At 35.2% G+C, this 922,746-nt stretch carries 882 protein-coding genes, 18 tRNA genes, 3 rRNA genes, 2 other RNA genes, 62 pseudogenes and 1 riboswitch (1 of these 968 cut by a window edge); of the genes and pseudogenes, 447 read left to right on the top strand and 520 right to left on the bottom strand.

The annotated features are described in order from the left end of the window. From ACICQD_RS05520 to ACICQD_RS05480, 9 genes are all read left to right on the top strand, one after another. On the top strand, positions 1 to 351 hold the 3' portion of the coding sequence (locus ACICQD_RS05520) for a hypothetical protein (protein WP_395461723.1). 132 nt of this gene lie to the left of the window's left edge; the window shows 351 of its 483 coding nt (coding positions 133-483); its start codon lies beyond the left edge, outside the window; it ends in the stop codon at positions 349 to 351. Continuing rightward, a complete protein-coding gene (locus ACICQD_RS05515) occupies positions 338 to 802 on the top strand; it encodes a phage baseplate assembly protein V (protein ID WP_264377327.1) in 465 nt (154 codons plus the stop codon). Before ACICQD_RS05520 ends, ACICQD_RS05515 begins: the two co-directional genes overlap by 14 nt. A gap of 62 nt (positions 803 to 864) precedes the next feature. Further along, positions 865 to 1,059: a PAAR domain-containing protein gene (locus ACICQD_RS05510; RefSeq protein WP_395461722.1), complete on the top strand. Its 195-nt coding sequence runs from the start codon at positions 865 to 867 to the stop codon at positions 1,057 to 1,059. Further along, positions 1,056 to 1,391: a GPW/gp25 family protein gene (locus ACICQD_RS05505; protein WP_395461721.1), complete on the top strand. Its 336-nt coding sequence runs from the start codon at positions 1,056 to 1,058 to the stop codon at positions 1,389 to 1,391. The genes ACICQD_RS05510 and ACICQD_RS05505 overlap by 4 nt, the downstream gene beginning before the upstream one ends. Before the next feature lie 2 nt (positions 1,392 to 1,393). Continuing rightward, entirely contained in the window at positions 1,394 to 2,170 is a 777-nt protein-coding gene (locus ACICQD_RS05500; protein ID WP_264686963.1) for a baseplate J/gp47 family protein, read from the top strand. Continuing rightward, entirely contained in the window at positions 2,170 to 3,330 is a 1,161-nt protein-coding gene (locus ACICQD_RS05495) for a phage tail protein (RefSeq protein WP_264686962.1), read from the top strand. Before ACICQD_RS05500 ends, ACICQD_RS05495 begins: the two co-directional genes overlap by 1 nt. A gap of 184 nt (positions 3,331 to 3,514) precedes the next feature. Continuing rightward, positions 3,515 to 4,243: an ankyrin repeat domain-containing protein gene (locus ACICQD_RS05490; protein ID WP_151807972.1), complete on the top strand. Its 729-nt coding sequence runs from the start codon at positions 3,515 to 3,517 to the stop codon at positions 4,241 to 4,243. Between the two features lie 33 nt (positions 4,244 to 4,276). Continuing rightward, a complete protein-coding gene (locus tag ACICQD_RS05485) occupies positions 4,277 to 4,738 on the top strand; it encodes an ankyrin repeat domain-containing protein (RefSeq protein WP_151807973.1) in 462 nt (153 codons plus the stop codon). A gap of 4 nt (positions 4,739 to 4,742) precedes the next feature. Further along, positions 4,743 to 5,132: a DUF2924 domain-containing protein gene (locus ACICQD_RS05480; RefSeq protein ID WP_395461720.1), complete on the top strand. Its 390-nt coding sequence runs from the start codon at positions 4,743 to 4,745 to the stop codon at positions 5,130 to 5,132. Here the strand turns inward: ACICQD_RS05480 and ACICQD_RS05475 are convergent. After that, a protein-coding gene (locus ACICQD_RS05475) for an IS5 family transposase (RefSeq protein WP_395461441.1) occupies positions 5,116 to 5,882 on the bottom strand; the annotation gives its coding sequence in 2 pieces (ribosomal slippage) (positions 5,116 to 5,555 and positions 5,555 to 5,882; 768 coding nt in all). The two genes, ACICQD_RS05480 and ACICQD_RS05475, sit on opposite strands and share 17 nt — an antisense overlap. Positions 5,883 to 5,944: 62 nt before the next feature. Beyond that, positions 5,945 to 6,460: pseudogene (locus tag ACICQD_RS05470) on the bottom strand (hypothetical protein); the annotation flags it as partial. A 49-nt stretch (positions 6,461 to 6,509) separates the two neighbouring features. Here ACICQD_RS05470 and ACICQD_RS05465 point away from each other — a divergent pair. Beyond that, positions 6,510 to 7,336 (top strand): IS5 family transposase gene (locus tag ACICQD_RS05465; RefSeq protein WP_395461446.1). Its coding sequence is split into 2 segments (ribosomal slippage): positions 6,510 to 6,897 and positions 6,897 to 7,336, totalling 828 coding nucleotides; the frame shifts between segments, so codons are not numbered across the junction. A 50-nt stretch (positions 7,337 to 7,386) separates the two neighbouring features. Here ACICQD_RS05465 and ACICQD_RS05460 read toward each other — a convergent pair. The 10 genes and pseudogenes from ACICQD_RS05460 to ACICQD_RS05415 all read right to left on the bottom strand — a co-directional run. Continuing rightward, the gene (locus tag ACICQD_RS05460) at positions 7,387 to 7,734 is read right to left on the bottom strand and encodes a TrbC/VirB2 family protein (RefSeq protein WP_209473274.1); all 348 of its coding nucleotides are present in this window, start codon (positions 7,732 to 7,734) and stop codon (positions 7,387 to 7,389) included. Between the two features lie 114 nt (positions 7,735 to 7,848). Beyond that, on the bottom strand, positions 7,849 to 8,178 hold the full coding sequence (locus ACICQD_RS05455) for a TrbC/VirB2 family protein (protein WP_395461476.1): 330 nt from the start codon (positions 8,176 to 8,178) through the stop codon (positions 7,849 to 7,851). 102 nt (positions 8,179 to 8,280) lie between these two features. After that, the gene (locus tag ACICQD_RS05450) at positions 8,281 to 8,436 is read right to left on the bottom strand and encodes a hypothetical protein (RefSeq protein WP_395461592.1); all 156 of its coding nucleotides are present in this window, start codon (positions 8,434 to 8,436) and stop codon (positions 8,281 to 8,283) included. Further along, positions 8,420 to 9,246 (bottom strand): IS5 family transposase gene (locus ACICQD_RS05445; protein ID WP_395461446.1). Its coding sequence is split into 2 segments (ribosomal slippage): positions 8,420 to 8,859 and positions 8,859 to 9,246, totalling 828 coding nucleotides; the frame shifts between segments, so codons are not numbered across the junction. Before ACICQD_RS05445 ends, ACICQD_RS05450 begins: the two co-directional genes overlap by 17 nt. A gap of 52 nt (positions 9,247 to 9,298) precedes the next feature. After that, positions 9,299 to 9,640 (bottom strand): annotated as a pseudogene (locus ACICQD_RS05440) (hypothetical protein); the annotation flags it as partial. A gap of 102 nt (positions 9,641 to 9,742) precedes the next feature. Continuing rightward, positions 9,743 to 10,399, bottom strand: coding sequence for a RadC family protein (locus tag ACICQD_RS05435; RefSeq protein WP_395461570.1), 657 nt, complete (start codon positions 10,397 to 10,399; stop codon positions 9,743 to 9,745). A 171-nt stretch (positions 10,400 to 10,570) separates the two neighbouring features. Beyond that, the gene (locus ACICQD_RS05430) at positions 10,571 to 11,500 is read right to left on the bottom strand and encodes a helix-turn-helix domain-containing protein (protein WP_395461569.1); all 930 of its coding nucleotides are present in this window, start codon (positions 11,498 to 11,500) and stop codon (positions 10,571 to 10,573) included. A gap of 68 nt (positions 11,501 to 11,568) precedes the next feature. Further along, positions 11,569 to 13,245, bottom strand: a pseudogene (mutL, locus tag ACICQD_RS05425) (DNA mismatch repair endonuclease MutL); the annotation flags it as partial. A gap of 16 nt (positions 13,246 to 13,261) precedes the next feature. Next, a protein-coding gene (locus ACICQD_RS05420) for an IS5 family transposase (RefSeq protein WP_395461446.1) occupies positions 13,262 to 14,088 on the bottom strand; the annotation gives its coding sequence in 2 pieces (ribosomal slippage) (positions 13,262 to 13,701 and positions 13,701 to 14,088; 828 coding nt in all). A 58-nt stretch (positions 14,089 to 14,146) separates the two neighbouring features. Beyond that, positions 14,147 to 14,323: pseudogene (locus ACICQD_RS05415) on the bottom strand (DNA mismatch repair protein); the annotation flags it as partial. A 239-nt stretch (positions 14,324 to 14,562) separates the two neighbouring features. Between ACICQD_RS05415 and ACICQD_RS05410 the strand changes: the two are divergent. Beyond that, positions 14,563 to 15,438: an Rpn family recombination-promoting nuclease/putative transposase gene (locus ACICQD_RS05410; RefSeq protein ID WP_395461719.1), complete on the top strand. Its 876-nt coding sequence runs from the start codon at positions 14,563 to 14,565 to the stop codon at positions 15,436 to 15,438. A gap of 566 nt (positions 15,439 to 16,004) precedes the next feature. Beyond that, positions 16,005 to 17,009, top strand: a complete 1,005-nt coding sequence (locus tag ACICQD_RS05405; RefSeq protein WP_395461718.1) for a hypothetical protein — start codon at positions 16,005 to 16,007, stop codon at positions 17,007 to 17,009. Here ACICQD_RS05405 and ACICQD_RS05400 read toward each other — a convergent pair. Beyond that, the gene (locus ACICQD_RS05400; RefSeq protein WP_395461717.1) at positions 16,975 to 17,727 is read right to left on the bottom strand and encodes an IS5 family transposase; all 753 of its coding nucleotides are present in this window, start codon (positions 17,725 to 17,727) and stop codon (positions 16,975 to 16,977) included. The two genes, ACICQD_RS05405 and ACICQD_RS05400, sit on opposite strands and share 35 nt — an antisense overlap. Before the next feature lie 20 nt (positions 17,728 to 17,747). On the opposite strand from ACICQD_RS05400, the gene ACICQD_RS05395 reads away from it, so the two are divergent. From ACICQD_RS05395 to ACICQD_RS05370, 6 genes are all read left to right on the top strand, one after another. Further along, positions 17,748 to 18,932, top strand: coding sequence for an ABC transporter ATP-binding protein (locus ACICQD_RS05395; protein ID WP_395461716.1), 1,185 nt, complete (start codon positions 17,748 to 17,750; stop codon positions 18,930 to 18,932). Continuing rightward, positions 18,920 to 19,336: a GNAT family N-acetyltransferase gene (locus ACICQD_RS05390; protein ID WP_395461715.1), complete on the top strand. Its 417-nt coding sequence runs from the start codon at positions 18,920 to 18,922 to the stop codon at positions 19,334 to 19,336. Before ACICQD_RS05395 ends, ACICQD_RS05390 begins: the two co-directional genes overlap by 13 nt. Then, entirely contained in the window at positions 19,333 to 19,887 is a 555-nt protein-coding gene (locus ACICQD_RS05385; RefSeq protein WP_395461714.1) for a hypothetical protein, read from the top strand. The genes ACICQD_RS05390 and ACICQD_RS05385 overlap by 4 nt, the downstream gene beginning before the upstream one ends. Before the next feature lie 82 nt (positions 19,888 to 19,969). Further along, complete coding sequence (locus ACICQD_RS05380) at positions 19,970 to 20,689, top strand: SDR family NAD(P)-dependent oxidoreductase (protein WP_395461713.1); 720 nt, start codon at positions 19,970 to 19,972, stop codon at positions 20,687 to 20,689. A gap of 21 nt (positions 20,690 to 20,710) precedes the next feature. Next, the gene (locus ACICQD_RS05375; protein ID WP_395461829.1) at positions 20,711 to 21,034 is read left to right on the top strand and encodes a GNAT family N-acetyltransferase; all 324 of its coding nucleotides are present in this window, start codon (positions 20,711 to 20,713) and stop codon (positions 21,032 to 21,034) included. A 253-nt stretch (positions 21,035 to 21,287) separates the two neighbouring features. Next, positions 21,288 to 21,830: a GNAT family N-acetyltransferase gene (locus ACICQD_RS05370; RefSeq protein WP_395461712.1), complete on the top strand. Its 543-nt coding sequence runs from the start codon at positions 21,288 to 21,290 to the stop codon at positions 21,828 to 21,830. 195 nt (positions 21,831 to 22,025) lie between these two features. Here the strand turns inward: ACICQD_RS05370 and ACICQD_RS05365 are convergent. Next, a protein-coding gene (locus ACICQD_RS05365; RefSeq protein ID WP_395461441.1) for an IS5 family transposase occupies positions 22,026 to 22,792 on the bottom strand; the annotation gives its coding sequence in 2 pieces (ribosomal slippage) (positions 22,026 to 22,465 and positions 22,465 to 22,792; 768 coding nt in all). 661 nt (positions 22,793 to 23,453) lie between these two features. Continuing rightward, positions 23,454 to 24,110 carry an exopolysaccharide biosynthesis protein gene (locus ACICQD_RS05360; RefSeq protein WP_395461711.1) on the bottom strand — a complete coding sequence of 219 codons (657 nt, stop codon included), beginning with the start codon at positions 24,108 to 24,110 and terminating at the stop codon, positions 23,454 to 23,456. Positions 24,111 to 24,489: 379 nt separating this feature from the next. On the opposite strand from ACICQD_RS05360, the gene ACICQD_RS05355 reads away from it, so the two are divergent. From ACICQD_RS05355 to ACICQD_RS05340, 4 genes are all read left to right on the top strand, one after another. Then, positions 24,490 to 26,748: a hypothetical protein gene (locus ACICQD_RS05355; protein WP_395461710.1), complete on the top strand. Its 2,259-nt coding sequence runs from the start codon at positions 24,490 to 24,492 to the stop codon at positions 26,746 to 26,748. 232 nt (positions 26,749 to 26,980) lie between these two features. Continuing rightward, the gene (locus ACICQD_RS05350; protein ID WP_395461709.1) at positions 26,981 to 27,436 is read left to right on the top strand and encodes an Hsp20/alpha crystallin family protein; all 456 of its coding nucleotides are present in this window, start codon (positions 26,981 to 26,983) and stop codon (positions 27,434 to 27,436) included. Positions 27,437 to 28,085: 649 nt separating this feature from the next. Beyond that, entirely contained in the window at positions 28,086 to 28,991 is a 906-nt protein-coding gene (locus ACICQD_RS05345) for a hypothetical protein (protein ID WP_395461708.1), read from the top strand. Positions 28,992 to 29,097: 106 nt separating this feature from the next. After that, positions 29,098 to 30,798 carry a hypothetical protein gene (locus ACICQD_RS05340; protein WP_395461707.1) on the top strand — a complete coding sequence of 567 codons (1,701 nt, stop codon included), beginning with the start codon at positions 29,098 to 29,100 and terminating at the stop codon, positions 30,796 to 30,798. 362 nt (positions 30,799 to 31,160) lie between these two features. On the opposite strand, the gene ACICQD_RS05335 is transcribed toward ACICQD_RS05340, so the two are convergent. Both ACICQD_RS05335 and ACICQD_RS05330 read right to left on the bottom strand, forming a co-directional pair. Next, complete coding sequence (locus ACICQD_RS05335) at positions 31,161 to 32,645, bottom strand: recombinase family protein (RefSeq protein WP_264686960.1); 1,485 nt, start codon at positions 32,643 to 32,645, stop codon at positions 31,161 to 31,163. Further along, positions 32,639 to 32,731, bottom strand: a pseudogene (locus ACICQD_RS05330) (DUF2924 domain-containing protein); the annotation flags it as partial. The gene ACICQD_RS05335 and the pseudogene ACICQD_RS05330, both read right to left, overlap by 7 nt. A gap of 56 nt (positions 32,732 to 32,787) precedes the next feature. Here ACICQD_RS05330 and ACICQD_RS05325 point away from each other — a divergent pair. From ACICQD_RS05325 to ACICQD_RS05295, 7 genes are all read left to right on the top strand, one after another. Further along, positions 32,788 to 33,554, top strand: a protein-coding gene (locus tag ACICQD_RS05325; RefSeq protein ID WP_395461441.1) for an IS5 family transposase whose coding sequence is annotated in 2 segments (ribosomal slippage) — positions 32,788 to 33,115 and positions 33,115 to 33,554 — 768 coding nt in all. Because the reading frame shifts where the segments join, the coding sequence is not laid out codon by codon here. Between the two features lie 58 nt (positions 33,555 to 33,612). Further along, on the top strand, positions 33,613 to 35,982 hold the full coding sequence (locus ACICQD_RS05320; RefSeq protein WP_395461706.1) for a hypothetical protein: 2,370 nt from the start codon (positions 33,613 to 33,615) through the stop codon (positions 35,980 to 35,982). Continuing rightward, on the top strand, positions 35,979 to 38,615 hold the full coding sequence (locus tag ACICQD_RS05315) for a hypothetical protein (RefSeq protein WP_395461705.1): 2,637 nt from the start codon (positions 35,979 to 35,981) through the stop codon (positions 38,613 to 38,615). The genes ACICQD_RS05320 and ACICQD_RS05315 overlap by 4 nt, the downstream gene beginning before the upstream one ends. 492 nt (positions 38,616 to 39,107) lie before the next feature. Continuing rightward, complete coding sequence (locus ACICQD_RS05310) at positions 39,108 to 41,204, top strand: hypothetical protein (protein WP_341822097.1); 2,097 nt, start codon at positions 39,108 to 39,110, stop codon at positions 41,202 to 41,204. Between the two features lie 19 nt (positions 41,205 to 41,223). After that, a complete protein-coding gene (locus ACICQD_RS05305) occupies positions 41,224 to 42,477 on the top strand; it encodes a cytosine permease (protein WP_209473061.1) in 1,254 nt (417 codons plus the stop codon). Next, complete coding sequence (locus tag ACICQD_RS05300; protein WP_209473059.1) at positions 42,446 to 43,495, top strand: DUF917 domain-containing protein; 1,050 nt, start codon at positions 42,446 to 42,448, stop codon at positions 43,493 to 43,495. Before ACICQD_RS05305 ends, ACICQD_RS05300 begins: the two co-directional genes overlap by 32 nt. 1 nt (position 43,496) lies before the next feature. Next, positions 43,497 to 45,041: a hydantoinase/oxoprolinase N-terminal domain-containing protein gene (locus ACICQD_RS05295; protein WP_395461704.1), complete on the top strand. Its 1,545-nt coding sequence runs from the start codon at positions 43,497 to 43,499 to the stop codon at positions 45,039 to 45,041. A 14-nt stretch (positions 45,042 to 45,055) separates the two neighbouring features. Here ACICQD_RS05295 and ACICQD_RS05290 read toward each other — a convergent pair whose 3' ends face one another. Further along, positions 45,056 to 45,601: a pyrimidine dimer DNA glycosylase/endonuclease V gene (locus ACICQD_RS05290; RefSeq protein ID WP_007549769.1), complete on the bottom strand. Its 546-nt coding sequence runs from the start codon at positions 45,599 to 45,601 to the stop codon at positions 45,056 to 45,058. 20 nt (positions 45,602 to 45,621) lie between these two features. Further along, positions 45,622 to 46,509, bottom strand: coding sequence for an Rpn family recombination-promoting nuclease/putative transposase (locus ACICQD_RS05285; protein WP_209473055.1), 888 nt, complete (start codon positions 46,507 to 46,509; stop codon positions 45,622 to 45,624). A gap of 411 nt (positions 46,510 to 46,920) precedes the next feature. Here ACICQD_RS05285 and ACICQD_RS05280 point away from each other — a divergent pair. The 4 genes and pseudogenes from ACICQD_RS05280 to ACICQD_RS05265 form a co-directional block, all read left to right on the top strand. After that, a pseudogene (locus ACICQD_RS05280) lies at positions 46,921 to 47,120 on the top strand (DNA mismatch repair protein MutL); the annotation flags it as partial. 86 nt (positions 47,121 to 47,206) lie between these two features. Further along, entirely contained in the window at positions 47,207 to 47,644 is a 438-nt protein-coding gene (locus ACICQD_RS05275) for a helix-turn-helix domain-containing protein (RefSeq protein ID WP_208571803.1), read from the top strand. A 143-nt stretch (positions 47,645 to 47,787) separates the two neighbouring features. After that, a complete protein-coding gene (locus ACICQD_RS05270) occupies positions 47,788 to 47,931 on the top strand; it encodes a hypothetical protein (RefSeq protein WP_182282559.1) in 144 nt (47 codons plus the stop codon). Positions 47,932 to 48,113: 182 nt separating this feature from the next. After that, a pseudogene (locus ACICQD_RS05265) lies at positions 48,114 to 49,415 on the top strand (IS4 family transposase). 216 nt (positions 49,416 to 49,631) lie between these two features. Here ACICQD_RS05265 and ACICQD_RS05260 read toward each other — a convergent pair. The 4 genes from ACICQD_RS05260 to ACICQD_RS05245 all read right to left on the bottom strand — a co-directional run bounded on the left by ACICQD_RS05260 (position 49,632) and on the right by ACICQD_RS05245 (position 57,732). Then, complete coding sequence (locus ACICQD_RS05260; RefSeq protein WP_182282558.1) at positions 49,632 to 51,425, bottom strand: reverse transcriptase/maturase family protein; 1,794 nt, start codon at positions 51,423 to 51,425, stop codon at positions 49,632 to 49,634. A gap of 615 nt (positions 51,426 to 52,040) precedes the next feature. Next, on the bottom strand, positions 52,041 to 53,369 hold the full coding sequence (locus ACICQD_RS05255; protein WP_341820546.1) for an IS4-like element ISWosp9 family transposase: 1,329 nt from the start codon (positions 53,367 to 53,369) through the stop codon (positions 52,041 to 52,043). A gap of 125 nt (positions 53,370 to 53,494) precedes the next feature. Further along, on the bottom strand, positions 53,495 to 55,936 hold the full coding sequence (locus tag ACICQD_RS05250; RefSeq protein WP_395461703.1) for an ankyrin repeat domain-containing protein: 2,442 nt from the start codon (positions 55,934 to 55,936) through the stop codon (positions 53,495 to 53,497). 62 nt (positions 55,937 to 55,998) lie between these two features. Beyond that, positions 55,999 to 57,732, bottom strand: coding sequence for an ankyrin repeat domain-containing protein (locus ACICQD_RS05245; RefSeq protein WP_395461702.1), 1,734 nt, complete (start codon positions 57,730 to 57,732; stop codon positions 55,999 to 56,001). A 614-nt stretch (positions 57,733 to 58,346) separates the two neighbouring features. Here ACICQD_RS05245 and ACICQD_RS05240 point away from each other — a divergent pair. The 6 genes and pseudogenes from ACICQD_RS05240 (at position 58,347) to ACICQD_RS05215 (ending at position 66,405) form a co-directional block, all read left to right on the top strand. Then, positions 58,347 to 60,260 (top strand): hypothetical protein, encoded by a 1,914-nt coding sequence (locus ACICQD_RS05240; RefSeq protein WP_264706137.1) that lies wholly within the window; start codon positions 58,347 to 58,349, stop codon positions 60,258 to 60,260. Between the two features lie 349 nt (positions 60,261 to 60,609). Further along, positions 60,610 to 61,436, top strand: a protein-coding gene (locus tag ACICQD_RS05235) for an IS5 family transposase (protein WP_395461446.1) whose coding sequence is annotated in 2 segments (ribosomal slippage) — positions 60,610 to 60,997 and positions 60,997 to 61,436 — 828 coding nt in all. Because the reading frame shifts where the segments join, the coding sequence is not laid out codon by codon here. Beyond that, positions 61,420 to 64,008 carry an ankyrin repeat domain-containing protein gene (locus ACICQD_RS05230; protein ID WP_395461701.1) on the top strand — a complete coding sequence of 863 codons (2,589 nt, stop codon included), beginning with the start codon at positions 61,420 to 61,422 and terminating at the stop codon, positions 64,006 to 64,008. The genes ACICQD_RS05235 and ACICQD_RS05230 overlap by 17 nt, the downstream gene beginning before the upstream one ends. Before the next feature lie 183 nt (positions 64,009 to 64,191). Continuing rightward, a pseudogene (locus ACICQD_RS05225) lies at positions 64,192 to 64,411 on the top strand (transposase); the annotation flags it as partial. Between the two features lie 405 nt (positions 64,412 to 64,816). Then, entirely contained in the window at positions 64,817 to 65,902 is a 1,086-nt protein-coding gene (locus tag ACICQD_RS05220; protein WP_264329545.1) for an ankyrin repeat domain-containing protein, read from the top strand. Between the two features lie 104 nt (positions 65,903 to 66,006). Further along, positions 66,007 to 66,405, top strand: coding sequence for a hypothetical protein (locus ACICQD_RS05215; RefSeq protein ID WP_395461700.1), 399 nt, complete (start codon positions 66,007 to 66,009; stop codon positions 66,403 to 66,405). Here the strand turns inward: ACICQD_RS05215 and ACICQD_RS05210 are convergent. Then, positions 66,398 to 67,224, bottom strand: a protein-coding gene (locus tag ACICQD_RS05210) for an IS5 family transposase (RefSeq protein WP_395461446.1) whose coding sequence is annotated in 2 segments (ribosomal slippage) — positions 66,398 to 66,837 and positions 66,837 to 67,224 — 828 coding nt in all. Because the reading frame shifts where the segments join, the coding sequence is not laid out codon by codon here. The genes ACICQD_RS05215 and ACICQD_RS05210 overlap by 8 nt on opposite strands. 100 nt (positions 67,225 to 67,324) lie before the next feature. Here ACICQD_RS05210 and ACICQD_RS05205 point away from each other — a divergent pair. After that, complete coding sequence (locus ACICQD_RS05205) at positions 67,325 to 67,573, top strand: hypothetical protein (protein WP_251371787.1); 249 nt, start codon at positions 67,325 to 67,327, stop codon at positions 67,571 to 67,573. Here the strand turns inward: ACICQD_RS05205 and ACICQD_RS05200 are convergent. Further along, positions 67,562 to 68,473, bottom strand: a complete 912-nt coding sequence (locus tag ACICQD_RS05200) for an Rpn family recombination-promoting nuclease/putative transposase (protein ID WP_015589128.1) — start codon at positions 68,471 to 68,473, stop codon at positions 67,562 to 67,564. The genes ACICQD_RS05205 and ACICQD_RS05200 overlap by 12 nt on opposite strands. A gap of 580 nt (positions 68,474 to 69,053) precedes the next feature. Between ACICQD_RS05200 and ACICQD_RS05195 the strand changes: the two genes are divergently transcribed. From ACICQD_RS05195 to ACICQD_RS05150, 10 genes are all read left to right on the top strand, one after another. Beyond that, positions 69,054 to 69,338, top strand: coding sequence for a transposase (locus ACICQD_RS05195; protein WP_038198869.1), 285 nt, complete (start codon positions 69,054 to 69,056; stop codon positions 69,336 to 69,338). A gap of 21 nt (positions 69,339 to 69,359) precedes the next feature. Beyond that, positions 69,360 to 69,794, top strand: a complete 435-nt coding sequence (locus tag ACICQD_RS05190; protein ID WP_395461828.1) for an IS3 family transposase — start codon at positions 69,360 to 69,362, stop codon at positions 69,792 to 69,794. Next, the gene (locus tag ACICQD_RS05185; protein WP_156768652.1) at positions 69,794 to 69,958 is read left to right on the top strand and encodes a hypothetical protein; all 165 of its coding nucleotides are present in this window, start codon (positions 69,794 to 69,796) and stop codon (positions 69,956 to 69,958) included. Before ACICQD_RS05190 ends, ACICQD_RS05185 begins: the two co-directional genes overlap by 1 nt. Further along, positions 69,948 to 70,112: an IS3 family transposase gene (locus ACICQD_RS05180; RefSeq protein ID WP_080717614.1), complete on the top strand. Its 165-nt coding sequence runs from the start codon at positions 69,948 to 69,950 to the stop codon at positions 70,110 to 70,112. The genes ACICQD_RS05185 and ACICQD_RS05180 overlap by 11 nt, the downstream gene beginning before the upstream one ends. 852 nt (positions 70,113 to 70,964) lie before the next feature. After that, positions 70,965 to 71,729, top strand: coding sequence for a cytochrome c oxidase subunit II (coxB, locus tag ACICQD_RS05175; protein ID WP_010962498.1), 765 nt, complete (start codon positions 70,965 to 70,967; stop codon positions 71,727 to 71,729). A gap of 15 nt (positions 71,730 to 71,744) precedes the next feature. Next, entirely contained in the window at positions 71,745 to 73,295 is a 1,551-nt protein-coding gene (gene ctaD, locus ACICQD_RS05170) for a cytochrome c oxidase subunit I (RefSeq protein WP_395461699.1), read from the top strand. 1 nt (position 73,296) lies between these two features. After that, the gene (locus ACICQD_RS05165; RefSeq protein WP_264373930.1) at positions 73,297 to 74,184 is read left to right on the top strand and encodes a heme o synthase; all 888 of its coding nucleotides are present in this window, start codon (positions 73,297 to 73,299) and stop codon (positions 74,182 to 74,184) included. Positions 74,185 to 74,359: 175 nt separating this feature from the next. Further along, positions 74,360 to 74,797 carry a ribonuclease HI gene (rnhA, locus tag ACICQD_RS05160; protein WP_010082655.1) on the top strand — a complete coding sequence of 146 codons (438 nt, stop codon included), beginning with the start codon at positions 74,360 to 74,362 and terminating at the stop codon, positions 74,795 to 74,797. Beyond that, the gene (locus ACICQD_RS05155; protein ID WP_395461698.1) at positions 74,790 to 77,912 is read left to right on the top strand and encodes an AsmA-like C-terminal domain-containing protein; all 3,123 of its coding nucleotides are present in this window, start codon (positions 74,790 to 74,792) and stop codon (positions 77,910 to 77,912) included. The genes rnhA (ACICQD_RS05160) and ACICQD_RS05155 overlap by 8 nt, the downstream gene beginning before the upstream one ends. 216 nt (positions 77,913 to 78,128) lie before the next feature. Next, complete coding sequence (locus ACICQD_RS05150; RefSeq protein WP_255703183.1) at positions 78,129 to 78,251, top strand: hypothetical protein; 123 nt, start codon at positions 78,129 to 78,131, stop codon at positions 78,249 to 78,251. 223 nt (positions 78,252 to 78,474) lie between these two features. Here the strand turns inward: ACICQD_RS05150 and groL are convergent, their stop codons facing one another. Together groL and ACICQD_RS05140 are read right to left on the bottom strand one after the other, a co-directional pair. Then, positions 78,475 to 80,124 (bottom strand): chaperonin GroEL, encoded by a 1,650-nt coding sequence (groL, locus tag ACICQD_RS05145; RefSeq protein ID WP_395461697.1) that lies wholly within the window; start codon positions 80,122 to 80,124, stop codon positions 78,475 to 78,477. 100 nt (positions 80,125 to 80,224) lie between these two features. Then, on the bottom strand, positions 80,225 to 80,506 hold the full coding sequence (locus ACICQD_RS05140) for a co-chaperone GroES (RefSeq protein WP_173862895.1): 282 nt from the start codon (positions 80,504 to 80,506) through the stop codon (positions 80,225 to 80,227). Positions 80,507 to 80,692: 186 nt separating this feature from the next. On the opposite strand from ACICQD_RS05140, the gene ACICQD_RS05135 reads away from it, so the two are divergent. Beyond that, positions 80,693 to 81,499: a YgfZ/GcvT domain-containing protein gene (locus tag ACICQD_RS05135; RefSeq protein ID WP_395461696.1), complete on the top strand. Its 807-nt coding sequence runs from the start codon at positions 80,693 to 80,695 to the stop codon at positions 81,497 to 81,499. Positions 81,500 to 82,481: 982 nt separating this feature from the next. Here ACICQD_RS05135 and recJ read toward each other — a convergent pair. Continuing rightward, positions 82,482 to 84,221 (bottom strand): single-stranded-DNA-specific exonuclease RecJ, encoded by a 1,740-nt coding sequence (gene recJ / locus ACICQD_RS05130; RefSeq protein ID WP_395461695.1) that lies wholly within the window; start codon positions 84,219 to 84,221, stop codon positions 82,482 to 82,484. Positions 84,222 to 84,394: 173 nt separating this feature from the next. Here recJ and ACICQD_RS05125 point away from each other — a divergent pair. Further along, a protein-coding gene (locus ACICQD_RS05125; protein ID WP_395461441.1) for an IS5 family transposase occupies positions 84,395 to 85,161 on the top strand; the annotation gives its coding sequence in 2 pieces (ribosomal slippage) (positions 84,395 to 84,722 and positions 84,722 to 85,161; 768 coding nt in all). On the opposite strand, the gene ACICQD_RS05120 is transcribed toward ACICQD_RS05125, so the two are convergent. From ACICQD_RS05120 to ACICQD_RS05105, 4 genes are all read right to left on the bottom strand, one after another. Further along, positions 85,145 to 85,369, bottom strand: a complete 225-nt coding sequence (locus ACICQD_RS05120; protein ID WP_395461694.1) for a hypothetical protein — start codon at positions 85,367 to 85,369, stop codon at positions 85,145 to 85,147. The genes ACICQD_RS05125 and ACICQD_RS05120 overlap by 17 nt on opposite strands. Continuing rightward, entirely contained in the window at positions 85,366 to 85,569 is a 204-nt protein-coding gene (locus ACICQD_RS05115) for a hypothetical protein (protein WP_010962508.1), read from the bottom strand. The genes ACICQD_RS05120 and ACICQD_RS05115 overlap by 4 nt, the downstream gene beginning before the upstream one ends. A 571-nt stretch (positions 85,570 to 86,140) precedes the next feature. Then, entirely contained in the window at positions 86,141 to 87,442 is a 1,302-nt protein-coding gene (locus tag ACICQD_RS05110) for a cbb3-type cytochrome c oxidase subunit I (protein WP_395461693.1), read from the bottom strand. Further along, positions 87,435 to 88,550, bottom strand: a complete 1,116-nt coding sequence (locus ACICQD_RS05105; RefSeq protein WP_395461692.1) for a Na+/H+ antiporter NhaC family protein — start codon at positions 88,548 to 88,550, stop codon at positions 87,435 to 87,437. Before ACICQD_RS05105 ends, ACICQD_RS05110 begins: the two co-directional genes overlap by 8 nt. 445 nt (positions 88,551 to 88,995) lie before the next feature. Between ACICQD_RS05105 and ACICQD_RS05100 the strand changes: the two genes are divergently transcribed. After that, positions 88,996 to 90,798, top strand: coding sequence for an ABC transporter ATP-binding protein (locus tag ACICQD_RS05100; RefSeq protein WP_341816857.1), 1,803 nt, complete (start codon positions 88,996 to 88,998; stop codon positions 90,796 to 90,798). A gap of 12 nt (positions 90,799 to 90,810) precedes the next feature. Here ACICQD_RS05100 and lon read toward each other — a convergent pair whose 3' ends face one another. The 5 genes from lon to ACICQD_RS05075 form a co-directional block, all read right to left on the bottom strand. Further along, positions 90,811 to 93,264 carry an endopeptidase La gene (lon, locus tag ACICQD_RS05095; protein WP_395461691.1) on the bottom strand — a complete coding sequence of 818 codons (2,454 nt, stop codon included), beginning with the start codon at positions 93,262 to 93,264 and terminating at the stop codon, positions 90,811 to 90,813. A 15-nt stretch (positions 93,265 to 93,279) separates the two neighbouring features. Further along, positions 93,280 to 94,557, bottom strand: a complete 1,278-nt coding sequence (gene clpX, locus ACICQD_RS05090; RefSeq protein WP_006279985.1) for an ATP-dependent Clp protease ATP-binding subunit ClpX — start codon at positions 94,555 to 94,557, stop codon at positions 93,280 to 93,282. Continuing rightward, a complete protein-coding gene (gene clpP / locus ACICQD_RS05085) occupies positions 94,557 to 95,183 on the bottom strand; it encodes an ATP-dependent Clp endopeptidase proteolytic subunit ClpP (RefSeq protein ID WP_006280254.1) in 627 nt (208 codons plus the stop codon). Before clpP ends, clpX begins: the two co-directional genes overlap by 1 nt. Before the next feature lie 11 nt (positions 95,184 to 95,194). After that, a complete protein-coding gene (tig, locus tag ACICQD_RS05080; RefSeq protein WP_155968869.1) occupies positions 95,195 to 96,529 on the bottom strand; it encodes a trigger factor in 1,335 nt (444 codons plus the stop codon). A 158-nt stretch (positions 96,530 to 96,687) separates the two neighbouring features. After that, positions 96,688 to 96,769 (bottom strand) — tRNA-Leu (locus ACICQD_RS05075). 140 nt (positions 96,770 to 96,909) lie between these two features. Here ACICQD_RS05075 and ACICQD_RS05070 point away from each other — a divergent pair. Then, positions 96,910 to 97,500 carry a BON domain-containing protein gene (locus ACICQD_RS05070; protein ID WP_236514819.1) on the top strand — a complete coding sequence of 197 codons (591 nt, stop codon included), beginning with the start codon at positions 96,910 to 96,912 and terminating at the stop codon, positions 97,498 to 97,500. 60 nt (positions 97,501 to 97,560) lie between these two features. Next, complete coding sequence (gene gshB / locus ACICQD_RS05065) at positions 97,561 to 98,490, top strand: glutathione synthase (RefSeq protein WP_395461690.1); 930 nt, start codon at positions 97,561 to 97,563, stop codon at positions 98,488 to 98,490. Here the strand turns inward: gshB and murG are convergent. Beyond that, a complete protein-coding gene (gene murG, locus ACICQD_RS05060) occupies positions 98,475 to 99,506 on the bottom strand; it encodes an undecaprenyldiphospho-muramoylpentapeptide beta-N-acetylglucosaminyltransferase (RefSeq protein ID WP_007549072.1) in 1,032 nt (343 codons plus the stop codon). The genes gshB and murG overlap by 16 nt on opposite strands. A gap of 69 nt (positions 99,507 to 99,575) precedes the next feature. Here murG and ACICQD_RS05055 point away from each other — a divergent pair, with 69 nt between their 5' ends. Beyond that, on the top strand, positions 99,576 to 99,968 hold the full coding sequence (locus ACICQD_RS05055) for a hypothetical protein (RefSeq protein WP_006279962.1): 393 nt from the start codon (positions 99,576 to 99,578) through the stop codon (positions 99,966 to 99,968). 5 nt (positions 99,969 to 99,973) lie between these two features. Here ACICQD_RS05055 and lpdA (ACICQD_RS05050) read toward each other — a convergent pair whose 3' ends face one another. The 4 genes from lpdA (ACICQD_RS05050) to ACICQD_RS05035 all read right to left on the bottom strand — a co-directional run bounded on the left by lpdA (ACICQD_RS05050) (position 99,974) and on the right by ACICQD_RS05035 (position 103,653). Further along, positions 99,974 to 101,347: a dihydrolipoyl dehydrogenase gene (gene lpdA, locus ACICQD_RS05050; protein WP_151807945.1), complete on the bottom strand. Its 1,374-nt coding sequence runs from the start codon at positions 101,345 to 101,347 to the stop codon at positions 99,974 to 99,976. 75 nt (positions 101,348 to 101,422) lie between these two features. Further along, complete coding sequence (locus tag ACICQD_RS05045) at positions 101,423 to 101,845, bottom strand: IS110 family transposase (protein ID WP_049973639.1); 423 nt, start codon at positions 101,843 to 101,845, stop codon at positions 101,423 to 101,425. A gap of 323 nt (positions 101,846 to 102,168) precedes the next feature. Then, on the bottom strand, positions 102,169 to 102,336 hold the full coding sequence (locus ACICQD_RS05040; RefSeq protein ID WP_155968863.1) for a hypothetical protein: 168 nt from the start codon (positions 102,334 to 102,336) through the stop codon (positions 102,169 to 102,171). 484 nt (positions 102,337 to 102,820) lie between these two features. Next, a protein-coding gene (locus ACICQD_RS05035; protein ID WP_395461689.1) for an IS5-like element ISWpi1 family transposase occupies positions 102,821 to 103,653 on the bottom strand; the annotation gives its coding sequence in 2 pieces (ribosomal slippage) (positions 102,821 to 103,284 and positions 103,284 to 103,653; 834 coding nt in all). A gap of 302 nt (positions 103,654 to 103,955) precedes the next feature. Here ACICQD_RS05035 and ACICQD_RS05030 point away from each other — a divergent pair. From ACICQD_RS05030 to ACICQD_RS05010, 4 genes are all read left to right on the top strand, one after another. Beyond that, positions 103,956 to 105,554: a hypothetical protein gene (locus tag ACICQD_RS05030; RefSeq protein WP_264374374.1), complete on the top strand. Its 1,599-nt coding sequence runs from the start codon at positions 103,956 to 103,958 to the stop codon at positions 105,552 to 105,554. 249 nt (positions 105,555 to 105,803) lie between these two features. After that, positions 105,804 to 106,325 (top strand): transposase, encoded by a 522-nt coding sequence (locus ACICQD_RS05020; RefSeq protein WP_265023248.1) that lies wholly within the window; start codon positions 105,804 to 105,806, stop codon positions 106,323 to 106,325. Positions 106,326 to 106,344: 19 nt separating this feature from the next. Continuing rightward, entirely contained in the window at positions 106,345 to 106,737 is a 393-nt protein-coding gene (locus tag ACICQD_RS05015; protein WP_223823060.1) for a transposase, read from the top strand. Positions 106,738 to 107,049: 312 nt separating this feature from the next. Further along, complete coding sequence (locus tag ACICQD_RS05010) at positions 107,050 to 107,553, top strand: protein-disulfide reductase DsbD domain-containing protein (RefSeq protein ID WP_015589109.1); 504 nt, start codon at positions 107,050 to 107,052, stop codon at positions 107,551 to 107,553. A gap of 156 nt (positions 107,554 to 107,709) precedes the next feature. On the opposite strand, the gene ACICQD_RS05005 is transcribed toward ACICQD_RS05010, so the two are convergent. From ACICQD_RS05005 to ACICQD_RS04995, 3 genes and pseudogenes are all read right to left on the bottom strand, one after another. Then, positions 107,710 to 108,099 carry a transposase gene (locus ACICQD_RS05005; protein ID WP_305037058.1) on the bottom strand — a complete coding sequence of 130 codons (390 nt, stop codon included), beginning with the start codon at positions 108,097 to 108,099 and terminating at the stop codon, positions 107,710 to 107,712. A gap of 186 nt (positions 108,100 to 108,285) precedes the next feature. Continuing rightward, positions 108,286 to 108,670: pseudogene (locus ACICQD_RS05000) on the bottom strand (IS110 family transposase); the annotation flags it as partial. Positions 108,671 to 109,002: 332 nt separating this feature from the next. Then, the gene (locus ACICQD_RS04995) at positions 109,003 to 109,959 is read right to left on the bottom strand and encodes an IS5 family transposase (protein WP_395461688.1); all 957 of its coding nucleotides are present in this window, start codon (positions 109,957 to 109,959) and stop codon (positions 109,003 to 109,005) included. Positions 109,960 to 110,334: 375 nt separating this feature from the next. On the opposite strand from ACICQD_RS04995, the gene ACICQD_RS04990 reads away from it, so the two are divergent. The 3 genes from ACICQD_RS04990 to ACICQD_RS04980 all read left to right on the top strand — a co-directional run bounded on the left by ACICQD_RS04990 (position 110,335) and on the right by ACICQD_RS04980 (position 114,703). Beyond that, positions 110,335 to 111,678 (top strand): alanine:cation symporter family protein, encoded by a 1,344-nt coding sequence (locus ACICQD_RS04990; protein WP_038198671.1) that lies wholly within the window; start codon positions 110,335 to 110,337, stop codon positions 111,676 to 111,678. Positions 111,679 to 111,713: 35 nt separating this feature from the next. Then, entirely contained in the window at positions 111,714 to 111,872 is a 159-nt protein-coding gene (locus ACICQD_RS04985; protein WP_153296804.1) for a hypothetical protein, read from the top strand. A gap of 152 nt (positions 111,873 to 112,024) precedes the next feature. Beyond that, on the top strand, positions 112,025 to 114,703 hold the full coding sequence (locus tag ACICQD_RS04980; RefSeq protein WP_209472823.1) for a hypothetical protein: 2,679 nt from the start codon (positions 112,025 to 112,027) through the stop codon (positions 114,701 to 114,703). On the opposite strand, the gene ACICQD_RS04975 is transcribed toward ACICQD_RS04980, so the two are convergent. The 5 genes and pseudogenes from ACICQD_RS04975 to ACICQD_RS04955 all read right to left on the bottom strand — a co-directional run bounded on the left by ACICQD_RS04975 (position 114,695) and on the right by ACICQD_RS04955 (position 120,445). After that, a complete protein-coding gene (locus ACICQD_RS04975) occupies positions 114,695 to 115,291 on the bottom strand; it encodes a Maf family nucleotide pyrophosphatase (protein ID WP_010082554.1) in 597 nt (198 codons plus the stop codon). The genes ACICQD_RS04980 and ACICQD_RS04975 overlap by 9 nt on opposite strands. Beyond that, the gene (gene infA / locus ACICQD_RS04970; RefSeq protein WP_007550159.1) at positions 115,269 to 115,532 is read right to left on the bottom strand and encodes a translation initiation factor IF-1; all 264 of its coding nucleotides are present in this window, start codon (positions 115,530 to 115,532) and stop codon (positions 115,269 to 115,271) included. Before infA ends, ACICQD_RS04975 begins: the two co-directional genes overlap by 23 nt. Positions 115,533 to 115,644: 112 nt before the next feature. Continuing rightward, positions 115,645 to 118,083 (bottom strand): hypothetical protein, encoded by a 2,439-nt coding sequence (locus tag ACICQD_RS04965; protein ID WP_395461687.1) that lies wholly within the window; start codon positions 118,081 to 118,083, stop codon positions 115,645 to 115,647. Between the two features lie 251 nt (positions 118,084 to 118,334). After that, positions 118,335 to 119,064 (bottom strand): annotated as a pseudogene (locus ACICQD_RS04960) (IS5 family transposase). Positions 119,065 to 119,167: 103 nt separating this feature from the next. Then, the gene (locus ACICQD_RS04955) at positions 119,168 to 120,445 is read right to left on the bottom strand and encodes an adenylosuccinate synthase (RefSeq protein WP_070357042.1); all 1,278 of its coding nucleotides are present in this window, start codon (positions 120,443 to 120,445) and stop codon (positions 119,168 to 119,170) included. 180 nt (positions 120,446 to 120,625) lie between these two features. On the opposite strand from ACICQD_RS04955, the gene ACICQD_RS04950 reads away from it, so the two are divergent. Further along, positions 120,626 to 122,230 carry a hypothetical protein gene (locus ACICQD_RS04950; protein WP_174515883.1) on the top strand — a complete coding sequence of 535 codons (1,605 nt, stop codon included), beginning with the start codon at positions 120,626 to 120,628 and terminating at the stop codon, positions 122,228 to 122,230. A gap of 51 nt (positions 122,231 to 122,281) precedes the next feature. On the opposite strand, the gene ACICQD_RS04945 is transcribed toward ACICQD_RS04950, so the two are convergent. Beyond that, positions 122,282 to 122,698: a GNAT family N-acetyltransferase gene (locus tag ACICQD_RS04945; RefSeq protein ID WP_083250453.1), complete on the bottom strand. Its 417-nt coding sequence runs from the start codon at positions 122,696 to 122,698 to the stop codon at positions 122,282 to 122,284. 8 nt (positions 122,699 to 122,706) lie between these two features. Continuing rightward, positions 122,707 to 123,417 (bottom strand): heme ABC transporter permease CcmC, encoded by a 711-nt coding sequence (gene ccmC, locus ACICQD_RS04940; RefSeq protein ID WP_010962525.1) that lies wholly within the window; start codon positions 123,415 to 123,417, stop codon positions 122,707 to 122,709. Between the two features lie 135 nt (positions 123,418 to 123,552). Between ccmC and ACICQD_RS04935 the strand changes: the two genes are divergently transcribed. The 7 genes from ACICQD_RS04935 to ACICQD_RS04905 all read left to right on the top strand — a co-directional run bounded on the left by ACICQD_RS04935 (position 123,553) and on the right by ACICQD_RS04905 (position 126,047). Further along, complete coding sequence (locus tag ACICQD_RS04935; protein WP_395461686.1) at positions 123,553 to 124,383, top strand: pyruvate, water dikinase regulatory protein; 831 nt, start codon at positions 123,553 to 123,555, stop codon at positions 124,381 to 124,383. A 49-nt stretch (positions 124,384 to 124,432) separates the two neighbouring features. Next, entirely contained in the window at positions 124,433 to 124,561 is a 129-nt protein-coding gene (gene ykgO / locus ACICQD_RS04930) for a type B 50S ribosomal protein L36 (RefSeq protein WP_006279631.1), read from the top strand. Positions 124,562 to 124,610: 49 nt separating this feature from the next. Then, positions 124,611 to 124,925 carry an FtsB family cell division protein gene (locus ACICQD_RS04925; protein WP_010962526.1) on the top strand — a complete coding sequence of 105 codons (315 nt, stop codon included), beginning with the start codon at positions 124,611 to 124,613 and terminating at the stop codon, positions 124,923 to 124,925. Between the two features lie 79 nt (positions 124,926 to 125,004). Beyond that, entirely contained in the window at positions 125,005 to 125,349 is a 345-nt protein-coding gene (locus ACICQD_RS04920; RefSeq protein WP_264373730.1) for a transposase, read from the top strand. Continuing rightward, entirely contained in the window at positions 125,303 to 125,725 is a 423-nt protein-coding gene (locus tag ACICQD_RS04915; RefSeq protein WP_395461827.1) for an IS3 family transposase, read from the top strand. The genes ACICQD_RS04920 and ACICQD_RS04915 overlap by 47 nt, the downstream gene beginning before the upstream one ends. A gap of 3 nt (positions 125,726 to 125,728) precedes the next feature. Then, positions 125,729 to 125,890, top strand: coding sequence for a DDE-type integrase/transposase/recombinase (locus ACICQD_RS04910; RefSeq protein WP_265021408.1), 162 nt, complete (start codon positions 125,729 to 125,731; stop codon positions 125,888 to 125,890). Further along, the gene (locus tag ACICQD_RS04905; protein ID WP_010082072.1) at positions 125,883 to 126,047 is read left to right on the top strand and encodes an IS3 family transposase; all 165 of its coding nucleotides are present in this window, start codon (positions 125,883 to 125,885) and stop codon (positions 126,045 to 126,047) included. Before ACICQD_RS04910 ends, ACICQD_RS04905 begins: the two co-directional genes overlap by 8 nt. A gap of 100 nt (positions 126,048 to 126,147) precedes the next feature. Here the strand turns inward: ACICQD_RS04905 and ACICQD_RS04900 are convergent, their stop codons facing one another. From ACICQD_RS04900 to ACICQD_RS07465, 4 genes and pseudogenes are all read right to left on the bottom strand, one after another. Then, on the bottom strand, positions 126,148 to 127,230 hold the full coding sequence (locus ACICQD_RS04900) for an efflux RND transporter periplasmic adaptor subunit (protein ID WP_174515936.1): 1,083 nt from the start codon (positions 127,228 to 127,230) through the stop codon (positions 126,148 to 126,150). A gap of 201 nt (positions 127,231 to 127,431) precedes the next feature. After that, positions 127,432 to 128,514, bottom strand: coding sequence for a Fic family protein (locus ACICQD_RS04895; protein WP_174515935.1), 1,083 nt, complete (start codon positions 128,512 to 128,514; stop codon positions 127,432 to 127,434). A 237-nt stretch (positions 128,515 to 128,751) separates the two neighbouring features. After that, a complete protein-coding gene (gene dnaG, locus ACICQD_RS04890; protein ID WP_395461685.1) occupies positions 128,752 to 130,500 on the bottom strand; it encodes a DNA primase in 1,749 nt (582 codons plus the stop codon). 618 nt (positions 130,501 to 131,118) lie between these two features. Continuing rightward, positions 131,119 to 131,205 (bottom strand): annotated as a pseudogene (locus ACICQD_RS07465) (WPE palindromic element domain-containing protein); the annotation flags it as partial. 195 nt (positions 131,206 to 131,400) lie between these two features. Here ACICQD_RS07465 and ubiG point away from each other — a divergent pair. Then, positions 131,401 to 132,576, top strand: coding sequence for a bifunctional 2-polyprenyl-6-hydroxyphenol methylase/3-demethylubiquinol 3-O-methyltransferase UbiG (ubiG, locus tag ACICQD_RS04885; protein ID WP_395461684.1), 1,176 nt, complete (start codon positions 131,401 to 131,403; stop codon positions 132,574 to 132,576). Between the two features lie 152 nt (positions 132,577 to 132,728). Here the strand turns inward: ubiG and ACICQD_RS04880 are convergent. Continuing rightward, positions 132,729 to 133,555, bottom strand: a protein-coding gene (locus ACICQD_RS04880; RefSeq protein ID WP_395461446.1) for an IS5 family transposase whose coding sequence is annotated in 2 segments (ribosomal slippage) — positions 132,729 to 133,168 and positions 133,168 to 133,555 — 828 coding nt in all. Because the reading frame shifts where the segments join, the coding sequence is not laid out codon by codon here. A gap of 56 nt (positions 133,556 to 133,611) precedes the next feature. After that, entirely contained in the window at positions 133,612 to 133,914 is a 303-nt protein-coding gene (locus tag ACICQD_RS04875; RefSeq protein WP_395461826.1) for a TrbC/VirB2 family protein, read from the bottom strand. 157 nt (positions 133,915 to 134,071) lie between these two features. On the opposite strand from ACICQD_RS04875, the gene metG reads away from it, so the two are divergent. Continuing rightward, positions 134,072 to 135,709, top strand: a complete 1,638-nt coding sequence (metG, locus tag ACICQD_RS04870; protein WP_395461683.1) for a methionine--tRNA ligase — start codon at positions 134,072 to 134,074, stop codon at positions 135,707 to 135,709. Between the two features lie 73 nt (positions 135,710 to 135,782). On the opposite strand, the gene ACICQD_RS04865 is transcribed toward metG, so the two are convergent. Together ACICQD_RS04865 and ACICQD_RS04860 are read right to left on the bottom strand one after the other, a co-directional pair. Further along, a complete protein-coding gene (locus ACICQD_RS04865) occupies positions 135,783 to 137,009 on the bottom strand; it encodes a hypothetical protein (RefSeq protein ID WP_395461682.1) in 1,227 nt (408 codons plus the stop codon). An 88-nt stretch (positions 137,010 to 137,097) separates the two neighbouring features. Next, positions 137,098 to 138,549, bottom strand: coding sequence for a replicative DNA helicase (locus ACICQD_RS04860; RefSeq protein ID WP_015589094.1), 1,452 nt, complete (start codon positions 138,547 to 138,549; stop codon positions 137,098 to 137,100). A gap of 114 nt (positions 138,550 to 138,663) precedes the next feature. Here ACICQD_RS04860 and ACICQD_RS04855 point away from each other — a divergent pair. Continuing rightward, positions 138,664 to 138,746 (top strand) — tRNA-Leu (locus ACICQD_RS04855). 24 nt (positions 138,747 to 138,770) lie between these two features. Beyond that, positions 138,771 to 139,367: an RDD family protein gene (locus ACICQD_RS04850; protein WP_190321214.1), complete on the top strand. Its 597-nt coding sequence runs from the start codon at positions 138,771 to 138,773 to the stop codon at positions 139,365 to 139,367. A gap of 840 nt (positions 139,368 to 140,207) precedes the next feature. Here ACICQD_RS04850 and ACICQD_RS04845 read toward each other — a convergent pair. Continuing rightward, positions 140,208 to 141,034, bottom strand: a protein-coding gene (locus tag ACICQD_RS04845; RefSeq protein ID WP_395461446.1) for an IS5 family transposase whose coding sequence is annotated in 2 segments (ribosomal slippage) — positions 140,208 to 140,647 and positions 140,647 to 141,034 — 828 coding nt in all. Because the reading frame shifts where the segments join, the coding sequence is not laid out codon by codon here. A 121-nt stretch (positions 141,035 to 141,155) separates the two neighbouring features. After that, a protein-coding gene (locus ACICQD_RS04840; protein WP_395461441.1) for an IS5 family transposase occupies positions 141,156 to 141,922 on the bottom strand; the annotation gives its coding sequence in 2 pieces (ribosomal slippage) (positions 141,156 to 141,595 and positions 141,595 to 141,922; 768 coding nt in all). A gap of 22 nt (positions 141,923 to 141,944) precedes the next feature. Between ACICQD_RS04840 and radC the strand changes: the two genes are divergently transcribed. Together radC and ACICQD_RS04830 are read left to right on the top strand one after the other, a co-directional pair. After that, positions 141,945 to 142,628 (top strand): RadC family protein, encoded by a 684-nt coding sequence (radC, locus tag ACICQD_RS04835; protein ID WP_395461825.1) that lies wholly within the window; start codon positions 141,945 to 141,947, stop codon positions 142,626 to 142,628. Positions 142,629 to 142,905: 277 nt separating this feature from the next. Next, positions 142,906 to 143,196 carry a GIY-YIG nuclease family protein gene (locus tag ACICQD_RS04830; protein WP_264329566.1) on the top strand — a complete coding sequence of 97 codons (291 nt, stop codon included), beginning with the start codon at positions 142,906 to 142,908 and terminating at the stop codon, positions 143,194 to 143,196. Between the two features lie 324 nt (positions 143,197 to 143,520). On the opposite strand, the gene ACICQD_RS04825 is transcribed toward ACICQD_RS04830, so the two are convergent. Beyond that, on the bottom strand, positions 143,521 to 146,796 hold the full coding sequence (locus ACICQD_RS04825; protein WP_395461681.1) for a UvrD-helicase domain-containing protein: 3,276 nt from the start codon (positions 146,794 to 146,796) through the stop codon (positions 143,521 to 143,523). A gap of 81 nt (positions 146,797 to 146,877) precedes the next feature. Between ACICQD_RS04825 and ACICQD_RS04820 the strand changes: the two genes are divergently transcribed. From ACICQD_RS04820 to ACICQD_RS04765, 12 genes are all read left to right on the top strand, one after another. Then, positions 146,878 to 147,744: a 4-(cytidine 5'-diphospho)-2-C-methyl-D-erythritol kinase gene (locus ACICQD_RS04820; RefSeq protein WP_395461680.1), complete on the top strand. Its 867-nt coding sequence runs from the start codon at positions 146,878 to 146,880 to the stop codon at positions 147,742 to 147,744. 3 nt (positions 147,745 to 147,747) lie between these two features. After that, positions 147,748 to 148,104 carry an Mth938-like domain-containing protein gene (locus tag ACICQD_RS04815; RefSeq protein WP_395461679.1) on the top strand — a complete coding sequence of 119 codons (357 nt, stop codon included), beginning with the start codon at positions 147,748 to 147,750 and terminating at the stop codon, positions 148,102 to 148,104. A gap of 1 nt (position 148,105) precedes the next feature. After that, positions 148,106 to 148,906: a metal ABC transporter permease gene (locus ACICQD_RS04810; protein WP_010962536.1), complete on the top strand. Its 801-nt coding sequence runs from the start codon at positions 148,106 to 148,108 to the stop codon at positions 148,904 to 148,906. A 131-nt stretch (positions 148,907 to 149,037) separates the two neighbouring features. After that, a complete protein-coding gene (locus ACICQD_RS04805) occupies positions 149,038 to 149,217 on the top strand; it encodes a hypothetical protein (protein ID WP_010082539.1) in 180 nt (59 codons plus the stop codon). Positions 149,218 to 149,222: 5 nt separating this feature from the next. Continuing rightward, positions 149,223 to 150,215: a DNA polymerase III subunit delta gene (gene holA / locus ACICQD_RS04800; RefSeq protein WP_395461678.1), complete on the top strand. Its 993-nt coding sequence runs from the start codon at positions 149,223 to 149,225 to the stop codon at positions 150,213 to 150,215. A 205-nt stretch (positions 150,216 to 150,420) separates the two neighbouring features. Beyond that, positions 150,421 to 151,419 (top strand): Fic family protein, encoded by a 999-nt coding sequence (locus ACICQD_RS04795; RefSeq protein WP_395461677.1) that lies wholly within the window; start codon positions 150,421 to 150,423, stop codon positions 151,417 to 151,419. 645 nt (positions 151,420 to 152,064) lie between these two features. Beyond that, complete coding sequence (dapB, locus tag ACICQD_RS04790) at positions 152,065 to 152,850, top strand: 4-hydroxy-tetrahydrodipicolinate reductase (protein WP_010962542.1); 786 nt, start codon at positions 152,065 to 152,067, stop codon at positions 152,848 to 152,850. After that, positions 152,847 to 153,605, top strand: coding sequence for a phosphate ABC transporter ATP-binding protein PstB (gene pstB / locus ACICQD_RS04785; protein ID WP_006280935.1), 759 nt, complete (start codon positions 152,847 to 152,849; stop codon positions 153,603 to 153,605). Before dapB ends, pstB begins: the two co-directional genes overlap by 4 nt. Before the next feature lie 78 nt (positions 153,606 to 153,683). Continuing rightward, complete coding sequence (locus ACICQD_RS04780) at positions 153,684 to 154,028, top strand: transposase (protein WP_264373730.1); 345 nt, start codon at positions 153,684 to 153,686, stop codon at positions 154,026 to 154,028. After that, positions 153,982 to 154,404: an IS3 family transposase gene (locus ACICQD_RS04775; RefSeq protein ID WP_395461824.1), complete on the top strand. Its 423-nt coding sequence runs from the start codon at positions 153,982 to 153,984 to the stop codon at positions 154,402 to 154,404. The genes ACICQD_RS04780 and ACICQD_RS04775 overlap by 47 nt, the downstream gene beginning before the upstream one ends. 3 nt (positions 154,405 to 154,407) lie before the next feature. After that, positions 154,408 to 154,569, top strand: coding sequence for a DDE-type integrase/transposase/recombinase (locus tag ACICQD_RS04770; protein WP_010082071.1), 162 nt, complete (start codon positions 154,408 to 154,410; stop codon positions 154,567 to 154,569). After that, a complete protein-coding gene (locus ACICQD_RS04765; protein WP_141456809.1) occupies positions 154,562 to 154,726 on the top strand; it encodes an IS3 family transposase in 165 nt (54 codons plus the stop codon). The genes ACICQD_RS04770 and ACICQD_RS04765 overlap by 8 nt, the downstream gene beginning before the upstream one ends. A gap of 179 nt (positions 154,727 to 154,905) precedes the next feature. Here ACICQD_RS04765 and prfB read toward each other — a convergent pair. Beyond that, positions 154,906 to 156,010, bottom strand: a protein-coding gene (prfB, locus tag ACICQD_RS04760; protein WP_395461676.1) for a peptide chain release factor 2 whose coding sequence is annotated in 2 segments (ribosomal slippage) — positions 154,906 to 155,934 and positions 155,936 to 156,010 — 1,104 coding nt in all. Because the reading frame shifts where the segments join, the coding sequence is not laid out codon by codon here. A gap of 153 nt (positions 156,011 to 156,163) precedes the next feature. Between prfB and mgtE the strand changes: the two genes are divergently transcribed. After that, positions 156,164 to 157,534: a magnesium transporter gene (gene mgtE / locus ACICQD_RS04755; RefSeq protein WP_395461675.1), complete on the top strand. Its 1,371-nt coding sequence runs from the start codon at positions 156,164 to 156,166 to the stop codon at positions 157,532 to 157,534. Between the two features lie 255 nt (positions 157,535 to 157,789). Here the strand turns inward: mgtE and ACICQD_RS04750 are convergent, their stop codons facing one another. After that, positions 157,790 to 159,250 carry a TrkH family potassium uptake protein gene (locus ACICQD_RS04750; RefSeq protein ID WP_395461674.1) on the bottom strand — a complete coding sequence of 487 codons (1,461 nt, stop codon included), beginning with the start codon at positions 159,248 to 159,250 and terminating at the stop codon, positions 157,790 to 157,792. 141 nt (positions 159,251 to 159,391) lie between these two features. On the opposite strand from ACICQD_RS04750, the gene ACICQD_RS04745 reads away from it, so the two are divergent. Beyond that, on the top strand, positions 159,392 to 160,153 hold the full coding sequence (locus ACICQD_RS04745; protein ID WP_395461673.1) for a hypothetical protein: 762 nt from the start codon (positions 159,392 to 159,394) through the stop codon (positions 160,151 to 160,153). Between the two features lie 79 nt (positions 160,154 to 160,232). Here the strand turns inward: ACICQD_RS04745 and ACICQD_RS04740 are convergent, their stop codons facing one another. Next, a complete protein-coding gene (locus tag ACICQD_RS04740; RefSeq protein WP_395461672.1) occupies positions 160,233 to 161,249 on the bottom strand; it encodes a substrate-binding domain-containing protein in 1,017 nt (338 codons plus the stop codon). A gap of 141 nt (positions 161,250 to 161,390) precedes the next feature. On the opposite strand from ACICQD_RS04740, the gene dcd reads away from it, so the two are divergent. Beyond that, positions 161,391 to 161,948 (top strand): dCTP deaminase, encoded by a 558-nt coding sequence (gene dcd, locus ACICQD_RS04735; protein ID WP_006280485.1) that lies wholly within the window; start codon positions 161,391 to 161,393, stop codon positions 161,946 to 161,948. A 3-nt stretch (positions 161,949 to 161,951) separates the two neighbouring features. On the opposite strand, the gene ACICQD_RS04730 is transcribed toward dcd, so the two are convergent. After that, on the bottom strand, positions 161,952 to 162,959 hold the full coding sequence (locus tag ACICQD_RS04730; protein ID WP_395461671.1) for a hypothetical protein: 1,008 nt from the start codon (positions 162,957 to 162,959) through the stop codon (positions 161,952 to 161,954). 281 nt (positions 162,960 to 163,240) lie between these two features. Between ACICQD_RS04730 and ACICQD_RS04725 the strand changes: the two genes are divergently transcribed. The 4 genes from ACICQD_RS04725 to ACICQD_RS04710 all read left to right on the top strand — a co-directional run bounded on the left by ACICQD_RS04725 (position 163,241) and on the right by ACICQD_RS04710 (position 171,501). Continuing rightward, on the top strand, positions 163,241 to 166,585 hold the full coding sequence (locus ACICQD_RS04725) for a glycoside hydrolase TIM-barrel-like domain-containing protein (protein ID WP_395461670.1): 3,345 nt from the start codon (positions 163,241 to 163,243) through the stop codon (positions 166,583 to 166,585). A 57-nt stretch (positions 166,586 to 166,642) separates the two neighbouring features. Beyond that, positions 166,643 to 167,458, top strand: coding sequence for a hypothetical protein (locus ACICQD_RS04720; protein WP_022626257.1), 816 nt, complete (start codon positions 166,643 to 166,645; stop codon positions 167,456 to 167,458). Between the two features lie 394 nt (positions 167,459 to 167,852). After that, positions 167,853 to 169,016, top strand: a complete 1,164-nt coding sequence (locus ACICQD_RS04715) for a multidrug effflux MFS transporter (protein WP_395461823.1) — start codon at positions 167,853 to 167,855, stop codon at positions 169,014 to 169,016. Between the two features lie 133 nt (positions 169,017 to 169,149). Continuing rightward, the gene (locus ACICQD_RS04710; protein ID WP_395461669.1) at positions 169,150 to 171,501 is read left to right on the top strand and encodes an ankyrin repeat domain-containing protein; all 2,352 of its coding nucleotides are present in this window, start codon (positions 169,150 to 169,152) and stop codon (positions 171,499 to 171,501) included. A 25-nt stretch (positions 171,502 to 171,526) separates the two neighbouring features. Here the strand turns inward: ACICQD_RS04710 and ACICQD_RS04705 are convergent, their stop codons facing one another. Both ACICQD_RS04705 and tkt read right to left on the bottom strand, forming a co-directional pair. Next, positions 171,527 to 171,733 carry a hypothetical protein gene (locus ACICQD_RS04705; RefSeq protein WP_138264940.1) on the bottom strand — a complete coding sequence of 69 codons (207 nt, stop codon included), beginning with the start codon at positions 171,731 to 171,733 and terminating at the stop codon, positions 171,527 to 171,529. A 17-nt stretch (positions 171,734 to 171,750) separates the two neighbouring features. Then, positions 171,751 to 173,793, bottom strand: a complete 2,043-nt coding sequence (gene tkt, locus ACICQD_RS04700) for a transketolase (RefSeq protein WP_395461668.1) — start codon at positions 173,791 to 173,793, stop codon at positions 171,751 to 171,753. Between the two features lie 113 nt (positions 173,794 to 173,906). On the opposite strand from tkt, the gene rpsD reads away from it, so the two are divergent. The 8 genes from rpsD (at position 173,907) to ACICQD_RS04660 (ending at position 178,733) form a co-directional block, all read left to right on the top strand. Next, positions 173,907 to 174,521, top strand: a complete 615-nt coding sequence (gene rpsD, locus ACICQD_RS04695; RefSeq protein ID WP_010962555.1) for a 30S ribosomal protein S4 — start codon at positions 173,907 to 173,909, stop codon at positions 174,519 to 174,521. A 9-nt stretch (positions 174,522 to 174,530) separates the two neighbouring features. After that, positions 174,531 to 174,617, top strand: a tRNA-Leu gene (locus ACICQD_RS04690). A gap of 30 nt (positions 174,618 to 174,647) precedes the next feature. Further along, the gene (gene iscX / locus ACICQD_RS04685) at positions 174,648 to 174,848 is read left to right on the top strand and encodes a Fe-S cluster assembly protein IscX (RefSeq protein ID WP_395461667.1); all 201 of its coding nucleotides are present in this window, start codon (positions 174,648 to 174,650) and stop codon (positions 174,846 to 174,848) included. Positions 174,849 to 175,294: 446 nt separating this feature from the next. Beyond that, the gene (locus ACICQD_RS04680; RefSeq protein ID WP_010082513.1) at positions 175,295 to 175,636 is read left to right on the top strand and encodes a DUF721 domain-containing protein; all 342 of its coding nucleotides are present in this window, start codon (positions 175,295 to 175,297) and stop codon (positions 175,634 to 175,636) included. A 37-nt stretch (positions 175,637 to 175,673) separates the two neighbouring features. Further along, positions 175,674 to 175,988 (top strand): 50S ribosomal protein L28, encoded by a 315-nt coding sequence (gene rpmB / locus ACICQD_RS04675; protein ID WP_006279619.1) that lies wholly within the window; start codon positions 175,674 to 175,676, stop codon positions 175,986 to 175,988. Then, positions 175,981 to 176,844, top strand: coding sequence for a lipoyl synthase (gene lipA / locus ACICQD_RS04670; protein ID WP_010082514.1), 864 nt, complete (start codon positions 175,981 to 175,983; stop codon positions 176,842 to 176,844). The genes rpmB and lipA overlap by 8 nt, the downstream gene beginning before the upstream one ends. A gap of 60 nt (positions 176,845 to 176,904) precedes the next feature. Then, positions 176,905 to 177,621 carry a bifunctional demethylmenaquinone methyltransferase/2-methoxy-6-polyprenyl-1,4-benzoquinol methylase UbiE gene (gene ubiE, locus ACICQD_RS04665; protein WP_395461666.1) on the top strand — a complete coding sequence of 239 codons (717 nt, stop codon included), beginning with the start codon at positions 176,905 to 176,907 and terminating at the stop codon, positions 177,619 to 177,621. Next, entirely contained in the window at positions 177,618 to 178,733 is a 1,116-nt protein-coding gene (locus ACICQD_RS04660; protein WP_395461665.1) for an FtsW/RodA/SpoVE family cell cycle protein, read from the top strand. The genes ubiE and ACICQD_RS04660 overlap by 4 nt, the downstream gene beginning before the upstream one ends. 370 nt (positions 178,734 to 179,103) lie before the next feature. Here the strand turns inward: ACICQD_RS04660 and ACICQD_RS04650 are convergent, their stop codons facing one another. Then, entirely contained in the window at positions 179,104 to 179,967 is an 864-nt protein-coding gene (locus tag ACICQD_RS04650) for an Rpn family recombination-promoting nuclease/putative transposase (RefSeq protein ID WP_395461664.1), read from the bottom strand. A gap of 843 nt (positions 179,968 to 180,810) precedes the next feature. Here ACICQD_RS04650 and ACICQD_RS04645 point away from each other — a divergent pair. From ACICQD_RS04645 to ACICQD_RS04630, 4 genes are all read left to right on the top strand, one after another. Next, positions 180,811 to 182,526, top strand: a complete 1,716-nt coding sequence (locus tag ACICQD_RS04645) for an ABC transporter ATP-binding protein (protein ID WP_341820307.1) — start codon at positions 180,811 to 180,813, stop codon at positions 182,524 to 182,526. 195 nt (positions 182,527 to 182,721) lie between these two features. Next, positions 182,722 to 182,940, top strand: coding sequence for a hypothetical protein (locus tag ACICQD_RS04640; protein WP_010962563.1), 219 nt, complete (start codon positions 182,722 to 182,724; stop codon positions 182,938 to 182,940). A gap of 93 nt (positions 182,941 to 183,033) precedes the next feature. Next, positions 183,034 to 184,740, top strand: a complete 1,707-nt coding sequence (gene argS / locus ACICQD_RS04635; protein ID WP_395461663.1) for an arginine--tRNA ligase — start codon at positions 183,034 to 183,036, stop codon at positions 184,738 to 184,740. A gap of 220 nt (positions 184,741 to 184,960) precedes the next feature. Beyond that, the gene (locus ACICQD_RS04630; protein WP_167513690.1) at positions 184,961 to 185,116 is read left to right on the top strand and encodes a hypothetical protein; all 156 of its coding nucleotides are present in this window, start codon (positions 184,961 to 184,963) and stop codon (positions 185,114 to 185,116) included. A 519-nt stretch (positions 185,117 to 185,635) separates the two neighbouring features. Here ACICQD_RS04630 and ACICQD_RS04625 read toward each other — a convergent pair. Then, complete coding sequence (locus ACICQD_RS04625; protein WP_006280467.1) at positions 185,636 to 186,931, bottom strand: Na+/H+ antiporter NhaC family protein; 1,296 nt, start codon at positions 186,929 to 186,931, stop codon at positions 185,636 to 185,638. A gap of 203 nt (positions 186,932 to 187,134) precedes the next feature. On the opposite strand from ACICQD_RS04625, the gene ACICQD_RS04620 reads away from it, so the two are divergent. Continuing rightward, entirely contained in the window at positions 187,135 to 187,302 is a 168-nt protein-coding gene (locus tag ACICQD_RS04620; protein ID WP_155975180.1) for a hypothetical protein, read from the top strand. 348 nt (positions 187,303 to 187,650) lie between these two features. Here ACICQD_RS04620 and ACICQD_RS04615 read toward each other — a convergent pair whose 3' ends face one another. The 4 genes from ACICQD_RS04615 to ACICQD_RS04600 all read right to left on the bottom strand — a co-directional run bounded on the left by ACICQD_RS04615 (position 187,651) and on the right by ACICQD_RS04600 (position 190,024). Then, complete coding sequence (locus ACICQD_RS04615; protein ID WP_231115908.1) at positions 187,651 to 188,133, bottom strand: IS630 family transposase; 483 nt, start codon at positions 188,131 to 188,133, stop codon at positions 187,651 to 187,653. Between the two features lie 28 nt (positions 188,134 to 188,161). Further along, positions 188,162 to 188,509, bottom strand: a complete 348-nt coding sequence (locus ACICQD_RS04610) for an IS630 transposase-related protein (protein WP_155968342.1) — start codon at positions 188,507 to 188,509, stop codon at positions 188,162 to 188,164. Positions 188,510 to 188,965: 456 nt separating this feature from the next. Continuing rightward, positions 188,966 to 189,589, bottom strand: a complete 624-nt coding sequence (gene ccmA, locus ACICQD_RS04605) for a heme ABC exporter ATP-binding protein CcmA (protein ID WP_007548816.1) — start codon at positions 189,587 to 189,589, stop codon at positions 188,966 to 188,968. A gap of 3 nt (positions 189,590 to 189,592) precedes the next feature. Further along, a complete protein-coding gene (locus ACICQD_RS04600; protein WP_174515653.1) occupies positions 189,593 to 190,024 on the bottom strand; it encodes a hypothetical protein in 432 nt (143 codons plus the stop codon). Positions 190,025 to 190,220: 196 nt separating this feature from the next. Here ACICQD_RS04600 and aspS point away from each other — a divergent pair, with 196 nt between their 5' ends. Continuing rightward, on the top strand, positions 190,221 to 192,023 hold the full coding sequence (aspS, locus tag ACICQD_RS04595) for an aspartate--tRNA ligase (RefSeq protein WP_395461662.1): 1,803 nt from the start codon (positions 190,221 to 190,223) through the stop codon (positions 192,021 to 192,023). Positions 192,024 to 192,084: 61 nt separating this feature from the next. After that, entirely contained in the window at positions 192,085 to 193,347 is a 1,263-nt protein-coding gene (locus ACICQD_RS04590; RefSeq protein ID WP_006280528.1) for an MFS transporter, read from the top strand. A 7-nt stretch (positions 193,348 to 193,354) separates the two neighbouring features. Here ACICQD_RS04590 and ACICQD_RS04585 read toward each other — a convergent pair whose 3' ends face one another. Together ACICQD_RS04585 and pdhA are read right to left on the bottom strand one after the other, a co-directional pair. Next, a complete protein-coding gene (locus tag ACICQD_RS04585) occupies positions 193,355 to 194,278 on the bottom strand; it encodes an RluA family pseudouridine synthase (RefSeq protein WP_006279888.1) in 924 nt (307 codons plus the stop codon). A gap of 408 nt (positions 194,279 to 194,686) precedes the next feature. Further along, entirely contained in the window at positions 194,687 to 195,667 is a 981-nt protein-coding gene (gene pdhA, locus ACICQD_RS04580) for a pyruvate dehydrogenase (acetyl-transferring) E1 component subunit alpha (RefSeq protein ID WP_006279887.1), read from the bottom strand. Positions 195,668 to 195,722: 55 nt separating this feature from the next. Here pdhA and hemJ point away from each other — a divergent pair, with 55 nt between their 5' ends. The 3 genes from hemJ to miaB all read left to right on the top strand — a co-directional run bounded on the left by hemJ (position 195,723) and on the right by miaB (position 198,409). Next, on the top strand, positions 195,723 to 196,151 hold the full coding sequence (gene hemJ / locus ACICQD_RS04575) for a protoporphyrinogen oxidase HemJ (RefSeq protein ID WP_010082641.1): 429 nt from the start codon (positions 195,723 to 195,725) through the stop codon (positions 196,149 to 196,151). 46 nt (positions 196,152 to 196,197) lie between these two features. Next, complete coding sequence (locus ACICQD_RS04570; protein ID WP_395461661.1) at positions 196,198 to 196,476, top strand: hypothetical protein; 279 nt, start codon at positions 196,198 to 196,200, stop codon at positions 196,474 to 196,476. Positions 196,477 to 197,089: 613 nt separating this feature from the next. Then, positions 197,090 to 198,409: a tRNA (N6-isopentenyl adenosine(37)-C2)-methylthiotransferase MiaB gene (gene miaB, locus ACICQD_RS04560; RefSeq protein ID WP_010962578.1), complete on the top strand. Its 1,320-nt coding sequence runs from the start codon at positions 197,090 to 197,092 to the stop codon at positions 198,407 to 198,409. Positions 198,410 to 198,548: 139 nt separating this feature from the next. On the opposite strand, the gene ACICQD_RS04555 is transcribed toward miaB, so the two are convergent. After that, complete coding sequence (locus ACICQD_RS04555) at positions 198,549 to 200,015, bottom strand: peptide MFS transporter (protein WP_007548626.1); 1,467 nt, start codon at positions 200,013 to 200,015, stop codon at positions 198,549 to 198,551. A gap of 176 nt (positions 200,016 to 200,191) precedes the next feature. Between ACICQD_RS04555 and ACICQD_RS04550 the strand changes: the two genes are divergently transcribed. Together ACICQD_RS04550 and ACICQD_RS04545 are read left to right on the top strand one after the other, a co-directional pair. Next, positions 200,192 to 203,533 carry a class I tRNA ligase family protein gene (locus ACICQD_RS04550; protein ID WP_395461660.1) on the top strand — a complete coding sequence of 1,114 codons (3,342 nt, stop codon included), beginning with the start codon at positions 200,192 to 200,194 and terminating at the stop codon, positions 203,531 to 203,533. 58 nt (positions 203,534 to 203,591) lie between these two features. Beyond that, positions 203,592 to 206,339, top strand: a complete 2,748-nt coding sequence (locus tag ACICQD_RS04545) for a hypothetical protein (protein ID WP_395461659.1) — start codon at positions 203,592 to 203,594, stop codon at positions 206,337 to 206,339. Here ACICQD_RS04545 and pheT read toward each other — a convergent pair. The 3 genes from pheT to ACICQD_RS04530 form a co-directional block, all read right to left on the bottom strand. Next, the gene (gene pheT / locus ACICQD_RS04540) at positions 206,330 to 208,669 is read right to left on the bottom strand and encodes a phenylalanine--tRNA ligase subunit beta (RefSeq protein WP_209472911.1); all 2,340 of its coding nucleotides are present in this window, start codon (positions 208,667 to 208,669) and stop codon (positions 206,330 to 206,332) included. The genes ACICQD_RS04545 and pheT overlap by 10 nt on opposite strands. 112 nt (positions 208,670 to 208,781) lie before the next feature. Beyond that, positions 208,782 to 209,045, bottom strand: a complete 264-nt coding sequence (locus tag ACICQD_RS04535; protein ID WP_010962582.1) for a hypothetical protein — start codon at positions 209,043 to 209,045, stop codon at positions 208,782 to 208,784. Between the two features lie 46 nt (positions 209,046 to 209,091). Continuing rightward, positions 209,092 to 209,918, bottom strand: a protein-coding gene (locus tag ACICQD_RS04530; RefSeq protein WP_395461446.1) for an IS5 family transposase whose coding sequence is annotated in 2 segments (ribosomal slippage) — positions 209,092 to 209,531 and positions 209,531 to 209,918 — 828 coding nt in all. Because the reading frame shifts where the segments join, the coding sequence is not laid out codon by codon here. 260 nt (positions 209,919 to 210,178) lie between these two features. On the opposite strand from ACICQD_RS04530, the gene ACICQD_RS04525 reads away from it, so the two are divergent. From ACICQD_RS04525 to ACICQD_RS04500, 6 genes are read left to right on the top strand one after another with little or no spacing between them, the layout of a single operon-like run. After that, the gene (locus ACICQD_RS04525; RefSeq protein ID WP_155968396.1) at positions 210,179 to 210,904 is read left to right on the top strand and encodes a F0F1 ATP synthase subunit A; all 726 of its coding nucleotides are present in this window, start codon (positions 210,179 to 210,181) and stop codon (positions 210,902 to 210,904) included. A gap of 59 nt (positions 210,905 to 210,963) precedes the next feature. Continuing rightward, entirely contained in the window at positions 210,964 to 211,191 is a 228-nt protein-coding gene (locus tag ACICQD_RS04520) for a F0F1 ATP synthase subunit C (RefSeq protein WP_006014985.1), read from the top strand. Between the two features lie 3 nt (positions 211,192 to 211,194). Next, positions 211,195 to 211,674 (top strand): hypothetical protein, encoded by a 480-nt coding sequence (locus ACICQD_RS04515; protein ID WP_065094794.1) that lies wholly within the window; start codon positions 211,195 to 211,197, stop codon positions 211,672 to 211,674. An 8-nt stretch (positions 211,675 to 211,682) separates the two neighbouring features. Beyond that, positions 211,683 to 212,159, top strand: coding sequence for a hypothetical protein (locus ACICQD_RS04510; protein WP_065094793.1), 477 nt, complete (start codon positions 211,683 to 211,685; stop codon positions 212,157 to 212,159). A 14-nt stretch (positions 212,160 to 212,173) separates the two neighbouring features. Continuing rightward, the gene (locus tag ACICQD_RS04505; protein ID WP_319606398.1) at positions 212,174 to 213,772 is read left to right on the top strand and encodes a glycosyltransferase family 2 protein; all 1,599 of its coding nucleotides are present in this window, start codon (positions 212,174 to 212,176) and stop codon (positions 213,770 to 213,772) included. After that, the gene (locus ACICQD_RS04500; RefSeq protein ID WP_395461658.1) at positions 213,730 to 215,004 is read left to right on the top strand and encodes a COX15/CtaA family protein; all 1,275 of its coding nucleotides are present in this window, start codon (positions 213,730 to 213,732) and stop codon (positions 215,002 to 215,004) included. The genes ACICQD_RS04505 and ACICQD_RS04500 overlap by 43 nt, the downstream gene beginning before the upstream one ends. On the opposite strand, the gene ACICQD_RS04495 is transcribed toward ACICQD_RS04500, so the two are convergent. From ACICQD_RS04495 to ACICQD_RS04485, 3 genes are all read right to left on the bottom strand, one after another. After that, positions 214,953 to 217,028, bottom strand: a complete 2,076-nt coding sequence (locus tag ACICQD_RS04495) for an acetyl-CoA carboxylase biotin carboxylase subunit (protein WP_395461657.1) — start codon at positions 217,026 to 217,028, stop codon at positions 214,953 to 214,955. The genes ACICQD_RS04500 and ACICQD_RS04495 overlap by 52 nt on opposite strands. Positions 217,029 to 217,100: 72 nt before the next feature. Beyond that, the gene (locus ACICQD_RS04490) at positions 217,101 to 217,856 is read right to left on the bottom strand and encodes an ankyrin repeat domain-containing protein (RefSeq protein WP_010962589.1); all 756 of its coding nucleotides are present in this window, start codon (positions 217,854 to 217,856) and stop codon (positions 217,101 to 217,103) included. Positions 217,857 to 217,951: 95 nt separating this feature from the next. Next, positions 217,952 to 218,718, bottom strand: a protein-coding gene (locus ACICQD_RS04485; RefSeq protein ID WP_395461441.1) for an IS5 family transposase whose coding sequence is annotated in 2 segments (ribosomal slippage) — positions 217,952 to 218,391 and positions 218,391 to 218,718 — 768 coding nt in all. Because the reading frame shifts where the segments join, the coding sequence is not laid out codon by codon here. Between the two features lie 141 nt (positions 218,719 to 218,859). On the opposite strand from ACICQD_RS04485, the gene gltX (ACICQD_RS04480) reads away from it, so the two are divergent. Together gltX (ACICQD_RS04480) and sdhA are read left to right on the top strand one after the other, a co-directional pair. Continuing rightward, positions 218,860 to 220,290: a glutamate--tRNA ligase gene (gltX, locus tag ACICQD_RS04480; RefSeq protein WP_341820298.1), complete on the top strand. Its 1,431-nt coding sequence runs from the start codon at positions 218,860 to 218,862 to the stop codon at positions 220,288 to 220,290. A gap of 763 nt (positions 220,291 to 221,053) precedes the next feature. Then, positions 221,054 to 222,853 carry a succinate dehydrogenase flavoprotein subunit gene (gene sdhA / locus ACICQD_RS04475; RefSeq protein ID WP_395461656.1) on the top strand — a complete coding sequence of 600 codons (1,800 nt, stop codon included), beginning with the start codon at positions 221,054 to 221,056 and terminating at the stop codon, positions 222,851 to 222,853. Here the strand turns inward: sdhA and ACICQD_RS04470 are convergent. The 5 genes from ACICQD_RS04470 to ychF form a co-directional block, all read right to left on the bottom strand. Then, positions 222,850 to 225,492: an ankyrin repeat domain-containing protein gene (locus tag ACICQD_RS04470; RefSeq protein ID WP_410542149.1), complete on the bottom strand. Its 2,643-nt coding sequence runs from the start codon at positions 225,490 to 225,492 to the stop codon at positions 222,850 to 222,852. The genes sdhA and ACICQD_RS04470 overlap by 4 nt on opposite strands. 285 nt (positions 225,493 to 225,777) lie before the next feature. After that, entirely contained in the window at positions 225,778 to 226,383 is a 606-nt protein-coding gene (gmk, locus tag ACICQD_RS04465; protein ID WP_395461822.1) for a guanylate kinase, read from the bottom strand. Next, a complete protein-coding gene (locus tag ACICQD_RS04460) occupies positions 226,367 to 228,172 on the bottom strand; it encodes a pentapeptide repeat-containing protein (protein WP_070356815.1) in 1,806 nt (601 codons plus the stop codon). Before ACICQD_RS04460 ends, gmk begins: the two co-directional genes overlap by 17 nt. After that, on the bottom strand, positions 228,165 to 229,358 hold the full coding sequence (locus tag ACICQD_RS04455; protein WP_264329703.1) for an ankyrin repeat domain-containing protein: 1,194 nt from the start codon (positions 229,356 to 229,358) through the stop codon (positions 228,165 to 228,167). The genes ACICQD_RS04460 and ACICQD_RS04455 overlap by 8 nt, the downstream gene beginning before the upstream one ends. Before the next feature lie 267 nt (positions 229,359 to 229,625). Continuing rightward, positions 229,626 to 230,720, bottom strand: coding sequence for a redox-regulated ATPase YchF (ychF, locus tag ACICQD_RS04445; RefSeq protein ID WP_395461655.1), 1,095 nt, complete (start codon positions 230,718 to 230,720; stop codon positions 229,626 to 229,628). A gap of 118 nt (positions 230,721 to 230,838) precedes the next feature. On the opposite strand from ychF, the gene ACICQD_RS04440 reads away from it, so the two are divergent. Then, complete coding sequence (locus ACICQD_RS04440; RefSeq protein ID WP_395461654.1) at positions 230,839 to 232,101, top strand: hypothetical protein; 1,263 nt, start codon at positions 230,839 to 230,841, stop codon at positions 232,099 to 232,101. An 87-nt stretch (positions 232,102 to 232,188) separates the two neighbouring features. Next, positions 232,189 to 233,364, top strand: coding sequence for a CCA tRNA nucleotidyltransferase (locus ACICQD_RS04435; RefSeq protein ID WP_395461653.1), 1,176 nt, complete (start codon positions 232,189 to 232,191; stop codon positions 233,362 to 233,364). On the opposite strand, the gene ACICQD_RS04430 is transcribed toward ACICQD_RS04435, so the two are convergent. Next, positions 233,348 to 235,123, bottom strand: a complete 1,776-nt coding sequence (locus tag ACICQD_RS04430; protein WP_395461652.1) for a hypothetical protein — start codon at positions 235,121 to 235,123, stop codon at positions 233,348 to 233,350. The genes ACICQD_RS04435 and ACICQD_RS04430 overlap by 17 nt on opposite strands. A gap of 135 nt (positions 235,124 to 235,258) precedes the next feature. Further along, positions 235,259 to 235,792 (bottom strand): HK97 family phage prohead protease, encoded by a 534-nt coding sequence (locus ACICQD_RS04425; RefSeq protein WP_174515881.1) that lies wholly within the window; start codon positions 235,790 to 235,792, stop codon positions 235,259 to 235,261. A gap of 1,255 nt (positions 235,793 to 237,047) precedes the next feature. Between ACICQD_RS04425 and ACICQD_RS04415 the strand changes: the two genes are divergently transcribed. Both ACICQD_RS04415 and tatC read left to right on the top strand, forming a co-directional pair. After that, entirely contained in the window at positions 237,048 to 238,145 is a 1,098-nt protein-coding gene (locus tag ACICQD_RS04415) for a type I glyceraldehyde-3-phosphate dehydrogenase (protein WP_264329858.1), read from the top strand. After that, positions 238,142 to 238,903, top strand: a complete 762-nt coding sequence (tatC, locus tag ACICQD_RS04410) for a twin-arginine translocase subunit TatC (protein ID WP_341820291.1) — start codon at positions 238,142 to 238,144, stop codon at positions 238,901 to 238,903. Before ACICQD_RS04415 ends, tatC begins: the two co-directional genes overlap by 4 nt. A gap of 53 nt (positions 238,904 to 238,956) precedes the next feature. Here the strand turns inward: tatC and ACICQD_RS04405 are convergent, their stop codons facing one another. After that, positions 238,957 to 239,412 carry an arginine repressor gene (locus ACICQD_RS04405; RefSeq protein WP_064125001.1) on the bottom strand — a complete coding sequence of 152 codons (456 nt, stop codon included), beginning with the start codon at positions 239,410 to 239,412 and terminating at the stop codon, positions 238,957 to 238,959. 125 nt (positions 239,413 to 239,537) lie between these two features. Here ACICQD_RS04405 and ACICQD_RS04400 point away from each other — a divergent pair, with 125 nt between their 5' ends. Genes ACICQD_RS04400 through ACICQD_RS04390 form a run of 3 tightly spaced genes read left to right on the top strand, consistent with a single transcriptional unit; the run spans position 239,538 to position 241,544 of the window. Beyond that, complete coding sequence (locus ACICQD_RS04400) at positions 239,538 to 240,272, top strand: ABC transporter substrate-binding protein (protein ID WP_395461651.1); 735 nt, start codon at positions 239,538 to 239,540, stop codon at positions 240,270 to 240,272. Beyond that, positions 240,272 to 240,919, top strand: a complete 648-nt coding sequence (locus ACICQD_RS04395) for an amino acid ABC transporter permease (RefSeq protein ID WP_007548901.1) — start codon at positions 240,272 to 240,274, stop codon at positions 240,917 to 240,919. Before ACICQD_RS04400 ends, ACICQD_RS04395 begins: the two co-directional genes overlap by 1 nt. Next, on the top strand, positions 240,903 to 241,544 hold the full coding sequence (locus tag ACICQD_RS04390) for an amino acid ABC transporter ATP-binding protein (RefSeq protein ID WP_395461650.1): 642 nt from the start codon (positions 240,903 to 240,905) through the stop codon (positions 241,542 to 241,544). The genes ACICQD_RS04395 and ACICQD_RS04390 overlap by 17 nt, the downstream gene beginning before the upstream one ends. A gap of 390 nt (positions 241,545 to 241,934) precedes the next feature. Here ACICQD_RS04390 and ACICQD_RS04385 read toward each other — a convergent pair. Then, positions 241,935 to 243,104 (bottom strand): annotated as a pseudogene (locus ACICQD_RS04385) (phage major capsid protein); the annotation flags it as partial. Positions 243,105 to 243,162: 58 nt separating this feature from the next. On the opposite strand from ACICQD_RS04385, the gene ACICQD_RS04380 reads away from it, so the two are divergent. Continuing rightward, positions 243,163 to 243,989 (top strand): IS5 family transposase gene (locus ACICQD_RS04380; protein WP_395461446.1). Its coding sequence is split into 2 segments (ribosomal slippage): positions 243,163 to 243,550 and positions 243,550 to 243,989, totalling 828 coding nucleotides; the frame shifts between segments, so codons are not numbered across the junction. A 141-nt stretch (positions 243,990 to 244,130) separates the two neighbouring features. After that, positions 244,131 to 244,403, top strand: coding sequence for a hypothetical protein (locus tag ACICQD_RS04375; RefSeq protein WP_156518015.1), 273 nt, complete (start codon positions 244,131 to 244,133; stop codon positions 244,401 to 244,403). Between the two features lie 192 nt (positions 244,404 to 244,595). Here the strand turns inward: ACICQD_RS04375 and ACICQD_RS04370 are convergent, their stop codons facing one another. The 5 genes from ACICQD_RS04370 to ACICQD_RS04350 form a co-directional block, all read right to left on the bottom strand. Then, positions 244,596 to 245,393, bottom strand: a complete 798-nt coding sequence (locus tag ACICQD_RS04370) for a hypothetical protein (RefSeq protein ID WP_007548904.1) — start codon at positions 245,391 to 245,393, stop codon at positions 244,596 to 244,598. Positions 245,394 to 245,442: 49 nt separating this feature from the next. Then, positions 245,443 to 246,117, bottom strand: coding sequence for an orotidine-5'-phosphate decarboxylase (pyrF, locus tag ACICQD_RS04365; protein WP_395461649.1), 675 nt, complete (start codon positions 246,115 to 246,117; stop codon positions 245,443 to 245,445). Positions 246,118 to 246,147: 30 nt separating this feature from the next. Continuing rightward, positions 246,148 to 247,470 (bottom strand): hypothetical protein, encoded by a 1,323-nt coding sequence (locus tag ACICQD_RS04360; RefSeq protein WP_395461648.1) that lies wholly within the window; start codon positions 247,468 to 247,470, stop codon positions 246,148 to 246,150. A gap of 170 nt (positions 247,471 to 247,640) precedes the next feature. Continuing rightward, positions 247,641 to 248,921 (bottom strand): hypothetical protein, encoded by a 1,281-nt coding sequence (locus ACICQD_RS04355; protein ID WP_395461647.1) that lies wholly within the window; start codon positions 248,919 to 248,921, stop codon positions 247,641 to 247,643. Positions 248,922 to 248,984: 63 nt separating this feature from the next. Then, entirely contained in the window at positions 248,985 to 251,555 is a 2,571-nt protein-coding gene (locus tag ACICQD_RS04350; protein ID WP_395461646.1) for a valine--tRNA ligase, read from the bottom strand. Positions 251,556 to 251,814: 259 nt separating this feature from the next. Here ACICQD_RS04350 and ACICQD_RS04345 point away from each other — a divergent pair, with 259 nt between their 5' ends. After that, the gene (locus ACICQD_RS04345; RefSeq protein ID WP_395461645.1) at positions 251,815 to 252,903 is read left to right on the top strand and encodes a hypothetical protein; all 1,089 of its coding nucleotides are present in this window, start codon (positions 251,815 to 251,817) and stop codon (positions 252,901 to 252,903) included. Between the two features lie 50 nt (positions 252,904 to 252,953). Here ACICQD_RS04345 and ACICQD_RS04340 read toward each other — a convergent pair whose 3' ends face one another. Next, the gene (locus ACICQD_RS04340) at positions 252,954 to 253,469 is read right to left on the bottom strand and encodes a gamma carbonic anhydrase family protein (RefSeq protein ID WP_264373819.1); all 516 of its coding nucleotides are present in this window, start codon (positions 253,467 to 253,469) and stop codon (positions 252,954 to 252,956) included. Between the two features lie 144 nt (positions 253,470 to 253,613). On the opposite strand from ACICQD_RS04340, the gene secG reads away from it, so the two are divergent. The 3 genes from secG to ACICQD_RS04325 are packed head-to-tail and all read left to right on the top strand — an operon-like array spanning position 253,614 to position 255,974. Beyond that, positions 253,614 to 253,934 carry a preprotein translocase subunit SecG gene (secG, locus tag ACICQD_RS04335; RefSeq protein WP_264373820.1) on the top strand — a complete coding sequence of 107 codons (321 nt, stop codon included), beginning with the start codon at positions 253,614 to 253,616 and terminating at the stop codon, positions 253,932 to 253,934. Then, entirely contained in the window at positions 253,934 to 255,538 is a 1,605-nt protein-coding gene (locus tag ACICQD_RS04330) for a CTP synthase (RefSeq protein WP_395461644.1), read from the top strand. Before secG ends, ACICQD_RS04330 begins: the two co-directional genes overlap by 1 nt. 25 nt (positions 255,539 to 255,563) lie before the next feature. Continuing rightward, positions 255,564 to 255,974: a nucleoside deaminase gene (locus ACICQD_RS04325; RefSeq protein ID WP_182319297.1), complete on the top strand. Its 411-nt coding sequence runs from the start codon at positions 255,564 to 255,566 to the stop codon at positions 255,972 to 255,974. A 106-nt stretch (positions 255,975 to 256,080) separates the two neighbouring features. Here ACICQD_RS04325 and ACICQD_RS07460 read toward each other — a convergent pair whose 3' ends face one another. The 3 genes from ACICQD_RS07460 to ACICQD_RS04310 all read right to left on the bottom strand — a co-directional run bounded on the left by ACICQD_RS07460 (position 256,081) and on the right by ACICQD_RS04310 (position 258,095). Then, positions 256,081 to 256,284, bottom strand: coding sequence for a hypothetical protein (locus ACICQD_RS07460; RefSeq protein WP_410542148.1), 204 nt, complete (start codon positions 256,282 to 256,284; stop codon positions 256,081 to 256,083). A 160-nt stretch (positions 256,285 to 256,444) separates the two neighbouring features. Continuing rightward, a complete protein-coding gene (locus ACICQD_RS04315) occupies positions 256,445 to 257,710 on the bottom strand; it encodes an MFS transporter (RefSeq protein WP_264373821.1) in 1,266 nt (421 codons plus the stop codon). Positions 257,711 to 257,828: 118 nt separating this feature from the next. Then, on the bottom strand, positions 257,829 to 258,095 hold the full coding sequence (locus ACICQD_RS04310) for a hypothetical protein (RefSeq protein WP_395461643.1): 267 nt from the start codon (positions 258,093 to 258,095) through the stop codon (positions 257,829 to 257,831). A 146-nt stretch (positions 258,096 to 258,241) separates the two neighbouring features. Here ACICQD_RS04310 and ACICQD_RS04305 point away from each other — a divergent pair. The 3 genes from ACICQD_RS04305 to ACICQD_RS04295 all read left to right on the top strand — a co-directional run bounded on the left by ACICQD_RS04305 (position 258,242) and on the right by ACICQD_RS04295 (position 260,802). After that, positions 258,242 to 259,068 (top strand): IS5 family transposase gene (locus ACICQD_RS04305; protein WP_395461446.1). Its coding sequence is split into 2 segments (ribosomal slippage): positions 258,242 to 258,629 and positions 258,629 to 259,068, totalling 828 coding nucleotides; the frame shifts between segments, so codons are not numbered across the junction. Further along, complete coding sequence (locus tag ACICQD_RS04300; RefSeq protein ID WP_395461642.1) at positions 259,052 to 259,564, top strand: hypothetical protein; 513 nt, start codon at positions 259,052 to 259,054, stop codon at positions 259,562 to 259,564. The genes ACICQD_RS04305 and ACICQD_RS04300 overlap by 17 nt, the downstream gene beginning before the upstream one ends. Further along, positions 259,561 to 260,802: an AAA family ATPase gene (locus ACICQD_RS04295; RefSeq protein WP_395461641.1), complete on the top strand. Its 1,242-nt coding sequence runs from the start codon at positions 259,561 to 259,563 to the stop codon at positions 260,800 to 260,802. Before ACICQD_RS04300 ends, ACICQD_RS04295 begins: the two co-directional genes overlap by 4 nt. Here ACICQD_RS04295 and ACICQD_RS04290 read toward each other — a convergent pair. Both ACICQD_RS04290 and ACICQD_RS04285 read right to left on the bottom strand, forming a co-directional pair. Continuing rightward, on the bottom strand, positions 260,797 to 261,882 hold the full coding sequence (locus tag ACICQD_RS04290; protein ID WP_395461640.1) for a hypothetical protein: 1,086 nt from the start codon (positions 261,880 to 261,882) through the stop codon (positions 260,797 to 260,799). The two genes, ACICQD_RS04295 and ACICQD_RS04290, sit on opposite strands and share 6 nt — an antisense overlap. Before the next feature lie 7 nt (positions 261,883 to 261,889). Then, on the bottom strand, positions 261,890 to 263,098 hold the full coding sequence (locus ACICQD_RS04285; RefSeq protein ID WP_395461639.1) for a hypothetical protein: 1,209 nt from the start codon (positions 263,096 to 263,098) through the stop codon (positions 261,890 to 261,892). A gap of 293 nt (positions 263,099 to 263,391) precedes the next feature. Here ACICQD_RS04285 and ACICQD_RS04280 point away from each other — a divergent pair, with 293 nt between their 5' ends. The 18 genes and pseudogenes from ACICQD_RS04280 (at position 263,392) to ACICQD_RS04195 (ending at position 276,839) form a co-directional block, all read left to right on the top strand. Continuing rightward, complete coding sequence (locus ACICQD_RS04280) at positions 263,392 to 264,069, top strand: hypothetical protein (protein WP_395461638.1); 678 nt, start codon at positions 263,392 to 263,394, stop codon at positions 264,067 to 264,069. Positions 264,070 to 264,084: 15 nt separating this feature from the next. Continuing rightward, positions 264,085 to 265,509 (top strand): annotated as a pseudogene (locus ACICQD_RS04275) (DUF4815 domain-containing protein); the annotation flags it as partial. 87 nt (positions 265,510 to 265,596) lie between these two features. Continuing rightward, positions 265,597 to 266,163 carry a hypothetical protein gene (locus ACICQD_RS04270; protein WP_395461637.1) on the top strand — a complete coding sequence of 189 codons (567 nt, stop codon included), beginning with the start codon at positions 265,597 to 265,599 and terminating at the stop codon, positions 266,161 to 266,163. 234 nt (positions 266,164 to 266,397) lie between these two features. Continuing rightward, positions 266,398 to 267,420 carry an IS110-like element ISWen2 family transposase gene (locus ACICQD_RS04265; RefSeq protein WP_395461636.1) on the top strand — a complete coding sequence of 341 codons (1,023 nt, stop codon included), beginning with the start codon at positions 266,398 to 266,400 and terminating at the stop codon, positions 267,418 to 267,420. Positions 267,421 to 267,705: 285 nt separating this feature from the next. Further along, a complete protein-coding gene (locus ACICQD_RS04260; RefSeq protein ID WP_395461635.1) occupies positions 267,706 to 268,887 on the top strand; it encodes a phage tail sheath subtilisin-like domain-containing protein in 1,182 nt (393 codons plus the stop codon). A gap of 26 nt (positions 268,888 to 268,913) precedes the next feature. Beyond that, positions 268,914 to 269,420, top strand: a complete 507-nt coding sequence (locus tag ACICQD_RS04255) for a phage major tail tube protein (RefSeq protein ID WP_395461634.1) — start codon at positions 268,914 to 268,916, stop codon at positions 269,418 to 269,420. A 21-nt stretch (positions 269,421 to 269,441) separates the two neighbouring features. Beyond that, positions 269,442 to 269,696 (top strand): phage tail assembly protein, encoded by a 255-nt coding sequence (locus ACICQD_RS04250; RefSeq protein WP_395461633.1) that lies wholly within the window; start codon positions 269,442 to 269,444, stop codon positions 269,694 to 269,696. 115 nt (positions 269,697 to 269,811) lie between these two features. Beyond that, a complete protein-coding gene (locus tag ACICQD_RS04245) occupies positions 269,812 to 272,121 on the top strand; it encodes a phage tail tape measure protein (protein ID WP_395461632.1) in 2,310 nt (769 codons plus the stop codon). Beyond that, positions 272,121 to 272,465 (top strand): phage tail protein, encoded by a 345-nt coding sequence (locus ACICQD_RS04240; protein ID WP_395461631.1) that lies wholly within the window; start codon positions 272,121 to 272,123, stop codon positions 272,463 to 272,465. Before ACICQD_RS04245 ends, ACICQD_RS04240 begins: the two co-directional genes overlap by 1 nt. Then, a complete protein-coding gene (locus ACICQD_RS04235; RefSeq protein WP_236514450.1) occupies positions 272,462 to 272,671 on the top strand; it encodes a tail protein X in 210 nt (69 codons plus the stop codon). Before ACICQD_RS04240 ends, ACICQD_RS04235 begins: the two co-directional genes overlap by 4 nt. A 1-nt stretch (position 272,672) precedes the next feature. Continuing rightward, on the top strand, positions 272,673 to 273,374 hold the full coding sequence (locus ACICQD_RS04230; protein WP_395461630.1) for a phage tail protein: 702 nt from the start codon (positions 272,673 to 272,675) through the stop codon (positions 273,372 to 273,374). An 84-nt stretch (positions 273,375 to 273,458) separates the two neighbouring features. Continuing rightward, on the top strand, positions 273,459 to 273,617 hold the full coding sequence (locus ACICQD_RS04225; protein ID WP_395461629.1) for a hypothetical protein: 159 nt from the start codon (positions 273,459 to 273,461) through the stop codon (positions 273,615 to 273,617). Positions 273,618 to 273,673: 56 nt separating this feature from the next. Beyond that, entirely contained in the window at positions 273,674 to 274,195 is a 522-nt protein-coding gene (locus ACICQD_RS04220) for an ankyrin repeat domain-containing protein (RefSeq protein ID WP_395461821.1), read from the top strand. Positions 274,196 to 274,241: 46 nt separating this feature from the next. Then, positions 274,242 to 274,475 carry a hypothetical protein gene (locus tag ACICQD_RS04215; protein WP_395461628.1) on the top strand — a complete coding sequence of 78 codons (234 nt, stop codon included), beginning with the start codon at positions 274,242 to 274,244 and terminating at the stop codon, positions 274,473 to 274,475. Between the two features lie 27 nt (positions 274,476 to 274,502). Next, positions 274,503 to 275,426 (top strand): patatin-like phospholipase family protein, encoded by a 924-nt coding sequence (locus ACICQD_RS04210; protein ID WP_395461627.1) that lies wholly within the window; start codon positions 274,503 to 274,505, stop codon positions 275,424 to 275,426. A 3-nt stretch (positions 275,427 to 275,429) separates the two neighbouring features. Further along, positions 275,430 to 276,053: a hypothetical protein gene (locus ACICQD_RS04205; RefSeq protein ID WP_395461626.1), complete on the top strand. Its 624-nt coding sequence runs from the start codon at positions 275,430 to 275,432 to the stop codon at positions 276,051 to 276,053. A 133-nt stretch (positions 276,054 to 276,186) separates the two neighbouring features. Further along, positions 276,187 to 276,486, top strand: a complete 300-nt coding sequence (locus ACICQD_RS04200; RefSeq protein ID WP_395461625.1) for a hypothetical protein — start codon at positions 276,187 to 276,189, stop codon at positions 276,484 to 276,486. Between the two features lie 53 nt (positions 276,487 to 276,539). Next, a complete protein-coding gene (locus ACICQD_RS04195; protein ID WP_395461624.1) occupies positions 276,540 to 276,839 on the top strand; it encodes a hypothetical protein in 300 nt (99 codons plus the stop codon). 30 nt (positions 276,840 to 276,869) lie between these two features. Here ACICQD_RS04195 and ACICQD_RS04190 read toward each other — a convergent pair whose 3' ends face one another. Continuing rightward, entirely contained in the window at positions 276,870 to 277,496 is a 627-nt protein-coding gene (locus tag ACICQD_RS04190) for an ankyrin repeat domain-containing protein (RefSeq protein WP_395461623.1), read from the bottom strand. Between the two features lie 174 nt (positions 277,497 to 277,670). On the opposite strand from ACICQD_RS04190, the gene ACICQD_RS04185 reads away from it, so the two are divergent. Continuing rightward, positions 277,671 to 278,432 (top strand): DNA adenine methylase, encoded by a 762-nt coding sequence (locus ACICQD_RS04185; RefSeq protein WP_395461622.1) that lies wholly within the window; start codon positions 277,671 to 277,673, stop codon positions 278,430 to 278,432. On the opposite strand, the pseudogene ACICQD_RS04180 reads toward ACICQD_RS04185, so the two are convergent. The 4 genes and pseudogenes from ACICQD_RS04180 to ACICQD_RS04165 form a co-directional block, all read right to left on the bottom strand. Then, positions 278,425 to 278,541, bottom strand: a pseudogene (locus ACICQD_RS04180) (IS5/IS1182 family transposase); the annotation flags it as partial. The gene ACICQD_RS04185 and the pseudogene ACICQD_RS04180 overlap by 8 nt on opposite strands. A gap of 22 nt (positions 278,542 to 278,563) precedes the next feature. Then, positions 278,564 to 279,390 (bottom strand): IS5 family transposase gene (locus ACICQD_RS04175; protein WP_395461446.1). Its coding sequence is split into 2 segments (ribosomal slippage): positions 278,564 to 279,003 and positions 279,003 to 279,390, totalling 828 coding nucleotides; the frame shifts between segments, so codons are not numbered across the junction. A 34-nt stretch (positions 279,391 to 279,424) separates the two neighbouring features. Then, the gene (locus ACICQD_RS04170; protein ID WP_395461621.1) at positions 279,425 to 279,709 is read right to left on the bottom strand and encodes a transposase; all 285 of its coding nucleotides are present in this window, start codon (positions 279,707 to 279,709) and stop codon (positions 279,425 to 279,427) included. Positions 279,710 to 279,851: 142 nt separating this feature from the next. Continuing rightward, on the bottom strand, positions 279,852 to 281,372 hold the full coding sequence (locus ACICQD_RS04165) for an HlyD family type I secretion periplasmic adaptor subunit (protein ID WP_174516815.1): 1,521 nt from the start codon (positions 281,370 to 281,372) through the stop codon (positions 279,852 to 279,854). Positions 281,373 to 281,638: 266 nt separating this feature from the next. Here ACICQD_RS04165 and fabG point away from each other — a divergent pair, with 266 nt between their 5' ends. Both fabG and ACICQD_RS04155 read left to right on the top strand, forming a co-directional pair. Continuing rightward, the gene (fabG, locus tag ACICQD_RS04160) at positions 281,639 to 282,373 is read left to right on the top strand and encodes a 3-oxoacyl-[acyl-carrier-protein] reductase (protein ID WP_015589136.1); all 735 of its coding nucleotides are present in this window, start codon (positions 281,639 to 281,641) and stop codon (positions 282,371 to 282,373) included. Between the two features lie 88 nt (positions 282,374 to 282,461). Continuing rightward, positions 282,462 to 282,791: a TrbC/VirB2 family protein gene (locus ACICQD_RS04155; RefSeq protein ID WP_395461620.1), complete on the top strand. Its 330-nt coding sequence runs from the start codon at positions 282,462 to 282,464 to the stop codon at positions 282,789 to 282,791. A gap of 27 nt (positions 282,792 to 282,818) precedes the next feature. On the opposite strand, the gene ACICQD_RS04150 is transcribed toward ACICQD_RS04155, so the two are convergent. The 36 genes from ACICQD_RS04150 to carA all read right to left on the bottom strand — a co-directional run bounded on the left by ACICQD_RS04150 (position 282,819) and on the right by carA (position 303,767). Further along, positions 282,819 to 284,099, bottom strand: a complete 1,281-nt coding sequence (locus tag ACICQD_RS04150; RefSeq protein ID WP_174515763.1) for a M48 family metalloprotease — start codon at positions 284,097 to 284,099, stop codon at positions 282,819 to 282,821. A 71-nt stretch (positions 284,100 to 284,170) separates the two neighbouring features. Further along, on the bottom strand, positions 284,171 to 284,815 hold the full coding sequence (gene ribB / locus ACICQD_RS04145; RefSeq protein ID WP_007549343.1) for a 3,4-dihydroxy-2-butanone-4-phosphate synthase: 645 nt from the start codon (positions 284,813 to 284,815) through the stop codon (positions 284,171 to 284,173). A gap of 6 nt (positions 284,816 to 284,821) precedes the next feature. Continuing rightward, positions 284,822 to 285,316, bottom strand: a complete 495-nt coding sequence (gene greA, locus ACICQD_RS04140; protein ID WP_077190318.1) for a transcription elongation factor GreA — start codon at positions 285,314 to 285,316, stop codon at positions 284,822 to 284,824. Between the two features lie 9 nt (positions 285,317 to 285,325). Continuing rightward, positions 285,326 to 286,867 (bottom strand): F0F1 ATP synthase subunit alpha, encoded by a 1,542-nt coding sequence (atpA, locus tag ACICQD_RS04135; protein ID WP_182320407.1) that lies wholly within the window; start codon positions 286,865 to 286,867, stop codon positions 285,326 to 285,328. Next, positions 286,864 to 287,424 carry an ATP synthase F1 subunit delta gene (gene atpH / locus ACICQD_RS04130; protein WP_010962742.1) on the bottom strand — a complete coding sequence of 187 codons (561 nt, stop codon included), beginning with the start codon at positions 287,422 to 287,424 and terminating at the stop codon, positions 286,864 to 286,866. The genes atpA and atpH overlap by 4 nt, the downstream gene beginning before the upstream one ends. 41 nt (positions 287,425 to 287,465) lie before the next feature. Beyond that, the gene (locus ACICQD_RS04125) at positions 287,466 to 287,816 is read right to left on the bottom strand and encodes a YraN family protein (protein ID WP_012673177.1); all 351 of its coding nucleotides are present in this window, start codon (positions 287,814 to 287,816) and stop codon (positions 287,466 to 287,468) included. Between the two features lie 23 nt (positions 287,817 to 287,839). After that, positions 287,840 to 288,268, bottom strand: coding sequence for a 50S ribosomal protein L17 (rplQ, locus tag ACICQD_RS04120; protein WP_007550873.1), 429 nt, complete (start codon positions 288,266 to 288,268; stop codon positions 287,840 to 287,842). Positions 288,269 to 288,275: 7 nt separating this feature from the next. Further along, a complete protein-coding gene (locus ACICQD_RS04115; protein ID WP_012673178.1) occupies positions 288,276 to 289,343 on the bottom strand; it encodes a DNA-directed RNA polymerase subunit alpha in 1,068 nt (355 codons plus the stop codon). 21 nt (positions 289,344 to 289,364) lie between these two features. Beyond that, a complete protein-coding gene (gene rpsK, locus ACICQD_RS04110; RefSeq protein WP_015589137.1) occupies positions 289,365 to 289,751 on the bottom strand; it encodes a 30S ribosomal protein S11 in 387 nt (128 codons plus the stop codon). Positions 289,752 to 289,775: 24 nt separating this feature from the next. Then, positions 289,776 to 290,144: a 30S ribosomal protein S13 gene (gene rpsM, locus ACICQD_RS04105; RefSeq protein WP_010962745.1), complete on the bottom strand. Its 369-nt coding sequence runs from the start codon at positions 290,142 to 290,144 to the stop codon at positions 289,776 to 289,778. 59 nt (positions 290,145 to 290,203) lie between these two features. Then, positions 290,204 to 290,845, bottom strand: coding sequence for an adenylate kinase family protein (locus ACICQD_RS04100; protein WP_007550178.1), 642 nt, complete (start codon positions 290,843 to 290,845; stop codon positions 290,204 to 290,206). Continuing rightward, the gene (gene secY, locus ACICQD_RS04095) at positions 290,842 to 292,170 is read right to left on the bottom strand and encodes a preprotein translocase subunit SecY (protein WP_010962747.1); all 1,329 of its coding nucleotides are present in this window, start codon (positions 292,168 to 292,170) and stop codon (positions 290,842 to 290,844) included. The genes ACICQD_RS04100 and secY overlap by 4 nt, the downstream gene beginning before the upstream one ends. Positions 292,171 to 292,173: 3 nt before the next feature. Next, positions 292,174 to 292,644, bottom strand: coding sequence for a 50S ribosomal protein L15 (gene rplO, locus ACICQD_RS04090; RefSeq protein WP_006279863.1), 471 nt, complete (start codon positions 292,642 to 292,644; stop codon positions 292,174 to 292,176). Positions 292,645 to 292,647: 3 nt separating this feature from the next. Beyond that, on the bottom strand, positions 292,648 to 293,160 hold the full coding sequence (gene rpsE / locus ACICQD_RS04085; protein WP_010962748.1) for a 30S ribosomal protein S5: 513 nt from the start codon (positions 293,158 to 293,160) through the stop codon (positions 292,648 to 292,650). Positions 293,161 to 293,172: 12 nt separating this feature from the next. After that, on the bottom strand, positions 293,173 to 293,544 hold the full coding sequence (gene rplR, locus ACICQD_RS04080; RefSeq protein WP_006279867.1) for a 50S ribosomal protein L18: 372 nt from the start codon (positions 293,542 to 293,544) through the stop codon (positions 293,173 to 293,175). Between the two features lie 5 nt (positions 293,545 to 293,549). After that, positions 293,550 to 294,095 (bottom strand): 50S ribosomal protein L6, encoded by a 546-nt coding sequence (gene rplF / locus ACICQD_RS04075; RefSeq protein WP_007551152.1) that lies wholly within the window; start codon positions 294,093 to 294,095, stop codon positions 293,550 to 293,552. 16 nt (positions 294,096 to 294,111) lie between these two features. Further along, positions 294,112 to 294,507, bottom strand: a complete 396-nt coding sequence (rpsH, locus tag ACICQD_RS04070; protein WP_007551150.1) for a 30S ribosomal protein S8 — start codon at positions 294,505 to 294,507, stop codon at positions 294,112 to 294,114. Positions 294,508 to 294,528: 21 nt separating this feature from the next. Then, on the bottom strand, positions 294,529 to 294,837 hold the full coding sequence (gene rpsN, locus ACICQD_RS04065) for a 30S ribosomal protein S14 (RefSeq protein WP_006279345.1): 309 nt from the start codon (positions 294,835 to 294,837) through the stop codon (positions 294,529 to 294,531). A gap of 16 nt (positions 294,838 to 294,853) precedes the next feature. Then, positions 294,854 to 295,387, bottom strand: a complete 534-nt coding sequence (gene rplE / locus ACICQD_RS04060) for a 50S ribosomal protein L5 (protein WP_010962750.1) — start codon at positions 295,385 to 295,387, stop codon at positions 294,854 to 294,856. Positions 295,388 to 295,393: 6 nt separating this feature from the next. Then, positions 295,394 to 295,711: a 50S ribosomal protein L24 gene (gene rplX, locus ACICQD_RS04055; protein WP_006279347.1), complete on the bottom strand. Its 318-nt coding sequence runs from the start codon at positions 295,709 to 295,711 to the stop codon at positions 295,394 to 295,396. Then, on the bottom strand, positions 295,711 to 296,070 hold the full coding sequence (gene rplN, locus ACICQD_RS04050) for a 50S ribosomal protein L14 (RefSeq protein WP_006279348.1): 360 nt from the start codon (positions 296,068 to 296,070) through the stop codon (positions 295,711 to 295,713). The genes rplX and rplN overlap by 1 nt, the downstream gene beginning before the upstream one ends. Before the next feature lie 13 nt (positions 296,071 to 296,083). Next, positions 296,084 to 296,320 carry a 30S ribosomal protein S17 gene (gene rpsQ, locus ACICQD_RS04045; RefSeq protein ID WP_007549925.1) on the bottom strand — a complete coding sequence of 79 codons (237 nt, stop codon included), beginning with the start codon at positions 296,318 to 296,320 and terminating at the stop codon, positions 296,084 to 296,086. Further along, a complete protein-coding gene (rpmC, locus tag ACICQD_RS04040) occupies positions 296,313 to 296,516 on the bottom strand; it encodes a 50S ribosomal protein L29 (RefSeq protein ID WP_006279350.1) in 204 nt (67 codons plus the stop codon). Before rpmC ends, rpsQ begins: the two co-directional genes overlap by 8 nt. 11 nt (positions 296,517 to 296,527) lie before the next feature. Next, on the bottom strand, positions 296,528 to 296,941 hold the full coding sequence (gene rplP, locus ACICQD_RS04035) for a 50S ribosomal protein L16 (RefSeq protein ID WP_010962752.1): 414 nt from the start codon (positions 296,939 to 296,941) through the stop codon (positions 296,528 to 296,530). 14 nt (positions 296,942 to 296,955) lie between these two features. Next, positions 296,956 to 297,570, bottom strand: coding sequence for a 30S ribosomal protein S3 (gene rpsC / locus ACICQD_RS04030; protein ID WP_010962753.1), 615 nt, complete (start codon positions 297,568 to 297,570; stop codon positions 296,956 to 296,958). Positions 297,571 to 297,609: 39 nt separating this feature from the next. Beyond that, positions 297,610 to 297,957 (bottom strand): 50S ribosomal protein L22, encoded by a 348-nt coding sequence (rplV, locus tag ACICQD_RS04025; RefSeq protein ID WP_007549821.1) that lies wholly within the window; start codon positions 297,955 to 297,957, stop codon positions 297,610 to 297,612. 5 nt (positions 297,958 to 297,962) lie between these two features. Further along, positions 297,963 to 298,247, bottom strand: a complete 285-nt coding sequence (rpsS, locus tag ACICQD_RS04020; RefSeq protein WP_006279181.1) for a 30S ribosomal protein S19 — start codon at positions 298,245 to 298,247, stop codon at positions 297,963 to 297,965. Between the two features lie 3 nt (positions 298,248 to 298,250). Beyond that, a complete protein-coding gene (rplB, locus tag ACICQD_RS04015) occupies positions 298,251 to 299,075 on the bottom strand; it encodes a 50S ribosomal protein L2 (RefSeq protein ID WP_015589143.1) in 825 nt (274 codons plus the stop codon). Position 299,076: 1 nt separating this feature from the next. Continuing rightward, positions 299,077 to 299,364, bottom strand: a complete 288-nt coding sequence (locus ACICQD_RS04010; RefSeq protein ID WP_395461619.1) for a 50S ribosomal protein L23 — start codon at positions 299,362 to 299,364, stop codon at positions 299,077 to 299,079. Beyond that, entirely contained in the window at positions 299,361 to 299,975 is a 615-nt protein-coding gene (rplD, locus tag ACICQD_RS04005; protein WP_012673183.1) for a 50S ribosomal protein L4, read from the bottom strand. Before rplD ends, ACICQD_RS04010 begins: the two co-directional genes overlap by 4 nt. Before the next feature lie 2 nt (positions 299,976 to 299,977). Beyond that, entirely contained in the window at positions 299,978 to 300,700 is a 723-nt protein-coding gene (rplC, locus tag ACICQD_RS04000; RefSeq protein ID WP_010962757.1) for a 50S ribosomal protein L3, read from the bottom strand. A 9-nt stretch (positions 300,701 to 300,709) separates the two neighbouring features. Continuing rightward, complete coding sequence (gene rpsJ / locus ACICQD_RS03995; protein ID WP_012673184.1) at positions 300,710 to 301,030, bottom strand: 30S ribosomal protein S10; 321 nt, start codon at positions 301,028 to 301,030, stop codon at positions 300,710 to 300,712. A gap of 14 nt (positions 301,031 to 301,044) precedes the next feature. Continuing rightward, a complete protein-coding gene (gene tuf / locus ACICQD_RS03990) occupies positions 301,045 to 302,217 on the bottom strand; it encodes an elongation factor Tu (protein ID WP_010962759.1) in 1,173 nt (390 codons plus the stop codon). A gap of 78 nt (positions 302,218 to 302,295) precedes the next feature. Continuing rightward, positions 302,296 to 302,366, bottom strand: a tRNA-Gly gene (locus tag ACICQD_RS03985). A gap of 4 nt (positions 302,367 to 302,370) precedes the next feature. Next, a tRNA-Tyr gene (locus ACICQD_RS03980) sits at positions 302,371 to 302,453 on the bottom strand. A gap of 114 nt (positions 302,454 to 302,567) precedes the next feature. After that, positions 302,568 to 303,767, bottom strand: a complete 1,200-nt coding sequence (gene carA / locus ACICQD_RS03975) for a glutamine-hydrolyzing carbamoyl-phosphate synthase small subunit (protein WP_010962760.1) — start codon at positions 303,765 to 303,767, stop codon at positions 302,568 to 302,570. A gap of 205 nt (positions 303,768 to 303,972) precedes the next feature. Between carA and ACICQD_RS03970 the strand changes: the two genes are divergently transcribed. After that, positions 303,973 to 304,467 carry a hypothetical protein gene (locus tag ACICQD_RS03970; protein ID WP_010962761.1) on the top strand — a complete coding sequence of 165 codons (495 nt, stop codon included), beginning with the start codon at positions 303,973 to 303,975 and terminating at the stop codon, positions 304,465 to 304,467. Between the two features lie 420 nt (positions 304,468 to 304,887). Here ACICQD_RS03970 and ACICQD_RS03965 read toward each other — a convergent pair whose 3' ends face one another. Continuing rightward, a complete protein-coding gene (locus ACICQD_RS03965) occupies positions 304,888 to 306,255 on the bottom strand; it encodes a hypothetical protein (protein ID WP_395461618.1) in 1,368 nt (455 codons plus the stop codon). Positions 306,256 to 306,336: 81 nt separating this feature from the next. Beyond that, the gene (gene glpX / locus ACICQD_RS03960) at positions 306,337 to 307,263 is read right to left on the bottom strand and encodes a class II fructose-bisphosphatase (protein ID WP_264374058.1); all 927 of its coding nucleotides are present in this window, start codon (positions 307,261 to 307,263) and stop codon (positions 306,337 to 306,339) included. 126 nt (positions 307,264 to 307,389) lie between these two features. Here glpX and ACICQD_RS03955 point away from each other — a divergent pair, with 126 nt between their 5' ends. Beyond that, positions 307,390 to 308,751 carry an ankyrin repeat domain-containing protein gene (locus tag ACICQD_RS03955; protein WP_264373991.1) on the top strand — a complete coding sequence of 454 codons (1,362 nt, stop codon included), beginning with the start codon at positions 307,390 to 307,392 and terminating at the stop codon, positions 308,749 to 308,751. 85 nt (positions 308,752 to 308,836) lie between these two features. Here the strand turns inward: ACICQD_RS03955 and ppdK are convergent, their stop codons facing one another. Next, positions 308,837 to 311,572: a pyruvate, phosphate dikinase gene (ppdK, locus tag ACICQD_RS03950; RefSeq protein WP_341820557.1), complete on the bottom strand. Its 2,736-nt coding sequence runs from the start codon at positions 311,570 to 311,572 to the stop codon at positions 308,837 to 308,839. Between the two features lie 210 nt (positions 311,573 to 311,782). Between ppdK and ACICQD_RS03945 the strand changes: the two genes are divergently transcribed. Further along, the gene (locus tag ACICQD_RS03945) at positions 311,783 to 312,634 is read left to right on the top strand and encodes an Rpn family recombination-promoting nuclease/putative transposase (RefSeq protein ID WP_015589151.1); all 852 of its coding nucleotides are present in this window, start codon (positions 311,783 to 311,785) and stop codon (positions 312,632 to 312,634) included. 106 nt (positions 312,635 to 312,740) lie between these two features. On the opposite strand, the gene ACICQD_RS03940 is transcribed toward ACICQD_RS03945, so the two are convergent. Next, positions 312,741 to 314,129: a phosphomannomutase/phosphoglucomutase gene (locus tag ACICQD_RS03940; RefSeq protein WP_015589152.1), complete on the bottom strand. Its 1,389-nt coding sequence runs from the start codon at positions 314,127 to 314,129 to the stop codon at positions 312,741 to 312,743. A 94-nt stretch (positions 314,130 to 314,223) separates the two neighbouring features. On the opposite strand from ACICQD_RS03940, the gene ACICQD_RS03935 reads away from it, so the two are divergent. Next, complete coding sequence (locus ACICQD_RS03935; protein WP_395461617.1) at positions 314,224 to 315,294, top strand: hypothetical protein; 1,071 nt, start codon at positions 314,224 to 314,226, stop codon at positions 315,292 to 315,294. Here ACICQD_RS03935 and ACICQD_RS03930 read toward each other — a convergent pair. Then, a protein-coding gene (locus ACICQD_RS03930) for an IS5 family transposase (RefSeq protein WP_395461446.1) occupies positions 315,287 to 316,113 on the bottom strand; the annotation gives its coding sequence in 2 pieces (ribosomal slippage) (positions 315,287 to 315,726 and positions 315,726 to 316,113; 828 coding nt in all). The genes ACICQD_RS03935 and ACICQD_RS03930 overlap by 8 nt on opposite strands. A 160-nt stretch (positions 316,114 to 316,273) precedes the next feature. Between ACICQD_RS03930 and ACICQD_RS03925 the strand changes: the two genes are divergently transcribed. The 5 genes from ACICQD_RS03925 (at position 316,274) to ACICQD_RS03905 (ending at position 319,356) form a co-directional block, all read left to right on the top strand. Next, entirely contained in the window at positions 316,274 to 316,588 is a 315-nt protein-coding gene (locus tag ACICQD_RS03925; RefSeq protein WP_395461616.1) for a hypothetical protein, read from the top strand. 20 nt (positions 316,589 to 316,608) lie between these two features. Next, a protein-coding gene (locus tag ACICQD_RS03920; RefSeq protein WP_395461441.1) for an IS5 family transposase occupies positions 316,609 to 317,375 on the top strand; the annotation gives its coding sequence in 2 pieces (ribosomal slippage) (positions 316,609 to 316,936 and positions 316,936 to 317,375; 768 coding nt in all). A gap of 136 nt (positions 317,376 to 317,511) precedes the next feature. Next, complete coding sequence (locus ACICQD_RS03915; protein WP_395461615.1) at positions 317,512 to 318,078, top strand: hypothetical protein; 567 nt, start codon at positions 317,512 to 317,514, stop codon at positions 318,076 to 318,078. Between the two features lie 509 nt (positions 318,079 to 318,587). Next, positions 318,588 to 318,851: a hypothetical protein gene (locus ACICQD_RS03910; RefSeq protein ID WP_007552904.1), complete on the top strand. Its 264-nt coding sequence runs from the start codon at positions 318,588 to 318,590 to the stop codon at positions 318,849 to 318,851. Beyond that, complete coding sequence (locus ACICQD_RS03905; RefSeq protein WP_353286540.1) at positions 318,841 to 319,356, top strand: transposase; 516 nt, start codon at positions 318,841 to 318,843, stop codon at positions 319,354 to 319,356. The genes ACICQD_RS03910 and ACICQD_RS03905 overlap by 11 nt, the downstream gene beginning before the upstream one ends. Before the next feature lie 352 nt (positions 319,357 to 319,708). Here the strand turns inward: ACICQD_RS03905 and tsaD are convergent, their stop codons facing one another. From tsaD to ACICQD_RS03880, 5 genes are all read right to left on the bottom strand, one after another. Further along, positions 319,709 to 320,716 carry a tRNA (adenosine(37)-N6)-threonylcarbamoyltransferase complex transferase subunit TsaD gene (tsaD, locus tag ACICQD_RS03900; protein WP_395461614.1) on the bottom strand — a complete coding sequence of 336 codons (1,008 nt, stop codon included), beginning with the start codon at positions 320,714 to 320,716 and terminating at the stop codon, positions 319,709 to 319,711. A gap of 156 nt (positions 320,717 to 320,872) precedes the next feature. Continuing rightward, a complete protein-coding gene (locus tag ACICQD_RS03895) occupies positions 320,873 to 321,037 on the bottom strand; it encodes a hypothetical protein (protein WP_022626335.1) in 165 nt (54 codons plus the stop codon). A gap of 118 nt (positions 321,038 to 321,155) precedes the next feature. Further along, positions 321,156 to 321,893, bottom strand: a complete 738-nt coding sequence (locus tag ACICQD_RS03890) for a hypothetical protein (protein ID WP_209473121.1) — start codon at positions 321,891 to 321,893, stop codon at positions 321,156 to 321,158. A gap of 196 nt (positions 321,894 to 322,089) precedes the next feature. Then, a protein-coding gene (locus ACICQD_RS03885) for an IS5 family transposase (protein ID WP_395461446.1) occupies positions 322,090 to 322,916 on the bottom strand; the annotation gives its coding sequence in 2 pieces (ribosomal slippage) (positions 322,090 to 322,529 and positions 322,529 to 322,916; 828 coding nt in all). Between the two features lie 408 nt (positions 322,917 to 323,324). Next, on the bottom strand, positions 323,325 to 324,461 hold the full coding sequence (locus tag ACICQD_RS03880) for a cysteine desulfurase family protein (RefSeq protein WP_209473123.1): 1,137 nt from the start codon (positions 324,459 to 324,461) through the stop codon (positions 323,325 to 323,327). Between the two features lie 155 nt (positions 324,462 to 324,616). Here ACICQD_RS03880 and ACICQD_RS03875 point away from each other — a divergent pair, with 155 nt between their 5' ends. Continuing rightward, positions 324,617 to 325,315, top strand: coding sequence for an alpha/beta hydrolase (locus ACICQD_RS03875; RefSeq protein ID WP_209473125.1), 699 nt, complete (start codon positions 324,617 to 324,619; stop codon positions 325,313 to 325,315). Positions 325,316 to 325,553: 238 nt separating this feature from the next. Here ACICQD_RS03875 and ACICQD_RS03870 read toward each other — a convergent pair whose 3' ends face one another. Further along, on the bottom strand, positions 325,554 to 326,228 hold the full coding sequence (locus ACICQD_RS03870; RefSeq protein ID WP_395461613.1) for an ABC transporter ATP-binding protein: 675 nt from the start codon (positions 326,226 to 326,228) through the stop codon (positions 325,554 to 325,556). A gap of 39 nt (positions 326,229 to 326,267) precedes the next feature. Next, positions 326,268 to 326,729, bottom strand: a complete 462-nt coding sequence (locus ACICQD_RS03865) for a HesB/IscA family protein (protein ID WP_010081891.1) — start codon at positions 326,727 to 326,729, stop codon at positions 326,268 to 326,270. A gap of 47 nt (positions 326,730 to 326,776) precedes the next feature. Here ACICQD_RS03865 and ACICQD_RS03860 point away from each other — a divergent pair, with 47 nt between their 5' ends. The 3 genes and pseudogenes from ACICQD_RS03860 (at position 326,777) to tnpC (ending at position 330,500) form a co-directional block, all read left to right on the top strand. Then, the gene (locus ACICQD_RS03860; protein WP_395461612.1) at positions 326,777 to 327,976 is read left to right on the top strand and encodes a deoxyguanosinetriphosphate triphosphohydrolase; all 1,200 of its coding nucleotides are present in this window, start codon (positions 326,777 to 326,779) and stop codon (positions 327,974 to 327,976) included. Next, entirely contained in the window at positions 327,976 to 329,058 is a 1,083-nt protein-coding gene (gene ribD, locus ACICQD_RS03855) for a bifunctional diaminohydroxyphosphoribosylaminopyrimidine deaminase/5-amino-6-(5-phosphoribosylamino)uracil reductase RibD (RefSeq protein WP_395461611.1), read from the top strand. The genes ACICQD_RS03860 and ribD overlap by 1 nt, the downstream gene beginning before the upstream one ends. A 112-nt stretch (positions 329,059 to 329,170) precedes the next feature. Next, positions 329,171 to 330,500: pseudogene (tnpC, locus tag ACICQD_RS03850) on the top strand (IS66 family transposase). Between the two features lie 152 nt (positions 330,501 to 330,652). On the opposite strand, the gene rpe reads toward tnpC, so the two are convergent. Then, entirely contained in the window at positions 330,653 to 331,333 is a 681-nt protein-coding gene (gene rpe, locus ACICQD_RS03845) for a ribulose-phosphate 3-epimerase (protein WP_395461610.1), read from the bottom strand. Between the two features lie 94 nt (positions 331,334 to 331,427). Continuing rightward, a complete protein-coding gene (locus ACICQD_RS03840; protein ID WP_182366253.1) occupies positions 331,428 to 331,856 on the bottom strand; it encodes a zinc-ribbon domain-containing protein in 429 nt (142 codons plus the stop codon). Between the two features lie 75 nt (positions 331,857 to 331,931). Between ACICQD_RS03840 and dapD the strand changes: the two genes are divergently transcribed. After that, positions 331,932 to 332,762: a 2,3,4,5-tetrahydropyridine-2,6-dicarboxylate N-succinyltransferase gene (gene dapD, locus ACICQD_RS03835; protein WP_395461609.1), complete on the top strand. Its 831-nt coding sequence runs from the start codon at positions 331,932 to 331,934 to the stop codon at positions 332,760 to 332,762. Positions 332,763 to 332,768: 6 nt separating this feature from the next. Here dapD and ACICQD_RS03830 read toward each other — a convergent pair whose 3' ends face one another. Together ACICQD_RS03830 and ACICQD_RS03825 are read right to left on the bottom strand one after the other, a co-directional pair. Further along, positions 332,769 to 333,053, bottom strand: a complete 285-nt coding sequence (locus ACICQD_RS03830) for a DUF2610 domain-containing protein (RefSeq protein ID WP_395461608.1) — start codon at positions 333,051 to 333,053, stop codon at positions 332,769 to 332,771. Continuing rightward, the gene (locus tag ACICQD_RS03825; RefSeq protein WP_022626336.1) at positions 333,054 to 333,425 is read right to left on the bottom strand and encodes a hypothetical protein; all 372 of its coding nucleotides are present in this window, start codon (positions 333,423 to 333,425) and stop codon (positions 333,054 to 333,056) included. Between the two features lie 101 nt (positions 333,426 to 333,526). Between ACICQD_RS03825 and ACICQD_RS03820 the strand changes: the two genes are divergently transcribed. Beyond that, a complete protein-coding gene (locus ACICQD_RS03820; RefSeq protein WP_395461607.1) occupies positions 333,527 to 334,579 on the top strand; it encodes a class I SAM-dependent methyltransferase in 1,053 nt (350 codons plus the stop codon). A 453-nt stretch (positions 334,580 to 335,032) separates the two neighbouring features. On the opposite strand, the pseudogene terL reads toward ACICQD_RS03820, so the two are convergent. From terL to ACICQD_RS03805, 3 pseudogenes are all read right to left on the bottom strand, one after another. Then, a pseudogene (terL, locus tag ACICQD_RS03815) lies at positions 335,033 to 335,557 on the bottom strand (phage terminase large subunit); the annotation flags it as partial. Positions 335,558 to 335,577: 20 nt separating this feature from the next. Further along, a pseudogene (locus ACICQD_RS03810) lies at positions 335,578 to 336,410 on the bottom strand (IS5 family transposase). Between the two features lie 57 nt (positions 336,411 to 336,467). Then, positions 336,468 to 337,361 (bottom strand): annotated as a pseudogene (locus ACICQD_RS03805) (terminase); the annotation flags it as partial. 78 nt (positions 337,362 to 337,439) lie between these two features. Between ACICQD_RS03805 and ACICQD_RS03800 the strand changes: the two are divergent. Both ACICQD_RS03800 and ACICQD_RS03795 read left to right on the top strand, forming a co-directional pair. Continuing rightward, positions 337,440 to 338,266 (top strand): IS5 family transposase gene (locus ACICQD_RS03800; protein ID WP_395461446.1). Its coding sequence is split into 2 segments (ribosomal slippage): positions 337,440 to 337,827 and positions 337,827 to 338,266, totalling 828 coding nucleotides; the frame shifts between segments, so codons are not numbered across the junction. Between the two features lie 649 nt (positions 338,267 to 338,915). Further along, positions 338,916 to 339,742, top strand: a protein-coding gene (locus ACICQD_RS03795; protein ID WP_395461446.1) for an IS5 family transposase whose coding sequence is annotated in 2 segments (ribosomal slippage) — positions 338,916 to 339,303 and positions 339,303 to 339,742 — 828 coding nt in all. Because the reading frame shifts where the segments join, the coding sequence is not laid out codon by codon here. A gap of 716 nt (positions 339,743 to 340,458) precedes the next feature. On the opposite strand, the gene ACICQD_RS03790 is transcribed toward ACICQD_RS03795, so the two are convergent. Further along, positions 340,459 to 342,033, bottom strand: a complete 1,575-nt coding sequence (locus ACICQD_RS03790) for a penicillin-binding transpeptidase domain-containing protein (RefSeq protein WP_209472678.1) — start codon at positions 342,031 to 342,033, stop codon at positions 340,459 to 340,461. Beyond that, a complete protein-coding gene (locus ACICQD_RS03785) occupies positions 341,988 to 342,827 on the bottom strand; it encodes a polysaccharide deacetylase family protein (protein ID WP_264706004.1) in 840 nt (279 codons plus the stop codon). Before ACICQD_RS03785 ends, ACICQD_RS03790 begins: the two co-directional genes overlap by 46 nt. A 122-nt stretch (positions 342,828 to 342,949) precedes the next feature. Between ACICQD_RS03785 and ACICQD_RS03780 the strand changes: the two genes are divergently transcribed. From ACICQD_RS03780 to ACICQD_RS03765, 4 genes are all read left to right on the top strand, one after another. Next, a complete protein-coding gene (locus tag ACICQD_RS03780) occupies positions 342,950 to 344,458 on the top strand; it encodes a YifB family Mg chelatase-like AAA ATPase (protein WP_395461606.1) in 1,509 nt (502 codons plus the stop codon). Between the two features lie 85 nt (positions 344,459 to 344,543). Next, positions 344,544 to 345,062 (top strand): hypothetical protein, encoded by a 519-nt coding sequence (locus tag ACICQD_RS03775; RefSeq protein WP_246165607.1) that lies wholly within the window; start codon positions 344,544 to 344,546, stop codon positions 345,060 to 345,062. 245 nt (positions 345,063 to 345,307) lie between these two features. Beyond that, positions 345,308 to 346,504 (top strand): cell division protein FtsZ, encoded by a 1,197-nt coding sequence (gene ftsZ, locus ACICQD_RS03770; RefSeq protein ID WP_010962790.1) that lies wholly within the window; start codon positions 345,308 to 345,310, stop codon positions 346,502 to 346,504. Next, on the top strand, positions 346,504 to 346,902 hold the full coding sequence (locus tag ACICQD_RS03765) for an EVE domain-containing protein (RefSeq protein ID WP_007549395.1): 399 nt from the start codon (positions 346,504 to 346,506) through the stop codon (positions 346,900 to 346,902). The genes ftsZ and ACICQD_RS03765 overlap by 1 nt, the downstream gene beginning before the upstream one ends. A gap of 33 nt (positions 346,903 to 346,935) precedes the next feature. Here ACICQD_RS03765 and ACICQD_RS03760 read toward each other — a convergent pair whose 3' ends face one another. Continuing rightward, on the bottom strand, positions 346,936 to 347,115 hold the full coding sequence (locus ACICQD_RS03760) for a hypothetical protein (protein WP_022626337.1): 180 nt from the start codon (positions 347,113 to 347,115) through the stop codon (positions 346,936 to 346,938). 15 nt (positions 347,116 to 347,130) lie between these two features. Beyond that, positions 347,131 to 347,262: a hypothetical protein gene (locus tag ACICQD_RS07455; protein WP_255322244.1), complete on the bottom strand. Its 132-nt coding sequence runs from the start codon at positions 347,260 to 347,262 to the stop codon at positions 347,131 to 347,133. A 24-nt stretch (positions 347,263 to 347,286) separates the two neighbouring features. Here ACICQD_RS07455 and ybeY point away from each other — a divergent pair, with 24 nt between their 5' ends. Continuing rightward, on the top strand, positions 347,287 to 347,739 hold the full coding sequence (gene ybeY, locus ACICQD_RS03750; RefSeq protein ID WP_010082473.1) for an rRNA maturation RNase YbeY: 453 nt from the start codon (positions 347,287 to 347,289) through the stop codon (positions 347,737 to 347,739). A gap of 86 nt (positions 347,740 to 347,825) precedes the next feature. Continuing rightward, positions 347,826 to 348,614: a succinate dehydrogenase iron-sulfur subunit gene (locus ACICQD_RS03745; protein WP_010082472.1), complete on the top strand. Its 789-nt coding sequence runs from the start codon at positions 347,826 to 347,828 to the stop codon at positions 348,612 to 348,614. 3 nt (positions 348,615 to 348,617) lie between these two features. Here the strand turns inward: ACICQD_RS03745 and ACICQD_RS03740 are convergent, their stop codons facing one another. From ACICQD_RS03740 to ACICQD_RS03725, 4 genes are read right to left on the bottom strand one after another with little or no spacing between them, the layout of a single operon-like run. Then, a complete protein-coding gene (locus ACICQD_RS03740; protein ID WP_010962793.1) occupies positions 348,618 to 349,754 on the bottom strand; it encodes a hypothetical protein in 1,137 nt (378 codons plus the stop codon). 42 nt (positions 349,755 to 349,796) lie between these two features. Continuing rightward, complete coding sequence (locus ACICQD_RS03735) at positions 349,797 to 350,576, bottom strand: GNAT family N-acetyltransferase (protein ID WP_006280097.1); 780 nt, start codon at positions 350,574 to 350,576, stop codon at positions 349,797 to 349,799. Continuing rightward, the gene (locus ACICQD_RS03730) at positions 350,566 to 351,048 is read right to left on the bottom strand and encodes a phosphatidylglycerophosphatase A (protein ID WP_006279290.1); all 483 of its coding nucleotides are present in this window, start codon (positions 351,046 to 351,048) and stop codon (positions 350,566 to 350,568) included. Before ACICQD_RS03730 ends, ACICQD_RS03735 begins: the two co-directional genes overlap by 11 nt. A gap of 19 nt (positions 351,049 to 351,067) precedes the next feature. Next, entirely contained in the window at positions 351,068 to 352,051 is a 984-nt protein-coding gene (locus tag ACICQD_RS03725) for an NAD(P)H-dependent glycerol-3-phosphate dehydrogenase (protein WP_010962796.1), read from the bottom strand. A gap of 325 nt (positions 352,052 to 352,376) precedes the next feature. Here ACICQD_RS03725 and ACICQD_RS03720 point away from each other — a divergent pair, with 325 nt between their 5' ends. Then, entirely contained in the window at positions 352,377 to 353,147 is a 771-nt protein-coding gene (locus tag ACICQD_RS03720; protein ID WP_010962797.1) for a response regulator transcription factor, read from the top strand. A gap of 51 nt (positions 353,148 to 353,198) precedes the next feature. Here the strand turns inward: ACICQD_RS03720 and rnpB are convergent. The 3 genes from rnpB to ACICQD_RS03705 form a co-directional block, all read right to left on the bottom strand. Beyond that, positions 353,199 to 353,548: RNase P RNA component class A (gene rnpB, locus ACICQD_RS03715), an RNA gene on the bottom strand. Between the two features lie 68 nt (positions 353,549 to 353,616). After that, positions 353,617 to 354,383, bottom strand: a protein-coding gene (locus tag ACICQD_RS03710) for an IS5 family transposase (RefSeq protein ID WP_395461506.1) whose coding sequence is annotated in 2 segments (ribosomal slippage) — positions 353,617 to 354,056 and positions 354,056 to 354,383 — 768 coding nt in all. Because the reading frame shifts where the segments join, the coding sequence is not laid out codon by codon here. A 176-nt stretch (positions 354,384 to 354,559) separates the two neighbouring features. Beyond that, the gene (locus ACICQD_RS03705) at positions 354,560 to 355,801 is read right to left on the bottom strand and encodes a hypothetical protein (protein WP_395461605.1); all 1,242 of its coding nucleotides are present in this window, start codon (positions 355,799 to 355,801) and stop codon (positions 354,560 to 354,562) included. A gap of 143 nt (positions 355,802 to 355,944) precedes the next feature. Between ACICQD_RS03705 and ACICQD_RS03700 the strand changes: the two genes are divergently transcribed. Next, positions 355,945 to 356,771, top strand: a protein-coding gene (locus ACICQD_RS03700; RefSeq protein WP_395461446.1) for an IS5 family transposase whose coding sequence is annotated in 2 segments (ribosomal slippage) — positions 355,945 to 356,332 and positions 356,332 to 356,771 — 828 coding nt in all. Because the reading frame shifts where the segments join, the coding sequence is not laid out codon by codon here. Here the strand turns inward: ACICQD_RS03700 and ACICQD_RS03695 are convergent. After that, complete coding sequence (locus ACICQD_RS03695) at positions 356,733 to 357,566, bottom strand: hypothetical protein (RefSeq protein WP_395461604.1); 834 nt, start codon at positions 357,564 to 357,566, stop codon at positions 356,733 to 356,735. The two genes, ACICQD_RS03700 and ACICQD_RS03695, sit on opposite strands and share 39 nt — an antisense overlap. A 224-nt stretch (positions 357,567 to 357,790) precedes the next feature. On the opposite strand from ACICQD_RS03695, the gene nuoE reads away from it, so the two are divergent. Continuing rightward, complete coding sequence (gene nuoE, locus ACICQD_RS03690) at positions 357,791 to 358,291, top strand: NADH-quinone oxidoreductase subunit NuoE (RefSeq protein WP_010962799.1); 501 nt, start codon at positions 357,791 to 357,793, stop codon at positions 358,289 to 358,291. Next, positions 358,292 to 358,876 (top strand): annotated as a pseudogene (locus ACICQD_RS03685) (tRNA-guanine transglycosylase); the annotation flags it as partial. 9 nt (positions 358,877 to 358,885) lie between these two features. Here ACICQD_RS03685 and ACICQD_RS03680 read toward each other — a convergent pair. Then, positions 358,886 to 359,718, bottom strand: a pseudogene (locus ACICQD_RS03680) (IS5 family transposase). Positions 359,719 to 359,774: 56 nt separating this feature from the next. Between ACICQD_RS03680 and ACICQD_RS03675 the strand changes: the two are divergent. Beyond that, positions 359,775 to 360,425 (top strand): annotated as a pseudogene (locus ACICQD_RS03675) (tRNA-guanine transglycosylase); the annotation flags it as partial. A 191-nt stretch (positions 360,426 to 360,616) separates the two neighbouring features. Continuing rightward, positions 360,617 to 360,934, top strand: a complete 318-nt coding sequence (locus ACICQD_RS03670; protein WP_010082444.1) for a hypothetical protein — start codon at positions 360,617 to 360,619, stop codon at positions 360,932 to 360,934. A gap of 6 nt (positions 360,935 to 360,940) precedes the next feature. Here the strand turns inward: ACICQD_RS03670 and ACICQD_RS03665 are convergent, their stop codons facing one another. Further along, entirely contained in the window at positions 360,941 to 362,212 is a 1,272-nt protein-coding gene (locus tag ACICQD_RS03665; RefSeq protein ID WP_010962800.1) for a M16 family metallopeptidase, read from the bottom strand. After that, a complete protein-coding gene (locus ACICQD_RS03660; protein ID WP_010082437.1) occupies positions 362,209 to 362,829 on the bottom strand; it encodes a superoxide dismutase in 621 nt (206 codons plus the stop codon). Before ACICQD_RS03660 ends, ACICQD_RS03665 begins: the two co-directional genes overlap by 4 nt. 1,011 nt (positions 362,830 to 363,840) lie before the next feature. Here ACICQD_RS03660 and ACICQD_RS03655 point away from each other — a divergent pair. The 7 genes from ACICQD_RS03655 (at position 363,841) to ACICQD_RS03625 (ending at position 372,010) form a co-directional block, all read left to right on the top strand. Then, entirely contained in the window at positions 363,841 to 365,247 is a 1,407-nt protein-coding gene (locus ACICQD_RS03655) for a cytochrome ubiquinol oxidase subunit I (protein ID WP_395461603.1), read from the top strand. Next, the gene (gene cydB, locus ACICQD_RS03650; RefSeq protein ID WP_010962802.1) at positions 365,240 to 366,262 is read left to right on the top strand and encodes a cytochrome d ubiquinol oxidase subunit II; all 1,023 of its coding nucleotides are present in this window, start codon (positions 365,240 to 365,242) and stop codon (positions 366,260 to 366,262) included. The genes ACICQD_RS03655 and cydB overlap by 8 nt, the downstream gene beginning before the upstream one ends. A gap of 166 nt (positions 366,263 to 366,428) precedes the next feature. Beyond that, on the top strand, positions 366,429 to 367,313 hold the full coding sequence (gene era / locus ACICQD_RS03645) for a GTPase Era (protein WP_010082484.1): 885 nt from the start codon (positions 366,429 to 366,431) through the stop codon (positions 367,311 to 367,313). Further along, positions 367,306 to 368,127 carry a 3'-5' exonuclease gene (locus tag ACICQD_RS03640; RefSeq protein WP_006279435.1) on the top strand — a complete coding sequence of 274 codons (822 nt, stop codon included), beginning with the start codon at positions 367,306 to 367,308 and terminating at the stop codon, positions 368,125 to 368,127. Before era ends, ACICQD_RS03640 begins: the two co-directional genes overlap by 8 nt. Positions 368,128 to 368,334: 207 nt before the next feature. Further along, positions 368,335 to 370,314, top strand: coding sequence for a porin (locus ACICQD_RS03635; RefSeq protein ID WP_010962806.1), 1,980 nt, complete (start codon positions 368,335 to 368,337; stop codon positions 370,312 to 370,314). A gap of 771 nt (positions 370,315 to 371,085) precedes the next feature. Next, positions 371,086 to 371,892, top strand: coding sequence for a DUF2163 domain-containing protein (locus ACICQD_RS03630; RefSeq protein WP_010962809.1), 807 nt, complete (start codon positions 371,086 to 371,088; stop codon positions 371,890 to 371,892). Positions 371,893 to 371,923: 31 nt separating this feature from the next. Next, positions 371,924 to 372,010 (top strand) — tRNA-Ser (locus ACICQD_RS03625). A 106-nt stretch (positions 372,011 to 372,116) separates the two neighbouring features. Here the strand turns inward: ACICQD_RS03625 and ACICQD_RS03620 are convergent. From ACICQD_RS03620 to ACICQD_RS03610, 3 genes are all read right to left on the bottom strand, one after another. Beyond that, positions 372,117 to 372,389: a hypothetical protein gene (locus ACICQD_RS03620; RefSeq protein WP_227738602.1), complete on the bottom strand. Its 273-nt coding sequence runs from the start codon at positions 372,387 to 372,389 to the stop codon at positions 372,117 to 372,119. Continuing rightward, positions 372,338 to 372,487 (bottom strand): hypothetical protein, encoded by a 150-nt coding sequence (locus ACICQD_RS03615; protein WP_285520262.1) that lies wholly within the window; start codon positions 372,485 to 372,487, stop codon positions 372,338 to 372,340. The genes ACICQD_RS03620 and ACICQD_RS03615 overlap by 52 nt, the downstream gene beginning before the upstream one ends. Positions 372,488 to 372,749: 262 nt before the next feature. After that, positions 372,750 to 373,043, bottom strand: a complete 294-nt coding sequence (locus ACICQD_RS03610; protein WP_080717625.1) for a transposase — start codon at positions 373,041 to 373,043, stop codon at positions 372,750 to 372,752. Positions 373,044 to 373,402: 359 nt separating this feature from the next. On the opposite strand from ACICQD_RS03610, the gene ACICQD_RS03605 reads away from it, so the two are divergent. From ACICQD_RS03605 to ACICQD_RS03595, 3 genes are read left to right on the top strand one after another with little or no spacing between them, the layout of a single operon-like run. Continuing rightward, positions 373,403 to 374,512: a PQQ-binding-like beta-propeller repeat protein gene (locus tag ACICQD_RS03605; RefSeq protein WP_264705999.1), complete on the top strand. Its 1,110-nt coding sequence runs from the start codon at positions 373,403 to 373,405 to the stop codon at positions 374,510 to 374,512. Beyond that, complete coding sequence (gene lpdA, locus ACICQD_RS03600) at positions 374,505 to 375,893, top strand: dihydrolipoyl dehydrogenase (RefSeq protein ID WP_395461602.1); 1,389 nt, start codon at positions 374,505 to 374,507, stop codon at positions 375,891 to 375,893. The genes ACICQD_RS03605 and lpdA (ACICQD_RS03600) overlap by 8 nt, the downstream gene beginning before the upstream one ends. A gap of 2 nt (positions 375,894 to 375,895) precedes the next feature. Beyond that, positions 375,896 to 376,816 carry a tyrosine recombinase XerC gene (locus tag ACICQD_RS03595; RefSeq protein ID WP_341820363.1) on the top strand — a complete coding sequence of 307 codons (921 nt, stop codon included), beginning with the start codon at positions 375,896 to 375,898 and terminating at the stop codon, positions 376,814 to 376,816. Here the strand turns inward: ACICQD_RS03595 and ACICQD_RS03590 are convergent. The 5 genes from ACICQD_RS03590 to grxC form a co-directional block, all read right to left on the bottom strand. Next, positions 376,813 to 378,309, bottom strand: a complete 1,497-nt coding sequence (locus ACICQD_RS03590; RefSeq protein WP_395461601.1) for an ankyrin repeat domain-containing protein — start codon at positions 378,307 to 378,309, stop codon at positions 376,813 to 376,815. The two genes, ACICQD_RS03595 and ACICQD_RS03590, sit on opposite strands and share 4 nt — an antisense overlap. Before the next feature lie 89 nt (positions 378,310 to 378,398). Continuing rightward, positions 378,399 to 379,346, bottom strand: a complete 948-nt coding sequence (gene trxB, locus ACICQD_RS03585) for a thioredoxin-disulfide reductase (protein ID WP_395461600.1) — start codon at positions 379,344 to 379,346, stop codon at positions 378,399 to 378,401. Beyond that, positions 379,333 to 379,932 (bottom strand): peroxiredoxin, encoded by a 600-nt coding sequence (locus tag ACICQD_RS03580; protein ID WP_012673206.1) that lies wholly within the window; start codon positions 379,930 to 379,932, stop codon positions 379,333 to 379,335. Before ACICQD_RS03580 ends, trxB begins: the two co-directional genes overlap by 14 nt. 874 nt (positions 379,933 to 380,806) lie before the next feature. After that, positions 380,807 to 381,679 carry a hypothetical protein gene (locus ACICQD_RS03575; protein ID WP_395461599.1) on the bottom strand — a complete coding sequence of 291 codons (873 nt, stop codon included), beginning with the start codon at positions 381,677 to 381,679 and terminating at the stop codon, positions 380,807 to 380,809. 115 nt (positions 381,680 to 381,794) lie between these two features. Continuing rightward, complete coding sequence (grxC, locus tag ACICQD_RS03570; protein WP_007550037.1) at positions 381,795 to 382,133, bottom strand: glutaredoxin 3; 339 nt, start codon at positions 382,131 to 382,133, stop codon at positions 381,795 to 381,797. A gap of 68 nt (positions 382,134 to 382,201) precedes the next feature. Here grxC and ribF point away from each other — a divergent pair, with 68 nt between their 5' ends. From ribF to ACICQD_RS03550, 4 genes are read left to right on the top strand one after another with little or no spacing between them, the layout of a single operon-like run. Further along, complete coding sequence (gene ribF / locus ACICQD_RS03565) at positions 382,202 to 383,134, top strand: riboflavin biosynthesis protein RibF (RefSeq protein ID WP_010082493.1); 933 nt, start codon at positions 382,202 to 382,204, stop codon at positions 383,132 to 383,134. Next, positions 383,131 to 383,607, top strand: a complete 477-nt coding sequence (lspA, locus tag ACICQD_RS03560; protein WP_006279329.1) for a signal peptidase II — start codon at positions 383,131 to 383,133, stop codon at positions 383,605 to 383,607. The genes ribF and lspA overlap by 4 nt, the downstream gene beginning before the upstream one ends. 29 nt (positions 383,608 to 383,636) lie before the next feature. Beyond that, positions 383,637 to 384,977: a M16 family metallopeptidase gene (locus ACICQD_RS03555; RefSeq protein WP_395461598.1), complete on the top strand. Its 1,341-nt coding sequence runs from the start codon at positions 383,637 to 383,639 to the stop codon at positions 384,975 to 384,977. After that, positions 384,964 to 386,274: a M16 family metallopeptidase gene (locus ACICQD_RS03550; RefSeq protein ID WP_264374012.1), complete on the top strand. Its 1,311-nt coding sequence runs from the start codon at positions 384,964 to 384,966 to the stop codon at positions 386,272 to 386,274. Before ACICQD_RS03555 ends, ACICQD_RS03550 begins: the two co-directional genes overlap by 14 nt. 2 nt (positions 386,275 to 386,276) lie before the next feature. Here ACICQD_RS03550 and purN read toward each other — a convergent pair whose 3' ends face one another. After that, the gene (purN, locus tag ACICQD_RS03545; RefSeq protein WP_264329499.1) at positions 386,277 to 386,843 is read right to left on the bottom strand and encodes a phosphoribosylglycinamide formyltransferase; all 567 of its coding nucleotides are present in this window, start codon (positions 386,841 to 386,843) and stop codon (positions 386,277 to 386,279) included. Positions 386,844 to 387,147: 304 nt separating this feature from the next. Here purN and ACICQD_RS03540 point away from each other — a divergent pair, with 304 nt between their 5' ends. Beyond that, positions 387,148 to 387,564, top strand: a complete 417-nt coding sequence (locus ACICQD_RS03540; protein WP_010082489.1) for a hypothetical protein — start codon at positions 387,148 to 387,150, stop codon at positions 387,562 to 387,564. On the opposite strand, the gene ACICQD_RS03535 is transcribed toward ACICQD_RS03540, so the two are convergent. Further along, a complete protein-coding gene (locus ACICQD_RS03535; RefSeq protein WP_010962821.1) occupies positions 387,557 to 388,087 on the bottom strand; it encodes a Na+/H+ antiporter subunit E in 531 nt (176 codons plus the stop codon). The genes ACICQD_RS03540 and ACICQD_RS03535 overlap by 8 nt on opposite strands. Before the next feature lie 116 nt (positions 388,088 to 388,203). Here ACICQD_RS03535 and ACICQD_RS03530 point away from each other — a divergent pair, with 116 nt between their 5' ends. The 10 genes from ACICQD_RS03530 to dapA all read left to right on the top strand — a co-directional run bounded on the left by ACICQD_RS03530 (position 388,204) and on the right by dapA (position 398,560). Next, the gene (locus ACICQD_RS03530; RefSeq protein ID WP_395461597.1) at positions 388,204 to 390,003 is read left to right on the top strand and encodes an ankyrin repeat domain-containing protein; all 1,800 of its coding nucleotides are present in this window, start codon (positions 388,204 to 388,206) and stop codon (positions 390,001 to 390,003) included. A 120-nt stretch (positions 390,004 to 390,123) separates the two neighbouring features. Continuing rightward, entirely contained in the window at positions 390,124 to 390,573 is a 450-nt protein-coding gene (smpB, locus tag ACICQD_RS03525) for an SsrA-binding protein SmpB (protein ID WP_007548863.1), read from the top strand. 6 nt (positions 390,574 to 390,579) lie between these two features. Further along, complete coding sequence (gene lgt / locus ACICQD_RS03520) at positions 390,580 to 391,371, top strand: prolipoprotein diacylglyceryl transferase (protein ID WP_010962823.1); 792 nt, start codon at positions 390,580 to 390,582, stop codon at positions 391,369 to 391,371. 690 nt (positions 391,372 to 392,061) lie between these two features. Further along, on the top strand, positions 392,062 to 393,807 hold the full coding sequence (locus ACICQD_RS03515) for a type I secretion system permease/ATPase (protein ID WP_015589192.1): 1,746 nt from the start codon (positions 392,062 to 392,064) through the stop codon (positions 393,805 to 393,807). A 361-nt stretch (positions 393,808 to 394,168) separates the two neighbouring features. After that, positions 394,169 to 395,608, top strand: coding sequence for a hypothetical protein (locus ACICQD_RS03510; protein ID WP_395461596.1), 1,440 nt, complete (start codon positions 394,169 to 394,171; stop codon positions 395,606 to 395,608). Positions 395,609 to 395,612: 4 nt separating this feature from the next. Continuing rightward, positions 395,613 to 396,221, top strand: a complete 609-nt coding sequence (locus tag ACICQD_RS03505) for a hypothetical protein (RefSeq protein WP_065094800.1) — start codon at positions 395,613 to 395,615, stop codon at positions 396,219 to 396,221. Positions 396,222 to 396,225: 4 nt separating this feature from the next. Beyond that, positions 396,226 to 397,032, top strand: a complete 807-nt coding sequence (locus ACICQD_RS03500) for a hypothetical protein (protein ID WP_264329850.1) — start codon at positions 396,226 to 396,228, stop codon at positions 397,030 to 397,032. Between the two features lie 13 nt (positions 397,033 to 397,045). Beyond that, a tRNA-Arg gene (locus ACICQD_RS03495) sits at positions 397,046 to 397,119 on the top strand. A gap of 67 nt (positions 397,120 to 397,186) precedes the next feature. Next, positions 397,187 to 397,669: a single-stranded DNA-binding protein gene (ssb, locus tag ACICQD_RS03490; RefSeq protein ID WP_010082448.1), complete on the top strand. Its 483-nt coding sequence runs from the start codon at positions 397,187 to 397,189 to the stop codon at positions 397,667 to 397,669. 9 nt (positions 397,670 to 397,678) lie between these two features. Next, the gene (dapA, locus tag ACICQD_RS03485) at positions 397,679 to 398,560 is read left to right on the top strand and encodes a 4-hydroxy-tetrahydrodipicolinate synthase (protein WP_395461595.1); all 882 of its coding nucleotides are present in this window, start codon (positions 397,679 to 397,681) and stop codon (positions 398,558 to 398,560) included. A gap of 38 nt (positions 398,561 to 398,598) precedes the next feature. Here dapA and ligA read toward each other — a convergent pair whose 3' ends face one another. Together ligA and ACICQD_RS03475 are read right to left on the bottom strand one after the other, a co-directional pair. Further along, complete coding sequence (gene ligA, locus ACICQD_RS03480; protein WP_010962827.1) at positions 398,599 to 400,587, bottom strand: NAD-dependent DNA ligase LigA; 1,989 nt, start codon at positions 400,585 to 400,587, stop codon at positions 398,599 to 398,601. Further along, positions 400,580 to 400,738: a hypothetical protein gene (locus ACICQD_RS03475; protein WP_187470058.1), complete on the bottom strand. Its 159-nt coding sequence runs from the start codon at positions 400,736 to 400,738 to the stop codon at positions 400,580 to 400,582. The genes ligA and ACICQD_RS03475 overlap by 8 nt, the downstream gene beginning before the upstream one ends. A gap of 63 nt (positions 400,739 to 400,801) precedes the next feature. Here ACICQD_RS03475 and gltX (ACICQD_RS03470) point away from each other — a divergent pair, with 63 nt between their 5' ends. After that, on the top strand, positions 400,802 to 402,124 hold the full coding sequence (gene gltX / locus ACICQD_RS03470; RefSeq protein WP_395461594.1) for a glutamate--tRNA ligase: 1,323 nt from the start codon (positions 400,802 to 400,804) through the stop codon (positions 402,122 to 402,124). 493 nt (positions 402,125 to 402,617) lie between these two features. Here gltX (ACICQD_RS03470) and ACICQD_RS03465 read toward each other — a convergent pair whose 3' ends face one another. From ACICQD_RS03465 to ACICQD_RS03320, 30 genes and pseudogenes are all read right to left on the bottom strand, one after another. Beyond that, a complete protein-coding gene (locus ACICQD_RS03465) occupies positions 402,618 to 404,270 on the bottom strand; it encodes a recombinase family protein (protein ID WP_395461593.1) in 1,653 nt (550 codons plus the stop codon). After that, the gene (locus tag ACICQD_RS03460) at positions 404,179 to 404,454 is read right to left on the bottom strand and encodes a hypothetical protein (protein WP_017532679.1); all 276 of its coding nucleotides are present in this window, start codon (positions 404,452 to 404,454) and stop codon (positions 404,179 to 404,181) included. The genes ACICQD_RS03465 and ACICQD_RS03460 overlap by 92 nt, the downstream gene beginning before the upstream one ends. A gap of 106 nt (positions 404,455 to 404,560) precedes the next feature. Further along, positions 404,561 to 405,022 (bottom strand): ankyrin repeat domain-containing protein, encoded by a 462-nt coding sequence (locus ACICQD_RS03455; RefSeq protein ID WP_236514967.1) that lies wholly within the window; start codon positions 405,020 to 405,022, stop codon positions 404,561 to 404,563. A 25-nt stretch (positions 405,023 to 405,047) separates the two neighbouring features. Further along, a pseudogene (locus ACICQD_RS03450) lies at positions 405,048 to 405,284 on the bottom strand (ankyrin repeat domain-containing protein); the annotation flags it as partial. Positions 405,285 to 405,289: 5 nt separating this feature from the next. Beyond that, on the bottom strand, positions 405,290 to 405,445 hold the full coding sequence (locus tag ACICQD_RS03445) for a hypothetical protein (RefSeq protein WP_395461592.1): 156 nt from the start codon (positions 405,443 to 405,445) through the stop codon (positions 405,290 to 405,292). Beyond that, positions 405,429 to 406,255 (bottom strand): IS5 family transposase gene (locus ACICQD_RS03440; protein ID WP_395461446.1). Its coding sequence is split into 2 segments (ribosomal slippage): positions 405,429 to 405,868 and positions 405,868 to 406,255, totalling 828 coding nucleotides; the frame shifts between segments, so codons are not numbered across the junction. Before ACICQD_RS03440 ends, ACICQD_RS03445 begins: the two co-directional genes overlap by 17 nt. Before the next feature lie 57 nt (positions 406,256 to 406,312). Next, positions 406,313 to 406,801: pseudogene (locus tag ACICQD_RS03435) on the bottom strand (ankyrin repeat domain-containing protein); the annotation flags it as partial. A 168-nt stretch (positions 406,802 to 406,969) separates the two neighbouring features. Next, the gene (locus ACICQD_RS03430) at positions 406,970 to 408,139 is read right to left on the bottom strand and encodes a phage tail protein (RefSeq protein ID WP_395461591.1); all 1,170 of its coding nucleotides are present in this window, start codon (positions 408,137 to 408,139) and stop codon (positions 406,970 to 406,972) included. A 263-nt stretch (positions 408,140 to 408,402) separates the two neighbouring features. Then, complete coding sequence (locus tag ACICQD_RS03425; protein WP_236514963.1) at positions 408,403 to 409,194, bottom strand: baseplate J/gp47 family protein; 792 nt, start codon at positions 409,192 to 409,194, stop codon at positions 408,403 to 408,405. Between the two features lie 2 nt (positions 409,195 to 409,196). After that, on the bottom strand, positions 409,197 to 409,532 hold the full coding sequence (locus ACICQD_RS03420) for a GPW/gp25 family protein (protein WP_264377831.1): 336 nt from the start codon (positions 409,530 to 409,532) through the stop codon (positions 409,197 to 409,199). A gap of 2 nt (positions 409,533 to 409,534) precedes the next feature. After that, positions 409,535 to 409,789: a PAAR domain-containing protein gene (locus ACICQD_RS03415; protein ID WP_236514961.1), complete on the bottom strand. Its 255-nt coding sequence runs from the start codon at positions 409,787 to 409,789 to the stop codon at positions 409,535 to 409,537. Next, positions 409,786 to 410,250, bottom strand: a complete 465-nt coding sequence (locus tag ACICQD_RS03410; RefSeq protein WP_012481798.1) for a phage baseplate assembly protein V — start codon at positions 410,248 to 410,250, stop codon at positions 409,786 to 409,788. The genes ACICQD_RS03415 and ACICQD_RS03410 overlap by 4 nt, the downstream gene beginning before the upstream one ends. Then, positions 410,237 to 410,710: a hypothetical protein gene (locus ACICQD_RS03405; protein WP_236514960.1), complete on the bottom strand. Its 474-nt coding sequence runs from the start codon at positions 410,708 to 410,710 to the stop codon at positions 410,237 to 410,239. Before ACICQD_RS03405 ends, ACICQD_RS03410 begins: the two co-directional genes overlap by 14 nt. Next, positions 410,707 to 411,207: a phage tail protein gene (locus tag ACICQD_RS03400; RefSeq protein WP_236514959.1), complete on the bottom strand. Its 501-nt coding sequence runs from the start codon at positions 411,205 to 411,207 to the stop codon at positions 410,707 to 410,709. Before ACICQD_RS03400 ends, ACICQD_RS03405 begins: the two co-directional genes overlap by 4 nt. A 1-nt stretch (position 411,208) precedes the next feature. Then, positions 411,209 to 411,511, bottom strand: a complete 303-nt coding sequence (locus ACICQD_RS03395) for a hypothetical protein (protein ID WP_012481824.1) — start codon at positions 411,509 to 411,511, stop codon at positions 411,209 to 411,211. 6 nt (positions 411,512 to 411,517) lie between these two features. Next, positions 411,518 to 411,667: pseudogene (locus ACICQD_RS03390) on the bottom strand (VOC family protein); the annotation flags it as partial. 24 nt (positions 411,668 to 411,691) lie between these two features. After that, positions 411,692 to 411,913 carry a VOC family protein gene (locus ACICQD_RS03385; protein WP_395461590.1) on the bottom strand — a complete coding sequence of 74 codons (222 nt, stop codon included), beginning with the start codon at positions 411,911 to 411,913 and terminating at the stop codon, positions 411,692 to 411,694. 52 nt (positions 411,914 to 411,965) lie between these two features. Continuing rightward, positions 411,966 to 412,967, bottom strand: coding sequence for a major capsid protein (locus ACICQD_RS03380; protein WP_236514954.1), 1,002 nt, complete (start codon positions 412,965 to 412,967; stop codon positions 411,966 to 411,968). Positions 412,968 to 413,010: 43 nt separating this feature from the next. Beyond that, entirely contained in the window at positions 413,011 to 413,382 is a 372-nt protein-coding gene (locus ACICQD_RS03375; RefSeq protein ID WP_038536951.1) for a head decoration protein, read from the bottom strand. Positions 413,383 to 413,456: 74 nt separating this feature from the next. Continuing rightward, entirely contained in the window at positions 413,457 to 414,473 is a 1,017-nt protein-coding gene (locus tag ACICQD_RS03370; protein ID WP_395461589.1) for a S49 family peptidase, read from the bottom strand. A 34-nt stretch (positions 414,474 to 414,507) separates the two neighbouring features. After that, positions 414,508 to 415,274, bottom strand: a protein-coding gene (locus tag ACICQD_RS03365; protein ID WP_395461441.1) for an IS5 family transposase whose coding sequence is annotated in 2 segments (ribosomal slippage) — positions 414,508 to 414,947 and positions 414,947 to 415,274 — 768 coding nt in all. Because the reading frame shifts where the segments join, the coding sequence is not laid out codon by codon here. Positions 415,275 to 415,347: 73 nt separating this feature from the next. Next, positions 415,348 to 416,751, bottom strand: coding sequence for a phage portal protein (locus ACICQD_RS03360; protein ID WP_395461588.1), 1,404 nt, complete (start codon positions 416,749 to 416,751; stop codon positions 415,348 to 415,350). Then, positions 416,745 to 417,359: pseudogene (locus ACICQD_RS03355) on the bottom strand (glycoside hydrolase family 25 protein). The gene ACICQD_RS03360 and the pseudogene ACICQD_RS03355 overlap by 7 nt, the downstream one beginning before the upstream one ends. Positions 417,360 to 417,403: 44 nt before the next feature. Further along, a complete protein-coding gene (locus ACICQD_RS03350; RefSeq protein ID WP_395461587.1) occupies positions 417,404 to 417,628 on the bottom strand; it encodes a hypothetical protein in 225 nt (74 codons plus the stop codon). After that, on the bottom strand, positions 417,621 to 419,453 hold the full coding sequence (locus ACICQD_RS03345; RefSeq protein ID WP_395461820.1) for a phage terminase large subunit family protein: 1,833 nt from the start codon (positions 419,451 to 419,453) through the stop codon (positions 417,621 to 417,623). The genes ACICQD_RS03350 and ACICQD_RS03345 overlap by 8 nt, the downstream gene beginning before the upstream one ends. After that, positions 419,450 to 420,934 carry an ankyrin repeat domain-containing protein gene (locus ACICQD_RS03340; RefSeq protein ID WP_395461586.1) on the bottom strand — a complete coding sequence of 495 codons (1,485 nt, stop codon included), beginning with the start codon at positions 420,932 to 420,934 and terminating at the stop codon, positions 419,450 to 419,452. The genes ACICQD_RS03345 and ACICQD_RS03340 overlap by 4 nt, the downstream gene beginning before the upstream one ends. 18 nt (positions 420,935 to 420,952) lie before the next feature. Continuing rightward, the gene (locus ACICQD_RS03335) at positions 420,953 to 421,435 is read right to left on the bottom strand and encodes a hypothetical protein (RefSeq protein WP_015589000.1); all 483 of its coding nucleotides are present in this window, start codon (positions 421,433 to 421,435) and stop codon (positions 420,953 to 420,955) included. 183 nt (positions 421,436 to 421,618) lie between these two features. After that, positions 421,619 to 423,511 (bottom strand): hypothetical protein, encoded by a 1,893-nt coding sequence (locus tag ACICQD_RS03330; protein ID WP_395461585.1) that lies wholly within the window; start codon positions 423,509 to 423,511, stop codon positions 421,619 to 421,621. A gap of 133 nt (positions 423,512 to 423,644) precedes the next feature. After that, a complete protein-coding gene (locus ACICQD_RS03325; RefSeq protein WP_395461584.1) occupies positions 423,645 to 424,868 on the bottom strand; it encodes a DNA modification methylase in 1,224 nt (407 codons plus the stop codon). A gap of 103 nt (positions 424,869 to 424,971) precedes the next feature. Next, a complete protein-coding gene (locus ACICQD_RS03320) occupies positions 424,972 to 425,424 on the bottom strand; it encodes a crossover junction endodeoxyribonuclease RuvC (protein WP_226079873.1) in 453 nt (150 codons plus the stop codon). Positions 425,425 to 426,015: 591 nt separating this feature from the next. On the opposite strand from ACICQD_RS03320, the gene ACICQD_RS03315 reads away from it, so the two are divergent. The 9 genes and pseudogenes from ACICQD_RS03315 to ACICQD_RS03275 all read left to right on the top strand — a co-directional run. Next, the gene (locus ACICQD_RS03315) at positions 426,016 to 426,510 is read left to right on the top strand and encodes a sigma-70 family RNA polymerase sigma factor (protein WP_010962699.1); all 495 of its coding nucleotides are present in this window, start codon (positions 426,016 to 426,018) and stop codon (positions 426,508 to 426,510) included. A 93-nt stretch (positions 426,511 to 426,603) separates the two neighbouring features. Continuing rightward, complete coding sequence (locus ACICQD_RS03310) at positions 426,604 to 427,425, top strand: ATP-binding protein (protein WP_395461583.1); 822 nt, start codon at positions 426,604 to 426,606, stop codon at positions 427,423 to 427,425. Between the two features lie 11 nt (positions 427,426 to 427,436). Continuing rightward, positions 427,437 to 428,225: an AAA family ATPase gene (locus ACICQD_RS03305; RefSeq protein WP_395461582.1), complete on the top strand. Its 789-nt coding sequence runs from the start codon at positions 427,437 to 427,439 to the stop codon at positions 428,223 to 428,225. 31 nt (positions 428,226 to 428,256) lie between these two features. Beyond that, positions 428,257 to 428,613: pseudogene (locus ACICQD_RS03300) on the top strand (hypothetical protein); the annotation flags it as partial. Between the two features lie 14 nt (positions 428,614 to 428,627). After that, positions 428,628 to 429,791, top strand: a complete 1,164-nt coding sequence (locus ACICQD_RS03295; RefSeq protein ID WP_395461581.1) for a phage tail sheath subtilisin-like domain-containing protein — start codon at positions 428,628 to 428,630, stop codon at positions 429,789 to 429,791. Between the two features lie 14 nt (positions 429,792 to 429,805). After that, positions 429,806 to 430,312: a phage major tail tube protein gene (locus ACICQD_RS03290; RefSeq protein ID WP_395461580.1), complete on the top strand. Its 507-nt coding sequence runs from the start codon at positions 429,806 to 429,808 to the stop codon at positions 430,310 to 430,312. A 37-nt stretch (positions 430,313 to 430,349) separates the two neighbouring features. Continuing rightward, positions 430,350 to 430,604: a phage tail assembly protein gene (locus ACICQD_RS03285; protein WP_395461579.1), complete on the top strand. Its 255-nt coding sequence runs from the start codon at positions 430,350 to 430,352 to the stop codon at positions 430,602 to 430,604. Positions 430,605 to 430,719: 115 nt separating this feature from the next. Beyond that, a pseudogene (locus ACICQD_RS03280) lies at positions 430,720 to 431,880 on the top strand (phage tail tape measure protein); the annotation flags it as partial. A gap of 53 nt (positions 431,881 to 431,933) precedes the next feature. Further along, positions 431,934 to 432,501 (top strand): annotated as a pseudogene (locus ACICQD_RS03275) (IS5 family transposase); the annotation flags it as partial. A 19-nt stretch (positions 432,502 to 432,520) separates the two neighbouring features. On the opposite strand, the gene ACICQD_RS03270 reads toward ACICQD_RS03275, so the two are convergent. Beyond that, positions 432,521 to 433,347 (bottom strand): IS5 family transposase gene (locus tag ACICQD_RS03270; protein ID WP_395461446.1). Its coding sequence is split into 2 segments (ribosomal slippage): positions 432,521 to 432,960 and positions 432,960 to 433,347, totalling 828 coding nucleotides; the frame shifts between segments, so codons are not numbered across the junction. A 94-nt stretch (positions 433,348 to 433,441) separates the two neighbouring features. Here ACICQD_RS03270 and ACICQD_RS03265 point away from each other — a divergent pair. The 7 genes and pseudogenes from ACICQD_RS03265 to ACICQD_RS03235 all read left to right on the top strand — a co-directional run. Continuing rightward, positions 433,442 to 433,630, top strand: a pseudogene (locus tag ACICQD_RS03265) (transposase); the annotation flags it as partial. Continuing rightward, positions 433,627 to 434,754 (top strand): phage tail tape measure protein, encoded by a 1,128-nt coding sequence (locus tag ACICQD_RS03260; RefSeq protein ID WP_395461578.1) that lies wholly within the window; start codon positions 433,627 to 433,629, stop codon positions 434,752 to 434,754. The pseudogene ACICQD_RS03265 and the gene ACICQD_RS03260, both read left to right, overlap by 4 nt. Next, the gene (locus ACICQD_RS03255) at positions 434,754 to 435,110 is read left to right on the top strand and encodes a phage tail protein (RefSeq protein ID WP_395461577.1); all 357 of its coding nucleotides are present in this window, start codon (positions 434,754 to 434,756) and stop codon (positions 435,108 to 435,110) included. The genes ACICQD_RS03260 and ACICQD_RS03255 overlap by 1 nt, the downstream gene beginning before the upstream one ends. Beyond that, positions 435,107 to 435,316 carry a tail protein X gene (locus tag ACICQD_RS03250; protein ID WP_395461576.1) on the top strand — a complete coding sequence of 70 codons (210 nt, stop codon included), beginning with the start codon at positions 435,107 to 435,109 and terminating at the stop codon, positions 435,314 to 435,316. Before ACICQD_RS03255 ends, ACICQD_RS03250 begins: the two co-directional genes overlap by 4 nt. After that, positions 435,317 to 436,252 (top strand): phage late control D family protein, encoded by a 936-nt coding sequence (locus tag ACICQD_RS03245; protein WP_395461575.1) that lies wholly within the window; start codon positions 435,317 to 435,319, stop codon positions 436,250 to 436,252. A 52-nt stretch (positions 436,253 to 436,304) separates the two neighbouring features. Continuing rightward, the gene (locus tag ACICQD_RS03240) at positions 436,305 to 436,835 is read left to right on the top strand and encodes an ankyrin repeat domain-containing protein (RefSeq protein ID WP_052264890.1); all 531 of its coding nucleotides are present in this window, start codon (positions 436,305 to 436,307) and stop codon (positions 436,833 to 436,835) included. 65 nt (positions 436,836 to 436,900) lie between these two features. Then, positions 436,901 to 437,119 (top strand): hypothetical protein, encoded by a 219-nt coding sequence (locus ACICQD_RS03235; RefSeq protein ID WP_264687462.1) that lies wholly within the window; start codon positions 436,901 to 436,903, stop codon positions 437,117 to 437,119. Here the strand turns inward: ACICQD_RS03235 and ACICQD_RS03230 are convergent. Then, positions 437,110 to 437,616: pseudogene (locus ACICQD_RS03230) on the bottom strand (phospholipase D family protein); the annotation flags it as partial. The gene ACICQD_RS03235 and the pseudogene ACICQD_RS03230 overlap by 10 nt on opposite strands. Between ACICQD_RS03230 and ACICQD_RS03225 the strand changes: the two are divergent. Next, on the top strand, positions 437,615 to 438,544 hold the full coding sequence (locus tag ACICQD_RS03225; RefSeq protein WP_395461574.1) for a patatin-like phospholipase family protein: 930 nt from the start codon (positions 437,615 to 437,617) through the stop codon (positions 438,542 to 438,544). The pseudogene ACICQD_RS03230 and the gene ACICQD_RS03225 overlap by 2 nt on opposite strands. A gap of 92 nt (positions 438,545 to 438,636) precedes the next feature. Here ACICQD_RS03225 and ACICQD_RS03220 read toward each other — a convergent pair whose 3' ends face one another. From ACICQD_RS03220 to rnhA (ACICQD_RS03190), 7 genes and pseudogenes are all read right to left on the bottom strand, one after another. Next, positions 438,637 to 439,560, bottom strand: coding sequence for a helix-turn-helix domain-containing protein (locus ACICQD_RS03220; RefSeq protein WP_395461573.1), 924 nt, complete (start codon positions 439,558 to 439,560; stop codon positions 438,637 to 438,639). A gap of 38 nt (positions 439,561 to 439,598) precedes the next feature. Beyond that, complete coding sequence (locus ACICQD_RS03215) at positions 439,599 to 440,519, bottom strand: helix-turn-helix domain-containing protein (protein ID WP_395461572.1); 921 nt, start codon at positions 440,517 to 440,519, stop codon at positions 439,599 to 439,601. Between the two features lie 75 nt (positions 440,520 to 440,594). Further along, positions 440,595 to 441,743: a hypothetical protein gene (locus ACICQD_RS03210; RefSeq protein ID WP_395461571.1), complete on the bottom strand. Its 1,149-nt coding sequence runs from the start codon at positions 441,741 to 441,743 to the stop codon at positions 440,595 to 440,597. 102 nt (positions 441,744 to 441,845) lie between these two features. Further along, positions 441,846 to 442,502, bottom strand: a complete 657-nt coding sequence (locus ACICQD_RS03205) for a RadC family protein (protein WP_395461570.1) — start codon at positions 442,500 to 442,502, stop codon at positions 441,846 to 441,848. Positions 442,503 to 442,673: 171 nt separating this feature from the next. Beyond that, on the bottom strand, positions 442,674 to 443,603 hold the full coding sequence (locus ACICQD_RS03200) for a helix-turn-helix domain-containing protein (protein WP_395461569.1): 930 nt from the start codon (positions 443,601 to 443,603) through the stop codon (positions 442,674 to 442,676). Positions 443,604 to 443,671: 68 nt separating this feature from the next. Continuing rightward, positions 443,672 to 445,543: a DNA mismatch repair endonuclease MutL gene (mutL, locus tag ACICQD_RS03195; RefSeq protein ID WP_395461568.1), complete on the bottom strand. Its 1,872-nt coding sequence runs from the start codon at positions 445,541 to 445,543 to the stop codon at positions 443,672 to 443,674. A 92-nt stretch (positions 445,544 to 445,635) separates the two neighbouring features. Beyond that, a pseudogene (gene rnhA, locus ACICQD_RS03190) lies at positions 445,636 to 446,043 on the bottom strand (ribonuclease HI); the annotation flags it as partial. A gap of 416 nt (positions 446,044 to 446,459) precedes the next feature. On the opposite strand from rnhA (ACICQD_RS03190), the pseudogene ACICQD_RS03185 reads away from it, so the two are divergent. The 7 genes and pseudogenes from ACICQD_RS03185 to ACICQD_RS03155 all read left to right on the top strand — a co-directional run. Next, a pseudogene (locus ACICQD_RS03185) lies at positions 446,460 to 446,705 on the top strand (PD-(D/E)XK nuclease family transposase); the annotation flags it as partial. Positions 446,706 to 446,992: 287 nt separating this feature from the next. Next, positions 446,993 to 447,343: a hypothetical protein gene (locus ACICQD_RS03180; RefSeq protein ID WP_395461567.1), complete on the top strand. Its 351-nt coding sequence runs from the start codon at positions 446,993 to 446,995 to the stop codon at positions 447,341 to 447,343. Further along, positions 447,340 to 447,486, top strand: coding sequence for a reverse transcriptase N-terminal domain-containing protein (locus ACICQD_RS03175; RefSeq protein WP_395461566.1), 147 nt, complete (start codon positions 447,340 to 447,342; stop codon positions 447,484 to 447,486). The genes ACICQD_RS03180 and ACICQD_RS03175 overlap by 4 nt, the downstream gene beginning before the upstream one ends. Positions 447,487 to 447,530: 44 nt before the next feature. After that, positions 447,531 to 448,889 carry a group II intron reverse transcriptase/maturase gene (ltrA, locus tag ACICQD_RS03170; RefSeq protein ID WP_395461565.1) on the top strand — a complete coding sequence of 453 codons (1,359 nt, stop codon included), beginning with the start codon at positions 447,531 to 447,533 and terminating at the stop codon, positions 448,887 to 448,889. Beyond that, a complete protein-coding gene (locus ACICQD_RS03165; protein WP_395461564.1) occupies positions 448,886 to 449,671 on the top strand; it encodes an Rpn family recombination-promoting nuclease/putative transposase in 786 nt (261 codons plus the stop codon). Before ltrA ends, ACICQD_RS03165 begins: the two co-directional genes overlap by 4 nt. A gap of 100 nt (positions 449,672 to 449,771) precedes the next feature. Continuing rightward, positions 449,772 to 451,238, top strand: a complete 1,467-nt coding sequence (locus tag ACICQD_RS03160; RefSeq protein WP_395461563.1) for a cytoplasmic incompatibility factor CifA — start codon at positions 449,772 to 449,774, stop codon at positions 451,236 to 451,238. A gap of 66 nt (positions 451,239 to 451,304) precedes the next feature. Next, the gene (locus ACICQD_RS03155) at positions 451,305 to 451,844 is read left to right on the top strand and encodes a hypothetical protein (RefSeq protein ID WP_395461562.1); all 540 of its coding nucleotides are present in this window, start codon (positions 451,305 to 451,307) and stop codon (positions 451,842 to 451,844) included. Here ACICQD_RS03155 and ACICQD_RS03150 read toward each other — a convergent pair. Beyond that, a protein-coding gene (locus ACICQD_RS03150; protein WP_395461506.1) for an IS5 family transposase occupies positions 451,841 to 452,607 on the bottom strand; the annotation gives its coding sequence in 2 pieces (ribosomal slippage) (positions 451,841 to 452,280 and positions 452,280 to 452,607; 768 coding nt in all). The genes ACICQD_RS03155 and ACICQD_RS03150 overlap by 4 nt on opposite strands. Between ACICQD_RS03150 and ACICQD_RS03145 the strand changes: the two genes are divergently transcribed. The 4 genes from ACICQD_RS03145 to ACICQD_RS03130 all read left to right on the top strand — a co-directional run bounded on the left by ACICQD_RS03145 (position 452,582) and on the right by ACICQD_RS03130 (position 461,126). Continuing rightward, complete coding sequence (locus ACICQD_RS03145; protein WP_395461561.1) at positions 452,582 to 456,748, top strand: hypothetical protein; 4,167 nt, start codon at positions 452,582 to 452,584, stop codon at positions 456,746 to 456,748. The genes ACICQD_RS03150 and ACICQD_RS03145 overlap by 26 nt on opposite strands. A 364-nt stretch (positions 456,749 to 457,112) precedes the next feature. Next, complete coding sequence (locus ACICQD_RS03140; RefSeq protein ID WP_395461560.1) at positions 457,113 to 457,304, top strand: hypothetical protein; 192 nt, start codon at positions 457,113 to 457,115, stop codon at positions 457,302 to 457,304. 689 nt (positions 457,305 to 457,993) lie between these two features. Next, complete coding sequence (locus ACICQD_RS03135; RefSeq protein WP_395461559.1) at positions 457,994 to 459,973, top strand: ankyrin repeat domain-containing protein; 1,980 nt, start codon at positions 457,994 to 457,996, stop codon at positions 459,971 to 459,973. Positions 459,974 to 460,223: 250 nt separating this feature from the next. Continuing rightward, entirely contained in the window at positions 460,224 to 461,126 is a 903-nt protein-coding gene (locus ACICQD_RS03130) for an Rpn family recombination-promoting nuclease/putative transposase (RefSeq protein ID WP_395461558.1), read from the top strand. A gap of 303 nt (positions 461,127 to 461,429) precedes the next feature. On the opposite strand, the gene ACICQD_RS03125 is transcribed toward ACICQD_RS03130, so the two are convergent. The 29 genes and pseudogenes from ACICQD_RS03125 to ACICQD_RS02985 form a co-directional block, all read right to left on the bottom strand. Next, positions 461,430 to 461,681, bottom strand: coding sequence for a hypothetical protein (locus ACICQD_RS03125; RefSeq protein ID WP_341821671.1), 252 nt, complete (start codon positions 461,679 to 461,681; stop codon positions 461,430 to 461,432). Next, positions 461,629 to 461,814, bottom strand: coding sequence for a hypothetical protein (locus tag ACICQD_RS03120; RefSeq protein WP_341821672.1), 186 nt, complete (start codon positions 461,812 to 461,814; stop codon positions 461,629 to 461,631). Before ACICQD_RS03120 ends, ACICQD_RS03125 begins: the two co-directional genes overlap by 53 nt. Next, positions 461,811 to 463,328, bottom strand: a complete 1,518-nt coding sequence (locus ACICQD_RS03115; protein WP_395461557.1) for a recombinase family protein — start codon at positions 463,326 to 463,328, stop codon at positions 461,811 to 461,813. Before ACICQD_RS03115 ends, ACICQD_RS03120 begins: the two co-directional genes overlap by 4 nt. Then, positions 463,322 to 463,756, bottom strand: coding sequence for a DUF2924 domain-containing protein (locus tag ACICQD_RS03110; RefSeq protein ID WP_341821673.1), 435 nt, complete (start codon positions 463,754 to 463,756; stop codon positions 463,322 to 463,324). Before ACICQD_RS03110 ends, ACICQD_RS03115 begins: the two co-directional genes overlap by 7 nt. Before the next feature lie 4 nt (positions 463,757 to 463,760). Further along, positions 463,761 to 464,234 (bottom strand): ankyrin repeat domain-containing protein, encoded by a 474-nt coding sequence (locus tag ACICQD_RS03105; RefSeq protein ID WP_395461556.1) that lies wholly within the window; start codon positions 464,232 to 464,234, stop codon positions 463,761 to 463,763. Positions 464,235 to 464,272: 38 nt separating this feature from the next. Continuing rightward, a complete protein-coding gene (locus tag ACICQD_RS03100) occupies positions 464,273 to 464,998 on the bottom strand; it encodes an ankyrin repeat domain-containing protein (protein WP_395461555.1) in 726 nt (241 codons plus the stop codon). A 268-nt stretch (positions 464,999 to 465,266) separates the two neighbouring features. Continuing rightward, on the bottom strand, positions 465,267 to 465,749 hold the full coding sequence (locus ACICQD_RS03095) for an IS630 family transposase (RefSeq protein WP_231115908.1): 483 nt from the start codon (positions 465,747 to 465,749) through the stop codon (positions 465,267 to 465,269). Between the two features lie 28 nt (positions 465,750 to 465,777). Then, on the bottom strand, positions 465,778 to 466,125 hold the full coding sequence (locus tag ACICQD_RS03090; protein WP_155968342.1) for an IS630 transposase-related protein: 348 nt from the start codon (positions 466,123 to 466,125) through the stop codon (positions 465,778 to 465,780). A 78-nt stretch (positions 466,126 to 466,203) separates the two neighbouring features. Beyond that, a pseudogene (locus ACICQD_RS03085) lies at positions 466,204 to 467,036 on the bottom strand (IS5 family transposase). 20 nt (positions 467,037 to 467,056) lie between these two features. Then, positions 467,057 to 468,166, bottom strand: a complete 1,110-nt coding sequence (locus ACICQD_RS03080; protein ID WP_395461554.1) for a phage tail protein — start codon at positions 468,164 to 468,166, stop codon at positions 467,057 to 467,059. Continuing rightward, complete coding sequence (locus tag ACICQD_RS03075) at positions 468,166 to 468,951, bottom strand: baseplate J/gp47 family protein (RefSeq protein WP_395461553.1); 786 nt, start codon at positions 468,949 to 468,951, stop codon at positions 468,166 to 468,168. Before ACICQD_RS03075 ends, ACICQD_RS03080 begins: the two co-directional genes overlap by 1 nt. A gap of 2 nt (positions 468,952 to 468,953) precedes the next feature. Beyond that, positions 468,954 to 469,292 carry a GPW/gp25 family protein gene (locus ACICQD_RS03070; protein ID WP_395461552.1) on the bottom strand — a complete coding sequence of 113 codons (339 nt, stop codon included), beginning with the start codon at positions 469,290 to 469,292 and terminating at the stop codon, positions 468,954 to 468,956. 2 nt (positions 469,293 to 469,294) lie between these two features. Then, the gene (locus ACICQD_RS03065) at positions 469,295 to 469,549 is read right to left on the bottom strand and encodes a PAAR domain-containing protein (RefSeq protein ID WP_236514486.1); all 255 of its coding nucleotides are present in this window, start codon (positions 469,547 to 469,549) and stop codon (positions 469,295 to 469,297) included. Between the two features lie 2 nt (positions 469,550 to 469,551). Then, positions 469,552 to 470,016 (bottom strand): phage baseplate assembly protein V, encoded by a 465-nt coding sequence (locus ACICQD_RS03060; RefSeq protein ID WP_395461551.1) that lies wholly within the window; start codon positions 470,014 to 470,016, stop codon positions 469,552 to 469,554. After that, the gene (locus ACICQD_RS03055) at positions 470,003 to 470,485 is read right to left on the bottom strand and encodes a hypothetical protein (protein WP_395461550.1); all 483 of its coding nucleotides are present in this window, start codon (positions 470,483 to 470,485) and stop codon (positions 470,003 to 470,005) included. Before ACICQD_RS03055 ends, ACICQD_RS03060 begins: the two co-directional genes overlap by 14 nt. Further along, entirely contained in the window at positions 470,482 to 470,973 is a 492-nt protein-coding gene (locus ACICQD_RS03050) for a phage tail protein (RefSeq protein WP_395461819.1), read from the bottom strand. Before ACICQD_RS03050 ends, ACICQD_RS03055 begins: the two co-directional genes overlap by 4 nt. 19 nt (positions 470,974 to 470,992) lie before the next feature. Further along, complete coding sequence (locus ACICQD_RS03045) at positions 470,993 to 471,304, bottom strand: hypothetical protein (protein WP_395461818.1); 312 nt, start codon at positions 471,302 to 471,304, stop codon at positions 470,993 to 470,995. Next, positions 471,304 to 472,308: a major capsid protein gene (locus ACICQD_RS03040; protein WP_395461549.1), complete on the bottom strand. Its 1,005-nt coding sequence runs from the start codon at positions 472,306 to 472,308 to the stop codon at positions 471,304 to 471,306. Before ACICQD_RS03040 ends, ACICQD_RS03045 begins: the two co-directional genes overlap by 1 nt. Positions 472,309 to 472,337: 29 nt before the next feature. Beyond that, entirely contained in the window at positions 472,338 to 472,709 is a 372-nt protein-coding gene (locus ACICQD_RS03035) for a head decoration protein (protein ID WP_395461548.1), read from the bottom strand. Positions 472,710 to 472,853: 144 nt separating this feature from the next. Further along, positions 472,854 to 473,972: a S49 family peptidase gene (locus ACICQD_RS03030; protein WP_395461547.1), complete on the bottom strand. Its 1,119-nt coding sequence runs from the start codon at positions 473,970 to 473,972 to the stop codon at positions 472,854 to 472,856. Next, complete coding sequence (locus ACICQD_RS03025) at positions 473,969 to 475,387, bottom strand: phage portal protein (protein WP_395461546.1); 1,419 nt, start codon at positions 475,385 to 475,387, stop codon at positions 473,969 to 473,971. Before ACICQD_RS03025 ends, ACICQD_RS03030 begins: the two co-directional genes overlap by 4 nt. Beyond that, a complete protein-coding gene (locus ACICQD_RS03020; protein ID WP_395461545.1) occupies positions 475,378 to 475,995 on the bottom strand; it encodes a glycoside hydrolase family 25 protein in 618 nt (205 codons plus the stop codon). The genes ACICQD_RS03025 and ACICQD_RS03020 overlap by 10 nt, the downstream gene beginning before the upstream one ends. Positions 475,996 to 476,033: 38 nt before the next feature. Beyond that, positions 476,034 to 476,432, bottom strand: a complete 399-nt coding sequence (locus ACICQD_RS03015) for a type II toxin-antitoxin system RelE/ParE family toxin (protein ID WP_395461544.1) — start codon at positions 476,430 to 476,432, stop codon at positions 476,034 to 476,036. A gap of 1 nt (position 476,433) precedes the next feature. Then, complete coding sequence (locus ACICQD_RS03010) at positions 476,434 to 476,655, bottom strand: hypothetical protein (protein ID WP_395461543.1); 222 nt, start codon at positions 476,653 to 476,655, stop codon at positions 476,434 to 476,436. Continuing rightward, entirely contained in the window at positions 476,645 to 478,474 is a 1,830-nt protein-coding gene (locus ACICQD_RS03005) for a phage terminase large subunit family protein (protein ID WP_395461817.1), read from the bottom strand. Before ACICQD_RS03005 ends, ACICQD_RS03010 begins: the two co-directional genes overlap by 11 nt. Continuing rightward, positions 478,471 to 478,716 (bottom strand): hypothetical protein, encoded by a 246-nt coding sequence (locus tag ACICQD_RS03000; protein ID WP_395461542.1) that lies wholly within the window; start codon positions 478,714 to 478,716, stop codon positions 478,471 to 478,473. Before ACICQD_RS03000 ends, ACICQD_RS03005 begins: the two co-directional genes overlap by 4 nt. After that, entirely contained in the window at positions 478,716 to 479,213 is a 498-nt protein-coding gene (locus ACICQD_RS02995; protein WP_395461541.1) for a hypothetical protein, read from the bottom strand. Before ACICQD_RS02995 ends, ACICQD_RS03000 begins: the two co-directional genes overlap by 1 nt. Positions 479,214 to 479,229: 16 nt before the next feature. Beyond that, a complete protein-coding gene (locus ACICQD_RS02990) occupies positions 479,230 to 480,456 on the bottom strand; it encodes a DNA modification methylase (RefSeq protein ID WP_395461540.1) in 1,227 nt (408 codons plus the stop codon). Positions 480,457 to 480,565: 109 nt separating this feature from the next. Further along, positions 480,566 to 481,035, bottom strand: a pseudogene (locus ACICQD_RS02985) (crossover junction endodeoxyribonuclease RuvC). 302 nt (positions 481,036 to 481,337) lie between these two features. On the opposite strand from ACICQD_RS02985, the gene ACICQD_RS02980 reads away from it, so the two are divergent. The 12 genes and pseudogenes from ACICQD_RS02980 to ACICQD_RS02925 all read left to right on the top strand — a co-directional run bounded on the left by ACICQD_RS02980 (position 481,338) and on the right by ACICQD_RS02925 (position 492,632). Next, positions 481,338 to 481,685, top strand: coding sequence for an IS630 transposase-related protein (locus ACICQD_RS02980; protein ID WP_155968342.1), 348 nt, complete (start codon positions 481,338 to 481,340; stop codon positions 481,683 to 481,685). Between the two features lie 19 nt (positions 481,686 to 481,704). Further along, a complete protein-coding gene (locus ACICQD_RS02975; RefSeq protein WP_155968340.1) occupies positions 481,705 to 482,196 on the top strand; it encodes an IS630 family transposase in 492 nt (163 codons plus the stop codon). 83 nt (positions 482,197 to 482,279) lie between these two features. Next, complete coding sequence (locus tag ACICQD_RS02970) at positions 482,280 to 484,349, top strand: AAA family ATPase (protein WP_395461539.1); 2,070 nt, start codon at positions 482,280 to 482,282, stop codon at positions 484,347 to 484,349. Between the two features lie 839 nt (positions 484,350 to 485,188). After that, entirely contained in the window at positions 485,189 to 485,710 is a 522-nt protein-coding gene (locus ACICQD_RS02965; protein WP_395461538.1) for an RNA polymerase sigma factor, read from the top strand. Positions 485,711 to 485,768: 58 nt separating this feature from the next. Beyond that, complete coding sequence (locus ACICQD_RS02960; protein WP_395461537.1) at positions 485,769 to 486,578, top strand: ATP-binding protein; 810 nt, start codon at positions 485,769 to 485,771, stop codon at positions 486,576 to 486,578. Positions 486,579 to 486,604: 26 nt separating this feature from the next. Continuing rightward, positions 486,605 to 487,417, top strand: a complete 813-nt coding sequence (locus ACICQD_RS02955) for an AAA family ATPase (RefSeq protein ID WP_395461536.1) — start codon at positions 486,605 to 486,607, stop codon at positions 487,415 to 487,417. Positions 487,418 to 487,522: 105 nt separating this feature from the next. Then, positions 487,523 to 488,349, top strand: a protein-coding gene (locus ACICQD_RS02950; RefSeq protein ID WP_395461446.1) for an IS5 family transposase whose coding sequence is annotated in 2 segments (ribosomal slippage) — positions 487,523 to 487,910 and positions 487,910 to 488,349 — 828 coding nt in all. Because the reading frame shifts where the segments join, the coding sequence is not laid out codon by codon here. Between the two features lie 16 nt (positions 488,350 to 488,365). Next, positions 488,366 to 488,488: pseudogene (locus ACICQD_RS02945) on the top strand (IS5/IS1182 family transposase); the annotation flags it as partial. A 650-nt stretch (positions 488,489 to 489,138) separates the two neighbouring features. Beyond that, positions 489,139 to 489,681 (top strand): AAA family ATPase, encoded by a 543-nt coding sequence (locus ACICQD_RS02940; protein WP_395461535.1) that lies wholly within the window; start codon positions 489,139 to 489,141, stop codon positions 489,679 to 489,681. 20 nt (positions 489,682 to 489,701) lie between these two features. Beyond that, positions 489,702 to 490,468, top strand: a protein-coding gene (locus tag ACICQD_RS02935) for an IS5 family transposase (protein ID WP_395461506.1) whose coding sequence is annotated in 2 segments (ribosomal slippage) — positions 489,702 to 490,029 and positions 490,029 to 490,468 — 768 coding nt in all. Because the reading frame shifts where the segments join, the coding sequence is not laid out codon by codon here. Continuing rightward, positions 490,461 to 491,087: an AAA family ATPase gene (locus ACICQD_RS02930; RefSeq protein WP_395461816.1), complete on the top strand. Its 627-nt coding sequence runs from the start codon at positions 490,461 to 490,463 to the stop codon at positions 491,085 to 491,087. The genes ACICQD_RS02935 and ACICQD_RS02930 overlap by 8 nt, the downstream gene beginning before the upstream one ends. Positions 491,088 to 491,633: 546 nt before the next feature. Further along, positions 491,634 to 492,632 carry a pyruvate dehydrogenase complex E1 component subunit beta gene (locus ACICQD_RS02925; RefSeq protein ID WP_010082654.1) on the top strand — a complete coding sequence of 333 codons (999 nt, stop codon included), beginning with the start codon at positions 491,634 to 491,636 and terminating at the stop codon, positions 492,630 to 492,632. Here the strand turns inward: ACICQD_RS02925 and ACICQD_RS02920 are convergent. The 10 genes from ACICQD_RS02920 to ACICQD_RS02875 form a co-directional block, all read right to left on the bottom strand. Beyond that, a complete protein-coding gene (locus tag ACICQD_RS02920) occupies positions 492,608 to 492,982 on the bottom strand; it encodes a TrbC/VirB2 family protein (protein WP_006279664.1) in 375 nt (124 codons plus the stop codon). The genes ACICQD_RS02925 and ACICQD_RS02920 overlap by 25 nt on opposite strands. A gap of 854 nt (positions 492,983 to 493,836) precedes the next feature. Further along, positions 493,837 to 495,633, bottom strand: a complete 1,797-nt coding sequence (gene lepA, locus ACICQD_RS02915) for a translation elongation factor 4 (RefSeq protein WP_395461534.1) — start codon at positions 495,631 to 495,633, stop codon at positions 493,837 to 493,839. A 75-nt stretch (positions 495,634 to 495,708) separates the two neighbouring features. Further along, positions 495,709 to 497,103 carry a malonyl-CoA decarboxylase gene (locus ACICQD_RS02910; protein ID WP_395461533.1) on the bottom strand — a complete coding sequence of 465 codons (1,395 nt, stop codon included), beginning with the start codon at positions 497,101 to 497,103 and terminating at the stop codon, positions 495,709 to 495,711. 1,290 nt (positions 497,104 to 498,393) lie between these two features. Beyond that, positions 498,394 to 499,086 carry a thiamine diphosphokinase gene (locus ACICQD_RS02905; RefSeq protein ID WP_010962623.1) on the bottom strand — a complete coding sequence of 231 codons (693 nt, stop codon included), beginning with the start codon at positions 499,084 to 499,086 and terminating at the stop codon, positions 498,394 to 498,396. Beyond that, positions 499,067 to 499,342 carry a SemiSWEET family sugar transporter gene (locus ACICQD_RS02900; RefSeq protein WP_006280002.1) on the bottom strand — a complete coding sequence of 92 codons (276 nt, stop codon included), beginning with the start codon at positions 499,340 to 499,342 and terminating at the stop codon, positions 499,067 to 499,069. The genes ACICQD_RS02905 and ACICQD_RS02900 overlap by 20 nt, the downstream gene beginning before the upstream one ends. Continuing rightward, positions 499,331 to 499,433, bottom strand: a riboswitch (TPP riboswitch). Its footprint overlaps the gene before it by 12 nt. A gap of 76 nt (positions 499,434 to 499,509) precedes the next feature. After that, entirely contained in the window at positions 499,510 to 500,355 is an 846-nt protein-coding gene (locus tag ACICQD_RS02895) for an SPFH domain-containing protein (protein WP_010962624.1), read from the bottom strand. A gap of 7 nt (positions 500,356 to 500,362) precedes the next feature. Beyond that, positions 500,363 to 501,301 (bottom strand): M23 family metallopeptidase, encoded by a 939-nt coding sequence (locus ACICQD_RS02890; protein WP_395461532.1) that lies wholly within the window; start codon positions 501,299 to 501,301, stop codon positions 500,363 to 500,365. Between the two features lie 3 nt (positions 501,302 to 501,304). Then, on the bottom strand, positions 501,305 to 502,039 hold the full coding sequence (locus tag ACICQD_RS02885; RefSeq protein ID WP_264373829.1) for a YebC/PmpR family DNA-binding transcriptional regulator: 735 nt from the start codon (positions 502,037 to 502,039) through the stop codon (positions 501,305 to 501,307). Between the two features lie 59 nt (positions 502,040 to 502,098). After that, the gene (locus tag ACICQD_RS02880) at positions 502,099 to 502,806 is read right to left on the bottom strand and encodes an outer membrane protein assembly factor BamD (RefSeq protein WP_213862790.1); all 708 of its coding nucleotides are present in this window, start codon (positions 502,804 to 502,806) and stop codon (positions 502,099 to 502,101) included. Positions 502,807 to 502,866: 60 nt separating this feature from the next. Continuing rightward, positions 502,867 to 503,610 (bottom strand): hypothetical protein, encoded by a 744-nt coding sequence (locus ACICQD_RS02875; protein ID WP_395461531.1) that lies wholly within the window; start codon positions 503,608 to 503,610, stop codon positions 502,867 to 502,869. On the opposite strand from ACICQD_RS02875, the gene ACICQD_RS02870 reads away from it, so the two are divergent. Further along, positions 503,585 to 504,351 (top strand): IS5 family transposase gene (locus ACICQD_RS02870; protein ID WP_395461441.1). Its coding sequence is split into 2 segments (ribosomal slippage): positions 503,585 to 503,912 and positions 503,912 to 504,351, totalling 768 coding nucleotides; the frame shifts between segments, so codons are not numbered across the junction. The genes ACICQD_RS02875 and ACICQD_RS02870 overlap by 26 nt on opposite strands. Positions 504,352 to 504,371: 20 nt before the next feature. On the opposite strand, the pseudogene ACICQD_RS02865 reads toward ACICQD_RS02870, so the two are convergent. Both ACICQD_RS02865 and pgsA read right to left on the bottom strand, forming a co-directional pair. After that, positions 504,372 to 504,662: pseudogene (locus ACICQD_RS02865) on the bottom strand (hypothetical protein); the annotation flags it as partial. Positions 504,663 to 504,782: 120 nt separating this feature from the next. Then, a complete protein-coding gene (pgsA, locus tag ACICQD_RS02860; RefSeq protein WP_010962629.1) occupies positions 504,783 to 505,316 on the bottom strand; it encodes a CDP-diacylglycerol--glycerol-3-phosphate 3-phosphatidyltransferase in 534 nt (177 codons plus the stop codon). A gap of 134 nt (positions 505,317 to 505,450) precedes the next feature. Here pgsA and ACICQD_RS02855 point away from each other — a divergent pair, with 134 nt between their 5' ends. Beyond that, positions 505,451 to 506,773: a malic enzyme-like NAD(P)-binding protein gene (locus ACICQD_RS02855; protein ID WP_077188090.1), complete on the top strand. Its 1,323-nt coding sequence runs from the start codon at positions 505,451 to 505,453 to the stop codon at positions 506,771 to 506,773. A gap of 14 nt (positions 506,774 to 506,787) precedes the next feature. Here the strand turns inward: ACICQD_RS02855 and ACICQD_RS02850 are convergent, their stop codons facing one another. Next, the gene (locus tag ACICQD_RS02850; protein ID WP_233417545.1) at positions 506,788 to 507,696 is read right to left on the bottom strand and encodes a P44/Msp2 family outer membrane protein; all 909 of its coding nucleotides are present in this window, start codon (positions 507,694 to 507,696) and stop codon (positions 506,788 to 506,790) included. 129 nt (positions 507,697 to 507,825) lie between these two features. On the opposite strand from ACICQD_RS02850, the gene ACICQD_RS02845 reads away from it, so the two are divergent. Both ACICQD_RS02845 and grxD read left to right on the top strand, forming a co-directional pair. Then, positions 507,826 to 508,044: a BolA/IbaG family iron-sulfur metabolism protein gene (locus ACICQD_RS02845; protein ID WP_006280012.1), complete on the top strand. Its 219-nt coding sequence runs from the start codon at positions 507,826 to 507,828 to the stop codon at positions 508,042 to 508,044. Between the two features lie 15 nt (positions 508,045 to 508,059). Then, on the top strand, positions 508,060 to 508,383 hold the full coding sequence (grxD, locus tag ACICQD_RS02840) for a Grx4 family monothiol glutaredoxin (RefSeq protein WP_006280013.1): 324 nt from the start codon (positions 508,060 to 508,062) through the stop codon (positions 508,381 to 508,383). A 194-nt stretch (positions 508,384 to 508,577) separates the two neighbouring features. Here the strand turns inward: grxD and fumC are convergent, their stop codons facing one another. The 4 genes from fumC to murC all read right to left on the bottom strand — a co-directional run bounded on the left by fumC (position 508,578) and on the right by murC (position 514,150). Next, positions 508,578 to 509,972 (bottom strand): class II fumarate hydratase, encoded by a 1,395-nt coding sequence (gene fumC, locus ACICQD_RS02835; protein WP_264706075.1) that lies wholly within the window; start codon positions 509,970 to 509,972, stop codon positions 508,578 to 508,580. 392 nt (positions 509,973 to 510,364) lie between these two features. Next, positions 510,365 to 511,387: an Obg family GTPase CgtA gene (gene cgtA, locus ACICQD_RS02830; RefSeq protein ID WP_006280016.1), complete on the bottom strand. Its 1,023-nt coding sequence runs from the start codon at positions 511,385 to 511,387 to the stop codon at positions 510,365 to 510,367. Continuing rightward, positions 511,375 to 512,649, bottom strand: coding sequence for a phosphopyruvate hydratase (gene eno, locus ACICQD_RS02825; protein WP_264373837.1), 1,275 nt, complete (start codon positions 512,647 to 512,649; stop codon positions 511,375 to 511,377). The genes cgtA and eno overlap by 13 nt, the downstream gene beginning before the upstream one ends. 4 nt (positions 512,650 to 512,653) lie before the next feature. Beyond that, positions 512,654 to 514,150: a UDP-N-acetylmuramate--L-alanine ligase gene (gene murC, locus ACICQD_RS02820; RefSeq protein WP_038250394.1), complete on the bottom strand. Its 1,497-nt coding sequence runs from the start codon at positions 514,148 to 514,150 to the stop codon at positions 512,654 to 512,656. Between the two features lie 26 nt (positions 514,151 to 514,176). Between murC and ACICQD_RS02815 the strand changes: the two genes are divergently transcribed. The 3 genes from ACICQD_RS02815 to ACICQD_RS02805 all read left to right on the top strand — a co-directional run bounded on the left by ACICQD_RS02815 (position 514,177) and on the right by ACICQD_RS02805 (position 518,687). After that, positions 514,177 to 514,851 (top strand): septal ring lytic transglycosylase RlpA family protein, encoded by a 675-nt coding sequence (locus ACICQD_RS02815; RefSeq protein WP_010082236.1) that lies wholly within the window; start codon positions 514,177 to 514,179, stop codon positions 514,849 to 514,851. An 849-nt stretch (positions 514,852 to 515,700) separates the two neighbouring features. Beyond that, a complete protein-coding gene (locus ACICQD_RS02810) occupies positions 515,701 to 517,065 on the top strand; it encodes an ankyrin repeat domain-containing protein (protein WP_065095203.1) in 1,365 nt (454 codons plus the stop codon). A 134-nt stretch (positions 517,066 to 517,199) separates the two neighbouring features. Continuing rightward, positions 517,200 to 518,687, top strand: a complete 1,488-nt coding sequence (locus tag ACICQD_RS02805) for a type II secretion system protein GspD (protein ID WP_015588942.1) — start codon at positions 517,200 to 517,202, stop codon at positions 518,685 to 518,687. A gap of 7 nt (positions 518,688 to 518,694) precedes the next feature. Here the strand turns inward: ACICQD_RS02805 and ACICQD_RS02800 are convergent, their stop codons facing one another. Together ACICQD_RS02800 and mtaB are read right to left on the bottom strand one after the other, a co-directional pair. Beyond that, complete coding sequence (locus ACICQD_RS02800) at positions 518,695 to 519,633, bottom strand: P44/Msp2 family outer membrane protein (RefSeq protein WP_395461530.1); 939 nt, start codon at positions 519,631 to 519,633, stop codon at positions 518,695 to 518,697. 66 nt (positions 519,634 to 519,699) lie between these two features. Then, the gene (mtaB, locus tag ACICQD_RS02795) at positions 519,700 to 520,926 is read right to left on the bottom strand and encodes a tRNA (N(6)-L-threonylcarbamoyladenosine(37)-C(2))-methylthiotransferase MtaB (RefSeq protein ID WP_353282201.1); all 1,227 of its coding nucleotides are present in this window, start codon (positions 520,924 to 520,926) and stop codon (positions 519,700 to 519,702) included. Between the two features lie 389 nt (positions 520,927 to 521,315). On the opposite strand from mtaB, the gene gatA reads away from it, so the two are divergent. Continuing rightward, positions 521,316 to 522,785, top strand: a complete 1,470-nt coding sequence (gene gatA, locus ACICQD_RS02790) for an Asp-tRNA(Asn)/Glu-tRNA(Gln) amidotransferase subunit GatA (protein ID WP_010962643.1) — start codon at positions 521,316 to 521,318, stop codon at positions 522,783 to 522,785. 180 nt (positions 522,786 to 522,965) lie between these two features. Here the strand turns inward: gatA and ACICQD_RS02785 are convergent, their stop codons facing one another. Further along, positions 522,966 to 523,559, bottom strand: coding sequence for a hypothetical protein (locus ACICQD_RS02785; protein ID WP_244226866.1), 594 nt, complete (start codon positions 523,557 to 523,559; stop codon positions 522,966 to 522,968). Positions 523,560 to 523,644: 85 nt separating this feature from the next. On the opposite strand from ACICQD_RS02785, the gene ACICQD_RS02780 reads away from it, so the two are divergent. From ACICQD_RS02780 to ACICQD_RS02765, 4 genes and pseudogenes are all read left to right on the top strand, one after another. Beyond that, the gene (locus ACICQD_RS02780) at positions 523,645 to 523,908 is read left to right on the top strand and encodes a transposase (protein ID WP_251371797.1); all 264 of its coding nucleotides are present in this window, start codon (positions 523,645 to 523,647) and stop codon (positions 523,906 to 523,908) included. 51 nt (positions 523,909 to 523,959) lie between these two features. Further along, positions 523,960 to 524,214 (top strand): annotated as a pseudogene (locus ACICQD_RS02775) (IS3 family transposase); the annotation flags it as partial. 76 nt (positions 524,215 to 524,290) lie between these two features. After that, the gene (locus ACICQD_RS02770; protein WP_213862870.1) at positions 524,291 to 524,566 is read left to right on the top strand and encodes a DDE-type integrase/transposase/recombinase; all 276 of its coding nucleotides are present in this window, start codon (positions 524,291 to 524,293) and stop codon (positions 524,564 to 524,566) included. After that, positions 524,556 to 524,720 carry an IS3 family transposase gene (locus tag ACICQD_RS02765; protein ID WP_264329637.1) on the top strand — a complete coding sequence of 55 codons (165 nt, stop codon included), beginning with the start codon at positions 524,556 to 524,558 and terminating at the stop codon, positions 524,718 to 524,720. The genes ACICQD_RS02770 and ACICQD_RS02765 overlap by 11 nt, the downstream gene beginning before the upstream one ends. A gap of 89 nt (positions 524,721 to 524,809) precedes the next feature. On the opposite strand, the pseudogene ACICQD_RS02760 reads toward ACICQD_RS02765, so the two are convergent. The 3 genes and pseudogenes from ACICQD_RS02760 to ACICQD_RS02750 form a co-directional block, all read right to left on the bottom strand. Then, positions 524,810 to 525,188, bottom strand: a pseudogene (locus ACICQD_RS02760) (IS4 family transposase); the annotation flags it as partial. A 221-nt stretch (positions 525,189 to 525,409) separates the two neighbouring features. Next, positions 525,410 to 526,273 (bottom strand): gamma-glutamyl-gamma-aminobutyrate hydrolase family protein, encoded by an 864-nt coding sequence (locus tag ACICQD_RS02755; protein ID WP_341820272.1) that lies wholly within the window; start codon positions 526,271 to 526,273, stop codon positions 525,410 to 525,412. Positions 526,274 to 526,491: 218 nt separating this feature from the next. Next, positions 526,492 to 526,564, bottom strand: a tRNA-Phe gene (locus tag ACICQD_RS02750). A 79-nt stretch (positions 526,565 to 526,643) separates the two neighbouring features. Here ACICQD_RS02750 and coaD point away from each other — a divergent pair. Together coaD and ACICQD_RS02740 are read left to right on the top strand one after the other, a co-directional pair. Next, on the top strand, positions 526,644 to 527,150 hold the full coding sequence (gene coaD / locus ACICQD_RS02745) for a pantetheine-phosphate adenylyltransferase (RefSeq protein ID WP_006279325.1): 507 nt from the start codon (positions 526,644 to 526,646) through the stop codon (positions 527,148 to 527,150). A gap of 68 nt (positions 527,151 to 527,218) precedes the next feature. Further along, positions 527,219 to 527,410 carry a zinc-finger domain-containing protein gene (locus ACICQD_RS02740; RefSeq protein WP_006279326.1) on the top strand — a complete coding sequence of 64 codons (192 nt, stop codon included), beginning with the start codon at positions 527,219 to 527,221 and terminating at the stop codon, positions 527,408 to 527,410. 16 nt (positions 527,411 to 527,426) lie between these two features. Here the strand turns inward: ACICQD_RS02740 and ACICQD_RS02735 are convergent, their stop codons facing one another. Genes ACICQD_RS02735 through rpsB form a run of 7 tightly spaced genes read right to left on the bottom strand, consistent with a single transcriptional unit; the run spans position 527,427 to position 532,022 of the window. After that, the gene (locus tag ACICQD_RS02735) at positions 527,427 to 528,053 is read right to left on the bottom strand and encodes a phosphatidate cytidylyltransferase (protein WP_395461529.1); all 627 of its coding nucleotides are present in this window, start codon (positions 528,051 to 528,053) and stop codon (positions 527,427 to 527,429) included. Then, positions 528,043 to 528,738, bottom strand: a complete 696-nt coding sequence (gene uppS / locus ACICQD_RS02730) for a polyprenyl diphosphate synthase (protein ID WP_006279327.1) — start codon at positions 528,736 to 528,738, stop codon at positions 528,043 to 528,045. Before uppS ends, ACICQD_RS02735 begins: the two co-directional genes overlap by 11 nt. 6 nt (positions 528,739 to 528,744) lie before the next feature. Continuing rightward, positions 528,745 to 529,008 (bottom strand): hypothetical protein, encoded by a 264-nt coding sequence (locus ACICQD_RS07450; RefSeq protein WP_010962657.1) that lies wholly within the window; start codon positions 529,006 to 529,008, stop codon positions 528,745 to 528,747. Positions 529,009 to 529,013: 5 nt separating this feature from the next. Then, complete coding sequence (gene frr, locus ACICQD_RS02720; protein ID WP_010962658.1) at positions 529,014 to 529,571, bottom strand: ribosome recycling factor; 558 nt, start codon at positions 529,569 to 529,571, stop codon at positions 529,014 to 529,016. 7 nt (positions 529,572 to 529,578) lie between these two features. Further along, entirely contained in the window at positions 529,579 to 530,316 is a 738-nt protein-coding gene (gene pyrH / locus ACICQD_RS02715; protein WP_369800793.1) for a UMP kinase, read from the bottom strand. 16 nt (positions 530,317 to 530,332) lie between these two features. Continuing rightward, entirely contained in the window at positions 530,333 to 531,193 is an 861-nt protein-coding gene (gene tsf / locus ACICQD_RS02710) for a translation elongation factor Ts (RefSeq protein ID WP_070356839.1), read from the bottom strand. Then, the gene (gene rpsB, locus ACICQD_RS02705) at positions 531,174 to 532,022 is read right to left on the bottom strand and encodes a 30S ribosomal protein S2 (RefSeq protein ID WP_010962661.1); all 849 of its coding nucleotides are present in this window, start codon (positions 532,020 to 532,022) and stop codon (positions 531,174 to 531,176) included. Before rpsB ends, tsf begins: the two co-directional genes overlap by 20 nt. A 192-nt stretch (positions 532,023 to 532,214) precedes the next feature. Between rpsB and ACICQD_RS02700 the strand changes: the two genes are divergently transcribed. From ACICQD_RS02700 to ACICQD_RS02685, 4 genes are all read left to right on the top strand, one after another. After that, positions 532,215 to 532,291, top strand: a tRNA-Asp gene (locus tag ACICQD_RS02700). Between the two features lie 137 nt (positions 532,292 to 532,428). Then, complete coding sequence (gene yajC, locus ACICQD_RS02695; protein ID WP_010081840.1) at positions 532,429 to 532,800, top strand: preprotein translocase subunit YajC; 372 nt, start codon at positions 532,429 to 532,431, stop codon at positions 532,798 to 532,800. Positions 532,801 to 532,880: 80 nt separating this feature from the next. Continuing rightward, on the top strand, positions 532,881 to 534,701 hold the full coding sequence (gene glmS / locus ACICQD_RS02690; RefSeq protein ID WP_264374049.1) for a glutamine--fructose-6-phosphate transaminase (isomerizing): 1,821 nt from the start codon (positions 532,881 to 532,883) through the stop codon (positions 534,699 to 534,701). Between the two features lie 315 nt (positions 534,702 to 535,016). Beyond that, the gene (locus ACICQD_RS02685; protein ID WP_213862864.1) at positions 535,017 to 535,937 is read left to right on the top strand and encodes an Rpn family recombination-promoting nuclease/putative transposase; all 921 of its coding nucleotides are present in this window, start codon (positions 535,017 to 535,019) and stop codon (positions 535,935 to 535,937) included. 114 nt (positions 535,938 to 536,051) lie between these two features. Here the strand turns inward: ACICQD_RS02685 and ACICQD_RS02680 are convergent, their stop codons facing one another. The 3 genes from ACICQD_RS02680 to hemC form a co-directional block, all read right to left on the bottom strand. After that, on the bottom strand, positions 536,052 to 536,243 hold the full coding sequence (locus ACICQD_RS02680; protein ID WP_070356842.1) for a hypothetical protein: 192 nt from the start codon (positions 536,241 to 536,243) through the stop codon (positions 536,052 to 536,054). A 96-nt stretch (positions 536,244 to 536,339) separates the two neighbouring features. Further along, positions 536,340 to 537,227 carry a UDP-N-acetylmuramate dehydrogenase gene (murB, locus tag ACICQD_RS02675; RefSeq protein ID WP_209472776.1) on the bottom strand — a complete coding sequence of 296 codons (888 nt, stop codon included), beginning with the start codon at positions 537,225 to 537,227 and terminating at the stop codon, positions 536,340 to 536,342. Next, entirely contained in the window at positions 537,218 to 538,096 is an 879-nt protein-coding gene (hemC, locus tag ACICQD_RS02670; protein WP_395461528.1) for a hydroxymethylbilane synthase, read from the bottom strand. Before hemC ends, murB begins: the two co-directional genes overlap by 10 nt. Before the next feature lie 955 nt (positions 538,097 to 539,051). Between hemC and odhB the strand changes: the two genes are divergently transcribed. Further along, a complete protein-coding gene (gene odhB / locus ACICQD_RS02665) occupies positions 539,052 to 540,224 on the top strand; it encodes a 2-oxoglutarate dehydrogenase complex dihydrolipoyllysine-residue succinyltransferase (protein WP_010962667.1) in 1,173 nt (390 codons plus the stop codon). Positions 540,225 to 540,262: 38 nt separating this feature from the next. On the opposite strand, the gene ACICQD_RS02660 is transcribed toward odhB, so the two are convergent. After that, on the bottom strand, positions 540,263 to 544,123 hold the full coding sequence (locus tag ACICQD_RS02660) for a tetratricopeptide repeat protein (protein WP_395461527.1): 3,861 nt from the start codon (positions 544,121 to 544,123) through the stop codon (positions 540,263 to 540,265). Positions 544,124 to 544,372: 249 nt separating this feature from the next. On the opposite strand from ACICQD_RS02660, the gene secA reads away from it, so the two are divergent. Continuing rightward, positions 544,373 to 547,033 (top strand): preprotein translocase subunit SecA, encoded by a 2,661-nt coding sequence (gene secA, locus ACICQD_RS02655; protein WP_395461526.1) that lies wholly within the window; start codon positions 544,373 to 544,375, stop codon positions 547,031 to 547,033. Positions 547,034 to 547,042: 9 nt separating this feature from the next. On the opposite strand, the gene ACICQD_RS02650 is transcribed toward secA, so the two are convergent. The 3 genes from ACICQD_RS02650 to ACICQD_RS02640 form a co-directional block, all read right to left on the bottom strand. Beyond that, positions 547,043 to 548,152 carry an ankyrin repeat domain-containing protein gene (locus tag ACICQD_RS02650; protein WP_264373843.1) on the bottom strand — a complete coding sequence of 370 codons (1,110 nt, stop codon included), beginning with the start codon at positions 548,150 to 548,152 and terminating at the stop codon, positions 547,043 to 547,045. 336 nt (positions 548,153 to 548,488) lie between these two features. Next, complete coding sequence (gene fsa, locus ACICQD_RS02645; RefSeq protein ID WP_007552982.1) at positions 548,489 to 549,130, bottom strand: fructose-6-phosphate aldolase; 642 nt, start codon at positions 549,128 to 549,130, stop codon at positions 548,489 to 548,491. 39 nt (positions 549,131 to 549,169) lie between these two features. Next, positions 549,170 to 549,511 (bottom strand): hypothetical protein, encoded by a 342-nt coding sequence (locus ACICQD_RS02640; RefSeq protein ID WP_213862869.1) that lies wholly within the window; start codon positions 549,509 to 549,511, stop codon positions 549,170 to 549,172. 270 nt (positions 549,512 to 549,781) lie between these two features. On the opposite strand from ACICQD_RS02640, the gene ACICQD_RS02635 reads away from it, so the two are divergent. The 4 genes and pseudogenes from ACICQD_RS02635 (at position 549,782) to ACICQD_RS02620 (ending at position 550,857) form a co-directional block, all read left to right on the top strand. Further along, positions 549,782 to 550,045 carry a transposase gene (locus tag ACICQD_RS02635; protein ID WP_251371797.1) on the top strand — a complete coding sequence of 88 codons (264 nt, stop codon included), beginning with the start codon at positions 549,782 to 549,784 and terminating at the stop codon, positions 550,043 to 550,045. Between the two features lie 51 nt (positions 550,046 to 550,096). Continuing rightward, positions 550,097 to 550,351 (top strand): annotated as a pseudogene (locus tag ACICQD_RS02630) (IS3 family transposase); the annotation flags it as partial. Positions 550,352 to 550,427: 76 nt separating this feature from the next. Continuing rightward, positions 550,428 to 550,703, top strand: coding sequence for a DDE-type integrase/transposase/recombinase (locus tag ACICQD_RS02625; protein WP_213862870.1), 276 nt, complete (start codon positions 550,428 to 550,430; stop codon positions 550,701 to 550,703). Next, positions 550,693 to 550,857, top strand: coding sequence for an IS3 family transposase (locus ACICQD_RS02620; protein ID WP_080717620.1), 165 nt, complete (start codon positions 550,693 to 550,695; stop codon positions 550,855 to 550,857). The genes ACICQD_RS02625 and ACICQD_RS02620 overlap by 11 nt, the downstream gene beginning before the upstream one ends. Positions 550,858 to 551,380: 523 nt before the next feature. Here ACICQD_RS02620 and folD read toward each other — a convergent pair. The 5 genes from folD to ACICQD_RS02595 form a co-directional block, all read right to left on the bottom strand. Next, positions 551,381 to 552,259 carry a bifunctional methylenetetrahydrofolate dehydrogenase/methenyltetrahydrofolate cyclohydrolase FolD gene (folD, locus tag ACICQD_RS02615; protein ID WP_209472766.1) on the bottom strand — a complete coding sequence of 293 codons (879 nt, stop codon included), beginning with the start codon at positions 552,257 to 552,259 and terminating at the stop codon, positions 551,381 to 551,383. Then, positions 552,243 to 552,818: a UbiX family flavin prenyltransferase gene (locus ACICQD_RS02610; RefSeq protein ID WP_010082294.1), complete on the bottom strand. Its 576-nt coding sequence runs from the start codon at positions 552,816 to 552,818 to the stop codon at positions 552,243 to 552,245. Before ACICQD_RS02610 ends, folD begins: the two co-directional genes overlap by 17 nt. Then, the gene (locus ACICQD_RS02605; protein WP_010082293.1) at positions 552,811 to 553,077 is read right to left on the bottom strand and encodes a DUF2312 domain-containing protein; all 267 of its coding nucleotides are present in this window, start codon (positions 553,075 to 553,077) and stop codon (positions 552,811 to 552,813) included. Before ACICQD_RS02605 ends, ACICQD_RS02610 begins: the two co-directional genes overlap by 8 nt. A 13-nt stretch (positions 553,078 to 553,090) precedes the next feature. Continuing rightward, positions 553,091 to 554,374: an HlyC/CorC family transporter gene (locus ACICQD_RS02600; protein ID WP_395461525.1), complete on the bottom strand. Its 1,284-nt coding sequence runs from the start codon at positions 554,372 to 554,374 to the stop codon at positions 553,091 to 553,093. 88 nt (positions 554,375 to 554,462) lie between these two features. Further along, a complete protein-coding gene (locus ACICQD_RS02595) occupies positions 554,463 to 555,641 on the bottom strand; it encodes an aspartate aminotransferase family protein (RefSeq protein WP_395461524.1) in 1,179 nt (392 codons plus the stop codon). 275 nt (positions 555,642 to 555,916) lie between these two features. Here ACICQD_RS02595 and ACICQD_RS02590 point away from each other — a divergent pair, with 275 nt between their 5' ends. After that, on the top strand, positions 555,917 to 557,089 hold the full coding sequence (locus ACICQD_RS02590; protein WP_010962676.1) for an NADH-quinone oxidoreductase subunit D: 1,173 nt from the start codon (positions 555,917 to 555,919) through the stop codon (positions 557,087 to 557,089). Positions 557,090 to 557,116: 27 nt separating this feature from the next. Here ACICQD_RS02590 and ACICQD_RS02585 read toward each other — a convergent pair whose 3' ends face one another. From ACICQD_RS02585 to ACICQD_RS02550, 8 genes and pseudogenes are all read right to left on the bottom strand, one after another. Continuing rightward, entirely contained in the window at positions 557,117 to 557,260 is a 144-nt protein-coding gene (locus ACICQD_RS02585) for a hypothetical protein (RefSeq protein WP_153296793.1), read from the bottom strand. A 589-nt stretch (positions 557,261 to 557,849) separates the two neighbouring features. After that, positions 557,850 to 558,044, bottom strand: a pseudogene (locus tag ACICQD_RS02580) (IS256 family transposase); the annotation flags it as partial. 84 nt (positions 558,045 to 558,128) lie between these two features. Continuing rightward, positions 558,129 to 559,460, bottom strand: coding sequence for a DNA recombination protein RmuC (rmuC, locus tag ACICQD_RS02575; RefSeq protein WP_151807714.1), 1,332 nt, complete (start codon positions 559,458 to 559,460; stop codon positions 558,129 to 558,131). Positions 559,461 to 559,716: 256 nt separating this feature from the next. Further along, a complete protein-coding gene (locus tag ACICQD_RS02570; RefSeq protein WP_338062968.1) occupies positions 559,717 to 559,902 on the bottom strand; it encodes a DDE-type integrase/transposase/recombinase in 186 nt (61 codons plus the stop codon). 71 nt (positions 559,903 to 559,973) lie between these two features. Beyond that, positions 559,974 to 560,126, bottom strand: coding sequence for a transposase (locus ACICQD_RS02565; RefSeq protein ID WP_022626429.1), 153 nt, complete (start codon positions 560,124 to 560,126; stop codon positions 559,974 to 559,976). A gap of 221 nt (positions 560,127 to 560,347) precedes the next feature. Beyond that, positions 560,348 to 560,482 (bottom strand): hypothetical protein, encoded by a 135-nt coding sequence (locus ACICQD_RS02560; protein WP_007548353.1) that lies wholly within the window; start codon positions 560,480 to 560,482, stop codon positions 560,348 to 560,350. Continuing rightward, a complete protein-coding gene (locus tag ACICQD_RS02555) occupies positions 560,479 to 560,613 on the bottom strand; it encodes an IS3 family transposase (protein ID WP_007548354.1) in 135 nt (44 codons plus the stop codon). The genes ACICQD_RS02560 and ACICQD_RS02555 overlap by 4 nt, the downstream gene beginning before the upstream one ends. A gap of 105 nt (positions 560,614 to 560,718) precedes the next feature. Further along, a complete protein-coding gene (locus ACICQD_RS02550) occupies positions 560,719 to 561,429 on the bottom strand; it encodes a class II aldolase/adducin family protein (RefSeq protein WP_010082280.1) in 711 nt (236 codons plus the stop codon). 280 nt (positions 561,430 to 561,709) lie between these two features. On the opposite strand from ACICQD_RS02550, the gene ACICQD_RS02545 reads away from it, so the two are divergent. Then, positions 561,710 to 562,333: a hypothetical protein gene (locus ACICQD_RS02545; protein ID WP_395461523.1), complete on the top strand. Its 624-nt coding sequence runs from the start codon at positions 561,710 to 561,712 to the stop codon at positions 562,331 to 562,333. On the opposite strand, the gene tsaB is transcribed toward ACICQD_RS02545, so the two are convergent. From tsaB to ACICQD_RS02530, 3 genes are all read right to left on the bottom strand, one after another. Then, positions 562,328 to 562,903, bottom strand: coding sequence for a tRNA (adenosine(37)-N6)-threonylcarbamoyltransferase complex dimerization subunit type 1 TsaB (gene tsaB / locus ACICQD_RS02540; RefSeq protein WP_010962437.1), 576 nt, complete (start codon positions 562,901 to 562,903; stop codon positions 562,328 to 562,330). The two genes, ACICQD_RS02545 and tsaB, sit on opposite strands and share 6 nt — an antisense overlap. Beyond that, positions 562,903 to 564,033, bottom strand: a complete 1,131-nt coding sequence (locus tag ACICQD_RS02535; protein ID WP_006280118.1) for a cation:dicarboxylate symporter family transporter — start codon at positions 564,031 to 564,033, stop codon at positions 562,903 to 562,905. Before ACICQD_RS02535 ends, tsaB begins: the two co-directional genes overlap by 1 nt. Positions 564,034 to 564,161: 128 nt before the next feature. After that, positions 564,162 to 565,151 (bottom strand): ribonucleotide-diphosphate reductase subunit beta, encoded by a 990-nt coding sequence (locus ACICQD_RS02530; protein ID WP_006280119.1) that lies wholly within the window; start codon positions 565,149 to 565,151, stop codon positions 564,162 to 564,164. Positions 565,152 to 565,282: 131 nt separating this feature from the next. On the opposite strand from ACICQD_RS02530, the gene ACICQD_RS02525 reads away from it, so the two are divergent. Next, positions 565,283 to 565,621, top strand: coding sequence for an outer membrane protein assembly factor BamE (locus tag ACICQD_RS02525; RefSeq protein WP_006279908.1), 339 nt, complete (start codon positions 565,283 to 565,285; stop codon positions 565,619 to 565,621). Between the two features lie 472 nt (positions 565,622 to 566,093). On the opposite strand, the gene ACICQD_RS02520 is transcribed toward ACICQD_RS02525, so the two are convergent. Both ACICQD_RS02520 and ACICQD_RS02515 read right to left on the bottom strand, forming a co-directional pair. Then, complete coding sequence (locus tag ACICQD_RS02520; protein WP_395461522.1) at positions 566,094 to 566,240, bottom strand: hypothetical protein; 147 nt, start codon at positions 566,238 to 566,240, stop codon at positions 566,094 to 566,096. Positions 566,241 to 566,318: 78 nt separating this feature from the next. Further along, the gene (locus tag ACICQD_RS02515) at positions 566,319 to 566,939 is read right to left on the bottom strand and encodes a hypothetical protein (protein ID WP_022626225.1); all 621 of its coding nucleotides are present in this window, start codon (positions 566,937 to 566,939) and stop codon (positions 566,319 to 566,321) included. Between the two features lie 172 nt (positions 566,940 to 567,111). Here ACICQD_RS02515 and ACICQD_RS02510 point away from each other — a divergent pair. The 6 genes and pseudogenes from ACICQD_RS02510 to ACICQD_RS02485 all read left to right on the top strand — a co-directional run. After that, a pseudogene (locus ACICQD_RS02510) lies at positions 567,112 to 567,786 on the top strand (PDDEXK nuclease domain-containing protein); the annotation flags it as partial. Positions 567,787 to 567,852: 66 nt separating this feature from the next. Beyond that, positions 567,853 to 568,619 (top strand): IS5 family transposase gene (locus tag ACICQD_RS02505; protein ID WP_395461506.1). Its coding sequence is split into 2 segments (ribosomal slippage): positions 567,853 to 568,180 and positions 568,180 to 568,619, totalling 768 coding nucleotides; the frame shifts between segments, so codons are not numbered across the junction. 27 nt (positions 568,620 to 568,646) lie between these two features. Then, positions 568,647 to 568,997 (top strand): annotated as a pseudogene (locus ACICQD_RS02500) (PDDEXK nuclease domain-containing protein); the annotation flags it as partial. After that, entirely contained in the window at positions 568,997 to 569,200 is a 204-nt protein-coding gene (locus ACICQD_RS02495) for a hypothetical protein (RefSeq protein ID WP_264373857.1), read from the top strand. The pseudogene ACICQD_RS02500 and the gene ACICQD_RS02495, both read left to right, overlap by 1 nt. Continuing rightward, positions 569,197 to 569,919 carry a DNA repair protein RecO gene (recO, locus tag ACICQD_RS02490; RefSeq protein WP_264374151.1) on the top strand — a complete coding sequence of 241 codons (723 nt, stop codon included), beginning with the start codon at positions 569,197 to 569,199 and terminating at the stop codon, positions 569,917 to 569,919. The genes ACICQD_RS02495 and recO overlap by 4 nt, the downstream gene beginning before the upstream one ends. A 172-nt stretch (positions 569,920 to 570,091) precedes the next feature. Beyond that, complete coding sequence (locus ACICQD_RS02485) at positions 570,092 to 570,256, top strand: hypothetical protein (protein WP_010962440.1); 165 nt, start codon at positions 570,092 to 570,094, stop codon at positions 570,254 to 570,256. A gap of 114 nt (positions 570,257 to 570,370) precedes the next feature. Here ACICQD_RS02485 and ACICQD_RS02480 read toward each other — a convergent pair whose 3' ends face one another. From ACICQD_RS02480 to ACICQD_RS02435, 10 genes and pseudogenes are all read right to left on the bottom strand, one after another. Further along, complete coding sequence (locus ACICQD_RS02480) at positions 570,371 to 571,753, bottom strand: PleD family two-component system response regulator (protein ID WP_264373855.1); 1,383 nt, start codon at positions 571,751 to 571,753, stop codon at positions 570,371 to 570,373. Further along, positions 571,725 to 572,021 (bottom strand): hypothetical protein, encoded by a 297-nt coding sequence (locus ACICQD_RS02475; RefSeq protein WP_038250226.1) that lies wholly within the window; start codon positions 572,019 to 572,021, stop codon positions 571,725 to 571,727. The genes ACICQD_RS02480 and ACICQD_RS02475 overlap by 29 nt, the downstream gene beginning before the upstream one ends. Positions 572,022 to 572,025: 4 nt before the next feature. Beyond that, a complete protein-coding gene (locus ACICQD_RS02470) occupies positions 572,026 to 576,750 on the bottom strand; it encodes an NAD-glutamate dehydrogenase (protein ID WP_395461815.1) in 4,725 nt (1,574 codons plus the stop codon). A gap of 27 nt (positions 576,751 to 576,777) precedes the next feature. After that, the gene (locus ACICQD_RS02465; protein ID WP_395461521.1) at positions 576,778 to 579,453 is read right to left on the bottom strand and encodes an ATP-dependent Clp protease ATP-binding subunit; all 2,676 of its coding nucleotides are present in this window, start codon (positions 579,451 to 579,453) and stop codon (positions 576,778 to 576,780) included. A 969-nt stretch (positions 579,454 to 580,422) separates the two neighbouring features. Continuing rightward, positions 580,423 to 580,668: pseudogene (locus ACICQD_RS02460) on the bottom strand (PD-(D/E)XK nuclease family transposase); the annotation flags it as partial. Between the two features lie 62 nt (positions 580,669 to 580,730). After that, entirely contained in the window at positions 580,731 to 582,560 is a 1,830-nt protein-coding gene (gene typA / locus ACICQD_RS02455; RefSeq protein WP_010962447.1) for a translational GTPase TypA, read from the bottom strand. A 105-nt stretch (positions 582,561 to 582,665) separates the two neighbouring features. Next, the gene (pyrE, locus tag ACICQD_RS02450; RefSeq protein WP_006279657.1) at positions 582,666 to 583,262 is read right to left on the bottom strand and encodes an orotate phosphoribosyltransferase; all 597 of its coding nucleotides are present in this window, start codon (positions 583,260 to 583,262) and stop codon (positions 582,666 to 582,668) included. 3 nt (positions 583,263 to 583,265) lie between these two features. Beyond that, positions 583,266 to 584,450: a dicarboxylate/amino acid:cation symporter gene (locus tag ACICQD_RS02445; RefSeq protein WP_010082165.1), complete on the bottom strand. Its 1,185-nt coding sequence runs from the start codon at positions 584,448 to 584,450 to the stop codon at positions 583,266 to 583,268. Between the two features lie 198 nt (positions 584,451 to 584,648). Continuing rightward, positions 584,649 to 585,974, bottom strand: coding sequence for a dihydroorotase (locus ACICQD_RS02440; protein ID WP_022626228.1), 1,326 nt, complete (start codon positions 585,972 to 585,974; stop codon positions 584,649 to 584,651). A 122-nt stretch (positions 585,975 to 586,096) separates the two neighbouring features. Beyond that, a complete protein-coding gene (locus ACICQD_RS02435) occupies positions 586,097 to 587,338 on the bottom strand; it encodes a hypothetical protein (protein ID WP_006279654.1) in 1,242 nt (413 codons plus the stop codon). Positions 587,339 to 587,506: 168 nt separating this feature from the next. On the opposite strand from ACICQD_RS02435, the gene ACICQD_RS02430 reads away from it, so the two are divergent. The 3 genes from ACICQD_RS02430 (at position 587,507) to secF (ending at position 593,121) form a co-directional block, all read left to right on the top strand. Continuing rightward, positions 587,507 to 589,633: a heme lyase CcmF/NrfE family subunit gene (locus ACICQD_RS02430; protein ID WP_010962452.1), complete on the top strand. Its 2,127-nt coding sequence runs from the start codon at positions 587,507 to 587,509 to the stop codon at positions 589,631 to 589,633. Positions 589,634 to 589,807: 174 nt separating this feature from the next. Further along, a complete protein-coding gene (locus tag ACICQD_RS02425) occupies positions 589,808 to 592,045 on the top strand; it encodes a hypothetical protein (protein ID WP_395461520.1) in 2,238 nt (745 codons plus the stop codon). Positions 592,046 to 592,245: 200 nt separating this feature from the next. After that, a complete protein-coding gene (secF, locus tag ACICQD_RS02420) occupies positions 592,246 to 593,121 on the top strand; it encodes a protein translocase subunit SecF (protein ID WP_010082185.1) in 876 nt (291 codons plus the stop codon). Positions 593,122 to 593,127: 6 nt separating this feature from the next. Here the strand turns inward: secF and ACICQD_RS02415 are convergent, their stop codons facing one another. Continuing rightward, entirely contained in the window at positions 593,128 to 593,643 is a 516-nt protein-coding gene (locus ACICQD_RS02415; protein ID WP_006279648.1) for a TIGR02281 family clan AA aspartic protease, read from the bottom strand. A 134-nt stretch (positions 593,644 to 593,777) separates the two neighbouring features. On the opposite strand from ACICQD_RS02415, the gene yidC reads away from it, so the two are divergent. The 5 genes from yidC to ACICQD_RS02390 all read left to right on the top strand — a co-directional run bounded on the left by yidC (position 593,778) and on the right by ACICQD_RS02390 (position 597,481). Further along, complete coding sequence (gene yidC / locus ACICQD_RS02410; RefSeq protein ID WP_395461519.1) at positions 593,778 to 595,487, top strand: membrane protein insertase YidC; 1,710 nt, start codon at positions 593,778 to 593,780, stop codon at positions 595,485 to 595,487. Further along, positions 595,465 to 595,893: a 6,7-dimethyl-8-ribityllumazine synthase gene (locus ACICQD_RS02405; protein ID WP_006279647.1), complete on the top strand. Its 429-nt coding sequence runs from the start codon at positions 595,465 to 595,467 to the stop codon at positions 595,891 to 595,893. The genes yidC and ACICQD_RS02405 overlap by 23 nt, the downstream gene beginning before the upstream one ends. Continuing rightward, positions 595,893 to 596,375, top strand: a complete 483-nt coding sequence (gene nusB, locus ACICQD_RS02400; protein WP_007549265.1) for a transcription antitermination factor NusB — start codon at positions 595,893 to 595,895, stop codon at positions 596,373 to 596,375. Before ACICQD_RS02405 ends, nusB begins: the two co-directional genes overlap by 1 nt. A gap of 172 nt (positions 596,376 to 596,547) precedes the next feature. After that, positions 596,548 to 597,069, top strand: coding sequence for a transposase (locus ACICQD_RS02395; protein WP_264722959.1), 522 nt, complete (start codon positions 596,548 to 596,550; stop codon positions 597,067 to 597,069). A 19-nt stretch (positions 597,070 to 597,088) separates the two neighbouring features. Beyond that, positions 597,089 to 597,481 carry a transposase gene (locus ACICQD_RS02390; RefSeq protein ID WP_227738618.1) on the top strand — a complete coding sequence of 131 codons (393 nt, stop codon included), beginning with the start codon at positions 597,089 to 597,091 and terminating at the stop codon, positions 597,479 to 597,481. Between the two features lie 53 nt (positions 597,482 to 597,534). Here ACICQD_RS02390 and ACICQD_RS02385 read toward each other — a convergent pair. Continuing rightward, positions 597,535 to 598,361, bottom strand: a protein-coding gene (locus ACICQD_RS02385; protein WP_395461446.1) for an IS5 family transposase whose coding sequence is annotated in 2 segments (ribosomal slippage) — positions 597,535 to 597,974 and positions 597,974 to 598,361 — 828 coding nt in all. Because the reading frame shifts where the segments join, the coding sequence is not laid out codon by codon here. Between the two features lie 61 nt (positions 598,362 to 598,422). On the opposite strand from ACICQD_RS02385, the gene ACICQD_RS02380 reads away from it, so the two are divergent. Then, the gene (locus ACICQD_RS02380; protein WP_010962456.1) at positions 598,423 to 598,593 is read left to right on the top strand and encodes a hypothetical protein; all 171 of its coding nucleotides are present in this window, start codon (positions 598,423 to 598,425) and stop codon (positions 598,591 to 598,593) included. A 121-nt stretch (positions 598,594 to 598,714) separates the two neighbouring features. Here ACICQD_RS02380 and ACICQD_RS02375 read toward each other — a convergent pair whose 3' ends face one another. The 5 genes from ACICQD_RS02375 to yihA form a co-directional block, all read right to left on the bottom strand. Continuing rightward, positions 598,715 to 599,332, bottom strand: coding sequence for a hypothetical protein (locus ACICQD_RS02375; protein ID WP_246165642.1), 618 nt, complete (start codon positions 599,330 to 599,332; stop codon positions 598,715 to 598,717). Positions 599,333 to 599,410: 78 nt separating this feature from the next. Further along, positions 599,411 to 599,872 carry a dUTP diphosphatase gene (dut, locus tag ACICQD_RS02370; protein ID WP_006279458.1) on the bottom strand — a complete coding sequence of 154 codons (462 nt, stop codon included), beginning with the start codon at positions 599,870 to 599,872 and terminating at the stop codon, positions 599,411 to 599,413. Positions 599,873 to 600,055: 183 nt separating this feature from the next. Next, complete coding sequence (locus tag ACICQD_RS02365; protein ID WP_341821742.1) at positions 600,056 to 600,151, bottom strand: WPE palindromic element domain-containing protein; 96 nt, start codon at positions 600,149 to 600,151, stop codon at positions 600,056 to 600,058. A gap of 143 nt (positions 600,152 to 600,294) precedes the next feature. Beyond that, a complete protein-coding gene (gene argB, locus ACICQD_RS02360) occupies positions 600,295 to 601,206 on the bottom strand; it encodes an acetylglutamate kinase (RefSeq protein WP_209473400.1) in 912 nt (303 codons plus the stop codon). Between the two features lie 4 nt (positions 601,207 to 601,210). After that, positions 601,211 to 601,804 carry a ribosome biogenesis GTP-binding protein YihA/YsxC gene (yihA, locus tag ACICQD_RS02355; protein WP_010962460.1) on the bottom strand — a complete coding sequence of 198 codons (594 nt, stop codon included), beginning with the start codon at positions 601,802 to 601,804 and terminating at the stop codon, positions 601,211 to 601,213. A 98-nt stretch (positions 601,805 to 601,902) separates the two neighbouring features. Here yihA and prfA point away from each other — a divergent pair, with 98 nt between their 5' ends. After that, positions 601,903 to 602,982 carry a peptide chain release factor 1 gene (gene prfA, locus ACICQD_RS02350; RefSeq protein WP_007548640.1) on the top strand — a complete coding sequence of 360 codons (1,080 nt, stop codon included), beginning with the start codon at positions 601,903 to 601,905 and terminating at the stop codon, positions 602,980 to 602,982. 27 nt (positions 602,983 to 603,009) lie between these two features. Here prfA and ACICQD_RS02345 read toward each other — a convergent pair whose 3' ends face one another. Next, positions 603,010 to 604,173 (bottom strand): multidrug effflux MFS transporter, encoded by a 1,164-nt coding sequence (locus ACICQD_RS02345; protein ID WP_264373848.1) that lies wholly within the window; start codon positions 604,171 to 604,173, stop codon positions 603,010 to 603,012. A gap of 463 nt (positions 604,174 to 604,636) precedes the next feature. Here ACICQD_RS02345 and ACICQD_RS02340 point away from each other — a divergent pair, with 463 nt between their 5' ends. From ACICQD_RS02340 to ACICQD_RS02320, 5 genes are all read left to right on the top strand, one after another. Continuing rightward, positions 604,637 to 605,566, top strand: a complete 930-nt coding sequence (locus tag ACICQD_RS02340) for an AEC family transporter (protein ID WP_006279391.1) — start codon at positions 604,637 to 604,639, stop codon at positions 605,564 to 605,566. Between the two features lie 209 nt (positions 605,567 to 605,775). Further along, a complete protein-coding gene (locus tag ACICQD_RS02335) occupies positions 605,776 to 605,910 on the top strand; it encodes an IS3 family transposase (protein WP_007548354.1) in 135 nt (44 codons plus the stop codon). After that, on the top strand, positions 605,907 to 606,041 hold the full coding sequence (locus ACICQD_RS02330) for a hypothetical protein (RefSeq protein ID WP_007548353.1): 135 nt from the start codon (positions 605,907 to 605,909) through the stop codon (positions 606,039 to 606,041). The genes ACICQD_RS02335 and ACICQD_RS02330 overlap by 4 nt, the downstream gene beginning before the upstream one ends. Positions 606,042 to 606,262: 221 nt before the next feature. Continuing rightward, positions 606,263 to 606,415 (top strand): transposase, encoded by a 153-nt coding sequence (locus ACICQD_RS02325; RefSeq protein ID WP_022626429.1) that lies wholly within the window; start codon positions 606,263 to 606,265, stop codon positions 606,413 to 606,415. Positions 606,416 to 606,486: 71 nt separating this feature from the next. After that, entirely contained in the window at positions 606,487 to 606,672 is a 186-nt protein-coding gene (locus tag ACICQD_RS02320; protein ID WP_338062968.1) for a DDE-type integrase/transposase/recombinase, read from the top strand. A gap of 176 nt (positions 606,673 to 606,848) precedes the next feature. Here the strand turns inward: ACICQD_RS02320 and ACICQD_RS02315 are convergent, their stop codons facing one another. The 4 genes from ACICQD_RS02315 to pstC all read right to left on the bottom strand — a co-directional run bounded on the left by ACICQD_RS02315 (position 606,849) and on the right by pstC (position 610,429). Next, on the bottom strand, positions 606,849 to 607,028 hold the full coding sequence (locus tag ACICQD_RS02315; RefSeq protein ID WP_223823054.1) for an ankyrin repeat domain-containing protein: 180 nt from the start codon (positions 607,026 to 607,028) through the stop codon (positions 606,849 to 606,851). A gap of 426 nt (positions 607,029 to 607,454) precedes the next feature. Continuing rightward, complete coding sequence (locus tag ACICQD_RS02310; protein ID WP_006279902.1) at positions 607,455 to 607,799, bottom strand: F0F1 ATP synthase subunit epsilon; 345 nt, start codon at positions 607,797 to 607,799, stop codon at positions 607,455 to 607,457. Positions 607,800 to 607,811: 12 nt separating this feature from the next. Further along, the gene (gene atpD / locus ACICQD_RS02305) at positions 607,812 to 609,239 is read right to left on the bottom strand and encodes a F0F1 ATP synthase subunit beta (RefSeq protein WP_395461814.1); all 1,428 of its coding nucleotides are present in this window, start codon (positions 609,237 to 609,239) and stop codon (positions 607,812 to 607,814) included. A 101-nt stretch (positions 609,240 to 609,340) separates the two neighbouring features. Then, positions 609,341 to 610,429: a phosphate ABC transporter permease subunit PstC gene (gene pstC, locus ACICQD_RS02300; protein ID WP_038199744.1), complete on the bottom strand. Its 1,089-nt coding sequence runs from the start codon at positions 610,427 to 610,429 to the stop codon at positions 609,341 to 609,343. Positions 610,430 to 610,536: 107 nt separating this feature from the next. Between pstC and rpmH the strand changes: the two genes are divergently transcribed. The 3 genes and pseudogenes from rpmH (at position 610,537) to ACICQD_RS02285 (ending at position 611,364) form a co-directional block, all read left to right on the top strand. Further along, on the top strand, positions 610,537 to 610,671 hold the full coding sequence (gene rpmH / locus ACICQD_RS02295; RefSeq protein ID WP_006279898.1) for a 50S ribosomal protein L34: 135 nt from the start codon (positions 610,537 to 610,539) through the stop codon (positions 610,669 to 610,671). A 67-nt stretch (positions 610,672 to 610,738) separates the two neighbouring features. Then, positions 610,739 to 611,014, top strand: a pseudogene (rnpA, locus tag ACICQD_RS02290) (ribonuclease P protein component); the annotation flags it as partial. 86 nt (positions 611,015 to 611,100) lie between these two features. After that, positions 611,101 to 611,364 carry a hypothetical protein gene (locus ACICQD_RS02285; RefSeq protein WP_077188558.1) on the top strand — a complete coding sequence of 88 codons (264 nt, stop codon included), beginning with the start codon at positions 611,101 to 611,103 and terminating at the stop codon, positions 611,362 to 611,364. 85 nt (positions 611,365 to 611,449) lie between these two features. Here the strand turns inward: ACICQD_RS02285 and rrf are convergent. Next, positions 611,450 to 611,556, bottom strand: a 5S ribosomal RNA gene (rrf, locus tag ACICQD_RS02280). Positions 611,557 to 611,622: 66 nt separating this feature from the next. After that, positions 611,623 to 614,388 (bottom strand): 23S ribosomal RNA (locus tag ACICQD_RS02275). Positions 614,389 to 614,723: 335 nt separating this feature from the next. Between ACICQD_RS02275 and ACICQD_RS02270 the strand changes: the two genes are divergently transcribed. The 3 genes from ACICQD_RS02270 (at position 614,724) to guaA (ending at position 620,108) form a co-directional block, all read left to right on the top strand. Then, complete coding sequence (locus ACICQD_RS02270) at positions 614,724 to 615,800, top strand: methyltransferase domain-containing protein (RefSeq protein ID WP_264705580.1); 1,077 nt, start codon at positions 614,724 to 614,726, stop codon at positions 615,798 to 615,800. A 58-nt stretch (positions 615,801 to 615,858) separates the two neighbouring features. Then, positions 615,859 to 617,643: a ribonucleoside-diphosphate reductase subunit alpha gene (locus tag ACICQD_RS02265; protein WP_077188557.1), complete on the top strand. Its 1,785-nt coding sequence runs from the start codon at positions 615,859 to 615,861 to the stop codon at positions 617,641 to 617,643. 902 nt (positions 617,644 to 618,545) lie between these two features. Further along, positions 618,546 to 620,108 carry a glutamine-hydrolyzing GMP synthase gene (guaA, locus tag ACICQD_RS02260; RefSeq protein WP_264373861.1) on the top strand — a complete coding sequence of 521 codons (1,563 nt, stop codon included), beginning with the start codon at positions 618,546 to 618,548 and terminating at the stop codon, positions 620,106 to 620,108. A 32-nt stretch (positions 620,109 to 620,140) separates the two neighbouring features. Here the strand turns inward: guaA and ACICQD_RS02255 are convergent, their stop codons facing one another. Further along, positions 620,141 to 620,848: a TerC family protein gene (locus tag ACICQD_RS02255; protein ID WP_010082284.1), complete on the bottom strand. Its 708-nt coding sequence runs from the start codon at positions 620,846 to 620,848 to the stop codon at positions 620,141 to 620,143. A gap of 765 nt (positions 620,849 to 621,613) precedes the next feature. On the opposite strand from ACICQD_RS02255, the gene ACICQD_RS02250 reads away from it, so the two are divergent. Together ACICQD_RS02250 and mutS are read left to right on the top strand one after the other, a co-directional pair. Continuing rightward, positions 621,614 to 622,420 carry an ankyrin repeat domain-containing protein gene (locus tag ACICQD_RS02250; protein WP_264329793.1) on the top strand — a complete coding sequence of 269 codons (807 nt, stop codon included), beginning with the start codon at positions 621,614 to 621,616 and terminating at the stop codon, positions 622,418 to 622,420. Positions 622,421 to 622,694: 274 nt separating this feature from the next. After that, the gene (gene mutS / locus ACICQD_RS02245) at positions 622,695 to 625,214 is read left to right on the top strand and encodes a DNA mismatch repair protein MutS (protein ID WP_395461518.1); all 2,520 of its coding nucleotides are present in this window, start codon (positions 622,695 to 622,697) and stop codon (positions 625,212 to 625,214) included. A gap of 989 nt (positions 625,215 to 626,203) precedes the next feature. On the opposite strand, the gene ACICQD_RS02240 is transcribed toward mutS, so the two are convergent. Beyond that, positions 626,204 to 626,602 carry a hypothetical protein gene (locus ACICQD_RS02240; protein WP_007548550.1) on the bottom strand — a complete coding sequence of 133 codons (399 nt, stop codon included), beginning with the start codon at positions 626,600 to 626,602 and terminating at the stop codon, positions 626,204 to 626,206. 133 nt (positions 626,603 to 626,735) lie between these two features. On the opposite strand from ACICQD_RS02240, the gene ACICQD_RS02235 reads away from it, so the two are divergent. The 3 genes from ACICQD_RS02235 (at position 626,736) to ACICQD_RS02225 (ending at position 630,569) form a co-directional block, all read left to right on the top strand. Beyond that, positions 626,736 to 627,914, top strand: a complete 1,179-nt coding sequence (locus ACICQD_RS02235; RefSeq protein ID WP_006279667.1) for a ribonuclease D — start codon at positions 626,736 to 626,738, stop codon at positions 627,912 to 627,914. 312 nt (positions 627,915 to 628,226) lie between these two features. After that, positions 628,227 to 628,814 (top strand): dephospho-CoA kinase, encoded by a 588-nt coding sequence (gene coaE, locus ACICQD_RS02230; protein ID WP_006280338.1) that lies wholly within the window; start codon positions 628,227 to 628,229, stop codon positions 628,812 to 628,814. Between the two features lie 351 nt (positions 628,815 to 629,165). Beyond that, positions 629,166 to 630,569, top strand: a complete 1,404-nt coding sequence (locus tag ACICQD_RS02225; RefSeq protein ID WP_395461517.1) for an NAD(P)H-dependent flavin oxidoreductase — start codon at positions 629,166 to 629,168, stop codon at positions 630,567 to 630,569. Positions 630,570 to 630,660: 91 nt separating this feature from the next. On the opposite strand, the gene ACICQD_RS02220 is transcribed toward ACICQD_RS02225, so the two are convergent. From ACICQD_RS02220 to ACICQD_RS02180, 9 genes are all read right to left on the bottom strand, one after another. Continuing rightward, a complete protein-coding gene (locus tag ACICQD_RS02220) occupies positions 630,661 to 630,825 on the bottom strand; it encodes an IS3 family transposase (protein WP_010082072.1) in 165 nt (54 codons plus the stop codon). Next, positions 630,818 to 630,979 carry a DDE-type integrase/transposase/recombinase gene (locus tag ACICQD_RS02215; RefSeq protein ID WP_010082071.1) on the bottom strand — a complete coding sequence of 54 codons (162 nt, stop codon included), beginning with the start codon at positions 630,977 to 630,979 and terminating at the stop codon, positions 630,818 to 630,820. Before ACICQD_RS02215 ends, ACICQD_RS02220 begins: the two co-directional genes overlap by 8 nt. A 3-nt stretch (positions 630,980 to 630,982) precedes the next feature. After that, on the bottom strand, positions 630,983 to 631,180 hold the full coding sequence (locus ACICQD_RS02210; RefSeq protein WP_051062196.1) for a hypothetical protein: 198 nt from the start codon (positions 631,178 to 631,180) through the stop codon (positions 630,983 to 630,985). Positions 631,181 to 631,193: 13 nt separating this feature from the next. Beyond that, on the bottom strand, positions 631,194 to 631,676 hold the full coding sequence (locus tag ACICQD_RS02205; RefSeq protein ID WP_231115908.1) for an IS630 family transposase: 483 nt from the start codon (positions 631,674 to 631,676) through the stop codon (positions 631,194 to 631,196). Between the two features lie 28 nt (positions 631,677 to 631,704). Beyond that, complete coding sequence (locus tag ACICQD_RS02200; RefSeq protein ID WP_155968342.1) at positions 631,705 to 632,052, bottom strand: IS630 transposase-related protein; 348 nt, start codon at positions 632,050 to 632,052, stop codon at positions 631,705 to 631,707. Next, positions 632,042 to 632,251: a transposase gene (locus ACICQD_RS02195; RefSeq protein ID WP_395461813.1), complete on the bottom strand. Its 210-nt coding sequence runs from the start codon at positions 632,249 to 632,251 to the stop codon at positions 632,042 to 632,044. The genes ACICQD_RS02200 and ACICQD_RS02195 overlap by 11 nt, the downstream gene beginning before the upstream one ends. Before the next feature lie 28 nt (positions 632,252 to 632,279). Next, complete coding sequence (locus tag ACICQD_RS02190; RefSeq protein WP_264373730.1) at positions 632,280 to 632,624, bottom strand: transposase; 345 nt, start codon at positions 632,622 to 632,624, stop codon at positions 632,280 to 632,282. 170 nt (positions 632,625 to 632,794) lie between these two features. Then, the gene (locus tag ACICQD_RS02185) at positions 632,795 to 633,967 is read right to left on the bottom strand and encodes a porin (RefSeq protein ID WP_395461516.1); all 1,173 of its coding nucleotides are present in this window, start codon (positions 633,965 to 633,967) and stop codon (positions 632,795 to 632,797) included. Between the two features lie 62 nt (positions 633,968 to 634,029). Further along, positions 634,030 to 634,845 (bottom strand): hypothetical protein, encoded by an 816-nt coding sequence (locus ACICQD_RS02180; protein ID WP_264374144.1) that lies wholly within the window; start codon positions 634,843 to 634,845, stop codon positions 634,030 to 634,032. Between the two features lie 233 nt (positions 634,846 to 635,078). Here ACICQD_RS02180 and ACICQD_RS02175 point away from each other — a divergent pair, with 233 nt between their 5' ends. Further along, the gene (locus ACICQD_RS02175; protein WP_006280349.1) at positions 635,079 to 635,864 is read left to right on the top strand and encodes an enoyl-ACP reductase; all 786 of its coding nucleotides are present in this window, start codon (positions 635,079 to 635,081) and stop codon (positions 635,862 to 635,864) included. A gap of 16 nt (positions 635,865 to 635,880) precedes the next feature. Here ACICQD_RS02175 and secD read toward each other — a convergent pair whose 3' ends face one another. After that, positions 635,881 to 637,236 carry a protein translocase subunit SecD gene (gene secD / locus ACICQD_RS02170; RefSeq protein ID WP_264329758.1) on the bottom strand — a complete coding sequence of 452 codons (1,356 nt, stop codon included), beginning with the start codon at positions 637,234 to 637,236 and terminating at the stop codon, positions 635,881 to 635,883. Between secD and ACICQD_RS02165 the strand changes: the two genes are divergently transcribed. Then, entirely contained in the window at positions 637,223 to 637,504 is a 282-nt protein-coding gene (locus ACICQD_RS02165) for a hypothetical protein (protein ID WP_039964338.1), read from the top strand. The two genes, secD and ACICQD_RS02165, sit on opposite strands and share 14 nt — an antisense overlap. A 129-nt stretch (positions 637,505 to 637,633) precedes the next feature. On the opposite strand, the gene ACICQD_RS02160 is transcribed toward ACICQD_RS02165, so the two are convergent. Then, positions 637,634 to 637,819, bottom strand: coding sequence for a DDE-type integrase/transposase/recombinase (locus ACICQD_RS02160; protein ID WP_338062968.1), 186 nt, complete (start codon positions 637,817 to 637,819; stop codon positions 637,634 to 637,636). A 193-nt stretch (positions 637,820 to 638,012) separates the two neighbouring features. Here ACICQD_RS02160 and ACICQD_RS02155 point away from each other — a divergent pair. Next, positions 638,013 to 638,839 (top strand): IS5 family transposase gene (locus ACICQD_RS02155; RefSeq protein WP_395461446.1). Its coding sequence is split into 2 segments (ribosomal slippage): positions 638,013 to 638,400 and positions 638,400 to 638,839, totalling 828 coding nucleotides; the frame shifts between segments, so codons are not numbered across the junction. 124 nt (positions 638,840 to 638,963) lie between these two features. On the opposite strand, the gene ACICQD_RS02150 is transcribed toward ACICQD_RS02155, so the two are convergent. From ACICQD_RS02150 to rsmA, 5 genes are all read right to left on the bottom strand, one after another. Continuing rightward, positions 638,964 to 639,110 (bottom strand): IS3 family transposase, encoded by a 147-nt coding sequence (locus ACICQD_RS02150; RefSeq protein WP_080717648.1) that lies wholly within the window; start codon positions 639,108 to 639,110, stop codon positions 638,964 to 638,966. A gap of 59 nt (positions 639,111 to 639,169) precedes the next feature. Then, positions 639,170 to 639,304, bottom strand: a complete 135-nt coding sequence (locus ACICQD_RS02145; protein ID WP_007548509.1) for a hypothetical protein — start codon at positions 639,302 to 639,304, stop codon at positions 639,170 to 639,172. Next, positions 639,301 to 639,435: an IS3 family transposase gene (locus tag ACICQD_RS02140; RefSeq protein ID WP_007548354.1), complete on the bottom strand. Its 135-nt coding sequence runs from the start codon at positions 639,433 to 639,435 to the stop codon at positions 639,301 to 639,303. The genes ACICQD_RS02145 and ACICQD_RS02140 overlap by 4 nt, the downstream gene beginning before the upstream one ends. A gap of 63 nt (positions 639,436 to 639,498) precedes the next feature. Then, positions 639,499 to 640,992, bottom strand: a complete 1,494-nt coding sequence (gene guaB, locus ACICQD_RS02135; protein ID WP_065095043.1) for an IMP dehydrogenase — start codon at positions 640,990 to 640,992, stop codon at positions 639,499 to 639,501. Positions 640,993 to 641,108: 116 nt separating this feature from the next. After that, positions 641,109 to 641,921 (bottom strand): 16S rRNA (adenine(1518)-N(6)/adenine(1519)-N(6))-dimethyltransferase RsmA, encoded by an 813-nt coding sequence (gene rsmA / locus ACICQD_RS02130; RefSeq protein ID WP_209472716.1) that lies wholly within the window; start codon positions 641,919 to 641,921, stop codon positions 641,109 to 641,111. A gap of 78 nt (positions 641,922 to 641,999) precedes the next feature. On the opposite strand from rsmA, the gene ACICQD_RS02125 reads away from it, so the two are divergent. Continuing rightward, positions 642,000 to 642,072, top strand: a tRNA-Thr gene (locus ACICQD_RS02125). 24 nt (positions 642,073 to 642,096) lie between these two features. After that, positions 642,097 to 642,825, top strand: a complete 729-nt coding sequence (locus tag ACICQD_RS02120; protein WP_341811154.1) for a triosephosphate isomerase — start codon at positions 642,097 to 642,099, stop codon at positions 642,823 to 642,825. 74 nt (positions 642,826 to 642,899) lie between these two features. Here the strand turns inward: ACICQD_RS02120 and dprA are convergent, their stop codons facing one another. Next, complete coding sequence (gene dprA / locus ACICQD_RS02115) at positions 642,900 to 643,988, bottom strand: DNA-processing protein DprA (protein ID WP_395461515.1); 1,089 nt, start codon at positions 643,986 to 643,988, stop codon at positions 642,900 to 642,902. Between the two features lie 61 nt (positions 643,989 to 644,049). On the opposite strand from dprA, the gene ACICQD_RS02110 reads away from it, so the two are divergent. From ACICQD_RS02110 to ACICQD_RS02100, 3 genes and pseudogenes are all read left to right on the top strand, one after another. Beyond that, on the top strand, positions 644,050 to 644,424 hold the full coding sequence (locus tag ACICQD_RS02110) for a ferredoxin family protein (protein WP_010082601.1): 375 nt from the start codon (positions 644,050 to 644,052) through the stop codon (positions 644,422 to 644,424). Positions 644,425 to 644,917: 493 nt separating this feature from the next. After that, positions 644,918 to 645,863 (top strand): annotated as a pseudogene (locus ACICQD_RS02105) (D-alanine--D-alanine ligase). Further along, a complete protein-coding gene (locus tag ACICQD_RS02100; protein ID WP_264339297.1) occupies positions 645,844 to 646,602 on the top strand; it encodes a cell division protein FtsQ/DivIB in 759 nt (252 codons plus the stop codon). The pseudogene ACICQD_RS02105 and the gene ACICQD_RS02100 overlap by 20 nt, the downstream one beginning before the upstream one ends. Before the next feature lie 245 nt (positions 646,603 to 646,847). On the opposite strand, the gene ACICQD_RS02095 is transcribed toward ACICQD_RS02100, so the two are convergent. Continuing rightward, a protein-coding gene (locus ACICQD_RS02095) for an IS5 family transposase (RefSeq protein WP_395461446.1) occupies positions 646,848 to 647,674 on the bottom strand; the annotation gives its coding sequence in 2 pieces (ribosomal slippage) (positions 646,848 to 647,287 and positions 647,287 to 647,674; 828 coding nt in all). 1,070 nt (positions 647,675 to 648,744) lie between these two features. On the opposite strand from ACICQD_RS02095, the gene ACICQD_RS02090 reads away from it, so the two are divergent. From ACICQD_RS02090 to ACICQD_RS02075, 4 genes and pseudogenes are all read left to right on the top strand, one after another. Beyond that, positions 648,745 to 649,851 carry a D-alanyl-D-alanine carboxypeptidase family protein gene (locus ACICQD_RS02090; RefSeq protein WP_010082605.1) on the top strand — a complete coding sequence of 369 codons (1,107 nt, stop codon included), beginning with the start codon at positions 648,745 to 648,747 and terminating at the stop codon, positions 649,849 to 649,851. A gap of 99 nt (positions 649,852 to 649,950) precedes the next feature. Continuing rightward, positions 649,951 to 650,265, top strand: a complete 315-nt coding sequence (locus tag ACICQD_RS02085) for a DMT family transporter (RefSeq protein WP_010082606.1) — start codon at positions 649,951 to 649,953, stop codon at positions 650,263 to 650,265. Between the two features lie 16 nt (positions 650,266 to 650,281). Beyond that, positions 650,282 to 650,626 (top strand): DMT family transporter, encoded by a 345-nt coding sequence (locus ACICQD_RS02080; RefSeq protein ID WP_006279756.1) that lies wholly within the window; start codon positions 650,282 to 650,284, stop codon positions 650,624 to 650,626. 266 nt (positions 650,627 to 650,892) lie between these two features. Continuing rightward, positions 650,893 to 652,036 (top strand): annotated as a pseudogene (locus tag ACICQD_RS02075) (transposase). 141 nt (positions 652,037 to 652,177) lie between these two features. Here ACICQD_RS02075 and putA read toward each other — a convergent pair. From putA to secB, 3 genes are all read right to left on the bottom strand, one after another. After that, positions 652,178 to 655,318, bottom strand: coding sequence for a bifunctional proline dehydrogenase/L-glutamate gamma-semialdehyde dehydrogenase PutA (gene putA, locus ACICQD_RS02070; RefSeq protein WP_395461514.1), 3,141 nt, complete (start codon positions 655,316 to 655,318; stop codon positions 652,178 to 652,180). A gap of 134 nt (positions 655,319 to 655,452) precedes the next feature. Beyond that, positions 655,453 to 658,038 carry an aconitate hydratase AcnA gene (gene acnA / locus ACICQD_RS02065; RefSeq protein ID WP_209472702.1) on the bottom strand — a complete coding sequence of 862 codons (2,586 nt, stop codon included), beginning with the start codon at positions 658,036 to 658,038 and terminating at the stop codon, positions 655,453 to 655,455. 14 nt (positions 658,039 to 658,052) lie between these two features. Beyond that, entirely contained in the window at positions 658,053 to 658,556 is a 504-nt protein-coding gene (gene secB, locus ACICQD_RS02060; RefSeq protein ID WP_264373879.1) for a protein-export chaperone SecB, read from the bottom strand. Between the two features lie 164 nt (positions 658,557 to 658,720). Between secB and ACICQD_RS02055 the strand changes: the two genes are divergently transcribed. The 4 genes from ACICQD_RS02055 to ACICQD_RS02040 are packed head-to-tail and all read left to right on the top strand — an operon-like array spanning position 658,721 to position 661,028. Then, positions 658,721 to 659,371 carry a Tim44/TimA family putative adaptor protein gene (locus tag ACICQD_RS02055; RefSeq protein WP_010962367.1) on the top strand — a complete coding sequence of 217 codons (651 nt, stop codon included), beginning with the start codon at positions 658,721 to 658,723 and terminating at the stop codon, positions 659,369 to 659,371. 17 nt (positions 659,372 to 659,388) lie between these two features. Continuing rightward, positions 659,389 to 660,084, top strand: a complete 696-nt coding sequence (gene dnaQ, locus ACICQD_RS02050) for a DNA polymerase III subunit epsilon (protein WP_010082574.1) — start codon at positions 659,389 to 659,391, stop codon at positions 660,082 to 660,084. A 44-nt stretch (positions 660,085 to 660,128) separates the two neighbouring features. Then, positions 660,129 to 660,737: an SCO family protein gene (locus ACICQD_RS02045; protein ID WP_010962368.1), complete on the top strand. Its 609-nt coding sequence runs from the start codon at positions 660,129 to 660,131 to the stop codon at positions 660,735 to 660,737. A 30-nt stretch (positions 660,738 to 660,767) separates the two neighbouring features. Further along, complete coding sequence (locus tag ACICQD_RS02040) at positions 660,768 to 661,028, top strand: hypothetical protein (RefSeq protein ID WP_010962369.1); 261 nt, start codon at positions 660,768 to 660,770, stop codon at positions 661,026 to 661,028. A gap of 366 nt (positions 661,029 to 661,394) precedes the next feature. Here the strand turns inward: ACICQD_RS02040 and ACICQD_RS02035 are convergent. Continuing rightward, positions 661,395 to 662,221 (bottom strand): IS5 family transposase gene (locus ACICQD_RS02035; protein WP_395461446.1). Its coding sequence is split into 2 segments (ribosomal slippage): positions 661,395 to 661,834 and positions 661,834 to 662,221, totalling 828 coding nucleotides; the frame shifts between segments, so codons are not numbered across the junction. Positions 662,222 to 662,449: 228 nt separating this feature from the next. Between ACICQD_RS02035 and gyrB the strand changes: the two genes are divergently transcribed. From gyrB to ACICQD_RS02005, 6 genes and pseudogenes are all read left to right on the top strand, one after another. Continuing rightward, positions 662,450 to 664,837: a DNA topoisomerase (ATP-hydrolyzing) subunit B gene (gyrB, locus tag ACICQD_RS02030; protein ID WP_010962371.1), complete on the top strand. Its 2,388-nt coding sequence runs from the start codon at positions 662,450 to 662,452 to the stop codon at positions 664,835 to 664,837. Between the two features lie 93 nt (positions 664,838 to 664,930). Beyond that, a complete protein-coding gene (locus ACICQD_RS02025) occupies positions 664,931 to 665,188 on the top strand; it encodes a hypothetical protein (RefSeq protein ID WP_010962372.1) in 258 nt (85 codons plus the stop codon). Between the two features lie 337 nt (positions 665,189 to 665,525). Next, positions 665,526 to 665,789, top strand: coding sequence for a transposase (locus tag ACICQD_RS02020; protein ID WP_010082386.1), 264 nt, complete (start codon positions 665,526 to 665,528; stop codon positions 665,787 to 665,789). Positions 665,790 to 665,840: 51 nt separating this feature from the next. Further along, positions 665,841 to 666,095, top strand: a pseudogene (locus ACICQD_RS02015) (IS3 family transposase); the annotation flags it as partial. Positions 666,096 to 666,171: 76 nt separating this feature from the next. Continuing rightward, complete coding sequence (locus ACICQD_RS02010; protein WP_213862870.1) at positions 666,172 to 666,447, top strand: DDE-type integrase/transposase/recombinase; 276 nt, start codon at positions 666,172 to 666,174, stop codon at positions 666,445 to 666,447. Further along, positions 666,437 to 666,601: an IS3 family transposase gene (locus ACICQD_RS02005; RefSeq protein ID WP_080717620.1), complete on the top strand. Its 165-nt coding sequence runs from the start codon at positions 666,437 to 666,439 to the stop codon at positions 666,599 to 666,601. The genes ACICQD_RS02010 and ACICQD_RS02005 overlap by 11 nt, the downstream gene beginning before the upstream one ends. A 229-nt stretch (positions 666,602 to 666,830) precedes the next feature. Here ACICQD_RS02005 and ispG read toward each other — a convergent pair whose 3' ends face one another. The 12 genes from ispG to ACICQD_RS01945 all read right to left on the bottom strand — a co-directional run bounded on the left by ispG (position 666,831) and on the right by ACICQD_RS01945 (position 676,957). Beyond that, positions 666,831 to 668,111 carry a flavodoxin-dependent (E)-4-hydroxy-3-methylbut-2-enyl-diphosphate synthase gene (gene ispG / locus ACICQD_RS02000; protein ID WP_070356735.1) on the bottom strand — a complete coding sequence of 427 codons (1,281 nt, stop codon included), beginning with the start codon at positions 668,109 to 668,111 and terminating at the stop codon, positions 666,831 to 666,833. A 25-nt stretch (positions 668,112 to 668,136) separates the two neighbouring features. Further along, positions 668,137 to 668,757, bottom strand: coding sequence for a TRP75-related protein (locus ACICQD_RS01995; protein WP_070356736.1), 621 nt, complete (start codon positions 668,755 to 668,757; stop codon positions 668,137 to 668,139). 197 nt (positions 668,758 to 668,954) lie between these two features. Next, positions 668,955 to 669,464, bottom strand: a complete 510-nt coding sequence (locus ACICQD_RS01990) for a hypothetical protein (RefSeq protein WP_209472690.1) — start codon at positions 669,462 to 669,464, stop codon at positions 668,955 to 668,957. 155 nt (positions 669,465 to 669,619) lie between these two features. Beyond that, positions 669,620 to 671,734, bottom strand: a complete 2,115-nt coding sequence (locus ACICQD_RS01985; protein ID WP_395461513.1) for a DNA translocase FtsK 4TM domain-containing protein — start codon at positions 671,732 to 671,734, stop codon at positions 669,620 to 669,622. Next, the gene (locus ACICQD_RS01980; protein ID WP_006279515.1) at positions 671,735 to 672,013 is read right to left on the bottom strand and encodes a YggT family protein; all 279 of its coding nucleotides are present in this window, start codon (positions 672,011 to 672,013) and stop codon (positions 671,735 to 671,737) included. It abuts the gene before it with no gap. A 171-nt stretch (positions 672,014 to 672,184) separates the two neighbouring features. Continuing rightward, complete coding sequence (locus tag ACICQD_RS01975) at positions 672,185 to 672,460, bottom strand: type II toxin-antitoxin system RelE family toxin (RefSeq protein WP_007550684.1); 276 nt, start codon at positions 672,458 to 672,460, stop codon at positions 672,185 to 672,187. Beyond that, positions 672,451 to 672,672, bottom strand: coding sequence for a hypothetical protein (locus ACICQD_RS01970; RefSeq protein WP_006279415.1), 222 nt, complete (start codon positions 672,670 to 672,672; stop codon positions 672,451 to 672,453). The genes ACICQD_RS01975 and ACICQD_RS01970 overlap by 10 nt, the downstream gene beginning before the upstream one ends. Before the next feature lie 205 nt (positions 672,673 to 672,877). After that, positions 672,878 to 673,315, bottom strand: coding sequence for a ClpXP protease specificity-enhancing factor SspB (locus ACICQD_RS01965; protein WP_006279412.1), 438 nt, complete (start codon positions 673,313 to 673,315; stop codon positions 672,878 to 672,880). Positions 673,316 to 673,336: 21 nt separating this feature from the next. Continuing rightward, positions 673,337 to 673,676: a transfer-messenger RNA gene (gene ssrA / locus ACICQD_RS01960) on the bottom strand. Between the two features lie 124 nt (positions 673,677 to 673,800). Next, positions 673,801 to 674,391, bottom strand: coding sequence for a CvpA family protein (locus tag ACICQD_RS01955; protein ID WP_010962383.1), 591 nt, complete (start codon positions 674,389 to 674,391; stop codon positions 673,801 to 673,803). 57 nt (positions 674,392 to 674,448) lie between these two features. Then, complete coding sequence (locus tag ACICQD_RS01950) at positions 674,449 to 675,045, bottom strand: riboflavin synthase (RefSeq protein ID WP_010082169.1); 597 nt, start codon at positions 675,043 to 675,045, stop codon at positions 674,449 to 674,451. A gap of 181 nt (positions 675,046 to 675,226) precedes the next feature. Beyond that, positions 675,227 to 676,957 (bottom strand): hypothetical protein, encoded by a 1,731-nt coding sequence (locus ACICQD_RS01945; protein WP_138264796.1) that lies wholly within the window; start codon positions 676,955 to 676,957, stop codon positions 675,227 to 675,229. Between the two features lie 146 nt (positions 676,958 to 677,103). Between ACICQD_RS01945 and pheS the strand changes: the two genes are divergently transcribed. From pheS to metK, 6 genes are all read left to right on the top strand, one after another. Continuing rightward, on the top strand, positions 677,104 to 678,147 hold the full coding sequence (gene pheS, locus ACICQD_RS01940) for a phenylalanine--tRNA ligase subunit alpha (RefSeq protein ID WP_209472684.1): 1,044 nt from the start codon (positions 677,104 to 677,106) through the stop codon (positions 678,145 to 678,147). Then, entirely contained in the window at positions 678,148 to 679,440 is a 1,293-nt protein-coding gene (gene glmU, locus ACICQD_RS01935) for a bifunctional UDP-N-acetylglucosamine diphosphorylase/glucosamine-1-phosphate N-acetyltransferase GlmU (protein ID WP_395461512.1), read from the top strand. It begins immediately after the preceding gene. A 1,031-nt stretch (positions 679,441 to 680,471) separates the two neighbouring features. Then, positions 680,472 to 680,774 (top strand): 50S ribosomal protein L21, encoded by a 303-nt coding sequence (gene rplU, locus ACICQD_RS01930; protein WP_006279565.1) that lies wholly within the window; start codon positions 680,472 to 680,474, stop codon positions 680,772 to 680,774. 10 nt (positions 680,775 to 680,784) lie between these two features. After that, the gene (rpmA, locus tag ACICQD_RS01925) at positions 680,785 to 681,054 is read left to right on the top strand and encodes a 50S ribosomal protein L27 (protein WP_006279564.1); all 270 of its coding nucleotides are present in this window, start codon (positions 680,785 to 680,787) and stop codon (positions 681,052 to 681,054) included. A gap of 9 nt (positions 681,055 to 681,063) precedes the next feature. Beyond that, positions 681,064 to 681,140 (top strand) — tRNA-Ile (locus ACICQD_RS01920). Between the two features lie 57 nt (positions 681,141 to 681,197). Then, entirely contained in the window at positions 681,198 to 682,370 is a 1,173-nt protein-coding gene (gene metK / locus ACICQD_RS01915) for a methionine adenosyltransferase (RefSeq protein ID WP_265038243.1), read from the top strand. Positions 682,371 to 682,563: 193 nt separating this feature from the next. On the opposite strand, the pseudogene ACICQD_RS01910 reads toward metK, so the two are convergent. Beyond that, positions 682,564 to 683,075 (bottom strand): annotated as a pseudogene (locus ACICQD_RS01910) (IS5-like element ISWpi1 family transposase); the annotation flags it as partial. A gap of 12 nt (positions 683,076 to 683,087) precedes the next feature. Beyond that, positions 683,088 to 683,854, bottom strand: a protein-coding gene (locus ACICQD_RS01905) for an IS5 family transposase (protein WP_395461441.1) whose coding sequence is annotated in 2 segments (ribosomal slippage) — positions 683,088 to 683,527 and positions 683,527 to 683,854 — 768 coding nt in all. Because the reading frame shifts where the segments join, the coding sequence is not laid out codon by codon here. Between ACICQD_RS01905 and ACICQD_RS01900 the strand changes: the two genes are divergently transcribed. From ACICQD_RS01900 to ruvC, 3 genes are read left to right on the top strand one after another with little or no spacing between them, the layout of a single operon-like run. Beyond that, positions 683,797 to 684,438, top strand: coding sequence for a TenA family protein (locus tag ACICQD_RS01900; RefSeq protein ID WP_395461511.1), 642 nt, complete (start codon positions 683,797 to 683,799; stop codon positions 684,436 to 684,438). The two genes, ACICQD_RS01905 and ACICQD_RS01900, sit on opposite strands and share 58 nt — an antisense overlap. A gap of 47 nt (positions 684,439 to 684,485) precedes the next feature. Beyond that, positions 684,486 to 685,313 carry a cytochrome c oxidase subunit 3 gene (locus tag ACICQD_RS01895; RefSeq protein WP_006279354.1) on the top strand — a complete coding sequence of 276 codons (828 nt, stop codon included), beginning with the start codon at positions 684,486 to 684,488 and terminating at the stop codon, positions 685,311 to 685,313. Continuing rightward, complete coding sequence (gene ruvC / locus ACICQD_RS01890) at positions 685,314 to 685,802, top strand: crossover junction endodeoxyribonuclease RuvC (protein ID WP_209473140.1); 489 nt, start codon at positions 685,314 to 685,316, stop codon at positions 685,800 to 685,802. It begins immediately after the preceding gene. Between the two features lie 44 nt (positions 685,803 to 685,846). Here ruvC and ruvX read toward each other — a convergent pair whose 3' ends face one another. Then, a complete protein-coding gene (gene ruvX, locus ACICQD_RS01885) occupies positions 685,847 to 686,314 on the bottom strand; it encodes a Holliday junction resolvase RuvX (protein WP_209473142.1) in 468 nt (155 codons plus the stop codon). A 1,183-nt stretch (positions 686,315 to 687,497) separates the two neighbouring features. Here ruvX and gatB point away from each other — a divergent pair. After that, positions 687,498 to 688,922 (top strand): Asp-tRNA(Asn)/Glu-tRNA(Gln) amidotransferase subunit GatB, encoded by a 1,425-nt coding sequence (gatB, locus tag ACICQD_RS01880; protein WP_395461510.1) that lies wholly within the window; start codon positions 687,498 to 687,500, stop codon positions 688,920 to 688,922. A gap of 132 nt (positions 688,923 to 689,054) precedes the next feature. Further along, positions 689,055 to 691,862, top strand: coding sequence for an ankyrin repeat domain-containing protein (locus tag ACICQD_RS01875; RefSeq protein WP_395461509.1), 2,808 nt, complete (start codon positions 689,055 to 689,057; stop codon positions 691,860 to 691,862). Between the two features lie 6 nt (positions 691,863 to 691,868). Here the strand turns inward: ACICQD_RS01875 and ACICQD_RS01870 are convergent, their stop codons facing one another. The 3 genes and pseudogenes from ACICQD_RS01870 to ACICQD_RS01860 form a co-directional block, all read right to left on the bottom strand. After that, on the bottom strand, positions 691,869 to 692,351 hold the full coding sequence (locus tag ACICQD_RS01870) for an IS630 family transposase (RefSeq protein ID WP_231115908.1): 483 nt from the start codon (positions 692,349 to 692,351) through the stop codon (positions 691,869 to 691,871). A 28-nt stretch (positions 692,352 to 692,379) separates the two neighbouring features. Next, positions 692,380 to 692,727, bottom strand: coding sequence for an IS630 transposase-related protein (locus ACICQD_RS01865; protein WP_155968342.1), 348 nt, complete (start codon positions 692,725 to 692,727; stop codon positions 692,380 to 692,382). Positions 692,728 to 692,805: 78 nt separating this feature from the next. Then, positions 692,806 to 693,638, bottom strand: a pseudogene (locus ACICQD_RS01860) (IS5 family transposase). 73 nt (positions 693,639 to 693,711) lie between these two features. On the opposite strand from ACICQD_RS01860, the pseudogene ACICQD_RS01855 reads away from it, so the two are divergent. Beyond that, positions 693,712 to 693,822, top strand: a pseudogene (locus tag ACICQD_RS01855) (ankyrin repeat domain-containing protein); the annotation flags it as partial. A 91-nt stretch (positions 693,823 to 693,913) separates the two neighbouring features. Here the strand turns inward: ACICQD_RS01855 and ACICQD_RS01850 are convergent. The 6 genes from ACICQD_RS01850 to ACICQD_RS01825 all read right to left on the bottom strand — a co-directional run bounded on the left by ACICQD_RS01850 (position 693,914) and on the right by ACICQD_RS01825 (position 698,345). Continuing rightward, positions 693,914 to 694,333, bottom strand: a complete 420-nt coding sequence (locus ACICQD_RS01850) for a YqaA family protein (protein ID WP_077188498.1) — start codon at positions 694,331 to 694,333, stop codon at positions 693,914 to 693,916. Positions 694,334 to 694,339: 6 nt separating this feature from the next. Beyond that, on the bottom strand, positions 694,340 to 695,713 hold the full coding sequence (gene cysS, locus ACICQD_RS01845) for a cysteine--tRNA ligase (RefSeq protein ID WP_264373889.1): 1,374 nt from the start codon (positions 695,711 to 695,713) through the stop codon (positions 694,340 to 694,342). Next, positions 695,706 to 696,362 carry an exopolysaccharide biosynthesis protein gene (locus tag ACICQD_RS01840; RefSeq protein WP_010962396.1) on the bottom strand — a complete coding sequence of 219 codons (657 nt, stop codon included), beginning with the start codon at positions 696,360 to 696,362 and terminating at the stop codon, positions 695,706 to 695,708. Before ACICQD_RS01840 ends, cysS begins: the two co-directional genes overlap by 8 nt. A gap of 90 nt (positions 696,363 to 696,452) precedes the next feature. Beyond that, on the bottom strand, positions 696,453 to 697,109 hold the full coding sequence (locus tag ACICQD_RS01835) for an exopolysaccharide biosynthesis protein (protein WP_010962397.1): 657 nt from the start codon (positions 697,107 to 697,109) through the stop codon (positions 696,453 to 696,455). Positions 697,110 to 697,275: 166 nt separating this feature from the next. After that, on the bottom strand, positions 697,276 to 697,443 hold the full coding sequence (locus ACICQD_RS01830) for a twin-arginine translocase TatA/TatE family subunit (protein WP_006013840.1): 168 nt from the start codon (positions 697,441 to 697,443) through the stop codon (positions 697,276 to 697,278). Positions 697,444 to 697,571: 128 nt separating this feature from the next. Then, positions 697,572 to 698,345, bottom strand: coding sequence for an ABC transporter ATP-binding protein (locus tag ACICQD_RS01825; RefSeq protein WP_006280146.1), 774 nt, complete (start codon positions 698,343 to 698,345; stop codon positions 697,572 to 697,574). 147 nt (positions 698,346 to 698,492) lie between these two features. On the opposite strand from ACICQD_RS01825, the gene ACICQD_RS01820 reads away from it, so the two are divergent. After that, positions 698,493 to 698,569, top strand: a tRNA-Arg gene (locus tag ACICQD_RS01820). Positions 698,570 to 698,670: 101 nt separating this feature from the next. Here the strand turns inward: ACICQD_RS01820 and ACICQD_RS01815 are convergent. Together ACICQD_RS01815 and ACICQD_RS01810 are read right to left on the bottom strand one after the other, a co-directional pair. Further along, a pseudogene (locus ACICQD_RS01815) lies at positions 698,671 to 698,859 on the bottom strand (helix-hairpin-helix domain-containing protein); the annotation flags it as partial. An 11-nt stretch (positions 698,860 to 698,870) separates the two neighbouring features. Further along, positions 698,871 to 699,032, bottom strand: a pseudogene (locus tag ACICQD_RS01810) (transposase); the annotation flags it as partial. 64 nt (positions 699,033 to 699,096) lie between these two features. Here ACICQD_RS01810 and ACICQD_RS01805 point away from each other — a divergent pair. Continuing rightward, positions 699,097 to 699,923 (top strand): IS5 family transposase gene (locus ACICQD_RS01805; RefSeq protein WP_395461446.1). Its coding sequence is split into 2 segments (ribosomal slippage): positions 699,097 to 699,484 and positions 699,484 to 699,923, totalling 828 coding nucleotides; the frame shifts between segments, so codons are not numbered across the junction. On the opposite strand, the gene ACICQD_RS01800 is transcribed toward ACICQD_RS01805, so the two are convergent. Both ACICQD_RS01800 and ACICQD_RS01795 read right to left on the bottom strand, forming a co-directional pair. Further along, positions 699,916 to 700,233 carry a transposase gene (locus ACICQD_RS01800; protein ID WP_395461812.1) on the bottom strand — a complete coding sequence of 106 codons (318 nt, stop codon included), beginning with the start codon at positions 700,231 to 700,233 and terminating at the stop codon, positions 699,916 to 699,918. The two genes, ACICQD_RS01805 and ACICQD_RS01800, sit on opposite strands and share 8 nt — an antisense overlap. 52 nt (positions 700,234 to 700,285) lie before the next feature. Beyond that, positions 700,286 to 700,582, bottom strand: a complete 297-nt coding sequence (locus ACICQD_RS01795; protein WP_395461508.1) for an IS630 transposase-related protein — start codon at positions 700,580 to 700,582, stop codon at positions 700,286 to 700,288. Here ACICQD_RS01795 and ACICQD_RS01790 point away from each other — a divergent pair. Beyond that, positions 700,557 to 701,323 (top strand): IS5 family transposase gene (locus ACICQD_RS01790; protein ID WP_395461506.1). Its coding sequence is split into 2 segments (ribosomal slippage): positions 700,557 to 700,884 and positions 700,884 to 701,323, totalling 768 coding nucleotides; the frame shifts between segments, so codons are not numbered across the junction. The two genes, ACICQD_RS01795 and ACICQD_RS01790, sit on opposite strands and share 26 nt — an antisense overlap. On the opposite strand, the gene ACICQD_RS01785 is transcribed toward ACICQD_RS01790, so the two are convergent. Together ACICQD_RS01785 and uvrC are read right to left on the bottom strand one after the other, a co-directional pair. Further along, a complete protein-coding gene (locus ACICQD_RS01785; protein ID WP_395461507.1) occupies positions 701,320 to 701,487 on the bottom strand; it encodes an IS630 transposase-related protein in 168 nt (55 codons plus the stop codon). The genes ACICQD_RS01790 and ACICQD_RS01785 overlap by 4 nt on opposite strands. Positions 701,488 to 701,535: 48 nt before the next feature. After that, positions 701,536 to 702,720: pseudogene (uvrC, locus tag ACICQD_RS01780) on the bottom strand (excinuclease ABC subunit UvrC); the annotation flags it as partial. A 64-nt stretch (positions 702,721 to 702,784) separates the two neighbouring features. On the opposite strand from uvrC, the gene ACICQD_RS01775 reads away from it, so the two are divergent. Then, a protein-coding gene (locus ACICQD_RS01775) for an IS5 family transposase (protein WP_395461506.1) occupies positions 702,785 to 703,551 on the top strand; the annotation gives its coding sequence in 2 pieces (ribosomal slippage) (positions 702,785 to 703,112 and positions 703,112 to 703,551; 768 coding nt in all). A 2-nt stretch (positions 703,552 to 703,553) separates the two neighbouring features. Here the strand turns inward: ACICQD_RS01775 and ACICQD_RS01770 are convergent. The 11 genes and pseudogenes from ACICQD_RS01770 to def all read right to left on the bottom strand — a co-directional run. Then, positions 703,554 to 704,021 (bottom strand): annotated as a pseudogene (locus ACICQD_RS01770) (GIY-YIG nuclease family protein); the annotation flags it as partial. Continuing rightward, positions 704,005 to 706,122, bottom strand: a complete 2,118-nt coding sequence (gene glyS / locus ACICQD_RS01765; RefSeq protein WP_264374139.1) for a glycine--tRNA ligase subunit beta — start codon at positions 706,120 to 706,122, stop codon at positions 704,005 to 704,007. The pseudogene ACICQD_RS01770 and the gene glyS, both read right to left, overlap by 17 nt. Positions 706,123 to 706,125: 3 nt before the next feature. After that, positions 706,126 to 706,965 (bottom strand): glycine--tRNA ligase subunit alpha, encoded by an 840-nt coding sequence (locus tag ACICQD_RS01760; RefSeq protein WP_395461505.1) that lies wholly within the window; start codon positions 706,963 to 706,965, stop codon positions 706,126 to 706,128. A gap of 44 nt (positions 706,966 to 707,009) precedes the next feature. Further along, positions 707,010 to 707,768 carry a phosphatidylglycerophosphatase gene (locus ACICQD_RS01755; protein ID WP_395461504.1) on the bottom strand — a complete coding sequence of 253 codons (759 nt, stop codon included), beginning with the start codon at positions 707,766 to 707,768 and terminating at the stop codon, positions 707,010 to 707,012. Between the two features lie 146 nt (positions 707,769 to 707,914). Beyond that, entirely contained in the window at positions 707,915 to 708,910 is a 996-nt protein-coding gene (gene hemB / locus ACICQD_RS01750; protein ID WP_395461503.1) for a porphobilinogen synthase, read from the bottom strand. Beyond that, positions 708,903 to 709,928, bottom strand: coding sequence for an NADH-quinone oxidoreductase subunit NuoH (nuoH, locus tag ACICQD_RS01745; protein WP_395461502.1), 1,026 nt, complete (start codon positions 709,926 to 709,928; stop codon positions 708,903 to 708,905). The genes hemB and nuoH overlap by 8 nt, the downstream gene beginning before the upstream one ends. Further along, positions 709,912 to 710,532 carry a hypothetical protein gene (locus ACICQD_RS01740; RefSeq protein WP_264373895.1) on the bottom strand — a complete coding sequence of 207 codons (621 nt, stop codon included), beginning with the start codon at positions 710,530 to 710,532 and terminating at the stop codon, positions 709,912 to 709,914. Before ACICQD_RS01740 ends, nuoH begins: the two co-directional genes overlap by 17 nt. Continuing rightward, positions 710,516 to 712,585 carry an NADH-quinone oxidoreductase subunit NuoG gene (gene nuoG, locus ACICQD_RS01735; RefSeq protein ID WP_395461501.1) on the bottom strand — a complete coding sequence of 690 codons (2,070 nt, stop codon included), beginning with the start codon at positions 712,583 to 712,585 and terminating at the stop codon, positions 710,516 to 710,518. The genes ACICQD_RS01740 and nuoG overlap by 17 nt, the downstream gene beginning before the upstream one ends. After that, positions 712,570 to 712,782 (bottom strand): hypothetical protein, encoded by a 213-nt coding sequence (locus ACICQD_RS01730; protein WP_006279675.1) that lies wholly within the window; start codon positions 712,780 to 712,782, stop codon positions 712,570 to 712,572. Before ACICQD_RS01730 ends, nuoG begins: the two co-directional genes overlap by 16 nt. A gap of 918 nt (positions 712,783 to 713,700) precedes the next feature. Then, positions 713,701 to 714,522, bottom strand: coding sequence for a uracil-DNA glycosylase family protein (locus tag ACICQD_RS01725; protein ID WP_395461500.1), 822 nt, complete (start codon positions 714,520 to 714,522; stop codon positions 713,701 to 713,703). Beyond that, positions 714,512 to 715,051: a peptide deformylase gene (def, locus tag ACICQD_RS01720; RefSeq protein ID WP_006279678.1), complete on the bottom strand. Its 540-nt coding sequence runs from the start codon at positions 715,049 to 715,051 to the stop codon at positions 714,512 to 714,514. Before def ends, ACICQD_RS01725 begins: the two co-directional genes overlap by 11 nt. A 138-nt stretch (positions 715,052 to 715,189) precedes the next feature. Here def and ftsA point away from each other — a divergent pair, with 138 nt between their 5' ends. Next, a complete protein-coding gene (gene ftsA, locus ACICQD_RS01715) occupies positions 715,190 to 716,428 on the top strand; it encodes a cell division protein FtsA (RefSeq protein ID WP_264373898.1) in 1,239 nt (412 codons plus the stop codon). Between the two features lie 132 nt (positions 716,429 to 716,560). Next, the gene (gene map / locus ACICQD_RS01710) at positions 716,561 to 717,343 is read left to right on the top strand and encodes a type I methionyl aminopeptidase (RefSeq protein ID WP_095742848.1); all 783 of its coding nucleotides are present in this window, start codon (positions 716,561 to 716,563) and stop codon (positions 717,341 to 717,343) included. A 27-nt stretch (positions 717,344 to 717,370) separates the two neighbouring features. Here the strand turns inward: map and ACICQD_RS01705 are convergent, their stop codons facing one another. After that, positions 717,371 to 718,618 carry an MFS transporter gene (locus ACICQD_RS01705; protein WP_341811511.1) on the bottom strand — a complete coding sequence of 416 codons (1,248 nt, stop codon included), beginning with the start codon at positions 718,616 to 718,618 and terminating at the stop codon, positions 717,371 to 717,373. 218 nt (positions 718,619 to 718,836) lie between these two features. On the opposite strand from ACICQD_RS01705, the gene rsmH reads away from it, so the two are divergent. Next, positions 718,837 to 719,781, top strand: a complete 945-nt coding sequence (gene rsmH, locus ACICQD_RS01700) for a 16S rRNA (cytosine(1402)-N(4))-methyltransferase RsmH (RefSeq protein WP_006279684.1) — start codon at positions 718,837 to 718,839, stop codon at positions 719,779 to 719,781. After that, positions 719,778 to 720,089: a hypothetical protein gene (locus ACICQD_RS01695; RefSeq protein ID WP_007548286.1), complete on the top strand. Its 312-nt coding sequence runs from the start codon at positions 719,778 to 719,780 to the stop codon at positions 720,087 to 720,089. Before rsmH ends, ACICQD_RS01695 begins: the two co-directional genes overlap by 4 nt. Before the next feature lie 301 nt (positions 720,090 to 720,390). Here ACICQD_RS01695 and ACICQD_RS01690 read toward each other — a convergent pair whose 3' ends face one another. After that, positions 720,391 to 720,690 (bottom strand): NADH dehydrogenase ubiquinone Fe-S protein 4, encoded by a 300-nt coding sequence (locus tag ACICQD_RS01690; protein ID WP_010962411.1) that lies wholly within the window; start codon positions 720,688 to 720,690, stop codon positions 720,391 to 720,393. Positions 720,691 to 720,835: 145 nt separating this feature from the next. Between ACICQD_RS01690 and ACICQD_RS01685 the strand changes: the two genes are divergently transcribed. Both ACICQD_RS01685 and pth read left to right on the top strand, forming a co-directional pair. Beyond that, positions 720,836 to 721,447, top strand: a complete 612-nt coding sequence (locus ACICQD_RS01685; protein WP_010962412.1) for a 50S ribosomal protein L25/general stress protein Ctc — start codon at positions 720,836 to 720,838, stop codon at positions 721,445 to 721,447. Beyond that, positions 721,447 to 721,995, top strand: coding sequence for an aminoacyl-tRNA hydrolase (gene pth, locus ACICQD_RS01680; RefSeq protein WP_065094970.1), 549 nt, complete (start codon positions 721,447 to 721,449; stop codon positions 721,993 to 721,995). The genes ACICQD_RS01685 and pth overlap by 1 nt, the downstream gene beginning before the upstream one ends. Positions 721,996 to 721,997: 2 nt before the next feature. On the opposite strand, the gene ACICQD_RS01675 is transcribed toward pth, so the two are convergent. Both ACICQD_RS01675 and ubiH read right to left on the bottom strand, forming a co-directional pair. Continuing rightward, entirely contained in the window at positions 721,998 to 722,960 is a 963-nt protein-coding gene (locus tag ACICQD_RS01675) for an IS481-like element ISWpi4 family transposase (RefSeq protein ID WP_006279689.1), read from the bottom strand. Between the two features lie 445 nt (positions 722,961 to 723,405). Next, positions 723,406 to 724,554, bottom strand: a complete 1,149-nt coding sequence (ubiH, locus tag ACICQD_RS01670; protein ID WP_209473195.1) for a 2-octaprenyl-6-methoxyphenyl hydroxylase — start codon at positions 724,552 to 724,554, stop codon at positions 723,406 to 723,408. A gap of 180 nt (positions 724,555 to 724,734) precedes the next feature. On the opposite strand from ubiH, the gene ACICQD_RS01665 reads away from it, so the two are divergent. From ACICQD_RS01665 to ACICQD_RS01650, 4 genes are read left to right on the top strand one after another with little or no spacing between them, the layout of a single operon-like run. Next, the gene (locus ACICQD_RS01665) at positions 724,735 to 724,863 is read left to right on the top strand and encodes a hypothetical protein (protein ID WP_256437790.1); all 129 of its coding nucleotides are present in this window, start codon (positions 724,735 to 724,737) and stop codon (positions 724,861 to 724,863) included. Positions 724,864 to 724,887: 24 nt separating this feature from the next. After that, positions 724,888 to 725,217 carry a transposase gene (locus ACICQD_RS01660; protein ID WP_264329437.1) on the top strand — a complete coding sequence of 110 codons (330 nt, stop codon included), beginning with the start codon at positions 724,888 to 724,890 and terminating at the stop codon, positions 725,215 to 725,217. Between the two features lies 1 nt (position 725,218). Beyond that, a complete protein-coding gene (locus ACICQD_RS01655) occupies positions 725,219 to 725,401 on the top strand; it encodes a transposase (RefSeq protein ID WP_167347183.1) in 183 nt (60 codons plus the stop codon). A gap of 19 nt (positions 725,402 to 725,420) precedes the next feature. Continuing rightward, positions 725,421 to 725,816, top strand: a complete 396-nt coding sequence (locus ACICQD_RS01650) for a transposase (RefSeq protein ID WP_395461499.1) — start codon at positions 725,421 to 725,423, stop codon at positions 725,814 to 725,816. On the opposite strand, the gene ACICQD_RS01645 is transcribed toward ACICQD_RS01650, so the two are convergent. The 4 genes from ACICQD_RS01645 to ACICQD_RS01630 form a co-directional block, all read right to left on the bottom strand. After that, positions 725,809 to 726,635 (bottom strand): IS5 family transposase gene (locus tag ACICQD_RS01645; RefSeq protein WP_395461446.1). Its coding sequence is split into 2 segments (ribosomal slippage): positions 725,809 to 726,248 and positions 726,248 to 726,635, totalling 828 coding nucleotides; the frame shifts between segments, so codons are not numbered across the junction. The genes ACICQD_RS01650 and ACICQD_RS01645 overlap by 8 nt on opposite strands. Before the next feature lie 296 nt (positions 726,636 to 726,931). Then, positions 726,932 to 727,936: an Mrp/NBP35 family ATP-binding protein gene (locus tag ACICQD_RS01640; protein ID WP_007548295.1), complete on the bottom strand. Its 1,005-nt coding sequence runs from the start codon at positions 727,934 to 727,936 to the stop codon at positions 726,932 to 726,934. 7 nt (positions 727,937 to 727,943) lie between these two features. Further along, positions 727,944 to 728,354 (bottom strand): hypothetical protein, encoded by a 411-nt coding sequence (locus tag ACICQD_RS01635; protein ID WP_010082232.1) that lies wholly within the window; start codon positions 728,352 to 728,354, stop codon positions 727,944 to 727,946. After that, a complete protein-coding gene (locus tag ACICQD_RS01630) occupies positions 728,351 to 728,674 on the bottom strand; it encodes an HNH endonuclease (RefSeq protein ID WP_022626216.1) in 324 nt (107 codons plus the stop codon). The genes ACICQD_RS01635 and ACICQD_RS01630 overlap by 4 nt, the downstream gene beginning before the upstream one ends. A 154-nt stretch (positions 728,675 to 728,828) precedes the next feature. Here ACICQD_RS01630 and ACICQD_RS01625 point away from each other — a divergent pair, with 154 nt between their 5' ends. The 5 genes from ACICQD_RS01625 (at position 728,829) to ACICQD_RS01605 (ending at position 731,437) form a co-directional block, all read left to right on the top strand. Next, a complete protein-coding gene (locus ACICQD_RS01625; RefSeq protein ID WP_209472831.1) occupies positions 728,829 to 729,131 on the top strand; it encodes a transposase in 303 nt (100 codons plus the stop codon). Continuing rightward, entirely contained in the window at positions 729,116 to 729,550 is a 435-nt protein-coding gene (locus ACICQD_RS01620; RefSeq protein ID WP_144078574.1) for an IS3 family transposase, read from the top strand. Before ACICQD_RS01625 ends, ACICQD_RS01620 begins: the two co-directional genes overlap by 16 nt. Positions 729,551 to 729,667: 117 nt before the next feature. Next, positions 729,668 to 730,500, top strand: a protein-coding gene (locus tag ACICQD_RS01615) for an IS5-like element ISWpi1 family transposase (RefSeq protein WP_209472412.1) whose coding sequence is annotated in 2 segments (ribosomal slippage) — positions 729,668 to 730,037 and positions 730,037 to 730,500 — 834 coding nt in all. Because the reading frame shifts where the segments join, the coding sequence is not laid out codon by codon here. A gap of 78 nt (positions 730,501 to 730,578) precedes the next feature. Continuing rightward, positions 730,579 to 730,926, top strand: a complete 348-nt coding sequence (locus tag ACICQD_RS01610) for an IS630 transposase-related protein (RefSeq protein ID WP_155968342.1) — start codon at positions 730,579 to 730,581, stop codon at positions 730,924 to 730,926. Between the two features lie 19 nt (positions 730,927 to 730,945). Next, positions 730,946 to 731,437 (top strand): IS630 family transposase, encoded by a 492-nt coding sequence (locus ACICQD_RS01605; RefSeq protein WP_155968340.1) that lies wholly within the window; start codon positions 730,946 to 730,948, stop codon positions 731,435 to 731,437. 35 nt (positions 731,438 to 731,472) lie between these two features. On the opposite strand, the pseudogene ACICQD_RS01600 reads toward ACICQD_RS01605, so the two are convergent. Then, a pseudogene (locus tag ACICQD_RS01600) lies at positions 731,473 to 732,305 on the bottom strand (IS5 family transposase). A 160-nt stretch (positions 732,306 to 732,465) separates the two neighbouring features. On the opposite strand from ACICQD_RS01600, the gene ACICQD_RS01595 reads away from it, so the two are divergent. Further along, entirely contained in the window at positions 732,466 to 732,630 is a 165-nt protein-coding gene (locus ACICQD_RS01595) for an IS3 family transposase (RefSeq protein WP_010082072.1), read from the top strand. A gap of 506 nt (positions 732,631 to 733,136) precedes the next feature. Here the strand turns inward: ACICQD_RS01595 and ACICQD_RS01590 are convergent. The 3 genes from ACICQD_RS01590 to ACICQD_RS01580 all read right to left on the bottom strand — a co-directional run bounded on the left by ACICQD_RS01590 (position 733,137) and on the right by ACICQD_RS01580 (position 734,762). Then, a complete protein-coding gene (locus ACICQD_RS01590) occupies positions 733,137 to 733,922 on the bottom strand; it encodes a hypothetical protein (protein ID WP_182364772.1) in 786 nt (261 codons plus the stop codon). Positions 733,923 to 733,987: 65 nt separating this feature from the next. Then, positions 733,988 to 734,377, bottom strand: coding sequence for a phage tail tube protein (locus ACICQD_RS01585; RefSeq protein ID WP_209473189.1), 390 nt, complete (start codon positions 734,375 to 734,377; stop codon positions 733,988 to 733,990). Then, positions 734,352 to 734,762 carry a DUF3168 domain-containing protein gene (locus tag ACICQD_RS01580; RefSeq protein ID WP_155968841.1) on the bottom strand — a complete coding sequence of 137 codons (411 nt, stop codon included), beginning with the start codon at positions 734,760 to 734,762 and terminating at the stop codon, positions 734,352 to 734,354. The genes ACICQD_RS01585 and ACICQD_RS01580 overlap by 26 nt, the downstream gene beginning before the upstream one ends. A 137-nt stretch (positions 734,763 to 734,899) precedes the next feature. Between ACICQD_RS01580 and ACICQD_RS01575 the strand changes: the two genes are divergently transcribed. Continuing rightward, positions 734,900 to 735,726 (top strand): IS5 family transposase gene (locus tag ACICQD_RS01575; protein WP_395461446.1). Its coding sequence is split into 2 segments (ribosomal slippage): positions 734,900 to 735,287 and positions 735,287 to 735,726, totalling 828 coding nucleotides; the frame shifts between segments, so codons are not numbered across the junction. Between the two features lie 127 nt (positions 735,727 to 735,853). On the opposite strand, the gene ACICQD_RS01570 is transcribed toward ACICQD_RS01575, so the two are convergent. The 6 genes from ACICQD_RS01570 to ACICQD_RS01545 form a co-directional block, all read right to left on the bottom strand. After that, a complete protein-coding gene (locus tag ACICQD_RS01570) occupies positions 735,854 to 736,402 on the bottom strand; it encodes a head-tail connector protein (RefSeq protein ID WP_095742630.1) in 549 nt (182 codons plus the stop codon). Between the two features lie 136 nt (positions 736,403 to 736,538). After that, positions 736,539 to 736,850 carry a hypothetical protein gene (locus ACICQD_RS01565; RefSeq protein ID WP_015588824.1) on the bottom strand — a complete coding sequence of 104 codons (312 nt, stop codon included), beginning with the start codon at positions 736,848 to 736,850 and terminating at the stop codon, positions 736,539 to 736,541. A gap of 148 nt (positions 736,851 to 736,998) precedes the next feature. After that, positions 736,999 to 739,392, bottom strand: coding sequence for an ankyrin repeat domain-containing protein (locus tag ACICQD_RS01560; protein ID WP_395461498.1), 2,394 nt, complete (start codon positions 739,390 to 739,392; stop codon positions 736,999 to 737,001). Between the two features lie 1,471 nt (positions 739,393 to 740,863). After that, a complete protein-coding gene (locus ACICQD_RS01555; protein ID WP_341820521.1) occupies positions 740,864 to 741,442 on the bottom strand; it encodes an RlmE family RNA methyltransferase in 579 nt (192 codons plus the stop codon). A gap of 76 nt (positions 741,443 to 741,518) precedes the next feature. Further along, the gene (locus ACICQD_RS01550; protein WP_395461497.1) at positions 741,519 to 742,094 is read right to left on the bottom strand and encodes a PopZ family protein; all 576 of its coding nucleotides are present in this window, start codon (positions 742,092 to 742,094) and stop codon (positions 741,519 to 741,521) included. Positions 742,095 to 742,113: 19 nt separating this feature from the next. Next, positions 742,114 to 743,337, bottom strand: a complete 1,224-nt coding sequence (locus tag ACICQD_RS01545; RefSeq protein WP_010082597.1) for a TolC family protein — start codon at positions 743,335 to 743,337, stop codon at positions 742,114 to 742,116. A gap of 129 nt (positions 743,338 to 743,466) precedes the next feature. Between ACICQD_RS01545 and rplM the strand changes: the two genes are divergently transcribed. From rplM to ACICQD_RS01530, 3 genes are all read left to right on the top strand, one after another. Continuing rightward, positions 743,467 to 743,925 (top strand): 50S ribosomal protein L13, encoded by a 459-nt coding sequence (rplM, locus tag ACICQD_RS01540; protein ID WP_010082596.1) that lies wholly within the window; start codon positions 743,467 to 743,469, stop codon positions 743,923 to 743,925. A 10-nt stretch (positions 743,926 to 743,935) separates the two neighbouring features. Next, the gene (rpsI, locus tag ACICQD_RS01535) at positions 743,936 to 744,391 is read left to right on the top strand and encodes a 30S ribosomal protein S9 (RefSeq protein WP_006279875.1); all 456 of its coding nucleotides are present in this window, start codon (positions 743,936 to 743,938) and stop codon (positions 744,389 to 744,391) included. A 146-nt stretch (positions 744,392 to 744,537) separates the two neighbouring features. Then, a complete protein-coding gene (locus ACICQD_RS01530) occupies positions 744,538 to 744,849 on the top strand; it encodes an HU family DNA-binding protein (protein WP_010082594.1) in 312 nt (103 codons plus the stop codon). On the opposite strand, the gene ACICQD_RS01525 is transcribed toward ACICQD_RS01530, so the two are convergent. Continuing rightward, a complete protein-coding gene (locus ACICQD_RS01525; protein ID WP_006279877.1) occupies positions 744,842 to 745,549 on the bottom strand; it encodes a pyridoxine 5'-phosphate synthase in 708 nt (235 codons plus the stop codon). The two genes, ACICQD_RS01530 and ACICQD_RS01525, sit on opposite strands and share 8 nt — an antisense overlap. A gap of 136 nt (positions 745,550 to 745,685) precedes the next feature. Here ACICQD_RS01525 and ACICQD_RS01520 point away from each other — a divergent pair, with 136 nt between their 5' ends. From ACICQD_RS01520 to ACICQD_RS01500, 5 genes are all read left to right on the top strand, one after another. Further along, a complete protein-coding gene (locus ACICQD_RS01520) occupies positions 745,686 to 745,988 on the top strand; it encodes a transposase (protein ID WP_209472831.1) in 303 nt (100 codons plus the stop codon). Beyond that, positions 745,973 to 746,407, top strand: a complete 435-nt coding sequence (locus tag ACICQD_RS01515) for an IS3 family transposase (RefSeq protein ID WP_319606382.1) — start codon at positions 745,973 to 745,975, stop codon at positions 746,405 to 746,407. The genes ACICQD_RS01520 and ACICQD_RS01515 overlap by 16 nt, the downstream gene beginning before the upstream one ends. Before the next feature lie 3 nt (positions 746,408 to 746,410). After that, entirely contained in the window at positions 746,411 to 746,572 is a 162-nt protein-coding gene (locus ACICQD_RS01510) for a DDE-type integrase/transposase/recombinase (protein WP_010082071.1), read from the top strand. Further along, positions 746,565 to 746,729 (top strand): IS3 family transposase, encoded by a 165-nt coding sequence (locus ACICQD_RS01505; protein WP_010082072.1) that lies wholly within the window; start codon positions 746,565 to 746,567, stop codon positions 746,727 to 746,729. Before ACICQD_RS01510 ends, ACICQD_RS01505 begins: the two co-directional genes overlap by 8 nt. Positions 746,730 to 747,118: 389 nt before the next feature. Beyond that, a protein-coding gene (locus ACICQD_RS01500) for an IS5 family transposase (protein WP_395461446.1) occupies positions 747,119 to 747,945 on the top strand; the annotation gives its coding sequence in 2 pieces (ribosomal slippage) (positions 747,119 to 747,506 and positions 747,506 to 747,945; 828 coding nt in all). Positions 747,946 to 748,105: 160 nt separating this feature from the next. On the opposite strand, the gene ACICQD_RS01495 is transcribed toward ACICQD_RS01500, so the two are convergent. The 8 genes from ACICQD_RS01495 to ACICQD_RS01460 form a co-directional block, all read right to left on the bottom strand. Beyond that, the gene (locus tag ACICQD_RS01495) at positions 748,106 to 748,741 is read right to left on the bottom strand and encodes a membrane protein (protein ID WP_010962341.1); all 636 of its coding nucleotides are present in this window, start codon (positions 748,739 to 748,741) and stop codon (positions 748,106 to 748,108) included. A gap of 128 nt (positions 748,742 to 748,869) precedes the next feature. Continuing rightward, the gene (leuS, locus tag ACICQD_RS01490) at positions 748,870 to 751,386 is read right to left on the bottom strand and encodes a leucine--tRNA ligase (protein ID WP_010962340.1); all 2,517 of its coding nucleotides are present in this window, start codon (positions 751,384 to 751,386) and stop codon (positions 748,870 to 748,872) included. Positions 751,387 to 751,398: 12 nt separating this feature from the next. Beyond that, complete coding sequence (locus ACICQD_RS01485; protein WP_006279879.1) at positions 751,399 to 751,995, bottom strand: murein hydrolase activator EnvC family protein; 597 nt, start codon at positions 751,993 to 751,995, stop codon at positions 751,399 to 751,401. Positions 751,996 to 752,040: 45 nt separating this feature from the next. Next, positions 752,041 to 752,367 (bottom strand): MerR family transcriptional regulator, encoded by a 327-nt coding sequence (locus ACICQD_RS01480; RefSeq protein WP_006279880.1) that lies wholly within the window; start codon positions 752,365 to 752,367, stop codon positions 752,041 to 752,043. Then, positions 752,367 to 752,672: an integration host factor subunit alpha gene (locus ACICQD_RS01475; protein ID WP_006279881.1), complete on the bottom strand. Its 306-nt coding sequence runs from the start codon at positions 752,670 to 752,672 to the stop codon at positions 752,367 to 752,369. Before ACICQD_RS01475 ends, ACICQD_RS01480 begins: the two co-directional genes overlap by 1 nt. A 60-nt stretch (positions 752,673 to 752,732) precedes the next feature. After that, positions 752,733 to 753,920 (bottom strand): MFS transporter, encoded by a 1,188-nt coding sequence (locus ACICQD_RS01470; protein WP_141456806.1) that lies wholly within the window; start codon positions 753,918 to 753,920, stop codon positions 752,733 to 752,735. A gap of 694 nt (positions 753,921 to 754,614) precedes the next feature. Continuing rightward, the gene (locus ACICQD_RS01465; RefSeq protein ID WP_010962337.1) at positions 754,615 to 756,117 is read right to left on the bottom strand and encodes a leucyl aminopeptidase; all 1,503 of its coding nucleotides are present in this window, start codon (positions 756,115 to 756,117) and stop codon (positions 754,615 to 754,617) included. Between the two features lie 96 nt (positions 756,118 to 756,213). After that, positions 756,214 to 756,855: a protocatechuate 3,4-dioxygenase gene (locus tag ACICQD_RS01460; protein WP_395461496.1), complete on the bottom strand. Its 642-nt coding sequence runs from the start codon at positions 756,853 to 756,855 to the stop codon at positions 756,214 to 756,216. A 424-nt stretch (positions 756,856 to 757,279) separates the two neighbouring features. Between ACICQD_RS01460 and ACICQD_RS01455 the strand changes: the two are divergent. From ACICQD_RS01455 to ACICQD_RS01365, 19 genes and pseudogenes are all read left to right on the top strand, one after another. Next, a pseudogene (locus tag ACICQD_RS01455) lies at positions 757,280 to 757,892 on the top strand (DUF6444 domain-containing protein); the annotation flags it as partial. Positions 757,893 to 757,946: 54 nt separating this feature from the next. After that, positions 757,947 to 759,326: pseudogene (locus ACICQD_RS01450) on the top strand (IS4 family transposase). A 7-nt stretch (positions 759,327 to 759,333) separates the two neighbouring features. After that, a pseudogene (locus ACICQD_RS01445) lies at positions 759,334 to 759,711 on the top strand (PD-(D/E)XK nuclease family transposase); the annotation flags it as partial. Between the two features lie 420 nt (positions 759,712 to 760,131). Continuing rightward, positions 760,132 to 760,527, top strand: a complete 396-nt coding sequence (locus ACICQD_RS01440; protein ID WP_264329422.1) for a reverse transcriptase N-terminal domain-containing protein — start codon at positions 760,132 to 760,134, stop codon at positions 760,525 to 760,527. Next, positions 760,528 to 760,896, top strand: a complete 369-nt coding sequence (locus tag ACICQD_RS01435) for a reverse transcriptase/maturase family protein (RefSeq protein WP_395461811.1) — start codon at positions 760,528 to 760,530, stop codon at positions 760,894 to 760,896. Next, entirely contained in the window at positions 760,890 to 761,867 is a 978-nt protein-coding gene (locus ACICQD_RS01430; RefSeq protein ID WP_264711499.1) for a group II intron maturase-specific domain-containing protein, read from the top strand. Before ACICQD_RS01435 ends, ACICQD_RS01430 begins: the two co-directional genes overlap by 7 nt. Then, a complete protein-coding gene (locus ACICQD_RS01425) occupies positions 761,864 to 762,007 on the top strand; it encodes a hypothetical protein (RefSeq protein WP_395461495.1) in 144 nt (47 codons plus the stop codon). The genes ACICQD_RS01430 and ACICQD_RS01425 overlap by 4 nt, the downstream gene beginning before the upstream one ends. A 209-nt stretch (positions 762,008 to 762,216) precedes the next feature. Continuing rightward, positions 762,217 to 762,565: pseudogene (locus tag ACICQD_RS01420) on the top strand (IS110 family transposase); the annotation flags it as partial. A 43-nt stretch (positions 762,566 to 762,608) separates the two neighbouring features. Then, positions 762,609 to 762,956, top strand: a complete 348-nt coding sequence (locus tag ACICQD_RS01415) for an IS630 transposase-related protein (protein WP_155968342.1) — start codon at positions 762,609 to 762,611, stop codon at positions 762,954 to 762,956. Between the two features lie 19 nt (positions 762,957 to 762,975). Further along, positions 762,976 to 763,467 (top strand): IS630 family transposase, encoded by a 492-nt coding sequence (locus tag ACICQD_RS01410; RefSeq protein WP_155968340.1) that lies wholly within the window; start codon positions 762,976 to 762,978, stop codon positions 763,465 to 763,467. Between the two features lie 10 nt (positions 763,468 to 763,477). Next, positions 763,478 to 764,077 (top strand): annotated as a pseudogene (locus ACICQD_RS01405) (transposase); the annotation flags it as partial. A gap of 199 nt (positions 764,078 to 764,276) precedes the next feature. Then, positions 764,277 to 764,549, top strand: a pseudogene (locus ACICQD_RS01400) (hypothetical protein); the annotation flags it as partial. Positions 764,550 to 764,763: 214 nt separating this feature from the next. Beyond that, entirely contained in the window at positions 764,764 to 765,195 is a 432-nt protein-coding gene (locus ACICQD_RS01395) for a hypothetical protein (protein WP_395461494.1), read from the top strand. A gap of 34 nt (positions 765,196 to 765,229) precedes the next feature. Then, a protein-coding gene (locus ACICQD_RS01390) for an IS5 family transposase (protein WP_395461446.1) occupies positions 765,230 to 766,056 on the top strand; the annotation gives its coding sequence in 2 pieces (ribosomal slippage) (positions 765,230 to 765,617 and positions 765,617 to 766,056; 828 coding nt in all). Next, entirely contained in the window at positions 766,040 to 766,615 is a 576-nt protein-coding gene (locus ACICQD_RS01385; RefSeq protein ID WP_395461493.1) for a hypothetical protein, read from the top strand. Before ACICQD_RS01390 ends, ACICQD_RS01385 begins: the two co-directional genes overlap by 17 nt. Before the next feature lie 63 nt (positions 766,616 to 766,678). Then, a tRNA-Arg gene (locus tag ACICQD_RS01380) sits at positions 766,679 to 766,756 on the top strand. An 82-nt stretch (positions 766,757 to 766,838) separates the two neighbouring features. After that, positions 766,839 to 767,957, top strand: coding sequence for a molecular chaperone DnaJ (gene dnaJ / locus ACICQD_RS01375; RefSeq protein WP_174515787.1), 1,119 nt, complete (start codon positions 766,839 to 766,841; stop codon positions 767,955 to 767,957). Positions 767,958 to 768,165: 208 nt separating this feature from the next. Further along, positions 768,166 to 769,800, top strand: a complete 1,635-nt coding sequence (locus ACICQD_RS01370) for a ribonuclease J (protein WP_395461810.1) — start codon at positions 768,166 to 768,168, stop codon at positions 769,798 to 769,800. Positions 769,801 to 769,805: 5 nt separating this feature from the next. Then, complete coding sequence (locus tag ACICQD_RS01365) at positions 769,806 to 771,068, top strand: Tol-Pal system protein TolB (RefSeq protein ID WP_006279726.1); 1,263 nt, start codon at positions 769,806 to 769,808, stop codon at positions 771,066 to 771,068. 41 nt (positions 771,069 to 771,109) lie between these two features. On the opposite strand, the gene gatC is transcribed toward ACICQD_RS01365, so the two are convergent. The 3 genes from gatC to ACICQD_RS01350 all read right to left on the bottom strand — a co-directional run bounded on the left by gatC (position 771,110) and on the right by ACICQD_RS01350 (position 773,549). Then, a complete protein-coding gene (gene gatC, locus ACICQD_RS01360) occupies positions 771,110 to 771,463 on the bottom strand; it encodes an Asp-tRNA(Asn)/Glu-tRNA(Gln) amidotransferase subunit GatC (protein ID WP_010962323.1) in 354 nt (117 codons plus the stop codon). Continuing rightward, entirely contained in the window at positions 771,453 to 772,379 is a 927-nt protein-coding gene (locus ACICQD_RS01355; protein ID WP_209473167.1) for a ribose-phosphate diphosphokinase, read from the bottom strand. Before ACICQD_RS01355 ends, gatC begins: the two co-directional genes overlap by 11 nt. Before the next feature lie 303 nt (positions 772,380 to 772,682). Continuing rightward, positions 772,683 to 773,549 (bottom strand): ankyrin repeat domain-containing protein, encoded by an 867-nt coding sequence (locus ACICQD_RS01350; protein WP_395461492.1) that lies wholly within the window; start codon positions 773,547 to 773,549, stop codon positions 772,683 to 772,685. A gap of 413 nt (positions 773,550 to 773,962) precedes the next feature. Here ACICQD_RS01350 and ACICQD_RS01345 point away from each other — a divergent pair, with 413 nt between their 5' ends. Continuing rightward, entirely contained in the window at positions 773,963 to 775,381 is a 1,419-nt protein-coding gene (locus tag ACICQD_RS01345; RefSeq protein ID WP_395461491.1) for a hypothetical protein, read from the top strand. Positions 775,382 to 776,009: 628 nt separating this feature from the next. Here the strand turns inward: ACICQD_RS01345 and purD are convergent. Both purD and serS read right to left on the bottom strand, forming a co-directional pair. Further along, positions 776,010 to 777,281 (bottom strand): phosphoribosylamine--glycine ligase, encoded by a 1,272-nt coding sequence (gene purD / locus ACICQD_RS01340; RefSeq protein WP_395461490.1) that lies wholly within the window; start codon positions 777,279 to 777,281, stop codon positions 776,010 to 776,012. Between the two features lie 34 nt (positions 777,282 to 777,315). After that, positions 777,316 to 778,593 (bottom strand): serine--tRNA ligase, encoded by a 1,278-nt coding sequence (serS, locus tag ACICQD_RS01335; protein WP_038198549.1) that lies wholly within the window; start codon positions 778,591 to 778,593, stop codon positions 777,316 to 777,318. Positions 778,594 to 778,736: 143 nt separating this feature from the next. On the opposite strand from serS, the gene ACICQD_RS01330 reads away from it, so the two are divergent. Further along, positions 778,737 to 779,837: a Ulp1 family isopeptidase gene (locus ACICQD_RS01330; RefSeq protein ID WP_395461489.1), complete on the top strand. Its 1,101-nt coding sequence runs from the start codon at positions 778,737 to 778,739 to the stop codon at positions 779,835 to 779,837. Between the two features lie 25 nt (positions 779,838 to 779,862). Beyond that, positions 779,863 to 780,825 (top strand): tRNA dihydrouridine synthase DusB, encoded by a 963-nt coding sequence (gene dusB / locus ACICQD_RS01325; RefSeq protein WP_213862743.1) that lies wholly within the window; start codon positions 779,863 to 779,865, stop codon positions 780,823 to 780,825. 6 nt (positions 780,826 to 780,831) lie between these two features. Here the strand turns inward: dusB and ACICQD_RS01320 are convergent, their stop codons facing one another. The 12 genes from ACICQD_RS01320 to rpsL all read right to left on the bottom strand — a co-directional run bounded on the left by ACICQD_RS01320 (position 780,832) and on the right by rpsL (position 796,736). Next, entirely contained in the window at positions 780,832 to 789,345 is an 8,514-nt protein-coding gene (locus tag ACICQD_RS01320) for a DNA-directed RNA polymerase subunit beta/beta' (protein ID WP_264329621.1), read from the bottom strand. Positions 789,346 to 789,403: 58 nt separating this feature from the next. Further along, complete coding sequence (gene rplL / locus ACICQD_RS01315) at positions 789,404 to 789,805, bottom strand: 50S ribosomal protein L7/L12 (protein ID WP_007551887.1); 402 nt, start codon at positions 789,803 to 789,805, stop codon at positions 789,404 to 789,406. A 26-nt stretch (positions 789,806 to 789,831) separates the two neighbouring features. Beyond that, positions 789,832 to 790,350 (bottom strand): 50S ribosomal protein L10, encoded by a 519-nt coding sequence (rplJ, locus tag ACICQD_RS01310; protein ID WP_006279539.1) that lies wholly within the window; start codon positions 790,348 to 790,350, stop codon positions 789,832 to 789,834. Positions 790,351 to 790,362: 12 nt separating this feature from the next. Then, positions 790,363 to 791,016: a 50S ribosomal protein L1 gene (rplA, locus tag ACICQD_RS01305; protein WP_065094732.1), complete on the bottom strand. Its 654-nt coding sequence runs from the start codon at positions 791,014 to 791,016 to the stop codon at positions 790,363 to 790,365. A gap of 4 nt (positions 791,017 to 791,020) precedes the next feature. Next, complete coding sequence (locus ACICQD_RS01300; RefSeq protein ID WP_006279541.1) at positions 791,021 to 791,461, bottom strand: 50S ribosomal protein L11; 441 nt, start codon at positions 791,459 to 791,461, stop codon at positions 791,021 to 791,023. Positions 791,462 to 791,463: 2 nt separating this feature from the next. Further along, the gene (gene nusG / locus ACICQD_RS01295) at positions 791,464 to 792,300 is read right to left on the bottom strand and encodes a transcription termination/antitermination protein NusG (RefSeq protein WP_070356705.1); all 837 of its coding nucleotides are present in this window, start codon (positions 792,298 to 792,300) and stop codon (positions 791,464 to 791,466) included. Then, on the bottom strand, positions 792,290 to 792,490 hold the full coding sequence (secE, locus tag ACICQD_RS01290) for a preprotein translocase subunit SecE (protein WP_022626186.1): 201 nt from the start codon (positions 792,488 to 792,490) through the stop codon (positions 792,290 to 792,292). Before secE ends, nusG begins: the two co-directional genes overlap by 11 nt. Positions 792,491 to 792,509: 19 nt before the next feature. Beyond that, positions 792,510 to 792,582 (bottom strand) — tRNA-Trp (locus ACICQD_RS01285). A gap of 13 nt (positions 792,583 to 792,595) precedes the next feature. Continuing rightward, positions 792,596 to 793,768, bottom strand: coding sequence for an elongation factor Tu (gene tuf / locus ACICQD_RS01280; protein ID WP_010962309.1), 1,173 nt, complete (start codon positions 793,766 to 793,768; stop codon positions 792,596 to 792,598). An 11-nt stretch (positions 793,769 to 793,779) separates the two neighbouring features. Beyond that, positions 793,780 to 795,855 (bottom strand): elongation factor G, encoded by a 2,076-nt coding sequence (fusA, locus tag ACICQD_RS01275; RefSeq protein WP_010962308.1) that lies wholly within the window; start codon positions 795,853 to 795,855, stop codon positions 793,780 to 793,782. 21 nt (positions 795,856 to 795,876) lie between these two features. Next, on the bottom strand, positions 795,877 to 796,356 hold the full coding sequence (gene rpsG, locus ACICQD_RS01270) for a 30S ribosomal protein S7 (protein ID WP_395461488.1): 480 nt from the start codon (positions 796,354 to 796,356) through the stop codon (positions 795,877 to 795,879). A gap of 5 nt (positions 796,357 to 796,361) precedes the next feature. After that, positions 796,362 to 796,736 (bottom strand): 30S ribosomal protein S12, encoded by a 375-nt coding sequence (gene rpsL / locus ACICQD_RS01265; RefSeq protein WP_006279787.1) that lies wholly within the window; start codon positions 796,734 to 796,736, stop codon positions 796,362 to 796,364. A gap of 1,113 nt (positions 796,737 to 797,849) precedes the next feature. On the opposite strand from rpsL, the gene prmC reads away from it, so the two are divergent. Beyond that, positions 797,850 to 798,689 carry a peptide chain release factor N(5)-glutamine methyltransferase gene (gene prmC, locus ACICQD_RS01260; protein WP_010962305.1) on the top strand — a complete coding sequence of 280 codons (840 nt, stop codon included), beginning with the start codon at positions 797,850 to 797,852 and terminating at the stop codon, positions 798,687 to 798,689. Between the two features lie 164 nt (positions 798,690 to 798,853). Here the strand turns inward: prmC and ACICQD_RS01255 are convergent, their stop codons facing one another. The 8 genes from ACICQD_RS01255 to ACICQD_RS01220 form a co-directional block, all read right to left on the bottom strand. Continuing rightward, positions 798,854 to 799,702: a P44/Msp2 family outer membrane protein gene (locus ACICQD_RS01255; protein WP_253303626.1), complete on the bottom strand. Its 849-nt coding sequence runs from the start codon at positions 799,700 to 799,702 to the stop codon at positions 798,854 to 798,856. A 121-nt stretch (positions 799,703 to 799,823) separates the two neighbouring features. After that, positions 799,824 to 801,827 (bottom strand): type IV secretory system conjugative DNA transfer family protein, encoded by a 2,004-nt coding sequence (locus ACICQD_RS01250; RefSeq protein ID WP_077188467.1) that lies wholly within the window; start codon positions 801,825 to 801,827, stop codon positions 799,824 to 799,826. Between the two features lie 30 nt (positions 801,828 to 801,857). Beyond that, entirely contained in the window at positions 801,858 to 802,850 is a 993-nt protein-coding gene (virB11, locus tag ACICQD_RS01245) for a P-type DNA transfer ATPase VirB11 (RefSeq protein ID WP_065094644.1), read from the bottom strand. A 1-nt stretch (position 802,851) separates the two neighbouring features. Continuing rightward, the gene (locus ACICQD_RS01240; RefSeq protein WP_174515709.1) at positions 802,852 to 804,312 is read right to left on the bottom strand and encodes a TrbI/VirB10 family protein; all 1,461 of its coding nucleotides are present in this window, start codon (positions 804,310 to 804,312) and stop codon (positions 802,852 to 802,854) included. Positions 804,313 to 804,328: 16 nt separating this feature from the next. Beyond that, complete coding sequence (gene virB9 / locus ACICQD_RS01235; protein WP_174515708.1) at positions 804,329 to 805,129, bottom strand: P-type conjugative transfer protein VirB9; 801 nt, start codon at positions 805,127 to 805,129, stop codon at positions 804,329 to 804,331. Next, a complete protein-coding gene (locus tag ACICQD_RS01230) occupies positions 805,116 to 805,796 on the bottom strand; it encodes a virB8 family protein (RefSeq protein ID WP_151807683.1) in 681 nt (226 codons plus the stop codon). Before ACICQD_RS01230 ends, virB9 begins: the two co-directional genes overlap by 14 nt. 72 nt (positions 805,797 to 805,868) lie before the next feature. Beyond that, positions 805,869 to 806,951 (bottom strand): GTP cyclohydrolase II, encoded by a 1,083-nt coding sequence (locus ACICQD_RS01225; protein WP_010082649.1) that lies wholly within the window; start codon positions 806,949 to 806,951, stop codon positions 805,869 to 805,871. 29 nt (positions 806,952 to 806,980) lie between these two features. Further along, a tRNA-Leu gene (locus tag ACICQD_RS01220) sits at positions 806,981 to 807,068 on the bottom strand. 190 nt (positions 807,069 to 807,258) lie between these two features. Between ACICQD_RS01220 and ACICQD_RS01215 the strand changes: the two genes are divergently transcribed. Further along, positions 807,259 to 808,533 (top strand): metallophosphoesterase, encoded by a 1,275-nt coding sequence (locus tag ACICQD_RS01215; protein ID WP_395461487.1) that lies wholly within the window; start codon positions 807,259 to 807,261, stop codon positions 808,531 to 808,533. 27 nt (positions 808,534 to 808,560) lie between these two features. On the opposite strand, the gene dnaA is transcribed toward ACICQD_RS01215, so the two are convergent. Continuing rightward, entirely contained in the window at positions 808,561 to 809,943 is a 1,383-nt protein-coding gene (gene dnaA / locus ACICQD_RS01210; protein ID WP_010962298.1) for a chromosomal replication initiator protein DnaA, read from the bottom strand. A gap of 326 nt (positions 809,944 to 810,269) precedes the next feature. On the opposite strand from dnaA, the gene ACICQD_RS01205 reads away from it, so the two are divergent. Beyond that, positions 810,270 to 811,007, top strand: coding sequence for a glutamine synthetase (locus ACICQD_RS01205; RefSeq protein ID WP_264329618.1), 738 nt, complete (start codon positions 810,270 to 810,272; stop codon positions 811,005 to 811,007). Positions 811,008 to 811,010: 3 nt separating this feature from the next. On the opposite strand, the gene ACICQD_RS01200 is transcribed toward ACICQD_RS01205, so the two are convergent. Continuing rightward, entirely contained in the window at positions 811,011 to 811,736 is a 726-nt protein-coding gene (locus tag ACICQD_RS01200; RefSeq protein ID WP_395461486.1) for a hypothetical protein, read from the bottom strand. Between the two features lie 175 nt (positions 811,737 to 811,911). Here ACICQD_RS01200 and ACICQD_RS01195 point away from each other — a divergent pair, with 175 nt between their 5' ends. The 5 genes from ACICQD_RS01195 (at position 811,912) to ubiA (ending at position 820,240) form a co-directional block, all read left to right on the top strand. Next, positions 811,912 to 814,986, top strand: coding sequence for an efflux RND transporter permease subunit (locus tag ACICQD_RS01195; RefSeq protein WP_208571588.1), 3,075 nt, complete (start codon positions 811,912 to 811,914; stop codon positions 814,984 to 814,986). An 88-nt stretch (positions 814,987 to 815,074) separates the two neighbouring features. Next, positions 815,075 to 816,637, top strand: a complete 1,563-nt coding sequence (nusA, locus tag ACICQD_RS01190; protein WP_070357032.1) for a transcription termination factor NusA — start codon at positions 815,075 to 815,077, stop codon at positions 816,635 to 816,637. A gap of 9 nt (positions 816,638 to 816,646) precedes the next feature. Next, on the top strand, positions 816,647 to 818,971 hold the full coding sequence (infB, locus tag ACICQD_RS01185) for a translation initiation factor IF-2 (protein WP_264329615.1): 2,325 nt from the start codon (positions 816,647 to 816,649) through the stop codon (positions 818,969 to 818,971). Between the two features lie 9 nt (positions 818,972 to 818,980). Then, complete coding sequence (locus ACICQD_RS01180; RefSeq protein WP_038249615.1) at positions 818,981 to 819,379, top strand: ribosome-binding factor A; 399 nt, start codon at positions 818,981 to 818,983, stop codon at positions 819,377 to 819,379. A gap of 3 nt (positions 819,380 to 819,382) precedes the next feature. Beyond that, positions 819,383 to 820,240 (top strand): 4-hydroxybenzoate octaprenyltransferase, encoded by an 858-nt coding sequence (ubiA, locus tag ACICQD_RS01175; RefSeq protein ID WP_182319897.1) that lies wholly within the window; start codon positions 819,383 to 819,385, stop codon positions 820,238 to 820,240. Between the two features lie 375 nt (positions 820,241 to 820,615). On the opposite strand, the gene ACICQD_RS01170 is transcribed toward ubiA, so the two are convergent. From ACICQD_RS01170 to ACICQD_RS01155, 4 genes are all read right to left on the bottom strand, one after another. Continuing rightward, positions 820,616 to 821,442 (bottom strand): IS5 family transposase gene (locus tag ACICQD_RS01170; RefSeq protein WP_395461446.1). Its coding sequence is split into 2 segments (ribosomal slippage): positions 820,616 to 821,055 and positions 821,055 to 821,442, totalling 828 coding nucleotides; the frame shifts between segments, so codons are not numbered across the junction. A 478-nt stretch (positions 821,443 to 821,920) separates the two neighbouring features. Next, positions 821,921 to 823,399 carry a UbiD family decarboxylase gene (locus tag ACICQD_RS01165; RefSeq protein WP_395461485.1) on the bottom strand — a complete coding sequence of 493 codons (1,479 nt, stop codon included), beginning with the start codon at positions 823,397 to 823,399 and terminating at the stop codon, positions 821,921 to 821,923. An 87-nt stretch (positions 823,400 to 823,486) separates the two neighbouring features. Next, the gene (locus tag ACICQD_RS01160) at positions 823,487 to 824,509 is read right to left on the bottom strand and encodes a Fic family protein (protein ID WP_395461484.1); all 1,023 of its coding nucleotides are present in this window, start codon (positions 824,507 to 824,509) and stop codon (positions 823,487 to 823,489) included. Between the two features lie 58 nt (positions 824,510 to 824,567). After that, positions 824,568 to 824,720, bottom strand: coding sequence for a hypothetical protein (locus tag ACICQD_RS01155; protein ID WP_007548541.1), 153 nt, complete (start codon positions 824,718 to 824,720; stop codon positions 824,568 to 824,570). A 255-nt stretch (positions 824,721 to 824,975) separates the two neighbouring features. Here ACICQD_RS01155 and ACICQD_RS01150 point away from each other — a divergent pair, with 255 nt between their 5' ends. After that, positions 824,976 to 825,734 (top strand): DsbA family protein, encoded by a 759-nt coding sequence (locus tag ACICQD_RS01150; RefSeq protein ID WP_395461483.1) that lies wholly within the window; start codon positions 824,976 to 824,978, stop codon positions 825,732 to 825,734. Positions 825,735 to 825,925: 191 nt separating this feature from the next. Then, positions 825,926 to 826,522, top strand: coding sequence for a TIGR02217 family protein (locus ACICQD_RS01145; RefSeq protein WP_138265061.1), 597 nt, complete (start codon positions 825,926 to 825,928; stop codon positions 826,520 to 826,522). Positions 826,523 to 826,652: 130 nt separating this feature from the next. On the opposite strand, the gene ACICQD_RS01140 is transcribed toward ACICQD_RS01145, so the two are convergent. From ACICQD_RS01140 to purE, 4 genes are all read right to left on the bottom strand, one after another. After that, positions 826,653 to 827,441: a hypothetical protein gene (locus tag ACICQD_RS01140; RefSeq protein WP_395461482.1), complete on the bottom strand. Its 789-nt coding sequence runs from the start codon at positions 827,439 to 827,441 to the stop codon at positions 826,653 to 826,655. 244 nt (positions 827,442 to 827,685) lie between these two features. Continuing rightward, positions 827,686 to 830,340 (bottom strand): 2-oxoglutarate dehydrogenase E1 component, encoded by a 2,655-nt coding sequence (locus ACICQD_RS01135; protein ID WP_395461481.1) that lies wholly within the window; start codon positions 830,338 to 830,340, stop codon positions 827,686 to 827,688. A gap of 1,002 nt (positions 830,341 to 831,342) precedes the next feature. Continuing rightward, entirely contained in the window at positions 831,343 to 833,169 is a 1,827-nt protein-coding gene (mutL, locus tag ACICQD_RS01130) for a DNA mismatch repair endonuclease MutL (RefSeq protein ID WP_395461480.1), read from the bottom strand. 7 nt (positions 833,170 to 833,176) lie between these two features. Next, positions 833,177 to 833,668, bottom strand: coding sequence for a 5-(carboxyamino)imidazole ribonucleotide mutase (gene purE, locus ACICQD_RS01125; protein WP_006280351.1), 492 nt, complete (start codon positions 833,666 to 833,668; stop codon positions 833,177 to 833,179). A 436-nt stretch (positions 833,669 to 834,104) separates the two neighbouring features. On the opposite strand from purE, the gene ACICQD_RS01120 reads away from it, so the two are divergent. The 9 genes from ACICQD_RS01120 to ACICQD_RS01080 all read left to right on the top strand — a co-directional run bounded on the left by ACICQD_RS01120 (position 834,105) and on the right by ACICQD_RS01080 (position 839,715). After that, positions 834,105 to 834,401 (top strand): helix-turn-helix domain-containing protein, encoded by a 297-nt coding sequence (locus ACICQD_RS01120; RefSeq protein WP_010081926.1) that lies wholly within the window; start codon positions 834,105 to 834,107, stop codon positions 834,399 to 834,401. Positions 834,402 to 834,461: 60 nt separating this feature from the next. Next, positions 834,462 to 834,869: a DNA-directed RNA polymerase subunit omega gene (gene rpoZ, locus ACICQD_RS01115; RefSeq protein ID WP_264705819.1), complete on the top strand. Its 408-nt coding sequence runs from the start codon at positions 834,462 to 834,464 to the stop codon at positions 834,867 to 834,869. A gap of 28 nt (positions 834,870 to 834,897) precedes the next feature. After that, positions 834,898 to 835,143 carry a monovalent cation/H+ antiporter complex subunit F gene (locus ACICQD_RS01110; RefSeq protein ID WP_007548527.1) on the top strand — a complete coding sequence of 82 codons (246 nt, stop codon included), beginning with the start codon at positions 834,898 to 834,900 and terminating at the stop codon, positions 835,141 to 835,143. Between the two features lie 6 nt (positions 835,144 to 835,149). Further along, positions 835,150 to 835,437, top strand: a complete 288-nt coding sequence (gene mnhG / locus ACICQD_RS01105; protein ID WP_006279703.1) for a monovalent cation/H(+) antiporter subunit G — start codon at positions 835,150 to 835,152, stop codon at positions 835,435 to 835,437. Between the two features lies 1 nt (position 835,438). Beyond that, complete coding sequence (locus tag ACICQD_RS01100; protein ID WP_015589497.1) at positions 835,439 to 835,966, top strand: DUF4040 domain-containing protein; 528 nt, start codon at positions 835,439 to 835,441, stop codon at positions 835,964 to 835,966. Further along, on the top strand, positions 835,959 to 836,378 hold the full coding sequence (locus ACICQD_RS01095; RefSeq protein WP_006279705.1) for a Na(+)/H(+) antiporter subunit B: 420 nt from the start codon (positions 835,959 to 835,961) through the stop codon (positions 836,376 to 836,378). Before ACICQD_RS01100 ends, ACICQD_RS01095 begins: the two co-directional genes overlap by 8 nt. Continuing rightward, positions 836,375 to 836,686: a cation:proton antiporter subunit C gene (locus ACICQD_RS01090; protein WP_006279706.1), complete on the top strand. Its 312-nt coding sequence runs from the start codon at positions 836,375 to 836,377 to the stop codon at positions 836,684 to 836,686. Before ACICQD_RS01095 ends, ACICQD_RS01090 begins: the two co-directional genes overlap by 4 nt. Positions 836,687 to 836,824: 138 nt before the next feature. Then, positions 836,825 to 838,777: an RNA polymerase sigma factor RpoD gene (rpoD, locus tag ACICQD_RS01085; protein ID WP_395461479.1), complete on the top strand. Its 1,953-nt coding sequence runs from the start codon at positions 836,825 to 836,827 to the stop codon at positions 838,775 to 838,777. 140 nt (positions 838,778 to 838,917) lie between these two features. Beyond that, a complete protein-coding gene (locus ACICQD_RS01080; protein WP_395461478.1) occupies positions 838,918 to 839,715 on the top strand; it encodes an SGNH/GDSL hydrolase family protein in 798 nt (265 codons plus the stop codon). 358 nt (positions 839,716 to 840,073) lie between these two features. On the opposite strand, the gene ACICQD_RS01075 is transcribed toward ACICQD_RS01080, so the two are convergent. From ACICQD_RS01075 to carB, 3 genes are all read right to left on the bottom strand, one after another. Beyond that, the gene (locus ACICQD_RS01075; protein ID WP_227738615.1) at positions 840,074 to 840,457 is read right to left on the bottom strand and encodes a hypothetical protein; all 384 of its coding nucleotides are present in this window, start codon (positions 840,455 to 840,457) and stop codon (positions 840,074 to 840,076) included. After that, on the bottom strand, positions 840,408 to 840,668 hold the full coding sequence (locus tag ACICQD_RS01070; RefSeq protein ID WP_010082049.1) for an IS110 family transposase: 261 nt from the start codon (positions 840,666 to 840,668) through the stop codon (positions 840,408 to 840,410). Before ACICQD_RS01070 ends, ACICQD_RS01075 begins: the two co-directional genes overlap by 50 nt. Before the next feature lie 376 nt (positions 840,669 to 841,044). Beyond that, positions 841,045 to 844,500 carry a carbamoyl-phosphate synthase large subunit gene (carB, locus tag ACICQD_RS01065; protein ID WP_395461477.1) on the bottom strand — a complete coding sequence of 1,152 codons (3,456 nt, stop codon included), beginning with the start codon at positions 844,498 to 844,500 and terminating at the stop codon, positions 841,045 to 841,047. A 138-nt stretch (positions 844,501 to 844,638) separates the two neighbouring features. Here carB and ACICQD_RS01060 point away from each other — a divergent pair, with 138 nt between their 5' ends. Beyond that, complete coding sequence (locus tag ACICQD_RS01060) at positions 844,639 to 844,812, top strand: hypothetical protein (protein WP_167471214.1); 174 nt, start codon at positions 844,639 to 844,641, stop codon at positions 844,810 to 844,812. Positions 844,813 to 844,936: 124 nt separating this feature from the next. Here ACICQD_RS01060 and ACICQD_RS01055 read toward each other — a convergent pair whose 3' ends face one another. Then, positions 844,937 to 845,692 carry an SDR family oxidoreductase gene (locus ACICQD_RS01055; protein ID WP_022626173.1) on the bottom strand — a complete coding sequence of 252 codons (756 nt, stop codon included), beginning with the start codon at positions 845,690 to 845,692 and terminating at the stop codon, positions 844,937 to 844,939. After that, positions 845,679 to 846,494, bottom strand: a complete 816-nt coding sequence (locus ACICQD_RS01050) for a YihY/virulence factor BrkB family protein (protein ID WP_264373644.1) — start codon at positions 846,492 to 846,494, stop codon at positions 845,679 to 845,681. Before ACICQD_RS01050 ends, ACICQD_RS01055 begins: the two co-directional genes overlap by 14 nt. A gap of 134 nt (positions 846,495 to 846,628) precedes the next feature. Between ACICQD_RS01050 and ACICQD_RS01045 the strand changes: the two genes are divergently transcribed. Together ACICQD_RS01045 and ACICQD_RS01040 are read left to right on the top strand one after the other, a co-directional pair. Beyond that, positions 846,629 to 846,958 carry a TrbC/VirB2 family protein gene (locus ACICQD_RS01045; protein ID WP_395461476.1) on the top strand — a complete coding sequence of 110 codons (330 nt, stop codon included), beginning with the start codon at positions 846,629 to 846,631 and terminating at the stop codon, positions 846,956 to 846,958. Between the two features lie 114 nt (positions 846,959 to 847,072). After that, entirely contained in the window at positions 847,073 to 847,420 is a 348-nt protein-coding gene (locus tag ACICQD_RS01040; RefSeq protein ID WP_209473274.1) for a TrbC/VirB2 family protein, read from the top strand. A 50-nt stretch (positions 847,421 to 847,470) separates the two neighbouring features. Here ACICQD_RS01040 and ACICQD_RS01035 read toward each other — a convergent pair. Continuing rightward, a protein-coding gene (locus ACICQD_RS01035) for an IS5 family transposase (RefSeq protein WP_395461446.1) occupies positions 847,471 to 848,297 on the bottom strand; the annotation gives its coding sequence in 2 pieces (ribosomal slippage) (positions 847,471 to 847,910 and positions 847,910 to 848,297; 828 coding nt in all). A gap of 115 nt (positions 848,298 to 848,412) precedes the next feature. Between ACICQD_RS01035 and ACICQD_RS01030 the strand changes: the two genes are divergently transcribed. Beyond that, positions 848,413 to 848,757: a TrbC/VirB2 family protein gene (locus ACICQD_RS01030; RefSeq protein WP_264329606.1), complete on the top strand. Its 345-nt coding sequence runs from the start codon at positions 848,413 to 848,415 to the stop codon at positions 848,755 to 848,757. Between the two features lie 680 nt (positions 848,758 to 849,437). Here the strand turns inward: ACICQD_RS01030 and recF are convergent. The 3 genes from recF to ACICQD_RS01015 all read right to left on the bottom strand — a co-directional run bounded on the left by recF (position 849,438) and on the right by ACICQD_RS01015 (position 852,636). Continuing rightward, positions 849,438 to 850,535 (bottom strand): DNA replication/repair protein RecF, encoded by a 1,098-nt coding sequence (gene recF / locus ACICQD_RS01025; RefSeq protein ID WP_138264925.1) that lies wholly within the window; start codon positions 850,533 to 850,535, stop codon positions 849,438 to 849,440. Between the two features lie 16 nt (positions 850,536 to 850,551). Next, positions 850,552 to 851,019, bottom strand: a complete 468-nt coding sequence (gene bcp, locus ACICQD_RS01020; protein ID WP_395461475.1) for a thioredoxin-dependent thiol peroxidase — start codon at positions 851,017 to 851,019, stop codon at positions 850,552 to 850,554. 189 nt (positions 851,020 to 851,208) lie between these two features. Beyond that, a complete protein-coding gene (locus ACICQD_RS01015; protein ID WP_209473279.1) occupies positions 851,209 to 852,636 on the bottom strand; it encodes a sensor histidine kinase in 1,428 nt (475 codons plus the stop codon). A gap of 65 nt (positions 852,637 to 852,701) precedes the next feature. On the opposite strand from ACICQD_RS01015, the gene ACICQD_RS01010 reads away from it, so the two are divergent. The 4 genes from ACICQD_RS01010 (at position 852,702) to ACICQD_RS00995 (ending at position 855,731) form a co-directional block, all read left to right on the top strand. Then, the gene (locus tag ACICQD_RS01010; protein ID WP_155969393.1) at positions 852,702 to 853,877 is read left to right on the top strand and encodes an aspartate aminotransferase family protein; all 1,176 of its coding nucleotides are present in this window, start codon (positions 852,702 to 852,704) and stop codon (positions 853,875 to 853,877) included. Positions 853,878 to 853,891: 14 nt separating this feature from the next. Further along, complete coding sequence (rimM, locus tag ACICQD_RS01005; protein WP_006279718.1) at positions 853,892 to 854,398, top strand: ribosome maturation factor RimM; 507 nt, start codon at positions 853,892 to 853,894, stop codon at positions 854,396 to 854,398. Between the two features lie 62 nt (positions 854,399 to 854,460). Next, entirely contained in the window at positions 854,461 to 855,027 is a 567-nt protein-coding gene (gene efp, locus ACICQD_RS01000) for an elongation factor P (protein ID WP_006279719.1), read from the top strand. Positions 855,028 to 855,035: 8 nt separating this feature from the next. Then, positions 855,036 to 855,731, top strand: coding sequence for an inositol monophosphatase family protein (locus ACICQD_RS00995; RefSeq protein WP_395461474.1), 696 nt, complete (start codon positions 855,036 to 855,038; stop codon positions 855,729 to 855,731). Between the two features lie 118 nt (positions 855,732 to 855,849). Here ACICQD_RS00995 and hemA read toward each other — a convergent pair whose 3' ends face one another. From hemA to ispH, 5 genes are all read right to left on the bottom strand, one after another. After that, positions 855,850 to 857,058, bottom strand: a complete 1,209-nt coding sequence (gene hemA / locus ACICQD_RS00990; RefSeq protein WP_341820378.1) for a 5-aminolevulinate synthase — start codon at positions 857,056 to 857,058, stop codon at positions 855,850 to 855,852. 64 nt (positions 857,059 to 857,122) lie between these two features. Next, positions 857,123 to 859,888: a hypothetical protein gene (locus ACICQD_RS00985; protein WP_395461473.1), complete on the bottom strand. Its 2,766-nt coding sequence runs from the start codon at positions 859,886 to 859,888 to the stop codon at positions 857,123 to 857,125. 38 nt (positions 859,889 to 859,926) lie between these two features. After that, positions 859,927 to 861,822 carry a molecular chaperone HtpG gene (gene htpG / locus ACICQD_RS00980; protein ID WP_182309722.1) on the bottom strand — a complete coding sequence of 632 codons (1,896 nt, stop codon included), beginning with the start codon at positions 861,820 to 861,822 and terminating at the stop codon, positions 859,927 to 859,929. Positions 861,823 to 862,430: 608 nt separating this feature from the next. Beyond that, positions 862,431 to 862,685 (bottom strand): hypothetical protein, encoded by a 255-nt coding sequence (locus ACICQD_RS07445; protein WP_218914978.1) that lies wholly within the window; start codon positions 862,683 to 862,685, stop codon positions 862,431 to 862,433. 639 nt (positions 862,686 to 863,324) lie between these two features. After that, positions 863,325 to 864,254 carry a 4-hydroxy-3-methylbut-2-enyl diphosphate reductase gene (ispH, locus tag ACICQD_RS00965; RefSeq protein ID WP_395461809.1) on the bottom strand — a complete coding sequence of 310 codons (930 nt, stop codon included), beginning with the start codon at positions 864,252 to 864,254 and terminating at the stop codon, positions 863,325 to 863,327. Positions 864,255 to 864,274: 20 nt separating this feature from the next. On the opposite strand from ispH, the gene ACICQD_RS00960 reads away from it, so the two are divergent. Continuing rightward, positions 864,275 to 865,822, top strand: a complete 1,548-nt coding sequence (locus ACICQD_RS00960) for a peptidoglycan D,D-transpeptidase FtsI family protein (RefSeq protein WP_155969114.1) — start codon at positions 864,275 to 864,277, stop codon at positions 865,820 to 865,822. Positions 865,823 to 865,824: 2 nt separating this feature from the next. On the opposite strand, the gene ACICQD_RS00955 is transcribed toward ACICQD_RS00960, so the two are convergent. Next, complete coding sequence (locus ACICQD_RS00955; RefSeq protein ID WP_265038612.1) at positions 865,825 to 866,133, bottom strand: hypothetical protein; 309 nt, start codon at positions 866,131 to 866,133, stop codon at positions 865,825 to 865,827. Between the two features lie 175 nt (positions 866,134 to 866,308). Next, complete coding sequence (gene elbB, locus ACICQD_RS00950) at positions 866,309 to 867,016, bottom strand: isoprenoid biosynthesis glyoxalase ElbB (protein WP_209473289.1); 708 nt, start codon at positions 867,014 to 867,016, stop codon at positions 866,309 to 866,311. 90 nt (positions 867,017 to 867,106) lie between these two features. Between elbB and ACICQD_RS00945 the strand changes: the two genes are divergently transcribed. From ACICQD_RS00945 to ACICQD_RS00930, 4 genes are all read left to right on the top strand, one after another. Continuing rightward, positions 867,107 to 867,933, top strand: a protein-coding gene (locus tag ACICQD_RS00945) for an IS5 family transposase (protein WP_395461446.1) whose coding sequence is annotated in 2 segments (ribosomal slippage) — positions 867,107 to 867,494 and positions 867,494 to 867,933 — 828 coding nt in all. Because the reading frame shifts where the segments join, the coding sequence is not laid out codon by codon here. A gap of 123 nt (positions 867,934 to 868,056) precedes the next feature. Then, positions 868,057 to 868,668 carry a hypothetical protein gene (locus tag ACICQD_RS00940; protein WP_395461472.1) on the top strand — a complete coding sequence of 204 codons (612 nt, stop codon included), beginning with the start codon at positions 868,057 to 868,059 and terminating at the stop codon, positions 868,666 to 868,668. A gap of 52 nt (positions 868,669 to 868,720) precedes the next feature. Next, a protein-coding gene (locus ACICQD_RS00935) for an IS5 family transposase (RefSeq protein ID WP_395461441.1) occupies positions 868,721 to 869,487 on the top strand; the annotation gives its coding sequence in 2 pieces (ribosomal slippage) (positions 868,721 to 869,048 and positions 869,048 to 869,487; 768 coding nt in all). Positions 869,488 to 869,579: 92 nt separating this feature from the next. Continuing rightward, positions 869,580 to 869,945, top strand: coding sequence for a hypothetical protein (locus ACICQD_RS00930; protein ID WP_259349223.1), 366 nt, complete (start codon positions 869,580 to 869,582; stop codon positions 869,943 to 869,945). Positions 869,946 to 869,981: 36 nt separating this feature from the next. Here ACICQD_RS00930 and ACICQD_RS00925 read toward each other — a convergent pair whose 3' ends face one another. The 6 genes from ACICQD_RS00925 to ACICQD_RS00900 form a co-directional block, all read right to left on the bottom strand. Then, entirely contained in the window at positions 869,982 to 870,533 is a 552-nt protein-coding gene (locus tag ACICQD_RS00925; protein WP_155968432.1) for a 5-formyltetrahydrofolate cyclo-ligase, read from the bottom strand. Continuing rightward, a complete protein-coding gene (locus ACICQD_RS00920; protein ID WP_182321079.1) occupies positions 870,517 to 871,137 on the bottom strand; it encodes an oxidoreductase in 621 nt (206 codons plus the stop codon). Before ACICQD_RS00920 ends, ACICQD_RS00925 begins: the two co-directional genes overlap by 17 nt. 97 nt (positions 871,138 to 871,234) lie before the next feature. Then, positions 871,235 to 872,380, bottom strand: coding sequence for a SurA N-terminal domain-containing protein (locus ACICQD_RS00915; protein WP_395461471.1), 1,146 nt, complete (start codon positions 872,378 to 872,380; stop codon positions 871,235 to 871,237). A 175-nt stretch (positions 872,381 to 872,555) separates the two neighbouring features. After that, positions 872,556 to 872,646: transfer RNA gene (locus ACICQD_RS00910), tRNA-Ser, on the bottom strand. Between the two features lie 133 nt (positions 872,647 to 872,779). Next, complete coding sequence (gene ppa / locus ACICQD_RS00905; protein WP_395461470.1) at positions 872,780 to 873,286, bottom strand: inorganic diphosphatase; 507 nt, start codon at positions 873,284 to 873,286, stop codon at positions 872,780 to 872,782. A gap of 75 nt (positions 873,287 to 873,361) precedes the next feature. Next, a complete protein-coding gene (locus ACICQD_RS00900; protein ID WP_395461469.1) occupies positions 873,362 to 874,603 on the bottom strand; it encodes a hypothetical protein in 1,242 nt (413 codons plus the stop codon). Between the two features lie 221 nt (positions 874,604 to 874,824). On the opposite strand from ACICQD_RS00900, the gene ACICQD_RS00895 reads away from it, so the two are divergent. Continuing rightward, positions 874,825 to 875,657 (top strand): IS5-like element ISWpi1 family transposase gene (locus tag ACICQD_RS00895; RefSeq protein ID WP_209472412.1). Its coding sequence is split into 2 segments (ribosomal slippage): positions 874,825 to 875,194 and positions 875,194 to 875,657, totalling 834 coding nucleotides; the frame shifts between segments, so codons are not numbered across the junction. A gap of 35 nt (positions 875,658 to 875,692) precedes the next feature. Here the strand turns inward: ACICQD_RS00895 and ACICQD_RS00890 are convergent. The 5 genes from ACICQD_RS00890 to ACICQD_RS00870 all read right to left on the bottom strand — a co-directional run bounded on the left by ACICQD_RS00890 (position 875,693) and on the right by ACICQD_RS00870 (position 881,210). Continuing rightward, a complete protein-coding gene (locus tag ACICQD_RS00890; RefSeq protein WP_231115908.1) occupies positions 875,693 to 876,175 on the bottom strand; it encodes an IS630 family transposase in 483 nt (160 codons plus the stop codon). A 28-nt stretch (positions 876,176 to 876,203) separates the two neighbouring features. Next, the gene (locus ACICQD_RS00885) at positions 876,204 to 876,551 is read right to left on the bottom strand and encodes an IS630 transposase-related protein (RefSeq protein WP_155968342.1); all 348 of its coding nucleotides are present in this window, start codon (positions 876,549 to 876,551) and stop codon (positions 876,204 to 876,206) included. Positions 876,552 to 877,367: 816 nt separating this feature from the next. Further along, positions 877,368 to 878,480 carry a tRNA 2-thiouridine(34) synthase MnmA gene (gene mnmA, locus ACICQD_RS00880; protein WP_395461468.1) on the bottom strand — a complete coding sequence of 371 codons (1,113 nt, stop codon included), beginning with the start codon at positions 878,478 to 878,480 and terminating at the stop codon, positions 877,368 to 877,370. A gap of 202 nt (positions 878,481 to 878,682) precedes the next feature. Beyond that, positions 878,683 to 879,759 (bottom strand): rod shape-determining protein, encoded by a 1,077-nt coding sequence (locus ACICQD_RS00875; RefSeq protein WP_209473299.1) that lies wholly within the window; start codon positions 879,757 to 879,759, stop codon positions 878,683 to 878,685. Between the two features lie 23 nt (positions 879,760 to 879,782). After that, entirely contained in the window at positions 879,783 to 881,210 is a 1,428-nt protein-coding gene (locus tag ACICQD_RS00870) for a carboxypeptidase (protein ID WP_264339690.1), read from the bottom strand. 275 nt (positions 881,211 to 881,485) lie between these two features. Between ACICQD_RS00870 and ACICQD_RS00865 the strand changes: the two genes are divergently transcribed. The 4 genes from ACICQD_RS00865 to ACICQD_RS00850 all read left to right on the top strand — a co-directional run bounded on the left by ACICQD_RS00865 (position 881,486) and on the right by ACICQD_RS00850 (position 886,122). After that, entirely contained in the window at positions 881,486 to 881,965 is a 480-nt protein-coding gene (locus tag ACICQD_RS00865) for an OmpA family protein (protein WP_010081889.1), read from the top strand. Between the two features lie 184 nt (positions 881,966 to 882,149). After that, positions 882,150 to 883,445 (top strand): tRNA lysidine(34) synthetase TilS, encoded by a 1,296-nt coding sequence (gene tilS, locus ACICQD_RS00860; RefSeq protein ID WP_208571594.1) that lies wholly within the window; start codon positions 882,150 to 882,152, stop codon positions 883,443 to 883,445. Between the two features lie 12 nt (positions 883,446 to 883,457). Further along, positions 883,458 to 885,299, top strand: a complete 1,842-nt coding sequence (gene ftsH, locus ACICQD_RS00855) for an ATP-dependent zinc metalloprotease FtsH (RefSeq protein ID WP_209473305.1) — start codon at positions 883,458 to 883,460, stop codon at positions 885,297 to 885,299. 154 nt (positions 885,300 to 885,453) lie between these two features. Then, complete coding sequence (locus ACICQD_RS00850; RefSeq protein WP_010081999.1) at positions 885,454 to 886,122, top strand: hypothetical protein; 669 nt, start codon at positions 885,454 to 885,456, stop codon at positions 886,120 to 886,122. On the opposite strand, the gene tmk is transcribed toward ACICQD_RS00850, so the two are convergent. Continuing rightward, positions 886,115 to 886,705, bottom strand: coding sequence for a dTMP kinase (gene tmk / locus ACICQD_RS00845; RefSeq protein ID WP_010081998.1), 591 nt, complete (start codon positions 886,703 to 886,705; stop codon positions 886,115 to 886,117). The two genes, ACICQD_RS00850 and tmk, sit on opposite strands and share 8 nt — an antisense overlap. Positions 886,706 to 886,813: 108 nt before the next feature. Between tmk and ACICQD_RS00840 the strand changes: the two genes are divergently transcribed. Next, positions 886,814 to 887,386, top strand: coding sequence for a thioredoxin family protein (locus tag ACICQD_RS00840; RefSeq protein ID WP_010081997.1), 573 nt, complete (start codon positions 886,814 to 886,816; stop codon positions 887,384 to 887,386). A 5-nt stretch (positions 887,387 to 887,391) separates the two neighbouring features. Beyond that, a complete protein-coding gene (locus tag ACICQD_RS00835; protein ID WP_010963130.1) occupies positions 887,392 to 889,110 on the top strand; it encodes a monovalent cation:proton antiporter-2 (CPA2) family protein in 1,719 nt (572 codons plus the stop codon). Positions 889,111 to 889,140: 30 nt separating this feature from the next. Here ACICQD_RS00835 and ACICQD_RS00830 read toward each other — a convergent pair whose 3' ends face one another. The 4 genes from ACICQD_RS00830 to ACICQD_RS00815 are packed head-to-tail and all read right to left on the bottom strand — an operon-like array spanning position 889,141 to position 891,431. Next, positions 889,141 to 889,758 carry an SURF1 family protein gene (locus ACICQD_RS00830; RefSeq protein WP_070357010.1) on the bottom strand — a complete coding sequence of 206 codons (618 nt, stop codon included), beginning with the start codon at positions 889,756 to 889,758 and terminating at the stop codon, positions 889,141 to 889,143. Position 889,759: 1 nt separating this feature from the next. After that, positions 889,760 to 890,236, bottom strand: coding sequence for a bacterioferritin (gene bfr, locus ACICQD_RS00825; protein WP_010081932.1), 477 nt, complete (start codon positions 890,234 to 890,236; stop codon positions 889,760 to 889,762). 59 nt (positions 890,237 to 890,295) lie between these two features. Next, entirely contained in the window at positions 890,296 to 890,793 is a 498-nt protein-coding gene (locus ACICQD_RS00820) for an RDD family protein (protein ID WP_010081931.1), read from the bottom strand. Continuing rightward, positions 890,793 to 891,431 carry an HAD family hydrolase gene (locus tag ACICQD_RS00815; protein ID WP_010081930.1) on the bottom strand — a complete coding sequence of 213 codons (639 nt, stop codon included), beginning with the start codon at positions 891,429 to 891,431 and terminating at the stop codon, positions 890,793 to 890,795. Before ACICQD_RS00815 ends, ACICQD_RS00820 begins: the two co-directional genes overlap by 1 nt. Before the next feature lie 167 nt (positions 891,432 to 891,598). Between ACICQD_RS00815 and ACICQD_RS00810 the strand changes: the two genes are divergently transcribed. From ACICQD_RS00810 to ACICQD_RS00800, 3 genes are all read left to right on the top strand, one after another. Next, on the top strand, positions 891,599 to 892,423 hold the full coding sequence (locus tag ACICQD_RS00810; protein ID WP_022626161.1) for a hypothetical protein: 825 nt from the start codon (positions 891,599 to 891,601) through the stop codon (positions 892,421 to 892,423). 886 nt (positions 892,424 to 893,309) lie between these two features. Continuing rightward, positions 893,310 to 893,810 carry a phospholipase D family protein gene (locus ACICQD_RS00805; RefSeq protein ID WP_010082055.1) on the top strand — a complete coding sequence of 167 codons (501 nt, stop codon included), beginning with the start codon at positions 893,310 to 893,312 and terminating at the stop codon, positions 893,808 to 893,810. A 109-nt stretch (positions 893,811 to 893,919) separates the two neighbouring features. Continuing rightward, the gene (locus ACICQD_RS00800; protein WP_006279913.1) at positions 893,920 to 894,462 is read left to right on the top strand and encodes a hypothetical protein; all 543 of its coding nucleotides are present in this window, start codon (positions 893,920 to 893,922) and stop codon (positions 894,460 to 894,462) included. A gap of 122 nt (positions 894,463 to 894,584) precedes the next feature. Here the strand turns inward: ACICQD_RS00800 and ACICQD_RS00795 are convergent. The 19 genes and pseudogenes from ACICQD_RS00795 to ACICQD_RS00705 form a co-directional block, all read right to left on the bottom strand. Continuing rightward, positions 894,585 to 894,731 (bottom strand): annotated as a pseudogene (locus ACICQD_RS00795) (IS66 family transposase); the annotation flags it as partial. Positions 894,732 to 894,738: 7 nt separating this feature from the next. Beyond that, positions 894,739 to 895,565, bottom strand: a protein-coding gene (locus ACICQD_RS00790) for an IS5 family transposase (RefSeq protein WP_395461446.1) whose coding sequence is annotated in 2 segments (ribosomal slippage) — positions 894,739 to 895,178 and positions 895,178 to 895,565 — 828 coding nt in all. Because the reading frame shifts where the segments join, the coding sequence is not laid out codon by codon here. Between the two features lie 139 nt (positions 895,566 to 895,704). Beyond that, positions 895,705 to 896,403 carry a ribonuclease III gene (gene rnc / locus ACICQD_RS00785; protein WP_006279914.1) on the bottom strand — a complete coding sequence of 233 codons (699 nt, stop codon included), beginning with the start codon at positions 896,401 to 896,403 and terminating at the stop codon, positions 895,705 to 895,707. Positions 896,404 to 896,493: 90 nt separating this feature from the next. Continuing rightward, positions 896,494 to 897,561 carry a quinone-dependent dihydroorotate dehydrogenase gene (locus tag ACICQD_RS00780; RefSeq protein ID WP_007548704.1) on the bottom strand — a complete coding sequence of 356 codons (1,068 nt, stop codon included), beginning with the start codon at positions 897,559 to 897,561 and terminating at the stop codon, positions 896,494 to 896,496. Between the two features lie 121 nt (positions 897,562 to 897,682). After that, positions 897,683 to 897,754: transfer RNA gene (locus ACICQD_RS00775), tRNA-Cys, on the bottom strand. Between the two features lie 5 nt (positions 897,755 to 897,759). Then, on the bottom strand, positions 897,760 to 898,656 hold the full coding sequence (locus ACICQD_RS00770) for a class I fructose-bisphosphate aldolase (protein ID WP_209473361.1): 897 nt from the start codon (positions 898,654 to 898,656) through the stop codon (positions 897,760 to 897,762). A 64-nt stretch (positions 898,657 to 898,720) separates the two neighbouring features. Beyond that, complete coding sequence (locus ACICQD_RS00765) at positions 898,721 to 901,027, bottom strand: AAA family ATPase (RefSeq protein ID WP_070357007.1); 2,307 nt, start codon at positions 901,025 to 901,027, stop codon at positions 898,721 to 898,723. 203 nt (positions 901,028 to 901,230) lie between these two features. Continuing rightward, the gene (locus ACICQD_RS00760; RefSeq protein WP_395461467.1) at positions 901,231 to 902,457 is read right to left on the bottom strand and encodes a DEAD/DEAH box helicase; all 1,227 of its coding nucleotides are present in this window, start codon (positions 902,455 to 902,457) and stop codon (positions 901,231 to 901,233) included. A 35-nt stretch (positions 902,458 to 902,492) separates the two neighbouring features. Further along, positions 902,493 to 902,744 (bottom strand): cold-shock protein, encoded by a 252-nt coding sequence (locus ACICQD_RS00755; RefSeq protein ID WP_006279919.1) that lies wholly within the window; start codon positions 902,742 to 902,744, stop codon positions 902,493 to 902,495. 174 nt (positions 902,745 to 902,918) lie between these two features. Then, on the bottom strand, positions 902,919 to 904,253 hold the full coding sequence (locus tag ACICQD_RS00750) for a TldD/PmbA family protein (RefSeq protein WP_010081974.1): 1,335 nt from the start codon (positions 904,251 to 904,253) through the stop codon (positions 902,919 to 902,921). 18 nt (positions 904,254 to 904,271) lie between these two features. After that, positions 904,272 to 905,144 (bottom strand): ATP synthase F1 subunit gamma, encoded by an 873-nt coding sequence (atpG, locus tag ACICQD_RS00745; RefSeq protein ID WP_010081973.1) that lies wholly within the window; start codon positions 905,142 to 905,144, stop codon positions 904,272 to 904,274. A gap of 198 nt (positions 905,145 to 905,342) precedes the next feature. Beyond that, positions 905,343 to 906,563 carry a hypothetical protein gene (locus ACICQD_RS00740; protein ID WP_007548692.1) on the bottom strand — a complete coding sequence of 407 codons (1,221 nt, stop codon included), beginning with the start codon at positions 906,561 to 906,563 and terminating at the stop codon, positions 905,343 to 905,345. Continuing rightward, positions 906,560 to 907,291, bottom strand: coding sequence for a hypothetical protein (locus tag ACICQD_RS00735; protein WP_038250643.1), 732 nt, complete (start codon positions 907,289 to 907,291; stop codon positions 906,560 to 906,562). The genes ACICQD_RS00740 and ACICQD_RS00735 overlap by 4 nt, the downstream gene beginning before the upstream one ends. Beyond that, positions 907,284 to 908,513 carry a lipoprotein-releasing ABC transporter permease subunit gene (locus tag ACICQD_RS00730; RefSeq protein ID WP_395461466.1) on the bottom strand — a complete coding sequence of 410 codons (1,230 nt, stop codon included), beginning with the start codon at positions 908,511 to 908,513 and terminating at the stop codon, positions 907,284 to 907,286. Before ACICQD_RS00730 ends, ACICQD_RS00735 begins: the two co-directional genes overlap by 8 nt. 133 nt (positions 908,514 to 908,646) lie before the next feature. Beyond that, complete coding sequence (locus ACICQD_RS00725; protein ID WP_395461465.1) at positions 908,647 to 909,936, bottom strand: sugar phosphate nucleotidyltransferase; 1,290 nt, start codon at positions 909,934 to 909,936, stop codon at positions 908,647 to 908,649. A 112-nt stretch (positions 909,937 to 910,048) separates the two neighbouring features. Further along, positions 910,049 to 911,287 (bottom strand): hypothetical protein, encoded by a 1,239-nt coding sequence (locus tag ACICQD_RS00720; RefSeq protein WP_010082038.1) that lies wholly within the window; start codon positions 911,285 to 911,287, stop codon positions 910,049 to 910,051. Positions 911,288 to 911,371: 84 nt separating this feature from the next. Continuing rightward, positions 911,372 to 911,728, bottom strand: a complete 357-nt coding sequence (gene sdhD, locus ACICQD_RS00715) for a succinate dehydrogenase, hydrophobic membrane anchor protein (protein WP_010963113.1) — start codon at positions 911,726 to 911,728, stop codon at positions 911,372 to 911,374. Then, positions 911,725 to 912,102 (bottom strand): succinate dehydrogenase, cytochrome b556 subunit, encoded by a 378-nt coding sequence (sdhC, locus tag ACICQD_RS00710; protein ID WP_007548462.1) that lies wholly within the window; start codon positions 912,100 to 912,102, stop codon positions 911,725 to 911,727. The genes sdhD and sdhC overlap by 4 nt, the downstream gene beginning before the upstream one ends. A 100-nt stretch (positions 912,103 to 912,202) precedes the next feature. After that, a 16S ribosomal RNA gene (locus ACICQD_RS00705) occupies positions 912,203 to 913,707 on the bottom strand. A 153-nt stretch (positions 913,708 to 913,860) separates the two neighbouring features. Here ACICQD_RS00705 and ACICQD_RS00700 point away from each other — a divergent pair. After that, entirely contained in the window at positions 913,861 to 914,475 is a 615-nt protein-coding gene (locus ACICQD_RS00700) for a hypothetical protein (protein WP_264705839.1), read from the top strand. An 809-nt stretch (positions 914,476 to 915,284) separates the two neighbouring features. Here ACICQD_RS00700 and ACICQD_RS00695 read toward each other — a convergent pair. From ACICQD_RS00695 to ACICQD_RS00685, 3 genes are all read right to left on the bottom strand, one after another. After that, on the bottom strand, positions 915,285 to 916,136 hold the full coding sequence (locus ACICQD_RS00695; protein ID WP_264329416.1) for a ParB/RepB/Spo0J family partition protein: 852 nt from the start codon (positions 916,134 to 916,136) through the stop codon (positions 915,285 to 915,287). Continuing rightward, positions 916,133 to 916,975, bottom strand: coding sequence for a ParA family protein (locus ACICQD_RS00690; protein ID WP_006280226.1), 843 nt, complete (start codon positions 916,973 to 916,975; stop codon positions 916,133 to 916,135). The genes ACICQD_RS00695 and ACICQD_RS00690 overlap by 4 nt, the downstream gene beginning before the upstream one ends. A gap of 90 nt (positions 916,976 to 917,065) precedes the next feature. Beyond that, positions 917,066 to 919,546 carry a response regulator gene (locus tag ACICQD_RS00685; protein WP_395461464.1) on the bottom strand — a complete coding sequence of 827 codons (2,481 nt, stop codon included), beginning with the start codon at positions 919,544 to 919,546 and terminating at the stop codon, positions 917,066 to 917,068. A gap of 160 nt (positions 919,547 to 919,706) precedes the next feature. On the opposite strand from ACICQD_RS00685, the gene hemF reads away from it, so the two are divergent. The 4 genes from hemF (at position 919,707) to ACICQD_RS00665 (ending at position 922,679) form a co-directional block, all read left to right on the top strand. Next, positions 919,707 to 920,531 (top strand): oxygen-dependent coproporphyrinogen oxidase, encoded by an 825-nt coding sequence (hemF, locus tag ACICQD_RS00680; RefSeq protein WP_341822006.1) that lies wholly within the window; start codon positions 919,707 to 919,709, stop codon positions 920,529 to 920,531. Between the two features lie 81 nt (positions 920,532 to 920,612). Beyond that, on the top strand, positions 920,613 to 921,824 hold the full coding sequence (locus tag ACICQD_RS00675; protein WP_395461463.1) for a hypothetical protein: 1,212 nt from the start codon (positions 920,613 to 920,615) through the stop codon (positions 921,822 to 921,824). Positions 921,825 to 921,892: 68 nt separating this feature from the next. Beyond that, positions 921,893 to 921,964 (top strand) — tRNA-Glu (locus tag ACICQD_RS00670). Positions 921,965 to 921,992: 28 nt separating this feature from the next. After that, positions 921,993 to 922,679 (top strand): 16S rRNA (uracil(1498)-N(3))-methyltransferase, encoded by a 687-nt coding sequence (locus tag ACICQD_RS00665; RefSeq protein WP_006279818.1) that lies wholly within the window; start codon positions 921,993 to 921,995, stop codon positions 922,677 to 922,679. Positions 922,680 to 922,746: the final 67 nt, after the last annotated feature.

Genomic DNA, 922,746 nt, shown 5'->3' with positions numbered 1-922,746 from the left:
CTTAGCAGCTTTGAAAAAGGACATGATCCTGGAACAGAAGAATTAGCCTTGAAAGCCAGGTTTGAAGCAAGGATTGTAGTTGATGGAACAGTCGAGGATTCCTCGTTAGTTGTCAGGTCATTAGCAACAGAAGTAGCAAGAGTAGTAAATAAAAATACTTGGAATGTGAAAAATGTTTCACCAGGAGAATTTATCTCTGCAGAAGTTGACGGATTTAGGCCAGAGTTAGATGCGTATTTAGTGTGGTTGATTGAGTGGGTGCATACAATACACGTAGGTCGATCTATTTGGGAAGAAGGAAAATTTAAGCCACATACAATAAACGTAGGAAATATAAATGTTGGATCATAGTTTTGCGATTTCAGAGCTAAATAGGAAGCTAGCAAACGTTGTTCGTATAGGAATTGTAAAAGAAATAGATTATGAAAAAGCAAAAGTAAGAGTGAAAATAGGCGAATTTTTAACAGATTATTTACCGTGGATAACAAATAAAGCAGGAAAAGATAGAGATTGGTCTCCACCAGATATCGGTGAACAGGTTATGATATTTTCTCCTCTTGGCGAATTATCGTTAGGAGTGGTGTTAGGAGGGATATACCAGGAAAAATACCCTGCATCAGAGAATAAAAAAGAGGTGAGTAGCTTAACATTTCAAGATGGAACAAAGTTGTCATACGATAAAGATAAACATCATTTAGAGATTGAAGTAGTAGATAAAATAACACTGAAAGCTGGAGAATCGAGTATAGAAATGACAAAAGAAAGAATAAAACTTAAGGGAAGGAGAATAGATCTAAACTAGCATATGGTAAAGCAATCGTTTGTGTAGGGGATAATTGTACAGGAATACCGGTTCATGTTTGTATGAGTGGAAGTGAAGACGTATTTGTAAATAGTAGATCTGTGTGTCGTAGGGGTGATATCTTGACTATAGGGGAGACACTAACGCAAGGGTCAAACAGCGTATTTGTGAACGGTATGGAAGTAACAAGAACAGGAGACTTGGTATCGTGTAGTTTTAAAGTGATAGGTGTTAGCAAAAATGTATTTGCAGAATGAGAGGCATGAATGCTAGCACGGGAAAGGAATTGGAAGGAATAGAACATTTAAAACAATCAATTACTGATATTTTAACCACTCCTATTGGATCACGTATTATGAGAAGAGAGTATGGTTCTCGATTATTTGAATTAGTAGATAAGCCAATAAATAGAGATTTAACTTTGGAAATCTATGCAGCAACAGCAGAAGCTCTACAAAAGTGGGAGGAAAGATTTAAGCTAGAAAAAGTAAAAATGACAGAGGTGAAAGAAGGAAAAGTAACGCTTGACCTAGAAGGATTATACTTACCAAGCGGGAAAAACATTCATTTTGAAGGAATTGTAGTGTAAAGATGCAGCAGCCAAATATTATCGAACCACTGAACTTTGAGGAGATATTTTCCAGAATGAAGGAAGAGTTAGTAAAGCGAGATGAAAGTTTTACAGCATTAGTTGAAAGTGATCCAGCGATAAAGATTTTAGAAGTAGTAGCATGGCGAGAACTTTTACTCAGACAAAGGATAAACGAAGCTGTAAAGGGTAATTTACTTAAATTTGCAGTAGGAGAAGATCTTGATAACTTAGCTGAATTTTATGGAGTAGAGAGGCAAAAAGAAGAAGAGGATGAAAGATTTAGAAAGAGGATAAAAGCAAAAATAGCAGGTTGGTCAACAGGAGGAAATTATAGGTATCACGCACTGTCAGCAGATAGTAGAGTAAAAGACGCATTAGTAGAATCACCTATACCAGGAAAAGTACAAATTTCAATCTTATTAACAGAATTATCCACACTGCCAGAAGAGCTACTTGAAATTATAAGAAAGCAGGTTACTAGAGATGATATAAGAGTTTTAACAGATACAGTAACAGTAATTGGTTGCAATATTACGGAAATAGATATTCACAGCAGAATGAGCATAAGTCCTGTAATATCAGAGGAAGAAATCAAGAAGCAGTTTATTAAGAAGTTTGAATTAGCAAAAAGATTAGGGTGGAGTGTAACAAGATCTTGGATAATAGCGAATCTATTTGTAGATGGTGTAGAAAATGTGGAATTAATAGAGCCAAAAGAGGATGTTGTGGTGCTAGGTAACGAGTGTGCAAATTTGCGAAATTTAAAGATTGAGTAATGCTATTACCCCCAAACGCAACAAAGCAAGAGCAAGCACTGGTTGATGCAACAGATTATAAGGTTGATCCGAGCTGTATCAGAGGATTTAAGTTTAGTCTTAAAGAAGAAACATTGCCTTGGATAATAGAAGAATATGGTTTAGAAGAAATACTGCGCTGGGTAAAAGATAGAAGAAAAGCCATAGTAGAAGGAGTAAAATTTCAAAGACTGAGAGGAACTCCAGCATCACTCAAAATAGCGCTCAAATGGGCAAATATAGAAGATATTACAATTATTGAGGAGCCACCTGGTAAACATTTTTTCGAGTTGCAAATAGGAATAAGAGATGTTCCAAATGACTTTTTTGTAGATGCAGTAGTAGAGCTGACAAAACTATCATTACCTGCAAGATCCAGATTGATGAGAATTTTTAACGATTATTATAATGCGCAGAGATTTATATTGGATGAGAGTTTATTTGGAGATCTTCTTTCTGACTATTCAGGTAGAAAGGTTGAAAAAGATGGGCCAGTGTTATCGTTTGGAAGAGTAAATTTCTTCAGGTTTAGTGTTACGTCAATTAAGGTTATAGAGAGTTATCTACGCAACCATTATGAACAAACATTTAGTAATGACATATATCGATTAGATGTAGCAGTACTTGGAGAGACAGAAACTCATACAAAGGATTACAAAGGCATCTATGAAAGGAGTCATCAGTGGTACAATTTAAAAGCACTATATCCATTACCACAAAGTTTATTACCAGAAATAAAGTTTGCTAAGGCACAAATAGTATTATCGGACAGTTGGAACTTAGGAGAAATAAATGCGTGTTTTCCGGTTGGTAGCATAGAAGAAGAAGGAAATAAATTTGTATTGGGAAACGATAAACTTTCAGGGCAACGTTGGAATTTAAAACACAAACCAATTTTAGAAAGGTTTAGCGTTACCCATAATTATAAAGTAGAAAATTATACTGATCAAAAGATCACAAAATATGTTTTAGCAGAACACAATGTTTACTATAAAAACGATTTAGATACAGAGCAAAAAGACTCAATACACGAATTAGAAAAGCACATTTTAGTGTTTTATTCAGGAGTACTGAAGTGGCACGAACATCGACATTTGCACAGAAGTTGGGAAAATAGTCAAGCAATATGTATAATAAATTAAATACTTATATTTAGATCCTCATATATTATATTAATAATAGGTTAAAGTATATGAAATAAAAAGAAAAGGACTTGCTTTCTCATGCTAAAAAGGACATGACTTGAATAGTAGCAAGTAAACAAAAGAAATTTACTTTGCACTAGAGAGAGCCGAATTAGGCTGATGTTTTTATAGTGGGGTAAGTATGAAGTTTAGCAAAGAAAAGAGAGAATCTTTTAGTAAGTTCTTGAAGGAAGTATCAAGCAACGGATTTAAGAATATTAATAAAAGAAATAAAGAAGGAGAGACGATATTACACCAAGCAGTAGAAATCTCGAATTACAAAACAGTAAGGTTATTAATAAAAAAAGGGGCAGAGGTAAATGCAAGAGATAAAAATGGTTATACACCACTGCACTGTGCAGTATTCGCAAAAAGTTTAGAAAATGTAAAAGTGCTGCTAAGGGAAGGAGCGGAAGTAAATGCTACTCAATATGTTAGTGGATGTACGCCATTGCACTCTGCATGCAAAATAGGAGGAGCAGGAGTTGAAATAATAAAAGAGCTAGTAAAAGCAGGGGCTGAAGTTAATCAACTGAATAAATATGGTGCAACACCAATGTACTATATCTGGGAAAGTGAAAAGTATCGTCTATGTGATAGCACAGAGAGTGAAAAGGCGAGTAAATTTCTGAGAGAAAAAGGAGGAATAACAAAAAGTAGAAAACTGACGTGCTATGGAATAGAGGGGCTAGTGGGAGAAATAGCAGATATGTTGGATAGGAGCTATTTACCTGAGTTCAAAATAATAGAGATAGAAGAAATAAGGAAGAAAGATAAGTCACTAATAAAGGAAGAGTGTAAAAATTTAGCGAGCAAGATAATGAGCCAAGTGAACGAAATGATAGATGAGGTGGTGAGAAAGAAGGCTTAGGGGTTTAAATTTAAAGAAAAGGTGAGGTAAATTATGAGTAAAAAAGAAAAAGAGAAGTCACTATTAGAGAACTCATGTAAAAATATTTATGAAAGAGACGAAAAGGGAAGAACGGCTCTACATTATGCGATAGACGCAAAAACAGTGAGGTTATTAGTTGAAAAAGGAGCGAATGTGAATGCAGCAGATGTAAGAGGACATACAGCACTGCATCTAGCGGTAACGGAGAAACGCCTAGAAACCGTGAGAGAATTAGTAAAATCAGGAGCAAATGTAAATGCGGAAGAATATGGAAGTAAATGCACTCCATTGCACCTTGCATGTATGGTGGGGAAAGTGGAAATAGTAGAAGAGTTAGTGGAAGCAGGAGCTGAAATAGAGCAAGCAGATAAATTTGGAATGACAGCGATGGATTATGCAAAAAATAGTGAAGAAATAGCCAAGGTATTAAAGAAAGAAACAGACAGAATTGAAAAGCTATTTATGAAGGGCTAAAAATATGGAGAAAGAAATAGAAAAGAAAGTAATGAATTTAGATAGAAAACCTTTGGATGAGCTGAGAGAAATATGGAAGAAGGTATATGGAGAAGAAGCGCCTAGATACTCAAAGAAATATCTGATACCAAGATTGGCTTATAGAATGCAGGAAAAAGCGTATGGAGAAATGTCAAGAAAAGGGTCAAAAAGACTAGAGTATCTGGCAGATCGACTAGAGAAGGGAAAAAGAATAAGTAGCGATAAATTACCAGTAGAAGGGACAGAATTAATACTAGAGAGAGGTGAAGAGACGCATGCGGTAATGGTAACAGATAAGGGTTTAATCTACAGAGAAGAGTTTTACACGTCATTGTCAGAACCTGTCTTGAAAGGAACTAAGCAGCTAATTTAGCAAGCATAATAGTAATCATATTAAAGGAGATATTAGTTTTTGAAGTAAGAGGAGAATGCTCATAATCCTTGCTCATACGTCTAAAATTGGAAAGCCAAGCAAAAGTTCTTTCAACAATCCACCGTTTAGGAATAACTTGAAATCCTACAGCATCAGCTGCTTTTTTAGTAATCGTCAATAAACATCCTGTTTTCAATAAACAGTAATTTTGCAATTTACCAATATATCCCTGATCAGCGAGAAACCTTTGTAGCGTTGGAGCTTTTCGTTTAGCTTGAGTAAAAAGATTTAGAGCACCATCACGATCTTGAATGCCTGCACTATGAACATCAGCTGTAATAATTAGGCCTATTGTATCCACAATGATGTGACGTTTTCTACCCTTTATTTTCTTGCCAGCATCATATCCTCTGGATCCCCTTTTTGAGTGGTTTTCACTGATTGACTATCAATTATTCCTACCGAAGGTATTTCATTTTTGCCAACCATTTTTCTTACCTTTTTTACTAACATATCGTGTATTTCTTCCAATTTGCCACTATTACGCCACCTGAGAAAATAATCATACACCGTTTTCCATGGCGGAAAATCTTTTGGCAGCATTCTCCACTGGCAACCACCTTTCATTATATATCTTATTGCATTAATAATTGTTCTAATATTGTGCTTTCTTGGCCGTCCTACTGCACCTTGTGCAACACTTGGCTCCAAAATTTCCCATTCTTTGTCACTTATATCACTTGGATACATTTTTACCTACTATTTTTTACTTATCTCATCATATTCTCTTTCTCATTTCTTTTCAAGACAGGCTCTAACACAACAGAGCTACCATCTGATACATCAACGTAATTTCTTACACCTCCTTCCTCCCTTCTGATCTCAACTGCATTATTACCCATTTTTAAAATATTACTCCCTAACTCTCTCAGTATTTTTGCGACCTCTACCTTGCTATCTTCAGAGAATTCCATAAAAAGCATTTTATTATCTATCTCGATATCTATTAATTCTCCTTCCTGAACAGCACTTTCGCCAGCTTTCTCTAGTTCGTCTAGTTGCTTATCTATCTGTGGCTGAACTTCTGGCTGTAGCTCATTATAGATTTCACCTATTAGTTTATTCTGCAATAAAGTATCATGAAACTCTGCGCCGCTTAGCATTAATTTACGTATTAGCTTTTTACGATCAGCCTTATCAAATTTATGAAAATGTGTACCCAATACTACATACTCTGCAATGCTCCATTCCCCATCGTTATATGCATTTATCCTTGCTCCAAAGGCTAGTACTTGGTCTATAGTTTTGTGCAATTCATTAGACTTCTTTCGAAACTAGGATAAAGCAGTAAAAATAGTAATTTTGAGGTAAGGAGAAATGAAGTATGAAATAGTGAAAGAGCTCGATAAAGGGGAGTTTCGTCGACTAACAGGAGTAAAGAGATCAACATTTAACAAAATGGTAGGGATTTTATGTGAAGAAAATAAAAAAAAGAAAGCCAAAGGAGGAAGGAAAAATAAGCTAAACGAGGAGAATATGCTGCTCATGGTATTAGAATACTTACGAGAATACCGTACATATTTTCACATAAGTCAAAGTTATGGAGTAAGTGAAAGTACGGCATATAAAACTGTAAAATGGGTAGAGGATACTCTAATACAACACCAAGATTTCGCATTGCCAGGACGAAAAGAACTCCTAAAAAGCGACGTGAAATATGAGATTTTGGTGATTGATGCAACGGAAACACCTGTAGAGAGACCAAAAAAAAGCAGAAAAGATTTTATTCAGGAAAGAAGAAAAAACATACGCTAAAAACACAAATAATTGCAGAAAAGAAGAGCAAGAAAATTATTTGTACGTCATTTTCAAACGGGAGAAAGCATGACTTTCGGCTTTTCAAGGAGTCAAAAGTGCATGTATCAGAAGGTATAAAAGTTTTAGCCGATGCTGGCTATAGAGGTTTTCAGAAAATTCACAAAAATGTCGAGTTGCCACACAGAAGGATGAAAAAGAGTCCCTTAATTAAGGAAAAAAAGGTAGAAAATCGGGAGCTAGCAAGCAAAAGAGTAGTAGTTGAGAATGTAATTGGTCTGTTAAAAAGATTCAAAATTATTGCAGACAGATACCGCAATCGGAGAAAACGTTTTGGCTTGAGATTCAATTTAATAGCAGGAATTCACAATTTTGAGCTGTCTATATGAGTTTCGAAAGAGGTCTAATGATACAAGAAGCATCATTTACCTAATACTTTTTAACCACACTTATAAATTCCTGATCCCGCAGGATCCTCTTTTAATGTTTGATTACCAGTACATGTCTCGCACCTACTTGCTGTGCCTGGTGCTATTTTTGAAACGACGGCAGGAGCACCAAAAAACACAGCAGTAAATGCACCGAGTGCAAAAAGTGCTGGCCACGGCATTCTGCCAAATATTGCAAGTAAAGCTGCACCTATTATCACTATTGTGATCATCGGCCCACCTATACCGTGAGTATAACCCATTATTTTGCATATCACTGCTGATGTTGCATCTAGATCAGCACGCGCATCAAACGCAAAGGAGAGAATTAAAGCTACAAGTAGAAGAAAATTTTTCATTACGCCTCCGATAATTTCTATTTAACGCTGTATTGTCTATCGCATTGATTAAATTTAAGTAAATGATACAAGAAGTATCATTTACTTAAAATTTCTTTGAGGCTGTGATACCTATTATTTACATTTACCATTAGTCAACGTTTTACCAGTAGGGCAAGCAATCGCACCATTCTGACAAAACGTACCATCTGGTGTTATTTTTGAAACAACTGCAGGAGCACCAAAGAACACGGCAGTAAATGCACCGAGTGCAAAAAGCGCTGGCCACGGCATTCTCCCAAATATCGCAAGCAATGCTGCACCTATTATCACTATCGTGATCATCGGCCCGCCTATACCTTGGGTATATTGTACTATTTTGCATATCACTGTTGACGTTTCATCAGCACGCGCATCAAATGCGAAGGAGAGAATTATAGCCACAAGTAGAAGAAATTTTTTCATTATGCCTCCGATAATTTCTATTTAACGCTGGATTATCTATCATTTTGATTAAATTTGAGTAAATGATGCAGTAAGTACCATTTACTAGACCTCTTTCGAAACTCATATAGACAGCTCAAAATTGTGAATTCCTGCTATTAAATTGAATCTCAAGCCAAAACGTTTTCTCCGATTGCGGTATCTGTCTGCAATAATTTTGAATCTTTTTAACAGACCAATTACATTAGACCTCTTTCGAAACTCATATAGACAGCTCAAAATTGTGAATTCCTGCTATTAAATTGAATCTCAAGCCAAAACGTTTTCTCCGATTGCGGTATCTGTCTGCAATAATTTTGAATCTTTTTAACAGACCAATTACATTCTCAACTACTACTCTTTTGCTTGCTAGCTCCCGATTTTCTACCTTTTTTTCCTTAATTAAGGGACTCTTTTTCATCCTTCTGTGTGGCAACTCGACATTTTTGTGAATTTTCTGAAAACCTCTATAGCCAGCATCGGCTAAAACTTTTATACCTTCTGATACATGCACTTTTGACTCCTTGAAAAGCCGAAAGTCATGCTTTCTCCCGTTTGAAAATGACGTACAAATAATTTTCTTGCTCTTCTTTTCTGCAATTATTTGTGTTTTTAGCGTATGTTTTTTCTTCTTTCCTGAATAAAATCTTTTCTGCTTTTTTTTGGTCTCTCTACAGGTGTTTCCGTTGCATCAATCACCAAAATCTCATATTTCACGTCGCTTTTTAGGAGTTCTTTTCGTCCTGGCAATGCGAAATCTTGGTGTTGTATTAGAGTATCCTCTACCCATTTTACAGTTTTATATGCCGTACTTTCACTTACTCCATAACTTTGACTTATGTGAAAATATGTACGGTATTCTCGTAAGTATTCTAATACCATGAGCAGCATATTCTCCTCGTTTAGCTTATTTTTCCTTCCTCCTTTGGCTTTCTTTTTTTTATTTTCTTCACATAAAATCCCTACCATTTTGTTAAATGTTGATCTCTTTACTCCTGTTAGTCGACGAAACTCCCCTTTATCGAGCTCTTTCACTATTTCATACTTCATTTCTCCTTACCTCAAAATTACTATTTTTACTGCTTTATCCTAGTTTCGAAAGAAGTCTATTTACGTTTTTTGCCTCTACCACAGCACTCTTAAACCAGCTCAACTTTTCGCTTTCGCTTATACTTGGCTTTATTTTTTGCAAAGCTGAAGCAAATGGATTTAACCCTTCTGGATAATCTGCTTGATTACTCAAAGGTTTTGTGCCATAAATATAGTCAAATCCTTTCCCATAGTTGATTTGGTTTTCGCGAACTTCTCTACCAGGGAAAGGCATTGCATCTTCCGGTTTTATCTCCTTCTGATTATTAATTTTGCTCACAAACTTAGACTGCTTTATATCAACGCCTTCAAGAGCACCAAATATTTTCTTCAATAACTTGTCTTTACTAGTCATATAACCCCCATATTAAAAATACTTTTTAAGTATATAAATCTTAGTTTATACATTCTATTACTCAGTATAAATTATAATGAGTAGATTTGCAAATACTTTCTGCTATAACAATCCGTTTTCTCGAAAGCTGAAATAGCCTCCACTTGTGATAATAATATGATCAAATAATCTAACGCTTACAGTACTACATGCTGCTGCTAAGCTCTTCGTTACTTCTTGATCTTCTTCTGATGGTTCTAAGCGTCCCCCAGGATGGTTATGTGACATTATTACTAATGTTGCATTTTTTATTAATGCTTTTCTTGTAATTTCCTTTATGTATACTGGTGCTTTTTCCATTTCACCAATATACGATTCTTCTCCGATTAATTGGCGCCTTTTATTCAAATACAATATTTTTACACATTCCCTCTCTGCATGACCTATACTTACGTTCAAATATTCTACTAGCCCTTGTAAGTCCATGATTGGCTCACTCTTGAGCTTTTCTCTCAGCACCCTTTCTAGTGTTTCCTTAACACACATAATCATTGCTACTGCAGAATCAGTCACTCCTTCTATAACTTTCAGGTCATCCATTTCTCGACCTAAAATCCTTCCTACTCCTGCATAAGTATTCACCAGATTTTTAGCAATTTCTTGAGCTTGTGGTCTTTCATGTACTGCACTTAGAAACGTTTCCATTATTTCACGATCAAGTAGTGCTTTGCCTTTGCTTTCTAATATTCTGAACTCTATTTCCTCTTTACTTTTATTCATATAATTTACCTTTCACTAACAACAAACTTTTTTTAAATATTTACTGCTGTTTTTTTATCAGCATTGGCATAGAGCCATAGCTTTCGAGTGAAGTCAAATCAATTTTTCAATCTTTTTTACTTATTTTTTCATTAATAGATAAAGATATTAATATATGGTGATTTTTTTATTTTAAACTTGTTGAATTTCGCCTAAAGAGAGGCCTGTTATTTGCAAAATAATATCGGTAGAAATTCCTTTTTTAACTAAGTTCCTTGCAATTTTGATTCTTTCTTCTTCTCTAATTTTCTCCTCACAAATCCGTATGCCTTCAAACAATGATTTTATTAGTGCATTACGTAGTTCTTGGCTTTCAATTTTTTTGTACTCTTTCATTAAATTCGGTAATTCATTTTCTACTATCTCATCTTCTTCTATTAGCAGATCTGTAATATTAATCGATAATGTTTCTGCTATTGCATATAATTTTTCCAGTGGAATAGCTACACGCCCTTGCTCATAGTTGCTTATTTCATCACGTGTTGTATTCATTTTCTCTCCTAAATCTTTTTGAGTATACTCTCTCACTAGCCTCCATTCTTTTATCTTCTTTCCTATTTGGTAGTATATAGAACCCGTTTTTTCTTCAACACATTCATCAGCAGACAGACCAATTGTTTTTGAAACAGTATCAACAGAAACTCCTGCTTTAACCAGACCTTTTGCAATTTTTATTCTCTCCGTTTTTTTACTATTTTTCTCACTAACTTGAACAAATTTGGTTAGTAAACAAAACATTCTACGTAATTCCTGATCATTAATCGTTTTATATTTTTTTACTAGATTTAATATTTCCTCTCCCTCATCTTCAAAACAGATTTTCTCATTTGATACAGGAATAAGATCCGTAATATTAATTGATAACACCTTTGCTATAGCGCACAACTTTTCAATCGAAATTTTACGTGTTCCTTTTTCATATTGTAGTACTATTTGATATGTTACACCGATTTTCTCTGCTAAATCTTTTTGAGTATATCCCTTTGCTAACCTACGATTTCTTACTTCCTGTCCTATTACTTTGTAATCTAAAAAATTAGAGCATTTATTCTCTTTTTTCACATTTTATACTCCATAACCAGAAGAGCTGTTACGTATACTTAATTGGGAACCTTTTTGACAAACTGAACTCATCTCCTTTCAAACAATTTTTCTATATCACTTAGTTTCATTTCTATATAAGTTGGTCTTTCATGACCAGAATATGGAGTTTTCTCAATTTGTCTTAGTATCTCATTCATCTCTTCCAATTTCATTTTTCTTCCTGCTCCATGGCAAGCGATTGTGGCTGATATTTTATTCACCTTATCCTCTATTGGCAACGTATCTTCCATTTCCATTAACTTATCTACTATATCAACTAGCATCTCTTTTATATCTATTGTTCCCAAGATTGCAGGTATTTCTTTTATCGTTACTTTATCTTCTGATTGTATTTCAATATCAAAACCCATTCCAAAAAGCTCATCTTTATAAGTTTTAACCATCCCCACTCCAGCTTGGTTTTTAATTTCAACTGTTTCAGGAAGAAGTTTTTGTCTTTTTATGCTTGATTTTTGCTTTAAGCACTCGTATATCAACCTCTCATAGGCTGCATGTTGATCTACTATAATCAGCCTATCTCCAGCCTCAGCAATAATGTAAGTATTGTAGACCTGACAGCGTGCATATCCTAGAGGGTGATCCTCTATCAAATTAATTTGCTTCTTTTCTAGAACCATCGTTCCCTTTTGGGGTGGAGATTCTCCATATTTAAACGTTTCTGGTAAGCTTTGCCTTCTTTCATCTGGTGCATTGAATTCTTTCATTAGCTGATTATCAAAAGGACTTGGCCTTCTTTCGTAAAATTCTTTTCGCCCCTTTACTTCTCTGCTTTTTCCATTATTAACACGCTCATTATTCCTTTGACTTTCACTAACATCAAAAGACGAACCACCCAGTTCTTCTCCAATACCCTGACACCTAGATCCATCAATATCACTTACTGAAGAGATACCTATTCTCATTGACAACGCTTTTATTAGCCCTCTTCTCACTATTTCATATATTAACCTCTTATTTTGAAATCTTACTTCCGATTTATTTGGATGCACATTTACATCTACTTGGTCATATGGTACTTCTAAATGCAACACTGCAAAAGGATACCTATTGTTTGGAATAAAATCGTGATACGCATATCTAATTGCACCAACAAGTAGATTGTCTTTTATTGGCCTTCCATTAACAAACGTATAAATCTGAGTTGAGTTGCCACGATTGACATTAGGTTTACAGATGTGTCCCTTAAGTTTGATGCCTTCTTCTTCCTCTTTAACTTCCAACGAATTGCTCTGAAATTCTTCTTCTGTTTCACATAATCTGTTAAATAATGAAGTTTGCTTAACATATTTTAAGAACTTTTTATTGCCGGAAGTGAGAGTAAACCCAATACTATAGTTAATCATTGCTAAGTTATTTACAATATCAACTATAGCTTGTGTTTCTGCTCTTTCGGTTTTTAGAAATTTTAGTCTATTTGGTGTCGCAAAAAATAAGTCACGAATTTCAATATATGTACCCTGTAGCAAAGAACAAGGTGTAATTTCCCCTATTTTTTCTCCTCCTTCATAACTTATAGACCATGCTTCATCTGCTCCACTTGCCTTAGACGATAATTTCATTCTGCTTACTGCTGCAATTGAAGGTAAAGCTTCTCCCCTAAACCCAAGGTGCTTGATTTCTATTAACTCACTATCGCTTAATTTTGAAGTGGCATGCCTCATAAATGCTAGTTCTAAGTCGTCCTTTTCTATTCCATTTCCATTAGACCTCTTTCGAAACTCATATAGACAGCTCAAAATTGTGAATTCCTGCTATTAAATTGAATCTCAAGCCAAAACGTTTTCTCCGATTGCGGTATCTGTCTGCAATAATTTTGAATCTTTTTAACAGACCAATTACATTCTCAACTACTACTCTTTTGCTTGCTAGCTCCCGATTTTCTACCTTTTTTTCCTTAATTAAGGGACTCTTTTTCATCCTTCTGTGTGGCAACTCGACATTTTTGTGAATTTTCTGAAAACCTCTATAGCCAGCATCGGCTAAAACTTTTATACCTTCTGATACATGCACTTTTGACTCCTTGAAAAGCCGAAAGTCATGCTTTCTCCCGTTTGAAAATGACGTACAAATAATTTTCTTGCTCTTCTTTTCTGCAATTATTTGTGTTTTTAGCGTATGTTTTTTCTTCTTTCCTGAATAAAATCTTTTCTGCTTTTTTTTGGTCTCTCTACAGGTGTTTCCGTTGCATCAATCACCAAAATCTCATATTTCACGTCGCTTTTTAGGAGTTCTTTTCGTCCTGGCAATGCGAAATCTTGGTGTTGTATTAGAGTATCCTCTACCCATTTTACAGTTTTATATGCCGTACTTTCACTTACTCCATAACTTTGACTTATGTGAAAATATGTACGGTATTCTCGTAAGTATTCTAATACCATGAGCAGCATATTCTCCTCGTTTAGCTTATTTTTCCTTCCTCCTTTGGCTTTCTTTTTTTTATTTTCTTCACATAAAATCCCTACCATTTTGTTAAATGTTGATCTCTTTACTCCTGTTAGTCGACGAAACTCCCCTTTATCGAGCTCTTTCACTATTTCATACTTCATTTCTCCTTACCTCAAAATTACTATTTTTACTGCTTTATCCTAGTTTCGAAAGAAGTCTATTATCTGTCACAGTTATAAGGTTACGCCCACCACTTTCTATTTTGATCTCTATTTCTGTACTTCCAGCATCTATTGCATTTTCTACTAATTCCTTTACTACACTTGCTGGCCTCTCTATTACTTCTCCCGCTGCTATACGGTTTATAGTTTTTGTATCTAAAAGAATTATTGCCATATTTCCAACTCTCAGTCTGATGAAGATATAGCTTTAATGTTAATAAAAATCAATCTCTATTAGGCATCTTCACTAATTTCAAAACAGAAATAATTGTAATAAAGATGTATAGAAACCCTATAAAGCCTAAAATGCTAGTCCTTCTGAGTAAATCATTTTCTGACTAACATGTTTGAATTTTAGTTGAATATTTCTTCATAATTGTGTATAATTATTAATGCTTTTTAGTTTTTTTTCTCATGGCTCTTTCGAAATTTCTTGATGCACGCAATGATTATGCTTTTAAAAGAATATTTGGCACTGAAAAGAATAAAGATATCCTCATTCATTTCTTGAACGATATTTTAGGCTTTACTGGCTTAGCGGCTATTCACGATGTTGAATTCTTAGCTACCATTTTAGACCCTGAAGTTGCCGCTAAAAAGCAAAGTATTGTCGATGTTCTTTGTAAAGACTCTCAAGGTTCCAGATATATTATAGAAATGCAGTTCACTAAGACCAAAGGCTTCGAAAAACGTGCTCAATATTATGCTGCTAAAGCCTACTCAAGTCAAGCTGATCAAGGTGATAATTATCATAATCTCAAGGAAATTATCTTCATAGCTGTTGCTGATTGTATTATTTTTCCAGATAAGACTGAGTACAAATCTAATCATGTCATTTTAGATCAAAATAGCTTTGAACATGACTTAAAGGATTTTTACTTCGTATTCATAGAACTACCTAAATTTATAAAGACAAAAGAAGACCAACTAGAAAATATAGTAGAAAAATGGTGTTATTTTTTCCGATATGCAGCAGAAACAAGGGAAGAGGATCTAGATAAGATAGTTGGTAGTGACGTAATAATAAAACGAGCTTATGAAGAAATGAATAAGTTTAATTGGTCAGAAGAAGAGTTACTAGCATATGAACAAATGAAAAAACGTATAATGGATGAGGTAGCTGCTTTAGCTCAAAAATTTGATGAGGGTCTTAGGTTAGGTCAAGAAAAAGGTAGACAAGAAGAAAAAATCGAAGTTGCAAAAAACTCACTCAAGGCCGGTGTCTCTATTGATGTTATCGCTGAAATCACTGGCCTCTCTTTAGATGAGATCCGAAAATTAAAGGATTAATACGAAAATGTTCAAAAAAGCATATACATCAAGTTAAGGGAAAGTGGCATAAAGAAAAAAAGGGGATGGAAAAAACCACTTTAGATAGTAATTAATAAGGTTAGTGGTTTATACGATTACTCTAGATAAAAATGCTCTAAAAAATAAATGTAACAAATAAAACACCTACTTTAAATTTTGCTATACTAGACAATCTTTCCTTAACTTAACGCCATTGCTTGAACGGATACCTTTTGATTGAATAAGATAATACGATAGTAAATAAAAGGTTGTATTAGAGCTGAATTTTACATCAAAAAATATTTTTCATGATATAAAAAATTATTATTGACTTTTATGCAATTAGAGAACTTATATACAATTACACTTTCATAGAAGATATAAACCTAAATAAAATTTTTATCCTTATTTTAGTCAAATAATTTTTGACAATAAAAGCATAGTTGATAAGTAAGTGGCTTACAGTATTAGAAGCAATTAATTAATCGTGGTGTTGACTGTATGATAGTAGTTTCGCTGTTGTATTGGTTGAAGTAAGTTTTGTATGTTTATTTGTGAGGGTGTTTATGCAAGGAAATGAGTCAAGTTTGCCTTCAGGCTTTCGTGCAGGAAAAGCAGCTGCTGGAGGGGATTGTTTCTTTGATTCATTCAGGCAAGGACTAGAAGAAACAAAGAGTATAGATGTAACTGTCAAAGCATTGCGTGGAGTGTGTAAAGATTTTGCATCAAAAGCATTAGGTAATCCATCAGATGAAAGTTACAATTGGTTTTGCAATGCTATTAAAGGAAAACTTGTAGAGCATAATGATCCTGATAGAGGAAATTTTGAAGATATAGATCAATATGTAAGAGAGATTTGTGAGAGTAAAGTATGGGGTGATTCTGACATTGAAGGTAGGATACTTTGTGGACATTATAGTGTAAAATTGTATGTTGCAGAAATGCAGAAAGGTGCAGACAAATATAATTATGTTTTAGTAGATAGTGAAGGAGTTCATGATCGTGGTTTGGATCCTTATTGTTACGATGCTAGTGATAATATACGTTTAGTCAATCAAGGCACTGGTCACTTTGAGCCAGTATTGAGAAAACAAAATTACAGAGGAAGTGATGAGCCTCTTAATGATCTTAAAAAAGATATTGAAGGTTACCTTGGCGAATCTTCGCATTTTGTTGATATATTTGGGAACGTTGAAGTAATTTATTTAGGTCGTTACAATAATCAAGACTGCGTTGAAGAAAGAAATTTGAAGTTTGCTGTTTTAACTAATAAAAGAGACTCAGAAGGTCAACAAATTGTAAGGTGCTATACTATTTCTTATAGAATAAACAGTCCTGACTCAAGATTCAGTGAAGAAGAGATGGAATTGGTAAGAAACAAACTACCTGATAGCGATACTGAAGGGAAAAAACGAGCATTTGTGTTTCAAGAGTATAAAATGTTCACAGGAAAAGAAAGGAAGGGGAATGATAGAGAATTAGTCTGTAAATCATTTTCTGAAAAGCAAGAATTTACTAGGCTCTGTGGACAAAATTTTAGAGAAGCCATACAAGAGCTCCAACAAAATTGAGAAAACCCATAAAAACCTCAGCAGTCTTGTCAAATCGAGAAAAAATGCGCCTAAAGTTCTTGATTTTTCCAAAGAAGCATTCAATCAAATGACGTTCTTTGTAGATATGCTCATCGTAATACCTTTGTACTTTTCGATTCCGTCTTGGTGGAATAACTACTATACATCCCTTGCTTTCAAGACTTGTAACAAAAGCATTACTATCGTAGCCTTTATCAGCCACTAAAGTAGAGTTATAGATATTTTCGGTTAACACTGGTGCCTGAGTAATTTCATTTCTTTGACCAGGAGTCAGAGTAAATTTAAGTGGATTTCCCAGTGCATCAACAAGCGCGTGTATTTTAGTTGTGAAACCACCTTTACTGCGTCCTAAAGCCTCTTGATCCTTGGAGTCTTTTGTATATCCAGCTGAGCATGGATGGGCTCTAACGATCGTACCGTCAATTATTACAGCTTCTAAATCTGGTTCTTGTTTTCTATATTCAAGCAATTTTTCCCAAATACCTTTTTCACACCATCTTTTAAACCGCTTATGTATACTCCTGTAATTACCGTAAATTTTTGGTAAAAGTCTCCACTGACAGCCACTTCTTCCCATATACCACACTGCTTCTATGAATATTCTTAGACGTTCTTCGTCTTTACTATGCATTCCTTTTTCGCTTCCTATAAACTTTAAAATTTGTTTCCAATTTCCTTCTTTTATATAATATTCCATTCGGTAGTTTCTCCACTTTTATGTTCATTTGGTTAAACTACCACTTTTTTTTCTTCCCTCCATTATTTTTTTCCACAGAGCCTAGAAAGGCTTACGAAAATTTAAGAATGGTACCATTCTTTGGTAAACAGCAAAAAGCCTACACGGCAACCTATCTTTATTCCCTTATTATGTATTCGATTCAAGGATTGCTTATCGCCATCATGATGGCTTTTTCTGCTTATTTTCTAGTTTATCTCTACGGCAAAAATTTAGTAACCATAGGTGATTTTGCTTTAATCTTAGGTTTATCCATGGAAACAGGCCATATGATGTGGTTTACCATGTCAGAAGTTGATGAATTCAATAAAGCAGCTGGTCGGTGTAAGCAAAGCTTGAGTTCGTTGATGATACCGCTAGAAATTCTAGATAAGTCCAACGCCTCTGTCCTCAAATGTGATCGTGGCCAAATTACCTTCAATAACGTCAAATTCCATTACAATGGTACAGAACCTCTTTTCCAGAATAAATCTATCAAAATTAAAGCCGGGCAAAAAGTAGGGTTAGTTGGCTATTCAGGTGGAGGAAAATCTACTTTCGTGAACCTGATTCTTAGGATTTATGATGTAACCGATGGTACCATTTCAATTGACGGGCAAGATATTCGTAATGTAACCCAGGATTCTCTACACAAAAATATTGGCATGATTCCACAAGATCCATCGCTTTTTCATAGGACTCTGATGGAGAATATTCGCTATGGAAAAACAGATGCTAGCGATGATGAAGTAATTGAAGCAGCAAAAAAAGCACATGCTCATGAATTTATTTCAAAATTGCCTCAAGGTTATGATTCACTCGTTGGAGAAAGAGGTATAAAGCTTTCAGGAGGGCAGAGGCAACGCATTGCAATTGCAAGGGCTATTTTAAAAAATGCTCCCATATTAATTCTCGATGAAGCAACATCACAACTTGATTCTGTAACTGAAAGTAATATTCAAGAATCTTTATGGGAGTTGATGCAAGATAAAACTACAATAGTAATAGCCCACCGCCTATCTACACTTCTGCATATGGATCGCATTTTAGTGTTTGACCAAGGTAAGATTGTAGAAGATGGCACTCATCAAGAGCTTCTTGATAAAAATGGAATGTATAAAACTCTATGGGATGCACAAGTTGGTGGGTTTTTGCCTGATCAAAAAAATAATAGATGGGAAGTATGAAAATAGAACACACTACATCACCAAGTAGTAAAGACATTGAATTTTTGTCTCAAAAGATTAACAAAGAAACCATCGATAAAGGTATATCTTCCCAATTTGCTTTCTTCATTCGTGATGATATTAAACAAATTGTTGCAGGTTGTAGTGGTTCTGTTATTTACGGATCAATTTACAATGATTTACTTTGGGTGCATCCTGATTGTAGAAGAAAAGGTTTAGCACGTCAGCTACTGGAAAAAGTTCATGATTATGGTCGTGAGATGCACTGTAAAATAGCAACTGTTGCAACCATGAATTTTCAGATGGCAAGAGGATTATATAAAAAACTTGGATATGAGTGTGATCTTATACGTCCAGGGTATGTTGATGGATCAACGTGTGTTTTTTTGAGGAAGATGTTGTGAAGCAAATATACTTAGATAAGAAAAAACCAATATCAAGTCATTTTTTAGCTCTTAATATTATCACATTTCATCAAGCATTGAATTATGTCCATAGGCTTCCTTATAGACGCAATAGAGATCGTGTAGATTATTTATCAATATTTAATGAAAAGCGCGGAACATGCAGTACAAAACATGCACTTATATATAAGTTAAGCAGTGAGTATGGAATTGGTATGACATTACAAATGGCTGTTTTTATGATGAATAAGGTAAATACTCCTAAAATTTCTGCAATTCTGAACGAATATAACTTATCACAGATTCCTGAAATGCATTGCTACCTTCGCTATAAAAATAAAGTTATTGATATAACTTTTCCAGATTATAGTCCGCCATTAGAGTTAATAGACGAAGAGAGAATTGGACCTGAACATCTTGGAGATTACAAAGTAATAAAGCATAAACAGTTTATTGACAATTGGCTTATTAAGAATCCATATATATCATATGATTCTGAGCAAATTTTCAAAATTAGAGAGTTGTGTATAAAACAATTAGGAAAATTATAAAATTAAGTTATATGATCACAAAAAACGTTATTATGAATATGCAGTATCTGTTATAGTTAACGCATTGTATAAGATTTAAGGTATGGATCAAAAAATCTGTCTCATTACAGGTGCGTCATCTGGAATTGGAGAAAATTTAGCACGCTTACTCATTAAAGATGGGTGGCTTGTAGTTGGTGTTGCCAGACGCACTGAAAAGTTGAAGAAATTAAAAGAGAACCTTGGCATCAACTTTCTACCTGTAACGTGTGATGTAAGCAAGAGCAAAGATATTAGTGATTCGTCTAACTTTTTAAGAAAAAAGAATATTATACCAAATCTTTTCTTCCTCAATGCTGGATGTGGTAAAATAGAGGATAGTTTTCATACTGATGTGCATAGGGAAACGTTTGAAGTTAACTATTTTGGTGCTGTTAATTGGATTGAAGAGTGGCTTAATAGCAATTCCTCAGCAACTTTTGTAGCTATATCCTCTCTTCTTGCTGTACAAGCAACGCCACAAGCTTCTGCATATTGTGCGAGTAAAGCAGCATTAAGAAGTTGCTTTGAGTCACTAAGTCTTCAACATGCCAACAGTGCTACAAAGTTTATTACCGTGTTGCCAGGGCCAGTAAAAACAAATATGTTCAAATCTAGCAGACTCGTTCCATTTGTATGGGAGCCACAAAAAGCTGCAGAATATATTTTAAAAAAGGTATTTAAGGGGGAAGAAACTATAAGTTTTCCTGTTTTTTGGCGGTTGTTTTTTTATATCTTGCGAATTTTTCCAACTAAAATAGTTGCAAGAATCCTTAGTAGTTGATTTTCACAAAATGAATCTACGATTAAAATAAGGTTACTTGCAGCATCAGATATCCAGGAAGTAGTTGCTAATTTTAAAAAGAATAAGATTGCTTTTTATAAAAATGAATTTGCTGGATACATAACATTAAAATGGTGTTCTCAATACAGACCTTTTCAGGATAAAAACATTCCAGAAATTATAGATTTTAACGTATTGCCAAACATGAGATGCAGAGGAATTGGATCAGAATTGCTTAAAATTGCAGAAAAAGCAGCAGCTAAAAAAAGTAATATTGTTGGATTAAGAGTTGGTCTTTATGCTGATTATGGAGCTGCTCAAAAGCTATACGTAAAAAAAGGATAATTCCAGATGGGTTGGGCATTGCATACAAAGGTCAGCATATTAAGCCTGGTCTTGAAGTTTGTCTTGATGATGATTTGGTGCTATGGTTTATGAAGAAGTTAAATGGAAGCAATTATGAAGTCTCGAACCGGTAATGCCAACTTTCGTTATTGGAAAGGCAAATGGAACACATCATAAGTTCCCTTAACCTTCATTTATAGGTAAAAAACGCTCTTTTTAATTTATCATATTGTCATTGAGATTTGGTATAATTATGAATAAAGTTATCGCATTTTCACCACTACAAAAAAAACATTTTTCCTTGCTACTAAAATGGCTAGAAACGCCTCATATAAAAAAATGGTGGGATCCAAATATCAATTGGACATTAAAGTTAATCCAAAAGAAATATAGCACCTACGTCAAAAGATTCAAGCGTTTGGAACTCAAATCACAAATTATTGAAAAACCAATGTATGCATTTATTATTAACTACGATGGAATTGACATTGGTTACATTCAGTGCTATAATAAAAGTGATTTTCCACCAGAGCGAGGCTATAGTACTTTATTACTTCCAGAAAGTTGCGCTGCCATAGATTTGTATATCGGGGAGCTAGATTATGTAGGTAAGCAAATTGGCCCACAAGTTTTGGATGTATTTTTAAATGAATTTGTCTTTAAAATTTTTGAGAACGCATTTGTTGATCCTGATGCAGCAAATATTCATGCAATTCGTACATACGAAAAAGCTGGATTTAAAAAGATAAAGGAAGAGAATAATACAGTTTTTATGGTTAAGACTAGCCCAATGTAAAATCAAACAACTATTATCGCAGATGTATGGTTCCAGAGTGTGGTGATGTTAGTTGGGGTAAAGTTATTTCTGTAATACATAAAAAGCTACTAAAAGTTTTCATAAGTTGATATTATTTATTCGCAATGCATCTTATGGCAATGTTGTGACTTGGATAATGCATTTAATAAATCTAAGAACCTGTCTTGAAAGGAACTAAGCAGCTAATTTAGCAAGCATAATAGTAATCATATTAAAGGAGATATTAGTTTTTGAAGTAAGAGGAGAATGCTCATAATCCTTGCTCATACGTCTAAAATTGGAAAGCCAAGCAAAAGTTCTTTCAACAATCCACCGTTTAGGAATAACTTGAAATCCTACAGCATCAGCTGCTTTTTTAGTAATCGTCAATAAACATCCTGTTTTCAATAAACAGTAATTTTGCAATTTACCAATATATCCCTGATCAGCGAGAAACCTTTGTAGCGTTGGAGCTTTTCGTTTAGCTTGAGTAAAAAGATTTAGAGCACCATCACGATCTTGAATGCCTGCACTATGAACATCAGCTGTAATAATTAGGCCTATTGTATCCACAATGATGTGACGTTTTCTACCCTTTATTTTCTTGCCAGCATCATATCCTCTGGATCCCCTTTTTGAGTGGTTTTCACTGATTGACTATCAATTATTCCTACCGAAGGTATTTCATTTTTGCCAACCATTTTTCTTACCTTTTTTACTAACATATCGTGTATTTCTTCCAATTTGCCACTATTACGCCACCTGAGAAAATAATCATACACCGTTTTCCATGGCGGAAAATCTTTTGGCAGCATTCTCCACTGGCAACCACCTTTCATTATATATCTTATTGCATTAATAATTGTTCTAATATTGTGCTTTCTTGGCCGTCCTACTGCACCTTGTGCAACACTTGGCTCCAAAATTTCCCATTCTTTGTCACTTATATCACTTGGATACATTTTTACCTACTATTTTTTACTTATCTCATCATATTCTCTTTCTCATTTCTTTTCAAGACAGGCTCTTACAACAGGAGATTTAGAAGCTCTAAAAAAAAATTTATGAAGAAGAAAAATTAGACTAAAATTTAGCATCCGTTTAGCGGGATGGTAAAATATGAACTTATCCATAAAAAGCAGTGGAAAAGTTAGGAATGTTTTTTGCAAAAAGGATTGTACTCTGTTTAGGGCATAAAACTATCATAAATTTCCTATTGCTTTCGAGTGAATTGGTATTAACTTTTTTATATATATTAATAAAAACTTAAATAACATACCCATTTCTAATGCTTAAAACCAAGGACGGTGAGAGCTTTTTGTTTTGGGATGCGTTGGTCTACCATGTGATACGTTCTAACTTTTTAATATGGTAACTTTACTATGCGCTAAAACCACCTATATTGGCTAACTTTCGCTAAATCTACATATGAACTAATCTGCCTAACTTTGTTGTAAAAATTCCAAGCTTTTACTTTTACAACGCCGCTTTTGTTTAAATTGTTCTCACAACCGTACGTACTTTTTTATGCTTTTGAGACACAAACAGTAAACAAAAGAACTTACTCCCGCACTGGTTGCCATGGCATTTCTATAGAATATCTAATTTGCTCATAGCTCAAGATTAACTGTATGCAAAACTCTTGAGAAAAGAAAACGCACTAATTATAAGCTGTGGACCTTTTACTATTACAATAAGAGCAAATAATATTCCACACAAGGATACCAACACTCCAAGTATCGAAACAAGCCCGTCCTTATTCATAATACCAAGTGAAATAAGAGTTGTACCGATTGCTGGAATGAAGTGAGTCAATGGAAACGGATTGGCTATCACCAATGCGCAAACCAGCATTATAAATGCCAAAATCTTTTCACCTGGCCCGCAGAAGATAAAAGACATTCTTGGTTTCATGAACTTTTCTATTTTTTTTAATGCAGGTAAAGTTTTTTTAACCACAAGGGCTAATGTTGAACGTTTAAAGGATTTCCTTTCCAACCAACGTGGCATCCAGGGAGAATGAAACCCAAGCAGAAGTTGTAATGAAAACAAGATTAAAGGTATAGAAAGAATAGTTGTATAACCAGGTGGAACCGGTATAGGCACCGATAGCGGCAAGGAGAAGATGATTATTAAAATACCAAAACCACGTTCTTGTAAAGCTGTTTTAATGTCAAACAATGTCACTTTATCACTATCAGCAGTACCAGTACCTGCAACCTCTTTTAGAATATCAGATGCTAATTTTTTATCTTCAGTCAAATTCTTACCCCTTTTCACAATTACCTTTTAACCAAACGACCCAATAATTAGCATAATCACTACTATAACACAACATCTATTCTTGATTTAACTGATTCATTCCTCTTTGAATTTCATACTTATGGTCTTATCTGTTTCGATACAAATTTTCGTTATTAGAAGATAAATGAGGTATATTATGAATTTGCTTAAACTCTTCAATTATAGGCAAAAAGGCCCTTTATACTGTACTAATAATGGTATTAGCTACGTGCTTTAATGTTATTATAATATTTTGCATATAAACCTATTTTATAAAAATTCACAATATGAATTAGTAAATAAATTATGTTTAAATCAGTTGCGTATATAGTAAATATAATGCATTGTGTGCCTTTGTTAATAGAAAGGTATAAGTATGCCTAGTTCAAGGCAGGTAGTACAATATAACTCATTTGATAGTAATAATCTTGAAGACACTACTTTGCCTTGCGTATTTAAAGATTTTACGATTACTTCTGAAGAGATATTTGAGATTGGTAGTGAGGGTAACCAAGTAATAGATAATTCAGATGGTGAAATAGAAAGGCTGCAACAAGAAAACTTTGATCTCAAGAAAAATGAAAAGCTCTTGGAATGCTATAAAGGTATAGCGGAAGAGTATGATCAAGAAGTGAGTGAGCTCAGCAAGAAAAATCAGATCCTAGAAAAGAAAATTAAAGAGCTTGAAGCTCAATTACAAAGAAAAACAAGAGAATTAACTAAAAATGGCCAAGAAATTGAACAGCTAAAACAAGAAATAGAAAGAGTATTATTGGACGTGAAGAATAAAAATGATATAATAAGGAACTTGGACAGCAAATTAGAAGATGTGAAGAATGAAATACAGATGATAGACAAAAAAAATGAAGAGTTACAGCAAAGGTTAAATTTGGTTGAATCTAACTCAAGTAGACTAAGAAAAGAAAGTGTAGCGCTGGTAGACAGTATAGAGGATTTGAAGAGTAATTATGAAAACCAGATATTAGAAAAAGATAAGGAACTTAATGATGTAATAGGCCAGCTCTATGTTTATTTATCAGAGCGTGAAGAACTGTTTGCAGAATTTAGTTCATTGCAGAATGAAAATGAGAGTTTAAAACAGAAAAACTTCTATATTAGTAATGAAGTGTCTCTTGAAGATGAATTAAACAAAGAAAACGTAAGAAAAGAAATAGTAAGACCTCAGTCTACAACAAAAGTGGAAATGAGGCGTATCAATGATAATGATGACCAGGAATCAATATGGCTATATAGAGAAGCAGAAGATTATCAAACAGGTGAAGATAAAAAACCTAAAAATACTAACTACGACATTGGAGTATGGAATGAAGATGACGATGAAAGTAGCGATGATCAAAAATCAACCTGGCTGTACGAAAAAGTAGAAAACAATCAAGATTATCGAACAAGTGAAGACAAAAACCTTGAAAACACTGATTACGATATTGGAGTATGGAATGAAGATGACGATGAAAGTAGCAATGATCAGGAATCAACTAGTGAAAGTGACTATAATGTTAGCTATTGCTTTGATTATGATGAAATTGTTAGTAGTACTTACGGTCAACTAGTCTACAATGCAAACATAATACGTAAAAAAGATTCTTTTTCCTTAGCAAAAGTAAAATTAAGAGAAAGAGAAAGAGAAAAATATGAAAGTATTTGGCAAAAAATAGATAATATTCATGATGAATTGGATGCTTTGGGTAACTATGGTAATGAAGAGGATTATGAAGAGTGCAATAAAAGACTTGATAAAATTGTAAGCGAGGCGCTGAAACAAAGAGTAATGTTCACTCTTCCGTATAAAGCTAATATATCTTTAGTGGATCGCATAATTGATACATTGCAAAAGCTATATTTTTCTTACGATACTACCCGAATTTATGGATTTTTAGATGAGAAAAAGATATTGCAAATAGTATCAAGAGGTGCGTCTTTAAATAGATTTAGCGATGAAGAACATGGCGATTTCGTGAACATAATTTGCTCAGATAGATACACTCTAGATCAACGAGAAAAAATACTTTTAGAACTTAAGGACTTGGTGTACAAAAGTATCGTAGACGTAAGAGTAAAAACTGATGATCATGATTTTGAGTTAGAGATGGACAATGGACACTTTTGTATAAAATATCCAAAAGATAGTGTTGTCGAAGTTGCAAGAATATTCAACAATAAAAAAGCTAAAAATTTAGGTCTGGAAATTGGTATGCTTCAAGTTGGAGAAAGTATAGTTAGAGTTGAAAATAAAGAAGGAGTTAGGAATTACACCGACATTTCGGAGGGTAGAATTGAAATGTCTTTTACTACTTACTTTGGGAAGGTCAGTGTTTATTTATCTCCTAGTGATAGAGATAATAATAAAATAGAAGTAAAGCTCGCCAACGAAGAAAGCATAGCACGTTTTAGTAAGTTGGAGGATAAATCAAGTTTAGGGGGGAGCTGTCTTTTAGGAGGAAAAAATGTTTCTATAGGCATAGAAGATGGTTATTTTGAAATAAACAGTGACGTTTCTGAAGAGTTAGCTAAAACTATGAAACAGTCAGATTGTACAATAGAAAAATCATATGTTCCATCTAGCTTTATGAAAGAAGCTTATTGCAACCAGTTAGTAAATGAAAGGGGAATTTAAAAATCAGGCTCAAATATTTCAAAAATAACCATTCAAAGCAGCATTTTTTATACAACTTCGTTTTCAATCTATCTGGAAAGAAGATGTCAAGTATTCAAAGTCCAATTAGACAAAGCCATAGTCCATTCTTCCTCTAGCTTTTTTATCACTAATCCAAAATTCAGGTATAGGGTATTGAAACTAACAAGTAGAATGATTACGTAATGCATGTGTTAGTAAAATGAGGTACAACATGAGTAATATAGTTCATTCAAATAAAAACAATAACCGTGATAACTTTAGTGTAAGAGGGTTACAAAGAGCCGTTGATGACATATTTGATAGCTTCTTTACAGGATGGAATCCAGAGCTTTCCAGAAGAAGCAACAGTCTATTACCAGCTTGTGACTTTTATGAAACAAAAGAAAGCTATTGTCTCTCGCTAGAGCTACCAGGTATTTCCAAAGAAAACATAGATATCAGCATGTCTGGCGATAACTTAATAGTGAAGGGTGAAAAGACGTGTGATAACGAGTCAAAAGATAAGCAGTTTTATCATCGAGAAAGATACTATGGCTCTTTCTATAGGTCTATTCAGCTTCCAGTAAATATAGAGCAAGATAAAGTATCTGCTAATTTTTCAGATGGAGTATTGCACGTAATCATAACTAAATCGGAGAAACACATCAAAAAAATTGATGTAAAATAACTAGTAAGTAATAGCAGGCCTCTAGCTTGGGGGCTTGCTACTATATATCAGTATTAAGTTAACAACTTATTTGAGGGAGATGTTCAAAAAACCATTCGATCCAAGCTAAGAAAAAGTATAGTATAAGGGGAAGGGGAAATGATAGGAAGCTGTTTTAGATATTAAGCAATAAAACTAATAGTTTATAGACCTTTCTAAAAAAATCATTCTATTTTAAATCAAAGCTTCTTTGAAAAGTAAACGTGATAAGCAAGATGTCCCTTTAAATGTTCCTTGTATTAGGCAATATTTCCTTGATTTGACTCGTATGGTTCTTTGAACACTCCTGTTTTCGTGTATGAATTGTTGATATATTAGAATTACTGTTATCATCTCAGAATATGTGATTTAATGCACTCTTGTAGGTTTCTTATTGTTAGGTAGTGGCTTGTTTGCAAAATTTTCACCTATTTTCTACAACAATCATCTATAAAACAAAGTAATTCTTTTTATGCATTGGGTAACCTTCTATTATCACTAAAATACTGGTGTTTACCCTTTTTCTCTCCATCTCTCTATTCTCTTTCTAATCCATGGTTAGCGTTACAAAAGTAGTTGTACTATGAATTCATTATGATATATTAGCTCAATATTATTTAGGGAGGTTATCATGTTATTACCAATAGCAGCTGGAGGTGCACTAGTTGGTGGGGTTTATACTATATATAGACAGAGTACAATCATATCAAAACTAGAAGCTCAAAGTAGGCAAATATCAGAGAATCATGAAAAGCAGTTAAAAGCAATTGAAGAAAAGTATTCTTCTTTACTCAAAGTAGCAGCACAAGAGAAAGAGGAGTTAATCAAAAGATCCGAAGAAGATAAAGAAGGGTTAGCGGTATTAGTAGAAAAGATGGATCAAGAAGGAAAAGAAACAGAGGAAAGATATCAGGAGTTATTGCACAAAATGGAGGAAGAAAAAGAAGATTTAATCAACAAAACAAACAAAGAAAAAGCCGAGCTTAAAGAATTAATTGAAGCAGTCGTTCAAGACAGAAAAGAATTAATAGAAAAGTCTTGGGAAGAAAAAGAAGGTTTAAAAGAATTAATAAAAAGGATGGACGAGAGTAATAAAAAAACAGAAGAGAAATATCAAGAATTAATTAATAAAATGGAAAAAGAAAGGGAGGAATTAGTTAGGCAAATGCATAAAGAGAAGCAAGGCCTAAAGGAGTTAATTGAGATAATAGTTAAAGAAAAAAATGAGTTAATTGAAAGAGTTGATAAGGAAAGAAATGAAGATAAGCTAGTGAATCAAGAATTACTTACGAAGATGAATACAATTCTTTGTCTTCCTGGTGTGAATGCTGTAATACAAAAATGGGAAGAAGCAGGAAATATGTATATATCGAACTATATTCAATCCAGTAATGAAGGTGAATCAGGCAAAACTGTTTCAGAATTACAAGATGATAATAGTTCAGAATGTGAATCTGAAATAGAGATAATTCAAGGTCCAAGTACTTATATAGATGAAGTAAAGCTAAGCAGCAGCTGCCAAGGAATGAGTAAATAGCTTAACTGAGAAAGTAATGCTGCCTTTTTTAATTGTAAGCATATTGCTTTCTCTCTTCATCCTACTACTGATCTATTGCTATTTAAAATGGAAAAGAGGAAAAGTTATGTCTGAAAATTTTGAGATTGATATTGAAATTGATCAACAGGAGCAAGTTTCAATAGCAGTAGACCATACTACGCTCGAGGATACACTAAAGCTATTGAAGTCTGGTGGGTTATTATCTGATCTTGATAATGATCTACACAAAGTTCGTACGGGGGAGAGAGCTATAATAGATCATAGGGGATATTTTAAAACACAAGTTGATAGTAAGCTTAAAAAGCTCTGTATGATATATCATCCTGACTCAGTGCGAAGGCGAGATGGATCTGAAGAAGAAGTGTTAAAAGCAACAGCAGTGCAGGCAAAAATAAATGCCGTGCGAGATATACTATGGAACTTTAGTGAAAACTTTTCTCAACATGATGACTTTAAATATAGCTATTTTAGTAAAGTAGAGATCAATTTGTTAAGTAATGAGAAAAAATTAAGACAAGTAAGCTATACTTTACTAAACAAACTAGGCGAGTTGTCTTATACAAAACATGGAAAGTTAATACCTAATCTGAATCAATTTTTAAAATCAAGTCAAAATAGCATGAGAGAATTTATTGCAGGTAACTTCAACAAATTCTTGAAGAAAAAAAGTAATGCTGAATTTTATTTTAGAGAATATTTATATGCCTACAAAGAATTATTCACTGATCTAAAGCTATTTTATGAGCTGTGTAAAGAAGATAATTATATGAAGCCCATTGCAACTCAAATGTTAAATGAGTGTAGTACTCAGGGTAAAATATTGACTAAAATTGATGACTTTTTAGGTCAAAGTGAATTTCAACATGAGATGTTAATCAAAGAAAGCAACTTAATGAAGTGTGAGTATCCTTATTGCATTAATAATCAAGAAGATTATCAAAAAGCAGATAAGTATTTTACTCTGCCATTTATAGAATATATAAATATTTTAGCTATATGCCATAAAGTTTATTCAACTCAAGAGCCTAGACATATGAATTCACTAGTATCATGGGTGCTATCGCTTAAGACAGTTTGCAGTACCTTAAAAAATAGTCAAGTGATATGCAAAGCTAATAATGAAGTTATTGAAAATTTAAACGATCTTTTATCATTACATAGACTTTCTCACCACCTTTTGGCTTACTATTGTTATAGCAATGAAGCAAATGGGGAATCAGCAGCTAAGTCTTTACATATTAATTCATTGAATAAAGAGTATGCACTGCAGTTACTCGTTCAAGTAATCAATGTGTACTCAGCTTATCTGACAAGAGAATTTCTGCCTGAAAAGGATTTTTATGAAAGGATTTTAGAAGTGCAGATGAATTTTTTAGAGAAGATGGACAGTCTATACAACGAATTTTATAAAAAAATGGATAAACATGGTGAGCAATTCCTGAAAGAGGATCTAGAATTTCATAGACAAATCAATGTACAAGGTTCAGATCGTCGTCAGTTAATTTCAGGACTTTTAGTAAGACGTATGGAACGTAGAAAAGCAACTTTTGCAAAAATAGAAAAAATGAAAAATGAAAAAATATCTGAAAGTACTAAAGAAGAACAACAAAGCAAAACCAGTTGCATTTCACCTAGCCAACAATTTCTTGAAAACCAAACGAATAATCAGCCAGCTCCAAGCTGTAAGTTAGATGAGGTGCATCCAATATCGCGCAGTCAGTCACTAAACTCTCTACATTCTGATAATAGTGATATAAAGATAGACAGCAGTTCACGATTTCGTTAATCCAGCATACTTTGTTGAATAGCTACTTGTGAAGGTGTAGATAGGAGGCTCAAAAGTATGTACTACGCTCAAGGCAAGGAGAAATGGTAGATGTCTACAGAATTTCCTTCATCAGACCAACTACATGATTCAGCGGGGAAAGGTCTGTCAGGAATATTCGGCTCTTACGCAATAATTTTGGAACTCCGGGATCGTTATATATATATAAGATTATCACTATTTTCGTTATATAATTAAGCTTTTAACACTAGTTTACCTAAATTCGTTTCATCAACATCTTCTTGCATGTTATAGGTTCTTTGTTTTGAAGTATTGGTTTTCTAGCTTTTCGATCTCTTGTTACTTTTATAAACGTTACAATGCTAAGCCAAAAACTTTTCCAATTGCTTACTCCATAACATCGGTATTTCCCTCAAGTCAGCTAACTTCAAACCCCTTGGCTGTCTCCCATGTACTATGTCTTCTTTAATTTTTGGTGCTAAATAATTCAACCTTAAAATTTGCTGTATACGTCTTGTACCTATATTAATTTTGGTACTCAGCTCTTTCACACTTCTATATTTTCCCTCTTCTAGCTGACGCTTCCACAGATGTGCTCTCACCACTGCTTTCAGTAGCGCATTGTTTGTTTTGCCTTCTGGTTCTATTACTGTGCATTTCTTTCCTTTCTTTTTTAACCACATTGGTATAAATTCCACCTTATCCTCTGAACTCACCTCTATTCCATCCTCTCTCACCAATACTGTTCTTGTTAACTTTTTCACTACTTCTTTCTGCTTTCCAAAATTTAAATTTTTCCATTTTTCTTCGGTCTTTTCTTTCCCATTTTCATATGGCTGCTCCGCTTTCTTTATTACTTCTTTTTCTACTTCTCCGGCTACTACTGTTCGATTTATTGATTCACAATTCTTTCCCCTTAAATGATTGTTGCATACATAATATCGATACCTTTTATTTTCCTTTTTTGCATAGGTCAACGTCATATTTACATCGCAGCTCTTGCACTTAATTATTCCTCTAAGCAGCGCTTCCTCATATTTTGCTTTTCTATATGGTTGATTCTTTATCAATTCTTGTGCTTTTTTCCACTTTTCTTCTTCTATTATTGCTTCATGCTTTCCTTTATACTGTTTCTCATAATGCCTGATTTTTCCCATATATATTGAGTTTGTTATTATTCTCCTTACCGTGGCCTTTTTAAAGATATCTGATTTTGTTCTGTAACCTTGATTATTCAATTCCCTTGCTAGTTCTGCCATTGACTTCAGCTCCACATATCTTTCAAATATGTGCTTCACTGTCTTTGCTTCTTTTTCATTTATTATTAATTCTTTATCTTTTACATCGTATCCCAGCGGTAAAGTTCCTCCCATCCATAATCCTTGCTCTTTTGACGTTGCTATTTTATTTTTTACCCTTTCTACGATCATTTCTCTTTCTAGCTGTGCTGCTCCTGATAATACCGTTTGTACAAACTTCCCCATTGGCGTATTATTGTCAAATATCTGCGTTACTGCTATAAAATTTACTCTATGCCTTCTAAAAAATGACGTTACTTCGATGCTGTCTTTTGTTTCTCTCGAGAGCCTATCTAGCGTATATACTACTACACAATCTACTTCTCCTGCCTTTACATCTTCAAATAATTCCCTTATTGCTGGTCTTTCTAAATTCTTTCCTGAATATCCTCCATCATCGTACCTTTTTGCCAATGCTACCCAACCTTCTCTGCTCTTTATATACTTTTCACATGCTACTCGTTGCGCATCCAAGCTGTTAAACTTCTGCTCTAGACCATCTTCATTTGATTTTCTTGTATATATTGCGCATCTCACCTCTTTTAGCATCCTTTCTCCTTTTCTCTCATCCCAAATAGGAGAGGGCCGTTGTAACTCATTCCCATTATTTTTCCGGCTACTGCTGAGAGCCTGTCTTGAAAAGAAATGAGAAAGAGAATATGATGAGATAAGTAAAAAATAGTAGGTAAAAATGTATCCAAGTGATATAAGTGACAAAGAATGGGAAATTTTGGAGCCAAGTGTTGCACAAGGTGCAGTAGGACGGCCAAGAAAGCACAATATTAGAACAATTATTAATGCAATAAGATATATAATGAAAGGTGGTTGCCAGTGGAGAATGCTGCCAAAAGATTTTCCGCCATGGAAAACGGTGTATGATTATTTTCTCAGGTGGCGTAATAGTGGCAAATTGGAAGAAATACACGATATGTTAGTAAAAAAGGTAAGAAAAATGGTTGGCAAAAATGAAATACCTTCGGTAGGAATAATTGATAGTCAATCAGTGAAAACCACTCAAAAAGGGGATCCAGAGGATATGATGCTGGCAAGAAAATAAAGGGTAGAAAACGTCACATCATTGTGGATACAATAGGCCTAATTATTACAGCTGATGTTCATAGTGCAGGCATTCAAGATCGTGATGGTGCTCTAAATCTTTTTACTCAAGCTAAACGAAAAGCTCCAACGCTACAAAGGTTTCTCGCTGATCAGGGATATATTGGTAAATTGCAAAATTACTGTTTATTGAAAACAGGATGTTTATTGACGATTACTAAAAAAGCAGCTGATGCTGTAGGATTTCAAGTTATTCCTAAACGGTGGATTGTTGAAAGAACTTTTGCTTGGCTTTCCAATTTTAGACGTATGAGCAAGGATTATGAGCATTCTCCTCTTACTTCAAAAACTAATATCTCCTTTAATATGATTACTATTATGCTTGCTAAATTAGCTGCTTAGTTCCTTTCAAGACAGGTTCTTAGATAATAAACTGAAAGAATTAAAAGAGAAATACCAGATGGAGGAAGTAAGTATTGAATATGATGTAGGTAAGAATTATTTAAAGAGGAAAGTACTAGAAAAATCTAGTGTCAATGTGCTTAATCCCAAGAAACTTATTGATGCAATGCAAAGTGTTCCAGGTTATAAGGTTAAAAGTGAAAAGGAGAAACTAAGTGAGGTTACGGTTTGGTCTATAGAAGGACTTACCAATGAAGAGAATAGAGCTTTAAAAGATGTATTGCCAAGAGCAACCAAGGCCTGGAAAGAAAGCGAAAGTAGTGAGTTAAAGATTAAGGATTTTCTAATAATGCTATTAAAAATATTGGGTCAAGAGATTGCAGAATTAGAACTTAGTAAAAGAAATAGCTTAAGTTTACAGCAACCGCAACGCGACCACAAGGTTCTACTGAAGGGCTTGCACGATAGAGTATCTGATATGTTAGGTAAGAATAAAAATAATGTTTATGATGATAGTTTCACAGAGAAAATTCTTGTTAATATATTGACGAGAAAAGAATATCATAGTCTAGCATTGATTTTGATTACCCAATTAACAAAGCCTCATGATATAGTGAAAGCAGAACAGGGTATTTTAAATACTATGTTGCTTAAAGCTATAGAAAAAGATAGAAGAGATATGGCATTACTTTTGATATGTAATGGAGCTAGCATTATTGAGGTGCCTACTGTTATTGCAAAATTGGGTGATGAGTTATTAGGAACAAAAGGAGTGGAACAAGTTGCGCGTTTATACAATAAAATGCCGACAATTGGGGTAAAGTGCAAAAAAATAAAAGAAGGAGAATCAAGAATAAATAGGGAGTTAGAAATAATAGATTTTACTGTAAAAAGCCCTCTTGATAGGAATCAGGAAAATGATGACGAAGAAGTACTAGAAATTCGTGAGATTTTCAACTTAAAAGAACTAAGTGAGTTATTCCCTGAAGGATCTCTATTAAAAGTGGGAAGTGATATCACAATGAGTTACAATGAAAAAATATCAAGCGGAAAATTAAAAAGAACTAAAGGTAAAAAAGATTCAGGGCAAGAAGATAAAGCAGAGAATTTAGAATCTATAACGCAGTACCTAGAAAAAAAAGAACGTAATAAATTATTACGTAATTGGTCTCTAGGTGGGGCAGGTCTTGGAGGAGCTGGGGGAGCTTGTGCTTTCTTCTTTCTTGCTCCTCCAATTGCTGCTTTTGTTTTTGCCGGTGTTGCTGTTGGCTCTATAGCGGTTAGTTTGCTTGCTTCTGGTGGACATATACTTATAAACAAACAAGGTGATCTTGAAATAAGTCGTGACAATCTTCAAGACTTAAATAAAGCAATTGATCTTTTTATAGACTTATTAAAACAAAATGTTCCTTCAGGAATAAGTAATACTTTCTTAGAAGAATTAAGACAAGAGAAAGAAGAAATAAGTAAAGAGAAGTTTATAAATCTCTCACGTATTTCAGATGTTATGAAAAGGGTGTGCAAGAAAATACCAGGAGTTGATAAGCTTATTTCAGAGATAAAAGAAAAAAAGTGGAAAGATATAGAACTAATTATGTTACTGCTTGAAGATTTTGAGCGTGAGTTTAATAAAGCTGTTGCTGAATCAAGTAAAGTAAAGGAAGTAACATTTGGAGATCTTGCAATGAATATAACCAGAAGTAGAGAAAATTATATCATGGACCTAAAAAGACAGAGTGTGACAGATGAGCAAAATGACACAACGAATAAGCTAGGTATAGTAGCACGTGAAATTTCGGATATGTTGATAGATTTATCAAATGCAGAAGTAAAAAGAATAGCACAGGATAAGGAGGAGGAAAGACAAGGAAGAGAGGAGGCAGAGGCAAGGGAAAAAGCTCGTGACTTAGTATATATTAAGGCATATGAGTTCAAAATACCTATGGAAACAATAATACAAAATCAAGATATACGAGAGTTATTAACGCAACAATATGCTTTATTAGTTTTAAACACAGACTATGTAGGAAAGTTCAAGGATATCTGTAACAAATATAAGGACTTCAGAAAAGAACTAAAGAGTAAACAATCTATTGGTAAGGAAGAATTTGATAAGTTGTCGAAATTAAATGATGAATTTAATAGAGCAGACAAAAACTTTGTTCAACGTGAGCATAAGGAAAATGAATCTGCTAGAAAATTTGATGACGAGGCTATTAGTGAGTTAAGATCTCATGTAATTGCAGAAATAAAACGTGCAAGAGCAGATGCAGAGCAAGAAAAAAAAGCATTGATAGAGGAAAAGAATGCAGTTGAAGAAGTAGTGATGCAATTACAAATGTCAGATTCAGTGCAAATGCAACTACCAAGCTCTGCATTCAGTAGTGTAAGTCATGAATCAGTTGCAGGACCTTCTTGGCAAATATGAGAACAAAGGAGTTTATAAAGTTCTTGGAGCGCGAAGGGTTAAAAAGCGTTCTGTATGAAAGATTAAAATGGCAAGAGCCAAAAAGCCATGGGGGAATAAATCGATTATTTGGTGAGTTTGGCAAGCTAAAGATAGTGTGGTGGATGCCATCGGTGGCTGAAAGTGCAAGAGGCAAAAAGTTCTCTCAGGGGCAAGTGATTGTAGCGCTGCTCTTAACAGGAACAGTTACTTGTTCTTTGTATGAGAGATATAGAATATTAGGATTGCTTAGCCTATCCTTTCTTTCAGGGTATGTTTTGCATTCATTTTTGCACTTTGCAAAACGTATTAATCATTATACTGAAATTTATCATGAGGTTAAAGTTATGCTTTCACAAACATCAGCAAGTAATTATCAAAATGGATACATGCAATCAATTGCAGGGATGGTAAATTGTGCTGAATTTGAGTATCACATTGAGCACTTGGTAAGTATGAATAAACGTGAATTTGAAGATTATAAAAAAGATGTGGAAAAAGAGTATAAGGACACCTTTTTCGAGAAGAAAGTAGCTGAAGAGTTTTTAAGTTATGTAGAATCTATAAGAAATGGAAGTAATAAGAACTTCAAAGATGATATTGCAGAATTGCGTTACTCCCATGAGCTAAAGGAAGATCTAAGGGAATGGGAAGCGTATAACAATTTCTTTACTTTTACAAAAAGCCTATTGTGGAAAGTTGTGCCTCAAGAAGGAAATAAAGAGAAGATGATAGATATTGTTTACAGTAGACTAAAAGCCTTAAAAGGCAGTGATACTTTGGAAGAATGTTTAAGAAAGACGTGCCTTTTGCACTACACAGGTGACATAGAGAATTTGTCTAAGGTAGTAAAAAAGTTTTTTTTAAAGAGTCACACAGACAAGAGTAGTCATAAAAAAAGTAGGGAGATTTTTGAAAAAGAAAACAGTATATATAAAGCACTGAGTACAATAATAGAAATATATGAAAAGTACTACTTCGGAGCAGTATTTTGTGATTTGAAGGAGTTTTTAGGTTGGAAGTTAGAAGATATAACAGAAAAGAGTGTTGCTGAGCATGTGTTATCAATGGAACAACCGTTAACATCTGGTTGTGAATTAACACTTATAGCATATAATGAACATAAAAAATCAACTAGAGGTATTAAAGATAAAATATTAGAAAATTTTAGAAGATTAATAGAAGTACAAAATGAATTATTAAATGATGATAAAAATGAGGAACTAAAGAAAGAAAAGAAGGATATAGAAGATAAACAAAAAGATTTATCGGAGAAATTAAAATCACAACTTAAAGAATTAAGAGTGTCTTATAAATACCTTAAAAAACACTTTAGTGAAGAGATAGAAAGATGTGAGAAAACAATAAATTCATCAGAGGATAAGTTTATAAAATATAAGAATACAAAACGTATAAAAAACCTGAAAATAAAGTTGGAAATGTATGAAAGGGAAGAAGAGAATATGGAAAACTTCCTTTTTAAGGTTGAGGAAACAGAGGGCAAAATATTGCTCAAAGAAGTAAGAAACCATAAACTGGAAATAGGAGGTTGTGCTTTAGCTGCAATAGTTACTGGTAGTGTAGGGATAGCGGCTAAGTTACCAGTTATAGCATTGCCATTGGTTTTTGTGTTACCATTTATAAAAGGTTTTTATGATGATTACAAAAAATCCAATGAAGAACGTAAAGAGAGAAAGTCGAAGGAGACGGAACATGACTATATGATAGCATACCAGGATCTATGTAATGGATATGATAAATTGATGGAAAAAGGGACAACATTTGGTAATTTTCTGGTTAGTGTAGGCATAAGACATAAAGAAAATGAAAAAGAATTAAAAGAAAAAGCAGAAAGCTTAAAAGGGAAATTTAAAACACAAAATGAGACGAAAGTTAATATTGAAGAGTATCTGAAGGACGAAAAAGAAAAGGCTAAGTTTCTTAAAAAGGAAGCAAAAGAAGTTGCAATACGTTTGGAAAAAGCAATAGAGAGTCTGAATAAAGAAAAAGTAAGAAATGAAATGGCACAGGCAAGGGAAAAAGCTTGTGATTTAGTGTATATTAAGGCATATGAGTTCAAAATACCTATGGAAACAATAATACAAAATCAAGATATACGAGAGTTATTAACGCAGCAATATGCTTTCCTAGTATTAAATACAGACTATAAAGAAAAATTTAAGGGTCTTTGCAATGAATACAGAAGCTTCAAAGAAGAGTTAAAGAGTAAACAGCTTAGACTTAATGATGAACAAGAAAAATATGTATTTGATAAGGAAGAAAAAAAGCATGTTATGGGTAAGTTGGCAGAATTAAATGATGAAGTTGATAGATTAAGCAAAAATTTTGTTCAGCGTGAGCATAAGGAGAATGAACCTGCAAGAAAATTCGATGATGAGGCTATTAATGAATTAAGATTTCATGTAATTGCAGAAACAAAGCAAGCAAGGAAAGCTACAGAGCAAGAAAGAAAAGCATTGATAGAGGAAAAAAATGCAGTTGAAGAAATAGTGATACAATTACAAATGTCAGATTCGGTGCAAATGCAACTACCAAGCTCTGCATTTAGTAGTGTAGCTCATGAACCGGTTGCAGGACCTTCTTGGAGAAGATAAAAGATTTAAAATTTTTGAAAAGCTTGAACTAATATAGAAAAGATTTTATAAAAATATCAGTCTATTAGCGCCACAGCAAATTGAATTATTTACTTTTCCCAAAACGCAAAAAAGTACGTATATTTGTGAGAACAAGACGCATAAAAATAAGGTTATAAAAATAGAAGATTTAAATTATTTCAATAAGCTTAGGCAAAATAGTTCGTATGTAGATGTGGGTGAAATGAGCTAATATGGCTAGTTTTAGCGTATAATGAAATCACCATATAAAAAAGTTCGCACAGGTTGCTTGGTAGACCAACGGATTCCAAGAAAAACTCTTCTCACGCTTGTTTGTTAATTAGGCAAAAAGTAGAACCATATTATTAATTTAATAATAAAAAATATGGAAATATATATCTATTGAAAAATATTGTTATTTATCATAAAAAAATAATTTACTTTGCTTATTTTTTCTGCTATCAAGCAGGTAGCTTGGTTTAGTGAGTTAATATGTTAGCAGTGGGTAAAGGGTCAGGTGTTAGTAGAGAGCCTATTTCCGTTTTTTGTCAGATAAAAAAGGCAAAAGGTGAGAAGCGAAAAGAACTCGAGGAACTTTTAAGTAAGCTAAAAAAGGAGTTTCCTGGGAACTATAAAATAGGGGCTGCTGTAGGTGCAGGAGATTGCTTTTTTGATTCTGTTGCTCAAGGATTGAATGAACTAAAAAGTAATGGTCTGATTACAAGTAGTGAAGAGTTTAACGTAAAGTCTTTACGGAAAAGTTGTAAACAATATGCAAAACAATCAAAGAGCAGTTCATGGTTGAATAAAGCTTTAAAAAAAGAAGATGATAACATTATAAGAGATGTTTCACGTATTGAATTTACTGTAAAAGATGTTAAAGATTTAAGCCTTAATTCATTAATGAGAAAACTAGAGTTAGAAGATGCTGTATGTGGAAGAAACGAAATTGAAGGAAAAATAATATGTGAGAAATATAATGTGAAAATTAAAGTTATAGAATTGCATGAGAAATCGGTAGATGGATTACATATTACTACAGATGAAGTAGGCACAGGTGATAATGTTGTTTATATAGTGAATTACAGCAACCATTTTGTACCACTTCTTAGTAACATCGAAAAGGACATAGAGGATGATATGCCAGTTTCTAGAGAAAAAATTTACGGCGTTTCATCCAATACATCAGAGAAACCCAAAGCAGAAAAAAAAGATCTTAATGAAATCTTGGCTCGTTGCGAAGAACTCATATGTGACAAATGTGACAAAGGTGAAGATATCTTTGAGTTACTAGATCCTCTTGTATCAGATAGCCTATGTCAAATTCGTCCCTTATTTATTCTTTCTATGTTGCCTAAGTTCTGCAAAGAAGGTAAGCTTTCTCGTGATGAAGTCAAAAACTTAACAAAGAAAGAAAAAGATCTATTTTTACCTGTAATTCTGCTCAGTTTGTTAAAATATAGAAAAAAAGATAAACTTGGTATTGCAGTTTTGGAAGAATCGATAGATAATTTTGGTGGTGTTTCTCTTGGTAAAGATAAGGAGGAAGAACTCATTGCCAAAATGAAAAGCGAAATTAACTTACATTCTATAGAATATATAAAAAATATTGCAAATGAAAGAGTTCAGAAAATATTGGGCACATGTAAAGGTGTTCTACTGTATTCAAAACATAATATTACCCTCAAGGTATTACCTTGTTACATTAGTGTCTATGCAGTAATCAGCTGTATGGAACAAAAAGGGCTGCCAATCATTATTTCGTTAGTGAGAATTAATAGAGTAAATGATCAGCTTAGTATAGATAGTAAAGATGTGCTTTTTTACAAGTTCCAAGCAGAAAATAAAAAAACGTTTTATTATAAAAAGGAGGAAGATGTTGATGAAAATGAAAAAGTACAACCAACTCTTGCTTTTTTTTGTTTTAGCTTGATTAATGGAGAATGTTCTAAAGAATATAAGGAGTATGCCGATGGTACACAAGTACCGTCAAAGAAATTTCTAACAGAAGATTGTGATATCAGAAATATTCTTATGCTCCATCCTGCAGGTCATATTCAATTACCACTATGCACTAAACTTCCTGAAGAAGATAAACCATCTAAAGATGAGGAAAAACTTAGAAAGTACGTAGAAAGCTTATATGAGAAGTGCCCAGATGGCTCAGTAGAATTACAAGATCCATTAGTAGATGACTTTCATTCAATAGATAAAGATTTCCTTGGTTATAATAATATGCATGTTAATTTTGCGAGGAGATTTGGTATAAAAGATACACGCTATTCACATCATGTTAAGGTTGGAAATTTAGCCAAAGTAACGCGGAGAAGTGAAAATGCTCTTTTTGCTATACATCATATATGTTTATCAAACTATTCAAGGGAACGTGAGTATCAAAAGAGCTTAGCTCCTGATGCCAAAGTTAACATGGAGGAGGATATAAAGGTTGATAAGGCCACTGAAAAAGCCAAGGAAGTCCTTCGCCAGTTGCATGCTGATACTGGAGCAGGTCCTAGTACTAAAGTTGACGAAACTGAGACTTCAAAAGCTCAAAGAGGACTAACTAACTTAAGAATGAATCTCCTTTGATTGTTTTGTAGGTGATAAGTTGAAGTATACTAGTCAAACATACATAGATCTTACCGCGATTCAAGCAGGTGCAGTCTTTTGTGTACCTGCTTTCATGTTGGGGTATATGCTTACTACCAAATATGGTGTTACTTCTAGCTTAATTTCTATAATTATAGCAAATCTTATACTGACAATGTTGGGGTTGTGTTTTGCTGTATTGTCAGTAAGAAGACCATGCAATACCATAGAACAAGTATTACACTATTTTGGTGTTCACGGTACATGGCTATATGGATTAGGTATTATAATGTGTTTAGTGTTCTGGTTTTCTATTCAACAAAACATTATGGTGAACACTATTATAGAATTTCCTCTATTAAAAATGAAAGACTTACCATATGTATTCGTTGCTACTAATTGTATCATTGGTTTCGCTATTACACTTCTTGTAAGCAGAGGTATCACTGCATTAAAGAGCTTTGCAAATATTGCAACGCCTTTTCTTATCATAGTTACGATAATCGCAATATTGCAACTTTTTTACAAGCACACCTTACCTGATATTATACTTACATCTAATATGACATTAAAAGGCGTACCGCTTATAATTGCAGCATCTTTAGGTGCTATTTTCGATATCCCAACATACTATCGTTTTGCACGAACAAATCTCGATGCATATGTAAGCGTTATACTTACCTTTTTCATATGTTATTTTTTCGTTATAGGCACAGGAGTCTATTTTGCTCTTTGTGTGCCAGATTCAAGTTTTATAGAGGTATTATTGAGCAGCGGAAATGATTTGTGGAAGTTATTGTGTATTCCGTCTATAATTCTTTTATGCTGGACTACTAATAACTTAAACTTGTATTCTGCTGGTGTAAACGTTAATTTTTTGTTACCCAAAGTTTCATTACCGTTCTGCATAACAATTATAGGGATTGTTGGTACAGTACTTTCATGTACTAATATAATACTAAAATTTGAGGAGTTACTTAATGTAATTACCATTGTCATAGGAAGCCAAGGATCTGTTATTGTAACCTGTTTTGTGCTGGATAAATTACAACCTATACAATATACGTCTTCAGCACAAAAAACCAATCTCATTTGTGCAATATTTGGTATTATATATGGTTTGCTTTCGTTACTTAAGGTGCATGATATAACAACTGGTTTTATTTACACCGATGCAGCAATTGTATCATCTTTTGCTGTTCTATGCACACGCACTTTTCTGTTTATTTATAAGAACTATTGTGAAAAAAATAAACCAACTAACTCTCAATAATATAGAAGCTCTTTCTTTAGGGGCTGGATTATTAGGCTCAGGAGGTGGAGGTAATACCTATTATAATAAGCTTAGTACACAATATAAAATCGAACTCCATGGCGAGGTAGCTATTACAGATATAGATGAGTTGGAAGATGATGCTCTAATTATGCCCATTGGTTTTATGGGTGCACCTCTTGTAGCTGCAGAAAAATTACCCAGTAAAGAGTGTCACTCATTAATCGATGTATTTACGTTATATTATAAGAAAGAACCTACGGCACTTATACCAGCGGAAATAGGAGGAAGTAACGCTTTTACACCATTCCTTGCAGCAGGTAAAGTCGGGATTCCTGTTATAGACGGAGACTTAATGGGCAGAGCATTTCCATCATTGAATATGGTATCACCTAATTTATATGGCATTTCTTGTTGTCCTGCATTTTTTGCAGATAGCTTAGGTAACACTATAATTATGCATATTGAAAGCAGTGACCACCTCGAAAGGGTTGCGCGCGCGGTGACAGTGGCATGTGGTTCAAGCATAGGTGTTAGCTGTTACCCTATAACAGGTCAACAAGCAAAGCAAGTTATTTGTAGAAACAGTATCTCCTATGCATGTTTTCTAGGTAATATTATACTGGAAGCACGAGAACGAAAAATATGTCCTATAAAAGCGTTATGCGATAAGCATGCATTGCTGTTGGGAGAGGGAATTATAAGAGATATAGATCAGTCAATTAAGGGAGGGTTTCTTTCAGGAAATGTATCTATAGAAGGTTGTAATAATATGTTGACCATCATTTATCAAAATGAATATCTTGCAGTGTATGATGGTTCCGATTGTGTTGCTGCAACACCAGATATCATTGCTGTTCTTGATAAAGATACTGGATATCCAATAGCTTCTGAAGCTTTAACATATGGAATACGTGTATCAGTGCTAAAATTTCCTTCTCCCACGTTATGGACAACACCAGAAGGACTGGCAATAGTAGGTCCTGAAGTGTTTGGTCTTTCTGAAAAAAGGAGGTGATATGGATTATAGAATAGGAATCGACGTTGGTGGCACAAATATTGACGCTGTACTTGTAAAGGATAATGGTACAATAGTTACTTCTTGTAAAGTGATTGCTACGAAAAATATTTCTGAAGGGGTTTTACGTGTATTATCCACATTGTATGAGCTTCATCCTTTTGATAAACAGAGAATTTTAGCTGTATCTATAGGAACCACGCACGCAACTAATGCGGTTTTGCAAGGATCTGAACTATACAAGGTAGGTGTGATTCGCATTGCAGGTCATAAACCTTCACTTCCACCTGCATACTCGTGGAACGCACAGACACGTAGTACATTGTATATTGGAGAAAAAGTTATTAATGGAGGGTATGATTGTGATGGTAGTTGTATAACTAAGCTTTCTATTTCTGAAGTACGCTCTGCCATATACGAGTTGCACAATAAAGGAGCAGAAGGATTTGCAGTAGTGGGAGTGTTTTCTCCTCTATATTGTGAACAAGAGAACATAGTAGGAAATGAGATCAAAGAAATTTTAGGGAAAGCTTTTCCATTTACGTTATCACATAAGATTGGTGGAGTTGGTTATATCGAAAGAGAGAATTCAGCTATACTTAATACTGCTCTTATAAAAGCGATGAATGCAGGGTTTAAAGATTTGCAAAATATATTAAGCATTTTCGGGTTAACATGTCCTTTGTTTATTACTCAGAATAACGGTACTATTATTACTTTAGAAGAAGCACTGCAGTACCCTATATTGACTATTTCATCAGGCCCTACTAATTCTTTTGTGGGGGCAGCACGTCTTGCTTGTAAAAATGAATGTGTAGTTGCAGATATTGGAGGAACATCAACAGACGTAGGTATAGTGCTAAACAATTTTCCGCGGCGTTCGCTTTATAATTCTTCTATTGGTGGTATTACACTCAATTGTGCTATGCCTGATATTTTGTCTATTGCATTAGGAGGTGGCAGTTATATAGAAGCAAAAGATGATAAAGTTAATATAGGACCTGAAAGTGCAGGATATCTAATAAAGCAACATGCAAAACTATGGGGAGGCAGCAAGATAACTCTCACTGATATGGCACAAGCTTTAGGGCATGTTAATTTTTCTTCTGTTAAGTTTACTAAACAGGAAGCTATGTGTGCAAAGCGTATTATGAGCGAAATAGTATTGAAGCTTGAAAAACTTTATCAGAAAATTTCTGGACCGCATGCTGACCTTCCTTTTATCATTGTAGGTGGTGGCGCTATGTTGCTTGCATCACCGTTTTTACCAAAATATGCGTTCATTCCTGAATATGCTGAAGTTGCAAATGCTTATGGAGCTGCTTTTGCAGAGGTTTCGGTAACAAAGGATACTGTAGTTTCTTTAACTGATAGAGAAAATGTGTTGAAAAATATAAGAAACAAAGCTAAGGGTGAAATATCACTGCTATATAAAGTGAATCCTAGTTCAATTCGCATTGTATATGAAGAAATTATTCCCTATCATTATATACCCAATAATCTTGCACGTGTGCGTATTACTGCTGCTAGCCCTTGGATATCGTAAACCTTGTGTCCTTATCAAGAAAAGATGTGGAAAAAATGTGTAGCAGGATTTCCTACTATCCAACCTGGTGCTTCTCTTCCATTTTCCCACTTAGCGAATCTCATCTTTTCCTGTAGGTAATACTCCCTATAAGCTTTTACAGGATTAGTACATTTATACCGATCGGGCAGTGCTTGTATAAAAGCTTGCATATCAGTTGATCGAAAAATGAGTAAATCCTTATTACTATCACACCAATCTATTACTTCTTCTGATTTATGCTTTCTTTTGTATCGCCAAGTGTACTCTTTACATAATTCTTTTCCGTACTCTATCAACCAACAAAAGTTCCCTTTCGATTGCCTAGCCCACAAAGAACAAGGATGATTGCTGTGAGTGAGTTTATATGGAACTGCTATATTCTGATCTGTGGTACTGACAAAAGGATTTGGCGCTTTTAATGCTATTGAAAAAACATTACTTAATAACTGAGCAGTTTCTAATGGCATTTTTACTATATGCTTATCACACAACATTTGTGCTGCAATTACTGGGTTTTCATCTAGTACAAAGATGTTCATCTAGGTGTCAAAAGATAGAATCAGCTTAAGTCTTTAACTTCATCAACTGTAAGACCAGTAGTTTGAGCTATAATATCAATAGAAACACCTGCTTTAAGTAGATTCTTTGCAACTGCTATTTTAGCTTCCTTCTCACCCTCTTCTCTGCCTTTTTCATGACCGATTTGGATGCCTTCGTCTTTAGCAAGATCAAGCCTATATTCAAGGATGGCTTCTTCTTTCTGTAGATTCATTATTCTTTCCTCGTACGCCATTAGATCTTTTTCATTCCAATGAAATTTGTCTAACTCATCATATGCTAGCTTTATTATTGGTGATTTTTCTGCTATTTTTCTTAAATCTTCATCTGTAGTATCTTCTGCATACCGGAAAAAAAAACACCACCTTTCTACTGTGTTCTCTAGTTGTTCTACTCTGTTTTTTGTAAATTTAGGCAACTCAATGAAAACGAATTGAAAATCTTTTAGATAATGTCCGTTGGTTTTTATCTCTCGTATATTATGAGTAGAAATATACTCAACCTCTGTAGGAAATAGCGTACTATTAGAAATAGCAATAAAGAATACTTTCTTAAAATCAATGTAATTGCCAGATTGTCTTGAGTAAGCTTTAGCAGCATAGAGTTGGGCGCGTTTTTCAAAGCCTTTATCACGAGCGAGTTGCATTTCCGCAATATACCTATTTCCGTATGAATCCTTACAAAGAACATCAACGATGCTTTGTTTATCAGAAGCAATCTCAGGATTCATGATAGTGCTAAGGAACTCAACATCTTGTATAGTGTTAACACCAGTAAAGCCTAAGATGTCATTTAAAAAGTGAATAAGGATATTCTTATTTTTCTCAGTACCGAAGATCTTCTTAAATGTTAAATCTAATTTTGGATCAAGAAACTTCGAAAGAGCCATAAAATTAACCTAAAAAGCATTAACAATTATACACAATTCTAAAGAAATGTTCAACTCTTTTATTTTTAGCTTATTTTTCAAAGTTTTAAATGTATTGATGAAAAAAACGGCTTTCAGAGATCATCTTAGAATAGCACCCTCTACTTTAGACGTCCTTTTGTACATCTTTTTATAACTCCCTCATAAAGCGCCTAAAAACGCCAGCAAATGAATTCATAGATTTAGTAGCTATAAAGAGCTTTAAAAACGCTTATTTCTGGTGTGAGAGCCTAATAAAAACACGAGCCCACAAGCTCAATTACCTAACATCGTGAGCCCACACCTTTACATGATAAAGATCTTGAAACTTAATGTCAACATTTCAGTAGCAAATTTTATGTTAAATCTATATCCTATTAGCATGGACAAAAAGAAGATACATTGCCAGTAGAAGATAAAGTGTTGGCAACTATCGCTTGTCATGGATCAATTAGAGCGGGTAGAAAATGAGGTTAGAAGAAGTGAATGAGTTGCTAAGGCAAATGGAGGAAACGCCATATTCTGATCACGGAAGACCAACTTATATAGAAATGAAACTGAGTGATATAGAGAAATTGCTTGAAAGAAGATAGATTAAGCTTGTTGAAATGATCTTTATTGAGATAGTTCTTCTGGTTATTAAGGAGTCAGTATAGAATGTAAGTATTTGTTTTTATAGATAAAGAGTGACTGCTCTAATTTTTTAGACTACAAAGTAGGACAGAAAGTAAGAAGTTGTAGGCTAGCGAAGAGATATACTCAAAAGGATTTAGCAAGTAAAATCGGTACAAAATATCAGGTCATACTACAGTATGAAAAAGGAAAGCGTAAAATTTCAATCAGAAGGTTATATAGCATCGCAGAAGCACTATCAGTTAGCATTATAGATCTTATTCCTGTATCAAATGAAAACAGTTATCTCGAGAGTGAGGGATTAGATCTAATAGAAAAGTATGAGAAAATTGAGAATCAAGAATTACGTAATGTAGTTTATTCATTAATTACATCTGCACAAGTTAGCAAGGAAAATAGTAGAAAAGTGGCAAGAATAGAGGTGGCAAAGAATCTAGTTAAAGTAGGAGTTTCTGTTGAAATAATTTTCCAAGCAACGAACTGAAGAATATAGTAATGCAGAAGAAAAAACTACTTCTGTAGACTACAGGATGGGACAAAGGATAAAAAAGCTAAGGATAATGCGAAAATGCACTTAGGAAGACTTGGCAAAAAAAATTAGTACAACGCGTCAAAAAATAAGCGACTATGAACATTGCTGTTCCACTTGAAAAGTTATATGAAATAGCAAAGGCGTTATCAGTCAGCATTAAAGATCTGCTTACAAGGCAACATAGTGAAGCAAGTAGTGGTTTAATGGAGAAATACAGGGATACGCAACGAACTTTATGAGTTCTTATCTGAAGGTATGGAGATTATCGAAGGAAAGGTCAAGAAGGCGGAAAAAGCCAAAATTGCAAAGAATCTGGGAGTGTTAAATAAACCATACGCGTCAAGTTAAGGAAATAAAGGTATGAAAGAGATAGAATAATAAGGTATAAGTTCTCCCAGATGTACTTTTAGTGAGAGAACCAATGAATAAAATAACTTGCTTATCAAAAAAGCTCAAAGAATTTTTTAATGAAAAAGCAGACAAAATCTCAATTACAACAAGGTTTATAAAAAGAAAGAGAAAGCTAAAAGGTTCATCATTCGTAAAAGCCATGGTCTTGGGTAATATAGGAGTTGATAATTGTAGCGTAGAAACAATGTGTCAATTACTAAACGAGAGATATAACAAAACAAGGTTTGGATTTTAGATTTACTGAAGAAGCAGTGGAATTTATGAAAAGGATGTATAATGAATCTGTGATTCTCTTTAAAAATATCTTGCAAGTTGATTGCAAAATCTTACAGCAATTTAATAGTGTTAAATTATTGGACAGTAGCTATATTACTCTACCTAACAGTATGGAAGAGATGTATAAAGGTTATGGTACTAGCTACAGTGGCTATGAAAGCAATACTAAGTCTGGAATAAAGTTACAATTAGTTTTCGACTACATGAATCAGATAATAGACCAACTTAATTTAACGGAGGGGGTAAGATCAGACCAGGGATATAGGAAACATTTAAGTAATATATTAAGCAATGATTTGCTAATATCTGATCTCGGTTATTTTGTGCCAAGTTCTTTTAAACAAATCAATAAAATAGGAGCTTATTTCATAAGTCGTCGATACCAACATATATGATGTAGAAACAAATCAAAAAATGGAGTTATTAGAATGTTTAGAGGATAAGTTATTTTTAGAAAACGAGGTATTGTTAGGAAAAGAAGCAAAAATTAGAGTAAGAATTATATGTCAGAAACTAACTGAAGAACAGTCTATGGCCAGAAGAAGGAAAGCTAATAGATTAGCAAGATCGCAGATCCTCTAAAAGAAATCAAAAATTGTTGAACTGGTCAATATTTATAACTAATGTTCCAGAAAATAAAATTAGTGCTGAGCAAGTATTAACGATTTACAGAGTAAGGTGGCAAATTGAGTTATTATTTAAATTGTATAAAAGCCATATCAGACTTGATAAGCTAAAAGGAAAGCCATGCAGAGTATTATGTGAACTATATGCTAAATTGTGCGCAATTCTTATATTTCACGGCATAGTTGGTTGCACAGAAGTGAAAAAGAATACAGAACTTAGCTTAACAAAGGCATTTATTGAGCTAAAAAGACGGGTTAGAGAGTTATTTTTAGTATTAACCAAGATTAATAGTTTAAAAGTATTTCTTAAAAAACTCACTATAACTTGGTCGCGATTTTCATTAAAAGACAAACGCAGAAGGGCTAGAGTATCCACTTTAACCTCTCTAAATTTGCTCACAATCTCTTAACTTGACGCGTATGGGTTTTTCGCCGACAACCAAGAAGTCCGTTTTATTTGACACACTTGAGTTATCTAAGTGAGGAAAGTCACCTCTCCCCACTCGACTTCGAAACCGGACTTGTGGTAGAGTGGGCAGCCAGCGAGTTACTTGTTAAGTACTTTTCCAACAACCCCTCTCCGAACCACGCATGATCGTTTCCGTATCACGTGGCTCTCCAATAATCTAACGTTTTAAGGAGTCACCATCATATTTTCCATATTGGATTTTCTTATGGCATTCATGACAAACAACAAGAGTTTTCCTCTGTCGTTCAATCATTCTCTTTTTCCATTCCGGTAGTTCAGTATTACGTTTACCTAGCAAATCAGCAAGTTTACGTACGTGATGTACTTCAATCTGCTCTTGTGATTTACATAATTCACAAGTTTGTGCCAATAGTCTTTGCTCTATTTCACTACGCTTATTCCATATTGGTATAAGGTTATCACTTATGCTTACCCATTTATTCCATTTTAGCAACACAGCACCAAAGTGTGTAATTAATGGTATCTTTGATGGTAAACGATCTACTCTGATTTGGATGACTTTTCGTTTTTCACCTTCATCATTTTCGATCGTCGCACCAAATTTTCTATAAATTTTCCTGCAAGTTGTTTTGTATTTAGATGCTAAAGTCTTTACTAATGATACTTCCATCACATATTTCAGATAACTTAGTGTGTGAAGGTTGTAGGCCATTTTGTAGTATTGTACAATTCCTCGATATTCAGTTTGATACTGAGCAACAATACTGTAAGCTGTATCAATTGTACGTTGAGGTAAATGTATCGGTTTACCACAACGCATATATTCAGAACACTTTTTCTGCTTTATATGATGTGGTACACGTAACCCAATACTACCGTTAATACATCGTTGTGTCCGATGATCATGTTTATCATCTGCATGCAAAACATGTATTTCATAACCCAAAAAATTGGCTTTGCTATCACACGCATGTGTAATAAACGTTTTATCTTCATTAAGCATAAGTTTGAGCTCCTCATTGAGAAACCCAGCAATCTCATTCTTAATTTGTTCAGCTTCATTCTTTGGTCCTGCAAACCCTACCAGAAAATCATCAGCATACCTAACATACCAAAGACGTCGATAATTTAGATCGCAAGAATCCTTAGATGGCATACCCTGCACTAATTGACGCAGTTGTTTTGCTTGATCCCAGTTCCCTTGTTTTCTCATCATCGATACTTGCATGGTTAACCTTAAATATTTTGGATTTGTCCTTCTTCGCTTACCTCGGTTATTTGCTGGTATTAGTATATGCTCCACATGTTTATCTAACCGATCGAGTAATATGTTACTCAGAATTGGACCAATAATAGAACCTTGTGGTACCCCACTATGACTCTTATTGTACTTCCAATTTTCCATATATCCTGCTTTTAGCAGTCGATTGATTAGCTGAATAAAACGGTTATCTTGGAAGCTTTCACTCAGTATTTTCAACAACATAGTATGATCAATTGAGTCATAACATGCACTGAGATCTCCCTCTATAAACCATTTTGTACCTCTGCCTTTTTGCATTACTGCTCTTAATGCAGTGTGGCATCCACGCTTTGGTCGAAATCCATGTGAACATTCACTAAATTTAGGCTCATAGTAGGCTTCCAATATTAATCGAATTACTTCTTGAAGTAACTTATTTGACCATGTTGGCAACCCTAACGGCCTGCGTTTACCACTCTTCTTTAAAACATAGATACGTTTTACTGGTGTCCACCGATATCGCTCATAGCGTAAACCCTCTATGATTTTATCGATCTTTTCCAAAGACATACCATCAACTGTTTCAACTGTCACACCTTCTGTCATAGCACCTTTATTACGACAAAGTTTGCCATACGCCCGAAGGTAAAGATCACGCTGATAGAGTAGGCGATATACGTTTTTAACCGGCAAATTTCTTTGTCCACGTTCACGTATAATGTTAAGTATTGTTTCAGCTTTCCGCATCTTGCGTACCTCCCAATTTCAACATTCAATTATCTGTCACCCTTTGCCCTGTATGTGGCTTTCCCACACTCCCCGGTGATTCGTTACTTTCACGACTACTACGATGACTCCGTAACCATAGAACTCGCGTTCCTTAGGTCATCCCATGTTCCGTCACTAAGAACTGTTCTAGATCAACTTAGGTTTTCTATTCATCCTCTTAAATAAGTTCACTACTTATCGTTCTACAGCCAGAATGTCACACAAACGAAAGTTTAATTTGTGCTTACTGTAGACATGGGGTTTTAAATGTGATACCCATGGATGTGAAATCCCACCCCTGAAGATTAGAATTCAAGCAGTTTAGCTTTAACCATATTGATCAGGTGTTGCAAGCCGTTACCTTACACATCTTCAGATAACTCTCGCTTTACATACATGCTCTTGTCCTCCTTCCCTTTCGGGTTAAAGTTAGTTGTTCACCTCGAGGCCATTTATTCTGAACCCCGCTTAGCTCCGCTAAGTATTTCTTAATGCGTACCACGGCGCACCCTCTCGACTCACACAGCTCCCATTATTCAGCCTTTTGTCCCAAACCTAATGTCCAGTGGGGGAGTGTTAAATAAACCATACGCGTCAAGTTAAGGAATGTAGAGAGCTTAAAGTAGATACCCTGGTCTTCCTATATCTGTCTTTCAAAGAAAACTTTGACCAGATTATAGTAAGCTTTTTTAGAAAAATTTTTAAATTATTGACAATATTGTTTAATATCAAAAAGAGCTCTCTAACCCGCCTTTTCAATTCAATAAATGCCTTTGTTAAACTGAGCTCCGTGTTCTTTTTTAGTTTTACACAGCCAATCATTTCGTGAAATACGAGAATAGCACATAATTTTGCGTATAGCTCGCACAATACTCTAAATGGATTTGTCTTTCCTTTTAGTTTATCAAGATTGATATGACTTTTATATAGTTTAAATAGTAATTCGATTTGCCATCTTACTCTATAAACCGTCAATATTTGTTCAGCATTAATTTTACTCTCTGGAACATTAGTTATAAATATTGACCAATCTAATAACTTTTGATTCTTTTGAGAAGATGTATATCCATGTGACTTTGCTAATTTATTAGCCTTTCTTCTTCTAGCCATAGACTGTTCTTCAGTTAGCTTTTGACATATAATTCTTACCTTAATTTTTACTTCCTTTCCTAATAATACTTCTTTTTCTGAAGATAATTGACCTTCTAAATACTCCAATAGCTCTATTTTTTGATTTGTTTCTATATCATATATATTGGTATCAGACTTATAACGACTAACAAAATATGCACCTGCTTCATCAATCTGTTTAAAAGAACTAGGCACAAAGTAGCCCAAGTCAAATATTAGCAAATCATTGGCTGATAAACCGTTCAGATAATCCCTATAACCTTGATCCGACCTTATTCCTTCCATAAAATTTAACTTATCTAGCGCTTGATTCAGGTAATCAAAGACTAACTGTAGCTTTATTCCTGATTTGGTATTATTCTCACAATCTCTATAGCTACTGCCATATCCTTTGTACATATCTTCCATGCTACTGGGCAGGCTAATGTAGCTGCTATCCAATAATTTAACGCTTCCAAATTGCTGTAAAATTTTGCAATCAATCTGTAGACTTTTTTTAAATAAACACAAAGCTTCGTTATACATTTTTTTCATGAACTCAACTGCTTCTTCACTAAACCTAAAATCTAAACCCTGTTTTGTAATTTCTATCGAGTCTTCATTTAGCAATTGGCACATTGTTTCTATGCTGCAATCATCAACTCCTATGTTACCAAAAACTATAGCTTTTATGAATGATGAGCCATTAAGTTTTCTCTTTCTTTTTATAAAACCTACTGCAATTGATATTTCGTCTGCTTTTTCATTAAAGAATTCATTGAGGTCTTTTGATAAGCAAGCTATTCTGTCCATTGTAAGTTCTCTCATTCATATATCCAAGAGAATTTATACCTTATTATTTTCCTTCACTCTATCAACTTTACTTACACTTTTCCTTAACTTGACGCGTATGGTTTATTTAACACTCCCTCACTTCATTATAGAGAACGGCCTACTGTTTCTTCAAGACTTGAAGCTTTTCTCATTTTTTCGCGCTTTGCCCAAGGGCCCACTTTTGTTGCATCAGATTGACTAATTGTTTCAGAACGAATCAACTCTCCAGATCTAGTAAAAAAACCTCGTTCAATAGCATCACGTACTGAACACCCACCAAGCAAACATTTTTCCCCTATTCGTTCCTCACAATTCTGTAATTTTTTCCACTTTTCTTGATCTTCTACTTCTACCTTTATTAGATTTTGCTTATCAGGGTATAATCTCACTTCCAACTCTCCCAAGCCAGTATCGAAAGTCAATACTATATTACTACCATCTGCTAGGCCTACATAATTCCTTATAGCGTTTTCCGTTATAATTTCTACCTCACTCTTACCTATCTTTATTATATTTCTTCCGTATTGTACACCTTCCTGAGTGATACCTAAACCCCTTGCTCCATTTGTAATCTTTGCAACATCTACTTTACTATCCTGTGAATATTCAAGACAGAGAGTAGAGTTGTCGATTTTTACGTCTCTTACCTTACCACTTGTTGCGCTTTGAACGATTGTTATGAAATCTAAAGCACGATTCTCATAATCTGCATAAGCGTTTTTCATATTAGCTTTGTGGCTTTCAAACTCTTCCAGTTCGTCAATTACATATATACTGCTTATGTTGTACAAAATTGCCCCTTTTGATATCAATTGACATACTATACCACTAGCAACCTCTATATTCCTTGAACCTTCGGAACTCTTTCTTAATTCACTAATCTTTCTTATCACAAAATCTGTAAAACTATATTCCTTTTCATATACCTTTCCGTATATACTACCCTGGTTAGGAAAGTTCAGCCTTACCCCAAGTTCTATAGCTTCGTTTACAACGCGTTTTAACTCATCTATATCTTTGGATTTATTTACCCTACCCAAAAATATTTTCAACTTTTCCGACTGATCTAATATTAAATCATCCCATAGAGTTCTAAGCTTAGGCAAACGTTTTTTGTCCTTCCACTCTTCGTAATCAATCGCTCCTGCTTCTAGCAGCAACTTTTTTGCTTCTTTGAAATGAGTTTCATTACCATAACAAGCCTCCCTAATCTTTTGAAAAACTCGAGACTTTCCTTCGCAATCACGAAGATTGAGAACCTCTTTAAGACCTTCATTTCCTTTGTGCTGATTGAAAAACTTTCTTAGTCGATTAGTGTTAAAGCTATGACCGCAAATACCTTCTAAATCATTTTTTGCTTCCAATTGCTCCTGAGTTAAAAAGATCTGTTCTAAAAGATTCACTTCAAAAGGTTTTTTGTTAATAATTACAATGTCTAGAGGAGTTTTTCCTTGTCTGTCAGTTTGACCACGTGCTCCTTTTTTCAGAAGCAAAGGTATATTTAAAGTATTATAATAAGCAGCATAGTGCAAAGGTGTTTGCCCTTCACTGTTAACTATGTTAGGATCAGCACCAGATTTTAAAAGTAAAGTCATAAATGCACTAACTGCACAACCTATGTCTTTTTCCACTGCTAAATACTCCATACCTTGTATTACATGTAGTATTGTCAATTTGGATTCTCCCCTTTGAAGATTGAGAACAGCTTTTAGATCATCACCTTTGTTATCGTGTAAAAAGTCCTCAAACCTTGTAATGTCACAAAATGGAAAGTCTGTAAGAAGATTTAACAGTGCCTTATTCAAATTTTTTTGGTTATCTTTTAAATCAGGTACGTTGAAAGACCAATCAGATATTAAATTTTTGAATTTTTCCCTTTTAATAATAGAGGTCAAAGAGCTGTTATCACTAAGCAGCAACGAGTATTTAATTGACTCATACTTATCATCTACCCGCCCCTCCTTCTGTTCTACCTTTACCTCCTTTAAATACTCTGTATCATCATCTTTAATGCGTTTAGCTAGATCCTTTAAAAATTCAATATCTCTGTTTTCCAGTAAAGGTAATGCCCCCTTCTTCATGAGAATCGAGACCATTTTTGTACTTCGTCCAGCTAAGTATAATGGAGTGCGCCGTTTTTCATCTAACGCATTAACATCAGCTCCATTGTTTATAAGATACTCTACTATTTTTATTTTTTGGCTCAAGACAGCATGATGTAGAGGAGTGCTTCCGTCATTATACTTCTTATTAACACTTGCTCCATTTTTTATTAGGATCTCTACCATTCTTGTGTTCCCTTGTGAGATAGCATAATATAATGGATCACGATTGTACGCATCAATTGTGTTAACATCAGCTCCTCCTTTTATAAGGGTTTCTACCATTTGTTTGTTGTTTTTTAAAACAGCAAAACTTAATTGGCACAATGTACCTGGATCTACTTGCTTTAATCTCTCTTCTATTTTACTAACTACATTACTCTTACTGAAACCAACATCAGCGTTAGCAGAATTTAATACTTCCTGCAATTTATTCAATTCCATAACTCCACCTCGGTTAAAAATACTACACACCATTTTCACACGCATGACATAAAATGCAAGAACTAATATGACATGCAACATTCGTCCTTAGGCATTTGAGGTAAGCTTTGCCTATTCACTTCACATTCATTTAGCCTACTATTAGGCTTTAATACTGCATATGTAATGCCACCAGCAATGGCCCCAACAATCAATGCAGCAGTAGCTGATATTGATAAACTAAGATGAATAGCAGTACATCCAATAGCCACACTTGTCAACATGGTCATTATCCCTACACAGAAACTGGTCTTTATTGCTCTATTAGTTATAGTTAGGTGTTTATTTTCTGTCACTTTTTGATACTGTATCACATTTTTATCATCAGCCAGACTTCCCGAGGTTTTGGGACACTCCCTTACTCGAAGACTAAGATACTTAACTATATCTTTGTAACCATTAGAATCTGCCAAATCGGAAGGAGTCTCACCTCTCAAGTTTTTTACATCAATAGTAGCCTTTTCTTCCTCTACAAGATATTCAACTATATCGTAGCGATTCATTCTAGCAGATTCATGTAATGGAGTATCGCCATTTTTTTCGCTTACTACATTAACATCAGATCCCTTTTCTAACAGAGCTTTAACTATGCCTAAACAGCCCATCTCACAAGCAATATGCAAAGCAGTGCATCCTTCTTCGTTTCGTGCTTCAAAACTAGCTCCTTTGTCTAACAAAAATTGAACTACTTCCAAACGACCACATCCAGCAGCTTCATTTAAAGCAGTATCGCCGTCATAGTTTGTTGCATTAATATCAGTACCTTTGTCTAATAGAGCTTTAACGATTTCTAAGTAACCCTTTCGAGCAGCAATATGCAAGACACATTTGAAACTATTCTTTCGTATGTCAGCATTATTCATTTGGCCCAATAGAGCTTTAACTATTTCTAAGTGGTCCTCGCTAGCAGCAATATGCAAAGCAGTACAGTCTTCGTTGTTTCGTGCCTCAACACTGGCTCCTTTTTCTAACAGAAATTGAACTACATCTAAGTGACACATTTCAGCGGCAATATGCAAAGGAGTGTCATTATCATCGGTTGCTTGGTTAATATTGATTTTTTCTTCACTTATAAAGTACTCAACCACTTTTAATTTACCCATTTCAGTAGCAGAATGAAGAGCAGTGCATCCTTCTTCGTTTCGTGCCTTAACATTAGCCCCTTTTCCTAATAGAACTTGAACTACTTCTAAGTGGCCTGCTTTAGCAGCAATATGTAAGGCAGTGTCACCATTATCTTTATCTTTTTGCGCATCAACATCAGCACCATTATCTAGTAGAACTTGAATTACGTTTAAGTGACCCATCTGAACAGCGATATGCAGCGGAGTAGCTTCTTCATTGTTTATTACCTCAACAGTAGCTCCTTTTTTTAACAGGGTTCCAACGATTACGAAGTGGCCCCTGCCAGCAGCAAGATGCAAAGGCGTGTTACCATTGTTGTCTTTTATCTCAACACTAGCTCCTTTGTTTAATAGATCTTGAACTTTCTCTAAGGAACCATGAAAAGCAAAATTAAGTAAGTCAGTATGTATATTACTTTCGTGTACACAATGCTCATCTGTTTTTAAGTGACTATCGAGCGTAGCTAAATATGAATACGTAATATTTTGATTAACTTGATAAATTGGTATGGTCTGTGTTGCATAAAAACCTTGTTCTTTTGACCGCTTTTCTATTCCATCAACCATACTGTTCTCTTCTAAATCTGCTTGAATATTTATTGGACTAGATACTTCTTCCAATTGATTACCCATGACACTACCTTAACTTAAAAACTTATGTTTTAATTATTACACAATTATTATAATTAGCAATAGTTTTATATTTTTTTCAGAATTACAAATTTATTGTATTCAGATATAGGAAAATACCTTTTGTCTCTAAAAAACATTGCAACCAAGTATTACAAAGATTTCAATTATTTACTTCTTCAAAGATCCCAAAAAGATCGTATCTTTGTGAGAACAAGCTACGTAAAAGTAGGGTTATGAAAATAGGAACTTGCAATCTTTGCAACAAAGTTAGGTAAGTTAGTTCGTATGTAAATGTAGTAAAAGTAGGCTAATATAGCTGCTTTTATGGTATAGTAGAATTATTATATAGAAAAGTTCGCACGTATTGAGTGATAGTCCAATCCATCCCAAAACAAACTCTTCTCACGACCCTTGGTTTTGAATGCTGGAAATGGTTGTGTTATTTGAGTTAGTGGTAATTAATGTTAAAGAGTGAAAATTAGTTTATTTGGAAATAAAAGGAAAATTCATTGCAATTCTATATTTAAAATAGAATAAAGCTCTTTTTGCATCATGTATTAATAAAAAAATATATTTTTTTGCGTATCCTTTCGTTTTAATTAATATGAAGTGATATGACACCTAATGTAGAGTTTAAAGATAATCACGGCACATCAATATCAAATTTGGAAAATGTTAAAATTATAACCTTGAGCGATGAGAAAGGTAATAAGTATACTTTAGATGCAAGCAATGGTAGTCTGGAATTAAAATATAAACAAGATGGTCAAGGTGAAATAAGCTATAAAGTAGGAGGTTTAGCGGCAGCTTTTAAAAGTCTACTTGATATGAAAAGTACTAACAATGATGAACATACAGTACTTGAAGAGAAGTTAGCAGAAAAGTCCATAGTGGAGGCGATATTTTATGCAAAAGATTTTGATAAGGGTGATAGAATCTCTAACTTGATACTAGATAGTACATTTTCTAGGCGAGATGTTCTGCCTGCTTACCTAAATAAAAAGGCTGATGTTGAAAATGTATATACTAAGGAAGAAGTAGATGAAGGATTAAATAAAAAGGTTGATGTTGAAAATGTATATACTAAGGAAGAAGTAGATGAAGGATTAAATAAAAAGGTTGATGTTGAAAATGTATATACTAAGGAAGATACAGATAGAGGATTTATTTCTCGTGACAGTGACGGAATCAATAGATTAGCAAGGGAATTATTTTATAAACATGATCCCAATGCAACTTCAATTTTAGTTAATACATTAGGGAAGCTTCTTGATGAAAAATATGAAATATATGGTGATAATAAAACAGCAAAAGATTTTTTGGCAGAAAAGGGTAATTTTGCTAAAGCTGATGGCTCTAATATAAAAATTTTAGAATTCACGAAAAAAATACTTGATGCAACAGAGGATATAGGAGATGGGAAAAAGAAATCAATTTTAGTGGAGAAATTAGGCAGATTTCTTGATCAAACTGCTGATAACGAAAATGCTTATGATGGTAAGATAGCAAAAGCTTTTTTAGGAGACAAGGGGGTGCAGGGATCAAAAGGTGCAGATGGTCCTCAAGGTCCGGCAGGTAGAGATGGAAAAAGCCCATCAATTGAGGAAGTCGCTGTACAGCTACTTACTGATGAAAATAAAGATATATTGGGAAAAACAGTACTTGATATAACTGATAGCACTGGTCAAAATCTTGCTACTCATGTTGCTAATAAAATAAATCTTAATTCGCAGGATTTTATAAATAAAGCTGATCCAATAAAACTCGCTGAGTTGCTTTTTAATAAAAGTAACTTAGATCAACTTGCAGCCAAAAAGATTGCCGAAGATAAAGTTAGCTCGTATAAGATTTCTGAACTAGTATTTAACGATGCTAAGAATGCACTAGCAGAGAATTATCAGTGGGATCAAAAGAGCTTTATTGAAGATATAATAAAAAATGTCGGCACTTCTAGGTTAGCTGAGTTGTTATTTAATGCTGGCAGTATAGAGAAAGGTGAAGCAAAAAGAATTACTGAAGGGAAGGTTAGCCCTGAAAAATTAGCTGAATATTTGTTTAATGCAAGTGGCTTAGGCGATAATATAGATGAGTCGAAGACGTTAGTCAATAACGTAACTCAGCACCTTTTGAATACCAAGGTAGATGAAATAGGGAAAGCGGTTGTGAAGGATAATGAAAATAGAGAGATCTTAGCAGGTAGTCGTATTTTGCAGGAAGGAGTGGCAGAAAAATTAATTAGTAGCAACACAAATAAATTGGGACAAGCTATTCTGAATGTGAAAAACAAATTTGGTAATGACGCAAAACCTGTGCTGGAAACTCATCTTGCCAATAACAGCAGCTTTCAGGAAGCTGTGGCAGGAAATCAAGATTTAAGGACTGCAGTAACAGCTAATTTTGGGAGCAATAGAGATTTTTGCAATATTGTAACAAGAGATCTTAGTAGAGATGAAGAAAGTCTGTTAATTGATAGGCTGCCTTTTTATGAAATTCCAGATGATCCAAATGCTCCGCTTTCTTGGAATTAGTAATGTAATTTTTGCTAGACCAACCGATTCCAAGAAAAATTGTTCTCACGCTTGCTGGTTTTGGGTGCTGGAAATGGTTATATTGTTTAGGTTTTTAACAGTATATATTGCTAAATTAGTAGCAATATATTAAAGACTTTCATCAAAAATTATTCCATAAAAAATTTCTAAATAGGGGTTGATAAGTTTTAAAAATGGAGTATTGTACTGAGTAGGAAAATAGTTTTTTTTATATAGTTTATGAAAGATCAAACGAGCCTTACAACGGATTTTACGCATGCTATAGAAAATAGACTTCTTTCGAAACTAGGATAAAGCAGTAAAAATAGTAATTTTGAGGTAAGGAGAAATGAAGTATGAAATAGTGAAAGAGCTCGATAAAGGGGAGTTTCGTCGACTAACAGGAGTAAAGAGATCAACATTTAACAAAATGGTAGGGATTTTATGTGAAGAAAATAAAAAAAAGAAAGCCAAAGGAGGAAGGAAAAATAAGCTAAACGAGGAGAATATGCTGCTCATGGTATTAGAATACTTACGAGAATACCGTACATATTTTCACATAAGTCAAAGTTATGGAGTAAGTGAAAGTACGGCATATAAAACTGTAAAATGGGTAGAGGATACTCTAATACAACACCAAGATTTCGCATTGCCAGGACGAAAAGAACTCCTAAAAAGCGACGTGAAATATGAGATTTTGGTGATTGATGCAACGGAAACACCTGTAGAGAGACCAAAAAAAAGCAGAAAAGATTTTATTCAGGAAAGAAGAAAAAACATACGCTAAAAACACAAATAATTGCAGAAAAGAAGAGCAAGAAAATTATTTGTACGTCATTTTCAAACGGGAGAAAGCATGACTTTCGGCTTTTCAAGGAGTCAAAAGTGCATGTATCAGAAGGTATAAAAGTTTTAGCCGATGCTGGCTATAGAGGTTTTCAGAAAATTCACAAAAATGTCGAGTTGCCACACAGAAGGATGAAAAAGAGTCCCTTAATTAAGGAAAAAAAGGTAGAAAATCGGGAGCTAGCAAGCAAAAGAGTAGTAGTTGAGAATGTAATTGGTCTGTTAAAAAGATTCAAAATTATTGCAGACAGATACCGCAATCGGAGAAAACGTTTTGGCTTGAGATTCAATTTAATAGCAGGAATTCACAATTTTGAGCTGTCTATATGAGTTTCGAAAGAGGTCTAATGACGACTTTAAACGGTTGGAGGAATATATTGATCAACATATTGATAAATATAATGTTAATCGTGAACTTTTAGATAAGTTGCCTTTGCTGTCCTGGGCTGCCTGTAAAAATAGTGTAAATGTAGCTCAACTTCTTCTTAGTATTGGTGCTGATATTGACATTAGATGTGACCAAAATTGGACACCTCTACACTATGCTGTTAGTGCAGGTCAATACGATATGGTTAGATTTCTTGTTGATCAAGGTGCCAGCATTTTAGCTAAGGATAATAATGTTAAGACACCTTTACGCATAGTAAATGAGCTTGGTAACACAGAAGTAGCAAACTTTTTGAGAGCAAAGCTAGATAAATATTTATTTTCTGCTATAGAAAGAAAAGATATTAGAAAGGTTAGTGATTTTCTTGATGGAGGTGCTAATATTGAGGCTAAAGGTATAAACAATCAAACGCCTTTGTGTGTAGCTTCTTGTAAGGGTAATTTGTATGTCCTTAAACTTCTTCTCAGTAGAAATGCTAAGGTTAACGTTCAAGATGATAGTAGAAAAACACCTTTACATTATGCTGCTAGGGAAGGTCATTCAGATGTAGCTGAACTTCTTCTTGGCCGTGGTACTATGATTGATGCTGAAGACTGTTTTGGTATGGCTCCTCTACACTATGCTGCTTACCACAATAGAAAAAATATGGTTAGCTTTCTTATAAAACAAGATGCCAAAATTGAGGCCGTGGATAAAGAAGCTAAAACACCTTTACATTATGCTGCTGGGAAAGGTCATTTAGATGTAGCTGAACTTCTTCTTGACCGTGGTGCTATAATTGATGCTGAAGACCGTTTTGGTATGACTCCTCTACACTATGCTGCTTGCTACAATAGAGAGGATGTGGTTAGCTTTCTTATAAGCCGAGATGCTAAAGTTGAGGCCATGGATGAAGAAGATAAAACACCTTTACATTATGCTGCTGGGGAAGGTCATTTAGATGCAGCTAAACTTCTTCTTGACCATGATTCTATAATTAATGCTAAAGACCGTTTGGGTATAGCTCCTCTACACTATGCTGCTTACTACAATAGAGAGGGTATGGTTAGCTTTCTTATAAGCCAAGGTGCTAAAGTTGAGGCCATGGATGAAAAAGCTAGAACACCTTTACATTATGCTGCTAGGGAAGGTCATTTAGATGTAGCTAAACTTCTTCTTGAATGTGATGCTATAATTGATGCTAAGGACTGTTATGATCGGGATCCTTTATATTATGCTGATTCGTATAATAAATTAGATGTAGTTAGACTGCTTGAAGGTAGGAATGGTGTGAACACTTGTAACCCTCTTACTAATTTTTTAAGTGCATGTATCCATTCCCCTATTGCTCGTTACTTCGGAAGTGTTTGCGTAGAAGGAGCGCCAATTTTATACAGAAGGCAACGTGCCTCTGCAATTGATCACAATGCTTTGGAAGGTAGTTTACGACTCTTCAGTATCTGTAAAGGAGGAAGAGAAGGTATAGATAAAACACGTTTCAATAAAGAGATTAGTTATCTACATGAAAATGCTTATTTGTATGATGTTTTACTGTTACAAGATGAGGAAAATCAAAACACACTTTTGCATGTGGTTATTAAAGAAAATCAGGTTGATCTTGTAAAAGAACTTTTGTGTATTCTTAAGGAGCCATATCGTTCGAATAAGGTGTATAAGTGCAAGTATTTTGAAGATAAGCAAGAAAATGAAAAGCCGCTTTCTAAAGTTATTAATTCTAAGGATAAAGACGGAAAAGATGCAATTACTCTGGCTATTGAAGGTAATGACCCAGAATGTATTTCGGCTCTTTTCAAGTATTTAACTTATGAAAATATTAACAGAAGGAAAGATGTTAAAAGCGATTACACACCTCTACATGAAGCTGTGCGTTCTAGAAGTAGTAACGCAATTAGTGCGCTTCTAAAATCAGAGCATGTAAACGTTGAGCTCATAGATGGAAGATCTTACAGAGCATGGAAATATGTTAATAATGAAGAAACAAAACAATTGTTTATTAGGTATTATAGTGATAAAATTAATGATTTGCGTAAAGAATTAGCACATTGCAATGAAAAATTAGCGCAAGTCGAGTATTTCCTGTGCAGAACAAAACTTGCTTTTGTATGCTCTGCAGCTTTTGGCTCTTGTCTTAATATGTATAAAAATTTTCATGATGCAAGAAGTGGAGATATGCCAGGTGTTACCATTCATCCTCTCTTGTTGTTATTTTCTAGTGCTACAGGTCTAATAGTGTTGTGTAATCATTTTATCGATTTAACACTTTCAAAGTATAAAGAAGAAAGTGTTAGCTTGCAAAAAAAATTGGACAGTTTTAGAGAAGCAAGAGATAAGTTGGAAAATAAATTACTTCATTTTCAAGAAGGTACATCTCAGGGTATTAGGACGAATTCAATTTCTACGCAACTATCTGATTATGATGACGTACCTGGAACATTAGAATCACCTACCTCTATAAAGAGCTTTGAAAGCTCAGCAAAGGTATCCGTTTATAACCTGCCTAAGGAATTTAAGTAGCCTAATTTAGTAAGTACATAGAAGTAATCATATTAAAGAAGATATTGGTTTTTGAAGTAAGAGGAGAAAGCTCACAATCTTTGCTCATGTGTCTAAATTGGAGAACCAAGAGAAAGTTTGTTCCACAATAGAGATGTTCAAAAAAGTGTGTCAAATCAAAAAGAAAGTAATAAATTGATATAAAAAGGTGAAATAGAAAACCACTTATTGGCTGAAAGTGAAGAAAATAATAGAAAAAATGGGAGAAATGCAAAGGCTTTACGTACAAGTGCAGATTCATTTGAACTTTTAACACCAAGAGATAGAGAAGGAACCCCAAATAGTCAAAAAAAGGCAAATAAATTTACATCCAGGGCTTGAAACGAAGATTTTAAGCACATTTGCAAGACCAATCGATTTCCAAAAAAATCTTCTCATGCTAGCTGGTTTTTATTGCTGAAAGTGGTTGTATTATTTAGGTTCTTAGTAATATTTAATATTAAATTAATAGTAATTCATTAAAAATTTTCATCAAAAATTATTTCAAAAAAATTTTAAATTAGGGGTTGACAAGTTTTAAAAGTGGAGTACTATTCCTGAAATACATTAGATTACTAATTTTTTATGGTATGTAAGTGTGTGATGGCTAAGGTAATTTTACTTTTGTGAGCGGGCTATGTTATGTGAGGGCATTCCAGAATTCTTGTTTGAGGGAAGATGGTCCTTTCTGTGTTGCTTGAGGAAAGAAAAAAGCTCAGGGTAAGAGTGGCTTGTTATAGTGTGATTGCTTAGTTAAGTTAGGTAAGTTTTTATAAATGTGGAGGGACAAATGACTTTAAACAATGATGATTTATTAGTTAGTGCTGCAGGAGCAGGACGCCTTAGTGACGTTAGAGAACTTCTTGAGAAAGGGGCTAATATTGAAGCTAGAGATAGTGATGGTTACACATCTTTGCATAGGGCTGCTGAAGGAGGTCATTTAGAGATAATTAGATTTCTTATAGATAAGGGGGCTAACATTGGAGCTAAAAATAAGGATGGTGGAAAACCTTTAGATGTAGCAAATACCTCTCGTCAGTCAGAAGTAGTAAACTTTTTAGGACCAAAGCAAAGTGAGTATGATAGACTTTTATTTGCTGCTGTAGAAAGTGGGAATGTTAGTGAAGTTACAAATCTTCTCAATATTGGAGCTAGTATTGAAGTTAAAGGTGTAGAAAATGCGGAGTTTAGGTTAGCCCGTTATGTAAAAAGAATTATGGAGATGAGTAATTACCATAATGTTCATTCGGAAAAAAAATCTGAGCTTGAAAGGATAAAAGGAGAATTACCAGAGTCAGTAAAGAATGCAGTATTTTCATCGGAGGTATGTATTAAAAGTGTTTACTATAGTAATGAGTATTTATATCCTGCTAGTGATTATCTTAGCCATGATAGGGATAGAAGGAGAGTATTTACTTGGAGGCCAGGGGGCAAAGATAGTTCATGTCAATGGAAATTTGAACCTGAAGGTAACAACATATATATAAAAAGCACTTATTTTAATGAGTATTTATATCCTGCTGGTAATGGTCTTAGCCATGATAGGGATAGAAGGAGAGTATTTACTTGGAGGCCAGGGGGCAAAGATAGTTCATGTCAATGGAAATTTGAACCTGAAGGTAACAACATATATATAAAAAGCACTTATTTTAATGAGTATTTATATCCTGCTAGTGATTATCTTAGCCATGATAGGGATAGAAGGAGAGTATTTACTTGGAGGCCAGGGGCAAAGATAGTCCATGTCAATGGAAAATTGAGGATTGTGGATCTACTCGCAAGAAGCGTGATGTACAATATAGTATTACAAAAGAAGCTAAGTGTGATCTATCTTATGATAATGCATCAGACAATTCATCGCAAAGTGACGAAATAGGCTATAACAAAATAGGAGCTACAAGCGGAGCAAGTAAGCCGTCTTCATGGATAGATGCTGTTAAAGGTGTTTTTCAGTTTATCTCTTCCCCTTTAAGGGCTGCGTTGCCTTCATTTTCAGAAAATAGCTCTAGCCGTTCTGGTACAGCAGGAAGTAGCTCCAATCATTCTGATACAGTAAGAAACCCAAATATCCAATATACTAGCCAATTTAGTCGTGAAGTTTGTGCGAGTAATAATGCTAGCTTGATGTTTTTCTTGTTACAAGCTTTTCTAGATAAAAAGTGTCCTCTTCCTAAGTTTTCTGATGTTAATCCTGTAAAGGCTCTTTTTTACACATCGGATATTATAAAGTCGTTCAAGGAAGTATTAGAGAAGCAAGCTGAATCGAAAGGTGGTATAAAAATGCACCGCTTAGATATTAATTTTGAGAAATTATTTGAGAAGATTAATGAAAAAATTAGGAGTGGTGAATTTAATAGACCTCTTTCGAAACTCATATAGACAGCTCAAAATTGTGAATTCCTGCTATTAAATTGAATCTCAAGCCAAAACGTTTTCTCCGATTGCGGTATCTGTCTGCAATAATTTTGAATCTTTTTAACAGACCAATTACATTCTCAACTACTACTCTTTTGCTTGCTAGCTCCCGATTTTCTACCTTTTTTTCCTTAATTAAGGGACTCTTTTTCATCCTTCTGTGTGGCAACTCGACATTTTTGTGAATTTTCTGAAAACCTCTATAGCCAGCATCGGCTAAAACTTTTATACCTTCTGATACATGCACTTTTGACTCCTTGAAAAGCCGAAAGTCATGCTTTCTCCCGTTTGAAAATGACGTACAAATAATTTTCTTGCTCTTCTTTTCTGCAATTATTTGTGTTTTTAGCGTATGTTTTTTCTTCTTTCCTGAATAAAATCTTTTCTGCTTTTTTTTGGTCTCTCTACAGGTGTTTCCGTTGCATCAATCACCAAAATCTCATATTTCACGTCGCTTTTTAGGAGTTCTTTTCGTCCTGGCAATGCGAAATCTTGGTGTTGTATTAGAGTATCCTCTACCCATTTTACAGTTTTATATGCCGTACTTTCACTTACTCCATAACTTTGACTTATGTGAAAATATGTACGGTATTCTCGTAAGTATTCTAATACCATGAGCAGCATATTCTCCTCGTTTAGCTTATTTTTCCTTCCTCCTTTGGCTTTCTTTTTTTTATTTTCTTCACATAAAATCCCTACCATTTTGTTAAATGTTGATCTCTTTACTCCTGTTAGTCGACGAAACTCCCCTTTATCGAGCTCTTTCACTATTTCATACTTCATTTCTCCTTACCTCAAAATTACTATTTTTACTGCTTTATCCTAGTTTCGAAAGAAGTCTAATGAAATTTCAGGGATTTTAAAATCATACGCAGAGGAAGCATTGCCTGGTAGAGAACCCGGAGATCCCGGTAGATTAAGTCCGAAAAAGTTTGATAAGTTTATGGCTGAATTTAATAGAAGAATAGACCCAGTAATAAATCAATTAATGCAACAAATGTTAAGCAGATTAGAAGTGAGTGACGTAAAAGAACAACAAATAAGCTTGGAGCCTAAAAGTTATCTAAATAATACTTCTGTTCAATGTCATTTAACTCAAGCTAGAGGTCAAGGTAAAGTATTAATTCCTTAATTTTTGAATTTCATCTATCGAAAGGCCGGTAATTTGAGCGATAACATCAATAGAGACACCGGCCTTAAGTGAGTTCTTTGCCACTTCGATTTTCTCTGCTTTTCTGCCTTTTTCATGTCCGATTTGGATGCCTTCTTCTTTACCTTCTTCTCTACCTTTTTCAGTAGCATCATCAAGTTTTTGAGCGAGGACAGCCTGTTCATCAAGAATACGTTTTATTTCCTGTTCATAGGCAATAAATTCTTTTTCTGACCAGTTGAATCTATTTAGCTCTTCATAGGCCTTTTTAATTATTACATCACTACCTATTATTTTTTCCAGCTCTTCTTCACTAGTCTCATCTGCATATCGAAAAAAATAAACCCATTTTTCAACTATATTTTCCAACTGATCTTCCTTATTCTTTGGAAATTTTGGCAACTCAATAAATATAAAATAGAAATCTTTTAGATCATGCTCATTAGTGTCTTCATCTCGAATAGTATGCTTTGATTTGTACTCAGATTTATTAGGAAACAGTACACAATCTGCTATAGCAATGAAGATAATTTCCTTAAGGTTATGATACTGGTCACCTTTATCAGCTTGCCTTGAGTAAGCTTTAGCAGCATAGTATTGGGCACGTTTTTCAAAGCCTTTAGTTTTAGCGACCTGCATTTCGCAAATGTATTGAGCACCTGTAGAATCTCTACAGAGAACATCAACAATACTTTGCTTTTTAGCGGCGATATCGGGGTCTTGAATAGTACTTAAAAACTCTATATCCTTTATTTCATTTTTACCAGTAAAGCCAAGAATATCATTGAGGAAGTGAATAAGGATATCTCTATTTTTTTCAGTACCGAAGATACGCTTAAACGATACATCATTTTTGGGATCAAGAAACTTAGAAAAAGTCATAAGAAAGAACCTTAAAAAGCATTAATAATTATACATAATTCTGAAGAAATGTTCAAGTTTTTTATTTTTTTAAGTTTTGAATGCGTTGATGAAAAAAATGTCTCCCATAGATGGCTTTAGAATGCTACTACGCACCTTAGACGTCCTTTGTACATCTTTTATTAACCCTTCTATAAAGCGCCTTAAAAGGCCGGCAAATGGATGCTATGAGTTTGGAGCTGTAGGAGACATCAAAGATACCCTTTTTGGTGTATAAAAATACGAATCTACGACAACATCGTTTAAAGAAATTAGCAGCTATTAATATCTTCTACCTTTTCATAAAAAAATAAACAAAAAAAAATTGAAAATTTGATTTGACTTCACCCAAAAGCTATGGCTTTATGCCAATACTGCTAAGAAAATAACAGTAAACATTTAAAAATAATTTATTATTAGTGAAGGGTATATTATATGAACAATAAGAATAAAAGTAAAGATCGTAAAAAAGAAATAGAGTTCCGAAATTGACCTTACCCAGAAAAAGTGGAGAGAAAGAAAGGAGTTTTTTCGGGTAAAATAAAATTTTGGAGGATTAGAAATGGCAAGAGAATATACAGCAGAATTCAAATTGGAAGCTGTTAAGCTGGCAAATGAACAAAGAAAGGTAGGTCAACCAGTTGCAAAAGTAGCAAGAGATCTAGGAATAAGGGATAGTGTATTAGGAAAATGGATGAAGAAATATAACGAAAAAAAGTCAGCGGCAAATGCATTTCCAGATGTAGCACCTTATGACAAAGAGAGATTTGATTTACAGAAAGAGTTAGCAAAAGTAACAAGAGAAAGAGACATTTTAAAAAAAGCCCTGGCCAGTCAAAAAGAGTAAAATATTTTTTCATAAAAGAGCATAGTAAACACTATAAAGTGCAGGAATTATGTAGGGTTTTCTGCTAGTGGCTACTATAAGTGGACTACAAGGAAAATAAGCAGTAGAGAATCAGCAAATAAAGAGTTATTAGCAGATATTCAAAAAATATATCAAGCTTCTAAATGTAGATATGGAGCTCCTAAAATTCATGCTGAATTAAAGGCTTTGGGTAAAAGTTGCAACTTAAAAACAGTGCAAAGTATTATGCAGAAAAATGACATCAGGGCTATACTGAAAAGAAAGTTTAAAATTAAAAAACAACAAACAGATAATAGAGCTGTAGCTCCCAATATACTAGATCAAAACTTTATTGTTGATCAACCAAATAAAGTATGGGATTACTTATATAAAAACCAAAGAAGGATGGCTATATTTGGCAACAATAATCGATCTATATTCACGCATGGTAGTTAATGAGCAGTTCAATAAATAAACAATTGGTTATGGACTCTTTATTAATGGCCGTTAACAAGCGTAAACCTGCCAAAAATCTACTATTACATAGTGATCAAGGTTCACAATATACTTTGCAAGGTTATCAATATCTCTTATCCATAAAAAACATAGATGAGTCATAAAGGTTGTTGTTACGACAATTCTGTTGTGGAAAGCTTCTTTAGCTCATTGAAAAGAGAAATACTTATTGATACTTCACAACACTCTGCTCAACAAACTAGAACTGCAATATTTGAATACATAGAAATTTTTTATAACAAACAACGTCACTATTAACTATTGCATTCCTGAGCATTTTGATTCATCATTCTCTTTGTGAAAAACATTCCAAACTTTCTCTCCACTTTTTCTGGGTAAGGTCAAAAAAAACGCCGATATTTTAGTACATAGTAAATAGCCAACCACCACGGGGCTTCTTTTGCCTTTTTTTTATTTGGTAAATTTCTTAATGTTTATGGCTAAACGACAATCGTCATCCCGCTACGTGTTAGCGGGATCTATGCTTTGAGATACTGCGAATGAATCGCGGTATGATGGTTAAGTAAGGGATCTATGCTAAGAGATGCCAAAGACCTTCATGAAACTTTGCCCATTTGGCTTCTCTAAAGATTTCGTTTACAGAATCTAGTAACTCAGCTATGCAGAATAAAAAAAGTTTGTATGGTATACAAATAGTGTGTTTTTTTTATAATTATTTTCTATAATACATAAACCTTTGGTCCAAGCTGTAAATGCCACCATAGGCATTAAAAGTTAATTAACAAACTGCAATGTATAATGAAATAAAGAAACTTGTAAGACTTTGATCTTACAGATTATAAACTTGTCATAAAGTTTAATAGTGTCTGTTACTGCTTTTAGGTGTGAGGCTAGAGGGTTATTAGCAGTAACAGACACTATTAAACTTATTATAGAATTTACTTAAAGTAAATACTTAATTTAAAATATTATAATATTTTTACTTACAATAGATTTATGTAAATGCTTTTTTCCTCAATTAGTATTGTACTATTATACTTGTTGAATGCTAAAAAATTATTAACCATCACTAATCTCTATTTGCATAGTAAGTTTATATATACTATTATACAGTATATCACTTAGTTTTATAGCAAACAAACAAAAGATATGGTGAAGTTATTTGCACTATTGATAATATTTTACTCAAATATATCTGTTGCCTCTGCTCCTACTTCCTGGCAATTTGGATTTCCTGCTCCTGCAACTGAAGTAATGGAGGCTGTAGTTAGGTCACATTCGTTTGTGATGCTTGTGATGGTTACAATAATGCTTTTTGTGTGGGCGCTGCTTGCTTATATAGCGTTTCGCTTTCGTAAAAGCAAAGTAACAAACATAAGTAAAACTACCCATAGTGTTCCTTTAGAAATTATTTGGTTTGTTATACCAACTATCATTGTTGGAATATTAGCCTTTGAAAACGCTAAATTACTGAAGCTACAGGAAGAAATACCGAAAGCTGACATAACACTAAAAGTTATTGGCCATCAATGGTATTGGAGCTACCAATATCCAGAATATCAAGGTGTGTCATTTGATAGTTATATTAAGGGAAAAGAAGACTTTATCGAAGGAGATTTAAAGCTATTCTCTGTTGATAACAACATCATTTTACCCGTTAATACTAACGTTCGTTTACAAGTTACAGCAGGAGATGTGATACACAGTTGGGGAGTACCGGCTTTTGGTGTAAAAATTGATGCGATACCAGGTAGGCTGAATGAGGCGTGGTTTAATATCAAAAAGCCTGGTGTTTATTATGGGCAGTGCTACGAATTGTGTGGTCAAGGCCATGGATTTATGCCAATTGTTGTTGAAGCAGTAAGCAAAGAAGATTTTAATAAGTGGATTGAAAATAGAAAATTAGTGAGTTAAATTTGGAGTATAGATATGAGTGACGTACCAAAGGGCATAAAGCGTTGGTTGTTTTCCACCAATCATAAAGATATAGGGACACTGTACATTATTTTTTCCATATTAGCTGGAATTATTGGTGGATTATTATCGGTGATTATTCGCACTCAGCTAATGCACATTAATATACTTAACAATAACTATCAATTATATAACGTAATGGTTACAGGGCATGCGTTGATAATGGTGTTTTTTATGATAATGCCAGCCCTCATGGGAGGATTTGGTAACTGGTTTGTACCTCTCATGATTGGCGCACCAGATATGGCATTTCCTCGTATGAATAATTTAAGTTTTTGGTTATTAGTGTCATCTTTTATTTTGCTCATTCTCTCAGTGTTTATTGGTGAAGGTCCAGGTACAGGTTGGACTTTATATCCACCTCTATCACAGGTAATGTCCCATCCAAGTGCAGGAGTTGACATTGCTATACTTGCACTTCATGTTGCTGGTATGTCGTCAATTGTTGGGGCGATCAACTTTATAGTTACTATATTTAACATGCGCACAAAAGGAATGTCATTAACTAAGATGCCACTGTTTGTTTGGTCTGTCTTGCTAACATCATTTATGTTGATTGTTGCCTTACCAGTGCTTGCCGGTGCTATAACTATGCTTCTTACTGATCGCAATGTTGGTACTTCCTTTTTTGATCCTGCCGGTGGTGGCGATCCTGTGTTATTTCAACATTTATTTTGGTTTTTTGGTCATCCAGAAGTTTACGTAATTATTTTTCCTGCATTTGGCATCATAAGTCAGGTTGTATCAACTTTTTCTCACAGACCTGTATTTGGTTACATAGGGATGGTTTATGCAATGATAGGTATAGCAGTATTTGGCTTTATGGTTTGGGCTCACCATATGTTCACTGTTGGGCTTAGTGCTGACGCTGCTGCATTTTTTAGCACCACCACAATTTTTATCGGTGTTATAACTGGTGTAAAAGTCTTTAGTTGGATTGCAACTATGTGGGGCGGAGCAATTGAGTTTAAGACCCCTATGCTATTTGCACTAGGTTTTATTTTCATGTTTGTTGGCGGTGGCATAACGGGAATAATTCTTTCTCATGGTGGAATAGATAAGCTCCTGCACGACACCTATTATGTTGTTGCTCACTTCCATTATGTCATGTCACTTGCTGCATTATTTGGAGCTTTTGCTGGCTTTTATTATTGGATTGGTAAAATGTCGGGTAAACAATATAATGAGCGCTTAGGTCAAATCCACTTTTGGCTTACTTTTATTAGCACCAATATCACTTTTTTACCTCAACATTTCTTAGGATTAGCTGGTATGCCAAGGCGTATACCTGATTATCCTGATGCGTTTATCCCTTGGAATTATATATCCTCAATTGGTTCGTATATGTCCTTTGTTTCAGTTATGTTTTTTGTGTTTATAGTTATACATCTTTTTAAATGGGGCAAGAAAGCTGGAGATAATCCTTGGGAAGGTGACACCTTGGAATGGACGGTATCTTCACCACCGCCTTTTCATACTTTCGAAAAGCCACCAGTGGTAAAATAGAATGTACACAAGTGTTTTGCTAAATGTTGAATCAACAATACTGGATTTTTGGCGTTTGCTGAAGCCAAGGATAATGTATCTTGTGGTATTTACTGCAGTTGCTGGTATGGTTACTGCACCAGGTAGTATGCACCCTTTTCTAGCACTAATATCTCTTATATGTGTTGCTCTTGGCTCAGGATCTGCAGGTGCTATAAATATGTGGTATGACAAAGACATAGATCTGCTCATGGAAAGGACAAAAAACCGCCCTATACCTTCAGGTAGAGTTTCTGCAGAAAGCGCGCTTGAATTTGGTATAACTCTTGGAATATTGTCAGTATTTATCATGGCAATAGCAGTAAACTATATTTCTGCTGCTTTACTTGCAATCAGCATATTGTTTTACGTTTTTGTATATACGATCTGGCTCAAAAGACGCACTCCGCAGAATATCGTTATCGGTGGTGCAGCAGGTGCTTTCCCTCCAATGATTGGCTGGGCAGCTGTGACTAATTCTGTCAGTTGGGAAAGTTTCATTTTATTTTTAGTAATTTTTATGTGGACTCCACCACACTTTTGGGCCCTATCTTTAAATAAGTCTGAAGACTATGCAAAGGCATCGATTCCAATGTTCAATATTGTTTATGGTCCGGAAAAAACAAGAAAATATATATTAATTTATAGTGTTTTGCTGGTGCTAACTAGCTTGCTTCCGGCTCTATTTTTGAAAAAGGCTTTACTTTATCTAAGCATGGCAACCTTTGAAGGTTGCGTTTTTATTTGGTACGCTGTATCTGTTATGAAGTTCAAGAATCACAGCTCACAGAAAAAAATGTTTTCTTATTCAATTTCTTATCTATTTTCCCTATTCGCCAGTATTATTTTTTGTTCTATTGATTTATTTTAGTTATGAAAGAACGGCAGAAGCATAAAAACTATTTTTTACTTTTCCTTTTGGTAATGCTCGTTGTCACACTTTTTTTTGTTTCTATAATAAAATTTAAAGGTGCAGCTTAAACTACCTTTAGAAATTGTGCTTTCATAAAAGCAACTATATACTTTGTTAACCGATATAAACAAAGATGAGTAAAAAAGAAGTGATAATATATACGGATGGGGCGTGTTCTGGTAATCCTGGAGCGGGAGGATGGGCAGCTATCATATTATTTCAAGATTACAGAAAAGACATTTATGGTAGAGAAGAAAATACCACAAACAATAAAATGGAGTTAACAGCGGTGATCAATGGGCTGAAAGTATTGAAATTTTCTTGTAATATTAATTTATATACGGATAGTCTTTATGTTAAGCATGGCATAACAGAATGGATAAATAAGTGGAAAATGAATGGCTGGAAAACAAGTAATAAAAAATCAGTAAAAAATATGGAATTGTGGAAAGAGCTAGACAACGTTGCTTCACAACACGAAATTGATTGGAAGTGGGTTAAAGCACACAGTGGCGATAAGTATAATGAGGAGGCTGATAGTTTAGCAAGAAAAGCAATAATCGATGCTTAAAAAAATTACTATATTATTTTCCGTAGCTTTATTATTCATATTGTGCTTCTTTATTTTTTTTAAGCCTTTAGAAATCAATATTAATTATATTGATTTTTATGTTAAACATAAAATATCAAAAATATTTGTTGGCTCAAGCGTTAATATGGAGAATACCTCAGTTGTTTGGCAGAAAGATGGCAAAGATCCGTATTTAGTCATTACGGATTTGGCAATAGCAAACCCTAATTTTACTATAAAAGTTCCTGAGCTTTTTGTACATTTTAAGTTAAGTTCCTTATTTAAAGCTAGTACAAATCTCTCTCAGGTTTCAGCTGATAATGTGCATGTATGTATCAAGAGAGAAGAAACTAATGTTAATCCGCAAAACTCATTAGACCTTTTGGATAATCATTATTTAAGTAGTAACCGCCTTCCTTCGGTGTCATTCCAGCGCGTGACGCTGGAATCTAGAAAAAAAGAAACAAGTAGTCAAGCTACTTGGATGACAAGGACGAGTGCTGGGATGACAGGAAAAAAAGATACTGGGATGACAGGGAAGAATTTCAAGATGACAGAAAGTAGTGCAAAAAATCTATTAAAAACAATAAGGGAATTTTTTTTTGACTTAAATGCGGATTCAAAAATTGAATTTACTAACATCGCTATTGATAAAAGCACAGAAGATGAATTTTTTATTGATAAATTATATATAGGGAAGGGGGAAGATTTTAATGTTTTAGATATTCATGTGAATACAAAAGATGGAAAGGGATTTTTGGATGATTTATCAATTACGATAAAAAATCGCAACAATTTGCTAAATGTGTACGGGACATTTTATGATCTAAAATTGGGACTATTGAGCAAGTTTTCTACATTAGTTAAAAGCTACAATTTGGACAAAAATATAGGATTCAAAGGAAGCTTCTCAGTGAAAATTAATAAAAAGGATGAAATTGTAGATGGAAATATATACGTATTAAATACAGAAAATTATTTGAACAAAAATTTGGCCTTAACTAATGTAAATATAAATTTAACATATAGTAATGGAATTATTAGTGTAAAAAACTTCCATTTTAAGTTAAATGACACGTATCTCTCTTTAATAGGCAAAATGAACTTTGGTACAAGTCATGCTTTGCTTAGAATTAATATTAGTAAGTTTGCTGCAAAGGATTTATGTACTTATATACCAGATAGTGTAGTAAATAGTAAATTTAAAAGCTGGTATTGTGATAATATTGATGGGGATGTTTTAAATACCATTGTAAGTTTCAATGGCAAAATTAACAATTTGGTTGATGACGATCTGTCAGACATTGTAATTGTTGCTGATATAGAAAACGGTAGCGTAAAATTTGATGAAGATTTTGAGCAAGTAAAGGAATTAAAGGGTGATTTGATCATCAAGAATAACGATCTTGAAATTACTGTAAATAGCGCTAAGTTTCAGAATTTCACTGTTAATGGTGGTGATATTGAAATGAAATCTCTAAATAAGGAAGATTCAGTTCTAACCATTAATGGCAAAGCTGTAAGTGATGCGTATGGTTTATATGAGCCTATAAGATTTAAGCTGGATGATGTGGTGAAGGTTGAAAGGGATAAAGTAAGTGGAATGGCAAAATCCGTATTTAATTTTCGCATTTTTAATCTAAATGCTGATGACAAAAAAGTAGACTTCTCAGCAAATTTTCATTCTGAAATTGACAATTTGGCCGTCTATAATGCAAGTCTTGGTAAATATGATATTAAGCTTAGTTTTGGCAGTGACTTTATAGATTTAAATGGTAGTGGTATGGTGAATAACACACAGCTATTATTTGACCTGAAAAGTAGCAATAGGAATGAAAGTTTCGCCTGGAATTTGACCGGAGATTTACCCGCTCAAATATTTAATTTTGATAGTGGCTATGTCAGTGCAAATTTAGAGTCAGTGATAAATCAAGATAAGACGGGGTATGTTAATGGTGATATAGATTTATCAGAATTTGAATCACATTCAAGCTACTTAGGGTGGAAAAATCGCTTTGAAGATCACAATAAAATTTTGTTTTCTACAAGGTTAAAAGGAGCAGGTGAATTGTTAGTAGATAAATTAGACATTGTAGGAAATGACCTAGATATAAAATTCAGCGGAAGAGTAGAAAATGGAAATTTATATTTAAATTCTAGTAGCTTTAAATTGCCTGATAATGATTTTAGTATAGAAATTGAATCAGGTAAGGAGAAAAATGCCATAACTATTTATGGTGAGGAAATTAACTTAAGTGATATTTTAGGCTTGCTTGGCAAAAACAGTAATGGATTAAATAAAGATATAGAGATTAGTATGAATGTTGACAATGTAATTATGAAAGAAGGCATCGTTATCAAAAATGCTAAGCTGAATGTAACCTGTACTAAAGGTAATTGCAATGGAAGTCAATTTACAGGGCAGTTTCTGGAAAATAGCAGCAACATACTAGCAGAATACAGTGGAATAGGGCTCGAAATATATGCGGATAATTCAGGTATGCTTTTGCGTTCCTTAGGCATTAGTAAATCAATTAAAAACGGCAAATTGTCTTTTTATCTCTCTCCTCAGAGAGAAAGTGGAGAACATTATGGTACGTTATCCATTAGCAATTTCTACATCAAAGATGCTCCACTACTTACTACTTTATTGTCGATGTCTTCATTGCCTGGCATTGTAAATGCTATAAAAAATGAAGGTGTATACTTTTATAAATGCAATGCACCTTTCTCATACAAAGACGGCTCTGTTGAAATTGAAGAATCTTGGCTTGAAGGAGCGGAATTAGGCATTAGCACTAGCGGTAAGCTCGACATTAGAAATTATAAATTCCAAGTTGAAGGACAAGTAATACCAGCATATTCAATTAATAAATCTTTGTTAAAAATTCCTATAATTGGGAAACTTCTTACTGGTGGGAAAAGTAGGGGAATCGTTTCAATAGACTATAAAGCAAGTGGTGATGACAAAAACAATAACGTATCTGTTGATCTTATCTCTTCGCTAACTCCAAACCTATTAAAGAGGTTATTGGGAGTGTTTGATCGCATTATGACAAAAACTAACGAAAGTGGCTTAAAAGGTGGTGTGAAAAAGAAATTTGGTTCGATATGACCAAAAGGGAAGTTATTTAACAAAATTATGGACAAAAATGCAAGAATTTCAGAATGATCTACCTGGTTTTTTATTTAGTTGTTTAAGTAATACCACTCCCTTTAACCTCTCTATATTTGCTGAACAACTAAAAAGGGTAGGGGGGTGGTTGTAAATTGTATCTGTTCAGCAGAGTGGCAAAATAAGGTAGACGAGAAAAGACAACTATAGGAACAAATGGGTGTCATGCCGGTGCGTGACACTGGTTTCCATCCAAAAGGGTGTCATTCCAGTGTCAGCTACTTTCATGACATCGTTTACTATGTGCCATATTGTAATGTTCGTACAGTTGTGGAATGAATCGCGGTATGACGTGTTGCTTGGGTCAGCTATAGTATAAATATACTAGGGGTTATAGTTTTCTTATGCTGCCTTTTTGTTATTAGACAACCACAATATAAAGGAGTGAAACGGATGCAAACAGTAGTGCATTTCTGCACCAAACGTATTACCTTTAACGAATAGTAAAATGTGAGATTTTTTGGAACTACCGTGGAGCAATTGCTCCACGGTTTCATTCTACTTAGAATCCACCCATGCCACTCATTTCTCCTGCACCCATAGGAGATGAAGCATTTTCTTTGCTTGGTACATCAACTATCATAGATTCAGTAGTTATCAGCACACTCGCAACAGATACCGCTGTTTCAAAAGCAATACGCACCACTTTTGCTGGATCAATCACACCAGCTGTAAACGCATTAGCATAATTCATAGCCTCAACGTTGTATATAAGCTCTTTATCATTCTGCTTAATCAAATAGTCAATTATAACAGCAGATTCAAGACCAGCATTTTTGACTAACCTTCTAATTGGAGCACTGAGAACTTTCTTGATAATGTTTATGCCTATTTGTTCCTCGTCACTTGCACCTTTTAATTTGTCGAGAACAGATGAAGCATAAAGAAGCGCAACCCCACCACCTGGAACTATACCTTCTTCAATTGCAGCTCTTGTTGCATGCAGCGCATCTTCGACTCTATCTCTACGTTCTTTAACTTCCACTTCAGTTGCTCCACCAACTTTGAGCACAGCAACGCCACCTGATAATTTCGCTAAACGTTCTCTTAGCTTTTCTTTATCATAATCAGAAGTTGAAGTTTCAATTTGAGATTTAATCTGCTCGATTCTAGCTTTCACACTGTCAGAATCGCTATTTTCGCTGACAACTGTGGTATTATCTTTAGTAATTTTAACATTTTTAGCCGTACCAAGATCATCAAGCGTGAGATCTTCCATCTTGATTCCAAGTTCATCTTTTATGACGTACTTAGCACCAGTTAAAGTTGCTATGTCTTCGAGCATCTCCTTTCTTCTGTCACCAAAACCTGGAGCTTTTACTGCAGCAACTTTTAAACCACCACGCAATTTATTGATAACTAAAGTGCTTAATGCTTCACCTTCGATATCCTCTGCAATAATAACCAAAGGTTTACCAGATTTAACAATAGCTTCAAGAATAGGAAGTAAAGGTTGAATAATATTTAATTTTTTCTCTGTAATTAATAGATAAGGATTATCAAGCTCCACGATCATTTTTTCATTATTTGTAATAAAATACGGAGAGAGATAACCGCGATCAAATTGCATGCCAGTAGTCAGCTCAACTTCTAACTCTTTTGAACCTTTACTCTCTTCAACAGTTATTACACCCTCTTTTCCAACTTTTTTCACGGAATCAGCGATACTGTTACCTATATCCTTATCACCATTTGCAGAGATTATTGCAACTTGTGCCACTTCGTCTATTTTCTCTAGAGAAATTGTACGAGACATTGACGCAATTTCCTTTAATATTACATCTTTTGCCTTCTGTATTCCGTTTTTAATACCAACACGATCGTTTCCAGCAGCAATTGATTTTGAAGCTTCCATTATCATGTTGCTAGTTAGTATTGAGCACGTTGTTGTACCATCACCAACTTTATCGTTACATTGAGAACAACTCTGTGCAAAGATGCTTGCTACCGCAGCGTTTAATGGTTTTTCAGGCTTGATACCCTTCATCACCTTATAACCATCTTTTGTAATTTCTGGTGCTCCATAGGGCTTATTAATCCCTACTGTTTTTCCTCTAGGTCCTGCAGTTATTGCTACCGTTGAATCCACTATTGCTGCAACTTCACGAAAGGCTTCTTGCAACTGCTCACCTGATACTACTACATTAGTCATTTTTATCACCTCTTGTTAATAAAAAATTTAGAAAACTATAATAAAATCATTTACAATGCGCTATGTTGCGCTTTGTTTCAGTTTAGTAAAATAAAGACTGCTACTTAATGACAGCAAGTATATCGGACTCTTTCATCACGATAAGCTTCTCATTATTATGTTCTATTTCTGTACCAGCCCATTGGCGATAGAACACTTTATCACCAGCTTTCACAGTTAAAGTTACGCGTTCGCCACTTGAATTGCGTGAACCTTCACCAATTGCTATAACTTCACCTTTAGTAGGTTTCTTTTCAGCACTTGATGGAAGCACAATTCCACCTTGCTTTTCTTCGCTAATAGGCTTGATCAGCACGCTATCATCTAATACATTTAAACTTATACTTGACATTTGTTTTTCCTCATCAACAAATTAACTTATAAGTTTATATATATATACTCGTAAGTTAGATTTCAAGGGCTGGAGCTTGTAAAATATGCACGCCATTATAAAATATGCACGCCAAAAGCAGTTTCTAAAAGAGCCTAATGTTATATAATAAAATTTAGATTTATTTATAGAGATTTCATGAGTTATATACCATTTTTAAGTCGTGGTGTGATAGTGCTATATGGGCCTGACACTAGAGATTTTCTGCAGGGTATTATAACCAATGATATTAATAAGTTGGATAGCCAAAAAGCCATTTACTCTTTATTGCTTAGCCCTCAGGGAAAATATCTATATGATTTTTTTCTTATTGAATATGGTAAATACACCCTCTTGGAGTGCGAAAACATGCACTTGCAGCAAATAATCGAGAAACTAGGTTTACTTAAAACTTATTTGAGGGTAAAGATTAAAGACGTTAGCGCACTATATAAGGTTGGAGTTTTGTTTAATACTAAGTTGGCGGAGTGTAGTAGTGAATCACAAGTTATTTTTCAAGATCCAAGGCACAAGCTGCTAGGAATGAGGATCATACATAAAGATGAAATAAAAGAGCCGGTTGGGGATTTTACTCAGTATGAAAAAGTCAGAATTCAAAATCTCGTTCCAGATGGAGCGAAAGATATGGTGCAGAATTCATCGTTTCCGCTGCAATTTTTAATCGATAAAGTAAACGGTATAAGCTTTAATAAGGGGTGTTATATAGGTCAGGAAGTTGTAAATCGAATGAGCAGACAAGAAATATTCAGAAGAAAACTTTACCTTGTTGAGGGGGATAACGCACTTCCAGATATTGGCACTAAAGTGACAAATGAAAACAATGAGGAAATAGGGGAACTGCGCTCTAGTGTAGACAACATTGGATTTGCATTGCTTAATACTGGAAAGAGCCATGCAAATTTATATGCAGATGGAGTTAGGTGCGTTAAGACGTTGAAGTCTTAAGGTAGCGCATATAGAAACGAAAAACTTGCTTGACACCCTTCGCCAGCGCCCTTATCATGGTATTGAAGGTATTCAGTTATCTTCATCTGTGCAGATTAAACAGCAAGAAAACAACGTAGTTGGCGTCTTATTTTTAATTTTTTGCACTATGTGCACCTTATGTCTTCACAACATTTCTGGGTTTTTACCTATATAAGCTGAAACGCGCTTATAAGTCGTTTAAGACAGTATAGTACGCCAATTTGCAGGATTAGAGAGTGACAACTAGCTAACACGGGGTTTCTTTTGCCTTTTTTTCTGCTTAGTAAATTTCTTAAACATTTGCAGCGTAGGTTAGTTGCATTCAAAAGCAGCTAAATTGCAGTGTTTAAGACTTAAAAACGCCAATACTGAAAATAGACAATGACTAGGGTTTCTTTTGCCTTTTTTTTCATTTGGTAAATTTTTTAATGTTTATGGCTAAACGACAACCGTCATCCCGCTGCTTGTTAGCGGGATCTCTTGTTAGCGCCGCGGCGGTATGACGGTTCGTGGCGGCGTGACGATAAGCTCGTCATACCGCTGCTTGTTAGCGGGATCTAGAGATACCGCGAATGAATCGCGGTATGACGGTTCGTGGCGGCGTGACGATAAGCTCGTCATCCCACTGCTTGTTAGCGGGATCTAGAGATACCGCGAATGAATCGCGGTATGACGGTTCGCGGCGGTATGACGGTTCGCAGTGGCATGACGATAAGCTCGTCATCCCGCTACTTGTTAGCGGCTAAGAGATACCGCGAATGAATCGCGGTATGACGGTTAAGTAGGGTGTCATCCCAGTGTCACGCACTGGGATGACATTATAGGAGCACTGGGATGACACCCTCTTGGATGGAAATCAGTGTCAGATAATTTCATGACACCAGTTGTTGTAAACTCACTTTTTCTCGATTTTTTGGTTTATCTTGTCTACCTATTTTGCCACTCTGCTGAACAGATACACTCAACTTATGGTCAATACATCTTCTATTAAAAATTGTACAAATTCATTGCCATTCCAGTAATTCATAGAGATTTTACCCAAAATAGCTTTAACATTACCCTGCATGATAGCAGAGCCAAGATGAGTATTTGCAGAACGAAATGCAATAGCTCTTACCATAACATTATCATCAGCAATAAAACATTTTATATGGTCAACTCCTATAACTTCAGGCTTTCTTATCTTTGCTCCTTGGATAATAAACCTTGGTTCAGGATTTCCAACTCCAAATGGTCCCAAGCGTTGCAATTGATTCCATAAAGACAAATTTATTGCTTTAGCAGTTACTATACTATCAGCTTTTAAAGTTTTCTCATTTATAGAGTTTGAAAATCTTTCAGTAAAAAAATCATGCAAATCATTTATTTTGTCTTCTTTAATTGAAAATCCTGCCGCCATACTATGGCCACCACCTTCAATAATCAAATTTATAAACTTTGCGGAAAGGACTGCAGCACCGATATCAACTCCCAAAATTGATCTACAGCTTGCTTTTCCTATTCCATTATTTGAAGATATCACTACTGTTGGCAAGTGAAACTGCTCCTTTAGCCTTGATGCAATTATACCAATTATTCCCTGGTGCCAATTGCCACTTATCATTATAAAATTCGCACCTGATTGGGCAGACTTTTCCGCTTGTGCTGTAGCTTCCAAGAGAGCCTCATTTTCTAACACTTTTCTTGCATTATTCAAATCTATTAATTTTAGCGCGATTGAATGTGCCTCTTCATCATCATCGGTGGAAAGCAACCTTGCACCAAGCGATGCTTCTCCAATTCTTCCTCCAGCATTTATGCATGGCCCAATACTAAACCCTAATCGAGAAACACTTGGTTTTTCAAGGATTCCCAAAGCATCAAATAAAACACGCAAGCCAACGTTTTTTCTTGTTGACATAACTTTTAATCCTTGTGAGACAAGTGCTCTATTGAGGCCTGTGATCTGCATAACATCACAGACAGTTCCCAGGGCAACCAAATCCAACAGATCAAATAAATCTGGTTCTTTTTTGTTGGTAAAAAATCCTTGCTCACGTAGGCTTTTATTAAGAGCAACAATTAGCAGAAATGACACTCCAACTGCTGCTAGGTTATTATAAGGAGAGCTCTCATCAAGGCGGTTTGGATTCACAACTGCTACGGCGCTTGGTAATTTTTCCGTACCAAGGTGATGGTCAACAACTATAATATCAAGACCAAAAGCCTTTGCATCTTCTATTGGTTGATATGCAAGCGTACCACAATCAACGGAAATACATAAATCAATTCCATTCTTTTTAAGTTGTAATAAAGCATCTGTGTTTAATCCATAACCCTCATCAACACGATCTGGAATGTAGATTATAGAGTGTATATCGATTGCTCTCAGGTACCTGTTAATCAATGCTGACGACGTTGCACCATCAACATCATAGTCACCAAATATTGCAAGGTTTTCATCATTTTTTATTGCCCGTATTATACGAGAAACAGCTTTATCCATATCAAGAAGGTGAAAGGGATCTGGTAATAGCGATCTGATTAGTGGATATAAGAAGTCGCTTGCATTTTCTATGTTAACACCACGAGTAACCAATATTCTTGCTAATATTTCTGGTAACTCAAATCTCTGTGTAAGAGTTAAGATTTGCCTTTGATCTGCTTCTTGCAACTTCCACAATGCATTTGTTATGCTGCGCTTTTCAATTTCAAGTAGCATATTCTTTCTTTGTAAATAAAACTACTTTACCAGAATTTTTAAGCTTGTTCTATAATTGTATTAGACTTCTGCATAACCTAAACTAAGTAGAAAAAAGGTATCATCTAAGAGCCTGTCTTGAAAAGAAATGAGAAAGAGAATATGATGAGATAAGTAAAAAATAGTAGGTAAAAATGTATCCAAGTGATATAAGTGACAAAGAATGGGAAATTTTGGAGCCAAGTGTTGCACAAGGTGCAGTAGGACGGCCAAGAAAGCACAATATTAGAACAATTATTAATGCAATAAGATATATAATGAAAGGTGGTTGCCAGTGGAGAATGCTGCCAAAAGATTTTCCGCCATGGAAAACGGTGTATGATTATTTTCTCAGGTGGCGTAATAGTGGCAAATTGGAAGAAATACACGATATGTTAGTAAAAAAGGTAAGAAAAATGGTTGGCAAAAATGAAATACCTTCGGTAGGAATAATTGATAGTCAATCAGTGAAAACCACTCAAAAAGGGGATCCAGAGGATATGATGCTGGCAAGAAAATAAAGGGTAGAAAACGTCACATCATTGTGGATACAATAGGCCTAATTATTACAGCTGATGTTCATAGTGCAGGCATTCAAGATCGTGATGGTGCTCTAAATCTTTTTACTCAAGCTAAACGAAAAGCTCCAACGCTACAAAGGTTTCTCGCTGATCAGGGATATATTGGTAAATTGCAAAATTACTGTTTATTGAAAACAGGATGTTTATTGACGATTACTAAAAAAGCAGCTGATGCTGTAGGATTTCAAGTTATTCCTAAACGGTGGATTGTTGAAAGAACTTTTGCTTGGCTTTCCAATTTTAGACGTATGAGCAAGGATTATGAGCATTCTCCTCTTACTTCAAAAACTAATATCTCCTTTAATATGATTACTATTATGCTTGCTAAATTAGCTGCTTAGTTCCTTTCAAGACAGGTTCTAAGTAGCTGACACTGGTCTCCATCCAAGAGGGCAGTAGCCCCTTCGGTGTCATTCCAGCGCGTGACCAGGTCTTTTTAGCTATCATAGGATGACAGAAGCAGACACTCCACTTTGTCGTTCCAGTGCCTCCTTTTTTTGTCATTCCAGTGCCTTGACTATTTGGATCCAGGAAAAAGAATGGTGTCATCCCAGTGCCCCTATGATATCATCCAAGTAGCCTCCCTCTCCTGTCATCCCAGTGCTCCTTTTTTTGTCATCCGAGTAGCTGACACTGGGATCCAGGAATTTTATTAAGTTGGTAAGCATAAAAGTGTTATGTAAAATACAACGTTCTTGATGGGATTGCGTGAAATGCTGGATCCCAGTGTCTGGGCACTGGGATGACAAAGGAGGACAGTGTCAGCTACTCGGATGACAAAAAAAGGAGCACTGGGATGACATCATCCTTTTTTTGGGGTTCCAGCGTCACGCGCTACCTTCCGTATAAATATTAAAAAATTTACCAAATGAAAAAAAAGGCAAAAGAAGCCCCGTGGTTGGCTAATTACTTACATTATACTTTCAAGTATGGCGTTTTTTTATTCTAAACGCTTAATAACCGCGATTTAGTTGCTTTTAAGCCGCAACTAATCTAAATTATAAACATTAAGAAATTTACTAAACAGAAAAAAAGGCAAAAGAAACCCTAGGGTAGCTAGTTATTCACTATCCATTTTTTAAATCGGCGTTTTTTGATGTTTTAAATGCTTTATAAGCGCATTTCAGCTTATATTAGGTAAAAACCTAGAAATTTTATAAAGACATAAGGTGCACATAGTGCAAAAAATTAAACATGGGACGCCAGATACGTGAGTTTTTTTGTCATTTAATCTGTACAGAGAAGATAAATAAATAGCTTCAGTTTCATGATAAGGGCGCTGGGGGAATTTGTCAAGGAAGTTTTTTTTGTTTCTATGGGTCAGTTGGTACGCGCTTTGCCTTTTAACAGATGTAAAAGCACAATTATTACGAACAACATTCCACCAACAACTGATATAGCGCCACCTATAATGAAGCACGTGCGTGCTAACATTGACGAAATACTTGGCAGATCTGCAACCTTCCTTAAAGCACCATATCCACCAAGCCACACAAGGCCAGTGATATGGAGAAAATGCCCTATACTGTAGGCATAAATCTGTAATCTTACCATGGAACTTTTTATCTCTTTAAAGTTTAATTTAGGTAACATCCAGTAGACAAAATTCATAAAAGCTATAGTGATCCCAACTACAGAACCGTGATAATGAGCGGGAATGGTGACATTTCCTTCAATAGTCAACACTCCGAGCACATCTCCATAAGTGAACAACAAAAATGAATGTAATAAATAGTTGCTTTTATTATTAATAAAAGTTCTGATGTTGCAGCACACTAATATTATCAAAAAGCACGGCAAAACTGCTCCAGCAATCCTCATATGCCAAGTAAAAAACTGTATTAACTTGGCACTATCAACTGGATAAACAAAATATACAAACGGTGCGCCTACAGCTAAAATCGTGTTTATAAATAGTGGTAAAATAGTAATTTTACTGTTTGAAGCTAAACTAACATCACCAGAACTCAGCATTATTAAATAGACTAAAAACATTCCTTGAGTAAAAGCAAACTGCAATAAATGTCCGCCTCCCCAAAAGAGATATTCGTAAAATAAATTATTATCTGAGTGATATAGACCTGGAGGCATATTATTATATGCTAAAACAAAGCAAAGAAATGACGATACAAGTATAATAACTAGCCCAATTTGCCCAACAGAGAGAAATGAAACCTCTTTTTTTGATGTGTATGCTAGCATTGTATTTACTAATATACTGGCAATAAATAAACTGAGTCCAAGTAAAAATAATTTGTTTTGTAATACGGGAATATAGTTACTTTTGATAACTTCAGTGTTTGGAACGAATGCGGATATAAACATGAGCAGCATCGAAAGGGTTGATAGAACCCATGAAAAGTTAAACCAACTATTGGTATTTTGTAGGTTTATGATAAAGAGCAGAGATATTATAGAGCACATCCACACTAAAATTGACAAGTTCACGTGTATTACCAGCGCATTATCAAAAATATATTGTGCAGAAGGAACAAGAGAGGAGATAAAAGGCAATCGTAGAAAAATAACAATTATTGACAGTAACCCAGAGCAAGCAAGGGCACATACTGCTAGGAATATCCATCTTTTACAAAGTGAAGCATTGTCTTGTATGTTAAGCACAATCTTTTTTCTCAATTTTGTTCAATACAATATATAACACTGCAATAATACCTAAAACATAGCAATAGTATACGTGTGGCATGACTGCCAAAGGTGAAACTCCAGCAATAGTGCTAGCCAAAAGCAATTGAGCGCCATACGGTATTAATCCTTGAAATACACAAGAAAATATGCCTAGCCATGCTGCACTATAGTGAGGCGGTATTTCATATTTCTTAGCAATATCTCTAGCAATTTCACCGCTAAAAATTATAGCGATGGTATTATTTGCAAGTAAAATATCAAATATACTGACTATTTTTGCAATAAATAATTGCGCAGTTTTTTGTCCACCACGTTGTATCATAACCCAAGATGAAAGTTTATCTGCAAGCTCCTTAGAATTTTTACCTACTAGTCCTGAAAGTCCGCCAACCATCAATGACAGTAGCATAATTTCATGCATACTCATAAACCCTTTGGTGATGTTTTGGCTTAAAAACAATAAACCATGATTGTTGTTATTTATAAATCCAATAATTCCAGCAAAAGTTATGCTTAAAACCAATGCCGTAAATACATTGATTCCAAAGTTTGCAAGCAATATAAGTATTATGTAAGGAGTCACAAGCAATAAAGAATACTCCTTAACTGAAATAGCAGCACTATTGCTTGAGCTATAAAATAATATAATTATTGTGAATATAGAAGCAATTAGTGCCACTTTTGCATTCAGTTTTAATTTTTTCTTTATATCAGCCTTTTGAGACATCACAGATGCAATTGTAGTATCAGAGATAATAGATAAATTGTCGCCAAACATTGCTCCTCCTACAACGGTTGCAACTCCTAAGGAAGGAGAAATCCCAGCTTGTGTCAGTTCAACTGCAATAGGAGCAATTGTTGCAATGGTGCCCATTGATGTACCAATAGCAGTGGAGATGAAAGCTGCTACAAAAAATAATCCTATGAGTAAAAATTGTGTTGGTATAAATGAAAGAGCCAAATTAACTGTGGCATCAGCACTACCGATTGCTTTAGTTACTTCACTGAATGCACCTGCAAGTAAGAAAATGATACACATAGTGATAATATTACGATCTCTTACCCCATCTAGAAAGGCATACATTTTTTCTTCAGTATTGCCCTTGTATAAAACCCAACCCAGAGCTATGGCAGGAACAATGGCTACCAGTGGAGATAACTGATAAAAAGCATTTGACACGCCAAGAATAGTAAAATATATACCACTTCCTACAAAAAGAAATAGGAACAGTAAAATAGGCAAAAAATTTGTAAGATAAAACATACCTCAGCTCTGATAAACGCAAATCAACTATGATATAATTTATATTATTATAAACCACAGTTAGCACCTTGACCAATGTTTTTCTAGAAAGCAATCTACCAGAAAAGGTTTCCATGAAAAGGACTATTATAATATGATTGTTATCATCTACTTGAATTAAACTGGGAGATAGAATAAGTAAAAAATATGAATGACATAACAACAAAGCAAGTCATATCCTTATGGGATGCGCAAGTTGGTGGGTTTTTGCCAGATAGAAAGGAAGGTGAAGAAATTGAGTGTTCAAATGAATCATCAGCTACCTAAAACTTTATATTCTTTCATCTGGCATTTTTTGAAACCATACAAATTATCGGTCTCGATTTTTGTTTCCCTTGCAATCTTTGCGGGATTTTGGGGACCGTTGAACAGCATACTGATTAAGAACATCATCAACCTTCTACCACATGTGCAGAATGGAGATATTTCAATTTTAATATTACCATCAAGCCTGATTGTCGTGAATTTTATCGTATTTGATAATTTCACTTGGAGAGGAATTGGTTATATACGCTGTAGATTTATTCCTGTTGTTATTAATAGTGTCATTGGAAAAGTGATGGATCATGTACTCGGAAAATCTAATAAATTTTATCAGGATAATTTATCAGGAAAAATTTCAAGACAAATTACTAATCTAGCAGATGGAATTGAAATTCTGATAAGCAGAGTTGCACCGAATTTCTTAAGAGGAGCTTCATTGTTGTTGGCTGCTTTTATAGCTGCTTACTCTGTAAATTCTATATTTTATTTCATATTGGTTGTCTGGTTCATATTCTTTGCAAGTGCAAGCATTATGATGTCACGAAAGCTTATTTCGCTGTCTGATGTTCAAGCTAAAGAAGAATCGATAGTGATAGGTGAGCTGGTTGATTCTCTATCTAATCAAAGTAATGTCAGAAATTTTTCTAGAAAGTCTTATGAAAATTCAAGAATGATTCCATTTTTGTGTAATCAGCAAAAAGCGTATACAGCAACCCATTTTTACTCATTTATCATGCACTCCATACAAGGAGGATTAATAGCCATTATGATGGCTTCTTCTGCTTGTTTTCTAATTTATCTTTACAGCAAAAACTTAGTGGCTATAGGTGATTTTGCTTTAATATTAGGTTTATCGATGGAAACAGGACATATGATGTGGTTCACCATGTCAGAGGTCGATGAATTCAATAAAGCAGTCGGTAGATGTAAGCAAAGTTTAATTTCATTAATGATACATTGCGAAATTCAGGATAAACTTGATGCAGTTTCTCTCAAATGTAATAGTGGGCAAATCACTTTTAATAATGTCAAATTCCATTACGATGGTACCGAACCTCTTTTCCAGAATAAATCAATCGCTATCAAAGCTGGACAGAAGGTAGGACTTGTTGGCTATTCAGGTGGTGGTAAATCTACTTTTGTGAACCTGATATTAAGGCTTTACGATGTAACTGATGGTGCAATTCTCATAGATGATCAAGATATTTGTAATGTTACGCAGGATTCTTTGCGTGCAAAAATCGCAATGATCCCACAAGATCCATCGCTTTTTCATAGGACTTTGATGGAGAATATTCGCTATGGAAAAACAAATGCTAGCGATGATGAAGTAATTGAAGCGGCAAAAAAAGCACATGCTCATGAGTTTATTTCAAAATTACCCCAAGGTTATGATTCACTCGTTGGTGAAAGAGGTGTGAAACTTTCTGGTGGACAAAGGCAACGTATCGCAATTGCCAGAGCTATCTTAAAAAATGCTCCTATATTAATTCTGGATGAAGCAACTTCACAGCTTGATTCTGTGACTGAAAGTAATATTCAAGAATCTCTATGGGAGTTGATGCAAGATAAAACTACAATAGTAATAGCCCACCGCCTATCTACGCTTTTGCATATGGATCGCATTTTAGTGTTTGATCAAGGTAAGATTTTAGAAGATGGCACGCATCAGGAACTTCTTGATAAAAACGGAATGTATAAGACCCTATGGAATGCGCAAGTTGGTGGGTTTTTGCCGGATAAAAAAGAAGTGGAGATTGTATAATATTTTCTTAATCTAATGCTTCAATGTTTCCGACATAGGAAAAGTATCATCTTTATTTTCTATAGAGGAAGGCACACTATTTTGATTATCATCACCATTAATTGGAGTAGTAGGATGCATTAAAGCAACTTTCATAACTTCATCAATATTCTTAGCGAAAACTACGTTGATCCCCTCTTTGATGCTTGCCGGAATTTCTTGCATATCTTTCTCATTTTCACTTGGTATAATCACAGTTTTGATTGATCCTCTGAGCGCTGCAAGCAATTTTTCTCTCAAGCCCCCGATAGCTAAAACTCTACCACGCAATGTCACTTCGCCTGTCATAGCAACATTTTTGTTAACTGGTATATTTGTCATAAGAGAAACAATAGACGTACATACCGCGCCGCCAGCAGAAGGGCCATCTTTTGGTACAGCACCCTCAGGTACATGCAAATGTATATCATTATTTTGGAATTTTTCGGGCTTTATACCAAAAAATAAACAATTTGATCGAATATAACTATACGCAGCTTTTATAGATTCTTGCATAACCTCTCCAAGCTTTCCTGTGTATTTTATTTCTCCCTTGCCCGGAATTAGGACTGATTCTATCATCAAAATATCACCACCTGTTTCAGTATAGGCAAGCCCAGTTACTATTCCTACTAAACTCTCATTTTCCGCAATGCCAAAGGTATATTTACGTACCCCTAAATAATCTTGTAAATTGTCAACCCCTACGGATATTTTCTTATTTTTATCAGTCAATATTTCTTTAACTGCCTTTCTCATGAGCTTTGCAAGCTCCCTTTCCATACTCCGCACACCACTTTCACGTGTATATAAACGTATCAACTCGTATAATGCCTCATTAGTTATGTCCCATTCCTTCTGATACAAACCATGCTCCTTCTTTAATTTCGGAATAAGGTGGTGTGTAGCAATACTGATCTTTTCATCTTCAGTATACCCGGACAATTGTATAATTTCCATCCTATCACGCAAAGGATGTGGTAAATTTAAGCTGTTTGCCGTAGCTACAAACATTACACTTGAAAGATCAAACTCAACTTCCAAGTAATGATCCGTAAAGTGTTTATTGTGCTCAGTATCTAAAACCTCAAGTAATGCAGATGCAGGATCGCCACGCGAATCAGAACCCATCTTATCTATTTCATCAAGCAGAAAAAGCGGGTTGCATGAATTAGCTTTTTTCATGTGTTGAATGATTTTACCAGGCATTGAGCCAATATAAGTTTTCCTATGCCCTCGTATCTCGGACTCATCACGCACACCACCAAGAGCTATACGAACAAAATCTCTTCCTACTGCTCTTGCCATAGACTTAGCTAAAGAAGTTTTACCAACACCTGGTGGTCCAACTAAGCAAAGTATAGGACCTTTTATCTCTTTTACTCTTTTTAATACTGCTAAAAATTCTATTATCCTATCTTTTACTTTCTCTATGCCATAATGATTTTCATCTAAGATTTTCTTAGCTGCATTTAAGTTAATTTTTGCATCTTTGTACTTTCCCCATGGCAACTCAAGCAACCAATGCAAGTAACTAGATATAACTGTAGCTTCAGGAGAAATGGGATTCATTTTCTTGTATCTCTTCAAATCAGTTATAGCTTTCTCTCTTGCTTCCTGAGAAAGCTTTGTTTCATTTATCTTTTTTTCAAATTCATTGAGTATATTCCCTTCATCACCATTCTCAAATTCGCCTAATTCTTTCTGTATAGCTTTCAATTGCTCGTTAAGGTAGTAAACTTTCTGAGTGCTTTCAACTTGCGATTTAATTGTCTTATATAAACGGTTTTGTGCGTTCAAAATACTCATTTCTCTCTCAATAAAAGCAAAAGCTTTTTTTAAACGCTCTTCTGGGTCATAAGCCTCAAGTATACTTTGTTTATCTGATACTTTTATATTTAAATGTGAAGCTACCGTGTCTACAAGTTGATCAACTTCTTTGATTTGATCAATGGAGTTAATGGCAATCTCGGGTTGATTTTTCTTGTTTAGCTTACACCAGCTATCGAACGCGTCTACAACAGACCGCCTTAAAGCTTCTAAATCAATATTGTCTTCATCTTCTTTATAATGATTGTCTAACTCTACCCTGGCTTGTAATAAAGTATGAGAGCTAATATATTCTACAACTCTTCCCCTTCTTATCCCCCGGATTATAACTTTTACTGCATTGTCAGGTAATTTTATTAACGGTTGTACAATGCTTGCTAACACACCTACTCCATAAAGATCTTCAGGCTCTGGATTATCAACAGAGCCATCTTTCTGTGCTACAAGAAAAATCTCATTTTGGTGATTACTACTACTTATTGCATACTCTAGTGCATTAACAGATTTTTCTCTGCCTATGAATAAAGGCACCATTATATTTGGAAAAATTACTACATCTCTTAAAGGTAATACTGGCAATGCAGTAAAACTAGAGCTTACAGCACGTTCAATGTTCATAATATATGCCTCAAATTAATCATTAACCGTTATAACATTGCCATTGTTATTATGATTAACCGTTGCTTTTCCTAATTCTACCATTTTCTTAGTGATTACTATAGTGCTACCTTCAAAGCCTCCGTTTCCAGATGTATACATAATGTCAAGCAAAAGTGACTCCAAGATAGCACGTAACATTCTTGCACCTGTTTTGTAGCTTATAGCCTTTTTAGCAATAGCTGATATTGCTTCATCTGAAAACTCAAGGTTTACTTTGCTAAACGCAAGCAATGCTTTGTACTGTTTTATTAGTGCATTCCTTGGCTCTGTCAACACATGTATTAAATCTTCATGATCCAGCTCATCTAAAACAGCAGTTATTGGAACCCGCCCTACAAATTCGGGTATTAAACCGAATTTGATTAAATCTTCAGGTTGAACATCATGTAAAGCATTCTTTTTCTTTTGCTCTTTAGACTGACTTATATCTGCTCCAAAGCCAACTGACGTTCCCTTTTTTCTCGCTTCAATAATTTTATCGAGGCCTTCAAAAGCTCCTCCACAAATAAACAGTATGTTACTAGTATCCACTTGTATAAACTCTTGTTGTGGGTGTTTTCGCCCTCCTTGTGGCGGAACATAAGCAACTGTACCCTCCATAATCTTAAGCAGAGCTTGCTGGACCCCTTCACCTGAAACGTCACGGGTTATTGAAGTGCTTTCAGATTTTCTTGTAATCTTGTCTATTTCATCTATAAACACTATACCACGCTGTGCTTTTACAACGTCATAATTTGCAGCTTGTAATAAACGCGACAACACGCTTTCTACATCATCACCCACATAACCTGCCTCAGTTAAAGTTGTCGCATCAGCCATAGCAAATGGCACATCTGAAACTTTAGCAAGTGTTTTGGCTAGCAAAGTCTTACCAGAACCAGTGGGACCAATAAGCATTATATTTGACTTCTCGATTTCAATATCACTTATAGCATGAAATTGTACCATGGATTGACAATGGTTATACATAGCTACAGATAAAACGTGTTGCGCGTGTTCTTGACCTACAACATGCTTGCTGAGAAAGTTTTTTATATCCTCAGGTTTCTTTAGTAATAGCTTCATATCAGATATACGATCTGAATTAAAAGATCTATCTTTCTTTTGACTTATTGCTTTATGGGATAATTCTATGCACTCATTACAAATAAACACCTTTAAACCATCCGAAGAGTTAGTAATCAATTTATCTACTTCATCTTGCGCCTTGTTGCAAAAAGAACAGTAGTGTAAATCATTATTGTTATCCATTAACCCACCTTTTGTTTAACTTTAATATTTTCAATTTCAATATCTGTACGCTCAGCTATCACCCTGTCAATTAAGCCAATTTTCCTTGCTTCTTCAGGATCCATGAATTTATCTCTTTCCATCATTCCTTCAATTTTCTTCAGTGAATTTCCAGTATGTTTTTCATAAATTTGATTTAGTTTTTTCTTAACCCGCAAAATTTCATTAGCATGTATTTCTATATCAGTTGCTTGACCATGATAACCACCAGATGGCTGATGTATCATAATTCTTGAATGAGGTAGAGAGTAGCGCTTACCTTTTGTACCAGCTGCAAGCAATAAAGAACCCATAGACGCAGCTTGACCTATACATAAAGTTGAAACGTCTGGGTTTATATACTGCATTGTATCGTAGATCGACAAACCAGCAGTTACAACACCACCTGGTGAGTTGATGTACATACAAATGTCTTTATCGGGATTTTCCGATTCTAAAAATAAAAGCTGTGCTACTATTACACTGGCCATATTGTCTTCAATAGGACCTGTTACAAAAATTATTCTTTCTTTCACTAGTCTTGAATATATGTCATAAGCGCGCTCACCGCGACTAGTTTGTTCAACTACAATTGGTATAAGAGTCATACCTTTTCCTATTAAATATTATCAAATAATTCCTTTAATTCTTTCACAGAAACAATCTGCTCTTCTTTACTAACTTTTTCTATTATATAATCTGTCACTTTATACTCAAGCGCTTGCCCTCTAACTAATTCTTGAAATTGTTTATTTGATTCAAAATGCTTAAGTACTCTGTCAAATTGCACATCTTTACTGACATATTGATTTACAATAACACTCAAAACATCATTTTGAGTTAATGATATTTTATGTTCTGCACTAAATTTCATAAATAACATAGCAAGCTTTACACGTTTTTCAGCTTCTTTACGAGAATCATTTTGAGCACCCAATTCTCCTTCCATTCTTTGTTGCTCCTGTTTTACTATGTCTGTGGGTAAATCAAAACTATAATTAGCATCCAAATAATCAAACAGCTCCTTTTTAATTAAGAGATTTCTCATTTCGGTGCACTGATCACCAATCATTTTTTTTGCATGATTTATTAGCAAAGAATAATCTTTAAACCCAATACTCTTAGCTATTTCATCATCATTTTCAAAATCTTTGGCAATTTGAATCTCATTAACTCGCACAGAAAAATCAGCTTCCTGTCCTGCAAGGGAAATGGCTTGGTAATTTTCAGGAAATTTCAACTTAAAGTTCTTTGTTTCTCCCTTTTTCATACCAGTTAATTGATCTTCAAAACCATTAATAAATGTGCCAGACCCTAAATTAACGGCAAAATCTTTGCTACTTCCACCTTGAAAGAGCTTATTCCTAATCCGCCCTTCAAAATCAATTATCAATTTATCCCCATCTTTCGCTTGATAAGAAGCATCATCAACAGAGGCAAAATTGGGGAACTTTGTTTTGATAGAATCAATAAATTCTTTTATATCTTCCTCTTCAATCTTTGCTTCAATTTTCTTTAAGTTTATTTTGTCAAGATCTATCATCGGTACTTCAGGCATCGACTCAAAAGATAGCTTGTATACAAAATTGCCCTCCTCATTTTCTTTGCCCAGATCTGGTAATGATATAACATCAACCTTAGGATAAATGTGAGACTTGACTTCAATTTTTTTCATCAAATCACTTGAGCAATAATCAATTGTATTATTTATCACATATTCCAAAGCCTCGTTTTTATAATTTGCAACAACAAGGTCATAGGGCATCTTTCCAGCCCTAAATCCAGGTGATTTTGCATTTTCTGCTATCTCTTGCAACCTGGAATTTACCTTTTGTTTTATATAATCACTACCAACTGTGATTTCATACTCATACTTTAGTTTATCTATACTAAGCTCTTTGTAGGTATATACGCTACTTACTTCGACTGTATTTTGAGGTATATTATTAGACATCATAATTCATTTATTAACATTTTAATTCATATCTTAATAGAGTCATTTTACCAGAATTTAAGTTAAACACAATCCTTAAGAACAGGTTTTTACACAAACAAAAGTGTATTTAGTGATTATAAATTTTCCCTTAAAACCTAAGTTACATGACTTTAAAGTGCGGATAGAGGGACTTGAACCCCCACGAGCAAGCTCACCAGGACCTAAACCTGGCACGTCTACCAATTCCGCCATATCCGCAAGAAATTTTTAGTACCCTATTATAGGTATTCCATTAAAAATATTCAAGGTTTAAAGTCTTACTTAATTTATGGTATTTACACAATCAAAAAAGCTTATTAACATTTCTTAATGAAAGCTCTAAACCCTGAAAATCAATAATGAGATTAATAACAAGCTTCTTGCTCGCAATTTTTTTGATTACACAAAGTGGTTGCACAACCCTTATAATAGGTGGTGTGGTGGCGACAGCAACAGCAATAACAATGCAGGACAAATCCTTGGGAAATATCATTGATGATACGACTATGGTCATCAGAATTAATAAGGGGCTCTTAAAACATGGGCTATTTTCATCCATAAAGGTTAAAGTAAGTGAAGGAAGAGTATTGCTCATTGGAAGTGTTGACACTCCTGAAAAACAACTTACAGCAGAAAAAATAGCTTGGCAGCAAAAAGAAATTAAAGAAGTGATAAATGAAATAAGAGTAATACCAATTCAAATGGCTTCCATGCTAGACACTACTGTAGATGGCATGATAACAGCGGAAATAAGAACAAGACTCCTGGGAAAAAGAAATATTAAGTCAATTAATTATAGCGTTAATACGGTTGATAGAGTTGTTTATTTGATGGGTATAGCCCAAAATAAAGCGGAATTAAAAGCTGTAATAGCAATTGCAAGAAAAGTAAAGGGAGTAAAACAAGTTGTAAGTTATGTACGATACAGGTACAGTAAGTTACGCCATTAGGCAAAAATCGCTTTCAAATTATAACATTTGTACAGTTGTGACAATAGGTAGAGAACATAAATGAAAATTGCCTTTCAGATGGATGAAAATATAAATTTTGAAACTGACACTACATTCGTGCTAATAAAGGAAGCACAAAGGAGGAAGCACGAAGTTTTTGTCTATGCTCCTAACAATTTAGCACTAAAGCTAAACCATCCAATTGCTCTGGCTCAGAAAGTCAGCGTTGATGATTTTAGTTTTATCTCCAAAAAAGATGTAGCTATCAACTTGAATGAAATGAACATCATATTTATCAGACAGGATCCACCTTTTGATATGCGTTACATTACAACAACATATATCTTAGAAAAAACTAGCGCATTGGTAATTAACAATCCAACAGAAATAAGAAATTGTCCTGAAAAATTGATAACTTCATTATTTCCAGAACTAATTCCGCCAACTTTGATTACTGAAAATATATCAATGATTAGAGATTTCTACTACAACTATCAAGATATTATTCTGAAGCCATTGTATAGTTATGGAGGAAACGATGTGATAAGAATACAAGATGAGAATAGTATTCAAGTAGTAGTGGATCTCATGATAGCAAAATACGAATGCCCTGTGATTGCACAATCATTTTGTAAAAACATAGATAAAGATAAAAGAATATTGCTACTTTATGGCCAACCAATTGGTGTAATGAAACGAATTCCAAAAATCAGTGGAGAGATCAGAACAAACATGCGACTTGGAGCAAGTTTTGAGCCCGCTCAAATGAACGATAGAAACAATGAAATATGTAACAAAATTGGTCCTGAATTAAAGAAAAGAGGGCTAATATTTGTTGGTATTGATATTATAGATGACTTCCTGCTCGAAATTAACACAACTTCACCCACGGGAGTAGTTTATATCAATAAATTGTATAATATATCGCTAGAAAAGGATCTTTGGGACGTGTTTGAAGAAAAAGCAAGCAGCCATCAACTAAACCTGTGAACAATCACCTTAACAAACTCAGTAGTCCCATTCTTTATCCCTGTTTTTTCTGTACTATTGGTCATATCACGCAATTTTTGAGAATTATTTAATAGATCAAATAGTACCTCTGTTAGATTTTTTTTTGCTTCACTATTCTGCTTAACTATTATAGCTGCTCTCGAGTCTTCAATATATTTTGCGTTATAAAATTGGTGATTATCTTTTGAGTAAGGGTAAGGAATATATATAGCAGAACGCCTAGCAAGAGTGATCTCTGCTATTGAAGTTGCTCCTGCTCTGCTAATTACCAAGTGAGCATTGGCCAGTCTATTCTCCATATCATCAAAAAATTCACTCAATTCACAATCGATCTTTTCACTTTTGTATAGACTTTTGACCTTGTTTACATTTTTCTTCGTACATTGCTGCGTCACTCTAATTTTCTTTTTCATTTTAATAGGTAAATCACAAATTACGCTGCTTACTACATCATCAAAAAAATTTGCACCTTGGCTGCCTGCTATGACCAATATATTTAGGATTTTCTCAGTGCTAGAATGGCTCTGTGCTTTTATATCAACAAAATTTCCTGTAAAAATACATTTATTGCCCTCTGCATATTTAGTCTCCGGAAAGCTGGTTGCAATTAATTTTGCACTCTTGAAAAAGAATCTATTTACTCTCCCTAAAACTGTGTTTTGTTCATGTAAAATTATAGGTATAGAAAGAACTCTTGCTGCAAGAAGAGTTGGAAAAGAAGCATAGCTACCAAAACCAATGACCGATTTTGGTTTTAATTTTCTTACTTGATACAGTGCTAACATAGAGCTGTATATCAAGAAAAGGAAAAACTTAAATTTGTTGCTGCTTGGTCTACGTAATGGTAAGGTGTAGCTTTCTATGTCGGTATTTTTATTTGTTTTTTTATCAGTGAATAATATGCAATTGTATCCTTGTGTCTTTAGTGCTTTTGCTAAAGCTATGGCCGGAAAGATATGCCCACCTGTGCCACCTGTTGCTAAAATAATATCCATCTGTAAATAATAAATCCTAGATTGTTAACTGTTATTTAACAATTTGCACGTAGAATTTTATTAAGCGTTATGATAGTTGAGTTAAAAATGCCTAAAAGTAATAGTAAAAAAGAACCTAATGAGAAAAATAAACCTCAAGAACAAAGAGAAGGCAGAAGCGGAGGTTTTTTAGAACTGCTAAAAAATATAATAAAAATTCTTTTCAATTCGGTCGTTGACCTACCTGAGCACGAGCAGCATAATAAAATGAAAAGCACTAATCTACAACAAGGTTTGGATACTAAAGGAAAAGGCCCAGAAGATCTTCATCCAAAGGCAAAGCTTGAAGTTAAAGAAGCAGCTAAGGGATTGAAAGAAGAGTTACAGAATTCTGATGCTGGTGGTAATCAATCTATTGAAACTAAAGTGCCTAATCAAACTACTACTCAAGACATTGACAACTCTAAAACGATGGAACGTTAGTTCAACTATTTAACATCTGCAGCAAGCACTGATTCATGTATCATCTCTGAAATGGTTGGATGAGGAAAAATCGTAGATTTTATGTCGAAGTCTGTTCCTTCTAGTTGCTTTGCAAGAGCAAAATTGCTAATTAACTCCGTTACTTCTGCACCTATCATGTGGCTACCCAGAATTTCTCCGGTTTTTTTATCTATAATCGTTTTCACTAACCCTTCAGTTTCACTGAGTGCAACAGATTTACCATTAAAGTTAGAGTGAAATTTTCCTATTTTTATATCATACCCACCTTTTATTGCCTGTTCCTCAGTAAGGCCGATGCTCGCTATTTGTGGATGAGAATAAGTGCAATTTGGTATGCATTCTTTTTTTAACGCATGAGCATTTTTACCAGCAATCTTTTCAATGCAGATCACGGCTTCATGGCTCGCTTTATGTGCTAAACATGGTGGGCCAGCTACATCACCTATTGCATACACATTTGATTCACTAGTTTCATACCATTCATTCGTTTCAATAAAGCCAGAAGGGCTTAATTTAATTTTTGTATTTTCTAAACCTATATTTTCAATATTTGCTTGAATTCCAACCGCAACAATCACCCTCTCAAATTCTTTGCTCTCACCACTACTTAGTAGCACTTGAGCAGAGTCTTTACTTTTAGTAAGAGCTTTTACGCTACTGCTTGTATATATTTCTATCCCCTGTTTTGTGAATATTTCTTGTGCTAAATCTGAAATGTCCTTATCCTCCAGCGGCAAAATAGTGCTCTTTATCTCTATGATTGTTACATCAACACCCAAAGTACTATAAAAACTTGCAAATTCTATTCCAATTGCACCAGACCCTATAATTAGTAGCGATTTTGGTAATCTCTCTGGAGTCATAGCGTGCTGCGCATTCCATATTAAATCTCCATCTGCCTCTATTCCAGGCAGATTCCGTGCCCTCACGCCTGTTGCTAAAATGATATGCTTGGAAACAATTTCTTGTTCTTCCTTATCGCTAACGACTTTTATAGTACCATTGCCTGCAAGTTTACCAAAACCTTGATGAACTTTGATATTATTTTTTTTCATCAAATATGCAACACCGCTTGACAATTTATCAACAACGTTTCTTGAGTATTTCACTATTGATTGTATATCAAAATTCGCTCCCTTTACTTCTATACCAAACTCTTTTGATCTTTTTATTAGCCTATAAACCTCAGATGCTCTAAGCAGTGATTTTGTTGGTATACATCCCCAATTTAAGCATATACCGCCTAAATTTTTTTCTTTTTCCACAATTGCAGTTTTAAACCCAAGCTGTGCCGCCCTAATTGCCGCTATATAACCACCAGGACCGCTACCTATAACCGTAATATCATACTCATTCATCAGTTTTCTTCGTATTCAAAAAGATTATATATAACAGATGGAACCCATACAATCAATGGTCTGTCATCTACCGTCTTAAGAGTCAAGATAAAAGTTGTTATTTTTTATCATGGCATTTAAACAAACGATAATTTTTCTCATGACAGCAACTAATGCAACCTTAGCAGCTTTGCCAGAATCAACCAAACGCTGATAAAACGCTTTCATTTTTCTGTTGTGGCGCATAGCAACAAGAGCTGACATGTATAGTGCTTTCCTTGCATAAAACCTGCCTCCTTTGATTTGAGCTTTGCCAACTTTTCTTCCACTTTCACTAGTTTTAGGTGCAACTCCAACTAAGCATGCAATTTCTCTATTCTCTAATCTACCAAGCTCAGGCACCTCTGTCAGTAGAACGCTCGCCGTCTTTGATCCAATACCTTTATAGCTGATTAAAAGCTCATTTTTTCCTTTCAATTCAGCTATTGCGTCTTCTATGTCTTGCCTAATTTCTTTCAATTGTTTTTCAGCAAACCCTATCTGTCTTTCTATGTATTCTCTAGCTTTTCCCGTCGCACTTTGCAGGCGACACTTGTTTGCATGAATTGCATCATTTAAATTACGCTCAACTGCCCCCAGCTCCTTTAATTCCTCTTGCTTTTGTGAAATTATACATCCTTTTACTTCACCGTCTTTACTGACAAATTCAGCGTATTTTTCCAGTAATTTAGCATCTAACTTGTCAGTTTTTGCAAAATGATTGCAAGCTTTGGCAAATGCATATACCCGATTCGGGTGAGCTTTATGGACAGTTATCTTGCAACAATTTTATAATGAGCTTTTCATAGCCACCAGCTTACACATAACTTGATGGGTAAATCGACTATATTTGTTTCTATAAACTTAGATATAGCATCACTCACGTTTGCTATGCGCTTATGCTTGCCATTAATTGAGATGTCCAATGCTTCCTTGGAAACATCTACTCCCATGAAAATTATTCTAGCCATTTTTGTACCTATAAATATAATCAAACAATAATGCAAAATGCTGTATACAGGATTGTAATTCGATCTTTTAGATCCACCTACCGTTCGTACTACATTTTGCTTTAAGCCTTACTATTACCCACAAATAAAAACATAGTATTGTATTTACTCAAATAATTTAATTTTATTAACCTGAAAGCTTATTAGATTAAAATTATTAAACTAAGAGTTATAATTTTAGCAACTAAAAGCTGTAAATTGCACCATATAAACAGTTATTTCAAGCAAAAGTTATGCCATTAAGAGCTATGCAACAAACATTTATATTTGTGGGTAATAGTAAGATCTAAATCCGATAGAGCATTGTTGGCACACCATCAAAAGTCGCCTCAGACCTCTAATGCATCAATGTACAAACTTACACCTTTTAGTTGGTAATACCATTTTAGACGTTTATCATTCGTTTTAGAAAATACTATAGGAGGTTGTCCGGAAACTAGTAAATTCAAGCATATTCCCTCTTTAACATAACCCTACTCATAGCTAGGTATATGAAATTCTCAGTGGATGTTGTGAGTAAATCATACTCCTTCGATAGCCTTCTATTCCTATTAACCAAAGCAAAAGTCCTTTCTACAACCCATCTTCTTGGCTGTACTTTAAACCCTTGTTCTCTTGTTGGTAGTAGCTCAGGTGGCGTATCTTTGTGCACCCAAAATCTACATGGAGGCCTTTTAACAATTTCAATATCTATGTCATATTCTTCCTTTATGTGATTCTTTAAATTTCTTCCTTGGTATCCCATGTCAGCCCACATTTTTTTAACTTTAGTATATTTTGTTCTCATATTGTTTAATGCTATTTTAATACCATCTCTATCATTTTCGTTAGCAGCGCCTACGTAACAACCTAGTATAAAACCCTGAGTGTCTGTAATTATATGCCTTTTTCTACCCTTTACTTTTTTACTTCCATCATAGCCTTTGATCCCCCCTTTTCTGTAGTCTTTACAGATTGACTATCTACTATACAGGCACTCGGCTGCTCATTCCTTCCTATTTTTCTTCTACTATATTTTGTAATTTCATAATTCATTTTCTCAAAAATTCCCTGCTTCTTCCATTGCCTGAACTGCTCATACACAGTCTTCCATAGCGGAAAATCATTTGGTAAATACCGCCATTGACACCCTGTACGCAATACATAGAAAATTGCTTCTAATATTTCTTTTTTGCTATACTTTGGCGGCCTTCCTCCTTTCTTGTATGATACTCTGAAGTGTTTTTCTATTCTTGCCCATTCCCTTTCGCTTAGATCTGTTGGATACTTTTTTCTCATCTTTACCCCGTACTAAAATTTCAGATATTATAGCCTTTTACTTGTTTCCGGACAACCTCTAGTAGCGGAATGACGAATTTTTGTTTTTCAAATTGTCAGTAAATCTAAGTCAGTTTAGCTATATAAAACATAGTATAAAAAGAGCTATTTTAGCAAAATTTTAAACAAATAAAGTTAATTACTTCACAATTGATACCTTACGAGAAAAGCACATTTGATACAGATTTAAAATACAAGTTAACGAATTATTATGATTTTTACCAAGATAATAATATAGTAAGGTTTGGTAGTGAGGTATCAAAATGGAAAAATACACCAACGCATGGTTTAATAAGAAAGATAATCATGATTGTGCAAATGATGGCACTTGCGGGCAATCTATAAAGGATTTTAGGATTGGTAATTCTGATATTTCTTTTTTTGATAGTAACAAAAACTTAATTGCCAAAGTACCTAAACTACCAAAGTATTCTAGGGATAAATATGGGCATCAATTGTATAAGGAAGCTGAGTCAAAGCAGTTCAATTATTTTTCCACAAATATACATGATGTTTTGTCTAACAGCTTTACCGTTAAATACGGGTATATAAATTGTACTATAAAATACGACAACTTATCTGAGCAGGAACAAAACCAAATAGAAACAGACATTAAAACTGCCTATGAAGCATTTAAAGAAAAGTTTTGCTTGAAAAATAGTAATGCAAGTTACAATATAACGGTTCACATTTTTAATAATAGAAGCGATTATACAAAGTATAACAATCTTCTCGGCTTAGATGAAGATGGTGGTCCAGGATATATTACACGAGGAGTAACAGATTGTCAGAATATTCTGACATATAAGCAAAGTGCCATGGATTTTGTTCTAGGTCATGAGCTAGGCCACATATTTCAATTGTGTTTTTCACCATCGGCAACAGTCCAAACTTTGAGTATTCTGGATACTGAACTCATAGCAAATGTTGTTGGACGAGAAGTAGAAGAAAAAAATTATAAAGCTATTTGCAAGCAGATGGGTGTAGATGAATATAAATACGATGGATGGAGTTTTATTTTTAAATACATAGGTACAACTGGTAGTGTATACCGCCTAAACCTTTCAGAAGAAGAGAAATTTCAAATTATACAACGTGTCAAGAGTTCTGGACTAGATGAATATGAAGACCATGGATGGATGTTTAAATTTAAATATAAAGATACAACTGGTAGTATATACCTCAAGGACCTTTCAGAAGCAGAGAAATTTCAAATTATACAACGTGTCAAGAATTCTGGACTAGATGAATATGAAGATCGTGAATCAATGTTTAGTTTTAAATACAAAGGCACCACTTATAGAGCAGAACACAGAGATTATCTTTCAGCAGAAGAAGAAAAACTTCAATTTATCAAAGACATTAAGAACTCTCATGAATCGCTCGTTAGTGAATGTGATGGATTGGGGAATGAGAATACAACTTTAGTGATTTACGTTGATGAAAATAAGGAGATAAGTCAAATGTATTTTCATAATCTAGACAAGAATATATTCAAATGGTTAGATAAGACACTTATAAGCAGAAGTAAACCTGAAGAAGATGTGGATGACACAGCAGGAAAAGAGCCTGAACCAGAATCAGCCGAAGAGGATACTCAGCAACCCAGTAATTTCTTATCCAATATTTTTTCAACAATTAAATCCATTATTGATTCTATCTCATCACTCTTTTCATGGTTATTTGGGTCGAAAGAGAAAGAGTCTAATCAACAATCTGATGATAATCCTTCTTTGTTTAAGCTCGATGCTAATGAGTTAGATCACGAAGTTAAGCCTGATGCCAATGAGTTAGGTCACGATGTTAGAGATCACTTATCAGACAATTATAACCATTACAACTCATCTGATGGGCTAATGTAATATAGCTAATTTACAGTATCTGTTCAGATGCATGGCTAATGTACAAATATTGAAACAAAAATTCCAGTGCCCCTGTGATGTCATTCCAGTGCTTGACACTGGAATCCAGCTTTTAATCGAAAATGTTGTATAGTACACAATCAAATTTTCTGGATCCCAGTGGGCTTTGTTGCATCGCTCAAGTGAAAAGAACTGGCAGTTACTGACAAAATTCATTATAAATAGCCATTTAACTGTTGAAGAAAAAATATGCCACAAAAAATGAGAGTCAGTAACTGCCATGAATATAACAAATTTCTCCAAGAAAGAGGAAGCATTTTTTGTTATATCAATGACGCCATAGAAAATTGGTACGAGAATTGTCCAAAAATGCAGGGCGGCAACTATATTTATAGTGATAAAGTTGTGATTTTGGTGCATATAATCGTCAGTTTCTTTAGAATTGGTTTAAGACAAACAGTCGGGTTTATAAAAGGGTATTTGCAACAAATAGGAAGAGATTTGGCAGTTATCAGCTATTCACAAGCATCAAGAAGGTTTAAGAAACTTAATATTAAGATAAATGATTGCAGAATTGATAAAAATAATATGGAAGATATCGAAATTGCTATAGACAGTACAGGAATTAGTATATACAACAACACTCCTGGTCACAGCAAGGAAAATAGCACTGACAGAAAATATCGTGGCTATGAGCAAACGAGAAAATTGCACGTAATGTTGAATATAAACAACAAAAAAGCCATAGCTGTAAAATACAGTAACGGCTGATCACTATGGAGCTTGTGATTTGCTAAAAGAAGTTGATTTTCAGCATGCCATAAAAGCACTATATGCAGATAGAGCATGTGATAGGCACAAGTTTTATAAGTTGTGTAACGAATATGATATAAAGACAAAAATTCCACCAATAAACAATGCGGCAGAACATCCAGAAATAGATTATATGTCTGACAGGAATGCTGCTATTAGGTTAATAAAATTATACGGTGAAGATGGCATGAAAGAATGGAAAAAAGAAGTAAATTATGGGAAAAGATCTTATATTGAAGGGTTTTTCTCAAGATTAAAGCAAATATTCGGATTTAGTTTTAGGAATAAATCTGAGATAAATCGAGAAAAAGAACTAAATGCTATTTGCTTAATAAATTCACTGATATTGGTATGGCTAAATTTGAGATAGTTACATGAATTTACCATAAATCACCATCTCATAAAGTGTGATGCAACAAAGCCATCCCAGTGTCAAGCACTGGGATGACACCCTCCTTATGGGCCAAAATCACAATGTTCGTACAGTTGTGGATTCATTCGCGGTATCTCGGCATAGATTCCGCTAACAAGTAGCGGAATGACGAATTTGTCGTTTTTCAGATTGTCGTAAGTCAGTTTAGCTATAGCATAATGCTATATTAATAAATAATCTATATAATACTATTAAATATAATAATTAAAATCTAAATTACTTTCTCTATAAAAGGAGAAATTTACCTTAATGAAAATATATATATATTTAATATTATTTTTATTTTTTTCTTGCGCTCAACTATATGCTGACGAGGAAATTGCAAAATTTGATTTACTTATTGGCGAGATAAATGAAGCAAGCTTCACTCTTAAAGGTGCAATAAAGGTTACAGTAGAACCAGGCTGGCACATATATTATAAAGATCCTGGAGATTTTGGCCTTCCCACGTCTATTAGTTACAAAGGTAATGCATCAGATATAAATATTCACTGGCCTATTCCAAAGGAACATAAAGATAAAGTAGGGAGAGAGACGTTTGTAAGTAACGTATATGAGGATATGGTATTATTTCCCTTTAAGATGAATATATTTTTAAATCAAGGGTATATTGACCTTAACTTCCATATAAATTATGCGATATGTAAAGATAGGTGCATCCCTAAAAATGTTGAGATAAAAATCAGGCAACCATTAAAGGATTTTATAGATTCTGATATCAATAAACTTATAAATGAGTGGTATGAAAAATAGAGTTCTTATGGGGTAGGTGTCATTCCAGCGCGTGACACTGGAATCTCATTTACTTTTTTGTTCACTATGTGAGGAACTTGGGCCTACAAGTATATAAACATAATGGTTTCGCATAAAAAATTTAGATCCCAGATACTGTCTCTGCTGTCAAACAAATTATCCAACAAAATTACAATTAAATGGTTGATTATTTTTAAGAATACCAAAAAAGACATGCATTAATTTTCGCATTAACGCAAGAACTATGACTTTTGGACATTTGCCTTTACTTGCTAGACGCTGACAAAACTTTTGAAAATGATTATTATGGTTTTTGACTACTATAGCTGGCATATAAAGAGCTTTTCGAATACGCTCAGATCCTATTTTGCATATGCAACTTCTCTTACTTACTGACGATCCCGATTGATAATGTCCTGGATTTAGACCAGCAAAAGCTGTAAATTGTTTAGCATTGTCAAAGTTATCAACTGATGGCATTTCTGCGACAACAGCAACAGCAGTAAGATATCCTATACCTTTTATAGTCTTAAGGTTTTCCACCATATTTTTTAGATGTGGATAGTTATTTATATGCTCATTAATTTCTTTTTCGAGAACAATAATTTGCTCCTCTATTGCCAAAATTACTTTAGATATAGCTTCTTTGCAACTGGAATGCATATTTTTGTTTTCCAAGCGATTTGTCTGTTGCACCTTATCATCTTTTAGCGATTGCATGCAACGGTAAAGCTCCCTCAAATGCCTCATTTCAGGTGCAATGGGCTTCCAAAGAGCAGGTTTGTTGGCGATACAAAATCTAGCTATCATAGCTGCATCTGATTTATCTGTCTTATTTCTGAGCAGCTCACTTTTGCCAAAAGCTTTCTGGGTTTACTATACTGACATTATGTCCTAAATCGTGCATAAAAGTAGCCAAATCTTCTCCATACCAACTAGTTGCTTCAAGACATAAATGAGTAAGATTTGCTCCATGGCCATTGCACCAAACTACAAGTTTTGCAAAACCATCTTGATTATTTTGAAAGACTTTGTGTCGTTTTTTACTGTCCACTAACAAACAAACATCAAATTTCTTTTTTGAAATATCCACACCCAAAATAGCATTTACTTGCATAAAATTGCCTCCAAGACTATAAATAAACTGAGAGTTTAGACTAACCTTGTAATACGGGATATAATTCCAAAAGATACTGTTCAGTCTTTAACTCTATGGGAGGGAAGCAAAATCTGGCTTAATGGCATTAGTGTCGCATCAGCTTCACCCTCCCTGTGAGGTATTTTAGCTCTAATGCCTCACATCATAAAGATACAAGTGTCACGCACTAACTGTACGAACATTGAGATATAAGAGTAATTTGTACCAAGAAAAAAGATGTCATCCCAGTGCCCAGACACTGGGAGGCTTTGTTGCATCGCTCTTCGGATAGTAGGTAACGCACAATAAATTTATGAAGCTATATCAAATTTAGCCATGCCTATTTCAGTAAATTTGTTAAGCAAATAACATTTGAGTAGCAGTTCCCTCTCACGATTCATTTCAGATTTGTTCCTAAAACTAAATCCAAATGTCTTTTTTAATCGCGAGAAAAAACCTTCTATATAAGATCTTTTTCCATAACTCATCTCTTTTTTCCACTTCTTTATACCATCTTCATCATATGACTTTATGAGCTTGACTGCAGAATTTCTCTCAGCCATATAGTCTAACTTTGGATGCTCTGTTGCGTTGTTTTTCGGAGGAATTTTCGTTTTTATACCATATTGATTACACAGCTTATAGAGCTTTTCTCTGTCATATGCCCTATCTGCATATAGTACTTTTATGACATACTGAAAATCGACTTCTTTTAGCAAATCACAAGCTCCATAGTGATCAGAGTAGACACCGTTACTGTATTTTACAGCTATGGCTTTTTTGCTGTTTGTATTCAACATTACATGCAATTTTCTTGTCTGTTCATAGCTGCGATACTTTCTATCTTCGCTATTTTCTTTGCTATGACCAGGAGTGTTGTTGTATATACTAATTCCTGTACTGTCTATAGCAATTTCGATATCTTCCATATTATTTTTATCAATTCTGCAATCATTGATCTTAATATTGAGTTTCTTAAACCTTCTTGATGATTGTGAATAGCTGATAACTTGCAAATTTTTCCCAATTTGCTCAAGGTATCCTGCTATAAACCCAACTGTTTGCCTCAGGCCTATTCTAAATAAACAAGTTATTATGTGCACCAAAATTACAACTTTATCGCTATAAATATTGTTGCCACCTGGTATTTTTGGACCATTCTCGTACCACTTTTCTATGGCTTCGTTGATATAATGAAAAATATTTCCTCTTTTTTCTAGAAATTTGTTATATTCGCTATGGTTACTGACCCTCATTTTTTGTGGCATATTTTTTCTTCAACAGTTAAATCGCTATTTATAATGAATTTTGTCAGTAATCACTAATTTTTCTGCTGCTATGCAACAAAGCTCACTGGGATCCAGATTGGACACTAAGTTGGTGAGTATAAAAGTAGCTAACCTTATGTTAAAACACAATATTTTTGGTGAGGGGTTGCATTAAAAGCTGGATTCCAGTGTCAAGCACTGGAATGACATCGTCTTAACATTGTACCATATTACAATGTTCGTACAGTTATGTGTCACGCTACTTGGATGACAAGAAAAGGTTTCTAGAATGACGGAAACGAAGTCATACATAGAAAATAGGTTAGGTATTTTCAATTTTTGTTGTATACTCAAATAAAAATCTCACTTTTACAGATGGATACAGTAAAGTTTGTTTTATTACTGCCAACAATATTACTCATGCTAGTTGCTGGTGTTTACCTATCGATTAAACTAAAATGGCTACAGGTATTTAGATTACCATACGCCCTTTCACTCCTTGGAGCTAAAAAAGGAGAAAATAAATTTTCTTCTATAGCCGCTCTGTTTACAATTTTAGGGGGAAATTTAGGAGTAGGAAATATTTCAGGAACTGCTGTTGCTCTAAAAACCGGAGGACCGGGCTCTATTTTATGGATGGCAATAATTATTGTTATCACTTCTGTGATAAAATATGTCACTTGTTATCTAAGTATAAAAACCAGAAAGGAAAAGAACGAACGGTTTATAGGTGGCCCTGTAGCCTACATGACTGATGCGTTTAACTCTAGGAAGGCCACAATTGTCTTTCTAGTTATCATGATGATGGTTTCAATAACAGTTGGTAACCTTGTTCAGGTAAATTCTCTATCAATACCACTTAATATGATAGATGTGCCTGTAGTTGTTGGTGGCATTGTAATGGCCATAATATTTTTTGTTGTTGCAGCTCTCAGCTTAAAAAAAATTAAAATTTTTATATCGGCTATGATACCGATAATGACGGTAAGTTACCTCACACTTTGCGGTATCATATTATTTAAATTTAGTGAAAATATTCTTCCTTCTCTAAAACTAATAACAAGCAGTTTTTTTACAACTAGTAGCTTTAACTCTGGTTTATCTCTAGGTTTGATTTTAGAAATGTTGACTATTATTCAAGTTGGAACTTTGCGAGGTATTTTTGCAACAGATATAGGGCTTGGCCTCGAAGGAATCGTACATTCTTCAATTGTTCCTAAGAAAAATAATAATAAATTTATTATTGAACAGAGCCTAATCACAATAATATCGCCTTTTATAGTTGCATTCATAGTGTTTATTACAACAATGGTACTGCTTGTCACAGATTCTTGGGTCACTGATTTAGAGAGTACTAACATGTGCATATTTGCTTTTAGAAAAGCTATGAATTGGCCCTATATTGACTATTTAATTATGGCCATAATGTTTTGTTTTGCCTTTACTACTATTTTTACTTGGTTTTTTTGCTCAAAACAGACAATACGCTATGTGTCTATGGATAATAAATACACTAAAATCTGGATTGTAATTTTTACCATGATCATTCCGCTTGGTGCGATAGGTAAAGTCCGGTTGCTATGGGATGTTGCTGATATCTCGATTGCTGCTTTGTTGTTTATCAACATACTCGCTATACTCAAGCTAACCTCTCAAGATCCAGAAGTGTTTACTATGAGTAGCAGATATTTGAAGTTGCAAAAACAGAGCTATAGCTAAAGCAATTTAGGCTATGCAGCTGTTGTGATATAAGAGTGATTTCCGCCAAGAAGGATGTCATCCCAGTGCCCAGACACTGGGATCCAGGAATCTTGATTGGCACTAAGTTAGTGAGCATAAAAGTAGCTAATCTTATGTTAAAACACAACATTTTTGATGGGGTTCGTGAAAGGCTGGATTCCAGACTGGAATGACAACTTAAATCGTTTGATGTTACCATAAAATAGCTTGTGTCATCACATTAGTAACACAACCTTCCTTAATAAAAATTCAACCAATGCTTGTGATAATTATATTAGCTAGTATTAGCTAGAACTAAAGGCAGAGGGTTATTAGTGAGGGATATATGGGCACTAACGATACACAACAAGAACACATTTATAATGAGCGCATTCAAGAAATTTTTCCTTTATTTGATAAAATAAAAAAGGAAGACGACCCAATTTATAATGCTAGAGTTGATTTTAACACAGTAAAGTTTTTAACAAAACACGCCAACTGGAATTGGGACGAAGAAGAAAACAAAGATAAAGCATATGGAGTTATTCTTCAGAAATGCGACAAGACAAAGAAAGCTGGACAAGACCTTGAAAGTGAAGTTAAAGAAAGGTTGAAAGAGTATGTTGATGATGTTGCAGGAGTTTCAATATACGGTAATCACGCAAGTATTACGCTGGGAAATAACAAAAAAGAGTTTAAAATCAGCGAATTTTTAAACAGTGATTTTTGTGAGAAGAATGAAATCTCGGGATTTTCAACATTGCATAGTGATGGAAAGAGCGGAATGCATGGTTTTGTTGCCGAGGAAGAAGGGAAAAAAATAAGACATTATGTCGTAACTGATGGTTCATATGAAATGACTTTAAAGTGGTATGCGGAGGGGAAGGAATGTAAGATCAAAATTAAGATTGATGCTAACGGTGTAGACCTTGTTAAAGGTGATGATTTTTCTCTAGAACGGTTAGAAGTAAACAGAGATGTAAAAATAGGTGGTTTATTCTTGCATGAAATACAATTCAGGGAGAAAGGACAAGGAAAAGCGAATGAGATGCAACATAATAAAGACAGTAACGAGCTATCATCTGAAACTACAACAAGAATTGATGTTAATAGAGGTGTTAGCGTTCAAGCTACTGATATAACTCAAAAAAAAGAAGACCACCATTCACATTTTGGACTACAATCTAACAGCAGAAGGCAGTCTTACGATAGCGGAATTGGAAAAGATTTTGACGATAAAATTAATTCTCAGGAGGCTAAAGAAAAGCGTGAGCTTAGACAAGCAGCACGAGAAGCAAATTCGGGAGGTCAAGTTTATAACCTACAATCGCTTTTTGAGGAGAATCCTCAGAACAAAAAAACTCCTCCGCCACTTCCACCTAGAACTAGTTCACTACCACCTAAAAAAGGTGTTTTCGATGAGCAAGGGGGAGCCAAATCTGGAAGCCAAAAACCAGATGACTTGCGCGAAAATGAGCAAACACCTAATAATCAGCAAAAAGGTGCAACTTCTGATTCTTCAGATAGTTCTACTTTCACCAAGTCTGTAAGCCACAATCAAGATAATAGGCAAGAAGATGAACGGTATGACAATCCTACATTTGGACATGCTGTACCTGGAAGCCAAAAACCAGATAGAAGTGAGCAAACACCTAATGATCAGCAACAACCTAAAACCCAGCAACAAGAAGGAAATAGCAAAGGCGATCTGTTACAAGACATCAGAAATTTCAAGAAAAACAACTTACGGCACATTGATGTTGATGATAGAAAAGCATCAATTGCAGGAAGTAGAAAAAATAACCCATCACCGTTAGAGACATTAAAGGACATAATTCCTTATTCATCTTCTCCAGATAACAGTGATAACCAAGATGCTAGTGATGCTAAGTGGAAAGAAAGTGAACAGCCGCTCTCTGCTACAGCACTCAATAATAAAAGTGACTCGGGCTATTCATCTCCAACTCATGACAATAATGAACAATCTCAAGTAAATCCTGAACAGTTAAAGAAGAGCTTAGAGAACATTGAACAAAGTGATCAAACTCCACCTGAAAATCTTCTTAAAGAAATCAGAGATAGATCACAGCAGGATAATAGAGGATTAAGGCAAGTTGATCCTACTGATAAACTGTCACAAGATAAAGAAGATGGATTGCAAAAAGACGATTTAGCAGATGTAAAAATAGTGGAAGGTCCAACTATTAGTGTCTCTGCTTCAACACCAAATAGTATAAGTGATTCAGGCTATATATCTCCAACTAATAGTGATAGTAAATCTCAAACAGATTTAAAACAGGTAGGAAGGAAATTAGAAGAACATATTAGACAAAGTAATCTAACTCTATTTGAAGAACTTAAAAATACATTAGGTCAAGAAAATCTCGGGTTAAAACCAGCTGATCAGAGTCAGATTAGCGAAGAAACTAAAAAACGCTTGAGAGAAGTTGGGTTGCTAAAAGACAGCTCAACAGACATAAAAGCAAACGATTCGGGCTATTCATCTCCAACTCATGACAATAATGAACAATCTCAAGTAAATCCTGAACAGTTAAAGAAGAGCTTAGAAAACATTGAACCAAAAGAAATCGGAGATACGAGTGAGTTAAAAGGAGCATTGGGAAACCCGGATAAAGGGTTAAGAGAACCGGCACAACAGGCTACTAAAGAAAATATTCCTAAAGATTCATTCTCAGAAAACATTTTAGAAAAGATAGGAGAAGGTAAACAATATGACCCTATACGTAAGTGGTTAGAAAAAACAGTGGCAGAACGAGAAAATAATGACACTAATCCAACTGTAGATAAAAATAGCGAACTATATAAATTACTAGAGAAAGATGAAGCACAACTGAAAGCTGGAGTAATAGAAGAAGAAAGAGGAGATACTTTAACAGAACACACTGATGGTTATGATCGCAATAGAATTGCATTAGCTAACAGAAATAAAAGACCACTAGATTGGGCTAAACAGGTTGCTGAGTCACAACAAAAAAAAGATACTAATAAAGGTATTTCAATATAAATTGAAGTTAAAATAATTGCTTAGCAAACAATAGGTTTCATGTAATGGTAACCCTATAACGGAAGAGTAGGAGCCGCGTAAGAACAATACGAACACTCCAGCTAGGCCTTGTATATTGCATCCCCCCGCCCTATTTTTCCACTCTTCTGATGCTAAATAATACTTAATTTCTTGTTCACTGAGACGTTTAAATTTCACTATTGTAACCACAGTCCTGATATGTTGTTTAGATTGATCGGGAGTTAATAGACATACACTGGTGTATACTCTATGCCTTCTTCCTGATAACAAGCGGATACATTTTTCTGCTTGCTCAACGTTTTCAGCTTTGAGCAATATCCTTCTACCACAAGCAACAACTGTATCAACACCAAGCACAAAATAATTTGGATTTAAACTTTGTATTTTCTCAGCTTTACTTTTTGCCATACGGATTGAGTAATCCTTCGGAAGTTCCTTTTTTAAAGGGGCTTCATCTATATCTGCTGGCAAAATTAAACCTGGCTCAATGTTTATTTGTTTTAGTAAAGCTATACGCCTTTTCGATGATGAAGCAAGAATAAGATTATTTAGAGATCGTTCTGTCACTTGTACCTTTAAGCCTTCTAATGATCCTACCCTTTCTCGCATTCCTATCGTAAATGCTCATCTCAACTAACACCCTATCCCCTATAATGATGCGTATTTTACTTCTTCTCACTTTCCCTGATACATGACAGATAATCTCATGTTCATTGTCCAGTTTCACTCTAAATTCTGCTGCAGGTAGTAAAGCAGTTACTGCCCCTTCCACTTCAAAAATTGTTTTCGATTTCTCGTCTTTTATCATATGTTATATTATAATTTAATAATCTTTTTTAGTCTACTATAGATTTTAAATTATTATCAACACAAAAGACCTTTTGCGCCCCACTTAAGTTGCAACTTAACCCCAACCATCTTCACAATGATACCCTACCTACGTTTCTACTCTCTGCCACCTTCTCAATAGAACTTATAGGACTTATGTTGAAAGATAAATCATTATCACAATTTTCTTCATCGCTATCAAGTCCACTATCAACGCTTAAAGATCTGAGTAATGTTGTCTTCTCTCTCAGTGGAACATAAGACTCATTATCAACGCTTGAAGATTTGGATAACCTTTTCTTCTGTCGTGGAGCATTACCAGACTCATTAGAAATTTCTCCCGTTAATTGATTGTTGAAGCTCCTTTGTTCATCAGCACGAATTTTTTCTTCCAGTCCATCAAGCATTCCTACCAATTCATCACCCCATTCATTTTCTTCTTCTAATAATTGTTTACACTTTTCTTTCTCACGCTCTAGCTCGTTTCTTAACTCTTCGACTTTATCTTCATCTTTAGTGAGTTCAAGTGTAAGCACCTTATCTCCTGGAAATTCCTCGTACTCGTTTTCTAGTTCTTCAATGTTGAGTTTTAGTCTCTCTTCTCCAAGTGTATCTTGTAAATTGCTATCCTGCCTATCTGATTCTTTAATCTTTTGCCCAATTTCTACTTGTACCTTATATTCCTGATCTAATTCTCTTAGCTGATCTTTCAAGCGCTCTTTCTGCTGGCGTCGTTCAACCATTATCTGTTCCGCATCTTCTCGTGCTTGATTTAGCTCTTTTTCCAAATTCTTCTTTCCTGCATTAACAATTTTCAGCTCTTCCTTTAGCTTTCTTTTTTCTTCATATACACCTTTAAGTTCTTGTGCTTTCCCTTGTAGCTCTTTTAACACACCTGCTAATTCTTCATTTTTTTGTGCCAGTTCAGTTTGCAATTCCGTGTTTTTTTGCTCCTCTTTTTCAAACCTGTCTTGTAAATTGCTATTCTGCTTCTCTAACTTTACAATTGTTTGATTAGCTTCTGCTTGGGTTGTTTCTAGTTTCTCCTGTAGTCGCTGATTTTCTTGTATTAATTCATGGTGCTTTTTATTTATCACTTGCAACCCTGCTTCTATTTCTTGCTTCAATTCAACAGCTTCTTTTTTCAAATTTGACATTTCTTGCTTCAATTCAACGTTTTTTTCGGACAGCATCTGATTATTTAAAATCAATTCATCCATTTGTTGTGAAGCAAATTCTGTCTGAGTTCCAGTGTGCTGTAAATTGACTTCCGTTTTAGTTTCGATTTGTTGTGAAGCAACTTCTGTTTGAGTTTCAGTGTGTTGTAAATTGACTTCCGTTTGAGTTGATGCATTGCTATTAATAGAAGGAGGAAGGCTATTGTCAGCATCAACTTTAGGGTCTAATTCCCCCTCTGGTTCCTCGCGATAGGCCGCTATAGACTCATTTTGAAAATTATTATTAGCAGTAGGTACAACATCAGCAGCCTTACCTTTTTCTAGTACAGCATCATATAAGGAGAGACCTTGAATATATAATTCATCGTTTTGCTTTATTAATTCTAAGATCTCATCCGATAGCACAAAATCTTCATCATTAAATTTTAGTACTTCAGTTATGCCATCGCTACTCACATTCATAATCATGGTACACATTTCGGATCCATCCTTTACAGGCCAAGTGCTTTTCATTTCATAATATGCGCCCTCTTTAAATTTATAATATCTTTCCTTACCTTTCCGATGAGCGTGTATTTCATGTTTTTTATTGCAATAGATATTCAGCTCTTTAATATCTTTCTCTTGCTGTAAAATGTTACTAATCCTGGTTGGCTCACTTCTATTGTAATTAATAGAGTTGATATTCAAAACTCTATAAGCGTTATCAGTTTCTGTGTAATAAGCTTGAAGCTCTACGCCTTTCCTTCCAAGATATTTACTTGCAGCTTTTTTTCCCTGCTCTGCCAACTTTATGCATTTATCTATATCTTTCTTAAAGCTCTTATTAGCAGACTCTGTTACTGCTTTATCTATGTACGTTTTTTTAAAATCTCTATCATTTATTAGATCATAAAAACTCCACTCATCTCTATAAGCCTTCTGTATAGCAGTGAAGTCACTTTCTTCTTTCAAAAGCATTAAGAAGCTTACCTTGTCTCCTAGGTCTTTTAGTTTAAAGCCTGTTATTATCTTCTCTAATTGAGAAAATTTTTCAGCAGGATTATTTAAATTTTTTAACTCTTTGTATAATTTATTATTTTCTGCAATTGAGCGGCAGAACTTTATTATAGCAGAGTCCTTAGTGAAAGAATTGTCTTTTTCCATTTTATTGATACAGTCCTTGAGGGATGTAAAATGCGATTCAAGCCATGACGAATATAGATCGTATTCATAAAATGCCAACAAGCAATGTATTGCATTCCAAGCACATGATGCTACCCTTATAACTGATTCAACATCATAATTCTCTGACTGATTACTTGTTTTTCCTGCCTCTGCTGTTTTTTCTTCCTTAGCCAAACTTCCAGTCATAATACGCCTCCTTAACTATATTTATATTATACCAATTAACATATATTAAAAGAAATCAAACTGTATAACCTCGTCCTACACTAACTTTTATGATTACTTAATTGTGTAAAAATAACTGCAAGTGTTAAACTTGAGCTTTTATTTTTCATTATACATTTCTTACTACATGTTTATACTGCTGTCTTGCATAATAGACTATTCGAAGTTACACAAGTATTTTTTTTATTAGATAAGAGTTAGTAAGAGCCTGTTCATAATTTTTTCAGAAGTAAGGCAGTGAAAGCCAGAACGACCATTTGTAGGCTAGTATTGAGTTTTCGCTCACAATTTTTCCACAATCTTCTACAATTTTTCTAACCAAGCAAAAGATCGCTCCACAACCCATCTTTTGGGCAATACAACAAAGGAACGTAATTCATTTCTTTTGATCACTTCAACGGTTGCACCAATAATCGTTTTTATTTGAGTTACAAAATTCTCTCCAGTATAGCCTGCATCAACCAGTACATTTTTAACTCCCGAGAGGTTTTCTTTTGCATTTTCGACCATTCTCACAGCACTGCTACGGTCAGTTATCTCTGCTGTTGTTGTATAAATTGCATGCTTGCGTATCTACTGCAATACGGCCCTGAAATCTTCTTGCCTGCATCATAGCTTCAGCAGTATCTGCATTTTTTATACTCTGTGCATCAATTATGCAGAAGCTTTTCCGACCATTGTTTTGTCGCAATTATTTTTTTTTAATACCAGCTCCAGAACACTTTCTTTATTTACATCTGGTTTTTCACTCCACTTCTTAAAATAGTCGTAACAATTGCGCCATTTTGGGAACTCTTTTGATACCATTCTCCACTGGCAACCACTTTTTAACACGTATAACACTCCACAAAATATATCATGTAAATCAAGTGTTCTTGGTTTTGTCTTCTTTCTGCAAGATTCCAGATCTGCTACAATAATCTCAAACTTTTCTCGACTTATGTCACTTGGTTATAAACTTCGCATATCCTACTTTATATACTTTATCCTCTCACTTTATCTCTTTTTTGAGATTACGTACAGGCTCTAAGATACAAAGACGTTTTCAGAAATCTTTAAGCTTAATAACATCCTCTCTCTTTGGACTAGTTGAGATTAGATGAATTGGTACACCTATTAATTTTTCTAACCCTTCTATATATTTTATTAAATTGATAGGCAATGTTTCAATCGACCTTTTACCTTGAGTGTTTTCTTTCCAGCCAGGAAACTCTTCATATATTGGCTCTAATTCCCCTTGTATTGAATGCGATGCGGGTAAATAATCATACATTTTTCCGCTATACTTGTAACCAGTGCATATTTTAATTGTATCAAAAGAATTAAGCACATCTAATTTGGTTAATACAATGCTTGAAACTCCAGAGAGTTGTACGGCCTGGCGCACTAAAACTGCATCGAACCATCCGCAACGCCTTCTTCTATTGCTCACTGTTCCAAGTTCCTTACCTATAGTAAACAAGCTATCTCCTACTTCATTTTTCTGCTCAGTAGGAAATGGGCCATTGCCCACTCTTGTTGTATAAGCTTTTACCACACCAATAATGTAAGCATTGGAGGATAACCCTGAGCCTGTTATTGCTTGCGATGCTACAGTATTACTTGAAGTAACAAAAGGGTAAGTTCCGTGGTCGATATCTAAAAATGCGCCTTGGGCACCTTCAAATATTATTTTCTTACCTTCTTTCATCAAGTCATTTAATATCTTCCACACAGGTTTTTTATATGAAAGAATTTTTTCTGAAATCTCTTGAATTTCCTTTAATATTTCTTCTTTTTTAACCACCTGGTAGTTAAGGCCTTTCCTGATAGCATTGTGGTAATTCAAAAGAGTATCCACTCTTTTATTGAGCTCATCTGCGTTTTCTAAGTCACAAAGGCGTATAGCTCTCCTTCCAACTTTATCTTCATAACATGGCCCTATCCCTTTGTTTGTTGTACCAATTTTGTGATTTCCATTTAAATCTTCAAATAGCTTTTCCTTGTCCTTATGTATGCTAAGTATTAATGGACAGCTCTCGGATACCATCAAGTTGTTATAGTTTACGTCTACTCCTTTAACTTTCAATGACTCTATTTCTGAGATTAGAGCGTGTGGATCAAGAGCAACGCCATTTCCTATGATAGATATTTTGCCTGGCCTCAAAACAGCAGAGGGCAGTAAATTTAATTTATAAACCTCATCATCTACTACTATAGTGTGCCCTGCATTATTTCCTCCCTGAAATCTCACAACTACATCTGCATTCTCAGAAAGATAATCTACTATTTTACCCTTGCCTTCGTCACCCCATTGCAGACCAACAATTACAATGTTATTCATCATTATTTTCTAGATTAATACATAAATATTAATGCAGTACGCTACAAATGGAAAGAGAAATCTACGCCTTTCCTACACCCCTTAAATAAAGAAATATACTGTCGATTTTCTTAATATATTACCAAATTATTCATCATTATATGATATAACTTACAGCATATTTACAGTAAGGTGTTATTTATGAAAGAGACAAAAGGAAAAAATAATAAGAGTCCAGTAGTTAGATTAAAGGCCACAGCTAAAGAGTTCAATTTTAGTAAATTAAGAGCAGATCAAGATAATAAATTAGCGAATTCCGGTGAAACAATGTTCTTAGATTTTCAAAGGATGAATTTTATTATTAACGGAAAAGAAATAGATAAAAATCTTATTATTGCATTTAAGGAAGGAGCTAAGCACCGCAAAAGCGAACTTTTTAATAGTGATGATATATATAATGACGAAATATTTAACAAAAAAGGAACAAGAGAAATAGATACGGATCATGGCAAAGCTTTTGTTGCTTCAGTACTCGAAGATATTGAGAAAGAGCTTGTAAGTAATGCATTGGGTGAGCTATGGAAAAATCACTGTGAAAATTCCAAAACTGCCAATCATCAAAAAACCGATTCATATAAGAAAGAATTTGAAGAATTTTACAATGCTGGCCAAAGGTATATCCATCTATTACCAACAGAGAAAGATGAAAACAAGGATTACCGTTCCTTTGCAAAAGAAGTTTTCAAAAAAATGTTCAGATACGCTGGGGCAGAAGTTCCAAGTGATGCTATTTTAGAAGAGCTAGTTACCAATTGTAATCAAGCAGGGTATGAGGCTGCTCCATTTATACAAACCCAACTTGCACTTGGACAGTCGTTCATAGTAGAAAATCCTAAAAAAGTAATAAATATTGATTGTGCTAACCAAAATAATGTGAGAATTAGATCTGATATGAGGCTACCAATACTCTCTGTTAAAAATCAAGTTATGCATGGCGATAAGATATGTAATCTGTCTAGTTCATTGGAATTTACAATTGAATCTCACAATGGTGAAGACTTTGTAACATACAGAGATGGTAAATTGTCACTTACTATTCCTAAAGAGTTAAAAAATTATAAAGATAATGGCAAGAGCTTGTTTGACATTATTAAAGAATATTTTCAGAAATTCTGTGCAAAATTAGGATTTAAACCTGAGACAAAAATACAAATAGAGCATGGCTTCGGTGCTCAAAGTAACTATTTAGATGGTACAATATCAACCACAGGATCAGATGCAAATGAAGAATTTATCAATCTTTTAAGCGAAAATCTCAGAGAGAGGTTATTGGGGTCAGGAGTTGCTCTAGAAGATGAAGATGTTGATGATGTTGTTGAAGTCAGAGTATCTACCGTTATAGATTTATTGAGTGATTATGCTAAATTGGAAGATAATAAAGAACACAGAGAGTTATTAATAAGTAAAGTAGCAGATAATTTAGGACTTTCCACTCAAGATAAAACAGCACCAGAAGTATTGATGGAATTAGGCTCTTTACCTTCTTTGACAAAAGGTCAGGTTAATCATAATCAAGTGCAGTCTGTTGTAAATACTTTTATTAAGTTAATTATTGAAGGGAAAAGCGAAGTATACAAAAAAGGAGGTGCGATTAATGCAATTGATGCAATTCATAAGGAGATAGATAAGGCAATTGTTGAGCAAGAAAAAAAAGCAACCAACAAACAAGATATAGAAAATGATAAATGGACAGATAGAATCAAAAAACAGAATTATTCTGCGGAATCACATGAACATTTACCTTAAAGATATTAGTAGGCTCTTTAAATATTTTAGAGTTCATGGTTACAACGGTTGCTATTTTACAGTGCATCTCACAACACTTTCTTCAAAAATATACATGTTAACATACCCTGGACGTACAAGATCACACTTATACCCAAGCTTTTCATAAAATACTTTCGCTTTTTGAAAATTCATGGTTGCAACGGTTGCTATTTTACAGTGCATCTCACGACCATAATCATGAACTTCTTCCATTAGCTGCTTTCCCATACCTTTTCTTCTATAATCAGAGTGCACCCAAAGCAAGTCAGTGTAAATTGAACCATAGATAACAAAACCGCTACAACCTACAATAATTTGTTCAGTATCATCGCGAATAAAAAAAGCAAATGGGTTACACGTACCTTTATCAACGGTTTCTTCATTAATCTTTTTGAGTAGGAATTCAATGTCTTTGCTACTTGGTGATGTGGTGTGTTCTATTTTCATCTCTCGGCCTAATACCGCATACTGATTTCTCTCTTTATCTTATATAAATTAATTAAGTAAAGTGAATACAGTATCCACACTACTAAAAAAAATGTGGCACAAAACATAAACATTGCAACCAGTGGCAACAGCAGGGAACTTTCTATTGCTATTCCACCTTTTCTCAAAATGCTTGCTGGCTGATGGAGAGTGGACCATAAATTCACGGAAAATTTTACTATAGGAATATTTATAGCACTAAAGATGGCAAATACTGCTGCTGATTTTTCTGCCCTCGCTTCATTATCAAAAGCGCTCCACAATGAAAGGTAGCCAACATATAGGAAAAATAAAATCAGCATTGAAGTAAGCCTTGCATCCCATACCCACCAAGTGCCCCAGGTTCCTTTTCCCCAGATGCTGCCTGTGATTAAGCATATTGCCGAAAAGACTGTCCCTGCAGGAGCAGCAGCATGTGCCAAGACACTAGCAATGCTATTGTTCCATACCAATGAAATGAAACCAAGTGATGCAATTAATCCATATATTCCAAGAGCAAGCCATGCAGAAGGCACATGAATGTACATGATTCGTACAATTTCTCCTTGTTTATAATCTTCTGGAGAGAAGAATAACGCCAAAGACATTCCAATTAAAAAACATGCGAAACAAATAACCCCAAGCCAAGGTAGAGCTTTCTTAGAAAAATAAGAGAAATTTGTAGGCTTTAATAAAAACATTCGTTTTGAGAATAATTGTGTTAAGAATTTACCAATTAGTTTGAGTTTTATCAACAGGATAGTTTTTCTATATTTACGTAGGTCAACAAATTAGCATAATTTCAGTAGCAGATTGCTAGCTATTATTTTTAGTATATGACCCTTAAAAAGCTTAATCTACACTTAGTATCAGATTCAAGTGGTGAAACTGTTATATCAGTTGCAAAATCAGCTCTGAAACACTTTCGTTCTGTAGAAACGATCGAATATGTTTGGTCTTTTGTAAAAGGAGAAGAGCAGATTGACAAAATTCTGGAGGAAATTAATAGGAAAAGTGATGAGCATAATTTTGTTATATGCACTATTACTGATGATGAGCTAAGAAAATATCTAAAAGATAACTGTATAAAGTTGAAAATTCCCTATAGAGCAATATTATCACATATTATTAGAGAAATTTCGTCTTATCTTGAAATTGAAAAAGACGAAAAGCTTGACTTGCATACTGAGATAAATAACGAATATTTTCAGCGCATTGAGGCAATAAACTACACTATTAATCATGATGATGGACAAAATATTCAAGATATTGATAAAGCAGATATAATTTTGGTTGGAGTTTCACGTACATCAAAATCTCCCACCAGTAGGTATTTAGCTTACCGAGGCTATAAAGTTGCAAATATTCCTTTTGTTAGTGGAGTACCCTTTTATGTTGACTTGGCAAAATTAAAAAATAAACTAACGATAGGGGTAACAATAGACGTAAGTAGGCTAATAGAAATACGCAAAAATAGACTTACTTCAATTAACAACGAAGATAATAATATATATGCTAACCCTGAGAAAGTAGAAAAGGAAATTAAAGAAGCAGAGGAGCTCTTTAAACAGAATAACTGGCCAATTATCGATGTCACGCAAAAGTCGATCGAAGAAGTATCAGCAACAATTATACAATATTTTAATAAAATGTTATCAATTGACTAACTCTTGATAAGTGATTATAATGTAAAGTAATTTAATTCTTACTATAGATATGAAAGTCAAAGGGTCGCTAAAATCTCATCGTAACAGAGATAAAAATTGTAAAGTTGTGAAAAGGGGTGGTAAGATTTACATTATAAATAAGGTAAAGCCAAGGTGTAAAGCGCGTCAAGGTTCTTAGCTTTTTGTTCACCTTTTCATGTTATATATTTTTTATATGTGAAAGTACGGTGCTTATATCTAAAAAGAAGCAAAAGTTACTGTGTTTAAGCGCAGCCTTACTCATTTCTTCCCTTACATTATATTTCAGCATTAGCACAATTACAGGTAAACGTGGCTTATTGACGTTAATCGATTTAAAAAAAGAAATCGAGTACAATAAACTTTTGCTAAAGGATGTCTCTTCTGAAAAGGAAAAGTTGGACAACAAAGTATTTGGCTTATATGAAAAAAGCTTAGATTTAGATCTGCTTGATGAGCAAGCAAAAAATGCTTTAGGTTATGTGAACCCTAATGAACTTATGGTTGTTCTTGACGTGGAATAGCAGTAGTGACCTTACCCAGAAAAAGTGGAGAGAAAGAAAAGAGTTTTTTTGGGTAAAATAAAATTTTGGAGGATTAGAAATGGTAAGAGAATATACGGCAGAATTCAAATTGGAAGCTGTTAAACTGGCAAATGAACAAAGAAAGGCAGGTCAAACAATTACAAAAATAGCAAGAGATTTAGGAATAAAGGGTGGTTTATTAGGAAAATGGATAAAGAAACACAACGAAAAAAAGTCGGCGGCAAATGCATTTCCAGATGTAGCACCTTATGACAAAGAGAGGTTTGATTTACAAAGCAAGAGTAACAAGGGAAAGAGACATTTAAAAAAAAGCCCTGGCCAGTCAAAAAGAGTAAAATATTTTTTCATAAAAGAGCATAGTAAACACTATAAAGTACAGGAATTATGTAGGATTTTCTGCTAGTGGCTACTATAAGTGGACCACAAGAAAAATAAGCAGTAGAGAATCAGCAAATAAAGAGCTACTCGAAGCTATTCAAAAAATATATCAAGTTTCTAAATGTAGATATGGAGCTCCTAAAATTCATGCTGAATTAAAGGCTTTGGGTAAAAGTTGCAATTTGAAAACGGTGCAAAGTATTATGCAGAAAAATGACATCAGGGCTATACTGAAAAGAAAGTTTAAAATTAAAAAACAACAAACAGATAATAGAGCTGTAGCTCCCAATATACTAGATCAAAACTTTATTGTTGATCAACCAAATAAAGTATGGGATTACTTACATCAAAACCAAGGAGGGATGGCTATATTTGGCAGCAATAATTCTCACGTATGGTAGTTAATGAGTAGTGCAATAAATAAACAATTGGTTATGAACTCTTTATTAATGGCCATTAATAGGCGTAAACCTGTTAAAAATCTACTGCTGCACAGTGACCAAGGTTCACAATATACTGCGCAAGGGTATCAATATCTCTTAGCTGTAAATAATATAGATGAGTAATAAAGGCTGTTGTTACGACAATTCTGTTGCAGAAAGCTTCTTTAGCTCATTGAAAAGAGAAATACTTATTGATACTTCACAACACTCTGCTCAACAAACTAGAACTGCAATATTTGAATACATAGAAATTTTTTATAACAAACAACGTCACTATTAACTATTGCATTCCAGAACAATTTGATGCATCATTCTTTTTGTAAAAAACATTCCAAACTTTCTCTCCACTTTTTCTGGGTAAGGTCAAAGGATCTTATGTCTTAAACCTTATCACCAGGCTTAACAAATAGGTGGCCCAATACTATTAACTTTATGGGTTTATCTTCGTTATTTGCTACTATCCAAACCCCATCGCTCTCATGATCAACAATTTCTATTGGTGCAAATACTACATAATTATTGTCATCAACAATCTTTATTCCAAGAGCACCCTCGTCACTTAAGCTCAGGGCTGAAGAAGGAACTTTATATGCAAATCTTTCGCCTGAAGGTAGCCTTACGTTGGCAGTTAGTCCCTGCAAGGATATCATTTTATTATTAGTTACCTTTACTTCTACCCTATAAGACCCAGTTTTAGGCTCAGCAATTTTACTAATAAAACTTACTTCACCTGCCAATTCTTTTCCGTCCAGCAAATTAATTTGAGCTGTGCTGCCTAGCTCTATTTTATTTACTTCATTTTCCGAAACGTATAACACTACAAGAATTTGATCGAAATTAACCACGTCAGCTATTTTTTGCCCAGCATTAACAAAATCCCCTTCGTTTGCATTGATTTTATCAATATAACCATCTATAGGAGATGTGACTGCAGTATTTTCTAAATCCAATTCTAGCCTTTTTAGGTCAGCTTTTGCACTTTGTAACGCAGTAAAAGCTGCTTCTACTTGTATTTGTGCCCCATAGCCTTTTTTATTCAGTTTGTGAGAGGAATCATACTCAATTTCACGCTGCTTTAATAAAGCTTTGGCTTTCTGAGCTTGCTCAATCCTGTCATAATCTTCTATCTTTAACACTACATCATCTCTTTTTACCTTTTCACCATCAGGTAAATAAATAGCAATAATCTTACCACTTATTTTTGAGACAAGGCTAGCTCTATGTAAGGGATTTACTGTACCAGAAAAATTTAAATATATAGTGCGGTTTTGCGGCGCACATTCTTGAGTTTTTACTGAAAAGCTACTAGTTGCATTATCGCTATGAACCGCCTGATCTTTTTTTAAAAATGCACTACTGATAAAAAACAGTAGAATAAAAGCAATACTGGAAATGATGATTACTTTATTTCTCATCTTTAAACAATAGAATTTGTTGACCAATCTTGTTAGAAACAACTGCATAAATTTTCGAATCAGAAATGTAAGTATAATACATGTACCATTGTCACTCCATAAATAGTTTTATATGAGAACAAACACAAGATTTTCCTATAATAAGTAAGTTTTTTATTGCTAAAATGCAATTTTTAATCGAATAAAATTGCAAACAAAGTTGTGCATAAGACTGGATTTAAAAAAATCTCGAAAAACATACTAAAACTTTTAAATAATAACTTTATATCTAGTGGCTTTGCCTTCTCCAAGACGCTGTAAGTATTTCATCCCTAGCAGTTTCTTTGTAATTGCCTCTACTGTTCTTGGAGGAAATCCTAGAGCTTCTATAGCATCTTTTCTACTAAATTCTTTATCTGCAAGGCTAAGTGCCCATTCCCAGAAGAATAATTGTTTTCTTGATAATAAATATTCAGTATTCTCCCTCTCAAGAATATAATGCGCCTCATTTGCTTGCGTTTTGAGCACATTAAGAAAAAATATTAACCATGGGGAAATATCTTCTTTGCTACTTTTCCAGCTACTTTGTGTTTTATTAAGCGCTAAATAGTAATCAAGTTTGTTAGTTTCAATTATCTTTTCATGTGATACAATAGATACAAAATCATAACCCTGCTGCAACAGCATTAAATTAGTCATCAATCTACTAGTTCTGCCATTCCCATCTTGAAAAGGGTGTATTGCCAGATACTCAAAAACAAAGTTAGCAATAATAATAAGAGGATGCTTAAATTTATTATTTAAGGACCAGTGATACCAATCAATAAGCTCTTGTACTTCCTTTCTAACAAGGTAAGGTGGTGTGGGATCAAAAATTATACCAACAACTTTTCCATTCTGATCTTTTGCCTCAACTCTATTAGAACTTGCTTTGTATTTTCCTCTATGATACAAATCTTTTTCACTATAAAGTAGCATCTGGTTGTTAATGTGCAATATTGATGACTCACTAATTGGAATATCCGTATAATCATGAAATATTAGTTTAAGCATTTCTAAGTAGCCAGCAATTTCTTGCTCATCTCTATTTTTAAATTTTTTGACACGTAGGTTTTTATATAGATCCTCAACTTCTTTATCGGTTAGACGATTTCCTTCAATACGGTTAGAAGCGCCAGAAGATGTAACAATAACTGAATGAGTTAATCTTTCAATTGTTTGTGGTAGTAGTTTTTTCGTTATCTGCCAGCTATTTTTAACACTATCAACTGCAGTAATTAACTCGTACACTTGCTCAATTACAGGCCCTTCTAGGTTGAGACGCGTACTAAGACGAAAATTCTTCCAGTTCATATTCTTCTCACATGCATATTATGTGAGATAATGTGAGATAATGTGATAAAAGTCAATAGTAAACTTTATATGCACAGCAGAGCTAACTACAAAAATTATACATTTTCAAGTGATCCTAACCATATCAAAAACTACAGGGCAAAGCTGTTAGAGGAAGGCTTAATTAGTTAAAAATTTCAATCTTATGTAAAATATTGTCTTATTTTGTAATTTTCTTGTTGACTAACGAGACGATATCTACTTTTCAATAAACTCCATTTGCATTTCTTGTATACTGCTTTCTATTTGCTTTATTTGTTCTATCAACCTTTCCTCTAAGTCAAGATTACCGCTCAGCCTCGCTTCGGTTCTTTCTTTTCGTAATGCATTTAACTCTTTTAGTAACACTATATTATTCCACACAATTTCTGCAGATTTTCTCTCGTTCAGTTGGCTATTTAGTACACTAGTTTTTTCAAATACATACTTTATAACGTTAAACTGTTTCAATTCTTGTAACAAAGCCTCTTTATCGAGTTTGCTTTTGTTACTTATTACATCAATTATACGCTGTTGTAATCTTTTCATCTCATTAGTAAATTCAAAATGAGAAAATTGCTCAAAAAATATAGGACGGTTCAAGATTTCAGGAAATTCTACGGCTATACGCAAAATTACGGCCTGATTTTGCTCTGCTTCAATTAGCTCTGGAGACTTGTTATGAAGATACTCACCTTTTGTTGCTCTAGTTTTACTATTAAAAATCTGTTTTTTGAAGCTACTTCTTAGTTCACTAGCCTTATTGTAAAAATAATCTCTGTAATACCTTCTAATACTGCTGTTGCTAATAGTATTTACATATTCCATGAACTTGTGCTCAAGAATTGAATATTTTTCCGGAGCAAGTTTTTCATAATTTTGCAAATTGCTATCGATTATGTGATGCCATAAATATTCAGAATGCAGTTTTGTTGAATGGTCAAGAGCAGTCAACACGTCTTCTTTCTTGTATGCCAGTTCGTTACATATATCGTATGGATCTTTATTACTTGGCAAAGTCACAAACTTTAACGTGTATCCAGGCTCTAATATTGGCAGAGCAAGTTCTGCAACTCGAGTAGCAGCATGACGTCCAGCACTATCGCCATCCATACAGATGGAGATTTCTTTAGCAAATCTCCATAGATTTTTTATCTGTTCTGCAGAAATTGCGGTACCAAGCGGAGCAACTGCATTACTAATTCCTGCTTGATGTAGCGCTATAGCGTCCATATATCCTTCAACAACGAGTATGTGCTGTTTTTTACGTATTTCGCTTAAAGCAAAGTTTAATCCGTATAAATTCTCCCTCTTCTTGAAGAGCTGACTCTCTGGGCTATTTAAATATTTCGGCTGTTGCTCAGAACTTAGCGCACGTCCACCAAAACCAATAACTCTTCCTGCAATGTTGTATATAGGAAATATCAGCCGGTCATAAAAATAATCACGAAAATTTTTGTTTACTAATCCAATATCAATCAAAATTCTGTCTTCAATACCTGAAGAGTTTAAATACTCTTTCAAACCAGAGCTTGGTGCATAACCTATCTTAAATTTATCTATGATTTTAGGTAAAATCTTACGCTGCTTTAAATAATCTACAACACTTTGATTTTTTTGTGCAAACCAATTTGCAGCTAAATCAAGCGCTAAAAATAGTTTATTGTTCTCTTTTGTAATACTAAGATTTTTGGGCAGTTCAACACCTGTAACCGATGCTAATTTTTCCAATGCTTCTTTAAAGCTTAATCCTTCAGTTTGTGAAATAAATTCAAATGCATCACCACTAGCTAAGCAACCAAAACAGTAATATAACCCCTTAGTATTGCTCACCGAAAAAGATGGGGTTTTTTCGTTATGAAATGGACAGAGCCCAACAAAACTATCTCCTCTTTTTATTAATCTGACTTTTTTACCTACTATGTCGGATAATAATAATTTTGATTTTATAATATCTATATGATCCATCTTGTTAAATTAGTAGTAGGATAAAAATTATATAGAATTTATACACATCTGACTCGAAATTTATTTCTATAACTAAAGCAATTGAGATTTACCGACAATGTAGCTATACAAATTCAAGAGCAATCCTGTCATCCAGGTAGCCCACAGAAACAAAAAACTTCCTTGACAAACCTCGCCAGCGCCCTTATCATGAAACTGAAGCTATTTATTTATCTTCTCTGTACAGATTAAATGACAAAAAAACTCAACGTATCTGGCGTCTCATGTTTAATTTTTTGCACTATGTGCACCTTATGTCTTTATCAAATTTCCGGGTTTTGACCTACACAAGCTGAAATACGCTTATAAAGCATTTAAAACATTAAAAAACGCCAACTTAAAAAATGGATAGTGAATAACTAGCTACCCTAGGGTTTCTTTTGCCTTTTTTTCTGTTTAGTAAATTTCTTAACGTTTATAATTTAGATTAGTTGCGGCTTAAAAGCAGCTAAATCGCGGTTATTAAGTGTTTAGAATAAAAAAACGCCATACTTGAAAGTATAATGTAAGTAATTAGCCAACCACGGGGCTTCTTTTGCCTTTTTTTTCGTTTGGTAAATTTCTTAATATTTATACAGAAGGTGTCATTCCAGTGCTTGACACTGGAATCCAGTTCTTATTATACAGCTATCTGGTGTACTTATTTAAAATTAAGTTTTCTGGATCTCAGTGCCAAAGCACTGGGATGACACCCTTCCTGGCGGAGATTATTCTCAAATCACAATGTTCGTACAGTTGTGGAATGAATTGCGGTATGACGTAGGAAAACCTTAGCTATAGCTTTAGAACTCCCAAAAGGTCAGAAGCATTGAATGACTTGACAGAAAGTTCAAACCCATATAAAATGTCCTTATTTCTTATATGTTAGGTATAGTATCAATTGCCTCAGATCATGCTGGTTATGAATTAAAATCAGAAATAAAACCTTACCTGGAAGCCCTAGGTTACAGAGTAGTAGATCAAGGCTGCACTGCTAAGCAAAAGTGTGTAGATTACCCAAACTATGCTGTTAAAGTTGTAGAAGATATAACAAGCAAAAAAGCAAATTATGGGATATTAATTTGTGGTACAGGTTTGGGCATGAGTACTGTGGCAAATCGTTTTGAAGGAATCTACGCTGCTTTATGTAACAGTGTTGAGATCGCAAAATTAGCTCGCGAGCATGGCAACGCAAATGTACTGTGTCTTGGTGCAGGATTTACTGCGAGTGGATTAGCAAAAGACATAGTCAAACAATTCCTCGAAACAGAATTTTCAAAAGAAAGCAGACATAAAAAACGCCTTGATAAACTCAGCAATATAACCTCTAAGAAAAAAAAAACAAAAACTTATAACGAAGATGAAATATCAAAATTCGCTAAAATGGCAGGCCAGTGGTGGGATGAGAACGGCAAATTCAAACCATTGCACATGATGAATCCTGTTAGAGTATCTTACATTATTGAGAAAATAAAAGAGTTAAAAAAATGCAATTTGAAAGAATTATCATTGCTTGATGTTGGATGCGGTGGTGGCATTTTGTCAGAGTCAATGGCACGCGTTGGCATTAACGTTGTGGGAATAGATGTATGTGAAGAAAACATAAAAGTAGCGCATTCACATGCAAAAAAAGTAGGGTTAAATATAGAATATATACACACCAGCATTGAAGAGCTAAGCAATGACAAGAAGTACGACGTGGTTCTGTTGATGGAAGTAGTTGAACATGTGGATAATTTAGAGTTTTTCATGAAAAAAGCGATAGAACTGCTAAAACCGAATGGGCTGATATTTATATCCACAATAAATAGAACTATCAAATCCTTCTGCCTTGCAATAATTGGTGCAGAGTACATATTAAATTGGCTGCCAAAAGGTACACATAACTGGAATAAATTTCTCAAGCCGTCAGAAATTGCAAATCACTTAAGAGAAAATAATGTAACGCTGCAAAACATGGCTGGCATGGAGTACAACGTAATAAAGCGTGAGTGGAATCTAACTAAAGGCGTGGATGTTAATTATATACTCTGCGGTTTGTTAGATTTAACTCTATAAAAGCACCATTTTCACTTCCAATACTTTGAAGGATCTTGGCCAGCTTTTATACAGTAGCCTTTATTAGTTAGCGCCCAACCGGAACGACAAGCATAACCTGTACCTACACGTTCATATCCAGGAGCAGCAACACACTAGACCTCTTTCGAAACTCATATAGACAGCTCAAAATTGTGAATTCCTGCTATTAAATTGAATCTCAAGCCAAAACGTTTTCTCCGATTGCGGTATCTGTCTGCAATAATTTTGAATCTTTTTAACAGACCAATTACATTCTCAACTACTACTCTTTTGCTTGCTAGCTCCCGATTTTCTACCTTTTTTTCCTTAATTAAGGGACTCTTTTTCATCCTTCTGTGTGGCAACTCGACATTTTTGTGAATTTTCTGAAAACCTCTATAGCCAGCATCGGCTAAAACTTTTATACCTTCTGATACATGCACTTTTGACTCCTTGAAAAGCCGAAAGTCATGCTTTCTCCCGTTTGAAAATGACGTACAAATAATTTTCTTGCTCTTCTTTTCTGCAATTATTTGTGTTTTTAGCGTATGTTTTTTCTTCTTTCCTGAATAAAATCTTTTCTGCTTTTTTTTGGTCTCTCTACAGGTGTTTCCGTTGCATCAATCACCAAAATCTCATATTTCACGTCGCTTTTTAGGAGTTCTTTTCGTCCTGGCAATGCGAAATCTTGGTGTTGTATTAGAGTATCCTCTACCCATTTTACAGTTTTATATGCCGTACTTTCACTTACTCCATAACTTTGACTTATGTGAAAATATGTACGGTATTCTCGTAAGTATTCTAATACCATGAGCAGCATATTCTCCTCGTTTAGCTTATTTTTCCTTCCTCCTTTGGCTTTCTTTTTTTTATTTTCTTCACATAAAATCCCTACCATTTTGTTAAATGTTGATCTCTTTACTCCTGTTAGTCGACGAAACTCCCCTTTATCGAGCTCTTTCACTATTTCATACTTCATTTCTCCTTACCTCAAAATTACTATTTTTACTGCTTTATCCTAGTTTCGAAAGAAGTCTACTTTCCATTCTCCAAGGTTTGACCTTTAAAAAGACAACAAACTTCTTTTTCTGTTACCTTTGTTACAATTTGAGGAGCACCAAAAAACACAGCAACAAACATACCCAGTGCGAAAAGTGCAGGCCAAGGCATTCTGCCAAATATTGCAAGTAAGCTTGAACCAATTATTACCACTGTAATCATTGGTCCACCTATTCCATGAACGTAACCTATTACATTACACATTACATCTGTTGCTCCATCAGCGTGTGCATCAAATGCATAGAAAACTATAAATAGAATTACAAGAAAATTTCTCATTGTTCTTTCAATAATCATGCCTGATTGTTTCTTATTTTAATAAAATTTCAGTAAATAGCTTTTTTCAAAAATTATGCTTAACCCAATCAATATTTATTTATTACTGCCTTTTTAATACTATAATTAACTCAGTTGATTTTTATCAAAATGCTAAACCATGGAACAATTCGAGAACTTTTACATCACCACGCCAGTATATTACGTAAACGATAAGCCGCATATTGGTCATGCATACACTTCTCTCTTGTGTGACGTGGTGGCAAGGTTCATGAAACTAGCTGGGAAAAATGTCAAATTTACCACTGGTACAGATGAACATGGACAAAAAATAGAAAAAGCAGCTAAAGCAAAGGAAATGCAGCCAAAAGAATTTACAGATGAAGTGAGCGTTTCATTTAAAGAATTGGCTAAGTTCATGAATTTTGAGTATGACGATTTTATTCGCACTACGGAGGAACGTCACAAAAAAGCAGTTATAGCTTTATGGAATAGACTTGAAGAGAGAGGGCAAATATATTTGGATTCCTATTCGGGTTGGTATTCAGTTCGTGATGAAGCATTTTATCAGGAGTCAGAGCTGATAGATGGCAAAGCACCAACAGGTGCTGAGGTCCAGTGGATAAAAGAAGAGAGTTACTTTTTTCGCTTATCAAACTGGCAAGAAAAATTACTGGAACTCTATAAAAATCAGCCAAGTTTTATCTTTCCTGAGAGCAGAAGAAATGAAGTGATATCGTTTGTAAGATCAGGGCTCATTGACCTCTCAATCTCTCGCACTAGTTTTAACTGGGGAATAAAAGTACCAGGTAATGACAAACACGTAATCTATGTCTGGATAGATGCATTAACCAATTATCTTACATCAATAGGTTTCCCTAGTACTGAAGGTGAGGAATATAAGAGGTTTTGGGCAGAACCAGAAACACAGATTCCAGTGTCAAGCACTGGAATGACACCAAACCAAGGGAAAACGCAGATTCCAGTGTCAAGCGCTGCAAACCTAGCTGACAACTCTTTCAACGTTCATGTAATCGGTAAAGACATATTGCGCTTTCATGCTGTATATTGGCCAGCGATTCTCCTTGCAGCAGACCTGCCACTGCCAAAACAAATTGCAGTTCATGGTTGGTGGTTGAACGAGGGAGAGAAAATATCCAAGTCCCTTGGTAATGTCATAGATCCAATTGGATTAGCTGAGGAGTTTGGTGTTGATCAACTACGCTATTTTCTCCTCAGGGAGGCAAGATTCGGCCAGGATGGCAACTTTAGTAAGAAAAATATGATCAGCCGCATAAACTCAGAACTTGCAAACAATATAGGCAATTTAGTGCAAAGAACAATTTCATTTTTACACAAGCAATGCTCGGGAATTGTACCAACAGTTGATCGAAATCTACTCAAAGATGATGAGAGTTTGCCAAATTGTAAGTCCATAATTGATCAAATCATGAATCATCTTGCAAGGTATGAATTTAACCATATCATACTTCTAATCATCAACATCTCTTCTGAAGCAAATGCCTACATAGACAAAAGTGCACCCTGGACACTAAGCAAAACTGACAGAGAGCGCATGAATTTAGTAATTTATAAGTTACTGGAATATATCAGGATAATAGGCATTTTATTGCAGCCAATCGTTCCCAAGTCAGCAGAGATGATACTAAATCAACTGCAAATTCCGAAAGAACAACGAGATTTAAAATCTTTGTGCAACGCGTGCGTAAGTTCAGGCATAACATTGCCTAAACCTACGCCGGTTTTTTTGAGGGTTGATGCTAAAGAGGAGAAATAGTGTAAAAACTATTTCTCCTGGATGGGATTATCTTTAGTTAACAACGGTGCACACCGCTGTCTACATATTCAAGTTAGGTGGCAAGTGCCTTAGTTACTTTAGCAAAATATGGTTTAGTAACATCAGCATCTATCACTACTACTTCAGTCATTGCCGACTTAACCTTTCCTAGGCTCCATGCAAACCAGCCTTGACCATTTTCTTCTTTAGTTGGCTGACTTTCTGGGCTAGAAATCTCAGTGCCTTTTTCATCACCAGATTCTGCATCATAAAATACATCCTGATCCTCAGAAAGACTCATTAAATAACTTTTAGCAGCATCAACATTTAAATGATCAGGTTGCTTAGGAACGTTATCAATATTTAAATAATCCAAACGAGTTAGTTCTTGCATGCTAAGTTCAGACCCATCTTCTGCATAACGCTTAAACTGTTCTGCCAGACTAGAAACCTTAGTACCATAAATCCTACTGTACAAGCTGCTTCCAACGCTGTTAAGTGCTCCTTTTGTATACTCAACTAATGTACCATAAACATTTTTTAATTTATTTCCAGCACTATTAAATTTCCCTTTTACATACTCAACTGATGTGCCATAAGCATTTTTCGTACTACCTACGACATTTTTTAAGTCATTTGCAACATCACTACGGCGCTGCTTAATAGTACTATGAACGCGCCCACTACTGTAGGCTTCTGCTACATATGCAAATGCTTCTTGAGATGCTTCTTTGATATTCTTTATTGCTTGCGGAACAAAAGTTTTCTTGTGTTTAAATTTTTCTATTTCTTCTTTTGGATTATTAATCTCCTCATTTTTTTTATTAATTTCAATTTTCTGCTTAGAAATTTCTTCCTCTTTAGTTTTTACTTCCACTTCTTTTTTAGTCAGCTGGTCATTTTGCCCAGAAATTGTTTGTTCTTGAGCTTGTATCTTAGCTTCTAACTCAGAAATGGTTTGCTTTTGATCCTGTACTACAGCTTCTTTCTCAGAAATTATTTTACCTTTAGCTTCTACTTTACTTTTTTCATCAGCAAGCTGAGCTTCCTTCTCAGAAATTGTTTTGTTCTTACTAATTGCTTTATACGAAAGTGCAATAGTTACAACAGAAAACACAGCATAACCAATAATAAATGGCAAGCCAACACTTAATGCTGCAACTGGAGCTAAGAAACCAATATAAGGAGCTGCAGCAAACACTCCAGATGCTAATAAAGTGAAAGTAGCCAGAGTTCCAGCTATATAATAGGGTACATTGTTTTTATTCATCATCTCACGTATTATAAAATATAATACCATTATAAAAGGATTTTTAAGAAGTTGTCAAGCTATCTTTACATAAAAAAAAATAATTGATAAACTTGGGAACAAGAAGATTGCTGCCAAGCTATGAACTATGCCTTTCCGTGTAATCTTTAAATGCACCTCTGTTAGAGTCAAAATATAGCTTCACACTGCCAATTGGTCCATTTCTCTGCTTTGCAATAATGAGCTCTGCAATGTTTCTAATTTTTTCCATTTTCTCTTGCCATTCCCGATGTTTATTGTTTCCTTCATTTGGCTGTTTTCTTAGTTCATAATACTCTTCTCTATAGAGAAACATTACTATATCTGCGTCTTGCTCTATGCTCCCTGAATCACGTAAATCAGAAAGTTGTGGTTTTTTATCATCCCTCTGCTCAACAGAACGAGAGAGCTGAGATAGTGCAACAATGGGAATATTTAGCTCCTTTGCAATTGCTTTCAAACCCTGCGTCACTTCCGAGATTTCTTGCACTCTATTTTCATTACTCCTTTTTGTTGTTCCTCTGATTAGCTGCAAATAATCAATGAATACCACTTCTACATTATATAATTGATACAGCAAGCGTATTCTGGTGCGAAGGGCACTAATTGATAGCGCAGGGGTGTCATCTATGATGAAAGGCAGTTCAGATAATTCTGTACTAGTATTGATAAATTCATGCAATTCAAAATCACTAATTCTCCCGGTTAATGCCTTATAATAACTAATCCCTGAATCTATAGTGATCAGCCTTGCAGTTAATTGCTCTGCTGACATTTCAAGCGAGAAAAACGCTACATAGTGTTGCTTATCTGCTCTTTTTTGCAACATCTTACAAGCATTAAGTGCGATGTTTAGCGCCAATGCTGTTTTACCCATAGAAGGCCTTGCAGCTAAAATTAATAAATCAGATTTTTGTAGACCACCAAGAAGCTGATTTAGATCTTGAAGTCCGGTTGTAACGCCTAGCGCTTCTGGATTATTTTTCAGTGTGCTGATCTTCTCAACTACATCTTTAATTGAACTTGCAAGTTTTATATATGTTTTCTCACCTTGTTTTTTTACTGCCAAATTGAACAATTTTGTCATTGCTTGTTCAATTTGCGCCTGTGCAGGATTTTCAATATCGTAGTTGTAGCTATCACCAACTATTTCTTGCCCGAGCTTAATTAAACATCTCCTTAAGTAAGTATCACGGATTATTCTAGTCAAACTATAAATATCAAGTGCAATACTTGCCTTCGCTGCAAGCTTTGCTAAGTACTCTACCCCACCACACTCGGTAAATGCTTGGTCGTTTTCAAAAAACATTTTAAGGCTCAGTTCATTGGCAACTATGCCATGTTTTCTGGTTTTAGATATTTGCGTAAAAATACTTTGATGCAGTGGATCATAGAAATTTTCTGCTGTAATTGTGTCTTCAACTGCATCACAGATTCTATTATCACGAATCATTGCACCAATAAGCATCTGTTCAGCTTCTAAATTATGCGGTAATTTACATATTTCCTTATCTACACTTCTTGAACTGAGGAGATTGGCTAATTCATTCATTTTAAGTTTTGAGAGTAACTGTTGATTATTGTAGAATATTTAGTCCTCATTTGAAAGATGTAAAGGCAAAAAAATTTGACTAATTCCGTGTTGCCTATAGCATTAAAACTTAATGCCCCTGTGGTGGAATGGTAGACACGGCAGACTCAAAATCTGTTGCTTGCAAAAGCATGCTGGTTCAAGTCCGGCCAGGGGCACGTTAAATATTGGAAAGTATATATATGTTACATAAATTTTTTAATCGTTTATTTTCTATTTTTTCTTCTATAAATGTTATTCAAAAGGTAAAGAAAGATGAAAATGGGATATGTTATGTAACGGGCCTCAGGCGCTATATATCAGTATTGCTTGATTTAATTATTATCGTTTTGTTCTTGCAGTTTTGCAGCCAAGCCTTTAATCAGCTCTTTACAAACTCAGAGGATAGCAAAATATTCAGCCAAGTTGCTGCAAAATCCCCAATGCAAGTGCCACTTTCTATAGAAGAAAAGGCAATGCAGAGTAGACTTGTAAAATTAATGATTCTAAATCAAATAGTCCAGTTTATTATGCTCTTTTGCTATGTAATATATATGTGGGTAAAGTTTGCTACTACACCTGGAAAACTATTATTTGGGCTTAGAGTTGTGGATGCACAAACTTTCGAAAAGATGACCCTAAAACAAGCAACAAAGAGATTTTTTTCCTTTATATTGTCAGTTGCACCATTGTTCTTGGGCTTTTTATGGTCAAATTTCAACAAACGCTGTCAAACTTGGCACGATAAGATCGCAGGCACAGTGGTTGTCACGAGTAAAAGCCTTAGAAGGCAGAGCTAAAAACTACTTGACACCCTTCGCCAGCCCCTTTATCATGATAGTGAAGGTATTCAGTTATCTTCATCTGTGCAGATTAAACAGCAAGAAAACAACGTAGTTGGCGTCTTATTTTTAATTTTTTGCACTATGTGCACCTTATGTCTTCACAACATTTCTGGGTTTTTACCTATATAAGCTGAAACGCGCTTATAAGTCGTTTAAGACAGTATAGTACGCCAATTTGCAGGATTAGAGAGTGACAACTAGCTAACGCGGGGTTTCTTTTGCCTTTTTTTCTGCTTAGTAAATTTCTTAAACATTTAAACTAAGGTGAGTTGCGTTTAAAAGCAGCTAAATTGCAGTGTTTAAGATTTAAAAAACGCCAAATACTGAAAATAGACAATGACTAGGGCTTCTTTTGCCTTTTTTTTCATTTGGTAAATTTCTTAATGTTTGTAGCTAAACGACAACCGTCATCCCTGTAAAGATCAAGTATCCCGCTACTTGTTAGCGGGACCTAGAGATACCGCGAATGAATCGCGGTATGACGGTTCACGGTGGCATGACGGTTAAGTAATTCGTCATCCCGCTACTTGTTAGCGGGATCTCTTGTTAGCGGATGAGATACCGCGAATGAATCGCGGTATGACGGTCTGCGGCGGTATGATGGTCTGCGGCGGTATGATGGTCTGCGGCGGTATGACGTAGAGCTCGCGTCAGCTACTTTCATGACACCATTTGCTGTCTTTAAAAATGAATGTTCTTACAATTGTGCGTCATGCGCTTTATTAAATATTTTACTTAAAAATCTAATTTCTTATTATACAAGAGATAAGCAATTCATTAGACCTCTTTCGAAACTCATATAGACAGCTCAAAATTGTGAATTCCTGCTATTAAATTGAATCTCAAGCCAAAACGTTTTCTCCGATTGCGGTATCTGTCTGCAATAATTTTGAATCTTTTTAACAGACCAATTACATTCTCAACTACTACTCTTTTGCTTGCTAGCTCCCGATTTTCTACCTTTTTTTCCTTAATTAAGGGACTCTTTTTCATCCTTCTGTGTGGCAACTCGACATTTTTGTGAATTTTCTGAAAACCTCTATAGCCAGCATCGGCTAAAACTTTTATACCTTCTGATACATGCACTTTTGACTCCTTGAAAAGCCGAAAGTCATGCTTTCTCCCGTTTGAAAATGACGTACAAATAATTTTCTTGCTCTTCTTTTCTGCAATTATTTGTGTTTTTAGCGTATGTTTTTTCTTCTTTCCTGAATAAAATCTTTTCTGCTTTTTTTTGGTCTCTCTACAGGTGTTTCCGTTGCATCAATCACCAAAATCTCATATTTCACGTCGCTTTTTAGGAGTTCTTTTCGTCCTGGCAATGCGAAATCTTGGTGTTGTATTAGAGTATCCTCTACCCATTTTACAGTTTTATATGCCGTACTTTCACTTACTCCATAACTTTGACTTATGTGAAAATATGTACGGTATTCTCGTAAGTATTCTAATACCATGAGCAGCATATTCTCCTCGTTTAGCTTATTTTTCCTTCCTCCTTTGGCTTTCTTTTTTTTATTTTCTTCACATAAAATCCCTACCATTTTGTTAAATGTTGATCTCTTTACTCCTGTTAGTCGACGAAACTCCCCTTTATCGAGCTCTTTCACTATTTCATACTTCATTTCTCCTTACCTCAAAATTACTATTTTTACTGCTTTATCCTAGTTTCGAAAGAAGTCTATTGATGATGAAAAATTACAAAAAGGGGCATAGAAAGCGCCTAAGAACCTGTCTTGAAAGGAACTAAGCAGCTAATTTAGCAAGCATAATAGTAATCATATTAAAGGAGATATTAGTTTTTGAAGTAAGAGGAGAATGCTCATAATCCTTGCTCATACGTCTAAAATTGGAAAGCCAAGCAAAAGTTCTTTCAACAATCCACCGTTTAGGAATAACTTGAAATCCTACAGCATCAGCTGCTTTTTTAGTAATCGTCAATAAACATCCTGTTTTCAATAAACAGTAATTTTGCAATTTACCAATATATCCCTGATCAGCGAGAAACCTTTGTAGCGTTGGAGCTTTTCGTTTAGCTTGAGTAAAAAGATTTAGAGCACCATCACGATCTTGAATGCCTGCACTATGAACATCAGCTGTAATAATTAGGCCTATTGTATCCACAATGATGTGACGTTTTCTACCCTTTATTTTCTTGCCAGCATCATATCCTCTGGATCCCCTTTTTGAGTGGTTTTCACTGATTGACTATCAATTATTCCTACCGAAGGTATTTCATTTTTGCCAACCATTTTTCTTACCTTTTTTACTAACATATCGTGTATTTCTTCCAATTTGCCACTATTACGCCACCTGAGAAAATAATCATACACCGTTTTCCATGGCGGAAAATCTTTTGGCAGCATTCTCCACTGGCAACCACCTTTCATTATATATCTTATTGCATTAATAATTGTTCTAATATTGTGCTTTCTTGGCCGTCCTACTGCACCTTGTGCAACACTTGGCTCCAAAATTTCCCATTCTTTGTCACTTATATCACTTGGATACATTTTTACCTACTATTTTTTACTTATCTCATCATATTCTCTTTCTCATTTCTTTTCAAGACAGGCTCTAAGAGAGAAAATTATTTTAGATAATGGACAATCATTACTTGATTATGAAGTTTTAGAGCACATTTTATATTCAGCATATAGTAGAATTGATGTAAAACCGGTGGCAAAGAGTTTGATAGAAAGTTTTGGCAGCTTAAATAAAGTTTTTAATGCTGACCTGGAAGCGCTGCAAAACGTTGATGATGTCAGCAATGCAGCGATATCTGCCATCTTTTGTGTAAAACAAGCCTTTGTTCGTTCTGCAAGAGAAGAAATAAAAAACCTGCCTGTAATCGATAACTGGGAAAAATTGCTTGATTATTTAAGAATAAGTATAGGAAGCCTCAATAAGGAAAATTTTCGCGTCATCTATATGAATAAAAAGTATCGTCTAATAGCGGAAGACCTGCAAAATATTGGTACAGTAGATCAAACTCCTCTTTATGTCAGAGAGATCATCAAGCGCGCACTTTTGATTGGTTCAACATCCATTGTAATATCTCACAATCATCCAAGCGGAGATACACAACCTTCAAATAGCGATATATCTCTCACTAGACAACTAGCAGAAGCTTGCCAAAGTATAGGAATAGAATTAATAGATCACATTATTATTACATTCAGTAGCTATTTTAGTTTCAAGGAAAATAGGTTGTTGTGAAAGCCTTTATAGCTACAGTAACTTAGATTTACCGACAATCGTCATTCCGCTACGTGTTAGCGGCTAAGAGATACCGCGAATGAATCGCGGTATGACGTAGATTGCTGTCATCCCGCTGCTTGTTAGCGGCTGAGATACCGCCGCGGTATAGTAACTCGTCATCCCGCTACGTGTTAGCGGGATCTATCTGCGGCGGCATGACGGTAAGTTTTATTGTGGTATGATGGTGTAGTATAATGTTGGTAAACCTCAGTTACTTTAGCTATAAACGATTAAGATGAAGTTATCATATATCTATATACTTACAAATAAAGCTAATAGCACATTATATATTGGTGTAACTGCAAATTTGATCAAGAGGATTTGGGAACACAAAAACAAAATTGTTTCAGGTGTTACATCAAGATATAATGTAAATAAACTTGTATATTTTGAAGAGTTTGAAGATATAAGTTTAGCTATTGCAAGAGAAAGGCGCCTGAAAGAATGGCCAAGGCAGTGGAAAATTAATTTGATCAATCAAAAGAATCCTAGCTGGATTGACTTATATTACTTAGCTTTAAGATAGCTATGCTGAGATCCCGCTAACACGTAGCGGGATGACGAGAAAGGAGCAGCAGGATAACGGTTGAGTAATTCGTCATCCCGCTACTTGTTAGTGGCTGAGATACCGCGGCGGTATGACGGTTTGCGGTGGTATGACAGTTAAGTAATTCGTCATCCCGCTACTTGTTAGCGGGATCTATCCGCAGCGGTATGACGTAGGACTGCTGTCATTCCGCTACGTGTTAGCGGCTGAGATACCGCGAATGAATCGCGGTATGACGGTCTGCGGCGGTATGACGGTTCGCGGTGGTATGACGTAGTAGCTATTTCTTGCAATCAAGTTTCGTTAAAAGTCAGATTGAATGGTTAAATCTTCCACCCAAATAACCACGCACTCTACTTGCTTGTTTGGATATATTTCTTGTACTAAGGTTTTATAGATTAACATCTGTTTTTTTATTTCATTTAATAAGGAAACAGAAACGTTACGGTGTGATTTGTAGTCAATTATGATTGCTTTATCTTGCGTTATGCATAGCCTATCTAGTCGTACTAATACTGACTTGCCATCAATTGTTCCACTCAGTGTAATCTCTGATTTGCCTTCCAAGTCAAACAAATAGCCATATTTTTCATTAAAGGCCAATATTTTACTGTAAATTTCATCCTTATCTTCACTGATGTTGATGTTATCAAGGTATTTTCTGACCCAATTTTTTCTCCTTTCTTTTTCTATCTTGGGCATATACTGCAATATGCTGTGAATTATTAGGCCTCTTGCATAACCATCTGTCATCCAAGTAGCTGACACTGGGATCCATTCTGCTCCTTCTTTTTCACTGGATTCCAGCGTCACGCGCTGGAATGACATTGATAGGTTTGGCGGAAGGGAAATGACCGGAACGTCAAAATAATCACGTTTTTTATAAATGTAAGGGTAGTTTGCATTCACGCATAATACTTCAACTTTTTCTTTAAATATTGGCTGTAAATCCCTTTGTTTCTTTTCATATGGCTCTCCGTACTTAGTGATTAGATCATACCAAGAGCCCTTTTGCACTGGCTCTTTACTTAAGATGTATAACTCATCTTCAGCACGCGTGAGTGCTACGTATAATAAACGCAAATATTCATTATAATCCTCTAGTTTTTTCTCTCTTTTTACTTGATCGCAATAAGCGTTGTTGTTTTTTCCACACCAAAATGGTGCTTCCGTTCCATCAAAGATAATGCTTTCACTGTTTCTTGGCACTGTGTTTGTATCAACCAAAAATACTATGGGAGCTTGCAGACCTTTTGATTTGTGAATTGTCATTATTCGCACAGCATTGCGTTCTGATTGCATATCATTCTTAATCTCCGGGTTATTCTCCTTGATCCACTGAACAAGTGCTTGAAGAGATGGATTTTCAAATTGCAACACAAGGTTCATAAATTCGTCTAGAACCTCGAAGCACTCAAGACCTAGCCTTGCAGCAAATTTCTTCTTACCTGTGCGCAGTATATGCGTGAATAATGCGAGAGGGGATTCTGTGCGAGATAAGTTGATGAGATAGTTTAATTCACTATAGATAACCACAGAATAATCCTGAATTCTTTCCCATAGTGAATGCTCTTTACGGTCGTATGCAATGTTAAATAAATCATCCTCGGTGGAATTAAATAGCGGTGATTTTAAAGCATTTGCAAGAGCTAGATCATTTGCCTGGAGGAGTAAAAATTCGGCCAAAGCTATTAAGTCCTGCACGGCTGTATAGTCCATAATTCTAAAATAATCTCGGCCTACAACTGGCACATTTGCTTTTTTAAGTTCGCTTATTATGTAATCAACTAACACGTTTCGTTGTCGCACCAAAATCATAATGTCTCTTGGCTCTATATGGCGATCTTTAGCGACTAAAATTCGCCCTTCATTTAACCAATTGTGAATTCTGTTGGCTATTGTTTGAGCAAGTAATCGGTCTGCTATTATATAATTTTCCCTGCATGTCAGAGGAATTTGTAAAGCTTGCTGTTCTTTCTCTTTGCGCCTTGGTAACGCTGGCCAAATTTCAATATATCCTTGGTCATTTTCTCTATGTGGAACATGTTTTATTTCATTATCATTAAAAGATATTTCTGCGCGGAAGTTATTAAATATTCTATCTACAAGCATCAAAACTTCTGGAGTTGAACGAAATGACTTTTCAAGTTGGCATGATATCCAATCTCTACCACCAGTTTTCGTATGAAAGTATTGTTGCATATAGTTGAATAGATGGGGATTTGCTCCTTGAAATCTGTATATGGATTGTTTTACGTCACCAACAACAAATAAGGTTCGCTTTTCATCATTACCGGCAAAAAATTCATCGCAGAGATTTGTTATAATTTTCCACTGACTGATGCTATTGTCTTGTGCCTCGTCAACAAGGATGTGATCTATTTTTTGATCCAAGTTAAACAATATCCAATCTTTATAGTTTGGATTGCTAAGAAGATTTGTTGCTAAGTTGATTATATCATTGTAGTCAAGCAGTGCATTTTTTGATTTTTCACTATTATACAAATCAACATATACTTTAAATACACCAAGTAAGCTACTGGTTCTCTTGAATATTTGATAAGAGTTCATGTCTCTTATATGGGTAAATACTACATTCTGAACGCTCTCTATTATTTGCTCTGCATCTTTGAATTTCTCCAAAATACTTTTTGTTGCAATGGATGATATGCTCTTTTTTTCGTGCGATTCTGATTTTAAAAAGACCTTGGCTAGGTTTTCTACTTTAGTGTCATTCCAGCGCGTGACGCTGGTTCTTTTCTTCTGGATCCCAGCTGGGATGACAGTAGAATAAAGTATTTCACTATAACTCTGATCTCTTTTACTGCCTTCACTTAATATCTCGGCTAGTCTTCCCACGTGCTCAATTGTTTCACTCTGTAAGTCATGAATTTCATCTGGGGCGCTCAATTTATCTTTGATATATTTCGAATCATTTGCTGACATCGATCTTTTTACACATAAAGTATAAAGCAAATCGCGTAGTTTATTTTCATCAATTTCAGTTGCAATAAGGTTGATATCATCCTGCACAGTTTCGTTATGAAGCACTTTATTGAATATGATGGAATGTAATTCTTTACATTCACTCAGCGTGCAATTTGGAGCAATGCCAGCTTCTATAGGAAAGCTGGAGATTAATTTGTAACAGAAAGCGTGTATGGTTTGTATAGTTAGACCAAGATTTTCCAGTTCAGAGAAAAGCCTTCTTGCTCTTGTTAAATAATCTTTATTTTTTCTGGATCCCAGTGTCACGCACTGGGATGACAAGTAGGGGTGCTGAGATCCCAGTGTCACGCACTGGGATGACACCGATTCCTCACTTAAATGCAAGAGGTCTAGTTGTTCCAGATCCATTATTAATTCACTCTCTGAGCATATTGCCCACTTACTGAGTATGCTGTGAATGCGATTCTCCATTTCGTTTGCTGCAGCATTGGTGAATGTTAAGCAAAGAATATTTCTTTTGTTTTCTAATAAAAGTCTCAATACTCTGTCTATTAAGATTTTTGTTTTGCCTGTACCAGCGGACGCATTTACCCACACAGAGAAATTAGGATTTATGGCATTTGATCTCATCAGAAGTGCGAGAACCTTATAAAAGTTGACTAGAATAGCATTATACATATAATGTAAAAATAGTGTTAGTGAAGATATATAATGAAAAGTTTTTGTGTAAAGGCGCCTGCAAAAATCAATCTTTTTTTGCATGTTGTAGACAAAAAAGAAACAGGGTATCACTTGATTGAAGGTTTATTTGTCTTTGCTAATCTCTCTAATTTTTTGGAAATAAAAGTAGGTGAGAAGGATTCTAGATACGATAACTCTACAGTTGAATTTATAAACTCCGAGTCTAGAATAAATAACCAGTATAACACTGTAATGAAAGCGGTTAATCTGCTGCTTAGGCATGCTCCTTTACGCACTAAAGTCACTGTAAAGGTTGTAAAAAACATACCAATTGCTGCAGGACTTGGTAGCGGATCCTCAGATGCTGGAGCTGTGGTACGTACGCTAGGGAAGCTGTGGGAGATTGATAGGACGATTTTAAATGAAATAGCCTTAAACGTTGGTGCTGATGTTCCCGCAAGCGTAGATAGCAAGCCAGTTTTTGTTAGAGGTATTGGCGAAGAATTATGCCACATTAAAAAATTCTCTTTACCTACAAATGTGGTGCTTGTGAAACCGAAAAAAAGGTTTTTGAGTACACCAGAGGTATTTTCCAAACATGAAGGAAAATTTTCTGAGCCAATTAAATGGAGCGATGACGCTGAAAAGGATTTGTTGAAGTTTCTTAAAGAGACGAGAAACGATCTTCAAGAAATAGCAATAAGCTTTGTACCTGAAATTAAGGATGTGATATCAACACTTGAGTCACAAGAAGGCTCTATACTTTCTCGCATGTCAGGCAGTGGTGTATCATGTTTTGGAATATTCGATAGTGAGGAAAATGCAAAAGCTGCTGCAGTTAATATCAGAAAAAAGCAACCAGAATGGTGGGTATGTGACACTCAATTAATAGTTTGACTTATGCCCTTAATTTCCGAGAATAAAAATCTTATAAATGGTTACAGGGAAGGAAAATTTTTGGTGAATAATAGAGAATATTGCGGCTCAATTATAATTTTTCCTGAAAAGGTGATAAAATTGAAAGAAAGTGATATAAACAGCAAGGAGTATTTTGAATCTTTTTTAACAGAGGAAATAGAAATTTTGTTAATAGGTACTGGTAAAACACGCAATATACTAAGTTCTTCAGTGAAGTCCTATCTTATGGAACAAAAAGGTTTAAATTTTGAATTTATGACAACAGGTTCTGCATGCAGAACCCATAACGTTTTAATATCCGAAGATAGATTTGTTGTCAGTTATCTAATAGCCATATAGCATGCTTACCCAGGACTTTTTCATCAATAGTCTAGTTGCAGTAGTTGTAATTAGCCTAGTAACAGGCGCTTTAGGATCGTTTATGATATGGCAAAGGTTATCTTATCTTGGTGATAGTTTGTCCCATTCTTCGTTGCTTGGTGTTGCACTTGCTTTAATCTTTAAGATTAGCCCATCGCTTAGCATAATGCTCATTGCAATTACATTTGCTATACTACTTTCTCTTAATTTTAACAGATTATATTCTGCTGATACGATATTGAACATTGTTACCAATGTAGTTTTATCATCGAGTTTAATACTTATGTCTTTTCTTCCATCTGGCAATAATAGTATTATTAGCTCACTGTTTGGTGATATATTAACGCTCGATCAAAGTGATATAGTATTGATTTTTTTAACCTCTGCAGTAGTTACTTTGATATTAATATTTAGATGGCGTTATTGGTTAATGATTTCAATTAATCAAGATTTAGCAGTAGTTGAAAAAATTAATGTTACCTTTGTTAGACTAGAATTTTTAATCACTCTTGCTATATTTATAGCAATTGCTGCCCAACTAATAGGAATATTACTCATTGCTGCATTTTTGCTAATACCAGCAGCATCTGCAAGGCTCATTTCGAAAACTCCAATGCAGATGATTATTGTTGCAACAGTTTTTTCTGTGATCTCTGGGATATCAGGTCTCATGTTATCTGCAAGTTTTGATTTGTTAACTGGACCTGCAATTATACTTGTTGCAGCGGTATATTTAATTATCGCTTATTTTATAAGGCTAGTATTAAGCAGGTTGGCTTAATTTTGATCTCGAATGTTAATAATTTTGTAATATACTCATTATAAAACATCACTATCTTAGCACAAAATAGTTTTTGCTATACTATTATTTATATGCTAATGATAAGTTGTTAATTTTATGGAGTAAGCAATATGAGCGAAGAAGGATTTTTTTCCAAATATATATCTCAACCTGTGAAAAAATTTTATAATTATATTACAGGAAAAACAGAAGAGTCAGATGATGTAGCAGGTGATGTGCATAATATTGCACAAGGAGACTCAGAGTCTTTGGATACTCATGTACAGTCAAATGAGAATGATATCATATAGATAGCATGAGGGTCACACCATCCAAAGTTAAAAAATTCCTAGAGAAACCTGATGCTTTACGTGGTGTGTTAATTCATGGAAGTGATAACAGTAGGGTTGATTTTTATGTACAAGAAATAATTGCTAATTTGGGTGAGTATTCAGTTCAGGTGATGGATTTTGCAATAGTGCATAAGTCACCCAGTTTACTGTTTTCTGAATTGGCAAACGTTTCGATGTTTACCAGCAAAAAATTAATTAAGCTGATAAATGTGAGTGGAGGTATATCCAAGGAGTTAAAAAATGTATTGGATTATAACGCAAGTGGTCATTATGTAATGATGGTAGCAAATGATCTTCCATATAATTCTGCGACTAAAAGTTATATGGAGAGTTCAAAAATTTTTGGTGTGATTGCTTGCTATAAGGACAGCAACAGCAATCTTTATGACATTATATCAAGTTACTTAAAACAAAATGATATAAAATGCACAAATGAGATAATCTACCATTTGCAATCTTACTTTAATCATAGCAAGCTGCCTATATGTTCAGAACTTGAGAAGTTAGTTTTGTACTTAGGGGAGAGAAAAGACCTAAAACTTACTGATATAGAATTATGCTTTTCAACTTCCGGCAACGACTATGCTACACTTGATGATCTATGCTCTGCCGTAGCAAGTAAAGATATGTCGCGCTTCATTAGAATTTCTGATGCATTGATATCGCAAGAAAATTTTTCACCGATAGCGCTAATTCGCATTATATCAAATTATTTCCTACGCCTTGAAAACGTTTTGCTGTCAGTGCAAGGTGGAATGAGTGAGCAGGCTGCGATTGATCAGCTAAGCCCTCCATTGTTTTTTAAACAATTGCAGAGTTTTAAATCTCATTTGAAAAGTTTGCAACTTTCAGAACTTAAGAAGATCTTGGAAAAATTGATAAGCTTAGAAGTTACCTGTAAAAAAACTGATTTAGATCATAAAATGATTTTTCAACATGCACTGACGGGTAGCTGACTACTCGGATCCAGCCTTTCTTATAATTTCATCAAAATGTTGTATTTTAACATAAAATAGCTGCTTTTATGCCTACCAAAATTCATTCTTTAGTGTGTGTCTCACAAGCATTCTTTGCTAATAGGATATTTTCGAATATAATTGAATATAATTAGATAAAAATACAGATATGTTTGACATTTCAAAAATTGTAATAACACCTGAAATGTTAAAATTAGTTGCTGAAATTGATGAATTTAAAGGAGCATGGCAATTGTTTGGTAATTTAGCTCCAGAACGTTTACAAATGCTCAAGAAAATTGCAACAATTGAAAGTATTGGTTCTTCTACTCGTATTGAAGGGGCAAGATTATCAGACCGTGAAGTTGAGCAATTACTATCCAAACTTGATACACGCTCATTTCGTTCTCTAGATGAACGAGAAATAGCCGGATATGCGTATGTGTGTGAAGAAGTATTTCAAAACTTTAACAAGATGCCATTTACAGAAAACACTATAAAACAGTTTCACATCTGGCTTTTACAATTTTCATATAAAGATCAAAGGCACATGGGAGAATATAAAAAATTCCCCAATCATGTTGAAGCGTTTGATGAATCTGGAAAAAGCTTGGGCATAGTTTTTGAAACAGCCTCTCCATTTGAGACAGCAACACAAATGCAAGAACTTATTTATTGGACTAGCCAGCAATTAGAGGTGAAATCGTTACATCCTCTATTAATTATTGGCATTTTTATAGTTACTTTTTTAGCTATTCATCCCTTCCAGGATGGAAATGGCAGATTATCACGCATTCTCACAACTTTCTTGTTACTAAAGTTAGGGTATATCTATGTACCTTACAGTTCCCTTGAAAGTAATAAGGAGAGTTACTACTTAGCTTTGCGTCGTACTCAACAATCCTTGAAGACGAGCAGCTATGATTTTAATCCATGGCTTATATTCTTTTTAAGGTCACTACAAAAGCAAAAATTTCATCTCGAACAAAAGGTGTCACATGAAAAAGTGTTAAATCTCTATTTACCACCACTTTCTGCTAAAGTATTAGCACTACTCAGCAAACATGGACGTCTTACAATTAAGGATTTGGAAAATATTACTAAAGCAAACTGCAATACCTTAAAGAAGCACGTATCTAATCTCGTAAAGAGTAATCACATCACTCAGCATGGAAAAGGCAAAGCAACCTGGTATGTAATATAGAGCTCAATAGGATATGTATTCATTTTGAATTGTTAAATTATTCAGCTATAGAATATAGATCACAGCTGTACAAACATTGTAGTTTGAGCCCACTAGATCCCAGTGCCCTATTCTTGTCATCCCAGTGCCCAGACACTGGGATCTCATTTTACTTTATAATGATGTCATGAAAGTAGCTGACACTGGGATCCAGAAAACTTAATTTCAACCAAATAATAAAGGCTAGATCCCAGTGTCACGCACTGGGATGACAAAAAAAGGAGCACTGGAATGACAGTAGTCCTACGTCATACCGCGATTCATTCGCGGTATCTCTTAGCATAGATCCCGCTAACAAGTAGCGGGATGACGGTTGTCAGGGTGTCATCCCAGTACCTTCTCCTGTCATCCCAGTGCCCAGACACTGGGATCCAGAAAAGTTTGCTTGTAAGCAAGCAAACTAGCATAGAAAAACGTTTTCGATGAGATTGCAGAAAGGCTAGATTCCAGACTGGAATGACATCGTTCACTATGTACCATATTGCAATAGTTGTGGTCAAGGCACTGGGATCTGAAATTGCAGTGTTCGTACAGCTATAGAATATAGATCAGAAGTGACAGAGCTTAAAAAAAGGCCTAACATTCTTAATAAACGTAAAAAGCTTTATGAAAATCAGAGTTGGAGTAATAGGCTGCTTAGGCAGAATGGGCAAAAAAATACTCAATGAATTAATTACAAATACCAAAGTGGAAATAGCAGGTGCTGTTGCCCGTTCAGGCAGTAAGTACATAGATTCAGATATTGGACCAATTATAGCCAATCTAGGAATTAAAGTTACAAGTTCTATTAGTGGCATATTTGAGTCATCTGACGTTGTAATAGATTTTACAACTAAAGAATGTATGTTAGACTGCCTTAAAGCAGCTGTAAAATTTAAAACACCGCTGGTTAGTGGCACAACTGGAATAGAAGGTGTCGATTTGAAAGAATATGCTGCTGAAGTTCCAATATTATGGTCAGCAAATATGAGTGTTGGGGTTAATGTGTTGCTGAAATTGGTAAAAAAAGCTGCTGAGCTTTTAGGTAATGAATATGACGTTGAGATTTGGGAAATGCATCATAACTTAAAAAAGGATTCACCATCTGGAACAGCTATAGAACTTGGCAAAACAATTGCTAACGCTTCAAAAGTGGATTTTCAGTCCAATCAATATTTACATAGTGGTTCAAACATAAGGAAAAAGGGGGGAATAGGTTTTGCAGTATCTCGTGGAGGTGGAGTAATAGGAGATCACAGCGTGATGTTTGTTAATTCTGATGAACGGATAGAACTAAACCACAAAGCAATTGATCGCACAACATTTGCTAGAGGAGCTGTTCAAGCAGCAGTATGGCTATACGAAAATAAAAGAGAAATTCCGGGGCTCTATTCAATGCAGGATGTGATATGAGCAATACACGTGCCTCTGTTAAAGATTTAAATCTCTGGTACGGCTCTAAGCAAGTTTTATTCGATATAAATTTGAATATTTATAAAAGAAAAGTTACTACTTTTATCGGACCATCCGGGTGCGGTAAATCAACATTTTTGCGTTGTTTTAATCGTATGAATGACTATGTACCAGGTTGCAAAACTGTTGGTGAATTAGATATCGATGGGCTGGGTGATATATATTCACGCGATATGGATGTTGTACTACTTAGAGCAAAAGTTGGTATGGTATTTCAAAAGCCAAATCCTTTTCCAAAATCAATATATGATAATGTTGCTTGTGGGCCAAAATTGCATGGTATGGCGAAGGATAAGCAAAAATTGAATGAGATGGTGGAAAATAGTTTAACCAAGGTTGGTTTATGGGAAGAATTGAAGGACAGATTGCAAGATAGCGCACTCAATTTATCCGGTGGCCAACAACAGAGGCTATGCATCGCTCGCGCAATTGCAGTGAAGCCAACTATTTTATTAATGGATGAACCGTGCTCTGCTCTTGATCCAATGGCAACCAATGCAATCGAAAATCTTATACAAGAGCTGAAATTAAGATTTACTATAATTATGGTGACTCATTCAATGAAGCAAGCTAAAAAGTTATCTGATAGTGTAATTTTCTTTCATAATGGCAGAATTGTTGAGTCTGGAAGCACTCAAGAAATATTCGAAAATGCTCAATCTCCCTTAACAAAGGAGTATATCCTGGATCATTAAATTTCTGACCTTACCCAGAAAAAGTGGAGAGAAAGAAAAGAGTTTTTTTGGGTAAAATAAAATTTTGGAGGATTAGAAATGGTAAGAGAATATACGGCAGAATTCAAATTGGAAGCTGTTAAACTGGCAAATGAACAAAGAAAGGCAGGTCAAACAATTACAAAAATAGCAAGAGATTTAGGAATAAAGGGTGGTTTATTAGGAAAATGGATAAAGAAACACAACGAAAAAAAGTCGGCGGCAAATGCATTTCCAGATGTAGCACCTTATGACAAAGAGAGGTTTGATTTACAAAGCAAGAGTAACAAGGGAAAGAGACATTTAAAAAAAAGCCCTGGCCAGTCAAAAAGAGTAAAATATTTTTTCATAAAAGAGCATAGTAAACACTATAAAGTACAGGAATTATGTAGGATTTTCTGCTAGTGGCTACTATAAGTGGACCACAAGAAAAATAAGCAGTAGAGAATCAGCAAATAAAGAGCTACTCGAAGCTATTCAAAAAATATATCAAGTTTCTAAATGTAGATATGGAGCTCCTAAAATTCATGCTGAATTAAAGGCTTTGGGTAAAAGTTGCAATTTGAAAACGGTGCAAAGTATTATGCAGAAAAATGACATCAGGGCTATACTGAAAAGAAAGTTTAAAATTAAAAAACAACAAACAGATAATAGAGCTGTAGCTCCCAATATGCTAGATCAAAACTTTATTGTTGATCAACCAAATAAAGTATGGGATTACTTACATCAAAACCAAGGAGGGATGGCTATATTTGGCAGCAATAATTCTCACGTATGGTAGTTAATGAGTAGTGCAATAAATAAACAATTGGTTATGAACTCTTTATTAATGGCCATTAATAGGCGTAAACCTGTTAAAAATCTACTGCTGCACAGTGACCAAGGTTCACAATATACTGCGCAAGGGTATCAATATCTCTTAGCTGTAAAGAATATAGATGAGTAATAAAGGCTGTTGTTACGACAATTCTGTTGTGGAAAGCTTCTTCAGTTCTCTAAAAAGGGAGTTACCAATAGACACCTCTCGGCACTCTAAACAGCATATCAAAACTGCTATATTTGAATATATAGAAATTTTTTATAACAAACAACGTCACTATTAACTATTGCATTCCAGAACAATTTGATGCATCATTCTTTTTGTAAAAAACATTCCACACTTTCTCTCCACTTTTTCTGGGTAAGGTCACTTTTCCACTGATCATATTTAATCGCCATAACTTTACTCCTACTTTAACAATATTTTAATTATCATATATTATGGCAAGAAAGTCAACCCTACCTAATTTTGCTTAGTAAGCACACTAACTATGAAACAATCTATATTACCATCAAAAACAGAATTTATATTGCCCACTTCATGTCCGGTTCTTAAATCCTTCACCATTTGATATGGATGCATAACGTACGATCTGATCTGATTGCCCCAGCCTATATCGCATTTTTTACCATATTCTTCAGCCATTTTCTGTTCTTTTTTTTCCAGTTCAATTTGGTATAAACGTCCTTTAAGTAATTTTAACGCCTCATCTTTATTTCTGTGTTGAGAACGACCATTTTGGCATTGAACTACAACACCAGTTGGAATATGCGTAATGCGTACCGCACTTTCAGTCTTGTTCACATGCTGACCGCCTGCTCCGGAAGCACGATAGGTGTCGATCTTTAGATCCTTTTCATCCACAGCAATATCAATTGAATCTTCTATCACTGGAGTTACTCCTACACTTGCAAAACTGGTATGACGTTTACCATTTGCATCAAATGGCGATATTCTAACCAGCCTGTGAATTCCACTTTCACTTTTTGCCCACCCATAAGCTTTTTCTCCAACGATTTTTATCATTGCAGACTTTATACCAACTGACTCTCCTTCTAATTTTTCTACAACTTCAACTTTAAAGTTGTGATAAATTTCTGCCCACCTTACATACATGCGCATCAGCATTTCAGCCCAATCATTGCTCTCTGTTCCACCAGCTCCTGAGTGGATTTCTAAAAAGCAGTCATTATTATCTGCTTCACCAGTAAATAAGGATTCTGTCTCTGTAAGTTTGATTAATTTCTCTAGCTTAGCTAATTCATTTTCAACTTCAGAGAAAAATTCTTCATCATTCTCATCAATAGCAGACTTCATTAAGCTAATGGCATCGTTGTAATCGCTTTCCAGCTTTAAAAACAACTCTACGTCATTCTTAATTTTAGAACGTTCTTTTAAAATTTCTTGTGCCTTTTGATTGTCTTGCCACAGATTATCATTCGACGCTTGGGAATCCAGCTCTTCAAGACGCAACTTTAATTTTTCTATGTCAAAGACACCTCCTGATAAGAGAAATACTTTTATTTAAGCTTTGAAAGTGTTCAAGAATTTCTGAATAAGTTTTCATTATACTTTAGATTTTAATATATTTACTATCAATAACAATAACAGTAAACAAAATAGAAATTTAACCATATGATAGTTAATTTAAATAATTTCATTATACTTTAATGTTTAAGGAAATCAAGCGCGTATATTTATTAAAAAATAAGGTAAAGTAATGAATATTAAAATAAGTTCTCATTATGGTTTAGACAAAAAGGCTATTGATGACTTAATAGAGTCACTTGATAACGAGGAGCTAGAGAATGTTTGTAGTATTGTAAAAACGATAGATAGCGTTCAGTTAGCTTATTTTTTATCTACTTCAATCAGTGATCACAGGGAGAAATTAGTTAATATCCTCGATCAACATTTGTTAAGTGATGCCCTAGTGCATGTAGTGCCAGATTTACAAATAGAGATCATAGAAACATTGGGAATAGAAAATACAGCAAAGTTACTAATGCTCCTTGATGTAGAAGATATAGTAACCATAGTGAAAGATTTAGATAGAAAGTCTGTAGAGAACATACTTTACTACCTGCCCAGCAAGACTCAGAAATCAGTAGAGGAGTTGCTATCATACCCAGAAGAAAGTGCAGGAAGGTTAATACATAAAGATATGGTTATAGCTCCATATTATTGGACAATAAATCAACTGACAGAATTTGTGTGCAACTATAAAAAAATACCAGAAAAATTTCACCAGATATTCATTATCAACTCAAAATTAGAGCCTATAGGCAGTGTTAATTTAAATAAGGTAATATCTCACTCAGGAGACACAATAATAAAAGAGATAATGGATCATGACATAAAAATCATTAAAACTGGAATAGACCAAGAGGAAGTAGCAAGAATATTTAAAGATTACTCTCTATTATCGGCTCCGGTAGTAAATAAGAATGGTAAAATTATTGGTGTGATCTTAATTGAAGATGTGATAAAAGTTGTTCAACAAGAAACAGAAGAGGATGTACTCAAAATAAGCGGTGTATCTTCTAAAGCCGATATAAATGCCCCTATACATAAAACTATAATTAAAAGGCTACCTTGGTTACTGTTTAACCTCTTAGCTGCAACAATGTGTTCCATAGTAGTTGGCTTTTTCGATGATGTAATAAAAAGTTTTATAGTGCTGCCAATAATCATGCCGATAATTGCATCAATGAGCGGAAATGCAGGATCCCAAACAGTAACGCTAACCATCCGGGCAATCGCAACAAAATATCTAACTGAGCAAAATGCAAAAAGAATACTGATGAAAGAATTTTTAATAGGTCTTATAAACGGGGTGATCTTATCTACTATTTCATTAGTAGTGTTAGCAATAAGGTTTCACAACTTCAAAGTGGAGATGATTTTTGTGGTCTCCATGATTATGATGTCAATTATTGCAACGTTCATCGGAACTTTCATTCCTATAATGCTTCATCGCTTAAAGTCTGACCCTGCCGTTTCTTCTTCAATCCTAACATCGGCAACAACTGATATTCTCTCAGCTTTTATATTTCTTGGTTTAGCTACGATCTTTTTATTAAATAGCTAATACTATCTATAGCTATACCGCCGCGAACCGTCATGCCGCGATTCATTCGCGGTATCTCTTAGCATAGATCCCGCTAACAAGTAGCGGGATGACGAGAAAGGGGCTACTTGGATGACATTCTTCCTGGTGTGCCCAAATCACAATGTTCGTACATCTGTGGATTTATTCGCGGTATAGATATCGCTAACGAGTAGCGGAATGACGGTTTTTCAAATTGTCGTAAGTCAGTTTAGCTATAATATCAAGTTTCACCAACTATTTCTCTCTATTAAATAAGAATAAATTACCTATACAAAAATAGATTGGCAATATTTCAAGTCTGCCAAGCAGCATTAAAAACGATAGAAATAATTTTACTTCATTACTGAAAGAAGAATAGTTACCTGAAGGACCTATTAAGTTGCTGAACCCTGGACCAGAGTTTGTAAGCGTTGCAGAGACTGAACTGACGCTAGTTATAAAGTCTGCATTGCTTAAGTAAGACATCACTATTGATGAAATGGTAAACGTTAACATGAAAATTGCAAAAAATATAAAGACAGAGTGAACTTCATCATTCTCCAGGGTTTTTCCATTGAATTTTACTCCATTGTCTGCATCAGGGTTTAATAAAAGGTAAAAGTAATTTCTTATGGACCTTAAAAGAACAATCAAGCGGAAGATTTTGACACCACCACTTGAAGAACCACTACATCCACCAACAAAGGTGAGAAAAAAAGCTAAGACTGAAATGAAACTCCAATCTATATGATTACAGATTGCATAACCAGTTGACGTAATCAAGGAAGTGATGGTAAATGTGCTGCATCTAAATGATAATGACACTCCTAAATCAACATTTTTATACAACCAAAAACAAGCAAATAAAGATGAAACAATAGCTATCTTAAAAAAGTAAGAGACCTGCTCATCATAGCAAATGTCTAACCGTCTTATGATTTTTAAATAGCTAAGAAAAGGCAGAGAACCCAAAATCATAAAAACGATCGTTATGGCTTCTAGTATGGGATTATTATAGTGCCCTATAGAATCATTATAGTTAGCAAATCCACCAGTTGATACAGCAGACATTCCGTGACATATTGCATCAAATAGTGGCATACCAGCTAGATAATAGGAAAATATACATAACAAAATTAAGCCATAATATATTGCCGTAACATGAATCACTACGCTTCGCGTATTCGGCAACTTCCTTTTGGTAGCATCTGAATATTCAGAATAAAGTAAATTATTTAGGCTGAGAACCTTAAACATAGGAAAAACTGCAATTCCTAAAGTGATTACACCAAAACCCCCCATGCCATGTAGCATTGCTCTCCATAGCAGTATTCCTGGAGATTGTTTTTCAATATCATTAAATATAGTTGCTCCTGTGGTTGTGATGCCAGATATCGTTTCAAACAATGCATCAACATAGCTCAGATTATCAAAATAGAAAGGAATAGCTGCAAACAGAGACAAGGCAATCCAGGTGCAACTAGTAATCGCAAAAATTGCTGGCATTCCATGCAATCTACTTAATTTACCGAGTAAAATAAAAATTGCGCCAGATGTGCAGGTAATTATGAATCCAGCGAGGAAATTTTTCCATTCGTAGCTGAGATACTTATTGGTAATAGCAGGAATAAGCATTGCTAAGCTAAACAGCAATAGGAATATTCCCACAATAAATGCAATTGAACGCAAATTTTGTAAACGTTGATGATTTTTCATAGAATTACTTCCTCGCTATACAAAGCCATAAAAGCTACTCTAACGTCAAGCATTTTGTTGGCCTTTATTAACAGTTATTAACAATATACTTGATTTACTTGTAAATATGTGTGATAATTAAATTTTTATTAGAGGTAAGATATGGTTGAATTAACTGATGCACAAGAAGAAATTCTAGGTTCATTAAGACAGGCAGTCAGGAATGACAATTTTCAAGAAGTCCAGAACGTACTCGACAATAAGGAACATAAGGAACATGATGATATACAAGCAGTTTTGAGCCACGAGGGGACTCTGACTAGTGACAAAGGTACCATTTTAAATGATGTTATTGACTGTTCTAATGCTAGCGTTAACACTAAAGTAGGGATCATTGAACTAATTTGGCAGAAAGCTGATAAAGAAACTCGTGATTTTTTGTGTGATTACAAGGTAGTAAATTCTTTTGAAGGTCAACCATATTTTGTAGATACAATAGATGATCTTAAACGCTTTCAAGGAAAAATTGACTATAATAGCACAGAATATTTTGCTCTTGCACTAGTTATTCAAGAAATAGAAAAGCACAAGAGGGTAAAGGATCTTTATTCCAATGCTCCTATAGTAACTAACACTACTACACCAACTACTGGCAACAAAACCCCAGAAAAAAACGATACAAACTTCTGGAGTGAACACAAAGGGAAGATCGCTCTGGGCGTTGTTGGACTATGCGTAGTTGGTGCTATTGCAGCCTATGTGCTGGCATATCCTGTAGTTGCATTAGTTTTAGAAGTTTTAGCAGTTTCAGCATTGGCTGTACTAGCTTATATTGGAGGAGTTTGTGAGAAATCAGAAAGCCCAAATACGAAAAGCTCGGACCCGGTTGTTTCTGGGGTGTTGCAACAACGCAGAACTGTCTAATTAGTAATCCATTGTCATCCCAGCGCGCCGCGCTGGGTCTGACTACGCTAGAACAAAGAATATAAAAGAAACGTTGCCGTCACGTTATATCATAAACCTTTGCTGAAGCTTTCTTTATATCTTCACTTGAAAGTGGAATTAGACCAAGCCTAGATAGGTACCCATCTTCAATGCCGATCGAATCTATAATTTCTTTTACGAATTCTCTTAATCCATCAACAGTATCCAAGTGTTCCCTCTTTATGTAAAGGTATAGAGGTCTTGCTAATATATATTTTCCCGATGATATATTTTCGTAAGTTGGCTCAATTCCTGCAATTGTGCTCCCTTGTATTTTATCTTGATTCCTCATTAAAAAGCTGAAACTAAATATCCCTAAAGCGTTCTTGTTACTTTTCAATTTTTGTATTATTATGTTTTCATTAATTCCAACTTCTATATACCTTCCGTCATCCCTTATATTACCACATGCTTGCTTTCTTTCTTCCTGATCTTTATAATTCTCTTTGAAAATTCTCGAGTTCATGCATGAATATTGATCAAGCATAATAGAATTAACCAAAGTTTCGTATGTGCCTGTATTTTGATGTGGACCATAAATTTCAATTTCTGTTTTTGGTAAGGCTTGATTGACATTAGACCAAAACTTCTTATTATTTTTTACTAATTTATCATTTTCTTGAGAATATGCAGATAAAGTTTCAAATAAGTCCTTCTTTGTGAAATCAAATCTATGGCTTTGATTTGAATTTGCAATGACAACTCCATCATAGCCAATGATGATTTCTATCACTTCATTAATTTTATTCCTTTTACATAGTTCTCTTTCTACTTCCTTCATAGGGCGAGATGAAGTGGTGATGTCTGGCGTGTCTTCCCCTATTCCTGAGCAAAACATTTTGAACCCTGATCCACTTCCTATCGATTCCACAACTGGAGTCTTAAAGGAGAATACACGGTTGAACTCTTCGGCTATAAACGAGATAAAAGGAAAAACAGTTGAAGATCCAACAATTCTGATGTATTTCCTGGCATCAGCATTTGATAGCGGCGTGAATAATACGAATACAAAAATCAGGAGAAAGTTTCTAAGCATTATTTTTAGTTAAGAACATAAATCTAATTATTGTAATAAAAAATCAAACTGAAAAGCTTTAATTGCATGACAAAAGCTACAGTTTACATTTAAATTTTATTTTATATTATTGTAAGTATTACACAACTTTAAGGGGCAATTATGGCAGTTATGCCAGATAAATGGATAAGAGAAAAAGCTGAAAATTTTGGAATGATAGAACCTTTTGTGAACCACAAAAGCAGCAAAGGTGTTATATCTTTCGGACTATCATCTTATGGTTACGATGCAAGAGTGGATAATAAATTTAAAATTTTTACTAATGTTAATTCAGCTATCGTGGACCCTAAAAATTTTTCTGAGAATAGTTTCATAGATAAGGAAACAGACGTATGTATAATTCCACCAAATAGCTTTGTGCTTGCAAGTACAGTGGAATATTTTCGTATACCAAGGAATGTACTGGTCATTTGTGTTGGTAAATCAACTTACGCAAGATGTGGAATTATAGTAAACGTTACTCCCTTAGAACCTGGATGGGAAGGTCATGTCACACTCGAATTCTCAAACACCACTCCACTTCCTGCGAAAATTTACGCTAATGAAGGCGCATGCCAATTCGTATTTTTAAGCGGCGAAAGTGAATGCGAGAAATCATATGATGATATGAAAGGAAAATATATGAATCAGCATGGTATCACTTTGCCACTGGTGAAATAATTACTACTTTCGTTGTGAGCTACCAGGCTGCTCTATAGACAATATTCCACTATCACCAGATAGCAAAGTTCGCGCTGATTCACTTTGCTTAAGATGTTTAATTGCTTGCTTTTTGTCAGTTCCAGTGCGCATACTGCAGCCAAGTTGGAAATCTATTCCATTTTCAACAATGTTACATGAAAACCCCATAGCAGTAGCGAAACCTTCTTGTTTATTAGTAGCATTTCCGGTAACAACACCACAAGCAGTGAAGTTACGATCATTTCCAACTGTTCGCATCATCATTCCACCATCTCGTATACCATCATTATTTATATCCTTTGCTATAACAGTCTGGTCTACAAATCGCGTATTACCCACTTCTCGAGATATTACTTCTACAGTCGGTTGATTATGTAGTTGACCATTACTTACTAATGCTTGATTATATGCTGAATGGTGTTGTTCTGAATTACTTTGACTATTACTCCTTAGTTCATTTTGCTCGTGCTCTTCATTATTTTGATGTTGGTCAGTTCCTAATATGCTAGCTTCTTTTTCAACACGCTCATTGTATTCTTTATCATTACTTATCTCAACTTTATTTACTGGTTGACCTTGACTGTTTTCTATGTCTTTTTGACTAAACATGTCTTTATTAATGTAATAAAAAATAAGACCAGGTATCAGTGAAATTATTAGATTTAATACAATGCACGGAATTAAAACCACGGTAGCAGCTATATAGATTAGAGAGCTAACTATAAACTTTATTACTTTAGATAATTTAGAATCATCTTTTTGAACATTAACAGCATTCAAAAAAAGCATAGTTAAGCTAAGAGATAATGCTGTTATAGCAGTAGGCACGATGATTGGAACAAGTAAAAAAGCATTGATTAATTTTTTTCCAGAACTAGTTGGTTTAGTGCTATTATTCAGTGATGTAAGATAGTTTTGACCAACATTAGTAATCCATTTTGTACCAGACAAGACTCTTTTACTATTTTCTTCCGACATTTCAAATTTCATTGGCACCCCCAGATTATAATGCTAAATTGTACTAAAAATTAATATAAAATCAACATAAATTTTTCACTTCCGCACTTTTTCATTGTTGCTTACAATAACTATAGCTACACGATTTACTTGTGTGCTTTTCTTAATTAAAAACTTCAACTATCCATTGTAAGCTGCTGAATTTCTTATCATAGTATCTGTCATCCCAGTACCACTTTCTTGTCATCCAAGTAGCGTGACACTTGGATCTTCTCTCAACAATTTCAAAAAAATCTATCAAAAGGAGGATTATCATGTCCACAATAATTTTATCATCAATTTTTGGTCAAGCAGGCAGCATTTTTGGTCCAATTGGCCAGATTATCGGCTCAGAACTCGGTGCTCTTCTTGGTGCACAGCTAGATAGCGCAATGTTTGGCCTTGATGCCGAGCAAAAAGTAACGCATGGTGCGAGACTAAAAAATCTGCAAGTTCAAACCTCAACCTACGGCAGAACGATTCCAATTATCTATGGCACTGCTCGTGTTGCAGGGAACATTATTTGGTCACAGCCAATAAAAGAAGAGGCGATAACCACAAAAAGCAAAATTGGAAGAGGTATGAACGTTACATATAATTACTACGCAACGCTTGCAATTGCGATCTGCAAGGGGAAAGTAGAAAAATTAAACAGAATCTGGGCAGATACAACATCACTTAGCTTTGATGAAATAGATTATACTTTTTACAGCGGCAGAGAAGACCAAAATCCTGATCCATTTATGTCATCAATTGAAGGAGAGGGGAATGTGCCGGCTTATAGGGGAATATCTTACATAGTCATCAAGAATTTTCCTTTAGCAGACTATAACAATCGCGTCCCGATATTTACATTTGAAGTGCGAACTGCATTAAAGCCCGTTGGGTTTTCAATAGCGGAAAATATTCGGAATATCAATATCATACCAGGTTCAGGTGAGTTTGTATATGATACAAAAATACAGAAGAAAATCGCGCAAGAGAAAATAAGCAGCAACCAATATATCCCATATGGCCTAGCACAAAGGGTAAATCATAACAACCACACTAAAAAGAGCGATGCAGTGCTTTCTTTGGATCAATTAAAAGAAGATTTGCCAAGTGTTGAGTGGGTATCGGTAGTAGTCAATTGGTTTGTGAATGATCTGAACATTAAAGATTGTAAAATATACCCTGCGGTTGAATTTCAAGATGATTCCGCAGTCTTACCTAATGATTGGCAAGTAGGGGGTGTAACCAGAGATAATGCTCAGCTAATTTCAAAAGATGCGAGTGGAAACCCAAGGTATGGTGGCACAGTTAGTGATGCAGCGTTAACTAGATATATAGAAGAGTTACGCAGCAGAGGCTACAAGGTGATGCTCTATCCAATGCCCTTGCTTGACACAAAGAACAAAGAGTGGCGAGGAAAATTGAGCGGGACCCCTGGGGATATAAGTGATTTTTTTGAGAATCAATATAACAAATTTATAGAGCATTATGCAAGTATTGCCAAACAAACTAAAGTGGAAGGGTTTATCATCGGGTCTGAGTTTGTCCAGCTTACCAGAGTAAAAGATGCTCAAGGTAATTATCCTGTGGTGATAGAGCTGGTCAAACTTGCAAAACAGATAAAACTTAATCTTGGAAAAGAAGTAACAGTAACTTACGCTGCGGATTGGAGCGAATACCATTCATATGATGGTTGGTATAATATGGATGAACTGTGGTCTTCAGAGTACATCGACGTTGTTGGCATAGATGCTTATTTTCCACTGACTGATGGTCCAGAGCCTCCTTTTGGTTATTCCGCAGAAGATGTAATGGGTGGTTGGAGCAGTGGAGTGGGGTATGATTATTTCTATGATTACTCAAAGAGTGAACCTGAAAAAGTAAAATATAACGACAGCAGGTATGCGTGGAAAAATATAGAGAAATGGTGGAGTGAAACTCACATAAATCCAGGTGGTAGTAAAACGAAATGGCAACCAAAAATGAAAAAAATATGGTTTACTGAGTATGGATTTTCCAGTATGAACGGCTGCACTAATGAGCCAAATGTGTTTGTTGACAAAGGCAGCATAGAGAGCAAATATCCACGATATTCAAACGGAGAGGTGAGCTTTCTTTCACAGAAAATTGCAATTGAAGGAACGCTAAAAAAGTGGCAAAGCTCGGAAATGGTAGAAAAAATGTTTCTCTGGGCATGGGATGCAAGGCCATTTCCTTATTTCCCCAATTTGTGTGATATGTGGACTGACTGCCATAATTGGCAGACAGGACATTGGATTCAGGGAAAGCTTTCACAGCTTAATATTTCCGATGTTTTATCGGATCTATTACAAAAAGCAGGTTTAAAAAGCGATCAGTTCGATACGAGTGATGTTAAAGGATTATTGTCTGGATATGTAATAAATGACCAGCAATCGGTACGTTCAATTATTAAAATGCTGCAAAGTTGCTATTTTTTTGATGTGGTTGAACAGGACTCTAAACTGAAATTTGTCCAAAAGGGCAGGGGAGTTACAACTGTAATGCCAATTGGTGAAATGGTTTTCAATAACAGTTCAAAGTCGATGCAACTTGTTAATATTAGTCAACTGGATTTAAACAATAAAGTTAACATCGTTTACTTTAACCGCAATTTTGGCTATCCAATTGATGTTAAATATGCTGAGTTGCCAAAGCAAGGCACTGCTATAACAGTTGAAATACCACTCATTATGGAGGAGGGAGAGGCGCAAAATATAGCTGAGGTTTTACTTTATTCTTCGTGGCAAGAGAGAAATATATACAATTTCAAGCTGTCGATAAAATATGCGTGGCTTGTGCCAAGTGATGTAATAACGATTTTAGACGGTGAGAAAAAGCATACGGTGAGAATTATAAAAACGAAATTTGAAAGCATGTCCATTCAAGTAATTGGCGTTGGTTATGATCGCTCTATATATAAGCTCTCTTTTCCTTCAACAAGGTCACTTATGCTGAAGGAATACCCTCCCTCTCACGTTAGCAAAACCATCATAGAAATGATAGATTTACCGCATGTTAAAGATAATACCACAAGCTTTACTTTAATTAGCGAGGAAAAGAATTGGAAAGGAGCAACACTCTTTATTTCGTACAACGATAAGGATTATAAGCCTATCGCAAGCACAAACAAGCAGTCTACTTACGGATATGTAATGGAATCTACCGACGAGGGGCTTATAGTAGTGTTACGTTTTGGTGTATTGAGTTCTTCATATAACCATTATTTAAGTGATGGTGTCATTCCAGCGCTTGACCATATTTCTCCTGGATCCCAGTGTCTGGGCACTGGGATGACAGAAGAGGGTTTTACAAGCACTAATGTTAGTACTATAAATGTAAGCAATTTAGCACTGGTTGGAAAAGAGATAGTAAAATTTCAGAGTGCCGAACTTATAGATAAAAATAAATATAAGCTTAGCAACCTAATTAGAGGGCAAGAGGGCACCAAAGAGTATCAGCACACCGCAGGTGAAAAATTTACTCTGCTTGATGATTCAGTAATATCTTTCGAAGTGCAAAGGGGAAAAAAGTTTTACCTAAAAGCAGTGACTTACGGTGACTCGCTGGAAAATACGGAAGTGAAAGTGATAAATTCATTTAGTAATTGAAATTTAATAAAGTAAGTGCTAGAATTAATATACAGGTATTAATGGTAGAGATATAACATGTCAAAGGAAATGGTCAATGCGTTGAAAGCTGAAGTGAAGAAGCTCAAATATGCTGATTTCAAAGCTAACACTTGGGACGAAGTAATTTCTGGTGAGGGAACATATAAGGATCTTAATAGAACACACGGCCTTGCTATTAACGGACAAAAAATAACTAACGAATTTATTAACAATCTGTATTCAAAACATAAAAATCTAATTCTACGGGATGAAAACGGAAAAGGGAATTATCGTCCATTTCTCAGACAAATTTTTACAGAAATGTTTAAACACGTTGGTGCAACAATTCCCAATAACTCTATTATTGAGGAGTTAATAAATAACTATTATCAGGGCGGATATACTCATTTTCTTCCTAATGATATGAGTCAAGCTCTTGGATCTTTTCATTTGTCAACGCAAAGCAACTGTATGACAAGAGAGTATATTATGGATTGTCGTGAACCCAATTGTATAAAGCTTAGTTTTAGCATGAAATATACAAAAATGCTTAACTATGATGATTGTACATATATCGAAACACCAGGTTTTTGCAGTTCAGCGGAGTTTAAACTGAAATGTGAAGATAAAAATGTAACATATGAAGATGGTAAAGTACTTCTTACCATTCCTAAAGAGCTAAAAAACTACAAAGTAAGTGGTAAGAATTTGTTTGATGTTATTGTTGAATATTTTCAGAAGCTTTGCGAAAAATTGGGCTTTAAATTTGAGACAAAAGTGGAACATAGCCTTGGTGAACCACTAAAGGTAGTAAGTGAGGCAAATGCATCTTCTGTTGAAGACTTAAAGCTTAAAGTGAATAATCAAAGGTAAGATATTGAAATTCGTGCTTTTCATGATTTTAGCTTAAGATTTCAGTGTCAAAGCACATAACTGTACGAACATTGTGATTTGAATCCACTAGGAGGGTGTCATCTAAGTAGCCTCCTTCTCCTGTCATCCCAGTGCCATGACTACTTGGATCCAGAAACTTAATTGCAAGTAAGTAAACTGCTTTGATGAAATTGTATAATGGAAACTAGATCCAAGTAGTCATGGCACTGCCCTACTGGATAGAGCCTTCACAGGCTTTTTCTTGAATAGCTACTCTTAATTTCAGTAGTTAATTTAATATACTAATGAAAAAAATACATTATAATTAAGTATATTTAATCCAGTAAATCATTAAGTGAAAACAGCTCTTTCGCAAAATATCATCTCTCTTATTATGATATTGTCTGTAGCAATTGTCGATATGGCAACTGACCTATACTCAGTTGCACTACCAAGCATTGCCAATTATTTTAAAGTAGAAGGCAGTGTAGTGCAGCTTACAATTAGCTTAAATCTAGTTGGATTTGCGGTATCTGGCTTAATTTATGGTCCATTATCGGACCATTATGGTAGGCGTCCAATGATGCTGATTGGTATGACAATTTTTACTTTGGCAAGTGTCATGTGTTATATAGCCGACAGTATTATGCTCTTGATACTAATTCGCTTCATACAAGGGGCAGGAGCTGGTGTTGCAGGTGTTGTTGGGTATGCAGCAATAAGGGATATGTACTCGGGTAGTGAATACTCGAGAGTAATTTCAAAATTAAATATGGTTGTGGCACTCTCACCTGGAATAGCTCCAGTGGTGGGCAGTTATATAATTTCACATGGGTATCATTGGAAATTTTTGTTTTTTATTATGTCACTCGCGGCAATTGCTATACTTATTTTTATCTACTTTAAGTTACAAGAAACACTCACTGTAAATAAAAATGAAACCAGTATAACTAACATAACTACTAATATCTTCAAGCAATATATATCAATATTTAGAAATTATCGTTTCCTTGGGTTTTCAGCCATTCATGGATTAACTTTCATGTGGCTTTGGGCATACATTGCTAACTACCCGTTCATATTTGAATCGATGGGCATTGAAGTACAGTATTTTGGCTACCTCATATCGATCATAGTCATATTTTACATAATTGGAACTTTAATTAATAGAAGGTATGTACCAAAAGTAGGGGTTAGCAAAATGCTAATAATAGGTTTGGTGTTACCGATAATATCCGATAGTTTATTGGTATATTTTTATTTCGTGGACAAGTTGAATATATTCATTCTTCAAACTGCTTGGATTCCAGCCAATATCGGACTTGCATTAATAATAAGCAATAACGTAACTTCTGCTTTAGAAACGATCAAAGGTATAGGGCTTGGTAGTGCAGTTCTCTCATTCTGCAATATGATGTTTGGGGCTATTGGAATATATATAGTAGGAAAATTTTTTCGCTATGGTATTTTACCAAATTTACTATTAACAATAGCATGCTCTACAATTGCAATTCTTATGTACAGCCAGCTCAAATGTACTGAAAAACACAGGGAATAACCATTATTTGCGTGATCCAGAGCTCATGGGTTATTAATGACTTTATCATGATAATATAATTTTACAGGGGGTGAGAGCTCATAGATTATTAACGACTTTATCATAACAATATAGTTTTACAAAGAGGTGTAGGATGAGTAGTTCACAAAGTAGAGATAATTTTTTTAAGGCTGTTGAAAGAGGTGATATTGATGCAGTAAACCGTCTAATAAGTGAAGGAGCAGATGTTAAGGTAGAAAATGATAAAGGAGAGACTCCTTTACATATTGCTGCTGTATGGGGCCATAAAGAGGTAGTAGAAGCTCTATTGGACAAAGGGGCAAATGTTAATGCAGAAGATGAAGAGGGAAACACTCCCTTAGTTTTAACTACTGACGAAGAAATAAAAACTCTATTACAAAGCACAGCTAAATTACTTGAGGTTGCTAAAAGCGGTAATATTCAGGAAGTAAACAGTCTAATAAGTGAAGGAGCAAAGGTTAATGTAAAAGATCAAGATAACAAGACTCCTCTACATTGGGCTGCTGAAAAGGGCCATAAAGAGGTAGTAGACGCCCTACTGAAAGTAAATGGAATCAATGTTAATGCAACAGATTGGTCGCAAAAGACTCCTTTACATTGGGCTGCTGTAGAGAGCCATAAAGAGGTAGTAGAAGCCCTACTGAAAGTAAATGGGATCAATGTTAATGCAACAGATTGGTTGCAAGAAACTCCTTTACATTTAGCTGCTGTAAAGAACCATAAAGAGGTAGTAGAAGCCCTATTGGGAAAAGATGGAATCAATGTTAATTTACCAAATAACAAGAAAGATACTCCTTTACATTCTGTTCTTAAAAAGGACAACATAGATATAAATGTATTGAACGCTCTACTGGGAGCAGAAGGAATCAACGTTAATGCACAAGATGAATATGACGAAACTCCTTTACATTTGGTCCTTAAAAAGGGCAATATAGACATAAATGTATTGAACGCTCTACTGGGAGCAAAAGAAATCGATGTTAATGCACAAGATGGAGATAGGGCTCCTTTACATTTGGCTGCTGAAAAGGGCCATAAAGATGTAGTAGACGCCCTACTGCAAGTAAAAGGGATCAATGTTAATGCAACAGATTGGTCGAAAAGGACTCCTTTACATATTGCTGCTGTATGGGGCCATAAAGAGGTAGTAGAAGCCCTACTGCAAGTAAAAGGAATCGATGTTAATGCAACAAATCAGCAGAAAGAGACTCCTCTACATTGGGCTGCTGAAAAGGGCCATAAAGAGGTAGTAGAAGCCCTACTGCAAGTAAAAGGAATCGATGTTAATGCAACAAATCAGCAGAAAGAGACTCCTCTACATTGGGCTGCTGAAAAGGGCCATAAAGAGGTAGTAGAAGCTCTATTGGACAAAGGGGCAAATGTTGATGCAGAAGATGAAAATGGAGACACTCCTTTAGATTTAGCCACTACTCAAGACATACGAACTCTATTACAAAACACAGATGAATTACTTAAGGCTGCTGGAAGAGGTGATATCGATACAGTAAACGATCTAATAAATCAAGGAGCAAGTGTTAATGCAACAGATCAAGATGGAAAGACTCCTCTACATTGTGCTGCTAAAAATAGCCATGAAGAGGTAGTAGAAGCCCTATTGGGAAAAGATGGAATCGATGTTAATTTAGCAGATAAGAATAAAGATACTCCTTTACATTCTGTTCTTAAAAAGGGCAACATAGATATAAATGTATTGAACGCTCTACTGGGAGCAAAAGAAATCAATGTTAATGCACAAGATAAAGATGACAGGACTCCTTTGCATTTGGCTGCTAAAAAGGACAACATAGATATAAATGTATTGAACGCTCTACTGGGAGCAGAAGGAATCGATGTTAATATAAAAGATAAACTTGCAGAACAGACTCCTTTACATTGGGCCGTTGTAAAGGGCCATAAAGAGGCAGTAGAAGCCCTATTGGGAAAAGATGGAATCGATGTTAATATAGAAGATAAACATGGAAACACTCCTTTCAAATTAGCCACTGATGAAGGAATAAAAACTCTATTGCAACCAGCAGAAAAATCTGATGATGGTTCAGCGGGTGGATCATCGACAGATAGTGAAGGGGGTCAAGAGGAAGAAAAACGAGTAGGTGATGATACTGAACTACAATCAGATAATAGCAAAGAAGGGGAAAAAACCAGCACCACCAGTGCAGAACAAGGAACTGATGTACAAGACAACGATGTAGGTCCTGTTGCTTCCACAGAACCTGCACAAACAGAAGAACAGCCGAGCTCTTTTTTTGGTAGTTTGTTTAGTATACTTATGAAGCCTTTTTCATTAATTGCATCATTTTTTGGTGGTTTTTTTTCATGGTTGTTTGGGTCTGACGAAGAAAAGTCTGACACACAACCTTATGATGATTCTTCTTCACCTGGGGTCGATCAATCAGTTGAACAAAATAATGGTGATCATAATGACCAGAGCAATGTGATTTGATAGTGATCTTCTACCGGAAAAGGTGTCATCCCAGTGCTTGACACTGGGATCCAGGAAACTTAATTGCAAGTAATGCATTGGGTTTGGTGAGTATGGGTTTTGCGTTATAGAATGAAGCACTTTTGGTGAATTTGTAAAGAAAACTAGATGCCAGTGTCAAGTGCTGGAATGACATCATCTTGGATGGAAATAACGTCACGTACTGGGATGACAAAGAAGAGTGGGCTTTCATATGGTTATGCAAGAAGTCTACTGAATGTAAACCAGTTTCTCACACACACATTTTACCACATGATCTGCGCTGATATTAAAATGCTCATAGAGTGTTTTATAAGGTGCTGATTCTCCGAAGCTTTTCATGCCAATAAATATACCGTTTGAACCTATATATTTATGCCAACCCATTTCACTTCCGGCTTCAATTGCAACTTTAATGCTGTCATTATTTAATATTGCCGCTTTATATTCATCGCTTTGCTCGTCAAAAAGCCTCCAGCATGGCATAGAAACAATCCTTGTACCTATACCCTTTTCCTGCAATTTCTCCCTTGCTTCAACTGCAATTTCAACCTCGGACCCCGTAGCAAATATCGTCACTTTTAATTCTTTTGAACATTCACACAAAATATATGCACCAAACTTCGATAAATTAGCAGATTGATCGATATCAGAGTAGAACTTGCGCATGTAACTTACGTTTTGCCTTGAGAGCGCAAACAGTGCTGGAGATTCTTTCTTTTCGAGTGCAATGCTAACACACTCCAGAGTTTCAACTGCATCGGCTGGCCTAAAAACATATAGATTTGGTATAGCACGCAAAGAGGCTAAATGCTCTATTGGCTGATGAGTCGGGCCATCTTCTCCCACTCCAATTGAGTCGTGAGTCATGACATACATAACCTGCTGCTTCATCAGAGCTGAAAGACGTATAGCAGGACGACAATAGTCGGAAAATACCAAAAAAGTGCCGCCATAAGGAAGAATCGCGCCGTGAAGTGCCATACCATTCATACATGCTGCCATAGCGTGCTCTCTCACTCCATAGTGGACATAAGAGCCACTATAATTATTGCTATTTATTACCTGCATGTGCTCATATTTAGTGCAATTTGACCCGGTAAGATCAGCAGAACCGCCGATTAATTCCGGCATAGACTCAGTTAAAAGTTCCATTACTCTGCCGAAAGAAGATCGAGTAGCTTCGTTTGGCATTAGCTCACATATTTGTTTCTTCAGGTCAGCTAAAACACCAGCGATATTATCTGGTAGATGTTTATCTAACCGTCTTTGAAGTTCTACATGATATCCTGTTACCCCAGCTCCACTTTTTGTCATCCCAGTGCTTGACACTGGGATCCATTCTTTTTCTTCTTTCCTGGTCACGCGCTGGAATGACATCGTGTAGTTTTGTTTTGCTCTCTCAACAGTTTTCTTCCAGGCATTTTTCACATCTTCTGGTACATGGAATGGTTCATAATTCCAGTTTAATTTCTCTCTCATCTGTTTTATGTCTTCCTCCGAAAAAGCACCACTGTGAGCAGAGGATGTGCCAGCACGGCTTGAAAATTTTCCGATAATAGTTTTGCAGCAGATCATTGTAGGTTTATCAGACTTTTTTGCTTGCTCTATTGCAAGGGATATGGCATCAAAATCATGGCCATCAATTTTGTCAACATTCCATCCATACGCTAAGAAGCGTTTCTCTACATCGTCAGAACAGGAAAGGCAAGTAGCGCCATCTATAGAAATATCATTATCATCAAAAAGAGCTATAAGCTTATTCAATTTAAGATGCCCAGCAAGTGATGCTGCTTCATGGCTTATTCCTTCCATAAGACAGCCATCCCCTAGCATCACATAAGTGTAGTGATTGATTCTAAACTGCTTTTCAAGTATCGATTCAGCAAGTGCCATGCCAACAGCAGCGGCAAACCCCTGACCGAGCGGGCCTGTTGTTGCCTCTACCCCGGAAGTCAAGCCGAACTCTGGATGACCTGGGGTCTTGGATCCCATTTGTCTGAAGTTTTTTAGCTCATCTACGCTAATATAACCTGTCAAATATAATATTGAGTATAGTAACATTGACCCATGACCGTTTGATAAAACAAAGCGATCTCTATTGAACCATTTAGAATCATCAGGATTATGATTCAGATATTTAGCAAACAAAACAGTTGCAACATCTGCCATGCCAAGTGGCATACCTGGGTGTCCAGAGTTTGCTTTTTGTACTGCATCAATTGATAAAAAACGGATGGCGTTTGCCATAGATTTTAAATGTGAATGATTCATGTGTTAATAGAAAAACTTAAAAATGAAGTATAAAAGATTATATCAGCAAAAACAAGTTGACACTGAGTGCTAAAATCCTTAATAATCTAAAGTTAAATCGTGAGAGTTTTTATATGACAACTGTTATCACTAGAAAGTATAGGATTAGCCGTAGACTTGGTGTAAATTTATGGGGTAGAGCTAAAGACCCAGTAAACAAAAGGAAATACCCTCCAGGTCAACATGGTATTCTTGGATTCAAGAAGTTATCCGACTTTGGTAAGCAGTTTGCTGCGCATAAGAAATTTAAGTTTTACTACGCGATTTCAAGTAAGCAGCTCAGACGTACATTTTTAGATGCTTATAACAGAAAGGGTTATACGGCTGATAATTTTATCGGTATCTTAGAATCGAGATTAAGTTCTGTTTTATACCACTCTGGTCTTGTTCCAACAATTTACTCAGCAAAGCAGCTCATATCTCACAAGCACGTTACAGTTAATGATAAGGTGGTTAACATATCGAGTTATCGAGTGAAGCCAGGTGATATAATAAAAATAAGAGAAAGGGCAGCAAAAATCCCTGTAGTAGTAGAGGCTGAACAAAAACAAGAGCGCAAGGCTCCGGATTATTTAGAAGCAGATAGTAAAGAGCATTCAGTGAAGTATTTGAGGTCACCTCAATATTCTGAGGTTCCTTATTCAGCAGACATGGAAGTCAATTTAGTAGTAGAGTTTTACTCTAGATAGATAAAAAAAGCCCGTGTGGCGGAATCGGTAGACGCAGCGGACTTAAAATCCGTGGGTTTTGCGACCTTGGGAGTTCAAGTCTCCCCATGGGCACCAATTTAACTTAGCAGATAAATACAAAAAAGTATGAAATGGCTTGATATAGAAGATATTGTGGAAGCTCTGGAGGAAAAATTTCCAAATGAGAATATAATTAGTATCAGATTCACTGAGCTTAAAAAAAAGGTCTTGAGTTTAGAGAAATTTGATGATGATGAAAAACGCTGTAACGAAAAAATACTCGAAGCTATTCAAGCAGCTTGGATTGAGGAAAGATTAACCGCATAGCAATAAACCATACGCAAACGTGATTTCTATTACAATTTGCATATTGATTATGCTATTTTTTGGATCTAGCCTGGCAAGTTAATAATAATTTAACTAATTACAATTAAAACAGCTATAAGGTTAATTATGAGGCAAAACAAAAATTTTTGAATGGAACGATCTTGACAAGTGCTACGTTGAGATAAGTTTTGCATAAAAATACTGCTTTTACGGTGTGAGGCCAGAGGGTAGAGCCTTTGTAAAGCAGTTAGAAGGTTGTCATCTAAGTAGCGTGACCAGAGCTAGATTCCGCGAACACGCCGCGGAATGACGACTATGCAATATGCGTTGCGGAGTGACGATTATGGTCATACCGTCACGGTATCTCACAAACATGTAGCAGTAATGACAAAATCTCAAGTTATATGTATACTTTTATATTATCTACCTACTAAAAAAACAGAAAAATGCTCAAACGTAGCGGTCCAAAAAAATTAAAGTCTATAATTGAAAACTATGCATTAAAATGCATGAAAAATAAGATTAGTAAAAATGAAATACGTCTTATTTTAAACTGGCGAAATATAGTAGGGAAAGAAATAGCAGAGTGTACAAAACCGAAAAAGATCTCATATGCACAGAATATAAATTCGGGTGTATTGCATCTGGTAGTAACAAATGGCAGCAAAGCATTGGAAATTCAGCATATGATTTCTCTTATAATAGAAAAAATTACGATATTTTTTGGCTATAAAGCAGTATATGGTATAAAAATTAAGCAAGAGAGTATTGACTATTTGACTATATAAGGTAATCTAAGTACATAGAATAATTTGGTATATTGAAGTGAGTAGAGTTTGTGAATTAACAAATAGAAAAAAATCTTTTGGTAATAAGGTATCACATTCGAATCGTAAAACAAAGCGTACCTTTCTTTTAAATTTACATAAGGTTACGTTGACAAGTGATATATTGAATAAAAAGTTTAGATTTCGTGTGGCAACAAGAACTTTGAGAACTATAGATTACAAAGGTGATTTAGATGCTTTTTTGCTCAACACAAGAACGATTAAACTAAGTGAGAAAGCGCAGAAGATAAAAAGAAGGTTGAAAAAAGTTTTAGTAAAGCAAGAGGTAGAGTTAGCAGTTTCAGATGCATAGCAAACCTCAATGGCTCAGAGCAAAAGCTCCGACCGGTGAAGTATTTAATGAAACCTTAAACATCGTTAAACTGCATAACTTGCATACAGTGTGCGAAGAGGCTGCATGTCCAAATATTGGCGAATGTTGGAATAAACGTCATGCTACTGTGATGATTCTTGGTTCTGTTTGCACTCGTGCTTGTGCATTTTGCAACGTTGCAACTGGCATTCCTGATAAACTAGACCCTCATGAGCCAGAAAATTTAGCAAAAGCGATAAAAAAGTTAAACTTAAAACATGTTGTCATTACTTCTGTTGATCGTGATGATTTACCAGATGGTGGCGCAAATCAGTTTATACAGTGCATAGAAGAAATTAGAAAGATAACTTCAGAAACAACAATAGAGATTTTAACTCCTGATTTTTTAAATAAGAAAGGAGCATTTGAAGCAATCGCTGTTGCATCACCTGATGTCTATAACCACAATATTGAAACAGTGCCGAGATTGTATGCAAAAATAAGACCACGAGCTCGCTATTTTCATTCACTATATTTACTGAAGATGGTAAAGCAGATTAATCCTAAAGTTTTCACAAAGTCGGGGCTTATGGTTGGTCTTGGAGAAACAAAAGAGGAAATACTGCAGGTTATGGACGATTTGCGCAGTGCTGAGGTTGATTTTATTACAATTGGTCAATATCTACAACCAACTCCAAAACATGCAAAACTTGATAGGTATGTTACCCCAGAGGAATTTGAGCATTATAAATATATCGCTTACTCCAAAGGGTTCCTAGTGGTTGCATCAAGCCCACTAACTCGGTCATCATACCACGCTGAAGAAGATTTTAACAGGCTCAAGGCTTGTCGTTGACATTTGCGTTAATTCAAATTAATTTTTACTAATTATAAAGGAGTTGAGCGACTTTACGTAATGTCTACTATAAAAATCAAGAAGAAATCGCAATTAGTTAAAGAGGTATTCGATTCCGTGGCAAGTCGCTACGACACCATGAATGATATAATGAGCCTCGGAATGCACAGATTATGGAAAGATAAGATGGTAAATAGTGTGCATTTTACAAAAAACTCTAAGGTTTTAGATGTTGCTGGAGGAACTGGAGATATAGCAATAAGAGTAGTAAGAAAAGAGCCAAGTGCTAAGGTTACAGTATGCGATATAAATCAAAACATGCTAAACAGAGGACGTGATAAAGCTATAAATTCAAACCAAATTAATTTTGATTGGGTATGTGCAAGTGCAGAAATTTTACCATTTGAAGACTCCGAATTTGATTATTGCACAATAGCTTTTGGCATTCGAAATGTTTCTGACCGCAAGAAGGCTTTAAATGAGGCGCACAGGGTATTAAAACCACATGGGAAATTTATCTGCTTAGAATTTGCCCCTATGCACTATCAAAATGAGATATTTACCAAACTTTATGACTTATATTCATTTAAAGTAATTCCTAAAATTGGCAGCATAGTTGCTAAAGACAAGAGTTCTTATGAATATTTAGTGAAGAGCATCAGAGAATTTCCAACTCAGGCTGATTTTAAAATGGAAATTGAAGAGGTAGGCTTTAAGAATGTTGAGTTTCATAATATGAGCTATGGAATAGTGGCATTACACATTGGAACAAAATGAATATTAAACTCTGGTATAGAACGCTGGATTATTATCTCATCCTTCCAGTGTTTTTTTTGCTCACTATAAGCTTCATTCTTGTTTATTCAGCAAGCCCTGTAATTGCGCAGCGTCTTTCTTTACCACAGGATTATTTTATACGGCGTCACACAATTTATATAGTCCTGTCACTAATTACCTTGGTGACATTTTCTTTTCTCAACACAAGAACTATACTTAACCTCTCATTCGCAGGTTTCATTTTATTTACTATTCTAGTGGCAGCTGCGATAATACTTGGTATAGAGGTAAAAGGTGCGAAACGATGGTTGCATATTGTCAAAATTTCAGTTCAACCATCTGAGTTCGTAAGGCCATTTTTTTCTGTTGTTATAGCTAGTATCTTGGCCAGCGAAATGAAGTTTAAAATACACATATCAATCATAATATTTCTGTTAGTTTTTGTGTTGTTACTTTTGCAACCTGATTTCAGTATGTCTATGCTTTTAACATATTCTTTTATCAGTCAAATGTTTATTGCATGTATACCATTTTTATACTTTCTATGCATAATAGGAATGGCCACAACTGGAACTACAATAGCTTACTTATGCCTCCCACATATAAAGCAAAGGATTTACAATTTTGTCTTTTTTACGCAGCGCGATAACTTTCAAGTCACAAAATCATTAGAAGCATTCAAAAGAGGTCAATTAACTGGAGTTGGACCTGGTGAAGGTAGCGTAAAAGCCTCTCTTCCTGATTGTCATACAGATTTTGTGTTTTCTGTTTTAGCAGAAGAATTTGGTTTGATTACGTGCTTAGCCACATTGATGTTATTTGGCATCATTTCTGCCCGCTTGCTTTACATTGCATATAGGGAAAATGAATTATTTAATCTGTTGGTGATTCTCGGTATCTCAATGCAATTCATCACACAATTCATAATAAACATAGGGGTAACATTGAGTGTTTTTCCTACCACCGGCATAACCCTGCCGTTACTTAGCTATGGTGGTTCTTCTCTTTTATCTTCGAGCATCGCACTTGGCATAATGCTGTCTTTCAGTAGAAACCAAGCTATCGCATTAAAGTTTCGTGAGCGTGTTATGCTTGGAAGGTATATGGACTAAACTTGTACCGCTCACAACTATTATTGGTATCCCTCCAAAATGGGTATCTGTTCAGATGAGTGGCAAAATAAGGTAGACGAGAAAAGCAACTATAGGAACAAATGGGTGTCATGCAAGTAGCTGACACTGGTATCCAGTCCTTTTGCACAGTTCCATCAAAAACGTTGTAAAGCGCTTTCGTGTTTACCAACTTAGTGCCCAATCTGGATCCCAGACTGGGATGACAAAAAAAGGAGCACTGGAATTTTTGTTTCAGCATTAGCCATGCATCTGAACAGATACCAGAAAATATTCCACTGACATGCTGAACAACAAATACATCACTATGTCGTTTATCGCAAAAACTTATATTTTTCGTAACCATTCACACTTAATTCTGCAATTCTTTGATCTCACTCATAGAAAGACCAGTAGTTTGAGCTATAATATTAAAAGAAACACATGCTTTAAGTAGATTCTTTGCGACTTCAATTTCCCTCTCTTTTCTACCTTCCTCTTTAGCAAGATCAAGTCTGTATTCAAGAATGGCTTCTTCTTTGCGCAGATCCATTATTCTTTCTTCATAAGCTACTAGATCTTTTTCATTCCAGTGAAACTTATCTAATTCATCATATGCTAGCTTTATTATTGGTGATTTTTCCGCAATTTTTCTGAGATCTTCGTCCGTTGTTTCATCTGCATATTTGAAAAAAAATAGCCAACGGTCTACTACACTTTCTAGTTGTTCTTCTCTACTCTTAGGAAATTTTGGCAGCTCTATGAAGATAAATTGAAAATCTTTTAAGTCATGCTCATTGGTTTTTTCATCTCTTATGGTATGGCTAGATATATAGTCAAGCTTATCAGGGAATAAGGTACAATTTGAAATCGCGATAAAGAAAATCTTCTTTAAATCAACGTATTTACCAGATTTATCAGCTTGTCTTGAGTAAGCCTTAGCAGCATAAAGTTGTGCGCGTTTTTCAAAGCCTTTATCACGAGTGAGCTGCATCTCAATTATATACCTGTTCCCACTAGAATCCCTGCAAAGAACATCAACAATGCTTTGTTTATCAGAAGCAATTTCAGGGTCCATAATGGTGCTTAAGAATTCTACTTCTTGTATAGTGTTGACTTCAGTACATCCTAAAATATCGTTTAAAAAATGGATAAGAATATTCTTATTTTTTTCAGTGCCAAAGATTTTCTTAAATGTTAAATCTAACTTTGGATCGAGAAATTTAGAAAGAGCCATAGTAAAAATACTGAGAAAAGATTAATAATTATACACTATTATTAACAACTATTCAACCATATTTTTAAGTATAGCTATACCGCCGCGGCGCTAACACGTAGCGGGATGACGAGCTTATCGTCACGCCGCCACGAACCGTCATACCGCCGCGGTATCTCTTAACATAGATCCCTTACTTAACCGTCATACCTTAACATAGATCCCGCTAACACGTAGCGGGATGACGGTTGTCGTTTAGCCATAAATATTAAGAAATTTACCAAACGAAAAAAAAGGCAAAAGAAGCCCTAGGGTTATTATCTGCTTTAAAATATTGGCGTTTTTTATGTTTTAAACGCTTGACAAGCAAGATTTAGCTGCTTTTAATTGCAACTAACCTACGCTGCAAATGTTTAAGAAATTTACTAAGCAGAAAAAAAGACAAAGAATCCCCGAGTTAGCTAGTCTTTTACTATCTCTGTCGAGTATTGGCATTTTTTGATGTCTTGTAACGCTTTATAAGCGCGTTCAGCTTATTTAGATAAAAATCTAGATGTAGATGAAGTTTTGTAAAGACATACAGTATCTATATACTGCAAAAAATTGAACATAAGACGCCGATACATTAAGTAATCCTTACCTTTTAATCTGCAGATTGGCGAAAGCAAATACAATAGCTTCAGTTTCATGATAAGGGGGCTGGCGGAGTTTGTCAAGTAAGTTTTTTGTTTCTGCGAGCTACTACCCTTTCTTGGTGGACTAAAATCACAACAGCTGCAGAACCTAAATTGCTTCATACTACACCTTTCCCCTTTCCCCTGAAACTAAAATCTATATACTTAACTTTAGAAACTTTAAAATAAGATGCGATCTAATATTAGGCAGTTATTTTACTATATAAAGCCTAATCTATCCTATTTTGTCATAGCTTTTATTGCAGTTTTATTTTCAGCCTTAACGATCCTCCTCTTTGGCAGAGGCTTAAGCAATATAATTGATTCTGGCACAGAGCACGATTTTACTACCAAACTATTAGTTGCAATACTTATAGTTTTAGCCATTTCTCTCACTGCATTTACTCGGTTATATTTCATTGGCATTGGCAGCGAGAAAGTTATCGCAAGAATCAGATATGACTTATATAGCAGTATCACTAACTTGCAACCAAGTTTCTTTGAGAACACAGGCGTACAAGATGTTATCTCAGCGTTAATTACTGATACCTCTGTGCTGCAATCAATAATAAACAGCAGCTTACTAACCATATTACGAAATTTTGTGATTCTGATTGGCAGTGTTGCTATGTTATTATATACAAATATACAACTAACTGCGTATGCAGCCGCAATAATACCTATACTACTCATTATCATGACCTCACTTGGAAAAAAAGTGCGTAGCTATGCACGCTTTGCTCAGGATAAATTAAGTGAGCTTGCGTCATTTAGTGAGGAAAATTTTAGATCTATAGTGACTATCAAATCGTTTGTACTCGAGGAAAACGAAAAAATCCGTTTTAAGGAACATTTAAACTCAGTATCAAAATCATACGTAAAATTAGTACTCTTGCGTGCTATTCTAGTAACTCTAGTTATCACGTGTGTGATAGGTTCACTAGTTGTTTTGCTCTTTTTTGGTATTAAAGAAGTCTTAAGCAATAATATAACTATTGGAGAACTCTCCTCATTTGTGTTTTATTCAGCGCTTGCGGCAGGAGCTATAAATAATTTGAGCGATAATATCAGTGATTTACAACGAGGTCTTGGAATAGTAGAGCGTTTATTTGAATTTAAAAATATGAAAAGCTCTATAGTAGATGCCGATGATCCTATAAAAATTTATAGTGTTCAAAAAGGAATTTCGTTTAATGGTGTAACATTTTTTTATGAATCTCAGCTTGATAAGCCAGCGTTAAACAATGTATCGTTTTCTATAGAGGCAGGTCAAGCAGTATCAATTGTTGGACCATCTGGCAGTGGTAAAAGCACCATTTTAAAGCTTCTGCTCCGTTTTCATGATCCAAACAAAGGTAGCATTACTATCGATGGGCACAATATTAAGTCAATTGCGCTAAATGACCTCAGATCGTTGTTTGGCTTAGTGCCACAAGATCACATGATATTTTCTTGCTCAATAATGGAAAATATACTATATGGCAAACCAGGTGCCGAATATGAGGAAGTGAAGCAAGCAGCCATCAGCGCTTATGCGATGGAATTTATTGATAAGCTGCCTGATAAATTTGATACATTTGTAGGAAAAAGAGGATTAAAACTTTCTGAAGGACAAAAACAACGTATTGTAATAGCAAGGGCCATACTCAACAATCCTCAGGTTTTAATACTGGATGAAGCAACCTCTGCCCTTGATTACAAAAGTGAGAACCTCGTGCAAAAAGCATTGAGCAAGTTAATGCAAAACAGAACAACAATCGTAATTACACACAGGCTATCAACCGCACTCAAGACTGACAAGATTATAGTAATTAATCATGGAAAAGTAGAAGAAGTAGGAACTCATGACTTTCTAATGAGTAAAGACGGGCTGTATGCAAAACTGGCGAAGATACAGTGGAATTGAAAGAAAATTTAAATCATACCGTTAGTTGATATGCTAGATTTATAATTAAAATTATTAAATTTTTAATTTTATTATTTTATAATGGTTCCATAGTTATCCGGAAATTTCGTGATCTGTAGTTTCTTTCATTCACGTTATATTCATAGCTTGTTCTATCTTAATGTAATTCCAATTTTGACTGTATAGGAGGTCTCTATGTTAAAACATAACTATAGTGATAAAATCAATAATCGCTATTCATATACTAACAAATTTTCTTATAGTGATGAGGGTGTAGACGAGACGATCAAGGATAAAATCACAACTGAAGATCAGGTAGTAACTGATGATGTTGAAGAGCCTGATGCTGGTAATGATGGTTACAGCGAAGGTATGGCTTTCTCTTACCATGGTTACGGCAACGACTTAATATAAACTCTGATCCAGGAAGATAAAATAGTTAAGATAAACCTTCAACTAGTCCCACTTATTCACTATACTGCTATAGATTTTATAGCAATATAGTGAATGAACATTTTTAAGCAGATTTCTTCTCTAATCTTTAGTAAATTGAATGAGTTGAAACAAAGGGGTGTTATAAGCACAAGTGCAGCAAACTTTATCATAGAGCCTCCAAGCAATAGAGTCCATGGAGACATTTACACAAATGTTGCTATGGTGCTTGCAAAGCATGAAAAGAAGAATCCCATTGAAATTGCAGAGGTTTTAGCCAAAGAATTTGAACTTTTTGATGAAGTTGCAAAAGTGGAAATAGCAGGCTCTGGTTTCATCAACATGCACTTAAAAATAGAAGTGTGGCATGGAATTTTAAAACAAATAAATGAGCTAAAAACAGAGTTTGGCACCCTAGATATAGGGAACAATCAGGCCATTAATGTTGAATTTGTATCTGCAAATCCAACTGGTCCACTGCATATTGGTCATGCAAGAGGGGCAGTATTTGGTGACGTTCTGGCAAATTTATTGAAAAAAGTTGGTTATAAAGTTACTAAGGAATACTATATTAATGATGCTGGAGCGCAGATAGATACGCTAATTCGGTCAGTATATTTGCGGTATAAGGAAGCTCTGGGAGAAAAAATCAGCATCGAAAAAGGTTTATACCCAGGTGAATATTTAAAACCAATAGGGACTGGGCTGGCCAAAAAATATGGCGCAGAGCTTCTAGAAAAGCAAGATAATCAAGTGATTAGAGACTATACTTTAAGTTCTATCTTAGAAATCATAAAGGAAGACATGAACTTACTTGGAGTAAATCATGATGTTTTTACTTCAGAGTATGAGCTACAAAAAAGTGGCAAAATTGAAGAGAGTATAAAGATATTGTCTGACAAGGGTCTAGTGTATGAAGGGTACCTGGAGAAACCAAAAGGCAAAGAAAGCGAAAATTGGACTTCCAGAAAAGAGATGCTATTTCGCTCTACAAAATTTGGTGATGACGTTGACCGTGCATTGAAGAAAGAGGACGGCAGTTGGACTTATTTTGCCTCGGATATCGCTTACCATTTTGATAAGATATCGCGTGGTTTTAACAATATGATCGTAGAGCTTGGTAGTGACCACGGCGGTTATGTCAAAAGACTCAAAGCAGTCGTCTCTGCGCTCAGTGATGATCAAGCAAAAATAGAGGTAAAACTGCATAATATTGTGAATTTTTTCGAGAACGGCAAACCTGTTAAGATGTCCAAAAGATCAGGAAACTTCCTAACAGCAAGAGATGTAGTGGAAGAAGTTGGCAGGGACATAACTCGTTTTATAATGCTAACACGCAAGAATGATATGGTCTTGGACTTTGATTTTGTTAAAGTTAAAGAACAGTCAAAAGACAACCCTATTTTTTACGTGCAATATGCGCATGCTCGTGCTCATTCGTTAATGCGTAATGCTCCAAAAGAGCTCCCAACAGCAGATCCTTCACTTTTAAGGACAGGTGGAGAGCTCTTCCTCATAAAAACCTTAGCAAAGTGGCCAGATGTGGTAGAAATTGCAGCAAGGCTTTGTGAGCCACACAGAATTACTTTCTACTTACTTGAAGTTGCAGAAGCGTTTCACGTTTTATGGGGGTATGGCAAGAGTGATTTAAACATGCGTTTCATACTGGAAGACAACTTAAACCTCACCGCCGCAAGAATGTTTCTCGTGCAGGCCTTAGCACACGTCATTGCTTCTGGACTTTCTATCTTTAATATAGAGCCGTTAGAAGAAATGAGTTGATTTTTTTTTGTTACAATATGTAATGATCAAAATATTATTCAAAGTAGGGTAAAGTTATGACAATCAGTTTTAGGGAGTATTCAACTGTATTCACTGAAGTTGCGGAACAGACAGATTTAAATGGAAATAACATAATTGAAAGAATAAAAGGGCATTAGCATAGATCCCGCTAACAAGCAGCGGGATGACGGTTGTCAGGGTGTCAGGCTAGTACCTTCTCTTGTCATCCCAGTGCCCAGATACTGGGATCCAGAAAAGTTTGCTTGTGAACAAGCAAACTAGCATGGAAAGTGGTTACAACATTTTCGATGAGATTATATGGAAAACTGTATTCCAGTGTCAAGCACTGGAATACATCACAGGGGCACTGGAATGACACCCTTTACGGGCTCTTAAATTGCAACTATAAATGTTTAAGAAATTTACCAAATGAAAAAAAAGGCAAAAGAAGCCCCATGGTGGTTGGCTATTTACTATGTACTAAAATATCGGCGTTTTTTTTATTCTAAAACGCTTGATTAAGAGCGATTTAGCTGCTTTTAACTTGCAACTAACCTACACCGCAAGTGTTTAAGAAATTTACTAAGCAGGAAAAAAGGCAAAGAAACCCCGTAGTAGCTAGCATTCAAATTCTCCCTTGTCAATTTGACGTTTTTTGCTGTCTTAAACGCTTTGTAAGCGCGTTTCGGCTTATATAGGTAAAAACCCAGAAATTTTTAAAGACATGCGATGCACGTAGTGCGAAAAATTAAACATGAGACGCCAAATACCCTAAGTTTTTTGTCATTAACCTGCACAGATTGCGAAGATAAATAAATAGCTTCAGTTTCATGATAAGGGGGTTGGCGAAGGGTGTCAAGTAATTCCGTTCCTTATGGGTAAAAAAAGAGAAACTCTAAGTTGCAGCCGCACAATGTTTCTCTTTTCTGCTGTTGATGATTATTTCGCCTATTGTAACTGCCGCTAGAATAAAGCAATAATATACCTGTGTTAATAAAGAAATAGGTGATACAGAGGCGATGCTACCTGCTAGCAATAGTTGGGAACCATAAGGTAAGATACCTTTTGTAGCACAAGCAAAAACATCTAATAAGTATGCGCTGCGATGTGGCGCAATACTGTGTTTTTGTGCAAGCCTTTTTGCAATGCCACCACTTAGTAAAATAGCAATGGTATTATTGGCAACTAAGGTAGTAAACATAGACGCAATTCCTGCTATCACAAATTCAGCTTTAGTTTTTGTGATATTGCTTTCATCGATGAGTTTATGCAACGCTTTTTGACCTTGCTTGTACATTATATGGCTCAATCCACCGATAAATAGAGCAAATATCACTATTTCGTTTACTTTTTTGAAACCGTCATACACGTCATGAGGAAATTGAATGATAGCATAGTCAAAAAAAGTTATTCCTAGCACACCAGCAATAATTATGTTTATAGTTATTGTTACTAAAGTGGCGACTTCAAGCAGCCCCATGATTATTAAAGAAATGTAAGGAATAATTTTTATTATAGAATAATAATCTAAATTTGATATAGAAATAATTTTTGTACTATTTGAGGCAACTGCTAGGTAGATGAGTGTTATAATGCTGGCAATAAGTGCAACTTTAGAGTTCATTTTAAGTTTATCTTTTGCTGAAGCTTCCTGTGAAGAAACAGATGCAATGGTGGTATCAGATATCATCGAAAGGTTATCGCCAAACACGGCACCACCTACTACAGTTGCAGTTCCTATTTCGAGACCAAAAGCTCCACTTTTTGCCAGATTAACAGCTATAGGTACCATCAGCGCAACAACTCCCATAGATGTGCCAATTGCAGTTGAAATAAAAGCAGAAGCCAAAAATACTCCAGGCAGCAGTAATCTTGCTGGAAGGAAATTAAGAATTAAATTAGCAACAGTGTCTGCGCTACCGATTGATTGAGTCACCGCAGAAAATGCTCCAGAAAATAAAAAAATTAAACACATAGTAAGGGTGTTTTTGTCACCCATGCCCTTGATAACAGTATCGATGTTATGCTGAATTTTATTTGTACCACGTGAGACAGCAAAAAATAGTGCTGGTAATAAGCAGATTACTGGTGAAACCTGATGAAGTGGATTATCAGTTCCGATAAAAGAAAAATAAGCACCACTTCCAAGATACAAGATTAAAAAAATAATCAAGGGGACAAAAGCTGTCATTTTACTGTACCTAAAATTATAACTATAACTAATTAAGTGGTTTTAAGCAAGTTTGGTTTTCACTAGTTCTACAGGAAGTCAATAGCAGAGTTTTAAACTTCATATTTAATCTACTAAATAAATAGCACATGTAGCTTATTGCTTGACAATAGGATCTAATTGTTGTCTAGATTCCAGCATCACGCGCACAACTGTACGAACATTTGTTTGCGAAGAAATGTTATAGCTGGTTTTGCCTCAAACACAAAGATGTCATCCGAGTAGCTGACTACTTGGATCCAGAAAATTTTGCTGCGAGTAAGCAAATTTGTTTGGTGAGCATAGAAAGTGGAATGTGTAAGCGCAGCCTCAACAGGTTGTCATCCAAGTAGCTGACTACTTGGATCCAGATTGGATACTGAGTTGGTGAGTATAAAAGTATAGCTAACGCGAGCTCTACGTCATACCGCCGCAGAATAATTAACCGTCATACCGCGATTCATTCGCAGTATCCCTTCGCGGTATCCCTTAGCCGCTAACAAGCAGCGGGATGACGAGCTTATCGTCATGCCACCGCGAACCGTCATACCGCGATTCATTCGCGGTATCTCTAGATCCCGCTAACAAGCAGCGGGATGACGGTTGTCGTTTAGCTATAAATATTTAAGAAATTTACTAAACAGAAAAAAAGGCAAAAGAAGCCCCGTAGTTGGCTAATTACTTACATTATATAGTATTTTCTAAAATGAATGATAAATTTCCATTATGGTATTACCAACCAAAAGTTGTAAGTCTGTATATTTATGCATTAAAGGTCTGAGGCGGCTTTTGATGGTATTCCAACAATGCTCTATAGGGTTCAAATCTGGTGAATATGTTGGTAGATAGAGCAAACGGCATCTAGCATTATCTATTAACTCCTTTGTTTTGGGAGTTTTATGGAATGTGGCATTGTCCATAACTATTGTAGTACCATGTGGCAATTTAGGTAATAACATCTTCTCTAACCATGTATTGAATACCTCTTTGTCACACCCACCTTTGAAAGTCATTGGTGCAATAAATCTCTTTCCAATCCACCCGCCTATTATACTGATTCTCTCTCGTTTTCTTCCTGGAATATCTGCATAAATTTTCTTTCCTATTGGAGCACGTCCATACTCTCGGTATAACCTATTATCAACTCCTGCTTCATCTATATATAAGATGCTGGAATGGTCTATTTTTGAGATTTTATCGGTAAATCGCTGCCTATCTTCTTGATTGCGCTCTTGATATAGTGTAACTTTTTTTTAAAGTAATTCTTAGCTGTTTCAGCCTATACCAAATTGAATTTATTCCAAATCCAAGATTTTGTTTCATCTCTGCCAGCGTATGATCTGGATTCTTTTTAACATATTCTTCGAGTATTTTTGGGTCTATTTTTCGAATAAAGCTGCCGTTTTTCGATGGCCTTAGGCTTTCACCAGCGGCTTTCTTTCTTAACCAGCGGTACAGAGTTGCTATTCCTATCTCCAAAAGCTCTGCCACCTCAACCTTTGACTTCCCTTTTTCTATCATCGATACTGCCCTTTCCCTTAAATCCACACTATACGCCATTATAACTCAAATAGCTTATTATACCTTTATCATTTACTTTGGGAAGTACTATACTTTCAAGTATGGCGTTTTTTTATTCTAAACGCTTAATAACCGCGACTCAGCTGCTTTTAAATGCAACTAACCTTAGCTATAAATGTTTAAGAAATTTACTAAACAGAAAAAAAGGCAAAAGAAACCCTAGGGTAGCTAGTTATTCACTATCCATTTTTTAAGTTGGCGTTTTTTTATTTTTTAAACGCTTTATAAGCGCGTTTCAGCTTATGTAGGTAGAAGTTTGATAAAGACATAAGGTGCACATAGTGCAAAAAATTAAACATGAGACGCCAGATACGTGAGTTTTTTTGTCATTTAATCTGTACAGAGAAGATAAATAAATAGCTTCAGTGTTTATGATAAGGGGGCTGGCGGAGTTTGTCAAGCAAGTTTTTTATTTCTAGCGGTTGTTGCCAAAAACTATACAAGAAGTCTATTGAAATTACGTATATCAATCGTTGTAAAATCACACAATTGCTCTGTAGAGCTATGCCCTGTAATAATTACTATACCATTTTGCTCAGAGCGTATTGAGATTAGGTTCAGCACTAATTCACACGTTGCACTATCAAGATTACAAAATGGTTCATCTATCAGCCAAACGTTTGCATTAGAAATCAAGAGGCGAGCAAGCGCAACTCTCCTTTTCCAGCCTGCAGAAAGTTCGCCATATCTAATATTAAGTACAGGTTGCAACTGCAAGCAACAAATAGCTGCCACAATCAATTCTCTAGTATTTCGTATTCCTGCCCAGAATTCTACGTTTTGAGCAACAGTTAAGCTATCTTTACAGGCATTCTTATGGCCTATATAGACCATAGAAGATATATAGGATTTTGGATCATCATATATATCTTTTCCGCAGTGCCTTATATTGCCTGATACCGGCGGTAAAAGTCCAGATAAACTTCTAATTAAGCTGGTTTTACCACTACCATTTGGACCAGTGATTAGAATCTTTGATTTTAGCTCAGCTTTAAAACTGAGATTCTTAAATAGTACCTTATTATTACGAGTGCAGGATAAATTTTCACATTCAAGCATGGATTATCTGCCCTTTCCCTTATGTTTACCTTGAGTTGAAGCCTGAGCTTTTACAAACAGCTCCCAAAATCCTTTCTGTCCGCCTTCTCTATGTATCAATTGTGCAAAACGCTGCATTAAACCATTACCCATCATAACCATCTTTGTCCATTTACCTACCGGTTTTGCTATGTCAACTATTTCTGGATCTTCTTTATAAACTTGCACATCTTTTTGTTTCTCGCGTAGCGTTTCTTGTTGTTTCATCAACTCTTTTTGCTTATTTTTTTGATATAATTCATTGAATTTTCTGTCTTCTTCCCACTCTTCTTTAAAAACTTTTCTAGGAAATATGATTTTTCTAATGCGATTTTTGTATATTTTTCTCAAAAAGAGAAATACTGCAGCTACAGCAAGTAATGTTACGCTATATAATATGATCTGTGTAAGTGGCATTTCCTGTATCTAATTCATTAAAAATACCCTTACTATTATACCATAATTATAGAAATTGTGCAATTTTTTTGCGGGTAAAGACAATATAAAAGCAGTACTGCTCTATTTCGAAAATTGCGCAAATATCTGACGAACGGGCTTGTATGTAATAAGGTTTATTTCTATACTTCTTAAAGAATTTAGAAGTAAAACAAATATGAACTGCTATAAAACTCATACGTGCAATGAACTGAGGAAGAATGACGTAGAAAAGGAAGTTACCCTTTCTGGATGGTTATATCGTAAGCGCGACCATGGTAACCTAATTTTTGTTGATTTAAGAGACTTCTACGGAATCACTCAGCTAGTATTTAATAATGACAAAGACTTTTTTGATGAGATATCAAATTTAAAATTGGAGAGTGTAATTACTGTTACAGGAATAGTTGAAGCTAGAACTGAAGATACGGTAAACAGCTCTATTTCTACCGGAGAAATCGAGGTGATAGTCAACAATTTGCGCGTTGAGTCGGAAGTTGAGTTCCACTTTGATGAAGAAATAGCAAAAGAAGAAAGAAGTATATTGGCAAGCATTACCGGCGAGCAAGAATACCCAGAAAACATGAGATTTAAATATCGATTTCTTGACTTAAGACGTGAAAAAGTCCGCAACAATATTATTTTGCGCTCACAAATTATTGCAGAGCTCCGCAAGCTCATGATAGAGCGAGGATTTTTAGAGATTCAAACTCCAATACTCACTGCTTCCTCTCCTGAAGGAGCACGCGACTACCTAGTGCCAAGCAGGCTAAATCCTGGCAAGTTCTATGCATTGCCACAAGCTCCGCAGATTTTCAAACAGTTGCTCATGGTCTCAGGGTTTGATAAATATTTCCAAATCGCACCGTGTTTTCGTGATGAAGATGCAAGGGCTGACCGCTCTCCTGGGGAATTTTACCAGCTAGACCTTGAAATGTCTTTTGTGACTCAAGAGGACATATTTGACGTTATTGAATCTGCTTTATATAAAGTGTTCGCCAAATTTTCTCGCAAGTCTGTCGATAAAGATTTTCCACGCATTGCATACAAAGAGGCAATGCTTAAGTATGGTTCTGACAAGCCAGATTTGCGTAATCCACTATTAATCAGCGATGTTACAGAAATTTTCCGTGATTCAGGGTTCAATATTTTCAAAAGCAATATTGAGCGTGGTATGGTAGTGAGAGCCATCCCTGCACCTAAAACAGCAGAGGAACCACGCAGCTTCTTTGATAAAAAGATAGAACATGCGCAAAAAGAATTCGGTGCTAAGGGTCTCGGATATATAACGTTTGATAAAGATGGAACTGCGAAAGGCCCAATTGCTAAATTTCTTGATGAAAATAGGCTAAACCACATAAGAGAAGCAACAAACATAGAGCCAGGAGATAGTGTATTTTTTGCTTCTGACAAAGAGAATGAGGCGGCAAACATTGCAGGAAAAGTACGCACTCTTTTAGGGTCAGAACTCAGTCTTATAGATGATAATATCTTCAAGTTTTGTTGGATCATTGATTTTCCATATTTTGTATATGACGATAAAAGTAAAAAAATCGATTTCTTTCATAACCCATTCTCCATGCCACACGGTGGTCTGAAAGATTTAGAGGACAAAAATCCACTGGATATCCTTGCTTACCAATATGATCTTGTTTGCAATGGAATAGAACTGTCAAGTGGGGCGATTCGTAATAACAAACTGGATATCATGTATAAAGCTTTTGCCATTGCAGGTTATAGCCGGGGAGAAGTTGATACAAGATTCGGTGCACTTGTACGTGCATTCAGATTTGGTGTTCCTCCTCATGGTGGAATAGCACCAGGAGTTGATAGAATAGTTATGCTGCTTGCTGATGAGCCAAATATTCGTGAAGTAATCTGTTTTCCTATGAACCAGCAAGGTGAAGATGTTCTAATGGGTGCTCCTTCCAAGGTGGAGGATAAGCATTTACGTGAATTATCCTTGAAGGTTATTGAATGAAAAATTTTATAGCAAGGAGCACCGGTTAATGATATATTAGGTTATGTTAAATTGAAAGACCATGAATAATATCCAAAAAGCAATACTATCGGGCATGATCTGTAACATGATTGTGTGGTATGAACTCACTCTTTTTGGAGTATTAACAGATACAATCATCAACGTTTTTTTCCCATCAGAAGATCATTATTTGAGTACACTCAAATTCCTTGGTGTTTTTGCAATTGGTTTTGCGTTTAGACCAATTGGTGCAGTAATTTTTGGTTATATGGGAGATAAGTATGGCAGAAGAAAGACTTTACTTACTTCAGTAATATTAATTTCAATATCATCCACAATTATGGGAATTATACCTGGGTATAAAGAAATAGGGTTGCTTTCACCTGTATTGCTTGTGTTTTGTAGAATAGTGCAAGGAATAACTGCAGGAGGTGAAACAAGCATTAATACAGCATTTACGATAGAGCATTCAAAAGATAAAAAAAATCTAGGTTTCTTAGGAAGTATGAAGCCCTTTAGCGGAGCCCTTGGAACGCTCTTATGCATAACAATGATATTTATCTGCAAAAGAGTTACAGGTGAGAACTATGAAATATGGGGATGGAAGTTGCTTTTTTATTTTTGCTTTTTTTTGGGGACAATAGGTTTTTTAACTAGGTACATATTAAAAGAAAGCTTAGCATATAAAACTAATAAGTACGCTAATAATTTAGCACATTCACCATTGTTAGAACTAGTAAGAAACTATAAAAGACCGCTTATTATTTCAATCAATCTGGGAATTGCTCAGAATGCAATTGTCTACGCAGCAATAATGTTTTATAATATATCAATAAAAGAGCTAGTTATTTTATCTATTAGTGTTAAAGATTTAATGAGGATAGTAATACAGGTTGTATTTGCAGCATCTGCGGTACTTTTTGCAATTTTATCTGATAAAGTTGGAAGAAAACGCGTAATGATTCCTGTACTGATTATGCTATCTCTGATTGGTACATGTGTATTACCATTATTATCTTCCGTTAACCACTATGTCGTAATAATAACTTACTTATTGATTACTATACCAGTAGGTGCATCTTTTGGAATATATGGTTCTGTTATTTGTGAACTGTTTCCAACAAAAGTAAGATGCACTGGCGTAAGCTTAGCAAATAATATATCTGCAGGAATTTTTGGTGGCCTTTCTCCATACATATGCATGTGGCTTATAGAAAAAACCGAAACAAAACTTGCAGCAGGCATTTATCTTACTGCCTGCGCATTAATTAGCCTAATATCTGTGCTTCAAATTAAAGCCAAAGACAGAAAAGTTGATTGGTGAAATCGTTTCAGTCGAAAAATAGCGCTTCAATGGATTTTTCGATGTGTTTAGTGATAGGAGCGGTGATAGTGATTTCTTTATTGTTTGGCAGTTTTAAAGATAAAGAATGCGAATGAAGGTGAATTTTATTTGCTATCCCATCAATAAAAGCTTTTTTACCACCATATTTACCGTCACCAAGAATAGGGCAATTTATATGAGCTAAATGTGCACGTAACTGATGGGTTCTGCCGGTAATTGGTTGTAATTTTAAATAAGCAACATTGTGTTTGGATTTTGCTATAATTGAAAAATGCGTAGTGGCATTCTGAGGTGAATTTTCATCAACGACCACTTTTTCTTGACCTGAAACATATTTTTTCACCAATGGATAGTCTATTGTTCCACTATCCTTGCTCGGTATGCCAGAAGTTAATGCTAAATAAGTTTTTTTTACTCTTCGTCCTTTAAATTCTTCCATAAGGTATCTGGCAACATTAGCGTTGCGTGCGAATATTATCACTCCACTCGTATCTCTATCTAGCCTATGGACAATTTTAAATGTTTCTCCCTCTCTTATTTGGTCAAGCAAATCACTCATGCTAATCTTTACTTTTACGCCACCTTGAACGATGACCCCTGCGGGTTTGTTTATAGCTAGTATATATTCGTCTTCATATAATATGTTCTCTCTTAGTAGATTCACTAACTTTTCATTATATTTGCGATCAGAATTAGCGTTTTCAATATAATTCAAGTGCTTCAGCGTTATAGTTTGCCCAGAATTTACTCTATCACTGGACTTTGCTTTGCAATCATCAACTTTGATTAATCCTTTCCTTAAAGATTTTTCAATTACAGATTGCTTTAGATCAGGAAAGATTCTTCTGATGTACCTATCCAGCCTAACGTTATCGTCTTCTATTAATATGGTTTTTATACTTTGTAGCATTCCATTATTTATAATGAATATCTAGTGAAATGTCAATTATTGGTGTCATTCCAGTGTCAAGCACTGGAATGACACCGAAGGGGCTACTGCCGTCATAAAGGAACCAGTGTCAGCTACTCGGATGACAGGAGAAGGAGACTACTGAGATGACAGCTAGCCTGACAACCGTCATCCCGCTGCTTGTTAGCGGGATCTAGAGATACCGCGAATGAATCGCGGTATGACGGTTCGCGGCGGCATGACGTAGAGCTTGCGTTAGCTATACTTTTATACTCACCAACTCAGCTGGATCCAAGTAGTCAGAGCACTGGGATGACAAAAAAAGGAGGGCACTTGGATGACGGGAGAAGGAGCTATTTGGATGACATCGTTTACTATACAATGTTTGTACAGTTCTGGATAAAAAAATTAGCTAACAAATTTATAAACATCAGTATACAGCTCATCAACGCTTGGTTCTTTACTATTTTTGGCAAAATCTTCCGACTTTTTTACTAAATCACGTATTTCCTTATCAATTACTTTGCACTCTTCTTCTGAAGCCATTTTATTATCTGTCATGTATTTCTTTAAAGTGCTTATAGGGTCATGATTTTGCTTCATATCTTCAACTTCTTCTTTTAAGCGATAAGTAGCAGGATCTGACATTGAGTGACCGCGATATCGATATGTCTTCATTTCAAGCAGGATAGGCCCTTTTCCGCTGCGTGTGTGTTCCGCTGCTTCGCTTGTAGCCTCATAAACAGAGAAAAAATCCATTCCATCAACTTGTTTTCCAGGAATACCAAAACTTTCTCCTCTTTTATATAACTCTGTTACTAAAGTTGACCTTTGCACGGAGGTTCCCATTGCGTATTCATTATTTTCTATGATGTAAACCACAGGCAACTCCCACAAAGATGCCATATTAAACGATTCATATACTTGTCCTTGATTTGCAGCACCGTCGCCAAAATATGTAAATACCACATTATCTTTTTTCTTATATTTATTAGCAAATGCTATTCCTGTGCCAATTGGAACTTGTGCTCCCACTATTCCATGCCCGCCGAAGAATTTTTTTTCAACGTCAAATACGTGCATCGAACCACCTTTACCTTTCGAGCATCCTGTTTCTTTGCCGGTAAGCTCTGCCATTACAACATTTGGATCAGAATCACATGCGAGCATTAAGCCATGGTCTCTATAACTTGTGATAAAAGCGTCACCTAATTTTGATGCAGCTTGAGTTCCAACTGCAACTGCTTCTTGTCCTATTGATAGGTGACAGAACCCGCCTATTAATCCCATCCCATATAATTGTCCTGCTTTTTCCTCAAATCTGCGTATGAGTAGCATTTTCCTGTAGAATCCAATTATCTGTTCTTTAGTGAAATTTTCTGCTTTCATATCGATTTCTTTTTCATTAAACTAACACAATACCAGGAATTTTAAATTTTTGCTAATGAACTATTACCACTGGCTTGAGGCTTTTCACGTTATCTCTGTTATCATGTGGATGGCAGGTATGCTTTATTTACCCAGGCTTTATGTCTACCATGCAACTGTAAAACCGGGATCGGAAAATGATAGCTTGCTTCAAACAATGGAAAAGAGGCTACTTAGATATATCATAAACCCTGCAATGCTTTTCTCACTTGGTCTTGGAATTACACTAATGGTTATTAGGGAAGCATATCGTGAAGGATGGTTTCATGTAAAAGCATTTGCAATACTTTTGATGTTAATTATTCATATGCTACTTGCAAAATATAGGAAAAATTTTGCAATGGGTTCGAATAAGAAGTCACATATTTATTTTCGCGTTTTAAATGAAGCAGTTACAGTATTGATAATAGTTATAGTTATTATGGTTGTTGTAAAACCTTTTTGACTGACCTTACCCAAAAAAAGCAGAAAGCTCGTATCTGTTCAGATGCATGGCTAATGCTGAAACAAAAATTCCAGTGCTCCCTTTCTTGTCATCCCAGTGTCAAGCACTGGGATCCAGCTTTCTTTACAAATTCACCAAAAGTGCTTCATTCTATAACGCAAAACCCATACTCACCAAACTCAATGCATTACTTGCAATTAAGTTTCCTGGATGCCAGTGTCAAGCTACTCGGATGACACCATTCTTTTTCCTGGATCCCAGTGTTAGCTACTTGCATGACACCATTCTTTTTCCTGGATCCCAGTGGGCTTTGTTGCATCGCTAGCTATGATGGATAAAGATAAAAAAGGTAGAGAATATCAGTAGCTTATTATTCTGGTATTTATAACAAGAACGGTCAGTGAATACCTAAATTTGAGTAAAAGAAATTTCACTACCACTCACTAATCCGGCTAAAATTCAAGAATTTCAATGCTTTAGCTATTTTCAATAGAATTAAATTTATTAATATAAATAATAAATTACTATTCTTAAATTTGATCAGATTGATTGCAAAAAAACAAGATTTTCAATAGGTTGCTTATAATCCTAACTATAGTTAGCCTTTCATAAGTAGCGATGCAACAAAGCCATCCCAGTGTCAAGCACTGGGATGACAAGAAGAGGGCACTGCCCTCTTGGATGGAAGCCAGTGTTAGCTACTTTCATGACACCCTGACAACCGTCATCCCGCTACTTGTTAGCGGGATCTAGAGATACCGTGATGGTATGACGTAGGGGTTGCCGAGAACTTGTCATCCCAGTGCTTGACACTGGGATCCAGTTTTTCGTATAATTTTGTCAAAATCTATTGTGCTAGCAAGTTCACTAGCGTCACGCGCTGGTCTGTTAGACATTTACGTGTAGGGTGAAGAAATTTTGAAAAAGACATACCAAATATGAAAGGCCTATATATTAAAACTTACGGCTGTCAGATGAACGTTTATGACTCCGTTTTAATGGAAAATGTAATTAAACCTTTGGGGTTCAACGTTGTTAGTGATGCAGGGAAAGCCGATTTAGTGATACTGAATACTTGTCACATTAGAGAGAAGGCAGCAGAAAAACTTTACTCAGAGCTTGGGAAGATTCATTCGTTACGAAAAGAAATGACTATAGTGGTGGCTGGGTGTGTAGCGCAAGCAGAGGGAGAAGAAGTGTTCAGAAGGGCTCCTTTTGTTGATATTGTTGTTGGTCCGCAGAGTATCGCTACCTTACCGGAGCTGATAGTCAAAGCAAGCAGAAGTAAAGGTCATGTAATAAACACTGATTTTCCTGAAGTTGCAAAGTTTGATAAATTGCCAGATGAATGCTATGGCAATAGCCAGGGGTCTTCTGCGTTTCTTGCCATACAAGAGGGTTGTGATAAATTTTGTACGTTTTGTGTAGTGCCCTATACTCGTGGAGCTGAGTATTCACGGCCAGTGAATGAAATATTTCGTGAAGCATTGAAATTAGTTGCAAATGGGGCAAATGAGATCAATTTGCTTGGTCAGAACGTCAATGCTTACCATGGGGAGTGCGAAGGGGAAGTGTGGGATTTAGGAAAATTAATTAGTCATATTGCTAAAATTGAAAAGCTAGAGAGGATTCGTTATACAACTTCTCATCCAAGAGATATGCATGAATCTCTCTACTTGGCACATGCGGAAGAGCCAAAGCTCATGCCGTTTGTTCACCTGCCTGTGCAGTCTGGTTCGAATAAAATATTGCACGCGATGAACAGGAAACACACTGCAGAGGAGTATTTGGAAATAATAGACAGATTTCGCAAATTGAAACCTGAAATCGAATTTTCTTCTGATTTTATTGTTGGTTTTCCTGGAGAAACCGAAAAAGATTTTGAAGAAACTATGAAATTAGTAGAAAAAGTTAGATATGCTCAGGCTTATAGTTTTAAATACAGCCCAAGACCAGGCACACCGGGAGCGGAAAGAAAAGATCAAGTACCAGAAGAGGTTAAAACAGAGCGCCTTCTTCGTTTACAGAAATTAATTAGTAAGCAACAACTTGAGTTTAACCAGAGTATGGTAGGTAAAACTATACCTGTTCTATTTAGCGATAAAAAAGGTAAACACCAAAACCAAATTATTGGTAAAAGCCCATATATGCAATCAGTGTGCATTGATGATTCTGAAGATAAATACAGGGACAAAATAGTAAATGTGAAAGTGTTGGAAGCTCGGCAGAGTAGTTTGCTGGGGTGTGCATTTCACTGATTTTAAGCAGCGTTAAATATAAATCTTAAGCAAAGAGTATTGAAAAAATGCAATCATAATCTTTTTCAAAAGTTACAAAGTTTAATTGCTACCTCTGCTGAACGGGTACCTTAAACCTACAAATTTGAGCTTACCTATATCAATTTTTTGTACAAGATGAGTTAGTAACAACTTTATGTATAAAATTGAAGAAGAATAAAAATACAATAACGAGCATTAAATTAAATATTCCCACCTTTAAAAAACCCTCTTTATATATTTCTAAAGATTCTAAATAATTTATTTTACCATTTACTGAAGGAACTGACATAAATTTTGATATTGCAACTCCGGCTAGGTTAGAAAACGCTAATGACAGCATTACTATACCCATCACTACTCCTCTAAGGTTTTTGGGGGCTAGTGTAGTTGCTTGTTCTTGGACTAATGGAGCAATACATAATTCTCCCAGTCCCATAAAGGAGATAGCAATTATTAAATATAAGTATTCTACTTTACCTTCAATGTTAGAGTTTAAACATCCTATGTACAGTGTGAAAAAACACATAGCCATTGTCAGAAGGCCAAGGGTAAACATGGAAGTTGCATATTTTTGCTTAAACTTCATGTATGTTCCAAAAAGAAAGCCAAATATTATAATTGACAAAGGATTTATGGCTTGAGAAACTGAAGCTGGGATTGTTATACCTAATACATTGTTAATAACGTTTCTTTCGGTGAATAAGTTAACCAAAGAGCCAAGCTGCATTTCTAAAGCAAAAAAACACAAGAAAAATACCACAAGAATAGATAATGCCACTAATTTTCGTCTTTGTTCTGCTGATAATTTAGATATTATATAAATAAATATGCCCAGAGCTGTTATTCCAATAAATATGAGCATATTAGTAAAAAATTCACTATGTATAAGCATTTTAGCAATTATTGATGATGACAGAAAGCTTCCTATCAATACTATACCAAAAATTTTAATCCCTAATATGCGCTTATTCATAAGCTCTGGATAAGGAGAAAGGCCGCTATCTCCTAAAAGATTCTGAAATTTGAGAAAAAAGATTAGCCCTATAGACATCCCAATACCAGCTAAACCAAAGCCGTAGTGCCAGCCAAACAAGTGGGCTACATAACCACATGAAATAGAAGCCAATATTGCTCCAATATTCACACCTACGTAAAATAAAGTAAAGCCTCTGCTACGTTCAGGATCGTCTTTGCCATAGCATGAACTAAGTAAGTTAGTTACGTTCCCTTTAAACATACCAGTACCTATGGCTATTAGAGATAAACCTAAATATAATAAACCTGGTTCAAACTTAACCAATGACATGCAAGCATGACCTGCTATCATCACTATCCCTCCAAGCAACACCATGTTGCGGAATCCCATCAACTTATCAGCTAAAAAACCTCCAAGTATTGGTATAGCATAACCTGTTGCAGCAAATAATGAGTAAATAGTAAAGGCCCTCTCATCAGTGAAACCTAAGTGAGAAGTCAAAAATAGGACCAAAAGTGCCCTCATTCCATAGTAAGAGAAACGTTCCCACATTTCAACAAAGCACAACATTTTTAAAAATTGTGGAAACTTATCTGTCTTCTGATCCATAAAATACCCCTAAAGCTTGGGTTAATGTTAAGTAAAACAATAAAAACTGCAAGTAAAACTTAAAAAAAGGTATTGGAAGCTCGGCAGAATAGTTTGTTGGGGTGTGAGCTACGGAAATATTTTTGAATTTGTAATTTTTCAAAAAGCCCTATATTCTTTAGTTTTACATAGCGAACATGAAGTCAAAGCATTATCCTGATACAGTAAGTAGTCCTGATTTTTTATCGTTAGAAAAGGAAATCATAAAATTTTGGCAGGAAAACAAAGTTTTTGAGCGGTCAGTTGAAGAACGTTCCAAGGATAATTGTTTTGTCTTTTACGATGGGCCTCCGTTTGCAAATGGACTTCCGCATTATGGACATTTACTCACTGGTTTCATCAAAGACGCATTTGCAAGATATCAAACTATGCTTCAAAAAAGGGTTGAACGTAGATTTGGCTGGGATTGCCATGGATTGCCGGCTGAGATGGGTGCAGAAAAAGAACTTGGAATATCTGGTAGAACTGAGATAGAGAAGTTTGGTATAGATAAATTTAACGATCATTGCCGTACTTCTGTGATGAAATTTTCATCAGAGTGGGAGAAGTATGTAAATAGGCAAGCAAGGTGGGTAGACTTTCACAATGACTATAAGACTATGGATAAATCATTCATGGAGTCGGTCATGTGGGCATTCAAGCAGCTTTATGATAAGGGTCTGGTGTATGAATCAGTGCGCGTTGTACCATATAGCTGGGCATGCGAAACTCCATTATCTAATTTCGAAACAAGGCTTGATAACGCGTATAGAGAAAAAGTTAGCAAAGCTGTAACTGTTGCATTTGAGCTTTTAGAAAACCCACAGCAATTTAAAAGTGTTAAACGAAAGTGTAAATTACTTGCTTGGACTACAACTCCTTGGACGTTGCCGAGCAACTTGGCTTTAGCAATAGGAAAAGATATTAAGTATTGTGCAGTGTCAGTCCACCCTTTGATGTCATTCCAGCGCGTGACGCTGGAATCTATTTCTGGATCCCAGTGTCTGGGCACTGGGATGACAGGGAGTAGTGAAGGAAGTTCAATGAATGGTGAAATATACATTTTTGCTGAAAGCTACTTAGAGAAATTTATCAGCCACTCTGAACAAAACAATATTCCATATGAAAACTGCAATATAAAACTTAAAGCGAATGATCTTGCAGGTCTTTCTTACAAACCACTGTTTGACTATTTTAAAGACACAAAAAATGCATTTCGCGTTTTTATTGCTGATTATGTGACGGAAGAAGACGGTACTGGCGTTGTGCATACTGCTCCTGGATTTGGTGAGGAAGATTTTTACCTTTGCCAAAGCCATGATATTCCAGTTATTTGTCCAATTGATAACAGTGGAAAATTTACTGCTGAAGTTTCAGATTTGGCAGGGGTTCATGTTTTTGATGCCAATGATACAGTAATAAAAAAATTGAAAGGGCAGGGAAGTTGGTTTAAGACTGAGCAATATATTCACAATTATCCACACTGCTGGAGAACTGACACTCCTTTGATCTATCGAACTATGCCTTCTTGGTATGTTGCTGTTACAAAATTCAAAAGCAGAATGGTAGAGCTAAATAAGAGAGTTAATTGGATACCAAACCACATTAGAGATGGTCAATTTGGAAAATGGCTTGAAGGGGCACACGACTGGTCAATTTCACGCAATCGATTCTGGGGTACGCCAATCCCTGTATGGAAATCAGATGATGCGAGATATCCAAGAGTAGATGTATATGGTTCAATAGAAGAACTGGAGAGAGATTTTAATGTTAAAATAGACGACTTGCACAGACCATTTATCGATACTTTAACAAGACTAAATCCTGATGATCCAACAGGAAAATCAGTTATGCGCCGTGTACCTGACGTGTTTGACTGCTGGTTTGAATCTGGCTCGATGCCATTTGCGCAAATCCACTATCCGTTTGAAAATAAGGAGTGGTTTGAATCTGCGGATTTTATCACTGAATACATAGCGCAAACCAGGGGGTGGTTTTATACGCTCTTTGTATTGTCCACTGCTTTGTTTAATAGGGAACCATTTAAGAACTGCATATGCCACGGTGTTGTTTTGGATGTAAAAGGGCAAAAATTGTCCAAACGTTTGAATAACTATGCAGATCCAATGGAGGTTTTTGATAGATACGGTTCTGATGCACTGCGTTTTCTTATGCTTTCTGGATCTATTGTTTGTGGTGGTAATTTGCTACTCGATAAAGAAGGAAACTCAATACGAGATGTTCTGAAAAACGTAATAAAACCTATTTGGAACAGTTATCACTTTTTTACTATGTATGCAAATGCAGATGGAATTAAAGCTGAAGTTTGTAAGGATTATCAAAGCACTATTGATCGTTACATGATTTCCAAGTGTTTTGAAGCTGTAGAAGGTATCCAAGCTTCTATGAACAACTATAACTCCCAAGAGGCTTGCAAAATTTTAATGAACTTTTTTGAAGTGCTAAATAATTGGTATATTCGTCGCAGTCGCGAGCGTTTTTGGAAAAGTGATTTGGATCAGGATAAAACTGATGCTTATAATGTTCTATATACGGTTTTTTATTACATACTAAGAGCTGCAGCTCCTTTGTTGCCACTTATAACAGAGAATATATGGCAAGGGCTTAAGTATGAAGAAACATCTGTTCATTTGGCTAATTTTCCACAATTAGAGAAGTTTGATAGTCAGCTCATTGCCAAGATGGATCTAGTGAGAGAGGTGTGCAACTCTGCACTTTCGATCAGAAACACTTTTAATATGCGTATCAGACAGCCGCTTGGCAGTATGATCATTTATCATCAGTCTTCCTGTAGTTTTCTTGAAGGTGAACCGCTTTCTGTCATCCCAGAGTTCTCTCCTGTTATCCAAGTAGCTGACACTGGGATCCAGTGTGCTGCAGATTCAAATGAGTACCAGGAGATGATAAAAGATGAGGTGAATGTAAAAAGCTTGGAATTAGTAAACAGACTTGAAGGTATTGCATCACTAGAGTTAAAGCTAAATTTCCCACTGCTTGGGAAAAGAATTCCAGACAAAATCAAGAAGCTAGTTCAATATGTCAAGGAGGGAAAATGGAAGCAAGTTGAGAATGAGCAGATATTTCTAGGAGACGAATCAGAGAACTATATTATAGAAAAAGGCGAATATGAACTATTGTTAAAAGCAAACAGTGAATATTCCTCTGTATTTGATAACAATAAAGGGATTGTCATTCTAAATACTGAACTAAATGATGAATTAATTCTAGAAGGGCTTGCAAGAGATGTCGTGAGGCTCATTCAGGAAACCAGGAAACAAGCTGATTTTCATATGTCCGATAGAATCAGAGTAATAATCAAAACAGAAGATGAGAAAATTAAGGAAGCAATAAATACGTGGATTGAATATATAAAAGAGCAGACCCTTACCTTATCTTTGGACATTAATACAGAAATTGGAACTAACTTTTATTTTAAGGAGTACCAAAATTTGATAGTTGGTATTAGGTTAAATTATTAGTAGTTGAAAGTTGTCATTGTTTATGCTATACTTAGGTTACTTGAGGTAAGGTTATGGTATGCATGCTGTTGTAGATTGTAAGAAAGTTGTTGACTTAAATAACAATAGTGATGATTTAGGTAAAGTAGAATCTATTTCCAATGTTACTTTGGAAGAGGAAGAGTCTTTTGATGCTATGGAAGCTGTTTCTAATGTAGAAGAAGGGAATGATTTAGGTCTTGCTACTTCAGAAGAGGAAGAAGAATTTTTTGATGCTGTGGAAGAACAAGAGCCGTTAGCTAATTTTAACGTTCCACTCAGTATATTTCATTATAAAGATTATAACTCTGATTTTTTTACTTCTTGGTATAATATATCAAGTAGAATATTTAAAGAGGTAAATCGAGCTTGCCCGGAGAAGAAAGTATTAAATTTAGCTCTATCAGTTTTAATGTTTCCTTATATAGTTTTCACTGCGTTAGGATTAGCCGTATATAATAAATTAAAAACAAATGATAAGACACAAATCAGTTCAGAGGAGAATAAAACAAAAAAAAGTGAAGTAAGTGAAAGTACAGCAAAAAGATTGGCATATGGTGTTCTTGCTGCAATAGTGATTCTTGTTAATATCGCTGTGCTTGCAGCATTACTTATTCCTGCAACACTCGCTTTGGCTACTTTTTATCTTTTAAATAAAAAATTATCTCATTTTTTGATTGCTGCTATTAAAATAAGTAATGGGTTATGTCAAAATGAACACCAAAATATTGAGGTGTCTTTTCATGAGATAGAGGCTATTGAAGCAGACATTAAGTGGAATATGGAAGTTAAGTTTCCACCGCAATTTAAACAACTACTTAGAGATTTATACGAAGATAAAGATGGTAGTTGGTTTAATGTTGCACGTGATTCAGAACATAATACCATACTGAAATTATCAGCTAATATCCACTTAAAAAATGGTCTTAAGCCTTTACGTAATGAGATCAAGAATGTGCTTGCAACTTCTATTCAAGAATTTGCGAAGACTATGGAAGAACTGATAAAGCTAGAAAAGAAAGAGATTACATATGATAAATTGAAGGAATTGTTGGACGAATTCAGGTTAAAAGTGGTAAGTAGCATAGATTTTAAGTTGACAACTCACTTAATATACAACGCCTATCAAGTTGCCTTTATACAAGCAGTTAGGTTTCAGCTGGATAGACGGAAAGAAGGTTTTTCACTGGAAGATGAGATAAAAAATTCTTTAGTGAGACAGGAATTAGAGAGTCAAGGTAAGGAATTACCAGGTGAGAAAGAAGTGATAATAAGAGATCTGAAAAAAGCAGGAGCAAAAGTACCGGATGTTTTAGATGATAGTGAGCTTCCTATATTTAAAGCAGAATGGAAGCGGCTTAAAGAAGAAGGGAAGATAGCTAAGAGAACAATTATTGATGTTTATAAATATATACATAGTAGAGAAACAGAGACAGCTCTAGGTAATGCTAAAGAAGAGATTAATCTTTTAAAAAAAGAAGGACAAGAAAGATATATTAGGATACATGAAAAATTGAAAGAAATATATGGAGATGTAAAAAAGAATAATTTAGCAGGTGATGTTTTAAGAAGAAGGTTAGAAGGTCTTTTTAAGTTCGAGTATGATGATCAAGAAGTTGAGCAAAGGCTAGTAAAATCAGTAATGAAAAAAGCCAAGGGTGAGTTAGGCCTATTAGGCATGCTCAGCTTAATAGACCAGTTTCGGGATTTAGAAAAGGAGATAAAAGGTTCTTTGAGTGAGAATTTAAAAGAAGCTTCAGATAAAGTAAATGCTTTTGTAGCAAAGATATATTTAGAAATAACGAAATGCAAAATACAAAATGTACTCAAAGGCCAAGCAAAGGGTATAGAGGATTCATGTAAACTGTTAGAGGAAAAGGAGCCGGATTTAGTACAGAGGATTAATGCGCACCGAGCGGAAATTGCAGAATGCTTAGAGCAACCTATATCGTTAAGGAAAGTAATAGAAGAAAATGAGGATTTAAACAAATATTTAGAAGGTGAGCGAAATAGGAAAGGAGAACAGCATCCAAGTACAAAATTAATAGAGAAGCATTTGAAAAATAACCAAGAAATTCTCAAAGCATTAAAACAGTTAGAATTAGAAGAAAAAGGATTGTTGATAAATGAAGAAACAAAAAATGATTATATAGAAGAACTAGAATCTCGCGAAAAAATAAAGTTTGCAATAATAGAGGATGATTTACTGAAGGAGTTCGAGCGTGAAACTTTTAACGAAGAAGCAGTTAAGAAGTTGTTAGAGGAAGCGGAACTTGAATACTATTTGGCAGAAAAATGCATAAAAAGTCCTGTGATAAAAACAAAAAATAATATCAAGCACTTTTATCAAGGTTTATTGTCTCCTTTGATAGATAATTTGACAAAAGATATAATAAATAATATACCAGGAAATAGTGAAGGTTGTATACAGAAAGTTAAGAACTGGAGTAAAGTTATGTTTGGTGCAATAAAGATTGGAGCATCAAATGCTTATAAAGAGACTACAGAGAGAAAAGCGTTAAATGTGGCACATAATACTTATAAAGAAGGAGAGACATTTCTTCAATGTTTTCAGTCAAATTATGAAGGTGTTGGAGCCTTTTTAGGTAATTTATTTTCTGATGATGGGGTAACATTTAAAAATGATGTGTGGCCTAAAATAGAAGAGCATTTGCATGGAATGTGGGATAGATTTTTCAAGGATATTGAATTCAATATTGGAAATAAATTGGATGAAGTAAGTGTGACACAGCAACGGCAGGAAACTATGATTGTGACTCAACGATAAGTTCTCAAAGTTCCTCCGGTATTTTCACATACTAAATTAACTATAGCACTTGATTCTTTTTGGATCTCTTTTTCAGTTAAAGTGTGAGTTGGAGAGCAGAAAGTAACTGACAATGCTATAGACATCTTATTCGATTCTATATTATTTCCATGGTATACGTCAAATACTAAAACTTCTGTGATGAGCTCTGAGCTTTTTTTTACCACATTGATTATGTTACCTACTTTCACATCCTTATTTACAATAAATGCAAAATCACGTTTTACACTTTGGTATTTATAATCGATAAATTTCTTTCTACTTACAGGTAAATTTTCAATATTTTCTAATATCACCTCAAAACCTACAACTTTTTGCTTGATGTCAAAAAGATCTAATATATTAGGATGCAACTCTCCAAAATAACCTGCTACTTTATTCTTAAAAGAGAGAGTGCCTGACTTTCCTGGGTGGTAATGTTCTTTTTCTGCTCTCTCTATCGTTAAATTATCGCAATTGACGTTAAAAAACTCCAAAGCTGCTATGCAATCAGCCTTTGCGTCAAAAACATCTACTTTCCTATTAGTATTATAATGGTTTCGCGGTAAATTATTTCCTGTTCTTATTCCACTTAAAACATGTTTAGACTGAGCTTCACCATCGTAAATCGGCCCGATTTCGAAGATTGCAAGATCAGATATTCCATGGGCAATATTATCAGCAGTAACTTGCAATAAATTTGGCATAATACTTGGTCTCATTATATTAAAGTTATTGTTAAACGGATTATCGATGATAAATAACTTATTCGAGTAACCAAATTTTTCAGCTGTTGATTCACTCATAAACGACCAGGTTAGCACTTCATGAAACCCTCTGTTTGTCATCAAAATACGCAAATTGTCGTATGTACTATCTACTTCTTCAACATTATTTGGTAGTGGTTCTTCTTTTATTTTGTCATAGCCGTATATCCTTGTTACTTCTTCAATTAGGTCAACCGGTATTGTCACGTCCGGTCTCCAGCTTGGTACTTGTACATTCCAATTGCCTTCGGTTTTTTTATCAATATTAAACCCTAGTTTCGTCAAGATATCGAACACTTCATCAGGCAATACAGATACACTTCCAAACTTGTTTACATCTTGGTAATCAAAGCTCACCTTGGTGTCAGCCCTATCTAAGCTGCCAGCAGACACTACGCTTGAGGCTTCTCCACCACATAAATCCAGAATCATTTTAGCTGCAAGGTTGAGTCCATCAAAAGTAAATTCGGGATCAACAGAACGTGCAAATCTGTAACTAGCGTCTGTGGAGATGTTTATTTGCCTTGCAGATTTAGCGATAGATATAGGGTCAAACCAAGCAGACTCTAAAAAGATATCAGTAGTTTCAAGTGTACATCCACTGCACTTTCCACCTATAATTCCAGCAACTCCATGAATATTTTTATCACCTGCAATAACGCTCATGTCTTTGTTTAATAAGTATTCTTTACCGTTTAAACCAGCAAATTTTTCTCCGTCGTTTGCTTTGCGTACTGTGAGCTCTCCTTCTATTTTTTTTGCATCATACGCGTGCATTGGGCGGCTGAAAGATATCATAATATAGTTCGTGATATCAACTATTGTAGAAATGGAGCGCATTCCTATCGATTCCAATTTATCTTTTAGCCACTTTGGGCTTTCTTGATTTTTTACATTGGCGATGTATATTCCACTAATAAAACTTTCTCCGTCAGTAACTTCAACATCGATTGGTGAATTTATGGAGCTGGTAAGTTGTGGAATGCTTAAAGTCTTTAATGTTCCAATTCCAGTTGCAGCAAGGTCGCGAGCTATTCCATAAATGCCTAAGCAATCTCCACGGTTTGGAGTAACATTTATATCAATTACAGGGTCACAATTGAAAAATTTATCCCCTACTTTATAATCATCGGAAAGCTCGATTATTCCTTCACTTTCCTCTTGAACCAACGCAAGTTCAGAAGCAGAGCAGAGCATCCCTTCACTTAGCACTCCTCGTATTTTTGTAGGCTTGATTGTGAAATCACTTTCTGGCAATGTGCTACCAAGAGATGCAAGCACAGTTTTCATACCTTCTCTAACATTGTTTGCTCCGCAAACTATTTGTAGAATTTTACTTCCGTCATCTACTTTACATAATTTTAATTTATCAGCATTTGGATGCTGTATCACCTCTAATACTTCTGCAACAATAAAACCAGCTAATTTGGTATTGTCGATCACATCTTCTACTTCTAACCCTATGTGAGTTAATTTATCGGTAATTTCTTCTAAACTAGCATTGGTTTCTAAATACTCCAGTAACCAAGATAACGTGAATTTCATCGATCTAACAAGAAACAAAAAAGTTATTGTAATATAAAATGTAGTGCTTTTAAAGCTTGTTGTAGTGGAATACTTCTACATCATTGTTTATGATGTAGAAGCTTTTGTAACTTTATATCTTCTTGCGAAGAGAAAGAATTTTTTCTATATCACCTTTTAAATCTATCTCCAGAAAGAATTTAAGACTTTCATAATCCCAGGCATCCTCATCAATGTTACCATCAAAAAAGAAGTGTATTATTGCATTGTTGAGTCCTATGTAATAATCGCGAGTATCTTCGTCAAGGAAACAATCTACTGATTCGATGTATCCGTTACCAAATTCCTGCTCCAAATTTAAAGGATGATTAGTGTTAATAAAATCTATTTCGTTCATTATATACCTCACTAAAAATTAAATTATAATAGACCTCTTTCGAAACTCATATAGACAGCTCAAAATTGTGAATTCCTGCTATTAAATTGAATCTCAAGCCAAAACGTTTTCTCCGATTGCGGTATCTGTCTGCAATAATTTTGAATCTTTTTAACAGACCAATTACATTCTCAACTACTACTCTTTTGCTTGCTAGCTCCCGATTTTCTACCTTTTTTTCCTTAATTAAGGGACTCTTTTTCATCCTTCTGTGTGGCAACTCGACATTTTTGTGAATTTTCTGAAAACCTCTATAGCCAGCATCGGCTAAAACTTTTATACCTTCTGATACATGCACTTTTGACTCCTTGAAAAGCCGAAAGTCATGCTTTCTCCCGTTTGAAAATGACGTACAAATAATTTTCTTGCTCTTCTTTTCTGCAATTATTTGTGTTTTTAGCGTATGTTTTTTCTTCTTTCCTGAATAAAATCTTTTCTGCTTTTTTTTGGTCTCTCTACAGGTGTTTCCGTTGCATCAATCACCAAAATCTCATATTTCACGTCGCTTTTTAGGAGTTCTTTTCGTCCTGGCAATGCGAAATCTTGGTGTTGTATTAGAGTATCCTCTACCCATTTTACAGTTTTATATGCCGTACTTTCACTTACTCCATAACTTTGACTTATGTGAAAATATGTACGGTATTCTCGTAAGTATTCTAATACCATGAGCAGCATATTCTCCTCGTTTAGCTTATTTTTCCTTCCTCCTTTGGCTTTCTTTTTTTTATTTTCTTCACATAAAATCCCTACCATTTTGTTAAATGTTGATCTCTTTACTCCTGTTAGTCGACGAAACTCCCCTTTATCGAGCTCTTTCACTATTTCATACTTCATTTCTCCTTACCTCAAAATTACTATTTTTACTGCTTTATCCTAGTTTCGAAAGAAGTCTAATCAAAATAAGATATTAAGTCAAGATATTGAATAATTTAACAAGATTAGTAAATTTTAAAATACAGAGCTGACTGTAATTAACATTCTAATTACATATTTTGTTAATATGTTAATGTTATAATAATACAGAGCCTTATCTTAATTCTTGACTTTGTCCTATAAAATTCATACTTTATTTACTGTTTATAATTCAGATTAAAATGGCATTAAATCCGCTGGAACAGTTTAAAGTATATACGGTAATAGAGTTACCTAGGTTATTTGGGTATGACGTAAGCTTTACCAATTCATCTCTTTTCACGATGATTTCGGTGATATTGGTGATACTCTTTTTGCTTTTTGGAATAAAGAAGGGGGCAGTAATACCAGGATATTTGCAAGCTGCAGTTGAGTATGTATATGATTTTGTTATTTCAATAATAGAAAATAACACTGGAAGCAAAGGCTTGCAGCACATTCCATTGATATTTACAGTGTTTATTTTCATTTTATCGTGTAATTTAGTTGGTGTTCTTCCTTATAGTTTCACGGTCACAAGTCATGTGATAGTCACCTTCGCTTTATCGATGGTGGTTTTTATTTATATAACGATTGTTGGATTTAAAGAAAGGGGAGTAGAATTTTTACGCATATTGCTACCAAAAGGAACTCCTTCGTGGCTTGCACCTATAATAATTATTATTAAGTTGTTTGCTTATTTAGTAAGGCCGGTTAGCCTATCAATAAGGCTTGCAGCAAATATGATTGCTGGTCATACAATCATCAAAGTGATAGCAGGGTTTATTGTAAATATGAACATATTTTTCACTCCTGCGCCGTTTTTGTTCATAATTGCATTGATAGGATTTGAAGTATTTGTTGCAATTTTACAAGCTTATATATTTACTATATTAACATGTGTATATTTGTCAGATGCAGTAAAGTAATTGACTTCCTTGTAGAATATTTTACAATTATATTATAAAGAAATAATTAAAGGTAATATATGGATTTAGTAGCTTTAAAATTTATAGCAATTGGTTTAGCTGTGTTTGGAATGCTCGGTGCTGGTTTAGGTATAGCTAATATCTTCTCTGCTATGTTAAATGGGATTGCGAGAAACCCTGAGTCAGAAGGTAAAATGAAAAGTTACGTTTATATTGGTGCTGCCATGGTTGAAATCATGGGATTACTTGCGTTTGTACTTGCAATGTTATTAATATTTGCTGCTTAACAGATGCCACAGCTTGATGTTTCAACCTTCTTTTCTCAAGTTTTTTGGTTTTTAATTTTTTTCTCTTCACTTTTTTTCGTAGTAAGTTGTTTATTTTTGCCAAAGTTAGATGAAATAATAAGCACTAGAAGTAAAGAAGTATTGGATTCTTTTAATAGTTCTGTTCATCTTTTAAGACTCACGGAAGATCAGGTTGCCAAGTATAATGCCGCTTTAAACCAAGCTAGAATACAGGCAAAAAAAATCATAGATGATGCACTTGCTCAGGTAGAAGAAATGAGAGCTAATGTTAAGAATATATTAGAAGAGGAAGATAAAAAAAAGAGCAAGCTTATTGAAAAAAAAGTGGCAGAATTTAAATCTGAATATACTGATCAGTTAAAACAAATGGCTACTAGTATTGCTTTAATTTATTATACTAAATTGACTAATTCTGAAATTGAAGAGGAATTTATTGCTGACTTGGTGTCCAAAGAATTTTAGGGGTTTTTATGTCTACATCACTGATTATCGGTCTTGCCTTCTTGGTAAGTTTTGTCCTTTCGTATAAATTGCTAAAGAAAGTGATAAAAAATGCGCTTAACAATAAGCGTAACAAAAGCAAATTTTCAAGTGAAGAAACTGAAAAATTCAGGAAAGATATGTTGGAGTATTACAAAAAATCTTCTAAAAAATACAAAGAATTAGATGCAGAAGTTAATAAAATGATGAATGAAGCACTTGATAAAGCTAATAGTATCATTAAGCACAATAGACAGCAGCTAGATCAGACATTAGATGACAATGCCCATTCTAACTTGAAGAAAGTCACTGACCAAGTTGAAAAAGCTCTTGGAGATTTACAGGCTAACACAGCGAATATAGCTGCTGATGCTGTAAAAAAAATAATGCATGAACGTAAAGATGATAAGCGTAGTAGCGAGGTCATATCTTCATTTTCACGTGACTTAAATAAAAAATTGCATTAGGTTCAATGCAACAATTGCCTATACTTCAAGCTGATAATGTAGAAAAAATTAAGTTTGATTCTAGTTTGTGCAAAGAGCCAGAGAAACTTTTTTACTATAAATTTAATATAATTCCTTGGCAAAAATTAAATAATACTACTTTTTTTATGGTTGAAGACACAAGCCGAGATATCAACCGTTGGGTCGAAGCTCATTACGGTATTGACTATGTATTAATAAAAGTGGATAGCGAACAGATTTTAAATCTTCTTAACTCGCACTTTGGTATTTCAGAATTTGCAAGCAACTACTTATATTACAAGAATCCTAATTTTTCAGCCAAAAGCATTAAACTAAGCTCAATATTTTTTGCTTCTTTCTTTATTGTAACTTCAATTTTAACACTAACAGAGAAATATACATATTTTGCTTTGATGTTGATATTTATAATCGGATGTTCTAGCTATTTATTCAAGTTTATAGCTACAATTTTTAACTTATGTGAAACCTCCAACCAAAAAGTGGATTATAGTAAGCTGAGTGAAGAAGATTTTCCTATATATACTATTTTATTGCCTGCTTTTAAAGAAAGTGCAGTGATAGAGCAATTGGTTGAAAGCATTGAAAGTTTGGATTATCCAAAATCAAAATTAGATGTGAAGCTTCAGGTAGAAAGTGATGACCAAGAAACGCTAGCAGCTATAGAAAAGTACACTTTACCGCAGTATTTTGAAGTAATAAAAGTGCCTCATTCTTTGCCTAGAACAAAAGCCAAGTCATGCAATTATGCTATGAGCTTTGCTAGAGGAAAGTATGCAGTAATATATGATGCGGACGATAAACCAGACCCATTGCAGTTAAAAAAAGCACTGATTGAATTTAATAAGGACGACGATAAGCTTGCCTGTGTACAGGCGAAATTAAATTACTACAATTGTGATTATAATTTTCTCACAAAATTCTTTTCTCTGGAGTATATGAACTGGTTTCAATACTTATTGCCTGGATTCCAAAAAATGAACATGCCGATGCCTTTGGGTGGTAGCAGTAATCATTTTTCAGTAAAAATTCTAAAAAAAGTGTTTTTCTGGGATGCTTATAGTGTTACCGAAGATGCTGACCTTGGTTTGAGACTTGCACAAATGGGATATAAAACCAGGATGATTGACTCAGAAACATTGGAAGAGTCACCAATTGCTGTATTTGCTTGGATTAAGCAAAGAGCGCGCTGGATCAAAGGCTATATGCAAACTTATATTGTTCATTTAAAAAATATAAAGTCACTTTATAAACACACTGGATTTAAGGGAATTTTGCTATTGAATCTTTTTGTTGGCTCTGCAGCTTTTATATTTTTTACTACTCCATTTTTACTGCTTTCATTGATATTAACTAAAGTTTTAAATGAATTATTTTTGTACTACTTTGTAGTGGTATACGTTACTAACCTGATTCTTTTGGTAATAGCTGTCAAACAGCAAAAGATGCCTTTTTATTTTTATATAGTATCGATATTTTTTCCGGTCTATAGTCTGCTACATAGTGTTGCAGCTTTTCTTGCCTTATGGGAATTTATTCTTTACCCTGAGCGATGGAACAAAACTCAGCATGGTTTATGGAAGCAAAACCTGTAGCTATTTGGCTTTTTCTCTGCTCGGTCATGGTAATTCTCATGGTAGGGATTGGTGGATTTACCAGACTTTCAAAAGCAGGATTGTCAATCACGGAGTGGAAACCAATTACTGGAACATTACCACCACTGAGTGAACAAGACTGGCTACAAGAAAAATTAAAATACGAAGCTACACCTGAATATAAAGCACTTAACTATGGTATTAGTATGGAGGAGTTTCGCGCTATATACTTAATAGAATATGTACACAGATTGGTTGCAAGACTAACAGGTTTAGTTTTTGTCCTGCCATTTATATATTTCATATTAAGAAGAAAAATATCTAAAAAGGTAGTAATAAAGCTATGTTTGGCATTATTATTTGGAGCTTTACAAGCTTTTGCTGGTTGGTATATGGTTAAAAGTGGTTTAGTAACTGAACCTCATGTTAGCCACTATAGGCTTGCACTTCACTTATTATTAGCATTAATTATCTTTGCATTATTGTCATATCAATTTTTTGATTACCAAATATGGATCCCAGTGTTACGTACACAACTATACGAACATTGCAGTATAAGAGTAATTTTCACCAAGAAAGATGTCATCCCAGTGCCCAGACACTGGGATCCAGAAAACTTAACTTTAAATAAGTGGCTGCATAGTAAAAGCTGGATTCCAGTGTCAGCTACTTTCATGACACCATTTGCTGTGCAATTTATTTTCAAAAGTAAGCGTTCGTACAGTTGTGTGTCAGCTACTCGGATGACAGGATTTCAATCTACTAACAGTAGTATATATTACACAATACTTATTCTGATTCTAATTGTAATACAAATAATTTTCGGCGCATTTGTTGCGGGATTAAATGCTGGTTTGATTTACAATACCTTTCCACTAATGGACGGACAAATCGTTCCAGAAGATTTATTTTTCTTACAGCCTATATGGCTGAATATCTTTGAGAACAGAGCGACAGTGCAATTTATACATCGAGCACTGGCATTGCTAATACTAACTTTGGTAGTAATACTCACAGTAAAAAATGCTAGCATAAAACCGGTATATATTATGCTGCTCTCCGTCGTCATTCAGATCATTTTAGGTGTAATTACTCTATTATTGCACATACCAATAGCCATTGCCATAGCTCATCAAGTGTTTTCATTTATCTTGTTTGGGTCAAGTTTGTACTTCTTATGTTATTTAAGAAAGCAGACTACATCACCAATCTGCAAATTTTTTCCTTCTTGAACGGGAATATTTTTTATCACCATTGCTGCTTCAGCACATATGATATTTTCCATTTTCATTGCCTCCACCACAAATAAAGGTTGTCCTATTTCCACCTGATCTCCTACATTTACGTGCAATTTAACTAATAAACCAGATATTGGGGATTTTACAGCATCTGCTGAAATCCCTTCTGTTTCATTATTTAGCATTAACCTACTTAATTCAGCTACATGAGGCTTAAATATACAACACTCAGCTTTCATGCCTGCATGCCTTATGAAGTACTTGCTGCCTTGTCTTTCTATTTTAAGTGCTATATTGGTATCGTCATTAATTGTGATATATAGCAATCTATAACTTGATTTCCACTTGCCTATAACGGAGTATTTATTGTGATTATATACCGTTATTAATATATTATCTTGGTATTTTGCATTTACGGAGTACTCATTGTCATTTATATTCACTATGAATAAATCTCTTGCACGGTCACCTGCCATCCGAGTAGCTGATACTGGTGCCCCTTCTTTTTTACTAGATTCCAGTGTCACGCACTGGAATGACACCTGAGATGTTTCATTCACTGCTTTATGATGGTACCTTTCTTCATTTTCCAAATGAACATATAACGCAGTGAAAATAAATATTTTAATATACTCCTCTGTAACAAAATCGCCGTGAAACCCACTAGGGTAATGATCTGGAATGAATCTCGTATGGAGCTTTGCTGCGATAAAATTTGGGTGATGGAAGATGGATTCTAGAAATTCTATATTATTTGTTACTCCTTCTATATAGCATTCAGACAATGCTTTTTGCATTCTGCTGATCGCTTCTACTCTATCTTTTCCATATGTTATCACTTTGGCAATCATCGAATCATAGAACATGCTAATTTCTGAACCTGCAGCAACTCCATCATCTATTCTTACATAATCATTTTCACCCGGTTTATCGTAATATTTTATTCTTCCGCTGGAAGGGAAAAATTTCTTCGATGGGTCTTCAGCGCAAATTCTACTTTCTATTGCAGAACCAGTAAGTTTAATATCATCCTGATTGAATCTCAATTTCTCTCCACAGGAAGTTCTAATCATTTCTTCTACTATGTCTATTCCAGTTATAAATTCTGTTACTGGATGCTCAACTTGCAATCTCGTATTTACCTCAAGAAAATAGAAGTTTTGGTCTTTATCTACAACAAACTCAACAGTGCCTGCTGAAAAATAGCCAACTTGCTTTGCCAGAGAAACACATTGAACATACATTTTTTGTCTTACTTCTTCACTAATGAATGGACTTGGCGTTTCTTCTATTATTTTCTGATTATTCCTTTGTATCGAGCATTCTCTTTCTCCAAGACAAACTATATTGCCATATTTATCTGCTATGATTTGTATTTCAATATGTCTTGGCAACTCTATATATTTCTCTATAAAGATACTGCCATCCTTAAAACTTTTCTCTGCTTCATTTGTGGCTGATGTAAATGCTAGTTCAATTTCTTTTTTGGAGTTTACAATTCGCATTCCTTTGCCACCACCGCCTGATGCAGCTTTGAGCATAACGGGAAAACCGACCTCTTTAGCAACTTGAGCTGCGTGGGCAGCATCGCTGATCTTACCCATATATCCTGGCACTACATTCACTCCAGCTTTTCTTGCCGCTTCTTTTGCTGTTATTTTGTTGGCTGTAACTTCTATTGTTTCTGCACTGGGGCCGATGAAGTCTATATTATGTTTTTGAAGAGCACGTGGAAAATCTGGATTCTCTGCTAAAAAACCATAGCCAGGATGAACTGCCTGCGCACCTGTTTCAACTGCTACTTCACATATTTTTTCAATGTTTAAATAACTGAGGCAAGATGGCGAAGGGCCGATATATCTTGACTCATCTGCTTGTCTTACATGCACAGAATTTACATCTGCATCCGAGTATATGCACACACAAGATATACCCATCTTATGGGCAGTTCTGATAATCCTGCAGGCAATCTCTCCTCTGTTTGCTATTAAAATCTTACTGTACTTCTTTTCTATCATCGTATGAGTATACTTTCTGAAGTTAAGAAAGTAAATTTCTATATCATTGCCTGCAAGTAATTTCTAGCTTCATCAAACACCTAAACTTTCTCCTGCAAGTTGTACATTAGCATTTTCCACTAAAGTGCTTTCGTTATGCAAGGCATGTATCTCGCTACATGCTTTAACTGACAGGTATGTGACTCCGCCAGAAGCTATTGCAACCATCGAGCTTAGTGCAAAAGATTGAGAAACTAAAAATAAAAAGTATAAAGACAAACATAAAGCAGCGATACATGCTATCGCTCCTATTATATATAAGCACAGGTGAAACTTCTGGTTACATATAAAGCTGTCTTTTATGCCTGCGATTTGCTTAATTTCTTTCTGTTGTGCAGCATTTAAGTAATAAAGAGGAGTTTCCCTCTTCTTATTAAAAGCATAGCCTTTACTGCAGAGCGCATCTTTAATATATTTTTTATTACATTTGAGTTCCTCTTTCAATCTGCTTACTTCTTTCCGATCTCCAGCTTCTTCTGCTTTCGTAATTTTGTTATTAGCTTCCTTCTCTAAGTCATTCACAATCTCTTGTACTGCAGGCAGCAAAATTCCACTTCTTGCTGCTTCATGAAATGGATTATCTCCATATTCATTATGCGCAGTTACAGAAGCAATGTTCTTCTTACAAATGTCTACAAATTTACCTTTGTTTTGTATTCTTGCAGCTAAATGCAGGAGATTACCTGCCTGTACTCTTTGTTTTGTTTTATCAAAAGGGCCGGTGTAACGCCAATTGATATTAGCTTCATTATCTGAAAGCAATTTTGCTATATCTACAAGTCCATCCATAACTCACCTCGCTATATTCAACCAATACTAAATTATACAACACAATTTATGAAAAACAAGTAAATTTTATCTCTCAGAACCTGTCTTGAAAGGAACTAAGCAGCTAATTTAGCAAGCATAATAGTAATCATATTAAAGGAGATATTAGTTTTTGAAGTAAGAGGAGAATGCTCATAATCCTTGCTCATACGTCTAAAATTGGAAAGCCAAGCAAAAGTTCTTTCAACAATCCACCGTTTAGGAATAACTTGAAATCCTACAGCATCAGCTGCTTTTTTAGTAATCGTCAATAAACATCCTGTTTTCAATAAACAGTAATTTTGCAATTTACCAATATATCCCTGATCAGCGAGAAACCTTTGTAGCGTTGGAGCTTTTCGTTTAGCTTGAGTAAAAAGATTTAGAGCACCATCACGATCTTGAATGCCTGCACTATGAACATCAGCTGTAATAATTAGGCCTATTGTATCCACAATGATGTGACGTTTTCTACCCTTTATTTTCTTGCCAGCATCATATCCTCTGGATCCCCTTTTTGAGTGGTTTTCACTGATTGACTATCAATTATTCCTACCGAAGGTATTTCATTTTTGCCAACCATTTTTCTTACCTTTTTTACTAACATATCGTGTATTTCTTCCAATTTGCCACTATTACGCCACCTGAGAAAATAATCATACACCGTTTTCCATGGCGGAAAATCTTTTGGCAGCATTCTCCACTGGCAACCACCTTTCATTATATATCTTATTGCATTAATAATTGTTCTAATATTGTGCTTTCTTGGCCGTCCTACTGCACCTTGTGCAACACTTGGCTCCAAAATTTCCCATTCTTTGTCACTTATATCACTTGGATACATTTTTACCTACTATTTTTTACTTATCTCATCATATTCTCTTTCTCATTTCTTTTCAAGACAGGCTCTCAGAACAAATAAATTCTAAATTGTTACAAACATAAATTTTAGCTATCATCATTTACATTACTGTAACAGACAAATATGCCAGGTATAGTCACGAGATTTGCTCCATCACCAACAGGATTTTTGCACATTGGAGGAGCTCGTACTGCGTTATTTAATTGGCTCTATGCAAAGCATCATGGTGGCAGGTTTTTGCTAAGAATTGAGGACACCGACAGAAAACGTTCAACACAAGAAGCAATTGATGCAATTATAGAAGGGCTAAGATGGCTCGGTATGAGCTATGATGGGGAAATAGTATATCAGTCAAAAAGAATAGAGCGGCACATTGAAGTAGCAAACCTTTTAGTTGAGAGGGGTAGGGCGTATCACTGTTATTGCCCTGAAGATGAAGTTGCAGAAAAGAAAATAAAAGCAAGAGAAGAGGGCAAGATATACAAGCATAAATGTACTACAAAACCTCCTTCTTGTCATCCAAGTAGCCGACACTGGGATCCAGAAGAAAATATGTGGTCACGCGCTGGAATGACATCCGGTGTGAGGTCAGTTATCCGTTTCAAAGTGCCAGACTCACAAGAGATCGTTATTGATGATAAAATATACGGCCAAATCAAAGTAAATAGCAACCAGCTTGATGATATAGTGATCTTACGCTCTGACAACACTCCAACATATATTTTTGCTGTCGTAATTGACGATCATGATGCTGGAATAACTGATATAATACGCGGTTCTGACCATCTCACTAATACCTTTAAACATCTGCTAATATACCAGGCTCTTGATTTTGACATTCCACGCTTTGCACATGTGCCGCTTATCCATGGGGAAGATGGGAATAAGCTATCCAAAAGGCATGGTGCCACAAGCGTTTGCGATTATGAAAAGATGGGAATATTGCCAAAAGCGATGCGTAATTACTTGCTGAGACTTGGCTGGAGTCACGGCAACGATGAGATTATTAGCGATGAGCAAGCAATAGAGTGGTTTAATTTAGAAAGTATTGGTCGTTCACCTGCACGGCTCGATTTCAAAAAACTGGAGCATTTGAATAACCACTATATTAGTAATATGAGCAATGAAGATATTCTGACTCTAATGCTTAGAGAAAATACTCTAACTGACAAAAAAAAGGGCTATTTACTGCAGGGACTGACAGAGCTAAAAAAAAGAGCAAACTACCTGACCGAATTATTGGATTTAGCAAAATTTTATATTCAAGATCCGCCACTTGATTTAAGTGAAGAGGCTGAGCAAATTGTCAAATCTAACCTCGATATAATCAAGTTACTCGCGTCATTTCTGTCAAAGATCGGTGATGAAAATTGGAATAAGGGTTTTTTATCTTCTCAGATCAAGGAATGTGCAAAATTGCACGATATGAAAATAAGCGATGTATACCACTCATTACGCGCCCCTATAACTGGAGTAATGGATGCACCTGGAATCATTGATATCATGGTGATTCTTGGTAAAGATGAGTGTATAAGAAGGTTACAAGCAATTTAAATGAAATAAGAAAATTACTTGACATCCTTCGCCAGCCCCCTTATCATGAAACTGAAGCTATTGTATTTGCTTTCGCCAATCTGCAGATTAAAAGGTAAGGATTACTTAATGTATCGGCGTCTTATGTTCAATTTTTTGCAGTATATAGATACTGTATGTCTTTACAAAACTTCATCTACATCTAGATTTTTATCTAAATAAGCTGAACGCGCTTATAAAGCGTTACAAGACATCAAAAAATGCCAATACTCGACAGAGATAGTAAAAGACTAGCTAACTCGGGGATTCTTTGTCTTTTTTTCTGCTTGGTAAATTTCTTAAACATTTGCAGCGTAGGTTAGTTGCAATTAAAAGCAGCTGAATTTCGCTTGTCAAGCGTTTAAAACATAAAAAACGCCAATATTTTAAAGCGGATAATAACCACGGGGCTTCTTTTGCCTTTTTTTTCGTTTGGTAAATTTCTTAATATTTATAGCTAAACGACAATCGTCATCCCGCTGCTTGTTAGCGGGATCTAGAGATACCGCGAATGAATCGCGGTATGACGGTTCGTGGCGGTATGACGGTTCGCGGCGGCATGACAATAAGCTCGTCATCCCGCTACGTGTTAGTGGCTGAGATACTGCGGCGGTATGACGTAGGATTGCTGTCATCCCGCTACTTGTTAGCGCCGCGGCGGCATGACGTCTTAACTATAGAAAACTTGTATAGATTTTTTCTACTTCTGTGATATCATAAGCCTGTAATGATAAAATAAGTAAATATGGGTAAGTCAGCGTATGAGATCATAGAACATGAGTATGACGTGGTAGTAGTAGGTGCAGGTGGAGCAGGGCTCAGAGCAACGCTTGGGATGGCTGCAACTAATTTTTCAGTTGCCTGCATTTCTAAAATTTTCCCTACACGAAGTCATACAGTTGCAGCACAAGGCGGAATTAGTGCAGCTTTAGGTAATATCGGTGAAGACGATTGGCGCTGGCATGCATATGACACAATAAAAGGTTCAGACTGGCTTGGTGATCAAGATGCAATAGAATATATGTGTAAAAACGCTGCTAAAGCTGTTATTGAACTTGAAAATTTTGGCGTACCTTTTTCTCGTACAGAAGATGGCAAAATATACCAGCGTTCCTTTGGTGGAATGACAACTCACTTTGGTAAAGGAAAATCAGCGCAGCGCACTTGTGCGGCAGCAGATAAGACTGGGCACGCAATCCTTCACACTCTATATCAGCAGTGTCTTAAATTCAACGCTGAATTTTTTGTTGAATACTTTGTGATTGATTTAATTATGGATAGCGAAACATGCTGCGGAGTTCTTGCTTGGTCGCTATGCGACGGCACATTACATAGATTTCGTGCGCATAGAGTGGTGTTAGCAACAGGTGGATATGGACGTGTTTATTTCTCTGCAACAAGTGCGCATACCTGCACAGGTGATGGTAATGGCATGGTAGTAAGGGCTGGATTACCACTTGAAGATATGGAATTTGTACAATTTCATCCAACAGGAATATATGGCTCAGGGTGCCTGATGACAGAAGGATGCCGTGGTGAAGGGGGGTACCTCGTTAATTCTCAGGGCGAGAAGTTTATGGAACGTTACGCACCAAAAGCAAGAGATTTAGCTTCCCGTGATGTGGTAAGTCGCGCAATAACAATTGAAATTAGAGAGGGAAGGGGGGTTGGACCAAAAAAAGATCATATGTATTTAACTATAGCGCATCTTGATCCGGAAGTAATAAAACTCAGATTGCCGGGCATCAGCGAAACCGCAAGAACTTTTGCTGGAGTTGATGTCACTAAAGATCCAATACCGGTCATTCCGACTGTTCACTATAACATGGGTGGCATTCCAACCAATTATTATGGAGAAGTGATCACGCTGAAGCAAGGTAAGGAAGAAGTGGTAGATGGACTATTTGCAATTGGAGAAGCTGCATGTGTTTCTGTGCACGGTGCAAATCGACTTGGTTCTAACTCGCTTCTTGATCTTGTGGTTTTTGGTAGAGCTGCAGCGCTCAGAGCAAGAGAGAAACTAAAATCCGGTACACCACATAAAAAATTGCATTCAGACTGCACAGACTGGATAGTAGATAGATTTAATAAAATGCGATTTGCCTCCGGTGGGCTAAAAGTAGCAAAAATACGCAGCGAAATGCAGAACACTATGCAAAAGTACGCATCAGTGTTCCGTGTTGCTGAAGTTTTAGAAGAAGGCAAAAAAGCTATAAAAAAGGTAGCAAAAATGATGCCTGATATTTCACTTGAGGATCGCAGTATGATGTGGAATAGTGATTTAGTTGAAGCACTGGAGCTTGCTAACATGATCCCACAAGCGGTTATTACCATGGAATGCGCAGCTAATCGCGAGGAAAGCAGAGGTGCCCATGCTCGTGAAGACTTTCCTGAACGTGATGACAAAAACTGGATGAAGCACACTATAGCGTGGCTTGAAGAAAAGAAAGGGCAAATTAACGTAAAAATTGATTATAAAAAAGTGGCTGAAAAAACTCTGAGCGGTGAGATTGATTTCATAGCGCCAGAGAAGAGGGTTTATTAGTCAGCCCATCTAAGCTTATTTATGAATTGACGTAGTATTGATATATCGCTCATTTTGGTAGCTGGGTTTTCTGTATGCTCTGATTGATTTTGTTGTCTTTTTGCTGCTAGGTCTTCAGAATCATTTCCTAAATTCTGTTGATCATTGTCAATAGGGTTCTTCGAAGCTTGATTCTGCTCTGTTGTTGAATTAGAGCGGTTTTTGTCGTTAAATGTGTCCTGTGCTTTGTTGGTTGATTTTTCAAAAAGTTTCTTAATACCACTAAATCCTAAAGTTAAAGTAAGACATATAACTCCAGCAGTAGCTATGATAGGAATGGCTGCTCCAATTGCCATTTGACCCTGAAAGAAAGCAAATGTTACCATTGCAATAACAGTAATCGTTATCGTGATTGCTAACAGTTCGCGGGTCCTTTTTGCTGGATCTATGAATCCTGCTACAGCAGATACTCCTTTTTTTATACCAGAACCTGCTTCTTTAATGCCAGACTTGCATTTTTTTGAAGCAGTTTTACAGTGGTATTTTTCTTCAAGCTTCTCTTTTAGTTCTTTAGCTTTCTCCTGTGCTTTCTGTGGAGTCCCTGAATAATCTTTTAGATCTCGTAAAGTTAAATAGTACTTTTTAGTATGGAATTCTGGATCTTTTAACCACAAAGAACCAGAATCACCGTTTTGTAATAATGCTGCACAAAACTTTGTTGTATTATCATAATTAGTTGCTAAATCAAAAATTGTTTCTTGCGATAGGTGTTCGATACTTCTTTTTTCTGCTTTTTTCTTTAATGCCAATTCTAGGGGTGTGCTCCCTTCTCCATTCTTAGCATTTATAGCTTCACCTAATTTATCTTTAGATATTGTTCCATTTTTTACTAAACCTAAAATCAATTCCAAACATGTAACTTTTTGTTCTCCTTTGAATGAAGCAATATAGTGCAGAGCATTTTTTTCATCTTTATCTTGCACAGTAATATCTGCACCGTTTTGTAAAAATAACTCTAAGGCTTTATATCTATTTGTTTTTTCAAATTTTCTATCTGTACATGATCGATCCTCATTCTTTTCTTTTATATGCTGAAGCAACTGATGAAGAGGTGTTTGCTCTTTCCCGTTAACAGCATTTATAGCCTTACTAAATTCATCCTTACCTAAAGTCAACTTCAAACATGCAACTTTTTGTTCTCCTTTGAATGAAGCAATATAGTGCAGAGCATTTTTTTCATCTTTATCTTGCACAGTAATATCTGCACCATTTTTTAGCAATAGTTCTAGGGTTTCATACCTTTTAGTTTTTTCAAAATTTTTACCTGTACATGATTGTTTCCCGCTCTTTTTTTCTATATACTGAAGTAATCGGTGAAGAGGTGTTTGCTGTTTGTTTCGAGTATTTACCAGTTCTTTGTTTTTTTCTAGTATAAGCTGAGTAAAGTTACACTTTGCTTCTTTCTTTAATGTCACAGCACAGTGTAAGACCGTATCACCATTTGCATTTTTAGTAGTAATATCATCACCTCTCTGTAGCAAATCATTAAATCTATCTATATTTTTATCTGAAACTGCTTTATGTAATGGGTAACCACCGTCGGTAATTTTCGCGATTTTAATTACTACCGAGTTTTCTGTCTTTTGGTCTAACTTAGACTTCTTTACTGACTCTGCTAATTTTTCTAAGAAATTACGATAGTATGTCTTTTGCTCTTCTTTTAAGTCTTGTAATTCTTCTTTAGACAACTGCAAATCATCAATATTTGCTCCTAATTTGAGCAATTGTATAGCAGATACTATTGTATTATCGTAGTGTGGTATAAGTTTTTTTAAAGGTGTTAAAATTTTTCTAGGTGTAGTCTCAAAACTATGTTTTTCTTTTGTTACTTTACTAAGTAACAATGCTTGCAGTGGTGTTTGACCGTTGCCATTTTTATCGTTTACAGCTTTTTCAAGTTGTGCTTTAAGTTCTTCCTTCTTACTCACATTTAGTACTGTATTTAAAAAATCAAACTTTTGTTTTTTCTCTAATTGTGTAACTATTAGGTGTAAAATATTATTTCCTTTCTCATCTTTTATGCTGCTAATATCCGTACAATCTTTTAGATATTTTCTAAATTTCCTGTTATTTCCATTTTTGATCGCTTTTAGTAGTAGAGCATTGTTATTTGTTATTTCGTTGCTTATTTCTACTTCATGATCATCTTCAACATCACTGCCGTAGCCACTCTCTGTTTCGCTGTCCCTACGGTTGTGGGTAAAACAATATCTGCTATTATAAGTAATTTCTGAAATTGCTTGCTTTACTCGCTCTTTTGTTTCATTTGATATTTTTTTCGATCGTTCTATTGCTTTATCTAGCACTGGAAGGAAGCATTGGACATAATACCTATAATATTTTTCTTGTTCTCTAAGTGATTCTTCTAATTTAGTTAATACTTCAGGACTAGCATCTTTTTCAAATAACCTTTTACACTTCTTGAGGGTTCCATCTTGACCTCTTGGTTTTTCACGCTTGTGTTCTTCTTTTTTTACCTTTCTCTCTATAATGCCATACAATTGCTCGTCTTTTCTATCCTGCTCTTGCTTTTTATTTTTATCTATGCATTCACCTAATTTATCTGCATTAGTAGTTAGTGCAGTTATATCTATACCCATACTAAAACCTCAATATTAAAAGCTATTTAAGTTGTCAGCACTAAACTAACAACCAAGAAGTTTGACTTTTAAATTGAGCTAAACGTTGTATATGTATAGGTGGAAAGGCAGAAAATTAATTTCTGTGAGAAAATTTGCCGTCATAGTTAAACCTCACTTGAACAGTTGCTACTATTTTAACCATTTAATCTTAAAAAATAATAAATATAGCTAAACTGTGAAATGTGCTATTGGCTAAAATAGGATAAGAAACTATAGCTGCAAATATCCAAATTGATGTTTTTATCAGTCTTCCAGACTTGGTTTTTCTTTTAGTTTTTTAAGTCTTTCTTTATTTAGTATGGAGCTTATCTCTTCTACACTTTTATCAATATCATCATTGATTATTACATAATCATATTTATCACGTTTGCTTATCTCTTTTTGAGCTTCGGCTAATCTGCGCTCTATTTCGCTTGCATCATCACTATTACGCTTTTGCAAACGCAACCTAAGCTCTTCCATTGAAGGGGGAAGTATAAAAACACTCACAACTTTTTTTCTCATGAGCTTGAATAAGTGAAATGCTCCTTGCCAGTCTATGCTGAGTAAAACGCTTATTCCACTGCTCAGGTTTTGCTCTATAAAATTTCTTGGTATACCATAAAAATTCTCAAAAACTTTGGCGTATTCAAGCATTTGGCCAGCTTTGCATAACTCGTGAAATTTTTCTTCGGTAACGAAAAAATAGTCTTTTCCATTTATTTCGCCGGGGCGAGGCTTGCGTGTAGTCATAGAAACAGACCTAACTAAATTAGTTGATTGCTCAAGTAATTTTGCTGATATAGTAGTTTTTCCAGCTCCAGAAGGGGAGGATAGAACCAATAATACGCCCTCACTTTTTACGGTCATTTTTCTTTGCATTTTTTAACATGGTGCTTTTTGGATCAGAGTTTAAAAAGCTAGAACCTTCTAAATTAGAATTTGATAAGTTGGTGCCAATGAGAGAAGAGTTATCAAAGACAGTATAGCGCAAATCGGTCTTTTCAAAATTTGCCTTATTCAAATTAACGTTTACAAACTTTGCTCTACTCAATGTTGAATTAGAAAAATCGGCATTTTCTAAATTCATATTCTTAAATTCAAAGTAAGAATAATTTACATTAAATTTTTCACCCTGTGATATTTTCTCTTGCAAATCTCCAATTGAAGTTATAGCATTTTCTAACCCTGCAAGTTTTTTCTGTCCTTGATTGTCAATCAAAATCGAATTATCAAACTTGCAATCTGTTAAATGAACATCAGCAACTGAACTTTTATATATGCTTGAAGAGTGAAAAGACATATCACTAATTGTTGAATTACTCAAATTGCTAAGAAAAAAACTAGTTTTCCTAAAGGCATTAGCGTGAAGCAAAGAAGATCTGAAATCGCTTTCAATAAAATTTGAATTAGTTACTTTTAAATTGGACCAACTCGAATTATCAGCTAATAAATTAAAGAATGTTGAATTTTCTATTTCACTAGAATCAATATTATGGCGAGAAAGTGTACTGTTATAAACTTGAGAGTCTTGGATTTTTATCTTATACATTGAAGTTGTAGAAAGGTCTGAATCTTCTATCTTCACATAGGTGAATAGTGAATGGTCAAAAAATGAGCCATTCATGTTAGAATTTGCAACTTTAGTATTATGAAACTTTCCGTGACGAATGTCAGCATTAGAGACATTAACTTGATGCAGTTCACTAAAACTAAAATCAATATTGGATAAATCAGCATCATGAAGATTTGCTTCAGAAACATATGCATGTTTTATCTTGGAACCATTTAGTATAGATTGAACAAAACTTGAATTATCGTCATTCACATAGGAAATTTGTGTGTTGCTTAAATCAGTTTCGTCGAAGTTACTGTTAATTATGATAGAAGAATTAAGGCAAGCATCGGAAAGATTGCTACCTGTAAAGTCTGATTCTTTTAACTCTGCACCATATATGTTAGCATTTTTTAATGAAGAAAATTGTATCTTTAATTTATATGCATCCACTCCAAAGAAACTTGCATTATCAAGGTTGTTTTTCTGCATAACAGTATCGTTTATTTCACTATCACTAAAATTTACGTGGCTAACATTCGAGTTTGATAAGTTGGAGAAATTCATTTTCACATTCGAGAAATTAGTATGCAAACCAATTACGTTGTGCATACTTACTTTTTTGAGATCGGAACTGATAAAATCAGCATAACTAACATTAGACTGATCAAATACGATATCTGTTAAGTTTGCAGAAACAAATTTTGTAAAACTCAAATTTGTACCTTTTATTTTAATGCCATGTAAATTAGCATTGGAAAAATTAGCACCACGTAAATCAACATCAATGAAAGACACATCGGATAAATCGGTGTTAGAAAAATCGGCACCAATCAGACTTACTCCATCAAAAACAGATTTACTTAGGTACAGTTGGTTAAAATTAGCTCCATTTAAGTTAGAACCAAAACCTTTCTTAAAATCTTCTGGCACGCCCTCTTTGTGGCACTGCACCAAAAATTCAGCAAAGTCTTTTTTACTGTAAGATACGTATTTTGCATCACGCAAAGCGTTTAAAAAATCACTAATCTGATTTTTTTCATCATTTGTTTCGTTTCCATAACATAAATGACCAACTAAAATTAATATCAAAAATCTAATCATCTTGCTTATCGCACTGTATTTCTTTCGTTTTCACAGCCCAATCGTACATTGCTGAGCTTTCTTTATTGTCTATTTTTCTATCCTCCAAAAGATGTGGCATCATTTCGGCAATCGCATTTATTATATTGATCTGCTTTTTTTCGATTGCTATATCAATTGGGGATTGAAAATTATTGTTAACTACTCTAAGATCAGCACCTTGTAATAAGAGAAAGCGCACTATGTCTACCTCACCTTGTTTAACTGAATAAATGAGAGGAGTATCACCCAATTTATTTCTAAACCTTAGTATCTCTTGAATTGTTAATCCAATTTTTTCTAGCTTACTTATTACTCCTCTTAAGCAAGTTAAGTTGTTCTTCTTAATGCAGTAAAAAAATTGCTTACTGTAATCATCAATAAACACAGTTGTAGGAAGATGCTCATTAAGGCTATCATATTGTCGTTTATATATTGACTTGCTTTGTATGTCTTTATGACCCCATTCTTTTATTGGTTCTCTGTTTAGCTTTGTCCATTTTTGTAAACTTTTCTTTTCACTTTGCTCTTCTTCATCTTTTTTAGTTATAGGTTTTACTCTATTGCGGTCCTTGGAATTACTGTTTGTTTCTTTCACTTTTTTTTCTTCAGACTGATTCTCTACTTTTTCTTTTTTTCCCTCTAATAATTGACTCGCATCACTTTTTGAAAGTTCATTATCTTTTATATCAATCCTCTGATCAGCTTGTAGATTTTTTTGCGGGTTAGCTGTATTCTCATTTAAATCAGCACTTAAAGGCAAAGGCTCTGGTTTCAAATCTTTATTCACTTCTTTATTGGCCACATTTGGTAAATTTTGAGCAAATTTGTCTGTGCTTCCTTCTAGCTGGTCATTTGGCAAATCTTTATCAATCCTTTCACCTTCACTTATAGTTTTTTCAACCACGAAAGCTTTGTTCTCGTTGTGTTGCAGTTTCTCTTTATCGGTAGTGCCGTCTAATCTTTTGCTCTCAGCCTCTTGTGTTTGTTTAGCATCGACGTTGCTTTTTAACTCATCTTTTTGATTTGTGCTATCTTGCTTCCTTACACCTACATTTTCGTTTTTATGAACTGATTCAATTTTCTTTTCTTCAAGCTGCTCTACGGCAAACAGGATGGGTGATCCGAATACGACAGCTAATAATATAAAATATAAAATATTCTTCATAAATATCCCAAGCATAAGCTTAATTAAAATGATACTATAATCAAATGATTAATCTACAGTAAAAAATGCCTTAGGATTTAATTTATAAAAAAACAATAGATTTTTTGTATCTGTTCAGGGGCATCGCAAATATTGAAGCAAAGTGGTCAGTGCTTACTGTACGAACATTGTGATTTGAGAGCAATCTCCGCTAGGGAGGATGTCATCCCAGTGCCCAGACACTGGGATCCAGAAAACTTAACTTTAAATAAGTGGCTGCATAATAAACTACACATTAAACCTAAAGTGCATTATATCACCATCTTGCACGATGTAATCTCTGCCTTCAAAGCGAATTTTTCCTGCGTCTTTGCAAGCTGATTCACTTCCATACTTTATGTAGTCTGCAAAGCTTATTGTCTCTGCTTTTATAAAGCCTTTCTCAAAATCAGTGTGGATCACACCTGCTGCTTTATCGGCTGTTGACCCTATTTTTACTGGCCATGCCCGTGCTTCTTTGGGGCCCACAGTAAAGAAAGTTATCATACTCAGCACTTCATACATAATACGCGCTACTCCATCAAGGCCTGATTCTTGTAAGCCAAATTCTGATAAAAAACTCTGTTTTTCCTCTTCACTATCAAGATTTGCAATATCTGCTTCGAGTTTTGCTGAAATGCAATAAAATTTGCTTTTATTTTCCTCTGCCATTCTCTCTACCTTTTTAGATAATTCATTGCCAGTTATAACATTTGTATCTTCAACATTGCAAACGTACATAACGGGCTTTGTTGTCAGCAATTGAAGCGACTTCATCTCATCTCCATCGATATTCTCCAAACTTCTTGCAGGTTTACCTGATTTTAAAGTAGCTAAAACCTCTTGCATTAATTCAAGTTGTCTCTTTAGCTCTTTATCACCTTGCTTTGCTTTCTTTTCCAATTGAGGAAGCCTTTTTTCTATGCTATCAATATCAGCTAGGATTAATTCCATTTCTACCACTTCAGCATCTGATATTGGATCTATTTTACTGTGTATATGGCTGATGTCGTCATCCGTAAAGCACCTGAGCAGATGAACGATGGCATCAACTTCTCTGATATGGCTTAAAAATTTATTGCCAAGCCCTTCGCCTTTGCTCGCACCCTTTACCAGACCTGCAATATCTACAACTTCTAATTGGTTGTAGATTACCTTCTCTGAGCCTGCAATTGCTGCGATTTGTTTCAAACGTTGATCTTTTATCGAAATCTTGCCTATATTTGGCTCGATTGTGCAAAAAGGATAATTTGCAGCTTCGGCTGCACTTGACTCTGTAAGTGCATTAAATAAGGTTGATTTTCCTATGTTTGGTAACCCAACTATACCGCAGTTAAAGCTCATATTTGCTATGTAAAATTATAACTATTGCATAATTTAAAAATTTCTGCTATACTTAATTAGTTGCTTATTGACAGTTTTGTTGGTATAGTAATATATAGCTTAAATTAAGGTAAAAATTATGGCTGAATCTAGGAAACGGAAATTACCAACTAATAGCCAAGTAGTTAAATATAATACTACAGGTGATGGCAATTGCTTTTTCCATGCTGTGTTTGGAGAGAAAAAAGGTAATTCTGATCCATATAGAGCTGAAAGAGCGCAAGATATGAGAATGGAATGGCACAAATTTTTAAGTCAATTTACATCTTTAGATGATGTAAGTATGCCAGATCCTTTAAGAGCTCAGCTAGAAAAGGTTTTTGATGCGTTTTTAAACACACCAAGAGATTTAACCGGTAAGTCCAAGAAAATGAAAGGATTAGCTGAACAAACAAATAAGAAAATCGAGGAAGCTGACAGTAAGACTCAGGAATTAAAAGAAGAAATTGTAAAAAACTTTCGTGATGATGGTGACTTCAGAAAAGTAATATATCCAGTAATAGAAAGAGCTATTAATGAGCGTAATGAGCGTAATATCGACTCTCCGAGAGACCAAAAAACTTTGCTCAGTGTTGAAAACTTGCTTAAAGAAGAAAATAAGGAGAGGTTATATGATGATATCACAGAAGATCTTGAGTCTTGTGCATTAATATTGAATCCTAACTTCAGTGAAAAGGAGTATGGTAATACATATGACCCTAAAGTTATAAAAGATTCATTTTTTAACGATGAAGTTCTCTATAAAGCCTATCTAGAAGCAATAGAAAGTAAAAGTTATTTTCCTTTCATTGAAGAAGTTCAGATATTAGCTTCTTTAGCTAATATTGAAATTAATGTCCATTGTGAAGTTAGTGGTAGAGAGAAGCAACAAAAGTTTGAGCCAGATCCACAAATGATAAATAATGATGATCAGTTAAATCAGGTATTTAATCGTGAAAGTTATAAATTAAATGATGAGCTATGGGGTAGTAAAGAGCGAGAAACAATATATCTTGGAGGGAATCATTACTCTAGAGCTGAAATTGTAACTCAAGAATTAATAAGACAGCAGCAAGAACAAGAAGATTTCCTATTAGCAAAAAAACTTCAGGTAGACGAGATCTTAGAATATTGTAACCTTTCAAAGGATATCTCTGAGAGAGCAGAGGTTGAAAAGGGATTTGATAAGTTATTGGCAGAAAATGCTGATGGAAAAATTGGTGATGTTGTAGGGCAGTGCGTTAGTGATATAAAGCAGCGCATAGAGCAGCAAAACCCTTCAAGCCTACCAAGATGTAGTATGGAGGAATCAAGAACAGAAAAAACATTTCATCAACAACAAATATCACAATTGGAAGTGTAAAATAAATCTTCATAGCTCTGTATATTTTTATATAGGGCTTTTGCAAGCATTTCATATAATATGAACTTGCAGTACGTACTAACCTAAATGCAAGTTGACCATGAGACTAGTTTAATTATTGATGCCATAGAGGAATTTGGTGGTGAGGCTAGGCTTGTCGGCGGATGTGTGAGAGACTCAATTTTGCAGCGTGATGTTCACGACATCGATTTAGCTACTAATTTGCTTCCCAATCAAACGATTAAAGCGCTAAAACTCCGTAATATTAAAACTATTCCAACTGGCTTAAAACATGGAACTATCACTGCGGTTCTAAATCAAAGATCTTTTGAGATCACAACACTAAGGCATGATGTGAAATGTGATGGTAGGCATGCAAAAGTAGAATTTACCAATAATTGGCAAGCGGATGCTTCAAGGCGCGACTTTACATTTAATGCTCTGTATGCAGATAAGCATGGCCATATATATGATTACTTTGGTGGTATAGAGGACTTAAAAGCGCGAAGGTTAAACTTTATAGGCAACGCTGAAGATAGAATTAAAGAAGACTATCTACGTATTTTAAGAGCATTTCGTTTTCATGCAAAAATATGTGTCGGAGATTTGAGTGATGAAATACTAAGCGTATGCAAAAAGCATTCGCATATGATCCAAAACCTCTCTGGAGAGAGAATAAGAGATGAAATACTTAAATTGCTGGAGTGCAATGATCCTTTTCCAACACTTAAGAGCATGCAAGAATCTGATGTTTTGCAAAAGATTATCCCAAAAGAAGTAAAATGCGAAATTCTGTCTTCGCCACTTCTTTTGGGCACTGATGCACTAGTAAAATTAGCGTTACTCCTTAGGACTACTAAAAAAAATGACAGGCTAAGTCTTGGAGAATATGTAAGCAAATTTTTACGTCTTTCGAACAAGCAAAAGAAAAAGCTGCTATTTTTACTATCCAACGATATCAAAACAGAACTCTCAGAAAAAGAGCAAAAAAAATACATATCTTTATTTGGTAGAGAATTATATTGTGATTTAGTGAAAATTTGTGGTGTTGAGTCTGGAGAAAATGTTGATGAATACATTTCATTTGCTAACACATTCAATATTCCAAAATTTCCTTTATCTGGCGATGATTTAATAAGTATAGGTCACCAGCCAGGAAAAAGTTTAGGTAGAAACTTGGAATTGCTAAAACAACATTGGGAAGATAGCTCCTACACTTTAACAAAAGAGGAGCTGGTGCTTTATGCTAAGAACCTATTCTAACTGCTTTCTGACTGTTCAATGAATGTATGCTTGCAATATTAGGGGAACTCATAGAGGAATTAGGTATATGTTCTTTTTTAGCTTTTTCTGTTAATTGATATTCGTTTACTCCTCCTTGAGTTTTATTACACATTCCCTGATCTGGAGATAAAAATTTATCTCTTATGCTTAATGCCAGTTGTAACTCTTGAATCTTATTTGAAAAACATTTCATTTTAGCCTCTGTTAATTTTCCTGTAACAATTTCTTTAAGCAATTCTCCTGAGTCGTTATTATTATTATTCTTGCTATTAAAGCTGTGCAAGATAGAGTCTACAATCTTATTTACCCCTTCTTGTTTGTTAAATTCTAATTTTTTTACGCATTTTCTAACAGAAGGTGACAACTTGGCTTTTAACGTGTCATCTCGTAGTTCTTTACCCATATTTTTTCCAATGTTACAATGTTCGTTGACAACTTCTTTAACCTTAGCTTCTATGATCTCCCTTGCGGATTGTTTCAAATTACTTTCTAATAATTCAAGCAGCTTACTGCTTTCAAATTTGCCATCATCTTGATTTGATAGAGACTTTATAGTTTCATTAAGCACGTTATGGCAAAAATGTTTCTCTTTAAATTCAGGAAAACCTTTTTTTAACTCCTCGTTTTTCCCAGATAAAAAGTTATTGAGACCCTTATCCCTAGAAAGCTTATTGGGCAAGTTTCGTAATTTTGAAAGAGTTGATTTTGCAGTAGATACTGTACTCACTGCACCTGCCTTTTTAGCCAATTGACCTTCTTTTGCTTCCTGTAGTTTCTTAGTGTCAGCTTTCAATTGACCTTCTAAATCAATCTCCAATTGTTGTTTAGATTCTTGAACACTTTGTAATTGCTTTCCCAAGTTCTCCATTTCACCCAATTGAGCAGTCAATGTATTCACACTTAATCGTAGAGCTTTGTTTTCATGACCTAAGTCACTGACTTTATTTTCTAATTCAGTATTTTTGTCTTTAGCCTGACACAATTTATCAGTCTGTGATTTAAGTAAAGCCACTAATTTGCTAGCTTGCCATTGTTGATTCAATTCAATTAATTTATCCTCCTTGTCCTTTAACCTACTCTTAAGTTCTATTATTTGTGCTTGCAGACTTTCATTATCTTTCCTAGTAGCTTCAATTTCTTCTCCTTGCTCTCTTATTATCATGTATTGATCAAATATAGTTTTCTGTTGTTCATCAACTTTATCCTGCATTGCTTTTTTATCTTGTTTGTATTTGGTTAGTTCCTCTTCTCGTTCGCCTGCATCTTCTGTAAGTCCCTTATAACTCTTTTCAAGTCCTTCAATTGCAGATCGTAATTCTCTATTTTCTTCTTTTAAGGAAGCATTTTGTAAACGTTCAAGTTCTAATTCCTGATTTATGCCCTCCAGCTGTTCTTCTAATGCTTCATCATCTTCCTCTGTTATCAATGCTACTTCATCAGTCTGAACCCCTCCATCTTTGTTTATCACTACACTTTGGCTCTCTTTCTCTACAACTTCAGGTTTTAAGTCAACTTGAACACTTCCATCTATTGTCTTAAAAGCATCAGTTTGAACTTCATTGTTTGCAGTAGTTTTATCGTAGTACAAAATATTTTCTGCCCATCTATTCCATCTCTTGGGCAATATTCGTCCAATCGTTTTTAGATATAACCAAGCAAATACAGTAGACCAGCTGTATTTTTTTTCCTTTCGCTTAATATTAATTTCATAATTAACCTTATTATTAATATTTAGCATAAAATTACCTTATTTTTTAACTTTAATTTACAGAAAATTTTAATAGTAATAAAATTATATATATTAGTATAAATGTTAAACAAATACTAACACAGGTGTCAAATTATGGTAAAGTCTTTGCCCGCCTAATACACTTTAAGCAGAAATGTACATGTCTGCAAGTACAGCATTTGCTTTTTCTATCGCTCTTGCTAACACTTCCTGTTCATTGTTCTGATTTTTCACATTGATTACCTGAGCAGCCAAGTTTGCAGGAAAAGTGACCAAACTGACTTCCCATAATTCCACTTGTTTTAACACTCTAGCTCCACTTTTATGATCAACATCATACTCTATAGGTATATAGCCGATGGAAAGTCCGTTAATTGCCCCAGTTTTGAGCATCAAATACACTTCTTCTGCTTTCTGAATACCCAAAAGTAAATGTGCAATTATATATAGACCAACATCATTTTCGTAAATATCTATGATACTACCTATAGGTTCGTCAGGATTATGCTGCCAAAGGAGTTTTATTTTATTTCTGTTTAAATTTTCCTTAAATGCTCCAGGCAATATCAGATCATTTTGTTTATCAACTATATTAAAAACGCTAGCATAACCAGAAAATACACCGTTTTCTCCTATGCTTTTTATTGACAATGGTGAATAGAGAAATTTCTTATTCATAAAGCCTCCTGTAGTATTGGGAATTTTGTTTCGCAATGCACTGCGATATAATTCTATTATATGCAGTGCTCTAAAAGGGGGAAGCACTTTTCTTAGTTACTAAAAACGCTAAATTGTAATATGGTACAATGTTACAACGATGTCATGAAAGTAGCTGAAACTGGTTCCTTTATGACGGCAGTACCTTCTCCTGTCATCCGAGTAGCCTCCTTTTTTTGTCATCCCAGTGCTTGACACTGGGATGGCTTTGTTGCATCGCTACTTATGAAAGGCTAACTATAATTAGGATTATAAGCAACTTGTTGAAAATCTTGTTTTTTTTGCAATCAATCTGATCAAATTTAAGAATAGTAACTTGTTATTTATATTAATAAATTTAATTCTATTGAAAATAGCTAAAGCATTGAAATTCTTGAATTTTAGCCGGATTAGTGAGTGGTAGTGAAATTTCTTTTACTCAAATTTAGGTATTCACTGACCGTTCTTGTTATAAATACCAGAATAATAAGCTACTGATATTCTCCACCTTTTTTATCTTTAATCCATCATAGCTAGCGATGCAACAAAGCCCACTGGGATCCAGAAGACTTAATTTCAACCAAGTGGCTGCATAATAAAGGCTGGATTCCAGTGTCAAGCACTGGAATGACATCACAGGGGCATTGACCTCTCTTGGGCTCTTTTAGCTATAAACATTAAGAAATTTACCAAATGAAAAAAAAGGCAAAAGAAGCCCTGGGGTTATTATCTGCTTTAAAATATTGGCGTTTTTTATGTTTTAAACGTTTGACAAGCAAGATTTAGCTGCTTTTAATTGCAACTAACCTACGCTGCAAATGTTTAAGAAATTTACCAAGCAGAAAAAAAGACAAAGAATCCCCGAGTTAGCTAGTCTTTTACTATCTCTGTCAAGTATTGGCATTTTTTGATGTCTTGTAACGCTTTATAAGCGCGTTCAGCTTATTTAGATAAAAATCTAGATGTAGATGAAGTTTTGTAAAGACATACAGTATCTATATACTGCAAAAAATTGAACATAAGACGCCGATACATTAAGTAATCCTTACCTTTTAATCTGCAGATTGGCGAAAGCAAATACAATAGCTTCAGTTTCATGATAAGGGGGCTGGCGGAGTTTGTCAAGCAAGTTTTTAGCCCTGTCTCCTTGCTATAATGTTCATATCGATAGAAAAGCAAAAGAATAAAATGAAATATCAAGTGATATCCTCTATAATTAAATTTTTTGAATGAAGAGATGACGGTTCGCGTAGGAATTAATGGTCTGGGTAGAATAGGCAGAGGCGTATTGCGTGCTATTTTCGAAATAGAAGAATATAGCAAACAAATAGAAGTTGTAGCTGTCAATGGATCGCTCAGTGCAAAGCAGCATGCACATTTGATTAAATATGATTCTGTTCATGGCAAATTCAGTGGTGATATTGATTTTAATGAGTCTCAAAATTGGATTTCTATAAATGGCAAAAAGTTTTCTTTATATAGAGAACGGAATCCTGAAAATATTCCTTGGAATGTTGATGTAATACTTGAATGTACTGGTGCATTCAATAAACGTGAAGAAGCAATAAGGCACAATGCAGAGAAAGTAATTGTCTCTGCTCCAGTTCCGGATGCTGATGTCACTATAGTTTATGGTGTGAATGACGATATGCTCGAAAAAGAGCATAAAGTGATATCAGCAGGTTCTTGCACTACAAATTGCCTTGCTCCGATTGTGAAAGTCCTACACTCCAGTTTAGGTATAAAAAGCGGTTTTATGACTACTATACATGCCTACACGAATGATCAAAATGTTCTTGATGGTAATCATAAAGATTTGCGTAGAGCAAGGGCTTGCGGATTATCTATGGTGCCAACTACAACCGGGGCAGCAAAAACAATTGGTTCTATAATTCCTGAATTAAAGGGCAAGCTAGATGGCACTGCCGTCAGAGTTCCGGTTAGCAATGTTTCTATGGTTGATTTTACATTTACGACTGATAAGAAAGCGACCGTTAAAGAAATCAATGAAATGTTTAAGGATGCAGCTCTCTCCTCTACGTCATTCCAGCGCGTGACGCTGGAATCTAATTTCTGGATCCCAGTGTCAGCTACTCGGATGACATCAGAGGGTACTAGGATGACAGAGGGTTATCCAATGTCAAATGTACTTTCTATATGCGAGGAACCTTTAGTCTCAATAGATTTTGTGCATAACCCTTATAGTGCAATTGTGGATTTAACTGGTACATATGTTACAGGTGATATATGCAGGGTTGCAGCGTGGTATGACAATGAGTGGGCTTTTTCGCTGAGAATGTTAGACATAGCATTATTGAGCTATAGTAAAGTATGAACTGGAACTCAAGCAAATACGCCTCATTTTATGAGCACTTTGCGGAACTCAGAAAAAGAGTTATCTTTTGCTTTCTATTTTTTTGCGTTGCTTTTGGTTTTTGTTATTACTTTAAGGAAAATATATACCGTTTTTTACTCGCACCTTTAATAGAAGCAACAAAAGATAGCAAAGGTTTTTCTTTAATTTACACAGACTTAACGGAGGCATTTTTTGTGTATCTTAGAGTTGCAATGATGAGTGCACTTTTGCTCTCTTTTCCTGTGTTTGCATGGCAATTCTATATGTTCTTAGCACCTGGGTTATATAAAAGTGAAAGGGCAGTGTTGTTGCCATACTTAATTGCAACACCGGTTTTATTTGTAACGGGAGCTACTGTAGTCTATTACTATATATTTCCTTTAGCCTGGAAGTTTTTCATCACTTTTGAACATAGTGGGAAATCTTTCGGTATACCAATAGAGTTTATGCCATCAGTTAGCGAATATTTAGACCTCGTTCTCCAATTTATGTTTGCTTTTGGCACTGCATTTCAAATTCCAGTAATACTCACATTAATGGTGAGAGTTGGGCTACTGACTACACAAAGTTTGTCAAATAAACGTAGAATCGCAATAGTGGTAATTTTTATTATTGCTGCAATCTTAACTCCACCTGATGTATTAAGCCAAGTAGGGCTTGCAATACCTATGCTGATTCTATATGAATTGTCCATTCTGATATGTAGGTATATTGAAAAAAAGAAGACAAAGATTTAAACACAGGAATCCCTCTCATCTCCTTTATATCACATTTTTAACTTACAACATTCTTATTCAGGACTTAAATATGGAAATGTTTCATAAATTGATTGTAATACTTTGTTAAGTTCAGCCTTACTTTTGATGATCAATAATACTGTATCATCACCTGCTATAGTTCCTATAATTCCTATGTTTTTGCTATTATTTAATGAATAAATAACATACTTCTGATCTAGAAAGTAAGCTAGGCTGCTAGCTTGTCCTGGTTGAGTGTGTAGTACTATTAAACCAAAATCCGAAATTTGCATATTAAGTATTAATGGTAATCGATATTGGTTGATGTCAATTACTTTATACATACCAGCAACTTTGGCAATTTTAAGTTCTTTCAATTTTCTTGATAAAGTAGCCTGAGAAATGTTATACCCTCTTTTTTTGAGTAAGGTCTGTAAATCGCTCTGTTCTAAAATTTCATGATTTTGAATAATATTTAAAATATGTTCACCTAGTGTGTTGTCATGCATTATGCATTTTCCTCATATTGAATATGTAATAAGTATATTTGAAATTATATTCATTATTTCTTGACTATTCAATTTTTAATGTCTATATTCACAAGATGAATAAAATATGAATATAAATTAGTAATATGAAAAAATACATTTTAAATGCTATTATAGCGATAAGTATTCTATTAACAGGATGCAAGGAAGATAAACACGATAATATCATTAGATTTGCAATTTCTGCAGATTATCCACCTTTTGAATATTATGAAAATGGTAAATTTACTGGCTTTGACATTGAGCTTGCTCAATTAGTAGCAAAAGAGTTAGGTAAAGAAGCGATATTTAAAGATATGCAGTTTAGTACTATATTTGCAGCATTGCAAAGTAATTCTGTAGATGCTGCTATATCTACTATTGGTAGCACAGAAGAGCGTGAAAAAAATTTTGATTTTTCAAATAGTTATTATACAGGGGAATTTGGTATTCTATATCACAAAAATAAACCCATAGCCGGTATAAACAACTTAACTCACAAGAAGATAGCCGTTCAACTAGGAACTGTCATGGAAATTTGGCTAAAAGAGCATGTTCCTACAACAGCTCAAATTATTGCTATAGACAATAATAATCAAGCTGTAGAAACATTAAAGTCTGGTCATGTTGATGGCGTCCTAATTGATGAATTCCAAGGTAAAGTATTTAGCAAAAAAAATCCTGGTCTATCATGGTCAGCCACTGCCAAGTTAGATGGTGGTTATGTTATTGCTGTGAATAAAGGATCTGCTTTAAAGGATAAAATAAACGAGGCATTAAAAAGTTTAGAAAGTAAAGGTGTAATACAAAAAATAGCAGAAAAATGGCTAGGAGATAACTGATGCAGGAATTAATTTCTAATTTCTTGTTTGTTGGAACAGGCCTTGCCTTTACTTTAAAATTATTGATTGGAGGACTGCTTTTAGGTATGAGTCTAGGAGGGTTATTTTCAGTACTCAGATATAATAAGATCTGTATTCCATTAATTAATGGAATTATATCTGTAATACGTGGCACCCCCCTTATATTACAGTTAAGTGTTGTTTATTTTATGACTCCAACCATTGCAGGAATTAAATTAAACATATTTAGTGCTGGCATTATAGCATTTGGTCTAAATAGCTGTGCTTATATTGCTGAGATTTTACGAGCTGGTATTGAAACTATATCAAAAAACCAGTTTGAAGCAGCTAAAACTTTACAAATACCTAGTTTCTATATGTGGAGAGATATTATATTACCACAAGTTATTAAAAATATTCTTCCTGCAATGATAAATGAGATCATTGCACTCCTTAAAGAAACGGCATTAATCTCTACTATTGGTGGTGTTGATATTATGCGCTCTGCGCAAATGCTTGCAGCAGAACAATTTACTTATTTTATACCACTTTGTCTTGCTGGGGCTTATTATTACGCTCTTGTATTACTAATTGAATATATAGGCAAAAAGATTGAACAGAAAGGTATATATGATAAAAATGCATAATGTTTGTAAATTATTTAATAATGTTCCAGTACTTAATAATATTAACCTGATTATAGAACAATCTATAGTTGGTCTTGCTGGTCCTTCTGGTAGTGGTAAATCAACATTGTTACGTTGTATACAAAAACTCGAAGTTTTAGATTCTGGTAGCATTGAATGCAATGATAGTACTGGTTTTGTATTTCAGGATTTTCAACTTTTCTCACATATGACTGTCTGGGAAAATCTTACATATGCTCCCAAACTTAAAAACAAAACTCAGGATCAAAGTGATTCACTACTTGAGTCTTTGGGTATTGCCTCTAAAAAAAATGATTACCCTAGTAATCTATCCGGTGGGCAAAAACAGCGGGTTGCGCTTGCCAGAAGCTTAATGATGAATCCAAGGATTCTATTATGCGATGAGCCAACGTCTGGTTTAGATGTAGCAACAATAGTCGACGTTGTGGAACTATTACAATCAGTTAGAGATATGGGTATTACTATGATTATCGCTTCTCACAATTTGGATTTTTTAACAAAAATATCAGATCGGATTATTCTGTTAAAAAACGGAAAAATAATTGTAGATATCAATCCTAAAGAAATTGATGAACCAAAAAACTATTTAAAAAATAATTATTAAAAGAGAATCACTCATATCATACTGAGAGCTATAACAGATTTTAGCATCGAAAATTACATAATATACATTATGGAAAACAAAATTACATAATGTAAGAAGCAATGCTAAAAATAAAATCACATAATATAGCAAACTATAGCTAACCCAAGAAAGGTTTTCCTACGTCATACCGCCGCGATATCTCAGCATAGATTCCGCTAACAAGTAGCGGAATGACGAATTTTTGTTTTTCAAACTGTCGGTAAATCTAAGTCAGTTTAGCTATATGTGTCAAGCACTGGGATGACACCCTCCTGATGGGCCAAAATCACAATGTTCGTACAGTTATGGAATGAATCGCGGTATGACGTGTTGCTTTGATCAGCTATAAAGATGATGCTGCGGAAGTTTTTAGTACTTGCTCGCAACTTTCAACAATTTAATAGCACTGGTGTTTACAACCTCTCCGCCGACACGCTTAGTGACAAAAAACCTCACATAAGGTTTATTCGTATAAGGGTCTCTTAATATTCTCATTCCTCTGTTATCTACAATCTTATAAGCTTGTTTGAAATCTGCCATCGCAATTACTGGTAGCTGATTGTTTGGCGCTGGTGGCATATCGGCAGATTGATATACTGGTATTCCCATTAAAGTATCTGGAGCTTCAAGCGACAGACTTGGCTGCCAGAGATACTGACCTGTTTGAGATTTTAGCAGCCTGATATCCTTCAACGTACTCCTGTTCATCAAAAATGACGCATTTTTGGAATAATATTCGTCCAGAGAGTAATACAACATCATTATTGAATCACTATCTAATTTTTCAGTTTTAACTTGCTCTATTTTATTATAACTGTTTCCATTTTCATAAGCTAAAATTCCTTTTGGTTGAAAAGTGCCCTCACCCTTAATGAAGGCTTCGCTTTCTTCCTTACTAAAAGTCTCGGCAATCTTTTCCACCAGCCAACTCTCAACATCGACAAACGCATCATCGAGTAACTTTTGTGATATTTGTGGTTGAGCATATAACTCGTAAGTTGTGACGGAAATCTTTTGGATTTTGGGCGTGTCCGTATCTTTTGCAAAATCATACTTAGACTTATTGCCACCGTCCTCATCATCTACTGTTTCACTGCTCCAACCTGCACCGGCGCGGTCAAAATCTTCTATAATGTAATCCAATGTTTCAGTAGAGATTCTTTGACTGGAGCATATTTGTCGCATTGGGGACGAATCAGTTACGCGCTTGTTTATGCGTTTTACAATATGCGGAGTAACTAGATACCCCCCGATATCACTGTCATCTCCACTGAGGGTTTTGTGTGATAAACCGCTTTCCATTCCCTTGCGGATATAATCAGAAAAATATTTATCGCTTGTGCTAAAATCTGTATTTACTTCTGGGCGTTGAGCTGCAGTTTCGATCAAGTCTAAACGCTCTTTGCAACTATCAATGGCATTATTTACCTTGCATAGCTGCTCAATTGTTGCAGAATCAGCACGCCCTTTGCTTTCAATTTCTTTTAGTTTGCGATCATTTATTAATTTAAATTGCTCCCATGATGAAGCGAGTTCATTAGACTTCTTTCGAAACTAGGATAAAGCAGTAAAAATAGTAATTTTGAGGTAAGGAGAAATGAAGTATGAAATAGTGAAAGAGCTCGATAAAGGGGAGTTTCGTCGACTAACAGGAGTAAAGAGATCAACATTTAACAAAATGGTAGGGATTTTATGTGAAGAAAATAAAAAAAAGAAAGCCAAAGGAGGAAGGAAAAATAAGCTAAACGAGGAGAATATGCTGCTCATGGTATTAGAATACTTACGAGAATACCGTACATATTTTCACATAAGTCAAAGTTATGGAGTAAGTGAAAGTACGGCATATAAAACTGTAAAATGGGTAGAGGATACTCTAATACAACACCAAGATTTCGCATTGCCAGGACGAAAAGAACTCCTAAAAAGCGACGTGAAATATGAGATTTTGGTGATTGATGCAACGGAAACACCTGTAGAGAGACCAAAAAAAAGCAGAAAAGATTTTATTCAGGAAAGAAGAAAAAACATACGCTAAAAACACAAATAATTGCAGAAAAGAAGAGCAAGAAAATTATTTGTACGTCATTTTCAAACGGGAGAAAGCATGACTTTCGGCTTTTCAAGGAGTCAAAAGTGCATGTATCAGAAGGTATAAAAGTTTTAGCCGATGCTGGCTATAGAGGTTTTCAGAAAATTCACAAAAATGTCGAGTTGCCACACAGAAGGATGAAAAAGAGTCCCTTAATTAAGGAAAAAAAGGTAGAAAATCGGGAGCTAGCAAGCAAAAGAGTAGTAGTTGAGAATGTAATTGGTCTGTTAAAAAGATTCAAAATTATTGCAGACAGATACCGCAATCGGAGAAAACGTTTCGGCTTGAGATTCAATTTAATAGCAGGAATTCACAATTTTGAGCTGTCTATATGAGTTTCGAAAGAGGTCTATTGATACGGTGAGCGATATCGGTAAGTGACATAATAGCCTCCTTTGAAAATGAAATAAAAATGGAAATAAGGTAATAGGAATGGCATCCATAGATGTTTCCCACAGTTGTACGAATATTGCAATATGGTACATAGTAAACGATGTCATTCCAGTGCTCCCTTTCTTGTCATCCCAGTGCTTGACACTGGGATCCAGCTTCTATGCAACTTAATTAAAAACGTTTGTTTTAGCGTAAGACAACTACCTTTAGCTCATCAGCTCAGTTATAAGCAAAATTTCTGGATTCCAGTGTCAAGCACTGGAATGACATCATCTGTTGTGCAATTTACCTTTAAAAATGAATGTTCGTACAGTTATGTGCTTGGCACTGAAATGGCATCATTTTTTATCTGTTGAAAATGTAAACCGAAAAATAGCGTGGCACTTTGTGCCACGCTTAGTACTGTAAGCTTAATCCAGTAATTAAATTAAGCGAGGTAAAATAAAAGATAATGACACTATATAATGTTCGTTCTTTTATGTCAAGCACTTTTTTGAATTTTTTTGGTGATAATTTTTATCCAGTTATTTTATTATTGTAGTATAATTTCAATGCCAGATACTATCATTATGATCACTATCTAAATTTAAATCGTAATTATCATCAAATTTATATATCCCCTCCATCTCTTCTCTATGCAATTCATGTGAATCACCTAAAGCTTTTTGATTAGAAACGTCAACACAATACTGTAACAGTGCTCTTAATGCTCCAGCACTATCTTGATCTAAATTAAAATTGCTAAAATCAAATTTCTGCATATTCTCCACATGTCCTTCTCTACATAACCTACATATCTTAGCAAAAGCCCTTTCACTTTCTCGACTCCAAGCATTAAGAAAGTAAGGATCTACTACTTTGCTAAATTGTTTCTCTATCTCTTCAAGAGAGCTCTCTGGATTAAGTTCTAATATTACTTTGAAAATCCCACTGCCATGGAATCCATAAAATTTACTAGATAAGCTATCTTTTACAAAATTAACTGCATCATCTATTGTAACACCAGAGCGAGATTCAAATATCATCTCAAATGCTCCATAACAACTATCAATACCAAAATTAATTATTTTTTCCATAAAATCAATTACCTCTTCTAAGGAAATTTGTGGCTTATTCCTCAAGATAACTTCTAAACTCTTGACAAAATTATGCCCATGCTGACCCATAGCATGGGTTTTCCCATTTATTGTATAATGATATAGCTTCTTATTTTCTATTATATGCTTATTGCACTGGTAGATATGTAGCTTATTCAATTTGCCAGAATATTCCTCTATTTCCTTATCTGGTAATTTTGAGCGGAATTCCTTGATTACTTCGCGTATTATTCTATTGATATTACTCATGCTTATTCCTAATTAATATGTTAGTATTTTTATAAATTAAGTTATTATATTAAAATTCTTTCATGGATTTCAATATTAGCTCCGCACTACTTGTAGTTTTTGTAATGGTTCTGCCAATGACGATATAATCAGCTCCTGAATTTATTGCTTCTTTTGGTGTTGCTGTTCTTTTTTGGTCGTCATGACCTGGATCTATACGAATTCCTGGAGTAATAATTTTAAAGTCTTCACCGCATTCTCGGCGCACTTCCTGAGCTTCCAATGCAGAACAGACTATTCCATAGAGTCCAATCTTTTTTGCAAGCTTTGCAAGCAAAATTACCTGTGATTTTACTTCTCTTGCTACTCCAAGCTCGTTTAAATCCTCATTGCTCATACTAGTTAGCACTGTCACCCCAATCAGCTTTATTTTTGTGCCTTGCACTACACTTAGCGCTTCTTCAAGCATTTTTGTTCCACCGCTGATGTGCAGAGTTAACATTTCAATGTTCAGAACTTTTATTACTTCAACTGTTTTGGCTACAGTGTTTGGAATGTCATGCAATTTCAGATCTAAAAAAATTGGTACATTGCATTTTGCAACTTCTTGCACTCCAGAAAGACCTTGAGCAGCAAAAAATTCTAATCCCAGCTTTACCATGCCAACTTTACCACGCAGAGCATTAGCTAGAGAAATAGCCTTATTTAAGTCTTGTGTATCCAGTGCGCATATTATTGGGTTCATTATCTTGCATGATTTATCTTATAATAAGACTCATTGTTGTGTTTTGCAAATACTTTCACTCTGATTGAACTGACTGCGTTCATAAGATTCTGTCAATAGTGAATTTGGCAACTTGGTCGGGGTGGATGAGCGACTGACAAATAATGATTCATATCCAAGATCTTCCAGCGAAGAAGAAGGCGTTTCGTCTGGCAAAAGCCGTGCAATTTCTCCTTGTAACGCAGACTTTAATATTTGAATCGTATCTAATATTGCTTTTCCATCATTATTTCTTATTGGTTCTTCTATATTGTCTGTTACGCATCTTATCAACAGTTGCGCAAAATTCACTTGTTTTTCTTTCTCTTTCAAAAAATCTTCTATTTGACTGTCTCGTTCTAAAAGTGAATTTCTTAAACTTTTTACTTCATTATTACAATCTTTTCTTATCCCATCTAACTCAAAAGATTGATTTTTAATTAAACCATTTGCTTCATCTAACTCTTCAAATTTCTCTTTTAATTCTTTAGATAAATTTTTCTTTTCTTTGTTGACCTCTTTAATTTTACATTGTAGCTTATCTAAGTTTGCATGCAGCCTTTCTTGTTCTTCACGTAATTCCTCTACTTCTTTAGAAAGTTTATTTTTTTCCTTATTCAATGCCTCTACTTTTTCACTAAGTTCATGTTTTTTCTCACGTAGTGCCTTTTGTACTTCACGTAACGTTTCTATTCTATCATTTAACCCCTTATTCTCTAGCTCTAAATGTTTATTATCATCCACTTCCATCTTCAGCTTTGCAATAAATCTACTTCTTTCTTCCAACTGTTTCTTTAAACATGAGATTTCAAGTTTTAATTTCTCTTCCTGCTCATTAAGCTTACCTATTTCCTTTCTTGTTTTGTCCAATTCATTGTCTATTTCAAACGTACGATTCTTTGCTGTTTCTAATTTTTTCTCTAAAGATTTTTTTTCTTCAAGAAGAGATTCTCTCTCAACTTCTGACTCATTTACTTTCTGATCCAATCTTTTTGCTCTCTTGTCTAAATTTTGCTTCTCTCTAGTTAATTCATGTAATTGATTCTTCACTTCTTTGTTTGCAGCTTCTTCAGCTTCCTTTCCTAGAGTTATTTTATTTTCCAACTCTTGCTCTTTTTGAGCGAATTTATTTCTCTCAATCTCTATTTTCTTATTATTACGAATTATTTTATATAAAAGTGCAAGCACCAAAACAGATAATGCAGCTAAAGCGAGAGTTAGAGGAAGAGGCACATTAGAAGTTACAATAAGCGCTAAAGATGTAAGTAACGTAAGAGTAGCTAAGGAACTAGCTACAAAATAAAATGCATTAGCCTCACTAAGCAAATTGCTCATTACTCCCCTCCTCCCCCACGTTCAGCAGTCTTGTATATATTTATTAAAATTCTCTTATCTGTGGAGGAATTATAGTGCTGCACCTACAACAAACTTCCCATTTTCAGTCTACTAGCTAAAAATGGCTAAGGTTTTATGTATCCAGTGTACAACTGTACTCAAAATGTGCGTTAGCTATTGGTCGAGGTGAAGCATCCACTGGAATATCCGGAATCACATGAAGCATCATTCAGCTTTTTACATGGCGATCTTATTGGAGTGGATATATAAGGTGGTTTTGGTTTCGGGAACTGTTTATTAACAGACTCATTTTCACCTATTCCTTCAAGTTCTGATAAATGTTCACTGCTTATATCTGAAGAAATGGAATGACTTTGCTCGTCTTCCTGCCCAATTACTGCTTGCAGACGTTCAACTTTTCTTTCCAAATCAGATTTATGTCTTCTTAATTTACTGCATTCGTCACCCAAATATTTTTCGCTACTTTTCAACTCACTGTTATTATCGCGCAACTTTTCATTTCCTTTTCTTTCTTGATCCAAAAGTTTTTTTAACTTTCCGATCTTATCAAGATTTTCAGTTTTTTCCTCTTCTAATTCCTTGCATAGTTTTTCTTTTTGTTCTAAATCTGCAGCTAGCTTGATCGTTTCTTGCGCTTTTTCACTTAACTTTTCTTTCAATCGTCTTTCTCTTTTTACTACATCCCCTAATTCAGATTGTAAACAAGAAGTTTCACCTTTTTCTTTTCTTAACTGCACTGCTAATTCTTCTGCTTTTTTCCTGCTCTTTTCTAAACATGTTTCCAATTCTGTTATTCTTTCTTTTAATAAAGGAGCTAAAATTCCTTTATCTTTTAATTCATCTAACTGCCTTTTTAAGGAATCTATTTCTCTTTGAGGTTGAAATAATTCCTCTATTAAAGAATCCACTCTTTCATTCAATCTTGTATTTTCATCACGTAACTCTTGGTGTTCAAAAGAAAGCATCTCCTCCCTATGTTTTAACTGATCTTCTACTTTTGCACTCGGTTCTGTATTTTGAATACGTAACTCTTGTATCTTCTTATCCAGATTCTCTATTTCACTTTTTAATTCCTGAATTTCACTATTCTTATCACTTAACTCTTTTATAGCACCATCTAATTTTTGCTGTGCCTTACTCTCTGATTGTTGTTTTACGCTTTCTAACTCTTGCTCTTTCTCAGCAAATTTATTTTTCTCAACCTCTATTTTCTTATTATTACTAATCATCTTGCATGAAAGTGCGAGTATCAAAGTAGATAGTATAGATAAACTCAAAGCAACAGGAAGAGCTACATTAAAGGCTGCAATTGGAGATAAGAATGCAACATAAGGAGCAACAGCAAGTGTCCCAGATGCAAGCAATACCAAAGTAGCAACAGCACCAGCTATAAGATATGGTGCATTGGTTTTACTATACAAATCCCTCATTATTCCTTCACACTAATAATGATTATAATAGCATGGATATTAAAGGAAGTAAAGCTATAAAAATCAGTATAAGTCTATATTCACTATGTATTTTCTGTCTTCAGTTTCAAGCTCAGACTGCATCCACTCTATCGTTTCCACATTGCAAACTGCCTGCAAATCATTCTGTGCGGATTGATTCAATTTATCCTCTCGTAGATCTGCTTTTATCATCAACTTTTTTATCAGATGCTTAACTGATACATTATTATCTGCCTTTATCTTTCTGATAATGTTTAATATCTGAATAACATTATCTCCCATTTCCTCTGAATATTTATCGTAGATAAGTTCTTCTTTGCTCGGCCAATTACTTTGATTGTGTACAGAATTATAACTATACAACTGGTGGTATATCTCTTCTGTAATGTAAGGCAAGAAAGGTGCAAATAACCGCAAAATAATATTCAGTACATACGCCAAGCTTTGTTTTGCACTTAAGTTTGTTTCGCTGTCTACTTTATCTCCATATGCGCGCTTTTTTGCTAGTTCCAAGTAGTTATCACAAAAATCCTTCCAAAAAAATTCCTCTATTACGCCCAAAGCTTCGCAGTATTCAAACTGTAATAGGTTATTTGTTGCTCTTTCTATAACTTTGTATAACTTAGACAATATCCACTTATCCATTGTCTCGTGAGCAGAATTTATGCTCATCACTTGATGCTTTTCCATGAACATGGAAACGAACTTGCTAGCGTTCCAAAGTTTTGTAACGAGGCGCTTGCCAATTTTGAATGTATTTTCAGAGTAGACTGTATCAACTCCAAGCCTTGAGTTCGCTGCCCAATAGCGCACTACATCAGCTCCATAAGTTTCAAGTATTACATGAGGAGTGATGATGTTACCCTTTGATTTACTCATCTTTTTCTTATCATCTGCTAAACACCAACCGCTGATCATAATGTTTTTCCAAGGTAAAGAATTTGCATGATAATGTGCCTTTAAAATAGTATAAAAAGCCCAAGTTCTTATTATCTCATGGCTTTGGCTGCGCAGATCTGCAGGAAATATCGTATCATAGCGATGATTTGGTAAGCTAAACTCACTGTTTACTGCCAGTGCACTTAGTTGAGGAGTAATTGAACTTGTGGCCCAAGTATCCATTACATCTTGATCTGGGATAATCTCTTCTTTGCTATACCCTTTTGGTAAATCTTTCGATGGATCTATAGGTAGGGCCTTTATTTCAGCTAGGATGATTTTGCCCTCTTCTCCTTTACGCTTGGAATACCACGCTGGAAATGGCACACCAAAATAGCGCTGCCTTGAGATGCACCAGTCCCAATTTAGCCCTTCTATCCACACTTCCATGCGTTTACGCATATTGCTTGGATACCAATTGCATTCTTTTACTTTATCTAATACTTGAGCTTTTTGCTCTAAAGTCTTGATAAACCATTGATAAGTAGGCAATATCTCAAGTGGTGCACCAGATCTTTCTGCACACTTAACAGAATGAGAAATGTTAGTGCTTTCTACCAAAAGTCCTTTTTTAGTTAGGATTTCGATCATCCTCTTTCTTGCTGCTGTAACTTTCAATCCATTTATTTCATTTAGTATATCGTCTGTCATCCGAGTAGCTGACACTGGGATCCATTCTTCTTTTTTCTGACCATACGCTGACATGATATCTTCCTCTGTCATCGCTGGCATTGGCTCTTTTTCCTGGATTCCAGTGTCAAGCACTGGAATGACATCATCTAGGTCCATCCTTCCATCCTGATCGATGATAATTTTCATCGGTAGATTATGCTTTTGCTGCCAATATATGTCGAGCTCATCACCAAACGTACAGCACATAACAAGCCCAGTGCCTTTATCTATTTTGACCTTATCGTCAGCAATGATTAGTACTTTTTCCTTTGTTATTGGCACTACCGCTGTTTTTCCGATCAGATGAGTGTAGCGCGTATCCTCTGGATGACAAAAAACTGCAACGCATGCTGGAAGTAGTTCAGGTCGCGTAGTTGCAATATTGATCTGCTCATTTTCTTGAGTAGAGAAAACTATCGTGTTTAAGGATGACTCAAAAACTTTATCTTCTATTTCTGCTTGCGCAATTGCTGTTTTATCAACCGGGTCCCAAAGGATGGGCTGCATTTTTCTATATGCATACCCTTTATTATATAGATCAATAAACGACATCTGTGAAAGCGTCACAGTTTCCTTGCTGATCGTGTGATATTCCAAATCCCAGTCATAACTAATGCCGACCGATTTAAATAGTTCCTTGAATTCTTGCTTTGATTTTTCAATAACCTCATGGCACATCTCTATAAATTTTTCCCTGCCAACTTCTTTTGCGCGGGTTTTATAGGTTTGCTCAACCAATCTTTCAGTGGGAAGCCCATTATCATCAAACCCAATTGGGTAAAACACATCTTTTCCCAGCATGCGCTGAAACCTTGCAATAAAGTCCGTGTGGCAATAGCTAAATATATGGCCAATATGCAATTTACCCGATATTGTCGGTGGAGGTGTGTCTATAGTGAAAGTGTTATCCTTTTCACCATTCCACCTGTAAACTTTACTACCTTCCCATAATATGTTGCATTTGTCTTCAACTTCTTTAAAGCCGTATTTTTCTTTTAACATAAATATTTCTCAATTTTAAACCTTAAGCTAGCAACGTCATACCGCCGCGGTATCTCTAGATCCCGCTAACAAGCAGCGGAATGACGATGGTCGGTAAACCTAAATTACTTTAGCTATAGCACAATTAAGTAAATACGGCAATTTTACGCCAAAATTTTTTGTTTACGAACATAAATTTTCTATGCTATGATAAAAATATTACTTGACCTTAGGTTCTAAGGGTATTATGTAATGTTAATTATATATATTGAGGTTAAATATGCATAATTCAAATCAAAATCTTTCACCTGGAGCAACTTCACCAACTGATATAACATCTGATCAAGAAGGAACTATAAATAAAAACTCTATTGAATCAGGAACAGAGCAGTCGTTACAAGGTTCTTCAGTTGGTAATCAAGATTCTTTAAATGATTATGTTGATGCGAGTAGCACGCCTGTGCCTGAAGGGGTTAATGATACAATGCAGGTTGCCGGTGATAATGAGGTTACGTCGGGCAATAAAGGTAATCGAAGTGTTGTTTCTAGTGATAGCACGACATTAAGTGAAGGTTCTGTTAATGAGCAAGAAGGTGTTACTAAGTCAAAAAAAGGAAAAGGAAAAAGATCAACAAGTAAAAGAATACAACGGAGTAAGCAGCAGTTAAAAGAGAAAGACGAGGAAATAATAGCATTAAAAGCTCAACAAAATATACAAGAAGTTGCGGACTTACAGCAACAGTTACAAGCTAAAGACGAGGAAATAACAGCATTAAAAGCTCAACAAAATACACAAGAAGTTGCGGACTTACAGCAACAGTTACAAGCTAAAGACGAGGAAATAACAGCATTAAAAGCTCAACAAAATACACAAGAAGTTGCGGACTTACAGCAACAGTTACAAGCTAAAGACGAGGAAATAACAGCATTAAAAGCTCAACAAAATACACAAGAAGTTGCGGACTTACAGCAACAATTAGCAGATAAAGAGAAAGAAATAGCACAACTAAAACAACAACAGCCAAATGCTGAAGTTGACAAACTGAAGGCAGACTTAACAGCTAAAGAGAAAGAAGTTGACAAGCTAAAGAAGGAAAATAAAGAATTAGAAGCTGAAAACAAAAAAATTCAACAACTAAAACAAGGCAATGGAGCACGGTACACTGCTACTGTTGGTATGGGTCTTGCTGCTGGACTGATAGCATTTACTGCACTTGAACGTACAGTGAGATTAGATATTTGGGTAATGGTTGGTATAGCAGTAGCATCTGCACTCGTAGCCGGTGGTATTACATATGCAGTATTACCTAGTACTCAAGTAGATGGGGCAAAAGCACAAGAAGTAAATGAGAATGGGAAAAAGAAGTAACAAGGGTTAAGCCGAAATGTACGTGTCAAGTAAAACACTTGACGCGAACTTCAGTTTTTATATTCCTTCATTAGCATAATATAATTTTGTGCTGATTGTGTAATATGTTTAATTTCTTCATTCGACATCTTTTTGAAGAACTTTGCTGGCCTGCCAGCCCATATTTCCCCACTTTTTATCACTTTTCCGTGTGTTACCAGTGAGCCAGCAGCTACCATAGCTTCAGGCTCCACAACTGCATGGTCCATCACGGTAGAGCCCATACCAATAAACGCTTTATCATGCACCGTGCATGCATGCAACATACAAAAATGTCCCACTGTTACCATACTGCCAATAATTGTGTCACCACCTGGGTTTCTATCCACATGAATTACCGTTCCATCTTGAATATTTGTTCCATTACCTATTTTTATTGATCCAACGTCCCCTCTGATTACACAATTAAACCAGATGCTTGCATCTCTTCCTATTTCAACCTTGCCTATGATATGCGAACCACCTGCGATGAAAGCACTTTCGTCTATTTTTGGTTCATAATCTTTGTATTTTAAAATGTGATACATATTAAGCCCAAAGTCTTATGCATATGTTAATCAAAATAAGGTAAGCAGTAAATACATACTTAGATTTCAAACTACTTGGGTGATAGATGTTCTTGACTTACGTGCTTTGTACTGCTAAGATTTTTATTTTCAGCCCTATCTATAATGTCAGTAGCGGTATTAAGTATATTTCAAATAATATTGGTTGTTGTGTTAGTAATTTTAGTGCTCTTGCAGCCACCTGGGAGTAGTTCGTTAAGTGGTTTTAGTAATACACAACAGGGGGTCAACTCGATGATTCCAGTGAAATCTTCTGAAAACCCGCTCAGCAGAGTAACGGCTATTGTTGCTGGATTGTTTATTATAAATACATTGCTATTGTCAGGATTATGTTCAAAAGACGTACATAAAAAATCGATCGCAGAGAAAATTATATTAGAAAAAAAGCAAGAAAGTGAACCTACTTCTGTTCCATTTGAAAATTAATGAAGGAAGCTAAATTTATCTTTGTTACAGGTGGAGTTGTATCGTCGCTTGGTAAAGGCTTAGTTGCTTCAAGCGTTGGTGCGCTTCTTCAAGCTCACGGTTTTAAGATCCGTATCAGAAAACTTGACCCGTATCTCAACATTGATCCTGGGACAATGAACCCAACTCAGCACGGAGAGGTATTTGTGACCGAGGATGGTGCTGAAACTGATTTGGATCTTGGGCATTATGAGCGTTTTACTGGAATTAAAGCAACAAAAGATGACAATATAACAACTGGTAAGATATATCATGAGTTATTGAAGAAAGAGAGGCGTGGTGATTATCTGGGCAAAACTGTGCAAGTCATTCCTCATGTGACAGATTTGATCAAATCGTTCATTTTTAATGGTACGGAAGGTTTAGATTTTGTAATATGTGAAATAGGCGGAACTGTAGGTGACATTGAAAGCCAACCATTTTTGGAGGCTATACGTCAAGTTAACTACACATTAGGAAAACAAAGAGTTATCCTTATTCACTTAACTTTAATACCATATCTTACTGCAGCGCAAGAATTAAAGACAAAACCAACGCAGCATTCAGTTCGAGAGTTAAATTCCACGGGGTTACAACCAGATATTATATTATGCCGCAGTGAGAAAGAAATTTTCGATAATCAAAGAGAGAAAATAGCTAAGCTTTGCAATGTTTCTTTATCCAATGTGATACCTGCTCCTGATGTGAGTCATATATATGAGTTACCGGTGTTGTATAGCCAATGTGGGCTTGATACGCAAATTTTGGAGCACTTTCATTTAAGTAAGCCAAAACCAAGCTTGATTGAATGGGATCAAATAGTGCATTCTATAAGGCACCCAACACAAGAAGTTACTGTATCTATAGTGGGAAAATATACCGAATTCCCTGATGCATATAAATCACTAGTTGAAGCATTAAATCATGGTGCGATTAGTAATAAAGTCAAAGTAAAGATAAATTGGGTTAACTCAAGAGAGAAGGAAGAAAAACCTATAAATGAAAAACTTATAGGAGAGAAATTACAGAATTCTCATGCAATCCTTGTTCCAGGGGGGTTTGGTGATGACGGAGTAGAGGGTAAAATATTAGCAATAAATTATGCCCGTACAAATAATATCCCATTTTTCGGAATTTGCCTTGGTATGCAGCTTGCAATTATTGAATTTGCTCGTAATGTTGTTAAGCTTGAAGATGCACACTCTGAAGAATTTCGTAACTGTAAACATCCAATCGTTAAGTTAGCTGGCGATCAAGATGACGATCTTGGTGGAACCATGAGACTTGGGGCATACAAATGTAATATAAATGCAAACTCTAAAATGATGGATGCATATAGTAACACTACTATTTCAGAAAGACACAGGCATAGATACATAATCAATTCAGATTATAAAGATGATTTGGAAAAAAATGGGCTGCTATGCAGTGGCATATCAGAAGATGGAACGTGCATAGAGGCAGTGGAGTTAGAGAGTCATCCGTGGTTTATTGGTGTGCAGTTTCATCCAGAATTTCAATCAAAGCCGTTTTCTCCTCATTCTCTTTTCGTGTCGTTCGTTAAAGCAGCAATTGATAAGAAATAAGTGCCTAGTGTTTAAGTATCAATATATGGAGCTTGCCATAGAGCAAGCCAAACTCGCTCAAAAAAATGATGAGGTGCCCATAGGTGCTGTAATAGTGAGTGGAGACAATATCATTTCTTCTGCACACAATATATCCAGCGATCCAACTGCACATGCAGAGATGTTAGCGATCAGACAAGCATTTTCAACTTCCACGCTTTGTGATGCTGATATGTACGTAACATTAGAACCATGTCCGATGTGTGCTCAAGCTATTTCCTTTGCCAGAATTAAACGATTGTACTTTGGAGCTTATAATCCAAAAGGTGGAGGAATTGAAAATGGTGCTAAGATATTTCAATTTTGCAGCCATATACCTGAAGTTTATGGTGGAATATTAGAAACAGAATGCTCTTTTTTGTTAAAGGATTTTTTTGAGAAACTAAGGAACATTTGATAAATCGTCATGCTACTTGTTTTCCGATACAAAATCGTCATCCCGCTACGTGTTAGCGGGATCTATGCTAGGAGATACCGTGACGGTATGGCGGTTAAGTAATTCGTCATTCCAGCGCGTGACGCACAACTATACAAACATTGTCCACCAGCAGGGTGTCATCCGGGTAGCTGACACTGCCCTCCTTTGTCATCCCAGTGCCCAGACACTGGGATCCAGAAGACTTAATTTTAACCAAGTGGCTGCATAATAAAGGCTGGATTCCAGTGTCAAGCACTGGAATGACATTACAGGGACACTGGGATGACATCATCCTTTTCTCTGGATTCCAGACTGGAATGACAGCAGTCCTACGTCATACCGTCACGGTATCTCTAGATCCCGCTAACAAGCAGCGGGATGACGGTTGTCAGGGTGTCAGCTACTTAGATGAAACCCTTTCCCGGTCTATCAAATCACATAGGAGAAAACTAAGACCAATCAAATTTCTTATCTTGCGGTTTTATTTGCAATATTGCTACCACACTGATCAACAAGCAGAAGACTATATAAAGCCCAGCAGCAAGGTTTGTTTGAGGAAATGTTACAGTCAACCAAATACAAACCATAGGAGTAAATCCTCCATGTAACGCATAAGAGATATTGCGTGATAAGCTCACACCACTAAATCTAACATTGGTAGGAAAGAGTTCAGATGCAACTATTCCTATGGGAACTATACCCCTTTCTATTATAGAGAGAACCATTACGCTCAACGCAATCACAAGATAATTTTTATAGTAATATGCAATAGATAACGCAGGACAACACAGTGCCATTGTAATTGCTATAAATAAGATTGCAGTGCGCTCTTTTCCAACTTTATCAGCCAACATTCCAAACGCTATTGAAGATATCGGCATTAATACACTGGTTATAATCAATACAATTTCGTTGATATATGTTGTTACATAAACATCCACTGATGCTATTTCCTTTGCGAGAGTTCGAAGAAATATGGTAAATCCAACAGCAACATTAACAGGTACAGATATTAAAATAGCAAGTATAAGAGCTCTCTTGTGGCGTTTTATAAGCTCTATTATTGGCAAATCAGGTAAATTTCTTTGTTTTCGATTTTTTTCATATGCTGGAGTTTCTCCCAATGTGTATATGCTATACGCGCTAATTAATCCTAAAATAGCTGAGAAAATAAATGGCAATCTCCAACCCCAGGTACAAAAATCAGTAGTTTTTTTGCAGATAATCACTATCACCGCAGAAAGCAAGACGCCAATGGAGCGACCAAAACCCATCATTCCAAAATACATCCCTAAGTTCTCTTTCCTACTGGATAAATGCTCTATAAGATAAACAGAACTTCCTTGTTCACCACCAAGTGCAATTCCTTGTGTTATATGGATTGCAAGAAGCAATATAGTAGAAATTATACCTACTTGATTGTGACTTGGAATAAATGCAATGAGACTTGATGGTATCGATATTAGCAAGATAGTAATTATTAATGCTATCCTCCTTCCATACCTGTCACCAACGTGACCAAATATGAATGCACCAAGTGGCCTTACAATTGCACCTAGCCCTACAATTCCAAATAATTGCAGTATGTTACTGTAGACATCTTTTGCAAAACAAAACTCTCTGCTGATTATGTTAATCAAATCAATAAAAAGCATGTAGTCATACCATATTGCGATTCTGCAGAGTATGGTTGATATCAACACCCTTGTTTGCACTAAATTCAATTCGTAAATGTTTGCTTATTCTATTCTGGCTGCTTTTTGGGATTTTACAACCTAAACATATGGAGTTGACTTTTTTATTATGGTGTGTGATAATTGCAATGAATATAGCTTATTTAGCAGCACTTATAGCAGCAGCTATAATAAAAATAGCAGCAGTAATACTTTGTGCTATAATGTGTATAAGCATTTTCTTTATATTATTTAAGGGAATTAAAGAACATTTAGATTCAAAAGGATTTCTATCTCTTCTGAAAACAGTAGGTGTAATTTCTATAACACTATCAATTATATCTCTCCCACTTATTATATTAAGCCTTACTACTCCGTCACCTCTGGTAGTAGGTATAGTAGGTGGTATCGTTGGTGCTATTTCCATAATACCATTAATAGTAGCTTACATTTTGCTTGTGGCTATATCGAATATCTTTATTACCAAGTCTTTATAAATTTGAGCTAATGTTACTAGACTTCTTTCGAAACTAGGATAAAGCAGTAAAAATAGTAATTTTGAGGTAAGGAGAAATGAAGTATGAAATAGTGAAAGAGCTCGATAAAGGGGAGTTTCGTCGACTAACAGGAGTAAAGAGATCAACATTTAACAAAATGGTAGGGATTTTATGTGAAGAAAATAAAAAAAAGAAAGCCAAAGGAGGAAGGAAAAATAAGCTAAACGAGGAGAATATGCTGCTCATGGTATTAGAATACTTACGAGAATACCGTACATATTTTCACATAAGTCAAAGTTATGGAGTAAGTGAAAGTACGGCATATAAAACTGTAAAATGGGTAGAGGATACTCTAATACAACACCAAGATTTCGCATTGCCAGGACGAAAAGAACTCCTAAAAAGCGACGTGAAATATGAGATTTTGGTGATTGATGCAACGGAAACACCTGTAGAGAGACCAAAAAAAAGCAGAAAAGATTTTATTCAGGAAAGAAGAAAAAACATACGCTAAAAACACAAATAATTGCAGAAAAGAAGAGCAAGAAAATTATTTGTACGTCATTTTCAAACGGGAGAAAGCATGACTTTCGGCTTTTCAAGGAGTCAAAAGTGCATGTATCAGAAGGTATAAAAGTTTTAGCCGATGCTGGCTATAGAGGTTTTCAGAAAATTCACAAAAATGTCGAGTTGCCACACAGAAGGATGAAAAAGAGTCCCTTAATTAAGGAAAAAAAGGTAGAAAATCGGGAGCTAGCAAGCAAAAGAGTAGTAGTTGAGAATGTAATTGGTCTGTTAAAAAGATTCAAAATTATTGCAGACAGATACCGCAATCGGAGAAAACGTTTTGGCTTGAGATTCAATTTAATAGCAGGAATTCACAATTTTGAGCTGTCTATATGAGTTTCGAAAGAGGTCTACTGATTTTAATACGGCAAAGTCGCAAAGTAATTTAATACCTAAAGGTACAACGGTAAAAGTCAAAATGGCCATTAAACCTGGGGGTTATGAATGCTGGCTCACTAAAAGTCCCACTACTGGTAGTATCTATTTAAACGCAGAATTTACCGTCATTGAAGGGCCATATGCAAGGCAAAAGATTTATCAAGCAATTGGGATAAAAAGCGGCAAAGCAGAAGGCGCAGAGGACGTTTGGGGAGAAATGGGTCGTTCTATGATTCGAAGCATTTTGGAGTCAGTACGCAATATTCATCCACATGATAATTCAGAAAAGGCGGTACTTGCTCGTAAGCTGAACTCTATTGCAGATTTAAATGGTTTAGAATTCAGAGCAAAGGTAGGTATTGAATCTGATCGGTATGGAGAAAAAAACAAGATTACTACAGTTATTACTCCACAGCAGCATCAAAATACTGAAATCGACTGGGTTCCGTTTTGAAGTACGACGAAGAGAAGCTCTGGATTGCTGTAATTGAGAGAGCTATCAAAGATGCAGCAGGAAAAAATCTAGAGCTAAAGAAAGAAGCAATTAAATGGTTTGATTCAGAGTCTTTTGAAACTGTTTGTGAGCTAGCTAATCTCAGCTCTAAACGTATGAAAAGTATGTATGGGTGTTTTATGCAGAGAAAGGAAATAAGAGCGTTATTAATTGATAATATTAAGGAATGTGTGTCTTATCTAGTTCCAGATGGTCAGTTTTACCAAGAAAAAACTTATGTTGGCAGCTTAAATGGAGATACCATTATGGTCAAAATAGTAGGTAAAAAAGCTGGTAATTGGCGTAATTTTACCACAGGGACTAGTGGTGACATTATTGATTTTTGGACTTTAATTAAAGGTAATATAGATTCTGCCAAGGAGTGGTTAAATACTAAAAATACTGAGAAATTACAAAATAAAGAAGCGAAGGGGGCAAAAAAAGGGGAAAAGGCGTTTTCTGTGGGACAGTATTTAAGCGATCAATCTCCGATGCCGAAAGATGTCATAGGACCAAGAATTCTAACACCAGGTGGGTTTTTAGTTATAGGCGGTACTCCAAAGGTTGGAAAAAGTAGTTTTCTGCTTTCTTTATTAGCACATATGGCATCTGGAGTACCATTTCTTAAGATGACACCTACAAGACCGCTTAGGATACTCTATCTACAGGACGAAATGGGATATGACGGCATGAGAAGGCGCGTGCAGCAACTCAAAATCGACCAAAAGCTTATAGATTTAATGAAAGAAAACTTGGTTATTGCTTCAGAAGCAAAAATAACGTTGAATGATGAAGGAGTGGAGAGGATCAAAGACATCATCGTGAAAGACTTTGGTACAAAGATGGTTGATCTTATTGCAATAGACTCTCTTACAACGCATCTGATGCCACTTTCTCTTTTGCAAAATGGGATTGAAAAATTACGCTCTGCAACTAACCCAGCAGTGGGGATAATCATGACCCATCACACTAAGAAAGTATCCACAGCTACACTGGAAAAAAATCCATTTCAGGCTCTGGTTGGAGCTAATGCACTTAGAAGTTTCTATACGTCTGGTATAGTAATGTTTCAACCGAATAGACGTGAAAATATCCTACAGGTAGTGTATGAACTTGGAAATAGAAGACCTATACCAGCAAAATTCATTAGTAGGACTGATGGATGTTGGAAAACCTCCAAAGTTGTAACTATTTCATAAAAAATATGATTTCTTCAATAAAAGTGTGAAAGGATTAAGTCTATAACCATATTCCTTAATACCTATTCCAGACCATGGCAGAGTTTGAATAATATCATCTCTTTTAACATTCAGGCCTAAAGTTTTAGCTAACTTCTCTGCCATGGTTTTTTGCATTCTATTAATAGGTTTACGAATTTGCTGCTCTGTATCAGAAATGTTTCCTAAACAATCTGCAATTTGTCCAATACTCAATGTTTTGTGTTGTTCTGGGGGAATTCCTTCTTTAAAATCATGCCAGAATTGTTCAAGGAGAATAAAAAAGATATTCATTCCTAACTTAGATTGTTTATTGACAACCTCTATGTCATTAATATAAATGTTACCATTTTTGATTTGCAATTGTAGTGTCTTTTCTTGAGTTGCTAGTTTGGTCTGTTGCAGTGAAATATAAGGATAGCAATTTAGTGCCTGAAAAGAAACGTTAGGTAATAATTTTGGTACCCCTTTTTCAACTGCTTCACCTAGCACTTCACTTAAAGTCTGATATTCACAAATTAAATCAGCCATAGGAACAATGTATAGATTTAACAATGGTTTAAAGTTTTTTTCGTTGAAACTTATCAAAGCAGTAGGATTAACTTTTAACTTATCTATGGTTAAGTATGATTTATCAGAGCAACAGTCTGGAATAATTAAAGTTACAAAACTTTTTTCAATAAGAACATAATAAACCCCGATTACTACTTTATTCCAAGTAACGCTTAAACCTACCAATTGTTCTTCAAACCATTCAATAATTTTCAAATAATTAACAGTTACCCCTAAAGAATAGTAACGTTGTTTCTTGTAGGTATCAGGCAAAATATCACGTTCACAGAGGTCACACATTATTGGATCATCGTAGTCTTCATCATAATCACTTGCGATCTCTAGCCTATTGTTACAGAAAGGATTTATCACATGAAGATCAAGGTCATCTTTATCATTAGCACAGATTATAAAGTAATATTCTCTTAAATTTAAAAACCCAAGACTTGATAAGTATTGTGCAACTTCTAAATAGTCGTGGTTAGGTGCATCATAAGAGTTATTCCACATTAATAGGTCAGTAATTATTTGCCTGTAGGTAGCTGGATTTTGCTTTTGACAAGATGGTAAGTCCATAGATATTTTTAAACAATGATTTAAAATCTTCACGTTCTTTTTTATTAAGCACGTGCTCTGAATAGTTAATTGCTATATAGTTTGGGTCGTGTATACTTGCTTGAAAAGATAAAGTAACTTTTTTACTTTCAAACATCACCTTAACATGTTGGATAAGGGAAATATCATGCAATACACTACCAACAACAGGCTCTATCTTTTGCAGCACCTCTTCAATATTATCGGTAGTTAAGGTAAGATAAGTTCGAGGTTTAGACGAAATAAACCTTAATTCATACATACTAACATTTGGTATTGATTTTTGTACGCATGAACTTATAAATGTACGTACCTGTGCAACTGCATTGTGGTTATGTACATCAACAAAGGAGCATTCATATTCAAAATACTGACTTACAATGCTATTTGCTATTTTTAAACCGTGTTTAATATTTTTGGTGCACAAGTTTACTTGATTAGCATTAGAGGAAAAGTCAAGAATAATCCTATCAGGCTTGTAGCCATGAACTACTTGATTTGAGTTAAGTATTAGGTCTGAATCACTAGCACGACGTGTGAACAAATAGATGCGGTCTTGATGATGAAAAAATCCTTGGAATTGGCTTATGAAACCATCATCTCTAGAAAGATCATGGTGTGTTAATATTTCCTGTAATACTGAATTCGATAAGAAATCTTTGAACGAAGTAGACCGCTGTCTTGGAGGGTTTTTTAAAATAAAAGGCGAAAAACTTTTCTTTTGAACTTTATTGAAATGAAAGACCTGTTTTAATAGATTAGGATCAGTGATAAAGAGGGTAAAAAGTAGAGACTTTCTATCATATTTATTATTTTGTAATAGATATAGTTCTGAGTTCAATATGGGCTTTGCTACTTCAGTTATAGCTAACTCTGATTTAGAATTGCTAAAATGACTAACTAAATAGTAATTAAGTAGAGATTCAGAGACATCAGTGAGCATCTTACGTTTTTGTTGAGTTGGAATATCATCATGTTTCCAAAGCTCATGTTCCTTAAATAATTGTGCATTTTGTTGATCTTTAAAAAGGTGAAGAAAAATAACAGTTAATTGTCTACCAGAAAGAGAATTAAGCCAACTTTTACGTAAAATTGGATTTTGAAAGTCCTTGAGCAGAGAAGATACAGGCATTTCTAAACTACTTTCCCAGAATTCCCTACTAGGATGAAAATTTACCATACCTATAAAGTAAAGATACTATGTTTAAAGTAGATTAAAAATTAGTCAACAAAAATCTATGGCAAAAAAAAGAATTGCAAAAAAAGTGAACATATTTCTGAAAAAAGTTGAACTTATATATATAAGGGGGCTTGTAAAAGACCAAAGCAAAAAGACAGCAGATCTATTTGTATAGCAGATACTCAGGTTGATAAGAAAATTGGTATTTGAAGTCCAGGAAGACCGTTGAATGAGGTAGTTTAGTAGTGTCAATCCTTACCCAAACAGGAAGAGCAGCAATAGCAGCAAGTATAAAAGAGCAAGTTATACATCTTGCCTGGGGCAGTGGTAATGCCAATTGGGAAAGTAGCCATAAAGTAGAGAATTTTTTCACCCTTAATGGCGAAATAAAGCTTGATTACCATCCCGTTAAAGACGTAAAAGTTTTTACCGGGCAAACGACCTATCAATCAGGTATTGATTATACAGTTGCTGGTGCGATTAAACGTACGGAAAATAGCGCTATTCCAGTTGATGGTGCAGTGACTATAGAGTACACTCAAGACACACCACCAGAACTCATTACTTCTACAACATTACTCAAGGAAGTTGGACGTCGTGTTGTTGATGAGGTTCTCTTCTGCACAGGTGATGAGAATGGAGAGCTTGTTACTCCCTCCGGAAGGTTTAAATCTTCCGCTGTACCAACCAATAATCTTTATCTCAAGTTTACTTTCGATTTCACGGACGCAGCAAATCAAGTGATAAGGGAACTTGGGGTTATGGTTGGTACTAAAGTAAAGGGGAAAGTGCCCCCAGGACAGAGATATTTTGAACCACAAGATATAGAAGACCCGGGGATTTTGTTGGTTTTGGAACATACAGTACCACTCATTAGAACTGCAGCAACCCGGGAAACTTTTTCATTTGTTGTGACGTTTTAGAAAAAGGGGAAAAAGATGACTTTGAGTAGCTATTACAATCGCTCTGACAAAGAATACGAGAAAAGCTTGTTCCTTGCAGGAAGAGGTTTGCAGTCAGCAGAATTAAATGAGATTCAAGATTATGCTCTTTCAAGGCTTAAAGGCATAGGAGATGCGATATTCCGTGATGGTGATGTTATAACTGGGGCTAATTGCATCATAGATGGGGAAAAAGTTACACTTGAAGCTGGAAAAATTTACCTTCGTGGAGCAGTTAGAAGCGTTGAAAAGGAAGAATTTACTATTCCACTAAATACCACAGTTCGCATAGGTGTTTTTTTCGCCCTATCTACCATCACAGAACTTGAGGATGAAAATCTTCGTGATCCTGCAGTTGGTACGCGTAATTATCAAGAAGTTGGAGCTGCAAGGCTTAAAGTTTCCACCATTTGGGGTTATCAAGCAGAGAGTGTTTCTTCCCCTTTTTCTGCAAGTGGAGAATTTTATCCAATTTACAACATTGAAAACGGAGTGTTGGTAGAGCATTCACCGCCACCACAAGCAAACATAGTGACCACTGCTCTTGCTCGTTATGACAAAGAAGCAAATGGTTCCTACGTCGTAAATGGCCTAGAAGTAATGTTTTTGCAGAGAGAAGAAAAAGGCGAAAAAGGGGCGAAAACATTTGTGATTAATGAGGGTAAAGCTCATGTTGATGGCTATGAGATTGAACTTCCTCACAGTATCCGTGTTTCTTTTGATGAAGATCCAGATATAAAAGCAGTTGAATCAGAACCACATACTTTTCAGCCAAATAGCCAAAGAGTAATGGAACTGAAAGTTAATGATTTTCCAATCAGCGAAATTAAAAAGGTAGATATAACTGTTCAAAAGACAGTTGCTGTTACTCATGGTTCATACTCTGGAGCTGTTGATCCGATACCTGATTCTGCAGTGCTTGAGATTATTCAAGTTAAACAAGGCAATGTTATTTACGAAAACAGTATAGATTACAAACTAAACGCAGGAAACGTTGATTGGTCATTACCTGGCAAAGAACCAGCACCTGGAAGTAGTTACCTGATAACCTACCGCTGTCGCACTCATGTAAGTCCTGAAGATATAAGCGAAGAGGGATGTAAAGTAAGAGGTGCAGTTGATAACAGCTTGGTTCTGATTGATTACACCTGGAAAATGCCACGCTTTGATTTAATTACCATAGATGCAAAAGGAGTGGTAAGAAGAATCAAGGGAATTGCTCATCCTTGGAAACCATCAATGCCAAAAGCACCTAGCGGACAACTTTTACTCTGCTACATTCACCAAACGTGGAAAACCGGGGAAAAAGAAAAGGTGAAAGTAATGAATAATGCTATCCATGCTGTACCGATGAATGAACTCGAAGCAATGAAGAGTGGAATAAGAGATCTTTATGCGCTAGTTGCAGAGGAGCGTCTACGTAAGAGAGAACACTGAAAGCTTGGCAATGCCCAGGATTTGACGCCACCCACAAAATCTGGAATTGATACCAGAAAACGGAGAAAACCAATGCCAATTTATATTCATTTTGAAAATAACAAACAAGTAGAAACAACAACGCTTGAAAGTAAGCCAACAGGGAATGATTGGTATGAAGCGCCAAAGAATTTCGACTGGCAAAAGAGTTATTGTTTAACTGAAGGAGGGAAAATTGTTGAAAGGAGTAAAGAGGATATTGAGCTGGAATTATTGGAAACTGCGAAACTTTCTGCACTTGATAGTGTGCGTTCTTATTTTAATAACTATACTCACCAATACGCAGGAGCTTCTCATCAGAAGTCTAAGTCGTATGAAATACAAGCAAAAGCCGCAGAGAACATTCTAGCAGCACCAGAATCTATAGACGAAAAAGATGCAGAAATCATAGAACCTTTAGCAAAAGTCCGTGATATCCCGGTTATTGAAATGGCAAAGATAATCGAGGAAAAAGCCAAAAAAGCAGTAAAAGCAATAATCAAATGTGAAGAGCTTGAAGATTTAGCCAAGAAGAAAATCAAGGAAATCAAAGATAAAGAAGAGTTGCAGAATTTTCTCAACGATTTTAAGCAAAAAATGCAAAAGGTTTTAGAAAGCTAAATAAAGAAACCTTGTATCTTGAAAAAAGCATCTAGTGTTTTTAAGCTTAAGCATTAGGTGGAGAAGGGAAGAACTCTGGGAGATTCCTTAGATATAAAATCTGTAGAAAAGAAAAGAGTTCCCTTCTCAAAAGTAGAGGCTGGACGGTATCTTAGAAAGACCAAATGGTTCTAATTCTGTATTCACAAGGTTAGCCTTACTTTTCATTTTTAATGGTAACATATGGGGTTATATATGATCAACAACTTTTTAGGTATAGATGTTTCAAAAGAACATTTTGATGTTTCTCTCTCATTCATAAGCAAAAAAGGAAAACGTGAAACTAGGAAAAGGAAATTTAAAAATGATGATACTGGGTTTCAAGGTCTACTGAACTTTCTACAAAAACATAACGTAGAAGAAGTAAAAGCTTGCATGGAATCCACTGGTTGTTATAGCGAAGCTTTGGCTGAGTTCCTCCACAACGCTGGATATTTCGTTAGTGTTGTAAACCCAGCTTGCATAAGATTTTATGCAAAAAGTAAGCTTACACGACAAAAGAATGACCAGACTGATGCAGAGATTATTGCAGATTATTGTCAAAGACAGGAACCTTCTCGTTGGACACCACCTTCTCCTGAAAAGAAAAAATTAAAACATCTTTATCGTTGCTCAAATGCGTTAAAGGATGAGTTAACATTAGCAAATAATCATTTAGAAAAGAAAGAGAGACTGCCTAAAGAAGTTGCAAATGCTTGGGAAGACCTTGCAATGAACATAGAGCAAAAAATAGAAACAATAAAAAACTCCATACGCGAACTATTAAAACAACACAAAGAATTGTTGGAAGATTTTCAACTCCTATTAACTATTCCAGGAATAGGAGAGGAAACAGCAATAGCTATTTTAGCTGAAATTCCTGGTATAAAAGCCTTTATAAATGCTAGGCAATTGGCAGCATATGCTGGAACTATACCACAAAATATAACATCAGGCTCATCCGTACATGCCAAGCCCAGATTAAGTAAAACCGGTTCACGAACATTACGTAAAGCAATGTACTTTCCTGCTATAGCAGCTAAAAAGCATAATCCTATCATTATGGCTTCTTGCGAAAGATTAAAAGAGAAAGGCAAGCATGCTATGGCCATAGTTGGTGCTGCAATGCGTAAGTTATTTCATATAGTTTTTGGTGTTTTAAGTTCAAAAAAGGCCTTTGATCCAGATCATATCAAGAACTATAGGGCTAAAAGGTTAACTGAAGGTTTAGTACTTTAAAATCAAAAAATGCTTCTAATTCATCTTATGTAAAATGGCATCTTACACAAATTTATTGAATGTTGTTGGTTAGTGGATATGTTGATAAGTAAATTTCTGCTGTTTTATATGTAACTAATTTACTTATCAACATATCCACTAACTATAATCTGTATACTGCTACACAGTTGGAAGTATTTTTTGATTTTATTATGCAATTTGGAGAATTTTTATGACTTTTTTGTTGACTAACAACGGTATCTTTTCTCTATCCACTTTCCGAAATTCAACATTACAAGGAGAAAAATGACAGAACAGTTTTTACATGGGGTAAATGTTATTGAGATTACCTCTGGAGCAAAAACAGTACGCACAGCTAAATCATCAGTGATAGGTGTAATTGGTACTGCTCCGGAAGCTGACGGGCAAAAGTTTCCACTCAATAGTCCAGTATTAATAGCAGGAAGCTTAAAAGAGGCAGCAAAACTTGGGAAAAGTGGAACACTACCTTCTGCAGTAAATGGAATATTTTCCCAGGTTGGTGCAACAGTAGTAGTGATTCGAGTTGAGGAAGGTGAAGATAGTGATGAGAAATTAAAAGAAGAAGAGACGCTCAGCAATGTAATTGGAGGAGTTGATGAAGAAACTGGGGAATATCAAGGCATTCAAGCATTCTTAAGCAGTGAAAGTATAGTCCATGTTGCCCCAAGAATACTAATTGCCCCTCAGTTTACTCATCAATTGCCTGGAGATGCTGGAAACCCAGTGGTTAGCGCTTTAATTCCTATAGCAGAAAAGCTAAGAGCAATAATAGTAGCAGATGGTCCAAATACCAATGATGAAGAAGCAATAAGATGGAGAAAAAGCATCGGTAATTCAAGAGTTTACGTAGTTGATCCTTGGGTAAAAGTGTTTAACAATGGAAAAGAAGAAACTTTGCCGTCTAGCCCATTTGTAGCCGGTTTAATAGCCAAAGTAGATAGTGAACAAGGCTTTTGGCAATCACCTTCAAATAAAGAGATAAATGGTATTGTTGGAACAAGCAGAGCTATTGATTTTACCTTAGGTGATACAAGTTGTAGAGCAAACCACTTAAATGAAAATGAAGTAACAACGATAATCCACCAAAATGGCTACAAGCTCTGGGGAAACAGAACGTGTTCAGATGATCCAAAATGGGCTTTTCTATCAGTAAGGCGTACTGCAGATCTAATCAATGATAGTCTACTGCGAGCTCATCTATGGGCAGTTGATCGAAATATCACCAAAACTTATATAGATGATGTGATTGAGGGGGTGAATTCCTACCTAGCAAGTTTAAAAGCACAAGGAGCGATTATCAGTGGAAGATGTTATGCAACTCCAGAGCTCAATACACCGGCAAACATTGCAAGCGGGAAAGTATATTTTGACTTTGAGTTTACACCACCATATCCAGCAGAACAGATCACTTTCAGATCACACTTGATCAATAGTGAAATACTGTAAGGGGAGAAAAAAAGGAGAAAGAGAAAATGCTGCCAAAAATCTTAAAGAATTTTAACGTATTCGTTGATGGTAGGGGTTATGCAGGAAAAATAGATGAAATAACCTTGCCAAAACTTACCATAAAAACTGAAGAATATAGAGCTGGTGGTATGGATATTCCAATAAATATCGATATGGGGATGGAGAAACTTGAAGCTGATTTTACTTTTGCCGAATATGATTCAGAGCTTTTTAGGCTTTTTGGCCTCATAGATGGGAATTCGGTTTCTCTGACGCTAAGGGGTGGTCTTCAAGGCAGTGGAAGTAATGATATTGAAGGAGTAATTATCAACCTTAGAGGCATATTCAGAGAATTTGATTTTGGCAGTTGGAAACCGGCAGAAAAAGCAACGCTGAAGTGTACCGTAGCTGCGCATTATTACAAACTTACTATCGGTGCTAGAGAACTTATCGAAATCGATGCTGAGAATATGATTTGCAAGGTTAATGGTGTTGATCAAATGGCCTTGCTACAAACGATTTTAGGGATTTAATTTATTTATAGGAGAAAAAATATGAAAACAGTAAAACTTGATAATTCAATAACAGTTGATGGTATTTCTGTTTCAGAATTATCTATGCGTGAGCCTACAGTGGGAGATCTGCTGGCTATTGAGTGTGTAGAAGGTGAAGCCAGAAAAGAAGTAGCTTTAGCTGCTAACCTAACATCTATGCCAAGAGAGACAATAGAGAAATTGCGTATCAAAGACTATGTAAAAATACAAAAGGTACTCAGAGATTTTTTGTCGCCTTTAGAACAGAGGACTTAAGATTCAATGTTTTAAAGCTTAGTTCAATAACAGGAAGTGGAATTGAGCAGATTATTAATATGGGTATAAAAGAATTTCTCAAATGGTTAGAAGTAAGTGAAGGAGTAACAAAGAAATGTCAATGCTTTCAATAAAGATAGGTGCTGCATTAGATGGTAGCTTTAATAGCGCAATGATAGGTAGTACAGCTAAGCTTTCTAAGCTGGGTGATAGTATAAGGCAGCTTGATTCGTCAATGAAATCAGTCTCCAAATTTAAGCAATTAAATCATGATGCCCTTGAAGCCATGAAGAATTGGAAAGAAGCGGAGAAGAAAGCGAAAGAATCAGCTACAGCAATTGCTAAAGAGAAGAAGGAAAAAAAAGAACCAAGCAAAGCACTGAGAAACGAATTTGAAAAATTGAAAGCATCGGCATCAAAGGCAAAAGAGGCTTATATTAAAAAGAGAGATGCACTTCACATATTAAATGAAGAAGTAAGGAAAAGTGGAAAAGATATTAAATCCTTAGTGAGGGATCAAACTAAACTTGGTTCATCCATTGAAGTACTAAAAGGGAAATACAGTAAACTAGGATCTGTAATACAAAAACAGCAAAATGCCTTGGCAAAAAAAGCGCATTATAGATCACAAGTAATGGAGACTATAGGACTAGGGCTTTCACTTGCAGCTCCAATTAAAGTTGCAATTGACTTTGAAAGTGCTATGGCTGATGTTAAGAAGGTAGTGAGATTTGCTGAGGATGATGCAGCTCATAACCAAGGAGCCGCAGAATTTGGCCAGAAATTAAAGGAATTATCCCGTACAATACCACTATCGGCTGTGGAGTTAGCACAAATAGCTGCAAGTGGCGGCCAACTTGGTATTAAAAAAGAGAAACTGCTTTCATTCACAGAAACAGTAGCTAAAATGTCTACAGCATTCGATATGTCTGCAGAAGAAGCAGGTGATTCCATAGCTAAACTTGCCAATGTTTATGGAATTGAAGTAGCAGGCATGGAAAGGGTAGGTAATATTATAAATCACCTTTCAGATAATAGTGCTGCTAAAGCAGGAGATATGGTTAAAGCATTAGCTATAGTTGGTGGTAGTGCAAAACAGTTTGGTCTTGATATTAAGGAAACAAGTAGTTTAGTAAACGCCTTTATTAGTTTAGGTAAACAACCAGCAAAAGCTGCTACTGCAATAAACGCTCTACTTAGTAAACTCCAGACCGCTGAGGGACAGGGGAAAAAGTTTAAAGCAGCATTGGAAGACGTGGGAATAACTGCAGAAGAGATGACACAAAGGATTAGCAGAAATGGCCAAGACGCACTACTTTACTTTTTTGAAACTCTGGAGAAGGTAGATAAACAGGAACGTTCGCAAATCCTTCTCGATCTCTTTGGTCAAGAATATCAAGATGATATTGCATTACTAGTTGGAAGCTTAAAGAATTATAAAGATGCCATAAATCATTTAGCTGACGAGAAAAAATTTGAAAAGTCCATGCAAGAAGAGTTTAACAATCGTGCAGCAACTACAGCAAATAATTTACGACTACTGAGGAATGCAATAGCAGAAGTAGGAATGAACCTGGGCTCAGTAATGCTACCTCCTTTAAAGTGGATAAGTAATATTCTAAGAGAGATAACTAACCCCATAGCTCGGTTTGCAGAAAAGTTTCCAGTTATTACTACAGGAATAATGAGCATAATTTCAGCTCTTATTATTGGTAAGATTGCAGTAGTAGGTTTTGGTTATGCATTTGCATTGGCTGGAGGTGGAATACTAACTTTTAAGGCTATTTTGCATGGAACACTTCTGCCAGTATTAACTTCATTATCAGCACGAGTAATTCCAGCAGTAATTATGGGACTGAAAGCTTTAACGCTAGCCATGGTTACTAATCCTATAGGAGCTGTTGTTGCTGGACTATCAGTTGGTGCAGCGCTTGTAATCGCTAATTGGCAAAAGGTGAAGGACTTTTTTTCTAGCATCTGGAAATCAATTGTAAAACCTATAGGAGAATTTTTCAATTGGATTGGTATAGGAAAATTGTTTAATGATAGTCCGCTAAAAGCATTTGAGACACCAGTAGAAACAAAAATTGGCAATGAAAGTAATGTTTTGAGTAATGGAAACCCTTTATTAAATAATAAGGAAATTTCTGAAAGCGGAAAGAGTATTATTGGAAATACTAAAATCGGTAGCGTTATTGAGGAAAAAAGTTCTGTAGCGGATGACTTAGAGAAAGTTTTAAAAGACTGTGAAAAATGTAAATGTGAACAAAAAGAATCAAAAATTTTCAATCAAACTTTCACATTTAATATAAGTATAAAAGCAGAGCCTAATCAAGATGTACGTAGTCTTGCTGATACAGTAATAAAAAGAATAAGAGAAAAATCACGAGATGTTATGTTTGATACGGTAGATCCCATTTACTGATGCTATCCCTTGGTCCATATAAAATTTCCCCAACGAGTTTAAAGTATAGCAAAGAGAAGCGTTGGAGTGTGGTTGAGTGTATTGGCAAGCAGTTACTACAGAACATTGGCCGAGGGGCAGAAAATATAGACCTAGAAGGGGTTATTTATCTTAGTAATTTAAGTGAATTAAAGAATATGAAAGAAGCAGAAGCAAATCAAATACCCCGCACTTTAGTTGATGGCATGGGAAATGTTTTAGGACAATTTGTAATTACTCGTTTTGAAGAAAAGCGAACGTCATTTTTCCCTTGTGGACTGCCGAAAAAAGTTGAATTTAATTTAAGTTTAAGTCGTTATTCATGACTATATATTACTCGACAAAAGAGAATGACATGTTGGACTATATTTGTTGGAAGCACTATGGATTTACTTCAGGAGCAGTAGAAATAGTATTAGAAGAAAACCCTGGACTTGCAGAACATGGTAGTTTTTTGCCAGCAGGACTGAAAATTAAGCTGCCTGTAATTGAGAAACCTCTACAGAAATCAACCTTAAAGATTTGGGGATAAAATGCAGCCAGAGTTTGTCATTGAAGGGTATGAATTAACAGAAGATCGCTTAGTGTCAATGCATATTACTGATGAATCAGGGACTATAGAAGATATAGCTGAAATATGTGTTGATTACAGGGATGATAACATAAAAGTTCCAAAAGAGCTAAAGATTGCTTTGGGATATAGAGAAACAGGAGTACTACCCATAGGTGTATATACAGTCAATGAAGTTACGGTGCAAAGTCCACCAAAAACCTTGATGATCAAAGGTCATGCAACAAATTTGATGATATCACTAAAGGAAAAAGTATCTAGGGAATGGCATCAGATTACACTAGTTGATTTAGTCAAAGAAATAGCAAATAAACATGGATATGGGTACAAAGTTGCTGAAGAATTTAAAGATATATTGATACCACACATTGATCAGACTGAAGAAAGTGATATAAATTTGTTAACTAGAATAGCTATAGAGCGGGAAGCCATGGCAAAACTGGCAGGAGGATACGTATTGTTTATTCCAAAAGGCGCAGCAAAATCAGCAACGGGAAAAGCTTTAGGAACAACGACTATTAGACCTCAAGATACAATCAATTGGAAAGTGCATTTTACTGTACGTGATAAATATAATTCAGTGATAGCAAAATGGTATAGCTATGAGAAGGGAGAACCCATATCAGAAACAGTAGGTAGCGGTGAACCAAGTTACCCTATATAAACAATTTATCCAAATGCAGAATCAGCATTAAGTGCAGCAAATGCCAGATTTAAACAACTACAGCGTAATAATGAGACTTTAGAAATGACAATACCAGGTAATCCAGAGTTATTTGCAGAGGCAAAACTTAATCTTGTAGGGTTCAATCAAGATATAGATGGTGAATGGATAGTTAATAGAGCGGAGCATACTTTAAATAGCTCAGGTTACCTTACTATGTTGTCAGCATCTTTGAGTAAGTGATGTTAAGAAAAAATGAGTAAATGATCTGTTTAATATGAAGGAACTGTGTGCCAAGTATGAACAAACTGAAGTGTGATAAAAAAGATAAACTACATTTTGTATGGTTTATGATATTAATGGTATGTGTTGTTATTACTTATTGCTACCAAAAATCCAAAGCTAACGAGAATTACAGAAAGATACTACAAGTAGCTACTGTAAATTGTAGTTTAGAAACAACGAGATTTTTAGTAAAAGATATAATACCAAACTTAAGCGAAACAGCATTACATTATGCAGCAAGAGAAGGATGCTTAGATACTATTAAATTTTTAATAGTAGAAGAGAAAGTAAATATAAATGCAATCGACAAGAATGCTTTTAAAAGGACAGCTTTACATCATGCTGCAGGTGAAGGGCATTTAGGAGTTGTAAGGTTCTTATTAGAAAAAGGTGCGAATCCTAACATAAAAGATAATGACGGAAAAGGAGCTAGAAAAATGGCTGTAATGGCATCGCGACACGATAAAAACAAACCTTATAAAGAAATAATAAAGTTACTGGCTAGAGCAGAGGAACAGTACAAATCAGAGAAGTAGTTACTATAAAGTAACTATCCATAATAACTTTACGTTTTAAATCATTATGCAAAATCAAAAAATCCCAATAACAGTAATTATCACTATAGTAATACAGACCGTAGCAACAATTTGGTGGCTTGCCAAGCTAGATTTACGGGTACACATGCATGATAAATTTATAGAGCAGAACAACGGATTGACCGTTACGGTATACCGGCTTGAGGAGAGAATAAAAAATCTTTCTGAGGAGCTAGATGAGTTTAAATTACAAGTTTTAAGCGGGAAAATTAAATCTTAACATCTTTATCTAAATTTTCATTTCACAATGACTAAATATATCTTGTCCGTTGACGGCGGAGGCATAAGAGGAATAATACCAGCCATAATACTAGCAGAAATAGAAAAAAGATCAAGAAAAAAGGTAGCAGAAATCTTTGATCTGATGGCTGGTACTTCAACTGGTGGCATTGTTGTTGCTGGATTGTGTAAGAAAGATGAACGGGGAAATCCTCAATACTCTGCAAATGATTTAGTTGAGCTTTACCAGGAGTATGGGCCATACATCTTCAAATCATCTTTATGGAGAAAATCAATAGCTTCTTGGCTAAATGGTGCACAATATTCGTATAAAAACATAGAATGCGTGCTCGATAAATACTTCGGCGAAAGTACTATTGCTGATGTTTCAAGTAATCTACTGCTTACCAGTTATGATATACACAACAACTGTCCATTTTTCCTTAAAAGTTGGAGAGAAAACAGGAATTTCATCAAGTTAAAAGATGCACTCAGAGCTACAACAGCAGCACCAACTTATTTCTCCCCTAAATACTTAAAAATCAATCAAGAAGAAAGAATGTTGATAGATGGAGGGGTGTTTGCCAATAACCCGGCAGCATGTGCATATGCAAGTGGCAAGAGATTATTTCCAAATGACAACATTATCCTGTTATCAATAGGTACTGGAAGAACAACCAAAAGTATAACTAATTCAAAGAGATTGGGAAAAATAGGGTGGATAAAGCCACTATTACACGTAATATTTGCCTCTGGACTGGACTGCGTAAATTATCAAATGAATCAAGTAATAGGTGATAGATACATAAGAATACAATCACAACTGACAATAGCGTCGGCTAAGATGGATAATACTACATCAAAAAATATTAAATGTCTTCAGCAAGAGGCAAATGCAATGATAGAGGACAACCAGGAAGCAATAGATAGATTCTGCAATATTGAACTATAAACGATGCCAAGCAAACTAAAGAAATTATACCACAAAGCAAAGAAAGGGTTAAAAAACATAGTTTCGCCCAAAAAGCATAAAACTGTGACTAAGGGGCAAGAAGCTAAGCCAAAACCGCCACATGAGCAACCTCTAAAGTTGATGGCACTAGAGCAGAAGACCTCTAAAGTAGAAAATGTCAAAAAAGATAAAAAAGGAATAAAAGAAAAAATAAAAAGCTTCAAAACGAAACCCGTAGAGAAAGACTTAAAAAAAAGCAACGTGTTCAAAAAAGGCTTCAAAAAGCTAAAAGGGAAAATAAAAAGCCTAAACCCCATAAAGTCCAAGAAAAACAAGATAATAGGGAGCAAAAGATTAGCATTTTTACTGACAGCTAGTACGATTGTGGCGATTTTACCAACATTCAGTTTAGCTCCCTTGCCAGCATTAGCCATAACTTCTGCATGTGTTTTCAGTATTAACTTTATCGCAGTCAAAACACTAAAGAAATTTATCAAACAACGCAAATTAGCAGCAGAATCTAAAGAAGAGTCAACTCTAGCTGAACCAAACAAGCCGGAAGAAGAAATTCAAGATGTATCGATTCAGCAAGTAGCGGAAAATTCTAAACAAAATTCCAGAGAATAGCTTAGTTTTGTGCCATTTATTACAAATATAAACTAGTTTTAGTATATGCTAAATCCTTAGTTGTTCAGGTGCACATCAATTGACCACACTACTTTTTTAAGTTATACTTATAATTTAAGATCAAAAAGATGCTATGGTATACTACTTCGATCAGGATCCGGAAACAGATGATATTGTTCATCAAACTTTTATAGCCCAATCAAAGACAATGGAGGCTATAAAAGGTAATAAAGAATGTGGAGAATTAGCTTTAGAAATACTAAATATTATGGCTTACTGTGGATCATATGATTTTCCTGCAGCAATATTGTTCGGATTATACGATTATGATGATGAGGAGGAGAATGATAACTTTGAGTACTCCGTAAGTTCTGCTATTGATTTGTTAGTAAGATATCAAATGATTATACCAAAGAAAGTGGGTTCGTGTTAAGTATTCATCGAGTCGCTCAAAGTAATATACGGTTTATGTTAAAAAGACAAGGTATGGAAAAAGTAGTTCTAAATAAGGCTATGGACTTATTCGAAGAAGCTCTAACTAATATCGTGACATACCTCGACGATGGTGCAGTACTGGAGGATATATGCTCTCATGCGGAGTTTGTCTTGAGTTATATTGAATACCAAGAATTGTATAAGAAGTGTGAAAAAATACAACTTCTAATGAAAACAAGAATGGAGCAATTAAAAAGTTATGAAAACGATTTTATATTAAGTGATGCAAAAAGAAGAGTCCAACAAAGTTACGCACTAGAGAGATTACGCACTAAAGAAAAGAGTCTATAAACATTATATATTTTTACACAGCCACTTTTCCTACACCTTTTTTCCCGTATCTTTACAAATACTCTGATCATATAGCTCAAGACATTGAGCCATAAGGTTCAATCCTTTGTTATTTTTAATGGTTAGATCAGCTCCTGCTTTTGCAAGATACTCTATCATTTCAGAGTATTTCATATAACCAGCTATATGTAAGGCAGTATCACCATCTTTATTAGTAGCATTCACATTTGCCCCATTTTCTATTAAGCATCGCACTGTTCCAACATCACAATATTTATCAGCACAAAGTACAGCTTCATGTAAGGGGGTATTACCATTTCTGCCACGAGCATTCACATTTGCTCCACTTTTTATCAAATGTTTCACTATCTCAAGATTACCTTGTGAATTAGCAAAAAATACAGCCTCATGTAAAGGAGTTTCACCGCTATAATCAGGAGCACTCACATCCGCTCTCTTTTTTATTAAATATTTCACCATCTCAAAATTACCATGTGTAACAGCCGTATGTAAGGGAGTACGACCATTTATATCTCTTGCATGAAGATCCCACTTCCATTTCTCTATAAAAATTTTCATTGTGGTAAGATGATTTTTCTCAGCAGAAGCATGCATCATAATCATTGCTTCTTCCTCAAATTCTTCTTCACTAGTCAATTTATTTAGCCCTTATATATTTTAAAAATTATAACAGAAAAAAATTGTTATGTCAAATCATGAGTTAGCTCTAGGAAGATATTCTATAAACGTTGGATATATTTTCCTTGCTGATTGGCAACTTCTAATGCAGACATATTTTCAGTGTAGCAAATAAAGAAAAGGAAACAAATTTTGCTTGTAAAATCTCCTCTTCGCTACCCTGGAGGTAAGAGTCGCGCCGTTTCTCAAATTATTAATAAATATATTCCAAAAAAGTTATCTACGCTTTGCTCCCCTTTTATAGGTGGAGGATCAATAGAGTTAGCGTTAGCCAGCAGAGGAACAAAAGTTTATGGCTATGATGCCTTTGAACCATTAGTAAGATTTTGGCAGGTGCTTTTAGAAGATGCTTCTTACCTTGCAGAGGTGGTGCGGAAGTATCAAAATATGACATCTACCATGTTTTATAACTTACAAAAAACATTTTTCACCTTGCAAGATAGAATTGAAATTGCAGCAGCATTTTTTGCATTAAATCGCTCATCTTTCAGCGGTACAACATTGTCGGGCGGTATGTCTCCAGGCCACCCACGTTTTACACTAAGTTCAATAGAAAGATTGGCAAAATTCTCAATTAAAAATCTTACTGTGAATTTAGCTGACTTTAAAAAAAGTATTCCTAAACACGCAAATGATTTCTTATATTGTGATCCTCCTTATTTAATTGATCAAAAACTATACGGAAGAAGAGGTAGAGATTTTGACCACGAAGGACTTGCCAAACTTTTGTCGACTCGTGATGGATGGGTTCTGTCATATAATGATTGTGAGGAAATACGGGATATGTATACAGAACATCACATCATTGAACCCAAATGGAGTTATGGAATGGGCAACTCAAAAAAATCGAATGAGATTTTAATCTTGAGTAGACCTCTTTCGAAACTCATATAGACAGCTCAAAATTGTGAATTCCTGCTATTAAATTGAATCTCAAGCCAAAACGTTTTCTCCGATTGCGGTATCTGTCTGCAATAATTTTGAATCTTTTTAACAGACCAATTACATTAGACCTCTTTCGAAACTCATATAGACAGCTCAAAATTGTGAATTCCTGCTATTAAATTGAATCTCAAGCCAAAACGTTTTCTCCGATTGCGGTATCTGTCTGCAATAATTTTGAATCTTTTTAACAGACCAATTACATTCTCAACTACTACTCTTTTGCTTGCTAGCTCCCGATTTTCTACCTTTTTTTCCTTAATTAAGGGACTCTTTTTCATCCTTCTGTGTGGCAACTCGACATTTTTGTGAATTTTCTGAAAACCTCTATAGCCAGCATCGGCTAAAACTTTTATACCTTCTGATACATGCACTTTTGACTCCTTGAAAAGCCGAAAGTCATGCTTTCTCCCGTTTGAAAATGACGTACAAATAATTTTCTTGCTCTTCTTTTCTGCAATTATTTGTGTTTTTAGCGTATGTTTTTTCTTCTTTCCTGAATAAAATCTTTTCTGCTTTTTTTTGGTCTCTCTACAGGTGTTTCCGTTGCATCAATCACCAAAATCTCATATTTCACGTCGCTTTTTAGGAGTTCTTTTCGTCCTGGCAATGCGAAATCTTGGTGTTGTATTAGAGTATCCTCTACCCATTTTACAGTTTTATATGCCGTACTTTCACTTACTCCATAACTTTGACTTATGTGAAAATATGTACGGTATTCTCGTAAGTATTCTAATACCATGAGCAGCATATTCTCCTCGTTTAGCTTATTTTTCCTTCCTCCTTTGGCTTTCTTTTTTTTATTTTCTTCACATAAAATCCCTACCATTTTGTTAAATGTTGATCTCTTTACTCCTGTTAGTCGACGAAACTCCCCTTTATCGAGCTCTTTCACTATTTCATACTTCATTTCTCCTTACCTCAAAATTACTATTTTTACTGCTTTATCCTAGTTTCGAAAGAAGTCTAATGTCTCTTTCCCTTGTTACTCTTGCTAACTCTCTTTGTAAATCAAACCTCTCTTTGTCGTAAGGAGCCATGTTACCTCTACCTGGAAATGCATCTGCTGCCGACTTTTTTTCGTTGTGTTTCTTTATCCATTTTCCTAATAAACCACCCTTTATTCCTAAATCCTTTGCTATTTTTGTAATTGTTTGACCTGCCTTTCTTTGTTCATTTGCCAGCTTAACAGCTTCCAATTTGAATTCTGCCGTATATTCTCTTGCCATTTCTAATCCTCAAAAATTTTATTTTACCCGAAAAAACTCCTTTCTTTCTCTCCACTTTTTCTGGGTAAGGTCAAGAAGCCTATTGTCTAATTATGTACCTAAATTTTATTACGGCACTTTCACTACTACTTTAACGAGTGAGCTACCTTTCTATAAAAGACCTATCGACTGTTGCAATTATAGGCGTAAACAAGAATGATAAAAGAGTACGAGATTGAGTAACTATGTACACTTCTGCTGGCATACCAGGGTATAGGTATACGTTTTTAAACTGAGCAAGCTCTGGTTTTGGTATCACTACACGTACTGAATAATAACGCCCTAGCCTTGGATCATCAAGGGCATCGGGAGAAATATTGCTTACTATACCATTAATTAAACTTAAACGACGTGCACTGTAAGCACTTAAACGAACTTTAACCTTTAGCCCTTCTAGCCCATCAATAGAGACTATGTTGCTATCTTTCTTTTGTGCTGACAGTATCTCTTCTATGTTTCTGGTCTGAATTTTAGCATCTATTATTAGGTCATCATCCGATGGCACTACGCTCATGATCGGAACTCCAGATTGTATAACACCACCTTCAGTATGGTATCTTATATCTGTGACTATCCCATCTTGAGGCGATTTAATTATTGTACGTGCTAATGAATCTTCAGCAACCATCAGTCTCTCTTTCAAGTCTGCAATAGACGTACTAACTTCCTTAAGTTCAGCGTTTGCTCTTTCTTGAGAATCATTTCTCACGTTTATAATTTCTAATTCGTTCTCTCCAATTTTTTGCTGCACTTGAGATATTGCAGAACGGTAATGTCCAACTCTGCCTTCAATTTCAGCAAACTGCTTTTCTAAAGCTAAAATGTGTGGTTTGCTTATATGGCCACTATCAAGTAATTGTCTTTTTGTTTCCAACTCCTCAGTTATCAAGTCATATTGCTTATGAGCTGCATTTAGTTGAAAGTTTAGCCCCGCTAATTCATCATTTAACTGCTTTATACGTTGTTGCAGTATGTCTGTTTTTCCCAATATGCTCTTTCTCTGAGAGTTGAACAACTTTACTTGATTCTTTATCGCTTTATTTACAAGTTCATCGTGAGATAATTTTTTAACCTCATCAGGAAACTCGAGCGTGTCCAAATCTACTCTGATTGCAAGAAGCCTTGCTTCTGTTGCTAAAAATGATAAGAGCTTCTCTTTGATGATACTTAAATTCGCCTTCTCGTTAACATCACTCAACAAAACTAGAGGCTCATCTTTTTTAACTGCTTGACCCTCTTTTACTAAAATTTTGCTTATTATTCCTCCGCCCAAGTGTTGAACTATTTTTCTATTTGAAGATACAATAACTTCTCCACTTGCATGCACCGCACCGTCAATTGGAGCTATAGCCGACCAAATACCACCTATCCCAAAAAAGATGAGTATTACTACCAGACCAAAAAATAGTGGTCCCCATGTTACTTTCAGGACTTCATTTACGTTATTACTTTCGCGTTTTAAAATAAAATTTATCACTGCATCAATCAATGCAAACGTCTTATCCAAAAATTTTGGGTACTTCTTCTTTTTATTTTTTGCTCCTTGCATATTTATATTATCACCATGGCCAATCAAGCCTGTCAAAGAAAATCCAGCGCTAAGCTTTTTTAACTTACTTATCATAATACTACTGTGAATTTGTGTTAACTCAAGATAACACACAAAAACAAAGAATCTATAATTTAAGCATTCCATTTAGACTGTAGAGCACCAGAATAAACTATTTAGTAACAATTCCTGCATCAACTATGTTTTTAAAATTTTTTGACGTTTAACTTTATTATAACTTTTTCTTTATTTTGTGAATATCTGAGTTACTTATATTATGTAAGAAATCTATTGCCAACTAGTCAATATTCTGTTAGGAATTAAGATAATATAAAGTTATTATGCTTAAATTGGAAAGCAGAAAGTTCCTGATTACTGGCGCATCAGGCGGAATAGGGCAAGCAATTGTAAAAATTATGCACAAAGCCGGAGCAACTTTATGTATTTCTGGCACAAAAAAAGAAGTGCTCGAAGAAGTTGCTAAACAATATGAAAAAAACATGCATGTACTCCCTTGTGATTTATCAAATGCTGAGGAAGTAAATCAACTAATAAATAGAGCAAGTGAGCTGATGGAAGGCTTTGACGGGCTCGTATGCAATGCGGGTATTACGCGAGACAGTTTATTATTGAGAATGACAGATGAAGCATGGCAAAAAGTAATTGATATTAACTTGAGCTCTACATTTAAGCTGAGTAGAGAAGCATGCAGAAAACTAATTAAGAATAATTGGGGAAGAATTATAAATATTTCCTCAATAATAGGGCTGACAGGAAACGCCGGGCAAGCAAATTATGCGGCGTCTAAAGCTGGAATAATAGCTATGAGCAAATCCATAGCAAAAGAAGTTGCAAGTCGTAATATAACAGTAAATTGTATTGCTCCTGGGTTTATAGATACTAAAATGACTGAAGTTTTAAATGAAGGACAAAAGGGAAAAATATTAGATAATATTCCAATGAAAAGAATGGGAACAGGGGAAGAAATAGCAGCAGGGGTCTTGTTTTTAGCAAGTGATGAAGCAAAATATATAACAGGGCATGTGCTCAATATTAATGGTGGGTTATTTATGTAGCAACACTTATGTATGGACAAATTATAATTTTTACTTTAAAATAAAAAATGTGTAGGTTTAGGTTAATTTATTACTTAGAGGCAAAAAAATGAGCTCTATAATGGAATTTTTTAGTGTTTTTTGCGTAGTATTGCTTTTCTCTTTCTCAGGTTATGCAGCTGACCCTGATATGGATGACACAACTAAAGTAATATGCAATATTATTGGTTATGTTTGGGGGATAGGCGGTCCACTTATGACGGTAGTAATAATTGGTGCAGCTTTGCTTGCAATATTTGGCAGGATGCCGTGGCCAGCCCTCTTTGCTCTTGGCATGTTCTGTGGTGTATTTTTTGGCGCTAAAACTATCATAACGAAAATTATCCCCAACGTAAGCGATGAAGCAAAAACTATGTTGGAAAAGTGTGGACAAAAATAATCCAAAAAGTGCAGAAATGCTTTTTTGTTATCCATTAAACCGCTTCATATCTTCAACTTGCAACAAATAAGGGCTATCTTTTGGTAAAGTTTTAACAGCTAGCTCAGCATATTTTGTAAATTGCTTTAAATCACCTTCAATACAAGCCTTTTTTGTCAAGGCAAAATAATGCATTGCCGTATCAGCTTCACATTTATATGCAATGCTTAAATACTTCCAGACAAAAGCGTTATCTGGTTCTACATTCAAAATCTGCTCCAGGTAAAAAATCGCCTTTTTTGCATCACCGTGTAATAATAAAGTATGAGATAATGCAAGTTTCACTAAATAACTGTTTTTCTCAGATAAATACCTAAGCGATTCCTCATACATTTTTATTGCTTCACTTAAATTTCCGGCCTTGTATAGCATTTCTGCTTTTAATTCATATAGGTATGGGTCATTGCGTGACTCTTGAATCAATGAATTAACTTTAGCAATAGCCTCTTCTATCTTTCCTTGCCTATAGCAAACTATAGCATTTACATACTCAGAATTATTTTCATATTTATTAGATAACACATGAATAGGAGCAAAGAAAGAGTCTAGCTTGGCAACCACACGCTCAAACTTTAGTAACTTATCCGCAAAAATTGGTTTTACGTTGTTTTTAACCTTATAATTTTGTACAGCAAATATACGTTTCTCACTAAGTGGGTGAGTGCGGAAATATTCCTCGGTGTTCTCATGCTCAATACTTTTAAAATAATCAAAAATCTCTTTCATACCTGAATTATCATAGCCAGATTCATCAAGATACCTTAAAGCATAGCTATCTGCTACACTTTCTTGCTCTTGAGAATAGTTAAAAAATAGCCTTGAACTAAACGCTACACCACTAAGCAAAATTGCACCAGCAACCTGAGGGTTAATGATAATACTAGAAACTAATCCTACCATATAACTAATCATTGCTATCGATTGAAAATAACCCATAGCACTACTCATTTGCAATATATGACCAGCAGATATGTGAGCAATCTCATGTGCTAATATACCAAGCAGGACATAAGGTTTAGCCGAATATTGTAAAAGTCCTAAATGAATGAAAATACTGTTATTGTTAATTACAAAAGCATTAATCGAATTGTCATTAATTATAAAAACTTTTATTTGCTCATGATCAATATCCGCAGCAGAAAATAAAGGTTGTGCTAGCTCTTTCACTATTGCTTCCACTTCACTATCTCTAATAATGTTAATAGAGTAAGCATTATTACAATATGCAAAAAAGAACAATAAGGTCAAAAACTTAGCAACTCTAAACATGAAAATTCTGTGCTTGTATAATTTATAGAAATTCTACATTTTAACACTTAAATTATACAAATTTATAAACGCTAGTTTAAATTTTTAACGTAACTGATAAGTTTGTCGATGGTAGTTAACTTAATTTTATGTTGTTCAGCAAATTTAAGTAACTGAGGTAAGCGCATCATAGAGCCATCATCATTCACTAATTCACAAATAACTGCTGAATGATCAAACCCTACTAACTTCGCCATTTCAACACTCGCTTCAGTATGACCAGCACGTTGTGCCACCCCACCTTTATGTGCAATTACAGGAAAAACATGACCTGGAGTTATGATGTCATCCTGAGTACCATCCTTGTTGATAGCAGCATGTATAGTTTTCGTTCTATCCTCTGCTGAAACACCGGTTGTAATGCCATAACGTGCATCAATTGATGTAGTAAATGCGGTATGATTTTCACCAATATTTTTCTTTTCCATGAAATTAAGGCCCAACCTTTTCATGTGAAATTTAGTCATTGCTAAGCAAACAACCCCTGTACCGTACCTAACCATAAAAGCCATATGTTCCGGCTTTATTTTCTCAGCTAAGACAATCAAATCGCCTTCATTTTCTCTATTTTCATCATCAACTAAAATGAATAATTTACCGGAACGAGCATCCTCTAATACATCTTCCACAGAAGAAATACCTGGTAGACTCATTGAAGCATAAGTGGCCTGTACCATAATAATTTACTTAAATTCAATCTTAACTATTTTATACAATTTCTCTCCATTTGGCACTGTCACTTCCACATATTCACCGACTTTTTTGCCGATTAAGGCACTCCCAAGTGGTGAACTAGTAGATATTAACTGCTTTGAAACATCAGCTTCATATTCGCCTACAACCTTATAAACATATTCCACTTCACCGTTATTATCACTTAACATGCTTAATGTCACAGTTGCACCAAACATTACTGAATCACCAGACAAATTTTTTACTTCTATTACTTCCGCATGTGAGAGCTTACTTTCTATCTCCATTATACGGCCTTCAATAAAACCTAACCTTTCCCGTGCTGCATGATACTCTGCGTTTTCAGACAAATCACCTTGATCACGAGCATCAGAAATAGCCTGTATCACAGAAGGTTTTTCTTCCTTTAATTTTTCAAGTTCGGCTTGCATATTCTCAAAACCTTCACTCGTTATAGGAAATTTATTAATAATGGATGAAGCCATAATCACCACCTAAACGCAATTAAATTGAGTAACGAAATTACTCACAATGTTAAAAATATCACCTTTTATATCATCACTCATGTCATTTGACAACTTTTTTAAAACCCCAGGATGCACAGTATGAAAATAATTAATAAGATCATGTTCAAATTTATTAATGTAACTTATTTGTATTTTACTTAACTGATTATATAGGTTAGAAAAAATATACATCAGCACTACTTGTTCTTCTATTGACATAGGTAAATGTTGTTTTTGCTTTAATAACTCGACAAGATATTTACCCTTATTCAAGGATAATTGAACACTAGCATCAAGATCAGAACCAAATTTTGCGAAATCTTCTAATTCTCTATACTGAGCTAAGCTTAGCTTTATAGAACCAGCAACTTTCTTCACAGACTTTAGTTGTGCAGCAGAACCAACCCGTGAAACTGACAAACCTATATTTACTGCAGGTCGAAATCCTTTATAAAATAATTCAGACTCAAGAAAGATCTGCCCATCGGTAATTGAAATAACATTTGTTGGCACATATGCAGATACATCACCAGCTTGAGTTTCGACAATTGGCAAAGCAGTTAAAGAACCCTGCCCTTTTTTATCAGACATTTTAGCAGCTCTTTCAAGCAAGCGAGAATGTACATAGAATATATCTCCAGGGTAAGCTTCACGACCAGGAGGACGTCTGAGCAATAAAGACATCTGCCTATATGCCACAGCATGCTTAGATAAATCATCATATATAATCAAACAATGCATTCCATTGTCACGGAAAAATTCCCCAATAGTGCAACCAGCATAAGGTGCTAAAAATTGCATAGGCGCGCAGTCAGATGCACTAGCCACAACTACAGTTGTATACTCTAATGCTCCGCTTTCTTTCAGCTTATTTACCACTTTTGCTACTGTTGAAATTTTTTGCCCAATAGCAACATAAACACAGTAAACTTTTTGATTTTCGTTTACCTCATCGTTAATCTTCTTCTGATTGATAATAGTATCAAGCGCAATAGTAGTTTTACCAATTTGTCTATCACCAATAATTAATTCACGCTGCCCTCTACCTATTGGAATTAGCAAATCTATAATTTTAATTCCTGTTTGCAGTGGCTCATGCACAGACTTACGATCAATAATGCCTGGCGCTTTAGATTCTATATCCATTCTGTTTTTGGCTCTAATTTCCCCACCGTCGTCCATAGGATGGCCCAACGCATTTACAACTCTCCCTAACAATTCATGCCCTACAGGCACCTGCACAACATCACCACTACATTTTACAACGTCCCCTTCTTTCACATCACGGTCATTACCAAGCACAACTATTCCAGCCGTATTATGATCTAAATCGAGAACTATTCCTTCTACACCACTTGCAAAAAATACCTTTTCACCGAATTTTGCTTTTTCCAGCCCATAAACCAATGCGATACCATCTGTTACTGAAATTACTTCACCTATATTTTCCCGCTTTATAGGATTATCAAACGTCTCAACCTTTTCTCTTATTATACTTGCTATCTCAGAAACATTCATACTGTTCTTCATACAAAATTCCTTACTTTTAATATTTCCATTTTACTTAAGTCAACTAACCTATCCAAGTAACTTTTTAGCGAAGCATCGATCAAATTAAAACCATACCTAACTACGAAGCCACCTAGTATAGAAGGGTCAACCACATTGCTTACTTTTATTATTTTACCAAGAAAGCTCAAAGATTCAGTAATTATTTTTATATCAGATTCCTTTAAAGTTTCTGCTGACTTTATAGTAATTTCGAATTCATTTTCATTTTCTCTTGCAAGACTTAAGAATTTTTCTAATATAAGGATCAATAAACTAGAGCGTTTATTTGCAAATATAACCATAATAAATTTTACTAAATTCTCACTCAAGTGCTCATTTATAGAAAGCATCACTTCTTTTTTGTGTGCAAAAGAAATCATAGGATGAGATAGGTACACAAAAACATCACGTTGATCCTTAAAAAAAGCCAACAAAAATTCTACTTCTTTCCTTATAATACCTAACCTGCTTCCTGAGACATGAAATAGCACTCTAGCGTAAGATGAAACTAAATTATTGTATTGGGTCTTTTTCATATTAAATCCAGTAAATCTAAATTAATTCAGCTACAAATCTTTCATTCTTCAATCCAAGCATTTTTTATATAAACAGGTCTTCTCTTTAAGGAAAGAAAATATAAATCATATCTGACTGAATAATCTAAAAAACTAAGGTTTTTACTTAAGAAATACTTAGAAGAATTTATAATAGACTGACATTGAAGATGAGATATCGGTATTTCTTTTCCAAGTAAACTTGTTTTAACTTCTATAAAAATCAGCTCCTTTTTTTTAGATACAATTAAGTCAATTTCACCGAACTTACAACGGTAACGGCGTTTTATAACATTATACCATTTCAGTTTTAAATATACTAAAACTAATAACTCGCCAAAGTAACCTACAAAGTAGCGTAACCTACTTACCACAAGAAGAACAATTATGATAACAATTAACTTTGTGTAACTACTTTGCCTCCTTCTTTATTTTTACTATAAACCTTACCTCTTGCTGCAATATCCCTATCAACCAGTTCTATCACTGCCATTGAAGCGCAATCACCCTTTCGAGTGCTAAATTTTATTATTCTAGAATACCCACCTTTACGATCTTGATAACGGCTGGCTAAGACGTTTAATAACTTATCAACTGCTAACTTACTATTATGAAGGCGTGAAAGCAAAAGTCTTCTACCATGTAAAGTATTCTTATTCTTAGCAATTGTAATAAACTTTTCGACATATGGACGAAGTTCCTTAGCTTTTGGTAAAGTAGTTACAATCTGCTCATGGTTAATTAATGAGATAGATAGATTCTTTAACGTCGATAATCTATGTTCAGTACAACGAGATAGTTTACGTTTTTTTATTCCATGTTTCATATATCACCTAATCTTCATCAGTATGTTGTTTAGCCAACTCATCTATATCCTTAGGTGGCCAGTTTAGCACATTCATACCCAAAGACAAGCCAAAATTAGTCAAAACTGCCTTAATCTCATTCAAAGACTTTCTGCCAAAATTAGCAGTTCTTAACATTTCACCTTCTGTCTTTTGTACAAGATCACCTATATAAGTGATGTTTTCGTTTTTCAGACAGTTATGAGACCTGACAGATAATTCCATTTCATCTACCTTACGCAATAAGACAGGGTCATAACCCAAATCTTTAGCACCACTAGACGAAGAAACCTGCGATTTTTTATAACTTACATCAGAACTAATAAAGGGCTGAAGTTGCTCCTGTAATATTCTTGCAGCAGAGTCAACAGCTTGACTCGGAGAAATTGTACCATCAGTTTCAATTGACAATATCAGCTTATCCTTATCAGTCACTTGGCCAACACGACTGTTCTCTACCCTGTACGAAACCCTGTTGACAGGGCTATACAAAGCATTAACTGGAATAAAACCAATTAAATCCTGTTCACTCATAAGCTTCAAAAGTTCATTTTCTTTATATTTAGTTACAGGAAGATAACCTTTTCCGCTAGCCACATATATGGTCATGTTAAGCTCCACATTTTGCCCCAGCGTACATATTAACAAATCTTTATTAACAATAGAGCATTGATCATCAGTTTCTATCATCCCAGCTAATACCTGGCAAGGCCCTTTAGCGTTTAAATTTAAGCATTTATTAGAAGCACCATTTAATTTACACCTCAACATACCCATATTTAATACTATATCAGTTACGTCTTCTCTCACCCCTTGAATTGAAGTGAACTCATGAGTTACACCTTCAATTTTTATTCCATAAACAGCACTACCTTTAAGAGAAGATAACATTACACGTCTTAATGCATTGCCTAATGTTAAAGCAAAACCACTTTCCAACGGTTCTAGCACTATATCACTTTTTTCACTTGAATCATCTGATATTACCTTAACTGAACTAGGTTTAATCAATTTATCTAAATTGCTACAGAGAGAAACATCATTATTATAATACATAAAACAACCTTTTCAAATATCCTATACTCTTCTTTTTTTTCTTAACCTGCACCCATTATGAGGAATTGCGGTTTTATCTGCAATTGAAGTCACAGTCAACCCACAGCTCTGAAGTGCTTTAACCGCAGCTTCGGTACCAAAGCCAGGGCCGCGAATTATTACAGAGACAACCTTCATACCAAATCTCTCCATTGCGTTCTTCGCAGCAGACTCCGCAGCCTTACCTGCAGCATAAGGTGTGGATTTTCTCGAACCTGAAAAACCACATGCACCCACAGAAGTTTGACATAGCGTATTACCATGAACATCAGTTACATTTACAAAAGTATTATTAAAAGTTGCACGAATATGGACAACACCAGTAATAAACTCCTTCTTACTCTTACTAACCGTTTTGACTTTTTTCATTAAAACTCACAATAATAATAAATTTTATTTTTTCCCAGCAATAGGCAACCGAGATCTACCTTTACGAGTCTTAGCATTAGTATGAGTCCTTTGCCCTCTCACAGGTAAACCTTTTCTATGTCTCACCCCTCTATAGCATCCCATTTCCACTAAAGATTTTATGTTCATAGCCACTTCTTTTCTGAGCTCACCTTCTATAACATAATTTTGTCTAATGAAACCGCTGATCTTTTCTATATCTTCATCTCGTAATTCTGAAACACGTTTGCGCTTATCAACTTCGCAAGCGTGACAAATTACATTCGCAGTAGCAATACCTATACCATATATATAAGTTAATGCAAAAGGAACACATTTCCTCACTGGAATATTTATGCCTGCAATACGTGCCACTGGTACCTCGATACTTTATTAATAACAACTCTTAATTTATACCATAAAACAACTCAGAGTCAAACCAAATTACAAGAAATTTTACTTTCAATCTCTTGCGTTACCTCATCAACACTCAAATTAGCGTCAATTGTTAATAATTTGCCTTTATAATACTCGCGTAAACCTTTCATTTGAAGGTGATATTCACTTATTCTCTTATTAATTGCAGACATATCAGCATCATCAATTCTTTTCTCTAACCTCGTACTTTTACATTTAGCACAAGTAGTACTCTTAAAAGAAGATACACTATATATGCTTTTACAGTCCAAACACGCGAGACGATTTTTTAACCTATCGATTGCAATATTATCGTCAAGCTGCAGCTCAACTACAATGTCAACATCCCTATTATATTTTTCTTGCAAAACTTGAGTCAAAAAATGAGCCTGGTTTAAATTTCTCGGAAAACCATCTAATAAGCAATTATCATCCACTAATGCAAGCTGGTCACGTAATAATCCACATATAATTTCATCTTGAATTAAATTACCAGATTCCACGGTACCCTTTATTTTTTTACCTAACTCACTACTGCTAGATATAATATTCCTTAATAAATCCCCTACTGAAATTAATTTTAAATTATATTTTGCTATTAACAAGCTTGACTGAGTACCTTTACCAGAACCTGGAGGACCAAAAATCGTAATGATCATCTTACTTTCCTCGTTTTAGACTCATATTTCTTTATCCAGTTGTCGTACCTATTTGAAAAAATATAAGATTGTATTTGCATAATAGTATCAGTAATAACGTTCACTATAATCAGTAAGCTCGTCCCACCAAAAATAAATGGTATATCATAATAATATCTCATAACTTCAGGTACAGTACATATGACTACCAAATACGCAGAGCCAATGAATGTCAACTTAAAAACTATATCTTGAAGGTAATCAGAAGTATGTTTCCCAGGCCTTCTACCAGGTATAAAACCACCATTTTTTTTAAGAAAATCTGCGTTTTCCTCTGGATTAAATATAAAATTGGTATAGAAAAAATTAAAAAATACTATCAGCACCAAATAGGCTACAATATATACTACTTTATTTGCCATAAAGTAATTCAAAATAAAATCAGAAAAAGCGTGCCCCTTATAGAAATTTGCAATTGAAATAGGTGTCAATAAAATTGCATTAGCAAAAATGGTTGGTACTACACCAGATAAATTAATCTTCAATGGAATATAAGTAAAATCGTCATTATGTAATCTTTTAAATTGCTTTTTAGGATGTTGAACAATAACCTTTCTATAAGAAGACTCTACAAAAATGACTAAGAGTAGCAGCAAAAAAAACAATACCAAAACAAAAAGGATAATAAATAACGATACGCTACCGTTTTTATTTAACGTTAACAAAGATGACAAAGCGCTGTGTAACTCTGATATTATACCCGTGAAAATGATTAATGAGATACCATTGCCTATACCGCTAGCGCTGATTCGTTCACCAAGCCATATTAAAAGCATAGTTCCACCTAAAAGGCTGAAAACACCTATTGTACGAAACATAACACCAGGTTCGATTACAACCAATACCCCTTCCCTATTCATCCCTTCCAATCCAACCAAAATTGGAATTGATTGAAATACACAAATTACTATGGTCAGATAGCGTATATAAGAATTCATCTTTCTACGGCCTGACTCTCCATCATTCTTAACTTCCTTCATTCCTTTAATCGCAGAAGAAAGTAACTGAATAATGATAGAAGCCATTATATATGGCATAACGTTCAATGCTAGAATTGTCATTCTAGCCAATGCACCACCAGAAAATAAATTAAATACTCCAAAAACGCCTGAGCCATCTTTGGGAAATATATCATTAATTACATCAAGATTAATTCCAGGAATAGGCACATAAGTACCCAAGCGATAGCAAATTAAAGCTATTAGCGTAAAAAATATACGCTTTAATAAATCGCCTTTATATAACAACGTAGGATCCAAGCTATTAAATGCTGATTTATTGCCCATGACTTACGATAGTATTTCCACACTACCACCAACTGAAGCTACAGATTTTTTTGCAGCTTCTGACGCAAAATCAACATGAAACACAAATTTTTCGCTCAACTTACCTTTATTAAGAAGTTTAATTTTATCCTTAATAGACTTTATAAAACCTAATTTATACAGCCTCTCCTTATCTATAACAGAGTCTTTCACTATTTTTTTAGCTTCCATTAAGCGCTGTATATCGCCAACATTAATTATAGAGTATATGCTCCTACGTATAGGCTTAAAACCTCTTTTAGGCAAACGAGTATATATAGACTGTTGTCCACCCTCAAAACCATTTATAGAAACTCCACTTCTAGCCTTCTGCCCTTTATGCCCTCTACCGGATGTTTTACCTTTACCACAACCGATACCTCTACCCAGCAACTTAGGCTTCTTTTTCTTAGATAATTTAGTAAATATAGAGTTTAATTTTACAGCATTATTCATACTTTACCTGTTTCCAACTATCTCGCTAATCTTTTTGCCTCTTTTGCTTGCTACCTGACGAGGAGATAACATACTATCAAAAGCCTTAAACACCGCACATATAACGTTATGAGGATTATTTGATCTAGTGGATTTAGCTACCACATCCTTTATACCTAACACCTCAAAAACTGATCTAATCGCTCCACCAGCAATAATACCTGTTCCGGCTCTTGCGGTTCTTAAAACTATCTCACCAGAACAAAATTTAGCTTTAATATCATGATGCAAAGTTCTACCTTCACGCAAGTACACTCTAATCATTGATTTCTTTGCAGCATTTACAGCTTTGACTCTTGCTTCAGCAACTTCTGCGTGCTTACCTATTCCACACCCTACCCTACCCTTCTCATCGCCAACAACAACCAAAATTGAAAATGAAAATCTTCTACCACCTTTGGTAACCGTTGTCACTCTTCGTACCGAAACTAAAAGCTCTGATAAATCATTATTATTTTGTAAATTCTTTATAGCCATATTCAAAACCTTCTAAAATTCAAATCCAGAACTTCTTAAAGCCTCAGCAAATTGAGAAACTAATCCTGTGTATTTATACGCTCCACGATCAAACGTAAGCTGCTGCTCTAATTTCATGCCAGACAGACGCTCAACCATTAAAGAAGAAACCTGTTTTATAGTTTCAGCGTTGACTTTCCCTTTACATACATCCTTAATTTTAGCATCCAAAGTAGAAGCTGAAGTGAGAGTTATTCCTTTTACATCATTAATTAACTGGACATAAAAATGCCTATTAGATTTAAATATGGATATACGTAAACGTTCAGCGCTCTTGTCAAGCTTCGCTCTATTACGTAACTTCCTTTTTTCAGAATTACTTAAAAAATTATACGATCTTTTCATTTTTATTACTTCTTTTTACTTACAACCTTACGCAGCATAAATTTGCCTTTTATTACAACACCCTTACCTTTATAAGGATCATATTTTCTAATTTTGCATATATCAGACGCCACCATATAGACCTTCTGCTTATCCATACCACTAACTACTAAGTGAGTTGGCTTTATGCACTTAATCTCAACATCTTTAGGCACTTTATATTTAACATTATGGCTATAACCAAGATATAAAGTCAAATACTTACCATCACACTCTGCCTTATATCCCACACCGTTAATCTCAAGATTAACAGAAAAACCATCAACCATGCCGTTAATGATATTATTAATATTACTCCTATAAGTGCCCCACATAGGCTTTATTTTATCATAATTATCTTTATCTTGATCAACAGAAAGCAATAGCTGATTATCAATAATCTGACACACAACATCCCTGATCAAGCTAACTTCCTTTTCAGCCTTAGCACTCTTTATTAACATACTACCATTATTATATTCAACTGAAACACCAGCAGGAATATTGATAGGAGCAGCACCTATACGAGACATGAATTTCTCCTATTATTTAAAACACACGACACAAAACTTCTCCACCAACCTTTAATTTATGTGCATTATAATCAGTCATCACTCCTTTGGGTGTCGATATAATAAAAATACCAAGACCATTATATGCTTTAGAAATGTCCTTATACTTAGAATAACGACGACAACCAGGCTTTGACACCCTAACTATGTCACTAATTACAGGTGACTTCTCATAATACTTCAATTTTACAATGAAAGAAGGTAAATTATCTACAACTTGCTTTTCATAATCAAGGATATACCCTTCCTCTTTTAAAATCTCCAATATAGAAGAATTCATCTTAGAAAATAGTACCCTTGTTGCCCTATGCATTGCCAATTGAGCATTACGTATCCTTGTTAAAAAATCACCAATACTATCAGATAACGCCACAATATACTCCTTATATTATATTTACCAACTAGACTTTGTAACTCCTGGAATTTGCCCAAAAGAACATAAATCACGCAAAACAATTCTACATAAACCAAATTTTCTATATACTCCTCTTGGTCTCCCAGTTAAAGCACACCTATTTCTAATTTTGGTTTTAGAAGAATTTCTAGGCAATTTTTTAATTAATTTATTTTGAGCTGTAAACCTTTCTACAATAGACAAATTCTTATTATTTATTATAGATTTCAATTTTTCTCTTTTTTCTTTATATTGATCGCACAACTTTATTCTGCGAAGATTTCTTTCTATCATAGATTTTTTTGCCATATATTTCTCCTCTCAATTAATCAAAAAAAGGAAATTTAAGAGCCAGTAATAATTCCTTTGCTTCCTTATCACTAACTGCACTTGTTATAATATTAATATCCATACCTCTAATTTTACTTATTTTATCATAGTCTATTTCTAAAAACGAGATATGTTCCTTTATACCAAAGGAAAAATTACCATTACCGTCAAATTGCTTCACACTAAATCCTCTAAAATCTTTTTCCCTTGGCAAAGCAATATATATCAATCTTTCTAAAAACTCATACATTTTATCTCTACGCAAAGTTACTTTGCAACCTACTGTAGCACCTTTTCTGATCTTGAAGCCAGAAATAGATTTTTTTGCAAAAGTTGATAAAGGCTTCTGCCCAGCAATCAAATATAGGCTATCAAGTGGTTCATTTATTGCTTTACTATCTGTAGCAGCATCTCCAACGCCCATATTGATACACACCTTGACAAGTTTAGGCACTTGCATTATATTGCCGTAATTAAACTTATCCTTCAAGGACTTTACTATGCTATCTTTATACAATTCTTTAAACATATCAACCTAATCTATCACTTCTCCAGAAACTTTTGCAAAACGCACTTTTCTACCGTCTATAACCTTAAACCCCACTCTAGTTGGAGTTTTATATTTAGGGTCCAATGTTGCAACGTTGGATATATCAATAGCTAACTCTTTATTTAATATACCACCACTACTACCAGCTTTTGGTTTAGTATGTCTCTTATGCACATTCACTCCAGAAACAATTACTTTCTTTTTAGCATCACGTGCTATAACTTTGATTACCTTACCAATTTTTCCCTTATCTTTACCAGTTAAAACTATAACGTCGTCACCACTTTTTATTTTAGCACTCATTATAAAACCTCAACAGCTAATGACATTATCTTCATAAAAGAACCAGATGATAACTTTTTTACCGGACCAAACACCCGAGTGCCAAGTGGTTCACCTTGATCGTTAATCAAAACTACAGCATTGCTAGAAAAACGAATTACAGAACCATCAGATTTCCTAATAGGGCTTTTCACCCTCACCACAACTGCTCTATATACTTTTCCCTTCTCAACTTTCCCTCTTGGAGTAATAGATTTAGTAGATACAATAACTGTGTCACCTATAGATGCAGACTTTCTACCACCCAATAAACCAATACAAAGCACTGCACGCGCGCCAGAATTATCAGCTACTTCCAACAATGTATTTTTTTGAATCATATAAATATCCTATTCAATGTGAGCTATTAACAATAACCCATTTTTTAGTAGTAGAAATAGGCTTGTGTTCTTGTATTAAAACCTTGTCCCCTTCTTTACAACTATTATTCTCATCATGTGCTGTATACTTCTTGTATTTTTTTATAACCTTTTTATACAGCTCATCCTTATACACTTGTAATACCGAAACCTTTACAGTCTTATCACACTTAGCCTTAGTTACAGTACCACAAAAAACCTTTTTAGGCATTCTTTTCCTCTCTTCTTCTTTTATTTAATGTAGTTAAAATACGAGCTATGCTCTTTCTTATTAAGCTAAAACGCGAAATATTGTTGCACTGGCCCAGCTTCTTTTGAAAAACCAAATTAACAAACTCTTTTCTCAAATTCACAAGAATTTCATGCAATTCTTGCGAGGACCTCGATTCAATGTCAGCTATATCCATTGCAACTCCATTTAATTATGATTAGATACAAATTTACACTTCATAGGAAGCTTAGCAGTTGCCTTTTCAAGCGCCAATCTTGCTAAATGCATGGGAACATCACTGCTAATTTCAAACAACATTCTACCGGGCTTAGCTTTAAATACCCAAAACTCAACACTACCTTTCCCTTTACCCATACGCACATCCGCCGGCTTTTTACTAACAGGGGTATCAGGAAAAATTCTTATCCACACTTTACCAGAGCGTTTTAATGTTCTAGATATTACACGCCTTGCAGTTTCAATATGCTTAGATTGAATCCTACCTGCTTCCATAGCCTTTAGACCATAATCTCCAAAAGATAATGTGCTACCACCTTTCGTGTTACCCTTAATTCGTCCTTTAAATACTTTTTTATATTTACTTTTTTTAGGAATAAACATTTCAATATACCTAATTAGTTACCAATATAAACCCAGACCTTAACTCCTATGATGCCATATATAGTTTTTGCTTCAGCAAAAGCATAATCTATATTAGCACGTAAAGTATGCAAAGGCAAACGGCCTTCTTTATACCACTCAGTACGAGCTATCTCAGCTCCGCCAAGGCGCCCAGAACAACTTACTTTAATACCTCTAGCACCCATCCTCAAACAACTTTGAATAGCTTTTTTCATCGCTCTTCTAAATGAAACCCTTTTTTCTAACTGCTGTGCAATGCTGTTTGATATTAAAACTGCATCTATTTCAGACCTTTTAACCCCTACTACATTCACTTCCACATTATTTTTTACTTTTTCAGCTATCTTTTGCTTTATCTTCTCAATATCCGAGCCTTTCTTACCTATTATCACTCCAGGTCTAGAAGAATGTATTATTACAGATACCAAATCGATCGTACGCTCTATAATTACTTTAGAAACACCAGCATGCTTAAAAGATTCATTTATATAACTGCGAATAGATAAATCTTGATGCAACCCTTGTTTATAACCCTTCTCAGCATACCAAATAGATGACCAAGTATTAATTATTTTTAACCTAAATCCTTTAGGATTAACGTTTCCCATATTTTTGCACTTTCCTTATTAATTTTCTATTTTTATGAATCATATAATTTCCCCCAATTTTACAGTTATATTACTATAACGTTTACTAACTCTATTAGCTCTACCCATAGCTTTTGGACATACCCTACGCAAAGTAAGAGACTTACCTATTAAAATTTCTTTTATATATAAATTATCGATATCCAATCCATAATTTTGAGCATTAGCAATCGCAGAATTTAATACCTTCCTTATAAGACCTGCAGCTTTCTTTTCACAAAATCTTAATTGCACAGTGGCAAAAGAAACTTTTTTATTACGTACTAAACCAGCAACCAAATTCAATTTACGAGGAGTTGATTTTAAAACCCTAGAACCAGCTTTAACTATTACATCTCTGTTTTTCATATCAATTACCTTCTTGTCGCCTTTTTATCACCACTATGCCCAGTAAATTTACGAGTGGGTGAAAACTCACCAAACTTATGACCTATCATATTCTGATCATTAACATTCACAGGAATGTAATCCTTACCATTATAAACAGCAAACTTTAAACCTAAACAATTAGGAAGAATTACAGAAGCCCTGGAATGAACTTTTATAGCCATGTTAACAAACCCCTTGTTTAAAGCATTATTCACCGACTTTAATATAGAAGGATGACAAAAAGGAGGCTTCCATGCAGATCTACTCATAAACTAACCTTTCAATTGTTTTATATACTTATCACTAGATTTATTTCTCCTTCGAGTTTTCTTTCCTTTTGTTGCAACACCCCAAGGAGTAACAGGATGACGACCACCAGAGGTTTTTCCTTCCCCGCCTCCATGAGGATGGTCAACCGGATTCATTGCAACTCCACGTACAGTAGGTCTAATCCCAAGCCACCTACTTCTCCCAGCTTTACCCAACTTTCTATTCTTATGGTCAGGGTTAGATACTACACCAATAGTAGCCTTGCAAGAAGATAAAATCAACCTAATTTGACCAGACCTGAGTCGTAATAAAACATATTGGCCATCACGACCAACGATTTGTGCATAACAACCAGCAGCTCTAGCAATCGCAGCACCATTACCTGGCTTCAGCTCAACATTATGAACGAAAGAACCAACAGGTATATGCTTGAGTAGTAAACAATTCCCTGGCAAAATATCAGCATCATTCCCAGCTGTAACAACATCACCTGGCTTCATACCTTGAGGAGCTAATATATAAGACTTAATATCATCTTCCTTATATGATATTAACGCCAAAAACCCACTTCTATTTGGGTCATACTCTATTTTTTCAACTATACCTTGACCACTTCTATTACGCTTAAAATCTATCACTCTATACTTCTTTTTGTGACCACCACCCCTATGACGAGTTGTAATTCTACCATGATTATTTCTTCCACCACTGGACTTTTTACCGGATGTAAGAGACTTTTCTGGCTCATCTTTTGATAAACCAACTTTACTTACTAACACAGTCCCACGAGAAGACGGAGTAACAGGATTAAAAAATTTCATACCCATACTAAACGCTCATTATATCTAATTTTTGACCATCCATCAAAGAAAAATAAACTTTCTTTTTCTGTTTTTCACAACCAACCACACCCCTAAAACGCCTATATTTAGGCTTAATTCTAACAACATTTATAGAAGAAATTTTAACATCAAATAGAAACTCTATTGCCAACTTTATTTGACGCTTATTTACATTTACAAAAACATACAAAGAATATTTATTAAACTTCTCCCTCAAAAAAGAGGCCTTTTCTGTAATTATAGGAGATTTTATTATATTATTATATTTGATCATAACAATCTACCTTCAAGATGCTTTAAAGTATCCTTTGTCAACATCACGCATTCGTGATTCAATATATCAAAAACATTTAACCCAATAGGTTTGATTAAGTCTACATAGTGCAAGTTTTTAGCCGCACGCAACAAATCATCTCCATAATCACCAACTATCAAAAAGGAAGAAAATTTAAAATTTTTAATACATTTACACATTTCAGACGTTTTCTTCACATCAATATTTAAATTATCCAGAATAATTACTTGATTATTTAAATACTTTAGAGATAAAGCAATTTTTAAACCAAATTTGCGTACCTTCTTATTAAGAGAATAAGTATGACTCCTCACAACAGGGCCGAAAATAATCCCACCACCTCTAAATTGAGGAGATCGCAAGCTCCCTTGTCTTGCCCTACCGGTACGTTTTTGACCATAAGGTTTAGCTGTTGTACCAGAGACATCACTAATACCTTTTGTTTTATGAGTACCAGCTCTTCTCTTCGCTAATTGCCATCTCACTATATCATGCAAAATACTCAATTTTTGCTTAGCAGAAAATATCAAAGGATTGAGCTGAGCAGTACCTACATTATCATTAGATAGATTAACTAAATTACATTCCATAACTAACTTACCAAATTACTAGCATCATCATTTACATCTAACAGTAAACCTACCGGAAAAGGAACATCTTTATGTAAAGATTTTTTAACTGCATCTCTTACAAAAACATAGGAATTTTTAAACCCAGGAACATTATTACCCTTCACAGCAATTATACTATTTTCATGATCAATGGATAATATCTTCATATTTTGTGCAGTTATCCTGCTGTTACCTAAATGACCAGCCATTTTCTTTCCTTTGAATACTCTACCAGGATCCTGACATTGGCCAGTGGAACCTTGTGATCTGTGAGCAATAGAAACACCATGAGATGCCCTAAGCCCACTGAAATTATGCCGCTTCATCACACCAGCAAATCCTTTACCTATAGAATAACCCGTAATATCAAGATATTGACCAACCACAAAATGATTGATTCCCACTTTTTTACCACATTCTATTCCCGACAGGTCATTTAATCTACTTTCGTATAACTTACATTTATTATTTATACCCTTTTTCTTTAAATATTCCAACTGAGGTTTTGCTATATTTTTAAAATCTCCTGTGCCTAAAATGACTGAATTATAGCCACATTTATCTTGTCCTTTTATATCAATAATATGAGTTTCGCTGAGATGCAATAAAGTTACAGCCATGCGACTATTGTCAGAATACATAGCAGTATGACCAATATTCATCATTAGTAAACCAATTCTCCTCAGCGAATTTATTCTCTTCATTTCCTTCTCCTAAACCTTAACTTCCTTGACTTTTAAATCCACTTCTACGCCAGCAGAAAAAGATAAACCTGTAAGCATCTGCATCATAGTAGGAGTAAGATCATGTAAAACAATCAAACGCCTAGAAGTTCTCATTTCAAACTGTTCACGAGATTTTTTATCAACGTGAGGAGATCTATTAACAATAAATTTAGAATCTTTCCTTGGCAACGCAATCGGACCAGATAATTTTGCACTGGACCGCTTTAATTCATCAACAAATTTTCGAACACACTCCTCCAATAAAGAACAATCGAAAGCCTTAATGTTAATATATATATCTTGCTTCATCTTAGTTACTACACTCACTCCAAAATTTCAGAAACAACACCAGAACCAACAGTTCTACCGCCTTCTCTTATCGCAAAACGCAATCCCTTATCCATTGCTATCGGTACTTGCAATTCTACTTCTACACTCACATTATCTCCTGGCATTACCATCTCCTTCCCATCTAGCAATTTTATGCTCCCAGTTACATCCGTTGTCCTTAAATAAAACTGTGGCTGGTAATTCGCAAAAAATGGTGTATGCCTTCCTCCTTCCTCTTTCTTTAATATATAAACCTCCGCCTTAAACTTTCTATGCGGTGTTATCGTCCCCGGTTTCGCTAATACTTGCCCTCTCTCCACTTCTTCTCTTTTTGTTCCTCTTAACAATATTCCTACATTGAGTCCTGCACTTCCCTTATCCAGCAACTTCTTAAACATCTCAACACCTGTGCATATCGTCTTTTGCGTCGCTTTCAGACCTATTATCTCTATCTCTTCTCCCGTCTTTATCTCTCCCTTCTCTATTCTTCCTGTTACCACTGTTCCTCGCCCCGATATCGAAAATACATCTTCGATTGGCAATAAAAATGGTAAATCCACAGGCCTTGGTGGAACCGCTACATATTCATCTAACTTTTCCATCAATTTATCTATTGATTTCTTTCCATATTCGCTGCTGTCATCCTCCAGCGCCTTGAGCGCTGAACCAACCACCACAGGCACTTCATCCCCTGGAAATCCGTATTTACTCAGTAATTCCCTCACTTCCATTTCTACTAAATCTATCATATCAGCATCAGCAACATCAGCTTTATTTATATACACCACGATATATCCAACACCTACCTGCTTCGCCAGCAATATATGCTCTCTCGTTTGTGGCATTGGCCCATCAACCCCCGACACTACCAATATCGCCGCATCCATCTGTGCTGCACCTACTATCATGTTCTTTACATAGTCAGCGTGTCCAGGACAATCAACGTGTGCATAATGCCTTTTTTCCGTCTGATACTCAACATGCGCTGTTGCTATCGTTATCCCCCTCTTCCTTTCTTCTGGCGCTTTATCTATCTGATCGTACGCTACAAAATTTCCATAATGCTTCGTTATCGCCGCTGTTAACGTCGTCTTCCCATGATCCACATGCCCTATTGTTCCCACATTTACATGCGGCTTTCCAAATGCTTCCACTATTGCTGTCATAATTTAAACTTTTCTACCTAAAATACAAATACATCAATAAATAATATGTTGATTTTATAAAAATACAACAAAAAAAAGAGCGGATAGTGGGAATCGAACCCACGTCACTAGCTTGGAAGGCTAGAGCTCTACCATTGAGCTATACCCGCACAATGGAGGAGGTAGGATTCGAACCTACGTACGCTCACGCGGACAGATTTACAGTCTGTTACCTTTAACCACTCGGTCACTCCTCCGCAAAAATTTGTTAAGAGAATACTATTTTAGCATCTTAACTTAAGCTCTTATTGTATTTAATACTAAACGCCTAAAATTAAAAAATCAAGCAATAAAACCTACCCTGATTAAAATCATGCAGATTTCATTTTATATAACACAATATTGCCAATAAAACGCCTAAACAAATAATGCGAATCATGCGTACCTGGCGCTTCTTCTGGATGATATTGCACAGAAAAGACTAGGTAATCCTTCATCATTATTCCCTCTACACTATTATCAAATAGAGAAATGTGAGTAATTTCAACATTACTTGGAAGAGAAGCTGAATCAACAACAAAACCATGATTTTGGCTAGTGATCTCAACTTTTCCACTAATGACATCATAAACTGGATGGTTACTCCCTCGGTGACCTATATCCATCTTGATGGTCTTTGCCCCCAAAGTAATCGCAAGTAATTGATGGCCCATGCATATGCCAAAAATTGGTATTTTAGATTTTATAATAATGTCTATTTCTGAAACTACACTTTCTCCTATTTCTTGCGGATCACCAGGACCATTTGAAAGCACTATACCGTCTGGATTCATACTCAACACTTTTTGAGCAAAACCTGTGCTTGGTCTGATTAATTCAACTGTACAACCAAGTTCTATTAAGCGTGAAACTATACTGATTTTTACGCCAAAATCAACGATTACAATCCTATATTTTGCATTAAGGTCAATAGCTCTATCTGATGTCATTCCAGTGCGTGACACTGGAATCCATATATTTTTTGCTGGATCCGAGTAGTCAGCTACTTGGATGACAAAGTGCTCCGCTAGTCTATTATTTTCAAAACTGTTATTTAAACTAACCTTATTAGTTATTTCTATCCCATTTACAGGTTTGTATTCCTTCAATTTGTCTAATGCATGCGCCTTACTCGATGAGCATATCATTCCATTTTGAGATCCATGTTCTCTCAAATGTCTTGTTAAAGCTCTAGTATCAACTCCTGATATCCCAATCACGTTATTTTTCTCTAACCAATCATTTAAACTGATATATGAAGAAGGGTGGGACATAGAAGAAAGTTCACGCATAACCACACCACTTGCAAAAATTTTCTTTCCTTCATTATCTTTATGGTTTATTCCAATGTTACCAATATGAGGAAAAGTGAACGTTATAATTTGATCGGCAAAAGAAGGATCAGTTATAGTATGCTGATAACCGGTCATACCAGTGGTAAAACAAACCTCGCCTATGCACTTGCCTTTTTTACCTACTGATTTTCCCCAAAAGCACTTGCCATCTTGTAAAATTAAAACTGCGTCCTGCACTTCATTATCTATTTAACTGATTCAAAACAGTATACAAGAATTTCAAATAATACGTAACTCTTTCTAAAATTCCAAATTTAACCACGAAGCAGCAAAAAATAACATGAAAAACTTTTAATACAATCTTTCATATAAAATATATAGTTGACTACCTTCATATTTCGTATTAGATATAGGTAAATCATAAGTAAAGTGGAGGGTAATAATGAACACTGGTACAAATCAATCAAAAAAAATAAATGAGAAGTGGTTAGCTGGAGGAATTGGCGCGCTATTATTTGTAATGATGCTACCGTCGATTCTTCTTTTAGCAAAAATAGCTATAGGGTTAATTATGGTTTCAGTTGCAGCAATAGCGATAAAAGTTGCCTTAAAAACAATATCGAATGCTTTAGAGGATAAACAGGCAGATCAAAGCCAAGCGACGCAACAAACAACACAAAGTAAAATTATAAACCTGGCTATTGGATTAACATCTATATTCGTAGGAGGATTATCACTATTCATTATAGCACAAACTGGCTTAATTGCAGCATGTGCAGCTATAACTGCTTTAGCTCTACACGAATATGTTAAAAATCAAGAAATAGGAAAAGAGATAAATGATAAATTCGATAAGGTAGCTGACGATACAATCAATTTTATTGTTAGCAGTGTTGAAAAACTTATTCCAACAAAGCCGCCAGGCATAACAGCCTAAACTGTCTCCGTTCAGGGCATAAGTGTTACAAGTAGCATTATATAAAGCGATTAATGGCATCCTCCTGATAATAGAATAATTGTATCTGTTCAGGGGCATCGCAAATATTGAAGCAAAAGTGGTCAGTGCTTACTATACGAATATTGTGATTTGAATCCACTAGGGAGGATGTCATCCCAGTGCCCAGACACTGGGATCCAGGAATTTTGATTAGAGATTAAATTGGTGAGTATAAAAGTAGCTAATCCTACGTTAAAATACAACGTTTTTAATGGGACTGCGTAAAAGGGCTGGATTCCAGTGTCAAGCACTGGAATGACACCTTTGTGTTTGAGGCAAAACCTGCTATAACATTTCTTCGCAAACAAACGTTCGTACAGTTATGTATCAGCTACTTTCATGGCACCATTTGTTGTAAACTCACATTTCTCTATGATTATCTTTATTTGCCGCTTTCCCGAACGGATGCTCTACAGTTATTTCCTCATTAATAGAGCGAGGTGCACCGGAACCAGGTACAACGATATTCTCGTGCGATTGCATATCCTTCTTTTCCTCACATGGTGTTTGCTTAATGAAATGTGCTGCTAAAACTTCATGTAAAGCTTTACCTTTTATAAGCACAGCCTCGTTTTGCTTAGCTAACTCTAAAATTTTCTTTGGTTCAACATCTTTACCGTCAATAGTTGATTTTTTAATACTAACTTGACCTAAATTTATATTTAGAACAACAGTACAGTTAAGGTCTTTTCCAGATTCATCTTTTGCACCCCAACTAATTTCGATGTCACATATTGCAAATTTTGTAAAGGAGTAGTTCCTCTGTTGTTTCTCATTCTTCTCAATTGTTACTATTCTTTCACCATTGCTGTATATTTTTGCTCTTTTTACCTCGCTTTTCTCTTCTTCCATTCTTTTAGTTTTTTCAGTGAAAAGACGACTGGTTTCTAAACTTTGTTCAGGTTTAGTAATGTTGATATTAAGATGGTCATAATGATTAAGAAGACGGTTTGCATATGGACATGGCACATAACACCCATCAAAGAAAGCAATTGCACTACCAGTTTTTAGAAATTCTTGTCCATCGCTCATTCCTTCACCAATTCGAATAAGATATTTACCCAACCTCTTTTTAAAATTTTCTTTTAACTCCTCCTGATCTTTAGAAGTAAGCTTCTTATCCAATATACCCATTATTTCTTTTCGCTTACTCAATACCACATAATTGAAAAGGAAAATATCATCCTCTCGATAATAATTTGCTATCTTGTCAAATGGATCTGCCGGCCAACCGTTATTATAATTTACGAAATCAGAAGAATCTTCACACTTATTATCCTTAAAATCAAAATTCAATCTTTCAAAATCTGATAATACTTTTTCTGCCCTATCTTCAAAAGACCGAAGTCCATCTTGAAGTTCTTTTCCATAACTCATTCCTTTGTCAATTTGAAGAACATATTGACCATATTTCTTTCTAAACTCCTCCTGTTCTTCGAGGAGAGGAAGATTCCTATCTAATATATCGATTATTTCTTTCCGCTTATTCAATATTACATAGTTAAAAAGGGCACTCTCCCCCTTCTTTTCATAATCGTCTGCTATTTTGTCAAAACACTTATTATCCTTAAACTCCAATTCCTCAAAATCTGAGAGCACACTTTGTACCTGAGTCTCATCGAATTGAAGATTTGCTTGAGGAGATAGAAGAGTCAACTTTTCTTCACTTTCCTTGGTACTCGAATTTTTGTACAAACCATTAAATAGATTTATAATACTAGAAAACATTTCACACCTCTATTGTTATAAGTAAACTTGATTATATCTTAATGCTAAATGTTGTAAAGCTAAAATTAGAAACTAAAAAAGCTAACATAAGTTCTGCATTGTTTGCAGCTTTATCAGCCTATTAGGCAGAATTATTAAAGAATTAGTTGAATAGGTATTATGATTCAATTTAACTCCATCCACAAGTTCTCCGCTTGTTACTCCAGTTGCAATGAACACTGATTCACCTCTTGCCATATCTTTTACGGCGTAGACTTTTTCTGGGTCATCAATATTTAAATTTTTTGCTCTTTCTCTTAACTGATCCGTATCAAGTACTAATCTTCCCTCCATCTGTCCGTCGATAGAGCTTAGCGCTGCAGCCGCAAGCACTCCCTCTGGTGCTCCTCCTATACCGATATACATATCATGATTGCCATTTACTAGTGAAACTATGGCCGCAACATCACCATCATCTATTAGTTTAATTTTTGATCCTAATTTCCTGATTTTCTCTATTAATTCACCATGCCTTTCACGTTTAAGTACAGTTACCACGAGATCATTCACTTTGCATTTTTTTGCCTTGGCTAAATTGTCTAGATTCTTTTCAATGCTATTTTTTAGTGAGACTACACCCTCTGGAAGATTTTTTCCCACTGCTATTTTTTCCATATAAACATCAGGTGCGTGTAAAAAATTACCTTTTTTCGTTGCAGCAAGAACAGACATTGCCCCTGATTTGTAATGAGCACAAATCGTAGTGCCCTCAAGTGGGTCAACAGCGATGTCGATTTCAGGACCATTTCCAGTGCCAACCTGCTCGCCAATATATAGCATCGGCGCTTCATCTCTCTCACCTTCACCAATTACGATAGTACCATTTATTTCCATTGAATTTAATACTGTACGCATTGCATCAACTGCAACCTGATCAGCCTTTTTTTCATCGCCGAAGCCTGCTAGTTTATATGCAGCAAGCGCCGCAGCTTCGGTCACTTTAACTAATTTATAGGCTAAATCTTCCATCATTTGCTTTAAGAACTATATTCAATATGTATCATGATATATCATGCTGCTTGAAACTGCAATATGTCTTGACTGATTATTAGGGAGTTGATATAATATAAGCATTATAGTAGTGGGATTATAGTTGTGGCATATAGTGATGATGATGTTAGAAATTTCTATCTAGATATAGATAGAATTACAGGACGTGATAACACAGTTACTAGTTTGGAAGAACTAAAAAAGAGGTTAAGGAAAGAAGTTAATTTTCAAGATGAATGTGAAGGAGGCAATTCATTAGGGAACCTACTTCTAAAACATGCAACCGAAAATAACAACCCACGCGTTAAGGATTTTCTCCTCCAAAATGGGTGTGAACCCCTTCAACAAGAGCAAATAACCGCAGCAATAAACAAGGAAGAAGAGGCACCTAATGTGGAAGAGAATAGAGCAGACAGTAATGAAGTAGATTCTAGTAACTTCATAAACCCTGGTATGACTGCTGAAGTACTTTACGAGCAACTAATACAAGGGAAAGAAACAAATCTGGCAATTTTTGACTCGTTTGCAAATGCTGTAAGAGAGTCCAATATTACCGGCGATCGTGGCATATTTCTAGATGTTGTAAAATTGTTTACAGATTTAGATGCTGTAATCCATCTTACAGATACTGCTTCCAGAACTATATTGGGCATAGCTACAATAACAAAACAAGCTGACGTTGTTAAGGTACTTTTGGATAGTGGCAAATTTTATGAAGAAGAAAAATTTAACGCTCTATGTCTTGCTATTACTCAGGATAATGCCCAAGAAGCTGAGCTAATTTTAGGTTACGTGAGTCCTGCAAACAGGAAAGAGGCTTTACAAGTGGCCATACAGGTAGGTAAAACTGAAATTGTTAATGCGTTCTTGAATAGAGGTAAGCTTAATGAAGAAAATAGAGCAGAACCCAGCAGCAGTAATGGAAACATTGGTAGTAGACCTGTAGCAACAGTGCCTCCAGTTAGTACTAATGGTGATAATCGCAATCACGACAATGAAATACCTGTAGTAACAGAGACTAACCAAACTACCACGCCAAATAGTGATAATGTTAATGGCCAATCAAATCATAATAACAAAAATAAAACGCCTGTAATACCAGAGGCTAAGCAAACTGCCAAACCAAATAATGATAATAAAGCTAACGGCTTTGTAGATGCTCAATTTTCTGTGCCAAATGAAAAAGAAGCTAAATATAAAAAAAGCAAGGAAAATTTTTACACCTCATTAACAAAAGATGTTGTTGGAGTTGTTATTACAGGATTATTCATTACTGCTGCTGTGATGGTTCCATTTGTAACTGGTGCAGTGATTTGTGGTGTTATAGCTGCTTTGGTTGCAATAGCTACCGGGTTGCATGTAAAAAATTCTACATTACCAAGTTATAGGGAGATGAGAGAGAATGAAGTTGAACGTGTAACAGGATGTCATCCCAGTGCCCAGACACTGGGATCCAGAAGGTCATAATAAAAACTAGATTCCAGCGTCACGCGCTGGAATGACACCCTCTGGTGGGCTCAAACCATATGAGTAGCCAACACTGCCACTATACTTACCTAGCAAATTTAGATCTAACACTAAACTGTGCTGCCACTAACTTTGCAATCGGTACTCTATAGGGTGAGCATGAAACATAATCTACCCCTGATTCGATGAGAAACTCTATAGATTTTGGATCTGCTCCATGCTCTCCACATATACCCAGTTTTATTTCTTTTCGGGTTTTTTTGCCTCTTTCAATGGCTATCTTGATTAACTCCCCTACCCCTTCGATGTCCAGCACTTCAAATGGGTCGTTTTCGAATATGTTGCTTTCCTTATAAGAATCAAGGAAATTAACTGAATCATCTCTTGAAAGTCCCATGGTTGTTTGCGTTAAATCATTAGTGCCAAAACTAAAAAACTCTGCATGTTTTGCTAATTTATCAGCAATCAGTGCTGCTCTTGGTAGTTCTATCATCGTTCCAATTGAATAAGCCTTGTCTGATGTCATTCCAGCGCGTGACGCTGGAATCTGCGTCTGGATCCCAGCTGAGATAACAGAGGATTCTTTCTTTGCTAGCTCGCATATCAGAATAAATTCTTTCTCGCTCATGATAAAAGGAATCATGATTTCAGGCTCCACTTCTATCTTCTTTTCTTTCTTTAATTCACTTGCAGCACTAAGTATTGCCCTAATCTGCATGCTATATATTTCAGGATGAGAAATAGCAAGTCTACAACCTCGATGGCCAAGCATTGGGTTCTTTTCTGATAACTGTGCTATTTTATTTTTTACTGACTCAACTGACTTACTAAGTGATTTGGCAATTTTTTCTATAGTAGACTGATCATTGGGTAAAAATTCATGCAAAGGTGGATCAAGCAACCGTATAGTGACTTCCCTGCCCTCCATAATAGAAAATATTTCTTTGAAATCAGACTTTTGCATTTCTTCTAGTTTAATGAGCGCATTTGCCCTTTCATTTTCATCGTCAGCTATTATCAACTTTTGAATGAATTCGATTCTATCACTAGCGAAAAACATATGTTCTGTGCGACATAAGCCTATACCTTCTGCACCGAATTCTTTTGCAATTTTTGCGTCTTTTGGAGTATCAGCGTTCGCTCTCACTTTGACCGTTTTGATTTCATCTATCCAGTTGATTACCGTTTTGAATTCTTGCGATAATTCAGGTGAAATTGTAGGGAGAATGCCAAGCATAACCTCCCCTGTTCCTCCGTTGATGGTAATTGGTTCACCTTTATTTACTTTTGTATCCCCTACAGAAAAGAAAGTTCCATCTTTATCGATATAAAGTCCACTCACACTGCAAATGCATGGCTTACCCATTCCACGGGTTACAACAGCAGCATGCGAGGTCATCCCTCCCCGTGCTGTTACTATGCCACTTGCAGCATTCATTCCATTAATATCTTCAGGACTCGTTTCTGACCTTACTAAAATCACTTTTTTGCCCTGCTCTGCAGCTTTTTCAGCATCACTTGCACTAAACACTACATATCCAGAAGCAACCCCTGGAGAAGCCGGCAGCCCCTTCCCTATTACTTTTTGGTCACTCTTAACGTCAAGAACTGGATGCAATAAATTGTCAAAGGTTTTTGGATCAATTCTCAATATTCCTTCTTCTTTTGTAATCGTTCCTTCGTTTACCATATCAACTATTATGCGAATAGCAGCTTCAGCCGTGCGCTTGCCAGACCTAGTCTGCAAAATCCATAATTTACCGTCCTGTACAGTAAATTCGATATCCTGCATGTCTTTATAATGCCTTTCAAGTTTTTCACATACCACACATAATTCTCGGTAGACACTTGGCAGCAACTTCTCCATGGTGTTTTTTTGCTCTCCGTCAATTGGCATAGGAGTATAAACACCAGAAACCACATCCTCACCCTGAGCATTAATCAGAAATTCACCAAAGTATTTTTTTTCTCCAGTTGAAGGATTTCGTGTAAATATCACACCAGTTGCAGAATTATCATTTAAATTACCAAAAACCATTGCTTGCACGTTGACCGCTGTTCCAAGGTTTTCAGGAATATTATGTATTCTTCTATAGGAAACAGCCCTATCATTTTTCCAAGAGGCAAATACTGCATTAACTGAGTTTAACAATTGCTCTTCAACGTTCTGCGGAAAATGTTTTCCTGTTTTTTCATGTACTATCCTTTTGAAATTGTTAACAATTTCTTTTAAAACATCAACATCAAGATCAGCTAAGCTTTTTGCTCCACTCTTTTGCTGCTTATTATCAACAACATCTTGAAATAGGTGATGATCAAGCTGTAGTACAACATTGGAGTACATCATGATGAAACGGCAGTAGCTATCGTAAGCAAAACGTTCGCCACTTTTTTTTGCAAGCCCAACAACGGTTTCATCATTTAGACCAACATTTAAAATAGTATCAAGCATGCCCGGCATTGAACTAACACTACCAGAGCGTATGGAAACTAATAAGGGATTATTTAAATCCCCAAATTTACAACCGATGTCATTTTCGAGCATCGCCATGTAGTTTTTGATTCCACTACATATGTCATTCCAGTGCGTGACCACATTTTTTTCTGGATCCGAGTAGTCAGCTACTTGGATAACAGAAGATCTATTGTCTTGATAATAGACTTTGCAAGCAGAGGTGGAAATTGTGAAACCAGGTGGAACAGGAATGCCAACATTGCACATTTCTGCTAAATTTGCCCCCTTTCCTCCCAGCAGATTTTTCATTTCTGCATTGCCTTCGCATTTACCCTGGCTAAAGTAATGTATTAACTTTTCCCCCATCATTTTCTCCGGATTTTCACTGATAAACACATTGTACATATAGCTCCAATAAACCTGTGAGAACTTGAAACCTTAGGATAATAAATTTTACAAAATTTTGCAACAACGTTCCTTACAACAATATCAGTAAAGTTAACAAAAAAGACGACCAATTATTGAATTATTATTAATAAGAATATATAATATAAAGATACATTTAAAAATTTTTTTATGGCTCTTTCTAAATTTCTCGACCCCAAGAATGATGTTGCGTTCCGGCGTATTTTTGGTACTGAAAAAAATAAAGACATCCTCATTCACTTTCTCAATGATATTTTGGGGTTCACTGGCAAAGATGAAATAAAAGAAATAGAATTCCTCAGCACTATTCAAGATGCTGAAATTGCCTCTAAAAAACAAAGTATCGTTGATGTTCTTTGCAGGGATGAAAATGGGGTGCAAGTAATAGTCGAAATGCAAGTTGCCAAAACTAAAGGCTTTGAAAAACGCGCTCAATATTACGCTGCTAAAGCTTATTCAAGGCAAGCTGATAAAGGTGATCAATATCAGGGTCTTAAAGAAATCATTTTTATAGCTATTGCTGATTGTATTCTCTTTCCTAATAAATCTGAGTATAAGTCAGATCATGTAATGTTAGACAAAGATAGCTATGAACATGATTTAAAAGATTTTTATTTTACATTTATTGAGTTACCAAAATTTCCTAAAACTAAAGAAGACCAATTGGAGAGTATAGTTGAAAAATGGATCTATTATTTTAAATATGCAGATGAAACTAGCGAAGAAGAATTGGAAAAGATAATAGGTAGTGATGTAATAATTAAAAAGGCATATGAAGAACTAAATAGATTCAACTGGTCAGAGAAAGAATTTATTGCCTACGAACAGGAAATAAAACGTATTCGTGATGAACGGGCTGTTCTTGAACAAAAACTTGATGATGCTAAAAAGGAAGGAAAAATTGAAGTTGCAAAAACAATGCTGGCTAATAATGTTGATGTCACCACTATTGTTAAGTTTACTGGCCTCTCCATGAGTGAGATCAAAGAATTGCAGAATTAAGTGGACCCGCAAACGGTTACACGAAATAATGCTGCAGCCTGACCAGGTGATAAGTACATTTAGCCTATTTATCTTTATACTTTCATGTCAATTTTATAAATCAAATTTATTTCTGTGAGTAGCTACAATTTAAAGACCTTGCTTCATCAATGTAATGGAACAAAACCTTTTTAGTAAGTTCAAAACCCTCTAAAGTCTCTCCTTCGCATCTTGCTGTAATGCAGTTTTGCGTATTTGATACCCTAAGAAGCCACCAACCTTTATTATCGGTTACCTTAACACCATCAAGATCTGAAAATACAATATTTTGCTGCTCCAGTGTTTTCTTTATTGACTCAATTATTTGAAACTTTTTCTCATCTTTCACTACAATCTTCACTTCATGAGTGATATATAACTTCGGTAAATCCTCAATCACCTGAGATAGGCTTTGGTTTTTCTTAAGCAAAATGTCAACTGCTTTAACAGCAGAATATAGCCCATCATCAAAACTTAGCTCAGAAAAGAAGAAGTGCCCGCTTAATTCACCAGCAAACTTTGCCTCTTCCTCTACCATCTTCTTCTTAACTAGTGAATGTCCAGTAGCACAGGTGATAACTTGCCCTCCTAACTTGCTAACAAAATCATGCACTTTCATACTCATTTTTACGTTAGCAATAACTTTGCTTTCTGGATATTCCTCCAACACTTCACGTGCAAAAATTATAAATAAATGGTCATTGGAAACAACGTTGCCTTTATTATCAATTAAGCGCACCCTATCGCTATCGCCATCTAGCGCAATGCCAAGATCACATCCATATTCCTTCACAATGTCAATTAATTGAGCAAGATTTTTTTCCTCTATGGGATCTGGATCATGCAGTGGAAATGCCCCATCTATAGAGTTATTGGTTACGATGTGCGTATGACCAGGCAAGATCTTTTCAATATACCTTATAATTCCACTTGCTGGACTATTTCCACAATCCCAGGCTATTTTTAATTTCTGTGTAGTATTATTCTTCACTGCACTTTTCAATATGCTAATGTACTCACTATATATATTTATGTTAATTAAGCTTCCAATTCTTGTGCTGTTTTTAATTGGACTGCTTATAATTTCCTTCATTTCTTGATCTGAGAAGACTTTTTTATTACTAAAAAATTTAAAGCCATTATATTCGCTGGGGTTATGAGAGGCAGTTATTATGATACCAAGATCCGCCTGTGTGATTTGTGTTGCAGCGTAAAGCATAGGTGAAGAGCATAGTCCAACGCGTATAACATTTGCACCGGATAAAGTTAAGCCCCTAATTAATTCTCTTTCTATACCTGGTGAATCTATTCTGCTGTCGTAGCCGACACAAACACTAGCTACGGTTTGGCCAAACTTTCTACCTATCTCGTACCCATCATTAATCTGCAAATCTTTGCCTACTATACCTCTAATATCGTATTTTCTTATAATGGTATTGTCCATACTGTACTTCTTGAAGTGACTACTATATAACATTTTGGCCAAATGCTCAAGTTTATTTATCCAACAATTAGTTGATTTTTTAAAGAAATCTGTTAATATTATAGTATATTTTTTAAAATGTAAAATTATGCCACAGGAAAACGAAAATGTATTTATAGCTGAAAGTCAAAGTTTAGATGTAGATGAACAAAAGAAAAATGATACTTTAAATGTCATTGAATCTTGCAACGATCTTCAGGATTTTATCAAAAGACTGGAGGAAGAAAATTTAATCTGGTACTTTATTGGTCCTTTACGCAAAGATGAGGACATTACAGGACAGATAAATTTAAAGTGGGAAAAGGAGTTCCAAAAATTTGAGCAATCAATAGACGCAATGCATAAAGAACTTAAGTCGTCTCTGCCTGGTCAAAATTTCTTAGTGTATCCAACAAAGGATAATGACTTCAAAATTAGATTTGAAAATGAAGAAAAACCAATAGAAATTAGCAATATTTTAAGGACCAGCAGTGAAGGTAAGGTTTATAATATATCTTTAGGGAAAGATAGTCAAATAACCGCAAGCAAGAAAAATGGCAATGAGAGGCACTATGATTTTACTGGTTCAAGCTCATGTGAAATGACCATTAATTGGCAGGCTAAGGATTCTGAAGGTAACAGCATAGACTGTAGCATGACCGTAAAATTGGATTCTGGTGGTATACAGAGTGTTATTGGTGAGCCAAAATTTGGAGGAATAACGAGTTCAGAAGAAGTATTAAAGTTAGTTGGACAAAATAAAGAAGTTTTTATCAACGGAAAAACTCTGTATCAAGCTTTTACTGGCATATCCAAGAGTGTAGACGATCAGCAAGTACCAGCAGAGGAAATATTTACAAAAGATCTACATATATCACCACAGTCACCTACACCAAGCAGCAGTGGGTATTCCTCTCCTAGCACACCTTCTTCACGTAGAAGTTCTATATCCACCAGCAGTGAATTTAGTGATGAAGATGAAATATTTGAGGATGATATGTCTGGTGATGAAGAAGAGTATGAGCAAGAAGGATTAAAAGATGAAGTTGAGGAATTAGAGGAAGAAAAAGAAACATTTGCTAAATATTTTGCAGTGCAGGCAAAGCAGCTTGAGGATCTAAGATTAGAACGTGACTCCTTGAGAGATAAAGTCAATAGACCTCTTTCGAAACTCATATAGACAGCTCAAAATTGTGAATTCCTGCTATTAAATTGAATCTCAAGCCAAAACGTTTTCTCCGATTGCGGTATCTGTCTGCAATAATTTTGAATCTTTTTAACAGACCAATTACATTCTCAACTACTACTCTTTTGCTTGCTAGCTCCCGATTTTCTACCTTTTTTTCCTTAATTAAGGGACTCTTTTTCATCCTTCTGTGTGGCAACTCGACATTTTTGTGAATTTTCTGAAAACCTCTATAGCCAGCATCGGCTAAAACTTTTATACCTTCTGATACATGCACTTTTGACTCCTTGAAAAGCCGAAAGTCATGCTTTCTCCCGTTTGAAAATGACGTACAAATAATTTTCTTGCTCTTCTTTTCTGCAATTATTTGTGTTTTTAGCGTATGTTTTTTCTTCTTTCCTGAATAAAATCTTTTCTGCTTTTTTTTGGTCTCTCTACAGGTGTTTCCGTTGCATCAATCACCAAAATCTCATATTTCACGTCGCTTTTTAGGAGTTCTTTTCGTCCTGGCAATGCGAAATCTTGGTGTTGTATTAGAGTATCCTCTACCCATTTTACAGTTTTATATGCCGTACTTTCACTTACTCCATAACTTTGACTTATGTGAAAATATGTACGGTATTCTCGTAAGTATTCTAATACCATGAGCAGCATATTCTCCTCGTTTAGCTTATTTTTCCTTCCTCCTTTGGCTTTCTTTTTTTTATTTTCTTCACATAAAATCCCTACCATTTTGTTAAATGTTGATCTCTTTACTCCTGTTAGTCGACGAAACTCCCCTTTATCGAGCTCTTTCACTATTTCATACTTCATTTCTCCTTACCTCAAAATTACTATTTTTACTGCTTTATCCTAGTTTCGAAAGAAGTCTAATGAACAACAGCGAGCGATATTTGAAAGAGGTCAAAGAATAAAGGAACAAGAGGAAGAACTACAGGATAAAAATGATGTAATAAAGAACTTAAATGATCAGTTGAAAGATAAGGAAGGTGAAACAAATGAGGCAAATAAAGAATTACAGAGAAAATTGAAGCAAAGTGAAGCTAATTTAACTGTACTAAAGGAAAAGAATGCAAATTTGGAGAATGACCTGAAGAAAATAGTGGAAGGTTTAAAGGATGATCATAAAAAGCAGTTGGCAGAACAGTTAATGGAAACAAAAAAGGAAAACAATACATTGGCTGAAACGGCGAGCCAATTGTCTAAAGAATTAAATGAATTACAGAGAGAAAAGGAAGATTTAGAGCCTGTCTTGAAAAGAAATGAGAAAGAGAATATGATGAGATAAGTAAAAAATAGTAGGTAAAAATGTATCCAAGTGATATAAGTGACAAAGAATGGGAAATTTTGGAGCCAAGTGTTGCACAAGGTGCAGTAGGACGGCCAAGAAAGCACAATATTAGAACAATTATTAATGCAATAAGATATATAATGAAAGGTGGTTGCCAGTGGAGAATGCTGCCAAAAGATTTTCCGCCATGGAAAACGGTGTATGATTATTTTCTCAGGTGGCGTAATAGTGGCAAATTGGAAGAAATACACGATATGTTAGTAAAAAAGGTAAGAAAAATGGTTGGCAAAAATGAAATACCTTCGGTAGGAATAATTGATAGTCAATCAGTGAAAACCACTCAAAAAGGGGATCCAGAGGATATGATGCTGGCAAGAAAATAAAGGGTAGAAAACGTCACATCATTGTGGATACAATAGGCCTAATTATTACAGCTGATGTTCATAGTGCAGGCATTCAAGATCGTGATGGTGCTCTAAATCTTTTTACTCAAGCTAAACGAAAAGCTCCAACGCTACAAAGGTTTCTCGCTGATCAGGGATATATTGGTAAATTGCAAAATTACTGTTTATTGAAAACAGGATGTTTATTGACGATTACTAAAAAAGCAGCTGATGCTGTAGGATTTCAAGTTATTCCTAAACGGTGGATTGTTGAAAGAACTTTTGCTTGGCTTTCCAATTTTAGACGTATGAGCAAGGATTATGAGCATTCTCCTCTTACTTCAAAAACTAATATCTCCTTTAATATGATTACTATTATGCTTGCTAAATTAGCTGCTTAGTTCCTTTCAAGACAGGTTCTTAGAGAGGGAAATTCGACAACTTGAACCTGGAAGATCACTTGCAGATGAGCTAAGCGAAGAAAATACGAAGAGGGAAATAGAAAAACTTCAATATCAACTTAAGGAAAAGGAAGGGATGTTAACGTGTACACAGGAAGAGCTGGCATCTGTCAAAGAGAGTCTAGAGCAACTGCAGAACATATTACAGCAGGAAAAAGGTCAGGTAGCTACATCAACTCAAACTGAAGTTGAATATGAAAGTAGAGGAACAAGCATGCAGCAGCAAGACCAAGGTATACAAGCTGTAAACAACAACTCAAGCAGAACAGCTAGTGGGTTAAGACAAGAAAACAAAAAATTGACTAGAGACAAACTAACTATATCTGAACAATTAAAACAAAAAATAAGAGAGATTGACGAGTTAAAGAAAAATTTAAAGCAATTACAAGAAGAAAATAAACAACTAAAACAAGAAGTTACCAAAAATGCAGGAGTTGATGCATCATCTTCAACAGGTCAAAAAGAAGCTAAAGAAGCAGAAGTTATACCGCAAAACATTATGGATTGGCCTGTTCCAATTCCAGATGATAAACCGGAAGAGCAGAAAACTCCATTAGAGCCAATCAAGGTAAATACAGAATTATCAGATCCAAAATCAATCCCTGCTGAGGGTCCGGAAAAATCTCCTCCTCTTTCAAAATGATGAGTTTTGCTTCTATAGCTGACCCAAGCAACACGTCATCCCGCGATTTATTCGCGTTATCTCAGCCGCTAACACGTAGCGGGATACTTAACCGTCATACCGTGATTTATTCACAGTATCTCTTAGCCACTAACAAGCAGCGGGATGACAGCAATCCTACGTCATGCCGCCGCGGTACCTCTAGATCCCGCTAACTAGTAGCGGAATGACGAATTTTTGTTTTTCAAATTATAGCTAAACATACTGTAATTGCTATTGAATGATGGAGAGACATACTCCATTATTTTAGCACGAAGTAACAAATTCAATGAATTGGTTCTTCAAAAATAATTTAAACTTTTACAGTAGGTCATGAAATATTATAGCGATCTCATTAAAAGAAACTTTTATAAGTATCGTTGATGAGAAAGGAAAAGTTGTTAAGGAAGAAGTTGTTGCAAGCGAAAGTAAGGCAATAGCAGATTAGCCAAGGCAAAAAATACGAACCCATAGGAATAGAAAGTGGATAGTTGTCAATATCAATGTGCAAAGAGTTAAGGAGTTTTGGATTACCAGTAATTTGTGTAGATGCAAGGCATATGGCAGCAGCGTTGTCTGCAAGAATCAATAAGAATGATAAAAACGATGCGAGGGGTATAGCGCAGATGATGAGAAGTGTTAGTAAAATCAGTTGTCAAATTAAAATAGCGCTTGGAAGCAGAAGACAGCTAATGTGTAGCAAACAGCAGGTTATTGGAACAATAAGAGGGTTGTTGAAGATACATGGTCGGTAAAGGATCAAAATTTGAAACTTTCGCTTTAAGAATACAAGAGGCAATAAATAATTTGGATGAAATCAGTAGGAGTTCAATTGAAGCGTTAGTTTGTAGTTTGGAAGCAATAGAAAAGTCATTAAGAAAGCTTGACAAAATGCTTTCAGAACAAGGTGAAAAAGACGATGATTGTAAATTGTTAACTACTGTTCCAGGAGTGGGGATTATAGTAGCAATGACGTATAAAGCTGCAATTGATAACCCACATAGGTTTGAGAAATCTGATACAGTTGGAGCATATATAGGGTTGACACCAAGGCAATATTCTTCTGGAGAAGTTGATCGGCATGGCAGCATATCAAAGATGGGACCAGCGGAATGTAGAAGTATGTTATATGAAGCTGCACAAACAATGCTTACAGTTACCAAGAGGACATTTAAATTAAAAAACTGTGGTTGCGAAGAAAAAAGGAATGAAAAAAGCAATTGTAGCAGTAGCAAGAAAATTAGCTGTAATTATGCATAGGATGTTGGTTGATAAAACAGAATTTTATTATCAATAAACATCAAAAGAGCATAGGACAATAATTTTATTGAAAATAAAGATAGCAATGCCGATGGAAGGGACAAGCAAGAACTTAGTTAGACTTCGTGGTAAATATGTTGCCGTCCACTTCCGCCTAACAAGTATAATGCGGCTTGACAAATTTATTGTCATCTCAGACCGCGGAGAGAACCATATGCTACTTTTAACTTATGTAAAATTACCAAGGATTATGGAGAAGATATGCTGTTTTGATTTGTGTGAAAATTATTGTTGACTTATGTGCAATTAGAGAACCTAAGTCACTTTAGCTATAATTCAGAATTGAGAGCTTTTAATAACTCTCTAACTCCCACTTAGGTCTTGGTGCAAAATTGAGAGAATCTATATAGCTTTTCTGTAACATTTCAATTCCTGCCCATCCAACCATTATTGCATTATCTGTACATAGGTTGTTGGGAGGAAAAAATATGTTTAAGTTTATGTGTTGCTTTAATTTTTCTCTCAAGAAATTATTTGCTGCAACTCCGCCGGTAATCACAAAGTCATTGATTTTGATATTTAAAGATTCGGCTATAATAATCGCATTACTAACCCTGTCCAGCAGTATGTCACTAATACACTCTTGAAACGAAGCACATACATCACACACATCTTGCTCGCTCATTTTCAGTTCTTGCACTAAGTTTTTTACTGCTGTTTTAATTCCAGAAAACGAAAAGTTACATCCAGAACGTTTTATCATTGCCCTTGGCAATTTAAATCTTGCACCATTGCCTTTTTTAGCTAACTTTTCAATTAATGGCCCTCCGGGATAGCTTAAACCCAGCATCTTAGCAACTTTATCGAACGCTTCACCCAGCGAGTCATCAAGCGTTTCTCCAAGTTTAACGTATTTGCCTACATCCTGTGCAATTAAAAATTGACAGTGACCACCTGATATTAATAGGACTAAAAATGGAAATTTTACCTCATGCAGTAACCTAATAACCAATGCATGCGCTTCTAAGTGATTCACTGCAATGAACGGTTTTTGTGCTACATGCGCAATTGCTTTAGCCATCATTGTACCAACTATTAATCCACCTATGAGTCCTGGTCCTGATGTTGCTGCAATTGCATTGAGGTCACAAAAGTTAAGGTTAGATTTTTTTACAGCGCTTTTTATCAGGCCACTTAAATGTTCCATATGAGCACGTGAAGCTATCTCAGGAATCACCCCACCGCGTTTTTTGTGTTCTACTTGAGAAAGAATCTTGTGAGCAAGGACTTGCTTGTCACTATTTACAATCGCTACTGCAGTTTCGTCGCAGCTTGTTTCAACAGCTAAAATGGTTTTCATGTATATTTAGTTACTGTATTACCAAAACTATACTTTGAAACGCTGTAGAAGTTAACTGCAAAGTTAACTTCTATAGCTAAAAGATTTACCGACAACCGTCATTCCGCTACGTGTTAGCTGATGAGATACCGCGCACAACTGTACGAACATTCATTCTTAAAGGTAAACTGCACAGCAAATGGTGTCATTCCAGTGCTTGACACTGGAATCCAGCCTTGCCGTAATCTCATCAAGAACGTTGTGTTTTAACATAAGATCAGCCACTTTTATGCTCACCAACTTAGTGCCCAATCCAAATTCCTGGATTCCAGTGTCAAGCACTGGAATGACACCATCTACTACTCAAATTACCTGCAAATTGCAATGTTCGTACACCAAAAGAATGAATCGCGGTATGACGGTTCGCGGCGGCATGACGTAGGAAAACCTGCACTATAAGCTAATCATCATCTCCAAATATAGAGCTAATTTTTTTGCCCCCAGGAGAAAATTTATTAGTCCAACTGCTTTGCACTTTGGTTACATCTTTAAAGACAGTTTTATTGCTGTATTCCTTGATTTCTTTATCTACTCTCTCCATTATTTGTGGATCCAGGTAGCTCTTTTTCCATTGGTCAGTAGCAAGGAACACTTTGTTTAAGTCTTGAGTGCGGATTAAGTATTCTTTATCTTTAGGGTAAACCTCCTGCGCCCAAGCAAATAGCTCAAAATAACGTGCAAATAATTCAGATGCGCGTGATTTTGCAGTTTGATAAGCCTGTATCTCCTTAAATATAACTTGGCCGATAATTTTCTGCACAAGAATATTTGCTTGCTTTAGGTTCTGCTCAATATCCTGGTAAACTTTATGGAGAAATTCCTGTTCCAAACTTAAGTTCAGTTCATTTTCAACCATGTGTGAAAGTTCATGCACTATAATGTATGGGTTTGACTTCCTCAGTACAATAACATATCTATTTACACTGGAAGACCTGATTGTCTTACACACTCCCTCTTCCATATCCACTAATCCCTCTTGGTATATTTCAAATGAGAGCCTGTTTTGCTTTATTAGTGATAAAGTGAGGTTTAATGTGTTTCTAAACTTCTCAAATTGATAGAGATATTCGACATACCGTATTGCATTTTCACTGCTTCCTACTTGAGTTGCTTGTTTTATTAAATTCCTGATTAGCATACCTTATTATTAAAGGAATTCTTTTTATACTCAAGAATTGATTGGCTACAAAGTGTTTTTAGGAAGCCTGATTGCATAGCTAAAGTAATTCATGTTTACTGATAACCGTCATACCGCTGCTTGTCAGCGGGATCTATGGTGAGATACCGCGAATGAATCCATGCTGTACGAACATTCATTAGACCTCTTTCGAAACTCATATAGACAGCTCAAAATTGTGAATTCCTGCTATTAAATTGAATCTCAAGCCAAAACGTTTTCTCCGATTGCGGTATCTGTCTGCAATAATTTTGAATCTTTTTAACAGACCAATTACATTCTCAACTACTACTCTTTTGCTTGCTAGCTCCCGATTTTCTACCTTTTTTTCCTTAATTAAGGGACTCTTTTTCATCCTTCTGTGTGGCAACTCGACATTTTTGTGAATTTTCTGAAAACCTCTATAGCCAGCATCGGCTAAAACTTTTATACCTTCTGATACATGCACTTTTGACTCCTTGAAAAGCCGAAAGTCATGCTTTCTCCCGTTTGAAAATGACGTACAAATAATTTTCTTGCTCTTCTTTTCTGCAATTATTTGTGTTTTTAGCGTATGTTTTTTCTTCTTTCCTGAATAAAATCTTTTCTGCTTTTTTTTGGTCTCTCTACAGGTGTTTCCGTTGCATCAATCACCAAAATCTCATATTTCACGTCGCTTTTTAGGAGTTCTTTTCGTCCTGGCAATGCGAAATCTTGGTGTTGTATTAGAGTATCCTCTACCCATTTTACAGTTTTATATGCCGTACTTTCACTTACTCCATAACTTTGACTTATGTGAAAATATGTACGGTATTCTCGTAAGTATTCTAATACCATGAGCAGCATATTCTCCTCGTTTAGCTTATTTTTCCTTCCTCCTTTGGCTTTCTTTTTTTTATTTTCTTCACATAAAATCCCTACCATTTTGTTAAATGTTGATCTCTTTACTCCTGTTAGTCGACGAAACTCCCCTTTATCGAGCTCTTTCACTATTTCATACTTCATTTCTCCTTACCTCAAAATTACTATTTTTACTGCTTTATCCTAGTTTCGAAAGAAGTCTATTTTTGAAGGTAAATTGCACAGCAAATGGTGTCATTCCAGTGCTCTTTTTTTGTCATCCCAGTCTGGGATCTATTTTGCATGTAACTCCAATTGTGTTTTGGCATAAAACGCGACACGTATTAGACTTATTTGCAAGCAAAGCTTGCTAGATCCAAGTAGTCAGGACACTGGAATGACACCATAGGGGCACTGCCGTCATAAAGGAACCAGTGTCAGCTACTTGGATGACAGCTAGCCTAACAACCGTCATCCCGCTGCTTGTTAGCGGGATCTAGAGATACCGCGGGGTTGTAAAGTAATTTTTTACATCTAATGCTCGGCCAGTGCCTGCATGATACCACGTATTATCTATACCAAGGTGTTCTGCTTGTAGATATTATACCAACAATCCACTATTTTTTTTATGTCTTGTGGTTTAGTTTCTGGACCTATACTGATTCTAATTGAACACTCTGCTTGCTCTTTTGTTGCCCCCATTGCAAGCAAAACATGGGAAGGCTCAACTTTTCCAGAAGAACATGCGGAGCCATTACTAACTGCAATATGATTCAAGTCAAAATGCATAAGCTGCACATCACTCTTTACTCCTGGCATATAAATAAAACTTGTGTTTGGCAGCCTCTTAGAGTTTTTACCGAAGATTCTTATGTCACTGGCAAGATTTAATAATTCACACTCTAATTGATCACGTAGCTCCTTTACTTCATCCATTTTTGATAGAAGGTCTGGAATATTTTGCAGTGCAGCAGAAAGGCCTGCAATCGCAACAATATTTTCCGTACCACCACGAAATCCCTTCTCTTGTCCACCACCTATTATAATAGGTTCTATCGCAAGTTCTTTATTGAATATTAAAACTCCACTGCCTGCTACACCGCCAAATTTATGGGCGGATAAAGTGAGTAAATCCACTCCTAAATCTTCCATATTAACTTTAATTTTCCCAACACTTTGAGCAGTGTCAGTGTGGCAAATTGCTCCAAACTTGTGTACTATTTTAGCCATTTCCTCAATAGGTTGAATAACTCCGGTTTCGTTATTTGCCATCATAACTGAAACTATTGCTTTGTTTCCTTTAAGTTCGCTTAGAATTTTTTCTAGCTCTAAAAAGTCAACAATGCCCTCCTGATTAACAGGTATTATATATGGATTACATGCAGAATTAAGAATTGAAGGATGCTCTATAGCTGAAATTATATGCAGGTAGCCTGCTATTCCTCTCATAACAAGGTTATTCGCTTCAGTTGCACCAGACGTAAAAACTATTTCTTTATCACTTGAAACGCCAATAGCACCACGTACGTTATCTCTTGCATCCTGAAGAATCTTCCTCGCTTCTTGTCCTCTTTTATGTAGTGATGATGGATTGAGCGTTTGTTTTAACAAGACCTCAAATATACTTTTTTTTACATTTTCACTAATTGGAGCAGTTGCATTGTAATCAGCATATACGTAACCACTATTTTCTAAAGAGAATGGACTCATCTGTCACTTAAATAAGTTTACCATCAACTATAGCCATAACTATGTACGTTAGCTTTAACACGATAAAAAATTTATTGCAAAAACAGCGAAATTAATACATAATTAATAACTCACGTCATTAATACCTGTCAAGCGGGTTCTTATTAGGGGTTACCATGGTTGAAGTTTTTTTGAATAATGCAACAAGAAAGATAGAAGGTGAATACCACCAAAGCAAAGATGCCAACGCGCCGGTTGTGCTGGTTTTACATCATCATCCTCAATATGGTGGTAATATGGATAGTAAAATTGTACATAGTACATATACGTCTTTTATCGATAACAATTTTTCTGCATTGAAAATTAACTTTCGTGGTGTGGGAAAATCTACCGGAACTTTTGATAAGGGTATAGGAGAATTAACTGACGCTGCGGTAGCCATTGATTGGCTTCAGGAACATAATCCTAGCAATGTTCCAATTTGGATCGCTGGTTTTTCTTTTGGAGCATGGGTGGCTATGCAGCTAACAATGCGCCGCCCTGAGATAGTGGGTTTTATTGCTCTTTCTCTTCCGGTAACTAAGTACGATTTTTCTTTTCTTTCTCCCTGTCCAGTTTCTGGGCTTATAATACAAAGCAGTAATGATACAATCTCAGAAGAAAGCGATGTAACAGAATTAGCAAAAAGGTTGATAAATTCAGTAAGAAGTGATCACATGAAATACTATATAATAGATGATACTAATCACTTTCTAAAGGATAAAGAAGAGGAAGTGACTCAAATCGTGGACAATTATATAAAACTGCGCTTGAATAGTGCAACTATTTCTTCTCAAAAGGTCAAAAAAGAGGTAAGGGTAAAAGAATATGCCTAATCTTTACAAACAAGAGAAATGAGTGTAGTAATATAAATGAAAAGGTTTTGTTATGTTTAAAAAGCTATTATTTTTTGTTTTAGCTGTGTTTATGTTATCGGGGTGTTCCCTAAGTAAACAGCGTAAGTTAAAAAGTCCGTGTATAAAAAGCAATGAAAGCATTTCATGCGAGTTGTACTCTGTTAATGATCATTGGTTAGATAAGTATAGGGCATAGAAATTGTGCTATTTTTCCTATTCACAACTTCACTAATGATCGATCTCTCAATTGGAAAATGCAGTCTGCCTTTTCTGCAAGGAGATGATTGTGTGTTACTATAAGCATAGAGCTGTTATTTTCCTTTACGTATGAATGTAGCAGTAAAAACACCTTAAAAGAATTTGTTGGATCTAAATTTCCTGTTGGCTCATCTGCAAGTAAAAGCTTTGGAGAATTTACAATGCTTCTTGCAATTGCAACTCTCTGCCTTTCCCCACCCGAAACTTCAGATACCATGCTACTTGCTTTGTTTTCCAGACCAAATTTTTCCAACATTGCTTGCGAATTTTTTTTTGCTTCAGCTTTGCTTTTTCCTGCAATGAGTTGAGGAAGCATAATATTTTCCAACACCGATAACTCTTGTAACAAATAGTGAAATTGATAAACAAAACTAAGAAAATTTCTTCTTACATGAGTTTTATGCTTATTACTGGCTTGTGTGCAATTTATTCCATCTATCGTAACTATACCTGAAGTTGGCTTGTCCAACAAGCCTGCGATTTGCAATATAGTTGTTTTCCCTGCACCTGAATCGCCAATCAGCACTACTACTTGCCCTCTTGTGACACTTAAGTTGATATCCTTTACAACAGCAGAATTGTTCTTGAAGCTTTTATCTACGGAAGTTAGTTCTAGTGCTACATTACCACCCATGTTTAAAAGATCCAGAAGGCATCTAAGTTTTAGTAATAATTAAACCGAAAAACTGTTACCACAACCACATTGAGACTTAGCAAAGGCATTCTTTATTTGAAAACCAGAACCACTGAGATCCTCAGTATAATCTATAACTGAGTTATTTAAAAATTTTGCTGAACAATTATCAACCATTAATACAGGGTTTCCATTTTCATCATTAATTACTATATCTTTACCTTTTTCGCTAAAACTGGAGTGGCTTCTATAGTCCTCACTTTCTTCATAGTCATCATCTTCGTCTTCGTCATCAAACTCATCATCGTAATCATCGTCTTCATCATCCAAAGATAGATTTTTATTCATTTGATCCATAAGAAAATTGTATTTGAAGCCAGAACATCCACCACCTGAAACTGCAACCCGTAAAATGGAACTCTTATCCCCTTCCTGCTCTGCAAGAGAGTGGATTTTTTTTAGTGCATTATCAGTTAAGTTGATGTTGTAATTTGTTGACATAGTAACCACCGTTTATTATTGATAACTTATTATAGTAGAAATTTTACATGTCAAACAATAATTTTCTATTAAATTATGCATGTTTTCCAAGCAAAACAAAAGGGAGATACTTCAAAGAGCCAGAAGATGAGAATCGCAGCTGCTTTCAGCGTGATAGGGACCGTATCATTCACTCTAATGCGTTTAGAAAATTGGAGTACAAAACACAAGTTTTTATCAATTATGAGCACGACTACTATCGCACTCGGCTTACTCATAGCCTTGAAGTTGCACAAATTGCAAGGTCCATTGCGCGTAGACTTGGCTTAAATGAGGATATCACTGAATGCATAGCGCTCGCACATGATCTTGGTCATCCTCCATTTGGTCATGCAGGTGAAGATGCTCTAAAGAAATCAGTTCAAGATTTGAATCTTGATAACGAGAAGTATGAGTTTGATCATAATGTTCAAGCTATAAGGATTTTAACTTACCTCGAACAAAAACATGCTGATTTTGATGGTATGAATCTAAGTTGGGAGGTGATTGAAGGAGTTGCAAAACATAACGGTCCCTTGCTTGGTCAAAACGCGGAGTCTTCTACAAATAATCAGCTGTTATTAGAATACAACAAAAAATATGATCTAAAACTTGAAGAATTTTCAAGCATTGAAGCGCAAGTTGCTTCAATTGCCGATGATATTGCTTACAGTGTTCACGATCTTGATGATGCACTCAGGGCGAATTTAGTAACCATCGAAGATTTGCTGAATGTTCCTTTAATTGAAAAAATGTTTAAAGACATAAGGAGCAGATATTCAGAATTGCCTCAGAGCAAACTCATACATGAATCACTGAGTGGAACTATAGGAACTATGATAAGTGATGTTGTTTCTCAGACTGAAAGAAATATTGAAGATCACAAAATAAAAAGCGTAGAAGACGTAAGAAGTCTAAATAAAATGCTAGTCACATTTTCACCAGAAGTTGCGAATGCTACAAAAGAAATGAAAAGATTCAACATGGAGAAAATATACAGAAGCTATAAACTGAGTAGAACGATGAACAAAGCAAAACGCATAATACAGGAACTCTTTCAATGTTTTTATGAAAACCCAGGATTACTTCCCACAGAGTGGAGCAAACTCGCTTGTGAATCTCAGCGTTCAGTAATAATATGTGACTATATCTCAGGTATGACAGATAGATTTGCTATACACGAGTACAGAAGAATTTTTGATACCTCATACGAAATGACTTCTTTCTAATGACTGATGATCATTTCATGTCAATTGCATTAAGGCTTGCAGAAAAAAATCTTGGAAATGTTGCACCAAATCCTGCTGTCGGGTGTGTTATTGTAAAGGATGGTACAATTGTTAGTGAGGGATACACAGGGATTGGTGGGCGTCCGCATGCGGAGGTAGTCGCTTTGCAAAACGCTAAAGATTCAACTCATGGCGCAACTATATATATCACTCTTGAGCCATGTTGTCATCACGGAGTCACGGGGCCTTGCACTGCAAAAATCATAAAAGCTGGCATAAAAAGAGTAGTAATTGCAACTATTGACCCAGATAGTAGAGTTTCAGGTGGAGGCATTAAAGCTCTGAAAGAAGCAGGAATTGAAGTTGAGCAAGGTATTATGCAAAAAGAAGCAGAAGAACTGAATGTCGGTTTTTTCACCACTAAAGAATTACATAGACCATTTATAGCTTGCAAAGTCGCAACAACTCTTGACGGAAAAATCGCAACATTTACAGGCGATAGCAAATGGATAACAAGTGAAAATACGAGAAACTGGGTGCATGAGCTCAGAACGAAATATGATGCAATTATGATCGGCAGCAATACTCTTATTAATGATGATCCACTCTTAACTTGCAGATTACCAGGACTCGGAAGTAGATCGCCAATAAGGCTAATTATAGATAGTCAAGGGAGATTAAAGGAAGAGCATAACATTGCAAAGACTGCAGACAAAGTAATAACTTGGGTCATCACAAATAAAGAAGTAGAGAAAAAAATAAAAAACATTAACTACTTGAAAGTCAATTCAAACGATGCAGGCAAAGCCTGCCTAAAGGACACGGCATTAAAACTTGTTTCAGAAATCGGTATAACAAGGTTATTAGTTGAAGGTGGAGGAGTGTTAATCACAGAACTATTAAAGTGTAATTTAATCGACAGGTTGATAATATGCCGCAGTGGTAAAATTTTAGGCAATGATGCCACTCCTTTTGTAGGAGATTTAGGGATTCAATTCATTAACAACTGTTATCAGTTTAAAAAAACAAAGATAATAGAGTTTAGTGAGGATATAGTTGAGGTTTGGGATAGGTCGTCATAATCCTTACATACTCAAACAGTAAAAAAAAGGTATCCGTTCAGCGGAGCGGTAAAATAAAAAGTAGACAAGGAGTGCTAAAAACATAATATCACAAGTAGTATGTGTGGTAAATATGTCTGATCTACTAGCTAGTCTTCTCAAGCTCTGTGAAAGCTTTAAAATAGAGATAGAGCAACTAAAAGCAGAGATAAAGAGGTTAGAGATAGAAAACGAAAATTTTAGATCTGAGAATAAGGCGCTAAGAATCGAAAATGCTGAATTGAAAGAAAGACTAGGTCTGAATTCACAAAATTCATCGATACCGAGCTCAAAAGAGTTATACAAGCTAAAGAAGAAAAAGAAAAAAAGTGACAGGAAAATAGGGGCACAGATTGGGCATGAAGGAAAGTATCGCCCTAAAATGGAAGCAGATGAAGTGGTGAAAATAGAGTTCTTGCGAGTGCGGAGGAGAAATTGCGATATCGAAAGAGCCATACATTCATCAAAAAGTTGATTTGCCAGCTTATGTTGTGGAATACCAATGGCCGCTGTTGCAAGTGTGGAAAAAGAAAAAGTAGCAGGCTACCAGAAGGTGTTACTGCGGATACATTTGGTCCAAAAGTTAAGTCAACAATCGCGGCGCTGAGCGGATTTTACAAGAACTCGAAAAGAGAAGTAGCAAATATTATAAAAAATATTTTCAACCTGGACATCAGTGTTGGTAGCGTGTCAAATAGCGAGGCTAGAGTTGCAGAAAAATGCCAAGAAGCATATGAGCAAATCGAGCAAGAAGTAAGTAAAAGTGAAGTTCTGCATATCGATGAAACGAGCCATTATAACAAAGGTAAACTTGGTTGGTGCTGGATGTTTGCCAGTAATACAGCAAGTTTTATAAAATTGACAGAGTCAAGAGGAATGAAGGTTTTACAAAATAGTAAGTTCTGCAATCGCAATAGCTTACGACAGGTACGCAGCATACAACTACTTTGCCGATAAGAACAGGCAAATCTGTTGGGCACATTTATCAAGAGATTTTGAAAGATTAGCACATAGTTGAAGTTAAAGTTCTGGGCTGTTACTTAAGAAACGTAGCCACTGAATTATTTGCACTAAAAAAGGCCTTGCTAAAAAATGAGATAGATGTTTTTAGATTTACCAGACGTGCCAGAAAGTTGCGAAAACGTACAAGGTATTACTTGAAGCCGCTTACCTGAAGCAATTGGAGCTTCTCGAGTTGCAAAAAATATTTTGAAATCTGAAAGAATAATGTGGAATTTTTTAGATGACCCAGAAAACATTCCGCTGACAAACAACCATGCTGAACAGCAGATACGGCATTATGTCGTTTATCGCAAAAATTCATATTTTACCCAATCGAAGTGGGGAACTTGAACGGATAATTTCGTTATACTTAACATGGAAACAAATGGGCTTTCCAAAACCTTCTATCTATTGTTTCTTAAACCACTCTCCTGAACTGATACAACCCAAGAAAGGTTTCCCTACGTCATACCGCAATTCATTCGCGGTATAGATTCCGCTAACGAGTAGCGGAATGACGAATTTGTTGTTTTTCAAATTGTAGGTAAACCTAAGCCACTTTAGCTATATAGGGTCACAACAATGGATTTTTAAGATAGTTTATGGCCTTCTTAATATCTTCAGCCTTGAATATCGCCGATCCCGCAACTAAAATATCTGCACCTGCTTTTATTATATCAGCTGCGTTAGAAAAGTTAATTCCACCATCTACTGAAATTTGTGTTTTAAGATTACGCTCTTGTATCATTTTTTTTATAGTAGATATCTTGTTCAACTGTGAATGAATGAATTCCTGCCCTCCAAAGCCAGGGTTGACTGTCATAATCAGCACAATATCTAGCTCATGTATTATGTATTCAAGCACACTTGGAGAAGTTGAAGGAACAATTGAGACTCCAGCTTGAATCGGTTTTTTTTCGTCGTTTACATTTTTGTATAACTTTATCTTTCTTATCAACCTCTCAAGGTGTATCTCTGCTTCTGCATGTACAGTGATAATATCAGCACCAGCATTTATAAAGCTTTCAATGTGGTTACCAGGAGATTTGACCATTAAATGCACATCAAAAGGAAGATTGCTATATTTACGTATTGCAGAAACAACGCTAGGACCAATTGTAATATTTGGAACGAAATTCCCATCCATAACGTCTATGTGTATGTAATCCACACCTAAATCGCTAATTTTTCTTACTTCTTCCCCTAATTTTGCAAAATCTGCTGAAAGTATAGAAGGTGCAATTTTAATACTCATGAGCTGCCTTTTTTGCTAAAAAATAACTTATTTTTAAAACTCTGTCACCCTAAGCACCATCTGAGTAGCTAGAGACCGATATCGGTATGCCTATTTAACTAGATCTTAAATTAGATAAAAAAAGGTAGTCTTGATAAAACTTATTTACAGCAAGTTTTTTTACATTTGGACTTTCTGTTTGTTCTTTTTTGTACCCTAATTTATAGCTTATTGAATCCTTGTATAAACTGATCGTTTTGTATGCTTTGTTCATCTCTCTAGGAAAGATGCCATTAGCAATTACGACGCATAACCCCGTAGCTGTTGCAAAAGCTAGAGTGGTAAATGCTAGATTTTGTAAAAAATTTCTTCCACTAACTTTTTTTTCCTGTATATTAGCAGAGTGCTGTTTGTTTGACACTTCTTCTAGATATTCATGCCATATGTGATTGCAGTTCGTACATTTTACCTTTCTTCCAGACGCGCCAATTTGCTTAGGAGATACTAAGTAAGTTTTAGTACAACTATTACATTGTATTTTCATAGCACTTACATATAAAGTAGTAACAAGCTCAAATGATACAGAGCTACAAATTTAATATCAATATATATATAACAAATGGAAGGTTTGCAACTAAAAAAAACACAGAGTGAGATAGAAAATATTTGGAAAAATAGAGAAAAATTTAATGACTGTAATCTAAAGAAAACAGCAAGAATAGCAATTAAAGAGGCAATTGAGCTCCTTGATAGTGGCAAAATTAGAGTAGCAGAAAAGCTATCAAGTGGAGAATGGGTAGTACATAAGTGGATAAAGCAGGCAATATTATTACATTTTCTCACTGAAGAAAACAAAATAACAGACAATACCAATTGCTGGTTTGACAAGATCGGTAACAAATTTAGTGAATGGAATGAGGAGAAATTTCGCCAGTTAAAAATTAGAGCAGTTCCTGGGTGTTTTGTCCGCCGATCTGCTTATATAGGTACAAATGTTGTTCTAATGCCAAGTTTTATCAACGTTGGTGCATACGTTGATTCAGGAACAATGATAGATACCTGGTCAACGATTGGTAGCTGTGCGCAAATAGGAAAAAACTGTCATATTTCCGGTGGAGTGGGAATAGGTGGAGTTCTTGAGCCTATTCAAGCTTCACCTGTCATTATAGAAGATAATTGCTTTATTGGAGCACGTAGCGAAGTGGCCGAGGGTGTGGTAGTGAGAGAAGGATCAGTCCTTGGCATGGGTGTGTTTATTGGGGCATCAACAAAAATTATTGATAGAGAAACTGGCAAGGTATTTTATGGCAAAGTGCCGCCTTATTCTGTAGTGATACCAGGATCTATTCCATCTAAAAATAATATTTCAACCTATTGTGCAGTCATAGTAAAAAAAGTGGATGAAAAGACGAGATCGAAAATCTCTATAAATGAAATATTGAGGGATTAAACTATCTTACTCCTTGTTGTCACTTTTTTTATCATTATTACTAACCACAGTAATGGCATACGCACATAACTCTGAGAAAGAGACTCCATTTTCTTGAGATAGTTTATATAATTTTTGTAGACTTTCTTTTACTTTATTAGGAATATTCCCTCCACGTTCTTTTACAAGCCAGGAATCTTGATGATGAATTGGATGAGCATCACTTTTTGGATTTCCTATGTATATTGCAAAAGGTGAACTTTGCCCTTTGAAGTCACATTGTACAGTAAATTTTTTTATAGATTCAGCCATCTAAAGACCTCTACTTTTCTTTTTGGTCGATTTTATAGCAGGTGGAAGAGGTGGTTTCTTTATAAAATCTTGTCTATTGACAACACTTTCTCTACCTTCCAAAGCTCGGCGAACATCAGCTCTGCTTAATTGCGACTCTTTTGCTACCTTCATTCCATGCTTTGCCATAATATTAGCACATGCTAGTACTTTTTTTACCAATTCTAGATCACCATTTAGCATTTGAACTAGCACTTGAAACACTTCCGCTAAAGTTAGCCCATCAGCATTTATAACCTTGTTTTCTATAAAATTGACAGCTTCTTCAAATTTGTATTCAATACTATCATCTTGAGGTATAAGGGCAACATAATCGGTGTTTTTGTCGTCCATAACTGAAGCACTATTACTCACAAACTTAAGTTTATACTATATATATAAATACTCTACTATTTTATATTATGGCACGCTATAGTTAAACATTTATTAATAACATGCTCACTTATATACACGAATTAATTGACAAAAGTCAAGGATCAATATCCATCAGTGATTTCATGAATGCCGTTTTGTACCATGAAAAATACGGCTATTATACAAGTAAATTACCGCTTGGTAAGGATGGTGATTTTACTACCGCACCTGAGATCAGCCAATTATTTGGTGAAGTAATTGCAGTTTGGATAATGCATACATGGGAAAAATTAGGAAAGCCATCAAAATTTTCTCTAGTTGAACTTGGGCCAGGCAAAGGAACACTCATTCACGATATAATAAGAGTCACTAAAAAATACAGCAGCTTTTTTAATTCAATGTTGATCCACTTAGTTGAAATAAGCCCTACTTTACGGAAGATACAAAAGGAAAAATTAAAAAGCTTAGATGTTAATTGGCACAAAAATATTGACAACCTACCAGAACAACCAACCATTTTTTTAGCAAATGAGTTCTTTGACGCTCTTCCGATAGATCAGTTTGTATATCATGATGAGGGGTGGTATGAAAATATGGTGACAAAACAAGATGATGGCAGTCTCTTGGTGTCATGCCAGTGCGTGACACTGGAATCCAGAAAAAAAGAATCATGGATTCCAGTGTCAGCTACTCAGATGACAAATGGAAAATTTTTTAATGGTGCAGTGGTGGAAATATGTTCAGTTGGGGTTGAAATATTAAAAAAACTTGAGAAGAAGATATATAATAATAAAGGAGCTGCTTTGATTGTAGATTACGGTTATGTATACCCCGCATATAAGAGCACTTTGCAATCGATAAAACAACATAAGTATGCTAATTTTCTTGAGAATGTTGGTAATAGTGATATTACCGCACTTGTGAACTTTCAAGCGTTAAGAGATCCATTAAAGCATGTAGATTGTGAGATTTTAACTCAAAGGGAATTTTTATATCTTTTTGGCATAAAAGAAAGAACCCAGGCTTTAATGAAAAGCGCAAGTGATGAACAAAAGAATAGGATCTTTAGTGAATTCTTAAGGTTGACTGAAAATATGGGCACTCTTTTTAAAGCAATGCTATTGATATGCTAACCCAAGAAAGGTTTCCCTACATCATACCGCCGCAGCGCTAACGAGTAGCGGAATGACGAATTTGTTGTTTTTCAAATTGTAAGTAAACCTAAGCCACTTTAGCTATAGCATAGCTAAAGTAATTTATGTTATTGGGTAAGTTAAAAATATGATATAAATAAGATAGGAGGGAGCTACTCACTATAGGAATAGAGTTGTGCACGACCCACAACTGTACGAACATTTGTTTGCGAAGAAATGTTATAGCTGGTTTTGCCTCAAACACAAAGATGTCATACGAGTAGCTGACTACTTGGATCCAGCCTTTCCATCCAAGACGGCAGTGCCCAGACACTGGAATAACAGCAGTCCTACGTCATACCGCGATTCATTCGCGGTATCTCTAGATCCCGCTAACAAGCAGCGGGATGACGGTTGTCTCCTAGCTGTCATCCCAGTACTGGTAGACTCAAATCACAATGCTCGTATAGCTGCAACCCTGGAGGTACTGTTTCTCACCCACTGCAAATATTGCACGGTACTGTCCACTTGGTCGTCGTGGCGCGTTTCAGGAAACATTAAAATCTCATACTCAAAATCGTTCAGCCATACTGCTTGATGTGGCAGAAAAACCTTGCCAGACTCTATAATCGGAACAATTTGATGAAATCGAGTGAGCTTGTCATCATGTGGCACTATTTCAATAATCGGTAAATCACTGTTTGTCTTTAGCTCTTGCACCAATTGTTGACCACTTGTTTTTGCTTCGATTAAAATTGCGTGTGGCGTCCATCTTGCAGCTAGTGACAAAACCTGTTCTTTAAGCTTTGGATACTCAAGCTTTGCGCGATATACATCAAGTAAATAGAATTTATTATCTATTTTTGCCCAGGTGGTGCAGACACTAAAGTTGCTCATGTTACTTGTTGAAACCGCAGTATCCCAACTTTGTGTTACATGCGAGAGATTATCAGGAAATTTTTTATAGCGTTTCAGAGGTTGTCCGGAAACTAGTAAATTCAAGCATATTCCCTCTTTAACATAACCCTACTCATAGCTAGGTATATGAAATTCTCAGTGGATGTTGTGAGTAAATCATACTCCTTCGATAGCCTTCTATTCCTATTAACCCAAGCAAAAGTCCTTTCTACAACCCATCTTCTTGGCTGTACTTTAAACCCTTGTTCTCTTGTTGGTAGTAGCTCAGGTGGCGTATCTTTGTGCACCCAAAATCTACATGGAGGCCTTTTAACAATTTCAATATCTATGTCATATTCTTCCTTTATGTGATTCTTTAAATTTCTTCCTTGGTATCCCATGTCAGCCCACATTTTTTTAACTTTAGTATATTTTGTTCTCATATTGTTTAATGCTATTTTAATACCATCTCTATCATTTTCGTTAGCAGCGCCTACGTAACAACCTAGTATAAAACCCTGAGTGTCTGTAATTATATGCCTTTTTCTACCCTTTACTTTTTTACTTCCATCATAGCCTTTGATCCCCCCTTTTCTGTAGTCTTTACAGATTGACTATCTACTATACAGGCACTCGGCTGCTCATTCCTTCCTATTTTTCTTCTACTATATTTTGTAATTTCATAATTCATTTTCTCAAAAATTCCCTGCTTCTTCCATTGCCTGAACTGCTCATACACAGTCTTCCATAGCGGAAAATCATTTGGTAAATACCGCCATTGACACCCTGTACGCAATACATAGAAAATTGCTTCTAATATTTCTTTTTTGCTATACTTTGGCGGCCTTCCTCCTTTCTTGTATGATACTCTGAAGTGTTTTTCTATTCTTGCCCATTCCCTTTCGCTTAGATCTGTTGGATACTTTTTTCTCATCTTTACCCCGTACTAAAATTTCAGATATTATAGCCTTTTACTTGTTTCCGGACAACCTCTCAACCACTCTGGTTTAATTATACCACTTGAAAGCGGCAGAGGGTTTTGTTGATATTGAGCAGCAAAAGCGTAACTCCCAAGTTCAGCTTTTATTATCTCAACTTCTTCTTTTCCTCCATCGAGGGGATATAACAACTGACCTTCTTCTCTTGAATATAATATCCTTACAGGTGACGCTGGTTTATTATATAATCGCCTGGTCGCACAGTGCTGAGCTACTCGGATGATAGGAACAGGAGGTATTGGCTTTTTGATTGAATAAATAACCTGCTTATTTTCAGAAATCATTGGCAAACAAATATGATGCCATATGTTTTTTGGCTTGGAGAGAAGGTGTCCAGTTAAGTCCTCCTGGTGTAGCCTGTGCATTACAAGAACGATGACTCCTTTTTTTCTATCGTTCAGCCTGGTTACTAAAGTCTGATCAAACCAGTTTGTGGCACGCTTTCTAAGCGTTTCACTCAAAGCTTGAGCAGAACTGAGCGGATCGTCCACAATGATAAAATCACCACCTTCACCAGTTAGTGTTCCTCCAACTGATGTTGCGATTCTGTATCCTCTCTGCACTGTTTGAAATTTATATTTGGTATTCTGGTCTTTGGATAGTTCTATCTCTGGAAATAGCGCTCTATACCAACTAGACTGCATCACGCACCTGGTGTCGAGCGAGTGCTTTTCGCTGAGCCGCTGAGAATAACTTGCAACTATTATTCTCGCAGTTGGTTGGTTTCCCAGTATCCATGCGGGCCACGCAACACTAGCGCACATGGACTTCATCGAACGCGGAGGCATATTGAATATTATTCGTTTCACTTCACCAGCGCTCGCTGCTTCCAGCCTGTCTGCTATGACTTTTATATACTGATAATCGTTATACTCACACCCCGGCACTACCGTTTGAAAGCATAACTAGACTTCTTTCGAAACTAGGATAAAGCAGTAAAAATAGTAATTTTGAGGTAAGGAGAAATGAAGTATGAAATAGTGAAAGAGCTCGATAAAGGGGAGTTTCGTCGACTAACAGGAGTAAAGAGATCAACATTTAACAAAATGGTAGGGATTTTATGTGAAGAAAATAAAAAAAAGAAAGCCAAAGGAGGAAGGAAAAATAAGCTAAACGAGGAGAATATGCTGCTCATGGTATTAGAATACTTACGAGAATACCGTACATATTTTCACATAAGTCAAAGTTATGGAGTAAGTGAAAGTACGGCATATAAAACTGTAAAATGGGTAGAGGATACTCTAATACAACACCAAGATTTCGCATTGCCAGGACGAAAAGAACTCCTAAAAAGCGACGTGAAATATGAGATTTTGGTGATTGATGCAACGGAAACACCTGTAGAGAGACCAAAAAAAAGCAGAAAAGATTTTATTCAGGAAAGAAGAAAAAACATACGCTAAAAACACAAATAATTGCAGAAAAGAAGAGCAAGAAAATTATTTGTACGTCATTTTCAAACGGGAGAAAGCATGACTTTCGGCTTTTCAAGGAGTCAAAAGTGCATGTATCAGAAGGTATAAAAGTTTTAGCCGATGCTGGCTATAGAGGTTTTCAGAAAATTCACAAAAATGTCGAGTTGCCACACAGAAGGATGAAAAAGAGTCCCTTAATTAAGGAAAAAAAGGTAGAAAATCGGGAGCTAGCAAGCAAAAGAGTAGTAGTTGAGAATGTAATTGGTCTGTTAAAAAGATTCAAAATTATTGCAGACAGATACCGCAATCGGAGAAAACGTTTTGGCTTGAGATTCAATTTAATAGCAGGAATTCACAATTTTGAGCTGTCTATATGAGTTTCGAAAGAGGTCTACTCAATGAATTTTAGAAAGTTCATGATATAATGTTGAAACCAACGCGTGACGCTGGGATGACAAAAAAAGGAGCACTGGAATGACACCCTACTTAACCGTCATACCGCGATTCATTCGCGGTATCTCTTAACATAGATCCCGCTAACACGTAGCGGGATACTTAACCATCATTACACCGTCATACCGCGATTCATTCGCGGTATCTCTTAACATAGATCCCCCTACTATACCTTAACATAGATCCCGCTAACAAGCAGCGGGATGACGAATTACTTAACCATCATTACACCGTCATACCGCGATTCATTCGCGGTATCTCTTAACATAGATCCCCTACTATACCTTAACATAGATCCCGCTAACAAGCAGCGGGATGACGAATTATTTAACCATCATTACACCGTCATACCGCGATTCATTCGCGGTATCTCTTAACATAGATCCCGCTAACACGTAGCGGGATGACGAATTACTTAACCATCATTACACCGTCATACCGCGATTCATTCGCGGTATCTCTTAACATAGATCCCGCTAACACGTAGCGGGATGACGAATTACTTAACCATCATTAGACTTCTTTCGAAACTAGGATAAAGCAGTAAAAATAGTAATTTTGAGGTAAGGAGAAATGAAGTATGAAATAGTGAAAGAGCTCGATAAAGGGGAGTTTCGTCGACTAACAGGAGTAAAGAGATCAACATTTAACAAAATGGTAGGGATTTTATGTGAAGAAAATAAAAAAAAGAAAGCCAAAGGAGGAAGGAAAAATAAGCTAAACGAGGAGAATATGCTGCTCATGGTATTAGAATACTTACGAGAATACCGTACATATTTTCACATAAGTCAAAGTTATGGAGTAAGTGAAAGTACGGCATATAAAACTGTAAAATGGGTAGAGGATACTCTAATACAACACCAAGATTTCGCATTGCCAGGACGAAAAGAACTCCTAAAAAGCGACGTGAAATATGAGATTTTGGTGATTGATGCAACGGAAACACCTGTAGAGAGACCAAAAAAAAGCAGAAAAGATTTTATTCAGGAAAGAAGAAAAAACATACGCTAAAAACACAAATAATTGCAGAAAAGAAGAGCAAGAAAATTATTTGTACGTCATTTTCAAACGGGAGAAAGCATGACTTTCGGCTTTTCAAGGAGTCAAAAGTGCATGTATCAGAAGGTATAAAAGTTTTAGCCGATGCTGGCTATAGAGGTTTTCAGAAAATTCACAAAAATGTCGAGTTGCCACACAGAAGGATGAAAAAGAGTCCCTTAATTAAGGAAAAAAAGGTAGAAAATCGGGAGCTAGCAAGCAAAAGAGTAGTAGTTGAGAATGTAATTGGTCTGTTAAAAAGATTCAAAATTATTGCAGACAGATACCGCAATCGGAGAAAACGTTTTGGCTTGAGATTCAATTTAATAGCAGGAATTCACAATTTTGAGCTGTCTATATGAGTTTCGAAAGAGGTCTATTACACCGTCATACCGCGATTCATTCGCGGTATCTCTTAACATAGATCCCCCTACTATACCTTAACATAGATCCCGCTAACAAGCAGCGGGATGACGAATTACTTAACCATCATCTACACCGTCATACCGCGATTCATTCGCGGTATCTCAAAGCATAGATCCCGCTAACACGTAGCGGGATGACGGTTGTTGTTTAGCTATAAATATTAAGAAATTTACCAAATGAAAAAAAAGGCAAAAGAAGCCCTGGGGTTATTATCTGCTTTAAAATATTGGCGTTTTTTATGTTTTAAACGTTTGACAAGCAAGATTTAGCTGCTTTTAATTGCAACTAACTTACGCTGCAAATGTTTAAGAAATTTACTAAGCAGAAAAAAAGACAAAGAATCCCCGAGTTAGCTAGTCTTTTACTATCTCTGTCGAGTATTGGCATTTTTTGATGTCTTGTAACGCTTTATAAGCGCGTTCAGCTTATTTAGATAAAAATCTAGATGTAGATGAAGTTTTGTAAAGACATACAGTATCTATATACTGCAAAAAATTGAACATAAGACGCCGATACATTAAGTAATCCTTACCTTTTAATCTGCAGATTGGCGAAAGCAAATACAATAGCTTCACTATCATGATAAGGGCGCTGGCGAAGGGTGTCAAGTAAGTTTTTTCGTTTCTATTCCCAATAAAAGTTTGTTATATGGTTATGCAAGAAGTTTAATACTCATAGTTTCAAGCATATACTGAAATATCTCATTAGCAATTGCAACATCTTGGCGTGGGGCTTTGCCGTGTTCTATAAACACAGAGATTGCATAGCGCGGGTTATGGTAAGGGCCATAAGCGATAAATAACTTATGACTTTCACCCTTAGAGTTTATCTCTGGTGTACCGGTTTTGCCAGCAATTTGTATACCGCTTAGCCCTTTCTTATAGGTTCCAGTTTTAGAATTCACCACATCAAACATAGCTTTTCGAACTATGCTAAGATGCTCACAATCCACATCAATATCGGGAAAATCTTGTATCGTTTCATTCATCTTAATGCGGGGAATTACCTCTTTTCCTGTTGCAATCCTCGCTGCAAGAACTGCAAGCTGTAGTGGTGTTGTAAGCATATACCCTTGTCCTATAACTAAGTTGATAGTGTCACCTAAATACCACTGCGAATATAGCTTTCGTGTACGCCAATCTCTATCTGGCAACAACCCTGGAGCTTCTTCTTTAAACGTTCCAATCAGTGGCCCACTTCCAATACCAAATTTTCTGGCCATTTCTACTAGAGAGTCTACACTTATTTTTTTCCCTATATTATAAAAGTAAGTGTTGCATGATAATGCCATTGCCTCATTTAAAGATACATACCCATGGACTTTGCTTTTCAGACAACGAAATTTCCGCTCACCTATTTTCATATAGCCCTTGCACGAGAATTTCTCTTCTGGTGTTATTATCCCGTCTTTTAGACCCGCAAGCGCAACTATTACTTTAAATATTGAACCAGGTGGAATTTGATATGATAACGCACGATTCACGAGCGGCAATGAAGGAGCATTCAAGCTCTCCCAAGTCTCATTTGATAGCCTGCTAGCAAAAAGATTATTATCGTAAGAAGGTGAATTATATAATGCTAAAATTTCTCCATTATTTACATCAATTACCACTGCGGAGCCTTGGTGATCTTTAAATACCTCTGCGGTTTTCTCTTGCAGATTAATATCAATTGTCAGTTGTACATCTTGTCCGTCTTGTTGTGGTATGCTTGATAATTCTTTTATGACGCGTTTTTTAGAATTTATTTCCTGCTCAGATTTTCCTGACTTGCCTTTCAATATATGATCATATGTATATTCAATACCGCTGATTCCTACTTCGCTTATGCCTTGCTGTCTTTTTGTATATCCGATTACATGAGAACACATTGAACCAAACGGGTAATAACGTTTATAAAGAGCAGTTATTTTTTCTGACGATTTTGCTATTTTAGACTCGACTTCTGATAATGTCTGCAAATCAACTTCCTTACCAGAACCATCAAACAAAACAACATACGAAATTTTGTTCATCGCAAGTTCAATGCTATTCCTATCTAAAATTTTGCCCCGCTTAGGCATAATAGTAGCAACTCTTATTCTATTACTATTAGATAGTGCTTCGTACTTTTGTCTGTTTCGTATTTGTAAATTATATAACCTGCAACTAAAAACCGCAGAAATGGTAAGCTGAATACCACCTAATATGAATGCTCTGCGGTTAAAGACTTTGTTTTTTGTCCACATAACATTCCTTCAAAACGCACTTTTTTCCCCTCTTTTATTGTTACACTTCTGGCTTTTACCGTATTACAAACCCTTTTTTCCCACTCACTTAAGGTCACAAACTTATAACCTGATTTTTTTAGTATTTTAATAATATGAGGTAAAGCTTCAATTGTGTTTGACCTGTTATTGTGATCATGAAACAGTATAACTGCTCCATTATGTACATTACTTAAAACTCTTTCAACTAAAGTTTCTGGCTTATCACCTTGCCAATCTAGCGAATCAACTGTCCATAATATTGAATACATATTTAATTGATCAGTATTTTCAATCAGATTATCGTCATAACATCCATATGGCGGACGAAACCATTTTACATCTTGTTTTATTGCATTTTTAATTGCTGTATTTGTCTTTTCCAATTCTTGCAATTGTTCCTCACTTGAAAGTGATGTCAACTTCCTATGCGACCAAGAGTGATTGCCTAACTCATGACCTGATTCATGAATTTTCTTTACTATTTCAGACGTTTTTTCATTTATACGTTCACCAAGCACAAAAAATGTTGCTTTTGCTTCATAGCTTTCCAGAACATTAATAATATCGTTTACTCTATTGTTAGACGGTCCATCATCAAACGTAAGCGCAACAAACTTATCGTCGTTATTCAATAATTTTTTTATATTACTTAAATTTCTATATGATAGATCTAGATTACAACTGAGCCCACAGTATGGTAAATTAAAATTACAATCACTACAAAAAGCCGTACTTGAATATAGTAAGAAAAAAGTGATTATCCTTATAAACATTTGTAATCAGCAAAGTGATAGAATACTACACTTTTTTGCTAAGTTAAGCCATCTTTAATTGCTGTAGCCTTTACTTCATCGCTTCTTTAATATATTGTATTAACAATTTTATATAATATATTATGATTGCAAATATAAATACCATTGCGCTTCAGGGAATTAGCACAGTAAATGTCAATGCACAAATTCATATGGCAAATGGTATTCCAGCTTTTAATATTGTTGGCTTGCCGGATAAAACTGTTGCAGAATCCAGAGAGCGCATCAGAGCAGCGTTAAATTCAATCAATCTACTACTACCTCCAAAAAGAATTACAGTTAATCTCTCCCCTGCGGATTTGCTGAAAGAAGGCAGTCATTATGACTTGGCTATTGCTATTGGACTACTTGTTGTAATGAATGTGATACCAGTTGAAAAAGTTCAGTCTTATATAATCATGGGTGAACTGGCTCTTGATAGCAGAGTTATTCCAGTTTCAGGTGTGCTGCCAACAGCAATTAATGCAAAAAAGGACAATAAAGGAGTAATTTGCCCGAGAGGAAATGGTGTAGAAGCTGTATGGGTGAAGAATGTTTCAATTCTGGCTATAGAGAAATTAACTGATATTATCAGACACTTTAAGGGTGAGCAATTAATTCAGCCAGTAATTTTTAATTATAGTGATGCACCCAAAGAAAAAAGATTGGTTCCCGATATGAAGGATATCAAAGGCCAAGTTGTTGCAAAAAGAGCAGCTGAAATTGCAGCAGCAGGTGGGCATAATATGCTTCTTGTTGGCCCTCCTGGTACTGGAAAATCAATGCTTGCTAAACGCTTTATAGGGTTGCTGCCTGATTTAACCGAACAGGAGATGATTGATGTTAATATTATTTCCAGCATAACAAAAACTGGTAATGAAATATTCAAAGTAACTCGTCCCTTTCGTGAACCTCATCATTCATGCTCTATGCCAGCGATGATAGGGGGAGGAAAGAATGCAAAACCTGGAGAAATTACCATGGCTCACAATGGCGTGTTATTTCTTGATGAGCTACCTGAATTTCCAAGACTTGTGCTTGATTCTCTGCGCCAACCACTTGAAGATAGAAAAGTTACCGTTGCAAGGGCAAATGCTCACATAACCTACCCTGCCAATTTTCAACTGATAGCTGCAATGAACCCTTGCAGGTGCGGTTATTTAGGTGATGCAAGCAGATCGTGCAACAAAGCTCCAAAGTGTGGCACAGATTACAAAAACAAAATATCAGGCCCATTGCTTGATAGAATAGACATATGCATTGAAATGCCAAACGTTAGCATACTCTCTCCTGAAATCTCTGTGGAGGGAGAAAGTACTAAAATTATAAGAGAAAGAGTGATAGCAGCAAGAAAAGTTCAAACTGAGCGCTATAGTGAATTAAATATTCGTTGCAATTCAGAAGTAAGCGGTGAAGCATTTAATAAATTTACTGAACCAGATCAGGCAGGGTTAGAATTGCTAAAATACGTACTGAAAGAAAATTACATTTCCAATCGAGGCTACACACGCGTATTAAAAGTTGCAAGAACTATTGCAGATCTTGCAAAAAGTGAAGAAGTAAAAAGAGCACACATTGCTGAAGCGCTGAATTACAGAATCAGATTATACTAATAAATTAAATTACTTGACAGGCAGCTTTTTTTTACTATATATTATTCTTAATGAAATTTTAATATTCTATTTAAGGAGTAGAGTTATGGCAAGAATTGAAGTAATAAAACAGAAATATAGTCAAGAGGGCCTTTGGTCAGCAACTAAAGAAGTTCCTGTGCAAGGTTGGAATCTTGTAAAAGAAAATCCATACAAAACGGCCGCGACTTTTGTAGCAATTGCAGCAGCAATTTCGCTTACAGCTGCTTATTTTTTGAGCCCAGCTTATGCGGCTTTCGTTGGTACAGTTGGAACAAAAGCTGCAACACTCGTTAGTCCTGCTATTACTGCAATGTCTACATTTGCAGTTGCTCATCCGCTAGTTGCTAGTTTGATAGTTGTTGCTGCGGTGGCGGCTTTAATAGCTGCACCTGTGTATGCATATAAGAATAGTAGTAAGGCAAATCAAATTGATGCAGTGAAAGAAGAGATTCTTAAGGTCTGTGAAAAAGATGGTGATAAGCCTAAAATTGATAATGATAAGCTAAAATTTATTGTTAGTGATGTATCAACATCCTTGAATGATGTTGCGGTAGCAGTTGGATTGGTACCAGCAAAAGCATAATAAAGTAGCTTAAACAGAATAAAAAGGGATAGTCTCTGTCCCTTTTTATAAACATTTTCTATTTTTTTGCATCAGTAGAATGATACCTTCTAAAAATATAAAGTTATTATCTGTTATTTTAAATGTTATTAAGAATAAGTAAATCCCGTTTACTGTTTACGCCTATAGAAGTGAAAAGTATTTGCATATTATTAAAAAAGCAGTAACTTATTATCAAGTGAATTCGCTAAATTTGAGTAATTTAAATGTCTATTGATCTTAGTCTGCCGGAGTTACCTATATTACACCCAAGGATTACCGTTGTGGGAGTGGGTGGTGCTGGTGGAAATGCTGTGAATAACATGATCCAATCTAATTTGCAAGGAGTGAATTTTGTTGTCGCAAATACCGACGCTCAAGCACTAGAAAAGTCGTTATGTGATAAAAAAATTCAGCTTGGCATTAATTTAACTAAGGGTCTTGGTGCTGGTGCTTTGCCTGATGTTGGCAAAGGTGCAGCAGAAGAATCAATTGATGAGATTATGGAGCATATAAAAGATAGTCATATGCTTTTCATCACAGCAGGAATGGGCGGTGGTACTGGAACCGGTGCTGCACCGGTAATTGCAAAAGCAGCCAGAGAAGCAAGAGCCGCAGTTAAGGATAGAGCGCCAAAAGAAAAAAAGATATTGACTGTTGGAGTTGTAACTAAACCGTTCGGTTTTGAAGGTGTGCGCCGTATGCGCATTGCAGAGCTTGGACTTGAAGAACTGCAAAAATACGTGGATACACTTATTGTCATTCCAAATCAGAATTTATTTAGAATTGCAAATGAAAAAACTACATTTTCTGATGCATTTAAACTTGCTGACAATGTTCTGCATATTGGCATCAGAGGAGTAACTGACTTGATGGTCATGCCAGGGCTTATTAATCTTGACTTCGCTGATATAGAAACAGTAATGAGCGAGATGGGCAAAGCGATGATTGGCACCGGAGAGGCAGAAGGAGAAGATAGAGCAATTAGTGCTGCAGAAGCTGCAATATCCAATCCATTGCTTGACAATGTATCAATGAAAGGTGCGCAAGGAATATTAATTAACATTACTGGTGGCGGAGATATGACTCTGTTTGAAGTTGATGCTGCAGCCAATAGAGTGCGTGAAGAAGTAGATGAAAATGCAAATATAATATTTGGTGCTACTTTTGATCAAGCGATGGAGGGAAGAGTTAGAGTTTCTGTTCTTGCAACTGGCATTGATGGTCGCAATAATAAATCAGAAACTTCACCTATAAGTCAGAGCGAAGACTCAGAGAAAGAGAAATTTAAGTGGCCATATAGTCAAAGTGAAAGTACACAAGACAAAACACTGGAAACAAAACCAGCTGAACAGGTAAGCGAAGGAGCTAAGTGGGGCAGCAATATCTATGATATACCAGCTTACTTAAGAAGAAAAAAATAATGCAATTTTGGCTACTTAAGTCAGAGCCAAGTGAATACTCATGGCAAAAAATGGAAAAGGAGCAGGTAGTTGAGTGGGATGGTGTGCGCAATTATCAAGCTCAAAATTACATGAAAATTATGAAAGCAAGCGATCTTGCGTTTTTTTATCATACAGGTAAAGAGAAAGCAATACTTGGAATCGTTGAAGTATTTAAAGAGTATTATCATGTTAATGATCCCAAGTTCGGATTAGTGAATGTAAAGTTTTTGAAACCTTTAAATAACCAAGTAACGTTAAATAATATAAAACAAAACCCACTTTTGAAAAATATGACTATATTAAAACAACCACGTTTATCAATTGCCCCAGTTTCGGAAATTGAATGGAATGAAATAATAAGGATGAGTGATGTGTAATACCTGTCATTTCAGTTCCTAAATGATGTCATCTCAGCACACAACGCACAGCTGTATGAATATTTGTCTCGAAGGCAGTGCATTAAACGTTATAGCCGATTTTGCATCAAACACAAAGGTGTCATTCCAGTGCTTGACACTGGAATCCAGCCTTAATGCAACCACATTAAAGCCGTTGTGTTTTAATATAAGATTAGCTACTTTTATATTCACTAACTTGATGTCTAATCAAAATTCCTGGATCCCAGTGCCTAGACACTGGGATGACATCCTTCTAGTGTACAATATTCGTACAGTTGTGTACATGACACAAGGGTCTATAACTCTTCTTTTTTGGATTCCAGTGTCAGCTATTTGCATGACACCCTTACTGATGTGTCACTCATGTTAGAAGTAAATATTCTTGACAAGAAATGGTGCAGCATTATAGAAAATCCTAAAAATTTTGTATTAGGTGTCATCAATGCTTCTCTAAAAGAATTAAAAATAGACCACTATAAACCAAATATATCAATAGCTCTGGCTGATGATGACTTGCTACATCAACTTAATTTAAAATTTAGAGAAATGGATAAGCCAACTAACGTACTATCATTTCCGTATGAACAATTGTCTAATGAGTGCGATTTAGGAGACATAGCAATTTCAATAGACACAATAAAAAGAGAATCGCATGAGTATTATATACCCATTCTTGCTCACATTGCACACATGTTAGTGCATGGATTACTGCATTTACTTGGTTATGATCACCAAAAAAAAGATGAAGAAATTATAATGAAAAATCTAGAAAGAGAGATTTTAGCTTCGCTTGGCTACAATATGTGTGCGATTTAAAAGGAATTTAATAAAAATATAGTAGATGATAATAAAATATGTTATCTACAAAGGGTTTTAGCTATAAACAATAAAAGGTAAGTGATATGGTTCAGTTTTCTTTGCCAAAGAATTCTAAAATTAATCAAAAGGGCAAAATTTATCCTATTCCTGCTAGAGCAAAAAACATCAGAAGATTTCAAATTTACCGTTGGTCTGCTGATGACGAGAAAAACCCTAGAATAGACACATTTTTTATTGATATGGATAGTTGTGGCCCTATGGTACTTGATGCATTAATAAAAATAAAGGATGAAATAGATTCGACTTTAACTTTCAGACGTTCTTGTAGAGAAGGCATATGTGGATCTTGTGCCATGAATATTGACGGAACCAATACTCTTGCATGTACTAGATCTATACATGATATAAAAGGTGACGTAAAAATATATCCATTACCTCACATGTATGTAATAAAGGACCTAGTCTCGGATTTGAGCCAATTTTATGAGCAATACAAATCAATTAAACCTTGGTTACAAGCAGATAAGCCTGCCCTACCAAATAAAGAATACTCTCAATCTTCTGAAGATAGAAAAAAATTAGATGGCTTGTCCGACTGTATATTATGTGCTTGCTGTTCGACTGGTTGCCCAAGCTACTGGTGGAATAGTGATAAATTTTTAGGACCAGCAATACTATTACAAGCTTACAGATGGATTGCTGACAGCCGTGATAATAAGACAGGTGAAAGACTTGATGTTTTAAACGACCCATTCAAGTTGTATCGTTGTCATACAATAATGAATTGCACAAAAACTTGTCCTAAAGGACTTAATCCAGCAAGAGCAATAGCGAAAGTAAAACAGCTCATGGTAGAGAGAGAAGGAGTTTAAGTATTATCTTTTGCATTCTTCGTAAGAGAACAGCAAACCTTCCGAAGCGTAGGGTATTGTTAATACCCTGAACGCTTTTCCGTTTGTGAAGTGCATCGTATCATCGTACGATTCAAATAATTTTTTGAACAACTCATGTCTTTGGTTACTAATAGTTTGAAAATCCTCTTTTTCTAAAAGCTTTTTAGATTCGAAGAGGTAAAGCATAACTTCGTGATAAGTTGGGTAAGATGCCAAAAATTTTGGGTCAAATTGAAAGGTTTTTATAAAAGCATTATTATAAAATTTTAGCTTTTGATTCTTACTATATATTACTATAGCAACCGGTAACCTCTCAAGCAAATTTTTCTGTGTAGCTAAATAACTGTTTAATTCAGTATATAATTTCTCTGCATCACTAACATCTTTCCCATACATTACTATGCTACCAGAACCTTGTATTGGAATTTTAACAAAATCGAAAACCTTAGGTTCGTTCTTATAAGTTATGACATGTCTTCCTGGTTTTGTGCTATGAGCGCTACCGGTAATAGCAAATTTCTTAGAACCATCTACATATTTATCATAAAACAAGTTATAAAATTCCACCTTTCTACTCTTGTTATATCTTAGTATTGGAAATGGTAAAGAGTTGAAAACGTTTTTATAGCTCTCCACTTCCTGTGTAAGCTTACTATTTTCTAACTCAAGTCCGTTAGCCTTTATCTTACAGTCTGAGACATTCCTTATCCATAACAGCACACCTATCACATTGTTAGAATCATCTATTATGCTTCTACCGTAACATATGCAATAAACCTCACTGTCTTTTGACTTTAAATCTAGAGTAAAAGATTTATTTATTTCCTTTGCCTCAACAAAATTTTTGATTAAGCTTTCTGATTGCTCAAAAAAATTCACAAACTCATTAAATGAGTAAAAAACAGTATTAAGCAAAATTAGTAAATTGGGAGAGAACTTTTCTATACGTTTTTTTGCATCCCAAATATAAAACCCATCATTCACAGTATCAATTAAATTATTTATGATAACATTTTGATGCTGTAAGTTCTTAATCTTATTACTAATTTTTAATTTAGAATAAGAGAGAAAGAATAATATTAGAATCAATATTAAAACCACTTCATACAAAAAAAACATAGCACTTTTAAAACAAATGTAAAAATTTGTAACCGCTCAGAATTATGCTGAAGAGGTATATAAGTAAAGATTGCCTAACATTTGAAAGCCCAATCTCTTATAAAGGTTCACAGAAGATTTCATACAATGTGCTACTATATATTTGCATTCAAGCTGTTTAGCTATCTTTATTCTTTCTAAAACCATTTGGGTACCTATTCCACGATTCCTGTAAATTGGTAAAACTCCATCACTATAAAAACCAGCTACGCTATCTTGAACATAAAGACCGCATGTCCCAATAATTTCATTATTTAGTGTTACAAGAAAAAATCTTAATCTTGAGTTCTTATCATCATAATTTGATAATCCGCGAAAAAATGTGCTGACAATTCCAACGCCATGATAAAAAATTTTAGAAGTGTGTAGATCTAACTGTTCTAAGAGGTTGCTACCATTCACAGCATTTAACCTCAAGTTTGGAATAACATCAGCAGGTAAAAAGTAATTTTTCATATTAAGTAAAGCTTTTTTTGGTGTGCTAACGTGTTTTATTTCACACTTTTCTAAAATATCTCTTATTTTCATATGTGAATTTATTACCCATGTTGCTTCTATATCTCTTGTTCTGAGATAATCTAGAGTTTTTTGTATAGAAAGCTCGGTACATTGATCTCCACAGAACACAAAATTAAATAATGACTCCCTGGTACCATTTATTGTAAATATGATGTTATCAAATTCATCGTGTACTTCCCACTCAGATAAATTCGCTGTGTACAGTATATAATCCTTTAGATTTTGAACAATTAAGCTTGAATAATAAATTTTTTTATCCTGCATACACCAACAATAAACAATAAAAGGCTCCTATAAGAACACAGGCTAAAATTGCAGCTATAACGTCATCTAGCATAATACCTAAAGGACCTTTGGTATTTTTATCGATTAAATTTATAGGCCACGTTTTTATTATATCAAAAAACCTAAAAGAAAAAAAGCACAACAACAATGAAGAACAATTCATCTCTTGGCTTAACAATATCGAAACTAAAAGTATCGTCAGCAATTGACCAACCACTTCGTCAATTACTACCTCTTTTGGATCACATGAAGTCTTGTAATGTTTTATATAATTACCTGTAGACCATAATCCAATTAAGAATAAAAAAGAAATAATTGCTGCACCTAAAATTTTGTTGCTCAGGATTACAGGAACAAGCGGAAAAGAAGCCAAACTACCCACAGTACCTGGCATTTTTTTTACTGTTCCAGACAGCCACCACGTTGATATTAATTTATATAAAAATTTCACAATATATCCAAATACAAAATTAACTTATAAGAACAGAAAGAGTATCCTCTATAGAGGCGCTTTCATACAATAATCTATAGACCGCTTCACATATAGGCATTTTTATCTTTAGCTTTCCTGCTAAATTAAATATGGACTCAGCAGTGCTAAAACCTTCAATCACTGACTTGCCTTCTGACAAAATCTGCTGAACATTAAAGCCATTGTCACTATTACCTATTTTAAACCCAAAAGATAAGTTTCTTGAATTCAAGGATGTGCATGTCATAATTAGGTCACCCAGACATGCTGGCCCAAGTAGTGTATTTATATCCACACTACCGTCACCAATTTTTGCTGAGTATAAAGCCTTAATTTCGCTCATACTTTTCGTAATCAATGCTGCATGAGCATTAAACCCAAGTTTACTACCTAGAACAATCCCACACGCTATAGCAAAAACGTTCTTTAACGCTGCACAAATCTGTACTCCTATAATGTCGTTACTAAACTCCAATTTAACATTTTCTTGTTGCAGCTCTGATACTAGCTTTGAACCTAATGTGTTATTTTGGCATGCAAGAACCATTGAATAGGGTAATTTTCTTGCAACTTCTACAGCAAAGCTAGGACCTGAAAAAATAGCAATAGGATTGTTAGGTAAAATTTCATTTACTATTTCACTAGGTAATTTTAATGTAGACTTTTCTATTCCCTTACAAGCTAAAATTATTGCTACATCTTTTTTCAGATTACAATTATGCAATTGCTGACATACCTTCCTCAGAGACTGAGTGGGAACAGCGAGGATTGTTACTGAAGCATTAATTATGTCTTCAATAGCCAATTTTACTGACACATTATCAGAAATTCGACAACCGGGTAGCTTGTCACTTTCTCTTTTCCCGTTGATTGATTCAAATGTAGTTTCATTGTGAGTCCACAAAATCACATCTTTCTTACTACCTAATGAAATTGCGATTGCTGTACCCCATGCACCAGCACCTAAAATTGATATTGCCACACAATATTCCTGAAAATATTACTTATACTTTAAAATAGTAGGATAAGTAAATTAAAAATATAACACAGACATATAGAATAGTTAAATATTTATTAACCGAAGTATTCTTTTAATAATAGTAACTTTAATTCAATATTTACTAAAAATATTATTACTATCATGGTATGTCTATTATATTTTAGATCTATTTATATAACTTTGGAACAATATATTTACTATTAATTAATAAGTGTAATTTTGATCATTTGTTAATAAAAATTTGATTTATTACTTTCCTTAGTTATATATATTACTAAAATTATAAATTATTTATGGGGTGTAAAATATGCGTATATTATTAATTGAAGATGATCAAGTAAGTGCAAAGACTGTAGTTAACGCCTTAACTTCTGATGGACACTTCTGTGACGTTGTTACTTCTGCACAAGATTATAACAATAATATGGTTTCCTCAAACGGAGATTACTATGACCTAGTTATTTTAGATATACACTTACCTGGTGATATTGACGGATATGATATATTGTTAAGACTAAGAAGTGCAAAAATCAAAGTTCCTGTCTTAATACTTTCATGCATATCCGCTGTCAATCACAAAGCTAAAGGACTCGGGTATGGTGCCGATGATTACTTAACCAAGCCATTTCATAAAAGCGAGTTATTAGCTCGAATTAAGGCCATAGTGCGTCGTACTAAAGGCCATCCTGAATCGGTGATAAAGATTGGTAATATAAATATCAATTTTGATCACAGGGTTGTTGAGGTAAAAGGTAAAACGGTTCACCTTACTAATAAAGAGTATTCTATGATAGAATTGCTAGCACTGCGTAAAGGAACAGTACTAACAAAAGAAATGTTCTTAAATCATCTTTACAATGGCTTGGATGAACCTTCAGATAACAAGATAGTTGATGTTTTTATGTGCAAATTACGTAAGAAACTTGAAAGTGCAAATGATGGAAAAAGCCACATAGAAACCGTTTGGGGCAGAGGGTATGTTCTGAAAGAGTATATTGATGATGATGAATATTCTAATGTTAATGTAGGCGAAAGTAGTGATGGCTATCAAGCAGAACAAGTGAAGGACAACGCATGAAATGCCTACACATTTAAATATAGCATGGCTTATATCGCACGTATCATGTGAACGCCTAGGTGAAATATAAGCCGAGTTCTGTTTATGTAGCTATTTATCTGGAGTAAATGTTACCATTTACCGCATGCGATTTACCCGAGTAGATATGAGGAAAACATAAAATCTACTTCTATTTAATCTTGCTCCTAGTGTTGGTTACTCGACTACCAATGTTGCCATTGCCATGGTGTGCTCTTACCACACCTTTTCACCCTTACCTAAAAATATTTTAGGCGGTAATTTTCTGTAGCCCTATAACTGGAGTTACCTCCGGCGGGCATTACCCGTCACTATTTTTCCTTGGAGCCCGGACTTTCCTCTGCTATGTTTATCACACAACAGCAGCTACTTATTTCACCTAGGAATTATACTTTAACATGAAAATCACAAAAGCAAAAGACAATTTCCTAAGAACCTGTCTTGAAAGGAACTAAGCAGCTAATTTAGCAAGCATAATAGTAATCATATTAAAGGAGATATTAGTTTTTGAAGTAAGAGGAGAATGCTCATAATCCTTGCTCATACGTCTAAAATTGGAAAGCCAAGCAAAAGTTCTTTCAACAATCCACCGTTTAGGAATAACTTGAAATCCTACAGCATCAGCTGCTTTTTTAGTAATCGTCAATAAACATCCTGTTTTCAATAAACAGTAATTTTGCAATTTACCAATATATCCCTGATCAGCGAGAAACCTTTGTAGCGTTGGAGCTTTTCGTTTAGCTTGAGTAAAAAGATTTAGAGCACCATCACGATCTTGAATGCCTGCACTATGAACATCAGCTGTAATAATTAGGCCTATTGTATCCACAATGATGTGACGTTTTCTACCCTTTATTTTCTTGCCAGCATCATATCCTCTGGATCCCCTTTTTGAGTGGTTTTCACTGATTGACTATCAATTATTCCTACCGAAGGTATTTCATTTTTGCCAACCATTTTTCTTACCTTTTTTACTAACATATCGTGTATTTCTTCCAATTTGCCACTATTACGCCACCTGAGAAAATAATCATACACCGTTTTCCATGGCGGAAAATCTTTTGGCAGCATTCTCCACTGGCAACCACCTTTCATTATGTATCTTATTGCATTAATAATTGTTCTAATATTGTGCTTTCTTGGCCGTCCTATTGCACCTTGTGCAACACTTGGCTCCAAAATTTCCCATTCTTTGTCACTTATATCACTTGGATACATTTTTACCTACTATTTTTTACTTATCTCATCATATCCTCTTTCTCATTTCTTTTCAAGACAGGCTCTAACAGTCTACATATTAAAAACATTTAGACAAATAGCTAAAGGTGATATTCCGGCACATCATCACTATCCCAAGATAAGCTTTTTTCACTTTTAGACTCCGCTTCAGTTAGTCAAGAGCCTGGTCCACCACTTGAAGACGATGAGCTACTTCTTGATCGACTACTACTTTCTACTGATATACTATTTAGCACTGTTTCAGATTGATATATAGTTCGCATTCTGTTACCAGTGGTAAAAATTTCTTCATCGCTACTTGAAGATGATCGCCTTCTATAACCCAAATCAGTTAGTTCTAATACAGGAGCAGCATTACGACCCTTAACATATCTATATGCTATGAATCCTATAATTCCAACAATACCTATTGCTCCAACCAAAGATCCCCCTATCATTCCTGCCTTATTAGACCCTATAGCAAGTTGAGTAGGTTGTGGTGAAGAAGTAGACTGAGGAAGTAAAGTCGTGGTGAATATAGGAGTTGTTGACTCTTTTGTTCTAGTACTTGGTATACTAAATACTGTTTGTGTAGTTTTCTCTGAGCTTGTTGTTGGCGCAGTTGGTTCCACTGTTACTGTGCTTGTTTGAGTCGTTGACTCTGTTGAAGGTTTATTCGTTGTAGAAGTAGGTGCAACGGCTTCTGTTGTTGGCTTCACTGTTACTGTACTTGTTTGAGTCGTTGACTCTGTTGAAGGTTTACTCATCGTAGAAGTCGACGCACCAGTCGCTGCTGTAGGTTTTACAGTACTTGTCTCAGTCCCTGAAGTTACTATCGGCACACTAGTTGACGTTGTAGCAACCGTGGTCGCTTGTGAAGTAGTAGTTGTTTTTGCTACTGTCGTTGACTCCGTTGAAGGTTTACTTATTGTAGAAGTAGGTGCAACGGCTTCCGTTGTCAATTTAGTAGTCTTCACAGCGTCGGTTTCTGCTGTGCTAGTAATTGCAGCAGTCGGCGTCTTCTTAGAAGTCACAACCGTTTCTGCAACAGTTATAGGAGCCACGGTACTACTAGAAATAATATCTGGCGTTAATCGACCGTTAATGATATTAACAAAATCACTGAGAGTTTTGATGCTATTTGCCGGTATTATTGTTGCTTCAGAAGATTTTCCAGAGCCGTTTTGATTAAAAGTTACAATATTTTCTCCACTTACCGCAGTTACGATAAAACCACCCTGACCGTTGCCTTTAATATATAATTGCTCTATAGGATCTGTAAATTGATAGATAGGAAAATCTGACACTGATCCATTTTTAAGTAGAGTTGCTATATGTAACCTCTGCTCATTAGCTGATTGGTCATTTTCAAGAAAAGCAACTAGATCATTTCCTTCCGTTTGTTCAACATACTGCAAAAAGCTTATTTCATGTTCTCTAGAAAGAGATAGTGCTTTATTATCTATTTGACCTTTTCGATTACCAAGTAAAAAGCCATTAACTAGACTTCTTTCGAAACTAGGATAAAGCAGTAAAAATAGTAATTTTGAGGTAAGGAGAAATGAAGTATGAAATAGTGAAAGAGCTCGATAAAGGGGAGTTTCGTCGACTAACAGGAGTAAAGAGATCAACATTTAACAAAATGGTAGGGATTTTATGTGAAGAAAATAAAAAAAAGAAAGCCAAAGGAGGAAGGAAAAATAAGCTAAACGAGGAGAATATGCTGCTCATGGTATTAGAATACTTACGAGAATACCGTACATATTTTCACATAAGTCAAAGTTATGGAGTAAGTGAAAGTACGGCATATAAAACTGTAAAATGGGTAGAGGATACTCTAATACAACACCAAGATTTCGCATTGCCAGGACGAAAAGAACTCCTAAAAAGCGACGTGAAATATGAGATTTTGGTGATTGATGCAACGGAAACACCTGTAGAGAGACCAAAAAAAAGCAGAAAAGATTTTATTCAGGAAAGAAGAAAAAACATACGCTAAAAACACAAATAATTGCAGAAAAGAAGAGCAAGAAAATTATTTGTACGTCATTTTCAAACGGGAGAAAGCATGACTTTCGGCTTTTCAAGGAGTCAAAAGTGCATGTATCAGAAGGTATAAAAGTTTTAGCCGATGCTGGCTATAGAGGTTTTCAGAAAATTCACAAAAATGTCGAGTTGCCACACAGAAGGATGAAAAAGAGTCCCTTAATTAAGGAAAAAAAGGTAGAAAATCGGGAGCTAGCAAGCAAAAGAGTAGTAGTTGAGAATGTAATTGGTCTGTTAAAAAGATTCAAAATTATTGCAGACAGATACCGCAATCGGAGAAAACGTTTTGGCTTGAGATTCAATTTAATAGCAGGAATTCACAATTTTGAGCTGTCTATATGAGTTTCGAAAGAGGTCTACTCTATCCTTCAGACCCTGAATCACTTTAGCCATATCAAATTTAAAAATACGTGTTTTTCTCACCTCTTGATTTTCCTTAGTAATCCTTTTGCTCACTTGCGAATAAAGCATCGTGTTTCCATTTAATGCCAATTGCCCCTGATTATCAAAATTGAACAATTTTCTTTCTGTAACACCTTTTTCTCCAGTCAATACCTTAAATTTTCCGCTCTCGCTTGACTTTAAGTACCAAGAAACTAAAGTTTGATCCTTTAAGTTATGGGCGATTACAATTACGTCACCATTACCAACTTTCACTGCTCTTGGTTGAAAGTAACTATTGCCCACATTTACAAGACTATTATTATCAATATTCTTTTGTAATTTTCTTTTATCTAAATGTTCAACTGAAGGAGTATTAACTGATTGTTTAATTCCGTAAGTGTTAAAAGATAAGCCTTTAACGCATTTTTCTCCTTCTTCGCTAATTCCTTCTTCAGGAAAGATAACTCCAACTTTATCTATTTCAGCTGAATCTTCTATTAATGTGAGAGATAATTGATCTTTGAATTCATTTGCTACGCTGATATTTGTACCACATTCGTATGTTTTTGATTGATATAATGGACTAATAAGTAATTTTACTTTACTGCTCCCATTACCATTATCTTGATAGCTGAGTCCGTAAGCAACTCCATTCCCCTCAATTAATTCTACGTTTGTTGGATTAAAACCTATCGCTTCTTTAATTTCCGGTGTATTTGAGTTGATCCCGAGCAATCTTCTTAATATAGACATAATTTTATTTAAAATATTAATAAAATGCTATTATGATTACTCCTGTGTGTTAATGTCAATGAAAATTTTAACTAAAATTAAAAAATTAATATAATATTTTATACTAAAAGGTAAATATAAGCTTGAAGAGGGCTAAGAAGCTTTATGCTATTTCTCAAAAAACCAACAATTGCAATCATTGGTTCTACAGGTATAATCTGTTAAAGTTTACACGAGTCTCATGAATGATAGAAAAAGAAGAGCAGTTTAGTTTTACATCAGAAAACCTCAAGAAAGCGGGAAAGTTTATAGAGATGTATCCCAAAGGTAGAGAAGGTAGTGCTGTTATGCCTTTACTATATCTGGTTCAAGAGCAATGCGGATGGGTTTCTGAATCTGCTATGCGTTATGTTGCTGATATGCTGCATATTCCACATATTCGTGTATATGAAGTGGCAAATTTTTACACCATGTATAATTTAAAACCAGTAGGCAAATATCTAATACAAATTTGTAGAACAACTCCTTGCTGGTTGTGCAATAGTGAAGAAGTTTTAAATACCTTTAAAAAAAAACTTGGAATCAATATCGGTGAGACTACTAAAGATAATTTGTTCACTTTAAAAGAAGTTGAATGCCTAGGTGCATGCGTTAATGCTCCCGTTGTGCAGATCAATAATGACTTCTATGAAAATCTTACTCCTGAGAAAGTAGAAAACATCATAACAGAACTTTCAGGCAAATAGATGAAAGAAGAATTTTCATTCAAGAGAATCAAGCAATCAGGTTCTGCAAGAGTTGGAACAATTAAAACTCCAAATGGAAGCGTAGAAACCCCCGCTTTTATATTCTGCGCAACAAAAGCTGCAATTAAAGCTGCAGATATTGAAAGAATAAGTGAAGCTGGTACCCAAATCATACTTTCCAACACCTATCACCTAATGCTTCAACCAGGAGAGAATACTGTTGCAAAACTTGGTGGTTTGCGCAAGATGATAGGATGGAATGGGCCAATGCTAACTGACTCAGGTGGATATCAGATATTTAGCTTAGGCCACGGATCAGTTTCGGAAGAGATAAAAGGAATAAGAAAAAAACAAAAAACTTTGATCAAAATTAATGAGGATGGGGCAATTTTCCGTTCTTACATTAATGGTAAAATTTATTGCTTAACTCCTGAAAAATCTGTACAAATTCAACAGAAATTAGGTGCAGATTTAATCCTAGTTTTAGATGAATGCACTCCATTTCACGTAAGCAAAGAATACACAGCAAAATCAATGCTCATGAGCCACAGATGGGCTGAACGTTCTTTAGAGGTTGTCCGGAAACTAGTAAATTCAAGCATATTCCCTCTTTAACATAACCCTACTCATAGCTAGGTATATGAAATTCTCAGTGGATGTTGTGAGTAAATCATACTCCTTCGATAGCCTTCTATTCCTATTAACCCAAGCAAAAGTCCTTTCTACAACCCATCTTCTTGGCTGTACTTTAAACCCTTGTTCTCTTGTTGGTAGTAGCTCAGGTGGCGTATCTTTGTGCACCCAAAATCTACATGGAGGCCTTTTAACAATTTCAATATCTATGTCATATTCTTCCTTTATGTGATTCTTTAAATTTCTTCCTTGGTATCCCATGTCAGCCCACATTTTTTTAACTTTAGTATATTTTGTTCTCATATTGTTTAATGCTATTTTAATACCATCTCTATCATTTTCGTTAGCAGCGCCTACGTAACAACCTAGTATAAAACCCTGAGTGTCTGTAATTATATGCCTTTTTCTACCCTTTACTTTTTTACTTCCATCATAGCCTTTGATCCCCCCTTTTCTGTAGTCTTTACAGATTGACTATCTACTATACAGGCACTCGGCTGCTCATTCCTTCCTATTTTTCTTCTACTATATTTTGTAATTTCATAATTCATTTTCTCAAAAATTCCCTGCTTCTTCCATTGCCTGAACTGCTCATACACAGTCTTCCATAGCGGAAAATCATTTGGTAAATACCGCCATTGACACCCTGTACGCAATACATAGAAAATTGCTTCTAATATTTCTTTTTTGCTATACTTTGGCGGCCTTCCTCCTTTCTTGTATGATACTCTGAAGTGTTTTTCTATTCTTGCCCATTCCCTTTCGCTTAGATCTGTTGGATACTTTTTTCTCATCTTTACCCCGTACTAAAATTTCAGATATTATAGCCTTTTACTTGTTTCCGGACAACCTCTTAAATGAATTTGAAAAAAACAATAATGGCAAGCAGGCACTGTATGGAATTAGTCAAGGCGGAGTGTATCAAGATTTACGTAGAGAAAGTTGTGATTTTATCAACGATTTGCCATTTTTTGGTCAAGCAATAGGTGGATCACTTGGTCAAAGTAAAGAGCAGATGCATGATGTAGTTTCTTTCACTATGGACCACCTGAAAAAAGACAGGCCTACTCATTTGCTTGGTATTGGTGGAATTGTGGACATCTTTCGCGGAGTAGAGCTTGGAATTGACACGTTTGATTGCGTGCATCCAACCCGCTTAGCAAGGCATGGTGGCGCACTTGTTAAAGTAAAAAACAGAAATTCTATTTCTTCAAAGTGCAAAGAGCATATTAATTTGCGGAATCAACGATTTGAGCTGGACAACAACCCAATTGAAAGTGACTGTTTATGTTTTACCTGCAGAAAACATTCAAGAGCTTATATACACCATTTACTGAAAGCTAAAGAGCTCCTGGCTTACACGCTCGTTACCATTCATAATATTTTCTTTATGAATAAGTTAATGGCATCAATAAGGCAGGCTATATTAGATGATAGGCTAGATCGGGAGAAAAATAATTGGATTAGTGAGACACCACTACACTGTGAATTATACACCTAGTTCATATTTTTCTACGCTTATTTTATATTCCCTAAAACAGAAAAAGCCTTCCTCTTCCTACTCTTTCTTCCTTGGCTAATCCATAGTTAGCGTTTTTTGCACATGTGCGTTGCATTTTTTAATCTTCTTTAAAAACTTGACAATACATGACAACACTGGTATGTTAAAAATATAGTTTTTGTGAGGTATTTATGGTTAACAATAAAGAAAAACATCAAATAGCGTTTTGCGTTTCAGCCGTTACATTCTTAGCTGGGTTATCATTAATCGCAACTGCAATTGCAGTGGGTACCGTACCTGCTATAGCTGCTTGTCTAGTGATAGGAGGAATTTTGACTGTCTTGTCTGGTGTGCAAGCAGTAGAAAGCTATTTATTTTTACGAAACAGCGAGAAAACTTTGAATAAACTGATAAGTAATATACGCGATGAACCAGAAAGCAAACTTTTTATAGAAAGGATTTTGCAACCGTTCATTGAACTTTTTAGTGAGCTTAAGCAACATAATTAAAGTACACTAAGCTTTAAGCATAGAAACCACTTTATCGTAACTTGGCAATGATTCAATTTCTCCAATTGCAGCTAGAGTGGTTTTTTCATGCTGAGATAACAATTCTTCTGCTGCTTTTTTTACGTTAGCAGTGGTAACTGCACTAATTTTTTCTATTAATTCATTTTTACTGATGTACCTATTATAGTTACCGTAGTAGTGTCCCAATGTTTCAGCACGTGAGCTAACACTTTCGCGTGACATTAAAATTTGGGATTTTACTCGCTCTTTCACTCTATTTACTTCTTCTTCCTTCAGATCATCTGTAGACAACTTCTTCAACTCTGTCGTTATAGATTTTAAAAGCTTATCTAAGTTACTACTGTCTGTACCAGCAAAAATGGAAAACATTCCTGTATTAGTATAGCTGGAATTAAATGAATAAACAGAGTAAGCTAATCCCTGCTTTTCCCTTACTTCCTGGAATAAACGTGATGACATTCCGCTCCCTAATATAGAATCAAGCACTTGAAACGTGTGATATTTATCGTCATGGCGAGAAACACTAGGTAGACCAATTAGCAAGTGTACCTGATCTAATTTACGATGTTCTAAATACTCACCACCAGTACAGCTCGCATTTTGGCTTTTTTTCAGCTTTTTAGAATGAATCTTTGAGAGAAAATCTTTGGTTAATGCAACAACTTCTTCATGTTCAACATTTCCTGCAACGGCAAATAGCATATTCTCACCAAAGTAATGCTCATTTATGTAATTATCTAGATCTCCTCGAGTAAAAGATTTTACAGTATTTTGCGTGCCTAAGATTGACCTACCAAATGGTTGGTCTTTATAAGCTGCCTCAAAATATTTGTCGAAAATAATGTCACTTGGTGAATCATTAGTTTGAAAAATCTCTTGTATTACAACACCCTTCTCACGTTCCAATTCATCTTCTGGAAACGTGGAATTCATCAATATATCTATTAATATATCAATACCAGTTTTTATGTCTTTCTTGAGGACTTTTGCATAATAGGTGGTGCTTTCCCTACCGGTGCTAGCGTTGAAAACTCCACCTATGTCATCAAAAGCTTTTGCAATTTCAAAGGCAGTTCTTGTCTTCGTCCCTTTGAAAGCCATGTGTTCTAAAAAATGGGATATTCCATTTTGCTTTGCACTTTCTGCTCTACTGCCAACACCAACTCGTATGCTTAAAGCTACGGAATCAATATCACGCACCTGCTCAGTTATTATGCGCAGACCATTATCTAATTTTGTTACCCGGGGTATATTCATCTCATATATTCTTCTAAGTTCTCTTCTGCAAAATCCCAATTAATCAAATGATCAAGGAAAACTTTTATGTAGTCAATTCTACGGTTTTGACAATCTAAATAATAGGCGTGCTCCCACACATCCATAGTGAGTAGTGGCACTTGGCCATAAATTATTGGCAAATCTGCATTTGGAGTCTTGGTGATTTTGAGCTTTCCTAACCTACCTTTTTCGAGCACTAACCATACCCATCCACTGCCAAACTGGCTTACTCCATGACTCGAAAATTCTTCATAAAATTTATCAAAGCCACCGATATCGTCTTGAATTTTTTTTGCTAGAAGACTACCATCTTTAGGCTTACCACCACCATTTTTTTTCATTGAATTCCAATAAAAAGTATGGTTCCAAACTTGTGCTGCATTATTAAATATAGGCAAGTTGCCGCTATTACCATGCACTTTTGTTATTAATTCCTCAATTTTTACATGTTGATAATCCGTATTTTCAACTAGCTCGTTGAGTTTATTTAAATATCCTTTATGGTGCTTATCATAATGAAAATCTAAGGTTTTTGCAGATATATAAGGCTCCAAAGCTGTTTTATCGTATGGTAATTCAGGTAAAGTAAAACTCATAAAAACCTCTTTATTTCTAACCTACTTGGATGGTAGGGCAATATATGCTTTTGTGCAACATATAATTAATAGCTAAAACATTTAGGTATCTATTGCATTATTCTAAATTATACTACAATAACGATTATTATATAAGCCATAGAAATGGATTAAATGCAAAAGTTACTTGACACCCTTCGCCAACCCCCTTATCATGAAACTGAAGCTATTGTATTTGCTTTCGCCAATCTGCAGATTAAAAGGTAAGGATTACTTAATGTATCGGCGTCTTATGTTCAATTTTTTGCAGTATATAGATACTGTATGTCTTTACAAAACTTCATCTACATCTAGGTTTTTATCTAAATAAGCTGAACGCGCTTATAAAGCGTTACAAGACATCAAAAAATGCCAATACTCGACAGAGATAGTAAAAGACTAGCTAACTCGGGGATTCTTTGTCTTTTTTTCTGCTTAGTAAATTTCTTAAACATTTGCAGCGTAAGTTAGTTGCAATTAAAAGCGGCTGAATCTCGCTTGTCAAGCGTTTAAAACATAAAAAACGCCAATATTTTAAAGCGGATAATAACCCCAGGGCTTCTTTTGCCTTTTTTTTCATTTGGTAAATTTCTTAATATTTATAGCTAAACAACAACCGTCATCCCGCTACGTGTTAGCGGGATCTATGCTTTGAGATACCGCGAATGAATCGCGGTATGACGGTGTAGATGATGGTTAAGTAATTCGTCATCCCGCTGCTTGTTAGCGGCTAAGAGATACCGCGAATGAATCGCGGTATGACGGTGTAATGATGGTTAAGTAATTCGTCATTCCGCTACGTGTTAGCGGGATCTAGAGATACCGTGACGGTATGACAATGGAGAACAGTTGTATTCCTGCACAATTTATTCTCATGACAAAAACGTCTTAACTTTCTCTCTACTTTTTCTGGGTAAGGTCAATTTTGTGAAAAAATGGATTGAATTATAGGCAGATTTGGCTATTATTTGTAATACATGGGTATTAGGTAAAATGTTTAAATTTGATCCTTTATTATTAGCTCGAATTCAGTTTGCCTTCACAATAGGCTTTCACATTATATTTCCTGCTTTCACGATCGGACTTGCAAGTTTTCTAGCCTTTTTGGAATGGTGTTGGCTTAAGACTGATGATACACGTTTCCGTGATGTTTATAAATTCTGGATCAAGATTTTTGCCGTTGCTTTTGGCATGGGAGTGGTATCTGGAGTTGTAATGTCATATCAACTTGGTACCAATTGGTCAATTTTTTCTGACCGCATAGCCAATGTTCTCGGCCCTCTATTTTCCTTTGAGGTTTTAACAGCCTTTTTTCTGGAGGCATCTTTTTTGAGTATTATGCTATTTGGATGGAATAGAGTAAGTTCTCGTATGCACTTTGCTTCTACTTGTATTGTTGCAGTGGGAACGCTTATTTCAGCTTTTTGGATTATTGCGGCCAACAGTTGGATGCAAACACCCGCTGGATTCACGATTGGTGAGAATGGTCTCCTATATCCAACCAATTGGTTAGAGATTATTTTTAATCCTTCTTTCCCTTATCGCTTTATTCATATGGTAACAGCAGCCTATCTTACAACAGCTTTTGTGGTTGGTGGTGTAGGAGCATTTTATCTTTGGAGAAAACGACATGCTCCTCAAGCAAGAATTATGCTTGGTATGGCAACCATTATGGTAGCTTTAGCTGCACCATTTCAGCTGTTCATGGGGGATAGGCATGGATTAAATACACTAAAGCATCAACCTGCTAAGATTGCTGCAATGGAAGGTATATGGGAAACCGAAAAAGGGGCTGGCTTACTTTTATTTGCTTATCCGGATCAGCAAAATGAAATTAATCACTACGAGATAAAAATTCCTAATCTTGCCAGCTTGATCTTAACACATGATTTTTTAGGAGAAGTAAAAGGATTAAAGGAATGGAAAAAAGAAGATAGACCACCTGTAGTATGGGTATTCTGGTCCTTCCGTATAATGGTTGGAGTTGGAATTTTAATGATCATAATTGGGTTAGTAAGTGTTATACAGTATCTTCGTGGCAAATTATTCCAAAGTTGTTTCTTACATGGATGGTGGATATCAATGATGCCGTCTGGGTTCATAGCGTTACTTGCAGGTTGGTTCACTACTGAAATTGGTCGTCAACCTTACACTGTATATGGAATTATGCGCACAATTGAATCATTTTCACCTGCAATTACCGGTCCTCAGGTTGCATGGTCTTTGATTGCATTTATCGTTATGTATACCCTTATATTTGGAGCAGGCAGTTACTATATCCTGAAACTTATATACAAAGGAATTCCTGTCATTAAAGAAGAAGAGCAATTTTATAAACACGGTATTGGAGCTTCAGTGATTGATGCTGGTACATCTGGAAAGGACAACAATCATGTTTGATTTTTCTTCCTTAATTAATTTACCCCTAATCTGGGGATTACTAATTGCCATAGCTGTTTTACTGTATATTTTAATGGATGGGTTTGATTTAGGTATTGGTATTTTACTTCCTTTTGCACCGTCAGATAAATGCCGTGATCACATGATAAGCTCAATTGCACCATTTTGGGATGGAAACGAAACATGGTTGGTATTGGGTGGTGGAGGGTTGTTTGCTGCTTTTCCTCTTGCATATTCAATATTAATGCCTGCTTTTTATATTCCAATCATTATTATGCTGCTTGGCCTTATAGTGCGCGGAGTATCCTTTGAGTTTCGTTTTAAGGCAGAAGGAAAATACAGGCGATTATGGGATTATGCCTTTCATTTTGGGTCACTTGGTGCTGCATTTTGCCAAGGCATGATTTTAGGTGCATTTATACATGGTGTAGAAGTAAACGGACGCAACTTTTCTGGTGGCCAATTTGATTGGGCAAGTGCTTTTAGTGTAATGACAGGCATTGCTGTGATATTTGGATATGCACTTTTAGGTTCTACATGGCTCATAATGAAGACAGAAAATATAACACAAGAATGGGCACGCAAGGTTGCTTCTTATACGCTTGGTTTTGTAGGTATTTTCATGGGACTAGTGAGTGTAGTGACACCATTTTTAAATGAACGTATTAAAAACTTTTGGTTTAGCATGCCAAATTTTTATTATTTATTTTCTATTCCATTACTCACATCTTGGCTATTTTTCATGCTGTGGTTTGATCTTCAGAATACTAAACGGGAGTACCGTCCATTCTTTCTCAGTATTGCTATTTTTTTTATGGGATATTTAGGTTTAGGAATTAGTATCTACCCATGGATTATACCTTTTCAATATACCATTCTGGATGCAGCCGCTTCTGGGCCAAGTTTATCTTTAATGCTCATTGTTATAATACCGCTTTTACCAATCATTTTAACTTACACTGGTTATTGCTATTATGTCTTTCGTGGAAAATCAAATTATGAACACACATATTAAGGAGTTAGTGACCTTATGGTTAAAACGTTACCCTTAAATCAAGCAGTCGTTCAGGCAATGGCGTCAACTCAAGAACCTTCATTAGCAAACCCTCCTATGGATTTTCTGACTTCTTGTCATATAAGTAGCTTGACGCGGGCATTCAGTTTTCTTTATAATTTTCTTTGTGAAAGAACAAAAATGCTTATTTGTAACCATAGCTGGCTTACCAAATGCTGGGAAGTCTACATTAATTAACAGCATCATAGGCAAGAAAATTGCAATTGTCACCCCTAAAGTGCAAACAACAAGGACGCAAATAAGGGGTGTTGCAACATGCAACAACACACAAATTGTCTTTACTGACTCCCCAGGAATTTTCTCAGCAGAAACAAAACTTGAAAAAGCTTTAGTCAAATCTGCATGGTCGGCAGTTAAGGATAGTGACATCACTTTGTTGCTTGTTGATGTAAGCAATTATTTGAAAAATATAGAAAGAATTAAGACTATATTTATGCGGCTGCAGCGCACAAAAGGCAGATGCATTTTGGTTATCAATAAAACTGATTTGGTAAAAAGGCCTGAATTAAAGATGGCGCATGAGCATCTGAATTTGCTTTATAAATTTGAAAAGGTTTTTATGATATCAGCATTAAAGAATGATGGACTTTCTGATTTGATGAATTACTTGTCTGAAGTTGCATCGGTGAGCCCCTGGTTTTATGAAGAAGATCAAATAACCGATTCCTCGACAAATTTTTTATCAGCAGAAATTACGAGAGAAAAATTATTCTTGAACTTGCGTGAAGAATTGCCATACTCTACAGCTGTTATAACTGAACAATTTGAGGAAAAAAAAGATAAGAGTTTAGTCATCAAACAGATCATATTTGTGTTGAAAGATAGTCATAAAAAAATAGTACTAGGAAAAGATGGCAGTAATATTAAAAAAATTAATATCGAAGCGCGTGCTGAACTAGAAAAATTATTTGAGTGCAAGGTACACCTCTTTTTATTTGTGAAAGTGCGACCTTGGATCGACCGTCCGGAGGAGTATATAGGCAATGCTTAATTCTTTATTGGTATTTGATATTGAAACTATACCAGATGTAAATTCCTGCAAAAATTTACTCAATATTAGTGATGATAGTAGTGTAGAAGAGAAGAGGGATGCATTAACAAAATATCATCTTGAAATAACAAACGGGCAAAACTCTTTTCTGCGTCAGCCTTTTCACCTTGTTGTAGTTATTAGTTTTTTACTTTGCAATATAAGCTACCAGAGTGGTTATGAGGTGTTCACACTGCAAGAAATAAGATCTGGAGGCACACTAAATTCCAGTGAAAAGGAGCTAGTGAAAGGATTTTTTAACTACATATCAGAGAAAAAGCCAAGATTAGTTTCGTTCAACGGACGCACTTTTGATATACCAGTGCTGAAGTATCGTGCTATGGTCCATGGCATTCAAGCAGAATATTTTCATAAAGCTGGCGATAAGTGGAATAGTTACAATCAGAGATATAGCAGTGATTGGCATTGTGATTTGCTTGAATCCCTCTCTGATTTTGGAGCTTCTGCGAGAGTAAAAATGAACGAAGTTTGTGCAGCATTTAATCTTCCTGGTAAGATTGGAGTTGATGGGTCACAAGTTATGGACTTATACGATAGCGGCAAGATACAAGAGATTCGAGATTATTGTGAAACAGATGTAATTAACACTTATTTGATTTACTTAAGGTTCATGCATCATCAGGGAAGGATTACTACTGAAAGCTACAACAAAAGTGTGGAAGAGCTGCTTTTAGAGTGCGAAAAAAAAGAATACCTAAAGAAATTTAAAGAAGAATGGCAAATAACTTGTGGTGGAAAAATTTTACTTCCATAGAATAAATAGTCGAGTTATAATGCACTAACAAGCGAACCTCTGTACTAAATTTTGGTTAATATACACGTTGAGCATATTAAGAAAGTTGCTTTTAAGGTATTGCATTTTACTTTTATTTTCGTTATAAGGTTGCTTTAAGTTGAATTTTCAACATTTTTATACTATTTACATTTAAGATATGATTTCGAAATTTTTTGGGGGCACTTCATGAAAAAGTCTATGTATACTAGAACTGCTCTAGTTTCTTTATTAACTTTATGTTCTTTCAGCAGTTTTGCAGCTGACTTTCCTGATGAGAGTATGAAGGAAATAAAAAAGCAAGAGAGCACAAAAACTTCTGGAAAAGTGGAAGTTATGAAAACATCAAATAAAAAACTGAAAGAAAAGATGGACAGAATATGTAATGCTGATCCAAGAAAAAAAGCTGAAGAGCTTAAGAAAAAAGAGGAGCTAAGATTAGCAGCCGAGCAGAAGAAAAAAGAGGAGATCAGGCTAGCAAATGAGAAAAAAGCAAAGCTTATAGAGGATTCAAAAGCGAAAGCTCTAAACGCTAAGAATTCTAATATAGAAAAAGGTAAAGTTTCAAAAACTAAGCGTTCTAAAACTAAGAATGCTAAAGTTGAAGCTAAAGATGTAAAGAAGGATATAAAAGTTGTTAACAAAAATACAGAGGAAAAAGGTAAGGCAAGTCCTGTTGTTTCAGTTGGTGGAGTTGATATTATCGATACCAATCAAGGGCAAAGTAATTTAAGAATAACTTTTGGTGGTGTTGTTGATGCTCAAGGTTATGGCAAAGCTGGACCAAGTGGCGCAGATTATAAACGTTATAACGTTATGCCAAACAGATCTACAGAGTATTATAATGCCACTCCAGATATAACAAGAGGAGCAAATCCAATATTCTATGAAGGAATAGGAAATATTGGTGATTACAGCAATGATATGGGTATGATTGCTGATGCGATATTACACCTCAGAGCAGAAAATAAAAATGAAGATTTAGGTCTTCTTTATGGTGCTGACGTGCAGTTTCATGTTCCAGTGACCGAAGGTAAGGGAGCTTCACAGGGTGTTTATGCTGCGAAAGGCAGAAGTGCGCATGTGTTTGTTAACTCAAAATATGGTGACGTGAAGCTTGGTTACCAATTTGGTCCTGAGGCTCTGATGAGACTTGATGCAACAAGAATTGCAACTGTTGATGGAGCTGCAGATAGTGACTGGTTCAGAAAAGTGAACTTAGAAGGAAGCGCTGCTAGCTTTCCATTTTATGTAACACCACGTCTTTACACTGAAAGTTTTTCGAGTGAAAGTGAAAAATTCTCTTTCCGCATGGCAGGGAAATATAATAAAGGCGTTATGACTACACTGCCATTTAGAGTTGCTTACTACTCACCAAATTATATGGGCGCAAGATTTGGTATCAGCTACTCACCTCGTTATGATAGTGGTTTGTTTACTGTAAAAGAAACAGTTTCAGAAGATAAAGGCGGTAAGATAGAACATAAGGAAACGATAAAGCATGTCGGCCCAGACTATGAGCACATAGTAAGTGCTGGTGCATCATATGAATATGACTTTGATAAACATAACATAAAAGTTAAAACTTCTGCAGTTGGTGAATATGGCTTTCCAAAGCAACCAAGTAAAGATAAGCATCTTTATAAGGAATTTGTGGAGTATAATGACCTGATGGGTGTTAATTTTGGTGTAAGCGCTGATTATAAGATTAATGAAGATCAAGGCGTAAAGTTTGCTGCCTCTTTTGCATACTTGGGCAAATCTGGTCAACCGAAGGGTATTAAAAAATTAATTGGTGATACCTATACGGAAATTGATAGTAAAGATGCTACTGATGGCAAAAGAGTGGAAGGGCTGAAAGCTCAATTTGGTAAAGATAGTATAGATACCATGTATTGGACTGTAGGAGCTGGGTATCAACATGAGAATATCTACACAAGTTTGACGTATTTTGGCAGCAGAATGAATGACAAAGATATGCTTCATGATGGTGCACTTGGCGTTCAATATGATCTGTCTCCTGCATGCAGTAAGAGCAAATTTGTTCCTTACGCAGCTCTCCATTATTTTATGACTAACGAAACAGGTAAGCTGAAAGATGAGTCTGATGCTGATGTACCTTCTAACCAAGGAATTCTCCTTCTTACTGGTGTGAAGTTTTCTTTCTAACCAGCCAGTACACACCACAGTTAACTGTGGTGTATTCTTGTCTGTTAGTGTTTATTTGTCGATCAAATAAACATATGGTGTCCTCTCTCCTGTCATCCCAGTGCGTGACACACAACTGTACGAACATTGTGATTTGAGGACACTCCACCAAGAAGGATGTCATCCCAGTGCCCAGACACTGGGATCCAGCTTTCCATGCAACTTCATCAAAAGCGTTTATTCAGCATAAGATCAGCCACTTTTTATGCTCACCAAATCAGTTTGCTTACTTACAAGCAAAATTTCCTGGATTCCAGTGGGCTTTGTTGCATCGCTACTTATGAAAGGCTAACTATAGTTAGGATTATAAGTAACCTATTGAAAATCTTGTTTTTTTGCAATCAATCTGATCAAATTTAAGAATAGTAATTTATTATTTACATTAATAAATTTAATTCTATTGAAAATAGCTAAAGCATTGAAATTCTTGAATTTTAGCCGGATTAGTGAGTGGTAGTGAAATTTCTTTTACTCAAATTTAGGTATTCACTGACCGTTCTTGTTATAAATACCAGAATAATAAGCTACTGATATTCTCCATCTTTTTTATCTTTAATCCATCATAGCTAGCGATGCAACAAAGCCATTCCAGTGTCAAGCACTGGAATGACACCCTATGGTCACCGGAATGACGCTTTATGGCTACTTAGATGATGAGAAAAGAACACACTGCCCTTATTCTACTGGCCGTATAGCTACTTTCAAATTTAATCAATTAAGCAGGAGGCCCCTATGCAAACCACACTAAAAAATCATTTAGCTGGAGAATTACTTACCACCGCTACGTGCTGGAAATTAAAGCTCGCAGGTGGAGAAGTAATGGGATTCACTGACTATGATGAAGATTTAAATATTGATAATATACTCTATAAATCTTCAAGTGGATTTACAGCCAGTAGTATAATATTAAACAGCGATTTGAAAACTGATAATCTAGAAATTGAAGGGATATTAAATAGTGCTGATATTAAAGAAGAAGATGTTTTATCAGGAAAGTACGACTTTGCAAATATTGAAATATTTCTTGTGAATTATAAAGACTTGACCCAGGGAACAATGAATCTACATTCAGGAATTTTTGGTAAAGTGACATTAAGTAGTGGAAGATTTATTGTTGAAATTAGAGGGCTTTCAGCAAAGCTTGAGAGAAGCATAGCAGAATTATACTCTCCTGCATGCAGAGCACAATTTTGCGATGATAAATGTAAAGCCGATACTAAAAAATTTAGTAAAATAAGTACAATCACTAAAGTAATAGACGAAAGAAGATTTGAAGACACGAATTTAACTGAGAGTGATGAATATTATAAGCACGGAGTAGTAAAATTCTTTGGCTCAATAGCGTTTGAAGGTGTAGTAAAAGAATATAAAAATAAAGTAGTTACGTTGTTTACTTCGCCTCCATACCAAATTTTTGCTGGAGATAAATATTCAATACTCGCAGGTTGCGATAAAACATTTCCAACTTGCAGAAGCAAGTTTAACAATACTGTGAATTTTCGTGGTGAACCCTATATACCAGGTTTTTATATTGTTTAGCAGTACAATTTTCAATATTATGAATAAGCATGGAAAGGTGGCTGAGTGGTCTAAAGCACACGCTTGGAAAGCGTGCACATATGAAAATATGTCGGGGGTTCGAATCCCCCCTTTTCCGTATGTTACTTCTAGAATAGTATAAAACCCCCGGTCGCGCACACAACTGTACGAACATTGTAATATGGTACAATGTTACAACTATGCGGTGGTAATTTACGATAAATTCATGTAGCCATTTCAAATTTAGCCATACCAATGTCAGTAAATTGATTAAGCAAATAACACTTGAGTAGCAGTTCCTTCCCACGATTAATTTCAGATTTGTTCCGAAAATTAAACCCGAATGTTTGTTTCAGTCGCGAGAAAAAACTTTCTACATAAGATCTTTTTCCGTAGTTTGTTTGCCTTTTCCACCTCTTCATTCCATCTTCGCTGTATGACTTTATTAGTCTAATTGCAGCATTTCTCTCTGCCATACTTTGGATGCTCTGCTGCATTGTTTTTTTGGAGGAATTTTTGTCTTTATGCCGCATTCATCACACAATTTATAGAGTTTATGTCTGTCATATGCTCTGTCTGCATATAGTGCTTTTATGGCATGCTGAAAATTAACTCCTTTAAGTAAATCGCAAGCTCCATAGTGATCAGACCGTTACTGTATTTTGCAGCTATGGCTTTTTTGCTGTTTATATTCAACATTACATGCAATTTTCTTGTCTGTTCATAACCACGATATTTTCTGTCAGCGCTATTTTCCTTGCTGTGTGTTGTTATAAATGCTGATGCTTGTGCTATCTATGGCAATTTCGATATCTTCCATATTATTTTTATCAATTCTGCAATCATTGATCTTAATATTAAGTTTTTTTTGAAGCTTGCGAATAGCTGATAACTGCCAAATCTCTTCCTATTTGTTGCAAATATCCTTTTATAAACCCGACTGTTTGTCTTAAGCCAATTCTAAAAAGATTAACGATTATATGCACTAAAATCACAACTTTATCACTATAAATATAGTTGCCGCCCTGCATTTTTGGACTATTTTCATACCAATTTTCGATAGCTTTATCGATGTAACGAAAAATATTTCCTCTTTTTTCTAGAAATTTGTTATATTCATGGCAGTTACTAACTCTCATTTTTTGTGGCATATTTTTCCTTAAGCGGTTAAATGGCTATTTTATAATGAATTTTGTCAGTAGCCACCAGATTTTTTCAGTTGCGATGCAACAGAGCCATCCCAGTGTCAAGCACTGGGATGACAGGAAAAGAGGCTATTTGGATGACATCTTTCTTCTTGGTATAAATTACTTTTATATCTCAATGTTCGTACAGCTATGCACGTTGCCGCATAGTGGATGAGGTGTACTACCTCTAAGAGTATACATTATCTCACATAATAATATAATATTTCGTTCATAAATCAACGTTTTTAACATGCAGCAAGAACATTTCCGTTGTAATTAAGGTTCTTAAGATGTATATTAATGAATCTTGTTTTCAATAAATAATGAAAGTAATAATTGTCATGATAATGTTATTGTGTAGCAGTTACACAATGGCAAGCGAGCGAATAATTCTAGTGGATAAAAAACTATCTCAAGGATATGTAGCTCCAGTGCTTACAGAAGATAGCGTTATTTTATCAGACAAGCACGGCGCTTTATATTCCTTTGATATTGATAACTCAAAGGCTATGAATTGGAAATTACACCTCTCACATAGGAAAAAAATTAGTAACATGAGCCTATTGCGTCACAGAGGAAACGTTTTCTTTATAGTGGATAACGTTCTACACACAATAGATGCAAAAACCGGCGAGATTCAGTGGGAAAAAGAATTGAGAGCTCCAGTAAGAGGGAAAGCAGCAGTAATAAATAATAAATTGGTAGTATTGACTATTGATAATTATCTGTACGTGTTTGATATAAAAGATGGCAGCTCCGTTTGGACTTATCAAAACGGTATCAATGAGGTTCGAGGTTGGTATTCCATATCGCCAGCAATTTCTAACGATAAAATAATAGCGCCATTTTCAAATGGTGAGTTAATAGCTTTTAATGAAGACGGTAAAAAATTGTGGAGCCAAAAATTGGCTACAAACCTTTTGGATACACAGCTCACAGATGTAACTACTACACCAAGAGTGCTTGGCGATACTTTAATAGCTACAAATAATTCTTATATTTATAGCATTGACGTGAAATCAGGAAATATTTTATGGTCAAAGTCACTGCAAGTAAAAAGTGTATCAGACATTGAATCATATTACAGTCCTCTCATTCCTGTAAAGAAACAAAAAGAAGGCGGAAGAATTTTTATAGTTACTAAAGACGATAAAATAATTGGCCTGGATATAAAAAATGGAGAAACAGTCTGGGCATCTGATTTAATAGAAAATACGCAATTGTTTGCTCCAATTATGCATGCCCATACACTGTGGGTGACAAGCAATAAAGGTTCAATGTTTGCTTTTCCGGGATCTGAAAGTGCAGGAAAGGTAGTCAAAGTACCTGGTAATGTGTTTCACACTCCAGTGTTTACTCGCAATAAGATATATGTAACAACTGAGGGAAAAGGTGTTTATTCTTTAGAAAATAGGTTTGTTTTTTATGACTGATTATGATTTAATTGTTATAGGTGGTGGCCCAGGAGGCTATAAGTGTGCTATCGCTGCTGCAAAACTTGGATTGAAAGTTGCCTGCATAGATAAAAATAGCATTTTTGGTGGTACGTGCCTGCGGGTTGGGTGCATACCCTCCAAAGCATTGCTCCATTCTTCCTATCAGTATGCTCACACGAAAAATGATCTGTCGAAGCTTGGCATAAAAATTAAGGACGCAAGTTTCGATTTAAAAGAAATGCTAGGCTATAAGGACGCCAGAGTTCAGGAACTTGGAAAAGGTATAGAATATCTGTTTAACCTTCATAAAATCACTAAAATCAATGGGCTTGGGAAAATTACTTCTTTTGATCAAGGCAATCTTGAAGTTTCAGTTGAAGGCAAGGCACTGAAGACAAAAAATATAGTAATTGCAACCGGTTCTGATGTTATTTCTTTGCCAGGAATTAATATCGATGAGAAAAGTATTATTTCATCAACTGGTGCATTATCTTTAACTGAAGTACCAAAAAAACTTGTCGTAATCGGAGCTGGGGCAATAGGGCTTGAAATGTCTTCTGTATGGAGGAGGCTAGGGTCTGAAGTCACTGTAGTAGAATTTTTTGACAGAATCGCTGCAGCAATGGATGGAGAATTAAGTAAGTCTCTACTTTCTAGTCTACAAAAACAAGGAATAAAATTTTTACTTAGCACTAAAGTTGAGGAGATAAAACAAAGTAGTAATTCTTTGAGTATGAAAGTTTGCTCTGTAAAAGATAATCAAACAAACACTATAGAGGCGGATAAGGTATTGGTGGCAGCAGGACGCAAACCATGCACTGAGAATCTTGGTATTGATGAAAAAATAGAAAAAGATAATCGCGGTTTCGTTCAAGTTAACAACAGATATGAAACTAATGTGAAAGGAATATTTGCTATTGGTGATGTGATTGGTGGAGCAATGCTTGCTCATAAAGCAGAGGAAGAAGGAGTGGCAGTTGCAGAGATAATAGCAGGACAGTCACCTCACGTTGATTATGGAATCATACCATCTGTCATTTACACTCACCCTGCGGTTTCTTCAATTGGTAAAACCGAAGAGGAACTCAAAAATGCTGGCCGTAAGTACAAAGTTGGTAAATGTCAATTTGCTGCAAACGGCAGAGCAAAAATCACTGATGATGCTGAAGGATTCGTGAAAGTGCTGACTTGTAGCAGAGCAGATACAATACTAGGTGTGCATATCATAGGAGCATACGCTGATACGCTAATCAACGAAGCAGCAGTTGCAATGGCATATGGCGCAGCAGCAGAGGATATATACAGAATTTGTCACTCTCATCCTGATATAAATGAAGCCTTTCGAGATGCGTGCATCGATGCTTTCTTTAAAAAATAATTGTGGACCTCGGTTCAATCATTGAAAAATGGTATGAGTGGCTGAGGTGCAACAGATCTTATTCACCAAACACTTTAGAGTCATACATGAGGGACTTGAAGGATCTTATAAGTTTCCTAAATACTCACATTGGTGGAGAAGTAAATGTCGGCACTTTGGAAAAATTGAGCGTACCTGAGTTAAGAAGTTGGCTTACCTCTCGTTACGCAAGAGGTGTAAACGCAAGATCCAACACTCGAGCACTCTCAGTAATCAGAAATTTCTTCAAGTACATAAAAAATAACCACAATATAGACAATGAAGCTGTATTTTCCTTATCAAGGCCAATTCAGAGAAGAACTTTGCCCAAAGCATTATCAATACCTGATATAAAAACTTTATTGGAAGAAATGAAACTATCCGATCTGGGCGAATCTTGGGTGGTAAAAAGAGAAATTGCGATTATCGTCCTGCTATATAGTACAGGCTTAAGAATCAGTGAAGCGTTGAACCTTAGGGTTAGTGATATTAACAATGAAAGTTTAATAGTAACAGGTAAGGGAGATAAACAAAGGCAGGTATTCATTCTCCCAGTAGTAAAAAAATGTATACAAGAATATGTAAAAGCCTGTCCTTACCTTGATGAAGCACAACATCTTTTTGTGGGAGTAAGAGGAAAAAAATTGGGAAGAACTTATGTGGCCAATCGTTTGCAAAAAATAAGGAGAATGTTAAATTTACCAGAAATTTTATCTCCACATGCATTTCGCCATAGTTTTGCTACTCATTTGCTTCAGGAAGATATTGACATAAGATCAATACAACAACTGCTTGGTCACTCAAGCCTGGAAACTACTCAAATTTACACTCACCTCAATTATCAAGATGTTTTTAACATGTACAAAAATTTTCAGCAGGGCCTGGAGAAGAAATCAAAACTTTAACTTCGTTCTAAACCACCAAGCTGAGTGCTTTCAACATCACTAAGTATTGTGTTTGCTTTATATAAACTACAACATCCTAATAAAAAAAAAGCCAGTGCAACTGCTGTAAAGAAAGCACTTATTATCCCTGGATAATCTTCTATTACTAAACATGCAACAACAGTATATACTCCAAGCAATATAAAACATGCAGAAGCGTAGTTGCTTAGTTTTCTACCAGAAGAAATTGCTTGCGAGGATTTTTCGTTTTTATTACTACGGAGCAGTCTATTTTCTGATGAAAGCCTATCTCTTTCTTCCCTTACTTGTTCCAAATCTCTTTTTAATCGTGAAATTTCGACAGTGTCGCTTGCTCTTCCACACACAATTCTTTTAAATTCAATCAATTCACTTTGTTGAGCCGATTTTTCCTGTCTTACTTGCCCTAAATCTCTTTCTAATAGTGAAATTTTGCTAGTTTTATTCGTTAGCTCTTGCTCTTTCTCTACAAGTTGAGCTTTTGTTCTTTCAAGCCCTTGTAAAAACTTCTCAAAATCTTCTGGTATATTATTCGTATTTGCAGGAAATTTTTCATTTAAATAATCTTTAATAGAGTTAACTGGATTATCAACACCCCCCAATGCAGCAGTAACAACTGCACGATTTATAAAACAATTATCTTCTACTAATTTTTTCACATCATCTAAATCTTTTCTATTAATAGTATCAGTTAATCGGCTCTGAATAGCTTGTTCAATTGTTTGCTTTAATTGTGCATACTGCTCGTAACTAAAATCTAGGTCTTTATGTTTTAAAAGTTTTGTCAATACTTCTTTTTCATCTTCTGTTATCGTTCGTAAACATAATCGAATAATTAAGCTAAGTGGTGTTTTTATTCTTCCATCTTGGGTTCTTCTCCAGCAATTAGGATGAAGCTCTTGATTCAATAGTGTTTTCGCTTGGCAAATATTTCCGCTAGAAAGAGCAGCTAATAACTCTTTTCCTTTCTGTGCTTTTTGTATTTCTATTATCAAATGCCCAGCACGATTTTGTCTAGCACATCCCTCAGGATTTTGATGGTTTTTATTGGTTAGATAAGTGTTTATGTTTGGATGACTTAGTAAGAGTTGTAAAGTTTTCTTTTGTTGAAAGCACATTGCTAGATGCAAAACTGTATTGTTATTATTTTGTTCAGAAATATTAACATCTATGCTCCGGTGCAGTAGGAGCAACCTAATCATATTCTGATATTCTTTTTCTGTTTCAGAGCCTGCAGACAAATTAGTAACTATGGACATCAAAGGTGTCATGCCTTCTTTATCAAACGCATTAACATCCGCACCCTCTGCCAGAGCTTCTTTAAAATCTTCTAGGTTTCCATCATCAATAGCCTTAAATAGCTGTTTTGTTGATTCACTTAGCTGTCTTGAAGTTGTCGGATTTCGAGCTTGCGATGCCGTGTTATCACCACCTCCATAAGCTCCATAATATGCTACACCGTTTCTATAAGGCATACTAAACCCTCTTTATTAATGATTTACTAATATAATTATGTAAAAGAAAAGGAAAATTGCAAGCAATTTATCTAAAATCCTAGAATTAACTACGACTCCAAAAACTTTTCTGCATCAAGCGCAGCCATGCATCCTGTTCCTGCTGCAACTACTGCTTGACGATATACCTTATCTTGAACATCACCTGCAGCAAACACTCCTGCCCTACTAGTTAAAGTTGTTCCAGGTTTTGTAATGATGTAACCCTGCTCATCCATTTCAACAAAGCCTTTAAAAATACCCGTATTTGGTGCATGCCCGATTGCAATGAACACTCCATCCACTTTTAATTCTTGGGTTTTATCGATCTCTGCTGATTTAATCGCAATACCAGCAACCCTTTTTGGATTTTCTTCTCCAAGAATCTGCTCTACGGTATGGTTCCACATTACTTTTATTTTATCATTTTTAAAGAGCCTACCTTGCATTACTTTTTCCGCTCTTAATTTATCACGCCTGTGTATTAATATCACTTCTTTGGCAAATCGAGTTAAAAATATTGCTTCTTCAACAGCAGTGTTTCCACCACCAATCACAGCTACAACTTTATTCCTAAAAAATGCACCATCGCAAGTCGCACAAGCTGAAACCCCATAACCCTGAAATTTCTTTTCACTTTCTAAACCAAGCCACTTCGCTTGCGCACCAGATGCAATGATAATTGCATCTGAATAGTAGTCATTGATATTACCAGAAGATCTAAATCTATACTCATTAAAGTCCTCAAGTTGTTCAACGCTTTTTATCTCATCATCTATTATTTTTGCTCCAACCTTTTCTGCATGAAACCTCATTTGCTCCATTAGTTCTGGACCCTGTATTGAAACAAAACCAGGATAGTTTTCAACATCTGTAGTAATTGTAAGCTGACCACCAGGCTGCATTCCCGTTACTACAATTGGCTCTAAGTTTGCACGTGCTGCATATATAGCAGCAGCATAACCCGCTGCCCCGGATCCAATAATAAGAACTTTTGTACTAAACTTATAATTCTTCACTATATGAGTTTAGATAATCAGCTACTCCTTCATCGCTTGCCTGCATTGCTGGCTTACCTTTTTTCCACCCTGCTGGACACACCTCACCATGCTCTTCATTATGTTTAATTGCATCAACGATTCTAACGAATTCATCGATATTACGCCCTAAAGGCAAATCATTTATCGATTGATGACGTACAATAAATTTATCATCAATAACGAAAGTTGCTCTCAGCGCAATTGAGTCATCATATAAGACCCCATAGTCTCTTGATATAGACTTTTTGATATCAGACACTAAAGTGTAGCTAATCTCTCCAATACCACCATCATTAACTGGAGTGTTTCGCCATTTATAATGTGAAAATTTTGAATCTACACTTATTCCTATCACTTCAACACCACGCTTTGCAAACTCATTTATTCTATTATTGAGCGATATCAATTCAGTTGGGCAAACAAAAGTAAAATCAAGTGGATAGAAAAAAAGGACAGCATACTTATTTTTTATGCGCTTACTCAGACAGAAATCATCAACAATTTCTCCGTCAGAGAGAACAGATGAAGCAGTAAAATCGATAGCAGATTTTGTTACAAGATTCATAATTAACCTATTCTTTTAAAATAACTTTAATTTTACATCTTGATAAACTTATATGCAAGTTTTCTTTGGTTTTAGTCCTATAAAAACTTCCTAAAATAGCTCTTCTTTTTTACCGATAAGATACAATCCAGGTTGGAATACTGAGTTGGTGAGTATAAAATTCTACGTCATGCCACCGCGAACCGTCATACCGCCACGAACCGTCATACCGCGATTCATTCGCGGTATCTCTAGATCCCGCTAACAAGTAGTGGGATGACGGTTGTCGTTTAGCTATAAATGTTAAAAAATTTACCAAACAAAAAAAAGGCAAAAGAAGCCCCGTGGTTGGCTAATTACTTACATTATACTTTCAAGTATGGCGTTTTTTTATTCTAAACGTTTAATAACCGCGATTCAGTTGCTTTTAAGCCGCAACTAATCTAAATTATAAACATTAAGAAATTTACTAAACAGAAAAAAAGGCAAAAGAAACCCTAGGGTAGCTAGTTATTCACTATCCATTTTTTAAGTTGGCGTTTTTTTATGTTTTAAATGCTTTATAAGCGCATTTTAGCTTATATTAGGTAAAAACCTAGAAGTTTTATAAAGACATAAGGTGCACATAGTGCAAAAAATTAAACATGAGACGCCAGATACGTGAGTTTTTTTGTCATTTAATCTGTACAGAGAAGATAAATAAATAGCTTCAGTTTCATGATAAGGGAGTTGGCGGAGTTTGTCAAGTAAGTTTTTCGCTTCTGCGGGCTACTTGAATAACGGCTACAATGTTCATACAGCTATGTACATAGCTGGAACCCAAAAAAAGAACCAAGTAGCCAAGCTACTTGGATGACAGAAGGTAATATAAGAAGTCTATTGGCTCTCGTATACCTTAGTGAAACTTAACAAGTTTATCTATAGTTTTAGTGATGATTCTTGGAGTATCCGGAGAAACTGCTGAGCTCAGCCTATTTAGTCGCTCTATAGCAAACTCGCTGTTCTCATTTGTTATGAAATCACATAAAATATTTTCTATATCCTTAGTAACACTTTCATGCTTCCTCAGAGGATGATTATGTGGATACCTATTGATGGTTCTGATGCTAGAATACTCAACAAAAGCTTGATCCTTAAAAGCAAGTTGTCTCAATTTCTCTTTGAATTTTCCTTCTTCCTCTTTTGCTAAAAGGCGAGACTTTATCAGTGATTTTATAATCAAATTTATAGCTTGATGTATTTCAGAATGCACTATAACTTTAATGGTATTTTCTTCTACTATACAATCATAAATACTTTTTTCGCTCTTTAGTGACTCTATAAGCGTTCTGCTATTTTGTGAATTCAATTCCAAATTCTCTTCACTCATAGGAGTTATTATGAAGGTGTTCTTATTTACTCTGATGTTAAATTGTGGAAATCCTTCAGAAAAGGAAAATGCTACATCCTTAGATTCAAGTGCGTGATTGCATGCAGAAAAAAGGGTGTGTGCTATAACACTGCTGGGCACCTTCATTCCATGTTTACTCAGGTGGTTCAATACATTTTCAACCTCATGATATGTAAAGTCTGTATCTTTTAGCAATTCAACAACTTCTATGCCGTTGTGTTGTTTATACTCTATTCTCACTTCTTCTGTAAAAAGTGTTTTAGCTGCTATATGTTTATCAAGCACTGTGAAAATCTTGATGAAATTCTCTAAATCTTGTTTGTTAACTAATTCGATACTAATTAAGTTTCTGCTAATAATTGAAATATTTTTTGTCATTTTTTCCCACTAAAAAAACTCACTGAATGAATTGTATTTTTAATTCATTAAGAATTGTTTAAAGTGAGCATACTAGTTTTCATTTACGTATTACACGACAAAACAAGATAAAAAGTTACATAAAATCATCATGTGGTATAACACACTCTCCACATTCATCATTGCTGTTTGTGTAGGTTGTGACATCAGTGTGATTGTCATTATTATTTAGCATATCATCCAACTTTCCTTCTTTTTCAAGATCCATCAATTTGTCACACCCCCCAATGTGCTTATCGTTGATAAAAATCTGTGGAACTGTTCTAACGTTATACTTTGATTTTATGTCGTTAAATAGATCTGAGTTTTTGAGCACATCAATTTCTTCATACTTCACACCTTTTTTATCTAGTAAATCCTTTGCCCTTATGCAGTATGGACAGCCCTTCTTTACATATATCACAACATTTTTCACAATTTATCTCCGTAGCTTACTAAAATATAGTTATTATATATAAGAAACATGTAAAAACATCAAATTGTATGAAAATTATTTATAATTGTGAGCAAGGAATAGAAAATAATATAGCACTAACCTTCGGAAATTTCGATGGCATTCATTTAGGACACGAGTTTGCAATTTCTACTCTAAAGAAGGTAGCACAAGAAAGAGGATTACCCTCTGCAGTTTTAACTTTTGAGCCTCACCCATCAACTGTTTTATTTGGTAGAAACAATTTTAGGTTAATAGACCAAGAACAAAAAAAGGAACTAATCAGCAGCTATGGTATAGATTACTTATATATTATTAATTTTAATAGAGGTTTTTCTGAGGTTAGCTGCGATGACTTTATCAGTGAGATTTTAATAGATAAATATGGCGCTAAACACATAATTGTCGGAGAAAATTGCACTTTTGGTCATAAACGATTGGGTAATATATTAACTCTAGAGAAATATTCTGAAATATATGGATACTCTTTAACTAAATTAGAGCCATTAACAATTGACGGCAAAATTTGCTCTTCTTCTTCAATAAGGGAGTATGTACAAAGGGGCGAAATAGAAATTGCTAATAAATTGCTCGGCAGGCCTTATCAAGTTTCTGGTGTTGTGACAAAAGGTGCATGTAGAGGTAGAGAAATAGGATTTCCAACCATAAATATTCCTATAGAAGATTGCATGATAAAACCTAAGTTTGGCACATATTACGCTAGAGTGACTTTTCCTGATAGTAATCCAAATTGGTTATATGGAGTAGTCAATATTGGTATGAGACCTACTTTTAAGGATCTGAAAAAGCCTATAATAGAAATGCACATATTCGATTTTGATGAAGACGTATATAGTCATAAAGTCAATATACAACTTTTAAAATTCATAAGGTCAGAAAAAAAATTCCATAGTATTGAGGAGTTAACAAAACAGATAAATTATGATATACTTAAAGTTTATAGGTTAAAGGCAAATTTATGAAAAAGTTATGCTTAGTTGTTATATTAATTATAGTATTGATTGACCAAACGAGCAAATTGTACATAAACTCATTGATTGATGAAGGAGAATCAATTGAGATCGCTAGTTTTATAAAACTAGTTGAAGTTTGGAATTCAGGTATTAGTTTTGGAATGTGTAGCGCTTTACCACATGGCGGTTTCTTTTTTTCAGCATTTTCAATACTAATAATTGGTATACTTGCATATTTGATATACAAGTCTGACGATCAGTCAACTTACCTTGGTTTTTCTCTGATGATTGGTGGAGCAATCGGAAACGTAGTTGATAGGATCTATTGGGGAGCTGTATATGATTTCATATATTTTCATATTGATGATTGGTATTGGCCAGCCTTTAATTTAGCAGATTTATCTATAGTTTGTGGAATGTTTACATTGTTATATAAGTGGTATATATACGATATGCTTATTTCTAAACAAAATGAGGAATAAAATAATTGTTTTTATATTAGGTCGAAATAATGCTTCATAAGTTTTTTAGTTTTCTTATACTACCTGTACTTTTTTTTACTTACCCAATTTCTTCGAATGCTTTAAACATAGAGCACAACATAAAATATACTAAACTCAGTAACGGACTAGATGTTTATGTTGTTTCTAATCATCGGATTCCAGCCGTTTTACATGCAGTAATATACAAAGTTGGGGGAATGGATGATCCAATCGGCAAAGCAGGATTGGCTCACTACTTTGAACACTTAATGTTTAAAACTACAGGAAAGTTTAAAGACATAGAAGCCACTATGAGTAGCATTGGGGCTAAATTTAACGCGTTTACCACTAAAGAATATACCTGTTATTATGAGTTGGTCCCCAAAAAAGATTTACCACTGGCAATGGAAGTTGAAGCAGATAGAATGGGAAACTTTAATGTTACTCAAGACAAAATAGATAGAGAAAAAAACATTGTACTGGAAGAAAGAAAAATGAGATTTGATAACCAACCTCATAACTTGTTATGGGAAGAAATGGATAGTGCATTTTATCGTACTGGCTATGGTAGATCTGTTATTGGCTGGGAGAGCGATATCAAAACTTACAATCAGGATGACATAGTGAGGTTTCACGATAGTTATTATCACCCTGGTAATGCAATATTGCTGATTGTGGGTGATGTGGAGTTTGATGAAGTAGTGAAATTAGCAGAAGAAAAATATGGCGAAATTAAAGCTAAGCCTATAATTAGGCATTACCCTAATCAGGAACCAGTACATAACGCAGGTCTATCGGTGACCTTAGAAAGCACTGAAGTAAAAGAACCAGTTTTATATTTTCGTTATCGTGTTCCCTTATTTGATCACATAAATGAAGCCTCTGCTGCTCATTTAGCGGTTGACATTTTAGGTGGCGGCAAATCCAGCAAACTGTATAAAGATTTGGTTTTAGATAAAGATGTGGCAGTATCAGTGTTTGCTTATTATAATAGCCTAGCTTTTAGTGATGGCTACATTGATATTATGATAATTCCAAAAAGTGGCGCTAATTTAGATATTGTTGAAAGAGAGTTAGATAATACTATTAATGGCTTCGTATCTAAAGGGGTGACGAGCGAGGAATTACAAAGCTCAAAATATAGATACAAAGCAGCACAGTTTGATAATCTATCTGACTTAACTCATATAGCAATGTTTTATGTGCCGCACCTAGCACTTGGCATTCCACTTGATGAAATAGATATTTCATATAGCAAGATTAATGATGTCAATCTAGAGGATGTAAATAATAAAATCCGTGCTATTTTTTCTGCTAATAAGTTAATTGGTCGTTTATTACCAAAAGGAGATAATAATGAGAATAAGTAAAATTATATTTCTATTTTTTTTCTGTCTAGGCTTTAATTTACAAGCAAGTGGTAACCTAAATATAGAGGAGGTCACTACCCGTAAAGGATTTAAGTTTTTATTTGTAGAAAATCATGATTTGCCAAAAGTTTCACTAAATATATCATTCAAGGATGCAGGTTATGTGTATGAGAATGCAGAAAAACAGGGACTTACCTGGTTTACTTCTCTTATAATTCAAGAAGGGGCAGGAAAAAATGATGCCAAAGATTTTGCGAAAAAGCTTGAAGATAAAGGGATTAGTTTAAATTTTATTGCTGATTTAGAAGCATTTAGGGTTTCATTAAATACTTTGTCTGACAATCTAGAGGAAGCAATTTCATTACTGAGCGATACTATAATGCGTCCTAAAGTTGACCCTGAAGGGTTGAATAGAGTTTTCGAGAAAGCCAAAGTTGATTTTAATAATCTTGAAAAAAATCCTGGCTTTGTTGCTGTAGAAGAATTGAATACGTTGTTGTTTAAAAAACACCCTTACTCAAAAAGTATGTACGGTACTCTTGACACTAGAGTGAGCATTACTAGAGACGATGTTTTAACATACATAAAGCGTAATTTTGCTAAAGATAACATAGTTATCAGTGTTGCTGGTTGTGCAAAAAAAGAAGAAATTATTACGCTATTAGATAAATATTTATCTAAATTGCCGTCAAAAAGATCAAAAGTTAGAAAAATACCTGTGAAAAATGATTTTGGTCCTGCAGAAAGTAAGAATATTTTTATGGATATACCACAGAGTGTGATACTTTTTGCTCAAAAAGGTATAGCTTATGAAGATCCAGACTACTATAATGCTCAAGTTTTGGTTAATGCGCTTGGTGGTATGGGGCTGAATTCAGTGCTGATGAAAGAACTAAGGCAAAATCTTGGAATTACTTATGGTATTAGTGCCTCTATGGCCAGTTATACGCATGGAAATATTATAGCTGGGGGTTTAAGTACTGATAGCTCTACTGCCAGTCAATCCATATCTGCAATAAGAGATACATTGAGCAGGATAAAAAAGAAAGGAATTGACGAACAATTGTTCAAGGATGCAAAAATTGGCTTGGTAAATAATCTTGTCCTTCGCCTGTCCAATAACATAAATACAGCAATGCTGCTGGATGATATGCAGATAAATGATCGTGATGTTAACCGTATAAATAATTATGCGAATGTCATTAATGACGTTAAATTAGAGAAAGTAAACGAACTGGCAAGTTCTTTGCTGGAACCAGAAAATTTATTTTTTGTTGAAGTTGGAAGAAACACTTAAGATCAATAATTAATACTTTCTGCTATTGATCTTACTGCTTTTACATAGCACTTATGCTCCTCAGCTAGAATGCGTTCTGAGAGGCTTTGAATATCATCAGCTGGTAGCACTGGCACAGCAACTTGAGCAATTACGGCTCCAGCATCAACTTCAGGAGTGACATAATGTACAGTACAACCTGTAATTTTTACACCTGCTTTTAGAGCTTGCTCTTGAGCGTTTAGACCTTTAAAAGACGGAAGTAAAGAGGGATGAATATTTATCACCTTGTTATGCCATTTACTCAGAAAATCAGCTTTGAGAATTCTCATAAACCCTGCAAGGCAAATTAAATCAACCTTATGTTGAACAAGTATTTCGTGAATTTTACCAGCATCAAGCGGTTTATCTTTAACAATAAACGCTGAGATTCCTGCTTGCTCTGCTATTTTCAGACCAGCAGCTTCGCTATTATTTGTGATAACACATGCAACTTCTGCGGAAAAATTCTGATCTTGACATGCTTCTATTAAGGCCTGCATATTCGACCCCCTACCTGAAATTAGTATTCCGAGTTTTATCTTTTTCATTATAGCACAGTTAGTTTAGAATTTAGTTAATACTAACAAAACAGCTCAAAAGGAAAACTTATTTTATAGCAAAGAAGGCAGACTAAACTCTTTATATAAGTGGACCTCTAATTTTGGACCTCACTGGACAACACAAAATAACGAATAGCCCCATGTACCCAGCTAAAACTAGCTTTAATGCTTAGATATTGTGCTATTTTTGTATAATATACCACTATAAGTATATATTTTTGTAATCGCGTTATTATTTATTTAACAAAGTATTAGTATAATTTATTACACTGGATTAAATGGAGAAAGTTCAATGAGTAAATTACCGAACAATGCAAAAATAGGTAAATCTCAGGTTACTCAGTGGGAGGTAATAAAAAATTGTGAATATGCTGATAATTGCTTGTCAAAAATAGTAACTTTGTACGTTATTAGAATAACTCAGCTATCAGATTTTTATACGAGTGACGAACCTGAAATTAACACTGTTTTAGCAAGAATAAGCGTGACAAGTGAAAATGTATTTTTAAACAAGGCTACTACTATTGAAGTTATGGAAGGTATTTTTCCGTATAAATTCAACAGCAAGAAGAGAAATAACGTATTAAGGTTAGAAGATTTGTATAATTATTTATGTTCTATTGTTAACAATAGCCTTCCAAAAGAAATGCTTGAAAGTCTTGTAAGGGAATATAAGGATGCTGTTAACTTATTTAAAGCAATTACTTAACTGAACGTAGTATTTTTAAGATTTTATTTTCTATTTCAGAAATGCCGCTTTCAAGATCTTTATCTATCAAATACATGGTAGAGAAATATGTTTTCTGCTTACTTTCAACATTGATAGTTAAAGTTCCGGGAGTGATTGTGACTGAATTGGCAAATAACGCAATGCTTTCATCATTATGCCCTTTGCATTTTCTTAGGATAATGATTGGCTCAAGCTTAGATTTGAGTTGTAGCACCTTTTTTGTTACATAAACACTTGATAAAATGATTTGGTACATTAACCATGGTATATAACTTACTAACTTATAAAACGACAGTCTACTCGTACTATTTAAAATCTGGCTAAGAGCTCTTTCAGCGTTTATCAACCTTCTAAAGATAAACGATGTGAATATAGAGGAAAACACTCCACAAAAAATAAAAAACGGCTCAAAATAACCAGACAATACAGTCCATAGAACAAATAAAATTATAAATGACAGAGAAAAAAACTTGATTTCCTTCCTAAAGTTGAGGTTTTTCATAGTCTGTAATATAACTTAAATGACTCTTTAAGGAAAGATAATAACGAATATTTAGGTTCTTGACTTCTATGTTGAAAGATATAACAACTAAGTTATGTTTTTTAAGTGAGGAAGTTATGAAATATGACAAATTTATGGAAATATTAAAAAAAATAAATGACCTTTCAGATTTGAGCAAGGACAATATAGTTGAAAAAATAAAAGCTAAGTTACAAGAAGAAGATCCAGATTTATGTCAAGAGTGGGAAAAGAGTAAACCTGACAACGATAGTGGATCTGGCATAAATTACATATTTACTATATCTTGTGGTCAAAATTCTAAGAAAGTCAAATTGTTACATCTTGCTTCTTATTGGAACTATGCAAATGTAGCAAAAGCTCTGATTGAAAACGGGGCAGATATTAATGCAGAACATGATAATAAAATTACTCCTTTACATATTGCTGCTCACTATGGCCACAAAGATGTAGTAACCATTCTAACTGGAAAAGGAGCAATTGTTGATGCAAAAAATGGTGATGGATGGACTTCTTTACATTTTGCTGTTGAAAAGAACCACGAAAATGTAGTAAACACTCTAATTGGAAAAGGAGCAAATGTTAATGCAGAAAATGATAAAGGATGGGCTCCTTTACATCTTGCTATTACAAATGGCCACAAAGAGATAGTACAAGTTCTATCAAAAGCAGAAGGAATCAACGTTGATGCAAAAAATAGTGATGGGTGGACTCCTTTACATCTTGCTGCTGCAAATGGCCGCGAAGATATAGTAGAAACTCTAATTGAAAAAGGAGCAGATGTTAATGCGAAAGATCATTATAAATGGACTCCTTTAACATTTGCTTCTCAAAAAGGCCATGAAGTGGTAAAAGGAGCTCTATTAAAGGCACAAGAGAACATCAAAGCTTTGCATTCAGCTGTTAAACATAATAATGAAGAGGAGGTGAAAAACCTATTAAATAAAGGAGTAAACGTTAATGCAAAAGATGATGATGGATGTACTCCTTTACATCTTGCTGCCAGAGAGGGCTGCGAAGATGTAGTAAAAATTCTCATTGCAAAAGGAGCAAATGTTAATGCAAAAGATGATGATGGATGTACTCCTTTACATCTTGCTGCTAAAAATGGCCACGAAGATGTAGTAAAAACTCTAATCGCAAAAGGAGCAGAGGTTAATGCACAAAATAATAAAAGATATACTCCTTTACATATTGCTGCTAAAGAGAACCGCATAGAGGTAGTAAAAATTCTAGTTGAGAAAGCAGATGTTAATATAAAGGATGCTGATAGATGGACTCCTTTGCATGTTGCTGCTGAAAATGGCCACGAAGATATAGTAAAAACTCTAATCGCAAAAGGAGCAAAGGTTAAGGCAAAAAATGGTGATAGACGTACTCCTTTACATCTTGCTGCTAAAAATGGCCACGAAGGTATAGTAAAAGTTCTGCTACACACTGAAGCAGACCCTTCATTAAAAGATGTTGATGGAAAAACGCCAAGAGACCTCACTAAAGATCAAGGTATAATTCAGCTTTTAGAGGAAGCGGAAAAAAAGCAAACGTTAAAAAATGAGAATAAAAAAACGCCAAAGGATCTTACTGAAAATAAAGATGTAATGCAGCTTCCAGAGAAAAAGGAAGAAAAACAAATTGGAAAAAATGCAATTATGAAAGAAAAAGAACAGTCTGCAAAAAATGCAATTGTAAAAGGTGTTGTTGTGTGTTTTGTAACTGCAGTGATAGTTGGTGTTGCACTTGCATTTGCTACTGCCCTATCTGTACCAGCAATAATTGGGCTAGCTGCAGGATCTGCGCTCATAGTTGGTGCTGGTCAATATATAATGTCAAAGCCTAAAACTGAAATGAAAGAAGTAAAGGAACTTGTGCCTAGAGAGACAGAAAAAGCACTTACTTGATTTTTGTTATCCTGTTGCTATCAGACTAGCCTGGCACCTTATATTTATTGGGATAACTGTTTTATTATGAATTAAGTCAAAAACTCTGTAATATATTGAAGCTTAAAGATATCTTTAGATATGGAAGTTATTGCAGAAAATAGGAAAGCAAGGTTTGAATATTTCATCTTAGAAGAATTTGAAGCGGGTATGGTCTTATTAAGCAGTGAAGTTAAATCGCTAAGAGAAAGAAAAGTAAATATTTCCGACGCCTACGTTGTTGAAAAGAATAGCGAAGTATGGCTGCACAATATGCATATTGCAGAATATAAAGCTGCGAACCGAAAAAATCATAAACCAAAAAGGGAACGTAAATTACTCTTGCATAAAAAGGAGATAAATAAACTAATTGGTCAAATCAAGACTGCTGGGATAACTGTTGTGCCGCTTTCGGTCTATTTTAACGATAAAGGATTTGCAAAAACTAAAATTGCCATTGTAAAAGGAAAAAAACTCTACGATAAGAGAGCAACCATAAAACAGAGAGAGTGGGATCGTGAAAAAAGTAGATTGTCTAAGAATAATTTATAGCAAAATATGTCTTTAAATCCAGTAATTTTCAGCATCGGTCCTGTTTCTATATATTGGTATTCCTTAGCCTACGTTTTGGGTATAGTGTTTGCATATTGGTATTTACATAAGCTAGATGACCAAAAAATATTTACTAAGAATTTTTACGATTCGTTATTAACAGCCACTATTGTAGGTATTATCCTTGGAGGTAGACTTGGCTACGTATTGATATATGATCCAGTTCTTTATATAAGCAACCCTATTGAGATATTGAAGACCTGGGAAGGAGGGATGTCATTTCATGGTGGTGCTATAGGAGTTTTGCTTGCAGTAATAATTTCGTGTAAAAGACATAATATCCCTACATTTTATGCACTGGACCTAGTTTCTTGCGGAGTTCCCATAGGTTTATTTTTAGGTCGCATAGGCAATTTTATAAACGGAGAGTTATTTGGCAGAGTTACAACTATGCCATGGGGTATGGTATTTCCAGAGAGTGGTGATAATTTGCTGCATCATCCAAGCCAGCTTTATGAGGCACTTTTTGAAGGACTGCTACTTTTTGCAGTTGCAAATTCACTGTTTTTCTTAACTAGAATAAGACTGTATCACGGTGCGTTAACTGGTATTGCAGTTATGTGGTATGGAATAGCACGTTTTTTCGTTGAGTTTTTTCGCGAACCAGACTATCAAATTGGCTATTTGTGGCTTGATTTAACTATGGGGCAGTTGCTTTCTATACCTATGGTTTTGCTAGGAATGCTTGTATATCTAGGCGCATTAAATTTAAAATTTAATACGAAATCTGTCACATAGAGAAAAGGTGAGTTCAATAGAAAAATGTAGCCAGAAGCCCCACATTATGCACAATTGTACGAATTTTCTGCGTTGCAGTAGAATGAATCGGTGGGCTTTGTTGCATCGCTAGCTATGATGGATTAAAGATAAAAAAGGTGGAGAATATCAGTAGCTTATTATTCTGGTATTTATAACAAGAACGGTCAGTGAATACCTAAATTTGAGTAAAAGAAATTTCACTACCACTCACTAATCTGGCTAAAATTCAAGAATTTCAATGCTTTAGCTATTTTCAATAGAATTAAATTTATTAATATAAATAACAAATTACTATTCTTAAATTTGATCAGATTGATTGCAAAAAAACAAGATTTTCAATAAGTTGCTTATAATCCTAATTATAGTTAGCCTTTCATAAGTAGCGATGCAACAAAGCCATCCCAGTGTCAGCTACTTTCATGACACCATTTGCTGTGCAGTTTACCTTCAAAAATGAATGTTCGTACAGCTATGGAATGAATCGCGGTATGACGTAGCTTCGCTATAGGCAATGAAGGAAATATTAACTATACTTCTTTTTACCATTGTTTATATTTCCTATTCACATATATTAATATTTTACTCACTTAAAGTAAGCTAACTACCGTTATTAATATTTTTGTAATAAAAATTGTATATGGTGCATGTAATCAAATTAAGAGGAAGATTGTGGAAATTACGCCATCAATAAAAAAAGAATTGAAGCAAAGTACTCTATATGTTTGCCTAGAAAAATGCAAAAGTGCATTTTGGTTTATCTTTTGGTTTAGTGCGGGAATCAATTTATTAATGTTATTCCTACCACTTTATACCTCTCAAGTGCTTGATCGGGTGATATCGAGCGAAAGTGTATCAACACTAACTATGCTGACAATTATCACTTTATCTGCATTTGCATGTTCTGCAATGCTTGAAACTTGTCGATATTTAGCCATGGCAAAAATAGGTGATTGGATCGATAAAACTGCAACACCAGATCTGATAGTAAGGTCAATCAGGCTAACGTCAGTGCAGAGCTCAACTTCAAGTGGTGAAGCAATACGAGATCTCGGAGTGATAAAAAATTTCATTACAGGAAATGGTATATTCTCACTGTTTGATACTCCATGGTCGTTAATTTACCTTGTTGTGATTTTCATGATACATACCTCCACGGGGTTTATAGCTATTACTGGAATTATTATATTAGTCTCTATGGCAATATGGAATGAACTTGCCACTAAACGAATATTACAAGAAACCAACGAAGAAACTATACGGAATATCAATGCTATAGATGTTGCAACAAGAAATGCAGAAGTGGTTGAAGCTATGGGCATGTCAGAATTCATAGTCTCTGATTGGTGTAAACGAAATGATCAGAACCGAGCAATGCAAATTAAAGCACAAAATCGCTCTAATGTAATTACTGGAATCACTAAATTTTTGCGCTCAACTCTGCAAATATCAGTAATTGGAACAGGTGCATTACTTGCAATCACAGCTCATAAGACTGCCGGTAGCATCATCGCTGCTTCAATTTTAATGGGTAGAGTATTAGCACCATTTGACGCTGCGGTTCATACTTGGAAGTTTTTAAATCAGGCTAGAATGTCATATGGAAGGCTACAAAGACTTATATTAACATCGCCAAAAAGAGAGCAAACGATGGCTCTACCAGAACCTGAAGGAAAATTGGAATTTGATAGAGTATTTTTTACTCCTTATGGAAGCAATAAGCCGACAGTAAAAGGAATATCATTCATTATAGATCCTGGAGATGTAGTTGGTGTTATTGGTGCAAGTGCTTCTGGTAAATCCACTATCGCAAAATTAACTGTTGGTGTATGGAAGCCAATATCTGGTGTAGTCAGACTAGATGGCGCTGATGTATATACTTGGAATCGAGAAAATTTTGGTAATTATGTTGGCTACTTACCTCAGGATATTGAGTTATTTAACACTAGTGTCAAAGCTAATATTGCTCGCATGAGGCCAGATCCAAATCCTGAAGAAATAATCAAAGCAGCAAAAATTGCAGGAATACATGAACTAATACTAAGCTTACCAAATGGATATGATACAACAATAGGAGGTCCTGGAGGAGTAACGCTCTCTGGCGGCCAAAAACAGCTTCTTGGACTTGCCAGAGCTTTTTATGGTCACACAAAACTTTTAGTACTTGATGAACCAAACGCTAACTTAGATAGCAATGGAGAGGCATGCTTAATTAATGCAATTGGCATTGCAAGAAAACAAAATACTACTACTGTTATCATCACTCACAAGCTACCGTTATTGTCCGTAGTTGATAAGGTGATCCTCATGTCAGATGGTGTCATTTACGCTATGGGACCAAAAGATGAGATTTTGAGCAAATTAGTTGCTCCATCATCAAGTACCACAGAAGATGAGCGCTCTTCAGCAAATGGTTAGTTTACTTACAATAAATTCTGTATCTGAAATAACAACTGTTCCAGAAAAATATATATTTCTTTACCATTAGAAATAATATTACAAGAATAGTAAATAGATTAATAACTCTTATTAATTAAAGTCAATCGGCAGATATAGCTAAAGTGGCTTAGGTTTACCTACAATTTGAAAAACAACAAATTCGTCTTAATGAATTTTCTTAATTTGTTATCTAAATAACTTAATATTAGTGGTAATTTTATAAAAAAATTATAATATAAATAATGTTGCTGCGAAAATTTATAACAATATTTCCCTCTAACGTTTAATGAATTTCAATAAATTGCCTTTTTAATTCTAGATAAGTATATGCTTTGTTAATATGTTTAGTTCAAAATCCAAAAGTAAGTTTATGCTTTCTATTGGAGAAGAAGGCATAATGTTACTATATTTTAAAAATAATACTTTAAATAAAAGGTATTTTGTTAAGGGCAAAAACGATAAAGCAGTTTCCGATTTAATTTCATGTCTTTCGTCAGATAAAAAAGCACCTTTATACCTGGTGCTTAATCATGCAGATCAAAATTACTCGCTACAGTTTATTACAAGGGCAAACAAGATTAGTGCCTATCTATCAGCAAAAACAAAGATGGAGCATTTTTCTCGTAATAATGACATAAGTTCAGTTTTTTTGGTTGAGAAGCCAAACAAATTCAATCAAAACTGGTGCTATCTTCTTGTTTCATCAAAAGCAAAGCATTTAGTAGAATATTGGTTGAATGTGTTTATTGAGATAGGCTCCAACTTTAAGGGAATATTAATGTTTCCTATAGAAATAAGTAATATAACAAAAAAGATTCTACATAAAGATCCTAATAATTGGAAAATTATAGTTGCTGCAACTAAAACGGGAGGCTATAGACAAGTGGTTCTTAAAGAGAATAAAATGGTATTTACGCGCTTAACATCATTTACTAATGATAATTTACCAGGAATTATCGCTGGTGGAATATATCAGGAAGTGCAAGATACTATTCGATCCTTAACTAAGTTTGGGTTTGAAAAAAATAACCCTATCGACCTTTGTATCATAGTGTCAGAAGATATCAAAGCTAGTTTATCAGTCATAAATTTTTCAGAGAACAGTGTGAACATATTAACTCCATATGAGTTAGGCAAACTATTAGGAGCAGAACTAGCTATAAGTGAAAAAGATAACTTTTGCGATACCATAATTTTGTTTCATAGCTTTAAGAATAAATTAGCAGCTATTTTTAATACAAAGGAAACTAAAGAATTTTATCTATTCAATTACCTTTATTTAAACTCTCCTCGAATTTTTCTATACTTCGCCCTGGTTTTAGTTATAACAAACACCCTTTGTTTGCTAAATTTGTATTCAAATTTCAATGTCGCTGATAATTTATCAGCAAAGCAGAACACCTTAAATAACCAATTAACAAAACTTAGCCAAAGCTATAATGTAAAAAAAATAGATGAAATTTATGATTTTATTAATATCAATAATATTTTATCAAAAATAGAATACTCTCCTCTTACACAAGTTAAGTATGTAGAAAAGTTAAAAATACCAGGTATAGAGCTTCGATCATTTGAATGGAATTATAATGAGGCAAAAAGTTATATTACCACAACTTTAAAGTTTAATTTTCAATCCGGTAAAAATATTTCTCATCAATACGAGAAACTACGAAAAAATTTAAACGATAATTTTCGTGCCTATGACATTAATATTTCTAGCTTACCTGCTGCTAAAGAGCAAAATCTATCTATTGATGTTGAAATAGGAGAGGCAATGTAGATTAATGACTATCTCTCAATTAAAAAGAAAAGCTACAATTCAGTTTATATCGTATTTGTTATTATCTGTTGGATTAATAGGGTTATTAACATATGTTGTTATCTATAACGAAAAGATTTATAATAAAAACCAAATTGCGATTGATAAAATACGTTCTATTAATTTACAGATTACTGGAATTCAAAAAAAGGAAGTTGTTCTAAATAAAAACCTAGATTTATGGAAAAAAATTTCTTCTTCAAATTTACATAGTAGCAGATACATTGCAAATTTAAATTTCGAGCTTAGCAAGTTATATAAAAAGTACTATATATTAGAACCTGAAATATCAATTTCTATACCCGAAGAAGTTGAGCTCCACAACAAAAGTGAACGCACAAAAGTAATAAAAAGTGAAGTGGTCCTAAATTTAAGCTCAATCAGCGATAAGCATATTTTTTTATTTCTACAGTCTATTCCAAATCTGCCCGGTTATGTTATGATCAAATCTCTTATTTTAAATAAGCAGAGAAATATTGATGCTGCAACTATGAATCAGATTTTGAATGGTAATATGATAGAGATAGTGAGAGCTAATATAGTCTTTGATTGGTATACTATATTAAGTAGATAAGGTGATGAACATAAAGCTGTTTTTTATTTTTACGCTACTCATTTCCAATGTTAATGCATATTGCAGTTGTGAAGATATCATAGAAAGCATAGAAATTTGTAAGGAGTATTCTTGCCGACAATATATTGGCAATGAAGATTTTATTGAGCATAAAATATTAGGATTAAATAGTGGAAATTTATGCGTATATATAGAAAAACAAGGTAATGATGAAATGGTTTGTCATCATTCTCAGTATGGAATGATGATAGAAAAAAGATATTTTGAAAGTATTCTTAAAGTTGGCAATCAAGAAATCGACGATTTTATTGATATAGCAAATTTGCGTGCAAAAGAGTGTTTCTTTATCAACAATCAAAAACTAAGCTATACAGATCGGGACGATATAATAAGAGAAGCAGTGGAAAGTGACTTTGACGTTTTGTCACAATATAGTAACGTAAAAAGCATTTTTTTTGATGAAGAGCCAGTTAATAAAATGGTTCATGAAATGGAAAAGTTCAATTTATGGTCTTCAAAAGCTGCGAAAGAGGAGAATTTCAACTGTAAGGTAGTGAGTTTAGACTCAATTTTATATCTTTCTCTCGATACATGGAAAATATGGGTAAATGGAAAGTTGTTTATAAACACTAAGGATTTAAAAGTGCACTCAGTCACTGAAAATTATGTAACTTTTGTATGGACCGTAGATCAAAAAGCAATAAAAAAGCATGCGAATGATTCTCAAAATGTATATTTTGGATATGGGAGTATTATGTTTACGCTTTATCCAAAACAAAAATTTGACTTGGATGGCTTATCTATTAAATAACTTAAATATATATGCGCTTGTAGCTCAGTTGGATAGAGCGTTGCCCTCCGGAGGCAAAGGCCGTGGGTTCGAATCCCTCCAAGCGCACTTTTAATTAAATTTGACAATAGTATTTTCACATAAGATAATAAAAGGATTTATTTAGAGCATAATTATGTCTGGTGGTACCATAAACAAAGTCATACTAGTTGGTAATTTAGGAAAAGATCCTGAAATTAGGACTACACAAAATGGAAAAGAAATGGCAAGTTTTTCAATAGCCACGTCTGAAAGTTGGACTGACAAACTTTCCGGTATGCGCTCTGAAAAGACAGAGTGGCATAATATCGTAATTTTTAGTGAAGGATTAGTAAAAATCGTCAAAGATTTTGCACGTAAAGGCAGTAAAGTTTATGTTGAAGGTTCTTTGAGAACTAGAAAATGGACTGACCAAAACGGTGGTGAAAGATACACAACAGAGGTGGTTCTATATAATTTTAATAGCGCTCTTACTCTCTTGGATTCACGAAATAGTGCGCCAAATTCTGATTACAAGCCAAGTGAATACAAACAAGGTGAAACAGAACAAAAAGATAAACACGAAAGTTTTGACAACGATATAAAAGATGAACTACTCGACGATGAAATACCATTTTAACAATTTAAATTGAAATCTACATTTTTATGGACTGCTTGTGTTACTCCTTTTAATTGCAATGGAGATAGTATAGATTATAGCAGTTTGCAGCGTTTACTGACAATGCAAGTTAAAGCTGAAAATGGCGTAGTGTTGCTGGGTAGCACAGGTGAGAGCCTATCGCTTACTGATTCTGAAAAGCGTACATTAGTTGAATTCGTATGTAAGCTAAAATTAAATACGAAAATTATAATTGGCGTACCAGGAGTGAATCTATATCAGACTCTTGAATGGCTTGATTTTTGCAAGGGTATGCCTATTCATGGCTATCTAATGACAACTCCCATTTATGCAAAGCCCGGAATTATGGGGCAGACTTTATGGTTTGAAAAGCTGCTTGAGAAAGCACATGTGCCGGTTATGTTTTACAATATTCCATCAAGAGCAGGAATAAATCTTCACGCTGAAACTGTACGCAACTTATCCAGCCACGAAAAATTTTGGGCTATCAAAGATTCAAATGGCACTGTTGATACTTTAGCTCAGTATAAGAAAGTTGCACCAAATATTGAGGTCTTTTGTGGAGATGATAATATGATATCCGATATGGCCGCTTATGGTGCGGCTGGCCTGGTTTCCGTTGCTTCCAATGTTTGGCCATATGTAGCACATGAATATGTTAAGAAGTGCCTCAATGGCAGGAACCCTCAGGCAGATATCTGGCAACAGGCTTGCGAAGCCCTATTTATTGCCAGCAACCCAATACCCACTAAAGCACTTTTGCATGATATTGGGCTCATAGAACATCAAACTGTCCGCCTACCGCTCAGCACAGAAGACTTGCCTTCTGTTGAAAAATTGAGGCAAGTCAATAAAATGATTCTTGGATGGAAAGAATTGGCTACTCTCTAAATAGTCTTGCAACTTTGATTTAATATACAATCCAAGTTTCATTTGAACACTCCCAAACTTATCACTTTATGCCACTGGTCTTCATCTAAAATTTCTACACCTAATTCCACTGCCTTTTTATATTTGGATCCTGGTTTTTCTCCTGCAATTAGGTAGTCAGTTTTAGCAGAAAGATGTGAGCTGACCTTTGCTCCTAGAGTTTTGGCTCTTACTTTTGCCTCTCCTCTACTCATAGCAAGTAGCTTACCAGTAAACACTATAATTTTATTATTTAAAACAGAGTTACTAGAGTTGGAGCTCACAGGAAGAATTTGAAGACAAGCAGTAAGATCATTTAACATTTTGATGTTATGTTCCTTAGAAAAAAATGATTCCAAAGATTCAGCCCCTTTTTTTCCTATGCCATCTATACCTACTAGCTCAGTATTATCTAATGACAGTTCAATCATCGAATTATACCAGTTATTATAAGAAACATAATAATCTGCAAGCAATTCTGCTGCAACTTGGCCAATAAATCTAATACCTAAAGAAAATATAAACCTATCTAGAGTTATTACCCTTCTGCTTTGTATAGAATTTAACAAATTAGCTATAGATTTCTCGCCCCAACCAGACTGTTCTTCCAGATTAAATTCATCCAATCTTTCTTCTAAAGTAAAAATATCATGGATTTGTTTTATCAGACCAAGGTCGTAAAAAAACTCTATCTGCTTATCACCAAGGCCAACAATGTCAAATGCATCTTTCGATACAAAATGCTTTAGTTTTTCTATCATTTGAGCTTTACAGGCAAATTCCTCAGGACATCTTACTGCTGCCTCTCCCTCAACCTGACGTACTTTACTACCACATTCAGGGCATACTTCAGGAAACACAAATTCAGGTGTATTTGGAAGACGAGAATCTCTGCTTACTTCAACGATCTGGGGAATTACATCACCTGCCCTTTTGATTGTTACAATATCTCCCTCTCTTATGTCTTTACGTTTTATCTCATCTTGGTTATGCAGACTTGCTCTACTAACTAGCACCCCACCAACATTGACTGGCACTAAATCTGCAACTGGAGTTAAAACCCCTGTTCTGCCCACCTGTATAAATATCTTGTTTAACTTTGTTTTTGCATAAACCGCAGAAAACTTGTATGCAAGTGCTGAGCGCGGTGCTTTGTGAGTATTCCCTAGACGATTTTGTAGTACCAAATCATTTACTTTATAGACTATTCCATCAATATCATAATCCAAGTTATAGCGACAGTTATAGACTTCATTATAGAACTTCAGCATTCCATCTAAACTACTCGTTAAGGACTGATGCTCATTTACGCAAAAACCAAGTGCCTCAAGCTTATTTAGTACCTCACTTTGACTTTTCTCTGCTCCACCAATCAAAGAATAAGCAAAATATCTAAGAGGTCTGCTTGCTGTAATGTTTGCATCCAATTGCTTTAGAGAACCAGCGGCTGCATTTCGAGGATTGGCAAATTCATCGTTTTCATTTAACTTTAAAAAGTCGCTGTTACTGATGTATATTTCACCTCTTACTTCTAGTCTTCCTTGCACACCTTGCAAAAACTTAGGAAAGCCTTTTATTGTTGCAACATTGTGAGTGACATCTTCCCCTACAAAACCATCACCTCGAGTTGCAGCTTTAACAAATCTTCCATCCTCATAAATTGCAGAAAACGACAACCCATCAATTTTTGGTTCACATAATATCTCTATTTTGTCCTCAATTAAAAACCTCTTTATTTTAGACAAAAATTTCTCTACACCTTGTTCATCATAAGCATTCTCAAGGGAAAGCATAGGTTCTTGATGTTCCACCTTAGAAAACCTCTCATCAGGTGGAGCACCAACACTATCTTGTGTTGCATAAATTTCTGGCTCTATCTCAGCTAACTTTTTCTTCAGTTCATCATATTCAGCATCACTTATTTCTGGCTTATTTTTTTGGTGATACAAAACATTATGATAATTTATTTGATCTTGCAGTTTTTCTCTCATCTTTTCTAAGTTAGTCATGATACCAATATAATGCTACATTAGCCTTTGTCGTCAAGCTGTGAATTTTCTTGAATTTATCATATGGTCTTAATCCATCAAATATCAAAGGTGCCACAATGCTATAGCCATACTTATTCTTCTCTCGCTCAATTGTATTAGCAGATCTCACTTGCTTTAGCCATATATTTATATAAAATTAAAATAAATTAGAGTAAACAATATTGCTGTTTAAATGCTAACAAGATTCGCTCCAAGCCCAACTGGCTACCTCCACGTAGGAAACGTACGAACTGCCTTGGTTTGTTGGATGTACACACGCAATCAAAATGGAAAATTTTTACTCCGTTTTGATGATACTGACCTTCAGCGTTCAGATGTCAAATATATAAATGATATCATACAAGATTTGAAATGGATTGGTATTAATTGGGATGCAAGTTTCAAGCAATCAGAGCGCTTTGAGCGTTACAATGAGGTGTTTTTGCAGTTAATAAAAGAAGGGCATATTTATGCATGCTATGAAACAAGAGAAGAGTTAGACATTAAACGAAAATTGCAGTTAAAACAAGGACTTCCCCCTGTATATGACAGAAGCGCGTTACTTCTAACTGAGCAAGAGAAAATTAGTTATGAGCAAGAAGGAAGAAGACCACATTTTAGATTTAAGTTGGATAGAAATGAGGTTGTTAAATGGAATGATGAAGTTAAAGGTGAAATAAATATTGCAACCAGTAGCATAAGTGACCCTGTGGTAAAAAGAGAAGATGGAATTTACACATACATGTTACCTTCTGTTATTGATGATGTTGACTTTAATGTAACCCATGTTGTACGCGGGGAAGATCATGTAACTAATACCGCAGTTCAGCTCCAAATGATTAAAGCATTAAAAGCGAAAATCCCTACATTTGCTCACCTTTCTCTGCTACATTTTGATGATAGCAAAATATCCAAGCGAACCGGCGTGCTGGACATTAAATCTATAAAAGAAGATGAAATTGAACCGATGGCACTAGTTAGTTATTTAGTGAAGCTTGGAACATCCAATCCAATTGAAGCTTGCGCCTGTATGCAATCTTTGATTGATTCATTTGACATTAAAAAATTTAGCTCAGCATGTACGCAATTTAGCTTGAGTGAAGCATACAAGCTAAATAGCAAAGTGCTGCAACAAATGCCATTTGAAATTATACAAGAACGTTTAAATCAAATTGGAGTGGACTCCTCAGAGTTTTGGTATTTTATAAAGAACAATATAGAAAGGTTTTCTGAGGTGGCCAAGTGGTGGAAAATATGCAAATCCGATATAGAGCCTGTGATTCTTGATAAGGAGCTTATAAAAATCGCGCTCAATACATTGCCTCAAGACGATTATAATGAAAACACATTATCAGAGTGGGTCACAACTATTCGGCACACAGTAGATATAAAGGCAAAAGACCTATTTATGCAGTTGCGCTTAGCTTTAACAGGAACAGAAACAGGACCAGAGCTCGCTAAATTATTAATTTTTATCGGCAAAGAAAATATCATTGCAAGGTTAAAAGAAAAGTGAAAACTAAAGAATTATAGCTAATGCAATCCCTACGTCATACCGCGATTCATTCGCGGTATCTCAGCCGCTAACAAGAGATCCCGCTAACAAGCAGCGGGATGACGGTTGTCGTTTAGCCATAAACATTAAGAAATTTACCAAATGAAAAAAAAGGCAAAAGAAGCCCCGTGGTTATTATCCGCTTTAAAATATTGGCGTTTTTTATGTTTTAAACGCTTGACAAGCGAGATTCAGCCGCTTTTAATTGCAACTAACTTACGCTGCAAATGTTTAAGAAATTTACTAAGCAGAAAAAAAGACAAAGAATCCCCGAGTTAGCTAGTCTTTTACTATCTCTGTCGAGTATTGGCATTTTTTGATGTCTTGTAACGCTTTATAAGCGCGTTCAGCTTATTTAGATAAAAATCTAGATGTAGATGAAGTTTTGTAAAGACATACAGTATCTATATACTGCAAAAAATTGAACATAAGACGCCGATACATTAAGTAATCCTTACCTTTTAATCTGCAGATTGGCGAAAGCAAATACAATAGCTTCACTATTATGACGTCCAGTACAATGTTGCAAATTAAAAATCTCTCCATCCTGTGCTGGTTCTTCGATTCTAAACGCCACTTCTACCTGATCATAACCAATCTGAATTCGTTCTACTAATGCTTTAATGATGCCACGCTTAGTTTGCCAATCTAGCTGTTCCAAATTAGATTTTACACTGGAATAAAGACTCTTTATACTGTTGATGATAAGGTTCATTCCCTTCTCTATTGCTTTTTGATCAACTACCTTTTTCTTCTCTTCTTCTATCCCTCTTAAGCGTTCCCTCATTCTTTTCATCGTCTGTTTAAATTCTTCCTCACTTATATATCCTTTATCTCCTACATTTTCTTGACTATAATAGTCTTCCATTAACTTTTCGATGCCTTGTTTTATTTGATTTTCCCTTCTTGCAAACTTCTTATCTGATGATTCATCATTTTTATTTTCTGCAATTCTACGGTGATACTCATTTTTTATTATCTCTGGGTTTTTTAGTAAATTTTTCACCTTTTCCCATATAGCTGTTTCTAACATATCTGTACGGACCAATTTATTAGTACACTTCTCCCTACCATCAGTAATACGTATAGTACTACTACAGCGATAATAGCTAAACTTTTTTCCTTCAACTCCACATTGTGCACCACTATACGCATATCCACAGTTTTGACACACAACTAGACCTTGTAATAGATATTTCTTTTTTCCTCCCTCTCTCTGCATCCTTGCTCTTTTTCTATTTTCATCCAGTTGCTTTTGTACTTTATTAAATAACCCTTCATCAACTATTTTTGGTACTGGTATATAAATCCAGCTGTCCTCATCTGTGCGACAGATAGAAACCTTTTGTTTATTTCTTTCTCTTTTTTCAACCCTCTTTAATTTACCAAACGCTGCTTGTCCTTTATATGCTGGATTTCTTAACACCTTCCAAATTATTATTGGACACCACACCTTCTTTCCAGTTCTTGTTCTAATTGACTTATCTCTTAGTCTACGTATCACTTCCCTTATACTTATTCTCTCTTGCCCTACCCACATGAATATCTGCTTTACTATTTTTGCTTCCTCTTCATTTATTTCAAACTTTGTCTTTTCTCTATCTACATGCTTTATACGATTATAACCAAAAGGTGCAATGCCAATTACACTTACACAGCCTTTTTTTGCTCTATGGAGTTTTCCCCTACGACTACGTTCCATAATCTTTGTACACTCATATTCTGCCACTAATCCTTGCATTCCCAATAACAATTTAGACTCTGGATTATTTTCAGTCTTATGATTTAAGAATATTACTTCTACTCCTGCTTTTTCAAATTCATCAAGTAATATCATTTGATGTGCAGATTTTCTTGATAGTCGGTCAGGTGAATGAATATAAATTTTATCAATTTGATCTTCTCCTACTTTATCACGTAATGCATCTAAACCTTCACGTTCTAAACTCCACCCACTAAGCCCATCATCCTTAAATTCATACTCATTCAATAACTCATGCTTATCTGCAGCAATTCTATGCTTGAGCTCGGCAATTTGACTCTCTATTGTATTGTTCTGCGCTTGACTCTTCGATGAAACTCTTGCATATAAGGCCACTGTTATCATTTTTCTTTATCTCCTTTTCATTGTTTCTTTTTACCGCATACCTTAGTAACAGCTCATAGGCGTCTGCTAGATGTTGTTCCGCTAATTCATCTGGCTCGTATCGGCAAGTTAATGTTCTTTTTCTCATAGTTTCTCCTGCAAATGTTTTTGTAGTGCAAGGAGCCTTACCACTCCTTTTTTCCATCAATCCATTTACTCTTATGAAAAAGACCAACTTTTATCAGCTACAGCCTTCAAATTTGGTCTAGCCCTTCCTTTGCCAACTGCTGTTGCGCTTTCTGATACGACTCTTATTTTTTTAACAAACTTTCCATTTTCTCTGTTTCTTTCTTTAATACCTCGGCTATTTCTTTGCTATTTTTCGCATAATCCATCGCTGTTATTCCAAATTTATCTGCTTGCTCTATTTCAGCCCCTGCTTTTACTAGCTCCTCCACTATTTCTTTTTCTCCGACCATACATGCAAGATGCAGCGGAGTGCATTTATTGCCATACTCTTCAGCATTTACATTCCCTCCTGATTTTATCAATTCTCTAACTGTTTCTAGACGTTTCTCCGTTATCGCTAGATGCAGTGCTGTATGTCCTCTTACATCTGCTGCATTCACATCTACTCCTTTTTCGATTAATAACCTCACTGTTTTTACCTCTACTGCATAATGTAGAGCTGTTCTTCCTTTTTCGTCTCTTTCATAAATATTTTTAAACGAGTTCTCTAATAGTGACTTATCTTTTTTACCCAGCTTTACCATAACTTACCCCACCTTTTCTTTAAACCTAAGCCTTCCTTTTTACCACCTCATCTATCATTGCATTCACTTGGCTGATTATCTTGCTTGCTAAATTTTGACATTCTTTCTTTATTAGCGATTTGTCTCTCTTCCTTATTTCTCCTATCTCTATTATTTTTAGCTCCGGCATGTAGCTTCCATTCAACATGTCTGCTATTTCTCCCACTAGCCCCTCTATTCCATAGCACGTCAGTTCTCTACTTTTTGTTATTAGACCTCTTTCGAAACTCATATAGACAGCTCAAAATTGTGAATTCCTGCTATTAAATTGAATCTCAAGCCAAAACGTTTTCTCCGATTGCGGTATCTGTCTGCAATAATTTTGAATCTTTTTAACAGACCAATTACATTAGACCTCTTTCGAAACTCATATAGACAGCTCAAAATTGTGAATTCCTGCTATTAAATTGAATCTCAAGCCAAAACGTTTTCTCCGATTGCGGTATCTGTCTGCAATAATTTTGAATCTTTTTAACAGACCAATTACATTCTCAACTACTACTCTTTTGCTTGCTAGCTCCCGATTTTCTACCTTTTTTTCCTTAATTAAGGGACTCTTTTTCATCCTTCTGTGTGGCAACTCGACATTTTTGTGAATTTTCTGAAAACCTCTATAGCCAGCATCGGCTAAAACTTTTATACCTTCTGATACATGCACTTTTGACTCCTTGAAAAGCCGAAAGTCATGCTTTCTCCCGTTTGAAAATGACGTACAAATAATTTTCTTGCTCTTCTTTTCTGCAATTATTTGTGTTTTTAGCGTATGTTTTTTCTTCTTTCCTGAATAAAATCTTTTCTGCTTTTTTTTGGTCTCTCTACAGGTGTTTCCGTTGCATCAATCACCAAAATCTCATATTTCACGTCGCTTTTTAGGAGTTCTTTTCGTCCTGGCAATGCGAAATCTTGGTGTTGTATTAGAGTATCCTCTACCCATTTTACAGTTTTATATGCCGTACTTTCACTTACTCCATAACTTTGACTTATGTGAAAATATGTACGGTATTCTCGTAAGTATTCTAATACCATGAGCAGCATATTCTCCTCGTTTAGCTTATTTTTCCTTCCTCCTTTGGCTTTCTTTTTTTTATTTTCTTCACATAAAATCCCTACCATTTTGTTAAATGTTGATCTCTTTACTCCTGTTAGTCGACGAAACTCCCCTTTATCGAGCTCTTTCACTATTTCATACTTCATTTCTCCTTACCTCAAAATTACTATTTTTACTGCTTTATCCTAGTTTCGAAAGAAGTCTATTCCTCCTTTTTCTCTCAAAAATTTACTCGCCTTTTCACTCTCTTTGCTATCACATAGACGATACTTTTCACTTTCCCAGATGTAATACATTGGCGTTGCGCCGTACTTATTCAGTTGATTAACTTCAGCTCCAGCCTTTACCAGCTCTTTTATTATTTCAACTCCTGCTCCTCCCATCTTGCACGCAGAGTGGAGTGGCGTACATCCAGTGACATATTGAGTGGCATTTACTTCTGCTCCCGACCTTAGCAGCACTTTTACATTTTCTAAACTCTTTGCGAATACTGCACAGTGTAGAGGTGTATAACCATTTTTATCTCTTGCATTTACCTCTGCTCCTTTTTTTATTAATAATCTCACTGTTTTGTAATCAGAGATTTCTACTGCTTGATGCAAGATCGTCTCTCCTTCTTCATTTCTTTTATTAATGTCTTTAAATCCGTTACTTGATACTTCTTTAAAAAACTTACTCTTGCTAAAACTCATTTCATACCTCACAAAATTAGCTTTTCTAGCACCAGACAAATTTCTTATATTTACCTGCTGCTATTCAATTCATGTCCTTTTTAGCATGAGAAAGCAAGTCTTTTTCTTTTTATTTCATACACTTTTACCTATTATTAATATAATATATGAGTATCTAAATATAAGTACTTAACTTATTAGAGATATTATTCGACTATCTTTCCAACTTCTGTGCAAATGTCGATGTTCATGCCACTTCAGTACTCCCGGGTAAAATACTAAAATGTGCTTTTCTAATTCGTGTATTGAGTCTTTTTGCTCTGAATCCAAATCATTTTTATAGTAAACGTTGTGTTCTGCTAAAACATATTTTCTGACCTTCTGATCTGTATAATTTTCTACTTTATAGTTGTGAATAACGCTAAATCTTTCTAAAATTGGCTTGTGTTTTAAATTCCAATATTGCCCTGAAAGTTTATCGCTTCCCAATACAAATTTATTTCCTCTTTCCTCTACACTACTTACTGGAAAACATGCGTTTATTTCTCCTAAGCTCCAACTGTTGTCTGATAATACTATCTGCGCTTTTGCAAATTTAATCGATGGTAATAAACTTTGTGGTAATGGATATAGTGCTTTTAAACTGTACCACTGATGACTCCTTTCATAGATGCCTTTGTAATCCTTTGTGTGAGTCTCTGTTTCTCCAAGTACTGCTACATCTAATCGATATATGTCATTACTAAATGTTTGTTCATAATGATCGCGTAGATAGTTTTCTATAATCCTAATAACTGGACCACTAGACCTGAAAAAATTTACTCTTCCAAATGATAACACTGGTCCATCTTTTTCTATTTTTACCCCTGAATAATCAGAAAGAAGATCTCCAAATAAACTCTCATCCAATATAAATCTCTGCACATTATAATAATCGTTAAAAATCCTCATTAGCCTTGATCTTGCTGGTAATGATAGTTTTGCAAGTTCTACTACTGCATCTACAAAAAAGTCATTTGGAACATCTTTTATTCCTATTTGTAATTCAAAGAAGTGTTTACCAGGTGGTTCTTCGATAATTGTAATATCTTCTATATTTGCCCACTTTAGTGCTATTTTAAGTGATGCAGGTGTTCCTCTCAGTCTTTGAAATTTTACTCCTTCTACTATCGCCCTTCTTTTATTTTTTACCCAGCGCAATATCTCTTCTAAACCATATTCTTCTATTATCCATGGTAATGTTTCTTCTTTCAGGTTGAACTTAAACCCTCTTATACAGCTTGGATCAACCTTATAATCTATTGCATCAACCAGTGCTTGCTCTTGCTTTGTTGCGTTTGGCGGTAATAAACTTTTCATTTGTCTTTTCTTTCAAGTTGCTTTAACTTCCTTTATTTAGGTAGCTTATGAGTAAGCAAGAGATCATTGCAGAAAAATAAAGATGTTCTTAATATCGAAAACACTCTCCATAATATTTGACCATATTATCCATACTTTAAAAAACAAGTTACAACTTCTGGAAGAAAATCAATACTTTCGTCTCCCTAACATTGGATCCAGTAAACCTTAAACCACTTATTGCACGCAATCCCCTCACTGGCACAAAACAAAAAAAATACGTTTTAAATCCTATCTAACTTGACGTAGCCAAGCACTGCACACTCATTCCCCAGAACCACAACATCCTCTCTTGGCTCGATTAATTCTACGTTTTCTACACCCTCTACAAACAAATTTGCTATTATCCATGATCTTGTTACGTTCCATCCCAACCTTTTGCTTGCTTCAAACTTCTTAATAAATTGCTTCTTGATTTCCTCCTTTGATATTACAGGACTTATGCTCATTCTGCTGTGAATATCTATTTCCATAATATTGCAACCTATCACTTTTACTGTATCGGTTAAAACCCTTATATCATCTCTAGTAACCTGCTTTTTTACAATTTCTAGTAGCTCTTCTGACGCTTTGGATAACTCTGTGGATAAAATTGAGATTTCTACACTTCCTGGCACTTTTGACTCAACCAGCGCATCCTTTACTCTTCTATCTGCTGAGAGTGCTTGAAACCGATAATGCTCTTTACTACCTCCTGTGCTTGAGCCAACTATTCTTGCCTTGATTCTTTTTCTGAAGCGTTCATCTTCTTCTCCATCTTGCCTCTCTGCTCCATAAAACTCAGCTAAATTATCAAGCTCTTCTCCCCTTGCAAACTTGAGTAAATTGCTTTTTACCGCTTCATTTATTCTTTGTCTCAGCAAAAGCTCTCTCCAGGCTGCTACTTCTAAAATCTTCATCGCTGGGTCACTTTCAATTAGTGCTGTAAAACTTTTATCTCGACTTATTAATTCTTCTTTCATCCGAGCAAAAATCTCTTCAAAGTTCAGTGGTTCGATAATATTTGGCTGCTGCATTTTTAAACAACTACTCCATTAATATTTATGAACTTACCTTCTGAAAGATAGACACCTTCTAAATTCAATGTTACTCTCCCTTCTTTTACTTCTGTTATCTTCACTTTCTCTAATTTAAACCTTCTCTCCCATTTTTCTAGTGCTCCTGCTACTGCTGCATAAATTTCTAGTGTAAAATCACGATTTATTGGCTTATCCACCAATTCAAATAATCTTGAGCCATAATCTCTCCTCATTATTCTACTGTTAATAGGAGTGGTCAGTATATCAATTATCGACTGCTTTAAGTGCTCTATTCCTTCTAACGTCTTTCCTGTTTTAGCATCCATACCCTTCATTTCTATTTTGCAAAGACGCTTTCACTGCCTTTTATTACTTTAAACCCACATGAAACTATATCTCCTACTCTTCCTACACTAAGACCATTTGCAAACACTATTTTTGATCCTTGAATCATTACTTTTCCTTCACTAAAACTGTCTCCTTGTCTACATATTGACTTACCGTTTACAAAAACATTATTACTTCCGCTAATGCAGAAATGTGGTATAGCTTCTCCACAATAGTCTCCTAACCTTACTATTCCTTTGTTCAATTTAAGTCGATCCTTTCTGCTTTCAGTTTTATTCCACTTTTTGTCATTTCTATGCTCGATTCCCCAGCTTTCAGTGTTATTTTGTCTACTACTTCAATCTCTAAATGATGTTTATCTTTATCGTATGACAACTTTGTTCCATCTTGAAATGTTAAGCTACTCACCTCTTTTTTATTTTCTGGTGCAGAGTACTTTTGTTGATATATTCCAGGAAGTACTACTCCTAAAGATAATTCTCCTAGCGGGGAAAGTATCACTACTTGCTCATCAATACCTGGCGGAGACCAATTTCTATCTTTTCCTGCTTTGCTTGTTATCCATGGCAACCAATCTGTTAAAAATTCGCCTATTTTAATTCTTACTTTTGCTTTTTCATAATCTACTTCTTTTACAAGCCCTATTCGTACAATGTTTGCTAATTTTCTTTGCAGCTCTGAAATAGCAAAATTACTCTCTAACATTTTCTCCTATTGTAATCGTATGTGGTTTAATCTTATTTTCTGTCCATATCGATTTACCTAAATGAAGCTGATGACTCCACTCAACCAACCACAACAAATACGCATCTAATTCGGGTCTAAATCCGTCAATTTCTGCAGAGATAAATTCTCCTGGTGAAACATTTTCCACATTCCAAGTATTTTTATTTACTACTCTTGCTACTTCTGCTGCTAATGTTCTGACAATAATAGGGGCATTTTCTATTGTGCTATCAGTCACAATGCGTGCTTCAAATCTTGCTTTCAGCGCTAATTCCTCTGTTCCAGGATCTTTTCCCGATTCTAAACTCACAAGCTCTACAAATAACGCTGGCGCTAATAATTCTTTTCTTATCGATGGATAAATTTCACAAGTTTGAATTGCTGGTATTTCTCTCTTCAGCGTGGTACAAATTTTATCATGTAAATCTTTCAAATTCATCCTTTATAGCTCAATTCACGTTCAAAAAACTTTGTAAAGACTTCTTCAACTTCATAATTAACAAGATTCCCTATTATCCTTGAAGCCTCTGGTTTCAGTGACAATTTAACTTCCTTTATTGGCAATGCTGCTCTTCCTTCACGTTTAAACATACCGCTATTTCCTTTTGGCATAACTGCTGCAAATCCTCCTATAAACTCATGCTTTCCTACTTTCGATCCTCTTTTTGTTTTTTGTATTTTGCCAATTGCCGATGCTCTAATGTCATAGAGATTTGCTCTAATTAACACTTCTAATCTGCTAGTTTTCGCCTTAAAAATTCTTAATCTCTTTCTTATCAAACTTAATTTTATCTTCTTTTCCTCACTGATTTCCTTAGCTGCTTGCGCTTTTAACCATAGTGCTGTTTTGTTTAATGCTCTCACTATTGCTAATTCTATTTTTTTTCTTTTAGCATTTACACTTTCTATTACCTCAACTTCTATATGCACAGACATTTTACACCCCAGATGCTTCGATTCTCCAGATCATTCCAGACTTATCCCTAAGTGGTGGCGTGTGTATTTTGTATTTGCAATCACCTATAACAAAAATATCTCCTACAATTGGCCTCAGTATATCAAAAATGCTTACCTCAAGAAAAAGCATCTCTCCCACAAATTGTCCTTCACCAATCTCGTATAATTTATCTGGCTCTTGCTTTAATACTTGTACCATATATGACTTATCCTTTGACTCATACAAAGCTTGCTGCCCCAGATGTTCGAAGCAATCTTTAAATAATTTTGATATGTTTTTCACCTTCTGCTACTTTTTCAATGGACTGGAGAAACACCACTGAATACCGTATTCATCCTTTACTACACCAAATCTGTAACCCCAATGCATATTCTCTAACGACTTTTCTACTTGCATTCCTTTACTTACTGCCTTATTAAACAACTCGTCAGCATTTTCAACATAGACACATAGCTTAGCAGCTTATAAAACATTCCCGCCAGCGATAGAATTACTTTGTACATCATCGATATATACTAATGAATCACCTATCTGTATTGCTGCATGCATTACCATATTCTTATTGTTTTCATCAAAGTGAATTTCCAATACTTTTGCATTTAAGGCTTGTTTATATAATTCAATAGCAGACGTAGCGTCTTTTATAATTAATATTGGAATTATTTTTCCTAATAATTCTGTCATATTTTACCTATAAATAAAAATATACTGCTAAGATTACAATACGTTCACAAATTTACACAGTAATTTTTACCAAAATGGCCGGACGATGGCACATTGGCAGAGGATTTGACTGCGTATGTAAATCGGTCCCTCTATCGAATCTTCTCGGCTCTTGTTTTGCGTATAGTGGCTGTCCAAGAGTATTTACTGTCTCATTAAAATCTGCTGGTGCAAAATATGTTGTAAATGTGCTTGCTGTTCCTACTGGAAAACAGTGCCCTGTATCTTTCTCAATAAATCTTCTAACCGTTCCTTCAGGGTCAGTTGCTTGCCCTCTATATTCCTCAAATGTTATGCCACAGAACGTAAATCCTGACCTCATATCATTCCGAAGTGCTGCTCCTTCTTGCCATCTTTCGTATGCTTCTTTCACTTTACTATGCGAAGTTAATGCATCAAAAAACTCAGGGCTTACCAAAGCATGAATCCCGGTCATATATTCACCACTTAGATTATCTTCAATATGCCGCAATACTTCTAGACATTTACGCTTGACATCGGTTGTCGCTGTTCCTAGTGCAAAATTTACTACTTTTGGTGTTATTTCAAATTCGTTGTACAGATTTAGTAATTCTGACCCATCAGCATCTAAAATTATTCCTTTCAGCGCTCCCATCCGCAAATGCTCCAACGTTATTGCATGTTTATTTCTCATTAGCTGCAAATGGTCAGTTATTACATCTGCCAGCGCTTTCAGTTCACTCTCTGATCCAAATGCCCTTATTCCTTGTACTTCCTCTGGCAGTACTACATCATCATGTGGAATATGTGGAATCGTAAACGTTCTTACCTTTCTTTTTCCTCTTTTTCCTACTGTTGCTGGCGCCCCTGGAACTTGCGTTGGTAGTAAACTTAAAACTCCGTTATGTTCTTCTATTGTAATATGTCTAAATCTTACTGACCTATTTGGAAATAAATTTAAATTTTCAACCCGTCCATAATTTATCGGCAATATATTCATCGCATTTGTTAGTGCCGTCATGCTAAATGCTGTATTTGTAAATGGATTTTGCATTTTTTCTTTTCCCCCTTTGTGTTTTTTATTGTTTAATATAGCTTTAGGCCGCTTTACGGATAATGATTCCTCGTCCTTCAAGTTGCTTTATTGCTGTAGCTTTCTGTTCTTCAGTAATATTTGCTGGCCATACAACTGCATGATCAGCTAGCATGGCACCACGAGCAATAATTACTCCTTTACTATTTTCCTTTGCGTTTACATCGCTTGCTATCACTCCTATCGCCGTTTGTGTACCATCTGTGGCAGTTGGATTTAAAGCTTTAATAAAACCATCTTTAGTATCATAACCAACTACTGTTCCCAGCTTTAGATTTTGTCCCTTGGCTACTGTTATCTGATCTCTTGAATATAAGTTGGACACTTCATATTTCAGAAGATCTCCTAAATTATTTCCTTCAGTTATACTTATCATGTCTTTTTCTCTCCTTTTTTTATTTTTTTACCGCCATATTTGTGGTTGTTATACACGGCGGTTATACACATACTTTAAATGTTTGATTGCGCACGACTTTTCGCTACCTGCATCATCAACTCTTCTCCTGAATTCTGTGGTATTGCACTCAGTATCTCTGTCTTTTTCGTTCGCTCTGCAAGTAATTCCATTAAAACCTCCCTTGCTTGCTCAACACTTACACTTTGCTCAATAAATTCTCCTATCTTTTCTGGCATCTTCGATAAATTACATAAACGTATTAATTCAAGAACTTCAGTACGATACTTGGTTAAATTATCAGTTTCTAGGTCATTTGTAGTTTGTTCATTCATAGTAATACTCCTATTTTTATTAATAGATGAAAGAATTGTCATTCCGTCTGCAAGGCCTATTTCTACTGCTTTCTCCCCAAAATATAGCCCTGCCTCTGTTGATCGAATCTTTTCAATTGAAAGACCTCTGTTCCTTGCTATTAGCTGCAAAAACATTTCATATAGTCGGTCTACTTCTTTTTGTAAGCTTCCCAGACTTTCAGACGTCATTGGCTCATGTGGATTTAAATCATTCTTTCGACTACCAGCAAAGATTGTGGTATACTTAATACCTTGCTTTTCATCAAACCTACTTTGATCTATGTGACTTGCTATTACTCCAACACTTCCTACTCCTGAAGTTCTACTCACAAATACCTTCTCAGTGCTAGAAGCTATAGCGTACGCTGCAGAATATGCATCATCATTTGCTATCGCTATTATCCTCTTTTTTCCTCTTGCACTATAGATAAAATCAGCTAAGTCAAATACTCCATTTACCTCTCCTCCTGGGCTATCTATGTCCAGTAAAATAGTCTCTATACTACTATCTGCTAATGCTTGTGCAATTTGTTCTTCTATTTGCTCATATGATGTCATCCCAAGCATTTCATCAAACGCACCTGGTTTTTTCGTCAAGATTCCATGAATTGGTATAATTGCAGTTCTTTCTACGTTACTTTTGATAGAGTGATTTTTGAAAATTGGCTGTTTTCCTTTGTATAGCGATAGTAGCTCAAAACTCCTTGGTTCAAGCATTAATGGCTTTCCTAAGAACCTGTCTTGAAAGGAACTAAGCAGCTAATTTAGCAAGCATAATAGTAATCATATTAAAGGAGATATTAGTTTTTGAAGTAAGAGGAGAATGCTCATAATCCTTGCTCATACGTCTAAAATTGGAAAGCCAAGCAAAAGTTCTTTCAACAATCCACCGTTTAGGAATAACTTGAAATCCTACAGCATCAGCTGCTTTTTTAGTAATCGTCAATAAACATCCTGTTTTCAATAAACAGTAATTTTGCAATTTACCAATATATCCCTGATCAGCGAGAAACCTTTGTAGCGTTGGAGCTTTTCGTTTAGCTTGAGTAAAAAGATTTAGAGCACCATCACGATCTTGAATGCCTGCACTATGAACATCAGCTGTAATAATTAGGCCTATTGTATCCACAATGATGTGACGTTTTCTACCCTTTATTTTCTTGCCAGCATCATATCCTCTGGATCCCCTTTTTGAGTGGTTTTCACTGATTGACTATCAATTATTCCTACCGAAGGTATTTCATTTTTGCCAACCATTTTTCTTACCTTTTTTACTAACATATCGTGTATTTCTTCCAATTTGCCACTATTACGCCACCTGAGAAAATAATCATACACCGTTTTCCATGGCGGAAAATCTTTTGGCAGCATTCTCCACTGGCAACCACCTTTCATTATATATCTTATTGCATTAATAATTGTTCTAATATTGTGCTTTCTTGGCCGTCCTACTGCACCTTGTGCAACACTTGGCTCCAAAATTTCCCATTCTTTGTCACTTATATCACTTGGATACATTTTTACCTACTATTTTTTACTTATCTCATCATATTCTCTTTCTCATTTCTTTTCAAGACAGGCTCTAAGAGCATCATAATCCTTTACAATCAGAGTCAAACATTAAGTTGAGACTATTTGCACGACTCTGATCTTCTGCTATTTCTTGATCTATTTCTTCTACATCGTAACCCATTTCTGATACTACTTCCGATCGACTTTTGAAGCCATTCCTTACTGCCATTTGCTGTGCTTGTTGATCTTTTAAAGGATCCACCCAATCAAATCCCTGTGGTATCCATTTCACTTCTTCTTTCGCTGCTTTTGCTACTTTTTCATCTATACTTAGTTCTCCACAAAGCACTGCTAATTCTAGCCATCTATTCCAAATAGGTCTACAAAACTGGAACACTATCACGTTATGCTGTAACATTGCACACCTTCTGCGAAACTCTATCAGCCCTGCTCGAATGGATGAATAATTAACACCGGTTAAATCTCCTGTTAGCTGCTCATATGTTATCCCTGTACCAATCGCTATTGCTCTGAGTTGCTGTCTCATAAACGCTTCATAACTTCCTCCAACATCTGATGGCTCTGAAAATTTTATATCTTCTCCTGGGTCTAAAAGCTGCATTGTTCCAGGTTCTAGGCCAGATAGTGCTACTCCTTGCTCATTTGCTTGCTCCTCACCTAAAATATTTGCTTCAGGATCGAGTCTTGTAATAAACCCTGCAAACATCGCAGCAGTCTTTTTTCTTACCAATTCTGCATCATCGTATTGATCAAGTTCATAAAGCTTTAGCAGTATATTAGAAAGCCATGGCTCTCCCCTAATTTGCCCAGGTCTTAGTGGTCTATAGATATGTAAAACATCGTTTGCTGGCACTCTTACTGACTCTCCAAAGGTATTTTCACCAGGGTGTTCTTTAAATAGGTAGTATGCTTCTCTTTGCCCAAGCCTGTTAAACTCAATCCCGTTTCTTATTACATTACCATTTCCTAAAGTTTGATTTGTTTTATTATCTAAATGTTCAGACTCAAGTACTTGCAGTTGTAATGGTACAGAAAATCTATCTTCCAGCTTTCTCGTTCTTAAACGTACAAAACATTCTCCTCCCTCTATCATACTTCTGCATACTAGAGCCTGCAGACCATAAAAATCACTTACTCCGTTACTATCTGCTTCATCTGTCCATTTTAGCCATAATTCTTGCACTTTCTTTCTAAATTCTGCATTCTTTGCTTTTGATTGCGGCTTTATTCCTGTTCCAATAGAGTTACTTACTATTGTATCAATAATATTTGCTGCATATGGATTTTTTCTCACCATATCACGTGATCTACTACGCAAAGTTTCAAGGTTTTGAGACAGCAAATTGTTTATACTTCCTAACTCTGGTTGAAAGTGAAAAAATCTTCTTCCTGAACCGGCTGCATCCCAGGCTGAACTTTTGATTTTTGGCTTGTTGAATAATTGCTTGAAGGTCTTTAACATCCTGATAACCAAAAATTCCTTAACTCTTCTATTGTCCCGTTAAATTTACTCCTGTCGCACTTTCCTATTCCTTTAACTTCATGTGGCTCTGGTCCTACTTCTCCATCAGTGTACTGCCATAAAACCCACTTCTTCCATCCATTTGGTAAAATAGGTTTATCTCCCCACCTGGCTACCCATAAAGAACATTTAGTCAAAATTGGTGTGGCAAAATCTTTAAAAAAACTAGCGCTTCCATAAATCAACGGTAGGCGGTTTGTTACTTCTTGAATTTTTTCGATAAAATCCTCTGCTTGCTTTGGTTATATATTTTTTCCACTTTGATTTCTCTCAATATCAAGAACAACTATACTATTTTTAGTTTCACCCACTGTTTCTAAAAAATGGTTGGCTTGATCTCTTCCATTTTCTCCTATTCCAAAATGATATGAACCCCATAAAAGTCCTTCCTCTTCAGCGGCTTTCCTTCTTTCTATATACCTTGGATCTACGTATTTTAACCCCTGGGTAGCTTTATGGATGACTCCCAATATTCCATCTTCTTTTGCTAGTTTAAAATTTACGTTTTCATTCCAGTGCGATAAATCTATTACTGCGTTTATAACCATATCTGAGCTTACTTTAATGCTCTTACTTTCTACCATATAATCCTTCATATAACTCCTTTACTCGTTGAAAACACTATCTTTCTCTTTGGCTTCACACCTGCAACTTTCAGTTCAGCTTTAATACGTTGTCTTAAGCTCAGTAGATCCTTTATCTGAACTTCAGCATATCTCACAACATGATCACCATATGCAATTGATACTACTCGTTCTCCGTTTTGCAGCTTCTTTATCGCTTCTTCGACTTGAACTAAATACTCTTCGTTATACATTTTCCAACCACTTACTCTGTCTTACTTTTTTAGGTTTTTTACTTTCTATTTTTACACTTAAACTATTCCATTTACTCTCTGGCCAACGATCAATTCCAAGCGCAATAGATGCTGATCTTGCATAAATTCGGCAATCTAGTACTTCATTTCTTTCTCTTACCTTTTGCCACTCCTGTTTAGTGTACCCTTTCACTACCTTGCTGACTAATTGCTCTGCCGTTAGCTGCTTAAAATATTCAGGTGCATACTCGGGAAAATGACAATATCCAGGTAGAGCTTTTCCTTCTTCTTCTTTTAAAATATTAAGTAATTGAAAAAGCTCTGATTTTAATATCGATACTCCGACTGGCCAGAGCTTTATTCCTCTTTTCAGCTTTTGCCCTCCAACTGTTATATCTACTCTACTTGGGCTGCTCAGCGGCACTAGTGCTTTATTTACACCTTTCACTGCCATTACTCTTCCAGACCCTTGATGACTTCTCACCCAGTTGTAAACTTCCTGCGTTGCATACCCTGCATCAACCGCCATCATACTTATCATATATTCAAGCCCATTTTCACCAATAAAATGATGATTGAGGAGCTCCGAAAGCTTTTTCCATACTTCTCTACTTCCTGTATCTCCTTCAAATACTCGGTAGTCTATTGACCAACTTTCACGACTTTTTCCCCATGCTACAACTTCCACCTCTAGACGATCTTTTTGGACATCTACTCCTGCAGTAAGTACCACTTCTCTCCTTGGTACTGTGCCAATCTGAAAAAATTCTCTCCTGTTAAATAATTGCTTCCAATCAGGTACTTCTCCTTTATCTACCCAGGTTTCTCCAAGCGTTGTGTTGATCCAAACTTTCAGTAATTGTTCACTTTCCTTTGCATGCAGAAAATCCTCTACTGCTTGTTGCCAACTATACCACCCAACTGGGCTATAAAGACTTGAAAGGTGAAATCCTATTACTTTGCTATTGTGTACTTGATTTGTAGCTCTCCATTCTCCACGTTCAAGCATCTCTGTCTTTTGATGATTTTCTATCTTTTCACCACATTCTATACATATATAGTGTGCTGTACTTGGATTTTTATCTTCCCATTTTATTTGTGACCATTTTAGAACTTGATAGTAATTACAATACGGACAGGGAACAAAAAAATATCTCTTATCTGTTGCTTCAAATTCTTTCTCAATTCTGCTTATTCCATGAATCGTTGGTGTCGATACTAAAAAAATCTTTCGCCTTGCAAATGTATTAGTTCGAGCAATACTGAGCAGTACTGGATCTCCTTCTCCTCCTGAATCTCCTGGGTAGGCATCTATTTCATCAAGAAAGAGATATTTTACTGGCATAGATCTCAGTCCTACACTACTATTCGCTCCAGTTATTACTACTATTCCACCTGGAAATTCCTTACTCTGCACAGTATTGCCTGAATCTCTTGACCTTGGGTCTTTTACTTTACTTTTTAAACATGGTGTACTTTCAATCAGTGGTGCAAATCTTCCCTTTGACCAACGTTTTCCCATTTCAACTGTTGGCTGTACTACCAGCATTGGACCTGGTGTTTGATCGATGATATAGCCAATCCAATTGTTGCCAGCTTCTGTTCCCCCAATCTGCGCTCCTTTCATGAATACTACTTTTTCTGCAGGTGAAGATGGTGATAGTGAATCCATTATTTCTTTTAAATAAGGAGTTCTTTCCGTTCTCCATTTACCTGGCTCTGATGCTGCAGTTGGCGCTAAAACTCGATACTCATTCGCCCACTCTGATACTTTAAGCTGGGGATCTGGCCTTAAACCTTCAGAAAAAGATGTAGCGTATATCATTGTCTGCATCTACTCATAACTGGTTCTATCTCGACATCATTAACAATAGAACTACACTCATCCAATTCCATAAACATCTTTTTCTGAAATTCCTTTTCTATATATCTTTTGCTCATCTCACTTATCATTATTGCTATAACAAGCACAAATACCCCTGTTATTGTTGCAAAAATGATTGCACTGCTTATTGTTGTTGTTATCAACCCTATATATACTGCTACTGCTATTGCGCTGACTGTAGTATAGATGCAGATAATATTATTATGTTTTTTCGTCCTTTTATCTGCTATTTCTCTCTGTGCTATATATTTATTATGAAGGGTTGGAAAATTAACAACGGTATCTCTGCAGAGCAAAGACCCATTTTTTTCAGTAAACAAAACTTTAAGTAACTCTAAATTGTTTGATTTAATTGCTAAATGTAAAACAGGTGTATAATTTGCTCCTTTTTTCAGCAATAACTTTACTACATGTAAATGCCCTTTTTCCGCAGCAAGGTAAACCGGTGATAAACCTTTATTATTTACAATATCAATATCGATTTCTTCTCTTAAAATTGCATCTACAATCTCAATTTCTCCTCTTTGTGCAGCTAAATGGAGTAGACTATTCTTTTCAGAACCGTATTTATTACTCATCAAAGCCTTCTTTATCTCAGGTTTAGCGTAATCAAATGGTGTTTTACCGCTATCGTCTTTTACCAGAGGGTCTATATCTTCTCGCGTTAGTAAAACTTCTATTGTTTTTAGTCTTTCAGCATAATGTAGTGGTGTTTTATTTTCGTAGTCTTGCAAATTTACTTGAGCATTAGGCTCCTTTATTAAGGATTTGAGGATATCAAGACATAAGTCTCTTTCATCGTAATTAGCATTACTTACAGCTATATGCACAGGTGACAATTTCATTGAGTTTTGTCCCATGCGTGCACTATTCACATCTGCTCCAAGCTTCAGCAGTAACTTTACTATCTCCAACTTTTTATTATTAACTGCATAGTGCATTGGTGTCTGATTTCGTGCATCAAAGACATCTATTTCAGCTTTTCCTTCTCTTATCAAAATCTTTACAACTTCTGCATGTCCTATGCCTGCTGCTAGATGTAATGGAGTATGGTGCAAAGCATTTCGTACATTAACGTCAATACCTTTTCTGATCAAATATCTCACTGCATTAACTTCACCTATCATTGCAGCTAAATGAAGTAAGCTATCTTGTTCTGACCCGTACTTGTTATTAATTAGTGCTTGTAATATTTCTGCTTTTTTCCCTTCTTTGGCGTAATCAAGAGATGTTTTACCTTCATTATCTTCCACAAAAGGATTAATGTTCTTCTTCGTGAGTAACAAATCTACCATGCTTAATTCATCAAACTCTATAGCGCAATGCAGTGGAGTTTTTCCGTTTAACCCTCTGACATTAACATCTAATCCAGGTTGATTGATTAAACACTTTATTAACTCTAAACTTAAGTTATCAGCCATTTTGTATTCAAAATCTTTTTATATTTTAAATTTAGCGTTAGATAATTCTTCAAGTGAGTTTGTAATCTCTTCAGTTAGCGTCTCGTGAATTTTTTCAGTGTCACTCAGTGATGCAAGCAGTGCTGAAACTCTATTTGGAACATTAAGCAAATTATTACGTACAACTCTTGCTACGTTAAATGCCTCACTTTTTACTTCCTCTACTGCTACAAGTTCTCCTATTTCAGCTTTTGCCTTTGCTTCTAGCAACCTTCCTCGCTCCATTTCATTTTTTATTCGCGTTTTTAGCAACATTGTAGAAAGGTTATTTGTATTTTCGTTTTCTGGATTTTTCCTCCTAAGTGGCTGACTTGGATCTCTTATTGCTGCCACCGCTTCATTTGCTTGTTCTCTATTGATCAAACCATCCTCCAACTCAACTATTCCTTTTTTTACTAAATAACAGACATATTGCTTTGATACTCCTATCTCTCTTGCCCATTCTGTTTGTGTGATTTTCACTTTTTTTTCTCCTCTCTCTTGTTTCTACGAATTTTCTTCTTGAATCTCTGAAAAGGTTTTGCCAGTATCAGCAATTTCCTACCTGTTTATACTTGCCGGCGTCTTAGAGATATTTTACTAATATAGAGCGAAGTACTCCGGTTTATAGCTGCTTTCTTTTTACATAGTGAAATTTGGCCATTTTCAACTAATACTATAAATTGCATCTTTGTAGTTATGAGATTCAACCACTACTTGCTCTAGCGTTAAACTGCTGCATTTGGCATCTTTACTATGGTTTTCTTCAAGCACTTTTGTCCTTGCTTCCTTTATTTCCTCAATGAACTTTCCATTAACTTTTTCTGGTTCAATTCTTTCCTCACAATATACAAGATTTGTGCAATTTGTTTTTCTGTAGTAATGTACTCCAAGGAATATCACTGATAATGCAAGTATACTCGAGCCTATAAGTAGTGATAACCCTACGTTATTAATCAAAGCGTTCTGGTAAAACTTCTGTACACTATTAATACCACCTTCTACATACAGTAATAAAGGCCATACTATATTTGCAGCAACCAAATTGCTTAATAATGCTGTAAATAATGGCCTATCTTTGATTACTGATTCTACTTTATTTCTTCTACTAATGACTTTGTCGTCAATATTAATGAAGTTGTTCTTACCCTCCCAAGCGTTAAGTGTACAATGCGAATGAGTACCATTGCCGTATTCCAGTTTGACTGATTTTATTACTTTATCTTCTGGTTGATACTTTAGCACCTGATTCAAAGTTTCATTCGCATTCTTTCTCCCTATTTGACACTCTTCAGTATCTCTAAATTGCTTTATTCCACAAAATATCGGACTAATTGCAACCAATAATGCAACAGCTAGAATTGGTATAGTTACATAGATGACACTGTTTGCAAAAAATGCAATAAATTGTGCTTTATCCTGTAAATATACCAAAGCTGCAGAAACGCTAAGTGCAACAGCAGCTATACCAAAAATTATAAATTCCTTCTGCTGCACTGCATATTTTACTCTTGGCAAAATTCTATTTGTTTTCTTTTCTTTTTTAATTAACGGGGTTTCTTCATTATTACTTTTTTCTGATGAGCTAGTTGAAAGTGTAACTGGACTATCATGATTTAATGACATATTCTCCCATCCTTGATTGCCACAAAACTCACTCATTTCTGTTACTTGAGAATTTGATCTTGTCATCTCTGCACTTCTATTGTCTATTCCACTATCACTTCCTTCCAAACTCTTTTTTAAAAATTTTGTATTCAGATCTACAGGTTCACCAATTATATCTTCTGATCCTTTCTTAATTGATGTTTCTTCAGAATTTGACTTTTCCATCTCCGGACTTTGATCGTTTATTTCACCATCTAAACCTCTTTTCGAGAATTTTTTATTTTTGTCTATAGTTGCATACATAGGTTCTCCTATAGCTTCTTGCTCATCACATTTTTCTCCATTTAATTGGAAAGAAGAATGTGGTAGCTTTGGTGGTGCAATATCCTGAATAATACTCAACCGATGATTTTCTGCTGTTCTAGGTGAAGGTGGAGCTACATTTCTAATATTGTCCTTCTCCAACATTCCATTCCTAGGTAACGGCTTTGGTTTATCTCCTAATTCTTTATCCTCTTCCTCTTTTTGCATTTCTTTTGTATTGTCTATTTTGGGGTTGGAAGATGTGTTGGATGCTGCCTCAAACTGATCAAGAGAATACGGACGGTTATATTCTATTCCATTTGCCTCACAAACTGCATTAAATTCGTCCTCTATGTCTTTACCATCATCAAATACTAAAGAAGAACAACTCACTGAAAAATCAGCACCTGCTTCGTCTATTTTTGCTGTAATACTGCTATCGCTACTATTGCTAATCACATTTAAAGAAGCTAGTTTGCATTCAGTGTTCAGGTCAGGTTCTTGCTTCGTACCTTTTTCAAACAATTCAATTCTCTCCTTAACAGATAGTGTAGAATTTGAAACATTATTTTCTACTTCTTCAGAAAACGATGCTTCATTATTTGTTTGCGACGTTACTACTCCAGCTAACGTCTTTTCTTGATTCATTGAGTACACCACATTTAATCCAAAGTTATTTGTTACGCTAAACTCATTAAAATACGGTATATACCAGTAAATTAATATTACAACTACCAAGGCTTACTAAATTTCTGTTTGCGTTATCTTTTCCACTTTTTTCTTACTGTTTTTCTTCTTGAATCTCTGAAAAAGTTTTACCAGTACCAGAAAGAATTGCTTCCCTACCTGTGTACACTTGCCAACGTTTTATGGTTACATCTACAAATTTTGAATCTAGCTCTATTGTCCTACAAATTCTTCCTGTTCTCTCACATGCAATCAGTGTACTTCCAGAACCGCTAAATGGATCAAGTACTATGTCTCCTGATCTGCTGCTGTTTACTATTGCTCTCTCCATTAGCTCTACTGGCTTCATTGTTGGGTGCAGTGAGTTATGTATTGGCTTATCATAAAACCACAGATCACTTTGATTTCTACCGCCATGCCACTCACGTTTATTGCCGCTTTTCCATCCATAAAGCATTGCTTCGTATTGTCTTTGATAATCTGATCTTCCTAGCGTAAAGTGATTCTTCGCCCAAATGATAAAAGTTGACCATTTTCCTCCCGCTTCTTCAAATACTTTTTGCAACGTTGAAAACTCTGATGATGATGCACAGATGTAAATTGCACCTTTAGTATATGCTAAAATATGAGTACAAATATCATAGAGAAAAAGCTCATACTTTTCACCTTGATTATCGTTTAGTATCTTTTTATCCTCTCTTTCTTGACTGCTACCATAATCAACGTTATATGGAGGATCACAAACAGTAATGTCTGCCATTTTATCATCTAACAGCGCTTTATATGATTCAACTACAGAGCTATCACCACAATAGATTCTATGATCACCTAAAATCCAAAGATCACCTGGTTTTGTTATTTCTACCTTTTTATCAATTAACTCCAAAACTCCTCTTTCTACTTCTTCCTTTCCATCAAAATCATCGAGAAAACGTTGAACTTTTTCCAATTCAAATCCTGTCATTTTTAGATCAAACTGTAAATCTTCTAACTCTTGAATTTCCACCTTCAAAAGATCATCGTCCCACTTTGCCCAATTAACTGATTGATTGGCAAGTAATCGAAAAGCTTTAGTTTGTGGTTCATTTAAATTATCACTTAAGACCACTGGTATACTTTCCATACCAAGTTTTCTTGCTGCTTTAAGTCTTAAATGACCATCAACCACAGTGCCATCACTTTTTGCAACTATTGGTATACGAAAGCCAAATTCTCGAATAGAAGCACACATTCTGTTGACCACATCGTCATTTTTACGTGGGTTACGCTCATATTCAACTAGGTTTCGAGTAGGATAGTAGTGGATTGCTAAATTCATATCTTAATAATTAAAAAGTTAATATTCAAAATATATCTGACGCTAGAGAAGGCCTGGGGTCGAACCCACCAAACCCGCCATTATGGCCGAAAGGACCCACTTTTTATGGGTTTTTTGTCTTATTAATATCTTTACTAATATAGAACATTAATGCCAAAGCATCGGCCTCATTATCATCTCTAGGTGAAAAACTTTTTTCACGTATCGCTTCAATAACTTCACTCTTACTTGCATTGCCTTTGCCTGTTATAAAGCGTTTTATAGTTTTAACATTAACACCTTGGTAGGGAATATTGTTCTCTTCACACCAAGCAGACAGAACTGCGAGAAAACCGCCATAGCAATGCGCTGCATCAGTTCCTAGATGTCTTCTTACTTCCTCAAAATACACTGCAGTGAACTCATGTTTCAAAGAATTAAGCCAATTGTGAAAACTTAAAAAACACATTCCACCTCCACTGAAACGGCTACCATGAAAGCTTTTGCTTCCACTTTCAATTACTCCATCTGTTAGAATTGCCCAGCCGGTTTGCTTGCCGAGATCTAGCGTTAAGATTGACGTACAAAAACTCCTTTGTGTAATTAAAGTTCAATGCCCTGTATAATATATATGTACGATGACTCGCAAATTCGTCCGCAATTTTGAAAAAAAATTAAAAAAAATTTCATATCCTGCCATTTGAGTTTTTTTCATCTTGACTTATCTTAATAACTATTTTACATAACTTATATTACGCCAATATTTATATTATTATATTATCATATATTATATTTTACCTGTATTTAAATATATATATAATATATATAAGACTTCAGTAATCCGTAAACCCTCTTTACTGGCCGATTTTAGCCACTTAACTTTAGAAACGGCTTTTAGGAATAGAACATAAAAAAGACAATATTATCAATAACTTAACGATTACTGCTTTCTGAAATACTAATTAGTAACTCAGAAATTAGGTACGAAATTGGTAGTTTTTTACCTATGAAAAAGTAGCTTCAGTAGTGTATCAAAACGTTTAAATCTTATTTTAATTTTTAAAGATTTTATTCTTTTAGATAAAAAAATTATTACTACTTTTTTATAATAAATTAGTCATACAAAGTCTTGGTAAAAATCTCTATTCATGAAACTTTTGGAGTTTTTATGAAGAATTCTTATCAAGGAATCGATTCTACAATTGTTAAACATGTGAGATTTCAAGCTTCGCGCCTTAAATCCAAAAGCTGTTTTATTAACGAAAGTCTCGAAGATATAGAACAAGAGCTTTTTTGTCAGGTTTGGCAATATCTTAACCAGCACGATGAGAAAAGAAGTAGTTTTAGTACTTTCGTTGCTAGATTAGCTAATTATTGTGCTCGCAATATGTTACGCAATCAGTTATGTCTAAAACGTAATATAACTTTTGATGATATAAACGACGATATTCCAGATCATAGGAACTCGGAAATCGAAGCGATAATTCGCACTGACATAAATAATATAATTTCAACTTTGTCTGAAAAAGATAGTAATTTATGTCAATTACTTAAGGTATTTACTATTACTGAAGTTTCTGTAATAACCAAAATACCGAAGACAACTATCTATCGCACACTAGAACGAATACGCAATAAATTCTCAGTTTTAGAGAAGTTATAAGCTCTCGATTATATTTGCTCAAAATTTTTTTTTGCAAATTGCGGACGAATTGCCTAGGTCATCGTACATATATATTTAGGTACTGGGAGAAAAATGAAAATAATGAACAGCAATGAACGGCTAAAAGTTCAAACAGGTATAAAAATGGTCATCTTTGGTCCTTATGGTATAGGTAAAACTAGTCTCTTAAAGACCATAAATGAACCAACACTTTGTCTTGATTTTGAGGCAGGTTTACTTGCTGTTCAAGATTGGCAAGGGGATTCTGTAAGTATTCGTACTTGGAATGAGGCAAGAGATATTGCATGTCTCATAGGTGGTCCTAATCCTGCGTTAAAATCTGACTCAGCATATAGCCAAAAACACTATGAGCATGTATCCAGTAAATACAAAGAGCTTGCTTCAGAGTTTCTCAAGTATCGATGTATTTTTATCGATAGTATTACAGTAGCCTCGCGTTTATGTCTATTGTGGGCAAAAATGCAACCTGAAGCTTTTTCTGAAAGATCAGGAAAACAAGATATGAGAGCTGCTTACGGGTTACTTGCTCAAGAAATGATGGCTTGGCTCAATCAGTTTCAACATATTCCAAATAAAGACATCATTACAGTTGGAACTCTTGGGCAATACCTTGATGATTTCAATCGCTCAACTTGGCTACCTCAATGTGAAGGAGCTAAAACTGCAAGTGAAATTCCTGGGATAGTTGACGAAGTAATCAGTATGGTTGGAATCAAGAAAGATGATGGTACAGAGGTTCGTTCATTTATCTGTCAGACGATTAATTCTTGGGGATATCCTGCTAAAGATCGAAGTGGATGCCTGAATATGGTTGAAGAACCGCATCTAGGAAAACTTCTTACAAAGATTAAAACCAAAGCTTTTGCAATTCAACCTGTCACGCCCAACATATAGGAGGTTATTATATGCTACAAAACTTTTTAACTATTGGTCAAAAAATTCCTTTTTTCAGTGTGAAAGAATACTTGGACGATCGATCGCCAATACCAGAGGATATAATCTCACCAAGAATTCTAACTAAAAGAGGTTTGTTAGTATTTGGTGGCCCTCCTAAGATTGGCAAAAGCGACTTTTTGATCTCTTGGCTTGTTTACATGGCTGCTGGTAGATCATTTCTCGGTATGACACCAAATAGACCTTTGAAAATCTTCTACATGCAAACTGAAATTGAATATGAATATATGAAAGAACGTTTGCAACAACTTGATAATGAACTTTTGAATGTAGCTGCTAACAACTTAATCATTACGCCAAAAGTGCACTTATCATTTAATCATGATGAAATAAGTGAAATCAAGGAAATTGTGAATGAACGCTTTAAACCTGATGTTTTGGCCATAGATCCATTACGTAACATCTTCAGCAGTGAATATGGAAATGAAAATGACAACAGCGCAATGCTATTTTTCTTGCAGAAAACACTTGAAAAACTGCGTAACGCTATAAACCCTGATGCTTGTATTATTTTAACTCATCATACGAAAAAGCTATCCAAAAAGATGCTCGAAGAAGATCCATTTCAAGGCCTAAGTGGTGCTGGATCTTTAAGGGGGTTTTATAGTACAGGAATGGTCATGTTTGCTCACGATGAAGAAAGCAGTGTACGCCAGATAGTATTTGAGCTTCGTAATGGTGAACGCGTGCCAAACAAACTTGTCGATAAGATAAATGGGCACTGGCAGCTAATGGAATAGCTAATTTTTCACTTAATTTATAGGAGAGCGTATGCTACAAGACTTTTTAACTGATTTTAATCACGCAAAACTGCAAAGCAGTTTAATACCGAAAGGTACAATAGTCAAGGTAAAAATGGCAATAAAGCCTGGAGGTTATGAAAATTGGTTCACTAAAAACTACACTACTGGCAGTATCTATTTAAATGCAGAATTTACCGTCACTGAAGGCCCATATGCAAAACGCAAGATTTTTCAGATTATAGGTATCAAAAATGGCAAAGCAGAAGGTGAAGAAGACATCTGGGGAGAGTCTGGACGTTCTATGCTGCGTAGTATTTTGGAATCATCCAGGAATATTCATGCAAATGACACTTCAGAGAAAGCAGTTACTGCTAGAAAAATCAGCGTGCAAGGAAAAAAATGACAGAACAATTTTTACACGGAGTAAATGTTATTGAGGTAACCTCAGGGGCAAAAACAGTACGTGCAGCTAAATCATCAGTAATAGGTGTAATTGGTACTGCACCTGAAGCTGATGAGCAAAAATTTCCACTGAATAAGCCAGTGTTGATTGCAGGAAGCTTAAAAGAGGCTGCGAAGCTTGGTAAAACAGGTACCCTTCCACAAGCAGTAAGCTCTATCTTTACACAAGTTGGTGCAACAGTAGTAGTTATTCGAGTTAAAGAAAGTGAAAACAGCGATCCAAAATTAAAAGAAGAAGAGACGCTGAAGAATATAATTGGCGGTGTTGATAAAGAAACCGGAGAATATCAGGGAATTGAGGCATTTCTTAGCAGTGAAAGTATAGTTCATGTGCTACCTAGAATACTAATTGCACCTCAATTTACTCACCAACTCCCAGAAGATGCAGTGGTTGGTGCATTAATTTCTATAGCAGAAAAACTGAGAGCAATAGTGGTTAGCGATGGACCAAATACCAATGATGAAAAAGTAATAAAATGGAGAAAAAGTGTTGGAAGCTCAAGAGTTTATATTGTTGATCCATGGGTTAAAGTATCTACTGGCGAAATATTACCTCCAAGTCCATTTGTTGCAGGACTGATTGCTAAAGTAGATAACGAGGAAGGATTTTGGGTATCACCTTCAAATAAAGAAATCAATGGTATTGTTGGTACCAGCCGTCCTGTTGATTTTACACTTGGTGATTCAAATTGTAGAGCTAATCTTTTAAATGAAAATGAGGTGGCAACAATAATTCATCAAAAAGGCTATAGATTATGGGGAAATAGAACCTGCTCAGTAGACCCGAAATGGGCATTTTTATCAGTTAGACGCACTGCTGACTTAATTAATGATAGTCTTCTTCGAACTCATTTATGGGCAGTTGATCGTAATATTACTAAAACTTATATAGATGATGTGATAGAGGGAGTAAATTCCTATCTGGCAAACTTAAAAGCACAAGGAGCAATTTTAAGTGGAAAGTGCTATGCAACTCCGGAACTTAATACTCCAGCAAATATTGCAAGTGGAAAAGTATTCTTTGACTTTGAATTTACACCACCATATCCAGCGGAGCAGATAACATTTCGCTCTCGTCTTGTAAATAATGAAATTTTATAAATGAAAAAAAGAAAATGCTGCCAAAAATATTGAGAAACTTTAATGTCTTTGTAGATGGAAGGGGCTATGCAGGAAAAATAGAGGAAATTACTCTACCAAAGCTTACCATAAAAACGGAAGAGTATAGAGCTGGTGGTATGGATATTCCAGTAAGCATTGACATGGGAATGGAGAAACTTGAAGCAGATTTTACTTTTGCTGAATATGATACAGAGCTCTTTCGGCTATTTGGGTTGATAAATGGAAATTCAGTAGCTTTGACGCTCCGTGGAGGAATGCAAGGTAGTGGTAGTAATGATATTGAAGCAGTAATAATCAATTTAAGAGGCATTTTTAAAGAATTTGATTTTGGTAATTGGAAACCTGCTGAAAAAGCAACGCTGAAGTGTACTGTAGCTGCCCATTATTATAAACTTACGATAGGTGGTAATGAATTAATAGAGATCGATGCTGAAAATATGATTAGAAAGATAAATGGCGTTGATCAAATGGCACTACTTCAGACGGTTTTAGGCATATAAAAAACATATTTGAAATTTTATTTTTAAGGAGGCGATAATGCACACTATAACACTTAATAACCCAATAACAATTGACAGGATTTCTGTCTCAGAATTATCGATGCGTGAACCTAAAGTAAGAGATTTACTTGCTATAGAACGCATAGAAGGCGAAGCTTTAAAAGAAGTAGTTTTAATTGCTAATCTAGCATCCATACCAAAAGAAGTAGTTGAAGATTTATGTATTAAAGATTATGTAGAAATACAGAAGGTGCTAAAAGATTTTTTGTCGCCGCTGGAACAGAGGAGTTAAGATTCAATATTTTAAAACTTAGCTCAACAACAGGAAGTGGAATTGAGCAAATTATTAATATGAGTATAAAAGAGTTTCTAAAGTGGTTAGAAGTAAGTGAAGGAGTAACAAAAAAATGTCAATGCTTTCAATAAAAATAGGTGCAACGTTAGATGGCAGTTTTAATAATGCAATGACAGGTAGTGCAGCAAAGCTTTCTAAGTTGGGTGATAGTATAAAGCAGCTTGATTCGTCAATGAAATCTGTTTCCAAATTTAAGCAACTAAATCATGATGCCCTTGAAGCCATGAAGGATTGGAAGGAAGCGGAGAAGAAAGCAAAAGAATCAGCTGCAGCAATTGCTAAAGAAAAGAAGGAAAAAAAAGAACCAAACAAAGCACTGAAAAATGAATTCGAAAAATTGAAAGCATCGGCATCAAAGGCAAAAGAGGCTTATATTAAAAAGAGAGATGCACTTCACACATTAAATGAAGAAATAAGGAAAAGTGGAAAGGATATTAAATCTTTAGTGAGGGATCAAACTAAACTTGGTTCATCTATTGAAGTACTCAAAGGGAAATACAATAAATTAGGATCTGTAATACAAAAACAGCAAAATGCTTTGGCAAAAAAAGCGCATTATAGATCACAAGTAATGGAGACTATAGGACTAGGGCTTTCACTTGCAGCGCCAATTAAAGTTGCGATTGACTTTGAGAGTGCCATGGCTGACGTTAGGAAAGTAGTAGAATTTAATGGTGATAATGAAGCTAATATATTTACTCGAAAATTGAAGAAATTATCCCGTGAAATACCATTATCGGCTGCAGAGTTAGCAAAAATAGCTGCAAGTGGTGGTCAGCTTGGTATCGACAAAGATAAGCTACTTGAATTTACCACAACAGTAGCTAAAATGGCCACAGCATTTGACATGTCTGCCGAACAAGCTGGTGATTCCATAGCTAAACTCGCTAACATTTATGGAATTGCAGTAGAGAAGATGGAAGGAGTTGGTGATGTTATAAATTACCTATCAGATAACACTGCTGCCAAAGCAAAAGATATGGTTGAAGCTCTAGCAATAGTTGGTGGTACTGCAAAACAGTTTGGTCTTGATATTAAGGAAACAAGTAGTTTAGTAAATGCCTTCATTAGTTTAGGTAAACAGCCAGCAAAAGCAGCAACTGCAATAAACGCTCTACTTAGTAAACTTCAGACTGCTGAAGGACAGGGAAAAGAGTTCAGAGCAGCATTGGAATCCATAGGAATAACTGCAGAAGAGATGTCAGAACCTGTACATGATCTCAAGAAAGGAATAAACTAAGAGATAATGTATATAAGTTAGGATATATGAGGAGTTTATACCCAAGTAATATAAGTCGGGAAAGATTTGAGATTATATTACCAGATCTAGAGTCCTGTAGAAAAAAAACAAAACCAAGAAAACTTGATTTGTATGATGTATTTTGTGGAGTGTTATACGTTCTGAAAAGCGGTTGTCAGTGGAGAATGCTACCAAAAGAGTTTCCAAAATGGCGCAATTGTTACGACTATTTTAAGAAGTGGAGTGAAAAACCAGATGCAAATAAAGAAAGTGTTCTGGAGCTGGTGTTAAAAAAAAATAGTTGGCGTAGTCCGACAAAACAATGGTCGGAAAGAAAAAACCAGCTTCTGCATAATTGATGCACAGAGTGTAAAAAATGCAGATACTGCTGAAGAAAAAGGCTACGATGCAGGCAAAAAGATTTCAGGAATAAAACGCCATATTGCAGTAGATACGCAAGGTTTGCCACATGCAATTTATGTAACAACAGCAGAGATAACTGACCGTAGCAGTGCTGTGAGAATGGTAGAAAATGCAAAAGAAAACCTCTCGGGAGTTAAAAATGTACTGGTTGATGCAGGCTATACGGGAGAGAATAGACCTCTTTCGAAACTCATATAGACAGCTCAAAATTGTGAATTCCTGCTATTAAATTGAATCTCAAGCCAAAACGTTTTCTCCGATTGCGGTATCTGTCTGCAATAATTTTGAATCTTTTTAACAGACCAATTACATTCTCAACTACTACTCTTTTGCTTGCTAGCTCCCGATTTTCTACCTTTTTTTCCTTAATTAAGGGACTCTTTTTCATCCTTCTGTGTGGCAACTCGACATTTTTGTGAATTTTCTGAAAACCTCTATAGCCAGCATCGGCTAAAACTTTTATACCTTCTGATACATGCACTTTTGACTCCTTGAAAAGCCGAAAGTCATGCTTTCTCCCGTTTGAAAATGACGTACAAATAATTTTCTTGCTCTTCTTTTCTGCAATTATTTGTGTTTTTAGCGTATGTTTTTTCTTCTTTCCTGAATAAAATCTTTTCTGCTTTTTTTTGGTCTCTCTACAGGTGTTTCCGTTGCATCAATCACCAAAATCTCATATTTCACGTCGCTTTTTAGGAGTTCTTTTCGTCCTGGCAATGCGAAATCTTGGTGTTGTATTAGAGTATCCTCTACCCATTTTACAGTTTTATATGCCGTACTTTCACTTACTCCATAACTTTGACTTATGTGAAAATATGTACGGTATTCTCGTAAGTATTCTAATACCATGAGCAGCATATTCTCCTCGTTTAGCTTATTTTTCCTTCCTCCTTTGGCTTTCTTTTTTTTATTTTCTTCACATAAAATCCCTACCATTTTGTTAAATGTTGATCTCTTTACTCCTGTTAGTCGACGAAACTCCCCTTTATCGAGCTCTTTCACTATTTCATACTTCATTTCTCCTTACCTCAAAATTACTATTTTTACTGCTTTATCCTAGTTTCGAAAGAAGTCTAATTTTGCAACACAAATAAAAGCAACTATTGGTGCAACTGTTGAGGTAATAAAACGCAGTGAATTACATACCTTTGCTGTATTGCCAAAAAGATGGGTTGTAGAGCGTTCTTTTGCTTGGTTGGAAAAATGTAGACGGTTATGGAAAAATTGCGAGCGTAAACTCAACACCAGCTTGCAAATGGTAGTTCTTGCTTTCACTGCTTTGTTCCTCAAAAGATTATGAACAGGTTCTCACAAAAAGTTGCTCAAAACGGTCAAGAAGCATTACTCTACTTTTTTAAAACTTTAGAGAAAATAGATAAACAGGAACGTTCTCAAATTCTTCTCAACCTCTTCGGTCAAGAATATCAAGATGATATTGCATTGATAGTTGGGAGTTTGGAAGAATATAAAAAAGCAATAGGTTTTGTGACTGATAAAGAAAAGTATAATAAATCTATGCAAAAGGAATTTAATAACCGTGCAAGTACTACAGCAAATAATTTGCAGCTACTCAAAAATACAATAGCAGAGCTAGGAATGAACTTAGGGTCAGTTGTGCTACCTCCTTTAAATTGGATAAGTAAGATTTTGAGGTCTATATCTATAGGTATAGCTTGGTTCACAGAAAAGTGTCCAATTTTGACTACAGGAGTTATGAGCATAATTTCAGCTCTTATTATTGGTAAGATTGCAGTGGTAGGTTTTGGTTATGCATTTGCATTGGCTGGAGGTGGAATATTAACTTTTAAGGCTATTTTGCAGGGAACACTTTTGCCAGTATTAACTTCGTTATCAGCTCGAGTAATTCCAGCAGTGATCATGGGACTGAAAGCTTTAACGCTAACCAATCCTATAGGCGCTGCTGTTGCTGGACTATCAGTTGGTGCAGCACTTGTAATTGCTAATTGGCAAAAGGTGAAGGACTTTTTCTCAAGTATCTGGAAATCAATTGTAAAACCCATAGAAAATTGGATTGGTATAGGAAAATTGTTTAATGATAATCCAATAAAAGCATTAGAGAACCCAGTAGAAGCAAAAATAGGCAGTGCAACTAGTGAAAATAGAAATGTTTTTAGTAAAGGAAACCCTTTATTAAATAATAATGCTTTTAGTGGAATTTCGAATAGTAGAACGAATATTGAAAGTGTGATTACAGAAAAAAGTTCTGTAGAAAATAATTCAGAGAAAGTTTTAAAAGACTTTGAAAAGTGTGAACAAAAAATTTTTAATCAAACTTTTACATTTAATATAAGTATAAAAGCAGAACCTAACCAAGACGTACGTAGTCTTGCCGATGCAGTGATAAAAAGAATAAGAGAAAAATCGCGAGACGTTCTGTTTGATTCAGTAGAGCCGATTTACTAATGCTATCACTTGGTCGGCATAAGCTTTCTCCAACAAGTGTAAGGTATAGTAAAGAAAATCGTTGGAGTACAATTGAGTGTATTGGTAAAATACCTTCATCACAAAATATTGGTCAAGGTACAGAAAATATAGACTTAGAAGGAGTAATTTATTTCCATAATCTGAATGATTTAAATCAATTAAAAAGTATGAAAGAAGCTGAGGAAAATCAGGAACCAAGTATCTTAGTAGACAATTTAGGAAATGTTTTGGGAAGATTTGTTATTGTGCGGTTAGAAGAAAAGCAAACGTCGTATTTTCCATGTGGATTACCAAAAAAGATAGAATTTAGCTTAAGTTTAAGGCGTTATGTATGATAGTACATTATATAACCCGAGAAAATGAAATGTTAGATTACATATGTTTTAAACACTATGGATACAGCTCTGGAGCAGTAGAAATAGTATTGGAAGAAAATCCTGGACTTGCAGATTATGGAAGTTTTTTGCCTGCAGGATTAAAAATTAAGTTACCTGCAATACAAGAGCAGTTAAAAAAATCGAAGTTAAAAGTGTGGGAATAAATGAAACCTGAATTTAGCATTGAAGGAATAAAAGATCATGTAATATCGGTGCATCTTACTGATGAATCTGGTACTATAGATGATGTCGCAGAGGTATGTGTTGATTATGGCAATGAAAATGTAGAAGTTCCAAATGAATTGAACATAGCACTAGGTTATAAAGAAACTGGAATCTTTCCAATGGGTATATATACAGTCAACGAAGTTACGATACAAGGCCCACCTAAAACTCTACTAATAAAAGCTCATGCAACAAATTTAAGAATATCTTTGAAGGCAAAAGTATCAAAAGAATGGCACCAAATTACCATAGAAAACTTAGTAAAAGAAATAGCCCAAAAACATGGATATGGACATAAAGTTACTGAGGAATTTAAGGATGTACTGATACCCCACATCAACCAAATAGATGAAAGTGATATCAGCTTGTTAACTAAAATAGCAACAGAGCGTGAAGCAATGGCAAAATTAGCTGGTGGGTACATATTATTTATTTCAAAGAATATGGCAAAATCAGCCACAGGAAAAGCTTTAGGAACAACGACTATTAGACCTCAAGACACAATTAATTGGAAAGTGCATTTTACCGTACGCGATAAATACAATTCAGTAGTAGCAAAATGGCATAGCTATGAAAAGGGCGAAACTATTAAAGAAACAGTTGGTAGCGGTGAACCAAGTTATATTATGCTGGAACTTTACTCAAATGCAGAGTCAGCACTAAGTGCAGCAAATGCCAAGTTAAAACAATTGAAACGTAACAATGAAGCTTTAGATATAACTATGCCTGGTAATCCAGAGTTATTTGCAGAAGCTAAACTTAATCTTATAGGTTTCAATCAAGCAGTAGATGGTGAATGGATAGTTAATAGAGCGGAGCATACTTTAAATAGCTCAGGTTACCTTACTATGTTGTCAGCATCTTTGAGTAAGTAACATTAAGGAAAAATAAGTATATAGTCTATTCAATGTAAAGAAACTACTGAATATGAGTCAACTGAAATGTAATGAAAAGGAAAAAATACATTTTGTATGGTTTATAATATTAATGGTATGTGTTGTTATTACATATTGCTACCAAAGATCTAAAGCTGCAGATAATTATAACAAAACATTACAAGTGGCTACTAATAATTGCAACTTAGAAATAGTAAAACTTTTAGTAAAAGACATGGCTCCAAACTTGAGTGGAACAACGTTACATTTTGCAGCAAGAAAAGGATGTTTAGACATTATCAGATTTTTAATAGAAGAGGAAAAAGTAAATATAAACGCACTTGATAGAAATGCATTTAAAAGAATAGCTTTACATCACGCTGCAGGTGAAGGACACCTAGAAGTTATTAAGTTTTTATTAGACAAAGGTGCAGACCCTACCATTAGAGACACAGATGGGAAAAACCCAAGAGATGTAGCTGTACTAAGATCAAGGCACAATAAAGATAAACCTTACAGAGAAATAATAAAGCTACTTGCAGAAGCAGAGGATCGATACGAATCAACAGAAAGTAATCACTAAAGCTGTAAGTTTTTTGATCTCCATATAAACTTCCAAAACTATCCATAACAAATTAATCTTTTCACATGAAAAAGCAAAAAGTTCCAATTACAGTAATTATCACGTTATTAATCCAAACCGTAGCAATCATATGGTGGTTATCCAAGTTAGACTCAAGGGTACAACTTCATGATAAACTTATTGAATATGGTTTAATGGAAAAGGTACTCGTACTTGAGGAAAGGGTGAAAAATCTTTCTGAGGAATTGGATGAATTCAAAGATAACTTAAAGTCTGGTGTATAATGCTTAGACTGCGATTGACGATTTTTCCAATTTTTGACGTATTGTTCAACTAGTGGAGAATCTCCTGTTATGATCAGTAGGTTTTCAGCATTTCTTTGCTGAGCGGCATCTGAAAAGTTAAATGATCCGGTTATGATTTTTTGCTCATCAATAATAATTACCTTGCTATGAGCAATAGCGGGTTTAAAGTCAATCCATATCGGAATTTTGTGCTCAAATAATTCGTTAATTACACTATGTTTTGAACTAGTTTGTGATTCATCTAGAATAACCTTAATATCAACTCCACGCTTTTTAGCTTGAACCAAGGACTCAGCAATAGGCTTTGAGGTAAATTGGTATGCCTGAACCAACACGGATTTTTTAGCATGATCCACGGAATCAATTATTAGGTTGGTGCAATTTTCTCCAGGCGTGAAGCAGACTGTGGCTTTTGGGCAGGAAACACATCCCGATAAAAGCGAACAAGTTAATAAAATCAATAAATACCTAACCATGGCAAAATACATCCTTTCAGTTGACGGAGGAGGCATAAGAGGCATCATACCAGCCATAATATTAGCAGAAATAGAAAAAAGAACAAGAAGAACTATAGCTGAAATCTTTCACTTAATGGCAGGAACCTCAACCGGTGGAATTGTTATAGCAGGATTATGTAAAAAAGATAAACAAGGAAATCCCCAATATTCAGCTAGTGATTTAGTCGAGCTTTACCAAAAATACGGGTCATATATTTTTAAATCTTCATTTTTGAGAAGATCAATATTTTCTTGGCTTAATTGCGCACAATACCCACATAAAAATATTGAATTTGTACTGGATAAATATTTTGGCGATGATATCCTTAAAAACACTTTAAGTAATGTGTTGATTACGAGTTACGATATTCACAATAACTGCCCATTTTTCTTCAAAAGCTGGAAAGAGGATAGAAATTTTATTAAATTAAGGGATGTATTAAGAGCAGCAACTGCAGCACCTACTTACTTTGCACCTAAATATCTTAAAATTAACCAAAAGGAAATGGTATTAGTGGATGGCGGGGTTTTTGCCAATAATCCTGCGGCTTGCGCATATGCAAGTGGTAAGAGGTTATTTCCTAATGATGATATTATAATTCTATCAATTGGTACTGGCAGAACAGATAGAAGTATAAGGTATTCTAACTCGAGGAAATTTGGAAAGATAGGTTGGATAAAACCGCTGTTGAACGTAATGTTTGCCTCAAGTTTAGATGCAGTAAATTACCAACTTGATCAAGTTATAGCTGATAAATATATACGTATACAATCGCAATTAAAAATAGCATCACCTGACATGGATAATATTACATCAAAAAATATCAAATCTCTTCAGCAAGAAGCAAAGGCAATGATAGAGGAAAATCAAAAAGTAGTCGATAAATTCTGTGATGTTTTATCTTGATACGTAGAAATGCCAAAAAAATTCTGCAGAGCTAAATAAGGGTTTAGAATAGATAATATATTAACCATCTTTACTTATATCTTAAATATAATTCAATTTTCACACTCACCTAACTCATCAACAGTTAGGCCACTTGCTCGCAAAATAACATCAGTAGAAACACCCGCCTTCACTAGATTTTTTGCAACCCTGATTTTCTCTGCTTTTTTAACTTTTTCCTTGCCACTTTTCATATCTTCAGATAGAGATTTGACTAATGCATCTAATGATTCCTGTTCTCTGTACTCATCCATTAAACTCAATAGCTTTTTGCTTTCTCTTGTTTTAGGTAGCAGAACTTTAATATTCACTGATAATCCTTCTGCTATTTGATATAATTTATCAAATGATATGGCAGTGTATCCTTTTTCATACTCGTGTATTTCCTTGAGTGTTACACCAACTTTATCCGCCAAATCTTTTTGAGTGTATCTCCTTATCAATCTCCATTCTCTTATTCTTTGTCCTATTCTGTAATATATAGAATCAGTGCAGATTTCTCTCTCTGTACTATCATACTCGTAAATAGATAAACCCGTTGCTTGGGAAATTATGTCAACTGAAACCCCTTCTTTCACTAGATTTTTTGCTATTTCCAACCTTGTCTCTTCTTGATTGATTTTTTCGCTGATATGAACAAACCTGATTAATGAAGGTACTATTTTACCTAACTTTTGATTCTCATATATTTTTGTTAGATAGAGTATTTCTTCGTCTTCATCTTCATACTCTCTTACTGTTATTGGTTTAGGTAATAGATCTACAACATTAACTGACAGTACTCTTGCTATTACATATAGTACTTCAATTGGAATAGAACTATACCCATTTTCATAGCTGTTCACTTCTTGGCATGTTAAACCTATTTGACCTGCTAATCCTATTTGAGTATGACCTCGCATTAACCTACAATCTTCTATTTTTTGCCCTATTCCATAGCTAACATTGCTTGCAGAAACAAACACATATACCTCCATTTAAGAAAAAAACTCTATGACTATAATTTTTCCACTAGCTACTCATCTAAAACTAGATCAACAGGTAAACCTACCGCTTGCAAAATAATATCAATAGAAATTCCCCCTTTTACTAAATTCTTTGCAACTTTGATCCTTTCCGCTTTTCTCACTTTTTCTTCACAAATCCTTATACCTTCAAACAAAGATTTTATTAGTGCATTACGTAGTTCTTGGCTCTCAATTTCTTTGTATTCTTTAATCAAATTCGGTAGCTCATTTTCCACTTTACTACCTTCATCTTCTTCTATTAATAGATCTGTAATATTAATCGATAACGCTTCTGCCATTTCATATAATTTATCAAGTGGAACAGCAGTCCTTCCTTGTTCATAGTTGCTTACTTCGTCACGTGTTGTACTCATTTTCTCCGCTAAATCCTTTTGAGTATATTCTCTCACTAATCTCCATTCCTTTATCTTTTTGCCTATTTGGTAGTATATAGAACCAACTTTTTCTTCAACACATTCATCAGCAGACAGACCAATTGTTTTTGCAACAATATCAACAGAAACTCCTGCTTTAACCAAACCTTTTGCAATCTTTATTTTCTCTGCTTTTTTACTACTTTTTTCACTAATTTGGACAAAATTGGTTAGTAAACAAAACATCTTACGTAACTCCTGATCATTAATCTTTTTATATTCTCTTACTAGATTTAATATTTCTTCTCCCTCATCTTCAAGACAGCTTTTTGATACAGGAATAAGATCCGTAATACTGATTGATAGTGCCTCAGCTATAGCATACAACCTTTCGATTGAAATTCTACGGTTCCCTTTCTCATATTGCAGTATTACCCAGTACTTTACACCAATTTTCTCAGCTAAATCCTTCTGAGTATAACCTCGCTCTAACCTCCAATTTTTTACTTTTTCCCCTACTTCACAGTCTAGACTTTTTTCCACTAAAAGAACCATACATATAATATTTTCTACTATAGCTCAAAGGCTCCAGATATAATAGCTAGACTCTGGAACCTTTAAATTGATGAATTAAAGTGCCCTACAAGTTTCTTTACTATTTTCACGTACTTTATCTACCCATGAAGACAATTTTTCACTTGGGCTATCAACCTCCTTCATAAGCTGCTTGCTATTCCATATGCCACATCTCATAAAACTTCCCTTTTCTACTGCTTCTTTAAGTTTTACTCCAGCAAAAAGACAATTTTTTCCAATTTCTTCCCCTCTTTGTTGTAGCTCAGCCCACATTTCCTTGTTTTCTACTCTGACTTGTACTTGATCATATTTTTTTACATCATGGTACAATATAATATTTAGTTTACCAGCGCTTGTAGGAATTTCTAACACAACAGAGCTACCATCTGATACATCAACGTAATTTCTTACACCTCCTTCCTCCCTTCTGATCTCAACTGCATTATTACCCATTTTTAAAATATTACTCCCTAACTCTCTCAGTATTTTTGCGACCTCTACCTTGCTATCTTCAGAGAATTCCATAAAAAGCATTTTATTATCTATCTCGATATCTATTAATTCTCCTTCCTGAACAGCACTTTCGCCAGCTTTCTCTAGTTCGTCTAGTTGCTTATCTATCTGTGGCTGAACTTCTGGCTGTAGCTCATTATAGATTTCACCTATTAGTTTATTCTGCAATAAAGTATCATGAAACTCTGCGCCGCTTAGCATTAATTTACGTATTAGCTTTTTACGATCAGCCTTATCAAATTTATGAAAATGTGTACCCAATACTACATACTCTGCAATGCTCCATTCCCCATCGTTATATGCATTTATCCTTGCTCCAAAGGCTAGTACTTGGTCTATAGTTTTGTGCAATTCATTTACGTTTTTTGCCTCTACCACAGCACTCTTAAACCAGCTCAACTTTTCGCTTTCGCTTATACTTGGCTTTATTTTTTGCAAAGCTGAAGCAAATGGATTTAACCCTTCTGGATAATCTGCTTGATTACTCAAAGGTTTTGTGCCATAAATATAGTCAAATCCTTTCCCATAGTTGATTTGGTTTTCGCGAACTTCTCTACCAGGGAAAGGCATTGCATCTTCCGGTTTTATCTCCTTCTGATTATTAATTTTGCTCACAAACTTAGACTGCTTTATATCAACGCCTTCAAGAGCACCAAATATTTTCTTCAATAACTTGTCTTTACTAGTCATATAACCCCCATATTAAAAATACTTTTTAAGTATATAAATCTTAGTTTATACATTCTATTACTCAGTATAAATTATAATGAGTAGATTTGCAAATACTTTCTGCTATAACAATCCGTTTTCTCGAAAGCTGAAATAGCCTCCACTTGTGATAATAATATGATCAAATAATCTAACGCTTACAGTACTACATGCTGCTGCTAAGCTCTTCGTTACTTCTTGATCTTCTTCTGATGGTTCTAAGCGTCCCCCAGGATGGTTATGTGACATTATTACTAATGTTGCATTTTTTATTAATGCTTTTCTTGTAATTTCCTTTATGTATACTGGTGCTTTTTCCATTTCACCAATATACGATTCTTCTCCGATTAATTGGCGCCTTTTATTCAAATACAATATTTTTACACATTCCCTCTCTGCATGACCTATACTTACGTTCAAATATTCTACTAGCCCTTGTAAGTCCATGATTGGCTCACTCTTGAGCTTTTCTCTCAGCACCCTTTCTAGTGTTTCCTTAACACACATAATCATTGCTACTGCAGAATCAGTCACTCCTTCTATAACTTTCAGGTCATCCATTTCTCGACCTAAAATCCTTCCTACTCCTGCATAAGTATTCACCAGATTTTTAGCAATTTCTTGAGCTTGTGGTCTTTCATGTACTGCACTTAGAAACGTTTCCATTATTTCACGATCAAGTAGTGCTTTGCCTTTGCTTTCTAATATTCTGAACTCTATTTCCTCTTTACTTTTATTCATATAATTTACCTTTCACTAACAACAAACTTTTTTTAAATATTTACTGCTGTTTTTTTATCAGCATTGGCATAGAGCCATAGCTTTCGAGTGAAGTCAAATCAATTTTTCAATCTTTTTTACTTATTTTTTCATTAATAGATAAAGATATTAATATATGGTGATTTTTTTATTTTAAACTTGTTGAATTTCGCCTAAAGAGAGGCCTGTTATTTGCAAAATAATATCGGTAGAAATTCCTTTTTTAACTAAGTTCCTTGCAATTTTGATTCTTTCTTCTTCTCTAATTTTCTCCTCACAAATCCGTATGCCTTCAAACAATGATTTTATTAGTGCATTACGTAGTTCTTGGCTTTCAATTTTTTTGTACTCTTTCATTAAATTCGGTAATTCATTTTCTACTATCTCATCTTCTTCTATTAGCAGATCTGTAATATTAATCGATAATGTTTCTGCTATTGCATATAATTTTTCCAGTGGAATAGCTACACGCCCTTGCTCATAGTTGCTTATTTCATCACGTGTTGTATTCATTTTCTCTCCTAAATCTTTTTGAGTATACTCTCTCACTAGCCTCCATTCTTTTATCTTCTTTCCTATTTGGTAGTATATAGAACCCGTTTTTTCTTCAACACATTCATCAGCAGACAGACCAATTGTTTTTGAAACAGTATCAACAGAAACTCCTGCTTTAACCAGACCTTTTGCAATTTTTATTCTCTCCGTTTTTTTACTATTTTTCTCACTAACTTGAACAAATTTGGTTAGTAAACAAAACATTCTACGTAATTCCTGATCATTAATCGTTTTATATTTTTTTACTAGATTTAATATTTCCTCTCCCTCATCTTCAAAACAGATTTTCTCATTTGATACAGGAATAAGATCCGTAATATTAATTGATAACACCTTTGCTATAGCGCACAACTTTTCAATCGAAATTTTACGTGTTCCTTTTTCATATTGTAGTACTATTTGATATGTTACACCGATTTTCTCTGCTAAATCTTTTTGAGTATATCCCTTTGCTAACCTACGATTTCTTACTTCCTGTCCTATTACTTTGTAATCTAAAAAATTAGAGCATTTATTCTCTTTTTTCACATTTTATACTCCATAACCAGAAGAGCTGTTACGTATACTTAATTGGGAACCTTTTTGACAAACTGAACTCATCTCCTTTCAAACAATTTTTCTATATCACTTAGTTTCATTTCTATATAAGTTGGTCTTTCATGACCAGAATATGGAGTTTTCTCAATTTGTCTTAGTATCTCATTCATCTCTTCCAATTTCATTTTTCTTCCTGCTCCATGGCAAGCGATTGTGGCTGATATTTTATTCACCTTATCCTCTATTGGCAACGTATCTTCCATTTCCATTAACTTATCTACTATATCAACTAGCATCTCTTTTATATCTATTGTTCCCAAGATTGCAGGTATTTCTTTTATCGTTACTTTATCTTCTGATTGTATTTCAATACCAAAACCCATTTCAAAAAGCTTATCTTTATAAGTTTCAACCATCTCCATCCCTGCTTGGTTTTTAATCTCAACTATTTCAGGAAGAAGAAGTTTTTGTCTTTTTATGCTTGATTTTTGCCTTAAGCACTCGTATATCAATCTCTCATGAGCTGCGTGCTGATCTACTATAATTAATTTGCCTTTAGCCTCAGCAATAATGTAAGTACTGTGGACCTGGCAGCGTGCATACCCTAGAGGATGATCCTCTATTAAATCAATTTGCTCCCTTTCTAAAACCATAGTCTCCGCTTGTCGTGGTAATCTCTGTATACCAGTATAGTCAAATGATTCTGACCGTTCTGATAAGCCTTTCTCTCCTGCATTTGGCAAGTTGAATTCTTTCATTAGCTGATTCTCAAAAGGACTTGGCCTTCTTTCGTAAAATTCTTTTCGACCCTTTACTTCTCTGCTTTTTCCATTATTAACACGCTCATTATTCCTTTGACTTTCACTAACATCAAAAGACGAACCACCCAGTCCTTCTCCAATACCTTGACACCTAGATCCATCAATATCACTCACTGAAGAGGTATCTATTCTCATTGACAACGCTTTTATTAGCCCTCTTCTCACTATTTCATATACTAGCCTCTTGTTCTGAAACCTTACCTCTGATTTATTTGGATGCACATTTACATCTACTTGATCGTATGGTATCTCTAAGTGCAGCGCTGCAAAAGGATACCTTCCAACTGGAATCAAATCTTGATATGCGTATCGAATTGCACCAACAAGTAGATTGTCTTTTATTGGCCTTCTATTAACAAACGTATAGATCTGAGTTGAATTGCCTCGATTGATAGTTGGTTTACAGATGTGTCCCGTAAGTTTGATGCCTTCCTCTTCCTCTTTTACTTCCAGCGAATTGCTCTGAAATTCTTCTTCTACTTCACATAATCTGTTAAATAATGAAGTTTGCTTAACATATTTTAAGAGCTTTTTATTACCGGAAGTGAGAGTAAACCCAATACTATAGTTAATCATTGCTAAGTTATTTACAATATCAACAATGCTTTGTGTTTCTGCCCTCTCGGTTTTTAGAAATTTTAATCTATTTGGTGTGGCAAAAAATAAGTCACGAACTTCAATATATGTACCCTGTAGCAAAGAACAAGGTGTAATCTCTCTTATTTTTTCTCCTCCCTCATACCTTATAGACCATGCTTCCTTTGCTCCACTTGCCTTAGACGATAATTTCATTCTACTTACTGCTGCAATTGAAGGCAAAGCTTCTCCCCTAAATCCAAGATGTTTGATTTCTATTAACTCACTATCGCTTAATTTTGAAGTAGCGTGGCGCATAAACGCAAGTTCCAAATCTTCCTTTTCTATTCCATTTCCATCATCTGTCACAGTTATAAGGTTACGCCCACCACTTTCTATTTTGATCTCTATTTCTGAACTTCCAGCATCTATTGCATTTTCTACTAATTCCTTTGCTACACTTGCTTGCCTCTCTATTACCTCTCCCGCTGCTATACGATTTATAGTTTTTGTGTCTAAAAGAATTATTGCCATAATACTCCACCCAATCTATGAAACTTAGAGTTCCCTCTATTTTTTGGTGATTTCTTGACCTCACAATCTCTATATTTTAGCTTTTTAGATTCCTTTCTAGCAAGTCTATCTGCCTCTTCATTATAGGTATTACCACTGTGAGCTTTAACCCACTTCCAATTAACATCATGCTGTAAAGCAACTTCATCTAGTTCCTGCCATAATTCCCTGTTCTTTACTGGCTTTTTATCAGCTGTCTTCCAACCATTTGTTTTCCACTTGTTGATCCATCCTGTTATACCTTGTTTAATATACTGACTATCAGTGTGTACAATAACTCCGCAGGAAATTTTTAACATCTTTAGCCCATTAATTACAGCCTTTAGCTCCATCCTGTCATTTGTTTTCACCTCCAGAGATACATTTTTTCACTTTTATTTTCATACATCACCACAGCTGCCCATCCACCGGTACCAGGATTTCCATCCATCTGTATATATTATAACCTTCTTTTTATCCATATTGACAGGATATAGATTTAACATAAATTTGCTACTGAAATGTTGACATTAAGTTTCAAGATCTTTATCATGTAAAGGTGTGGGAGGCTAATGAACCTGTCCTCACGATGTTAGGTAAATCGTAATTGAGCTTTTAGGCTCGTATTTTTATTAGGAGGTTAGCCTCTCATACCCAAAATAATTGTTTTTAAAGCTCTTTATAGCTCATGAATTCATTTGCTGGGGTTTATAGAGGGAGTTGTAAAAGATGATAAAATATAACATTAAGGTGCGTGGTAGCATTCTAGGGTCATTTATGAAGGTAGTTTTTTGCCGACTCTTGAAATTTAGCTAACCTTAATAGGCTTTAGCACAAAAACGTTGAATATTTCTTCACAATTGTGTATAATTATTAATGCTTTCTAGGTTAATTCGTCATGGCTCTTTCAAAATTTTTAGATCCTAAGCTTGATTTAACATTTAAGAAAATTTTTGGTACTGAAAAAAATAAGAATATCCTTATTCACTTTTTGAATGATATCTTAGGCTTTACTGGAGTCAATGCTATTCAGGATGTTGAGTTTCTCAGCACCATTATGAATCCTGAGATTGCTTCTGATAAACAAAGCATTGTTGATGTCCTCTGTAAAGATTCTCTCGGAAATAGGTATATTGCGGAAATGGTGCGACCTGAAAGTCTTCGGTCATATTGTTTAAAAGGAGAGGAATTCATTCAGAAAGAAACTGAAAGGATTCTAAAACTTATTAAACCAGATGTTTTGCCGTCTGAGTCTACGCATCAGTGCGAATCGGGCAACCGGTTGGTGCCAAGCGATGCGGACAATGAACCTCCTCTTGAAAAAGAAGATGCTCAATCGTGAGAGGGGCATAAACTGTAAGCATCATGTGGTTGGAGGGCTAGGCTTAGTGGTATGGTGAACGTAAGTGAAGCTTTATAAGTACCGATACGATGAAAGAGCTAAAGATGCTGATAAGCTCTGACCAAAAGGTAATGTGGATAAGATACATTTTTCATCTCTGGATGTACGCAAATAACAATTCCACCGGTATAGAGAAGCCACCTAACCCACTGTTGTATGACTGGAGAAACAGGGTAAGCCTGTATTTTCGCCTACATGGCAAGCAAACCGCAAGGAATGCTGATGGAAGTGCAGGTAAAGGAGAATGGAGAAAGCGAATGCCATTTTGTAACGAAATGGATAGAATTTGTAACATTAATTCTCGTGAAAACGAGCAGACTTCCATTTGGTCCCTCGTGACAAGAAACTTTGTTAACCACTTAAGGGAGGAAAGCAGATGATTACAGATAAAACTGTAAGTGCACCTACCGACAACTCCGAAGCATGGAAGCAATTGCAATGGAAGAAGTGCCAAAAAGTTGTTATAAGGCTACAAAGACGTATTGTTAAGGCTGTCCAAGAAGGAAGATGGGGTAAGAGGTAAAAGCTTTACAACATCTTCTCACACGCTCTTTTAGCGGCAAAGCTTTGGCTGTTAAGAGAGTAACTGAAAACCAAGGAAAAAACACAGCGGGTGTAGATCGTCAACTATGGTCAACTTGCAATGCTAAATTTCAAGGAATAAAGCAGTTAAAGCAAAGAGGATATAAACCTTCTCCGCTAAAACGGATTTATATCAGTAAATCTAATGGCAAAAGAAGACCTCTTGGAATACCAACGATAAAAGATAGAGCCATGCAAGCATTATATCTGTTTGCCCTGGAGCCAGTATCTGAAACGATCAGCGACCGTCACTCCTATGGCTTTAGACCTAAAAGATCCTGCGCGGATGCTATTGCTGCTTGTCACTTATTACTGGCAAGACGCAATCGACCACAATGGATACTAGAAGGTGATATCAAAGGGTGCTTTGACGACATTAACCATGAATGGCTTATGGAGCATATTCCTATGGAGAAGAAAATTCTGCATAGTTGGTTAAAGGCTGGTTTCCTAGAGTCAAAAACCTTGTATCCCACAACTGCTGGCACTCCGCAAGGAGGTATAATTTCTCCAATACTAGCTAACTTTACCTTAGATGGTCTTGAACAGTTATTAGAAAGTCGCTTTGGTAAATTAGGTAGCAAAAGAAGAGGAAAAATCAGAAGTGGAGTGAATGTAATCAGGTATGCAGATGACTTTATTATTTCAGGTTTCACACATGAAGTACTGGAAAATGAAGTTAAGCCTTTAGTATCATCTTTTCTTCATGAGCGAGGTTTAATTCTGTCAGAAGAGAAGACAAAGATTACATCTATCACAACAGGGCTTGACTTTCTTGGTTGTAATGTACGTAGATATAATAAGAAGTTAATTATTAAACCTTCGAAAGAAAGTATTAAAAAACTTCTTAATAAAGCACGTACATTGATAAAAGCAAATATAGCGAACACTCAGGCTATAGTAATTAAGTCACTTAACTCTCTACTGAGAGGATGGGGAAATTACTATCACCATGTGTGTGCTAAAAAAGCGTTTAGAAAGATCGACAATGAAATTTGGCATAGTTTATGGAAATGGGCAAAGAAAAGACATCCTCGTAAAGGATTACGTTGGATAAAGAATCGTTACTTCAAAGTAATGGGTCAACGACAATGGGTTTTTGCTGCACCCATATGCAAGAACAAACCAAAAGAGATACGGTATTTAAGACTGCTTAAGCTGATTGATATACCTATCAGACGACATGTTAAAATCAGAGCGGATGCAAATCCCCTTGACTTAAAATGGAAAAAGTATTTTGATGAGAGAGTAAAACGAACAAGAATGTTGGCAAGCTCCTTTTCAAGAGAAGGTTCTCTACTATTAGTGTCACCACTAAAGTTGATGTATTCTGAGGATTTATGAAAGACAAGCCGGTTCGACAAAAGAAGAACTTAGATAAGGGGCTCAAGCGTAGTGTGGGGAAACCTGCATGCTGCGTTTCTAAGGGAGGGAGTAGTAGTAATACTGCTTCCTTACCTGACCAGGTCGCTAAAACTAAGGGCTTTGAAAAACGTGCTCAATATTATGCTGCTAAAGCTTACTCAAGACAAGCTGATAAGGGTGATCAATACCATGACCTTAAGGAAATTATCTTTATTGCTATAGCAGATTGTATTTTATTTCCTGATAAGTCTGAGTACAAATCAAAGCATACTATTCGCGATGAAGATACTAATGAACATGATCTGAAAGATTTTTACTTTATATTTATTGAGTTGCCTAAATTTCCAAAAACCAAAGAAGATCAGCTTTCAAGTATAGTTGAAAAATGGGTCTACTTTTTTAGATATGCAGATGAAACTAGTGAAGAAGAGCTAGAGAGAATAATAGGAAGTGATCTAATAATTAAAAGAGCATATGAAGAACTAAATAGATTCAACTGGTCTGAAAAAGAATTTATAGCCTATGAACAAGAGATAAAGCGTATTCGTGATGAACAGGCTGTCCTTGCTCAAAAACTCGATGATGCTAAAAAGGAAGGTAGACAAGAAGGCGTCCAAATCGGTCATGAAAAAGGCAGAGAAGCAGAGAAAATTGAGGTCGCAAGGAATCTACTTAAAGCAGGAGTTTCTATTGACATTATAACTCAAACTACTGGTCTTTCTGTTGATTATATTGAGAAAATTCAAGAAAAGAAGTTTTAGCCATAATGTTTTTTTATTAAACCCTTTATTCTAGATATTGCAATCCATTCTAATATCTGTACAATGCCTTTTTTATATAAATACTTAATATGAGGGGTTAATGCCAACACAGAAAGAGCTTCGGGCTACAATGTCCAAAAAATTACAGGAAGCTATTAAACATCCAGATCCAACAGTTGCTGCCGGGAGGAAGTCAGCTATCAAGAGATGGGTGGGAGTCCTTCATGACAACTTTATGGAGCACATAAAATACTTTAAGGGTGATAAGTTGAAGTTTTTGCACAATGTATTCCAAGATGAAGGTTGCTGGTCAGGTGTAAGGTTGGATAATGCTGCTTTAGGTCAAAGGTTTACTAAAGAAAAAATAGGTGGAATAGATAATCCACTTCGCAAATATGAGATGGCTTGTAGTTACTGTGTAGTGGATAAAATCCATCCACTCTTTCAAAAAAGATTTGAATCTTATAGGAACAATTTTCCTCCTGGTACATTTGATGGTAAAACTGAAACTGAAATTGGCAAATACGTACGAAACTCGTTACTGGATAGCATAAAGAGGAAAGGTCCTGTATTTGATTTCTGGATCGATAGAGAATCTGGGGAATTAAAGAAGTATGATGCAGTAGAAGGTTTTGACAGTGCTGTAAAACTTAAGTGGAGCGAAGGAGTAGAGTATTTTTATAATCATTTAAAAGAAGAAGATAAGGAAAAGAAATTTACAGAAGCTATTATTGCTCTTTCTCGTCCTCAATCTGTTGAGAAAGACGCCCCTATTTTAGATTTTTGTGTAAGGAATATAGATGACAAAGATACTCTTTTACAGAAATTATCGCAGAAAGATAAAGGAGTATATTCCCTTTTTGCTGAATTAATAGAGTCATGTTTTTTTGATACGGTTCATGATTTGGTACAGTGCTGGTGTTATAAAGAAGTTTCAGCAGGAGGAGACCATTCAGAGAAAATATTCTCACAGCGAGACTATGAGCTTTTTCTTTCCTCTCTTTCAGACACAATGTTGAAAAATCCTGAGTTAAGTGTTCAAGCTAGATCCCTTATTATGGAGATTTGGCAGTGTGGCAGTTTTAGTGAATACAAAAAGGCTGCTATTATTAATACTTCGAATGGTAGAATTCCTATAAAGGGTGTACTTGCAGAATTGATAGTTAACTGGAAACGAGAAGACATTTATAAGCCTGATGAGGAAAAAGAAATAGAGAAAAAAGAAATACTAGATATGATGTTATTCGCTAAAAATAGCTTTCCTGAAAGATTTGAATTCTTTAAGGAAAAGATAATAAAAAACCTTAGATTATGTGGTAGGGAAGGGATGAATGATTACGCAGATTACGGTCTGTTTGCAGAAGAGTTATTCTCTGAGTTAGAGAAAACAACTCTACCTCTTGGTCCTGTAGGTGATGGTCCTTGGAATAATTTACGGTCACGATCTAAAGCTCATGGCAGTAAGAAAAGAACTTTGCCAGTTGATGATAGTCCGCAGTCTGAGCTTGGAACTCCTAGTGTAAGTGGTGTTTCTTCTTATAAGAAAAAGAAGAGTCTTTGCGCTTAGTGGTAATAAGTAATCCACTTATGAACTCTTGGTGTTTCTGGTCGTAGTAAATAAGGGGTATTTTGTATGAGTAATGGTGATGGGTTTGTCAGAAGTTTAGTGGATGGAGATCTTGAAGGGTTCAGACAAAGATTTGAATCTTTTTTAGATCAATGTCCATCTTTCTTGCATTATGTGAATGCAGGTCGTTTTCTTCCTATATGCTTTTTTAGTATGTTTGCTACTGCACATGATGCTAATATCTTAAATGCAAATGAGAGAGTCTATTTTCGTTTTGATAACCATGGTGTTAATCCACGTAATGGTGAAAATCGAAATACAGGAAACCTAAAAATTGCTGTTTATCGTGACGGACAGCAAGTTGTCAGATGCTACAGTATTTCTGATCGTCCTAATAGTGATGGGTTAAGATTTAGTGAAAGGGAGAGAGATTTTCTAGTACAAGAAATTATACGGCAAAATCAAGGTTTAATGGAAGAAGACCTAAATTTTGAGCAATACAAAGTATGCATTCATGGAAAGGGCAAGAGTCAGGGAGAGGCAATTGCAACAGTATTCGAGGTGATTCGTGAAAAAGATCTTAGAACCTGTCTTGAAAGGAACTAAGCAGCTAATTTAGCAAGCATAATAGTAATCATATTAAAGGAGATATTAGTTTTTGAAGTAAGAGGAGAATGCTCATAATCCTTGCTCATACGTCTAAAATTGGAAAGCCAAGCAAAAGTTCTTTCAACAATCCACCGTTTAGGAATAACTTGAAATCCTACAGCATCAGCTGCTTTTTTAGTAATCGTCAATAAACATCCTGTTTTCAATAAACAGTAATTTTGCAATTTACCAATATATCCCTGATCAGCGAGAAACCTTTGTAGCGTTGGAGCTTTTCGTTTAGCTTGAGTAAAAAGATTTAGAGCACCATCACGATCTTGAATGCCTGCACTATGAACATCAGCTGTAATAATTAGGCCTATTGTATCCACAATGATGTGACGTTTTCTACCCTTTATTTTCTTGCCAGCATCATATCCTCTGGATCCCCTTTTTGAGTGGTTTTCACTGATTGACTATCAATTATTCCTACCGAAGGTATTTCATTTTTGCCAACCATTTTTCTTACCTTTTTTACTAACATATCGTGTATTTCTTCCAATTTGCCACTATTACGCCACCTGAGAAAATAATCATACACCGTTTTCCATGGCGGAAAATCTTTTGGCAGCATTCTCCACTGGCAACCACCTTTCATTATGTATCTTATTGCATTAATAATTGTTCTAATATTGTGCTTTCTTGGCCGTCCTATTGCACCTTGTGCAACACTTGGCTCCAAAATTTCCCATTCTTTGTCACTTATATCACTTGGATACATTTTTACCTACTATTTTTTACTTATCTCATCATATCCTCTTTCTCATTTCTTTTCAAGACAGGCTCTTAGAGGTAGAGATAAATTTGGCAAATATTCAGCATCTGAAATCAATCTTATTAGACGGCTCTTAAGAGATCACAGATTAACAATTAAGGAAATAGAAGGAAGACAACTTAATCAAAATCAGCTCAGACAACTTGGTAGGTCAGTCAATTTTACACGAGTAGAACCAGGTCAGCAGAGGATTGACAACTTTATGGAAATGCTAGCAAGTAACCAAAGACAAGATGTAAGGGATTCTCTCCGAGGAGATATTTTAGAATATGTAACTGATACCTATAACAATTATAGGGCACAGATAAAAAATAATATTGAAGGTCGCAGTCAAAAGTTTGAGAGTCACGGGTTTTTATTAGGTTTCTTAGCAAATTTTAGTCATCGCTACACAATAGGCATCGATCTTGACTTATCTCCTAGAAACTCACATGTTGCTTTTCTTGTACGTCATCAAGAAGAAAGAGGAAATGTTCCTATTGTCATTAATATTGCTACAGGAGCAACATTGTCCAGTACCGCATTAGACTGTGCCAGAGGTCACGCTAAAAGATTATATGTTTCTTCATTTATACCTATTCATACCACATCAGAGCATACTGTTTGTGTTGGATTAAATTTTGATTTAAATCGAATTCCTTTTAGGGTTGATACAGTAGGGCTTCAACAGGGTAGGTTTCCTTTAGTACAAAGATTGTTTGAGTGTTTGGAGAATGAAGGAATTAGAGAAAATATTAGAGATTTCTTACTTTACCATCTTCCTGCTGAAATACCAATGAATGCGGAGAATTATAACAGAATATTTGACTATATAACTGGTTTTGCTTTTGGAAGTAGTGCTTTTGATAGGCACCCTTTAGAACTAGAAGAGGGAGACGAAGCACCTATAACAAAATACATATTTAGACATGGTGATGAGAGTTTAAGATGTTTAACTATGGTCTTTCATGCTGAAGGTTCTGATATAGTTATACTTCATATTAGAGCTTACGATGCGCAACAGCAAGAAGCTATCGATTTACAAGCTCTTAATGTTAATAGAAATAATGTTCATGTATGGGAAGTTTCATGCACACTTAATGACCAATTTGAGCTAGATATTGATCGACCAAATGACCTTGGTTTATATCACGATTACCAAAATAATAATGCAAATAATTTTCTTGATGGTGATCTTATACAAGTGCCTAATGTTGAAAATGTACATGGTATTTCAGAAAGGGTTATGAATGATGGCTGGCAAAATGTAGGTCAGCATAGAGAACTATTTCAAGAGATCTCTGGAATATTGATGCCACTTAGGAACGCAATAAATGTTAATAGTGAGGATAAGTTTCGTTCTATACTACATGGTACATTTTATGCTAGTGATAATCCTTATAAAGTGCTTGCTATGTATAAAGTTGGTCAAACATATAGTTTGAAAAGGGGTCAGGAAGAAGAAGGAGAAAGGGTAGTGCTCACAAGAATTACAGAACAGAGATTAGACCTTTTATTATTAAGACAACCTACAGAGAATGATCTAGATACTCATCCAATTGGATATGTATTAAGATTTGCTGGTAATGTAGAAGAAGTAGCACAAAAGGAGAATAACGCAAAAGATCGAATAAAAGAACTTATGAACAAGCAAAGAGGATATTTGCTTATTACTTCTGGAAATGAGGTGGTTTTATTTCCTCTTGTATTTAATGCAGGTGCAGGGAGAGTAGAAGGTCTTATATCTATTCCAGAAGGAATAGGAAGAGAAGAGTATGTACATATACTTGATCGTGGTGGTCGTGACTCAAGACCAGGAGGATTAGTGGGACCTGAAAGTGTTATTGATGAAAATCCACCAGAGGGTCTATTATCAGATGTAACACGTAAAAGATTAGTAGATTATTTTCAAAGCGATCAAAGACATGATTTTATTCCATTATGTGATCTAGGTAATAATCAATGGGCTGCATTTCGTTATCTTGAAGGTGATAAAGAACAGGTCATAAGAAAGCTAAGGTCTGGTACAGATGGAACTGCACATACTTCTCCTACAGCACAAGGAATATTAGAACGAATAAACAACGTTCTTGGAGATGGTAATAGCATACAAGATGTTAATGATCTAATTACACTAGATTTTGCTACAGATAATGGCTATTATGGTTATTGGCTTCAACAGCATGATATAACTTATGTTGCAAGGGCACAAAGATATAATTTCCCAGTTGAGAATGAAATGCGGTTTAATGTTGTTGGTATTAGCGGTAATCAGGTTGACGTTTTGGAAACTCATATTAGAAATTTTAAAAATGAGGGAAATGTAGGACCTAGAAGGTCAATTTTAATTGTTAATTTAGGCGGTAATCATTGGGTCACATTAGTGATTGATTACCGAAATGGGAATTATATTGGTTACTATGCTGACTCACTTGGTCATAATGTTCTAAATAGTGTTAGACGAGTTTTAGAAGATAATAATGTTACTCTCCATAATATTCTTATTGATCAGCAAGGTAATCGGTTAGTACAGCAAAAAGATGGATATAATTGTGGCTTCTGGGCATTAGAAAATGCTAGAGATATTAATGAAGTTTTACAGCAAAATAACAATCTTGGAAACCGAGGTGGAGGTGTGTTAGATGAAATGCGTAATTCTCTTACATTAAATGTTCCAGGCCTGAATAATATAGTTGATGAAAACAATCTTAGAAATGAAGAATACTTTAAAGTTCTGAGAAGAGATATCTCAAGAGAACTTCGAGACGTTAATACTAATGCTGGTAGAGCTCGTTCTGATGATGCTGGTAATCCTGATAGTGTCATGTCTTTTATTATAAACAATCAGAATAACCCTGAAATCCGTCGCTTACTATTAGAATACTTAGCGTCTTTTCGTCCACAGTTATCACATTTCAATAAAGAGCAACAGGCAGCACTTTTGCAGTTTGTATCCAGCAGCTTTCCAAATGCATCTATTGAATTAGTGAAACAAGGCCTTTATTTGCCTTCTTTTGAAGAGCGAGGAGTTAATGTTAATGGTAAATGCATAGCAATTACCCGCGGTTTATCTCAAGCTTTATCTTTACACGAAGACAAATCATTTTTGAATACTCTAAAAACTTCAACTGAAATTTATGAGCGTATAGCTCAAGGTAAGCAGATATCTAGAAAGGAAGAAAAAGAGGTTTTTACTTTTAGTAAGCTGCTTAGTAGTTTTGAAGAGCAGGTAGATTGTGTTACAAGCACTTTGCCTTCAAGTTTAACTCATAGTAGGAGTTATAAAATGTTTAGTAATTTATCAAATTATATAGCTGAAATTAATGATGATTTTGCTCTTCATTTAGTAACAAGTAACCATGTTGTAGCCATTTACAGAATAGGTGATAATTACGCGTATTTTGATAGCAATGCGGCATTTATTTCTGAACTAAAAAGCGTTGATCAGCTTATGCAAGTTGTGGAAAAAGGAATAGAATTTGCTGGCTATGAAATAGGAGAAAAAGGCTTTCTCATTGAACACTTTAATGTTAATCAGGCTAATAACCTATTAGCTGATAAAGATAAGCAAACCTTAACAAAAGAAATACAAACAGAACGACAACTTCTTGCAAAACAAGATAAAGAGCTTGGCCTTATTAAAATTAATGGTCAAGAAGTATCCAGAGTACGATTATATGACTTTGGGACTAAAATCAATGTAAAAGGTAGCGTACCGTTGCTTATTAATGCTGATATGAAGTTAAATAGTGAAAAATTTCTAGATTATTTAGATAAAAAAGAAGTGAGCATGACAGCTAGAGAATATCTTGATAACTTACAAAATAGCAAAAATGTAAAAGAGGTAGTACAAGCAACCAAAGCAATTCCTTTTGAAGGTTCGAATCGAGAAGTTAAGGAAGCAGAACACAATCGTAGCTCAGAGCTTAAGTTTTCTATGAAGCAATTAATAGAATATCTTTTGACTGCTATAATTAGTAGTAAGCAGAAAAGCCAACTGTCAGAGAATAATAGCAAATCAGATGGTAATCCTAATCATTATCTGGATAGTGTAACAATAAATAATCAATCGAAGGAGTCACAAAGGTATCAATCTGTTTCTTTCTGAAGTTGTGAAATTTCATCTATAGAAAGATGCCGTCTTGTAGTTCAACAAGAAAATTATAAAAATTGAATCTTAAGTTGTGTTGTGAATAAAAAATACTTTCTATTTGCACCCTGTATAGAGGTGTACAAATTATAGTAAGTGTGTATATTGATAAGTAAAATGTAATATATATATTGGTTTTATACATACTTAGAAATTTACTTATCAATATATATTACATTCAATAAATTTATATAAAATACTATTTTACATAAGATAGGATGGTAGCATTTTTTAATTTTAAATTACTAAAACCTTGACTCAGTCTCCTAGTCCTGTAATTTTTAATGTGGTCAGGATTAAAAGCAATCTTGAATCTAAGAACATGTTTGCAAAGGAAATAGAAAGAAATCAAGAAGTAATCTTAGCCAGAAAAAGTGGTAGAGAAGTTAAGAATATTTTTCACAAAAAGGACGATACCAATAAAAAGGATTTCGTTCTATTGGGGATAAAAACTGTTATAAATTTTCCTGTTATTTCCGAGTTCAATAATATTAATTTAGCAATATTTTATTAAGATCTTAAGCAATACAACCATGTTTAGCATTCAAAACCAAGGGCGGTGAGAAGTGTTTTTCTTGGAATGCGTTGGTCTACCAAGTGATGCATACGAACTTTTTAATATAATAATTTCACTATATCATAAAACCACCCATATTAGCCTGCTTTAGCCAAATTCACATATGAACTAATCTCGCTTATCTTTGTTGCTATAATTTTGCGCTTTTACTTTCACAACGACGCTTTTATTTGAATTGTTCTCACAAATATACGATCTTTTTTGCAATTTTAAAAAGAGTCAATAATTCAATTCTTTATAACACTAACTAGTTTTACTAAAATATTTTTCTAAAAAGCTAGTTGACTCTTATAAATAATTCTCTACTAATACTGGCATGTGTTTGTTTATTCTGCTGAACACGTAGGTTTACTGTAAAAACTTCAGCAGTTTTGGCACTTCTTTAAAGCGTAAAAAATCTTATCCTTGTGATAATGGTATTAAATATAGTTAGCAGTTCTCAATTTTGTTAATCTGGCAATTACAAAAACTATCTAAAACTCTCATTAATAAACAATTTTTAACCTACTAGTAGTACTCACCATAAAAACTTAATAAGATCTTAACGACATGAAAAGATTATAGTTATTGACTTAATGTTACATATCGAATATCATATACCATATATCTTAGTTTAGGGGGTGAGTATGGGTGATTTTACCAAGATGATGAAATCTATCATCAATCGACTAAAGCTAAAATCTAAACCAGAACTATATGATCTTGAGTATGAATCCATTATAGAACATCTATCATCTAAAGAACATTTATTAAATGAATCGATAAGTGATGAGATGTTGTATTTAGGGGATTTGCAATCAATTGGAAACTATAATGAACTACCATCTTTAATGGATAGCAAACTTGTACTAAAAGAACGGGTTTGTGTTTGGTTTGCACTTGAGCATGATCTTACTCTAAGTCAAAAGAAATTAAATAAAGAGTTACTCAATGCTCTGGGATGTTTAACCTCTTACCATAGCTTATCTGATAATACCGAACCTCTTGAAAAATTTTTACATGACAATAAAAATAATAAAGATTTAAAAGTAATTCTTAACCTCAAAAGAGGAGCAAATGGGTCGACGGTACTACATGCGGTTGCAGGAGCAAGTATTGATGAATTCCGTCCCCTAGGAAATCGGGCTATAGATTCACTTTTAGATGCAGGTGCAGATCCTAACATACAGGATAATGGAGGAAAAACACCATTATACATTGCTGCTGCCATAGGTAATTATGATAATGCAAACTCTCTCCTATTGAAAGGAGCTAACCCTAACATACCAAATAGGAAGGGAAAAACTCCACAACAAGTAGTAATTAAGAAACTCTGCTTTGATCTAGAACAATTACTCTTAACTGATAAACAGAAAAAGTTGAATAAGGAATTGTATGACTTACTTGTACCCAGTCCAGACTGCATTAAAAATTTAAAGGACTTTTTAGGTAAGCATAAAGGAGATCCAGACCTAGAAGTGGTGCTAAATGTTAGGGAAGGAAGAGATAGATCAAAATTGCTTTTTCATATTCAAGATCTTTCTTGGGAGCCGGAACATCAAGATCTTATTCAACAGTTAGAAAAGATAATGCTAGAAGCAGGAGTATCATATTATGATGAAAATATTATTGATCGTTCGGAGAAGAAAGGACAGGCCAGCAAATTACTCGTTAATTTAACATCAAGTCAAAAGGAGAAGTTAAGTAAGTTTTCTGATAAGGTATCTCGAGCTCAAAACATGGTTGAACTTGAAGAAGTTGTGAATGATGCTATAAAGTCTGGCGTACGATTAAACTATTCTTCTTCACAAGATTTCTTTTCAGGTAGTGAGTACACCCTTACCGATTATGTGATAAAAAAAATCAGTGAGTTGGAAAAAAATCCTAAAGTTGCTAGTAGTATAGTATGTCAATTAGTATCAAAAGGAGCGGTGTTTGGTAATACAGTTGATGCTAATATTGTTAACACACTGACATCAGAATTTAAAGAGCATAAAACTAACATGAAAAAAGCATATAAAGATTATATTAGCAATACTCATAAGTTTATTGAAGTCGCAAAAAGTGCAACTAGCAGCGAGCTGAAAGATATAAGAATAGACAAATCCGTTTTTTACTTAGAATATTCTAAAGATAGTAAAATAGACATTACAAAAATAACAGATGGGGCAAGGGGTTTGGGTCTAACCCATGGAGATTTAAAGTGTGGAAGAAATATAGTAAAGATTGGTAATAGTGAAGTAGAAATTAAAACTGAAAAAGGCAAAAGGAATTACACAGATCTTACAGAAGGCAGCGATGTAGTATTAACTTTCTATACTAGTTTGGGAGAGTTAGAGGTTAGGTTGCGTCCTGACATAAAAAATAAAAGCCATATAAAGGTGGAAGTATGCAATCAAGATCTGCTGAAGCAATTAAAAGATTGTAAAGAAAAAATAGGAGAGAATTGCTTACTAGGAGAGTTATCAGTTAACCAAGCCATAGAACAAGGATTTTTTGTCAGATCTGGAAAATTGATGCGTTCTGAAACGATGAGTCAATCTGATGGAAAAATCGGTCCTTTGACAAAACTTGATGAAATAAGAGGAGCCTCAAGTTTCAAAGAAACAGTAAGCCGTTGTATATAGTAAGGACAGATGTTGATGTTAAGTTAATAGCTTAAGAGATTTTCTAAGGAATTTATCTTGATGTTTATAGTCTTTAAAGCATACCACTGGCTTTAAGATTTTTTAGGTCAGTTGCCTATATTAATAGGAACACCTACCTCAATTTGCCAACTCTTGAAATTCAGCTAACTTTAATAGGCTTTAGCATAAAGAAGTTGAACATTTCTTCAGAATTGTGTATAATTATTAACGCTTTTTAGGTTAATTTCTTATGACTTTTTCTAAGTTTCTTGATCCCAAAAATGATATATCGTTCAAGCGTATCTTTGGTACTGAAAAAAATAAGGATATTCTTATTCACTTTCTCAATGATATCCTTGGCTTCACTGGTAAAAATGAAATAAAGGGTATAGAGTTTTTAAGTACTATTCAAGACCCTGATATTGCTGCTAAAAAGCAAAGTATTGTTGATGTCCTCTGTAGAGATGAAAATGGACTGCAAGTAATAGTCGAAATGCAGGTCGCTAAAACTAAAGGATTTGAAAAACGTGCTCAATATTATGCTGCTAAAGCTTATTCAAGACAAGCTGGCAAGGGTGATCAATACCACGACCTTAAGGAAATTATCTTCATTGCTATAGCAGATTGTGTACTGTTTCCTAATAAATCTGAGTACAAATCAAAGCATACTATTCGAGATGAGGACACTAATGAACACGATCTAAAAGATTTTTACTTTATATTTATTGAATTGCCAAAATTTCCAAAGACGAAGGAAGATCAATTGGAGAATATAGTAGAAAAGTGGGCTTATTTCTTTAGGTATGCAGAGGAAACCAGTGAAGAGGAGCTGGAAAAAATAATAGGGAGTGATTTTATAATCAAAAAAGCCTATGAAGAGCTAAATAGATTTAACTGGTCAGAGAAAGAATTTATTGCCTACGAACAGGAAATAAAACGTATTCTTGATGAACAGGCTGTCCTCGCTCAAAGACTCGATGATGCTACTGAAAAAGGCAAAAAAATTGGTAAAGAGGAAGGAAAAATTGAAGGAAAAATTGAAGGAAAAATTGAAGTAGCAAAAACAATGCTGGCTAATAATGTTGATGTTGACACTATTGTCAAGTTTACTGGTCTTTCTATAAGTGAGGTAAAAGAATTGCAGAAAGTTTAATAACTTATAGATTCTTCCAAAGAAATTAGCTTATTTGGAATTTGCTTGACGTTTTTTGAGTATATGTTGGATTCAAAGAAGATTGGATAATATGCTACTCCACACTTTTTACTTTCTCGAGCTTGATGTTGGGGTTTATGATATTGTACAGCGCAAAACTTACACAAGCTAATCCAACTATCCCGCCAACTACCGCTATGGCGTACATTTTCAATATATAAGCCACAATACTGCTAACTAGCAATGCTGCACCAACAACACCTGCTACGATTACCTGTCTTTATTGTGTTGATGGTTTTTTTTCTACAGCATCACCATCAAAACATGGTTCAATGGACTGTCAGCTCTATCAACGGAAGTTGGCTCCACAGTAGTTTCTATTTGCGCTTCTTCGTTGCTTTCACATATAAGTTGAAGATCTTCACTATTTATATTGCATAATTTAGTGTCAGTATCAATTACAGATTTATGCTCTATGTCACATACTTCATGCACTTCCTCTTTAACCTTCACACTTTTTCCTGTTACAACCTGCTGCTCTAGCTGTTTTCTCATTAAGAACATCTTCCAAAGGTTTCTTGGCCTCTGCTGAATCTGCATTGCTAGAAACTTTTTGCTCTTGTTCTTTTGCGGCAGTGCTATTTTTGAATTTTTTAGCAATACTTTTCAATAGCTTTGGTGTTTTCATAGTTTTTCTCCTCTTGTTGCTTTTATAAACGTTAATCCATAAAACTTTTCCAACTGTTCACTCCACAGCATCGGTATTTCCCTCAAATCAGCTAGCTTTAAACTTCTTGGCTGTCTTCCATTTACTATGTCTTCTTTAATCTTTGGAGCCAGATAATTTAACCTTAAAATTTGTTGCATACGTCTTGTACCTACATTAATTTTGATACTCAGCTCTTTCACACTTCTATATTTTCCTGCCTCCAGTTGACGTTTCCACAGATGAGCTCTCACCACAGCTTTCAGTAGCGCATTGTTTGTTTTGCCTTCTGGTTCTACTACTGTGCATTTATTTCCTTTCTTTTTTAACCACATTGGTATAAATTCTACCTTATCCTCTGAACTCACCTCTAGTCCATCTTCCTTTACCATTACTCCCTTTATTAACTTTTTCACAACTTCTTTCTGTTCTCTGAAACTTAAATTTTTCCATTCTTCCACTTTTTCTCCACATTTTTCATATAGCTGCTCCGCCTTCTTCATCACTTCTTTTTCCACTTCTCCGGCAACTATTGTTCGGTTCACTGATTCACAACCCTTTCCCCTTAAATGATTGTTGCACACATAATATCGATACCTTTTATTCTCTTTTTTTGCGTACGTCAGCGTCATATTTGCATTACAGCTCTTGCACTTTATTATTCCCCTAAGCAGCGCTTCTTCATATTTTGCTTTTCTATATGGTTGATCCTTTATTAATTCCTGCGCTTTTTGCCATCTTTCTCCCTCTATTATTGCTTCATGCTTTCCCTCATACTGTTTCTCATAATGCCTGATTTTTCCCATATATATTGGATTTGTTATTATTCTCCTTACCGTGGCTTTTTTAAAGATGTCTGATTTCGTTCGGTACCCTTGGCTATTTAACTCTCTTGCTAATCCTGCCATTGACTTCAGCTCCATATACCTCTCAAATATATGTTTCACCGTCTTTGCTTCTTTCTCATTTATTATTAATTCCTTCTCCTTTACATCATACCCTAGCGGCAAAGTTCCTCCCATCCATAACCCTTGTTCTTTCGATGTTGTTATTTTATTTTTTACTCTCTCTACTATCATTTCTCTTTCTAGTTGTGCTGCTCCTGATAACACTGTTTGCACAAATTTTCCCATTGGCGTATTATTGTCAAATATTTGTGTTACTGCTATAAAATTTACTCTATGCCTTCTAAAAAATGACGTTACTTCTATGCTGTCTTTTGTTTCCCTTGATAACCTGTCCAGCGTATATACTACTACACAATCTACTTCTCCTGCCTTTACATCTTCAAATAATCCCTTTATCGCTGGTCTATTTAAATTACTCCCTGAAAAGCCTCCATCATCGTACTTTTTTGCCAGTGCTACCCAACCTTCTCGGCTTTTTATATATTTTTCACATGCTACTCGCTGCGCATCAAGACTGTTAAACTTTTGTTCTAACCCGTCTTCATTTGATTTTCTTGTATAAATTGCGCACCTTACTTCTTTTAGCATCTTTTCTCCTTGTCTCTCATTCCTAATAGGAGAGGCCCATTATAGCTCATTCCCATTATTTTCCCTGCTACTGCCGACAATGACGTATAAAACTCTTCTCTGTAGATTAAACCCTTATCTGTTACCATTACCGCATGCGTCTCTTCCCCTCTCTCTAGTATTAATTCTGTCCCTTCTACTGGTAATTTATCGCTACTTATTCTTTTTCCCTTCTCTAGACGATCTGCTAGGTATTCTAGTCTTTTGGCACCTTTTCTTGACATCTCTCCATATTCTTCCTCCTGCATTCTATAAGCTAATCTTGGTATCAGATATTTCTTTGAATATCTAGGCGCTTCTTTCCCATATACCTTCTTCCATATTCTCCTCAACTCTTCCAACGCTTTTTTCTCTAAATTCATTACTTTCTTTTCTGTTTCTTCCTCCATATTTTTAGCCTTTCATAAATAACTTTTCAATTCTGTCTGTTTCTTTCTTCAATACCCCGGCTATTTCTTTGCTATTTTTTGCATCATCCATCGCTTTCATTCCAAATTTATCTACTTGCCCTATTTCAGCCCCTGCTTTCACTAGCTCCTCCACTATTTCTTTTTCACCTACCATACATGCAAGGTGCAGCGGCGTGCATTTATTTCCATATTCCTCAGCATTTACATTCCCTCCTGATTTTATCAATTCTCTCACGGCTTCTAGGCGTTTCTCCGTTACCGCTAGGTGCAGTGCTGTATATCCTTCTACATCTGCTGCATTCACATTCGCTCCTTTTTCAACTAATAACCTCACTGTTTTTGCGTCTATCGCATAATGTAGAACCGTTCTTCCCTTTTCGTCTCTTTCATAAATATTTTTGAATGAGTTCTCTAATAATTCTTTTGCTGATTTCTCTTTCTTACCAATCTTTACCATAACCTACCTCACCTTTTCTTTAAATTTAAATTCCTTTTTTAAGCCTTACTTCTCACCACCTCATCTATCATTTCGTTCACTCGGCTCATTATCTTGCTTGCTAAATTTTTACACTCTTCCTTTATTAGCTCCTTATCTCTCTTCCTTATTTCTTCTATCTCTATTATTTTTAGCTCCGGCATATAGCTCCCATTCAACATATCTGCTATTTCTCCCACTAGCCTCTCTATTCCATAGCACGTCAGTTTTCTACTTTTTGTTATTCCACCTTGCTTTCCCAGAAATTTCCTCGCCTTTTCATTCTCTCCATTATCCCATAGGCCATACCTTTCACTCTCCCATATATAATACATTGGTGTTGCACCATATTTATCCAGTTGATTAACGGCAGCTCCTGCTTTTACTAGCTCTTTTATTATTGCAATTCCTGCCCCTAGCCTACATGCAGAGTGCAGTGGCGTACATCCGTTGATATATTTAGTGGCATTTATTTCTCCTCCTCCCCTTATCAGCACTTTTACATTTTCTAAACTTCTCGCAAATACTGCGCAGTGCAGTGGTGTATAACCCTTTTTATCTCTTGCATTTACCTCTGCTCCTTTTTTTATTAATAGCCTCACTGTTTTGTAATCAGAGATTTCAACTGCATGGTGCAATACTGTTTCCCCTTTTTCATCTTTTTCATTAATATCCTTAAACGAGTTCTCTAATAATTCATAAAATGACTTATTAAAAGCTTCTCTCTTTTCCTCACTGAATTTCATACATACCTCACAAAATTAGCTTTTCTAGCGCCAGACAAATTTCTTATGTTTACCTGCCGCTATTCAAGTCATGTCCGTTTTAGCATAAGAAAGCAAGTCTTTTTCTGTTTATTTCATACACTTTAACCTATTATTAATATAATATATGAGGATATAAATATAAGTACTTAACTTATTATAGATATTACTTGACTATTTTTCCAACTTCTGTTCAAATGTCGATGTTCGTGCCACTTCAATACTCCCGGGTAAAACACTATAGTATTTTCTAAAATGAATGATAAATTTCCATTATGGTATTACCAACCAAAAGTTGTAAGTCTGTATATTTATGCATTAAAGGTCTGAGGCGGCTTTTGATGGTATTCCAACAATGCTCTATAGGGTTCAAATCTGGTGAATATGTTGGTAGATAGAGCAAACGGCATCTAGCATTATCTATTAACTCCTTTGTTTTGGGAGTTTTATGGAATGTGGCATTGTCCATAACTATTGTAGTACCATGTGGCAATTTAGGTAATAACATCTTCTCTAACCATGTATTGAATACCTCTTTGTCACACCCACCTTTGAAAGTCATTGGTGCAATAAATCTCTTTCCAATCCACCCGCCTATTATACTGATTCTCTCTCGTTTTCTTCCTGGAATATCTGCATAAATTTTCTTTCCTATTGGAGCACGTCCATACTCTCGGTATAACCTATTATCAACTCCTGCTTCATCTATATATAAGATGCTGGAATGGTCTATTTTTGAGATTTTATCGGTAAATCGCTGCCTATCTTCTTGATTGCGCTCTTGATATAGTGTAACTTTTTTTTAAAGTAATTCTTAGCTGTTTCAGCCTATACCAAATTGAATTTATTCCAAATCCAAGATTTTGTTTCATCTCTGCCAGCGTATGATCTGGATTCTTTTTAACATATTCTTCGAGTATTTTTGGGTCTATTTTTCGAATAAAGCTGCCGTTTTTCGATGGCCTTAGGCTTTCACCAGCGGCTTTCTTTCTTAACCAGCGGTACAGAGTTGCTATTCCTATCTCCAAAAGCTCTGCCACCTCAACCTTTGACTTCCCTTTTTCTATCATCGATACTGCCCTTTCCCTTAAATCCACACTATACGCCATTATAACTCAAATAGCTTATTATACCTTTATCATTTACTTTGGGAAGTACTATATGAGGTTGTCCGGAAACTAGTAAATTCAAGCATATTCCCTCTTTAACATAACCCTACTCATAGCTAGGTATATGAAATTCTCAGTGGATGTTGTGAGTAAATCATACTCCTTCGATAGCCTTCTATTCCTATTAACCCAAGCAAAAGTCCTTTCTACAACCCATCTTCTTGGCTGTACTTTAAACCCTTGTTCTCTTGTTGGTAGTAGCTCAGGTGGCGTATCTTTGTGCACCCAAAATCTACATGGAGGCCTTTTAACAATTTCAATATCTATGTCATATTCTTCCTTTATGTGATTCTTTAAATTTCTTCCTTGGTATCCCATGTCAGCCCACATTTTTTTAACTTTAGTATATTTTGTTCTCATATTGTTTAATGCTATTTTAATACCATCTCTATCATTTTCGTTAGCAGCGCCTACGTAACAACCTAGTATAAAACCCTGAGTGTCTGTAATTATATGCCTTTTTCTACCCTTTACTTTTTTACTTCCATCATAGCCTTTGATCCCCCCTTTTCTGTAGTCTTTACAGATTGACTATCTACTATACAGGCACTCGGCTGCTCATTCCTTCCTATTTTTCTTCTACTATATTTTGTAATTTCATAATTCATTTTCTCAAAAATTCCCTGCTTCTTCCATTGCCTGAACTGCTCATACACAGTCTTCCATAGCGGAAAATCATTTGGTAAATACCGCCATTGACACCCTGTACGCAATACATAGAAAATTGCTTCTAATATTTCTTTTTTGCTATACTTTGGCGGCCTTCCTCCTTTCTTGTATGATACTCTGAAGTGTTTTTCTATTCTTGCCCATTCCCTTTCGCTTAGATCTGTTGGATACTTTTTTCTCATCTTTACCCCGTACTAAAATTTCAGATATTATAGCCTTTTACTTGTTTCCGGACAACCTCTAAAATGTAATTTTCCGGTTCGTGTATTGAATCCTTTTGCTTTGAATCCAATTCGCTTTCAAAATGAATGTAGTGTTCTGTTACGCTAAATCTTATTATTTTGGGGGTAGAGAAATTCTTTACTTGATAGTGGTGAACGGCAAAAAATCTTTCTAAAATTGGCTTGTATTTTAAATTCCACAGTTCTTCAGATAGTTTGCTACTTCCCAATACAAATTTATTTCCTTTTTCTTCTACGCTACTAACCGGAAAGCACGAATTTATTTCTCCCAAATTCCAACTGTCCGATAATATAACTTGCGCTTTCGCAAACTTAATTGCCGGTAATAAGCTCTGTGGTAGCAGATATAGCGCTTTGAAGTTATACCACACATGATTTCTTTCATAAATACCGTTATAATTCTTTGTGTGAGGTTCGGTTTCTCCAAGTATTGCTACATCTAGCCTATACAGATCATTACTTAATGCCTGCTCATAATGAACCCGAAAAGTACTAAACTTAAAACTTGGATTTAAGATTTTTAGCTCAAATGCGTTCTTCCGACCAAATGACAGTACTGGTCCATCTTTTTCTATTTTTACCCCTGAATAATCCGATAACAAACTGCCAAAAAAGCTTTCATCTAAAATGAACCTGCTAATATTGTAGTGATCGTTAAAAATCCTCATTAGCCTCGATCTTGCAGGTAATGATAGTTTTGCCAGCTCTACTACTGCATCAACAAAGAAATCATTTGGTACGTCTCTTATCCCTACCTGCAACTCAAAAAAGTGTTTACCGGGTGGCTCTTTAATAATTGTAATATCTTCTATATTTGCCCATTTGAGCGCTATTTTAAGTGATGCAGGTGTTCCACGTAGTCTTTGAAATTTTACTCCTTCTTTTATCGCCTTTCTTTTGTCTTTTACCCAATGTAGGATTTCTCCTAGCCCATATTCCTCTATTATCCATGGCAATACTTTTTCCCCTGGGCTAAATTTAAACCCTCTGATACAACCATGATCTACTTTGTAATCTATTGCATCAACCAGCGCTTTTTCTTGCTTTGTTGCGTTTGGTGGTAATAGCATTACTCAATATTTAAACTTTTTAAGAAAGCACACTCATTCCCTCGTACAACAACATCCTCTCCTGGCTCTATTAATTCCACGTTTTCTACTCCATCTACAAAAAGATTCGCTATAATCCATGATCTTGTAATACTCCATCCGAGTTTTTTGCTTGCTTCAAACTTTTCGACAAATTGCTTTTTAATTTCTTCCTCTGATGTTATAGAACTTATGCTAATTCTGCTGTGAATAACTATTTCTATAATATTGCAACTTACCACTTCAATTGTATCTGTTAAAATCCTCACATCCTCCCTGTTTAGCTGATTTCTGACAATTTCTAGTAATTCTTTTGGCGGTATGCCAGTTGTGGATAATTGTGTTGATAAGATTGAAACTTGTACTTTTCCTGGTACCAGAGATTCTACTAATGCATCTTTTACTCTCATATCCGCTGATAATGCATAATACCGATAATTTCCTCCTGTGCTCCAACCTATTATCTTTGCTTTAATTCTTTTTCTAAATCGTTCATCATCTTCCCCTTTTTCCCTTTCTACACCATAAAACTCAGCTAAATTATCAAGATCTTCTCCCGTCGCAAACTTAAGTAAATTACTTTTTACCGCTTCGTTTATCCTTTGTCTGAGCAAAAGTTCTCGCCATGCTGCTACTTCTAATACCTTCATCGCTGGGTCACTTTCTACTAATGCTGTAAAACTTGCATCACGCTTCACTAACTCTTCCTTCATCCGAGAAAAAATCTCTTCAAAGTTCAGTGGTTCGATAATATTTGGCTGCTGCATTTTTAAACAACTACTCCATTAATATTTATGAACTTACCTTCTGAAAGATAGACACCTTCTAAATTCAATGTTACTCTCCCTTCTTTTACTTCTATTATCTTCACTTTCTCTAATTTAAACCTTCTCCTCTCCCATTTTTCTAGTGCTCCTGCTACTGCTGCATAAATTTCCAGCGTAAAATCGCGATTTACTGGCTTATCAACTAATTCGAACAACCTCGACCCATAATTTCTCCGTATTATTCTGCTATTAATAGGAGTAGTTAATATATCAATAATTGATTGCTTTAAATGTTCTATTCCTTCAAGCTCTTTTCCTGTTTTATTGCTCATCCCACGCATTTTTAGCTCGCAAATACATTTTTACTTCCACTTATCACTTTAAAACCACACGAAACCATATCTCCAGTCCTTGCTACACCAATACCATTCACAAATACGCTGTTTGAACCTTGTATTAGCTTCTCTCCCAGAGTTAAGATATCTCCTTTTCGACACACAGATCTCCCTTTCTTAAAAACATCACTACTTCCACTCATACAAACATGTGCCGGTATTCCACTGCAATAATCCCCTATACAAACCACAGCTTTAGCCATACTTAATTAAGGTCGATTCTCTTTGCTTTGAGTTTTATTCCACTTTTTGTCATCTCTATGCTTGATTCTCCTACTTTCAACATTATTTTGTCTACTACTTCAATCTCTAAATGATGCTTCTCTTTATCATATAATAATCTTGTTCCATCTTGAAATTTTACACTATTTATTTCTTTTTTATTCTCTGGTGCAGGGTATCTTTCCTGATATATTCCTGCTAACACCACTCCTAATGATAGTTCACCAAGAGGAGAAAATACCATAACCTGTTCATCGATATCTGGCGGAGACCAATCTCTATCTTTTCCTGCTTTGCTTGTTATCCATGGCAACCAATCTGTTAAAATTTCTCCTATTTTCACTCTTACTTTTGCTTTTTCATAATCTATTTCTTTTACAACTCCTATACGAACAATGTTGGCCAATTTCCTCTGTAATTCCGAAATTGCAAAATTATTTTCTAACATTTATTTCACCGATTTCTATTTTGTGTGGCCTAAATTTTCCTTTTTCCCAAATAGATCGCCCTACGTGTATTGTATGCACCCACTCTACCATCCACACTAAATATGCATCGAGCTCTGGCCTAAAATCATCTCCTCCTGCTGATATAAATTCACCTGCTGAAACATTTTTCACGTTCCAAGTATTTTTATTTACTACTCTGGCAACCTCAGCAGCTAATGTTCTGACAATAATAGGTGCATTTTCTATTGTGCTATCAATCACAATTCGTGCTTCAAATCTTGCTTTCAGCGCTAATTCTTCTGTTCCTGGATCGTGTCCTTTTTCAAAGCCACTAAGTTCCACAAATACCGCTGGTGCTAACTGTTCTTTTCTTATCGTCGGGTATACTTCGCATGTTTGTATAGTTAGGATTTCTTCCTTCAGTGTAGTACAAATTGCTTGATGTAAATCTGTCCAGAACTTTGTCATATCTTTAAAATATAGTTTAGCTCATGCTTAAAGTATTTCTCAAACTCTCTCTCACTCTCATAATTAACAAGGTCTTTTATTATTCTTGAGCCTTCTGGTTCCAGTGGTAGCTTTACTTCTTGTATTGGTAATGCTGTTCTTCCTTCACGCTTAAAAATACCGCTATTTCCTTTTGGCATAACTGCCGCAAATCCTCCTATAAATTGGTGCTTTCCTACTTTCGATCCTCTTCTTGTTTTTTGTATTTTGCCAATTGTCGATGCTCTAATGTCATAGAGATTCGCTCTAATTAACACGTCTAATCTGCTAGTTTTCGCCTTAAAAATTCTTAATCTCTTTCTTATCAAACTTAATTTTATCTTCTTTTCCTCACTGATTTCCTTAGCTGCTTTTGCTTTTAACCATAGTGCTGTTTTGTTCAGCGCTTTTATAGCTGCCAGTTTTATTTCCTGCTCTTTTCTGTCAATATCGGAGATTATTTCATTAATATTGTTACTAGTTTTAATATTAAACACTTTCTATTGCCTCAATTTTCCATATTTCACCCGAAGAATCTTTTAACGGTGGTTCAAAAATCTTGTAGAACCTTTTTTCAATCTTGATATAATCACCTATGCTAAAGGAAGTAACGTCCTGACCACGTATTTCTATAGAAGCAATTTGCTGAGTTAATGCTCCATCTGCACCTAAAGAGTACGTAGTGTCAGGACGTTTAATTAGCACTTTTATTTTACGAATACCCTCCTTATTTTTATTACAATATGTGGCTTCCACTCCTAAATGCTCAAAACAATCTTCCAATAATTTTCCTATATTCATCAACTAGAACTAATTTTTACCAAAACTGCCGGACGATGGCACATTGGCAATGGATTCGATTGTGTATGTAAATCAGTTCCTCTATCAAATCTTCTTGGCTCTTGTTTTGCATATAGTGGCTGTTCTAGTGTATTTACCGTCTCATTAAAGTCTGCTGGCGCAAAATATGTCGTAAATGTGCTTGCTGTACCAAGTGGAAAACAGTGGCCTGTATCTCTTTCTATAAATCTTCTTACGGTTCCTTCAGGGTCGGTTGCTTGTCCTCTATACTCCTCAAACGTTATTCCACAGAACGTAAATCCTGACCTCATGTCGTTTCTCAGCACTGCTCCTTCTTGCCATCTTTCATATGCTTCTTTTACTTTAGCGTGGGAAGTTAAAGCATCGAAAAACTCTGGACTTACCAGCGCATGAATCCCGGTCATATATTCACCACTTAAGTTGTCCTCAACATGCCTCAATACTTCCAGACACTTACGCTTGACATCGGTTGTTGCTGTTCCCAGCGCAAAATTTACTACTTTTGGCGTAATTTCAAATTCGTTGTAAAGGTTTAACAATTCACTACCATCTGCGTCCAGAATAATCCCTTTCAATGCTCCCATCCGCAAATGCTCTAACGTTATCGCGTGTTTGTTTCTCATTAGCTGCAAATGATCAGTTATCACATCTGCCAACGCTTTAAGCTCACTCTCTGATCCAAATGCTCTTATTCCCTGTACTTCCTCTGGCAGCACTACATCATCATGAGGAATATGTGGAATGGTAAACGTTCTTATTTTCCGTTTTCCTCTTTTTCCTACTGTTGCTGGTGCTCCTGGAACTTGTGTTGGTAATAAACTCAATACTCCGTTGTGTTCTTCTATGGTAATATGTCTAAATCTTACTGACCTACTTGGAAATAAATTTAAATTTTCAACCCGTCCATAATTTATCGGCAATATGTTTATCGCATTAGTCAGTGCCGTCATACTAAATGCTGTATTTGTAAATGGATTTTGCATTTTTCCTCCTGTGTGTTTTTAATAGTTTTTTAAGCCCCTTTGCGGATAATGATTCCTCGTGCTTCAAGTTGCTTTATTGCTGCAGCTTTTTGCTCCTCAGTGATATTTGTTGGCCATACAACCACATGATCGGCTAGCATTGCTATACGAGTAATGATTACTGCTTTGGTGGTTTCCGTTGCATTTACATCACTTGTTATTACACCTATTGCTGTTTGCGTGCCGTCTGTAGCTGTTGGATTTAAGGACTTAATTAGACCGTCTTTAGTATCACACCCAACAACTGTACCAAGTTTTAGATTTTGCCCTTTTGCTACTGTTATTTGGTCTCTTGAATATAGATTTGATGCCTCATACTTTAATAGGTCACCAAGGTTATTTTGTTCGGTTATACAACTCATAAATTTTTCTCCTTTTTTTCCCTTTAGTTTTACCGCCATGTTTGATACGCGGCGGTTATAGTTGTGGTGCGTTTTAGCTACCGCGGTGTTTAAAGTTCTGCGGTATAAGATATATAACCTTATAATTGGTTATTCTGGCGCGTTTTAGCTACCGCGGCGTTTATTATTCCGCGGTAAAAGATAGATTGCTCTATTCTGGCGTGTTTTGGCCACTTCCATCATTAAATCTTCTGATGAACTTTGTGGTATTGTACTCAAAATCTCTGTCTTCTTCGTTCTCTCTGCTAGTATCGACATTAATATCTCTTGCGCTTGTTTTGCATTGACATCCTGTTCGATAAATTCTCCTATTTTCTCTGGCATCTTTGATAAATTACATAATCTTATCACCTCTAATACTTCTTTACGGCAGCTCTCGTACCCTAAACATCTTCCTTGCTCATCAATATCTATTGCTTGTTCTTTTATCTCAGTTTTAGTCATATTACTCCTATAATTGTCAAAAAATTCTGAAAATGTCGTAATTCCATCAGCAAGTCCAATCTCTATTGCTTTTTCCCCAAAATATAGCCCTGCTTCCGTTGATTTGATTGTTTCCGTGGACAAATTTCTGTTTCGTGCTATGAGCTGGACAAACATCTCATATAGTCGGTCTACTTCCTCTTGTAAGCTTTCCACACTTTCTGATGTTATTGGCTCATGCGGATTTAAATCGTTTTTTCGATTCCCAGCAAACACTGCGGTATATTTTATTCCCTGTTTTTCATCAAATCCACTTTGATCTATATGACTTGCTATTACTCCTATGCTTCCAACTCCTGAAGTTCTCGTTACCAATACTTTTTTAGCACTTGATGCAATTGCATACGCCGCAGAATACGCATCATCATTCGCTATTGCTATTATCTTTCTTTCACCCCTCGCTTTGTAAATAAAGTCAGCAAGGTCGAATAAACCGTTTACTTCCCCTCCTGGGCTGTCTATGTTCAAAATTATTGTTTCTACTTCTTCATCTATTAAAGCTTCTTCTATCTCTTCACGTATCTTCTCATACGATGTCATCCCTAAAATATCGTCAAAAGCTTCTGAATTCTTCGTTAAGATTCCATGTATCGGTATGACTGCTATTCCCTTTCTATTATTTCTTATTGCGTGTTTTATGTTTTTGAAGATCGGCTGCTTTTTTGCATATAATGACAATAGATCAAAACTTCTTTGCTCCATCATTACCGGTCTATTCAGCCACATTGCTTGTTGTTTCATGTCATTTCCGCAAAACTACTTTGTACATCAGAATCAAAACTTAATCCCAATTCACTCGCACGTCTTTGATCTTCGGCAATTTCTTGGTCTATTTCCTCTACATCATAACCCAGTTCTGAAACCACTTCTGACCTGCTCTTAAACCCATTCCTTACCGCCATTTGCTGTGCTTGCTGGTCTTTGAGTGGATCTACGTAAGCACACCCTTGCGGTATCCATTTTACCTCTTCTTTTCCCCCTTTTTTTTCACCTATGTCCAGTTCTCCAGAGAGTAGTGCTAATTCTAGCCACCTACTCCATACTGGCCGGCAAAGCTGAAATACTACCACGTTATGCTGTAACATCGCGCACCTCCTACGAAACTCTATTAACCCAGCTCTTATTGATGAATAATTGACACCACTTAGATCTCCTGTTAGCTGCTCGTAAGTTATTCCCATGCCTACTGCTATTGCTCTGAGCTGCTGTTTCATGAATGCTTCATAACTTCCTCCAACATCAGATGGTTCTGAAAATTTTATGTCCTCTCCCGGGTCTAAAAGTTGCATAGTCCCAGGTTCAAGACCAGATAATGCTACCCCTTGTTCATTACTCTCTCCTTCTCCCATGATGTTCGCTTCAGGATCAAGTCTCGTAATAAATCCCGCAAACATCGCTGCAGTCTTTTTTCTGACTAATTCCGCATCATCGTATTGATCAAGTTCATAGAGCTTTAACAGTACTGTAGAAAGCCACGGTACTCCTCGAATCTGCCCAGGTCTTAGTGGTCTGTAGATATGTAAAACATCATTTGCTGGTACTCTCACTGATTCGCCAAACGAGCCTTCACCTGGATGTTCTCTAAATAGGTAATACGCCTCTCTTTGCCCCAATCGGTTAAATTCAATGCCGTTTCTAATTACATTACCGTTGGCAAGGGTTTGATTGCTCTTATTGTCTAAATGCTCTGATTCAAGTACTTGCAGTTGCAACGGCACACAAAGACCATCTTCTCGTTTTCTTGTTCGGAGTCTTACAAAACATTCTCCTCCTTCAATCACGCTTCTGCACACCAATGCCTGCAGTCCATAAAAATCACTTATTCCGCTACTGTCTGCTTCATCTGTCCATCTCAGCCACAACTCTTGCACTTTTTTCCGAAACTCTGCATCCTTTGCCTTTGACTGCGGCTTTATTCCTGTCCCAACGCAATTACTCACTATCGTATCGATTATGTTTGCTGCATAGGAGTTCTTTCTCACCATATCACGTGAACGACTACGTAAGTGCTCAAGGCTCTGGGAAAGTAAGCTATTTATACTTCCTGACTCTGGTTGAAAGTGCAATAATCTTCTGCCAGATCCAGCTCCATCCCACGCTGAACCTTTAGGCTTTGGTGGTTTGCGGAATAATTGTTTAAATGATTTCAATAACATCCTGACACCCAAAAGTCCTTTAATTCCTCTAACGTGCCGTTGAATTTATTTCTATCACATGGTCCGATTCCTTCTACTTCACGAGGCTTTTTCCCACTTTTGCCGTCAGTGTATTGCCATATAACCCATTTTTTCCATCCTTTTGGTAATATTGGCCTTACTCCCCACCTTGCTACCCACAGTGGACATTTCATTAAAATCGGCGTTGCGAAATCTTTTAGAAAATAAGCACTTCCATAAATCAGTGGTAAACGTCCTGTGACTTCATGGACCTTATCAACAAAGTCTTCCGCTTGTTTTGGTGTTATGTTTTTTCCATCTCGGTTTTCTTCAATGTCAAGCGCTAGCAATACTTTAGAATCATTTCCAACTGTTTCCAGAAAATGATCGGCTTGGTCTTTTCCGTTTTCTCCTACTCCAAAATGGTATGCTCCCCACATCAAACCTTCTTCTTCAGCGGTTTTTCTTCTTTCCGCATACGTTGGATCTATATACCTTATACCTTGCGTTGCTTTATGAATAACACCTAAAATCCCATCTTCTTTTGCTAATTTAAAGTCTACACTTTGATTCCAGTGGGAGAGATCTACAATTACATTTTTTATCATTTGGGGCTCCTAACAGGTTGCTGCACTATTTAACACTCTTAATCTTTCTTTAATTTACCACGTAATGGTATGCCAGCTTTCAGCGGATCAGTTGTAAGTTTCTCTTCTATTGCCTTTATAATTCTCGATCTTACCGTTGGCGGTATAGCTGGAAAATCTTTTTCAAGAACATCTTTTAAATACGCGATTTCGTACTTTTGTTTACCTTCTTCACTCAGATAATACCTCATCACGTCTTCAGTTCTAATTAACTCTTCACCATCAGCATCTTGTTTTTCAATCATTTTTGAAAATTCTATGTCTTCTTCAAGTGCTTCCGTTACCAGGTGTACTAACATTTCTTCCACAGTCCTGTTGTCAATTTCCGCTATATCCTTCAGATATCGAGCCAATTCACCTTCAAAACTTACGGTAACATTTAACTTTTCTTGATCCATTTTATATTCCCTTACTCGTTGAAATAACAATCTTTCTCTTCGGCTTCACACCTGCGATTTTCAATTCAGATTTTATGCGTTGTCTTAAGTCCAATAGATCTTTTATCTGTACTTCTCCATACCTAACCACATGGTCACCATATGCAATTGATACTACTCTTTCTCCGCTCTGTAGCTTCTTTATCGCTTCTTCTACTTGTGCTAAGTATTCTTCACTGTACATTTTTCTCGCTTAGCCACTTGCTCTTTCTTACTCTTTTTGACTTTTTAGCTTTTTCACCTACTAAACTCTCCCACTTACTCTCTGGCCATCTATCTATTCCTAGTGCTATTGATGCTGCTCTTGCGTAAACTCTGCAATCTAGTACTTCATTTCGGTCTCTTATCTTTTGCCATTCTTGTTTGGTATACCCTTTTACTACCTTGGTAATTAGTTGTTCTGCAGTAAGTTGCTTAAAATATTCAGGTGGATACTCTGGAAAATGACAATACCCCGGCCCGTTTTTTAAAACATTAAGTAGCTGAAAAAGCTCGGACTTCAATATCGATACCCCAACTGGCCACAGCTTTATTCCTCTCTTTAGCTTTTGTCCGCCAACTGTTACATCTACTCTACTTGGGCTGCTCAGTGGCACTAGCGCTTTGTTTGCCCCTTTTACTGCCATCACTCTTCCAGAGCCTTGGTGACCTCTTACCCAGTTGTATACCTCTTGTGTTGCATACCCAGCATCAACCGCCATCATACTTATCATATATTCAAGCCCATTTTCACCGATAAAATGATGATTCAAAAGCTCTGAAAGTTTTTCCCATACTTCTCCACTTCCAGTATCACCTTCTAATACCTGATAGTCTATTGACCAACTTTCACGACCCATACCCCATGCTACTACTTCTGCTTCTAAGCGGTCTTTTTGTACATCAACCCCTGCCGTTAACACTATTTTTCCACCTTTTGGCACCATGCCTATCGGAAAATTTTCTCGACGCTCAAATAGTTGCTTCCAGTCTGGTACTTCTCCCTTATCTACCCAGGTTTCTCCGAGTGTTGTATTTATCCAAACTTTCAGTAATTGTTCATTTTCCTTTGCATGCAGGTAATCTTCTACTGCTTGTTTCCAGCTATACCAACCAACTGGGCTATACAAGCTCGATAAATGAAACCCTTTTTTTGCCTCTTTTTTTCCTTCCTCCCTAGTTGCTCTCCATTCACCTCTAGCTAGCATCTCTGTTTTCTGATGATTTTTTATTTCTCCCCTACACTCTATGCAAACGTAGTGGGCTGTTGAGGGTTCTTTATCTTTCCACTTTATCTGTGGCCATTTCAGCACCTGATAGTGATCACAATGTGGACAAGGTACAAAAAAGTATCGTTTGTCTGAACTCTCAAATTCCTTCTCTATTCTGCTTATTCCATGAATCGTCGGTGTTGAAACTAAAAAGATTTTTCGCCGCGTAAATGTATTAGTTCGGGCTATGCTGAGTAAAACTGGATCTCCTTCTCCTCCTGAATCTCCTGGATATGCATCTACTTCATCTAAAAAAAGATATTTTACCGGCATAGAGCGCAGACCCACTGGACTGTTGGCACCTGTTACTACTACCGTTCCTCCCGGAAATTCCTTACTTTGTACAGTATTGCCTGAATCTCTCGACCTTGGATCTTTTATTTTACTCCTTAAACATGGCGTATCTTCAATGAGCGGCGCAAATCTTCCCTTTGACCAACGCTTGCCCATTTCTACTGTTGGCTGTACTACCAGCATAGGACCTGGTGTTTGGTCGATAATATAGCCGATCCAGTTATTTCCTGCCTCTGTTCCTCCTATCTGCGCTCCTTTCATGAATATTACTTTTTCAGCCGATGAAGATGGTGACAGCGAATCCATTATTTCTCTAAGGTACGGCGTTCTCTCTGTTCTCCATTTCCCTGGCTCTGATGATGCTATCGTTGAAAGTTGACGATTTCTATCTGCCCACTCTGATACTTTAAGTAGCGGATCTGGCTTTAATCCTGCATAAAAGCTACTGCTATATATCACACCATTACCTGCCAAAATTTTGCTACATTTTCTACTTCCATATCGGTAAAAGTAGAACTTGGTTGTTTACAGTGGATATCAGTTGCGTCTTTAGCAAAACAACTTAGAATAATGACTGCAATTATTCCAGCATATGCTGTAGAAATAGAGATGCTTATAGCTATTGAGCCTATTATTATAAGGCATCTACTAATTTTCTTTAATAATTTTAAATTGTTTGAATATAAATTAACAGTAGTCATTAAAATGTATTTTTCGATAATTCTTCAAGTGCATTGGTAATCTCTTCTGTTAACGTTCTATGGATCTTTTCTGTGTCGTTCATCGATGCCAGTAATGCTGATACTCTGTCTGGGATATTTAAAAGATTATTTCTTACCACTCTTGCAACGTTAAATGCTTCAGTCTTTACTTCTTCTACTGAGATAAGTTCACCAATTTCAGCTTTTGCTTTTGCCTCGAGCAGTCTTCCCCGCTCCATTTCATTTTTTATCCTGGTTTTTAGCAGCATCGTAGAGAGCTCACTGGTGTTTCCCCTTTTTTCCTCAATTTCTCTGCCTTTTCTCCTCAGTGGTTGACTTGGATCTCTAATTGCTTCTATTGCTCTATTTGCTTGTTCTCGGTCAATTAATCCATCTTTCAGCTCAACTATTCCTTTCTTTACTAAATAACAGACATATTGCTTGGCAAACCCTTGTTCCCTTGCCCATTCTGTTTGTGTGATTTTTCCTCCTTCCACTTTTTTCTCCCTTCTTTTACCGTTTTTCTTCTTGAATTTGGGCAAAGGTTTTGCCAGTATTGGAAAGTATCGCTTCTCTTCCCGTGTATACTTGCCAACGCTTTATCGTTACATCTACGAAGGCAGAATCAAGTTCTATGGTTCTGCATATTCTTCCTGTTCTCTCACATGCAATTAATGTACTTCCAGAACCACTAAATGGATCAAGAACTATGTCTCCTGGTCTACTGCTGTTTACTATCGCTCTCTCCATTAACTCCACTGGTTTCATCGTTGGATGTAGTGAGTTGTACGTTGGCTTGTCGTGAAACCAGAGATCACTTTGATTACGTCCTCCATGCCACTCACGTTTATTGCCGTTTTTCCAACCGTAGAGTATTGTTTCGTATTGTCTTTGATAATCAGATCTTCCCAGTGTAAAATGATTCTTCGCCCAAATGATAAATGTCGACCAACGACCACCTGCTTCTTCAAATACCTTTTGCAAGGTCGAAAGCTCAGATGATGATGCACAGATGTAAATTGCACCTTTGGTGTATGCTAAAATGTGAGTACAAATGTCATACAGGAACAATTCGTAATTTTCACCTTGATTGTCGTTTAGTATTTTTTTGTCTTCTCTTTCCTGACTGTCACCATATGCTACGTTATATGGAGGGTCACACACGGTAATATCTGCCATTTTATCGTCCAGTACCGCTTTAAATGATTCAACCAGACAACTATCACCACAGTAGATTCGATGACCACCTAAAATCCATAGATCCCCTGGTTTCGACACTACTGACTTTTTATCAACCAATTCCACTCCCTCTTTTTCTCCTCTTTCTACCTCTCCATCAATGTTGTCGAGAAAACGTTGGACTTTTTCCAGCTCAAACCCAGTCATTTTAAGGTCAAACTCCAAGTCTTCTAACTCTTGAATTTCCAACTTCAAAAGATCATCGTCCCACTTTGCCCAGTTAGCTGATTGATTTGCTAGTAACCGAAAAGCTTTGGTTTGGGCTTCACTTAAATTATCACTGAGCACCACTGGAATACTTTCCATACCCAGTTTTCTTGCTGCTTTAAGCCTTAAATGACCATCTACCACAGTGCCATCGCTTTTTGCAACTATCGGAATACGAAAACCAAATTCCCGAATAGAGGCGCACATTCTGTTTACTACATCATCGTTCTTACGAGGGTTACGATCGTATTCGACAAGATTTTCAACGGGGTAATAGTGTATTGCTAAGTTCATATTAGTGGAAGGACTTGTTAAAAAGTTAATAATCAAAATACGTCTGACGCTAGAGAGGACCCGGGGTTTCGCGCCCAAATCAGCCTGGCTGGCGGGAAGGACCCACTTTCTATAGGATGTTTAGCATATTAAAATCTTTACTAAAATTATTAACATAGAACATCATGCCAAAGCATCCCCCTCATTATCATCTTGAGGAATAAACCCTTTTCCCTTTACAGCTTCAATAACTTCACCCTTACTTGCATTGCCTTTGCCCGTGATAAAACGTTTTATGGTCTTGACAGGTACACCTTGATAAGGTATATTGTTTTCCTCGCACCACGCTGTTAAATGAGCTAGAAAGCCTCCGTAGCAATGAGCAGCATCAGTTCCAAGGTGTCTTCTTACTTCTTCAAAATACACTGCTTCAATATCTGAAAATCTTTCCCTCATCTCATTGAGCCACCTACGAAAATTTAAGAAGTGCATTCCACCTCCACTAAAGCGGCTACCATGAAAATTTTCACTGCCACTTTGGATTACTCCATCTGTAAGAATAGCCCAACCTGTCTGTTTGCCGAGGTCTAGTGTTAGCATTTGCTATTATTTAAAACTATGAGTAGCACTAAATATCGTTTGGCTCCTCAAATGTACTATCAAAAAGCGGTTTATAGTTTTTTTGTTGGCCAACAACAGGAATCTCATGCTACCCCATCAGAGAGATATGCGTTTCATTCCCCCCTTAATAATATAAGTTCAACTTTTTTCGAAAAAGTGTTCAGTTTTTTTTTAAACTTCTCTTGTTTCATCAATAAACTCACCAGAAAATTTTATAAACTCTTGCAATATAGTACTTCCCAAAGTAAATGATAAAGGTATAATAAGCTATTTGAGTTATAATGGCGTATAGTGTGGATTTAAGGGAAAGGGCAGTATCGATGATAGAAAAAGGGAAGTCAAAGGTTGAGGTGGCAGAGCTTTTGGAGATAGGAATAGCAACTCTGTACCGCTGGTTAAGAAAGAAAGCCGCTGGTGAAAGCCTAAGGCCATCGAAAAACGGCAGCTTTATTCGAAAAATAGACCCAAAAATACTCGAAGAATATGTTAAAAAGAATCCAGATCATACGCTGGCAGAGATGAAACAAAATCTTGGATTTGGAATAAATTCAATTTGGTATAGGCTGAAACAGCTAAGAATTACTTTAAAAAAAAGTTACACTATATCAAGAGCGCAATCAAGAAGATAGGCAGCGATTTACCGATAAAATCTCAAAAATAGACCATTCCAGCATCTTATATATAGATGAAGCAGGAGTTGATAATAGGTTATACCGAGAGTATGGACGTGCTCCAATAGGAAAGAAAATTTATGCAGATATTCCAGGAAGAAAACGAGAGAGAATCAGTATAATAGGCGGGTGGATTGGAAAGAGATTTATTGCACCAATGACTTTCAAAGGTGGGTGTGACAAAGAGGTATTCAATACATGGTTAGAGAAGATGTTATTACCTAAATTGCCACATGGTACTACAATAGTTATGGACAATGCCACATTCCATAAAACTCCCAAAACAAAGGAGTTAATAGATAATGCTAGATGCCGTTTGCTCTATCTACCAACATATTCACCAGATTTGAACCCTATAGAGCATTGTTGGAATACCATCAAAAGCCGCCTCAGACCTTTAATGCATAAATATACAGACTTACAACTTTTGGTTGGTAATACCATAATGGAAATTTATCATTCATTTTAGAAAATACTATAGTTGCAACTGCTGCACGTGGACACTTCTCCAAAAAATATTGAACTATATTAATTAAGGCAACTGGAGAGTTTATGAATATTTCATATGCACAAAACTATTCTTCAACAAAAGAGACAGCAGATCTAAAAACACAGCTTTTACAAAACATCAGATCTTGTCTTTCGTATTTACTACCTAATGGAACTTTTTGCAGAAATGAGTTTCAAGTAGGTGATATCTGGGGTAATAAAGGAAAAAGTTTAAGAGTAGAGCTAAGTGGCAGTAAAGCCGGATTGTGGAACGACTTTGCAACAGGAGATGGTGGTGACATTATCGATCTTTGGGCGGCTGTGCATAGAAAAAACGCCAAAACAGAGTTTTCTGAGGTAATGGTTTCAATAAGTGAATGGCTTGGAAAGAAACATACTAGAGAGAGAAGAAGTATCAAAGATCTAGAACAATACATGACTTGTAGTTGGAACTACTACGATGAGAACAACCAAGTTATCGTCATAGTCTACAGATATGATCTACCTGAAAGAAAAAAAGAATATCGTCCTTTTGATGTTAAAAAGCTGAGTTTTGGCGAACCGGATATAAGGCCACTCTACAACATTCCAGGTATTCTAAAATCTAATAAGATTATTCTGGTTGAAGGAGAAAAATGTGCAGAAGCGCTCATAGAGAAAGGAATTACTGCAACAACAGCAATGTTTGGAGCAAATGCACCTATTGATAAAACAGATTGGACACCGCTTAAGGGTAAAAATATTATTATTTGGCCAGATAATGATGAAGCAGGTAAAAAATATGCTAAAAATGCTAAAAAAAAGCTTTCAGAGCTTGGAGTTGCATCACTTGTTGTTCTTAATATTCCACAAAATAAACCGAAAGGCTGGGATGTTGCAGATGGTGTGTTAGAGGGAATAAATGTTTCGGAGTTCATCGGAAAAAAATCTACCAAACAGCCACTGAAAATTTTGGACTGGAGTATAGGTCGTTACTTAGGTCAAGCACCAATACAAAGATTTCTTGTTGATGGTTTATTTCCTTTAGGTGTTACCTCAATAGTAGCTGCAATGGGAGATACCGGCAAAGGTATGCTTCTTCTTGACTTAGCGCTTAAGGTTGCAAGTGATATAGATCAACTATGCGGTTTTGGTCCTTTGGTTACTGAGCATGGATCAGTAGTGATTTTTTCAGCAGAAGATGATGCAGATGAAATACACCGTCGCCTTGATCGTCTTGATCCTGAGGGTAAAAGGGCAGAATATCAGGATAGGTTGTTTATTGTGCCAATGCCAAATACAGGGGAATCTTTTTCTGTAGTAAAAACTAATATGCGTGGTAAATGTCCTGAAACTTCAGAAAAATTTGAAGATATTAGGGAACAATTAACCTCAATTAACAACTTAAAACTTATCATTTTTGATCCATTAACATCATTTGTACATGCTGATATAAATGCAGATCCAGAGATGGGATGGTATACAATGGGGTTACTTGCGAGTTTAGGAAGTGAAACAGGAGCAGCTATAATTGTAGCACATCATATGAGAAAACCTAAATGTGGTGGGCCAATCACAACTGTGGAACAAGCAAGAGAGGCGATAAGAGGAACTACTGCACTTGTTGATGGTGTAAGGTGTTCTTTTGCATTATGGCCTGCCTCTGCGGAAAATCAGAACATTGTATTTGAGACATTCAAGATAAATAAAGTTAATAATGCAGTATATCAAGGAGCAATAGTTAAATCCAACGGATCAACAGATAGGAGTATAAGAACTTACTTACGTTCTTCAACTGGTTTGCTTGAGGACATATCTGAGGAATTTAAGCTTAAAAAATTATCTGATGAATACTTGAAGAAGATACTTGTGCAAGCTATTGCAGTTGCAGCAGAAGAGGGACATCCTTTTACGCACACAGGTGGGCCAGGAGTATTCAAACAGCGGCATAGATTACCAACTGCATTTCATGATGTTAGTAGGCATAAACTTGAGCATTTAGCACAGATCTTATTAAATGAAAATAAGGTGGTAAAAGGTATGGCCACAGACTCAAAAGAGGATAAATGGCTTGATATTGCAACTGGTCCTTTTGCAAGAGGCGAAGGCGAATTTAAGCTCGGTGCAGGAAAGTTTGAAATAGCTAACTCCTAAAAATCCACTTTTAAAAATTTTTCTACTCTTTTGTGGGCTTTTTTTGTCTCTCTAAAAGCAACAGAAAAAATGGATTCCGCATATACCCAATTTCCACCATTTCCGGAGAATTTACCAAGTTTTGGAAATGAGAGTATATTGCGGCTAACCTATTGAAATTCGGCAACTTTTTGCTACTCAATGTAAAAAATGTTATGTTTCCATTTCCAAAAAATTTAGTCAATTTGGTAACACTCAAACCCGCCAGACTGGCTGCTTTCCAATTTCCGAAAACCTATATATTATATAATATATGTAAATATTATACATACATATAATATAAATAATAATAAAAACTAGTAAGAATAGAAATAAATTACTAAGCAAAATTTCATAAAAACTATTAAGAGAACTTTCAGAAAAGAACAAAGGGAAAGAAAAAGCCCGTAATTGCGTTTTAAAGCGATTCTATGATCTTAGGATAAAATATACCACTCTGACCTAACCAACGCTTGTAACACCCTTTAAAAGGCAAATAAAAGGTATCCCTAATGATTCCATTGGTGCAAATAAACTTATACATAAGTTTAACGTCATTTTTATTCATTGTAAAGAAAAAAATTATATGAAGGCCTTATTGAGAAATTTCAGTACTTTCCAAAACGGAAATAACTCAAACAGTATGAAAACATCTATAAGTATGTCTGAACAAATTTTGCACATTGGGGATGTCTCAACAAAAAACACCTGAATATCAGTAGGTTAATTTTTCTACATAGGGGAACGAGTTTTTCCCATGCCCTGCAAGATTAGGTCAATAGACTTCATCCTTAAGCCATATAACTGTTTATGGAGCTTCTATGAAGTCTAAAAATAAATACTCTAAGATTAATTATACATTAGTTAAGAAGGTAAGAGATTATGCTAAATACATGAAGTCTTTTAGATGTTTTGCCCATGACACTCTTGAAGATATAGAACAAGAACTTTTTTGTGAGATTTGGCCTTGTCTCAAGCAACACGAAAAAAGTAAAAGTAGTTTTTCCTACTTCGCAGACAAAGTGGTCAAAAATCGTGTCGTTAATCTTATAAACAGAAAACAACGTATGAAATATGGTGGAGATATTGCCTTTCTTGACAATGAAACCTTGGATAGTTTGGTTGATGAAAATTGTGATTTTGAAAGCAAAGTTGCAGCATGTTCAGATGTTGAAGATTTGATTAAACAATTACCACCACATTGGCAAGATCTTTGTAACAAACTTCAAGTCTATAATATAGCTGAAGTTTCTGAAATTACTGGTTTATCGAGAACAACCATCTACAAGATTCTCAAGCGAATAAGTAAGAAATTTCCACACCTGAAAATTTATATTTCGTAAAAAACAGTGAACACATATGCGCTAAATGTTGAACTTATATATATAGGGGGTGAGAACTATGACTCTAAAAATAATAAGTAACGAAGAAAGAGTAAAAACAGTAACAGGTGTAAAAATGGTAATCTTTGGACCTTATGGAATCGGCAAAACTAGTCTACTTAAAACTCTCGATGAGTCGACAACACTCTGTCTTGATTTTGAAGCAGGGCTTTTAGCAGTTCAGGACTGGAAAGGAGATTCAACTGAGATTCGCACTTGGAATGAAGCAAGAGATATTGCTTGTCTTATTGGTGGTCCCAATCCCGCATTGAGATCTGATCAGGCATATAGTCAAAGGCACTATGAGCATGTATCTGGCAAGTACAAAGATCTTCTTTCGGAGATTTCTAAATATCGCTCTATCTTTATCGACAGTATAACTGTTGCATCACGTTTATGTCTTTTATGGGCAAGGATGCAACCTGAAGCTTTTTCCGATAGATCGGGAAGGGAAGACAAAAGAGCTGCTTACGGCACACTTGCTCAGGAGATGATGGCTTGGCTCAATCAGTTTCAGCATATTCGGGATAAAGACATCATCATAGTTGGTACATTAGGTCAGTATCTTGATGATTGCAATCGTCCAACCTGGCTACCTCAATGTGAAGGGGCTAAAACTGCCAGTGAACTCCCTGGAATTGTTGATGAAGTAATCAGCATGGTTGGGATCAAGAAAGATGATGGTACAGAAGTACGTTCATTTGTCTGTCAGACGATTAATTCTTGGGGATATCCAGCTAAAGATCGTAGCGGTTGCCTGAATATGATTGAAGAACCGCATCTGGGAAAATTACTTATGAAAATTAAAGCCGTTTCTACTGCTGCCTAAATTTAATCTCAAAATCGGAGAATAATATGGAACAAAACCTTTTCACCATTAGTCAAAAAATTCCTTTTTTCAATGTAAAAGAGTATTTAAGTGACCCAACACCGATACCAGAAGACATCATATATCCAAGGATACTAACCCCGAGAGGTTTATTGGTATTTGGTGGCCCACCTAAAATCGGCAAAAGTGATTTTCTAATTTCATGGCTCATGCACATGGCAGCAGGAGTTTCATTTCTGGGTATGACTCCAAGTCGTCCTATGAAAGTTCTCTGTCTGCAGACTGAAATTGATGATGGATATTTAAAAGAGCGTCTACAAGAGTTAAAACTTGATAAAGAGCTTTTGGATATTGGTGCAAACAACTTCATGATCACGCCAAGAGTACAACTATCGTTTAGTAGTGAAGAGATAGATGAAATAAAAAACTCTCTGGAGGAAAAATGTTTTAAACCTAATATTATTGCCATAGATCCTCTACGAAATATCTTTAATTCAGGTGAATATGGTAATGAGAACGATAACAGCGCTATGCTATTCTTCCTGCAAAAAACGCTTGAAAGACTGAGAAATGTTATTAATCCAGATGCCGGTATAATACTTACCCACCACACTAAAAAATTATCCAAAAAAATGCTGGAAGAAGATCCATTTCAAGGTTTAAGCGGTGCTGGGTCTTTAAGGGGCTTCTACACTACAGGTATGGTGATGTTTCGGAAGGATGAAGAAAATGACGATGAAAAAACCGCATGTCAAATAGTTTTTGAGTTACGCAATGGAAACCGTGTTCTGCGCAAGACTGTCGACAAGATAGATGGTCGCTGGCAGTTAATGGAATAACTGATTTCAACTTTATTATGGGAGTATTTATGTTACAGGATTTAACTAGACTTCTTTCGAAACTAGGATAAAGCAGTAAAAATAGTAATTTTGAGGTAAGGAGAAATGAAGTATGAAATAGTGAAAGAGCTCGATAAAGGGGAGTTTCGTCGACTAACAGGAGTAAAGAGATCAACATTTAACAAAATGGTAGGGATTTTATGTGAAGAAAATAAAAAAAAGAAAGCCAAAGGAGGAAGGAAAAATAAGCTAAACGAGGAGAATATGCTGCTCATGGTATTAGAATACTTACGAGAATACCGTACATATTTTCACATAAGTCAAAGTTATGGAGTAAGTGAAAGTACGGCATATAAAACTGTAAAATGGGTAGAGGATACTCTAATACAACACCAAGATTTCGCATTGCCAGGACGAAAAGAACTCCTAAAAAGCGACGTGAAATATGAGATTTTGGTGATTGATGCAACGGAAACACCTGTAGAGAGACCAAAAAAAAGCAGAAAAGATTTTATTCAGGAAAGAAGAAAAAACATACGCTAAAAACACAAATAATTGCAGAAAAGAAGAGCAAGAAAATTATTTGTACGTCATTTTCAAACGGGAGAAAGCATGACTTTCGGCTTTTCAAGGAGTCAAAAGTGCATGTATCAGAAGGTATAAAAGTTTTAGCCGATGCTGGCTATAGAGGTTTTCAGAAAATTCACAAAAATGTCGAGTTGCCACACAGAAGGATGAAAAAGAGTCCCTTAATTAAGGAAAAAAAGGTAGAAAATCGGGAGCTAGCAAGCAAAAGAGTAGTAGTTGAGAATGTAATTGGTCTGTTAAAAAGATTCAAAATTATTGCAGACAGATACCGCAATCGGAGAAAACGTTTTGGCTTGAGATTCAATTTAATAGCAGGAATTCACAATTTTGAGCTGTCTATATGAGTTTCGAAAGAGGTCTAATGTAATTGGTCTGTTAAAAAGATTCAAAATTATTGCAGACAGATACCGCAATCGGAGAAAACGTTTTGGCTTGAGATTCAATTTAATAGCAGGAATTCACAATTTTGAGCTGTCTATATGAGTTTCGAAAGAGGTCTACTGTCTTCATTTCTTCTTGGTTGTAATATTGCTGAAAGTTATCTATTTCCATAGGTATAACATATAATCTGATTTTATAAGATATTCTACCGGGATTAAAATATCGTAAATCTTAGGCGTTATAAACAAAATTTACAGGAAAAATAAGATGATACTACTCAAAAAGGCAAACAAGACGGTATTTTTCTGGCATAAGTTAGCGTTCAGCTTTACCTTTCCTTGCAAGACATTTTAGAGCTATTATGTCTTACTTCTTGAAGATACAAGTTAGCGTTTTTAACCCGAATTCTGGATTGGAGATTAAAAAAAACAAGAATATCAATAGCTTATTGTTTTAGCATTTACGATAAAGCAGTAAGCATTTTAAGACTAGTTACTAATTTAGTAAAATTCAAGACTTTCAATAATTTACCTAAAATCTAATCCAGAATTCGGGTTAATAATAAAATCTTGTTTTTTGAAAATGAATTTGGTAAACTTTAAAGATGTATGTGACAATATGGTGATATATTGTTTTTAGTATTTAATAAATTAAAGTACGTACTTGATAATTTTTCTGAACGCTCTAATCAAGCTAAAATAGGTAAGCTAGATAAAATTATTCTTAGTTTAAAATTGGTATAAGGTATTAAGATGAAAAAAATTGAAATTTCAGAATTACTAAAAAGAATTGCAATCTGTTTACTATGCGTGGCAACTATTGTCTCTATCGCTTTTTTGTTTGCCTATATGCATACAATGTTGCTCAGTAAAGGGTATGAGTTAGCTGCACATTACGTTAGTGAAGCTATGCCTTGTGTGTTACTTGTCGTTTTCTTTTTTATTGCTTGGTTTATATATGATCAAATATTCAGCAAACTAAAGGAAGTAGAGCTGCCTATATCAATAGAATTAGCTAATTCAGATGATAAAAGAACAACATTTGCTGATGCTATAATTGATGACTCCTTAAAACAACGGTTGCAGATGATTTGCTGTGACCAAATGACAGAAGAAATGCGCAAGCTGTTTGGAAATAAAAGTATTAATTCACTAAGAGGTTACATATTACATGGCCCTCCTGGAAATGGTAAAACACTTATCGCTCGTGCAATTGCAGGTGAATCAAATATGAATTTCATAAGCATCTCAGAGCCTGTCTTGAAAAGAAATGAGAAAGAGGATATGATGAGATAAGTAAAAAATAGTAGGTAAAAATGTATCCAAGTGATATAAGTGACAAAGAATGGGAAATTTTGGAGCCAAGTGTTGCACAAGGTGCAATAGGACGGCCAAGAAAGCACAATATTAGAACAATTATTAATGCAATAAGATACATAATGAAAGGTGGTTGCCAGTGGAGAATGCTGCCAAAAGATTTTCCGCCATGGAAAACGGTGTATGATTATTTTCTCAGGTGGCGTAATAGTGGCAAATTGGAAGAAATACACGATATGTTAGTAAAAAAGGTAAGAAAAATGGTTGGCAAAAATGAAATACCTTCGGTAGGAATAATTGATAGTCAATCAGTGAAAACCACTCAAAAAGGGGATCCAGAGGATATGATGCTGGCAAGAAAATAAAGGGTAGAAAACGTCACATCATTGTGGATACAATAGGCCTAATTATTACAGCTGATGTTCATAGTGCAGGCATTCAAGATCGTGATGGTGCTCTAAATCTTTTTACTCAAGCTAAACGAAAAGCTCCAACGCTACAAAGGTTTCTCGCTGATCAGGGATATATTGGTAAATTGCAAAATTACTGTTTATTGAAAACAGGATGTTTATTGACGATTACTAAAAAAGCAGCTGATGCTGTAGGATTTCAAGTTATTCCTAAACGGTGGATTGTTGAAAGAACTTTTGCTTGGCTTTCCAATTTTAGACGTATGAGCAAGGATTATGAGCATTCTCCTCTTACTTCAAAAACTAATATCTCCTTTAATATGATTACTATTATGCTTGCTAAATTAGCTGCTTAGTTCCTTTCAAGACAGGTTCTCAGGTCCTGAACTTATTGGAGTATATATTGGTCATGGTGCACATGCTGTACGCGAGCTTTTTAAAATAGCAAAAAAATATTCTCCTTGTATAGTCTTTATAGATGAAATAGATGCAGTTGCTCAAAAAAGAAGTACCGCTAATAACTCAGCTTACCATTGTCGAGAGAGTTTAACACAGTTGTTAACTGAAATAGATGGATTTAAGAGCAGAAAAGATATAATGGTAATTGGTGCAACTAACCTTATCGGTGGTATAGATCCAGCACTTATTAGACCTGGACGTTTAGGTCAGAAGGTTTATGTCCCTAATCCAAACATAGAGGTGAGACAAAAGATATTGGCACTTTATATGCGAGGTACAAAAACTGATGAAAAGCTAAGCCTCCAAGACATTGCAGACAAGACTGAAGGCTATTCTGGGGCTGAGTTAGAGCAATTAGTGAATGAAGCAAAAATTAGCGCTGGTGCGCAAAGACGGCTTATAGTGAGTGAGGAAGATTTCAGTTACGCGCTTCACGTGTTAAGTCCAGAACAAGAAAGAAGGTTGGGTTCAAACAAGTGGACACAGACAAAAGAAACTTCTTTTATACAGCATTAACATAAAAATTGAAATTATAGAAGTGTAGTTGAGCCAACCTTCGTTATTCTTATTATTACCCACAAATAAAGACATGGTATTGCATTTACTCAAATAATTTAATTTTATTAACCTGAAAGCTTACTGGATTAAAATTATTAAATTAAGAGTTATAATTTTAGCAACTAAAAGCTGTAAATTGCACCATATAAACAGTTATTTCAAGCAAAAGTCATACTGACCTTAGCCAGAAAAAGTGGTGGAAAAGTTAGGAATGTTTTTTACAAAAAAAGACAGTATCAATAAAAAGGATTTTATTCTATTTGAAATATAAAATTATCATGAATTTTTCTGTTATTCCCAAGTGAATTATTATTAACTTAGCAGTATATATTATTAAAAACACAAGCAATACAATCATTTTTAGCAACCAAAACCAGCAAGCGTGAGAAGATTTTTTTTTGGAATGAGTTGGTCATGATGTTTGTAAAACTTAATTTGTACACTTTACTTACCCCCAGTAATTCTGATATAGTTACTTTAGTTAAAGTCTATAAAAGTTTATAAATGGCAACCTTAAGTGTAAGAGAAGCTTTATGCACAGCAATTAGAGAAGAAATGCAAAACGACTCTGATGTGCTTATCATGGGTGAAGAAGTTGCAGAGTATGATGGTGCTTATAAAGTAACGAAAGGATTACTGAAAGAGTTTGGAGAAAACAGAGTAGTTGATACGCCTATTACCGAACATGGATTTGCTGGCCTTGCTGTTGGAGCGGCATTTGCTGGATTAAAGCCAATAGTCGAGTTTATGACTTTTAATTTTTCTATGCAAGCTATTGACCAAATTGTGAATTCCGCAGCAAAAACAAATTATATGTCAGGCGGACAACTTGGATGCCCTATAGTATTTCGTGGACCAAATGGCGCTGCAGCAAGAGTTGCTGCACAACATTCTCAATGCTTTGCAGCTTGGTATTCGCATATACCGGGGTTAAAAGTAATAGCACCCTATTTTGCCTCAGATTGCAGAGGTCTGCTTAAAGCTGCAATTCGTGACCCTAATCCGGTAATATTTCTAGAAAACGAAATAGCTTATGGACATGAGCATGAAGTTTCTGACTCTGAGCTATCAAACAAAGATTATCTACTTGAGATAGGCAAAGCTGCTGTTATACGGGAAGGAAAGGATGTAACTATCACTGCTTTTTCATTAAAATTAATGGATGCCTTAAATGCAGCAGATTTACTTTCGAGTAAAGGTATAGAAGCTGAAGTTATTGACCTCAGAACCTTAAGACCACTTGACACTCAAACTGTTATTAACTCTATTCAGAAGACTAATAGGTTAGTTAGTGTAGAAGAAGGATGGCCATTTGCAGGAATAGGAGCAGAGCTGTCAGCCGTTGTTATGGAACAAGGATTTGACTACCTTGATGCTCCAGTTGTACGTGTAACTGGCAAGGACATCCCCTTACCTTACGCTGCAAATCTAGAAAAAAAAGCATTACCGCAAGTGGAAGATATAGTTGAAGCCGTGCATCAGGTCTGTTTTAGAAAAAAATAGTTCTTTTTTGTGTCTCCTGTTCCGCATTGGTCCATCAAAGAAGTATTTCCAGTGCCGCCTATACCACCCATTACTTTTATGACGATAGTTTTAGCACCGAAAAATACAGCACAAAATATACCGAGTGCAAAAAGAGCTGGCCATGGCATTCTACCAAATATCGCAAGCAAAGCTGCACCTATTATCACTACGGTCATAAGTGGTCCGCCTATTCCCCAAACGTAGCCAATAATGTTACATATTACTTGAGCAGTTGTATCAGTATTAGTGTCAGCGGCAGCACTCCCAACATGAGAAAAAGAAATAAATAATACTATAAAAAGAATATTAAAAACTTTCCTAGGGTTCATCTCTATACCTTAAATTTAGATATTGCAATTATACCTAAAATACTATAATTTTTAGTAAAACTAGCATAAAGATTGAATAACAAACGGTGCCACAAAAGTAGTTGATACACAACTGCACAAATATTGTAATATAGACATAGTAAACGATATTATTCCAGTGCTTGACGCTGGAATCCAGACTTTAATTGTTATATTTGTAAATAAGTCTGGAACGTTCATCTCAAATGCAGTATTTTTGTTGAAATAGCTCAACTGGATCCCAGTGTCAAGCACTGGGATGACAGCAGTCCTACGTCATACCGCCGCGGTATCTCAGCCGCTAACAAGTAGCGGGATGACGGTTGTCGTTTAGCCATAAACATTAAGAAATTTACCAAATGGAAAAAAAAGGCAAAAGAAGCCCCGTGGTTGGCTAATTACTTACATTATACTTTCAAGTATGGCGTTTTTTTATTCTAAATGCTTAATAACCGCGATTCAGTTGCTTTTAAACCGCAACTAATCTAAATTAGAAACATTAAGAAATTTACTAAACAGAAAAAAAGGCAAAAGAAACCCTAGGGTAGCTAGTTATTCACTATCCATTTTTTAAGTTGGCGTTTTTTTATGTTTTAAACGCTTTATAAGCGCGTTTCAGCTTATGTAGGTAGAAGTTTGATAAGACATAAGGTGCACATAGTGCAAAAAATTAAACATGAGACGCCAGATACGTGAGTTTTTTTGTCATTTAATCTGTACAGAGAAGATAAATAAATAGCTTCATTTTCATGATAAGGGGGCTGGCGGAGTTTGTCAAGTAAGTTTTTTCGTTTCTAACGGTTGTTGCCAAAAACTATACAAGAAGTCTTTTAAGATCAATCACTTATCTTCAAGGCTTGAATAAAAGCATTCTGTGGAATATTTACGTTCCCTATAGAATGTAACCTTTTTTTACCCTTCTTTTGCTTTTCAAGTAGTTTCATTCTTCGCGTTACATCTCCACCATAGAGTTTAGCTGTTACATCTTTTCTATATGGATTAATAGTTTCTCTGGCAATAATTTTTCCGCCCACTGCCGCTTGAATCGCGATTTTATATTGCTGACGTGGTATTAGATCCTTCAAGCGTGCACATATTTCACGCCCCCTTTTTTCTGCCCTACTTTTGTGAACAATACAGGCTAATGCATCTACGGGCTCTCCATTAATTAAAAAGCTTAATTTATCTATTTGGCTTACCAGATAGCTGGAAATTTCCCAATCTAAGCTTGCATATCCTTTGGAAATTGATTTTAATCGATCATAAAAGTCAAAAACAACTTCAGACAGTGGTAATTTATATCTTAACAATGCTGTTGTTGTGTTACCAATGTAAGATAAATCCTCCTGTTCTCCCCTCCTTTCTTCACATAGAGATAGAATCTCTCCCAAGTATTGGTCAGGGACCATTATGGTTGCAGTAATCCATGGTTCTTCCACAATTTCAATTTTCGTTGGATCTGGCATATCACTTGGGTTATGAATATTCAAAATTTCACCACTTCGTGTTGTAACCCTATATATAACACTCGGTGCAGTTGCTGTTAGGTCTAAATCAAACTCTCTCTCGAGTCTTTCTTGAATAACTTCAAGATGCAACATTCCCAAAAAACCACAACGAAATCCATAGCCTAGTGCATTTGAAGTTTCAGCTTCGAAGGTAAAACTTGCATCATTTAAATGTAACTTCTCTAGAGCTTCCCTTAGATATTTAAAATCATCCGTTTTGTGAGGGAAAATGCTACAAAATACCACAGGATGCACTTCTTTAAATCCAGGAAGTGCTTCACTACAAGGTCTCTTTTCCTCAGTGATAGTGTCTCCTACCTTGCAGTCTGCTACTTCCTTCATTGAAGCAGTTATAAAACCAACTTCACCCGCTGAAAGTTCACCCGTCATCACTTTTTTAGGGGTGAAAATACCGATATTATCTATCTGATATGTAGCATTATTAGACATCATAACAATTCTCATGCCTTTTTTTAGCACTCCATTTTTAACTCGCACTAAAATTACTACTCCTAAGTAAGTGTCATACCAACTATCAACCAAAATTGCTTGCAATGGAGCATTTACATCACCTTGAGGAGCTGGAAGTTTTGCTACTATTGCTTCCAGTACATCTTTTATTCCAAGTCCAGTTTTTGCTGATATTAAAACTGACTCACTTGCGTCAATACCAATTATTTCCTCAACCTGGAGTTTTACCCCTTCTGGATCTGCAGCAGGAAGATCAACTTTATTGAGCACAACTATTATTTCATGGTTGTTGTCAATAGCTTTATATACATTTGCAAGGGTTTGTGCTTCAACGCCCTGGCTACTATCTACCACTAAAAGTGAACCTTCACATGCGGCTAAGCTTCGGCTTACCTCGTAAGAAAAGTCAACGTGACCTGGGGTGTCCATGAGATTTAGGCAATATTGATTACCGTCGTTTGCCGTATAATTAAGTTTTACCGTCTGTGCTTTAATTGTAATGCCACGTTCACGCTCTATATCCATTGAATCGAGTATTTGATTGATCATTTCTCTTGCTTCAAGGCCGTTACATTCCTCTATTAAACGGTCAGCAAGCGTTGACTTACCGTGGTCTATATGCGCTATTATTGCAAAATTTCTTATGTTGTTCATTTATGGCTATTTTACTTAAGTAGAACCATTTTACATTTTAAGTGTTGTGAGGGCAATCCTTTATTAAGAGACTATTTACTCCTTCAACATAGACGACACTTTTTTCGAGCAGGAAATCACTTTATTAACCATATAGTTTTCATGATTATTATCTATTTTAGGCAACTCATATAGATAATTTACCATCATCCCGGCTGACTGACTAATACCCTTTTCAGAAGTATCCGCCATCCAGTTTAATTGTTTTATTGATGCGCCATTGCTTAAATGAAAATGCGCCACCGGGTCATAAGTATTTCCATTACTATTATTCACTTTTAGTAAATAATATGCACATAGTTTAAGCATGCATTGTTTAGTTTCATTTATACATTCAACGTTAATTTTTAATTGCTCTGCACTTTCTAAAATTTCTGCACTAGATTGTTTTATATTTAGTTTGCCCAATAAAGTGACATCTTGGTTTAGATTGTTTTTTAGCCATTTCGTAAAGCCAGGTATTGGAGAAAGAGTTGCATATGTTTTTATACTTTTAAACTCCTGTGATAGCTTTTCTACAACCCTTTTGATCAAAAAATTACCAAGGCTGATTCCAGATAACCCTGCTTGAGTGTTTGATATTGAATAGAATATAGCAGTGCTTGCATTACTCGGATCATTTGAAGGTACTGACTCATCTAAAAGGTGTTGAATGCTATCTGCAATCTTATCCACCAATGCAACCTCTACAAAAATTAGAGGTTCGTTTGGTATCTTGTAATGAAAAAAAGCAAAACAGAGACCCAGCCTGTTTTTTAAGTCATCCCAAGAGGAAATTTTATGCACAGCTTCATATTTTATAAGTTTTTCTAGCAATGATGCAGGTGAATCCCAAGTGATTTGACGAAGATCGAGTAGATCAACATCAACCCAAGTATAGAGTATATTTTTTAATTCGTTCTCTAGTGGATTCAAGCTTCTATGTTGGTTTTTTAGCTTAAGCACATCAGAACGCATATCAACAATAAACTTAAGGCCTTCTGGTAAAGAAATAAATTGCTTCAATATTTTAGAACGCGGTGATTCAAGAATTTTTATTAAATCCTGTTCAAATTTATAGTTTAACTCGGGATCTTGGTTTTTCTTATACTCTCTAATTTTCTCATCTATTTCCGCTTTATTCGGATTAAATTTTTCTGCCAGGGTTTGTAGAAATTTTATTTTACCTTTCTCTGATAAGCTTAAGTACAAGTTACCAAGAGATACAGCGTTTTTACGTGCTGAAACCTCCCCTCCCTTTGGATTTAAGCACTCGTTCATCTTCAAGACTAAACTATCGATATCGCGACTGTTGCTTAAATCAGGACTGATGTTACCAATCCACGATCTTACAGCATCTGCCACTCCACCTAGTATTTTAAAAAAGCTTCTTACCGCCTTTTTGTCTTCAACTTTCACTATATCAGTTTTTACCAATGATTCTTTTGTCATAGATTCCCTTTATTATACATAGCTAATGCAAGTCAGGGTCATACCGCCGCGTTATCCCGCTAACAAGCAGCGGGATGACGGTTGTCGGTAAACCCAAGTTATTTTAGCTACATATAGCTTAAGTTAAAGGAAAATTTTAGCTACATAGCAGGCACTATTACTGAATTATTAATAATTCAGTAATACAATAGACTTCTTGCACTACCTCCCAAGCCACAACTGTCATTCAGTAGAAACGAAAAAACTTGCTTGACAAACTCCGCCAGCCCACTTATCATGAAACTGAAGCTATTGTATTTGCTTTCGCCAATCTGCAGATTAAAAGGTAAGGATTACTTAATGTATCGGCGTCTTATGTTCAATTTTTTGCAGTATATAGATACTGTATGTCTTTACAAAACTTCATCTACATCTAGATTTTTATCTAAATAAGCTGAACGCGCTTATAAAGCGTTACAAGACATCAAAAAATGCCAATACTCGACAGAGATAGTAAAAGACTAGCTAACTCGGGGATTCTTTGTCTTTTTTTCTGCTTAGTAAATTTCTTAAACATTTGCAGCGTAGGTTAGTTGCAATTAAAAGCGGCTGAATCTCGCTTGTCAAGCGTTTAAAACATAAAAAACGCCAATATTTTAAAGCGGATAATAACCTCAGGGCTTCTTTTGCCTTTTTTTTCGTTTGGTAAATTTCTTAATGTTTATAGCTAAACGACAATCGTCATCCCGCTGCTTGTTAGCGGGATCTATGTTAAGGTATAGTAGGGGATCTATGTTAAGAGATACCGCGAATGAATCGCGGTATGACGGTGTAATGATGGTTAAGTAATTCGTCATCCCGCTGCTTGTTAGCGGGATCTAGAGATACCGCGAATGAATCGCGGTATGACGGTTCGCGGCGGCGTGACGATAAGCTCGTCATCCCGCTACGTGTTAGCGGGATCTATGCTTTGAGATACCGCGAATGAATCGCGGTATGACGGTGTAGATGATGGTTAAGTAATTCGTCATCCCGCTGCTTGTTAGCGGGATCTATGTTAAGGTATGACGGTTAAGTAAGGGATCTATGTTAAGAGATACCGCGAATGAATCGCGGTATGACGGTGTAATGACGGTTAAGCAATTCGTCATACCGCTGCTTGTTAGCGGCTAAGAGATACCGCGGCGGTATGACGTAGGACTGCTGTCATTCAAGTAGCTGAAACTGGAATGACACGTCATAAAGGAACCAGTGTCAGCTACTTGGATGATACCTTTTTTCTACTTAGTTTGGGTTATGCAAGAAGTCTATTTACTTCTTAACTTGACGCACATGATGTCTTGCAGCATCATCTACTGTCTCTAAATAAATCATTGCTAGACATATACCACTGTGTACTTCTACGGATACCTTATTGCCTAAACTTCGATTAAAGCAAGAATTTTTTCCCGGAAAAGCAAGATTACTAAGGTGCAGTTCCCATTTTAATCCTTTAGTTGATATTTGAGCTCTCGGTATACCAAGTAAAGATATTTTAGTATTTTTTGGCAAAGAAAAAAAATGGGTAATACCTTTTTGTAAAGTGTAACCTACCATGGGAGGTGAAGGTGTGTAAAAGATACTGCCCGTACTTAGAAAAATGTTAATATTCTGTAGTATGTGATCAATTGCTCCTCCAGTAATACCCGTTACTATTGATGGCAATAACTTTACTGTTTTTAAGTGAGCCATTGCTTTAGAAAAGTCGCAATAATCTTGATCAGGTAGATATATCGTATTCAAATTAGCACGTAAATCCAGATTTACGCTATCCAAATCTCCTACTACAAGATCAGGTTTTACGCCAATTGATAGAAGCTTGTTTGCTCCTCCATCTACAGCAATAATAGGTATATCTCGTTTAAAAAACGATGAGCTCGGTATTTTTCCATTTAGCACTACAATAGAACGATATTGTTGTTGTGTACTGCAGTGCAGCACATGATCATGGTGCAGGTTTTGCATCGTAGTAACATTTTTGAATAATTGATATTATGCTAATCACTAATCCAGCAATATTGCTAAGCACCACAAAAATTGAGCTCTGGTAAAGACCATAGCCAATCCAAGACAATGAACAAATAAGATAGTTTACTAACATTAACATCGATACATCACGAGTAACTTTAGTGATATATGCTTTATATACTTGAGGTGATAATCCAATTAGAGATGCAATTAACGCAATGAAGCCGAAGCATTCTTCAATATTTATATACATACATTTTCCTACGCTTGCTTTAACAATATCAGGTTCAAAGGGTTGTACTTTATGTACTCTCAGCTTTTCTAGAGCACCCCTAATGCGTGTAATTTATAACATCATTTAGTCTATTAATCAAGAAATTAATAGTGACTTGCATTTATGAAACCCAATCGGCTTCTATGCTAATTATTATCTAAACTAATCGTCGGTTGTGCATCTTGCTCAGAGATTAGGGCAACCAACAAATTATTTATCAATTGAACCTTTTGCTTGCCATCTAATTGTAAGCTTTTGTTTTTTTCAAAATGAGCTATTACTTCCTCGACAATTCCTATTGCATTTTGCACTATATGCCTTCTTGCCGAAGTGATAGCATGTGCTTGTTGACGCCTTAACATTGCTTGTGCAATCTCGGACGAATACGCCAAATGCGATATTCTTGCTTCTGTAATCTCAATTCCTGCAATATCTAATCTTTGTTGTAACATTGACCGCAATTCATCTGAAATTTTATCAGAATTTTTACGTAAAGATTCCTCATTGCTCTCGCTGTCATACGGATAATTGCTCGCCAATTCTCTAATTACCGAGTCACTTTGTACAAAAACAAATTCGTGATAGTTGTTAACATTATAATACGCCTTTGCAGGACTGCTCACTCTCCAAACAATTACTGCAGAAATCTCTATTGGACTTCCATTTGCATCATTAACTTTTATTTTTTCTGTGTTAATATTCTGAAATTTTAGGGAAACTATATATTTGCTTGAAAAGGGAAGCGTTACACATATTCCAGACTTAAAATAAGTTCCAATATAATGACCAAAAAATTCTATCACTCTTGCTTCATTAGGGTCATTAATAAAAAATCCTTGAAGAAAAGTCAAAATTGAAACGGCAGCAACTCCAAGTGCAATTGTGCTGTCATATGCCAAAAAAAGCAGCGATAAAATTAATCCTAGCGCTATTAGTACAGGAAAAGCCCGAATTTGACTCAAATTTCTATCGTTTATCGTATTCTTATCCATATTGTCTTTAAACTTCTTTTTCACTTGAACTCTCTCTGTTGATCGTTTTATTTATCTTATTTACAAATAGTTTAAACTCTCTTAATTCATGATCAGGCAATTTTACTTCAGTTTTATGCGCTATCGTAAGCGGATCGATGTGTTTGCCGTTATATATAACTTCGTAATGTAAATGAGGGCCTGTTGCAACACCAGTGCTACCAACATAGGCGATGACCTGCCCCTGCTTTACTTTAGAGCCTAACTTTATATCGCCACTAAATCTACTTATATGCGCGTAACAGGTTGAATATTCATTTTTGTGTTTTATTTTGATGTAATTTCCATAGCCACCATTCTTTCCTATATATTCTATCACACCCTCTGCAGCAGCGTATATGGGAGTGCCAAGTTTAGCTGCATAATCCACTCCTTTGTGAAAAGCAATTTTACCGCGAACAGGATGCTTTCTATTGCCAAATTTTGAGGATATGCGATAATCTCCATTTAAAGGATTTGCAAAAATTTCGCCATTTTTTAAGCTTATTCCTTCTTTATTAAAATACCTTTCTTTGCCGTCTTGCGATTTATAATGATATAAACTAATAGCTTTCTTGTTTATTGTCAGTGAAGCATATAAAATTTTTTCTTCAGTCTTCTGATTACTAGGCAATCTCTCAAAAAGAACCTCCAATTTACTCTTCGGCACAATGTCTTTTTTAAAATCAACACCGAAATCTTTATATATGTTGATCAATTTCACCACTGTATTTGGCGCCAACCCTTCCGTGGCAAAAAAGGAAGATTTTATGGTACTGGATATGAATAACAACTTTCTATCACTTTCTGTCGTCAAAGTAGCTTTTTTTTTTCTGATTCCATGCTGGAATGGCTGTGCAAGATCTGTTGATGTTTCAGCGGTATATAACGGTAAGATAAAGAGCAGCATAAATACAATCAGCTTCATCATTTAAACAGCATCAACAAAAGTAAAATTACCTTCCACATACTGTACATCATCATTATCTTCTAATTCTTCAACCAATGCAGATAATTTATCAATCAACTCTTTATCGCTAATTTCAATCAGATCTTTTGGCTGCCATGAAAGACGAGCAAGTTCTGGTTCTCCGAATTTTGCATAAAAGGCATCGCGTACTTTACCAAAATCTTTTATTTCACAAGTTATAACGTGTAATCCTTCTTTGTCATTTTCCTCAATATTCAATACTTCTAATTCGATTCCATGACTGAATAAATCATCAAAATTCACACCCTCTGCTTTATAGACAATTAAACCTACATGATCAAAAAGGTAACTAACACTTCCTGTTTCTCCCAAGTTTCCACCCTTGCGAGAAAATATATAACGTACCTCAGAAGCAGTACGGTTGCGGTTATTAGTCAAGGCATGGACAATGAGTGCAGTACCAGAAGGCCCATGACCTTCATATTGTATTTCCTCGTAATTTTCTCCAGCAATGTTACCAGTTGCATTTTTTATTGCTGTTTCTATTTTATCTTTTGGTAGATTTTCCTTGCGTGCAGCAAATATAGCAGAGCGAAGGCGCGGGTTGAGTTCGGGCAGCCCTTGCTTTGCAGCAACTGTTATTTCTCTAATCATCTTCGTAAATTTTTGAGAGCGCTTTGCATCCTGAGCGCCTTTCCGATGTTTTATATTTGAAAATTGTGAATGACCAGCCATATTCAAATAGTTAAAAACCTAATTATATATCAAAGCATAGAAAAAGCTAAAGCAAATTTTCAAGCCTCTGGCTTGGCATCTTGCAGGTTTTCTGCTAATAACATACTTTCATACTGCTCAGCTTCTAAGTCAAGGCCAAGAGCTGAATGGGCTGCTATTAAATGGTTAATAGACTTAGAAAAATATTTAGAATCCTTATAGCTTGCCATATTCTGGAAACGCTTAATTGCTGCTAAATATTCACCACGCCTCAGGTAAAATTTACCGATAGAATACTCTTTTGTTGATATATGTTCTGTGATTAATTTTGCTCTTTCCTTTATCTCGTCTACATATTCGCTGCCTGGAAAGAGATTAATGTACTCAGTGGCTAGCTCTAAAGTTTTATATGCAGTTTGCTGTCCAAGTTGCACTTTATTAATTTGCATGTAATAAGATAATACTCTTAAGTAGTATACATATGGTAAATCTTCACCATTTGAATAAACATATATATAATCATCCATATCACTTGCAGCACTGCTATAGTTACCCATATTATAGTGAGAGACCCCAGATAATAATTTTGCTTTCATTGCCCAATAAGAAAAAGGATACAAATCCTCTATCTTATGAAATGCCCTAATAGCTTGTTTATATTTTTTCTGGTCAAAAAGTTCAACTGCTTCTTCATATAGTTCAGTTTCAGTTTTTTCAAGATCATCCGCATACGATTGTGTAAAGGAGCAAATTAGGAAAATAAAGCACGTGATTAAAGTCTTATACATAAGATTTTTTTCGATCAAAATAAAGTATAGACCTAAATATTACTTAAATAAATAAATTTCTTAGGCAACAGCCGGTCCTTCTTCTTTATAACTACGGTCAGAACTACCTGCATTTCTTGATTCACCTCGTCCTTCCACTTTTGGATCTTTCAGCGTCTTACTGTAGGAATGTATAGTTAAGACCTGTACAGCCATAAAAATTGCAATACCTACCAAGCCTAAAGTAGGTCCAACAGCAGGATTTAAGGACGATGCTAATGCTATTAACATTATCCTTCTTATTAAAAATACAGAAGAACCAGCAAGCGCCAATCCGGCTACAGATATATTGCTAGTTTTCTTGCTAGATTTCTCATCAAGATCAGACTTTTCTGTTTCCTTTTTCTTATTTTTTTCATGCTTATCAATATAAGAAACAAGAGTTGCAAGAAAAGCAATTGCATTGGCAAGAAATAAAATTGCATCCTCTGCTGCTTCAAGTGAAGATGTTTCACCCATTATCATACCTACAATAACCAGTGCAGTTGTTATAGCCTCAATATAGATCAAACACTGACCTATATCAGAAATATTGTGCTCTTTTTCCTTTACTTCCTCTCCATTTTCAATAATCTCCAACTCTCGTTCTTTTTGTGCTATCTTCCTATTATTGTAAATTAAATATAGCGTACAAATAAGAGATAAGACTGTAAAAGGTAATATAGTGTGGCTTAGAGCCTGTCTTGAAAAGAAATGAGAAAGAGAATATGATGAGATAAGTAAAAAATAGTAGGTAAAAATGTATCCAAGTGATATAAGTGACAAAGAATGGGAAATTTTGGAGCCAAGTGTTGCACAAGGTGCAGTAGGACGGCCAAGAAAGCACAATATTAGAACAATTATTAATGCAATAAGATATATAATGAAAGGTGGTTGCCAGTGGAGAATGCTGCCAAAAGATTTTCCGCCATGGAAAACGGTGTATGATTATTTTCTCAGGTGGCGTAATAGTGGCAAATTGGAAGAAATACACGATATGTTAGTAAAAAAGGTAAGAAAAATGGTTGGCAAAAATGAAATACCTTCGGTAGGAATAATTGATAGTCAATCAGTGAAAACCACTCAAAAAGGGGATCCAGAGGATATGATGCTGGCAAGAAAATAAAGGGTAGAAAACGTCACATCATTGTGGATACAATAGGCCTAATTATTACAGCTGATGTTCATAGTGCAGGCATTCAAGATCGTGATGGTGCTCTAAATCTTTTTACTCAAGCTAAACGAAAAGCTCCAACGCTACAAAGGTTTCTCGCTGATCAGGGATATATTGGTAAATTGCAAAATTACTGTTTATTGAAAACAGGATGTTTATTGACGATTACTAAAAAAGCAGCTGATGCTGTAGGATTTCAAGTTATTCCTAAACGGTGGATTGTTGAAAGAACTTTTGCTTGGCTTTCCAATTTTAGACGTATGAGCAAGGATTATGAGCATTCTCCTCTTACTTCAAAAACTAATATCTCCTTTAATATGATTACTATTATGCTTGCTAAATTAGCTGCTTAGTTCCTTTCAAGACAGGTTCTTAGCGCGCCACTTATCACGCCAAGTAATACCTGATCGCTATATGTTTTTTCCAGTTCAATCGCCATCAGCAATGTAAATGGGACCATTGTTGCCAATGATGCACATTTTCTATATAGCTCTCTTTTTTTTAGTGCTAATAGTTCTTGTTCTAGCCTTTCTCTTTTGACTTCTTTATCAACTGTTGGCCAAAAATCCCAAAAAAACTCTTCTAATGGTTCAAAATCTCTTTTTTTCTTATTCTTTCCTGGAACCTTTTTAGTAGAAGAAAATTTGCCACTAGGTATTTTCATAATATTAACCTAATTAGTTGTAAGTTAATATAATTATACACCTTTTTGCTTTCTGAGTCAATATCACTAAGATATTAACTACTCTTGTCTATTAACTATTTCCTAGGAGATTTAATCAATCTATTTGATGCCGGCTAGGATATAATTATAGCCTGACCACATAGTTATAATAGCTGCAACCCATAAACAAATCGCACCTGTATATTGAATCATATAATAATCGTTCATTATTAGCGCTACTACAGCAACCATCTGCAAAAATGTTTTAATTTTTCCAGCTTTGCTTACAGGTAGACTAACATTTGTAGCTATCAGAAACTCCCGTAAACCCGAGACTAATATCTCCCGACAGATGATGATAATCGATGGTACTATTGTAAAATCATTTATCTTATGCTTATAAACTAGCATAATTATCGTTGAAACCACTATTAATTTGTCAGCAATTGGATCAAATAGCTTGCCAAACTTTGATTGGACTTTCCACGCACGCGCCAGGTAACCATCAAAAAAATCCGTAATGCACGCAAACACAAAGATTGATATTGTTATCAGGCCTGCATATTTATTTTCTATATAAAAACTTAATATTATTGCTGGTATTGCAAGTGCACGAGAAATTGTAAGCAAATTAGGCACGTTTTTTTTAAGCATGTAATATCATCTTACGTAATAGGTAAACTTATACAGAAGTACAACAGAGTTCACAAGTTAATAATTTACAATTGAACATTTATAAAAACTCCATATACTTAAAAAATACAAGCTTAAAATATAAGGATGTAATGATGAACGATGATTTAGATAGTACCACAAAACAAGAAGCGCTTAAGTATCACAGCAGAGGTGGTAACCCTGGTAAAATTTCAATCATGCCAACAAAACCTTTATCTACCCAGTATGATTTGTCACTTGCTTATTCCCCTGGTGTTGCAGCTCCGTGCCTTGAAATAGCTAAAAATCCTGAGGTTGTTTATGATTATACAGCAAAAAGCAACTGTGTTGCTGTCATTTCAAATGGCACTGCAGTGCTTGGACTTGGTAATATCGGTCCTCTTGCTGCAAAACCTGTCATGGAAGGCAAAGCTGTTTTATTTAAGCGTTTTGCTGATATTGATGCAGTTGATATAGAAGTTGGTACAGAAAATATAGAAGATTTCATCAATGCAGTAAGGTATCTTGGGCCAAGTTGGGGGGGGATAAATTTAGAAGATATAAGATCTCCCGATTGTTTTATAATAGAGAAACGCCTGAATGAACTGATGGATATTCCAGTGTTCCATGATGACCAGCATGGAACTGCGGTGGTTGTTGCAGCTGGCATAGAAAATGCTCTTGATATTGTTGAAAAGAAATTAGAGGACGTTAAGATCATTATGAATGGTGCTGGAGCAGCCGGTATTGCATGTTTAGAAATACTAAAGTCCATGGGCGCTAAAAATATAGTGCTGTGTGATAAGCAAGGAGTAATATACAAAGGTAGAAACGAGGATATGAATGAGTGGAAGGAAAAGTATGCAATTGATACTTCCGAACGTTCTCTACTTGATACAATAAAAGGCGCTGATGTATTCATCGGACTATCTGCAAAAGATGTGTTAAATGAAGAGATGTTAAAGAGTATGGGCAAAGACCCGATTATTTTTGCTCTTGCCAATCCCGATCCAGAAGTAAGGCCTGAGTTTGCAAAATCTGTGAGGCCAGATGCAATAATTGCAACTGGTAGGTCAGATTACAACAACCAAGTCAACAACGTAATGGGTTTTCCTTATATATTTAGAGGGGCACTTGATGTACATGCAACAACAATAAATGATGAAATGAAAATTGCAGCTGCAGATGCAATAGCAAAGCTTGCCCGTGAGCCAGTACCAGGTGAGATATCTGCAGTCTATGGCGGTCGTAAAATGGGCTATGGACGTGAATATATAATACCTACTCCATTTGACCCAAGATTAATTTCTATAGTAGCTCCTGCTGTTGCAAAAGCCGCAGTTGATTCAGGTGTTGCAAGAAAGGCAATACAAGATTGGAGTAAATATGAAAATCAATTAAAATCTCGTCTTTCTAATGTTCTCAGCACGCTGAATTTACTATCTTCACATATGTAATTTATTGGATAAAGTTAAAAGTGATAAACCAACCCAAACTCTAAGCCATATATGCCAAACCTATTGGTAATGGTTGCAGTTGTTGATTCAACACGTGCAGTTTCATCAACTTTACTTCCTCCACCGGCAGGAATATATCCTTCACCAGCTAGTATCTTTATTCCTGGTACAATATCTTTAAATTGGTTATCAAGGATACCAAAATAGCGTAAACCAGCAAATGCTTGAGTTTGTGCTGTAAGTTGGTGATTGATACCAAGTTTTGCTTGGTAAGCCAAGGCATATCTGGTTTTTCCTAGAAATTTAACCCTAGTTACACCTGCACCAATACCAACATATGGGGTGAATGGCATTTTTGCTATATTAAAATCACGATATACATTGACCATTCCAGCTAAGTTATTAAAACCTTCATTTTTCATCTTAAATGCAGCTCTGAACTCTGCTTCAACACTACAATTTTCTTGAATGTGAATATCAACCTTTCCACTTCTCCAAGGTGAATTGCATTCCGCTCCAGTAGACGCATCATTGTGACGACGAAGTTCAATATATCTTGCTTTTTTCTTATCTGAATAATCTTCATCATATAAGTTAGTCTGAGAATATAAGCCTTCAAACTCAACTCTCATATTTTTGAATAAATACCCTATTGCAGCACTACCGGCAAACCCTGGAACATATTTAGGACTGTATCCAGCTTCAATTCGCTCCTTCTTATTAAAACTAAAAACCCCCTCTGTTATATTGTCACCTGCATCTTCTTTTCCTTCTAGAGAACCTATTGCATTGAAGAATGCTCCAAAATAGTTAGCTTTGATGTAAACATTCTCTAAGTTATTTATTTTATCATCGTAAGATAAGCACCTAAATGAAAAAGTTAGCAAAACCAATAGATATGTGAATTTAAATCTTTCGCCCACCACAAAGCCTCCCTGCATAATTTGTCATTCCATTATTATAGTATGCTTCTATTTTTTATGATAGCAACTTTTTATTGCGCTCAATCGTTTTAGATTTATAATGAAAGTATTGTAATTTAAAGCAAATCAATGACTATTGCAATTCACGAATTAGAGAGGATCATCAAACAATCGTTCCCCGACGCTGATATAAAGATTCATGATCTTGCTGGAGATGATGACCATTATCATTTAAAAATAAACTCCAAGTGTTTTCTTGGAAAGACAAAAATAGAACAGCATAAAATGGTATATAAAGCTCTGGAAGGTCAGTCTATACACGCCTTGCAACTGGAAACTAATACTTAAAAATAAGGTGAATTTATGAGCAATTTTGAACAAATAAAAAAAGATATAACAGAAAATGATGTGGTATTGTATATGAAAGGCACTTCTGATTTTCCTCAATGCGGATTCTCTGGACTCGTCGTGTCAATCCTAAAAAAATTGAACGTGAAGTTTAAGTATATTAACGTGTTGGAGAATGATGAAATACGTGAATCTATAAAAAAGTTTTCTGATTGGCCAACAATTCCACAATTATATATAAAGGAAGAGTTTATTGGTGGTTGCGACATCACTCGCGAGATGTACGAAAAAGGCGAACTGCAAAGTTTATTGAAGGAAAAAAAAATTATTGCGGAATAAGTACCAAGAAACCAGTGCCCAGACGCTGGATAACGTAGTATAGCTATGAAAAAGGATCTTATGTCTTAAACCGTATCCGTTCAGGGGAGCGGCAAAATAAGGTAGACAAAGCAAGATAATAATGTTGATGTTAACACTATTGTCAAGTTTACTGGCCTTTCTATTAGTGAGATTGAAGAATTAAGTGTGAGCGGTTACAAATAATTTACCATTTCTTCTGGTTTCACTATCCTTTCAAACTCTTCCTCAGTGAGCAGTTGAAGTTTTGCTGCTGCTTCTTTTAGAGTGATATTTTCTTTATAAGCAAGCTTCGCTATTTTTGCTGCATTGTCGTACCCTATATGCGTATTTAATATAGTGACCAACATCAACGACTGATTCAGTAAATCTTTTATCCTCTCTTCATTTGCTTTAATACCAATTACACATTTTTCTGTAAAATTTAAACTTGCATCAGCTAAAAGTCTTATAGACTGCAAAACATTGTAAATTATCACTGGCTTAAACACATTCAATTCAAAATGACCGTTTGAACCACTAATGGTTACAGCAACATGATTTCCCATAACTTGAGTGCATACCATAGTCACCGCTTCACACTGAGTTGGATTCACTTTACCTGGCATAATTGAAGAACCAGGCTCATTTTCCGGTAACATTATTTCCCCAATTCCGCATCTTGGACCAGAACCAAGCAACCTTATATCATTTGCAATTTTCATTAAACTGACTGCTACTGTATTGAGTGTTCCACTGAGCTCAACTAAAGCATCATTTGCTGCTAGCGCTTCAAATTTATTGCCTGCTGAAGTAAATGGAAGGTTAGTAATTCCTGCAACTTGCTTTGCAAAATCTTCAGCAAAACCCTTTTTAGTATTGAGTCCCGTGCCAACCGCAGTGCCACCTTGTGCAAGCTCGTATATACCACTTAAAGTTGATTTTACTCTCTCTATCCCCTTTTTAATCTGGACTGCATAGCCAGAGAACTCCTGTCCTAGTGTTAGGGGCGTTGCATCTTGCAGATGAGTACGTCCTACTTTTATTATATCTTTAAATTCCTGAACCTTATTATCCAGCACCTTATGCAATTTTTCAAGATTTGGAATAAGCAAGCAGTTTATTTGCTCTGCTGCTGCTATATGCATTGCTGTTGGAAAGGTGTCATTTGACGACTGACCATAATTCACATGATCATTTGGATGTATTGGAGATTTACTACCCAAATTACCACCTAAAATCTCTATTGCACGATTGCTGATCACTTCATTCATATTCATATTAGTCTGCGTTCCGGATCCGGTTTGCCAAACAACAAGCGGAAATTCATTATTAAATTTGCCATCTATTACTTCCCTCGCGGCTGTGCAAATTGCGTCCCCTACCCTATCATCTATAACACCATGTTTCATATTAACACGCGCTGCTGCAAGTTTTACTATTGCTAATGCTTTAATCAGAGGCTCTGGCATTTTTTCTGTGCCAATCTTAAAATTTTCTAAAGAACGCTGAGTCTGTGCTCCCCAGTAATGTTCACTTGGTACTTTTACTTCCCCTAAGCTGTCTGATTCTATTCTCGTCTTTCTATCCATATTTTCCTCCTGGTGTTATGCAAACTGGTTCACTACATAATTTTTTCATGCCTACTTCTTGGTTAATTAAATCATACTAGATCCAAGTAGTCAAGTGTACGAACATTGCAATTTTCAGTTAACTTGCATGGTAGATGCAAGTAGCTGACACTGATTCACTTTATGATGGTGTCATTCCAGTCTGGAATCCAGCCTTTTCATAATCATCAAAACGTTGTATTTTAACATAAAACGGCTACTTTTATGCTTACCAACTTAATAAAATTCCTGGATCCCAGTGTCTGGGCACTGGGATGACACCCTTCTGGTGGACTCAAATCACGATGTTTGCACAGCTGTACGCTTAGTTCTGGTTGCACGCTACCATTCTTGTACATCCATAAATAGAAAATTTACGCTTTAAAAGGATCATATACATCGATTTCCTTAGAATTACTCTTTTTCAATTTTTCACTTAATAATCTTAAAATAGGCTGTAAATCACCATTAATTGATAAGCACAGCACTTCTTTATTGAGATAATTAGCTAGGTGATTCTTCTTTTCCAGAATTTCTGCTTCCCTCAATAAGTCGCATTTGTTTAATACTACAATCTCTTCTTTTTCAACAAGATCACTATTGTAAAGTTCCAATTCATTATGGATACAACTATAAGCCGAAACAACGTCATCGTGAGTTACATCGATTAAATGAAGTAAAATTTGACACCTTTCTATGTGCTTTAAAAATTTATGCCCGAGCCCAACTCCAAGGTGAGCATCAGTAATTATTCCAGGAATATCTGCTATTACAACTTCGCTATCATCCACTTTTACCATGCCTAAATGAGGTCTTACGGTGGTAAATGGATAATCGCCTACTTTTGTATCGGAATTTGAGCAGCGAGTCAAAAATTTTGATTTACCTGCGTTTGGCATGCCAATAATTCCAACATCTGATAAAACTTTTAGTTTTAATAATACATGTTTTTCTTCGCCAGGCTGACCGTAAGTAAAATGTCTTGGTGCCTTATTAGTAGAAGATTTAAAATTAGTATTTCCAAGTCCACCTTTTCCACCCTGTGCTACTTGAAATTCCATACCAGGCTTGTCAAGGTCTACTATTATCTCTTCACTTTCTTCATCAATTATTTGTGCACCGACTGGAACTTTAAGTATAACGTCTTTCCCTGCTGTGCCAGATCTATCCCTGCCTGCACCATTTTTTCCACTATCTGCTTTAATGTGTCTTCTATAACGAAAATGAAGCAAAGTGTTGAGATTAGCGTCGCTGATGAAAACTATGTTTCCACCCTTTCCTCCATTACCACCATTTGGACCACCAAATTCAACGAACTTTTCTCGACGAAAACTTGCACAGCCATCACCACCGTCACCAGCTTTTAAACACAATTTTACTTCGTCTATAAAACCCATGCTAACCCACGATAATATTTAGCATCCTTTCCTAATGCGCTTTCTATTCTGATTAGCTCGTTATACTTCGCGAGTCTATCAGAACGCGATAGCGACCCGGTTTTTATTTGCCCGCAATTTGATGCAACTGCTATGTGGGATATTGTTGTGTCTTCTGTTTCACCTGAGCGATGAGAAATAACAGCTTTATAGCCATTTGATTTTGCCATTTCAATAGCAGCAAAAGTTTCTGTTAACGTCCCTATTTGATTTGGCTTGATCAGTACAGCATTTGCCATTTTTTCCTCTATTCCTTTGCATATCAGTTCACAATTTGTAACAAACAAATCATCCCCAACCAATTGAATTTTACTCCCCAATTTTGCAGTAAGTAATTTCCAACCTTCATAGTCGTCTTCACTCATTGCATCTTCTATAGAAATTATTGGATATCTTTCCACAAGATTACAATAATATTCAGTCAACTCTTCTGAAGTAAGATCTCTGTGTTCAAATTTGTAAATTCCATCTTCATAAAAAGTAGATGAAGCAACATCAAGGCCTAGTGCAAAATCACTTTGCGCTGAATAACCTGCTGATTCTATAGCGTATATGATCAAATCAAGTGCTTCTTCAGTACTTTCAATATTTGGTGCAAAACCACCTTCATCCCCTACATTTGTGCTATAACCTTTTTTCTTAAGAATGCTACGTAAGTTGTGGAATACCTCCGCAGATATTCTAATCGCTTCGCTGAAAGTCTCAGCACCGACCGGAAGAATCATGAATTCTTGGAAATCGAGCTTATTGTCTGCATGTACTCCACCATTAATTATGTTAATGAGTGGAACCGGCATAACACTCGTCTGCTTTCCTCCCAAATATCTATATAGCGGCATTTTGAAACTGTTTGCTGCTGCTTTTGCAACTGCAAGAGACACACCCAAAGTTGCATTTGCTCCAAGTTTTGATTTGTTTTTTGTTCCATCCAGTTCAATTAATGCTTTATCAATTGCATTTTGGTCCGCTGCATTCATTCCAATGATTTCATCTGCTATTATCCCATTTACAGCTTGAACAGCTTTCAGCACTCCCTTACCACAATACCTTTTCTCATCTTGGTCCCTGAGTTCCAAGGCTTCTAATTTACCGGTTGAAGCTCCAGAAGGTACAGATGCCCTGCCTATTGCACCATCACAGAGCTCAATTTCTACCTCAATAGTGGGGTAACCCCTGCTATCTAAAATTTCTCTTGCAAATACGTTATTGATTATCTTATTCATTACATTAAACCTTAACTTCCGCAATAAGTGCTGCAGTTTCCTTTGCCAATTTAGCTATATTACTACCAGCACCAATAAATAATACTATATCACTTGGACTTGTCGAATCACTAATAAAATGTGAAATGAGCAAAGCATCATTCATAATTTTTGTGTTATTAAATCCATTACTGATTAAAGCTTTTTGTATATCATCAATCCCACAACCAGGAATAGGCTTGTCTTCTGGGGGATGAACAGGAGTGAGGATGACATAATCAAACATCATGAAAATTCGTATGAATTCATCAAAAAAATTACGAATGCGGGCAAAACGAAGTGGTTCGATAATTCCTATTACTTTTCCTTTAGTAATCGAACGTGCAGCCGTTAAAGTTGCATATATTTCATTTGGATGATGGGCATAATCCTCAATTAACTTAACACCTTTAATATCGGCAATCAAAGAGAATCTTCTTGCTACTCCTTGAAATTCCAAAAGGCCTTTTTTAATATCTGCATCGCTAATTCCGAGCTTTATCGCAACTGATATTGCAGCTAGGGCGTTGCTTACTTTGTGAATTCCAATTGCATTTGATAGTACTATGTTTTTTAAAGGGCTGGATCCCAGTGTCACGCACTGGGATGACATCTCTGTACACTTTCCTTTTGTCATTCCAGCACGTAATGCTGGAATCCAGTTGTTCAACACATCAAATTCTATGCTGTTAGCATGCTGTTTAATGTTGCTGGCTCTTATGCTACCATTCTCAAACCCAAACGTTATAGAATTACCCGCATCATAATCGATGTCTACAGAATCAGGTAAAACTGCAGAACCTGCATTATTCACGAATTGGGAAAATGCATTTTTGATATTATCAAATGTGCCGTAATAATCTATGTGGTCATTGTTGATACTTGTTATGACAGCAATCTTTGCAGGGATTTTTAGCATAGTTCCATCAGACTCATCAGCCTCGATCAGAAAAGTGTCACTCCCTCCAAGTTTGAAGTTGCTCTTATAGGAATTTAATATCCCTCCTACAGTTACAGTCGCATCAATGCCAGAATGATCAAAAATGGAAGCAATCATAGCGGTTGTTGTTGTCTTTCCGCTTGAACCTGAAACCGCTATCACATATTTACCTTTCATAATTTCAGCAAGTATGTCTGATCTATGCAAAACGGTTTTATTGTTATTTTTTGCCGCAATTAACTCCACATTATCAGATTCTATTGCAGAAGAATGTACAACTATTTGAGCTTGGCTTATATTATTAGCATTGTGACCAATAAAAACCTCTATACCTAGCTTTTGTAACTTATTTATATTGTCGTTTGATTGTGCATCACTGCCTTGAACTTTGCAATTGGAATTGTGAAGAATTTCAGCAATGGCACTCATTCCGATTCCACCTATACCAATAATATGTATTATTCCTTTTTGAGTTTTGTTAATATTTAGCAGTAGATGTTTACTCATTACTAAATTTATTATAGTATAATTTAAAATCCTCATAGTATCGAACCCTCTTACCGAATACAATGATAAAAAACCTAACCTTTCTATGTCTAATATTTGTTTTGATAAGTAGCTGCAGTTTTAGCAACAGGTTTAACTGCACTGCAGGTCATTATAAAATTGGCAGCAGCTACACAATAAATGGTATAACTTATTATCCAAAAAACTGTAAACACTATGAAGAGATAGGGATAGCATCGTGGTATGGAATAGAAGATCATGGCACACTTACAGCAAATGGTGAAGCGTTTAACCGTCACTTGATCTCTGCAGCGCATAAGACTTTGCCCTTACCCTGCTTTGTTCTTGTCACTAATTTAGAAAATGGAAGAAAGCTTGTTACAAGGGTTAACGATAGAGGGCCTTTTATTGAAGGCAGAATAATAGACTTATCAGAAAAAGCAGCTCAAGTCTTAGGATTTCATAAATCTGGGCTTGCAAAAGTAAAAGTTCAATACCTAAGAAAGATGTCAGAACAATTGATACAAAATACTCCTCATTACAGAAAGCAATATGAAAAAGAAATGCAGAAACGTCACCCGAAACAAGACAGTGCAGAAAGTAAGGGATATGTTGCATTTTTTAAAAGTGCTCAGGCTGCTAAATCAGCTGCATCAAAGCTTCGCAATCAAGGAATAAAAAATGTTAGATTGCTTTTTAAGAACGATCAATATTGCGTGAAAGTGAGTTATAGGTAGTGGTGAGTGCAGAATTTGAAAGATTTGGTTAATGTAAGGAACGCTGGCTAACTATTGTAAGTTAAAAATGTGATATAAAAAAGATATCAACAATTTATAGCTATACCACCGCGATATCTCTTAGCCGCTAACACGTAGCGGAATGACGAGCTTATCGTCACGCCACCGCTAACCGTCATACCGCGATTTATTCGCGGTATCTCAGCCGCTAACAAGTAGCGAAATGACAGCAATCCTACGTCATGCCGCCGCTAACCGTCATACCGCGATTCATTCGCGGTATCTCAGCCGCTAACAAGTAGCAGAATGACAGCAATCCTACGTCATACCGTCACGGTATCTCTAGATCCCGCTAACAAGTAGCGGGATACTTGACCTTTACAGGGGTGACAGTTGTCGTTTAGCTATAAATGTTAAGAAATTTACCAAATAAAAAAAAAGGCAAAGAAACCCTAGGGTAGCTAGTATTCAAATTCTCCCTTGTCTATTTGACGTCTTTTACTTTCTTAAACACTTTATAAGCGCGTTTCGGCTTGTATAGGTAGAAACCTAAAAGTTTTATAAAGACATGAGGTGCACATAGTGCAAAAAATTAAGCATGATTTACGCCAAATACATTAAGTTTTTTGTCATTAATCCACTGCAGAGATTGCGAAGATAAATAAATAGCTTCAGTTTCATGATAAGAGGGCTGGCGGAGTTTGTCAAGTAAGTTTTTCGTTTCATCCAATGTGCTGCCAAAAGTTTGTTATGCAAGAATGCACTAGCCATTTCTCACAGATTCATTTAAACTTAATCAAGTAGGAGTATTATTAACGCGAAAAGAGTTTAATTAGAGATTTAAGTGATATGGCGCGTGAGGAAGATATAAACCAATTAGTAGAAAATGGATTTGATATTAACTCAAAAGATGCAAGTGGAATCACTCTCTTGCATAAGTTCACAAAAGAAGGAGATTTAGTTGGAGTAAAGTCATTACTAGAGCACGAAGCTGATTTCAATGTCGTAGACAACGAAAATAGAAACCCTCTGCATTACGCCATTATGCATGGACACAAGAAAGTTGCTAAACTTTTTGTTAACCAACTGACAATTAATTCCAAGGATAAAAATGGATTCACTCCACTGCACCTTGCTGCACTACAAGATGACACGGAATTAATAGATTTTTTGATAACAAAAGGCGCAAAAATTAATGAAAAAGATGCCAAAGAGGGCTATACTCCTCTTCATATAGCTTCACTATACGGTTCTAAAAAAAGCGTCCAAATTTTAATTGATAGCGGAGCAAATCTCGAATGTGAAGATAACAATTTTCGTACTCCTTTGTTTTTAACCATTTATCAATGCACCGCACATTATGACAGCAGAGCAGAAATTATAGAATATCTGATAAAGAAAGGTGCAAATATAGAAGCCAAAGATGCAGAAAATAACACTACGCTTTTCCTAGCAGCGTATAACAACAAAATGCAAATAGTAAAACTTATTGCAAAAAAACAGCAAGCAAGTAACGATAAAATTAAACTTAAAGAGTTTTTTTGCACAAAAAACAACCATGGTTTTGATGCGTTAGATTGCGCTATTGAGCATAATAATAGAAAAATGGTAACATTTCTTGTTTCAAAGGGAATAGAAGCAAACGATCAAGATTTTAATGGTAACGCTAGGCTGCATAAAGCTAGCCATAATGGTAACACTAAAACAGTTAAGCTCTTATTGAAGCTTAAGGTAAACGTTAATGCTGTTACTAAATGTAACAGAACTCCCTTGCTACTCGCAGTTAAAAAAGGCCATACACAAATTGTGAAAATGTTATTGGAAGTTAGAGCCAATATGAACATTTGTGAGCAACAAGGTTTTGCACCTCTACATCTTGCTGTTCAAAAGGATTATTTTGATATAGCTCAGTTGTTAACAGAAAAAGGTGCAGACCTTAACATTAAGTGCAATAACGGTCATACCGCAATAGATATGTTCATTAGCAAGGCTCATAGCAAAAAAAACATCGAAGAAAATTACAAAAAATTTTGTAGATTTTTGATGCTTTACCTGAAAGAGCTACATAGTAAACACAAAGCCTGTTGTATACTTTCAACCCTAGCTCTAAGCTTAACAATTATAGGCTTACCATTTATTTTCAAGCCTATTATTAAATACAGAGAAAGAAGTAAAATATATAAAAAAATTAGGGCTATGCTGGTCTACATTTAAGTACAAGAAGAGTATACAAAAAATACATAGCCAAAGCTAATACACGACAATTATCTGCTCGATGAAAATGAGATTAAATACATTTTTAATATTTTTATAGAAATCTATTAGTATAGATTTTGTATGCTGTTCTAATGGCTATTTTTAAATGCTTAATACTCCTCTTCATTATTTCTTGCACACATCTACCTACCAAGCAATATCCTATTAACATAGACAATTATAAGCACGATTATCCGTTGCAACAATATAACACCTCTTTGGAGATTAATGAACCGGCAATACCAGAAATTATGCCTTTACCAATAGAGTTTCCCGATCTCACAATCAGTAATCAGCTTATTTCTATTAATGTTAGTGAAGAAGTATCAGTAAAGGATTTGCTGATTGAGATAGGAAAACTTTCTGACGTTAACTTGGATATGGACCCAAAAATATCAGGTAATATTATTTTAAAGCTAAAAGATAAGGATATAAACGAAGTAATTCAGAGTATAGCAAATAGCGCCAAACTGCGTTACTCAACAAGTAATGGTGTAATTAGAATTGAGCAGGACTTGCCATACGCACAAAATTATTACGTAGACTTCATCAATATTCAACATTCTGCTCAAAGCAGTTTCGTCATTAATAACAATATTACTAACAGTGATGGAAGTAACGTTGATAGGGACTATAACAATGTTATGAAGTCTCAATACAGTAGTGACTTATGGAATTCATTAGAAAAAGGCTTGAATGCAATAATGGATGTTAACGGGGTGGATGATGGCGAATTCCTTTCATCCAACAGAGAAGCTGGTGTTATTATTTTGAATGCTAGAAAAGATATCCACAAAGCTGTTGAAGAATATATTAATAAGGTTAAGAAGTTAGCGTCTTCTCAAGTAATGATAGAGGCAAAAATAGTTGAAGTTGTGCTAGATGACAAATACCTTTCTGGTATGAACTTAAATGACTTACAAGATGGAACTAAGTCTATAATAAATCAAGATAACTCCATTATTAACCTAGCAATGAACTTTGGTGCAAATGATCTAGGAGATTTAGTAAAAAATTTAGACAAATTTGGCACTTCAACTGTAATTTCAAGCCCCAGAGTACATGCTATAAATAATCAGCAAGCGATGATTTCATTTACTAAAAACCATATTTATTTTACCTCCGATATACAAAAAGATACTAGAAACTCTAATCAGACCTTAATTACCAAGATGAATAGCGTCCCAATAGGTGTTGTGCTAATAATCCACCCAAGCATTAACATTGATACTAGTGAAATATTCATGGATATACATCCAACTTTATCAAGAATTAACGGCTACACTAAAGATCCAGATATAGAGTACGTCGCACAGCAGAGTAAAATGAAATTAAATAGCGACATTCCAATTGTTGAAATCAGAGAAATGAACTCTATGTTAAAAATTAAGAGCGGTGAAATTATGGTAATCGGCGGGCTTATAGAACATAGAGAAGATAAGCAAAGCTTATTGCATCAGAAATCAAAAAGGCTAGCGAATAATATTAGAACAGTAGAAACTGTCATTTTTTTAAAAGCAACAATCGTACCAACATTTGGTTTGTTAGATAGAAAAGATAAGAATTTATATATATATTAAATTATCACTAAAAATTAAATATCAAACCAACTTCAATATTGTGAGTAGATATGTCATCTGCAACAGGTATCGGAACGCTAAAGTAACGATAGCCGAGAAAGGTTTTGATTTCTGGGATTATTGAATAATCAACACCAAGTTTTATTTGATAAGCAAACCAAGGAACATTCAGTGGCATTGAATTTTGGGGTGACCCATTAATCTTTTTTAATCTAAAAACTGTTGGTCCTATACCAAGACCGATGTACGGAGCAAATTGTGTATCCTGAACGCTGGGATTATAATAGAAGTTTAACAAAAACGCAAATATACTTGCTGATTTATCAAATACCGGAGGAGAATTACTATCTTCAATATTGGCTATAGAATACGCGGCTTCAAAATCAATTTTACCATTTTCTCCAGCATAGTAACCTAAAGACATGCTGCTAAACCACTGGAAATCAATTTTACCATCAAATTGCTGTATACTTTTAATTTCATCTGCCACTATATTTTTTATTATAAAACCATAATGACTTTCAACTAAAGTTAGGACTCTTTTTCCTATTTCTTGTATACCCTTTACAAATGTTTCTGAATTATCATGGTATACCTTACCACCGTTAGCGCTAACATAAAAATCAAGTTTTTTTGATTTTTCTTTTGTAGGCTCAGCTTGATCTGCAATACGTGACCACATATTTTTCTGATCAGCTACTTGGAGAATAGAAGGTTGTTCAATAGGACTATTTTCAGGTTCTTGATATTTTAAATCCTCTGTTAGTACTTCTTTTTCATTAACCTCTTTAGAATGCATTACATCTTCATTATTGTCCGTTTCTAGTTTTAAGAGTTGTGTTCCAATAACTTGTTCAACGTGTACATAATTACCGATATAAGTAATAAAAAAATAGACACATGAAATTAAAATCAAAAATAAAGTAATAGATCTTTTAGTTATCACAAATGAACCCATAATTATCATTTATAGTATAACCATCATATCATATATTTCTTTAATGTACAAAAATTAAGAAAGAGTATTTCCAATTAAATAATTATTCTCTACGCCTGTAACATTAACTTTCACAATACTTTTAGCTTGCGCTCTTGATTCAAGCTTTATTAATGCAAAATTTTCTGCTCTACCGATATGATTTTGCTCAACCAGAACACTTTGTTCAGTGCCTATCAAAGATTGATAAAAGCTACTCATCATTTCTCTATTCATTTCTCTTAAATTTTTTACTCGTTCTTTACGCACATTCTCTGGTACTTGTGGCATTCGTGCAGCAGGTGTATTTTTCCGCTCTGAATATGGAAAAGCATGTAGGTAAACTATATTTGTTTTTTTCAGTAAATCAACTGTATCCTGAAACATTTCATCAGTTTCTGTTGGAAATCCAGCAATAATATCAGCGCCAAATGCTATATTAGGCCTCAAGCTCTTCATTTTATGACAAAATTCTATCACTTGTTCTCTGTTGTGACGACGCTTCATTCTCTTTAGTATTAAATTATTACCAGATTGTAGACTCAAATGTAAATGAGGCATAAGTCTTGACTCATTAGCTATTAAATCCATTAATTCGTCGTCAACTTCAGCAACATCGATAGAGGAAAGTCTTAGCCTCTTCAACTCTGGTATATCCTTTAAAACTCTCCTAATCATTGAACCAAGTGATGGCTTACCCAACAAATCTGTACCAAAGTCAGTAATATCAACCCCTGTAAACACTACTTCTTGATATCCATTTTCTACAAAGATCCTGATTTGCTCTATAATACTGTTTATTGGCACAGATCGATTATTCCCTCTTGCCTCAGTAATTGAACAAAATGTGCAGCTATGATTACAACCATTTTGAATTTCAATAAATGCCCTTGACTTATCTTCAAATCCATTAATTAGAACAGGTTCTACTTGGTTATCACTGACCAAGATTTTATCGTCATTTAGTAAGTAATTTTCAGCTTTTAGCTTATCTTGATTACCGAGCACTTTACTTACACCAGGAATGCTACTGTAAACTTCTGGATCCAACTGAACAGCACAACCAACTACGATAATTTCTTTATTTGGATCATTTTTGTAAATCTTACGTATCTTTTGCTTTACCTGACGTTCTGCTTCGTTTGTCACTGCACAGCTATGCACCACAACAACATTTTCTCTCTTTGCTTTTTTTAATGCTTCTTTGATTAACTCGCTCTCGTAAAAATTTAGACGACAACCAAATGTTATCACTTCATTCATGTTAGTATTTTTTGCTTTAATAGACCTAAATTATATCAAATATCCAAGCAAAGTCTCTTGCATGACTATTTTTTTGTAAATAAATGCTATGCAAGCAGCAGACACTGGGATCTCAACGATTTTCACTCAGACACAGTATCACTCCTTTGCTTATTATAGTCTTTTGACCTTTTTAAGATACAATCCGGATTGGATACTGAGTTGGTGAGTATAAAAGTATAGCTTCTACGTCATACCGCTGTGGTATCTCTTAGCCGCTAACAAGTAGCGGGATGACGATTGTCGGTGAATCTAAGTTACCTTAGCTACATTTCTAGCTGTAACTATAAATGTATGGATTTTTTATCGTGCCATGTTATAATTAACGTCTTGCTAAAAATTAAATATTGATGAATGAACTAAGAAAGTTAAGTATTACACAAATGCATGACGGGCTCAAAAAAAAGAGTTTTTCTGCCGTTGAACTCGTAGAGGCGCACATCAGTGCGGTTGAAAATGAGAAATTAAATGCATTTATAACAAAAACCCCAGAGATAGCAATGAAAGCTGCTAAAGCTGCAGATGAACATTTCTCTAGGCAAAAGGATGATTTAATCTCGCCGCTCATGGGTGTACCAGTTGGCATCAAAGATCTATTCTGTACAAAAGGAATAAAAACAACAGCATGCTCAAAAATGCTGGAAAATTTCGTTCCGACTTACGAATCTACGGTGTCTGACTTGCTTTTAAAAAGTGGAGCAGCCATGCTCGGTAAGCTTAATATGGATGAATTTGCTATGGGTTCTGCGAACACAAATAGCTATTTTGGCCCTGTTGAAAATGTGTGGATTAGAAAAAGCGATGGGGAAAAAGTTGTTCCTGGTGGATCATCTGGTGGATCTGCAGCATCGGTGGCTGGATTTTTATGCGCTGGAGCACTAGGGAGTGACACCGGTGGATCTGTGCGCCAACCAGCAGCTTATTGTGGAGTGGTTGGAATAAAGCCAACTTATGGAAGATGCTCGCGTTTTGGTATGATTGCATTTGCGAGTTCTCTAGATCAAGCAGGAGTCATTACTCGTTCTGTCTCTGATTCAGCATTAATGCTGGAAGCAATCTGTGGCTATGATACAAAAGATTCAATATCAAGCGAAAAGCCAGTGCCTAAATTTTCTAGCTTTATAAATGGTGATGTCAAGGGTAAGCGTATTGGTATACCAAAAGAATATAGGATGGATGGAATTTCAGAGGAAATAGTCCATAATTGGGAGAAAGTTGCTTCCTATTTAAAAGAAAATGGCGCTGAAGTTGTTGACGTTACTCTGCCACATACTAAATATGCAATACCAGTCTATTATTTAATTTGTTCTGCTGAAACTTCATCCAATCTTGCTCGTTATGACGGTGTGCGTTATGGGTTCAGGGTTGATGCTGATACCCTTGAAGAAATGTATTCACTAACAAGAGCAGAAGGTTTCGGTAAAGAGGTGAAAAGAAGAATTTTAATTGGCGCTTATGCGCTTTCCTCAGGTCATTACAATGAATATTACGAAAAAGCACAGTGTATCAGGGCATTAATCAGAAATGATTTTATAAAAGCGTTTGAAAAAATAGATTACATACTTGTGCCATCTGCTCCAACAGAAGCTTTTGGCTTAAATGAAAAGCCAGATCCGCTAATTATGTGCATCAATGATGTGTTTACTGTGCCGGCAAGTCTGGCAGGATTGCCTGCTATTTCTGTTCCTGTTGGGCTCTCCAATGAGGGTTTACCACTTGCCTTGCAAGTGATTGGAAATTATTATGATGAAGCTGGAATATTAAATGTGGCAAGTGTGATAGAGCAAAATTGCGGCAGAATAATTAGACCTCTTGCATAATCTATTTTTTGATAGTAATTTTTGCATTAAAATTTGCTTACGCTCCTCAACGTACTCTATGGTTCCATTTTTAGATGAATAGCAAAAACAGGGTATATTAATCTGTTTACAAAATTTTCGTGTAACAGTTCACACTTAATTAAACAGACTGAATTCTGTAATTTTGGGATGTTGAAAAATTTACCTCACGTTGTCATTCCAGCGCATAACGCTGAAATCCAGATTTATAGAAACGAAAAAACTTGCTTGACACATTTTGCCAACCCCCTTATTATGATGTGTAGTACAATGATACAAATTAAGAATTCCCCCATCCTGTGCTGGTTCTTCGATCTGAAATCCTACTTCTACCTGATCACAACCAATGTTAATTTGTCCTATTAATGCTTTAATAATGCCGCGCTTAGTTTGCCAATCTAGCTGTTCCAGGTTCGATTTTACACTAGAATAAAAATTCTTTATGCTATTTATAATAAGACTTATTCCTTTTTCTACTGCCTTCTGATCAACTACCTTTTTTTTCTCTTCTTCTATCCCTTGTAAGCGTTCTTTCATTTTTCTCATTGTCTGTTTAAATTCTTCCTCGCTTATATATCCTTTCTCTCCTGCATTTTCTTGACTATAATAATCTTCCATTAATTTTTCGATACCTTCTTTTATTTGATTTTCTCTTCTTGCAAACTTTTTCTCTGATGATTCATCATTTTTATTTTCTAATACTCTACGTTGGTATTCCTTTTTTATCATCTCTGGGTTTTTTAGTACATCTTTCACCTTTTCCCATACTGACCTTACCCAGAAAAAGTGGAGAGAAAGAAAGGAGTTTTTTCGGGTAAAATAAAATTTTGGAGGATTAGAAATGGCAAGAGAATACACGGCAGAATTCAAATTGGAAGCTGTTAAGCTGGCAAATGAACAAAGAAAGGTAGGTCAACCAGTTGCAAAAGTAGCAAGAGATCTAGGAATAAGGGATAGTGTATTAGGAAAATGGATGAAGAAATATAACGAAAAAAAGTCAGCGGCAAATGCATTTCCAGGTAGAGGTAACATGGCTCCTTACGACAAAGAGAGGTTTGATTTACAAAGAGAGTTAGCAAGAGTAACAAGGGAAAGAGACATTTAAAAAAAAGCCCTGGCCAGTCAAAAAGAGTAAAATATTTTTTTATAAAAGAGCATAGTAACTGCTATAAAGTACAGGAATTATGTAGGATTTTCTGCTAGTGGCTACTATAAGTGGACCACAAGAAAAATAAGCAGTAGAGAATCAGCAAATAAAGAGCTACTCGCAGCTATTCAAAAAATATATCAAGTTTCTAAATGTAGATATGGAGCTCCTAAAATTCATGCTGAATTGAAGGCTTTGGGTAAAAGTTGCAACTTAAAAACAGTGCAAAGTATTATGCAGAAAAATGGTATTCAGGCTATATTGAGAAGAAAATTTAAAATTAAGAAACAACAAACGGACAGTAGAGTCGTAGCTCCCAATATATTAGACCAAAACTTTATTGTCGATCAACCAAATAAAGTATGGGATTACTTATATAAAAACCAAAGAAGGATGGCTATATTTGGCAACAATAATCGATCTATATTCACGCATGGTAGTTGGCTGGTCAATGAGCAGTTCAATAAATAAACAATTGGTTATGGACTCTTTATTAATGGCCGTTAACAAGCGTAAACCTGCCAAAAATCTACTATTACATAGTGATCAAGGTTCACAATATACTTCGCAAGGTTATCAATATCTCTTATCCATAAAAAACATAGATGAGTTATAAAGGTTGTTGTTACGACAATTCTGTTGTGGAAAGCTTCTTTAGCTCATTGAAAAGAGAAATACTTATTGATACTTCACAACACTCTGCTCAACAAACTAGAACTGCAATATTTGAATACATAGAAATTTTTTATAACAAACAACGTCACTATTAACTATTGCATTCCTGAGCATTTTGATTCATCATTCTCTTTGTGAAAAACATTCCAAACTTTCTCTCCACTTTTTCTGGGTAAGGTCAGTTTCCATTTGGTTCAAACTCGGATACAATTTCCCCAGAGCTGGGTAATCTCATACCAGAACCATCTGCTGCAATAAGTCTATAGCCTCTCCAACTCAGGTTCATCCTGATAGGCTGTTTGGATGCTTAAATTCTTGAAAGCCTGTATGGCAAATCTTATACCTTGCTTTAGAAAAAGCTTGCTTTGAGGGTACATGTCAATCGCTCCATAAGTTCACATTCTATTCCCAAACTTTTTTTAACTAACTTTAAAATCATAGAAAATACTGTCGAAAAAGGAAGTTTTCTTGTTCGTGTAAAACTCAACACAATGGATTTTCTGAAAAGTTTTCGAGTATATTGCATTTTTAATTTGTAAGATAAGATCTTTTCCTTTTTGCATGCCTCACCTAAAAAAGACACATTTTAAACTTTTTTGTTGCAATAAAATAGAAACAAAAGTGCTGTCCCTTGCACTCTTTGGATAATTTAATGATAAAAAATTTGGAGAGAAATTTTATACACTATCGCTGATATTTTTCCTTAAGTTGACGCCATTGCCTGAACGGATACATGACAAATCTATCGTTTATCAAATCGTCGGTAAGCCTAAAGCTATAGCCATTAAGCACGATAAAGAAAATCATTCATAATCGCTATAGCAACTAGTGTAGACACTTGACGTTCCTTGTGATTTGATAAATAGAGGTTTTTATCTGACTTCACAACAAGGGCTTCTGGATGACTTTGAAAGTGAACATTACCATGCTTATCTTCAATAGCCTCTATTACCCCCTCACTGGAAAATGCTGCAACTTTATATCCAAGTGACTCCAATTTTCTTCTATTTTCTGGTGTATTACTTACTGCTCCTGAATGAGCATCTGGAAAATATGTTGAAAACCAGCCATTTTCATTAGGTATTAGGAATTTGGCTACTACTTCTGCTAAACGACTATTTGGAACGATCTTTATCTGCTGGAGAGGTACATCCTCTTTCTGTGGATTAGGTGCTGATTTTAAATGAGATCTTCGTTTCTCTTCATCACTCACAACACTCACTACTTCAATTCCCTTTGCATTCATTATGCCTTCACATATGCCAAGTAAATGAATTGCAGGGTTATCATCCACTATTTTTACAATTGCTTCAGTAACAAGCTGGCGACAAGGAGTGGGTGCTGAGTGTAAATTATCCGGAATAAATATTCTATTTATTTTGTGCTCTTTAACAAACTTTGCAACTTCAACTTTTATTCGGTCTAATGTTAGCTTCTTTGCCAATGTTTCATCTTGTTTTGCAAAGATAAGCGACTTTTCTTGGATTTCTTTTAAGTTAATTATTTTATTGTAGTCAATGAGTACGGTTTTAACTCCAAAGTTATTAAACATCTCGTAGATATTTTGAGATAGCCCAAGCTCATGTGCTTCTTCCGTTTTCAACAAACCAACAACTATGTCATTATTTACTGTATTTTCTGCCGTCAAGACAGTTGACGCTGGTTCTTCTTTTCTGGTTACATGTTGAGATGCCGGTTTTTCACTAACGCCAGCATAAGTAATATTGCTTAATAATAGAACTATAATTAATAAGATATTAAATAGTTTATTATAATATTTATATACTATGACTTGCCTCCCTAATATTTATATTACGATATAGAGTATTTTATAACAAAAAGGCAAGTTTGCCAAGAAAGAGAAGGTGGCCTGAGCAGGAATCGAACCAGCGACACAAGGATTTTCAGTCCTTTGCTCTACCAACTGAGCTATCAGGCCAACTGTATACTTTTATTTTTAGATAAAAAATGTTATTATGTCTATCAAAAGTTTTTAAAGTAGTTTATAAAAATAAAGGATGAACATTAATGACAAAATAGGAATCTACCCTGGCACATTTGACCCTATAACTTTTGGGCATCTTGACATAATCAAAAGAGCGTGTAAACTAGTCGATAAATTAATAATAGGAGTTGCAGAAAACGTTAATAAGCATACTGCCTTTGACACAAAGCTACGCACAAGCATGGCTGAAAATGAAATCAAAGGGCTAGGAATTGATGCAGATGTTATATCTTTTAATGGGTTGCTAGTGAAGTTTGCCAAAGAGCAGAATGCTTCTGTTATTATTAGGGGATTAAGAGCAGTATCGGATTTTGATTACGAGTTTCAAATGAGCTGGGTAAATTATAAACTTCTTCCTGAAATCGAAACCATATTTCTTCCTGCTTCTGAAGATACTCAATTTATCTCATCAAGCTTTGTAAAGGAAATAGCAAGATTAGGAGAAGATGTTAGCAAATTTGTATCAAAAGGTGTTCAAAACGAATTGATTAACCTGAATAGGATAAAAAATGGAGAATAGTGCTTGTTGTTTTTTATTTCTGAATGGGTATATTCAATATATAAAATGTTATAAGCTAAAGGAGCAGCATGTCAAAAGTGAGGGTTAATAATAGAAAAGTTTGTTGTCATGGTGATGAGAATGATGAGGGTTCCGGCCATCCATTAATATATTTAGATATGGGAGAAGAAGAGGAAATAGCCTGCCCTTATTGTGAAAAGACGTTTGTCCATGACTGCACTGTAGAAGCGGTTGGGGAGCTGACTAGGGATGAGCTCTAATGGCACTTCTGCAGACTTAGCTTATGTAAATAGCAATAAGAGGGGCAGTAAAAATGAAACTGTCCATACGGTCGAGCACTCCCCCATGGCCAGGTATCATATTTCCACTATCTTTAACACCGTAAGCTCTTTTAACAAGCGACTCAGTGAAATCGCCAAGTTGCGCTAGAATAGCAATTGCAAGGCCAATGATTGGAGAATAAAAAATTGAAAATAGACCAAAAAATATTGATCCAAAAATTGTGCACACTACTCCAGCTAAAATCGCACCAAGAAGTCCTGCCCAAGTTTTTCCAGGGCTAATAATTGGGCAAATTTTAGCTCCACCAAAATTCTTGCCAAACAGGTAGGCAGTAACGTCAATTCCCCAAATGGTTAAGACGAACCATACTAATGCGTATTTTCCCTGTGGTAGATTATATAAATATATTAATGAGGCGCTTGGTAGTGCAATCAATAATAATGCAAAAACGTATAAAATTTTGTTTCCCTGGGTTAGATTATACCATTCAAAAGAAGATAAAACTGCTATCGAAAAAATCAATAGGTAAAACGATAAATCACTGAAATATGTAGCAAAGGAAAATATGAATAATATTACTATTGAGGACAACATTCTAACTATAAAATTATTATCTACCATATTTCTTCTCTCTTTTTGTATAATCTTCTAATGCTTTGCTCAAATCTTGACAAGAAAAATCAGGCCACAAAGTATCACAAAAATACAATTCAGCATAAGCTGCTTGCCATAATAAAAAGTTGCTTAACCTTTTTTCGCCACCAGTGCGAATTAATAAATCCAATTTTGGCAAATCTTTAGTATATAGAAACTTTTCAAATTCCTCTTCTGATACATAAGCAATATTTTCTTTTATAATATTGCTTATAGCTTGTGTAATTTCTTGCTTTGCTCCGTAACTGACTGCCACAGTGAGTAATAAACCATCGTTCTTATGTGTCATTTCTTCTGCTTTTTTAATTTGATCCAATATTTTACTGGGTAACAGACTTAAATTGCCAATAAAATTCAACTTAATGTTACAATTGTAAATGAAATTGACTTTATCTTCATTAGTTAAAACGGAGTAAAATAAATCAAATAGACAGTCAGTTTCGTTTTTAGGTCTAAGCCAATTCTCCATAGAGAATGCATACAAAGTTAAGTAGGGTATAGTTAAGTCCGTACAATACTTGGCAATATCGTATGCAACTTCACTGCCCTTTTTATAACCATCAATTTTTACCCTTCCTTGATTGTTCGCCCATCTACCATTACCATCCATAATAATTGCTAAATGTTTCGGTAAAGATTCTTGATTCAACATTTAAATTTAACCTAATTTTGACTTGAGTGAAATTTTTTGGATTTCAATGGACACCTGGAAGGTGTCAGCTACTTGCATGACAGGAAGAGAGTTACTGTAGTGACACCAATAGTTGATACTTGAATGCAAAATTGGTGTCATCCCAGTGCTCCGACACTGGGATCCAGGAAATTTGATTTCAAACAAGTGCATCAGATAGTTGTATAGTAAAGACTGGATTCCAGTGTCAAACACTGGAATGACATCATTTGCTATGTAAGCTTTCTCCATATCATTTAGTGATTCAGTATATCCTTTTCTTTGATGGACAATTCACCATCAATCTTTTTTATATTATCATCAGTAATATTTTGTATTTCCTTCTTAGCACCATGAAAATCATCTTCTGAGATTTCTTTATTTTCCTTCATTTTTTCTGTTTCTTCCATAATATCTCTACGTATATTTCTAATGGCAATCCGTGCATTTTCAGCAAACTGATGCAATAATTTCACTAATTTTTCACGGGTTTCTTGTGTCAAGTCCGGAAGAGCTATACGTATGGTGCTACCCTCGACAACAGGATTTAAATTCAGGTTAGCATTTAATATAGCGTTTTTCACTTCACCTACAACACTAATGTCCCAAACTTTAATTGATAGGGTTTTGTTATCTATAACCGAAACGCCTGCAACTTGATTTAACTTTTGATGCCCACCATAGATGTTTACAACTATACCATCAAGCAAAGATGCACTAGCTCTACCAGTGCGTACGCCTTTAATATCATCATGAAAGGACTGAATAGTTTTTAGCATTCTTTCTTTTGTTTTAGCTTTTATTTCATTTAACATAAATTACCTACTGTTTACAATCTGAAACTATAGTATAAGTACCTTGACCCTTAATAATATTGACTATTTTTTCTCCCTTCAAAGAAAAAACTATAATTGGAATAGAATTCTCACGAGCAAGTGAAATTGCTGATGCATCCATAACTTTTAAATCACGAGTCAATAAATCCGTGTAAGAAAGCCTATCATACATTACAGCATCCTCATTTTTTTTCGGATCAGCGGAGTATACACCATTTACTTGCGTACCCTTTAGAATAACATCACAATTCATTTCAACAGCACGTAAGGCTGCAGCTGTATCTGTAGTAAAAAATGGGTTGCCTGTGCCTGCTGCAAAAATTACCACTCTACCTTTTTCTAAATGACGAATAGCTTTCCTTCTGATGTAAGGTTCGCATACAGTGGCCATGGGTATTGCAGATAATACCCTAGAAGCTACTAAATTTTTTTCTAAAAAGTTTTGTAAAATTAAAGCATTGATTATAGTTGCAAGCATTCCAATATAATCACTGCTTGCTCTTTCACAACCACTTAAAGACGCAGATGTGCCACGAAAGATATTACCACCACCAACAACAATACATACCTGAACTCCAAGATTACAAACTTCAACTATGCCTTTAGATAACTCACCTATAGTCTCCATATCGTGACCAAATTGCTTTGATCCCATCAAAGCCTCACCAGAGATTTTAAATAACACCCTGGAATATTTTATTTCGCTTTTTTCATTTGTTGAAATAAACATTTTTTGCTATTTAATCTGCATCACCCAAAACAAGTAACTTGTAATTAGAGAGTTTAACAGCACTCAACTCGCTTGATTTTATAAAATCAGAAATCTTCATCTTATCATCCTTTATAAATTTTTGCTCCAGTAAAACAACTTCTTCATAGTACTTAGCCATTCGTCCATCTACTATTTTTTTTGCTACTTCTTCAGGTTTATTTAAGCTCCTCACTTGCTCTTCAATTATAGAACGTTCGTTGTTCAACTTCATTTGATCTAAATCATCTATAGACAAAGCTTCAGGCTTCATAGCAACTACATGCATAGCTATTTGTTTCCCAATCTCTTGTAGCTTCGCCTTATCACCAGATGATTGCAATGCAATTAAAGCACCAATCTTACCTAAGCCACACACATCACCATGTACGTAGCCAGCAATAACTCCATCCTTAGCTTCTAAGTAACAAAGCTTGCTTAACTCTAGCTTCTCACCAAGAACTGACGTACCATTCATAATAGCTTCCTGCACTGTGCCAATGCTTTCATACTTGGCATTTTTTAACTCATCAACGCTAGTACAGCGTTCTTGATGAGCAATTGATGCTAAATTTAAAACTAACTCTATAAATTTCTCATTCCTTGCGACAAAATCGGTTTCGCAATTGAGTTCAATCAATACACCACAATTTTCAGTCAAACACATAGCAACGAGCCCATCTGAAGCTACTCTATCAGATTTTTTATCAGCTTTAGCAAGACCTATTGTACGTAACTTATCAACGGCTTTCTTAATGTCACCATCACATTCTTCTAATGCTTTTTTACAGTCACTTAAGCCAAGCCCTGTTCTATCACGTAATTCTCTTATATCATCTGGATTCATCTTCATTTGTTACTACCTCCCTTTCTTCTTCTTTGTAAACTTTACTACGTCTCCTTTTAGTTTGCACAATACCATCTTCTTTTTCTTGAATAAACTCATCACCCCTTATATCATCAATCTTAACTCCAGATTTTGCTAGACTAGACTCTATTCCAGCTAATATAGAGTCGGTAGCTAATTTACAATAGAGCTCTATTGATTTTCTTGAGTCATCATTTCCAGGTATTAGATAAGTAATACCATCTGGATCAGAATTAGTATCAAGTATTGCAACTATTGGAATTCCTAACTTCTTAGCCTCCTTAACCGCTATATGCTCTTTATTAGTATCAATGATGAATAAGATATCAGGAATTGCTCCCATTTCTCTAATACCGCCAAGCGCCTTATCAAGCTTTTGCTTTTTCTTTTCAATGTTTCCCAATTCTTTCTTTGTTAAAATGCTATCCTCGTCATTTAATATTTTCTCATATTGCATCAAGGTTTTTATCGAAGAAGAAACAGTGCCCCAATTAGTAAGCATACCACCAAGCCAACGATGATTCACATAATATTGACCACAACGAATCGCTTCACTTGCAATAATATCAAAAGCTTGAAACTTTGTACCAACAAATAGAATGCGACCACCTTGAAATGCAACGTCATATAAAGCCTTCATGGCCACCTGTAGCAATGGTAGTGTTTTTCGCAAATCAATTATATGTATACGATTTTCTTGATGCACTCCATATATGTATGGAGCCATTTTTGCGTTCCAGCGACTAATTTTGTGACCAAAATGTACACCAGATTCAGCTAAATCACGCACAGTGACTTTAGGCAAATTTGTCATATATCATTCCTCCAAATAGTTTATCTTCCATGGCATAACCCTAATGGGACTACTTGTACAAGCCATGTGTAAAATTAAATTATTTACATAGTAATAGAAAAGACAGCAAAGCGCAAACAAAAAATATTGACAAAGGGCAACATGTTTATTAGCTTTAAAGTTGAAGCCCGAAAATGCTAAAAAGAAATTAGGGGGGGTGTAGCTCAGTTGGTTAGAGCGCATGCCTGTCACGCATGAGGTCGTGAGTTCAAGTCTCATCACTCCCGCCATATTAGTTTTAGCATAACTTAGAATTCGCAGTATTATTGCCGGTATTGAGAAACGCCTTCACCAAACTTGACATGGCATGGTATTGTAATTAATACTTAAATAGGTTTGTTTTTATCATTAACAATTAGGATTAAATATGCTCATTTCTGAAGTTTTTGCAGCAGATGCAACTAGCAATACATCAAGTATCGGCGCATCTTTTGCTAGTTTTATTCCACTGATTTTAATATTTGTGGTATTTTATTTTCTCATTATTCGCCCGCAACAAAAAAAACTAAAAGAACATAGAAAGATGATAGATCAAATAAAACGTGGTGATACAGTCATTACTTCTGGTGGAATAATAGGTGAAGTTAATAAAGTTGATGAGGCAAATGCACAATTTATAATAGAAATAGCACCAAAAGTTGAGATAAAAGTTCTAAAGTCCGCTATATCTGAGGTTTTAAGCAAAGAAACTCAAAAAGTAGCAGCTAAACCAATTAAAAAGGTAAAATCGAAAGAATGATAAAAAGAATATAAATCAACCAGTAATAAAGGCAAAAATGCTTAACATGTTTAGAAAAAAGTTTGTTTGGTGATCCATTTGTGTGCGGAATATTTGGTGTAGTAAGTAGCGGTGATTCAGTAATACCAACCTTACTAACTGGGTTACAAAAATTGGAATATAGGGGATATGATTCCTCAGGTATAGCAATCATAAATAACGAAGGTAAGATAGAAGTCAAAAAATCAGAAGGTAAAGTCGAAAGGTTATGTGAAGTTGTTGATGACAGCAAGATGTCTCACAGTACAGTTGGTATAGCACATACTCGCTGGGCTACACATGGAGTCCCAGGCCTTAAAAATGCTCACCCCATTCGTACAAATAATGTTGTTGTTGCTCATAACGGCATAATTGAGAATTACAATCTGCTAAAAAAGGGCCTAGAAGAAAGGGGCATGTCATTCCATACTGACACTGACACAGAGATCATACCAAACATGCTAACCTTATATCTTGATGAAGGATTGTCGCCAATTGATTCTCTATTTAAGTGTTTAAACAACTTACATGGCTCATTTGCCTTGGTCTTATTATTTGCAGAATATCCAGACGCCTTATTTGTTGCGAAGAGAAATTTGCCTTTAGCAATAGGCTATAACTGTAACACAGTGTTTGCTGCATCTGACTCTAATGCTTTAAGTGCATTTGTGGAAAGAATATCGCATTTGGAAGATGATGACATTGCAGTGATAAAATCTAGTGGAGTTAGTATATACAACAATGGTACACAAGTTAAACGCAGTATAGAAAATAGTAGTCCAAGTGATTTTCTAATTAGCAAAAATGGTTACCCTAGCTTCATGTTAAAAGAGATTTTTGAGCAACCGCGTGCATTAAACAAAACAATAAATCAATTTTACAAGCAATATAAAGAGGTAATATTTGCTAACAAAAAATTGTTTTCTGAGCTGAGTTACATTACTATAGTTGGATGCGGGTCATCTTATTTTGCTGGGCTAATAGCAAAGTATTGGCTGGAAAATGTCGCTCAAGTTCGAGTATATCTAGAAATCTCATCAGAATTTAGGTATAGCAACGTCAAGCTGGAAGAAGGCAGCATTGGGTTATTTATCTCTCAATCTGGTGAAACTGCAGATACCATAGAAGCGCTGCGTTATGCAAAATCACAGAAGCAAACAATCATTAGTATAACTAATACATTTAGCAGCAGCATTGAAAAGATCTCAGATATTGTGTTACATACTCTTGCTGGGCCAGAAATTGGTGTTGCTTCAACAAAAACCTTTTCTGCGCAACTTGCAACTTTAGCATGCTTTGCCGTGGAGCTTGGAAAAATAAAAGGTGTACTGGGTGGAGAGAGAATAAAACAGCTAAGCAACGCTATTAACTCTATTCCCGAGTATGTTGAGCACGTTTTGAATGTGATGAAAATACAACATATATCGGGCAGTATATTAGAACACAATAACGTTATTTTAATCGGCAGAGGAAGTTCATACGGAGTTGCAATGGAAGGCGCATTGAAAATAAAAGAGCTTTCATATATCAATACAACTGGTATTGCAGCGGGAGAAATGAAGCATGGTTCTATTGCTTTAATAGACTCTACTGTGCTTGTTATAGCAATTATCCCTTATGATGATTTATTCTTTAAAACGCTATCTAATATACAAGAGATTATTGCAAGAAAAGGCAAAGTAATTGCCTTCAGTGATAAACAAGGAGCGCCATTCCTAAGGGGAGTTTGCGCAGATGTGGTGCAACTTCCAGACACTGATAATTTTATCTCTCCAATCATCTACAGTGTTGCTATGCAATTCCTTGCTTACTTTACTGCAGCAAAAAAAGGGTTAGATGCAGATTGTCCAAGAAATTTAGCTAAGTCTGTCACGGTTGAGTAGTCCATTTAAAGTTAAAGCTAAACTTCTAATTAAGGTAACCAGACTGCATTCTGTGATTTTTAGCAAAACACGATACACAATCGTCATTCCGCTACTTGTTAGCGGAATCTATGCCGAGATACCGCGAATGAATCGCGGTATGACGGTTCGCGGTGGTATGACGGTTAAGTAATTCGTCATCCCGCTGCTTGTTAGCGGGATCTAGAGATACCGCGGCGGTATGACGGTTCGCGGCGGCATAGCTATCTTCAAAAATATGGTTGAATAATTGTTAATAATAGTGTATAATTATTAATATTTTTAAGCACTTTGGCTATGGCTTTATCTAAGTTTCTCGACCCTAAGCTGGATTTAACCTTCAAAAAAATATTTGGCACTGAAAAAAATAAGAATATTCTCATACATTTTTTGAATGATATTTTAGGGTTTACCGAGATAAATACTATACAAGAAGTGGAATTCCTCAGTACTATAATGGATCCTGAAATTGCCTCTGATAAGCAAAGTATAGTTGATGTTCTTTGCAGGGACTCTAGTGGGGCTAGGTATGTGATTGAAATGCAGCTCACTCGCGATAAAGGCTTCGAAAAACGAGCTCAACTATATGCTGCTAAGGCTTACTCAAGGCAAGCTGATAAATCTGGTAAGTACATTGATTTAAAGAAGGTTTTCTTTATTGCTATCTCTAATTGTAATTTATTTCCTGATAAGCTTGATTATATATCCAGCCACACTATAAGAGATGAGAAAACCAATGAGCATGACTTAAAAGATTTTCAATTTGTATTTATTGAACTACCTAAATTTCCTAAGAATAAGGAAGAACAGCTAGAAAGCATAGTGGATCGTTGGTTATTTTTCTTCAAATATGCAGATGAAACTACGGAAGAAGACTTAAGGAAAATAGCAGAAAAAGCACCAATAATAAAGTTAGCCTACGATGAATTAGACAGGTTTAGCTGGAATGAAAAAGATTTAGTAGCTTATGAAGAAAGAATAATGGATCTACGGAAAGAAGAAGCCATTCTTGAATACAGACTTGACCTTGCTACTGAAAAAGGCATCCAAATTGGCGAAGAAAGAGGCATCAAAATCGGTAAAGAGGAAGGAAAAATCGAAGGAAAAATCGAAGTCGCAAAAGCAATGCTGGCTAACAATGTTGATGTCAACACTATTGTCAAATTTACTGGCCTTTCTATTAGTGAGATTGAAGAATTAAGTGTGAACGGTTACTAATTAAGAACTTTAATTATCAATCATAAATCACTGAATTTCGCTAGTAAATTTGTTGCCATTCTCCATATTGCACAATTGTATATAAGATATAGTATAACAATAGTGTCCGTTCAGCTAATACCAATTCCCACTGCACAATAAACGGATAGATAACAATGGAAAAAAAGCCATACTATTGCCTTTCTTTCTCACTCCACAATTAAATAACTCTACAATATCGCTTATTTGATTCACTAATAATGAGAATTGGTATAACTTTGCTATTTTTCTCTCTAGATTCTTGCAAAGTTCTACAAGATTAACCACATTACCTCACGGTTTCTCTATGATTATTTTTTTAGATTACTTGTTTACCTTATTTGCCGTTCTCCTGAACGAATATACATAAGCTATAAAAACTATCTAATAGCTACCCAAAACCCTTATTTCCCACTCAAGTTCAACATTAAATTTATCCTTTACTGCATCTTTTACTTTGTTGCCAAGGTTTTCCAAGTCAGATGCAGTTGCATTATCGTAATTGAGCAAGAAGTTACAATGTTTCTTAGAGATTCTAGCTCCACCAATATTTAACCCTAGGCAGCCAGATTTATCAATTAACTCCCATGCTCGGTAGTTTTTTGGATTTTTGAATATGCACCCAGCAGTTTTTCCTCTTATTGGCTGGCTTTTATTTTTCCTCTCAATAACTTCCTTTAACCTTTGCAGTATAAGCTCATACTCTGAGTTTACTCCTTTAAACTCAGCTTCAACAAAAATCCAATTTCCTTTTAGGCTATGTCCACGGTAAAAATACCCCATTTCTTCGTTGGAGAACTCATATAGGTTTCCATCCTCTAGATTCACTGCTTTTATGGATTGTACAACACTTGCGATATCACTACCATATGCACCTGCATTCATTTCTATTCCGCCACCAACTGTTCCTGGAATTCCAACTAGAAACTCCAACCCACTAATCTGCTGATTTCCCGCAAAGTGAGCAAGGTTGCTGAGCAGCACAGCTCCCCCAGCTACAATAGAGTTGTTACCCTTACTTTTAATATATGCAAACTCCTTACCTAATTTTACTGTTATTCCTCGAATGCCACTATCTCGCACTATTATGTTGGATGTTGCACCAATAACGCTAACTGGCAGTTCAGTATTTTTAATCAAGTATGTTAAATCTTCAATATCACATGGTTTAAATAATACATCAGCTCGTCCACCAACATTTAACCACGTCGCTTTAGACATTAAGACATCATAACGATAGATTCCACGTACTTTAGGTAAGCTTATAAGCATTTTGATTTCAACTCTAATCCTGCATCCATACCCATTTTCTCCGCATCTTCTATAAATGAAGTGCGCTCAGTGAAGTATATATTTTTTCCACTTGCTAACATACAACGAAGGTGTAGCATATTTTCGCTCACATATTCAGCCAAAGCTGCAAGTGGTGTAAAACATGAACCATTCACTGTCTTCATAAAACTGCGCTCTGATTTCACTCCTATAAAAGACATATTATTATTAATTTTCTCTAAAAGATCGATAATTTTTACATCATTCCTTCTACATTGAATACAAACCGCCCCCTGCCCCACTGCACTTAACATAACTTTTGGTGGCAATACCTCTGTAATCAAGTGATGTTTTTCTAATCTTATGAGTCCTGCTTCAGCTAGAATTATTCCATCAAAACTTTGATTTTGCAATCTGGTTGTTACATTTCCACGTAGCGGTACTATATTTAAATCTGGTCTAACATTTAACAACTGAACTTTTCTTCTTATTGAAGAAGTGGCAATAGTAGCCTGCTGTGGCAAAGACTCAAGGCTATTGTGTTTATGAGAAATAAACGCATCGCATGAACTTAGCCTTTCTAAAACACAAGGAATTGTTAAACCCCCTGAGAAAAACGCAGGCATATCTTTTAGCGAATGAACTGCCATGTCTATATTATTTTCGAGCAATTCAGCCTCAATTTCTTTAATGAATAATCCTTTGCCTCCTATTTCAGCAAGATTTGCGTTTGCATACTTATCTCCAGAAGTTTTTATCTTAACAATTTCAATAGATAAGTTAGGAAAAGAGTCCAGCAACTTTTGTTTTGCTTCCAAAGCCTGGGCAACTGCAAGCTTGCTTCCTCTGGTGCCTATTTTGACTAGCATGTGTACGATTGTTTGTCTGATATCATTCAAGTAGCTAACTACTTGGATCCAGTTTATATAAACCTTTGCATTTATTGTACTTTAACTTAAAACCAAAAGCAACTTTGACTTTACAAAATAATAACCTTTTATATGCATAAATAAGCTTACTGGATTCTAGTACTTGCATGACAAGGTATAAACCTTATCGTCATACCACCGCGAACCGTCATACCGTCACGGTATCTCTACATCCCGCTAACACGTAGCGGGATAACGAATTATTTAACCGTCATACCGCGATTCATTCGCGGTATCTCTAGATCCCGCTAACAAGCAGCGGGATGACGGTTGTCGTTTAGCTATAAATATTAAAAAATTTACCAAGCGAAAAAAAAGGCAAAAGAAGCCCCGTGGTGGTTGGCTATTTACTATGTACTAAAATATCGGCGTTTTTTTTATTCTAAAACGCTTGATTAAGAGCGATTTAGCTGCTTTTAACTTGCAACTAACCTACATCGCAAGTGTTTAAGAAATTTACTAAGCAGGAAAAAAGGCAAAGAAACCCCGTAGTAGCTAGCATTCAAATTCTCCCTTGTCAATTTGACGTTTTTTGCTGTCTTAAACGCTTTGTAAGCGCGTTTCGGCTTATATAGGTAAAAACCTAAAAATTTTTAAAGACATGCGATGCACGTAGTGCGAAAAATTAAACATGAGACGCCAAATACCCTAAGTTTTTTGTCATTAACCTGCACAGATTGCGAAGATAAATAAATAGCTTCAGTTTCATGATAGGGGGGATGGCAAAGCTTGTCAAGGAATTTTTATGGCCTAGCGTCACGTGCTGGAATGACATTTGGGAATATGTTATCCGTTTGTCACTTCTAAATGATAAGAGCCTCAATGAATTTATTAGTTTATTACATGTCTCTTTTCATGTATAAATCTATAGAAAGTTTTATACGGAAGTTGTTTTATGAGCAAAATTATAGAAATCAGAGCACCAAAAACTCTTGGTGGTGAATCAGTTACAGAAGGTATAGTAAAAATAAAGAAGGGTATTGGAGAAGCAGTAAAAGTAGATGACTTGATCTTTGAAATTGAAACTGACAAAACAGCACTCGAATTAACTGCAGAAGCTTCAGGGCAAATAACTGAATTTCTTATAAAAGAAGATGATGTAATAAGTCCTGATCAATTGTTAGCGAAGCTTTCCATGGGAGAAGTAAAAGAGGAAGCGAGAAAAGAAGATAAAAGCGAAAGTGCTGCTAAAAAAGATGCTCCATCAGCTCGTAAAATTATGGAAGAAAATGCAATCAGTGCAGAAAGCGTCAAAGGAACTGGCATGGGAGGCAGAATAACAAAAGCAGATGTGATAGGCCATATGAACAAAGCTGAACAACCTGCAATAAAACAATATGAATTGCCAAAAAGTGTAGTAAATGGAGAGCAAAGAGAGGAACGAGTAAAAATGAGCAAAATAAGGCAAGTAATTGCCGCTCGTTTGAAAGCATCGCAAAATACTGCTGCAATACTGACCACGTTCAATGAAATTGACATGAAGAATGTCATGGATCTAAGAGCAAAATATAAGGACGCCTTTGAAAAAAAATATGGAATAAAACTTGGTTTTATGTCGTTTTTTATAAAGGCAGCGGTGCAAGCATTGAAAGAAATTGCTGAAATTAACGCTGAAATCTCAGGCGATGAAATCATATATAAACATTACTATGACGTAGGTGTTGCTGTTGGCACCGATAAAGGTCTTGTTGTACCAGTTATTCGGGGTGCCGATCAGATGTCATTTGCAGAAATTGAGTTGACTTTAGTTGCTCTTGGCAAAAAAGCTCGTGAGGGTAAATTACAAGTATCAGAAATGGAAGGTGCAACATTTACCATCTCAAACGGTGGAGTATACGGTTCACTTCTTTCCACTCCGATAATAAACCCTCCGCAATCTGGAATACTTGGAATGCATTCAATACAAAACAGGCCAGTTGCTGTTGGTAATGCAGTAGAAATCAGACCTATGATGTACATTGCTCTCTCTTACGATCACAGAATAGTTGACGGCAAAGGAGCAGTAACTTTCCTCGTTAAAATAAAAAATTATATAGAAGATCCAAATAGATTAGTTTTGGAAGTGTAGCTCAAATGAGTTATTGTTAGTCTAGTGTTGCTAAAAGCCTAAATATCATCTAGCTCTGCCAGCAGTTTAGCAACTTCCGGATGATCAGGGCCGTAATGTTTTTCAAGAATAGGCAAGGCTTGTTCAAACAGCTCCTTTTTTTTCTCGTTGTTACCCAAAGCACCATAAGTAATGCCTAGGTTTGCCAGTAACTTGGCAATTTGAATATGGCCAGAGCCATAATATTTCTCAAAAACAGGTAAAGCTCGTTCAAACAATTCTTGTGCCTTCTGATGATCGCTAAAAGTGCCATAAACGATACCGAGGGTTGCCAGCAGTTTAGCAACTTCCGGATGATCAGGGCCGTAATGTTTTTCAAGAATAGGCAAGGCTTGTTCAAACAGCTCCTTTTTTTTCTCGTTGTTACCCAAAGCACCATAAGTAATGCCTAGGTTTGCCAGTAACTTGGCAATTTGAATATGGCCAGAGCCATAATATTTCTCAAAAACAGGTAAAGCTCGTTCAAACAATTCTTGTGCCTTCTGATGATCGCTAAAAGTGCCATAAACGATACCGAGGGTTGCCAGTAGTTTAGCAACTTCAAAATGGTTAGGGCCGTGGTATTTCTCAAAAATAGGTAAAGCCCGTTCGAGCGACTCTCTTGCTTTTTGGGGATCACTTAAATCCCCATAAACCTCACCTAGGTTTACTAATATAATGGCAACTTGAAAATGATAAGGGTCATAATGTTTCTCAAAGATAGGTAAAGCCCGTTCAAGCAACTCTTTTGCTTTTTGGAAATCACCTAAAGCACCATAAGTAACACCGAGGTCTGTCAGTGTAATAGCAACTTGGAAATGATCAGGTCTATAATATTTCTCTTTAATTGCTAAAGCTCGTTCAAGCAACCCTTTTGCTTCCTGAGGATTACCTAAAGCCCTATAAGCAGCACCTAGGCTTGTCATTGGTTTAGCAACTTCGAAATGATCAGGTCTATAGTGTTTCTTAAAGATAGGTAAAGCCTGTTCAAGCAACTCTTTTGCTTTCTGAGAATCACCTAATGCGTAATGAGCGTTGCCTAAGTTTATCAATGTTTTAGCAACTTGAAAATGATCAGGGCCATAATGTTTCTCTTGAATTGCTAAAGCCCATTCAAGTAACTCTTTTGCCTTCTGAGAATCGCCTAAATCCCCATAAGCGTTAGCGAGGTTTGTCAGTAGTTTAGCGACTGTGAAATGATCAGAACCGTAATGTTTCTTAAAGATAGGTAAAGCCCGTTCAAGCGACTCTTTTGCTTTCTTATGATTGCCTAACCCATAATAAGCATTACCGAGGTTCATCAGTGTTCTAGCAACTTCAAAGTGATCAGGTCCATAGTATTTCTCTTGAATCGCTAAAGCCCATTCAAGCAACTCCTTTTCTTTCTGAGAATCACCTAAACCCCCATAAGCAATACCGAGATTTACCAGTAGTTTAGCAACTTCAAAATGATCAGAACCATAATGTTCCTTAAAGATAGGTAAAGCTCTCCGTTCAAGCAGCTCTTTTGTTTTCTGAGGATCACCTAAGGTGTAATGAGCGTTGGCTAGGTTTACCAATGTTCTAGCAACCTCGAGATGATCGGAGCCATAATGCTCTTCCTTGATTGTTAAAGCCCGTTCAAGCAACTTCTGTTGTTTTCTAGGATTACCTAAGCTAAAGTATCCATGACTCATCAATATTAACAAGTCTATAAGATAATCCTTCTCTATTGTTTGCTTTTCTAAAGGATTTTCTTTTAGCCAATCATCTATATGTGATGAGAACGCTTCTAAATGCGGTAATAATTGTCGTTTTTTAGCATAATCTTCTAATTTATTACTGTCGTAAGGAAAGCTTTCTCTCAGTAATTCAAAAGTCTTTTCCACAACTTTTTCTTTATCTTGTTTTTCCAACTCTATTCTCGTTACTTGCTGTACTAACCTGTGAATATTGACTGAGCTTTGCTCTTCTCCTGAGCTGATCATTGAATATTGCTTAAGTAGTTGGATAGCATCACCTAACTTTTCTTCATTGCGTTCTACCCCTAAAAACATTTTTGCAGGAATGTTGTCAGAGGCAATATAGGCAATGATATCCAAAATTTCTTTGGCTTGCTGACCATACTCCGTGTTGTCTTTGATTTTATCAATAGTAATTCTCCAGGTTATAAAAGTTGTCTTGGTGTAGCTATTGTCGCTGTCTTTAGGAAACTTAAAATCAAGTAATTTTTCTGCTTCCTCTTTATACCTCTTTAAATAATCACTAATTTCAAACTTCAAGCCTACATTCTTTAATGCTACATCCCTTTCCTTTATGTATGCAACTGCCTGCTGCAGGGCTAAAGGAAAATGCTGTAATGTTTCTGCTAAATTCTTTATTTCATTTTCTTGTGATTCATCTTTTATACCTAGTGCTTTTCTAATGAAGTCCATTGATTCTGGTTCAGTAAATGCACCCAACGTTAATGGTTTTATATCTCCCCATTTCTGATTACGAGAGGTAATCAAAACACTAGGTTTATTATCATCAGATGATAAAAAGTGGGACGGTAAAAATTGACTAATACCAGCATCTTGACCTTCACTTCTATATTCTTCTGCGTTATCAAAAACAAAAAGACTTTTTCTCTTTGCAAAAAAAGCGTATATATCTCTTACAATAGATTCAATATCCCTATCTTCTGTAGGAACGCCTAAAAGACCTTTAGCTAATCTGAGAAAGGACTGCACCATAGTTTCATAGGTTTCGGCATTTATCCATATAATATTGTTATCATAATCTTTATTGTGCTTTTCAATATATTTTCTGACTAACTCAGTCTTACCGATTCCTCCCAAACCACTGATAGAAGCTAGATGCGATATTACTGTGGCTACACCTTGACTTTTTTGTATTAATTTGTGTAGTTCTCGTAATTCTTCTGTCCTTCCAGTGAACGATCCTACTGGATTTCTCACCTCAAATCGAAAGCCTCCTAAGATTTCTTCTTTCATCTTGCGAAAGAATTCTCTTCCGTCTTCATGTGTAAGAAAACGTCTCCCTTTTTCTTTCAACCAATCTAGCATTTTTTCTTGGAAGCGAGCGTAAACATTCTGTCTATCAATATCATTAAATTGCTCGCCTAGCTCACTTTTGATAATATCCGCTAGTTTTATTTCATTGGGCTGATTTACTGCAAATACTAACTTATCAAAAAATTCTTTTATATTGTCTTCCAACCTACCTTCATTCATCATTCGTCCAAATTCACGTTGCCACGTCTGATTTCTTTCCAATTTCCTTTTTGAGTTCTGATCTGGCTTGTTTTGGAGTTTTTTTATCTCCTCTTCTAATTCTTCCATCGCTTCTTCTACAGCACTTTCAAATGCTGGTTGCACTACTGAAATCATGTTATTGTGAATATAAGAGAACTTATATCTAGTGCCACCATCTTTAAAAAAGACATCACTAGTGTCGATTACTTCAACTAAAATTTCTATTTCCTCGTTTGGTCCTAAAGTTTTTACCCTCAACTTCTTCACTGTGTTTCGTGCTGTGCTTTGATCCAGATCAAAATCGATATTAGTACAGATAATAAAATCTTTCAGGTTACCATCTGCAAAATCTTGATTATTTTTGATCTTTAGGTAAGAAACAAAATACTTTGCTAATCCAAACTCACCACTTTTATCTTTTGTAAGTAAGTTCCCTACTCCAATTTTCTTGTTATCTTCATCTTGTGTGTGTTTAGCCTGCAAAAAACGGTATACTTTCTTACTACCTTGGGTACATTCAAATACTAAATCATCGAATTTTCTGGCCTCTTCTATTTCTGTACCTAAGCGAAAAGAGTGCTGATAGAGCACTCCTCGATGCAAAAATAGCATCAATACCTTTAGCTGGTAGATATTACCGTGCATAACTAGTTACCTCATACAGGCTGCTATAAATTTGTTTGATCTAGAATTAAAGATTACCAAACACCTAAAATAATGCAATAGAGTCTTTATGTGTTGATAGAAAGGCCTTCGAGGGTAGGAATTGCCTGGCAAACTCTTAATTCTTGATTTAAAAAAGACTTTCCAAAGACTCCCCAAATCTAATATGTAATTGCCGCAGGCTGCATTTAGTAATATAATCTCATATTAAATAAGACTTTACTTAAGTTTATGCTAGATTCTCCGCTAATTTTGACAGCCATTCTTATATTTTTCATTTTTACGTTGTCATTCTTTTTTATAAGAAAGATATTTGGTTCCACAAACAAGAAGATAATAAAATCCTTTAGGAAAATTGTTCAGCAAATAAATGCATTAGAAACAGAAATGCAGAGTTTATCTGATGAGGAGCTTGCTGGTAAAACTGAAGAATTCAAACAAGAATTGAAAAATGGGAAAACGTTAAATGATCTTCTCGTACCTGCATTTGCAGTTGTGCGTGAAGCCTCTCGAAGGTTTCTTAACATGAGGCACTTTGATGTTCAACTGATTGGTGGAATGGTGCTCCACAATGGCATGATATCAGAAATGAAAACAGGAGAGGGAAAGACACTCGTTGCAACTTTAGCAGCATATCTAAATTCCTTAGAAGGGAAAGGCGTGCACGTCGTAACTGTTAATGACTACCTTGCAAAACGAGACACAGAGTGGATGAGCAAATTATATAATTCTCTTGGGGTTTCTGTTGCGTTTATTACGAATAACTTGACAGACGAAGAGAGGAAAGAGGCTTACAGTGCAGATATCGTGTATTCCACAAATAACGAGCTTGCCTTTGATTACCTGCGAGACAATATGAAATTTTCTCAAGAAGACATGGTTCAGAGAGGCTTTCACTACGGAATAGTTGATGAAGTGGACTCAATACTCATTGATGAAGCTCGCACTCCGCTTATTATTTCTGGCCCGGTTGAGGAAAACAATCAGATATATAAGCATATCAATAAAATAGTAACCAAATTAGTTGACTCCGATTATGAAGTAGATGAAAAAGGTAGAACGGTATTCTTGACTGAAGATGGTATTTCACGAGTGGAGGAACTACTAAGGTCATACAATCTCATTCCTGAAAATTCCTCGCTTTATGATACTGACAGCATGATAATGACTCATTATATAGACCAAGCATTACGTGCATATAAGCTGTTTACTGCTGATAAAGATTATATAGTAAAGGATGGCAAGGTAGTGATTATTGATGAATTTACTGGGCGTATGATGGAGGGCAGGAGATATTCCGATGGTCTTCATCAGGCACTTGAAGCGAAGGAGAATCTTGAAATTCAGCATGAAAACCAAACTTTAGCATCGGTCACATTTCAGAATTACTTTCGTATGTACAATAAACTTTCCGGAATGACGGGAACAGCAGCAACAGAGGCAGAAGAGTTTCGTGATATATACAGATTAAATGTAGTAAAAATTCCAACCAATGTACCTGTAAAAAGAGTTGATATTGATGATGAAATTTACGGTACAGAAAAGGAAAAATTTAATGCTGTGTTGAAGTTTATAGAAGAATGCTACAAACGCCTTCAACCGGTCCTTGTTGGCACGGTGAGCATCGAAAACTCTGAGAAGCTTTCTGCGCTTTTGCAAAGCCATTCTCTTAAGCATTCAGTATTAAATGCTCGTTATCATGAACAAGAGGCGTACATAATAGCGCAAGCTGGAGTGCCAGGTAGTATCACTATAGCAACTAACATGGCAGGACGTGGAACTGATATTCAGCTTGGTGGAAATGCTGAAATGATTGCAAAGGTGGAGCTAAAGAAGATAAAAAATGCTGATGAAAGAGAAAAAAAATACCAAGAAATAGTTGAAAGAGTAAAAAAAGATAAGGAAATTGCTATAAAAGCTGGTGGTTTATGCGTGGTTGGAACCGAAAGACATGAAAGCAGGAGAATAGATGATCAATTACGCGGCCGTTCTGGTCGTCAGGGGGATCCTGGACTTTCTAAGTTCTTTTTATCGCTCGAAGATGACCTAATGAGAATATTTGGCTCTGATAGAATGAGAAGCTTTTTACAAAAAGTAGGGTTAAAGAATAACGAAGCTATTCATCATCCATGGATCAATAAGGCACTCGAGAAAGCGCAAAAGAAAGTTGAAGCTAGAAACTATGACGTGCGGAAATCTCTACTTAAGTTTGATGACGTAATCAATAACCAACGTAAAGTTATTTTTAAGCAGAGAAACAATATCTTAGGCAACGAAATTAATGATATATTTGAAGTGTATAGCGAAGTAAATGAGAGCGTAGTAGAAGGTATAATCCAAAGTGGCTATTACGAAGATTATGTTGAAGATATAGCCAAAGAATTCCATACAAGGTATGGAATAACGCTTGATAAAGAAGACTTGGCAAAGTTTTTGAATAAACAAGAAGCTTTGAATTATATAAATGATAAGATACAAGAATTTTTTACTGAGAAAGAAAAATATTTCAACAGTCAGCACACTACAGATTTGTGGAATACGATCGTGAAGCAAATGATGATAATGACACTTGATCATTTATGGAGGGAACACCTTTCAGTTCTAGAGAGCCTAAGACAAAGCATAAGCTTACGTGCTATGGGGCAGAAAGATCCACTGAATGAATTTAAACGCGAAGCTTTCTTGATGTTTGAGTCAATGCTTGAAAAATGGAAGGAACTCACCATTCACCGCTTAGCACACTTTAAGTTGGCAGACAACCAAGAGATAGGCAATAGGTTACATTCTGCTAGAAATAGCAGACTTCCCAAAGTCTCAAGAAATGACAAATGTCCTTGCAACTCCGGAAAGAAATACAAACACTGCCATGGTGCGGTTACTGTGGTGAACTAATAATTATGGTTATACAGTTTGTTTATTTCCATCAACATTACTGCAGCTAACCTCACTTAGCTTACTGTTTAATGAATGCTCTGATGACTTATATGCAACTCCATAGGTAATACCACCAACTATCAGTACAGATGCTACAGTCATTCCAATTATTGCTAGTGCAGGTAATGCAGTGGCATAGGCAAGTACTAGTGGAACTACAACAGCAGATATAACACCCACAGTAATTCCTGCTGTTATAGCTTTAGGTCTATGGATGCATGATGGATTTGCACCATAATTTAGCAGGAGTTTTGCCATCCTTGGACTAGGTTTGTAAGGTTCATAAAAATTACCTAGTAAAGTTGTGTCACAATCTAGTAGCAGTTTTCCTCCTAACCTTATATTACGGTAACTATAATTAAGAGTAGCATAGTATAAAGGTGCCCTTCCATCCTTGTCTTTTATATTAGCATCTGCACCTTTTTTTAATAGCATTTCTATTGTTTGTATAAGTTCATAACCAATAGCATAATGCAAAGGAGTTTTTCCATCCTCGTCTTTTATATTAACATCTACTCCTCTTTGTAATAAAAGTCCCGCTATCTTTGCTGCACTATCATCCTTCATAGGAGTACATATGTTAGCATTACATGTAGCATAGTGCAAAGCAGTTCCTCCAGATTTATCCTGTAGATTAACATTTGCCACTTTCTCCAATAACATTTGCACTATTTCTATATCTCTTTTGCCAGCAGCTACATGTAAAGGAATCTCTTTATCTTCATCTTGTGCATTAACGTCTGCTCCCTCTTCTAGCAAAACTTCTACTACTTGCGTATACCCATACTGAGCAGAATAATGTAAAGAGGTTTTTTTCCATACATCTTGTACATTAACATTAGCCCCGCTTTTTATTAGGTGTTTTACTACTTTTCCACAACCATTTTTAGCTGCTATAAGTAATAAACCACAATTAAGTACTTCAAATGTGTGATTTATATCAAACTGGTTACTTTCCCACTCACTGTAGATATCTGGAAGCTTCTGCTGTAGTTCATCTTTGATTTTCTCAACTACATTTTCTGCACTCAGGTCTGGACTACTGTTGACTTCTTGTAGTATTAACCTTAATGTCATTTCCTTCTCCAAGATATAAAATTTTATTATGGCATATGGAGTGGATTATGTCAATGAAGAACTAAGAAACTGGTTCTTCTTTTTTTCTATAGCTTTAGGTTTACCTACAATTTGAAAAACAACAAATTCGTCATTCCGCTACTCGTTAGCGCCGCGGCGGTATGATGTAGGGAAACCTTTCTTGGGTTAGCTATAAAGTTAAAATTCGACCAGGGCAGCCGCAATAAGGTAGCAAACGCCATCATGTCTTTAGGAGAGTTTGCTAATGAAGGCTCTTAAGTTGACGCCATTGCCTGAACGGATACGCCAATTTTTATGTTCATTTGTAACCGTCTATTATTTTACACCCCAGTCTTTTTCAAATATTGCTAGCCCTTGGTCAGTAAGTGGGTGATTAATTAATTGTCTAAGTACTTTTGCTGGCACAGTAATTGAATCAGCACCAAGCCTTGCAGCTTCTATTACATGCGCTGGGCTTCTCACTGATGCAACAAGAACTTTAGTATCAAAACCGTAATTAGAATATATAGTACATATATCTTCTATTAGCGATAAGCCATCATAGCTTATATCATCAAGGCGACCAACAAAGGGGGAAATAAAACAAGCACCGACCTTAGCGGCAAGCAGTGCTTGTCCAGGAGAAAAACATAATGTGATGTTAACAGGTATTTTATGCTCTGTCCATAACTTTTTACAAGAAATTAATCCTTCATGTGTAAGAGGTAATTTGATCACAACATTATCAGCAATTTTTGCTAAATTCAGACCTTCTGTGATCATCTCTTCATGGCTATCTGCAACAACTTCAACACTAACAGGCCCTTTTATAATAGAGCATATTTCACGCACTAAATCCTCGTATTTATCTTTACGCCCGGACTTTGCTATTAAAGAAGGATTAGTTGTTATGCCGTCAATGAACTCCTTTAGTCCTTTAATTTCATTTAAATCAACGCTATCAAGAAAAATTTCCATATTAATCTCCTATAAAAAAAATACCCTTGCAAAATCTTGTCATCCTACCGCTTGACTTACAACCGTATGAACTTTCTGCGTTGTAAACATCAAACAGCCGATAACACAACTGTACAAATATTGAGACATAAGAGTAATTTGTACCAAGAAAAAAGATGTCATCCCAGTGCCCAGACCCCTTAGACAATGTACCATCTTTTGATTTTGTCCATTCTGGGCGGGGTTTTCAAGTTCTTTGATCTTAAATACTACATCTACTTTATCAAGATCAATGTTGACTTCTTTTACTAATGTTCTAATAAGACTACGTTTGGCTTGCCAATCTAGGTCCGATTTAACACTAGAATAAAAGCCCTTTATGCTATTTGTAATAAGATTCATTTTCTGCCGTATTCCCTTTTACCTTTTTCTTCTCTCCTTCAATCTCTTTTAAACGTTACTTCATTTTTTTTATTGCCTGCTTAAAGTCTTCCTTACTTATAGTTAGTGCATACTTTGTTGCCGTAAAAACTTCTGGTACCCAAACAATTGTAATAAGTATACACAATCTTTGTCAACTATTTTCGGCACTGGTATATTGACCTTACCCAGAAAAAGTGGAGAGAAAGAAAGGAGTTTTTTCGGGTAAAATAAAATTTTGGAGGATTAGAAATGGCAAGAGAATATACGGCAGAATTCAAATTGGAAGCTGTTAAGCTGGCAAATGAACAAAGAAAGGTAGGTCAACCAGTTGCAAAAGTAGCAAGAGATCTAGGAATAAGGGATAGTGTATTAGGAAAATGGATGAAGAAATATAACGAAAAAAAGTCAGCGGCAAATGCATTTCCAGGTAGAGGTAACATGGCTCCTTACGACAAAGAGAGGTTTGATTTACAAAGAGAGTTAGCAAGAGTAACAAGGGAAAGAGACATTTAAAAAAAAGCCCTGGCCAGTCAAAAAGAGTAAAATATTTTTTTATAAAAGAGCATAGTAACTGCTATAAAGTACAGGAATTATGTAGGATTTTCTGCTAGTGGCTACTATAAGTGGACCACAAGAAAAATAAGCAGTAGAGAATCAGCAAATAAAGAGCTACTCGCAGCTATTCAAAAAATATATCAAGTTTCTAAATGTAGATATGGAGCTCCTAAAATTCATGCTGAATTGAAGGCTTTGGGTAAAAGTTGCAACTTAAAAACAGTGCAAAGTATTATGCAGAAAAATGGTATTCAGGCTATATTGAGAAGAAAATTTAAAATTAAGAAACAACAAACGGACAGTAGAGTCGTAGCTCCCAATATATTAGACCAAAACTTTATTGTCGATCAACCAAATAAAGTATGGGATTACTTATATAAAAACCAAAGAAGGATGGCTATATTTGGCAACAATAATCGATCTATATTCACGCATGGTAGTTGGCTGGTCAATGAGCAGTTCAATAAATAAACAATTGGTTATGGACTCTTTATTAATGGCCGTTAACAAGCGTAAACCTGCCAAAAATCTACTATTACATAGTGATCAAGGTTCACAATATACTTCGCAAGGTTATCAATATCTCTTATCCATAAAAAACATAGATGAGTTATAAAGGTTGTTGTTACGACAATTCTGTTGTGGAAAGCTTCTTCAGTTCTCTAAAAAGGGAGTTACCAATAGACACCTCTCGGCACTCTAAACAGCATATCAAAACTGCTATATTTGAATATATAGAAATTTTTTATAACAAACAACGTCACTATTAACTATTGCATTCCTGAGCATTTTGATTCATCATTCTCTTTGTGAAAAACATTCCAAACTTTCTCTCCACTTTTTCTGGGTAAGGTCAGATACTATAAACTATAAAAAAATTTCTCCGATAGTTCATATAGCAAGTAAATTCACAAAATGAAGACTATTATTTTTATTACAGGTGTATCTACGGTTGGAAAATCAAGTTTGGCTCATATATTAGGTTCAAAGCTTTTTATGCCTAGAAACTTTGCAATTCCACTAACTATAGCTAACCCAAGAAAGGTTTCCCTACGTCATACCGCCGCGGTATCTCAGCATAGATTCCGCTAACGAGTAGCGGAATGACGAATTTGTTGTTTTTCAAATTGTAGGTAAACCTAAGCCACTTTAGCTATACTTGTAGAGAAAAAAGAATAGATGATGATCCTAAATATTTAATAAATTTGACTACTGAGGAATTTCAAAAATCTCAATTTTTTATTAATTGTGATATGGTACATTCTATCTTCATATAGCTTTCCTCTTCATACCTCAACTAATGAAATCAGAAGCATCAACTCCCTTTTGCAAGCAAGCAGCAATAACAGTGTTCATCATTAGAAATGCAATGGTCATTGGGCCAACGCCCCCGGGTACTGGGGTCATAGCTTTGGCTTTCCCTTTTATTCCTTCAAAGTCAACATCACCTACAAGCTTTCCTACGTTAACGCTATTTATGCCAACATCGATCACTATTGCACCTTTCTTTATCCAGTCTGCTTGAACAAAATTTGGCTTTCCGACTGCTGCAACTACTATATCCGCTTTAGAGCAATATTCAGCTAAATCCTTGCTTTGTGAATGCAAGATGGTGACAGTGCAGTTTTCTTGCAATAGCAGGTAAAACATTGGCTTGCCCACGATATTTGACCTACCAATTACCACTGCGTTTTTACCGGAAAGGTTCTCTTCAATTGACTTAATTAAATGCAAAGAACCTTTAGGAGTGCAAGGTATAAGGCAGTTTTTTTCACCTTTAACTAATTTGCCAACGTTTTCATCATGAAAGCCATCTACATCTTTTTCAACACTTACTGTGTTAATTACTCTGCTTGCACTAATATGATTTGGTAAAGGCAATTGCACTAAAATGCCATGCACAGATGGATCTTCATTTAATTCATTGATTTTTTCAATTAATTCATCTTCTAAAATATTATTAGGCAAAACAATGGTCTCAGAACTTATGCCTATTGATTCTGCTTTTTTCTGTTTGTTGCGAACATAAACCTGACTTGCTGGATTGCTACCCATGAGAATTACTTTCAGGCAAGGAAAAATGTTATACTCTCTCTTTAAAATATCAATTTTTTGTGATAGCCTCTCACATAGGTCGTTTGCTATTTTTTTACCATCAATAATAATTGTCACTTCCTTGCCACTCCTTAAAGTCGGGTAATTTGATATCAAATAAATCCAATACTTTGCCAACAGAATGATTAATAATATCATCCAACGATTTCGGTTTAATATAAAAAGCAGGCACTGGTGGAGCAATAATTGCTCCCATCTCCGTTAATTTTAACATATTTTGTAAATGCCCAAGATGCAGTGGTGACTCTCGCACCATAAGAACTAACTTTCTTCTTTCTTTTAGCGTTACATCTGCAGCCCTTGTCAATAGATTGGAAGTAACACCTGATGCGATTTCAGACATTGTCTTCATAGAGCATGGTGCTACAATCATCCCTGAGGTTTTAAATGAGCCGCTTGCTATTTTTTCTCCAATCTTTTCTTCAGAATAGTAAAAATCTGCAAGTGATGTAATATCTTCAAGTTTTTCTTTAATCTCGTGAGCTAAAGTTACTTTCCCAGCACGACTTATCACTAAATGAGTTTCATAATCGACGTCTTTCAACGCTTCTAAAATACGCACACCGTAAATAGAACCAGATGCTCCACTTATTCCAATTACAATTCTGCTATTCACTTAACTCTTCTTCGTAGCTCATTCCCAATGCACGTTTATAGGTATCAAGCAATATTTCTTGTTCCTCTCTGTCATCATCATCCATCTTCCTCAGCCTAATAATTTGTTTCATCACTTTTATATCCCAACCTTCATCTGCGGCTTTTGCATATACATCACGAATGTGATCTTGCACATCCCTCTTTTCTTGTTCAAGTTTTTCGATTCTCTCTATGTAACCCTTCAACTCTTCAGCCGTTATTTTTACTGTATCTTCCATGAAACTCCACTAATTAATTGCTGCCACTAATATTACCAATTTTTACTTGCACTTCAACAACAGTAATAATATTTTTATCTTTTTTTAAAATCTTAAAGCGAAAACCATACATGGAAAACTCCTCGCCTTCGTCAGGAATGCGCTCTATTTCATTCACAATCATACCTGCTAGAGTTGTAGCTTCTTCATCAGGGAGATTCCAGTATAACTGCCTGTTAATGTCCCTAATAGTAGATTTTCCTTCTATGTGATACATATTATCAGATATTTTCTTTATAAAATTCTCCGTAATCAAATCATGTTCATCCGAAATTTCTCCAACTATTTCTTCCAGTATATCCTCAAGAGTTACAATTCCCTGCAGTGCTCCATACTCATCAATAACAAATGCAAGGTGTTTCCTGTTCTTACGGAAGTTGTGAAGTTGCACGCTGAGCGGTGTACTTTCTGGTATGAACCAAGGCCTTGACATAACTTGGGTAATGTCAACTTCTTCCGCTTTATTATTCTTTTCACGCAAAGCATTTATTAGAGCTTTCACGTGAATTACACCTACAATGTTATCTGGTTCCTTCTGCCATAAAGGTACTCTACTGTGACTGCTGGTTAAAATCTCTCTTATTAACTCTTCTTTATTCCGATCTATATCAAGAGAAAATAGGTTTCTTCTATGGGTCATAATTTGTGATATCTCTGTCTCAGCCAAATCAAGTATGCTGCTTAGCATATCTAAATCCTGTTGCAACATAGTTCCTTCACTGCGGTGAAGAGTAATCATATTACGCATTGCATCCGCTGCAGATATCACTTCCTTATCTTTATGCAGCCCACATAATTTTAGGATGAGGTTAACAATAAATTGAATACCTAGTGTCAATGGAGAAAAAATCTTTACAAAAAACAATACAAAATAAGCAGAAAATGATGCAAATTTTTCAGGATTTTGAATAGCATAAGTTTTTGGTAGAACTTCGCAGAACAATAAAATACAAAATGTCATTATAATTGTTGATAGGAGAATGCCCTCATTTCCAAAAAGATTGATAAATATTGATGTAAATAAAGCAGAGCAAGTAATATTAATAATTGTATTGCCGAGCAATACCGTTCCTATTGTCAATTCTTTCCTATTTAATAAGCGATCTATTACCCTGGCTTTTTTGTTACCGTCTAGCTTTAGCTTATTAACTCGAGAACGGCTAATTGAGGTTAAGCCTATTTCTGCTCCTGAGAACAAAAACGATAAAACTAACAAAACAAAAATTGCTGATGATACTAAGACCAATAACCAATCCATTAAAGTACGATGTTATTGTGATAAAAAATAAAATTAATTTTACATGTTATGAGAGGCATTTGCAAGCCTGAATTTATATTGCCGAATTTTATATACCTTTAATCTTTAAAAACAAATCATAAAGCATATTACACGCTGCGTTCACATGCTCATCCTCAATGATAAGTGGTGGGGTTACCCTTACTACTTTGTTGTTTAAAACCCTAGTTATTATTAAACCTTTATCAAGAGATCGACTAATAATTTTATCAGCTACAAGAGTTGCTAGTTCTATTCCCATTAGTAACCCTTCTCCACGAACTTCTAAAATCATCTCAGGAAATTCTTTAGCTAAAAGCAACAGCTTTTCTTTTAAATATTTACTAATTCTTTTAACATGATCAAAAAAGCCTTCTTTTAGCATTATATCGAGCACTGCATTACCAACAGTCATGGCAAGTGGATTGCCACCATAGGTTGATCCATGAGTTCCTGGAGTAATTGCTTCTGCTATATAATCTTTCACTAAACATGCAGCTACAGGAAAACCGTTACCCATAGCCTTCGCACAGGTTAGCATATCAGGTTCAATGCCGACATTTTGATAATGAAATAAAGAACCGATGCGTCCATATCCGCACTGCACTTCATCAAAGCACAAAATTATTCCTTGAGCTTTTGTTATTTCCCTTACTTTTTGAAGATATTCTACGTCTAGTGGATATACTCCACCTTCGCTTTGTATGGGCTCTAAAAATACAGCAGCTATTTCATTGTTGATTTTTTCTTCTAATGCTTTAATGTCATTTCTTGGCACTTTATCAAAACCAGAAAGGAGCGGAGCAAAACCTTCGCGTGATTTTTCATTGCCTCCAGCAGAAATTGCAGCAATACTGCGGCCATGAAAGCCTCCTTCAATTGTAATAATACGATTACGTTTTGCTTGCCCTTTTGAATAAAAGTAACGACGAATAAACTTAATTGCAGCTTCTGTTGCTTCAAGCCCACTTGAGCAGAAAAAAACTTTATCTGCAAAAGTAAGGGTTGTTAAACGCTCGGCAAGCCTTTCTTGCTCGGGAATAGTGAAAATGTTAGAGCAGTGCCATAATGAGCTCGATTGCTCTTTCAGCTTATCTGTAATGTATGGATGACAATGCCCTAAAGAAGTTGTAGAAATACCTGCAGCAAAATCTAAATATTTTTTACCATCTTTATCAAAAAGATATGCCCCTTCTCCCCTGACTATAGGAGTGTCAAGTCTATTATACGCATTAACAACATGATCCATTTTATAAGTATTGTGGTATTATCTATACTATACCTGAAATGAATCCATTAACACAAAGCTTTTCCTTTAACCTCTTATGCTACTTCAACTAAAAATTTGGCTAATGCAAACCTTTTTTGTCATTCTATAGCTAAAGTGACTTGGTTTTACCAACACTTATTAGCCATTGTAAAAGTTTTTGTTTCTATTGAATGATAGTTGTAGCCTATGCAAGAAGTTTATTGACTTTGAGCGCACTTTAGCCTATACAATTTTAATATCTTAAACTACTGGACATGCCCGATCTAAAGACAATGATGTTAAATTTTGGACCTCAGCACCCAGCTGCACATGGAGTGTTGCGTCTTGTTTTAGAGATGGATGGTGAAGTGATCGAGAGGGCAGATCCCCATATTGGGCTTTTGCACCGCGGTACTGAAAAATTAATAGAACATAAAACGTATCTTCAAGCTTTGCCTTATTTTGATCGCCTTGATTACGTATCACCAATGTCACAAGAGCATGCATATTCACTTTGTGTGGAGAAATTGTTGCAATGTGAAGTGCCAATTAGGGCAAAGTATTTACGTGTCTTGTTTTGTGAACTGACGAGAATACTAAATCATTTACTGAACGTTTCTTCTCAAGCACTTGATGTTGGAGCAATGACCCCTCTTTTATGGCTCTTTGAAGAAAGAGAAAAAATACTGGAATTTTACGAAAGAGCTTCAGGTGCAAGGTTTCACGCAGCTTACATCAGGCCAGGTGGAATTGCAGCAGATGTTCCAGAAGATTTGATTGAGGATATTGCAAAGTTTATAGAGCAATTTCCAAAATATATAGACGATGTTGATGAACTTTTAACAGAAAATAGGATATGGAAGCAACGCACTGTAGGAATTAGTGAAATATCAATTAAACAGGCACTTGATTGGGGCTTTAGTGGCCCAATGTTGCGCGCTGCTGGGCTTGCTTGGGATTTGCGAAAAAGCCAGCCATATGAGATATATGATCAACTAGATTTTGATATACCGATCGGCCAAAATGGCGACTGTTATGACCGTTATCTAGTTAGAATGGCAGAGATTAGGCAATCTATCAGTTTGGTGAAGCAGTGCATAGAGAAAATGCCTGAAGGGCAAATAAAAACTGAAGATAGAAAAATTTCTCCACCGTCAAGAGCAGAGATGAAAAAATCTATGGAAGCTCTGATTCACCATTTTAAGCTCTATTCAGAAGGATATCACGTACCAGAAGGTGAGGCTTACGCAGTTGTTGAGGCACCAAAAGGTGAGTTTGGAGTGTATATAGTTTCAGATGGTACCAATAGACCTTATAGGTGCCGAATAAGAGCACCTGGCTTTGCGCATTTACAAGCCTTAGACTTTATGGCAAAAGGACACATGCTTGCTGACGTTGCAGCAATTATTGGCTCACTCGATATAGTTTTTGGTGAGATTGATAGGTAATCATTGGTACCCGTTCAGGCAATGGCGTCATGCAAGTAGCTGACACATAACTGTACGAACATTTGTTTGCAAAGGCAGTATGTTAAGTGTTATAGCCGATTTTGCCTCAAACACAAAGGCAGTGCCTTGACTACTTGGATCCAGAAAAATTGATTGTGTACTATACAACATTTTTGATCAAAAGCGTAACCGTTCACTGTTAGACTGCATTCTGTGATTTTTAGCAAAACATGATCTTTCATTTGAGCTTCCTTCAATTTAAAATAAATACAGAAAATTGCTGCCTATAGCTAAACTGACTTAGATTTACCAACAATCGTCATCCCGCTACTTGTTAGCGGCTAAGAGATACCGCGGCGGCATAGCTATCTTCAAAAATATGGTTGAATAATTGTGTGTATAATTATTAATATTTTTAAACACTTTGGCTATGGCTTTATCTAAGTTTCTCGACCCTAAGCTGGATTTAACCTTCAAAAAAATATGTAGGGTCAAGAACTGGCGCGCCTACTTTAGGGTTTGGTGGCTGATCCATTGTTTTCACAATAGGCCTCAATCCAAATTCCCATGTTAACGTTTCCAGCTCCCGCCTCGTCAAACGCAGCATCCGCACTACGCTTTCCTAGCAGATTCTTTACCAAAGTTTATAACATATTGTGCTGGTGATGCTTTCGGTTTGTAATACCTTATTCTATAGTCTGAATATAGACCCAGCGTTTTGTATATCCATTCGCTACTCCACTTCTTCCAACCAAACCCTCTCTTCACTTTCAGCTAATAAGTGATTTTCTATTTCACCTTCCAAACTTGCCTCCAGCAGCTTTTTTATAAATGGTGTAAATGCTCCATCCCTTCCTGTTAATGGTCTGCCTTCCCTTATTGATGACAGTATATTTGCTTCCAGTTCTTTGTAATCTACCAAACCGGTAGTTCTGTTTAATACTTTCTGACTCATTGTCAAACCTCCATTTTTTTTATATCAATTTATTACTTTTTTTTTGGTTTGACACACTTTTTTGAACATTCCCTGTTAAGATGCCTAATCTACTTTCAGCTCCTCAGTATGTAAACTGCGTGGTAAAGACTCTAATTCCTTTGCAGCACTTAAACTTTTATTTTTTGCATGTATACCAAGCTTATTGAATTCTCGAGCAGCAGGAAACACCCTTGCTTCAAGAGAGCCAGCAGTTTTATTATAATGATCAACAGCACTTTTTAAGCTCCTGCGCAAATTATCAAAGTTTTCACCCATTGTGCAAATGCGCTCATATAAAATATGACCTAGTTCACTGATTTTCTTTGCGTTTTCAGCTATCATCTCTTGCTTCCATCCATACGCTATTGCTCTCAGCAACGCAATTAGAGTGATCGGTGTTGCAATGATCACTTTTTTTTCCACTCCAATCTCTATCAAAGCAGGCTCATATTCCAGTGCTGCGCTAAAAACCCCCTCCCCTGTTAAGAAAAGCACCACAAGTTCTGGCGTATTTTCAAATTGATTCCAATACTCTTTTTTACCCAAATCATTTATGTGTTTTTTTATTGCCAGGGAATGGTTCTTTAATTTCTCCTTTTGTATTTGCAAATCATTTTGTGATATAGCATCCATGTAAGAATCAAGCGGCACTTTAGCATCTATTATTATTTGCTTTCCAGATGGCATTTTGATTATTAAATCAGGACGCAATAAATTATCCTCGTTTTTATCAATCACTGACGGCTGAGTAAAAAAATCGCAATACTCAATCATTCCTGCCATTTCTACCACTCTTTTGAGTTGCATTTCACCCCATTTGCCCCTAATGTGAGGTTTCCTCAGGGCATTAGCAAGGTTGGAAGTTTGGTTCATCAGCGCTCCAATTTGCTCCTTTAAACCTTCATAGGCCCCTACCCTCTCCTTTTCTAGCTCACGTATTTCATTATCGAATTTTTCTAATTTTTCTTTTATTGGAGTTACAACTTCGTTGATCGTTGCTTGTCTTTTTTTGAAATCGCTTTCCGTTTCTTTTAATTTACTATCGATTACTTCCTTTGCTAAGTTCAGAAAATTATTGTTATTTGTTTGCAAAGCATCAAGAGAGAGCGCTTTAAAAGTGTTTGTTAATCTCTCCTCTGCTTTTGTTAGTAATTCTATTTCCTTTTTCTTTTCCTCACGTTCTTTTTGCAGAGTTACTTCAAGTTCTGCTTTTTTGACCCTTAAATCAACTATTTCTTCATTCTTCGTAAGCAAAGTTTGCTTTGTTTCTTGAAGTTCTTGCTCTAATTTACATAAATTACCCTCAAGGTTTGCTTTCTTTTCGCTCAGTTTTTTTACGATAATGTAGAAAAATAGTAATAGAGAGACAACCAGAGCTATAGAATTGAAAAGCATCAGAATAAAAAAGCTGTATTTACAATTCTATATGATTTTTGTGTGTATAAGAAAGAAAAAAGGAGCACCTAAAGAGGTGACCTTACCCAGAAAAAGTAGAGAGAAAGTTAAGACGTTTTTATCATGAGAATAAATTGTGCAGGAATGCAATAGTTAATAGTAGAATGTCTACGTTATTTGTTATAAAAGATTTCTATGTATTCAAATATGGCAGTTCTGGTTTGTTGAGCGAGAAGTATCAATAAGCAGCTCCCTTTTAAGTGAACTTTTCTGCAACAGAGTTATCGTAACAACAGCCCTTATGGCTCATGCTGGAAATGATGTTTTTTGTATTCAATAGAAATTGGTAATTTTGAGAGGTATACTGTGACCCTTGATCGCTATGTAACAGCAGATTTTTATCGGGTTTGCGTTTATCAACGGCCATCAATAAAGAATCTATAACTAATTATCATGTTACTCATTAACCACCATGCGTGAATATAGGTCAATTATTGCCGCCAACAACCTTCTTTAGTTTTTATGTAGGTAATCCCAAACTTTATTTGGCTGATCAGTAGTAAAATTTTGATCCAATGTGTTCGGAGCCACAACTCGGTTGCTTATTTGCTGTTTTTTATTTTTGAACCTTCGTCTAAACTTGGCTTTAATGCCATTTTCTTGCATAACACTTTGTACTGTTTTAATTTTTGCCTAAAGCTTTTAATTCAGCGTGAATTTTAGGGGCTCCATATCTGCATTTAGAAGCTTGATTATTTTTTGAATATCTGCTAGAAGCCCTTCTTTTGCTAATTCTTTACTGCTTTTTTCCTTAGCAACCAATACCACCAGTACAAAACCCTACATAGTTCCTGTGTTTTATAGCAATTTCTATATAAAAGAATACTTTACTCTTTTTCTTTGCCCAGGGCTTTTTTTAAGATGTCTCTTTCTCTTGTTAGTTCTTTTTTTAGATCAAATCTTTCTTTGTTATAAGGAGCCTTTGCCTGGAAATGCGTATGCTCCAGACATTTTTCCATCATATTTTCTTACTTAACATACTGCCATCTATACCTAGATCTTTTGCTATTTTTGTACTTGCTTGACCTGTTTCTTTAACCAGCTTAACAGCTTCTAATTTGAATTCTGCTGTATATTCTCTTCTATTTGTCATATTTTGAAAAAACGTTTTATTTTACTCCAAAAACGTCTTAACTTTCTCTCTACTTTTTCTGGGTAAGGTCGCTACTTGGATGACAGATAGTAGTGCGAAAGTCTCTTACAACTTACTTTTAATTAGTCTAACCCATGCGTGCCAATCCCTCTCACCAAGATTGCTTTCAAAAGATAGGAGATCCTTTACAGCTTTTGAGCAAATTTCTTCACTTGGAATTGATAACTCCTTATTCATTGCTAACGTTAAACATTGAGTTTTGCACGCTTGTTCTAAATGATACGAGTAAAACATTGCTTCTTGTATAGTCCGACCACACGTTATAGATCCATGATTACGCATTAACATGACAAAATTTTCTTTCAGATCAGCTATTAACCTCTTTCCTTCTGTATCGCTAAGTGCTAGGGAATTATAATTATGGTAAGAGATTTTATTGTAAAAGTGCAGTGCCCATTGACTTATAGGAAGCAGCCCATCTTTGAGAGAAGAAACCGCTACAATAGAAGGTGTATGCAAGTGAAAAATTGCTTGAATATCTTTCCTTGCTTGATAAACAAAACCATGAATTATATAGCCAGTTCTATTATATTGATATTCTTTGCCTTCAATTACATCTCCATCAAATGATACTTTCATTAACGAACGTTCATCTACTTCATCAAAACGCATACCAAACGGATAAATATAAAACGACTTTTGATCTTCAGAACGCACTGAAAGGTGAGTATATGTATGATCATCGAACTTAAGGTAGGACAAAATCTGATAGGCATAGACTAGATCCCTTTTTACTCTGCTCTTTGTTAACAACACAATCCTCTGTTAGAATCTTCTGAAGGTTTATACGCGAAAAGAGACTTGTAGTAAACTAATAAGTCTATGCCACTCTGTCTTGCTTTCTGAATACCAAACACTTTTGTGTTGTAGCTTGCTTAAAAATAGTTATCGTTATTATAGAGTTTATATACAGAATTTATGTTTTTAAATTACATAATATCTTAACTACAAAAATAATTTTCTATATAATATTTCATATGTTTTAAAGCTTCATTTTTATGTTATTATAAATGTAAGTTTCAAGATTGAAAATAATATGGTAAATATTAACACAAAAAAACAGCCAGCAGGATTTTTCATATCTCTCTCTGGTCTTTCGGGAAGTGGTAAACTTTCCACAGCAATAGAATTATCTAATATGATAAACGCATTAATTGTAAATAGTAAGTTCTATAACAATGTTCAAGCTTGCTCTATATACGATGGTGTCTTTGAACGTGATCAAATACCTAAAGAAGTTCAAGATAGAATATATGGCATTATGCAAATTATGCTTCAGGTAATAGAAAATTATCCGATTCACTCAAAAAATTACATATTTATTGATGAGTTGATGGAAAATAATGACCAGAACATGAGGATGTATGATTCAATAGTAAGGCTTAGTAAAAAAATGAACACAGAAATCCTTCCTGTGGTACTTAGGTGTGATCTACCGACATTACAAAAGCGTATTGCATTAAAAAGGCAAAGAAAAAATAGGAAGGTGATTAATCTAAATAGCATTGTAGAGAAATTTAGGACTGACGATTTATTTATACCACCAAGTGCCATAGAGATAGAAAATTCAGATATGAGTATAAAAGAAGTAGCTCAAGAGATAGTAAACCAGATGCACAAGCTTAGTAACATTGCATGTACGCGAAAGAATAGTCTATAATGATTTCATATACTGAGGCTCATTTAAATATAGAGCTTCAACTTCATTTAATTTTTGCTTGTTCTCTAATCTATAACGGACTAATAGCCCTGCATGGCTAGCATTTAAATTGCAATCCATATGTGTACTGCTTGTAGCGTGACACTGGGATCCAGGTGCAGATAGTGGCAATAAATTGAAATCAAATAACTGCGTATAAAACCCTTGAGCATTTTTGACTATAGCTCTGATATTTTTTTTGTTATTCGTACAAAGCAAAGATATTGCGTAGGCTTGAACTTCCAGCGCACTAACTCCGTATAATGGCTTATTTGTAGCAAGATTTATACCTTGTGCAGCTGATATACCAACTCTAATTCCAGTGAAACTTCCTGGTCCAACTACTACCACTAAATGATCTATTTTATCATAATTATAGTTGTGCTTATCAAACAAAGTATTCAGAATTTGAAAAAATGATTCTGCATGATTGTTGCTGGCGGAATTGTGCTCTACAAAACAGTTACCATCATAATCAACTATTGCTATTGAACTACCAATACCTACAGTATCAATCGCTAAAATAGACATTACTTAAGCTTATCATAGAGTTTTGTAAACATTATAGCAAAGGCACCATTACCCATAACGTTTGCTGAAGTGATTATTGGATCAAACACTATATACAGTGCTGTGATTAACGAAAGCATTTCTGGAGAAAATTTGAGGTATTTCTCAAGAATAGGTAGCATTACCATAATTCCTCCTGCCGGAACTGCCACGATAGCAAACTTAAATAACAAAAAATAGAGAAGGAAAGTTACATAGTCTGTTGTGCACAATGAATAACCGGAGGCAATTATCATTGATAATATTATAATAAAAAAGCAATCACCTACTAAATGAAAGCTAGCAGTTATTGGCACAACAGACGATGCTATGTCAGGTTGCTTTACATTTTTTTTGCTTCCTTCAAGAGTAAGCGGCATAGTTGCATTACTAGACATTGTGCTCATTGCAGTAATAAATGCCGGTATCATATTGCCTATACTAGCTATCCAGCTTGTGATCTTGAATGAATTTGCTGCTCCATATAAGAGGAAAACATAAAGGTAGGTTGCAGATGCTATAATAATGAAAATTATTGAGTAATCCTTAAATATTATAGATAAAACTTGATCATGCTGCATTTTTAAAGCAAGCCCAAGTACAAATATTGGAATAATCGGCGTCAAAAACGTCTTCAAAATAAAGAGAGTTAAATCTAACATTTTGTTCGAAAGCTCTCTGCTTTTTTTGGGTAGCAGTGTGGACACTACTATGCTGGACACAAATCCACAAGCAAGGGCATAAAAATTAGAAAGCAATGCAGGCAGTCTAAACGACCATAAGGGAACAATTGTTTCTTCATACGTTATATCTTGTATTGAATAAGTGTTTTGTATGATAAAATGCCCAACAGAATAAGCTATTAAACTTGAAGCCAGATTCGATAAGAAGATCATTATAATAAGTAACAATATGAACTTTATAGCTGACTGCTTAAGATTGTTAACACTGCTAAAGATTAACGCAAAAATAATAAAAGGCATTATAAATAGCAAAACCTCTTTTATACTAAGGCTCGTTGAGTACAAGAAGGTTTTTACTTCCATTGGAACTAAATGACCAAAGAATGCAGCTGAAGTGATGACCGTGAGTAAGATTAATAGTTGTAGCACGTTCTTATATACCAATGTCCTATGGACATATATATGGTAAGTTAGTTGTTAAGTAAAGCAAAACTGTCTAAACTGCACAGCAAATGGTGTAATGAAAGTGGAATGACAAAAAAGAGTGAAATTAGCATTCACTTATTATTCGTGTCATTTTCAGTAAAAGCTTCTTCCCACGTGCCTTGAGTTGCTGCGCGGCTATACTCTGTTACTCTATTTTCAAAGAAATTCGTATGTTCAACGCCATTTAGTATTTCATCAAGCCACGGAATAGGATTATCATTGACATCATATATGGACTCAAGACCTAATTGCATTAACCGTCTGTTTGCTACGTAGCGTATGTAATTGCGCACTTCTTCTGCGGATAGTCCTTCAACATCTCCTAAATCAAAGGCAAGCTTTATGAATTCGTCCTCAAGTTCAACGATGGTGCGACATGCAGAATATAATTCCTCTTTAAACTCGTTGTCCCAAATTTCATTATTCTCTTTAATAAATGTATTAAATAACATGATAATTGAATTGGTGTGCAAAGTTTCATCACGGGCTGACCAGGCGATTATCTGCCCCATTCCTTTCATTTTTCCAAAACGTTGGAAATTGAGCAAAATTGCAAATGATGCAAATAACTGCAACCCTTCAGTGAATGCACCAAACACTGCTAGAGTTTTAGCTACATGTTTTTTATCGTGTTTTTTGCTTTCCTCGAATTCCAACATATATTCATATTTCTTTCTCATAGCATCATACTTTAAAAATGCTTGATACTCACTTTCTGGCATGCCAATTGTGTCTAAAAGATAAGAATAAGCTGCAATGTGTATGGTTTCCATATTGGAAAAGCTTGCAAGCATCATGCATATTTCTGTTGGCTTAAATATATTTGAATAATGCCTCATGTAGCAGTTATTTACTTCAATGTCTGCCTGAGTAAAAAATCTAAAGATCTGGGTTAGTAGATTTTTTTCTACACTTGAAAGTTTAGTTTTCCAATCCTTCACGTCATCAGCGAGCGGAACTTCTTCAGGTATCCAATGGATTCTTTGTTGCTGCAGCCACGCATCATACGCCCAAGGGTAATTAAAAGGTTTGTATATTGGATCTGCTTCTAACAATGACATAAGACACCTATTATTTTCTAAAGTAAATATTATATTAAGTGATATTGAGAATCAGTCAATTTAACTTTTTTGAAATTTGACGGCAGATAATTTATTAGTGTATTATAGCTTCAAGTAATTTATCAACAGAAATGCGAGTATTAATATCTTTTATTTTATTATTTACAGTGAGCTGCACTCACACTATTCACAATCACGGAGCTCCTGGCATTAGTGTTGAATTGTGGAGCAAGATAAAAGTAGGTGACGATAAAGAAAAAGTGGTTCACACTTTAGGATCACCAACATTAGTATCAAAGTTCGATGACAATGTTTGGTACTATGTCTCATATAAAATTAAACAAGCCAATTTTTTAGGAAAAAGGAAGTATAGTAGTAAGTCTCTGCAAATTTCATTCGACCAGGACGGTAAAGTTGAAGATACAAAAGAAACTGACATCTTAGAGAGATCTTTGGCTGTTTCTGATTGAAAGTTTGCTCAGATCTTCCTACGTCATACCGCGGTTCATTCCATAACTGTACGAACATTGCGATTTGGGCCTACCAGAAGGGTGTCATGAAAGTAGCTGACACTAGTTCCTTTATGACGGCAGTGCCCAGACTACTTGGATCCAGGAAACTTAATTGCAAGTAATGCATTGGGTTTGGTAAGTATGGGTTTTGCGTTATAGAATGAAGCACTTTTGGTGAATTTGTAAAGAAAACTGGATCCCAGTGGGCTTTGTTGCATCGCTAGCTATGATGGATTAAAGATAAAAAAGATGGAGAATATCAGTAGCTTATTATTCTGGTATTTATAATAAGAACGGTCAGTGAATACCTAAATTTGAGTAAAAGAAATTTCACTACCACTCACTAATCTGGCTAAAATTCAAGAATTTCAATGCTTTAGCTATTTTCAATAGAATTAAATTTATTAATATAAATAATAAATTACTATTCTTAAATTTGATCAGATTGATTGCAAAAAAACAAGATTTTCAATAGGTTGATTATAATTCTAACTATAGTTAGCCTTTCATAAGTAGCGATGCAACAAAGCCATCCCAGTGTCAAGCACTGGGATGACACCATTTGTTGTAAACTCACTTTTACTCTATGGTTATACTACCTTGCTGCTATCCTGAACGGATACAGTGGGCTTATTAAATTATAGAATTACTTTAGCTATAGAATAAAATCTAGTGTTACTTCACGCCAAATGTGGTGGTGCTGAGTAGGCAAGCCGGTCAATGGGCTACATTTATATACTGCACGCATTGCGTTATCTGCTATCGACCTGAAAAGTGGATTATTTCGATAGGAATCACTGTCTGCTACATCCGCCATAATTATCTCGCCTTGACTGGATAACAATAAGTTAATTTTTATATTAAAATTTTCTTTGTAAGCTATGCTTTCAGGAATGCTCCAGCATTTTGTGAGCTTGTCTCTTATAGAGTTAATAATTTCTGTTACAACTAATTCATCCTTTTTGCTCTCAACGCTTTTTTCGTTTCCTATTTCATTTTTTGCCCCTCTAACATCCCTTCTTAGTTTTTTCTCTACACTTTTTTTTCTTTTTGGAATTGGAATGAATTCTTTACCCTCGTTAATAATGACTTCTTCTTGCATTTCGATAATTTGCCTCGGTTGTGCTACAACAGTGTGCTCAACTATTTCTTTTTTCCTTTGTGGTATAGGAACAGCTAATGTATCATTCGTTTGGGCTTTTGTTGAAGATAACGAAAAAAGCAAAAAACAACATAAAGACAAAAAAAGAATATAATTAGAATAGAAAAAACGCATATGTTAAGCAGCTTGTTTTACTGGTTTAAAGCTAATATTGCACGTAAAGTCAATATATTTTAGTTGATGGACGAGTTTGAAGTCAATAAGGAATCCCTTCAAAGCTGAAGGCAAGCGGAAGATTGTCTTCTCGACAGACAAAGGAATTGTATAATGGATTAAAAGGAACCGTATGACAAAAATTATAGCAAAAGAATATACAGAATTTTTAGAGCAGTTGAAAGATCGTATTGCAACAAGCCGTTATAAGGCAGCAAGAACAGTAAATAAAGAACTGCTACTGCTTTATCATTATATTGGAACGCGGATTCTAGAAAAACAAAAGAGTCAGGGTTGGGGAGCTAAAGTAATTGATCAGTTAAGTAGAGACTTAAAGGCTGAATTCCCGGAAATGAAAGGATTTGGTATTGCTAACTTGCATAATATGAGGCGTTTTGCGGAGATTTATCCTAATCCTGAATTTCTCCAGCAAGTTGCTGGAATATTACCATGGTATCATCATGTCGTTTTAATGGAACGAGTAAAAGATCACGAAGCAAGGCTATTTTATGTAAGAAATGCTTCAGAGTATGGTTGGTCACGCGCTATAATGATACATCAAATAGAACTTGGCCTTCATAAACGGCAAGGTAAAGCAATTACAAATTTTAAAGAAAAACTGCCTTATCCAACATCAGATCTAGCAAATCAAACTCTTAAGGATCCATATATTTTTGATTTTTTAAGTATAGGCAAAGACGCTCATGAGAGAGAAATAGAAAAAGGGTTAGTGGCACATATTGAGAAATTCCTACTGGAACTCGGCGCTGGTTTTTCTTTTGTTGGGCGCCAATACCATTTAACAGTTAGAGCCTGTCTTGAAAAGAAATGAGAAAGAGGATATGATGAGATAAGTAAAAAATAGTAGGTAAAAATGTATCCAAGTGATATAAGTGACAAAGAATGGGAAATTTTGGAGCCAAGTGTTGCACAAGGTGCAATAGGACGGCCAAGAAAGCACAATATTAGAACAATTATTAATGCAATAAGATACATAATGAAAGGTGGTTGCCAGTGGAGAATGCTGCCAAAAGATTTTCCGCCATGGAAAACGGTGTATGATTATTTTCTCAGGTGGCGTAATAGTGGCAAATTGGAAGAAATACACGATATGTTAGTAAAAAAGGTAAGAAAAATGGTTGGCAAAAATGAAATACCTTCGGTAGGAATAATTGATAGTCAATCAGTGAAAACCACTCAAAAAGGGGATCCAGAGGATATGATGCTGGCAAGAAAATAAAGGGTAGAAAACGTCACATCATTGTGGATACAATAGGCCTAATTATTACAGCTGATGTTCATAGTGCAGGCATTCAAGATCGTGATGGTGCTCTAAATCTTTTTACTCAAGCTAAACGAAAAGCTCCAACGCTACAAAGGTTTCTCGCTGATCAGGGATATATTGGTAAATTGCAAAATTACTGTTTATTGAAAACAGGATGTTTATTGACGATTACTAAAAAAGCAGCTGATGCTGTAGGATTTCAAGTTATTCCTAAACGGTGGATTGTTGAAAGAACTTTTGCTTGGCTTTCCAATTTTAGACGTATGAGCAAGGATTATGAGCATTCTCCTCTTACTTCAAAAACTAATATCTCCTTTAATATGATTACTATTATGCTTGCTAAATTAGCTGCTTAGTTCCTTTCAAGACAGGTTCTTAGACAAAAGGATTACTACTTAGATCTCCTATTTTATCACTTAAAGCTTAGGTGTTTTGTAGTAATAGAAATTAAAGCAGTTGAGTTTGAACCAGAACATTCTGGAAAGATGAATTTTTACTTATCAATGGTTGATGACTTGCTAAAACATTCAACAGATAACCCTTCAATAGGATTAATTTTATGCAAATCTAAAGATAATGTACTTGCTGAATATGCACTCCGAGACATGACCAAACCAATAGGTCTTGCAGAATATCAAATCACTGAGAATCTACCAGAAAACATAAAAACAGCTTTACCGACGATAGAAGAATTAGAAGCTGAATTATCCAAAATTTCAGACGAGGAAAAGTAATGTTACTAAAATCATTCAAACAATTATTTAGCAAACCAAAAGCTCAGCATGGAGGCTCAGGAAGAAGAGTGGCAGCCAATAACTTACTCTCTCATAGCCTTGAAACTTTGGAAGCAAACAGTAACAGAGCAAGTGATTTTTATGGATTACAAGCTCTAGGTGTACTATCCTATAATATCATACGGTCAATATACTCTAAATGAGATGGAAAGATGAAGGCATCATTATAGCTGCTAAAAAATACGGCGATAAAAACTTAATTCTCTCTCTGTTTACAAAAAATCATGGAAAGCGCAGGGGATTAACTAAGCTAACAAACAATAGCAATTATAAGTTTCAGATAAGTAATCTATTACATGCAGAATGGAGTGCTAAGTTACCTGAAAATCTAGGTTTTTTTAAGTGCGAATTAATCGAATCTCCATTCCATCATTTTTTTCAAGATAGGTTAAAAAGCATTACTATTGTTTCTTTCTCCTCTATTTTAGAAAAAGTGCTTCCAGAAAGTGAACCCTGTGCCATGCTGTATGACAATTTTCGATATTTCATCGATGTAATTAAACACAACAATCAGTCTTGGCAAAGCCATTACCTTAACTTAGAGCTTCTGCTTCTTACGCAATTGGGATTCAAGTTAGACTTATCAAAATGCGCTATAACAGGTGTTAAGGAAAATCTGCAATTTATTTCTCCAAAAACTGGTAGAGCAGTGTCAAAAAAAGTAGGAGACTATTATGCAGATAAACTCCTACCTTTTCCACAAATGTTGCATGATGTATACAATAATAACTTACAAAACAGCTACTCATTCCAAGAATTTCAGTTAGGACTGAAAGTCACAGGATATTTTTTAAATAAGTATCTATTTTTGCAGTTAAACGTGAAATTTCCAGAGCTGAGAAACCTCATGTTGTCGCTTTAATCTTAGCAGTCCTACGTCATACCGCGATTCATTCGCGGTATCTCTTAGCATAGATCCAGCTAACAAGTAGCGGGATGACGAACTTATCGTCATGCCACCGCGAACCGTCATACCGTGATTTATTCACGGTATCTCTTAGCATAGATCCAGCTAACAAGCAGCGGGACGACGGTTGTCAGGGTGTCATCCCAGCGCCCCTATGATGTCATCCCAGTGCCCAGACACTGGGATCCAGAAAAGTTTGCTTGTGAACAAGCAAACTAGCATGGAAAGTGGTTACAACGTTTTCGATGAGATTATATGGAAAACTGGATTCCAGTGTCAAGCACTGGAATGACAAGGTATAAACCTTATCGTCATGCTGCCGCGAACCGTCATACCGCGATTCATTCGCGGTATAGATTCCGCTAACGAGTAGCGGAATGACGGTTGTCGGCAAACTTAAGCCACTTTAGCTATAGCCAGTAACCACTCTATTCCTACCACTGTTTTTTGCTTTATATAGATATCTGTCAGCACGTACTATAAATTTTTTAATATCATCAAAGTCAGATCCTTGCATTTCTGCAATTCCAATACTCACAGTTACATTATGGGTTGTATTTTTATCCGCAAGTATAAAAGGTTCTTTAGCAATAATTTTTCGTATTCTCTCCGCAATAGTATACGCATCTGATACATTGGTATCTGGCATTACAACAACAAACTCCTCACCACCAAACCTAGCTAGTAAATCTGTCACTCTGATATTTTCAGAAATTCTTTTCTGTATTTGCTTTAAAAGTTCATCTCCAGCACTATGCCCAAAACTGTCATTCACTATCTTAAAATAGTCTATATCAAGTATCATAAGAGACAACCTTCTATCCTTTTCCACAGAGTCCTTAACAATGTTTCTTAAGTGTGCATCAAAATATCTTCTATTATAACAGTTAGTTAATGGGTCCTTTATAGACATTTCCGCATTATTAAATAAATTCATTCTCAAGGCATCTTGATATCTTTTGCGTTTTACTTGCGAATTAACCCTTGCTATTAGCTCACCCTCATCCAAAGGTACTGTTAAATAATCATTAGCACCTACATCAAGTGCTTTTACTAAATTGTTTTTATCATAATCCTCAGAAAGAATCAGAATTGGTGTATAACGTGTTTCCACCTTACTACGAAACTCAGAACACAAACGCAAGCCGTCAGTTTTTGAAAATTGCATATCAGAAATGATCAGGTCGTAACCATTCTCAATACCAACCTTCAATGCTTCCATTGGATCACTCAGTATTTTAATTGACCTAAAGCGTTGCTTTAATATATTATATATCTGCTCTGCTTGATGAACATCCTCATCTATAACAAGTATGTTAGCATCAAAAATCTGATTGGAATAATCCATAATACTGTTTCCTGCGACTCCACCAATCTCAGCGTTAGTTTCTCCTCTTAAACGCAATTCATCTATAATCATTTTTAAGCGCGTGAGAGACTTGATCCTTGCAGATAAAGCAGTTTCGTTTATTGGTTTAGTCAGAAAATCATCCGCGCCAGCATTAATACCTTGCACTCTATCATGAGTGTCATGCAGCGCAGTTACCATAATTATTGGAATATGGGTTGTCAAGGGATCACTCTTTAGCTCCTTACAAACTTCAAAGCCATTCATCTTTGGCATCATGATATCAAGTAATATAATATCGGGCTGCTGCTTTGCTACTAAATCTATAGCTTCTTCACCATCATGAGCTACGATAACCGTATAGTACTCTGCTTTTAGTCGAGCTTCTAAAAGCTTGACATTAGATAGTACATCATCTACTACCAGAATCTTTGCTGTCATTATCTTTAGATGTATTATCTATATCATAAGTAGGATAAAGCTTACCATTTTTACCAATTATGTAATTTACTTTCTCAGCATTACATTCTTTATATAAGTCTTCAACTCCTGCATCTTTCAATAACCTCCTAGCTTTTGATTTTATAATCATAAGATACTTATACACATTCCTAATAAGATCAATAAATACAGGCACCTTATTTTTATCAAGAACAATTATGCTCACTAAAGCTACAACTAAAATTTCTGAAAGACCTATATTGAACATTTTCCTATGAAGCAAGTACTTTAATCCTTCTGATTATAAATATTAATTTGCTTAAATCAAGTTTAGAAGCAACCATCTCATCTAAAAAACTATTATAACGTTCTATGTAGTCCTTATCATTACAAGCCCAGGTTTGAACCTTATCTTCAGGGTTATCAGTAGCTTTTATGACTTTAACAGCTAGCTTGTGATGGTAATTGCTTAAATCGTCCAATAAATCATTAACTAAGCTGCGATCCCAATAAGAAGAGCGGCTTTTCATCTTGATGGCAATTGTCCTAATCAGATCGAATCTTAACAGCGACTTTAACTCAAAGTATATTTTACCAGCATCAAGAATGGACAAAGATGTCTGTTCAGCAACAGATATAATATCCAGTGCATAAGTAAGAACGCACAGGTCAGCAATTTTTTTTGCTAGATCTTTATCTATATTAAGTTCCACTAAAGAAGTGTATCCATGATTACAGACCTTTAACAGGTGTTCATCTAAAACATCATGGCCTAAAGTTTCAATTGCATCTTTAAATTTTGTAACATCATCCAATTCTACAAAGCTAAGATTTTTTACTAACCAAAACGATACTCTGCCAATAAATTTCTGCACATTTCTCACTATTTGCAAGTATGAGTTAATATCAATTTTTCCATCCAATTCATCAATTTTCTGCCACAGGTTATTTAAATCATATAGGTGGTTAACAACGATATATATGTTAACTGCTTCGTGTACCTTAATTCCAGTATTCTCAACTAAATTATTAATAAATATACAGCCCATCCTATTTACAACATCATTTGCAATGCAAGTGGAGATAATTTCTCTACGAAGTTGGTGTTTTAATATGAAATCCTTAAACTCTGTTAACATCTTTTTAGGAAAATAACCTAGCAAGTAGTCATTAGATATAAGATCTTTTTCAGGCAGATCGGAATGTATAATTTTATTTTTTATTGCTGTTCTAGCATAAGATATTAGAATAGAAAGCTGAGGAGAACTGAAACCTTCTGCACCGGTTAACATCCTTGCTACCTCTTCGTCAGCTGGAAGAAATTCTACGCTTCGGTTTAACAGCCCAGATTTTTCTAAACTGAGCAGTAACCTGTGGTCCTGCTCCAATCTCTCTTTAGCTTGCAAACACTCAAGAAGTAATGCTTTTGTTTCAATTCTGTTGTGGTTCTCAAGCACCTTGGATGCAACTTCATCCACCATACTTGCCAGTATTTCATTCCTTTTTTCTAAAGAAATACCCCCTGCTTTCATAGCTGAAACAAATGCAATCTTAATGTTAACTTCAAGGTCCGAACATATCACTCCGGCTGAATTATCAACAAAATCTGCATTGATATATCCACCTCTTTCAGCATATTCTATTCTCCCAAGCTGTGTACAACCAAGATTTCCACCCTCTATAAACATAGAAGCTCTAATATCCTTACCGTTTACTCTTAATTCATCGTTTGCTTTGTCACCGACCATGCTATGACTTTCACTCTTTGCCTTAACAAACGTGCCAATTCCTCCATTCCATATGAAGTCCACTTTTGCTTTCAACAGATATCTAATCAAATCACTTGGAGGTAGCATATCTTCTGTTATATCAAAGCATTCTTTTATTTCTTGAGAAATGTTTACTTGCTTGCTGCTACGCTCAAATACTCCTCCACCCTTAGAAATCAAATCTTTGTTATAATCCATCCAAGTTGAAAATGGTAACTCAAAGAGGCGTTTACGCTCTGTGAAACTCTTTTCTGCATCAGGGTTTGGGTCAACAAAAATATGCATATGGTTAAATGCGCCGATTAAATGTATATTTTTTGAAAGCAGCATACCATTTCCAAATAAGTCGCCAGCCATATCCCCAATTCCAATAACAGTTGCATCCTGGTAAATATCCTTATTCATTTTCCAAAAATGCCTCTGTGCTGCAATCCATGCACCTCTTGCTGTAATACCCATTTTCTTATGGTCGTAACCTACTGATCCACCAGATGCAAATGCATCGCCAAGCCAAAAGTTATATTCAGAGGCTATCTGGTTGGCATAATCAGAAAATGAAGCAGTTCCTTTATCAGCAGCAACCACGAGATATGGATCATCTTCATCATACCTAATCACATTCTCTGGTGGAATTATTTTACCATCAACCACGTTATCAGTAATATCAAGCATTCCTCTGATAAAACTCTTATAGCACTCAACACTTTTCTCTCTTAAAATATTCTTATCTTTATAAGCTTGCTTTATTACAAACCCACCCTTTGCACCAACAGGGACAATAACCGCATTTTTTGTCATCTGAGCTTTCATGAGCCCCAAAACTTCAGTGCGAAAATCTTCCGTCCTATCCGACCACCTTAAGCCACCACGGGCTAATTTCCCTCCTCTTAGATGTATTCCCTCAAAAAGGTTTGAATAAATATACAATTCACGATACGGACGAGGATCAGGTAAACCATTTATTTTACTTGAGTCAAATTTTGTAGATAAATATGGTTTATCGTCTTGATAATAACTGGTCCTTAAAATAGCCATTATCAAGTTAAATATCGAGCGCAAAACGTAATCATGTGAAACATTGCTGATCTCTTTTAGAAGTTCCTCAATTTTTTCTCTGACAATGTCCGTAGTTTCTGCTCTATCAATGTCTATGTTAGGATCAAATCTTGCATGAAATAGTTGTATCAAATACTTTACTATTTTTGGATGCTCTGAGACTACCTTTTGGATATATTCTGGATTGTAGTTAAATGACGTCTGCTTTAGGTAAGCACTTAACGCTCTAACCAGAAGCACTTCTTTCCACTTGAGCCCAGCAATAATGATCAAACTATTGAAATAGTCATTTTTAATTTCCTTGCTAAACACTTTCGCAAGTGTTATTTCAAATTGCTCTTTTAGAGTAATGTTGTCTATTAATTCATCGACTCTTGACAACACAAAATGGTGTATCCATATTCCACCGTTAATTTCTATGTAATAGCCATTATGAGATAGAATTTTAGCTCCCAAATTCTTAGTGATCCTTAATATCTTCGATAATTCAAGGCCTCCATTGTTTGGAGTATAAACCTTTAATTGATAATTAAGATTATCACGAGTAAGTCTTAAATCGACCTCGCTAACTCCTTTCTTCCTCACTATCTCCAATTTTTTCATATCGTAATATGCGTCATGAGGTTCGAAACTCTCTTGATAGCTTATTGGAAATGCCTTGCAATAACGGATGAATATATCCTCAACAGTGCTAAAAGTATTGTATAAATTGTCTATAAAACGATCTTCCCACTTTTCTGTAATGTTTCTTAATTTGTTTTCGATACGCAAAACTTCATCATCAAGAACGCTAGCATTTTTGGTCTTTAGCACTACATGCAATTTCATCAAATCATATTCATTGATAATGTGATTGTTATAAATATCTGAACTTCCTGCACTTGTCTCATCCTTCAATATGTCACGTATCTTGAACATTAGCCTAGCGCTAGCATAACGCATCGGTATCAGCACTATGCAACTAATAAAATCCCCGACTCTTCTTAAAAATAATCTGACCCTTGGCCTAATCGCAAGAGACATGATCGAAATGCAAATTTTAAATAATTCGTCTTCATTTGATTGGAATAATTCATCACAAGAGAACACTTGCAAAATAGAAATCAAAGCTTTATTGTTGTGGCCCCCGGTTACAAATCCTGCATTTTTTTCTATAACTTTAACTTTATCTTTTATTATTGGAATAGTTAGAATATCTTGGACCTCCGCTACAGAAGTAAATAGCCCGAAAAAACGCCGTTCCTTTACTACATTACCCTGGTCATCAAATTCTTTTACTCCTATACAATTCATGTATGTACGCCGATGGACTATTGAGATTAGATCTGATCTCAATATGTATAGGGAATCAAGGTTTGCAGAAGGAATCAACGTACTTTGACCTACTCTCATCAGGCCAAGGTCCTTTTTGCCATCACAGACGAGTTTTTCATCTTTACCAGCAATATATTCTTGATAACCTAGAAATACAAAATTATTATTCTTTAACCAAACTAGAAAATCTTTTTGCTCTTGATTTCGGTCTGGTGTCATTCCAGTGCGTGACACTGGAATCCACGTGTCCTTTTCCTGGATCCCAGCTGGGATGACAGAAAGACTTGCCTCATCAAGTTTCTTGAGCATTAAGTGCCAATCTTTCACAACACAATTAACTGCTTTCAGCGTTTTTTGTAGAGATTCTTTTAATGTATCAACAAAACTTTCACTTATACCTTTGATAATTACATATATGACTGACTCTTTGATTCCATTGCTTTCTTCCAAAGGGTAAATCTCATCTATTAGGCCATCTTTTCTTTTAATGTTAATTATGCTGTTGCTGTAATAGCATATTGTTAAATTGTGCGACTTAATAGTTGCAATAACGGAGTCAACCAAAAATGGCATATCATCGTTTGTTATCTTAATCGTGGTAAAATCGCCTTCTATTCCTGGTATATCATCTATATTGCTTACTACTAACTTACTTTCATCTTTCTCTTTTTGAGAAACAAAATTGTAAGCATCGTTTACAATATATAGCAAAAACTTATCGTTAGCTTTTAGATCGCTTTTATAAACAAAACTATAAAAATACTTAATAAATTTTTTAATTTTTTCTTTATCTTGCTGATTTTCTTGATCAGCTAACTTAAATAAAGACTCAGTGTCAACATTATGATCTATACACATTTTTTTTAACAAAAATACACAGTGAACTTAAACCTTTTTAACTAAGATTTCATTATCAAGAGCGTACACTATTAGTTCATCATTTTCTACTACTTCCCCTGATAAAACTAATTTAGCTAAATTATTTTGAATACACTCTTGTATCACCCTTTTTAGGGGCCTTGCTCCATATTCAGGGTCATAGCCAGTTTGTGCTATTAGTTCTTTAGCTTCCTGCGACAAACTTATACTCAGTTTACGCTTAGCAAGTGTTTTTTGTAAATAAGAAAATTGAACATCTATAATTTTATAGATGTCATTTCTGGTTAAACTGTGAAATATAATAATTTCATCCAGTCTGTTTAAAAATTCTGGACGAAATGTTGATTTAACTATTTGCATCACTTCGCTTTTTACAGAGTTAGCAACTCCTCCTTCCGATGTCATTCCAGCGCGTGACGCTGGAATCCACTTTTTTTCCTGGATCCCAGTGTCAGCTACTTGGATGACAGAGGGCTTTTCAAGAGGGCTATTTTCTTTTGCTCCTTTAAGCATTATCTCAGCACCAAGGTTAGAAGTTAAAATCAGTATGGTATTGCGAAAATCAATTAATTTGCCATGACTATCAGTGAGTCTACCCTCATCCAAGATCTGTAGCAATAGGTTAAATATATCAGGATTTGCCTTTTCTATCTCATCAAATAAGATTACCTGATATGGTCTTCTCCTCACTGCTTCAGTTAATCTGCCACCTTGTTCATAGCCAACATACCCTGGAGGCGCGCCAATTAACTTTGAAACAGAATGTTTTTCCATATATTCTGACATATCAAAACGCAAAAGCGCTGATTGATCGTCAAACAGAAATTCAGCAAGGGCTTTTGCCAATTCTGTTTTTCCAACTCCGGTTGGACCCAAGAATAAGAATGAACCAAAAGGTCGATTAGTATCTTGCACACCAGAGCGAGAGCGCCTAACTGCATTACTTATCGCTTCTATTGCATCTTTCTGCCCTATTACTCTTCTTCCTATTTCATTCTCCATGTTGAGAAGTTTTTCCTTTTCGCTGTGCATCATGTTATCAACTGGAATTCCTGTCCACTTTGAAACAATGTTTGCAATATCATCTCCAGTCACTTCTTTCTTTAAGAAACTATCAGTAACCTTTTCCTGATTTTTTAATTCATTCTCAAGCTGAGGAATCACACCATACATCAGCTCTCCTGCTCTTCCCAAATTCCCACTACGCTGAACTAATTCCAACTCTTTTCTAGCGTTATCTAATTTTTCGGCTGTTTCTTGTATTCTAGCTATTTTATTCTTTTCCATCTGCCATTTGCTGTTCAAGTCAGCAAATTTACTGTTTAGATTTTCGATCTCTTCATTTATCTTTTTTAAACGCTGTTTAGAATTTTCATCACTTTCTTTTTTTAAAGCCTCTGCTTCAATCTTTAGCTGTATAACCTTTCTCTCAAGTTCATCAATAACTTCAGGCTTGCTATCCATTTCAATTCTCACCCTACTTGCTGCTTCATCAATCAAATCAATTGCTTTATCAGGTAAAAACCTATCTGTTATATATCTATTGGACAACGTTGCAGCAGCAATTATTGCACCGTCTGTAATTCTTATACCATGATGCACCTCATATCTTTCCTTCAAACCCCTGAGTATTGAAATGGTATCAGTTTCAGTTGGTTGAGAAATAAACACAGGCTGGAAACGCCTTGCAAGCGCAGGATCTTTTTCTATATGCTGACGATATTCATCTAAAGTTGTGGCTCCTATACAGCGAATTTCTCCACGCGCAAGAGCAGGCTTCAGCAGATTCGAGGCATCCATTGCACCACTTGTTGCTCCTGCTCCAACTAAAGTATGAAGCTCATCTATAAACAAGATAACTTTTCCCTCCGCTTTCGAAAGCTCATTAATAACTGCTTTTAACCTTTCTTCAAATTCTCCTCTAAACTTTGTTCCAGCGATTAATGCACCAAGATCCAAAGCTAAGACCTTTGCATCATGCAAACCAAGTGGTACATCGTTTGCAACAATTCTATTTGCAAGCCCCTCAACTATTGCAGTTTTTCCAACACCAGGTTCACCGATCAGCACTGGATTATTTTTTGTCCGCCTCAGTGATACCTGCATAGTTCTTCTGATCTCTTCATCACGACCAATTACAGGATCAAGCTTTCCTTGCATAGCAAGCTCTGTAACATCTTTTGTATATTTCTTTGCCGCGTTTAATTTTTCCTCACTGTTTGGCGAGTCCGCACTGCTGCCCTTTCTCATTTCTGCAACAACTGAGTTCAGTTTTTGTGGAGTCACACCATTCTCTGCCAGAATTTTGCCTACAGTATCATCTTTTTGTGCAGTGAGGCCCTGCAGTAAACGCTCGACAGCAACAAATGAATCTTTATTTCTCTTTGCAATACCAATTGAATCTTCAAAAACTTTTGCTATTTCTCTTGAAAGTTGAAGGCCACCACTTCCTGGACCTTCAATTACTGGCAACTTTTTTATTGCGCTATCCACAGCATCAGAAATACTTTGCACACTTCCACCACAAGCGTTTATCAAATCCTGAACTAAACCTGATTCATCTTCAAGCATCACTTTTAGTAAATGCTCAGGCATAAAAATCTGATGCCCAGCTCCCAACGCTTTCATTTGAGCACTTTGAATTAGACTTTTTGCTTTTTCGGTAAATTTATTTAAGTCCATAACACCAGTTAAATTCGTATTTGCTGATGTATATAACAACTGATTTCATAAATTTAAACCTAAAGTTGTTTATTGTTAGGTATGAAATTTAAAACTTTCTTAAAAAAGGAACTATCATAGTAACCATACAAATATCTTGTATCTCAAGACCTTTGGTTTTTGTTGCTGAAAATGGTTGTATTATTTAAGTTATTAACAATATACAATACTAAGTTAATGTAATTTATTTGGAGATGACAGGAAAATTTATTGTAACTTTATATTTTAAATAGAATAAAGTTCTTTTGTTAGTATTGTCCTTTTTGTAAAAAATATTCCTAATTTCTTCATCATTTCTGTGGGTAAGGTCATCTGCTTCTCTACCTCAAGTGGTTAACAAAGTTTCTTGTCACGAGGGACCAAATGGAAATCTGCTCGTTTTCACGCGAATTAATGTTACAAATTCTATACATTTCGTTACAAAATGGCATTCGCTTTCTCCATTATCCTTTACCTGCATTTTCATCAGCGTTCCTTGCGGTTTGCTTGCCATATAGGCGGAAATACAGGCTTACCCTGTTCCTTCTGTCATACAACAGTGGGTTAGGTGACTTCTCTATACCGGTGATTTGCGTACATCCAGAAATGAAAAATGTCACATTACCTTTTGGTCGGAGCTTATCAGCATCTTTAGCTCTTTAATCGTTACGATACTTATGAAGCTTCACTTACGTTCACCATACCACTAAGCCTAGCTCTCCAACCACATGATGCTTGTAGTTTATGCTCCTTTCACGATTGAGCATCTTCTTTTTCAAGAGGAGGTTCATTGTCCGCATCGCTTGGCACCAACCGGTTACCCGATTCGCACTGATGCATAGACTCAGATGGCAAAACATCTGGTTTAATAAGTTTTAGAACTCTTTTAGTTTCTTTCTGAAGGAATTCCTCTCCTTTTAAACAATATGACCGAAGACTTTCAGGTCGCACCATTTCAATAATTAGCTGGGTTCCAGCAGAATCAGTACAGAAAACATCAACAATACTTTGTTTTTTAGAGGCAATCTCAGCATCCATGATAGTGCTGAGAAATTCTATTTCTTCTATTTCATCTTTGCCAGCGAAGCCCAATATATCATTGAGAAAGTGAATGAGAATATCTTTATTTTTCTCAGTGCCAAATATTCTCTTGAACGCGAAATTGTTTTTTGGATCGAGAAATTTCGAAAAGGCCATAATTAAATACAATTAGGAGACGAATAATTATACACTATTTTTCGCAAATGTTCAACCTCTGATTACTCCTTATTCTTTGCCCTTCCTGCACGCTTACGTTCATTTGGATCAAGGAATTTCTTGCGTAAACGTATAGATTTTGGAGTTACTTCCACCAATTCATCATCATCTATATACGCTATCATATCCTCCAGTGTCATTATCTTTGGTGGAGTGAGCTTTATAGCTTCATCACTACCTGAAGCTCTTACGTTTGTTAATTGCTTACCCTTTAACACATTTATCTCCAAATCATTGTCACGGCTATGCTGGCCGACAACCATGCCACAATATACCTTATCCTGTGGCTTAATAAACATAATTCCCCTGTCTTGCAAATTGAAAATTGCATATGCCACAGCCTCACCCTTATCTGTAGAAATTAAAACTCCATTGCGCCTTCCAGAAATTGGACCTCTATGTGGAGCATAACTGTGAAATAAACGGTTAATTATGCCTGTGCCACGAGAATCAGTTAAAAACTCTCCTTGATAACCGATTAATCCTCTTGATGGCACTAAAAACGTTAATCTTGTCCTGCCATTACCAGAAGGTCTCATGTCAGTTACTTCACCTTTACGGAAGCTGAGTTTTTCCATGATGATTCCACTATATTCATCATCTACATCAATTACTACTTCCTCTATAGGTTCAAGTTTTTTACCGCCTTCTTCTTTAAATAACACGCGAGGGCGTGATACCGAAAGCTCAAAACCTTCTCTCCTCATATTTTCAATTAACACTCCAAGCTGTAACTCACCACGCCCACCTACTTCAAATGCTTCACCGCTTGGTGCTAAAGTCACAGTAATTGCAACATTTGTTTCTGCCTCCGCGTATAAGCGATCCTTTATAGCAGTTGAGGTAAGCTTTGTACCTTCTTGCCCAGCAAAAGGTGAATCATTAACACTCAGAGTAATCGCCATTGTCGGCGGATCAACTGGAGTTGAGCTTACTGCAGTTGTAACCTCTGGTGCTGCTATAGTGTCTGAAACTGAAGCTTCCTCAAGCCCTGCAATTGCAATTATGTCTCCTGCCACAGCTTGTTCTACTGGAATGCGTTTCAAGCCAGAAAATGAGAGCAACTTAGTTAATCTTCCTCGTTCAATTACTTTGCCATCGAGGTCAAGCACCTTAAGATCTGAATTGACTTTTGCAATGCCCTGATAAACCTTTCCTGTCAATATTCTGCCAAGAAACTTATCAGACTCAAGTAGAGTGACCAACATAGCAAAAGGTGCATTTTGATTATAAACAGAAGGTTTTATATAATCTATAACCGTTGAAAATAATGGGCTTAAATCTTTTCTTTCATCAGAAAGCTCCTTAGCACACCAGCCATTTCTACCTGAAGCATACAACACTGGAAAATCTAGCTGCTCGTTGGTTGCATCAAGGTTAAAAAATAACTCATATATTTCATTTAATACTTCATCAATTCTGCTATCTGGTCGGTCGACCTTATTGATTATCACAATTGGCTTCAAATTTGCTTTTAGTGCTTTTGAGAGCACAAATTTTGTTTGTGGCATGGGACCTTCTGCAGCGTCAACCAGCAGCAACACACCATCTGCCATGCACAATACCCTTTCCACTTCCCCACCAAAGTCCGCGTGCCCTGGCGTGTCAATAATATTGATCTTTTCATCGCCCCACATTATTGATGTACATTTTGCAAGTATTGTAATTCCGCGTTCACGCTCTTGATCACCACTATCCATCACTCGTTCTTGAACTTCTTGATTCTCGCGGAATGTGCCACTTTGTTTTAACATGTTATCAAGTAAAGTAGTTTTACCGTGGTCAACGTGTGCGATTATTGCTATATTTCGGATCGATTTAAATTCGTTCATTTTCTATCATTTCAAAATTAATTTAGTAATAAGTATACATAAAATACACTTGGAGTAAATAACTAAAGCTGTGTATAAATGCTGTGTTTCCAAGATATTATAGGATTACTTTGTTAAATATTCCCTACTCCCAGGTTTTGTTATGGGTAGTTGTTTTAATTCACTTGGAAGTTCTTCCTCGCTGTAGTTTTTGATGTTCAGTTCAATCAAAGATATGACAGGAAAAGGCAGTTTCGTTTCACTATTTCTCTTTATCAAAGAAGCTTCAGCAACAACTTTACCTCCTTCCCCTTCTGCACATTCCACTGCTTCAAGTGAAGATTTACCTGTGGTTATTACATCTTCAATGAGCAATATTTTCTCACCCTTTTTGATCTTAAATCCACGGCGTAATTCAAACTTACCATTAACGCGCTCGCAAAACATTGTCTTTATTCCAAGCTGCCTGCCAATCTCATAACCCACAATTATTCCACCAATTGCAGGAGATAATATTAAATCTATGGAGCTATTTAATTCTTTTTTTATTTTATCTGCTAATAATGCGCAAACTTTCATGGCTCTGCTTGGATTTTCAAAAATCTTCGCACACTGTATGTATGTGTCACTATGCAGCCCGGATGATAAAACAAAATGCCCATGCAAAATTGCTTCTGCTTCTTTAAATTCTTTTATTATTAGGTTATTTTCGTCTAATATCATTTTTTAAGTTTCACTATTACATTCTTTATTAATTATCTGAGTGATACAAACATCAGACCACACATTTATTGCAGTTTCAAACATATCGATGATTGTATAAATAGGCAAAATCAGTCCCATAATATGCAGAGGAACATTCATCGACATGAGATAACTGGTTGCCATAAAATAGCACCCCATCGGCACTCCAGCGTTACCAATTGCAGCCCCTGTAGCTAAAAAAATCCATATCAACATTTCGCTTAAGGAAAATACGTATCCGTTCATTTCTGCAACAAACATTACAGTGATTAGTATAAATGCAGCACATGCATTCATGTTAATTGTTGTGCATATTGGTAAAATAAAAGACGATAATTTCTTTGGCACCTTTAGCTTGTTCTGCACACATTCTATAGTTGTTGGCAATGTTGCACTGGATGATTTAGAAAAAAACGCAAGTGTGAGTGCTGGCATAACCCCTTTCAGCGTTTGAATTGGTGATATGCCTTTATACCACATAAATAGCGGTAAAATCAGAAATGCCTGCACAAAATTTGCAGACATTATGCAAACAAAATACCATAAAAGATTGTAGAACTCACTACCGCCTTTTAATTCATGCAAAAAACATGTAATAAAAGACCAAACAGCAAGCGGAATAAATTTTAATAACCCTTGAGCAATTTTAAGTAGCGTATCAAAAAGTGCAGAGAATACTTGATATAATATATCCTGCTTTTCTTTTGAAAGTGAAACAATAGCTCCACCCATCAAAAAAGCGATTAATATGCTACCAATCATATTATTTTCAAGAAAAACTTGCACAAAATTAGAAGGAATGAGTGATTTTAAATATGAAAAATAACTGTGGTTATTGCTGTTAATACTCCCTATTGTATTACTTATGAAATTTTTTCTTGCTGGATCTATTAACAAATAAAACGATAATGCAACAAACGCAGCTATAATAGTTGTAAGCAGAGTATAAAATAGTGTTTTCTTAACTAAGACTTTGATTTCAATTGAGTCTTTGAGCCCGGAAATTGTGGAAACTATGGATAAAAAAACCAGAGGTAAGCTTATTAATTTGAGCAAGCTGATAAAGATATCACTAAATAGCTTTGCTATTTCAAATATGATTTCATTGTTTAGGTAGTAAGCAACTATTGCAAGCAGTATAGAAAAAAGTATTGCAAACTTGTGCATTGAAAATAAAACTTCAAAGTAACATTATACAATAATTTTGCTGTTTTGGAATCAGATTGATAGACAAAATAACTTTACAGATTAGGGAAAGATAAGAGGATGTGTTTATTCGGAGACAGTGTAAGATTTCTTAATTTAAATTTAGGTGCACTTAGCCCATTCTGGTGATAACAAATTGGAATAGATAAGATATGATAACTAACTCTTCTGCGAGTATATAGTTTTGCCGGACACAACAGTACGTACTACGTGTCCTTTTACTTTGCGACCATCGAAAGGAGAATTCTTTGATTTACTAGCAAAGTTGTCAGTTTTAATTTCCCATTCATGATTGAGGTCAACTAAAATTAAGTCTGCAGCAAGGTTTTTTTGTATACGACCACGTGGTATGTGTATTATATCTGCAGGCTTATATGTCAATTTTGCAAGCACATCAAGTAGACCCATTTGCCCACTGTGATAGAGTTCAAGTGAAAGGGGCAGCATTGTTTCAAGACCAACAATACCAAATGCAGCATTTTCAAGTGGTAGATCTTTAGAACTACGATCATGCGGAGCGTGATCAGTTGCAATGCAATCAATCACACCTGTCTTTAAACCTTCAACCATAGCTAAACGATCTTCTTCAGTGCGAAGCGGCGGATTCATTTTTGCAATTGCTCCATGTTGTTTTACTATATCTTCAGTCAAAGTGAAGTGATGAGGGGTTACTTCGCACGTAACATTTAATCCCAAATCTTTTGCACGTTTAATAGCATCAAGTGAATCTTTTGAAGAGACATGTAGAATATGGTAGTGCACATTTTCCATATCCTTCATTAGCAGTATATCACGATTTACCATAACCGATTCTGACGCACTCAAGATCCCCTTTACTCCCAATTCTTCAGAAATTTTACCTTCGTTGATTGCGCCACCAGCAGATAAATTTAAATCTTCTGCATGTTGAGCAATAGGAACATTCAGCATACTTGAATAAAGCAGCGCCTGTCTCATAATCATTGGGTTCATAACTGGCATGCCATCATCGGTGAACCCAACCGCACCTGCTTCCTTTAAAAGTGCCATTTCAGTCAGGTGTTCTTCCGAAGTGGTGATTTTAGCGTAAAATTCAACGTTTACATGTGAAGTTTCAAGTGCTCTATATTTCAAATATTTAGCCAAAATAACGCTATCAATTGCTGGAACAGTGTTTGGCTGACAAACTACAGTTGTAACTCCCCCCGCAGCTGCAGATTTGCTGCCTGTATATATAGTTTCTTTATGTTCCTGGCCTGGTTCACGAAAATGTACGTGAATGTCAATAAGGCCTGGCATTAGAACAAGCCCTTTACAGTCTATTGTTTCATCAACTCCACTTGTTGAAAATAATGATTCACCAAAGTCAACAATTTTATCCCCTTCAGTCAATAATGAACCTTTTATATCAAGTTTAGTTTCCGGGTCGATAATACGAGCATTAGTATACGCAATTTTATAGCCTTCCTTTTGCCCTGTTTGCAACAAATCCCAAGTTTGAGTCATTATATTTGAGTATCGATTATAAAATAAATCTAAAGTTTTTTTAATAAAACACAACCAAATTAAAACACAGACTAAGAGCTGTCTTGAATTAAAGTGCTTTCATTATCCTAAAGATTTGGTTCTTATAACCTAGTTAGCTCAGTTTTAACGTTAATGTGTGAAGCTCTGAGTTCTGTTGAAGGATTTTCCAGCTGAATATCTAGCTCATTCTGTATGTTCGATAAACAAATTAAAGCTGAATCAAAAATTTCATCACACTGCTTTGCTTCATGTATATCATCAATTATTTCCTCGAATTCTTCCACATCATCCATTTCTTGCGGCGCACTTTTTAATATCGCTTTTATTTGGTTTAAGTTTTGACGAATTTTCTCCTGATATCCAACAATTCTCTCTTGATATATATCAATCATTTTTTGACATGCGTTGCCTCTAAATGGATGTTCTTTTTTCTCTTTTATGTAAGAATTTTGAAAGTCTTTACAGTTAAGGATTGCTTCTCTATGTTTTTTTATGTCATTAATTGCGCTGATTATCGACTTATCTATTTTCTTTAAATTTTCTTCCCGTTCTTCTCTTTTAATTATACTTTTGGATTCATTTTTTATCTGGTTCATTTTGTCATACAGGTTTCTGCATCCTTTGTAAGATGCCATTGGTTGTAACATTCCTTCTTTTACACCTTTATTGTAAAAATTCTTCAACTCATCACTTGATAGTATTGTTATAGCATCTTCCCTTTTACCTTGTGATTTAGGATACTTTTTATTCAATAAACTAACATGATTTAACAAGAAATCTCTAACTAGCCCTTCTTTTTTTACTTCGGATAATCTTTCTAGTGTTTCTATATATTTCAGAGTTTCCGCAAAGAGCTGTCCACCAGAGGGAGCAAATCCTTGAAGTGATTTACTCTGTGCTTTACAAAAATCGGTTTGTAAAAAATCTTCAGCTTGTTTTTTTATTACTGAAAGTTCATTAAAGGCTTTTTCTGGATTGATTTTTCTCAAAATACTAATAGCTTTTCTAATCGCTTTTTCTCTCTTTTTATTATCTTGCTTTTCATTTAATATGAGATGTTCAGTTTTGGTAAAAGCATTACCTTGATCACTCTTTGCAATGTTACAAACGATGTTTTTTACAACTTCTTCGGTTGCTGCATAATCTATTTCTTTTGCAAAGCAGTCAACAAATGATTGCCAAACTTTTTTATTAACAAGTTTACTTGTCTTATTTTCAAAATCTTCTATATCTTTGAATCCTAAAATAGTATAGAGATTTTTTTCGATTATTGGTTCGGCATGTTGTTTTGCCACTTTACCTTTTATATTGAATGGAAATTTACTAATCTTAGTTGTACCCACAATGTTACCTCAATATTAACGCTATCTATAAAAGTATAAAGATTTAATATTTAATTTTTAATTAATACTAGCACAGCTAACTACGGGAGCATTATGCTAGCATCAATTAACACTTTAACTTCTAACTTGTCATCAGTAATATTGTTTATATAAAAACTATAATTTTTTATGCCTGAACTTGGGAATATATTGCTATTGCTAGCCTGCTTATTGTCTTTGACATATTTGTTTTTACCGCTTAGTTCTTGTCGGTTTATTACCACTGCCATATTTTTTTGTGTATCAGCGTCAATGGCTATTTTGATCTACTGCCACATTACAAATGATTTTTCACTTGAAAACGTATACTACCACTCACACACAACAAAACCTTTGATCTACAAGATTTGTGGTGTTTGGGGAAACAAAGAAGGGTCCATGTTGCTTTGGACCTTAGTGCTTGTCATGTATTTATTACTAATGGATATTTATATACCTTCTGTCATCCCAGTTTCCCCCTCTGTCATCCCAGTCTCTTCTTCTGTCATCCCAGTGCCCAGACACTGGGATCCAGACAATTTAATTGCAAATGAGTACATCAAATGGCAGTGTAATAAAAACTGGATTCCAGTGTCAAGCACTGGAATGACACCAGAACGAACTAATGGTAGTAAATTAAAAAAAATATCTCTTATCACTCATGGGCTGATTTGCTTTTGTTTTTTGCTGTTCACTTTAATTGAATCCAGCCCCTTCACTAAAATGCCAGGCATTGAAACAGATGGATTGGGTTTTAATCCGATATTGCAGGATATAGGCCTTGCTATTCATCCACCGATATTATATTTGGGGTACCTTGGATTTAGCGTTCCTTTTTCGCTCTCTATAGCTGGATTAATTTTAAATACTGAAGGAAATGTTTGGGCTAAAATTGTCAGGCCTTGGGTACTTATTTCTTGGTCGCTGCTCACTTTGGGCATCAGCTTGGGTAGCTGGTGGGCATATCGCGAACTTGGGTGGGGTGGATTTTGGTTTTGGGATCCAGTGGAAAACGTTTCTTTGATGCCGTGGCTAATTGCAGTAGCGCTGACACATTTGTTGCTCGTGGTACGGAATTTCAATGTTTTAAGGAACTTTGCTATTTTACTTACGCTTACAACTTTTATATTGAGTGTGACTGGAACATTTCTAGTCCGCTCAGGAATACTTACCTCAGTGCACACGTTTGCAGATGACCCAAGATATGGACTATATATATTAGCTCTACTTGGTGTAATTACAGTCAGTAGCTTAGTAATATTTGTAGTATTTACGAGAAAAAATCACACGCCTGCGATGTCATTCCAATGCTTGACACTGGAATCCAGAAAGAAACTTGCTACTCAAGTGACAGAGGGTAGAAGATTCTTTTCACGCTTTACGATGATACTGATGAACAATTTATTATTCATCACTGCCTTTTTCATCGTGTTCGTTGGCACTTTATACCCTACAGTGCTTGAGTATTTAACCGGTGAATTAATTTCAGTTGGAGCACCATATTACAATTCTTTATTTAACTCTATTGCACTAGCTATTCTAGTGCTCACCATGATCGGGCAATACTGCAGTTGGCAGGGAAATAGTCTATTGCCAATATTCCGTGAATATAGATTTTCATTCTGCAGTGCTGCAGCTATTTTGCCGTTTATCTTTCACATGGAGCTAATAATTGTGCTATCAATTACTATCTCCATAGCATTATTAATCTTTGTTTTAGAAGCATACAGTAAAAGAATTCGTTTATTTAAGGTAGCATTTGGTGAATCAATTTTATTAGCAAGAAGAGTTTCTAAGTCCTACTATGCAATGATGCTTGCTCATGCTGGAGTGGCAATTCTAGTGCTTGGTATAGCTTATTCAGTTGGTTGGCAGGAGAAAAAAGAAAATTACTTAAAAATAGGGGATAGCATAACAGTCAATAAATTTAAAGTTACTTTACGCAATATTGAGCTAATAAAAGAAAAAAATTTCCATGCAGTGAGGGGTACAATGGATATCAGGAATTTGCTGAATAATAAGATATTAGGTGAAGTAACTCCTGAATATAGATTTTACCTTGCGGAAGGTCAGAAAAATGTTGAAAGCAGTATCTACCACAATTTGCTTTCTGATATTTATGTTGTAATTGGAGAGATTGATAAGAGTAAGAGCAAAATCGCAGCCAAAGTGCACTATAAACCTGGAATGTCTATAATCTGGCTTGGATCCTTTCTTATCGCTTTTGGTTCGCTCCTTGCTGCTTTTCCTTTTAGTGGACGAGCAAGGATTGTCTAGCTGTCGTGGATTTTATTAACAACGCTCCTAGGTCCAGAGTGCAACGTATGAGAAATTACCGAGCTATAGATACTGATTTGCAAAGGTTGGAACCAAAGAAAGTTATATTTTTTTATTGACAGACCTATATATTACGATATTCACTAAGGGATTAGTGAGTAATGGTTATACAATATGAATGGTGGGGTATCAGGCAAGGAAAAAGTTATACGCACTCCTTTCGATTTTAAGGAGCCTTACAGCGATTGGCGTCAAATTTTTAAACGTCCTAATCAACAGTATAACCCTTCCAACTATGATTCGTCGAGCGAAATAAATGAACACGATATAGAAACTCAAAAGATTGAAGAAGGTGATGGCCATGATTCAGGTATTAGTTCCGATGATGAGGATGACCGGACAACTTATACAGCAGTACAATTAACTAATGATTCTCTTGATAGCCAAAGATATACAGGAATATGCATTCCAACACCAACTGATGGTTGGGTAGGTGAAAATAATCATCAGACTGGTTTATCAGGTGATTTGCCAGACGTGAGTAATAATCCACAAATTTTTGAAAGTACTGATTCAGTACAGCTAGATAATATTGTTTTTAGCAATCTAATTCAGCTTTCCTTGATTAGTCAAGAGCATAATTCTACCTGCAATGATCATGTAATTTGTGATTCAGGTCACAATTCTGACGATGAGGATCAGATTCCAGAGGACTTTCCTTCAAGGAAACGAGTACGATCGATTGAAATTGATCAGTTTGAACCGTTGTACAAGAAGAGGAAAATAGAAGCACAAAATAATCAAAAATATACAGAAAATGTATGTAATCCAACAAATGGTGGTTTGTTAGGTGAAAGTGATAATCCACAAACTTTTGAAAGCGATCCTTTACAGCATGGTAGTAATGGTTTAGGTTATAACTTCAATGGTTATAGTCAAGCAACTTATAGTAAATTAAGTGCTTCAGATCAAGAAGAGGGTCAAGGCTATTCTTTAGGTGGTTCTTGTGAAAATAAAGAAAATTTGACAAAGGGCGCTGGTGGTAGTAATCAGACTTTTGAAGGTGAACAGAAAAGCTCAGAATTTCCGAAAGTTGACAATTGGTCAGATAGTGATGGGAACTCAGAAGATAGTTCGGACTCAAAAAAGGGTTCGTACTATAGTTCAGGTAATCTTGATTCAATGGAGTTAACAGATGATTTGGATTCAGAAAATGATCGGGACCTAGAAGATGATAATCCTTTTCTAAAAGACTCACTTTTTATGAAACTAAAAATGTCGTTAACTCAAAGTAAACAGGATCTGATTGATAAATGCTGTGGGGAGGTGAGAGGTATAACAGAACAAAATGAACAAAAAGATATAAAAAATACTCCAGAAAGTATTAAGTGCATAGTAGCTAAATACTTAGAAAAAGAAGTAATGTTAAATTTAAAATGTAGTTGTTGTAACAAAACTGTAACAAATACAGTATTTGAAGAAATAAAAGATCTTACTAGTGGTAGTCATATAAGTAACAGAAGTAACACTTTTGTATTTGATAACTTTCCCTATCAAAGTAAAGATAAAAACTGTAACAAAGAAAGTAAAGGTCAAAACTGTAACAAAGAAAGTGAAGATCAAAACTGTAATAAAGAAAGTGAAGATCAAAACTGTAATAAAGAAAGTGAAGATCAAAACTGTAACAAAAAAAATGAAGTGTCCGAAGAGGACATTATCAAAAGCATTGTTAGTAATTTATTGTTAGAAGGTGGGAAAGTAAAACGCCATAATTTTTTCGATGGGAATGAGTTTGAGCAGATAGTTACTTGTAATGGATTTGATGATGGTCTTTCTGAGAAATGTAAGGAAATTGAAAGCAAGCTAAAAGGTTTAGCATATGAAAGTATTGTAAACAAAAGCAAGCAGACTCAAAATGTATTAGGAGTAGACAAGGATAATAGATATTTTTGTATAGAGTACTCGCAAGATAGTATTGTTGAAGTTGCAGAAATCCTAAACAATGAAAAAGCCAAAGACTTAAATTTAAGAGTTGGCATACTCAAAATTGGAGAAAGTATAGTAAGAGTTGAAAATGTAGAAGAAATAGGGGGAAAAAGAAATTACATGGATGTCTCAAAAGGTGGTATTGAAATGTCTTTTACTACTGAGGTAGGAGAGATAAGTATTTATCTAAGTCCTAGTGAGAAAGGCAGCAATAAAATAAAAGTGGAGATTGATGGGGAAAACAGAGCAAGGCTTAATGAGTTAAAAAATAGGGGAAAAAGTTTAGGGGAAAACTGTCTTTTAGAAGGAAAAAGTGTTGAGGAAGCTATAGAGCATGAAAGTTTTGAAAGATATGGCAGTGTACCTAACACTGCTATGAAGGAACCTAGCTTAGGTTGCGTTGCTAACATAGCAAGGGGGGGATAAGCTTGCAGAGATAAAATGATGGGCCAAATTGGCAGTATTTCGCTTTTGTAATGTACTTCAAAATGGTAGTATGCAAGCTAGATAGAACTTAATTGACAGACAAGAATTAACTGATGGAAAAATTGACATAATCAAACAATCACAGAATAAACTAGTGAATTTTTTGAAAAGTATATAAAATTCAAGTTTAAGTAAATAGCATGGCACTTAGACTCATTCCAGACAACCTCGATATCAAGTTTAGTAAATATAGGGATTTGACTGCATTAATTAGCATTATTCTTATCATCTTTTCAATATTCACTGTTGTGCTGCGTGGAGTGAACTTAGGCATAGACTTTGCAGGCGGAATTTTGATAGAGATAAAATCTTCAGATGAGAATCACTCTATTCTCGATGCATTAAAAGAAAATGGTTTTACAGTGCAGAGTTCAAAAGCGGGTGATAATTTAGTCATGCGTTTTAAAGATGAAGGAGATGAAGATAAAATCAAAAAGATAAAAAGCATACTAGAAGAAAAGCTGGGGAGCTCAATAAGCTATCGTAAAATAGACTATGTTGGCCCACAAATAAGCTCAACACAAATATTTGAAGGAATGTTATCCATGTTGATCGCGATTGTTGGAATATTTTTTTACGTTTGGTTTAGATTTAATTGGCAATGTGGATTCAGTGGAATAACAGCACTGATTCATGACGTGATTTTAACTGTTGGTTTTATTAGCCTAACTGGCATTGAGTTTAATATTTCATCAGTTGCAGCTCTCCTTACTGTCATTGGTTATTCAATCAATAACTCAGTAATTATATATGATCGGATTCGAGAGTATCGCAGGAGTGGTAAAAGTGGGCGGATGAGTGAGGTAGTAGATGCAAGTATCAACGCTACATTATTTCGCACTATATTAACTTCTGGTACAACCCTTCTTGCTGCTCTTCCTTTGGTATTAATCTGCACAGATGCAGTGAGAGACTTCAGCTTGATCATTTTTTTTGGTATTTTGATTGGCACTTGTTCTGCAATATTTATTTCTGCTCCTATATTGACCTACAGAGCTTTGATAAGTAGATTGTAGAAGTGTTTAGTCGCGGTATAATATCAACTTATTATCTCTTATAGTGAAATGAAAATACCTTAAAAAGCTCATTCCAAGTAGTGAATGAGACATAGAATGAGTGTTAACGCTTGCCTGTACATCATTAATCAAAAAATTTCCTATTTTAACTTGAGGTATTTGAACCACTCCAGCTTTTATTTGACCTTTCGCAGTTTCATATATTTTAAAATCCTGAACATTTTGTAAGTTAATACCAACATGTAATGCGTCTTTTTGTGATAGAACAATATCGGTTGCTCCAGTATCAAGCAAAAACGTTATATTGCGATCATTGACTTGAGCCTGAATATAAAAGTGTCCATCATATGACTTCGTAAATTCAATACTTCCACTATTCTGACCGCTATTTTGAATTCTTCCTTTATATGGTAAAAAAGTACTGAGAAATCTGTCGCTTAGTTTGTCCCTTTGTGAATCAATAAGCATTGCAGTAGTGGCTATTATTAGCAACCAAATAACTAGATTTTTCACCGCGTTCATATTGTTAAAATTTGAAGCTATTAAAATAAATTTTAAAGATCAGCGTTAAAAGTTATTATTAAAAATAAGTAAATTTCATTGTTTTAGTACAATATTTAGTATACACTTTAAGAAGATATGTTTGATTTAATTTCATGTCAGAAGCAAAAAGTTTAATTTTGGCAGCTATCCTTTCCATGTTAATCATGGTGTCTTGGCGTATTATTTATGATAATTTTTTTAGTACAAACCAAAACCAGCCATTGATTGAAAATATTGAACATATCGAATCTTTTAACGACCTTGCTCCTATAATATACCAAAATCGTTCTGAAATTATTAATTCTACTCGAGAACAGAGGGTTAGTTTAACCAATAACATGATTAAAGGATCAATTTCTCTGAAAGGTGCAAGGTTTGATGACTTAATTTTAACTAATTACCACTTAGAACCGAGTTCTTCTTCTCCACAAGTGGTGTTACTGTCACCTGCAGAATCAAAAGATGTATATTTTGCAGAATTTGGGTGGCTCGATCCGAGTAACAAGATTAAAGTTCCAGATTCTAAAGCAGTCTGGCGAGCAGATAAACTTAATCAAAAAGAGGTCAATTTATCTTGGGACAATGAGAATGGCATTTTATTTAGAATGAAAATTAACCTCGACGATAATTACATGTTTAAAGTTGAGCAAGTTGTTGAAAATAATACAAAGGATAATGTAGTTTTGGTTCCTTATGGTAAAATTAACCGTAAACGTGACAATATCAACGAATCTTATTGGATATCCCATGAAGGAGTACTGGGTGCATTTGATAATAAACTAGAGGAGTGGACATATAAGGATATTTCCAAAAAACATTTAATAAAAGCAAGCACGAGTGAAAAAAATTGGTTTGGTTTTGCTGATAAATACTGGCTCACAGCCATCATACCTGAAAAATCTGATAAAATAAATGTAAGCATTAAACACACAAACGTTAATAATACTGATAAATTCCAAGTAGATTTTGTCAAACCTTACAAGAGCATACTTCCTGGTGCAAGCGTTTCTAATGTGAATTATTTTTTTGCTGGAGCAAAAAAGTTGAATTTACTGGATTCTTATAAGGACACTCTCAATATACCCCTGTTTGATAAAGCTGTAGATTTTGGTGTTCTTTACTTTATAACTAAACCAGTGTTTTTACTGCTTGAATATTTTAACTTCGTTTTAAAAAATTTTGGCTTAGCAATATTATTGCTGACTTTAGTAATCAAACTTTTGATGCTTTCCTTATTTAATAGATCATATATTTCGATGTTTAAGGTAAAAAGCCTGCAGCCTGAATTAACTCGTATAAAAGAGTTGTATAAAAATGACAGCTTAAAGCAGCGTAAAGAGACAATTGCATTGTTTAAGAGAAACAACGTAAATCCAATGTCGAGCATTTTTCCCATGCTAATACAAATACCGGTATTTTTTGCTCTATATAAAGTATTATTTGTTACTATAGAGATGAGGCATGCTCCTTTTTTTTTATGGATTAAGGATCTTTCAGCTCCTGACCAAACGAACATCTTTACATTATTTGGGTTGTTTAATTATAACTTTCCTATTTCTATAGGCATTTTACCTATAATTTTCGGTGCCACCATGATAATTCAGCAGAAGCTAAGTGAGAAAGATCAAACCAGTAAAGATGATATTCAAGTAAATGTTATGAAGTTTTTACCTTACATTTCTGTCTTTATTTTTTCTTCTTTTCCTGCCGGCCTGGTAATATATTGGATATTTAGTAATATTATAACTCTAATTCAACAGTCATTAATAAAGTTGTTTTTAACAAAAAAAGTGGTAGTAAATGTCGAGAATACTAATAGTTAATTCGATTTATTATACTGAAATAGCGAACCTTTTGCTTGAAGGTGCAATTGATAAATTAAAAGGCAGTAATGCCAGTTACGATGTAGTTGAGGTTCCTGGTACATTTGAGATACCAGCTACAATTCTTTTTGCAGTCAAGAGTGGGCATACTAATTATGATGGTTATTTAGCTCTTGGGTGCGTAATTCGCGGTGAAACCGATCATTATCAATATGTTTGTAAAGGAGTAATTGAAGGCTTAAATGAGGTTGTTATGCATTATGCAATACCCCTTGGTATGGGTGTAATTACCGCTGACAGCAAAGATAAAGCACTAGTTAGAGCTGATAAAAACAAAAAGAACGTTGGTGGCCATGCAGCCTCAACTGTTTTGCGTATGATAGATTTACACAATAAATTAAAATAATGGAGGAAAAACCAGTAGATAAAAAGTGGCGCATAAAAAGAAGCACGGCAAGATTTCTTGCTGTACAAATTGCTTATTCAAATATTTTCGTAGGTTACAACAAAAGCACTTTTAAACTGGAAAATTGTGAGCTTAAGGACTACATAAATAAGTTGAAAGATATATTTGAATGTGAAGAATTTGAACATCAGTTCTTAGAAAACTTGTTATATAAGGTTATAAAAAGCAGTGAAGAATATGATAAAATAATAGAGTCTTATTTACACCCAAGTTGGTCCCTTTCACGGTTAAATCTTATAAGCTTATCTATTTTGCGTGTTGCAATATGTGAGTTAGCTAATTGTGATACGCCAGTTCCAGTTGTCATTAATGAATATACTAACATTGCATCTGATTTACTTGATAAACCAAGCGAAATTGGTTTTATTAATGGGTTATTGGATAAGGCAAAAGATGCAGTTAAATTAAATAAAAATCCTTAGCAATTATAGCCAGCAAGCACAAGGTGTCATCCGAGTAGCTGCTGTATGAACATTGTCTACCAGATCCCAGTGCTTGACACTGGAATGGCTTTGTTGCATAGCAACTGAAAAAATCTGGTGGCTACTGACAAAATTCATTATAAAATAGCCATTTAACCTTGAAAGAAAAAATATGCCACAAAAAATGAGGGTCAGTAACCATAGCGAATATAACAAATTTCTAGAAAAAAGAGGAAATATTTTTCATTATATCAACGAAGCCATAGAAAAGTGGTACGAGAATGGTCCAAAAATACCAGGTGGCAACAATATTTATAGCGATAAAGTTGTAATTTTGGTGCACATAATAACTTGTTTATTTAGAATAGGCCTGAGGCAAACAGTTGGGTTTATAGCAGGATACCTTGAGCAAATTGGGAAAAATTTGCAAGTTATCAGCTATTCACAATCATCAAGAAGGTTTAAGAAACTCAATATTAAGATCAATGATTGCAGAATTGATAAAAATAATATGGAAGATATCGAAATTGCTATAGACAGTACAGGAATTAGTATATACAACAACACTCCTGGTCATAGCAAAGAAAATAGCGAAGATAGAAAGTATCGCAGCTATGAACAGACAAGAAAATTGCATGTAATGTTGAATACAAACAGCAAAAAAGCCATAGCTGTAAAATACAGTAACGGCTGATCACTATGGAGCTTGTGATTTGCTAAAAGAAGTCGATTTTCAGTATGTCATAAAAGTACTATATGCAGATAGGGCATGTGATAGGCACAAGTTTTATAAGTTGTGTAACGAATATGATATAAAGACAAAAATTCCACCAATAAACAATGCGGCAGAACATCCAGAAATAGATTATATGTCTGACAGGAATGCTGCTATTAGGTTAATAAAATTATACGGTGAAGATGGCATGAAAGAATGGAAAAAAGAAGTAAATTATGGGAAAAGATCTTATATTGAAGGGTTTTTCTCAAGATTAAAGCAAATATTCGGATTTAGTTTTAGGAATAAATCTGAGATAAATCGAGAAAAAGAACTAAATGCTATTTGCTTAATAAATTCACTGATATTGGTATGGCTAAATTTGAGATAGTTACATGAATTTACCATAAATCACCATCTCATAAAGTAGACCTCTTTCGAAACTCATATAGACAGCTCAAAATTGTGAATTCCTGCTATTAAATTGAATCTCAAGCCAAAACGTTTTCTCCGATTGCGGTATCTGTCTGCAATAATTTTGAATCTTTTTAACAGACCAATTACATTCTCAACTACTACTCTTTTGCTTGCTAGCTCCCGATTTTCTACCTTTTTTTCCTTAATTAAGGGACTCTTTTTCATCCTTCTGTGTGGCAACTCGACATTTTTGTGAATTTTCTGAAAACCTCTATAGCCAGCATCGGCTAAAACTTTTATACCTTCTGATACATGCACTTTTGACTCCTTGAAAAGCCGAAAGTCATGCTTTCTCCCGTTTGAAAATGACGTACAAATAATTTTCTTGCTCTTCTTTTCTGCAATTATTTGTGTTTTTAGCGTATGTTTTTTCTTCTTTCCTGAATAAAATCTTTTCTGCTTTTTTTTGGTCTCTCTACAGGTGTTTCCGTTGCATCAATCACCAAAATCTCATATTTCACGTCGCTTTTTAGGAGTTCTTTTCGTCCTGGCAATGCGAAATCTTGGTGTTGTATTAGAGTATCCTCTACCCATTTTACAGTTTTATATGCCGTACTTTCACTTACTCCATAACTTTGACTTATGTGAAAATATGTACGGTATTCTCGTAAGTATTCTAATACCATGAGCAGCATATTCTCCTCGTTTAGCTTATTTTTCCTTCCTCCTTTGGCTTTCTTTTTTTTATTTTCTTCACATAAAATCCCTACCATTTTGTTAAATGTTGATCTCTTTACTCCTGTTAGTCGACGAAACTCCCCTTTATCGAGCTCTTTCACTATTTCATACTTCATTTCTCCTTACCTCAAAATTACTATTTTTACTGCTTTATCCTAGTTTCGAAAGAAGTCTAGTGTGATGCAACAAAGCCATCCCAGTGTCAGCTACTTGGATGACAAGAAAGGGAGCACTGGAATGACATTATCTGTTGTGCAATTTACCTTCAAAAATGAATGTTTGTACAGTTATGTGTCAAGCACTGGGATGACAAGAAAGGGAACACTGGAATTTTTGTTTCAGCATTAGCCATGCATCTAAACAGATACGTTGCCTTGAGAATCGCAACATCCATGCAGTTATGCGCGTAACACTAAAAATCAAAAAAAACAAAGAGGCAGACTTAATCTACCTCTTTTATTTCACTTGGCTATACTGTCTGTTGTTGAGAAGCAACTTGTTCAACAATAAGCGAGCCTAAATAAGTGTTAACCTCTTTAGCGCCCTCTTTTTCTAAACCTAATGTTTTATTCCATTCTGTTTTATCTACTGTCTCGAACTTACCTTCTTTGTTTTTCACTTCTAGTGAATCTATCTCGAAGAGTGAAGTATTGCCTAGCTTATTGGTAAACTGATTAATATCAACAATAATACGGTAGTTCTTGCCTTCTAAGCTGAAGTCTATATAATGTTTATCCTTTTCTACCTGACCTTCTTCATCTTTAACTTGGTTATTCCTTGCAATTTCCCTAAATGCGTCTTTTGTTACTAGCAACCCATCCTTAATAACCTTCAGAGCTTTCAACTCAGATATTTCGTTATTTTTGCTGATAGCATATATTGCTAAATAAGTCAGCGCAGCAGCAACAAATGCTAAAACGCCCATTCCAAGTGGTGTAGCTGCAAAAGCTGCTAGCTTGCAAGTTGAAGGCCTCCAAAGCGGTGTTGAAAGTATTGCTAATCCACCTATAACGTATATAGCAGTAAATGCAACAAATACAGTGTTTGCTTTGTGGAGCTGGCCACAATGATTTTTGAAAGTTAGCATAAACGACTTCATTTAATAAAATATTAATATGCTTAAATTGTGTATAAAAGAACTGTCATAGTCAAGCTTTTTCGTAAGCTACCTGCCGCTTGAGCCAAAGCCCCCTGCATTGCGACCGGTTTCTTCTGCGCAGAATTCTTCTCTGTCATCCCAAATTACCTGAGATACAGGAGAAATAAGGATTTGTGCGATTCTATCTCCTCTTTTTATTTCGTATGGCTGATTACTTAGATTAATTAGACAAATTTTAACTTCACCTCGATAATCAGAGTCTATAGTGCCCGGAGAATTTAAGACAGTGATTCCATGTTTTGCAGCAAGACCAGAACGTGGGCGGATTTGCCCCTCAAAACCGTTTGGTATTGCAATCACAATTCCAGTTGGAACAAGTAATCTTTCAAGTGGATTTAAAACAGCAGAATCATTCAATGCAGCATAAAGATCCATGCCAGCACTCTGCGTAGTTGCATAACATGGAAGAGACAAGTCTTCTCCGTGTGATAATCTTTTTATTTCTACTTTAATTTTACTTCTTTGCACTCCAATTTACCATCTATGAAGACTCAATTATAGCATGTAAATTGTATCTGCAAAAGTGATAAATGTTACATCGTAAATGATGTCATTCCAGCGCGTGACGCTAGGCCATAAAATTCCTTGACAAGTTTAGTGCTCCTTTTTTTGTCATCCCAGTGCCTCTATGATGTCATTCCAGTCTGGAATCTAGTCCTTATTATGCAGCCACTTGGTTGAAATTAAGTCTTCTGGATCCCAGTGTCTGGGCACTGGGATGACATCATAAGGGCGCTGGGATGACACCCTGACAACCGTCATCCCGCTACTTGTTAGCGGGATCTAGAGATACCGCGAATGAATCGCGGTATGACGTAGATTGTTGTCATTCCAGTGTCAGCTACTTGAATGACACCCTCTTGGTATTCGTGTAGTTGCAAGCAGTATAGCTATAAATCACTCACAATCGATATGCTTGAATTACTCTCAGTAAATAAATCAAGCATAATGTTAGGTATTCTACCATCAACTATGTGAACAACTCCAGCACATTCCTCCGCCATTTTAACGTATGCCATAAGCCTTTCAATAAATTTTTCCCCTTTAATTTTCCCACAATCAATCGATGCATTTAAATTTTTAACAGATATCTTCCTGCCACCAATTTTATCTATTTCTTCATCTGTGTCACTCAAGATTATCATTTTAGATGCAGAAACTGCGATTGCGATTGCGCTTGCAGTGCTATCGGCATCAATATGATATGTTTCCCCATCTTTTCCATGACCAATTGGTGCAATAACTGGTATAAAATCTGATTCTTCAATAAAAAATAATATATCAGGATTGATTTCAGTGGGTCTACCGATGAACCCCATGTCTAATATCTTTTCGATATTATTTGATCTATCTTCTCTAAGCGTAGCGGTTATTTTTTCGGCTTTAATTAAGTTACCATCTTTTCCACATAATCCAATAGCTGAACCACCAGCAGAATTTATATACTGAACAATTTTTTTATTAACTGAACCACACAGTGCCATTTCAATGATTTTCATAGTGTCTTTGTCTGTAAGTCTGATACCATTCACAAACTTACTGTTCATATCCAGCATTTTTAACACTGAGTTAATTTCATATTCTCCGTCATGAATTATTACCGGATTTATACCAAGCTGCTTCAACAAGACAACATTATGCACAAAAGTATTAAATAGTGTTTCATCTAAGATTATTGTACCACCGCATTTAATGACAAAAGTCTCGCCTACAAAGCTAGGTATGTTAGATAGCACTTCAAGTAATATTTCTGCTTTTTGTTCAAATGATACCTCACCCTTTAAAAATTCACTACTCTTCATTTTTTTATCTTGTAAACTTGAAAAACTCATCTCTTACCTTGGTTATTTTATGCTTAACACGGATGCTCATTTGATGAATTGACACATTCTCATTATTAATCCATTTTTGAATATCTTCTATAACAGCACCTAAGCTTTTTTGACTTACTTTATCTATTTTTGTTAGCACAATGTTAAAGTTAATGTTATTATATATTAACCAATAAATGAAGTCTTTGTCTATTTCTTTTAATCCTACCTTGCTATCTATCAACACAAACACTCTTCTTAGATTTTCTCTTTGAATTAGATAATACTCAATTAAGTTTAAATATTGTATAATTTCCTCCTTGCCTGCATGAGAGTAGCCATACCCTGGTAGATCAACAAGTCTGAACTTATCATCGTACATAGAGTAAAAATTTATTTGTCTAGTGCATCCAGGTTTAGAGGAAACTCTGGCAGCTTTTTTGCTGTTTATCAGTAAGTTGATCAGACTGGATTTTCCTACATTTGATCTACCAGCAAACGCAATCTCTGGAGCCGACTCATTTGGTAATGATTTTATGTCCGAAGCTCCAAATATGAAATTGCAGTTTGATGTTATCTGTTTTGCCATTATATTCAACTAGAAGGTAGTAGGTATATTATAGTGTTATTGCTTGATATAAGAAATTTTTTATTTCAGTATATATTACTTAGCTAGATCTGTGCTATATGGATATGGAAAATAATTTACAAGACTTAAAGAAAAAATTTAATGATATAGAGAGGAATTTGGAAAATCCTACCAATTTAAGTCAAAAAGAATTCATTACCCTTTCAAAGGAATACTCTGAGCTCAGGCCAATAATCAAGATAATTGATGAATATAACACGCTGAAAGAGGAAATTTCAGACTTAGAAGAAATAATGAAAGATGAAAACAGCGAAGGTGATATAAAAGAGTTAGCAAAAGAAGAATTTTTCGAAAAGCACAAGGTATTATTACCAAAAATAAAAGCAAAATTAAAGTTAGCATTATTGCCCAAAGATGAAGATGACTCAAGAAATGCAATATTAGAAATTAGAGCAGGTACAGGCGGAGAAGAAGCAGCATTATTTGCAGCAATGTTATTTCGTATGTATCAAAAATATGCAGAAAGAAGAAATTGGAAGTTCGAGCCAATAAGCATTTCTAATACAGGTATAGGTGGATATAAGGAAGCTTCTGCACTCATTAATGGAACAGAAGTTTTTGCAAGGTTGAAATTTGAATCAGGAGTGCACAGAGTACAGAGAGTGCCAGAAACTGAATCTTCAGGAAGGTTGCATACCTCTGCCGCTACTGTTGCGATATTACCTGAAGTAGAAGAAGTTGACTTTAAAATAGAAGAAAAAGACTTACGAATAGATGTTTATAGATCCAGTGGTCCTGGAGGGCAATCAGTGAATACAACTGACAGCGCAGTAAGGGTCACCCACTTGCCAACAGGGATAGTTGTGATACAGCAAGATGAAAAATCGCAGCATAAAAATAAAGCTAAAGCGCTCAAAGTATTGAGGGCAAGGCTATACGAAATTGAAAGACAAAAAAAAGAAATGGAAAGGTCAACAATGAGGAAAAGTCAGATTGGCTCTGGGGATCGTTCCGAGCGCATAAGAACATATAATTTTCCACAATCAAGAATAACAGACCACAGAATTAATCTAACTTCACATCGGCTAGAGCAGATTATAAAAGAAGGTGAACTAGATGAATTTATTGAGGCACTAATCTCACGTAATGAAGCAGAAAGATTGGCCGGGGAAAGTTAGCAGCCTACAATGGAATATCTTTATTAATTACATAGGATCTTTTAAACGCAATAGATAGACAGTAAAAATAAGTTCTAGTACTACCGCGGATAGAACAAGAACAGCTACACTAATTGTTTGACCATTGTAAATGTAGCTTGTTAAGCCGATAAAAATAGCCATGATAAAAGCTCTAATGAACGAGACTGCAGAAGAAGCTGTGCCTTTAATTTCAGGGAAAACATTTATTGATGCATTAAAAATCACTGGCTGGAAAATTGCACAACCGATAGAAAAAATAATCATAGACAGTGTTACTAAGTAGAAAGAGTGGGGTACAATTATACTGAATATTACAAGCAATAGAGACCCAATAGCACCCACGCTCGTACCAGAAATTACACACTTTATTGCTCCAAGTTTCTGCAAGATTTTGCCAGCAAATAGACTGATGAGTGAGAAGCACCCAACTATTGCACCTTGATGTAGTGCATAAATAGTGCTAGATAAACCAAAAGTCTTCATATACAGAAAAGGTCCACAAGTAATGAATGACATATACGCAGCAGAAAAGAGGCTTGACATCAAAGACAACGTAACAAACCTCAGATTAGATAGTAGTTTTCTGTAATCTTTCATCGTTTTTTTCAAACTGAAAATATCGCGGTTCTTTTTTGTTTCTGGTAACGCTAAAAGCAGCAAAACCCAAGAGATCAAACAAAGTATTGCAACAGTTGCATAATTACCACGCCATCCTACAATTTCATTGATGAAACTGCCTAACACTGGCGCAATTGCCATGACAACTGTAAGAACAGAATTCATGATTCCAATAAATTTCACCGCTTCGTCGCCTTTGTAGCTGTCTGCAACGATTGCAAACACAACTACAGATGTGCTAACACCAATGCCCTGAACAAAGCGAGAGATTAAAAGCCAAAAAATCGACGGTGCAAAAACACAACCAACAGCACCGATTAATAACAAAGTGTTACCTATGATCATAATTCTCCTTCTGCCATAGCATTCAGACAATGGACCAAAAAACAACCCTCCTATGCAAAAGCCTAGGAAATTATAAGCAATAGTTAATTGAATTATGCCTTCCGGTACGTTAAAATAGTGCACCATATCAGGAAAACTAGGTACGGAAATGTCAATTTCAATGAACTTGGCAATGAGAGACAGGATTAACAGAAATGGTAGTAACATTTGAGATTTTTAATTAATGAATAAAAATATCACATTTAAAGCGTTGAAAGAAAACATTTTTTACTGTTATTAAAATGGTTAGAAACACCTCATGTGAAGGAATGGTGGATAAATTGGACACTAGGGTTAATTAAAGAAAAATATGACAACTATGTTAAAGCTCTTACTCTCTGTCCTAACTTTACTTATTTCCTCTTACTTTTTCAACAGTCCGTCTAAATTACTACAAGCAGTTTAATTTTTAGTAAATATGTCATTATTCAAAAATATGCAAGAAGCTTTACAGAAACTTAACATAATTTTATCATACAAATGTCATTCTTAAGTCCTATGTAAAAACAAATTTTGGCACTAATTTAATTAACTATGAGCTGGATAAATTGGAAAATAAATTTTGTTTACTTTTACAACACCTTAAGATCTAATGTCACTTTATCAATCAAAAATATTACAATAGGCTAGTATGTTCCTTACTCTTTTTCTCAAAATATTACCTATTTATATTACAATATTTATTGGTTACTTAGCAGGAAAATATCTTAAAATTGATAGAAACACTATATCTCAAATACTTTTTTATATAGCTAATCCAATAGTGATTTTATATGGAGTCTCTCATACAGAAGTTAACTTAAAAGTAATTTCTCTGCCGATTTTGATATGGTTTATAGGTAGCACTATGTCCTTATCAGTGTATTATCTTTCTTCTTTTTTATTTAAGGATAACACAAGAAACATATTAGCATTTAGCTCGGGCAGCACAAGTATGGGTTATTTTGGCCTGCCGATTGCCATGGCTTTATTTGATGAAGATTCAGTATCTGTATATGTTGTTTGTTATATAGGAATGGCGCTATTTGAAAACAGCTTAGGATTTTACATAGCTGCAAATGGTATTTATACCGCAAAAGAATGCATATTAAAGTTGTTCAAACTTCCTTCGCTTTATGCGATGGTTCTGGGCTTCTTTTTAAGTATATACGATATACAAATACCTACTTTTTTAACAGATGTTATGATGAATATTAGAAGTACATTTGTCACATTAGGAATGGTGCTACTTGGAGTGAGCATTGCGAATATTGCAAGCTTTAAAATAGATTGGAAGCTTGCTTTGATCACTATTACAGCAAAGTACGTATTCTGGCCACTGTTTGTTTTAGGAATTGTCCTTTTAGACAAGCATGTTATAGGTATATACGATGAGAGCATATATAAAGCACTGATGTTGCTGGCTATTATTCCAGTTTCTGGGTCCAGTATAATACTTGCTAATATTTTGAATTATCAACCAGATAAAGCTACTCTGTTGCTTCTAATCAGTACTGCAGTGGGACTGTTTTATGTTCCACTAATAATATCATTATTTTTTACTAAACTTGTTCCTTTTTGATCAAAAAATTAAGCGCTTGCACAACCATTATTTGGGTAACAACACAAGACATTGATAAAACTTGAATTTATAGCTAAAGCAACTTCTACAATTTGGTAACCCGTCATCCCGCTACTAGTTAGCGCCGCGGCGGTAAATTGACCTTACCCAGAAAAAGTAGAGAGAAAGTTAAGACGTTTTTGGAGTAAAATAAAACGTTTTTTCAAAATATGACAAATAGAAGAGAATATACAGCAGAATTCAAATTAGAAGCTGTTAAGCTGGTTAAAGAAACAGGTCAAGCAAGTACAAAAATAGCAAAAGATCTAGGTATAGATGGCAGTATGTTAAGTAAGAAAATATGATGGAAAAATGTCTGGAGCATACGCATTTCCAGGCAAAGGCTCCTTATAACAAAGAAAGATTTGATCTAAAAAAAGAACTAACAAGAGAAAGAGACATCTTAAAAAAAGCCCTGGGCAAAGAAAAAGAGTAAAGTATTCTTTTATATAGAAATTGCTATAAAACACAGGAACTATGTAGGGTTTTGTACTGGTGGTATTGGTTGCTAAGGAAAAAAGCAGTAAAGAATTAGCAAAAGAAGGGCTTCTAGCAGATATTCAAAAAATAATCAAGCTTCTAAATGCAGATATGGAGCCCCTAAAATTCACGCTGAATTAAAAGCTTTAGGCAAAAATTAAAACAGTACAAAGTGTTATGCAAGAAAATGGCATTAAAGCCAAGTTTAGACGAAGGTTCAAAAATAAAAAACAGCAAATAAGCAACCGAGTTGTGGCTCCGAACACATTGGATCAAAATTTTACTACTGATCAGCCAAATAAAGTTTGGGATTACCTACATAAAAACTAAAGAAGGTTGTTGGCGGCAATAATTGACCTATATTCACGCATGGTGGTTAATGAGTAACATGATAATTAGTTATAGATTCTTTATTGATGGCCGTTGATAAACGCAAACCCGATAAAAATCTGCTGTTACATAGCGATCAAGGGTCACAGTATACCTCTCAAAATTACCAATTTCTATTGAATACAAAAAACATCATTTCCAGCATGAGCCATAAGGGCTGTTGTTACGATAACTCTGTTGCAGAAAAGTTCACTTAAAAGGGAGCTGCTTATTGATACTTCTCGCTCAACAAACCAGAACTGCCATATTTGAATACATAGAAATCTTTTATAACAAATAACGTAGACATTCTACTATTAACTATTGCATTCCTGCACAATTTATTCTCATGATAAAAACGTCTTAACTTTCTCTCTACTTTTTCTGGGTAAGGTCAATTTGGGTCTGCACCATTTTTGAGTAATAGTTTTACTTCTTGTGCATTACCATCTTCTACAGCTAGGAATAATTGTTCTTCCTGTGTTTTTACGCGTGTTTCCACATTAGATATAAAAAATAACAATACTAAACATGCAATACCAATAATGCTAATATATTTTATAACTTTTCTCATAAGATATTTTACAATGCTTCTAATAATATTAGATATCATCTATAAAATTAAAAAATCCATGAAAGGGGATGAAAATATGTAAAAAAGTATTATTGATTAATTAAAAACAGATTTTGATTTGATAATACTAATAAAATCGATTTATCTTAAATTTACGTTGATTTTTACCTGTTATTTTTTGTAGTTTATCCAACGTAAATTCCAGGTAAAACAAAGTCGTTATCTCCAACCGTTACAACCAACTCTCCTTCTTTAATTTTTATTTGATTAGGTGTATGGTCCCATACCATCACACTCTGGGATCATACACCTAAAGTACTCCGACACTGGGATGACACCCCGGGGTTTCTGGGATGACAAAAAAGAGCCCCCTGAGCAAAAATCTTATAGCCACTTGAATGATAATTGACTTTTTGCCTAAAATAACTAAGAAAGAAACTTCTCATCAAGATAACTTAAATATATACTAATTCTCTTATTTTTAAACGATTTCTCATCATGAATTGCACGATCAAAAACCTGAATTTGACTTGTTATAATGCTACAATTATTATTTGCAACTTCTAATACGCCACTATCAATTACAACCTTCTTTTCTGTTTGGTTACTCATTTTAACAGTAATCATACCAGGCAATAAATAAATTAAGTAAGGAGCATGGTGAGCTAAAATCATAAGCTCCCCTTCGAGCCCAGTTACTGAAAGAGAAACCACTCCACTGAATGAAATTTGATCATCAGGAGAGAAAAATTGCACTTTAAAAGTATTCATAATCTTTAACTTTTATTTAGCTTCAGCTTTTATTAATTCAGCCTTTTTTATTGCTTCATCTATATTCCCCACCATATAAAAAGCAGCCTCTGGTAAGTGATCATATTTGCCTTCAACAATCCCTTTAAAACTGGAAACAGTATCAGAAAGTGAAACAAATTTACCAGGCATGCCAGTAAATATTTCTGCAACGTGAAAAGGTTGAGAAAGAAATTTCTGAATCTTACGAGCCCTATCAACAATAATTTTATCTTCATCAGATAGCTCATCCATACCAAGTATTGCGATAATATCTTGCAGTGATTTATAAGTTTGCAATATACGTTTCACCTCAGAAGCTACATTATAATGTTCTTCACCAATGATTTCAGCAGATAAAGACTGAGAAGTTGAATCAAGTGGATCAACAGCAGGGTATATTCCCATTTCAGCTATTTGCCTTGACAACACTGTGGTTGCATCAAGGTGAGAGAATGTAGTTGCTGGGGCTGGATCAGTCAAATCGTCCGCAGGAACATATATAGCTTGCACAGAAGTAATAGAGCCAGAAGTTGTTGAAGCTATTCTTTCTTGCATTGCACCCATATCAGTTGCAAGGGTTGGCTGATAACCAACAGCTGACGGTATTCTTCCAAGTAAAGCAGAAATTTCAGAACCAGCTTGTGTAAATCTAAAGATATTATCCACAAAAAATAGAACATCTTGGTTTTCACGGTCACGAAAATACTCTGCCATAGTAAGTGCTGTTAAAGCAACTCTAGCCCTTGCTCCAGGAGGCTCATTCATCTGACCATAAACCAAAACAGCTTGAGATTTTTCATGCTCATTTATATTTATTACATTTGAAGTGATCATCTCGTGATAAAGATCGTTACCTTCACGCGTTCTCTCCCCTACCCCGGCAAACACAGAAAATCCTTTATGAGCTTTTGCTATATTATTAATTAATTCCATTATTAGGACTGTTTTACCAACACCGGCTCCACCAAATAAGCCAATTTTTCCTCCTTTAAGATAAGGTGCAAGAAGATCTATAACTTTTATTCCCGTAACTAAAACTTCTTCCTGTATTCTCTGTTCAGTAAAACTTGGAGGTGCTCTGTGTATAGGCTCTAAGTTATACTTTCCCTTCAGTGGACCACACTCATCTATAAGCTCTCCAACAACATTAAAAATCCTTCCTAAAGTTGAACGCCCAATTGGCACCGATATTGGTGCACCTGTATCAACAAATTCATCCCCCCTTGACATGCCATCTGTGCTATCCATAGCAATACAACGAACTATATTGTCACCTATATGCTGCGAAACTTCTAAAACCAGCTCCTTATCCTTATATTTTAGTTTGCTTTTTAAAGCATTAAATATTTTAGGCAATTCACCTTCAAATTTTATATCAACAACTGCTTGAGTTACCTTAATCGCTCTACCTATATTCATCTCTTTATTTTTATCACCTAACACTATAATTCCATAAAAGAACTTCTAAAGAAAATAAATTTTATATTATTAATAGAAATTTTGCAACATTAAAACGCTTACTAGTTACGCTTCATTACAAACAATGCAAATGCATTTAATAGCCAAGTAATAATAAACAATACTAAACTAAGCGCATAAGCAGCAAGAGTTTGTACACTATTGAAATCCTGATCTCCGGTAAGTAATGTAGCGATCTGCACGGTAATGGTAGTAACTGAATTAAGAGGGTTAAAAGTCAAATTTGCGTTGATTCCCACAGCCATTAGCACAATCATTGTTTCACCTATCACTCTTGAAATTGACAATAAAATTGCACTTAAAATTGTAGGCATTGCATAAGGTATTGTTATATGCCATATAGTTTCCGCTGGAGTTGCACCAAGTGCCATGAAGCCATAACGCAAGCTTTTTGGAACAGATCTTATGGCATCTTCGAGTAAAGAAATAATAAAAGGAAGAATCATTATCCCAATCGATAAACCGGCAACTAAGGCACTTTCTGAGTGTATACTTAAACCAAAAAAATTTGCTACCTGCTTTATAAAGAAAGACAAAAACACAACCGCGAAATATCCATATACAACCGTAGGAATAGCAGACAAAACTTGCAAAGTTGTATTAACAATATAACGCACTTTCTCACTCGCATATTCACTAATATATATTGCAGAAAATAAACCAAGCGGAACGACAACTAACATTGCTATAATAGTTATAAGTAATGTACCAACTAAAAGCGGCGCTATACCAAAACATCCTATCTTCTCTTCATTGATAGTGACTACATTGTGGCCCCATTTCAAGCAAAACAAGAATTCTGAAATAGCTACTTTATTAAAAAAACTAATGGATTGAATAAAAATAGACAGCATTATAAATAAAGTGATAAAAAATGATATGGCCAAAGCCACAAATAACGAAAGTTTTATTATCTTATTTCTTTTATTTTTAAAGATAAAAGCAAGCATGAAAAAAAGTAACGCTATAGAAATAAAAGTTACAAAACAATTATTATAGAATACTAACAACCAAGTTAGCATCCATACACAACTAAGATATAGATAAGATTTAACCTTATTTACTTCTTGAAACCTACTAAAACAAAATAAAAGGATTAGTAAGACAGGTATGACTATCACCGAATTCATTCTTCCATGCATCAAATTTTATTCTACGAAAATGTCATACAAGTTCACCATTATTTGACAATAAAGTAAAACAATTTAAAATAAATAATTATATTAATATAAAAACAATGAAGAGAACATTTCAACCAAAAAATTTGATAAGAAAGCGCAGACACGGATTTCGTTCACGTATGGCAACAAGAGCTGGAAGAAAAATCCTTAATAGGCGCCGTTCATTAGGGTGTAACAAATTATGCGCATAGTAAGTATAAAAAAAAAGATTTTTCTTCTGCTTTCAAAAATAAGTTAGCACTCAACAGTCTTTTTTATCGTGGGCTTTATATATCACTGTACGCTATAAAAGAAAGAGAACCTGAAAAGTACATTCATACTATTAGAGTAGGTCTGGCTATCAGTAAAAAAACCGGAAAAGCAGCAAAAAGAAATAAAATAAAAAGGCAACTACGAATGCTTGCTAAAATTAGCATTTTAAATATAAGTAATATAGGGCACTACTACATAATACTAACTCATAGAAACATTATGCAAGCAAGTTATAAAAACTTACAAAAAGATCTAACTATTTGCTTAAAAAAGATAAAATAAAAAAAAATCTCAATTAAGGTATTTACAACTATATTTTTTATGATAATATAGGTAAAATTTTTAAAAATAGTTAATGGGTGTGGTGAATGGTAGAGCATATAAAAGAGGTAAATAACACAGGCTTTGGTCAGATGTATCAATTCTTATTTCTTCCTAAAGGAACAGGAACAGATTGGAGGTCAGCATTTCGCCAACAAGAAGAATTATTTAAAAAAGTGGGAGGTAATGTAATATTACCAGAAATCAGTAATTCTCCTTCAAAAGGGAATCAATTAGGGGAAGTAGGAACAATGCTAAATAATGTAGAAAATGACCAAGAACATATAAGAAAAAAAAGATATCGTAGTTAAAGTAAAAACTTAAAGAATAGTAACAAAACAAGAAAGTTAAAATATAAGTATACCTACTGTCTAATTAACAAAGAAATTTTTATAAACTTGGCGGCGACCTACTCTCCCTTTTCAAGTACCATCAGCGCTAAAAAGTTTCACTTCCGAGTTCGAGATGAGATCGGGTGGTTCATTTTTGCTATAGCCACCAAGTCAATAAAAATTTCTAACTTAACAATTTTAACTTAATATTTAACACTGCATACACACATATAGAAAGCAAATAAATCAATCAGGCTATTAGTACTAGTTAGCTTCACATGTTACCATGCTTCCACACCTAGCCTATCAACGTGGTAGTCTTCCACGGCCTTAATTGGGAAATCTTTTTGAAGAGGGTTTCTTGCTTATATGCTTTCAGCAATTATCCCATCTATACATAGCCACCCAGCGATGCTATTGGCATAACAGCTGGTACACCAGAGGTATATCCATCTCGGTCCTCTCGTACTAGAGTCAGACCTTCTCAAATTTCCTTCACCCACGGCAGATAGAAACCGAACTGTCTCACGACGTTCTAAACCCAACTCACGTATCACTTTAATCGGCGAACAGCCGAACCCTTGGGACCTTCTTCAGCCCCAGGATGTGATGAGTCGACATCGAGGTGCCAAACGGTGTCGTCGCTATGAACGCTCGAACACCATCAGCCTGTTATCCCCGGCGTACCTTTTATCCGTTGAGCGATGACCCTTCCATACAGAATCACCGGATCACTATGACCGACTTTCGTCTCTGCTTGGCTTGTCAGCCTCGCAGTCAGGCAAGCTTATGCCATTATACTATCAAGCTGATTTCCGACCAGCTCTAGCTTACCTTCGCACGCCTCCGTTACTTTTTAGGAGGCGACCGCCCCAGTCAAACTACCCACCATACAATGTCCTAGTTCCAGATAATGAAACATAGTTAGATATCAAAAGTGTAAAGGGTGGTATCTCAAGGTTGACTCCATTATAGCTAGCGCCATAACTTCAAAGTCTCCCACCTATCCTGCACATCACACTTTTAATAGCAATGTAAAGCTATAGTAAAGGTGCACGGGGTCTCTTCGTCTAACCGCGGGTACCCCGCATCTGCACGGGGAATTCAATTTCGCTGAAGTGATGTTGGAGACAGTGGAGAAATCGTTACGCCATTCGTGCGGGTCGGAACTTACCCGACAAGGAATTTCGCTACCTTAGGACCGTCAGTGTTACGGCCGCCGTTTACTGGGGCTTCAATTCGGAGCTTGCACCCTTCCTATTAACCTTCCAGCACCGGGCAGGCGTCAGACCCTATACTTCCACTTACGTGTTTGCAGAGTCCTGTGTTTTTAGTAAACAGTCGCTACTCCCTATTTTGTGCCACCTACTCATAGTTGCCTAAAAGCAGGTTACCCTTCTTCCGAAGTTACAGGTATAATTTGCCGAGTTCCTTCAACATCATTCTTTCAACACCTTAGTATACTCTACTCATCCACCAGTGTCGGTTTGCGGTACGGCCTCATAAATATAAGTGCTATTTCCTGGAGCTTCTTTTAAGCATAGATCAATCCAATAAGATCTATACAAATACGAAACCCGTCACACTTAAGAGGTTTAGGAATATTAACCTAATTGCCATCGACTACTCCTTTACGGACTCGCCTTAGGAACCGACTAACCCTACGCAGATTAACTTAACATAGGAACCCTTAGATTTTTGGTGAGAGTGTTTTTCACACTCTTTTACGCTACTTATGTCAGCATTCTCACTTCCGATATCTCCAGCAGTTTTCACAAACCACCTTCACAGACTTACGGAACGCTCCGCTACCGCGCCTATTGATCGAAATCAATAAGCACTCACATCTTCGGTATACAGCTTTAGCCCCGGTACATTTTCGGCGCAGAAAAACTTATTTAGACAAGTGAGCTGTTACGCTTTCTTTAAAGGATGGCTGCTTCCAAGCCAACCTCCTAGCTGTAATGGTTTTTCTACTTCCTTCCCCACTTAGCTGTAATTTTGGGACCTTAGATAGTGATCTGGGTTGTTTCCCTCTTCACCACGGACTTAGCACCCGTAGTGTGCCTGCTGTATAATTAATTGTTGGTATTCGGAGTTTAGTTAGATTTGGTAAGACGGTGAACCCCCCTAGTCTATCCAGTGCTCTACCCCCAACAACATACATACAACGCTCTACCTAAATAGATTTCGCGGAGAACCAGCTATTTCCAAGTTTGATTGGCCTTTCACCCCTAATCACAACTCATCCAATAATGTTGCAACATTAACTGGTTCGATCCTCCAGTGTGTTTTACCACACCTTCAATCTGGTCATGACTAGATCACTTGGTTTCGGGTCTAATCCATAAAACTAAAACGCCCTATTCAGACTTGCTTTCGCTACGCCTACACCTAACGGCTTAAGCTTGCTTCATAGATTAACTCGCTGACCCATTATGCAAAAGGTACGCTGTCACTCTAAATATCAATAAATTGATATAGAGCTCCAACTGTTTGTAAGCACTTGATTTCAGATTCTATTTCACTCCCCTCCCGGGGTTCTTTTCACCTTTCCCTCACGGTACTTGTTCACTATCGGTCGTTAAGGAGTATTTAGGCTTGGAGGATGGTCCCCCCATATTCAAACAGGATTTCACGTGCCCCGCTCTACTCAAGGATTTAAAAACTTTCTACTTATACAGGACTATCACCTTCTATGGTTACTATTTCCAGAGTATTCTAATTCTTATTCTTAAATCACTAGCCTTTTCCGCTTTCGCTCGTCACTACTAACAGAATCTCGGTTGATTTCTTTTCCTTTGGCTACTTAGATATTTCAGTTCACCAAGTTTGCTTTACATACTTAGTACGTAATAACTAGCTAAACTAGTTGGGTTTCCCCATTCGGAAATCTGCGGATCAAAATTTGTTGACAATTCCCCACAGCTTATCGCAGCCTGCCACGTCCTTCATCGCCTCTTAACGCCAAGGCATCCATCAAGTGCTCTTAATAATTTATTTATCCGACTATATGCAGAATATGCAGAGTTAAATATTATTAAAATTGAATTGAGATTAAATTAATCTCTACCATAAAACTTGTCAAACATCTAAAAACTAAATTAATCTTTTATATATTATAACCTAATAAATAATATGTCAACGCCTTTTTGCACAAAACATTTACTTATATTATCAACAACAATATACTAGCAATCCTAAACAGTATAATCTGAGAAATATGTGGTAAACTTATATATACAGTAAAAATTAATAAAAAAGATATTTTGTAAGATAAAATGTGTTAAAATCAATTGCCTAAAAATGATAATAAACATTCGGAGTATTTCTAACGTATGAAAAGTAATCTCTCTTTTATAAAAAACGTTGCTTTAAATTGTATGTCTAAGCTCATTGGCGTATTAAATATTAAGAAAGTAAAACACTTCATTGTGAATAAATATAATACTCTTCATAAAGAAATGACAGTGCTTCTTAAAAAATCTAAGAACCTGTTAAACACCAACATTGAAATCGGTTTATATCACTTTTATAAAGGTAGCATATCAGATGCAAAGTTACGATTTTGGTTAATTAGCATATTTTACCCCCATTTACCTATAGTCTGGTATAACATCGGAAGGTGTCATTTTGCGGTAGGGAATACTAACAAAGCTTATAATTATTTAACAAGGACACTAAAATTAGATAATGACCACGAGGAGGCGTCTTACTATATAAAAAAAATGACAAACTCAGCGCTTATTACAGAATTGCCAAAAAACCTCATAAGACAATATTTTGATTACACAGGTGAATATTTTGTTGAGCATTGGTTGATTGCCAAACAATATAGAGGGCATGAACTTGTACACATGATAATTACAAAAATCTTCAACAACTCCACTTCTGAGCTCAATATACTTGACCTTGGTTGTGGGACTGGAATATGTGGTCATTTCTTAAAAATAAATAGTATTGGAAACCACATAACAGGAATTGACATTTCAAGTAGAATGCTAAATATCGCAAGAGGATGCTTTATAAAAGGTAAGCCTGTTTACAATGAATTAATACATATGGAAATGAAAGAGTTTCTTAAACAAGAGAAAAACCAGCAGTATGATGTAATTATCTTTGCTGAAGTGCTACATTATCTACATGACTTTCAAGAAGAATTGAAATTAGCAAAAAGATCTACGAGCAAAAAAGGAGTTATTGTATGTTTAATAAGAAGAAAGGAAGGTGAAGGTATTGACTTTGTAAATAAAGGAGACTATTTTCGTCACTCAGAAAGTTATGTTCAACATGTTGCAAAAGAAATAAATATGCAAATAAGTTATATGAGTTACTGTAAAATATATGGCAGTCAGGTTGACGGTATCTTGTTTGCATTACAGCATCAACAAGAAAATCCGAAAAACCTAACTTAAAAATCGCTCAAAATGACTTTTAAGTATCTATATATAATAAAAGAATAAAAGGAATTTTATGAATAACATTACCATTAATTACGCAAAGGACAGCAAATTAACCGACTTTGGAAAAGCAGTTCTATCAGACAGGTATTTAATAGAAAATGAAAGTTATCAAGACCTCTTTGCACGTATTGCTAATTACTATTCTGATAATAAAGAACATGCGCAGCGTCTTTATGACTACATGAGCAACTTGTGGTTCATGCCTTCAACACCAATACTCAGCAATGGTGGCACTAAGAGAGGGTTACCTATCTCTTGCTTTCTTAATGAAACCGAAGACAGCTTGCAGGGAATAGTTGATCTATGGAACGAAAATGTTTGGCTTGCTGCACGTGGAGGAGGCATAGGTAGTTATTGGGGAAATTTACGCTCAATAGGCGAAAGCGTAAAGGGTAGCGGCAAAACATCAGGAATTGTTCCATTTATTGTAGTGCAAAATGCTCTAACGCTTGCAATTAGTCAGGGATCCCTAAGGCGAGGAAGTTCAGCAGTCTACCTTCCTGTATCTCATCCGGAGATAGAAGAGTTTCTAGATTTACGCAAGCCAACAGGCGGTGACCCAAATCGCAAAGCGTTAAATATACATCATGCTGTAATAGTAACAGATAAATTTATGCAGGCTGTTGAGAATGATCAAGAATGGAATTTAATAAGCCCTCACAACAATAAGGTTATTTCAACTGTAAAAGCGCGGGATATATGGATCAAAATATTAACAGCAAGAGTTGAAACTGGAGAACCTTACATTATTTTCCTTGATGCAACAAATAACAATAAGCCAGAATCTTACAAAAAGCTCAACTTAGACATCAAGATGTCAAATCTATGCAGTGAAATAACTTTAACCACAGGTTATGATCACCTGAATAAGTCACGCACTGCTGTGTGTTGTCTATCATCCGTAAACCTTGAGTACTACGAAGAATGGAAAGACAATAAACTCTTCATAGAAGATATAATGCGCTTTCTTGATAATGTATTGGAAGATTTCATAAATAAAGCACCGAATGAAATGCAGCGAGCAAAATATTCTGCAGCCAGAGAACGCAGTATTGGTCTTGGTGTGATGGGCTTTCACTCATTTTTACAAAGCAAAATGGTTCCTTTTGAATCAGTAACAGCACAACAATGGAATAAAAAAATATTTAAGTATTTACGCGAGCAAGCAGATATAGTTTCTAAAAAATTAGCAGAAGAAAAGGGAGCATGTCCTGATGCCAAAGAAGTTGATCTAATGGAAAGGTTTACACACAAACTCGCTATTGCTCCTACTGCCTCGATCTCCATTATTGCAGGTAATACCTCCCCTGGAATAGAACCATACGCAGCAAACGTATTCATACAAAAGACACTTACAGGCTCATTTGTAGTGCGAAATAAATTCTTGCAAAAACTATTAGCAGAAAAAAATCAAGACAATGATAAAATATGGTCTTCAATTTCAACAAACGAGGGTTCCGTTCAGCATTTAGATTTTCTTAGTGAGCATGAAAAATTGACATTTAAAACAGCGTACGAGCTTGACCAAAGATGGATTATAGAACATGCAAGTAATAGAACTTCGTATATTTGTCAATCTCAATCAGTAAATCTGTTCTTACCTGCCAACGTACATAAACGTTACTTGCACAAAATACACATGCTTGCTTGGAAAAAAGGATTGAAGAGCTTATATTACTGCAGATCACAATCAATGCAGAGAGCCGATAAGGTCTCGCATGACATATTCAAAAAAAGTGAAATATTGCAACAAAAAACAGATATTGACTACGATGAATGTCTGTCATGCCAATAGCGGCCTTACTCAGAAAAAGTAGAGAGAAAGTTAAGCAAATGGGTAAATAGACTTCTTGCATAACCATATAACGCACTTTTATTGGGAATAGAAACGAAAAAACTTTCTTGACAAACTCCGCCAGCTCCCTTATCATAAAACTGAAGCTATTTATTTATCTTCGCAATCTGTGCAGGTTAATGACAAAAAACTTAGGGTATTTGGCGTCTCATGTTTAATTTTTCGCACTACGTGCATCGCATGTCTTTAAAAATTTTTAGGTTTTTACCTATATAAGCCGAAACGCGCTTACAAAGCGTTTAAGACAGCAAAAAACGTCAAATTGACAAGGGAGAATTTGAATGCTAGCTACTACGGGGTTTCTTTGCCTTTTTTCCTGCTTAGTAAATTTCTTAAACACTTGCGGTGTAGGTTAGTTGCAAGTTAAAAGCAGCTAAATCGCTCTTAATCAAGCGTTTTAGAATAAAAAAAACGCCGATATTTTAGTACATAGTAAATAGCCAACCACCATGGGGCTTCTTTTGCCTTTTTTTTCATTTGGTAAATTTCTTAAACATTTATGGCTAAACGACAATCGTCATCCCGCTACTTGTTAGCGGGATCTATTGCCGAGATACCGCGAATGAATCGCGGTATGACGGTTCGCGGTGGTATGACGGTTCGTGGCAGCATGAAGATAATCCCGCTACTTGTTAGCGGCTAAGGGATACCGCGAATGAATCGCGGTATGACGATAAGCTCGTCGTCCCGCTACGTGTTAGCGTCGTAGCGGTATGGTGTAGGAAAATTAGCTATATAGCTAACTTGTACCACGCGTTAAAGCTTTTAAACAGGTCTTGGTTTACTTACTCCATTATTTTCTTTATTATCAGATATCATTTTAAATAATATGGAGGAGCAAATTGTCAGCAATTGCCATTATTGATTTTGGTTCACAGTTTACACAGCTTATCGCAAGACAAGTAAGAGGAATGGGCGTTTATTGTGAAATATTTCCAAGCAGCGTCAGTTTTGAAACAATATCAAAATTCAATGGGTTTATTCTCTCTGGAGGACCACAATCTGTAAATGATGATTGTTCTGAAACAAGTAGAATAGTACATGAAATTATAAAACTTAATGAGGCAACAAGCGTTCCTATACTTGGAATATGCTATGGACAGCAACTCATTTGTCATTATTTTGGAGCAAAAGTAAAAGAGAGTTTCAAACAGGAGTTTGGTAGAACTAAAATCAAGATACTAAAAGAATCCCCCATTGTAAAGGATACCTGGGATGTTAATTCTGAAGTGGATGTATTAATGAACCATGCGGACAGTGTTGATACTATACCACAGGGATTTACTGTTATCGCATCAGGTGTGATAAATCAAACAATTGCAATGATTGTCAACGAACAGCGGAAGATTTACTGTACTCAGTTCCATCCTGAGGTTAAGCCCACAACAAATGGCAGTAAATTGCTCTCTAACTTCTTGGATATTGCAAATTGCAAAAGAGACTGGACAATGAAGTCGTTTATTGAGGAGCAAAAGGAAAAAATCAAAAATGTAGTAGGAGAGAAAAAAGTAATCGCTGCAGTAAGTGGTGGGGTTGATTCAAGCGTTGCAGCGGCTCTCACACATAAAGCTATAGGAAAACAATTGAACTGTATTTTTATCGATACTGGGTTGTTACGCAAGAACCAAACCATCGCTATGTTGAAAGAGATTCCGATAAATTACGTTGATAAATCAAATTTATTTTTGAGTAGGTTGAAGGGAATAACTGATCCAGAAGAAAAGCGAAAAATTATCGGTAACACTTTTATTGAAGTGTTTGAAGAAGAAGCAAAAAAAATAGGTGATGTGGATTTTTTGATGCAAGGTACCATCTACTCTGATGTAGTTGAGTCAGGGCATGCCTCAAACAACACTAGTACAATTAAGTCTCACCATAATGTTGGTGGGTTGCCAGAAAAGATGAACCTGAAGCTAGTGGAGCCTTTACGCTACCTCTTTAAAGATGAGGTAAGGCTACTTGGAAAAGAAATTGGGCTTTCAGATGAGATAATATTTCAACATCCATTTCCTGGACCTGGACTTGCAGTGAGGATTATAAGTGAAGTCGATGAAGAAAAGGTGCGAATATTGCAAGAAGTAGATGAAATATATATTAATACGATGAAAAATTACGATCTATACGATAAGATATGGCAAGCTTTTGCTGTATTATTACCAATAAAAACTGTAGGCGTTATGGGAGATGGTCGTACGTATGGATATGTTTGTGCTTTAAGGGCTGTAACATCATCTGATGGTATGACAGCCGATGCATTTCCATTTGAAGATAAGGATCAACACTTGCTAGTATTTTGGGATTTTTTACGCAATGTCGGCAGTATAATTGTTAATAATGTTCCCGGAGTAAATAGAGTTGTTTATGATATCACTTCTAAACCACCCGCAACTATTGAGTGGGAGTAAATCAAAAAGATCCCGCTGCTTGTTAGCTGGATCTAGAGATACCGCGAATGAATCGCGGTATGACGGTTAATTTTCTTTATTTTGCTTATAATTTCCACAAGCAGTGCAAACATAAATGAAGAATACAAATATCCTTTTGGTAATTCTATATGAAATCCATGAAGTATGAGGTACACACCGACAAGTAAAACAAATAAAATGGCGATTATTTTTAACCCTGGGTTAGATTTGATTAACTGGGCGGTATAACTTGATAAAAACAGCATTGCTAGCATGGAAAATGTAAATGCTGTAGCAATTATTACCATGTTATAAGTTAGTGCTATAGCAGTTAATATCGAATCAACCGAAAAAACTAAATCTATTAATATAATTTGTAGCACAACTAAAAAAAATTTTGATTTAACGTTTGCTTTCTTTTTATTTTTCTTACATACAAAGATGTCATCCCGTAACTCCATAGAGCTCTTAACAATAAGGAATAATCCCCCTGCGATCATAAGTAAATCCCTTGCTGATGCAGTGTGAAATATAGGTTTTTGCATTGATAATATAGATGATGTAAAAAATAGTATTACAAAACGCATTAATAGTGCTAATCCAAGGCCCATAAGGCGCACTCTTTCTCTCAGCGCATTTGGTACCTTATCTATTGCTAGAGAAATAAAGATTAAATTGTCTACACTAAGTATAGTTTCAAGTAGTGTAAGTGTCAGTAAAGTCCAAGCATCAGTTAGCATTTTTGTTTCAAATTCGGTTCTTCTTACTCTACAATAGATGTGTAAAAATTAAGTGACTTCACTCAGAAGTTTTATAGCAGTTCTCCAGAAAAACAGGATATATAAAGTTCAGTAGCTTCTTCTATTTTCGTTTTTGAGCAAAATCAATAATAAGAGAGTTTCTTATTTTCATGCACGCAAATAAGATAAAGCCTTATTTTCATTTTTGACTTTATTTGAAAATAATATATACTATAAAAATAGTGTGCTCGGTTGAATGAATGTATATTAAAGGATCACCATCAGGCAAATTATTCGCTGGTTATCAGGCATTTATACCAAGCCCCTTGCCACCAAAATTTGAATGGGACAATGATTTAGTTAATAGTCTTTAAACCCTTACTTTACTATAAGGAAAGTGGTTGAAAACTTAGGTGTCGTATTTACAACAGCCCAAAGAGCAATCGTAAAGCTTGAAGATTTAGGCATCGTTTCACAAACTTCTCAAGGAAAGAGAGATCGGGTTTATTGTGCAACTGATATTTTGAATATTCTAGAAGAACCAACTAAGATTACAGAGAACTTCGATAGCACATTGTAGCTATTGTGATGAATAAATTCAGCAAACAGCAAGCTTAAAGAGTCTGATCCAATGGACATGCTGAACAAAAAGTAAGGAGCTCCTTTTGGAGGATTATATTAACTTATTAATTAATTGCTTGACTTTTAGCAGGATTTATTATATTATTTATTAATGAGTAATGCAATCAAACCAAGGAGGATAGCATGATAAATAATTTGGATTCAATAATTCTTGGAATAAAAGATGGTGAAAAGGCGATTGAAGATTTAAGGGTTGTTCTTAAAAAAAGAAAAGAAGAAGTTATTACTACACAGACATTTAATTACGCTTTACGATGCCCAAAAACTACAAAGGAAGCGATAGTACACGAAATTCTGCTTCATTTTATACAAAATCCTGGCGAGCAATCACTAGAACAAGTGATACAATGCTTAGATAGAGCAATACAATCTGGGATATATGCAAAAAACAACCCAATAAGAAATCTAGATGAAGAATTTCGTACTCATATAAACTTTAAAGATGAAGAGGGAAATACATTACTACATCATGCAGTTATAGGTAATAAAACTGAAGAAATAACCACCCTTCTTGTTACATATAGTGCAAATCCTTTGATACAAAACGCGGATAATAAAATTCCTTCAGATTTAGCTCAAGGAAAAACAAAAGAAGTGCTTATTAAAAGTATGAAAAAACAAGCTAATACGAAAAAAGAAAGCGCTATGGTAGGCAGTTTGGTGCCTGGCGTAATAATTGGTGGTTTTCTTGGTGTTGTACTTGGAGCTGGTGTGTGTGTTGCAGTAAGTCTTTCTGGTGGTATGATACTAGGTGTAATGATAGCATCTTCTCTTGTTGCTAGTATAGCTATTGGACTGGCCATGTATTTTTTGAGTCAAGACTATGAACAGGCTAAAGCGATAGAAAAAACTATTAGCACTGTTAGCTCTGAAATATCTGTTGATGATACAACTGTCGCAAATGGTAAAAAGGGGCCACAACTTACATAGAAAAAGCTATAGTATTTTTCAAACTAAATAATAAACCTTGTAATTAGGATATTCTGGATTCCAGCGTCACGCGCTGGAATGACAACTGTGTTTTTGCTTTTTTGTCATCAAATACTCCTACTCTTTATGTCATCCAAGTGTCCTGACTACTTGGATCCAAGAAATTTAATTGTTTTAAATTTTCCCCTCTATACACCTATTTAAAATTTATGTTATTCACATGTGCAATATAATCTATAATAACGTTTATCAATACAATATATTAAAAAATATTATGAGCTTCGTAAAAGAAAAAAACACCCCTGTGATGGAGCAGTATTTGAACCTGAAAGCTCAATACAAGGATCATCTGCTATTTTATAGGCTAGGAGATTTTTATGAGTTGTTTTTCGATGATGCTATTAAAGCTGCGAAATTGCTGAATATAGTGCTCACTAAGAGAGGTAATTCGTGTGGGCAAGAAATACCAATGTGTGGAGTGCCAGCACACAGTAGTGAATCTTACCTGCACAAGCTAATAGATTTAGGATTCAAAGTAGCAATCTGTGATCAATTAGAAACTGCTGATGAAGCAAAAAAGAGGGGCTATAAATCCATAGTAAAACGTGATGTAGTGCGAGTTGTAACTCCAGGTACAATTATAGAAGATTCACTACTGGAGGATAAAAGCAATAATTATCTCGCGTCCATAGTTGAACAAAATGACGAATATGCTATTAGTTGGCTTGAATTATCGACGGGAAAATTTTTTCACACTTTAACGAGTTTGAAAGCTCTAGATAGTGATTTGTTGCGTATATCACCAAGAGAATTATTAATTTCTGAAAAATTCACTGAGGACGAAAAAATTAGATCGATTTTAAAAAATTATAAAATATCAATTACGCAACACGCACAGAGCTTTTTTGAGTATAGTAAATCTCACAGAACGTTATGCGAGTTTTATAAAATCAGGGAACTTGGGAGTATAGGAAATTTCAGCAAAGTAGAAATCATGGCGTGTGGTGCACTGCTTGAATATGTCAGAGTAACACAAAGGGGCTCTATTCCAAGGCTTGAATTCCCAAAAACCTATAAGCAACAAAATTTCATGCTTATTGATGCTTCAGCAAGGAGAAATCTTGAGTTATTTTCAACTCAATTTGGTGAAAAGAAAGGTTCACTAATTTCAGTTATTGATCACACAGTTACAGCCTCTGGTGGACGCCTGCTCAAGCAAATGCTCGCTTCACCACTTGCTTGCTCCAAGGCAATCAATTTGAGGCTCAGCACCGCTCAATTTTTTGTAAATAATCATGAGCCACGCAGAAAAATACGAGAGATATTATCTAACATTCCGGATATTGAGAGGTCTTTATCGCGCTTAATACTAGGGCGTGGTTCACCAAAGGATATGAACCTATTGAAAATAGGCCTAGGAAAGACTTTAGAATTGTCTGAGTTTCTGTCTACCTTGCATAATTATTGTTTAAGTGAAGAACCAGTAGCTAACTCTCAGATGTCATTCCAGTGCTTGGCACTGGAATCTAGAGAAAAGGAGTCAGTGTCTACCACTCAGGTGATAAGTAGTGACGAGAGTGAACTAAGCACAATACATAAAAGCCTTGGCAATCATAAAGACCTATTTGAACTGTTAAATAGTGCTATACTCGATAATAACCTCAGTTCCGTGAAAGAAGGAGGGTTTATCTACCCAAAATACAACTCAGAATTATCTGAGTTATCTTATATACTGAACAACAGTAACAAGTTGGTAACTAAGCTCCGTGAATCTTATCGCGATCTTACTGGCATTGCCGCACTCAAAATATTGCACAACAATATACTCGGTTATTACGTTGAAGTGTCGGCAAATCACAAAATAACTTCGGATATATTTATTCATAGACAAAGCTTAGCAAATAGCATGCGCTACACTACTAATGAATTGAAAGAACTAGAAAATAAAATTCTTACGGCACGTGATGCTGCAATCGGCTTAGAAATGAAAATTTTTAGTGAACTGTGTAGTGAAGTCGCTAAAGAATCTGAAAAAATTGCTCTTGCTGCAAATGCTTTGGCAAAACTTGATATTAGAACCGCATTTGCAGAGCTTGCAGTGCAAAATAATTACGTAAAACCCATTATTGATGACAGCAAAGAGTTCAATATCTGTAGCGGAAGACATCCAGTGGTTGAAGTTAACGATAAATTCATTGCAAATAGCATCAATTTAGCTGGTATACATCTAATTACTGGTCCTAATATGGCTGGAAAAAGCACTTTCTTGAGGCAAAACGCTCTCATTGCAATTTTAGCTCACATGGGGTCATTTGTGCCAGCAGAAAGTGCACATATTGGAGTGATTGACAAGATATTCAGCAGGGTTGGCGCAACGGATAATATAACAGCTGGTTATTCTACCTTCATGGTAGAGATGATCGAAACAGCAACGATAGTAAATCAGGCAACGGACCGTTCCTTGGTGATACTTGATGAAATTGGTAGGGGCACAGGGGTGTATGATGGATTATCTATTGCTCAGGCAGTGATTGAACATATTCACAATGTAAATAAGTGCCGCGCCATTTTTGCAACTCATTATCATGAATTAACTAAAGTAAGCAAATACTTGAAGAACGTGAAATGTTTTTGTGTAAAAATAAGAGAGTGGAACGGAGAGGTTATCTTTCTACATGAAGTAATTGAAGGCATTGCAGATGAGTCATATGGAATACATGTAGCAAAACTTGCTGGTTTTCCTGATTCTGTTTTAAATAGAGCAAGTGAAGTGTTTGAGGAGCTGAAGGCTTGAATCATTATTATAAGTGAAGAATTACCTATACAATCGTGGTAGTAGCTATAGAAACGAAAAACTTACTTGACACCCTTCGCCAGCGCCCTTATCATGATAGTGAAGCTATTGTATTTGCTTTCGCCAATCTGCAGATTAAAAGGTAAGGATTACTTAATGTATCGGCGTCTTATGTTCAATTTTTTGCAGTATATAGATACTGTATGTCTTTACAAAACTTCATCTACATCTAGATTTTTATCTAAATAAGCTGAACGCGCTTATAAAGCGTTACAAGACATCAAAAAATGCCAATACTCGACAGAGATAGTAAAAGACTAGCTAACTCGGGGATTCTTTGTCTTTTTTTCTGCTTAGTAAATTTCTTAAACATTTGCAGCGTAAGTTAGTTGCAATTAAAAGCAGCTTAATCTTGCTTGTCAAGCGTTTAAAACATAAAAAACGCCAATATTTTAAAGCGGATAATAACCCCAGGGCTTCTTTTGCCTTTTTTTTTATTTGGTAAATTTCTTAATGTTTGTGGCTAACATGAACAAACATTTGAGAGTAACTTCCGCTAGTAGGGTGTCATCCCAGTGTCTGGGCACTGGGATGACAAAAAAAGGAGGCTACTCGGATGACAGCTAGCCTGACAACCGTCATCCCGCTGCTTGTTAGCGGGATCTCTTGTTAGCGCCGCGGCGGTATGACGTAGAATTTTACACTCACCAATTCAGTGTCCAATCTGGATTCCAGACTGGAATGACACCCTTTTGGATGGAAACCAGTGTCAGGACACTGGGATGACAAGAAAGAGGCTACTTGGATGATACCTATAGCCCTGTCATTCCAGCGCGTGACGCTGGAATCTAGTTCTTATTATATATCCAGAGATTTACTATATTAGTAATATCAAACTAGATCAATTCTTGCTACTTCAATTTTTCTTTCAGTTAATTCCTGCCTGGCACGTTAAGTCTAGCCTTTTATAAATGAACCAGAATTATAATTTATCTTTTAAAAATCTCAAATGTAATAAATTTATGTTTTAAAGGATTTGATATATCAAATTTTATTGTATTTACTTTCTCATCAAAAACTATAGTATTCTCATCTATGTGATATCTGTCTATTTGATATGCTAGTGAAAATGCGTCAAGCTTATCAGAAGTTGGAGGAGATTTATATACCACTACATTTAAAGTTTCTAAGTCTAAGTTCACTCTAACAGTCACAACACCTTGTTCAAACGAACTTTCAAACAAACCTTGAATAGATTCACCATGCATACATGGCGGGTCCATTCTTACAGCAGATATACATCGATTATATATTGCATCCCCTGAACCGTTGTGCATGCACATCGTAAAATCTTTACTTCCTTGAAAAAGGTCTATAAAATCTACCATAACACTTCACCACTACATAACAAACACTTTATAATATTATAAGTAACTAGCAAGCTCCATTACTAATTTCGTAGTGACTCTAATTGCAAAATTTAATATAAGTAGTAAAATAGAACCACTGAATAAAAAACATATGTTAATTAATACAACGTCGGAGCTGGAGGACATATGTGAGGGGTTAATAGCAAAAAAGCCGAAATTTATAGCAGTTGACACGGAGTTCATTAGAAATAATTTAATCTACTACCCAAAATTATCGTTAATTCAAATTTCTTACGGAGAGAAGAGTTTTATTGTAGACGCATTAGTGCCAGAAATTGATTTATCATTCATTAAGAAAATAATGCTAAATCAGGGGATAACCAAAGTGTTTCATAGCTGCCGGCAGGATATAGAATCCTTACTCACTGTGTTTAAATGTATTCCCACTCCCATTTTTGATACCCAAGTTGCTGCTATGTTTTGTCATTATTATCATGACTTTATTGGTTACTCAAAAGTAGTGGAGCAATATCAAGGAATAGCACTGGATAAAATTAAAGCTAAAAATTCAGATTGGTTAAGGCGTCCGTTGTCCGAAGATCAGTTAGATTATGCAGTAAACGACGTGGTACACCTATATGACCTATACCAAATATTGTGCAATAAACTTGAAGAAAATAATAGGATGGGTTGGTTTCAAGAAGAGATGGAATCAATAGTTGATATAAATAAGTATTTACATAGCCCAAAAGATGCATGGAAGAGGATTAAATTTAATTATGAAGTAAATCCAAGATTGATACTAACTGTTAAAGCAGTTAGTGAGTGGCAAGAAACCTTAGCACAGCGCTATAATATGAACCGTAATAAAATAATCAATAATGCTGTAATAGCTGATTTTATTGAAAAAAATGTAGAGCATGTTGATGAGATTTTAGATGATCTCAAGAGGAATACAAAAAATATAAAAGATGCGGATTTACTAGAGTTTGTGAATATTTTTAATGAAAATGAGAGAAATTGGATGCAGCAAAACAACACCTTATCGAGTAATTATGACAAATCTGTACTTGATATACTCTCAATTATTTTAGATAGTAAATGTAAAGAAAGTAACATATCAAGGAAATTAGTTTCTTCAAAAGATGAGTTAACCGGGTCAATATCTGGACAGACAGATAAATTATTCAAGGGATGGAGATATGATTTTTTTGGCAGGTCAGTTGAATCATTTTTGAACACAAGCTCAAAATTTGAGATTTCAGCAGTGAAATCCGCAAATAATATAACCAAAATTCAGAGTAATTTAGTGGAGAATAACTGTTGCTAAAGTAACTTAGATTTATCGACAATCGTCATCCCGCTACGTGTTAGTGGCTAAGAGATACCGCGGCGGTATGACGGTTAAGTAGGGTGTCATCCAAGTAGCCCAGACTACTTCGATCCAGGAAAATTGATTGTAAACGAGCAAACATTTTCGATAAAATTACCAAAAAGCTAGATCCCAGACTGGGATGACACCACCTACAAATTGCAATGTTCGTATAGTTATGTGCTTGACACTGGGATCTAGAAAATCTAGTTAATATATATAGAGAAACCTTAGCTATAGTTTCAAAAGAAGTCGAATGTATTTTGTTATATGATTATAAGTCTAACAGGCGGAATTGGGGTAGGAAAGAGCTTTGTAGCTAATTGCTTTCAAGAGTTTGGTGCTGTTGTATTTGATGCTGATTCTGTTGTACACCAACTTTATAAAGTGGATAAAAGCATAATAAGTTATGCAGAGAAAAATTTTCCTGGAGTGGTAGTAAATGGTGAAATAGATAGAACAGTACTGTCTAAATATTTCTTAGCCTACGATGAAAATTGGAAACAATTTCAATCTTTGGTTCACTCTGCTGTGCTGCGTGAATTAGAATTTTTTATTGCCAAGGAAAAAAAGATCGATAGAAAACTTTTAGTTTTAGATGTGCCACTTCTATTAGAAACAAAATTTTATTTATATTGCGACCTTATTGTTTTTGTTCATGCAGATAGCGTTGTGCAAGCTCAAAGACTTAACGAACGCAACATAGATAAAGAAAAGCTTAATCTAATCTCCGATGTTCAGTTATCTATTGAGGAGAAAAGGAAGATGAGTGACTTTATTATCGATACCAGTGTAAGCAAAGAGTATGTTTTTTCTCAAGTAAAAGATATAGTGGATTCATTAAACCTAAACACGTAGCTCTACGTCATACCGCCGCGGTATCTCTAGATCCCGCTAACAAGCAGCGGGATGACGGTTGTCAGGATCCCAGCAGCCTCCCTCCCCTGTCATCCAAGTAGCCCCCTATGGTGTCATCCAAGTAGCCCAGACTACTTGGATCCAGGAAAATTGATTGTGCACTATAGCAACATTTTTGATCAAAAACTGGATTCCAGTGTCAAGCACTGGAATGACACCCTTCCGATGGGAACTGCTCTCAAACTACAACAGCATGAGTAGCTACAGAAGCTTTAATGATACAAGAAAAAATAAACAGCTATCATTTTTTTAGTAATTAAGTAAAATAGAGTGAAAGATTGCGAGGAAGTTTTGAAAAATAAGATAAAAAAGATAGTAATTTCAGGAAAGGAAGTGTGGCCAATCATCGAAGGTGGTAAAGGCATTGCAGTTAGTGATGGGAGATCAAGCGGAGCATTTGCTGCAGCAGATGCTGTGGGTACATTTTCTGGTGCAAATGCTAAGCTTATTGATGATAATGGCGAGTTAGTGCCACTAATTTATAAAGGCAAAACAAGAAATGAAAAGCATAGTGAATTGATTGAGTATAGTATTGAAGCTGGAATTAGTCAGGCAAGAATAGCAAATGAAATATCAAAAGGTCATGGAAGAATACACATGAATGTACTTTGGGAGATGGGAGCAGCAGAACGCGTACTTCATGGCATATTAGAAGGAGCGAAAGGTTTGATTCATGGTATTACCTGCGGTGCTGGTATGCCTTATAGGCTTGGAGAAATTGCAGCTAAATATCAGGTTTATTATTACCCTATTATCTCATCGGTGCGTGCTTTTAAAGCATTATGGAAGCGTACTTACCAAAGAATATCTTCCTATTTGCTTGGTGGAGTAGTGTATGAAGATCCATGGCTTGCTGGAGGGCACAATGGACTCAGTAACAGTGAAGACCCAGAGCTACCACAGGCTCCATTTGAAAGAGTTGCAGAGCTTAGATCTTTCATGAACGAGGTCGGTCTCTCAGAAACACCAATTGTTATGGCAGGAGGAGTGTGGCATTTGAAAGATTGGGAACATTGGTTTGACAATCTGCAAATTGGACCAATAGCTTTTCAGTTTGGCACTCGTCCACTTTTGACGAAAGAAAGCCCAATTTCTGCAGAGTGGAAAAAGAAGCTACTCACTTTAGAAGAAGGTGATGTATTTTTAAATAAATTCAGTCCAACAGGGTTTTATTCATCTGCGGTGAGGAATAATTTTATACGTGAGTTACAGGAACGAAAATTACATCAAGTAAATTTTTCAGAAAATGCCAGCGAAGAATCCAATAGTGAATTTGCAATGGGTAGCAGAGGTAGGAAGATCTACCTTACTGCAAAAGACAAAGAACTGGCAAATACATGGACTAAAGCAGGGTACACAGAAGCAATGAAAACCCCAGATTCAACTGTTATTTTTGTGACGCCAGATAAATTTAAACAAATAAGAGAAGATCAAATCAATTGTATGGGATGTTTGAGCCATTGTTTGTTTAGCAATTGGAAAGATCATGGTGACCATTCAACAGGACGAAAGCCAGATCCACGGAGTTTTTGTATACAAAAGACACTGCAAAACATTATACAGGGTGGTGATATTGAGAACGAACTCATGTTTTCCGGGCACAATGTGTACAAATTTAAGCAAGATCCATTTTATGAGAATGGCTACGTACCGGCAGTAAAAGAACTGGTGGAAAGGATATTGACTGGGTATTGAGTCAGTGACCTTACCCAGAAAAAGTGGAGAGAAAGTTTGGAATGTTTTTTACAAAAAGAATGATGCATCAAATTGTTCTGGAATGCAATAGTTAATAGTGACGTTGTTTGTTATAAAAAATTTCTATGTATTCAAATATTGCAGTTCTAGTTTGTTGAGCAGAGTGTTGTGAAGTATCAATAAGTATTTCTCTTTTCAATGAGCTAAAGAAGCTTTCTGCAACAGAATTGTCGTAACAACAGCCTTTATTACTCATCTATATTCTTTACAGCTAAGAGATATTGATACCCTTGCGCAGTATATTGTGAACCTTGGTCACTGTGCAGCAGTAGATTTTTAACAGGTTTACGCCTATTAATGGCCATTAATAAAGAGTTCATAACCAATTGTTTATTTATTGCACTACTCATTAACTACCATACGTGAGAATTATTGCTGCCAAATATAGCCATCCCTCCTTGGTTTTGATGTAAGTAATCCCATACTTTATTTGGTTGATCAACAATAAAGTTTTGATCTAGTATATTGGGAGCTACAGCTCTATTATCTGTTTGTTGTTTTTTAATTTTAAACTTTCTTTTCAGTATAGCCCTGATGTCATTTTTCTGCATAATATAGTATTTTCTAAAATGAATGATAAATTTCCATTATGGTATTACCAACCAAAAGTTGTAAGTCTGTATATTTATGCATTAAAGGTCTGAGGCGGCTTTTGATGGTATTCCAACAATGCTCTATAGGGTTCAAATCTGGTGAATATGTTGGTAGATAGAGCAAACGGCATCTAGCATTATCTATTAACTCCTTTGTTTTGGGAGTTTTATGGAATGTGGCATTGTCCATAACTATTGTAGTACCATGTGGCAATTTAGGTAATAACATCTTCTCTAACCATGTATTGAATACCTCTTTGTCACACCCACCTTTGAAAGTCATTGGTGCAATAAATCTCTTTCCAATCCACCCGCCTATTATACTGATTCTCTCTCGTTTTCTTCCTGGAATATCTGCATAAATTTTCTTTCCTATTGGAGCACGTCCATACTCTCGGTATAACCTATTATCAACTCCTGCTTCATCTATATATAAGATGCTGGAATGGTCTATTTTTGAGATTTTATCGGTAAATCGCTGCCTATCTTCTTGATTGCGCTCTTGATATAGTGTAACTTTTTTTTAAAGTAATTCTTAGCTGTTTCAGCCTATACCAAATTGAATTTATTCCAAATCCAAGATTTTGTTTCATCTCTGCCAGCGTATGATCTGGATTCTTTTTAACATATTCTTCGAGTATTTTTGGGTCTATTTTTCGAATAAAGCTGCCGTTTTTCGATGGCCTTAGGCTTTCACCAGCGGCTTTCTTTCTTAACCAGCGGTACAGAGTTGCTATTCCTATCTCCAAAAGCTCTGCCACCTCAACCTTTGACTTCCCTTTTTCTATCATCGATACTGCCCTTTCCCTTAAATCCACACTATACGCCATTATAACTCAAATAGCTTATTATACCTTTATCATTTACTTTGGGAAGTACTATACTTTGCACCGTTTTCAAATTGCAACTTTTACCCAAAGCCTTTAATTCAGCATGAATTTTAGGAGCTCCATATCTACATTTAGAAACTTGATATATTTTTTGAATAGCTTCGAGTAGCTCTTTATTTGCTGATTCTCTACTGCTTATTTTTCTTGTGGTCCACTTATAGTAGCCACTAGCAGAAAATCCTACATAATTCCTGTACTTTATAGTGTTTACTATGCTCTTTTATGAAAAAATATTTTACTCTTTTTGACTGGCCAGGGCTTTTTTTTAAATGTCTCTTTCCCTTGTTACTCTTGCTTTGTAAATCAAACCTCTCTTTGTCATAAGGTGCTACATCTGGAAATGCATTTGCCGCCGACTTTTTTTCGTTGTGTTTCTTTATCCATTTTCCTAATAAACCACCCTTTATTCCTAAATCTCTTGCTATTTTTGTAATTGTTTGACCTGCCTTTCTTTGTTCATTTGCCAGTTTAACAGCTTCCAATTTGAATTCTGCCGTATATTCTCTTACCATTTCTAATCCTCCAAAATTTTATTTTACCCAAAAAAACTCTTTTCTTTCTCTCCACTTTTTCTGGGTAAGGTCAGTTTACTGGCCTCTCCATGAGTGAGATTGAAAAATTAAGTGGAAATCTGTGAACGGTTACCTTGGATGACAGAAAAGAGTGTTGGAAGGAGGCAATATTAAAAACTTAATTTCAGTCCAGCCAAGAACACATAACCAGAGTTGTTATTTTCTATTTTAGGCTCTTTTGTACTAAACTTTACAATATCGAAATAGTATGAAGTACCTAAAAAAAGAGAATTTTCAAGACTTAAAGCATATGATGTTAACTCGTTTGTACCTTCGCCTGCAATATCCCTACCACTACTAAAATATGTTAAGCTTGATTTGTAAGAATCAGAATGGTAAGCGATACCTGCATTCATATAATACGTATTATTTATTTCAGGATTACGCTTCTCACCAGATTTACCACCATTACCATACGAAAAAATGCAATCAAGATCGAACAATTTTAGCTTCAAACCAAAATTCCAGTGTAGTAATTGATTGCGGCATTCATAATTTTTAGAAGTCCCATCTGAGCAATCAGTTAAATTTTCTCTTGCAAATTCACCAGTCAAAGCTGTAGTAAAACCTATATCATCTGACAAGCTGTTTTTATAGGAAAGGCCAGCAGCAATTAAATTGCTGTACTGTAAGTTATTTTTTCCTGGAACATAACTGAATCCGAGTTGAAAGTTATAGATTTCAGGGGAGATGTAGTTAATTGATGATTGTTTTAACCCTAGTTCGAGTTCATTATAATCGCTATAAATATTGGGCTTGACCCAGAACACCTTGTCTTGATCATATCCAGGGTCACCATCTTTTTTATGATCACCGCGCAAATTTGCATAGTTTGTCCAATGAACATTTACTCCTCCAGCAGCTGCATAAATTTTTGAAGTGTTAATTAACATGCTCTGACTAACTAAACTTCTTTTACCATATTCAACTGATCCAAGTTCCTGGTTTTTTATGATAAAATACCATTCCTCCATGTCTAACTTTTCTATGTCTAACGCTTTTAGGTTTGCAATACCAGAAACCCCTGCCTTAACATTAACCCCCATTTGAGTATTTGGATAAACTTGCTGTAAATAAAGAAAGCGCAAGTATGAATAACTTGAAGTTTTATCCTTAGGCTTAGCATTGAAAGAATCTCTGTTGAAGGCGTAGCCGAATCTCAAATCTATTTTTCCGTCTAGTTCTGCATAAAATATTTCCTTATCCAAAATTGTTTTAGAGCTAGCACTATTCTGCAAAAACAATGATGAAAGCAGTGCTACCAGGTAGTACTTTAACTTCATAAATAACCTTAAATCTTTATAAAAATTTAAGTTTAAACTCAATATAAATAAAAAACAACTTTTCAGAAGGCACCGCTGGTAGATTTTGCTGCCTGTTTTTGAGCTATATTCCCATAAATTATTGATACACTTGGTAATTTTTGCATTAATAACTGCTTATTAATGGCAGAATGTATACGATTAATTATTTTAGATGTACTTTTTACATCGCAGTTAATCAAAACAAAAAGCACTTTATTCTCATCAATATACCCTAGAAAATCATCACTACGGCAATTTTTATAAAAATGTTCTATGACAACTTTCAGTGCATCATTTGTCTCGCTACAGCTACTATTTAAGCCAATTATTCCTATAGCTGCATTAATTTGATGTTGAAAGGCGAAATTCAATATAACGTATAACTCTAAAATAGTGGACTCATTGCCCGGTATATCGAATAAGTCATGGTTTTTATATTTCTTACCCATTAGATATTCATCTCTAAAGATTCCTAATTTATGGGACAAACTGATATCACGTATTAACAGCTCATAATTTATTTTATTACTGGCAAATTGTGCAGTGCGGAAAACTTTTACTTTTGTCCTGATATCTTCTCCTTTAGCATCAGTTAAGGAAAAATCTATCACTTTAGGTAATATATCAAGTAAATCGTGCCCATTTTCGGTATACTCTAAATAATTCTTCATGTCGTCAGCTGCTCTTGCACTTAAAATATTGATTAACGGCTTATTAAGTAAATTCCCTTCCTCGTATTTTAACAAATTCCTTGCGGCTTGATTGAGCCCTAAAATTAACACGTTTTTTTTCTTATTATCCTGACAAACAGATACCACAGCATCATCTTTTCTTCTTGCAGTTATGAAATCATCCATACTTTCATTCTATACAGCGTATTTATAAGTATAATAAGATTATATTAAGATTTACTTACTTATTGATATGCTTAATTAGGTATAGACAAAATGTCATACGGGATGGCTTTGTTGTAGAAGAATCAAGATTACTGTTTATAGACTTCAAGTTACTGCAAAAAATATTTTAAAACATAGTGATATCTTGACTTTACCTAGTTAATATTCCAAATTATAAAAAAACAGATAGTTCTATGACGACAAGTCTATTACAAGGCAAAAAGGGATTAATAACCGGAATAATAAATAAGAGATCAATAGCATACGGTATAGCAAAAACTCTCTCAGAGCACGGAGCAGAACTTGCAATCACCTACCAGAATGAAATAATAAAAGAAAAACTATCACCAATAGCAGATGAACTAAATGTGGAGCTAATATTACACTGCGACGTTTCAAATGAAAAAATCATAGATAACGCTTTCGAAATAATAGAGAAAAAATGGGGTACTCTTGACTTTTTGGTGCATGCAATAGCATTCTCCGATAAAAATGAGTTAGATGGTAAATATGTCAATACTTCACTGGATAACTTCCTCAATGCAATGCATATATCGTGCTATTCTTTTACTGCTTTAGCGCAAAGGGCTGAAAAAATGATGTCAAATGGTGGTAGTTTACTTACTTTATCTTATTATGGCGCTGAAAAAGTTATGCCAAATTATAACGTTATGGGTTTATGTAAAGCGGCACTTGAAGCAAGTGTAAAATATATAGCATGTGATCTCGGGCCACAAAATATCAGAGTAAATGCAATTTCCGCTGGTCCAATCAGAACTTTAGCATCTTCTGGAATAAGCGATTTTCACTCCATATCAGAATGGAATAGAAATAACTCTCCGCTCAGACGCAATGTTACAATAGAGGATGTTGGCAAGGCAGCGTTATACTTATTAAGCGACTTAAGTAGTGGCACTACTGGAGAAATTTTGCACGTTGATTCAGGATATAACGTTGTGGGAATGAAGGTGGTTGACTGAGATCTAAATCCTTCATTCAAAGCGCTAGTTCCTTCGGGTTCATACACAACTCTATCAGGAGTTTTGTGACTGTGATTGCAGAAAACATCGAACATAAAATTCCTATTGATAGAGTGACAGAAAAGCCTCTTATTGCTCCACTGCCAATAATGAACATTATTCCTGCAGCAATTAATGTAGTGATATTTGAATCCAGTATTGTCTTTATAGCGTTTTTAAACCCTTCTTCAATAGCACGTTCCACTCTCTTGCCAGATTTGATTTCCTCACGAATTCGCTCAAATATTAAAACATTTGCATCCACCGCCATACCGACAGTGAGTGCAATACCGGCAATTCCAGGTAAAGTTAGAGTTGCTTCAAGCAGAGTGAGAATTGATAATATAAGAACTACATTAGAAAAAAGTGCAACAGAGGCCAATACACCTAATTTGCCGTAAGTGATGATTATAAATAAAGCCACGGCTATAATAGAGATTGTTGCTGCCATTTCCCCTGCCTTTATTGATTCTTCTCCAAGACTTGGGCCAATGTTTTTTTCTTCAATTATTTTAAGTGGTGCTGGCAGTGCTCCAGATTTTAAAAGTATTGCAAGTTCGCTTGCTTGTTTTTCAGTGAAATTACCGCTAATTTCTCCCTCTCCATTTAAAATTGGCTCACGTATTGTAGGTACTGTTAAGACTGTGTTATCCAGAACAATTGCAAAAGGTTTTCCCACATTTTCTTTAGTGATTTTTGCGAATCTTTTACTCGCTATGCTGTCAAATTTAAAATGCACTGTTGGTTTACCTAAGTGACCAAATCTAACTGATGCGTTAACCAGCGAATCACCACCTATTTCAGTTTTGCGGAATATTGGATAAGAATTACCTAAAGAATCCTTGAGCATGACAGTGGTTTCATGGTCTATATCCTGCACCTTGGCTATGTTAGTGTTTGCCAAATGAAAAGCTAGCTTAGCAGTTTTGCCAAGCAGAGATTTTATCTGCTTGGTATCTTCTACTCCAGGCACCTGCACTAATATTTTATTCTGCCCTTGTTTTTGAACGCTGACTTCCTTTGTGCCAAGTTTGTCCAAACGGCGCTGGACATTGTTTATTGATTCTGCAGCTACTTCACTGATCAAAGAATTTTTATAATGGGGTTTATACGAAATGAGAATTGAAGAATCTTTTCTATTTAGCTCTAAATTTGGATTTATCGCATTAATCAACACAGATGCTTTTTTATAATCATCAATATTATTTAAAGTTATAACGCTATTTTGTACGTTAGATTCAATATTTTTTGTTAGCAATGTCTCTTTTATTTCGTTAGCTAGCATGCTTAGCTTTTCCTTAAAATAGAAGTCTAAGTCTATGTTTAAAAGCAAAGATGCCCCTCCTTTCAGGTCAAGGCCTAAGTTTATTCTTTTTTTCGAAATAAAAAGCTTATTATCAAAGAAATTTGGCAGTGTTATGTATAAAGCAAATAAACAGATGCATAATACTGAAAAAGATTTGACTATAAGTCTGTTATACATAAGTTGTAGGTTTAAAATTGTAATAATTGATTGTAAGTTAAAAATAGATTTTTGTAAAATTCTCTATTTGACCTTACCCAGAAAAAGTAGAGAGAAAGTTAAGACGTTTTTATCATGAGAATAAATTGTGCAGGAATGCAATAGTTAATAGTAGAATGTCTACGTTATTTGTTATAAAAGATTTCTATGTATTCAAATATGGTAGTTCTAGTTTGTTGAGCGAGAAGTATCAATAAGCAGCTCCCTTTTAAGTGAACTTTTCTGCAACAGAGTTATCGTAACAACAGCCCTTATGGCTCATGCTGGAAATGATGTTTTTTGTATTCAATAGAAATTGGTAATTTTGAGAGGTATACTGTGACCCTTGATCGCTATGTAACAGCAGATTTTTATCGGGTTTGCGTTTATCAACAGCCATCAATAAAGAATCTATAACTAATTATCATGTTACTCATTAACCACCATGCGTGAATATAGGTCAATTATTGCCGCCAACAACCTTCTTTAGTTTTTATGTAGGTAATCCCAAACTTTATTTGGCTGATCAGTAGTAAAATTTTGATCCAATAGACTTCTTTCGAAACTAGGATAAAGCAGTAAAAATAGTAATTTTGAGGTAAGGAGAAATGAAGTATGAAATAGTGAAAGAGCTCGATAAAGGGGAGTTTCGTCGACTAACAGGAGTAAAGAGATCAACATTTAACAAAATGGTAGGGATTTTATGTGAAGAAAATAAAAAAAAGAAAGCCAAAGGAGGAAGGAAAAATAAGCTAAACGAGGAGAATATGCTGCTCATGGTATTAGAATACTTACGAGAATACCGTACATATTTTCACATAAGTCAAAGTTATGGAGTAAGTGAAAGTACGGCATATAAAACTGTAAAATGGGTAGAGGATACTCTAATACAACACCAAGATTTCGCATTGCCAGGACGAAAAGAACTCCTAAAAAGCGACGTGAAATATGAGATTTTGGTGATTGATGCAACGGAAACACCTGTAGAGAGACCAAAAAAAAGCAGAAAAGATTTTATTCAGGAAAGAAGAAAAAACATACGCTAAAAACACAAATAATTGCAGAAAAGAAGAGCAAGAAAATTATTTGTACGTCATTTTCAAACGGGAGAAAGCATGACTTTCGGCTTTTCAAGGAGTCAAAAGTGCATGTATCAGAAGGTATAAAAGTTTTAGCCGATGCTGGCTATAGAGGTTTTCAGAAAATTCACAAAAATGTCGAGTTGCCACACAGAAGGATGAAAAAGAGTCCCTTAATTAAGGAAAAAAAGGTAGAAAATCGGGAGCTAGCAAGCAAAAGAGTAGTAGTTGAGAATGTAATTGGTCTGTTAAAAAGATTCAAAATTATTGCAGACAGATACCGCAATCGGAGAAAACGTTTTGGCTTGAGATTCAATTTAATAGCAGGAATTCACAATTTTGAGCTGTCTATATGAGTTTCGAAAGAGGTCTAATGTGTTCGGAGCCACAACTCGGTTGCTTATTTGCTGTTTTTTATTTTTGAACCTTCGTCTAAACTTGGCTTTAATGCCATTTTCTTGCATAACACTTTGTACTGTTTTAATTTTTGCCTAAAGCTTTTAATTCAGCGTGAATTTTAGGGGCTCCATATCTGCATTTAGAAGCTTGATGTATTTTTTGAATATCTGCTAGAAGCCCTTCTTTTGCTAATTCTTTACTGCTTTTTTCCTTAGCAACCCATACCACCAGTACAAAACCCTACATAGTTCCTGTGTTTTATAGCAATTTCTATATAAAAGAATACTTTACTCTTTTTCTTTGCCCAGGGCTTTTTTTAAGATGTCTCTTTCTCTTATTAGCTCTTTTTTTAGATCAAATCTTTCTTTGTCATAAGGAGCCTTTGCCTGGAAATGCGTATGCTCCAGACATTTTTCCATCATATTTTCTTACTTAACATACTACCATCTATACCTAGATCTTTTGCTATTTTTGTACTTGCTTGACCTGTTTCTTTAACCAGCTTAACAGCTTCTAATTTGAATTCTGCTGTATATTCTCTTCTATTTGTCATATTTTGAAAAAACGTTTTATTTTACTCCAAAAACGTCTTAACTTTCTCTCTACTTTTTCTGGACTACTCCGAATCGGTTGACAAATTGGACGTTTGATAAGCATAATTTGGAGCTTCTTGTGTAATGACTATATCATGAGCGTGACTCTCTCTTAATCCTGATGCAGTAATAGTAACAAATTTACAATTTTTTTTCATCTCTTCTATATTCCTATTACCAGTATACCCCATTGCAGCTTGCAATCCGCCAATCAATTGATGGATTACTCCTGAAGCTGGACCTTTGAATGGAACTCTTCCTTCCACTCCTTGTGGAACTAATTTGAGTTTTGAATCTTTATCTTGAAAATAACGGCTAGCTGAACCTCGTTTCATTGCACTAATAGATCCCATTCCTCGATAGCCTTTATATGCTCTGCCCTTATACATAATAATCTCACCTGGGCTTTCGTCAGTGCCAGCAAAAATCGAACCAATCATCACAGAGTCAGCACCAGCTGCAATAGCTTTTGCAACATCTCCTGAGTATTTTACCCCACCATCAGCAATTAGTCTGACGTTTCTTGCTCTACACGCCTCTGCAACATTCTTGATTGCAGAGAATTGTGGCACACCAACACCTGTAACTATTCTGGTTGTACAGATTGATCCTGGTCCTATTCCAACCTTCACTGCATCAACACCCGCATCAATCAACGCTTCAGCAGCCTCCTTTGTTGCAATGTTTCCGCCAATTAATTGCGTATTAGGATACATCTTTTTTATTTCCCTAATGGTATTGATAACGTTTTCGGAATGACCGTGAGCAGTATCCACAACAACTACATCAACTTCTTCTCCGATCAAAGCTTCACATCTGTCTATACCATCTTTTTTACCAGTGCCAATTGCAGCGGCAACTCTGAGACGCCCTTTACTGTCTTTACATGAATTTGGGTATCTATTGTATTTTTCAATGTCTTTAACCGTAATTAAACCTATACAACAAGAATTTTCATCTACGACCAAAAGCTTTTCTATTCTATTTTCATGCAACAATTTCATTGCTGAGGCACTATTCACTCCCTGCTCCCGCACTGTCACTAACTTATCTTTTGTCATCACTTCGGAAACTTTTACATTCATGTTCTGGTCTTCAATAAATCTCACATCTCGGTTAGTTAAAATTCCAACTAACTTGCGTTGATCGACTACAGGAATGCCAGAATAATTGTGCTCTCTCATTAATGAAATTGCTTCCGCAACTGTTTTATCCGGTGAAATCGTAATTGGGTTATACACGATCCAACTTTCATATTTTTTCACCCTTCTCACTTCTAAAACTTGTTCATCTATTGATAAATTCTTATGTATGCAACCTATCCCTCCATGTTGGGCAATAGCTATTGCAAAGCCCGATTCAGTAACAGTATCCATTGCAGAGGATATGAGAGGGATATTTAGTTCTATACTATTTGTTAAATAAGTTTTTGTATCTGCATCGCAAGGCAATATATTAGAATAGGCTGGCAAAAGAAGTATATCGTCAAACGAATAACAAGCTTCCATTTTTTTCATAGGCTTTATTTAAAGCTTATACGCCAATTAATTAAATTGCAATAGGCAAAATTAGCTAGGAGCCTTTAATTGTATAGCTCTAACTGTTTTTAGGAGATAGAAAAGCTATATGGTTGCTAATACATTTTATTGCAAAATAAGCATTCTACATTATTTGCCAGCAAACAAAACTGCTCAATAGTTAAGTTTTCTGGACGCTGGTTTCCGCTCAATTTAGCGTTTTCAAGGACAGTTTCAGCGTGGTTCGTTATATTTTGCAAGCTATTTCTCAGCATCTTTCTTCTTTGAGAAAAAACGACACGTGTTAATCTTGTTAAGGTTTCCAAATTTACTGCAAACTTTGGGGTAGGCAAAGGATTTACTGTAATTACTGAAGAATGTATTTTTGGTCTTGGAAAAAACTCTTTAGGTTCAATATCAAATTCCTTTTTTATATCACATAGTAACTGGCTTAGCACTGATAAGGAACCATAATCTTTAGAATTGGGTCTTGCCGTAATGCGATCTGCTACCTCTTTTTGAAACATTAATGTCAAGTTCGTAAAAAATTTTATATTATTTAACCACTTTAAAAATAACACTACCGAGATATTGTAAGGCAAGTTAGCAATAACTTTAACTGGGCGCTCTATCAGCTCTTCTTCTGTAACATGCAGTGCATCCGCTTCTATAATTCTATACTTTCCTTGATGCTCATTTAGCAGTTGGTCATGGTGTTTTACTAAATCTCTATCTTTTTCTATAGAAAGTAGAGACTTTGGATTATGCACCAATATTTCTCTTGTTAATGCACCATATCCAGGACCAATTTCAATGACATTAAAATTTTCCAGACTACCAGCTAAAGCGACGATTTTTTTTGTTATCTCACTCGATAAAATAAAATTTTGCCCTAGACTCTTTTTTGGCTTCAGTAAAAATTTTTTCATATTATTTTCATTATACAGTATTTTAAAAATTAGTTGACGAAAATTCATTGATAATTGTATATTATTAATGTGTTTAACGCCGGCTTAGCTCAATTGGTAGAGCAACTGACTTGTAATCAGTAGGTTGTCAGTTCAAGTCCGACAGCCGGCACTCTCGCCCATATAAGTAAAGTTGATGTCCTTTTTAATAGTAGCAAATTGGAAAATGAATGGAATGCGTTCTTCATTTGTTGACTTTATAGGCAAACTTAACAACAAGAGCAACGAAATTACCTCTAAGCTAGTGATTTGCCCTCCTTTTACATCATTGCCAGATAGTATAGAGCTAAGCAATAATATTAGTATAGGAGCACAGAATTGCCATCAGAAAAAGTCCGGTTCTTACACAGGTGAAATTAGCGCAGAAATGTTAAAAGAACTAGGGTGTACTTACGTAATACTTGGGCATTCTGAAAGGGCTAATGAAAAAGATAGTGAAATAAAACTTAAGTCGGAAATAGCAATAGAATCAGGCTTACACCCAATTATCTGTGTAGGTGAAAATTCAGAAGATTATAAGAATGAAAAAACAAAAGAAGTAATAGAATATCAATGTAAAAACCGCTTGCCAACACACGGTGAATATACCGTAGCATATGAGCCAATATGGGCAATAGGCACAGGTCATGTGCCAAATAATGATGCAATTACTGAGGTGATAGAGGTAATAAAATTGTGTACTGGTAAAAAACACATTATATATGGTGGTTCAGTTAGTTCAGAAAATATAGAAAATTTGTTAAATATTTCAAATTTATCAGGAGTTTTAATTGGCAGTGCAAGCTTAGATTTCGATCACTTTTATAAAATTATACAACAAGTTGAAAAAAAGTTTTCTCTTATCAATTCTAAAATCAGCAACTAAGAATCCTATGATAAATGTCATCATTCCAGTGTCAAGCATATATCTGTACGAACATCTAGTATAGCTAAAGTAATCTAGAAAATTAACGATATTTTATTCCCCGGTGAACGCTCTATTTTGTTTTCCAACTCTAGTTCTAAAAGAGCCATTAGAGCTATGTTGGTAGAAAGTCCGCTTGCTAATATAAGTTCATCTATATCAACAGGTACAGAGTTAATATGATCAACTATAACAGATTTTGCCTGTTGTAATTTTTCTTGTTTTTGGTTAACAAAATGGTGCTCAACATCAAATAGGTTTTTTTGCTGCGGAGGTAAACTAAACCTAATACTCTCTATTATGTCATCAGCGGATTCGATAAGCTTAGCACCGTTTTTAATTAAATAATTACTACCACTACAGCGTGAATCTAAAGGGAAACCAGAAACTGCAAACACCTCTCTCCCTTGATTTAAAGCAAAATCTGCTGTTATTAGAGAGCCAGAACGTTTCGATGCTTCAATCACTGCAACACCTAGCGATAGGCCAGATATAATTCGATTCCTTTGAGGAAAATACTGAGGCTTTGGTTTAGTAGCAAATGGAAGCTCAGTAATTACCAACCCACCATTCCCAGTGATTTTTTTGTATAGATCAAAATTCTCTTTTGGATACACCACATCAATTCCGCTTGCTGTAACAGCAATAGTGGGGTGATTTTTGTATATTACACTGTTTGCTGCAGTATCAATTCCTCTTGCAAGTCCAGAAATGATAACAAAACCAGCTTCACTTAAATCAAGTGCCAACTTATTGGCAAAATTTCTTCCATTCATTGAAGAGTTACGCCCACCGATTATTGCAATTATCTCACGGCTTAATAATGATATATCACCAAGCGCAGTTATTACAGGAGGACAACTAGGGATATTTCTTAAAAGATCAGGGTAATCTGGGTCACATGCGGGTATAATTTTAGCTCCAATTCTTTCTGCATTATTGATTTCTTCTCGTGCATCTTGAATGCCATACACCTTATCATTAGCCACCCTATTGAGATATTTTAGCACCTCATCTAGCGATCCGTGTGTTCTTAGTATACTAAAAAACTTTATTGGTCCTATGGTTCTAGCCAGGCTTAACCATACTTCTAATTCTTTGTTGTTCAATTTATTTATCTTCATAAAAAGCTTGAATTTCTTATCAATTTAGTGTACCCAAGATAATGCAAATATACAGTGTTTTATGACGCATTTTGTTACAGATAAATGCATAAAATGTAAATATACAGACTGCGTGGAAGTATGTCCCGTTGACTGCTTCTATGAAGGCAAAAACATGCTCGTGATTAACCCAGATGAATGTATTGATTGCGGAGTGTGCATACCTGAGTGTCCAGTAGATGCAATTGTAACTGATGATTCCATAAAAGATATTTTAGAACTAGATGAAGAGTTGCTGAGCAGCGAACAAAAAACTTTCAAGTTATTTTACGATATAAATGTAGAATACTCACAAAAGTGGCCAAATATCACAGCTAAAAAGCAACCCCTCTATACTGCAGAAGAGTATAAGGAAAAAAAGGATAAAACAGCTTATTTTGACGAAAATTTAGAGTAATATTAACAAAGAAAAAGATCAGACTCCTTGCATAACCATATGAAAAACTAGCAACTCACTCTTTTTTGTCATTCCAACGCGTGACGCACAATCGTACGAACATTGCAATTTGCAGGTGGCAGATGGTGTCATGCAAGTAGCTCTCCTTTGTCATCCGAGCCCCTATGATGTCATTCCAGTGCTCTGACTACTTGGATCCAGAAAAAAAGATGATGTCATCCGAGTAGCTGACACTGGTTCCTTTATGACGGTGTCATCCCAGTGCTTGACACTGGGATCCAGGAATTTTATTAAGTATAAAAGTAGCCGTTTTATGTTAAAATACAACGTTTTGATGATTATGAAAAAGCTGGATTTCAGACTGGAATGACACCACCTGCAAATTGCAATGTCTGTACAGTTGTGCATAGGATAGAGCTATAGAATTTTTCAAAGCGTTTTTTCTATTGAAGATAAGAGCATCTTTTATATATGCTATATAGTAAAACATAGAATGCCCATGATTCCAACTATAGCAATTTTAAGTGGTGGGTTTTCTTGTGAGAGAGAAGTATCGCTTATGAGTGGAAAAGCAGTAAAAAAGGCGCTTGATAGCCTTTCATATAATGCAATAGAAATAGATGTTGACAGCAACATTGCTGAAAAGCTTAAAAAAATTAATCCCCACCTTGCTTTTATCGCTCTGCATGGACCTTATGGTGAAGATGGCTGCATTCAAGGTTTACTGGAGATTTTAGGTATAAAATATACACACTCAGGAGTTATGGCTTCTGCTGTTGCTATGAATAAAGTGATGTCAAAGCATATATTTCGATCCCTTAGTATCGACACTCCAAAAGGTTATGTAATTAGCCGAGAAGATGTACTAAAAAATAATATTAAAATCGATTATCCGTACGTCTTAAAACCAATTAACGAAGGTTCAAGTATTGGAGTGCACATAATTTTCTCGCACGAGGATTACTTAGAACTGAAAGATAACAGTTCTACTATAATGGAAAAGATGATTATAGAAGAATACATTCCAGGTGTAGAGTTACATACTGCTGTATTGCTAAATGAAGCAATTGGCACTATAGAAATACGACCAAAAAATAAATTCTATGATTATGAAGCAAAGTATACAGATGGATTTGCAGAACATATATTTCCTGCTGAAATTCCTGACAATATATATAAAATGACCTTGGAACATGCACTGAAAATTCATCAATTTTTAGGATGCAAAACTATTTCCCGCTCAGATTTCCGTTATAATCCCAAAAATAACACTTTAAAAATGCTTGAGATTAATACACATCCTGGCTTTACTGAGTTATCATTAGTGCCAGAAATTGCAAAATTGGCAAAAGGAATCAATTTTAATGAATTAGTTAAAATTATTATTGAAGCAGCACAAAAATATTAGGGATTTAAGTCATGTTGAGCAATGTTACTAGAAGCCAAAGGAGTTTTTTGCGCAAGTGTGCCTTGGTTATTATCACAGCACTTTTTCTTACGCTAATACTCTACAGCTCACTTGATAAAATAATAAATCGATTTAATTACTACTTTACTTGGTATAATGACTGCCTATCCAGTTTATTACTCAGTAGTGGATTTTCAATCGACGAAGTAGTTGTGAGCGGCAATAAATTTACAAACAAAAAGGATATTCTAAGTTTGACAGATAGAACGCAACCTATCCTGTATATATCACTTTCAAAACTTGCCGGTAACATACAATCCGTAAGCAGATGGATAAAATACGTAAGAGTTCACAGAATTTTACCTAATACCCTACACATTAATATAGATGAACATAAACCGTTTGCTCTCTGGAAAGACAATAACAAGACCTCGGTAATTGATTTCGAAGGCAAAGTGATCGTAGATGACTATCCAGTAGATGATCTTGTTGTAATTACAGGACAAAACTCGTTATCAAACCTAGAATTTGTTAAAGATGTGTTAGAGAGTAAAACTCAATTAAGTGACCACATTTCCTCTTTTGCTTATATAGGGAATAGAAGATGGAATATCATATTTGATAACGGTTCCACAGTGAAACTGCCTGAAGATAATCCTTATAGTGCATGGGACTATTTAAACCACTTGCAAAATACAACTGATTTTACTTTCAGCGATTGGAGTATCATTGATATGCGTATTACTGATAAAATTTTTGTGAAGAGGTGATCTGCTGTAATCCAAGTAGCCCCTTTTCCTGTCATCCCAGTGCCCAGACACTGGAATCCCGCCGCGAACCGTCATACCGCGATTCATTCGCGGTATCTCTTAACATAGATCCCTTATTTAACCGCCATACCTTAACATAGATCCCGCTAACACGTAGCGGGATGACGAGGTTATCGTCATGTCACCGCGAACCGTCATACCGCCACGAACCGTCATACCGCGATTCATTAGACCTCTTTCGAAACTCATATAGACAGCTCAAAATTGTGAATTCCTGCTATTAAATTGAATCTCAAGCCAAAACGTTTTCTCCGATTGCGGTATCTGTCTGCAATAATTTTGAATCTTTTTAACAGACCAATTACATTCTCAACTACTACTCTTTTGCTTGCTAGCTCCCGATTTTCTACCTTTTTTTCCTTAATTAAGGGACTCTTTTTCATCCTTCTGTGTGGCAACTCGACATTTTTGTGAATTTTCTGAAAACCTCTATAGCCAGCATCGGCTAAAACTTTTATACCTTCTGATACATGCACTTTTGACTCCTTGAAAAGCCGAAAGTCATGCTTTCTCCCGTTTGAAAATGACGTACAAATAATTTTCTTGCTCTTCTTTTCTGCAATTATTTGTGTTTTTAGCGTATGTTTTTTCTTCTTTCCTGAATAAAATCTTTTCTGCTTTTTTTTGGTCTCTCTACAGGTGTTTCCGTTGCATCAATCACCAAAATCTCATATTTCACGTCGCTTTTTAGGAGTTCTTTTCGTCCTGGCAATGCGAAATCTTGGTGTTGTATTAGAGTATCCTCTACCCATTTTACAGTTTTATATGCCGTACTTTCACTTACTCCATAACTTTGACTTATGTGAAAATATGTACGGTATTCTCGTAAGTATTCTAATACCATGAGCAGCATATTCTCCTCGTTTAGCTTATTTTTCCTTCCTCCTTTGGCTTTCTTTTTTTTATTTTCTTCACATAAAATCCCTACCATTTTGTTAAATGTTGATCTCTTTACTCCTGTTAGTCGACGAAACTCCCCTTTATCGAGCTCTTTCACTATTTCATACTTCATTTCTCCTTACCTCAAAATTACTATTTTTACTGCTTTATCCTAGTTTCGAAAGAAGTCTATTCGCGGTATCTCTTAACATAGATCCCTTATTTAACCGCCATACCTTAACATAGATCCCGCTAACACGTAGCGGGATGACGAGGTTATCGTCATGTCACCGCGAACCGTCATACCGCCACGAACCGTCATACCGCGATTCATTCGCGGTATCTCTTAACATAGATCCCTTATTTAACCGCCATACCTTAACATAGATCCCGCTAACACGTAGCGGGATGACGAGGTTATCGTCATGTCACCGCGAACCGTCATACCGTCACGAACCGTCATACCGCGATTCATTCGCGGTATCTCTTAACATAGATCCCTTATTTAACCGCCATACCTTAACATAGATCCCGCTAACACGTAGCGGGATGACGAGGTTATCGTCATGTCACCGCGAACCGTCATACCGCGATTCATTCGCGGTATCTCAGCCGCTAACAAGAGATCCCGCTAACACGTAGCGGGATGACGGTTGTCGTTTAGCTATAAATATTTAAGAAATTTACCAAACGAAAAAAAAGGCAAAAGAAGCCCCGTGGTTGGCTAATTACTTACATTATACTTTCAAGTATGGCGTTTTTTTATTCTAAACGCTTAATAACCGCGATTTAGCTGCTTTTTAATGCAACTAACCTTTAGTCATAAATGTTTAAGAAATTTACTAAACAGAAAAAAAGGCAAAAGAAACCCTAGGGTAGCTAGTTATTCACTATCCATTTTTTAAGTTGGCGTTTTTTTATGTTTTAAATGCTTTATAAGCGCATTTTAGCTTATATTAGGTAAAAACCTAGAAATTTTATAAAGACATAAGGTGCACATAGTGCAAAAAATTAAACATGAGACGCCAGATACGTGAGTTTTTTTGTCATTTAATCTGTACAGAGAAGATAAATAAATAGCTTCAGTTTCATGATAAGGGGGCTGGCGAGGTTTATCAAGGAATTTTTATGCAAGAGATCTATTGAAATGCCCCTGTAAAATTATACTATTAATTAGTACACTATAAATTTAAAATTATAGATATGTTAAGCAGATTGGTAATTTTGCTATTAGTTTTTATACTTCCTTTTTCTTCATACTCATACCAGTTTAGAACCAAAGCAAAGCAAGCAGTAGTCTTAGATTTAGCTTCAGACTCATTCATTTTTGACCATAATTCTGATGAAAAAATGGCCCCATCTTCAATGAGCAAGCTAATGACTTTATATATAGCCTTCGATTATCTAAAAGCTGGAATAATACACATGGAGGATAAATTTCGAGTAAGTAGAAAAGCGTGGGAAAGGAGAGGCTCTTCTATGTTTTTGAAAGAAGGTCAATCCGTTACGGTGAGGGAATTACTTGAAGGAATTACAATAGTCTCAGGCAATGATGCCTGCATAACACTAGCCGAGGGCATTGCAGGATCAGAAGAGAATTTTGTGGCTGAAATGAATGAAGTTGCACAAAATTTGAATCTGAATGACAGTCATTTTGTCAACTCAAGCGGGTGGCCAGATGAAGATCATTTTATGAACGCAAAAGACTTGGTAATGCTGGCAAAAAGGATTTTCACCGATTTTCCTGAATATTATGATTTATTTTCCGAACAATATTTGACATATAATGAAATTGTACAAAAGAATAAAAATCTTCTACTTTTTCACGATATTGGGGTTGATGGCTTAAAAACCGGTTATACAAATGCTGGTGGTTACGGCATTGTAGCATCTGCAAAACGAAATGATAGGAGAATTTTTGCTGTCGTAAATGGTTTAAACACTGAGAAAGAGCGAATAGAAGAAGCAAAAAGATTGATACAATACTCCTTAAATCATTTTAACACTAAGAAAATATTCGTTAAAGACAGCGTAGTTGAGGAAGTAAATGTTCTCTATGGAAAAGATAGAAAAGTGCCTATTACAGTTGCAAACGATGTTACCATAACTTACAACCGCAAATTGCATGACCAAATTAAGGTGCGTATTGAATATAAAGATATGATACCTGCACCCATTAAAAAAGGTCAAGAAGTGGGCAAAGTTTTTGTAGAAATACCAGGTATTGAGCAACAAACTACACCACTTTATGCAGCAAATGACGTGCAGGAATTGAATTTCGTAGAAAAGTTTTTTAGGATGTTGTTTTAAGTTTGATATTAAAGCAATTCCGAAAGAGAGATCTATTGCACTTTAGTGTAGTTTTAACTAACAATTTCTGTTACAATACAAGATTGAAATGTTACGAAAATGTGCTGGTTGTATTTGTTGCTGTCTAGTATCCTAGAGATACTGTGGGCTGTAACGCTAAAGTTTAGTAACAGTTTTACTAAAGTTGTGCCTTCGATTGCAACATTGGTAATTATGATCATTAGCATTTACTTTTTATCTCTTGCAGCATGCTTTCTACCTATTAGGGTATGCTATGCAGTTTCCTCTGGAATATGCACAATTGGAATAACTATAATTGGTGCAACCACTTTCACAGAGAATATTAATTTATCTCAAGTTTTATGTATCGTTTTAATTGTAATAGGAAGCATAGGGCTAAAGCTCTCTATTTAAACCTAAAAATTTATGCATGAATTGGATATATTTACTCTTATCGTCACTAATTGAAGTGTTCTGGGTCATAACACTTAAGCATAGTTATGGATTTACTCATCTCGTACCATCAATAATTAGCATACTCTCCATGGCTCTTAGTACATATTTACTTTCGCTCGCTACACGTTCTATACCTATCGGAGTATGCTATGCAATTTGGACTGGAGTGGGCGCTATAGGAGCTTCGATACTTGGAGTTTACCTATTTGATGAACCAGTTAATTTATTCGAAGTAATATGCTTTATTTTAGTTACATTCGGGATTATAGGATTAAAATTGTTTGATACTGCAAAACAAACTGTTGATAAAATGGAATAAAAGATCCCACTGGGATGAAAGAAGCAGATACTCCATATTGTCATGCAAATTGGAATCCAGACTTTTTTCTATATAGCATGGTGAAGACGGGAAACCGTAACCGTTCACACAATGGCGTCAACTTAAGGAAAAATGTCAGAGATTGTGTATAAAATTTCTCTCCAAATTTTTTATCATTAAATTATCCAAAGAGTGCAAGGGACAGCACTTTTGTTTCTGTTTTATTTCAACAAAGAAGTCTAAAATGTGTCCTTTTTAGGTGAAATATGCAAAAAGGAAAAAACCTTATTCTACAAATTAAAAATATAATATACTCGAAAACTTTTCAGAAAATCCATTGTGTTGAGTTTTACACGAACAAGAAAACTTCCTTTTTCGACAGTATTTTCTATGATTTTAAAGTTAGTTAAAAAAAGTTTGGGAATAGAATGTGAACTTATGGAGCCATTGACATGTACCCTCAAAGCAAGCTTTTTCTAAAGCAAGATATAAGATTTGCCATACAGGCTTTCAAGAATTTAAGCATCCAAACAGCCTATCAGGATGAACCTGAGTTGGAGAGGCTATAGACTTATTGCAGCAGATGGTTCTGGTATGAGATTACCCAGCTCTGGGGAAATTGTATCCGAGTTTGAACCAAATGGAACAACAGGCACCATTGGCAATTTGTTTGTTGATTTGTGTACTTCGCTGATTTGCAGTGCTCGTCTTGCAGCTTGGAATATAGGTGAACAAACGTTGGCGGCAGAGCAATTACCCGAAGTTATCACTCAAATGCGTTTATTAAATCAAGAGAAATTATTATTTATCTATGATCGTCTTCAGTAAAATTCATTCAGCAGCATTATAATTTGGAAGTAGATTTTATTTTTCGCTTGCAAAAAAGAAATTATAGTAAGCTATGGGAACGCTGGCGAATTAGATTTTGATTTTATATTAGAAAATGAAAAGCTAAAAAATAAAATGAAAGGACAGAAAGTAAGAGTTATAGTGCTGACATTAGCCAACTGAGAAACAGAGTTTTTGACCGAGACTTTGGAGCAAAGCTTATGTGTTAAGGTGGCACATAGAGGAGTGCTATAAACGACTCAAAGTAGGAGCAGAGTTAGAGAATTTTTCTGGAGAGGCTGTATTACAAGAATTTTGGGCAAACTTGGTCATGTGCAATATATTATCGCTTCATATATGTGATGCACAAGGGCCTTGGAACCCAGATCAAATTACTGAGTATCGTTTAAATTTTTCAGTTTTATTTAGTGTAATGAGACAGAAACTCTATCAGGTACTTATTGCGCCAAAAAACTTTCAAGCCCTTTTTAAGTATACGTGCTAAAGTTAAAATCCGACCGGGACAGCCGCAATAAAGTAGATAAGCCTAAACGCCATCATGTCTTTAGGAGAGTTTGCTAATGAAAATTCTTAAGTTGACGTCATTGGCTGAATGGATACGATTTATTTCAGTGCATGAGCTGGTCCTTTTCGGATTTTAGCGCTGTGTACATAACTGCACGAACGTCTAGTTTAGGGGTAAGAAAAATTAGGGCCTGCAAATTAATCCAAACACATAAGTGTAGTGTTACCACCAAATGCTGTAGTGTTAACACTTACAACTTTTTCTGTAGAAAAACGCTGTAAATAATGAGAACCACCAGCTTTTGGCCCAGTGCCAGATAGTCCTCTACCACCAAATGGTTGTATCCCAACTGCTGCACCTATCTGGTTACGGTTGATGTAGACATTTCCAACTGATATTTTTTTACTTATAGTATCAATTTGACTTTGTATACGACTCTGCAAAGAAAACGTGAGTCCATATCCAGTACTATTTATATCACTTATAACTTCATTTAATTGTGACTTGTTAAAACGTATGATATGTAAAATAGGACCAAATACTTCTTGCTTTAATTGCGAAATTTTTTGTATTTCATAAATATATGGAGGAAAGAAATAACCATTATGAGAATTTGTATCCATGGGTACTTTAAATAACAGATTTGAATCTTCGTCCTCTGACATTTTTTGCGTATGTTGAGTTAGCATATCGATAGATGCTTTGTCAATTATTGGACCAATATCAGTACTAAGTTGTATTGGGTCACCAATCTTGAGTTCTTGCGCTGCACCGCATATCATTTTTATCTGCTTCTCTGCTATGTCCTCTTGAATAAACAGCACTCTAAGTGCAGAACAGCGTTGACCACTGCTACGAAACGCAGAAAGCAAAGCATCCATAGCCACTTGCTCTAAAAGAGCAGAGCTATCAACTATCATAGCATTGAGCCCTCCTGTTTCAGCAATAAGTGGCACAATAGGACCATCCCTATTTGCAAGCATTTTATTGATTATTTGAGCAGTTTGTGTTGAGCCAGTAAAAGCTACTCCGGCAATTCTATTGTCTGGAACTAATATTTTGCCTAAATATCCACCATCCCCAGGAATGAGGTGTAACACATTCTTTGGTATCCCAGCTTCATGTAGTATCTTAACAGCTTCGTAGGCAATAATCGGCGTTTGCTCTGCCGGTTTTGCCAGCACTGCATTACCTGCTGCAAGTGCAGCTGAGACCTGCCCAATGAAGATAGCGAGCGGAAAATTCCACGGTGATATGCATAAGAAAACTCCTCTGCCTTCAAAAAAGATGAAGTTATCTTCACCTGTTGGGCCCGGCAATTTTTTCCAGTCGCTCAGTTCATTTTTTGCTATCATTGCATAATAACGCAGAAAGTCGATTGCCTCTCTTACTTCTGCTATTGCATCGGATAAAATTTTTCCTGCTTCCACAATCAGAATGTAAATTAACTCTTTCATCCTTTCCTCAAGCAAATCTGCAGCTTTTTCAAGGCATTTAGCGCGCTCTTCTGCTGAAACATTCTGCCACTTAGCAAAAGCACTATGTGCTATTTCAAGAGCGTTTAAAGCTTGATCGCTTGTTGCACTTGACACTTCTCCAATTACATTTTCCAAATGTGCAGGATTCACTACTTCGATAAATTCAGCATTATCAAATAGTGCTTTTCCATCAATTATTGGTCCAATTTGCCACTTTTTTTCACTAAAACCCTTTATATCATCTGCAAATTGTGAGACTATCACAGAATCACTAATATCCATCCCCAAGGAATTTTTTCTTTCTGGTCCCAAAATATCTTGTGGTAATGGAATGCCTGGATGAGGTTCATAATTAAAATTTATAGCTTTTTCCAGTGGATCTGAAATTAACTCATCGATTTTAACGTTAGGATCACTTATTTGATTAACAAACGAACTATTAGCTCCATTTTCAAGAAGGCGTCTTATAAGATAAGGCAACAAGTCACTATGTTCCCCAACGGGTGCGTAGACACGACAGCTAACATTTGTTGCAAGCTCTGACATTGCATAATCATATAAGTCTTTTGCCATTCCATGTAAGCGTTGAAATTCAAATCCAGGGTGGTTTTTATCAGCAAGTTCCATGATAGAAGCAAAAGTATAGACGTGATGAGTTCCAAAGCATGGGTAAAAGCTGTTTGGTTTACTCAAAAGTTTCTGTGCGCACACGAGGTAAGATACGTCAGTATAGCTTTTTCTTGTAAATACTGAGTAATCATTTAATCCCAATTCTTGCGTACGCTTGATTTCTGAATCCCAATATGCACCTTTTACAAGCCTCACCATAATTTTGTGCTTTGATCGGATAGCAACATCTTCAACAAAGTCAAGAACAGATAAAGCACGTTTTTGATATGCTTGTACAGCCAAGCCGAGCCCTTCCCACTCAGAAAGTGATTCATCAAGCCGTAATTGTTCAAACAAGATTAAGGAAATTTCAAGCCTTTCTGTTTCTTCTGCGTCTATGCATAGTGAAATGTTGTATTTTTTTGCCTCGCGGCAGAGCTCTAAAACCTTAGTGAATATCTCACCAGCAATTCGGCCAAATTGACTAAATTCATAACGTGGGTGTAAAGCAGAAAGTTTGATTGAAATTCCATGGGATTTAAAACAATCATTTATTTCAGTGGATTCACCTATAGCTTTTATTGAGTGCATGTATGAATTAAAATACTCTTCTGCATCCTCAGTTGTGTGAGCAGCTTCGCCAAGCATATCAAAAGAGTATAAAAACTTACTATTGTCATCTAGTTTTGCGTACCTTAAAGCTTCTTCTATGGTTTCTCCAACAACAAAATGATTACCAAGCATAGACATTGCTTGTTTTACTGCTTTGCGAATGATCGGTTCTCCTAAATTCTTAAGTAACTTAGAAATTGCGTAATAGAACTTCGAATCGCCTTCATTATCTCTCAATATACTGCTACCTATCATTAAACTCCACGTGGAAGCATTGACGAACAATGAAGAAGAATATCCTAAATATTTACTCCATTCTTGATTGGCAATTTTATCTTTGATTAGCTCGTCTATTGTATAATCATCTGGTATTCTAAGTAGCGATTCAGCAAGGCACATCAATGCTATTCCTTCATCATTGGAAAGCGAGTATTGCTGCATAAAGGAATCTACAATACTTAATTTATTATGTTTGATTTTTTCAATAACTTGTTTTGCAATATTATAAATTCTATTTTTTGAATCAGCCGAAAGCTCTGCTTTTTCTACAAGATAACGTATATAACTCTTTTCATCAGTACGATAAAATCCTTGTAAACGTTTTCTGAGTTCATTAGGTTCTTGTATAGAGCTTATCATATATAATTATCTCCAAAAAATACTCCGACACCATATGTATGGTGAAATTATATCATAACTTTGCGCAGAGCAAATTGCTATTTACAAAGGGATCAGGGCTGGCTAAAAGAAGTCCATGCAATAACTTCACTAAATCAAAAAGATTGTGCAAGTATGTAGCTCAACACTCCACCACACATCAAGTATTTAGTCTCAGTTGCGGTTTGTACACAGCATTTGAGTTGAATTGATTGCTTTGAATTATCCTTTCTTTTGATGATGCATTCTAGATTTCCACCTGGCACTATTTCACCTTTTATGCTTATTACCTCGCTACCATCAAATATCTTTCTGGTTATTCCATTTTGGAATATAAGTGGAAGAACACCCATGCCGACCAAGTTGGACCTATGTATACGCTCAAAGCTTTCTGCAATGACAACTTTAACCCCCAACAATAAAGTACCCTTTGCTGCCCAATCCCTACTTGAACCTGTGCCATACTCCTTTCCTGCCACAATGATGAGAGCTTCCTTGTAGCGCATTGCTGCATCAAAAATCGACATAGTTTCTTGAGAAGGAATATATTTTGTATAGCCGCCTTCGATGCTTACCATTTCATTTTTTATTCTAATGTTAGCAAAAGTCCCACGCATCATTACATTGTGGTTACCACGACGAGACCCATACGAATTAAAGTCCTGTGGCTCAATTCCAAGATTTTTTAAATATATACCTGCAGGACTACTTGAGGCAATATTTCCAGCAGGGGAAATGTGGTCAGTGGTTACGCTATCGCCAAACATTGCCAATATTTGTGCACCTTTTATATCGATTTTATTATTTTTAGGTGATAAATTATCAAAATAGGGCGGATTTTGTATGTAAGTGCTATTTGCATCCCAATTATAGATTTCACTTTTTTCACACTTTATCTTTCGCCAATGTTCATCACCAGAAAAAACATCCTTATACTTTTGTATAAACATCTCACGTGTTACCACATTTTTAACACAATCTTCGATTTCATTGTTTGTTGGCCATATATCCTTGAGATGGACGTCATTTCCATTCTTATCTTTGCATATTGAATCTTTTGTCAGATCAATTTGCACAGTACCAGCAAGTGCATATGCAACAACAAGTGGCGGAGATGCCAAGTAATTAGCTTTGACTAACGGATGAATTCTTCCTTCAAAGTTACGATTGCCAGATAAAACTGCAGCAACGGTTAAGTTTTTGTTTTTAATGCCATCTTCTATATCTTTATTAAGTGGACCAGAATTCCCAATGCAAGTTGTGCAACCATATCCAACTAGATTAAAACCCAAAGCATTTAGATCTACCTGCAATCCAGACTTTTCTAAATATTCTGTTACAACTTGTGACCCTGGAGCAAGAGAAGTTTTAACCCAAGGCTTTGATTTTAATCCAAGTTTAATTGCATTACGAGCTACAAGACCTGCAGCAATCATCACACTTGGATTAGAAGTATTAGTGCAGCTTGTTATTGCTGCAATAACTACACTTCCATCTTGGAGTTTATCGCTTTCCTTTGACTCATTAACTAAAAATGATTTAGAAAAAGACTCTGCCACTTGTGAAAGAAAAACCTTATCTTGTGGTCTTTTGGGACCAGCCATTACTGGCTCCACGCTTGATAAATTAAGCTCTAGTGTGTCAAAAAATGCTAACTCGTCACTACTACGCCACAGTCCTTGCTCTTTCGCATAAGCCTCAACTAGCTTAATCAGCTTTTCTGGCCTTCCGGTTAAGCTTAAATAATCTAGCGTTTTTTGATCAATTGGAAAAAATCCACAAGTTGCGCCATACTCCGGGGCCATGTTTGCTATAGTGGCTCTATCTGCCAAAGATAAATAATCTAAACCATCACCATAAAATTCTACAAACTTACCAACAACGCCTTTTGTTCTTAGGATATTGGTAACCATCAGCACTAAATCGGTCGCAGTTACTCCTTCCGACAATCTGCCAATTAATTTAAATCCAACTACTTCTGGAATCACCATACTAATTGGTTGACCAAGCATCACAGACTCAGCTTCTATGCCTCCAACACCCCAACCAAGAACTGATAATCCGTTAACCATTGTAGTATGGCTGTCAGTACCAACTAAAGTATCAGGATATATGACTCCATCATTATTACACACAACTTGCGCTAAATATTCAAGATTCACTTGGTGGCAAATCCCTGTGCCAGGCGGCACTACTCTAAAATTTGTGAAGGACGATTCTCCCCACTTTAAAAATTGATATCTCTCCAAATTTCTTTTTACTTCTAACTCAACATTCTTACTGAATGCGGAAACACTTCCATAACTATCTACTTGAACAGAATGGTCAATCACAAGATCAACCGGTACAGACGGATTTATATTGCTTGGGTTTCCTCCATTTTTCTTAACATAGTCCCGCATTGAAGCTAGATCAACAACAGCAGGAACCCCTGTAAAATCTTGCATCAACACCCTTGCTGGTTTATAGCTAATTTCGTGATTAGTGTGTTTATTAACGCAGTCTGCTAGTACTCTTATGTCATCTAGCTTTACGTTTACTCCATCTTCATTGCGCAATAAACTTTCAAGCAGAACCTTAAGTGAGCAAGGCAATTTAGTCACATCTATTCCTAAAAATTCACTAGCACTACTTAGGCTAAAATAGTTGTATGACTTCCCGTCAATGTTTAAAGTCGTTTTTGCATTTAAAGAATTGTTCATCCTATCACACTATATTAGTTAAAATTGGAATTACTACCTTTACTTTTTTGTTGTTGACCTTGCTGCTCATACATAGTTTCAAAATCTATAGGATCTAGCATCAGTGGGGGAAATCCACCACTACTTGTAACTCTTGCAATTATTTCTCTTGCAAAAGGGAAAAGAAAAGTAGGTCCGCCAATAAACAAAGCTTGTCTTACCTCTTCCTCACTCAACTCTTTTAAATTTTCTATTGAAAAAATGCCACAATATTTCGTCTCACAAATGAAAGCTACACCATCTTTTATGCCTTCATCTTTTACCGTTGCTTTGACTTCTATATGCAAAGTAATTTCATGAAAAGATTTTTCTTCATTCACTTCTTCTTTGTTTTTCGTCCCTTCTAATTTTGCTGAATTGATATTAACCATTACATTAATATCTGGAGCTTTACTAGAAGAAAGGAATGGCGAATTCGGATTCTCAAATGATAGATCTTTAACATATTGACCGTGAATTCTCATTTTTTGTTGTGGCATTTCTTACGTCTCCTTTAATTAAGTTGAGATATTTAATACTTTCTTATATAATATATTCATTTACAAACGAATAGCAAACCTGATTATAAGTTGATATGAAAAACATATTTTCATTAATAATTAATAATGTTCGGATACTTTATATGCCAAGGAGTTGAGTTACTATGATAGAGCTTGTAATATATGCTTTATTAGCGGCGTTCATTTTTTCACGTTTGTATAATTCTTTAGGAAGGTCAGCCAACCTCAACCTAAAAAAGCTAACTAATGTATTGGATGTAAGCCGAAGTAGAGAAGATGTAGTAGAAAACATTGAGGGTTACATTGATAGCAATGATGAAAATTCAATAAAAGTTACTTATAAACAAATATTAAAAAAAAACAAAGATTTTTCTATTTCCCACTTTATAGAAGGTTCAAGCATAGCTTTTGAATTAATAATAAAATGTTTCAATCAAGGAAATTTGTCTCAGTTAAAACCACTTCTCGATAAAGACTTATATGATAATTTTGCAGAGAAGATTAAACATCGTAAAGAGGTGCACGAGTCTATAATTGTTTCTATCGTTTCACAAAAGATTTTAGAAATAAAGCTAGTAAAAAACGCAGTGTTTATTGCAGTATATTTCCTTTCAGAGCAAATTAACTTCGTTAAGAACAATGAAGGAGATATAATATCAGGTAGTACATCCACTATTAATAAAGTTGAGGATGTATGGCAATTCAAAAAAAATGTTAATTCATCAGACCCAAGCTGGTTGCTTGTTTCTATTCACTATAAAAAGACAAGTAACGATAAGACAAATGATAAGTAAGATGAGTTTTATTTGAAATGGAAAGCAAGCTACGCGAAATAGTACTTGACACTGAAACGACAGGTCTTGACACTGAATCTGGTCATCGAATTATTGAAATAGGGTGTGTTGAATTAATTAACCGCATTCCAACAGGTAAAGTATTCCATCGGTACCTTAACCCAGAAAGAGATATACCTTATCACTCGTTTAAGATTCACGGTATTAGTGAAGAATTTTTAGAAGATAAACCATTATTTTCAGATGTTGCACTTGAATTTCTTGACTTTATATCTAATGATATTTTGGTAATTCACAACGCTGAATTCGATGTTAAGTTCCTTAACATGGAGTTAAGCAAGCTGAATGCTAGGTTAATTTCCTCAGACAGAGTGCTAGATACATTACCTCTTGCGAGGAAAAAATTCGCAGGATCACCTGCTTCTTTGAATGCATTATGTAAGCGTTTTGATATATCGCTAGAGAATAGAGAATTGCACGGAGCACTAGTTGATGCTCAATTGCTTGCAAAGGTATATGTTGAACTTACAGGAGGGTTACAAACCTTTCTGTTTGATAATGAATGCAATCAGGACAGTAACTCCACATTCGTTCAGCATAAAGTACGTAATCTAACTCCCAGAGAACATTTACCAAATAGTGAAGAAATTGATGAACATAAGAAACTGTTAGACAAAATTAACAATACACTTTGGAATAAATATATTGAATAGGTTAACCAATAAAGATACAATTCAATTTTACTGAGAGCATTCTAATGGTAAGGTTTATAAGATTATTATCTAATGTGCTAGCAGCATTAGCAGTTGTTTTTTTAGGTTATTGTTATTTCACTAAAAAAGGCATATTTGCCCCAGCAGCGATTCACAACGCAGAAGTTAAGATAGGCGGAGATTTTTCTTTAATTAATCAGGACGGACAGATCTTGCGCAGTAGTGATTTTAAAGATAAATACATGATGATTTTCTTTGGGTTTTCCTCATGCAAAAGAATTTGCCCTATGAACCTTGGAATAATTTCAGAAACACTTGCAAAGTTAGATGAGAAAACTAACAACAAGCTACAAACATTCTTCATCACAGTCGATCCTGAGCGCGATAGCACGGAAAGACTTAAAGAATTTCAGCAGCAATTTGACCACAGAATACAAATGTTAACTGGTGAAAGAGAAAAAATAGACGAAGTAATTGCAAAGTATAAAGTATATGCTAGCAAAGTTGGTGGAGAAGAAGAAATCAACCATTCTTCAATAATGTACCTTATTGGCCCTGGAGGAAAATATGTTACACACTTTGCAGCTGATTTAAATTCAGACGAAAGTCAATCTGATAAGATTTTGGCTGAGATAAGAAAATACGTAAACTGAATTATAGATTTTTCTGTTAATTAGTCGAGCATGCAACTGCATGAGCATTATGATTTGAGAGCAATCTCCATGGGAAGACACACACAACTGTACGAACGTTGTAGTTTGGGAGCAATTCCCACCAGTGGGGTGTCATCCCAGTGCCCAGACACTGGGATCCAGCTTCTATGCAACTTAATTAAAAACGTTTGTTTTAGCGTAAGACAACTACCTTTAGCTCATCAGCTCAGTTATAAGCAAAATTTCTGGATTCCAGTGGGCTTTGTTGCATCGCTACTTATGAAAGGCTAACTATAGTTAGGATTATAAGTAACCTATTGAAAATCTTGTTTTTTTGCAATCAATCTGATCAAATTTAAGAATAGTAATTTATTATTTACATTAATAAATTTAATTCTATTGAAAATAGCTAAAGCATTGAAATTCTTGAATTTTAGCCGGATTAGTGAGTGGTAGTGAAATTTCTTTTACTCAAATTTAGGTATTCACTGACCGTTCTTGTTATAAATACCAGAATAATAAGCTACTGATATTCTCCATCTTTTTTATCTTTAATCCATCATAGCTAGCGATGCAACAAAGCCATTCCAGTGTCAAGCACTGGAATGACATCATCTGTTGTGCAATTTACCTTCAAAAATAGACCTCTTTCGAAACTCATATAGACAGCTCAAAATTGTGAATTCCTGCTATTAAATTGAATCTCAAGCCAAAACGTTTTCTCCGATTGCGGTATCTGTCTGCAATAATTTTGAATCTTTTTAACAGACCAATTACATTCTCAACTACTACTCTTTTGCTTGCTAGCTCCCGATTTTCTACCTTTTTTTCCTTAATTAAGGGACTCTTTTTCATCCTTCTGTGTGGCAACTCGACATTTTTGTGAATTTTCTGAAAACCTCTATAGCCAGCATCGGCTAAAACTTTTATACCTTCTGATACATGCACTTTTGACTCCTTGAAAAGCCGAAAGTCATGCTTTCTCCCGTTTGAAAATGACGTACAAATAATTTTCTTGCTCTTCTTTTCTGCAATTATTTGTGTTTTTAGCGTATGTTTTTTCTTCTTTCCTGAATAAAATCTTTTCTGCTTTTTTTTGGTCTCTCTACAGGTGTTTCCGTTGCATCAATCACCAAAATCTCATATTTCACGTCGCTTTTTAGGAGTTCTTTTCGTCCTGGCAATGCGAAATCTTGGTGTTGTATTAGAGTATCCTCTACCCATTTTACAGTTTTATATGCCGTACTTTCACTTACTCCATAACTTTGACTTATGTGAAAATATGTACGGTATTCTCGTAAGTATTCTAATACCATGAGCAGCATATTCTCCTCGTTTAGCTTATTTTTCCTTCCTCCTTTGGCTTTCTTTTTTTTATTTTCTTCACATAAAATCCCTACCATTTTGTTAAATGTTGATCTCTTTACTCCTGTTAGTCGACGAAACTCCCCTTTATCGAGCTCTTTCACTATTTCATACTTCATTTCTCCTTACCTCAAAATTACTATTTTTACTGCTTTATCCTAGTTTCGAAAGAAGTCTAATGAATGTTCGTACAGTTATGGAAGACACATTGGAATGACACTATTTGCTGTCTTCAAAAATAAACATTCGTAAAGTTGTGCTTTTAATATGGGTTATCAGTTTAAAAATGTTGCTAATCAGCATATATGAATGTAATATTAATTAACATTCATAAACGAAGCAATACCATGGAAAATAGTTATAATGCCGATGCAATAAAAATCTTAAGGGGTCTTGATGCTGTAAGGAAACGTCCAGGTATGTACATTGGTGACACTGACGATGGATCTGGCTTGCACCACATGGTATATGAGGTTGTTGATAACGCAATAGATGAATCTTTAGCTGGATATTGTGATAAAATTGAAGTTAGCATAAATAAAGATGGTTCAGTATCAGTAACCGACAATGGTCGTGGCATTCCAACTGACATTCATGAAGAAGAAGGAATATCAGCAGCAGAGGTAATAATGACTCAACTCCATGCTGGTGGTAAATTTGACAGCAATACCTATAAAGTTTCTGGGGGATTACATGGTGTTGGAATCTCAGTTGTGAATGCATTATCAAGCTGGTTGGAATTAATTATTTGGCGCAATAAGAAAGAACACTTTATGCGTTTTGAAGATGGTGAGTCTATTGAACCTTTAAAGGTAGTCAACGAAAATACAAACAAAAGAGGAACTAAAGTCACGTTCATGCCATCAACAGAGACTTTTAATGGCATTAATTTCAGTTACTCAACGCTTGAAAGTCGTATAAGAGAATTAGCATTTTTAAATTCAAATATCGACATTACTTTACGTGATCTGCGCAATGAACCATATACAGAATCTCATTTCAATCAGAGCAATCAATCTAAAGACAATTTTGGTACAGCAAATTTTGTGCAGTATTTAGATAAGAATAAGACACATGTAACTAAAATTGCCAGTATGAAAGGAGATGCAGAAGATCTTGGCATCAGCTTGGAAATATCGATGGAATGGAATGATTCCTACTATGAGAATATGTTGTGTTTCACTAATAATATACGGCAACGAGATGGTGGTACGCATTTGGCAGGATTTAGATCTGCACTAACTAGATGTATCAATACCTATGCAACTAATGAAGGGTTTTTAAAGAAAGCAAAAGTAAATTTAACTGGAGAGGACGTTAGAGAAGGTTTAACTTGTGTTTTATCTCTTAAGATGCCTGATCCTAAGTTTTCTTCACAAACAAAAGATAAACTAGTTAGTTCTGAAGCACGTGCAGTTGTAGAAAGTATAGTTTCTGATAAATTGAGCACAATCCTTGAAACTGATCCCAAATTGGCAGCAAGCATAGTAGAAAGAGCAATCAGGTCAGCAAAAGGAAGAGAAGCTGCAAGAAAAGCGCGCGAGCTAGTTAAAAGCAAAAACAATATTGATATTGCAACTCTGCCAGGAAAGCTTGCTGATTGTCAGGAAAAAGCTCCTGAGTTATCGGAATTATTTATAGTAGAGGGTAATTCAGCAGGTGGTACTGCAAAGCAGGGGCGTAATCGTAAAACACAAGCAGTGCTTGCCTTAAGAGGAAAAATTCTAAACGTAGAACGTGTAAGTTTAGATCGTATTTTTTCATCTGCAGAAATAGGCTCTTTAATTACTGCAATTGGTGCTGGAATAGGGAGTGAACACTTCGATATTGAAAAAGCTAGATATCATAAAATTATCATCATGACAGATGCAGATGTTGATGGTTCACATATAAGAACTTTGATTCTAACTTTCTTTTTTAGACATATGCGTGAAGTTATTGAAAAAGGTTACTTATACATAGCACAGCCACCCCTCTATAAAGTTACAAAGAATGCCAAAGACACTTATATTAAAGATGACGAAACTTTTGAAGAGTATATAATAAACTCAGCAGTTAAAAGATTAACACTAAGTGGTACAGCTACAGAATTTAACAACTTGCGCCTTATTTTGAATAAATGCGTTAGCACTTCTAATATTAGCAAAAATTATGATAGAGAAATACCACAAAATCTCTTAGAGTCATTGCTAATTTTAAGTAAAAAGAATGCTCTATCATCGGCTGATGAGATATTAAAGTATTTGAAGTTAATGTACAGCGAATACACTTGGGAAGTGGAAATAAAAGATGAAGAAAAAGAAATTCATATCTCTAAATTGTTTCAAGGATTGGCAGACAAATATATATTTGCACTTAGTATGCTTGAAGGCAAAGATATGCAAAACATATTAAGTTTGCTTGATGGTATAAGTAATTTATTTAATGGTGATTCATTTTTAAAGTCACAAGAAACTGAAATAAGAATCACTTCTCCAAGTACGCTTGCAAAAATAATAATGGACTATGGTAAAAAAGGTTTAACTCTGCAGAGATTTAAAGGTCTTGGTGAAATGAATGCTGATCAGCTATGGGATACTACGTTAAATCCTGAGGCTAGAACTTTATTAAAGGTTGAAATAAAAGATTGTGAAGAAGCTGATTCCATATTTTCAATATTAATGGGTGATATAGTTGAACCACGCCGTGATTTTATTAATAGCAATGCACTTAATGTGCATGATGTTGATATTTGAACTTTTAGCAAAATGTACGAACGTTACGGGTTTAAGCAAAGACTGTGTCATTCAAGTAGCTGACACTGGTTCCTTTATAACGGTGTCATTCCAGTGCTTGACACTGGAATCCAGGTTGCTCACAAGCAAACTAGCATAGAAAGTGGTTACAACGTTTTCGATGAGATTGCAGAAAGGCTGGATTCCAGTGTCAAGCACTGGAATGAAAGCAGTCCTACGTCATGCCGCGATTCATTCGCGGTATCTCTAGATCCCGCTAACAAGCAGCGGGATGACGGTTGTCAGGGTGTCATCCCACTACCTTCTCCTGTCATCCCAGTGCCTCCCTCCCCTGTCATCCAAGTAGCTTGACACTTGTATCTTTATGATGTGAGGCATTAGAGCTAAAATACCTCACAGGGAGGGTGAAGCTGATGCAACGCTAATGCCATTAAGGCCGAATCCCAGATTTTGCTTCCCTCCCATAGAGTTATAGCTCTTCTCATAATAATCCCAATAAGGTAAGAATGGATTTATGGTAGAGGGGTTTGTATGCCAGCAGCGTATAGTTACGACTTAAGGAAAAAAGCAATGGAAGCATTGGATGAAGGAGAAAGTAGAGCAACTGTTGCCAAGTGACCTTACCCAGAAAAAGTGGAGAGAAAGAAAGGAGTTTTTTCGGGTAAAATAAAATTTTGGAGGATTAGAAATGGCAAGAGAATATACGGCAGAATTCAAATTGGAAGCTGTTAAACTGGCAAATGAACAAAGAAAGGCAGGTCAAACAATTACAAAAATAGCAAAGGATTTAGGAATAAAGGGTGGTTTATTAGGAAAATGGATAAAGAAACACAACGAAAAAAAGTCGGCAGCAGATGCATTTCCAGGTAGAGGTAACATGGCTCCTTACGACAAAGAGAGGTTTGATTTACAAAGAGAGTTAGCAAGAGTAACAAGGGAAAGAGACATTTAAAAAAAAGCCCTGGCCAGTCAAAAAGAGTAAAATATTTTTTTATAAAAGAGCATAGTAACTGCTATAAAGTACAGGAATTATGTAGGATTTTCTGCTAGTGGCTACTATAAGTGGACCACAAGAAAAATAAGCAGTAGAGAATCAGCAAATAAAGAGCTACTCGCAGCTATTCAAAAAATATATCAAGTTTCTAAATGTAGATATGGAGCTCCTAAAATTCATGCTGAATTGAAGGCTTTGGGTAAAAGTTGCAACTTAAAAACAGTGCAAAGTATTATGCAGAAAAATGGTATTCAGGCTATATTGAGAAGAAAATTTAAAATTAAGAAACAACAAACGGACAGTAGAGTCGTAGCTCCCAATATATTAGACCAAAACTTTATTGTCGATCAACCAAATAAAGTATGGGATTACTTATATAAAAACCAAAGAAGGATGGCTATATTTGGCAACAATAATCGATCTATATTCACGCATGGTAGTTGGCTGGTCAATGAGCAGTTCAATAAATAAACAATTGGTTATGGACTCTTTATTAATGGCCGTTAACAAGCGTAAACCTGCCAAAAATCTACTATTACATAGTGATCAAGGTTCACAATATACTTCGCAAGGTTATCAATATCTCTTATCCATAAAAAACATAGATGAGTTATAAAGGTTGTTGTTACGACAATTCTGTTGTGGAAAGCTTCTTCAGTTCTCTAAAAAGGGAGTTACCAATAGACACCTCTCGGCACTCTAAACAGCATATCAAAACTGCTATATTTGAATATATAGAAATTTTTTATAACAAACAACGTCACTATTAACTATTGCATTCCTGAGCATTTTGATTCATCATTCTCTTTGTGAAAAACATTCCAAACTTTCTCTCCACTTTTTCTGGGTAAGGTCAGTCAAACCTCCATTTTTTTTATATCAATTTATTACTTTTTTTTCGGTTTGACACACTTTTTTGAACATTCCCAACGAAAAAAGAAAAACAAGGTTTAATTTTCTTTTTTATTTGCGATTTATCTATTAATTAACCGTGAAAGGTTACGTGTAATGCTTCTTCACATAATTATCAATAATTGCCTTAAATTCTTCAGAGACATTATCACCTTGTAAAGTTTTGAAATATTTGCCGTTTTTGTAGACTGCTGAAACAGGTTTTTCTCCATATCCAGGTAAGCTGATTCCCAAATTTGCGTGTTTGCTTTCTCCAGGACCATTTACTATGCATCCCATAACAGCAATGTTCATATGCTCTACACCTGGATTTTTTTTCTTCCACATCGGCATATGAGTTTTTATATAGCCATTCACCTCTTCAGTTAATATACGAAAACGATCGCTACTCGTGCGCCCACAACCAGGACATGAATTAACCTGAGGGTTAAAGTGTCGCAAGCCTATAGACTGCAATATTTCCTGACACACCACCACTTCATTAGTACGCGATTCACCAGGACGTTGAGTCAAAGAAGCCCGTATTGTATCTCCAATGCCATTTTGCAATAAATAAGTAAGCCCTGCTGCGGTATTTACCACACCTTTATTGCCCATACCAGCCTCAGTTAAACCCAAATGCAGCGCATAATTGGAAGATTTTGCAAGTGCCATATAAACTAAAATTAAATCTTGTACTTTGCTAACTTTACATGAAATGATTATTTTGTTTGAATTTAGACCAATTTCTTCAGCTTTTTTTGCACTATCAAGAGCAGACATTACAAGTGCTTTGCGCAGTATAACATCAGAAGGCCTTGAATTACTAAGCGAAGAGTTTTCATCCATCAATTTTTGCAAAAGGTATTTATCAAGACTACCCCAATTTACCCCAATTCTAACCGGAAGATCGTGCATTATTGCATACTCTATCACCCTTTCAAACTTCTCATCACGTTTGTCGCCAAAGCCTATATTGCCTGGATTGATTCTAATTTTACCCAGCATTTTGATGTTGTCTGGATAATCTTGAACTAATTTATCTAGCTCATATTGACCGCAGCCTACCAATATTTTACCGTCAAAACCTTCTTTATTTATCTCTTCTACTATATAAGGTATTGCTCTTGCTACCTCCTCTGAGTTCAAGGCAATTCGCACCAATTCTGAACCTGTACGCGCTAGTTCTGTTATCTCTTTTGCATAATGTTTTGCGCTACTTTTTATATTATCAGCATCTATATGCACGCCAAGCGCCATAGATTGTACAACTACAGGATTATTTCCGCCTATCTTTACTTTTCCAACTTCTACAACATGAGTTTTGTGCCTGGAAATCTGCGATAATTCATATGTATTATCATTCAATATCAGGTCTTTATCTAGCATATTATTAATGGCCAATATTGTGATACTATTTTACTGTGTCAGCTACACTGCCAAATGAACTTGAACCATTCAAACTATAAGCATCTACGTTATCCAAATTAGCAATAGAATCATGTGAGCACGTTCTTCTTGATGGAGTTTCTTTTATAGTGACATTTATAGGAGAAACTTTCTTTTCTCGTGTTGAAGTAACTTTCTTCTCTTCTTGTTGTTCACTTTCATGCTGCTTATTTTCATACTGGAAAACTGACTCTTGATCTATAAATACAGCACCCCTTAAACGTGCGATATTAATACCATGCTGATTTATCATAGTGCTCTCTTCATCGTCGACTATGCAAGCTTCCATGTCATTTGGCTCATTATCAAGACTAGCAATTTTTTTCTCTTTTAATTTTTTGATTAGATCTTCTTTATTTATAGCTCGATCTTGTAATTTTTTTTTCTTGAGCAATTCCCTACGCTTCTCATACAGTTTATATGACTCAGCAAAATCCTCATCTGTATGAAAGTTTGCACCACCAGGGTTACCAGGAGGTATGTATCTCTTACTGAGCTTAGATTTAGCTTCAGCACTATGCACAGTAAAAAAGCTAGAAACCAAAAACATTAATATAAATAAAATTTTAGAAAAAACCCTAAGCATATGGTGCTATAGTAAATATCGTGTTTTAAAAGATAGCAATTAACAAACTTTAAGTAAACCAGAATCTTTACTAACTTTACAATACAAATATTTTTCTAAAAAGTGATATGTTTGCTATCAAAAAAACCTACGCAGACTAAGAGAAGAGTAAGGTGTTACAAGTTGCGTAACACCTTTTCAAGAAAAGTGTTATGCAGCTATATGTTTGCAACTTTTAAGTTATTCTGTAGTTTTTCAGTACCATCGGTAGTATCTACATTACTAAGTTTTGCGTCTGGCGTATCTTTAGATAAGTCGTTTTTCTTCTCTTTATCAAGCTTAACTCCCTGATAGATACAGAATGCAACAAAAGAAGCGACCGCTATTGCGGCAACAGCACTGACTATGATACAAGTTGCCATTATTTTTTCTTGATCTGCTACTGCTTCTGTAAGTGTTTTCACTTTTTCTTCTAAACCTGTGAAGTTTTCTTGCAAGCCTGTAAGCTTTTCTTGCAAACCATCGAATTTATCGTTCAAACCGTCGAATTTACCTAATAGCTCTTTAAAATTTCCCGTGAATTCACCCGACAGTTTGATTACTTCTTGTTCCAAACCTGCGAAGTTCCCTGATACCTTCTCTAGTTCTCCCACTCTTTTTTGCAATTCTTCTATTGCTAACTTATCAAGACCCTTAAAATTATACATAATACGTTCCCACAAAGACATTTTTAACCTCCTAGCTAATTAATATATTATAATTTTACATTCCAAATGTTTAAATTATTATTAAATTAACTGTCATTATGTATTGACCTTTTAATAATTTTGTTTGACTTGCTTTTTGAAAGTGCGGAAACTTAAATTAAGGTATTACAAGATTGTTATTCAACCAATATCTCTCTTTTCCCTGAGTAATTTGGAGCGCTGACAATACCTTCCTTTTCCATTCTTTCAACGATGTTTGCTGCTCTGTTATAGCCTATTCTAAGCTGCCTTTGAATGTAACTGGTTGAAACTTTTTGATCTCTTTGAATGATGGCCACTGCTTGGTTATAGAGGTCATTTTCTTCATCCTCCGTTTCATCGTGTGACTCTGTAGAAGAATTTTCATCTTCTTTAGTGATTTCCTCCATGTAGTTTGGCTCACCTTGCATTTTCAGATGATCAACTATATCTTGCACCTCATTATCACTTACAAATGGGCCGTGAACTCGAATGATCTTACCACCAGAGGCCATATAGAGCATGTCACCCATGCCGAGCAATTGTTCAGCCCCTTGTTCGCCAAGTATTGTACGGCTATCTATCTTAGAAGTAACAGCAAAACTGATTCTCGTTGGAAAGTTCGCCTTTATCACACCTGTGATCACATCCACAGATGGGCGTTGTGTTGCCATTATGATGTGTATTCCTGCAGCACGAGCCATCTGAGCTAAGCGTTGAATAGAGCACTCTATTTCTTTGCCGGCAACAAGCATCAAATCTGCCATTTCATCCACGATCACTACAATATACGGAAATGTTTCCATCTTGATTGGTATTTTTTCAAACAGAGGTTTGCCTGTTGTTGAGTTAAAGCCAATCTGCACAACGCGCTCCAATTCTATTCCACTATTCATCGCTTCTGTGATTCTTTGGTTATAGTTTATTACATTGCGCACATTTAAATAGGACATCATGCGATAGCGATTTTCCATTTCTTTCACTATCCACTTAAGAGCGACTACAGCCTTTTTTGGCTCTGTTACCACTGGCGTTATTAGATGCGGTATTACATCATATATTGAAAGCTCAAGCATTTTTGGGTCGATCATTATCATCTTACATTCATCAGGACTTAATCGATAAACGAGTGAAAGAATCATAGTGTTAATCGCAACTGATTTACCAGACCCTGTGGTTCCAGCAACGAGCAAGTGGGGCATTTTAGTTAGATCTGCAATAACTGGTTTTCCACTTATTTCTTTGCCAAGCGCAATTGGGAGATTTAAGTTTGCATTTTGGTATTCTGGGGATTCAAGCAAATCACGCAGCATTACAATTTCCCGTTCCTTGTTCGGCAACTCTATTCCCATAGCATTTTGCCCACGAATTATTGAAATACGTGCAGAGAGTGCACTCATCGAACGTGCAATGTCATCTGCAAGGCCAATTACTCTTGCAGATTTCGTGCCAGCTTGTGGTTCAAGTTTGTACAAAGTCACAACCGGCCCATAGCATACACTGATAATTTTTCCTTGCACGCCAAAATCACTCAGGACTTGTTCCAGCAGAGATAAATTTTTATTGCTCTCCATTTCATTTAGCTGTTTTCTCTGCAAAGACTCCTCTGCTTTAGAAAGTAAATGGATACTTGGAAACTTAAACTCACTTAAAACCTCCTCGGTAGCTTTTTTCTGTCTTTCTTTTGGTTGTTGTTTAGTAGTGATTTTAGTTCTATGTTTTTCTTCTACTACTAATGGTGCAATTGAATACTCAGTAGTTTTATGTGATCTGAAGAATGGAACATTTACAAATAAGCAAGCTATTTTTTTACATAAGAAGAATAGAGAGTAAATTGTTCTCTTCCAACCAACAGATCCTACAAGACCTATTGATGTTACTATCACAAATATATAAAACGGGCAGTTATTAATTAGTGCATTCCCTATTATTCCACTGTGTCTGTACCTTGCAGTGATGCCTAGCGAAAGTTGTGGTAGTATAGCACATATCCCTAAATTGATTAATATTAAATAGAGAATTTTTAGCAGCCTTTTTGATGGCCTGAAGATCAACAAGTAAACTATGGTTGTAGCTATTGTAACACTAGTTAATCCAAGAAATTGAACCAATATATCAGCTAAATATGAACTTACTATTCCACCTAAATTTGTCACTTCCTCATTTGTAGCTGTGTTTAAGGAAGGATCTTTATAGTTATAGCTAAAAACTGATATATATATATATATTAAAAGGGATAGATATATTGCTGATTTTAGATATTTTTTTAACATCTACCTAAAGTAGTAAGCTACTGTATATTTTACAAAGTGAATTGTTATTAGCAATATCATTATAGATAAATCTAATCCGTTGAACGGTGGTATATATCTTCTAATAATCTTTAGTGGTGGATATGTCAATTGGTTCAAGATGTGCATTATGCTACTGACAGTTTCATTATATATGTTCACCATATTAAGTTTAACCAGCCAGTTTAGGACAACCCAACATATTAGAATGAAGCTATAAAGATCAAGTAACGTATTGAGTAGATATATGATTGGATGCATACATATCTATTACACGAAAGTTATATAAAAGACAAGTATTTAGCCTTTTCAAACTCAAAATGTTGTTTTTGCTGAACCAAAAAAAACTTCATTTTTTGAGCTGCGCAAAGCCACCTAAAGTAGAGAATGGACAAGGAAGGAGGGGTGTATAATATATATTAATGTTGATATTTATTTCTTATAAATATCATCTCTATGTCCTATCTCTGTGATAGTTACTATATGATCTAATTGATTTACTCTGTAAATTACACGATAGTCACCAACTCTTAGCCTTCTACATCCTTTTAAGTTATGATGTAGTGGTTCACCAAAATTTATTGGGTCAACTGTAAGACGTTCTTTTATAGCCTTTTGAACTCTTAGCCTTATTATCTTTGGAAGGTTTGGTAAATCTTTTTCAACAACACTCTTTAGAGACTTAACCTTGTAACGCTCTAATCCCACTTAATATCTTCAAAATCAACTGTTTCTGCACCTTCAACATCACGCTCATCAGAAATTTTAGATACTAAAAAATCCTCCATTTCAAGCTCAACTGCTTCTCTAAATAGTTTTCCTGCTAATTCTTGAACGGGCTGTTTAGTAAATTCAGATAATTCAGCAAGATGCTTTAAAGTTTCTTCGCTAAGAGCTATGTTAATGCCTGAATTTGCCATATGTTTTACCGAACTCTACTACTGTAACAAGTATACAACATTTTTTTTAATTTTTCAATAAAGAAAGTTGATGATACGTAAGAAAAATTTTGCCACCTGCGTTAATAAATAATTAAAAATTTAGCATATTTATCTACCCTCTATTCTATTACTTAAGTTAGACCACTTTTTTCTATTAATATTTTTTGTTTATAAAGATGAGCAGTTACTCATCACGCAGTTGATCTATGGATATAATACTACCGTTTGATAGTTTTTCAGTACATTTTTCACTTTTGTATTCTTTATCAGAGTCGATACTGATTTTGTCAAATATTAAAACATCTCCTGAAATTTTATCACGAAACTCACTAATAGCAAAAAACGGTATAGTAATTCGCTCTTGTTTTCCTTGAAAACTCAAACTGACGCTAAATTTATCCTCAGAAACTTTTAAATCATAGAATTGATGCTGTAATATAATAAGCATTTGAGTAGGGTATGACTTTTTCAAACGATCTGGCATGGTCACACCATTAAAATATGTGAAAAATAATATTTCTAAGTGAGGGATAAAACCATTACCTGATATAACATCTAAAGTCTTTTTGATAACTTGAAACTTAGCAGAATTAAGCAGTTTTTTGTAATCTGTTTGCTCCATATAACTTTCACATACGTAAATTTTGGGGAACTTCTGTTACCCGGCGTTCCCTGAACCGTGCTTATAGCAATGAAGTTATAGTGCTTAAATTAAGCAGCTATTGCGTCGACATTGTCTTCAGCAGCAAAATTATCGTTTGCATTTAAATTATGAACTCTTAGCGGTGGTGTCTAACCGAGCAAAGCTACCATCTTTACTATGCATGTCGATCCTTATTCGTCCCCATATAAATTAAAAAACATGGTGGAGACGCCGAGTACTGCCCTCGGGTCCAATACACCTATTACAAGGTAATTTTATTGCTATAGTACACAAAATGTACATAGCTATTATATAGCAACATTAAATAAATGTCAAGATATTATGACCTTAAGTTGATTTATTGCTAAAACAAAATTAATATTTCCAGTAAAAAATTCTGTGCTCTTAACCTGACACATATGGCTTTTTGAATACTCCCAATGAAAATATTTATAAATAAATATTTACTCTTCTTTTTTATTGTTTTTAGGTTTTTCTTGATCAACCATTTCTCCACCGATCTCTTTTATTTTTAGTATCAACGACTCTGGTACATACATGTCAATTACTTCTTCTGCTGTCACAAATAAAGCCTGATAAGAGTGTGAATTTATTATCCAATTAGGCAATATGTCTTCTGCTTCTATTTTATACTCTCCCTCTTTTTTGTCATATACTGTGTAGCAATATAAGTGCACAGCAAAAAATAATACATAAGAGAGCAATATTCCTTTAAGCACTCCGAGAAAGATTCCAGTAACTCTATCGATAAACCCCAACCTTATGGGTGATAATATGTACATTAGCCAGTTATTTATTATCATGAATATAAGATTAAGTATAATAAATACAGAGATTGTAGAAAGTATGTTTAGTGTAACTTTAGAATCAAAATATTTACTATAATTTGGAGCGAAAAAATCATAGTGATTAGCTGTCAGAAAGACCGATAAAAATAGAAACATTAGTGCGCATAGCTCTTTTATAAAGCCTCTAGTTACCGAGATTATTACGCATAGAACAACAATGAAGATAATTAGGCTATCGAAAAGCATGTTTTATATCTATATGGTTTTCAAGATATAATAGTTGTAAATAACAAGGTTGTAAAATTAATTGTATTTATGCTGCATCAATTGATCTAAATACCTAGCGATCATGTCAATTTCTAAATTCAAATAATCATTTACTTTGTTGTACTGAAAAGTTGTATTTTCCCATGTATAGGGAGTGATATTTACTGTAAATTCCTGATTAATAACTGAATTCACTGTGAGGGAAACCCCATCTAGTGTAACGGAGCTTTTTTTTGCAACAAATTTAATTAATTCTTGTGGGCACGATAGTTTGATTTCATGAGAATCTAAATTTTGATTAATTGTTAAAAATTTTACTATCCCATCAACATGACCCTGAACCAGGTGGCCATCGATCTTATCGCTTAATCTCATTGCTTGTTCGAGATTTATTTTTTTTCCTATTCTCCACGTATTTAAGTTAGCAACCTTCATAGTTTCTTGAGATGCTTGGACTGTAAATGTATCGCTCATTATATCAACAACAGTTAAACACACACCAGAGCAAGCTATTGAATCTCCTTTATTTATAGAGGATAAATTTTGTGTCTTGATATGGAAAATTTGATCAGAGTTGGAGTGAGTGGTAGTATCAGTTATAGTCCCGATATCCGTGATAATTCCTTTAAACATATGGTGAAAATAAATAATTTTACCATGAAAAATTTTTTACAACAACTTATTTCTATTTTGTTATAGTTAAAGTAATTCTGGTTTACCGACAATTTAAAAAACGACAAATTCGTCATCCCGCTACGTGTTAGCGGGATCTAGAGATACCGTGACGGTATGACGTAGGAAAACTGAGCCTGCACTAGCTATAGGCGCGAGAAAGGGGATCGTTTTCACTTACTTGTTCAATAGATTCTATAGAATATTCAGAATATATGAAATAAGCCAAACTCAGAACACATAATGCAGTTAATATTGGTAACCCTATGTTCAATGCTAGCCCAATACTTTCTCTTTTTTCTGGTGGCACTAATCCTTTTAACATTGACACTTTTCCTAACGGAAAATGCCATAAGCAAAGTGTTGATGCAGATGCTACTATTATAAATAGACAAAAATAAGCCTTTTTTGAGGAAAATACAGTTTTTAATGATGATTTGAGTGTAATGTTAGTAGGTGGTAGAGTTTTAGCTTCATTTGTTGCTGGTGAAAGATCTTTAATTGGTAAAGGGTTTGTAGATTTATGAGGAGTATTTTCATGTTGTGGAGAAGGTTGTTGTATATAAACACCTGAAACTAATTTAAGCAATTGCTCTTTTTTTCTATATACTTGTTTTTGTAAATATTCTTTACCTAAAAGTGAGTTACTAAGAGGTTGTGGCCTTTCGAGTATCTGTAATACTTCTGATATCTCGCCTGGCTCTAATATTGCATGTAATTGTTTATCTTGAAAGTAAACAATATTGAATACTGAGCTGAAAATATTGCAAAATGTTTCTGGATCTTGATTTTTGTATCCACTCATCACTTCAATAAATATTTTATCGAGTTTTTTCCCCCTGTGCTCAATTTGGTTATCTATCATAGCTACTCTAGCATCATTTTGTGCTTGTTTTATGGCTAATGGTTTTTCTTTCTCTGATAGTTCTTTGGTCTGCTTTTTTGACTTCTTTTTTCTGTTAGCCTTAAAATACTCTGTGTGCGAAGTAGTTTGACCTACATTCTGTTCTGCTTCTTGAGGTATTGGATTTTCTATACTACCCCCTGTCATCCGAGTAGCTTGACTACTTGGATCCATGTTTCTTTTTTCCTGGTCAAACGCTGGAATAACACCAAATGGTATATTGTTGCTCTGTATAGAAAATTTTGGCAATTGTTGGGAAAAGAATTGTGACGTATTAAAAAAATTGGGTAGACAGAAAAAAGATCTAAACCAGAAAACGTTTTCATGCATTGCAGCAACTACTATCGAAACACGTGTAACTTGTTTTCCATTATTTGTTACATCGAAGCCAAATGAGCCTGTAACTGGTACGATTTGTTTATTTTGTGCATTTTTTTGGTTAGTTTCACTCTGTTCTTTTTTGTCTTCATTTTCAGTTTTTTCTGCATGTTGTAGCTTTTCATTTAGAAATAACTCGATTTGGTACAAGTTGTCCAGGTTAATGTTTTCAACGTCTGTTTGTAGCGTTATCGTTGTGCCCTGCAGAAGGATTTGAGGCGGAGCACTATTTACGAATTCTTCTACAGTTTTATAACTGTTAGTTTTACAGTAGTTATTATATAGTTCACTGCTTTCTTTGGGCACTTTTATGTTGGCTGTAAAATTTTTTTCCCGGGAAAGGCAGATTTTGAAAAAATTAATTAAAGAGTTTATTCGAAATAATCTTATATTAAAGGTGTCTTTATCTGTTGCTGTTAGCTCAAATGAAAATTCTTGTATATTACTTTCAATACTTCTCGAGCGAATAGTACTGATCTTAATTGTTTCGCTAGAAAATGCTTTACTTATGTTTCTGGATTTTTCCTTAAAGAGCTTAGGTAAATCCTCTATTTTATACTTATTCTTAGTTTCAGTATTACTGTTGTGCATAGCTGATACAGCAAATTCATCAACGCAAAGGTAAATAAAAAAGATTAATCAGTCAATAAATTAATAATCAGAATAGGGCAATTTTTCGGATTGTTGATGATATTTAAAATTTCACTATAATGAAAGTTTAAGCCAGCGTTTTTAAGATGAATAAAGAGTTATTAGATGACATACTTTCACTTGAAGATAAAGCAGTTTCCGAAATTGAGAATGCTTCTTCTTTACAAGATTTAGAAAAAGTTAGGCTATCATATTTGGGAAAAAAGGGTGTAATTAAAGCTTATTTTGACAACTTAAAAGAGATAGAAGACGCAGGAAAAAAGCGCAATTTAGGCGAAGTTATCAACGTTTTACGTAATAAGCTAGATCAGCTTATAATGAATAAGGAGAATATACTAAAAGCCGAAGAAGTTAACTTTAAATTGCAGAACGAGGCAGTTGATATCACGTTGCCTGCGAGGCCAGAAAAAATTGGCAAGGTCCATCCACTCAGTAAGGTTCTAAATGAAGTAAAGCTTATTTTTGCACATATGGGTTTTAAGGCAGTTGATGGCCCTGACATTGAAGATGAATTTCATGTATTTGATGCACTGAATACTCCAAGTCATCATCCTGCACGAGAGGAGCAAGATACCTTCTACTTAAAGAATAAAATAGATGATAAAAGAATGGTACTGCGCACTCACACCTCATCTGTACAGATTAGAACCATGGAAAAAACAAAAAAATTCCCAATTAAAATAGTAGCCGCAGGTAGAGTATACAGAAACGACTTTGATGCAACTCACACCCCTATGTTCCATCAAATAGAGGGGTTATATGTCGATGAGAATGTCAATATGGGCCAGTTAAAATTTACTATTCATCACTTCCTTAATAAGTTCTTTGGCGATAAAGGGCTGAAGATACGTTTTCGTAATAGTTTTTTCCCTTTTACCGAGCCTTCTGCGGAAGTGGACATAAGTTATAAAGGTAGTAAATGGATAGAAGTACTGGGATGCGGTATGACGCATCCAAATGTATTTCAAAATGTTGGAATAGACCATACTAAATACAACGGTTTTGCGTTTGGCATTGGTATAGAAAGGCTTGCAATGCTAAAATATCAAATTAGCGACTTGAGGAGCTTTTATGACAACAAAATCAGCTGGCTTGATCATTACGGTTTTCATTTTTCATCTTTAAGATAAGTGATAAGTAAAACTCATACGTTCGTTATACTTGCTGCAGGGCATGGCAGGCGGATGAATTCAGATTTGCCTAAGGTCCTACACAAAATAGGCAGTTTTTCCATGCTCCAGCATGTCATTTACAATGCAAAACAGTTAAATCCTGAAAATATTGCTGTTGTAGTTGATCAGCCTTTAATTGAAAGACTAAAGTGTTTTAAGGATATACAGTTAATTACACAAGAATTAACACTTGGCACGGGAGATGCGGTCAAAACTGCGATGAGAAACCTAAGAGAATTGCCAGATTCAAGCATAGTTGTTGTGCAGTATGGGGATACTCCGCTCATAAAAAGCAGCACAATAACTAAAATGATTAGTTATTTAGAAGGCAAGGCTCTAGTTTGCCTAGGTTTTAGGACAAGCAATAAAGAATACGGTAGGTTAATTATTGAGAATGGTTCCTTAAGAGAAATCGTAGAAGCAAAGAGTGATAAAAATAATCATGAAGAATTTCTTGCAAATGCTGGAATAATGGTTGCATGTGCAAAGAATTTACGTGAATTGGTGGAGAAAATAGAGTGCAATAGCTCAACTCATGAATATTACTTGACCGATATAGTTTCCATTGCAGTGAAGAGTAATTTAAATGTCGGTTACGTTATTACCGGTGGAGAAGAAGCAACGGGAATAAATAACAGAAATGACCTTATAAAAGCTGAGTTTTACTTTCAAGAAAATAAAAGAAAAATTTTTACCGACTCCGGAGTAACGCTTGTTGCACCAGAGACTGTTTTCTTTTCTCTTGATACGCAAATTGCCAGAGATTCAGTGATTTACCCATATGTTTTTTTCGGTACTGGAGTGAAAATAGAGTCTGGTGCGAAAATACTGCCATTTTCGCATTTAGAAAACTGCTTAATTAAAAGTAATGCTGAGGTCGGTCCATTTACCAGAATACGCGGAAACACAACAATTGGTAATAAGGCAAAAATAGGAAATTTTGTGGAAGTGAAAACAAGTGAAGTTGGTCAAAACACTAGAATAAAACACTTAAGTTATATAGGAAATGCTAAAGTAGGGCAGGAGAGTAATATAGGAGCAGGCACTATTGTTTGTAATTATGATGGGAAAAATAAACATGAAACGAATATAGGGAGCAATTGCTTTGTTGGCGCCAATAGCTCACTAATTGCGCCGCTTAATATTCATGATGAATCTGTAATTGCAGCAGGTAGTGTTATAGTTGATGATGTACCAGAAAAAAGCCTTGCAATAGCAAGAGAAAAGCAAGTAACTAAGAGAACAAAGTAGTCTAATTTAATTATGTTGTTGTGTCATTTTTAATATTAGACTTCTTGCATAACCATATAACAAACTTTTATTGGGAATAGAAACAAAAAAACTTCCTTGACAAACTCCGCCAGCCCCCTTATCATAACAGTGAAGCTATTGTATTTGCTTTCGCCAATCTGCAGATTAAAAGGTAAGGATTACTTAATGTATCGGCGTCTTATGTTTAATTTTTTGCAGTATATAGATACTGTATGTCTTTACAAAACTTCATCTACATCTAGATTTTTATCTAAATAAGCTGAACGCGCTTATAAAGCGTTACAAGACATCAAAAAATGCCAATACTCGACAGAGATAGTAAAAGACTAGCTAACTCGGGGATTCTTTGTCTTTTTTTCTGCTTGGTAAATTTCTTAAACATTTGCAGCATAGGTTAGTTGCAATTAAAAGCAGCTAAATCTTGCTTGTCAAGCGTTTAAAACATAAAAAACGCCAATATTTTAAAGCAGATAATAACCCTAGGGCTTCGTGTGCCTTTTTTTTCATTTGGTAAATTCCTTAATGTTTATGGCTAAACGACAATCGTCATCCCGCTGCTTGTTAGCGGGATCTATTGCTGAGATACCGCGAATGAATCGCGGTATGACGGTTCGCGGCGGTATGACGTAGGACTGCTGTCATCCCAGTGCGTGACACTGGAATCCCAAAAAAGGATGATGTCATCCTAGTGCTCCTTTTTTTGTCATCCGAGTAGCTGACACTTGGATGACATCGTCATAAAGGAACCAGTGTCAAGCTACTCGGATGACAGGAGAAGGGGCTACTTGCATGACGGTGTCGGTAAACTTAGAGCTATAATAACTATTTGCCTTTTTTCTGCTTAGGTTATGCAAGAAGTCTACTGTCTGAGAAAAGGTAGATAAAAGATGAAAACAGATAGAAGTATTTTAGTAGCTCAAAAGGAACGTTAAGTCATGCTTTTTATTTATATTGACAGCGTATATGACATCGTTTACGATTAAAGTTAATAACAATAATTTATATTTATCATGTTTGCAGTAATTGAGACTGGTGGAAAGCAATATTTAGTAAAAGAAGGTAGTATAATAAAGGTAGAGAAGTTAGAAGCTGAAGAAAAAAAAGAGGTGGAAATCAATAAGGTGATTTGTATTTCAAATAATGGCTTATCTTATTCATCTAATGCTACTGTTAAAGCTGAAGTGTTGGAGCAGTGCAGGGGGGAAAAAATTATAATCTTTAAGAAGAAAAGAAGAAAAAATTACCGTAGGAAAACTGGTCATAGGCAGTATATAACTGTTCTTCGTATAAATGAAATTAGTCTTCAAAAGTAAGAGGTAAGATATGGCAACTAAAAAATCAGGTGGTAGTTCCTGTAATGGTAGAGATTCAGCGGGTCGTAGGTTAGGAATAAAGAAGAATGGGAAGGTTATTCCTGGTAACATAATTGTGCGCCAAAGAGGCACAAAATTCCATCCTGGGAAGAATGTTGGTATAGGTAAAGATCATACGATTTTTGCTAAAATAGAAGGCTGGGTCAGCTTTAGAAGGTCAGCAAATAAAAAGACTTTTATTGATATCGTGCCTACAGATAATATGAAAGCTTCAGCTTGAATAAATCATGGGTCTGTAGCTCAGGTGGTTAGAGCGCACGCCTGATAAGCGTGAGGTCGGAGGTTCAACTCTTCCCAGACCCACCATTTAGTAGTTACTAACTGTGTTTTCTATAGCGGTTTTGATATTGTATAAGCAAAAACATGAGTTTATATAAAAATTTAGTAACCAGTGAATCAGTGGCGGCTGGTCATCCAGATAAAGTAGCAGATCAAATTTCAGATGCAATACTTGATGAGTACCTTTTTACTGATCCTTTTGCGCGAGCTGCAATAGAGACTTTAGTCACCAAAGATAACGTTATTATAGCTGGGGAAGTGTTTGGGCCTAACATCAAAAATAGCAGGATTGAAAGTATTGTACGGAATACAATAAAAGATATTGGTTACAAGCACGATGGGTTCCACTGGAGAAAAGTGAAAGTAAATATATTGCTGCATGAGCAATCAAATGACATTGCAATAGGGTTGGATCAAGGTGCTGGAGATCAGGGCATAATGTATGGCTATGCAACAACAGAGACAGAAAACCTTATGCCGGCACCCATTTTTTATGCACACTCGATTCTGAAAAATATCATGAGCGCAGTTAAAGAAGCAAAACTTGGTCCAGATGCAAAGTCACAAATCACTTTGGCATATGAGAATAACCTCCCGGTACGTGCTGAAAGTATTATTGTCTCAATACAGCACCCTGAGGATTTGGATCAATCAAAAGTAAAAGAAATAATTTACCCTTACATAGTTTCATCTTTACCTGAAGGATGGATGTGTCCTGAGGAAAATCTCTTAGTCAATCCAACTGGTAGATTTGTTATTGGTGGACCGGTTAGTGATTGTGGATTAACCGGACGAAAAATTATGGTTGATACTTATGGAGGTTATATTCCACACGGTGGAGGAGCGTTTTCCGGAAAAGATGCAACCAAAGTTGATAGATCTGCGGCTTATATGGCAAGATATCTTGCTAAAAATATTGTCTTTGCAGGTTTGGCTGAACGTTGTCTTGTGCAGCTTTCTTATGCAATTGGTGTATCAAAACCTACTTCATTCTATATTGATACATTTGGTGCGAATAAGGTAGAGGAAAGAGTAATTAAAAAGTTTATCGAGAATAATATAGATTTATCAACAAAAGGCATAATCAAGCATTTATCGCTTAATCATCCTATATATAAACGTACAGCCTGTTATGGACATTTTGGTAAACAGTCGGAAAGGGACGGTGGATTTTCTTGGGAAAGCATGAACTTGTCTGCTGATCTTTGTAGAGAATTCAATATAGAAGGTAATAGTAAAATTTCTTTAGATTGCTAAAATTTTTGATTTACAGCCCCATATTTATATACTAGCTTATTGTTAAAGCATAGCACGCTTTTTCATAATAATTATACCACATTAGTAATAATTTTTATATTCAATTTTTATTGTGAGGCTTATAAAGTGTATAACGAAATAGAAGGAGAACTGTACAACGTAATTGTAAGAGGTTGTCCGGAAACTAGTAAATTCAAGCATATTCCCTCTTTAACATAACCCTACTCATAGCTAGGTATATGAAATTCTCAGTGGATGTTGTGAGTAAATCATACTCCTTCGATAGCCTTCTATTCCTATTAACCCAAGCAAAAGTCCTTTCTACAACCCATCTTCTTGGCTGTACTTTAAACCCTTGTTCTCTTGTTGGTAGTAGCTCAGGTGGCGTATCTTTGTGCACCCAAAATCTACATGGAGGCCTTTTAACAATTTCAATATCTATGTCATATTCTTCCTTTATGTGATTCTTTAAATTTCTTCCTTGGTATCCCATGTCAGCCCACATTTTTTTAACTTTAGTATATTTTGTTCTCATATTGTTTAATGCTATTTTAATACCATCTCTATCATTTTCGTTAGCAGCGCCTACGTAACAACCTAGTATAAAACCCTGAGTGTCTGTAATTATATGCCTTTTTCTACCCTTTACTTTTTTACTTCCATCATAGCCTTTGATCCCCCCTTTTCTGTAGTCTTTAGAACCTGTCTTGAAAGGAACTAAGCAGCTAATTTAGCAAGCATAATAGTAATCATATTAAAGGAGATATTAGTTTTTGAAGTAAGAGGAGAATGCTCATAATCCTTGCTCATACGTCTAAAATTGGAAAGCCAAGCAAAAGTTCTTTCAACAATCCACCGTTTAGGAATAACTTGAAATCCTACAGCATCAGCTGCTTTTTTAGTAATCGTCAATAAACATCCTGTTTTCAATAAACAGTAATTTTGCAATTTACCAATATATCCCTGATCAGCGAGAAACCTTTGTAGCGTTGGAGCTTTTCGTTTAGCTTGAGTAAAAAGATTTAGAGCACCATCACGATCTTGAATGCCTGCACTATGAACATCAGCTGTAATAATTAGGCCTATTGTATCCACAATGATGTGACGTTTTCTACCCTTTATTTTCTTGCCAGCATCATATCCTCTGGATCCCCTTTTTGAGTGGTTTTCACTGATTGACTATCAATTATTCCTACCGAAGGTATTTCATTTTTGCCAACCATTTTTCTTACCTTTTTTACTAACATATCGTGTATTTCTTCCAATTTGCCACTATTACGCCACCTGAGAAAATAATCATACACCGTTTTCCATGGCGGAAAATCTTTTGGCAGCATTCTCCACTGGCAACCACCTTTCATTATATATCTTATTGCATTAATAATTGTTCTAATATTGTGCTTTCTTGGCCGTCCTACTGCACCTTGTGCAACACTTGGCTCCAAAATTTCCCATTCTTTGTCACTTATATCACTTGGATACATTTTTACCTACTATTTTTTACTTATCTCATCATATTCTCTTTCTCATTTCTTTTCAAGACAGGCTCTTAGGTGATTATATTCGTACCACCTTAATTACTGCATCCAAAATGGAAGATTATAGTAGTATTATCTCGCTTGCTGAAGTAGCCCAAAGAGTAGTGACTGTTAATAGAATGCTATATGACTACTACTTTACTATGTACGGTATAAGTCGCGAAAAGAAATCTCTTGAGTGTTTTAATTTCACTAATTTTCTTTTATCCATCTCGCATAGTAATACCTATGAGGCTATGACGGTTTTGTATTCTTGCATGTTTATATACGAGACTGTCGTTGATAGCATGAAAAATAGATTCAAGAAAAATAATAGATATAGGGATTGGTTTAATTTTTGTTACAGTGATTCAGTAAAGTCTGGATGCATTATTTTGGAAAATATTGTTGATGGATATTGCAGCAGAGCAAGAGAAAACGAAAAGAGCAGAATGCTTGAGTTGTTTAGAATAACTGCACAATTTGTGTTAGATTTTTTGAACGGTGCATATAATTTTTCAAGATTCAATCAATTTCCTAAGGAACATTGACAATTTTAAGCTAATTTGTATCCTTAATAAGTATTTTTTAAAATGCTATGAAAAGTAAAGAACATGATTTTCATTTAGTGGATCCAAGCCCTTGGCCAATTGCTGTATCAGCAGCAATTCTTATTCTTGCACTTGGATTAGTTGGCGCGCTTCATAAACAAATTGTCGGAATGTTTTGTTTAGTTTTGGGAATCTCCGCAGTATCAGGGGTGCTGTTTTATTGGTGGAGAGATGTAATAAGGGAGGCCATTTATGACAAATGTCACACTGCCATTGTAAAACATGGACTCAAATTTGCAATGTACTTGTTTATTCTCTCGGAGGTCGTATTTTTTATAGTGTTCTTTTGTTCATTCTTTAAAGCCTGGCTTGATCCAGTTTTTTTATTTGAGGCGTTTTCTCCTGCAAAAAAAGTTGAATGGCCCCCTGAGGGAATTTTGCCACCTGATCCGTGGTCACTACCATTCATGAATACATTAATATTATTGCTTTCTGGTACAACAATTACTTGGGCAAATCACTCTTTACTTAAAAATGATAAAAAGAGCATGATTAAAATGCTGTCCATAACTATATTGCTTGGAGTTTTTTTTATAATAGTGCAAGCAATAGAGTATCATGAAGCGAGTTTTTCTCTACAAGAAACAGGAGAAAAGCTTATTTATACATCCAATTTTTATATGATTACCGGTTTTCACTGCGCACACGTTATAATAGGAATAATATTTTTATCAGTGTGTTTATTTAGAGCACGGAAAGGCCAATTTACACTTCAGGACCATTTGTGCTTTGAGTTTGCCTCCTGGTATTGGCACTTTGTAGATGTAGTCTGGATATTTTTATTTTTGTTTGTCTATTGGTTAAGCGTTTATTAAGTGGTTAAAATAATAGGTCTAGATCCAGGAATAAGCAAGACTGGGTGGGCCATTATCAGCCTGAACGAAAAAAATAATATTGAATTTTTGGGCGGCGGTACCATATCAACTGATGGTAAATTGGGTACAGGTGAACGCCTACATACAATTTTTGAACAATTAAAGAAAGTAATTTCCCTATACTCTCCGAATGAAGCTGCGGTAGAAAAAATTTTTGTTAATAAAAATCCTAAATCTTCACTAACTTTGGGATATGCAAGAGGGGTTGTAATTTTAGCGTTAAAAATAACAAAGCTAACTATGAATGAATATGATGCAAACTATGTAAAAAAAAGCATTACCGGAAATGGCCATGCTGATAAGGATCAGATTATATTTATGGTGAAGCAAATAGTTAAAAATTTGAGTATAAAATGCCACCATGCTGCTGACGCTCTTGCTGTAGCAATTTGTCATGCTTATACGAAAGGTTCTTGTTTTGTTGAGTAACTTTTATATGGGATTCAGTTTGAAGATTTCCAGATCTGGAAAAACTATTTGATTGTATTTATCTTGTCTAACGTTCGTTGCAAAATAATACATGCGGAGATTTTATCATCTATTTTTTTCGATTTTGTGATTGATACTCCAGTAATTTTTAGTGTATGAGTTGCGATAGATGTTGAGAAGCTTTCGTCTTGTAAGTATATATTTACTTTATATTTTTTTATTATTTTATTTGCGAATTGGATTATAGTTTTACACCATTTAGTTTCTTGCTCGTCCATTTTTAATGGTAGTCCTATTACCATTGATCCAGATTCATTTTCTTTGAATATTCTATGCAGATAACCTAAATCTTTGCTCATATTTTTTCTGTGATATATGCTATGAGCTGTGGCTATGAGCTGTGTTTTATCGCTAAATGCTATGCCTATTTGCTTTTCTCCCATGTCAAGGCACATTATGCGCTTATCTTTTGGAATAGACTTTAGAAACTCATCTGGATTTCTATGTAGCATCTATTAGACTTCCTTTAAAGTGACCTTACCAAAAAAGTGGAGAGAAAGTTAAGAAAATTTTTTACAAAAAGAATAATGAATCAAATTGCTCAGGAATGCAATAGACTTCTTGCATAACCCAAACTAAGTAGAAAAAAGGTATCATCTAAGTAGCTGACACTGGTTTCCATCCAAAAGGGCAGTGCCCCTATGATGTCATTCCAGTGCTTGACACTGGAATCCAGACTTTAATTGTTATACTTGTAAATAAGTCTGGTGAGAATAGACGTTCATCTCAAAATGCAGTATTTTTGTTGAAATAGCTCAACTGGATTCCAGCGTCACGCGCTGGAATGACACCTTTGTGTTTGCATAGCTGTACGAACATTGTGATTTGAGAGCAATCTCCACAAGGGAGGATGTCATTCCAGTGCCCAGACACTGGAATCCAGGAAAAAGAATGGTGTCATCCAAGTAGCTGACACTGGGATCCAGAAGACTTAATTTCAACCAAATAATAAAGGCTGGATCCCAGTGCTTGGCACTGGAATGACAGCAATCCTACGTCATACCGCGATTCATTCGCGGTATCTCGGCCGCTAACAAGTAGCGGGATGACGGTTATCGTTTAGCTACAGACATTAAGAAATTTACCAAACGAAAAAAAAGGCAAAAGAAGCCCCGTGGTTGGCTAATTACTTACATTATACTTTCAAGTATGGCGTTTTTTTATTCTAAACACTTAATAACCGCGATTCAGTTGCTTTTAAACCGCAACTAATCTAAATTATAAACGTTAAGAAATTTACTAAACAGAAAAAAAGGCAAAAGAAACCCTAGGGTAGCTAGTTATTCACTATCCATTTTTTAAGTTGGCGTTTTTTTATGTTTTAAACGCTTTATAAGCGCGTTTCAGCTTATGTAGGTAGAAGTTTTATAAAGACATAAGGTGCACATAGTGCAAAAAATTAAACATGAGACGCCAGATACGTGAGTTTTTTTGTCATTTAATCTGTACAGAGAAGATAAATAAATAGCTTCAATTTTATGATAAGAGGGCTGGCGAAGCTTGTCAAGTAATCTTTTGCATTTAACCCGTTTCTATGGGTAAAACAATCTGCATACCACTTAGCTAACATGAGTTTTGTTTTGACTTTTTGTGCTAATTTTGCAGAATATTAAGATTATCATTTAAATAAAATACATGACGAAAGAGGATTGGGAAGCAGTAATTGGGCTTGAGGTGCACGCTCAAGTTTCTTCTAATACGAAGCTATTTTCTAGCTCATCAACGGAATTTGGTGCTGAGCATAACACTCAAGTTTCTCTAGTTGATGCGGCAATGCCAGGTACGCTGCCAATACTAAATTATTACTGCATAGAGCAAGCAATACGCACCGGTCTTGCACTTTCTGCAGAAATTAATAAGTATTCTTACTTTGATCGGAAAAATTATTTTTATCCTGATTTACCGCAAGGGTACCAGATAACCCAGTTTTTTGAGCCAATAGTTAAAAATGGTAGAGTATTTATCAACGATAATGAAAAAGAAATAAGAATCGCGAGAATTCATTTAGAGCAAGATGCAGGAAAGAGCGTTCATGAGGAAAGCAGAACTTATGTAGAGTTAAATCGTGCAGGGGTTGCTTTAATGGAAATTGTTTCAGAGCCAGATCTCCGTTCATCTGCGGAAGCTGCAGAATGCATGAAAAAATTGAGGCAGATTTTGCGTTACATTGGTTCATGTGATGGTGATATGGAAAAGGGATCACTTCGTTGTGATGCAAATGTTTCTGTCCGCCTAAAAGGCAGTAGTACATTTGGCACTCGTTGTGAGATAAAAAATCTGAACTCGATACGTTATATTGTGCAAGCTATAGACTATGAAATACAAAGACAAATTGAAATTTTAGAAAGTGGAGAAGAAATAAGTCAAGATACCTTATTATTTGATGTTGCTTTGGGAAAAACAAAAGTGATGAGAAGCAAAGAGGATGCAAGCGACTATAGATACTTCCCTGAGCCTGATTTATTACCTGTTGAGGTAAGCCAGGATAAAATCGATTCTATTAAATCATCTTTACCCGAGTTGCCAGATCAAAAAAAGCTGCGATACATTGAGGAATTGGGTATCAACGAATACGATGCAAACGTCATTACCTCCGATAAAGCAATTGCTGATTATTTTGAGGAATTGATAAAAAAACATGATTCAAAGCTCGCCGTTACCTGGTTAACCGTAGAGCTTTTTGGTCGTTTGAATAAAGCAGGTATTGATATTGTGAGCTCCCCAATCAAAGCAAATGCTTTGTCCGAACTCTTAGATTTTATCGTTGATGGAACAATCTCTGCTAAACTTGGCAAGCAGGTATTCGATAGTATGTTTGAAACTGGCAAACCTGCATCTTTAATTATAGAAGAGCAAGACCTAAAACAAATAACCGATAGAGGTCAAATATCAGGAGTTATCGACACAATCGTCAATAACAACCAAGATAAAGTTCAAGAATACAAAAGCGGTAAAACAAAGTTATACGGATTCTTTGTCGGCGAAGTTATGAAACTTACCAAAGGAAAAGCCAGCCCTGATGTGGTGAATTCAATTTTGAGTGAGAGATTAAGTAATTAGTCACATTTTTTTATTTACATAACAGCACATCTCGTAGATATTCTCAGATTTACGCTACGATATCTGTATATCATGACATATAACTTTTTTACCATTTGTTGGTACTATTTTTAAAATTATGTGAGGTTGAGGATGCTTGAAGATCATCCTGTTTGGGGGGCAAAATGTTCTCGCCATGGTATTGACTATCAAGAGTTGTGGCTCATATTATTTCTCATGCGTGTGATGGATAAAAAATGTCCTTTCCGCTTAGCTACAGAATTGAAGTCAGCTGCAGGCTTTGATGATGTTGTTCTCCAATGTAAGCAAAATAAAACAACAATACATAGGTTTGTGCAAGTCAAACACAAACAAGATGGAACTGAAAAAATCAGTGTAGGTAGCTTATTAACAAAGAGTGGTGAGTTTAATTTGTTGAAATACTTTATTGCTTATTTAAAGATCAAAAGTAATGGAAAGTTTAAGGGTGAGATGAAGTATTTTGCTATTGTTACGAATATTGATTTTGATTTCACAGATTCAGCACAACATGAAGTGAGAAAGCTGAGAATGATGTCGAGTGGAAAGAATAAAGAAAAGGAAATTTCAGTTATAAGAATAGACACACAAGATGAGTTTCTGGATGTAGGTGATGGTGTAAGATATAAATTTGATAATAGTATTATCTCATACTTGCAGGAAAATAAGGATTTTATAAAGGGTAAGGTAGGTAGAGAAGTCAGTGATAAAGAAGTCGAAGACTTTTTAAATGAACTAGTGTTTGCGGTTAATTTGCCCAATGAAAGTCAGCTAAAAGAATTGTTTAAAGGTGAGATGAGTGGTAGATTGGCCAAAAAGTTTGGCTATGTTGGTGACAATGAAATCTTTTGCAATGACCTTCTGGAGAAAATATCAGACTGGGTGAAAGATATAAAAGGACGTTTTCTTTCGCCAGAAGAAGGAAAAGAATTTTTCCAAAAAGTGGAGCTATGGGCCAGCACTCTATGTGGGATAGAACGAGGGGTAAAGAAAGGGAATAAAGGAATTGATAAAATAGCAAAACAACAGCATAAGGATAGTAAAACACTGAATGAAATACATGCAGCTGTAACAGCGCAAAATAACAAGCAAAGACCCCATAAGAAACCTTATGGTCCTCGTGACAAAAAATCGAAAGCAAGAGAAGAAGGAGATATAGAAGAATCAGATGAATTTGATGAAATAGAAGCTTTAGAATTTGTTAAAAGGGCTTTGAATATAGAAAACAATTTACAGAATAAGGAAATAAAAAAGCTAGCACAGGAACTACAATATTCCCAATTGGCTTTAAAACTAGCGGTTACATATATTAGTGAAGAAAATATTGTATTTAGTCATAGGGGTAGAAAAAGGATTAGAGTTGGTGGCTATCTGAAAAAGTGTGAAAAGATAGCAGAGAAGCTACTTGACTTTAAGTCCGAATATAAAAGTGATCGTTATGCTAAGGCAACTTTCATAACTTGGAAAATTACAATTGATGCTATAGCGCAAAAAAAATTTGGGCCGGAAGCATTGAGCATTCTCGAGATAATTGCCTATTTTTCTCCTAATGAGATTTATATAGAAGAAATCTTTTCACAGCAAGTAGCTAATGATAAAGAAGCGTTGTGGAATGCTGTTGAGTTACTTAATCGATATTCAATGATTAAATTAAGGGAAGGAGTAGTAAATATTTACAGACTAGTGCGAAAGGTGACTAGATTAAAATTACAAGAGAAAGGCCGAGAAGAAGAGGTCTTAAGGAAAGCTCTAGAATTGATAAACAGTTATGATGTATTAATAGATAATTCTATTGTTGCATCTGTTTGGGGATATGTGAGTAAGTATGGTGAGTTAATTGACGAATTTTACTTTAATCCTATTTATGGTAAATGGAAATATACACCGTTGCATTCACTTGCCGAAAGTGGCAGTTATGAGGCAGTTAGGTGCGTATTAACACATATGGAAGAAAAACACCCAGATAAATTTAATTGTGTTGTTAATGCTAGGGATGGATCTGACAGCACTCCATTGTGTTCAGCTGTTGAGAGTGGAGGATTGGACATAGTGCAATATTTTATCAATAAGGGTGCAGATGTCAATGCTAAGAGCAGATATGGTATCACTCCGTTACATCAGGCTGTTTATGATGGAAGGGTTGATATAGTAGAATACCTTATAGGCAAAGGGGCGGACGTTAATGCTAAAGATGAAAGTGGCTTCACTGCGTTACACTGGGCTACTATGATGTATAGGGTTGACGTGGCTAAGGTACTATTAAAACATAATGCAGATGTTAATGCTAAGGATAAAGATGGCGATACTTCGCTACATCTTGCTACTAAGATGGGTAGGGTTGCCGTAGCTAAGGTACTATTAGAACATAATGTAGATGTTAATGTTAAGAACGAACAAAATAGAATTTCGCTGCACTATGTTGCTAGAAGTGGAAGTATAGAAACGATAGAATGCCTCATTGAAAAAGGTGCCGATGTTAACGCTAAAGATGAAAATGGCAACACTCCGCTACACTTTGCTGCTATTATGGGAAATTTTGACACGGCTAGAGTGCTACTAAAACACAATGCAGATGTTGATACTAAGAATAATAGGGGAATGACAGCATTGCATTATGCCACTGATTTTGATCACCAAGAACTTGTGGAGTTACTTTCAGCTCGTGATACAAATTCTATTGACGATGGGATGTGTATGGTTGCTTTAGCTAAGACACTATTGAAACACACCACAAATGTTAGTGTTAAGAACGAATGCAATAAAACTCCACTGCACCATGCTGCTAAAATTGGAAGTGAAAAATTAACAAAATACTTCATTAAAGAAGGGGATGATGTTAACGCTAAAGATGAAAATGGCAACACTCCGCTACACTTTGCTGCTATTATGGGAAATTTTGACACGGCTAGAGTGCTACTATAGTATTTTCTAAAATGAATGATAAATTTCCATTATGGTATTACCAACCAAAAGTTGTAAGTCTGTATATTTATGCATTAAAGGTCTGAGGCGGCTTTTGATGGTATTCCAACAATGCTCTATAGGGTTCAAATCTGGTGAATATGTTGGCAGATAGAGCAAACGGCATCTAGCATTATCTATTAACTCCTTTGTTTTGGGAGTTTTATGGAATGTGGCATTGTCCATAACTATTGTAGTACCATGTGGCAATTTAGGTAATAACATCTTCTCTAACCATGTATTGAATACCTCTTTGTCACACCCACCTTTGAAAGTCATTGGTGCAATAAATCTCTTTCCAATCCACCCGCCTATTATACTGATTCTCTCTCGTTTTCTTCCTGGAATATCTGCATAAATTTTCTTTCCTATTGGAGCACGTCCATACTCTCGGTATAACCTATTATCAACTCCTGCTTCATCTATATATAAGATGCTGGAATGGTCTATTTTTGAGATTTTATCGGTAAATCGCTGCCTATCTTCTTGATTGCGCTCTTGATATAGTGTAACTTTTTTTTAAAGTAATTCTTAGCTGTTTCAGCCTATACCAAATTGAATTTATTCCAAATCCAAGATTTTGTTTCATCTCTGCCAGCGTATGATCTGGATTCTTTTTAACATATTCTTCGAGTATTTTTGGGTCTATTTTTCGAATAAAGCTGCCGTTTTTCGATGGCCTTAGGCTTTCACCAGCGGCTTTCTTTCTTAACCAGCGGTACAGAGTTGCTATTCCTATCTCCAAAAGCTCTGCCACCTCAACCTTTGACTTCCCTTTTTCTATCATCGATACTGCCCTTTCCCTTAAATCCACACTATACGCCATTATAACTCAAATAGCTTATTATACCTTTATCATTTACTTTGGGAAGTACTATATGAGGTTGTCCGGAAACTAGTAAATTCAAGCATATTCCCTCTTTAACATAACCCTACTCATAGCTAGGTATATGAAATTCTCAGTGGATGTTGTGAGTAAATCATACTCCTTCGATAGCCTTCTATTCCTATTAACCCAAGCAAAAGTCCTTTCTACAACCCATCTTCTTGGCTGTACTTTAAACCCTTGTTCTCTTGTTGGTAGTAGCTCAGGTGGCGTATCTTTGTGCACCCAAAATCTACATGGAGGCCTTTTAACAATTTCAATATCTATGTCATATTCTTCCTTTATGTGATTCTTTAAATTTCTTCCTTGGTATCCCATGTCAGCCCACATTTTTTTAACTTTAGTATATTTTGTTCTCATATTGTTTAATGCTATTTTAATACCATCTCTATCATTTTCGTTAGCAGCGCCTACGTAACAACCTAGTATAAAACCCTGAGTGTCTGTAATTATATGCCTTTTTCTACCCTTTACTTTTTTACTTCCATCATAGCCTTTGATCCCCCCTTTTCTGTAGTCTTTACAGATTGACTATCTACTATACAGGCACTCGGCTGCTCATTCCTTCCTATTTTTCTTCTACTATATTTTGTAATTTCATAATTCATTTTCTCAAAAATTCCCTGCTTCTTCCATTGCCTGAACTGCTCATACACAGTCTTCCATAGCGGAAAATCATTTGGTAAATACCGCCATTGACACCCTGTACGCAATACATAGAAAATTGCTTCTAATATTTCTTTTTTGCTATACTTTGGCGGCCTTCCTCCTTTCTTGTATGATACTCTGAAGTGTTTTTCTATTCTTGCCCATTCCCTTTCGCTTAGATCTGTTGGATACTTTTTTCTCATCTTTACCCCGTACTAAAATTTCAGATATTATAGCCTTTTACTTGTTTCCGGACAACCTCTAAAACGCAAAGCAGATGTTAATGCTAAGAATAATAGGGGAATGACAGCATTACATTATGCCACTGATTTTGATCATAGGGATCTTGTGGAATGGCTTTTAGCTCATGGTGCATCCATCCTGTGACTACTGAAATTTTGCATTTAATTTATAGCTCCGCTTCTATCAGGGCATAGGATGACAGAAGTGGGCTTTAATGGCTGTAGTACTATAGCTGTTATACTCCAAAAGTAAGTATTAGATATAATAAATAGAAGAAATTAGATAGAATGATTAAAGGGGCAAGGATATAAAGGTTTAACTTAAAATAACCTGATAAAATTTGAATCACACTTCCAAGTGCTGGCACCCATGAAAGTAATGCAACTGCACAAATCAGTAGATTTCTTACGATTTTTGGTGTTTTATGCTCGTTCTCTAGTTTGTGGTATGATTTTCGTATAGAGATTGTTATTCTACCTAAGTACCAGTTAACTATTCCACCAAGGCTTGATCCTAGTACTCCAAAAAATAACATAAGTAGTGGAGTGTGATACGACCTGAAATAAAGCATGGTATTGAACACAAAACCTTGATGTATGGGTAAGACTAATGATGATACTAGACTATCTGTGAATAACAGAAAGTAATTTTCCATATGAGTTTACCAGGTTGTTGTACCATCTTCATTGTCAGAAATTGTAATCCCCATTTGTTTCAACTGATTTCTTATTTTGTCTGCAGTATCGTAATTTTTATTTTTTTTTGCAATTTTTCTTAAGTCTATCAACCTTTCTATTTCTTGATGATTTACATCCACAGCAAACCACTTTTCATAACTTGACTCAAGAAGACCAATAAATCTGGCACTTTTAACAAAACTCTCAGTTAATTTAAGCTTCTCATTTTCATTACTCGTTTTATTAATTTTTGTAGCCATTTCATGTAATATAGCTAGAGCTTCAGGAATGTTTAAGTCGTTTTTTAAAGCGTCTATAAAATCTTTAGAAATCTCTGCGTTACTTTCATCAATATTCGTTATATCTAAACCACGTAATAACCGATAAAATTTGTTTAAGGTTTCCTGTGCATCAGAAATAACGTTTTCTGTCCAATCAAGTGGTTTTCTGTAGTGAGTTTTGAGCAGTGCATAGCGTATTACTTCACCCTTTATTCCACTATCTAGCAAATCTCTTACTTTGACTATATTAAATAAGGACTTGCTCATTTTTTCTTCATTTACTGTAAGAAAGCCGTTATGTATCCAGTATTTTGCAAACATTGATCCAGCAAATGCAGACTTACTCTGTGCAATTTCATTTTCATGGTGAGGAAATTGTAAATCTATGCCGCCACCATGAATATCAAAATCTTTGCCAAGGTAAGCATATGACATTGCTGAGCATTCTATATGCCATCCAGGCCTGCCCTCTCCCCATGGGCTATCCCAATAACTTGAAAGTTTGTAGTCAATATCACTTGCAGGCTTCCACAGCACAAAATCTCCCGGGTGCTTTTTATTTTCATTAACTTCAACTCTGCTACCTGGAACCAATTCATCAGTTTTTTTTCCTGATAAAGCACCATATTCATGGTAAGATTCTATATTAAAATACACGTGTTTGTCAGATTCATAAGCGTGGCCTGATTGCAGCAAATGTTCAATTAATTTTATAATATAATCTACGTTTTCCGTTGCTTTTGGTTCGTATGTTGGTTTTTTACAATTTATGCTTTCCATATCATCATGAAAAGCTTTAATGTAATATGTGGTTATACTTTCTATGTTGCTATTTTTTTCACTTGCTGCATTAATTATCTTATCATCAATGTCGGTTATGTTACGCACATAGGTAACTTTGCCATAACAAAACTTAAGTAGCTGAAATAACACATCATACACAACAACAGACCGTGCATTGCCTATATGTGCTGTGTCATATACTGTTGGTCCGCAAACATACATTTTCACATGATCTTTATCGATAGGTGTAAAAAGCTCCTTTTTTTTTGTTAAGGTGTTGTAAAGCCTAACCATATACGAAGCTTTTGAGAAAAGAAAATGCCCCAATGATAAGTTGTGGCCCTTTGACTACTACAACAAGAGTAAGCAATAGCCCACACAATGATATTAAAACTCCCAATATGGATAGAAACCCATCTTTACTCATAATGCCAAGCGAAATAAGAGTCGTACCAATTGCAGGAATGAAGTTAGTAAGAGGCAATGGAAGAGCTATCGATAATGCAGAAAGCAACATTACAAAAGCTAAAATCTTTTCACCGGGCCCATAGAAAATAAAAGACATTCTTGGTTTCATGAACTTTTCTATTTTTTTTAATGCTGGAGAAGTTTTCTCTACCACAAAAGCTAGTGTTGAACGCTGAAAAGACCTTCTTTCCAACCAATGCGGCATCCAAGGAGAATCAAATCCAAATAGAAGCTGCAGTGAGAATAAGATTAAAGGTATAGAAAGAATAGTTGTATAACCAGGTGGAACCGGTATAGGCACCGATAGCGGCAAGGAGAAGATGATTATTAAAATACCAAAACCACGCTCATGCAAAGCTGTTTTAATGTCAAACAAAGTTACTTTATCGCTATCATTGTTATTGGTATCTGCAACTTCTTTTAGAATATCAGAAGCTAATTTATCACTTTTAGTCAACTTATCATTTTTTGACACGAAAAACCTTTGATAAAAATAATTCTTAACACAATTATTGTTTTATTTCAATATGCATTATTCATTTTGCGCTAGTAATTCGTTCTTTTGTTAAAGTGTTGTAAAGCTTTTAAGAAGAGAAAGTGCTCCGGTTATAAGTTGTGGTCCTTTGACTATTACAACAAGAGTAAGCAACAACGCGCACAATGATACTAAAACTCCCAATATGGATAGAAACCCGTCTTTACTCATAATGCTAAGTGAAATAAGAGTTGTGCCAATTGCAGGAAGGAAGTGAGTAAAAGGTAATGGAAGAGCTATTATTATTGCACAAAGCAACATCATAAAAGCCAGAATCTTCTCACCAGGCCCATAGAAAATGAAAGACAGTCTTGGCTTCATGAATTTTTCTATTTTTTCTAATACAGGGGAAGTTTTCTCTACCACAAGAGCTAGTGTTGAACGCTGAAAAGATCTTCTTTCTAGCCAACTGGGCATCCAAGGAGAATCAAATCCAAATAGAAGCTGCAGTGAGAATAAGATTAAAGGTATAGAAAGAATAGTTGTATAACCAGGTGGAACCGGTATAGGCACCGATAGCGGCAAGGAGAAGATGATTATTAAAATACCAAAACCGCGCTCATGCAAAGCTGTTTTAATGTCAAACAAAGTTACTTTATTGCTATCATTGTTATTGGTATCTGCAACCTCTTTTAGAATATCAGAAGCTAGTTTTTTATCTTTAGTTAGTTTCTCACTTTTTTGCACAATTATCCTTTAATAAAATATTCCTCTTAAGCTAACATAGTTGTTGCTGTATTTCAATATTTGTTATTTATTTCATACCAACACTTCATCTCTTTCATTCTTTAACCTGACTAAGTTTTTAAACAGATGACATGCACTAAGGTGCATGTCACGAAGTATGAGGACGCTAACGATCTGGTTCATTAGACGATAATTTTTCTGAGTCCTTAAGCTCCTGTTTAAGGTTTTTGATGCCTTTTCCTAAATCACCCATAACTTGCGGTAATCTGCCTGCACCAAACAGAACTAAAATTATTATTAAGACTAGAAACAATTGCCATGGTCCTAAACTCATTTTCACCTCCATTTAAAATATTGACCTTTAAATATTAAAACTTGACTGAAGTCAAGTAACACATAGATTATATCACCTTTATTTAATTATAAATCAAGGTTTTTTAATTATTTTATAACAATCCCAAACTAGATTATTTTCTTGCAGCGAATAAGTGGAAACTTTTCGCTTAACTGTAGAGTAGAAGAGAGCTCACTAAAAAACTTTGCTAGCGTATCATCTTTAGGCTTATGGTATATATCGCTAGAAACTCCTGATTGAATAATTTTACCATTTTTCATTACGTAGATAAAATCTGCAACTTTCAATGCTTCTTGCGGGTCATGAGTTACCATTAGCACAGGGATATTTTTACTTCTAAAAAGGGACAATATATGTTGTCTTATTCGGCACTTGAGCAGTATATCTAAATTAGAAAATGGTTCATCTAACAACACAACATCAGGGTTTTGTGCCATCACTCTTGCTATTGCAACTAATTGTTGCTGTCCTCCAGATAAGGCGTTAGGGTACATATTTTCATATTTTTCTATATTGAGTAACTTCAAGATTTCCAATGCAATTAGGTGCTTTTCTCTCTTGGAAGAGCTGCGGATAGCAAAGGTTATATTTTCTACTACTGTTTTATGAGGAAATAATGCAGAATGCTGAAAAATCAATCCGATATTTCTATGCTCTATAGCGACTGATGCCTTATTACTTGCAACTAACCTATCATTTATAAAAATAGTTCCAGATTTTGGATTTTCTATCCCCGCAATTAATTTCAAAATTGTTGACTTGCCACAGCCAGAATGCCCCAATAAACATGCAACATTTCCTTTCTTTACTTTAATGTTTATATTGCTTAAAGCAAAGTCGTTTTGATTGTTATAGAAATAACCAATATTGTTAACTAGCATTAATCTTACTTAAACCATGTTATTAAATATAATAGCATTATACTCAAGAAGTACAGAAATGTTTTTTGTCGTCATAAATTGGTTATGCAAGAAATCTAGAAAAGAAAGGATTTTTTGCTATAACTTTACATGAATGGTAGGAAATACGGGACTATAGCTCAGCAGGATAGAGCGTTGGACTCCTAATCTGAAGGTCGTGCGTTCGAATCGCACTAGTCCCACCACATTGCTTCACAAATTTTATGGAGATTTTTTTTCACAAATACGCACACCTTTTTTTGCGGTTTTAAGATATAAATTCCCTAATAATAAAACGGGTTTTGTGTCATTCCAGTACTCCTCTCTTATAATTTACGTGTTTAAGAATAACTTCTGCTAAACCTTTACTAATTCCAGGTATGTTTTGAATTTCAGCCAGAGAAGCTTTGCTTATATTTTTCACTGAACCAAAATAAGACATCAACGCTTTTTTTCTTTTGTTGCCAATGCCGGGTATTTTGCTTAATTGTGAAACTATAGTATTTTCTAAAATGAATGATAAATTTCCATTATGGTATTACCAACCAAAAGTTGTAAGTCTGTATATTTATGCATTAAAGGTCTGAGGCGGCTTTTGATGGTATTCCAACAATGCTCTATAGGGTTCAAATCTGGTGAATATGTTGGCAGATAGAGCAAACGGCATCTAGCATTAGACTTCTTTCGAAACTAGGATAAAGCAGTAAAAATAGTAATTTTGAGGTAAGGAGAAATGAAGTATGAAATAGTGAAAGAGCTCGATAAAGGGGAGTTTCGTCGACTAACAGGAGTAAAGAGATCAACATTTAACAAAATGGTAGGGATTTTATGTGAAGAAAATAAAAAAAAGAAAGCCAAAGGAGGAAGGAAAAATAAGCTAAACGAGGAGAATATGCTGCTCATGGTATTAGAATACTTACGAGAATACCGTACATATTTTCACATAAGTCAAAGTTATGGAGTAAGTGAAAGTACGGCATATAAAACTGTAAAATGGGTAGAGGATACTCTAATACAACACCAAGATTTCGCATTGCCAGGACGAAAAGAACTCCTAAAAAGCGACGTGAAATATGAGATTTTGGTGATTGATGCAACGGAAACACCTGTAGAGAGACCAAAAAAAAGCAGAAAAGATTTTATTCAGGAAAGAAGAAAAAACATACGCTAAAAACACAAATAATTGCAGAAAAGAAGAGCAAGAAAATTATTTGTACGTCATTTTCAAACGGGAGAAAGCATGACTTTCGGCTTTTCAAGGAGTCAAAAGTGCATGTATCAGAAGGTATAAAAGTTTTAGCCGATGCTGGCTATAGAGGTTTTCAGAAAATTCACAAAAATGTCGAGTTGCCACACAGAAGGATGAAAAAGAGTCCCTTAATTAAGGAAAAAAAGGTAGAAAATCGGGAGCTAGCAAGCAAAAGAGTAGTAGTTGAGAATGTAATTGGTCTGTTAAAAAGATTCAAAATTATTGCAGACAGATACCGCAATCGGAGAAAACGTTTTGGCTTGAGATTCAATTTAATAGCAGGAATTCACAATTTTGAGCTGTCTATATGAGTTTCGAAAGAGGTCTATTATCTATTAACTCCTTTGTTTTGGGAGTTTTATGGAATGTGGCATTGTCCATAACTATTGTAGTACCATGTGGCAATTTAGGTAATAACATCTTCTCTAACCATGTATTGAATACCTCTTTGTCACACCCACCTTTGAAAGTCATTGGTGCAATAAATCTCTTTCCAATCCACCCGCCTATTATACTGATTCTCTCTCGTTTTCTTCCTGGAATATCTGCATAAATTTTCTTTCCTATTGGAGCACGTCCATACTCTCGGTATAACCTATTATCAACTCCTGCTTCATCTATATATAAGATGCTGGAATGGTCTATTTTTGAGATTTTATCGGTAAATCGCTGCCTATCTTCTTGATTGCGCTCTTGATATAGTGTAACTTTTTTTTAAAGTAATTCTTAGCTGTTTCAGCCTATACCAAATTGAATTTATTCCAAATCCAAGATTTTGTTTCATCTCTGCCAGCGTATGATCTGGATTCTTTTTAACATATTCTTCGAGTATTTTTGGGTCTATTTTTCGAATAAAGCTGCCGTTTTTCGATGGCCTTAGAGCCTGTCTTGAAAAGAAATGAGAAAGAGGATATGATGAGATAAGTAAAAAATAGTAGGTAAAAATGTATCCAAGTGATATAAGTGACAAAGAATGGGAAATTTTGGAGCCAAGTGTTGCACAAGGTGCAATAGGACGGCCAAGAAAGCACAATATTAGAACAATTATTAATGCAATAAGATACATAATGAAAGGTGGTTGCCAGTGGAGAATGCTGCCAAAAGATTTTCCGCCATGGAAAACGGTGTATGATTATTTTCTCAGGTGGCGTAATAGTGGCAAATTGGAAGAAATACACGATATGTTAGTAAAAAAGGTAAGAAAAATGGTTGGCAAAAATGAAATACCTTCGGTAGGAATAATTGATAGTCAATCAGTGAAAACCACTCAAAAAGGGGATCCAGAGGATATGATGCTGGCAAGAAAATAAAGGGTAGAAAACGTCACATCATTGTGGATACAATAGGCCTAATTATTACAGCTGATGTTCATAGTGCAGGCATTCAAGATCGTGATGGTGCTCTAAATCTTTTTACTCAAGCTAAACGAAAAGCTCCAACGCTACAAAGGTTTCTCGCTGATCAGGGATATATTGGTAAATTGCAAAATTACTGTTTATTGAAAACAGGATGTTTATTGACGATTACTAAAAAAGCAGCTGATGCTGTAGGATTTCAAGTTATTCCTAAACGGTGGATTGTTGAAAGAACTTTTGCTTGGCTTTCCAATTTTAGACGTATGAGCAAGGATTATGAGCATTCTCCTCTTACTTCAAAAACTAATATCTCCTTTAATATGATTACTATTATGCTTGCTAAATTAGCTGCTTAGTTCCTTTCAAGACAGGTTCTTAGGCTTTCACCAGCGGCTTTCTTTCTTAACCAGCGGTACAGAGTTGCTATTCCTATCTCCAAAAGCTCTGCCACCTCAACCTTTGACTTCCCTTTTTCTATCATCGATACTGCCCTTTCCCTTAAATCCACACTATACGCCATTATAACTCAAATAGCTTATTATACCTTTATCATTTACTTTGGGAAGTACTATATAAACTGTTTATCGCGTTTTTTTCTATGTGAAGTTATCGCAAAACGGTGGGCTTCATTACGCAGCGATTGTAAGTAAAGCATGACTTTGCTGTCATTTGCCAGACTGAATTCTTCCCTGCCCAGCATATAAAATCTTTCATTTCCTGCGTTACGATCAGGACCTTTTGCCATACAAGCAAAAGGAACGTTTATATTCAATACTTCCAGTACATTCTGTACTATGGAAACATGTCCTGGTCCACCATCAATCAGTAAAAAATCAGGTATTATGCCTTTTATATTGCCGGAGAAACGTCTGGTTAGCACTTCCCTCATCATTTTATAGTCATCGCCTGAAAATTTTTCCTTTATAGTAAATTTTCTGTACTCACTTTTTAAAAAACCCTCCTGCCCTGCAACAACCATTACACCAATTTGTTGGTTTCCAAATATATGGCTATTGTCATAAACCTCAATACGCTTTGGAATATTTGGTAACAAGAAGATTTTGCTAAGCTCCTCAAGCTTTTCTAGGTTATTTCTATAATCGATAAGCTTCTGCTCTAAGCTATGCTGAGAGTTATCATAAACAAATTTCAATAAATCACGCTCTTTTTTATTCTTTGCATGCAGAACTTTTACTGGCTTTTGAGCAACCTTATATAGTGCTTGTTCTATAATTTCCTTATCCACAATAGAATCTGGAACGTAAATTTGTATTGGAGGTATGTTAGCTGAATTATAAAAATTGACCAAAAAGGTGGATAAAATTTCATCATTTGAGTGATCACCACAGTTCTCGGCAAAGTAAGGAGTGCTGCCGTAGTTGTCTTTATTTCTGAACGATAACACACTAATACATGCTAGATCCTCTTCACGTACAATACTGAAGAAATCTGCATCTTTTTCAAAAGAAAAATCCGTGTGCTGTATTTGAATTTGCTCAAGAAACTTTACCCGATCTCTATATATAGCAGCAAGCTCATAGTTTTCTTCACTGCTGCACTTTCTCATTGTGAAAAGTAACTGTTCTTTCACTTCCTTATTTCTTCCAAGCAATGTATTTCGTGCCTGTTTTACTGATTGGCAGTAGTCGTCTTTTGTGATTTTGTTTATGCATGGTGCTGAGCAGCGCTTAATTTGATATTCAATACATGGTCTTTTTGTTGAGGAAAAGTATTGATCTGAACATACTCTTAGAGCCTGTCTTGAAAAGAAATGAGAAAGAGGATATGATGAGATAAGTAAAAAATAGTAGGTAAAAATGTATCCAAGTGATATAAGTGACAAAGAATGGGAAATTTTGGAGCCAAGTGTTGCACAAGGTGCAATAGGACGGCCAAGAAAGCACAATATTAGAACAATTATTAATGCAATAAGATACATAATGAAAGGTGGTTGCCAGTGGAGAATGCTGCCAAAAGATTTTCCGCCATGGAAAACGGTGTATGATTATTTTCTCAGGTGGCGTAATAGTGGCAAATTGGAAGAAATACACGATATGTTAGTAAAAAAGGTAAGAAAAATGGTTGGCAAAAATGAAATACCTTCGGTAGGAATAATTGATAGTCAATCAGTGAAAACCACTCAAAAAGGGGATCCAGAGGATATGATGCTGGCAAGAAAATAAAGGGTAGAAAACGTCACATCATTGTGGATACAATAGGCCTAATTATTACAGCTGATGTTCATAGTGCAGGCATTCAAGATCGTGATGGTGCTCTAAATCTTTTTACTCAAGCTAAACGAAAAGCTCCAACGCTACAAAGGTTTCTCGCTGATCAGGGATATATTGGTAAATTGCAAAATTACTGTTTATTGAAAACAGGATGTTTATTGACGATTACTAAAAAAGCAGCTGATGCTGTAGGATTTCAAGTTATTCCTAAACGGTGGATTGTTGAAAGAACTTTTGCTTGGCTTTCCAATTTTAGACGTATGAGCAAGGATTATGAGCATTCTCCTCTTACTTCAAAAACTAATATCTCCTTTAATATGATTACTATTATGCTTGCTAAATTAGCTGCTTAGTTCCTTTCAAGACAGGTTCTTAGGAGAAAAGCTTTTTGCAATGACAATATAGTTTGCTTAACAGCAGCGGCAGATGTAAAGGGACCATAATAATGAAACTCATTTTTCTTAAATTTGCCTCTATATTTTGCTATTCTTGGATAATCGTGCTTGGAAATTGTTATATAAGGATAAAATTTTCCATCCTTGAGCACAATATTATAAAGTGGTTTCAATGATTTTATTAGCTGTGCTTCAAGAAGCAGTGCTTCGATTTCATTCTCAGTGATGAATATTTCAACCTTAATAACCTGTAAGAGCATAACTCTAATTCGTTCAGAAAGGTTTTCGAATTGAAGGTAGTCGGATAACCTTGACTTTAAGTTTTTTGCTTTTCCAACATATAAAACTTTATTCTTATCTCCAACCATCTTATACACGCCACAGGATTGTGGAGATGATTTGATTTGTTCTTTATATTGCCTGAGCATTTATCCATTGTTTAACCTGTATGAGGTTAAAATCTGCTACTAAATGAAAGATGGAAACTACATTTTCAAGCAAAGATAATCTGTTTCTTCTCAGCTTATCAGAATCACAGTTAATCTTTATACTGTCCATAAACTGATTGATAAACGGAGCAAAACCAGCAAGTTCATCAAGTGCTACATTAAAGTGGTTATTTTTTATCGCTTGTTTTATGTTTTTACAAGCAGTTATAGCACAATTTGATAGCGCAATTTCTTCACTTTCAATCAAAAACCTCTTACCGTAAGATGCACTATAAGTAGTGCCATCACTTTTCCTTGCTTTGCTCATCATGTTACTGACTCTTTTGTAAGTGCTTAGAATTTGTTCACCTTCTGGAGTACTAAGATAACGATCCAATATAACAGTTTGCTTTTCTGCTGTCAGCAGATCATTAATATCGATTTTATATAGTATTGAATCTACAACATCTTGCCTTATATCTCTATTTTTTAAAATAACCTTGAATCTTTCTAAGCAAAATCTAAATACTAGTTCTGAAATTTGTTTTCTATTCGGCTTATCAACTGACGCTGTATTTTTATTAAATAGAAGCCTTGAATATAAAGATACTGACTTGTCTATCATTAGCCTAATTGGAACATGCAAATTATTTTCAAGTATTGTCCTAATTATACCAATTGTCATTCTCCGCAAACCAAATTGATCATACGAACCAGAGATTTTCTCACCTGCTGCAATTAAACCAACTAAGCTATCCACTTTGTCTGCAATTGACACAGCAATTGCAGAAGGAGATTTAGGACACTCCTGCTCTGGCCCGATTGGCTTATAATGCTCAGTTATAGCTTCCACTATTTCTCTATCTTCTTGAAAATAAGAAGCATAATATCCACCCATTACTCCTTGTAATTCTGGAAACTCTCTTACTATCGATGTTGCCAAATCAGCTTTTGCCAAATATGCAGCACGTTCAACTTTTATCAGCGAAGCATGTGGAATAAATATAGCTATATACTTTGACAAAGCCGTAATACGCTTCACCTTTTCCCCCACGCTGCCAAGTGAAGCATGAAATAATATTGAACCTAATCTTTTGACATAATAATCTAGATTTTCCTTTTTATCTTGAGATATTAAAAATTGGGCATCAGCAAGACGTGCTTCTAATATTCTTTCGTGTCCTTTAACAACTTCACCATTGTTGACGTTGACAACAGTGACAAAGTGTGAAATTCTCTTTCCATTACTTAAAGCAAGGTATTTTTGTTGTGTATTAACTATACTAAGTATTACTTCCTTCGGTAATCCAAATGACTTTTCTTGATTCACTTCACCAAACAGTACGATTGGCCACTCTATAAGCCCTGTCAATTCATTTAGTAAATAATCATTTTTCTCAAGTTGTAAATTCTGCTCTTTTGTGAATTTATTAATCTGATCTAGTATAAATTGCTTTCTTTTGTCCATTTGGAGAATTACACTGTTTTTTTCTAGCAATTCAAAATAGTCTTTAGGTGTTTTAACAGTAAGCGCCGTACCACTTGAGAGAAATCGATGGCCATATGTTGTGTTAGATGCTGTAATCCCTGCAAAAGATACAGGTATTATTTCATCATTTAAAATGCATAAAATGTTTTTAATTGGCCTAACCCACCTTTCTTTTCCTTTGCCCCATCTCATACTTTTTGGCCAAGAGAAATTTTTTAATATTTCTCCTAGTTGATTTTTAAGAAACTCTTGAATGTTAAATGAGCAGCTTTCTCTTTTAATGAAGTAAAAATCCTCATTATTTACTTTTCGAACGAGCAAATCTTCTTCATTTTTCTGATATTTTCTTAAAAAACCTTCGATAGCACTTTTTGGTGCGTTAATGTTTGGTCCCTTAACTTCGTTATTGGAATCCTTTAGCTCCAAAGCATTTATGTTGTCAACAAATAGAGTAATGCGACGTGCCGTTACAAAAACCTCCATTGATGTAAATTTTACATTATTTTTGTTAAAAACATTGGCAATACAGCTCTTAACTTGAGTTGCAGCTACATTCTGCATTCTCGGTGGTATTTCTTCTGAAAGGCACTCAAATAACAACTGCAACGACATATGCTATTTACTCATGTACAATTCGCAACATTTTTTTGTCAGCTCTCTAACTCTACCAATATAAGCTGTACGTTCATTCACACCAAGCACACCTCTTGCATCAAGCAGATTAAGTAGGTGACTAGTTTTAATACATTGGTCATAAGCTGCCATTGGTAGCTCCTTTTCAATAAGGAACTTACACAATTTTTCCGTATCTTCGAATTGCTGCTGTACCACTTTAGTATCATAATAATCTAATGCTAGATAAGAAAATTCATATTCTCTTTGTTTAAAAATATCTCCGTAAGTTACACCGTTATCGTTCCAAATTATATCGTAAACATTATCTACACCTTGTATGCACATTGCTAAACGTTCCAACCCATATGCCGCCTCACCAGGAATCATCTTGCAGTCAATCCCTCCAACTTGCTGTATATAAGTAAGCTGTGTTACTTCCATTCCATTGCATGTAACTTCCCATCCAAGTCCTGATGCACCAACACTTGGGTTTTCCCAATCATCTTCAACAAACTTAATATCATATTTTTCTGTAGATATGCCAAGAACTTTTAAGCTATCTAAATAGACGTCTTGTAAATTATTACCAGATGGCTTTATTATAACTTGATATTGGTGATGTTGATACAAACGATTAGGATTATCACTATAGCGCCCATCTGCTGGCCTAATTACTGGTTGTAGATATGCAATTTTTGCCGGTTTTGTATCAATTGCAGACATAATTGTTGCAGGATGTAATGTGCCAGCACCAACTTCAGATGTGTATGGGTGAAGTATAACACATCCTTCACTAGCCCAAAAATCTTGTAACTCTTTTATTATACTTTGTAAGTTCACACAAATTGCACACTTTTTATACTAAATATATAAATAAATAAGTACTATTCAATACCTATTTTTTTAACAGTATCATGTAAATAATCACCTAAGACTGCTGAACTTTCTCTCACATACTGAATTATGCTTTTATTTAGGACAATTGCATCATGCATAGTTAAATCGCAGAATATAAATGCTGTTAAATACAGTAAAATCACCGCATAAAATGTGTGAAAAATCCCCTCAAATGTAATTGACATTGCATTATTATAGCTGAGCTGTATTGAACTTATTGGCCATGGTTTTATCACTTCTACGACATTAAAAAATACGTAAGGTATCATAAGAAAAAAGAAAAAGTGCATAAAATCATTAAACCAAAATGGGCATTGAAACATCTGCTTACATATACTCCCATAGAGTTTACTTACAGCATAATAAATCGACATCATTGCCGGCATTGAAAGTGCTACAGTCAGTACTTGCCCTGACGCTATTTGTATTACTATTTCTTCACCACTGTTTGCTGAAGGGTCTTGAGCATGAAAAATAAATATTCCAATTAATTGCATTACTAACATAACTATTGCCAATTTTGTAAAAACAGCAGCTACAACTATTCCTGAGTATGGCATTTTATATAGTAAGTATTCGCCTCCATATGTAAGAATTAATATAACATCGACAATGAATAATATTAAAAAAGAAGACCAATAGTTCTGCCAACTTGGTAAATATCCTATTCCTAAAAGAGAGCTTACTGTTTTAGCAGGAAAAACCTTGCCTAGCATCTTCCCCAAAAATTTAAAAAAAATCCCCATGTTCTAAGTAACACTTGGTTTATATTATTTATAATACTGTATTGTAATAGACTTATCAATAGCTTAAAACATGTATTGGAAGATTTTAGGTAATATGCAGCAACAGTAGAAGAACGTGCGCCAAAAATTTAATAATTTTATAGGGCTTATGCACTTAAATTTTTTGCAATATCAAGTGCAGCGTAAGTGAATATTGCACTTGCACCCGCACGTTTGAAACCAATCAAAGACTCATAAATCACCTTGTCATAATCTAGCCAGCTATTATTTGCAGCAGCTTTTATCATTGCGTACTCACCGCTTACTTGGTAAGCAAAAATCGGAAAATTAAACTTATCACTTGCTGTTTTGATAATATCCAAATATGGCATACCCGGTTTAACCATAATAAAATCTGCACCTTCATTTATATCCATTTCAATTTCGCACATTGCTTCGCGCGCATTTTTATAATCCATTTGATAACCACTTTTGTCTATAGAATGTGATAGCCCACATGAACCAACGACTTGCCTGAATGGAGCATAGAAGCTAGAGCAGTATTTCACTGCATAAGATAATATTAATACGTCTTGAAAGTTGTTATCATCTAATGATTTTCTGATTCTTCCTATTCTACCATCCATCATATCAGAAGGAGCAACTATATCACATCCTGCTTTCGCTAAAGCAAACGCTTGCTTACACAGCACTGATATAGTTTCATCGTTTTCTACATCCATCTGATTATCTTTTAAAATGCCGTCATGGCCGTGAATAGTGTATGGATCCAATGCAACGTCTGCAATAATACCAATTTCAGGTACCTTTAATTTTACAGCACAAATTGCTCTGCAGATTAAGTTGTCAGAATTATATGCTTCCTCAGCGTTTTCAGATTTTAGTTTACTATCAACTACAGGAAAAATTGCAACAGCATTAATCCCTAAATCTTTAGCTTCCTTAACTATAGACACTAATCCATCTATTGAATAACACTTTACGCCTGGTAAGCCAGAAATTGGTTCAGTTGTTTCTTCTCTGTCATGAACAAACAGAGGAAGAACCAGATCATTTACTGATAAACTATTTTCACTTGTTAAATTGCGAACCCATTTGCTCGAGCGCCTGCGTCTTAATCTTGTATTTGGGAAATTAAACATTGGATCCAGGCAAATTCCCAGTAAAGAGCAACACCCCTGAAATGAGTATCACCCAAAGCACCGATATTGGTAGAAATACTTTCCAACCAAGGCGCATTAGCTGATCATATCGATAACGAGGTATTGTTGCTCTAATCCAAATAAATATAAACAAAAGTATAACTATTTTCAAAATGAACCAAATTAAACCTGGAATTTTGTAAAGTAAACTGAACTCCAGCGGCGGATACCATCCTCCTAGAAAGAATATCGTCATCATAGCACTTGCTAGAATCATATTTGCATATTCTCCAAGAAAAAAGAGGGCAAAAGGCATGGATGAATATTCAACGTTATATCCAGAGACAAGCTCTGCTTCAGCTTCTGGTAAATCAAATGGGTGACGATTAGTTTCTGCAAGCAAAGAAATAAAAAATATTATTCCTATAGGCATTAGTAGCAAATCAACCCAAAATGGCATATTGTGTTTCGCTACCACCATCTCTCCAAGATTTAATGTTCCAGTGGTAATAACGACTGCAGCAACTATTAAGCCTATTGAAACTTCATATGAAATCATCTGAGCAGCCGACCGTATAGCGCCAAGGAATGCATAATTGGAGTTGCTTGACCAGCCTGCAATAATCACGCCGTATACTCCCAGCGACGATATAGCTAGCACGTAAAGCACTCCAACATTAATATTTGCTATAACCTTAGGAATAACTACTTGCTGGCCATTTTCTACAATTACTTCAGCACCAAACGGTATAACTGCCCAGGCAATTAATGCCAAGATAAAGGTAAGCATTGGAGCCATAATGAACAGTATGGTGCTCGCTCTAAATGGTATTATCGGCTCTTTAATCAGTAGTTTAATAGCATCTGCAAATGGCTGCAATAGCCCAAAAGGTCCAACTACACTTGGGCCGTGCCTCAGTTGAATTGCAGCAATAACTTTACGTTCAAAGTACACCAAATATGCTACTGAAAGCAAAAGTGGAATGAGAAGAAAAATAATTTTAAATATTAAAGGCATACAACTCTAAACCAAAAAAGTAATTCATAATCGCCAAAATGAAGAATATAGCAAGCGCAGTAGATAAAGCAGATGATGTTATTAGAGTAAGAGCAGCAACCATATTCCGCAACCTACCATTTTCCGATTTAGCGTAGTAGCGCGATACGTACCAACTGAACAATATAAATGACATAATAATAACAATTATAATTATTGATAATCTAGAACTATCATACACCCCGCGTGAAACTATACCAGCTGTAGCACCACATACAGCTGCCACAATAATTTGCCTAAAAAGGTTAAACATATTCCATGAACTAGTATCTTTAATTTTAACATCATCACCTAATATGAATGAAAGTAAAAAAATCATGATTATTATTAACGGAAAATAACTCCATCCATCTTTAATAACTCCAGGAAATATACCACCTGCCAATATCAGTACATGAACAAATAATGTTACAATATCAGCGCGCAATTGTAGCAACGTATAAGGCTTACATTCTAAAATTGGATCCTTGTTCATTATTACTAAATTGGCTTTATGCTCAAAGTAAACCAAGACTGGCAGTAAAAAAGGCGTTAAAATAAATAAAACATTAACTAGCGTTATCATAAAAAGCCTTAGTACAATCTGCCATTATTTTTGAAGCGCGACTTATTGAATCCGTCATATAAAAATTACACTCCTTTAAAGTAAAAGGTGTATTACTTAAATTTATTTTACCATTGCTAATTGGCACCCATGTGTTTTTTATCACTTGATCAGCATTTCTAAACTGTGGACCGATAGTATCTAATTTTTTTCTCACGTCAAATAAACTATCATATGGTAAGGAGAGATCCAAATATTGCGAGAGATTTTTAATAATTAACCAGTCCTCCTTTGCTTCACCTGGAGGAAATACAGCTAAATTTGTTCTTTGCACTCGACCTTCAGTGTTTACATAAGTTGCATATTTTTCTGTATATGCAGCACCAGGCAAGATAACATCTGCCACATGTGCACCCTTATCACCGTGATGACCTTGATAAATTACAAATGTGTTTTCTAACTTTGATGTGTCAATTTCATCTGCACCAAGAAGATAAACCACTTCTATTTCACCACTTTCTGCATGTTCCAATATTTGATTAATATCCCTTTCGCCTTTTTTAGGAACAAACCCAATATCTAGCCCACCAACTCTTGCTGCAGCTTTATGCAGCACATTAAAGCCATTCCAGTCATCTCTGACCATGTTAAATTTTTCTGCAATTTTGCCAACTAGAATTAGAATTGATTCAGAATCATCTCTTATTAATGCATCTTGACCAATGATCAGCATAGGGTTTTGAGCAGCCACCAGCAGCTCACAGAATTTATGACTTCCATTTGCTATTTCACTCAAAATATCAGGATTATCGCCCAATTTCTCGACATAATATAAATATTCAATGTTAGGACCAACACTTGCAATAGGAAAGTTGCCCTGTAAATATCTCTTTCTCAATCTTACGTTAATGATCGGTGCTTCTATCCTTGGATTTGTATTTATAAGCAGGCATAAATCTGCATTTTCTATACCTTCAATAGTGGTATTGAACACATACGATCCACGATTACTTGGTATAAGCTTTGCACCATCTTGCCTGCAGTCTATATTCCCCGAGCCAAGCTTCTGCATCACTTCTTTGAGTAGAAGCATAGACTCACAATCTGCTAAATCACCTGCAATTGCAGCTATTTTATTTGATTTTGTATTCTTTAATTTCTTTGCAGCAACAGTTAATGCTTCATTCCAATCAACTGGGGCTAATTTACCATCTTTTTTTACATAAGGTCGATCAAGACGCTGAACTTTTAGTCCATCATAGGCAAAGCGGGTTTTATCTGATATCCATTCTTCATTTACCTCTTCGCTCAGCCTTGGTAATATTCGCATAACTTCCAGGCCACGATAATCAACTCTAATGCTACTTCCCACAGCATCTAGCACATCTATAGTCTCACAATGTGATAGCTCCCATGGACGCGCTGTAAAGGAGTAAGGCTTTGAAGTTAAAGCCCCTACCGGGCAGAGATCTATGATATTTCCAGATAATTCAGAACTAATATGCCTTTTTATGTAAGTGCTAATCTCTACATTTTCTCCCCTTCCGATTCCTCCAAGTTCATTTGTACCTGCAACATCGGACAAAAATCTAACACACCGAGTGCAATGAATGCATCGATTCATCGCGGTCTCAATCAGTGGTCCGAAGTGTTTTTTTGGCACAGCCCTCTTATGCTCATCAAGTCTGCTGGTTCCTTTCCCATAAGCCATCGTGATATCTTGCAAATCGCATTCACCACCCTGATCGCAAATTGGGCAATCAAGCGGGTGGTTAATTAGCAAAAACTCAAGCACACCTTCACGTGCTTTTTTAACCTTAGGGGTATCAGTGTGAATAACCATCCCTTCTGCAACTGGTATTGCACAAGAGGCTACTGGTTTTGGAGGTCCACCCTCCACTTCAACCAAACACATTCTGCAATTACCAGCAATTGCTAAACGCTCATGATAACAAAAACGTGGAATTTCAACGCCCACAACTTCACAAGCTTGAATTATAGTGAGCCCATGCTCTACTTCACATTCCTTAGAATTAATAGTAACTTTAACCACAACTATTATACAGCTTCCCACTTTATAGGATTGCCGCTTACCTCATCTTCAACCAGATTGCCGTTGTCATATTGAGCAGACATATAATTCATGCGCGAATCACGATCTATATATCTAACAGGTTTTACCGGTTTATCTTTATACATTTTTTGCTCAGCTTTCTTACGCTGAGTAGGGTTATTTTTACTAGCTGTCTTTGCTTTCCCACCTGCTGCCATATAAACTCCTAAAAACTTTTCATTCTATTTTAACACTTAAGTATATAGCGTCAATATTTAATAACTTTAAAATTTCAATAGATCTCTTATTATAATCATTTTACAATCATTGTTTAAATAAAAAGTTACCCCTTGATGCCATTCCAGCACATGACGCACAGCTGTACGAACATTGCAATTTGCAGGCAATTTGCGTGGCAGATTCAAGTAGCTGACACTGGTTTCCATCCAAGACAGCAGTAGCCCTTTCGGTGTTATTTCAGTGCTTGACACTGAAATCCAGGTTTTGATTGGATACTGAGTTGGTAAGCATAAAAGTATAGCTAACGCGAGCTCTACGTCATACCGCGATTTATTCGCGGTATCTCAAAGCATAGATCCCGCTAACAAGCAGCGGGATGACGATTGTCGTTTAGCTATAAATATTTAAGAAATTTACCAAATAAAAAAAAAGGCAAAAGAAGCCCTGGGGTTATTATCTGCTTTAAAATATTGGCGTTTTTTATGTTTTAAACGCTTGACAAGCGAAATTCAGCTGCTTTTAATTGCAACTAACCTACGCTGCAAATGTTTAAGAAATTTACTAAGCAGAAAAAAAGACAAAGAATCCCCAAGTTAGCTAGTCTTTTACTATCTCTGTCGAGTATTGGCATTTTTTGATGTCTTGTAACGCTTTATAAGCGCGTTCAGCTTATTTAGATAAAAATCTAGATGTAGATGAAGTCTTGTAAAGACATACAGTATCTATATACTGCAAAAAATTGAACATAAGACGCCGATACATTAAGTAATCCTTACCTTTTAATCTGCAGATTGGCGAAAGCAAATACAGTAGCTTCACTATCATGATAAGAGGGCTGGCGGAGTTTGTCAAGTAAGTTTTTTGTTTCTGCGGGCTACTTTCCGACACCAGTGGTGTTAAGTATTCGTACAGTTATTGGTGTTATCAAGATACTCCCTAATCTTTTTCAAATCCTCCCAGGCTAAACGTTTTTGCATTGGCTGACGCAGTAGGTAAGCTGGATGAAATATAGCGGCTGTGGTGATTGAATTGGACAAATATTGGTTAGTGTACGTATGAAATCTACCACGCAAATTCGATATAGTCTTTGTGCTGTCAAGAAGGCTATAACACGCAATTCCCCCGACCAAAATTAAAATTTGTGGTGAAACTAGTGCAACGTGTTTTTCGACAAATGGTCTGCACATATCAAGCTCTAGGTCGGTTGGCTTTCTATTGCCAGGTGGACGCCAAAATACAGTATTGCTTATGTATACCTTAGTGCGATCAAGATTGATTGCATTTAACATTTTATCGAGCAACATTCCACTTGCACCACAAAATGGTATGCCTTGAAGGTCTTCATTTGCTCCTGGAGCTTCACCAACAAGCATAATTTTTGCATTTGGATTACCATCGGAAAAGACAGTATTAGTTGCAGTTTTTTTTATCTCACAACCTTCAAATGATTCAACTGCACTTCTTAATTCATCCACACTACCACATTTACCTGCAAGTTTCCTTGCTTCAATTATCCAGTCACTTGGAAACATGTCTTTTCCATCTTTAGTGTCATCCCAGCGCGTATCTGCATCTTTCTTCTGGGTCCCAGTTTGGATAACAGAGGGTTGTACACTCTCTTTGCTCTCCAATTTTTTTTCCTCTTCACCCTCCATTAGTGTGCAATCAACGCCCACTTCATGGTAAAATTTTAATAATTCTAGGTCTTTATTGCTCATAATGCTTTTTAACCTTTTGTGCTTTTTTCATGGCCATATCATACTTTAATTTAGATAAATGTCTAATATATAATATGCCGTTTAAGTGATCTAATTCATGCTGAATACACCTTGCAAGCCAACCACTAGCTTTTAGCGTCTGTTCTTCGTTATTTAAGTCTCTGTATTTCACAGTTAAATACTTTGGACGCTTAATTTCATAGCTTTGCTCTGGAATTGAAAGGCACCCTTCCTTGAGAGTCACTTGTTCATCAGATAATTCCGTAATTTCTGGATTAATCATGCAAAATTTGCCAATTGATTCATATCCTGCTGGCTCATTTTCAATTGTTTCTAGCTGAACATCCACAACAAAAATTCTCTTTAACACTCCAACTTGCACTGCAGCAAGGCCAAGACCTTCTGCATCATACATAGTTTCGAACATGTCGTTTACTAATTCTTTAATTTTATCGTTTATATCTGTTACTTCACTGGCACGTGTGATTAGTCTTTCATCAGGGGCAATTACAATTGGTAATATGGACATAAAAATTATAATTCTATGTTTTGCTTTTCCTTTTGTCCAGAATTTAGTGTATATTAAAATGTTGCTATATCTATAATAGAAATATAAATTATTAAAGAAAGCTACAATTTAAATGAAATTGCGTAATAAGGTTAACTAATGTACTCTGCAGTAATAGCAAAACCAAAGAGAAATGTTTTTGCTGTTTTAGACATAGGTACAACAAAAATTATCTGTCTAATCGTTAAGATAAATGGCAACTTCAGCTATAAAGTAACAGGAACGGGTTATAAGATTGCAGAAGGTGTAAACGGTGGATCAATAACTAATGTAAAACACGCAAATTACTCCATCTCATCAACTATAGGTTTAGCTGAACAAGTATCAGAAGAAACCATAGATCAGATATATGTGAACATTGCTGGATGTGGCATCTCATCTTTCAATGTACATAATGAAATTATTGCAGCTAACCATGAGATTTCTGAGCGTGATATAAGACGTGTAGTTTTTCAAACATTTGAGAAATATATTGAAGACAATGTTATCATTCACAATATACCACTAAAATATCACTTAGATGACATGACTGACATAAAAGAAGTTGGTGGATTGTACGGAAAAAGACTATCTGCTGATGTTAATGTTGTCACTGCTTCGCGTCCAGCGCTTACCAATATTGAAAACTGTATTACCAATAATGGTGGATTAAATATGGCAGGTTGTATTGCTTCTGCATATTCTGCAGGTCTTGCCTGTCTGAGTGGAGATGAAAAAGAGCTCGGGACTGCTATTGTTGATATAGGCGGTGGATGCACTGCAATTGGAATTTTCAAAAGAGGGAAACTTGTGTATGCAAGCAGCGTTCCAATTGGTGGTGTTCATATCACTCGAGATATTGCTTACGGGCTATGCACAAGCATAGAACGTGCAGAGTATATAAAAATACTGTATGGTAGCACTATCGTAACTTCAATAGATGAGAACGAATATATTACAGTGCAAAATAGTGAAAATGATGAACCTACTCAAGTATTCAAATCTGAGCTTATTAACATCATAAGACCAAGAGTTGAAGAAATACTTGAAATGGTAAGAGAGCAATTTCAAGAGCAGAAAGATCCAATTAATAAAGTAGTGATCACAGGTGGAACTAGTCAACTCACAAGCATGAAGGAAATTGCAGGCTATATATTCAATAAGCAAGTTCGAATTGGGTGCCCTGAGTCTTGTAGCGGTCTTGATGGCGAATATGATAAAAATCCTGTATTTTCTGCTGCTATAGGCTCTATAAAGCTAATAGTTGACACTTTTTATAAAAATAATTCTGGTATTTTAGGTCAGGATGGTAAAATGAGTAAATTGTATAATTGGGTTAAATCAAAAGTTACAGTCTAGATTTCTGTTTTACCACCTTTCATACAAATGACTTGACACTAGGATCCATAGGACTTATTTTTATAATATGTAAAATTATTATGTTTATGTACTTGCGAGTAAGCGTACCAATTACAATAAGACATGGAAAATATGAACATAACTATACACTCACAAGAAGATTTTGAATTTATGCGCAAGGCTGGCAGGCTTGCTGCTGAAACTCTTGATTTCATTGCACCGTACGTAAAGGTAGGGGTGACAACTAATGAATTAAATGATCTATGCCATGACTTTATAATTAATGCAGGTGCAATTCCAGCACCACTAAACTATAGGGGGTATCCAAAATCAATTTGCACTTCAAAAAATGCCGTTGTGTGCCATGGTGTTCCTGATGATACACCGCTTAAAGATGGGGATATTTTGAATATTGACGTTACGGTGATTTTAAATGGCTGGCATGGTGATACAAGTCGCATGTTTTGGGTTGGCAAGCCATCAATAAAAGCAAAACGTTTATGTGACGCTACTTATAATGCGTTGATGGAAGCAATCAAACAAGTTAAGCCCGGCAATAAGTTAAATGAAATAGGGCTTGCTATAGAGAAATATATTAGAGATTTTGGATATTCTATCGTACGCAGCTACTGCGGACATGGTATAGGAAAAGTCTTTCATGCTCCACCAAATGTAGTGCATTTCTATGATCAAGATGAAGATCTTGTCTTAAAGGAAGGTATGTTTTTTACAATAGAGCCAATGATTAATGCTGGAAAACATGAGACTCTGCTCAGTAAACTCGATGACTGGACAGTAACAACACGCGATCTTTCACTTTCTGCTCAATTTGAGCATACACTTGGAGTAACAAAAGATGGTGCTGAAATATTCACATTATCACCTAAGAATTGGCATTTCCCACCTTATAATTAGATTTTTTTAAATTCTGCTATACTGCAACTATACTTGGTTTACTTTGGGTAATTTTGAAGAAAGCTCACCCTTAATTTGCGATATAGCAACTAGCCCAATTAATGCACAGAAAATCATGTAAAAACTAGCTGAAGTCTCTTGTCCTGTAACCTTGATAATTGTTGTGCATATAAATGGTGCAAGGCCGCCAAAAAATCCAGCAGCTATATTTCTTGATAAACCAAATCCACTGTACCGAACCTTTGTTGGAAATAATTCGCACATAAGTGCACTGACAGGACCAAGCGATGCAGCTATTGGAATTATAAAAAGAATGTGTGCCAGCAAGTAATTGCCACTACATAACATTGAAAAAACTGGATAACTCACTATTACAAAAGCTATAAATGCAAATTTCATAACTTTTTCTCTTCCTACCTTATCAGAAAGTATTGCAAACAATATTGTCAATCCTCCGAGCGCAATTTGACTCAGTATTTCCACTATATGATTAAAATGAGTATTTACTGTTAATATTTTATTCGTAAGCACATTGAAAAATACCAAATATATATAGAGAGACGCATTTTCAACCAAGTCAATACCTATTGATATTAGAACAGGCTTTTTGTAATTGTTTAATAACTCTTTTAGTGGCAATTTAGACGGATTTTTTTGTCTTTTATACTCTGGGCTTTCATCAAGTATATATCTCATATATATGCTAATTAATCCCATTGCTAAACTGAAAATGAAAGGTAATCTCCACCCCCAAGATTCAAAATCAGATACTTTTTTGCATATGAGTACCGCTATCAGGCTTAATACTGAACCAAAAATTGCGCTTAATACTTCAATGCTGCCAAAAAATCCTTTTTTGTTTTTAGGAGCATGTTCTATTAAAAATGGTGCATTTCCTGCTTCTCCTCCAAGGGATATACCCTGCAATAGCCTTAAACAAACTACCAGAATTGATGCTAGTATTCCAATGCTTTGATAACCTGGAACAAAAGCAATTAATACGGTTGATAAAGTCATTAATATAATCGAGAGCAATAAGGCAACTCTTCTGCCATGTTTATCACCAATGTGACCAAATATAGCAGCACCGACTGGTCTCATTAAGAAACCCACTGCAAACACTCCAAAAGCCTTCAATACGCTGGTTAGTTGATCATCCGATGGAAAAAACACACCACCTATTATGTTGATTAAGTGGCCAAAAAGCATGTGGTCATACCACAATAAAGTGTTACAAATCAAACTTGAAAATATTACTTTTGTTATTTGCTGCATAATTTCCCTATAGCCTGTTTGATCTTATATATAAAAAAAAATGTGAACGTTATGTGAATATTATATTAACAATATTAAACCTTAATTTTAATATTATTGCTCATATATTCCGATAAGATACCATATTTTGGCAAGAAAATCTATGTACATAAATAAAATTGATGTGAAGAGTAGAGTAGAGTAGGATATCTACACCAACTGTACTTAAATTTTTTGATATGACACACACTCCAGTTTTGTTAAAAGAGATGCTATCACTACTATCACCGCAGGATGGTGGCATATACGTGGACGCCACATTTGGAGCTGGAGGGTATAGCAAAGCAATATTGGAGTCAGCTGATTGCAAAGTATATGCAATTGATAGAGATGAAACGGTAACTAAGTTTTATGATGATTTAAGCGTTAGATATCCAGATAGAATAAAACTATTCATTGAGAAGTTTAGTAATATTAAAAGTATACTAAGCAGCGTTGAGCCATCTCCTGTCATCCCAGTACTTGATACTGGAAAAAATAACTGGTCACGCGCTGGAATGACATCAAACGGGGTGGATGGAGTGGTCTTTGACATCGGAGTTTCATCTATGCAGCTTGATAACGGAGATAGAGGGTTCTCATTTTTACATGATGGTCCACTCGATATGAGCATGGATAACTCTTCTTATATAAACGCTTCAACGTTTGTTAACGCTTTACGCGAAGAAGAAATCGCAAATACTATATATAACTACGGAGGCGAACGTCATTCTCGCAAAATTGCAAGAGCAATAATAAATGCACGGAAGAAGAAAACTATCAAAACTACATTTGAGCTTGCGGATATTGTACGTTCCGTGGTATTTCGTGGAAAAAGCAAAATTGATCCTGCAACCAGAACATTTCAGGCAATCAGAATATGGGTAAACGATGAGCTGGGAGAACTTGAAAAGGGTATTAAAGCTGCATCTGAGATTTTAAGTGAGAATGGCAAATTAATTGTCGTCACCTTTCATTCCTTAGAAGATCGTATAGTCAAAACTTTTTTTAAAGATTTATGTGCTACTGATTGCAAGACATTCTCTCTGCTAAATAAAAAAGTGATCGAAGCAAGTATAGAAGAAGTAAGTGCAAATCCGCGTTCACGCTCAGCAAAACTAAGAGCTATACAGAGGTTGTCGTGAGAACTTTCTGCATCATCTCAATAGTTATGTTTTTTCTTAGCATTGTAGGACTATTTAAGGTAAAATTACATGTTCAGTCGTTAAATAGAGAGCTAATAAAAATAAAAAGTGAAATTAATTTAGTACAAAGTGATATAAAAGTTTTACAAGCAGAGTGGAGCTATTTAAATAATCCAAAAAGACTTGCAAGCCTTGTAAAGAAATACCTGAAAAATAACTCTTTAATACTGGCTAGCCAGGTTAAAAATCTTGACTCTTTAAATGGCCGCAGTGTGTTAGCACAACTTAAAATCCATGATCAACAGTGAAATTAAGTCTTATTTTTTACAGATGAGCACATCACAATAAAACTTACTTTGTATCCGTTCAGGATAGCGGCAAGGTAGTATAACCATAGAGTAAAAGTGAGTTTACAACAAATGGTGTCATCCCAGTGCTTGACACTGGGATCCAGCCTTTCCATAATCATCAAAAACATTGTATTTTAACGTAAAACAGCTATTTTTATGCTTACCAACTTAATAAAATTCCTGGATCCCAGTGTCTGGGCACTGGGATGACAAAGGAGAGCAGTGTCAGCTACTTGCATAACACCATTTGTTGTGCAACTTACTTTAGTATGAAATTGCTTGCGTAAGATTTTGGCAGCCTCTTAACATTTTTTGGCATTTCAATTATGTATTTAACGTTGCGTTTTTTTGCGTAGAATACTGCTTTTTCAAGAGAATCAAACTTTAATACAATCTGTTTTTTGGGATCTTTTGAGCCAACCCACCCCATCAAAGGTTCAATGTAGTAAGAGCCAGATTCAATTTTTAGGTGCCAGAAATTTGTATTACCTAAACCAGATTGTGTTGCAGTTCTTGTTGGTTTATAAATCCTAAAAACTACTTTATCGTCAATGCCCATAGTTCTTGTTAAATAAGCTTAAATATATATCTAAATAAATCCTTTCACAAACAATTAGTATGAAAGAATGAAGTTTGAAATAAATATTTTTATGTTATATTATTATTAAATTATATTAAAAGGATTAGCTGAATAGGAGTAACCGATGACGCAACAGGAAATAGTAACAATTAATGCAGAGTTACGTGATATAACAAAAACAAAAGCGATGCATTCTCTAAGGAAGAAAGGAAACATCCCTGGAATCATATATGGAAAGGGCCATGATAATGTAAATTTGACATTGTCTGCAAAGGAATTCACAAAGCAATATAAGTCAGGCTCTCTTTCTGCACATTTGATAGAGCTGAATATTTCGGGCAAAAAGGAATATGCTCTTGTTCGCGATATCCAATTGCATGTAGTAAAGGATACTGTGCAACATGTTGATTTTCAGTTTGTTGATAAAGGCAGTGAAATTAAAATAGACATACCTCTATCATTTGTGAATGAAAGTAAAGCTCCAGGAATCAAATTAGGTGGAGTGCTTAATGTTTTGTGTCGTTCTATTGCTGTTAAATGCTCTCCTGATAAAATACCTCAGGTTATTGAAGTTGATTTATCCGGTAAAATGATTGGCCAGTCTATACATATTAATGATGTAAAATTACCAGAAGGTGTTAAGTTTGTAGCTCATGAAGAAGAAAATTTTACCATTGTTACAATTTCTGCTGCCGATAGTGACGTTGAAGAACCTCAAGCAGAAACAGAGGAATAGTGCACCTGATAGTTGGGCTTGGTAACCCTGGTGGTCAATATGAGTTAACTTATCATAATATCGGCTTCATCGTAGTTGATACAATTTGCAAATATTGGAATTTCCAGTCGTTCTCTAAAAAAGCCGATTATCTAATAACCTCTGGCATAATTAATGATAATAAAATCATGTTAATAAAGCCTTATTCATTTATGAATAATTCAGGCATCCCTGTTGCAAAAATACGAAATTTTTACAAATTATCGCTAGATAATATTGTTGTCATACACGATGACGCTGATTTGGAACTTGGAAGAATAAAAATAAAGAAAGGTGGTAGCTCTGCTGGACATAATGGACTTAAATCCATAGATAGTTTTATTGGCAACGATTATTGGCGCTTGAGATTTGGAGTGGGTAGACCTGAAGATCAAAGAAGCTTAGCAGATTATGTGTTATCAAAATTTTCAAATTTTGATAATGTTACTCCCTTAGTGGAAAAAATAGCAAAAAATATACACTTAATGCTGCAAGGAGATAATACAGCTTTTATCAATTTGATTGTATAATATTACGAAACACAGGAAGTGTATGGTCCCAGAGTGTGATGGTGTGGATTTAGTATGAACAATTCAGGAGATTTTGTCCACTGTAAAGATATAAACTCAAAAGGTGTAAGACCCTTAAGAGTTTTGAGTCTTTTAGCATAATTGTAGGCCATAACAAAGTCATAAAGATGCTCTTTGAGTTGCTGGTGAGACTGATAGTAATACTTCTTAACAGTGGCATTCTTTAAAGTTTTGTTCATACGCTCAACTTGCCCATTTGTCCAAGGATGGCTAACTTTTGTTAGACGGTGTTCAATGTCATTTTCTTCACAAGCTCTATCAAATATATGTTGAAAAGCGTATTTATGGCGTTTTTGGTTGGTAAATTGTACACTGTTATCTGTCAAAATAGTGTGGATTTTATATGGTAAAATTTTAATCAAATTACGTAGAAACTCAGCAGCTATAGGTTTTGTAGCACTTTTATGCAACTCAACATACGTAAATTTGGATGTTCTATCTATTGCAACAAACAAATATAACTTTCCTTCTTCTGTTCTGACTTCTGCAATATCAATATGGAAATAGCCTATAGGATATTGTTTGAATTTCTTTTTTGGTTTAACTTCGCCATCAACATCTGGTAGTCTGCTAATGCTGTGCCTCTGTAAGCAACGATGTAGACTAGAGCGAGTCAAGTGTGGGATTGAGGTTTGCAAAGCGTAGAGACAATCATCTAATGGCAATAGAGTATGCTTACGAAATGCAACAATTACAGCCTCCTCTTCTAAAGTTAAAACAGTTGATCTTGCATGCTTCGGACCCATATCAGCGTCTTTGGCAAAAGACCGTTTTCTCCATTTAATGATAGTTTTTGGATTAAGGTTATAGTACCTGGAGAGTTTTGCTATGCTCTCTTTACTATTTTGTATTGCTCTACGAATTGTCTCTGTTGTTTTGGCGCACCCATGTAATATTTGTCCCATAATTCCTCCTTTGATGGTATTGTTTTCTCATATTTTATCATACCATCACACTCTGGGACCATACATCCCCCCCCCCTCCCCCCCTAATTCCTATATCAAACCTTTCTTTACTAGATTATATAGTCAATATAAAAAGCCATATAAAATTGCTTCCACTGCTGCCATGAGGAAATTGCTTATTCTTGCTAACTCTTTAGTCAGAGATGACAGGGTTTTTACTGAGGAATATAACTCTCTGTCTGTTTCTATCTAAGAGCCAGTATAGCTGTGGATAAGCACGTTTATACAGATAAAAGTACTTATCCACAGCTACATCAATTTTTCTATTGACTTTTAACACAACTGCTGAACAGATACATTCGTCATCCCGCTACGTGTTAGCGGCCAAGATACCGCGGCGGTATGCCGTGGGAAACCTGACTTGCATTAGCTATAAAATAGTGATTTATATAAATCCCATAGCATGCCGAATGAAGCGTTTTTTGAGGAAATTTGAATTTTCAACTGCAATCAAGCCAAGATTTCTTAGTGCTTTAGCGCAGAATATTCTGTTGGAAAACATCCTATTTAATCCATCAGTTGCAAGCGCCATTGTAAAATTATCAAAGTATCTGTTACGTGAAATTTTCTTTAATAAATAACTACTGCCAACATCAATACCAGATGCTTTTGCGGCAACTACGTGCTTTATAATACTTTCTACATCTCTAATTCCAAGATTAAGCCCTTGACCTGCAACTGGATGAATTGAATGTGCTGCATCGCCGATAAGCAAAACTCTACCCTTATATAACTTTTTTGCGAAAACAAAACTTAAAGGATAAAGTTTTCTTTCACCCTCTAGTTTTATCTTTCCTAAATAAGAACCAAATCTTTTTTTAAGCTCTATAATAAATTCTTCTTCAGACAGATCCATTAGCATTTTTGAAATTCCAGATTTTTCTGTCCAAACTATCGAAGAAGTATAGCCATCCTTTATCGGTAGAATTGCAAATGGACCGCCAGGAAAAAAACGCTCTACAGCTAAGTTTTGGTGATGCAGTTCATGCTTTACATTAAATACTATGCTACTTTGTTTATAATCAAATTTCGCTGTCGGTATAGAAAATAACTCTGGTAGTTTAGAGTTCTTGCCTTCAGCGCAGATAAGTAGCGATGATATTAATTCCTGGTTATTATCAAGAATAACTTCCACATATCCTGAATCACAAGCAATTGTTTTATAGGAATGTGGAGAGTATATATTTAGTTTATTCAAAAAATTATTGTTGATTGCATTCCATATAGTGGCATTGTTAATAACATAACCCATTGGTTCTTCACCAACCATTTTATGATTGTAATGCACAGTAACCGCATCTAATATGCATATATCAAGTATTGGCTCAGCTTCGCTTTCTATAAACTGCCAAATCCCTAATTTTTCCAATATTTTTTTCGAACCTTGAGAAATAGCAAATGCTCGGTTGTCATCTACTACACGTGGTAGACTATTTTTTTCAATCACAGCTACAGACACAGAGTCACAACTGAGGCCAATGGCAGTAATAAGACCAAGTAACCCACCACCTGAAATGATTACATCATAATTCATTTTATTTACGCTAATTGTAAAATTATATTTTATCTGTTTTGAAAATAGTTTAAACAAACTTTATATATAAATTAAATTTTTTAGATCCCAGTGTCAGCTACTTGGATGACATCTAAAGACACTCCACCTTGTCATTCCAGCACGTAACGAACAACTGTACGAACATTTTGCGAAGGCAGTGTGTTAAATGCTATGGCCGGTTTTGCCTCAAACATAAAGGTGTCATCCCAGTGCTTGACACTGGGATGGCTTTGTTGCATAGCAACTGAAAAAATCTGGTGGCTACTGACAAAATTCATTATAAAATAGCCATTTAACCTTGAAAGAAAAAATATGCCACAAAAAATGAGGGTCAGTAACCATAGCGAATATAACAAATTTCTAGAAAAAAGAGGAAATATTTTTCATTATATCAACGAAGCCATAGAAAAGTGGTACGAGAATGGTCCAAAAATACCAGGTGGCAACAATATTTATAGCGATAAAATTGTAATTTTGGTGCACATAATAACTTGTTTATTTAGAATAGGCCTGAGGCAAACAGTTGGGTTTATAGCAGGATACCTTGAGCAAATTGGGAAAAATTTGCAAGTTATCAGCTATTCACAATCATCAAGAAGGTTTAAGAAACTCAATATTAAGATCAATGATTGCAGAAAATAATATGGAAGATATCGAAATTGCTATAGACAGTACAGGAATTAGTATATACAACAACACTCCTGGTCATAGCAAAGAAAATAGCGAAGATAGAAAGTATCGCAGCTATGAACAGACAAGAAAATTGCATGTAATGTTGAATACAAACAGCAAAAAAGCCATAGCTGTAAAATACAGTAACGGCTGATCACTATGGAGCTTGTGATTTGCTAAAAGAAGTCGATTTTCAGTATGTCATAAAAGTACTATATGCAGATAGGGCATATGACAGAGAAAAGCTCTATAAGCTGTGTAATCAATATGGTATAAAAACGAAAATTCCTCCGAAAAACAACGCAGCAGAGCATCCAAAGTTAGACTATATGGCTGAGAGAAATTCTGCAGTCAAGCTCATAAAGTCATATGATGAAGATAGTATAAAGAAGTGGAAAAAAGAGATGAGTTATGGAAAAAGATCTTATATAGAAGGTTTTTTCTCGCGACTGAAACAAACATTCGGGTTTAGTTTTAGGAATAAATCTGAGACAAATAGAGAGAAGGAACTACTTGTTAAATACTATTTGCTCAATAAGTTCACTAGACCTCTTTCGAAACTCATATAGACAGCTCAAAATTGTGAATTCCTGCTATTAAATTGAATCTCAAGCCAAAACGTTTTCTCCGATTGCGGTATCTGTCTGCAATAATTTTGAATCTTTTTAACAGACCAATTACATTCTCAACTACTACTCTTTTGCTTGCTAGCTCCCGATTTTCTACCTTTTTTTCCTTAATTAAGGGACTCTTTTTCATCCTTCTGTGTGGCAACTCGACATTTTTGTGAATTTTCTGAAAACCTCTATAGCCAGCATCGGCTAAAACTTTTATACCTTCTGATACATGCACTTTTGACTCCTTGAAAAGCCGAAAGTCATGCTTTCTCCCGTTTGAAAATGACGTACAAATAATTTTCTTGCTCTTCTTTTCTGCAATTATTTGTGTTTTTAGCGTATGTTTTTTCTTCTTTCCTGAATAAAATCTTTTCTGCTTTTTTTTGGTCTCTCTACAGGTGTTTCCGTTGCATCAATCACCAAAATCTCATATTTCACGTCGCTTTTTAGGAGTTCTTTTCGTCCTGGCAATGCGAAATCTTGGTGTTGTATTAGAGTATCCTCTACCCATTTTACAGTTTTATATGCCGTACTTTCACTTACTCCATAACTTTGACTTATGTGAAAATATGTACGGTATTCTCGTAAGTATTCTAATACCATGAGCAGCATATTCTCCTCGTTTAGCTTATTTTTCCTTCCTCCTTTGGCTTTCTTTTTTTTATTTTCTTCACATAAAATCCCTACCATTTTGTTAAATGTTGATCTCTTTACTCCTGTTAGTCGACGAAACTCCCCTTTATCGAGCTCTTTCACTATTTCATACTTCATTTCTCCTTACCTCAAAATTACTATTTTTACTGCTTTATCCTAGTTTCGAAAGAAGTCTACTGATATTGGTATGGCTAAATTTGAGATAGCTTCATAAATTTATTGTGCGTTACCTACTATCCGAAGAGCGATGCAACAAAGCCCACTGGGATCCATTCTTCTTTTTTTCTGGATTCCAGCGTCACGCGCTGGAATGACAAAAGCTGCTAATTTTTCATGTAAATAATGGTTATGCAAGCAGTCTATTTTGTAACTAACAAAAGAGGACTTTGATTCGCATGTTTCTCACGCTTATTCTATTGTTTAACTATACTTTGAGCAATGTCTTCATAAATCTCTGCCAAATCCTCACTTAACATTAAAGGATTTCCGCAATCAGAAGCATGGCATATTTGTGGATCTAGAGGAACTCTGCCTAGAAGTTTGATGCCCAGCTCCTCAGACATTTTTTTTGCACCGTCTTTTCCAAATATGTATATTTTTGAGCCGCTTTGAATGAAATAACTCATATTTTCTACAATGCCAATAACCGGTACGCTGAGCTTTGTAAACATATCATAAATTTTGCGAGCATCGATTAAAGAGAGCTCCTGTGGAGTTGAAACTATTATCGCCCCAGTTAAGTTAAAATTTTCCATAAGACTTAAATGCACATCGCCAGTTCCAGGTGGTGTATCAATTATCAAATACTCTATATCGGACCATTTTGTTCCCATTAGCAGACTATAAAGTGCTTTTGTAATCATAGGTCCGCGCCATATTGCTGCACGATCTTTATCGATAAAATAGCCAATTGAAATAGTATGCAGTCCATACTTTTCTATAGGCATTGCTTTACTATCCTGTATTTCTGGCTTTAATTTTTCAGCGCCAAGCATTTTAGGAATTGAAGGACCATATATATCTGCATCAACCAGCGCAACTTTGTGTTTTAACTTTGCTAATGAGAGAGCAAGATTTAGCGCAACTGTGGACTTGCCCACACCGCCTTTACCAGAGGCCACAACGATTATATTTTTCACTCCTTCGATATGTAATTTAGCTTTTTGTTGCCCAGTTTGTTTTTGACAAGTAGCAACCACGGTCACTTTTGTCACCCCCGGTATAGCTTTAACAGCTTGCTCACAATTTCTTCTTAATTCTTCATTTGCTTGCGTGTTACCGGCAACTTCAAGCACAAAACCAACATCTTGACCTTTAATAATAATTGAGGATATTATGCCAAGAGCGATCACATCTTTACCGCTTTTTTGCTCTATGACTTTTTTTAAGTTCTCTCTTACAATTTTTTCGTTGATCATTAGCCTTTTAGGTGATTTCTTCCTGAAGTCGTTTAATCTCAGCTTGAGGAAGGCCGGTTGTCTGAGAGATAATATCAATAGAGATGTCAGCCTTAAGTAGGTTTTTTGCTACTTCAATCTTTCCTTCAATCTTTCCCTCATCAAGTTTTTTAGCGAGGATGCCTTCTTCTTTCCGCAGATCCATTATTCTTTCTTCATATGCTACTAAATCTTTTTCATTCCAGCTAAACCTGTCTAATTCATCGTAGGCTAACTTTATTATTGGTGCTTTTTCTGCTATTTTCCTTAAGTCTTCTTCCGTAGTTTCATCTGCATATTGTTGTCTAAGTGAAGAAGGTCGCCCCTCCTCACTCGACTTCAAAACCGTACGTGAGACTTTGCGCCTCATACGGCTTCTCTCCAATTTGGAGCTTTTCATGCACACCTCCTGTGTAATTCATCGTGACAATGTCCATGTAACAAAGATAAGTTTTTGATCATGTTGTTTCGTCTATTCCGGTCTTTGTGATGTATTTCTATTGTATCATCACTTTTAAACCATAGTCTACAATTATCACATTTACTTTGTTGTAACTTCAATAGTTTTATTACTCTTAATGGCTTATCTGGTATTTTTCTCAGACGTTTACCCCAATAAACCCAATCACCATCATATGGAGATCTGGTTTTTTGCACTTTGATATGTCGTTTAATAACATGATCGCTGTGTATAATAAAATGTATCTTGTTACTTGTCATAAAACGCCAGTTATCGTTATTATACTTTTTAAAGTATTTTCTTTTTATCCAGCATTTCCCTTTGTTTGGGTGCCTAAAGACTGACCTTACCCAGAAAAAGTGGAGAGAAAGAAAAGAGTTTTTTTGGGTAAAATAAAATTTTGGAGGATTAGAAATGGTAAGAGAATATACGGCAGAATTCAAATTGGAAGCTGTTAAACTGGCAAATGAACAAAGAAAGGCAGGTCAAACAATTACAAAAATAGCAAGAGATTTAGGAATAAAGGGTGGTTTATTAGGAAAATGGATGAAGAAATATAACGAAAAAAAGTCAGCGGCAAATGCATTTCCAGGTAGAGGTAACATGGCTCCTTACGACAAAGAGAGGTTTGATTTACAAAGCAAGAGTAACAAGGGAAAGAGACATTTAAAAAAAAGCCCTGGCCAGTCAAAAAGAGTAAAATATTTTTTTATATAGTAACTGCTATAAAGTACAGGAATTATGTAGGATTTTCTGCTAGTGGCTACTATAAGTGGACCACAAGAAAAATAAGCAGTAGAGAATCAGCAAATAAAGAGCTACTCGAAGCTATTCAAAAAATATATCAAGTTTCTAAATGTAGATATGGAGCTCCTAAAATTCATGCTGAATTGAAGGCTTTGGGTAAAAGTTGCAATTTGAAAACGGTGCAAAGTATTATGCAGAAAAATGACATCAGGGCTATACTGAGAAGAAAGTTTAAAATTAAAAAACAACAAACAGATAATAGAGCTGTAGCTCCCAATATACTAGATCAAAACTTTATTGTTGATCAACCAAATAAAGTATGGGATTACTTACATCAAAACCAAGGAGGGATGGCTATATTTGGCAGCAATAATTCTCACGTATGGTAGTTAATGAGTAGTGCAATAAATAAACAATTGGTTATGAACTCTTTATTAATGGCCATTAGAGGTTGTCCGGAAACAAGTAAAAGGCTATAATATCTGAAATTTTAGTACGGGGTAAAGATGAGAAAAAAGTATCCAACAGATCTAAGCGAAAGGGAATGGGCAAGAATAGAAAAACACTTCAGAGTATCATACAAGAAAGGAGGAAGGCCGCCAAAGTATAGCAAAAAAGAAATATTAGAAGCAATTTTCTATGTATTGCGTACAGGGTGTCAATGGCGGTATTTACCAAATGATTTTCCGCTATGGAAGACTGTGTATGAGCAGTTCAGGCAATGGAAGAAGCAGGGAATTTTTGAGAAAATGAATTATGAAATTACAAAATATAGTAGAAGAAAAATAGGAAGGAATGAGCAGCCGAGTGCCTGTATAGTAGATAGTCAATCTGTAAAGACTACAGAAAAGGGGGGATCAAAGGCTATGATGGAAGTAAAAAAGTAAAGGGTAGAAAAAGGCATATAATTACAGACACTCAGGGTTTTATACTAGGTTGTTACGTAGGCGCTGCTAACGAAAATGATAGAGATGGTATTAAAATAGCATTAAACAATATGAGAACAAAATATACTAAAGTTAAAAAAATGTGGGCTGACATGGGATACCAAGGAAGAAATTTAAAGAATCACATAAAGGAAGAATATGACATAGATATTGAAATTGTTAAAAGGCCTCCATGTAGATTTTGGGTGCACAAAGATACGCCACCTGAGCTACTACCAACAAGAGAACAAGGGTTTAAAGTACAGCCAAGAAGATGGGTTGTAGAAAGGACTTTTGCTTGGGTTAATAGGAATAGAAGGCTATCGAAGGAGTATGATTTACTCACAACATCCACTGAGAATTTCATATACCTAGCTATGAGTAGGGTTATGTTAAAGAGGGAATATGCTTGAATTTACTAGTTTCCGGACAACCTCATATAGTACTTCCCAAAGTAAATGATAAAGGTATAATAAGCTATTTGAGTTATAATGGCGTATAGTGTGGATTTAAGGGAAAGGGCAGTATCGATGATAGAAAAAGGGAAGTCAAAGGTTGAGGTGGCAGAGCTTTTGGAGATAGGAATAGCAACTCTGTACCGCTGGTTAAGAAAGAAAGCCGCTGGTGAAAGCCTAAGGCCATCGAAAAACGGCAGCTTTATTCGAAAAATAGACCCAAAAATACTCGAAGAATATGTTAAAAAGAATCCAGATCATACGCTGGCAGAGATGAAACAAAATCTTGGATTTGGAATAAATTCAATTTGGTATAGGCTGAAACAGCTAAGAATTACTTTAAAAAAAAGTTACACTATATCAAGAGCGCAATCAAGAAGATAGGCAGCGATTTACCGATAAAATCTCAAAAATAGACCATTCCAGCATCTTATATATAGATGAAGCAGGAGTTGATAATAGGTTATACCGAGAGTATGGACGTGCTCCAATAGGAAAGAAAATTTATGCAGATATTCCAGGAAGAAAACGAGAGAGAATCAGTATAATAGGCGGGTGGATTGGAAAGAGATTTATTGCACCAATGACTTTCAAAGGTGGGTGTGACAAAGAGGTATTCAATACATGGTTAGAGAAGATGTTATTACCTAAATTGCCACATGGTACTACAATAGTTATGGACAATGCCACATTCCATAAAACTCCCAAAACAAAGGAGTTAATAGATAATGCTAGATGCCGTTTGCTCTATCTACCAACATATTCACCAGATTTGAACCCTATAGAGCATTGTTGGAATACCATCAAAAGCCGCCTCAGACCTTTAATGCATAAATATACAGACTTACAACTTTTGGTTGGTAATACCATAATGGAAATTTATCATTCATTTTAGAAAATACTATAGAGGTTGTCCGGAAACTAGTAAATTCAAGCATATTCCCTCTTTAACATAACCCTACTCATAGCTAGGTATATGAAATTCTCAGTGGATGTTGTGAGTAAATCATACTCCTTCGATAGCCTTCTATTCCTATTAACCCAAGCAAAAGTCCTTTCTACAACCCATCTTCTTGGCTGTACTTTAAACCCTTGTTCTCTTGTTGGTAGTAGCTCAGGTGGCGTATCTTTGTGCACCCAAAATCTACATGGAGGCCTTTTAACAATTTCAATATCTATGTCATATTCTTCCTTTATGTGATTCTTTAAATTTCTTCCTTGGTATCCCATGTCAGCCCACATTTTTTTAACTTTAGTATATTTTGTTCTCATATTGTTTAATGCTATTTTAATACCATCTCTATCATTTTCGTTAGCAGCGCCTACGTAACAACCTAGTATAAAACCCTGAGTGTCTGTAATTATATGCCTTTTTCTACCCTTTACTTTTTTACTTCCATCATAGCCTTTGATCCCCCCTTTTCTGTAGTCTTTACAGATTGACTATCTACTATACAGGCACTCGGCTGCTCATTCCTTCCTATTTTTCTTCTACTATATTTTGTAATTTCATAATTCATTTTCTCAAAAATTCCCTGCTTCTTCCATTGCCTGAACTGCTCATACACAGTCTTCCATAGCGGAAAATCATTTGGTAAATACCGCCATTGACACCCTGTACGCAATACATAGAAAATTGCTTCTAATATTTCTTTTTTGCTATACTTTGGCGGCCTTCCTCCTTTCTTGTATGATACTCTGAAGTGTTTTTCTATTCTTGCCCATTCCCTTTCGCTTAGATCTGTTGGATACTTTTTTCTCATCTTTACCCCGTACTAAAATTTCAGATATTATAGCCTTTTACTTGTTTCCGGACAACCTCTAATAGGCGTAAACCTGTTAAAAATCTACTGCTGCACAGTGACCAAGGTTCACAATATACTGCGCAAGGGTATCAATATCTCTTAGCTGTAAAGAATATAGATGAGTAATAAAGGCTGTTGTTACGACAATTCTGTTGCAGAAAGCTTCTTTAGCTCATTGAAAAGAGAAATACTTATTGATACTTCACAACACTCTGCTCAACAAACTAGAACTGCAATATTTGAATACATAGAAATTTTTTATAACAAACAACGTCACTATTAACTATTGCATTCCAGAACAATTTGATGCATCATTCTTTTTGTAAAAAACATTCCAAACTTTCTCTCCACTTTTTCTGGGTAAGGTCAATTTTCATTGCACCCTATATTGTCCATTCCATTAGCTTTACTACGCTCGTTACCTCACGCAGCATAATGGTCTGTTCTAGGCTGTTGGCTAGACTTTGCCTAAGTTGGATTTTCACCAACTGTATTCTAAACGCTTACTTGGCGCACCCATAACAAAAATGCCTGAAAAACGTTAATAATTATATACTATTATTAATAATTATTCAACCATATTTTAAGCTTACAATTTTGAGCTTAACTGACGCTTATGGATAGGGGCAACTCTATCACCCTGTGTTATGTTTATTTTCTAACGGACGCTGATTTTTGTATCGTAATTTCTTGCTATAAATTGGTTATATAAGAGCTGGCTTCTAAAATTTTATAACCCTAATTTGAATTAACAGACAGTAGAATCGAAAGATTATTACAAGGAGAAATCTACACAGATCGACCCTTTTGTGAATCTGCGTTTCTGCTTTCTTCAACTTGTTTTGCAAAAGATGTTTCCGGTTTCTGAAGTGGCTTAGCAATTTCACGCACAACGGCAATAACTGCTGTTAAAAACGTTTTTAACAATGCACCTAAAGCTCCACCAACTGCTTCCCTGCCATATATATGAGCTTGCTTTTCGTTACCGTCAGCAGTTTCCCCTGCCCTCCTTCTTGGATCCATCCTATGAGCAATCACCGAAAACAACACTCCCCTGATTGAAGACTTCACTTTTTCCTTTGCTTCGTGGACATCCCCATCTTTTGCTGTTTCATGTCCATGACTTAAGTGTTTAGCGTTCATTAGCTCCTTTTGTTGCTGGGCAAACATGCTACTTAATACTTCTTCTATCACTTGCTTTCTTCTCTTCTCTCTAACTCTTTTCATAGATTCTGATTTATCGCGAGTGTGTTTGGTAGTTTCAAATTCTGCATCAATATCTTCGGACGCAGCCTGACTATATAAAGTCTCTATGAGCCTGTCTATGCTTCGCTTTATTTGCATAGTCCTTTCGTAACTATCCGAATTATCAATTCCTTCGTCGATCTGATTTAGAATATCCTCAAAAACTTTCAAATAGTCTTGAATATACTGTATTATGTATTGCTTATCTTCCTCTTTGTGTTGTTCTTCTTGATTTTGCTGATTTTCATTTTCTAAACTTTTCTCTCTTTTATCATCGTTATTTTCTTCAATATCATCACCGTCTTCCTCGAAAAGGTCTTTGTCGTTCATGATTTTTTTTAATTTAGTTAAAATTCTCACCAGTTACTATTGTATATGAAAAAATTAAATTAACATTAATGAAAAGCGTTTACAACTTCAGCACTAGTTAAAACTACAGTAAAGCTGTCAAAAGTAACAGGATCATAATACCTCTCATACAATTCAACTGAACACCTAAGCCTTATCTTTTCCTTAGCATTAAAACTAATTTCATAATCATTATTAGAGTTTAGCATAGCAGAATTACGTAATAATTCATCAGCTAATACAGAGTCTAAAATTCCATTAATTTTTATCGTAATGTGTCTGCTTCCAGCACAATCGAGCACTTTCCTCCAGCCAAAAGAAGAAATATCTTTCACCTCTTCTCTGTTATTACGCAAAGTAAACCTTAGGTTTCTTATATTATTTAACACAATAAAATTATTGTCATGATCTTTAATTTTTAGCTGTAATTTGCTCATTATCACCTCCTTTTATTAAAATATCAAAATTAATTGTTGAATGTAAAATTTCATCGTGCTGATCCATAGCACAATTACTTTCTAAAATGGCCTCATTATTAAAACCTTCAATGCTCTTAAGTATCAAGTTAATATGCCTTATAATGGCAAACATACTGTCTATATGATAAGTATATATGTCGCATGAAAATCTTGCCTTTGTAGCAAAATTGGACAGCATATGCAGGTTATTATAATTCACTACACGCAATCTCAGGTAAGGAATGGTGACCTGTTTAGGTAAGTAGTCATAAATGTTAGTAACATATTTCCTTAAATCAGAGTTTGCTTTTAGTGCTTCATAAATGCTACTGTACAACTCGTTTATAGCTTGAATTTTTTTCATAATTAACCCTCGAAAGATATATAGAAACTCGTCATCCCGCTGCTTGTTAGCGGGATCTATGTTAAGAGATACCGCGAATAGACTTCTTTCGAAACTAGGATAAAGCAGTAAAAATAGTAATTTTGAGGTAAGGAGAAATGAAGTATGAAATAGTGAAAGAGCTCGATAAAGGGGAGTTTCGTCGACTAACAGGAGTAAAGAGATCAACATTTAACAAAATGGTAGGGATTTTATGTGAAGAAAATAAAAAAAAGAAAGCCAAAGGAGGAAGGAAAAATAAGCTAAACGAGGAGAATATGCTGCTCATGGTATTAGAATACTTACGAGAATACCGTACATATTTTCACATAAGTCAAAGTTATGGAGTAAGTGAAAGTACGGCATATAAAACTGTAAAATGGGTAGAGGATACTCTAATACAACACCAAGATTTCGCATTGCCAGGACGAAAAGAACTCCTAAAAAGCGACGTGAAATATGAGATTTTGGTGATTGATGCAACGGAAACACCTGTAGAGAGACCAAAAAAAAGCAGAAAAGATTTTATTCAGGAAAGAAGAAAAAACATACGCTAAAAACACAAATAATTGCAGAAAAGAAGAGCAAGAAAATTATTTGTACGTCATTTTCAAACGGGAGAAAGCATGACTTTCGGCTTTTCAAGGAGTCAAAAGTGCATGTATCAGAAGGTATAAAAGTTTTAGCCGATGCTGGCTATAGAGGTTTTCAGAAAATTCACAAAAATGTCGAGTTGCCACACAGAAGGATGAAAAAGAGTCCCTTAATTAAGGAAAAAAAGGTAGAAAATCGGGAGCTAGCAAGCAAAAGAGTAGTAGTTGAGAATGTAATTGGTCTGTTAAAAAGATTCAAAATTATTGCAGACAGATACCGCAATCGGAGAAAACGTTTTGGCTTGAGATTCAATTTAATAGCAGGAATTCACAATTTTGAGCTGTCTATATGAGTTTCGAAAGAGGTCTAATGAATCGCGGTATGACGATAAGGTTTATACCTCGTCATCCCGCTGCTTGTTAGCGGGATCTATCCGTGACGGTATGACGTAGTAGCCCAGTTTGAATGACCAGAAAGAGCTACAAAACAACCTTTGGTTCGCGAAATGGAGAATATACCTTCTTCACTTCAGATAAATGGCTACTTACCTCCGATTCACGATTTTTGTAAAGAGCAGAAACATGCCGCATAATACCTAGTTTTATCTGCTCAGGAACATTGTCATAACCAGCTTCGTATACAACATCAACTCTTATTGCATTCAAACAATTGAAAAACTCAACGTAGCCCCCTACATCACTAAAATAATACTTAAGTGTACTCTTCTCTTGATTTTTAGACATCATTGCAGTAGCCAATACTATCTTACTCACAGGGCCATAGCTTAAATAGATCCTACGAGGTACATAATCTTCATATGAAACTTGCCATGTTTGTTTCACCAGTGACTTTTCCATATGCCATTCAGCGTAATCAGTTGCCATAAAAATTAGATCTGAAATCAACTTATCATCCTGGTCGTTCTCAATGCGTAAAAAAGATTTAACCTCTTCTAAAGTAACTGGAAAAGATTCAGGCTTAGATTTACGTTGCACAGATATTCTTGGTGAAGTAGATCTTATTGACATAATAACCCTCCTTTTTGATATAGCTAGAATAAGTAAGGTTTACCTCGTGACAGCGTGGGGCAAATCTTACTTACTTTAGCTATGCAGCTTGCATGCAACATTAAGTTAAATTGGCGCAGCAACAACTCTGAGTGCTTTATCGTATGAATATATTAAGAAGAGAACGTATTAAAGCTGTTTCTCCTTTTTTGTTGATAAAATTTGAACTTATAGCATATTCAACTAGGCTGGATTTTAGTAGATTGACATTTTGAGAATGAATATTATTGAAGGTGGAGTTTAACTCTTTAGCAAGCAGACTGCGAAATTTTTGCACACTGTCATATGCGATATTTTCAAGTTCATGTGCAAATTTATCTTGAGCTATAGTTGTTATATCTTCAATTTCCTTATTAAACTCCTCTAGCTTTTTTTCGTTATTTTTAAAATTTTTCGTAAAAGTTTTCATATCAATTAAACTCAACTATTATTATGATTATAATGACAATGAAAAACTACCGAAGTAAAAAATTCACACTACTGTGTAACTTACAAATACTTTTTACTACATTCCAGCGTCACGCGCTGGAATCTATAGCAAGTGTACAAATTAAATTTTACAAACACCGTTGTGCTGAATCTTGAATATTCACTTCTTTCAATTCAGTGTCAGGAGCGATGGGTTTTGATATTGTGTATGTAATGCCACCGGCTATCAGTGCAGATACCACAGAAGCTGCAACTATTAATAGAGCAGACAATCCGGAAGCAATACTAAGAGCAGCACCTACTGCTAACATAGCTGCAAGGCTCGCATAGGCAACTTTTGGGGAAAATTGTCTTTTTCCTACTTTTTCTAGTGACACTTCATTTGTTTTAGTTTTGCCCAGTTCACCATCAAGTGGTGTGTTTTCATTCTCCAGACTTCTTATTTTTTGTGTTAGTGATTCATTCTCTTTATTGAATTCTTTCAACTTAGTCTCATGTCCAACTATGCAACTTTTTGATTCTGCTAGTTCCTTTTGCGCTTTTTCTAACAACACTTTTGTTTTAGAATGCTTATTTTCGTTTTCTTCTAATTCGCTATTAAGTGTTGTATTTTTACTTTCTAGATCTTGTATTTTTTGTTCTAGTGATTCATTCTCTTCATTGAGTTTCTCCAGTGCTTCCAATTTAGTCTCATGTTCAGTGACACAATTTCTCAATTCTGTTAGTTCCTTTTGCGCTTTTTCTAATGGTACTTCGTTTTTTTTAGTTTTTGTTTTTTCTAATTCACCCTTAAGTGTTGTGTTTTCATTTTTTAGATTTTTTATTTCTTGTCTTAGTGATTCATTCTCTTCATTGAGTTTCTCCAGTGTGTCCAGCCTAGCTCCATGTCCAGTGATATAACTTTTCAATTCTGTTAGTTCCTTTTGCGCTTTTTCTAATGGTACTTCGTCTGTTTTAGTTTTTGTTTTTTCTAATTCACTATTAAGCGTTGTGTTTTTACTTTCTAGATCTTGTATTTTTTGTTTTAGCAATTCATTCTTTTTCTGCTCATCCTTTAGCTGAGTACGTAATTCTCTTAACTTAGCTTTACGTTTTTCAACCTTTTCTGCTTTTTCTGGAGTTTCCGTTGCGTTGTGTGTTTTGGAATGAGAAAAGGTACTAGGTACAACCTCAGATGGCTGATCACACATACTGTTTAGTCTATCTATTAGGTCTTCATCCTTTATCAATGAGCGATCTGCTCCATGCTTTATCAAAAGCTTTGCTAATTTTTTATTGTCATTTGCAAGAGCATAATATAAGGGAGTATGCTCAACTTTATCTTGTGCATTAACATTTGCTCCACCTTCTACTAGATATTCTGCAATCTCTACACAACCATATGCAGCAGCATAATGTAAAGGGGTCAGTCCATCTTTATCCTGTACATCAACTTTTGCTCCACATTTTACCAAAAGTTCCACTGATTCTTTATTGTTATCTGCAATAGCCCAATGTAAATGGATCACGCCATCTTTATCTTGTGCATTAATATCTTCTCCATTTTCTAATATAGATTGGCCTAAAGCTTCAGATTCATCTGCATCAAAATATATTCCACTATCGCCACTATTACTTTTATTTAAAAAGGTCTGTTCCCCATTATATGTAGTATACTGCTCTGGATGTTGACTGTGCAAGTCATTATGTTCTATGCGCTTCTGATTATTGGCAAGTCTTTGTTCTGCCTCTTGCAACTTTTGCGCCATAGCATCTCTTTCTCTTATAGCCTGTTCTTTTTCTAATGTATCATCTACTTTGTCTGTATTGTTTTCATTAACGATTGAGTTTGAAGAAGTCTGTTCATCCTCATCTTGTACATAGACTTTTTTGTTGTTTGGTGTAATTCTACTATTCTCTTCCTGATGTTTTGCACCCCATGCTTGTACTGCAGCAGTTACGTTATTTCCGTTCAAAGCTAAATTTCCTGGAGTTTTATTATTAGGCTGCAGTAAAGTGCCTTGTCTATAAGGTTGTCTTCTCGTAGCTCTTGTCTCAGCATAACGTTGTTCTCCTTCCTCTAACATTTTTATTATAGCCTTTTTACCTTCTACATCGCCGACAATATCCCTTGGAGTTCGGCCTTGACTATCTTTTAGTAAAGGATTTGCGTCATTATTCAATAAAAGCTGAACTATCTCTTGATGACCATGCAAAGCAGCAATGTGCAAAGCAGTTAGCTTAGACTTAGCTTCATCAAGTTCATATATTGGTTCATTAACTTTTGCTTCCTTTGCTAGTAGGAGTTTTACTATTGGTACACTGTTACATTCCACAGCAAGATGTACCAACATATAATTTACAATTTTGTCTGAATCTAATATACTGAACATCTTATCTATCTTCAAATTGTTATAAGTGCTATATACTATTGAGTCTGCACCTTTTAGCTTATTCCCTATTCTTTCAAGTAAATTATTCTCATTTAAACCTTCACTCTTGCTTACCTCATTTATTATTTCAAAAAACTTTTTCTTTTCCATTGCCGTAACCTTTCCTCTCAATTTATTTATTATTGCTGAACCATCTCACAAAAAAGTTAAGTTTGTCGAAATTCCATGTTTGATCTAAAAATTAGTCATAAACATTTTCTATGCAAGTAGCTGACACTGGTTCACTCTATAATGGTGTCACAGCAGTCCTACATCATGCCACCGCGAACCGTCATACCACGATTCATTCGCGGTATCTCATCCGCTAACTGTTCTCCCTCATCATACCGTCACGGTATCTCCAGATCCCGCTAACAAGTAGCGGGATGACGAGCTTATCTTCATGCCGCCACGAACCGTCATACCGCCGCGGCGCTAACAAGAGATCCCGCTAACAAGCAGCGGGATGACGAGCTTATCTTCATGCCGCCACGAACCGTCATACCGCCGCGGCGCTAACAAGAGATCCCGCTAACAAGCAGCGGGATGACGAGCTTATCTTCATGCCGCCACGAACCGTCATACCGCCGCGGCGCTAACAAGAGATCCCGCTAACAAGCAGCGGGATGACGAGGCTTACCTTATCGGATTGTTTCAACACGTCATACCGCGATTCATTCGCGGTATCTCATCCGCTAACAAGAGATCCCGCTAACACGTAGCGGGATGACGAGCTTATCTTCATGCCGCCACGAACCGTCATACCGCCGCGGCGCTAACAAGAGATCCCGCTAACAAGCAGCGGGATGACGAATTACTTAACCATCATTACACCGTCATACCGCGATTCATTCGCGGTATCTCTTAACATAGATCCCCTACTATACCTTAACATAGATCCCGCTAACACGTAGCGGGATGACGAATTACTTAACCATCATCTACACCGTCATACCGCGATTCATTCGCGGTATCTCTAGATCCCGCTAACACGTAGGGGAATGACGAGGTCATGCCGCCGCAAACCGTCATACCGCCGCGGTATCTCTTAGCCGCTAACACGTAGCGGGATGACGGTTGTCGTTTAGCCATAAATATTAAGAAATTTACCAAATAAAAAAAAAGGCAAAAGAAGCCCTGGGGTTATTATCTGCTTTAAAATATTGGCGTTTTTTATGTTTTAAACGCTTGACAAGGAAGATTTAGCTGCTTTTAATTGCAACTAACCTATGCTGCAAATGTTTAAGAAATTTACTAAGCAGAAAAAAAGACAAAGAATCCCCGAGTTAGCTAGTCCTTTACTATCTCTGTCGAGTATTGGCATTTTTTGATGTCTTGTAACGCTTTATAAGCGCGTTCAGCTTATTTAGATAAAAATCTAGATGTAGATGAAGTTTTGTAAAGACATACAGTATCTATATACTGCAAAAAATTGAACATAAGACGCCGATACATTAAGTAATCCTTACCTTTTAATCTGCAGATTGGCGAAAGCAAATACAATAGCTTCAGTTTCATGATAAGGGGGCTGGCGAGGTTTGTCAAGCAAGTTTTTTGTTTCTGCGGACTACCTAGATTAATATTATATAGAAGGTTTGCTGCCAATAAAGCCTAAACTTACCAAATACATTTCTGTAGATTCAGATCTACTTGACTTTGGTTTAAAGTATTTTACTGTTTTAAACATTTTTTTTAGCTCGTTACAAAAATCTTTGTCAGATTCTCCTTGGAAAATTTTTACTACAAACGTGCCACCATGGCTCAAGAAATGCTTTGCAAAATTGAGCGCTGCTTCGCATAAAAGCATAATTCTGATATGATCCAACGATTTTAAACCACAAGATTCGGGCGCCATGTCAGATAAAATTACATCAAATTTTTGATCCTTGAATTTTTCTCTTAAAATTTCAAACTCATTGATAATATCACATTGTATAAACTCTACTCCATTAATTGCATTCATTGGTTTTACGTCAAGAGCAACCACATTTGCACCTTTCTGAGATGCAACTTGTGACCATCCACCAGGAGAAGCACCAAGATCAATAATTTTTTGCCCTTCTTGGAATAATTTAAATTTGTTATCCATTTCTACCAGCTTATATGCTGAGCGTGACCTATAACCATCCTTGCTAGTTTTTTGCACATACTGATCATTCAAATGACGATGTAGCCACCTTGTTGAAGATAGTTTTCTGCCTCTAGCCGTCTTTACTCTAGTTTTTATTGCTAATACCCTACTTATTATTGATTATATCTTTAAGCTCTTTTTCAACTACTTCTTTTACCAGTGCATGTAGATATTTATTCAGCCATTCTGAGAGCTGAGGTTTTAAAAGAGATGTAACTAATTCTTCAACAGTAAGGTTCGCTTTTTTTTGTTGTTTATGCTGTAATTCGTTTTGCATTTTTCCAAGCAACGCTTTGATCTCTTCCATATTCTCTTTTAAAATTAGATGATCGTTATTTTGCCCTTGTAAGCCGCTATTACTCGCTTTGTTATTACTCATTTGGATATTATCGTACAAATAAATATCTTTTTTTTCTTCTGAATTGTAGCTATGGCCATTAAATTGGTTATTGTTGCAAGCCATTTCCTCACTTTGGTCATCATTATCAATGTCCTCTTTTTCATTATTTTCTTTTTTGCCATCTTCTTCTATTTCTTCTGGATACTCTTCCTCAAGGTATAGCACATCATCATTTTCATCCTTTATTTCTGCTTTATCGTTACTCGCGTTTTTACCCGATATAGCTTTTTTTATATCTTCTAGGATATCTTTTACAGATTGATTACCTTGTTCATCATGCATAGTGCTAATACCATTAAATTTAGAGGTTTATACTATTTATCATAAAAAGCAAGTTGTAAACACTAATCACATAATTGCTTTTTGCTTCAACTAAGTCTGAACGTGCTTTAAATAATGCATCTTCAGTGTCCAAAAGGTCAGATGTACTCTTTAAATTTAAGTTTACTTCTTGCTCAACTCCTTCCAATGCTAGAGCTGCTGCTTTTTCCGCTTCTTGACTTGCTTTGATAATGGCCTTTGCTGTCAACACATTATTCCAAGCATTTACAACTGCTTGTTCTATATTTTTTACCGTTTCATAATAATCGTAGGTAGATTTTTTTGCATCCATTTTAGCTTTACTGACACCAAAAGCATTAACTCCTCTCTTAAAGATTGGAACATCAAGAGTAAAAACTACATGAACATTTTCTAATAGTTTGTCTACCTTCATACCATCCTCCCCAAAATTTTTGCTTGCACTTAGATTTAAAGAAGGAAGCCACTTGGAGCTTTCAGCAATCACTTCCATTCCGGCTGCTCTTTTTTGATAAACTGCTGCTTTTAGAGATAAATTATTGGTTTTTGCTAACTGTAAACATTCATTTAGCTCTGGAACAGAAGGTAGTTTATCATTAGCTTCAGAAAGGTCATCAGCATCTTCGCCAATCAAATGATAATAAGCAATATTTACCAACTTTAATTTACCTTCAGCATCAACTCTTTCGGATATAGAAGACGAAAATTTTGCTTTTGCTAACAAAACTTCAGCATTGGTTACCTCTCCAAGGGAAAAGCGTTTTTTCATAGCTGACAAATGTTCCAAAGAAACGCGTTCTTTATGTTCTCTGAGCTTTAATATTTCTGTCTTTTGTAAAACATTAACATATGCTTTCACAGCATTAAGTGCAAGCTCTTGTTTTAATTGCTGAAATCGCATCTTTTCTGCTTTGAGAAGATGGCTTGATCGACTGAATGTGGCAAAGGTACCACCGCCATCGATTAATTTCTGGCGCAATGTAAGTTTTTTTTCAGATGTATCAAGATTAAAGTTACTATCGAAATTGTATTGCAAATTAATGTCAGGTAAAAATCCAGCTAACCCAGAAGATTTATAGTGTTTTTCTGCGCTTTTATATTGGTAAAATTGAGACTTTATTTTTGAGCTATTTTTGATGGCTTTGCTTATCACTTCTCCCACATCGGTTGCATAGCAACTTATAGTATTAAAAATGATCGCAAGTGTGATAATCAATCGAAACATTCTAATTCCTATGCATATTGGTTGCGCAGCTCAATTACTAACATAAATTACTTTAATAATCAATAACTAATATTGTTGACACTATTGAGAAATTAAGTATATCATAGCTTACTATTGTTGGATCAAATAATGAAGACTTTTTTCTTAAAGGAGAAACAAATCAATAAAAAGTGGTTTGTCATAGATGCAGAAGGATTAGTGGTAGGGAGGCTTGCAGCATTTGTAGCGACACTATTACGTGGAAAGCATAAACCTGAGTATACACCTCATATGGATTGTGGCGATAATGTAATTATTATCAACGCAGAAAAGGTGCATTTCACCGGAAAGAAGCTTAAAGATAAAATTTACTATAAGCATACAGGTTATTCTGGTGGTTTGAAGAAAACTACTCCAGATAATATTTTAAATGGCAAATTTCCTGAGCGTGTAATAGAAATGGCAGTGAAAAGGATGCTTGATGATGGGCCTATGGCACGTAGACGCTTTGAAAATTTGTATGTTTATTCTGGTTCAGAGCATAAGCATCAAGGACAGCAACCTGAAAAGATAGATTTTGCCTCTTTGAATCGTAAAAATAAAAAGTAATGGAGTAAAAATGAAGAGTTCTACAATAAATAACAATGATTGGTCAGAAAAGACAATTAAATCAGCAGTTGATTCGCTTGGTCGTTTATATGCTACAGGCCGAAGAAAAGAATCTGTAGCAAGAGTATGGATAAAGCCGGGGAGTGGAAAATTTAGTGTTAACAAAAAAGGCGATCTAATTTCTTATTTTAAAAGAGAGTCAGTGTGCCAAATAGTAAAAATGCCATTTGTTGCAACTTCCACATTGGATAAATACGATGTATTTGCAACTGTAAAAGGTGGAGGGCTATCTGGTCAAGCAGGTGCTCTAGCTCATGGAATAAGCAGAGCTTTAAGTAGTGTAAGCCAAGATTTGCATTCTATACTACGTAATGGTGAGTTCTTAACTAGAGATTCACGTGTTGTTGAACGTAAGAAATATGGTCAACATAAAGCTCGGAAAAAGTGTCAATTTTCTAAGAGATAGTTATTTTATAGGGGTGTTTTTTTGTAAGTATTATACAAATATTTGCAAAAATGTATGATATCCTCTATTTTTGTGATGAATTTAGTTGACTATCGGTGTCAACATAATATGCTATTTATGTGATTTTTTCAATATTAAGGTAATTTATGAGTAAAGAAGATATAATAAAACAATTAAAGGAAGATTGTTCTAGTCAGAATATAGATATAACAAAATCTGATTTGAGCAAGATTCATGATGCGTTTATTAAAATAATAAAGAATGAGCTGCATGGGAAAGGTGAAATACGTTTGCATGGAATAGGAACATTTTCTACTGCTATCAGTCAGGAAAAACAATGTCGTAACCCCCAAAGTGGTCAGATCATGACTGTTCCTAAAAAGACAAGGGTAAAATTTAAAGCAAGCCAAACTCTTTTAAGTATTTTAAATGAGAAGGAAAAAGCAGCAGTTAGTTAGACATTGTCATTTTCATTGTTTTTACTACGCTGTGTAAGCCGTAAAATACAGCTTCGCTAATTAAATAGTGGCCTATGTTAAGAGCTGAGATGTGAGGTATTCTTGTCATCTTCTTAGCGTGTTTATAAGTTATGCCATGTCCTGCGTGGCATTCTATTCCTAATTTATTGACGTACTCTGCAGCATTAGTAATTAACTGTAACTTTTTTTCTGATGGATTATCACAGTAATCCCCTGTGTGAATTTCTATTATGTCAGGTTTTGTCCCTAGCTTTTCAAGATATTTTAGTTGATCAATATTTGGATCGATAAACAGTGAGACTTTTATGCTAGAGCTATGCATTTCCTCTATTATACTAGAAAGTTTACTGTGCATATTCACGATATCCAGGCCACCTTCGGTTGTTAATTCTTCTCTTTTTTCTGGTACTATACTAATCGAATAGGGTTTTACCTTTTTTGCTATTTCAAGCATTTCTTCCGTGGCTGCAATTTCAAGATTTAGCTCAGTGCTAATGCTTTTTTTTAGGTTAAATACGTCTTCATCTCTAATATGCCTTCTATCTTCTCGTAAGTGTACAGTAATAAAGTCTGCTCCAGCGTCAATGGCTATTTCTGCTGCTTTCAATGGATCTGGATAAGAAGTTCCGCGTGCGTTGCGGAGGGTTGCAACGTGATCGATATTAACACCTAGTTTCACAATCTACCTCAGAAATTATTTATAGATTATACATGTTATTAGGTTTTTTGCATAGTCATTGTTTGACCTTACCCAGAAAAAGTGGAGAGAAAGAAAAGAGTTTTTTTGGGTAAAATAAAATTTTGGAGGATTAGAAATGGTAAGAGAATATACGGCAGAATTCAAATTGGAAGCTGTTAAACTGGCAAATGAACAAAGAAAGGCAGGTCAAACAATTACAAAAATAGCAAGAGATTTAGGAATAAAGGGTGGTTTATTAGGAAAATGGATGAAGAAATATAACGAAAAAAAGTCAGCGGCAAATGCATTTCCAGGTAGAGGTAACATGGCTCCTTACGACAAAGAGAGGTTTGATTTACAAAGCAAGAGTAACAAGGGAAAGAGACATTTAAAAAAAAGCCCTGGCCAGTCAAAAAGAGTAAAATATTTTTTTATATAGTAACTGCTATAAAGTACAGGAATTATGTAGGATTTTCTGCTAGTGGCTACTATAAGTGGACCACAAGAAAAATAAGCAGTAGAGAATCAGCAAATAAAGAGCTACTCGAAGCTATTCAAAAAATATATCAAGTTTCTAAATGTAGATATGGAGCTCCTAAAATTCATGCTGAATTGAAGGCTTTGGGTAAAAGTTGCAATTTGAAAACGGTGCAAAGTATTATGCAGAAAAATGACATCAGGGCTATACTGAAAAGAAAGTTTAAAATTAAAAAACAACAAACAGATAATAGAGCTGTAGCTCCCAATATATTAGACCAAAACTTTATTGTTGATCAACCAAATAAAGTATGGGATTACTTACATCAAAACCAAGGAGGGATGGCTATATTTGGCAGCAATAATTCTCACGTATGGTAGTTAATGAGTAGTGCAATAAATAAACAATTGGTTATGAACTCTTTATTAATGGCCATTAATAGGCGTAAACCTGTTAAAAATCTACTGCTGCACAGTGACCAAGGTTCACAATATACTGCGCAAGGGTATCAATATCTCTTAGCTGTAAAGAATATAGATGAGTAATAAAGGCTGTTGTTACGACAATTCTGTTGCAGAAAGCTTCTTTAGCTCATTGAAAAGAGAAATACTTATTGATACTTCACAACACTCTGCTCAACAAACTAGAACTGCAATATTTGAATACATAGAAATTTTTTATAACAAACAACGTCACTATTAACTATTGCATTCCAGAACAATTTGATGCATCATTCTTTTTGTAAAAAACATTCCACACTTTCTCTCCACTTTTTCTGGGTAAGGTCATTTTTGCCTTGACCAAGAAAAAATTCAGCTATTGCCTTACTTTCTCTTGCAACAACTTCTTCCTTAACAATTTTTCCTTTCTCATCAACGATACTTATAAAAGTTTCTTTTAGTGAGATCGCTATAATATTCCATGAGACTGCTCCTACTAATAAAAGTTTAAATTATTTTTGAAGAACTTATTCTACTGAATTCGTTACTTCGTGCTAAAATAATGGACTCCATCATTCAACAGCAATTACAGTAGACTTCTTTCGAAACTAGGATAAAGCAGTAAAAATAGTAATTTTGAGGTAAGGAGAAATGAAGTATGAAATAGTGAAAGAGCTCGATAAAGGGGAGTTTCGTCGACTAACAGGAGTAAAGAGATCAACATTTAACAAAATGGTAGGGATTTTATGTGAAGAAAATAAAAAAAAGAAAGCCAAAGGAGGAAGGAAAAATAAGCTAAACGAGGAGAATATGCTGCTCATGGTATTAGAATACTTACGAGAATACCGTACATATTTTCACATAAGTCAAAGTTATGGAGTAAGTGAAAGTACGGCATATAAAACTGTAAAATGGGTAGAGGATACTCTAATACAACACCAAGATTTCGCATTGCCAGGACGAAAAGAACTCCTAAAAAGCGACGTGAAATATGAGATTTTGGTGATTGATGCAACGGAAACACCTGTAGAGAGACCAAAAAAAAGCAGAAAAGATTTTATTCAGGAAAGAAGAAAAAACATACGCTAAAAACACAAATAATTGCAGAAAAGAAGAGCAAGAAAATTATTTGTACGTCATTTTCAAACGGGAGAAAGCATGACTTTCGGCTTTTCAAGGAGTCAAAAGTGCATGTATCAGAAGGTATAAAAGTTTTAGCCGATGCTGGCTATAGAGGTTTTCAGAAAATTCACAAAAATGTCGAGTTGCCACACAGAAGGATGAAAAAGAGTCCCTTAATTAAGGAAAAAAAGGTAGAAAATCGGGAGCTAGCAAGCAAAAGAGTAGTAGTTGAGAATGTAATTGGTCTGTTAAAAAGATTCAAAATTATTGCAGACAGATACCGCAATCGGAGAAAACGTTTTGGCTTGAGATTCAATTTAATAGCAGGAATTCACAATTTTGAGCTGTCTATATGAGTTTCGAAAGAGGTCTAGTATGTTTACCCTTTTTCTTGTTATTTTTCTAATCTATAGCTAGCGTTCAAAACCATATTCGAAAATACGTTTTCGGATTTTTTTTAATGCTGTTTATTTCATCCTCAACATCGTCTCTACCTTTATGAACTAAGTAGCAGCATTAAAAATTATAACGTACCCCTATCTCTAGAGTTGCATCTGGTATTTGTTTTGCTTTTATACCACTTAGTTGCCCACCCATGGTCATACCAACTGCACCAATTATCTGCGGAGTAATTTCATAATCAACACCTAACTTTAGTTTATAGGAAATAGAACTCAGTATTTTATCTACTACAGATGAACCAGCAGCTTCACCACCTGATTCTGGAGCACCTTGTGTTTCTTCTTCCTTTTCTTTTTCTTCTTGTGAACTATTGCCATCACCATCAACTGTATCACTAACACCAAAGCCAAAAGGTGTTATTTGGAGATATCCTCCTAAACCTCCGCTGACATATAGTTTAACGGGATCAATATCAAGGTCAGGATAGAAGCGGTAGTTTGCCAATAAGCTAGCTCCTATGCTCTTTAATGACTTAATATTACTGAGAACCTCAAGTTCAAATTTAGAGTTTTGGTCATAATGGTAACCAAGAACAACACCAGGTTTCATTTTAAAGCCACCACCCCAACCAGCACCAAAGTTTAAACCTGCATAGTACTTATCTTCTGACTTACTTGCACTATTACTAGCTGCACCTGCTAGAGATGAAGTAAGCAACACAGCCAAAACGCACAATCTCTTTATTTTCATATAACTCCTCATACAAAAAAATATATAATGCATAAGTATATATCCTTTATATTAAAAAAGATATAACTACATGTCAAAAAAAGTATAGCCATAAAATCAGATTATATAAAACGTACTACTCAGGTCTTTTATATAACTATATTTACTATCTTATTTGGTACAGCATATACAGTGCGAACTTTGCTTTGATCGATCTTACTGGACACAGAGTCTATCGCTATTTTCTTCAATTCTTCTTGAGGTAAGTTAATTGCCACCTTGATTGTTGTACGTAATTTTCCATTGATTTGCACTGCTATAGTTACCGTATCGTCAACTAATAATGATTCATCAGCTTTTGGCCAAGGTTGACCTCCTATTTCTTGCCATAGGCTTTCAGCTAGATGTGGTATGAATGGTTCGATTACTCTGATTAATATACATATACCTTCATCAATAAGAGATTTTCCAGTTTTTACGTCTATTTCAGCTATTAAATTCGTCATCTCACGAAATTTTGCCACTACACAGTTTAATCTGCAGTTTTCCAAGTCATCTGTAAGTCCGTGTAAGAGTTTATGAATTTTTTTTCTGTACTCTAGAAGTCCACCCGTAACATTTTCATTATCATAGTGTATATTTACAGGTCTTAGCTGCATGACCATACGCCACAATTTATTTACATAACGAGAACAACCTTCCACGCCATCATCGGACCATTCCATATCTTTCTCCGGAGGAGTGTCGGACAACACAAACAAGCGAGCAGTATCAGCACCATACTTTTCTATGATAAAGTTTGGGTCAACTGTATTCTTTTTCGATTTGCTCATTTTTTCAACTTTGCCCACTTGAACTTTTGCACCTCGCGCTATTAATTCTTTTGCTTCTGCGGGAAATAGCCACTTACCATTTTCGTCTTTATAAGTTGCATGGCAGACCATTCCTTGAGTGATTAAAGTAGAGAAAGGCTCTTTAATATCAAAATAGCCACATTTGGTTAAAGCACGGCAGAAAAATCTTGAATAAAGCAAATGCAGAATTGCATGTTCTATCCCACCTATATAATAATCAACAGGCATAAAACGATTACATGCATCTTTGTCTATTGATTTATCTTCACTACAGAATGCAGCAAAATACCAGGAAGATTCAAAAAAGGTGTCGAATGTATCAGTTTCACGCTCTGCTTGCTTTCCGCACTTTGGACAATCAACAAATTTCCAAGTTGGGTGCTTATCCAGCGGATTGCCACCACTTGTAAATTCTACATCTATTGGTAGAACTACAGGAAGGTCTTTTTCTGGCACTGGAACAGTTCCGCAATCTTTGCAATATATGATAGGTATAGGGCATCCCCAATAACGCTGCCTTGAAACTCCCCAATCGTGCAAACGATAGTTTATTGTTTTTTTGCCTATTTTTTTTTCTTCAAATTTTTTAACTATGGCTTCCTTTGCTTCACTAACCATTAATCCGTTTAAGAATTCGGAGTTAAACATTGTCCCGTCTCCAGTATACGCCTCCTTTGTCATCTGAGTAGCTTGACACTGGGATCCATTGTAAGAATTCTGGTCACGCGCTGGAATGACACCTAAGTGGGCTGAAGAAATAACGGGAATTATCGGCAAATTATATTTCTGTGCAAATTCAAAGTCACGCTGATCATGTGCAGGGCAACCAAAAATCGCGCCTTCCCCATATTCCATCAACACAAAATTCGCTATGTAAAGCGGCAATTCCTTATCAAGAAATGGATGTTTGACGTTTAATCCGGTGTAAACTCCTATTTTTTCATCGTTCTCTCTTTTTGATTTTATTTCCTGGATCCCAGTGTCAAGCACTGGGATGACAACAGAAGAACCATTCTTTAAATCCTGCACAATAGGATGCTCTGCTGCCACTGCACAAAAAGAAGCCCCAAACAAAGTATGAGGATAAGTTGTAAAAACTTTTAATTTCTTATTCAGGCCAACTACTTCAAACTCTATAGTTGCTCCTTCAGATTTTCCTATCCAACGCTCCTGCATTGTTTTGACTTTTTCTGGCCAATTTTTCAAACTTTGCAGGCACTTGAGTAAATCTTCAGCGAAATCAGTAATCTTTAAAAACCATTGGGACAACTTACGTTTTTCAACAACTGCACCTGATCGCCATCCTTTTCCATCAACCACCTGTTCATTTGCAAGCACTGTTTGGTCCACTGGATCCCAGTTAACCCATGATTCTTTTCGATAGGCAAGCCCATGCTTTAAAAAATCCAGGAAAAATTTTTGTTCGTGTTTGTAATAATCAGGCTCACATGTGGAGAGTTCACGCTCCCAATTATAAGAAAGACCTATAGATTTCAACTGTGTACGCATATTATCTATATTCTCTTTTGTCCATGTTTCGGGGCTAATATTGTTATCCCTTGCTGCATTCTCAGCTGGTAATCCAAACGCATCCCAGCCAATTGGATGCAAAACCTCAAATCCATTAGCTCTCTTGTAACGCGCTATCACATCCCCTATTGCATAGTTACGTAAGTGTCCCATATGAATTTTACCAGATGGATATGGAAACATTTCCAACACGTAACACTTTTCTTGTTTACCACTCTTGCTTACAGAAAAATCCCATTTATCTTGATAAAATTTTTCAACACTTTTAAAATCATATTTCATATAAATCCAAATTCAATTACAGTTCATATGCATCAAAGGATCAACCGCTTGGCCATTATGTCGTATTGTGAAACACATCTGTGGATCTTTATCTTGTGTGCTTGATTTACCTGCAGATCCAATTACTTGACCTTGCTTTACTTTATCGCCAATTTCAACATGTATGTTTTTTAAATAGGAGTACACAGTCATGTAATTATCTTTGTGTTCCACTATAATTAAATTCCCATACCATCTCAGCCCTTTGCCTACATATATCACTTTGCCTGGTGCAGAGGAAACTACGTTCGTTCCATTTTGAGCAGCAATTTTTATGCCATCCTTACACATTTCATCAGAAGAGGTAGCTGAACCTTTAACTGGCATTACAAATTTACAATTTACCCCCACATTTTGTGTATTATTGTTATCTTTGTATATCCTATTTATGATGGCTTTTCTACTTTCTTTTTGCACTGAAGGCTCCCTAATTAAATGGTACTCTCTTGTATATTCCAGATCTCTTTTTCCGTAAAATTCTTCGCCTTTAAGCAGCACAGGTGCAGGTTTTTGCAGGCCACAGCCTATTAATATTGCTAATAACATAAGAAATGAGGCTATATGCCACATTTTAAACTCTCACAAAACTCCAAAATTTTAGCGAGACGTAGTGTTTCACGCCTGCTTGTTACTTTCCTCGTTATTTATTTTACTAGTTAAATAGTCCCTCAAATCGGTGAGTTCTTGCAACAAATTCTTTGTGACTTTTATATCATTACCAAATTCTTTTTGCACTCCTTTTATTGTATATCCTTTATCATATAGCATGTATTTTACTTTCTTTATGGCCTCTATACACTTGCGATCATATAGCCTTCTTCCTTTACGCTTTGTAGGCTTAATTTGATGAAATTGACCTTCCCAAAATCTCAAAACATGCTGTTCCAAATGTAGCTCTTCAGCTACTTCCCCAATCGTATAAAATAATTTTTCCTTGTTCATTAATTATTGATTGATTTTTTTATAATTTTTGAAGGCCTAAAAGAAACTGAATTTCTTGCCTGAATCATCACTTTCTCCGATGTATTTGGTATATTTCCTGGTCTTTCCTTCTTTTTCTTAACCAAGAATGTTCCAAATGACGATATTTTTACTATTCCATCCTTTACCAAGCTTGTCTTTATTTCGTCCAATATATCATCTATTATCGAAACAGAGTCTTCCTTTGATAATCCTATTTCTTGGTTTATATCTCCAGCTATCGTTGCCTTAGTTACTGTTGTGTCTTTTGTTGTAACGTGATCCATTATTGATAAATATTACAATACGTAAATATAATATAGCAATCGATTCGAGATTCAGCTACTTTATTTTTTAGAGTATGTCTCTTTTGTTGCATAATTTAAAATACCGGCAACTATCAATATCGCAAATATTGCAAAAAGTGCCATTTTATGATCTGTAAAAAGTGCTAACATTGACACTATAACTCCACTGCCAATAAACATAAATCCATTGATAATGGATGATGATGTGCTGATGTATTTTCGTTTCACAATCTCGCTGCCGACAGTAAAATTAAGCATATGTCCTCCCGCAAAAAACCCGAACATTAACATACAAAAGTACACAACGTGGACTGTTAAATGGCTGTATAGTAAAATAATAATTGAGACGCCTTGCAATAAAGCAAAAGCAGAAATTACATGTTTCCTATTTTTAAATAAGTTTGAGATTCGATCTGCAATTGGAGCACCAACTGCAAGACCAAGCCATAGTATTGCAGTTGCTATACCTGACTCCATTGCATTGAGTTCTGAGTTGCCCAGTAACCTTGGAGCCCACAAGGTATTAAGTGCTAAAAATGTTCCAAAAGTAATAGCACCCACCACTGAAGTTATCCAGATATCTCTTAATTTTAGCACTGTTAATATAGAGCACATTACTGTCTTCATAGAGCTTTTTATTGTGCGCTTTTCTGAGCTGCTTTCTGGAAGTGTGTTTGGACAAAAAAGCGTAAGTACAAATATCAACACACCAAATAGTATTATGCATACAATCAGATTTTTCCAATATGCATCTTCGGCAAGCAAGTTAGAGAACAGTATTTGAATTACCAAAGCAGAAAGGCTTGAAATTGTCTGCACTAGTGAAAACATTAGTCCAAATTGGGCAGCGGAAAAACATATGCTACTTGTGTGAGCAGCACCAATAAAACCAAATGATGCTCCAGTTGCAATCAACACTTGAGACAAAATCAAATGGGAGAAATTGTCACTATTAATAAGGACAAAAAACCCCAAGATCATAGTTGATAACGAGAAAAAATAAATTTTTTTACTGGAAAAAACATTAAACGTTGCTCCACTAAAAAATTGTAAGATGGCGAAAGTCCAAGTATATGCTGAATTAGCCAGTGCAACTTGCGCGATTGTAAGTCCAAGTTCCTTTTCGAGATTTACACTTATAAAGGTATAAATTATCTGCATGTTGCTGAATATAACAACCAAGTTACTAATCAGCCAAATGAACCAAGCCTTAGCTCTGCTTTCCATAAGATTTATTTTTATAAGTAATCTATTAGAAATTTAACACTAAGTCTCTTTTTAAGCTATTGTTTCCTGACTACTGTTATAGCTAACCCAAAAAACGGTTTCCCTACGTCATGCCGCCGCGGTATCTCTTAGCCGCTAACAAGCAGCGGGATGACGATTGTCAGGGTGTCATCCCAGCGCCCCTATGATGTCATCCGAGTAGCCAACACTGGTTTCCATCCAAGACGGTGTCATTCCAGTGCTTGACACTGGAATCCAGACTTTAATTGTTATACTTGTAAATAATCTGGTGAAAATAAACGTTCATCTCAAAATGCAGTATTTTTGTTGAAATAGCTCAACTGGATCCCAGTGTCTGGGCACTGGGATGACACCATAGGAGGCTACTTGGATGACAAAAAAAGGAGCACTGGGATGACAGCAGTCCTACGTCATACCGCCGCGGTATCTCTAGATCCCGCTAACAAGCAGCGGGATGACGAGCTTATCGTCACGCCGCCACGAACCGTCATACCGCGATTCATTCGCGGTATCTCAGCCGCTAACAAGTAGCGGGATGACGGTTGTCAGGGTGTCATGAAAGTAGCTGACACTGGAATCCAGAAAAAAAGAAATATGTATCAGCTACTTTCATTTGCTGCGCCTCGAAAATAAACGTTCATGTAGCTAAGCCATAAATCCAGTATAAAGACCTTTAATCATTGGCTTCGTAGTACTTCTCAACCAACTTATTAAGTAACCTTACACCAAAACCTACTGCTCCTCTTGGACAAATGTCAGTACCTTTCTCGTGCCAAGCAGTGCCTGCGATATCTAAATGTGCCCAGCAAGTTTCATTCACAAAACGCTGTAAAAACTGTGCAGCCATTATGCTATCTCCACCAGAGCCTGCAGGAGCGATGTTTTGAACATCAGCAATCGGTGAATCAATAATTTTGTCATAAGTTTCATTCATAGGAAAACGCCATAACTTCTCATTTACTTCATTTCCTGCATCAATCAGACGGTTTGCTAATTCATCATTATTTGAAAAAAGACCAGCATATTCGTTATTTCCAAGTGCAACCACTATAGCACCAGTTAAAGTTGCAAGATCAATCATAAATTTTGGTGAGAATCTATCTTGCGTATACCATAAAGCATCTGCAAGTATGAGCCTTCCTTCTGCATCGGTGTTCAACACTTCTATTGTTTGTCCAGACATTGAAGTTACTACATCACTTGGTCTTTGAGCATTACCACCCACTGCATTTTCTGCAAGTGCGACCACACCGATCGCATTTACTTTTGCTTTTCGTCCTGCTAAAGCATGCATCACCCCAACCACAGTAGCAGAGCCTGCCATGTCATATTTCATTGACTCCATACCACGTGAAGGTTTGAGTGATACTCCACCAGTGTCAAACGTTATACCTTTACCAACAAAAGCTATAGGCTTTTGTTCTTTAGAAGCTCCATTCCATTTTATCACTACTAATTTTGGTTCTTTACTACTTCCTTGTGCAACTCCAAGCAAGGCTCCCATTTTTTTCTCTTCCATCTGCTTTTTATCAAGCACCTCGATTTCAAGGCCAAGCTTAGTAAGTTCTTTTTTTATATGATCAGCATAGGATTCTGGATATAGAATGTTAGGAGGCTCTGTTATAAAAGAGCGCGCAAGGAATATACTCTCACCTTCTTGCCTTAAGTGCTCAAATGATCTTTCAGCATTACTTAATTGTTCATCTTTTACTAATACGGTAATCTCCTCTACCTCTGTAATTTTCTCATCCTTTTTAGTTTTATACTTATCAAACTTAAAACTACGCAGAAACGCACCATATGCAACATTTGCTGCACTACCTTCGATTAAAACCGCTGCTTTTTTAATTTTTAATCTGCTTAGCTCACAATATATTTTACCACCAATATTTAATTCTTTATTTTCATTCCATTCATCCTTCTTACCCAGTCCAACAACTATAACATTTTTTTCTTCTGGTAAAGCAGTAGAGAAAAATTCACCAAAACTTCCATTGAAATCGCTAAATTGCTTTATATTATCTATGACCTGTTTTCCTTGCAAAACTCCGCCATCATTTACGGTTTCGTTGTCTTCAAATAAACCCATTACTATTGTTTTAAAATCGGGCGAAATTTTAGAAATTGTTATTTTCATTGCTGGTATCTCCGTTGCAAATAATTGTAAACTGTACATAAAACATAGCAAAAACATCAGTAAGATATTTTTCATATACATCCTAAGTACAATAACACTTAAGTTTACTATGGACTCCCTTACATGCAAGGTTTTTTATCTTTTATTAGAGAACTTATTATATCCGCCCAAGGTAATGTTAAACGTATAGGTTTTTATGACCTGATCACTGTAAGTAAATGGTGTTATGAGAAGGCTTGCAAGCCCATTACTAACAAAATCTTCAAGAACAGGATCAGCGCAATTATCGCAATTATGGTCAGCAAAAAACATTTGCGTTGTGAATTCTGGAAAATCCGGATGTTGAACTAGAAAGTTGATATGTGGAGCTCTATCACCAATTTTACCAGGTGATATCGTAATAAAATTATAATAGCCAAGATTATTCACTACAAACCTTCCTGATCCAGCAAAATTCAGATCATCCTCTATATTCTTATCGTAATGGTTCACGCCGCGTGAATTCGCGTGCCATATAGAAACTACAGCATTTTGTATTGGTAAGCAGTTTATATCAGTAATTCTACCCACTATGTGTATTAATTCCCCTATTGCACTATTTGGAGAACCAGGTTTCCTTCTTAAATTGTTTGAAGAGCTAAAATTTTTTGGCCTTGCATCAAGGTCATATATTTCCGGAGTTTTAATGCAGTTGAGCAAAACAGGATCAGCTGCAAATAGCGGCAAACTGAATATCATTTGTACTAAAAGTGCTAACAAGATATTTTTCACATTCATTTCATTTATAATAGACTTCTTGCATAACCATATAACAAACTTTTATTGGAAATAGAAACGAAAAAACTTGCTTGACACCCTTCGCCAGCCCCCTTATCATGAAACTGAAGGTATTCAGTTATCTTCATCTGTGCAGATTAAACAGCAAGAAAACAACGTAGTTGGCGTCTTATTTTTAATTTTTTGCACTATGTGCACCTTATGTCTTCACAATATTTCTAGGTTTTTACCTACACAAGCTGAAACGCGCTATTTAAAACATTAAAAAACGCCAACTTAAAAAATGGATAGTGAATAACTAGCTACCCTAGGGTTTCTTTTGCCTTTTTTTCTGTTTAGTAAATTGTATCCGTTCAGCGGAGTGGTAGAATAAGGTAGACAAAGCAAGATAATAAAGATAATCATAGAGCAAAAGTGAGGTAATGTGGTAAACCTTTTAGAACTTTGCAAAAATTTACAGCAAAAAATAGAAAAACTGAAAGCAGAGATAGAAAACTTAAAAGCAGAAAATAAAGCTTTAAAGATAGAGAACGCTGAATTAAAGGAAAGGCTTGGTTTAAACTCGAAAAATTCATCTCTACCGAGCTCTAAAGAATTGTACAAAACAAAAAAGGACAAGCCAAAAAGCGAAAGGAATGTTGGCGATCAGGTTGGGCATAAAGGAAATTTTCATGCCACAATGGAAGCGGATAAAGTAGTAAAAATAGAGTTGCCTAATATTTGCGAATGCGGAGGAGAGCTTGTAATATGCGAAAAACCTTATGTTCACCAAAAAGTTGATCTTCCGGAAATTAGGCCTTATGTAGTAATTGGAACATGGTCGTTGTTGGAGATGCAGAAAAAGAAAAAGTAGCAAGTTACCAGAAGGTGTTACGCCAGATACATTTGGTCCAAGGGTTAAGTCTATAATTGCAGCACTCAGCGGATTTTACAAAAACTCAAAGCGTGAAGTGGCTAGTATCATAAATGACATTTTTAATTTGAACATAAGTGTTGGCAGCATATCAAATCTTACTATTACCCACAAATATAAATGTACTTATAAATAAAGTATTACAATATTAAAGTTTGCAAATATTGAGGGTATAAAAATGGCAAACGAGAGTAATGAATGGGCTAAAAATGAATTTGGAGATGCTGTACTTGGAGATAAAAGATTAACTGACCGATTAGTAAAGATTGCTGATAGTTTGATAAGTTTACCTGAAAGCTCAATTAATGAGGCATGCGGAAGTTGGTCAGAAGCAAAAGCAGCATAACGTTTTTTTCAAAATGAGAACGTAAAAGAAGTCGATATTCTAGCTTCACACATTGATAAAACAGTTGAAAGAACAAAAGCTCATAAAAGAATTCTTGTGATTCAAGATACAACTTATATTTCATACTCAAGCCATAAGCGGATTGGGAACTATTGCTGGAAAAGGAGCAGTAATGCATACAGCCCTTGCTGTTAGTACGGAAGCTGGGAATACTGGATCAAAAGATTTACTCGAGGCAACTCATTTCTGAAGAAGAAAAAAGACTAAAGAGCCATCGTAACAACGTTCATATTGAGGATAAAGAAAGTATGAAATGGCTAGAAAGTTTAAAGAAAACAAATAATATTATAGATCTGGCCCAAACCGAAGCTATAACTGTATGTGACAGAGAAGCAGATATGCATGATTTTTTTGAACTTGCACATAATCTTAACTCAGCAATTTTAGTAAGAGCTCGCCACAACAGAAATGTAAATAAAAAATTCATGCATACCAGGAACAAGCAAAAATTATGGTCATTTATCCAAGGCCTCCCTTGCGCTGGAAAAGTAGAAGTTGAAATCCCTGCTAGAGATAACAAGCAAAAAAGGACAGCGTTTTTAGAAATTAGATTCGGAAAATTTATCACATGAAGGCCATATAAAATGTAAAGAAGGTCACATAAAATATAAACCGACAGAGTCTACAACTTCACGCAATTCATGTTGTTGAAAAAAACTCTCCTCCCGAAGCAAGTCCTCTAGAGTGGATGCTTTTTTCCGGTCAGTACTTTTGAAGAAGCTGTTGAAAAAGTTAGTTGGTATTGTTTGAGATGGAAAATAGAGATATTGCATAAGATTTTAAAATCTGGTCTCAAAGTTGAGGAATGTAGACTTGGAACAGCAGAAAGATTAATGAGGTATTTAACAGTCATGAGCATTATTGCTTGGAGAATTTTCTTTATTACATCAATTGCAAGAACTAACCCAACATTACTATGTACTGCCTTATTAGCTGAGGAAGAATGGAAAGTTTTATATGTTAAAATACACAGGAAACCATGTCCAAATATAGCCCCTACTATAAAAGAAGCCGTTTCGTGAACTTGGAGGTCATTTAGCAAGAAAAAGCGACCCAAAACCAGGACCAATTACTCTTTGGAAAGGGTGGAGACGTCTCTTTGATCTAGCAGAAGGATGGAGACTTGCTCATGAACCTCATATTTGTGGGTAATAGTAAGGTTTCTAAGGGAGGGAGTAGTAGTAATACTGCTTCCTTACCTGACCAGTTTGCTCGTGATAAAGGTTTTGAGAAACGAGCTCAACTATATGCTGCTAAGGCTTACTCAAGGCAAGCTGATAAATCTGGTAAGTACATTGATTTAAAGAAGGTTTTCTTTATTGCTATCTCTAATTGTAATTTATTTCCTGATAAGCTTGATTATATATCCAGCCACACTATAAGAGATGAGAAAACCAATGAGCATGACTTAAAAGATTTTCAATTTGTATTTATTGAACTACCTAAATTTCCTAAGAATAAGGAAGAACAGCTAGAAAGCATAGTGGATCGTTGGTTATTTTTCTTCAGTGCGACCCGGAAAGCCGTGGTTTTGTGATGGTTAAATTCCATCTTCCCTAGACATCGGGGATAATGTATGTCTCACATTTCAAAGGATGGCAACCTTTGGGATGCAAGCATGAGATAAAAGCAGGTAACACTAAACCTCATGGTGAATCCCTGCAAACAGAGTTAGATATGATTACGAGAGGAACCTATGTTTGAATTGTCGTCAAAGCATAGTATGCGAAAAGAGGTTGAACTACGCATAGACCAAAATGGTACGAAGCAAAAGGGGAACTAAAGATTGAAGACTTTAGTTATTGATGTTCCCAGCTTCCGGCAAATAGTAGGAATCTAAGTTTAACGTGAAACGAAGCTATGGAACGGAGTAACCACATAAAAGCTCTTATATTCATTAAATATAAGTAGGTAGCCAACCACAAGCTGCTATGTGGAAGGATTGTTTAAGAAGCTAATGCCCAAAGTAATATCTGGGATATGCAGACGTAAACACTTTAATTTGGAAGGTAAAGTGGTGAATAGTAGTGAATATGTTATGGACCAGCAAAAAGCTAGGTATGAATGGAATGGAATTCCTTGGCGAAAGCTGAAGAAATCTTCATTTAAGCTACAAAAACGAATTTACCAAGCCTCTAAATGTAATGATATCAAAAAGATGCATAATCTTCAAAAATTATTGCTCAAATCAACAAGTGCAAAAACACTCGCTGTTAGGAAAGTAACACAGGACAATAGGGGGAAGAAGACTGCAGGTATTGATGGAAAGGCTAATCTTAATCAAAAAGAAAGATTACAACTATCATATTCTTTAGATATAAAAGAAAAAGCAAAGCCATCAAGACGCGTCTGAATCCCAAAACCTGGTAAGCCATCGGAGAATCGCCCGCTTGGTATACCTACTATATCACAAACACTTGTAAAAATGGCTTTAGAACCAGAATGGGAGGCAAAACTTGAGCCAAACACTTATGGTTTTAGACCTGGTAGATCATGTCATGATGCAATTGAAGCCATATTTGATGTGCTAAAACAGAAAACAGCATATGTATTAGATGCTGATATTTCTGGATGTTTTGACAATATTAACCATAATAAACTGCTTGAAAACCACACCAACGTTAAAGAAAATCATAAGAAGATGGTTAAGGGCAGGCGTTATGGAAGATGGAAAGTTTCAATCCACAAAACGTGGTACAATTCAAGGAGGCACCGTTGCTAGCTTGTGTTGCATTACACGGATTAGAGCAACATGTCAAAAAAGCATTAACAAACGAACTCTTTCAATGCATGAAAAGAAAATATGGTAGGATATCGCATAAAAACGCGCAAAAGTCTATTAGTGTAATTTTCTACTGTGATGATTTTGTCATAATACATGAAAACGAAGAGATTATTCTTAAAGCAAAAATTTTAGTTGAAGAATGGTTAGAAACCATTGGACTAAAATTAAAGCCCTCTAAAACAAGAATTTCTCATACATTAAGAACCATTGACGAAACAAAACCAGGATTTGATTTTCTTGGATTTTCAATAAGACAATATCCAACAAAAGAAAGTAAAAAAGGTTACACATTATTAATAAAACCAAGTCGTAATTCTATAAAGCAGCATACATTTGCTATTAAACATAAACTTAGAGAAATGCGTGGGGCGCCACAGGAAGTAATAATAAGGAATCTCAATCCAATAAACAGAGGATGGAGTCAATATTACTCTTCGGTAGTTTCATGTAAAATCTTTAGCTCATTGGATAATACTATACATAGAAAGCTCTGGAAGTGGGCAGTCTTTAGGCACCCAAACAAAGGGAAATGCTGGATAAAAAGAAAATACTTTAAAAAGTATAATAACGATAACTGGCGTTTTATGACAAGTAACAAGATACATCTTATTATACACAGCGATCATGTTATTAAACGACATATCAAAGTGCAAAAAACCAGATCTCCATATGATGGTGATTGGGTATATTGGGGTAATCGTCTTAGAGAAATACCAGATAAGCCATCGAGAGTAATAAAACTATTGAAGTTACAACAAAGTAAATGCGGTAATTGTAGACTATGGTTTGAAAGTGATGATATAATAGAAATACATCATAAAGACCGGAATAGACGAAACAATATGATCAAAAATTTATCTTTGTTACATGGGCATTGTCACGATGAATTACACAGGAGGTGTGCATGACAAGCACCAAATTAGAGAGAAGCCGTATGAGGCGCAAAGTCTCACGTACGGTTTTGAAGTCGAGTGAGGAGGGGCGACCTTCTTCACTTAGACAACAATATGCAGATGAAACTACGGAAGAAGACTTAAGGCAATTGTAAGTTAAAAACGTGATATAAAAGAGATAAGAGAGAAAGATAACCCTGCTCACTAGGAATAGCGGGCGTGCGCGACCGAAAGGAAATTGGTATTACAACCGTTGGTATCAAGGTACGCTAGCCCTATCTCTCGATACGTTTGAATAGTTGCTTGGGACATATATATGCACCCGTTTACAATCTTAAATTAACTAAAACTATCGAGGTTTATTATGGTTACATCTTATCAAAATTTTATTGGCATTGACATCGGAAAATTTAAAAATGTCGTTGCAATTCACAAACAGAAGAATGCTGTCGAATTTGATAATAATGCTTCTGGTTGGCAACAATTATTTCAAGAGTTTTCAGATATTCTACCTAATGCTTTAGTGACTTTAGAAAATACAGGGAAATATGAGCTTGGCTTATCACATTTTCTTACCGACAAAAATATTGCCGTGCATCGAGCTAATACTCGTAAAGTAAAAAGCTTTATTTTATCTCACGGAACTTTAGCAAAGTCTAGATGCAAGAGCTCTTGCTCAATATGGATTTGAACGCCATAGAACTATAGTACTTCCCAAAGTAAATGATAAAGGTATAATAAGCTATTTGAGTTATAATGGCGTATAGTGTGGATTTAAGGGAAAGGGCAGTATCGATGATAGAAAAAGGGAAGTCAAAGGTTGAGGTGGCAGAGCTTTTGGAGATAGGAATAGCAACTCTGTACCGCTGGTTAAGAAAGAAAGCCGCTGGTGAAAGCCTAAGGCCATCGAAAAACGGCAGCTTTATTCGAAAAATAGACCCAAAAATACTCGAAGAATATGTTAAAAAGAATCCAGATCATACGCTGGCAGAGATGAAACAAAATCTTGGATTTGGAATAAATTCAATTTGGTATAGGCTGAAACAGCTAAGAATTACTTTAAAAAAAAGTTACACTATATCAAGAGCGCAATCAAGAAGATAGGCAGCGATTTACCGATAAAATCTCAAAAATAGACCATTCCAGCATCTTATATATAGATGAAGCAGGAGTTGATAATAGGTTATACCGAGAGTATGGACGTGCTCCAATAGGAAAGAAAATTTATGCAGATATTCCAGGAAGAAAACGAGAGAGAATCAGTATAATAGGCGGGTGGATTGGAAAGAGATTTATTGCACCAATGACTTTCAAAGGTGGGTGTGACAAAGAGGTATTCAATACATGGTTAGAGAAGATGTTATTACCTAAATTGCCACATGGTACTACAATAGTTATGGACAATGCCACATTCCATAAAACTCCCAAAACAAAGGAGTTAATAGATAATGCTAGATGCCGTTTGCTCTATCTACCAACATATTCACCAGATTTGAACCCTATAGAGCATTGTTGGAATACCATCAAAAGCCGCCTCAGACCTTTAATGCATAAATATACAGACTTACAACTTTTGGTTGGTAATACCATAATGGAAATTTATCATTCATTTTAGAAAATACTATATCTCTCTATTTGTACCTACCTCTACAGAACAATCAACTTTGGCTGCACTTTGTCAACGTCGTGATGATATTACGCAAATGAGAACTCAAGAAAAATGCAGACTTGAAGCACCGGAAAATGATCATATAAAAGAAAGCTGTCAAAAGACCATTGAGTTTTTCGATAGTCAAATAAACGAACTCAATGATACTATACAAAAGATTATTGATGAAAGCCGCGAATTACAACAACGCCAAAAAATTCTTAAAACAGTTCCTGGAATAGGTAAAAAGTTATCACAAGATTTTTTGTGTTTAATGCCAGAGCTTGGTTACTTAAATAGAAAAGAAGTAGCAAGTCTTGCCGGAGTTGCACCGCATCCAAAAGAAAGTGGTAAAGCTGTTGGTTACCGAAGGATTACAGGTGGTAGAAGTAACGTTCGTTCAAAGCTCTTTACAGCCGCTATGGCTGCTACAAGGTCAAAATCTATACTTGGCGCCTTTTATTCTAAGCTTGTTGAAAGTGGTAAGAAGAAGATGGTGGCTATAACAGCCCTAATGCGTAAAATTATAGTAATTGCTAATACAAGACTTAAAGAAGCAATTAATTTGCATACTTAAAAATCTTCACAACGGTAACTGAAATTGGCTAATGAATATGTGCGTCCACACAGACTTAAAGCACATATTCATTAGCTTAAGCAGAAATTGCTGTGGTAGCTGTTTGATATAAAATTCTATTTCTATGACAAACGGGTTTTTATTGCCCATATAATTTGCAAAATTACACAAATAAAAAAATTTTTAAAAAACATAGTTGATAGCAGAAAAAGCACCAATAATAAAGTTAGCCTACGATGAATTAGACAGGTTTAGCTGGAATGAAAAAGATTTAGTAGCATATGAAGAAAGAATAATGGATCTGCGGAAAGAAGAAGCCATTCTTGAATACAAACTTGAGGAAGGTATAGAGAAAGGAAAAATCGAAGTTGCAAAAAATTTACTTAAAGCTGGTGTATCTGTTAATTTAATAGCTGAATCCACTGGCCTTTCTCAAGCTGAAATTGTACAGCTTAAGCAAGAAGTGGCCTAAGTATCACGTTTTTCAGGGCTTTTTTAGCTCGGCAGTGGTCTGAAAAGTCCATTTTTCACTTTATAAAATGTTTATATTTTACCACCTACTTTATTTGAATAAGTTCTTCTGCCACACTCTGAACGGATACTTGAATCAGGCTCAAGTTGACAAGTAGATGTTATCTTGTTATAATAAATATTTATTAATTTAATCTTAACTTAAGAGGGTATTTATGGTAGCAAGTGATAGTGTTTTAAAAAGGTATGCGTTAGCCTATATAAAGAAATTAGGTAATAATAATAATATTGAAGGGTTTCTACAGTATTGTAATAATACACCGAATTTAACTTGGAGCAAGGAGAATTTTAAAAATGTGTATGAAGAATTTACACATCCAAATTCAAGCAATAGGCACGATACAGGAAGCAGAAATGATCAATATAACGCAGGGAATAACGCACAACCTACAGGCTCTCAGATTACACATATACATGTACACAATAGAGGTTTAGACTTTTGGGATTATTTGCTATTACAATGCTGGATGGATTCTTTATTCGGTGGACGTGGTCACACTACGGTTAATAATATAACGAATATTAACAATGGTAATACCACTCATCAAGGGAGAAAAGAGAATAGACTTCTTTCGAAACTAGGATAAAGCAGTAAAAATAGTAATTTTGAGGTAAGGAGAAATGAAGTATGAAATAGTGAAAGAGCTCGATAAAGGGGAGTTTCGTCGACTAACAGGAGTAAAGAGATCAACATTTAACAAAATGGTAGGGATTTTATGTGAAGAAAATAAAAAAAAGAAAGCCAAAGGAGGAAGGAAAAATAAGCTAAACGAGGAGAATATGCTGCTCATGGTATTAGAATACTTACGAGAATACCGTACATATTTTCACATAAGTCAAAGTTATGGAGTAAGTGAAAGTACGGCATATAAAACTGTAAAATGGGTAGAGGATACTCTAATACAACACCAAGATTTCGCATTGCCAGGACGAAAAGAACTCCTAAAAAGCGACGTGAAATATGAGATTTTGGTGATTGATGCAACGGAAACACCTGTAGAGAGACCAAAAAAAAGCAGAAAAGATTTTATTCAGGAAAGAAGAAAAAACATACGCTAAAAACACAAATAATTGCAGAAAAGAAGAGCAAGAAAATTATTTGTACGTCATTTTCAAACGGGAGAAAGCATGACTTTCGGCTTTTCAAGGAGTCAAAAGTGCATGTATCAGAAGGTATAAAAGTTTTAGCCGATGCTGGCTATAGAGGTTTTCAGAAAATTCACAAAAATGTCGAGTTGCCACACAGAAGGATGAAAAAGAGTCCCTTAATTAAGGAAAAAAAGGTAGAAAATCGGGAGCTAGCAAGCAAAAGAGTAGTAGTTGAGAATGTAATTGGTCTGTTAAAAAGATTCAAAATTATTGCAGACAGATACCGCAATCGGAGAAAACGTTTTGGCTTGAGATTCAATTTAATAGCAGGAATTCACAATTTTGAGCTGTCTATATGAGTTTCGAAAGAGGTCTAATAAAAAAGAATCAGAAGACAGTAGAAAGCTATTAGCTTTGGGTATAGTAGCTGCAGTTGTGTGTGTTGCTTTCCATGCTGGTATGTGTTTTTGGTATAACAGCAGCAGAAAAGTGGCTAGAAAAGAAGAAAAAATAGATTACCTGGATAGTAAATTTAAAACGTTCAGAAATATAGAATTTGCGGTTGGCGTTGTTTCTTTGGCAGCTTTGGTAGCTTGTGCTGTTTACCCAGTCTTACCAGTGTGGGGTTTAGCTATCCTTGGCGTTAATTCTCTCGTATGTTTTGCTGGTGGTTTAGCTTTTCATATGAAGCATGAGGAAGAATCAGAAAATATCGAGAAAGCTAAAGGAGCGGTAGATAGCTGTCTTAGACAAGGGCATGGTTATGGAGATTCTTCTCGTTATGATGCACCACCTCCTTACTTTTCTCAAGATCCTAATACTACTCCAACTGCTCCTCCTTGTAGTGAATTTGATAATTCTAATGCGAAACGGCAGTTTGAGAATTGTGAGGGGTTCACGTATGATAGAAATCAATAGTTTTATTTTTAGCCAAATTAATTGAATCAAGCCACAAAATCTGCTAAAGTTAACTTTATGAAAGCACCCTTAGCTCAGTTGGATTAGAGCATTTGACTACGGATCAAAAGGTCGGGCGTTCAAGTCGCTCAGGGTGCACCACATTTTATAGGAAGCAGAAGTCACACTTGAAATTAATATATGCAATACCTATCTTTAAAGGTTAAGCACTAAACTATTATATATGAGCAAAAAAGACTACTATGAGCTACTGGAAGTAGGCAGAAATGCCAGTATTGATGAGATAAAAAAAGCGTATAAAAAATTAGCGTTAAAATATCATCCTGATAGAAATCCTGGCAATCAAGAAGCAGAGGAAAAATTTAAAGAAGTAACAGCTGCATATGAAGTTCTGTCTGACTCTGAGAAAAGGGCAGGCTATGACCGTTATGGCCACGAAGGTGCTTCTGGTGGATTTCAAGGCTTTAGCTCTGCAGGAGATTTTAGCGACATATTCAATGACTTCTTTGGTGGAGGATTCGGTGGTGGTGCAAGTAGATCGAGAGCAAAAAGAAGTACAACAGGAGTATCTGGAGCAGACCTACGTTATGATCTTGAAATTACCTTAGAAGATGCATTTAAAGGAATACAAGCGCCTATACATTATGTGACAAATGTAAAATGTGATACATGCCAAGGCACAGGTGGCGAAGGAGCAATTAAACCAGTTCAGTGCCACACATGCCAGGGAAGCGGTAGGATTAGAACTCAACAAGGCTTTTTTACCATCGAAAGAACATGTACTACATGCTATGGGGAAGGAGAAATAATACAAAACAAATGTAAGAAATGTGGTGGAAGTGGACGTAGAAGAGATGAAGTAAATATATCCGTTTCAATTCCAAAAGGCATAGAAGAAGGAGCTAAGGTAAGGATAAGTGGTAAAGGAGAAGCTGGAACAAAAGGTGGAAAAAGTGGAGATTTATACGTATACGTGAAAATAATTTTCCATAAAATCTTTGCTAGAAATAAAGCAGATTTACACTGTAAAGTGCCTATAAGAATGACACTAGCAGTGCTTGGTGGTGAAATCGATATTCAATCAATTGATGGAGCTAAAATAAAAGTAAAGGTCCCTGAAGGCACTCAAACTGGTACCAAACTACGTTGTAGGGAAAAGGGTATGCCATATATGAACTCACATGCTCGTGGTGATTTATATGTACAGGTAATAGTTGAGACTTTAAATCCAAAAAATTTAACTAAAAAGCAAATTGAACTATTAAAAGCGCTTGAAGAAGAGGAAAATGCAAGTGTACAACAGCAATCTGAAGGGTTTTTTAGTAAAGTAAAAAAAAAATAAGAAATCTGCTAAATGACATAAAGGGGTAACTGTTTACGGGTTTTCATTTAATCCTGCAATTCTTTGACCTTATTAATGGAAAACTTAACAATAGTGTTATTATTAGCCAACAGAAACTTCTTAGTTCCTTAAAACTATGTAAAAGCAATAAATTTCTTTATTTAAGGTCGAAGTTTTGCTATTCTCAGGTTTTAATAATTTAAATTTAATGAATATAAACAAAAATGAGTTTTTATTTCTTCCGCTTGGGGGAGTAGGAAGAATCGGGATGAATGTTAGCCTATATCATTACCAAGGTAAGTGGATTATGATCGACCTTGGTGTTGGTTTTGCAGATGAAACTATACCAGGTGTTGAGCTGCTCATTGCTGATATAGATTTTATTGCTCAAAGAAAAAAAGATTTACTTGGAATAATAATTACACATGCACATGAGGACCACTGCGGTGCAGTGCCCCACTTGTGGGAAGAGTTGCAGTGCTCCATATATACAACAAAGTTTACGGTTAATTTTCTTAAAGAGAAACTAAAAGAATTTCGATTGGAAGGTATAGTGCCTGTGAAAGAGGTAGACATAAATGGCAGCATAAATTTGGGTCCTTTTACCGTCGAGTTTATAAATGTAACTCATTCAATTCCTGAGGCAAATTCAATATTAATTAGCACTGAAATGGGTAGTGCACTCCATACCGGAGACTGGAAATTTGATCCAAAACCTGTTGTTGGATTAACTTCTAATATGGAGCGTCTAAAAGAAATTGGCGATAAAGGTGACCTGCTTGCAGCAATTTGCGATTCAACCAATATATTAAGCAAGCATCACCCTGAGTCAGAAGGTGAAATTTATAATAATATTTATAACATAATAAAGCGGTCTAAAAAATTAGTTGCTGTTTCGCTATTCGCTTCAAATGTGGCACGAATTGAAACGATAAGCCAAGCTGCAAAAGCACTAAATAGAAAAGTAGTTTTACTTGGTAGATCTTTATGGAGAATAGTGAAAGTTGCGCAAGATAGTGGTTATTTAACTGATTCTCCTCAGTTTCTTGAAGCAAAGGAAGCAGTAAATTTTCCAAGGGAAGAACTGGTGCTACTTTGCACAGGTTGTCAAGGTGAGCCACTGGCAGCTACCGCAAGACTTGCTGCTAAGAGTCATCAAGCATTTAAAATGCAGCAAGGTGATACCATGATCTTTTCGTCAAAAATCATTCCTGGAAATGAAACTCGTGCGCACAACATGCTCAATGCCTTTATTGAGATGGGGGTAGAAGTTATTACTGAAAAAACAGAGCATGTTCATGCTTCTGGGCATCCAACAAGAGAAGAGCTAAAGGAAATGTATTCTTTAATAAAACCGAAGATGTCTATTCCAGTTCACGGCGAATATATTCACACGCATGCACATGTAAAATTTGCTAAAGAGTGCGGTGTGGCAAAAGCAATAATGATTGCACCAGGTGATATTGTTAATTTGGAGAACGGAGAAAAGGTTGATTCAATTGATGTTGACTACTTTGGTATTGATGGTATGTTGCTACGTCATCCGGAGAGCAGTGTTATAAAAATGCGTAAAAGAATGAGAGATGCCGGAGTTATTGTGGTAACAGCAGTTGTAAACAAGAAAAATAAATTGCTTGCTAAACCAAAAGTATTTGTACCTGGTGTTTTTGAAGTGCTAGAAGATGCAGCTACCATACAGAAAATTGTCAAGAAAGTTGAGTCGTTGTTTAGTTTGCAGCCAACAAAAAAAATTAAAAATAAGATTGAAAGTTCAATATTGAGTATCTTAAAGGAATATTTACTAAAAAGACCTATAATTGAGGTTCAGATAGAACAGGTATGAAATGAATGAAGCTATTCGTTCATCTGGTGTTATTTATTTCGTTATTTATTCCTTATTTTACAAAAGCTGCTTTATATGTTGATATAAAAAAAAGCAGTGTTGGTAACATTGGTCTTGTTGTATCTAAATGTACATGTAAAACAGCGTTGGAAAGCGAATTAAGCGAAAATATTGCAAAGGTAATAGGAACAAATTTATCTAATTGTGGCTTATTTAATGTAAAACGTGGCGCGGAAGCTGAATCTAAATCTTGGAAAAGCGATACTGTAGTCACAGTAAGTTTAAGCGAAATATCTGGTAGTGCATTAGAGCTATCATTTCGTTTATTTGACGCTTTTACAAAAAGAGAATTACTTACTCAGTCAGTTGTTTTTCCAGCAAAAGACTGGAGAAAAATTGGTCACCTCGTTTCGGATGTGATACATGATAGATTAATTGGTGAGAAAGGGCACTTCAACACAAAAATCACGTATATCGCTGAAGAAAAAGATAGCAACTACAAATCTGTGCGTAAAATTGCTGTGATGAATCAAGATGGAAGTAATATAAAATACTTAACAAATGGCGATAGATTTGTGTCAACACCGAGATTCTCACCAAATGGAAAGGGCATTGTTTATATCTCGTACGCAAATGGTAAAAGTTATATAATATTAAAAAATTTAAAAGATAACACTGAATCAATAATCAGCGCATTTGAAGGAGTTGTTTCTGCACCAAGATTTTCTCCCGATGGTAAATCTCTTTTAATTTCCCACTCATTGGGTGGTGAAACGAATATATTATCTTTGGATTTAAGTAGTAAACGAACAAAAAAAATTACTAAAGGTTCAGCTATAAGCACTTCTCCCTCTTTTTCTCCAGATCAAAAGTATATGGCTTTTAGTTCTGATATAAGTGGGAGTCAGCAACTGTACGTTATCGATTTTACTAACAAAAGTAAAAAACCTAAAAGAATTAGTTTTGGAAGTGGAAGATATGCTACGCCTGTTTGGTCGCCAAAAGGAGATCTGATAGCTTTTACAAAGATTCAGTCAGGAAAATTTTACATAGGAGTTATGAAGCCAGATGGCAAAGAAGAACGTCTGCTTTCAGAGGGGCATAAAATTGAATCCCCGGCATGGTTACCAAATGGTAGAGAAATCATTTTTACAAGAACAGAATCACCAAGCAACTCTAAACTATATTTAGTAGACTTAGTAAAGAAAAATCAAAAAATGGTTTCCACTCCCACAAATGCTTCTTTACCGGATTGGTCTTATTTTTGAAAGTAGATCTATTATAGATTTGATATGAGCCTTATTTTACTTTAATTGCTTATAACCTTTGGCACTACGAAATACCCATGCTCAGGTTTTGTATTGGACAATATCTCTTTTTTAATGTTTTGAGAATTTATAACATCATCGCGTACATGAATGTCCTTGTCTATGCTGCCATAACGCATAGGAGAAACACCTTCAGTATTAACTTGCAATAAAGTATCATGTATCCAATCCAGCATTGTCAGTTCTTTGGAGTAGTGATCAATCTCGTCATTTGATAACTTAATCCTTACAAGCTGTGCAATTTTAAGCATTTCTTCTTTGGTAATTGTTATTTTTCTCTTATTTGCAAATTCTATTAGTGAAGTAATAACGTCTTCTGTTGACTTAGCTGGCATCTTTACCTCCTTGGATAAAGTGAGTTAAAATATCTACGACCGAAACAACTTCTATTTTACCAGTTTTTTCAAATTTGTGAAGTATGGTATCCGTAATCACTAATTTATCTAAAGAAGAGGAAGAGATTTTCTCAACTGCACTTCCTGAAAGCACGCCATGTGTGATGCATGAAATTACGGACTTTGCTCCGTGGCCTTTTAAAGCAAGAGCTGCATTACACAATGTTCCACCAGAGTCAACTATATCATCAACAATGACACAATTTTTATTTGCAACTTCTCCTATTATGTTCATTACTTGAGATGTGCCTGCTTTCTCCCTATATTTATCTACTACAATAATCTTATCACTTAACCCTATCTTGTACTTTTCCTCTAAAGTCTTTGCAAAAGCACGTGCTCTACCAATTGCTCCAACATCAGGTGCAACAATTGCCAAATTTTCCGTGTGTATAGAGTCAACAAATGCTTCAAAGCAGTTCAAATTAGTTATCGGTACATCAAAGAATCCTTCAATTTGACTTGAGTGCAAATCAATAACTGCAACACTACTTGCACCTGCAGTTTGAATAAGATTTGCAACTAATTTGGCACTTAAAGCAGACTGCACATTATTGTTCTTGATAATTCTATCTTGCCTGCTATATCCATAATAAGGGATAATTACTACTATCCTTTTGGCTCCTAATCTATTTACTGCATCAATTATAAGCAGAAGCTCCATAAGATTATCATTCACAGGGGGAGAAAGAGATTGTATTATATATACTTCTTGATTATATAGATCATTTGCTACTTCTACATTTACCTCACCATCGGTAAACTTTGATATCCAAGCAGAGGATGGTTGAACATCTAGCCGGTTAACTACTGATTCCCCTAATTCCTTACTAGCATTACCTATTATTATCTTCATAACGCACTAATTGAGTTTTTAAGATTATACAGAAATTGTGAAATAATTGAAATGTAAGTGTCTTTATCTAGCATTCTTGTCGGTGAATTAGGTACCTCTTGTACAATGACCTGTCATTTTCACGCGTTGTTTCAATATACAGACCCAAATTGAAACAACTATACAAAATCCTGCTTATGTTTCAAGATAAATGACTTTAATGAAATATAATTTATCTAGTCATTTGTATCTGCTAACATACTACACTTCCCATTGTAGAGCCTCTGCAACTTACTGAAATTTATAATCGCTTTATAAAAAGCTTTATACTCTTTGCTTAATTGGAGGCGCTACCTCTGCACTTTCTGCTCTGTCTAGGGTACTACTTGGTTTTTCTGCAGTAATTTTTTGAGTGCTACCATCTGCCTTATTCTTGATATCTGCTCCATATGATCTTAATACTTCAATAGCTTTCTCGTTTCCACTATTCAGCGCAATATCCAAAGCATCCATTCCATCATTATTTTTGTGGTTGATAAAATTCTCTAACTCAAAGATTTTTATACATTGCTCAATGATGAATTCTACCACTTTTCCAGGGCAATTATTAGCGGCAGGAAAGAGTACTGCATTGTTATTATTGTCTTTCTTTGTTACATCTGCTTTGAGCTTGTCTATCAAATACTTGATAATTTCTATTCTGCTATCATCTTCCGCTTCAGTGCACTGCCTAGCAGCTAAAAACAGAGCTGTTCGCCCATTATTGTCCACATCTTCGATATTTTGCCCCTTATTAATTAAGGCTTGTATTATATTTTTATTCCCATACAAAGCAGCAAAGTGAAGAGGAGTATACCCTTCGGTGCTTTCTCTTTCATTAATCAATGCACCATGGCTAGCTAGTAATTCTATAAATTCTGGCGTATTTGCAAAAACTGCAAAGTGCATTGGTGTTAGATCATCTTTACCATGATTTTGAGTTTTTGCATTAACGTTTGCTCCATTTTTTATCAGCAATTTTGCTATTTCTAATTGTTTGCGTCCGATGGCAATATGCAGTGGCGTACGATTGCGTTCATAATGATCATTGACGTTTGTGCCACACTTTATTAGTAGTTCTGCAGCTTCAATATTACCTTCCTGAATTGCAACGTATAAGGAAGCATATCCATCTTTTGTTTCCTCTGTCATACGAAATTGCGAACATGTTAGTTCATATATTATTAAGGATTATTATTAAGTTTTTATTAATACAATATTAATGTAGCGGGATGACGAGCTTATCGTCATCCCGCCGCGAACCGTCATACCACTGCGAACCGTCATACCGCCGCGGTATCTCTAGATCCCGCTAACAAGCAGCGGGATGACGGTTTTTCAAATTATCGTAAGTCAGTTTAGCTATAGCTACAAGTTTCATTCTTCCCTTACAAATAACTTTACTGCGTCCTTTTTTCGGATTCAGAATTAGCAAGAAACGTTCTTGTAAGGTGGTCTACTAAAATTTTACTTTATAAAACAATGTCTGAACTATGCAATTAATACATTATCAACACAACTGATTCATAAAAGCAAATATTATAACCACGAAGAGAGAAAATGTTATGCTTAGTTTAATAAGAAAGACCTTGAGAAAAAAAATGACTCATCAGGTAAACGATTCGAAATTGAAAGAGAAAGATGAAAAAAGTATTTTAAAATTAGCATCAAAAATAGAAGGCAAAGAAAGTAGCATTGCTGAAGAACTAGAAAAAATATCTGAAAAGGAAAAACAAAGAATTCTTACTACGGAAGTAAGCAAACATCGGGGTAAAGAACCAACTATTATATCACTTGCTTATGCTATACTACGTAAAGATAGTATAGCTGTTGAGAAAATGTTAAGAGTAGCTAAAGAAAACGGTATTCTGAAAGACATTCTTGACGCAACAACAACTATAAAATATCCAGGTGGTCAGGAAGAAACTTGCACACCACTTACTTATGCCATATTATGTAAAAATAGCAAAACTATTGAAGAAACTTTAAAAGTCTCTAAAGAAAACGGTATTCTGAAAGATATTCTTAACGCAACAACAACTATAAAATATCCAGATGGTCGGAGAGTAACTGTTACACCACTTGCTTATGCTATACTACGTAAAGATAGTATGGCTGTTGAGAAAATGTTAAGAGTAGCTAAAGAAAACGGTATTCTGAAAGACATTCTTGACGCAACAACAACTATAAAATATCCAGATGGTCAGGAAGAAACTTGCACACCACTTGCTTATGCTATACTACGTAAAGATAGTATAGCTGTTGAGAAAATGTTAAGAGTAGCTAAAGAAAACGGTATTCTGAAAGACATTCTTAACACAACAATAACCATAAAACATAAAAATAATCAAAAAGTAACTGATAAGTTACTTGCCGCATTACATGATCGCAAAGTTATTCAAGAAATTTTAGACATAGCTAGAGAAAACGATATTCTGAAAGACATTCTTAATGCAACAATAACTATAAAATATCCAGATAGTGAAGAAAAAATCTACACACCACTTACTTATACAATATCATGTAAAAGCAACGAAGCTTTTAATACAACAAGAGCTATAAATCAAGATGGTCAGGAAAAAACTCACATCCCATTTCCTACCCTTGATAAAAGAGAAACTGAATTAAAATTAAAAGAAAAAAGACAAAGTAGAAGAGATGAGGGATTAAATTTTAACAATGGTAGTAGTGACAAAAATGTTGAAATAAAAGTTAATGGGGATATCTTGTTGCAGCATAGTAGTGGAACTAAAAATGAAATAAATCATACTGCTGTACGTAATGATGTAGGGGGGGTAAAGCTTCCTATAGAAAGTAGAACAAATGTTAAAGTACGGAATATAAGTGGATGCAAAGTAATGACTGTAGCTTCTATGGTGATTGAGTTGGTAGATAGTAAAGCGACATGTGTACTGTTAAAACCCACCACTAAATTGGAAGAAGTAGCTATAACATATTTTCAAGGTTTAACACTATATTTATGAAACTTAATTTATATGTGCTAAACAAGATGCTGATTAGTTTTATAGCTAACCCAAGAAAGGTTTCCCTACGTCATACCGCCGCGGTATCTCTAGATCCCGCTGCGGGATGACGATTGTCGTTTAGCCATAAATATTTAAGAAATTTACCAAATGAAAAAAAAGGCAAAAGAAGCCCTGGGGTTATTATCTGCTTTAAAATATTGGCGTTTTTTATGTTTTAAACGCTTGACAAGCAAGATTTAGCTGCTTTTAATTGCAACTAACCTATGCTGCAAATGTTTAAGAAATTTACCAAGCAGAAAAAAAGACAAAGAATCCCCGAGTTAGCTAGTCTTTTACTATCTCTGTCGAGTATTGGCATTTTTTGATGTCTTGTAACGCTTTATAAGCGCGTTCAGCTTATTTAGATAAAAATCTAGATGTAGATGAAGTTTTGTAAAGACATACAGTATCTATATACTGCAAAAAATTGAACATAAGACGCCGATACATTAAGTAATCCTTACCTTTTAATCTGCAGATTGGCGAAAGCAAATACAATAGCTTCAGTTTCATGATAAGGGGGCTGGCGGAGTTTGTCAAGGAAGTTTTTCGTTTCTGTGAACCACCTGCTAACCGACAGCTAACATTAACTACCGATATCGTATCTGAAGAAGCCCCCTGGCCATTCTAAAAAATTTAATGCTGAGTACACCTTACTTTTGGCTTCCTCTATAGTGCTCCCTTCTGCTACTATATTTAGCACTCTTCCGCCATCGGAAACTAAGTTACCACTTTCATCGAATTTAGTACCAGCATGAAACACCAACACACCAGGAATGCTTTCAATCTTATCTAATCCTTTAATTACTTCTCCCTTTTGATAATCACCCGGATAGCCTTTACTTGCAACAACTACACAAACTGTAGATTTGTTGTTAAGTTCCACCATTTTGACATTTAACTTTCCTTCTGCAACTGACAACATCAATTTTAACAAATCGCAATTTGAATCAAATCTAGGTAATATAGATTGCGTTTCTGGATCACCGAATCTAACGTTATACTCGAGAAGTTTTGGGCTATCTTTGCAAATCATTAAACCAGCAAAGAGTACTCCTTTATAAGGCGTACCCATGTTAACCAATGCTTGAGCTGTAGGGTATATTATTTTTTGGATAATTTTTTGCTCCATGTCCTTACTTATAATTGAAGGTGATGAGTACGACCCCATACCTCCAGTATTTTGGCTTTCATTACTTTCATCAACTCTCTTATAATCTTTTGCACACCCAAGAGTTACTACTTTCAACCCATCAATAAGAGCAAAAAAACTTACTTCTTCTCCAACTAAAAACTCTTCTATGATTATTTCTTCACCTGATTCACCAAATTTTTTCTCCACTAGCATTGAATTTATTGCTGAAAAAGCTTCGCTTTCTGTATTACATATAACCACCCCTTTTCCTGCTGCAATTCCATTTGCTTTCACTACAAGTGGAAACTTTATTTTATTGCTACGTACAAAATCTTTAGCTAACCCTTCATCAACAAAACACTCGTACTTGGCAGTTGGTATACCATATCGTTTACATAGTCCCTTGGTGAAAGACTTCGATCCCTCAAGTTTTGCAGTTGCTTGACTTGGAGCAAAAACATTTATTCCCTCTGCAACTAAATCATCAGCAAGCCCATCAATTATTGGTTGTTCTGGACCAATAACAACCAACTCTATATTTTCTCTCTTGCAAAATTGTGTAACATCCACTGAATTTTGAATATTTACATCCACAAGAGCCCCAAGATCTTTCATAGCTTGGCGACCAGGAGTTACATATAACTCAGTCAAGATAGGAGATTTTTTTAGAGCCCAAAGTAGAGCGTGCTCACGCCCACCAGAACCTATAACCAGAACCTTCATCTTTATTTCCTCGCTTTTCTATATGTCAAAATTATTATTTGCTTATAACAGTATCATTACTCATGTATTTTTGCAACACGTTTGGTATTGCAATCGACCCGTCAGAATTTTGATAATTCTCCATTATGGCAATAATCGTTCTTCCTATAGCTAAAGCTGAGCCGTTTAAAGTGTGAATATATTTTTTCATCTTTTTATCAGTTTCTGAAGAGTATTTAGCGTTCATCCTTCTTGCTTGAAATGCACCACAATTTGAGCAGCTTGATATTTCTCTATATTTATTTTGCCCAGGTAACCATACCTCTATGTCATAAGTCCTTTGTGCAGCAAAACCCATATCGCCACTGCAAAGCAGCATTACTCTGTATGGCAATTCTAATTTTTTTAATATCTCTTCAGCAACACTCGTCATACGCTCAAGCTCATCATTTGATTGGTCTTCAGTTGTGATGCTTACCAACTCCACTTTACCAAATTGGTGTTGCCTTATCATGCCCCTGGTATCGCGACCTGCACTACCTGCTTCTTTACGAAAGCACTCCGAATATGCAGTAAAGCGAATAGGCAGTTCTTTTTCTTCCATTATTTTGTCAGCAACTAAATTTGTTAAAAACACTTCACTTGTGGGAATCAACCTCAATTCGTCGGTAGTTAAATACGAATCGTCAGAAAATTTCGGTAGCTGACCAACATTATACATAGCTTCGTTTTTCACCAAAGCCGGGTGGTACACCTCAGTATAGCCAAATTCATTAACATGCATTTCAAGCATACAATTTATTAGCGCTCGTCCAAGCTTAGCTAACTGTCCTTTTAATATCGTAAATCTTGATCCGGAAATTCTCGCCGCTTGTTCGAAGTCCATTAAACCTAATTTTTCTCCGAGTTCATAATGAGATTCTGGTACAAAATCAAACTGTCTTTTTCCTCCATATCTTCTCACCTCTAAATTAGAGTTCTCATCTGCGCCTATTGGCACATCTTGCGCAGGAATATTCGGCAAGTTAGATAAAACATTCACTAACTTATCCTTTTCTGCTTGTTCTTTTAAGCTGATTGCCTCTATCTCATTTGTGATGCTTTTTGACAACTCTATTTGCTCTTCACAGGGGCTCTTGCTCATTTTAAGCTTTTTTATTTCCTCTGTGATTTCATTGCGCTGCCTATTCAAATCCTGCAGTTTAGTGGTTAATGATCTTTTCTCGTGATCGATTTCTAATATCTCTTCCGCAGTAGATTCTCTAATTCCCCTGCTTTTCATTGCCTTTTCAAATCCTTCAGGGTTTTTGCGTATATATTCTATATCGTGCATATATTGTGCTATTACTAACATTGTTACTGTACTCCAAAAGCTCTTAATATTCAATATATTCTCATACTACTAAAATTATTATGGTTGATTTTTTTGTTAGAATTTGTTAAAATTTAATTAACTTAGCGTTCATAGGGTGTAGTATGTTGGGTATTACAAAAAATAATCAGAAAGAGAGCACTGACTTTGCTGGTGAGGAATTCGTTATCTACGCTACTTGTGTATGCCTAGCAGCCACATTCGCTGCTGGCTGTTTAGGGGCGGTAATAGGATCCCCTCTATTGACCTTTCCACTTGCTATGCTCATCTCTAACCCCGTAGTTTGGGTTTTAATGGGAATAATTCTTACAGTAGCATACAAAATGGTTGTTGAACCTTTATTTTACTTAGCGAAGAACTATATTAATGGAAAAAGAGCAAGTCAAGGTGAGCAAAAAACTCAAGATGGAGATAGTGGTATTGTACCAGGAAGTGAACCCAATTCAAGGAACAGTAGTCGTAGAAGCTCTTTGGATAGTGGTTTGGGTGGTAAAGAGTTTCACGAAGATTTGGACACTCTTGTGCATCAGACAAACAGAAAAAACTATAGTTACTGGTTAGATGATAATGACATTACACATATTGCAAGAGTTGTATATGGGTACTCACAAAGTGAATATAGTAATAATAATGTCTATTTTCTTGCCCCTAGCTATTCTAATGGTTGGGACGAACTCACAAAAGAATTTCTTCAGAATTATAGAGGTGAATTCAAACAAAATTCTAAATTGATATTTACTTCGGTTCTTCATATTAACAATAATCATTGGGTAACTTTGGTTATTAAACCTGATGCAGGTGATAAAAAATTTAGAGCTTATTACTGTGACTCATTTGGTAATCAATTGCCAGATAATGTGCTAAATATTGTTAAAAGAGAACTGCAAAAAGAGGAATGGGTATTAGACATAAGAATTTCCCCAACTAAGCAGCAAAGTGACGGGTATAACTGTGGAATATTTGCGTTAGAAAATGCTCATAAAATTACACAAATGCTTAACGAAGACAAATCATTTGACGAAATTGACAAAAAGTTATCAGAATATAAATTTGATTTGAATGAGAAAAGAGAAGAATTTACAAGAGCGCTTATGGAAGATGAGAAATGTAAGGAAGATCTAAGAAATCGTAAGCGTCCGCCAAGGACGAAAACATCTCAGTCTTCTATTTCAAGGGAGAATGCAAGTTTGTGTTGCATTATGTAATCAATGAAAAATTACCATTGACCTTATGCCCCTCCAAATAGGAAATTTGACAATTGATTCTCCAGTTATTTTAGCTCCAATGTCTGGAGTGACTGATTATCCGTTTAGAAGTATTGTGAAGAAACTTGGTGCAAGTTTGTTAGTTTCAGAGATGATTGCAAGCAGAGCTATGATTATGCAAACTCGCCAGAGTTTGCAAAAAGCAAAAGTCGATGCATTAACTGCTGTTCAGCTTGCTGGATGCGAACCGAATGTTATGGCAGAAGCTGCAAAATTGAATGAGGATATGGGAGCTAAAATTATAGATATAAATTTTGGTTGCCCTGTTAAGAAAGTTGTAAACGGTTATGCAGGATCAGCACTAATGCGTGATGAAAAAAAGGCTGCTGAAATAATTGAAGCTGTAGTCAAGGCAGTGAATGTGCCAGTTACAGTAAAAATGCGCACTGGATGGAACGATGAAAATCGCAATGCCCCGAGACTTGCGAAAATTGCCGAAGACTTAGGAGCAAAAATGATCACTGTGCATGGAAGAACAAGAGCGCAGCTTTATAATGGTCAAGCAGATTGGAAATTCGTTAGAAATGTTAAAGAGCAAGTGAAAATTCCAGTTATAGTAAATGGCGATATTAAAAATTTAAATGATATTCAGAATGCTCTCAAAGAATCTGGAGCAGACGGAGTGATGATAGGTCGTGGTGCCTACGGTAAACCTTGGCTGATTAATCAAGCAATGAACTTTCTCAGTGGAAGTGAAACTTCTGAGCCAACAGCTTCAGAGAGATTAAGCATCATACTCGAGCATTACGACAATATTCTTGAGTACTATGGAAATGACACAGGAATAAAGATGGCCCGCAAACACATAGGTTGGTACAGTAGCGGGCTTCAAGGCTCATCTGAATTTCGTGTGAGAGTAAATAACATGACAGATAGCACAGAAGTGAAAGAAAATATTATTGGCTTTTTTGGTCAAGAGACACACTAGCTGTACTCAATTCGACTGATCGTATGCCACTACGCTCTCTTCCTCACCAGAGTGTAAATGACAACCATTATCCATCAACCATTCCTCGTCATAAGTTTCAATATCAAAATATTTTTCATATTTATCCACATTATCACAAAGTGAAAGTGCTCTGATCTTATTCATAATCAAACCTGTACCAGCAGGAATTAATCTTCCTACTATAACATTTTCTTTTAATCCACTTAAAGGATCACTCTTCCCGCAGAATGCTGCTTCTGTAAGTACTTTTGTTGTCTCTTGGAAAGAGGCAGCAGAAATAAAGGAGCTAGTTTCAAGACTTGCCCTAGTAATCCCCTGCAGAATAGGAAGATAATGAGTAGGCCGTTTGCCAGAGTTACTCATAGCATCATTTTCCCTATCAACTTCCAGCTTGTCAATGCTTTCGCCAACCAAGTACATAGTATCACCAGGATCAGTAATTTCCACTTTTTGTAGCATTTGTTTTAAGATCACCTCTAAATGCTTATTGTCTATACGAACACCCTGCAATCTATAAACTTGCTGTATTTCAGAAATCATATAGTGCGCTAAAGCTTCTAACCCAAGCACACGTAAAATATCATGGAGATCAGGGTCACCATCCATCAATAGATCACCTTTACGTACAAAATCACCTTCATTGACTATTACATGCTTACTTCTTGATACCAAATATTCAACTGGAGAAATTTGTTCATCTACAGGTTTAATTAATATACTGCGTTTTCCTCTACGGTCTTTTTCAGAAAACGCTACATAGCCATCTATCTCACTAACAATAGCATGCTCTTTAGGACGACGTGCTTCAAATAACTCTATAACCCTCGGTAAACCACCAGTAATATCACGAGTTTTAACTGACTCTCTTGGTGTTCTTGTAATAACATCACCTGCATGAACCTTCTGGCCATCTTGTACATTGAGCACTGCACCGATTGGTATAAAATAACATGCTTCAACGCCACTTGCGAGTGTCATTACTTTACCATTATCGTCAAGCAGCACAATACGAGGACGTAAATTAGCTCCACCAGAATGCAATTTCCAGTCTTTTACTACTTTGCTTGATATTCCTGTAGATTCATCCATCACTTCAGTGATCGAAATTCCATCTTTTAAGTCCTGATAAGACACTGTACCAGTCTTCTCCGTGATAATAGGCAATGTATAAGGATCCCATTCCGCAACTTTATCGCCAATTTTTACTGACCCACTCTCATCTACATAAAGCTTAGCGCCGTAAGGTACACTGTGCTTCAACTTCTCACTACCAAGGCTATCAATCAACACGACTTCACAGGAACGGCTTATCACAATTTTATTTCCGTTTCTATCTATAATTATATTACTATTGTTTAACTTTATTTTAGCATTAATAGAAGCTATAATATTCGAGGATTCAACGCCTCTAGTCATTACTCCACCTATATGAAAAGTACGCATCGTTAACTGAGTACCTGGCTCTCCAACAGATTGAGCAGCTATAACACCAACTGCTTCACCTATTGAAACAATTTTACCAGTTGCAAGGTCTCTTCCATAACATAAAGAACATACACCAGGACTTATTTCACAAGTTAAAGGCGATCTAATTTTTACAACATCAAGACCTGCAATGCTGATTTGCTTTACTTTATCCTCATCAATTAATTCCCCTGCTTTTACTAATAATTCTTTTGTCACTGGGTTATATATATCATTTGCAGCTGTTCTACCCAGCACAACACTCTCTAGAGATGCAACTATAGTACTTCCTTCAACTGTAGCTCTCACAACAAGACCATTTTTTGTTTTACAGTCATGCTTTGTAACTATGCAATTTTGAGATACATCAACTAAACGACGAGTTAAGTATCCAGAGTTTGCAGTTTTAAGTGCAGTGTCAGCTAAACCTTTACGCGCACCGTGAGTAGAATTAAAGTATTCAAATACGTTCAATCCTTCACGGAAATTAGAAATTATAGGTGTTTCTATAATCTCACCAGAAGGTTTGGTCATGAGCCCTCGCATTCCTGCTAGCTGTTTCATCTGTGAAGTAGAACCCCTTGCACCAGAGTTAACCATCATATACACTGAGTTGTACTTACTATTTCCATCATATATAGATATTGCTTTTAACATATCATTAGCTATCATATCCGTACACTTAGACCATTCATCTATAACCTTGTTATACCTCTCACTTCTAGTTATTAGCCCATCTTGATATTGCATAGAGAATTTCTTAATTTCACCCCTCGCGTGATCAACATGTGTAGCTTTAGTTTCAGGTATAACCATATCACAACGACCAAAAGAGACACCAGAAAATGTGGCATACTCAAAGCCAAGTACCATTAATTTATCAGAAAATGCCACTGTAGCACTTTGACCACAGTTACGATATACCAAATCAACTATACCAGTTATTTCCTTGACTGTTAATATCTGATTTATTAGATCGAAGCCTAGATTCTCATGCTTAGGAAAAATTTGCCATAATATTAAACGGCCAGGAGTTGTACAAACAGTTTTATAGTGAGTTTCACCGCTGCTATTAATATACTCCATCCTATACTTTATACTAGAATGAATATGTAAAGTACCATCACTCAAGGAATGCTCAACTTCACAAAAAGCACCAAAAGATGGTAAATTATCTTCCTTAGGTTCTTGTAAAGTCAGATAATATATACCAAGTACTATATCTTTACTAGGAACTATAATCGGTCTGCCATTAGAAGGACTTAAAACGTTATTAGTGGACATCATCAACACCCTAGCTTCAAGCTGAGCTTCCAATGAAATTGGCACATGCACTGCCATTTGATCACCATCAAAATCAGCATTAAACGCCGTACAGACAAGCGGATGAAGCTGTATTGCTTTGCCTTCAATAAGGATTGGCTCAAAAGCCTGAATACCAAGTCTATGTAGCGTAGGCGCTCTATTCAACAAAACAGGATGCTCTTTTATTACCTCTTCAAGCATATCCCAAACTTCTGGTTTTTCTGCTCTTATCAACTTACTAGCAAACTTAATAGTTGGAGCCATACCATACATCTTAAGCTTTGAGTAAACAAAAGGTTTGAATAGTTCAAGAGCCATTCTTTTTGGTAATCCACACTGATTTAGTTTCAAAGTTGGACCAACAACTATTACAGAACGTCCAGAGTAGTCTACCCTTTTTCCTAAGAGGTTCTGGCGAAAACGACCCTGTTTTCCTTTTAACATATCACTAATGGACTTTTTATATCCAACAGCACCAGCTTTATTTACCAAAGTATTACGACGACTATTATCAAAAAGAGAATCAACTGCTTCTTGTAACATCCTTTTTTCATTACGAATCATAATCTCAGGAGGATTTAAGCTCAACAATTTCCTCAACCTGTTATTTCTATTAATAATAGTCCTATAATGATGATTCAGATCAGAAACTGCAGGACGACCACTCTCAAGCGATACCAAAGGACGCAAATCAGGTGGTAAAATAGGTATAGTTGTAAGTATCATCCACTCAGGCCTATTTCCAGATTTAATGAAGTTTTCAACAATACGCAATCTCTTTATAATTTTCTTTCTTCTTATCTCAGAAGCAACAGATTCTAATTCTAGTCTTAAATCCTTCCTAATTTCATGTAAATCAAGGCGCGTTAGCAACTCTCTTATAGCTTCAACACCTTGCATAGCTACAAAACTATCGATCCCATAGCTATCTTTAGCTTCATTATAAGCTTTTTCACTAATAATCTCACCTTTTTCAAAAGGCGAAACAAGAGGATCTATTACGATATAATTATCGCTATATAAAATATTCTCAATATCTCTGAGAGACATATCCAATAATGCTCCAATTCTTGAAGGAAGCGATTTCAAAAACCATATATGAGCAACAGGAGATGCAAGCTCTATATGACCCATCCTTTCTCTTCTTACTTTAGAAGATGTAACTTCTACTCCGCATTTTTCGCATATGCGACCTCTGTGTCTTCTTTTTTTGTATTTTCCACATAAACATTCATCGTCATTGACAGGGCCAAAAACCTTAGGGCAAAATAATCCACCTTTCTCAACTTTGAACGTACGATAATTTGCAGTTGAAACATCTTCTATCTCACCACAAGATATACGCTTAATACTTTCAGGGCTAGCAATCGATATGCTAACCTCATTAAAAGGTTGTGCAATGTTAGTGTGAGATATATCTTCAATCACTACATCATTTTGCTTTAAATCTACATTTAAACATAAAGAACGTAGTTCTTTTATCATCACATTAAAGGATTCAGGAATTCCACATTCAAAATTACTGTCACCTTTTATTATCGATTCATAAATCTTAACTCTACCATTAATATCATCAGACTTCACAGTTAACATTTCCTGCAAAGTATAAGCAGCACCATAGGCTTGTAATGCCCAACATTCCATTTCACCAAAACGCTGACCACCAAAATGAGATTTTCCTCCAAGAGGTTGTTGAGTAACCAAACTATAAGGCCCTACTGAACGCGCATGAATTTTACCATCAACCAAGTGGTGCAACTTAAGCATGTACATGTAACCAACTGTAACCTTGCGGTCGAATTTTTCACCACTGCAACCGTCATATAATACAGCTTGTCCAGAGTTATCTAAACCAGCAAGTTCAAATAATTTTGCTATTTGTTCATCTTTTGGACCCTCAAATACAGGTGCAGCAACAGGAACGCCATCACGTAATTTGCGTGCAAATTCAATGAGATTATTATCACTAATATTACGAATATCATTACAGATAGATACGTTACTGCCATAGCTATAAACCTCAATCAGGAAGTTACGTAAATTGCTGTATGAACTTTTACAAGAGTTCAAATAGTTCTCTACTAACTCATTCAACTCGTCATTTAGTGCATTCTTATTAGGTGTATTTAAAACAGAAGCCGTTATTTCATCATCATCAATATTTTCAATTTTTTTATTATCAAGGTATGCTACTGCAAATTGTGTAAAATTATCATCGTTAAGGGACCTAATTCCCTTGCAAAAAGCACTTTTGATCTTATTGATCTCATCGAGAATATTACTTACCTTTTCCCCTAATTTTCTACAAGCCCAACCTACATGCGTTTCCAGTATTTGCCCTACATTCATTCGTGAAGGAACACCAAGAGGGTTAAGAATAATATCAACAGGAGTACCATCTTCCAAATAAGGCATATCTTCCACTGGCACAACTCGAGAAATCACACCTTTATTTCCATGTCTACCAGCCATTTTATCCCCTGGTTGCAGACTATGTTTCACAGCAATGAAAACTTTTACTGACATCGACACACCTTGAGGCAGGTCATAACCTTCATGTAATTTTTCTACTTTTCGCTTAAACTGTGCTATTGCATGTGATACTTTTTCATCAAAATCTTTTTTTAAGCTCTTAACTTGCTCAGAAATGGATTGGTTTTTTAATCCTATACCCCACCATTGCTCACGTTCAATAGAGTCAAATTTTTCTCGATCTTGAGAACCAGAATTAATAAGAAGTTTCTTCAGTTCATCATAGAAATATTCACTAGTAACATTGATTATATAATCTCGCTCTTCCTCAAAGTCATTTATCTCTTTTTGTTTGATGAGTAATGCCCTTTCATTTTCTTCAACCCCCCTGCGTGTAAAGACTTGTACATCAATTACTGTCCCTTCAACATCTGGAGATGTATATAAAGAGGAATCCGCACAATCGAATGACTTTTCACCAAAAATTGTCATTAATAACTTCGTTTCAGGAGGCAATGAAAGAGAAGGTTTAGGTGTAACTTTACCTACCAGAATATAGCCTGGACCAACTCTTGTACCAATTTTCACTATACCACTATCATCCAAGTGATATAGATTTTCTTCATTAACACCAGGTATAGCACGAGTTATTTTTTCTGATCCTAAAGGGGTATCATGTACAACACAGTCAAATTCTTCTATATGAATAGAAGTAAAGAGATCTTTTTTAACAACTTCACTAGAAATAATAATAGAGTCTTCAAAATTATAACCTTGCCAAGACATAAAAGCGACTAGCAAATTTTTACCAAGCGCCAACTCACCACTGTTAATTGCAGGACCATCAGCTATTACATCACCCTTTTTAACATAATCACCTACGCACACTAGCGGTCTTTGATTAATACAAGTATTATGGTTAGAACGCTGAAATTTCCTTAGATGATAAATATCTACGTCCAAGTAGTTAACCCTTTCTTTATCAAAAGCACGTATAACTATAGAGTTACTATCAGAACTATCAACTATGCCATCGCGTTTTGCTAAAACTACAGCACCAGAGCCAGAAGCTACAAAAGACTCCATACCAGTAGCAACCAGAGGAGCGGTAGGCTTCAATAAAGGTACGGCCTGACGTTGCATATTTGAGCCCATTAATGCTCTATTAGCATCATCATTTTCTAAAAATGGAATCAAGGAAGCTGCAACTGATATTACCTGCTTAGGAGATACGTCAATGTAACTAACTTGGTCGCTACTTACCATGACGAAGCTACCAGCATATCTACAGTATAGCATGTCATCAACAAAGCAATTATTTTCATCAAGCTTTACGCTAGTGTCAGCTATATGATGTGAGCCTTCGTCTATAGCAGAAAGATACTCAATTTGATCAGTAACAACCCTATTGACTACTTTTCTATAAGGGCTTTCAATGAAACCATATTTATTAATACGCGCGTATATAGCTAAGCTGTTGATTAACCCTATATTTTGCCCTTCAGGAGTCTCAATAGGGCAAATTCTTCCATAATGAGTTGGATGAACATCACGCACCTCAAATCCTGCCCGTTCTCTTGTTAAACCGCCAGGACCTAACGCGGATAACCTTCTTTTATGTGTTATTTCAGATAACGGATTAGTCTGATCCATAAATTGAGATAATTGAGAAGAATTGAAGAAATCTCTTAAGACATTAGTTAACACTTTTGGATTAATAAAATCAGATGGAGAAACTTTATCTAAACTAGAAGTGGACATAGAATCAACTATTGCGCGTTCCAATTTCAACAACCCAGTTCTAAATTGATTTTCTATAAACTCTCCAACTGATCTTACTCTTCTGTTTCCTAAATGATCAATATCATCTACAGATCCTTGACCGTCACGTAACAATACTATTTTTTTCACAATTTCAATAATATCTTCATGCGTTAAAACAGTTAAATCCTCATCATAATTTAATCCAAGGTAAGAGTTAAGCTTCAACCTACCAATGTTAGACAAATCATAATATTCCGGACTGAAGAAAAGATTACGGAAAAACTCTTCTACTATCTCTAAAACAGGAACTTCACCAGGACGCAAAACTCTATATATTTCATATAGTGCATCCTGATAAGACATGTTTTCATCTAAGAAAAGCGTATTTAATATATAAGGTCCAACAAACAAATTATCTATGTTCAACACTGATATTTCATCTACAGATAATAACTCAAGCTTCTTTATGTCTTCCAGCTTTATAGATTCACCAGCAGATAAAATTTTCGTAGAGCTAGCACTATCCATTAAATCTTCTGCGAGGAATAAACCACATATAGAATTAAAAGGAACCAGATACTCTTTCAATTCATTATCATATAGCTTTTTAGCTAGTCTTGAGGTAATACGAACGTTAGCTTTAAGCAGCACATTACCTTCAATATCCATTAAGTCGAAAGGCAGCCTCACTCCTTTAAATTTATCAGGAACAAAAGGCACTTTCCAACCATCTTTATGTTTTACATACTTTATTTTCTCATAAAATCTATCGAGTATATCATTATTTGATAGACCCAACGCCTTTAATAAAACTGAAATTGGCAATTTTCTTTTTCTATCAACACGAAAATACAAATGGTCTTTAACATCAAATTCAATATCAAGCCAAGAACCCCTATAAGGAATAATTCTAGCAGAATAGATCAATTTACCAGAATTGTAAGTTTTTCCCTTATCGCTATCAAAAAATACACCAGGAGACCTATGCATTTGTGAGACGATAACTTTTTCCACACCATTAATGATGAAAGTGCCCTTATCAGTCATCATAGGCAACCCACAAAAGTGGACTTTCTGCTCTTCTATAGATTTTACAACGGTTGCAAGTTTAGAATGATCTCCACTCTCTTTAATCGATTTATATTCATCAAGAGAAATACCATCCTGCATAACAACAAGACGTATAGAAGCAATAACCTGAGCAGAAAAAGTTACACCACGCTTTATACACTCAGATTCATCATACTTAGGATCATCTACCCTACAACTTATAAACTCAATAGTAGCCCTACGCAAAGGATCATTTATTGGAAAGATTGTATGAAAGATAACTTCAAGTCTTTCATTACCCTTATTCTTAGGAGTAAAAGAATCATATGATTCTTTTTGAACCTTAACCAAATCCAATAAAGAATCTTTTAAATCAATCGACCTAGAATAAGAAACTCTAGGAACAAAAGCACCAGAAGCGTACATATAAGAAGAATCAACCATTAAAATACCCCAAACTAATTAAAAGAGCTATATCAATATAAAATTAATACATTAAATATTATTCAAGCTCCACTTTAGTTGCTCCTGCTTCAATAAGTTTTTGCTTGATTTTTTCTGCTTCGTCTTTAGGAACATTAGCAGTCAAATCTTTAGGTAAAGATTCAACCAACTCTTTTGCTTCTTTTAAACCCAATGTAGAATTAACCTCTCTCACAGCTTTAATAACTCCTATTTTTTTACTCGCATCAATTTCTTTAATCACAACTTTATACTCAGCTTTTTCTTGAGCAGCAGGAGCAGCAGCATTATCACCAATAGGCGCCCCAGCACCAACAGCTCCACCAAGAAAAGAACCAGCAGGCAACCCTATTTTCTCTTCTAAAACTTTTACAAGTTCAGAAGCCTCTAATAGGTTTAAAGATAATATTTTATCAACCAAATCACTTGTTACATTACTCATAATTACCACCTTACTTAACAACAAATTTATTTTTTAGAACTATAATAATCCAAAACTCTCATAAGCCTCATAGAAGATGAATTAATAGACAACGCTAACCGAGCAGGAATATCATAAGATATTAAACGCATAATTTTAACACGCAATTCATCCAGAGAAGGCAACTTAGCCAGTTTATTAACATCTTCCACTGTTAACAATTCATTTAAATGAGCTGCGCAAATCACAGACATTTTTTCTTTGTTAGCATTAGTAAAATCAACTATTAATTTTGCAGCTTCTACTATGCCACTAGAGTATATAATAGCAACAGGACCGGAAAATTTGCCTGATAAATAAGAGAATTTACCAGTCCTTTCCAAAGCCAAGCGCGCTAGAGTGTTTTTAACTACTAATACCCCACCTGCTATAGACTTCAGACTATTCCTCAGAGTTAATGAATCATTAGCATTTATAGATTTAAAATTTACTAATATCAAGAAATCATTATTTACAAATACGTTTATTGTGCTCTGTATAAATTCATCCTTATCTTTACGCTTCACGGTATCACTCCCTTAAATTATATCTTCCACTTTGCCTATCTTATAAGCTTTACCCATAGTTGAATTTAAAAAAACACCCTTAAAGTAAATTCCTTTCGCAGAAATAGGTTTATTATCTTTAATTACTTTAAGAAAGGCTTTTAAATTTTCTAGCAAGTCATCAATATCAAATTTAATATTTCCTAATTTACCATGAATAACACCATTTTTATCTGTTCTAAATTTTACCTGACCAGACTTAATGGTTTTAATAGCTTCTGCAATGTTAGAAGTCACAGTACCAAATTTAGGGTTAGGCATCAGCCCTTTAGCACCCAATACTTTTGCAATAGGAGTGATTTTTGCCATAAAATCAGGAGTAGTAATGCACCAATCAACATCTAACTTTCTACCTTTTTTTATTTCTTCAACTAAATCCTCTCCTCCTGCAATATCAGCACCAGCTTTTTCAGCTTCTAATAAATGTTTATCTTGAGCGAAAACAGCTACTTTAATATTCTTCCCGATACCTTTAGGCAAAACTACTGTACCACGCACCTGCTCTTCAGATTTACGTGAATCTACGCCTAAATTGACCGCAATATCAACTGATTCATTAAATTTTGCTGAAGCAGACTCAACAATCTTCTTCAAACACTGCTTAGGATTATCATTATATGTATTCATTTACCTAACCTTCCACAACTTCTATACCCATAGATTTTGCAGTGCCTACAACCATTTTCACTGCTGAATCTTCATTATCCACTTTCATATCAACCATCTTGCACTTTGCTACTTTAATTATAGCAGACATAGGTAATTTAGCCACTAATTCTTTACCAGGATTACCAGAACTTTTACTTAATTTAGCCTCCTGCTTAAGTAAATAAGCCACAGGCGGACCGCTGACAGTAAAATCATGAGAGCGATCATCCTTTATGGAAATTCGCACTGTTACTAAATCGCCTACTTTATAATTAGCGTTAGCAGCACTAGTAACTTTATTAAAAGCTTCACAAAACTTAGGAACAGGTATACCACGTGGACCAAGTACTGAAGCAATTTTCGGTCCTGGAACTGCTTTCCCAGCTTCCATAAGTAAGTTAATCTTAGCAACTATAACACTCATAATTAATCCTCTATTTTCTCTACTTGAGCCAGATCAAGCTCTATTATTGTCGGCTTACCTAAAATCGATACTTCCACATTAATAATTTTTTTCTCATCGTTTACCATATTTACCTTACCAGTAAAATTTTGAAAAAGACCATCATTAATTTTCACTTTTTCACCTTTTTCATAACCATAACCTAACTTCTTTGTCTCTTGAGCATTATAAAGTGCATTACACATTGAGTGAATCTCATCATCCAAAATCACCTTTGGAATATTACCGTTTTTCAAAAATCCATAAACCTTAAGAGATTTTGGTATATTATTGATAAAATTCAATACTTCATCGCATAAATTCACGTATAAAAAGACATAACCAGGAAAGCATTTCCTTCGTGTAGCAATTTTCTTAGATTTCAACTCTACTTCACTTAGCTCTTCATATGGAATAAAAACTTCCTTAAAGTAATCATTAACACCCAATCTCATAGAATTTTCCAATATATGTTGGCGCACTTTCTCTTCACAATTGGAAGCAACTCTCAAGATATACCATTTATATCTATTAAATTCTTTACACTTTAAACTTATCTCATCATCTGAAATCATCTCAAAATCACCAGATTCGCCACTGCAGAATCCAGGCGTTTGATTCAAAATATTTTTGCTTTCATCACACAGATGCATATATACATACACTTCACATAATTCTTTTATATCAGACTTTGAATTACATACCGTTTGATAAGGAATAAACACTTCCTTAAAATAAACAGCATTACTTACCAATTCGCGTATGTTTTGCTCATATCCATAATCAACTTTAATGATATACCATTTATATTCACATTCCATAAATAATTCCAAATAAAGCCTTAATTACGTAAAGAGACATAAAATCCACAAAACAGAAGAAAATCGAAAAGCATAATATAACAATCATTACAACAAATAGAGATGACAACACCTCCTGTTTCTTTACCCAAGCAATTCTTCGTATTTCTTGCTTTATATCACAGAAAAAACCACACAAACTTTTTAACATTTCCACCACAACATTAATGCAGGAGCGATAGGAATTGAACCTACAACCTCTGGTTTTGGAGACCAGCGCTCTACCAATTGAGCTACACTCCTATAACTCAAACTCTCACTCCAAAATTTCAGAAACAACACCAGAACCAACAGTTCTACCGCCTTCTCTTATCGCAAAACGCAATCCCTTATCCATTGCTATCGGTACTTGCAATTCTACTTCTACACTCACATTATCTCCTGGCATTACCATCTCCTTCCCATCTAGCAATTTTATGCTCCCAGTTACATCCGTTGTCCTTAAATAAAACTGTGGCTGGTAATTCGCAAAAAATGGTGTATGCCTTCCTCCTTCCTCTTTCTTTAATATATAAACCTCCGCCTTAAACTTTCTATGCGGTGTTATCGTCCCCGGTTTCGCTAATACTTGCCCTCTCTCCACTTCTTCTCTTTTTGTTCCTCTTAACAATATTCCTACATTGAGTCCTGCACTTCCCTTATCCAGCAACTTCTTAAACATCTCAACACCTGTGCATATCGTCTTTTGCGTCGCTTTCAGACCTATTATCTCTATCTCTTCTCCCGTCTTTATCTCTCCCTTCTCTATTCTTCCTGTTACCACTGTTCCTCGCCCCGATATCGAAAATACATCTTCGATTGGCAATAAAAATGGTAAATCCACAGGCCTTGGTGGAACCGCTACATATTCATCTAACTTTTCCATCAATTTATCTATTGATTTCTTTCCATATTCGCTGCTGTCATCCTCCAGCGCCTTGAGCGCTGAACCAACCACCACAGGCACTTCATCCCCTGGAAATCCGTATTTACTCAGTAATTCCCTCACTTCCATTTCTACTAAATCTATCATATCAGCATCAGCAACATCAGCTTTATTTATATACACCACGATATATCCAACACCTACCTGCTTCGCCAGCAATATATGCTCTCTCGTTTGTGGCATTGGCCCATCAACCCCCGACACTACCAATATCGCCGCATCCATCTGTGCTGCACCTACTATCATGTTCTTTACATAGTCAGCGTGTCCAGGACAATCAACGTGTGCATAATGCCTTTTTTCCGTCTGATACTCAACATGCGCTGTTGCTATCGTTATCCCCCTCTTCCTTTCTTCTGGCGCTTTATCTATCTGATCGTACGCTACAAAATTTCCATAATGCTTCGTTATCGCCGCTGTTAACGTCGTCTTCCCATGATCCACATGCCCTATTGTTCCCACATTTACATGCGGCTTTCCAAATGCTTCCACTACTGCTGTCATAATTATTACCCTTAATTATACTCTAACTTTAACTCATCAACCACATATTGTGGCACTTGCTCATAACAAGAAAAATGCATACTATACTGCGCCCTTCCCTGAGACATAGAACGCAAAACGTTGATATAACCAAACATATTTGCAAGAGGTACCGAAGCAGTAATTATTTTACTATTATTACCTAAATCGAGCATATCAGCAACATTTCCTCTTCTACTATTTATATCACCCATAACATCACCCATATATTCTTCAGGAGTAATGATTTCAACTTTCATTATAGGCTCCAGCATTTTTGGACCAGCTTTATTTGCCATCTCTTTAAAAGCACCTTTAGCAGCAAGTTCAAAAGCTAAAGGACTAGAATCAACCTCATGAAAAGCACCATCAAGAAGGGTAGCCTTAAAATCAATCAACGGAAATCCCGAAATTATACCACCTTCTTTTATCAACTCCAAGCCATTTTCTACCCCAGGAATATACTCTTTTGGAATAGCACCACCTACAATTTTACTTTCAAATTGAAACCCAGAACCAGGCTCAAGAGGTTCAAATTTTATTTTAACCTTAGCAAACTGACCAGCTCCACCAGATTGTTTTTTATGAGTGTAATCAATTTCAACAGATTTAGTGATAGTTTCACGATATGCAACCTGAGGAGCACCGACGTTAGCCTCAACGTTAAATTCGCGCTTCATTCTATCAACAATAATCTCAAGATGGAGCTCACCCATGCCTTTCAATATAGTCTGGCCACTTTCCGCATTTACTGACATTCTCAAAGAAGGATCTTCTGCAACCAACCTATTTAGAGCAATACCTAATTTTTCCTGATCTGAAGTGGTTTTAGGTTCCACAGCAATTTCAATAACAGGCTCAGGAAATTCCATACGCTCCAATAATATAGGAAAATCAACAGAACATAAAGTATCTCCGGTGGTTGTTTTCTTTAGCCCAACTAAAGCAACTATATCTCCAGCCCTAGCCTCAGTTATATCTTCTCGGTTATTTGCATGCATAAGTAACATTCTGCCAATCCCTTCAGTTTCGTTTTTTAACGCATTTGAAACGGTAGATTTAGACTTTAATTTACCAGAATAAATACGGATAAACGTCAAGCTGCCTACAAATTTATCCGTCATCACTTTAAATGCAAGAGCAACAAATTTCTCTTTTTCTGAAGGTTTGACCTCAATTTTCTTTTCTGAATCTTTAGGATCAATTCCAACAATTACATCAACATCAATAGGAGAAGGTAAAAAGTCAACCACACCATCTAAAAGTGGTTGTACGCCTTTATTTTTAAAAGCTGATCCACATAACACAGGAACAAATTTTCCTTTAATGGTCCCATTTCTCACGCATTTTTTCAGTAAATCCACTGGCAGATCATTAGACTCAAAGTAAGTATTCATCGCTTCATCATCCATCTCAGCTGCAGCATCTAATAAAAGATTTCGATATTCTTGAGCCTTATCAAGCAAATCAGAAGGAATATCTTCATAAGAAAATTTAGCGCCCAACGTTTCTTCTTGCCATATAATGGCTTTCATAGAAATAAGGTCAATTATACCTTTGAAATCTTTCTCACTCCCTATTGGTAAATGAATAACTAAAGGTGCTGCACCAAGCTTCGTCTTTATCATATCAACACATCGATAAAAATTTGCCCCTATTCTATCCATCTTATTAACAAAGCAGATACGAGGAACGCTATATTTATCAGCTTGACGCCACACTGTCTCAGATTGAGGTTCAACTCCAGCAACTCCATCAAATACAGCAACTGCACCATCCAAAACCCTTAAAGATCTCTCAACTTCAATAGTGAAATCAACGTGACCAGGAGTGTCTATTATATTGACCCTATGATCATTCCAAAAACATGTTGTTGCAGCAGATGTGATTGTAATACCACGCTCTTTTTCCTGCTCCATCCAATCCATAGAAGCTGCACCATCGTGCACTTCACCAATTCTATTTTGCTTACCAGTATAAAATAAAATACGCTCTGTTGTGGTAGTCTTACCAGCATCTATGTGAGCCATTATCCCTATATTTCTGTATTTAGATATTCCAATTTCCATATCACAATTAATTAGCTAACATTAAAAACGAAGATGAGAAAATGCCTTATTAGCTTCAGCCATTTTATATTTTTCTTCGCACATCTTAAACGCACCACCGCGTTTATTATAAGCATCCAGTATTTCAGATTGCAAACAATCAACAGTGGTTTTTCCACTCTTTTTTCGAGCAGCAGAAGTTGCTTTAGCAATCCACCTTAACGCTAAAGAAACCGCTCTATCTTGTCGAACTTCAACAGGTACTTGATAAGTTGCACCACCAATGCGTCGAGAACGCACTTCTACAGAAGGAGTAACATTTCCTACTGCTGTCTCAAAAATTGATAACCCACCTTCGCCTATTTTCTTTTCAGCTAAAGACAAAGCGTCATAGATAATCTTTTCTGCAGTAGATTTTTTACCACATTTCATGATTGTATTAATGAAACGCATCAGCAAAACACTGCCGTAACGCGAATCAGGACTTATTTCTCTTTTTTTTGCTTTATTCCGACGAGCCATAAACTTTAACCAGATTTCTTTACACCATATTTTGAACGAGCTTTCTTTCGATTTTGCACACCACGCAGATCAAGGGCACCTCTTATTATGTGATAACGCACACCTGGCAAATCTTTAACCCGCCCACCACGTATCAAAACAACAGAGTGTTCTTGTAAATTATGACCTTCACCAGGTATATAAGCCGTCACTTCACCATACCCACTAATTTTTACTCTGGCTACTTTACGGAGTGCTGAGTTAGGCTTTCTAGGAGTTGTAGTATACACCTTAGTGCAAACACCTCTCCTTTGAGGGTTGCTTTCTCCCAAAGCTGGTACCTTTTTCTTATGGGTCAATCCTAATCTACCCTTACGTATTAATTGATTTATCGTAGGCATATGTTATAAACTCAAGCTCATTAAAATAACTAAGTTTTTAGTTATAAAATAATAAACCTCAATAGTCAATATAAAAATAAACATTACTACTCTAATAATTAAGCTCAACTGCCTTGAAAGCCATCAGTAGACTTCTTGCACTACCTCCCAAGCCACAACTGTCATTCAGTAGAAACGAAAAAACTTACTTGACACCCTTCGCCAGCCCCATTATCATGGTACTGAAGGTATTCATTTATCTTCAATCTGTGCAGATTAAATGACAACAGTATTACGTAATTGGCGTCTTATTTTTAATTTTTTGCACTATGCACACTTTACGTCTTCACAACATTTCTGGGTTTTTACCTATATAAGCTGAAACGCGCTTATAAAGCGTTTAAGACAGTATAGTACGCCAATTTGCAGGATTAGAGAGTGACAACTAGCTAATACGGGATATCTTTTGCCTTTTTTTCTGCTTAGTAAATTTCTTAAATATTTAAACTAAGGTGAGTTGCATTTAAAAGCAGCTAAATTGCAGTGTTTAAGACTTAAAAAACGCCAATACTGAAAATAGACAATGACTAGGGCTTCTTTTGCCTTTTTTTTGCTTGGTAAATTTCTTAATATTTATGGCAACATGAACTGGGCAGGAAGGTGTCATTCCAGTGCTTGACACTGGAATCCAGTTTTCCATATAATCTCATCGAAAATGTTGTAACCACTTTCTGTGCTAGTTTGCTTGCTTACAAGCAAACTTTTCTGGATCTCAGTGTCTGGGCACTGGGATGACAGGGGAGGGAGGCTACTTGGATGACACCATTCTTTTTCCTGGATCCAAGTAGTCAGGGCACTGGGATGACAGGAGAAGGTACTAGGATGACACCCTGACCTCGTCGTCCCGCTACGTGTTAGCGGAATCTAGAGATACCGTGACGGTATGACGTAAAGCTCGCATTAGCTATACTTTTATGCTCACCAACTTAGCTGGATCCAAGTAGTCAAGCTACTTGGATCTGCAAATTGCAATGTTCGTACAGCTGCGTGCTTGACACTGGGATTTAGTGCAGCTACCCTAAACTGGAAGCTCATCTTGCTATTTTTGGCTGAAAGAAACATATTTTTAGAATAATGAAAACAATCAGCACTTTAATTCAAGAAGGATCGGAGTTATTATCGTCACATAAAGTTGAATCACCACATTTAGATTGTGAAATCATCATGCAGCACGTACTTGGAGTGGAAAGATCATTTATAATTGTGAACCATGCTGATCAAGTGCCGATGGAGAAAGAACTTTTATTTTGGAAATTAACAAAAAAAAGAGCGGAAAGATATCCAATATCGCAAATAATAGGTAATCGTGAATTCTGGAGTAAAAATTTTATAGTTAACCAGCATGTTCTAGATCCAAGGCCAGATAGTGAAACAATAATCCTAGCAGTGTTAAAATATTACCCAAACAAAAAACAGAAACTAAAAATTGCAGATTTTGGTACAGGCACAGGTTGTTTATTGATATCCGTACTTAGTGAGTATGAATATGCTGTTGGCGTCGGTTTTGAAAAAAGCTTGGAAGCATATAAAGTTGCCTATCAGAACACAAAAAAACATGATCTTCTCAGCAGAGCCAAAATATTTCCAAGTTCGTGGACAGAGTGCAGAGGTTCATTCGATCTTATAATCAGTAATCCTCCATATATTAAAAGAAGCAAATTGAAAGACTTGCAAGCTGAAGTGCAAAAGGAACCAAGAATTGCCCTTGATGGTGGTATTGATGGTTTGAGCTGTTACTTGAGCATTTTTCCAATATTGAGAAAGTGCCTTAAAAAAAATGGGTTTGCGATATTGGAGATAGGTGAAGATCAAAGCAATATTGACAAAATAATCCCCTCATACGAATTAGCTTTTCAGGAATATGTATATGACTTAGCGGGAATGAAGAGATGCATTGTTGTGAAAAGAACATAGCTAATGTTTTTTTGCCTTCATCCCATATTATCCTATATCATCCCAGTACCCTCTACCTAGTCATCCAAGTAGCGTGACTACTTGGATCTATATTTAACTAGATCCTATGGTCAAGCCATAGGACGACAGGAACGGTTTTATGCATTTTTTAAAGGGCAACATGTTTAAGCTTTGCTGGCAAAATGGAAAGTAAGACCAGCCTCTATACCGTGTGTGTGAAATAGTTGATTACCTATATTTATTTCCTCAGTTACTTTGCTACCTGAGCTAGGATTAAGCTTCTTTTTTTTATCATTATTAGGGTCGTCTACCACTTGTCCTAACCTTTTTGCTGTAAGCTTAATATCGCTACCAATAGCACCAAAACCTCTATATCCGATATGCATATTTACATCTTCGTTTATGCGATAGTCAAAGCCAGCTTTTAATTGACCTGCGGGTCTTATTGACGGTTTTTCAAACATCGTCATTCTTGTTGCACCGATCCCAATACCAACGTAAGGAGAAAAAGAGAAACGGTCACTTTTCCAATGATGATAAACATTTGCCATTACAGATATGTTCTCAATTTGGTCATGACTAACTGCAGCACTATAGAGATAAGTTTCTTTATTAGGATCCTCACCAGTCTCCTTTAGGTATGAAACAGTTATTTGGCTACTTGTTAAACCAATATTATCCACTTTTACAGAAGAATACATCCCTTCCAATTCAGCCCTATAGCTGTTGTTACCCAATTCTCCTGTGTAACCAAATGCCACATTTGCAGCAAAAGGTGGATTATAATCTCCTTTATACTCACTTAGTGACTGACCTTCTGTGTTCTGAGCACCCCTGTCATTTATAGACAAATTTTTGATACCTGTAGTGCTTGTTTTTAGTACGCTTGTGTTATTTAAATATTGACCGTAATACCCACTACCAAAGTAAAACCCTTCTGTTTCACTTGCAAAAGATTGTTGTGACAACAATAAAGCAAATGCTGTAACCGCTAATGTTTTTTTACTAATCATTATTACTCCCCTAGTTAAAATAGCTAATCTAATACTAATTAATTAAAAATGGCTTAATATGAAAAACCTAATTATTTGCATAACTTGCACTTTTCTGAGCTAAAAATAGGCAAAGTTAACCTTACTTCTCGTCATTTTTTAATTTATCCTCATCTTCAAATTCATCCTCCTCTTCTTCGTCATCAAACCCATCATCGCTCCTATCCTCATCTTCCTCGTCATCATCTTCAAACTTATCGTCGATATCTTCATCATCAATATCTTCGTCTGCAAATTCATCTGATTCATCATATACTGCATCTTCGGTTTTAGTTTCAGCAGGATAATCAACTGAATTAGGTCCCTCAAGAACATTATTCCCCTCGTTATTAACCTTATCTTTGCTCGCAGCGGCAGAAAGAACTTTGTTTGGGTCATATGGTTCTTGTGTAGGCACACGAGTTTGTTTGAGCAGCCTTCTTGTGAAGGTGGTATCACTGTAGTACAAAATTTTCTTTGATTTAATTGGGTAAGTCGACTCTATTAAAATTATCTGATCGTCACGTGGCAACATAATAACTTCTTGAGGCAATAGCAATGCTCTCTGTATTTCAGAGATATGTAATGACCTTGAAGCAGGATTTAAATCTAAAAATTTAGGCTTATTCAACGATTCTTGTTGTACAGTTTTGTTTCCTATAAGTTGCGATATTAAATTAGCTGTTTCAATATTATTGGCTGCAAAAGTTATTCTGTAAGTCGAGTTTGACAAAAAGGAGTTCATCCCTGCTTCTTCGTATATTCCTTTGAGCTGCTCAGTATCTTGAACAATTAAGAATAACCTAACTCGATAACCACGAAAATATGCAATACCTGTTTGAAATTGCTCCATTTTTCCAAGTGTAGGAAACTCATCCATTAAAAACAATACGCCATAAGGCTCGTCATCCGATGGCAATTTTCTACATAAAAACTCAGTTGCCTGTTGGTAAAAAACCTGCATTAAAGGCCTGAGCCTAGTCAAGTTGTCAGGAGTTAAACCAACATAAACTGTAATTTTCTTCTTTTTAAAATCTAGAATATTAAAATCACTTGACGCAGTTGCAGTATCAATCAATGGGTTTGCCCACAATTCAAGTGATGAGTTCATGGTTGATACAACACCTGACCTTTCTTTATCAGCTTTTTGTAAAAAAGCTGCAATATTCATATATGCTACAGGGTGTAGTATTTTACCCATTGTATCAAGAGCAACAGCAAGATTATAAACCACGTCATCACTACGCATCGTACGCACAACTTCACCAAAAGATTTAACTTTCTCTGGTGCAGCAAGTAAGTATAATACCACTCCAACAAATAAGCTTCTTGCTTCATTCTGCCAAAAGTCTTGTTCAGGCATGATTAGGTTAGCTATTTTCTGCACATCGTCAACCATCTGCCCAGGTTTTTCACTAATCCATTGTAATGGATTGTAACAGTGACTTATTCCATCTGGCTGCGCTGGATTCCATACGTATACTTTTTGTCCTTGTCGTTCTCGCCAACCACTTGTTATTTCATAGTTTTCTAATTTTATGTCGTGTACAATTACCGAGTCAGTCCAAAATAATAAATTAGGAATTACAAAGCCAACACCCTTACCAGAACCTGTAGGTGCAAATAACAATGCATGCTGAAACCCATCAGAAATGAAGTATCCTCTTTTATCTTTACCAAGCAATAATCCCTTTTTGCTTCTTAATCCTGCTTTTCGTATGTCTTTCTCTGATGCCCACTGCGAATCTCCATGAAGTGATTCCTTCTTTTTAAATGGTCGCCACTCAATTATCCTTTCTCTTAAATTCCATAAGATAATCATTAAAACAATGATAGGCAGTGCAGAAGATATAATTAATGTGATTTTGAGCTCAAGGCTATATAACTCTGGATGATGCCAACAATATTGTATATGATCAAAAATCGTTGGCCAAAGAGCTTGAGGGAAAGGCGTCAAACTAGGATTAATTGCCTTAAAATCCACAGCATCCGGACCATCAGCAAACAGAACAAACAATATACCAGATAGATAGAAGCAAAACTCAAGTACGCTAAAAGCTACTACACCTCCTATGAGAATATTACGTAGGTGATTTCCATTACTCATAAACTACTCTTCCTTAACTTATGTATAAATTTAAGCATTTTCGCTCGCAGATCTAGTAAATAATATCTCAGAAATGCTTCTTTTGCCCCCACCGGTTCTTTTTAGCTGAATAACAATATCAATCACATTTCTAATGTATGGTATAATTTGGTCTGGAGGAATGCCAAGATTTGCCTGCATAACCATCAATTTTATTTGCTCAAGGGCCATTGTTGGACTATCTGCATGAAGGGTTGATATTGATCCAGGGTGACCAGTATTTATCGCCCTGAGAAAACTAAAAGCTTCCGCTCCACGGAGCTCACCAACTATTATTCTGTCTGGCCTTAAACGTAAGCACGCTTCTATCAAATCTTGAGTGGTTACTTTTGCTCTGCCCTGCCCTCCTTTAGAGGCAATTAGATGGACTTTATTGGGATGATCGTTCAAAACGATTTCCCTTGCATCCTCAACAGTAATAATTCTTTCCTCAGCTGGAATAGCACGCAAAGTAGCATTAGTAAAAGTAGTCTTACCAGTGGAAGTTCCACCACTAATTATAATATTTTTCTTACTTATTACAGCGTATTCTAAAAACTCTTTTATTTTTTTTTGCCTTAACAATAAATCCAAATGACGGTCAACTGGATTATCAGTTGCTTCTGTAACAGTTTCAGAAAAAGCCCCCATTTTTTCGTAATCATCGAGTGCTAACTGCATGCTAGAAGGCTTACGAATCGACATGACTACTTTATCAGGTTCACATGCTGGCGGAAATACTATCTGTATACGATAACCATTTGGTAATGTTGCCGAAAGTAACGGCGCTTCTTCGCTAAGTTTTTGTTCTGTAGCTTGAGCAATCAGTCTGCCAAGAGATTTCAAATGGTTAAGATCGAATACTTCTAATTTTTCACACCTTATTTCACCGCGATTTTCAATCCATACTTCCTTTGGCTTATTTATTGATATTTCATTTACGCCTTCTTCTTGAAATATGCCTTGTAATGGCTCCAAATATGTATCAAGTGCAGCATAGTTCATTTCATTGATTTAATATTGCCTGTGGAGGAAATACTATATCTTGGTTAACAAATACTTTCAATGCAGTGCCTTGATCAACATAAATAGTTGGTTTTTTATCTGTATATCTGCCCACTACATCCCGCATATCTTTAGAAAAATCCTCGATTGATTTCCCGATTGCTTCATCATAAACAGACTTGCTTTTTCTTTGAATTTGTTCTAACAGTTGATTTACAATTTCCAGGCTTATATTTACCTCGTCTTCTTCAATTCCTAGTGCTTTTGCTATTTCCTCTTTCATTATTTTTAGTAAATCTTGTCTGCTTTTGGCACTCCGAATTCTTCCGATAGCCCCAAGGCCTAATTTCCATTTGTCACTAGATATCTTCTTTTCTGGGTCAATAATGAGTTGGAGAGAAGAAAAATCTATTTCGGTTGCAGTGATAGACTTTACTGCATCTCTGATAGTTAGCGTATCAACAAGATTAGAAGCCTTTTGCCCTATAACAGCAGAACCAATCGAAACACCAGCAAGTGTCACCGAAGAGAATAACGCACTTACTATTTTGTTATCAACTATTCCTGCTATTCCTGCTCTACCAAGCTCGTCAGTACTAAGTGATGAGATTGCAATATCTATTCCATGTGGCAGAATCACTCTATTCCAGTTTATATTTACACGAGATTTAGCAACATTCGAGTCAAATGAATAACTGCCTATCAATCTTGAGCCTTTAGGTATTAAAACTGTATCACCAGTTTCTGCATAAACATCTCTACTCACCATAGCACGCAGCATTCCTTGCAGATCAGAGTTTATTGCAGTTTCAAGAACAGCATCAATAATTTTACCTTGAGTAATCATTAAACCAAGCTTTCCTACTCTGGTAGCTTTGCTCGATTGTGCTGAAGTGTCGGATAAAATAGCATCAGCAGCCTTGTTCTCTCCACTACCACCTGAAATTGTCAACATCTGTGCACTACGTCTGTCTCTAGGATAACCGCCACCCCCTATTGTAGGAAACGAGGTAGGTAAATTGCCCATAACATTACTAGAAGGAAAATTTTGCTTTGGCAAAATAGGTATATTTGACACAGGAGTTTCTTTTGGTTTCTCTTCTTCTTTTTTCATCACTTCTTCTTTTCTAATTTGTTTTATTTCTGGTATGATTAGTGGTGTAGGAAGAGGAGGTAAGGGTGGTAAGGGATCAGTTATTATTCTTTCAGGAACCATTACATTATCTGGAACTTGTTCCAACTTTCCTTTCAATTCTTGAACGTTTTGCTTTGTTTCCTCTTTTTTAATAACTTCTGAACCCTCTTTAGGAGAAGGACTAAAATAGAGATAATACACTCCACCAGCCAGAAGCACTAAAATAATGACCATCAATGCCCTATGACCTTGATTAGAGCCAACTGTTACTACCTTATTCTCTATTTCTGATTCATCTTCTGAATTGTTACGCCTTTCTTTATTCATATTGCATGTACCACAGCTAAAGTGACCTATTTATAATTTCAACTTCACCATCTTCATAACGCATAAATAGCTTTTTATGTACTCCTTTTATTATAACATAATCATCAAATAACAGCCTTTTACAAGGTTTATCCTCCCCTTCTACAAAAACCTGAGGTATTTTATTATTATTTCTAAATTTTAAATAGGTTAAATAACCATCATCAAATAACTCGATCGGAACTATATCCGCATTACCACCTTCATCAATATATGTATAATTGTACTTCGTATCATTTTCTTGTATTATTTTTTCTAGCTTGTCTGTAGTATATTGCATTTGAGTAGGTAAAGAAACCTCATCTAAATCAACATCAAATTCACCTTCTTCTTGAGGATAATAAAAACGTACTACGTAAGATATATCCTTTTCAGCAGAATAATCGTGATCTACTTTCTTAGCATCAGTATCCGGGTATTTATCGTAGTTTGGCCTTGAGATTAAATCAAAAATGTAATTTCTTTTTTTAGTTGTCGTAATAATCATGTTAGTGCGACTACTAACTTCAAATGGCATGATAAGCAATTTATTGTCATAAGGATTAATTTTCCAACTTGATGCATCACCAACAGCGATATTTTTAACTTTTTCTCCTTCCGCAAATTCAATATAAGAATAGTAACCCTGACTAAAAACCACCGTAAATACTTCATTAGGGCTATACACAAAAGTCTTTATTCTACTATCTATAGAAATAGGCTCATTATAATTAATGGATGCGTTTAAATTGCCACTTACAAGTAAAGCTAAAACTAATAATATCCTATACATATTCATCATCTACTCTATATGAAATAACTTGAAATCCTAATGGGTTAATATATCTTTGCTGATCATCCATTTCAAGCGATGCATATCTATATGACATAATAACTATCTTATTTTTTCTCGTAGAACTTCCATCTTTCCGTGTAAATTCCACAAAAAATCTCACCTGAAGAGCATCGTTACCCAACTTTTGAATTGAGCGAATTTTAAATTCACTTTTGGTATCTGAATATAAATTAAAAAGATCATCCATATTCTGCGATCCTACATAATTTCTAAATTCATTATACACATTAGGTGAGGAAAACAACCTCACCTTTGTATAATAGTTATAATTATAATGATATGGATCAAAAACCTCCCTTGCTTTTATATACTCTGAAATAAAATAATCGTTTAGCGCTTCATCTGCAGAATACTGTTTTACTGTGACAGGATCAACCAATTGCACTATTCCTGATTTCTTGTCAATTTCTATAACAAATGGCTCAATAGTGCTACTTGTGCTAATTTTAAATATGACTAATATGCTGATAGAGATCGTTGCTAATAATATTAATGCAAATAAAAGTAGAATATTCCTTTGAGCAATAACTGTGCTGTAGCGGTTTGAATTCCAATTTATATCCTTATCTAAGGATTCAGTATTTTTTTCTCGCTTAAAAAATCTTAGCATTTTAGTATTCCTAAAAATCTTAACTTATGTTAATAAACATAGCAAATTAACAAAGTAGTTACAGCAAAAAAGCTAAAAAACTCTTAATCTATGGCCTAATTTACCAAACTTTGTCTCCATATATGAATCGTTATATTTATTACGTTCCACAATAAGTGGTAGACACTTTGTAACTCCTATACCACTACTTTCCAATTCTGACAATTTCCTATCATTGTTTGTAAGTAATTGGATTTTGTTAATGTTCAATTTCTTAAGCATTTTAGCTGCAACAGCAAAACTCCTTTCATCATCTTCAAAACCCAATATTCTATTTGCATCAACAGTATCAAGATTATGTCCTCTTTGCATACTGTACGCTCTTAACTTATTAGTTAAACCAATGCCTCTTCCATCTTGCATCAAATACAATATAATACCACTTCCAGAGTCAGCTATCATTTGAATTGCTTGATGTAACTGACTTCTGCAATCGCATGACAAGCTATCTAACAAGTCACCCGTATAGCACGAAGAATGAATTCTCACTAATGGTTCGTCATCTTTATCTGGATTGCCAATGATAATTGCATGATGTTCTCTTCCACCACTTTCGGTTCTATAAGATATGATATTTACTTCTTGAGTCTGTTTTAAAAATAATGATGTTTTGCACACTTCATATACATCCTGATTTTCTTGAAAATTATTTATGAATGACGTGTCCAGTGCAATAACGTCATTTTTCTCGCACCAATTTCGCATTTCATGGTTATTCTCAAAAGTCATATCAGCCACTAACGCGTATGGCAATAATTCTGAGAACTTAAGCAAGGCAATAGCACATTCATCTATTGTCTTTGAGCATTGCAACTCTTTTATGCAATCTTCCTTTGAACAGTTTATTAAATAGAGCAGTTCATCAAAATTATTCACCAACAGACGTTTGCTGTTATGTTCTTTATTCTGAGATATGTATTTTACCTTACTTGAAGTTAAAGTAACATATACATTACTTGATGTAAGCTTGTATTGATTAAATAAATCTCTTTCTAAAGCCTCAGCAGCAGCAAACAATAGGTAATTACTTTCATCATATATTACAATTGGCCGACCGCGCCTGATTTCGCTGATAGCTCTTTCTACCTTATTGCTACTCTGATTTCCTATAAACATTTTTACCCATATTAAACAGCGATAAAAACTGGTGCGGCCGAGAAGACTTGAACTTCCAAGGCCTTATGAGCCACAGCGACCTCAACGCTGCGTGTCTACCAATTCCACCACGGCCGCACTATATTCTAGTTTTTATATAATTATTTTAAATTACTTAATCATTTTAGAATTTTTCATCTAGAGTGTCAATCTGATACTAGAATAATTTAGAAATTGTTTGTATAATTTGATTATGAATTTTGTGATTATAAATTTTAATCATTTAAGATAACCTTACTACTAATTTTTAACTTAGGTTTTTATACAAATGAATATAGCTAATATCTTTATTTTTTTAGCTCTCTCTCTTATAACTAGCTTTCATTTCGTCCATGCACAAATATTATACACATGGTCTCAAGTTATCCCAGAAAATAAACTAAGCATACGCGCAATTACGGACAATGACATGTGTCCCATTGTTTATGTTGATGGCGAGGAAACAGAAATGCTGAATCGCAGCTCAATTAACAATGGTGATCATAACGAAACAGTTTGTGAACTGACAGTACAAACAAGTGCCAAAAACATTAGTATTGAGGATCTACGGGTTCCTATATTACCAAAAAAGGTTAATAAAATTGCTTTCATTGGTGACACGGGCTGTAGAATAAATATGTTATTTCAGCAGGAATGTAATTCGGTAGATAGCTGGCCTTTAAAAAAAAATTTAGATTCAATCGCCCTTCATAAACCAGATTTAATTATCCATGTTGGTGATTATCATTATAGACAAACAAAATGTAGAAATACAAAAAAGTGTGGCGATATTTATGGATATAATAAAGAAGTTTGGTACGCTGATTGGTTTGAGCCTGCAAAGGATATTTTATCACAATCCCCTTTCCTTTTTGTTCGTGGAAACCATGAGAGTTGTGATAGAGCTTATGAAGGATGGTTCAGGTATCTAGATTCATACCCCTTTTCGTCTGAAAAATGTGGAAACTTCGTTTCTAGTTGGTCCTTAGATGCTGGACCGATGAAATTTTTTATCTTCGACTCTTCATCCGATGAGGATATTTTTACAACCCAAAGCACAATTGATGCTTTTGAGAGGCAATTTGATAAATTGATACAAAATAGTTCTGACAAGCCCATGTGGTTTTTAACTCATAAACCGCTTTGGAGATCTCCAAAAAAAGAATTTTTGACATTAAAAAGCCATGGTAATCTTACACAAATCGAAGCTTTTGGAGATAAATTTCCAAGCAATGTTACTACCATAATTTCTGGCCACATTCATATAGCCCAGATTTTATTAATGGATAATGTTCCAGACCAAATTATAGTTGGAAACGGTGGTGCATCATTACACGCTCAAGATCAAGAATCTGTTTATCAAAATGTAGAATTTGACTATTCAAATGGTAAAAACTACTTAGCACACGAGGTTAGAAACTTTTTTGGCTTTGGCTTTGCAATACTAAATTTAGATGATCACGAATTTACCTTCTATAATCAACACAATAAGGAAATGTATTCTGCGAAGCTAACAGAAGATTTTAAACTTAAACGGATTAAAACTATAGTCGATTCATTTTAGGATTTGTTATTAGCTATTTTAAAAACGCTACTTAAACATTTTTTTTAATCGATTGATTTCATCAGCAAATTTTGAGTCGGTCTTTATAAAATTTTCTACTTGTTTTACTGCATGTATAACAGTAGCATGGTCTCTGCCACCAAAGTTTCTCCCAATATCTGGTAGGCTTTTTTGCGTAAATTTTTTGGCAAAATACATAGCTATTTGTCTTGGCCTTGCAAGACTGCGAAGCCTTCTATTGGATTGCATATCTGCAACCTTTATATTGAAAAATTCAGCTACTTTCTTTTGTATTTCTTCTATTGTGACTGACCTATGATTTGACCTAAGAAGATCGATTAGGGTTTCACTAGCTGATTCTACCGTCATACTTCTTCCAATTAATGAGGTATGGGTAACCTTATTTAATGCTCCTTCTAATTCTCTTATATTAGATTTTATGTTCCTTGCTAAAAACTCTAGGACATCTTTCGGAACATACATATTCATCTGCTCCACTTTTGCCTGCAATATACCAAGCCTTAATTCAAAAGTTGTTTCATTAATATCTGCCACCAACCCCCAACCGAGTCGTGATTTTATTCTTTCTTCCACTCCATCAAGATCACTAGGAGACCTATCAGCTGATATAACCAATTGTTTATTTTGGTCTATCAATGCATTGAAAGTGTGAAAAAATTCTTCTTGTGTACTATCTTTACCACTGATAAATTGCACATCATCTACCATCAATACATCTACTGATCTAAATTGCTCTTTAAATAACATAATATCTTTGCTTCGCAGCGCTGTAATATATTGGTACATGAATTTCTCTGCTGATAAATACACCACTTTTCTTTTTGCTGATGGGGAATTGACTATGTGCCAAGCTATAGCATGCATTAGATGTGTTTTACCAAGTCCCACTCCACCATATAGAAACAAAGGATTGCTGCCTAATATTGGATCTATAGATTCTGCCACACGCTTTGCCGCCGTAAATGCTAATTCATTTGGCTTTCCCACTACAAAATTATCAAAGGTGAACCTTGGATCCAGCGGCGAACCAAGATTATGATTACTTTCCTCTCTGTTTTTTAGTATAACATTAAAATTTGAATTCCTCTCCTCAATTACTTGAATATCAATAGAACGTATACTTTTATCTTCGCTTTGCCATAATGATAATATTTTTTTCATGTAATGAACTGTAATCCACTCTTTTATAAACCTTGTTGACACGGATAAAAGAACTTCCCCATTTCTGCTACTGACAAATTTTAGTGAACTCAGCCAGCTATTATATGTTGCTTCTCCATAAAGATTATAAAGACAATTTTGGATTTTTTCCCAAGTAACATTGTGATCCGTTACTGTAATAATCTGATCAAAAAACATAGTAGAAACCTTAGGGCTAGTTAAGTTCATATACCACACCAAGAAAAAAGCAATAATTAGAAAAATATAAGATAATCAATAGCTTACTGCAAAATGAAAAGCTAATACTACTTAATACATACTAAAAATTATGGTGATTTTTTGATGGGTTGTAAAGGGTATAAAAACATTAAAATTAATCATTTTTATTTCAAAAAAATGAAAAATTTGTAAATGTCGCTTGTATCGAGGATTAGAAGCATGCTATTAAAAACAGTAATACATTATGTATAAATAAGATGTTAAATTTACTGGCAAATAAGTAAAGTATTCATATAAATATAGCTAACCTAATATAGATTTACTGAAGCAAATTTATGATTATATTAAGTAATTTGAGTTGTTATGCTGTATTCGGTATTGAACTAGAGTTTTACATTGAAGGAATAGAAAAAGAATACTTATTTCTGAATAGCATCAAAAATAAAATAGCATCTCTTGAATTTTCTTGCGAGAAGGAGAATTCTACACATCAGTATGAGATAAAAAGTGGTTGTTATACGAACTCCTACAATTTAATTAAGCATTTTGAGTTAGCAAAACAATCACTTACTGAAACAGCACAAAAACTAGGTGGGAATGTTTCTTTTAAAGCAAAGCCTTATTTGGATAGAGCAGGCAGTGCATTAAATGTGCATGTTAATCTCGTGAATTCAAATAACGGTAACTTATTTTATATCAATGAGCAAAAGTACAGTGACTATCTGATTCATAGTATTGGTGGATTATGTGCAATGATGAAAAAACATATGTTGTTTTTTGCTCCAAATGATGATTCATATTTAAGATTTCAGTATCCGGATATTCACACTCCAACTACGATTAGTTGGGGAGTAAATAACAGAACTGCTGCGATAAGAATTCCCTATTTTGGCAACGATTCCAAAAGATGCCGCCTGGAGCACCGTGTTCCTGGAGCAGACTGTAACCTTGAAAAAGTACTTACAGCAATAATTGAAGGTATAGTTTTTGGTATAGAGAACAAAATTGCTCCGCCAAATAGGGTCTACGGCATTGCATCTGATCCTCAATATAAGATGAAGAGGTTAATATAACAACTATCTATCAAATCCTAATCCGTTAAACCCCTTTTGGGTAATTGGCTGTTCTAACATTTTTCTTACATCATTATCTACATTTTCGCACTGTAATAGCAAGTCTGCAGCAGATAGTTTCTGCGTGCTTTTAGACTTAAGCCCTACATTGGTAAGGTCGCTCGATGGCTGCTTAGGAAGTGGATTACCAGACACATCCATGTGCTCAGGAAGAGGTTTCATCTGATTCTTTATAAAGCTAGAGCTATTTTGTGTAAGAGTTTCATTATCTGGATCTGGCATACCAAGAACAATCTTGCCAGGCACTACCATAGTTTTTGTATAATCAACAGGATTACTATTTTCAGCATCTATAGTCTCAACATGAATTGGTTTGCCAACCGCATTTATAGGGCCACCAAGTCCATTTTTCATTTCTTCTTCTGCTCTTTTATTTTTTAATTCTTCTTCTAGCTCAGTTTCAGTTCTTTTTGGTTCTTTTACGGTATCTTTTTCTTCACCTTCATCTTCTGAAACTTTATCTCCTGAAACACGAGTAATTTCAGCTTTAGTTCTTATTTTATGAATCAGCGAAAGTAATAAGTAAGTAACTGCAGCAGCAGAAACGATAATGGCTATCTTTGCGGCAATGTGGATTGCTGTTAAAAATATTAAAGCTGATAAAGCTCCAGCTAATCCAGACACAATAACTTTATTTTTGCCTTTTGTTATATTTAGAATTGCCACCATAATAACCTCTCAAATACTGTTCTAGAATTATTATACAGGAATTTTCTTATACTTGCAATTTTGCGAAAATTTTAATTATTTGCATAAAGTTTTAAAGCTACACAAGGATTAATTAATATGCAATGTATCTCGACTATAATATTGTACAAACACACATATTCAGCTAACATTCAACATGCAGAGCTTACTCATAGAGCGAAACAGGGCGGTGGTATTATTACTTATAGTAATTTTTATCTTCGGTTCATACGTTTATGTAAAAATGCCAAGGGAAAGCAATCCTGGTATACAGATTCCTATAATCAGCGTGTTTGTTGGACTTCCTGGGATTTCTGCTCAAGATAGTGAAAAGCTATTAGTGCTTCCTATAGAAAATGAACTAAGATCCATCGAAGGTGTAAGAGAATTGAGAGCTTTTGCAACTAATGATGGTGCTCACATGATACTCGAATTTGGAACAGAGTATGATAATAAAGAAGTGCTCGATAATGTCCGTTCAAAGCTTTCAAACATAAAATCGAAGTTACCTGTTGAAGCGGAATCTCCGATAATCAATGAAATAAACTTGAGCTTATTTCCGATACTCAATGTCGGCTTAATTGGTAATTTGCCAGAAAGAGCCTTAACTGAAATAGCACGCAAGCTAAAGAAAGAAATAGAATCTCTGCCAAATGTTCTCAAAGTTGAAGTGGCAGGTATGCGTAAAGAAACAGTGGAAGTGATAGTTGAGCCCACAGTTCTAACAAAATATAACATTCAATCAAACGAAATATTCCAAGCTATATCAAGCAATAACAGACTAGTGGGAGCTGGGTCACTGGAAAATGATACCGGTAAATATTCGATTAAAATATCAGGGTTATTAAAAGATATAGAAGATATTATGAATATTCCTATTAGATCTCAAGGCGATGCAGTTTTGAGAATCAAAGATATAGCAAAAGTATACCCTAGGTTTGAGGATCACCAAGGATTTGCTCGCATTAATGGATTACCTAGTGTCGTGCTAGGAATTTCAAAACGTAACGGAAAAAACATAATAGACACAGTAAATCAAGTAAAATACTTAATGGATAAGGCAAAAGATCAATTACCTGAAAATTTAAAAGTGGTGTACTTAAACGACCAGTCAAAAAACGTCCGCGATGTGCTTGATGACTTGGAAAACGGCATAATATTTGCTGTGTTGTTAATATTGATCATAATGATGCTTTCTATGGGAACAAGGATTGCTATTCTTGTGGCACTCTCGATACCCGGTTCCTTTCTCATTGGGATAATAGCTCTTTACTTTATGGGTATAACCTTAAATATCGTTGTGCTCTTCAGTTTAATTATGGCTGTTGGCATGCTGGTTGATGATGCAATTGTGATCAGCGAATATGCCGATAGAAAGATGATCTGCGGAATGGACAAAGTAGAAGCTTTTTACACTTCAGTTCGTGATATGTTTTATCCGGTTCTATCATCAACGTTAACTAAATTAGCAGTGTTTTTTCCTCTATTATTCTGGCCTGATACTGTTGGTAAATTCATGCAGTACATACCAATTACAATAATCCTAACTTTGACTGGATCGCTCATTATGGCTTTGGTTTTTATACCAACACTTGGTGCAATATTTGGTAAGCCTTCGATAACTTCAAAAAAAGAAATAAAAAAAATGAGTGCTATAGAAAGTGGTGAAATAAAAAATGCTGGGCCTATAATAAGAGCTTACGTACGCATGCTAGAGAAGGTTTTGGATCATCCTAAAAAATTCGTATGTGCTACTGTATTCGTTTTGTTTTCATTTAGTGTGCTGTACTTTACTTTTGGTCCTGGAGTAAAGTTTTTTCCGAAAGTGGATTCAGATAATATTTTAATCAGTGTTAAAGCAAAAGAAAGCTTATCAGCCAAAGAACGAGATCTGATACTCAAAGAAGTGGAAGAACGCATTTTGAGCATTGAAAAAGAAATTCATGTTTCTTATGCTAGATCAGGAGCATTTTCAGACAACGTTATCGCCAGAATACAACTAGAACTTATGGATTGGCGCTTCAGGCGCAAAGCTAAGCACATACTAAATGATATAAGGAGCAGTGTGCAAGACATGAAAGGAATAATAATTAATGTTCAAGAGGAAAAGCCAGGACCGTCGGCTGACAAGCCAATACAAATTAACCTCAGCGGAAGTGTATCCAGTTTGAATTTAGCAGCAGAGAAAATTCTAGAAATTATGAACCAACCTTCATCCGGGTTTATAAATATTCAAGATAGCAGATCAGCACCTGAAATAGAGTGGAATATGAGTGTTGATAAGAGTAAGGCTACAAGCTCTGAAGTAAGTGTTGCAACCATTGGCGATTTTATAAAGATGGTTACAAATGGAGTATTGATTGGAAAATATAGACCAAATAACACGGATGAAGAAATCGATATTGTACTCCGTTTCCCCAGAAAGGACCGCAATATGAAGACTATAGACAATCTTTTTATCAATACAGTTAATGGCCCGTATCCTATGAGCAACATAGTAAAATATGCTCCCGAAAAAAAGGTAAACAAACTAAACAGGATTGATGGATTACGCACAGTGACAATCTCTGCTGACGTTGATACTGGCTATCTTGTTGATGAAAGAGTAAAGTTCATTCAGAATTCTATTGCCCAGGATTGGGACAAGGGAGTAAAAATTGATTTTAAAGGCGACAAAGAAGATCAACAAAAATCAGGAGCATTTTTGTTAAAGGCTTTTATATTAGCGATTACACTAATGATATTGGTATTAGTGACACAGTTTAATAATGTATACCATACATTTATCGTAATGACAGCAGTGTTTTTATCCACAACATGTGTGTTTTTTGTTTTCTTTCTTATCCAACAAGTTTTCGTAGTTGTTATGTGTGGAGTGGGGATAATTGCTTTGGCAGGAATTATAGTGAATAATAACATACTATTGCTTGATGCCTTTCATCATCAAATTAAGGTACACAAAAATGACATCAAGCGATGTGTAATAAACGCTGCAATTTCTCGCGTTAGGCCAATATTGCTTACCGTTGCAACCACAGTTCTTGGTTTAATACCGATGATTACCAGGTTAAATATCAATTTTTTTACGCTACAAATCACATATGATGCTCCATCAAGCCAGTGGTGGGTTGACATTTCAACAACCATAGCAAGTGGAATATTGGCTGCAACGGTTTTAACTTTATTCTTTACTCCTGCGTTGCTTGTTATACAAAAACATGAAAAAACTTGACTTAAATTAGCAATCATTTAACATTTAAGATAGTGTTCTTTGCCCGTTGGAGCTATAATTATAACTAATTACATTGGATTTATTTATTATGATTGCTAATCGTAAAAGCAGTGTTAAGCAGAAAAGTAACAAGAATAACATAGTTGGAAGCCTTGATGTAATAAAAACAGCAGGAGAGCTTTCACTTCAAAAAGGTTTAGATTTTGATGTTGTAATAAAGGCACTAGAAAGTGCTATAGAAGCAGTGGCTCATCAAAAATATGGTAGCAAAAGTAAAATTGTAGTTGATATAGATAGAAACACAGGCAAAGTTACTTCATATAGAAAACTAAAAGTTATTGATGATGAATCAAATGAAAAAGAGAATACTGAGTGTGAATCAATTACGCTTACACAAGCTAAATTAATAAAAGGAGATGCAAAAGTTGGAGATACTGTTAGTGAATTGCTCTCTCTTAACACTGATCTTGCTTCAGCAAGAATTGCCCAGCAAAAGATTGCTCAAGTAATTAAAGATGAAGAGTCAAAAAAGCAATATGAGGAGTTTAAAGATAAAGTGGGAGAAATAAGGTATGGTATTGTTAAACAAGTAGAATATTCAGATCTTATTATAGACATAAATGGCACTAGGGCATATCTTCCATTGCGAAATTTAACTGGTGGTGAATCATTTCGTGAAGGTGATAAGGTTAAAGCTTACATACAGACTGTTAAGCGCTCTGATGATGGACGTCAAATTATTCTTTCTAGGACTCATGAAGGCTTTTTGGAGGCATTATTAAATCAAGAAATACCAGAAATTGCTGACGGATTAGTGACAATTAAAGGTATAGCTAGAGATGCTGGTTCAAGGTCTAAGGTTGCCGTTTTCTCTCCCGACAAGAACATTGATCCAGTAGGTGCTTGTGTTGGAGTTAAGGGAGATAGAATAAAAACTATTATACACGAATTAAATGGTGAAAAAATTGACGTTATAAATTACTCCTCAGATTTGGGTCAATTCGTTATTAAAGCCATTACTCCTGCAGAAGTATCGAAGGTTATTATTGATGAAAATGAAAATTGCATAGAGTTAATAGTTGCTGAAGATCAATTGAGTTTAGCGATAGGAAAAAAGGGCCAGAATGTAAGATTAGCTTCAGAGCTTGTTGGATGGAAAATTGAGATATTAAGCACTCAGCAAGAATCAGAAAGGCGAAGTAAAGAACTTAGTCAATGTTCAGCTTTATTTGCTGAAGCTTTAAACTTAGAAGAGATTATGGGTCAGCTATTGGTAACAGAAGGTTTTTCAAGTGTAGAAGACATATCTAGCGCTTCAATTAAAGAGCTTGCTTCAATAGAGGGCTTTAATGAAGATATTGCAAACGAACTTCACAATAGAGCAAATAAGTACCTGAAAGCAGAAAATGATAGAAAAATAGAAGAGCTAAAAAGTTTAGGTATGGAGGATGATGTAATCAATTTAACTTTATCAATAGACAATAAAATTGCTCTTAGTAAGCATGATATTAAGACTTTAGAGGACATAGCAGATTTATCAAGTTATGAGTTTTGCAGCATACTCTCTTCCTCATCCGATAGCAAAGAAGATCTAAAAGATACAGTAGATTCAATAATCATAGAAGCACGTAAAAAGCTTGGATTAATATAATAAAATAATATGAATAATGAAGATATCAGTGATAAAAAATTAACGCTCCAAGGTTTAAGCAAGCTTAAATTAGACCTCAATTTAAACTCTTCAGCTAGCCCAAGTACTGGAGCTACAGTAGTAAAAAAAAGAAGAAAAAAATCTCATGATGCAGAAGAACATAATTTATTTGACGAGAGTAAATTATGTTCTTTAACAGAGAAAGAACAAATTTTTCGCATTAATGCTGTGCAGAATGCTGCTTTGCTGAAAGAAAGAAATCAGAGAGAAGAAAAAGAGAAAACAGCAAAAGAAGACAGCAATAAAGAGATTGACGAGAAAAATGAAGCGGACGCTTTATCTAAGGAAATAAATAAGCAAGTTTTAAGTAATACCCACTTAGTTGAACCAAAAGAAGATAGTATTGACCATGAGGACAACGATAAAAAGTCTTTTAAAGTCAACAAAGATATATATTCTAAGCATTCTAAACTGGTAATTGCACAGGCAATAGATGAAAAAACTGAACAACCCCCTGTATTTAAGCAAAGGTTTGGTATAAGAGGTAGAAAGTCAAAGTTTACTAAGGGTAAAAATATATCAAGAGAAGTTATTGTACCAGACAAAATAACTATCAGGGAGTTATCTATTCGTATGGCAGAAGATAGCAAGAGTGTGCTAAAAATGTTCAAAGAAGAAGTTGGTGAGAGTTATAGAGTAGATGATCTGGTGGATCCAGATATAGCATGTGAAATAGTGAAAAAATTTAATCATACGGCCAAACGAGTGAGCGATGTCAACAAAGAAAAGGATTTATTTTTTATAGAAGGCAGAGAAAGCCTGCTTAAAAAACTTAAACCACCAATCGTCACTTTTATGGGCCACGTCGATCATGGTAAAACCTCATTGCTCGATGCATTTCGTGAATCTAATGTTGCAGAAAGAGAGTCAGGTGGCATAACTCAACACATAGGTGCTTATCAAATAACGACAAAAGATAAGCAAAAAATTACTTTTATTGATACACCAGGACATGAAGCGTTCACTGCGATGCGTGCATGTGGTGCCAATATTACTAATATAGTTGTAATAGTGGTTGCAGCTGACGATGGAATCATGAAACAAACAGTTGAAGCAATAAATCATGCAAAAGCAGCAAATGTTTCCATTATAGTTGCTATTAATAAAATTGATAAATCTGAGCCTGGTGATGTAGAAAAAATAATTAATAGTTTGCCTCAATATGATCTCATCCCTGAAGGGCTTGGTGGTGATGTTATGATTGTGCCAGTATCAGCAAAAAAGAAAACTAATTTAGATAAACTAGAAGAGACGATTTTGTTAATCGCTGAATTAATGAAGCTAGAAGCAATAGAAGATTGTCGAGCACTTGGATGGGTAATAGAATCCAAAATAGATAAAGCGAAAGGAATATCAGCTACATTGATAGTTGAGGAAGGAACGTTAAAGGTTGGTGATATATTGGTAGTTGGTACAACATACAGTAAAGTACGTAGTATGGTTAATCACCTTGGTCAAAGAGAAAAAGCAGCACTACCCTCCGCTCCAATTGAAATTACTGGTCTAAATGGTGTACCAAATGCTGGAGATAAATTTGTTGTTGTAAATTCTGAAAAGCAGGCGCGTGAAATTGTTGAATACAGGCTAGAGTTGATCAAGAAAAAGAAAGAAGATTTGGGCGACAATAATTTAGATATATTCAGCCGTAATAACAGTGAAATAGAAGAACTATCTGTAGTTTTAAAGTGCGATGTAACTGGTTCTATTGAAGCAATATCAAGTTCAATTGATAAACTCGGTAAAGATCAAGTGAAATTAAATATCCTACACAAAGCAGTAGGAGGGATAACAGATTCAGATGTGCTGCTTGCAGAAGCATCAAGTGCAGTAATTTTAGCTTTTAATGTAAAAGTGGACTCAAAAATAAGGGACTTGGCAAAACAAAAAGGTGTAGAAATACATACTTATAACATAATATACGAGCTCATTGATGACATGAGAATGTATTTAACTAAAATGTTAAAGCCTGTTACACGAGAGGTTCGTGTTGGTTCTGCATCTGTAAGGCAAATATTTAATGTATCTAAAGCTGGTAATATCATTGGATGTTACGTAAGTGATGGAGTCATAAGAAAAGATTCTTTAATTAAGGTAATGCGTGGTGGCAAATTGGTGCATGAAGGAAAGTTAAAAGCACTACGTAGATTTAAAGATGATGTTAAAGAAGTAGGTGTAAACTTTGAATGCGGAGTATCACTAGAGGGTAATGTCGATATTAAAGTTGGAGATATTTTGGAAGCTTATCAATTAGTGCAAGAAGAAAGGGTGTTATAGTAGCTGGATATGAAAAAGGAAATTAGAAACCTAAAGATAGCATCGGTATTGCATAGAGCAATATCAAGAATTCTAATGGAAGGTAAGGTGTTCAATAAAAATGTAGCGGTATCTGACGTAAAATTAAGTAAAGATTTGAAAAAAGCAGATGTATATATTGTGTTATCTTCATTGAATATTCAAGTAGCTGACTACTTAGATCCAGAAAAAAGACGCACTGGAGATCCTTCTGAGAATAATTGTGATATTAACACTGTTGTTAATGAAATGAACCAGTCTGCATGGTCAATACGTAAATCTATATTGTGTTATGTTGATTTGCGATTTATACCTGAACTAGTTTTCAAGCCTGACTTAGCGTTCGATAATTTTGTTAATGTAAGCAAAATATTACATAATCACACTTAATTAATGCATTTCAATCGTTACTTTTCATTAATGAGGTTGCACAGTTTAACGGGTTTGTGGCTTGTGCTATTTCCCAGTTTGAGCGGTATTCTTTTAGCCTCAACTTCTCTATCGTATCAGGTTCTTTTTCTCCTTGTTTTGTTTACTATAGGTGCATTTTTAATGAGACCCGCAGGGTGCATAATCAATGATATCTTCGATAGAAAAATAGATGCGCACGTTGAACGAACAAAATATAGGCCACTTGCAAGTGGTGCATTAAACATAAAGCAGGCTTTAGCTTTACTTTCACTGTTACTGTCTATTGCCCTGGTAATCTTATTATTAACTAATAAAACTACACTCATACTTGGAATAATCTCAATGTGTATGATAGCTACTTACCCTTTATTAAAGCGGTATGTTTGGTGGCCACAATTGTTCTTAGGGTTTACCTTCAATATGGGATCGCTCATGGGCTCAGCAGCAATAACAAACCAGATCAGTATAGAATCCTTGCTGTTTTATATAGGATGCGTCTTCTGGACACTTAGCTATGACACCATATACGCCCATCAAGATAAAAAAGATGATGAAAAACTCGGGATGAAATCTACCGCATTATATTTTGGTGATACAACAAAATCTTGGTTGAAAAGATTTTATTTAATATCTCTTATGACGTGGCTATATGCTGGTATCTTATCATCATTAAATAACATTTTTTATATTGCTCTACTTGCTGTAGGGTTCATATTTCACCGCCAATACAAAAATTTCAATCCTGACGATCCCAGTCAATGCATGTCCATATTTAAAAATAATTCCTACGTAGGGTTGCTTCTCTTTTTTGGCATCCTTTTAGATAGAATTATCACCTAGGTCTCAAGAGTTTTGGCTCTAATGAAGTCAATAAACTCAGGTACTCGCAGAAACGAAAATTGCTTGACACCCTTCGCCAGCCCTCTTATCATGAAACTGAAGCTATTGTATTTGCTTTCGCCAATCTGCAGATTAAAAGGTAAGGATTACTTAATGTATCGGCGTCTTATGTTCAATTTTTTGCAGTATATAGATACTGTATGTCTTTACAAAACTTCATCTACATCTAGATTTTTATCTAAATAAGCTGAACGCGCTTATAAAGCGTTACAAGACATCAAAAAATGCCAATACTCGACAGAGATAGTAAAAGACTAGCTAACTCGGGGATTCTTTGTCTTTTTTTCTGCTTAGTAAATAGACCTCTTTCGAAACTCATATAGACAGCTCAAAATTGTGAATTCCTGCTATTAAATTGAATCTCAAGCCAAAACGTTTTCTCCGATTGCGGTATCTGTCTGCAATAATTTTGAATCTTTTTAACAGACCAATTACATTCTCAACTACTACTCTTTTGCTTGCTAGCTCCCGATTTTCTACCTTTTTTTCCTTAATTAAGGGACTCTTTTTCATCCTTCTGTGTGGCAACTCGACATTTTTGTGAATTTTCTGAAAACCTCTATAGCCAGCATCGGCTAAAACTTTTATACCTTCTGATACATGCACTTTTGACTCCTTGAAAAGCCGAAAGTCATGCTTTCTCCCGTTTGAAAATGACGTACAAATAATTTTCTTGCTCTTCTTTTCTGCAATTATTTGTGTTTTTAGCGTATGTTTTTTCTTCTTTCCTGAATAAAATCTTTTCTGCTTTTTTTTGGTCTCTCTACAGGTGTTTCCGTTGCATCAATCACCAAAATCTCATATTTCACGTCGCTTTTTAGGAGTTCTTTTCGTCCTGGCAATGCGAAATCTTGGTGTTGTATTAGAGTATCCTCTACCCATTTTACAGTTTTATATGCCGTACTTTCACTTACTCCATAACTTTGACTTATGTGAAAATATGTACGGTATTCTCGTAAGTATTCTAATACCATGAGCAGCATATTCTCCTCGTTTAGCTTATTTTTCCTTCCTCCTTTGGCTTTCTTTTTTTTATTTTCTTCACATAAAATCCCTACCATTTTGTTAAATGTTGATCTCTTTACTCCTGTTAGTCGACGAAACTCCCCTTTATCGAGCTCTTTCACTATTTCATACTTCATTTCTCCTTACCTCAAAATTACTATTTTTACTGCTTTATCCTAGTTTCGAAAGAAGTCTAATTTCTTAAACATTTGCAGCGTAAGTTAGTTGCAATTAAAAGCGGCTGAATCTCGCTTGTCAAGCGTTTAAAACATAAAAAACGCCAATATTTTAAAGCGGATAATAACCCCAGGGCTTCTTTTGCCTTTTTTTTCATTTGGTAAATTTCTTAATATTTACAGCTAAACAACAACCGTCATCCCTAAGTATCCCGCTGCTTGTTAGCGGCTGAGATACCGCGAATGAATCGCGGTATGACGGTTCGCGGCAGGATGACGATAAGCTCGTCATCCCACTACTTGTTAGCGGCTAAGAGATACCGCGGCGGTATAGCTATAGGATGACAAAAAAAGGGCACTGTGACGCACAATTATCAGTTAATGCTAATTACGGCATTATAAAAAACGCCAAACTTTTTTCTGCTTTTATGCAAGAAGTCTAGTCCATATATTCCTCCCACTTCTCCGCGACTTTCCTTACTATTTCCTCACTCATCTCAATTTTCTTTCCCCACTCTCGTTTGGTTTCAGGCGGGATTTTATTTGTCGCATCAAATCCCATTTTACCTCCAAGTCCACTTTCAGGGGAAGCAAAGTCTAAATAATCAATAGGTACACTTTCTATCATGATTGTATCACGCACAGGGTCCATCCTCGTTGACATTGCCCACATTACTTCCTTCCAATCACGTACATTTATATCATTATCAACAACGATAATAAACTTCGTGTATAAAAACTGCTTTAGAAAAGAAAGTATGCCCATAACAATTCTTTTTGCCTGCCCTGGATAGGATTTTTTTATCGACACTATCGCTATTCTATATGAGCAACCTTCCGGTGGCAGATAAAAGTCCACTATCTCTGGAAATTGATTGATAAGAATGGGCACAAAAATTTCATTGAGTGCTTCACCAAGAATCGATGGTTCATCAGGTGGCTTGCCAGTGAAAGTGCTAAGATATATCGGGTTTTTACGCATAGTAATTGCAGTAATATTAAATTCTGGAAATTGCTCAACAGAATTATAGTAGCCAGTGTGGTCTCCATATGGTCCCTCATCTTGATATCTATCCAAACTCACATAGCCTTCCAGAATGATTTCCGCGTGAGCTGGCACTTGAAGTGGAATAGTCTTACAATTTACAAGTTCAAGCGGCTTCTTTCGCAGCAGTCCAGCAAATTGGTATTCTGACAATGTTTCTGGCACTGGAGTTACCGCAGCAATAATCGTTGCAGGATCACTACCGATCACAGCAGCAGCAGGAAATTTCATATTTCTGCCTTCTTCCTTCCAACGCTTATGGTGAGTTGCGCCACCCCTGTGTGCAAGCCAACGCATTAGTGTTGTTTTTTTATCTATAACCTGCATACGATATATTCCAAGATTAAAATTATCTTGCTTTTCTTTCGTGGGTCCTTTCGTTACCACAATTGGCCAGGTGATAAGTGGTGCAGGTTCATTTGGCCAGCATGTTTGAATGGGCAGTAGACTTAGGTCCACTTCATCTCCGGTTAGCACTACCTCTTGACATGGAGCCTTGCTCACTATTTTACTTCGCATCGATAACACAACTTTCAACAAAGGAAACATTTTTATAGCATCCTTAAAGTTTTTTGGCGGCTCAGGTGATTGCAAAAATGCTAAAAGTTTACCAAGATCTCTTAGTTCATCAGGGTTTATGTTCAACCCCAATGCAATCCTCTTAATAGTACCAAATAAATTCACCAAAACAGGAATCGAATTTTTACCATTTTCTGTGACAACATTTTCAAAAATGATCGCTGGCCCTTTGTTTGACAAAACCCTACGGTGAATTTCTGTCATTTCAAGAACTGTTGAAACTTCCTCCTTAATCCTAATCAGATCTTTTTTTTCTTCTAAGGCTTTGATGAAGTCGCGTAAGTTGTTGTACATATTCCAGTTTTTAAAATTTTAAGTTTATATCTAGTTTTCAAGCACTTTATTGAAATTTGATCTATGCACTGTCTAGCGAGCTTTCAGTTAATTTGAGATCAAATCTTCATATTGCTTACTAAGTTTGTATTTCCTTCCTCTATTGGAAAAATCTACAATCTTGATAAACCCCATTTCCACCCACTTTTTACAAAGTTGCGCACTGGTACGAGGCTTAAAATTAAATAGTTCGCCAACCTGACTAGCTGTAATAGCGGAAAACTCCTGGAAGAGCTCAAGAGCTTTGCGTTGTTTAGGATCAAGCTTACGTATAAGATCAGTCTGATCAGCGTGGTATTCTTCTTTATTTATACGTTGTAAAACGTTCTCAAATGAATTTGCCATACCTTCTACGAAATACTCCACCCACTTAGTTTCAGCTCGTCCCATGTAATAGTTGTGCGATGGACCTATACTGATTGCTTCATAATACGCTCCTAGATTCTTAGCATAATATTCTTCCAATGAATAAAGTCCTTTTAGGTCATACCCACCAAGGTGTAAAATTAATGTAGTCAACAATCTTGCAGTACGACCATTACCGTCATAGTAAGGGTGAATTGTTACAAATTGATAATGCGCAATACCTGCAATAATTGGGCAAGGCACTTGCTCACTGTTACGAATCCAATCAATCATACTGCTCATGAGCTTTGGTACATCCTTTGCTTCAGGTGGCATATAAATTATTGCACGTGTAAGACTATCGCGGATAACATTTTGACCATCACGATAAGGTGTTGATTTTATTTTAGATTTTCCACTTGCTATTACTAGAGCATGTAGTGTTTGAACAGCTTTCTCAGTAATGGGTATTCTCCTTGCTGCCCATTGTTCAACTTGAGTTAAAGCTGCATAATATCCTTTAACCTCATTTTCATCTCTCCTATATTTTGGAAAGTGGCTTTTACCACTTAAAACCTCTTCAATCTGTTTAGGTTCAAGTCGATTTCCTTCAATCATAGTAGAATAGTGTGTGGTATAAAGCCGTGCAGTTTCACGAAGGGACGAGAGCATCGATACAGTGAGTGGCAAATGTAACACTTTTTCTTTTGCTGCTTCAATCTTCATAAGGCAATTAGCAATTTTAGAAGTAATCGTATAATTTGGCATCGGCATAATATCTGCATTACATTACTTCTATATTATGCTGATAAAATGCAGATAATACAACATTTACACGACGCCGACCATAAACAGCAATAAATTCGGCTGATTGAGAAAGAAGTTTGTCTTGTAGAATAGCTATTTCTTTTTCTCTGCCAATTATTGGTTCACTCATATGTTTATTCCGCGGAAAATTATACACAGCGGAAACAACTTAAATCTATGCTCCGTGCGCTTTTGCTGTTTGCATCTTAAACTTTCTGATTAGTTTTGCGCTTAGTTTTTATTGTTAAAGTTTGCATTTGAAGCAAAACTGACTATAAAATACACTTGATATAAATGTTTTTATATATTAACATTAGATGCTTCTTTTAATATACAGATAAATGTGTACTAAAAGTTTTATGTTGTAGGTTTTTAAATAAATTGTATGTCTAGAATATCGTTTTTATTAATTTTAATAATAGCAATAGCAAGCTTGCCGATAATAAACAATTGGCTTTCAAATCGCAGCCAAATGCTAAACGATGATTATATAGGTGAGAAATTAGATAATTATATAAGCAGAAATTTTGATAAGATCGTAAAAACTCTCAAAGAGGAGTCGATTAAAAGTAGTTACGCTGCTCGAGATAACGCGACCAAAGGTAAAATTTTACAGTACAAAAATGAAATATTCGACTCCGCTTATCCTTACTCAGGAAATGAAAATAGTAGTGTTATAGCTGTAGGCTTCCTTGACTATTCTTGTGGACATTGCAAAGCTATAAAGAATGATATAAAGCAGTTAATTAACGACGGCAAAATTAAGTATATCTTTAGGGATGCTCCAATACTTGGTAACGCTTCTTTAAAGGCAGCAAAAAGTGCTTTAGCTGTCTATTTTCTCGATAAAGAAAAATATTTCGATTTTCACCATGCTGCTTTAAGTCACAAAGGAGAATTTTCAGACGAAAGCATATTGGATATAGTGAAAAGCATAGGGATTGATGAGGATGATTTTAATAGTTCCATGAAAAATAATGCAGACAAAATTGAGCAAATGATAAACAACAGTAGGCTTCTAGTAAGAGATTTGGGAGTAGGTGGTACACCTTTTTTAATAATTGGAGATAGCCTGTTCGTAGGAGCAACTGATTTGAATGTACTACGCAAAAAAGTAGATGAATTAAGTCGCAAGCAAGGCTAGTTTCAATTTGCCATAAAATTTTATTTTTTTTGCTTGACAACTCAAATGAGCCTGAGTATAGTAATTGTGGGTATGACAGCAGTTTAACTCAGTGGTCTCATCCACTTTCCATAGCGTCATTTGCTATGTGAAACGCTTTCAAATTACAACATTTTCTTCAACCAAACTATTTTACTTTCACAGGAGGACATATGTCATTCACAGAAATTAGATTTCCAGAAAATATATCTTATGGTTCCACTGGAGGACCGGAATTTTCCACTGACGTTGTAACAACTCACAATGGTTGTGAACAGCGCAACATCAATTGGTCTCATGCACGCACTAGATACAACATAGCTTACGGGGTCAGATCAAACGAGCAGCTACTAGAACTAATAACATTTTTTCATGCACGAAAAGGTAAAGCAATAGGGTTTCGTTTTAAGGATTGGTCGGATTTTATAGCCATCAACCAAGAGATTGGTATAGGAGATAACAAAAAAACGACTTTTCAGCTAATCAAAACTTATGTAAGTGGGGAAGATAAGCATATACGTATGATCAAAAAGCCAGTACATGGGACAGTAAAGATTTATTTAAATGGTAAAGAAGAGAGTGAATATTCAGTAAATTATTCAACGGGAGAAATAACATTCATGAAACCGCCAGTAAAAGATGCAATAATCACTGCGAGCTTCGAATTTGATGTGCCCGTACGCTTTGATACAGATTACTTAAACGCTTCGATTGATGACTATGGAAGCAATAGCTGGAATAATATCCCCTTGGTGGAAGTGAAATTTTAGTTATAAGCGAGCATAGATCCACATCATAGTAGGGCTACTAGTCTACCATAAATTGAAAAATTAAGCACCACTGAGGCTCTATACCTAAATGAGCCTCAGTATATGCAATTATTTTAAACTTTATCACCAGCTATATACTACAATGTTGCTGAGCTTTGCTAACATTTACACTTGAAGCTTGGGGAGATTCTAACTCAGTGCTTTTTTCTTCCTGCAAAATAGAAAGCTTCAACAACTCCTTTAGAGTTGATTTTGCAAGTGTTGTATCATCTTTGTTTAAGATGTAGTCTAGCATGTTGTTTTTCTGTAAGAGATTAACAAAATATCTATCTCCCTCATTAAGAACCTCTATCTTGTTAATACAAGATAATACTAAATCCGAATTCTTTGTTGCTAAAATTCCATTCAAAAAGATATCTAATTTTGTTTTATCTTCAGTTAAGTCTTCAGCTAACCTATTTCTGATATTCTCATTGTCAAACACAATGTACTCGAGGTACGAGGAAGGTTCAATAAGTATAAAGTCCTCTAAAGGTACTAGTTCTAAACAGTTGTCAGCATAAGCAAATATTCCACACTCAGTAATACGCCCTCTTCTTCTCACAACACAGCACTTGGGAAGACCATGATACATTGATAACAAAGAAAAAAGACGTATTATACTTGTACCTCTATCTTTCATTTCCTCGAAAAGCTTCCTATCATTTATTAATTTGTGCAAAATGTAATCCATAGCAGGACCTGATTTGCGGAAACGAAACATATTATTCTCTTCAAAAATGGCCTCAGCTAATTCGATAGATTCTTTATCCTCATCTACAAAAGCTTTTTCATTTCTATTTAACTGTATGATCTCAGCTTTGCTATCTCTGCGTAGACCAGTTCTCCTTATTAACATCTCAAATATTTTTGTATTCATATATATCCTATATTAATTAAAGTAAATATTAATAATGTTTACTTTTTAAATAAAAATAAATGAAAATTTTAATAAAAATTAAATTTTTTTTAATAGAATAAAAATCTTTTATATTTGCTTGAGTACCAAAAGGGCTTTATTGGTGTAATGCGTTTTCTATTGCGCCTGGCTGCAGTGCCCAGCGTCAAGATCTGATGAACAATGTTCGCTTGCCAGCTTTCGCTTCAATATTTGCACAATTGTGCTAGATCCCCTGCATAACCTGCTTTAAAATCTCCTCCTGCTGCTGAGTGTGAACACTAACATAACCACATGCAGGAGATGCAGCAGCAGGTCTTGCGATACACTTAGGTCTTTTTGCTTGGATATCGAGATTAGATAACACTTCTTCTATCAATGGGTTGACAAAAAACCATCCTCCCATATTTTTTGGTTCTTCTTGACACCATATAATTTCAGCGTTTTTGTACTTTTCAAGTTCATTACTTAGTTTATCTGCAGGAAAAGGATAGAATTGCTCCAAACGTATTACTGCTATATCGTTTATTTTTTGTGCTTCACATATGTCGTAATAAACTTTACCACTGCATATTACAACTTTACGTATTTTATCATTCGAAACTAAACCTGTTCTACATTCTGGAATTACTGTGAGGAATTTTCCTTCAAAATCAGATAGGTTAGATACTGCTCTTTTGTGGCGCAGTAGCGATTTAGGTGTAAACACTACCAGAGGCTTACGAAAGTCTCTATGCATTTGTCTGCGTAAGACATGGAAGTAATTCGCCGGAGTGGAACAATTAACTACCTGCATATTATCCTCTGCGCAGAGTTGCAAAAATCTCTCTATACGTGCGGAGCTATGCTCAGATCCCTGTCCTTCATAACCATGAGGCAGCAATAAAACTAGACCGCTTGATCGCAACCACTTTGTTTCTGCAGATGCGATAAACTGGTCGATCATAATTTGCGCACCGTTTGCAAAATCACCAAATTGTCCTTCCCAGAGCACCAGTGAATACGGAGAATCAAGACTATATCCATATTCAAAGCCCATTACAGCATACTCAGATAGTGCGCTATCTATGACCTCAAAGTGAGCTTGCTTTTCATTTATATTGTTTAGCGGAATAAATGCTTCTTCTGTTACCTGATCAACAAGCCTTGAATGACGGTGCGAGAAAGTTCCACGACCAGAGTCTTGTCCTGATAAACGCACTCCTATTCTTTCTGTGAGCAGTGATGCAAACGCAAGACTTTCGGCAGTTGCCCAGTCTATATTACTACCAAAATTTATGCTGTCTATTCTGCCATCGAGTATTTTTCTAACCTTATTGTTAATGTTAAAGTTACTTGGGATATTGCTATTTATACGCACACCTAATTTTTTCAGCTCATCTGGCGGAACACCAGAATCCGTGTAGTATTCGCTCAAATCGTTCAGCTTTGCTCTTCTTAATTTTGACCACACTCCACCGAACCAGTCAGCTTTTTTTGGAGTGTAAGCCGCTGATTCAGCAAGACTTTTATCTAATTTTGCCCTGAATTCACTGCGCAATTTATTTACTTCATCGCCATCTAATACTTTCTCTGCAGTCAATTTTTCTTCATACAATGTTCCAGGAGTTTTATGCTTTGATATCACCTTATACATAAGTGGCTGAGTGAAATTCGGTTCATCACCTTCATTATGGCCATATTTGCGGTAGCACATTATGTCAATTACTACGTCCTTTTTAAATTTCTGCCTATATTCCATCGCCAGACTTGTAGCAAAACTCACAGCTTCCGGGTTATCTCCATTGACGTGAAACACTGGAGCTTCTATTGATTTTGCTATATCAGTGCAATAAAAAGAGGATCGTGCGCAACATGGGTTAGCAGTAAAACCAACTTGGTTATTAATGACAATGTGCACAATGCCATCCACTTTATAGCCTTCAATATTGCTTAAGGTTAAAGTTTCAGCAACCACTCCTTGACCGATGAAAGCCGCATCACCATGAATTGATATGCCAAGCACAGATCTTATATTCTGTTTTGCTCTTATTCTTCCAGCCAAAACCGGATTTACCGCTTCAAGGTGAGATGGATTAGGGCATAAACTTAAATGTATTTTTTTGCCACCTGAAAGTGCTCGATCAGAAGAGTAACCAAGGTGATATTTAACATCACCGGACACCTCAAGACCACTTGGGTATGCAAGATTGCCTTGAAATTCAGACAGCATTGCCGCATATTCTTTCCCCATCACTTTGGTTAGAACATTGAGTCGTCCGCGGTGAGCCATGCCAAGAACTATTTCTTCAATACCAAAAACCGTAGAATCACTAATGATTTTTTCAATTGCAACGATAGCTGATTCTCCACCTTCAATAGAAAAGCGTTTATATCCAGGAAATTTCATATGGAGAAATTGCTCGAACATCTCAGATTCGATCAAGTGCCTCAGTATTTCCTTTTTATCTTGTGAACTCAGCGTATAGGTTTGATTTTCGATCTTTTCCTGCAGCCACATCCTCTCCTCATAAGAGGAGATATGCATAAATTCAAAACCGATGTTCTTGCAGTAAATATCTCTATAGATTCCAGCGTCACTTGCCGGATATAGATTCGAATATTTCTGATAATCTACTTCCTTATTCACATTGGGTAATAACGGATTAAGATCCGCAAAAAAATGACCGTAAGATCTGAAAAAATTTGCTAAACTAGAAACTGAATCATCCACCTTAGTTACATGTTGTGCACCGCAGGTCTCCGCTTTATTAACTTCTAAATTGCTTGAAAAAATTCTATACCAATCCTCCCCGATTGATTTATCACCCTGCAAATAACGGCTATACATTTCTTCCACAAATTCTGCATTATCACCATAAAGGCAGCTTAAACTCGACATAATCACTATAAAAAGTATCAAATACTTATAAGTATAACTTAAGTTTTTTAAAAAAGAACTTTTTTAGTTTCTATACGTCATACCGCCGCGGTATCTCTTAACATAGATCCCGCTAACACGTAGCGGGATGACGATTGTCAGGTTGTCATTCCAGCGCGTGACGCTGGAATCCAGTTTTTATTTGCAGCCTACTTGACTCGAAGCTAAGTTTTCTGGATCCAAATAGTCAAGGCACTGGGATGACAAAAAAAGGAGCACTGGAATGACAAAGCTATAGGTTGCAAGCGAGACGTCATACCGCCGCGGCGCTAACAAGAGATCCCGCTAACACGTAGCGGGATGACGAATTACTATGCCGCCGCAAACCGTCATACCGCGATTCATTCGCGGTATCTCTTAACATAGATCCCCTACTTAACTGTCATACCTTAACATAGATCCCGCTAACACGTAGCGGGATGACGGTTGTCGTTTAGCTATAAACATTAAGAAATTTACTAAGCGAAAAAAAAGGCAAAAGAAGCCCCGTGGTGGTTGGCTATTTACCATGTACTAAAATATCGGCGTTTTTTTTATTCTAAAACGCTTGATTAAGAGCGATTTAGCTGCTTTTAACTTGCAACTAACCTACACCGCAAGTGTTTAAGAAATTTACCAAGCAGGAAAAAAGGCAAAGAAACCCTAGGGTAGCTAGTATTCAAATTCTCCCTTGTCAATTTGACGTTTTTTGCTGTCTTAAACGCTTTGTAAGCGCGTTTCGGCTTATATAGGTAAAAACCCAGAAATTTTTAAAGACATGCGATGCACGTAGTGCGAAAAATTAAACATGAGACGCCAAATACCCTAAGTTTTTTGTCATTAACCTGCACAGATTGCGAAGATAAATAAATAGCTTCAGTTTCATGATAAAGGGGCTGACGGAGTTTGTCAAGGAAGTTTTTTCGTTTCTATGAGCTACTTGGATGACGAGAAAGGAGCACTTACATATTTATGGCAACCTCATTACCTACGCTCAAAAAGTTTTTCAATATCACTGAGTTTCATTTCTATATAAGTTGGTCTTCCGTGGTTGCATTGCCCGGAATATGGGGTTTTTTCCATTTGTCTCAGCAGCTCATTCATTTCATCTAACCTCATTTTTCTACCCGCTCTAATTGATCCATGACAAGCGATAGTGGCCAATATTTTGTTCACTTTATCTTCTACTGGCAATGTATCTTCTATTTCCGTTAATCTATCAATTATGTTAATTAGCATCTCTTTCACATCTATTGTGCCCAAGATTGCAGGGATTTCTTTTACTATCACTTTATTCTCTGATTTGATTTCAATATCAAAACCCATTTCAAATAACTTATCTTTATAGATTTCAATCATCTCCATTCCAGCCTGATCTTTAATTTCAACCGTTTCAGGAAGAAGCAGTTTTTGTCTTTTTATACTTGATTTTTGTTTTAAGCATTCATATACTAGTCTTTCATGGGCTGCATGCTGATCGACTATAATCAATTTGTCCCTTACCTCTGCAATAATATAAGTATTATAGACCTGACAGCGTGCAAACCCGAGCGGGTGGCTCTCTATCAAATCAACTTGCTCTAACACCTTTTTTTCCAGAACCATAGTCTCCGCTTGTGATGGAAATTTCTGTATGCCGGTATAATCAAACGATTTTGACTGTTCTGATAAGCCTTTTGCTTTTTCATTTGGAGAAGCAAATTCTTTTATTAGTTGATTTTTAAAAGGACTTGGTCTTTTTTCATAAAATTCTTTTTGAACATTAGGTTTATCAAAAGGATCCGGCAATGTTGAATCCATTTTCTGGTCATGCGCTGGAAAGGTGCCTATCCTTCTTGACAACGCTTTAATTAATCCTCTTGTCACTATCTCATATATGAGCTTCTTATTCTGAAACCTTACTTCTGACTTATTTGGATGCACATTTACATCTACTTGATCATAAGGTATCTCTAAATGTAACGCTGCAAAAGGATACCTATCGCTTGGAATAAAATCATGATATGCATACCTAACTGCGCCAATAAGTAGATTATCTTTGATTGGCCTTCCATTAACAAACGTATAGATCTGAGTGGACTTACCACGATTGACGGTCGGCTTACAGATGTGTCCCGTAAGTTTAATGTCGTCTTCTTCTTCATTGATCTCCAAAGAATTGCCCTGAAATTCTTCTTCTACTTCACACAATCTATGAAATAACGAAGTCTGCTTAGCGTATTTTAAGAGCTTTTTATTACCTGAAGTGAGAGTAAACCCTATATGATAGTTAATCATTGCTAGGTTGTTTACAATATCAACAATGCTTTGAGTTTCTGCTCTTTCGGTTTTTAGAAATTTTAGTCTATTTGGGGTAGCGAAAAACAAATCTCGTACTTCAATATGTGTCCCTTGTGATAAAGGGTAAGGAGTTAGCTCCCCTATTTTCTCTCCACCCTCATAACTTATAGACCATGCTTCATTTGCTTCTCTTGCCTTAGACGATAATTTTATCCTACTTACTGCTGCTATTGAAGGCAGAGCTTCTCCTCTAAAGCCAAGATGCTTGATTTCTATTAATTCACTATCGCTCAATTTTGAAGTAGCATGGCGCATAAACGCAAGTTCTAAATCGTTTTTTTCTACTCCGTTACCATCATCTGTCACAATAATAAGGTTACGCCCACCACTTTCTATTTTGATCTCTATTTCTAAACTTCCAGCATCTATTGCATTTTCCACTAATTCCTTTACTACACTTGCTGGCCTTTCTATCACCTCCCCCGCTGCTATACGGTTTATGGTTTTTGTGTCTAAAAGAGTTATTGCCATAGATTTATTATGAAACTGGTTTTTCTTTTACTTCTTTGGTCTGTTTCTCTCTCCACTTTTTTAACCTACCTGCAATTTCACTGTTGGAAATTGACAATATAGATACGGCAGTAATGGCAGCATTATATGCTCCATTTTCTCCTATAGACATGGTTGCAACTGGAACACCCTTTGGCATTTGAACTATAGAGAGTAGACTGTCCAGCCCATTTAATTGTTTACTATGCACAGGAACGCCGATAACTGGTAAACAAGTTAGTGACGCAACCATACCAGGTAAATGAGCTGCACCTCCTGCACCAGCTATAATAACCTTAAAACCTTCTTCTTGTGCAGATTTAGCAAAATTGAAGAGCCTTTCTGGTGTTCTATGTGCAGATATTATGAATATATCATGTGAAACTTCTAATGCTTTTAACATATCAACAGTATGGACCATAGTGGTGTAATCTGACTCACTTCCCATAATAACAGCAACATCTTTTTTTATTTTTGTCATATTCAACACAATTTTACTTACTAACTAAATAATGTTCCAGCTAAAAAGCAACAAATATTTAAGTTATATTATAAATATAATATATAGAATTCTTGTTAAAATAGAAATTTTAAAAATTTAAATAAATATCTATGTTAAGATATAGAGATATAAACTTCTTATGTAAGATAAATTTATAAAATAATTATTTTTGTATTTCAAGCTTTGTAATCTTAGCTTGTTCTTTCTATAAATGGTTTTTTCAGATAGACTGATGGTAAAATGGTAATTTAAAATTACTAGAAATTTGATAAAAATATTAATATATAATCAACTTAAAGTTTTAAATATTGATATCATATAATTATTGACAAGTTACATGATATTAATATCTTGGTATATTAAATATTATGTTATAATATTTAATAAAGTTAATTGATATGTGAGTGTAAGAATTATGGAAATAATATCGTTAAATAACTTAGACAGTGCAGGAATAAAAACAAAGTTGCTTTATATAATAAATAAAATTATAGAAAAAAATGCTTGGACTCAGGCTTTTGCAGCTGAGAAACTTGGTATTGATCAGCCAAAGGTATCGCAAATTAAAAATGGTAAAATAGATGGTTTTTCTTTAGAGCGATTGTTAGGATTTCTAAAAAAACTTGATCATGAGATAACAATCACGATGACAGAAAGCCAAGAAATAAAATCTGAGGCAGAAAAAGTAAAACATGAAGTTGAATCGCAATAGATACAAAGTTGACAACTTGTTTTTTGTGATATAGTATAAAATTTATTAAGGTAGTATCTTATGGCTGAGTCTATTGTAGAAAAGTGTATAGAACGGGTAAGTAACCGTTTCAAATTGGTTCTGTTGGCAAGTCAAAGAACACATGATTTAAATACAGGGGCAAGTAATCCAATTCAAGCAGCTAAGTTTAAAGGTCATAAAAATACCATAGTTTCCTTACATGAAATAGCAGGAAAACAGGTGGATACTCATGAGCTGTTTAGCCTTTTGGTAGGTAGATGCAAGGAATACATGAAAGGAAATATGAATAATGTTTACAGCAGTAATACAAGTAAGCTAGCGAATTTATTAAATTTTTCTGATAACACAGATCTTGATGTAAGTCAAGAAAGCCAAGATTATGAAGTGGATGGTGAAATAGATGATGAAATAAATGATCAAGATGGCGATGAAGAAGTATCCGTTTAGAAATCTACTGAAGTTACATAGTCTTTAAATGATTTGCATTGCTATCTATACACTGTTGTTCTGTATGAGTGTAATGTTGTGTTGCATAGTGTCTAAGTCAAATGATGTGTACAATAAGGTTTTAGCGTTCAATAATTTCTCAACGCAAGTAGTTGTACTTATAACAGCAATATCAATCATTCTGAATAATTTTTTTTTAATTGATATAGCATTGTTGTATGCTAGCGTTAGCTTTATATCAACTATAGCACTAATGAGATTAATGTTGTTTTGATAATTTATGATAGGATCCATTTTCATATTTTTAGGTATTTGTTTGATAATTATTTCAAATATAGGGGTGATCAGATTTCCTGATTTCTATACTAGGTTACATGCAGCAGGTATTACAGATTCTAGCGGTGCAACGTTATTGTTAATTGGTTTTGCTTTGCAGAATGGATTTTCAATCAATACTGTTAAAATAGTATTATTAATTTTTATAATATGGGTAGCTAACTCAACTAATAGCTATATTTTAGCGCGCACTCATTATAAAGTTAAGAAAAAAACTGTTAAAGAAGGCTAAGGTGTTAGAAATATTAAATGTAGTGTTACTTTTGTTGTTACTAACAGTTACGGTTTTTATAGTTTTCTCGCGACATTTAGTCGTAAGTGCTGTTCTAATGTGTGTATTTAGTTCACTGATTGCGCTTATATACTTAATTATGAATGCACCTGATGTTGCAATTACTGAAGCTTCTGTTGGTGCGGGGCTCAGTACAGTTTTTACATTTGCAGCACTCTCCTTGATAAAGAATCATAAAGTAAATCTATCTCATAACCCTATAACGCTTTTTTTTATGTTATTTCTGGCTGTATGTTTGTCATATTTTATGATTCAATTGCCAGATTTTGGCAGCCACAATGCTCCGATCCACTTGCATGTTGCTCCTTATTATGTGGAAAATACCGAAAAAGCTACCGGTATTCCTAATATAGTGACAGCTATTTTGGCAAGCTTTCGTGGTTATGACACGTTTGGAGAAACTATAGTAGTTTTTACTGCTGCGCTTTGTATAACGTTGATATTAAAAGAAGAAAAAGAAAATGATTAAAGATCCGATATTAAATGCAGTAACATTTTTGATGATACCTTTTATCATTTTATTTGGTTTATACATACAATTTCACGGTGATTACACTCCGGGTGGAGGTTTTCAAGCAGGAATAATTATTGCCTCCGGGATAATATTATATTCAATGCTATTTGGTGTATCTACAACTCTAAAAGCAATACCTTATTCTGTGATTAGATTGACTAACGTGTTAGGTATTTTAATTTATGGAGGAACGGGCGTTGCAACAACTTTACTTGGCCAAAATTTTTTATCTTATGATATCTTGTTAACCAATAATAGAACCGGTCAAAAATTAGGTATTTTTTTGGTGGAATTAGGTGTAGCATTTACTGTCTGCTCCTCTATGTTAATTATATATATAAATTTTGCTCGTAGGAAAAAACAATGACTTTATATAATTATACGATTATTATTGTATTAATGGTGCTAGGTTTATATATTATTATAAACGATAAAAATTTAATCAAGAAAATGATAGGGGTAAGCGTCTTCCAAGCATCTGTTTTGTTATTTTACATATCTCTAGGATATATAAAAAGTTCCTTGCCTCCTATATTGGTTTCAAATTTTTATTCATATAGCAATCCTATACCCCATGTTTTAATGCTTACTGCTATAGTGGTTGGAATTGCAACATTTTCAGTTGGATTATCCATAGCAGTAAAAATGGAAGAAAAGTATGGAACAATTGATTAAGACAAGTGTACATAAATTAACAGTATCTTAAACTATATGAAGTAACAAATAGCCACAAGTTAAAAGTAAAATTATAGACTTGCTCGTTGTAAGTTTGTTTGTTAATAAGAAATAAAATTATAAACTATAAAGGTAATGATGTCAACTATTAATGATGCAGAAGATAAGAAAAGAATTATCAAAGATCTGGTAACTAAGAGTATAAAAAAGGGTGGTTTTATCACCTTTGATGATATAAATGATAAATTATCAGATGAAAATTTTTCGTCTGACTTTATAGATGATGCTATATCTTTATTGCAGGATTCCGGAATTAATGTGCTTGAAAGTAGCGAAGATGAAGAAGATATTCCTTCCAACAGTGATGATAGTAAACTTGATGATGATGACACATCGCCAAATGTTACTGCAACTTTAGTACAAAATGATGATCCAGTGAGGATTTATTTACAAGACATGAGCTCCGTAAAGCTTTTATCAAGGGCAGATGAAATCGAGATAGCAAAAAAAATTGAATCTGAAAAGCATAACATGTTACGTGCAATAATTGAAACATCAGTAACATTAAAGGTGATAAAAGTATGGCGTGATGATTTAAGTAATGGAGCTCTCTTACTGAGAGAAATTATAGATCTGGATGCAATTTATAACTCTGATTTTAATGTGGTACCCAAAGAAGAAAGTGAAGAGAGTGAAGAAAGTGCTGAAGATGTTGAGGATTCTGAGGATGTTTCTGAAGATGCTGAGTACTGTAGTGATGATGAGAAAGATAGTAAAAAAAGTGATGATGAGAAAGACGGTAATAATGAAGATATAAGTTCAGTCAATTTAAATGTTTCTATTCTTGAAATGGAAAGTGACTTATTGCCAAAGGTCATAGTTGCATTGGATGAGATAATTACTTTAACAAATGAAGCGTTGATATTAAGAAAAAATTCTAAAAATTTCTCTAATGAGCTAGAAAATTTGTATAATCAAATATGGTCTATAGCATTACAAATTAAGTTAAGTGATGCTGCTGTTGCCAGAATTACACAAGAACTTTATAAGATAAATAGATCCATTACGCTTGAAGAGGCTAATCTTATTGCTGAGGCTAGAAAATACGATATCGATAGAGAAAGTTTCTATAAAGTTTATGATGACGTGCTTTTAAAGCACGAATTGAAAAAGATAAGTCTTTTAAAGATCAATGAAAATCAGTCCTCCTTTACAGGTGAATTAAAAAACAAATTTTTAAGGTTTATAGACGATAACTCTGAACATATAGCTAGTACCTTGAACGGTATTAAGCAGCATATACAGGAAGATAACGTACAAGAATTTAAGGAGCTAATCAAGAGAATACAAAAACACGAACGAGAAGTCTCTGAAGCAAAGCAAGAAATGATTAAGGCTAACTTAAGGCTAGTAGTTTCCATTGCTAAGAAGTATTCAAAAAGAGGCCTTGATCTGCTTGATTTGATACAAGAAGGCAATATTGGTCTTATGAAGGCCGTGGATAAGTTTGATTACAAACGTGGATATAAATTTTCAACTTATGGCACTTGGTGGGTAAGACAATCAATCACTAGAGCAATACCTGAGCAGTCTAAAGTAGTTAGAATACCAGTTCATATGGTGGAAATTATCAGTAAAATCAACAGAGCATTAAGAAAGATGACTCATGAGATGGGAAGAGAGCCGACGTTAGAGGAATTGAGTGTAGAACTGACAATGCCACTGGAAAGAATACGCAAAGTTATGAAAATAGCAAGGGATCCAGTAAGTCTTGAAGCTCCAACAGGAAAAGATGATAGTAGTACCTTTGGTGATTGTATAGAAGACAAGCGAGTCTCCAGGCCAGAGGATGCTGCAATACTTGCTGACTTGCGTGGCATTACAACCAATGTTCTTGCAACTTTAACACCAAAGGAAGAAAGAATTTTAAGAATGCGTTTTGGCCTTGGTAAAGATGGGAAGGAACATACCTTAGAAGAAGTAGGAAAAATTTTTAATGTAACACGTGAGAGAATTAGGCAAATAGAGGCAAAAGCACTGCGCAAGTTGAAACATCCAAGCCGTGCTAGAAAACTTAGAGGGTTCTTTTAAGTATACGTGTCAAGTTAAGAAGAAGCTGATTTTGCCCGGAAAAAGTGGAGAGCAAGTTAGGCCAAAGTTGTATAATTTCACCGCTATTTTTCTTTTTCTATGAATCTAATGAAACAACATGCTAATCTACGGTAAATATTATGACAAACAAAAATGACAATTCTAATTCAAAGTATAGAAATTTTTATGTTCTGGGTGATAGCTTATCCGATAATGGCGCAATCATTGGAATTTTAAATAATTTATCCTTTGCAAAAAGCGTAAAATTTGATGATCCTTTTTATCAAGGAAGATCTTTTAGCAATGGCCCTACTGCTGTTGAATATATAGCAAAATATTTAGATTTAGATGAATTTAAACCTGGGTGGAGTTATTCATTTTTTGGGAGATGCCACGAACAGCAAGGTCAGAATTACGCAGTTTCATATGCAACAGCATCTGAAATTTTTGACCCTATTTTTTCTTATTTCTTCAATAAATTTCGTTTAGCTAACCAGCTAGATGCGGTAATTAAACATCATCCAGATATAGGTAAAGAAGATTTATTTTGCATCATAATCGGCGGAAATGATGTTATGGTTGCCACTGCTTATGACGATACTAAAGCGGAAGAAGTGTTGGAACAAGCAGTGAGTGAAATATGTAATGCACTTAAGGTTCTAAATGAACATGGTGTTAAGCATGTAGTTGTTGCAAATGCACCTGAAGTTGGCTCAATACCAGCTTTTAATAGAGATGAAGAAGCAAGGGAACTAGCTACAAAGCTCACGGAGAGTTTCAATGCAAAACTGGCTAAAGGCTTAGATTATATGAAGAAAAGTACAAATCTTGAAATAAAAGCATTTGATCTTAACTCTAAAATGAGAAGTATGTTTAGCGAATACAAGAGCAAAGGTTTAAATTGTCAAGATGCATGCACATCGAACATTGCAGACTAAGTTGGGAGATTTAAAGAAAATATAAAAATACTCTTAAAGTTGATATTTAAAGGGGAACTTGACGTTCACTATAACCCTGGGTGTAGCAAAGAAACACTAAAGGATTATTTCTTTTTTGATTATTTCCATCCAACTGCGGAACTTCATCATGAAGTTGGTAATGAAGTGTATGAGTTGATTTGATACAGTTTTTTTGAACATATCCTTTTAAATAGTAACCAGACTGCATTCTGTGATTTTTAGCAAAACACGATCTTTCATTTGAGCTTTCTTCAATTTAAAATAAATACAGAAAATTGCTGCCTATAACTAAACTGACTTAGATTTACCGACAATTTGAAAAACCGTCATCCCGCTACTATATAGTTATTGATATATATTTTCTTTTAAGCTCTTGGTTTTGATCGATAAATGTAATCATTTCATCTTCTAAAGTTTTAATTTGATTACGTAAAATTGCAAGAAGTTCCTCTATTTGTTTGATTATAGATGTATCAGTTACCTGTTGGATTTGGGTTTTTTGTATTTTTGCTATTTCTACAAGTTGGTTTCTACGAGATAATTTTTGTTTCAAGCAATCAATATTACCATTACTAACTGTTAAAGGAGTAACACGCATATCTGTATTATTAATATAACGTGAGATGATACTGCAGTCTATTTTATCAGTTTTTGTAGTAATACCAAGGCTTTTAGCATAGTCTCTCCCACCTTGGTTGAATGACGTACACCTCAAAACCATTGCTTAGTAAAGTATAGGCACATAATTTTTCGTATCCACCAGTTGCCTCAAGACCAATTTTGGTTACATTATGCAAACGTAAAAAGTCCAGCATTTCATCAATGGATTGTACATTGTTTTCAAATATTTTATAATGCTCAAGTGGGTGAATGTGGAGATCTAATTTACTTTTGCTAACATCAATGCCAGCAATAATGTTTGATGAATTCATAATTCCTCCGTAATAATAACATATACTGCATTTTCCAGCCTTATATACGAGCCTAAAAGCTCAATCAGTTGTTCGGAACTTTCAGTATAATAAACCAGAGAAGAGAACCTTGCTGAACAACGATTCTTATAATCAAGGGGCGTGACGATTCCTCTTCTCTGTGTGTCTTTAATCTCACTACTTTGATATTTATAAAGACTTGTTCTTAACATATAAGGGAAGTGTCCTCTAGGTGAGATTGTGGAGCATTCGTTGCAGCATTTGGCTGTTCAATTACGCTAGTTGATTCTTTAGGTATACTATTTCCTTCAAAATTTCCATCTTTTTATTATGTTCTCTTTAGCATTTTGAGAGTGAATTATTCTAGTTTTGATATTTAAACGTTTTGTATCTGCTGTAATGATTTCACTTCCAGTTTGCTATTCTTTACATATTGAATTGCAAGCACTAACGCTTTACTTCCGGAAGCTGTGGTGCTGTAAGCTATATTTTGCAAAATAGCAGTTCTCCTGATATCTTTGCTGTCTGAGACTGACTTTACACCTTTTGAAGTATTAATCACTAGATTTATTTTTCCATCTTTGAGCATATCAACTATGTGGGGTCTGCCTTCTCTTACTTTATTTACAGCTTGTGCAGCAATGCCGTTATTGTTCAGATACGAAGCTGTGCCTTTGGTGGCATATATTTCAAAACTCAGTTCTTTCAACATTCGTGCAACTGGCAATATATACTTTTTATCATCATCTTTTACTGAAACCAGAGCTGTTCCTTCTGTTGGTAACTTGTATCCTGCAGCCATGTGCGTTTTTGCAAGTGCAGCTTCAAATGATGAGTCAATTCCCATCACTTCTCCTGTTGATTTCATTTCAGGACCAAGTAAAGTATCAACTCCTGCAAAGCGGGTAAATGGAAAAACAGCAGCTTTAACTGCAAAATGATTGAAAGGCTTGTTTTCCTGATTCAATTTTTTACCCAAAATAACCTGAGTGGCAAGCTTTGCAATAGGAATATTGATTACCTTGGAAATAAAAGGAACGGTTCGACTAGCCCTTAAATTCACTTCAAGTATGTATACATCACTAGACCTCTTGCATAACTCGATTTCTGAAGGCAATTTTGTCGTCAAAGCTTGTCTGCGCTCCTCAAATACATTCGAGTATTCTGTGGTGCTCATCTGCACTTTTCCTAAAGATTTCTCATCACAAACAGGTTCTGCAAGAGGTCTATTCTCTTGAACAGCAAACTGAATGTTTATCAGACCTTTCACTTTTAATGCTAATGCTATTCTCTCAGTTTGGAGCTCGATCTCTTTTATTACTTCGTCACTCAATGTATTTGTCGGTATTGAGCATGTTGAATCACCAGAGTGGATACCAGCTTCTTCAATATGCTCCATGACCGCTGCAATGAAAACTTTTTCCCCATCACATACAGCATCAACGTCAACCTCAACTGCATTGACTAAAAATTTATCAAGAAGCAGCGAACCATGCTCAAAGATTTTAGTTTGATCTAAGACGTACTCTTTAAAGCTCTGAGTATCGTGTCTAATCGACATAGACTGACCGCCGAGGACATATGATGGCCTGACTACTAGTGGAAACCCCACCTTTTCTGCGTTGGTTAACGCTTCTTCTACTGAATGGCAGATAGAATTTTCAGGTTGTTTTAAATTAAGTTGCAAAGCAAGGTTTTTAAACCTCATGCGATCTTCTGCAAGGTCAATAGAATCAAACGAAGTTCCCAGAATTTTGAAACCTCTCTCGTTAAGCACTTTGGCTAACTTTAAAGGTGTTTGACCGCCTATTTGAACTATTACACCAACCAGTGTGCCATTTTCTTGCTCTTTACTTAGTATTTCAAGCACATCCTCTGCAATGAGTGGTGCAAAATATAAACGATCAGCGGTATCGTAGTCAGTTGAGACAGTTTCGGGATTACAGTTGATCATTATTGTTTCATACCCCATTTCTTTGGCGGCAGAAGCTGCATGTACGCATGCATAATCAAACTCAATACCTTGACCAATGCGATTTGGACCACTTCCTAAAATGACAACCTTTTCTCGGTCAGAAATATTCGCCTCACATTCCGTTTTATTTTCAACATCACCCTCATAGCAGCCATACATATAAGCAGTGCTCGATTCAAATTCAGCTGCACAGGTGTCTACGCGTTTATAAACTTGTTTAATGCCAAATTTTTTTCTTATTTCTTCGATTTGTTTTACTCGATCTCCAGCGTGTAACGCTGGCTGGATCCCAGTGTCACGCACTGGGATGACATTAGAGGGTACTGGGATGACAGAGGTAGGTCTATTACTTAACTTTGCCAATCTTGCATCTGAAAATCCCATTTTTTTCATCTCTAACATTTCATATGCAGTCTCAGGAAGGCCGTTTTCCTTGATTTTTTGTTCAGCCAAGATGATTTGCTGTATATTTTGCAGAAACCATAAGTCATATCCTGTAATCGAATTTATTTCTTCTATGCTAATTCCGTGGCGCATTGCGTCAGCAGCAATCAGTAATCTGTTTGGTAGCAATTTTGCTAATTGAGATTTTATGTGATCAATATCAATGTTCTCAGGAAATACTTCATCAAGTCCTGTAAAATCAGTTTCAAGTGAACGGAAAGCTTTCTGTAGTGACTCATTAAAAGTGCGGCCTATAGACATCACTTCTCCCACTGATTTCATGGAGGTTGATAATTCACAATTCGTCCCCTTAAATTTCTCAAACTCAAATCGAGGAATTTTAGTGACGATATAATCAATCACTGGTTCGAATGCTGCTGGTATTATTGGAGCACAGTCATTACGTATTTCGTCGAGCGAATAGCCAATAGCAAGTTTAGTTACAACTTTTGCAATAGGATAGCCTGTTGCTTTCGAAGCAAGTGCAGAAGAGCGAGAAACCCTTGGATTCATCTCAATCACAACGAGGCTTCCATCTTCTTTAGGATTCACTGCAAATTGAACATTTGCACCACCGGCACTAACATCAATTTCTCTCAGCACTGCTATAGATGCATTTCTCATCTGTTGGTATTCTACGTCACGCAGAGTCAAAGCAGGAGCAACAGTTATGCTATCCCCAGTGTGCACTCCCATCGGATCAACATTTTCTATCGAACAGACTATTATGCAGTTATCTTTACAATCGCGGATAACTTCCATTTCATATTCTTTCCAGCCGATAATTGATTCATCTATCTGAACTTCATTTATTGGCGAAATTTTGAGAGCACTTTCTGCGATATTGAAAAACTCCTCTTTATTATATGCTATGCCGCTACCTGCACCACCAAGGGTGAATGACGAGCGGATGATTGCTGATAATCCAATGTAATCCAAAGCCTTTCTTATTTGTTCTTGATTTTTTATAATGATACTTTTGGGGTATTTTAGCCCTATTTTATCCATGGACTGACGGAATAACTCTCTATCCTCTGCTTTTTTTATTGCTTCTCTATTTACCCCTATTAATTCTACGTTGTATTTGTCTAACACTCCATCATCTGCAAGTTTTATTGCACAATTGAGCGCTGTTTGCCCGCCCATTGTTGGCAATATTGCGTCTGGCCTCTCCTTAATTATAATTTTCTCTATGATTTCAGGCAGTACCGGCTCAATATACGTCGCATCAGAAAACTCAGGATCTGTCATTATAGTTGCGGGGTTGGAGTTAACCAAAATGACTTTATAACCTTCGCTTTTTAATACTTTACAGCTTTGCGTTCCGGAATAATCAAACTCGCATGCCTGACCTATAACTATTGGGCCTGCTCCTATTACTAATATAGATTCTATATCTGTGCGTTTCGGCATAATTACAATAACGGTCTCTATTCAAGTAATGTTACCAATCTTTCCTGTATATGTGAATTTTTATTAAACCTATTAGCTAATTACTTTTAGGCTTGACGCATAACTGTACGAACATTGCAATTTGCGTGGCAGATTCCAGTGCTTGACACACAGCTGTACAAACATTCATTCTTGAAGGTAAATTGCACAGCAAATGATGTCATTCAAGTAGCTGACACTGGTTCCTTTATGACGGCAGTGCCCAGAGGTGTCATCCCAGTCTGGGATCCAGAAAACTTAACTTTAAATAAGTGGCTGCATAATAAAGACTAGATTCCAGACTGGAATGACACCATAGAGGCACTGGGATGACATCCTTCCTAGTGGAGATTACTCTCAAATCACAATGTTCATACAATTGTGGGCTTAACGGTATCTTTGCAGATACTATGGTAATTTATTCGGGAGATTTGCTGAGCGGTAAGATTTTTCCTGATATGCTGCAGTCTTCAGAAGCTAATTCCACAAATTTATCTGTTAGTTTATCAGGTGACACCAATTCAGATCCAGGAAATGCCTGCTCACTACCCACAGGTCCTTCCGTGTATACAGCATTTACACATAATTTTGTATGTTTTGTCTCAGATGCATATATCTGCACCATTATTTCTAGTGCAACTTTACTTGCAGCATACGGCATCCAATATGGATAAGAGGAAGGAGAAAGTGTCACTTCTGAGGTCATGAATATCGCTCTTCCAGCATTAGACTTTTTTAGCATTGGATCTAAGTTTTTTAGTAAGTACCAATTGGCAGTAAAATTTGTATTCATTACGTTCTGTAGCTCTTCAATCTCACAGTCATGAATGGGGTTCAGTTTGCCTAAAATTCCAGCACACGCAACTAATATATCAAGTGCTCCAGATTCTGATAATTTCAGGCTTTCTATCATGTTTGTCAGTATCTTTACATTCTCAAAGTCTAAAAGATCAAGCTGAATTAGTTTCACAGAGCCTTCTTTAAATTCTTCAAGCTCTTCAATTTCATTATATAGTGGCTTGAGATTATCAAGAGATCTTGAAATCAGAATCACACATGCACCTTCTCTTATAAACCTTTTTGCAACAGCAGAGCCTACTCCACCTGAAGCTCCGGTGATTAAAGCTACTTTACCTTCTAACTTACCCATTTCTTTCTCCTTAGCGAGATTCATTGAAATATTTTAGCTGAAAATTGAATTTTGCTCCATATATAAAAATCAAACTTAGCATATAAAAAAATAGTAATGACACTACCACACCACCTAAACTTCCATATATCAAATCCAGTTGGTCAAAGGAAGCTTTTAAGTATTGCTTAAAAGCTGAAGCAGAAATCGTCCAAAGAATAACAGCTACACAAGATCCAGGAAATACGTCTGATAAATTTTGTTTTATGTTTGGCAACATAAAATATAGCCAAGAGACTACTGTGAAAAGTACAAATTCAATGAGTAGGTATTTAGTGTAACTTAGTCCCTGATAGGAAAAATCAATTAGCATTGGTACTAGTGTAGAAAACACTATAGTTAGAGTTATAATAAGCGTGATTACTAAAAATTGTAATATACTTAGTACTCTTCTTAATATATAAGGCGGCGAAACCGGAACTTTATAGGCCTTATTGAGTATTGTTCTAAGCCCTTCAATTGTCGATGAAGCGGTCCAAACAGCACCTACAATTGCTAAAGTTAGTAAGCTTTGCGGCGGGCCTGATATTATCTCTCTGATACGCGGCATCAAAGATGCCAAAATATCCTGTGGCATGTTATCAATGATAAATACCCAGCCAATGTTATACTGGTCTAAGAAATTTGCGAATGTTGATGCCACAGCCATTAAAACGATGAGAAAAGGAAATATTGATAACAGAATTAAAAATGATAAATACCCTGCATGCTCCACTCCATCATTATAAATTGTGTCAATCAAAGCACGATAAAGACAATAAACAATACCGTAAAATTTCTGTAGCATGTAATATAAACGAACCAAGAAAAGTATTCTAAATGAAATAAAGGATACTTTTAAGCAAAAAATCCTCACCATTTACTTAAATTTAATCAAAGGGATAGATAATTTAACATAGAACAGGAATTATAGGAGGCGTAATGAAAAAATTTCTTCTACTTGTGGCTATAATTCTCTCCTTCGCATTTGATGCGCGTGCTGATGAAACGTCAACAGTGATATGCAAAATAGTACAATATACCCAAGGTATAGGCGGGCCGATGATCACGATAGTGATAATAGGTGCAGCATTGCTTGCGATATTTGGGAGAATGCCGTGGCCAGCGCTTTTTGCACTCGGTGCATTTACTGCCGTGTTCTTTGGTGCTCCTGCAGTTGTTTCAAAAATAACACCAGATGGTACGTTTTGTCAGAATGGTGCGATTGCTTGCCCTACTGGTAAAACGTTGACTAATGGTAAATGTAAATAATAGGTATCACAGCCTCAAAGAAATTTTAAGTAAATGATACTTCTTGTATCATTTACTTAAATTTAATCAATGCGATAGACAATACAGCGTTAAATAGAAATTATCGGAGGCGTAATGAAAAATTTTCTTCTACTTGTAGCTTTAATTCTCTCCTTTGCGTTTGATGCGCGTGCTGATCTAGATGCAACATCAGCAGTGATATGCAAAATAATGGGTTATACTCACGGTATAGGTGGGCCGATGATCACAATAGTGATAATAGGTGCAGCTTTACTTGCAATATTTGGCAGAATGCCGTGGCCAGCACTTTTTGCACTCGGTGCATTTACTGCTGTGTTTTTTGGTGCTCCTGCCGTCGTTTCAAAAATAGCACCAGGCACAGCAAGTAGGTGCGAGACATGTACTGGTAATCAAACATTAAAAGAGGATCCTGCGGGATCAGGAATTTATAAGTGTGGTTAAAAAGTATTAGGTAAATGATGCTTCTTGTATCATTAGACCTCTTTCGAAACTCATATAGACAGCTCAAAATTGTGAATTCCTGCTATTAAATTGAATCTCAAGCCAAAACGTTTTCTCCGATTGCGGTATCTGTCTGCAATAATTTTGAATCTTTTTAACAGACCAATTACATTCTCAACTACTACTCTTTTGCTTGCTAGCTCCCGATTTTCTACCTTTTTTTCCTTAATTAAGGGACTCTTTTTCATCCTTCTGTGTGGCAACTCGACATTTTTGTGAATTTTCTGAAAACCTCTATAGCCAGCATCGGCTAAAACTTTTATACCTTCTGATACATGCACTTTTGACTCCTTGAAAAGCCGAAAGTCATGCTTTCTCCCGTTTGAAAATGACGTACAAATAATTTTCTTGCTCTTCTTTTCTGCAATTATTTGTGTTTTTAGCGTATGTTTTTTCTTCTTTCCTGAATAAAATCTTTTCTGCTTTTTTTTGGTCTCTCTACAGGTGTTTCCGTTGCATCAATCACCAAAATCTCATATTTCACGTCGCTTTTTAGGAGTTCTTTTCGTCCTGGCAATGCGAAATCTTGGTGTTGTATTAGAGTATCCTCTACCCATTTTACAGTTTTATATGCCGTACTTTCACTTACTCCATAACTTTGACTTATGTGAAAATATGTACGGTATTCTCGTAAGTATTCTAATACCATGAGCAGCATATTCTCCTCGTTTAGCTTATTTTTCCTTCCTCCTTTGGCTTTCTTTTTTTTATTTTCTTCACATAAAATCCCTACCATTTTGTTAAATGTTGATCTCTTTACTCCTGTTAGTCGACGAAACTCCCCTTTATCGAGCTCTTTCACTATTTCATACTTCATTTCTCCTTACCTCAAAATTACTATTTTTACTGCTTTATCCTAGTTTCGAAAGAAGTCTATTTACTTAAATTTAATCAAAGTAAAGTAGCATAAAGTAAAAATTATAGGAGGCGTAATGAAAAATTTTCTTCTACTTGTAGCTTTAATTCTCTCCTTCGCATTTGATGCACATGCTGATGCAACATCAGGAGTAATATGCAAAATAGTAAGCTATACTCATGGTCTAGGCGGACCGATGATCACAATAGTAATAATAGGTGCAGCTTTGCTTGCAATATTTGGCAGGATGCCATGGCCAGCGCTTTTTGCACTCGGTGCATTTACTGCTGTATTTTTTGGCGCTCCTGCAGTTGTAAAGGCAATAACAGGAAAAGAGACGACTTGCACCCAAGCAGGATGTACCTCTGCCGCTAATGGAGGAACTTGGGATCCAACTAAGAAAGAATGTACCCTTCCATAAACCTGTACTGAAGTTCTCTTTATGTTTTCACTTGAAAGTGGTCAAGCTGACCACTTTCAGTGTCTATGATTACCTAATAAATTCTTTTTCTGTAATCATATCAGTTAAAGTCTGGATTCCAGCGTCACGCGCTGGAATGACAAGGCTTATCGTCATGTCACCGCGAACCGTCATACCGCGATTCATTCGCGGTATCTCAGCCGCTAACAAGAGATCCCGCTAACAAGTAGCGGGATGACGGTTGTCGTTTAGCCATAAATATTTAAGAAATTTACCAAACGAAAAAAAAGGCAAAAGAAGCCCTGGTCATTGTCTATTTTCAGTATTGGCGTTTTTTAAGTCTTAAACACTGCAATTTAGCTGCTTTTGAATGCAACTCACCTTAGTTTAAATGTTTAAGAAATTTACTAAGCAGAAAAAAAGGCAAAAGAAACCCCGTGTTAGCTAGTTGTCACTCTCTAATCCTGCAAAATCGGCGTACTATACTGTCTTAAACGACTTATAAGCGCGTTTCAGCTTATATAGGTAAAAACCCAGAAATGTTGTGAAGACATAAGGTGCACATAGTGTAAAAAATTAAAAATAAGACGCCAACTACGTTGTTTTCTTGCTGTTTAATCTGCACAGATGAAGATAACTGAATACCTTCAGTATCATGATAAGGGGGCTGGCGAGGTTTGTCAAGGAAGTTTTGCATTTAATTCATTTGATAATTCAAAAAACTTGAAAGAATAAAGATAGCTATTGAAATTATCTTGATTTACATCAGTTATCCAAGTTTGACATTGAATACTTAACACTTCCTCCATTAACGCCTTTCTGTAATGTTTATCCAGATGAGACATTATATCATCAAGTAGAAGAAGTGGTGCCTTATTGTAATGAATACACCTTGCTTTTACACTGGATAAAATAATAGAAAGCAGTAATAACTTTTGTTCTCCAGTGGAGCACAGATTTATTGGTACGTTTCTTTTTTGACAAAAAACCCGAAAATTATCGTTATGCACACCAAAGGTTACTCTACCAGTCAATGAATCTTTTTCTCTGTTTTCCTTTAGACGATTCTGAAAATATTCTGCAGTATCGTCCAAAGTTAGCTGGCTGCTGAATTTCAAACTTGCCTTCGGAAAAAACTCACTGGAATGGTTATCAATTGTGTCTTGTAGTGTCTTTAAAACAGACGATCGCATACGTAAAATACTAACTGCATTAACGGCCATTATGTTTTCAAGACTAGAGAGCCAATTTTCGTCCAAGGTGTTCTCTCTCAACAGTTTACTTCGCTCACGTTTAGCTTTTCTGTGTTTCATGTAGCAGCAAGTGTAATTTTCCTCAAACAGTGAGACTATACGGTCTAAAAATTTTAATCTGTCACTTGGAGAATTGAGAAGAACATAGTCCATTTGTGGAATCAGCCATATTACATTGGATATCTTATACAAAGATGAATAACTCGATTGCGTTTTTCCATCAATTTGTATTAGTTTCTTATCAAAACTCTTTGCGATACCAATTGAATTAAAATCCATTCCATTAAAAAAATCATAGTGCACTACCCAATCTTCATTACTGAATCTATTTTGTATCTCACTGGCTTTTGCTTTTTTCATTCCATTGCTTTTAGCAAGCAACGAGATTGCTTCAAGTATATTAGTTTTACCAATACCGTTTTTGCCAGTTATTACAACTGAGCTATCATCTGAATCCAGTTCAAAGTTTGAGTGGCTACGAAAATTATGTAATTTCAGCTTTTTTATGTAGCAATGGGTAGCCATTAACCTATTCTTTAGTTTATATTCTCTTTACTTCTTCCAGAACCTCATCAACATGTCCACTAATTTTTACATTTTTCCAGATCTTCACTATTTTACCTTTTTTATCTATTAAAAAAGTAGTGCGTTCTATTCCCATATACTTTTTGCCAAACATACTTTTCTCTACCCAAACACCATATTTTCCCAACATTTCAGCATTCTCATCAGAAACTAAAGAAAACGGCAGAGAATATTTTGCTTTGAAGTTAGTGTGACACTTAACACTATCTTTTGATACACCAATTATCACTGTGTCAAGGAAAGAAAAATCATCTATTTTATCTCTAAAGCCTTTTGCCTCCATTGTACAACCCGGAGTATCGTCTTTAGGATAAAAATAAAGAACTACATTTTTTTTATCAAAAAATTCACTCAGTGATAAATTTTCACCAGAATCTGCTGGCAAGCTAAAATCGGGTGCATTATTTCCTACTGCTAATTCCATACCTTGCTCCATTAATAACACTTCCATCTATAGTAGTATATTGTAGTCAGAGTATCAAATTTTATATATAGCTAACAGATAAGATTCTTGATGGGGGCTTATTGATGAATTTCTGCCTACCTTCTCGGCTTGCCGCTTTTGATAAAGTGTGGTTTTCGTCTGATGTAAGGCCATATCAAATAGATCCTATTAAAAATCAATCGAATCTTCACATGTTTGTTCTTCATAAAAGAAGTTCAATGTTATCGTAGTACCAAGTTTTGCTTCACTTTTAATGTCAAAAGTTCCACCCATTAACTCTACTAATTTCTTGCTTAGCGGCAATCCGATGCCCGTACCTTCGTTTCTATACCCCGAATCTGCTTGGCCAAAAACAGACATAACTTTATATATGTCCTGCTGCATTATTCCTATTCCATTGTCATGAAACTCAATAGTTAATAAGTTTTTTTCTATATTTTCTTTTATCACCATTCTTATTAAACCATCTTTGGGAGTAAACTTGATTGAGTTTGATAATAAATTTATTATAACTTGTTTCATTCTCTTGGGATCTGCAATGACTAATAATTGTTTATTAGTCATCTCTTTTTTTAAATTAATCCCGGCTTCTTTTAATTTAGGTAATAGCATATTTACGCATGAATCCATTATTTTGTTCAGGTTAAACTTCACTTTTTCTACTGTTAAACTACTTGATTCAGCTTTAGAAAAATCGAGCACATCATTAATTAAGGTAAGTAAGTGTGTTCCTGCATTATATATATCGTCTGCATACTCCTTGTATTGAGAATTATCCATTGAACCTAAAGTTTTATTTTTGATCAACTCCGCAAATCCAATAATAGCATTAAGAGGTGTGCGTAATTCATGTGTAACGCTTGCAAAAAACTTTAGCTTGTTTGCATTTTCTTGCTCTAATGTCTCTTTTATCTGCTGTAATTCAATGTTAGTTTTATGTTGCTTGGCTAGCATTTGGGTATTAGAAAAGTGCAAATAGAACATTATTAATATTAAGATTATTAATAATAGGCCCAAAAATGTTAAAAACAGGCCATATGCTATAACATAAGAATTATTGTAGTTTCGAAGAATCTTCAAAAAAAACGACGGTTTAACGCTATTTTCATGGAATATAGGGAAAATAGAAGTTAATGTATTTCCTGTAGTATAAAATATTTCTTGGTTACTTAATAGTTTATCAATTTCATCGTTTGTAAGTAACTGTTCATAATCATAATCTTGAGTGTTAAAATTACTGAATATTATTCTGCCGTTTTGATCATACAGTATTAAGCTGAAATCCTTTACTTTGCTCACTGATTGTAATAATTCAGCACGTAGTTTTACTAGTTGGTTTATGTAGTCAAAATTTTTGTATTTAATGTGATGCTTTTCTATTAGTAAATAATGGTATTTTTTTATTATGCCATTTTCCAGTACGCTTTTTAAGTTTACACTTGAATCACGGTAAGAAGAAAGGAAATTACTCCTTAGTAAATGATTACAATATATCACACTGAATAAAATCATAAAGATCGATGAGAGTAATACAATAACTTTTGTGTATTTGTTTTTCTTCAACGCAGAAAACATCAATTTACCTAGCTTATACATATCCTTCTTATTGTGAAACAACGGTTTTTATGTTATTAATAATAAAATTTAGCATATAATATTTTATGACAATTTCTCCTATTTTGCCAGTTTATTCTCCTGTTAATATAAATTTTTCTCATGGCAAAGGTATCTACCTATATGATGTTGATGGTGAGCGCTACGTAGATTTTCACTCCGGAATAGCCGTTAGTAGCTTAGGTCACACTAATTCGCGATTAATTAGTGCTCTTAAATTGCAAGGAGAAAAATTATGGCATATATCAAATACCTATAATATACCTGCTGCCAATAATTTTGCAGAAAAATTAATAAACAATAGTTTCGCTGACACTGTATTTTTCTCAAATTCTGGATCAGAGGCAGTAGAATGTGGACTTAAGATTGCTAGGATCTATCAAAATGGAAAAGGCAATAAAAATCGTCACAGAATTTTAACATTTCATGGTGCATTTCATGGAAGAACCTTTTTAACTTGTGCTACAAACGATAAACAGAAATTTTCTGAATTACTAAATCCCTACATTGATTGGTGTGATAACATCGAGCCCAATATTGAGAGCGTAAAGAAAGCAATTTCAAGTGGTATAGGCGTTATATTAATAGAACCAATACAAGGGCAAGGTGGTATCAAAGTAATGAATGAAGTCTTTATGAAAGAACTAAGAAAGCTGTGTGATGAAAATGACATATTGTTATTTTTTGATTGCGTGCAATGCGGTGCTGGCAGGACAGGAAAATTATTTGCATACGAACATATAGGAGTGGAACCTGATATATGTGCTCTTGCAAAGGGAATAGGCGGCGGGTTTCCGCTAGGGGCTTGTCTTGCGACTGAAAATGCTGCTAAATATATGGCGGTCGGTATGCACGGTTCCACTTTTGGTGGCAATCCGCTTGCAACCTCAGTAGGTAATGCTGTGCTCGAAGAATTGCTCAGCCCCGGCTTTTTGAAAAATGTTGAAATTAGAGGTAAATACTTAAAAAATAAACTAGAAGACTTAGCAAGTAAATTTCCAATAATAGAGGAAGTAAGAGGGAAAGGGTTAATGCTTGGAATAAAAGTGAAAGCAGACAATCAAAAGTTTGCAGAAGAGTTAAGTCATCGCGGCTTGCTTACTGTTGGGGTAACATCAGATAACGTTGTGAGAATTTTACCTCCACTCATTATCACTGAAAAAGAGATTGATGAAGGCATCGAGATTTTGACTCAATATTTATCTGAGAAATCTTCTGATTAGATACTTGCATTAATATGAACGACAATCTGGTATGCTTAGGAATTATTACCTCTCCTCACGGAATTAAAGGAGCTGTTAAAGTAAAAACCTTTACTGAAAAGCCTGAAAATATCTCCTTATATGGTAAGCTAATAAGTGGTGATGAGAATTATAAAATAGACTCAGTATCCGTCATAGGTGATAATTTAGTAATAGCTACAATAAGCGGAGTAAATTCCCGTAATGAAGCAGAGCTTTTAAGGAATAAGAAGCTATATATAGAAAGAAGCAAGTTACCAGAGCTAAATGATGAGGATGAATTTTACCAAAGTGACCTTGTAGATATGGAAGTAAGGCTGAAAAGTAATGAATTATATGGCTATGTAAAATCTGTGTATAATTTCGGCTCAGGGGATATATTAGAAATTTTAGTTATCAGCACAAAAAAACGTATTATGCTGTCTTTCACTAAAGAGATATTTCCACATATAAATATAAAGGGGAGGTATATAGTATTAAATATACCAGAATTTATTGACTAATAAAGACTTTGATATTTATATAAAGCTATTTATAATTATAAGATCAAATTGAAAATGTAATTATGGCAGAAAGAGCTAACGATATCAGACCAGGTCAGGTGTTGGAACATAACGGCGGATTATTTTTGGTTGTAGGTATTATGCATACTCAACCTGGTAAAGGTGGTGCATACATACAAGCCGAAATGAAAAACATCAAAACCGGAGCAAAACACTATGAAAGATTTCGTTCTGATGCAACAATCAGAAGGGCAATTTTAGATGAAGAGGAATATGTTTACCTTTTCACTGAAGGAAACATTGTAAATCTTATGCATCCAAGTAATTACGAGCAAATCACTATAAATTTGGACTTATTGGGAGAAAAAAAAATTTATTTACAGGATAACATGAAAATTAAAGTTGTAGCTTATCAAGACAAAATAATTTCTGCGCATGTGCCTGATTATGTTACACTTGCTGTGAAAGAAACAGAGTCTGTTATTAAAGGACAAACTGCTACTGCTTCTTATAAGCCTGCAATTTTGGAAAACGGAATGCGCGTTAACGTGCCTCAATTTATAAAAGAAGAGGATAAAATTGTAGTATATACTCCAGGTGACAGCTATTATGAAAGAGTGAAAGAGTAAAAGGAAGAATGTCCCTCTCATCACCACGAATTAATGTGATGCTTGATTCTGTGCGTAATGCTTCCAAGCAGCTTATGCGCGATTTTAATGAATTGCAAATTTCTAATGTTAAATCAGCAGGCTTTATTAATAAAACTTATTCAAAATCCAAGCAAACCATATACGATTGCTTGCACGACTACAAACGAGACTATGGTTTTATTTTTGAAGATGATACTGATCAAGAAGTAAAAGATAACACTTATACCTGGTTTATTATGCCTATAGAGGGCAGGGAGAACTTTTCTAGTTGCATGGTTTATTTTGCAGTATCAGTCTGTCTCATTCATAAAAATAAAGTTGTGGCAGCTGTAATTGATGCTCCGGCTCTTAGAGAAACTTTTTGGGCAGAAGAAAAGAAAGGTGCTTTTCTTGAGGATTTTAGATCTCGTCATGTAAAAATGCGAGTGAAAAGCCGTGAAGGGGGTCTAATAGATGTAAGTGGTAATTTGTTAAATAAATTGCTGCCTGGCAATAGTAATGTACGCTCCATAGGTTCAACAATTTTAGGCTTTGCATACCTTGCGGCAGGAAGGCACAGTGGAATAATTTACTCTGGAGTTAACAAATATAAAGCCTTGCTCGGTAGACTTTTTCTGCAAGAAAGCGGTGGAAGGCTAACGGAAGACAACGGGCTAATCATTGCTGGAGATATAAAACTATAGCTAAAGTAATTTATGTTTACCTACAATTTGATAAGCGTAAAACTCGTCATTCCGCTACTTGTTAGCGGAATCCATGCTGAGATACCGCGAATAAATCGCGGTATGACGTAGGGCTGTACTAGCTATAGCATAAACAGGCTACAGAGATAGACAACTTTTCGAAAACTTTTACAAGAGATTCTGTTAAATGCTCTATCATTTCATCGGTATGATAAGGTGTAGGGGTAATACGGAAACGCTCAGTTCCTCTTGGAACTGTCGGGTAATTTATATGTTGAACATATATTCCATACTCATCAAATAATAATTTTGATGCTTTTTTGGATAACTCTGAGTTGCCAATTATTATTGGAATTATATGAGTTTCTGTTGGAATGAAGTTAATTCCTGCATTTCTCAGTGAGTTTTTTACTTTTTCAACGACTTGCTTTTGCTTTTCCCTTTCAATGTTGCTCGATTTTAGGTGCTCAACGCTTGCCTTTGCTGCCGCTGCTAAAACAGGCGACATAGCAGTGGTAAAAATAAATCCTGGAGCGGAACTTCTTATTACATCTACCAAGCTCTTTGAAGACGCTATATACCCACCCATCACTCCAAAAGCCTTTGATAGTGTACCTTGAATAACGGTTATTCTATCCATCAGACCTTCTCTTTCTGCAATTCCGCCACCATGTGAACCATACATGCCAACTGCGTGCACCTCATCCAAATAGGTAATTGCATTATGTTGATCTGCAAGATCACATATCGCTTCAAGCGGCGCTATATCGCCATCCATTGAATATACGGATTCAAGTACTATGATTTTTGGTGTCTTTTTGTCTATAGACTTAAGTAGCTGCTCTAGATGATTAACATCATTGTGTTTAAATATATGTTTTGGCCTTTTTCCTGATTTTATGCCTTCTATCATCGAAGAATGGTTCTTCTCGTCTGAAAAAATTACTACGCCCGGAATAACAGACGATAAAGTGCTAAGTGTTGTCTGGTTAGCGAGGTAGCCACAAGCAAAAGTTAAAGCAGCCTCTTTTTTATGCAAACAAGCTAAGGATTTTTCAAGTTCAACAACCTCTTTTGTTGTACCAGATATATTTCTTGTTCCTCCAGCACCAACAGATGAATTTTGGATAGCGGCAATTACACTCTCATTTTGTGACATTCCCAAATAGTTATTACTGCACCAGACTATTACTTCCCTATTTCTTTCATAGTCCATAATGTGGGGGAGCCTACCTGGTAATGACGCAAAGTGCGTAAATTCACGGTAGCGCCCCTCATCTTTTATATCTTTTATTTTATTCAAGAATATTTCTTCGTAGTTTACCAAGTCCTTATTTACCGATAATTAACATAATTATAATAAATTATTAAATGGTAAACTACTATATTTATTATACATGTACGGCAGTAGGTACTTTCCCCGTGTTGAAAGATTTTTCAACCTCGTTGTTTTCAACTTGGCTTTTAGGTGTACAGTAGTATATAATTGCAGCGGCAACCAGACAACAAGCTCCAACTGCTATTCCTGCAGCTAGCATTTCCAAATAAACTGCAATAGCTACTCCTGAAACAACTCCAGCTACTGCTAACGTCCATGTAGCTATGGTAGGCCACTTACTCTTTTGCGTATTTTGTGTTGCAGTAATAGAGGTTGATTGATTGTTTATAGCACTAGTTTTTTCTACTGCTGCAGGCTTTTCCTTACTGTTAATAACACCTCCAATTGTAGACACATTGTCAGCATTCGAAGAAACTTCACTTACCCCCAACTTCTTTTCACAACCCGTAATTTCTGGAGTTGTGGTAAGTGTACTATTGCTTCCGGTATTATTAGAACTTGTAGATTGGTCTCCTGAATTTGGCAAATCGTTGTTCAGTGAAATATTAACATTACCTTGTTTTGTATTATGGTTTTTAATTTCTTTTTTAATTTCTTCTACTTTACCCTTAAAGGGACCTTCTTTATTTTTTACATATTGTAGTACAAGAGTAGGAGAGTTACTTTTTAGAATATTTTCGAGTTCTTCTCTTGAGTTAGTACTGGTTTTGCTTATAAGTCCATCAATCTTTTTCTTAACAGGACTGGCAAGTTGCTTAACACCTTTTTTTCCGCTGCCTTTTTTGATTTCACCCTCCTCAAAATTATTAATTAAAGGCTCCTGCGTTGAAACCCCTGTGTTATTTAAGATAGCATTTTCTTCCTCCCCTGCAAGAACATTTTTTTCTGTCTGTTGACTGCCAGCACTTTTGGATTTTGGGTTTCTTTGACTGCTTGGTTGATTGTTATTCTCTTCATTTACTACAGCCGTATCGCCTTTTATAACAGGTGATACTGCATTATCACTGCTGCTTCTTTTATTAACTTGTGTATTCGCTTGTGTATGTATATTTGCTTTACTGGAAGTATTGATTAATTTACTACTTTCTAACAAATTTCTAATTAGATATAGATGACTCAAAGTATCTCTATTTTTTTGATACTCATTACGAGTCATACTTGGAGAAAGTTCCATACTTATTTTTTCAAGCTGTTCTGCAACTACTGGTAAAGCTTTCTCAAATTCTTCCTTGCATATTGCCTGAAGAGCTGCGAATTTTAGGTCAACATGCTGACATAAGGGTACAACAACTCCATAACTAGCTTCTTTTATTGCATTTCTCAGTATATTTTGTATGGTTTGCCTGACTACTTGCTGTTTATTATTGAGTATGCTTTGATAAATTTGAACATGAGCTAGAACACTGACTATAATGTCTTGACTTTCAGTATTAGACAATGCAATCAGAATTGATTCATATATTTCATCAAACTCGTTGTTTTTAGATTTATGATCAAGATAATTAATAACATCATTGCTGCATTTAGCACATTTTTCACACAAGTGCTCGATAAATGCAATATTACCAGCATCCAATGCAGTTTTCAGAATTAAATCATAAATTTCTTTTCTGCCACGAGCTCCTATGTTTTTCAGGATTTGTTGCCCTAGTATTGTAATAACTTTATCATCCGCAAATGCTTGTTCATATACATCGTAAATGGCATGATCTGCACTATTAGTGTATCGTTTGCACAGGTATTCAATGACAGATGTGTGTTCCTGGCTTATCGCAGTTTCTAATAAAGTAACAAAACTCTTTTTTAATAACTCTTCTGTTGAGGCTTTTTTAGTTAGCTTATTAATATATCTTTCAAATGCACCCAGCACTATCGTGATGAATTCTTCATTTTTGATCAGAGACGCTGTTTCAAGCACACCATACAAAGAATCAGGATTACTTGTTTTTAACACCTGTCCAAAATCTCTTAAAACGTATTCGACAAAAACTGCATTTAATAATTCTTGCTCTTTTCTTAATGCTATAACTGAGAAAAAACCAATCTTATTAGGTTCGACAAGTTGTATAGTTTGATCTTTTAATCTTCCATAAACTCCATCGGTACCATGGAATTTTTCTATAAAAGCTTCAATATATTTTTGACCACCAACAAGGAGAGGTAAAAGACTTAAATTTCCTTCAGCAAAAAGAAAATCCTGATATTGCTCTACTAGCTTGTCATTAGCTGCAATTGCCAATAGTACCAATTCTTTTACTGAATAATCATACTTGAAACCCTCTTGATCAAATTTATATTGTGATAGTACATTTGAATATATATGTTGATGGTTGCTTCCGTTTTGTAACTCCAAATTAAGTTGATTTGAACAGAAATCTTTGAGATTTTCATTATCCAGCGTAATAGACCTGCCTTCATAATCTTCAATATTTTGTACAACCTTGTCTAATTCTTCACAATTATCTTCTTGTATAGCTTGATTTAAGATATTTATAATCTCAGCAAAAGTTAAGTTTTTAGGAATGATACCATATGAATCTTCATCTTTTAACTCTACAGTAAACGACCTATCACAACCATCAGGAAAGTTTGCAAGTATTGCATTCTCTAAACTTAGATCTTCAGGGAATGTACTGCATGGAGTAGCTGGTATCTCTTGACTTTCGCTATCTAAAACTTCAAACTCTTCTTCAATACCTGAATCTTCAGAATCTGGTTTTTCAAAACCATGCCAACTTTTGATTAATCTTTCAGGATTTGATTGGCCATGTGAAGTTGTATCCTGTGATACAAAGTCTCTAAAATTGGAACCAAACATGTTTTACCTCCTAACTAGCAGCTAAGCTAAGTATAGCATTAAACAGAAATCTTGCCAAGCAAATTATTCAGTCTCTTAGCAAAGCTGCTCGCGTCATCCATCTCTTCGCCTTCCACAATGCAAGCTTGGTAAAACAATAAGTGAACCATGTCCTCCAATGTTGGGTTTTCACCACTTTCAGCATAAGATTTCATTATACTCTTTATTACAGGATGCTTAGTGTTAATTTCAAGCACCTTTGGCGTGCGGTAATTTAGCTGCTTTTGTTCACGCAAAAAACGCTCCATGCGAAGATCCATAGCACCTTCATCAACCGCTAGGCATACGGGACTATCAGTCAATTTTTTGGAAATTTTTACGCTTTTTACTGAATCTCCAAGCACTGTGGTAAAATATTGCAATATAGTTTCCTCAGTTTTTTCTTCATTCGATTTGTTTTCTTCATTTTTCTTATCTTCTTCTGAAGAGAATTTTTCCAAATCAACATCAGCGCGAGTCACAGACTTAAACTTTTGATCTTTATATTCATGAATTACACTAGTCCAGAAATCATCCACTGGATCAACGAACAGAAGAACCTCCAGCCCTTTACTGACGAACCCCTCAAGTTGCGGACTGTTTTTCACTGAATCGAGGCTATTTCCGGTGAGATAATAGATATGTTCCTGCTCAGGCTTCATTCTGCTTATATAGTCATCAATGCTGACTAATTTCTCATCACCAGTACTATGAAATCTGCAAATTGAGAGTAGTGCTTCTCTCTCATCAGTTGGCATAGCTTCACAAAGACCTTCCTTTAAAACTGCACCAAAATTGGTCCAGAATTTTGTATATTCCTCTAAATTCTCTTTTGCTTTTTTACCGAGCTCTGATATCACACGCTTAGTGAGAGATTTTCTGATCTGCTCAACAACACGATTATTCTGCAGCGTTTCTCTGCTGATATTAAGAGGCAAGTCCGGTGAATCAACCACGCCTTTCAGAAAACGCAAGTATTGTGGTATAATCTGTACGTTATCTTCAGTGATAAATACTTTATTTACATATAACTTCACAGAGCAACGTCTATCTGGATGGAATAAATCAAAAGGTTTTATAGAAGGAACATAAAGCAAATTTGTATATTCTATTGCACCTTCATTTTTATTATGCAATATCATCCAGGGCTCCCCGCCAACGTGAGCAACGCTGCGGAAAAAATCGTTGTGCTCCTCTTGAGTAACGTCATTTTTTGGCTTAGTCCAAATTGCAGCCTTACTGTTTAACTTTTCACTTTTTCCTTCTTCGTCTATAAATTCAACAGGAAAATTTATGTGATCAGAGTAAGTAGTGACAATATTTTCAACACGAAATTTATCTAAAAACTCGTTTTCTTCAGGATGCATAATGAGCGTAATTTTGGTTCCGCGAGGGACTTGATTATCTGACTTGCTGATTGAATATTCCCCATCTCCTTTGGATTGCCAGATCCAAGACTCCTCTTCTCCAGCTTTTCTCGATTCTACTATTACTTCTGATGCAACCATAAAGCTTGAGTAAAAACCAACACCAAACTTCCCAATCAGCTCCACAGTTTGGCTTGAATCCTTGCTATTCTTAATCGCATCCAAGAACTTTTGCGTACCAGAGCTTGCAATTGTACCAAGATTGTCTATTAAATCCTGTCTATTCATTCCAATGCCATTATCAGTGATATATAGCTCGTTCTTATCTTTATTGGAGCTGATAGTGATTTTTAATTCGTCACTCAAATCTAGCAAATTAGGGTTTAGTTGAGATTCATAGCGCAACTTATCACATGCATCTGATGCATTTGATATTAATTCACGCAGAAAAATGTCTTTATTGGTGTAAAGTGAATGAATCACTATATTCAGTACTTTCCCTACCTCAGCGTCAAATTTTAAATTTTCAGTTTCTTGTACATTATGCATTTTGAGCTCCATTATTTGCCTACTACCCTAATAATTTAAGTATTGAATCACGATCTTTCAAGGTCACGTACACCAAAATTAATGTGGGTGTAGTTATTATGACACCCAATTTATGGGATCTCTTGCATAACAAACTTTTGGCAGCGCATTGGATGAAACGAAAAACTTCCTTGACACCCTTCGCCAGCCCCCTTATCATGAAACTGAAGCTATTTATTTATCTTCGCAATCTCTGCAGTGGATTAATGACAAAAAAACTTAATGTATTTGGCGTAAATCATGCTTAATTTTTTGCACTATGTGCACCTCATGTCTTTATCAAATTTCTAGCTACACAAGCTGAAATACGCTATTTAAAACATCAAAAAACGCCAACTTAAAAAATGGATAGTGAATAATTAGCTACCCTAGGGTTTCTTTGCCTTTTTTTCTGTTTAGTAAATTTCTTAACGTTTATAATTTAGATTAGTTGCGGCTTAAAAGCGGCTGAGTCACGGTTATTAAGCGTTTAGAATAAAAAAACGCCATACTTGAAAGTATAATGTAAGTAACTAGCCAACCATCGGGCTTTTTTTGCCTTTTTTTTCGCTTGGTAAATTTTTTAATACTTAGATTAGTTGCAATTTAAGAGACCAGAAATGGTCAGTGCTTGGCACTGGAATAACGTCCTCCTTTGTTATCCCAGTGCCCAGACACTGGGATCCAGGAAACTTAATTGCAAGTAATGCATTGGATTTGGTGAGTATGGGTTTTATGTTATAGAATGAAACACTTTTGGTGAATTTGTAAAGAAAACTGGATCCCAGTGTTTGGGCACTGGGATGACACCATTCTTTTTCCTGGATTCCAGACTGGAATGACACCATTTGTTGTGTTTAACAAAGTTCGTACTTAGCTTCATATTAGCCGTAAATATTTAAGAAATTTACCAAACGAAAAAAAAGGCAAAAGAAGCCCTGGGGTTATTATCCGCTTTAAAATATTGGCGTTTTTTATGTTTTAAACGCTTGACAAGCGAGATTCAGCCGCTTTTAATTGCAACTAACTTACGCTGCAAATGTTTAAGAAATTTACTAAGCAGAAAAAAAGACAAAGAATCCCCGAGTTAGCTAGTCTTTTACTATCTCTGTCGAGTATTGGCATTTTTTGATGTCTTGTAACGCTTTATAAGCGCGTTCAGCTTATTTAGATAAAAATCTAGATGTAGATGAAGTTTTGTAAAGACATACAGTATCTATATACTGCAAAAAATTGAACATAAGACGCCGATACATTAAGTAATCCTTACCTTTTAATCTGCAGATTGGCGAAAGCAAATACAATAGCTTCAGTTTCATGATAAGAGGGCTGGCGGAGTTTGTCAAGCAAGTTTTTTCGTTTCTATTTCCAATAAAAGTTTGTTATATGGTTATGCAAGAAGTCTAATGAATCGCGGCATGACGTCTTAGCTATAGATGCTGGTTTGTGTGATTTCAAGAGAAGCTTAGTAGATAAGTTGTGTTTTAAACCAGATTCGGTATTTTAAACTGAACATTTTCAATAATACCACCTGGCATAACTGAAATTTTTACACTCAGGTTTACTTTTAGGTAGTCTATTAATTCATCAACTAATATGTCAGGAGCGGAAGCACCTGCAGTGATTCCTATCTTTTCTACGCCCTGAAACCAGCTTTTATTCACACAGCTGTAATTATCAATCAAGTAGGCTTTTTTTCCTCTGGCAGTGCACAGATCTAATAAGCGGTTTGAATTTGAGCTATTTTTACTTCCTACAACTAATACCATGTCTACAATTTCAGCCAGCTTTTTAACAGCATTTTGTCTGTTTTGTGTTGCATAGCATATGTCCTTTAAATATGGACCTGTTATGCCTGGAAACCTTAATTTCAGGGCAGCAATAATGTCGCGAGTATCGTCGATGCTTAACGTAGTTTGTGTAACATAAGACAAATTATCTGGATCTTTAACCTTTAAATCATATACATCCTGCAAAGTTTGCACTAAAATGATAGGATTGTTTACTCTTCCCCTAATTCCCTTAACTTCTGGATGGTTTTCATGCCCAATGAGAATTAATTCTTTACCACTGTTTTCATACCTTTTTGCTTCTTTATGCACTTTGTTGACTAAAGGACATGTTGCATCAATCACTTGAATACCCTTTCTTTTTGCCTCATCTTCTATATTTTTTGATACTCCGTGCGCGCTGAAGATCAGTATTCCTTCATTATCTTCAATTTCCTCGATACTGCTTACAAAAACCACTCCTTGTTTCTTAAAGTCCTCTACTATATATTTATTGTGAACAATTTCGTGTAGCACATAAACTTGGCGCTCGTTTTTGTATTTTTCTAAAGTAATAGCTAATATGTCCACAGCTCTTTTTACCCCGGCACAAAAACCTCGTGGTTCAGCTAAGATGATTTCCATTTTTGTCAAATCAAGTAAATATGCAAGCATTACTTAAAAATAAGCTCCGCTCACTGTGTTTTATAGTACCATTATTTATATTTTATATAATAATTATTTTTCGCATATTCTCTTTAACATTTGATCAACCTACTACTTCAGAAAATTTTAGAAAAGATAATATAGTACATAAACAACCTGATATTTTAGATAGAAATGGAGTGGTAATAGCAACAAATGTGCCCACAACATCACTATATATAGATGCAACCAAAGTAAAGAATCCGGAAAGTATAGCAGCACAACTGTGTTCTACTTTGCATGACCTCGAATACAAGAACTTATATAGAGTACTTACTTCAGAAAAGAAATTTGCTTGGATAAAGCGGCACTTGACTCCAAAAGAATTACTAGCGATCAAAAACGCTGGTGTACCAGGAGTAAATTTTTATGACGACATAAAGCGTATATATCCTCACAGTAATTTATTTTCACACGTGCTTGGTTACACTGACATAGATGGCAATGGTATTGCAGGAGTTGAGGCGTATATAAGTAAAAACAATGAGCAAGAAAAGCCCATAATACTATCCTTAGATACACGAGTGCAAAGCATAGTGCATGAAGAGCTAACTAAAGCTGTAAGCAGATATCAGGCACTTGGCGGAGTAGGAATTGTTTTAAATGTGAGAAATAGTGAAGTCATCTCGATGGTCAGCCTACCTGATTTTAATCCCAACTTACAGAATAAGGCAGAAGACGTACAAAAGTTTAATCGCGCCAGTCTTGGGGTATATGAGATGGGGTCGGTATTAAAATACTTTACAATAGCCGCAGCGCTTGATGCGAACGCTACAAAAACTAGCGATTTATATGACGTATCAACACCAATCACCATTGGAAAGTATAAAATTCAGGATTTTCATAAATCTAAAATTCCAAAAATTACTGTGCAAGATATATTTGTAAAATCATCCAACATTGGTGCAGCAAAAATTGCAGTCAAACTAGGTATTGAAAAACAGGTAGAATACTTTAAAGCTATGAAGCTATTTTCTCCTTTGAAAATAGAAATACCAGAAAAATCCACACCGATAATCCCGGATAAATGGAGTGAAAACACTTTAATAACAGCATCTTATGGTTATGGCATAGCTGTAACTCCTATACATCTTGCACAAACTGCAGCAGCATTAATCAACAATGGGATATTTCATAACGCAACCTTGATGTTGAATAAAAGAAGTATAGGAGAGCAAATTATCTCAAGAAGAACTTCCAGGGAAATGAGAAAATTATTACGTGCAGCAGTAACAGATGGCACTGGCAGAAAAGCAAAAATAAAGGCATATTCAATAGGAGGAAAAACTGGATCGGCGGAAAAAGTTGTAGATGGTAAATATAGCAAAGATGCAAACATAGCATCATTTATAGGAGTGCTAACTATGCTTGACCCAAGGTACATAGTGCTAATTGCTATTGATGAGCCTCAAGGGATGCACCATACCGGGGGAATAATTGCTGCGCCTATAGTAAAGAACATTATAAATAGAATAGCGCCTATACTAAATGTTACACCTGAGATGTAAAATTATGATTGCTTTACTACAACTTCAAATTTATCATCACCAAAATCCTTATTAATATACCAAGAACCATCATCTTTAGTTACAAATTCAAGACCTTTAAGGTCTTTTTTTATTGTCTTTCCATTTTGACCATCAACAGCGATATTAATATCGAATGTAATAATGTCTAGATTTATCATAGCTTCTTTCCCGCTGCACGAATTTAGACTGAACTTGCCTAACATGACATCATTAAAACTCACTTCCCCTGTATAGACATCACACTGACCGTCCACACAACACGTAGTTTCAATATAGAAAAGATCTGACATACAAAATACCTTAAAAAAAAGAACTAAACATATATGGCCACTACACCACACCGCTAACAAGTAGTAAAGCGTCGATAAACCTAAGTTACTTTAGTTACGTAGCCATAATACAGCTAGAAATGTAAAATTCAACAGTTAATTGTGTGATTAATAGAGAAGTCTTATTTAGTACACCTTATAGGAATGGCTGTTTAGTTTTTTTGTTAATCTTTTTTACCATGCTGTCAATCATATGCTTTATCCCTTGATATACAGAGTATGTACTTTCGTCGCTACGCATATAAGCAGAACAGGAAAATACATTATGTTCTTCGTCTTCTATTGATAACTCTGTATCGCACTTTATGTGTTCGCCGCCAAGCTTTTCTATCAACTGTTCTTTGTCATCTCCTATAGTTACCTTAACCTTACTTTCTTCTTTACCTATCTTGCTACTTAAAATTGAAACAATGATGGCTGGAGATATGCATATCGCTCCTATTGGCTTTTTTGTAACAAAAAATTCTGAAACTAATCTTTCAAATTCAGGCATTACTGTCACCATGTCTTTACTTTCAGCTAAGTCAGATAAATTTTTCGCAACCCCGTATCCACCAGGTACAACTAGCATGTCAAAATTTTCAGCTTTGGCTTCTTTTAAGTCATATATTTCGCCTCTTGCGATTCTTGCTGCTTCCACAAGTACATTCCTTTTTTCTTTTGTTGCCTCTTTTGTTCTATGATTCATAACTTGTGTGATATTGATATCAGGTGCAAAGCATTTAACATCCACTTCCTGCTGATCAAGCACAAGCAAACTTAAAACCGCTTCTCTTACCTCTGCACCGTCAAGGTGACCACACCCTGATAAGACCACAGCAGCTTTTAATTTTTTTTCACCCATAAAGTACCTTGATTTCATATAATCTAGATATTAGACTTCTTTCGAAACTAGGATAAAGCAGTAAAAATAGTAATTTTGAGGTAAGGAGAAATGAAGTATGAAATAGTGAAAGAGCTCGATAAAGGGGAGTTTCGTCGACTAACAGGAGTAAAGAGATCAACATTTAACAAAATGGTAGGGATTTTATGTGAAGAAAATAAAAAAAAGAAAGCCAAAGGAGGAAGGAAAAATAAGCTAAACGAGGAGAATATGCTGCTCATGGTATTAGAATACTTACGAGAATACCGTACATATTTTCACATAAGTCAAAGTTATGGAGTAAGTGAAAGTACGGCATATAAAACTGTAAAATGGGTAGAGGATACTCTAATACAACACCAAGATTTCGCATTGCCAGGACGAAAAGAACTCCTAAAAAGCGACGTGAAATATGAGATTTTGGTGATTGATGCAACGGAAACACCTGTAGAGAGACCAAAAAAAAGCAGAAAAGATTTTATTCAGGAAAGAAGAAAAAACATACGCTAAAAACACAAATAATTGCAGAAAAGAAGAGCAAGAAAATTATTTGTACGTCATTTTCAAACGGGAGAAAGCATGACTTTCGGCTTTTCAAGGAGTCAAAAGTGCATGTATCAGAAGGTATAAAAGTTTTAGCCGATGCTGGCTATAGAGGTTTTCAGAAAATTCACAAAAATGTCGAGTTGCCACACAGAAGGATGAAAAAGAGTCCCTTAATTAAGGAAAAAAAGGTAGAAAATCGGGAGCTAGCAAGCAAAAGAGTAGTAGTTGAGAATGTAATTGGTCTGTTAAAAAGATTCAAAATTATTGCAGACAGATACCGCAATCGGAGAAAACGTTTTGGCTTGAGATTCAATTTAATAGCAGGAATTCACAATTTTGAGCTGTCTATATGAGTTTCGAAAGAGGTCTATTTTAATACAAATTCTATATTTGGAAAGGGGTATGTTATATCAATTATAATATAATTAATGATTAGTATGTATAATTAGGCATATTTATAATCAACGAAGCTGAATATGGAATCTAGCAATAGTATGTTTTTTGACACTGACTATCCAGAACTAAGAAAAGCTATTTCAGATATAATAGAAAGTATTGCACAATCCTCACAAGAGGGGAAAAAAGAGTTATTTACAACCCTATCAGAACAAGTTAAAGGGATGAACCTCAAAGATTTAGGTTTAGCGATTAATGACCAAGGCTTGCAAAAGGAGGTCAACAAAGAATTATTTATAAAATTCATTGAAGAAGCGCTTGAAGGTTTAACTTCTGAAAATGTTGACTCAAAAATAATAGAAGAGGCGTTAAAATCTGTTAATCAGCAAGCAATAAGTAATGTTATAAATAATAATAAAGGTCCACTGGACAATCTAGTCAATTATTTTAAATCAGCATCTGCAAATAAAAAAATTGGAATAGCTTCTGCCGTAATGGTATTAGGAGCAGCATTTTCTCCACTTATTGTGCTTGCTACATTAATAGCACTTGTAGGTATTGGAGCACGTTATGCAGGAATAGGTATAGTAAAGGCAGGGGAAAAAATAAAAGAAGGTGCGATTGATGCAGGAAAAGCAGTGAAAAGTTTATCTAAAAATTTAGGGGATAAATTGCCTGAGAGCCTGTCTTGAAAAGAAATGAGAAAGAGAATATGATGAGATAAGTAAAAAATAGTAGGTAAAAATGTATCCAAGTGATATAAGTGACAAAGAATGGGAAATTTTGGAGCCAAGTGTTGCACAAGGTGCAGTAGGACGGCCAAGAAAGCACAATATTAGAACAATTATTAATGCAATAAGATATATAATGAAAGGTGGTTGCCAGTGGAGAATGCTGCCAAAAGATTTTCCGCCATGGAAAACGGTGTATGATTATTTTCTCAGGTGGCGTAATAGTGGCAAATTGGAAGAAATACACGATATGTTAGTAAAAAAGGTAAGAAAAATGGTTGGCAAAAATGAAATACCTTCGGTAGGAATAATTGATAGTCAATCAGTGAAAACCACTCAAAAAGGGGATCCAGAGGATATGATGCTGGCAAGAAAATAAAGGGTAGAAAACGTCACATCATTGTGGATACAATAGGCCTAATTATTACAGCTGATGTTCATAGTGCAGGCATTCAAGATCGTGATGGTGCTCTAAATCTTTTTACTCAAGCTAAACGAAAAGCTCCAACGCTACAAAGGTTTCTCGCTGATCAGGGATATATTGGTAAATTGCAAAATTACTGTTTATTGAAAACAGGATGTTTATTGACGATTACTAAAAAAGCAGCTGATGCTGTAGGATTTCAAGTTATTCCTAAACGGTGGATTGTTGAAAGAACTTTTGCTTGGCTTTCCAATTTTAGACGTATGAGCAAGGATTATGAGCATTCTCCTCTTACTTCAAAAACTAATATCTCCTTTAATATGATTACTATTATGCTTGCTAAATTAGCTGCTTAGTTCCTTTCAAGACAGGTTCTGAGGTTGGGCCAAAAAAAGATAACTTTAGTAAATTATACAACAGTTTGGCTCAAGAGATTATAGGCTATAATATGTCCGAAGAAGGTGAAAAAATAAAAAACGCCCAGAGTAAAGCAAAGGTCATAGGCATGCTTCAAAATGAAGGGCAGCGATCTGCTATACAAGAGTTAGTAAAGAATGGAACTATTCAAAATTTTTCAGAAGATGACATGAAAAAGCTTAGAGAAAAAGGTACTAGTACTTATGAAAGTGATAAGGAAGCACTTGAGGAACTTATGGAGAAATTTCAATCTAAAATTATGGCCATTGGTGAGGGTAAAATAGAGGAGGTAGAAAAAATGGTTAATGATAAAGTTAACCAAATGAAGTCACCAGTTCCTCAATTAGATAGTCCAAGTTCTGAACAAGCGAGTACAGGAGAAACCAAAACCCTCTGATGGCTTGGAGAGGGAGGGAATGGAAAAGGTAGAGATCTATTCTTTTTTATCCACTTTTTTGAGCAATCCACTTCCACATCTAACACACATCTCAGTGATTATAATATCCAATTTTTGATCATGTTTTTCTACAGGTAAATCTTTACAATATTGTTTCTCATAGGCTACACCTATAAATATTTTTCCAAGTGGCCGCAGTTTTTCTATCATTGTATCATACCAACCACCGCCAAAACCCAATCTATTAAAATGATCATCAAAAGCAATAACAGGAGTAATGATTGTGTCGGGAATTACATCTTCATTTGTTTCGTTCCATTCCTCAAATTTTAGTAACTTATTTTTATTAGGAATTGCTACTTTATAATCTAAATCGAGTAAACTATGCATCAAAGGCACAACATCTATTTCCTCATCCATTGGAATGTAAGCTGCTATTGTTTTGCCTTTAACGTAGCTTAAGTTCTGATTAAAGAGATTAATAAGGGAATTTGCCGCATAACTGGAATAACTTTCATCAATATCTTTTCTTATAGCTCTATATTGCTCTCTTATTTCCTTTTTGTGCTGTTTAATATCTTTGAACATGATCTATCCATTTTGCAGTAAGTTTTTCTTGTAAACTATTTTGCTTCAAGCGCTCACTTAAAAAGTCAAAGTCAACACACCCCATATCCTGGTCTTGATTACTGCAACTATAAACAAAACTCCTTTCTCCTGTTTTCGCATTTATATGTTGCTGCACACACTGAGCGCAGATTTCTTTCATCATACACTGCATAGGAGAATTAACTGATGATATCGCTATGTGGCCTGATTTTAGATATGGCTTTAAAATTGTTTTTCTAGCTTCATTCACAGCTTTCATCATTTTGTCAGAACCAATAGTGATAATTTTATCTATAACGTTCAAATTAATACCTAATCTTCCTTGTTGATAAGAGACTATTGCATCAACTATATTACCATGAAAGGATTTATCTTGATCTCTGCTTGTTTCTATCAATCCTTCTTCACATACCCAAACTACTGCATTTGATGCACGCTCTATCAGTGCTCGTTTAAATACATCACTTAACTTCTTATAGCCAGCAAAGTACAAAACCTTGTTATTATTTTCAAGACATGCCTTCCCTATCGAAAATAACACTGCATTTCCAACTCCACCACCAATTAGCATTATATTCTTCATGTGCTATTTTAACTGCATTTGTTCAAATTTTTTGAAATTTTATAGAACAAAGTAATTTATATAGTTCTATACACAAAGACAAGAACACTCTCTGACTTCAACTATACCGATAACTGATAGCTGCATTTTTACGCATATCATCTAATAACAAGTTGCTTTGTATCATAATCTTTTGTTGGTACATTTTCTGTTTGATTGCTTCTATACCCGCTACATTACTCTTGATATCACACAACATCATCAACTTTGCAGTGCCATTTTCTCTCAATTCTACTATTTCATTCACACTTGTTTTACTAAATAAAATCTGTAAATCAGGATTTAAATCTCGCATTTTTATTTCAAATTCTTTTGCGTTTGGCAGCTTAAAATTATCTGCCAATTTATCAAAATTTAAACAACTGACCTTTTTCTCCTTGAGATTATCTAATAAACTTTCTGAACCTTCAACCACAATCTGTTTTAATTTTAAAGTGCTTTCCAGCAGTGCATGATTAAGTTGTACTTTATCTATTACTTTTATAACGGAGTAACCTTCACTGAAACTGAATGGACCTGCTATGTCGCTGGTTTCTAATCCTTCTAAAACGCTCTTGAGTTTTCCTTTTAGCTGACTTAAATTAACTGTTGCTTTACGCATCTTTATTGGAGATTCTGGGTTATCACTGTTGCGTAATTTTTTTACTAAATCTTCAGCTATACCATAAACGTCCTTGTCTTTTTGATCAGGAATTATAAACTCTTGGAACGTGATAAGATAATCCGGCTTTTCTGTTTGCCTTTTTACATCATCTACTTCTTTATCGCTTATATTAATAAATGGCACAATTCTTACTTCAATAATTTTGCTCCACAGTAACTGACATTTTATTTGTTTTCTTAAAATACCAAGATCTATATTATGCTTCTCTATGTATTGATCAACTTCATTAGCCTTAAGTTTAAAACTTTGGGTTAAAAATAACATAATAGCATTATCTAACTCCTCGTTGCTCAATTTTATATTCAGCCTCTGTGCTTCATTGATAATGATAATTTCGTCTATTAGCTCCCTAAGAACTTGAGGCCTTGCTTCTTTTTGATTAACACTTTGAGTGCCAAACAATGAATTTATAAAGTTGATGCGCTTTTCGATATCTAAATTTGAAATTGGCTCGCCATTTACATCCGCAATAATTTCAATCTCGGTTGCAAGCAACCTAAGTGGCAACACTATTAACAGTAAGATTAGTATTTTATACATACAAGTAAAGTTAATAACCAATTCTATAATAAATACTGAGTCAATGCTAGCCAACTTTTTAATAGTGATCTCAGTGACAATGGAAATAAAAACCATTGCAACAAAATCAGGTACGCTGGTAAACAGGCTAAAAACATGCTAATATAGCGAATTTAAACCGTGCTAAAACAGTATACGGAAGGAGAGGGATTCGAACCCTCGATACGACTTTTGGGTCGTATAACGGTTTAGCAAACCGCCGCCTTCAGCCGCTCGGCCACCCTTCCAAATTTAGAACCTAAAGATTATATAATACCAAGACCTCTACCGCCTGTCTAATGCTTTTAATTGCAATATTTACCCATTAAAAACAACAACATTTTCCAGAATAACTGTAATTCCAGGCTAAATCAATGCAAACTAATTTCTGCTTTTTTCAATGATTTTCTTTGCTTCTTCCACACCAACCCATTCTCCAACTGTTACCGTTTTTCCCTTTTCTAGATCTTTATAATGAGAAAAGAAATGAGCAATTTTATCTAGTAGGTTTTTAGATAAGTCAGAATAGTCCTTTATATTGTCATAATAGCTATCAACACTGGAAACAGGCACTGCTAATATTTTCTCATCTTCTCCTTTTTCATCTTTAGTGAGTAATGCGCCTATTGGACGCACCGATATTAAAACACTAGATGCTAAGGGAAATTGAGTTAGCACCAAAACATCCACAGGATCACCATCACCTGCGCAGGTATTTGGTATAAACCCATAATTGCAAGGATAAGTCATTGAGGTAGATAAAAATCTGTCAACTTGTAACAACCCAAGCTCTTTATTAAATTCATACTTTACAGGCTCAGCATTTGCACTTATTTCAATTACCACATTCACCGCATTTGGTCCCGCTGTTATTTTACTTAAATTCATAAATTACCTCTTAACTTAAGAATAAGCATTATACAATATGTGCTTTTAAGTTGCTACATTTATGTAGTTCTAAGCTTATTTTGCATGGAGCGGTTCTAATTTTTTATTCTGCACATCATCGACTGTTGAAAGTGGTGGTTTCTGTGATAATTGAAATAAAGCATATACTATTACAATAGTAAGCACCGCACCAACTATCAGGTTAGTAAGGTTGTCTTGTGGCAAAACATTTTTTATTGAGTTGAACAATTTTTGCTCCATAAAGAAATAATCAGCAACAGATAACCCAACAGATAATACAAACATACCCAAAATAAGTTTACAGGCTGTATTTTTATGGTTCTTTTCTTTTTTCTTGCTGACAATGAAATTTGACCTACATTTATTCTCTTTTTGTGGCACTGAGTAGTATATATTTTTAGGGTTTGTTACTAATTGTTCAAATTCATCACTATTCTGGTTTTTTAGCAATTGCTTCAAGGTTGGTCCAATGCTTTTAAAGGTTGGAAAATTTTGATTATTTTGATCTGCCAACATATTAAATGTTCTGTTTAGGCTACCTATCTTTTCGCGATTCAGCGTATATTTAGTGGCTCTATTTTGATCTTTCAGATTAATACTTTGCAGTAATCCAGCTAAATTCGTTATATATGTGAGAAAGACCACGTTATCTATTATTGGTAAATTTTCTTTTTTTATCGACTCTTTGTGATGTTCAGAAAGCTTATGATAGTCGACAAGTATAGAAAATAACAACACTACATCCTTGTCTACTTTTATGTCTTGATGAATAGAATAATAGCTGCTGATAACGCACTTATTTAATGCAAATTCTCTATCGTATTTATTTAATGTAGTTTCTTCATCTAGCAACTTTCTAACACCAATGAGTACTTTACTTTCAAAATCTTTTTCTGTTTTAAATATTGGTTCTCTCTTTGGATTTGCTAAAATGTTAAGTAAATCTAATTTTCTTCCATCTACTACTTCATTTATATATTCATTTAACTCAGATCCTTTAATAACTTCATATATTTTATCTATGACATCTTTAGTATTCAGGTTATTGTTTTCACTTAGAATTCGATAAGCTAGAGCATAAATTAAAAACAGCCCTTGTAGACTAAATTTTAAGTTAAAATAGTAATCTAATTGTTCATCTTGCTTCTGTATGAATGCAGACAGACCTATGTGATTCCTGTGATCCATAAAACGATCTAAGTCAGCATGTTGAAAGCTACCTAAAAAAATAAATAACGTCTCTAATAAATTACCCTTACCAACAATTTTTATTAGTTCTTCAATTTCTTTTATCATTGCTGAAACCTATAATGTTCTACTTTATAGTATAAGGGATACATGGCAAAATAGCAATAAATGTTATTAGACTTCTTGCATAACCCAAACTAAGTAGAAAAAGGTATAGCTATACCGCCGCGGCACTAACAAGAGATCCCGCTAACACGCAGCGGGATACTAGAGGTTGTCCGGAAACAAGTAAAAGGCTATAATATCTGAAATTTTAGTACGGGGTAAAGATGAGAAAAAAGTATCCAACAGATCTAAGCGAAAGGGAATGGGCAAGAATAGAAAAACACTTCAGAGTATCATACAAGAAAGGAGGAAGGCCGCCAAAGTATAGCAAAAAAGAAATATTAGAAGCAATTTTCTATGTATTGCGTACAGGGTGTCAATGGCGGTATTTACCAAATGATTTTCCGCTATGGAAGACTGTGTATGAGCAGTTCAGGCAATGGAAGAAGCAGGGAATTTTTGAGAAAATGAATTATGAAATTACAAAATATAGTAGAAGAAAAATAGGAAGGAATGAGCAGCCGAGTGCCTGTATAGTAGATAGTCAATCTGTAAAGACTACAGAAAAGGGGGGATCAAAGGCTATGATGGAAGTAAAAAAGTAAAGGGTAGAAAAAGGCATATAATTACAGACACTCAGGGTTTTATACTAGGTTGTTACGTAGGCGCTGCTAACGAAAATGATAGAGATGGTATTAAAATAGCATTAAACAATATGAGAACAAAATATACTAAAGTTAAAAAAATGTGGGCTGACATGGGATACCAAGGAAGAAATTTAAAGAATCACATAAAGGAAGAATATGACATAGATATTGAAATTGTTAAAAGGCCTCCATGTAGATTTTGGGTGCACAAAGATACGCCACCTGAGCTACTACCAACAAGAGAACAAGGGTTTAAAGTACAGCCAAGAAGATGGGTTGTAGAAAGGACTTTTGCTTGGGTTAATAGGAATAGAAGGCTATCGAAGGAGTATGATTTACTCACAACATCCACTGAGAATTTCATATACCTAGCTATGAGTAGGGTTATGTTAAAGAGGGAATATGCTTGAATTTACTAGTTTCCGGACAACCTCTATAGTATTTTCTAAAATGAATGATAAATTTCCATTATGGTATTACCAACCAAAAGTTGTAAGTCTGTATATTTATGCATTAAAGGTCTGAGGCGGCTTTTGATGGTATTCCAACAATGCTCTATAGGGTTCAAATCTGGTGAATATGTTGGCAGATAGAGCAAACGGCATCTAGCATTATCTATTAACTCCTTTGTTTTGGGAGTTTTATGGAATGTGGCATTGTCCATAACTATTGTAGTACCATGTGGCAATTTAGGTAATAACATCTTCTCTAACCATGTATTGAATACCTCTTTGTCACACCCACCTTTGAAAGTCATTGGTGCAATAAATCTCTTTCCAATCCACCCGCCTATTATACTGATTCTCTCTCGTTTTCTTCCTGGAATATCTGCATAAATTTTCTTTCCTATTGGAGCACGTCCATACTCTCGGTATAACCTATTATCAACTCCTGCTTCATCTATATATAAGATGCTGGAATGGTCTATTTTTGAGATTTTATCGGTAAATCGCTGCCTATCTTCTTGATTGCGCTCTTGATATAGTGTAACTTTTTTTTAAAGTAATTCTTAGCTGTTTCAGCCTATACCAAATTGAATTTATTCCAAATCCAAGATTTTGTTTCATCTCTGCCAGCGTATGATCTGGATTCTTTTTAACATATTCTTCGAGTATTTTTGGGTCTATTTTTCGAATAAAGCTGCCGTTTTTCGATGGCCTTAGGCTTTCACCAGCGGCTTTCTTTCTTAACCAGCGGTACAGAGTTGCTATTCCTATCTCCAAAAGCTCTGCCACCTCAACCTTTGACTTCCCTTTTTCTATCATCGATACTGCCCTTTCCCTTAAATCCACACTATACGCCATTATAACTCAAATAGCTTATTATACCTTTATCATTTACTTTGGGAAGTACTATATCTACACCGTCATACCGCGATTCATTCGCGGTATCTCTCAACATAGATCCCGCTAACACGTAGCGGGATGACAAGGCTTATCGTCATGCCACCGCGAACCGTCATACCGCCGCAGCGCTAACAAGAGATTCCGCTAACACGCAGCGGGATGACGAGACTTATCTTTATGCCGCCGCGAACCGTCATACCGCCGCGGTATCTCTAGATCCCGCTGGGATGACGGTTGTCGTTTAGCTACAAACATTAAGAAATTTACCAAACGAAAAAAAAGGCAAAAGAAGCCCCGTGGTTGGCTAATTACTTACATTATACTTTCAAGTATGGCGTTTTTTTATTCTAAACACTTAATAACCGCGATTTAGCTGCTTTTAAGCCGCAACTAATCTAAATTATAAACGTTAAGAAATTTACTAAACAGAAAAAAAGGCAAAAGAAACCCTAGGGTAGCTAGTTATTCACTATCCATTTTTTAAGTTGGCGTTTTTTTATGTTTTAAACGCTTTATAAGCGCGTTTCAGCTTATGTTAGGTCAAAACCTAGAAATTTTATAAAGACATAAGGTGCACATAGTGCAAAAAATTAAACATGAGACGCCAGATACGTGAGTTTTTTTGTCATTTAATCTGTACAGAGAAGATAAATAAATAGCTTCAGTTTCATGATAAGGGGGCTGGCGAGGTTTGTCAAGGAAGTTTTTTCGTTTCTGTTATATGGTTATGCAAGAAGTCTATTGTATGTTTACACTCTGCATTAAAGCTTTTAGTTAAGAGCATATCCATCCACCGCCGATAACTTGCTCATCTTTATACGCTACACAGGCTTGACCTGGACTGATGCCAAAGTAATCGTCGTTTAAAATGACACAGGCTTTATTTTTTTCGTCAGTTGAATGTATTGTTGCTAAACTTCCCGCATGTGATGATCTCAGCTTCACAGTTACTTCCATACCTTCCTTTGGTTGTTCTAACCAATTTAACTCCTTGATCAATATTTTTTTTTGCATTAATACGTTGATCGGACCTACTATAACCTCATTATTTTCTGTATTAATTTTTATCACATAAAGAGGTTCATTGTGTGCGATACCCAAGCCCTTTCTTTGCCCCACTGTAAAATTTACTATGCCACTGTGCTCGCCTAGCACTTTTCCATTAACATCCACTATTTTACCTTTCTGTACAGATTGTGGAGCTAATTTAGCTATTGTTTTACTATAGCTTTCGGAAACAAAGCATATATCTTGACTGTCCGGCTTTTCAGAAATTTGTAAGCTGAAATACTTTGCTAATTTTCTTATATCACTTTTATAGAACCCACCTAGTGGAAATCGCAAAAGCTTCAATTGCTCTTGAGTTGTAGCAAACAAAAAATAACTTTGATCTTTACTTTTATCAATGCTTCTGCACAACTTTACCTCACCATTTTTTTCTAACCTTCTCACGTAATGTCCTGTTACGAGCACATCCGCACCAAGATTTTTTGTAACTTGCAATAGATCACGAAATTTTACCGTTTGGTTACATCTCACGCATGGTATGGGAGTTTCCCCACGCATATAGGTACTCGCAAAATCCTCTATTACTTCCTTTTTGAATATTTCCTCATAGTTTAAAATATAGTGAGGAAAGCCAACACTTTCAGCTACACGCTTAGCGTCATAAATATCCTGTCCAGCGCAGCATGCACCCTTTCTTGCGTTAGCATTGCCATCAGTGCCATATAGCTGAAGAGTTACACCTATCACCTGGTACCCAAGGTTATGTAGCAGTGCTGCAGCAACCGAGCTATCAACTCCCCCGGACATTGCAACAACAGCCTTGGTCTGGTGCGGAGCTTTATCTTTTAGCAGAGGTTCTATTTCAAATTCTTTTAGCATAATCGCCTTAATTTATAAACACAAACTTGGTGTCATGCAAGTAGCTGACACTGGAATCTAGTTTCTATTACACAATTTCATCGAAACAGCATACTTGTTTATAGTCAATTTTTCTGGATCCCAGTGTTGGCTACTTGGATGACATCTTTATGCTTGAGGTAAAATTTGCTATAAAATTCGATGAACTACCTTTAAAAATAATTTAATCCTGCTTAAATAAAACATGGCCAAAATAATCCATGTTTTCAAGCACTTTTCCGCTACCCAGAGCAACACAACAAAGTGGGTCATCTGCAACACGAACTGGTAGTTTTGTTGTTTCACTGATAACTTTGCCCAAGTTACGCAATAATCCGCCGCCACCGGATAAAATTATTCCTTTATCGACTATATCAGAAGAAAGTTCAGGTGGAGTGCTCTCCAGTGCAGTCCTAATAGCAGAAATTATCTGATGTACAGGCTCTATTAAACTCTCTGCAACTTGGTATTCTGATAAAAGCATTTCTTTTGGCATGCCACTCACTAAATCCCTGCCTTTAATTATCATTCCCTCTTTGTTATTTTCACCTGGCAGACTGGCTGAACCTATGCTTTTCTTAATTTTCTCAGCGGTTGTTTCACCGATTAATAACTTATGATTTTCACGAATATATGATTTTATTGCTTCATCCATAATATCGCCACCTACTCTGGCAGAACGTGAATAAACAATTCCGCCTAAAGAAATAATTGCAACTTCAGTTGTACCGCCTCCTATATCAACAATCATAGAACCCTCAGGTTCAGTAACCGGGAGCCCAGCTCCGATTGCTGCAGCCATTGGTTCTTCAATTAAAAATACTTCATTTGCACCAGCACTTTCTGCTGCATCTTGTATAGCACGCCTTTCAACTGGCGTGGATCCAGATGGAACGCATATGATAATATTAGGTTTATTAACAGTGAATTTTGTGTTTGCACTGCGTATGAAATATTTTAGCATTTCTTCCGCACTTTTAAAATCAGCAATAACTCCATCCTTTAAGGGCCTTATCGCCTCTATTTCTCCAGGCGTTTTCCCAAGCATCATTTTAGCTTTTTTACCAAAAGCATAAGGAACGTAACTTCCTTTTTCTTTTATTCTTGCTACAACTGAAGGCTCATCAAGCACTATTCCCTGATTTTTCTGATAAACTAAAGTGTTTGCAGTACCAAGGTCTATAGCAATATCGCTAGCAAACAAACCTTTGAAAGTAAAAAGGCTATAAAACTTTCCGGTTAATTTTCGAACAAAATTCATACATAACTCAAGAAAACCATTTATTAAGACAAATTATACTTTTCAGATAAGTAGTAAGTAACACACTCAACGTCTAAACCCTTACCTGTTACTTTTTTTAGCAGTTCCAGGCCACACTTTGCACTGTATATATTTTGAGATAACCAACTGATAAGTAAACTAAAATCTCCTTTTATTATAGCACTTAATGATTCGTAATGATTCTTTTTAACGCAAGAGAAAATCTGCACAGCAGCAATTAAAGCAATAATTTTTATAGGAAAGTAGCCCATAACACCGCTTGCCCAATATTCATCTTGAAAATAAGTGTTTAGCTCATTTTCAGCTTTTACTGGAATTTTATAGTGCTTCATACCTTCCAGCCACGCATCATGCAGGTCTTTGACTTCCAATGTACCATTTATTATATCTTGTTCTAACCTAGTTCTCAACATAATATGAGCTAACAGACTAAATTCATCTGCATTTTTTAAAAAAGAAGAAAGGTTTATTTCATTGAAAATCAAGTACAAATTTTCAACACTGCTAACTTTCTCGTTAGTTTTGCCTTTTATAGCAAATTTCTCTTTTATGTGTGGTTGAATAAACTCAATAAATTCTCTGGATGTTCCAATCATCCTTTCCATGAATAACCCTTGAGTTTCATACATAACATGTCTCGTAATTGGACTACTTATAGAATTTTGCGCTAAACATTTTTGATAAATTGCATAACCACTATGCCGTAAAAGTGAAAATAAACCATAACAAAAATCAGATTCATCATAATCTATAGGGTAGTAATAAGAAGTACGAATCTCATTTAGTGCAATACCCATTTGCTGTAAACATAATGAGCCAAGTTCAATCTGTTTCTGAGTAGCAACTTTTTGTATATTAGTAACCTTATCCTTATCCTTTTTCTGCTTTTCAATTATTTTATCTACATTTTCGCTAAAAAATTTGCCTACCTTGGGGAATACTTCCCTTATATTCTTTTCTGTGATATCAGAGTCATAGTCAGCAAGCAGTGAGTCGTATTTTGAGCATTTTAATTGCTGCGATTTTATAGAAGCTACTTCGCGAATGAGTGTGATTAAATCAGTAAAACGTTCTTTTAGTTTTTCTAAGTTACTGGTTTCAGAATGAGATAGCTTCCATAAATTTTGGCATTCAACCTTAGCTTTGGATAAAGACTTTACTAAATCAATAGGAACAGCACTGTTGCTTTTATGTATTCTCTCTATTAACTTTAGCTGCTGAGTATTTGCACTTTTTTTGTTACCAAGAGCATCTGCTAATGATTCCTTTATTGCGTCATGAGAGATAATTTCATGTCTGATTTCTTCTAGAAGACTCATTTGTTCAACTTTGTCCTCTATATTCAATTGGCTTTGGTTTAGTACTTTTAGCGTATTTTCGATATTCTTTACCCTATATAATACTTCCTCTAAAAACTTATAAGATTGCATATTTGTTCATTATTTTAGAAAACATCTGTTTAATACCGTAATAGATTAATAATAAAGTTAAAAGTATATTTGCTTAAAGTACAATAAAAAATTGTACTTTTTATTCTTTTATTGGATTTTTCTATTCAGAGTCCAGCATATTATAGGAAAATTAATTGTAAGGTTGTAGAAAAAGTATTTAGTATTTTATTTCTCTTGACTATATTACAATATGGAGAGATATTAGCTACTGAAATTAAAGTTACGCACTATTTAAAATTTATGGAGGTTTAGTAATGTGGAGTAGACTGGTTATAATGTGCTGTTTTTGTTTATTACTTACTGGTGTAAGTTCTTGCCCAAAAAAAGGAGCAAATACAACAAATAAAATAAATTCTGTTGTTAAGCAGATAGGTGATAAAAGAGTTTTCTTTGGTTATGATGAATCTAGTATTGCTGAAGTAAGTGCAGATGCATTACTTGACGTAATGGAGGTGTTACAAGATAACCCTGACGCGAAGGTTACTTTAACTGGTCACACTGACAACCGTGGTTCTCATGAATATAATCTTGCGCTAGGCGCTAGAAGGGCTGATGCAGCTAAAAAATTTATGGTTAGTTGTACACCCTACATAGAAAACAGAATAAAAACTGCTTCTAAAGGTGAAACTGAGCCTTTGGTTAATGTAAAAGATGATTCTAGAAATTCTAAATATGAAAAAGAGCATGCTAAAAATCGTAGAGTGGAATTTTCATTTTCTGGAATAAAGAAATAGTTTCTTGCATTAAAACCTGGATCCCAGTGTCAAACACTGGGATGACATAAAGAAAGGGCACTGGGGTAGACAAAAAAGGACAAATTTGTCATATTTCGTTGCTTGTTAGCGGGATATATATATACCACAAATAAGTCGCGGTATGACGTAAGAGATCTGACCTGTCTGGCCATCAAGAGACATAATGGAATTAGAGTTATTATTTCAAAATGTGGTTAATAGTTTTGCTTTCTATAACAATCAAGTTGCAGTTGCAGTATCAGGTGGTGTAGATAGTATAGTCTTACTGCACTTAATGACTAACTGGGCAAAAAAAAACAAGCTTTCACTTCCTATAGCATTAACAGTAAATCATGGATTACGTCCAGAGTCTCAAAAAGAAGCTGATTTTGTTGTAAGTTATGCAAAGGAACTTGGAGCAAAGGAATCGTTCATATTAAATTGGGAGAAGCAAAATATTAAAGGCAATATTCAGTTACAGGCACGAAAAGCACGGTATAAGTTACTAGCAGAGTGGTGTAAAAATAATAATGTTAAATATTTACTTGTTGCTCATCACAAAGATGATCAAGCAGAAACGTTCTTGTTAAGATTAGAGCGAGGTAGTGGCGTAGATGGATTATCATCAATGGACTACAAGTCTTTCCTAAATGGTATTTATATATTTAGGCCATTGTTAAATTTTAGTCGTAGTGAAATAGAAAAGTACGCTAAGCTTCATCGGTTAAAATGGATCGAAGATAGAAGCAATCATGACTTAAAATACAGACGAACTTTATACCGTAACTTACTTAAAGCAAGTGATAATCAAGAGATTTTAACAGAGCGAATATGCCTCACAGCCCTTCATATGAAAAGAGCTGCAAAAGCGTTGATGCACTACACACGCCTTGCGTTTAATGACTGCGTTAATGTGCATGATCTTGGTTATATTGAAATTAAACTAAGTGAATTTTATCAATTGCCAGAGGAAATAGCCTTGAGGCTTCTTCTTTACTCTATAATGGCAATTGCCAGTAAACATTATAAACCAAGGTACAGCAGCCTCATTGCAATATTTAATAGAATATTGCAAAAGGATAGTAATGTTAACTGTACACTTTCTGGGTGTAAAATAAGAAAGTATGGAGAAAATATCTTAATAATTAGAGAATCGTCAAGGATACAAGAAATTACCGTAAACCTACCTTTAAATGAACCTACCCAATGGGATAACAGATTTAGCTGCACAATACTCGGAAATCAAGGGTGTTCAGTTATCATCGCTCCATTAAAAAAAACACAAAAAGTTCCTGAATTTCTGAAGGATTACAACTGCTGCCCTGAAGTTTTCTACTCTTTGCCTACAGTACAAAAAGATAGCAAGGTGCTTGCTTATCCTGATGTAAATTATAACGGAAAAAATACCAATGACGATAAGGTTCAATGCATTATTAATAGCACGATAAAACAAAATTTGGTAAGCTTGATTAGTATTTAGTTAGAAATAGAAATGAAAAAATTTTTAGAAGGCTTATTGATCTGGTTAGTAATTATTGTTCTTATTTCAGTTGCTTATATTCAATTCAGCGGAAATGTAGGTAAAAGTAAAACAATTATACCTTTTTCGGAATTTTTAACTAGACTAGAAGACAATGATGTAGAAAATATTGTCATAAAAAACCAGAGCATTGAAGGCAAGTTCAGGGACGGTTCAAGTTTCAATTCAAGCGGTGTCATATATAGCGACCTAATAAAAAATTTACATGATAGAAAAGTGAGATTCTCCTTTTCAACTGGAGATTCTGCCATGAACGTAATTGGTGGATTACTTATCTCATGGGTCCCAACATTTATCTTTATTGGCTTTTTGCTATTCTTTCTTAAACAAACACAAGCGGGAGGCAACAGAACTATAAGCTTTGGCAAGTCAAGGGCTAGACTCATGACTAGTGGAAAAAAAGTAACATTTGATGATGTTGCTGGAATTGATGAAGCAAAAGAAGAGCTAGTAGAGATCGTTGATTTCCTTAAACAAAGGCAAAAATTTCAAATATTAGGTGGAAAAATACCAAAAGGGTGCCTTTTAATTGGCTCTCCTGGAACTGGTAAAACTTTACTTGCTCGTGCAATTGCAGGAGAAGCTAATGTGCCATTCTTTAGCATTTCTGGATCTGATTTTGTTGAAATGTTTGTTGGTGTTGGTGCGAGCCGTGTTCGTGATATGTTTGATCAAGGCAAGAAAAATGCTCCTTGTATAATTTTTATAGATGAGATAGATGCGGTGGGTAGACATCGTGGCATTGGTCTTGGTGGCGGCAATGATGAAAGAGAACAAACATTAAATCAGTTATTAGTTGAGATGGATGGCTTTGAGTCTAATGAAGGTGTAATAATAATTGCTGCGACTAACCGTCCGGATGTCTTAGATCCAGCACTGCTTAGACCTGGTCGTTTTGACCGACAGATTACTATTTCTTTACCCGATATAAATGGGCGTGAAAAGATATTAAATACTCATATAAAGAAAATATCAATAGCACCAGATGTAAACGTGAAAACAGTTGCAAGAGGAACACCAGGTTTTTCAGGGGCTGATCTAGCAAATTTGGTGAATGAATCTGCACTTATCGCTGCAAGAAGAAACAAGAAAATTGTTACCATGGATGATTTTGAATATGCACGTGATAAAGTAATGATGGGCGTAGAAAGACGATCCCTAATTATGACAGAAGAGGAAAAGAGACTGACTGCATACCATGAAGCTGGTCATGCGATAATTGCGGTTAATATGCCTGCTTCTGATCCTATACACAAGGCAACAATCATTCCAAGAGGTATGGCCTTAGGTTTAGTTATGAGACTACCGGAAACAGATAGAGTGTCCCACACAAGAGAAAAGCTGATAGCAGATATAACTGTTGCCATGGGTGGCAGGGCAGCAGAAGAGTTAATTTTTGGCTACGATAAAGTTACAAGTGGCGCGTCTTCTGATATACGACAAGCATCTAACATAGCACGTGCTATGGTAAAAAAATGTGGAATGAATGATGAGATAGGGCTAGTGTATCACAATCGTGAGCAGCAAGATCCACAACATCCTCATATGACATCTGAAGATACGCTAAAGCTCATAGATGAAGAAGTGAAAAAAATCATATCTTCTTGCTATGAAAAAGCAAAAGACATTTTGACCAAGCATAAGAAAGGCTTAGAGCTTATTGCTGAAAATCTACTGGAGTTTGAAACTTTAACAGGAGATGAAATAAAGGATATACTAAACGGAAAAAAAATTGTTAGAGAAGAAAATGAGAAGAATGAGAAAGTAAAAAAATCCTCTCTCTATGAGAGTTGACCTCATCTTAAAAATGCTAATCAGCTAACGCTGCAATAAAACATTCAGAATTGTAACTGTCAATATAAATTGTATTAAAATATTCATAATATTGCATTTTCATCACAATAATGCTATCATTCAGTTAGTATTAATGTTTAATGAGGTGTGAGTAATGATTGATATAGCTTCTATTGGTGTAAGTACAGTTATTGATCAGAATTATAGAAGAAAAGCACAATTATGTTTATCAGGATTATTTGTAACTGTGTCAATAGCAACTGTTACCTGGTTTATTTTCCCTGCGTCACAAAATGTATTAGCTCCGTTTTTACTTCCGGCTATGTTCTTGCTCTTCACTTTATCGATGGGTTATTACATGTTCATATTTAGTTGTGAAGAAAAATCTTTGGTAAAGAATGTTCTTGGTATGGTTGAACCGGCTGAATCGGTAAAGAGAGTGCATTGCCAAGAAAATATTAAGTCCTTATTAGCAGAAGTGAGAAGTACTACGAAAGATAGGTTTCGTAACGTGCTTGTTAATCTTTGTTTTGAAGATCGTAGTAAAGCACACAAACTTGCATTATATGTGAAAGAAATTGACGATATTGTGTCTTCAATAAAAAATAAAGACCTCTTAGACCATTTTGATCAATTTTTTACTATTACTGAAGTAAGCAATAAAAAAAATAGAAGTGAATTAATGAACCTCGCAAGGGCATATAAGATGATAAGTGAAGAAGATCCAGACAAAATACAGGATTTTTTAGCTACTCAAACAAAAAGTTATTCATATGAAATAATGTTACCTGAAATTGATAATTTTCTATCACAAGCTAGGTGATTTTATCAATAATTTCATTGTGTACGTGATTATCATTTTTTGTTTCAATTCCAGTGATAACACTGCACCTAACGGGCTCTTTTATGGCTATTTCCTGAAATCCTTTTCTGACCTTATTGTAAAAATTAACATCCATTTCTTCATATTTATTCTTGTCTTTTGCTCTATTTAACCCAACTTTAACATCAATATCTAGAATGAATGTAATATCTGGATATTTAATTTCCACTAGCTTATGTAAGTCCCTTATTAGCCCTAAGTCAACTCCAAACCCATATCCTTGATATGCAATAGTTGAATCAATAAACCGATCACAAATCACTATTTTTCCTTCTGCAAGAGCTGGTAATATTAATTTTTTCATATGTTCGCGCCTCATCGAGATAAGTAGCAAGAGTTCAGAAATAGAATCAATATTATTCGTTAACAATACTCCTCTTACCTTCTCTGCAAAGTTAGTGCCACCTGGTTCTCGAGTCAATACCACATTATTTTCGCCGCGAATTTGCTTAAAATGATTTGCAAGTAGCTTAGATTGTGTTGTTTTACCAGAGCCGTCTATTCCTTCGAAAGTTATGAACATAAGTTTTATAATTATAATACTAAAAAAGAATATGCAAACAGTATACATAGAAACCGTTTGACATTTAAATAATAAGACCGTAAATTACATGTGGTATAATAATAGTCTATGGTTGCTCTGAATACTCCTAAAGTCGATTTTAGTTTTACTGCAAAAGATTTTAATCTTTTGGGAGTAGACAATAAATATTATGCATTAAGTGACTGTTGTGGAAAAAATGGTCTTATTATAATGTTTATATGCAATCACTGTCCTTACGTTCAGTCAATTATTAGCAATCTGGTAAGCGATGTTGATCAATTGAAAAAAGATTATCAGGTAAACACCATTGCAATAATGCCAAATGATGTAAATGAATATCCAGAAGATTCCTTTGAAAATATGATTAATTTTGCCAAGGAAAATAAGTTTATATTTCCATATTTAATTGATAGTACACAGAAAATAGCTAAAGAATACGGGGCTGTTTGCACTCCTGACTTTTTCGGCTTTAATTCCAATTTAAACCTTTGCTATCGTGGACGTTTTAACGACACAAAAAAAGAAAAGGTTCAAAGCTATGAAGTAGGAAGTAGTGACTTATTTCAAGCTATGAAATTTATTGCAGAAACTGGTAATTCTCCAATTGACCAAAAATCAAGTATTGGCTGCTCAATTAAATGGTCTAATTCTACAGGTTAAATATCATGCACAGTGGCTCTCAGCATTTGTTTGATATTATAATTTTGCTTTCTGCTGCTGTGTTTATAGTCATAGCATTTTGGAAAATGAATATTAGTCCAGTGCTTGGTTACTTCGTTGCAGGTGCAGTTATTGGTTCTCACGGATTTAATCTGATACACTCAGCTGAAGCAATGGATAATCTTGCAGAATTTGGTGTAGTTTTTCTATTATTCATTATAGGCCTTGAATTGACATTTGAACGCCTGATCGCTATGCGTATTCATGTATTTGGGTTCGGTTCTCTTCAAGTTATAGTTACCATGGTAGCAATATGGTGCATCGCTCTTGCTTTCGGAGTGAATACGAATATAGCAACAGTTATTGGTGGTGGGCTTGCGCTATCCTCAACAGCAATAGTGTTGCAGGTTCTGCAAGAAAAAGGTTCTCAAGCAAGTCAGGTTGGTAGGTTGTCGATAGCAGTGCTATTAATGCAAGATTTTGCAGTGGTACCATTAATAGTATTGGTACCTTTACTTACTGGCAATTCTGAGCACAGCCTGATAAGCTCATTGGCAGGTTCATTGGTGCAAGCAGCTATTGCATTAGTGCTGATATTTATAACTGGTAGATTATTGCTTAGACCTTTATTTTCGGTTATTGCTAAAATGGAAAGTAATGAGATCTTTATATCAACAACGCTTTTAATAGTATTAGGAGCAGCATTTATTACTGAGCAATTCCATTTATCGTTAGCATTAGGTGCATTTGTTGCTGGATTGTTAGTTGCAGAAACAGAATATAGACACTCAGTAGAACACGCAGTATTGCCATTTAAAGATTTGTTTCTTGGCTTATTTTTCATGACTGTTGGTATGTCCATCAATACCGAACTTTTACTCAATAAGTTACCACTAATTACTTTATTATCGATTATCCTTATCGTTTTAAAAACATCTATTATATATATATTGTGTAGATTTTTTGGGTTTAAGAGTGCACCTGCTATACAAGCTGGGTTACTGCTTTCACAAGGCGGTGAATTTGCGTTTATTTTGTTTCGCTTAGCAGATGAGCTAAATGTGCTACCAAGTGAAATCGCTCAAGTACTTATGATGGTAACTACAGTAACCATGGCTTTCACTCCTCTTTTATCGGGGCTTGGAGATTGGATAGCAAACTCATTTAGCACTGAGAAAACAATATTAGATGATGAAGCTGTTGAAACAGATACACAAGATCTTTATAACCATGTGATAGTTGCTGGATTTGGTAGAGTGGGATATATGGTAACAAAAATGCTTACGGCAGAGCATTTAAGTTACGTTGTTGTAGATATTCAATCGAAAATAGTCAAAGAAGGAAAAAGTGATAGTTTTCCTATATATCTTGGAGATGTTACAAGATGTGAAATTTTAAAATCGGTAGGAATAGAAAGAGCTCAAGCTCTCGTTATTTCAATAAAGAATGAAGTTACTATAAAAAAAGTTGTTTCTTTAGTTGCAGCAAATTTTCCGCATGTAAATATTGTAATACGCTTACCAGATCTGAGTAATGTGGAGGTTTATAGAGATCTAGGAGCTAGTAAAATTATTCCTGAAACATCTGAGATAGGATTGCAGCTAGGTGGAGCTGCACTGAGCCTTAGTGGTATTAGCGAAAGTGGAGTTACGTCTTTAAAAAGTAGATTCAGAAAAGGCAATTACAGTATGTTAAAAGACCTTGGTAGTGATAAAGATGAATAACTACTTCTCTAATTTTATGTACAGAAAGCTTTAAGCTTTATTGAGGTTTTGCCTATAGTAAATTACGCACATAATCAACCAAATTAAGGAAAGTGCAAACCAAGTGATTGCATATTCCAAATGCTTCATTGGCTGTATAGCTACTTTGCTGCCAAAATTGTTCGGCCACAATACACACTTCTCTAGCTTAATACCTAACTCATTGGAAATTTCTTCTGTACTCAGGGTAAACCATGTATTCGAAGCAGTATCGTTCTTGATAAACCAATTTTTACTTTTATTGCTATCGCAATATAAAATTCCATCTGCAACTACTTTTTCAATTTTTACTTTTTTCTCCTTTTTTTCTCCGACTATTCCTTTATTCACCAACATGTAACGTCCAGTGGTGAGCAACATAGGAGACAGCACGTGATAGCCGTGTTGCCCTGCAAAAACATATAGTTCTATGTCACTTAGAATCCCATCAATCTTGACATGCCTATAGTTAAATTTTTCAAGGTCGTTATTGGGCAACAGATGAACAACAGGAAGACTCATATTTTTGATAATATTATTCTTCCAGTTCAATCTGAATACTTGCCATAATCCTAATAAAAAAAGGAGCAAGCAAGGTACAATTAAAATAAATACTATTTTTTTTAACACTCTATATTTGTGTTCTTAAATAGTTTTCAACACCCATTAGTTCAATAAGGTCAATCTGTTTTTCAATCCAATGGAAGTGCTCTTCTTCATTTTTTAACATCTCTTCTAATAACATTACACTAACAAAATCTTTTTCTTTCTCAGCGATAGAAATCGTTTCTTTGATATCCTTAATACCTTTTCCCTCTAATTTCAAATTAGCTTCTAAGATTTTCCGTATTGTGTCTTTTGTAAACTTTCCATCATGCTTTGATATTTCGTTTGTATCCTGAAAATTTGGAACTCCTTTGAATAACAAAATTCTTTCTGCCAACTTGTTTGCATGTTCAAGTTCTTCGTTAAGCTCATTTTTTACCTTTTCTGCAAATCTATTAATTCCATTGTTTTTGAGAATCGCAAAATGCAAAAGATACTGGCGTACAGAAGTTAGCTCATTGGTCAATAATTTGTTCAAATGTTTTACTATCTCTTCATTCATAATCTTCCCTTAGTTCAATTCATCAGCATAATTTATATGATAACGATAGTTATAGCAACTCATTTAATATTTCCTTTGATAACAACCGTATTAAATAGCATGTCGTGGTATGTCTGTTTTTTCTTAGAGAAGCAAGCAACTAGATACCAGCAAAGAGTGAGCAGCACCGTTAATATAGTGAGTAGCACTATTAATATATCGAAAGCGTTTATTAACACGTCCTGTTCTTGGAAAAGCTCGATGAGGATAACTATTATGTTATATAATAGAGAAAGAAAAAACTGAGAAATGCTTCTATCAAATGCTAAACTCAAATCTATTTTAGAACCGTCCAAGCTTATGGTATGTATGTTCATTAATTGCTGACCAGGAGTTGCTTGGGCTTTTGAAGATATAAAATATGTGAAGTAACTGCAATCTATACACATAGATGAAATTAACGGAAAATTCTTTAACAATAGTCTGATTAATAAGTTTGGAATTAATAAAATTGCTCTATCTATCAAATATGCGCAAAAGCGTCTTATTATACTGGCAATCTCTGTAACAGTGGTCATTACCTATCTTCTAAATACTTTATTATAAAATCTGTAAGTTTATCAAAATGTTGAAAACATAACAAATCTTCATAACCGCTTATTGATTGACCGTATATAATAGGTAAACAATTGGCATTTTGTGCACACAGAACATCTGTGATGCTATCACCAACGAAAAACACATTTTCTCTATTTATAGGCAACGTACTCTCTTCTAGTGCAAACAGCAGTGGGGTTGCAGATGGTTTATCTTCTGCAGTATCGCATGACCCAACCACTCTTTCAAAGTAGGAATCTAGTTTAAAATAGGCAACTTCTTTACGTAAATTAGTATTTTTCTTATTACTTACTATTGCTAGATAAATATTGTGGCTTTTCAGTGTCTGCAACATTTTCTCTACTCCTTGATTCAAAGCAATGTTTTGCAATAGTGCATCATCTAAATATTGTTGATATATCTGATTCGCTTTTTTCCACTGATCGCCAAATAAATTGACCATATAGCTCTTTCTCGACTCATGGGAATTTCTATCAGCAGCTTTATTACTATACCCCATTGAGTTTATGGTATGCTTAATAGCATTAAAAATATTATCTTGAGTGTCAACTAAGGTATTATCCCAATCGAATACTACTGCTAATGAGCTATCTTTCATCTCTTATATAATTATACATTTTAACTTAATAAGTAAATAGCATTTTAATGAAAAAGATATAAATAGGACGCCCTTGATAAACACTTTTTACCACAAGTTATGTTAACTGTTTTTTATATAATTAGCTAATATACTGATTATATGATATGTTTTAATAGGTAACAGGTATGGCCCAGACATCTAAAGAAAGTGTTGAAAAAAAGTTTAAAGATGTTTTTGAACGTTCTCCAGGTGCTTTTCCAGAAGGTACCTCATTAGAAAAGAAGGTTAATTATATCGCAAAAGGAACAGAGGCTCTAAAAGCTGTGAAAAGTAAGGAGCTTGAGAACAAAATGAAAAACGTTGCAGAATTGAGTCAGAAATTTGAAAGTCAAAAAGGACGTGCAGATGAAAAAGTACGTCAAGATTTTGAAAGAATTGCTGAGCTTGACCAACAATATAAAGGGAAGGGCATCTTCACAAGTGAAAAAGTTGCAGAGCCAAAAAGTGACAAAAAACTCCAAGACACTCCGAGAAAAACTACAACAGCAGTTAAAGACCTTGAACATAATACACAAAAAAAGACTACTGAAGCTTCTGTGCAAACAGCATCAGAGCACGATTCACAAACCGTTAATCCCTCAGTAAGCAAGAGTTCTGTAAAAGAGAAGCTCAACACTGAGCCGGACAAAAAAGATAACACGCCTCAACCACAAGAAAATCAAAAAGAAGAAGGGTTTTTGAGTCTTCTGAAGCGCTTTGTTAAGAAAATATTAGAAAAATTTTTAGGTGAAGGTGAAAAGGATGTAGAGAATGCTCGTGGCATGAAAGAAGATGCTCAAAGAGATACGTCAAATAACGAAGAGCAACAAAAGAGTAAGCAGCTTGATGAAATTTTAAAGGACAAAAGTGTAAGCGAGGGTTTGAAGCAGGCAACAAAGCTTGAGAACCCGGCAATAACGCCTGTTAATACTCCTAAAGTGAATGAAGTAAACACGGGTCGTGAAAGGTGATCCGCTTTCAAGCTTCATTATACCGCCACGAACCGTCATACCGCCGCGGTATCTCATCCGCTAACAAGTAGCGGGATGACGATTGTCAGGGTGTCATCCCAGTGTCCCTATGATGTTATCCCAGTGCCCTGACTACTTGGATCTAGCAAGCTTTGCTTGCAAATAAGTCTAATACGCGTCGCGTTTTATGCCAAAACACAATTGGAGTTACATGCAAAATAGATCCCAGTGTCAGCTACTCGGATGACAAAAAAAGGAGCACTGGGATGACACCATTTGTTGTATTTAACAAAGTTCGTACTTAGCTTCATGTTAGCTATAAACATTAAGAAATTTACCAAACGAAAAAAAGGCAAAAGAAGCCCCAGCTAATATCTATTTTAGAACATTGGCGTTTTTTAAGTCTTAAACACTGCAATTTAGCTGCTTTTAAATGCAACTCACCTTAGTTTAAATGTTTAAGAAATTTACTAAGCAGAAAAAAAGGCAAAAGAAACCCCGTGTTAGCTAGTTGTCACTCCCTAATCCTGCAAATTGGCGTACTATACTGTCTTAAACGACTTATAAGCGCGTTTCAGCTTGTGTAGGTAAAAACCTAGAAATATTGTGAAGACATAAGGTACACATAGTGCAAAAAATTAAAAATAAGACGCCAACTACGTTGTTTTCTTGCTGTTTAATCTGCACAGATGAAGATAACTGAATACCTTCAGTTTCATGATAAGGAGGCTGGCGGAGTTTGTCAAGTAAGTTTTTTCGTTTCTAACGGTTGTTGCCAAAAACTATGCAAGAAGTCTATTGACAGGTGATTAAATTATAATGTAGCCTATCGCCGTATATCCGGGGGTGGGTTGTTGTGAGGCTTTTTCACTTTTTACTCTTGTTAATGTGTTTTTCTCTGTATTACTATGCGGGTTTTATATTTTCGCCCTGCCCAAAAGCTACGGTTTGCTTTTCACCTGGAGAAGATTGTGCTGTACCGATAATCAACGTAATAGATCAGTCTAAAAAATCTATCTTAGTTCAAGAATATACATTTACTCTTGGAACAGTTGCAAAATCTTTGATTAATGCTAAAGAACGCGGTGTTGATGTTAAAGTCATCTTAGATAAATCGCAACTCTACTCAAAATATAGTGTTATAAATGAATTATTTTCAGGTGGAGTACCAATTTGGATCGATGATAAGCCAAAGATTGCTCATAATAAGATAATGATTGCTGACAATCAAAAAGTCATCACAGGGTCATTTAACCTTAGTAAGACAGCTAAAAAAGGAAATGCTGAAAATTTATTAATTATTACAGATTATCCTGAATTGATTCAGCAGTATGTGAAAAACTGGGAGGCACGAATGTCACAATCTTACAAATACGCTCCCAACTAATCGAGAGCGCTTGCTCAAAATCAGTTTTAAAAACAGCAAGGGAGAGCTTTTTTGATTGATTGGCATAATGATTATGATATAATGAACTAAAAATTTAAGGAATAAAGTAATGGATTATATAAATGATGCTGCCGGTAGCTACACTGCTATTCATGATTTTTTTCAAAACAACGGTGTTGGAGATTACAAAGTTCAATGCAATTATGGTGGGGTGCCGTATGCTACTGATGAGTACGTGCATTCTGGCGATAAATTTTGGAGTAATAATTTCATAGACTCACATTTTGGCAGGGAAATAAAAATGTATCCTCAAAGTGAACTTTTAGCTAAAGAATATGCTGGAAATACGTTGCCAGTTTCAATATCACTAGATAAGGATTTAATAAAAATGAAGGAATGTCAGAAAAAAACGAAATTTGTGGAACTAGAAAGGGAGTCAGGTGATTTAGTGCATGATAAGCAAAAGTATGTAAAGTGTTACACAACAAAGCTATCATATGATGATGTACATATTTACAATAACGATAAAGTTTCAACATTTAGCATAAAATACGACGTGCCAAATGATCCGAAATACAGTTTAAATATAACATTTACAAAGGTTAATGATAATAAACCAGGATTTTGGCAGAAATTTAAAAATATGTTTTAACGTGACCATTCACTGGTTTTTACTCAATCAACCAACAACAGTTAATATCAAATTTTTATAATTAAAAAATATGCTATTTTTTAAAACTTTCATTCTCCTTGACTCTGTCAACTTCACAAAACAACTCTTGGACCAAATGTATCTGGCATAACACCTTTTGGTAACTTGCTACTTCTTTTTTTCCGCATCTCCGACAACAGCCATTGATATTCCACTACATAAGGCTTGATTTTTGGTAGATCAACTTTTTTATGAATAATAGACCTCTTTCGAAACTCATATAGACAGCTCAAAATTGTGAATTCCTGCTATTAAATTGAATCTCAAGCCAAAACGTTTTCTCCGATTGCGGTATCTGTCTGCAATAATTTTGAATCTTTTTAACAGACCAATTACATTCTCAACTACTACTCTTTTGCTTGCTAGCTCCCGATTTTCTACCTTTTTTTCCTTAATTAAGGGACTCTTTTTCATCCTTCTGTGTGGCAACTCGACATTTTTGTGAATTTTCTGAAAACCTCTATAGCCAGCATCGGCTAAAACTTTTATACCTTCTGATACATGCACTTTTGACTCCTTGAAAAGCCGAAAGTCATGCTTTCTTCCGTTTGAAAATGACGTACAAATAATTTTCTTGCTCTTCTTTTCTGCAATTATTTGTGTTTTTAGCGTATGTTTTTTCTTCTTTCCTGAATAAAATCTTTTCTGCTTTTTTTTGGTCTCTCTACAGGTGTTTCCGTTGCATCAATCACCAAAATCTCATATTTCACGTCGCTTTTTAGGAGTTCTTTTCGTCCTGGCAATGCGAAATCTTGGTGTTGTATTAGAGTATCCTCTACCCATTTTACAGTTTTATATGCCGTACTTTCACTTACTCCATAACTTTGACTTATGTGAAAATATGTACGGTATTCTCGTAAGTATTCTAATACCATGAGCAGCATATTCTCCTCGTTTAGCTTATTTTTCCTTCCTCCTTTGGCTTTCTTTTTTTTATTTTCTTCACATAAAATCCCTACCATTTTGTTAAATGTTGATCTCTTTACTCCTGTTAGTCGACGAAACTCCCCTTTATCGAGCTCTTTCACTATTTCATACTTCATTTCTCCTTACCTCAAAATTACTATTTTTACTGCTTTATCCTAGTTTCGAAAGAAGTCTAATACTATGCTTCTCCTTAAATTGACCATTTACCCTAAACGCTATTAGCTTCCTTAAAATTTACATTAATGCCTATTTTGCCTAAACTGAAGCGTCTTTTCCAATTTTTTCTAGCATCAACTCAGCAGCTTTTTGTTCAGCAATCTTTTTACTAGAAGCGCATGCAGAAACTTTACCATAATCTTCTATGCAAACTGATATAGTAAATTCAGGATTGTGCGCTGGTCCAGTTTGTTTTACAAGCTCATACTCTGGTAAAGGCAATTTGTTTTTCTGAGTCCACTCTTGCAGTGAGGTTTTAGGATCTTGAGGGGGGTCAAGCATGCCTTTAGCTAGCTTTTCCCAATATTGGATAATAAATTTTTCAACATTTTCAAGCCCGCCGTCAATATAAATTGCACCTATTAGTGCTTCAAGCGAGTTTTCTAAATTTTTTAAGTTACATCTCCCTCCATTGCAGCGTTCACTATTATTCATGATGATAAAGCTGCCTAATTTTATTTCTTTAGCAACATTAGCAATGGTGTTGCCACAAACTAAATCCGTCTTTCTTTTTGCCAATGCTCCTTCTTTTTCTTCAGGAAATAGTTTAAACAGTGTGGCAGATACAACCATATTCAAAACACTATCGCCCAAAAACTCTAGTCTTTCGTAGCTTACAATCTGGTTTTTGCTATTCCTTTTATTTACGCTTGGGTGAGTTAGTGCCTCTTCTAATATTGCATAATTTGTAAATTTATAATCAATGATCTTAGATATTGCATCATTCAAACTCTTCATACCAATTATTTAAAAGAAAAGCACTTTCTACCACCTTTATACCAGAGAATTAGTTTTATTTTATTAAAATAATACCACCAACTTCCAAAATTAATGTATACAACCCACCACCTCACTAATGTTACTAAATCCATCTCTCCTTATTAGTTCTGCAAGTTCTAGATTAATTTTGTTTACAACTTGAGGTCCGTGGTATATGAGAGCAGTGTACAACTGCACCAAAGAAGCTCCTGCCTTTATTTTTTTATATGCATCAGCACCACTTGAGATTCCTCCGCACCCTATCAATAATATTTTGCCCTTAGTAAATTTGTACATATCGCCCAATAACTCGGTTGAAAGTTTAAACAGCGGTTTGCCACTCAACCCACCACTCTCATTATGGTGAGAATGCAGATTATCTCTACTTACCGTAGTGTTGCTTACTGTTAATCCGTCAATCTTATATTCCAACGCAAGCTCAGCGATATTTTCTTTCGTTTGCTGATCTACATCTGGTGAGATTTTTAATATTATTGGTATGGATTTAGAATTATCAATTGATTTTCGGGTTAGAGTTACGGATTTCAACAATTCCGATAATTCTTGCTTATTGTGCAGATTGCGTAAATTAGGCGTGTTTGGGGATGAGATGTTCAGCACTATATAATTGCTCTTTCCATATACTATCTTTATTAAGTCAACATAATCGCTGATTTGGTCCTTTGATGTACTGTTTTTTCCTATGTTGATGCCAAAAATGCAGTCATCAAGCTTGGTTTCACCTATTTGTTTAAGAAAATAGTCTATTCCTTTATTGTTAAATCCCAATCTGTTAATTACTCCTTGATCTTTAATTAACCGAAAAATTCTTGGCTTTTTGTTTCCATATTGTGGATTACGAGTTACAGTACCAGTTTCAATAAACCCAAAACCAAATGAGAGCATAGGCCTTATAACTTCTGCATTCTTGTCAAAACCTGCAGCCAGACCTATGGGGCTTCTGAGCTTATTACCAAAAAAATTCACACTCAAAGATTCTGGTAGCTCTATAGGATTCTTATAAGGCATTTTCTTTAATGCCATAATTGCCAAAGAGTGAGCAACTTCGGGCGGTAGTAAAAATAGTAAATTACGTTTGTAAAACACTTTGCTTATTTTTAGTTTATTTTTTACCATGAAACGCTATAAGAGTATAACCATAACTTGAAAAGAAATTGATTTTACTATGGACAAGCTTTCTCTATAGGTTACACACTTAAAGCTACTGTTAACTTTTACAAGATATAGAGAATGAAAGAGGCCGGGACCGGAATTGAACCGGTATAAAAGGATTTGCAGTCCTCCGCATAAGCCATTCTGCCACCCAGCCGTTTTTTATGTGTAGATATCCATTATATCTTTTAGCATAGATAAAGCCTCCTCCCTTTTGCGTTGAAAAGTGTTACGTCCAATGATTGAACCATTACCGCCACCCTGCTTAATTTCTTTCGCTTCATTGTATATGTTATCTACTTCCTTCGATTCACCACCAGAAAAAACTACTATTCTTTTCCCTGCAAAACAAGACCTTTTAACATATTCAATTCTTTTAGATAATGATTCAATATTTTCTGTTTCTATTTTCTCCCTTTCCAAATATTTAGTTGGAAGTTTTACTTTTATTATATTAGCGCCAAGCAAAGCTGCTATGTGTGCAGCATAGGCAATAACATCAACTGCTGTTTCACCTTCTTTGGAAATCCCTTCACCGCGTGGATAAGACCATAGCACTACTGCAAGCCCGTAAGATTTGGCTTCAGCTATGATTCCACGGGCTTCCTCCATCATATCGAAACACTTAGCAGAACCAGGATATATAGTAAATCCGACAGCTAAGCAGCCCAAACGCAGCGCATCTTTCACAGAAGAGGTTATTGCCTGATCAGAGGTTAGATCCTTTGAATGTAAAGAGTTGGAACTATTAAGTTTCAAAATAAGTGGGAGCATTCCAGCATAAGTTGCAGCACCAGCTTCAATCATACCAAGTGGAGCAGCATATGCACTTACTCCCGAATCAACCGCAAGCTGAAAATGATAATGTGGGTCATAAGCATCAGGGTTAACTTCAAAACTTTTAATTGGACCATGCTCAAATCCTTGATCTACTGGCAGAATCACTAACTTGCCAGTGCCGCCAAGCTTTCCATGCATGAGAATACGAGTAAGATTTGCTTTTACCCCAGGGTTTTCACTTTCGTAGTAGCTTAGGACTTGTTTTACTTTATCACTTATCACTATAATTCAAATTGAATTTAAGTTATAGATTGTAACAAAGATGAAGTTCAATACAAGGATTTTAAACTATATCAAAAGCAATTTTATTTTCTACTTTATTCATATAGATTCTTAATTTCTTTCCTTTTATTAATTTACGATTCAGTATTTCTTCCGCTAAGTAACTTTTTATCTCTTTTTCAATAAGTCTCTCTATCGGACGTGCTCCCATTTCCTTACTATAACCTGTTTGTGCAAGATAAGATTTCACTTCATCTTCTACCAAGCAGTTTATGCCTTTTTGCGTCAGCTGCTTTTTCAGTTCCTGAATAAATTTATCTACAATATGCAGAATTATATCCGCATTTAAGTCAGAAAAAGAAATAATCGCATCAAGACGATTACGAAATTCAGGGCTAAAAACCTGTTCTATCGCTTTTTCACTATCACCAGTGTTAAATTTTTTATGCCCAAAGCCAACAAAACTTTTGCTGCGTTCAGCTGCTCCTGCATTAGTTGTCATAATTAAGATTATATTGGAAAAGTTAACTTTACGTCCGTAAGTGTCTGTAACGCAACCATAATCCATAATTTGTAGCAATATATTATAGATATCGCTATGAGCCTTTTCAATTTCATCAAGCAGCACAACACTATATTGATTATTAGATACAGACTCTGTGAGTAATCCACCCTGATCATAACCTACATATCCAGGAGGAGAACCAATCATCCTTGATATCGTATGAGACTCAATATATTCGGACATATCAAAGCGTATAAGATTCATGCCCATGCTTTCTGCTAATTGTTTTGCTAGCTCGGTTTTACCAACACCGGTTGGCCCTGCAAAAAGATAATTTGCTAAAGGCTTATTGTAATTTCTCAACCCAGATTTAGCAATTTTAATAGAATTAACAAGAGATTCTATTGCCTGCTCTTGGCCAAAAATCACCTTCTCTAGATTAGCTTTTAAAGACTTTACTTTCTGCAAATCATCAGATTCAGATCCGCAAGGCACATTTGTAATTCTAGTAATGGTATTCTTAATATCTCTACTATTTACAATTTTACCCCTGTTTCTTAGCAATTTACAATATGCCCCTGCCTCATCAATAACATCAACCGCTTTATCAGGTAATATTCGCCCAGTAATATACTTATGCGAAAGTTCAGCCGCAGACCTAATGGCATTCTTTGTATAATATACTCCATGATACCCTTCATAGTAGTGCTTTATACCATCTAGTATCTTTATCGTTTCGTTAACAGAAGATTCCTTAACATTAATTTTTTGAAACCTCCTCGCTAATGCTTTATCTTTTTCAAAACTATTGCTGTATTCTCTATATGTAGTTGCACCTATACAACGCAGTGTACCTCTTGCAAGCGCAGGTTTGAGTAGGTTACCTGCATCAAGAAAGCTACCACTTGTAGAACCTGCTCCAATGATAGTGTGTATTTCGTCAATAAAAAGGATAGCACCTGGTTTTGCCTCAATCGCTTTTATTATAGATTTTATTCTCTCTTCAAAATCACCTCTATAGCGTGTCCCTGCAAGGAGTGACCCTAAATCCAAAGCATAAATTATACTGGACCTGAGCGCACTTGGAACACTGTTTTCAATGATTTTGAGTACCAAACCCTCAACTATTGTGGTTTTGCCAACACCTGGATCTCCAACATATAAAGGGTTGTTTTTTCTACGCCTCAATAATATTTCTATAGTGCGATTTAATTCATAATCACGACCAATAACATAATCTATTTTTTTGCTTCTTGCATAGTCATTTAAATTTTTACAATAACTTTGTAGAATTTCCTCATCTTTTAGTAGCTCACCTTTATTTACTGTAGTAGGAGCATCATTATTTTTATCAAGTTTTACTTTATGATTAGTGGTGTATTCATCTATATCGTTAGAGTATTTCATGTTAGATATGTGGTAAATCAAATTGGAATCTTTCGCACTTTGTTTCTGCAATAGATCTTCAACGTATAAATCTTGCCCAGACAAAATTTCTACTAGAACACTTGCTCCATTTATTTCTTTTTTCCCCAAGCTATGAGCCCGTATTATTGCTCTGTGTATTATGCATTGAAACATTGAGCTAGGTTTAACTCCACTGATAATCAATTCAGAACTGCTTTGTAAAAACCCTTTTATATTATTATTATAATCATTAGCCTTAATATTGCATCTTGATAGAATGTTATCCATACTGATGATTTCATCGGCTCTGATATTACATCTTGATAAAACGTAATTTACATCCACGTCTTTAGTTAACGCCAGCAATAAATGTTCTACTTTCGCATATTTAAGATTAAAATTAGAAGCAATGAATAGTGCTCTATTCAAACTTGCCTCTAAGTTTTTGGAAATCATCTCCTATTCTCTTTAAAAGTGGGAACTCATATATAATGAATAGCACACAATTATTAAAAAAATTGAAATCCAGCAGTTCGCTGTAGCCAATTTGAATCCCACTCTGGATCTACGTCATAGCACCGCAATATCTCAGCATAGATTCCGCTAATGAGTAGCGGAATGACGAGTTTTACGCTTATCAAATTGTAGGTAAATCCTATTTAATACGCTTTTTCTAGTACTCTGCTTTTCTTCTTAAATGCATTGATCTTTTTTCTACCGTATTTAGTCTTTAACGTACTTGGCCTTTTAAAGACCTTTTTGCTGTTACGTTTTTTAAATTGCACACTACAATCAAAATTTAGCTCTCCTTCTTTGTCTGCCAGTGCAGGCAGTCTTCTCTTATCTTGAGGTGTAACAAAAGATAGCGCATACCCTTCAGCTCCAGCGCGTGCAGTTCTACCTATACGATGAATATAGTCAGCTTGCGATTGTGGTGCATCATAATTGATAACATGTTGAATGTGGGGAATATCAAGGCCGCGAGAAGCAACATCTGTTGCAACCATGATTTGATTACGGCCACGACGAAAAGAATTAATGACCCTTTCGCGCTTGTGCTGCCTTAAATCACCATGAATTGCTAAAGCGCTATAGTCATCTTTGTGCAATCTGTTAGCTAGCTGATCCGCTCCTCGCTTTGTTTTGACAAAGATAATGATTGATCCTTCGCGCTGACATAGTTGTGTAACAAGCTTTTCATATTTTTCTGATTCTGATGCATAAACAATTTCTTGCTTAATTTTTACAGAAGTTGTAACCTCACAATCAAAAGAAATACGTTCTGGTCGATTAAGGTACTTCTCAGCAAGTTTTACTATATCTCCAGGAAGAGTTGCAGAAAACATAAGAGTTTGCCTTATTTTAGGCAAATGCTTCATAATTTCTTCAATCTGAACTCCAAAGCCCATATCAAACATACGATCCGTTTCATCAAGCACAAGAACGCTAACATTGCGAGTAATCAAAGTTTTACGCTCAATATGGTCTATAATACGACCAGGAGTACCTATTACAATTTGTGGTTTTTTCTGAAGCTGATTTAGCTGCCTAAAAATAGGCTCACCACCAATCAACAAAGCGACCCTTAGTGCAGAATTTTGAGATAAGAGTTTTCTTATCTCATTTGTTACCTGATGCGCAAGCTCTCTGGTTGGCACGATGACTAAAGCTGAACCAGTGTTAGGCTCATTCAGCAACTTAGCAACCAACGGAATAGCAAATGCTAAAGTTTTTCCAGTCCCCGTTTGAGCAGATCCGAGAATATCTTTACCTTGTAGCGCTAAGGGAATCGCTTGTATTTGAATCGGAGTTGGGACGAAAAGATTATTTTTATCTAGAGCTTGTCTAAGCGAAGCTGGGAGACCCATCTCATGAAAATTATTCACAATACGTTAATCCTGTTAAAAGACTTCATAATAGATTAATCTTCCAATCTTAAATTTATTGCAGATTTTTTATCTTCTCCGTTTCTACCGCGCTCCTCTTTAACCTCATAACTCACCCTTTCTCCTTTTATTCCCTTCTCTTTATTCTCTCCTTTAAGTGCCTCAGGTCTTATTCCCGAACGTTCCAATGTGCTAATATGTACAAAAACGTCACCCCCTTTACCTTCTGGCTTGATGAAACCATAGCCTTTTTCGGCATTAAACCATTTTACATTACCAAATTCCATTTAAACAACTCCTAAATTATTAACTAACATTACTAATGTGATGAAAAACTTTGAAATTACGATTGAGAATGCTTTAAGCTTAGCTATTGAAACTAAACCTTTATACTCCATAGTCTATTCTTAACATTACATGACAATAATACACAATTGTTGTACTTGATGCAAATAAATTTTTTAATCGTTAAGCGAACCTGCAACCGTCATTTCGCTAACTTTAATCGTTGGTGAATTAAATTGCCCACAAAAAGTTAGATCATCTGCAACGACTAAATTGCTAAACATATCCTTCAAATTGCTAGCAATGGTAATCTCATGTATTGGATACGTTATTTTTCCATTTTCTATAAAAAATCCGGAAGCGCCTTGGCTGTAATCGCCATTGATTAAATTGACACCAAAACCAAATAAATCAGTTACATATATTCCCTCTTTCACTTCCTGAATTAATTCTTCAAACGATACATCACCATTCTCAATGTAGAGGTTACTAGCTGCAGGAATAACTGCAGCATTACTTGCACGAGTTGCACTTCCGGTTGTTTCTGAGTCTAATTTTCTAGCCGAGTATAAGTCTAAAATCCAATTTTGTAATATTCCGTTTTTTACAAATATATTTTTCTTGCTAGTTATCCCTTCTCCATCAAATGGTCTCGATGCTATGCCTCTTGGCAACAATGGATCATCGATAATATTAATTCTATCGTTGAAAATCTGAGCGTTTAAACTACCCCTCAAGAAAGAACTGTTGCTTATAATACTGCTCCCATTTATAGCAGAAGCAAAACTTTTTACTAGCCCTTTTGCTGCTCTTTTTTCAAAAATAACTGGAAATTTACCAGTTTTCATTGTACGTGAATTCAATTGATCAACTGCTCTTTTTGCTGCTTCTTTTCCCATTAACTCTGGCAACTTTAAATCACTAAAATTACATGCTATATCATAATCGTAACCAACCTTCATTTCACTTTCTCTTCCAGCAACAACAGAGACCTGATTAGCAAAGGTTGATTTACTAAACGAGCCAATAAAACCAGAAACAGTCGATAATACTGTATTCACTAAAGCGTATGAAGAAGAGGCTCCTTCAGAATTAGTGATACTCTTATGTGCAAGGGCTGAATTTTCTGCAGCTTCAGCAATTTCTTTTAGGTTATCAACGGTTACAACATTATTATCTGAGATACTTAAATCTGCAGAAGAGATATAATTACTACCATTTACAGCAAAATTAATGCAAGGATCTTCTGGCGCATTCTTTGCCATTTCTACCACTTGGCTTACTGTATCACTCAGATTATTCAAATCGTTTGTAGAAATATACGCAGCTTTGTTTTTACCTGCTATAGCTCTGATTCCTACAGTGCAATTTTTAGATTGTGATATTTGCTCAATTTTTGATAGACGCTGAGAAACTGAAGTCTTATTAGTTTCATATATTGTAACTTCCGCATCTTGATTTTGCTTTTTTATTAGTTTAGTAATATCTGCTGCAATATTTAATATATTCATTTTCTATTCCTTAGATTTCTATAAAGATTCTGCACCACCTATAACTTCAATTAAATCAGTCGTAATCGCTGCTTGACGAGAACGATTATAAAGCAATGCTAATTTGTTCAGTATCTCTTTAGTGTTTCTGTTTGCTGATTCCATAGCAACCATTCTAGCACTATTCTCACTCGTTGCACTTTCAAGTAAAGCAGAGTAAAGAGCAATTACAACGTAATCTTGAACCAAAGATTTTAAAATAAATTCAATATTTTGTGGTTCATACTCATAGCCGTAATCTGTTGTTGGACCAGCCAGAGAGCTATCAATCAAGGATGAGTCTTTACTCCATGGTTTTATTGTTTCCAACATTGGTTTTTGCGTGAAGGTATTATAGAATTTACTATAAAAAACTTTAACTTTATCGTATTTACTTAAATCTATACCATCAACCAAAGCTTCTACGTGCTTTAACGTGATTCCCTTACTATTTTCAATTTTTAAGATACTTTTAGAGTCAAATCTATTTTTACCTACATCAAAAGCTTTTTTACCAAGAAATACAATATCTACTTTTTTGCCATTTGCGATTGACTTATTTACACGCTCTTGACTAAATTTGACAATAGAAGAGTTAAAGTTGCCGCACAAGCCACGATCAGACGCAATAATGAATACTAGGTAAGAACCGTCGTTACTGACATTTAGAATTTTTGCCAGTAATTCTTGATCAACTGATAGCATTAATGAAAAAATAATGTTATGCAGCTTAGATACATATAATTTTGAATTTAATAACTTCTTTTGGCTTTGTAACAACTTTGCTGCAGAAACCATTTGCATTATTTTCGTGGTTTTCTGTACAGACCTAATATTCTTAATTCTTAAGGATAATTCCTTTAAGCTCTTCATTTTGTATACAACCCTGATTTATTAAAATATATAACTGTTAGTGTCTAAAAGCAAGTTTTTTTGACATTAAAACCAAGTCTAGCTAAGAAACTTGCAGGTTTATTGTTTGGAGATAAGGATTATATTAAGAAAGTGCTCTAACTTCAGCAATATCAATGTGAAAGTAGCCTAATGGTAATTTCTACACTTTGTGGAATTTTATAATATATAATAAACACAATTAAAACTATTACAACTTGAACACTTATGATCCCATTGTTCTAGTTCCCTGTTACAATTTTTACATTTCCAGCCTGGATCAGGCAAAGCTTCTGAGCCCATCTTGTTTAGCCAATAAATTACCTTGTCGTGTTCTTGCAATGTAACCTTGAGTTGTATTACAATAAAGTAGATTGACATGTAATTAGCTTTTTTCATAGCAGTGTCTAAATATTGACTTGCAAGATCATATTTACCTGAACTCATTGAGGACAAAGCAAGTAAACAGTAACTAAAATAATAATCAGGGCGTAAGTTGTATAGTCTTTCAGCACCTTTACTATTTAAATTGATGTACATTTTAGCTGACTGAGGAGTAGGATTTACTGTATACTCTGCCTCTAGCACTGCAGAAGCTTTTCTGATTTTTCCAAGTTTAATATATAATTCTGCCTTTAAATAATTGATGGGCTGAAAAATTGCACTATAACGTTGTGCTCTAAATAAAGACTTTATAGCCTCCTTAAAATTTCCTTTACTTTCATATTGCTTTGCTAAAGCGCAATAAAACACTGCAAACATTTCTTTATGATCAAAGGGGAGAAAAATATTGGACTTAACTGCTTCCTTCAACCTCAAAATTGCATTAATCCAATCTTCTTTCAATATGCAATGCTCTATTTGAAAGGGAATAGATAGCATTTTATCGTTAATTGAACTAGAGCAATATTCTATAAATTTTTGAAAGACTACTTTTTCTTGTTTGAGGTGGACAATCAGCTTATTGGCTAGAAGTAGAGCTAAGTTACGATTTTTATTTGCAATATTTGTTAAACCGTTACTGAAAAAGCTGTAATTTCCCGTCTTACCTGAGTTAAAGAGCTTTATTAAAGACAACCTATCGCTCTCCTCACTCAGACTTTTAACTAGCTTTTGGGCATTCTCTATATTGTCTAAGTCTATGCTAAAGAAAGCTTCAAAGAGAAGCAATTCTTCCCTATCCCTTCTTCTATTTCTTATGTTGGCAAATGTTGATGAAATGGAGGAAAAAAAGCGTACAAGTGTAATTAATAAAAATAATAAAACTACACAAGTAAAAATAATGAAATATAGATCAATACTTATAGTGTAATTGCCTAATTCCAATTTTATTACTTCACCACTTACCTTGACCCATATACCAAATAAAAACGAAAAAGCGAAAATTATAAAATAAATCATGAGATATATTGTAATAAGTGATGATATATTGTTGAAATATTCTTAGAAGCTACAATAAAACCATTCAATTTATTCAGCCATGGCTTGAATTCTGAATGCGTTAAATTGCTTACTGTAACAGTTATATTTTGCCAATCATTATCATTTATTGACTCCTCAATTTCTGCGAATTTTACTCTTAATGGATCATTTCGGTCGTCTACCTTTATCCAGTTTGAAATGATTTTTTTAGACAATGTACTTTTGTTGTAATCGATAGTATCAATAGTTTTTTCAAAAGATAACTTCAATTCGTGTAAGGTATTTATCTCTTTCAAATTTTCTAATTCATCTACTGCATTTTCTATCTCTGGATCGTCAAGCTCTGATATCAAAGGCTTTATTGAATTTATATGGTTATCAAATTTTGCTTCTCGCAATAACGAATTCTTCATTTTAACCACAAGTAATAGCAATTTTGCAAGGTTCTTACATCTTGAGTTATTATCACCTTGCTCACATTGAGTATGCTGACTTCTCTTGAGGTCAAATATCTTTTTTTCTATTCTAGATTGATTAACTTCAAGCAACATTCTAAATTCATCCATGTTTTCCGTTAAAGCTTTCACATTGTTTTCACTCTCTTGCTGATTTATTTTTAAAAAGATTATGTTATTTATTGTGATGTAACCGGTAAATAACAATACAATTAAGAACCAACCTATGTACTTTTGCTGAGTATCATTCATAACGTAGTATCTCCGCAGGATCTTGTGCAGCTGCCTGCAACGCAGGAGCAATTGTCGCTAAAAATGATAAGAGTAACGCAAGTGCAGAAATATTTACTACGTCTTGGGGTACTAATATCACTGGCAAACTTGAAAAAAAGTATATCATAGGATCAAACAGCTTGACGTTAGTAATGTTTTCTAAAAACACTCTAATGCTTTCGATATTGAGAGAAAAAACGACACCTATAATACAGCCAAGACAAGTTCCCGTAAAACCGATTAATAGACCACAAGCGCAAAATATACGCATAATGCTTCCACTTGTTGCACCAAATGTACGCATAATTGCAATCGCGGATTTCTTTTCTTGCACTATCATCATTAAATTTGAGATAATATTAAACGCTGCTACCACTATAATCAAAGTGAGAATTAAAAACATCACATTTCTTTCAGTTTTTAAAGCACTAAAATAATGGCTTTGCTGTGATTGCCAACTTTCAGCTTCCATTCCTATTTCTTTTTCTATAGCATCTGCCAGCTTATCAGCTCTAGTAACGTCGTCTACAAGTACTTCTATATTTTTTATGCTATTTTTATAATTAAAAAAGGCTTGTGCTGATTTTAGAGGCATATATATCAAGGTATTATCATACTCAAACATACCCATATCAAATATTGCTATAACTTTATATTTTTTCATTCGCGGCATTTCACCAAGTAATGCATCAAATTCTTCAGATGATATAAACGTAATTTCGTCGCCATAGTCAATGTTCAAAACTTCTGCTAAGCGTGCTCCTATTATTATCCCTTCATCAAATTTTTTTACATCACCTATAATTACATTATTTGTAACGGCAGTACTATCAAGCAAATCTTTAGTTGACACACCTCGCACTACGCTACCTGCAATTTTACCATTTGCTACAATAATAACTTGATCATTGGTCATAGGAGTAGCTTTTAATACACCAGGAATTCTCTCAATAGATTTTGAAACTGCGTAGTAATCTGAATTTATGTTCCTATCAAAATAAACGTTAATATGGCCATCAATGCCAAGTATTGAGTCAAGCAACTTTGCTCTGAATCCGTTCATCACAGACATCACCACTATTAGTGTTGCAACTCCAAGGGCAATGCCGATAATAGAGAACAAAGTCATTATAGAGCAAAATCTGGCATTTCTTGCTCGCAAATAGCAAGCAGCCATAGTAATTTCAAAGGCAATGGACATTACAAAATATTTTGAGGTTAGACATTATATTTTTGAAACTTCGTATAATTGTAGACTTTTCTTTATTTAAAAACTAGAGATTTTTGCTTCCTTAAATTTAGCAGACTTATAGAGTATCTTTAACATTAGAATTTCAAAATCTTCCATATACATCATCCAACCTCACTATATCATTATCAGATAAATGCTCTCCTATCTGAAATTCAACTATTTCAAGTGGAGAGCTTGTGCTTCTATTTTCAATCCTATGGGAAACTTCCCTTGGGATTTCTATCATATGGTCTTTTGCTATAGCATATTCTTTGTCTTCTAAACTAACATACCCAACTCCTGATAGCACTATATGGTATTCATCTCTATAGTGATGGAATTGCTTAGAAGTGCAGCTTAATGGATTGATAAAAAGATATTTTATAAGAAAATTTTCGCTCATTAAAATTATACTACAAAATCCCCATGGTTTAACTTCTTTCCTTATCACCTTTACTTTCTTAACTTTATGAATAAATGAAATTAGACTTTTGTTTGGTTGCTTACAAGCTCCACTCAATAAATTTTTATTACTTTCTGTCGTTGAAACTGGTTCTTTTTCTCTAATCACATGCTGAAATGATGCCGGTTCTTTACTAAACTTCTCACTCAATTCTAAAACTGAATTCCAAGTTCCAACATCCAACCAATCGAAATTAGCTTCTATCATTGCAACGTTTTTTGCTTTCTCCATCACCAAGTAATCAATGGATATGCCTTCAATTCCTGCAAAATCTCGTTGTTTTAAATACAGAAATCTCTCTTGCGGTGTGAAATATTTAAAACATAAATTGTAAAGATTCGGGGCAGATTTTTTAATCTCATCTATGTAGCGTTTTGCTTTAAACACAAATATTCCAGAGTTCCAATAATGATCGTTACTTAACTTACGCTCGGGCTTTTCTGTAAAATCTTTCACTATATGACATTTTTCTTTCTGATCATATACTGCATTTATATAGCCGTATTCAGAATTGAATTCATGAGGCTTAACCCCAAAAGTGACTATAGAGTTAGTTTCAGAGGCTAACTTAGACGCTTTTTGAGTAGAAGCATAAAAACTATTCAAATCACCTATAAAATGGTCTGAAGGCAGAATTAACATTGTCTCGTTTTCATTGCAGAGAAGTGCAGCAATTAATATTGCCGCTGCTGTTCCAATTTTCACTGGTTCGAAAATCACTTTATATTCTTGCAGTGCATGCAATTCCTCCATCACTAATGACTCGTACTGTATATTTGTAGCAATTATGGGCGGCATATAATCGCTTTTTAGCCTCAACAAAGTGTTGTGAAACATAGTGTTCTGACTAAATATTTTCTGAAATTGCTTTGGCTTAGATAAAGGCCAAAGTCTGCTACCACTACCACCACACAATATTACAGGGCGCATTTAGTTAAGATATTAATTAAATAATTAATATCTTATACTGAGGGCAAAATACATGCAAGTTTTTGTTGTGGAATAGTTAATAAAGAAAGTAAATGTTGATTTAAAGTAATTGCTAATGAGAGTGATCATGTGTAGCGCCTTGCCCTTGCTGTGAATTTCTTCTATTTTGTAATTCCTCAACATGACCTTTTCTTTTATCACTTAATATTTCATTACCCTTATTTTGTTCTTCCTCAGGACTCTTTAGTATTTCATTACTCTTGCTAACTTCTTTATCATCCCCTTGTTTCTTTGGCCTTCTAGCGTTAAGCTCATCCCATGTGCCCACTAGTGAATCACGATTCCCATGATCCGGCTTTAGCCTTTCTTCACCTTTAATAACATTAAAGTCACTTTTTGCTTCTTCCAAACATCCTTTCAGTTGGTGTTTCCACATGGTGTAGTAAGCATCACCATATTTTTTCTCATTTGCTACAAACAATAAAATTGGAGCCTTAAGTATGGTAGCTCCCATATCCACTAAATTTTTTACTGCCATTGCAGGAGTAAATAAAAGATAACCAAAAGACTTTGCAATTGGGTTTTGTTCGCTTATTAAATGCTCCCCTAACTTTATAGGAAGAGAAGTCAACAATTTAGTACAAACTTTAGCTAAACTTGTAGCAAAAACGATAGGAACAGATATAAGACTTTTATCTAGCTCTAGATTACCATTCTGATCTCTAATTTCTGAAAAATGGGTGCTTAGCTTCTTGTAATCACTAGTGTATAATAATTCTCCATTTCTTCCTTTTTCATCAACAACTTCCTGAACTTTACCTTCTTTATTTTTTACCTCTTTAGTTAGCACAGAAGAATTAGTTAATTCAAATGGATATTGAGGATCCTTAGTTTTTTCAGCTTCAAAAATTGGCACGTGTTTTTTCAAATCCATTCTCGAAAAGCCTAATGGCTCAAAATATGACTTATGCAACTCATTTATCGGAATTTGCTTACCCTGATTGTCTATATAATTGATAGTAAAATAAGATCTATCATTATCTTTATCTTTGGTAACTAAAGATAATCTGAAACTTGGTTGTTCTCCATTCTCATCTTTTTGACCATACAAAAGTTTATAGGTTGGATTTTTATCTTTATCTAGTATAGCATTTCCATGCATATCCCTGTTTTCTATGATTTTAGCAGACTGTACAATTTGATCATAATTTTTTGGATACTGGCATTTCCTTCCATCATACATCATTACCTTTCTAAGGTCTTCGACGTAAACTTGAGATTCAGGTGAAGTAAGCAGACCTTTTGCTTTAAGTGTAAGATCTATTGCTCCCTTTTTTAATGCTTCAAACATATTGTCAAACCAAAATCGCTATAATGCTATAGTTCAATAATAAAACTAGTACACTAATAATATATTAACACAGCACCGGTGATTTTACAAGAAAATATGTCTGTAGAAGATAAAGATTGTAAAAGCGAGGGTTATATAAGTAATGCTTGATAAGTACTTTATGCATGTAATTGTAAAAATCCTCAAAGGTACGCTGTGTATATAATCTTCGCATACTACCTGCATTCCAAGAACTGCGTGCCAAAAAATGCAAAACAACAATACAACAAAAAATAAAAGCTCTAGAGGGTGATTAATAAATTTTTCACTAAAAGACAAAGAGCTATCAGTATAAAATGTGCAAGAAAATGAATAGATAAACCAAGGAAACAGGAACAGTAAAATTACCGCAGAAACACGCTGAACCCACCAATGATGTACTGAATTTCCAGACTGACTCATATAAACATAAATAAAAAAGCCATAGTAGAAAGAAGTAGCGTTACTGTCAGCAGTATAGCACTCCTTGAAACGCCAGTAATTTCTAAATTAAGCCCAGCATCCCACAATAAATGACGAATACCATTAAGAAAATGATATACAAAACTTATAAAACATAAGACATAAGCTAATTTAGCAACAGGAGTGAATAATAATGCATTTAAGTACCTTACTATAAGTAACTCAGGAAAGTAAACATGTAATATGAAATACCAAGAAAGTATCATTAATAAAAGGAATAGCAAGATACCAGTCAATCTATGCATAATAGAGAAAAAACTAGTAACTTGTACTTTATATATTTGTAAATGTGGAGAAAGAGGTCTATCACTCATAAAATTCCGTTATCGGGAAATTAAAATAAAGTAGAAGTAAAGACAGCAGTATAGCACATAACAACACCATCATTAAAAATGGTAAGTTATGCGCAAAGCCTAAGGAGGTAATCCAGCTGCAGATTCCCCTACTGCTACCTTGTTACGACTTCACCCCAGTCACCGATCCCACTTTAAATAACTCCCTCCTTGCGGTTAGGTCGTTAGCTTCGAGTGAAACCAATTCCCATGGCGTGACGGGCAGTGTGTACAAGACCCGAGAACGTATTCACCGTGGCGTGCTGATCCACGATTACTAGCGATTCCAACTTCATGCACTCGAGTTGCAGAGTACAATCCGAACTGAGATGGCTTTTAAGGGATTAGCTTAGCCTCGCGACTTTGCAGCCCATTGTAGCCACCATTGTAGCACGTGTGTAGCCCACTCCATAAGGGCCATGATGACTTGACATCATCCCCACCTTCCTCCAGTTTATCACTGGCAGTTTCCTTAAAGTCCCCAGCATTACCTGATGGTAACTAAGGATGAGGGTTGCGCTCGTTGCGGGACTTAACCCAACATCTCACGACACGAGCTGACGACAGCCATGCAACACCTGTGTAAAACCCGGCCGAACCGACCCTATCCCTTCGAATAGGTATAATTTCCATGTCAAGGAGTGGTAAGGTTTTTCGCGTTGCATCGAATTAAACCACATGCTCCACCGCTTGTGCGGGTCCCCGTCAATTCCTTTGAGTTTTAATCTTGCGACCGTAGTCCCCAGGCGGAATGCTTAACGCGTTAGCTGTAATACAGAAAGTAAAACTTCCCATATTTAACATTCATCGTTTACAGCGTGGACTACCAGGGTATCTAATCCTGTTTGCTCCCCACGCCTTCGCGCCTCAGCGTCAGATTTGAACCAGATAGACGCCTTCGCCACTGGTGTTCCTCCTAATATTTACGAATTTCACCTCTACACTAGGAATTCCTCTATCCTCTTTCAATCTCTAGATTAGCAGTTTTAAAAGCAATTCCAAGGTTGAGCCTTGGGATTTCACTTTTAACTTACTAATCCGCCTACGCGCCCTTTACGCCCAATAATTCCGAATAACGCTAGCCCTCTCCGTATTACCGCGGCTGCTGGCACGGAGTTAGCCAGGACTTCTTCTGTGAGTACCGTCATTATCTTCCTCACTAAAAGAGCTTTACAACCCAAAGGCCTTCTTCACTCATGCGGCATGGCTGGATCAGGCTTTCGCCCATTGTCCAATATTCCCCACTGCTGCCTCCCGTAGGAGTCTGGACCGTATCTCAGTTCCAGTGTGGCTGATCATCCTCTCAGATCAGCTATAGATCATTGCCTTGGTAGGCTATTACTCCACCAACTAGCTAATCTAATATAGGCTCATCTAATAGCAATAAATTTTTCCCCCGTAGGGCGTATACGGTATTAGTTGCCGTTTCCAACAATTATTCCGTACTACTAGGTAGATTCCTATACATTACTCACCCGTCTGCCACTAAGTTATACCATAGCAAGCTACAATATAACTCCGTTCGACTTGCATGTGTTAGGCCTGCCGCCAGCGTTCATTCTGAGCCAGGATCAAACTCTCAAATTTAGACTTCAACCTATAAAAGGTTGAGGGTACATCGGATAAATCCGACAAAAAATAATTTAGCTTAATACTGCTGTCTTTATTTCTACTTTAGAAATATTTTAATCTCCAACTATTCAAACAACTTTAAGAATATTATTATGTGATATAATCACTATGTCAATATGTTTTTGCAAATCAAAAGCATTAATGTATAAATATATAACTATTTGGAATATTACCATGAAAAAATACATCTTTCTGCTTGCACTCGCGCCAATGTTAGTTGGCATCACATTATACTTATTGCGCAACATTGATAACACAAAACAATCTATAACTGCAGGTGACAAGTTTTACGAAGTATTATTCTTAAAAAAAGATAATAAGCCGCTGCTAGAAGAAATAGATTCAAATTGGGAGTATTTAGCAAATTTTGAACGCGCATTCAATCATATCTCAGATTCAATGCCAACAGACACAGCATCTATTTATAATGATTTGGCAGATGATAAAGATGCTCCTAATGTTTTGCGTGAGTTAGCACAATATTTAGAAGTAATGAGCTTACTTCACTCCAACGGTGAAAAAATAAATAAAGATAAAATTGATAATTTAGAATCAAGTGCAGTGTATCCTTATTCAAGCCAAGAAGCTATCGCTGTAGTAAAGATACACAATAACGACATTAAAGGTGCAACTGAAGTATTGCGTTCCCTATTAAATGACAGAAAATGCCCTACTCTAATAAAGGCTAATGCACAAGAATTACTCAGGATATATGGGAGTTAACTCATTGGACTTTTTGCATAGCTTTTGGCAGCGCATTGGATGAAACGAAAAACTTCCTTGACAAGCCTCGCCAGCTCCCTTATCATAAAACTGAAGCTATTTATTTATCTTCGCAATCTGTGCAGGTTAATGACAAAAAACTTAGGGTATTTGGCGTCTCATGTTTAATTTTTCGCACTACGTGCATCGCATGTCTTTAAAAATTTCTGGGTTTTTACCTATATAAGCCGAAACGCGCTTACAAAGCGTTTAAGACAGCAAAAAACGTCAAATTGACAAGGGAGAATTTGAATGCTAGCTACTACGGGGTTTCTTTGCCTTTTTTCCTGCTTAGTAAATTTCTTAAACACTTGCGGTGTAGGTTAGTTGCAAGTTAAAAGCAGCTAAATCGCTCTTAATCAAGCGTTTTAGAATAAAAAAAACGCCGATATTTTAGTACATGGTAAATAGCCAACCACCACGGGGTTTCTTTTGCCTTTTTTTTCATTTGGTAAATTTTTTAAATATTTATGGCTAAAGATTGCACGAATGTTGCAATTACAAAAACGATTTCTACTAGGGTGTCATCCCAGTGTCACGCACTGGGATGACACCATTCTTTTTCCTGGATCCAAGTAGTCAGGGCACTGGGATGACAGCTACCCTGACAATCGTCATCCCGCTGCTTGTTAGCGGATACCGCGGCGGTATGACGTAGAAGTTATACTTTTATGCTTACCAACTTAATAAAATTCCTGGATTCCAGTGTCAGCTACTTTCATGACACCAACAGTTGATATTGGTTTGTTGCTTTGCTAGCCAACTACTAGCTATGCCTCAAGTTTCCTATTCAAAATTTTCAATATCAAATCCAATTCATTTGGATTATCATACCGTATCATAACTTTACCCTTAGAATTGTTGTCATTAATTTTGATCTTTAAACCAAGTTGAGAAGATATAGCGCCCTCTATTACTGCCATATCTTGATTTTTAGTATATTTCCGCTCTTTTTGATTATTATTTTGGTGTAAGTCTTTTATCAATTTTTCAGTTTGTCTAACACTTAAGCCCTGAGAAACTATTTTTTCTGCGATACTTTCCGCATTTTCAACATTAATCAGTGTTCTTGCATGGCCCATAGACAATTTTTTTTCGTTGATCATTGTTTTCACCCTACAGGAAAGTGACAACATCCGAATCATATTGGTTATGTGGCTGCGGCTTTTGCCTATAGCTGAGGCTAGTTCCTCATGTGTATAGGAGAACTCATCTATCAGTTTCTTATACGCTTCACCTTCTTCTATTGGATTAATATCTTGTCTTTGTATGTTTTCAATAATGGATACTTCCAAGCATTCCTTGTCGTTCAAATCTTTTATGATAACCGGTGCACTATTAAGATTTGCAATCTTGCTTGCTCGCCAACGACGTTCTCCAGCTATTATTTCGTAACCATCATCATTTGAATCTTTGCGTACCACAATGGGCTGTATAATTCCACTCTTCTTTATCGAATTTGCAAGTTCTCTTAATGACTCCTCGTCAAAATGTTTCCTCGGTTGAAATTTACTTGGGTGCAGTAATGAAATAGGCAAATACTCTTGTCGATCTTCTTTATTATCATAATTATCGCCTATGAGACCGGCAAGACCTCTGCCGAGGCGTCTATCATCCTTCATACCACGCCCTCGCTCACTAGCTTCTTCTCCTTACAACTGCTCGCGTGCTTTTTTAAAATTTCCCTTGCCAAACTTATATACGCTTGTGCACCAGGACATTTAAGATCATACACAATAGCAGGTTTTCCATGAGAAGGTGCTTCTGATAACCGTACGTTACGTGGAATAACAGTCTCATACAATGGGATGATAGTTTTGTATACTTTATCATTTAAATACTGACAAATATCGTTTTTAATCTGCTCACTAAGTTTGTTGCGCCTGTCATACATTGTTAACACTATCCCTTCTATTGCCAAAAAAGGGTTTAGGTTATTCCTTTTTATTAGCTCCACAGTTTTAACTAAATGGCTTAATCCTTCCAGAGCAAAAAATTCACACTGAAGAGGAACAATAATAGAATTAGCAGCAGTCAAAGCATTTATGGTCAGAAGCCCAAGTGATGGAGGGCAATCGATGATTATATACTCATAATTATCGCGTATCTTCTCCAATGCGCTTTTTAGTACGAATTTTCCTCGCTCAAGTTGCGATAATTCAATTTCTGCAGCTGACAAATCAACTACTGACGAAATTAGCGATAAATTCGGAATTTCCTTTATATTGAAAATTGCCGATTCTATCAATTTATTTTCGCTGCTTAGTAGTATTTTGTATATGTTTTTTTCTTCCCTACTACGGTAAGAAATCCCGAGTCCGGTGCTAGCATTTCCTTGAGGATCAAGATCTACCAATAAAGTGCTTTTTCCCACAGCAGCAAAGGCTGTCGATAAATTTATACTAGTTGTGGTTTTGCCAACTCCACCCTTTTGATTTACTATTGCAATAATCTTGCTCACGCCTTTTATCTTATGTATAAAATAATTCTATTGTATATATGCAAGAAACTTTTGCATTAGAAAATTTTTTTGTTGTTAACCACACTAAAATTAGACTGTCTTTTTTGCTTTGTGTAACACACTTTGAACCTTGTTTCCTAATTCATTCAGAGTGAATGGTTTTGGCAAAAAGTGAAAATCTTCTATATTGATGTCATCACTCTTTAAAAAAGCATCTTCTGCATACCCAGAAATAAAAATAACGTTGATATTTGGCCTATGGATCAATGCTTCTTTAACTATTTCTGGGCCGCTCACCTCTGGCATGATTACATCAGTGATTATAAGATCTATATGTTGACTTTTTTTACTGATTATTTCTAGCGCCTCGCTGCCTATGCTTGCTTCTATTACATCAAATCCTTTTCTTTTGAGTGCTTTAGAGATGAATTCCCTTACTGAATCTTCATCTTCGATTAATAAAATTATACCATTACCTTTAATTTCACTTACTACCGGTTTTTCTGTTTCTTCACTATCTTCCTCTCTATCATTTTCATCTGATATGTAAACCATGGGCAAAAATATGCTAAATTTAGTTCCATGATTTACTTTGCTAGCAACATAGATGTATCCTTCAGTTTGTTTAATAATGCCATATACAGTAGAGAGGCCAAGACCTGTACCAGAGGTAATATCTTTGGTAGAAAAAAATGGATCAAAGATCTTTTCAGTTGTATCACTCGTCATTCCACATCCAGTATCAATTACTTCAATCACAACATAATTTCCATGTTCAATCGCTTCCTTGTCTGGAGAAAACATATCCTGAGGTGTAGAATTTAATGAGTCAATCTTTTGATTAAAGGTTCGTATAGTTAATTCTCCGCCCTTTTCCATAGCAGCACTAGCATTGACTGCTAAGTTAAGTATAACTTGCTCTAATTGCCCTTGATCAGCCCTAACAGCACCCAAGTCTCTACCATAATAAATATTAAATTTTATATTTTCACCTATTAATCTTTTTATCATTTCATAAAGATTAGCTATAGTATTATTTACATCAATAATTTTTGGCTGCAAGGTCTGTCTTCTTGAGAAAGCAAGCAATTGTCTTACTAAATTTGATCCACGCTTTGCATTTTGCTGTATCTGTATTATATCTCCAAAAGATGGGTCACCAGCTGAGTGTTGGAGTAAAAGCAAATCGCAAAATCCTATTATCCCAGTCAATATATTGTTGAAATCATGCGCAATACCACCTGCTAACTGCCCTATAGCTTGCATCTTTTGATAATGCTCAAGCTTTATCTCTAGGTTTTTGTGTTCAGTATTGTCAATAAAATAACAAAGTATGAAGATCATTTTATTATGAAGAAACTTATTGAAATATATTTTTATGTTATTACCGCCGTTGAGCTGTACATCAAAAGACGCATTATTTATTCTATTACTCGAAAAATATTCACGTATTTTCACATGATAACTATCCAATATCAACGTAAAGATTGAATTATTATCTGACCCTGCAAGCTTTATTAGTGCCGTATTTTTCTTTACAAAGTTGCCGTTTATGTCACATTGTGCAATAGCAATTGATGAATTTGCAAAACAAGGGTGTAATTGATAATCAACAATATTTGATTCGGTTGGTGTTATAAAGCCATATATATAGCTATGGTTGTATTTATCACAAAATATAGCAGTGCTCATATAAGCCTTGAATGGAATACCACTTATAGTAAAAAACAAAATTTCATTATCGGTTGTTGTATTGTTATATTTAGATTGAGATATAAAATCACTGATTGAGCTACCTTTTTCCAGTTTTTTTAGTTCAAATATGTCTAAAAATCTTTTATTTACAGATAAAATCACCCCTTTGGCATTTGCAATGTAAGTTCCTATGCTGTGTTTTTCTATTAACTCTTCATATATCTGCTCCTTGTTTATCTGTGTTGCTTTTAATACAAAATACCCATCTGGCCTTGCTATTGGCACTAATGATAAATTTAAAATCTTATTACTATTTATAGCAATTTGGGGATTATCTGGTATCGGCTCAAAGAGCAAAAGAAAGTTAGATACTCTATTCTTCTTGTTTAAGGAAATGCATACCTGTACAGAAGAGTTATTTTTTAGTGCATGATAGAGTACTTTTTTGTCTGCTTCTGAAACATCTCCTATTTCAAGAATCTTGCCTAACGTAATGTCATCATCTATATGATCTTTAAACCTTTCGTAGAACCTTGCGTCAGCATAAATAATACCTTCATCTTTATGTAAAATAAGGCAAAATTCTGTATTATGATTTAGTGCATTTGCAAATATTGCATTTTGAAATTCTATAGTATTAAGTAGGTATCTGTAGCGTTTTACATTATACATCATAAAGAGAGTTGTTAGAATGCTAACTAATAAATTAATCTCTATATTAATATGCTGACTATATATATCAAAAAAGTAGAGTATCGATATTGCTACTGGAGGTAAGAGCATAATAACTGCCATCACAACAATTGACATTCCATAATTTCTTAGTATGAAGTCAACCCTGTTCTCTTTTTTGTTATCTATGTATCTTTTATTCATTATTGTTACTTGGCATTGTTGTACATACGAAAATGTTCTATTATATTGATTTAATTATTATAGATTTATTAACGTCTTTGATAGATAATTATCATCCAAATCTAATTAAGTTCCTTAAATATCAGATATAACAATGTTAATAAGCTAGCAAGAGGATATTATGGAAAAACAAAAAACACAAGCATTTAAATGGTTCTGTGCACTAAGAGATAAGATTATAGAATCTTTCTTATTAATTGAAAAACAATCATCCGCAGAGCCAAAAATCGAAAAGAGAAAGTGGGATCGCCCAGGTGGTGGAGGTGGTGAATCTACAATTATTTTTGGTAATGTTTTTGAAAAAGTTGGAGTAAACGTTTCAAAAGTACACGGAAAATTTGCAGATTCAGCCATTAATGAAATTCCTGGTGCAAGTGAAAGTAACGGAGAGTTCTGGGCAAGCGGTATATCTTTAGTGTCTCATATGCAATCGCCCCTTATCCCTGCAGCACATATGAACACAAGGCTGATATATACTTCAAAACAATGGTTTGGTGGAGGAATGGATTTTACGCCAATATATAGAAATGAAGAAGATTGCAAGTATATTCATGAATCAATCAAAATGACATGTGATAGATTTGACACCGGATATTATCCAAAATTTAAAGAGCAATGTGACAACTATTTTTTCTTACAACACAGAAAAGAGCCGCGTGGTATTGGTGGCATTTTCTATGATAATCTGAGTTCTAGCAACTGGAAAAACGATTTTGAGTTCACAAAAGCAGTAGGTGAAGCCTTTTTGGAAATTTATTTGCACATCATACGTAAACATATACAAAAATCTTGGACAAAAGAACAACGAGAAAATCAATTAATAAAACGTGGCAGATATGTAGAATTCAATCTGTTATACGATCGTGGCACAAGGTTTGGTTTAATGACTGACGGCAATCCAGATGCAATTATGATGTCAATGCCACCACTTGTTAAGTGGTTATAGAGAGCTGCTATTAGTAGAAAATAAATCATCATAGTTTAAAATTGTACCATGGTAGTGAGCTTTTATATAGGGGGTATAATCATGGGCATAATAGATAATTTTTTAATTAAATCTGTCAAAAACAATGACATAAAAGGTGTTAAACTGACTCTAATTCTCTATGATGCATTAAATAATTTTAGAAAATTCTTTTCAAAGACTATGTCTCTCAAGAATACAGGATCATTTGATATAAATAATAATCAAGCTTTAAATCAGGCTTTAGGACATGCTACAGATCACAAAATAATGGAATTGCTGATTAATCGTGGAGCTGATATCCACTCAATAGATGAGAATGGAAAGAATGTTATAATTCGTGTTATTGAGAGTTTAGCAGAATCAAAAAATCTAAAATTGGATAGTGAGAAAAACTTACCAGCAGAGATAATTCTTCACCCCACAGTTTCCTTTTTACTAGGAAAAGGCGCAGAGTATTATTCTACAGATGATTTGAATGTTGAAGCTATACAACAAAAACCTCCTAGAACCTCTGAATATGAGCCAATAACTATGTACGCTGAGGTGAACAACAATGTAATACCACCTCAAAAACCTTCTAGAACTTTTGAGTATAAGCCAAAGAGCACTAATTATGATGCTTTGCCTTCAAAAGAGCCAATTTACGCTGAGGTGTATGATGCTAAGGTTAGTAACTCATTAGGGGAGAATGGTTATTTGAGTGTATCAGAAGAATCTATTTATGCTGAAATATATGATTCACATAAAAAATCCACTGAAAATTTATCATTGGAAGATAGTGGTTATTTGAGTATATCAGAAGAACCTATTTATTGCACTATAGATGATCTTTCAGAACAAAAAAAGCCTACTAGCCTAAAACAGAAAGAGCCAGAACAGTCGTCAGAACCTATTTATGCTAGGGTAGATTTGTCCAAGAAAAGAGCAGAAAGAAAAGCAAAAGACATAAAAGCTAATTCTGGAACTTGCCATGGGTTAGTGCAAGATAAAGTGAATGATTGGCAAGTGAAGCTAAATGAGCTAAGTGCTAATAAGTCGATAAGTCAGCAACAGACTAATGATCAAAAAATTAAGACCAAGGCTGGCTTTAGTGTAGAAGAAATAAGGCAGAAATATGAGCGTAGAGATTCTGGCTACGATTCTGGCTATGATTCCGATACAAAAGTTGAACAACAATTAGAATTAGCTCCTAAATCTGAGATAGGTTCAGTGAGTATTGAGCATGGAGTAATAGGAGGCTGTCGATATAAGATTACTGATATATCCCTCTAACTATGTGATTCAAAATAATTGAATTGACTTTATATATGTAATCGATATAACCTAGTTAGATTCAAGTTGACTCTTTCGTCTAGTGGTTAGGACACCACCCTTTCACGGTGGTAACACGGGTTCAAATCCCGTAAGAGTCACTCAAGTAGAATATAATTAAAGTTTTGAATGGGAAAAATTAGGCTCTATGTTGAAGAAGCTTTATCACAAGGCGTGAGTTTAGCACTTAATCCACAACAAAGTCACTATATTTGCAATGTAATGCGGCTTAAGAAGTATGATAATCTCTCTCTTTTTAATGGAAAAGATGGAGAATGGTTAGGAGAAGTAGTTAATATATCGCGTAAATTGACAGAAGTTACACCCAAAGAATGCACTAAACAACAGCAATATGAGGAAAATTTATACCTGTATTGTGCCATGGTAAAAAGTGCTGCTTTGAACAACATAGTAAGACAGGCAACTGAAATGGGAGTAATCTGCATTCAATTTATTTCAACGGAACGTACAGTGGTAAAAAATATTAACCTAAGTAGAGCAAAATTACAAGCAATCGAAGCAGCGGAACAATCAGGTAGGATAAGTATACCAGAGATTTTGCCTCCTATTAACTTTTGTGAGTTACCTGATTCCCAGAGTAAAAATTTTGTTTTGTGTGATGAAACAGGTAAAGCTGACAAAGTGCTGAAAGGCAAAAAAAATGTTGCTATTATTGTTGGCCCTGAAGGTGGTTTTTCATCTTATGAACTTGATCTTGCCGATAAGTTTTGTCAAAAATTGAGTCTAGGAAAAAGAATTTTAAGGGTCGATACTGCTGTAGTTGCTGCACTCACTTTCACCAATTGGTGTAGCTAGATTTTTAAATATGACTAAGATAAAGAAATCTGGTTCAGTGTTGCGCGCACAAAAACCCTGTAGACTT

Source organism: Wolbachia endosymbiont (group A) of Therophilus tumidulus (genome assembly GCF_964277345.1).
Taxonomy (GTDB): Bacteria; Pseudomonadota; Alphaproteobacteria; order Rickettsiales; family Anaplasmataceae; genus Wolbachia; species Wolbachia pipientis.
Note: the sequence above shows the minus strand (reverse complement) of the source record. Positions and strands in the feature narration are given on the sequence as shown.

Coding starts and splice junctions, on each gene's coding strand:
- ACICQD_RS05515 (WP_264377327.1), top strand. CDS start 338: ATGTTGGATCATAGTTTTGCGATTTCAGAGCTAAATAGGAAGCTAGCA.
- ACICQD_RS05510 (WP_395461722.1), top strand. CDS start 865: ATGAGTGGAAGTGAAGACGTATTTGTAAATAGTAGATCTGTGTGTCGT.
- ACICQD_RS05505 (WP_395461721.1), top strand. CDS start 1,056: ATGAGAGGCATGAATGCTAGCACGGGAAAGGAATTGGAAGGAATAGAA.
- ACICQD_RS05500 (WP_264686963.1), top strand. CDS start 1,394: ATGCAGCAGCCAAATATTATCGAACCACTGAACTTTGAGGAGATATTT.
- ACICQD_RS05495 (WP_264686962.1), top strand. CDS start 2,170: ATGCTATTACCCCCAAACGCAACAAAGCAAGAGCAAGCACTGGTTGAT.
- ACICQD_RS05490 (WP_151807972.1), top strand. CDS start 3,515: ATGAAGTTTAGCAAAGAAAAGAGAGAATCTTTTAGTAAGTTCTTGAAG.
- ACICQD_RS05485 (WP_151807973.1), top strand. CDS start 4,277: ATGAGTAAAAAAGAAAAAGAGAAGTCACTATTAGAGAACTCATGTAAA.
- ACICQD_RS05480 (WP_395461720.1), top strand. CDS start 4,743: ATGGAGAAAGAAATAGAAAAGAAAGTAATGAATTTAGATAGAAAACCT.
- ACICQD_RS05460 (WP_209473274.1), bottom strand. CDS start 7,734: ATGAAAAATTTTCTTCTACTTGTAGCTTTAATTCTCTCCTTTGCGTTT.
- ACICQD_RS05455 (WP_395461476.1), bottom strand. CDS start 8,178: ATGAAAAAATTTCTTCTACTTGTGGCTATAATTCTCTCCTTCGCATTT.
- ACICQD_RS05435 (WP_395461570.1), bottom strand. CDS start 10,399: ATGAATAAAAGTAAAGAGGAAATAGAGTTCAGAATATTAGAAAGCAAA.
- ACICQD_RS05410 (WP_395461719.1), top strand. CDS start 14,563: ATGGCTCTTTCGAAATTTCTTGATGCACGCAATGATTATGCTTTTAAA.
- ACICQD_RS05405 (WP_395461718.1), top strand. CDS start 16,005: ATGCAAGGAAATGAGTCAAGTTTGCCTTCAGGCTTTCGTGCAGGAAAA.
- ACICQD_RS05400 (WP_395461717.1), bottom strand. CDS start 17,727: ATGGAATATTATATAAAAGAAGGAAATTGGAAACAAATTTTAAAGTTT.
- ACICQD_RS05395 (WP_395461716.1), top strand. CDS start 17,748: ATGTTCATTTGGTTAAACTACCACTTTTTTTTCTTCCCTCCATTATTT.
- ACICQD_RS05390 (WP_395461715.1), top strand. CDS start 18,920: ATGGGAAGTATGAAAATAGAACACACTACATCACCAAGTAGTAAAGAC.
- ACICQD_RS05380 (WP_395461713.1), top strand. CDS start 19,970: ATGGATCAAAAAATCTGTCTCATTACAGGTGCGTCATCTGGAATTGGA.
- ACICQD_RS05370 (WP_395461712.1), top strand. CDS start 21,288: ATGAATAAAGTTATCGCATTTTCACCACTACAAAAAAAACATTTTTCC.
- ACICQD_RS05355 (WP_395461710.1), top strand. CDS start 24,490: ATGCCTAGTTCAAGGCAGGTAGTACAATATAACTCATTTGATAGTAAT.
- ACICQD_RS05350 (WP_395461709.1), top strand. CDS start 26,981: ATGAGTAATATAGTTCATTCAAATAAAAACAATAACCGTGATAACTTT.
- ACICQD_RS05345 (WP_395461708.1), top strand. CDS start 28,086: ATGTTATTACCAATAGCAGCTGGAGGTGCACTAGTTGGTGGGGTTTAT.
- ACICQD_RS05340 (WP_395461707.1), top strand. CDS start 29,098: ATGTCTGAAAATTTTGAGATTGATATTGAAATTGATCAACAGGAGCAA.
- ACICQD_RS05335 (WP_264686960.1), bottom strand. CDS start 32,645: ATGCTAAAAGAGGTGAGATGCGCAATATATACAAGAAAATCAAATGAA.
- ACICQD_RS05320 (WP_395461706.1), top strand. CDS start 33,613: ATGGAGGAAGTAAGTATTGAATATGATGTAGGTAAGAATTATTTAAAG.
- ACICQD_RS05315 (WP_395461705.1), top strand. CDS start 35,979: ATGAGAACAAAGGAGTTTATAAAGTTCTTGGAGCGCGAAGGGTTAAAA.
- ACICQD_RS05310 (WP_341822097.1), top strand. CDS start 39,108: ATGTTAGCAGTGGGTAAAGGGTCAGGTGTTAGTAGAGAGCCTATTTCC.
- ACICQD_RS05295 (WP_395461704.1), top strand. CDS start 43,497: ATGGATTATAGAATAGGAATCGACGTTGGTGGCACAAATATTGACGCT.
- ACICQD_RS05290 (WP_007549769.1), bottom strand. CDS start 45,601: ATGAACATCTTTGTACTAGATGAAAACCCAGTAATTGCAGCACAAATG.
- ACICQD_RS05285 (WP_209473055.1), bottom strand. CDS start 46,509: ATGGCTCTTTCGAAGTTTCTTGATCCAAAATTAGATTTAACATTTAAG.
- ACICQD_RS05270 (WP_182282559.1), top strand. CDS start 47,788: ATGAACATTGCTGTTCCACTTGAAAAGTTATATGAAATAGCAAAGGCG.
- ACICQD_RS05260 (WP_182282558.1), bottom strand. CDS start 51,425: ATGCGGAAAGCTGAAACAATACTTAACATTATACGTGAACGTGGACAA.
- ACICQD_RS05255 (WP_341820546.1), bottom strand. CDS start 53,369: ATGGACAGAATAGCTTGCTTATCAAAAGACCTCAATGAATTCTTTAAT.
- ACICQD_RS05250 (WP_395461703.1), bottom strand. CDS start 55,936: ATGGAATTGAATAAATTGCAGGAAGTATTAAATTCTGCTAACGCTGAT.
- ACICQD_RS05245 (WP_395461702.1), bottom strand. CDS start 57,732: ATGGGTAATCAATTGGAAGAAGTATCTAGTCCAATAAATATTCAAGCA.
- ACICQD_RS05240 (WP_264706137.1), top strand. CDS start 58,347: ATGACACCTAATGTAGAGTTTAAAGATAATCACGGCACATCAATATCA.
- ACICQD_RS05220 (WP_264329545.1), top strand. CDS start 64,817: ATGACTTTAAACAATGATGATTTATTAGTTAGTGCTGCAGGAGCAGGA.
- ACICQD_RS05200 (WP_015589128.1), bottom strand. CDS start 68,473: ATGACTTTTTCTAAGTTTCTTGATCCCAAAAATGATGTATCGTTTAAG.
- ACICQD_RS05195 (WP_038198869.1), top strand. CDS start 69,054: ATGGCAAGAGAATATACAGCAGAATTCAAATTGGAAGCTGTTAAGCTG.
- ACICQD_RS05185 (WP_156768652.1), top strand. CDS start 69,794: ATGAGCAGTTCAATAAATAAACAATTGGTTATGGACTCTTTATTAATG.
- ACICQD_RS05180 (WP_080717614.1), top strand. CDS start 69,948: ATGAGTCATAAAGGTTGTTGTTACGACAATTCTGTTGTGGAAAGCTTC.
- coxB (WP_010962498.1), top strand. CDS start 70,965: ATGGTGAAGTTATTTGCACTATTGATAATATTTTACTCAAATATATCT.
- ctaD (WP_395461699.1), top strand. CDS start 71,745: ATGAGTGACGTACCAAAGGGCATAAAGCGTTGGTTGTTTTCCACCAAT.
- ACICQD_RS05165 (WP_264373930.1), top strand. CDS start 73,297: ATGTACACAAGTGTTTTGCTAAATGTTGAATCAACAATACTGGATTTT.
- rnhA (WP_010082655.1), top strand. CDS start 74,360: ATGAGTAAAAAAGAAGTGATAATATATACGGATGGGGCGTGTTCTGGT.
- ACICQD_RS05155 (WP_395461698.1), top strand. CDS start 74,790: ATGCTTAAAAAAATTACTATATTATTTTCCGTAGCTTTATTATTCATA.
- ACICQD_RS05150 (WP_255703183.1), top strand. CDS start 78,129: ATGGGTGTCATGCCGGTGCGTGACACTGGTTTCCATCCAAAAGGGTGT.
- groL (WP_395461697.1), bottom strand. CDS start 80,124: ATGACTAATGTAGTAGTATCAGGTGAGCAGTTGCAAGAAGCCTTTCGT.
- ACICQD_RS05135 (WP_395461696.1), top strand. CDS start 80,693: ATGAGTTATATACCATTTTTAAGTCGTGGTGTGATAGTGCTATATGGG.
- recJ (WP_395461695.1), bottom strand. CDS start 84,221: ATGCTACTTGAAATTGAAAAGCGCAGCATAACAAATGCATTGTGGAAG.
- ACICQD_RS05120 (WP_395461694.1), bottom strand. CDS start 85,369: ATGACACCATTCTTTTTCCTGGATCCAAATAGTCAAGGCACTGGAATG.
- ACICQD_RS05105 (WP_395461692.1), bottom strand. CDS start 88,550: ATGTATGCCTTTCTAGATGGGGTAAGAGATCGTAATATTATCACTATG.
- lon (WP_395461691.1), bottom strand. CDS start 93,264: ATGAACATTGAACGTGCTGTAAGCTCTAGTTTTACTGCATTGCCAGTA.
- clpX (WP_006279985.1), bottom strand. CDS start 94,557: ATGGATAACAATAATGATTTACACTACTGTTCTTTTTGCAACAAGGCG.
- clpP (WP_006280254.1), bottom strand. CDS start 95,183: ATGACTCTTATACCAATTGTAGTTGAACAAACTAGTCGCGGTGAGCGC.
- tig (WP_155968869.1), bottom strand. CDS start 96,529: ATGTCTAATAATATACCTCAAAATACAGTCGAAGTAAGTAGCGTATAT.
- ACICQD_RS05070 (WP_236514819.1), top strand. CDS start 96,910: ATGAGATTAATAACAAGCTTCTTGCTCGCAATTTTTTTGATTACACAA.
- gshB (WP_395461690.1), top strand. CDS start 97,561: ATGAAAATTGCCTTTCAGATGGATGAAAATATAAATTTTGAAACTGAC.
- murG (WP_007549072.1), bottom strand. CDS start 99,506: ATGGATATTATTTTAGCAACAGGTGGCACAGGTGGGCATATCTTTCCG.
- ACICQD_RS05055 (WP_006279962.1), top strand. CDS start 99,576: ATGATAGTTGAGTTAAAAATGCCTAAAAGTAATAGTAAAAAAGAACCT.
- lpdA (WP_151807945.1), bottom strand. CDS start 101,347: ATGAATGAGTATGATATTACGGTTATAGGTAGCGGTCCTGGTGGTTAT.
- ACICQD_RS05040 (WP_155968863.1), bottom strand. CDS start 102,336: ATGGCTAGAATAATTTTCATGGGAGTAGATGTTTCCAAGGAAGCATTG.
- ACICQD_RS05030 (WP_264374374.1), top strand. CDS start 103,956: ATGGAAAAATACACCAACGCATGGTTTAATAAGAAAGATAATCATGAT.
- ACICQD_RS05020 (WP_265023248.1), top strand. CDS start 105,804: ATGCCACAAAAAATGAGAGTCAGTAACTGCCATGAATATAACAAATTT.
- ACICQD_RS05010 (WP_015589109.1), top strand. CDS start 107,050: ATGAAAATATATATATATTTAATATTATTTTTATTTTTTTCTTGCGCT.
- ACICQD_RS05005 (WP_305037058.1), bottom strand. CDS start 108,099: ATGGTGGAAAACCTTAAGACTATAAAAGGTATAGGATATCTTACTGCT.
- ACICQD_RS04995 (WP_395461688.1), bottom strand. CDS start 109,959: ATGCCACAAAAAATGAGGGTCAGTAACCATAGCGAATATAACAAATTT.
- ACICQD_RS04990 (WP_038198671.1), top strand. CDS start 110,335: ATGGATACAGTAAAGTTTGTTTTATTACTGCCAACAATATTACTCATG.
- ACICQD_RS04980 (WP_209472823.1), top strand. CDS start 112,025: ATGGGCACTAACGATACACAACAAGAACACATTTATAATGAGCGCATT.
- infA (WP_007550159.1), bottom strand. CDS start 115,532: ATGATAAAAGACGAGAAATCGAAAACAATTTTTGAAGTGGAAGGGGCA.
- ACICQD_RS04965 (WP_395461687.1), bottom strand. CDS start 118,083: ATGACTGGAAGTTTGGCTAAGGAAGAAAAAACAGCAGAGGCAGGAAAA.
- ACICQD_RS04955 (WP_070357042.1), bottom strand. CDS start 120,445: ATGAATAACATTGTAATTGTTGGTCTGCAATGGGGTGACGAAGGCAAG.
- ACICQD_RS04950 (WP_174515883.1), top strand. CDS start 120,626: ATGAAAGAGACAAAAGGAAAAAATAATAAGAGTCCAGTAGTTAGATTA.
- ACICQD_RS04945 (WP_083250453.1), bottom strand. CDS start 122,698: ATGAAAATAGAACACACCACATCACCAAGTAGCAAAGACATTGAATTC.
- ccmC (WP_010962525.1), bottom strand. CDS start 123,417: ATGTTTTTATTAAAGCCTACAAATTTCTCTTATTTTTCTAAGAAAGCT.
- ACICQD_RS04935 (WP_395461686.1), top strand. CDS start 123,553: ATGACCCTTAAAAAGCTTAATCTACACTTAGTATCAGATTCAAGTGGT.
- ykgO (WP_006279631.1), top strand. CDS start 124,433: ATGAAAGTCAAAGGGTCGCTAAAATCTCATCGTAACAGAGATAAAAAT.
- ACICQD_RS04920 (WP_264373730.1), top strand. CDS start 125,005: ATGGTAAGAGAATATACGGCAGAATTCAAATTGGAAGCTGTTAAACTG.
- ACICQD_RS04910 (WP_265021408.1), top strand. CDS start 125,729: ATGAGTAGTGCAATAAATAAACAATTGGTTATGAACTCTTTATTAATG.
- ACICQD_RS04905 (WP_010082072.1), top strand. CDS start 125,883: ATGAGTAATAAAGGCTGTTGTTACGACAATTCTGTTGCAGAAAGCTTC.
- ACICQD_RS04900 (WP_174515936.1), bottom strand. CDS start 127,230: ATGCAGTTGTTTCTAACAAGATTGGTCAACAAATTCTATTGTTTAAAG.
- ACICQD_RS04895 (WP_174515935.1), bottom strand. CDS start 128,514: ATGAACTGGAAGAATTTTCGTCTTAGTACGCGTCTCAACCTAGAAGGG.
- dnaG (WP_395461685.1), bottom strand. CDS start 130,500: ATGGATCATATAGATATTATAAAATCAAAATTATTATTATCCGACATA.
- ubiG (WP_395461684.1), top strand. CDS start 131,401: ATGTTAGGTATAGTATCAATTGCCTCAGATCATGCTGGTTATGAATTA.
- ACICQD_RS04875 (WP_395461826.1), bottom strand. CDS start 133,914: ATGAGAAATTTTCTTGTAATTCTATTTATAGTTTTCTATGCATTTGAT.
- metG (WP_395461683.1), top strand. CDS start 134,072: ATGGAACAATTCGAGAACTTTTACATCACCACGCCAGTATATTACGTA.
- ACICQD_RS04865 (WP_395461682.1), bottom strand. CDS start 137,009: ATGGTATTATATTTTATAATACGTGAGATGATGAATAAAAACAATGTA.
- ACICQD_RS04860 (WP_015589094.1), bottom strand. CDS start 138,549: ATGAATGAATTAGCCAATCTCCTCAGTTCAAGAAGTGTAGATAAGGAA.
- ACICQD_RS04850 (WP_190321214.1), top strand. CDS start 138,771: ATGTTACATAAATTTTTTAATCGTTTATTTTCTATTTTTTCTTCTATA.
- ACICQD_RS04830 (WP_264329566.1), top strand. CDS start 142,906: ATGAAGTTATCATATATCTATATACTTACAAATAAAGCTAATAGCACA.
- ACICQD_RS04825 (WP_395461681.1), bottom strand. CDS start 146,796: ATGAGATCAAATGCCATAAATCCTAATTTCTCTGTGTGGGTAAATGCG.
- ACICQD_RS04820 (WP_395461680.1), top strand. CDS start 146,878: ATGAAAAGTTTTTGTGTAAAGGCGCCTGCAAAAATCAATCTTTTTTTG.
- ACICQD_RS04815 (WP_395461679.1), top strand. CDS start 147,748: ATGCCCTTAATTTCCGAGAATAAAAATCTTATAAATGGTTACAGGGAA.
- ACICQD_RS04810 (WP_010962536.1), top strand. CDS start 148,106: ATGCTTACCCAGGACTTTTTCATCAATAGTCTAGTTGCAGTAGTTGTA.
- ACICQD_RS04805 (WP_010082539.1), top strand. CDS start 149,038: ATGAGCGAAGAAGGATTTTTTTCCAAATATATATCTCAACCTGTGAAA.
- holA (WP_395461678.1), top strand. CDS start 149,223: ATGAGGGTCACACCATCCAAAGTTAAAAAATTCCTAGAGAAACCTGAT.
- ACICQD_RS04795 (WP_395461677.1), top strand. CDS start 150,421: ATGTTAAAATTAGTTGCTGAAATTGATGAATTTAAAGGAGCATGGCAA.
- dapB (WP_010962542.1), top strand. CDS start 152,065: ATGAAAATCAGAGTTGGAGTAATAGGCTGCTTAGGCAGAATGGGCAAA.
- pstB (WP_006280935.1), top strand. CDS start 152,847: ATGAGCAATACACGTGCCTCTGTTAAAGATTTAAATCTCTGGTACGGC.
- ACICQD_RS04780 (WP_264373730.1), top strand. CDS start 153,684: ATGGTAAGAGAATATACGGCAGAATTCAAATTGGAAGCTGTTAAACTG.
- ACICQD_RS04770 (WP_010082071.1), top strand. CDS start 154,408: ATGAGTAGTGCAATAAATAAACAATTGGTTATGAACTCTTTATTAATG.
- ACICQD_RS04765 (WP_141456809.1), top strand. CDS start 154,562: ATGAGTAATAAAGGCTGTTGTTACGACAATTCTGTTGTGGAAAGCTTC.
- mgtE (WP_395461675.1), top strand. CDS start 156,164: ATGAATATTAAAATAAGTTCTCATTATGGTTTAGACAAAAAGGCTATT.
- ACICQD_RS04750 (WP_395461674.1), bottom strand. CDS start 159,250: ATGAAAAATCATCAACGTTTACAAAATTTGCGTTCAATTGCATTTATT.
- ACICQD_RS04745 (WP_395461673.1), top strand. CDS start 159,392: ATGGTTGAATTAACTGATGCACAAGAAGAAATTCTAGGTTCATTAAGA.
- ACICQD_RS04740 (WP_395461672.1), bottom strand. CDS start 161,249: ATGCTTAGAAACTTTCTCCTGATTTTTGTATTCGTATTATTCACGCCG.
- dcd (WP_006280485.1), top strand. CDS start 161,391: ATGGCAGTTATGCCAGATAAATGGATAAGAGAAAAAGCTGAAAATTTT.
- ACICQD_RS04730 (WP_395461671.1), bottom strand. CDS start 162,959: ATGAAATTTGAAATGTCGGAAGAAAATAGTAAAAGAGTCTTGTCTGGT.
- ACICQD_RS04725 (WP_395461670.1), top strand. CDS start 163,241: ATGTCCACAATAATTTTATCATCAATTTTTGGTCAAGCAGGCAGCATT.
- ACICQD_RS04720 (WP_022626257.1), top strand. CDS start 166,643: ATGTCAAAGGAAATGGTCAATGCGTTGAAAGCTGAAGTGAAGAAGCTC.
- ACICQD_RS04715 (WP_395461823.1), top strand. CDS start 167,853: ATGATATTGTCTGTAGCAATTGTCGATATGGCAACTGACCTATACTCA.
- ACICQD_RS04710 (WP_395461669.1), top strand. CDS start 169,150: ATGAGTAGTTCACAAAGTAGAGATAATTTTTTTAAGGCTGTTGAAAGA.
- ACICQD_RS04705 (WP_138264940.1), bottom strand. CDS start 171,733: ATGAAAGCCCACTCTTCTTTGTCATCCCAGTACGTGACGTTATTTCCA.
- tkt (WP_395461668.1), bottom strand. CDS start 173,793: ATGAATCATTCACATTTAAAATCTATGGCAAACGCCATCCGTTTTTTA.
- rpsD (WP_010962555.1), top strand. CDS start 173,907: ATGACAACTGTTATCACTAGAAAGTATAGGATTAGCCGTAGACTTGGT.
- iscX (WP_395461667.1), top strand. CDS start 174,648: ATGAAATGGCTTGATATAGAAGATATTGTGGAAGCTCTGGAGGAAAAA.
- ACICQD_RS04680 (WP_010082513.1), top strand. CDS start 175,295: ATGCTCAAACGTAGCGGTCCAAAAAAATTAAAGTCTATAATTGAAAAC.
- lipA (WP_010082514.1), top strand. CDS start 175,981: ATGCATAGCAAACCTCAATGGCTCAGAGCAAAAGCTCCGACCGGTGAA.
- ubiE (WP_395461666.1), top strand. CDS start 176,905: ATGTCTACTATAAAAATCAAGAAGAAATCGCAATTAGTTAAAGAGGTA.
- ACICQD_RS04660 (WP_395461665.1), top strand. CDS start 177,618: ATGAATATTAAACTCTGGTATAGAACGCTGGATTATTATCTCATCCTT.
- ACICQD_RS04650 (WP_395461664.1), bottom strand. CDS start 179,967: ATGGCTCTTTCTAAATTTCTCGATCCAAAGTTAGATTTAACATTTAAG.
- ACICQD_RS04645 (WP_341820307.1), top strand. CDS start 180,811: ATGCGATCTAATATTAGGCAGTTATTTTACTATATAAAGCCTAATCTA.
- ACICQD_RS04640 (WP_010962563.1), top strand. CDS start 182,722: ATGTTAAAACATAACTATAGTGATAAAATCAATAATCGCTATTCATAT.
- argS (WP_395461663.1), top strand. CDS start 183,034: ATGAACATTTTTAAGCAGATTTCTTCTCTAATCTTTAGTAAATTGAAT.
- ACICQD_RS04625 (WP_006280467.1), bottom strand. CDS start 186,931: ATGACAGCTTTTGTCCCCTTGATTATTTTTTTAATCTTGTATCTTGGA.
- ACICQD_RS04610 (WP_155968342.1), bottom strand. CDS start 188,509: ATGGCGTATAGTGTGGATTTAAGGGAAAGGGCAGTATCGATGATAGAA.
- ccmA (WP_007548816.1), bottom strand. CDS start 189,589: ATGCTTGAATGTGAAAATTTATCCTGCACTCGTAATAATAAGGTACTA.
- ACICQD_RS04600 (WP_174515653.1), bottom strand. CDS start 190,024: ATGCCACTTACACAGATCATATTATATAGCGTAACATTACTTGCTGTA.
- aspS (WP_395461662.1), top strand. CDS start 190,221: ATGAACTGCTATAAAACTCATACGTGCAATGAACTGAGGAAGAATGAC.
- ACICQD_RS04590 (WP_006280528.1), top strand. CDS start 192,085: ATGAATAATATCCAAAAAGCAATACTATCGGGCATGATCTGTAACATG.
- ACICQD_RS04585 (WP_006279888.1), bottom strand. CDS start 194,278: ATGCTACAAAGTATAAAAACCATATTAATAGAAGACGATAACGTTAGG.
- pdhA (WP_006279887.1), bottom strand. CDS start 195,667: ATGAAAGCAGAAAATTTCACTAAAGAACAGATAATTGGATTCTACAGG.
- hemJ (WP_010082641.1), top strand. CDS start 195,723: ATGAACTATTACCACTGGCTTGAGGCTTTTCACGTTATCTCTGTTATC.
- ACICQD_RS04570 (WP_395461661.1), top strand. CDS start 196,198: ATGGCTAATGCTGAAACAAAAATTCCAGTGCTCCCTTTCTTGTCATCC.
- miaB (WP_010962578.1), top strand. CDS start 197,090: ATGAAAGGCCTATATATTAAAACTTACGGCTGTCAGATGAACGTTTAT.
- ACICQD_RS04555 (WP_007548626.1), bottom strand. CDS start 200,015: ATGGATCAGAAGACAGATAAGTTTCCACAATTTTTAAAAATGTTGTGC.
- ACICQD_RS04550 (WP_395461660.1), top strand. CDS start 200,192: ATGAAGTCAAAGCATTATCCTGATACAGTAAGTAGTCCTGATTTTTTA.
- ACICQD_RS04545 (WP_395461659.1), top strand. CDS start 203,592: ATGCATGCTGTTGTAGATTGTAAGAAAGTTGTTGACTTAAATAACAAT.
- pheT (WP_209472911.1), bottom strand. CDS start 208,669: ATGAAATTCACGTTATCTTGGTTACTGGAGTATTTAGAAACCAATGCT.
- ACICQD_RS04535 (WP_010962582.1), bottom strand. CDS start 209,045: ATGAACGAAATAGATTTTATTAACACTAATCATCCTTTAAATTTGGAG.
- ACICQD_RS04525 (WP_155968396.1), top strand. CDS start 210,179: ATGGCATTAAATCCGCTGGAACAGTTTAAAGTATATACGGTAATAGAG.
- ACICQD_RS04520 (WP_006014985.1), top strand. CDS start 210,964: ATGGATTTAGTAGCTTTAAAATTTATAGCAATTGGTTTAGCTGTGTTT.
- ACICQD_RS04515 (WP_065094794.1), top strand. CDS start 211,195: ATGCCACAGCTTGATGTTTCAACCTTCTTTTCTCAAGTTTTTTGGTTT.
- ACICQD_RS04510 (WP_065094793.1), top strand. CDS start 211,683: ATGTCTACATCACTGATTATCGGTCTTGCCTTCTTGGTAAGTTTTGTC.
- ACICQD_RS04500 (WP_395461658.1), top strand. CDS start 213,730: ATGGAACAAAACTCAGCATGGTTTATGGAAGCAAAACCTGTAGCTATT.
- ACICQD_RS04495 (WP_395461657.1), bottom strand. CDS start 217,028: ATGATAGAAAAGAAGTACAGTAAGATTTTAATAGCAAACAGAGGAGAG.
- ACICQD_RS04490 (WP_010962589.1), bottom strand. CDS start 217,856: ATGGATGGACTTGTAGATATAGCAAAATTGCTTTCAGATAATGAAGCT.
- gltX (WP_341820298.1), top strand. CDS start 218,860: ATGCCAGGTATAGTCACGAGATTTGCTCCATCACCAACAGGATTTTTG.
- sdhA (WP_395461656.1), top strand. CDS start 221,054: ATGGGTAAGTCAGCGTATGAGATCATAGAACATGAGTATGACGTGGTA.
- ACICQD_RS04470 (WP_410542149.1), bottom strand. CDS start 225,492: ATGGGTATAGATATAACTGCACTAACTACTAATGCAGATAAATTAGGT.
- gmk (WP_395461822.1), bottom strand. CDS start 226,383: ATGACCGTAAAAAGTGAGGGCGTATTATTGGTTCTATCCTCCCCTTCT.
- ACICQD_RS04460 (WP_070356815.1), bottom strand. CDS start 228,172: ATGATTAGATTTTTGATATTAATTTTAGTTGGTCATTTATGTTATGGA.
- ACICQD_RS04455 (WP_264329703.1), bottom strand. CDS start 229,358: ATGAAGAATATTTTATATTTTATATTATTAGCTGTCGTATTCGGATCA.
- ychF (WP_395461655.1), bottom strand. CDS start 230,720: ATGAGCTTTAACTGCGGTATAGTTGGGTTACCAAACATAGGAAAATCA.
- ACICQD_RS04440 (WP_395461654.1), top strand. CDS start 230,839: ATGGCTGAATCTAGGAAACGGAAATTACCAACTAATAGCCAAGTAGTT.
- ACICQD_RS04435 (WP_395461653.1), top strand. CDS start 232,189: ATGCAAGTTGACCATGAGACTAGTTTAATTATTGATGCCATAGAGGAA.
- ACICQD_RS04430 (WP_395461652.1), bottom strand. CDS start 235,123: ATGCTAAATATTAATAATAAGGTTAATTATGAAATTAATATTAAGCGA.
- ACICQD_RS04425 (WP_174515881.1), bottom strand. CDS start 235,792: ATGAATAAGAAATTTCTCTATTCACCATTGTCAATAAAAAGCATAGGA.
- ACICQD_RS04415 (WP_264329858.1), top strand. CDS start 237,048: ATGACGGTTCGCGTAGGAATTAATGGTCTGGGTAGAATAGGCAGAGGC.
- tatC (WP_341820291.1), top strand. CDS start 238,142: ATGAACTGGAACTCAAGCAAATACGCCTCATTTTATGAGCACTTTGCG.
- ACICQD_RS04405 (WP_064125001.1), bottom strand. CDS start 239,412: ATGCATGACAACACACTAGGTGAACATATTTTAAATATTATTCAAAAT.
- ACICQD_RS04400 (WP_395461651.1), top strand. CDS start 239,538: ATGAAAAAATACATTTTAAATGCTATTATAGCGATAAGTATTCTATTA.
- ACICQD_RS04395 (WP_007548901.1), top strand. CDS start 240,272: ATGCAGGAATTAATTTCTAATTTCTTGTTTGTTGGAACAGGCCTTGCC.
- ACICQD_RS04390 (WP_395461650.1), top strand. CDS start 240,903: ATGATAAAAATGCATAATGTTTGTAAATTATTTAATAATGTTCCAGTA.
- ACICQD_RS04375 (WP_156518015.1), top strand. CDS start 244,131: ATGGTACATAGTAAACGATGTCATTCCAGTGCTCCCTTTCTTGTCATC.
- ACICQD_RS04370 (WP_007548904.1), bottom strand. CDS start 245,393: ATGAGTAATATCAATAGAATAATACGCGAAGTAATCAAGGAATTCCGC.
- pyrF (WP_395461649.1), bottom strand. CDS start 246,117: ATGAACCCAATAATATGCGCACTGGATACACAAGACTTAAATAAGGCT.
- ACICQD_RS04360 (WP_395461648.1), bottom strand. CDS start 247,470: ATGAGCAATTTGCTTAGTGAGGCTAATGCATTTTATTTTGTAGCTAGT.
- ACICQD_RS04355 (WP_395461647.1), bottom strand. CDS start 248,921: ATGAGGGATTTGTATAGTAAAACCAATGCACCATATCTTATAGCTGGT.
- ACICQD_RS04350 (WP_395461646.1), bottom strand. CDS start 251,555: ATGTTAAAAGAAAAATACGGCTTTAAAGAAGTTGAAGACAAATGCAAC.
- ACICQD_RS04345 (WP_395461645.1), top strand. CDS start 251,815: ATGCATAATTCAAATCAAAATCTTTCACCTGGAGCAACTTCACCAACT.
- ACICQD_RS04340 (WP_264373819.1), bottom strand. CDS start 253,469: ATGTATCACATTTTAAAATACAAAGATTATGAACCAAAAATAGACGAA.
- secG (WP_264373820.1), top strand. CDS start 253,614: ATGTCAGTAGCGGTATTAAGTATATTTCAAATAATATTGGTTGTTGTG.
- ACICQD_RS04330 (WP_395461644.1), top strand. CDS start 253,934: ATGAAGGAAGCTAAATTTATCTTTGTTACAGGTGGAGTTGTATCGTCG.
- ACICQD_RS04325 (WP_182319297.1), top strand. CDS start 255,564: ATGGAGCTTGCCATAGAGCAAGCCAAACTCGCTCAAAAAAATGATGAG.
- ACICQD_RS07460 (WP_410542148.1), bottom strand. CDS start 256,284: ATGTCATCCCAGTGTCCCTGTAATGTCATTCCAGTGCTTGACACTGGA.
- ACICQD_RS04310 (WP_395461643.1), bottom strand. CDS start 258,095: ATGGAAATAGCACCAACGATACCACCTACTATACCTACTACCAGAGGT.
- ACICQD_RS04290 (WP_395461640.1), bottom strand. CDS start 261,882: ATGTGGAATAACTCTTATGATGCACCTAACCACGACTATTTAGAAGTT.
- ACICQD_RS04285 (WP_395461639.1), bottom strand. CDS start 263,098: ATGCCTGTATCTTCTCTGCTCAAGGACTTTCAAAATCCAATTTTACGT.
- ACICQD_RS04270 (WP_395461637.1), top strand. CDS start 265,597: ATGCCAATTTATATTCATTTTGAAAATAACAAACAAGTAGAAACAACA.
- ACICQD_RS04265 (WP_395461636.1), top strand. CDS start 266,398: ATGATCAACAACTTTTTAGGTATAGATGTTTCAAAAGAACATTTTGAT.
- ACICQD_RS04260 (WP_395461635.1), top strand. CDS start 267,706: ATGACAGAACAGTTTTTACATGGGGTAAATGTTATTGAGATTACCTCT.
- ACICQD_RS04255 (WP_395461634.1), top strand. CDS start 268,914: ATGCTGCCAAAAATCTTAAAGAATTTTAACGTATTCGTTGATGGTAGG.
- ACICQD_RS04250 (WP_395461633.1), top strand. CDS start 269,442: ATGAAAACAGTAAAACTTGATAATTCAATAACAGTTGATGGTATTTCT.
- ACICQD_RS04245 (WP_395461632.1), top strand. CDS start 269,812: ATGTCAATGCTTTCAATAAAGATAGGTGCTGCATTAGATGGTAGCTTT.
- ACICQD_RS04240 (WP_395461631.1), top strand. CDS start 272,121: ATGCTATCCCTTGGTCCATATAAAATTTCCCCAACGAGTTTAAAGTAT.
- ACICQD_RS04235 (WP_236514450.1), top strand. CDS start 272,462: ATGACTATATATTACTCGACAAAAGAGAATGACATGTTGGACTATATT.
- ACICQD_RS04230 (WP_395461630.1), top strand. CDS start 272,673: ATGCAGCCAGAGTTTGTCATTGAAGGGTATGAATTAACAGAAGATCGC.
- ACICQD_RS04225 (WP_395461629.1), top strand. CDS start 273,459: ATGACAATACCAGGTAATCCAGAGTTATTTGCAGAGGCAAAACTTAAT.
- ACICQD_RS04220 (WP_395461821.1), top strand. CDS start 273,674: ATGAACAAACTGAAGTGTGATAAAAAAGATAAACTACATTTTGTATGG.
- ACICQD_RS04215 (WP_395461628.1), top strand. CDS start 274,242: ATGCAAAATCAAAAAATCCCAATAACAGTAATTATCACTATAGTAATA.
- ACICQD_RS04210 (WP_395461627.1), top strand. CDS start 274,503: ATGACTAAATATATCTTGTCCGTTGACGGCGGAGGCATAAGAGGAATA.
- ACICQD_RS04205 (WP_395461626.1), top strand. CDS start 275,430: ATGCCAAGCAAACTAAAGAAATTATACCACAAAGCAAAGAAAGGGTTA.
- ACICQD_RS04200 (WP_395461625.1), top strand. CDS start 276,187: ATGGTATACTACTTCGATCAGGATCCGGAAACAGATGATATTGTTCAT.
- ACICQD_RS04195 (WP_395461624.1), top strand. CDS start 276,540: ATGGAAAAAGTAGTTCTAAATAAGGCTATGGACTTATTCGAAGAAGCT.
- ACICQD_RS04170 (WP_395461621.1), bottom strand. CDS start 279,709: ATGGCAAGAGAATATACGGCAGAATTCAAATTGGAAGCTGTTAAGCTG.
- ACICQD_RS04165 (WP_174516815.1), bottom strand. CDS start 281,372: ATGATAAGTAAGTTAAAAAAGCTTAGCGCTGGATTTTCTTTGACAGGC.
- fabG (WP_015589136.1), top strand. CDS start 281,639: ATGCTTAAATTGGAAAGCAGAAAGTTCCTGATTACTGGCGCATCAGGC.
- ACICQD_RS04155 (WP_395461620.1), top strand. CDS start 282,462: ATGAGCTCTATAATGGAATTTTTTAGTGTTTTTTGCGTAGTATTGCTT.
- ACICQD_RS04150 (WP_174515763.1), bottom strand. CDS start 284,099: ATGTTTAGAGTTGCTAAGTTTTTGACCTTATTGTTCTTTTTTGCATAT.
- ribB (WP_007549343.1), bottom strand. CDS start 284,815: ATGGTACAGGCCACTTATGCTTCAATGAGTCTACCAGGTATTTCTTCT.
- greA (WP_077190318.1), bottom strand. CDS start 285,316: ATGGCTTCATCCATTATTAATAAATTTCCTATAACGAGTGAAGGTTTT.
- atpA (WP_182320407.1), bottom strand. CDS start 286,867: ATGAAGAACAGTATGAATGTTTCTGAGATAGCAAGTATAATAAGAGAA.
- atpH (WP_010962742.1), bottom strand. CDS start 287,424: ATGAAAAAGACCCAATACAATAATTTAGTTTCATCTTACGCTAGAGTG.
- rplQ (WP_007550873.1), bottom strand. CDS start 288,268: ATGAAACATGGAATAAAAAAACGTAAACTATCTCGTTGTACTGAACAT.
- ACICQD_RS04115 (WP_012673178.1), bottom strand. CDS start 289,343: ATGTATTATAATAATGATGTTTCTCTCTGTAGCAATTTAGATAAATTG.
- rpsK (WP_015589137.1), bottom strand. CDS start 289,751: ATGAAAAAAGTCAAAACGGTTAGTAAGAGTAAGAAGGAGTTTATTACT.
- ACICQD_RS04100 (WP_007550178.1), bottom strand. CDS start 290,845: ATGATCATTACGATTTTTGGTCCTCCAGGTTCTGGTAAAGGTACTCAG.
- secY (WP_010962747.1), bottom strand. CDS start 292,170: ATGGGCAATAAATCAGCATTTAATAGCTTGGATCCTACGTTGTTATAT.
- rplO (WP_006279863.1), bottom strand. CDS start 292,644: ATGAATAATGCTGTAAAATTAAACTCTATATTTACTAAATTATCTAAG.
- rpsE (WP_010962748.1), bottom strand. CDS start 293,160: ATGGCTATAAAGAATTTACAAAATAATAATGATTTATCAGAGCTTTTA.
- rplR (WP_006279867.1), bottom strand. CDS start 293,544: ATGAAAAGATCGTATAATTTTTTAAGTAATTCTGAAAAAAGGAAGTTA.
- rplF (WP_007551152.1), bottom strand. CDS start 294,095: ATGTCTCGTATAGGTGCTGCTCCTATCAATATTCCTGCTGGTGTTTCA.
- rpsN (WP_006279345.1), bottom strand. CDS start 294,837: ATGGCAAAAAAATCTATGATAGAAAGAAATCTTCGCAGAATAAAGTTG.
- rplE (WP_010962750.1), bottom strand. CDS start 295,387: ATGTTTAAAGAATTGTATAAAGATAGCATAGTAAAGTCCTTGAAGGAT.
- rplX (WP_006279347.1), bottom strand. CDS start 295,711: ATGAGTGCTAAAATAAAAAGTGGTGACGACGTTATAGTTTTAACTGGT.
- rplN (WP_006279348.1), bottom strand. CDS start 296,070: ATGATTCAAAAAAATACATTGTTGGAAGTAGCTGATAATTCTGGCGCG.
- rpsQ (WP_007549925.1), bottom strand. CDS start 296,320: ATGCCTAAAAAGGTTTTTTGTGGTACTGTAACTAAGGCTAAGTGTGAT.
- rpmC (WP_006279350.1), bottom strand. CDS start 296,516: ATGGATATAGCTGACATTGAATCGAGGTCCTCGCAAGAATTGCATGAA.
- rplP (WP_010962752.1), bottom strand. CDS start 296,941: ATGTTTATTCCTAAAAAAAGTAAATATAAAAAAGTATTTAAAGGACGA.
- rpsC (WP_010962753.1), bottom strand. CDS start 297,570: ATGGGAAACGTTAATCCTAAAGGATTTAGGTTAAAAATAATTAATACT.
- rplV (WP_007549821.1), bottom strand. CDS start 297,957: ATGAAAAACAGAGATGTAATAGTTAAAGCTGGTTCTAGGGTTTTAAAA.
- rpsS (WP_006279181.1), bottom strand. CDS start 298,247: ATGAGTAGATCTGCATGGAAGCCTCCTTTTTGTCATCCTTCTATATTA.
- rplB (WP_015589143.1), bottom strand. CDS start 299,075: ATGGGTATGAAATTTTTTAATCCTGTTACTCCGTCTTCTCGTGGGACT.
- ACICQD_RS04010 (WP_395461619.1), bottom strand. CDS start 299,364: ATGATCAAATATAATAATATAATAAAATCTCCTATAATTACAGAAAAG.
- rplD (WP_012673183.1), bottom strand. CDS start 299,975: ATGGAATGTAATTTAGTTAATCTATCTAATGATAATGTAGGTACTGCT.
- rplC (WP_010962757.1), bottom strand. CDS start 300,700: ATGAAGAGAATAAATTCGCTGAGGAGAATTGGTTTACTAATGATGAAT.
- rpsJ (WP_012673184.1), bottom strand. CDS start 301,030: ATGAAGCAAGATATATATATTAACATTAAGGCTTTCGATTGTTCTTTA.
- tuf (WP_010962759.1), bottom strand. CDS start 302,217: ATGACAGCAATAGTGGAAGCATTTGGAAAGCCGCATGTAAATGTGGGA.
- ACICQD_RS03970 (WP_010962761.1), top strand. CDS start 303,973: ATGAACACTGGTACAAATCAATCAAAAAAAATAAATGAGAAGTGGTTA.
- ACICQD_RS03965 (WP_395461618.1), bottom strand. CDS start 306,255: ATGTTTTCTAGTATTATAAATCTATTTAATGGTTTGTACAAAAATTCG.
- glpX (WP_264374058.1), bottom strand. CDS start 307,263: ATGGAAGATTTAGCCTATAAATTAGTTAAAGTGACCGAAGCTGCGGCG.
- ppdK (WP_341820557.1), bottom strand. CDS start 311,572: ATGGGGGAAAAGTTAATACATTACTTTAGCCAGGGTAAATGCGAAGGC.
- ACICQD_RS03945 (WP_015589151.1), top strand. CDS start 311,783: ATGGCTCTTTCTAAATTTCTCGACCCCAAGAATGATGTTGCGTTCCGG.
- ACICQD_RS03940 (WP_015589152.1), bottom strand. CDS start 314,129: ATGTTATATAGTAGTCACTTCAAGAAGTACAGTATGGACAATACCATT.
- ACICQD_RS03935 (WP_395461617.1), top strand. CDS start 314,224: ATGCCACAGGAAAACGAAAATGTATTTATAGCTGAAAGTCAAAGTTTA.
- ACICQD_RS03915 (WP_395461615.1), top strand. CDS start 317,512: ATGTTAACGTGTACACAGGAAGAGCTGGCATCTGTCAAAGAGAGTCTA.
- ACICQD_RS03905 (WP_353286540.1), top strand. CDS start 318,841: ATGGTCGGTAAAGGATCAAAATTTGAAACTTTCGCTTTAAGAATACAA.
- tsaD (WP_395461614.1), bottom strand. CDS start 320,716: ATGAAAACCATTTTAGCTGTTGAAACAAGCTGCGACGAAACTGCAGTA.
- ACICQD_RS03890 (WP_209473121.1), bottom strand. CDS start 321,893: ATGCTAATCAGGAATTTAATAAAACAAGCAACTCAAGTAGGAAGCAGT.
- ACICQD_RS03880 (WP_209473123.1), bottom strand. CDS start 324,461: ATGAGTCCATTCTCTTTAGAAAATAGTGGTTACGTATATGCTGATTAC.
- ACICQD_RS03875 (WP_209473125.1), top strand. CDS start 324,617: ATGGTTGAAGTTTTTTTGAATAATGCAACAAGAAAGATAGAAGGTGAA.
- ACICQD_RS03870 (WP_395461613.1), bottom strand. CDS start 326,228: ATGGGTGGTAATGTAGCACTAGAACTAACTTCCGTAGATAAAAGCTTC.
- ACICQD_RS03865 (WP_010081891.1), bottom strand. CDS start 326,729: ATGTCAACAAATTACAACATCAACTTAACTGATAATGCACTAAAAAAA.
- ACICQD_RS03860 (WP_395461612.1), top strand. CDS start 326,777: ATGTCAAACAATAATTTTCTATTAAATTATGCATGTTTTCCAAGCAAA.
- ribD (WP_395461611.1), top strand. CDS start 327,976: ATGACTGATGATCATTTCATGTCAATTGCATTAAGGCTTGCAGAAAAA.
- rpe (WP_395461610.1), bottom strand. CDS start 331,333: ATGAGTATTAAAATTGCACCTTCTATACTTTCAGCAGATTTTGCAAAA.
- ACICQD_RS03840 (WP_182366253.1), bottom strand. CDS start 331,856: ATGAAAATACAATGTAATAGTTGTACTAAAACTTACTTAGTATCTCCT.
- dapD (WP_395461609.1), top strand. CDS start 331,932: ATGGAAGGTTTGCAACTAAAAAAAACACAGAGTGAGATAGAAAATATT.
- ACICQD_RS03830 (WP_395461608.1), bottom strand. CDS start 333,053: ATGGCTGAATCTATAAAAAAATTTACTGTACAATGTGACTTCAAAGGG.
- ACICQD_RS03825 (WP_022626336.1), bottom strand. CDS start 333,425: ATGGACGACAAAAACACCGATTATGTTGCCCTTATACCTCAAGATGAT.
- ACICQD_RS03820 (WP_395461607.1), top strand. CDS start 333,527: ATGCTCACTTATATACACGAATTAATTGACAAAAGTCAAGGATCAATA.
- ACICQD_RS03790 (WP_209472678.1), bottom strand. CDS start 342,033: ATGTGGACAAAAAACAAAGTCTTTAACCGCAGAGCATTCATATTAGGT.
- ACICQD_RS03785 (WP_264706004.1), bottom strand. CDS start 342,827: ATGTTTATAAGGATAATCACTTTTTTCTTACTATATTCAAGTACGGCT.
- ACICQD_RS03780 (WP_395461606.1), top strand. CDS start 342,950: ATGATTGCAAATATAAATACCATTGCGCTTCAGGGAATTAGCACAGTA.
- ACICQD_RS03775 (WP_246165607.1), top strand. CDS start 344,544: ATGGCAAGAATTGAAGTAATAAAACAGAAATATAGTCAAGAGGGCCTT.
- ftsZ (WP_010962790.1), top strand. CDS start 345,308: ATGTCTATTGATCTTAGTCTGCCGGAGTTACCTATATTACACCCAAGG.
- ACICQD_RS03765 (WP_007549395.1), top strand. CDS start 346,504: ATGCAATTTTGGCTACTTAAGTCAGAGCCAAGTGAATACTCATGGCAA.
- ACICQD_RS07455 (WP_255322244.1), bottom strand. CDS start 347,262: ATGCAAATAGCTGACACTGGAATCCAAAAAAGAAGAGTTATAGACCCT.
- ybeY (WP_010082473.1), top strand. CDS start 347,287: ATGTTAGAAGTAAATATTCTTGACAAGAAATGGTGCAGCATTATAGAA.
- ACICQD_RS03745 (WP_010082472.1), top strand. CDS start 347,826: ATGGTTCAGTTTTCTTTGCCAAAGAATTCTAAAATTAATCAAAAGGGC.
- ACICQD_RS03740 (WP_010962793.1), bottom strand. CDS start 349,754: ATGTTTTTTTTGTATGAAGTGGTTTTAATATTGATTCTAATATTATTC.
- ACICQD_RS03735 (WP_006280097.1), bottom strand. CDS start 350,576: ATGCAGGATAAAAAAATTTATTATTCAAGCTTAATTGTTCAAAATCTA.
- ACICQD_RS03720 (WP_010962797.1), top strand. CDS start 352,377: ATGCGTATATTATTAATTGAAGATGATCAAGTAAGTGCAAAGACTGTA.
- ACICQD_RS03695 (WP_395461604.1), bottom strand. CDS start 357,566: ATGTCTATATTAAGAAGATTGCTCGGGATCAACTCAAATACACCGGAA.
- nuoE (WP_010962799.1), top strand. CDS start 357,791: ATGATAGAAAAAGAAGAGCAGTTTAGTTTTACATCAGAAAACCTCAAG.
- ACICQD_RS03670 (WP_010082444.1), top strand. CDS start 360,617: ATGGTTAACAATAAAGAAAAACATCAAATAGCGTTTTGCGTTTCAGCC.
- ACICQD_RS03665 (WP_010962800.1), bottom strand. CDS start 362,212: ATGAATATACCCCGGGTAACAAAATTAGATAATGGTCTGCGCATAATA.
- ACICQD_RS03660 (WP_010082437.1), bottom strand. CDS start 362,829: ATGAGTTTTACTTTACCTGAATTACCATACGATAAAACAGCTTTGGAG.
- ACICQD_RS03655 (WP_395461603.1), top strand. CDS start 363,841: ATGTTTAAATTTGATCCTTTATTATTAGCTCGAATTCAGTTTGCCTTC.
- cydB (WP_010962802.1), top strand. CDS start 365,240: ATGTTTGATTTTTCTTCCTTAATTAATTTACCCCTAATCTGGGGATTA.
- ACICQD_RS03640 (WP_006279435.1), top strand. CDS start 367,306: ATGCTTAATTCTTTATTGGTATTTGATATTGAAACTATACCAGATGTA.
- ACICQD_RS03635 (WP_010962806.1), top strand. CDS start 368,335: ATGAAAAAGTCTATGTATACTAGAACTGCTCTAGTTTCTTTATTAACT.
- ACICQD_RS03630 (WP_010962809.1), top strand. CDS start 371,086: ATGCAAACCACACTAAAAAATCATTTAGCTGGAGAATTACTTACCACC.
- ACICQD_RS03620 (WP_227738602.1), bottom strand. CDS start 372,389: ATGCAGCAGAGCATCCAAAGTATGGCAGAGAGAAATGCTGCAATTAGA.
- ACICQD_RS03610 (WP_080717625.1), bottom strand. CDS start 373,043: ATGCCACAAAAAATGAGAGTTAGTAACTGCCATGAATATAACAAATTT.
- ACICQD_RS03605 (WP_264705999.1), top strand. CDS start 373,403: ATGAAAGTAATAATTGTCATGATAATGTTATTGTGTAGCAGTTACACA.
- lpdA (WP_395461602.1), top strand. CDS start 374,505: ATGACTGATTATGATTTAATTGTTATAGGTGGTGGCCCAGGAGGCTAT.
- ACICQD_RS03590 (WP_395461601.1), bottom strand. CDS start 378,309: ATGCCTTATAGAAACGGTGTAGCATATTATGGAGCTTATGGAGGTGGT.
- ACICQD_RS03580 (WP_012673206.1), bottom strand. CDS start 379,932: ATGAATCTTGTAACAAAATCTGCTATCGATTTTACTGCTTCATCTGTT.
- ACICQD_RS03575 (WP_395461599.1), bottom strand. CDS start 381,679: ATGACAAAAAATATTTCAATTATTAGCAGAAACTTAATTAGTATCGAA.
- ribF (WP_010082493.1), top strand. CDS start 382,202: ATGAAAATTATTTATAATTGTGAGCAAGGAATAGAAAATAATATAGCA.
- lspA (WP_006279329.1), top strand. CDS start 383,131: ATGAAAAAGTTATGCTTAGTTGTTATATTAATTATAGTATTGATTGAC.
- ACICQD_RS03555 (WP_395461598.1), top strand. CDS start 383,637: ATGCTTCATAAGTTTTTTAGTTTTCTTATACTACCTGTACTTTTTTTT.
- ACICQD_RS03550 (WP_264374012.1), top strand. CDS start 384,964: ATGAGAATAAGTAAAATTATATTTCTATTTTTTTTCTGTCTAGGCTTT.
- purN (WP_264329499.1), bottom strand. CDS start 386,843: ATGAAAAAGATAAAACTCGGAATACTAATTTCAGGTAGGGGGTCGAAT.
- ACICQD_RS03540 (WP_010082489.1), top strand. CDS start 387,148: ATGAGTAAATTACCGAACAATGCAAAAATAGGTAAATCTCAGGTTACT.
- ACICQD_RS03535 (WP_010962821.1), bottom strand. CDS start 388,087: ATGAAAAACCTCAACTTTAGGAAGGAAATCAAGTTTTTTTCTCTGTCA.
- ACICQD_RS03530 (WP_395461597.1), top strand. CDS start 388,204: ATGAAATATGACAAATTTATGGAAATATTAAAAAAAATAAATGACCTT.
- smpB (WP_007548863.1), top strand. CDS start 390,124: ATGGAAGTTATTGCAGAAAATAGGAAAGCAAGGTTTGAATATTTCATC.
- lgt (WP_010962823.1), top strand. CDS start 390,580: ATGTCTTTAAATCCAGTAATTTTCAGCATCGGTCCTGTTTCTATATAT.
- ACICQD_RS03510 (WP_395461596.1), top strand. CDS start 394,169: ATGTTTAGTTCAAAATCCAAAAGTAAGTTTATGCTTTCTATTGGAGAA.
- ACICQD_RS03505 (WP_065094800.1), top strand. CDS start 395,613: ATGACTATCTCTCAATTAAAAAGAAAAGCTACAATTCAGTTTATATCG.
- ACICQD_RS03500 (WP_264329850.1), top strand. CDS start 396,226: ATGAACATAAAGCTGTTTTTTATTTTTACGCTACTCATTTCCAATGTT.
- ssb (WP_010082448.1), top strand. CDS start 397,187: ATGTCTGGTGGTACCATAAACAAAGTCATACTAGTTGGTAATTTAGGA.
- ligA (WP_010962827.1), bottom strand. CDS start 400,587: ATGACTAACTTAGAAAAGATGAGAGAAAAACTGCAAGATCAAATAAAT.
- gltX (WP_395461594.1), top strand. CDS start 400,802: ATGCTAACAAGATTCGCTCCAAGCCCAACTGGCTACCTCCACGTAGGA.
- ACICQD_RS03465 (WP_395461593.1), bottom strand. CDS start 404,270: ATGATAACAGTGGCCTTATATGCAAGAGTTTCATCGAAGAGTCAAGCG.
- ACICQD_RS03460 (WP_017532679.1), bottom strand. CDS start 404,454: ATGGAAAAAAGGAGTGGTAAGGCTCCTTGCACTACAAAAACATTTGCA.
- ACICQD_RS03455 (WP_236514967.1), bottom strand. CDS start 405,022: ATGGTAAAGCTGGGTAAAAAAGATAAGTCACTATTAGAGAACTCGTTT.
- ACICQD_RS03430 (WP_395461591.1), bottom strand. CDS start 408,139: ATGAAAAGTTTATTACCGCCAAACGCAACAAAGCAAGAGCAAGCACTG.
- ACICQD_RS03425 (WP_236514963.1), bottom strand. CDS start 409,194: ATGCAGCAGCCAAATATTATCGAACCACTGAACTTTGAAGAGATTTTT.
- ACICQD_RS03420 (WP_264377831.1), bottom strand. CDS start 409,532: ATGAAGGGTATGGATGCTAAAACAGGAAAGACGTTAGAAGGAATAGAG.
- ACICQD_RS03410 (WP_012481798.1), bottom strand. CDS start 410,250: ATGTTAGAGAGTAATTTTGCTATTTCAGAGCTGCAAAGAAAATTAGCA.
- ACICQD_RS03405 (WP_236514960.1), bottom strand. CDS start 410,710: ATGAATTTGAAAGATTTACATGATAAAATTTGTACCACGCTGAAGAGA.
- ACICQD_RS03400 (WP_236514959.1), bottom strand. CDS start 411,207: ATGTCTGTGCATATAGAAGTTGAGGTAATAGAAAGTGTAAATGCTAAA.
- ACICQD_RS03385 (WP_395461590.1), bottom strand. CDS start 411,913: ATGACAGAATTATTAGGAAAAATAATTCCAATATTAATTATAAAAGAC.
- ACICQD_RS03380 (WP_236514954.1), bottom strand. CDS start 412,967: ATGCAAAATCCATTTACAAATACAGCATTTAGCATGACGGCACTAACA.
- ACICQD_RS03375 (WP_038536951.1), bottom strand. CDS start 413,382: ATGATAAGTATAACTGAAGGAAATAATTTAGGAGATCTTCTGAAATAT.
- ACICQD_RS03370 (WP_395461589.1), bottom strand. CDS start 414,473: ATGCTTGAACCAAGGAGTTTTGAGCTACTATCGCTATACAAAGGAAAA.
- ACICQD_RS03360 (WP_395461588.1), bottom strand. CDS start 416,751: ATGTTAAAGACCTTCAAGCAATTATTCAACAAGCCAAAAATCAAAAGT.
- ACICQD_RS03350 (WP_395461587.1), bottom strand. CDS start 417,628: ATGTATAACGAAGAGTATTTAGTTCAAGTCGAAGAAGCGATAAAGAAG.
- ACICQD_RS03345 (WP_395461820.1), bottom strand. CDS start 419,453: ATGATATACGCTACATCTTTTTCTGAAGGTTTAAGGCCAGATCCCCAG.
- ACICQD_RS03340 (WP_395461586.1), bottom strand. CDS start 420,934: ATGGCTGATAACTTAAGTTTAGAGTTAATAAAGTGTTTAATCAATCAA.
- ACICQD_RS03330 (WP_395461585.1), bottom strand. CDS start 423,511: ATGAATCAAGAAAAGACGTTAGCTGGAGTAGTAACGTCGCAAACAAAT.
- ACICQD_RS03325 (WP_395461584.1), bottom strand. CDS start 424,868: ATGAATTTAGCAATCCACTACTATCCTACTCGAAACCTAGTTGAATAT.
- ACICQD_RS03315 (WP_010962699.1), top strand. CDS start 426,016: ATGAAGAATTCTTATCAAGGAATCGATTCTACAATTGTTAAACATGTG.
- ACICQD_RS03310 (WP_395461583.1), top strand. CDS start 426,604: ATGAAAATAATGAACAGCAATGAACGGCTAAAAGTTCAAACAGGTATA.
- ACICQD_RS03305 (WP_395461582.1), top strand. CDS start 427,437: ATGCTACAAAACTTTTTAACTATTGGTCAAAAAATTCCTTTTTTCAGT.
- ACICQD_RS03295 (WP_395461581.1), top strand. CDS start 428,628: ATGACAGAACAATTTTTACACGGAGTAAATGTTATTGAGGTAACCTCA.
- ACICQD_RS03290 (WP_395461580.1), top strand. CDS start 429,806: ATGCTGCCAAAAATATTGAGAAACTTTAATGTCTTTGTAGATGGAAGG.
- ACICQD_RS03285 (WP_395461579.1), top strand. CDS start 430,350: ATGCACACTATAACACTTAATAACCCAATAACAATTGACAGGATTTCT.
- ACICQD_RS03260 (WP_395461578.1), top strand. CDS start 433,627: ATGAACAGGTTCTCACAAAAAGTTGCTCAAAACGGTCAAGAAGCATTA.
- ACICQD_RS03255 (WP_395461577.1), top strand. CDS start 434,754: ATGCTATCACTTGGTCGGCATAAGCTTTCTCCAACAAGTGTAAGGTAT.
- ACICQD_RS03250 (WP_395461576.1), top strand. CDS start 435,107: ATGATAGTACATTATATAACCCGAGAAAATGAAATGTTAGATTACATA.
- ACICQD_RS03245 (WP_395461575.1), top strand. CDS start 435,317: ATGAAACCTGAATTTAGCATTGAAGGAATAAAAGATCATGTAATATCG.
- ACICQD_RS03240 (WP_052264890.1), top strand. CDS start 436,305: ATGAGTCAACTGAAATGTAATGAAAAGGAAAAAATACATTTTGTATGG.
- ACICQD_RS03235 (WP_264687462.1), top strand. CDS start 436,901: ATGAAAAAGCAAAAAGTTCCAATTACAGTAATTATCACGTTATTAATC.
- ACICQD_RS03225 (WP_395461574.1), top strand. CDS start 437,615: ATGGCAAAATACATCCTTTCAGTTGACGGAGGAGGCATAAGAGGCATC.
- ACICQD_RS03220 (WP_395461573.1), bottom strand. CDS start 439,560: ATGGAGGTATATGTGTTTGTTTCTGCAAGCAATGTTAGCTATGGAATA.
- ACICQD_RS03215 (WP_395461572.1), bottom strand. CDS start 440,519: ATGGTTCTTTTAGTGGAAAAAAGTCTAGACTGTGAAGTAGGGGAAAAA.
- ACICQD_RS03210 (WP_395461571.1), bottom strand. CDS start 441,743: ATGACTAGTAAAGACAAGTTATTGAAGAAAATATTTGGTGCTCTTGAA.
- ACICQD_RS03205 (WP_395461570.1), bottom strand. CDS start 442,502: ATGAATAAAAGTAAAGAGGAAATAGAGTTCAGAATATTAGAAAGCAAA.
- mutL (WP_395461568.1), bottom strand. CDS start 445,543: ATGGCAATAATTCTTTTAGACACAAAAACTATAAATCGTATAGCAGCG.
- ACICQD_RS03180 (WP_395461567.1), top strand. CDS start 446,993: ATGAAAGAGCTAAAGATGCTGATAAGCTCTGACCAAAAGGTAATGTGG.
- ACICQD_RS03175 (WP_395461566.1), top strand. CDS start 447,340: ATGATTACAGATAAAACTGTAAGTGCACCTACCGACAACTCCGAAGCA.
- ACICQD_RS03165 (WP_395461564.1), top strand. CDS start 448,886: ATGAAAGACAAGCCGGTTCGACAAAAGAAGAACTTAGATAAGGGGCTC.
- ACICQD_RS03160 (WP_395461563.1), top strand. CDS start 449,772: ATGCCAACACAGAAAGAGCTTCGGGCTACAATGTCCAAAAAATTACAG.
- ACICQD_RS03155 (WP_395461562.1), top strand. CDS start 451,305: ATGAGTAATGGTGATGGGTTTGTCAGAAGTTTAGTGGATGGAGATCTT.
- ACICQD_RS03140 (WP_395461560.1), top strand. CDS start 457,113: ATGTTTGCAAAGGAAATAGAAAGAAATCAAGAAGTAATCTTAGCCAGA.
- ACICQD_RS03135 (WP_395461559.1), top strand. CDS start 457,994: ATGGGTGATTTTACCAAGATGATGAAATCTATCATCAATCGACTAAAG.
- ACICQD_RS03130 (WP_395461558.1), top strand. CDS start 460,224: ATGACTTTTTCTAAGTTTCTTGATCCCAAAAATGATATATCGTTCAAG.
- ACICQD_RS03125 (WP_341821671.1), bottom strand. CDS start 461,681: ATGAGAAAACAGCTAGAGCAGCAGGTTGTAACAGGAAAAAGTGTGAAG.
- ACICQD_RS03120 (WP_341821672.1), bottom strand. CDS start 461,814: ATGAAAACACCAAAGCTATTGAAAAGTATTGCTAAAAAATTCAAAAAT.
- ACICQD_RS03115 (WP_395461557.1), bottom strand. CDS start 463,328: ATGCTAAAAGAAGTAAGGTGCGCAATTTATACAAGAAAATCAAATGAA.
- ACICQD_RS03110 (WP_341821673.1), bottom strand. CDS start 463,756: ATGGAGGAAGAAACAGAAAAGAAAGTAATGAATTTAGAGAAAAAAGCG.
- ACICQD_RS03105 (WP_395461556.1), bottom strand. CDS start 464,234: ATGGTAAAGATTGGTAAGAAAGAGAAATCAGCAAAAGAATTATTAGAG.
- ACICQD_RS03100 (WP_395461555.1), bottom strand. CDS start 464,998: ATGAAATTCAGTGAGGAAAAGAGAGAAGCTTTTAATAAGTCATTTTAT.
- ACICQD_RS03090 (WP_155968342.1), bottom strand. CDS start 466,125: ATGGCGTATAGTGTGGATTTAAGGGAAAGGGCAGTATCGATGATAGAA.
- ACICQD_RS03080 (WP_395461554.1), bottom strand. CDS start 468,166: ATGCTATTACCACCAAACGCAACAAAGCAAGAAAAAGCGCTGGTTGAT.
- ACICQD_RS03075 (WP_395461553.1), bottom strand. CDS start 468,951: ATGCAGCAGCCAAATATTATCGAACCACTGAACTTTGAAGAGATTTTT.
- ACICQD_RS03070 (WP_395461552.1), bottom strand. CDS start 469,292: ATGCGTGGGATGAGCAATAAAACAGGAAAAGAGCTTGAAGGAATAGAA.
- ACICQD_RS03065 (WP_236514486.1), bottom strand. CDS start 469,549: ATGGCTAAAGCTGTGGTTTGTATAGGGGATTATTGCAGTGGAATACCG.
- ACICQD_RS03060 (WP_395461551.1), bottom strand. CDS start 470,016: ATGTTAGAAAATAATTTTGCAATTTCGGAATTACAGAGGAAATTGGCC.
- ACICQD_RS03055 (WP_395461550.1), bottom strand. CDS start 470,485: ATGACAAAGTTCTGGACAGATTTACATCAAGCAATTTGTACTACACTG.
- ACICQD_RS03045 (WP_395461818.1), bottom strand. CDS start 471,304: ATGAATATAGGAAAATTATTGGAAGATTGTTTTGAGCATTTAGGAGTG.
- ACICQD_RS03040 (WP_395461549.1), bottom strand. CDS start 472,308: ATGCAAAATCCATTTACAAATACAGCATTTAGTATGACGGCACTGACT.
- ACICQD_RS03035 (WP_395461548.1), bottom strand. CDS start 472,709: ATGAGTTGTATAACCGAACAAAATAACCTTGGTGACCTATTAAAGTAT.
- ACICQD_RS03030 (WP_395461547.1), bottom strand. CDS start 473,972: ATGAAACAACAAGCAATGTGGCTGAATAGACCGGTAATGATGGAGCAA.
- ACICQD_RS03025 (WP_395461546.1), bottom strand. CDS start 475,387: ATGTTATTGAAATCATTTAAACAATTATTCCGCAAACCACCAAAGCCT.
- ACICQD_RS03020 (WP_395461545.1), bottom strand. CDS start 475,995: ATGATAAAAAATGTAATTGTAGATCTCTCCCACTGGAATCAAAGTGTA.
- ACICQD_RS03015 (WP_395461544.1), bottom strand. CDS start 476,432: ATGGATCAAGAAAAGTTAAATGTTACCGTAAGTTTTGAAGGTGAATTG.
- ACICQD_RS03010 (WP_395461543.1), bottom strand. CDS start 476,655: ATGTACAGTGAAGAATACTTAGCACAAGTAGAAGAAGCGATAAAGAAG.
- ACICQD_RS03000 (WP_395461542.1), bottom strand. CDS start 478,716: ATGACTACTGTTAATTTATATTCAAACAATTTAAAATTATTAAAGAAA.
- ACICQD_RS02990 (WP_395461540.1), bottom strand. CDS start 480,456: ATGAACTTAGCAATACACTATTACCCCGTTGAAAATCTTGTCGAATAC.
- ACICQD_RS02980 (WP_155968342.1), top strand. CDS start 481,338: ATGGCGTATAGTGTGGATTTAAGGGAAAGGGCAGTATCGATGATAGAA.
- ACICQD_RS02970 (WP_395461539.1), top strand. CDS start 482,280: ATGAATATTTCATATGCACAAAACTATTCTTCAACAAAAGAGACAGCA.
- ACICQD_RS02965 (WP_395461538.1), top strand. CDS start 485,189: ATGAAGTCTAAAAATAAATACTCTAAGATTAATTATACATTAGTTAAG.
- ACICQD_RS02960 (WP_395461537.1), top strand. CDS start 485,769: ATGACTCTAAAAATAATAAGTAACGAAGAAAGAGTAAAAACAGTAACA.
- ACICQD_RS02955 (WP_395461536.1), top strand. CDS start 486,605: ATGGAACAAAACCTTTTCACCATTAGTCAAAAAATTCCTTTTTTCAAT.
- ACICQD_RS02940 (WP_395461535.1), top strand. CDS start 489,139: ATGAAAAAAATTGAAATTTCAGAATTACTAAAAAGAATTGCAATCTGT.
- ACICQD_RS02925 (WP_010082654.1), top strand. CDS start 491,634: ATGGCAACCTTAAGTGTAAGAGAAGCTTTATGCACAGCAATTAGAGAA.
- ACICQD_RS02920 (WP_006279664.1), bottom strand. CDS start 492,982: ATGAACCCTAGGAAAGTTTTTAATATTCTTTTTATAGTATTATTTATT.
- lepA (WP_395461534.1), bottom strand. CDS start 495,633: ATGAACAACATAAGAAATTTTGCAATAATAGCGCATATAGACCACGGT.
- ACICQD_RS02910 (WP_395461533.1), bottom strand. CDS start 497,103: ATGACAAAAGAATCATTGGTAAAAACTGATATAGTGAAAGTTGAAGAC.
- ACICQD_RS02905 (WP_010962623.1), bottom strand. CDS start 499,086: ATGCAAAACCTGCACCATGATCATGTGCTGCACTGCAGTACACAACAA.
- ACICQD_RS02900 (WP_006280002.1), bottom strand. CDS start 499,342: ATGTATATAAATATTGAAGAATGCTTCGGCTTCATTGCGTTAATTGCA.
- ACICQD_RS02895 (WP_010962624.1), bottom strand. CDS start 500,355: ATGGATAAGAATACGATAAACGATAGAAATTTGAGTCAAATTCGGGCT.
- ACICQD_RS02890 (WP_395461532.1), bottom strand. CDS start 501,301: ATGAAGCTGATTGTATTTATGCTGCTCTTTATCTTACCGTTATATACC.
- ACICQD_RS02885 (WP_264373829.1), bottom strand. CDS start 502,039: ATGGCTGGTCATTCACAATTTTCAAATATAAAACATCGGAAAGGCGCT.
- ACICQD_RS02880 (WP_213862790.1), bottom strand. CDS start 502,806: ATGTATAAGACTTTAATCACGTGCTTTATTTTCCTAATTTGCTCCTTT.
- pgsA (WP_010962629.1), bottom strand. CDS start 505,316: ATGCTTAAAAAAAACGTGCCTAATTTGCTTACAATTTCTCGTGCACTT.
- ACICQD_RS02855 (WP_077188090.1), top strand. CDS start 505,451: ATGAACGATGATTTAGATAGTACCACAAAACAAGAAGCGCTTAAGTAT.
- ACICQD_RS02845 (WP_006280012.1), top strand. CDS start 507,826: ATGACTATTGCAATTCACGAATTAGAGAGGATCATCAAACAATCGTTC.
- grxD (WP_006280013.1), top strand. CDS start 508,060: ATGAGCAATTTTGAACAAATAAAAAAAGATATAACAGAAAATGATGTG.
- fumC (WP_264706075.1), bottom strand. CDS start 509,972: ATGGATAGAAAGACGAGAATAGAATCAGACAGCTTAGGGGAAGTAAAA.
- cgtA (WP_006280016.1), bottom strand. CDS start 511,387: ATGGGTTTTATAGACGAAGTAAAATTGTGTTTAAAAGCTGGTGACGGT.
- eno (WP_264373837.1), bottom strand. CDS start 512,649: ATGAATAAGATAATCAATAACGTATTTGCAAGAGAAATTTTAGATAGC.
- murC (WP_038250394.1), bottom strand. CDS start 514,150: ATGAGGATTTTAAATTATACTATAATAAATTTAGTAATGAGTAAACAT.
- ACICQD_RS02815 (WP_010082236.1), top strand. CDS start 514,177: ATGATAAAAAACCTAACCTTTCTATGTCTAATATTTGTTTTGATAAGT.
- ACICQD_RS02810 (WP_065095203.1), top strand. CDS start 515,701: ATGGCGCGTGAGGAAGATATAAACCAATTAGTAGAAAATGGATTTGAT.
- ACICQD_RS02805 (WP_015588942.1), top strand. CDS start 517,200: ATGGCTATTTTTAAATGCTTAATACTCCTCTTCATTATTTCTTGCACA.
- mtaB (WP_353282201.1), bottom strand. CDS start 520,926: ATGAATGAAGTGATAACATTTGGTTGTCGTCTAAATTTTTACGAGAGC.
- gatA (WP_010962643.1), top strand. CDS start 521,316: ATGAATGAACTAAGAAAGTTAAGTATTACACAAATGCATGACGGGCTC.
- ACICQD_RS02780 (WP_251371797.1), top strand. CDS start 523,645: ATGGCAAGAGAATACACGGCAGAATTCAAATTGGAAGCTGTTAAGCTG.
- ACICQD_RS02765 (WP_264329637.1), top strand. CDS start 524,556: ATGAGTTATAAAGGTTGTTGTTACGACAATTCTGTTGTGGAAAGCTTC.
- coaD (WP_006279325.1), top strand. CDS start 526,644: ATGAACATTAATGACAAAATAGGAATCTACCCTGGCACATTTGACCCT.
- ACICQD_RS02740 (WP_006279326.1), top strand. CDS start 527,219: ATGTCAAAAGTGAGGGTTAATAATAGAAAAGTTTGTTGTCATGGTGAT.
- ACICQD_RS02735 (WP_395461529.1), bottom strand. CDS start 528,053: ATGGTAGATAATAATTTTATAGTTAGAATGTTGTCCTCAATAGTAATA.
- uppS (WP_006279327.1), bottom strand. CDS start 528,738: ATGTTGAATCAAGAATCTTTACCGAAACATTTAGCAATTATTATGGAT.
- ACICQD_RS07450 (WP_010962657.1), bottom strand. CDS start 529,008: ATGGAGAAAGCTTACATAGCAAATGATGTCATTCCAGTGTTTGACACT.
- frr (WP_010962658.1), bottom strand. CDS start 529,571: ATGTTAAATGAAATAAAAGCTAAAACAAAAGAAAGAATGCTAAAAACT.
- tsf (WP_070356839.1), bottom strand. CDS start 531,193: ATGAAGATGAATCCAGATGATATAAGAGAATTACGTGATAGAACAGGG.
- rpsB (WP_010962661.1), bottom strand. CDS start 532,022: ATGACAAATTTGCCTAAAGTCACTGTGCGTGATTTAGCTGAATCTGGT.
- yajC (WP_010081840.1), top strand. CDS start 532,429: ATGCTCATTTCTGAAGTTTTTGCAGCAGATGCAACTAGCAATACATCA.
- ACICQD_RS02685 (WP_213862864.1), top strand. CDS start 535,017: ATGGCTTTATCTAAGTTTCTCGACCCTAAGCTGGATTTAACCTTCAAA.
- murB (WP_209472776.1), bottom strand. CDS start 537,227: ATGCTTATAAGCTTACCTAAAGTACGTGGAATCTATCGTTATGATGTC.
- hemC (WP_395461528.1), bottom strand. CDS start 538,096: ATGCTAGTCAAAATAGGCACCAGAGGAAGCAAGCTTGCAGTTGCCCAG.
- odhB (WP_010962667.1), top strand. CDS start 539,052: ATGAGCAAAATTATAGAAATCAGAGCACCAAAAACTCTTGGTGGTGAA.
- ACICQD_RS02660 (WP_395461527.1), bottom strand. CDS start 544,123: ATGCACGGTAATATCTACCAGCTAAAGGTATTGATGCTATTTTTGCAT.
- secA (WP_395461526.1), top strand. CDS start 544,373: ATGCTAGATTCTCCGCTAATTTTGACAGCCATTCTTATATTTTTCATT.
- ACICQD_RS02650 (WP_264373843.1), bottom strand. CDS start 548,152: ATGACATTAAGGTTAATACTACAAGAAGTCAACAGTAGTCCAGACCTG.
- fsa (WP_007552982.1), bottom strand. CDS start 549,130: ATGGAAATTTTTCTTGATAGCGTTGATTTAAATGAAATTAAAGGACTA.
- ACICQD_RS02640 (WP_213862869.1), bottom strand. CDS start 549,511: ATGAATCTTATTACAAATAGCATAAAGGGCTTTTATTCTAGTGTTAAA.
- ACICQD_RS02635 (WP_251371797.1), top strand. CDS start 549,782: ATGGCAAGAGAATATACGGCAGAATTCAAATTGGAAGCTGTTAAGCTG.
- ACICQD_RS02620 (WP_080717620.1), top strand. CDS start 550,693: ATGAGTTATAAAGGTTGTTGTTACGACAATTCTGTTGTGGAAAGCTTC.
- ACICQD_RS02605 (WP_010082293.1), bottom strand. CDS start 553,077: ATGGAAGATACAGTAAAAATAACGGCTGAAGAGTTGAAGGGTTACATA.
- ACICQD_RS02600 (WP_395461525.1), bottom strand. CDS start 554,374: ATGGATTGGTTATTGGTCTTAGTATCATCAGCAATTTTTGTTTTGTTA.
- ACICQD_RS02595 (WP_395461524.1), bottom strand. CDS start 555,641: ATGGATCATGTTGTTAATGCGTATAATAGACTTGACACTCCTATAGTC.
- ACICQD_RS02590 (WP_010962676.1), top strand. CDS start 555,917: ATGCCCGATCTAAAGACAATGATGTTAAATTTTGGACCTCAGCACCCA.
- ACICQD_RS02585 (WP_153296793.1), bottom strand. CDS start 557,260: ATGTTGTATAGTACACAATCAATTTTTCTGGATCCAAGTAGTCAAGGC.
- rmuC (WP_151807714.1), bottom strand. CDS start 559,460: ATGCTTTTCAATTCTATAGCTCTGGTTGTCTCTCTATTACTATTTTTC.
- ACICQD_RS02565 (WP_022626429.1), bottom strand. CDS start 560,126: ATGCAAGAAAATGGCATTAAAGCCAAGTTTAGACGAAGGTTCAAAAAT.
- ACICQD_RS02560 (WP_007548353.1), bottom strand. CDS start 560,482: ATGATGGAAAAATGTCTGGAGCATACGCATTTCCAGGCAAAGGCTCCT.
- ACICQD_RS02555 (WP_007548354.1), bottom strand. CDS start 560,613: ATGACAAATAGAAGAGAATATACAGCAGAATTCAAATTAGAAGCTGTT.
- ACICQD_RS02545 (WP_395461523.1), top strand. CDS start 561,710: ATGGTAAATATTAACACAAAAAAACAGCCAGCAGGATTTTTCATATCT.
- tsaB (WP_010962437.1), bottom strand. CDS start 562,903: ATGTCTATTTTAGCGATTGATACTGTAGGTATTGGTAGTTCAATAGCA.
- ACICQD_RS02530 (WP_006280119.1), bottom strand. CDS start 565,151: ATGTCATTGTTAGAAGCAGATCCAATATACAAACCTTTTAATTACCCT.
- ACICQD_RS02525 (WP_006279908.1), top strand. CDS start 565,283: ATGCGAGTATTAATATCTTTTATTTTATTATTTACAGTGAGCTGCACT.
- ACICQD_RS02515 (WP_022626225.1), bottom strand. CDS start 566,939: ATGCGTTTTTTCTATTCTAATTATATTCTTTTTTTGTCTTTATGTTGT.
- ACICQD_RS02495 (WP_264373857.1), top strand. CDS start 568,997: ATGTTACTAAAATCATTCAAACAATTATTTAGCAAACCAAAAGCTCAG.
- recO (WP_264374151.1), top strand. CDS start 569,197: ATGAGATGGAAAGATGAAGGCATCATTATAGCTGCTAAAAAATACGGC.
- ACICQD_RS02480 (WP_264373855.1), bottom strand. CDS start 571,753: ATGACAGCAAAGATTCTGGTAGTAGATGATGTACTATCTAATGTCAAG.
- ACICQD_RS02475 (WP_038250226.1), bottom strand. CDS start 572,021: ATGTTCAATATAGGTCTTTCAGAAATTTTAGTTGTAGCTTTAGTGAGC.
- ACICQD_RS02470 (WP_395461815.1), bottom strand. CDS start 576,750: ATGTGTATAGATCATAATGTTGACACTGAGTCTTTATTTAAGTTAGCT.
- ACICQD_RS02465 (WP_395461521.1), bottom strand. CDS start 579,453: ATGGACTTAAATAAATTTACCGAAAAAGCAAAAAGTCTAATTCAAAGT.
- typA (WP_010962447.1), bottom strand. CDS start 582,560: ATGAACGAATTTAAATCGATCCGAAATATAGCAATAATCGCACACGTT.
- pyrE (WP_006279657.1), bottom strand. CDS start 583,262: ATGATATTAGACGAAAATAACCTAATAATAAAAGAATTTAAAGAAGCA.
- ACICQD_RS02445 (WP_010082165.1), bottom strand. CDS start 584,450: ATGCACAAGTTTGCAATACTTTTTTCTATACTGCTTGCAATAGTTGCT.
- ACICQD_RS02440 (WP_022626228.1), bottom strand. CDS start 585,974: ATGACTCAAACTTGGGATTTGTTGCAAACAGGGCAAAAGGAAGGCTAT.
- ACICQD_RS02430 (WP_010962452.1), top strand. CDS start 587,507: ATGCCTGAACTTGGGAATATATTGCTATTGCTAGCCTGCTTATTGTCT.
- ACICQD_RS02425 (WP_395461520.1), top strand. CDS start 589,808: ATGAATGGTGGGGTATCAGGCAAGGAAAAAGTTATACGCACTCCTTTC.
- secF (WP_010082185.1), top strand. CDS start 592,246: ATGGCACTTAGACTCATTCCAGACAACCTCGATATCAAGTTTAGTAAA.
- ACICQD_RS02415 (WP_006279648.1), bottom strand. CDS start 593,643: ATGAACGCGGTGAAAAATCTAGTTATTTGGTTGCTAATAATAGCCACT.
- yidC (WP_395461519.1), top strand. CDS start 593,778: ATGTCAGAAGCAAAAAGTTTAATTTTGGCAGCTATCCTTTCCATGTTA.
- ACICQD_RS02405 (WP_006279647.1), top strand. CDS start 595,465: ATGTCGAGAATACTAATAGTTAATTCGATTTATTATACTGAAATAGCG.
- nusB (WP_007549265.1), top strand. CDS start 595,893: ATGGAGGAAAAACCAGTAGATAAAAAGTGGCGCATAAAAAGAAGCACG.
- ACICQD_RS02395 (WP_264722959.1), top strand. CDS start 596,548: ATGCCACAAAAAATGAGGGTCAGTAACCATAGCGAATATAACAAATTT.
- ACICQD_RS02375 (WP_246165642.1), bottom strand. CDS start 599,332: ATGCTAACTTTCAAAAATCATTGTGGCCAGCTCCACAAAGCAAACACT.
- argB (WP_209473400.1), bottom strand. CDS start 601,206: ATGAAGAGTAGTGAATTTTTAAAGGGTGAGGTATCATTTGAACAAAAA.
- yihA (WP_010962460.1), bottom strand. CDS start 601,804: ATGGCAAAACAGATAACATCAAACTGCAATTTCATATTTGGAGCTTCG.
- prfA (WP_007548640.1), top strand. CDS start 601,903: ATGGATATGGAAAATAATTTACAAGACTTAAAGAAAAAATTTAATGAT.
- ACICQD_RS02345 (WP_264373848.1), bottom strand. CDS start 604,173: ATGTTACTACCATTTCTGTTAATCCTGTCTCTCATTGCCAAGTTCATT.
- ACICQD_RS02340 (WP_006279391.1), top strand. CDS start 604,637: ATGTTCCTTACTCTTTTTCTCAAAATATTACCTATTTATATTACAATA.
- ACICQD_RS02335 (WP_007548354.1), top strand. CDS start 605,776: ATGACAAATAGAAGAGAATATACAGCAGAATTCAAATTAGAAGCTGTT.
- ACICQD_RS02330 (WP_007548353.1), top strand. CDS start 605,907: ATGATGGAAAAATGTCTGGAGCATACGCATTTCCAGGCAAAGGCTCCT.
- ACICQD_RS02325 (WP_022626429.1), top strand. CDS start 606,263: ATGCAAGAAAATGGCATTAAAGCCAAGTTTAGACGAAGGTTCAAAAAT.
- ACICQD_RS02315 (WP_223823054.1), bottom strand. CDS start 607,028: ATGAGAAAAGTTATAAAATATATTAGCATTATTGGTATTGCATGTTTA.
- ACICQD_RS02310 (WP_006279902.1), bottom strand. CDS start 607,799: ATGAATACTTTTAAAGTGCAATTTTTCTCTCCTGATGATCAAATTTCA.
- atpD (WP_395461814.1), bottom strand. CDS start 609,239: ATGAATATAGGTAGAGCGATTAAGGTAACTCAAGCAGTTGTTGATATA.
- pstC (WP_038199744.1), bottom strand. CDS start 610,429: ATGAATTCGGTGATAGTCATACCTGTCTTACTAATCCTTTTATTTTGT.
- rpmH (WP_006279898.1), top strand. CDS start 610,537: ATGAAGAGAACATTTCAACCAAAAAATTTGATAAGAAAGCGCAGACAC.
- ACICQD_RS02285 (WP_077188558.1), top strand. CDS start 611,101: ATGGTAGAGCATATAAAAGAGGTAAATAACACAGGCTTTGGTCAGATG.
- ACICQD_RS02270 (WP_264705580.1), top strand. CDS start 614,724: ATGAAAAGTAATCTCTCTTTTATAAAAAACGTTGCTTTAAATTGTATG.
- ACICQD_RS02265 (WP_077188557.1), top strand. CDS start 615,859: ATGAATAACATTACCATTAATTACGCAAAGGACAGCAAATTAACCGAC.
- ACICQD_RS02255 (WP_010082284.1), bottom strand. CDS start 620,848: ATGCTAACTGATGCTTGGACTTTACTGACACTTACACTACTTGAAACT.
- ACICQD_RS02250 (WP_264329793.1), top strand. CDS start 621,614: ATGATAAATAATTTGGATTCAATAATTCTTGGAATAAAAGATGGTGAA.
- mutS (WP_395461518.1), top strand. CDS start 622,695: ATGAGCTTCGTAAAAGAAAAAAACACCCCTGTGATGGAGCAGTATTTG.
- ACICQD_RS02240 (WP_007548550.1), bottom strand. CDS start 626,602: ATGGTAGATTTTATAGACCTTTTTCAAGGAAGTAAAGATTTTACGATG.
- ACICQD_RS02235 (WP_006279667.1), top strand. CDS start 626,736: ATGTTAATTAATACAACGTCGGAGCTGGAGGACATATGTGAGGGGTTA.
- coaE (WP_006280338.1), top strand. CDS start 628,227: ATGATTATAAGTCTAACAGGCGGAATTGGGGTAGGAAAGAGCTTTGTA.
- ACICQD_RS02220 (WP_010082072.1), bottom strand. CDS start 630,825: ATGAGTAATAAAGGCTGTTGTTACGACAATTCTGTTGCAGAAAGCTTC.
- ACICQD_RS02215 (WP_010082071.1), bottom strand. CDS start 630,979: ATGAGTAGTGCAATAAATAAACAATTGGTTATGAACTCTTTATTAATG.
- ACICQD_RS02210 (WP_051062196.1), bottom strand. CDS start 631,180: ATGCAGAAAAATGACATCAGGGCTATACTGAAAAGAAAGTTTAAAATT.
- ACICQD_RS02200 (WP_155968342.1), bottom strand. CDS start 632,052: ATGGCGTATAGTGTGGATTTAAGGGAAAGGGCAGTATCGATGATAGAA.
- ACICQD_RS02190 (WP_264373730.1), bottom strand. CDS start 632,624: ATGGTAAGAGAATATACGGCAGAATTCAAATTGGAAGCTGTTAAACTG.
- ACICQD_RS02185 (WP_395461516.1), bottom strand. CDS start 633,967: ATGAAGTTAAAGTACTACCTGGTAGCACTGCTTTCATCATTGTTTTTG.
- ACICQD_RS02180 (WP_264374144.1), bottom strand. CDS start 634,845: ATGGATGATTTCATAACTGCAAGAAGAAAAGATGATGCTGTGGTATCT.
- ACICQD_RS02175 (WP_006280349.1), top strand. CDS start 635,079: ATGACGACAAGTCTATTACAAGGCAAAAAGGGATTAATAACCGGAATA.
- ACICQD_RS02165 (WP_039964338.1), top strand. CDS start 637,223: ATGTTTAAAAGCAAAGATGCCCCTCCTTTCAGGTCAAGGCCTAAGTTT.
- ACICQD_RS02145 (WP_007548509.1), bottom strand. CDS start 639,304: ATGATGGAAAAATGTCTGGAGCATACGCATTTCCAGGCAAAGGCTCCT.
- ACICQD_RS02140 (WP_007548354.1), bottom strand. CDS start 639,435: ATGACAAATAGAAGAGAATATACAGCAGAATTCAAATTAGAAGCTGTT.
- guaB (WP_065095043.1), bottom strand. CDS start 640,992: ATGAAAAAAATGGAAGCTTGTTATTCGTTTGACGATATACTTCTTTTG.
- rsmA (WP_209472716.1), bottom strand. CDS start 641,921: ATGAAAAAATTTTTACTGAAGCCAAAAAAGAGTCTAGGGCAAAATTTT.
- ACICQD_RS02120 (WP_341811154.1), top strand. CDS start 642,097: ATGTCCTTTTTAATAGTAGCAAATTGGAAAATGAATGGAATGCGTTCT.
- dprA (WP_395461515.1), bottom strand. CDS start 643,988: ATGAAGATAAATAAATTGAACAACAAAGAATTAGAAGTATGGTTAAGC.
- ACICQD_RS02110 (WP_010082601.1), top strand. CDS start 644,050: ATGACGCATTTTGTTACAGATAAATGCATAAAATGTAAATATACAGAC.
- ACICQD_RS02100 (WP_264339297.1), top strand. CDS start 645,844: ATGTTGAGCAATGTTACTAGAAGCCAAAGGAGTTTTTTGCGCAAGTGT.
- ACICQD_RS02090 (WP_010082605.1), top strand. CDS start 648,745: ATGTTAAGCAGATTGGTAATTTTGCTATTAGTTTTTATACTTCCTTTT.
- ACICQD_RS02085 (WP_010082606.1), top strand. CDS start 649,951: ATGTGCTGGTTGTATTTGTTGCTGTCTAGTATCCTAGAGATACTGTGG.
- ACICQD_RS02080 (WP_006279756.1), top strand. CDS start 650,282: ATGAATTGGATATATTTACTCTTATCGTCACTAATTGAAGTGTTCTGG.
- putA (WP_395461514.1), bottom strand. CDS start 655,318: ATGATAAGCTCTATACAAGAACCTAATGAACTCAGAAAACGTTTACAA.
- acnA (WP_209472702.1), bottom strand. CDS start 658,038: ATGAACAATTCTTTAAATGCAAAAACGACTTTAAACATTGACGGGAAG.
- secB (WP_264373879.1), bottom strand. CDS start 658,556: ATGCCACAACAAAAAATGAGAATTCACGGTCAATATGTTAAAGATCTA.
- ACICQD_RS02055 (WP_010962367.1), top strand. CDS start 658,721: ATGATAGAGCTTGTAATATATGCTTTATTAGCGGCGTTCATTTTTTCA.
- dnaQ (WP_010082574.1), top strand. CDS start 659,389: ATGGAAAGCAAGCTACGCGAAATAGTACTTGACACTGAAACGACAGGT.
- ACICQD_RS02045 (WP_010962368.1), top strand. CDS start 660,129: ATGGTAAGGTTTATAAGATTATTATCTAATGTGCTAGCAGCATTAGCA.
- ACICQD_RS02040 (WP_010962369.1), top strand. CDS start 660,768: ATGCAACTGCATGAGCATTATGATTTGAGAGCAATCTCCATGGGAAGA.
- gyrB (WP_010962371.1), top strand. CDS start 662,450: ATGGAAAATAGTTATAATGCCGATGCAATAAAAATCTTAAGGGGTCTT.
- ACICQD_RS02020 (WP_010082386.1), top strand. CDS start 665,526: ATGGCAAGAGAATATACGGCAGAATTCAAATTGGAAGCTGTTAAACTG.
- ACICQD_RS02005 (WP_080717620.1), top strand. CDS start 666,437: ATGAGTTATAAAGGTTGTTGTTACGACAATTCTGTTGTGGAAAGCTTC.
- ispG (WP_070356735.1), bottom strand. CDS start 668,111: ATGCTAGATAAAGACCTGATATTGAATGATAATACATATGAATTATCG.
- ACICQD_RS01995 (WP_070356736.1), bottom strand. CDS start 668,757: ATGCTTAGGGTTTTTTCTAAAATTTTATTTATATTAATGTTTTTGGTT.
- ACICQD_RS01990 (WP_209472690.1), bottom strand. CDS start 669,464: ATGTCTTTGTGGGAACGTATTATGTATAATTTTAAGGGTCTTGATAAG.
- ACICQD_RS01985 (WP_395461513.1), bottom strand. CDS start 671,734: ATGTTAAAAAAATATCTAAAATCAGCAATATATCTATCCCTTTTAATA.
- ACICQD_RS01980 (WP_006279515.1), bottom strand. CDS start 672,013: ATGCATCCAATCATATATCTACTCAATACGTTACTTGATCTTTATAGC.
- ACICQD_RS01970 (WP_006279415.1), bottom strand. CDS start 672,672: ATGGCAAATTCAGGCATTAACATAGCTCTTAGCGAAGAAACTTTAAAG.
- ACICQD_RS01965 (WP_006279412.1), bottom strand. CDS start 673,315: ATGGAGCAAACAGATTACAAAAAACTGCTTAATTCTGCTAAGTTTCAA.
- ACICQD_RS01955 (WP_010962383.1), bottom strand. CDS start 674,391: ATGCTTTTCGATAGCCTAATTATCTTCATTGTTGTTCTATGCGTAATA.
- ACICQD_RS01950 (WP_010082169.1), bottom strand. CDS start 675,045: ATGTTTAAAGGAATTATCACGGATATCGGGACTATAACTGATACTACC.
- ACICQD_RS01945 (WP_138264796.1), bottom strand. CDS start 676,957: ATGCACAACAGTAATACTGAAACTAAGAATAAGTATAAAATAGAGGAT.
- pheS (WP_209472684.1), top strand. CDS start 677,104: ATGAATAAAGAGTTATTAGATGACATACTTTCACTTGAAGATAAAGCA.
- rplU (WP_006279565.1), top strand. CDS start 680,472: ATGTTTGCAGTAATTGAGACTGGTGGAAAGCAATATTTAGTAAAAGAA.
- rpmA (WP_006279564.1), top strand. CDS start 680,785: ATGGCAACTAAAAAATCAGGTGGTAGTTCCTGTAATGGTAGAGATTCA.
- metK (WP_265038243.1), top strand. CDS start 681,198: ATGAGTTTATATAAAAATTTAGTAACCAGTGAATCAGTGGCGGCTGGT.
- ACICQD_RS01895 (WP_006279354.1), top strand. CDS start 684,486: ATGAAAAGTAAAGAACATGATTTTCATTTAGTGGATCCAAGCCCTTGG.
- ruvX (WP_209473142.1), bottom strand. CDS start 686,314: ATGCTACATAGAAATCCAGATGAGTTTCTAAAGTCTATTCCAAAAGAT.
- gatB (WP_395461510.1), top strand. CDS start 687,498: ATGACGAAAGAGGATTGGGAAGCAGTAATTGGGCTTGAGGTGCACGCT.
- ACICQD_RS01875 (WP_395461509.1), top strand. CDS start 689,055: ATGCTTGAAGATCATCCTGTTTGGGGGGCAAAATGTTCTCGCCATGGT.
- ACICQD_RS01865 (WP_155968342.1), bottom strand. CDS start 692,727: ATGGCGTATAGTGTGGATTTAAGGGAAAGGGCAGTATCGATGATAGAA.
- ACICQD_RS01850 (WP_077188498.1), bottom strand. CDS start 694,333: ATGGAAAATTACTTTCTGTTATTCACAGATAGTCTAGTATCATCATTA.
- cysS (WP_264373889.1), bottom strand. CDS start 695,713: ATGGTTAGGCTTTACAACACCTTAACAAAAAAAAAGGAGCTTTTTACA.
- ACICQD_RS01830 (WP_006013840.1), bottom strand. CDS start 697,443: ATGAGTTTAGGACCATGGCAATTGTTTCTAGTCTTAATAATAATTTTA.
- ACICQD_RS01825 (WP_006280146.1), bottom strand. CDS start 698,345: ATGCTAGTTAACAATATTGGTTATTTCTATAACAATCAAAACGACTTT.
- ACICQD_RS01785 (WP_395461507.1), bottom strand. CDS start 701,487: ATGGCGTATAGTGTGGATTTAAGGGAAAGGGCAGTATCGATGATAGAA.
- glyS (WP_264374139.1), bottom strand. CDS start 706,122: ATGTCGTTGCAGTTGTTATTTGAGTGCCTTTCAGAAGAAATACCACCG.
- ACICQD_RS01755 (WP_395461504.1), bottom strand. CDS start 707,768: ATGGGGATTTTTTTTAAATTTTTGGGGAAGATGCTAGGCAAGGTTTTT.
- hemB (WP_395461503.1), bottom strand. CDS start 708,910: ATGTTTAATTTCCCAAATACAAGATTAAGACGCAGGCGCTCGAGCAAA.
- nuoH (WP_395461502.1), bottom strand. CDS start 709,928: ATGCCTTTAATATTTAAAATTATTTTTCTTCTCATTCCACTTTTGCTT.
- ACICQD_RS01740 (WP_264373895.1), bottom strand. CDS start 710,532: ATGATAACGCTAGTTAATGTTTTATTTATTTTAACGCCTTTTTTACTG.
- ACICQD_RS01730 (WP_006279675.1), bottom strand. CDS start 712,782: ATGGCAGCAGGTGGGAAAGCAAAGACAGCTAGTAAAAATAACCCTACT.
- ACICQD_RS01725 (WP_395461500.1), bottom strand. CDS start 714,522: ATGAGCAATAAAGACCTAGAATTATTAAAATTTTACCATGAAGTGGGC.
- def (WP_006279678.1), bottom strand. CDS start 715,051: ATGTCCATATTACCAATTGTAATTGCCCCTGATGAAAGACTAATCACA.
- ftsA (WP_264373898.1), top strand. CDS start 715,190: ATGTACTCTGCAGTAATAGCAAAACCAAAGAGAAATGTTTTTGCTGTT.
- map (WP_095742848.1), top strand. CDS start 716,561: ATGAACATAACTATACACTCACAAGAAGATTTTGAATTTATGCGCAAG.
- ACICQD_RS01705 (WP_341811511.1), bottom strand. CDS start 718,618: ATGCAGCAAATAACAAAAGTAATATTTTCAAGTTTGATTTGTAACACT.
- rsmH (WP_006279684.1), top strand. CDS start 718,837: ATGACACACACTCCAGTTTTGTTAAAAGAGATGCTATCACTACTATCA.
- ACICQD_RS01690 (WP_010962411.1), bottom strand. CDS start 720,690: ATGGGCATTGACGATAAAGTAGTTTTTAGGATTTATAAACCAACAAGA.
- ACICQD_RS01685 (WP_010962412.1), top strand. CDS start 720,836: ATGACGCAACAGGAAATAGTAACAATTAATGCAGAGTTACGTGATATA.
- ACICQD_RS01675 (WP_006279689.1), bottom strand. CDS start 722,960: ATGGGACAAATATTACATGGGTGCGCCAAAACAACAGAGACAATTCGT.
- ubiH (WP_209473195.1), bottom strand. CDS start 724,554: ATGAATTATGATGTAATCATTTCAGGTGGTGGGTTACTTGGTCTTATT.
- ACICQD_RS01660 (WP_264329437.1), top strand. CDS start 724,888: ATGCCACAAAAAATGAGGGTCAGTAACCATAGCGAATATAACAAATTT.
- ACICQD_RS01655 (WP_167347183.1), top strand. CDS start 725,219: ATGGAAGATATCGAAATTGCTATAGACAGTACAGGAATTAGTATATAC.
- ACICQD_RS01640 (WP_007548295.1), bottom strand. CDS start 727,936: ATGATCAACGAAAAAATTGTAAGAGAGAACTTAAAAAAAGTCATAGAG.
- ACICQD_RS01635 (WP_010082232.1), bottom strand. CDS start 728,354: ATGAAAAGCTCCAAATTGGAGAGAAGCCGTATGAGGCGCAAAGTCTCA.
- ACICQD_RS01630 (WP_022626216.1), bottom strand. CDS start 728,674: ATGACAAGTAACAAGATACATTTTATTATACACAGCGATCATGTTATT.
- ACICQD_RS01625 (WP_209472831.1), top strand. CDS start 728,829: ATGGTAAGAGAATATACGGCAGAATTCAAATTGGAAGCTGTTAAACTG.
- ACICQD_RS01610 (WP_155968342.1), top strand. CDS start 730,579: ATGGCGTATAGTGTGGATTTAAGGGAAAGGGCAGTATCGATGATAGAA.
- ACICQD_RS01595 (WP_010082072.1), top strand. CDS start 732,466: ATGAGTAATAAAGGCTGTTGTTACGACAATTCTGTTGCAGAAAGCTTC.
- ACICQD_RS01590 (WP_182364772.1), bottom strand. CDS start 733,922: ATGAACGACAAAGACCTTTTCGAGGAAGACGGTGATGATATTGAAGAA.
- ACICQD_RS01585 (WP_209473189.1), bottom strand. CDS start 734,377: ATGAGCAAATTACAGCTAAAAATTAAAGATCATGACAATAATTTTATT.
- ACICQD_RS01580 (WP_155968841.1), bottom strand. CDS start 734,762: ATGAAAAAAATTCAAGCTATAAACGAGTTGTACAGTAGCATTTATGAA.
- ACICQD_RS01570 (WP_095742630.1), bottom strand. CDS start 736,402: ATGTCAATAAGATCTACTTCACCAAGAATATCTGTGCAACGTAAATCT.
- ACICQD_RS01565 (WP_015588824.1), bottom strand. CDS start 736,850: ATGAAAACTTTTACGAAAAATTTTAAAAATAACGAAAAAAAGCTAGAG.
- ACICQD_RS01560 (WP_395461498.1), bottom strand. CDS start 739,392: ATGGAAAAGAAAAAGTTTTTTGAAATAATAAATGAGGTAAGCAAGAGT.
- ACICQD_RS01550 (WP_395461497.1), bottom strand. CDS start 742,094: ATGCATGATGAACAAGGTAATCAATCTGTAAAAGATATCCTAGAAGAT.
- ACICQD_RS01545 (WP_010082597.1), bottom strand. CDS start 743,337: ATGTTTCGATTGATTATCACACTTGCGATCATTTTTAATACTATAAGT.
- rplM (WP_010082596.1), top strand. CDS start 743,467: ATGAAGACTTTTTTCTTAAAGGAGAAACAAATCAATAAAAAGTGGTTT.
- rpsI (WP_006279875.1), top strand. CDS start 743,936: ATGAAGAGTTCTACAATAAATAACAATGATTGGTCAGAAAAGACAATT.
- ACICQD_RS01530 (WP_010082594.1), top strand. CDS start 744,538: ATGAGTAAAGAAGATATAATAAAACAATTAAAGGAAGATTGTTCTAGT.
- ACICQD_RS01520 (WP_209472831.1), top strand. CDS start 745,686: ATGGTAAGAGAATATACGGCAGAATTCAAATTGGAAGCTGTTAAACTG.
- ACICQD_RS01510 (WP_010082071.1), top strand. CDS start 746,411: ATGAGTAGTGCAATAAATAAACAATTGGTTATGAACTCTTTATTAATG.
- ACICQD_RS01505 (WP_010082072.1), top strand. CDS start 746,565: ATGAGTAATAAAGGCTGTTGTTACGACAATTCTGTTGCAGAAAGCTTC.
- ACICQD_RS01495 (WP_010962341.1), bottom strand. CDS start 748,741: ATGAAAATAAAGAGATTGTGCGTTTTGGCTGTGTTGCTTACTTCATCT.
- leuS (WP_010962340.1), bottom strand. CDS start 751,386: ATGAAATATGATTTTAAAAGTGTTGAAAAATTTTATCAAGATAAATGG.
- ACICQD_RS01485 (WP_006279879.1), bottom strand. CDS start 751,995: ATGTGGCATATAGCCTCATTTCTTATGTTATTAGCAATATTAATAGGC.
- ACICQD_RS01480 (WP_006279880.1), bottom strand. CDS start 752,367: ATGAACAAGGAAAAATTATTTTATACGATTGGGGAAGTAGCTGAAGAG.
- ACICQD_RS01475 (WP_006279881.1), bottom strand. CDS start 752,672: ATGGATCACGTTACAACAAAAGACACAACAGTAACTAAGGCAACGATA.
- ACICQD_RS01470 (WP_141456806.1), bottom strand. CDS start 753,920: ATGGAAAGCAGAGCTAAGGCTTGGTTCATTTGGCTGATTAGTAACTTG.
- ACICQD_RS01465 (WP_010962337.1), bottom strand. CDS start 756,117: ATGTACAGTTTACAATTATTTGCAACGGAGATACCAGCAATGAAAATA.
- ACICQD_RS01460 (WP_395461496.1), bottom strand. CDS start 756,855: ATGAATGTGAAAAATATCTTGTTAGCACTTTTAGTACAAATGATATTC.
- ACICQD_RS01440 (WP_264329422.1), top strand. CDS start 760,132: ATGCCCAAAGTAATATCTGGGATATGCAGACGTAAACACTTTAATTTG.
- ACICQD_RS01425 (WP_395461495.1), top strand. CDS start 761,864: ATGACAAGCACCAAATTAGAGAGAAGCCGTATGAGGCGCAAAGTCTCA.
- ACICQD_RS01415 (WP_155968342.1), top strand. CDS start 762,609: ATGGCGTATAGTGTGGATTTAAGGGAAAGGGCAGTATCGATGATAGAA.
- ACICQD_RS01395 (WP_395461494.1), top strand. CDS start 764,764: ATGGTAGCAAGTGATAGTGTTTTAAAAAGGTATGCGTTAGCCTATATA.
- dnaJ (WP_174515787.1), top strand. CDS start 766,839: ATGAGCAAAAAAGACTACTATGAGCTACTGGAAGTAGGCAGAAATGCC.
- ACICQD_RS01370 (WP_395461810.1), top strand. CDS start 768,166: ATGAATATAAACAAAAATGAGTTTTTATTTCTTCCGCTTGGGGGAGTA.
- ACICQD_RS01365 (WP_006279726.1), top strand. CDS start 769,806: ATGAAGCTATTCGTTCATCTGGTGTTATTTATTTCGTTATTTATTCCT.
- gatC (WP_010962323.1), bottom strand. CDS start 771,463: ATGCCAGCTAAGTCAACAGAAGACGTTATTACTTCACTAATAGAATTT.
- ACICQD_RS01355 (WP_209473167.1), bottom strand. CDS start 772,379: ATGAAGATAATAATAGGTAATGCTAGTAAGGAATTAGGGGAATCAGTA.
- ACICQD_RS01350 (WP_395461492.1), bottom strand. CDS start 773,549: ATGACAGAGGAAACAAAAGATGGATATGCTTCCTTATACGTTGCAATT.
- ACICQD_RS01345 (WP_395461491.1), top strand. CDS start 773,963: ATGCTTAGTTTAATAAGAAAGACCTTGAGAAAAAAAATGACTCATCAG.
- purD (WP_395461490.1), bottom strand. CDS start 777,281: ATGAAGGTTCTGGTTATAGGTTCTGGTGGGCGTGAGCACGCTCTACTT.
- serS (WP_038198549.1), bottom strand. CDS start 778,593: ATGCACGATATAGAATATATACGCAAAAACCCTGAAGGATTTGAAAAG.
- ACICQD_RS01330 (WP_395461489.1), top strand. CDS start 778,737: ATGTTGGGTATTACAAAAAATAATCAGAAAGAGAGCACTGACTTTGCT.
- dusB (WP_213862743.1), top strand. CDS start 779,863: ATGCCCCTCCAAATAGGAAATTTGACAATTGATTCTCCAGTTATTTTA.
- ACICQD_RS01320 (WP_264329621.1), bottom strand. CDS start 789,345: ATGGTTGATTCTTCTTATATGTACGCTTCTGGTGCTTTTGTTCCTAGA.
- rplL (WP_007551887.1), bottom strand. CDS start 789,805: ATGAGTAATGTAACAAGTGATTTGGTTGATAAAATATTATCTTTAAAC.
- rplA (WP_065094732.1), bottom strand. CDS start 791,016: ATGAATACATATAATGATAATCCTAAGCAGTGTTTGAAGAAGATTGTT.
- ACICQD_RS01300 (WP_006279541.1), bottom strand. CDS start 791,461: ATGAGTGTTATAGTTGCTAAGATTAACTTACTTATGGAAGCTGGGAAA.
- nusG (WP_070356705.1), bottom strand. CDS start 792,300: ATGGAATGTGAATATAAATGGTATATCATTAAAGTTGATTATGGATAT.
- secE (WP_022626186.1), bottom strand. CDS start 792,490: ATGTTAAAAAGTTTGTGTGGTTTTTTCTGTGATATAAAGCAAGAAATA.
- tuf (WP_010962309.1), bottom strand. CDS start 793,768: ATGACAGCAGTAGTGGAAGCATTTGGAAAGCCGCATGTAAATGTGGGA.
- fusA (WP_010962308.1), bottom strand. CDS start 795,855: ATGGAAATTGGAATATCTAAATACAGAAATATAGGGATAATGGCTCAC.
- rpsG (WP_395461488.1), bottom strand. CDS start 796,356: ATGGCTCGTCGGAATAAAGCAAAAAAAAGAGAAATAAGTCCTGATTCG.
- rpsL (WP_006279787.1), bottom strand. CDS start 796,736: ATGCCTACGATAAATCAATTAATACGTAAGGGTAGATTAGGATTGACC.
- prmC (WP_010962305.1), top strand. CDS start 797,850: ATGAAAACAATCAGCACTTTAATTCAAGAAGGATCGGAGTTATTATCG.
- ACICQD_RS01255 (WP_253303626.1), bottom strand. CDS start 799,702: ATGATTAGTAAAAAAACATTAGCGGTTACAGCATTTGCTTTATTGTTG.
- ACICQD_RS01250 (WP_077188467.1), bottom strand. CDS start 801,827: ATGAGTAATGGAAATCACCTACGTAATATTCTCATAGGAGGTGTAGTA.
- virB11 (WP_065094644.1), bottom strand. CDS start 802,850: ATGAACTATGCTGCACTTGATACATATTTGGAGCCATTACAAGGCATA.
- ACICQD_RS01240 (WP_174515709.1), bottom strand. CDS start 804,312: ATGAATAAAGAAAGGCGTAACAATTCAGAAGATGAATCAGAAATAGAG.
- virB9 (WP_174515708.1), bottom strand. CDS start 805,129: ATGAATATGTATAGGATATTATTAGTTTTAGCTTTACTTGTAAGTGGC.
- ACICQD_RS01230 (WP_151807683.1), bottom strand. CDS start 805,796: ATGCTAAGATTTTTTAAGCGAGAAAAAAATACTGAATCCTTAGATAAG.
- ACICQD_RS01225 (WP_010082649.1), bottom strand. CDS start 806,951: ATGTTTATAGGAAATCAGAGTAGCAATAAGGTAGAAAGAGCTATCAGC.
- ACICQD_RS01215 (WP_395461487.1), top strand. CDS start 807,259: ATGAATATAGCTAATATCTTTATTTTTTTAGCTCTCTCTCTTATAACT.
- dnaA (WP_010962298.1), bottom strand. CDS start 809,943: ATGAACTTAACTAGCCCTAAGGTTTCTACTATGTTTTTTGATCAGATT.
- ACICQD_RS01205 (WP_264329618.1), top strand. CDS start 810,270: ATGATTATATTAAGTAATTTGAGTTGTTATGCTGTATTCGGTATTGAA.
- ACICQD_RS01200 (WP_395461486.1), bottom strand. CDS start 811,736: ATGGTGGCAATTCTAAATATAACAAAAGGCAAAAATAAAGTTATTGTG.
- ACICQD_RS01195 (WP_208571588.1), top strand. CDS start 811,912: ATGCAGAGCTTACTCATAGAGCGAAACAGGGCGGTGGTATTATTACTT.
- nusA (WP_070357032.1), top strand. CDS start 815,075: ATGATTGCTAATCGTAAAAGCAGTGTTAAGCAGAAAAGTAACAAGAAT.
- infB (WP_264329615.1), top strand. CDS start 816,647: ATGAATAATGAAGATATCAGTGATAAAAAATTAACGCTCCAAGGTTTA.
- ACICQD_RS01180 (WP_038249615.1), top strand. CDS start 818,981: ATGAAAAAGGAAATTAGAAACCTAAAGATAGCATCGGTATTGCATAGA.
- ubiA (WP_182319897.1), top strand. CDS start 819,383: ATGCATTTCAATCGTTACTTTTCATTAATGAGGTTGCACAGTTTAACG.
- ACICQD_RS01165 (WP_395461485.1), bottom strand. CDS start 823,399: ATGTACAACAACTTACGCGACTTCATCAAAGCCTTAGAAGAAAAAAAA.
- ACICQD_RS01160 (WP_395461484.1), bottom strand. CDS start 824,509: ATGAAGATTGAAGCAGCAAAAGAAAAAGTGTTACATTTGCCACTCACT.
- ACICQD_RS01155 (WP_007548541.1), bottom strand. CDS start 824,720: ATGAGTGAACCAATAATTGGCAGAGAAAAAGAAATAGCTATTCTACAA.
- ACICQD_RS01150 (WP_395461483.1), top strand. CDS start 824,976: ATGTCTAGAATATCGTTTTTATTAATTTTAATAATAGCAATAGCAAGC.
- ACICQD_RS01145 (WP_138265061.1), top strand. CDS start 825,926: ATGTCATTCACAGAAATTAGATTTCCAGAAAATATATCTTATGGTTCC.
- ACICQD_RS01140 (WP_395461482.1), bottom strand. CDS start 827,441: ATGAATACAAAAATATTTGAGATGTTAATAAGGAGAACTGGTCTACGC.
- ACICQD_RS01135 (WP_395461481.1), bottom strand. CDS start 830,340: ATGTCGAGTTTAAGCTGCCTTTATGGTGATAATGCAGAATTTGTGGAA.
- mutL (WP_395461480.1), bottom strand. CDS start 833,169: ATGGCAATAACTCTTTTAGACACAAAAACCATAAACCGTATAGCAGCG.
- purE (WP_006280351.1), bottom strand. CDS start 833,668: ATGACAAAAATAAAAAAAGATGTTGCTGTTATTATGGGAAGTGAGTCA.
- ACICQD_RS01120 (WP_010081926.1), top strand. CDS start 834,105: ATGGAAATAATATCGTTAAATAACTTAGACAGTGCAGGAATAAAAACA.
- rpoZ (WP_264705819.1), top strand. CDS start 834,462: ATGGCTGAGTCTATTGTAGAAAAGTGTATAGAACGGGTAAGTAACCGT.
- ACICQD_RS01110 (WP_007548527.1), top strand. CDS start 834,898: ATGATTTGCATTGCTATCTATACACTGTTGTTCTGTATGAGTGTAATG.
- mnhG (WP_006279703.1), top strand. CDS start 835,150: ATGATAGGATCCATTTTCATATTTTTAGGTATTTGTTTGATAATTATT.
- ACICQD_RS01095 (WP_006279705.1), top strand. CDS start 835,959: ATGATTAAAGATCCGATATTAAATGCAGTAACATTTTTGATGATACCT.
- ACICQD_RS01090 (WP_006279706.1), top strand. CDS start 836,375: ATGACTTTATATAATTATACGATTATTATTGTATTAATGGTGCTAGGT.
- rpoD (WP_395461479.1), top strand. CDS start 836,825: ATGTCAACTATTAATGATGCAGAAGATAAGAAAAGAATTATCAAAGAT.
- ACICQD_RS01080 (WP_395461478.1), top strand. CDS start 838,918: ATGACAAACAAAAATGACAATTCTAATTCAAAGTATAGAAATTTTTAT.
- ACICQD_RS01075 (WP_227738615.1), bottom strand. CDS start 840,457: ATGGTTTTGAGGTGTACGTCATTCAACCAAGGTGGGAGAGACTATGCT.
- ACICQD_RS01070 (WP_010082049.1), bottom strand. CDS start 840,668: ATGAATTCATCAAACATTATTGCTGGCATTGATGTTAGCAAAAGTAAA.
- carB (WP_395461477.1), bottom strand. CDS start 844,500: ATGCCGAAACGCACAGATATAGAATCTATATTAGTAATAGGAGCAGGC.
- ACICQD_RS01055 (WP_022626173.1), bottom strand. CDS start 845,692: ATGAATCTCGCTAAGGAGAAAGAAATGGGTAAGTTAGAAGGTAAAGTA.
- ACICQD_RS01050 (WP_264373644.1), bottom strand. CDS start 846,494: ATGCTACAGAAATTTTACGGTATTGTTTATTGTCTTTATCGTGCTTTG.
- ACICQD_RS01045 (WP_395461476.1), top strand. CDS start 846,629: ATGAAAAAATTTCTTCTACTTGTGGCTATAATTCTCTCCTTCGCATTT.
- ACICQD_RS01040 (WP_209473274.1), top strand. CDS start 847,073: ATGAAAAATTTTCTTCTACTTGTAGCTTTAATTCTCTCCTTTGCGTTT.
- ACICQD_RS01030 (WP_264329606.1), top strand. CDS start 848,413: ATGAAAAATTTTCTTCTACTTGTAGCTTTAATTCTCTCCTTCGCATTT.
- recF (WP_138264925.1), bottom strand. CDS start 850,535: ATGGCTACCCATTGCTACATAAAAAAGCTGAAATTACATAATTTTCGT.
- bcp (WP_395461475.1), bottom strand. CDS start 851,019: ATGGAATTAGCAGTAGGAAATAATGCACCCGATTTTAGCTTGCCAGCA.
- ACICQD_RS01015 (WP_209473279.1), bottom strand. CDS start 852,636: ATGTATAAGCTAGGTAAATTGATGTTTTCTGCGTTGAAGAAAAACAAA.
- ACICQD_RS01010 (WP_155969393.1), top strand. CDS start 852,702: ATGACAATTTCTCCTATTTTGCCAGTTTATTCTCCTGTTAATATAAAT.
- rimM (WP_006279718.1), top strand. CDS start 853,892: ATGAACGACAATCTGGTATGCTTAGGAATTATTACCTCTCCTCACGGA.
- efp (WP_006279719.1), top strand. CDS start 854,461: ATGGCAGAAAGAGCTAACGATATCAGACCAGGTCAGGTGTTGGAACAT.
- ACICQD_RS00995 (WP_395461474.1), top strand. CDS start 855,036: ATGTCCCTCTCATCACCACGAATTAATGTGATGCTTGATTCTGTGCGT.
- ACICQD_RS00985 (WP_395461473.1), bottom strand. CDS start 859,888: ATGTTTGGTTCCAATTTTAGAGACTTTGTATCACAGGATACAACTTCA.
- htpG (WP_182309722.1), bottom strand. CDS start 861,822: ATGCATAATGTACAAGAAACTGAAAATTTAAAATTTGACGCTGAGGTA.
- ispH (WP_395461809.1), bottom strand. CDS start 864,254: ATGGAAATCATCTTAGCTGAACCACGAGGTTTTTGTGCCGGGGTAAAA.
- ACICQD_RS00960 (WP_155969114.1), top strand. CDS start 864,275: ATGCAAGCATTACTTAAAAATAAGCTCCGCTCACTGTGTTTTATAGTA.
- ACICQD_RS00955 (WP_265038612.1), bottom strand. CDS start 866,133: ATGTCAGATCTTTTCTATATTGAAACTACGTGTTGTGTGGACGGTCAG.
- elbB (WP_209473289.1), bottom strand. CDS start 867,016: ATGGGTGAAAAAAAATTAAAAGCTGCTGTGGTCTTATCAGGGTGTGGT.
- ACICQD_RS00940 (WP_395461472.1), top strand. CDS start 868,057: ATGGAATCTAGCAATAGTATGTTTTTTGACACTGACTATCCAGAACTA.
- ACICQD_RS00930 (WP_259349223.1), top strand. CDS start 869,580: ATGTCCGAAGAAGGTGAAAAAATAAAAAACGCCCAGAGTAAAGCAAAG.
- ACICQD_RS00925 (WP_155968432.1), bottom strand. CDS start 870,533: ATGTTCAAAGATATTAAACAGCACAAAAAGGAAATAAGAGAGCAATAT.
- ACICQD_RS00920 (WP_182321079.1), bottom strand. CDS start 871,137: ATGAAGAATATAATGCTAATTGGTGGTGGAGTTGGAAATGCAGTGTTA.
- ACICQD_RS00915 (WP_395461471.1), bottom strand. CDS start 872,380: ATGTATAAAATACTAATCTTACTGTTAATAGTGTTGCCACTTAGGTTG.
- ppa (WP_395461470.1), bottom strand. CDS start 873,286: ATGAATTTAAGTAAAATAACAGCGGGACCAAATGCGGTGAATGTGGTA.
- ACICQD_RS00900 (WP_395461469.1), bottom strand. CDS start 874,603: ATGATAAAAGAAATTGAAGAACTAATAAAAATTGTTGGTAAGGGTAAT.
- ACICQD_RS00885 (WP_155968342.1), bottom strand. CDS start 876,551: ATGGCGTATAGTGTGGATTTAAGGGAAAGGGCAGTATCGATGATAGAA.
- mnmA (WP_395461468.1), bottom strand. CDS start 878,480: ATGCTAAAAGAATTTGAAATAGAACCTCTGCTAAAAGATAAAGCTCCG.
- ACICQD_RS00875 (WP_209473299.1), bottom strand. CDS start 879,759: ATGAATTTTGTTCGAAAATTAACCGGAAAGTTTTATAGCCTTTTTACT.
- ACICQD_RS00870 (WP_264339690.1), bottom strand. CDS start 881,210: ATGCAATCTTATAAGTTTTTAGAGGAAGTATTATATAGGGTAAAGAAT.
- ACICQD_RS00865 (WP_010081889.1), top strand. CDS start 881,486: ATGTGGAGTAGACTGGTTATAATGTGCTGTTTTTGTTTATTACTTACT.
- tilS (WP_208571594.1), top strand. CDS start 882,150: ATGGAATTAGAGTTATTATTTCAAAATGTGGTTAATAGTTTTGCTTTC.
- ftsH (WP_209473305.1), top strand. CDS start 883,458: ATGAAAAAATTTTTAGAAGGCTTATTGATCTGGTTAGTAATTATTGTT.
- ACICQD_RS00850 (WP_010081999.1), top strand. CDS start 885,454: ATGATTGATATAGCTTCTATTGGTGTAAGTACAGTTATTGATCAGAAT.
- tmk (WP_010081998.1), bottom strand. CDS start 886,705: ATGTTCATAACTTTCGAAGGAATAGACGGCTCTGGTAAAACAACACAA.
- ACICQD_RS00840 (WP_010081997.1), top strand. CDS start 886,814: ATGGTTGCTCTGAATACTCCTAAAGTCGATTTTAGTTTTACTGCAAAA.
- ACICQD_RS00835 (WP_010963130.1), top strand. CDS start 887,392: ATGCACAGTGGCTCTCAGCATTTGTTTGATATTATAATTTTGCTTTCT.
- bfr (WP_010081932.1), bottom strand. CDS start 890,236: ATGAATGAAGAGATAGTAAAACATTTGAACAAATTATTGACCAATGAG.
- ACICQD_RS00820 (WP_010081931.1), bottom strand. CDS start 890,793: ATGACCACTGTTACAGAGATTGCCAGTATAATAAGACGCTTTTGCGCA.
- ACICQD_RS00815 (WP_010081930.1), bottom strand. CDS start 891,431: ATGAAAGATAGCTCATTAGCAGTAGTATTCGATTGGGATAATACCTTA.
- ACICQD_RS00810 (WP_022626161.1), top strand. CDS start 891,599: ATGGCCCAGACATCTAAAGAAAGTGTTGAAAAAAAGTTTAAAGATGTT.
- ACICQD_RS00805 (WP_010082055.1), top strand. CDS start 893,310: ATGTGTTTTTCTCTGTATTACTATGCGGGTTTTATATTTTCGCCCTGC.
- ACICQD_RS00800 (WP_006279913.1), top strand. CDS start 893,920: ATGGATTATATAAATGATGCTGCCGGTAGCTACACTGCTATTCATGAT.
- rnc (WP_006279914.1), bottom strand. CDS start 896,403: ATGAAGAGTTTGAATGATGCAATATCTAAGATCATTGATTATAAATTT.
- ACICQD_RS00780 (WP_007548704.1), bottom strand. CDS start 897,561: ATGGTAAAAAATAAACTAAAAATAAGCAAAGTGTTTTACAAACGTAAT.
- ACICQD_RS00765 (WP_070357007.1), bottom strand. CDS start 901,027: ATGATTTCCAAAAACTTAGAGGCAAGTTTGAATAGAGCACTATTCATT.
- ACICQD_RS00755 (WP_006279919.1), bottom strand. CDS start 902,744: ATGGAATTTGGTAATGTAAAATGGTTTAATGCCGAAAAAGGCTATGGT.
- ACICQD_RS00750 (WP_010081974.1), bottom strand. CDS start 904,253: ATGAATATATTAAATATTGCAGCAGATATTACTAAACTAATAAAAAAG.
- atpG (WP_010081973.1), bottom strand. CDS start 905,144: ATGAAGAGCTTAAAGGAATTATCCTTAAGAATTAAGAATATTAGGTCT.
- ACICQD_RS00740 (WP_007548692.1), bottom strand. CDS start 906,563: ATGATTTATTTTATAATTTTCGCTTTTTCGTTTTTATTTGGTATATGG.
- ACICQD_RS00735 (WP_038250643.1), bottom strand. CDS start 907,291: ATGAATGATACTCAGCAAAAGTACATAGGTTGGTTCTTAATTGTATTG.
- ACICQD_RS00730 (WP_395461466.1), bottom strand. CDS start 908,513: ATGTCCATTGCCTTTGAAATTACTATGGCTGCTTGCTATTTGCGAGCA.
- ACICQD_RS00725 (WP_395461465.1), bottom strand. CDS start 909,936: ATGCGCCCTGTAATATTGTGTGGTGGTAGTGGTAGCAGACTTTGGCCT.
- ACICQD_RS00720 (WP_010082038.1), bottom strand. CDS start 911,287: ATGTTTGAAGCATTAAAAAAGGGAGCAATAGATCTTACACTTAAAGCA.
- sdhD (WP_010963113.1), bottom strand. CDS start 911,728: ATGAGTCAGTCTGGAAATTCAGTACATCATTGGTGGGTTCAGCGTGTT.
- sdhC (WP_007548462.1), bottom strand. CDS start 912,102: ATGAGTGATAGACCTCTTTCTCCACATTTACAAATATATAAAGTACAA.
- ACICQD_RS00700 (WP_264705839.1), top strand. CDS start 913,861: ATGTCAATATGTTTTTGCAAATCAAAAGCATTAATGTATAAATATATA.
- ACICQD_RS00695 (WP_264329416.1), bottom strand. CDS start 916,136: ATGAAGGATGATAGACGCCTCGGCAGAGGTCTTGCCGGTCTCATAGGC.
- ACICQD_RS00685 (WP_395461464.1), bottom strand. CDS start 919,546: ATGAATAAAAGATACATAGATAACAAAAAAGAGAACAGGGTTGACTTC.
- hemF (WP_341822006.1), top strand. CDS start 919,707: ATGGAAAAACAAAAAACACAAGCATTTAAATGGTTCTGTGCACTAAGA.
- ACICQD_RS00675 (WP_395461463.1), top strand. CDS start 920,613: ATGGGCATAATAGATAATTTTTTAATTAAATCTGTCAAAAACAATGAC.
- ACICQD_RS00665 (WP_006279818.1), top strand. CDS start 921,993: ATGGGAAAAATTAGGCTCTATGTTGAAGAAGCTTTATCACAAGGCGTG.